The following is an 898199-nucleotide window of genomic DNA, read 5'->3' as shown; positions in this document are numbered from 1 at the left end:
CACCGTCCGGGCGGCCAGCAGCGTTTCCGGCGAACCGGCCAGCCCGGCGGCGAGCCGCGCGACGGTGAACAGGCTCATCCCGAGCACGAACATCCGCCGCACCCCGAACTCGTCGCACAACCGCCCGCCCAGCAACAGGAATCCGGCGAAGGCGAGCGTGTACGCGTTCACCACCCAGGTCAGCGCGCCGGACGAGAACCCGAGACCGAACCGGACAGCGGGCAAGGCGACGGAAACGATCGTCGCGTCGAGAATGACGACGAACGATCCGGCGCAGGCCAGCGCGAGCACGGCGCCTTCACCGGGTCGACGCGTCATGCCGGCTCCCACCGGTCCATCGGCACGGCGTACAACGATTCCACTGTGGACAGCCAGCGCAGGCGTGCGAGCGCCTCTTTGTCCGACTCGGTCGCCGGGAGTTCCGCCTGGGCCAGCAGCAGATCGATCAGTTCCGTGGTCATCGCACCTCCTGGCGCTGGAAGGCTTCGCCGACACGCAGGACGGTCGCCTCGTCGAAGAGGTCGCCCGCCAGTTGCAAGGACAGCGGCAGACCGTCGGCGGTTTCGCCCATCGGCACCGCGAGGACCGGGTTGCCGACGCCGTTCCAGTACGGCGTGTTGATCTTGCCGAAAACGTCGGCGTTCTGCTGACCGGCCTCGTCGGCCACCACCGTCAGAAGCGGAGCGCCGATCGAAGCGACGGGACTCGCGATCACGTCGACGTCCTCGAGCAGCCGGGTCAGTTCCCGTCGTGCGACCTGGCGAACCCGTTGCGCCTGAACGTAATCGGCACCGGATATCAACGACCCGGCCGCGAAGATCGCCCGCGTCGAGACGCCGTAGTCGTGCCAGCGCGTGATCAGCTCTGACCGGTGCTGGGCCAGCGCTTCGCAGCTCGCGGTGACCAGTACCGCTGTCGTCAGCTCACTCCAGTGCGGCAACGCGACCTCGACGAGCTCGGCGCCCAGACCCTCCAGGGCGGACAGTGCTTCATCGAAAACGCCTGCCAGCGCGGGGTCGGCGCCTTCGGGAAAGTGGTGCTCCCGGACGACCCCGATCCGCAGGCCGGTCAGATCGCCGGTGAATTCCGGTGCCACGAAAGGCACTTCGGCGATGACCTCCAGCAGCGCCGCGCAGTCGCGCACGGTGCGGGCGAGCGGGCCGACCCTGTCGAGGCTGGAGGCGAGCGGCACACAACCCGCCCCCGAAACCCGGCCGTGAGTCGGCATCAGCCCGGTGACACCGCAGAACGCCGCGGGCATCCGGATACTGCCCGCGGTATCCGAACCGAGCCCGGCGAAGAACATCCCGGCGGCGACCCCGCTCGCCGTCCCCGAACTGGAGCCGCCCGCCCACCGTTCGGTGTCGCGGGGATTCCGCGGAATCGGGAAGGGCTTGGTACCGTCCGGCACCCCGCAGCCGAACTCCATCGTCGACGTCTTCCCGACGATGACCCCACCCGCCGCCTTGAGCCGCCGCGTCACCGCGGCGTCGACACCCGTGCCCCAGTCGAGCACGACACTCTGCGCGGTCGTCGGCCCTTCCGCGACGGCGATGAGATCCTTGACCCCCAACGGAATCCCCTGCACCGGCCCGCGATCGACCCCGGCCGCGAAGTCCCGATCCGCCCGCCGCGCCGACGCCAGCGCGTGATCCGGGAACCGAGCGAGATACACCCCGAATTCGTCAGCGACGGCGAGCGCGCGCTCCGTCAACTCGACGCTGGTCACCTCTCCGCGACGCAATGCCTGCCCTGCTTCGAGCAGGGAGCCTTCGAGTCCCACCACAACCCCCTCCAGTCCGGCGGCGCTGATCTCGCGCCGCCGGAACCAGGGTGCAAACTGAAGCGCGGTTGAGCGCAAGCCCGCGCTACCAGGAAGGGTTGTACCGCAGGCCTTGCTCGTAGTACTGGTCGTCGGTTTCCGCCGGTTCGGGCTGTTCCTCGGGCCCGGCCGGTTCGGCCGAACGGTCTTTGAGCACCACGTTCTCGGTACTCGCAGGCGTCCGGGGCGGCACCGGTGCAACCGGCTCGCCGGTCTGCTGGAACGAAGGAGTGAACCCGAGCCGCCAGCGAAGCCTGTCCGTGAGGTAACCGGCGTTGCCGAGCGGCGCCATCAGTTCCGCACTGCGTTTCGCGGATCCTTGCTGCGCCTCCTGGTAGGTCCGCATGACGGCGTCCGCGATCTCGGCGGGCGACATCCGCGACGCGGCTTCGCTCACTCTGAGCCGGGTCATCACACCGTCGGTGTTGACCGAGACGGAGACGGCGCCGTCCGGTGAGGACGCGTCCACCGACAGGGTGGCCAGCGCCTCGACCATCGCTTCCCGGTCGTTGGCGGGCTTCTTGGGCGCCGGTTTGTCAGCCACGATCCTCCATCAGGCCTCCGGCAGCGGAGACAGCTCCATCGGCGGCTGCTGGACCTTGCCGTCGTTCGAGATGTCGACGTTCCGGTCCCGGACCCGCTTTTCCGTTCCCTTGTCGGTGTTCTCCGTTTCGAAGTTGCCGGGGTCGAAGGTCTCGCCAGGGCTGACGTCCGGCGGCTCGGGGATGATCGGCAGGTTGTTGATCTCGACGTTGATCTTCGAAATCAGCGACTCCGACGCGCGGAACATGCTTTCCCTGAGGTTGACCACGCCGTCGTAAAAGCTGTTGTAGATGCTCTCGGGACTGTCCCCGACGATGTCGGCCTGCACGGTGGCCGCGGTGGCGAGCCCTGCACCGGCCGCGGCGCCCGCGACCTGGACCCCGTTCGCGGTGGTGAAGAACGCCGCCGCGGTCAAACCACCGGCCGGCGGGACGGCCGCCACGAGCAAGGCCGTGACAGCGGCGGCGAAGGTCGCTGCCAGCGCCTTCGACAACGCGGATTCGTCTTGCCGTTCCTTGTCGTCCCGGTACTTTTCCGCGGCGGTCAGGTACGAGGCGGCCAGATTGCTCAGGTCACCCCGGGCGGTCGCGATGGCGTCCCGCGCCGCCACGATGTCGGCTTCCAGCACGGTGAGTTTGGTACCGACCCGGGCGTAGGTGTTCACCAAGCCCTGGATGTAACTCTTGGCGGCCTCGGCCCCTTCGCCGCGCCACTTGAGGAGCAGAACCAGAGACCGGTCAAGCGGCGCTTTCGTGTCCTGGAAAGCATTCCAAAGACGTTCATAGGCCTCGATCATGGTCTGCAGGCCGTTCTCGCCGACCAGCTCCGCGGCGGAGAACTCGAGGAAGAGGTCTTGGACCTGTTCTTTCCGCCCACCGCTCCAATCGACGTCGCCGCCGAAGAACTGCATGAAAAGGAGATCCGTCGCGGCGAGGGCTTTTTCGGCACCCGCGGTGAGGTCGTCGGAGATCCCCTCCAGGAGTTTGGCGTTCTCGTCACTTTTCCCGGAGGTGGTCTCCGCGTCCAGTGCGTTGAAGTATCCGTCCATCCCCGCGCTACCCCTGTTCCCCGTAAGCCGCGCGGTTCATCCGCTGCTTGTTGTCCTCGTCGACGGATTCGTACAGTTCGGCGACCCGTTGCAGCGCCTGGCTGGCGTCCTGCGTGCTGCGGTGCAGCTGCGCGAGCATCTTCTCGACGGCCGCGCGGTGTTCCTCGTAGGCGGCCGAAACCCCGCGCATGCCCAAGTTCTTCCCGAACGCGGTGTTCGGCGCGAAAATGCCGGGGAGCATGCCGCCCGTGAGCGGATCGGGAACCGGCACGTCCTGGCCTCCCACCCCGGTGTGCGTGGCACCGACGATGTCGGCGGCTTTCCCCAGTTCCCTGCTCGACGCCCTGAGATCGTCGAGGTCGGTTTCGAAACCGATCATGTTTCCACCTCGCTGTCCGGAATTCCACCCCCATGTAAGCAGCGTTGACTTGGCTGAGAGCACGACTTCAGGATCCGCGTGCGGTGACGAACATCACGAACGAAAAAGAGTCCTGTCCGCGTATTCGCGAACAGGACTCTCTTGTGAACTTGTGGAGCTGAGGGGAATCGAACCCCTGACCCCCGCCTTGCAAAGGCGGTGCTCTACCAATTGAGCTACAGCCCCGGGTCGCAGGCGATCAGGATAGCCGCCTGCGGAAACCTCAGTTGTTGCGGGACGCGTCCGCGGCCTTGGCCGGGGCGCTTCCGTTCGTGGAAACGGCGCCGAGCGGACGCTCGGTCGGCGCGGTGGCCTCACGCCAGAGGTCGGCCTCGGCCTTGGCGGCCTTGTTGCGCTTGATCACGAACAGCACGCCGCCCGCGATGACCGCGAGTGCCAACAGCTTCTTCATCAGAAGCCCCCTCTTTCCGCCGAGTTGCTCCGCTTACCCACCGATGCTACTGCACGACGATCCCCGGACGCCTGGCGCCCACGTTCCACGTGGAACCACGTCATGACGAAAGCCCTGCCGGGAAGAGAAGTCCGGCAGGGCTGTCACAAGGCCGGCGCGCCGTGTTCCCTCCTGCGCTGGGTGAGCCCGGAACACCGCACACCGACCACTGGATACAACGCCGACACGCCCGGTACTCTTCCTTTTCGGCGGTGACCTTGCGCACGTGCTTCTCCGAGTTCCACGCCAGCTACAAGACCGAATATCGGCTTGGTTTCGACAACTCGCCTGATCATGCCGATGAGCGCGAAGGCCTTTCGACCGGGCGCTCCCCTGTTCGGGTGCGTCTCGGCGGCGGAGGAGACCCCTTAGGCATGACCGGATTCTTCTCGGCGTGCGCCGTCACCATCCTGCCCTCGGCCAGCTGGCTGATCGTTCGCATCCTCACGCTTCGGCATCTCGCCCGCGCACTCGACATCAGTCCCCGGCATGCGCGGGTTCTGGCCGAGGCGATCAGAACAGCTCTGCCTTCGACTGCCTCGCACAGCAAAAAAGCCGATCCGCGATGATCGCGAACCGGCTTTCGGATGGTGGGCCCACCAGGACTTGAACCTGGGACCTCTTCGTTATCAGCGAAGCGCTCTAACCGCCTGAGCTATGGGCCCGAACGAGGAGAAGATTACAGGACGCCTTTCGGCGTCCTGCAACCGGGTTCACTCTCGTTCGGAAAGGGTCACTTCGAGGCCTCCGGCCAGGTCGGCGGAGACGTTGTAGATGAACGCGCTGACGGTGGCGAGGGCCGAGATCAGCACGATGTTGATGGCGCCGAGGATGGCCGCGATCCCGAAGACGCGGCCGGCGCTGATCAACGGGTCGGCCGGCGCGTCGGCCCCTTCTCCGCCGACGAGCGACGAATAGGTCCCGTTGAGTTTGTCCCAGACGCCCATGCCGTCGAGGACGGTGTACAGGACGCCGACGGCGACGAGCCACACGAAGAACAGCGCGACGCCGAGGACGAGGGACAGTTTCAGCACCGACCAGGGGTCGAAGCGTTTGATCTGCAGGCTGGCGCGACGCGGTCCGCGGCCGGGGCGGCGGAGCGCGGTGGGCGCGGCACGCGTGCGGGAGGCGGACGGGATGGCGGAGGGGGCGGGTTGGTCGCCCTCTCCGCTGTCGCCGAAGAGCCTCTTCGCGGCGGTGCCGCTCACCCCGTGATAGTCGGTCACGGCTGTCGCGTCCTGCTTCGGTTCCGAGTGGGCCACGTCTTCGGTGGCCACCGAAGACACCGAGACCGTCTGCTCACTGGCGCCGTCGGCCTCCCCGGCGCCGCTGTCGCGCTGCCAAGGCGGGCTCGACGAACCCGCCTGCGCGCCGCCTGCTTCGGGCTTCTCGGATGGTGTCACGAGGTGTCAGTCCTTACCCAGTACGTGGGGCGTCGCCTACTGCTCCGACGCCGGGGTTTCTTCTCCTTCAGAACTATCTGCAGTGGCGACGTCTGAGGGCTCGTCCGCGTTGCGTGCGACCGCGAGAAGAGTGGTTCCTTCGTCGAGATTCATCAGCCGCACCCCCTTCGTCTGCCTGCCTGCCTTGCGCACCTGCCCGGCCGAAGTCCGGATCACCCCGCCGCTGGAGGTGATCGCGTAGAGCTCGTCTTCGGCGTCGACGATGACCGCACCCACCAGCCTGCCACGTTTCTGGTCGTACTGAATGGTGAGCACACCCTTGCCACCGCGGCCCTGGACCGGGTAGTCGTCTGTCGGGGTGCGCTTCGCGTAGCCACCGCCGGTGGCGACCAGGAGGAACCTGTCCGGCTGGACGACGTTGATGCCGAGCAGTTCGTCGCCGTCGTTGAACCGCATGCCCAGCACACCGGACGTCGCGCGGCCCATCGGGCGCAGTGCTTCGTCGGTGGCGTGGAAGCGGATGGACTGGCCTTCCGCGGACACCAACAGCAGGTCGTCTTCCGCGGCCGCGAGCACGGCCCCGACCAGTTCGTCGCCCTCGCGGAGGTTGACCGCGATGAGGCCGCCGGCGCGGTTGGAGTCGAAGTCGGTGAGCTTGGTCTTCTTCACCAGGCCGCGGCGGGTCGCGAGCACCAGGTACGGCGAGACCTCGTAGTTCGGGATCTCGATGACCTGGGCGATCTTCTCGTCCGGCTGGAACGCGAGCAGGTTCGCGACGTGCTGGCCGCGCGCGTTGCGGTTGGCCTCGGGCAGGTCGTAGGCCTTGGCGCGGTAGACGCGGCCCTTGTTCGTGAAGAACAGGATCCAGTCGTGCGTCGAGCAGACGAAGAAGTGCTGGACGATGTCGTCCTGTTTGAGGGTCGCGCCCTGGACGCCCTTGCCGCCGCGTTTCTGCGATCGGTAGAGGTCGGTTTTCGTTCGCTTGGCGTAACCCGTGCGGGTGATCGTGACGACGACGTCCTCGACGGCGATGAGGTCCTCGACCGAAACCTCGCCGTCGAACGGGATGATCTTGGTGCGCCGGTCGTCGCCGTATTTGTCGACGATCTCCTGCAGTTCCTCGGCGATGATCGTGCGCTGCCGCTCGGGCTTCTCGAGGATGTCCTTGAGGTCGGCGATCTCGAGTTCGATCTCGGCCAGGGTGTCGACGATCCGCTGCCGCTCCAGTGCCGCGAGGCGGCGGAGCTGCATGTCCAGGATCGCTGTCGCCTGGATTTCGTCGACGTCGAGCAGGCTCATCAGGGCGGGCCTGGCCTCTTCGGCCGAGGGCGAGCGCCGGATCAGGGCGATGACCTCGTCGAGCATGTCCAGCGCCTTGACCAGACCGCGCAGGATGTGGGCGCGCTCTTCGGCCTTGCGCAGCCGGAAGCGGGTCCGGCGGACGATGACCTCGATCTGGTGCTTCACGTAGTGCCGGATCATCTGGTCCAGGCGCAGCGTGCGGGGCACGCCGTCGACGAGGGCCAGCATGTTGACACCGAAGTTCTGCTGCAGCTGGGTGTGCTTGAACAGGTTGTTCAGCACGACCTTCGCGACCGCGTCACGTTTGATCGTGACGACGATCCGCATCCCGCTGCGGCTGTTGGACTCGTCGGCGATGTCGGAGATGCCGGTGAGCTTGCCGTCGCGGACCAGGTTCGCGATGTTCTCGACCAGGTTGTCCGGGTTGACCTGGAACGGCAGCTCGGAAACGACCAGGATCGTGCGGCCCTTGGCGTCCTCTTCGACCTCGACGACCGCGCGCATGCGCACGGAACCGCGGCCGGTGCGGTACGCGTCCTCGATGCCGGAGGTGCCGAGGATCATCGCCTTGGTCGGGAAGTCCGGTCCCTTGACACGGACCAGCAGCGCGGCGAGCAGTTCGTCGTCGGTCGCCTCGAAGTTCTCCAGCGCCCACTTGACGCCCTCGGCGACCTCGCGCAGGTTGTGCGGCGGGATGTTGGTCGCCATCCCGACCGCGATCCCGGAACCACCGTTGACCAGCAGGTTCGGGAACCGCGCCGGCAGGACGTCGGGTTCCTGGGTGCGGCCGTCGTAGTTGTCGGAGAAGTCGACGGTGTCTTCTTCGATGTCCTGCAGCATGTGCATCGCGAGATGCGCGAGCCTGGACTCGGTGTATCGCATGGCGGCCGCGGGGTCGTTGCCCGGCGAGCCGAAGTTGCCCTGCCCGTCGATCAGCGGGTACCGCAGCGACCACGGCTGGGCGAGCCGCACCAGCGCGTCGTAGATCGCGGAGTCACCGTGCGGGTGGTAGTTGCCCATCACGTCGCCGACGACGCGGGAGCACTTGTTGTACCCGCGCTCGGGGCGGAAGCCGGAGTCGAACATCGAGTACAGCACCCGGCGGTGCACCGGCTTGAGGCCGTCCCGCACGTCCGGCAGCGCCCGCGACACGATGACGCTCATCGCGTAGTCGATGTAGGAGCGCTGCATCTCCTGCTGGATGTCGACCGGTTCGATCCGGTCGTGGTCCGGAGCCGGCGGCAAGGTTTCCGTCATGAGGTCCTTCTCGTGAGAGCAGTCCTAAGGGGACAAAGAGCGGGGACGTACTAGACGTCCAAGAAGCGCACGTCCTTGGCGTTACGCGTGATGAAGGAGCGGCGCGCTTCGACGTCCTCGCCCATGAGGACGGAGAAGAGATCGTCGGCCTGTGCGGCGTCGTCCAAGGTGACCTGGCCGAGCAGGCGGTTCGCCGGGTCCATCGTGGTCTCCCACAGCTCTTCGGCGTTCATCTCGCCGAGACCCTTGTAGCGCTGGATCGCGTCGTCCTTCGGCAGCTTCCGGCCGCTCTCGACACCCGCCTTGATGACGGCGTCGCGTTCCCGGTCCGAGTAGGCGTACTCCGGCTCCTGCCGCGGCCACTTGATCTTGTACAGCGGCGGCCGCGAGAGGAACACGTGCCCGTGCTCGATCAGCGGGGTCATGAAGCGGAACAGCAGGGTGAGCAGCAGCGTGGTGATGTGCTGGCCGTCGACGTCGGCGTCGGCCATCAGCACGATCTTGTGGTAGCGCAGCTTCTCGAGGTCGAACTCGTCGTGGATGCCGGTGCCGAGCGCGGTGATCAGCGACTGGACCTCGGTGTTCTTGAGGACCCGGTCGATACGGGCCTTCTCGACGTTGATGATCTTGCCCCGGATCGGCAGGATCGCCTGGTACATCGAGTCTCGGCCTTCCTTGGCCGAACCACCGGCCGAGTCACCCTCGACGATGTAGAGCTCGCATTCCGACGGGTTGGTCGACCGGCAGTCCTTGAGCTTGCCGGGCAGCCCGCCGATCTCCAGCGCGCCCTTGCGGCGGACCAGGTCGCGTGCCTTGCGGGCGGCCATCCGCGCCTGCGACGAGGAGATCGACTTGTTGATGACCGTCTTCGCCTCGGTGGGATTGCGCTCGAACCAGTCGGCCAGCCACTCGTTCGACGTCTGCTGCACGAACGTCTTCGCCTCGCTGTTGCCCAGCTTGGTCTTGGTCTGGCCCTCGAACTGCGGCTCGGACAGCTTGATCGAGACGATCGCGGCGAGACCCTCGCGCACGTCGTCACCGGTCAGGTTGGCGTCCTTCTCCTTGAGCAGCTTCTTCTCGCGCGCGTACGCGTTGACGACGCGGGTGAGCGCGGCGCGGAAGCCCTCTTCGTGCGTGCCGCCCTCGTGCGTGTTGATCGTGTTGGCGAAGGTGTACACCGACGGTGTGAAGCCGTTGTTCCACTGCATGGCGACCTCGACCTCGAGGCCGGTGCCCTTGGCCTCGAAGGAGATCACGCTGGCGTGGATCGGGTCCTTGCTGCCGTTGATGTGCTTGACGAAGTCTTCGAGCCCGCCGGGGTAGCAGTAGGTCTTTTCCTTGACCCGTGCCGCCTGGCCGGAAGCGTCCTCTTCGGTCTCTTCGTCGGCGACGCGCTCGTCGCGCAGCGAGAGGGTCAGGCCCTTGTTGAGGAAGGCCATCTCCTGAAGACGCCGGGAGATCGTCTCGAAGTTGTACGTCGTGGTCTCGAAGATGTCGCCGTCGGCCCAGAAGGTGATGACGGTGCCGGTGTCCTCGGCCGGGCCGAGGTCCTCCAGCTCGCCGGGGATCTGGTCGGTGTACTCCTGGCGCCAGCTGTGCCCGCCGCGTTTGATCTCGGCGATCAGCTTGGTCGAGAGCGCGTTCACCACGGAGACGCCGACGCCGTGCAGACCACCGGAGACCGCGTACGAGTCGCTGTCGAACTTGCCGCCCGCGTGGAGCACGGTGAGCACGACCTCGAGGGTCGGCTTCTTCTCCTTGGGGTGCATGTCGACCGGGATACCGCGGCCGTCGTCGACGACCCGCACCCCGCCGTCGGCCAGCAGGGTAACCTCGACCTTGGTGGCGTAACCGGCCATCGCCTCGTCGACGGAGTTGTCCACCACCTCTTGGACGAGGTGGTGGAGGCCGCGTTCTCCGGTGGAACCGATGTACATACCGGGACGCTTGCGGACTGCTTCGAGGCCTTCGAGCACCGTGATCGACGACGCGTTGTACTCGCTCTTGTTCTCGGTCACAGGCGTTGATTCTCCTCGTCTACCCCGAGCGGAAGCTCGCTCGTCTCCAGTGTACTTGGCCGCGTCCGCTGACATGCGGCAAGGACACCCCTGATTTGCTCACAGGCGCGCTAATTCGTTCGAAGAAGAGTCTTGACGTTCGCGAAGCACTCTGGGCGCCTTCTCGGGGCGCTGGTGGCACAGTTGCCACGAAGCGCAACTCGGATCAGCCGTACGTGTCACGCGGACCACGTCCTGGGACGTGCCGCGGCCCCTTCCGCCAACTCGGGGCCGTCGGCCCTTGAATCCGCATCCTCTTCACGACACCGTGGCCGACACCGGCCGCGATCTTCGTCAACAGCTGCCCCTGGAGCAGGCGCAACTGCGTCGCCCACGCCGTCGAACTGGCGCGCACGGTCAGCTCGCCGTCCTTCAGGGCCACCGGCTGGGCGTGCTCGGCGACCTCGTCACCCACGAGCCGGGCCCAGTGGCCGAAGACCTGACCGTTGGCCAGCCGCGTGTTCCAGCCGCGGTCGACCGCGATCCGGGAGGCGAGCCTGCCGAGCGGCTGCGGGTCACGGGTGTCGGCACCCGGCCCTGACCAGCGACGACGTCGCGGGCTCTGACCGTTCGAACCGGCTCCCCCTCCGGTGATACGGCCGCGGCGCACGCCCGGTTCAACTCCGCGCGCCTTCGCTTTGGCCTTGGCGGCCTCCAGCGCGGCATGCGCGAGGTCACGACCAGTAGTCGCTTCCTTGCTTTCAGTACCGGTTGCGCCGTTCGATACCGGAGCCCGTTCACTCTGCGTGTCGAACAAGGCTCCCTCACTCGGGTTACCGCCCGAGCGGGGGGTGTCAAGCCGCTTTTCAGGCCCCTTGGTCACGCGGGGCGATAACGCGTTCACGGTGTTATCCACACTGTCCACAGGTTTGTCCCCAGATCGGTGGGCAACTGCTGTGGCGCCGATCACCCGGGGTGTCCGCCGCACGGATCACCCTCGGTTGATCTCACCATCTGCCACGAGGAATCGGTGCCCGGCCAGTTCGGCGGGTACGTCCTCGTCCACGGCGGCGGTCACCAGCACCTGCTCGGCGCCTGCCGCCACCTCCGCCAGCCGGGCCCGGCGACGCCGGTCCAGCTCGGCGAACACATCATCCAGCAGAAGCACCGGTTCCCCGGCCTCGCCACGCAGGAGCTCGTAGCTTCCCAGACGCAGTGCGAGGGCGAACGACCAGGACTCCCCATGGCTCGCGTAGCCCTTCGCCGGCGCTTCGCCGAGGATGAGGTCGAGCTCGTCCCGGTGCGGGCCGACCATGCTCACCCCGCGCTCCAGCTCCAGGTTCCGGGACCGCTTCAGCGCCTCTACCAGCACATCCTTGAGAACCGCTTGGTCCGCGCGAGGGCCGTCCGAGACGCCGTAGCCCTCCGGCATCGCTTCGCCCAAGCTCGATTTGTACGCGATCTTCGCCGGTCTCGAGTCGGGCGCGACCCCCATGTACGCGGCGGCCGCGTAAGGCGCGAGGTCCGCGATGAGGTTGAGCCGGGCGGCCAGCAACGCGGCGCCCGCCACCGCCAGATGGTCGTCCCAGACATCGAGCGTCGACAACGCGTACGGGTCTTCGCGCCCCGTACGCCGCTTGCCCGCCGTCTTGAGCAGGGCGTTCCGCTGCTTCAGGACCTTCTCGTAGTCGGCACGGACCCCGGCGTACCGGGGCGCGCGCAGCACGAGGAGCTCGTCCATGAAGCGACGGCGCTCGCCGGGATCCCCGCGTACGAGTGCCAGGTCCTCCGGGGAGAACAGCACCGTACGCAGGATCCCGAGCACGTCACGGGGCTTGCCGACCGCGCCGCGGTTGATCCGCGCGCGGTTCGCCTTGCCGGGGGTGATCTCCAGCTCGACCGTCAGTTCGCGGTCTTCGTTGACCACCGCGACCCTGATCAGCGCGCGTTCACAGCCGTGCCGCACCAACGGCGCGTCTGTCGCGACGCGATGCGAACCCAGTGTCGCGATGTAGCCGATCGCCTCCAGGAGGTTCGTCTTGCCGCGGCCGTTTTGTCCGACGAGGACGGTCGGGCCGGGTTCGAGCGCGAGATCGGCTTGTGGCCAGGACCGGAAGTCGGTGACCTGGAGATGTCTGAGGTACAACGCTCGCCTAGCCGCCGACCTTCTTCACGGAGTGACCACCGAACTGGTTGCGCAGCGCGGCGACGGCCCGCATGGCCGCGGAGTCCTCCTGGCGCGAGGCGAACCGCGCGAACAGCGCGGCCGAGATGACCGGCGCCGGGACAGCGTTGTTGATCGCCTCTTCGAGGGTCCACCGGCCTTCGCCGGAATCCTCGACGTAGCCCTCGAGGTCGTCCAGCTCCGGGTCCTCGTCGAGCGCGCGGACGAGCAGGTCGAGCAGCCACGAGCGGACGACGGTCCCCCGCTGCCAGCCCTTGATCACCGCGGGCACGTTCTCGACGACCTTCGCGGCTTCGAGGAGCTCGAAGCCTTCGGCGAAGGCCTGCATCATGCCGTACTCGATGCCGTTGTGGATCATCTTCGCGTAGTGGCCGGAGCCGACGGCGCCGGCGTGCGAGAAGCCTTCTTCGCGCGGACCCTCGGGGCGAAGCGCGTCGAAGATCGGCATGGCCTTCTCGACGTCCGAAGCCGCGCCGCCGACCATCAGGCCGTAGCCGTTGTCCTTGCCCCACACGCCACCGGAAACCCCGCAGTCGAGGTAACCGATCTTCTTCGCCGCGAGCAGGTCGGCGTTGATCCGGTCGTCGGTGTACTTCGAGTTGCCGCCGTCGATCACGAGGTCGCCCTCGGACAGCAGGTTGCCGAGTTCCGCGACGGTCTGCCGGGTGGGTTCACCGGCGGGCACCATGATCCAGACGATCCGGGGACCGTCCAGTTTGGACACCAGGTCCTCGAGCGAGGTGGAGTCGGTGACGTCGGGGTTGCGGTCGTAGCCGACCACCTCGTGACCGGCGCCGCGCAGCCGCTCACGCATGTTGAACCCCATTTTGCCGAGGCCGATGAGTCCCAGCTGAGCCATGAAGATCCCCTTTGGTGCGAAACAGAAACTAAAGACCGGTCAGCCCGGGAGGCGGACCGGCATCAGCAGGTACAGGTAACCGGGGACGACGTTGCCCTCTTCGTCGGCGGGCTTGATCAGCGCCGGCCGGTTCGGCGTGGTGAAGGTGAGCTCGGCGCGGTTGGCGTTCAGCGCGCCGAGGCCGTCGACGAGGTAACCCGGGTTGAACGCGATGGTCACCGGCTCACCCTCGTAGTCGACCTGAAGCTCTTCTTCGGCCGAGCCCTCGTCGTCGCCACCGGCGGAGAGCCGCAGCGAACCGTCCTTGAATTCCAGCCGTACCTGGGTGCCACGTTCGGCCACCAGCGAAACACGCTTGATCGACTCGGCGAGCGCGGAGACCTCGATGACCGCGCGCGACGTGTGCTGAGCCGGCAGCAGCTGCCGGTACGGCGGGAACTCCGCGTCGAGGAGGCGGGTCGTGGTGTAGCGGCCGGAGCCGGACAGGCCGAGGAGGCCCTCACCGCTGGCGAGCGCGAGACGGATCTTGGCGCCGCTGGCACCGAGCGTCTTCGCGGCCTCGGCGAGTGTGCGCGCCGGGACGAGCACGGCGGCGTCGGACAGACCTTCGGCGGGCTCCCAGGTGAATTCGCGCATCGCGAGCCGGAAGCGGTCGGTGGCGACCAGGGTCAGCGAGGAGCCGGAGATCTCCAGCCGCATGCCGGTCAGCATCGGGAGCGTGTCGTCCTTGCCCGCGGCGACGACGACCTGGGTGACGGCCTGGCCGAACGCGTCACCGGTGAGTTCGCCGGCGAAGGCGGGCTGGGACGGGAGCTGCGGGTAGTCCTCGACCGGCATGGTCGGCAGGGAGAAGCGCGCGGAGCCGCAGGTGATGGTCGCGCGGGCGCCGTCGACGGAGATCTCGACCGGCTGCGCGGGCAGCGACTTGGTGATGTCGGCCAGCAGCCTGCCGGAGACCAGGAGGCGGCCGCCGTCGGCGATGGTGGCCGGGACGCCGACCGTGGCGGAGACCTCGTAGTCGAATCCGGAGACGGTGAGTGCGTCAGTGGTCCCGTCGGATCCCGCGTCGAGCAGGACACCGCCCAGAACCGGGACCGGAGGCCGCGACGGGAGGCTTCTCGCCACCCACGCGACGGCGTCGGCCAGCCCGTCACGCTCGACGCGGATCTTCATGCGCGCTTCCTTTCGACAGCCGAGCCCCTGACGGCTCGAAAGCTCAACGGGTCACCTCGGCCGGAGAGCGCGATGGCCAGGTGCCTCGTGGACCAGGTGCAGAGACCCACGTTAGGCCGTCCCCGGGGTTCACGTCACCTCGGCCCTTCCCTGCGTTTGTCGACAAGACGACACGGTTCTCGGACTGTCCCCAGATTCGTCCATCGCCTGTTTTTGTTTTATTCCCTTCTTAAGAAGAACTAAGAACAGCAGTAGTAATAGGCGTTGTGGATTGTGTGGACAAGCCTCGTTCGCGCAGGTCCGGGCGGCTCGGGGGCTGTGGACTCCGGGTGTGTACGGACGGTGGACAGCTCGGGGCGTCGGTGGATGGTTTCGGGCCGCGCTCGATCTATCCACATTCGTCCCCAGTTGTCCCCATGGTTATCCCCAGATGTGGGGCGGTTTGTACCCAGGGTCTGTGGGTCCGGTTCGTGACCGGAATCGCTCGGGAGAGTGATCCGTGCAGTCCGCGTCACCCTTGTGCACAAGATGTGGGCAACCTGGGGACAGCGTGTGGATCATGGTGTGGAAATGCTGTGGACTGCCTGTGAGTGCGATGTGGACGGAAACCCGATCGCCGCTGGTCTCGCGTCCGCCGGAGTTGTGCACAAAGTACCCACAGCATGTGGATTTCCTTTGTGCACAAGGGAAAACACGAAATGCACTCACGCACGCTTCGTGTCCTGCTCACCCGTACGTGATGTCTCCGAGGTACCCCGCCCTTCGCGCCTTTACACACGCCTCAGGCCTCTTAGGACACAAAAAGAGGCCCCCGCCTGAACGGCGAGAGCCCCTAAACCCCTTGCACACCAAGGAATACTGCCGATGGTCCGGTGACTACAGGGTCTCCCCAAGGGCGCCCCGCGCCCGACGGAGACTTCACCCGTCGAGCGCCCTCCCTTGGGCCGAAGGCCCACGTAAACGTGATGAAGGGGCGCCTCTCCGCTCAACCTGAGTTGAAAGCGGAACGACGCCCCTTCGGCACGTTTACGTCAGCGCTCGATCAAAGAACACAGCGCTCGATAAGAAATTACTGCCTGGCGCGCTGCTTGATCCTCGAGGTCAGTTCCTGCACCTGGTCGTAGATGCGCCGTCGTTCGGCCATCTCCTTGCGGATCTTCTTGTCCGCGTGCATGACGGTCGTGTGGTCGCGGCCGCCGAAGGTCTGCCCGATCTTCGGCAGCGACATGTCGGTCAATTCGCGGCAGAGGTACATCGCGATCTGACGCGCCGTCGCGAGCGCCTTCGTCTTGCCGGGCCCGCAGAGGTCGTCGAGGGTAACGTCGAAGAACTCCGACGTGACGCCCATGATGGTCGGCGCGGTGATCTCCGGCGCGTGCGAATCCGGGATGAGGTCGCGGAGCACGATCTCGGCGAGAGCGACGTCGACCGGTTGCTGGTTCAGCGACGCGAAGGCGGTGACGCGGATGAGCGCGCCTTCGAGTTCCCGGATGTTCGCCTCGACGCGCGAAGCGATGAACTCCAGCACCTCGTTGGGCACCGCGAGCCTGTCCTGTGCGGCCTTCTTGCGAAGGATCGCGATCCGGGTTTCGAGCTCGGGCGGCTGGATGTCGGTGATGAGGCCCCACTCGAACCGCGTGCGCAGCCGGTCTTCCAGCGTCTCGAGGCGCTTCGGCGGGCGGTCGGAGGAGACGACGATCTGCTTGTTCGCGTTGTGGAGGGTGTTGAAGGTGTGGAAGAACTCTTCCTGCGTACCTTCTTTTCCTTCCAGGAACTGGATGTCGTCGACGAGCAGGATGTCGATGTCGCGGTAGCGGCGCTGGAACGCGACCTTGCGGTCGTCTCGCAGCGAGTTGATGAAGTCGTTCGTGAACTCTTCGGTCGACACGTACCGCACGCGCATACCGGGAAACAGCCGCTGGGCGTAGTGCCCGACGGCGTGCAGCAGGTGGGTCTTCCCGAGTCCGGACTCTCCCCAGATGAACAACGGGTTGTAGGCGCGCGCCGGCGCTTCGGCGACGGCGACCGCGGCCGCGTGCGCGAAGCGGTTCGACGCACCGATGACGAAGGTGTCGAACGTGTACTTCTCGTTGAGCTTCGTCTTCGACGTCTGCGGCTGCGCCGGCGCGGTGTAGGGCTGGCCCGCGATCGGCTGGCCGGAGAACGTCGGCCAGATCTCGGTCACGGCCGCGAGGGCCTCGCCCTCTTCGTCGACTTCTTCATCGCTGTCGTCGCCGTCGTTGAGGCTGTTGTCCACCGGCTGCCTCGGCGGCCTGGGCTTCGGGGGCTCGGGCCGCGGCCGGTTCGGGGACAACATGCCGTCACCGTCGGGCAGCGGAGGCGGGCCGGGTACCGGTCCGGAACCGTTTTCCACCCGGCCGGGTGACGCCTCATAGCGGGGGCCCGGCGAAGGGGGCTGCATCGCGGTGTGGGTTTCGGTGCTGTCGACCTTCACCGCGAGCGAAACCGCGCGGCCGAGCCGTCGCGAAAGGGCTTCCGTGATCGCGCCGCGGAGGGCGCGTTCGATGGCTTCCTTGGCGAAATCGCTGGGGGCGGCGAGCAATGCGGTGCCATCGAGCAGGCCGATCGGCCGGGTCACCCGCATCCAGGCGCGCTGCTGCGGGGAGAGGGTGCCATCGGACAGTTCGCGCACGACCTGTTCCCAGATGACGCCAAGATTGTGCTGGTGATCGGACACCTGCCTGACTCCCCTCCCCTCATCGGTGCGTGCGGCGAGACACTGGAGCGAACGCCCGAAGGGTCGGGACGAGCGTCATCATGGCCCGATCAGCTCATGCGCACAGCAAATATCCACATAGTTGTCCACAGCTGTGCACTAATGTACGGCGGCCCGCGGCGACGCCACCTGCGGGCTCAACGTAGGCCGACGGGATGCCTCCACATCCCAAGGACGCCCGGGCTCCTGCACCGTTCCACCTTGGCGAAATCCCGGGAGAGGCACGCTAACAAGCCCCGCCCGATGCCACAAGGCATCCTCGTGAGCAAGCATTTCACGGTGTACGGCGTGTTGCCATTCGGTGCCTTCACGTCGTCGGTGATCACTCTCCACGCACGGTCGCGGTCCGTGGTCGAGGGGGTGCCTGCCGGGCCCGGGCGGTGGGTGCGTACCCTCGTAAGGTCTCCCGTATACAGCGGGGGCGTTTCGCGTGCCCACGTTGTCGTCGCTCGACGTGACGAGGCCACACGTTGGTAGGAGACACCACAGACTGCCGTGCGTCAGCACGACACGCCAGGATCGGGTCGAACCGCTCCCGGCGGCCGATGAAACAGGAGAAGTAAGTCGTGAGCAAGGGTAAGCGCACCTTCCAGCCGAACAACCGCCGACGCGCCCGGGTCCACGGGTTCCGGCTGCGGATGCGGACCCGCGCCGGCCGGGCCATCCTGGCGGCTCGCCGTCGCAAGGGCCGCGGCGCACTGTCCGCCTGATCCGGCCGCCGTCGAGGGACGTCGTGCTGCCGGTCGCCGCGAGGTTGCGGCGCAGTGAGGATTTCCGTGCCGTGATGCGGCGTGGGGCCAAGGCAGGCAGGCGCCGCCTCGTCGTCCATGCGTTGACCACGGACCCGTCCGAAGCCGCTGATGCGGCGCGGGCGGGTTTTGTGGTGAGCAAGGCCGTGGGGAATTCGGTGGTCCGCCACCGGGTCTCCCGCCGGTTGAGGCATCTCGTTTCTGCCAGGATCGGAACACTGCCGCCGGGGAGCTCGTTGGTGATACGGGCACTACCTCCGGCCGCGGACGCGTCCAGCGCGGAACTCGGCTCGGACCTCGACGCGTCGTTACGGCGCCTCGGGCTGTCCGAGCCTTCCGTCGTCACCGGGAAGTCCCGCCCGACGCGACCCTCCGACAACGGATCAGCGGTGTAAAGGCATGCGAGCCACGGAGAACGAGACCACCGAAGAAGTCCGCCCCGGCCCGGTGGCCTGGGTGCTGCTCCTGCCCGTCAAGCTGTATCGCAAGGCGATCTCCCCCTTTCTTCCTCCGGCGTGCCGGTTCTACCCGAGCTGTAGCGCGTACGCCGTCGAGGCACTGACCCGGCACGGCGCCGGCCGCGGTACCTATCTCGCGGTCCGGCGCTTGCTGCGCTGTGGCCCGTGGACCATGCCCGGCCGCGACCCGGTACCCGAGACGTTCTCGTGGCGCCACCGCCGACCTGAAACACCGATCGAGGAGTAGCTCAGTGCTCGACTTCATCTACTACCCCGTGTCCTTCATCTTGTGGTGTTGGCACAAGGTCTTCGGGCTTGTGTTCGGTGAGGCGAACGCGGTCTCCTGGATCCTCGCGATCATCTTCCTGACGTTCACCGTCCGCGGCATCATGTTCAAGCCGTTCGTGAACCAGGTCCGGTCGATGAAGAAGATGCAGGACTTCGCACCGGAAATGAAGAAGGTGCAGAAGAAGTACGCGAACGACCGGCAGCGCCAGGCGATGGAGATGCAGAAGCTCCAGAAGGAGCACGGCGTCAACCCGCTGGGCAGCTGCCTGCCGATGCTGCTCCAGATCCCGGTCTTCATCGGTCTGAACCACGTCCTGCGGATGTTCACCATCAACCCGTACGGCGGCCCGAAGACGGAGAACTACTTCTTCGATCAGGCCGGCGTCGAGTCGTACGTCCACGCGAAGCTGTTCGGGACGAACCTCGGTGAGGCCATCTACACCGGCGTCGACATGGTCAGCGGTGGCAACGCGGCGGCAGGCTTCCACTGGAGTGTCGCCCCGGTCGCGATCCCGCTGATGATCATCGCGAGCATCGCCACGCACCTCACCGCGCGTCACTCGGTCCAGCGCCAGAACCCCGAGTCGGCCACCCCGCAGACCGCGATGATGAACAAGCTGACGATGTACATCTTCCCGCTCGGTGTCCTCGTCTTCGGTGCGCTGTTCCCGCTCGGCCTCCTCTTCTACTGGCTGGCGAACAACGGCTGGACCCTGATGCAGCAGCGCCTCGTCTACACGAAGATCGACAAGGAAGAAGAGGCCCGCAAGGAAGCTGAGAAGGAGAAGCGCGCGAACCTCGGCCCGAAGCCCGGCCAGAAGCCGACAGCGCCGCGCCCCGGTCAGAAGCCGGTCCAGCAGAAGAAGAACAAGCCGTCCTCCGGTGGTCAGGTCAAGAAGGCGGGTTCGCCCCACGGCTTCGCCCAGACCGGTTCGTCCGCCGCGGAGAAGAAGGACGCCGAGAACGCATCAGCCGAGCCGTCGACGAACGGCTCGAAGGAGAACGGCGCGGACGTGCCCGGTCTCATCTCTGACTCGACTAAGAAATCAGGCCGGAAGCGTCGCTGACGCCGATCCGGGCTGGAGAGGAGACCGACAATGGCGGAGACGATCGACACGATCGACGCCGAGGAGAACAGCGCGGCCGAGACCGAGGGCGCGGCTGAAGAGACGGGTCGCAAGGGAGGTGTCGACGACGACGTCCTCGTGAAGGAGGGCGACATCGCCGGCGACTACCTCGAGCGGCTGCTCGACCTTCTGGACTACGACGGCGACATCGACCTCGATGTCGAAGCGGGCCGCGCGATCGTCAGCATCGACGGTGGCGAGGACCTGGAGAAGCTCGTCGGCCCCCGCGGCACCATCCTCGAGGCGCTGCAGGAGCTGACGCGCCTGGCGGTGCAGCAGGAGACCGGCTCACGGAGCCGCTTGATGCTGGACATCGCGGGCTGGCGCGCGGACCGTCGCGAAGAGCTTCGCGAGCTCGGCCGCTCGACAGCCGAGACCGTCGTTTCTTCCGGCGAGCGTGTCCGGCTGCAGCCGATGAGCCCGTTCGAGCGGAAGGTCGTGCACGACGCGGTCGCCGCCGTCGACGGAGTCAAGAGCGAGAGTGAAGGCGAGGACCCGAAGCGCCGGGTCGTCATCTTCCCCGCCTGACGAGTTCTCTGAACGAAGCGGCCCGCCGGTCATCCGGCGGGCCGCTTCTTTGTTGTCCGGGTGAATTACAAGCGTGGCGTTTCACGTGAAACGCGTGGAGACGAGTGGAGTTGTCCACAACTTCGGACTGTCTCCCCGCTTTGCGGTCGGCGTCATGGACAATCGGTGAAGCGCGTTTCACGTGAAACGGCGTCGAGGTTGAGGAGCAAGAGTGGGCTTGGACGGGGTCGCCGCATCGGTACGGAGTGCGGCGTCGGAAGTATTCGGAGACCGCGTCGAGCAAGCCGTCGGCTACGTCGAACTCCTGGAGCGCCACGGCGTCGAGCGTGGTCTCATCGGTCCCCGTGAGGTCGACCGGCTCTGGGAGCGGCACGTCCTGAACTCCGCCGTGATCGGCGAGCGGATCCCCGACGGCGCCCGTGTGGTCGACGTCGGGTCGGGTGCGGGGCTTCCGGGTGTACCGCTCGCGATCAGCCGACCGGACCTCGATATCGTTCTGCTCGAACCGATGGCGCGCCGGGTCGACTGGCTGGCCGAGGTTGCCGAGAAGCTGGAACTCCCCATCACCGTTGTCCGCGGGCGCGCGGAGGAGCGGCAGGTACGCGAGGAGCTCGGTGGCGCGGATGTCGTCACCGCCCGGGCAGTCGCTCCCTTGGCCCGGCTCGCGAACTGGTGCCTCCCGCTCGTGCGTTCCCAAGGTGCTCTGGTCGCCCTCAAAGGAGCGAGCGCCGGAGAGGAAATCGAACGCGATCGCGTCGCCGTCCGGAAGGCAGGCGGCGGTGAGCCGGAAGTCTTCGAGTGCGGCACCAAGGTGCTTGAGGTCCCCAGCACGGTCGTCGTGATCCATCGTCTGCCTCCGAAACCGTCTCGACAGCGCGGCAGGCGCAGCTAGACCGGTTCCACGTGAAACAACGCAGAACGACTCCCACGTCTAATACAGAGGAGGCTCGAGACCGGTGACTCCCCCACCGTCCGACCCTGCGAGCACTGGCCACGAGCTCGGCTGGACGCCCATCGCCGAAGAGGCCGTTCGGGCCGCCAGCGTGCTGCACCCCAAGAAGGGCGCGCTCCCCCGACCGACCCGTCGGCGCGTGCTGACGGTCGCCAACCAGAAGGGCGGCGTCGGCAAGACCACGAGCACGGTGAACCTCGCCGCCGCCCTGGCCGTCCACGGGCTCAAGACACTCGTGATCGACCTCGACCCTCAGGGCAACGCGAGCACCGCGCTCGACATCGACCACCGCTCCGGCACGCCGTCGATCTACGAGGTACTGATCGGTGAGGTCACGCTCGCCGAGGCGGCCGCGCAGAGCGAGCAGTCGGAGAACCTCTACTGCGTGCCCGCGACCATCGACCTCGCCGGCGCCGAGATCGAACTCGTGTCGATGGCGTCCCGCGAGATGCGGCTCAAGGAGGCGCTCTCGTCCGAGATCCTCGACGAGATCGGCGTCGACTACGTCTTCATCGACTGCCCGCCGTCGCTCGGTCTGCTGACCGTCAACGCGATGGTCGCCGCGCAGGAGGTGCTGATCCCGATCCAGTGCGAGTACTACGCGCTCGAAGGTCTGGGTCAGCTGCTGAGCAACATCGAGCTCGTCCAGAAGCACCTCAACCGCGAGCTCAGCGTCTCCACGATTCTGCTCACCATGTACGACGGCCGGACGAAGCTGGCCGATCAGGTGACGAACGAGGTCCGGAATCACTTCGGGGACACCGTCCTCAAGACGGTGATCCCGCGCAGCGTGAAGGTCTCCGAGGCGCCCGGATACGGGCAGACGGTCCTCGCGTACGACCCCGGTTCCCGAGGCGCGATGAGCTACGTGGACGCGGCGAAGGAGATCGCTCAGCGTGGAGCGGAGATGAAGGAAAGGAACGGTACGGCATGAGCGAGCGCAGAGGGGGGCTCGGGCGCGGGCTCGCCGCCCTGATCCCCACCGGCCCGCCACCGGGTTCCGCGGCCCCTGCCGAGAACGGTTCGGCCGCGGCTCCCGCTCCCCCGGCAGGCCCGGCCGGACCGGACGACAAGGGCTGGTTCGCGGCCAACGGCGCGGCCGGTTCGCACGGCGGCACGGTGGCGGGCGCGGTCTACCGCGAGGTGCCGGTCAGCCAGATCAAGCCGAACCCGAAGCAGCCGCGGCAGGTCTTCGACGAAGACGCGCTCAACGAGCTGGAGCATTCGATCCGCGAGTTCGGGCTCATGCAGCCCATCGTGGTCCGGGAGCTCGGCACCGACGAGTACGAACTCGTCATGGGCGAGCGGCGTCTGCGCGCGTCTCAGCTGGCGGAGCTGGAGGCGATCCCGGCGATCGTCCGCCAGACCGCCGACGAGGCGATGCTGCGCGACGCGCTGCTCGAGAACATCCACCGCGTTCAGCTCAACCCGCTCGAAGAGGCGGCCGCGTATCAGCAGCTGCTCGACGAGTTCGCGGTCACGCACGAAGAGCTGGCCGGTCGGATCGGGCGCAGCCGCCCGGTCATCACGAACACGATCCGCTTGCTCAAACTCCCCCTCGCGGTCCAGCGACGGGTCGCCGCCGGGGTGCTTTCGGCCGGGCACGCGCGGGCTCTGCTCTCTCTCGAGGACGCCGAAAGTCAGGAAGAGTTGGCCGCGAGGATCGTCGCGGAGGGCATGTCCGTCCGCGCGACCGAGGAAGCCGTCACGCTCAAGAAGAGCGAGAAGCCGGCCAAACCGAAGCCCGCTCCCCGCAAGCCGATCCAGGCGCCCGGTCTCCAGGAACTGGCGAACCGGCTTTCGGACCGGTTCGACACTCGCGTGAAGGTCGACTTGGGTCGTCGCAAAGGGCGGATCACGCTCGAATTCGGGTCCGTAGACGATCTTGAACGCATCGTGGCACTCATGGACGAAAATCAGGCAAATCAGACACGTGAAACCGATTAGGGATCACCCCGGGTCGTTTTGTCACGGTGACGATTGCTGAGTGATGATGACCAAGTAACGCTGAGTGCTTGAACTGGGGGCAAGTATGAGAGGACTCTTCGGCGGCCGAAATCCGCGCGCGGTGGTCTTCGATTGCGATGGATTGCTGATGGACACCGAGCCGTGTTGGTCGGTGGCCGAGACCGAACTGTTCGCGCGGCGAGGTCTGCCGTTCGGTCCGGACGAGAAGGCGTTGGTGATCGGCAAGTCGCTACCGGCCGCCGCCGACGCGATGGCGGAGGCGTTCGGCGAATCCGGCGGCGGCGCCGAGATCGCGGACGAGTTGCTGAGGTTGGTGACCGAGGTCGTCACCGCGAAGGCGGAGGCGATGCCCGGCGCGCGTGAGTTGGTCGAACTGACCGCCGCGGCCGTTCCGGTCGCCGTCGCGAGCAACTCGCCCCGAGCTCTGCTGGAGGCCGCTCTCGTTCGCGGCGGGCTTTCGGAAATGTTTCCCGTGAAACTGGCCGCCGATGAGGTGGCCGCGCCGAAACCGGATCCGGAGATGTACTTGACCGCTTGCGGTCTCTTGAACGTCGAGCCTGCCGACGCGCTGGCGTTCGAGGACTCGATGACCGGCCTACGGTCGGCGCGGGCGGCAGGGGTTCCCGTCATCGGGGTGCCCACGCTGAAGCATCAGGACTTCCCCGCTGACGTCGTGATCGGCTCTCTGCGCGATGAGGAGCTGCTGGCGTGGGTACGGGGGTGGCCGCGGCGATGACCTTCGTTCGCTTCCAGAGTCCGACCCGCGACAAGCGAGGCAACTTCACCGGTGTCTTCGGTCTCGTGAACAACCTCGCCCGAGCCGGTCACCTCACCGCCGAGCAAGAAGCCTTCCGCCGGGCCAACAACGATTGGTACGACGAGAACTTCATCAACCCGGCGCACCACGATCCGACCGTCTACGACGCCGAGGTCAACCCCGGGGCCGCGGCGTGGTTCAAGGTGAGCGCCCGGGTCTTCATCGAGCGTGTCGACGGCTACCTGTCGATTCTGGAGACGCACAAGATCCCGTGCGAGACCGTCAGGTCGCCGAATCCGGGACGGATCATCTACGAAGACGAGTTCCAGGTCGTCGTCGCCGGGGACTGAAGCTCAGCTCTTGCGGGCGATCGCCCGTCCGACGAGGTCGGCGAAGACCGATCCGAGCGTGCCGCCACCGGCCTCGATCGCCATGGGCACGATCGACGTCTCGGTGAGGCCCGGCGACGGGTTCACCGCGAGGAAGTAGACCGTGCCGTCGTCGGTGACCACGGCGTCGGTGCGCGAGATGTCGCGAAGTCCGAGTTGCCGGTGCGCGGCGACGGCGAGTTCGCCGACGGCCTTGGCCGCGTCGTCGGAGATCCGCGCCGGGGTGAAGAAGTCGGTCAGCCCGGCGGTGTAGCGGGCGGTGTAGTCGTACACGCCACTCTCCGGCACGATCTCGACCGCGGGCAGGGCTTCGGGCCCATGCTCGCCTTCGATGACCGTCACAGCCACCTCGACGCCGGAGACGAACTTCTCCGCGAGAACGGTGTCGCCGTACGCGAAGCAGCCGACCATCGCGCCGGGCATTTCCGAGGCCTCCTTGACGACCTGGGCACCGAGCGCCGAACCACCCTGGTCGGGCTTGAGGATCAGGGGCAGGCCGAGGGTCTCGACCATCGCGTCCAGCACGGCCTGCGCGCCGAGCTCGCGGAAGGTGCTGTGCGGCAGCACGACCCAGTCCGGCGTCGTGAAGCCCGCGTTGGCGACCAGCGCCTTGGCCGTCGGCTTGTCCCAAGCGCGGCGGCAGCCCTGCGAACTGGTGCCGACGTAGGGGACGTCGAGCATTTCCAGCACCGTCTGCACCGCACCGTTCTCCCCCTCACCACCGTGAAGGGCGACGATGGCCGCGTCGGGGCGCTGGGTGCGAAGACGTTCGAGCAGGCCCGCGTCGGTGTCCCACTCTTCGACGATGAGCCCCTCCGCCCGCAGCGCGACCGACAGCCGTCGTCCGGAGCGAAGAGAGACATCGCGTTCGTGGGAAAGTCCGCCTGCGAGTACGGCGACGGTGCGGTCGACCACCGAGGACTCCTTTGTGTCTATGGGGACGTCCGGTCGATCAGACCGTGTCCGGAGAGGGGTTTTGTGGCCCCGAGATCGCGCGTGGGCTCACGTTACCGAAGGTACGCGCGAGGTCCATTTCGGACTCGAGCACCGCGGCGAGCCTTCTGACGCCTTCGCGGATCCGCTCTGGCGTCGGGTAGCAGTAGGAAAGGCGCAGCTGCCTGCTGCCGAAACCGTCGGCGTAGAAACCGGTTCCGGAGGCGTACGCGACCCGGGCGGTGACGGCCCTCGGCAGCATCGCCTTCGTGTCCACGCCCTCGGGGACGGTCATCCAGACGTAGAAACCGCCGTCGGGTTTGGTCCAGCTGCAGCCGGCGGGCATGTGCTGATCGAGCGCGGACAGGATCGCGTCCCGGCGCTCCCGGTAGTTCTCGCGGAAGGTCTTGATCTGGCCCTGCCAGTCATGAGTCGAGAGGTAACGCGACACGATCAACTGGTTAAGCGTTGGCGGACAAAGTGTCGCGGACTCGGCCGCGAGCACGAGTTTCTCCCGGACGGCGTGCGGTGCGAGCACCCAGCCGACCCGCAGGCCCGAAGCGAAGGTCTTCGAGAACGAGCCCAGGTACACGACATTGTCGGGGTCGATCGAGCGGAGCGCCGGATACGTCTGCCCGCTGAAGCCGAGCAGTCCGTACGGGTTGTCCTCGACGATGAGGATGTCGTGCTCACGGCAGATCTCCACGATCTCCGCGCGGCGCTCGACGGCCAGCGTGACGCCGCCGGGGTTGTGGAAGTTGGGGATCGTGTAGAGGAACTTGACCCGCTGGCCCGTCTTCTTGGTCTCCGCCAGCGCGGCTCGCAGCCCTTCGGGGACCAGCCCGTGGTCGTCCATCGCGACGTGCACGACGTTCGCCTGGTACGCGGCGAAGGAGCCGAGCGCGCCGACGTAAGAAGGTCCTTCGGCGATGATGACGTCGCCCGGGTCGCAGAACAGCCGGGTGACCATGTCGAGGCCCATCTGAGAGCCGACAGTCACGACGACGTCGTCCGGGTGGGCTTTGATGCCCTCGAGGGCCATGACTTCGCAGATCTGCTCGCGCAGCGCGGGGACGCCGTGCGCGGAACCGTACTGGAGCGCGACCAGTCCGTCTTCGGCGATGAGCTCGCTGACCTGCGTGGACAGCGTGTCCAGCGGGAGGGCGGCGAGGTTCGGCATCCCGCCGGCGAGCGAGACCACCTCGGGGCGACTGGCCACCGCGAACAAGGCCCTGATCTCGGAAGCAGTCATTCCGGCCGTACGCGCGGCGTAGCGGTCGAGATGCGGGTCGAGGTTGTGTCGGCCGCTCTGCGGCCTGACAGGGCGATTCTCGGTCATCAGGCGCTTCACCCGTGCTTCGAAGTGGACATAGTCGCTACCGACTGGTAGTTCCATCGAGTGTAACCACCCTCCCTTGAGGGGCCCTGGCCTTCCGGTGTTCATCACATCGGCCTATCCTCGGTCAGGACCCCTTCAGCGAGCCTTGCTCGGGACAGGGCTGAGTCGGGTGTCGTCGTTCAGGGAGGTTTGTCGGTGTCGCGTCGCGTCGTGGGCGTAACCCTGGACAACCTCGAACATTTGCCCAAGAGCTGCCGCCGCTGCGTGTACTGGGAGCTGGCGCCGCATATGAAGGCGCAGGCCGAGGAGTACGGCGCGACAGAGGTCGAAAAGGAAGCCTGGGTCTCCAGCGTGCTGCTGGAATGGGGCTCCTGCGGCCGGATCGTCTACAGCGACACCTTGCCTGTCGGCTTCGTGCTCTACGCGCCGCCGAACGCCGTGCCGCGTTCGCTGGCCTTCCCCACTTCACCGCCCGGCCCGGACGCGGTCCTGCTGACCGCCTTTCAGATCCTCCCCGAGTTCCAGGGCGGCGGACTCGGCCGGATGCTGGTGCAGGCCGTCGCGAAGGATCTGACCAAACGCGGGGTCCGCGCGATCGAAGCCTTCGGCGACGCCAAGCCCGACGAGACCGATCCGGACGGCGGGCACAGCTGTGTGCTGCCCGCCGCGTTCCTGCAGAGCGTCGGGTTCAAAACCGTGCGGCCCCATCCGCGGTGGCCGCGACTGCGGCTGGAACTGCGGTCGGCGATTTCGTGGAAGGAAGACGTGGAGGCGGCCCTCGAGCGGCTGCTCGGCCAGGTCTCCATCACCACCGCCGAGCCGAGCCTGGGTCGCGCCTGATCTTCGCGTTCCACCCCTTCACCGCACCGCTCTAGCAGAGTTTTCAGGTGCGCGCAGCAGCCATCCCCCGCCTTGGGGACAGCTGTGGGTAACCCGCCGAGTTATCCACAGATCGCTGATAGGAGCGGTGGAAAATCTGTGGATGGGTAGGCTGGACCTGGGGACGCCCCCCGGGAAGGGCGGGGGCTGCGCGCCGGGTGGATCTAGGGGTGGCGTGGTCGGGCGAGGGGGCACACAACCGGTTGTGCCGAGGGTGTCGGCAGGAGGATGTGCGCCCGCGTGCGGGTGTGGAGGACTGGCTACTCCGCTTTGGCGAGTTCGTGGGCCAGGACGTCCGCGAAGGTGAACGTGCCTGTCGGCTGGTCCCCTTCGCCGAGGAGGTACAGGCGCTTCACGGCGACAAGGATGCCTTCGGCGACGACGTCGCGGAAAGCCGGGTCGGCCAGTTTGGCGCTGTCTTCCGGGTTGGTCAGGTAGCCGATCTCGATCCGCACGGCCGGGCAGCGGGTGCGGGTGAAGATCTCCCAGGTCTTGTAGTGCGTGCGGCAGTCGAGCATGCCGGTGCGGGCGGCCAGTTCGCGCTGGATGAAGCCCGCCAGCAGTTCGCCGACGGTCGACGTCGTGCCGTTGCCGGTGCCGAAGTGGAAGCTCGCGACCCCCTGCGCCTTGGGCGAGGGGTTCTTGTCGTTGTGCAGCGAAAGGAACAGGTCGGCGCCCGCCTCGTTCGCGAACTTGGCGCGGTCACCTTCGCTCGGGCTCTGGTTCGGGCCGCGCGAGATCAGCGCCTCCATGCCCGTGGCCTGCATCCGGCCTTCGAGCCGTCGCGCCAGATCCCAGGCGATGTCCGCTTCACGCAGACCGCTCGCGACGACACCGAGGTCCTCGCCGCCGTGACCCGGGTCGATCACGATGCGCTTGCCGCGCAGCCGGGGGCCCGCCTGGCGCACCTGCTCCTGCTCGCGCAGGAAGACCGGGCGGCCGCCGCGGGCGCGCGGCGAGGAGAGCCGGTGCAGCTCGCGGATGGTGGCAGGACCGCACATACCGTCGGCGACCAGGCGCATGTCGCGCTGGAAGGTCTTGAGCGCGCGCTCGGTCTGGGCGCCGAAGTGCCCGTCCGGGCGGCCGGCGTCGAAGCCGAGCTCGGTCAGCCGCTCCTGGAGCGCGAAGACGTCGTCGCCCTGCATGGGGGCGGAGAACATGTAGGTCAGCGGGCGGCTGCCGAGATGGAAGCCCGCACCACGAAGTGCTTGATAGGTCGCCGGACCCACCAGACCGTCGGTGATGAGCCCACGGCCCTGCTGGAACGCTCGCACGGCATGTTCCATCGCCGTGTCGAAGACCTCGTACTCCCCGGATTCGGTCACCGGCGGGAGCAGCTCCATCGCCGCCAGCGTGGACCTGATCTCGGCGACGTCCGGTCCGGCGTCACCGCGGCGGAGTACCCGCATGCACTCCTCGCTCTTCCTTTGGGGCACCGATCGAGCTCGATGCACGACTTTGAAAACCCTGCGGGGCGAACCCCGGTGCTCTATTGTGCCCTGTGAACTCTCGGTGAGCGCGGAGGCCCGGTCGGTGCGTCAAGTCGCCGTTCGGGGAACCCTTCCGAGCGCCTTGATCACGTTCCCGTGACGGTGAGATGTACCCCTCCGGGAGAACGACGAAACCCGGAGCCTGGGCAGGCCCCGGGTTTCGGCTGGTGAAACGCGAGATCAGAGGACGTCGGCGAGATCCGACAGCAGCGCGGCCTTCGGCTTGGCGCCGACGATCTGCTTCACCGGCTTGCCGCCCTGGAACAGGATCAGCGTCGGGATCGACATCACCTGGTAGTCACGCGCAGTGTTCGGGTTGGCGTCGATGTCGAGCTTCGCGATGGTCAGCTTCTCGCCGTTTTCCGCCGCGATCTCCTCGAGCACCGGGGCGACCATCTTGCACGGACCGCACCACGTCGCCCAGAAGTCGACCAGCACGGGCTTCTCGCTCGTCAGCACGTCGTCGACGAAGGTCTTGTCGGTCACCGTCACGGTGTTGGCCATGGTGTCTCCTCCTGGGGGATGAACGGGTGCTGTGAAAGTCAGTTGGTGGTGGCGCCGTAGCCGCCGCCGACCAGCTCAGGGGATTCCTGAGCGGTCTCGACACCGGCGTGCTCCGCCAGCCATCGTTCCGCGTCGATCGCCGCGGCGCAGCCCGAACCCGCGGCGGTGATCGCCTGCCGGTAAGTGCGGTCGACCAGGTCGCCGGCCGCGAAGACACCGGGAAGGTTCGTGTACGACGTCCGGCCCTGGGTGAGCACGTAACCGTCCTCGTCGAGGTCCACCTGACCACGCACCAGTTCGCTGCGCGGGTCGTGACCGATGGCGACGAAGAACCCGGTCACGTCCAGCTGGGACTCCTCGCCGGTCACCGTGTCCTTGAGCTTCAGGCCCTCGACCTTGCCCTCACCCTCGACACCGGTGATCTGCTTGTTGAGCGCCCACTTGATCTTCTCGTTCTCGCGGGCCCTGTCCAGCATGATCCGGGAGGCGCGGAACTCCTCGCGACGGTGGACGATCGTGACGGACTTGGCGAACTTCGTCAGGAAGGTCGCCTCCTCCATCGCGGAGTCGCCGCCGCCGGCGACCACGATGTCGTGGTCGCGGAAGAAGAAGCCGTCGCAGGTGGCACAGGCCGAAACGCCGCGGCCGAGCAATTCCTGCTCACCGGGGACGTTCAGATAGCGGGCCGCGGCGCCCATCGAGAGCACGACCGCACGGGCCGCGTAGCGCTTGCCGTTCGCGAAGACGTACTTGACGTCTCCGGTCAGCTCGACGGACTCGACGTCCTCCTGGCGCAGGTCGGCGCCGAAACGCTTGGCCTGCTCGCGCATCTCTTCCATGAGGTCGGGACCCTGGATGCCTTCGCGGAAGCCGGGGAAGTTCTCGACCTCCGTCGTCGTCATCAACGCACCGCCGAACTGAGTGCCCTCGAACACCAACGGTTCGAGCTGCGCTCGTGCCGCGTAGACAGCGGCGGTGTACCCCGCAGGACCCGACCCAACAACGATCAGGTTCCTGATCTCCTCGGCAGCCACCCGTGACCTCCGCTCGTAGTGACCTGTTCACCAGGCTCAACACGATCGTAAGGGCCGGTGTTCCCGGGGTGACCGGCGCTACTTCTCCGGCCTTGCGACGGCGATAGCAAAGGTCCCTTGCTCCCGCCGAGGAGAGCAAGGGACCTTTGCTATCGCCTCTGACTGCTACTTCTGTCCGATGATCTTGTCGAAGAGGACCGCCGGTTTGCCCGGGCCGCAGTCGGCACCGAAGGCGACGATGCGGAACTGGGCGAGCTTGCCTGTGGTGTAGATCACCATCACACCGTCCTTACCCGCGACGTTCACCGGCCGGATGCCTTCCGGCCGCACGTCGGGGTCCAGTCCGGCGGCCTCGACACAGGCGTCCAGCTTCTCCTCGGTCTTCAGCGAACCGAAGTCGCGGACGCCGATCGCCTTGCCGAGGAGCGCCTCCGCGCCGCCGCCGTCTCCGCCGACCGAAGGGCCGGTGGGTGCGGGCGGGGGCTGCGCCACGCCGCCCGGCGTCGACTGCTGCGTGGTGGGTACGACGATCGCGACGGCGGCGATGGCCGCCGCGGCCACGGTCGCTATCCCCGCGCCCCAGCCGATCCGCTTGTTCCGCCGCCGCCGTGCGGCCGCGAGGTCCACCACCGGGGCGACCTGCGCCTGCTGCCCTTCAGATGCGCCTTGAAACGCAGGCGACGCCTGACGGGCCTGCATCTCGGCGGCCAGCGCCGCGTCGATCCGTGCCGCGAACTCCGCGGGCATGGGTGCGACAGGCTCGTTCGCGAGTTCCGCGAGATCGGCCGTGGTCGCTTCAAGTGCTTCGATGATCGCCAGTGCTTCGGGGTCGGCGTTCACCAACGGCCAGAGTTCGGCCGCCTCTCGCTCGTCCAGCACACCTGCGTGCAGGTCGGCGAGCACATCGACAGACCACGGCGGACCGACGGTCCCACCGATCCCCCTGCTCTCGTCTGTCATCGTCCCTCCCCGTCACCCGGCGTGCCCTGAGGACGCCTGGCACCCCGTTCCGGGGTAGCGCGAACACGTTTGCTTTCGTGAGTTGGGACGTTCGCAATCGCATCGGGGTTCCGCAGATGTCCGAGAACCTTCGCGAGCTTTCCGCGACCCCGAGCACACCTGCTCTTGACCGTGCCCTCGGCGATACCGAGCATTTTCGCCGTCTCGGCGACGGAGTATCCCTCGACGTCGACCAACACGATCGGGGCACGTTGCTCTTCGGGAAGCTGATCGAGGGCTTCCTTGACCACGAGGCTCGTCTCGCGTTCGGACATGGAGTCACGCGGCGAGGCGGGCTCGTTGAACTGCCCGGTTTCCGGCAGCGGAACGGTCGGTCTGGCCTTGCCTCGCCGGATCCGGTCGAGGCACGCGTTCACGACGATGCGGTGCAACCACGTCGTGACCTGCGATTCTGCTCTGAAGTTGCCCGCTGCGCGGAACGCGGAGATGAAGGCGTCCTGCAGGGCGTCCGCGGCTTCTTCCGGATCCCGCACGGTGCGCAGGGCCACCGCCCACATGCGGTCTCGATGTCGCTGGACCAGTTCACTGAACGCGTGCGGGTCTCCAGCGGCATGCGCCGCTATGAGATCCGCGTCCGTGGGAGCTGCAGCTGTCACCCGGGAGAGCCTACTGACCCCTTGATTTACGTCACCCCGCAGGCAGGAAGGTCAGCTCCTTGAGTTCGGTGACGAACTTGCCGTCCTCGTCTTCACCCAGCTGAGTGATCCAGATGATGAAGTACTGACCCTGCTGAGGCTGCTGCAGAGCGATGGTCGATTCACCCGCCGCGAGGTCCCCGCCGCCGACGACCTTCGTCTCGTCGAGCTTCGGGTTCTTCTTGTCGGCGGAGCGGATCTCGACCTTCGAGCCGGGGCTTCCCGCGTCGATCTTGATCTGGCTGAGGTTGATCGGGTCCTTGAAGGTCACGACCAGCCCGACACCGTCCTTGAGCACCGGGAACTGCTTGTCGTACTCGTCGGTCTTCCAGGAGGTGCCCGCTTCGCCGTCAGTCGCGTTCTTGGCGCGACCGGGGCTGTCGCCCTTGCTGCCCGGGTTGAACACGGCGACCGCCGACGGCTTCACCGCGGCACCCAAGGCGGGCGCCGGCGGTTGCTGGGTGGGCGGCGGCTGCTCGCCCGACGGCGGCGGAGCCTGCGAAGACGACGGCGCGGCGACGTTCATGTTCGGGCCGCTGGACTTCGATTCCCCCTGGAACAGGTTGATCATCATCATCCCGCCCCAGGCGAGGATGACCACGGTCGCGACGACCAGCACGGTCACGCCGAACGCCAGCTTCTTGCGCCGCGCGACGTCCTTGACCGGCTTCTTCGTCGTCCAGACCGTGCCGTCCGGTTCGGCCACCGCTTCTTCCTCGCCGACGGCCTTGATGAGCTGGGTGCGTTCCTCGGCCTCGGCGGCCTGGTCCAGCACGCGCAGGATGGCCGCGCTGGTACGGATACCGCCGTGGCCGCCGTCCTCGATGGTGCGGACGGCGAGCGACGAAAGTTCGACCGGCACCGTCGGGACCAGTGATCGCGGCGGGATGACGCGTCCGGTCGGCGCGTGCGGCGCCGCCGGGATCGCGGCCGGTCCGCCGGGCAGGGCCCAGCGGCCGGTCAGCAGCAGGTACAGGACAGCGCCGAGCGCCTTGACGTCGTCGCGAAGGGTCGCTTCGGGCAACGGGCCCGGGAAGGCGAGCTTCAGCGCGCCGTCCGGGGTGAGCCGCAGGCGCTGCGGATGGTCGAGCCCGAGGACGAGACCGTTCTGGTGCGCGTGGTCGACGGCTTCCGCCAGCGCCTGCACCATCCTGGCCGCCGCGGCAGGCGCCACCGGCCGCTGCGACACCAGGTCGACCAGGTCGCTGCCCTTGGTCCATTCCGCCACGACGACACCGAGCAGACCTTCGCTCGAGGTGACGCCGCTGCCGAGGCTCAGCACGTCGAGGACGCGAGCGACCCCGCCGTGGCCGAACTTCGAGGCGTGCGCCGCACGCTCCAAGGTCCGGCGCGCGAGCCTCGCGGCCTCCGCGTCCGCCGGGTCGCCGACCAGCAGCGTCAGCGCGACATCACGCTTCAGCTGGCCGTCGCGCGCGCGCCAAAGATGCGCGGCGGCTCGTTCGTCCACCCCGAACTGTGCGAGCAGGCGATACCGGCCGTCACCGACGACCCGGCCAGGGGCCAGCGACCCGCCTTGGGCCCGGATGCCCACCTGGCTCGCCTCCCCTGCCTGTTCGCTCCGTCTCGTATCCACCGCACTCTCCCGCGTAGCTCCCGCCCCGAGGGTACCCAGAATACGACGCGTGAACGCGGGCCATCCGTGCGTGAATCGTTATCCGCGCTTGATCAACCGGGTGATCCTCGCCGTGGCGGGCTTCAATTCCTCCACCTTCAAGGCCATGAGCACGCCGAACGACACCACGATGCCGACCATCGTCTGCAGGAGAAGTTTCACCCAGGCATGGAAAGTAGGCCCGAACGAGTCAGGGACGATCTGCCCGGCGAGCCAGGCCGCGCCGACCCCGAGCACACTCGCGACGACCGTGAAGAGGATCACCCCGAGAATCCGCTTGCTCCGGAGATTTCCGAGTGTCACCCACAGCCAAACCTGGCCGAGGATCGCGCCGACGACGAACGTGAGGCCGTTGACCATCATCACGCCGAGCACGATGTTGTCCGGCGAGAGCAGCGCGGGGCACAGGTACAGCAGCGGCACCTTGACCACGGTCATCACGATCATGATCAGCACCGGCGTCCGCGCGTCCTTCATCGCGTAGAACACCCGCATCTGGAGCATGACCAGCGCGTACGGCAGCAGCGCGAAGGCGCTGATCGCCAGCGCCTCGCCCAGTCGCGTCGCGTCCTCGATCTTGCCCTTGCCCAAGGTGAACAGGGCGATACCGACCGAACCGCCCACAACGGTCATCACCGCGGAAATCGGCAGGAGCGTCACCGTCGAAATCCGGGAGGCGTACGAGAGGTCGCCGATCAGCTTCTTGTGATCGCCGTCCGCGGCCGCGCGGCTCATCCTCGGCATGATCGCGGTCAGCAGCGAAACGCCGATGACGCCGTACGGCAGCTGGAACAGCAGCCACGCGTTGCTGTACGCGGTCACACCGCCTTGCGAACCGCTGGTCAGCACTCGGGTCGTGATCGTGTAGCCGACCTGGCTGACGGCGACGTAGCCGACGGTCCACAGCGCGAGCCCGCCGAACTCCTTCATGCGCTTGTCGATGCCCCAGCGCCACTTGAACTTGAACCCCGACCGCAGCAGCGGCGGGATCAGCAGGATCGACTGCGCCACGATGCCCGCGGTCACGCCGAGGCCCAGCGTCAGCACCTTCGGGTCGGTGATCGACACCGGATTGGTCGAGATGTCGCCCGGCATGATCCACACCACGAGGATCGTGAAGATGACGACCAGGTTGTTGATCACCGGCGCCCAGGCCGTCGGGCCGAAGATGTGCTTCGCGTTCAGGATCGCCGAGAGCAGGGCGAACACGCCGTAGAAGAAGATCTGCGGCAGCAGCAGGTACGCGAAGGCGGTGACCAGGTCGGGGTTCGCCTGCCCTTTGTCGTCGACGTAGAGCTTGGTGATCAGCGGCGCGGCGAAGACCGCGATCGCCGTCCCGATGACGAGCAGCGTGCCCGCCACCGTGACCAGCCGCTGGGTGTAGGCCTCACCGCCGTCCTTGTCGTCCTGAGACCGCACGAGCAGCGGGACCACGAGACTGGACAGCACGCCGCCCATCAGCAGTTCGAAGATGATGTTCGGCATCGTGTTGGCGACGTTGAACGAGTCGTTCTCCACCTTGGCGCCGATGGCCGCGACCAGCAGCAGCTTCCACGCGAAGCCGGTGATCCGGCTGATCAGCGAGGCGATCGCCATCCGGCCGCTGGACTTCGCGATCGATGGCGCCTTCGCCGGGGCGGCGACGTCTTGTTCGCCTGTCTCCCCCGGCCGCGGTTTGACCAGCGGCGCGTCCTTGATCGCGGGCATGACCTGCGTGGCGAGCTGGTCGTACGGGCGGAGGACGTCGGGGTCGGCGACCGGCCAGCGCGATCCCATCGGGACGCCGGGGGTGCGCGGGATGAACCGCGTCGCGTCGGGTTCGTCGCGCCGGTCGACCTGCCACGGGCGGACCGGTGGCGGCTGACGGCGCCCGCGATGCGGCGGGGGTGGCGTCTGGTTGAGCGCCTGCGGTGCAGGCGGACGGCGCGGCGGCGGATTCTGGGACGGCTGCGGCAGCTGCTGGCCCGGCGGGGGCGGGACCTGCTGCCGACGGGTCGGCGGAGGCGGCGTCGGCGACGGACCCTGCCGTGGCGGCGCCTGGTTGGGCGGCGGATTCTGCGGCGGCCTCAGCCGCCTCGTCTCGTCGTCGGGGCGGCCCGCGGTCCGCTGGCGGCGGCCGTCCACCGGCTGCGGAGGAGGCGGCGGTGCCGCCCGCCGCGGGCGCTCGCCGCGTTCGGGCGGGGGCTGCTGCGGGGGCGGCTGACGGCGCTCCGCGCGTTCAGGCCGTTCAGGACGCCCTGAACGCTCAGGACGGCGTGCCGGGCCGTCGGTGCGACGGGGCGGCGGCGGAGTACCTTCGCGCCGGGGACGGCCTGCACGCTCGGGCGGTACACCCGGCTCTCTTTCCAACGTGCGCCCAATCCTCGGTGCTCGACTACGTGATGCCCGGCGGCATCGTTCGACCCAGGGTAATCGGCGACGGCCGGAAACACTTAAACCTGTGCGTCCTCGGTCACACGTGGGGCCGTTTCGTTCGCCCGATCGGCCCGCGAGTCCTTGATCCTCCGGTAGATCCGGCGGGACGAGAGCAGCAGCAACGCGCCGGCCGCGGTGACCGTGATGATGATGGTGATCGCGCCGTACTCCGTCGAGGTCAGCTCGAACCGCGCGTCGGTGCCGAGTTTGGTCCCGTCGGGCGTCGTCAGGGACACGTCGACGCTGAACCGGCCCGCGCGCAGCGCCTCGACCGGGAGCAGCTGGTTGACGGCGCCGTTGGCCGGGACGGTGCGCTCCGGGACGGCTTCGGTGGGGCGCAGGCCCACGTTGTTCTTCAGCACGGTGCGGACGTTGATGCCGACCGGCAGGCCGTTGGTGATGTACGCGGGCAGCGGTGACGCGCCGGAAGCGAGCGCGATCGTCTGCTTCGGCCGCTCCACGGTCACCTGGCTGCGGATCGCCTCGAGGTCACCGCGGGCGTTGCCGGTGACGGTCGTGGCGTCCGCGCCGAGCCACGAGGTGGAAGCGGCCCGGATGAGGGCGAGCCGGACGGGGGCGATCACGTCGGCCGGATTCACTCGTTTGGTCGCATCCATCGTCATCGCCGACGACAGGCCCAGCGTCTCGTTGTCGATCTGGGACATCTTCGCGGTGACGTCGCCGCTGGTCGCGGCCGTCAGATCCCGCGGGTCGTAGTTGACCGACGCCGTCCCGGAGGGGCTTTCGCCGAGCAGGTCGGACAGCGGCGTCGATTTGGCGAGACCCGCCGTGTAGAAGTCGCCCATCCGCTGCAGGAACGTCGTGAGCTCGGGGCCGGAGGCGTTCCAATGCCGTGGCGGAGCGATCAGCAGGCGTGAGCGCTCCTGCCCCGGGGCCTGCCCGCCGAGCCCGGCCCGGAAGGCGATCGCGCCGAGTCCGTTCTGGGTGGACCCGGTGCCGTTCAGCGCGGACGCGATCAGCGCGTCGATCGGCTGCGCGCGGAGGTCCGTGCCTTCGATCGAAACCCCACCCGAAAGGGGGGAATCGGACTGGAGCTTGCCGGAGTCGGTCAGCACGGTCTTGACGCCCGCCTTGCCGATCGCTTCGACGGTCTGCGAGTCGAGGACGCCGCCGGGCCACAGCACGCCGTCCTGCGGCTGGATACCGAGCAGGTTCTTGATCGTCACCGCGCCGCCGAGCGCGCCCGCCAGGAGCGCGGTGTCGGTGGCGTCACCGGCGCGGACCTTCGTCAGCGCGGTGAGGTCGGCGTCGGCGAACGGGAGCGTGACCACGCACCGGCCCGCGACCAGGGCTTTCAGCTGGCCGAGCCAGTTCTTCGCGGCATCGACGCCCCTGCCGGGGACGGAGCCGCCGCCGGTGGCGACCTGGTAGCCGCGGGTCATCCCGTCGACGGTCGCGACCAGATCGGGGTCGATGGCCAGGCACAACGACGACGAGACCTTCGTGTCGGCTTCCGCCACCCGCGCGGCCGTGACCAGCGAGTCCAGCCGCCCGCCGGAGCTCAGCTCACCCGCCAGCCGCTCGTCCGCCAGCGTCAGCGGGCCGCCGAGCGGGGACGAGACGACGTGCACGGTGCTGTTCGCGATCGGCCACAGCAGGCTCGTCGACGGGGGTGACGGCGGGCGCGCCGCGGGTGCCTTGCCGGGGAGGCCGAGCACCGGCATCAGCAGGCTGACCGCCGCGAGCCTTTCCGGGCCGCCGAACTCCGGGGTGCCGTTGACGTTGACCAGCAGCGGGTACACGCCGGGCTTCGAGAACTGCAGCTTCGAGGGCTGGCCGAGCGGGACGATCAGGTTCAGCGTCGCGCTCTGCCCCGCTTCCAGGGCGCCCGGTTCGAGGTCGACGAACTCGGTCGCCGACTGGTCCTTGAACTTGCCTCCGGCGAGGACGTCGCCGATCTGCTGCTCGCTCTGCAGGCGGGTGCCCTGCTGGAGCCGGACGCTCAGCTTGCTGATCGGCCGGTCGCCGATGTTGGTGACGCGGCCGGTGACGGTGAGCGACGTCGAGGTCGTGCTGATCACGCGGGGGTTCAGCTGGTCGAGGTCCACGCGCAGCCGGGGCTGCTCCTGCGCCTGCGCGACCGCGCCGAACAACGCGGGGAGGGCCAGGAACAGGATCGACAGGACAGTGGCGGCAAGCCGCTTCACTCAGGTGCTCCCTCGGCGGTGTGCTGTTGCTGCGCGAAGAGTTCTTTGGCCTTCCGGACCAGCTTGCGCTCGTCGGAGTAGGCGAGGGTGGTTTCCAGGTCGGCGAGCGGCACCCAGGCGACTTCGGTCACCTCGACATCCTCGTCCGAAAGTTCGCCGCCGGTGGATTCCAGGATGAAATGGTGCACCGTCTTGTGCACTCGTCGTCGCTCGGCCACGAACCAGTAGTCGATGGTGCCGAGGGGCTCGAGGACCCGCGAGGAGATGCCGGTCTCTTCCTTCACTTCGCGCACCGCGGTCTGCTCCACCGTTTCACCGTCCTCGATGTGGCCCTTCGGCAGCGACCACAGCAGTCTGCCGTGCCTGTCGAGCCGCCCGATCAGCGCGGCGTGCGCGCGTTCGGTGTCGACGACCAGGCCGCCGGCCGACGTTTCGTCGACCGTGGTCAGCCGCCTTCCCCGCCTGCGCCTCCGCCGGCGGCCCGGCTTCGAAGCGCCGGAGCGGCCGGCTGATCCAGACATGCTGCGATGCTAGAGCAAACGGCGGTACGGGTACGCTGGCTCTCCGTGCCCGTGTTGGGCCGGGTCGTAGTAAGTGTCTCGGTAAGTACATCCAAATCGTGGTGGGATTGTCGTGAACAAGGTGGTCGCCGGGCAGGCGATTGCGGGGAAGAGCACTGCGATGCAGAACGCTGTGACGGAGCTGATGCGCATCTCCCCGCTGGCGGACGAGCTCGCGAAGCTCTTCGCCAAGGCGGGCTACAAGCTGTACCTCGTCGGCGGGAGCGTCCGCGACATGATGCTCGGCAGGCTGTCGAGCGACCTCGACTTCACCACCGACGCGCGGCCGGACCAGGTGCTCAAGATCGTCAGCGTCTGGGGAGACGCGGTGTGGGACGTCGGCATCGCCTTCGGCACGGTCGGTGTGACCAAACAGGGCATGACCCTGGAGATCACCACGTTCCGCGCGGACAACTACGACCGCGTCGGCCGCAACCCCGAGGTCACCTTCGGCGACAGCATCGAGGGAGATCTGCTCCGCCGCGACTTCACGGTCAACGCGATGGCGATCGATCTGGCGAGCCAGACCTTCGTCGACCCGTACGACGGGCTCCAGGCGCTGCGGGACCGGGTGCTCGACACGCCCGCGACCCCGCAGGAGTCCTTCGCCGACGACCCGCTGCGCATGCTGCGGGCCGCGCGGTTCTCCGCGCAGCTCGGGTTCACCGCGGCGCCGCGGGTGATCGACGCGATGACGTCGATGGCCGAGGAGATCGACAGGATCACCGCCGAACGCGTCCAGGCCGAGCTGTCGAAACTGCTGCTGGCGGACGATCCCCGGCCCGGTATCGAGCTGCTGGTGGACACCCGTCTCGCCGATCGCGTGGTGCCCGAGGTGCCCGGTATGCGGCTGGCGATCGACGAGCACCACCAGCACAAGGACGTCTACCAGCATTCGCTCACCGTGCTCGCGCAGGCGATCGATCTGGAGAAATCGCACGAGCCGACGTCCGAGCCGGATCTGATCCTGCGGCTCGCGGCGCTCCTGCACGACGTCGGCAAGCCCGCGACACGCGAGTTCCAGGCCGGTGGCGGGGTGAGCTTCCACCATCACGAGGTCGTGGGCGCGAAGATGGCCCGCAAGCGTTTGCGTGCCCTGAAGTTCTCGAAGGAGATCGTCCAGGACGTCAGCCAGCTCGTGTTCCTGCACCTGCGGTTCCACGGGTACGGCAAGGGCGAGTGGACGGATTCGGCGGTGCGGCGCTACGTCACCGACGCCGGCGACCTGCTGCCCCGGCTGCACAAGCTGGTGCGCGCCGACTGCACCACGCGCAACCGCAAGAAGGCGGCCGCGCTGCAGGCGACCTACGACGACCTCGAGCGGCGGATCGAAACGATCCAGGCTCAGGAGGACCTCGACAGGGTCCGGCCGGACCTCAACGGCGAAGAGATCATGCGGATCCTCGGCCTCGCGCCGGGGCCGGACGTCGGCAAGGCGTGGAAGCATCTGAAGGAACTGCGGCTCGACCGCGGTCCGCTGGCGCACGACGACGCCGTGGCCGAATTGAAGAAGTGGGCCTCCGAAAACGGTGTCGGCGGCTAGCGACGCGCGCGGTTTTCTTCGTCATCAGCTGAGATAAACCCCGTTGGTCTCTGGATCCACATGGAGTAAACGGAGATACTCCTGCCGGTGCTCCTGGTAGGGGGAAAATCCATGGCGAAGCGACCGCCCAGTTTTCTGGTGATGTTGCTGCGCCGTGGCGCGCCCGCGCTGGCCACGGCGACGAGCGAGCTGTCCGACGAGGTCGGTGACCCGACGCCGATCCGCGCGTTGCGGCGGATCCAGCAGATGTCCGGTCCCGTCGACGCGACCTATCGCGACAACCTCCTGCTCAGAGCCGCCCGCTACGTCGCGCTCGTGCCACTGGTCTATCGGCTCTTCGCGGTGCCCGGCGCCTTCGGTGTCTACGTCGCCGCGCACGGCATGACCGGGATCGGCCCGGTCGGGCTGGTGACGCTCGGATCGGTCGGGCTGAGTCTGTACGGCATCCGGTGGATGCTGCGCTCGGCGCCGTTCCAGCCGCAGTACGCGGCCCGGCTGCTGGCGGTCGACCTCGCGTTCACGCTGCTCGCGCCGCTGGCCGTCGGCGCGCTCGTGCCGGGTTCGGTGTACAGCGACGCGATGACCGTGCCCGGCAAACATCTGCTCGGCGAGGTCGCGCTGCTGGCGCTCGCGCTCGGCATGCCCGCCGCGGCGGCGCTGGCCGTCGTCAGCTTCCCGATCCGGATGCTCGCGTCCCTGTTCGCCACCGGCCACGGCGCGCCCGGCGACGCGCTCGCCACCTTCCCGTCGATCCTCGGCGTGCTCTTCACCGCGACGGGCGCGCTCGTCCTGATCGGGCTCGGCACCCGGCTCGCGCTCGCGTACGGCATCCGCAACGGCCGGATCGCCGAACGCGCCCGCCAGCACCGGGTGCTGCACGACTCCGTGCTGCAGACGCTCGAAGCGATCGCGCTGGCGAACAAGGGCGATCCGGTCGCGCGGCTCGCGGAGGTGCAGCGGCTGGCGCGGGCGCAGTCGATGGAGCTGCGGCAGACGATCGAAAACGAGGCTTCGGACCGGTCCGAGGCCGGATCCCGTCCGCTGGGCGAGAAGCTCGCGTCGCTGGCGGCGGAGATGGCGCGGGACGGTCTGCGCGCCCAGCTCGTGATCGCCGAACTCGACGACGACACCCTCTCGGAGGTCCGGCAGATCGCCATCCGCGACGCCGTCCGCGAGTCCCTGCGCAACACCCTCAAACATGCCGGGACGGACAAGGTCGTCGTGCGCGTCGAGGAGCAGGAAGGCGGCGTCGCGGTGATCACCCGCGATCACGGCGCCGGGTTCAGCCTCGACTCCCGGCCCGCCGGTTTCGGGATCAGCGAGTCGATCACCGCCCGGCTGAACGAGGTCGGCGGGACCGCCAGGGTGGAGTCCGCTCCGGGCAATGGCACCAGAGTCACCCTCTGGGTGCCTTTCTGACGGTAAACAGGAGAACATGAAGAAAACGGACGTCCTGGCCGAAGCGCTCACCGCGTACCGCGCCGGTGACCTGGCCAAGGCAGCGGACCTCGCCGAGCGCGCCGGATCCGCGCTCGGCGGCCAACTGCACCGGTACCTGACCGAAGGCGGCGGAGGAGGTGTCTACGACCAGCCCGCCGCGTTCACGGCGTTCATCCGCGGCGGCGGGAACGTGAAGCTCTATCGCCGGCTCAGCGAGATGCTCGCCAAGCGCTACGGAAGCGTCGGCTCGTTGCTCGACCTCGGCTGCGGCGACGGGCTCGCCGTCGTCCCCGCCCTCGAACAGGCCGACCGGCAGCCGGGCCGGATCGACCTCGTCGAGCCGTCGAGCGCGCTGCTCGCCGAAACGCGCAAGCACCTCGACGGCACCCACGGCCTGCACACGTGGGACGTCACCGCGCAGGAGTTCCTCGCCCGCGACGACGACAGGCAGTGGCAGCTGACGCAGTCGACCTTCGCGCTCCAGTCGATCCCGACCGGTGAGCGCACCGAGGTCCTGCGCGCGCTCCGGCCCCGCACCTCGTGCCTGGTGCTCGCCGAATTCGACGTGCCCGAGTACGACGAAGACTCGGACGAGTACCTGCTCTCGCTGGTCACGCGCTACGAACGCGGGATCTCGGAGTACGGCAAGGACGCGTCGCTGGTGGCGCAGGGTTTCCTGCTGCCGATCCTGCTGGGCCTGGTCAAACCGGGCGCCGACCGGACGAACTGGGAGCAGCCCGCCACCGACTGGGCTTCGCAGCTGAAGGAAGCGGGCTTCACCGGCATCCGGATCGAGCCCTTGGTCGACTACTGGTGGTCTCCCGCGGTGCTCATCACCGCTTCCTGACCGCGCCGGTGGGCGTAGCGGATCCGGACCGGCCGACGAGAGCCAGCGCGGGGACGCTCAACGTCCCGATTCCTTCATCGTCGCGAGGAGACTCCAGTCTTCGACCATGTCGGTCACGATCTCCGGCCGACGATCGAGCCGGTACTTTCGCGTGACTGGGTGGACGACACGTGTGATCAGACGGACGACACTCGGCCACGGCCGAGTCCTGACGCGTCCGGTACCCCTGACGATCAGCTGTCACTGGACCCGTGAGAGCGCGCCTGCTTCGAGATGCTGGGCGATCGGCCGGGGCAGCACGTAGGCCACGGCTCCGCCCGGCGTCCCGTTCCACGGCGCGGTGATCCCGGTGACCACGCGCAGCGGCCTCAGGACGCGGTACAGGCGGTGTTCCCGCTCGCGGTCCGCGGCCAGCGACGTCTCGACGAACCTCGCGGGTTCGGCGTGCACGAGGTTGCCGGTCTCGTTGCCGAATCGCTGCACGGTGGTGCCCGCCGGCAGCACGATCATCCGCTTGCGGCGGAAGAAGTTCAGCGGCGGTTCGCCCCGCAGCGGCAGGATCGGCCAGTCGGCCGGGTTGTCGGCCTCCTCGCTCGCGCCCACCGTCGCCCGTGCCGGATACAGCAGCAGGGTGCCGAGGAAGAACCGCGCCGCCTCTTCGAGCCTGGCGAAAGCCACCGGCTCGTCCGTCGGCGGCCGCGAGACCTCCCAGCCGTTCTCGGCGCGGCGCAAGGTCCAGAGACCCGGCTCGGGTACGGCGTTCGCGCCGATCCGGTACGACGTCGGCGCGACCCCGTGCTCGGCCAGCCGCTGGTACAGGACGTCCAGCACCTCGACGGCCCGGATGTCGCGGCCCGGTTCGCCGTCGCGTTCGACGCGGGTGCGGATGCTCTCGTCCGGCAGATCCGCGTCGGTCTGCGGCGGCCGCGGCTTGCCGACGATCTCCGCCTCGGCGGTCGCCCGCACCAGCTCGCCGACCAGCGGCGGCCGGAATCCGGCGGCCCGGATGTGCTCGACCAGTTCCGGCTCCGGCGGCACCCCGTACTTCCGCAGGTAGTGCGGGACGGCGGCGGGCCAGATCCAGACCCCGTCGGTGTGGAAGGCGTTCGGGACGTCCGGCGGGCCGTTCGGGGTGAAGATGTCGGGCTGCGGACCCGGCCGGGACAGCACCAGCGGTGCGCGGAAGAGGTAGTCCAGCAGGCCGCGGACCTGGTCCGGCGGCACCGGCGGCCGGTTGACGACCGGGCGTTCGCCCTCGTTGTGCGCGTCGGCGATCTTCGCGTGCCGGAACACCACGTCCAGCGGCAGCCCGGCCTTCGCCGAAAGCCAGGCGGGGACGTGCTTCTTGTCGCGCGGGAAGATCGCGAGCTCGGTCGCGTACGCGCGCGGCGACGGCTTCCCGCCCTCGTTCGGCGCGAGCCGCCAGGTCGGTTCCTGCTCGGCGTCGAAGTCGAAGTCGAAATGCGATTCCGAGTCCAGCGTGAAGGTGCCCTGGAACCAGGTGCCGGTCTCCGCGGTGTGCATCGCCGCGCGCAACCGCGCGAACAGCGAACCGAGTTCCGGCGGGGCCGCGATCGACACCGACACCGGGCCGTTGCCCTCGTCGCCGACCGAGCGGACTTCGAGTTCGGCGTAGTCGCCGACCTGCCGGAACTGGGCGCCGACCCGCTGCCAGCCCGGCGGCAGCACCCGCAGCAGCGTGCGGCCGATGGCGCGCAGCAGCGGGGGCTGGTCACCCGTGCCGATCTCCGGTCGGGCTCCCGGCGTCTCGACGAAGTCGTGCCTGGTCTGCCACAACGCCGTCAGCCGTGACGGCGAGGCCGTGGTCGAGAAATCCGTGAGCCCCAGTTCCGCCGCGCGGGCCGCGTCTTCGCCCGCCCAGCGCAAGGTCAGCTCACCGCCGCCGGTGTGCGGCGCGATCTGGAAGTGCTCGTCGTCGAACCGGCCGTGGGTCTGCAGGCTGAAGGTCGCGCCGACCTCGCCGTTCAGCACCACGCGGGCGGCGCGGCCGTCCCACTCGCGATCGAAGCCCTCGGGCGCCGCTTCCCCCGGCGGCGCGATGAGCAGCAGTGTGCCGTCTTCGGTCGACCGCTGGGCCGCGAAGACGGTGTCCCCCCATACGGCGTACAGGCCATCCGGCCGCTCCGCCGCTTGAACCCGGTAACGCACTATGTGTCCCCTCCCCAAGTTCCCCAAACCGGAGGTAAATCTAGTGGGCCGGGTAGCGGGCGTACCACCGGTCGTCACCCGGGGCGTTTCCGCCGAACTCCGCGAGCGCGTCGTCCGCCAGCTGTCCGATCACCTCGCTCAGTTCCAGCTTCACGAGCCAGTCCGTCTCGAGCTCTTCCTCTCCGTACATCGCGCCGACGAGGTTGCCGCAGATCGATCCGGTCGAGTCGCTGTCGCCGCTGTGGTTCACCGACGCGAGCAGCGCGGTGTTCGGGTCCGTGGTGGCCAGCGCGACGTAGACCGACATGGAGAGCGCGGTTTCGCCGATGTTCCCCTGTCCGAGGGTCTCGAGCTTCTCCGGCGTCGGGGCCCCGTGCTCGCACAGCGCGAGTGCCTGGTCCAGCGCGACGCTCTGCTCCTCGTGCCCCGGGTACTTCTCCAGTTCGGCGCGGGCGATCGCGACGGCGTCGAGCAGCGGTTTCCCGGTCAGCAGTTCGTGCACGATCACCGCGAAGGCACCCGACGAGAGATACCCGCTCGGGTGACCGTGGGTCAGCGCCGCGCATTCGGCGCCGAGCCGGAACACCTCGGCGAGGTCGTCCGACCACAGCGCGATCGGTGCCACGCGCATGACCCCGCCGCAGCCCTTCGAGTTGTTCACCGGCTTGTCCATGCCGGCGCGTACACCCGTCTTGCCGTACGCCTCCAGCTCGCTGAAGCAGGTGAGGCCGGGCGCGCGACGGCTGAACAGCTCGCGGTTGGTGATCAGCCAGCCGTCCGGTTCGACGCTCGTGTTCTCCGGGCCGCGTGCTCGCTCCCACGAGACGCCCTGGGTGTGCAGCCAGCGCTGGTAGGCCAGCTGGAGCGACTGCTCGACGGGCACGGCGGTAGCAAATCTCCCTTGCTCCCGGCCGGCGGTGGCATGGGCCCTGATCAGGCCTTCCAGGGTGAACAGCGTCATCTGGGTGTCGTCGGTGATCCGGCCGATCCCGCCGTACGCGGGGATGAGGCCGGTGATCCCGGCGGGTCCGGCGATCTCCCGGATGCGGTCGATCGAGTCGAACTCGGTCTTCGCGCCGAGCGCGTCGCCGAGCGCCCCCGCGTACAGGCTGCCGCGCAGCCGCGACCTGGTCGCCGGATTTCGAAGCCACTCGCGCATTGCTCTACTGATCTCCTCGTGGATACCGGTTCGCGTCCCAACGGCGTCGCTCTTCGGGCTCGCGGGTCAGGCCGAACCGGTTGAAGTAGTAATAGGCGTCGCCCGCCAGGTCGTCGACGACACCGAGGTCGCCGAAAGCCGCGAGCCACGCCTGGGGCAGACCCGGCACGGTCAGCCTCGCGCCGACCATCGCGCCGGTCAGCGCCGCTGTCACCGAGCCGCCGCGAGCGGCCAAGGTCAGCGCCGCCTCGGCGTCGTACCCCCGCTTGGCGGCGGCGAACAACGCCCGGCCGAGTACCGAAAGCGGCGTCCGGCCGTCCCCGATGCCGTCGAACTGTTCGACGTCATCGCCGTCGATGTCGTTCCTGAGGTCGAGCACGGTCTTGACCAGGTCGCCGACCTCGCCGCCGTACTCGTCGAAGCCTTCGAGGAAGTTCGCGACGGCCGGCTGGCCGTTCCGCGCCGCGAGCTGCGCGCGGAACAGGTTCACCAGCAGTTCGGCGCCGTGGACGACCTCGTGGCCCGCCGCGGAACCGACCAGTTCGCGGACCACCTTCATCGCGTAGAAGGCGCTGTCGGCGGGCCCCTGCGTCCCGCCGGTCACCGTCGCGGCGAGCGCCGTCGCCAGCATGGCCGAGAACTCCGCGGGAGGCGGTCCGGCCGCCGAGGTGGCCTTCGCGATCCAGCCGTCCGGCCGTCCGCCCGCGGGCAGCGACGCGGGGATCTCGGGTTTGTCCGGGGTCGCGTCCAGGCCGCGGATCACGGATTCGGTGTGGAACAGCAGCTGCCGGGTCAGCCCGCCGAGCGGCAGTCCGCCGGCCGGATCCGCGCCCGAGCCGAGCGCGTCTCCGAGTGCGAAGCCGACGTACGCGCCGACAAGCCGCGGGTACGCGAAGCTTCCGACGGGGATCGTCGGGTTGTAGAACTTCCCGGCCGTCCAGGCGGCGGGACGAGGCTCGCCGTCGTCGTAGAAGTGTGTCACCAGACCGTTGGCGAACAGGTCTTCGGGCAGTTCCGGCAGCGGGCGGCCGTCGTACTTCGCCCGGGAGCGCTCGAACGCCAGCGTCGCGCCGCGGACATAGCGGGCGAGCTCGTCGGCGCTCAGGGGGTAGCCGTTGTCCCTGGCCTGGTCGACGAGGCTGCGCAGGTTCGCGGTGGCCGGGCCGTCGTACTCCCCGCTGAAGTAAGCGGGACGCCCGACGGACTCCGTGCGTTCGGTGCCCTTCGGGAGTTCGAGGTCGGCGACCTGCTTCAACGTCTCCGGATAGACGTTGAAGGTCTCCGGCCTGCCCGGGTTGACCAGCAGGCCGACGCCCGGGGTGTCCTTGGCCCGCCGCAGGAGCACCCGGGGCTGGATCCGCTGCCACATCGTGTACTCGGACGGGACCTGCGCCTCGGAGGTGTACACGACGAACCTCAAGCCCGCGTCGCCGAAGTCGCGGACCTGCAGGTGGCCGTCCTTCGCCGGGGCCAGCACGTCGAGGTCCAGCATCCAGTGGACGAACTCTTCCGGCGTGATCCACTCGACGCGAAGGTAGCCGAGGAGAGTCTCGACCTCGCTTTCCGGCGCCGGGCGGCCGGAGAACCGCGGTCCGGGCCGGTGCTCCGGATTCGCGCGGACCGCGCCTGTCGGCTCGCCGTACAGCGTGTGCTGGACCCAGCGCAGGATCGCGGCCTTCGGGACGGGCAGGCCGGGGACCGCTGCCGGGTCGAACTCGGGATCGACGACTTCAGCCCACCGGGTGAACGCGTCGGCGTCCTCCCCGCCCGCCGCCGAAACCGCCATCAGTTCCAGGTCGAGCCGGATCTCGCCGCCGTCGTCCGGGACGAAGGCGACCGGGCTGGGGAACAGGCCGGCGCCGGGGTCGGTCCCGTCGAGCCAGCCGACGGTGTTGTAGGTGACGTTCCAGCCGTCGGTCGCGCGCACGACGTACTCGCGCCGGACCCGCAGCGCGCCGGTCCCCTCCCCGCCTCGGCCCGTCAGCCACTCTTCGACGCGGCTGACGGCTTCCTCTTCGTTCATCGTCCCCATTTCAGATTCACCAGCGCGGATACCGCTGGGCCCAGCCGTCGACCTCGTGCAGCGCCGAATGGCGGTCGAAGTGCCAGAACGCGTCCGTGGCGATGTTCTCCACCAGATAGCGGAGTTCCAGCTGCTCGACCCACTTCTGCGGCAGACCGGGAATGCCGGTGCGGGCGCCGAGCAGCGCACCGGCGATCGCACCGGTGATGGCGCTGCGGCCCGAATGGTTGACCGCCCGAAGCAGTGCCTGCTCCGGGTAGTTCTCGAAGCCGGACAGCGCCGCGAACGCGCGGCCCAAAACCGAAAGCGTGCCCTTGCCGTCGCCGATCAGCTCCGGGACGCGCAGATCCGGCAGGCCGTGTTTGCCGAAGAACGGCACCGATTCCGCGACCATCGCCTTGAGATCGGTCCAGACCGGGCCCCGCTGGTGCGGGTTGTGCTCGTCGAAGATCTCGCGGGAGGTGTTCCAGATCGGGTAGCTGAACGCCTCCGAGGTCAGCGCGGGTTCGAACAGCCAGGTCAGGTAGGTCGCCGCCTCGACGTCGATCTCCCCGGGATGGGTGACCGAGACGAGGTCCCGCACCGCCTGGCGGACGCCGCCGCTCATCGCGCTTCCCGGCCCCGCCGCGGTCATCGCCGACGGCAGCGCCGCGACCAGCGCGTCCGGCCCGCTCAGCGGCATCGCCGTCGGCGAAACGGTCGCCAGCGCGTGGTACGCGTTCAGTTCGGCGTCGTCGGGGGTGCGGCGGACACGGAGTTCCGGCACCTTCACCAGCCAGCCGTCGGCGTTGTCCAGCGGCGCGCCCTGGGTGTGCAGCCAGCGCATCAGCGAGTTGCGGGCGACCGTCCCGAGCGCCCGTTCGGCGTCGCGGTTCTCCGGCTGTTCGCGATGCGGGCTGCGGATCACGGCCTCGGTGTAGAACAGCAGCCGCTGGGTGAGCGGCCCGATCCGGCCGGGCAGGTCGAACGCGACCGGCAGGTCGGTGACCCCGTCCGGGCCGTAGGTGCCGTGGATCTCGTCGAGCCGCATCCGGTCGACGGCCGCCCCGAGCGCCTCGCCGAGCGCGAAGCCCACGAAGGCGCCCGTGACGCGCTGCCAGCCGTAGCGCGAGCTGGAGCGATCTCGGTCGAAGTACTTGCCGAAGGTGTCCAGGCGCGGCTGGATCTGCCCCTCGTTGTCGTAACCCGGCGCCAGCCCGTTCGCCCGCAGGTCGTTCGGACGGCCGCGCGGCGGCTCCGGCCGCTTGAGCGCCGCCAGCCAGGACTGGCCGAGGACGGTCTTCTGGCATTCCTCGGGGGTCAGTTCGAAGCCGCGGCGGCGCGCCCGTTCGGCGGCGGCCAGCGGCGGTTTCACCGGTTCGGGCAGGCCCATCTTCGCGGCGGTTTCGGCGGCGAAGGTCTCCAGTTCCGGATCCGCTTCGGGGCAGCGTTCGTTGACGTCGACCGAGGTGTCCCGGCGGGGGAACCGATGGGCCGTCTCGGCGAGTTCGGCGCCGCTGACGTCCTCGAACGTCGCGGGCCCGCCGTTGATCACGAGGTTCGGCGGGCTCTCGTAACCGGCCAGCGTGGCGATGTCGACCCTCCAGTACCCGTGTTCGCGGGACGGGAGGTTCCTGGTCGAACTGAACACCCTGAGCTCGGCGCGTTCCTCGTTGAAGTAGAAGCGCTCCGTCTTGCCCGAGGCCAGGTCCAGCGGGACGTAGACCTCGCAGCGCAGCAGCCCGATGAGCAGCTGTTCCCTGGTCAGCCAGCCGACACTGGCGAACGACAGCAGCGTTTCGAGCCTGTTCTCCGGCTTCGGGTAACCGCGGCGGACCGGACCGGCCTTGTACTCGGGGTTCTCCCGTTCCTGCCCGGTCTGCACGCCTTCCGCGTTGACCTGGACCCAGCCCGCGACGACCGCCGGCGGAACCCCGAGGTCACCGAGTCCGGCTTTCGCGTACTCGGGGTCGACGACCTCGCGCCACGCCTCCTGGCCGGGGAAGGCGACCGGGACGCTGAGCCCGCCCGGCTGCGGATGCGCCTGGCGCAGTTCGCCGTCCGGTTCGCGGACGATCACCGACGGCGGCGGGAAGATCTCCTTCTCGGCATGACCCTCGTCGAGGAACGCGATCGTGTTGTAGGGGACAGACCAGCCCTCGGGGACGCGCAGGACCTTCTCGTGGTGCACACGCAGGCCGGCGCCGCCCGGTGCGGACACGTCCGGACCGTGGACCGCGCGCAGCCACTCTTCGACCTTGGCTACCGCTTCCGCCGATTCCACCTACTCGATCCTCTCCAGGCTGCCGTCGGACACGTGCTCGGCGATGGTCCTCGGGAGCACGTAGGCCACCGCCCCACCAGGCATGTTCGCCCAGGGGACGGTGACACCGGTGATCACGTGGAGCGGGCGGCGCAGCCGGTAGGTCCCACCGACACGCTCCCGTTCCAGCGGCAGGGACGTCGTGGCGAACCGTACCCCTCCGTGATGGACCAGATTGCCGGTTTCCTCGCCGAACCGCAGTACGACCGTACCGGCGACCATCCGGCTGACGCGCTTGTTGCGGAGCAAGGTGAGGGGAGGCTCACCCGGTGCGGCCTGCACCGGCCAGTCGGCGAGTTCCTTCGCGGTCTCCAGCGGCGTTTCGTGTCCGGCGGTCATCCTCGCCGGATGCAGCAGGACGGCGCCGACGAGCTGATGCGCCGCGTCCTCGAGTGCGTCGAAGTACTTCGGCGACACCGGAGCGCCGCCCTGGTAGGCGGCGACCTCCCAGCCCTTCTCGGTGAAATTCAGGCACCAGGCGCCATCCGCGCGGTCCCCGATGCGATACGCCTCCGGCCAGACGGCGTGCTCGCCGAGCCTGCTGACCAGCACGACCAGGAGTTCTTCGTCGGCCAGTGCCGGATTCGGCGACGTTTCCAGCTCCGAGGCGATGTCGCCCTGTGTCTTCTTGACGTCGGAGCGGCCCGGTTTCGGCCTCGGCTTGCCGAGCAGGTCCGCCTCCGCGGTCCGGCGCACGAGATGTTCGACGTACGGCGGCTGGAACCGCTGGCCCCGGATGTGCGCGACCAGCTCCGGTTCCGGCGGGATCCCGTGTTTCCGCAGGTAGTGCGGTACGGACGCATGCCAGATCCAGGTGCCGTCGGTGTGGTAGCTCTCCGGGACGTCGCCGTCGGCGTCCGGCTCGAAGATGTCCTTCCCGAGGCCGCTGCCCGAGAGGATCGCCGGTTCGCGCTCGAGATACTGCGCGATCAGCGGCGCTTCGGACTCGTCCAGCTCCGGTCTGTCCACCACCGGTGGCTCGCCCTCGGTGTAGGCGTCGACGATCCGGGCGTGCCGGAACTCGACGCGCAACGGCAGCTGCGCGCGCAGCCGCCACCAGTCCGGGATGTGCTCGTCCTCGCGCGGGAAGGCGGCCAGCTCGTCCGGGTACGCCGAAGTCGCCGGTGCTTTGGTCCACGCCGGTTCGTCGTCGAGGGTGAAGTCGAAGTCGAAGGTGCCGTCGGGTTTGAGCGTGAACCGCGCCTGCAGCCAGGTGCCGCGGCCGGTGTCGTACATCCCGGTGCGCAGCTCGCCGAAGAGTTCCTTCAGCTCGGGCGGGGGGACGACGTTGTGGCCCTCGAGTTCGGTGTGGTCCCCGGTCTGCCGGAAATCGGCGACCGCGGCGTGAGCGGGGTCGGTGATCCCCGCCAGGATGAGCCTGCCGATCCGGATCAGCAGCCCGCGCTGCTGCTCGGAAGTCAACTGTTCCACGTGAATCATTCCGCCGGAGGTTCGTACTTCGGGAAGCGCGGCTCCGCCCGGAACGACGGCGGCTCACCGGCGGCGCGGCGGGCCAGCTCGTCCTCCCACAGCTTGAAGGTGCGCTTGCGCAGCGACTGGATCAACGCCAGTTCCTGCGGTTCGAGACGGCGGTCTTCGCGGTCGGCCTGATCGTAAAGGCCGTCGATGGTCTCGTAGAGGGCGAAGACCGCCCCCTCGCCCTTGAGCGAGTACGCACGGGCGAGTTCCGTCTCCTGGACGAACTTCTCTTCGGACACCTTGCTGATGTCCGAAGACGCCATCGCGCGGAGGACCTCGCGCACGTGTTCCGGCTTCTCGTCGAACTCGCCGGTGCGCGAGTTGAGGAGATACCCGGTGAGACCACCGTCCGGTGTCGCGTCGACCCGGTAGGTGCCCGCGTAGTAGGTGAAGTAGGCCGGAGTCTCGATCATGCGTTCTCCTCGCGAGGCTTCGGCAGCCCCAGCTTCAGGCCGTCCATGAACTTCTCCCGGACCTGATTGATCAGGGCGGCTTCCAGCTGCGCCTGCTGCAGGGTCAGCCTGCCCTTGCTCTTCGCGTCCTCGCCCGCCGAGTCGGGGATGTTCTCGTCCATCGCCCGGTTGTACGTCGGGAAGTCCCGGCGGACCTCGTACAAGGCGTGCTCGAAGACGGCGACCTCGTCGATGGTCTTCAAGTGCAGCCGCAGTTCGGCGACGTGCCCGTTCGGCAGCCGGACGTTCATCTGCAGGTCGCGGTAACCACTCGCCTGCGGATTCGCGAACCGGTCTTCGAATTTGACGATCTTGAGGTCGTCACGCGCCATGATCTTGTTCAGCGCGTTGTAGGCGTCCGCGACCGTGTTGAACTGGATCTTCGCTCCCACGAGGTCGACCAGCCGTGCCGCGTCGCCGTCGTATTTGGCGATCTTCGCCAGCGCCCGGGCTTCCGTCTTGGGTTCGGTGCGGGCGCCGGGTGTGTCGTTCTCTCCGGCGAGCTCGGCGACGATCCGGTTGAGATGCCCTTGGTTGTCGGCCCAGGCGGCTTCTTCCCGCGCGAGGAATTCCTTGATCTTGGTGATGTCCCCGCGGTGCTCGGGCGGGAACCCGGCGTGGACCCGGTGTTCGACCTTCGAGGTGGCGGCCATCTCGGCCGCCGCGTCGGCGATCTGCCGCTGTTCCGGAGTCAGCGGTGTCTCGCCCGGCCCCGCCTGCTCGACGCGGTCGATCAGCTGGTTGTCGTTCCCCGCCGCTTCGTCGAGGGCGTCCGCGAGCATCGGGATCGCGTCCGGATGCTGGAGCAGGCTGCCGATGGTCTTCGGATTGTGCAGCAGGGAGTCGGTGAGGTACCGGTTGTCCGGATTCAGCATCAGCTCCACGAGCCGCGGCTGTCCCGGCAGGTGGTCGCGGATGAAGTCGCTCAGCGGCCCGAGGTCGTGCTGGACACCGTCGTCGGTCGTGATCCTGACCCGGTCCCGGGTGTCGTCGAGTCCGGCGAGCGCCGCCTCGAACTCCGGGGTGGCGAGCAGCCGGTCGGTGTCGGCACGCACCTGCGGGTCGACGTGCGAGGGAGGTTCCGGCAGCCCCTGGGAAGCCATGCCGTAGCCCCCGTCGCGCGGCGGCGTGACGATCGGACGGCCGTCCGGGCCGATCCGCGACGGCTGCACTTCGGGCGCGTCTTCCCTGGCGAACGCGATCCGCGGGTCCACCGGCTGATCCGGTCGCGCGAACGCGATCCGCGGGTCGACGGGCCGCGCCGAAGCGGTGTCGGTCTGCGTGGTGTGGCCGTCGGTGTGGTGCGCGGCCGGGGTTTCCGGGACACCGACGTGCATCAGCCGCACACCCAGCGGCGGATGCGGCAGGTTCATCAGCGCGCCGGACTGCGGATCGATGAAGGCGACCCCGTCACGGGTGTTCGCCACCATGGCGACGTGGCCGCGCTCGACACCGTTCTCGTCGAGGTACTTCACCGCCACGACCGCGTGGTGATCGGTCGGCATGTCCCGCATCTCGCGGATGACCGTGTCGTAGTCGGCACGTTCCGAGAACTGGCCGCCGAAGCGCTCCTCGACGTGCTCGAGCGTGCCGCGGCTGTCCATCTCGTGCAGGAGCAGCGGATCGGCCGTCGAGTCGATGCCGTTCAACCGGTCCATGTACGCGCCAGGGGTCCGGGTGCAGTTGGACCGGTAGCCGTTGGCCAGCGCGTCGGGGTCGTTGAAGTGCGGGTTGACCTCGCCGAGCCTCGGGTGCCGGTCCGCGATGTAGGCGGCCTGCTGCTCAGGGCTCGCCGAACCGGCGTGGATCGCCGGTTCGCTCGGCGGGTTCGTCGCGACCGCCATCGACGAGTAGTCCCGCTCGGGGAGCGGCAACTCGGCCGTGTCTTCGGTGGCGGAATGGTCCTGAGCGGGCTGTTCGCCGTACTCGGGTCCCTTGTCCGCGTCCGCGACCCCGTGCTGCGCCGGGTTCTCCGCGGTGATGGGCGGGGTCTGCGGCTCGTCGAAGCCGCCGAGGCGCGCCATCGACCGTTCCTGGGCGAGGCGTGCGAGTTCGGGAGCCTCCGCGGCGTGCCGTGCCCGCCGCTCGTCCATCTTCTGCTTGGCGGTGTCGGGGTCGAGGTAGCGCGGGTCGCCGGGAGTGACCTCTTCGGCGTGGATGACCCACTTCGGCCTGTCGACCAGCGGCGGAGTCTTGAACTCCTTGCTGTGCACGTAAAGCTGGGTGGCCGGCTTGTTGATGGACTCGTTCTCGCCCGGGTTCTCGGCGAGCGACGAGACGTCCTTGCCCGTCTTCGAGACGATGTGGATCTCGACGTCTTCGCCGAATTTCGACTTCGTGTCCGGCGACGTCTTGATGGTGGCGCTGGTCATCGTCGGCTCGGGGACGGTCTGACCGGGTTCGTAGTGCGCGGCCATGATCGCGGCGGCGCGCTGGTCGCCCTTGGTGTCGATGCCGCGGATGGACTCGCCGTGGAAGTCCGGCAGTTCGTTCAGCGCGCCGACGATCGCCCGGGTGCTGCTCTGGGCGTTCGCGAAGCCGGGGTGTGACTCGCCCAGCCGGTTCGCCTCGTTGATGGCAAAGGCGTGTTCACGCGAGTACGAGTAGATCGCTTCCGCCGCTTCGGGCGACACGCGGTCTTTCAGCGGGCTGGCTTCGAGCCGCTTGAGCGCCTTCTCGCGGGCCTGCTCGGCGAGGTCGGCGCTGTCGTAGCGGTCACGGAGGCTCTTGTGATCCTCAGGCGTGCCACGGAAGTTCTCGTCGTTGACGTAGCTCTCGTCGTGCCGCGCGGGTGCCTCTTCGGTGCCCTTGAGCCGCTCGCTGATGTCGAGTTCGGTCTTGGGCGCCTGCGGCTCGTCGGGCCGGTCCACCGGCGGTGGTTCGTCGTCGCCGCGCAGCCGATCGGCCGTCGACTGAGGCGGTGCCTCCGTGCGTGTCTCCGGCTGCGACTCGGTGTGGGTTTCGGTGTGGGCGTGGGGAGCGTCGCCGCCGCCCATCGGCATCGCCTTGATCGACGTCGGATTGTCGGGCAGCGTCGCGAGCCGCCCGGTCATCGGGTCGGCGAAGACCACGCCGTGCGGCGTGTTCACGGCGGCGACGATCCGGGTCTCGATCCGGTCCATGGACCGCGGCGAGCCCGCCGGCGCGTTCGGATCGCCGGCCGCGTGGTGCTCGAACGCCACCGCGGTCCGCGCGCCGACCGGACGTTCACCCAGCTCACGCGCGACGTCGCCGAACCCGTTCCGCTCCGACCACTGCCCGCCCAGCCGGTCGCTGACGTGCTGCAGCGGCGAACCATCGGTCGACGGCCCGGCGACGGCGTCGCGACCGTCCATCCGGTTCTCGAACGCGACCAGCGCCTCGGCCGAGTTGGTCTGGTAGCCGTCCTTCCACGACTCGGGCGCGTAGTAGTTGCGCGTGTTGGCCTCGCCGATCGCCGGGAGTTCGTCCATGACCAGCCGGACCTGCTGGTGCGGCGTCTCGGTCGAACCGGCGTGGATGACCGGCGTCCCGCCCTCGTCGAGCGGCTTCGCCAGCTCGGACCAGCCGCCGTCGGGAACGTGTTCCCTCGGTTTGGGGATGTCGCGGACCGGAACGTCGGCGGCGTCGACCCAGCCGCCCTTGCCGTCGGAGATCTTGGTGTCGAGGCTGGCGAAGCCCTTGTTCTGGAACAGCTCCGGGTGGTCGCGGCGCAGCTGGGCTTCCTGGTCGGCCGCCTCCTGCGCCAGCCTGTCCTGCTCGGCGTTGTTGTATTCGCGCCGCTCGGCGACCTTCTGGTTGACCTCGTCCGGGCTCAGGTGGCCGTCTTCGCCGGCGACGACCTCTTCGCATTCGACGATCCACTTCGGCAGGCCGTTCGCCGTGCCGTCCTTGACCCGCGCCTGGTAGTCGGGGTGCTCGGGATGCCCCGGACCGATCTTGACGTCGGTGACACGCAGCTGCGTCGCCGACTTCATCAGCACTTCGCGCTCTTCCGGCTTGGAGGCGAGGTCTTCGATGTGGCGTCCGGTCTTCGACTGGATGCGCATCTCGACTTCGCCGGGGAAGGTGCTGTGCGGATGTTCGGCGTCGACCCGCGACGTGCTCAGCATCTGCGGGTCGACGATGACCTGACCCTTGCCGTGCGCCTCGAGGAAGCCGTGGATCGCGCTTTCGTTGCCGTTGAAGTTCACCCGTCGCGACACGACACCCTCGTAAGTGGGCATCTCGTTGAGACCGGAGGTGATCGCGTCGATATGCGGCCGGAGTGCGTCCAGCTCCGGGCCACCGTGACGCTGGGCGTGCGTGATCCGCTCGGCCATGTCGGTCCGCGTGTAGCTGTGCACCGCGTACGCGCCCTGATCCGACATGTCCTTGACGCGCTGATCCGGATGCGCGTCGCGTTTGGCGAGGCCTTCGCGACGGACCTGTTCGTGCCTGGCTTCCCCGGTGCTTTGGTCGAAACCGCGCTTGTCGATCTGCGTTTCGGCGAGCGCTCGGTAGGCCGCGGGGTCGTCGGTGTGGAAGTCCGGATCCGTCAGGTACGGCTCGTCGACCGTCGAACTCTTGTCGTCGGGCGTGACGTCCTGGGGCGCCTCGGTGTCCTTGGGCAGGTCGGTGTCGTCGAGTTTCCCTTGGTACGGCTGGGTCTCGGGTTCCTTCGGCGGCACGGGTGCCTGCTCGGCCGGACGCACGGGCTCGGCCTGCTGCGGCGGACGCTGCTGTTGCTGCGGGCTCGCGTTCCCGTCCTGACCGGGGCGCGGCGCGGGGACCTGCGGCGGACGCGGCGGCTGCTGGCCACCGAACCGCGGCGGCTCGGCGCCGGGCGGCAGCGGACGGCCGGGCTGCTGGCCGGGATGCCGGGGCTGCTGGCCGGGCTGTTGCCCGGGGTGATGCCCCGGCGGAGGCGGCGGCATGGGACCGCGGTTGCCGGGGAACGGGCCGTTGCCCGGATGCTGGGGCCGCGGCGGAGGCGGTGGGTAGCCCTGAGGGCCGCGCTGCTGGCCGGGGTGGTGCCCTGGCGGAGGCGTCTGCGGACGCGGCGGGACCCCGCCGTTCGGGCCGGGACCTTGCCCCGGCCGCCCCTGGTAACCCTGGGGCGGCTGCTGCTGCGGACGCGGCGGACCTTGCGGAGGCGGCGGTTGCTGGGGACGTTGCCGCGGCCCGCGGTCCTGCGGATATCCGCCCTGGCCCGGGTGCTGGGGCGGGGGCGGCTGCGGTCCGGTGGGACGCGGGCCCATCGGACCCTGCTGTCCACGAGGCGGCATGGGGCCGCCGCCACCGGGAGGCGGTGGCGGAGGAGGAGGCGTGAACCCACCCTGCTGCATCGGCTGGCCCTGGAAGGGCGCCTGCGCGGGCGGCTGGTCGAAGCGCGGCTGCTGTGGTCCGCCGTTTCCGGACAGACCGGCGGCCTGGACGCCGTCGTTCGGCCGGACGGGCCGGGACGGATCGTGTCCGGCCGGGGGAAAGCCGCCGGGCGTGGGGCCGTTGCCGGGTGGGTTGCCACCGGGCGCCATGCCGTAGCCGCCGGAGGACGAAGGCGCACCCGAACCCGTCGAGGCGGGAGCACCACCTGTCGAAGCGGGGGTACCGCCCGAGGCGGCGGCCGGTGGCATGCCGCTGGACTGCGAGGGGCCCGGTCCCTGTGACGGACTGGGCGCCGATGTCTGGGCGGGTGCTTGTGCCGCGGCCGCGGGTGTCTGGGCCGGTGTCTGTCCCGGGGTCTGGGCCGGTGCTTGAGCGGCAGCCGCGGGTGTCTGTGCCGGGGTCTGGGCGGGTGCTTGTGCCGCCGCCGCGGGTGCCTGCTGCTGATTCGCCGCCGCGGCCTGCTGCTGCTGACCGGAACCGGCGCCGTTGTCCGCGGCCGCCGCCGGGGCGTTCTGGTGGGTCTGCGCCGCACGCTGACCGTCACCGGTGTTCGACGGCGCGTCCGCCGGACGTTCCGGAGCCTGCGTCGAAGACTGGCTGACCCGGTCGCTGTCCGCCGTCCGCTGCGGGCCGTTCTCGGAACTCGGCGTGTGCTGCTGTTGCGAAGCCTGCTGAGGAGCCCGCGAATCGGACGCCCCGGACGAAGAATCGCCATCAGAGGACGAACTGCGGTTCGAAGGCGAGTCACCGTCCGAAGTGGATCGCGACGAGGAATCGCCATCAGAGGACGAATCGCGGCTCGACGAGCTGTCCGGAGTACGCGAAGGCGTCCCGGAATCCCCGGAGTCACCGGAATCCCCGTCCGGCGTCGGGCCGTCGACGTCCGGCGTGGCACTGGGCGTGTTCGCGGTGCGGATGTCGCCGATCTGGCTCTTCGCCCCGTCGACACCGCCGCCGACGGCCCCGCCGGAGGCGCCCATCAGCAGGTCCTTGGCCGAAAGTTTGTCCAGGTCACCGGTGACGGCGGCCTGTCCGACCGTGCTGGCGACCCCTTCGGCCGCGCCGCGTACGGCACCCCGCGCCGCACTGTCGACGATCTGGCCGCCCACGCTGTCGGAAAGTCCCTTGGTGGCGCCCTTGCCGATACTGCTGCTGCCCGCGCCGACGACACCGTCGACGGCGCCGCTGATCGCGGAATCCTTGGTCTTGCTGAAGTCCCAGCTGTCGCGGTCGCCCTTGGCCATCTGCAGGCCCTGGATGCCCGCGTCCATGGCGAGGTTCATCGCCGTGTTCTGCAGGACCTCTTTGCCGATCTTCTTCAGGCCCTCTTTGAGAAGCTTCTCGAGGAGTTCCTTCGCGACCTTCTTGAAGCCTTCCTGCGCGAGCTTCTGCATCAGCTGGCGGAAGATCATCTGGACGGTCATGCGGGTGGCGATCTGCGCCGGCGCGATCCCGGCCGTCGAACCACCGAACGTCACCGCGGCGGCCGCGATCATCGCGACGATCTGCGCGGCGAGGATCACCAGCGAGATGATGATCATGTACTTCGTGTACTCGACGTCCAGCGCGGTCGCGTTGCACGAGTCGCCGAGGGCCTTCGAAGAATCGGCGAGCGACTTGAAGTACGCGTCGTCGCCTTCGACGAACTTCTTCCAGGCTTCGGCGAACTTCTCCGCGCCCTCACCGGTCCAGCCGCCGAGGACCTCGGTGGCGCCCTTGGTCGCGGTGTCGGCGATCGGCTGGACGGCCTTCGAGGCGTTGTGCCAGGCGTCGCGCAGTTCGCGGAGCTTGTCCTCGTCGCCTTCGGGCCAGCTTTCCCCGACGACGATCGGCAAGAGCCATTTGACCGCGTCGGGCATCTCCATACCCACGGCGCTAGACCTTCTTGTCCAACGTCGTCTTGATCTCTTCCTCGGCGTTCGTGAACGCGGTCATCGACCGTTCGACGTTGTGCTGCATGCCCCGCAGCGCCTCGACGATGTTCGCGAACCCCTCGGACGAACCCTGCGCGCCCGGCTCGTAGTCCTTCGCGAACTCCTTGCCCGCGTCGTCGTTGCCCCAGCACTGGCCGAGCGCGTTCATCGCGGCCAGCAGTTCCTTGCCCGCGTCGTCCAGCTGATCCGCGGCGATCCCCAGCTTGGCCGCGGCCGTTTTGACCGCGTCCGGATCCGCCGTGAATCCGCCACCGCCCCCACCGTTCGGCATCAGACTCCCCTGGTCAGCCAGCTCGAAGGCGGCTCTTCCTCGTCATCGTCCTGGCTCTGACGCACGCGTTTCGGAATCGGTTTCGGTGCGGGCGGCACGGGCGGGGCCGGCGGCGGAGGCGGCGGGGCGTCGTCCTTGATCATCAGCGGGGCGTCGAAGTCTTCGTCGGGCTTCGCCGGAGGCTCTTCTTCCTCCGCCAGGAAGTCCGGGATCGCCGGCATCAGACCCTGGAGTGAAGGAGCGCCTTCGATGAGGTCCGAGAGGTCCGGCAGCCCTTCGGTGATCGGCGCCATCAGCTCGGCGACCTGCTGCTTGACCTGCAGCGATCCCTGGCGCACCAGGGTCAGCACGGTGTTGGCCAGTTGCGCGGGGTTGGTGCGCTCGAAGGCGTTCGGCTGGATCTCGAGTTTGGCGAGCGTGCCCGTCGCGTCGATGGTGGCGCGGACGAGACCGTCTTGCGAGACCACCGTCGCGGACGTCTGCGAAGCGGCTTCCTGCGCGTCCTTGAGCTGGGCCGTCTGGCGCTCGAACTGTTCGAGCAGCGTGTCGACCTGGTCCTTCATGGCGGCATTGCGCGCTTCGAGGCGTGCGCTGTCGTCGCCGGCCGTCGTCACTTGAGCCCCCGCAAGTACTTGATCCCGGGCATACGCCACCCGGTGTCGGTAAGCGTCACCCTAATGCCAAGGGCGGGGCCGTATCGCCGGATCCGCTTTTTCGCACCGCGAGAAGGTGACCGGCGGCTCCCGCCAGGTAGAGGACGGTGGCCGCGATCAGCAGTCCAGATGAACGGCCGTCGTCCGGGATCACCGTCGCGGCCAGCGAGACCGCGGCGACCTGGGTGATGTTGAAGAGCGTGTCGTAGAGGGCGAAGACGCGTCCTCTGGCTTCGTCGGCGACGTCGAGCTGGACCGACGAATCGACACAGAGCTTCAGCACCTGTCCGGCACCGGTCACCAGGAACGCCGCGAGCAACGCGGTCGGGACCACCATCGGCAGCCCGAGTGCGGACTGCGCGATCGCCGCCAGCACCAGCGCGCCCACCACGGCGCGGAGCCTGCCGAACCGCCGGATGAGCCGGGCGGTGAGCAGTCCGGCGACCAGGATCCCCGCCCCGGCGAACGCCGCCATCTGGCCCAGCCCCGCCATCCCGGCGCGGAAGATCCCGGCGTCGGTGAAGTGGTTGCGCATCAGCAGCACGGTCACCAGCAGCGAGATCCCGTACGACGCGCGATGCGCGAACAGCGCGACGAACCCGGCCATGACGCTGGGCGTGCGCCAAGCCGCCTTCGCGCCGTCGGACAGCCCGCGAGCGACGGCGACGGCCGGATTCGACGGCTCGTCGACCGTCGACGGCCCGAGCAGCCCGCGCGCGAACCCCGAGGCGAGGACGGCGGCACCGATCCCGCCCAGCGCGGCGACGGCGGTGACCCCAGCGGAACCGGCGTCGTCGGCACCGGTCAGTGCCCGGAGGCCGATCGCGCAGCCGCCGCCCACGACCGCGAGCACCGAACCCCACGTCGCCGCGAAGGCGTTCGCGGCGACCACGGACTTCTCCTCGACGACGTGCGGTAGCGACGCGGACAACCCCGAGCCGATGAACCGGGAGACGCCTTCGGACGCCAAGGCCAGGGAGAACAGCCCGAACCCGGCCGCTCCCGTGCCCACGGCGACGGCCGTCGCGAGGATGGTGAACGAGCGCAGGAGGCTCGCGAAGATCAGGACCTTCCGGCGATCCCACCGGTCGAGCAGCGCGCCCGCGAACGGCCCGACGACCGAGTACGGCAGCAGCAGCGCCGCGAACCCGCCCGCCATGGCGAGCGCGTCGGCGGCGCGTTCGGGGTTGAAGAGGACGGCTCCGGCCAGTCCGGCCTGGTACATCCCGTTGCCCCAGTGCGCGGAGAAGCGGGTCAACAGAAGTCGGCGGAAGTCTCGATCGCGAACGAACGCCCTGGTGGGCGCCGTGGCGGTGGTCGTCACGCCGACAGCCTAAAGAAGGAGGTCGGTGCGCTTTAGGGTCGCCTCTCGGCGGCTATGCGCAGTGTGGCTCCAGCCGGACGGTATTCCACAAAGGCGGTTCTTCAGTGAGCCCGGGGGACACGGAAAGCACACCGACCTGGAGTGTCCAACGGTGCTCGTGATGCTGTTGTTCCCTGGCCGGACGATTTGTCCCGGCTCGAAGTGGGATCATGGCGGACGTGCCAGCGGACGCCGAGGTCGAACCGGGAACGCTCCTGGTCGCCGCCCCCACGATGTTCGATCCCAACTTCCGGCGGACCGTCGTGTTCGTCATCGATCACCGGGACGAGGGAACACTCGGCGTCGTGCTCAACCGGCCGAGTGACGTTCCGGTGTACGACGTGCTCCCGAACTGGGGCGGGCACGTCGCCGAACCGCAGTCGGTGTTCGTCGGCGGTCCGGTGGAGAAGAAGACCGCGTTGTGCCTGGCCGCCCTGCGGACGGGCGAGACGGCGTCCAGCGTGCCCGGCGTGATCGCGGTACGCGGCCCGGTGGCGCTGGTCGACCTCGACACCGATCCCGAGGTCCTGGTCCCGAGGGTCCGCGGCGTGCGCGTCTTCGCCGGGTACGCGGGCTGGGACTCGGGCCAGCTGGCGAACGAGATCGAACGCGACGACTGGCTGATCGTCCCTGCGCTGCCCAGTGACGTCCTGGCGTCGCCGAGTCACGACCTCTGGGGTCAGGTGCTGCGCCGTCAGGGCATCCCGCTGGCGCTGCTGGCCACCCACCCGGGAGACCTCCAGCGCAATTAGGCGGTGGCGGTGTCGGCCTTCTTGAAGACGCCGCAGGTCCCGCAGCTACAGCCACTGCACCCCGCGGGCCGCTCCGGTTCGGGCTCGGGCACCGTCGCGGCGGCACGGTTGCCGAGCGCTCCCCCGGTCACGACCAGCGCGATCATCCCGACCACACCCAGGAACGAAGCGAGCAGCAGCCCGAACGTCGTCGGCATGACCAGCGCGGCGACCCCCGCGAGCACGGCGATCACGCCGCCTGCCAGCGTCGGGAGCCCGGCGACCTTGTTGCCGAGGCGGAAGGCGTCTTCGCTGCGCATCGTGGCGGCTGTCCGCACGCCCGCGCCGCGGTCACGCGGCAGCTTCTCGCGCAGACCGAGGAACCCACCCCAGCCGACGAGGACACCCAGCACGATCGGGACCAGCGCTATGACGAACACTCCACGAGGATAAGCGTGACGTCCCGGCAACCTGCCGGATACCCTGATCGACTGTGCTACAGGCCATGTCACGTCGTGCTCTCACCGTCGCCCTGATCGGGGCCGTCCCCCTCACCCTGATGGCGGCACCAGCCGCCGAAGCGGGCCACCGGCCGCTTCGCCTCATCGGGGAACAGCTCGTCCCGAACTTCCTGCCCTACGAGGGCACGATCGTCGGCGGCCTCTCCAGCATCGATTACGACGCCCGGACCGGCGAGTACGCGCTGATCTGCGACGACCGGTCCGCCATCAACCCGGCCAGGTTCTACACGGCGAAGTTCTCCCTCGACGCCAAGGGACTCGGCCCGGTCTCCTTCACCGGCACGAAGCCGCTCCTGCGGCCCGACGGCACGCCGTACCCGCCGCTCGCGAAGAACGACCCGGCACAGCCGCCGAACATGCAGACCGTCGACCCCGAAGAGCTACGCGTCGACCCCTGGACCGGCGATTACCTCTGGTCGCAGGAGGGCGAGCGGTCGGCGGCGGCGCGGATCGACCCGTCGATCCGCGAGGCGAAGCGAGACGGCTCCTACGTCCGTGACCTGCCGATCCCCGCCAACGAGAAGATGACCGAGACGGCGGGGCCGCGGCAGAACCTCGTCCTCGAAGGCCTCACCTTCGCCGGATTCGGCTCGCTCGTCGCCAGCTCGGTCGAGGGGCCGCTGCTGCAGGACGGCCCGGAACCGACCACCACGTCAGGCGGCCTTTCGCGCATCACGCTGCAGTCGCGCTTCGGCCCTGTCCTGGCGCAGTACGCATACCCGCAGGAGAAGGTCTTCGCGGCTCCGAACCCGCCGGACGGTTTCGCGACCACCGGCGTCTCGTCGCTGCTGGCCGTCGACCAGGCCGATCCGACGCGCTACCTGGTGATGGAGCGTTCGTTCGTCACCGGCGTCGGCAACAAGATCCGCATCTACGAGATCGACACCAAGGGCGCCACGAACATCCTGAAGACGCCTTCGCTGGCCGACGCGAAGAACGTCAAACCGGTCAAGAAGCGCCTGCTCGCGGACCTCGCGGACTTCAAGTTGTCCACTGTGGACAACGTCGAGGGGATGACCTGGGGTCCGCGACTGCCCGGCGGCGAGCGCAGCCTGGTGCTCGTCAGCGACAACAACTTCTCCGCGACGCAGGTGACCCAGTTCATCGCTCTGGCGGTCCCCTCGGAACGGCTTTGACCAGCGGGTTAAACTGGGTTCATGAACACGGCTCGGCTGCTCCTTAGCCTGCCGCGCTGAACTCGGCCGAACGGCCGGGACCAGCGCGGCGACCCCTCATGCCCTCCGGGCTGAGGGGTCGAGTTGTTTCTGGAGTGGCTTGACGTGGATGAGCACGGAGGATCGATGAACCAGGCGAGCGAAGCGCCCAGCGGCGCCGACGCGGCCCCTCAGCACCGCTACACCGCGGAGCTGGCGGGCCAGATCGAGCAGCGCTGGCAGGACTACTGGTCCGACCACGGCACCTACCACGCGCCGAACCCGGTCGGCCCGCTCGCGGACGACAGCGGCGAAGTCCCCTCGGACAAGCTGTTCGTCCAGGACATGTTCCCGTACCCGTCGGGCGCCGGCCTGCACGTCGGGCACCCACTGGGCTTCATCGCGACCGACGTCTTCGCGCGGTACCACCGCATGATCGGCCGCAACGTGCTGCACACGATGGGCTTCGACGCGTTCGGCCTGCCCGCCGAGCAGTACGCGGTCCAGACGGGGCAGCACCCGCGCAAGACCACCGAAGAGAACATGCAGACCTACCTGCGCCAGATCCGGCGCCTGGGCCTGGGCCACGACGAGCGTCGCCGGATTTCGACGATCGACCCGGACTACTACAAGTGGACCCAGTGGATCTTCCTGCAGATCTTCAACTCCTGGTACGACGAGAAGGCGGGCAAGGCCCGTCCGATCGTCGAGCTGGAAACCGAGTACGCGCAGGACAAGCGCAGTACGCCGGACGGCCGCAACTGGTGTGAGCTGACCCGCGCCGAGCAGCTGAAGATCATCGACACGCACCGCCTGGTCTATCTGTCCGAGGCCCCGGTGAACTGGTGCCCGGGGCTGGGCACGGTGCTGTCGAACGAGGAGGTCACCTCCGACGGCCGCAGCGAGCGCGGCAACTTCCCGGTGTTCCGGCGCAATCTGCGCCAGTGGATGATGCGCATCACCGCCTACGCCGATCGCCTGGTCGACGACCTGGACCTGCTGGACTGGCCGGAGAAGGTCAAATCCATGCAGCGGCACTGGATCGGCCGTTCGCACGGCGCGCGCGTCTCGTTCGTGTCCGGTGAGCAGAAGATCGAGGTCTTCACCACCCGTCCGGACACCCTGTTCGGCGCCACGTATCTGGTGGTCGCTCCCGAGCACCCGCTGGTCGACGAGCTGACCGCCGCCACGTGGCCGGAAGGCGTCGATGCCCGCTGGACCGGCGAGGCCGCCACCCCGGCCGAAGCCATCGCCGCCTACCGTGCCGCCGCGGCGCGGAAGTCCGAATTGGACCGTCAGGAGAACAAGGAGAAGACCGGCGTCTTCACCGGCTCCTACGCGGTGAATCCCGCCGACGGCAAGGAGATCCCGGTCTTCGTCGCCGACTACGTCCTGATGGGCTACGGCACCGGCGCGATCATGGCCGTGCCTGGCCAGGACACCCGCGACTGGGAGTTCGCCGAGAAGTTCGGCCTGGAGATCATCCGCACCGTCCAGCCGACGGAAGGCTTCGACGGCAAGGCGTTCACCGGCGACGGCCCCGCGATCAATTCCGGCTTCTTGGATGGAATGGCCGTCGACGAGGCCAAGAAGACGACCATCGGCTGGCTGGAAGAGAACGGCCACGGCCGCGGCACCGTCCAGTACAAGCTGCGCGACTGGCTGTTCTCGCGTCAGCGTTACTGGGGCGAACCCTTCCCGGTCGTCTACGACGAGGACGGTCAGATCCACGCGCTGCCGGACAGCATGCTGCCGGTCGAGCTGCCCGAGGTCGCCGACTACTCGCCGGTGACCTTCGATCCGGAGGACAAGGACAGCACGCCGTCCTCGCCGCTGGCCCGCGCCACCGAGTGGGTCGAGGTCGAGCTGGACCTGGGCGAGGGCAAGAAGACCTATCGCCGCGACATCAACACGATGCCGAACTGGGCGGGTTCCTGCTGGTACCAGCTGCGATACCTGGACCCGACCAACCCGGACGCGTTCGTCGCGCCCGAGAACGAGGAGTACTGGGTCGGCCCGCGTCCCGCCGAGCACGGCGTCGACGACCCGGGGGGAACCGATCTGTACGTCGGCGGTGTCGAGCACGCGGTACTGCACCTGCTGTATTCGCGGTTCTGGCACAAGGTTCTGTTCGATCTGGGCCACGTGTCGTCGAAGGAGCCGTACCGGAAGCTGTTCAACCAGGGCTACGTCCAGGCCTACGCCTACACCGATTCCCGCGGCGTCTACGTCCAGGCCGACAAGGTCGAGGAACGCGACGGCAAGTTCTTCTTCGGGGACGAAGAGGTCAAGCAGGAATACGGCAAGATGGGCAAGAGCCTGAAGAACGTCGTCACGCCTGATCAGATGGCCGCCGATTACGGCGCCGACACCTTCCGCTTCTACGAGATGTCGATGGGCCCGCTGGACGTCTCGCGGCCGTGGGCGACCAAGGACGTCGTCGGCGCGCAGCGCTTCCTGCAGCGCCTGTGGCGTCTGGTCGTCGACGAGGAGTCCGGCGAGCTGCGTGTGTCCACAGTGGACGCGACGGACGCCGATCGCAAGCAGCTGCACAAGGCGATCGCCGGTGTCCGCGAGGACTACGCGGAACTGCGGTTCAACACGGCCGGCGCGAAGCTGATCGAGCTGAACAACCACGTCACCAAGACCTACGGTTCGGCCGAAGCCACGCCGCGGGAATTGGTGGAGCCGCTGGTGCTGATGCTGGCGCCGCTGGCCCCGCACCTGACCGAGGAGCTGTGGAAGCGCCTGGGCCACGCGGATTCCTTGGTGCACGGGCCCTTCCCGGTCGTCGACGAGAAGTACCTGGTCGAAAACACCGTGGAGTACCCGATCCAGGTCAACGGCAAGGTGCGCTCGCGTGTCACCGTGCCCGCCGACGCGGACAAGGACGCCGTGCAGGCGGCCGCGCTGGCCGACGAGAAGGTCGCCGCCCTGGTCGGCGACGGCACCCCGCGCAAGGTGATCGTCGTGCCGGGACGTTTGGTCAACATCGTGCTGTAGCCAGGTGACCGAAAGGCGCCAGCGTCGAGGGTCATGAGGCGATTCGATGGAGTTGTTCAAGGACAACGAAATCGAACGGAGAACACCGCATGACCCTCGACGGCAAGGTGGCTTTGGTGACCGGCGGCAGCCGCGGGATCGGTGCCGCCACGGCGATCCGGCTCGCCGAGGACGGCGCCGACGTCGCACTCACCTATCAGAACAACGCCGAACTCGCGGCCGGTGTCGTGGACAAGATCAAGGCGCTCGGCCGCCGTGCGCTGGCGATCCTGGCCGACAGCGCCGACGCGGCGGCGGTGGCGGCCGCCGTCGAGACGACGGTCGCCGAGTTCGGCAGGCTCGACGTGCTGGTCAACAACGCGGGCGTCGGCTTCGTCGGCCCGCTCGACCAGACGAGCCTGGACGACATCGACCGCGTGCTCGCGATCAACGTCCGCGGTGTCTACGTGGCCACGCAGGCCGCTGCCCGGCACCTCGGCGACGGCGGTCGCGTGATCACCATCGGCAGCTGTGTCTCGGACCGGGTGCCCGGGCCCGGGATGTCGCTGTACGCGGTGAGCAAGACCGCGCTGCTGGGCCTGACCAAGGGCCTCGCCAGGGAACTGGGGCCGCGCGGGATCACCGTGAACATCGTCCACCCCGGCCCCACCGACACCGACATGAACCCGGCCGACGGCCCGTACGCCGCCGACCAGCGGAGCCTGACGGTGTTCGACCGCTACGGCTCGCCCTCGGAGGTCGCCGCCTCCGTGTCGTTCCTGGCACGGGCCGAAAGCAAGTACGTGACCGCCACGACCGTTTCGGTCGACGGCGGGCACGCGGCCTAGTCGTTCGACAGGCCGATCTCGCGCGCGAGATCGGCCAGCATCGCGTCGAAGAGGACGTCCGGTTTCGAGAACGGGATCGGATAGTTGCCGAAGACCTCGAGCGTGACGTGCCCGTAGAGCCGGGCCCAGAACTGGATCATCAGGTACGTCACGCCGAGGTCGAGCTTCTCGAGCGGGAACTCCGCACCGGACTCCTTGAGCACGGCCAGAAGTTCCGCCTGGAACGACGTGAGATCGTCGCGCAGCTCGGCGGGGACCACGTCGTTCGACGGCGTCACCAGATCGTGCATCGCGAGCACCCGGCCCGCCGCGGCGAGGAAGATCCGCCCGAAGGGCTCGTCCAACCTGTTCCCCGCGTCCGCCGACGGCGAAGCGAAGACCAGCGTGAACTCCTTGGTGTGCGCGAGCGCCCAGCGCCGGAAACCCTTGCAGATGGCGAAAAGCTGAAGAGCGCCCTCGTCCGGCAGCTGCGCGATGTCCTCGGCGAGCCCGGCCGCGAGATCCGCGACGACGTCCGCGCGGAGATGCTCGACCAGATCGTCACGTGAGCCGTAGTAGCGGTACAACGCCGGCGCCGTGATGCCGAGCTCGCGTGCGATCGCCCGCAGCGTCACGGCCTCCGGGCCCTGTTCGACCAGGAGCGCCCGCGCCGTCCGGCGGATGTCCTGATCGGTCGCAGCCCGCTCGCGACCCCTGCGGCTGGGGTTGTTCATCCGGGCATTCTAGGTGGTCAGTGCCCCATTACCGGGGATGAGCCCAGAAGGCGAGCCTGGAGTTTGGTGAGTGGCCGGAGCGCCAGGAAAATCGGAACGGCCATCCCGACCGCGACGAAGAAGTGCACGATCCACGCCCCCACCAGCGTCGGCCCGCCCCACGTGCCCTCGGGATCGCTCCCGGACCAGAAGAGACCGTAGGTCGCGATGCGGCCGACGAGATAGAAGAGCAGCAAAGCGAGCAGGAACGCGACCGCGCTCGGACCGAAGGCCGCCACGAACCGCGGCCGTGCCCCACCCGCCTCCCCGAGCCAGCGCCGCGCGAGCCCGCGCTGGACCTTCGCGCCACCGAGGTAACCGGGAAGAGCGAGAAGCGCGTAGATCGCGCGTTTCCAGTCCGAAATCGTCATGTTCGGCACGCTATGAGGCACTGACCTGCGGGAACACCGGGCTGGCCGCCGTGTCCGGTAGGGGAAACCGGGGGTCGCTGTGGTGATCCACACGACCGGGGCGTGGATGCGCGCGAAACGTTCCCCGATGTCAGACGGGTATGCCACACTCGGTCGCCGAATGGCTACGACGTGAACAGGGGAGGTTCGCGTGTCGAACCCTGAGCAGCTCTTCGCTGATTTCGAGGCCAAGTTGGCCGACGCCCAGCGAAAGGCGAATCAGATGCGCACCGAGATCGAAAGCGTCTCGGTGTCGGAACGCAGCAAGGACGGCCAGATCTCGGTCAAGGTCAACCACGCGGGGAACCTGGTGGGCCTGGAAATCGGCCCGTCGGTGCGGGACAACCCCGCGCTCGCGCAGGAGATCCTCCGCGTCGTCCAAAGCGCGCAGAGCAAACTCGCGGGCGCCATGCAGACCGGCGTTCCGTCCATCGCGGGCAGCGAGACCATGAACGAGCTGGTCAACCAGTTGCACAACGAGTACCCGGAACCCGAGCCGACGGGCTACGTCGAGGGTGGGCACCAGGCTGCGGACGAGGACGACCGCTTCGTCGCCGAAGACGAACTCGACGTCCCTCCGCCTGCACCCAAGCCTCCCGCTCCGCCCGCGCCGCCGCGTGCCGCGCGCAGGCAGCAGACGGATCAGGAGGACGACTACTTCACCGGCGGCGACTTCCTGCGCTGAGCGGGTACTCGAGGGAGGGGAAAAATGGGGCAGCCACAAGGCGGTGAAGACTTCAGGGTCGATCCCGCCGAACTCGCCACACACCGCAACACGATCGACTACTTGGGACAACGAGTAGCGATGACAGGATCCGCCGCGGACGCGGCCATGGGTGATGAAGCGTTCGGCCTGGTCGGAATCCCGCTCGCCGCGATCTGCGCCTCTGTTCAGAGCCTGGCGCGGAGCGCGATCGAGTCGGCTGTCGAGGCCTCGGCCGATCACGCCGATCGCGTGCATACCTGGCAGCAGAGGAAACAAATGCAGGAGGACGAGTTCAAGAGCCTCTTCAAGGTGGAGGACTGACCGATGGCAGAAGCACCCGTCGCGGCTCCAGGCCCGAACCCGCTGATCAAGACAGACGCCGCGCAGGATGAGAGTTCGCTCGAAGGCGCGGGAATCCTCCAAGACTTCTGGGACACCGGTGCCAAGATCGCGAGTGGCGACTGGGCGGAAGGGCTGGCGAATCTCGCCAATGGGGCGATGGGCCTGGCCGACTTCGTCGCCGATCCCCTCGGGACTCTGGCGGCGTCGGCGTTCGGTTGGATCATCGAGCACGTCCCGTTCCTCCGCGAGCCGCTCGATTGGCTCGTCGGCGATCAGGTCGCCCTGGACAACATGATCGGGACCTGGGAGAACATCGGCAAAGAACTCGAGTCCGTCAGCGAAGACCTGGGCAAAGCCGTTGATCGCGAAAGCGCGAATTGGACTGGTCAAGCCGCGGACGCCTATCGGGCCTTCGCCAAAAATCGTGCCGATCTGTACGCGGGCATCGCCTCGGGTGCGAATTCCATCGGGACGCTGGTCAGCGTCTGCAAAATGATCCTCGCGGTCGTGAGAACCATCGTCCGCGACTTGATCGCGGAGTGTCTCGGCAAGCTCGTGAGCATCGCGATGCGTTACCCCGGGCCGGCGATGCCTGCCGGTATCGCGGCCGAGGGGATGCCGAAGGCCATCAGCTACGCGAACAGGTGCGTCGGTTGGATCAAGAAGCTGACCAAGGCGTTCGACAGGGCGAAGGGCCTTTTCAAACGTCTCACCGATGGCTTCGACAAGATCAAGGACGCCCTGACGCCGAAAGCGCTGAAGAAGTTCACCGGTGGCGGAAAGAAAGCGGTCGATTCCGCCGGGGAGAGCAAGACCTTTGCTGCCAAAGTCGCAAAGGCACGAGACGACCTCCCTGAGTCCCGTAAGCACATCTTTGCGCTTGAAGACACCGCGAAGAACAAGAGCCTCTCCGAGAATCTGTCTCAGGTGAAGGACAACGTGGTCGAAAGGGTCAAGGACGAGTACGGAAAGGACTTCCGAGAAAACCTGACCAAGGAGAAGCGGAAGTTCTACGGGAAGATGGCCGACGGAGTGCTCGGCGGCTCTGACGAAGAGCCTCCGAGTCAAAAGGCCCAGTCTCCCGCAGGGTTCGTAGGGCCCTATAGCGCTGGCGGAGCTCCGCAGAGCGCCTCGGAGCCCGTTGATGGGAAGTCGGTCGCAGAGGGTGCGGAGGATGAGTCGCCGATCTTCGACCAGCCTGGCAGAAACCGAATCTCCGGCTCGTTGTGATCTTTGGAAACCGGAAGGAAAGCCAAGTGGCTGATGATCGATTGGTGATCTCACGGACACCAGGGGTCTTCGGTCATCTGGTGTTGGTCGTCCTCTTCGGCACGCTGACCGTTGTCATGGCGTTCGGGGTGCTCGGCGACTTCAAGCTGGCGGTGCGCATCGTCGCCGGGGTTCTGTGCGCCGTGTTCGTCTACTGCGGCACCATCGAGTTCCGTAACTATCGGACGCCGCCCCCCGCTGACGAGCTGGTCGTCGAAGTGAACGGCATCACCCGGATCGCCAATGGACTGGTCAGCTGGACCGCCTCGTGGGGTGACATCGAGAAGGCGTTCCTGAGTCTCAAGTTCCGCGAGTACACACATCGCAGACCAGGAACCGACCAGTTTCTCCTCGTTCTGCGACCAGGCCCGGATTTCGACGCTCGTTCGACAGGCCTCACTCGCGAGCCGGACGGTGACCTCCAGGTCTCAGACCTCGACCTCAGCCCGCGTGAGGCCGAGGAGTTGCTCCCCGTGCTCGTGCGCCAAGTCGAGGTCGAGATCGAGGACGACAACAGTGAAGTGGTCATAAGGCCTGACGAACCGATCGTCGACGCGGCGCGAGACGAGGAACTGGTCGTCGAGGACGACGTGGTGAAGATTCACGTCAATGGCTGGGACAAGCGGAAGCTGAAGGCGTTCAACCTCTGTTCCTTGATGATCGAGGTGTGCTGTCTCGTGGTCGCAGCCGCCACCGAAGTCACGGTCGTGCGGGTCGGCGCGTTCGTGATCCTCTTCGCCCTCTTCGTGGTGACGTTGGTGGTCGACGGGTTCGAGAGCGAGACGCACAAGAAGGAACGGAAGGCGGTGCTCGAACTCGGACCACGCGGGTTTTTCTTGCGGACCTATGGCTCTGTCGTAGGTGTTTGGTGGCACGAGATCGATGCCGTGCGATGGGGTGTCGACAACCAGCGCAGATATTTGGAGTTTCTTCCCGCATCGACGGCATTCCCGATCCGTCATCCGCACCTGAAGAGCCTGACCAGACGTGACCGGTACGACGAAGAGTCCGACATCCTTGATGGTGGTTGGTACCGGTTGGCGGAGCCGTTCACGGCCAACGCCCGGCGTGAGTTCGAGGTCGCCATGCGGACAGCGCGAGAAGTGGAGTTCCGGGAAACGGCCGTAGTGGGTTGAGGCGCCCGTCGAAACGGGGCGCCGCCGGCGCCGATCACTCGGGGGGCTACGTGATCGACGCCGGCGACCCGATGCCCTGCTCCCGTACTCAGTCGGGACCAGGGCAACGTCACCGCGTGGACGCGGCAACGCATCTCAAGAGCGGGCGTGATCGCCGAAGTGACGCCCGGGGGAAGGTTATCCCCCGAAAGAGTGACGGCGTTCCGCTGCTCGCCTGATTGTCGCACTACGCGCCGGGAAAGTTACAAAGTTCTTCACATCTTCGCCGGGAGAAGGGTCATGTCCGGACAACTCCCGGTCATGGCAAGGTTTCCTCCATGACTTCTCAGGTGCTGGTCATCGGGTCCGCCAACGCAGATCTCGTCGTGCCGGCCGACCGTCGGCCCGGTGGTGGCGAAACCGTACTCGGTGGCGACACGATCTTGTCGCCGGGTGGCAAAGGCGCCAACACGGCGGTCGCCGCGGCCCGGCTCGGGGCCGACGTCGCGCTGCTCGGAGCGGTCGGCGACGACCCGTATGGCGGGTTGCTCAAGCGATCGCTGGCCGATTCCGGGGTGGACACCGCTCCGTTGCGCACCAGCGAACGTCCTACTGGGATCGCCTACATCACGGTCACGCCGGATGGTGAGAACTCGATTCTCGTCTCGCCCGGCGCCAATTCCGGCCTGCGGCCCGAGGACGTCGATCTCGGCGGCGCCGAGATCGTGGTGCTGTCGCTGGAGATTCCACTCGAGACCGTCGAGCACGCCGTGGCGAAGGCGGCCGAGGCCGGAGTGCGGACGCTGCTGAACCTCTCACCGGCGGCCGAACTTTCCGCGAAGACGCTCCAGGGTCTCGACGTCCTGCTGGTCAATGAGCACGAGGCGGCGTTCCTTCTCGGTGGCGAGGCCGATTTCGCCGAACTGCTCGGCCTCGGTCCGAAGGCCGCTGTGGTGACGCTCGGCGCGAAGGGGGCGGCGGTGGTCACCGCGGACGGTGTGACGGAGGTGCCGTCGCCGAAGGTCGAGGCCGTCGACACCACGGGTGCGGGTGACGCTTTCGCGGGCGCGCTCGCCACTTCGCTCGCGAAGGGTGAAGAGCTGGCCGAGGCGGCGCGCTGGGCGGTGAAGGTGGCGGCGATCACCGTGACCCGCCAGGGTGCGCAGCCGTCCTATCCGACGGCATCCGAACTGGAATGATGTCTTCTTCTGTGTTGTGCTGTTGGCTATGAGACAGGTCACGCCCCCTATGAGATATGGTCTAGACCATGCCGTCTGAGTCACTGACCGGGGTCGCCGTCAGTCCCGGCCGCGCGAGCGGTCCTGTCGTCCGAGTCGCCGAACCCCTCGGCGAGCCCGCGAGCACACCGGCACCGGCCGATCCCGCCGCCGAGGCCGCCCGCATCGCCCCGGCCGCGCAGATCGTGGCGGCCCGGCTCGAGAAGCTGGCCGAGATCGCGACCGGCGAGGCTTCGACGATTCTCATCACCACCGCGGCGATGGCCGCCGACCCGGCGCTCGTCTCCTCGGCGGAGCAGCTGGTCAAGACTCAGAACCTGCCCGCCCCGCGTGCGGTCCACCAGGCGGCGGGGAAGTTCGCCGACGCTCTCGCGGCCGCGGGCGGTTACATGGCCGAGCGGGCCCGCGACGTCCTCGACGTGCGCGACAGGCTCGTCGCCGAACTGCTCGGCATCGCGCCTCCGGGCGTTCCCGACCTGGATTCACCGAGCGTCCTCGTCGCCCGAGACCTCGCGCCCGCCGACACCGCCGGGCTCGACCCGGACAAGGTGCTCGCGCTCGTCACCGAAGAGGGCGGCCCCACCAGCCACACCGCGATCCTCGCCCGCGCGCTCGGCATCCCGGCCGTCGTCGCGGTCCGCGGGATCCTCGCGCTCGACGCGCAAGCGCTTGCGGTGGACGGTGACACCGGTGTGGTCGAGCTCGCGGACCCGAACGCCGAGATCGTCACGGCCGCCAAGACCGGCGCTGTCGAGTGGGACGGCACCGGAGCGACCGCCGACGGCCATCGCGTGAAGGTGCTCGGCAACGTCGGATCCGCCACGGACGCCAAGGCCGCCGCCGACGCGGGGGCCGAAGGCGTCGGCCTCTTCCGCACCGAGTTCTGCTACCTCGACGCCTCAGCCGAGCCGAGTGTCGAAGAGCAGCGCAAGGCCTACACCGCCGTGCTCTCGCCGTTCCGCGGCAAACCGGTCATCGTCCGCACCCTCGACGCGGGCGCGGACAAGCCTCTCGCCTTCCTCGAGCCCGAAGCAGAGCCCAACCCGGCGCTCGGCGTACGAGGGCTTCGCGTCGCTTTCGACCGGCCCGAGATCCTCGATCGCCAGCTCGAGGCCATCGCGGGTGCCGCGCAGGATTCCGGCGCAGAGGTTTCGGTGATGGCGCCGATGGTCGCCACCGCCGCCGAGGCCGCTTGGTTCGCCGAGCGCGCCAGGGCCGCCGGAATCGCCCGCGCGGGTGTGATGATCGAGATCCCGGCCGCCGCGCTGACAGCCCGCGAGATCCTCGACGCGGTCGACTTCGTCTCCGTCGGCACCAACGACCTCGCGCAGTACACCTTCGCCGCGGATCGCCAGCTCGGCGCGGTCGCCAAGCTCAACGACCCGTGGCAGCCCGGGCTGCTGCGCCTGCTCAAGGTCATCGGCCAGGCCGCGAAGGACACCGGCAAGCCCGCCGGTGTCTGCGGTGAGGCCGCCGCGGACCCGAGGCTCGCGCTGGTCCTGGCCGGGCTCGGCCTGACCAGTCTCTCGATGAACGCGCCCGCCGTCCGTGCGGTGGGCGCGAGCCTGGCCGCCACGACGCTCGCCGAATGCGAGGCCTTCGCCGAGGCGGCGCTGGCCACGGCCGACCCCGTCGAGGCCCGCGCCGCGGCCGCCAAGCGATAGCAAAGGTCCCCTGCTTCGCCGGGATCCTCGCCGTCTCGATCGTCGGGGCGCTCGGGGCCGGTTTGCTGCCGGAAGCCGTCCTGCCCTGGCTCGGGCTGGTGCCGCTCCTGCTCGGCCTCAGGGCGGCGTGGCGCGCCTGGCGTGAGCGCGGCGAGGAAGACGAAGGGCCTGACGTCGGTCCTGGCGTTCTCGCCGTGGCAGGGGTGATTTTCGCCAACGGCGGCGACAACATCGGCGTCTACGTGCCCGTGTTCGCCAACACCGACACCGGCGGCCTGATCGTGTACGCGGCCGTGTTCCTCGCGGTCTGGTGCGCGGCGGGCCGCTACTTCGCGACCCGCCCGATCCCGATCGTCCTCGTCGCCATCGGTCTGCTCATTCTTCTGCGAGCTTGATGTCGAAATCCGGTCCGCCACTTCGACGCCTTGGTGAAAGACACCGAAGCGACGAGAGGACACCGACCATGACGACCACCGAGACCCCGACACGGGCAGGCCGCCGGGAATGGGTCGGGCTGGCCGTACTGGCCCTTCCCACCCTCCTCGTCTCGCTCGACGTGTTCGTGCTGGTCCTCGCGCTGCCGAAACTCAGCCAGAGCCTCGGCGCGGACAGCACCCAGCAGCTGTGGATCATGGACGTCTACGGCTTCATGATCGCCGGGTTCATGGTCACCATGGGCACCCTCGGCGACCGCATCGGCCGCCGGAAACTGCTGCTCATCGGCGCCACGGCGTTCGGCCTGGCCTCCGTGCTGGCGGCGTTCTCCACCAGCGCGCTGATGCTCATCGCGGCCCGCGCGATCCTCGGGATCGCCGGGGCGACGCTGGCGCCGTCGACGCTCGCCCTGATCAGCAACCTGTTCCTCGACACCCGTCAGCGCTCGCTCGCGATCGGCATCTGGGCCGGCTGCTTCACCGTCGGCGCGATCGTGGGCCCGATGGTCGGCGGCGTGCTGCTGGAGCACTTCTGGTGGGGTTCGGTGTTCCTGCTCGGGGTCCCCGCGATGGTCCTGCTGCTCATCGTCGGCCCGAAGCTTCTGCCCGAATACCGCGACGAGAACGCCGGCCGTCTCGACCTGGCGAGTGTCGCGCTTTCGCTGGTCACGATCCTGCCCGCGGTCTACGGCATCAAGGAACTCGCCCGCGAAGGCCTCCACCCGGTCCCGGCGGCCTCGCTCCTGATCGGTCTCGGCTTCGGCGCGGTGTTCGTGCGGCGCCAGCGAGTCCTCCAGGATCCGCTGATCGACCTGAAGCTGTTCCGCGGCCGCGCGTTCTCGACGGCGCTGGGCGGGATGTGCGCGTTCTCCATGCTGGGCGGGACGACCATGCTCTTCGTCGCGCAGTTCTTCCAGATCGTGCTGGAGCTCTCGCCGGTCGGCGCCGCGCTGGCGCTGCTGCCGGGCATGCTCTCGGCGACCGTCAGCTTCCTGGCCGCCCCGATTCTCGCTCGCCGCTTCCGCCCGGCCTCCCTCATCGCGACCGGACTGGCCGGGGCGATCGCCGGATTCCTGCTGTTGACCCAGGTCGAGGCCGGGGCCGGTCCGGTGCTCCCGTCGATCGCGTTCGCCGTCACCTGCCTGTGCGGCGGCCCGCTGGTCACCCTGGGCACGGATCTGGTCGTCGGCTCCGTGCCGCCGGAGAAGGCCGGTTCGGCGGCCTCGCTTTCGCAGACCGGCAACGAGTTCGGCTACGCGCTGGGCATCGCGACCGTCGGGACGCTGGGCAACGCCGTCACCCGCGCTCAGCTCGCCGACGCCGTCCCCGCGCACGACGCCTTCGCCGGCGGGATGCACGCGGTGGCCGGGCTGGCCGCGCTGGTGCTGGCCGGGATCACGTACTTCGTGCTGCGGCACCTCCGGCACGTGCGGCCGGTCGGTTCCTGAAACCTCAGCCGAAGAAGCCCCGCCGCGGGTACTTGATGATCAGCGACCCCCCGTGCACGCGTCCGGTGATGACGAACCGGGGCGTGCCGGGGCGGCCGTTCGACCGGGTCCGGTCGTCGAGGTTGCCGAACTTGATGTCGGAGATCGAGTTGGTGTCGACGGCGCCGTCTTCGGGGATGGTGATCTCCACCGGACCCCATTTGGCCTGCAGTTCGATATGCACCACCGGATACCGGATCTCCGCCTGGGAGAAGTCCAGTTTCGTGGCGCCGTACTTGTTCCGGATCACCATCGACTCCGGGACCAGCCAGTTCCCGTTGCGCTGCAACGCCGAGTACTTGCCGTTGAGCTCCATGACCTGCCCGGACGGCTGGGCGTAGGCGTGCTGACGCGGCGGCGCCCACGGGTTCTGCTGCTGACGCGGCACCATCCCCGCCTCGGGATGCACCAGGCCGGGCAGATCCGTGAGCACCGCGTTCAGCTCGCCGCGGGTCTTCGAGGCGAGGGCGCGGTCGGTCCGCTCGGTGAACTCGTCGAGGTTCAGCATCCCGAGACCGATCGCCTTCTGCAGTACTTCGACGACGTGTTCGCGTTCCGCGTCGGAGACCCGGATGTCCCGTCCGGTCAACGGCTTGGTTTCGGTCGTCGGCTGCTCTTCCTCGCCCATGCCTGGAATGGTAGAACCGGATCTCACGCGCGAGATCGGGGAAATACCCTGAACAGACCCGCATTTCTCCCCTGTGCCGCCCTGGTGGCGGCGGTCCTCCTGCTGGCCGGATGCACGGTGCAGGGACCCCCTCCGACCTTCCCGCCGGTGCCGACGACCCCGCCGCCGTCGAAACTCCAAGGCGAACCGGTGGACTACATCGGCTTTCGCCTGGTCATGACGACTTCGCCGCCTTCGATGCTCGATCCCGCCACAGGCGCTTTGACGCCCCTTCCCGGCGCTCCGGCCGGTGACCGGGTCAACGAAGTCCTCCGCGTCGGCAAGTTCCCGGTCGTGCTTTCGGCGGGACGCTGCGGGCCGTCGTGCCTGGAGCCGTCCGAGGTGCTCGTCTACGGGGATCCCAAGAACCAGCCGTGGAAGCTGGGCAAGGCCCGCAGTGTGGCCCCGTCGGCCGACGAGAGCGGCGTCTGGCTGATCCGCGACGACGGCAACGACCTCTGCCGCCTCCAATTCGTCTCCCTGCTCGGCGCCGAACGCGATCGCGGCCGTCCGGCGAGCTGCACGACGGCGGTGCGCCAAGAGGTGCCGAAGGGGCTGCTGATCACGGTGAACAGCGGGACGGCGACCGCCGAAGACGTGCTGATCGACCCCACCACCGGCCGCACCGTGCACCAGTTCCCGCGGGTACTGGCGATCACGAAGGACCGGATGCTGCTCGCCGAGCTGACCAGGTTCTCCGTACTCGACCTGCGCAACGATCAACGCACGCAGGTCGAACGGCCGGTGGCCAACGGCACGCCGGGCCCGGTGGTGCCGAGCCGAGATGGCTACAAGGTCGCCGTGATGTTCGGCGACCCCGCTTGGGCCGGGACGAGTACGCAGACCGCTGACGTCTGGGTGCTCGCCCTCGACACGCTGACCTGGACCCACGCGCCCTCGACGCCGATCGCGACCGCGATCAACCAGGTCGCGATCGAATGGACCGAGGACAACGAAGTGGTGATCGCCGCCGACGCCGTCGCGAGCTGGAGACTCGACCGGCCGTACTGGACGATCGTCAAGACCCCGTTGCCCGCCGAGCGGAACCGGTCGGTGGTGACGATCGCCCAGGGGTGAGCTACTCCTCGTCCAGCCCGTGTTCGATGGCGTAGCGGGCGAGTTCGACGCGGTTGTGCAGCTGGAGCTTCCGCAGCGTCGACTGGACGTGGTTCTCCACCGTCCGGTGCGACAGCACGAGCTTCTCCGCGATCTGCCGCGCCGTCATCCCCTTCGCGACCAGGCGCAGGACGTCGGTCTCGCGTTCGGTCAGCCGCGGCGGGGCAGGCCCGTCTTCCGGGGCGTCGGCCATGCGGCGGTATTCGCCGAGTACGAGTCCGGCGAGACCGGCGGTGAACACCGGATCCCCCGCGGCCGTCCGCTTGACCGCGTCCACCAGCTCGCTCGCCGAAGCCGATTTGACCAGGTACCCGGACGCCCCGGCCTTGACCGCCTCGAGGACGTCACTGTGCTCGCCGCTCGCCGACAGCACCAAGACCTTGGTCGACGGCAGCTCCGCGGTGATCTCGCGGGTGGCGTCGACGCCCGACGTCTCGCCGAGGTGGAGGTCCATCAGCACGACGTCCGGCTGGACCGTCCGCGCGATCCGCACCGCGGCGGGCGCGTCCGGCGCGGTGGCCCGCACGTCGAAACCGTGCTCGGTCAGGTCGCGCGCGACCCCGTCCCGCCACATCGGGTGGTCGTCGACCACCATCACCGAAACCCGAGGCGCGTCGGTCATCGCTTTCCCCTCGCCGCCACTGGAACCTTGACTTCCCACTCCGTGCCCTGACCCGGCGCGGTGTCCAGGGCGGCACTTCCGCCCAGATCCCGCACGCGCCCCTTGATGGACTCCGCGATACCTAGATGTCCCTCGGCCGCCGCTCGTTCCAAGACCCCGTGCGCGATTCCCGGGCCGTCGTCGCGAACACTGACCACGACCTCGGTGCCGAGGTCCTCGAGAAGCACCCAGGCGTGTGCTTCCCCGCCCGCGTGCTTCTCGACGTTCAACAGCGCTTCGCGCACCACCGCCACCAGCTCCGCCGTCACGTGTTCGGGCAGCCGGACCTCGCCGGCGGGCGTCGAGACCTGCACCGAAGGCGTCGCGAGCAACTGCAGCGCGGCACGGAGGTCGGTGGTCCCGTTCGCGCTCGGCCTCGTCGGCTCGGTGGTGACCAGCGCCCGCAGTGCGATCTCCTGCTCACCGGCCAGTTTCGCCAGCTCGGCGGCCTCCCCGCCGAATTCGGCGCCGCGTTTGCGCACCCGCGCGAGCACCTGCAGGACGCTGTCGTGGATCGAGCGGGCGAGCCGCTCCCGTTCGGCCGTCGCGGCCTCCATGCGCAACGCCCTGGTCAGCGCGTCCGCGGATCGGCGGGCCATGGTCGCGGCCAGCCCGATGACGAAGCCGCTCGCGGTCAGCAGGAAGCCGTCCCGCGCGACGTCGACGTCGAACCGCCAGCGCACCAGCCCGGTGACCACCGAGACCACCAGTCCGGCGAGCACGCCGCCCAGCGCGCCGAAGCGCGTGCCGGCGGCCGCGGGCGGGACGGCCGCCCACACCGTCGTGATGAGCGGGGTGTTGGCGTCGAACTGCGCGGTGGACAGGACCCACGCCGACGTGAACATGAGGACGACCGTCAAGGCGAGATCGACGACCACCAGCCACGGCCAGCGTGTCGACGGCCGTGCGTAGAACACGCTGCTGAGCACCGTCCACGCCGTCATGACCCCGAACGCCGCCCACGCCAGCCACTGTTTCGCGTAGCCGTCGTAGTGGACGATGAAGGAGCCCAGTGCGAAGAGCAGTGTCGTCACGCGAAGCACGATCACCCCGCGCCACAGTGGGGTGGCGGGGTCCCGCGTGCCGAGCGCCGAGACGGCTCGCCAGAGCGGGGTGTTCGTCATGACTCCGTTTTGGCCGCTTCCTCTGAGTCGTTCGGTTGCGCCGCCTGATCCCGGAGGACGTCGACCTCGTCCGGATCGGGGTCCTGTTCGTGCAGCAGCGACCGGATGCCGGCGTTGAGCACGGCGAGCAGCGGCACCGACAGCAGCGCCCCGGCGATCCCGGCGGCCACCAGGCCCGCGGTGATCGCGAGCACCACGGCGAGCGGGTGCAGCTTGACCGCCCGGCCGAGCAGGATCGGCTGCAGCACGTGGCTCTCCAGCTGCATGACGCCGATGACGATGGCCAGCACGATCAGCGCGCCGACGACACCCTTCGTCACCAAGGCGATCAACACGGCGACAGCGCCCGCGATCACGGCGCCGATGATCGGGATGAAGGCACCGAGGAAGACCAGCGTCGCCAGCGGGATCACCAGCGGCACACCGACGATCGCCAGCCCGATGCCGATGCCGACCGCGTCGACGACGGCCACCGCGGCCGTCGCGCGCACGTAGCTGACCAGCGAGGCGAACCCGCGCCGCCCGGCGACGTCGACCCGGTTGCGCACCCGGCCCGGCACGCCGAGGACGAGGAACTTCCAGATCTGGTCGCCGCCGGAGAGGAAGAAGATGAGGATGAACAGCGTCAGGATGAAGCCGGTGACGATCTCGCCGACCGTGCCCGCGGTGGTGAGCGCGGTGGTGGTGATCGACGCCTGGTTGTTCTGCAGGAAGCCGATCGCCTGGTTGATGAACTCCTGGATCTGTTCCTGGCGCAGGTGCAGCGGCCCGTCGATGAGCCAGGTCTTGATCTGGTTGAGGCTCTCCGTCAGCTGCTTCTGCAGTTCCGGCAGGCCGGAGGAGAACTGCGCGACGACGAACGTCAGCAGCCCGCCGAGCACCGCGAGACCCGCGATCAGCACGATCCCGGCCGCGAGCCCGCGGGGGAACCGCAGCGCCTGCAGCTTGGAGACCGCGGGCGCGAGCAGCGCGGCCAGCAGCAGCGCGATCGACAACGGGATGACGACCACCGACAGGTAGCCGATCAGGAACACGATGACGTAGAGCGCGGCGATCACCACGATGAAGCGCCACGACAGCGCCGCGCCGATCCGCAGGCCGCGAGGCACCAGGCTGGTGACGTCTTCGGTGGACTCGGAAAGGAACGGGTTCGCCGGGTCGAAGTCCGGCTGTTTGCGCTGGGGCTCGCTCACGCGCTCACCGTATCGGTCAGAGGCGACGTTCTTGAACATTCGGGGTGACGCGCACGGTCGAATTCGCCCAAAGCGACGCTTGACACATCAGCCCATGATCGACTCGGCGGTAACCCGGCCCCGCCAGGGTTGATCACTTATCGTGATTTCGAGCTACACCGTGTGTTCTTCACACGATCGTGCCATCAAGGCGCTCCTGGCTCGCTTTGGCCTTCCGCCCTTTGCTTACCTCGGTTCCGCAACGACCGAACGGCAGACCGACACGGCAGGAGACCGAGTGACGAACGCGGCGAAGAACGAGGGGCGGGGCGCGGCGCGCTTCGGCCGTCTCGCTTCGCGTGCGCTGTTCGTCCTCGGCGGCGCCGTCGCCGGTTCCGCCGCCGCGTGGGTCGTTTCCGGTGCTTCCGCCGCCGCGGACGTCGTCCCGGTGGTCGCCACTCCCGAAACGAGCGTCACCCCGGTCACCGACTCCACCGTGGCCGGGTTGAACGACGTTTCGCACGGCGCGGGCAAATTCTCCGGCGATGTCGCGGGAGCGATGTGCGGTACCCGGCACCAGGAAGCCACCACGTGGTCGATGCCGGACGGGTCCAAGACCTCTCCGGCCAAGCGTCACTGCGGCGGCGACATCCGCGCCGACGGACACGAGGTCTCCAGCCGCGTCAGCGACGCGGTCACCGACTTCGCGGACACCTCGGTGGTCACCCCGGTCAAGCGGACCCTCGGCGCCGTCGAGCACATCGTGCGCAAGCCGCAGGACACCCGCCAGGTGCTGGACGAGACCTTCGCCCCGTCGCCCGATTTCGGCCGTAAAGTCTGGGATCTCCTCGACCCGAAGGGACACGGCACCCTCGTGCCGGAGCTCCCGGTCAGCGGCGGCCCGGTCGACCCGAAGTCCCCGCTCGAGACCGGCGGCGCCGGTGACCAGGTCACCGACTTCGCGCAGCTGGCGACGACCCAGTTCCCCGCTTCCGAGACCTTCCTCCCGATGCCGGCCGTCGTGCAGCAGCACGGCGCGTCCGACCAGGACCAGGACTCTCCTTCGCGTGACGGACACCGCGGCGACTTCCCGCGTCCGCTCACCCCGGCGCCGCTTCCCGTCGCGCCTTCCATCCCGACTGTCCCCGGTGGCGGCAACGCTCCCGGTGGTCACCTCGACGGCCTGACCCACGGCGTTCCCGCCTGGCTCGTCACCGCCGTCGAGCGTTCCCTGACCGGCTACTCGCTGGCAGGCACGCGGTACATGCCGCTCACCCCGGGCTCGCAGCCCGGTGTCACTCCTGACTGAACACCTCCCTCCGCGGGGTAGCTGACGCGCCTCACGCCTCCCGATTCGGGCTTGGCTTCGCGTCCGCTCCTGATCCCCGCGAAACGGCGGTGCGCTTTTTTGCGCCCGCAGCCAGTCCACCCCCCTCTGGTGCCGCTTCCAAGGCACCTCCTCGAACCCGAAAGGGAACCCGAAATGAAGGAGAACTACCCCATGCAATCCTGGGCAAAGCGCGGACTCCAGACCGCGTTGGTCACGGGTGGGTTGTTGATGCTGGGCACCGGCATCGCGTCGGCTGACGAACAGGTCAACCCCGACACCCCTGCCTCCCCGCTCGACGCGAACGTCACCGTTCCCATCGAGATCGACAACAACGCCGTCGGCACGCCCCTCGGCCAGCTCGACGTCCCCGGCTACGAGGGTGAGGTCAGCACCAAGGCCGTCACCAAGCCGGCTTCCGACGCCCTCGACGGCGTTTCCTCGCCCGGCAGCAGCAGCGACGGCATCGGCGGAGGTCTGCCCAAGCTGTCCAGCAAGGGCGCCGTTCCCGCGCCGCTGGCCGCCAAGGACTCGGCCCGTCAGGTCAGCGGTGGGCTGACCGGTGGTGGGTTCACCACCACGGACGACATCCTCAAGGGCAACAAGGTCGTCGGTGACGTCGTCGTCCCGATCCAGATCGTCGACAACGCCATCGGCGTGATCGGCGACGCCGAGGTCGAGGGTGGCAGCCACCAGCAGACGTGGTCGCACAACCAGGACGTCGAGACCACCGGTGAGGACTCCAGCCTCGCCGGGAACGTCGTGTCCCTGGACTGGGCGCTGCCCGTGCAGATCGCCGGCAACGGCGGCGGGCTCGCCGGCGGCACCGGTCGCGTGGTCGGCGGTTCCGCCAGCCAGAGCACCACCGAGACCGGCAACATCACCACCGACGGCGAGGGCTCCGCTCTCTCCGGCAACGTGGTCGCCGGTCAGTTCGCCACCCCCGTCCAGGTCACCGGCAACGCCGTTTCCTGGATCATCGGCAACGCCAACAGCTCCGGCTACGAGGCCGAGACCGACGCCACCTCCGGCGGCTGGGTCGAGACCGACGGTGACGACTCCGCCCTCGGCGGCAACGTCGGCGCGGTCCCGATCGCCCTCCCGGTGAAGGTGAACGACAACGCGGCTGCCGCGCACGGTTCGCTCGCGAACTCGAACAGCAGCTCCTCGGCGGACGCGCAGGCCGGCGACACCACGCCCGGCTGGAGCAACGTCCCCAGCTACGTGCAGACCTCCGGTGAGGACTCGGCCGTCGCGGGTAACGCGATCGTGCCGCAGACCGGTGACGTCGCGAACGTCGGCGGCGTGGCCGCCAGCTGGGTCGGCCTGGCCAACACCGGCAAGGACGGCGGCACCAGCCACTCCAGCGTCGTCGACGCCGGTGGCTTCGTCTCCTCCGAGGGCGAAGGCTCCGCGGGCGGCGGTAACATCGTCGACCCGGCCGTTTCGGCCCCGGTCGAGGTGACCTGCATCGCGGGCACCTACATCGGCAACGCGACCGCGACCTCGTGCGACAACACCGTCGACACGAACGCGGGCAACGGCAGCCACACCAACGGTGACGACTCCACCCTCGCGGGCAACATCGTCAACACCCAGGCCGCGCTGGCCCCCGAGGTCTACGGCGTCGGTGGCTCGCACATCGGCCAGGCCGTCGCCGAGGCCACCGAGACCAAGACCGTGACCGCCGGCGGGTACGACGGCACCACGGGCAACGACTCGTCCGGCTCGGGCAACATCGTCCAGGTCCCGGCCGCGGTTCCGGCCGAGGTCTTCGGCGTGGGCGGCTCGTTCATCGGCCAGGGCACCGGCTCGGCCGACGAGACCAAGGTCGTTTCCGGCGGCGGCGGCGGGAACACCGCCGACGACAACGGCTTCCTCAGCTCCAACCTGGCGACCGTGCCGGCTTCGCTGCCGGTGCAGGCGTTCGGGATCGGTGGCGCGTTCATCGGTCAGGGCCACGGTGGCGCCGACGGCGACACCACCTCCAACGCGGGCGGCGACGTCCACGCGACCGGTGACGGTGGCGCGGGTGCGGGCAACCTGGTCTACGGCCCGGTCTCCCTGCCGGTCCAGGCGCACAACTTCGCCGCGGTGCTGGGCGGAATCGCGTCGGGCGAGGGCTCGAACCTGACCGACTCGTCGGCCGGTGGCGACGCCACCGCCAACGGTGAAGAAGGCGCGCTGGCGGGCAACATCGTCCAGACGCCGGTCGGCGGCACCGTCCCGGTGACCGGGCTCGGTGTGGCCGGTGCGGGCATCGCCAAGGGCAACAGCCTGAACGACGTCATGTCGGCGGCCGGCGGCGACGCCACCACCACCGGTGACAACGGCGCGGTCGCGGGCAACATCATCGGTGCGCAGGCGCTGCCGGTGGTCCCGGTCACGCACGACGCCATCGCGGCCGCCGGCATCGCCGGTGCCGAGGGCATGGACACCGTGGACGCCACCTCGGGCGGCGACGTCGAGACCTCGGGCACCGAGGGATCGCTGTCGGGCAACATCCTCGACATCCCGGTCGCGGCCGTTCCGGAGGTGTTCGGCGACGCCATCGCGGCGGCCGGCGGCGTCTCCGAGACCAACGCGGACAGCGTGATCGACGGTCAGGCCGGCGGCGACAGCATCACGGACGGCAGTGGAGAGGCCCTCTCGGGCTTCAACTTCCACCACCCGCTGGTGTTCTCGATCCCGCTGAACGAGCTCGAGATCCCGATCCTGGCGATCGCGGAGGAGAACTCCACCGACGACACCGAGATCAACGACGAGGACTACACCCGCGCCTTCACCGACTCGGTGGGCTCGGAGATGCCGATCAACGCGCTGCCCGCGCTGCCGTTCGGTTCGGTCCCGTCGATGAACGGTGCCGGCACCCTGCCGACCACCCCGGCGATCGGTGGCGCCCGCGCCGACGGTCCCCAGCTGGGTGGCCTCCAGGCCGGTCTGTCCGCCCTGAAGGGGCTGACGGCTCTGCCGACGCAGACGCCGAAGTCGGAACTGCCCACGCTGCCCGTCACCCCGGCCCTGCCCGGTGTCCCGGCCCTGCCGAAGACCCCGGCCCTGCCCGGTGACGCCGCTCGTGCGGACGCCCCGAAGATCGCGCAGCTCCCAGCGCTGACCGCGCTGCCGCTCGCCGGTGGTCTGCCGACCGCCGGTGGCCTGCCGGTGGCGCTGCCCACCGCGGGTGCCCTGCCGACCGCCGGCTCGCTGCCGGTGGCCCTCCCCACGGCCGGCGCCCTGCCGACCGCGGGCACGCTGCCGGTGCAGCTGCCCACCGCGGGCACCCTGCCCGTCGTGAACAGCACCCCGGCGATGCCGACCGCGCAGGTCCCGGCTCTGGCGGGCGTCGACTCGTCGCCGCTGAGCATGTTCCAGCGTTTCATCGGCACCCTGACCGGCAAGAAGTTCCACACCATGTGAACCTGCCAGTCGGCTAGCGCCAACTGATCGAAGAAGCGGGCCCGGGAGGAAACTCCCGGGCCCGCTTTTGTGTTCTATCCAGGGGTGATTCGGGTTCTAACCCGAATTGCCACTCACGAGGCACACGCGGGCCGAGCCGGTGCTTTCGCGTGACCGAGTGGACGACGTGTGTGATCAGACGGACGACACGCGTGACTGGACGGACGACATCGGCGACGGCCGAGTCCACCGCGTGTCGTCCGTCCAATCACGCGTGTCGTCCACTCGGTCACGTGTGTCGTCCCACCGGTCACGCGAAACCGCCGGACCGAAGGTACCTAAGACACGGTTGGCCCTAACCCGAATCACCACTCACGACCACCTCGGTACCGGACCCTCGCCCCACTTGAGGCCCTTCACGCGCAGCTGATGTGACCGCTGGCACACGTGGGGCAGATGTGGCGATCTGCAAGTCCGTGATCAACCGGACCCAGAATCCAGTAGGTACCTAGGGCACCATCGGGTTCTAACCTGAATCGCCACTCACGATCCATCCGGATCGGGCCTGCGCTCAGTTCTATCCAGGGGTGAACAGCGCGTCCTGGGCCGCGCTCATCGCGGTCAGCACCGCGCCTTCCAGCACCGCGCTCCCGCCGACGGTCCCCGCCCGGATCTCGGTCCGCAGCGGCGAGATCTCCGCGAGACGGCGGCTCACCCTTGCCGCCAGCGCCTCGCCGCCGGCGCGGCCGACTTCGCCGCCGAGGACGACGCAGCCCGGGTCCAGCACCGCGGTGATGGCGGCGGTGCCGATCGCGATCCGCTCCGCGACGATCTCCAGGAATTCCTCCGCCTCCGCGTCGATCGCGTACCCGATGGCGGCTTCGGCCGCTTCGGCGTTGTCGGCCGGTGAAGCCGGGAGGCCGTACGCGCGGGCCAGTTCGCAGATCGCGGCGCTGCCCGCCAGGGTGTGGAAGCCGCCGTCGCAATCGGTCGCCGTCGGGAGCCTGCCGGGTCCGAGCATGGGCAGGAATCCGATCTCGCCCGCGCCACCCGACGCGCCCCGCCGCAGCGAACCGTCGAGGACGACGGCCGCGCCGACGCCGAAACCGAGCCACAGCAGGACGAAAGTGTCCCGGTCACGGGCGGCGCCGAGCCGTTGTTCGGCCGCGGCCGCGACGTTGACCTCGTTCTCCAGCAGAACCGGGACACCCAGCCGCCGCCGGAGTTCGTCGACGAGTTTCCCGTGCCACGCGGGCAATCCCCCGGCGGGCCGCAATCCGCCGGTCGCCGGGTCGACCAGGCCGGGAGCGCCGACGGCGATCGTGTGCAACTCCGTCGCTCCCGCTTCGGCCGCGGTGGTCTTCAACAGCGCGATCGCCCGCTCGACGGCCACGTCGGTTTCGACGTCCAGCTCGAACGGCACCGAGGCCTCCGCGCGGGTCCGGCCCAGCAGATCCGCGACCGAAACGGCCATGCCGTGAGTGCGGACGTCGAGACCGGCGAGGAACGCGCGTTCGGCGACGATGCCGTACAGCTTCGCGTTCGGCCCTCGGCGTTCGGCGCCCGCCTCGCCGACGATCTCGATGAGCCCGGCGTCCTGCAGCCGTTCGACGAGGTCGGCGACGGTCGGCCGGGAGAGCCCGGTCAACGTCTTGAGCTGGGTGGCCGTCAGCGAGCCCTCGCGGTGGAGCAGGTCGAGGGCAAGACGGTCGTTGATGGCCCGCGCGGTGCTCGGGGAGGCGGACGGCATCCGGATGACACTCACCGGCAGATCCTCCCAGAATTAATTATCAGGTTACCTTCCTGATAGTTTACGCTGACGCCGTCGAGTTGTCTCATGGACCTTGGGGGCCCAGTGACCAATACAGTGGAAACCGTCGGCGGGCCGACGCGGCGGGTGCGGCAGGCGCGGGTCGCCATCGCGGCCATCTTCGCCGTGCACGGCGCGGTGACCGGCAGTTTCGCGACGCGGATCCCGTGGATCCAGGAACACGCGGGGATCAGCGCCGGTCAGCTCGGCCTCGCGCTCGCCTTCCCCGCCATCGGCGCCTCGCTGACCATGCCGCTCGCCGCGCGGATCGGACATCGGCTCGGTGGCAGGCAAGGCCTCCGGCTCTTGCTCGCGTACTGGACGCTGGCGCTGATCCTCCCCGCGCTGGCGGGAAACCTCGTCACCCTGTGCGTCGCGCTGTTCGTCATGGGCACCGCGGCGGGGACCTCGGACGTGCTGATGAACGCCCTCGGCGTCGACGTCGAGGAGAGGATGGGCAAGTCGGTCATGTCGGGGCTGCACGGGATGTGGACCACGGGCGCGCTCGTCGGATCCGCCGCCGGGGCGCTCGCCGCGCACGCCGCGGTGGACGCCCGGGTGCACCTCGCGATCGCGTCCGCCGTGCTCACCGTCGCCGGAGTGCTCATCTGCCAGGGCGTGTTCGACGTCCGCAGCGCGCCCGACGAGCACCCGCCGCCGCGGTTCGCGCTGCCGCCGAAGTCGGCCGTCATCATCGGCGCTGTCGCGTTCTGCGCCGTCTTCGCCGAAGGGGCGAGCCTCGACTGGTCCGCCGTCTACCTGCGGGACGTCCTCGGCACGTCGCCCGGGATCGCGGCGGCGTCGACCACCGCGTTCACCTGCACGATGGCGGTGGCCCGCCTCTCCGGCGACGCGCTGGTGCGGCGCTTCGGCTCGGTCAACACGGTCCGCGCGGGCGGTGTTCTCGCGACGGCGGGCGGCCTGCTGGTCGTACTGGCCGCGCATCCGGTGATGGCGATGGCCGGATTCGCGTTGATCGGGCTCGGCGTCTCCGTCGTCGTGCCGCTCGCTTTCGCGGCGGCCGGACGCAGCGGGCCGACGCCGAGCCAGTCGATCGCGGGCGTCGCGACCATCACCTACTCCTCCGGGCTCGTCGCGCCGTCGCTGATCGGCGGGATCGCCGATCTGACGTCGCTGACGGTGTCCTTCGGGCTGGTCACGCTGCTGGCGCTCGGTCTGGTGGCGGGCGCCGGGGTGCTGCGGTCCCGCTAGCCGAACTGGAGGGAACGTTTGGCGAGGCCGTGCCAGTAGCCGTCGATCACGGTCTCGCCCTTCCCTTCGGAAGAACTCGCGCCGAGTGAGACGAACAGCGGGGCGAAGTGTTCGATCCTGGGGTGCGCGAGGGCCGCGGCGGGTGCCTTGTGCTGGAAGTCCAGCAACGCGTCGAGGTCGCCCTGTCGCAGGGTTTCCGCACCCCAGTGGTCGAATTCGCTCGACCACGACGGCGGCGCGCCGTCGGTGCCGTCGGTCTGGCCCAGCGCGCTCAGGTTGTGGGTGAAGAAGCCGCTGCCGATGATCAGCACGCCCTCTTCGCGCAGCGGTGCGAGCTTGCGGCCGAGGTCGAACAGTTCCCGCGGGTCCAGCGACGGCATGGACACCTGGAGCACCGGGATGTCGGCGTCCGGATACATCTCGACGAGCGGGACGTACGCGCCGTGGTCGAGGCCGCGGTCGGGCGCGTCGTGGATCGGCGTCTGGGTCGAGCGCAGGAGTTTCCGCACCTTGTCCGCCAGTTCGGGAGCGCCGGGCGCGGCGTATTCCACCTGGTAGAAGCGATCGGGGAAGCCCCAGAAGTCGTAGACCAGCGGCACCGTGGAGGTGGCGCCGAGGGTCAGCGGCGCCTCTTCCCAGTGCGCGGAGACGACGAGGATCGCCTTCGGCTTTTCGAGGTCCGCAGACCAGCCGGCGAGCTGGCGGGTCCAGGTGGCGTCGTCGGCGAGCGGCGGCGCGCCGTGGCTGAGGTAAAGCACCGGGGTCATGTCAGCTCCAGGTGTTTGAACTTTCAACTACCAGGATAGACGACGTCGCCCGGTTCCGCCTTATTCCCGTGCGAGGTTCGCCGCCATGCGTTCCAGTACGCCGATCGTCGTCCGGTAGTCGTCTTCGCTGATGCCTTCGGTCACGCGCGAGCGGAACTCGCCGACCTCGGTCTTCAGTCGGAGGTGCGCCTCTCGGCCTGCCGGGGTCAGTCCGTTTCCGTCGATCCAGCCGCGAGTACGCAGGTTCGCGACGACTTCCCGCCTGTCTCCGAACGGAGACAGGGTCTCGTCGGGTGCGTTCAGCACCTGCCAGTGGCGTCGGGTCAGGCCCTCGTCGGCGAGAACTCGATCGAGGGAGGATTCAAGGGCCTGGTGGAGGTGGGCGAACCAGAATCCGATGGGCTTCATGGATACTCCTTCATGTAGACGGCAACTACATGTAAAAGTACATGCATTTGGTGAGGGTGAGCGATGACGGACGCCGTGGCCGACGTGGAACGCGCGATGATCGCCATCCGGCGGAGCCAGGCGAGGCGCTCGCTCTCGAAGCTCGCCCGCGACCGCGCCGAATCGATGCCCGACCAGGCGATACAAGGACTTCTCGACGCCGTCGAAGCGGCCGAAGAGAGCGGCGAGCCGGGCACGGTGACCAGCCTGGCGGCGGCGCTGACCATCGATCAGCCCCGCGCGAGCCGCCTGGTCGCGCGGGCCGTCGAGGGTGATTTCCTCCGTCGCGAAGCCGATCAGCGCGACGGCCGCCGCGCCGTCCTCGTGCTCACCGAAAGCGGACGCGCCGAGGTGACGCGGATGCACGAATTCCGCCGTTCGGTCTTCGCCGAGGCGATGGCGGACTGGCCGGACGAAGACCGCCGCGAGTTCGCCCGGCTGCTGACCGCGTTCGTCCGGAACTACGGCGCGCTCGGCGTGAAGTAGTTCACCAGGTTGCCGTCGGGGTCGCGGAACAGCAGGGACCGGTTGCCCCACGGCATCGTGGTCGGCTTCTGCACGATCTCGGCCAGGCCCGCCAGCCGCTCGTACTCCCTGTCGACGTCCTCGACCCGGAACTCGAGGATCGCGGTCCGGTTCGATTCGGGCACCGCGGCGGTCGTCGTTTCGGCACTGCCGATGGCGAGGGTGCACGACGGGCTCACGATTTCGGCGAACTGCTCGGCGGGCCTCCGCGCTTCGAGGCCGGTCACCTTCTCGTAGAACTCGGCGAGGCGGGTGACGTCGTGGGTGATGATCCGGACGGAAACGAACTGCACGGTGAATCCTTTCGACCTGAAAAGCGGAACACCGTTCACGCTAGGAGCAATACCGGGCAGAATCCGCCCGGTATTCTGACGATGTGACCCGGCCCATCGCCCGTGTGCTTGCCCTGCTGGAGATCCTCCAGCGCGGCGGCACCCGCACCGTCGCCGAGCTCGCGGAGCGGCTCGATGTCGACGAGCGCACCGTCCGCCGGTACGCCGAGCACCTCCTGGACCTGGACATCCCGGTCCGCTCGGTGCGCGGCCGGTACGGCGGGTATCGCCTCGCCCCCGGCTACCGGATGCCGCCGCTGATGCTCACCGACGAGGAGGCACTCGCCGTCCTCCTCGGCCTGGTCGCGGGACGGCGTGCCGGGCTGATCACCACGTCGGTCGCGGCCGCCGAGAGCGCGGTGGCGAAGGTCCGCCGGGTGCTGCCCGAAGCCCTGGGCCGACGGCTGGACGCGCTGCTGGAGGCCGCCGACTTCACCTCGCCCGCCCGGCGAACCCTGTCGGCCGAGGCCGAGGTGCTGCTCACCGTCGCGGAGGCGGCAAGGGATCGCCGCCCCGTCGGACTCGCGTACCTCGCCGGTCACGGTGGGGCCAGCGAACGCGTCGTCCATCCCTATGGCGTCGTCGCGCATTCGGGGCGGTGGTACCTGACCGGATTCGATTCGGCCAGCGGCGAGGTGCGCACGTTCCGCGTCGACAGGATCGAGTCGGCCGACGCGCGGACCGGGACTTTCGAGGTGCCCGTCGGCTTCGACCCGGCCGAGCGAGTGCTGACCGCGCTCGCCGAAACGCCGCACCGGCACGACGTCTCCGTGCGGATCCAGGCGACGCCCGAACAGATCCGCGCGGTCTTCCCGCCGTCCGTGGCCGTCCTCGAAGGGGAAGACGACTGGGTGCGTGCCCGGATCCGGGCTCAGCGGCTCGACTGGATCCCGCCCCTGCTCGCCGCGCTCGACCGGCCGTTCGTCATCGAGCGGCCTGACGACCTTCGCGACCTGGTCAGCGCGCTGGCAGGCCGGCTGGCTGAGCGGGCGAGCCTTGACGAGGAGTAGCCGGGCTCACTTGCCGCAGAACACCGTCTTGAGGAGCTTCTCCAGCGCCGCCGGGAACTTCGCGTCGGCGACGGTGGCGCCGGAGGTGACCGACGCGGTCATCGTCTTGCTGCCGTCAGGCGTGCTGTACATCAGCGCCGCGTAGCCGTTGTTGCTGCCGTTGTGGCTGAGGACGACAGTGTTGCCGCAGTCCGGACCAAGGTCCTTCGAGAACTGCCCGAGGCCGTAGCGGCCGAAGAAGCCTTCGCTCCTCGGGTCGGTCTTGCGCATCTCGGCCAGCAGCCAGGCCGGGAGGATCTTGCCGCTCTGCAAGGCGGAGAAGTACGTCTGGAGGTCCTTGGTCGTCGAGATCATGTCGCCGGCGCTGGAGACCCAGGACGGGTTCTGGTGGGTGACGTCGAGTGTCTTCTGCTGTCCGGCGTCGTCGTAGGTGTAGTAAGCGTGGGCGTAGGGCTTGGGCATCCCCGACCACGCGCCCGGTGACAACGTGTCCCGCAGCTTCAGCGGCCGCAGGATCCGCCGGTCCAGTTCGTCGGCGAAGGAGCGGCCGGTGAGTGCCTCGACCATCAGCCTGGCCACGACGTAGTTGGTGTTGGAGTAGCTCCAGCCCGCTCCCGGTTCGAACCGCGGCGGCTTGGACAGCGACAGCCGGACCAGCTCCTCCGGCTCGTAGGTGTGGAAGCGCTTGTCCACCCATTCCTTGCCCCGCCAAGGGATTCCCGGCACGACCGTCCCGTCCGGGAAGAACTCGCCGGTGTGGTTGAACAGCCCGCTGGTGTGCTGCAACAGCATCCGCACCGTGATCCGCCGGTCGAAGCCGAAGCGGGGCAGGACGCCCGCCACCGGGGTGTCGAGGTCGATCCTGCCGTCGGCCACCAGCCGCAGCACCAAGGTCGCGGTGAAGTTCTTCGCGGTGCTGCCGACGCGGAAGTGACCGTCGGTCGACGGCTTCGCGGTCCCGCCCAGCTCGCGGACACCGGCACTGCCGGTCCATTCGCCCCGCTCGTCGCGGACGCGCAGCTGCATCCCGGCGAACCCGTTGCCGACGAACTCCTGGACGGCCTGCCTGAGTTCCGGGCGATCCTGCCCGGCGGACGCGGTCGAAACGGTGACGCCCGCCAGGAGGCCGGCGGCCACGGCGGTGACGCCGGCGCGCTGGATGAACTTGGTGGTCTTGGTACCCCGCAGTGAAGTGCTCATGGGACTACGTTCGCGTGCCGCGCTGACACGAGGCAGTCACGCCGCTGACATCAGCCCGCGATGCGGGCCCCGATGCCGTCGAGCAGGCAGTCGAGCCCGATCCGGAAGGTCTCGTCGGCGTCGAGATGGACGGCGTCTTGCACCACCGTGGCCAGCGCCGGAAGCTTGCCGGTGGCGAAGGAACGCACCATGTAGGGACCGAGTTCGGCTTGCCAGCGCTTCTCGTCCATCCCGGTCGCCCGGTCCGCCCGTCGTTCGGCTATCTCCCTGCGCACCGCGCCGATCGTGTACGCGTTCACCGCGGAGACCACCGGCATGACGGAGTCCACGCCGAGGTCGTCCAGCGCGGACATCACGGCCTCCGCGGTGGCCAGCGCCTCCGGCCCGAGCTGGGGCCTGCCACCCAGGAGATCGGCGAGCCATTCGTGCCGCTGGACGGCGCGCCGCATGGCTTCGGCGAGCGACCGCAGCACCTCCCGCCAGCCGTCACCTGAAGGCCGGATCTCGACGTGGGCGGCGTCGACCATCAGGTCGAGCAGCTCGTCCTTGCCGTCGATGTAGCCGTACAGCCGCATCGGGCCGACGTCCAGCGCGGTCGCGATCTTGCGCAGCGACACCGCGTCCAGGCCGTCCGCGTCGGCCAGCCGGATGGCCGCCCGCACGATCTTTTCCCGGCTCAGCGGGGCCAGCGCCGGTCGACTCGGCGGCTCCGGCCTCTCCCACACCACCATGCGGTGACAATACAACGCATCGCGCGATACAGTGTATTGATCAATACACTGTATCGAAGGAGTGGCAACCATGACCATCGCCATCATCGGAGCGGGCCTCGGCGGACTGGCCCTCGCCAGGGTTCTGCACGTCAAAGGCATCGACTCGGTCGTCTACGAACGGGAAGCATCACGTGACGCGCGTGGCCAGGGCGGCATGCTCGACATCCATTCCGGCCAGGAGGCGCTGCACGAGGCAGGCCTGATCGACGGGTTCCACGAGATCGCCCGTGGTGAAGGACAGGACATGAAGCTTCTGGAGCCGGACGGCACTCTGCTGCTCCAAGAGGACACGCCCGACGACGCCCCGCTTCTGCGACCCGAGGTCGACCGTGCCGACCTGCGCGACCTGCTGCTGGACTCGCTCCCCGAGCGCACGGTGCGGTGGGGGCACGCGTACGAGTCCGCGGAAAACGGCGTGGTGCGCTTCGCCGACGGCGGCAAAGCGACCTACGACCTGCTGGTCGGCGCGGACGGCGCGAACTCCCGGGTCCGCCCGCTGCTCACCGACGCCCGTCCGGCGCACCTCGGCGTGAACACCGTCGAGATCGGCATCCCCGACATCGACCGCACGCATCCCGACCTCGCGGCGATGGTCGGCCGCGGCAACTACTGGGTGCTCGGCGAAGGACTGTCCCTTTCGGCGCAGCGCAACGGCGACGGCCGCGTCCGCATCGGCGTCAGCTTCCACGACACCCCCGAGGACTGGTTCGAAACCAGCAAGATCCCCTTCGACGACCCGGCCGCCGCCCGGGCGCGGCTGATCGAACTGCTCCCGGGCTGGAACGCGCGGCACCTCGCGCTGATCGAGGCCTGCGACGACACTGTCGTGCCGCGGTCGCTCAGCACTCTCCCGCTCGGGCTGACCTGGCCGTCTGCCCCGGACGTCACACTGGTCGGTGACGCCGCGCACCTGATGCCGCCGACGGGCGAGGGCGCCAACATGGCCCTGCTCGACGGCGCCCGGCTCGGTCTCGAGCTGGCCGCGCGTCCGGACGACTTCCCCGTCGCCGTCAAGGAATACGAACGCGAGATGTTCGAACGCACCGGCGCCGCCGCACGGATGTCCGCGCGGGTCCAGAAACTCATGACGGGACCGGACGCCGCCCGGAAGATGCTCGCCTTCTTCCGCCGGGTTGAACCTGCCCCGGCCTTGTAGGTTCTCGCCGCGCGTGACATGTCGATCTTGTGCGACTTGCCGTTTCTCGACTCGTCTCACGGTGATGTCACCAAGATCAGTCTCATTTTCGTGGCGTATCTGCGAGAGCCCGCTAGCACTCGCAGGCCTCTACGCGGGTCTGACAGATCTGGTCATGCGCGGCAGCGTTCTGGCCTAACGATCAAGACGGTCGGGATCGGCGCCATTGGCTGCCAGCAGTCATAGCTCGCCTATGTCGGCTCGTCATCTTCAGCGGTTAGGAGCGCTGAGCTGCCGTCGGCGACGCGCACGATGTCGGCGGCCAAGAGGTAGGTCCAGACGATGCAGGTCTCAGCTTCGGCTGCGCTCACGTTGTCGTGGACTCCCTTGCTGGCAAGCGAGTCCAACGACTTCAGGCGCGCCCCGAGGCTGTCGAGAGTTTTCTGGAGGACATGCTTGCCAAGCTGTTCGCGGACGTACTGGAGCAGGCGATTGCGGTATGCGTCATCGGACATCTTCCTCTCGACACCGTCGTCGCCGGTGACCGTTTCGTCGGTCGGGGGGTAAAGAGCATCCGCGAGCGCCTTGATCATGCGGCGACATGATGTGAGTGCGTGCGCGAGATCTTCAGGTTTGCCGCTGTAGAGACGGTCTTGAGCTGCCACGAACTTCTCGAGTGCGTTCGGTGCGTACTTCGCCAACGCAGTGTTGATGTACTCCTGGGCGCGTGAGAAGAGTGGTGATTCCTGCTGCCCTTCGTCCAGTTCGGCTTCCGTGGCGACGAGGAACGTATGGATGGCTGTTTTGACCCGCTCCAATACTTGCTCCTGTTGCTGTATGCCTGGGATCATCTTTGCCTTGGAAGCGTCCATCTCCTTAGCGACGTAGTAGGTGTCGATCTGAGTGAGGTTCGTGGGCACGGTCAAGTCGTCGTAGACCTTTCGGGACATCGCCAAGCCCCGCTCCAGCTGCCCGAGCGCCACGGCGAAGACCATGTCCTCGCCGTCCACGGCAAACGTCCGGTTGCGCTCAAACTGCAGATAGGATCGAATGCCCTCCCTGCGGCCTTCCTCCGCCCCGAGAAGCGCGTCGAGCTGCCCCTTAATCTTGGTAATGGCGGGGTCCTGCCACTTCTGAGTCTTGCCAGCTTCCAGGTCCGTGAGCTCCCATTGGAGCCAGAGTTGGTTGGCGTAGTCCCGTCGGAGTGCAGCGATCCGGAGCGCTCGGCGTGCGCTGGCGCTGACCGTGTTGGCTGGAAGGTCGAACTCGTCGAGAGCGATGCGAAGTAGTTCGCGGATGTCGGACGCTGATCTCAGATGACGACGGTATCGCCGACTCTCGGCGCATCGACTCCGACCTGCTCAAAGCTGGAGACAGATGATATCGGCTTGTTGTTTTCCACGCGATGTCACTCAAGAACAGTCTTCATGCCTGCGTCCTTGATCGCAGCGATAACCTGCCGGCCGAGGGGTGTCAGTCGGTAGTGGCTAGCGCAGGTTTGGTGTTGGCGACGTCGGCGCCAGGTCGCCTAAGCGGCGTTGGTGCTGATCGGTACGTCGATGGCGTCCCGTGCGACCACAATCCCGTCCTTGATGATGTAGCACTCGACGATGTGCTCGCCACGGAAGCTGGTCTGCTCGTGCCGAGCGTTGCCGGCACTGTTGGGCGAGTCGATCTCTCCGCGGATGTTGTCCCGACGCTCGGCCTCGTCTCCGCGGTTCAGCACCTTCCACTTCACTTCGTACGGGTACGAGACACTGCACTCGGTGATGGTGAAGTCGAGCTCCTTGTTCGGAAGCAGCAAGGTCTTGCTCTTGAGCATCTCCCGGAGTGATGCCGGTCGCCATCCGTTCTGCGTGACCTTGCAGTCGATCGCGACCGACTCGCCAATGTCGACGGGGTACCGGCTCTCGATGAACTCCTCGGTGTCCTTGAACGAGCGGGCGGACTTGGTGACCTCCAGCGGAACCGCCGACCCGAACACCTCGCGCCATTTCTTGTTCGCGGAGGCTTTTCCCGTGTTGGCGATGGCATCGAGGCAGCGGTTGTACGCCTTCTTCGCCTTCGGCTGGAACCGCTTCTTCACCCTGACCCGCTGGTTGCTTCCCAACGCGAGGTAGTAGTCCTGGTCCGGCTCATTCATGAGGAACTCGAAGAAGTCCCTGGCCATGAAGTCGAACCAGAGGCTCCCCTTGTCGTTATACTCGGACGTGGCAGAGAAGAACCGGTAGACGAGCGTGTCGATGAGCAGGCCGCCCATTGCCACGCCGTTCGCGTTCTTCCACGCCCGGGCCATCCGAGCGAGGTGGCGCATGTTGGTCGATGTACGGTCGTTGCAGTCCTTCGTTGCAGCGATCTCCTTGCGCGGTTTAGTGACCTTCCAGCCCTCGGCCTTCGTGTCGGGGTAGTCGAAGCTGCCATCGCTGTTCTCGAATGCCGGCTGCACCTCGAACTTGAACTTGTTGCTCGTGAACTGTGCGCGCACGACGCACTGGTCGACGCGTATGTTGGTGTTCGGGTACCGCGCGGTCAGATCGTCCCGAACACGGTTGAGCATCCTCCGCGGTCCCGTCTCGCTGCTGTAGCTCGAGCGCAGGCTGGTCGGGAGGATGTAGATCATGTCCAGGTCCGAGATGCCGCGGATCGCAGTGTGCCGGCCGTAGGAGCCGACCATGAGCCGATTCGCCGTTGAGCCCTCGACCGACCGGAAGTCCTTGTTCAACGCCTTCGTGATCTCGTCGCGGCGTGCGGCGACGGTGGTGCTGGCATCGCCGACCTTCAGGTTCTCGAGCAGGGCATCAAAGATCTCGTCTACCTTCATCGTCCCGCCTCACCTTCATTGAGACGAAGCGCCTCTGGGAGGAACAGGTCGATCTCGCGGGAGGTGAAGGTCAGCTCCTCGTTGTTCTTAAGCCCGTTCTGCGCCCGGCCGTAAGCCTTGGACGTGGTCCGGGGGGCGTCGGCGTAAGCCGCACGCGTGGCCTCCTGGAGCTCGTCGCGGCGCACACGAGCATCCGCAGGCGCCGTCGCACCGGACATCAGGTCGGCGATCAGCGACAGGTACGACTCGCGTACGTCCCACAGCCGCGAGGCGATTTTGCGGTGGGCCTCAGACTCCTCACTAAACTTGAAGCTCTTGGAGGCGAGGCTCAGTGCGCTGACGACGAGGGCGATGAACGAGGTCGCGAGGCTGGTCAGGACCTGGTTGCCCAGCACGCCGAGCACGGACGCGAGGAACGTGCCAGTGCTTACAGCCGTGAAAGCAACCAGCACACCCTGTTGCCACCGGTGTCGCCTGAAGCAGATGTCCGCTTGCTTCTCGTGGGTCTTGTGGCTGTAGACCACTCGGCCGAACGCCTCGCGGACCTGCGCGAGCAGGTAATCCTCTCGCTCTACCTTAGCTGCTGGCTCTATCGCCACTTCTCCCCCGCTGCGTACTCGACCAAGAGGTGGTCTTGCCGGTGGTGATGGAGCCGCTGTAGATGTCGAAGATGGGGCCAGAAGGGTTCGGAACGGGCATGGGCTCCTTCTAGTCTCAATGTCAATTCATTTATGAAGTGCAGATGAAGTCGGCCTTGAGAAAATGAAGTCAAATTTGAGGACCTACAGGCCTGCACCTCAGTCGTGCGACAGGTCGACGAACCGGCTGTAGTGCAGCTGGTGCGCGACGGTGATCGTCGCCGTCGGCCCGGCACGGTGCTTCGCGATGATCAGGTCCGCCTCGCCCGCGCGCGGGTCGTCCCGCTCCCAGGCGTCGGGCCGGTTGACCAGGATGACGAGGTCGGCGTCCTGCTCCAGCGAGCCGGACTCACGGAGGTCGGACAGCATCGGGCGTTTGTCGGTCCGCTGCTCGGGACCACGGTTCAGCTGGCTGATCGCGATCACCGGGACCTCGATCTCCTTCGCCAGCAGCTTCATCTGCCGCGAGAACTCCGAGACTTCCTGCTGCCGCGACTCGACGCGCTTGCCCGAGCTCATCAGCTGGAGATAGTCGAGGACGACGAGTTTGAGGTCGTTGCGCTGTTTCAGCCGCCGCGCCTTCGCGCGGATCTCCATCATCGTCATGTTCGGCGAGTCGTCGACGAACAGCGGCGCTTCGGAGACCTCGCTCATCCGGCGCGCGAGCCGCGTCCAGTCGTCGTCGGACATCTTGCCACCGCGCATATCCGCCAGGCGGATCCGAGCCTCGGCCGAGAGCATGCGCATGACGATCTCGGTCCTGCTCATTTCCAGCGAGAAGATGACGCTGGTCAGACCGTGTTTGATGGACGCCGAACGCGCGAAATCGAGTCCCAGGGTCGAGTTGTGGGTCGGGACCATCGACCGCCCGGCCAGATACAGATGATCAGGAGCGTCGACTTCCACGCATCGGACCGGAACGGACGGTACGGGGCGGACGTCCACGACGTAGCGGAGGTGCGGACGGACGCGAACGTTGGTGAGCCGTTCTTTCTGCAGCAGGTGCTTGCGCTGGAGCCAGAACACCCGATCCTGGGTGGTGAACCCGAGGATGTACGCCGTCGAGGTCTCCTCGCTCCGCCCCTTGACCTTCTTGGTCGTGAGCGAGCAGCGATAGCCGAGGCTGACGATCAGCTCTCGGGTCTGTTCGGCGAGCACCCTGCTCGTCACGGCGAACTGGGCCGCCCCGGAGTGGTTGACGGTGCCATCGGTGTCGAGAAGCCCGGCCAGCAGCGCACGGCGTTGTTCGACGGACGCCCGCAGATAGTCCGCTGGAATGTGCTTGTCGCCGAGGACGCCCATTGTGCGGAGAATCGCCTGAACACTGCCATGTTCGTTGCGGCAGGCCTGGCAGAGGCGCATGCCCGAGGACGGGAGCCCGCAGTCGGGGCAGGTGGGCGCGGGCATCGGAGAACTCCGGAAACGCACCTTGCCACCGCACGAACGGCCGCACGTCCGTACTTGGGAGGTTTGGGGAACGAAGGGTTCTCCGCACACCTCGCAAAGGCGGTGCTCCACCGGATCCGGGGGAACCAGCCGCAGGGTGTACGACATTTCACCGCGGCGTTCCACCAGAAGTCCGGCTTCCGCCTCCAGGTAGCAGATGATCTCCGGGTCCGCCGTGGTGAAGCGCGCACTGGCCGAGTGGCCATCACCCAGCCAGGCTCCGAGCGCATAGGGGTGGAGCGGGAGATCACGCTCGGGCAGTTGCAGCGGAGCCGTTGTCTTGACCGAGTGGTTGGCACGCCGATCCGTGGTCTCACACCGCACGGAGGCCGCCATCTCTTCCGTCGTCCGCACCGCCGGACCGGCGGTCGAGCGGCGGGAAGCCCTCGTGTCGGTCAGCCATTGGTGTTCCGCGTCCGCGAGGATCACCGTGCCGTCCGAGAACTCGACTTCGTAGCAAGGCCGGTCGTCCATGACCTCGGTCGCGGCGACCACGGTCGTCGGACGGCCGTTCGCCCCGATCAGCTGGTCACCGGGCCGGACTTCGCCCATGGTCGTCCAGCCGCGGGGGGTGGCCAGCGGGGTGTCCAGCGCGAGTGCCTTCCCTACACCGGGACGCGCGGCGACGATGATCATCTGGCCGGGGTGCAGGCCGTTGGTCAGATCGTCGAAGTCCGCGAACCCCGTCGGGATGCCCTGCGACTGCCCGCCGCGCGACGCGATCGCGTCGATCTCGTCCATGGTCGGCTGAAGCAGTTCTTCCAGCGCGACGTAGTCCTCGCTGGTGCGCCGCTCGGTGACGTCGTAGATCGCGGCCTGCGCGCGGTCGACGACCTCGTCGATGTTCGCGCCGTCGGCGGCGGCCGCGCCGTAGCCGTACTGCACGATCCGCGTGCCCGCCTCGACCAGACGCCGCAGCACCGCCTTCTCGGTGACGATCTCCGCGTAGTACCCCGCGTTCGCCGCCGTCGGCACCGTCGCGATCAGGGTGTGCAGGTACGGGGCGCCGCCGACACGACCGAGTTCGCCGCGGCGTTCCAGTTCGGCGGAGACGGTGATCGGGTCGGCGGGTTCGCCTCGCCCGTAGAGATCGAGGATGACGTCGTAGATCGCCTGGTGCGCGGGCCGGTAGAAATCGTCGGGCCCGAGGGCCTCGATGACGTCGGCGACGGCGTCCTTCGACAGCAGCATGCCGCCGAGCACGGACTGCTCGGCCGCGATGTCCTGCGGCGGCTGGCGGTCGTATTCCCCGCCACGCGGACCGGGGTCGCTGGGACCCGGGTCGGACTCCGCGTACATCGGATTGCGGTCGTCGGTCAGCGCCACCGCTGCTGCCACCTCCTCAAGCATCGAACACGCGTTCGATTATGCCAGAACTTCCCCGGTCGGTCCGCCTGTGTCCACCGGCCGCCCTCCCTCGGCTCCCGGTGCTCCCCTCGGCCTGGACGACGCCACTGTGCGTACCGGCCAATCGGGCACGGTAGGCCCCCCGAAAGCACCAGCGCAATTTCGCCTGGGGACCGCCCTGTGGACAACCTGGGGATGACTGCGGGCATCCCTTCACAGGTAACCGAAAGCCTGTGTACAACTTGTGGGCAACGAGGGAGTGGTCTGACAAAACCGCTGGTCAGACCCTGTGGAGACACTGTGGAGAACTTTATTCAACTCCGTGCGGCGTGTCGGGCAAAACCCGTCGTTCGGCGTGTCGCACGGCGGCGCACAGAGGTGCCCTGTGGATGAATGCTACGGAGCGTAGAGGCATGACCCGGTGGGCTGAACGGCGTGGAATTCAGGACGCGAACAACCTGCCCTGTGCGCTCCGTAGTCGTTCTCCGAGAACCTGCTGGTCGGCGGGTGTGAAGGCGATTCTCGGCTCGCCACTTCCCGGTACCTCTTCGGTCAGCCACCGGCCCTCGGTCGTATCGATGTAGTTCACCGGGCGTTCGATCCGCTGCCGCGCGCCGCTCCGGCCGCGGGCGGCGACGTACAGGCTGCCACTCCCCAAACGGCGTAACGCGAGGATGCGGCGAAGCTCGTCGGCCTCCTGGCTGCCGGCGCTCTGCCGTCCGCTGCGAAGCACTTCGAAGCCGTCTTCCTGTGCCGTCGACGACGCACGCGAGGTCTCGACCTGACTCTTCGGGACGGCGACCGGACGACCGCGCCCCGGCGCGAGCTTCGGGATCTGGTCGAGGAACTCGGTGAGCAGTTCTTCGGGCCGCACCGAAGCGAGCGCGACGCCGTCGTGTTCGCTGTGCCGGGCGAGTACGAAGCCCTCCCCACCGGCGCTTCCCGCGAGCAGGGTGAAGCTCACCGCCTTGCCTTCGAAACCGCCGTCGACCCAGCCGTAGTACTCCAGGGTCGGCCTGGCGATCGCTTCGAGGGTCGCCTTGAACCCGGGGTGCAGACCCCGCGCACCGAAGAGGCCCTGGCCCGCCAGTTCCTCGTTGGTCCGCTCGTCCTCGGTCCGCTGCGCTTCCTCGCCGTACCAAGTCGGTGTTTCCGACAGGATCGTGTGCGGCTCGCCGCCCCGGCGGCGGATCAGCGTGATGAGGGTGCCGGTCGTGATGGTGACCTGCTTGTCCAGCACCGGAACTGCCCCCTAGTCGTTCATGTCGTCCAGCCCGGGACAAGACAAGCCGGGCGCGGCCCCAATCTTGGCACGCGCCCGGCTTGCCCGTTCGTATTACTCCCCGATCACCGGCGGTGCGGTGAGTTCGTCGGTCCCGAAGATGTCGTTGGGGTCGTCGCCGACGAGGAACTTGGAGCTGCGCTCCTCGTCTTCGCCGCCCTTGCCCTTGGCGCCACCGGCTCCCATACCGCCCATGCCGCCCATCATTCCGCCCGCGCCGCGACCCGCTCCGGAACCGGCACCTGCCGCGCCGCCGCCCAAGCCCGCGCCGCCCATCGCACCCGCGCTGCCGGGCATGGCCGCGCCACTCCCGCTGCCGGGACCGAATCCGGCGCCGCCGCCGGGGCCGAAGCCACCGTCCGGCCCGAAGCCGCCCGCACCGGGGATGTCGGTGCCGCCGAAGCCGCCGCCACCGCCTCCGCCGCCACCCGGGCCGAAGCCGCCGGCGCCGGGGATCTTCGGCGGGGTGAAGCCGGACGCGTTCGTCCCGTCGTCCCAGCCAGGCGGTTTGTAGTTGCTGCCGGGAAGGTTCGGGTTGTACTGCCCGCCGGGAAGGTTCGAGCCCGGCAGGTTGCTGCCCGGCAGGTTGGACCCGGGGAAGTTCGACCCCGGCAGGTTGCTGCCCGGCAGGTTCGAACCGGGCAGGTTCGAACCCGGCGTGCCGATGCCCGGCATGTTCGACCCGGGGACGCTCGGCATCCCGCCGGGCGGCATCGAACCGGGCGGCGTCGAGATGCCCGGCATGCCGTTGTTCCCGTTGCGGTCGCCCTGGCCGCCGCCGTCCTTGTCCTTGTCCTTGCCGTTACCGCCGCCGTTGACGTCGATGTTCGACTTCTGCCCCTCCATCTTGTTGTAGGTGGGGAGGCCCTTGCCGTTCTCGGAGCTGGCCTTGAAGTACTCGTTGAACGCGTCGACGTTCGCCTGACCCTTGGAGTTGTAGTCCCGGATCGCGCGGTCGGTGTCGGTGGTCCACGGGGTGATGGAGTTGATCAGGTTGTTCTTCGGCGGATCCTTCGGGACCTGCTGCACCTTCGCCTTCACCGTGGTGAACGCGGTGTTCTGCTCGCCGAGGTACCTGTCGGAGTCCACCAGCTTCTTGCCGGAGTCGTCCATCCACGCCCGCAGCGGATGCGCGCCGGACTGCTGCGCGGCTTCGGCGCTCTTGCCGGTCCAGGCGGCGTCCATCTCCTTCGACAGGTTGTCGATGGTGGTCAGCCTGTCCTGGTAACCGGCCTTGAGCCGGGTGGCCGCGGCCTGCCCCTCCTGGATCGACCCGGTGCCCGGACCGGTGACGATCTTCTCCCAGATGTTGTAGCAGTCGATCTTGCGATCGCCGCCCGACGCTTCGTAGTCGCCGGATTTCGTGGTCGCCAGGTTGTAGGCCGAGTACCCGGCGATGATCGGCAGCAGGAACACGCGTCAGCCCTCCTTCAACGTCTCGATCATCGCTTCCCCCACTTTGAGCGCGACGGGGCACGGATCGCTCGCGCCGGGCCCGTTGTCGTACTGCACCAGGATGTTGACGGCCAGCTGGTCGGTCACGCCGACGAAGAGACCGCATTTGCCGCTCTTGCGGGCGTCGAGCGACGCGGCGTACACCGCCGGGTACCCGGCGACCTCGGTCGGCTCGAAGTAGTCGTTGTTGGCCTTCGTGTCGTAGACGTCGCTCAGGCCGTTCTTGTTCGCGAGCACCGGGCTGATTTCGATCTGGTTCAGCCGGTCATCCGCGGCGAAGATCGAGCAGCCGGGACCGGCGCTCGTGGTCCGTCGCTCGCCTTCGCCGAGACCGAGCTCGGACCGCTTCGCGGCGGAAAGCGCGGCGCACGCGTCGCTCTCGATCGACGAGGTCTTCAGGGGGTTCGACACCTTGGGCGCGGAGCCGGACGAGCCGCTCGACGCGCTCGGAGCGCCGGTTGTGAAGGACGGCTCCGAGGTGGCGGTGCCGTTCTTGGTGCCCGAACAGCCGGCGACCAGTGCCCCGGCGACGAGGAGGAGAACGAGGGAACGTCGCATCACACGGCCTTGTGCTTGTTGAGCGAGGCCTGCGTCTCGGCCTCGTTCGTGGCGATCTTCTGCTTGGCGGCGGTCAGCTGGTCGATGTAGTTCTTGACGTAGTCCTGCATCTTCTGGTTCTGCTCCAGGAACGCCTTCCCGGACGGGTTGGCGAGCTTCTCCCAGTCGCCGCTCGCGAACTCCTTGCCGGGCGCCTTGACGTTCGCCATCAGGTTCGCGTCGGCGTAGTCCTTCTTGAGCTCGACCTGCAGGTCCGTCCACTTCTTGATGATGCCGTCGATCTTGTCCTTGTCGAAGGCGAACCCGCCGCCACCTCCGCCCGACGTCGAGGGCGCCTTGTCCGGGTTGGCCGGCGCGGACACCGTGACCTTCTCCTGCCGGTTCTGCTCGGCGTTGCTGTCGTAAGCCATTGGTTCCAGATCCCCTTTTGAGTCCCCGTGCCTCAAATGTCGAGTCTCATAATGCCTTGATCCCCCGTCAAGGGCTCAGACGCAGTCCGCGGCCGCGAGGTTCCGCGGAAAGCAAAGGGCGGGACACCTCCGTGAAGGAGACGTCCCGCCCTTTGGCGAAGCGGTGTTACTTGGCCTTGACCTCGAGCCGCACGTCGACGCGGACGTCGGGGTGCAGACGGGCGCCGACCGAGTGCTTGCCCACGGTCTTGATGTGGTCCTTCAGCTCGATGACGCGCTTGTCGAGCAGCGGGCCACCCGCGGCCTTGATCGCGTCCACGATCTCGGCGGTGGTGATCGAACCGAAGAGCTTCTTCGAGCCCTCGGCCGCCTTGCCGCTCAGCTGGATGGCGCCGAGGCCTTCCAGGGTCGCCTTGATCTCCTTGGCGTGGTCGAGGTCGCGGATGCGACGGCTCTCCTGCGCCCGCTTGATCGTGCGCACGTTCTTCTCCGCGCCCTTGGTGGCCACGATGGCGTAGCCGCGGGGGAGCAGGTAGTTGCGCGCGTAGCCGTCTTTGACCTCGACGATGTCGCCGGGCCCACCGAGGTTGGCGACGTCGGTGGTGAGAATGATCTTCGCCATTGACGTGCCTCCTTAGCGTGCGGTCGAGGTGTAGGGCAGCAGCGCCATTTCGCGGGAGTTCTTGACCGCGATGGCGATGTCACGCTGGTGCTGGCTGCAGTTGCCGGTCACTCGACGGGCACGGATCTTCCCGCGGTCGGAGATGTACTTCCGAAGCAGGTTGGTGTCCTTGTAGTCGATGTTCTCCGGGCGGCCCTTCTTCTCGGCCTTGCAGAACACGCAGACCTTCTTCTTGGGCTTGCGGATGGGTGGCTTGGCCACGGTTTTACTCCTGAATTCCTACGTAGTGGTTGTGTCGAGGCGTCTCGCGGGCCGGAGCCCGCGGTGGAGCGCCTGGCTAGAAGGGCGGCTCGTCGGAGAAGCCACCGCCACCGCCGCCGCCACCGGCGGGCGGAGCGGAGCCCCACGGGTCGTCGGCGGGCGGGCCGCTCTGGCCACCACCGCCGCCGCCACCGAAGCCGCCGCCTCCACCGCCACCGGTGCCACGGCTGACCTTGTTCACCTTGGCGGTGGCGTAACGCAGCGAGGGGCCGATTTCATCGACCTCGAGCTCGACGACGGTGCGCTTCTCGCCTTCCTTGGTCTCGAAAGACCGCTGCTTGAGGCGCCCCTGCACGACGACTCGCGCGCCGCGGGTCAGCGACTCGGCGACGTTCTCGGCCGCCTGACGCCAGATGTTGCAGCGCAGGAACAGGGCCTCGCCGTCCTTCCACTCACCGGACTGCTTGTCCAGCGTGCGCGGGGTGGACGCGACGGTGAAGTTCGCGACCGCCGCACCGGAAGGGGTGAAGCGAAGCTCCGGGTCGGACGTGAGGTTGCCGATCACCGTGATGACGGTGTCTCCAGCCATCGGGAAAGTCCTTCGGCTCAGGCCTTGGCGGCGACGGCAGCGGCGCGCTTGATCTCGCGGCGCATGACCTTGGTGCGGAGCACGGTCTCCTGCAGCGAGAGCTGACGGTCCAGCTCCTTGACCGCTTCGAAGCTGGAGTTCAGGTCGAGGAGCGCGTAGATGCCCTCGGCGTGCTTCTTGATCTCGTAGGAGAGCCGGCGACGGCCCCAGACGTCGACCTTCTCGACGCTTCCGCCCGAAGTGCGGATGACGTTGAGGAAAGTGTCCAGCGTGGGGGCGACCGTGCGCTCGTCGAGCGTGGGGTCAAGGATGACCATTACCTCGTAATGGCGTGACACAACCACTCACCTCCTATGGGCTCGCGGCCACGGACTGTCCGTGGCAGGAGGGTTTGTCCAGGTAAGCGTACCTGGGGGTGTTCGGAGCCTTCGCCTCAGGTCAGGAGACGCGGCGCAGGACCCAGGTGCGGACCAGCGCGGCGGTCACGCCGGCGAGGACGAGGACCGCGAGCAGCATGGGCAGCTGGACGTCGCCACCGGGCATGCCGTCGGTCGCGAGGGCTTCGGCGTTGCCCGCGTTGCGGACGTCGGTGCCCTGTCCGGCCTGGCCGTCGGCGCCGGGAAGGCCGTACTGCGGGCCACCCTCACCGGGAAGCGGGCTGTTGGCCGGGTAGCGGACGCCCGGCGCCACCGCGACACCCGGCTGCGCGACCGGCAGGTTGCCGTAGTCGCGCGGCGGGGCGTAGCCGGTGCCGTTGCTGCCGCCGGGGAGCAGGTTCGAGGACGACGGGGCGCCGTTGGTGCTCCCGCCGGTGCCGCCCTGCTGCGGCGAGGTGGTGCCCGGGGTGGGCAGCGTCGGCGCGACGTAGTTCGTGGCGACCGTGGTCAGGCCGCAGCTGCCGGCGACCTTGTGCTCGATCGAACTCAGCGTCTTGTCCGGGTTCAGGCCGAGACCCCAGGACTTGGTCTCCTTGACCGCCTGCCGCACGGCCGCGCCGATCGTCTTGCCGTCGATCGTGCCGCCCGCGGCGTTCGGGACGGAGCCGACGGAGATGGTGTTGACCTTGGCGATGTCGTTCGCGGCGACGTCGTAGAGGGCCAGCGTGCCCGCTTCCTTCGCGCCCGCTCGCACCAGTTCCTTGACCGACGAGCCGGTGATCGCGACGGTGTCGCTCATCCCGCCGTTGACGGTGCCGCCGCAGGCGTTCGCCAGCGTGGTGGCCGCCGAGGCGGTGCCCGCCGTCAAGAGCGCGCCACCGGTGACCATGGTCGCGAGTGCGGTGACGGTGAGCGCCTTGCGGGTGGTCTGCCAGATGGTGGTCTTCCGCACGAGCGCGATCCTCCGGGTCGGTGGGGGCGTCAGGCGGTGCATCTGGTTTTCACCAGGGGGAAAAGCACTGCCAACGGGGATAACGAGGGAGTGACCAGAAAGATACTAGGCGGTAGGCCTAACTTGTAGCGGCCATTCGGCGGAGGACCCAGGTGCGGACGAGCCCAGCGCTGACTCCGGAGAGTGCCAAAACGGCGATCAGCAGCGGCAGTTTCCCGTCTTGAGTGAATCCATCGCTCACGCTCGGTAGCGCCTCGGCCTGTCCCGCGTTCTGGATGTCCGGGTTGCCGGTGGCGTTCTCACCCTCGGCGGTGATGCCGAACTGCGGCGCGTAACCCGGGATCTGACCGCCGTACCGAAGGCCGGGCGAGGGGCTGAAGAGACCCGCCATCGCCATCGGGATGGAGCTGTAGTCGCGCATCGGGGCGTAGCCCGTGCTGACACCCCAAGGAAGGCCGCCGAAGTTCGGGGTGAAGGTGCCGGGCAGCAGCGGGCTGTTCGCCGCCGGGATGCCGGGGCCGGTCGCCGGGTTGCCGCCCTGTGCCGGGGTACCGCCGGGGCCGCCCGTCTGCGGGTTGCCCGCGCCGGGGGTGCCGGGGCCGGGTTTCCCTGGCTGGGGCTGGGTGCCGGGGGCGGGTTTGCCGGCACCGGTCAGCGCGTCGTGAGTGCCGGTGACGGCGCCGTTCAGCGCTTCCGCGGCGGGTGCGCCGATGACCGGGACCGGCGCGACCACGGCGTTCACCACGGTCACCGTCACCTTGCAGACCGTGCCGAGCAGCGCGTTGATCGTGCCGGTGAGGATCCCGGAGACCGGGCCGGCGTGACCGAGGTCGAGCGGGATGCCGAGCAACGGCGTCTTCCCGAGGATCTTGTCGCCGGTCTTCGCGGTCACCGAACCGCCGCAGACGGCGGTCTTGGTCTCGGCGGCGGCGGCCGTGCCGGGCATGGCGAGGGCGGCCGAGCCCGCGAGAATGAAGGCCGAGGCACCCAGGGCTGTCGCCCTCCGTGTCCGTTCGCGCATGCCTTCGACTCCTCCGTCGTCGGGTTCACCTACCTGCACAACGACGCTAATGGAGACAAGTAACGCCCGCTCACTCGATGAGGTCAGGCATTCGAGTGGAAGCGGGCGTCACCGAGGGTGAAGATCAGGCGGGCTTGCCCCGCAGCCAGGCACGGACCAGTGCCGCGGCGACGACGGCCAGCGCCAGCACCGCGAGCAGCAGCGGCAGCTTCGCCGGGGCCACCGGCGCTTGAATGGCCTGCGCCTGGCCGGTGTCCTTCTCGTCGACGGTGGGCGGCGGCACCTCGCCGGGGATGATCTCGGTGATCACCGGCGCCTGGACGAAGTTGCCGGGCAGCAAGGCCGCGTTGCTGATGACGCCCGCGATCGAGTCGCCGCCGATGCCGGTGGAGGAACCCGGGCCGGTCTCGACCGGGAGTTCACTGCCCGGTCCGCCGGGCTGGCCCGGCTTCGGAGGCTGGGGCTGCGGCGGGTTCGGCCCGGGGGTCGGCGGCTGCGGGCCGGGGTCCGGCGGGATCGGAAGCTCGTCCGCGACGCCCTGGGTCAGGTTGCCGACCGCGTTCACCACACCCTGCGCGGGCGGGCAGACGCCCTTCGCCGCGAGGTCGCCGACCGCGTTGTCGGTGAGTCCGGTCGCCTTGACCAGGTCGCCGACCGGCAGCGAAAGCAGCGGCTTCCGGCCCTCGGCCGTCTTGGCCTTCGAGTCCAAACCGACCGTCAAGGCCTCGGGCGAGTTGAGCGGGGCGCCCGCGTCGAGAACGAGGCCGTTGGCGGACTTCCCGTTCTGCAGCGTCGAGGCGCAATCGCCGGAAAGGGTCGGATTCGGTTCCGCGGCCATCGCGATCGCCGGGAACGCGAGTCCGGCCGAAACCGAAAGTGCGAAACCCAGTGCCGTGATCCGCCCGGCAGTCTTCCCCATCGAGTTCGTCCTCCGCCTCTCAAGACCCAACGCGGTTTTAACGGAACGCGCTCACGCTACCCCACGAGCGTGACCATCCGGCCCGCGCCGGGGAGAAACCGGCGCGGGTAAGTTGCCAGCATGAAAATCGGTGCCCATGTCCGCGACGACGATCCCCTCTCCGCGGTCGCCGAACGCGAAGCCGAGGTCCTCCAGTTCTTCCTTTCCGACCCGCAGGGCTGGAAGGCTCCCAAACCCCACCCGCACGGCGAGGCGATCAAAGAATCGCCGGTCGAGGTGTTCATCCACTCGCCGTACCTGATCAACGTGGCGTCACTGAACAACCGCATCCGCATCCCGTCGCGGAAGAACGTCACGCAGCACGCGAACGGCGCGGCCGAGATCGGCGCGAAAGGGCTCGTCGTACACGGCGGCCACGTCGGTTCTTCGGAAGACGTCGAAGAAGGCCTCGTCAATTGGCGCAAGCTTTTCGAGCGTGAGCAGGAGAAGGGCGGCTTCGCCGTGCCAATCCTGATCGAGAACACAGCGGGCGGCGACAGCGCGATGACCCGCGACCTCGACACGATCGCCCGGCTGTGGGACAAGGTCGGCGAATTCGGCGCGGGCTTCTGTTTCGACACCTGCCACGCGTACGCGGCGGGCTGGGACCTGAGCGAGGCGGTCAAGAAGGTCAAGGCCATCACGGGCCGGATCGACCTGGTGCACCTCAACAATTCGCGCGACGAGTTCGGTTCCACCAGGGACAGGCACGCCAACGTCGTCGGCGGCGACGGCACGATCGACCCCGAGGTGCTGGCCGCGGTCGCGGCCGAGGCCGGCGCTCCGGTGATCGTCGAGACCCCGGCCGACGGTCAGGCCGCCGACATCGCCTACCTCCGCGAACGCGTCGCCTCCGCCTGACCTTCCGCGTTTGGTCCTCTGGATGAGCCCACGCATTCAGAGGACCAAACGCGTCAGTCGTCCTCGCTCTTTCGGCGCCGCATCTCGGCACGCGCCGCGAGCAAGGTGCGCTGCTTGACCATCTGGGACACGAGCGCCGCGGTGTCGCGTAGCGCCTCGCGGGTGTCGAGTTCGTAGTCGTAGTCCGACGACTGGTAGCGGGCCCAGGCCAGCTCGGCGTCGGTGCCGACAGCGGTCGACCGCAGCCACATCACCGTGGTGTCGATCATCGAATCCAGCTGGGCCAGCCGCGCGTTCAAGCCGCCTGCCGCGCCGGTTTCCGGGGCGAGCGCGAACCGGCTGGGCTCGTCGGCGGCCTCCCCCAGCATTTCCCGCACGGCGTCGTCGGTGAGTTCTTCGGCGTCGCGCGGCACCTCCGCCGCGAGGTCCCAGCGGGCTCCCGTGAAGCGCTCGACCATGGTGATCGCGGAGTACCCGTGCAACGTCGTGGTGCGGTACACGACCGTGCCGTGCGCCAGATGGAACGCCATGCGCGCAGGCTACTCAAGCGGGAGCTCCTTCCCTCCTCAGCGGGAGGGCCGGACGGTCGCGGGCCGGAAGGCTCGTTTCCACCAGGACGGTCCTGGCACTGGAGGGAAAGCCATGAACATCAAGTCGAAGATCGCCGCTGTCGCCATGTTCGCCGTCGTGGCGGGCACGCTGGGGGCGACGCAGGCGAGTGCGGCGCCGAAGCAGGGTTCGGTCGTCTTGGGATCGGCGGGCGGACCGCTGACGTTCCCCGGCTACGACAACGACCCGGTCCGCTTCGACTTCGCCGCTTTCGGCGAGCCCGGCAAATCCTCGGGCCGGTTCCACGTGAATCATCAGACCAAGGACGGGAAACTCGTCGCCGACTTCGACGGCCGGGTCGACTGCGTCGCCCGCGCGGGCGACCTCGCCATCCTGACCGGCGTGATCGAACGTGCCGACATCCCCGGCCTCCCGGTGGACGTCGTCGGGCGTCGAGTCGGTTTCTCGGTGCAGGACGTGCCGCGCGGCCACGATCGGATCGGCTGGAGCTGGGCTTACGGCGGAATCGAGCACGACGTCCTGCCGTGCACCGGACCGGTGCCGTTCTTCCCGACGACCACGGGCGGCTACACCGTCCGCTGAATCGGCTTGACCCTCCCGCCACGAGAGGGTCGACCCTGATCCGCATGATCGAGAATCGGACCGTGTACCGGGCGGAGGACGGCGAGCACGTCGGCTTCGTCGTCCCCGCGCCGGACACACGTTGGCAGGCACTGACCGTTTTCGGCTACCCGCTCGGCGGGCCGGCCGCCTTCGACGACTCCGTCGCGTTGCTGGAGGCCGAAGGGCTCGCCGTCCTCGCCGACCGCTGGTCGGTCAAACACGGTGAGGACTGGTTCACCTGCCGTCTGGTCGAGACCTCGCCCGAAACGGTCGTCGTCCAGATCAGCGACTTCGGTGCCGAGGACTTCGGCAAGCGGATCAGGCTGGAACGTCCTGGGCCCGAGGTGTTGAAGCGCGCTTAGCGTCAGGTGCCCCGTCGAGGAAGCCACCCACCGGATCGTCGTCTCCGGCGAGGCGGACGGGGTCCTTGCGCGGCCGGTAGATGTCCCGGATCACCAGCGCGCACAGGCCGATCACCGCGAGGTCGCGGACGACGACGGTGCCGAGGAACCAGTCCTCCGGCAGGCCTTTGTGATCGACGCCGAGGTAGTACATCATCCGCGGCGCCCAGACCAGCGCGTCGATGATCATCCAGCCGAGCAGCAGCCGCCAGCGCGGGATCGCGAGCACCGCCAGCGGGACGAGCCACAGCGAGTACTGCGGGCTCCACACCTTGTTGGTCAGCAGGAACGCGGCCACCACGAGGAAGGCGAGCTGGCCGAGCCGCGGACGGCGCGGTGCCTTCAGCGTGACGTACCCGATGCCGGCGCAGGCGGCGAGGAACAGCACCGCGACGACGGCGTTGAGCACGACCGGCGTCTGGCCCGCGGCGAGTTTCCCGTCGAAACCGGTCCAGCCGGAAAGGTGGGAGAACACGTTGTAGAGCGAGTCCGGATCCATCGGGCGCACCGTGTTGAGCCGGAAGAACTCCCACCAGCCGGTCGGCGCGGCGAGCGCGAACGGGACGTTGACGACCACGAACGTCGCCACGGCCAGCCCGGCGGCGAGCGCCCACTGTTTGAGCTTGCCCGCGCGCAGGCACAGGAAGAACAGCGGGATCAGCAGGAGCAGCGGATACAGCTTCGCCGCCGCGCCGAGGCCGAGCAGGAACCCCGCGACCTCGGGCCGTCGCCGGGCCCAGGCGAGCAACGCCGTCGCGGTGAAGGCGGTCGCGATGGCGTCGAAGTTGGTGAAGGTGTGCACCAGCACCAGCGGTGAGATCGCCACCAGCACCGCGTCCCACGGGCGGCGTTTCAACGACCGGCCGGTCGCCCACACCGTGACGAGCCAGGCCAGCGCGAGCCAGAGCGCCGAAATGTTGAAGTAGACGGCGACCGGGAGCGCGCCGGGCAGCCAGCCCGATTCCGCGACCGAGAGCCAGGCCTCGGTGAGCTTGGCGTTGATCCACTGGAAAAACCCGGTCGCGACCGGGTACTCCATGTACCGCGTGGTCTCCTTCGCCGTTCCCTCGTCCTCGACCCATGAGGTCACGTACGGGAAGGTGTCGGATTCGTTCAGCCGCTCGGAACTGTAGAGCGGGATGATGTCCGAGTAGCACATCGCGACGAACGGGCGCCCCGCCCGCCAGTCGAGCTGGTTCATCCCGGAGTCGTCGGTGTACTGCTGGATGCAGGACGCCTTGCCGAACCACGAGAGCAGCAGCGCGAGGCAGGCCAGCAGCAGCCCGACGCGTTGCGGCGACCAGAACCAGTGCCGTCCCACGGCGGCGTGTTCGCCGAGCGGACCGCCGATCGGCCGGGTGGCCGCGGCCACGAACGGTTCGTTCCAGCTCGGGATGACCCGTTCGCCCGGGGTGAGGGAAAGCGGGGCCTCGCGCTCCGGCGGGGTCGTCTGGTCGGACACGTGGCGGATGTTAGCGCCTATCCGGGTGACCCCCGGTGATATCGCCTCCGTCGTAGAACCCGGCGAGCACCTCGGCCGCCGCGCCGAACGCCACGACATCGTCGCCCATCTCGTCGAGATCGACCTGGATTCGTTGCCAGTGCGGCAAAGGCAGCAGTTCCCGCAACCGCGCGGCGACCGTGTCGCGGTACACCTCGGGCTCCGCGCGGACCGAACGCCCGGTCAGCACGACGCGTTCGAGGTCGAGGACCTGGACGAGGTCGGCGAGCCCGATCCCCAGCAGTCCGGCCGCCTCCTTCGTGGTCGCCGCCGCGTTGTGCAGCACCTCGACGCAGCCGCGGCGCCCGCACGCGCAGCGCGGCCCGTCGTAGGCGAGCGTCGTATGCCCGAACTCACCCGCGTTGGTGCGCGGCCCGCGGTACAGCCTGCCGTCGATCAGCAGGCCGACCCCGATCCCGGTGCCGACGAGCACGACGGCCGTCGCGGCCTGGTCGCCCTCCGGCCAGTGCTGGGCGAAGGCCGCGGCGTTGGTGTTCTTGTCGAGCCGCACGGGCAGCCCGGTGCGTTTCGCGAGCAGGTCGCGCAGGGGGACGTGGTGCCAGCCCGGCATGTTCGTGGCGTCCCGGACCACTCCTTCGAGGTGGTCGAGCGGTCCGACGGTGCCGACACCGAGGCCGAGGACACGTTCCCGCTCGACACCCTCGAGCAGCGCTTCCGTCGCTTCGCCGAGGGTGGAAACGGCCTGGTCAGGAGTGAATCCCGGAGACAGCGGGCCGCTCTCCGACGCGACGACCTTCCCGGCGAGATCGGTCCTGACCACCCGGAAGGAGTCCCGGTCGAGCTGCGCGCCGAGCGCGTGCCGGGCGCCCGCGCGAATACGCAGCAGCGTGCGCGGCTTGCCGACCCCGGACGCGGGCTGGCGTTCCTCGTCCAGCAGGCCGGCCTCGAGCAGTTCGGGGACGATCTTCGAGACAGCCTGCTGAGTGAGCCGGGTGCGTTCGGCGAGCTCGACGCGGCTGAGACCGCCCGCGCGCAGGATGTGCGCGAGCAGCAGCGCCCGATTGTGCTGGCGCAGGCCGCGCAGATTGACCCCGGTCTCCGGCATAGCGCGCATCCTCCCACGACTGGCTGATTACGCAACACTGTTGTTTAATGGAGGCATGGCTGACTTGCGAGTGGGGATCTTCGGATACGGCATCGGCGGGCGCGTCTTCCACGCCCCGCTGATCAGCGCGACGCCGGGGCTGACCCCGGCCGCCATCGTCACCTCGAACCCGGACAGGGTCGGGCAGGCCAGCGCCGATTATCCGGCCGCCGACGTGCTGCCGGACGCGGACGCGTTGTTCGCGAAGGCCGACGAGCTGGACCTGGTCGTCGTCAGCACGCCGAACCGCACGCACGTCCCGCTCGCGCTTCGGGCGATCGAGGCAGGCCTGCCCGTCGTCGTCGACAAGCCCTTCGCGCCGACAGCGGCCGAGGCGGCGAAGGTCGTCGAGGCCGCTGAGGCCAACGGCGTCGGACTGACGGTGTTCCAGAACCGCCGGTTCGACTCGGACTTCCTCACCGTCCGGAAGCTCCTCGACGCGGGCCGCCTCGGCGACGTCTTCCGCTTCGAGTCGCGCTACGACCGTTGGGTGCCGAAGCCGCGGGACAACTGGCGCGAGTTCGGAGACCCCGCCGAGGCGGGCGGGCTGCTCTACGACCTCGGCGCGCACATCGTCGATCAGGCGCTGCAGCTGTTCGGCCCGGTCTCCGAGGTCTACGCGGAGGTCGACAAGCGCCGCGCCGGGGTGTCCGTCGACGACGACGTCTTCGTCGCCCTCCGGCACACCAACGGCGTGCGCTCGCATCTCTGGGCGTCCGCGCTGGCGGGGACCCGGAACCCGCGGTTCCGCGTGCTCGGCGACAAGGCGACTTTCACCAAGTACGGCCTCGACGTCCAAGAGCCGCAGATCAAGGACGGCCTGCGGCCCGGCGACCCCGGCTGGGCGGTGGAACCGCCGTCGGACGCCGGAAAGCTCGGCGTGAACGACGACGTCGAGACGGTGCCCACCGAGGTCGGCCGCTACGAGGACTTCTACGCGCAGGTGCGCGACGCGCTCCTCGGCAAAGGCGGGTTCCCTGTCGATCCCGCCTCCGCCGTCGAGGCGCTCCGGGTCATCGAAGCCGCCCACCTCTCGGGTGCCGAAAGGCGCGTCGTCATCCTCTGACCCGGCGAGCTAGCCGTTGTCGCCTCTGCCGCCACCGCGGCCGGGACCGTTGCCGTTCCCCTCTTCCCCGTTGTTCTCGCTGGAGGAAGGCGGGTTCTTCGAGCTCGACGGCGGGTCTTCCTCATTCCGCGAGGACGACGAACCCGTCGACGGGCCGGTCGACGGAGTGCCGGTCTCGTTCGAGTCCTCGTCCCCTTCCGGCGGGGTCTGCGTCGACGGGATCGTGTTGCTGTCGTCCCCGCCGATGATCTTGACCTTGTCGAAGCGCTCCCCCGGCTTGCCGTTCAGGTAGAGCGAGAGGAACTTCTGCCAGATCGGCCCGGCGATCGTCGAACCGAAGATCGCCTTGCCGTTCTTGCCCTTCAGCGCCTTGTCGCCGTCGCCGCCGACCCACACCGCGGCCGAGATCGACGGCGTGTAGCCGACCATCCAGGTCTGCGAGTTGGAGTCCTTCGCCGACGCCGGCTCACCCTGCCGGTAGGTGTGCTGCTGGGTTCCGGTCTTGCCGGCGCACTCGTGGTTGTTGGGGCACTTGAGCTTCGAGAACGGGATGACACCCTTGAGCGACTCGGTGACGTTGCCCGCGATCTGCTTGCTCTTGTCGGAGTCGTCGGAGAAAGCCGGCTTCGCCTCTTCCGGAGCCGAGTATGCGGCCTCGTCCTGCGAGTTGGTCACCTTGGTGACGAAATGCCTGGTCCGGCGCTGGCCATCGCCCGCGAAGGTCGCGTACGAGGCGGCCATGTCCTCCGGGCTGACGGCCGTCTTGCCACCGCCGAGCGCGATGTTGTTGTCGGCGAACAGTTCCGAGGCGCCTTCGGGGGCGGGTTTGATCCCGGCGTCCTTGGCGGCCTGTGCCACCGGCCCGGGTTTGGTCACGTTCACGACCATGTCGTAGAACACCGTGTTCGCCGACCGCTGCATCGCCTCGGACACCGTGCACTGCGCCGAACACGAGCTGCCGGGACCGGCGTTCCGGATCGTCTGCTTCCCGAACTGCCGGTTGTTGGACCCGTCGAACGTCGAGTTGATGCCGCCCTTGCCCATCTGCATGTACGCGGTGAGGTCGAACGGCTTCATCGAAGACCCGGGGTTCTGCGGAGTGTTCGCCCAGTCCCGGCCCTTCTGGTCTTGGCCGTTGGGCCCCTTCACGATGGACGGGCCACCGTAGTACGCCTTCACGCCGCCGGTCTTGGGGTCGATCGCGACGAGCGCGTTGAGCAGGTTCTCGTCGGTCTGGCCCTTCATCCCGTCGGCGACCGCCTGCTCGGCCGCGGCCTGCGCCTTCGGGTCGATGGTCGTGTAGACCTTGTAGCCGCCCGTGTAATAGACGTCGCCGGTGATGCCGTTCGCGGCCAGTTCGTCTTTGATCTTGTCGCGGATGAACGGGTTCACCACCCCGGCCTGTTCCTTGTCGGTCTGCGGCACCGGCGTCGGGAACTGGAGGTTCGCGCGATCCGCGGCGGAGAGGAAACCGTTCTGCACCATGCGGTTCAGTGCGACCGTCCAGCGTTCGTTCGCGACCTTCGGGTTCTCTGAGCGGCCTGGCTGCTGGATGAGACCCGCGAGGAGCGCGGCTTCGGAGGCGTTCAGCTCGCCCGCGGGCTTGGCGAAGAACGCCTGAGCGGCCGACTCGATGCCGTACGCGCCGCGTCCGAAGTAGATGATGTTCAGGTACGCCGAGATGATGTCCTTTTTCTCGTACGTCTGGTTCATCTTGAAGGATTTGGCGAGCTCGGTCCATTTACGGGTGAGCGACGATTCGTCGTCCCCGCTGGCGACCTTGATGTACTGCTGGGAGATGGTCGAACCACCGCCCTTGCCCGCGGTCACCTGGTTGTAGACCGCGCGCAGGATGCCGCCGATGTCGAAGCCGGAGTTCGTCTCGAACGAGGCGTCCTCGGTGGCGATGACGGCCTTCTTGACGATGTCGGGGATCTGCTCCGGCGTCAGGATCTGCCGGTTGCCACCCTTGGGCACGTCCTTGCCCATCTCGGTGTTGTCGGCGTAGTAGTAGGTCACCGCCTGGCCCTGCGTGGCCGCGATCGCCTGCGGCGACGGGACGTCGACGGCGAAGTAGGTGATCACGAACGCGATCGCCGGGATGACGACGAAAAGGCAGAACAGGGCGAGCACCACCCGCCGGATTCGTCTCCACCGGCGCTTCTTGCGCTGCGCCGGGGTGAGGATCGGTTTCCCGTTCTCGTCGGTCTCCGGGGCGTACTGCTCATCGTCGTACTGGTCGTCGTAGCCGCGGTCGGCTTCGTACCGGTGCTCCGTGCCGTTGTGCTCGTGGTGCGTGATGAGGTCCGGCTCGTGCTGCGGCGCGACCGGCGGCCGCTGCGAACGCCGCGGCTGCTGGGGCTGCTGGGGCGGCGGCTGCTGCTGGGGAGAACCCTGCCGCTGCCACGGCGCCTGCCCCGGACCCTGCGAACCGGGACCCTGCCGCTGCCCGTAGCCCGGAGGCGGTCCTCCGGCGGGGCGGCGGGGCGGTCCGGCCGGGCGTTGCGGACGACGGGCGGGGTCAGGGTCCTGACCTGGCCATCCGCCGTGGGGATCGTCGTTCACTTTGACGTCCTCCGAACCTTTCGTGGGTGAGCGCGGTCCTGCGGTCGCAGGTCTCCTTCTACTTAAGACGTATCAGATCGGTTCAGGTTCATCGGCGGCCACGAAAAAAGGTGTGCCGGGCAGCCCGCCCGGCACACCTTTTTCATGCTCTTCGCCCGGTCATCACGGATCTTCGCCGTTCGGGAACAACGGTTCCGTGGTCCCCGGCCCCGGTCTGGTCGGCTTCGTGGGCTTGGTCGGCTTCGTCGGCCAACCGCCGGTTTCCGTCGGCTCGGTCGGCTCGGTGGGGATCGTCGGCGTCGGCGTGGTCGTCGGCGTCTCGGGCGGCGCCGACGTCGGCGGCGGCTTCGAAACCGTCGTCGTCGGCACGGACCTGGCGTCCTTGCCGATCGCCTTGACGTTGTCGAACTTCTCCGTCGGCTTGCCGGTCATGTACCGGGACATGAAGTCTTCCCAGATCGGGCCCGCGATGGTCCGGCCGTAGACCGGCTTGCCGCTCTTGTCGTGCAGCGGCTTGTTGCCGTCGCCGCCGACCCACACCGAGGTCGAGATGGTCGGCGTGTAGCCCACCATCCAGGTCTGCGCGTTGCGGTCGCGGTAGCTGGCCGGGTCGCTGTCCTTGAAGTCGTACTGCTGCGTGCCGGTCTTGCCCGCGCAGTCGTGCCCCTTCGGGCACTTCAGCTTCGAGTACGGGATGACCTCTTCGAGCGCGTCCGTGACGTTGCCGGCGATCTGCTTGCTCTTGTCGGCGTCGTCACTGAAGGCGGGAGAGCCCTTGGGGGCCGTCTCGTCGAACTCGACCTCGTCCTGGGAATTGGCCAGCTTGGCGACGAAGTGCTGCTTCTGCCGGACGCCTTCACCGGCGAAGGTGGCGAACCCGGCCGCCATGTCCTCGGCCGTGGTGACCGTGCCACCACCGCCGAGGGCGATGTTGATGTCGGGGCTCAGCTTCGCCTTGCCGCCGTCGGCCTCCACCATCACGCCGGCTTCCTTCGCGGCCTTCGCCACCGGGTCGATCTTCGTCGCGTTGCGGACCATGTCGTAGAACACGGTGTTCGCGGAGACCTTCATCGCCTCGGCGACCGTGCACTGCGTGCCACAGTTGGAGCTCTCGCCCGCGTTCCGGATCGTGCGGCCGTCGAACTTCCGGTTGTTGGAGCCGTCGAACGTCTCGCCGAGCCCCTTGCCCATCTTGAGGAAGGCCGTCAGGTCGAAGGCCTTGAACGCCGATCCGGGGTTGTGCGGCACGTTCGCCCAGTCGATGGCCTGGACGTCCTGACCCTTGTCGTTCTTCGTCCAGTCCGGGCCGCCCCAGTAGGCGACCACGCCGCCGGTCTTGGGATCGATCGCGACCAGCGCGTTCAGGATGTTCTCGTCGGTCTGGCCCTTCATCCCCTCGGCGACGGACTCCTCGGCCATCTTCTGCGCCTTGGGGTCGATCGTCGTGGTGATCTTGAAGCCGCCCTGGTGCAGCCTGGCCTGGTCGTAACCGCGGGCCTCGAGCTCGTCGATCACGCGGTTGCGGATGTGCAGGCTCAGTGTCCCGGCGTCGTCGGCCTTGGCCTGGGACTTCGGGATCGGCTTCGGGAACTCCGCGGTGGCGCGCTGACCCGGGTCGAGCCACTTGTTCGCCACCATCTGGTCCATCACGAAGCTCCAGCGCCGCTGCGCGTATGCCTCGTTCTCGGATTTGCTCGGCCCCTGGATCAGGCCCGCGAGCAGTGCCGCCTCGGGCGCGCCGAGCTCCTTGGCCGGCTTCTTGAAGTAGGCCTGAGCGGCCGCCTCGATGCCGTTCGCGCCGCGTCCGAAGTAGATGGTGTTGAGGTATGCGGTGATGATCTCCTCTTTGGACATCTGGTTGTTCATCTTGAAGGACTTCGCCAGCTCGGTCCATTTACGCGTGAGCGTCGGCGCCTCGTTGGCCGTGGCCTTCTTGATGTACTGCTGGGAGATCGTCGAACCGCCGCCTTGGCCGCCGGTGACGTTGTTGTAGACCGCGCGCAGGATGCCGCCGACGTCGAAACCGGAGTTGGTCTCGAAGGACGAGTCCTCGGCCGCGTACACGGCCTTCTTGACCACCTCCGGGACATCGCCTGGCTGCAGCAGATACCGGCTTCCGCCGGTGCCGGGTGAGATCTTGCCCATCGGGCTGCCGTCGGCGTACATCAGCGTGATCGGCTGGCTCTGCAGGCTCGCGACGCTTTCCTGCGACGGGACGTCGACCAGGAAGTACGTGATGACGAACGCGATCGCCGGTACCACCACGAACAGGCCGAACATCGAGTAAAGGACACGTCGGATGATCCGCCAGCGGCGCTTCTTGCGCTGCTTCGGCGTCAGGACCTTTTTCTTCTTGTCGCCGTCTTCGTCCTCGGCGGGCTCGTCGTCGTACGGCTCGTCACCCTCGGCGCCGAGCGCCGTGCTTTCGTGACGATCGTCATAGCGGTCGTCGTACGGGTCGTAGCCGTACGGGTCTTCGGTGCCGTTGTGCGCGTGGTGCGTGATGAGTTCCGGCTCGCGCTCGTACGGCTCCGGCTCGACCGGGCGGACCATCGCGGTCGCCTGATCGGCGGGAGCGGGGGGACGGCGGTTGCCCGGCGGAGGCGGCGGCGGGCGATGACCGACGGCGCCCTGCTGGGAGCGCTGGGGGCGGCCACCGGGCGGCGGGGGCCCCTGCCTGCGCGGGGGCATGCCGTTGGGGCGGCGCGGGGCCGCGGGACGGCGTGGTTCGTCGTCGGACGGCCACTCCGGGCCGCCACCGCCGTCACCAGGCCATTGGGGATCCGCGGGGCGTGGGGCCGCGCGGCGCTCGCCGTTCGGGGGTGTCCGGCGCTGGGGGCGGCGCGGGGGCTCCTCACCCGGCCAGCCGGGGTCGTCGGCTTCGCCCGGCCAGTGGGCACGGCGAGGTGCATCAGGCTCCTGGCCTGGCCAGGAGCGGTTGCGGTCGTCGTTCACGAATGGGCCTCCCAGACCGGCGCTTCGGGGGACGCCGCTCTGTGCTCAACTGCGATTTCGATACCTGTCACTGACCCGCTGTCCTCTGTGACCGGGTCCGTGGCCGGGTGCTTCCCGGTTCTCCTGTTCCGAGGACGTAGGACCGCACCAGGTGGTTCCAGTGACAGCTCCGGCATACCTCGACTTCGTAGACGGTGAACTCGGCGAAGTGCCCGTCCATCCGCACCAGTTCGTCCGGCGTCTTGGCCGATCCGGCGACGTGTTTGAGCTCGTCGCCGTACACCCAGGACACCAGGGTCAGTTCCTCCCGATGACAGACCGGGCAGTCCTGCTCACCAGGTCGTCCGTGGAATTTCGCGGCCCGCAGGAGGTACGGGCCCGCGTCGCAGACGTCGTATGTGCCGACCCGTCCGGAGTGGACGCCCTTGAGCAGCGCGCGCCGCTGTAAGGCGTAGTCCACGACCTGCCGCTGGTTTCGCACGCCAACAGAGTACGGGCTCTTGCTGTGTGGTCCACGCCCCGTTCTCGGGGGGACGGACCGTGCACGGTCGGACACGCCGACGATTCGATAACTCTCCGGTGAATTTCATCCGGTTCCGGAGGGTTCGATCGGGGTTAGCTACACCACTCCGATGTATCGGCGCGATATAGTGGGCCGGTAGGTTGACCGAGCCGGTCTCGGTGGCCAACGCGACCGGTCGCGGTTTGTTCCCGGAAGGGGGTGCGGTGTGCTCGAGCTCGCGATCTTGGGGCTGTTGCACGAGACCCCCATGCACGGTTACGTGCTGCGCAAACGTTTGCACGAGACGCTCGGGATGTTCCGGACGTTCTCGTACGGCTCGCTGTACCCGACACTGCGTCGGCTGCTTCGGTCCGGTTACCTCGTCGAGGAGCTCGAAGAGGTGGAAGACAGGGCATGGGCACGCCGGGGCAAGCGCGTGTACAAGCTCACCGCCGAGGGCAAGGAACGGTTCGCCGAACTGCTCGGCGACGCGGGCCCGCAGACGTGGGACGACGAAGGCTTCGGCGTCCATCTGGCGTTCTTCTCGAGGACACCGGCCGACGTCAGGATGCGAATCCTGGAAGGCCGCCGTCGTCGGGTCGAGGAGCGCCGAGAAGGGCTTCGGACGGCAATGGCGCGGGCCGAGGAGAAGATCGACCGCTACACCCGTGAGCTGCACCGGCTCGGGCTGGAGTCCAGTGAGCGGGAGGTGCGCTGGCTCAACGAGCTGATCGCGCACGAACAGGCCGAGCAGCGCGGACCGGAGACCTGAGGCGCTCTCCGTGCCCGCAAGGCATCAGCACTACCTACAACTGTTGGACGAATGAAGGAGAAACCGGCATGGGCGAGAACCGCCGCGTTCGGGTGGCCATCGTGGGCGTCGGCAACTGTGCGGCCTCGTTGGTCCAGGGCGTTCAGTACTACCGCGACGCAGATCCCAGCACCCGCGTGCCCGGTTTGATGCACGTCGTGTTCGGCGAGTACCACGTCCGCGACATCGAGTTCGTGGCCGCGTTCGACGTGGACGCCAAGAAGGTCAGCCGCGATCTGTCCGAGGCGATCTTCGCCAGCGAGAACAACACCATCAAGATCGCCGACGTGCCGCCGCTGGGTGTCACCGTGCAGCGCGGTCACACCTACGACGGGCTCGGCCGGTTCTACCGCGAGACCATCGAGGAGTCCGACGAGACCCCGGTCGACGTCGTCGCGGCGCTGCGCGAGGCCGAGGTCGACGTGCTCGTCTCCTACCTGCCGGTGGGTTCCGAAGAGGCCGACAAGTTCTACGCGCAGGCGTGCATCGACGCCGGTGTGGCGTTCGTCAACGCGCTGCCGGTGTTCATCGCCTCCGACCCCGAGTGGGCGGAGAAGTTCCGCGCGGCCGGCGTGCCGATCGTCGGTGACGACATCAAGTCCCAGGTCGGCGCCACCATCACGCACCGCGTGCTGGCGAAACTGTTCGAGGACCGCGGCGTCCAGCTGGATCGGACGATGCAGCTCAACGTGGGCGGGAACATGGACTTCCTGAACATGAAGGAGCTCGAGCGGCTCGAGTCGAAGAAGATCTCGAAGACCCAGTCGGTCACCTCGCAGGTCGACCGCGAGCTCGGCAAGGGCAACGTCCACATCGGACCGTCGGACTACGTGCAGTGGCTCGACGACCGCAAGTGGGCGTACGTCCGGCTCGAGGGCCGCGCCTTCGGCGACGTGCCGCTGAACCTGGAGTACAAGCTCGAGGTGTGGGACTCGCCGAACTCGGCGGGCATCATCATCGACGCCGTGCGCGCCGCGAAGATCGCGAAGGACCGCGGCATCGGCGGCCCGATCCTGTCGGCTTCCTCGTACTTCATGAAGTCGCCGCCGGAGCAGTACGACGACTCCACCGCGCGCGACGAGGTCGAGAAGTTCATCGCTGGCGAAGCCTGACCTCTTGTAGCGAGCTATGAAGGCTCCTTTCGCTGCATCGCATGTGGCGAAAGGAGCCTTCGTTGCGTTTACGCGAGGAAGGCTCCCTCAAGCTCTGCTCAGCGCTCGCTGTGAAGCAACTCTTCAATCTGGTCGACTGCCGTCTCGATGGCACCTGCGTTCTCGACCAGGACCAAAGGCGGTTGTCTGAACTCGCGATCGGCTACCCGCTGTAGCCGATCTTCCTGAGTTGCGGGTCGCCCATCATCGGCGAGTCGTCTGTCGAGGAGTTCATCCGGGGAGTCGACGAAGACCGGAAGCCACGTCCCATGTTGCCTTGAATGAGCCACCTGAACGGCCAGTTTTGGTGTGATCGTCATGACCGGAATCTGCTGGCGCGCCAGAATCGCCCGGACCTCGGCATGCTCAATTCCGTATTCGTAGCCAGAATAGTTTGCCTCTACGAAAAGTGCGCCTGAACTGGATAGTTCCGCAAACCTGGCCATAGTGGCATATTCGTACGCTCCGGCGCGGTCGTCCGACCGCGAGGGGCGGGTGGTGACCGCCGGAACGGGCACGCAGATTTCGAGCCGCTCCGAAAGAAGAACCACGATCGTGGTCTTGCCTGCGCCCCTGGTTCCGGTGACAATGAGTCCCCGCTGTTTCATCCGGGAAAAATAGCAGAGTCTCCGGGGAGAAGGGCTTCCATTGAGCCATATGGAGGACCTGATCATTGTCGGAGCAGGGCCAGCCGGACTGGCGGCCGCATCGGCCGCTCGGAGCATGATGCCGCTCGTGGTCGAAGCCGGACGTATCGTTCGACAGCGTAGGCACGAAGATCCGGTCGAAGCTGTTCAGGGTGTCGGCGGGGCTGGCCTGTTCTCGGACGGGAAGTTCTCCTTTTGGCCCTCGGCGACAAAGTTGTGGTCTTTGAATTCTCACTTTCTTGAGCTCTCGTATTCTTGGCTGTCGAGAATTCTTTCGACAGTAGGAATCGTCGCGCCAGAGCCTGCTTGGGGAAAGGTAGGACACGAGCAAACAGTTTTCGCCGGTGAAAAAAGATATCTTTCGCTGGGGTCTTCCTATTCGGACCGCGAGCGACTCGTCGAGCAACTTGCGAGCTCATCTGTAAGATTGCGAGTTCAGTGCCGGGTGACCCGGATCGTGGATGAGGGAGGCTCATGGACGGTGGAACTCGACTCCGGCGAGAAGATCTCATCGAGATTTGTAATCATTGCGACGGGGAGACTCGGTCCCCTAGCCCTCAAAAAGTGGATCCCCGGCGCCATGATGAGGCATCTGAGATTCGAAGCCGGTGTCAGGATCGAGCAACCCGCTGATCGATTCTTTCTCGATTCACACGGGCAACTCGATCCGAAGTTCATCTGGCGAAGCGACGACGGCCGTGTCGAATGGAGGACTTTCTGCTGCTGCAGACAGGGGAAAGTAGTCGATACCAGGTTCGACGGGTTGACTACTGCTTGTGGTCGTGCAGATTGCCCGCCGACGGGCTGGTCGAATGTTGGATTCAACGTGCGCATGTTCGGCACCCCTGAGGTGGGACCCGCACAAGATCATCTTTTGGCGGCCGCGAAAACACTTCGGGTTCCGGTGAGGCAGCGGCTCTCGGCGTTCCTCGATGATCAAGGGAGTATGCAGCAGGAGACACTTGAAAGTGTACTCGGAGTCCACCTCTCGGCGCGCCTGGCCGAAGGGCTGTGTCTGCTCATGCGAGAATTTCCCGAACATGACTTGACAGACGCCGTACTTGTCGGTCCTACCGTGGAAGGTGTCGGATTGTATCCACTGTATGGCGAGACGTTGGAGACTCCGGCTCGAGGGCTGTGGGTCGCCGGTGACCTCGCGGGTACCTTCCGTGGCCTGACCGCCGCGTTGTTGAGTGGTCATGTTGCAGGTCAAGCGGTTGTCGATGCTCAAAGGAGTAGACCGTGAGTGGTCAAAAATTAATTTACACAGCGCAGTCGAAGCATTATTTCTACTGTCGAGACGCTGTTTGTGAATTTGTGTTTCAGCAGGGTGCGGTACCTCTCAATCCTTTTCGTGCTTTTGACTACTTCCTCGGAGACAGAGTTCATCGAGATGAAGTCCGCGACGGGAACCGTCGCCTTCTGCAGGCCTGCGACGAGGTCTGGATCTTTGGGGACACACTGGCCGACGGTGTTCTGATCGAGATCGCACAAGCGACGCAATCCATGAAGCCAGTCAAATATTTCACTATCGATAACGTCGCCAAGAACATTCATGAAGCCAAACCGGATGACCTGGACGTCGAGAATGAGGTTCTGGACCGGACTGGGCTCGGTCGCGATGATCTGGTTCGTCGTTTGACGAGTGGTGCGTTGGAAACCATAGTCAACGCGATGGGAAGAACCCAACAGTTGAACGGTTCGCTCCATGAGTCACCGGCGATCTGACGCCGTCTACCTTCATTACCTGGACCGTGAGCTGAACGAGGCCGCTGGTCGGTTTCCGCATGAGCAAGATTTGATCAGAGCCACTCGATTATTAACCTTCTTCACGCAGTCCGAGCTCTATTGCGGGCTGTCCGCGATCTGGGAAAACCATCGATTAGGTGGTCGCACCCGGGAAGACTTCGAATTGCTCCTTCGCTGTGGGGAAATGCAGACCGTAAGTCGAGACGCTACCCTGGCGGAATTCAAGAGGTCACGCGCGATCGCGTATCTTCATGACAGGGATCGCTATCTGAATTACTATACGCAGGCTGGCGACCGATTGGAATGGTTGGTTCCGACATGGTCGAAGGCCGGTGGGAGCACGGCACCGTTACTTCAGTCGATGAATTCGTGGGCTGCGACCATCCCGGTTCACAACTATGACCGGAGATTCATGCCTGCAATACATGCGGCGCGCGAACCTGTGCAAGAAGCGATACTCAGGCGAGAAACCCAGGCAATCACATATAGCTACTTCAAGGGTTTTCTTGGCGATCTCGGAGAAAACCCTCATGTAGAGTACGCGGTGCGGCGTCAGATCAGTCGAGGATTCACGGCTGACAATCAAAGGCATGGCGGTGGCGACATCGCGACCGGCATACCAGAATTGGTCGACTTTGATGACTTGTCTGTCGACTTTCCCAATCATGATATCCATATTTTGGGAGAACTTGCTGCGGCCTGCAATATGAGCAAGGCATTCGATGTGGTGCAGCTGGGTGCCGACTTTTGGGTGAAGTACGTCCAGTGCAGAACGTCGAGTGAAGCTCAATTGCTCGCAAGTACTGTGCGCTGGCTGCTCACGGGACTTTACCTTACAGAATTCGAACGACACCCGGCCGCGGCTGAAGACGAAGTTGAATTCCATGGTCAACATCAAATTCGGCGGCGAATGCTGATGAAAGTCAGGGAAGTCACCCGCGGTTCTGGGAGGCCGAATTTCTTTGAACCGGAAGCTGATCCAGAGGATATTATCGAACATGTTCAGAATCACTTGGCATGGATTGCGGAGCGGCTCGCCAAGCGGGATCCGGTTCTCGGGCATATTCTAGAAGAGAGCAGGGGGAGGATCGGCATGGATGGAGCAGACGTACTCCTGGTTACCGTCAACGAGGCGGAAACAAAAGCGTTGCGTGCAGCATTTCGGGACGCCGGGCACTCTGGAAGGTCTCAATTCGGGGCGGTCAATACCTATTCGATCTACGGGCCGATTTCCGGTGCTGTCGTAGCTCACGTTCGATGCAGTATGGGATCAGGAGGACAAGGCGGTTCGTCACTGACGGTCACGGATGCGATCCGGGACTTGAAACCGAGCTCTGTCATCGGCGTTGGCGTGGCATTCGGCATGGACGAGCGGCAACAGGCTATCGGTGAGGTGCTTTTGTCGGAGAAGCTTACTTCTTACGAGCCTCAACGATTGGGCTCTGACTCCGGCGGCGATCTCGTCGTGACTCCTCGTGGGCCGAGCGCGGAATGCTCTCCCCGCCTGCTGGGGCGATTCAGGGATGTTTATGTCGATGATCTGGATTTCAAGATCAATGCAGGAGAAATGCTGTCCGGGGAGAAGTTGATCGACAATTCGCATTTCAAAAGAGCGCTCCTCGAAAAATTTCCCGAGTCGATCGGCGGTGAAATGGAAGGCGCGGGAGTGCACTCCGCCGCCGGTCGGGCGAACACGGACTGGATCGTTGCGAAGAGTGTCTGTGATTACGCGGAGCGAAAGTCGCACGACAAGGAGGCCCGGCAGGCCTTGGCCGCGCGCAATGCGGCTCGCTTGGTCATGCGAGCCCTCGAATCTGGAGGTCTCGCCAAGCCTTGATGAGGGCGCTCAGCTCTCCAGCGCCGCCGGCAGGTCCGTGATCGTCGCGACAACCGTCGTCTGCGCCAGTACGGCCGGATCCGGCGGGAAGTGCGGATTCGGCACCGCGTACACCGTCATCCCCGCGGCCAGCGCGGCGCGAAGCCCGTTGGTCGTGTCCTCCACGGCCGCGCAGTTCTTGGGCTCCACGCCCAGCAGTTCGGCCGCCTTCAGATAGACGTCGGGCGCCGGCTTCCCGGTGCCACTTTGATGACATACCTGGGCACATGGCTCTCCGGCTTCCCCTCAAGATGACCTTGCCCGACTCGCTGCTTGACCGCCTGTTTGCCCTGGCGAAGCGCGATGGCCAAGCGGCTTTCATGTACGCGCGAATCTCCATGGACCGGATCGGTGGTGGCCTGGGTGTCGGGCGCCAGCTCAACGACCTATGCGACTTGTACGAGCGTCTTGGGCTGAGACTCGCCGGTGTCTACGTCGACAACGACATCTCGGCCTACTCGGGCAAGAAACGTCCGGACTATCTCCAGATGCTTGACGACGTCGCGCAGCAGCGCGGTACGGCCGTGACCGCTTGGCACACCGACCGGCTTCACCGATCCCCTGTCGAACTTGAGCACTACATCACGGTGTGCGAGCCGGTCGGCTGCATGACGTACACCGTCAAGGCGGGACACCTCGACCTGTCGACCCCTGCCGGGCGGATGGTGGCGCGCCAGCTTGGCGCCGTTGCCCGCTTCGAGAGCGAGCACAAGGCGGACCGCATCCGTGCGGCCATGCACCAAAACGCCATGAACGGCCAGTACAACGGCGGGTTGCGGCCGTTCGGCTTCGAGTCGGACGGTGAGACCGTCCGCTATGAGGAAGCGGCCGAGATCATCTCGGGCACCGAGACCGTACTCGCGGGCGGCAGCGTTCGCGGCCTTGTCATGGATGCGAACAGGCGGGACGTTCTGACTTCGCAAGGCAACAAATGGGACACCCCTGGATATCGGGACATGCTTCTACGACCCCGGAATGCCGGTCTGTCGGTCTATCGCGGTGACATCGTCGGTAAAGCCGTCTGGGCGCCCATCGTGCCCGAGGACACCTGGTACGCGCTCCGTGCGCTGCTTACGGACCCCAAGCGGCTCACCAACGCTGGCAACAACCGCGTGAAGTGGCTCGGCACCGGGCTTTACATCTGCGGCGTGTGTGAGTGGCCAGGAATGAAGATCGGACGTGGAGCGCGCTCCGACTACCGCGGGTACAAGTGCGGAAGCCCGCACCCGAAGAACGGGATTCGGCACGTCGTCCGGCACGCTGAGTCGCTCGACAACTTCGTCGAGAAGCTGCTCGTTGCTCGACTCTCACAGCCGGATGCACACGACCTACTCGTCGCGAGCGATCGAGCACAGGAGATCGATACGGTGGCAATGCACAACGAGGCGAACGTGCTGCGTCAGCGACTCGACGAGCTTTCGGCGATGTTCGCCGAGGGCACGATTACCGCGGCGCAATTGCGCACCGGCACGCGCAAGTCGCGCGAACGACTCGAGGCAATCGAGCGCGACATCATCGTCGCTGCGCAGGTGGACCCGCTCGCGGGGGTCGCGGGCGCACCGAACGTCGCGGATGTCTGGTTCGGCACCAAGCCGGACCGGTCCGACGGACTCAGCATCGGTCGGCGCCGAGCCATCCTCGACACGATGGTCTCCGTGACCGTGCTCAAGAGCCCGCCTGGTCGTCACGCGAAAGGCTTGTACTTCTCGCCCGAGACGGTGCGGACCGAATGGAAAGAGCGCGCCGCGGCGTGACACCTCGCGTGTGATCGTCGACGTATGACGAGCAGCACGCAGACGGCGGAGCGCGCCGAGGTCGACGAGCACATCGACCGGCTTGTCGCCGAGGCGCCTCCGCTTAGCTCCGAGCAACGCGACCGGCTCGCCGTCCTCCTGAACCCGACTCGGTCAGCTAGCTCACACTGCGGTGCCGAAGGTCGGCCGTAGCATCTACCCACGTGGCTACGGAACCCAACGGGCAAGAGCTGACGCGCTGGAAGATCCACGGCGAACGGCTTGTCGACGACACGCGCCGTGACCGCGTGAGCATCGCCTCGGTCGAGCTGCCCGACGGCGTGAAGTTCGAGCAGTGGGTGTTTCGCATCCGCCCGGCCGCGATGATGGCCGTTCTCGACGATCAAGACCGCGTGCTCATGCTGTGGCGGCACCGCTTCATCATCGACCGGTGGGTGTGGGAGCTGCCCGGCGGTTACGTCAATCCGGACGAAGATCCCGCGGTGACCGCCGCGCGCGAGGTCGAGGAAGAGACCGGCTGGCGCCCGCTCGACGTCGAGCCGCTCGGATTGCTGCAACCCATCGTCGGCAGCGCGGACGCCGAGAACCGGCTGTACGTGGCTCGACGGTCCGAGTACATCGGCGAGCCCGCGGATATCAACGAGGCCGAGCGGGTCGCTTGGATTCCCCTCGACACGGTCCGAGAACGGATCTTGAAGGGCGAGATTGTCGGTGCAGCATCGCAGGTCGCGCTACTGCACATCCTCGCCTTCTACCGCTGAGCCCTACGCCGGCGTAGGGACGCCAACGGCTTTCATCTGTACGTAGACCGAGCGCACCCGGTGGTCGGCGCGGTAGGGGGCAAGGCGCAGGCCGACGTCTGCGAGGTAGGCGCCGCCCCTGATCGACCGAACGGTCTTGCTCATCTGCACCGCCTTCTCCGCCTCGGCGCACGCCTCGTCCACACGGCCTTGATCAGCGAGGATCGACGAGAGAAGGGCAGTGTTGAACAACCGACCTCGTTCGTACCCTTCGCTCATGCCGAGCGACCGACGGGCGAACTGCTCGGCGTCCGCAGGGTGGCCGAGGTCGCGGAAGGTATGAGCGAACTTGGCCGACAAGTAGGCGTTGTCGAAGTAACTCAGCCAAGCAGGCCCGGAGCCCGGCACGAACCGCTCGAAAGCCCGTTCAGCCTGACCGAGCGCCGCGAAGCACGCCCCGGTGTTGCCCTTGAGCGCCTGGCCGTGCGCCTCCAACACGGCTGCCTCGGCTTGCAGCGCGACCAGACCGGAACGCCTCGCCGTTTGCCTGGACGCGAGCGCCATGTCGACCGCGACGTCGCGGGATCGGGTGAACGCCGCGTGGTGCGACATGGCGGCGAGCATCTCGGCCTCGAGCGCGTCGTCGCCGGCGTCCTGCGACAGCTTCAACGCTTCGCGCAAATGCCGTTGCCCGTCCGCTGCGTTGCCGACGTCGTAGGCGCTCCATCCTGCGACCTGGTGTAGCTCAGCCGCGGCGGCGGACAATTCGGCTCGAGCGGCTGTAGTCCTGCTGGTGTCGTTCAACATCGGCGTCACGCTCGAGGTCAAATAGCTGGTGATCGTGGTCGTTCCGCGGCTGTGGCCGCCACCGAACCGGTTGTCGAGCTGGCGGAACGTCTCCGTCATGTGACGGACGATCTCGGCGTCGGTGCTTCTCGGCTTCACCGATCCGGACGCGGCCACCGGGGGCGAGCCGAGCAGGGACGCGCCAATCGCTGTGACGCCTACGCTTGCGGTCTTGAAGAACTGTCGCCGTTGCACGTCATCGAGGCTAACCGCGGCGGCCGATTCGGCCGATTCTTCGGGCGTATGGGAAACGCTGAACCAGAGCAGCGAGCGTGGCACATGCAGAGCCAATGCCCAGCGCTCGAGCTTGTCCAGGTCGCTCGGACGCCGAGCGTCGTCAGCCTCGAGACGGCTTACTTGCCCTTGCGTGAGGCCGACCCACATGCCGAGCGCAGCTTGCGAGACATGGGGGTTGCGCACTTGGCGGTAGGCCGCAAAGAGCCAGCCGAAATGACGCGCCTTGAGGGCTGTGCGGATGCTGTCCGCTTCCCAGAACGCGGCGGGTTGTGGCTGCGCTTCGTGCGAGACCAGCCGACGAGTGCAGATGCCGCAGTGGTTGCTTACGCGGTCGCGAGCTAGCCGTGCGCCGCACGCCTCACAGGTTCGCGCTGCTCTCCGCACCCTGGTAACCCCTCGTCCATCGTTCACCGCGCAGTGTATGCGAGTCGCCACGCTATGTCGCCGGATTCCATGCAAGTCATGCATGGAATCCGGCGCTAAGACGCTGTACCTGCCGGATCTCATACGCCGATGTCGTTTTCCGCGGGGGTTCTTCGGCGGACGCTCATTGCATGTACGAGGTAGCTCACGGTAACAACGCCACGTCGCACTACGTTGCGCCCCTGCTTGACGGGGTTGCCGCGTGAGCGCCGGCGAGGTTGCCGTGCGCGCCGTGATCGGTGCCGTTGCTGGCGCTGCTGTGGTTGCAGCCTTGGTCCCGTATCTGCGCCACGCTCGCCGGCACCGCGCACGCTTCCTCGACGAGCAGCGGTCGGCCAAGTCGCGCAACGGCCGGAAGCCGGCAGGCATGTCCGGCGATCCCCTCGAATTCGTGGCGGGTGCGGAGAGAAGGCCCCTCGGCGCTCCGCATCCGCCACGCTCCAACGCTGCGACCGCTCGTCAGAAGGTCGCCACGACTGGTGAGGTTTTCGCGCGCGCGGCGGCGTCGATTCCCGAGCGTGACCGGGTGATGGTCTGGCGCGAACTTACCGACGAAAGCCGACCATTTCGAGTCGCCTACCGGTGGGCGACAAGTTTCGGCAAGCTATTTACGCTCAGCGTTCTTTTCTTTGTAGCTTCCATCGTCGCCCTTCTTGGTGACTATTCGCGCGTCGTTCTGGTGGCGACCTTGTCGGCTAGTGCGATCCTCGTCGGAATTCCGGCAGCCAAGTTGCACCGTATCGCGTGGCAGGCACTCAACCTGTCGGCCGGCGTGTACGTAGTTGCACTCAAGGGAGAAAATCATGTGGACGAGTGAAGATGCTCTCAAAGAGTTGGTCTCCCGCAACTTTCGAGCCATTGAACTTGCCGGTTCGCAGGGGCAGCCGGAAATGATGTTGTTCTCGCGGGGCTGGGAAGAACCCTATATGGACGAGGTTATCGTCAGGGGCGAGGATGACGCGACCGCATGTAGGCGGCGGCTTGCGGACGATGTCGACTTGCTCGAGCGCAAAGACTACGTCTGGTACAAGGATGGGTCGGTGGTCGAAGTAGTCGACGAACTGATTTTTCATCTTCCACACCCCGCCAATCCTGCGGCCCCAAAGCTGGTGATACCGACTCCGGGCACGCTTTGGCTCCCGCCTGGCGCCCGAACCGAAGTCCATTCGTAGCGCTACTCAAATTCAGACTGTGGGGCTCTTATGTCTTTCGTGACTATTGCTGGCGTGGTTATCAGTCTTACGCTCATGGCGCTGGTCGCTCTTTTTCTGCGCGTCTATGTTTTCGCGTCGAGCGCGGGGCGACATGCGCTCGGTGTCGATGTTGCCAATGGGAAGTGTTGTGTCGTTGATGGCCTTATCGACGTTGGGGAGGTGGTCTATGTGCCGGTCGTTGATGAAATTATCGACCAATGTGAACTTGGCTTGACCGTTAACGACGACTTCCCAACTGGTTTGAGTCTGGTTCGCCCGTATCTCGAACACTTCTACCTGGAAAGCGAAAAAACGATCGAATTCGCCGCCATCAAGTGGTTTGGGGACGACGAATTCGAGAGCGTGAGCGGACAGCTTGAGCTCGTCGCATGACAGGCACACGGTGCGAGGTCGCACGAGCACCACCCGCGCGAGAATGCCGGGAACCAACACGAGAAGGGCCGAACGTGGCGCACCCGAACATGATGCTTGACCACCCCGGATGGCTGCGTGGCGATGACGGGCGCGCTCGGCGCGTGCTGCGGTCCGTCGGCTCGGTGTGGTCGGTGATCTGTACGCCGTCGCCATCCGGCGGGCATCTGGTCGACACCGTCCGGCTCTCCGGCGACACTGACGTCGCGCCGGCCGTCGACACGATGGACCCGCGAACGCTGGTCGGCGACGCGGTCGTTTGCGAGCCGCTGCGGGCCGACGGCGCGGTTGCGCGCGTACGGACCTCGGACGTGTGGGAAGCGCTCGGTACAGCGGTCACCCGCCAAGTGATCAAGGCCGCGACCGCGCGCGAAAACTACCGCCGGTTCTGCGAAATCTACGGCGAGCGGTACGACACCGCGGCCGGTCCGGCGTGGTTGTTCCCCTCGCCTGAGACCGTGCTCGCGCTGTCCGACGCCGAGTTCGACGTGTTGCGGATGAAGTTCTTCCGCGGCGGCCTGCGCTCGGCTGCCGAGGCGAGCCTCAAGGCGGCCGACGACTGGGCCGGGATGACGGGCGAGCAGCTCGTCGCCGCGGTGCAGAGCGTCCGTCGCATCGGCCCGTGGACGGCCGGCGCCACCGTCGCCGACGTCACCAACGACTACAGCCTCTATCCCTTCGCCGACCTCGCGGTGCGCACCTGGGCGGGCAAGCTCGCCCCTTCGGTCGACTGGCCGAAACCCGAACCTGAGTTCGGGCGGTTGTGGCAAGCGATGGCCGGCGCGCAGTTGTCCGAGTGGACGCTGCTCACCCTCGCTTGGGGAGTTCGACATGCAACCGGAGTTGCCCTCTGACCTGATCGCCGGCGCCGACCTCCGCCGGGAGATCGATGTCCTGTTCGTCAACGCGCCGTTGCGCGACTACGACGAGCGCCCGCGGGTGAATGACTTCACGTTGCCCGTGCTCGGCATGGCTTACATCGCCACCTACGCGGCCGCGCAGGGGTTCAACGTCGGCGTGCTCGACGCCGAGGCGCATGGGCTCGGCATCGAGCAGACCGCCCGCCTGGTGAACGCGGCCGCGCCGCGGTGGGTCGGGTTCAACCTGCTGGCCCCGACGTATGAGATCAGCGCTCGTATTGCCGAGAGGCTCGACCGCGACATCATGCTCATGCTCGGCGGCCACCAGGCGAAAGCCATGCCGGCCGAGATCCTGTGCGACCAGCGGATGAGCCAGTGCGAAGCGTTGGTGATCGGTGAAGGCGAGACGCGGGTCGCCGCGCTGCTCGACGACCACAAGCGGCGGACGGAGCTGCCTGGGGTGATGTGGCTCGACCCGATCATGCGCGAGCCGGTCACGGGCGGAATCGGCAAGAACGGGCACCACCTGGTGCCGGACATCAACGCGTTGCCGTTCGTCGACCGCGGCTACCTCGCCCAAGACCCGCACTACGACAACGGCCGTCTTGAGGCGAACATGGTCGGCGCCCGCGGCTGTCCCTACGACTGCTCGTTCTGCGGCGCCGCGGTGTCGGCTAACCCGGATATCACCATCCGTACCCGCGAACCGCACAACATACTCAATGAGATGGACGAGCTTCGCGGCACCGGTGTGAACGCGTTTCGTTTTGTCGACGACCTGTTCCTCGGCGTTCCGCGCGTCATCACAACGATGATGACCGCGTTCACTGCGGACCACGTCGGCGACTGGGCGAAGTGGGACGCCACCGGGCGAATCAACGTGCTGAACCGCATGAGCGACGACATGCTCGACACCCTCGCGACGAACGGTCTGCGCGAGGTCGCGCTCGGCGTCGAGTCCGGTAACGCGCGGATGCTCGAGCGGATCGACAAGCGCATCACTCCCGACATGGCGCGCTCGGTGGTGGAGCGGCTCACCATGCGCGGAGTCAACGTCAAGGGCTATTTCATCCTGGGGTTTCCGACCGAGACGCGTGCCGAGATCGACGACACGGTGCGGCTGGTTCACGACCTGTGGGACCTCGCCGACAACCAGCCGGGCCGGTTCCGCGCCTCGGCGTTCGAGTACCGCCCGTATCCGGGTACGCCCGACTGGGGCGAGTTGATGAAGTCCGGGAAGTTCACGGCCGAGCAATTGCTCAACTACAGCGCCGTTGACCTCACGTCCGACGGCGTCGACGAGTCGATGCGCGAGCGCGACGAGTTCAATTTCTCCGTCAACATTCAGTTGAGCGAGGCGCCCATCGACTACATCCGCCGCAACCTCGTCACGATCTCCCGCGCGCAGTTCGACCGGAAGGCGGCCGCGTGACCACCACTCACCGCGGGGCGTTCGTCACCCTCGACGGACCGGCCGGCGTCGGCAAAACCACGACTGCGCGCCTGCTGCGCGAGTACCTCGTCGGCACGTACGGCTACCAGGTGTGCGCCACGACCGAACCCACACCGGAGACACTCGGCCACATCGCCCGCCACAACACTGACACCTACCGCGGTCATACCCTCGCGTGCCTGGTCGCCGCCGACCGCTATCACCACCTTGAGACGGCGGTCCGGCCCCATCTCGCCGAGGGCGTCATCGTGGTGTGCGACCGTTACGTCGCCTCGTCCTACGTGCTGCAATGCATGGACGGCGTGCCGCTGCCGTTCGTCGAGGCGATCAACGCGGCGGCTGACGTGCCGGATCTCGCTGTCATCCTGCAAGCGCCACCGGAGGTCACGGCTGCCCGGGTCGCCGCTCGCGGCGCGCACGACCGGTTCCACACCGGCGAGGAGAGCAGCCGAAGGGAAAGCGAGCTGTACGAAAAGGCCGCGGAAAGGCTCGCGAGGTGGCGGTATCCCGTGCTCGCCGTGGACACCGCCGGTGCGTCGCCGGACAAGATCGCGGCCTACCTCGCGGACCGAATCGCCGACATGGTGGAAGGTCCCGCCGCTGAGGTGGCCTCGGCGTAGCCTGCCTGCGAGCCCACCGGCGCGGGCGGGCTCGCAGGTTCGACACCGCCACCTCGTGAGGATCACGCCGGATGCCCGACGGCCAACACACCATCATCGACGTGCACGTCCTGCTCGTCCGTAGTGATGAGCTGCTACTCATCCGACGCCGAGGCGACTACGGCGGGGGCATGTGGCACTTGCCGTCGGGCAAGCTCGACGTCGGCGAATCGCTGCCGACCGCCGCGGCGCGGGAAGCGGCCGAAGAGGTCGGCGTGCTCGTCGACCCTGCGGACTTGCGCCACGTGCACACGGTGCACGTCGCGAACTCCGGACCGGTGCCGCGACTCGGCGTCTTTTTCGAGGCCCGCCAGTGGTCCGGGGAACCGCACAACCGCGAACCCGACAAATGCTCGGCCGTCGAGTGGTTCCCGCTGAACAACTTGCCTGACGACGTCATTCCTTACCCTCTCGCCGGCATCCGCGCCTACCGCAATGGCGACTCGTTCGGCCTGCTCGGCTGGGCCGACCAGCCGCGGCCTGTGCTCGCCTGATCGGCTGCTCAACGCAGCGAGCCCCAAAACTTTTGATTTGCTCTGGTCCACACGGCATCGTTCAGGTTCAGCGTCAACGGCAACGGGGCGACCTGCCCGGACCGGTACACGCTGTAGGGGGTTTCGTTCAGCAGTGCGGACGCTCCCGCGCCGGTGGTTGGTGTGGTCGAGGCGAGCCTCGGCGCGGTGCCGCTGCCGGTGGTGAGCCCGGCGAACGCGACGGCGTCGCCGCGGTTGACGGCGAGCGCGCCAAGGTTGACCGGTCTCATGCCGGCGGTGGCGATCCAGCTCAGCCCGGACACGGTGACTTTCCGGCTGAGGCTGGACGCATCCGGGCCGACGTAGACGCCGAAGTCAAACCCGGTGAGCCCGGTGTGCACGGCGTAGACGCAGAACTTCGCAACGGACGCGGCGAGCGTTCGCGATGCGATGGTCGCCCACACGGTGAGGTAGCCGGGCGAGAGGGTCTCGCCCCAGATGGCATCGGCGCGCCGAAGGGTCGAGATCTGGTCGCCGTAGAGCGTGGTGTCGGTGGCCTGCGCTTCGGCGGCGGGTAGCTGCCCCATCGTGGCGACGTCGACCCCGTCGACCGAAAGCGGTCCGCGGTACTCGAGTGCGCCGGCCATTACCCGACCACCACTACGCGGTAGGTACCGGCGCCGCCGAACGAAAGCGCGACGTTGTCGGCGTCGGTGAGGTCCACGCCGGTGAGCACGAGCGCCGGCGTGGTGGTGCTGATGTCGTAGACCGAGATGTCGACGAACTGATTTCCGAGCCCGTGCCGGATGGTGACCGGGCCGGCGGCGGTCGGGGTGACGTCGGCGACGACCTTGCGGGCGACGACGGCGGTGTCGACGGCGACGGCGTCCGCGGTGACGACGATGCCGGGGCCGGCGCCGACGGCGATCGTGTCCGCGCCGACGGCGATCGTGTCCGCGCCGACGGCGAGCAGGCCGGCGCCGGCGAGGGTGAAGCCGTCCGACCCGGTGCCATAGACGGCCCACGTCTGCCCGGTCACTCCGGGCGAGATGCTGCCGTTGGTAGTGAGCAGGTAGAGCCGGTCGCCGTTGGTGGCGCCTTCCTCGACGGCGACGACGGCGCCGCCGCGCAGGTCTCCGGGGCTGTCGGCGTCCGCAGCGCGCGCCCACGCGCCCGCCTTGGCGAGGTAGATGCCGTTCTCGACCGGGTCGGCTTGCGCCTTGACGAGTACCCGGTCATCGGCGTTCGGGGTGATGCCGTCGACGGCGGCGAGCCCGGTGCGGGTGACGGGTCCGGTGGTGGCCAGGCGCACGGCGGCTTTGAACGAGACGCCGGCGGCCGCGGCGGCTACGGCGTCTTGGAGCTGCCCGTACGTGGCGAGGTCGCTGGCGGCCGAGCCCGGGGCGGCGTTGGTGATGCGCTGGGCGCCGGCGTTGACGGGCGCGATGGGTGCGGCGAACTCGTCGAGCCGGTAGGCGGTGACGGTCGCGCGCAGGTCGGACACGGTCGAGGCCGGCTGGTTGCCGGTGTGGTTGGCGCGGGCGGTCGGGTCGATCCAGTTGCCAGCGGCGTCGCGGATCTTCAACCGCCCGTTGTGGTAGATGACCTGCGCCTCGGCGCCGGCGGGCAGGCTGGCGACCTTGTGCGCGACCAGGTTGCGGGCTTCGTTGAGCCCGTGGTCGGTGTGGGTGCCGAACTTCAAGTCGGCCATGTTCGGAGGCTCCTAGCTCAGGTAGGCCACGCCGGAGCACGGCGCGGAGAACTCGATGCGGACGTGTCCGGCGGCCGGGTAGGTGACCACGCCGAGCAGCGGCTCGCCGGTGGACTCGATGACGTGCACGCCGGCGGGGGTGAACGAGAGCGGATGGAAGATGTTCCAGACCGCGGCCGCGATGGTCTGCTCGTGTCGGTGGCCGAACTCGAGCACGTCGCCCGGCTCACCGGGCGGGGCGGTGTCGACGGGAGCACCGACGGCGAGCCAGTCGAGCGCGACCGGCGGGCCGGCTTCGGGCTCAAGGGCTGTCACGGGTCACCCCCCGAGACACGCGCACCGTGCCCTCGACGATCCGGGCGACACGGCCCGTGGGGTCGATGAGCAGCACGTCGAAGACGCCGGCGAGCCACGGCCAAGCGCGCGAGGTCACCGCGGTCACGGTGAGCGTGACCCGCGAGTCCGCGGTGCCGGCGTTGCCAGCCGCGGTCGACCACTCGTGCAGCACGTCGCCGGCGTCGATGCGTTCGCGGACCTGCGCGCGCACCGTCCACCCGGAAAGGTCGAGCGGCCGGCCACCCGAGGTGACCGGCCACGCTCGACCCCACTCGGCGCCCTTCTCGATCACGACGTCGTCGTGCAGGGCGGGCACGGATTACTCCTGCGGGTAGGTGGGTGGGCGGGTCGAGCCGAGCAGGAACCGCGCGAGCCAGCTCGGCACCCGCGGCTCGAGCCAGCGCAGGCCGGCATACACGGCGCCGAGCACGATCGGCACGGCGGCCGTCTGGCCGAGTCCGTTCGCCGGCTCGAGCAGCCAGGCGGGCAGGCCGAGCGCGACCAGGTAGGCGACGCCGGCGGACCACAGCCCGGGAACGACGGTGCGCACCCACGACGTGACGCGGTCCGAGCGCAGCCACGCGGCGAGCCGCTCGCCGAGCTGGCGCTGCGAGGTGGGTTCGGTCATGGTCACTTCGCCTTCTGCGGGAACGAGTAGCCAAGGCGGCCGTTCGTGGCGTCGCCCTTGGCGTTGCGGGCTCGGTAGCGAAGGCCGATCCCGTTGATTCCGTCCGGTACCTGCCATGCGACGCGCTGCCGGTCTGCGAGCCGGCCGGCGGTCGGCGTCCCGCCGATCAGCCCGACCAGGTTCAGGCCGCCGCCGACTGTGGCGATCTCGTACTCGACTTCGCCCCATGCTGCGAAGATCGTGAACCAGCCATCGGCGACGACGGCCGAATTCGACTTACTCTCGAACGGCAACGCAACGTAATTCCAGTCGGCCGAGTGGGGCAGGGACACGGGAATAGCGGGCATGTCGATCTCTTTCTCTGAATGGGATGAGGAACCGAGCAAGGCGGCGAACTGCTCGCGGGTGCCGTCGAAGGCGTTCGCGTCGACCGGTACGTGCCCGGCGACGGTGGCCGAGCTGGTGAACTGGAGCAGCGGCGCGGATAATCCGCCGTAGCCGAGCCAGAAACGGCCCGGGATGCGCTGGTAAATCTGGGCCGGGGTGCCGCCGTTGTAGTCCAGGTAACGGGAACTCCACAGCGGAGGCAGCCCGGCGAGAGCGGGCGCGCCCCAGGTCTGCCAGTACCAGCGGGGAAGGTAGATCAGCGGCGAGCGGTAGCCGGCGGCGAGCACCTTGCCGTACAGCTCACGCACCAGCGTCAGAGATGGCGCGCTGACTACCTTTCCGTTCTGCTTGATGGATTCGACGTCGAGAATCAGCGGGACGTCTTTCGGGACCACGCCGGCGATGTTCGCGAGCTGCGCGGCGGCCGAGGAATCGCTACGCACGAAGTGGTAGGCGGCCACGATTAGCCCGGCGTCACGGCCAGCGGCGAGGTTGCGCTCGAACTGCGGGTCGCGCCACGTGTTGCCCTCGGTGGCCTTGAAGATCGCGTAGGCGATGCCCTCGCGGGCGGCGCGCGCGAGGTCGAACGAGCCGCCCTGGTGGCGGCTGATGTCGATGCCCCAGAGCATCGGATCACCTCTTTTCCTTTGCTGGCTTGGTGTTCGGGGTGTCGGCGACGGCGTTCTCGACGCGGTCGATTGCGTCGCGCAGGCTCGCGCCGGAGTTGGGGCGTAGTTCGTGCTCGACGCGGTCGACCCGCTCGACCAGGCCGCGGACGTCGTCGCGGGTGGCGGCGCCGTCGGTTTCGATGGCAGATATGCGTTCCATGACGCCGGGGCGGGCGGGGACGCCGTCGCGTTCGGGCTCGCCGAACCAGTCGTCGGCGAAGTGCACGAGCTTGCGCAGGCCGCGGCCTGCGTTGCGGGCGGCGGTCCAAATGCGGCGGATGATCAGATAGGCGGCCACGGCGACACCCGCCGTCCCGGCGATGTCGAGCGCCGTCAGGTCGGCGAGGTTCACGGGGGCGGTTTCCTTGCTGTGTCAGGGCATGACGAAATGGCCGCAGGGCGCGGCCGGTGATGCGGCGAGGGTTACGTCAGGTAGCAGCCGAGGACTTGGCAGGCGATGACGCCTGAACCGGACGCCGACGCGGTCACCTGGACGTCTACCCAGTCTTGGCCGGTGAACTCCGAGACGCTGAACCTGCCTTGCCGGGTGGTAACGGCGCCAGCGTTGACAGCCCACGAGCCAACTTCGGTGCCGTTGAATTTGAGTCGGTAGGTCACGTTTGGCTGGCCTATGGCCCAACCCCAGGTGCCATCGATGGTGACCCATGGATGCGAGACGGACGCACGTCCTGCCCAAAGCACCGTTTCGCCGGCAAGCTTGCTCACATTGATGCTCATATAGTCCGACGTTTCGCCAATGTCGGGGTCTTCGGTGTAGGTGTGCGGGACGAACTGCGGGTACAGCGGGATGGGAAGAAACGGGCGCGCCAGGCCGATGCCGGTTTCGGCGCTGTCGGAGACGATGATGCGTCCCGAGGAATCGGTCATCGCCCAGTAGTCGCGGCCGAACTGCGCCGAACCGGCGGTAAACATGAGGGTTGCGCCACCCTCGCGGCGGAGTACAAACCGTTGCTTGCCTTCGGAATCCGGGCCGATGTAGAGGATTCCGACGCCGTCGGAGTCGGTCATTCTGATGTAGCTGTCGTCGGCGAGGGTCAAGCCGCCGCGGGTGATGATGGCCGAGGACAGGCCGACCTTTTTGCGGACGGCGGCTAGTTCGCGTTCCAGGGCGATGACGCGGTCGATGATGTTGGAAGGCTGGTTGACCTGCATTAGGCGGCGTCCTCAATGAGCGGGCTCATGGTGATGGTGACGGTTTCGGCGGCTTCGCTCGGCGCGTACTGCGCGTCGACAATCCGCATGGCGGTATCCAGGCCGCGGCGGATGAACTCGTCGCGGATGACGACACGGACGTCGTCGCCGGTGTCCCACTCCCCCACGTAGGGCGCGGTGTTCCCGCGGACGGTGAGTGTGGGCAGGGCGACGGGCAGCCGGGCGACGAGCTGGTCGGCGTCGGCGTGGCCTTGCAGCGTGTCGGCGTCGGAAACGCTGGTGTAGCCCTGTTCCGACTCGAGCAACGGCCAGTGCTGCGCGTACTTGTCGACGTCCTCGGCGACGGCGATCGGGGTTCCCTCGGCCATGCCGTCGCCACTAGCGAACGTGCGGGTTGCCATGCGCGTTGCGTCCGATGGCCATGTGTAGTTGACGATGTTGCCGCCGGTCTCCCACACATGCGCGGTCCCGGTCTGGCCGAGCCGCGGCGTGCCCACGCGCATGATGCGGCGGACGCGCCCGCCGGTGCCGGGCGCGACGCCGAACATGATGTCGGGGCCGTTGATCACCGCGGCGAGTTGCCGCAGAGCCTCGCCGACCGAGGACAACTCGTGTCCGGTGTAAGTGCGGTCGCGGTAGATGAACGAGCGCGAGTCGTCGAACTCAATGCCGATATCCCCGCCGGCGTGCGTCTGCGCGAGCTGTACCAGCGCGCGGGCGAGGTCGTTTTGCTCGACGTCGTTCGCTGCCATCTTCAAGCCGGCGACGTGGTCCAGCGGAAGCGGCGCGGCCGGCAGGACCGGGAGCACCTTGCGGTGATCGAAGTAGCTCCACCAATCGGCGCCGGCCACCTCGACCTTGTGCGAGCTGCTGTCGTACTTGCGGGTCCAGATGATCCCGCCCCACATCGGCCGGTCGTCGCGCATCACGTAGAGCGCGCGGCGGGCCGGCATGGTCAGCTCGTACGGGTCGCGGCGCGTGCTCGACGGATGCCGGGTCAAATCCCAGGTTCCGGAGAACTTCCCGGAGTCGTTCAACGGCTTGTTGTACTTGACGCCGGTGAGCGGCAGTTCGTCGAGCACGCGGCCGCTGCGCAGGTCGGCGACCAAGTAGGCGTAGGTGGGCAGCCGCATCACGGACCCCGCCACACCGCGGTAAACCCGCTGATCAGGTCGCTGGCGGATTCCTTGGTGACTGCGCTCGGCGCGCCCGAGTAGCCGTAGCACCGGATTTGCGCGCCCTTGTCGAGCCATCTCGACGTGTTGGCCGAGACGTTGTTGCCGCCACCGGCAACGCTGTCCTTGGCGAACAGATTGCCCGCGGACGAGCCGCCAATCATGGCGTACTTGTCGGTGCTCACGATGGTGTACCGCAGGTTCAGCGAGAGATCCCACCAACCGGGCTCGCCGATGGTGAACACCCCGCCGGCGAGCGTGATGCCAACCGGCGGCCGATTGACCTGCGGGAAAGTGAGCAGGGTCGGGGCGTTCGAGGTCGGCTGGTTGGTGGTGATGGTCCAGTCGCCGCCCGGGGTCGCGCCGCTCATGAGCGCGGCGTACAGCCACTTCTCACCGGTCCAGCGGTAGAGCCCGCCGGTGCTGGCGAGCACGACGAGTTGCCCGGGGTATGGGTTGGTGATGTCGGCGAGCGCGGCCGCGGTCACCTGCCCGCGCACCCGCCACGCGGCACCGTCGTAAACCTCGGTCCATCCCTTATCGAGCCGGTAGACCTCCTGCCCGGCGTACGCGGCGACCGCGTTGCGTTCGGTAAGGCTGCCCACGGGCAGCAGGCCGCCGAGGGCGACCGTCCACCCGGGCGGTAGCGGGTCGACCATGGCGTCGGTGATCTTGTCGGCGCCGGCGGTCACCCGGACACGGGCGAGGGTGAACCAGTCGCGCGAGCCGTCGACGACAGGGTCGCCGGGCGTCGCCGAGGCGGTCCCGCGCACGAGCCGAACCTCGAACTTCGTCGCGGTGTCGAGATAGAACTCGTCGGACTGCTGCGCGATCACCAGGTCGTGACGGTCGTTGGCCGGGTCGGCCGGTACGGCGAGCACGTCGAGCGTCTTCGGGCTGTCGAGCGACACCAGGTACGAACCGATGCCGCGCGAGGCGCGGATGCTGCCTTGGAACGGCTCGACCACGATCGACCCGCTTGCCGTTCCGGCCGCGTGCACGCGGCCGGGGGTCGCCGGTCCGGGTCGAATGCCATCGCGCGCGGTGACCCCGCTTGGCCCCGGGACGAGCAGCGCGGACACCGCAATTCGGGCATCTTCGGTGGTGATCAGTGGCGCGGTGTCGGAACCGACGGCCCACGAATTCCTTTCAGGCATGGGGAAACCTCCGTCTCACATCGCGGTGTTGTGCACGGTCACCGACAGGCGTGAGTCGGAACTCGTTGCGGCAGAAGCAAAAACGGCCTGTACTTCGCGGCCTGGTGGGAAGCTGAACCATCCACGGGTGAACAGGCGATCGGACGCCGAGACGTTGCTGCCGACGAACAACACGGTTCGGGCGAGCGTGTCGACCTCGACGACTTGACCGGCCGGGATGACCCAGTCGGGATCGAACTCGAGGGCTTGCCCGGTGTCGCGCCGGGTGATCGAGGGTCCGCGGACCGGGCCGGCGATGCGCCAGACCGGCCACGCCTCGGCCGTGCCGGTGTTGGTCCAGGTGATGACTCCGCCGCGGGCGGCCGCGCCGAACGGCATCGGAAACCGCGCTGGGAAGGCGAGCCCGCCGGTGCCAACCGCGCCGAGCGTGGTCGAGGCGGTGTAGCCGGGCAGCTCGAGCAACCGCGGATCGGTGGCGACCCACTGCACCGCGCCGGCGATGTAGCCGGCGTCGTAGGCGAGCCCGGTCGGCACCGACCGGCGCGTGCACCGGGCGAGCGCCTGCCAGGTTCGGCCGGCGAGCCGGATCACGAGTGCTTCCTCGTCGGGGTTCTCGGTCGGCGTCGTTACCGCGCGCAGCAGGTCCACCGCGGCCGTGAACTGCTCGCGCGTGGCGCGCCGCGCCGAGATCACGAACGAGTAGGAGATCGTGCGCGACTGCGCGAGCAACTGCCCCGGGAACGCGCCGTGTTGTCCGGGCCGGTCGACGTCGCCGCCGCGCATCTGCGGCAGGTCGAGCCATCCCTCGAGGGCGCGCCACCCGTAGGCTGTGCCGGCGCCGAGCAGGATGCCGCGCCACTCGAGTTGTCCGTCGCGGGTGATCAGGTCCCCAGCAGCCACTACCCACCCCCGCGGCTCAACCAGTCCAGCTCACCGGCGATGTCGGCCGGCGACTGTGCCGGCGTCGCGTGGAACTGGTCAATGTGGACGGTCGCCCGGGTGCCGTTCGCCGAGTACGCGCCTGCCGCACCAGCGGCGCCGGTGCCGGGCGATCCGGCGAACGCGAGCGCCGGTGTGGTCAAACCGGCTGCCATCGTGTCCGACACGCGGGTCGCGAGATCGGACGCCGAGCGCAGCGCGACGCCGGCCGCCTTGTCGATGCCGCCGGCCAGACCGGGCGGAATCCATCGGCCGATGCCAGCGAATACGGTCGAAGGTGAGTTGATCCCGAGAATGTCTTTAGCCCATCCCGGAAGCAAGTTGCCAAAGAAGCCGAGTACCTTGTTTTTGAGCCAGCTCGCCGCATTCTGAATCCCGTTCCACAAACCGGTAAGCAAATCGCGTCCGGCGTTCAGTAGAAGCGAGCCGAAATTGCCGAGTCCGTCGAGCACGCGCCCCGGCAAGCCGCGTAGCCAGTTGACCAGCTCGGCCGCCTTGCCGATCGCGGACCGCGTTAGATCTCCGAACCAGGCCGCCACTTTCCCTGGCAGGGAGCCGAGCCACGCGACCGCGTCAAGGACCCAGTTCACGGCGGTACGGACACCGGCCACGATCGTGCCCCAATGCTTGATGATCAGCCCGGGAAGCGACCAGTTCAAAAACAGATCGACGATGAAATCGACTGCGCCGGAAATGAAATTTCCGATCCAATCGAGCGCGGCGCCAATCGCGTTCTTGATCGTGTCCCAATTCGAGATGATCAACACGGCGAGAAGTGCGACGGCCGTTGCGATCAAAATAAACGGGTTGGTCATCATTGCGACCCGCAAGGCGTTGAAAACCGTTGTCGCTGAACGAAAAGCGGTCGAGAGGCCGCCGATAAGCGTCGTGAGCGGACCGGCGGCCACGGCGACGGTGGCAAACCCGATCGCCAGGGGGCCGAGCCACGTCATGTTGTCGGACAGGAAACCGGCGAGCAGCGCCAGAAGCGGGCTGGCGACCTGGAGCGCGGCGGCGAGAACGGTGCCGATCTGGCTCGCGAGCGTGGCCAGACCGGGAGCCAAGGCGACGACGGCGGGCTCGAGTGAGGTCACGGCCGAGGCCAGTCCGCCGGCCAAGCTCTGCGCGACTGCGGCGACCACCGGGGCCAGGGCGGCGAGCACGCTGCCCAGCGGCGCGACGGCGGGTGCCAGGGACGCGAGCGCGGCGCCGACCTGCGGGCCGAGGGTGGCTAGCGCCGGGCCGACGTCGGAGACCAGAACGCGCCCGATCTCGGCGAACACTGGGACCAGGCCGCGGCCGGCCGCGGCGATGCCGCCGAAGACCTGTTGTAGCAGGGTGGCGCCCTGCGCGGAGTTGAGGAAGTCCCGCACGGCGCCGGTTGCCTGCACGAGCACGTCGAGGGTCGACACGCCGTTCGTCGACATCGCCGAGAAGGCGGCCGAGATGATGCCGCCGACGTTGCCGGCGAGCTGTCCGAGCTGCTGTAGCGCGTTGAGCCCGTTGCGCATCCACGCCTCGAGCTGCCCGGACTCGCGGGCCGCGGCGATGAACGCGGCGAACCGCTCGGCGGCCGAGCCGGCACCGGTGGTGAGGTCGGCGAACACGGTCGAGCCGACGGCCGCGACGTCGCGGAAGACCTGCGCGAGTGGCTGCGTGACCTCGGCCAGGTTCGACACCGCGGTCGAGCTGTTGTCGAAGATCGTCGCCACGTCGCGCCCGGTCTGCGCTTCGCGCAGGAACGCGGCCAGGCCGGCGGCGCCGACGCCGAAACTCGAGGCGACGTCGGTCATACCGCGCTTAAGGATCGGTAGGTACTGCGCGCCGAGCTGGCGCACCACGTCGCCCATCTCGGAGAAAAGCTCTTGCTGTACCGAGCGTTTGACCGCGTCCCACGCTGGCGCCAAGTCGCGCACGGCGTTCGCCGTGTCGCGCGCGGCGGGGGCGAGTTTCGCGGTGGCCTCGGCGAACTTCGCCGGATCGTCAATCGCCTTCAAGGCGTCGCCGAAGCCGGACAACCCGACCTTGAGCGAGGCCAGTGCGGCACCGCCGGCGACCGCGGCACCGGGCAGGATCAGCAGCGCGCCCGACGCGGTGACGATGCCGCCGCCGAGCGCGCCGAGCGCGCCGCCGGCAAGGTTCGCGGCACCGGCGAGTGCGCCGACCTTGAGTGCGCTCGCGCCGGCGGACAGCGCCATGTCGCGGGCGGACTTGCCCGCGCGCATGAGCGCGTTGTCGTAGACGTCGGTGTCACGTGCTGCTGCGGCGAACCGGGCGCGGGCCTGTGCGAGCTTGCCGGCGACGCCCTTGTCGTCGACGCGCAGATACCCGACAAGCTCGCCGATGGTGAGCGCCACGCGACCACCCCCGCCCGTTGGTCAGTCACGGGCGGGGCGGCTTTGGTGCTCCGGAGCCTGTTAACGCGTTAGGGCGTTAACGCCCTAACGCGTTAACAGGCTCCGGGTAGAGGGCACGGCGTAGCCGGCTCGCGTCGGTGGAGAACAAACCGGCGATGCGGATACGCAGCCAACGCCACGAGCGGGCGCGCAGCAGGCCGGGCACCTCGAGGTCGAGGCCGTAGACCTCGTGCAGGTCTAGCTCGACGAGCGACCAGCGCGCGAAGATGTCCGACCAGCGTGGGCCGTCGCCGGCGCCGCCTTCCGTGTCCGGGTCGTACCACTCCCGGATGCCCGTTGCGGGGTCGATCGGGCCGCCGCGCGACGGCTCGCCCGATTCCCCGCCGAGGCTTCCGGGCGGCCGCCGGTGTTCCAGTACGCCTCGGCGGCCTCCGGGCTCTGCGTGTGGTGCAGAAACGCGGTCATCCCGGCGACCTTGAACCGCGGCCACGCGACCCCGTCGGCGACCATCTCGTCGTAGGCCGTGCCGAGCGACTTGCGGTACATGTCGATTTCCTGCGCGTCCGACAGCAGCTCGCCGCCCGGTTCCGGCACCGACAGCTCGCCGGCGTCGGGGTCGTCCTCGTGTGCCTTGACCGCGGCCGCCACGCCGAACATCCAGTCGTGAAGCCGCTGCAACCGCAGACCGGTCTCGGCGTCGACCGGCGGAACGGCGTAGACCGTGCCGCCGATGGGCAGCTCGAGCCTGCCGTCGAGCAGCTCGTCGAGATCCCGATACGCCATCACTTACCCCCGCCCGTCGATGTGACCGAGGCACCGCCGGCCGGTGGCGTGGTCACGGGATTGGCGATCTCGAGCGGTTCGCCCTGGCCCAGCAACGTGAAGTTAAACGGCTCGAGGTCGGTCGTTTCGCCGCCCTTGGTGAACTCGGACACCTGCGCGTAGCCCTCGGACGCGTCCGGCGAGCCGTCGCGGCGGTACCACCGCACGTGCACGTCGGCCGAGAAACCGACCTTGCGCGCGGCCTTGCGGATGAACTCCTGTCCGGGGTCGGAGGTGTAGGCGGTTGCCGCGGTGTCGCGCTTGCGCTTGCCCTCGGCCTCGACCTTCCATTTCCGCTGCGTGATGACGTCCGCGCCCCAACCGGGCGCGTCGTTGGTCGAGTCGTCCTCGGTGTTGTCGTCGGTGCTCTCCGAGAAGTTCGACAGGCCACGAACCGGCGTCCACTGTGGAGCAGTGGCGCCGCTAGCGGCCGTGTCGACGTCGAGCGCCCAATCGCTGGCGAGCATGGACCGTAAAGCCATAGAAACTCCAGTGCTAGGGGTATGGGATACCGAGATCCATCCTCATCTGTGCGAGCATTTTCATGTTCGCGGAGGACATTTTTGAAACCTCGTCGCTCAGGTCGGCATCGGGGTTCCTAGCATTCATGTACTCTTCTACGCCTTTTTGGAAGAAGTCCGAATAGGCGTTGACTGTCGAGGTGTACGCGTCGTAGACCGCTTTCGGTGCCATGAGCCTAAGTCGAGGGCGGAACTTCTTTGTCTTGTCCCCGTTCTTCGCGAACTTCTCGATCGAGTCCATAACGTCCTCGTGTGGATAAACCTTGCTGTCTATCTTCAAAGCAAGGTTTGAGTTCTTCTGAAATAGGTCGATAAGTTCGACGTATATTTCGACCTTCTTGTCGCGCCAGATGGCCGCTCGCTTGAATGCCTCTTCTTGTAGCACCTTGTTCTTATCGCGCCAGCCGTTAATGAGTTGCCCAAGGAGAACGCCAATTAGTCCAATGGCTCCAACAACAATGGGAACCCATATTGACACTTGTGATGTCTGCATGGGGATATACCGTAACCAGTCTGGCTTACGGCCGATATCTGGTCGGATGGTATGCCTGAATCCGGTAGGTGTCGGTGTGCACGTAGCGGCCGTTCTGGTCGATGCCGCTGGGATTCGAGGTCTCGCGCGTGACCAGGTGGACGCCGAGCCCGAGCTGCTGCTCGCCGGCGCCGGCGAGCGCGTCGAACGCGGCGTCGACGAGGTCGAACAGGTCGCGCGGGTCGTGGCCGACGGAGCGGAAGCGGATGCGCAGGCCGTACTCGGCGTCGGCGTCAGTGTCGTGGGTGAGCGGGTAGAGCAGCAGGGCGACCGCGCTCGGAGGGTCGGCGGGCAGGCCACCGAACACGATGCCGGTTTCGTTGGCCGCGTAGCCGGCGTCGACCCGGTAGGTTCCGACGCCGGCCGCGGCGAGGTGTCGCGCGATGAGGTCGCCCAACTCGACGACGAACCTCATGAGCGGGTGGCCTTCCGGATCTGCGCGGCGATGATCTGCCGGGCGACGTCGATCTCGTCGTCGAGCGCGGTCTCGAGGTACTTCGCTTCGCCGTCTTCGTGGTGCCAGGTGGTCTCTTCGTGCTGGCGCACGGCGTACTCGGTGTCGAACGAGACGGCGCCGTTGAGCCCGTCGGTGGTCGCCGTGCCGGTGTTGCGGAGCGCGCCGGTGTCTTTGGGCGCCCGGTTCACGGCGACACTGCGGACGTGCTCGGCGGCGAGCTTGACGCCCTTCTCCGCGCCGCGTGTGAAGTCCTCGAGGACGTGATCGCCTTGCCAGTGAAACTCGGTCTTGAGCCGCACGGCGGGTACCTCCCTTACGTGAGGGTGATCTCGAGGTGCGCCGGGGCGCTGGGGTGGTCGAACGTGCTCGCGGTGATCACGATCGCCGTGCGTTCGGCCGGTGTGCCGGGCCACACGGTGACCTCGGAGCCGGCCGGTACGGAGGGGTCGGGCCTGGTGATCACGGTCGTTTCGCTGATGGTCTCGGCGCCGTCGGATGCGCGGACCAGGCGCCGGCGGTCCTCGACATAGGCGCGGCGGACAGAGAACGGCCGGCCGAAGGTTGGGCCGTACGCGCCGGTGCCGGTGTAGGGCTTGACGGTCACGGTGTGCGGGAGCAGGAACGCGGGCATGGTCAGCGCCACCGGGTGACCTCCTGCTCGACCGGGCAGTCGCCGAGCAAGCCGGCCGCGGTGAGTATCTGCATGGCCTCTGGCGAAAGCCGGGCAGCTTGCGCGCCGCTCGGTGTGCCGGCGGCCGCGGTGGTCGCTCGGGTGAGGTTCACGGACCCGATGCCGGCGGAGGTGAACCGGGCGGCCGCGCCGGAGTCGTCGCCGGTGTCTTCCCACCACGCGACGGTGGCGCACGTGGCGTCGCGTACCGCGGCGCGCACGTCCGGGTTGGACGGGTAGCCGGCCGGGTCGGTGAGGTAGACCGCGGTGACGAGCAGCCAGTCGACGAGCTGTGACGCGCGGGCAAGCTGCCGGGTGACGCCCTCGGGCGGGGTGGTGATGTCGAGCCAGTTCGCGTAGTCCTCGGCGGTCGCGTACGCGCGTGCCACGGCGACCCCTTCTCGTTGGTGGAGGCCGCGGCCGGCGCCCGGTCGGGGCACGGGTGCCGGCCGCGGCGGCTACTTCGCCGGCGTGCGGCGGTTGGTGCGCTTCGTTCCTTCCGGCTCGGCCGGCGGGGTCTCGAGCGGCGTCTCGTCGGTGGGCGCGGTGTCGGCTGGCGGGTCGTCGACGGCCGGCTCGGCGGGTTCGACGTCGTCCTCGACCGGCGTCACGGTGTAGCCGTGCCGCTGGAAGTAGGCGACCGCGTTCTCGTCGTCGGCCTCGCCGCGGCCGGCGGTGAGCCGGACACCGGCGACGGTGCCCGTGTAGTCGGCGACCGGGGTTTCGATGATGTGTCGTGGCATCACTGCACCTTGATGTTGCGGAAGACGGCGGCCGCCTTCGTGGCCTTGAGCGCGACGGCGACCGGGCCGAGCTCCACCTCGCCCTTCTTGACCGCGCCGGCGACGGTGAAGTCGGGCAGCCAGCTCTCGACGAGCTGCGTGCCGACGGTCGCGACCCCGTGGAACCCGTCGAGCCCCACGCGGTAGGCGTACAAGTCGGTGAGCCCGGTCGCCGCGGTGCCGCCCACGGTCCGGCCGAGAATCGGCACGATCGGGTTGTTCGTGCCGGCCTTCGCGCCGGCGTCGACGAGCAGCACCCCGCCGTAGGTCTCGCGGACCACCGGCCGGCCGTTGACGCCGATCAGCCCCTCGACCGGGTCGCGGGTGTACATGCCGGCGCGGCGCGCGGCCGCCCGGACTCGAGCAAGCGACTTCGCGTTCCCGATGACCACCGACGGCGTGCCGTCGAGCAGCGAGAGGAACTCGTCGACGGCGTCGAGCGCCTTGTGCTCGGCGCGCGCGTTGGTGTCGAAGTCGGTCCAGTCGGTGACCTGGCCGGCGCGAAACTCCGTGGTGGAGCCCACGAGCGCCTTGTCGAGCCCGTCGAACCCGTTGGTGTCGACGGCGGTGTCGCCGTTGATCACCGCGTCCTGAAATCGGGTGTTCGCGGCCTTGATCTTCTGCGACATGTTCAACGACACCGCGGCGGACGCGGCAGGGCCAACCTTGGCGATGACCCGGTCGACCTCAAAAGCGCCACCGAGTACAGCCAAGTTGACAGAAAACGGCGCGGTGGTGACGTTCTGCGGCGCGTACTCGGAGTTGAGCGCGCGGAAATCCGCGGTGGGCTGTGTGATCAGCCGGCGGTATCCGTAGGTGAGGGTTGCGCCTCCACCGGAGGGGTTGACGACGTCGTCGAAGATCAGCGAGTCGAGGATCGCCGACTCTTTTCGGAACTCGTCGATCACGGCCGGGTCGTAGTCGGTCTGTGCGTTGTTCTTGGCTTCGGCCAAGGTCACGGGCATGGAACTCTCCTAGTGGTCAGTTGCCGTAGTGGCGTGAGATGGCGTCGGTGAGCGACTTCGCGGCGGGCTTCTCGCCGGGCCCGCCGGCGTGCTGCCCGCTGCTGCGCGGCGGCGCCTGGCCGGCGGCGCGCAACTTCGGGTTGTCGGTCACGGCCTTGGTGATCGCTGCGCCGACCTTGTCGGCGAAGTCGGCCGCGGTGGGGTCGAGCTGCTCGACCGCCGATACGAACGCGCGTGAGTCGACCAGCGCGGCCGGGTCGGCGCCGAGCTGGCCGGCGGACTTGAACACGGCCAGCTCGACCGAGGCGGCGCGGGTGCGCTGCTGCTCGGCGGTGACCTGCTCGGCGAGCTTGGCCGGGTCCGCCTTGTCGTCGTCGGCGACCAGGCCGAGGGCCTTGCTGATGTCCTGCGCGAGCTGCTGCCGCGCCTCGTCGGCCGCCTTCGTCTTCGCGTTCGTGCGATCCGCGGCGTTCTCGGTGCGCAGGTCGCGCACCATCTTCGCCAGCGTCGCCGGGTCCAGCGCGGCAAGTTCGTCCGCGGCTGGTCCCTGCTCGGCTGGTGCCGGTGCGCTCGGCTGGCCGGCGGCCGGTGCCTGCTCGGTGCTGGGCGGCTGGCCGGCGGTGTTGGGCTCGCCGGGTGTGCCGAACGTCTCGCCAGCAGCGCCGGCAGGGGTGATGGGTGCGGACACGGTTGCCTCCTGGGCGGTCGTGGGTGGGGACTCGGCGCCCGGCCGAGCGAGAAACCTTGTCTCGATTCTTGACAAGGTTTCAGTTGGTCTCTAACGTTGTCGAAATCGGAGACAACGTTGAGAGGGGAAGAACATGCAGGCACTTTTCGAGGTCGGCCCGCTGCTTGAGGCCGAGGCCATGCGCAAGTACGTCGCCGACCAGGTCCCGGGGCAGGTCGATATCTGGGAGGCGTGCGCCGAGGTTGCCGCCGAGCGTGTGATCGTCGAACCAGCGCCGTTCAAGTGGCCGGAACCTGTCGGCCCGCTGTCGCTGTACGTGCGCGATGAGCTGTTCGGTGGGGCGGTGCTCTCGTGAGCACCGTTCGTCACCTTGGCGTAAACGGCATTGCCGAGCGCCTCGGCGTTACACGCCATGCGGTCGACAAGTGGCGCGGCCGGTACCCCGCCGAGTCGGCGCATCCGTTCCCTGAACCCGACGTCGAAATCGACGGTGGGGTGCCCGGCTGGCTGCCGGCACGCTTGCCAGAGATCGAGCGGTGGCGAGCGGGAATGCCAGGGCGCGGGGTGGGCGGTGGCCGTCCGTCGGCACCGAAGGTCGAGCCGGAACTCAAGGACTGGGAACGAGAACTCCTCGACGGTGGCTCTGCCGAACCGTCCTAGGACGTACTTCCCGGCGCGTGTTCGCGCGCGTAGACCGTTTGCCCGTCTTGGTAGCCCTGCCGCCAGACTCGCGCGAGTGCAAGCGGTCCACGCTCGGCGTTTTCCCGATGAGCGCGCTCGGCAGGCGTCCGTGGGCCGAGCCACTCGGGCGTATGCGTTGGCGTGTACGGGTTCGGCGTCGGTGGCGCGAGTCCGTAGCCGGCGGCGTAGCCCTGTTCCCGGGCGGCGCGGACTTGCTCGGCGGTCACTGTTGCCACGACTCACCCCCGGTGCGGAACCGTTCTCCGTTGCCGCCGTCGAGCAACTCGTCGGCGAACTGGTCGAACGTGACCCTACCGTTTTCGTCCCACCACTGCTTCAACTCGTCGGACGCCCACCGGCGCGCGTAATTCTCGTTCTGGCGCCACAGGTTCCGCGGATCGAGCCCGCCCTGCTGCCCTTCCCGCGTGAGCAGGAACCCGTTTGTAGCGGCCTCGGCGGCGAAGTAGTCGCGTTCGAGGCGATCGGCATAGGCAGCGCGCGCGAGTTCGTCGAATCCGCGGCCGCGGTAGCCCTCGCGTCGAAGTCGGGCGATGGCGTCCTCGCGACGCATCTTCTCGACGTCCTTGTCGAACACCTCGGCGTACGCCTGCTCGTAGTCGAGACCGGTCTCGACGAGCCGGTCGACCTCGGCCCACTTCTCGGCGTCCGGCTCGTCGGCGACCGCGTCGGCGTACTGCTGGTCGGCTTCGCGCCGCTCCAGCTCGGCGATTACTGCCTCGACGGCCTCCTCGTCGTCGCCGACTTCGGCGAGCCGGTCGGCGAGCTGCTCGTCGGACAGCTCCCGTAGGTCGCCCGACGCGGCCGGCGGCGCGGCGCGCCGTTCGATCTCGTCGCGTACGGCCTGGTGTGTCCGGCTGACCTGGCCGGGCTTGCCGAGCAACTCGGCGCGCTCGGCGAACGCTCGGTCGGCGACGGCGAGTTCGTCGTCGCTCAGCTCGGCCGGCGTGCGGTGCTGCGCGGCGAGCGCGTCGGCGATGGCGTTGTCGGCCGCGGCCTTCTCCGCGGCGAGCCGCTCGGCCGCGCGCCGGCGGGCCTGTTCGTCGTCGATGGCGTCGAGCCGGTTCTGCTCGGCGCTGCCTTCGGTGACCTGGTCGGCGAGCTGGTCGCGCCGGCGCTCGGCGGCCCGCAGGTCGCCGTGTCCGAGGTTGACCTGCTCGCGGTAGCGCTTGCGGTTGAGCCCGGTCCGCTTCACATGCTCGCGGATCTCGGCTTGCGTTTCGCGCACCCGACGCTCGGCGGCCTGGCGCTCGTCGTCGGTGAGCGCGGCCGCGGCCTTGCGCTTGTTCCGGCGCACCTTGCGCTCGAGCGCGCGCAGGTCTTCGCGGTCCTGCTCGGCCTTGGCGTCGTGCTCGCGAATCTCGTCGAGCTTGGTCACGCCCGGCAGATAGGGCACGAACTGATGCCGACAGTTCGGGTGCATGAGCCCCTCGAGCCGCGCCTGCTCGACGGTGGCGGCGACGTCGACGGAGACCGTCTCGTCGGTGAGGGTGTGCTCGACCTGGCGCTCGCCGGGCGGGCCGGACAGCGCCAACACCCGCCCTTCCCAGCGGGTACAGAGTCGGCAGGCATGACGCGAGCGGGCGATCGTGACCAGCTCGACGCCGGCGGAGGCCATCCGGGCGAGGTGACCGTCGTTCCACGCGCGCCCGGTCGCGGTGCGCACGGCCATCTCGACGTAGCTCGCGAGGTTCCAGTCGCGGCCGGCGCGGTCAACGAACCCGGTCACGCCTTGCGCGGCGAGACGATCCCACGCGGCACGCTGCGCCGAGTGGATCGTGCTGGTACCGAGCAACTGATCGGGCGCCGTGGCGGCGACCGCTGTTTGATAGGCGTCCTGCTGCCAGCGCAAGACGCGCAGCGGCAGCGCTTCGAGTCGGCTGGTGAGGTCCGCGGCGAGGATGGCGGCCGCCTGCATTCCGGGCACTACGCCGGCGAGCTGCTCGAGCTGCTCGGACGACAGCGCGCCGAGTTCGGCGAGCTGCGCGAGCCCCTGCTCGGCGCCGGCCTGCCACGCGGCGAACACGGAATCGGCGGCCGCCTGGCCTGCCTGCCCGGTGACCTGGGTAGCGATCCGCTCGGCGGCGAGCCGAAGCTCGCGCGCCGCGGCGGTTTTCTGCGCGGCCCATTCGGGCACGTCCTGCTCGGCGCGGACCCGGCGGGCGATGTCGCCGAGCAACCGCGCCTCGGCCTGCGTGTACAGGGCGAGGATGTCCGCGGCGAGCTGCTCGACGACGTCGGCAGCGTCAACCTCGAGTGGGGGCTTCCACGGCATCGGCAGCCCCCAATTCGTCAACGCGCCGAGCTGGGAGTCGTGACTATCGTGTAATGAACCAATCGGTAACAGTGTGCAACCGGGTAGCGATCTTCAGGCGTCGGGCTGCGATTGAGAGGGGTCAAAGATGCTTCCGTCACTCGAGCGGTCCGACTTCGACCCCAGTCAGCTAGTCCTGCCCTGGTCGGACACAGCTCATCCCGCTAGCTGGGACGAGATGGAGAAACTTTTCGGTCACTCGCCGTATCGACGTTCGATGCTGCTGCTCGCTCGCTCCCGGTTAGAGCGACTCGCTGCGGAGGGCATACCGCTACTCGCTGTCTGGATCAACGGATCTTTCGTCACTGGCAGTGACAAGCCAAATGATCTGGACGCGCTTGTCCTGATCGACGCTCTGGCTTGGAAGTCTTGCTGGCCGCTGTTCGGTGGGCCGAGCGGAGCTGGTGCTCGAATTCACACCTTGGAGTGCGACGAGCGGTACGAACCTGGTGGCACGAAGCTCGATCACCTGACCGATTTCAAGTACCTCATGTACTTCCCGCCTGATACCGCAGGTCACGCGGTTACGGTGGAGGACCTCGACGTCTGGCATGAAAACTGGTCGCGCTTGCGGCTTCCCTCGCCAAAGCAGGACGAAGAAGGGAGACTGGTAGAGGACGCGAAGGGCTTTGTGGAAGTGAGGTGGTCCTCGTGAGTACGCCTGAGCCCTTGCATCGTCGTAGGTCGCCCCGCCGCACTGGTGCGGTCGTTGACTGGTCTACCGACCTTGATCGGTACAGGAATCTTGTCGAACGCGTGCCCGCTGATGATCTTCGCCGTCCCTTGATGACTGCTCACCTAAACGACTTAGCTGAGCGTGTCAACGGTCCCACCTCCGTCTTGGATCTTCATCTCGATGGGCCAGGCGTCGAAGGGCATACAACCAATGCCGGATCGCTCGCAGCCTTTCTCAAGGCTCTAGATGAGGTTATCAAAAATGTTGCGAAAAGCACTGGTCGCCTAGCGCGATTTAATAGTGCGCTGCGTGTTACTCCCACGCTGGGAAGCGTGCGGCTTTTAGTCGCTGCTCCGGATGTTGGAGCTGAGGCCGGAGCCCTTCCGACAAAGCGGCCTGAGCCTGTTGAAGAAATAGCGCTTAGGCGACTTGTTGTTCTGATGAACCTTGCCCAAAAACATGACGAGCCTACATCGGCAGTGCTAGATGCGGCTTTGCATGATCTGTCGTCCCCTGCTCGTGACGCACTTGCGAAATTCGCGAAGGTTACGCGCGAGTCCACTTATGAGCTCTATGGTCATTGGGCAGATGCTTCGCGTGGTACCAGTGAAGTCCGACTCTCGATGCCAGCGGCTAGCAGGCTTGAGCATGCCGCAGGCGATACTGTTAGTGCCGTTGCGGAACGGACAATCGTCGGCACTGTTGACGGATGGGAGTGGTCCTCCAGTACTGTGCGGTTCGCGCCTCAAGTCGGCCGCGCATTTCGAGCCAGTGTTCCTGAGCATCTGGCGCCTATGGTTGCCCGGCTTGTTTCGTCGCCCGACCTTGAATATTTGGGCCACTTCAAGGTGGTAACTATGTTCAAGCGCGGCAGTAATCAGCCTGGCCGGAGCGGTTACTCCTTAGAGAAGATTCAAACTTCCACGAAGCGTAATTTAGCGGAATAAAGTGCTGTTAGCTTGCGTTGATGTTTTTTCGGAACCGTTGAACTTGGCCGGATCGGGTACCGTCCGGCCAGACTCCGTGAGGATGGCGGCGACTTCGGCGTCGACCTGGTCATCTTCCCAGTCAGGGTGAACCATTCGCACCCGTACATCGGTCGATGCGGCCTCGGCCGCGCCGAGCGCCTGCACTGTCCGAGCGAGCGCTTCGGGGTCCGGTTGCGTCCGGTCGGGAAACTCGACCTTCGGCAGGTCGGGCACGGTCGCCGTGCCGCCGAAGACGGCCCGGTCGATCTCGACCAGCGCGGCGGAGACGTGCGCTAGACCGGAGGCCCAGTACCGTGCCTTCTTGTCGCGGGTCCGGTTCGACAGCTTTTCGCGGGCGGTGACCTCGGTCGCGGTGATCGAGGCGTCGCCGTCGTTGTCGCCGAGGGTCGCTAGCGAGTAGCCGGCGGCGCGGAGCGTGGTACGGGTGATGTCCTCGGCGGTGTCGCGGTGTTCGGCTACCCGGATGGCGAATTGGTGCGCGGAGACGGTGAGGGTGTCCGAGCCGCCGCGCGACAGCGCGTTCAACTCGGTGTAGACCTCGCGGTCTTCGTCGAAGCTCGCGCCGCGGCCGGCGCCGTTGTCCTGCAAGTACCCGGTGGGCACCAGTAGTCGGGCCTTGGCGATCCGGACGTCGCGCATCCAGCTCGTGTAGACCTCGTCGAGCGCGTCGAAGAGACCTTCGACCCCGTCGAAGTCCGACCGGCCCAGCGGCGCGAGTTGTGGCGTGCCGCGCCACACCCGGTTAGGGCGGACGTTGGGCACGTACGCGGCGGCGAGCCGGTCGGTGCCGGTGGCGATGTTGCCTTCGGCGTTGACCAGCGGCGCCGCCCATGCGGTCGACGGGTCCTCGGCGAGCGGCACAGGGCGGCCGAGTTCGGTGTCGGTGCCGACGTGCAATGCGTGCACGATTCGGCCCGGTTCATAGCGCTCGAGGTGGCGCCACACGGCCGGCCCGTCGACGCGCACCCGCGTATAGAAGGTGACTGCGGCCAGTTCACCCCAACGCCATTCGGGCACCGCGGCGTCGGCGTGGACGGCGTCGAGCATGGCGTGCTCGGCCACGTCGGCATCCCAGACCACGCGCAGGTAGGCACCGCCGAGCGCCGAGGCGATCTCGGCCGCTTCGAGCAACCGCGAGTGCATCGCCGGCGAGTTGAGCGCGAGGTCGAGCCGAGCCTGCGCCGCGGTGTCGTCGACGATGATGCGGGGCGGTTCGGAGAACAGGAGGTCGGCCGACGCGGTCGCGATGTCCGCGGCGAGCGGCACATGCAGTCGTTGTCGGGTCTGGCCGACGGGGACCGGGCGGCCCCAGAAGAACCGGGCGAGCCCGCCCACGAGGCCGCCGCGGTAGGTCGAGGGCCGGAGTCGAGGTGTAACAGCGCGCCGGCGTTCGCCGGTGTAGATCTCGACGAGCCGCTCGGGATCACCGGTGTACCAGGCATCCCACTCGCGCATACGCGCGTGCGCGTCGTCGAACGGCGGGGGAGGCCACGAAGACGGCATGACGCACCCCCTTTCACCAGAGCAGGGAGAAACGTGGGATTCATCAAGGACGCCAAGGCGGCTCAAGCCGGCGCCGACGCACAGAAGGCGTACACGGCTGGTCACTACATTTTCGCGGCGCGGCTGAACTGGCCGGCGACGCACCACGCCATGTCCGGCGAGGTTGCCGACTGGTCCCAGCAAATCGAGGCCATCGAGCGCGCCGGGTGGGCGCTGGCCGAGTGGGCAGTCGGACAAGACAAACAGGGCCGACCGGAGGCGTACCCAGTGTTCAAGCGGAGGCGAGAGCAGGCCGCCAGAGCGCCTCAGTAGTTGTCACGGCGTAGCGGCCGCCGTCGAGCGAGTGATCAGCGATCTTGATCGGCTTGTCCTCGCCGGCGGCGGTCGCTTTGTCGTCCCACGAGTAGCCGGGTACCTCGGCGATGAAGCCTCGGCACCGATCGGCCACGCGCAACCGGTCCTCGGCGAGCAGGCTCGACACGGTCCGGATGCCGTAGGCGACGTCGTTGTCGGCGGCTTGGGTGAGCACGCCGTCGGACTGGAGTTGCACCCGGAACGACGCGGCGGCCGGGTCGACGACGACGAACTCTGGCCGGCCCTGCTGGCGCGGGTGGTGGTCGAGGTCGAGCCACTCGCGCAGTCCGGCGGCGAGCTGGGAGTCGGTGAGCCGGGTCCGCGCGTGCGCGGGGTCGTGGCGCCACTCGTCGACCAAGTACAGCCGGTCGTCGGCGCCGAGGCCGAGCAGCAGGGCCGCGGTTGCGTTCGTGGTTCCGTAGTCGACGCCGGCGGCGAGCAGGCGCCGCAGGTCGGGCAGCTCGGCCCACGGCACGACGTGCCGGCCAGGCTCCCACATGTCGAACACGGCGCCCTCAGCGGCGACCCACTCGCCGAGGATGAACCGACGGAACCACAAGCCGGTGTACTCACGGCGGATGCTCGCCCGGTATTCGGCGGACAACGAGGGGTTGTCGTCGAGGGTGAACGCGAACGAGCGCCAGTCGGGCAGCTCGGCGAGCCGGTCGAGGTAGTCGTGTTTCAGCCAATGCGCAGGGTTGTCTGGGTTAGTGGTGCCGAACAGTTGCGCGCCTGGAACCGACATCCGGCCTAGTAACTGCTTGAAGAATTCCCGGGCAACGACGGTCACCTCGTCGACGTACGCGCCGGCGCACGTGAGCCCCCGCAAGACCTTCTCGGCCTTGCTGTCGGACGCGCCGAGCACGAACACTTGCCGGCCGAGAATCCAGCCGGACGGGGCGCCGGCGGTGTAGCGGACGTGATCGGCGACCGCGCCGAAGAGAGTCGGGTCTTGCAGTGGCGCGAACACGTTGCGCGCGACCGAGTCGCGAGTGCGGCCGACAACGACGAGTTGTCCACCGCGGGGCGCGTGCGCGACGTAGATCAACCAGCGTAACAGGCTCGCGATGGTCTTGCCGGACCGGATGGCGCCCGACCAGATGTTCACCCGGGCACGCGACTCGCGCATCGATTCGACCTGAACCGCAGACAACGGCAGATTGACCGGCATTGACTCACCGTGCCTCGGGTCGTGAGCTCGAAAGTTATTCCGTATCCTGTGGCTATGACTGCGGTTGTTGCATGGCTAGCATTAGTTGTGGCAGGTCTGTCGCTCGTTTGGCAGATGGTAGCTTTTGGGCGATCAGGCTCGAGAGTAGTTACCTCGATCGGTATTGGAGTTATACGCATTGATGAAAATGGCGACAAGGAATATGCCAACTTGATGACGATCGCAAACAATGGACGCCTAGCGGTAACGATCAGTGGGATTGGTTTCGCTCGTCTGCGCAGAGGTGGCGAGCTTCATTATCTTTCACCGCGTAGATTAAATTCAATCGCGCCTATTAAGCTTGATCCTGGGGAAAGATTTGTAATTAATCTCGATGAAGTTGGGGTGAATTTCCGGCCGTTACTTAGCGAGGATGGTACTAGCCTTGAATATGGCCCTGCGGTTAGAGTGGGTGATCATTGGTTGCCTAAACCGTCAAGATTTTCACGCAGGCGGGTACTCGGGCGATTCAGCGGCCCATAGCAACCTGAATACCTAGCGCGATGGCGAGCCCTCCGAGCATCGATTTTGCGCTTTCGGCGCCGGTGTCGGCGTCGACCTGCTCGAGCTTGGCTGCGGCGCCGAGGTGAGTCGACATCGCGCTCGCGAGTGCCTTCTCGTCCGGCGCCGGCACGTGGTCGAGCACCTTGGACTCAATACCGTTGATCGTGCTCGCGGTGAACATGTATCGGTCGGCCTCGAGGCGGCCGAGGATGCGCTCGGCGCGCCCGTAGAGCCGGCCGACGATGTCCGTGCGGCGGGCGCGGTTGTCGACCTGGCGTGCGTGCGTGGCGGCGGCAGTGGCCGAGCGGTCGAAGGACAGACCGAGCGCGCGGGCAATGCCGGTCACCGTGGACGGCGAGCGGTTGATCTCCCGGGCGATGTCGTTGCGGGTCTTGCCTTCGGCGTGCAGCTCGCGCACGCGCTCCCGGTCGGCGTCGGTGATCAGATTGCGCGGCAAGGTGATCACCTCGCCCCCGGGCAGCAGACAGCCCCGAACCGAGGGGGAGGATAGTCCGGGGCTGTCGGATCGTGGTGCGGGTACAGCTCACCCGCTGCTAATCGCCAGTTTAAGCACAACCGGCCGGTTCGTGGGTTACACGATGTTGACGAGTGCCGAGGTTGTGAGTCGGGCTACTCCGAGGCAGCCAACCACTTCAACCAAGACACTAGAAGGTCAGCGATCATGGCCCGCCCTTCGTGAATGGTCATGGTTTGCTGCGGGGAACCTGGCGGCATTCGGGCATGTCGAGCCGCGCCGCCGCTCACATGCGGCGAGTTGGCTGAAACAGTGAAAGCGCTAATTTCCTGCCTTGATTTCCAATTTTTCTCGACCAGCTTATTCTTGCCGCCGACATTCTCTCGAATTATCTCAAAGACCTTATATAGTCTAAACCAGTTGAGGGTGACGGTTCTTTCCGAGAGAAGGGCTAGCACTTCGGTTGCGTCAGGGTGCTTGCGTGCTGCCGCGAGCAGGCTGGAAGCCGGTGATGGCCTGGGCGTTCCGGTGTTGGCACCGGTGGCGACGGCTGTGGCGGTCAAGCCTCCAAGGGAGCCTAGCGCGGCTTGTGCAAATACGATCGCATGTTGTTTTCCGTCGTGCTCAAATCGGCCCGTTAGATCAACGGGTTGAAATTCGCTGGCAAGTAACCTTGTAATGCCATTGATTAAATTCAGTTCACTCTTGGCGGCCTCGAATAACTGGGACCCCATGTCAAATAGGCCGTCGAGATGTCCCGAGGTGAGGTAGTAAATGTCCTTCTCGTCAGAGATTACGGCTGGGTCTCCGTCGCCGAAGTGGTGAGCGACAATCTCAAGATCGAATGGTCGTCCACTTAGCCACGCTCTGACGGTCATGGTCAGTGAGCGTAGCTTGGCCCTGACCTACCGACTTCGCGTTGGAGTAGTGATGGCTAGGTCGATGACGTCGCCGACGCGAAACCGTGGCCGACCGTGTTCGTCGGGCTCGCGCTTGTCGAGCTTGCCGGCGCGCGCCCACGTGCGCAGTGTGTTCGCCGACAGTTCGCGGCCGAGCAGTTTCGGCAACGCGCGGGCGATCTCCGCCGCGGTCGCCTTGACGTCCCGGGCGGCGTCGAGCAACTTCTCGCGCCGGGCCTCGACGTCATGGCGCATCCCGCACTCGCGGCAGGCGACGACGGCCCGCTCGGGTCGGGCGTAGAGGGCGGCCGAGCAGTCCGGGCACGGCCCGCAGTACACGCGCGCCGGCGGGAGGTCGACGGCCCGGCGGACTTGCTCGACGGCGTCGCCGATCTCGTCGACCAGGTCGCCGCCGGCCGGGTGGTACTCGACCCACGACGGGTGTCGGCGCAGCCACGCGGCCATCTCGGGCACGGTGTCGTCAAGGTCGAGCGGGTCCAGCTCGGCGACGGTAAGCGGCGAGCCGTCCGGCGCGGTCTCGCCTGTCGGTACTTGCTGGCGTAAGCCGTGCGTCTCCCACAAGTCCCGCACCCACGTCGAGAGCACGTTGTGCATGACGTCGCGGACCTCGGCGGCGCCGACGTTGAACGGCAGCCCAGTCTCGGCCGGTCGAGAGCCGACCCGCGGCGGCCCGGTATTCGAGAGCCGGGCGACCGTGTCCTCGAGGTAGTCGACCAGCTCGGCGACGTCGACCAGGTCGGACCGAAGCCGGCCGAGACACGACGGGCACACCGTGCCACCGGTGGTCGCGTTGGCGCAGAACGGAGCGGCGCACGTGTCGATCATGCACTCGAGCTTCGAGCCGGCCGTGTCACCGACCGGGCTCGACGGCTATGCGGCGCCGGCTGCCTGGTCGACGAGCACCCATCCGCCGGCGGCGCAAGGTGCGCACTCGACGCCGTCGACCGAGCCGGCGCCGCGGCATTCGCGGCACACGGCGTCGAACCACTCGTCGCCCTCGACCGAGCGGTGCGGTGCAGCGGCGCCGAGACCCCCGTGCGCCTTGGCCAGCAGGCACACGCGGTCGGGCTTGTGCGGGTGTTCGTGGCGACAGTTCACCGGGTCACCGGCAATGAGCGTGCTTCGGGCGAATACGCGTGCGCTCAACGAACCTTCCTTCGTGTCGAGTCGGGACAGCCTACGACCGGTGCCGTTCATGCGGCCGCGCCGACCGGCTCGTCGAGTTCGGCCTCGGCCGGGATCGGGAGACCGGGCAGCGTTAGCACGTACTGACCGGCGCCGGCCCACGTGCGGCCGCACCGGACCGGCTCGGCGAGCACGTAAGCGCGCGGCACCGTGCCGCGCCGACGAGCCCGGAGCCGGGCACGGCGCTCGCGTTCGTACTCGGCGTGCGCCGCGGTGCACGCCGAGCAGCGGCACCGGTGTTTCGCGTACCGGGCGTTCGTGCCGTGCGCCGGCCGAACCGTCGGCGCGGGGTGTCCGTCCTGCTCAGCGACCGCGGCCCGCTCGTCGGCGTCGAGCCCTCCCCAGATCCCCCACGCTTCCCCCGAAGCGAGTGCGTCGGCGAGGCACAGCTCGCGCACCGGGCACTCGGCGCAGACGGCGCGGCACTGGTCGACTTGCTCGTCGGCCGGGTCGATGAAATCGAGGTCGAGGCGCCCGCGGCACGCTGCGCGCTCCCGCCACGACGGCCGGCGCGTCACTGCGGCGCCTTGTCGATTAGCGGCGCGGCGAGCACGGCCTCGGCGAGCCGACGAAGCCGGTAGGGCAGCAACCCCGTACCCGGTTGCCGGGCAAGCCCCTCGAGCGCGATGCCGAGCCGGCAGCCGAGGTCGCCCTCGACGACGGCCGGTGCGTACTCGCCGGCCCGGCGCAGCAACGCGGCGAACTGCTCGCGCGCCGACGAGTCGACCGGCGCGGGTCCGGGGTAACCCGCACCGGAAGTGTCCGCCGAGCTGGCGTCGACGCGCGCGTGCGCGCGGAGGCGCCGGCGACCGGTCGCAGCGGTGGTCTCGTCGTGGTTGTTCATCGTTTCCCCCTGGTGTTCAGCGTGTGGACGCGAGCGCGTCGGCGAGTCGGGCATCGTGCGCGGGCTGCTTGGTGAGCGGGTTGCCACCGGGACCGGTGCACGGTGCGCCTGGTCGGGCCTTGCACCAGGTGCACGCCACGGCGAGGTAGGTGCGACGGGCCTCGACTTCGGCCTCGGCGTACTCGGGATCGACTCCGCGGGTGATGGCGAGCGCCGCGGTAACTTGGGCGACACCGTCACGGATGGCGCGCAGGTTCGGCGGGCGCTCGATGGCGCGGGTTCGCAACTGCGCGTTGTGCTCACGCTCGGCGGCGTCGCGACGGATCGTTCGCCAGTACTCGACGATGTCGGCCGGCATGACGGTCTCGCTGTTGTGCCGGTAGTGCGCGCGGACGGCGGCGCCGGCGACGTCGGCCGGGACGTCGTCAAGGATGCCGGCCCACATCGTGAGCACGTCCGGATCGGGTTGCGGCACCTTCGGGTCGACGGCCGCGGCAGCGCCGAGCAGGGTCGCGACTTCTGCTCGGTTCATGCGCGCATCCCTTCGGCGAGCTGCTCGACGGGTTCGGCTTCGACGGGCGCGGGCTCGGCGGCGAGCGCGAGCCACCCGCGGACTTTCTCGCCTCGAGCACTGCGCACCGGGGGATGCGCGGCCGGCTGCTCGATGCGTCGGGCGGCCTTGACCGCGTCGTCGTACAGGTGCGGCAGCAGACCGGGCCGAGCGTCAGGGCGGCGGTCCCATTCGTCGAGCGCGGCTCGCAGCGGGGCCAGTGCGCCACCGTCGCGCAAGATGCCGTCGGCCTGCTTGGCGAGCGCGCGAATCGTCGCCGGCCGGTAGGCGGCGCCGGTCTGGTCGCGCCAGGACGTCACCAGTCGGTAGGCGTCGGGCCGAGATGCGGTTGCCGAAAGTTCTGCCGCGGTGGTGGCGCCTCGCGTGCGGGGGCGCGCGTGACGGCCTGGTTCCGTAGTTCGGTTCAGTAGTTCCGGTTCACCTTGGGGTGTCGCTGTGACACCCGCGTGGGGTGTCCGTCCGACACTCCCGGGGTGTTGCTCTGACACGGGGGGAATGTCGTTCTGACTCCCGGGGGTGTCGGTGTGTCCCTCCCGCTGGGGCGTCGGTGTGGCACCGTCGCCGGGTCGATTGAGCATGAGGCGGTACTCGCTGGACGTGTCGGCGCCGGTACCTCGCTGGCGTCGGGTACGGCCGATGAGCTGTCGCTCGACGAGCGTGTCGAGCCCGCGTTGCACGGTTCGGCGCGACGCTTCGGTTTCACGCTCGAGCGTTGTAAGTGACGTTGTGGCGTAGCCGTCGCGGTTGGCGTGCTCGGCCAGGGCGTAGAGCACGAGTTTGGGCATGGGGCCGCCGACCCGTTGCTCGGCGGCCCAACGCAGGGCTTGAACGCTCATCAGGCCCCCGCCGCTTTGTACTCTTCGGAGATCGTGAAGAAATCCACGTCGAGCAGTTCGGCGACCTGGTCGAGGGTGTCGCCGCGGCGGCGAGCGATCCGGACGACCTCAAACACCTCGCGCGGGTGTAAATCGTCGTACGTGCGTCGGCCGTTGAGCGCCGCCTCGATGGCGAGCGCGTCGAGTTTGCGCACGGGCGCGGCCGCGGTCCTGGTGCTGGGAAATTCGATGATCACGGGTCCCCCTGGAGTGATGCAGTGGCGGACGCGGGCGTGCTTCACCGCGCCCGCCACTGGTCGGTGACGTGCTCCTGTTGCTGTGTTGGCTCGAAACGCTAGAGAAGAACTTGGGCGTGAAGTGACAACAAAGTGACAAGGAATCCGTTCTACGAAAGCGTTTCCGCGACCGGTCCGCGAGCAATCCACACCCGGTTGCGGCTCGCGCGGCGGCTTCGCCGGCGGCTGCGGTACTCGCCGCAAGGCACGATCAGCCGACGTGCGGCCCACGTGCCGAGCACGGACGGAAGGACGTTCGGCGAGTGCGGCTCGACTTCCTTAGGAACGGCCTTGCGGACGTCCTCGGCGGTGAACGGCCTGCCTTCGCGGACCAGCTCGGCGAGCGCGGCCTCGGCCTCGGCCCGGTAGTCGCCGTTCATGGCGACCGCGGCGGCGAGGTTGGCCTCTTGGCCAGCGTGCCGGTCGGCGAACCCTAAAGCGAGCTGGTCGGCCACGGCTTGGCTCCCTCCCACGGACGCGACCGGATCTCGTGAGCCCACTCGGCCAGGTCGGCGAGTAGCCGCCAGAGCACCGGCGCGCCGCCCTTGGCGCGCATCGGCGCCTCGGTGGGCTCGTCGGCGATCACCTCGAGCCCCTTCGCGTTGGTGGCGGTCATCGCTCACCGTCCGCGGTGTCCGCCGGCGCGGTTGGCCAGTCGTCGACGACTTCGGCGTCGACGACGTCCTCAGTAGTGGGCAGGATGACCGGCGCGGCCGGCGGCACCTCGGGCGGCGGCCCGTCGGGCTGCCAGACGCGCTCGGCGCTGGTCGGCACCCACTTCGCGAGCTGGTGCGCGGCCGACTTGAGCCACATCGCCTTGGGGTTCCACTGCCACGGCGAGAACGGCGAGTCGGCGCCCTCGGCCTTGGACAGAATGACGGCGATGTCGTCGGCGGAGAGCACCGAGACGTTGCTCGTCGCCCCGTCGCGCATCTTCGCGTACGCGTAGGCGAGCACCAGGTCGCCGCGGTCGGCGCGCCAGTTGATCTCGTGCACCGGCCGGTCGTGCTCGCCCGGGTTGTAGGCGAAGGTGTCGTGTTCGCGCACCACTTCGACCTTGACCGAGGACACCGCGCCGGCCCGGTACATGAGTTCCACCTCGCCCTGATACCCGGTGATGCCGAGGACCTCGGGACCGCGCTTGGTCTTGCGCGGCACTAGGTAGTACTGCTCCGTGCCCGGCTCGAGCCCCTTGCGCGCGGCATCGAGAAGCGCGACGAGCAACGATGTCGGGTTCTTCTCCGCGGCGTGCGCGAGCTGCGGACTCCGGCGCAGGGCACCGGTAGCGATACGCAGCCACGTCTCGGGCTTGATGTGGCTGGGAAGCACGGTCGCGAAGTCTGTGCGGTACTTGCGCACCAGCGCGGCCGGCGAGCTGTCCCGCTGCTGCGCGACGGCCGACGTGACGGTCTGAGTGGTCATGCTGCGGCGCTCACCTTCTGCGGTGTCGAACGGATGGGAGACGGGCGCAGCGACGGCGGCGAGTCGCCAGTGCCCGGTACGCGAATCGCGATGGACTCGCAGGCGACTACGGCGCGCCGGCCGGAGCCGAGCGCGTCGAGCACTTCGGCGGCCGCGCGACGCTTGGCGTTCTCGGCGGCCTTGTGCTCGGCGACCGCGGTGCGGTAGCGCTCGGCAAGCGTTGGAGCGATCTCGATCTCGACGTCGTCGATGAGCGGGTGCAGTGCGCGCACCGTCCGGTACGTCGCGGTGTGCTCGTCGATGTCCGGGCGTTCGTCGCGCTCGAGGGTGTCGAGGAATTCGCGGGCGGCGTCGCGGAGCACGGAAACCTCGGCGATGTTCCAGTCGACGACGTACTCGCGGTAGTCCGACCCGGAGATCAACACGGCGATGTGCGCGCGGGACAGGCCGAGCGTGTCGAGCTGCCACAGGGCCTGCGTCCGGTAGTAGATCGGCACCTCGTCGGTACCCGGTTCGCCCCACTCGTCCGTGTTGTGCGCGGTCTTGACCTCGAGCAATGCGCGCGCGGTCAGACTGGACAGCAACCGATCAGGTGTTGCCACCTGCCACCGGCGCGCCCGACTGGCCCATGTCCCGGATCGGCGCACGCGGTACTCGGGATGTGCCGCGGCGAACGCGCGGGCGATCGGCTCCTCGAGCCAGCGACCCCACCGCATGACGTCGTTGTCATCGGTCGGCCCGGTGCTGCCCTTCTTCTTGTGCCAGAGAGAAAACCGGCTCTCCCACGGCGAGAGGCCGAGCACCGCCGCTACCTCGGAACCGCCGAGGGCGGACGCGCGAGCGGCGAACCACTCGGCCGAACCTGGCTCGAACGTGCCTACGCGAACAGCGGCGGCGCTCATCCGGCCACCCCGGAGCACTCGGGCGTCGAGGCGACGTCACCACCGGTGACCTCGAAAACCGTGTCGAACGTGATGCCGAGTCCGTTGATGGTTGCGGCGATGAACTCGTTTCCGGGCCACTGCTCACCGTCGAGCACCCGCCCGACGGTGGACTGACTCATGCCGAGGCACTTCGCGAGCGCGTACCGCGATCGCAGCCCTTTCGCAGTGGCAATCTTGCTCAACGCATCCGGTCGGATACGTACGTGCGATGTCACTAAACGTTCCCCTCCTGCTTCCGCGTATAGAAGATCGCGAACCCCCTAGGAAGATCGACCATACGGGCAGGTGGAAGCGAGTTTCAACGCTTCCGTGTACGCAAGTAGCGAGATCGAGGAACATCGCCGGGTGTTGTTACTTCCATGCACGGAAGTAGGATTCCGCTTATGGCTGACGGGCAGTGGTGGACATATCTACAAGGGCAACTCGAACAGCGCGGCTGGAAACCAGCACACCTCGCACGCGCCGCCGGCGTCTCGGAGAGCCGCATATCGGATTGGCGGAACCGCGGCTCACCGCCCACGATCCCGAACGCACGAGCCGTCGCGGAGGCGCTCGGCGAGCCACTCGTGCCGTTGCTCGTCGGCGCTGGCTTGCTCGCGCCGGGCGAGGCCCGGCAGAGCCTCGCGGCGTACTCGGTGCGCGAGCTGCTCGACGAGATCGACGCGCGATTTAGGGAGGTCACACCCCTTGTTCCCGATCTTGGCGTGAAACATCCCACGTCTAGCAGGGGTAACCCTCTACAGCTCGTCGCCGACAGCCCAAGTACGGAACCAATGAGAGTTCAACAAGAACGCGAGTGGCTCAGCGAGGCCGAGCGGCCCGACGAACCCGGCCCGGACACCGGCGCCTGACTTCCCACCGCCCGCGTGTTGGGGAGGAACACGCATGGAATGGGGCCGTGTCTACGACCCGTACCGGCACGCCGAAGTGCTCGGCGCCGAGGTGATCGTGTCGTCCGCCGTGACAGGGTGGGGCGACTACGGCGGTGGCCGGATTCGGGTGCACCCGATCCTGCACCAGGCCGAAGCGCGGTGCACTGTTGCGCACGAAATCGTCCACCACGAGCGGCGCGATGACGTCCTCGGCTACTGCGGTGTGGCGTGGCTCGATAGCCGACTCGAGCGGCGCGTGCACGCTATCGCCGCCCGCCGGCTGATCATCGTTCCCGAACTCGCCGACGCGCTGCTCTGGTCCGATGATCCCGGCGAGATCGCAGAACAACTCGTCGTTGACCCGCGGACGCTCTATGTCCGTGTGGTCGACCTGTCTACGTCCGAGTATCGCGAGATCGGCAAGCAGATCCGCGGTCGTTCGCCGCGGTCGCTCGGTGATCTTCGGAGATACGCGGCCCGACAGCTTCGCCGACGCGCGGGTTAGGCGTCGGGTAGTGACTTCAACGCTGTCGGAAGCTCGGTGATGCTCGACAGCACCGTGACTCGCTTGAGGACGTCGGGGTCAGGCGGAAAGTGCGGGTTGGGCACGGCGAACACCGTCATGCCAGCCGCTATCGCGGCTTTCAGGCCATTGGTGGAGTCTTCGACCGCCGCGCACTGTTTCGGATCGACTCCGAGCAGGTCAGCGGCGTACAAGTACACATCTGGTGCCGGCTTGCCCTTGCCTTCGAGCTCTACTCCATTGGTGTGCATTTTCCGGGTTTTGGTGTTCCCCGCGCCGACCTGCTCCGAGGACACCGCCGTCGGCACCGGCAGCCGCGTGATGTCCAGGAACGCCTTGATCAGCAGCGGCGGCGACGAACTCGCGATCGCCACCGGCCAGTGCTTCGCGACTTCGCGCACGACGTCGGGACCGCCGGGGATGATCGGCGGCTTCTCCGCGTACCGGCGCGCCATCCGCTCGACCACCACCTGCGCGACATCCGACGGCCGGAGCTGGACGCCGAGGTCGTGCGCCAGGTAGGCGGCCCATTCCGGGGTGCTCATCCCCTGCATCGCCCTGGTCGACTCGTCCCGCCAGGTGCCGTGGAACTCGTGGGCCACCGCCCGCCGGACCTCGTCCCACATCTTTTCCGAATCCACCAGGACACCGTCGAGATCGAAGATCACCGCTTCCACGGTCCCAAGCCTAGGCCGGACGGACCTGTGCGGCAGATTACTTAGCCATGCTCAGTAATTTTAGTTAGCATGGCTAAGTGACCATGAAAGCCGCCGACCTCGCCCACCGGCTCCGCCCGCTGGTGTTCCGGCTGTACTACCTGGTCCGCCGGGAGACCCCGCAGGTGCAGCTCACCCTCACCCAGGGTTCGGTGCTGTCGGAGCTGCTGAACGGCGGTCCGCGCCGGATGAGCGCGCTCGCCGAGCTGGAACGGGTCCGGATGCCGACGATGACCGACGTCGTCCGCCGTCTCGAGCGGCTCGGCCTGGTCAGCCGCCGTCCCGACCCCGCCGACGGCCGGGCCGTGCTCGTCGAGGTCACCGAGGTGGGGCAACGCTTCCATCGTCAGTTGATCGTCGCCAGGGAGGAATTCCTCCGCGAGCGGCTCATCGAGCTGGACGAAATCGACCGCGCCGCGATCGAAGCCGCGCTCCCCGCCCTCACCAAGTTGCTGCGGCAGGAAATTCAGGAAGACAAGAAGGAGGAACTGATCCGCGATGAGCGCTGAGTCCCACTCGAGCCTGTTGGACGCTCTCAAAGGACAGCCCAAACAGGTATGGATCACCGCGTTCGCCGCGGTCATCGCGTTCATGGGCATCGGGCTGGTCGACCCGATCCTGTTGTCGATCGCCGAGGGCCTGCAAGCGACGCCGTCCGAAGTGACCCTGCTGTTCTCCAGCTATCTCGGCGTCCAGGCGGTCGCCATGCTGGTGACCGGCGCGATGAGTGCCCGGTTCGGGGCCAAGCGGACCGTGGTCGTCGGGCTGACGCTGGTCGTCGTCGCCACCGCGCTGTGCGCCGCGTCCGGGTCGATCGAGCAGCTCATCGGGCTGCGCGCGATCTGGGGCCTCGGCAACGCCTTCTTCATCGCCACCGCGCTTTCGGTCATCGTCGGCGCCGCGACCGGCGGCCAGGCGGGCGCGATCCTGCTCTACGAAGCGGCGCTCGGCGTCGGCCTGGCGGTCGGCCCGCTGCTGGGCGCGCTGCTCGGCAGCATCTCGTGGCGCGGCCCGTTCATCGGCACTTCGCTGCTGATGCTGTGCGGTCTCGTGCTGTGCTCGATCTTCCTGACCAGTGACGCGAAGGCGAAGCGGCCGAAGGTCCGCCTGCTCGACCCGTTCCGCGCGCTGAAGCACGGCGGCCTCCTGCGCACGTCGATCGGTTCCGCGCTCTACACCGCCGCGTTCTTCGTGGTGCTGGCCTGGTCGCCGTTCGTCCTGGAGTGGAGTGCCGTCGCGGTCGGCCTGATCTTCTGCGGCTGGGGCCTTTCGGTCGCCGTCGCGGGAGTGGTGCTGGCGCCGAAACTCGCCGCGAAGCTCGGTGAGCGGCACGCGACCGTGGTCTCCGTCTTCGGGTACGCCGTGCTGCTGCTGATCATGGCGATCCCGAGCAAGCCGGTGCTGGTCGTCGGCATCATCCTGTCGGGGCTGGTCTCCGGGCTGCTGAACACGCTCTTCACCGGGACGGCCATGTCGATCAGCGACGCCCCGCGTCCGGTCGCGAGTGCCGGGTACAACTTCTGCCGGTGGCTCGGCGGCGCGGTCGCCGCGACCGTCGTCGGTCACCTGGCCGAGTGGTTCGGCGCCAAGCAGGCGCCGTTCGTGATCGCCGCCATCCTGTGCGTGGTCGCCGGTGCGCTGCTGACCCTTCGCGAAAAGTCCGCGGACCCGCACACGATTCCGGCGGAAGCGGTCCTCGTCGGCGAAGAGATGTAAAAGAACAAAAGGTGAACACCGGACCAATGAGGGGTTTCCTCTCGTTGGTCCGGTGCCCTAGCGTCGACCTCCCGAACTGCCTGACGGAGGTCCGCGTGAAGTTCCTTCCGTTGCTGACCGGCCACTCACCAAGCCGGGCGTCAGTGACCTGTACCTATCGCTGTGGTGACGCGTGCTTCCACGACGCGCCCAACACCTCGGACAACCCCACCTTCGCCGAAGTGCTCGGCGCGGTGAGCCGCCGGGGCGCACTGAAGGCGACAGCCGTCGTCGCGCTGGCGGCCGGCACGCCGATAGCGCTCGCCGGTCCCGCGTCCGCCGCGCCCGCGGGACGCCCGAAACCGCCACCGGGCACCGACTACCAGCGTGTCGAGCCGAACACGCTCGACGCCGTCGTGGTGCCCGAGGGCTATCGGCAGGGCATCGTGATCCGCTGGGGTGACGCGGTGCTGCCCGGTGCGCCGGAGTTCGACTTCGACCACCAGACCGCCGACGCGCAGGCGAAGCAGTTCGGCTACAACTGCGACTTCGCCGCGCTGCTGCCCCTCGACCGGTGGGGGCTGTCCTCGCTTTTGGTCACGAACCACGAGTACACCTCGGAAGAGTTCATGTTCCGCGGGTACGACCGGAACAACCCGACCGAGGAACAGGTCAAGATCGCCTGGGCCGCGCACGGGCTCACCGTCGTCCAGGTGTCCCGCAGACGGGACACCGGGCATCTGCGGCCGAAGATGTCGCGCTACAACCGCCGCATCACCCTGCACACCCCGTTCAAGGTCACCGGCCCGGCGGCGGGCAGCGATCTGCTCAAGACCGCCGTGGACCCCACCGGCACGGTGGTACTGGGCACGATGAACAACTGCGCGGGCGGCGTCACGCCGTGGGGCACGATTCTGTCCGGCGAAGAGAACATCAACCAGTACTTCGGGAACGCCGACACGGTGACCGATCCCGCGAAGCGCAAGCGATACGCGCGCTACGGCATCAACGGCACCGCGACCACCCGGAAATGGGAGCGGTTCGACGCGCGCTGGGACATCGCGAGGGAGCCGAACGAGGCCCACCGCTTCGGCTGGGTGATCGAACTCGACCCGAACGATCCGGACAGCACCCCGGTCAAGCACACGCATCTCGGCCGGTTCAAGCACGAGACGGCCAACATCCGCGTCGCCAAGGACGGCCGCGTGGTCGCCTACTCCGGTGACGACGAGCGCTTCGAGTACATCTACAAGTTCATTTCGAAGGGCCGGATGAAGCGGGGCGACAGCGCCCACGCCCGGCGGCACAACATGACCCTGCTCGACGACGGCACGCTGTACGTCGGCCGGTTCACCGGCGACAGCCCGGCGGCCGAGATCGACGGCACCGGGAAACTGCCGAGCGACGGCGAATTCGACGGCAGCGGCGAATGGATCCCGCTCGCCTCCGGTAAGAAGTCCTTTGTGGACGGTATGACCGCCGAAGAGGTGTACGTCTTCACCCGCGAGGCGGCCGACCGCGTGGGCGCCACCAAGATGGACCGCCCGGAGGACATCCAGGCGCATCCGCGCACCGGCCGGATCTACTGCGCGCTGAGCAACAACGTCGATCGCGGCAAGCCGGGCAAGGAAGGCGCCACCGAGCCCAATCCGCGGCTGAACAACAAACACGGGCAGGTGCTGGAGTTCGAGGAGCGACGCGGCGACGCGCTCGCGCTGACGTTCAGCTGGCGGCTGTTCCTGGTGTGCGGCGATCCGGCTTCGCCCGACACCTACTTCGCCGGGTTCCCCAAGGATCAGGTCTCGCCGATCTCCAGTCCGGACAACGTGGCCTTCGACAAGCACGGCAACCTGTGGATCTCCACCGACTCGGCAGGTGCGCTGGGCATCAACGACGGCCTCTATTCGGTGCCGCTGGAGGGCCGCAACCGCGGGGAGCTGAAACTGTTCCTCACCGTGCCCCGCGGCGCGGAGACCTGTGGCCCGATCGTCGAAGAGAAGATCGTCACAGTCTGTGTCCAGCATCCGGGTGAAGTGGACGGCGCGAATGCCGACAAACCGGCCTCCCATTGGCCGGACGGCGGCGAAACCCAGCCCCGGCCGTCGGTGGTGGCGGTGTGGAAACCCGGCAGGCACGGCCTGTCCGACATCGGTTCTTAGTCGGCAAGCAACGTCCTAGCAGTACTTTTCGTCGATGGCGCGCGGCCGGTCCGGCAGCGCGCCATCGCTCGTTCGCGCGCTGTTCATCTGCCGTCCAGGACTGGATCGTTTTGGTCGCTTAACGTCACGGCGATCCCCCGACTGGACTACGTGAACCCACCGCGAACATGGAGGCCCTGTGTCCTTCGAGCCTCAGCGGCTCCTGCCGTTGATCACCTCCCATCCCGGCGGCCGCTCCGCGGTCACCTGTGAGTACCGCTGCGGCAACGCGTGCGCCCACCCGGAGCCGAACACCTCCGAGAACGAGTACTTCGGCGACGTCGTCAAGAACATGCTGTCGCGTCGTGGTGCGCTGAAGGCGAGCGCCGTGATGGCCGCCGCCGCCGGTGGTTTCGCCGCGCTGTCGGGCACCGCGGCCGCGGCCGAGCCCGCCGACGTCGCGGCCGCGGGCCACGGCAAGCCGGGCCGCCCCGGACGTCCGGTCCCCGGAACCGACTTCGAAGCGGTGCCGCCGAACAAGGTCGACGCGGTCACCATCCCCGAGGGCTACGACCAGCGCGTCGTCATCCGCTGGGGCGACGCCGTCGAATTCGGCGCCCCGAAGTTCGACTTCCGCAAGCAGACCGCGGCCGCGCAGGCGAAGCAGTTCGGCTACAACAACGACTTCGTCGGCCTGATCCCGCAGGATCCGCTGGGCATCCGCAACCTGCTGGTGGTGAACCACGAGTACACCACCGAGGTCCACATGTTCCCGGCCGACCAGTACGACCCGGCCAACCCGACCGAGGAGCAGGTCAAGATCGCCTGGGCCGCGCACGGTCTCTCGGTCGTGCAGACCTTCCGCGACCCGATCGGCGGCGCGCTCCGCGCCGTGCCGAGCCCGTTCAACCGCCGCATCACGCTGAACACCGCCTTCGAGGTGCGCGGCCCGGCGGCCGGGTCGAAGTTCCTCAAGACCTCCGCGGATCCGACCGGACGCAAGGTCTTCGGCACGCAGAACAACTGCGCCGGCGGCGTGACCCCTTGGGGCACCGTGCTTTCCGGTGAGGAGAACGTCAACCAGTACTTCGCCAACGCCGCGTCGGTCACCGACCCGGTCGCGGCGGCGCGGCTGAAGCGCTACGGCTTCTCCGGCGCCGGGACCACCCGCAAGTGGGAGCGGTTCGACAAGCGCTGGGACCTCGCGCAGGAGCCGAACGAGGCCAACCGCTTCGGCTGGGTCGTCGAAATCGACCCGAACGACCCGAACTCGACACCGGTCAAGCACACCGCGCTCGGCCGGTTCAAGCACGAGGCCGCGAACATCAAGATCACCAAGGACAACCGCGTCGCCGTCTACTCCGGTGACGACGAGCGGTTCGAGTACATCTACAAGTTCGTCTCCAAGGGCAAGTACAAGCCGGGCAAGAGCGCGCACGCGCGGCGGCACAACTCCGCGCTGCTGGACGACGGCACCCTGTACGTCGCCCGGTTCACCGGCGACAGCCCCGGCGAGATCGACGGCACCGGAAAGCTCCCCGCGGACGGCGAATTCGACGGCGTCGGCGAGTGGATCCCGCTGGTCTCGGGCAACAAGTCCTTTGTGGACGGTTTCACCGCCGAAGAGGTCTACGTCTTCACGCGGCAGGCCGCGGACAAGGTCCAGCCGACGAAGATGGACCGTCCCGAGGACATCGAGCCCAACCCGGTCAACGGCCGGATCTACGCGGCGCTGACGAACAACAGCGACCGCGGCGCGGCGGGCAAGGCGGGCGTCGACGAGCCGAACCCGCGCGTCAACAACCGCAACGGCCACGTCCTGGAATGGGACGAGGATCGCGGTGACTCGGGCGCCACGAAGTTCAAGTGGCGTCTGCTGCTGGTGTGTGGAGACCCGAAGGCGGCCGACACCTACTTCGGCGGCTTCCCGAAAGACCAGGTCAGCCCGATCTCGTGCCCGGACAACGTCGCTTTCGACCGGCACGGGAACCTGTGGATCTCCACCGACGGCAACGCGCTCGGCTCCAACGACGGCCTGTTCTCGGTGCCCGTCGACGGTCCGGAGCGCGGGCACGTCAAGCAGTTCCTGTCGGTCCCGGTCGGCGCGGAGACCTGCGGCCCGGTGGTGACCGATCACCTGGTGCTCGTCGCGGTGCAGCACCCGGGTGAGAACGCGGCCAGTTCCGCGAACCCGACGTCACACTGGCCGGACGGTGGCACGGCGCAGCCGCGGCCGTCGATCGTTTCGGTGTGGAAGAAGGGACGCTGGGGCCAGGTCGGCCGCATCGGCGTCAAGTAGGGGGACGGGGGTGCCGCCGCCGTGGGAAGACGGCGGCGGCACCCTGATCACTCTCGGTTCTGCCTGATCGGGGCGATCGTCGACACGGTTCAGCGATTACGGAACCCGGACCGGGTAACTAGCTTCAGCCCTGTGAAAAGGGCACTGGTGTTGATGACGGCCGGGACACTCCTGCTGAGCGCGAGCGCTTTTCCCGCGCGGGCGCAGGCTCCGGCCGTCCCGTCCGGCTGCACCGGCGGCGCCGCGCCGAACCCGAGCGTGGAGCAGGGCAGCCCGCCCACCGGGTACACCTTCAACCCGGCCGCCCCGGTGCCGACCAGCACCCCGAAGAGCAAGCGGCCCCGGCTGTCGACCATGGGCGGCTACCAGCAGGACGGCGGCAAGTACGCCCTGATCTCGACGCCCGACAAGATGGTCAGCACCGCCTACGCGGCGATGAAGTTCGTCCCCGGCGCCGTCTACACCCTCACCGACTGGACAGGCACGAACGACGACAACCTCCGTCGCGCGGACGCCGTCCAGGAAACGGGACTGCGGTTCTTCGACGCGTCGAACAAGGTCGTCCTGGAGAACAAACTCAAGGTCACGCACGCCGTCGAGACCGACGGCAAACTGGCGAGGCAGGACTTCCCGCCGTCGACGGCCCCGCCGTCGGCAAGCTCGGTGAAGTTCTTCGCCGCCACCGACCGCAACTGGGTCATGTGGGACTGCGTGCACCTGCAGGTCGCGTCGTTCTCGGCGAAGGCGGAGGTGCGGGATCCGGCGAGCGGTGCCTGGGGCGCCACGGCCACCCTCGAGGCGGGCACCACCGCGAACTACCGGTTCACGGTGACCAACGACGGCACCACGACACTGGCCGACATCAAGGTCGAAGACCCGTATTGCGACGTGAAGCCCACCCCGATCGCGAGTCTCGACGGCGGCAAGTCCGCGACGGTGACCTGTGACCACAAGAACGTCACCGAAGCGGACAACGGCCGCGTCAACACCGTGACCGTCTCCAGCGGCAAGCTGCCGAAGAAGACCGCGACCACGACCATCAAGGTCACCCCGCCGCCCGCGATCGACGAGATCGGGGAGTTCGTCTGGAACGACGTCGACCGGAACGGTCTGCAGGATCCCGCGGAGCAGGGTGTCCCGGGGGTGAAGGTGACGTTGAAGGACGCGTCGGGCACCGCACTCGGCACGCTCACCACGGACGCCGCCGGCAAGTACCGCTTCACCAAGCTGAAGGACGGCATCTACCAGGTCTGCTTCGACATCAGCGCGCTTCCGCCCGAGTTCGCGGGCTACACCTACACGGCGAAGGACGCGGGTGACGACGCGAAGGACTCGGACGCCGATCCGGCGACAGGCTGCACCGCGACCACCACGGTCGGCCCCCGCAAACGCCTGGACCTGACCCTGGCCGCGGGCTTGAACGCGCCGATGAGCAAACTGGGCGACTTCGTCTGGCTGGACAAGGACAAGGACGGCCTGCAGACCCGCGACGAACTCGGCGTCCCGGACGTGAAGGTGACTTTGAAGGACGCTGCCGCGAAGGAGGTCGCCTCGACCGTGACCGGGCCGGACGGGCGGTACGTCTTCGAACGCGTGCTTCAGGGCTCGTACCAGGTGTGCTTCGACGCCGGGGCCCGGCAACTGACCCGGTCCGGCGCCGCGCAGTACAACGGAACAGATTCGGCGGCGGATCCCGCGACAGGATGCACGCCGGTGACCAAGCTGGGGGCGCCGGAGGATCTGACCAGGGACGCGGGGCTGCTCGAGCCATGAATTGTCGGTGGGTGGCGCTAGCGTCGCCCACCGTGACCTCTCATCTCGATGCCACCCGCGATTCCTACGACACCGTCGCCGAGGACTACGCCGTCCGCGTCGGGCAGCTCTTCGACCAGGAGCCGATCGGTCGCGCCATGCTCGCCGCGTTCGCCGAGCAGGTGCGCGGCCCGGTCGTCGATGTCGGCTGCGGTCCGGGTCATGTCACCGCTCACCTGGCGTCGCTCGGCCTCGACGTCAGCGGTGTCGATCTGTCGCCGAAAATGGTCGAGATCGCCCGCCGCCAGTACCCGGACCTGCGGTTCTCCGTCGGCTCGATGACCGCCCTCGACCTCCCGGACGGCGAGCTGGGCGGCCTCGTCGCCTGGTGGTCGATCTTCCATCTGCCGCCCGAGGTGCTTCCGGCGTTGTTCGCGGAGTTCCGCCGCACGCTCGCGCCCGGTGGCCGTCTGCTGGTCGGATTCCACGTCGGCGACGAGCGGCTGAGCCCGGAGAAGGCGTACGGCCACCCCGTCACCTACGACGCGTACCTGCTGGACCCCGGCCGGGTCGCCGGCCTGCTGGCCCAGGCGGGGTTCGAGGTCGCCGCGCGGCTGACCATGGAAGGGAGGAAGCTACCGCAAGCCTGCCTGGCGGCCCGCGCGGTTTGACTCGCGGCCCGCGGACCTGATCTCCTGCGCACGCAACCGAGCCGGGCGGGATGATGACGCAGACGAGCACGACCACGGGCGAGAACACGCCCGACTGGCCTTCGCGCGCCTGGTTCCTGCGGCCGTCGACGTGGACCTGGTTCGGGTTCGGCCTGGTGCTGATGGTCTACGCCGACCTCGCCTGGCGCCGCCGCTGGATGAGCGACGACGGGCTGATCGTGCTGCGGACGGTCCGCCAGATCCTCGCGGGCAACGGGCCGGTGTTCAACATCGGCGAGCGGGTCGAGACCAACACCAGTCCTTTGTGGACGGCGATACTGAGCGTCCTCGGGCTGGTCCCGGGAGTGCCGCTGGAGTGGATCTCCGTGGTCGCCGGCCTGGTCTTCTCGGTCGCCGGGCTGTTCTTCGGCCTGGACGGTGCCCGTCGGCTCTACCAGCCGCTGGCGTTCCACGGGCTCGCGCCCGCCGGTGCCCTGGTGGTCTGCGCGCTGCCGCCGTTCCGCGACTTCGCGACGTCCGGGCTGGAAACCGGCCTGATCACGCTGTGGCTGGGCGGCACCTGGTGGCTGCTCGTCCGCCGCGTGTCCACAATGGACGATCTCCGCGACTGGCCGGTCGCTCTGGTCGCGGGGCTGGGGCCTTTGGTCCGGCCGGATCTCGCGCTCTTCAGTGGCGTCGCCCTGGTGGCGCTGCTCGTACTTCTGCGGCCAGGGCGTCGTCATGCGGTGGGGCTGCTGGCCGTCGCGGCCGCGCTCCCGTTGGCGTATCAAGTTTTCCGGATGGGCTACTACGGTCTTTTGACGCCGAACACCGCGCTGGTCAAGGAAGCGTCGGAGGCGAACTGGACTCGCGGGTGGGCGTATCTGATCGACCTCTTCCAGCCGTACTGGCTCTTGCTCCCGGTGCTCCTGCTCGCCGTTGCCGTCCTCACCATGACGTCCACTATGGACAGGACTTTCGCGGTGCTGACCGCGGTCCCGCTCGTCGGCGCGGTACTGCTTTCGCTGTACGTGATCAGGGTCGGCGGCGATTTCATGCACGGGCGCATGCTGCTCCCGGCGCTGTTCTGCCTGCTGCTGCCCGCGCTGGCGCTGCCGGTGACCAGGGTGAACACCGCGTTCCTGCTGGCCGTCGGCATCTGGGCGCTCGTGGCCGCGGGTTCGCTCCGCCCGTCGTATTCCGCCGAGCCGCGTGCCGTCGGCGTCACCGACGAGCGGTCGTACTGGTCGCGGGCGACCGGGCACGAACATCCGATCCTGGCCGAGGACTACGCCGACCACCCGGCGATGCCGTCGACGCTGGGCGCCATCCAGGGCGTCGAACGCCCGGCGGTGCTGATCCAGGACTACACGACCAGGCGCTGGTACGCGTATCCGACGGACCGGCCGTACGTGACCGTCGCCGCGGACAGCATGGGTGCCCTCGGCCTGCTGATCCCGCTCGAGACGCGACTGCGCGACGGCTACGGCCTCGCCAACCCGTTCGCCGCGCATTCGACGTCGCTCCCCGACGGCCGGACCGGGCACCAGAAATGGCTGCCCCCGGTATGGGAACTGGCGAATTCGGCGCGGCTCCCGATCGCCGAGGGTGGCCCCGTCCGCGCCGAGGACGTCGCCGCCGCGCGGCTGGCGCTCAGCTGCCCGCGAATCGTGGCGATCGACGCTTCGGTACGGGATCCGCTGACGGCGGGACGGTTCGCGGACAACCTCATCGGGTCGTTCGCACGCGGTTCCGTGCGGTTCCCCCGGGTGGCGACGCCGCCGGTCACCTGCGGTTCCTGACCGCCCCGCCGCGTGTCGTCCGTTCAATCACGCGTGATCGTTCTTCAATCACGCGAGTTCCGTCTCTGATCACGCGAGATACGCTTTCGAGCACGCGAGATCGCCGTACTAGCGTGGCGGGTATGGCTGATCTTCCCCTCGCCCTCGTCACCGGCGCCACCCGCGGAATCGGTGCCGCCGTCGCCCGCGCGCTCGCCCCCACCCACCGTTTGCTGCTCGGCGGCCGCGACGCCCACGCGCTCGGTGAACTGGCGGACACGCTGCCCGGCGCTCGGGCCTGGCCGGTCGAGTTGACCGACGCCGAGGCACTGGAAGCGGCCACCGCGGAGTTCGGCGAACTGGACGTACTTGTGCACTCGGCAGGCGTCGCGCGGCTCGGCACCGTCGAGACCGCCACCGACGCCGACTGGCGGGCGAACTTCGAGGTCAACGTCCTCGCGGTCGTCACGCTGACCAGGCAACTCCTGCCCGCGCTGCGTGCCTCGAAAGGGCACGTCGTCGTGATCAACTCGGGCGCCGGTCAGAACGCGCGTCCGGGCTGGGGCCCGTACGCGGCGAGCAAATTCGCCGTCCGCGCCTTCGCCGACGCACTGCGAGACGAAGAAACCACACTGCGGGTGACGTCGATCTACCCCGGCCGCACGGACACCGAGATGCAGCAGACGATCATCGCCGACGAAGGCCGCCCGTACGAGCCGGAACGCTTCCTGCGCCCCGATTCCGTCGCGGCCGCCGTCCTCGCCGCGGTCTCCGCCACCGGTGACGCGCACCCCACCGACGTGACCCTCCGGCCGCGCGGCCTGATCTAACCCTCTTGATCGGCACGCCCACTGCGGTGCCTGGGGGCGCCCGCACCGCGGTGCCTGTTCCCAATGTCGCATTTGAGGCGCTCAGCGACTCAAACTCGGCATTGGCTCACGCGTGCCGACCTTGACCTGTCCTGAAGGCCACCTTTGAGACGCTCAACGTCCCAAAGGTGGCCTTCAAGACATCCGCGACTTCGTCGATGCGACTTCGGGACATTCGCACCTTCGTCGATGCCACGTCGGGACATCCGCGACCTCGCCGAGGTGGCCGTCAGACCTCCGCGCCTTCGCCGAAGCCACGTCAAGCCCCCGGCTCAGCCCCGAAACCGCCGGTTGTCCACACCAGCCTGACCGTTGTGGACAACCCAGCCTCACCAGGCACTTTCCCCCGGCCCCGCCCCCACGGTCCCGATAGACTGGCCTCGGGGCCGCCCCCTGGGACGGGTGGGGGGCTGCGTAGGTGAGTTAAGAGCGCAGCCGCGCAGAGGTTTCGGCTACTTCGGCTTGCACCTTTGTGCGGTCCACGCGCAGGGATTCGCCGTCGCCGACGACCTGTTCGCCCGCCACCCACACGTCGCGCACGCGGCGCGAGCCCGCGGCCCACACCAGGTTCGAGAGCAGCTGCTCGTCGGGGACGTCGAGGCCCGCCGCGAAGGCCGGGTCGTCGAGGTCGACGTGCACCATGTCCGCCCACCGGCCGTTTTCCAGCGCGCCGATGTCGTTCCGGCCCAGCGCTTCCGCGCTTCCGCGGGTGCCGAGCAGGAAAGCGTCGGCCGCGGTCAGCACGGTCGAGTCGCCGGTCGCGAGCCGCGCGAACATCGCCGAGAGCTGCAGTTCTTCCCACAGGTCGATGTCGTCGTTCGACGCCGGGCCGTCCGTGCCCAGCCCGATGGCGACGCCTGCCTTCCGAAGTTCCGTCACTCGTGCGATGCCCGAAGCGAGCTTCGCGTTCGAGCCCGGGCAGTGCGCCACCCCGACCCCGCGCGCGGCGAACAGCGCGATGTCCTCGTCGGAAAGGTGGATGGCGTGCGCGGCCAGCGTCCGGCCCCGCAGCATCCCGACCTTCTCCAGCAGCGCGGGCACCGAGCCGTGCACTTCACGCTGCTTGACGTCTTCGAGCGCCGCCTCGGCCACGTGGATCTGCACCAGCGCGCCGCGTTCCGCCGCCGATTCCGCGGTCGCCCGCAGCGCCTCTTCGTTCAGCATGTACGCCGAGTGCGGACCGTAGCCGACCTCGATCCGCTCGCCGGGGCCGAACCGGAGGCCGTCGGTGTCGATCCAGCGTTCGATGCCCTTCAGCATCGCGCGCCAGTCCATCCCCGGCAGTTCCATGATCGGCGGGCCCAGCACCACCCGGCCACCGGTGGTGAGCACCGCGTCGGCGAGCTGCTCGCTTTCGAAGTACATCTCCGCGCTGGTCGTGACACCGTGCCGCAGCATTTCGACCGAGCCCAGCATCATGCCGGTGCGGATGTCGGCGGGTTTCAGCTTCGCCTCGGCCGGCCAGATGATCTCGGTCAGCCACCGCAGCAGCGGCAGGTCGCCGCCCATTCCGCGCAGCAGCGTCATCGGGCTGTGCGCGTGCGCGTTGACCAGCCCGGGCAGGAGGATGCCGCTCAACCGGGTCACGGGAGCGGACGTTTCGGGAGCCCCTGAGAAGGGGCCGACATGGGTGATGCGCCCCGTCTCGTCCACGTCGACCACGGCGTCACGCAGCAACGAGCAAGCGGGGTCGGCGGGGAGAACGACAGGAGCATGAAAACGGCGTTGCATGACTGGAGCTTACGGACCGTGCTCTTTATCGCGCCGACCGCTATCTCGTCGCAGGAGCGCGACTTCAAGAGAGCAAAAGACCACGGGGCTCTAGTCCACGACCCCGCTGCGCCACGCCCAAGCCGCGATCTCCACCCGGTTCCGCGCACCGACCTTGCCCTGCACGGACGCCAGATGCGTCTTCACCGTCGAAAGCGACAGGAACAGCTCGGCCCCGATCTCGGTGTTCGTCAGCCCCTTCGCGGCCGCCTTGACCACGTCCAGCTCCCGCGCGGTCAGCGGCTCCGAAGGCGGGCTGACATCGCGTTTCACCGTCCCGCCGTCGAAATGCTTCAGCAGCCGCACGGTGATCTGCGGCGACACCAGCGCGTCCCCGCGCGCGGCCGCGCGCACCGCTTCGATCAGCAGCGCGGGCCCGGCGTCCTTCAGCAGGAAACCGCTGGCGCCGTTCCGCAGCGCGGTGTGCACGTACTCGTCGAGATCGAAGGTCGTGACCACGACCACCTTCAGCGGATCGACGACGTCCGGGCCCGCCAGCTGCTTGGTGACCTCGAGCCCGTCGATCCCGGGCATGCGGATGTCCAGCAGGCAGACGTCCGGCCGCAGTTCGCGCGCCTTCGCCACCGCCGAGACGCCGTCCGCCACGTCGGCGACCACTTCGATGTCGTCCTGAGCGTCCAGGATCATCCGGAAGCCGATCCGCACCATGTCCTGGTCGTCGGCGATCAATACCCGGATCACTCTTCTCCTTCAAGTGGTAGCCACGCTTCGACTCGCCAGCCGCCGCCCGGCGCCCGCCCGGCGGAGAGCCGGCCGTGCAGCAGGGCGACGCGTTCGCGCATCCCGATCAGACCGTAGCCGCCCGACCCGCCGGCCGGACGGCCGTGGGGCTCGCGTCCGTCATCGGTCACCTGGAGGTGCAGTTCCGCCCCGGTCACCTCGGCGATCACCAGCGCCTCCTTCGCGCCGGACGCGTGTTTGCCGACGTTCGTCAGCGACTCCTGCACCAGCCGCAACGCCGACCGCCCGACCTCGTGCGGCACGTTCGGCGGCAGCTCGAGCTTCATCGACGTCTTCACACCGTGGTTCGACCGTTCGATCAGCGTCCGCAGGTCGGCGGCGAGATCGGTGGTGGCCTGCTCGCTGAACTCGCTGCTCCCGGCCGGGGCGTCGCCGCGCATACTCCGCACGAGCCGTCGCATCGCCGCGAGCGCCTCCACCCCGGCGTCCTCGATCCGGCCCATCGCTTCGACCGCGACCTGCGGGTTCTTCTCGCCCATCATCTTCGCCGCCTGTGCCTGGACGACGATCCCCGTGACGTGGTGGGCGACGACGTCGTGCAGTTCCCGCGCCAGCGCCATCCGCTCCGACGTCTGCGCGTCGCTGATCGCCGACTGGATGACCTGCGTCCGCTCCGAATCCCGCGAACGCAGCGCCAGGCCGACCGCCACCGAGATACCGAGCAGCAGCACTCCGGCGACCGCGAAGCTGGCGATGTTGTCGGGGTCGGTCATCAGGGTCGGTGTCGGCCGCCCGGTGTTGAGGATGCAGGCGCCCGCCACCACCGCGGACAGCGCGCCGATCCGTGACGTGGCCTTGGCGAGCCCGACCGCGCGGACCAGGGTGATGACCAGCCCCATCCCGGCGACGATCTGCGTCCCCGGCACCCCGCCCGGAGTCGGGTAGTCGTAGCGGAGCCGGAGGAACGGCGTCACCATCGCCGAAAGCAGCATGACCGCGGTGAGCGCGACCATCGCGTCAGCCGGTCGCCGCGGTGCCGCGACCGCGATGACCGCGGCGATGATCGAGCAGACCAGGATGGGCAGTCCGTGCGCCCGGCTGGCGTAGGTGAACGTGAATTCCAGGAGCAGCGCGATGCTCAGCATGCCGATGAGCGGCCATTGGCCCATCACCAGCTTGTTGAGCTTCTGCAGCTTCTCGTAGCGCTTCGGATTCGTCATGCGGTCGCGCCCGGGAATCGCGAAGACCAGCGTGCCGCCCAGCAGGATGCCGCCGAACAGCATCGCCTGCGCCATGGTGCCGCCCGACAGCCCTTCCGTGTACCGGCCGGACACCGCGGTCAAGGTGGCCAGCACCAAGCCGGAGATCACCGCGAACGCGACCCCCGGCCGCGTCCGGCGCGCGGCGTAGAACAGGATCTCCACCCCCGCCACCACCTCGGTGATGGACAGGTTCGCGAGCACACTCGAATAGGTCGGGATGTGGAAGTACCGGACGACCAGCGTGTAACCCACCAGTACGACCGAGGCGGCGACGGCGGCGACAGCGGCGCGTTTCTGCGCCCAGAGCGCGCAGAACACCATCCCGAAGATGGCGGGGAACAGCAGGAGGTCGATGAACCGCGGGCCGGCGTCGTCGAAGGCGGCGTCGGTGATGAAGGCCAGGTCGAACGCGAACGCGGCCAGCAGGATCACCGCGGGCATGCCGATACGGCGCGCGAGCGCACTCGCCCGTGCGGAGAACTTGTTCTGGGATGGACCTGCTGTCACACCGTGACGGTAGAGGATCCGCCACCGTCCGCACCTTGGCCGACCGGCCCGACCCACCTCGGCCGATCGGCCGATACGCGCGTGATCAGCACTGGCCGTCTGCCCGAAGTGGACACAGGTGTTTCACAGCGAAGCTCTTCCCCGAAGCAGAACACCAAGTGACTGACTAGGGAGAATCACGGTGGTAGATCCACAGTGGACAGGGCAGCCGGTGCTTTCGGGCCGTGGGCTGGTGAAGCAGTACGGCACGCAGTACGCGCTGGCCGGGATCGACATCGACATCCAGGCGGGTGACGCGGTCGCCATCGTCGGGCCCTCCGGCTCGGGCAAGACGTCCCTGCTGCACGTGCTCGCCGGGATTCTCCGCGCCGACGCCGGACAGATCTTCCTGGCCGGGCAGCGGGTCGACCAGCTCAACGAGCGCAAACGCAGCGAACTGCGGCGCACCGAGTTCGGCTTCGTGTTCCAGTCCGGCATGCTCGTCGCCGAGCTGAGCGCCGAAGAGAACGTCGCGCTGCCGTCGCTGCTGAGTGGCAAGGGCCGCAAGGAATCCATCGAGGCAGGCCGCGAATGGCTGGCGAAGCTCGGGCTCGCGGGCAAGGAGAAGCGCCGCCCCGGTGAGCTTTCCGGTGGTGAGGCGCAGCGCGTCGCGATCGCACGCGCGTTGACGCACCGGCCGAAGGTGATCTTCGCCGACGAGCCGACCGGCGCGCTCGACACCCGCACCGGCCGCGCCACCATGGACGCGCTGCTCTCCGCGGCCGCCGACAGCGGTGCCGCGGTGATCGTCGTGACGCACGACCGCGAACTCGCCGAAGCCATGCCGCGCACCGTCTCCATCCGCGACGGCCTGATCGCGACGAGGTTGGCTGCTTAATGAACAGCTTCCAGCTGGCCATGCGGGTGCTCCGGGTCGACCGCCGGACCCGCACGTCGGCCATCCTCACCGCGGTCGGGGTCGCCGTCGCGACCAGTCTGGTGCTCCTGCTGGCCTCACTCCCGGGTGCCACGCAGGCCCGCTCACAGCGGGCGATCTGGCAGGACATCTACAGCTACAACAGCGACTCTGGGCAGAGTCAGCGTCCGGCGCCGCTGCTGATGGCGGCGAACAAGGACTACTCGGGCGACCGCGAGATCATCCGCGTCGACATCGCCCAGACCGGCACCGCGCCGATGCTCAGCCTGCCGCCGGGCATCCCGAAGCTGCCGGCCCCCGGCGAGGCGATCGTTTCGCCTGAGCTCGGGAAGCTGATCCAGTCGGTGCCGCAGGCCCAGCTCGGGGAGCGGTTCGGCAAACTCGTCGACGCACTCGGGCCCGACTCACTGATGTATCCGGAACAGCTGGTCGCAGTGGTCGGCCACACCCCGGAGACGATGCCGAAATCGGCGCTCGCCGCGGACGGCTTCCCCAACAAGCAGGCGAAGCCCGACCCGATGCTCGAACTGCTCGCTTGGGTCGGCGTGATCGTCCTGCTCGTGCCGAGCCTGGTGCTCGTCGCGTCCTCGGCCCGGCTCACCGCCGCCCGGCGTGAGCTGCGGATGGCGGCGTTGCGGCTGGCCGGGGCGACGCCAGGCCAGGTGACGAAGATCGTCGCCGCCGAGACCGCGTTGTCCGCGGTCGTCGGCGCCCTGCTCGGCATCCTCGTGGCACCGGCGCTCCAAGGCCTCTCGACGTTCGTTCCGTGGGCAGGCGGAACCTGGCTCGCCTCGGACTTCAGCCTTTCGCTCGGCTCGACCATCGCGGTCGCCGTGGCGATCCCGCTGCTGGTCGTCTTCGCCGGGGTCCTCGGCATCCGCCGCGTGCTGAAGACGCCGCTGTTCGCGGCTTCGGCGCACGCTCGCAAACCACTGCACTGGTGGCGGTTGCTCGCGGTCCCCGTGGCCGGTGCCTTCTTCCTCTTCGCGGTCACCCAGGACGACGCCAGCCTGCCGATGGTCATGTTCGGGCTGTTCCTGCTGGTCGGATCGGCCGCGATCATCGGACCGTGGGTCACCTCGGCGGTGGGCGGCACGTTCGTCCGGATCTGGCGCAAACCGGCCTCGCTGCTGGCCGGGCGCAGGCTCCGTGACGACCCGAAGAGCGCCTACCGCGCCACCGCGGGTGTCGTGCTCGCCGTCTTCACCGGCTCGATGGCGCTCACGCTGCTGCCCACGTTCGAGTCGATGGCGGGCGGTGGACGGACCTTCAAGGACAGCGTCCTCTACGCCGAATCCGACGCGACCCAGGCACAGCGAGTCGCCGCCGAGACCAACGCCTCCCTCGCCCGCAACGGGGTCGCCGAGAAGGCCGTCGCGGTCGGCCAGGTCTACCTGTCGACCGGCGAGCCGGGCACCCGCTCCCAGACGTTGAACCGGGCTTTCGTGATGACCTGCGAGGACGCCACGAAGCTGCTCCGGGTGAACATCGGCGGCACCTGTGGCCCGGAACCCGCGATCTACAGCAGCTACAAGCTCGACCCGGCGGCGTACAACGTGGTGCCGGAGTACGACAAGGCCGGTCCGAAGCTCGGGAACGTCCCGGCGCGCACGTTCCCCGAGTCTGAAGAGGACACGTTCAGCACGATCGTCATCGACCCGGCCCTGGTTCCCGCGGGGGTCACGCTGGAAAGGTTCGACGTGGTCGTGCCGACCACCCCGGCGAACGGCGAGGTCGTGCGGACCGCGCTGGTCGGGGCGGCACCCGGCCAGGAGGTCGGCAGCCGCGGCCTGCACCTGATCGGCCAGCAGCAGGAACTCGGCGACCTGCGCCGGGTCACCGTGATCGGCCTGATCGCCGCCGGGGTGCTCGCCGGCTGCAGCGCTGCCGTGGCGACAGCCGGTTCGGTGATGGACCGCCGCCGCACCTTCGGGGCACTCATCGCGGCAGGCACGCCGGTCCGGGTGCTGGCGAGGGCGCTGCGGATGGAAGCGGCCCTGCCCGCGATGGTGGCCACCATCGGCGCGGGTGCGGTCGGGGTCGGAGTCGGCGTCGGGCTCTACAGCATGGTCGAGAAGGACCCGATCGTGCTGAGCCCGTGGCTGCTGGCGCCCGTGGTGCTGGGAATCGGGGTGGCGTTGCTCGGGGCATCCGTCTCGACCCCGGCGCTCAAGCGGGTGCAGTCGGAGCCGCTCGCCGAGGAGTAAAAGGTTCGCCCGAATGGCGTCATGGCGCCGGGGCGGGCAGGTCTCGTGGGTGGAGTCGGAGGTAACCACCCACGAGCCGGGTGCCCGGTCATCCCTCTGTCGGGGGATGGATGAACGGGCACCGGGGATGCGCAGGGGGCATCCCAAGGCACGGGGGTGTCGAGAAAGGGCCGGTCAAGGACGTGGGGACGTCCCTGACCGGCCCTTTCAGGCGTTTCAGTCGTTCAGAAAATCTAGACGCGCTCGAAGATCAGGTCGTGCGAGATCCGGCCTTCGACGTCGGCGCGGTTCTCGAACTTCGTGATCGGACGCCACTCCGGACGCGGCGCCCAGCCGCCGGGTTCGTCGGCGTGAAAGTTGCGCAGGAGAGGTTCGGCCGAGCAGACCTCCATCATCTGCTCCGCGTAGTTCTCCCAGTCGGTCGCCATGTGGAAGGTCCCGCCCGGCGTGAGCCGCGAAGCCACCAGCGAGACGAACCCGGGCTGCACGATCCGCCGCTTGTGGTGCCGCTTCTTCGGCCACGGGTCCGGGAAGAACAGCCGGACCCCGGACAGCGAGCCCGGTTCGACGTGCGACGTCAGCAGCACGACGGCGTCACCGTGCATCAGCCGGAGGTTTTCCACCCCGAGCTTCTCCGCGCGCAGCATCAGCTGGCCGAGCCCGGGGTCGTACACCTCGACCGCGACGTAGTTGAGCTCCGGCGCGGCGGCCGCGAGCTGGGACGTGGTCTCGCCCATGCCCGAGCCGATCTCCACCATGACCGGGGCCTGCCTGCCGAACCAGTCGCCGAAATCCACCGTGCCTTCGGGCAGTTCGCCGACCGTGCGGCCGAGCGACGGCCAGAGGTCGTCCCAGGCTCGCTGCTGCCCGACGGTCATCCGGCCGCCGCGTTTGACATAACTGACCACGCTGCGCATCCGTGGCTGGTCCTCGTTTTCCACCAGCCCATTAAACGCGGTGGTTAACGGACCGCTTCGAACTCCCCCAGCCGCGAGCGCAGCCCGGCGAATCCGCCGACCGAGATCGGCGGCGGCGTCGTACTGGAATGGGCGGGGAGAACGTCGATCCAGCCGTCGTGACGGCTGGTGTTCAGCACCGTGGTCGGGATCGAATGACCGGAAGCCCCGCGTTCGGAAGGCATGAACTCCCAGTAGCCGGATTCCCCGTCCGCGGCCCACGGGACGAATTCCCAACCGGGACGCCTGCCGAGCAGGCCTGCGATGCGATCTTCGATGCGGAAACCGAGTTCCCGCGATTCGAGCCTGCCTTCCACGACGGCGCGAAGCCACCACGGCGCGGGGATTTCCCCGTGCATTCCACTGGACGCGCGGTACAGCGCGACGACGAGATCTTCGGGCGCGCGGTGTACCCAGGCGCGGCGAATATCGGATGGCCGGGTCGCGGACGCCACCGAGCGGGGCAGTTCGATCGCCTGTGACCATTCGAGGTCGAGCATGGGCTCGAGCCGAGGCTGCATACTTTCCGTGCGGGCTTGCGGGATCGTGCGTTCCACTCCCTGACCGGAATCCACCGTCAAGGATCACCTCCGGGGCCGAGAGCCGAAAAAGGGCTCATCCCGAGCATCGCCCGGTCAGGAACAGTATGTCCGCATCCTGTGAGAGAAGCCACAGGCTCTTAACGTGGACTTAACTCCTTTGGCCGCGGTAAAAGCTCACGCATCCCTTCGATGGGTGATCATCAGCCCGGCCGCATAAACAACCACGCAGATACCGGCGAAATAAGCCAAATAGCCCCACGGCCCCAAGGGCGGCTCGAGTTTCAGCATCGAAACCGTCAGATCCGGCCCGGAAAACTGATTCGCCGCGAAGAACGGCATCCACTGGTAGATGTCGTCGCCGATCTTCGGAATCAGCATGACGAGACCTTCGATCAACTGCGTCCAGACCAACGCGAAGCCGAGGGCGAACGCGGGGCTGCGGAACAGCAGGCCGAGCCCGACGCCGAGCAGCCCGGTCAGCAGGAAGGTCACTCCCTGGCCCGCCACCGCACGCCAGTCCGCGCCCGAGGTCAGCCCCAGGTCGGCGGCCGGTTTGATCAGATACGCGACAGCCCACGAGCCGAAGCCCACCAGCAGCCCGACCAGTCCCGAGAACACCCCGACGACGGCGCCCTTCGCCAGCAGGGCCGGCACTCGGGACGGCACCGCCTGGAAGGTGAGTTTCATCGTGCCCCAGTTGAACTCCGTCGCCGCGGCGAGAATGGCGAGGATCAGCACCACGGTGCGCCCGAGGGCACTGGAGATCTGGGTCGACGTGACGTCGGTCTGCCCCTCCAACGGAACGAAACCGAAGAACAACGCGGTGTAGGCGAGGGCCACCACGACCGCGATGCCGCCGCACCACCAGGGCGCGCGCGTGCTGAGCAGCTTGATCCGTTCCGCGCGGAGCATGTTCGCCGCTGTCATCGGACGACCTCCGGGACTCCGCCGGTGCCGTACTCGACGGCTTCGGCGGTGAGTTGCATGTACGCGTGTTCGAGAGAGCCGGTGAGCGGCTTCAGTTCGTGGAGGGTCGCGCCCGCGGCGAACGCGAGCTCGCCGATGTCGTCGCTGTCCATTTCGGACACGATGAGCGCGCCTTCCTCCTCGCGGAATTCGGCGCCCTTGCCGGTCAGCGCCTCCCTCAGCTCGGGCAGATGCGGGCTGCGGACCCGCACCCCGAGACCCTTCGCGCGGCCGACGAAGTCCTCCATCGTGCCCTGGTAGATCAGCTTCCCGCGACCGATCACGACGAGGTCCTGCGCGGTCTGCGCCATCTCCGGCAGCAGGTGGCTGGACACGAACACGGTGCGGCCTTCGGCGGCGAGCGCGTGCATCAGCCGCCGGATCCACACGATGCCTTCGGGGTCGAGCCCGTTGACCGGTTCGTCGAACAGCAGCACGCGCGGGTCGCCCAGCAGCGACGTCGCGATCCCGAGCCGCTGCGACATCCCGAGCGAGAACTGCCCCGCCCGTTTGCCCGCGACCGACCCCAGCCCGACCAGGTTGAGCACTTCGTCGACGCGTTTGTCGGGCAGGCCGTTGAACGCGGCGATCCAGCGGAGGTGTTCGCGCGCCGTCCGGCCGGGGTGCCGCCAGGTGGCGTCGAGCATGCCGCCGACCGTCCGAAGTGGATCACGCAGCTCGCGGTAGGCCTTGCCGTCGATGGTCACCGAGCCCGACGTGGGGTTGTCGAGCCCGAGCATCATCCGCATCGTGGTGGACTTCCCCGCCCCGTTGGGGCCGAGGAAGCCGGTCACCCGTCCTGCTTCGGCGGTGAAGGAAAGGTCTTCCACGGCGAGCTTGTCGCCGTAGCGTTTCGTGAGTTTGGTGGCCTTGATCATCGGCCCTCCCTCCGGTGGATTCCGACATTACCGAACGTGCCGCCGTGAGGCCCGACGGGAAAGGACCGGGCTGCCCCCCGATAAGGCGGCCCGGTCCTTGTTCCCCTTTTTCTCCCCGTCCGGATCGCCCCGCTCCCCCGAGCCTGACGACCGGCCTTCTCCCCTGTGGAAGTTCTTACGCGTCGCGCTTGTTCGCGACGACCAGCGAGATGGTCAGCAGGATCGCCGCGAAGCCCGCGAAGTAGGCCAGCGCACCGCCCTGGCTCAACGCCGATTCGGCCGCGGCCGATCCCGTGCCGTTGAGGAACCTGTCGGCGACGCGGAACGGCATCCACTCGTAGATGTCCTTGCCGATCCGCGGGATGAGCTGGATCAGGTTCTCCACCGCGAGGGCGTAGATCAGCAGGAGCGAGATGGCGCCGGCGCTGTGCCGGATCAGCACGCCGATGGCGACCGCGATCACCGAGGCGAGTGCGAACACCACGCCCACGCCGGCGACGCCGACCCACTCCACGGTGGTGTTCAGTGCGAGATCTTCCGGCCGCATGACCGAGGCGAGGCCCCAGGCGCCGAACGCGGCGACCTCACCGATCACGAGCGACAGGATCGCGACGACGCCGGTCTTGGCCAGCAGCGCCGAGGTGCGGTTCGGGACGGCCTGGAAGGTGGTCCGGATGGTGCCGAAGCGGTATTCGGTGGTCACCGAAAGCGCGGCGAGCACCATGATCACGGCCATCCCGAAGCCGTAGCCGAACTGGGTCAGGCTCACGTCGGTGAGTTCACCGGCGGGTGCGGCACCGGAGACGATGGCGGCGAAACCGATCACGACCGCCAGTGCGGCCAGCGCGCACCACCAGGGTGAGCGTGTGGTGAACAGCTTGATGCGTTCCACGGCGAGCAGAGTCATGGCGTTTCTTTCCTCGGAAGAGTGGTTGGCTACTGGCCGGCGGCGACCACTTCGGCGGCTTCGGTTTCGAGACCGGTGTGGTACTCGACCGAATCGCCGGTGATCTGCATGAAGGCCTGCTCCAGGGAGCCGGTCTGCGGGCTGAGCTCGTGCAGCACGATCTGGTTGGCCGCGGCGATCTCGCCGATCTTTTCACTGTCCAGACCGGACACGACGAGCGCTTTGCCGTCTTCGGCGACCTGGGCGCTCGCCTGGCTCAGCACGGTGCGCAGGGCGGGCAGCTGCGGCGACCGGACCTTCACCGTGTTCTCGGCGGCCCGCGAAACGAAGTCTTCGGTGGAGGACTGGGAGATCAGCTGCCCCTTGCCGATCACGACCAGCTGGCTCGCGGTCAGCGCCATCTCCGAAAGCAGGTGCGAGGAAACGAACACCGTGCGGCCGTCGTCGGCCAGCCGGTGCATGAACTTGCGGATCCAGAGGATGCCCTCGGGGTCGAGGCCGTTGACCGGCTCGTCGAAGAGGAGGACCTCCGGGTCACCCAGCAGTGCCGCCGCGATCCCCAACCGCTGCGACATGCCGAGGGAGAATCCGCCGGCGCGCTTTCCGGCGACACTGGTGAGCCCGACGGTTTCGAGCACCTCGTCGACCCGCGCCGCCGGGATCTTGTTGGACTTCGCCATCCACTGCAGATGCGCCCGCGCCGACCGGTTGGGGTGCACCCATTTGGCGTCCAGCAGCGCGCCGACCGTCCGCAGCGGCTCCTTGAGCTCGCGGTACAGCTTGCCCCCGATGCGCACCTGGCCCGAGGTCGGATTGTCCAAGCCGAGGATCATCCGCATGGTCGTCGACTTGCCCGCCCCGTTGGGGCCGAGGAATCCGGTGACCTCCCCTCCCGCGACGGAGAAGGACAGGTTGTTCACCGCCAGTGTCTTGCCGTACCGCTTGGTGAGGCCCACTGCCTCGATCATGTCTGCTCCCCTCGGCGACTGCGAAAACAATCGTCGTCCATGTGGGTGGCCGAGCGCGTCATCCTGAGGTGCCAACCTGGTACCCGACCTGAGAAGTAGCTTGCCGTCTCCCGACGTCGTACGCGATCGGTGATACCCCTGAGAGTGACCCTGATTCGCCAGGGTTAATGAACCGTGGTTCAATAATGGCATGGCGAGACCTCGCACCATCACCGACGAACGCCTGCTGGAAGCGGCGGGGACCGTGATCGGCAGGGTCGGCCCCGGTTTCACCCTCGCCCAGGTGGCGGCGGAGGCCGGGGTCGCGGTCGGCACCGTCGCCCAGCGGTTCGGCTCGAAAAACGGCCTCCTCCAGGCGTTGAGCCGGTTGAACACGGAGTCCGTCGTAGGGCTGATGCGGGACTGCGGCGAGCTGGCCGATCCCGTGGAGGCCCTGCGCGCGGCGGTCGTCGTGATCTACGAGGGCTTGGGGACGGCGGAAACCGCGGCGAACCATCTCGGACAGCTCGGAGTGGACCTCGGGGATCCGGAACTGCGTGCCCTGCTGGGTGATCACTTCACCGCCGTGGAAGCGGAATTACGACGGCTGATGCGCGTCGCGGCGCGTGACCTCCCGGGTGCCCCGGGTGCCCCGGGTGTCGTCCGGGCGGCGCGCGTGCTGCTGGGGGTGGCGAACGGGGCCGCGCTGGATTGGTCGATCCGGCCGAAGGGCCGGATCGTCGACCGAATGGGGCAAGACGTGGACGCGGTGCTGACCGCGTGGAAAGGAGTGTCCTGAATGGACCCGGAAAGTGGCCGTCGTCACGGGGGCGACGCGGGGATGCGGCCGGGCGATCGCGGTGGAGCTGGGCAGGCTCGGCTGGACGGTGTTCGTCACCGGCCGTACGACCCGGGACCGGCAGTCGCCGATGAAGCGGTCGGAGACGATCGAGGACACCGCGGAGCTCGTCGACGCGGCGGGTGGCCGGGGGATCCCGGTCCGCACCGACTTCACCGAAGTGTCCGATGTGGACGCGCTGAGGGCGCGGATCGAGTCCGAAGTGGACGGCCGGATCGACCTGCTGGTCGACGACGTCTGGGGCGGAGACCAGTTCGCGGACTTCGACGGGGCGTACTGGGATTCCAGCCTCGACGACGCGCTCACGCTGGTGCACAACGCGCTCGACACGCACCTGATCGCGTTGCACCGGCTGCTGCCGCTGGTCGTGAAACGGGAGGGCGGTCTCGTCATCGAGGTCACCGACGGTGACCATGACGAGTACGTCGGCGCGGGAATCCCGTACTTCCTCGCGAAATGCGGGATCCGCGCGATCGGCAGGGCGCTCGGTGCCGAACTGAAGAAGTACGACTGCGTCGGCATGACCGTCACGCCGGGTTTCCTGCGGTCGGAGGCGATGCTCGACTACTTCGGGATCACCGAGGAGACCTGGCGTGACGCGGTGGGCAAGGCGGCCCCGGTCGACTTCGCCATCTCGGAGACCCCGACGCTGCTCGGCCGGGGCGTCGCGAAGCTGGCGACCGACCCGGAGGTCTCGCGGTTCGCGGGCAAGACGCTGGCGTCGTGGACGCTGATGAACGAGTACGGCCTGACCGACGTCGACGGCTCGCGCCCCGACTTCGGCAAGTGGATGGCCGAAGTCAGGGAGACGGGCAAGGATCCGGAGACGGCGGATCACTCCCTGTACCGCTGACGCCGCGCTAGCCGTGTCGCGAAAGCCACTTTCGGGACGTCAGATGCCCCGAAAGTGGCTTTCGCGACACTCGAACCACCGCCCGGGGGCTACTTCTTCCCGGCCAGCACGTCCAGGTAGTGCTGGTTGACCATGACGCCGAGGACGTTGCCGAACGGGTCGACGACCGCCCCGGTGACGAACCCGGGTCCGCGCTCGATGATCGGCTCGTACTCCTTCGCGCCCTTCTCGAGCAGTTTCGCGAAGGCGTCCTCGACGTTGTCGACGGCCCAGTTCGCGATCGCCCCGCCGGGGCCGGGCTGGGCCAGCGGCGGCCGGTAGTCGCCGCGGACCAGGCCGAACTCGTGCTGGTAGTCGCCGATCCGGAACTCGACGTACGCGGGCGAGCCGTCAGGACCGTTGCGGACGAAGTACGGCTCGATCCCGAAGAGGTCCGAGTACCACTCGATCGCGGCGGTCATGTCGTCGGCGTAGAACGTGGTGGTGGTGAGACCTCGCAGCATGTCCTTCTCCTCAGGTAGTGGCTCCGAAGACAAGGATCCATCGCAAAGTGCTCACCGAATGACCACTTTCCCTGGCGGATTTCAGGTGACCCCGGGACGCGCCAAACCGGTCTCGTAGGCGAGCACCACGGCCTGCACCCGGTCGCGCAGATCCAGTTTGGACAAGATCCGCCCGACGTGCGTCTTCACCGTCGCCTCGGACAGGAACAGTGTCTCGGCGATCTCCAGGTTCGAGAGGCCCTTCGCGATCAGCACGAGCACCTCGCGCTCCCGTTCGGTGAGGACGTCGAGCTCGGTCGCGTCCCGCATCGGCTTTCCGCCGCGGCCGACGAACCGGTCGAGCAGCCGCCGCGTCACCGACGGCGAGACCACGGCGTCGCCCGAAGCGACCGCCCGCAGCGCCGACACCAGGTGATCCGGCTGCGTGTCCTTCAACAGGAACCCGCTCGCCCCGCCCTGCAGCGCCGAATAGACGTACTCGTCCAGGTCGAACGTCGTCATCACGAGCACCCGCGCCGTCCCGGCCTCGACGATCCGCTTCGTCGCCTCGACCCCGTCCAGCACCGGCATCCGGACGTCCATCAGCACGACGTCCGGCCGCAGTTCCTCCGCCATGCGGATGGCCTGCGCACCGTCACCCGCCTCGCCGACGACATCGATGTCCGCCTGCGCGCCCAGGACCATCCGGAACCCGACGCGCATCAATTCCTGGTCGTCGACGACCACCACTCGGATCACGTCGCCAACCTAACCGGGAGCCTCGCGTGCACTTGCCACCCTCCACCGGGAGCGGGTCCGACCTCCAGCGTGCCGCCGAAGACGTTCGCCCGTTCCCTCATTCCGATCAATCCGTTCCCACCGGGGACCGAGAGCTTTCTCGGACCGGCCGGTGCGGCATGTGACGCCGTCTTCGTGGCGGCGGGTACCAGCTGTTTCGCGCGGCCGGCACCGTCGTCGGTGACCCGGACGTCGATCACGTCCTTCTCCCGGCGCACCAGCACCTCCGCCTGCGCGCCCTGGCCGGCGTGTTTCAGCGTGTTCGTCAGCGACTCCTGCACGATCCGGTACACGCCGAGCGAGACACCCGCGGGCAGCCCGTCCAGCGCGTCGGAGCCGATCGCCAGTGTCACCGGCACGCCTGCCTGGCGGATCCGGTCCGCGAGGTCGGTCAGCGCGCTGGCGTCCGGCTGCGGCACCCGCGGCTCGTCGTCATCGTCGCTGCGGAGCACGTCCAGCAGCCGCCTCAGTTCGGCGAGCGCGCCGCGGCCGGTCTCCGAAATCGTCTGCAAGGCCCGTTTCGCCATCTCGGGATTCCCGTCGACCGCGTAGGACGCGCCATCGGCCTGCACGACCATCACGCTCACCGCGTGCGCGACGACGTCGTGCAGCTCACGGGCGATCCGTCCGCGTTCTTCACCGACGGCGATCCTGGTCGCCTGGTCCCGTTCCGTCTCGAGTAGATGCAACCTGGCTTCCACCTCCTCGTGATAGGCGCGCCTCGCGCCCGCGAATTCGCCCAGCGTCCAGCACAGCGCGGCCGAGAAGACGCCGATGATGGCCAGCACCCAGATGTCTTCCGGCGGGTCGACCCACAGCTGGACCCCCGACGTGACGAAGGTGGCCAGCAGGTACAGCAGCCCCTGCTTGCGTCCGACGTACACCAGCACCGAGTAGATGCTGATGATCACCGCGAACGCGCTGGCCGCGCCCAGCTCCAGCGCACCGTGCGGGATGCCGATCAGCAGCAGCAGATACGCCGACCACAGCGGGGCCTTCCGCCGGAAGACCAGCGGGGCGACCATCGCGATGTCCAGCGGAAGCACCACGTACCAGGGCGGCATCGGGACTTCCGGCGTCTCGACCGCCGCCACGAAGAACAGCAGGTCGGTCAGCAACAGGACGACGGCGATGAAACTGTCCCCGGCCATGGGGTGAGCACGCATCCAGAGGCTTAACCGTCGCACCTGGTAACACTATGTCGGCCATGGCCGCTCGCGCGTCGGTCGCCGGTACCACCTTCGGTGCGACCCGAGGATGAGCGGCATGGCACGATTCGACCCGGCAGGCTTTGACGACTGGGAGGGGACAGGCGCCGTGACGTCACCGACGGAACAGGGCCGTCTCGCCGGCCCGCTGTCGATGTCGGTGGCGAACCTGTGTCATCGGCTCCAGCCGCAGGTGTCCGCACGGACCGCGGCCGGTTTCGCCGAGGTGCTGCGCAGACTGGGCGGTCCGCTCCAGGTCGCCGTCGCGGGCCGGATCAAATCGGGGAAGTCCACGCTGGTCAACGCCCTGATCGGGCGCCGCGTCGCGCCGACCGACGTCGGCGAGTGCACCCGGCTGGTGACCCGGTTCCAGTACGGAACCGTCGACCGCGTCGAGATCGTCTTCACCGACGGCCGCAAGCAGGTGCTGCCCTTCGCCGCCGACGGGATGATCCCGGCCGAGCTGGGCATCGACATCGACAAGGTCTCGCATATCGAGGCGTACCTCACCAACGCGGTCCTGCAGGGCATGACCGTCATCGACACCCCCGGCCTCGGGTCGCTCGACGCCGCGTCGGTGTCGCGGACCGAGCAGTTGCTGGGCGCGGCGAAGCACCGCAAGCCCGACGACGACGAAGAGGACGACGAAGAGGGTTCGGACGAGCTGGACGACACCTCGCGCAACGCCGTCGCGGGCGCCGAGGCCGTGCTCTACGTCGTCACACAGGGCGTGCGCGCCGACGACCAGCAGGCGCTCGCCGCGTTCACCGCCGCGACAGCGAGCCGCGAGGCGGGTCCGGTCAACGCGATCGCGGTGCTCAACAAGGCGGACACCATCGCGCCGGAGTCGGTCGAAGGCTCGGGCGGCGACGTGTGGAAGGCCGCGACGCTGCTGTCGGAGAAGCAGGCCGCGACGCTGAAGCCGAGGATCGCGGACGTGCTGCCGGTGATCGGGTTGATCGCCGAGTCGGCGGAGTCCGGCGGGTTCACCTCCGGGGACGCCGAGGCGCTGCGCCAGCTGTCCGAGATGGACGACGACATCCTCGAGACCATGCTGATCTCGGCCGACATCTTCACCAGCTGGGACTGCGACGTCGCGGCGGGCGTCCGGCTGCGGCTGCTGGAGAAGCTGGACCTGTTCGGCGTCCGGTACGCCGTCGAAGCGATCCGCAAGGAACCCGAGATCACCGCGGGCTCGCTGCGGCGGAAGCTGCTCGACGCCTCCGGTCTCGAAGCCGTCCGCCAGCGGTTGAGCATCGTCTTCGCCGCCCGCGCCGACGGCATCAAGGCGGCCGCCGCGCTGGCTTCGGTCACCGCGCTGGCCCACGCCTCGGGCGACCCGGCCGAACGGCAGCGCGTCCACGACGCGATCGAGGTCCTGCTGGCCAAGCCCGAAGCGCACCAGCTGCGGCTGCTCGAAGCGCTCACGCTGGTCGCGTCCGGCGCTGTCGACATGCCCGAGGACTTGTCCGAGGAGGTCCTGCGGGTCGGCAGCAACGCCGACATCGGCGCCCAGCTCGGCAAACCGGGCGCTCCCCGTGCCGATCTCGCCGCCCACGCACTCGAACGCGCCGGCTGGTGGCGCTCCTTCGCGTCCTTCGGCGCGACGCCCGCCCAGAGCCGCGTCGCGCACGTCGTGCACCGGGCCTACTTCCTCATCTGGCAGCAGATCCGCGACCCGCAGGCCTGACGCACCCCCGCGTTCAGTCCTCTGGATGCGGTACTTGCACGCGCAACTACCGCATCCAGAGGACTGAACGCGGCCGGTTCCGGGCCCCAGGATTGATAAACCGAGCGCTCGGTCTAATAATGGGCACCATGGAAACGATCGTCGACGAGCCCCAGTGGCTGCGCACGGCCTCCTGGCTCGGCTGTCCGCTGGTGGGCGCCGCGATCGGCTGGTTCCTCCAGTCGATCGCCGACTGGGTGGTCTCCCTGAGCTGGGTCCCGTTCAAGGGCCCGTTCCAGCTCGTCTCGGACATCCCCGACCCGTGGGGCCCGATCGCCGGGGCCGGCGCCGGCCTGGTCCTCGGCCTGCTGTTCGCCGCGGCCTGGGCGCACGAGCGGCTCATCGTCAAGGTGACGCCGACCCGCATCACCCTCACCGTCAAGGGGCGCACCCGCGCCTACGAAGCCAAGCTGCAGGCCGTCTTCTTCGACGACAAGGAGCTCGTCCTGCTCGCCGCCGACGGCCGGGAACTGGCGCGGCAGAAGAGCGACGTCGATCGCAAAGCCGTCGCCAAGGCCTTCATCGAGCACGGCTACCCCTGGCACGCCGAACCGCCGGCGGTGAAATGAGGACGGTCGACCCGGCCAAGCACGAGGCGAAACGCCGCGCCATCCTCGACGCCGCCGCGTGGTGCTTCTCGGAGAAGGGCTTCGAGAAGACCACGACGGCGGAGATCTGCCGTGTCGCGGGGATCAGCACCGGCAGCCTGTTCCACTACTTCCCGAACAAACGCGCGCTGTTCGTCGGCATCTTCGAACAGGACGGCGACGAAACCGCGGCCCTGATCGCGGCCGCCCGTGAGATCGAGGATCCGTGGGAGGCGATCCTCCAGGTCATCGCCCACATGTCCGAACAGCTCCTCCATCCCGTCGCGGCCAAGCTCGTCCTCGAGGTCGCCGCGCAGTGCGCCCGCGACCCCGAACTCGCCGAGCTGGTCCAGGGCAACGATCGCGTCCTGCGCGACGCACTGGTCGGCCTCGTGACACGCGCCGTGGAAGCGGGCCGGATCGATCCCGGATTCGAGCCGAAAACGGCGGCCAGCTGGCTCGTCGCGTTGATCGACGCGCCGCTCTCCCGCGTGATTCTGGAGCCGGACCTCGATCCGGCCGCGGAACTCGCGGTGATGAAGGTGCTCGTCGCCAGATTCCTTCGCCCCGTTTCGGTCACAGGGAACAGTTCCACCGGCTAAAGTGACCAAGGTCTTTTGATCTTTTGAAGTCGCGCTTTTCGGCCGTCAGGCCCCGCTATCGTGATGGCAGGGCGCGCCTGTCGGGTGAACGCGATCGGACTACGAGAGGCGCGCTCTGGCAGCGCGATCGCGGGGGCGCGATAGGTAACACAGTGGGTGCGTGGCTGCGCAAGAAGGCGGTCGACGAGGAGAATCCGGATGACGTGCCCACCGGCCAGATCGCGGCGGTGAGCATCGCGGCGATCATCGCCGAGGCGGACGGCGCGACTTCGCCGCCCGAGGGAACCGAGGCCGTCGAAGCCACGTCGAAGACCGATGTGGAGTCCACGACCACGGGTCCGGCCGACCTCGAACAGGCTCTCGCCGACAGGCAGGCGCTGATCCAGCTCTGCCTGTACGCCCTTGATCGCGCCCGCAGCGGCGGCGTCGTCGAGCGGCTCGAACACGGTCTCGCCGGGATCGGCGTCCGTGCCCTGCGTCCCGACGGCGAGCGGTTCGACCCCGCCGTGCACGAGGCCGGTGGCGCGGTCGCTACCGAAGACCCGGCGCTCGAAGGGCTCGTCGCGGAGACCGAGGTCGTCGGCTTCGCCGATCACGACCGCGTCCTGCGCGCGCCGATCGTCATCGTCTACGCGAAGAAGGCCCAGTGACCGCACCCGGTTTGCCCGCGGTCGTCCAAAGCACCCGCGAGCAGCTGCTCACCGTCGTCCGCGAAGCCGATCCTCAGGCGGCGAAATGGGTCGAGGACATCCGGAAGGCGCGGCCGAAGAAGCCGTCGGTCGTGGTGGTCGGCGAGACCAACCGCGGCAAGAGCTCGCTCGTGAACGCGCTCCTCTCCATGCCGGGACTGTCCCCTGTGGACGCCGACGTCGCCACGGCGACGTACCTCGTCTTCGAGCACGCCCAGCAGTGGTCCGCCCAAGCCTGCTATCCGGGCCAGCTGGCACCGGTGCCGATCAACCTCAACGACCTGATCCACTGGGTCTCGGCCGCGCACGAACTGCCGGAAGGCCAGCTCCCGCCGCGCTACGTCGAGGTTTCAGGGCCGGTCCCGCTGCTCGAGCGTGTGTCCATTGTGGATACCCCGGGCGTCGGCGGACTCGACTCGATGCACGGCGAACTGGCGAAGGAGGCTGCCGCGGGCGCCACCGCGCTGCTGTTCGTCGTCGACGCTTCCTCTCCCTTCACCGCGCCGGAACTGCAGTTCCTGCATGACATGGGCGAGCGCGTCGAGACAGTGCTGTTCGCGCTGACCAAAACCGACCAGTTCCGCGGCTGGCGCGAGGTGCTCGAAGCCGACAGGCGGCTGCTCGCCGAGCACGCTCCCCGGTTCGCCGACGCGGTGTTCCACCCGGTGTCCGCGCGCATGTTCGAGACGGCGGCCAAGGCCCCGAACGAGCAGATGGCCATGATGCTGCGCGAGAAGGCCGGGATCGCCGCGTTGCAGGGCGCGCTGCAGGAGTTGCTGGTCGGCCGCTCGGCGATGCTGGGCGAGGCCAACACGCTGCGCGCGCTTTCGAGCGCGCTGGGCGAACTCAAGGCGAAGCTGCAGGCGGAAAGCCGCGCGCTGTCGGCCGGTGAGGCCGAGGCGGAACAGCTGCGCCAGCGCCGCGACGACCTGACCACCGAGCGCCGCTCTTCGACCCGGGGCTGGCAGCTGAAACTGCGCGCGGAGATCCAGCGGACCCGCGTCGAGGTCGGGCACGAGACCAGCAGGCAGATGCGCGACGCGTCGACCCATTTCCGGCAGCGGATCGACGGCGCGAAGCGTGACGACCTCGCCGCGCTGCCCCAGCAGGTCGACATCGCGCTGCAGACGACGTCGCAGCGGATCTCGATGCTGCTCTCCCAGCGGCTCAACCAGGTCACCAACGTCGCGCTTTCGGAGCTGTTCTCGGCCGAAGAGCTCGACATCATCCGCGGCCAGTTCGCCAGGGCGGGCGGTCCGCCGGTCGTCCTGCGCCCGCCGGACAAGAAACCGCCGACGGCCGAAGACAAATTGCTCATCTTCATGGGTGTTTCCGGCGGACTCGGTGCCGGGAAGGTCGCCGCGCTGCCACTGGCCGGTGTCGCGATCCTGAACCCGGTGATCCTGCCCGCCACGATCATCATCGGCCTCGGCGCCGGATGGTGGATGGCGCGGACCCGCAAGCACGCGTCGGACAAGCAGCATATGAAGCAATGGCTGGTCGAGGCGATCGCCGACGCGCGGTCCACCTTGGACCAGCTCGTCGCGGAGCAGCTGATCGAGGCCGAACAGCAGCTGTCGATGGCGCTCGACGAAGCCCTCGGCCGCCGCATCGACGCGATCGAGGCGGAGTTGAAGGAAGTCGACAAGACGATCAAGATGGGCGCGCAGGAACGGGCCAAGAAGATCTCGTCGGTAGCGAAGCGTTTGAAGGACGTCTCCGACGGCCGTGATCGCGCGGAGTCGCTTCTCGGTCGCATCCGGTCACTGCGCGACGCCTGACCAGGGTGGCCGGTGTTGTGGACCGGAACCGAACGGGCCTACGGTGAGTCTTAAGCTTCGACACACCAGCAGGTCAACGAGGGGGTTATCCCATGTGGGTCGACGAGAGCGGCGGCACGGACACCGAGGCGGGCTCCACGGAGGCGGTCACGGTCCACGTTGACGGCGAGGAGTACCAGGCCGAGCTCAACTACGACCTCGACAAGGACGGCGTGAACGACGCCGCCGTCATCCAGCACGACGACGGCACCGGCCAGGCGTTCGTCGACACCGACGGCGACGGCGACGCCGATCAGTACGCGGTGCTCGACGAGAACGGCAAGGTCGTCCAGGAAGCCGTCTACGACGAATCGTCCGGCGCGTGGGTCGAGGCCGGTGGCGGCAGCGACGACAGCGGCAGCGACGCGGGCACCAGCGGCACCATGCACGCCGACATGCCCAGCGGCGACGTCGAGGTCGGCCCGCCGACGATCGACACCGACGGCGACGGGACCCCCGACACCGCCGTCATCCAGACCGAGGACGGCCGCACGATCGCCTTCACCGACAAGGACGGCGACGGCAAAGCCGACATCGCGGTGGAGACCGACGCTTCCGGCAACTCCAAGACCTACGAGCACACCGGGCCCGGCCAGTGGACCGAGACCAGCAGCGGTGTGGTCAATGAGGACATCGGCTCGGCCTTCGCGAGCGCTCCCGCCGGCGACCCGGCAGGCGACGCGGCCTGGGGCGGCGCGGGCACCCAAACACTCGAAGGAGTGGCGAAGATCGATTCCGCCACCGGCCAGTGGATCAGCCCGAACTGAATCCGGAAATGGACTAAACCAATACGGATACCCATTCGTGAGTGGTCCAGTCCATTCTTCCGGCAATTCGGTGTAATTCTGGTCACAGAACAGCCCGGTACGAGACCTCGTACCGGGCTTTCTCGTGTCCGATTCGCCCACTGAGGGTCTGGCGGTTGTGCCGTCGATCACCGGAAGAATTTCTGCGTATGGCCCATTCCGGTGATACTGAATCGATTCCCTTATCGTTCTTGTGAGAGAACCGACAGGTCAGCTCTCGGTTACCTGCCGGTCATCCGGCTACTCTCGGGGAATCCCAAAACCTGCACACCGGTCTTCCCGCCGGTGTGCGAAGCCATTCGGTCGCCGGCACTGAAGCCCGCATCGGAACAGCGTCGTTCCCGATGTGGGCTTCTGCCGTCGGAAGTCAGGAGTAGAGATGACCGCAGTCGCCATCCCTGGACTGGAAAAAGCGCCGACGACGCACAGCGGCGTGCTGTCCTGGGTCCGGGAGGTCGCCGAACTGACCACTCCGGACCGCGTGGTGTGGGTCGACGGGTCCGACGAAGAGGCCGCGCGTATCAACGCCGAACTGGTCTCCGCCGGCACGTTCGTGCAGCTCGACGCGAAGCCCAACTCGTACTGGGCCGCTTCCGACCCGAATGACGTCGCCCGCGTCGAAGAGCGCACCTTCATCTGTTCGGACAACGAAGAAGACGCCGGTCCCACCAACAACTGGATGGACCCGGCCGAGATGAAGGCCACGATGACCGAGCTGTACCGCGGGTGCATGCGCGGTCGCACGATGTACGTGATCCCCTTCTGCATGGGCCCCCTCGGAGCCGAGGACCCCAAGCTCGGCATCGAGATCACCGACTTCGCCTACGTCGTCGCCTCCATGCGCGTGATGACCCGCGCCGGCAAGGCCGCGCTGGACAAGTTCGTCACCGAGGACGGCACCGAGCGTTCGTTCGTCCCGGCGCTGCACTCCGTCGGCGCCCCGCTGGAGCCGGGTCAGAAGGACGTCTCCTGGCCGTGCAACACCACCAAGTACATCTCGCACTTCCCCGAGAGCCGTGAGATCTGGAGCTACGGCTCCGGCTACGGCGGCAACTCGCTGCTGGGCAAGAAGTGCTACTCGCTGCGCATCGGCTCGGTCATCGCCCGTGACGAGGGCTGGCTGGCCGAGCACATGCTGATCCTCAAGCTGATCTCGCCGGAGGACAAGGTCCACTACGTCGCGGCGGCTTTCCCGAGCGCCTGCGGCAAGACCAACCTCGCCATGCTCCAGCCGACCATCCCCGGCTGGCGTGCCGAGACCCTCGGTGACGACATCGCGTGGATGCGGTTCGGCGAGGACGGCCGCCTGTACGCGGTGAACCCCGAGTTCGGCTTCTTCGGCGTCGCGCCGGGCACCGACTGGCACACCAACCCCAACGCGATGCGCACCATCGAAAAGGGCAACACGGTCTACACGAACGTCGCGCTGACCGACGACGGCGACGTCTGGTGGGAGGGCATGGGCGAGAAGCCCGAGCACGCCACCTCCTGGAAGAAGCAGGAGTGGACGCCGGAGTCGGAAGAGAAGGCCGCGCACCCGAACTCGCGCTACTGCACCCCGATGTCGCAGTGCCCGATCCTCGCGCCCGAGTGGGACGACCCGAAGGGCGTGCCGATCTCGGCGATCCTCTTCGGCGGCCGCCGCAAGACCACGGTCCCGCTGGTCAACGAGGCCCGCGACTGGCAGCACGGCGTGTTCATGGGCGCCACCATGTCGTCGGAGACCACCGCGGCCGCCGCCGGCGCGGTCGGCAACGTGCGCCGCGACCCGATGGCCATGCTGCCGTTCCTCGGCTACCACGCCGGTGACTACTTCAAGCACTGGCTGGACCTCGGCAAGAACGCCGACGCCGACAAGCTGCCGAAGATCTTCTACGTCAACTGGTTCCGCCGTGGCGACGACGGCCGCTTCCTGTGGCCGGGATTCGGCGAGAACTCGCGCATCCTGAAGTGGGTCATCGAGCGCGTCGAGGGCAAGGGCAACGCGAACGAGACCCCGGTCGGTTTCGTGCCGAACGCCGAGGACCTCCACACCGAGGGCCTCAAGGAGCCGCTGGCCGACATCCAGGCCGCACTGGACGTCTCGGCCGACGAGTGGCGCAAGGAACTGCCCCTCATCGAGGAGTGGTTCGAGAAGATCGGCGACAAGGTCCCGTCTTCGCTGCGTGACGAACTGGACGCGCTGAAGCAGCGTCTCGGCTGATCCTGAACACCGGAGAAGGCCTCATCCCCATGGTCATTCCTGGGGATGAGGCCTTTCTCTTTCGGCATGGGTAGCGTGGCCGCATGCTCAAGTTCGGCGTGAACATGGTCGTCCCGGACAGCCGGGCGGCGTGGGTCGAGAAATGCCGCAAGGCCGAAGCCCTCGGTTTCGACGTCGTTGGTGCGGCGGACCATCTGGGTATGGCGCCGCCCTTTCCCGCCCTCGTGCTCGCCGCCGAGGTGACCGAGCGGGTGCGGCTCAACACGTTCGTCATCAACACCGCTTTCTACAATCCGGTGCTGCTCGCCCGCGACGTCACCGGCACGGACCAGTTCACCGAAGGCAGGCTCGAACTGGGTCTCGGCGCCGGGTACCGGAAGGCCGAATTCGAAGCGGCGGGGATGGAATTCCCCCGTGCCGGCCTGCGCGTCGAACACCTCGAACACACCATCAAAGAGCTCAAAAGGCTTTACGCGGACGAAGGCCATAAACCGGAAACCGTGCAGAAACCGGGCCCGCCGCTGATGATCGCCGGTCGAGGGGACAGGGTGCTCGCCTTGGCCGCCGAACACGCCGACATCATCGGATTCTCCGGTACGGCGGCCGTTCCCGACGGGGGTGCGCTGGTTCTCGACGACGCGGCCGGGATCGACGGACGCGTGGCTTTCGTCCGCGAGAAACTGCGTGGCCGCGCCGCCGAATTCAACGTCATTTCGCAAGTGGTCACGGTGACCCGCGATCGGCGTGCGGGTTTGGAAAGTGCTCACGAATTCCTGAAGGGCACGCTCACCGTCGAGCAGCTCGCCGAAGTGCCGACGGTGCTCATCGGTACCCACGAGCAGATCGCCGAACAGATCCTCGCCCATCGCGAGCGGTTCGGCTTGACGTATTTCACCGTGCTCGAGCGCAATATGGAGCCGCTCGCACCGGTGATCGACCTGGTGCGCGGCAAATGATCGACGTACGCGGGCTCGGCGTCAAGGCCGGGGAGCACTGGTTGTTCGAAGACCTCGATTTCGAGGTCGAAGCGGGCGAATGCGCGGTGATCGCGGGCCCGAACGGGGTCGGGAAATCGACTTTGCTGAGGTGCCTGTACGGAACGCAGGCGCCGCAACGAGGACGCGTCGTCGTCGCGGGCGGAAAACCCGACGAGCGTGACCTTTCCTTTCGCCGCAAGGTCTCCGTCCTGTTCGACGATTCCGATTTCTTCGCCGAATTGACCCCGCTCCAGCATCTCGAAGTGCTGGAGGGTTCGTTCGGAGCCGATCTCGGCGATCACGAAGCCTTGTTGTCGGACGCGGGCCTGTCCGAACGCGCGAAGGTCACCGCGGGCAAGTTCTCCGCCGGGCAGCGCCGCCGTCTGCTGCTCCTCGGCGCGACGGCGCGGCCGCACGACGTCCTGCTGCTCGACGAGCCCGAGCGGGCGCTCGACGTCGCCGGGAAGGAATGGCTGACGTCGCTGATCGCGCGTTCGACCGGCGCCGGGGCGGCGGTCGTGGTGGCGACACACCATCCCCCGCTGCTCGAAGCGGCCGACTCGACCCTCGAGCTGTGGTGACCACGAAGGCCCCCACGCACGTTCCGGGACGACAGCGATTCGGCGGACTGCTCAACGGGGATTACCAGACCTTTCTCGCGCTGTTCGGTTTCGGCGCGCTCTTCACCGCGTTCGAGAACCTGCCGAAGCTGCGTCATTTCCTTTTTGGACAGTCCCTTGTGGATTTCCCGGCGGTGTTCGGCCTGCTGATCGTGCTGTGCGCGATCTTCTGGCGCAGCCTGTTGCGCCGCGGTTTCGTCTGGGCCGAACCGGCGGCGCTGACGTGGATGGACTTCGCCGGTGTCGACAGGCGCCGTGTCGTCGCGAAGCGGATGTGGACGCTCTGGCTCGGGCTGGTCGTGGTGGTCGGCTACACCGGGGCGCTGGTCACCGCGATCGGCGGCGGATCGAAGGACGTCTGGATCGCGATGTCGGCGTTGACCGCCGCCGGGGCGGTCCTGGCCGCCGTCACCGCGCGGCGGACCGCGATCCGCGGGGAAACGTTCGCGCCGGTCGTGCTCGCGGTGGCCGGTCTGGCGGTGGCCGCCGCCGGGCTGGGCCCGATCGCGGTCGAAGTGCTGGCCGGTGCGCTGTTCGTTGTCGCGGTGGCGGTGGCCTTCGGCGGCGAACCGGTGTCCAGGGTCGGGCGCCAGGACCTCGTCGACGGCTGGAACGCGCGGCTCCTGCGGGCGATGGCCGCGGTCTTCATGGACCCGATGCTGCTGATCCCGGAATCGAAGCCGGTGCCTTGGCTTTCGCTGCGGCGTCCGACGGCGCTGCGGCTCGCGTGGGCCGGGGTGCTCGGCCGTTCGCGTTTCGCGGCGGCCAGTGTGGTGATCGCGTGCCTGGTCGGTGCCGGACATCTGGCGTTCCCGGCCGTCCCGGCGGGGCCGCTGTTCGCGCTCGGCGCGTACGCGGCGCTGGTGCCGTTCGTCGGCGGGCTCGGCGAACTGTGGCGCAACCCCGGCCGCAGGCGATGGCTCGGCGCGTCCGACTGGGAGCTACGGCTGGTCAACGGCCTGGTGATCGCGGTGCTCGGCCTCGGCTGGGGAGGCCTGCTCGGCTTGGTGACGCTGACGCTCGGGGTGACTCCGGCCTGGCCGGTGTGGCTCGCGATCCCGCTCGCCGTCTTCGCCGCGCTCCGGACGGCGACCCGGCCGCCGATGAACTACGACGTCAGCGGCGGTGCCGCCGGGCTCCAAGCGCTGAGGGGAGTCGACGTGCTGGTCGTCGGTTCCGTCTTGCTGTCCGTGATCGCCTGAGGTCACCCGTTCCCGCGTTCGGATCATTCGAATACTCCGAACGCGGGTTACCCTCGATGCGACGAAAGGAGCACGAGTGGGCGGCGGGCACGCACCGGGCAAGGGGCGGCGGGCGACCAGCGAGTTCCCCGCGGGCTGGACCGACGAGCAGATCATCGCGGTGATCAAGGACGTCGCGAACGATCCGAGCGAACCCCGCCGCAGACAGCACAACGGCCGCTGGCGCTGCGCGGGCGAGCGGTACGGCGTGCACCTGATCGTGCTGGTCGAGGACAACGGCGACGTCAAGACGGGCTATCCGGTGGCGGGTCCCGGCGTGGTCCGCAATCCCGATGCCGCGGCCGACCCGGCGAACCCGACAGTCGCCGACCTGGCCGCCGGCCGCATCAGCTTCTTCGGCGACAGCCTGCTCGACCAGATCGCCGACCGCGTCGCGCCGGACGTCCTCGCCTTCTACCGCACCCTGCACTGGTCGGGTGAGTGGGAAGAACTGGCCGACGTCCTCGTCGCGCACGCGGTGAACGAGAACCTACGGCTCGGCGTGGACGAATTCGCCACCCTGGAAAGCCTGCTGAACAGCTTCGACCTGCCGATCGACGGCTTCCTCTACCTGAACGACCGCGCGCACACCTTGGCCACCCTGCGCCCCTGACTCGCGTGATCCGCCCCCAATCACGCGAGATCGCCTTCTAATCACGCGAGATCGCCCTCTGATCACGCGAGATCGCCCTAACTGGCTTCGGCGACCTCTCCGGCGCCCGTGTTTTCCACGGTCGCCCGCAGCACGTCCAGCGGCAGCCCGACGGCGTCCGCGATCGCCGCCACCGTGAAGAAGGCGGGTGTCGGGATCCGGCCGGTCTCGATCTTCCGGAGCGTCTCCACCGAGATCCCGGCCTCCGTCGCGACCTCGACCATGCTTCGCGACGCCGACGCGCGCGCGTCCCGGAGCGCCAGCCCCAGCCGCTCGCCTCGTTCGCGTTCCTCGTCCGTCAACGGCACTCGCACCATGAGGCCAATACTAATACCGGTCGCGCGCCTGCTGGTCGTGAGTGGCGTTTCCCGGCTCACACCTCTTCGCGACCGTGATGTCGCGAAAGCCACTTTCAGGACATCAGACGTCCCGAAAGTGGCTTTCGCGACACCCGGAACGCCACTCGCGACCAACCCGACCCACTGGCCACCGCCGCCCGCTGAGTTGTCCCCACCGAGTTACCCCCAGCCTGTGGATAACTCTGTGCACAGGTGTGTGGACCGCCCACAGGAAAGGCCCCGCCGAGCCGAAACTCGACGGGGCCACAATCCCTAGGGGCTTCAGCCGCCCGCGGGCACCGGAAGTGGGAGTCCGGGGAGGCTCTGGTCGTTCGGCACCTTGCCGTCGACGAGGAAGTCCTCCACGACCTTGTCCACACCCGCGTTGCCGCCGGCGTAGATGCCGTGGTCACCCTCACCGGTCACCGTGATCATCCGCGAGTTGGCGAACGCGCGGTGCGCACGGGTCGCGCCCTCGATCGGGGTCGCCGGGTCGTGCACCGACTGGACGATCAGCACCGGCGGGACGCCGCGGCCGTCGAGCTTCGGCAGGTCGACCGGCTTGTTCTTCCAGAAGATGCACGGCTGGATCAGCCAGCCGGCGCCGAGCAGCGGCAGATCGCGGTCGATCAGCTTCTGCGACTGGCGGATGACGCTCTGCCGGTTGCCGGTCCACGGGCCCTCGTTGCAGGGGATGGACCAGAAGCTGGCGTTGTAGGCGTCGCCGTCGCTCGGGACGAACAGCGGCTGCGGGCCGATGACGCCGTCACCGTCGACGGTCTCCGCCTTGACCTTCTGGGCGGCCGAGGCCTTCTGCTGCTGGGTCCCGGTGCCCTCGGTCAGCGTCTTCAGGTTGACCAGGTAGTCGGCCAGTGCCGGGAAGTTGCGCTTCGAGTAGAGGTACGACGCGATGGTCGAGTCGAGGGCGTTGGCCGAAACCGGGACGCCGTCCACCTCGACGGGGTTCTGCGTCAGCGCGAAGCGGACCTTCTCGTAGCTCTGACGAGCGGCTTCGCCGTTCTTGCCGAAGTTGTAGACCTTGTTGTACTTGCCGATCCACGGCAGGAAGTCCTGACGCCAGCGGCGCTCGAAGCCGAGCGGCTGCCCGTCGAAGGAGTTCTGCCAGGTCGTCGTGAACTCGGTCGACGAGTCGAGCAGGAACTTGCCGGTCCGGGTGGGGAACTGCTGCGCGTAGTGCGCGCCCATCCAGGTGCCCGCCGAGTAGCCGACCCAGTTGATCTTGTCGCGGCCCAGGAGGACGCGCAGCAGGTCGATGTCACGGATGGTCTGGGCGGTGTTGATGAGCGGGCCCAGCTCGCCGGACTTCACCTGGCAGGAGTCCGCCGCGTACTTGGTGGCGTCCAGGATCAGGTTGAGGTTCGCCCGGCTGCGGTCGCGCGGGTCGAGGTCCGAGCCGGTGCCGATCGCGTTGCCGCAGGTGATGTTGGTGCTCTTGCCGGTGCCGCGCGGGTCGAGACCGATGATCTCCTGGTTCGCGCGCAGCTTCGTCTGGTTGCGCAGACGCGCCGGGAAGTTACGGCCGGGCGCGCCGGGGCCGCCGGGGTTCGTGATGACGCTGGCCGTCGCGTTGCCGCTGGTGGCGGCGAGGCGGCTGACGGCGATCGTCAGGTCGATGTTCTCGTTCGACTTGTACCAGTTGCGAGGCGCCCGGTAGGTCGCGCACTCGATGTTTTCGGCCCCCGGCGGCGGCGCGGACGGCAGCTCGTTCGCCGTGCACTTGTGCCAGTCGAGCTTCTGGTTCGCGTACTGCGCCGGAATGTTGGTGGAGTTCAGAGGCTGCTGTTTGGCAGCCTCCGGTCCTGCGAACGCAGGAGTGAACCCGGCCAGCATGGTGCCGGCGACAGCCGGGATCACCACCGCATAGCGGAGTTTCTTCATCCGATGCCCCTTTGATCTTGCGTGCGAAGGTTCCTGTTCGCGACTTGCGGCTATTGATATCCGGCGGGGAGCGGGACGGCAACCGCCCTTCGTCGGAACGGGCGTCGCTGATCAAATCGATATCGGGCACGCGTGACCCGGGTGGGGGAGAGGTTCTAGGGTCATCGGGTCCATCCGGGTACGGGAACGTTAGGTGAGGTCCGATGGCGTCAGGTAAGGCAGACGGGAAGGTGAGGGGTTTTCAGTTCAGCCCCTGGAACCTCCTGCTGATCATCCCGTTGCTGGTGCTGATCACGTCCTTGTTCAACACGGACGGCCCCCGGCTGTTCGGGATGCCGTTCTTCTACTGGTTCCAATTCGTGTTCGTGGCCGTCGGCGTCCTGTGCACCGGGATCGTCTACGCGATGACCAGGGACAAGCCGACCAGTGACCGTCCCGACCGGTTGTCCGTGGACGAGCTCGACGAGGGGGACGTCAAGTGACCAACATCCAGTGGCCAGAGTTGATCATCTTCGCGGTCCTCTTCGCGGTGGTCACCGTCCTTGGCTTCGTCGCGTCACGCTGGAAGGCCGGCAACACCCTGGACCACCTCGACGAATGGGGCCTCGGCGGCCGCAAGTTCGGGTCGTGGATCACCTGGTTCCTGCTCGGCGGCGACCTCTACACGGCGTACACCTTCGTGGCCGTCCCCGCGCTGATGTTCAGCGCCGGTGCGATGGGCCTGTTCGCGCTTCCGTACACGATCATCGTCTACCCGATCGTGCTGATGCCCGCGCTGCGCATGTGGTCGGTCTCCCGGGTCCGCGGTTACGTCACGCCCGCCGACTTCGTCCGCGGCCGGTTCGGTTCGCCGACGCTGGCGCTGCTGATCGCGATCACCGGGATCATCGCGACGATGCCGTACATCGCGCTCCAGCTCGTCGGCCTCGAGGCGGTGCTGCGGACCATGGGCATCAACGGCTCCGGGATCGTCGGCCACCTGCCGCTGCTGGTCGCCTTCATCATCCTGGCGGTCTACACCTACCAGTCCGGCCTGCGTGCGCCCGCGTTGATCGCGTTCGTCAAGGACATCCTGATCTACCTCGTGATCATCGTGGCGATCATCTACCTGCCCTCGAAGCTCGGCGGCTGGTCGGCGATCTTCGACTCGGCCCAGGCGAAGTTCGACAAGACTCCCTCGCCGTCGGACGGCATCCTGCTCAACGCGAACAACCAGTTGCAGTACGCCACCTTGGCGCTCGGCTCGGCGCTCGCGCTGTTCCTGTACCCGCACTCGCTGACCAGCGTCCTCGCCTCACGCGGGCGCAGCGTGATCAAGCGGAACATGGTCGCGCTCCCGGCGTATTCGCTGGTCCTGGGCCTGCTGGCGCTGCTCGGCTACGTCGCGATCAGTGCGTCGGTCAAGCCGATCACCAACAACGCCACCGGTAAACCCGACACGAACACCGTCGTCCCGGTGCTGTTCGACTCGCAGTTCTCGGCGTGGTTCGCCGGCATCGCGTTCGCCGCGATCGGCATCGGGGCGCTGGTGCCCGCGGCGATCATGTCGATCGCGGCGGCCAACCTGTGGACCCGCAACATCTACAAGGAGTACATCAAGAAGAACGCGACGCCGGGCCAGGAAGCGAAGCAGGCCAAGCTCGCTTCGCTGATCGTGAAGTTCGGCGCGGTGGCGTTCATCCTGTTCATCGACCCGCAGTTCTCGATCGACCTGCAGCTCATCGGCGGGGTGCTGATCTTGCAGACACTGCCAGCGGTGGCGATCTCGCTCTACACACGGTGGTTCCACCGCTGGGGCTTGATCGCGGGCTGGGTGGTCGGCATCGGCTGGGGCCTGATCATGCTCTACAACATCCCGAACGCGGCGACCGGCAAGGCGCACTTCGGCGGCTCGGCGCTGGCGCTGGACAAGCTGTCGATCTTCGGCTGGCACCCGCTCAGCGGTTCGCAGCTGCAGATCTACGTCGGCTTCGTGGCGCTGGTGGCGAACCTGCTGGTCGCGGTGATCTTCACGGTGGTCGCGCGGCAGATGAAGGTCTTCAACGGCACGGACGACACCGAGCCCGAGGACTACCACGCCGACGAGCACGACAAGGATCTCCGCGAAATCGGCGTCCACTAGTTCCAGGTTCACGAAGGGGCCGCGTCCACTTTGGACGCGGCCTTTTTCGTCGCCGCCGTCGCGGTGAGGTACAGGACGAGGCCGTTCAGCAGATGCCAGACGAAGTGCGTCCCGGTGGGGAAGCTCCCGCAGACGGTGTGGTCGGCCGTGCGGAACGAAAGGGACACACCGAAGACTCCGGCGGCCAGGGCGAACCTGCGGCGATCTTCACCCTTGAGCACGATCGCGAAGACCGCGAGCCCGATCAGCGCGGAGAGGTACAGGCCGCCGCCGATCGAGGCGACGATCGCGGTGAACGCGAGGAACACCGGCACTCCGAGCCAGGAGACCTTACGGCTCGCGCCGAAGAACACCCGCGGGAACACCGCCGCGTAGTACAGGACGAACACCAGGATGAAGGCGCTGTCGGCGGCCGCGGACCAGCGGGTGGCGAGCAGGTGGAAGGCCGTGCTGCCGAGGAACACGAGTCCGATGAGGGTCGCGAAGACGCGGCCTTTCGGTTGCCGCCAGACGGCGATCGCGGCGACCAGGAACGCGAGGTTGCTGAGACTGTTGAGCGGCTCACCCCAAAGACCGGGGGCGAGACGTTCGCAGTAGCCGTCGACATACGCGATCCAGTTCACTCCCTCAGATAACCCTGCCCGCGTGAACTCCGGGTATCGGCCGTCTTCGCGCTTGCCCCGCCTTCGCGAGTCCGAGGCGTTGCGAAAGCCACTTTCGCAACCTTCAACGTTGCGAAAGTGGCTTTCGCTTCACCCCCCACCCCCTTTGCCGCGCCTCCCCCCACTTGTCCACACCCGACCGCCGTTGTGGACAACTCCGCCCTCAACCCCCTCGATCCCCGCTCCCCGACACCCCCTCCCGATACGCTGGTGCGGGGCGCGCCCCCCTGGGACGGGTGGGGGGTGGGGTTCGCGCGGGTGAGGGAAAAGTGCTGGTCAGGGGGTTGGGTTGCAGGCGGTCAGGCGTCGGGTGAGGAAGCGGCGTCGCGGTTCCGAGCAAGGTAGCGCGAGCGCCCGCCGGTAATGGGCGGCGGCGCGGGCCGGGTCTCCGGCGCGTAGCCAGAGCGCGCCGAGGACGGCGGGCAGCAGCGTGTACTCCGGCAGTTCGGCCTCGACGGCTTCGAGTTCCGCGATCCCGGCGACGGCACCGTCCACCATGGACAGTGCGATCGCCCGGTTCAGCCGGGCCACCGGCGAAGGTCGCAGCGCCAGCAGGTCGTCGTACAGCCCGACGATCCGGCGCCAGTCCGGCGGCGAAACCGTGCCGTGACACAGCGCGATCGCCGCTTCGACGTGATACGCCGACATCTCCGGCCCGGCGCACGCCCGCTCGAACAGCCGCGTGCCCTCGGCGATCATCGTGTGGTCCCAGCGGCCGCGATCCTGCTCCTCGAGCAGCAGCAGATCACCGTCCCGGTCGACCCGCGCGGGCAGCCTGCTCGCCTGCAGCAGCATCAGCGCGACCAGCGCCCGCACCCGCGGCAGGTCCGTCTTCGGCTCGGCCAGCAGCAGCCGCCCGAGCCGGATCGCCTCGCCGCACAGGTCGCCGCGCACCGCGACTTCGCCGGTCGTCGCGTCGTAGCCCTCGTTGAACAGCAGGTAGAGCACGGACAGCACACTGTCCACTCTGGACTCCAGCGCGTCCGGCCCCGGCAGGGTGAGCGGTTTGCCGGATTCCCGCAGCCACTTCTTCGCGCGCACCAGCCGCTGCGCGACCGTCGCGGGTTTCGTCAGCAACGCCGCCGCGATCTCGTTCACCCCGAGCCCGCCGACGGTCTTCAGCGTCAGCGCCACCTGTGAAACCGTCGGCAGCGCGGGATGGCAGCACAGCAGCATCAGCACGAGTTCGTCGTCCGTGCGCCGGTCGGTTTCGTGACCGTCGAGCTCGGCGAGCCGGGGCAGCAGCGCCCGCAAAGCCCGTTCCCGCCGGACGACGTCCATCGCCCGGTTCCGCGCGGCCCGGAACAGCCAGCCCTGCGGATTGTCCGGAACCCCGCCCTGCGGCCAAGTGCGCAACGCCTGCTCGAGAGCGTCCGCGACGGCCTCCTCGGCGAGGTCCAGCCGTTCGGGGCCGAGCGCCCTGGCCAGCGTGGCGACGATCCGCCCGGCACTGTGCCGGAACAGATGTTCCACCACGCCGGCCGGGCGGCTCACGACAGCCCGAAGCGGCGCAGGTGCTCTTCGCGCGGGGTGTCGAGATCGAGCGCGATCTCGCTGACGACGAACATCCCGACGCCGTCCACCGCGATCGGATGCGTCTCGAACAGCTTCGCCGCTTCGTCGAGATCAGCGGCTTCGACCACGAGATACCCGGCGACGATCTCACTGGCCTCGGTGAACGGGCCGTCGGTGATCGCCCCGGCGCGCACCACCCGCGACTCCGGATCCAGCCCGGCGGCGGCGATCAGCTTGCCGGACGCCCGCAGTTCGTCTTGCCAGGCGAAATACCGCTCGATGCCATCACCGGCGGGCTCTGCCGACGAGGTGTCCCGCGGGAAGGTCATCAGACCGACGAACTTCGGCATCAGTCCTCGCAACCGCGTTCGCCGACCTTGCGCACCTCGATCGGCCCGAATTCCAGATGCGGATGCGTCGCGAAGATCTTCTCCGCCTGGTCGAGGTCCTCGGCCTCGATCACCTGGTAGCCGCCGACGATCTCGGTGGCCTCGGTGTGCGGCCCGTCGGTCGCGCCGACCTCACCACCGGAACCGCGCAGCACCCGGCCGCTCCTCGACAACCCGCCGCCGCCGACGAAGCGGCCTTCCTTCGTGCGTTCGTCCGCCCAGGCCATGTAGTTCTCGAGCACGCGTTGTGCTTCGCCGGGACTGAGGTGATCGTGCGAGTCCTGCGTGGCGCGGATGAAACCGATGTAGTGGGGCATGGCGTCCTCCCTGGGAAATCGATGGTCCCTAGACGAACGAGCGCGCCGCGAATCGACATCAGAACTCCAGGCGCCAGGTCTGCCCCGTCAGCTCGTAACCGAAGCCCGGAATCGTCTCTTCGCTCACCAGCCGGAAGCCGGCCTTCTCGTAGATCGCCCTCGCCGAGTCCAGCAGCGAGACCGTCCAGAGTTCCATCGCCGCGTAGCCGGACGCCCTCGCGAACTCGACGCATTCGGTGACCAGGCGTTTCCCGACCCCGCGTCCCCGCGCGGCCGGTTCGAGGAGCAGCATCCGCAGCTTCGCGGTGGTGCCGTCTTCGGCGGGCATGCAGAAGACGCTGCCGACTCGCTCCCCGTCGAGTTCGGCGATCCAGCCCGCTTGGCGGGGCTCACCGCGCTGATCGACGTAGTCCGCGACGACGCGGGCGACGAGAGCCTCGAAACGTTCGTCCCAGCCGTATTCGCGGGAGTAGAGGGCGCCGTGGCGGTGGACCACCCAGCCGAAGTCGCCCGGCCGGGGCGGGCGCAGGACCAGCGTCGGATCCGACGCGCGATCGCCGACCAGCGACGTGATCGCGCCCATCGCGCCGAGCAGCCGCTCCTGATCGTCGTCGCCGAACCGGCCGAGCAGCGAGCCGATCCGGCCCACCGATCGTTCGTCGAGGACGGCGAAGGCCTTCCGGCCGCCCTCGGTCAGCCTGATGACCTGGCGGCGGGCGTCCTCGTCGCTGCGTTCGCGGGTGAGGAGGCCTCGACCTTCGAGCCTGGCGAGCAGCCTGCTCGCGTACCCGGCGTCCAGGTCGAGACGTTTGCGCAGGTCGGTGACCTGGGTCGGATCCTGTTGCGCGAGTTCGAAGAGAACCCTGGCTTCACTCAGGGAGTACTCGGCGTCGGCCGGTCCTTCGTCGAGCACGCCGATCACGCCGGTGTACAAGCGGTTGAAGGCCCGGACGGTCGCCACCCGGTCCGCGATGCGATTCATTTGACCACCTCAACAGATTCGTTGACGATGTCAAACATTACCGCGCGAAGCGGCGAAGGCAAGGAATTTCGGAAAGGGATCCGGACATATGGAAACCCCGTGATGCTGCCAGGTCGGGGGTCCGCCAGCATCACGGGGTCGTAGTGGGTATCGACGCGGCGTTCCGCGGCGTTACACCCCACGCACTATGTGTCGTAGGTCACTCGAATGGGCGACACCTACAACGGTTGTTGTCGATTCAGCGCATGTGCGTGTGACGCGCCTGAGAGATAGCGATGAGTTCCTGACGAACGGTCGCGGTGGCCGCGGTGTCGATCGCCCGGTTCAGGGCCCGGCGAGTGCGAGCCTCGGCGCGACGGGCACGGAGCTTGGCGGCGATGTTGTTCATCGGTTTAAGTCATCCCCTTGAGGGTCTTGAGTCTTGGTGGCTGTGTCTCTAGTATGCACTCTTTTTCACAAGGACGCCAACGATTATCCGGTGACTTGGCACACCTGCCGATGAATCATCGGCAACGAGAGAGAAAATCCGGAGAGATTTGGTGTCGCCGGTCACTTCTTGGTAACGCCAGGCCACTCTGACGTCCCCGCGCCACGGCCGCGGAAACCCTGTTGGAGCAGGCGGCGCGCGAGCTTCGACGGCCCCCGGCTGCGCACGCCGAGGACGCCGCGCCACGGGATGATCGTCGACGCCATCGCTTCTCGCAGCGCGACACCCTCCGGGTCGGCCGCCTCGGGGCCGAGGACGAGGTCGCGTACGAGAGGGCCCGCGGTCAGCGTCAGCGCCACTCCGCTTCCGGCGAATCCGACGGCATGGACAATCCGATCGGTGACGGTGGACCGCGCCAGATGGGGGACCTCCGCCGGAGTGACGTGCAGCGGCCCGCCCCAGCGGTGGGTCGCCGGTGCCGCGGCCTCGGCGGGAAGCCGGCGCGCGAGCAGCCTGTCGACCTTCTGATGTGCCTTCGGCAGCGCGTCGGCCCTGGCGCCGGGGGTCAGCCCGCCGAGGTCGAGGCCGCCGAACAGCAGCCGCCCGTCGTGTCGCCGCCAGTAGGCCATACCCAGTCCGGGAGCTGTGTGGAACAGGTCGTCCTCGGCGGCCTCCGGCTCCCCGGCTCGCATGTACGTGTGGATCACCCGGCCCGGCGGCGGATCCGGCAGTGACAAGCCGCCGGTGTACGCGCCCGAACAGATCACCGCGCGGCCCGCTCGCAGGACTCCCCCGCTCCGCAGCCGGACGGTGACGCCGTCGTCCGCCGGTTCGACCGAGTCGACAGGGGTGTTCTCGACCAGCTTTCCCCCGGCGGCGCTCAGTTCGGCGGCCAGTGATCCGGCGAGCGCGGCGGGCTGGATGGTCCACGACTCGAGTGAGAATCCCGTGGCGTCCTGTTCGGCTTCGATCCCGGACGCGGTCACGGCGTCCGCCACCACGTCGAGCCCGGCGGCGAGGAACGCGGAGCCGCCGATCAGGCGCATCCGTGTCCGCGTGATCTCGCCCGCGGGATGCGAGTCGCGCAGCATCCGCATCTTGGCGTTGATCCGGTCGTGCAGGAGTCGCTGCATCTCGCGAGGGTCGTGCACGCCCGCGCTGCCCGGCAGCAGCCAAGGCAGAACGCCCAGCGGCAGCACACCGCCCGCGTTCCGCCCGCTCGCGCCGAATCCGGCGTGCCGGGCTTCGAGGACGACCACTCGGCTGCCGGGACGCTGTTCCAGCAGATCGAGGGCGATCGACAGACCGGCGAACCCGGCGCCGATCACCGCGACATCGGCCGAAGCCGGCGGCGGCTCGACGGTGGGGACTCGGTCCGGCAGTGCGTCACGCCAGTAGACCCTGGTCACCCTGCCAGTGTGCCCAAGTAGCAGTCTCTACGGCTTTCTAGATCTCAGGCTAGAGAAGCGAAGAGAGGTCTAGTCCCGGCCGAGCAGGTAGTGGCCGAAATGCGGGACGGTGAAGGCGATGTGCCCCCGCTCGGCGGAGTACACCAGGCCCTTCTTCATCAGACTGTCCCGCGCCGGTGACAGCGAAGACGGCTTCCGCCCCAGGTAGACGGCCACGTCGGCGGTGCCGGCGGGTTCGTCGCGGCCCTGCGTCAGCTCGGCCATCGCGAGCAGGTACTCGCGCTCGGCAGGCGTCGCGCGCTCGTAGCGAGAGCCGAAGAAGCCGACCGCCAGTTCCGATTCGGCCTCCGGGGCGGCGACCTGGACGTCTTTCACGGTGATCGGATCGGCGGGCGCGGCGTCCCAGGCGGCTTTGCCGTACGCCTGGATGAAGTACGGGTAGCCGCCGGACGCGTCGTACAGCGCGTCCAAGGCCTCCGGTTCGATGCCCGCGTCTTCACGTTCGATGGGCGCCATCACCGCGAGGTCGGCGTCTTCGCGCTCGAGCCTGTCGATGCGCGCGTAGCGGAAGAGGCGTTCCGAGTACGACTTCGACGCCGAGAGGACGGCGGGCACGTGCGGCAGTCCCGCGCCGACCACGACCAGCGGAGCCCCGGACTGCGAGAGTTCGTGGCAGGCGGCGCAGAGCGCGGAAACGTCCTCGGGCAGCAGATCCTGGATCTCGTCGATCAGCAGCGCGACCCCGGTGCCGACGTCCGCGGCCAGTTCCGCGACCTCGGTGAACAGCTCGACCAGGTCGATCTCGATGTCGCCGGAATCGGCGCGGCCCTGTGCGGCGGGCACATCGATGCCCGGTTGCCAGCGGTCGCGGAGCTTCGCGTCCGGTTTGTTGGCGCGCAGGGCGAACGCCTTGAGCACGCCGAGCACCTGCTCGACCCGGTCCGGTGCGCGATGGCGGACGGCGAGGTCACGGATCGCGCGGTGCAACGCGGCCGAGAGCGGCCGCCGGAGTTCGGTGTCGGGGCGGGCTTCGATCTTGCCCGCGCCCCAGCCGTGCTTGATCGCCTTCGAGCGCAGCTCGCCCAGCAGCACGGTCTTTCCCACGCCGCGCAGGCCTGTCAGCATCAAGCTGCGCTCGGGTCTCCCGCGCGCGACCCGTTCGAGCACGACCTCGAAGGCCTGGAGCTCGCGCATGCGACCTGCCAGCTCGGGCGGCCGTTGACCGGCGCCCGGGGCGAAGGGGTTGCGGATGGGATCCACTCTCACACGCTATCGGCGTTTCTAGCGTGGGCCCGATATTCGGTGATAGAGGGGTAGGCGTGTCGCGGCGGATTACTCCGAGTGGACGGGTCTGCAGCCCCGTCCCTCGTTCTTACTCGCTCAGGTTGCGTTCGGCGTAGGTCCTCATCGCGTCACGGATGTATTCCGCGGTGCCCGAGCCGTACTTCTCGTCGTACTGCCCGTAGCGCGGGTCGTCGACGTACAGCTGTCCGAGACCGGCGAAGTAGCCCTTCGAGACCGCTCGCACGGCCGGCCGGAGCCATTCGTAGAGCCGCCGCGTGATCGCCTGGGCCACGTCGCCGTCGGCAGGCAGACCCTGGAAGCGGGCCTCGCCGAACGCGGCCGCGATGTCCTTCTGTTCCTGCTGGTGCGCCTTCTTGTCCTCGGCGCTCAGCGACTTCCACCACCGGTCGCCCTGCTTGTAGGCGTCGGCGCCCCAGCGTTCGGTGACCTCCTTCTCGTACTTCGTGTGGTCGAAGCCGTCGAACACTTCCGCTGCCATCAGTTGTTCACCTCTCTCTGTCTTCTTCAAGGTCGTCCTGACCGATTCGATCTGCCGTCCGAGCCGCCGGCGCTCCTGCTCCAGCCACTTCAGGTGCGTGCGTAGCGCCGCTTTCGTGTCCTGTTCCCCTTCGAGTACTTCGCCGATCGCGGGCAGGCTCAGCCCGAGTTCGCGAAGCAACAGGATCCGTTGCAGCCGCACCAGCGCGTCCTGGTCGTAGTAGCGGTATCCGTTGCTCCCCACCCGGCTCGGTTCGAGCAGCCCGATGTCGCCGTAGTGGCGCAGCGTGCGGCTCGTGGTCCCGGCCGAGCGGGCGATGTCCTGGATCGACCACTCCTTCTCGTTCGGCATGTCCACGAAGGTAGAGGTTGACGTTGCGTCAAAGTCAATCGAAGTTCACCCGACCGTGGCAGGGTGCTCGCATGAAGACCTTCGCGCTGGTCATCGCCGCCGCGCTGACCTTGACCACGGCCGGCGTCGCCGACGCGCATCCGCGCCGCGCCTTCGACGTCCAGGCCCACCGCGGCGGGCTCGGCCTCACCGTCGAGAGCACGCTCGCGTCGTTCGGCAAGGCGATGGAGCTCGGGGTGACCACGCTCGAACTCGACATCCAGATCACCAAGGACGGTCGCGAGGTGATCACCCACGACCGCAAGACGACACCCGCGAAGTGCCGTGACACCGCGCCCGCGACGCCCGGCGACCCCGCGTACCCGTACGTCGGCAAGTACGTGAAGGACCTGACGTTCGCCCAGGTCCGCACGCTGGACTGCGGTTCGATCCGCCAGCCCGCGCATCCCGGCCAGACGCTCTCCCCCGGCGCCAAGATGCCGACGCTCGCCGAGCTGTTCCAGCTGGCGCGCGAGCACCGCGCGTGGGGCATCGAGTTCAACATCGAGACCAAGGTCGAGGCGGCCGCTCCGCAGGAGACCGCGCCGCGTGAGCAGTTCGTCCGGCGTGTGGTGCGCGAGATCCTGCGCGGCGGGTTCGCGCACAACGTCACCGTCCAGAGCTTCGACTGGGGCGCGCTGATGCGGCTGCGCGAGGTCGCGCCGTGGATCCCGACGGTCGCGCTGACGCAGCCCGAATTCCTGCAGGTCGGCCAGCCGGGCAAGTCGCCGTGGCTCGGCGGGCTCGACATCGACGACTTCGGTGGCAGCCCCGTCCGCGCGGTGAAGTCTTTCGGCGCGAGCGCGCTCTCGCCGGTGCACGGCAACCCGCAGGGTGGCAAGGTCGGCGACCCCGACTACCGCCCGTTCACGACGAAGGCGCTGGTCAGCGAGGCGCACCGCGCCGGGATCAAGGTCGTGCCCTGGACGATCGACGATCCGGCCACCATGCACAAGCTCATCGACGACGGTGTCGACGGCATCATCACCGACTACCCGGACAGGCTGCGGCAGGTCGCGGCCGACCGCGGCTTCAAGCTGCCGAGGGCGTATCCGGCTCGCTAGCGGAATCTAGCGCTGTCTAGTGCCAGAGAAATATTTCGAGATACTCCGTTAGCGCGGTTCGGCGGAGTGGCGGGCGGGAAGACTGGGGATAGGTTTGTTTCCCGGGTCCGGATCCAGAAAGGTTACGACCGTGATTCTCCGTCGCGTCGCACGTCCGCTCCTCGCCGCGATCTTCATTTCCGGCGGGATCGGCGCGCTGAGGGACACCCAGGGGCACGCGAAGGCCGCGGAGCCGTTCCTCACCGAGTCTTTCGACAAGCTGGAGGGCGTGGTGCCGGAGTCGGTGCCGCGCGACCCCGCCACCCTCGTCCGGATCGACGCCGCGGTGAAGGTCGGTGCCGGGCTCGCGCTCGCCGCGGGCAAGGCGCCGCGGCTGGCCTCACTGCTGCTGCTCGGCAGCCTCGTCCCGACGACGCTGGCCGCGCATCGGTTCTGGGAGGTCAAGGAACCGGCCGAGCGTCAGCAGCAGCAGATCCAGTTCATCAAGAACGCCGGCCTCGCCGGTGGCCTGCTGCTCGCCGCCGCCGACACCGCCGGCAAGCCCTCGCTCGGCTGGCGCGCCAAGCGGGCCGCCTCCAAGACGGAGAAGCGCGCCGAGAAGCTGGCGAAGAAGGCTGAAAAGGCCATCACGAAGTGACAGCCCGCGTTTAGTCCTCTGGATGCGTAAAGCGCATCCAGAGGACCAAACGCGTGGGGTCATGAGGTGAAGGCCTCGATGTCCTCCATCTCGACGACCGTGCGGACCTCGACCTCGATCTCGTCGAACAGGGCCGCGTAGGTCTCCGCGAAAGCGACGGCCTCCGCCAGGTCCTTCGCGTTGATGAGCGCGAACCCGCCGATGACCTCCTTGGTCTCGGTGAACGGGCCGTCGGTCGCGGTGATCTTGCCGCCACGCACCTTCCGGACCTTCGCGCCCCGCTCGGACGGATGCACGCCCTCGGCCGTGATCAGGATGCCCTTCTTGAACGAGTCCTCGACGAAGGCGCCCATCTGCTCGATGAACTCCTTGCTCGGGTTCCACGCTTCCGGGGCGCTCTCGTCCAGCCGGTGCATCATCAGAAACCGCATCGTTGCTCCTCAGTGTCTTGGCGGGGCTGTTCGTACCCTGCCTTCACCAGCGCGTCGAGCGGCTCGACGACGCTTCGACATTTCTGCCGAAAAATTCTCAGCGGCTCGCGACCTTCTTGTACTGGGCCGTCGCCAGCGGCGCGAAGATCGCGATGATGGCGATGCAGCACAGGATCGCGTACAGCGACGCGTTCTCGGCGGGCCAGCCCGTCGGGGGTGCGCCGAAGCGGTTCCCGAACAGGTCACGGGCGGAGTTGATCACCGCGGTGAACGGGTTCCAGTCGGCGATCGCCTTCAGCACGCCGGGCAGTTTGTCCGCCGGGACGAACGCCGTCGAGATGAAGCTCAGCGGGAACATCCACATCAGCCCGGCGCTCTGGGCGACCTCGACGCTGCGCGCGACGAGCCCGATCCACGCGCCGACCCAGGACAGCGCCCAGGCGAACATCAGCATCACGAGGTAACCCAGCACCGCGTCGAGGAAGCTGCCGCGGATCCGCCAGCCGACCAGCAGCCCGCACAGCGACATGACGATCAGCGCGACCACACTGATCACCAGATCCGACGTCGTCCGGCCGAAGATCACCGCGAGGCGGGAGATCGGCAGCGACCGGAACCTGTCGATGATGCCCTTCTGCAGGTCGTTCGCGAACCCGATCACGGTGAACGCCGAGTTGAACGCGACCGTCTGCGCGAAGATGCCGGCGATCAGGAATTCGCGGTACGCGAGCCCGCCCGCTTCCCCGCCGATCGCGTCGCCGAAGACGTACGCGAACAGCAGCACGAACATGATCGGCTGCAGCGTCGCCGCCATCAGCCAGTCCGGGTTCCGCTGGACGTTCTTCAGGTTCCGCCAGGTGATCACGCCACCATCGGAAAAGGCCTTCGCGACCGCGCTCACTTCTTGTCCCCCTCGTCCGTGGCGTGCCCTGTCAGCGAAAGGAAGACATCGTCGAGCGTCGGCCGGTGCAGCGCGACGTCCTGGACGGCGACGCCCTGCGCGTCCAGCCGCCGCAGTGCCTCGATCAGCGCCTTCGGCCCGCCCTCGACGAGGACGTCGACCTTGCGGGTGTGCTCGTCGACCGACGGCGTGCCCGAGCCGACCTCGCCGAGGACCTGGGTGGTCGCCGCGAGGTCGTCCGCGGACGCCACGACCAGCTCCAGCCGCTCGCCGCCGATCTCCTGCTTGAGCTCGTCGGCGGTGCCGCGCGCGATGACCTTCCCCTTGTCGATCACCACGATCGAGTCGGCGAGCTGATCGGCCTCCTCCAGGTACTGCGTGGTCAGGAGCACCGTGGTGCCGTCGGCGACGAGTTCCTTGATGACCTCCCACGTCTCGATCCGGCCGCGCGGGTCGAGCCCGGTGGTCGGCTCGTCGAGGATCACCACGGTCGGCTCGGCGACCAGCGCCCCCGCGAGGTCGAGCCGCCGCCGCATGCCGCCGGAGTACGTCTTGGCGGGGCGGTCCGCCGCGTCCTCCAGCCGGAACCGCGCGAGCAGCTCGCGCGCCCTGGACTTCGCGGCGGCCTTCTTGCTGCCGTACAGCCTGCCGACCATGTACAGGTTCTCGAACCCGGTGAGGTTCTCGTCCACGGCCGCGTACTGCCCGGACAACCCGATCGACCGCCGGACGGCGTCGGGCTGGGCCAGCACGTCGTGCCCGGCCACCTCCGCCTCGCCCGAATCCGGGCGGAGCAGGGTGGTCAGGATGCGGACCGTCGTCGTCTTGCCGGCGCCGTTCGGCCCCAGCAGGCCCAGCACCTTGCCCGTCGGGATCTCCAGATCGACCCCGTCGAGCGCCTTGGTGGACCCGTAGGTTTTGACCAGCGCTTTCGCCTGAACTGCGAACATGCGGACAAACTAGACCCCGGCACCGACAAAGGCACCGGGGTTTTTCCCCGATCCGCTCCCGGCGAACGGCTTACTTCTCGAGAATCGCGGTGACGCCCTGGCCGCCAGCGGCGCAGATCGAGATGAGTCCGCGGCCGGATCCCTTCTCGCTCAACAGCTTCGCGAGCGTGGCGACGATACGGCCGCCGGTCGCGGCGAACGGGTGCCCGGCCGCCAGCGACGAGCCGTTGACGTTCAGCTTCGCCCGATCGATGGAGCCGAGCGGCTCGTCGAGACCCAGTTTCCCCTTGGCGAACGCCGGGTCCTCCCACGCCTTGAGGGTGGCGAGCACCTGCGACGCGAAGGCTTCGTGGATCTCGTAGAAGTCGAAGTCCTGCAGGGTGAGCCCGGCGCGCGTGAGCATCTGCGGGACGGCGTACGCGGGCGCCATCAGCAGGCCTTCGTCACCGTGGACGTAGTCGACGGCGGCGGTCTGCGAGAACGTCAGGTACGCCAGCACCGGCAGCTTCCGGGCCTTCGCCCACTGCTCGGTCGCGAGGAGGACCGTCGAGGCGCCGTCGGACAGCGGGGTCGAGTTGCCCGCGGTCATCGTGCCTTCGGGGCCACCGAAAGCGGGCTTCAGCTTCGCGAGCTTCTCGACGCTGGACTCCGGCCGCAGGTTCTGGTCGCGGGCCAGCTTGAGGTACGGCGTCACCAGGTCGTCGAAGAAGCCCTTGTCGTACGCGGCGCCGAGACGCTGGTGGCTGGTCGCGGCGAGCTCGTCCTGCGCCTCACGCGTGATCTCCCAGACCTTCGCGGTCAGCGCGGCGTGCTCGCCCATGGACAGGCCGGTGCGCGGCTCGGAGTTGCGCGGGATCTCGGGGACGATGTGGCCGGGGCGCAGCTTCGCGGCGAGCTTCAGCCGTTCGGGGAGCGTCTTCGCGGCGTTGAGCTGGACGAGGATCTGGCGCAGGTCGTCGTTGACCGCGAGCGGGGCGTCGGACGTGGTGTCGACGCCGCCCGCGATGGCCGAGTCGATCTGGCCGAGGGCGATCTTGTTGGCGACGTTGACGATCGCCTGCAGGCCGGTGCCGCACGCCATCTGCACGTCGGAGGCCGGAGTGGCGGGGTTCAGCCTGCTGCCGAGGACGCTTTCGCGGGCGAGGTTGAAGTCGCGGGCGTGCTTGAGCACCGCGCCGGCGGCGACCTCGCCGATCACCTCGTCCTGCAGGGAGAAGCGGCTGACCAGGCCGTCGAGGGCGGCGGTGAACATGTCCTGGTTCGACGCCTTCGAGTACGGACCGTTCGACCGGGCGAAGGGGATCCGGTTGCCGCCGATGATCGCGACCTTGCGCACGGGTGCCGTCCTTTTCGTGGCCATTTTTTTCCACTCCTCCGTAGGCTCTCTCACACTGTAACCTACTAGCGAGTAGGTTAGAATGCGACGTGATGAAAACGGCACGGGAGGCACGTAATGGCTGACAGGTACCAGCAGTTCACGAAATCCCCGGTGGGGAAGTTCGTGGTGCCGAAGCTCGGCCTGCCGAACCCCGCGACGCTTCGCCGGTACAAGCCGGGCCAGCCCGCTCTCGAGGGTCCCGCACTTCTCGGTGCCGCGCCGGGCGGTCGCCTCGAAAAGGTGATCGAGGCGCAGTTGCACCGTGCGGGTATCGAGGTCGTTTCAACCGCGACCGACAAGCACGCCGCGCTCGTCTTCGACGCGACAGGTGTGAAGGACCCGAAGCAGCTTCGCGAGGTCTACTCCTTCTTCCACCCGGTGATCCGGAGCGTCGGGCCTTCGGGCCGCGTCGTCGTCCTCGGAACGCCGCCGGAGCTGGCCGAAGGGCATGAGCGGATCGCTCAGCGCGCGCTCGAAGGATTCGTCCGCGCAGTCGGAAAGGAACTGAAGCGCGGCGCGACCGCTCAGCTCGTGTACGTCGCCGAAGGGGCCGAAGAGGCCACCGAGTCGACACTCCGCTTCCTGCTGTCGTCGAAGTCCGCCTTCGTCAGCGCCCAGGTCATCCGCGTCGGCACCGAGACCAAGACCGCGTCCGCCCCGGCCGACTGGGCGAAGCCGCTCGACGGCAAGGTCGCGCTGGTCACCGGCGCTTCCCGCGGGATCGGCGCCGCCATCGCCGAGGTGCTGGGCCGCGACGGCGCGCACGTGGTCGCGCTCGACATCCCCGCACAGGGCGCGGATCTGTCCAAGGTGGCCAACAAGGTCGGCGGTTCGGCGCTGCAGCTGGACATCACCGCCGCCGACGCGCCGGAGAAGCTCGCCGAATACCTGACCACGCGCCACGGCGGTGTCGACGTCGTCGTGCACAACGCGGGCATCACGCGGGACAAGACCCTGGGCAACATGACCGAAGGCGGCTGGGACTCGGTCATCTCGGTGAACCTCGCGTCGCAGCTCGCGGTGAACGAGAAGCTCCTGTCCGCCAAGGTGCTGCACGAGAACGGCCGGATCATCGGCGTCTCCTCGATCGCGGGCATCGCGGGCAACGTCGGCCAGACCAACTACGCCACCAGCAAGGCGGGCGTCATCGGCATGGTGAACGTCGGCGCGCCGACGCTCGCCGAGTACGGCGGCACGATCAACGCCGTGGCGCCCGGTTTCATCGAGACCAAGATGACCGCCGCCGTCCCGCTGTTCATCCGCGAGGCCGGACGGCGGCTGTCCAGCCTCGGCCAGGGCGGGCTCCCGGTCGACGTCGCCGAGACGATCGCCTGGTACGCGAACCCGGCCTCGGCCGCTGTCAACGGCAACGTGGTCCGCGTCTGCGGCCAGGCATTGCTGGGGGCGTGATCATGGCGGTCAAGGAACTGCACGAATCGCCGAGCCTGTCTTCGTTGTACCCCAAGGCGTTGCTCGGGTCGCTGCGCAAGAGCGGCGGGAGCACGCTGCCGTCGACCGAGTTCGTCCGCGAGGGCGTCGTCGTCGACCCCGCGCATCTCGCCGCGTACAACCACGTGTGCGGATTCCGGCTGGACGACGTGCTCCCGGCGACGTATCCGCACATTCTCGCGTTCCCGCTGCAGATGGCGCTGATGACCGAGGACGACTTCCCGTTCCCGTTGCTGGGCATGGTGCACGTCAACAACCGGATCACCCAGCACCGTCCGCTGCGGCTCGACGAGTCGTTCACGCTGCGCGTACGCGCCGAGGATCTGCGCCCGCACGAAAAGGGCAAGCAGTTCGACGTGATCAGCGAGCTGCTCGTCAACGACAGTCCTGTTTGGACGGACGTCAGCACGTACCTGCGCCGCGGCGGTGGCAGTGGCGAGAAGACCGCACGCGGTCAGCTCTCGCAGCCGTCGCCCACCGCGATCTGGCAGGTGCCCGGCGACATCGGCCGCCGTTACGCCGAGGTCTCCGGCGACCGCAACCCGATCCACCTGCACCCGATCACCGCGAAGGCGTTCGGGTTCCCGGCCGCGATCGCGCACGGCATGTGGACGAAGGCGCACGCGCTCGCGGCGTTCGAAGGCAGGCTTCCGGAGGCGTTCACCGTCAACGTCAAGTTCAAGCAGCCGGTGCTGCTTCCGGCGAAGGCCGCGTTCACGACATGGAGTGAAGGCGAGGGCTGGGCCTTCGAACTCTGGAACGCGCGCAAGCCGAAGCCGCACCTGGAGGGGTCAGTCGTCGCTCTCTGACGGCTTCCAGATCTCGCCCTCGACGAGGTCGTTGAACCCGAGCCAGACGAGGTTCATCAGCCACGAGGCGAGCACGCCGTCGGAGACATCGGGGTGGTCGAGCGCCCAGTCGGCCAGCGACTCGGCCGCCCCGACCAGCGCGGCGGACAGCCCGGCGCCGGAGAACTCGGCCTGCTCGCCGAGGCCCTTGCGGGTGCCCGCGGAGACGACCAGCGCGGCGACCAGCTCGATCGCGCGGGTGCGCATGTCGGTGATCTCCGCGGCGAAGGCGCCGCCGACGGTCATGGCCTGGCGGTGCAGCACCGTCCAGGACTCGCGGTAGTCCGCGACGAACCGGTAGAACGCGCGGAGACCGTGCCAAAGCTGCATGTCAGGCGGCAGATCGGGTTTGATCCCGTCCTGCACCGCCTCCAGCAGGCGGGTGGCTTCGCGGCGGATGCACGCGCCGAAGAGGTCTTCCTTGGAGCCGAGGTAGGTGTAGATCATCGGCTTGGACACGCCGGCGACCTCGGAGATCTCGTCCATCGACGCGGAGTGATAGCCGTAGCGCGAGAACACCGAGACCGCTGCGTCCAGGATCTGGCGTTCCCGCACCGCTCTCGGCAGCCTTTTGGCGCGTTCGGCGGGACGCGGTACTTCCTCGGACACTCGAGACCTCCCATTAGTTCGCGTAAGACGCTACCGGGCTGCCTCGGGCGAGGGTGATTTCGGCACGCTTGCCCGCCTACCTACTGGCGGGTAGCCTTACGCCTTGGTAGGCGAGCTGGAGGGAAAAATGACCGAGATCGTGGGGCTGACCGGCCGCGCGCTGGTCGACGCGCTGGAACGGATCGAGCCGGATTCGGCCGAGGCGCACTCTCTCGACGTCAACGAGGTCGCGGGCGCCATCGACCCGAAGGACCTCGGCAAGGACGACGTCCGGCGGCTGCTGGCTTCGCTCGGGCGGCTCGCCCAGGCCGCGCCCGCGTTCGACCTCCGCAAGGTCGATCCGGCCCGCTTCGCGAACCTCGTCGCTCGTGCCTCGCGTACGCAACTCGAGAGCGTCGTCGCCGAACGGCCGCTCCGGGAGCGGGTGCTGAGCGAGATCTTCGACCGCATGGGCGCCCACATCCGGCAGGACCGGGCCAAGACGCTGCACGCCGTCGTCCACTGGCGGCTGTCCGGCGGCGACGGTGACGGCGGGTACGACCGCTACGAGACGGTGATCTCGCACGGTGAGTGCACGGTGAGCCGGGGCATGAAAGAGAAGCCGAGGGTGACGATCACGATCGCGCCCGTTGATTTCTTCCGGCTCATCACCCATCAGGCGACGCCCGCTGTGCTATTCGTCACGGGAAAGATCAAAGTAAAAGGTGACCTGGCATTCGCGGCCGGTCTGATCGGTTTCTTCGACCTGCCGAAGCCGTCCTGAACCCGGCCGAGCAGATACACTTCCGTGCCGTGCCCCGAAATTCTCCCAACCGGCGCTGGCGGGACAAGGTACGCCTTTCCCGTCCGTTAAGGCTGCACAAGACGCGTACGAGTGGCGAGCACGTCGTCAACGCTTTCGCGGAGAAGCTCGAGCTCACCAAACTGAGCCCCGAGCAGTTCACCCAGGTGCTGGAAACCCTGCACATGCTGGGGGAAACCGGCGCGGGCATCGAGTTGAGCTCATTGGAGACCGAGGTGCTCGTCGACGTCGTGCAACGCGCGTCGAAGGAGCAGCTCAAGGCGATCGCCGATCACCCGGAACTGCGTTCGGCGTTCCTCGACGAGATTTTCCGCAGAATGTCGGACCATTTCGCCCCCGAACGCGCGAGGCACGTCGACTTCGTGGTCGCGTGGCGTTTCACCGATGGTGACGGAGAAGACGGTTTCGATCGCTTTCAAACGGTCATCGAAGACGGCGTCTGCGTTTCGAGCACCGATCTCGCGCGTACTCCGGACACCACCATCACGCTGTCCGTCGACGACTTCATCCGGATGGCCACCGGCAACGCGGCCGTCGCGGCGATGTTCGTGACCGGCAAGGTGAAGGTGAAGGGCGAGTACGCCCCGGCGGTCCGGTTCAGCGGGTACTTCGACATCCCGAAGCCGAGCGGGGGCTGAAGGGGCCCTTCACCGCATGCGATGCGGTGAAGGACGCTTTCGTGGCTTGGGATGCGGGGAAAGTTCCGTTCAGCCCTCATCGAGAGTTCGCTGAGGTGTGCGGCGATAGCGAGTGTTCGGGCTGCGAAGGTTCTTCTCCGTCGCTTCGATCAGACCCTGCCGGAGCAGGACACTGAGCCAGCGGGACACTGTCCGGTCCGGAAACCCGGTCGCCGCGACCAAGTCGGCGCGAGTTGCCTCCTGCTCGCCGAGCGCGAGAAGGATCTCCTCACGGCGGTCGGCACGGCGCCGCTCTTGCGCGGGAGCATCCGGGGGTGCCGGAACGATGTCGTCCGCGAGCGTGTAGTGCGCGTACCGCCGCCCTCCCGCCGGGACTAGCAGGCCACGGGCGACCAGATCGCCGAGTTCCTCCGTAGCGACACGAGAGTCGAGATCATTCGCGTTGCGATAAGCCTGATTGTTGAGCGTCTCGCCGTGGAACAACATCGCGAGGCCGTGACACTGGCTGTCGGTCAGTCCATGCTCGCGAAGTGACGCGATCCATTGGACGGCACCGTCACCCATGAGCGTGTGGTTGGGGAAGGTGGCCTTGAACGTGGAGATGTCGTCCGCGAACCGTGGCGGACTGAGCTTCGCGTCTCGCATGGCCGCCAGCATCGCTGGAATTCCGGAGCCGCGGTTCTCACAGATCGGCCGGTCCGACCCCGGTAGTGGGGTGTCCTCCAAGATCTTGAGCAGAGTCGCGTTGCGAGCCGAGGATGTGCCTTCCACGCCGAGGTTCTCTTCGCGAACTGATCCGTAAAGGCCTCCGGGATTGCGGATCACCAGTCGGTCGGGATACATCTCGACCTGCACTTGAGTTCCTTGCGAAGGGCCCGAGTAGTCGCGGTGAACCAGCGCGTTGACCACTGCTTCGCGCAAAGCCGTTTCGGGATACTCCCAAGTCTCGGCTCGCCCCGCACCACGAATCGTCGAGCGGCGTTTCATATTACGGCGCAGGGCGACCAGGGCTTCATCGACGATCATGGGAATCGGACCTTCGGCCGCGACGTTGTCGACGAACCTCGTGCCACTGCGCGGGTCCGGCCCCGATTTGGTCGGATAGTGGACGAACGTGAGCATGATCTGAGGGAAGAACTCCTGAGGGTATTCGCCCAATGCCAAGAGTCCGGCCAAGGACAACTCGTCCTCGACGAGCACTTTCGCTCGTCGCAGCGCCGCGGTGGTGTCGAGATTCGCAAAGGCTCTACCTCGACGCCGTCGGAGACGGCTCAGGAAGGTGTCGGTCAGCGATTCGTCGAGGTTCGCGACGGTGGTGCCAGGGACGGGTTGCTCGTCGTCGCGCGGCTGACCACGATTCGCCAGCATCAACTGGACCTCGTAGGGGCTCAGCTTCCGGTCACCATCGGCGACCCTGATGAAACTGCCCTGTGTCATGCCGGTGCTGCGGTTGTACGCGGGTTTGCTGCTGGGCGGCAGTTCGGGAATCTCGGCGACTACCAGGTTCGCATCTTCGAAGCGATGTGTTCCGATCAGTGGCCGGAGGGGTGGTTCGAGGTTCTCGGAGCACATCGCGGCAAGATCGGCCTCCAGCTTCGCCGGATCTCGAACCCCGGTCGCCTCGAAGCCCCGAGTCTCATCGAGGCCGAAGATGAGCACGCCCCCGCTGGTGTTGGCGAAAGCCGAAAGTGTCTCCCGAGCACTTTTGGGCAGCTTCGTCTCGGCGCGTTTGGCCTCTACGAACGCATGATCACCGCCAAACGCGCGAAGGTTCGCGATGATGTCGATGAGTTCGTCGTGGAGCATGTCGCCGTCCTAGCTTCGCCAATAGCTTCGCCACTAGCAGTGTAGTGGCGAAGCTATTGGCGAAGCTGGCGCCCTTCAGCCCTCGACGATGCGGCCTTCGATCACCGGCGGCTGCTTCTTGACGGCCTCGGCCGGGGGCGTGTCCATGACGACCTCGCTGTCCACGACCATCACCGGGCCACGGGTGCGGTTCGCGAACTTGACCGCCCGCCGGGCCATCCGCTTCTGCCAGACCTTGCGCGCGACACTCCGCGTCGGCGGCAGGATCAGCAGCAGGCCGAAGACGTCGCTGACGAAACCGGGCAACAGGATCAGCAGGCCGCCGAAGCCGATCAGCATCCCGTCGGTGAGTTCCTTCTCCGCGTCGGCCGGTCGGCCGAGCCTCGCGGACTCGGCGAACGCCCGGAAGGCGCGGCCGCCTTCGCGGCGTGCGAGCCAGGACCCGATGAACGCGCCGGCGAAGAGCAGCGCGATCGTGCCGAGCACGCCAACGGCCGAGCCCACCGCCCAGACGGCGGCGATCTCGGCGACGACATAGAGCAAGAACGCGACAGCCATACCTGGACAACGTACGGCTTGCCCGTTTTGCTCCCAACCCCCGATACGGTGACCGATCGTGTGGACCTGGCTGGGTCGCGGAGACCCTCGTGTACTCGGTGGCGCGACGGTCGCCCTGGTGCTGGTGATCTTGGTCATCGGCAGGCTGCGTCGCTTTCGACGGCGCCGTAACCGTGACGGGCTTCGGTCGGTCGAGCTCTGGCGGCACAAGCCCATCGCTGGAGCCGTCCTGCAGTGGATGGCGCTGGCGCTGCTCGTCGCCGGCGCGGCTGGTGCGGCGCTGCTGTGGCTGCTCGGGTTCCCGAGCTTCCCGTCGGCCGCGGCCTTCGGGACTACGGAGGTCCTCGAACTTCTCAAGATCGCGCTCGCGGTGGTCGCCGGGCTCGGCGGGGTGGTGCTGCTCGCGGTGAACATGCGCAAGCAGCGGGTCGCGGAGTCGGAGCACCTGATCGCCCAGGCCAAGGATGAACGTGAGCAGGCTCAGAGTTTCAACGAGAGGTTCGGTACGGCTGCCGAGCAGCTCGCCCACGACAACGCGGCCGTGCGGCTCGCCGGGCTCTACGCGATGGCAGGGCTCGCCGACGATTGGGTCGCGAACCGGCAGATCTGCGTCGATGTGCTCTGCGGTTACCTCCGGTTGCCGGTGCGTGAGAATGATCAGCCGGACGCCAAGGTGCGTGAGTCCGTTCTTCGGGTGCTGAGGGACCGGCTCAACGACAACTGGCGCGGGTCGGCGTTGGAGCTCGATCTGACGGGTGCCAGGTTTTCGAACCAGACTGTCCTGCAATTGGCGCCACAGCGTCGGCTGCTTCTCGACCACGCGTTGTTCGAGGACGGTGTTTTCACGGTCGGTCCGATGAACGCCTACGCGGTGAGTTACACAGGTGCGACGTTTCGAGGGAGCGAGACTCGGTTCGAATGGGGCGGGATCTTCACCGCGGCCCACTTCGCCGGACGACTCGTCTTCGACACTGATCGCACCTGGCGCCGTTTCAGGTTCATCGAGTGTGTCTTCGCCGAAGCGACCATCGTGATCAAGGGCGAGGGGGAACGCATCAGCCTGGTCACCTTCGAAGGCTGCACCTTCGAGGGTTGCCTGTTCGACTTCAAGGGTGTGGTCGATCTCGGTGAGGGGGAGGGGAACTTCCTCATCTCGTCATCCACACTGCGGGACGGCAAGTTCGATCTGCGAAAGGGATCCGTGACTGGAACGGTGCTTTGGCTCATCGATTCGAAGCTCGAGAACATGACCTTCACGGTCGATTCGGAGGCCGAAAGCCGGTCCGCCAAGTCGATCACTCTGGTGAACGTCACCGCGGTGGGAACCGAACTGCCGGACAGTCACGTCTTTCACCGCGATCAGACCTAGGTGAGTACGCCACCCGCCCTCTGGCGCGGCTGCCAGAGGGCGAGGGCACGCTCAGGGCCCAGTCAGCTGACGGCCTCGTCGAGATACGCCGCAGCCTGCAACGTGAACAGGTCGGCATAGCCGGCCTTCGCCGCCATCAGCTCGTCATGCGTGCCGTATTCGGCGACCTTCCCGTGCTCCAGCAGCAGAATCCGCTCCGCCTGCCGGACGGTGGAGAACCGGTGCGAGATGTACAGCGTCGTGCGTCCCTCCGAAAGTTCGCGCAGCCGCGAGAAGAGGTCGTGCTCGGCCTGGGCGTCCAGCGCGGACGTCGGTTCGTCGAGGATCAGGATCGGCGCCTCCCGCAGGAACGCCCTCGCCAGCGCGATCTTCTGCCATTCGCCGCCGGAAAGGCTGACACCCTGGTCGAACCAGCGGCCGAGCGGGCTGTCGTACCCGCTGGGCAGGCGTTCGATCCGCTCGTCGGCACCGGCACGTTTCGCCGACTCCTCGATCCGCTCCCGGTCGACGAGATGCGTCAGGTCGCCGAGCCCGATGTTCTCGGACGCGGTGCCCTGGTAGGTCACGTAATCCTGGAACATCGCGCTGATCCGCCGCCGCAACTCCACCGGGTCGTACTCGCGGATGTCGACGCCGTCGAGCAGGATCCGCCCGCCCGTCGGGTCGTACAGCCGGCACAGCAACTTGAACAGCGTCGACTTCCCGGCGCCGTTGCGGCCGACGACGGCGACCGTCTCGCCCGGCCGGATCTCGAAGCTCACGCCGTCGAGCGCGGGTTCGGGTGCTCCGGGATAGGTGAAGGACACTTCCTCGAACTCGATGTGTCCCTCCACAGTGGACGGGAGGGGACGTGGCTCCGGCGGCGCGACGATCTCCGGTTTCGTGCCGAGGAAGCGGTACAGCGTGTCGAGGTAGAGATTGTTCTCGTACATTCCGGAAAACGCCGTGAACAGGCCCTGGACGGAGGTCTGCACCGACGCCGCGGCGGCCGTGTACAGCGCGAGATCACCGAGGGTGAGCCTGCCGCCGACGGCCTCCAGCGCGATGTACAGCGCGATCGCGGATCCGGCGGCGGTGCTCAGCAGGCCCCAGGACGTCGAGCTGACGCTGCGTTTGCGGGTCAGTTTCCGCTGGCGCTCGTAGAAGACCTGGCCGAGCCGCTGGAACCGGTCGACGAAGTACGGGCCGAGGCCGAAGAGCTTGGTCTCCTTGGCGTAGGTGTCCGTGGTGACCAAAGAGGACAGATAGTCCATGCGCCGTTTCAGCGGCGACATCATCAGCGTCAGCCAGAACGCGCGGGCGCCGTACTTCGACTGCGAGATGAACGCGGGGATCGGGGCCACGAGCGCGACGAGCGCCAGCAGCGGGCTGATCGAGACGAGCAGCGCGATCATGCTGCCGAAGGTGATCGCCGTCCGGACCAGGCCCAGCGCCGAATTCATCATCGACAGCGGCCGGGTCGGCGCTTCCTGCGCGGCCTGGCGCAGCATGTCGTAGGACGCGGAACCCTCGAAGTACGACAGGTGCAGCTTGCTCGCGTGGTCCATCACCTGATGGCGGATGGTCAGCGTCATCCGTTCCTGCAACAGGGACTGGCCATAGGTGGTCAGCGCCTGTGACAGCGCTGTCAGCACGAGGATGCCGAACTGGAACAGCGCGACGCCGACGATCGCGCTCTTGGTGCCGTGACCCTGGATCGCCGCGACCACCGAGTCGATCAGCAGTTTCGCGATGTACGCGGTCGCCGTGGGCAGCAGTCCGGAAAGCAGTGTCACGACGGTGATCGTGATGGTCAGGAACGGGCTCGCCTGCCAGGTCAGCTTCGCGACCTTGGGCAGGCCGCGGACCGTGCCCGAGACGTTGACCCACATGCGGGTGAGCCGGGACTTCAGATCTTTCGGGCCGGCCTCGGGCTCGGGCTCCGGGATGTCGACCGGGCCGGTCAGCCCGCTGTCGGGCACCGTCGACGGCGGACGGCGTCGCCTGCCGCCGCGGGCCAGCAGCATTTCCATGCCGCCGCCACCGGGAGGGCCGATCACGCGGCCTCCACGGCGCCGTGGAGGAACACGTCGACGAGTTCCATCGTCGTGGGCTCGTCACCGGTTTCGCTGAACCGCATCCGGCCGTTGAACAGCAGCGACAGGAAGAGCGCCGCCAGTTGTGTCGCCGGCAGCCGGAGTCGTTTCTGTTCCGGTTCGAACAGCTCGGCCATGGCGTCACGCATCACGCTCATCGATTCCCGCCGCCGGTCCTTGCCGTCGCCGTGCTCGCGACGCTCGGGCCGCTTGCCGGAGCCGTGCATCGCGGCCATCAGCGCGCCCATCCGCTGGAGGTGCGCGCTGAGCGCGTCGGCCGCCTCGACGAGCCTGTCTCCGAGGGGTTGTTCGAGGTCGATGACCGCGATGGCGTCGAGTACCTGGTCGGGCTTCAGCGCTTCGGCGAAGCAGGTGGCGAAGAGCTCGTCCTTGTCCTTGAAGACGCGGAAGACCGTGCCTTCGCCGATCCCGGCGGCGCGGGCGATCTGGCTGGTGGTGACCCCGGCGCCGTGCTCCACCATCAGCGGGAGCACGGACTGGACGATCATCCTCCGTCGCTCTTCGGGGCTCATTCCCGGCGCTCTCCGCCGGGCGGTGGTTTCCGTCATGTTTCCAGTGTGCGGAGTGAGCGCTCACTCCGTCAAGCGATTAAAGGTCGAGGCGCCTTCGGCCCATGGAGCTGATCGTGCTCGCCATCCCCGGCCTCTTCATCTTGCCGTGGCGGCGCGAGCAAGCGCGTCGAGATCATGATGCGCGACGAAGACGCCGACGGTGCTCCGCCGCGCGGCCGTGTCGCGCGCATCCAGTTGTCGTCCAAGGCGACCTGAAGGACGCCATACCCGCGTCAGACGCAGCGAAGGACGCTTTCCCCACATCACATGCAGGGAAAGCGTCCTTCACACGCGAAACGTCAGTAGGTGATCGCGACCGCGGGGTCGGCCAGCAGCGCGCCGACGTCGGCCAGGAACTCCGAACCCTGCTGCCCGTCGACCACGCGGTGGTCGAAGCTCAGCGAAAGCTGGAGCACCTTGCGCACCTTGATCTCACCGTCGACCACCCACGGGGTGTCCTTGATCGCGCCGAGGCACAGGATCGCGGACTCGCCGGGGTTGATGATCGGCGTACCGGTGTCGACGCCGAAGACGCCGACGTTGGTGATGGTGATCGTGCCGCCGAGCATGGCCGCCGGAGTGGTCTTGCCCTCGCGGGCGACGTCGGTCAGCTCGGTGAGCGCGATCGCGAGTTCCTTGAGGGACATCGAATCCGCGTCACGGACCTTGGGCACGACGAGCCCGCGCGGAGTGGCCGCGGCGATCCCGAGGTGCACGTAGTCCTTGTAGACGATCTCCTGCGCCGCGTCGTCCCACACCGCGTTGACGTCCGGAGTGCGCTTGGCCGCCAGGCAAACGGCCTTCGCCGCGAAGGTCAGCGGGGTGACCTTGACCCCGGCGAACTCACGCGACTTCTTCAGCTTCTCCCGGAATTCCATCATCGGCGTGACGTCGATGGTGAGGAACTCCGTGACATGCGGGGCGGTGTACGCGCTCTGCACCATCGCGGCCGCGGTGGCCTTGCGGACACCCTTGATCGGCACCCGGCGTTCCCGCGTCGCGGGGTCGTAGCCATTGTCCACAGTGGACACGGCGGCGGCCGGGGCGGCGGAACCGTTGGCGGCGGCGTGCACGTCGTCACGGGTGATGACGCCGCCGTCGGCGGTGCCGGTGAGGGCGTGCAGGTCGACGCCGAGTTCCTTGGCGAGTTTGCGCACCGGTGGTTTCGCCAGCGGCACGTACCCGCCCTTCGGCTTGGCAGGCGCCACAGGCGCCACAGGCGCGACAGGCGCGGGAGCAACAGCCACCGGAGCCGCGACCGGAGCGGCCGGTGCCGCGCCCTTCCGCGCCCGGCGATGCGTGACGACGGCCTTGGAGCCGTAGCCGACCAGCGGCTTCATCTCCTCCTCGGCGGGCTCCTCCGCCGCGGGCGCGGCAGCGGGTGCCGGGGCGGAAGGGGCCGCCTTGCCGCCGGGGTCGACGTCGATGGTGAGGATCGGCGCGCCGACCTCCACCGTCTGCCCCGGTTCGACGAGCAGTTCGGTGACCACGCCCGCCCACGGGATGGGCAGTTCGACGGCGGCCTTCGCGGTCTCGACCTCGACCACGATCTGGTTCACCGTCACGGTGTCACCCGGTTTGACCTGCCAGGCGATGATGTCGGCCTCGGTCAGCCCTTCCGCCGTGTCGGCGAGGGGAAACTGTTTGTACTCGGGCATTTCAGGAAATTCCCCCTTACCAGGCGAGTGAACGGTCGACGGCGTGCAGTACCCGGTCCAGGTCGGGGAGGTAGTGCTCCTCGAGCTTGGCGGGCGGGTACGGCGTGTCGAATCCGGTCACCCGGAGCACGGGGGCTTCGAGCGAATAGAAGCATTCCTGCTGCACGCGCGCGGCGATCTCCGAGGTCAGCGACGATTCCGACGGCGCCTCGCTCAGCGCGATGAGCCGTCCGGTCTTGCGCACCGACTCGAACACCGGACCCAGGTCGAGCGGGGAAAGCGTCCGCAGGTCGATGACCTCCAGCGACTTGCCCTCGTCCTCGGCGGCCGTCGCCGCGTCGAGCGCGACCTTGACCGACGGGCCGTACGCGACGACGGTGGCCGTTGTGCCTTCGCGGACGACGCGGGACTCGAACAGCGGGTCCGGCGTGCCGTCGACGTCGATCTCGGCCTTCATCGCGCCGGAGTGGTACAGCTTCTTCGGCTCGAAGAACAGGATCGGGTCGTCGGCCTTGATGGCCTGCTGGATACCCCAGTAGGCGTCGACGGCGTTCGAAACCGACACCACCTTGAGGCCGGGGATGTGCGCGAACAGCGATTCCGGCGATTCCGAGTGGTGCTCGACCGCGCCGATGCCGCCGCCGAACGGCACCCGGATCACGATGGGCATCTTGACCTTGCCCTGCGTCCGGTAGTGCAGCTTCGCCACCTGGCTCACGATCTGGTCGAAGCCGGGGAAGATGAAGCCCTCGAATTGGATCTCGCACACCGGGCGGAAACCGCGGACGGCCAGGCCGACAGCGGTGCCGATAATGCCGGACTCGGCCAGTGGCGTGTCCAAGACGCGCTGCTCGCCGAAGTCCTTCTGCAGGCCGTCGGTGATGCGGAAGACGCCGCCGAGCTTGCCGACGTCCTCACCCATGATCAGGACCTTGGGGTCTTCTTCCATCGCGCGCCGGAGACCGAGGTTGATCGCCTTGCCGATGGTGAGTTTCTGGAGGTCGGCCATTTCAGTGCTCACCCGCCCCGACGAAACCGTCCAAATAGGACAGGAACTCTTCGCGCTGCGCGTCCAGCAGCGGCGTGGACTCCGCGTACACGTTGGAGAAGATCCGCTCGGGTGGCGGTTCGGGCATGTTGAAGCAGTACTCGCGCAGCTCGGCCGCGAAGGCGTCCGAATCGGCCTGCACCTGGTCGAAGAACGCCTGGTCGGCGCCGCCGCCGCGGGCGAGGTACGCCCGGACGCGCTCGATCGGGTCCTTCAGCTTCCACTCCTCCAGCTCGTCGGAAAGCCGGTAACGGGTGGGGTCGTCGGTGGTGGTGTGCGCGTCCATCCGGTAGGTGAACGCCTCGATCAGCACCGGGCCGTTGCCGTGACGGCACTCCTCGAGCGCCCAGCGGGAAACCGCGAGGCAGGCGAGGACGTCGTTGCCGTCCACGCGGATGCCGGGGAAGCCGTAACCGCGGGCGCGCTGGTACAGCGGCAGACGCGACTGGCGTTCGGTGGGCTCGGAGATCGCCCACTGGTTGTTCTGGCAGAAGAACACGAGCGGCGCGTCGTAGACGGCGGCCCAGACGAAGCCTTCGTGCACGTCGCCCTGCGAAGTCGCTCCGTCACCGAAGTAACAGATGGTCGCTTCGCTGTCGTCGTCGCCGACCTTGCCTTCGAACTTCTGGCCCATCGCGTAACCGGCGGCGTTGAGCACCTGGTTGCCGATCACGATGGTGTACGGGTGGAAGCCGTGGGCCTTGTAGTCCCAGCCACTGTGGTCGGTGCAGCGGAAGATGCCGAGCACCTCTTTGAGGTCGACGCCGCGGGCGTACGCGACACCGTGCTCGCGGTAGCTGGGGAACGCCATGTCCCCCTTCCGCAGCGCGCGGCCGGAGCCGATCTGCGCGGCCTCCTGCCCGAGCAGCGGGACCCAGATGCCGAGCTGGCCCTGGCGCTGCATCGCGTTGGCCTCGCGGTCCGCGCGGCGGACCAGGACCATGTCGCGGTACAGGCCCTTGAGGGCTTCGGCGTCGATGTCGTCGACATACCGGTCGAATTGCGGCGAGGAGACCCGTTCGCCTTCGGGGGTGAGCAGCTGAGTCAGCTCAGCGCCACCTTCACTCGTTGCTCGCAAACCGGCGATCACCTGTTCGGGGGACGGTTGCGCCGCTACCGCGGCGGGGCCATCTCCAGGTTCCGGGTGCGTCCAGTGTTCGGACGGCATGCGCTGCTCTCCTTGATGTCGGCGCCTCTGGCGGCCACTTGTGGCGGCCACAGTGACTGCGCCGGCGGGGACCAGCGCGTCGGATCTGAAGCGCTGGGTCACCATCGGCGTTGACGGTTCGTGCGCACATCCTGGCATGCCGGACGCCGTTTTGGTCAGTGGCGGATGCTGATTTGTTGCTGAGAAAGGGTGCCTGATCAGGGAAAATGCTAGGACGCCCGAGTGTGGGGCCGCCGAAAGTAGGGGTTTCACTCGCGTGCCGACCAGCGGACGGTGAGCCCGGACGGGTGCCGTGCCCGGCTTGATCGATGACGATCCGTGCCCGCCGTTGTGACCCATCACACGTACCGGCGCCCGTGGCAGGATGGCGGTCGTGGAGCAGAAATCCGTACGCGAAACCGTGGTTTCGAACTGGACCGACGAAGTCCTTCCGAGCCTGTCCGGCCTGGTGGCGATCCCCGCCTTGTCGCCGGCGTTCGATTCCGACTGGGCGAAGAGCGGTCATCTGGCCGCCGCCGTCGAGCACGTCCGTTCCTGGATCGCCGCCCGGGAGATCCCCGGCGCGACGCTCGAGGTCGTGGAACTCGAAGGCCGCAGCCCGCTGCTGGTCGTCGACGTCCCGGCGACGTCCGAATCGGCCGAGAAGGGCACCGTGCTGTTGTACGGGCACCTCGACAAGCAGCCCCCGGTCGGCGGCTGGTCCGAGGGCCTCGACCCGTGGACGCCGGTGATCCGTGACGGGCGGCTTTACGGCCGCGGCGCCGTCGACGACGGCTACTCCGGTTACGCGGCGACGACGGCGATCGAAGCCGTGCGCGCCGCCGGTGGCGAGCACTCCCGCGCTGTCGTGCTGCTCGAGACCGGTGAGGAGTCCGGCAGCCCGGACCTGCCCGCGTACGTCGAGCACCTGAAGGAGAAACTCGGCACGGTCTCGCTGGTCGTCTGCCTCGACGCGGGCGGCACCGACTACAAGCGACTGTGGCTGACCACCAGCCTGCGCGGCATGCTGCACGTCAACGTCACCGTGAAGGTGCTCGAATCGGCGCAGCACTCCGGTATGGCCAGCGGCATCGTGGCGAGTTCGTTCCGCGTGCTGCGCGCGCTGATCGACCGGATCGAGAACGTGGAGACCGGCGAGATCAAGCTCGCCGAACTGAGCGTCGACATCCCGGAAAACCGTGTCGACGAGGCGCGCGGCGTCGTCGAGATCGCACCCGGCGCGGCGAAGACGCTCTTCCCGGTGGTCGGTCGCCCGGTATCCGACGACGACCTCGAACTGCTGCTCAACAACTCGTGGCGGCCGACGCTGTCGGTGATCGGCGCGGAGGGCTTCCCGCTCCCGGCCGAGGCGGGCAACGTGCTGCGTGACAGCACCACCCTCACGCTGAGCTTCCGGCTCCCGCCGACCGCCGACGCGAAGGCCGCGATGGAGGCCGTCCGCCACGCGCTCACCACCGACGTGCCCTACGACGCTTCGGTCGAGCTCAGCGGGTTCCAGGCAGAGAACGGCTGGAACGCGCCGGACACCGCGCCGTGGCTCGACAAGGCCCTGCACCACGTGAGCGGCGAGGTCTTCGGCGAGCCGCACAAGAGCTACGGCATGGGCGGGTCGATCCCGTTCATGGGGTTGCTCGGCGAGAAGTACCCGGAGGCGCAGTTCCTGGTCACCGGCGCCTGCGGGCCGGACTCGAACATCCACGTGCCGGACGAGTGGCTGAACATCGACTTCGCGCAGCGGGTCACCGAAGCGGTCGCGCACATCCTGGACGCGCACGCACGCAGCTGATTTCCCCACTCACGCTGCAAGGAAAGGCCCCTTCGTCGCAAAATTCGCGATGAAGGGGCCTTTCACGCGTTCACGGGAGGATCATGTTCGAGGGATTCAAGCTCGAAAAGGTCGACACCGGCGAAGTCACCTTCAGGGTGCGCCACGGCGGTTCGGGTCCGCCCCTCGTTCTCCTGCACGGACATCCCCGCACGCACACCACCTGGTACGACGTCGCGCCCCGGCTCGCGGACGCGTTCACCGTCGTCTGCCCGGATCTCCCCGGTTACGGCCAGTCCTCGAAACCCGAGAGCACCGAAGACCACTCCGCCCACTCGAAGCGCGCCATGGCGCGGCACATCGTCGCGCTCATGCGGCATCTCGGCCATGAGCGATTCGCCGTCGCCGGGCATGATCGCGGCAGCGCCGTCGCCTACCGCCTGGCATTCGACCATCCGGAAGCCGTCACGAAGCTGGCCATCCTCGACGGCATCCCGATCGGCGAGCACCTTTCCCGCGCGGACGCGAAGTTCGCGCAGGCCTGGTGGCACTGGTTTTTCTTCGGCCAGCTCGCGAAACCCGCTGAGCGTGTGATCAACGCGGATCCGGACGCGTGGTACGGCGGTGATCCCGAGGCCATGGGCGCGGAGAACCACGCCGATTTCCTGCGCGCGATCCACGATCCCGAGACCGTCCACGCGATGCTCGAGGACTACCGCGCCGGCCTCGGACCCGACCGCGAAGCCGATGACGCGGACAAGGCGGCTGGGCGGAAACTGGCTTGTCCTCTGCTCATGCTGTGGTCCAGCCGCGACGACATGGCCGACCTCTACGGCGACCCGATCGCGGTGTGGCGTGAATGGGCCGAGGACGTCCGCGGTTTCGCGATCGAGTCCGGCCATCACGTTGCCGAGGACAACCCGGCCGATCTCGCGGCGGCGCTACGGGAGTTCCTGGGCTAGGCGAACTTGTTCAGTGCCGCGGTGAGCTCGGTCAGCTGCGGCGTGAAGCGCTGGTACGAGAACGGCGTCTCGTTGTTCCACGGGATCAGCTTCCCGGCCTTCACCGCGGGCAGCTGGGCCCAGGTCGGCACGCCGCCGAGCCCGTCCGGGCCGAGCGAGAGCGAACCGCCGCGGTTGTCGTACATGATCACGTCGGCCGGGTACTTGCCGATGTTCTCCCAGCTGATCTGCTGGTAGTAGCCGCCCTGGCTCTCGTCCGGCGCCTCCGGCGTGACGAAGTTCAGCCCCTTGCTCTGGTAGTGCTTCGAGGTCGCGAACTTCGGCGCGTTCGCGACGTAGACGACGTCCTTCTGCGCGGACACCAGCAGGATCTTCAGTCCGGCGGCCTTCTTGGCCGCCTCACCGAGCGCGGCGTCAGCCTTCTCGTACTCGGCCTTCGCGGCCTGGATCGCCGGGGTCTCGGTGTCGGCACCGAGCGCCTTCGCGAGCGAGATGAACTTCTCGATTCCCTCGGGCATCGAGATGTCCTGCAGCCGGACGCCGACACTCGGCGCGGCCTTGTCGATCTTCTCCGTCTGCGTGTCCGGGACGTACCACATCTGCTCTTTGAGGTACATCACGCTGATCAGCAGCTGCGGGTTCAGCGAGACGAACTTGTCGAAGTTGAACTCGTTCCACACGTTCCCCAGCGAGGTCACCGTGGTCAGGTCGACGCCGCCCGCCTGCGGGTCCGGCTTGCCGTCGGCGAACTTCGACGGGCCGAAGATCCCGACCGACTTCACGCCGAGGTCCCACAGCGCCGCCGCGGCGGTCACCTGCGCGACGATCCGGGTCGGCCGCTCGCCTTCGAGCTTGCGGCCGCGGTCGTCGGTGAAGGACCAAGTCGTGCCCGCTCCCGGCTTGGGCGCCTCTTCCTGATAGCCGCAGGCGGTCAGGAGGCCGGTGGCGCCGAGCGCCGCGGTACCGGCGAGGAAGCCGCGTCGGGAGAGGTGCATTCGAGATCTTCTTTCGCTATGGAGCCGGGTTTCGTCGTTAGGCTAGCCTTCGCTTACTGTGAGGGCCATGGTCCAGGTCACGGAGCGCGTCAGATCACCCCGGACCAGCGTCTCCGTGAGAACGCTGGTCCTGGTGGCGTCGCTTGCCGCGCTCGTCGCGGTCGTCTTGCTGTCGATCGGCTTCGGTTCGAATCGCCTTTCGCTCGGCGAAGTCCTGCACGCCCTCTTCGCCTACGACGGCAGCTACAACGACGTCGTCGTCCGCGACGACCGCCTGCCCCGCACGGTGCTCGGCCTGCTGGTCGGGATGGCGCTCGGGCTGGCGGGCTCGCTGATGCAGGCGATCACCCGCAACCCGGTCGCGGAACCCGGTCTGCTCGGCATCAACCACGGCGCCGCCGTCGCCATCGTGCTCGGTTCCACGGTCTTCTCGCTGACTTCGCCCGACCAGTACATCTGGTTCGCCTTCGCCGGGGCGCTGGTGGGCACCACGCTGGTCGCGGTGATCGGCGGGACGCGGGGCGCCACGAGCCCGCTGCGGCTGGTGCTGGCCGGTGTCGCGATCCAGGCGGTGTTCATCGGGATCAACCAGGCCATGCAGATGATCAACACGCACAACCTGCAGGCCATGCGGTTCTGGCTGGTCGGCTCGCTGATCAACCGGAACCTGGACCAGCTGTCCGTGCTGCTGCCGTTCTTCGTCGCCGGGGTGGTGATCGCGGTCGTGCTGGCCCGCGCGCTGAACGCCTTGGCACTCGGGGAAGACACCGCACGCGGTCTCGGCGCGAATCCGGCGCTGGTCCGCGCCGCCGGGATGGTGGCCGTCGGGCTGCTGTCGGCGGCGGCGACAGCGGCCTGCGGGCCGATCGCCTTCGTCGGCCTGATGATCCCGCACGTCGTCCGGTCGCTGATAGGCCAGGACGAGCGCTGGGTGATGCTGCTGTCCGCGCTTCTCGGACCGGTGTTGCTGCTCGGCTGCGACATCCTCGGCCGCGTGGCCGCTTCGCCAGCCGAGATCCAGGTGGGCGTGATGACCGACGTCGTCGGCGGGATCGCGTTCGTGATCGTGGCCAGGCGTCTGAAGGCGGTGCGCCGATGACCGCGCTCGTCCGTCGCGAGTCCGGTTTGGACAGACGATCGACGGTCGTCGTCGCCGCGCTGGTCTTGGTGACCTCGGCCCTCGTCGTGCTCTCGGTCGGCACCGGCGACTACGAGATGAGCCCCGGCGAAGTGCTCGCGACCCTCGCCGGTTCGGGTACGAAGGCGCAGTACCTGGTCGTCATGGGACGGCTTCCGCGGGTGCTGGTCGCGATCCTCGTCGGCGCCGCGCTGGCACTGGCCGGGGCGATCTTCCAGACGGTGACCCGGAATCCGCTCGGCAGCCCGGACGTCATCGGGTTCACCACCGGTTCGGCGACCGGCGGGATCGTGACCCTGCTGTTCTTCGGCGGCGGACCCGGCGTCGTCTCGCTCGGCGCGCTGGCAGGCGGGCTGGTGACCGCACTCGTCGTGATGGCATTGTGCGCGCCGCACGGTCTGCTGAGTTCGCGGTTGGTGCTGCTCGGGATCGCGGTCAGCGCGGTGCTGGGCGGGGTGAACGCGTATCTGCTGGTGAAGGCGAACCTCGAGGCCGCCGCGGAGGCGGTCGGCTGGCTGGTCGGTGACCTTTCCGGCCGCGACTGGACCTACTTCGTACCGCTGGCGGTCGTGATGGCGGTGCTCGTCCCGATCGTGTTCGCGAACGGGCGTGCGCTGCGCATGCTGGAGATGGGCGACGACACCGCCATCGGCATCGGCGTCGACGTCCCTCGCGTGCGGCTGATCCTGGTGCTGGTCGCCGTCGCGCTGGTGGCGGCGGCCACCGCCGCCACCGGGCCGCTCCAGTTCATCGCCCTCGCCGCACCGCAACTGGCCCGGCGGATGACGCGTTTGCCGGGGCCCAACCTGGTCGCGTCGGCCTTCGTCGGCGCGACCTTGGTCGTCGCGGCGGACTACGTCGGCCAGCGACTGCTGGAGTCCTCGTTGCTGCCCGCGGGTGTGGTCGCGGCGGCTCTCGGCGGCGTCTACCTGCTCTGGCTGTTGCTCCGGCGCCGGGCCTAGGTCAGCCGGGTCAGCTGCACCGAGACGTCCAAAGTGGACTGGCCGCCGCCGGTGAAGATGCCCTTGAGCGGCGGCACGTCGGCGTAGTCGCGGCCGTACGCGACCCAGACGTGCCGCGGCCCGACCGGGATCCCGTTCGTCGGGTCGTAGGCCCACCAGCCGCCGGTCCAGACGTCGACCCAGGCGTGGCTTTCGCCCTCGACCGTCTCGCCGAGCTTCGCCTCCGGTTTCGTGTGCAGGTACCCGGAGACGTACCGCGCGGGGACGCCGATCGCGCGCAGCATCACCAGCGTCACATGCGCGAAGTCCTGGCAAACCCCTTCGCGCGCACGCCAGGCGTCGGTCGCCGTGCTGTGCACACCGGTCGTTCCCGGCTGGTACTTGAGCTGGTCGTTGACCCATGCGCAGACCGCGAGCACGGCCTCCGCCGGGTCGAGTCCCTTCCGCAGTTCGCGCGCGACCTTCGTCAGCTCCGGATCGCGCGGCGTGTACGACGTCGGCGTCAGGTACTCGGTGCGATGGTCGACCACGGTGTCACTGCGCAGGTCCTTCCACGACGCCGATCGGATCGGCTCGCCTTCGTCGGCGGTCTCGACCACGGACGTCGCGAGCACGGTGAACTCGGTGTGCGGCGCGTGAAGGTCGAACGAGGTCACGACGGTGCCCCAGTAATCGGTGTACCGGTACGCACGGGTCGCCGGCGTCGTCTCGACACGGTTCACGACCGTGGTCTGCCGCCGATCCGAACGCGGGGTCAGCCGCGCCTCGTTGTACGACTGCGTCGCCGGTGTCGCGTACCGGTATCCCGTCCGGTGGGCCACCCGAAGCTGCCAGGTCACAGCGAAACCTCCGCACCGCTCCAGGCCACCCACGGTGACGAATGGAAGTACTGCACCGAAACCGCGTCGCCGATGTCCTTGATCGAAGTCTGCAGGGCGCCGAGCCGCTTCGGCAGGTCGTCCAGCAGATCCGACTGCCGCAGGAACTCCAGCTCGCTGCGAGCGCGGCCGAGCTGTCGCAGCGCCTCGGACTTCTCGTTGGCACGCGAGTTGACGCCGGGGTCCAGCCGCTCCAGGCATTCCTCGGCCTGGCGCAACGCGTGGAACACCGACCGCGGGAACAGCGTGTCCCGCATCAGGAACTGCACGACACGGGCGGCGTCGAGCGCACCGCGGTAGGTCCTCAGGTACGTGTCCTGCGCCCCCGCCGAGCGGAGCACGGTGATCCAACCGGGCGAGGACGCACTGTCCTGGACTCGCGAAAGCAGCAGCCGCACCACCATGTCCGCGCGTTCCACCGACCGGCCGAGCACCATGAACAGCCAGCCGTCGTCGCGGCTCATCGTCGAATCCGCGAGTCCGGCGAACATCGCGGCGCGTTCCTCCACGAAGGAAAGGAAAGCGTGCGGCCCGGCGCGGCGCGCGTACCGCTGTCTGTCCGGGACCGCGTTCCACGTCGCGTTCAGGCATTCCCACAGCTCGGTCGAGACGACCTCCCGGGCGCCGCGTGTGTTCTCGCGGGCCGAGTTGATCGAGCCGACGATCGACGCCGGATTGTCCTTGGCGTAGGCGACCAGTTCGGTCAGCTTCCACACGTCGAGCGAGTCCATGCCCTCCGGCGAAATGCCGAGGACGGCGAGCAACTGACGGCTCGCGTGGTCCGGGTCGACGCTGGCGTCTTCGAGCAGCTGGTGCACGGAGACGTTGAGGATCCGGGAGGTGTCGTCGGCGCGTTCGACGTACCGGCCGATCCAGTACAGCGATTCCGCGTTGCGGGCTAGCACGAGTTACCTCCCTGTGCCTGTTGTTGCTGCTGTTGCTGGGTGGTGGTCAGCTCGGGGCCCTGTTCGGCGACCAGACCGTCCACTTGGGACAGTGCACCGAGCGCAGGCCGCTCCAGCTCGCGTTCCGCCGTGGAGGACCGCGGCGCCAGCACCCAGGTGTCCTTGGAGCCGCCGCCCTGCGACGAGTTGACCACCAGGCTGCCCTCGGGGAGCGCGACCCTGGTCAGCCCGCCCGGCAACACGAAGATCTCCTTGCCGTCGTTGACCGCGAACGGGCGGAGATCGACGTGCCGTGGCGCCAGTCGTTCGTCCACTTTGGACGGAACGGTGGACAGCTGGACCACCGGCTGGGCGATCCAGCCGCGTTTGTGCGCCCGGACCTTCCGCTTCAGCGCGGCGAGCTCGGCAGGCGTCGCCTCGGGCCCGAACACGATGCCGTACCCGCCGGAGCCTTCGACCGGTTTGACCACGAGCTCGTCCATATGCTGCATGACGTGGTCGAACTCGTCCGGCAGCCAGCACCGGAAGGTGTCCACGTTGGGCAGCAGCGGTTTCTCGTTGAGGTAGTACTTCACCATCTCGGGCACGTAGGTGTAGACGAGTTTGTCGTCGCCGACACCGTTGCCGACGGCGTTCGCGACCACCACGTTGCCCGCGCGGGCCGCGTTGAGGATCCCGGCGACGCCGAGTACGGAATCCGGCCGGTAGTGCACCGGATCGAGGAATTCGTCGTCGATCCGCCGGTAGATGACGTCGACCTGCCGTTCGCCCTCGGTGGTGCGCAGGTAGACGACGTTGTCACGGCAGAACATGTCGCGGCCTTCGACCAGTTCGACCCCCATCAGCCGGGCCAGCAGCGAATGCTCGAAGTACGCGGAGTTGTGCACACCGGGCGTGAGCACGACGACCATCGGGTCGGCGACGTTCGCCGCGGCCGCCGCCCGCAGCGCGCGCAGCAGATGCGAGGCGTAGTCGCCGACGGGGCGGACCCGGTGCTGCGCGAACAGATCCGGGAAGACACGCGCCATCGTGCGGCGGTTCTCCATCACGTACGACACACCCGAGGGATTGCGGAGGTTGTCCTCCAGTACCCGGAACGTGCCCTCCTCGTCGCGCACCAGGTCCACACCGGACACGTGGATACGGACGCCGTTGGGCGGGTTGATCCCGAAAGCCTCGCGCTGGAAATGCTCACACGAGGTGATCAGGCGCCGGGGGAGAACGCCTTCGCGCAGGATCTGCCGGTCGCCGTAGATATCGGCGAGAAAGGCCTCGAGGGCGCGCACCCGTTGCGCCACACCGCGTTCGAGTTTGCTCCATTCGGCCGAAGTGATCACGCGCGGCACCAGGTCGAGCGGGAACGGGCGTTCCTGGCCGGACAGCGAGAAGGTGATGCCCTGATCCACCATGGCCCGGTCGATGGCCGCTGAGCGGGACGAAAGATCCGTCGAGGTCAGCGCGGAAATCGACTCGTACAACGCGCGGTACGGCTGGCGGACAGTGCCGTCGGCGGTGAACATCTCGTCGTACGCGCCCGCGTGCGGCCTTGACGGCGAGAGGTAGCCGTCGAACTGCGCTCCGGGTTTCGCCGCCCGCCTCGCCGACGTCGTCGTCCGCGGGCGGCGGCCCGCGGGTGGGAGGCGCGGCGCCGAGTTGTTGTTCATGGGGTCATCGTGACCCATGGACCCCGTCCGGCGCGAGATGCCGGGGCTGGCTTGGTGGAATGATCGCCCTGATGCTAGCCTCCCGGGCGTATTCAAACCTGACTGGGGAAGGTTGAATTCTGTTTGGCGTTTCGCAATACGATAATTCGCGCGCAATCTGCCCGATAAGCGGGATCTGAATTTTCATGCACTTTTCAAGGGGAATCGTGAAGAATCTTGTGAAGGCGTTCATCGTGGCCGGTGCCGCGGTGTCGGCGTTGGCTGTCCCGGGTGTCGCGATGGCAGCTCAGGACGGTGCCGCGGCGCCGTCGACCAGTGTCGGCGTAACGGATGTCAAGAGTCGCTGGTGCGGCCATAACTACAATAGCTGTGTCCGTGAGCGGAGCGACTTCGCCCGATATTACAAAGTTGGGCCGCTCCAGTACTTCCCTGTTGACCCCAGTTGTGCGGGTATCTGCTACAACGGCTACAAGTTCGATTATTGGAACAAGTAAACAAGGCGACGGTGGGGCGCTTCGGCGCCCCACCGTGTTTCACGTGCTGGGCCAGTTGAACCCCTGTCGGGATCCGCCGGACCGAGGTCGGCTCGATCCCGTCGTCGGGACGATCTCCGCTGGAAACAGCGCTGTAACGTCTCGGTGCTGTGCTTGCCGCCGGATGAGTGGCAATATGCGTGCTCTCGACACATGGGAACTACAAGGAGTGACGACGTGGCCCGATTCAAAGCGCTCGCCCTGATCCCGGCGCTCGCCCTCGCCGCGGGGGCGTTGACCGCCTGTGGTGAAGAAGGTGGGCAGAGCACCGCGGCCGGTGGCGTCCAGCTCGTCGCTTCCGGCAAGCTCACCACCTGCACGCACCTGCCCTACCAGCCGTTCCAGGTCAAGCAGGGCGACAAGATCGTCGGCTTCGACGTCGACCTGGTCGACCTCGTGGCGAAGAAGCTGAATGTCGAGCAGAGCATCGTCGACATCGCCTTCGAGAACATCGAGTCCGGCGAGGCGATGAACACCGGTCAGTGCGACCTCGCCGCCGCCGGGATGACGATCAACGACAAGCGCAAGGCGAAGTTCGCCTTCTCCGACCCGTACTTCGAGGCGTCGCAGGCGCTGCTGGTCAAGACCGGTTCGCCGATCAAGGACCTGAGCAACGTCGCCGGCAAGAAGATCGGTGTCCAGTCGGCCACCACCGGTGCCGACTACGCCAAGGAAAAGGCCGCCGGCGCCGAGATCGTCACCTTCGACGACCTCGCGCTGCTGGAGCAGGCCGTCAAGAGCGGCCAGATCGACGCGGGCGTCAACGACAACGGCGTGCTCTACGACTTCGTGAAGACGAACCCCGACACCACCGTCGTGACGGAGTTCAAGACGAACGAGTTCTACGGAATCGGCATGAAGACGGGCAACACCGCCCTGCTCACCCAGGTCAACGAGGTCCTCAAGGCCTCGGTCACCGACGGCTCGTACGCGCAGATCTACCAGAAGTGGTTCGGCAAGGCGCCGACCTGGCAGCCGGGCAGCCCGACCGCCGGTTGATAGTCCGTCCCCCGTGGCCGGTGCCCAGCGCACCGGCCACAGGTTTGTCGCCACCTGTTTGAGGAGAGAAATGGCACTGAGCCGCCGCCAGCGACGATCGGCGTTCCGGTGGGCGCAGTACGCGCTGTTGCTGGTGATCGTCGTGGTGTTCGCGTTCCTGGCCGACTGGGGACGGCTGGGCAAGGCGTTCTTCGATCTCGACGTCGCCGCGAAGCAGTTCCCGGACGTCATCACCGTCGCACTGAAGAACACCATCATCTTCACCGCGCTGGGCTTCGCGCTCGGCCTCGGCCTCGGTCTCCTGCTCGCGCTGATGAGACTGTCTTCGGTCGGCCCGTACCGCTGGTTCGCGCGCGGGTACATCGAATTCTTCCGCGGCCTGCCCGCGCTGCTGATCTTCCTGGCGGTCGGTGTCGGGGTGCCGATCGCCTTCCCGAACGTGTTCCTGCCGCGGAACATTTCGATCATGCTGGCGCTGGGCATCGTGTCGTCGGCTTACATGGCCGAGACCATCCGCGCCGGTATCCAGGCGGTGCCGCGCGGACAGGTCGAGGCCGCGCGTTCGCTCGGCATGTCGCCCGCGCGCACGATGATCACCGTCGTGATCCCCCAGGCGTTCCGGATCATCCTGCCGCCGCTGGCCAACGAGCTGATCATGCTGACGAAGGACTCTTCGCTGGCGTTCCTGCTCGGCACCACGCCGGCGCAACAGGAACTGGCGCAGTTCAGCCGTCAGGCGCTGCTGGAGGCCAAGGGGCTGACGCCGATCGTCGTCGCCGGTCTGTGCTACCTGGTCATCACCATCCCGCTGTCGATCCTGCAACAGCGGCTAGAGAAGAAATACGGAGCCGGAGTGCCCGGCGGAGGAACGGTATGAGCACCCAGACGATCGTCGAGGTTTCAGGACTGCACAAGGCGTTCGGCGAACTCGAGGTGCTCAAGGGCATCGACCTCCACGTCGAGCGGGGACAGGTCGTCTGCATCATCGGCCCGTCCGGTTCGGGCAAGTCGACGCTGTTGCGCTGCGTCAACCTCCTCGAGGAACCGCAGCAGGGCAAGATCGTGGTCAACGGCAGCGAGATCACCGATCCGGACGTCGACATCGACGGCGCCCGCACGAAGATCGGCATGGTCTTCCAGTCCTTCAACCTGTTCTCGCACCTCAGTGTTCTCGAGAACCTGACTGTCGCGCAGCGCAAGGTTTTGAAGCGCGGCAAGGACGAGGCGGACCGCATCGCGCGGGACAACCTCGCGAAGGTCGGCCTGGCGGAGAAGGAGTCTTCGCTGCCGACACAGCTTTCCGGTGGACAGCAGCAGCGCGTCGCGATCGCCAGGGCGTTGTCGATGGATCCGGACGTGATGCTGTTCGACGAGCCGACTTCGGCGCTGGACCCCGAGCTCGTCGGTGACGTCCTCGCGGTCATGCGGCAGCTCGCGCAGGAGGGCATGACGATGCTCGTCGTCACGCACGAGATGCAGTTCGCGCGCGAGGTGGCCGACATCGTGCTGTTCATGGACGGTGGCGTCGTCGTCGAACAGGGCGCGCCGGATCAGGTCATCGGCGACCCGCAGGAGGAACGCACGAAGACGTTCCTCTCGCGGGTCCTCAACCCGAACCACCAGGACTAGCGGCCCCGGAGCTGAGACTCCAGCTGGACCACCTTCGAGGCGATTTCGTGCGGCCCGGCGCCCATGAGGCTCACCCAGCCCTTGGCGTCCGGGCCGAACACGACGCGGCCCTGCTCGGTGTCCATCCAGCCCGGTGGTTTCTCGACGCGTTTCCGGTTGCCGCCACCGTCACGGATGGCGACGTACAGCCTTCCGAAGAAGAGGTGCGGCGACCGGATCCACTGGAGGATCTTCTTCGCGTCGCGGATGCTCGGACCGCTGCCGGTCAGCATTTCGCCCTTCATGAGGACGTGCAGATCGGCTTCCGAGCAGTTCAACGACGGCGTGCGCGCGGCGGGAGCCTCCGGGAGCAGCCCGGTGAAATCCTGCGAGAGGGTGTCCGGCCTGGTCGGCTTCAAGTAGACGACCTTGTCGACCAGGACGACCGTGAGCGCCTCCCGGCCACTCCCCGCCGCGCGAACGGTCCGCTCACGTCCCTCGGACTTCACCCACGAGTAGTACTCGACCGCGGGCCGCTGCAGGAAACGCAGCGTGTCGAGGAACTCGTCGTCGATCCGGCCGTGCCTGAGCAGTCCCTGTCTGTCCAATTCGGACTGTGCGGTGGCGGCCAGCGCACGGCGTTCCTCAGGCAGGTACCATTGCGCGCCACGGACGAGCGTCGGGTGGATGTCGCCGAGATTGTGGTGGTCCAGCAGGGTTTCGTATGTCTGGAGCGTCAGCTCGACGGGCTTCTGGAGCACGGTTATGCGCCGATCACCGGCGGGACCGGCTTGTCACCGTCGTAGCCGCCGAAGAGGGAGTCTCCGTCCTCTTCCTGCAGCGTGATCTTGCGCTGGTGCTCCTCGTCCTCGCCGCCCTTGCCACCTTTACCGGCTCCACCCATGCCGCCGCCCATGCCGGGCGCGCCGGGACGTCCTGCCCCCGGGCCCCCAGCCGGCGCTCCGGCCGGCCCGCGCATCGCGCCTTCGCCGGGCATGCCCGCTCCGACACCGCGCCCGGGCCCCATGCTCCCCGGCCCGCCCGTCGACCCGCCCGGCCCGAACCCGCCACCGGGCCCGAATCCGCCGCTGAACCCGCCCGATCCCGGGCCGAATCCACCGCCGCCACCACCGGGTCCGCCGCTGCCAGGCCCGCCAGGACCGAAGTTGGGCGGCCGGAACTCACCCGGCCGCATGGCGGGCGCGGGTTTCACCGACGAGAGATCGGTCCCGTCGTTCGGCCGCGGAGACGGCAGCGGTCGCGGCGGTTGCGGCATCCGCGGCGGCTGAGAGATCTGCGGTGGCCTCGGCGCTTGGTAACCCTCGGCCCCCGGAGGCGGACTGTACGAACTCGGCCCACCGGTGTACCCGCCGGGACCAGGATGCCGCCCGCCTGAGTCGCCATGCCCTCCGCTGAACCCGCTGACCTTGGTCTGACCAGGGTCGACCGGATCCGGCGTGATCGGCCCCGACGCGACGTTCGGATCGTGCGCGGCCGGATAGACCGGCGCGAGCGACTGCTGCCGGGGCTGGGTGCTCTGGTAGTACGGCTCGTAGACCTCGACGTTGTGCTTGGTATCCGCGTCGAACTTCGCGGCCGCGATCTCGTCGTCACTCGCGCCGATGGACACGATGTCCTCGGGACCGCTGTCCCCGGCGCGCTCCTTCTCCACGGGGCGGACATTGCCGCGTGTGTAATGGAAAGAGGCGTTCTGGTCGAACATCGACTGACGGGCGCGGTCCATGTTCTCGCCCGCGATCTTGGAGGTCGCGATGAGCGGGGCGAGGCCCGCCGCGCCGCTGTCGGCGGCTTTGCCCTTCCAGAAGGAACTCAGCGCCGTCTGGCTGTCTCCCATGGCTTTGCTGATGTCCTCGTGGATGATCAGCAGCTTGTGGGACGAGACCTGTGCCCTGTCGAGGGTTTCCGTCGTCGCGGGGTTGGCGTTGAGCTTGTCGAAGATCTCCCAACCGCTGTAGGTCATCGCCTAAGCCCCCTTGAGATTCTTGATCGCCGCGGCCGCGATCTTCGTGGCCATGCCACAGGGATCCGCGAGCATCGGGTGGTCGCTGGAGAGAAGCGGGATCACCGTGTAGACGAGATCGTCGCGAACACCGACCGCGAGCGTGCAGGTTCCCTTGCCCTCACCGCCGTTGGCGTAGATGACGGCCGGGTATCCGTCGATCGGATCCACCGGCTTGAAGGTGGTGAGACCGCCTCGCGCCTTCTGCGCGTAGAGCGTGCTCAATCCCTGTTTGTTGCCTGTCACGAGTCCGGCGTTGACAGTGCTGGGGCCATCCGCGAAGGACCAGGTGCACCCCTTGCCCATGGTCATCGGCTCGATGCGGCTGCCGTCGATCTTGCCGCCGATCGTCTCGATCTCGGCAGCGGGAACGGCGGTGCACGGATCCGTCTCGATCGCGGCGGTGTTGGCGATGGGATTCGTGACCGCGGGGGCACCGTCAGAAGGGAGCGCCGCCGAGGAGGGGGCATTCGTCGGTGAGGGCTTGCCGGTCTTCTGCTCACTACAGCCACCGACCAAGGCCACGGTGGCCAGCGTCGCGATGGTCAGGATGGTGGTCGTGGGTCGCATCAGTCGACCTTTCCGATCTGGCGAAGCGCGTCTAGGGCTGCTTGGTCTTGCTGTTGGTAGGCAGTCCGGATCTTCTTCAAGGTAGCGAGATAGGCGTCGGTGTAGTCCCAGGCGCTCTGGAGGAACGTCTTGTAGGCGGCTCCCGAAGTATTGGCGGCGGCCGCGAAGCCTTCGCTGCCGACTTCGGTGCCGGGGGGCTGGATCTGGTCCAGCCACGTTGCCTCGAACCTGGCCCGGCTGAAGTCCTTGTCCATGCACTCTTCGAGGGACTTGATCACCTTGTCCATGGCGGCCGGATCGAACTCCCAGCCACCGTTCGCCGATGCCGAGGCGAAGTCGGCTTTCGCCTGGCCACTGCCCAGTTCGCCGTAGTTCGGCGGTGGGGTTGGCGGAGGCGGTGCCGCGGCGGCGCCCGGGATCAACCCCGAGCCCGGCGGCGGTGCCTGCGGCGGTGTGGTGTTCAGCTGGTTGTAGACGCCCTGTGGGCCGCTTCCCGGTCCTGTCATGTCGTGCCTCCCCGCACGGGCCGCGTTAGGGCGCGACCTACCCGTAGTTCACCTCTGACTCCAACCGGTGACGATAGCAGCAGGTAAACCGTTGATCAGGCCTTTCGTGGAAGATCACCTTCCCAAGGCCCGCAACCGGTGTGTTTTGTCCCGAACGGCCCTTTCGGCTGGTCCGGGAACTCCGGCGGCTGTTCTGCCGTCGTAACCCCATGGCAGTTTCCGGTCTACTGTCCTGGGCCCCTTGCGAACCCCCTGCGAGATCGGCTTCGCTGGTGACCGGGGAACGAGGGGGAGGGAAGCGAGACGATGCCGGGCTTTCGGCGTAACAACGGGCCGCGCGATCCGGGGGAGGGTGAACCGAACGGCGACGCGTCCTTGCCGCCGCTCGACCCGTTCGACCCGAACCCCGACAAGCGGTACGAGGTCCCGGCGTCCGAGCTGATGAAGCCGGGGACGACCGGTCTGCTCCGGTGGCGCCGTCAGGCGACCAACGCGCCGATCGTGCAGGTCGAGGACGCCTACATCACCGGGACGCTCGATCTGCGCGCGGCCGACATCAAGTACCTGTTCCGGTTCGAGCGGTGCCGGTTCGAGCATCCGCCGGATGTCCGCGAGGCGCATCTGCTCGGGCTCGTGTTCCGCAAGTGCTGGCTGCCCGGGCTCAAGGCGCGCAACCTCCGCACCCGCAACGACGTCCGGCTGATCCGCAGTGTCGTGCACGTCGACGGCGAGCACGAGATCGAGGAGACCACGGTCCAGCGCGGCGACGATCGCGAACGCGGGATGCCGAACGCGGCGGTCAACCTCACCGACGCGGTCATCGAAGGGTCGGTCGTGCTGACCCGCACGGTGATCTCGCATCCGCGCGGCAAGGCGATCCAGGCCGACCGGGTCAACATCGTCGGCGCGCTGCTCGCGTATCGGTTGGTGGCCAACGGAGAAGTCCGCATCCCGGGTATGCGGGCGGGCGGTAACGTCAACTTCTCCGGCGCGACCCTGAACAACCGGGACGGGTTCGCGCTCAACGGGAACGGGATCCACATCGGCGGCAGCCTGTTGTGCGAGGTGGACAACTACGGGCCCGCCGCGCAGCGGAAACGCTTCTCCGCCAGTGGGATCATGTTCCTGCCGAGCGCCACCGTGGACAGTGACATCATCATGCGCGAGGCCAAACTCTCGGTGAACCAGGCCGGGCCGATCGTGGTGGACGCCTGGAAGTCGAACGATCCGTACATCGATCCTCGGCCGGTGCTGGTCGCGGATCGCTTGACGGTCAACGGAAACCTCGAACTGAGCGACGGTCTGCAGGCGACCGGGACGTTGCGGATGGTCAACGCGCGGATCGGCGGTTCGCTCCGGCTCGCCGGCGCCGAGGTGCAGGTCGTGCGCGGGCGGAGCATTCCTTACTACGACCGCGCGATCCACCTCGACGGGACGACGATCGGCGGCGACATCGAGGCGACGAGCCTGCGGGTTCCGTCGGGGCAGTTGCGCATGGCCGACATCACCGTCGGCGGCAACGTACTCGCCTGGAACTCGATGTTCCTGCATCCGCGACGCGACGTCTTCTCCGCGCGGCGCGCGAAGATCGCGGGGAACTTCCAGCTCACCGACGCGACCGTCCAGGGAACCCTGCGGTTGCAGGGCGCCGAGGTCGGCGGCAGCGTGAACCTCTTCGGTACCAGCCTGACCGAGCCGGGCGCGCGGACGAACACCAGTTACTCGCTGGACGTCCGCACCGCGCGGATCGGCCGCGACCTCGTCCTCACCGAGAACAAGGAGCGCCCGTTCGTCGCGCAGGGCGGGGTCAACCTCGACGGCGCCCAGGTCGCGCGGCGCGTCGATTTTCGCGGCGCGCGGCTCGGATCCCTGCCGCAGCACGGGATCGCGCTCGACGGCAGCGATGTCTCGGCCGACGAGTTCTTGCTCACGCCCGCCACGCCGCCGGACGGCAGGATCGTCTTGCGGCGCGCGCATTGCGGAACCCTTGGCGACAACGAGGCGTTCTGGGCGTCGACGGCGGGGATCGAACTGGAGGATTTCCGGTACGACGCGTTGCAGGAGGACATCGCACTCGACGACGACCGGGCGATCGACCATCGAATCGTGTTGCTGCGCAAGGCGATGGACGGTTACCGACCGGGGCCCTACGACCAGCTGGCGGCGACGCTGCGCGCGTCCGGTAACGAAGAGCACGCGTCCACGGTGCTGCTGAAGAAACAACAGTTCCGGTACGTGGCGCTCGCGAAGGGCTTCAAGTTCTTCGGGCCCGGCGTGCACGTGTGGAGCTGGTTGCAGCGGTCGATGGTCGGTTACGGCTTCCGGCCGGTGCGCGCGCTCGGCTGGCTGTTGACGCTGCTCGTCCTGGGAAGCCTGTATTTCGGGCTCGGCGTCGACGACTGCATCACCAAACCCAATCTCACCGTGAGCGGGCCGCGGTGCCTGGTCAACCAGGACGACACCGGGCTGCAGTGGAACCCGGTGCTGTACACGATCGACCTCCTGATCCCGATCGTCGACTTCGGCAACAAGTCGCGCTGGTACATGCACGGGATGGACAACTGGGTCGCGGCGGGCTTCACAGCCTCGGGCTGGGTGCTGGCGACGACGGTCGCGGCCGGTATCAGTCGCATGCTCCGGCGCGACAACTGAGGGTATTTCACATACCCTCAGTACGGAGGTATGTCATGACCGAGCCCAGCGCCACCGGCAAGATCGCCATCACCGCCCCGCCCGAGAAGGTGTACGCCCTGGTCAGCGACCCGGGCGCGCTCGCGGGCATGGCCGAGGAGTACGAGGGACACCGCTGGGTCGGCGACGCGGAGGCCGTCGCCGTCGGCGCGAAGTTCCGCGGCCGCAACCGTCGCGGGGTCCGCCGCTGGAGCACCCTCTCGACGATCACCGACGCCGACGAGGGCAAGCGGTTCGCCTTCGAGGTGACCACTTTCGCCGGGCTTCCCGTGGCGCGCTGGCAGTACGACATCGAGGCGTCGGGCGAAGGCTGTGTGGCCGTGGAGAGCACTTGGGACCGGCGGCCGGGCTGGCTCCGGGGGCCGACGTCGCTGTTCACCGGGGTCTGGAAACGGGACGACGCCAACCGCGCGAACATCGCCGCGACGCTGGCCCGGCTGAAGGCAGCCGCCGAATCCTGACGCTTACCACGGGCGGCCCGAATCGCGAAAAGAGCAAGGGACCTTTGCTATCGCGTGGGGCACATTTGGTGACGCTCAAAGCTCAAAGCGACCACATGTAGTGGCCCCCGAACGCGAACTCAAGGAATGAACGGACCGTTCACTCCCCTCGCTGCCCCAACCAAGGCTGACGCCCCCAATGTGGCATTGGGGACGTTCAGTGCCCCCAATGCCACATTGGGGGCACCGCAAGCGAGGCGTTCAGTCCACGAACCGCGACCAGAACTCGACCTGCCGCGGCCCGCCCTCCGGCGGCGGCCCCAGCGGCTGGTCGCAGAAGTCGTGCCGCAGGTATCCCCGCAGGTCATAGCCGTAGTAGACGATGTCGGTCTGATACACCGACAGCACCGGATACCCCGTGCTCCCGGCGATCCCGGGCAGATACCGATGCCCGCAGACGGGAACCAGCTGCGGAACACGCGCGAGATGCGAACGGGCCCGCGCGAGGGCGTCGGCGAGGTCGATCGGCCGCAGGCCCCAGTCGGGCAGCCAGAAGCCGTTGTGTTCGATGTCGTAGAGCACCCCGTCGACCGGCCAATCCAGCCGTTTCCGCAGCTGGTCGGGGTTGCCGCAGCGCCAGTCCGGCCAGCGGTCGCCGATCGGCACCCCGGCGGCGAGGAAGGTCCGGTGATCGGCGGCGAACCGGAAGCCGAAACGTGTTTCGACGTCGTCGAGCTCGGCCTCGCTCAACCCGGGACGCACGGGTTCGGCCAAGCTCGCCTGGAGGTCATGTGCCTCCTCTAAGGTGAAGGCGGGCTCAACTGTGGACATGTGTTCGAGCCTAAGTCGCGCGCCGCGGGGGCGCCTTCTCTTTTAATGTCGCCCCCTCATCACCCACATGAGGCTCCTCCCCTGGGGTGAGCTCGCCCTCTCAACGCCTGGACCTCGGAACAGAGCGGCCGCCCGTGTAGTTCACTCATGGCGTGACTTCTCCACGAACGCAGTCCCGCGTGCGGGCGCCCGAGCTCGCCGGTGACGTGTGGCTCAACACCGGCGGTGAGCGGATCACGCTCGCCGGGTTGCGCGGCCGCGTCGTCCTGCTGGACTTCTGGACCAGCGGCTGCGTCAACTGCCTCCACGTGCTGGACGAACTGCGCCCGCTGGAGGCCGAGTTCGCCGACGTCCTGGTGACCATCGGCGTGCATTCGCCCAAGTTCCTCCATGAGGGCGAGGCGGCCGCGATCGAGGCGGCGGTGCGGCGCTACGAGGTGCACCATCCGGTGCTCAACGATCCGCAGATGACCACCTGGTCGCAGTACGCGGTCAAGGCCTGGCCGACGCTGGTCGTGGTGGACCCCGAGGGTTACGTCGTGCACGTCGCCGCGGGTGAAGGGCACGCCGAGGCGCTGCGCCGGGTGATCGGCGACCTCGTCGCGACCCACGAGGCCAAGGGCACGCTGCGCCGCGGCGGCAGCCCGTACGTCCCGGCCGAGGAACAGCGCACCGAGCTGCGCTTCCCGAGCAAGGCCGTCACCACCGCCGAAGGCCGGATCCTGGTCGCCGACACCGGCAACCACTCCATCGTCGAGTTCGCGTCCGACGGCGAGACGATCATCCGCCGCTTCGGCAGCGGAGCCCGCGGCGCGCAGGACGGGCCCTTCGACCTGGCGACCTTCACCGAGCCGTCCGGGATCACACTGTTGCCGTACGAGGTCGCGGAGCGCGCGGGCTATCACGCCGTCGTCGCCGACACGGCCGGTCACCGGCTGCGCGGGATCGACCTGATCACCGGCGAGGTCAGCACCGTCGCCGGCACCGGCCGCCAGTGGCGCGACGGCGTCGACACCGGCAAGGCGCTCGACATCGACCTCACCAGCCCGTGGGACGTCGCCTGGTGGGGGCCCGCCGGCGGGGTCGTGGTGGCCATGGCGGGCAACCACACGCTGAGCGTGTTCGAGCCGGTCTCGGGCACCATCCGCCGCTTCGCCGGCACGACGGTCGAGGGCCTGCGAGACGGCGACGTCCACGAAGCGTTCTTCGCGCAGACGTCCGGTCTCACGCCCGACGGGCAGAGGCTGTGGCTCGCGGACGCCGAGACGTCGGCGCTGCGCTGGATCCAGCCCGAGGGCGAAACGTTCACCGTGCACACCGCGGTCGGCGTCGACCTGTTCTCCTTCGGCCATGTCGACGGGCCCGCGGACCAGGCGCTTCTGCAGCATCCGCTCGGCCTCGCCGTACTGCCCGGCGACACCGTCGCGATCGCTGACACCTACAACGGCGCCATCCGCCGCTACGACCCGCTCACCCGCCGGGTGACCACGCTCGCGACAGGTCTCGCGGAGCCGTCGGGCTTGCTCGTGCACGACGGCGAACTGCTGGTCGTCGAGTCCGCGGGCGGCCGGATCGGCCCGGTGCCGCTCGGCGAGCAGGCCGTGACCGGCGACGCGCACGCGGTCCGCCGTCCGCCGACCGTGCTGACGCCGGGCGAGCTGGAGTTCTCCGTCGTCTTCACCCCGCCTCCCGGTGAGAAGCTCGACGATCGCTACGGCCCGTCGACACGGCTGGAGATCAGCGCGTCGCCGCCCGAACTGCTCGCCGACGGCGCCGGGGTGGGCACGGACCTGTTCCGCAAGCTCCGCTTCGCCGACGGGGTCACCGAGGGTGTCCTTCAGGTGGTCGCGCAGGCCGCGAGCTGTGACGACGGTGGCGAACATCCCGCCTGCCGCATCACCCGGCAGGACTGGGGAGTGCCCGTCCGGTTCGAAAAGGGTGGAGAAAGCGTGCTGAGCCTGGTCATGGCGGGGGATCCGGGAAAGTAGAGTCGTACTCGTGTCAGACGGGCCGAAACTCGAGATTCAGATGCTGCAGGACAGGGTGCTCGTGAAGCTGTCCCCCGAGGACGGCGAGCGCCGGAGTTCCGGCGGGATCGTCATCCCCGCCACCGCGCAGGTCGCGCGGCGGCTCTCGTGGGGTGATGTACTGGGCGTGGGCAACAGTGTGCGGAACGTCAAGACCGGCGACCGTGTGCTGTTCAACCCGGACGATCAGCACGAGGTCGAGATCCAGGGCGAGGGGCACCTGGTGATGCGGGAGCGGGACATCCACGCCGTGGCGACCGAACAGTCCGAACACGGCACGGGGCTGTACCTGTAGCTCCGGTCGTGGGAGGGGTGGTGAGAGTTGGCGCGCGATGATCACGACGAACCGGGCTCCGACCTGTTCACCGACGAGCTCCTTCCCCCGGCCGAGAACGACGAAGACCTGGTAGACGAGCTCTTCGAGGGCGACAGGGTCGTGCATCCGCCGCCGACGCCCGCGTCGAAGTTCCGCAAAGGCCTCGGCAAGGCCCTCATGGCCGCCGGGGTGCTCATGGGTCTGTTCGTGCTCACGTACGCGGTGGATCTCATCGTCAGCGCCGGGGACGTCCCGCGCGGTGTCACCGTCGCGGGGATCGACGTCGGCGGCCTCACGCACAAGGACGCCGAGTCGAAGCTCCGCCGCGAGCTGGAGCCGAGGCTGATCGAGCCGGTGCGGATCCGCGCGGGAGACGTCCGCACGGTGCTGTACCCCACGTCTTCCGGTCTCGGCCTCGACTGGCCGCAGACGCTGGGCCGCGCCGGTCACCAGCCGTTGAGCCCGTACACGCGGGTGATGTCGTTCTTCACCAGCCGCGAGGTCGGCGTCGTCACCTGGACCGACGCGCCGAAGCTCGAGAAGGCCGTCGCGGACCTCGCGGCCGCGAAGCTGAACCGTCCGCCTGTCGAGGGGAACATCCGTTTCCAGCCCGTCGCGGGTACCGACGGCGGTGTCCTCCCGATCGCGGTCGAGCCGAACTCCGGGCAGACGCTCGCCGACCCCAAGGCGGCGGTCACCGCGGTCACCGACGGCTGGCTGAGCGACGGCGGTGTCGAGCTGAAGGTGAACGTCGCGCCGGTCAAGGCGAGCTCGCCGGGAGTGCACGCGGCGCTGAACAAGATCGTCGTCCCGGCGGTGGCGAAACCGCTCGTCATCCGCGGCGACGGCAAGGACGCGACGCTGAAACCGGACACGATCGCGGGTTCCTTCCAGTTCGCCGCCCGCGACGACGGCAACCTCGAAGTCCGCATCGACCAGGGAAAACTGCGGGCCGCGGCGCAGCCTCAGCTCAAGGAGACCGAGACGGACGGGGCGGACGCGCAGATCGTCTTCGTCGGCGACAGACCGGCCGTCCAGCCGTCGAAGGACGCGCGGAAGGTCAACTGGGACCTCACCTTCACCGCGCTGACCACAGTGCTCGCGAAAAGCGACGAGCGTGAGCTGAAAGCGGTCTACGACGCCAGCAGCCCGGCCGTCAGCACCGACGCGGCGAACGTCCTCGGCATCAACGAGATCATCGGCGAGTTCACCACGTCGGGCCTGAGCGGACCGTCGATGACGAACGTGCAGGCGCTCGCCACCCGCGTCTCCGGCACCATCGTGAAGCCGAACGAGACGTTCAGCCTCGGCGCGCGGTCCGGGCAGAGGACGGCGGACGCGGGCTACGTCCCCGCTCCGGTGAACGAGGACGGCACCGGCCCGGTCGTGGTCGGCGGCGGCGTCTCACAGCTCGCGACGACGCTCTACAACGCCGCGTACCTGGCAGGCCTCGCCGACGGCGGACATCTCGAGCACGACTACCACCTGGACCGCTATCCGGTCGCGCGCGACGTGAAGGCGATCAACAACGACGGTTCGCCGGTCGAGATGCAGATCGTCAACGACGCCCCGACCGGGATCGCGATCCAGGTGATCCCCGCCAACGGTTCGGTGACCGTGCGGATCTGGGGCACGAAACGCTTTTCGGTCCAGAGTGTCGGCGGCGAAAGGCACTCCTACGTCCCCCAGCCGGTGCAGGTCGGTGCGGGCCCCGGCTGCGTGCCGGATCCCGGCGCCGCCGGGTTCAGCACCTCGGACACCCGCGTGCTCGTCGACGTCGTCACCGGCACGGAGGTCCGCCGTGAGACCCGCAACGCGACGTACTCGCCGCGGGCCACGGTCATCTGCGCCTGAGCCTCACCGCAGCACCATGCAGCCGCCGGCCTCGAAGTCCGCGAGCCACGAAGGTTCCCGGAATTCCTTGTTCCACCGCAGATCCAGTTTGTCCAATTTGGACAACCGGGCGATCGAAGCCGGCAGCGTGGTGAGCCGGTTCTCGCGCAGGTCCAGCTGACGGAGCTCGCTCAGCTCCCCGATGGAGGGCGGCAAGGAAGTCAGCCGGTTCTTCCGCAAATGCAGCTCGCGCAACGAGGAAAGCGTCCCCAACGACTCCGGCAGTTCGGTCAACCCGTTGCCGTACAGGCGAAGTTCGCGCAGTGCCGCCAGCCCGGACAGGTCTTCCGGCAACGTGGAAATGCGATTGTCCGTACAGCCCAGGTACTTGAGTCGTCCGAGCGAGCAGAGCGCGACCGGGAACTCGGTCAGCCGGTTGTCGCTCACGTAGAGGTATTCCGTCAGCCCGGAAAGCTCGCCGAGTTCGTCCGGCAGGGCCGTGAGCTCGTTGTGCCCCAGGTCCAGCGTGTGCAACCGCCGTAGGGCACCGATCGCGGGCGGAACGGAGGTGAGCCGGTTGGTGGCCAGATTCAGCACCAGGAGCCCGGAAAGCGACCACAGCTCGTCGGGAACGGACGTCAGCCGGTTGTCGTACAGGTCCAGGTACTCGAGTGAGGGAGAAAGAAGCGCATCGGGCAGGGAGGTCAGCCCCTGGCCACTGAGTTCGAGTCGAGTGGTCACAGGGGCCGACCGTAGCCCTCGGTCAGGTGACGGCTCGGTGCCCGCCGCCCTTGACCTTCGCGTAGACGGCGGCCGCGGCGATGACGCCGACGACGGCCGCACCGACCTGGAAAGCGTGCCGGATCCAGTCGATGCCCGGGGTGTCGCGGACACCGAACACCCCGGCCAGCCAGTTGCCGATGAAAGCGGCGATGATGCCGACCACGATCGTCAGCCACATCGGGATCTTCTGATCCCCGGACGCGAGCATGCGGCCGATCACGCCGAGGATCAGCCCGACGACGATCGTGGTGATGATGCCCCAAAGGCCACCCAACATGGTTCCTCCTTCACTGGAGAATCAGTTGCGCCCAACGGTGACACCAAACCGGCCGCATCGCGCCTCGATACCCCTTACCGGGTGACACCCCGGCGTCCGTAGAGGTTCGCGGCCAGCGTGACCCCGATGCCGGCGATGACGATCTGGGTGATGAGTTCGAGCCAGTCGAAGCCCTTGGTGTCCGCGTAGCCGAGCCCACGGGCGATCGCGGTGCCGACGAAGGCGGCGATGATGCCCACCACGATCGTCAGCCAGATCGGGATGGACTGCTTGCCGGGGGCGAAGAACCTGCCGAGCACCCCGAGGATCAGACCGACCACGATCGCCGTGATGATGCCGGTGACTGTCATTGAAATACTCCTTTGCCGAGGTCTCCGCCCCGCCGGGCGGACTCGACACGGAGATGCCCCCGGCGAACCCCCTCGAAACCAGAAGAGCCCCCTCCGCGCGGGAGAGGGCTCTTCGTCACGAAACCGTTTAGAACGCGGCTTCCGAGATGTCCATGAGGCTGTTGTCCGCGGCCTCGACGATCGCGCGGCGCGACGTCAGCTCCGGCAGCACGCTCTTCGCGAAGAACGACGCCACGGCGATCTTGCCCTCGTAGAACGGGGTGTCCTTCGCCGACGCGCCCGCGTCGAGCTTGCCGATGGCGACCTCGGCGTGCTTGATGAGCCGCCAGCCGATGAGCAGGTCGCCGACCGACATCAGCAGGCGGACCGTGTGCTGGCCGACCTTGTTGATGTTCTGCGGGTCTTCCTGCGACGAGGTCAGGTAGCCGATCAGCGAGCCGAGCATGCCCTGGGTGTCCTCGAGCGCCTGCTTGAGCAGCCCGCGCTCGTTCTTGAGCCGCCCGTTGCCGATCTCCGACTCGATGGTCTTCGTGATCTCCCCGGCGACGTACGCCAGCGAAGCGCCCTTGTCACGGACGATCTTGCGGAAGAAGAAGTCCAGCGACTGGATGGCCGTGGTGCCTTCGTACAGCGAGTCGATCTTCGCGTCACGGATGTACTGCTCGACCGGGTAGTCCTGCAGGAAGCCCGACCCACCGAGGGTCTGCAGCGACTGCACGAGCTGCTCGGTCGCGCGCTCCGAACCGACACCCTTGACGATCGGCAGCAGCAGGTCGTTGACGCCGTGCGCGATCTTCTGCGACGCCTCGTCGCCCTCGCCGGTCCACACCTGGTCCTGGAACGTCGCGGTGTAGAGGTACACCGAACGCAGGCCCTCGGCGTACGCCTTCTGCAGCATCAGCGAGCGGCGGACGTCCGGGTGGTGGGTGATGGTGACGCGCGGCGCCGCCTTGTTCAGCATGTTCGGCAGGTCGGCGCCCTGGACGCGCTCCTTGGCGTACTCGAGCGCGTTGAGGTAACCGGTCGACAGCGTCGCGATGGCCTTGGTGCCGACCATCATGCGGGCGTATTCGATGACCTGGAACATCTGCGCGATGCCGTCGTGCACCTCGCCGAGCAGCCAGCCCTTGGCGGGGGTGCCGTGCTGGCCGAAGGTCAGCTCGCAGGTGGTCGAGGCCTTGATGCCCATCTTGTGCTCGACACCGGTGACGAAGGCGCCGTTGCGCTCGCCCAGCTCACCGGTCTTGCCGTCGAAGTGGAACTTCGGCACGAGGAAGAGCGAAAGTCCCTTGGTACCGGCCTTGGTCTCGATGCCGGCGCCCTCGGGGCGGGCCAGCACGAGGTGCATGATGTTTTCGCTCATGTCGTGCTCACCGGACGTGATGAACCGCTTCACGCCGTCGATGTGCCACGAGCCGTCCTCCTGCGGGAGGGCCCTGGTGCGGCCCGCGCCGACGTCGGAACCGGCGTCGGGCTCGGTGAGCACCATCGTCGCGCCCCAGGCGCGGTCGATCATCAGCTGCGCCCAGTGCTTCTGCTCTTCGGTGCCGTTCTTGTCGACGATCCCGGCGAAGCTCGGGCCCGCCATGTACATGAACAGCGGCGCGTTGGCGCCGAGGATCAGCTCGGCCGCGGCCCACTGCACGGTCGGGGGCAGGCCGAAGCCGCCCAGCTCGTTCGGCAGGCCCAGCCGCCACCATTCGCCGTCCATCAGCGCCTGGTAGCTCTTCTTGAACGACTCGGGGATCTTCACCGAGAAGGTCTTCGGGTCGTACACCGGCGGGTTGCGGTCCGCGTCGGCGTACGAGTCGGCGAGGGGACCGGAAGCGAGCTTGTTCAGCTCGGTCAGCACGCCGCGCGCGGTCTCCTCGTCGGATTCCGCGAGGACGCCCTTGCCGAGTCGGTCCTGTACGCCGAGTACCTCGAAGAGGTTGAACTCCAGGTCTCGGACGTTGCTCTTGTAGTGGCCCATTTCGTCACTCCAATGTGTTCGGCTCCCCGGCCGGGCACACGTCCCCTACTCGCCGGTAACTTCAGGATATTACCTGTGGGTAACCGGCGGCAAGTGAATGGCCACTGTTGTGATGTGTAAATCAGCAATACAGGGGGTCTTAGCGGGGTGACGGCGCGATCGACGGGGTGGCCTGGGCGTCCGCCGGGCTGTGCGCGTCGTCCGGATGTGTCACCAGGATGCCGGATCGGAACGCGATGGTCACCGCGTGCGTCCGGTCACGGGCGGAGAGCTTGCGCAGGATGCTCTTGACGTGCGTCCGCACGGTTTCCACGGACAGGAACAGGATCTTCGCGATCCCGGAGTTCTCCAGTCCCTCGGCGACCAGTTGCAGGACCTGGTACTCGCGCCGCGAAAGCGGCATCAGGCCGCGCGCGGTCGCGGGTTTGGGGGCGTCGCCCGGTTTCGGCATCACGGGCTGACGTTTCGGCCGGGCCGTCAGCGCGGCCAGCGTCGGGTCGATGTAGCGGCGGTCACTGTGCGCCCGCCGGATCGCCTCGGTCAGATGCCGTCCGTCGGTCGCCCGCGGCACGATCGCGTGCACCCCGGCCGCGATGGCCGCGGCGAGGTACTGCTGTGTGCGGTTGGTGTCCCGGACCAGCGTGATGATGACCAGCGCCGGATCGCCGTTGCTGAGCAGCCGGGACAGGTGGCAGTTCGGGTCGAGCGCCGAATCCAGCACGATGACGTCCGGTTTGAGCTGCTCGCACAGCTGGAGCGCGGCGTGATGACTGGCCGCGTGCCCGAGCCACTGCAGGCCCGGCGTGCGGTGGACCAGTGAACTCAGGCCCTCGCAGAAGATCGGGATCGGATCGACGGCGGCCACGCCAAGACCTCGGCCGCCTGGTGGCAGTCCGCCAGGCCTCCCGGCCTGCGTTCGGTTCGGCTCGATGCTTCGCGTCACGGACCCCTCCGTTTTCCTGCCCGTCATCTCCGGACGAGAGGACATGAAGTCCATTCGGTGCCCATGGCCCCCCGGCGTGGTCACCCTCGTCAACCGGTCCCCCCTGCGGGACCGGACGGAAATAACACCTCGTAACTATTACGAGTCAGTAGGTCGGCGGACGTGACGCGGTATCCCCCTCATAGATGTATCGCATCGTCGCAGCAAACTCTGCGTATCGGCTGGTTGTGGATCTCTTGCTCGAATGAGCGCGCCGACGGGAGAACTTGACGCGTTCACTACTCAGAGTGGACTTCGGCGCGGAGGCGCCCGAACTCGTCCCCGAGCGCCGCGGGCGTCCAATGCGCGTTCAGTCCGCTCGGATTCGGCAGGACCCAGACCTTCGCGTCGCCGATCTCGCCGTCCTGTGGGCCGACCTTCGCCTTCGGCAGGCCGAACGCGGTCCGGAAGGCGGTGATCCCGACCACGGCGAGCCAGCGTGGCCGATATTCGGCGACCCGTGCCGTGAGGAGCCGCCCGCCCTCGCGGAATTCGTCCGGTGTCAGCTCGTCGGCCCGTGCCGTCGTCCGTGCGACGACGTTGGTGATGCCGAGGCCGAGCCCGAGCAGCTCGTCCTGCTCGCTGGGGTCGAGCAGGCGCGGGGTGAAACCGCCGCGCTGCAGAGCGGGCCAGAACCGGTTCCCCGGCCTGGCGAAGTGCAGGCCGAGGGCGCCGGAGTAGAGACCGGGGTTGATCCCGCAGAACAGCACGTCCAGATCGGGCGCTATGACGTCGTCGATGGTCTTGCCGTACGCGGCGGCCAGCTCTTCCTTGGTCGGTTTCGTCCTCACCCGGCCAGTCTCCCCGCCGTCCCGGCGTGACCCGCGACACCCTCTTTCGTCGCAAGGGGTGGCCAACTCACCACGACCTGCGTACTGTTTGTGATCTCGCACACAAGGTCGTCTTCGAGGAGGAGTTTTGCAGCTTTCGCTCATCCTCGGCCTGGTCGCGTTGATCTTCGTGGTGGCCACCGTGCTGGTGGTCGCGGAAGACCGGCGGGCCACGCGGCGCGCGGCCCAGCGACGGCAGGCGAGGCTAGCGGACCTGGGCGAGATCGATCCGCTCGCGGCGCAGCGGCTGCGTGCCGATCGTTGAAGGAACGGGCTTCCGCACGAGGCTGAGCAGCAGCGCTCCGGCGATCCAGCCGAGCATCGCGCCACCCGTGTTGTTGAGCAGGTCGTCGACGTCGAAGATCCGGTAGACGTAGGGCGCGGTGCCGAAGTTCGCGGTCAGCTGCGTGATCTCGATCAGCAGCGAAGCGGCGAGGCCGATCAGTGTCGTGCCGATGAGGCCGCGCTTCCACAGCGTCCTGGCGAAGAAACCGAGCGGGACGAACAGCAGCACGTTCATGGTGGCCTGCTGGAAGGTCTGGGTGGTGAACCAGTCGGCCGTCGGCAGCCCATGCTTGAGCAGTTCGGTGTGGATGTCGGTGATCCATTGGAACGGGTGCAGTTGCACGGTCTGGCTCAGCCGTTTGACGCCGGGTCCGGGCAGCGGCAGGAAGGTCACCGCCAGGGTCATCGTGGCGTAGAGCAGCACGGCGGCCATGGTCAGGACGGGACGAAGACGCACCCGGCCGTGCCGCGCGTGCAGGACGATCAGCTGCGGGATCAGCACCGTCGCCCAGAGCGCGAAGAAGCCGACCAAGCCGTACTGCAGGGCGGTGACCTGTGCGTTCGTCATGACACAGACGTTATGGATCTCCAGGCTCCGGCCACTTCGGTCGAAGGGCCGCGGAGGCCGGGGCCGGATCGGCCAAGTGGCCGACCCTGATCTTGGCCGATCGGCGATATTGGCTCCCCAGCATGGTGGTGGACGTGGGATTCTGCCTGGATGCTGCTCGTTCGACGGCTGACTCCCGAAGACCTCGACGCCTTCCGTGAGATCCGCTTGCGTGCCCTGACGGACACCCCCGAGAACTACGGCGCGATCGCCGCGGCCGAACGGGCGCAGTCCGATGAAGAGTGGCTCGAAAGGCTGGCCGGAGACGCCTGGTTCGCCGCCTTCGACGACGGCCGTCCGGTCGGCCTTGTCGCCGGGCGGGCGCGCGAAGACGGCTGGATCCTCTACTCGATGTGGGTCGCACCCGATGCCCGTGGCCAGGGGCTGGGCGCGAGGCTGATGGGTGAGGTGCGGTCGGCCGCCGAAGAGGACGGAGCACAGGAGGTGTGGCTGCACGTCGCGGAGGACAACGACCGGGCGCGACGGCTGTACCTGCGGCTCGGGTTCATCGAGACGGGCGAACTGGAGCCGATGCCGAACGACGTCACCCGTCGGCGCGAGCGTCTTTATTTACCTGTTACCGCCGGTAGCAGTAAATAGCTTAGCCTCGCGGTATGGACAACGTCGTCTTCGACCGCGCGGGCAAGGGCGAGCCGCTGGTGCTGATCCACGGGGTCGGTCACCGGCGTCAGGCCTGGTCGCCCGTGCTCGGTCAGCTCACGCCGCACCGTGACGTCATCACCGTCGACCTGCCCGGCTTCGGCGAATCGGCACCGCACTCCGGTGGTTACGGCGTCGAAGCCGCTGTCGAGATGTTCGGGAAGTTCTTCCGAGAACTCGGCCTCGGCAAACCGCACGTCGCGGGCAACTCGCTCGGCGGGCTGCTCTCGCTCGCGCTCGGGGAAGCGGGTCTCGTCCGCAGCATGACGGCGTTGTCCCCGGCCGGGCTGTGGACGCCGCGGCAGCAGCGGTACGCGCTGAGCATGCTGCGCACCCACCGCCTGCTCGCCGAGCGGATCCCCGAGCACACCGCGCGGCGTCTCGCCGCGACACCGGCGGGCCGGTCGATGCTGACCGGCATGATCGTCGGCCGTCCGGACAGGCTCACCACGCAGGTCGTCATGGAGGACATCCGCGCGCTCGCCGGCTGCCCCGGCTTCCGGCCGACGCTGGAACAGGCCCGCGGCGGCTTCCGGTTCGCGGGCGTCGTCGAAGACGTCCCGGTGACCATCGCGTGGGCGGAACGCGACCGCATCCTCGCCCGCCCGAAGGCCGCTGAGCTGCGCCGGATCGCGCCGAAAGCGGAACTGCTGGTCCTTCCCGGCTGCGGGCACGTGCCGATGAACGACGAACCCGAGCTGGTGGCGCGGGTGCTTCTGAACGGTTCACGCGACATGTGACGTTTGCTTATCGTCCTGCTTTTTCCTCTGGTGAAGGTCAGGTTCGCCAGGCAAACTCCTCCGCCGTGCGCCCCCTTGGGGATCTCGGGGCCGCGAATCGGAGGAAGAATGAAGCTCTCTACCAGGCTGGCCGTCGTCGCCGGTGCCGCGCTGACCGCGCTGGCCACCGTCGCCGCGCCCGCGTCCGCCGCACCGGCCACCACCGACGTCCGGATCGTCACGTTCAACGATCTGCACGGCAACCTCGAACCGCCGTCCGGCTCCAGCGGCCGCGTCACGCTGCCCGGTGGCGCGACGGTCAACGCGGGCGGTGCCGCCTACCTCGCGACGCACCTGAAGCGGCTTCGCGGCGAAGCGCGCAACTCCGTCGTGCTTTCGGCCGGTGACAGCATCGGCGCGTCGCCGGTGATCTCGGCGTTGTTCCACGACGAGCCGACCGTCGAGCTGCTGAACCTGCTCGGCGTCGACGCGTCCGTGGTGGGCAACCACGAATTCGACGAGGGCCTCAAGGAACTCCGCCGGATCCAGAACGGCGGCTGCCATCCGACCGACGGCTGCCAGTTCCGGAAGTCCTTCAAGGGCGCGAACTTCCCGTTCCTCGGGTCCAACGTGTACTACGAGAACGGCTTCCCGGCGTTGCTGCCGTTCAGCATCGAGTTCTCCGGTGGCGTCCCGATCGGCGTCATCGGCGCGACGCTGAAGGATCTGCCGCAGGTCGTCACCCCGGAGGCGATCAAGGGCCTCAAGTTCGGCGACGAGGTCCAGGCGATCGACCGCACCGCCAAGCTGCTCGATCTCTTCGGTGTCAAGGCACAGGTCGTGCTGTTGCACCAGGGTGACAACTCCGAGACCGCCGGGCCCGACGAGTGCAAGGTCAAGCCGGGCGCCGCGACGGCCATCGCGCAGAAGGTTTCGTCCAAAGTGGACGCGATCTTCACCGGGCACAGCCACCAGCAGTACAACTGCGTGATCAACGACCCCGAAGGCAAGCCGCGCCCGGTGATCCAGGGCGCGTCGTTCGGACGGCTCCTGTCCGTCGTCGACCTGAAGATCGACCGCCGGACCCGCGACGTCGTGCGTGGCGAGGCCAAGGCGCACAACGAGATCGTCACTCGCGACGTCACGCCGGACGCCGACGTGCAGAAGCTGATCGACGAGGCCAAGGTCAAGGCCGCGCCGATCGCGAACAAGGCCGTCGGCACCATCACCGCGGACCTGGTCGCCAAGGGCGCGCCCTCCGGTGAGTCGCCGCTGGGCGACGTCATCGCCGACGCCCAGCTCGAGGCCACGCAGTCGAACGGCGCGCAGATCGCCATGACGAACCCGGGCGGTATCCGCACGGACTTCACCTACGCGTCCTCGTCCGCGGGTGAAGGCGACGGTGTGGTGACCTACGGCGAGGCGTTCGCCGTGCAGCCGTTCGCGAACATCATGCAGACGATCACGCTCACCGGGGCGAATCTGAAGACCGTGCTCGAGCAGCAGTGGCAGGCGAACGGGATCGTGCGGACGCTGCAGATCTCGAAGTCGCTGAAGTACTCGTTCTCGGCTTCGGCGCCCGCCGGTTCGCGGATCTCGGACCTGACGCTCAACGGCACGCCGATCGACCCGGCGGCGTCGTACCGCGTTTCGGTGAACAACTTCCTCGCCGCCGGTGGGGACGGCTTCACCGAGTTCACGAAGGGGACCGATCTGTCAGGTGGCCCGGTGGACCTGGACGCGCTGATCGCGTACTTCGCGGCGCACCCGAACGTCGCGCCGCCCGCCGCGGACCGGATCATCGCCCTGCCGTAGCCGCGCCGGTCGTGAGTGGCGATTCGGATTTCCGACCCGAATCGTCACTCACGACCCACGTGACCCAGGGCACAATGGCCGCCATGACGACCTGGGAAGAAGTCGTGGACCTGGCGGCCAAGCTGCCGGAGGTCGAGGAATCCACTTCGTACCGCACACCGTCGCTCAAGGTCGCGGGCAAGAACTTCGCCCGGCTGCGCACCGAGGCCGAGGGCGGGCTGATGCTTCTGTGCGAGCACGCGGAGAAGGAGGCCCTGCTGGCTTCCGGCGACCCCGCGTACTTCACCACTCCGCACTACGACGGCTACGGCGCGATCCTCGTCGACCTGGAGAAGGTCGAGAAGGCGCAGTTGCGTGAGCTCATCGAAGAGGCCTGGCGGATGAAGGCACCCGCCAGGCTCACGAGAGGTCTGGACGACTAGCGGAGTTCCCCCTCGAGCATGCTCATCAGGTACTCGTCGTGCCACTGGCCGTCCGGGCCGCGGAACGACTGCCGATGCCTGCCGTCGATCTGGAACCCGAGCTTCTTGTAGATGTGGATCGCGGCCTCGTTGCCGACCACGACCCACAGCGCGATCATGTGCAGCCGCATCATGTCGAAGCCGTAGCGGCAAAGCGTGCGCATGGCGTCGGTGCCGTAGCCGCCGCCCCAGTGGTCCTTCTCGCCGAGATAGATGTCGAGTTCGGCGCGGCCCTGTTCCGGGGTGGCGTCGCGCAGGGTGCAGGTGCCGATCAGCGTGCCGACGGCGAGGCTCTCGATCGCGAAGCTCGCGCGCTCGAAGCTGTTGGGCTTGAGGTGGGTATAGCGCTCGCGGATCTGCGCGAGCGATTCAGGGTGGTCCGCCATCATCCAGCGCATGACGTCCGGGTCGTTGTTCCAGCGCCACAGCGTGTCCGCGTCCTCGGGCTCCAGCGGCCGCAGACGGATCAGTTCACCGGTCAGCATCGTCCATCCCAAGATCGGTATCGGACTTTCCAGACTATTGGGCGACACCCTGGAGCAGCCACCGCTTTACGGGGACTTCTATGAGGACTCTGGCGCCGAACGGTTCGATCTCCTCGCCGGCCGCCCAACCGTCGTACTTCGCCGCCAGCGCGTCGAGAACGCCTTCGGGCAGCGTCCCTCGATGGACGCGCGCCAGACCCTCGGCGACCACGGGAGCGTCGCCGTCTTCGAGCGCGAGACTGACGCGCGGATCGTTGCCGACGTTGCGCACCTTCACGTTCCGCGCGCCGCTGCCGATCCAGAAGACGTCGTCGAGATATACGAACCACACCGGCGTGACGTGCGGCGAACCGTCCGGGCGGAGCGTGCACAACCAGGCGTTGCGCTCCCGCGCGAGACGTTCGATAAGCGATTGATCACGTTTCACCTGGTCAGCCTGCCTGAAAGCTAGGGTGCCGGGCGTATGAAGGTCCACCAGTACTGCTACTTCGCCTTGAAGAGCGAAACCGTGTCCGCCGGGGAGATCACCGCGCGGCTCGGCATGGAGCCCGACGAGGCTCTGGTACTGGGTTCGCGGTCCGTCGAGCATCGGTTGCCGCGGATGCACACCTGGAAGGTGACGCATCGCGGTCCCGGCCCCGTCGACGACCAGATCGAGAGCGTGATCGGCAGGCTCGCCCCGGTCCGGCCGGGAATCCGGAGGCTGGTGGACGAGGGCGTGAGCGCGGTACTGCAAGTGGTGCGCTACTTCCACCACCGGGACGGCGGCGAGGAATTCGGCTGGCACCTCTCACCCGCCGTGATCGCGTTCCTCACCGAAGCCGCCGCCGCGCTGGACGTCGACGAGTACGACCTCAGCGAATGACCTTCCGCTGAGCCGGTGCGCGGCGGGAACGCCGGAGATGGTGGGATGGTGCCCCACAGCCGGACAACCCCGTTGGGAGCCCAGGATGTCGAGCGAGAGCTGGCCGCTGCGCCAGGATCCGGAGTCGCCGGTCATCATCTCCCGGTCGCTGGTGGAGGACCCGTCGAACCTCGCGTTCGTCGTACTGGACGACGACGGTGACTGGTTCATCAGCGACGGCAACGAGTTCTCCGAGGACATGGAGCTCAACCGCGACGCGTTCGGCGCGCTGCCCCTGCGGGACGCGGTCGACCTCATCCCCGAACTCGCGGCTCTCGCCGGCCTCCCCACCGGCATGGCCGCCGACTGGGACCCGGAACGGCGCGCGTGGCTGCTGAGTTCGGTCGCCGACTCGGATGACGACGACGAAGACCTCCTCGTGCGCGCCGCCCGCCTCGCGGCGTGGACGCACCCGGGCTCGCCGCTGGAAGAAGTCCAGGTGAGCACCGAACTCGCCGAGATCTCCACCGACCCCGCCGCCCCGGCCCGCGCCGTGCGCCAGGTCGTGCGCGAGGCCGACGGCAGCTGGCTGCTCGTCGGCTTCCAGGTGCCGGAGGACGAGGACTTCGAGGTCGAAGCACTGGAGATGGAGCACGCCGTCACGCTGTACCCGGACGTCGCGCTGGTCCTGAGCGCCGCGCCCGGCCAGGTCTACGACCGTGCCAGCGCCGACGCCCCTTGGGAACTCGTCGAAGGCTAGAAGCCGCAGTACATGATGTGCAGCCCGATGCGCCCCAGCGCCGGGTGTTCGAACGCGCCCGGCACCGTTCCGACGATCTCGAACCCGAGCCGTTCGTAGACCCGGATCCCGGCCACGTTCGACTCGGCGACCGCGTTGAACTGCATCCCCGCGAAACCCTGTTCCCTGGCCCAATCCAGGACATGCGCGCACAGCGCACTGCCGACGCCCTTGCCGCGAACGTCCTTGTCGACCATGAAACTGGCCGTCGACACATGCGACCCGGGCCCTTCGCGGTTCGGGCCCATCTTGGCCGTGCCGAGCACCCTGCCGTCCTCGACCGCGACCACCGTCCGGCTCGGCGGCGTCTCCGCCCAAAGTCCTCGCGCGGTTTCTTCGGTGAGGTCGGGGTCGTAGGTGTACGTGTCCGCCGCCCGCACCACTTCGCGCACGATCGGCCAGACCTGCGCCCAGTCGTCCGCGGTGATCTCCCGGATCTCCATGCCCGCACCGTAACAACCACCCCGTCCGGCCCGACCTCTGAGCGCAACGAACTTTCGCGACCCGAGGAGTTCGGATGACCGAGTACGAGATCGTCTGCACCGTTCAGACCGGTTGCACCGCCGGCGGCCACATCCTGGCCGTCGGCCGCGGCGACGACTTGGTGCGGGTCGACGACGTCTACGCGTCGATGGACGACGGCGACCGGTACTTCACCGACGCCGACGGCCGCAAAGCCTATGTACGCAAATGGGCTTGCTCCTGCGGAGTCGGCACGCTGAAGTCCGAGGCCGACGCGACCTTGCGGAACAACCTGGACAGTTTGCCGCTCGTCGGCTAAAAACCGCTCCGGCGGTTCTGAAGCCACTGCCGGGCGAAGCCGGAACCCAGAAGCAGCCCGGCGCCCGTCAAGCCCGCGCCGATCCAGATCCTCGTCGTGCCGGACTCTCGCTCGACCCGTGTCCCCGGCGGCAATTCAGCCGCGATCCCCTCGACCTTGCCTTGGATCGCACGCTGGTCGAAGAGGCTCAGCTCGCCGTCCCGCAGCAACGTGGTCAGCCAGCGGCGGACCTCGTCGTTCTGTTCACGAGAGAAACCGGGGAAGTCGAGCGAGGACGTCCGGAATCCTCCCGGACCGCTGCAACTCAGCGGCTCGCCCGTGGACGCGTCGAGGTACTGCCCGATCCTTTCGCATTCGTCGCCCGCCTTGGCGAAAAGGACGGTGTACGGGCCCGGGCCGCTGCCCGCGTTGAGTCCGATGATGAGGAAGATCGCGCCGACCATCAAGAGCGGGAGCAACACCGCCCCTGCCACAAGGGTCAGCAAGGCGGCCGCGGTGCTGTCGCTCGATTTTCTCCGCACGCTGGGACGGTAGGCGGGGACGGCGGGGAGGGGTCCCGAACCTGGGCAGCGCTCAGGAACAGACTGAAACCCAGTCGGACGCTGAGTCGCCGCGTCGCCGTTTTCTGGAAACTAGTCAAGTAAGCGTTCTTGGTAGCCCGCTTTCACCAGTCGCCCATAAGCACGGTCGACCTCGGTTGGAACTTCCTGCGGGACAGCGAAACCACGCTCGGCATGGACGGTGATCCGTTGAGTGTCACCGACGAGCATGTTGATGACGCGGTCCACGTCGCCGATGCTCTTGATGTACTCGTCCAGCGGCAGTGGCCTGGAAGCGCAGATGACGTCGACCTCGGGCCAGAGCTTCTTGCAGGTCGCGAAGGCGCGCCGCTGCTGGTACGGCCGAGAGATGAGAATGACTGATTCGGCCGAGATGCTGCGAGTCTCCAGCAGTACGCGAGTGAGCGTGATGTTGTCCCCGGTGTTCCGCGCCTCGGGCTCGACCAGGATGGCGTCATCTGGTACGCCCAGCTCAAGCGCATGTTCGCGGTAGTGGACGGCCTCGCCGCACGGGAAGCGTTCGAGGGTGGTCGGCGCGTTGGCTCCGGTGAAGACGATGAGCGGGAACATCCCGGCGTGGAACAGTTTCGCGGCGAAGGTGGCGACGCCGAGGTCGTGGCTGCCGAGTCCGATCCCGACGTCCGCGGGCCGGAGCGCGTGGCGCATGTCGTGGTAGTCCCACAGCGTTTGGACATCGGCGCGGAGATCATCCGGCAGGGTCGCGGCCACGGGGGACTCCAAAGCAAAAGCCCCAGGTCCTAAGTGGACATCCACTGACCTGGGGCTTTCGCAAGAGAGCGGATGACGGGAATCGAACCCGCGTATTCAGCTTGGGAAGCTGATGTTCTACCATTGAACTACATCCGCAGTGCTCGGCCAGCATACATGGTCCGGATCTCTCCTTGCCAAGACCCCGCCCACCTTGACGTCGCCGCCTTGAAGTGACAACACTTGTTGTCTACATCGGAGGTGATCCGGATGGGCGAGAGGTTGCCTGACCCCGAACTGTTCCGCCAAGGCGGGTTCCGGGTCGCGTCGAGGCTCTTCATCGACGGTGACATCAGGGGCGACGAGAGTCAGGTGGCCCGGTTGCGGAAGTTCGCGCAGCGGGAGGATCCGGCGGCGGACGTGTTGGTGCCGCTGTTGCGAGAAGGTGCCCAAGGACAGTTCGAACAGGCGCTGAAACAAGGTATCGACAGCGTCGAGAGTCCGCCGGAGGAGCTCGAAGCCTTCTTCCGCAACGTCGAGGCGACACCGTACTGGGTCGATCCGGAGCGGCTGGATCGAGGGGCGCGGGCGATCACGCGAGCCGGGTTGCTCGGTCTCTTTCCGCTCGGTGACGTTTCGCTGATGGGCGGCTATCTCGCGTCGCGCGCGACGAAGTCGCTCGTCGGCACTGGCGAGATTGAGTACAAGGCGGCTCGTCGGCTCGTCGAGACGGCGACCTGGTGGATTCACGTGACGACACCGGGAGCGCTGGTGCTCGGCGGGCGCGGGTACGAGTCCGCGTTGCGGGTGCGGGTGGTGCACGCGCACGTCCGCGCGGCCATGAACCGCCGCAAGGACTGGGATTACGCCGCGTGGGACAAGCCGGTCAATCAGGTCCAGACCGCGGGCACGCTCCTGCTCTTCTCCCTCGTCTACGTCTTCGGCACGCAACTGCTCGGGCTCCGCTACAGCGACCGCGAGCGCGCCGACATCCTGCACCTTTGGCGTTACGTCGGCTGGCTGATGGGGGTCGACGAGGAACTGCTGCCCGCCGGCGAGGAAGACGCTTGGCGTCTGCTGTGGCTGCTCGCCACCACCGAGTTCATCCCCGACGACGACTCCAAGCGGCTCGCCGCGGCGCTCATGAAGTCCCACGCCGGGATCGGTGAGGGCCGGGGCGCGCTCGGCAAGGTTCTCGCCCACGTTTCGGTCGCGGGGCACGGGGCGATCAGCAGGCTTCTCCTCGGAAAGACCAACGCCGACTTCCTGGAGCTGCCCGACGATCCGATCGCTCAAGCGGCCGTGGTCGCGGTGGCGGGAGTCAACTTCGCCGCCGAGACGGTCCGGCGCGTGGTGCCAGGGGCGACGGCGCTCCAGGAGCTGATCGGGGCCGCCGGACGGCGCCACTACCTCCGGCAGGTCGCCAGGGTGTTCCGGCCCGACACCACCTACGGCAGGCACATGAAGGCCGCTTGACTACGCTGAGCGCGTGCTCCTCAGCGACCGTGACCTCCGTAAAGAGCTCGACGCCGGCCGTCTCGGCGTCGACCCGTTCGACCCGACGATGGTCCAGCCGTCGAGCATCGACGTGCGCCTCGACCGCTTCTTCCGCGTGTTCGACAACAGCAAGTACACGCATATCGACCCGCAGCTCCAGCAGGACGAGCTGACGTCGCTGGTCGAGAAGGAGGGCGAGGACCCCTTCGTCCTCCACCCCGGTGAGTTCGTGCTGGGTTCGACTTACGAGACCGTCACGCTCGCCGACGATCTCGCCGGCCGCCTCGAGGGCAAGTCCTCCCTCGGCCGTCTCGGCCTGCTCACGCACTCGACAGCGGGCTTCATCGACCCGGGCTTCTCGGGCCACATCACGCTGGAACTGTCCAACGTGGCCAACCTGCCGATCACGCTCTGGCCGGGAATGAAGATCGGCCAGCTCTGCATCTTCCGCCTGTCCAGCGCCGCGGAGTTCCCGTACGGCTCGAACGAGGCCGGTTCGCGCTACCAGGGGCAGCGGGGACCGACCCCGAGCCGCGCGTACAAGAACTTCCACCGCGTCGACACCTGGCGGTGATATTTGTCGAGCGCTGACGGAAACTCGCCGAAGGGGCGACGTTGTGTACCAGGCTTGCGCCGGGTGTGAACGCCCCTTCATCGAGTTTCCGTGGGCCTCCGGCCCGCAAGAGGGCGCTCGACGGTGAAGTCTCCGTCGGGCGCTGGGCGCCCTTGGGGAGACGTCAGCCCGCGACAGGGGCTTCCCAGTCGATCCGGTGCCGCCACATGAAGGCGTTCGGATCCTCCTTCGGCGGGTTCTTGAACGCCCGCGTGATGAAGAAGTCCCGGATCACCCGTCCGACGGGCCCGACGGCCTTGGCGTCACCGTTGCGTTTACCGCGCTCGACGACGGCCTCGACGCGCTCGCGGCGTAGCCCTTCGTAGGCGGCGAGAGCTTTCGGGATCGAGGGCACGTCACGCAGGCATCGCGCCAGCGTGACGGCGTCTTCGATGGCCATCGCGGCGCCTTGGCCCGCCGCCGGTGAGGTCGCGTGGGCGGCGTCGCCGATGATGACCATCCGGCCCGTCCGCCAGGTCGGCACGGTCGGGAAGTCGTACGTCGCCCACGGCCGGTAGACCTCCCGCGTCGCCCGCACGATCTCGACGGCCGGGGTGCGGTCCACCGCGAGTTGCCGGATCAGGTCCTCACGCCAGGCGCCGCCGGTCATCGCGGCGAGGTCCGCGGCGGTCGGCTCATGCTTCCGGGGGACGTTCGCGAACCACCAGACGCCGCCGTCCGGATGGACGACGTGCGCGAAGAACAGCCGCTTGCCGAACGTCATGTGCATGACGCCGGGTTCGTCGTCCAGCCGCAGGCCTTCGGCCAGCCCGCCGGTGTTCAGCAGGGGCACGTAGCGCGGTGACGGAGCCCGCGGGTCGATGATCTCCCGCACCCGCGACCGGAGCCCGTCCGCGCCGATCAGCAGGTCGCCTTCGGACGACGAGCCGTCCTCGAACGTCGCGAGGACGCTGTCGCCGGTGTCGCGCGCGTCGGCCAGACGTTTGCCGTAGCGGACTTCGATGCCGCGTCTGACGGCTTCGTCGCGAAGGCCGACGTAGAGGTCCGAGCGCAGCACGGTCTGGCTCAGGGTGCCGTCCTCCAACTGCCCGCCGAGCGCGAAATCCGCTAGTTCGCGGCCGTTCCCCAGGTGCATTTTGATCCGCGGCGTGTCGAATCCCAGCTCCTTGACCAGGTCTTTCAGGCCCAGCGGCGCCAAGGCGTCGAGGCCGTTCAACGCGAGGGTCAGGAACGCCCCGACCCCCTCGGCGGTCCGGTCGTACGCCTCGTGGATCACCGGCTCGTGCCCCGTCTCGTGCAGTGCGATCGCCGTGATCGTGCCCGCGATACCCCCACCGGCGACCAGTACCTTCGCCATATCGTTCACCCCATCGAATCTCTTAGAAACTAATTCGTTCTATCGAACTAAAGACTCCGCTAGGCTGGCCGACGTGTCAAGCGAGCGAGCGGAACTGGTCGAGCGGATCCTCGGCGGGTCGCGGGCGCTGTCCACCGAGACGGTCATGTTCCATACGGCGATCGCCGAGCGGAGTGGCCTCTCGGCGGTGGAGAGCAAGGTGGCCGACTACCTCGCCCGCTTCGGTCCCCAGACGCCGAAGGCTCTCTCGCAGCTCTCGGGGCTGGCGCCCGCGTCGATCACCGCGCTCATCGACAGGCTCGTGGACAAGGGGATCGTCGCGCGAAAGCCGCATCCCGAGGATCGGCGGAAGGTGCTCATCGAGATCGACGGGGCGATGATGGCCTCCGCCGCGCCGATGTGGGATCACCTGGTGAGGCGGGTTCGCGAGGCCTGCGAGGGGTACTCGGACGTTGAACTCGAGACAGTGCTGCGGTTTCTGGCCGACGCGACCGCCATCACCCATGAGTCCACCGAGTTGATCACCAAAAACCAGGGCACCCCACGCGACCGCTGACCGGTATTACTACTTTCGGGGGTATTGCCGTAACCAGTTCGTGATAGTTTTCGGCCCCGTGTCCCCCAATAGAACACGAAGCCGGTTACTGCTTGTCACGCTCAGCGTCCTGCTGGGCGGGGTGATCGCCAGCGCGAGCTACCTGATGGTGACCGATCGGTTCCAGGGCACTGCGCTGAGTAACCTGTCACTGAGCGTCCCCGACACCAAGGGCAGACCCGGCGACGCACTCGCGATGCCTCCCGCCTACCTCGGTCAGACGTCGGCCCCCGCACCGGCCGGTCCCGGGCCCGGCTCGTCCGCGCCGACGTCGTCTTCGGAAGCTCCTCCGACCTCCTCGGCCGCGCCCAGCTCCTCCTCCGCTCCGGCTGAGCCGCCCGTCCAGTCCTCCGAGGCTCCCAAGCCCACGTCGAGCAAGGCGCCGGTGCCGCCCCGCTCGCAGGACAGTTCACTCGCCGGTCAGGTCATCGACCTCGTGAACTCCGAGCGCGCCGACGCGGGCTGCTCGCCGGTGAGCAACGAGTCGCATCTCGCCGCGGCGGCGCAGGGCCACAGCGACGACATGTCCGCCCGCAACTACTTCTCGCACACCACGCCGGAAGGCACCACGTTCGACCAGCGCATCCGGGCCGCCGGCTACGACAAGCCCGGCGCCGAGAACATCGCCAAGGGGCAGTCGAACGCCGCCAAGGTGATGGACGCCTGGATGAACTCCGAGGGCCACCGCGCGAACATCCTCAACTGCAAGCTGAAGAAGATCGGCGTCGGCGTCAACACCAAGGGTATGTACTGGACGCAGAACTTCGGCTACTGACGCTTGTCCCATCGTTCGGCGATGTCGCCGTAGCGGGCCAGCACCGTCGCTCGCAGCTCGGGATCCGTACGCGGGACCGGTTCGATGAACACCTCGGTGATGTCGCCGAAAGTCCGCGTCAGCTCGGTCGCCACTCGCACGCAGGCGCGTTCGACGTCCGCCGCGCCCAGTGAGTCGTCGAAGTCGACGCGAGCGCACACGAGCACCTGATCGGTGCCCATCAGCATGGTCTGCAGGTCGACGACGGCCTCGATCTCGGGCGCGCCCACCAGATGGTCCCGAACCCTGCGCACCAGCCTCGGATCAGCCTGCCTGCCGATCAGCAGGCCGCGGTTGGTGCGCCCGAGCACGTAGGCGACCAGCGCCAGCAGGACACCGATCGCGATCGACGCCGCACCGTCCCAGACATGCGATCCGGTGAGCTGGTGCAGCCCGATCCCGGCGAACGCGAGCAGCAGGCCGATCAGCGCGGCCGAGTCCTCGAACAGGACGGTCTTCGGCGCCGGGTCGTCGATCATGCGCAGGTAGACCGAGATCTTCTGGTCCGCTTCGGCGGCGTCGCGCCGCACCTGCCGTACGGCCTGGACCCACGAGACGGACTCGAGGACGAAGGCGATCGCGAGGACGATGTAGCCGACGATCGGATCGGTCTGCTCGGTCGCTTCGCCGAACACCGTCGAGAAGCCCTCGTAGAGCGCGAACATCGCGCCGGAGGCGAAGATCGACACCGCCGCGAGCAGCGACCAGAAGTACCGCTCCTTGCCGTAGCCGAAGGGGTGGACGCGGTCGGCGGGGCGGTCCGAACGTTTCAGCGCTGTCAGCAGGAGTACTTCGGTGATCGTGTCGGCCATCGAATGCGCGGCTTCCGACAGCATCGCGCCCGAGCCGGTGATGATCCCGGCGATCAGTTTCAGCACCGCGATGGCGAGGTTCACCCCGCCCGCCAGCACTACGGTCAGGGTGCTTTCGCCGCCGGATTCTTCACTCACCTCGAGTAGCGTAGTGCGAGTGCGCCGATCTCACAGACGACGCAAACCCTGCAGGACGCGTTCCATCAAGGCGAGTGCCGGATGACCGTCGAATTCAGCCTGCGTTTCATGAACGGTAACCAGACCGAGTTCGGCCATATCACCCAAAAGGACCTTTGCAACGCCGAGCGGAACGCTTAGTGACGCCGCTACTTCGGCGACGGAAGTCGGACGACGGCACAGAGATCGGACCGAATGGAATTCGACACTGAACCCCGGCGCGCTCCACGGCGCGTCGTTCCGGACGGAAATCATCGCTTCGATGGCGAAGTTCCGCTTGGACTGCGTGCGTCCGCCCGTGCGGACGTACGGGCGGACGCGCGTGCGTTGACGTTCCTGCCGTGGCGGCCGCCGGGCGGCCGGGATGCTGGGGATGGTCGCTTCCTGAGCCATCCGGGCGAGTGCCGCGGCCGAAGGGAGGCGGGTCATCGGGCGAAGGGACGACGATCCCGGCATCGCGAGGCGGTGTTCCTTGCGCGTACGGAGTTCGTGCCTGTTGCCCATTGCTTTCCCTGCCCCCTTTTTCTCTGTCGCCGAAAGCAATCTCGCGGACGGCAACGGCACCGAGGAAACGCCAGACTATCGCCGCCGTGTACCGCCGAACGGGTAAGTGAGTCAAAAGGCGCGTCGTGGATAAAACAAGAGGGAACATTCTCTCGCATTATGTGCGAGAGAATGTTCCCTCCGACCTCGACGTTCTACTTGTCCTCCTCCGGAAGCGGTGTTCCGGTAGGCACTTCGTCGGTGGGATTCTCGGTCTCCGCGCCGAGTTCAGCATCTGAGACGGCGTCCAAGGACGGCGCTCCCGCCGGGACCAGCTGCGGCTCCGGCTTGCGCTTGACGGCTGTCAGCAGCAGCTGCGCGACATCGACGATCTCGACCTTCTCGCTCGCCTGACCGTCGCTCTGGCGCGCGGTGAGACCGTCATTGAGCATCACCTTGCAGAACGGGCAGCCGGTCGCGATCTTCGACGGCGCGGTGCCGAGGGCCTCGTCCACGCGCTCGACGTTGATCCGCTTGCCGATCTTCTCTTCCATCCACATCCGCGCGCCGCCCGCGCCGCAGCACATCGACCGGTCGCCGTGCCGCGGCATCTCCCGCAGCGTCGCGCCGGTGGCCCCGACGAGCTCACGGGGAGCGTCGTAGACCTTGTTGTGGCGGCCCAGGTAGCACGGGTCGTGATAGGTGACGTCCTCGGCGACCGGCGCCACCGGGGTCAGATGCTTCTCTCGCACCAGGCGGTTGAGCAGCTGCGTGTGGTGCACGACGTCGAACTGGCCGCCGAGTTCCGGGTACTCGTTCGCGAGGGTGTTGAAGCAGTGAGCACAGGTGACGACCACCTTGCGCGCCTTGCGTTCACGGCCCTCGAACACCGAGTTCAGGATCTCGACGTTCTGCTGCGCCAGCATCTGGAACAGGAACTCGTTGCCCGCGCGGCGGGCCGGGTCACCGGTGCAGGACTCCTCCGAGCCGAGCACCGTGTACTTGACGCCCGCGATGTGCAGCAGCTCCGCGACGGCCCGCGTGGTCTTCTTCGCGCGGTCCTCGAACGCGCCGGCGCAGCCGACCCAGAAGAGGTACTCGGCCTCGCCGAGGTCGCCGTCGAACACCGGCACCTCGAACTCCAGGTCCTCGGTCCAGGCGAGCCGGTCCTTGGCGTTCTGGCCCCACGGGTTGCCCTTGTTCTCCAGGTTCTTGAACATCCCGTTGAGCTCGCTGGGGAACGCGGACTCGATCATCACCTGGTAGCGGCGCATGTCGACGATGTGGTCGACGTGCTCGATGTCCACCGGGCACTGCTCGACGCACGCGCCGCAGGAGGTGCAGGACCACAGCACCTCGGGGTCGATGACGCCGCCGTCGTCGCCGATGAGCGCCTTCTGCGACTCCGCGATCGCGAGGACGTCGATGCCCGCGTACATGTCGTCACCAGACAGGCCGACTTCGTCGCCCGCCATGTCGCGCTTGCCGCCCGCGAGCAGGTACGGCGCCTTCGCGTAGGCGTGGTCGCGAAGCTGCGTGATGAGCAGCTTCGGCGAAAGCGGCTTGCCGGTGTTCCACGCGGGACACTGCGACTGGCAGCGACCGCATTCGGTACAGGTGGAGAAGTCCAGCCAGCCCTTCCAGCTGAAGTCTTCGACCTTGCCGACGCCGAAGGTGTCCTCGTCGGGGTCCGCCTCTTCGAGGTCGAGCACCTTGCCGTTGCTCATCATCGGCTTGAGCGCGCCGAGCGCGACGCCACCGTCGGCCTCGCGCTTGAAGTAGATGTTGAAGAAGGCGCTGAACCGGTGCCAGGCGATGCCCATGGTCATCGTGCGCGCGATGACGAACAGCCAGATCGTGGCGCTCATCAGCTTGACGAACGCGAACACCGAGACCAGATTCGGGCTGGCGGGCAGCAGCTCACCGATCGGATGCGAGACGAACGCGGCCCAGACCGGGGTCTCGTGGACGTTCAGCGCGGACTTCGCGGCGCGGACGCCGATGATGCCGATGCCCTCGATGAGCACGACGGCCTCGATGAAGTACGCCCACTTGAAGTTGGAGCCCTGGAAGCGGGACTGCCTGTCGGCACGGCGCGGGTGGTTCTTCTGCCGGATCCAGATCAGCACCAGGATGCCGACGATGGTGCCGACGCCGAGCAGCTCCATGAGCAGCTGGAACAGCGACCAGTCGTCGAGGATGGGCCAGCCCCAGGTCGGGACGAACACTTCGCCGTACGCCTCGAACAGGGCCAGCGACCCGAGCAGGAAGCCCCACATGACCAGCCAGTGCGCCGGGCCGACGCTCTTGACCTTGTTCATGCGGGTGTGCGCGGCGAATTCCTTGATCAAGGTCTTCATCCGCGGCATGAACGGGCCGTTGCGGGTCGAGTCGGGCTGCCCGAGGCGGATCACCCGCACGAAGCGGGCGATGGTCGCGAAGAACATTCCCCAGGCGACGACGCCGAGCAGGACCGCGATCCCGCCGAGCGTCAGCTGTACAGCGCCCATCATCGGGTGCCTTTCGTCCGAGTGAAGCTGTGGTGGTGGGGGCAGACTAATGCTTCTTACTGATGGGTAACCCACTGACCGCGCCCAAGTCCCACCGATGTGGTGTACACCTCTCTTTGTTTTAAGACGATCGTCCAGGTAGTTTTTGTGACATGGGTGCGTACCTTCTCCTCGCTTTCGCGATTGCAGCAGAGGTAACCGCGACGGTCTCGTTGAAACTCTCCGAGGGCTTCAGCAAGGTGGGACCGTCGATCGTCGTGGTGGTCGGATACGCCTTCGCGTTCGTCGCGCTCGCGTACGTTCTGAAGGCGGGCGTGCCGGTGAGCGTCGCCTACGCGATCTGGGCCGCGGCCGGTGTCGCGCTGGTGGCGGCGGTCGGCATCGTCTTCTTCAAGGAGCCGGTCAACTTCGCCGTGATCGCCGGGCTGGCGCTGGTGGTCGGCGGTGTCGTGTTGATCGAGGCAGGGAGCGCGCACTAAGTGAAGATCCAGGTCGACGGCCGGAAGGCCAGGGGCGAGAAGCGGCGCGAGGAGATCATCGCGGCCGCGCTGCGGGTGATCGAACGGGACGGCGTCGCCGGCGTCACCCATCGGACGGTCGCCACCGAGGCGGGCGTGCCGACGGCTTCGACGACGTACCACTTCTCCAGCCTCGACGACCTCCTGATCGCGACCCTCATCTCGTGCGCGAGGGATATGGCGACCGAGGTCTACTGGATGATCGACAGGGCCCGATCCCGCGGCAGCCGCGGCGCGGAAGAGGTCGCCGGACTGCTCGCGCAGGCGCTGGGACCGCGCCGCGGGCGGACGATGGCGGAGTACGAGCTGTACCTGCTGGCCGCGCGCAAACCCGAGCTGCGGCCCGCCGCGCGGCGCTGGCTGGACGTGCTCACCTCGATGGTCCGGCACGACGACGAGGTCGCGTTCCGCGTGTTCCTCGCCGGTATCGACGGCCTCCTGATCCAGGGCCTCATCGACGACGAGCCGCCGTCCGCGGACGAGCTGCGGCCGGTGGTGGACTACCTGCTGAAACCTCGTTGACCCGGTGGGTAGCTTCGGATCATGAGGACTGTCGGCGCTTACGAACTGGACGACGACCCGGCTCGGGTGGACCTCGACGTGGTGTGGAAATGCCTGTCCACCGACGTCTACTGGGGCAAGTGGCGAGACCGCGAGATGGTCGAGAAGGTCTTCAGGAACGCATGGCGCGTCGTCGGCGCGTACGAAGCTTCGAGCGGCCGCCTTGTCGGCTTCGCGAGGGCGTTCTCGGACACCATCGGCAGCGCGTACCTCGCGGACGTCTTCGTCCTCGACGACGCGCGCGGCAAGGGGCTCGGCAAGGAACTGGTCCGGGAGATGATCGAGAACGGGCCGGGGGCGGAGTTCCGGTGGATGCTGCACACCGCCGACGCGCACGAGCTGTACCGGCCGTTCGGCTTCGCGGAGCCCTCGAACGGTCAGTACATGGAGCGGACGCGGGCGAACGGGCAGGCCTGAAAGTTCCCTTCAGCCCCCGCCCAGGTTCCGGCTGAGGATTTCCGGCTCGCCGGTCTCCGAGAAGCCGTGGCGATAGTAAAGGTCCCTTGCTCTCGCGTTGTGGTCGTAGACCCGGAGCCGCACGCTTTCGGCGCCTACGGAACGGGCCCACTCCAGGACCGCGGTGACCAGCGCGTCCCCGACGCCGCGGCCGCGGCCGGCAGGGGCGACCCAGAGCGACAGAAGCTCGACCGCACCGCCCTCGGGGGCAGTGGCCGAGACCATGCCCGCCGGGGTCGCGAGGACGTTGAAGGGGACGTCCGTGAGCCTTGCGCGCCAACGTTCCTCGGGCGCGTCCTCCCAGTGGGCGAGCGTCGCGCCGAAGACGTCGGGGTCGAGGCGTAGCGCGGCCAGGCGCAGAACGCGCCAGCCGGCCCAGTCGTCCGACGTGAGAGTGCGAAGAGTGACCAAGTCCGTGAAGGCCTCCTTCCCTACCTTCAGCGTAGGGAAGGAGGCCTTCACGGAAAGCCGAGTCAGCCCTTGTTCTCGTGCAGCGCCGTCAGGGTCGCCCGCGCGATGGCGTGGCTGAAGAGGTTGAAGCCGAGCAGAGCCGGCGTAGCGTCTTCGCCGACTTCCAGCTTCTCGACGTCGACAGCGTGCACCGCGAAGATGTACCGGTGCGGCCCGTGTCCGGGCGGCGGCGCGGCGCCGAGGAACTGCTTGACGCCGCCGTCCCCCTTCAGGGTCACGGCGCCCGCCGGCAGGCCGGAGCCAGCCTCGTCGCCCGCGTTCGCCGCCAGCGCGTTCACCGAAACGGGGATGTCGAACACCGCCCAGTGCCAGAACCCGCTCGCGGTGGGGGCGTCGGGGTCGTAGCAGGTCACGGCGAAGCTCTTGGTCCCGTCGGGGAAACCCTCCCAGGACAGCTGCGGGGAACGATCTTCGCCGCCCGCGCCGAAGATCCCGGAAAGCTGGGGTGTCGGCAGGAAGCCGCCCTCTTCGATGTCGGTGCTGCTCAAGGTGAAGGCAGGCAGATCGGGCAGGAAGTCGTACGGATCGGGTGCCTGCGGCATGCGTCCTCCTGATCGTGGAACCGATGACCCCGCCAGGTTATGACCCCGAGGACCCTGGCGCGGGCTCAGGGATGATTCCGGGGGTTACCCCTATGTCCAAGCCGCCGCGCGCCCCTTAGCGTCGAGACAGACGGAAACCTGCTCTGGAGGGACTCAAGACCATGGCGCGCCCACTCCTCGCAATCGGAGGCATCGCCTTGATCGGCGTCGGTGTCCTCACCGGCCTCGGCTGGTGGTGGCCGTCCGACGCGGAGGCGACCGCCGAACTCACCCAGCAGATCAAGAGCGTCCGCGTCGAGAACGACGAGGGTGCCCTCAAGGTTCGCACGGGCAGTGGCCCGGTGAAGGTCCACCAAGAGTTCGAATATCGCTGGAACAAGCCCGGTGACGCCTACCGCGTCGAGGGCGACACCCTGGTCCTCGCCGGCTGCGGCAACAACTGCGAGGTCGACTACGACGTGACCATCCCGTCCGGGATCCCGGTCTCGGGCAGACTCGACTCCGGGTCGGTCGACATCGCGGGAGCGTCCACTGTGGACATCACCGTCGACTCGGGCCGGGTCGAGGTGCGCGACGTACCGGGCACCGTGAAGGTGCAGTCCGACTCCGGCCGCGTCGAACTGGCGAACATCGGGCAGGACGTCGACATCCGCGCGAGTTCCGGCGCGATCAAGGGTGAGCGGCTCGGCGGAAACGTGAAGGCGCAGGCCAACAGCGGCCGCATCGACCTCGAACTGGTCAAGAGCGCGGACGTCACCGCCCAGGCCGACAGCGGTTCGATCCAGGTCGAGGTGCCCGCGGGCGAATACAACGTCACCGGCAGCACCGACAGCGGCCGCCGCGACATCGACGTCAACCAGTCGGGTTCGGCCCAGCACAAGCTCGATCTCACCACGGACAGCGGAAGCGTCACGGTCAAAGCGGCCTGACGGACTTATCGGGGGAAAACTTTCTCATGGGTATCAAGGAAAAGCGTGTCCTCGGCGCGCTCGCACTCGGCGCGCTGGTGGCCTTCGGGGTCGTCGGCTGCACAGGCGAAAGCCGCGAGAAGCTGAGCGACGGGACACCGGTCACCGAGCAGGTCACCGCGATCCGGGTCGACGTCCCGGTCGGCGGGCTCAAGCTCCGGGTCGAGGACGGCGCGCCGGTCTCGCTGCACCGCGAAGTGACCTACCAAGGCCGGAATCCCGGCAAGACGCACAGTGTCGAGAACGGCACGCTGGTGCTCAGCGGTTGCAGCCAGTGTGGCGTGGACTACGAAGTCGTGGTCCCGCGCGAGCTCGCGATCTCCGGCTCCATCGGCACCGGCAAGATCACGCTCACCCGGGCGGCCGCGGTGGATCTCCGGGGTGACACCGGGGATCTCGAGGTCTTGAGTTCGACAGGGCCGGTGAAAATGGTCACCGGCACCGGGGACATCAAGGTCGGACTGGCCAAACCGGGCATGGTCACCGCGAGCGCCGACACCGGGAAGGTCACCGTCACCGTTCCCGACGGCGCGTACCGCATCAACGCCAGCTCGGAGACCGGCAAGGTCGAGACCGTCGGCGTGCGGCAGGACGAGGCTTCGGCGAACGTCCTGGACCTCAAGTCCGGCACCGGCACGGTCACGGTGCGGCCCGTATGAAGGCTCTCGCGGTGGTCACCGCGCTGACCCTGCTGCCGCTTTCCGCTCTGCCCGCGTCCGCCGCGCCCCGGCTCGCCTGGAAGCCCTGCGCGACCGAGTACGCGCCGACGCTGGAGTGCGCGAGCCTCCAGGTGAACGGGACCATCTCGATCGCGCTGGCGAAACTGCCCGCGACCGATCCCGCGCGCCGCATCGGTTCGCTGCTGACGAACCCGGGCGGCCCCGGCGGCTCGGGGGTGACCGTACTCGAGTACGGCGGCCGCGGTTTCGCGCTGGACAAGCCGGAAATGGCCGAGGTGCGGCAGCGGTTCGACGTCATCGGGTTCGATCCGCGCGGCGTCGGGAAGAGCAAACCCGCGGTCGCCTGCGGGCCCACGCTGCACGATCCGGCGGTCAGCCTGTTCCCGGAGAATCGCGCGGGTTACGACAAGCTCATCGCGCACAACCGCGCTTCCGGGATCGAGTGTCTCAAAAGGACCGGGCCGGTACTGTCCCAAGTGGACACTTGGCGCGCGGCTGACGACATCGAGTCGATCCGGGTCGCCCTCGGTGAGCCGAAGGTCGACTGGCTCGGTGTCTCCTACGGCTCCGAACTCGGGGCCGTGTACGCGGAGAAGTACCCGAAGCGAATCCGCACGATGGTGCTCGACGGCGCCATCGACCACTCGGTGCCCACCCGGCGCGCGATCGTCGACGAGGCGATCGCGACCGAAAGCGCGCTCGAGGACTTCGCGAAGTGGTGCACGACTTCGGCCGACTGCGCGCTTCGCGGCAAGGACGTCCTCGCCACCTACGACGCGCTCATGGCGACGCCGGGCGGCGTCCCGTCGAAGGAGCTCGGGCGGAAGGTGACCGCCGAGGAAATGGCGTCCGGCGTCTACGGCTCGCTCATTCTTCCCGCCTTCTGGCCGGAATTGGCGAAGGGGATCGCCACCGCGACGACGGGGAACGCGGACGGGCTGCTGCCCTACTCGCAGCTGGACCCGTCTTATGGCGCGTACCGGGCGATCGGCTGTCACGACTTCGGGCCCGCCCACACGTCCTACGCCGACATGAGGCTGATGCAGGGCCTGGTGAAGACCGTCGCCCCGCACAGCTGGCGCTACTCGGAGTTCTGGGACATCACGAGCGGATGCGCCGGCTGGCCGGTCGCCCCGGCGTACCTCCCGCGACCGCAGAAGGTGCGGGGCGCGGCGCCGATCCTCGTGGTCGGCGGCGAACACGATCCGGCGACCCCGCTCGTCTGGGCGAAAGGGCTCGCGCGGAACATCGAGAACTCGACGTTGCTGGTCGACGCCGGGTACGGGCACACGGGGCTGCTCAACTCGGCCTGCGTGCGCACCGAAGAGGTGAAGTACCTGGTGAGCGGGCTCACACCCGCTCCGGGCACGGTCTGCCGGTAGCCCGGGAACAAGACGCCCCGGCCGCTCGTTGAGCCGGGTACAAGGTTGAGTGCAGTCGGCTCAAGTCCGGCTTGACGGAAACCCCACGATCCCGATAGAACTTGCGTGGCACCCACTCAAGGTGGGGGTGAACGTGCAGGTCACGAATAGCAGGAGGAACACACCATGGCGCGAGCGGTCGGCATCGACCTCGGCACGACCAACTCGGTCGTCGCTGTCCTTGAGGGCGGCGAGCCGACGGTCATCGCCAACTCGGAAGGTTCACGCACCACCCCGTCCATCGTCGCCTTCGCCAAGAACGGCGAAGTGCTGACCGGTCAGCCGGCGAAGAACCAGGCCGTGACGAACGTCGACCGGACCATCCGGTCGGTCAAGCGGCACGTCGGTACCGACTGGAAGACCGAGATCGACGGCAAGGCGTACACCTCGCAGGAGATCAGCGCCCGCGTGCTGATGAAGCTCAAGCGCGACGCCGAGGCGTACCTGGGCGAGACCATCACCGACGCGGTCATCACCGTCCCCGCCTACTTCGAGGACGCGCAGCGGCAGGCCACGAAGGAGGCCGGGCAGATCGCCGGCCTGAACGTGCTCCGCATCGTCAACGAGCCCACCGCGGCGGCGCTGGCGTATGGCCTCGACAAGGGCGAGAAGGAACAGACCATCCTGGTCTTCGACCTCGGTGGCGGTACGTTCGACGTCTCGCTGCTGGAGATCGGCGAGGGTGTCGTCGAGGTCCGCGCGACCTCCGGTGACAACCACCTCGGCGGTGACGACTGGGACGAGCGCATCGTCACCTGGCTGGTCGACAAGTTCAAGGCCTCCAGCGGCATCGACCTCACCAAGGACAAGATGGCGCTCCAGCGCATCCGTGAGGCCGCCGAGAAGGCGAAGATCGAGCTGTCCAGCTCGAACTCCGCGGGCATCAACCTGCCGTACATCACCGTGGACTCGGACAAGAACCCGCTGTTCCTCGACGAGCAGCTTTCCCGCGCCGAGTTCCAGAAGATCACCTCGGACCTGCTCGAGCGCACCCGCAAGCCGTTCAACAACGTCATCCGTGACGCGGGTGTCGCCGTCGGCGACATCGACCACGTGGTGCTCGTGGGTGGTTCCACCCGCATGCCCGCCGTGTCGGACCTGGTCAAGGAGCTCACGGGCGGCCGCGAGCCGAACAAGGGCGTGAACCCGGACGAGGTCGTCGCCGTCGGCGCCGCGCTGCAGGCCGGTGTGCTCAAGGGCGAGGTCAAGGACGTCCTGCTGCTCGACGTGACCCCGCTTTCGCTGGGCATCGAGACCAAGGGCGGCGTGTTCACCAAGCTCATCGAGCGCAACACCACGATCCCGACCAAGCGTTCGGAGATCTTCTCCACCGCGGACGACAACCAGCCGTCGGTGCAGATCCAGGTGTTCCAGGGTGAGCGCGAGATCGCGGCGCACAACAAGAAGCTCGGCATGTTCGAGCTGACCGGTCTCCCGCCCGCCCCGCGTGGCGTGCCGCAGATCGAGGTCACCTTCGACATCGACGCCAACGGCATCGTGCACGTCCTCGCGAAGGACCTCGGCACGAACAAGGAGCAGTCGATGACGATCACCGGTGGCTCCGCGCTGCCGAAGGACGACATCGAGCGCATGGTCAAGGACGCCGAGGCGCACGCCGAGGAAGACAAGCAGCGCCGTGAGGAAGCGGAGACCCGCAACCAGGCGGAGACGCTCGTCTACCAGACCGAGAAGTTCGTCAAGGACAACGAGGACAAGCTGCCCGAGGAACTCAAGGGCAAGGTGAAGTCCGCGATCGACGAGGCCAACGAGGCGCTCAAGGGCACCGACTCGGCGAAGATCCGCGAGTCCATCGAGAAGCTGAACACCGCTTCGCAGGAACTGGGCACCGCGCTCTACGCCAACGCCACCCCGGGTGCCGAAGGCGCCGCCGGTGAAGGCGCGACGGGGGCCGCGGGAGCGGGCGCCGGTTCGCAGGCCAAGGCCGACGACGTCGTCGACGCCGAGATCGTCGAAGAGGACGAGAAGGACAAGAAGTGACGGGGCGCTACGACGAAACCGAGGGCCGGGGCCCGGAGGAACCGGTGGTCGTGCGGGACCGTCGGCGGATCGATCCGCTGACCGGTGAAGTCCGCCCGGCCGCCCCGGCCGCCGAACCCCAGGACGGTCCGAAGCACGCCGCTCCGGCCGAGGAGGAGCCCGTAGTGGCCGAAGCGCCGGAGCCCGTGACCCACGCGGGCCCCGGCCTCGGGGACTCCATCATGGGCGAAGCGGTGTCGGTGGCCACGGATCTGGAGAAGGAGCTGGCGGAGCGCACCGCCGACCTCCAGCGTCTCCAGGCGGAGTACGCCAACTACCGCAAGCGCGTGGACCGCGACCGCGAGCAGGTCGTCACCGGCGCGAAGGCGTCGGTCGTCGGCGACCTGCTCCCGCTGCTCGACGACCTCGAGCGCGCGGAGCAGCACGGCGATCTGACCGGTGCGTTCAAGGCGGTCGGCGAAAAGCTGGTCGGGAGCCTGCAGCGGTCGGGTCTCGAACCGTTCGGCACCGAGGGCGAGGCCTTCGACCCGAGCGTCCACGAGGCCGTGCAGCACAGCACGTCGCCGGACGTCGCGGGCCCGACGGTCACCACGGTCATGCGCCGCGGTTACCGCTTCGGCGAACGTGTGCTGCGCGCGGCGCTGGTCGGGGTCACCGATCACGAGCCGGGCGCGGCTCCGGCGCCGGCGGCACAGGACGCCCCGGTGGACCCGCCCGTCGGCGGCGAACTGCCGCTCGAGGGCGAGCTCTTCGATGAGAACAACCGCTGATCGGCGATACGGCGTGAAAGGAGGAGACGTTCGGTGAGTGCACGGGAATGGATCGGTAAGGACTTCTACCGTGAGCTGGGCGTCTCCTCCGACGCCACCGCGGACGAGATCAAGAAGTCCTATCGCAAGCTGGCCAAGGAGAACCACCCCGACGCCAACGCGGGCAACGCGGAGGCCGAGAAGAAGTTCAAGGCGGTCTCCGAGGCGTACGGCGTCTTGTCCGACACGTCCAAGCGCAAGGAGTACGACGAGGCACGCCGCCTCTTCGGCTCGGGCGGTCCCGGTGGCTTCGGCTTCCCGGGTGGCGGCGGTGGCGGCGGATTCGACGTCGGCGACATCTTCGGTCAGTCGGGTGGCCAGCAGCAGGCCGGTTTCGGCGGGCTCGGCGACATCCTCGGCGGTCTCTTCGGCCGCCGCGGCGCCGCGGCGGGTGCCACGGCGAACCGGCCGCAACGCGGCGCGGACGTCGAGACCGACGTCCGGATCGACTTCACCGAGGCGGTCAAGGGCGCGACCCTGCCGCTGCGGCTGTCGAGCCCGGCGACCTGTTCCACCTGCGGCGGCAACGGCGCGAAGCCGGGGACTTCCCCGAGGACGTGTTCGACCTGCCAGGGCAGCGGGCTGGTCAGCCGGAGCCAGGGCGCGTTCGCGTTCTCCGAGCCGTGCCGCGACTGCCGCGGCCGCGGCACGATCATCGACGACCCCTGTCCGGAGTGTGCGGGCGAGGGTGTCTCCACCCGCACCCGCACGCTGACCGTGCGGATCCCGCCGGGCGTCGCCGACGACCAGCGGATCCGGTTGGCGGGCCAGGGCGAGCCGGGCCGCGGTGGCGCGCAGGCGGGCGATCTGTACGTCCGCGTGCACGTCGCACCGCACGCGGTGTTCGGGCGGCAGGATCTCGACCTGACGATCACCGTGCCGGTGTCCTTCGCGGAACTGGCCCTCGGCGGCACGATCACCGTGCCGACGCTCGAGGGCAAGGTCTCGCTGAAGGTGCCGCAAGGCACGGCGAGCGGTCGCGTGCTTCGCGTGCGCGGCAAGGGAATCGCCAAACGGGACGGCGCGCAGGGCGATCTGCTGGTCACCCTGCAGGCGGCCATTCCGGCCAAATTGGACGACAAGGCCCGTGAGGCTCTCGAGGCCTACGCGGAAGCCATGTCCGACCACGATCCACGACCGGAGATCACCGAACTTCTCGAAGGCAGGTGAGCAGGATGTTCGGCGGGCTGCCGCACGGCGCGGACGAGGACACCCCGGTGTTCGTCATTTCGGTGGCGGCGCAGCTTTCCGGCCTGCACGCGCAGACCCTCCGGTCCTACGACCGGCAGGGTCTCGTGTCGCCGGGCCGAACCTCCGGTGGCGGACGCCGGTACTCCATGCGGGACATCGCGTTGCTGCGCGAAGTGCAGCGACTGTCCCAAGAGGACGGTGTCAACCTCGCTGGCATCAAGCGGATCATCGAGCTGGAGAACCAGGTCGACGCCCTGCGGGACCGGATAGCCGAACTGACCGAGGAACTCACCGCGGCGTACCTCACCGCCGAACAGACGGCCGCGGCCGTGCACGCCTCCTACCGCAAGGATCTCGTTCCCTTGCGTCAGCAGACGGCGCTCGTGGTCTGGAAGCCCAAACCACGTCGCTGAAAACGCGTTTAGTCCTCTGAATGCTTGTCCGCATTCAGAGGACCAAACGCGTTACTGGCCGGGGACCAGGGTCCGGATCTGCTGGACCTCGCCGGTGCGCGAGTCCATGATCCGCTGGGCCAGCGCCTTCGACTCCGGGTTCTTGCCGTCCTTCAGCTCGGTCCTCGCCAGCGCGACCCCGTTGTGCTGGTGCGCGACGAAGATGTCGGCGAAGTCGAGGGTGAACTCCGCACCATCCTTTTTGGACAGTGCGTCGAGCAGGCCCTTGTCCGTGAGCCCGTCGCCACCGTGATGGTGGTGCGCGTTCGGATCCATCGACCCCGTCTCGGGTTTGCCCCAGGCCTTCAGCCAGTTCCGCATGTCGGAGGTCTCGGTCTGCTGCGTCGCCTCGATGGCGGCCGCGAGATCCTTGAGCTCCTGCTTCTGCGCCTGCTTGGCGGACACCAGTTTGACGATCTCCACGCCCTGGTTGTTGTGGGCGAGCATCATCTGCAGGAACATCACGTCGGCGTCGTTGTACTCCGCGGACGCCGGAGCGCCCGTGGCCGACTGGGGAACCGGGGAGAGCGGGGCCCCGGCGGTGGTGGGTGAGCCATCACCGGCCCCGCAGCCCGCGAGGGCCACGAGACCGGCGACGAGAACGAGGGCGAGCTTCACTGACGTGTCCTTACTGCCGGGACCACAGCGCGGGGGTGTTCGGCGGTTCCCAGCCTTGGATCGCCGTATGCGCCAGCTGACAGCGGTAGCTCGCACCGCCGTAGGTCACCGTGCTGCCGACCGCGTACGCCGTGCCGGCCGCCCAGGTGCCGCCGGCGGGCGGGTTGCTGGTGCTGGTCGGAGGGTTCGACGTGGTGGGCGGGTTGCTGGTGGTCGGCGGATTACTGGTGGTGGGCGGGTTTCCGCCGCCGATCTGCAGGTCGATGCAGCTGTAGAAGGCCATCGGCGTGTCCGCGATGTTCCAGATGGCGAGGACCTTCTGGCGTCCGCTGAAACCGCTGAGGTTCACCGTGTGTGACGTCGGGTCCTTCGGCGCGGAGTTGTTCCCGCTGATGTCGGCGACCTTGGTGCCGCCGATGTAGTACTCGTAGTTCGTGGTCCGGTGGTAGGCGGTGAACTTCCAGTTGAAGGTCACACTGTTGCCGACCGAAGCGGCGGGCCACGGCTTCGATTCGTCGTTGAGCTGTGCGAACCCCGGAAGGCCGCCGTTGCAGCTGCGGAGCCCCTTGGGGCCCTCGACGCTCTGGGGTTCGTAGACGATGCTGCCGCAGCCCGAGACCTTGCCCTGGGCGCAGTTCGCCTGGCGGCTGGGCGGGGTCAGCACGTAGCCATGCGCGCTGGCCACCTGCGGGATGGCCACGATGGCGATCGGGGCGAGGATCGCACCGGCGGCGGCTGCCACGAGTTTGCGTTTGACGGTCATGCCGGCTCCTGGGTGGAACGACGGTGTTCCCGTTGAGGGGGAGCAATGTGGTCTAGACCATAAATCCGACGGTGACCGTGGTCAATGATTCACAGACCTACTGCTGCGTAGGGCCCAGGTAGAACAGCCGATCGGCCTAATACGAACGAACCACTGGATCAGTCCAGGGTGAAGGGGTCGTACTTGATCCGCGCCAGATCCGTCCCGGCGGCGAGCAGTTTCGCGATCGTCGCGCGGATCATCGACGGCGACCCGGCGACGAACACGTCGCGCTCCTTCCAAGCGCCGCGCTGCGTGACCGCCGTGGCCAGCGTGCCGCGGTCGCCTCCGGAGATGGTGCCTTCCTCGGTCACCGGAGTCACCGTGAGCCAAGGACAGGTGACTGTCAGACCTCGTAGCTCGTCGAGGGCGTAGAGGTCTTCCGGCCTCCGTCCGCCGAAGAACAGGTGCACCGGCGGGTTGTTCCGCCAACGTGACATGTCGTCGAGCAGGGCGAGCAGCGGCGCGACACCGGTACCGCCGCCGATCATCAGCAACGGACGGCTTTCCGTGTGGTGCACCGAAAGCGCGCCGAGTGAGGGGCCGAGGCGCCAGACGTCGCCGAACCGGGTGTGGCGGACGATCGCGCGCGAGACCCAGCCGCCGTGCACGGCGTGCACGTGGAACTCCATCAACCCGTCGTCGCGTGGAGCGGTCGCCGGCGAGAAGTACCGCCACATCCTGGGGCGCTGGGGGACTTCGATGCTGACGTAGCCGCCGGCCCGGTACGGGAGCGGCTGCTCGGTGCGCACCTTGACGATCGCGACGTCACGGGACACGAGACGGTGCTCGACGACGTTCGCCTTCCACCACGCGGGCCCGACCTCCTTGCCGGCGGCGTCGCGCATGCTCTTCGAAATGACGCCGTACGCGGTGACCCAGGCGTCTTCCACCTCGGGCGTCCAGTCGTCTTTCAAGAATCTTTTCAACGCGGCGATGAGTGCGACGCCGACAGCGTCGTAGTGGCGGCCGAGGACATCGAACTTCCGATGATCCCGGCCGAGCTGGCTGAGGAAGGTGGTCAGTTCGTCGGGCCGGTCCACCATCTGCACGACGTAGACGAGGGCGCGCAGTAATCGATTTCGTTGGGTGGCCATGTTGATCGGGAACAACGCCCTGGTGTCCGGCGAAACGGAGAAGAGCACCCCGTAGAAGTACTGGGACAGCTCTTCGGCTTTCGTTTCGACGGTGGCGAAACTCTCCCTGATGAGCTTGGCCATCTGGACGGTCTTGTCCACCGCCGGCGTTTCGATCAAGGGCGGAAGGGGAATCGGTGAAGATCTGGACGAACTGGGTGGATGCTCGTACTTCACTGTTTCGGCAGTCATGGGTGAACGATTTTCTCCAGTTGGATCGGGCATATTCTCCAGACCCGATGTCGTGATGGTGTTCGTGTTCCTCCGAGGGTTCTCGACTGTAGGCCCGAAAGTCGCAAAAGGATCCTCGAATGGTTGTTTCCCGCTCGAACGGAGCAAACGATATACGCGCCGTCAACCCCATCTGGCACTAAGTAAAGGTGATCATGCAGGATGGGATTTCCCTTGTTCCACAGTGGTTTTCGCCAGCTCGGCAGGAAAGTGTGATCCGCCGATCGGGTGGCTTTTCTGCGCGATTACCTCGTTGCGTAACGCTATGCGCCCGGTGACTGATCACCATTGTGGAATCGCATTCGAACGGAGCTAGTCGATGGTGAAGGGGTCGTACGCGATCTGATCGAGCGCGCTGCCCGCGACCAGCATCCTGGACACCGTCGCCCGGATCATCGTGGGCGAACCGGACACGAGGATCCGGTGGCCCGGCCAGGATCCGTGCTGTGTAACGGCTTCCGCGAGCGTGCCCTGTTCGCAGCCGGGGGCTTCGTCACCGCGCTCGACCACCGGGGTCACGGTGAGCCAGGGGTTCGTGGCCGCGAGGGCGCGCAACTCGTCGAGGTCGTAAAGGTCCTCACGCGACGGTCCGCCGTAGAACAGCCGGACCTTCGGGTTGTCGCCCCACTGCGCGAGGTCGTCCAGGATGGCCCGCAACGGCGCGACACCGGTGCCGCCCGCGAGCATCAGGACGGGGCGGCCGTCGGTCCGGTCGACCGAAAGCCTGCCGAGCGGCGGTCCCAGCCGCCAGACGTCGCCCGGCTGCGTGTGGCTCACGATGGCACGGGACACCCAGCCGCCGTCGACGGCGCGCACGTGGAACTCGATGCCGCCGTCCTCGCGCGGCGCGTTCGCCGGCGAAAGATAGCGCCAGAGCCTCGGCCGCTGCGGGACTTCGACGCTCATGTACTGACCCGGCTGGTACGGCACGGGGAACTCGGGCTGGACGCGGACGAGGGCGAGGTCCCAGGTGAGCCGCCGGTGCTCGAGCACGGTGGCCGACCACGACGCTGGGTTGACGTCGGCCGCGGCGGCCTCCTGCATCGCGCGGGCGACGATGGTGAACGCCTCCGCCCAGGCGCGTTCGACCTCCGGTGTCCAGTCCGGACCGAGGTGGTTCTTGAGCGAGGCGAGCAACGCGGTGCCGACGGCCTCGTAATGCCGCGGGATGACACCGAACTTGCGGTGGTCGCGGCCGAGTTGGGTCAGGAACGGCACGAGGTCGTCCGGCCGGTCGACCATCTGCACGATGTGGACCAGCGCGCGCACCAGCCTGCCGCGCTGGACCTCCATGTTGATCGGGAAGAAGTCGCGGGTGGCGGGCGCGAGGGTGAACAGCATCCCGTAGAAGAACTGGGAGATCTCCGGGATGAACGGTTCCGACTTGGCCCACGTGTCACGGATGAGCCGCACCATCGCGGTGACCGCGGGCGGGGCTTCCCTCGGCGCGGAGGACCTCGGGACCGGGCTGACCGCGTCGGCCGTCACGGGCTGGGAGTCGCTGATCGGGAAGTGCATACCGGAAGAGAGTTCCGATGGTTCACGGACGAGGGACCACTGGAGAAGAATTCACGGATCATTCACCTCTCCGGTCAGTGGCTGTCGGCCGGTCGGCTGGTTCCGGCCTGATCGCGAGACTAGCTGCCGGGAGCCCTTTTGCCTGCATCGTTGCTCCGGACGGGTGTACTCGAATCCGGGTCGCAGTGGGCGATCTCACGAGGTAAATAGTTGCCTTACGCAAGCGTTCCCGAATAAAGTTGTACTGTACAAGTAGCTGGGAGGCAACGATGAGCTCCGCCGACGACGCCAGGGTCGAACTGATGCGTGAGCTGAAGGCCGCCTCCCAGCTGCAGCACGCTTGGATCATGCAGGCCTGGCAGGACGATCCCGGCCTGCACCCGGCGGCCGCGATGCTGCTGTCCGACCTCGCGAAGCACGGTGAAGCGCGGCCCTCGGAATTGGCCAAACGGCGCTTCGTGGACCTTTCGGTCGTGAGCCGTCAAATCTCCCAGCTGTCCGCGGCGGGCATGGTCGACCGCCGTCCCGCGCCCGAGGACGGCCGCGCGTCGATCATCAGCATCTCCGAACAGGGGCACGAAGAACTGGGCCGGCGGCGGGCCGGCTATCTGAAGTTCATGGAGCGCGCGCTCGGCGATTGGGACGAGGAGAAGGTCCTCGAGCTGACCACGCGCCTGGCGGAGATGAACGCCGACGTGCGCGCGGTCCTGTCCGTTCGGACGTGCGACGTCTGAGGGTGACGTTCCTACCCGTCGGTCTTGACTGAACGGACCTTTCGTAGCGCCGTGGCGCCGGTAGCGTCGAAGTTGTGCGGAGCAGGGTCGCGTTGCTGGTCGCGTTGGGAATCGACAACTTCGGCTCGGGACTCTTCCTCCCACTGGGCCTCGTCTTCGTCATCCGTGTGGTGGGGCTTCCGCTCGCCCAAGCGGGGGCCGCGGTCACTCTCGGTGCGCTGGCCGGGCTGCTCGTCCCCTTCGTCGCGGGGCGGTTCGTCGACCTGTTCGGCCCGCGGACGGTGATGATCTGCTCCCATCTCCTGCAGGCCACCGGGGTGGGCGCGTTCCTGTTGGCCTCCGGTTTCACCGGGGTGGTCGGCGCGTCGGTCATGCTCGCGGCCGGACAGCAGTTGTTCTACAGCTCCCAGTTCTCGCTCATCGCGGACGTCGCGGGCGAAGGGCCGAAGGACCGGCCGTTCGCCGAAGCCGCGATGGTGCGCTCCGCGGGCTTCGGGCTCGGCGGACTCGCGGCCGCCGGGTTGCTGGTGTGGATCGGCCGCGAAGGCCTGTACGTCGCCGTCATCCTCGACGTCTTCACGTTCGTCGCCGCCGCGGCCATCCTCTCGACGCTGGTGCCGCCGGTCCCGCGGCACCCGCGACGGCTCAGGAGCCCCGCCCGTGTCTGGCGGAACCGGCCCTACCTGGCACTGATCGTGTTCAGCGGGCTCTTCGCGCTCACGATGGACTTCTTCCTCATCGGGATGCCGGTGTACGTCTTCAACGCGTTGCAGGGCCCTCGCTGGCTTCCCGGCGCGATCATCGCGCTGCTCACCGTCGTCACCAGTCTGGGTGGTGTCGTCGGATTGCGGCTCACCCGGCGGCTGACCCGGATCGCCGCGATGCGCGCGGGCTCGGCGTTGTTCGCGGTGTGGTGCCTGGCGTGCCTCGCGGTGGTGCTCGTACCGAAGGTCTTCCAGCCGGTCTACCTGCTCGGCGCGACCCTCGTGCTGGCCGCGGGCGATCTCGCGTTCGGCCCGCGATCCGGGGCGCTGGCCGAAGCCGCGGCGCCGCCCGAGGCGCGAGGCCGGTATCTGGCGGCCTTCCAATACGCGTTCACCCTCGCCGCGGTGATCGCTCCGGCCGTCGTCGCGCTGTTCTCCGTGGCAGTCTGGATCCCGTGGGTGCTCGTGGCCGCGTGCGCCTGCGCGGCCGTCGTCGGCCTCGGCCGGGTGGGCCCCCGGTTGCCCGCGGAGGCCGTCTCGCCGACCGAAGTCCGACCGATTCAGAGTTGAGCGGAACAGACTCAACTTTTCTGACGTTGTACCCATCGACAAGAACTTCGCAGGACCTAGTACGAGGTGAGGGATGGACGCTTTCAACCCGACCACGAAGACCCAGCAGGCGATCTCGTCGGCGGCGCAGGCGGCCACGATGGCGGGGAATCCGCACGTGGCGGCCGCGCATCTGCTCGGTGCCCTGCTGGCGCAGGGTGAGGGGCTCACCGCACCGCTGCTGACCGCGGTCGGGGCCGACCCCGCGCAGGTGCACAAGGAGCTGGAGCCGCTGATCGCGGCGCTGCCGTCGGCGACCGGCGCCACCGTGTCGAGCCCGCAGTTCGACGCGCACGCGGTCAAGGCGCTGACGCACGCGCAGAAGCTCGCGACCGAACTCGGCGACGAGTACGTCTCGACGGAGCACCTCCTCGTCGGCCTCGCCACCGAAGGCGGCCCGGTGGCCGACCTGCTCAAGCGGCACGGTGCCACCCCGGACGCGCTGCGCGAGGCGTTCGCCAAGGTGCGCGGCTCCGCGCGGATCACCAGCGCGGATCCGGAAAGCACGTTCAAGGCGCTGGAGAAGTACGGCGTCGACCTGACCGAGCGCGCCCGTGCGGGCGAGCTGGACCCGGTGATCGGCCGGGACACCGAAATCCGCCGTGTGGTGCAGGTGCTCTCTCGTCGCACCAAGAACAACCCGGTGCTCATCGGCGAGCCCGGCGTCGGCAAGACGGCCATCGTCGAGGGGCTCGCCCAGCGCATCATCGCCGGTGACGTGCCGGAGTCGCTGCGGGGCAAGCGCGTCGTGGCACTGGACCTCGGCTCGATGGTCGCGGGCGCCAAGTTCCGCGGCGAGTTCGAAGAGCGGCTGAAGGCCGTGCTCAAGGAGATCACCGACTCGGCGGGCGAGGTCGTCACCTTCATCGACGAGCTGCACACCATCGTCGGCGCGGGCGCGACCGGCGAGGGCGCGATGGACGCGGGCAACATGATCAAACCGATGCTCGCCCGCGGTGAGCTGCGGATGGTCGGCGCGACCACACTCGACGAGTACCGCCAGCACATCGAGAAGGACGCCGCGCTCGAGCGGCGCTTCCAGCAGGTCCTGGTCGGTGAACCGTCCACAGAGGACACCATCGGTATCCTTCGTGGGCTCAAGGAGCGGTACGAGGTGCACCACGGCGTGCGCATCACCGACGCCGCGCTGGTCGCCGCCGCGACGCTGTCCGACCGCTACATCACCGCCCGGTTCCTGCCGGACAAGGCGATCGACCTGGTCGACGAGGCCGCGTCGAAGCTCCGCATGGAGATCGACTCGCGGCCCGTCGAGATCGACGAGGTCGAGCGCGCCGTGCGGCGGATGGAGATCGAAGAGATGGCGCTGTCCAAAGAGGACGACGTCGCCTCGAAGGACAGGCTAGCCGTGCTGCGTTCTGAGCTGGCCGAGAAGCGGGAGACGCTGACGGCGCTGACAGCGCGCTGGCAGAACGAGAAGGGCTCGATCGAGCGCGTCCGTGAACTCAAGGGGCAGCTGGAGCAGCTGCGTGGCGAGTCCGAGCGCGCCGAACGCGACGGAGACCTCGGCAAGGCCGCCGAGCTCCGCTACGGCCGGATTCCCGCGCTGGAGAAGGAGTTCGAGGCAGCGACGGCCGCGAACGAGGTCAGCCAGCAGAACGTCATGCTCAAGGAAGAGGTCAGCGCGGACGACGTCGCCGACGTGGTCAGCGCCTGGACCGGCATCCCGGCGGGACGGCTGCTGGAGGGCGAGACGGGCAAACTGCTCCGGATGGAGGAGGAGCTCGGCAGGCGGGTCATCGGGCAGAAGGAGGCCGTGCAGGTCGTCTCGGACGCGGTGCGCCGCACCCGGGCGGGCGTCGCGGACCCCGACCGGCCGACCGGTTCGTTCCTGTTCCTCGGCCCGACCGGCGTCGGCAAGACCGAGCTGGCGAAGGCGCTGGCCGAGTTCCTGTTCGACGACGAGCGCGCGATGCTGCGGATCGACATGAGCGAGTACGCCGAGAAGCATTCGGTGGCACGCCTGGTCGGGGCGCCGCCCGGGTACGTCGGTTACGACCAGGGCGGGCAGCTGACCGAGTCGGTGCGCAGGCGCCCGTACTCGGTGGTGCTGCTGGACGAGGTCGAGAAGGCGCATCCGGACGTGTTCGACGTGCTCCTGCAGGTGCTCGACGACGGACGGCTCACCGACGGACAGGGCCGCACGGTGGACTTCCGCAACACCATCCTGGTGCTGACCTCGAACCTCGGTTCGCAGGCCATCGCCGACCCGGCGCTCGACGAGCGGCAGCGCAACGACGCGGTGATGTCGGTGGTGCAGCGGCAGTTCAAACCGGAGTTCCTGAACCGGCTGGACGACATCGTGGTCTTCCACGCGCTCGGCACCGACGAGCTGACGTCCATTGTGGACATCCAGATCGAGCGGCTCGCCTCGCGGCTGTCGCGGCGCCGCCTGACGCTGGACGTCACCCCCGGCGCGCGCGAGTGGCTCGCGCTGAACGGCTTCGACCCGATCTACGGCGCGCGGCCGCTGCGGCGGCTGGTGCAGTCGGCGATCGGCGACAAGCTGGCGAAACAGTTGCTGGCCGGTGAGATCCGGGACGGCGACACGGTCCGGGTGGACATCCCGGCCCAGGAGGCGTCGGACGCGCTGACGGTCAGCCGGGTGGACTGACGTGGGCTGAAGGGGCCCATCGCCGCATAGGACGGGCTGAAGGGGGCTTTCACCGCATGGGATGCGGGGAAAGTTCCCTTCAGCCCTCTTGGCGACACGGCGACTTGTCGACGTTTTCCCACGTCTTTCGTGGTCTTTCCCGGGTACGACACCGAAAGGGAGGCGCGACACGGCGCCCGGCGATCACATCCGGTGAGGGCAGGGGGATACCCTGACCGTCGTGGGTATTCCGGCGTGGATCTGGTTCGTCATCGCCGCCGTCGCGTTGGTGGCGGGGCTGGCGCTGCTCGCGGCCGACCGGGCGAAGGAGGGCTCGCGCAATCGCGAGCGCATGCGCTGGGCCGAGCTGCGCGGCTGGCAGTTCGTCGAGGAGGACGAGAGGTTGCCGCGGCAGTGGTCCGGCGGCGCCATCGGGTACTTCGGCGCGCAGGTGGCGGTCAACGTCGTGGCCGGGTCCACCTTCACCTCCGACGGGCGGCGCCCCGTCTTCATCTTCGACATCGAGACCGAGGGCCAGATCCCGGCGGTCGTGGTCGCCGTGCGCTGCAACCGCGTGCACGAGACGCCGCTGGAGATGTGGTTGTCCAGCGTGCCGTTCCAGCGCCAGGACATGCCCGAGATGCTCGGCCCGATCGGCCAGCGCTACGCCTTCGCGGACGATTCCGAGGGTGCCCGCAAGGTGATCACGCAGGAACTCGTCGACGCGGCCGACTCGCTCGGCGGCGACGTCGGCGTGGCGTGGCTGGAGAACGAGTGGGTGCTCGCGAGTGTCGCCCCGAACGCCGGGCCGTCGCGGCTCGAGCGGCTGCTGCGCGACCTCGGCGAGATCGCCGACATCGTGGATCCGTTCGACGAGGAGTACGACAACGCCCCGACCCCCGGCCGCCACTGGCAGGACGAGACCGCGGACGACGTCGAGCCCAAAGGTTAGGTAAGTCAGGCGCAGCCTGTCCGTTGAGGGTGGCGGCGGGGCGGGGTCTGGGCTAAGAGGGCTTGAGTTCCAGCGGGAGCGCGCCGACGGTCATGCCGGTGTGCGCGGGCTGACCGAGTACGGTCAGGTCGAGTGTCCCGGATTGCGTCAGATGCCCGGCCCGCGCGGGATCGGCCGTGGGCAGGACCCCGCGCAGCGACGTCGTCGAGGTGCCGCGTGCGGAAGCCGACTCGCCGAGGCCGAGGTCGCCGCTGATCGTGTTCGCGCCGGATCCGGTGAGCCCGGCGCCGCGCTGCGCCAGATCCGCGTCCTGTCCGGTGGTCACCAGCCCGGTCGCCGGGCCGACGGTGCCGCCGAGCACGTGTTCCTGGCCGAAACCGGTGCCCGACCCGAAATCCAGCGGCAGGACACCCTTGAACCGGCCGCCGCCGTGCTGTGCCGACGTCGTCCCGACGGCGGCGAAGTCGCCGAGGTCGACGGCGTGCCCGGAAGACCGGCCCGCCTCCAGCACACCGCCGAGGTCACCGGTGAACCCGCCGTCGAGCCGCAGGGCCCTGTCGAGTTCCCCGCCGCCGTGCTGCTGCGTCTCGTTGATCACGCCGACCCCGGGCAGCGGCCGGACAGCGTGATAGGTCCCCTCGGACGCGCCGAGACCGCGGCTGTCCTCAGAGAGGAGGCTGGGCGTTCCGGTGCGCGGGTTGATCGCCAGTTCGGTCAGCCGCGCGCCGGTCTTCTCGAGTTTGGTCTCGTTCCCGGCCACGACACTGCCGTAGCGGTCGAGCTTCACTGTGTCCCGCTGGCCTTGCGTGACGGCTTCGGCGCTTTTCGCCGCGGCGAGCGCGCCGATCTTGTCGGGGCGGACCGTGACGCCGTCGCGGGTCTCGACGGTCTCGCTCGCCGACCGGCGGACGTCCGCGACGATCTTCGCGTCGCCGAGGTCCTTGCTGTAGACGTTCCGTTCGGTGCTGTTCACGAAGCCGCGAAGGACGGACGTGTCCCCTTCGCTGGTGAAGCCGACACCGCGATCGAGGCTGCCCTCGCGCTGATGGTCGAGAGGAAGCGGGATCGCCGGGTCCGTCTGGGCCGCGAGCGCGGTGGCCGGACCGGCGAGCAACAACGCCAGCGGCGCCGCGCCGGCCGCGACTTTGGGCAGGTAGCTCGGCTTACGCCTGCTGTGCTTCCCCATGGAGCGGGACGATACTTCCCGACTCGGGCCAATGCACGTCAGGTCCCCACGGTGGGTGACACTCACGCCTGGACTCCAGGACCCGACTGAGGAGTAGGTTCCCGGTATGACATCCACCGCCCTGATCACCGGTGCCACCGCCGGCATCGGCGCGCAGTTCGCGCGCAGGCTCGCCGCCGAGGCGTACGACCTCGTGCTCGTCGCCCGCGACGTCGACAGGCTGGAGAGCTTCGCCGCGGAGCTGGTCGAGGCGCACGGCGTCGACGTCGTCGTCCTGCCCGCCGATCTGTCCGAAGTGGACGGACGTGCGCTGGTCGAGGCCCGCCTTGCCGACGAGCCGGTGGACCTCCTGGTGAACAACGCGGGCTTCGGCCTCAACGGCGACTTCTGGACCATTCCGCAGGACGCGTTGCAGCGTCAGCTCGACGTCAACGTCACCGCTGTCCTGCGGCTCACCCGCGCCGTGCTGCCGGGGATGATCGAACGCGGCGAAGGAGCGATCATCAACGTCAGCTCAGTCGCCGGCTTCTTCAGCGGCCGCGGTTCGACGTACACGGCCAGCAAGAACTGGGTCACTTCGTTCACCGAGGGCATCGCGGCCTCACTGCCGAAGAACATCCGCATGATGGCGCTCTGCCCCGGGTTCACCGCCACGGAGTTCCACGAGCGGGCGGGGCTGGACAGGCCGGGCCCCAAGGCGTTCTGGCTCGGCGTCGACCAGGTCGTGGACGAGGCGCTCGCGGATCTGCGCCGCGGCAAGGTGATCTCGGTGCCGAGCTTCCAGTACAAAGCGCTCGTCGCTGTCGGCGGGCTGCTGCCGAGGGCGGTGTTGCGGAAACTCGGCGGCGGGTTCGGGGGCAAGGGCCGCACCTGAGGGGGCGTGTGGAAATAGGGACGTTGAGTGTCCCTATTTCCACACGCCCCCTCCGGAACCGTTCGTGACAGGGACTGTCTCGCGGGGGCCGCACCTGAGAGGCCGTTCGTGACAGGGACTGCCGTGCCCGAACACGACCCACGATTCGGGGCCGCGCCGGGCGGGTATCTCTTCGATCATGAGGTCATCACGTCTTGTCGCGGCCGGAGTGCTGACGCTGGCCTTGGCCGGCTGTTCCACCGAGCCGCCGCCAGGCCCGGCGGCACCGGCGCCGGACGGAGGCGACGCCCAGCCGGTGAAGGCGATCCAAGCGGCGGCGGGCGCCGTGCCCGGCGGGCGGGTCTTCGATGTGGAACACGCCGACGACGGCTGGGAGATCAAGGTCGCGTCGAACGGGCAGGAACACAAGGTGCGCGTGAGCCGGGACGGAGGTCAAGTCCTCGGCCAGCAGCAGACCGCCAAGCCGAGCGACGACATGGCGAAGGTCCAACAGGCGGATGTCGACGCGGTCAAGGCACTCCAGGCCGCGCAAAAACGTCTGCCCGGTGAGCTCGACGAGATGGAGATCGACCTCGCCACCGACGGCACCCTCGTCTGGCAGGTCGGGCTCCGCGACGGCACCGGGGTCGAGCACGACGTCGACGTGGACGCCAAGACCGGCCAGGTGAGGTAGGGCGCGCCCTACCAAGGAGACGCACGCTCGCCCCAGGGTGCATCCGACCTGGGATTCCTAGGGTTTTCACCATGAACACTGGGTGGAACGGTGACGCGGTCCGGCTCGACGGCGTCCGCAAGGAATACGGCAAGGGCGTCATCGCCCTGGACGGGGTGACGCTGGCGTTCCCGCGCGGCGGCTTCACCGCGGTGATGGGGCCTTCGGGCTCGGGCAAGAGCACTTTCCTGCACTGCGCGGCCGGGCTGGACCGGCCGACGTCGGGGTCCGTCGTACTCGACGGGCAGGAGCTGGCCGGGATGAGCGAGACGAAGCTGACGAAGCTGCGCCGCGACCGGGTCGGTTTCATCTTCCAGGCCTTCAACCTGCTCCCGGCGCTGACCGTCGAGCAGAACGTCACGCTCCCGCAGCAGCTCGCCGGTGCCAGGCCGGACCGCCGCGTCGTCGAGGAGATGCTGACCCGCGTCGGGCTTTCCGGGCGCCGCAAGCACCTTCCCGGCGAACTTTCCGGCGGGCAGGCGCAGCGCGTCGCGATCGCGCGGGCGCTGGTCACCCGGCCGCCGGTGGTCTTCGCCGACGAACCGACCGGCGCCCTCGACACACGGACCGCCGCCGAAGTCCTCGGACTGCTGCGCGATTCGGTCCGCGCCACGGGGCAGACGGTGATCATGGTGACCCACGACCCGATGGCCGCCTCCTACGCCGACCGCGTCATCTTCCTCGCCGACGGCCGGATCGCGGACGAACTGCACGCGCCCACCGCGGACGTCGTCGCCGAACGCATGACCCACCTGGGTGCCTGGGCCGCCCCGACGCACGCGTCTCAGCGGAGGGGCCAGAACACCAGCCCGGCGCGGGCGGGTGCGTGATGCTGCGACTCGCCTTCCGGACCCTGCGCCTGCGCAAGGGCGGATTCATCGGCACCTTCATCGCCGTCTTCTTCGGCGCGCTGATCGTCGCCTCGTGCGGTGGCCTGATGGAGACCGGGATCCGCAGCAACGCGGAACCCCAGCGTCTCGCGGCCGCCCCGATCGTCGTCACCGGTGGCCAGACCTTCGCACTGCCCAAGAAAGACCCGGCCTCCCTCGAAGCCGATGACAAACGCAAGTTCGAGGACGCGCGGCTCCCCGAGCGCGTCCGGCTCGACAACGGCCTGGTCTCCCGGCTGCGGTCGGTTCCCGGCGTCTCGGACGTCGTCGGCGAAGTGAGCTTCCCGCTCGCGGCCAGTGGGCGGCCGGCACTCGGCCACGCTTGGGATTCCGCCGCGCTGACCCCGTACGCGCTGGTCGAGGGTGCGGCGCCCGCCTCGGGTGAGGTCGTCGTCGAGTCCACGTCGGGGTTGAAGCCCGGTGACCTCGTCGAGGTCGCCGCGCGCGGCAAGACCGAATCGTTCCGGGTCGCCGGCGTTGCCGGTGCGCCGCGGTCGATCACGCGGGGCGCCGTGTTCTTCTCCGCCACCGACGCCGCCCGGCTCTCCGGGTATCCCGGCAAGGCCGACGTCATCGGCGTCTTCACCAAACCGGGCGCCGACGTCGAACAGGTGCAGGCGAAGGTCGCCGAGACCGCGGCCGGGGCGACCGTCCTGAGCGGCATCGACCGCGGTGTCGCGGAGTTCCCCGAGGCCGATTCGAGCGGCTCCAACCTGATCGTCATCGCGGCGGTGTCCGGCGGGCTCTCGGTGATGGTCGCGATGTTCGTCGTCGCGAGCACGCTGAGCCTGTCCACCCAGCAGCGTTCGCGGGAGCTCGCGCTGATGCGGGCGATCGGCACGACCCCGCGCCAGCTCCGGCGCATGGTCCTCGGCGAGGCACTGGCCGTCGGCCTGCTCGCCACCGCGCTCGCCGCCGTCCTCGGCCCGTTCCTCGGCGAGTGGCTTTTCACCCAGCTGGTCGAGAACGGTGTGGTACCCGGGGTTCTGCGGTTCTACCAAGGCTGGCTGCCGTCGGTCGTGGGCGCGGGCGCCGCGATCCTCGCGGTGTTCATCGCCGCCTTCATGGCGGGCCGCCGGGCCGGGAAGATCCGGCCGACCGAGGCGCTCGCCGAAGCCGCGGTCACCCGCCGCTGGCTGACCCCGACGCGGTTCGTGCTCGCCGCCCTCTGTTTCGGCGGCGGTACCGCTCTGGCCATCGTCACCGTCGCGGTGATGACCGGTCCGATCGCGGCCAGCACCGCCGGTCCCGCGGTGATCCTCTGGGCGCTCGGAGTCGCGATGATCACCCCCGGCGTCGCGAAGGTGATGACGGCGATCCTGCAGTGGCCGATGCGCCTGCTCGGCGGCATCGACGCGCACCTCGCCGTGCTCAACACCCGCGCCGGGATCGTCCGGGCGGCGGGTGCGGTCACCCCGATCATGCTCGCCGTCGGGATCGCGACCGCGAACATCTACCTGCAGACCACTCAACAGGAGTTGGCCGACCAGGCGTTCACCGAGGACGTCCGCGCCGACGCCGTGATCGGTTCGGTCGCGGGTGGGCTGGCCCCGGATCTGGTCCAGCGGATCCAGGCCGTGCCCGGCGTCGCCGGAGCGTCCGAGTACGTCACCAGCAGCGTGTTCCTCGAGGAGCCGTACGACTCCTCCGACGAGGGACGCCCGGCGATCGGCCTCACCGCGGCCGGTGCGGGCGCGACGATCGACACCAAGGTGACCCAGGGCGACCTGAAGGCGCTGACCGGCAGGAGCGTCGCGCTCCCGGCCGTCTTCGCGAAGGACTTCGGCCGCGGCATCGGCGACACGCTGAGCCTGAAACTCGGCGACGGCACCCCTGTCGACGTCAAGGTCGTCGCGGTCACCAGCCAGCGCCCCGGTTTCGAGAGCCTGCTGCTCCCGGCCGATCTCCTGGCCCCGCACACCACCGCCGGGCTCGCCGGGCAGATGCTGGTCCGCGCCGCTCCGGGCGTCGATCCGGCGGCGCTGACAGAACGGCTTCGCGAGGCGACGGCCGGGCTGCCGGTGTCCGTCGGTGACCGGGGCGCGCTCGTCGCGGCGCACGCGAAGGATCAGGCCGTCGGCGCGTGGGTGAACTACCTGCTGGTCGGGATGATCATCGCCTATACGGTGATTTCGGTCGCCAACACGCTGGTGATGGCGACCGTGCGGCGACGCCGCGAGTTCGGGTTGCAGCGGCTCACCGGTTCGACCAGGGCACAGGTGCTGCGGATGGCCGGTTTCGAAGGCGGGCTCGTCGCGCTGATCGGAATCGTGCTCGGCACTGTCGTCGCGGCGGGCTCGATCATCCCGTTCTGCCTGGTGGCGGCCGATTCCCTGCTGCCGATGGGTTCGCCGCTGATCTACCTGTCGATCATCGGCATCGCCGCGGCGCTCGCGCTGACCGCGACCCTGGTCCCGGCCTGGGCGGCCACTCGGGGGCAGGCCGTGGACGCCGCGACGACCGGCAGTGACTGAGCGCACCGTCGTGAGACCCGGCGGGCCGTGTGTAAGACTCTCGGCCGTGGCGTACCCCGGGTTGGATCAAGCGGCGAAACTCGAACTGGCGAGACTGGTCGGCGAGCTCGCCGTCGTGCACGGCAAGGTGACGTTGTCTTCCGGCAAGGAAGCCGACTACTACATCGATCTCCGGCGGGCGACGCTGCATCACGCGGCCGCCCCGCTGATCGGGAAGCTGCTCCGCCAGCTCACCCACGACTGGGACTACGTCGCCGCCGGCGGCTTGACCCTCGGCGCGGACCCGGTGGCGCTGGCGATGCTGCACTCCGCGGCCACCGACGGCGTCGTGCTCGACGCGTTCGTGGTCCGCAAGGGCGCCAAGGCGCACGGTATGCAGCGCCGGATCGAAGGCGTCGAGGTGCTGGGGCAGCGCGTGCTGGCCGTCGAGGACACCTCGACCACCGGCGGCAGCGTGCTCACCGCCGTCGAGGCGCTGCGCGAGGCCGGAGCGAACGTGGTCGGCGTCGCGACGGTCGTCGACAGGGACACCGGAGCGCGCGAGGCCATCGAGAAGGAAGGCCTCGAATACCGTTACATCCTGAACAAGGACGATCTCGGACTGTCCTGAATAAAGCGTCCCGAACGGGGCATCCTCCGTGCGAACGGAGGATGCCCCGTTTTTTCGTGAGCGTTTCTCAATACGAAAGGGGTAACGTCGCTGGTAGGGGAGCGAAAGGGGGCTTGAGGTGGCGGGTTTCCTGGCGAACGTGACAGTCGCGGTGCACATTTTCGCGCTGCTGTTCATCGGATTCGGTGGTTTTCTCGCGTGGCGGTGGCCGAAGGTGATCTTCGGGCATGTGTTCTTCGCCGCATGGGGGATCCTCGTCAACGTCTTCCCCTGGCCCTGCCCGCTGACGGCGGCCGAGAACTACTTCCGGCATCAGCAGGGCCTCGGCGACCTGCCGGGCGGCTTCAACGCCTACTACCTCTACGACACGGTGTTCCCGCGCTCGATGCTGCCCGTCATCGTCGTGATCGCGATGGCGACGGTGATCATCTCCTACGTCGGCACGGTCCAGCGCTGGCGTCACCGCCACCACGACGGGGACGCACCGGCGCACCGCGTCAGCATGGGCTGAGACAATCACCGGGTGAACTCGTCGGAAGAGGCCGGCCCCACCGAATGGGTGGCGCGGGAAGAGGTCGGCGTCGGTCCGTGGGAGGGCGAGTGGCCCGCGGACGAGCGGTACGACCCCGAACTGCTGGCAGGAGGCGACCGCCGCAACGTCGTCGACCCGTACCGCTACTGGCGGCGCGAGGCCATCGTGTCCGATGTGGACGGCCGTCGGCACCCCTTCCACGTGGCGATCGAGAACTTCCAGCACGATCACAACATCGGCACCGTGGTCCGGACGGCGAACGCGTTCGCCGCGGCCGCCGTGCACATCGTCGGGCGGCGGCGCTGGAACCGGCGCGGTGCCATGGTGACCGACCGCTACCAGCACCTTCTCCACCACGAGGACGTCAGCGGGTTGCTGACCTTCGCCGCCGCGGAGGGGCTCGCCGTGGTCGCCGTCGACAACACCCCCGGCTCGCAGCCCGTCGAGACCGCGGAACTGCCGCGCGAGTGCGTTCTGCTGTTCGGGCAGGAAGGGCCGGGTCTGTCGGCCGAGGCGCAGAAGACAGCGTCGCTGGTCGTTTCGATCGCGCAGTTCGGCACGACACGCTCCATCAACGCGGGCGTCGCCGCCGGGATCGTCATGCACGCCTGGGTCCGGCAGCACGCCGACCTGGCCACCGCCTGGTGAGCTAGACCGGGGCGACCTCCACCGGGATCCCGTTCAGCACGGCGTTCCCGGACGGGACGTCGAGCAGGGTCTCGTCGGCGACGAGGTTCGAATTGACCCCGGCGTGCGCCGTCGCGACCTGCGTGCGCGTGCCCTCGATGTCGTGGCCCCAGCCGTGCGGCATGCTCACCACCCCGGGCCGGACGTCGGCCGTGACCTCGACTGGCACTTCGAGCTTCCCCGCCCGCGACGTCACCGACGCGAGCCCGCCGTCGGTCAGCCCGAGCCGGGAGGCGTCGTCCGGGTGGACCTGGACGGTGCACCGGTTCCCGCCGCGCACCAGCGGCGTCAGGTTGTGCATCCAGGAGTTGTTCGAGCTCAGATGCCGTCGCCCGATGAGCAGCAGACCGTCGTCGGGCGCTTTGCCGAGTTCCGCGCGCAGCCTCGGGACGTCCTTCGTGATCGCGTCCGGCGCCAGCTCGACCTTCCCGCTCGCGGTGGAGAGCACCTCCGGCAGCCGCGGCTTCAGCGCGCCGAGGTCGATGCCGTGCGGGGCGGCTTCGAGGTCGGCCAGTTTCAGCCCGTACGGTCCGCCGCGCAGCATCAGGTCGATCATCCGCGCCGGCCCAGTGCGGCCTTCGGCGAGCGCGAGGTCGACGCCGGTGCGCCGCGCCGTCTCGGCCGCGACCATCGTGTCGAAGGCGGCGACGTCGACGTCCGGGCCCTGACCGGCGGCGATCCCGGCCATCCGCAGCAGGGTCACCCATTCCTGCGGCAGGTCGGTCTCGAGCGTCCCCGGCGTCCAGTTCGCGACGTTCCGCACGGCGAGTGTGTACAGTGCGACGTCGTAATGCGGCCGTTCCAGCGGTGACGGCCCTGGCAGGATGACGTCGGCGTGCCGGGTGGTCTCGTTGAGGTACACGTCGAGGGAGACCATGAAGTCCAGCTGCCGCAACGCTTCCGTGAGCCGCGCGGAGTTGGGTGTGCTCAGTGCCGGGTTACCGCTGATCGTCACCAGCGCCCGCACCCGGCCCTCGCCGGGCGTCTCGATCTCGTCCGCGAGCGTGGCCACCGGCAGTTCCCCGAGCACCTCGGGATATCCGCGCACGCGGCTCTTCCATCGGCCGCTGGTGAACGGCGAAGACCGTCGCGGTTTCCACGCGGCGGGCAGCGGGAACATCACGCCGCCCTCGCGATCGAGGTTGCCGGTGAGCGCGTTGACGACGTCGACCAGCCAGCTCGCGATGGTGCCGTAAGACTGGGTTGTGGTCCCCATCCGGCCGTAGACCGCGGCACGTCCGGCATCCGCGAGTTCGAGGGCGATCCGGCGGATCTCGGCGGCGTCGATCCCGGTCGCGGGCGCGACGGCCTCCGGCGTGAACGGCTCCGCGAGCGCGCGAACCTCGTCGACGCCGGTGACGTGCTCGCCGGGAGTGCTCCGGTTCTCCGCGAACAGGACGTTGACCAGCGCGAACAGGAACAGCGCGTCGGTGCCGGGCCGGATCGCGTGGTGCTCGTCGGCGAGCTGGGCCGTCCGGGTGCGGCGCGGATCGAGGACGACGATCTTGCCGCCCCGCTTCTGGATCCCGCGCAACCTGCCGCGGGTGTCGGCCGCCGTCATCAGGCTTCCGTTGGACACCAACGGGTTCGCGCCCAGGATGAGCAGGTGCTCGGTGCGGTCGAGGTCGGCGACGGGAATGGTCTGCGGATCGCCGAAGAGGTAGCCGGACGAGAAGTGCTTCGGCATCTGGTCGACCGTGGTCGCGGTGTAGAAGTTCTTGGTGCCCAAGGCTTTGAAGAACACGCGGCCGTAGAGCACCAGTGCCGCGTTGTGCACCGTCGGATTGCCGGAGTAGACGGCGACGGCGTTCTTGCCGTGCTCCTCGATGATCGGCCGGAGCCGCCGGTCGATCTCGGCGAAGGCCTCGTCCCACGTGACCTCGACGAACTCGCCGTCCCGTTTGACCAGCGGCGCGGTGAGCCTGTCCGGATCGTGGTGCAGCGCGCCGAGCGAGGCGCCCTTCGGGCAGATGTATCCCCGCGAGAAGACGTCCTCGCGGTCGCCCTGCACGCGGGTGACCAGACTCTTCTCGTCGATCGTCACCTCCAGCCCACAGGTGGCTTCGCAGAGCGGGCAGGTCACGTGCGCCGTGGTCATGAAGCACCTCGCGGGGTCGGGGTCGTCTCAACATACTGAGCGGTATGTCAGCGGGCAAGGGATGATGGCGCGATGACTGCTCCCGCCGACCGGGCCGCGGCCGCCGAACGCGCGGTCCGAGACCGGCATCTGAGACGGGTGTGGGGCCTGCCCGGGACCGTGCTCGGCCGCAGCGGCTGGCCCCCGTCGGCGGGTCAGCGGGTCCACTGGCACTGGAACTACTGGTGGCAGGCGCATCTGCTGGACACCCTCGTCGACGCGCAACTGCGGGATCCCTCACCGGACAGGCTGAAGCTGATCGACCGGTTCGTGGCGTCCCTGCGGCTGCGCAACTTCGGCAAGTGGATCAACGACTACTACGACGACATCGCGTGGCTCGGCCTCGCGCTGCAACGCGTCGGGCATCTCGGGCTGGACGTCCGCGGCGGGCTGGAGGCGATCAGTTCGCGGCTGCGCGAAGGCTGGACCGACGACGCGGGCGGCGGGATCTGGTGGCGCGTCGGCGACGATTTCAAGAACGCGCCCGCGAACGGCCCGGCCGCGATCTTCCACGCCCGCGAAGGGGCGGAACAGCACGCACGAGGCCTGACCGACTGGATGACCGAGCGGCTCGTCGATCCGGAGACCGGACTGGTGTGGGACGGCCTGCGCGTCGGGTCCGGCGAGCTGGTCAAGCATGTTTTCACGTACTGCCAAGGGGTTTACCTCGGCGCCTGCCTCGAACTGTCCGAAATGGACAGAGTGGAGCACGCGATCCACGCGGTCGCCGAGCATGTCGCGCCGAACGGCGTGATCCGGGGACAGGGCGACGGCGACGGCGGCCTGTTCGCCGGGATCCTGGCGCGGTACCTGGCGCTCGCGGCGCCGCTGCTGCCGAGTGGGGTGGCGCGAGACCTGGTCATCCGGTCGGCCGACGCGTGCTGGAGTGGCGCCACCGAGACGCCGCACGGGCCGCTCTTCAGCGCCGACTGGGCGACTCCGGCGCCTTCACTCCCCCTCGCCCCCGACGCCCCCGAACGCGACCTGTCCGTCCAGGTGAGCGCGTGGATGCTCCTCGAGGCCGCCGCTTCCCTGGATCACCGCATTTAGAGGACTGAACGCGGGGTCACCAGACGTCGCCCGAGCGCCAATCCGCGGTGATCTCCCCATCCAGGTCCAGAGTGACCCCCACCGGCAGCACGTGGATCGACCCGTCGTCCTCCTTCGTCGCTTCCACGCCCGAAGGCGTCATGGCCGACGAGGGACCGCGCCAGAGCAGCCAGCCGCGCGACGCGTAGAACTCCAGCGCCTCCTCGGACGCCGAGAGCGCTCCGAGGTCGTACGCCTTCCGCAGGACCCGCTCCAGCGCGTCCATCATCGCGGCGCCGTGACCGCGCCGTCGATGGTCGGAGCGGACGGCGACCGCCTCGACGTAACCCGTCCGGAGGGCCCGCCCCTCGTGCAGGAGCCGTCGCTGGACCAGTGACGCGTGCCCGATCAGCTCGCCGCTCTCCCACACGAGCGTGTGCATGCCGCCGAGGGCGTTCTCCCAGTCGTGATCGCTGAAATCGCCGTCGAAAGCGTCGTCCAGCAGAGCGCGTGCCGCGGTCAGCACGGTGGCTTCGAGGTCGGCGGTGTGCACGGTCCACAGGTCGGTCATCCCGCCATCATCACCCGGAGGCGGCCTTCTGACCAGCGAGTTGTGACTCAGCAGCCGCAGGACTGACGGTGTATGAAGCGCGGCGCGAGCCGTACGGATTCGGGTCGTCGCTCTGGGTCGGTGATCCGGGCCAGCAGGAGTTCGACGGCCTTGCGCCCGATCTCCTCGATCGGCTGCGCCATCGTGGTCACCGCCGGGGTCACCTGCCCCGCCCACTCCATGTCGCCGTACCCGACGATCGCGAGGTCGCGCCCGATCCGGATGCCGAGCCGGTGCGCCTCGTACTGGACGCCGATCATCATCGCCTCGCTCGCCACCACGAGCGCCGTCGGCGACGGCCAGCTGTCGAGCAGCTTCGCCGTCGCGGCGGCGGCCCCGCCCGGGGTCGACTGCCCGCACGCGACCAGCTGCGACGTCCACCGGAGGCCGGAGCGGCCGAGGCCGAGCCGGTAGCCCAGCGCCCGCTCCTCGAAGGTGGCCATGTCCTCTTCGCCCGAGATGAAGCCGATCTTGCGGTGCCGCAGCCCGGCAAGATGCCGCACAAGCGCGCACACGGCCTGGATGTTCTCGGAACCGACCTGGTCGACGTCGTTGCGTCCGGCCATCCGGTCGACGAGCACGGTCGGTACGCCCATCCGGACCAGACCGTTGATCACCGCCTCGTCACCGGCCGCCGGGACGAGCAGGACACCGTCGACCCGGTCCGCCCGCAGCGCGCGGATGACCGCGGCCTCTTCGGCGACGCTGTCCCCGGTGTCGGCGAGGGTGATCTCGCAGCCGTGACGTCGTCCGGCGCGGCGGATGGCGCGGATGAGTTCACCCGAATAGGGGTTCGCGTGCATCGCCATGGCCACCCCGAACCGGTGGGTGACAGGGGTGTCCTCCCACAGGGGTAACGCCGGCGACAATGCGGTCATCGGTCCACGCCTTCATTCGAGCTTGAATGAAGGTAACGGCTGACGGAGCCTCGCTCGGCGGCGAGACCGGAAAGTCGGCCAACAATCATCAATGTGAGTGAACGTGCGCGCATCCGCAGGACGCCCGATGGCGGAGCGTAGGCGGAATCCGCATCGTCTGGGCCTTGCGTGTCGGCTCGTTGATCCGGGCCAGCAGGAGACGTACCGCCTGTGTGCCGATCTCCTCGATCGGCTGCGCCATCGTGGTCAGCGGCGGATCGACCAGATCGGCCCATTCGACGTCGTCGTAGACCACCACCGGCAGGTCGATCCCGGCGCGCAGCCCGCGCTTCCGCAGCTCGTGCAGAACCCCGACCATCATGCTGTCGTTGCCGACCACCAGCGCTGTCGGCGGTTCCGGCAGCGCGAGCAGCGTGCTCAGCGCCAGCGCGCCGCCCGCCCGCGACGACTGCCCGCAAGCCACCAGGTCCTCCGACCAGGTGCGCCCTGACCGGCCGAGGCCCAGCCGGTAGCCGAGGATGCGTTCCTCACTGGTGCTCAGCCCCGCCGTACCGCTGATCATGCCGATCCGCTGGTGTCCGAGCGACGCCAGATGCGCCGTCAGCGCCGACGTCGACTGGATGTTCTCCGCGCCGACCTGGTCGACGTCGGTCCGCGTGGACAGCCTGTCGATGAGCACCGTCGGGACATCCAGCGAGACGAGCTCGCCGATCACCGAACCGTCACCCGGCGAAGGCGTGATCAGCAGCCCGTCGACCCGGCGTGAGCGCAGCGTCCGCACGGTTTCACGCTCGGTGTCGACGGTGTCGTGCGTGTCCGCCAGCAAGACCGTGTACCCGGCCGACGCGGCTTCGCGTTCGATGGCCTGGATGAGCAGGGCGAAGTACGGGTTCGCCACCAGGGAGATCGCGACGCCGATCGACCTGGTCCCGCCGGTGACCAGGGAACGGGCGATCGCGTCACCGGTGTAGCCGGTCTGCTCGATCGCGCGCAGGACCGCGGCCTTGGTCTCTTCGGCCACCGCTCTCGTCCCGTTGACCACGTGCGAGACCGTGGTGATGGAGACTCCCGCCAGCTCGGCGATGTCGCGTTGGGTGGGGCGGGAGGAGCGTGACGGCGGCATTACCAATCCTCGGTCGATCCAGCTGGCAAGCGTTTGCGCAAACGCTTGCGACTGAGCATAACCCTGTCTACCTTCCCGACCATCAGGACAGCCTCGAATCCGGAGGGCATCCCCCATGAGACAGCGCAGTCTCCTCGCGCTCACCCTGGCCGCGGCGGTCGCCGCGACCTCGGTCGGCGCGTGCACGGTCGAACGCCACTGGGGTGGCGGATCGAACGCAGGCGGTGGCGGCAAGGCCAAGGTCGGCCTGGTCACCAAGACCGACACCAATCCCTACTTCGTCGAACTGAGAGCGGCCGCCAAGGCCGCCGCCGAAGCGAACGGCGCGGAGTTCAACGCGCTCGCCGGCCAGTTCGACGGTGACAACGACGGTCAGGTCCGGGCCATCGAGAACCTCATGCAGCAGGGTGCGAACACCATCCTGATCACGCCGAGTTCCTCGACGGGCGTCCTCGACGCCATCGACCGCGCCCGCAAGGCCGGGGTGCTGGTCATCGCGCTCGACACCGCGACCGAGCCCGACACCGCCGTCGACGCCACCTTCGCCACGGACAACTTCGAGGCCGGACGTCAGCAAGGCGCGTACGTGAAGGCCGTTCTCGCGGGCAAGCCGCCGAAGCTGTTCATGGTGGACGGCACCGCCGGGTCCACAGTGGACACCCAGCGGCACACCGGGTTCCTCAAGGGCATCGGCCTGACCGACGCCTCGCCGGAGATCAAGGGCAAGACCCCCGCGAACGGCGACCAGAGCCTGGCTCAGCAGGGCGTGGAGAACCTGCTGCAGCGCACCACCGACATCAATGCCGTCTACACGATGAACGAGCCGATGGGCCGCGGCACCTACGCCGCGCTCCAGGCCCGCGGTCTGGTGAACCAGCTCGTGATGGGCTCGATCGACGGCGGCTGCGAAGGCGTCAAGAACGTCCGAGACGGCCAATACGCCGCCACAGTCATGCAGTTCCCCAAGAAGATGGCCGAGCAGGGCGTCCTCGCCGCCGTCGAATACGCCAAGACCGGGAAGAAGCCGAGCGGGTTCGTCAACACCGGATCAGCGGTGATCACGGACAAGCCGATCCCCGGCGTGGAGAGCCAGGACACCAAGTGGGGCCTCGAGAACTGCTGGGGGACGAAGTGATGGCAACAGCGACCCTCAAAGGCAACGAACGCCCGACGATCGGTGAGTTCTTCCTGCGCGCGCCGGCGGTCGGGCCCGCGCTGGCCCTGCTCGTCGCGATCGTGGTGTTCTCGCTGTCCACGGACACCTTCCTCGATCTCGACAACCTTTCCCTTGTGGTGCAACAGTCCCTGGTGGTCGGCACGCTCGCCCTCGGGCAGACGCTGATCATCCTGACCGCGGGGATCGATCTGGCCAACGCGGCCGCGATGGTGCTCGCGACGCTGATCATGGCGAAGCTCGTGGTCGGCGGCGTTTCCGGGATCTGGGCGCTGCTGCTGGGAATCGTGGCGACGGTGGTGATCGGGATGGTCACCGGTTCGCTGGTCACCCGGATCAAACTGCCGCCGTTCATCGTCACGCTCGGCCTGCTGACAGTGCTCACCGCGGCCGCGAAACTGTTCGCGAGCGGGCAGGCCGTCCCGGTCGCCGACTCGCTGCTCAAATGGCTCGGCACCCGTCGCTACCTCTTCGGCGGCATCCCGATCACCTACGGCATGACGCTCGCTTTGCTGATGTACCTGGCACTTTGGTACGCGCTCACGCGGACACCGTGGGGCAAGCACGTCTACGCGGTCGGCAACGCGCCGGAATCCGCGCGGCTGTCCGGGATCAAGGTCAACCGGACGATCCTTTCGGTGTACATCGTCGCCGGGGTGATCGTCGGGATCGCCGCCTGGCAGGCGCTCGGCCGCGTGCCGAACGCCGATCCGAACGCCTTCCAACTCGGCAACCTCGACTCCATCACCGCGGTGGTGCTCGGCGGCGCGAGCCTGTTCGGCGGCCGGGGTTCGGTACTCGGCACGATGATGGGCGCGCTGGTCGTCGCGGTCCTGCGGTCCGGGTTGACGCAGCTCGGCGTGGACGCGCTCTACCAGGACGTCGCCACCGGCGCCCTGCTCATCGGCGCTGTCTGCGTCGACCGGTTCGCGAGGAGGCAGCAGTCATGACGACACCCACGTTGTCCGCTCAGGGGCTGGTCAAACGCTACGGCCGGGTCACCGCCATCGACGGCGCCGACTTCGAACTGTTCCCCGGCGAGGTGCTCGCCGTCGTCGGCGACAACGGCGCCGGGAAGTCGAGCCTCATCAAAGCCCTTTCGGGAGCGGTGATCCCGGACGCCGGTGAGATCAAAGTGGACGGTCAGGCCGTGCACTTCAAGTCCCCTTTGGACGCTCGGCACTACGGGATCGAGACGGTGTACCAGGATCTCGCCGTCGCGCCCGCGCTCGACATCGCGTCGAACATGTTCCTGGGCCGGGAAAAACGGCGCAAGGACCTGTTCGGACAGCTGTTCAGGAAGCTGGACACCTCGACGATGCGGGCCGACGCGCAGCGGATCCTGGACGAACTCGGCATCAACATCAAGTCCATCACGCAGCCGGTGGAGACGCTGTCCGGCGGGCAGCGCCAAGGTGTCGCCGTCGCGCGGGCGGCCGCTTTCGGCACCAAGGCGGTGATCATGGACGAGCCCACCGCCGCACTCGGCGTCGCCGAATCCGGCAAGGTGCTCGACCTGATCAACCGGATCCGCGAACGCGGCCTGCCGGTGGTGCTGATCAGCCACAACATGCCGCATGTGTTCGACATCGCCGACCGCATCCACGTGCACCGCCTCGGCAAACGCGTCGCCGTCGTCTCGCCGAGGACGCACACGATGAACCAGGTCGTCGGCCTGCTCACGGGTGCGCTGAAGCTCGGTGAGAACGGCGAGGTCGAAGAGGTCGCCGCAGCCGTCCACACGGGGCTGTAGTGCTGGTGCTGCTGGCGGGCTTGTGCACCGTCGACCAGGTTCAGCGCGTCGCCGAGATCCCGGCGCCGGGCGAGAAGGTGCGTTCGCTGTCCGTGGACGTCGCCGCCGGGGGGCCGGCGACGAACGCGGCGGTGACCGTGGCCGCGCTCGGCGCCGGGGCGACGCTCCTGACGGTCGCCGGTGCGCATCCGCTGGCCGCACTGGCCCGCGCCGACCTCGAGGCGCACGGCGTCGACCTGGTCGACCTCGATCCCGAACTGCCCGATCCGCCCGCGATCAGCGCCATCGTCGTCCGCGACTCCGACGGGGAACGCACCGTCGTCTCGCGCAACGCCCACGCCTCCTCGCGTTTCGTCCTCTCGATGCGGTCCTTGCACGCGCAACTACCGCGTTCAGAGGACGAAATGCCCGGGTGTGTGCTCCTGGACGGGCATCATCCGGAGGTCGCCGTGTACGTGGCGCGCTGGGCGCGGGAGCGGAAGGTGCCGGTGGTGCTCGACGCCGGGAGCTGGAAGCCGGTCCTCACCGAACTCCTGCCGCTGGTCGACATCGCCGCGTGCTCCTCGCTCTACCGCGGGGACGATCCGCACGAGCACGGAGTGCCGGTGGTGATCACGACCGCGGGCCCCGATCCGGTGCGCTGGTCGACGGCGGACGGATCCGGTGCGGTTCCCGTCCCGGTCACCCAGTCGCGTGACACGCTGGGCGCGGGCGACGTCTGGCACGGGGCCTTCGCGTACGCGGTCGCCAGGGGCGCCGGGGACGTCCCCGGCTGGATCGCGTTCGCCAACGAGGTGGCCGCCGAACGGGTGCGGCACGAAGGACCGAGGTCGTGGACGGCCGCGGTCGCGAAGATGGGAAAGGGACTGTCATGACAGCCATGCCTCCGGTGTTCGAGGACCTGTTGAGCAGGGCTCAGACGCTGGCGAAGCCGGGGCAGCGCAGCGTGCTCGGGATCGTCGGCGCCCCCGCGTCCGGCAAGACGACGCTGGCCTGGGGCCTGGCGAAGGCGCTGGGCACGCGGGCGGCCGTGGTCGGGATGGACGGCTTCCACCTGGCGCAGGTGGAACTGCAGCGGCTCGGCCGCGCGGAGCGCAAGGGCGCGCCGGACACCTTCGACGCCGCCGGGTACGTGCACCTGTTGCGAAGGCTCGCCGAAGGCCGCGAGACGGTCTACGCGCCCGAGTTCCGCCGTGAGATCGAGGAGCCGATCGCCGGGGCCGTCGCGGTCACGCCGGACGTCCCGCTGGTCATCACCGAGGGGAACTACCTCCTCATGCAGGACGATCCGTGGAGCGGCGTGAAGCCGATCCTCGCCGAGTCTTGGTTCCTCGCGCCGGACGAACCCGAGCGCATCGAGCGGCTCGTTTCGCGGCACCGTCGCTACGGCCGCTCGCTGGTCGAAGCCCGTCGCCGCGCACTCGGTTCCGACCAGCGCAACGCCGATCTGATCGCGTCCACCAGCGGCCGGGCCGACCTGGTCCTCGAGAACCTCCCGCTGGTTAACTTCGCTATATGACCGGGGTTCTCATCGTCACGGGCGGCAGCAAGGGCATCGGCGCGGCGGTCTGCGAACTGGCCGCCGCGCGCGGTTACGACGTCGTCGTCAACTACGCGGGTGACGCCGAAGCGGCGGAAGACGTCGCTTCGCGCGTCCGGAAGCACGGCGTCCAGGCGATCACCCAGCGCGGCGACGTCGCGTCCGAAGAAGACGTCGTCGCCCTGTTCGACGCGGCCTCCGGACTCGGTCCGCTCGCCGGGGTGGTCGCGAACGCGGCCGTCACCGGCAACACCCCGGGACGCCTCGAAGAATATGACGTCGACGTCGTCCGTCGCGTCGTGGATGTCAACATCACGGGCGTCTTCCTGTGCGTCCGCGAGGGCATCCGCCGGATGTCCACCCGATACGGCGGCGCGGGCGGCGCGATCGTGACGCTGTCCTCCACCGCCGCGCGGACCGGTTCGCCCGGGGAATGGGTCCACTACGCGGGGACCAAGGCGGCGGTCGAAACGATGACCTACGGCGCGGCGCAAGAGGTCGCGAAGGAAGCCGTCCGGATCAACGCCGTCGCACCGGGAATGATCCACACCGGCCTGCACGCGGCGGCCGGGCTGCCCGATCGCATGGACCGGATCGCCCCGACCATTCCGATGGGCAGGGCGGGCGAACCGGGCGAAATCGCGGAAGCCGTGCTGTGGCTGCTTTCCCCCGCCGCGTCGTACACCACCGGGACGGTGCTGACCGTCGGCGGCGGGCGTTGACACCCGGGGCTACGGAGCGGTCACGGGGCGATATCGGGTCCGCGTGCGGTTCAGCCACGTTTTAACACTAATTCCCGGCCGATATCACGATTCATGTGGGAAGTCGGTGGATCACCTCGGGGCGCTGGGTGCCTGTGTCACCCTGGTGGCGCCCCCAAGCTCTTGATCAGGACGGTCATCCCCGATGTCCAAGCTCATGTCTGTGCACCACCTGGCACTCACCGTGACCGATGTGGACCGGAGCGTGCCCTGGTACGCCCGAGTCCTCGAACTCGAGGAGTTCACGCGTCGCGAAGACCCCGAAACGGGTCTGCGGAAGGTCGTGTTGCGCTCGCCGAGCGAAGGCTTCGCGGTGGTGCTCGTCGAGCACCAGGACACCGAGCGGCCGCGATTCGACGAACGGCGGACCGGTCTGGACCACGTGGCGTTCAAGGTCTCTTCGCGGTCGGAACTGGCCGAGTGGGAAGCGCGGCTCTCGGAGTACGGCGTCGTCTACACGCCGTCGAAGGGATCGCGCACCCTGGAAGGTTCCTCGGTCATCGTTTTCCGTGACCCGGACGGCATCCAGCTCGAGATCTGGGCGGATCCGGAGGCTTAGGTCGTGCTCGCCGCCTGATCACGCGTGTGTGAACGGACGACACGGAGGTCTAGGTCGTCGCGTTCTCTTCGGCTTCTTCGACCGGGCGCCGCATCTCCTGGCGATAGCGGATGAAGCCGTAGGCCGTGCCCGCCACGAAGAACGCGATGCTGATCCACAGGGCCGCCGTCTTGACCCACGGCAGCTGGTCCAGCAGACCGGCGCCGTAGTAGCCGAGCAGCACCAGCGTCGGCACCCAGAGCAGCCCGCCGAGCGCGGTCGCGAGCGCGAACCGGCGCGGATCCATCCGCGCGGTCCCCGCGATGAGGGGCGCCAGCGTGCGGATCCACGGGATCCAGCGCGCGGCGACGATGGCGAAGAAACCCCGCCGGTCCAGGAACGACCTGGCGCGTTCGAGATTGTGCTTGTTCAGGACCTTGCCACCACGCCGGGCGATCAGTTTCGTGCCGGTGCCCCGGCCGATGTAGTAGCCCACCTGGTTGCCGAGGATCGCGACGAGCAGTGCGGCGGCCGAGAGCAGCCACGCGTTCAGATCGGAGCCGTGCTGCGCGAGGACGACCCCGGCGGCGAACAGCAGGGAGTCGCCGGGCAGGAAAAGCCCGATGATCAGCGCGCACTCCACGAAGATGAAGCTCAGCACGATCACCCAGACGAGCACCGGCCCGGCGGTGTCGAGCCAGCTCACGCCGATGCCCGCGGCCTCGGTGTACACCTCACTCACGACGCGAGCCTACGTGTACTCGGCGAACCGCACGTCACCGAACGGTGGAATCGGGGTGACCCCGGACACGACGAACGGCCCGTTCCTCGCGTATTCCGCGGGAGCGGGCCGTTCGTCACTGCCTCAGGAGTGGTCGACGAGCTCGTCGAGTGCCTGGTCGTAGCTCAGCCGGACGTCGTGTTCGGCCTGGTCACCGCCCAGCAGCTCCACCCGGCTGGTGGCGGGCGGGTAGCCGCTGGCGATCACCGTGTACGTCCCGGCGGGCAGGTCGCTGATCGTGTAGTTGCCCTCCGCGTCGGTCCTCGCCACGGCGGCGACGCCGCCCGAGGAGTCGAGCACGGTGATCCGCGCGTCCGGCACCACCCGGTCCCCGTCGGTGCGGGCGACCCCGCTCAGCAGGATCGTGCTGACCAGTTCGACGTCGTGGCGCAGCACGCCGGCGCCGGTGGCGGTCAGCGTCGCCGCGACCGGCCGGAACCAGCGACCGCTGGCGACGATCGTGTACCGGCCGCCCACGATCCCGGCGAAGGAGTACACGCCGTTCTCGCTCGTGTGCGTCCTGGCCACCTGGTTGCCGTTGTGGTCGATCAGGGTCAGCGCCGCCCCCGCGACGTTCGTCGCGTCGTCCCGGCGGACGTGCCCGCTGATCTGCGCGGATCCCGCCCGATAGACGCCGTTGCCGTTCCCGTTCCCGTTGCTCAGCGCGTGCTTGCCGGGTTCGACAGGCGCTGTCACGACAGTCTTCTCGGCGGCCGATTCGACAGGTGCGGCTTCCTCTTCGAGAAGTGCTTCGCCGCCCTCGAGAGCCGACGCGGCCGAAGGGGCCGAGCCGCCGAGAAGCGGGATCTCCTTCATGAACATCAGCACCAGCGTCGCCAGCAGCGCGACCGCGCCCGCCACGTAGAACACCGTGGTGATCGACTCGGTGAAGCCGATCAGCACCGGGGTCTTGATGGCCTCGGGCAGATTCGCGATACCGCTCGTGTTCGTCGACAGATCGCCCAGCGCCGCGGCGCCTTCCCCGGTCGGCGCGTTGCCGCCGAACGCCTTGGTGATGTTGCCCGGCAGGACGTTGAACAGGATCGTCAGGAACACCGCGACACCCGCGGTACCACCGATCTGCCGGAAGAAGGTCGCCGAAGCGGTCGAGACGCCCATGTCGCTGCGCGGGCCCGCGTTCTGCACCGCGATGATCAGCGTCTGCATGCAGGCACCGAGGCCGAGACCGATGATCGCGGCCGCGACCAGCGGGTGCCACAGCGCGCTGTTGTACTCGACCTGCGCGAAGAAGAACGCGCCCGCCGCGATCAGCAGCGTGCCGACCACCGGGAACACCTTGTAGCGGCCGGTCTTGCTGGTGATCTGGCCCGAGATGATCGAACCGCTCATGATGCCCGCCATCAGCGGGATCATCAGCAGACCCGATTCGGTCGGGGAGTAGCCCTGCACCACCTGCATGTACTGCGGGATCATCATGATCGCGCCGAACATCGCCACACCGACGATGACGCCGCCGATGATCGCGACCGTGAAGGTCGAGTTCTTGAACAGCCGCAGCGGGATCAGCGCCGCGTCCTTCATCAGCTTCTCGATGAAGATGAAGGCGATCACGCCGACGGCGCCGATGGCGTAGCAGATGATCGCGTTCTGCGAGCCCCAGCCCCACTTGTTGCCCTGCTCGGCGACGATCAGGAACGGGACAACGGCGACGACGAGCGCGAGCCCGCCCCACCAGTCGATCTTGTGGTCGTGGCGCTGGTGCGGCACGTTGAGCACCTTGGCGACCACGAAGAGCGCGACGATCGCGATCGGCACGTTGATCAGGAACACCCAGCGCCAGCCGTCGATCGGCGTACCGAAGAAGCTGCCGAGGCTGTCGAAGTCGGCGAAGAACCCGCCGAGCACCGGGCCGAGCACGGTGGAGATACCGAACACGGCGAGGAAGTAACCCTGGTAGCGGGCACGTTCCCGCGGCGGCACGATGTCGCCCATGATCGTCATCGCCAGCGACATCAGACCGCCGGCGCCGAGCCCCTGGATCGCGCGGAACGCGGCCAGCTCGTACATCGACGTCGCGAACGCCGACGCGACCGAGCCGACCAGGAAGATCGAGATCGCCGCGATGTAGAACGGCTTGCGACCGTAGATGTCGGACAGCTTGCCGTAGATCGGCGTGACGATCGTCGAGGTGATCAGGTAGGCCGTGGTGATCCAGGCCTGCAGGTCGAACCCGTTGAGGTCATTCGCGATGCGGACGATCGAGGTACCCACGATCGTCTGGTCGAGCGCCGCCAGGAACATGCCCGACATCAGGCCGATCAGGATCGTGACGATCTGACGGTGACTGAGCCGGGGCCCCTCTTCGTGAACAGATGGCGGACTTTCTACTGCGGAACTCATTGTTCAGGCCCCCTTGGCCTTCGACGCCGACGCGGGGTCGGCGAACTGTGGAGATGTTTTTTCGATGTCGTCGTTCAGCCGGTGGAACAGCGAGTTGAGGGTTTCCCGGTCTGCGTCGGACCAAGCACCGAGTACCTCGGCGAGCCACTGGTTCCGTTGCTTGCGGTTCTCCTCGAACACCCGGAGCCCTTCGGCGGTCGGTGCGAGCAGGCAGGCGCGGCCGTCTTCGGGGTCGGCCAGGCGCTCGATCAGCCCGTGCTGGACGAGGGAGCTCGACTGCCTGCTGATGGTCGAGATCTCGGAGTGCAGGAACTCGGCGAGTTTGCTGGTCCGCTGGGGCCCGACGTGGATGAGGCAGAAGAGGATCGCGTACGCGGCCCGCTCGATGCCGTCCGGCCCCTGCTTGGACACCTGGGACTTGGCCCGGTTGACCAGGCGGACGAGCCGCACGAGCTCATGCCCGAGGGTGTCGGCCAGATCGAGGTCGGACTTCGACCTGGTGCCGGGTGTCGTGGGTGTCATGGTGGTCTCTCTCGCCGGTTGCTTGGTCACTGCAACTAGTTGCCTAGAGCAAGGATGTTCCTCTCGAGGGTGCTTCGCAAGGAGAAAGTGACCTGGTGTGTCAGACAACACTTTAGTTGCCGCATGCAAGCACATTTATTCGTGCATGTTTGTCCGGTTCGCCCGGCTTGGTGCGCTGAGCAGGCCTTTTGTCCGCCTTGGAACAACCCGGGGCGGTGGCGCTTTGATGAAGTCATGACCGACTCCGCGCTTCTCGCGATCCTCGCCGGGCACAACCTCGGCACCCTCGCCACCATCAAACGGGACGGCAGGCCCCAGCTCTCGACCGTCAACTACCTCTACGACGCGGACGCCGGCGCGATCCTGATCTCGATCACCGCGCCGCGCGCCAAGACCAAGAACCTCCAGCGCGACCCGCGGGCGACGTTCCACGTCGCGAACGAGAGTGGCGGCAGCTACGTCGTCGTCGAGGGCCCTGCCGTGCTCACGCCGACAGCGGCTTCGCGCGATGATGCGACCGTCGACGCGCTGGTGGACCACTACCGGCGGGCGCGGGGCGAGCATCCGGACTGGGAAGAGTTCCGGGACGCCATGGTCGCCGACCAGCGCGTGCTGCTGACCATCCCGATCGAGCGCGTCTACGGCCTGGATCGCGTTTAGCCCGCTAAAGGCGACGGCCGCTCTCGGGGTGAACGCCAGGGGTCAGCGCTGGATCCGGGCCGAGATCTCATCCATCCGGTCGAGCAGGTGGCTCGGGTCTTCGCCGCCGAGCGCGGCCCGCAGGTAGAGCCCGTCGCCGACCAGGATGACGAGCTCCGCGGTCAGCGGATCGTCGACGTTCTCGCTGATCATGTCGTGGATCTTCTTGTTGTACGTCTTCACGACGTCGGCGACCCGCGGCTCGTTCAGCAGGATCCGGATCGTCGCCATGGTCGTGCGGTGCAGCGGCTTCTGCATCGTGACGTCGGTGATCGCGGTGCGCAGGTAGTACAGAACGACCCCTTCGGGTGCCTTTCGCGCGCGCTCGATGTCTTCGTCCGAGAGCCGGGCCAGACGTTCCATCATGCCGTCGACCAGGGCGTCCTTCGAGCCGAAGTGGTAGAGCAGGCCGCCCTTCGACACCCCGGCGTGCGCGGCGACGGCTTCCAAGGTGATGCCGCCGGGCCCCTGTTCGATGAGTATCTCCTCGTACGAGTCGAGGATGCGTTCCTTCGCCGTGGGCTTCGCCATATCAGTTGACTATACCGTCCGGACGGTTTACCTTCGAACCAGGCGGTAACTGTACCGTCCAGACGGTTTACCTATTTGAGGAGAGTGCGCCATGGCGGGGCGCAAGCAGTGGTGGGCGTTGGCGGTACTGGTGCTTCCGGTGCTGCTGATCAGCGTGGACATGACGGTGCTCGGGTTCGCGCTGCCGTTCCTGTCCGAGGATCTGGCGCCGACCGGTGCGGAACAGTTGTGGATCGTCGACATCTACTCGTTCATGCTGGCGGGCCTGCTGGTCCTGATGGGCACGCTCGGCGACCGCATCGGGCGTCGCAAGCTGCTGCTCATGGGCGCCGCGGCGTTCGGTGCCGCGTCGGTGCTCGCGGCCTTCTCGACCAGCGCGTTCATGCTGATCATCGCCAGGGCGCTGCTCGGGATCGGTGGCGCGACGCTGATGCCGTCGACGCTGTCGCTGATCCGCAGCATCTTCCTGGACCCGAAACAGCGCCGGACCGCGATCGCGGTGTGGAGCGCCGGGTTCTCCGGCGGTATGGCGCTCGGACCGGTGCTCGGCGGCTGGCTGCTGGAGCACTTCTGGTGGGGTTCGGTGTTCCTCATCAACGTCCCGGTGATGCTGGTGCTGCTGATCGTCGGACCGTTCGTACTGCCGGAGGCGCGTGACCCGAAGCCGGGCCGCTTCGACCCGTTGTCGGCGCTGCTGTCCCTGGCCGCGATGCTGCCGGTGGTCTACGGAATCAAGCTGGTCGCCGAACACGGCTTCACCCTGAAGGCCGCGATCAGCATCCTGATCGGTCTCGCGCTCGGCGTCGTGTTCGTCCGCAGGCAGAACCGCCTCGACGAGCCGATGCTCGACCTGAAGCTGTTCTCGAACCGGGCCTTCAGCGGATCCGTGGTGACGAACATGCTCGGCGTGTTCGCCATGGTCGGCCTGTTGTTCTTGGTGCCGCAGTACCTGCAGCTGGTGCTCGGGCTGACCCCGGTCGTCGCCGCGCTGTGGATGCTCCCGGCGACGGTCGCCGGTGTCGCCGGCGCGCTTCTCGCGGCTTGGCTCGCGAAGCGGGTCCGGGTTTCGGTGCTGGTCAGTGGTGGTCTCCTGGTCGCCGCCGTCGGCTTCCTGGCGTTGACGCAGGTCTCGTCCGGCGGCGGTCTCGCGTACGTCGTGGTGTCGTTCACGCTGCTCGGGGGCGGTGTCGCCCTGTCGGAGACGCTGACGAACGACCTGGTCATCTCGGCCGCTCCGGCCGAACGGGCCGGGGCCGCGTCGGCGATTTCCGAGACCGGGTTCGAGCTGGGCGGCGCGCTCGGCACCGCGATCCTGGGTAGTGTCGCGACCGCGGTCTACCGCTCCGGTCTGCCGGAGGGCACGGCCGAGTCCGCGCGGGACACGCTCGGCGGCGCCGTCGCGACCGCGCAGCAGCTCGATCCCGCGCAGGGTCAGGCGCTACTCGCGTCGGCTCGTGAGGCCTTCACCCAAGGGGTGCACGTCACCGCATGGGCAGGTGTCGCCGTGCTCGTCTATACGGGTGTTCAAGCGTTCGTTCTGCTCAATCGGAACAAAGATTCCGCAGTGCGGATCTGATGAGCCTACGATAAGGGTATGAGCAACGACGCCTTGGTCATCCGGCTCCGCGAACACCTCGGCGAGGCCGCGGTACTCACCGACTACGACGTCACGGACGCGTACTCGCGCGACATGATGCCGCTGGCCGCGGCGGGCAGGCCCCTCGCGGTGGTACTGCCCGCCGACACGGCGGGGGTGCAGGCCGTGGTCAAGGCCTGCGCGGAATTCCAGGTGCCGATCGTGCCCCGCGGCGCCGGCAGCGGACTGTCCGGCGCCGCGAACGCGATCGACGGCTGCGTCGTCCTGGTGATGACCAAACTCGACCAGGTCGTCGAGATCGACGAGGGCAACCGGCTCGCCGTCGTGCAGCCGGGCGTGGTGAACCTCGATTTCCGTACCGCGGTGGAGAAGCACGGCCTGTTCTATCCGCCGGACCCCTCCAGCTACGACTGGTGCACCATCGGCGGCAACCTGTCCACCAACGCCGGCGGATTGTGCTGTGTGAAGTACGGCGTCACCACGGATTCCGTACTGGGCTTGGAAGTCGTGCTCGCCGACGGGTCGCTGCTGAAGACCGGGCGTCGCACGGTGAAGGGCGTCGCGGGCTACGACCTCGCGCGGCTCTTCGTCGGCAGCGAGGGCACGCTCGGCGTGATCACGCAGGCGACTGTCGCGCTGAAACCGTTGCCGCAGTTGCCTTCCACGCTCGTCGCGGCCTTCAACAGCACGGAGGCCGCCGGTGAAGCCGTCGCGCGGGTCGTGCGCGAGGGCCTGGTGCCGTCGCTGCTGGAGATCATGGACGCGACGTCCATCAAGGCCGCCGAGGCCTACCTCAAGACCGATCTCGGCACGAGCTCGGACTGCAAAGCCTTGCTGCTCGCGCAATCCGACTCCGGCGGCGAGGTCGCGCGACGGGAACTCGCGGCGCTGGAACAGATCTGCGTCGACTGCGGCGCGGATCTGGCTTACGCCACCGAAGATGCCGAAGAAGGCAAGATGCTGCTGCAGGCGCGGCGGGTCGTGCTCACCGCGCTGGAGCTGTACGGCGTCTGGCTGACCGACGACGTTTGCGTGCCGCGCACCCGGATCGCCGAGCTGATCGCCGGGTGCGAGCGGATCAGCGAAGAGGTCGGGCTGCGCATCGCCGTCGTCGGCCACGCCGGTGACGGCAACATGCACCCGACGATCGTCTACTCGCCGGACTCCGAGGAGGAGTTCGCCCGCGCGCGGACGGCCTTCGACGCGATTCTCGAAGTCGCCCTGTCGCTGGGCGGGACCGTCACCGGAGAGCACGGCATCGGCAGGATCAAGCGCGAGTGGCTGGCCAAGGAGATCGGCGAAGTCGGCCTTCGCGTGCATCGCCAGATCAAGCAGGCGCTGGACCCGGAGAACCTCTTCAACCCGGGCTCGATGTTCTCCCTCTAGCTCCGTCGCACGTGACTCGCGTGATCAGAGCCGGAACTCGCGTGCTTGAAGCCGGAACTCACGTGACTAGATGTCGCGCTCGGTGTGCGGTGTCTGATCACGTGAGTTCCGTCCCCGATCACGTGAGTTCCGCTCCCGATCACGCGAGTTCGCCGGTTCGTCCGGCCCGCGCGTGATCAGAGCCGGAACTCGCGTGCTTAAAGCCGGAACTCACGTGACTGGACGGACGACACAGTCGTGGGGGTCAGTCGCGGATGCGCGGGATCTGCTGCGTCGCGTCCATGTCCGCGGCCGGAGCGGCGGGGCCGTGCTTCTTCTCGCGGCGTGCCTTCAGGTACTCGATCACGATCGGCACCACCGACACCAGCACGATCAGGATGAAGATCGCGTCGACGTTGTCGCGGATGAACCCGACGCCGCCGAGCAGGTGGCCGAGCGCGGTGATCCCGGCGGCCCACAGGATGCCGCCGATGACGGTGTAGGTGAAGTACTTCTTCGGGTCCATCTTGCCGATGCCGGCGATCCAGGTGATGAACGTCCGCACGAACGGCACGAACCGCGCCAGCACGACCGCCTTCGGCCCGTGCTTCTCCAGGAAGGCGTGTGTCTGGTCCACGTACTTCTGGTTGAAGAACTTCGAATCCGGCTTGCGGAACAGCCAGGGGCCGATCTTCCAGCCGAGGCCGTATCCGACCGCGTTGCCGATCAGCGCGGCGACGGTGACCAGCACGCACACCAGCCACAGCGGCGCTTCGATCGAACCGTTCGCGATGAACAGGCCCGCGGTGAAGAGCAGGGAGTCACCGGGCAGCACCGGGAAGATGCTGCTCTCGATGAAGATGATCAGGCAGAGCACGGTGATGACCGGGACGGTCAGGCCGCTCAGCAGATGCTGCGGGTCCAGCCACTCCGGCAGGAGGCCCATCGTCGTCACGTTGTTCTGCGCCAGGATCACACCAAAACGGTACAGGGTGACGCTGAGTGCCCTGACCCGGCGGGAGAGGGCGGCTCAGATCAGGGTGAGCAGCCCGATCACCGAACCGGCGGCCAGTCCCAGCAGTACAGCCAGCAGCAACACCCAGTACGCGGGCAGCGGGGCGCTCCCGGGCGAAGGCGCCGGAGGCGGTGCCGGACGATCCGCCAGCCTGGCCGTTTCCGCGTCCTCCAGCGCGACGCGCTCGCGTTCGAGCGAGTCGGCGCCCGCGCCGGAAAGCAGCCCGTACTGGAGAGGCAGCTCGTGTTCTCCCGGAGACGGCACGGGGGCCTCGGGAGTGTCCGAATTACTCTCAGTGTCCGTTTCGACCGGGTTCTCGGCGGAAGTCTCGGCGATCCGCTCCGCTGAAGGGGCGAAGACGGCCTGAGCGCGCAGGGCGTCGGCTAGGAGCTTCTCCGGGTCCTTGGGCTCGCTCATCCAGACTCCCTTCGCCGCTACCCGTCGCTGACCGAAACACCGCCTTCGACGGCGCTGCTCAATGTAGCCGCAGCGTTGTCTTTGACCCATTCGCCCTGTCGCAGCACCTTGACCGGCCGCAGGTCGCGGTCGAGTACGACGACGTCGGCCGCGAGCCCCGCGCGCAGTGAGCCTGTCCGGTCGGCGATGCCGAGCAGTTCGGCCGGTCGGCCGGAGGTCGCGCGGACGGCGTCGAGCAGGTCGATACCCGCGCCGCGGACGAGGTTGCGGAAGGCCGCGTCCATGGTCAGCGTGCTGCCCGCGAGCGAACCGTTCCCGGCCAGCGTGGCGACGCCGTCGCGGACGTCGACCTCGAGGCGGCCGAGGATGTAGCTGCCGTCGGCGGCGTCGGTGGCCGACATGGCGTCGGTGATGAGCACCGTCCGGCCCTTGCCCGCGTGGTGCGCGGCGAGGCGCAGCACCGTCGGGTGCACGTGGACGAGGTCGCAGATCAGCTCGACGGTGATCCGCTCGTCGTCGAGGAGGGCGCCGATCGGGCCGGGCTCGCGGTGGTGGAGGGGCCGCATGGCGTTGAAGAGGTGTGTCGCGACGGAGGCGCCCGCGTCGATCGCGGGGATGATCTGGTCTTCCACACCGTCGGTGTGCCCGATCGCGGCGATGACGCCCGATTCGGCCAGTTGCCGTACCGCTTTGACGCCGCCGTGCAGTTCGGGGGCGAGCGTGACCATCCGGATGTCGCCGCGGCCGGCGCCGAGCAGCGCGTTGACCGTCGCCGTGTCCGGTTCGATCAGCGTCGCGGGGTCGTGTGCCCCGCATCGCGCCTTGGAGATGAAGGGTCCTTCAAGGTGAATTCCGGCAAGTTCACCCTCTTGGACCAGCTCTCGGAGGGCCGCGATCTGGTCTCTGAGCACCGGGATGGGGTCCGAGACCAGACTGCCGAGCATGGTCGTGGTCCCGTGTCGCCGATGCGCGCGGACCGCGCGGAACAGCTCCTCGGGATTTCCGCTGGAGAACGACCCGCCCCCACCGCCATGGCAGTGGGTGTCGACGAAGCCGGGCACGACCAGGCACCCGTCGACAGGGACGCGGTCGATGTCCGGGGGTGTCCCGGAACCGACTTGGACGATCTTGCCGCCGGCGATAGCCAGCCAGCCGTCGTCGAGTACACGGTCCGGGGCTACTACCCGGCCGCCCACGATCACGAAATCTCCGGCGCCTCTCACGCCCCCCAGCATATATTGGTCTGGACCAAGCATGGCGGCACAACCCAGCGGTCGAGATTAAGGCCGGGTGTCAGTTCGGCGACTGCATCGCTTTCTGCAGTGCCTCCAGCGCCCGGCTGGCGGTTGACTTCACGGTACCTTTCGAAATACCGGCGGCCTCGGAAATCTCGGCCTCACTCAGCCCACCGTAGTAACGGAGCACCAGAACTTCACGCTGGCGGGGCGGCAGTTTGGACAAAGCGCTCACAACGGCCTGATGTTCACTCGACAGCATGGCGAGGCTTTCCGCCGAACGCGCGTTGACGGCGTGCGGCGCGACGTACTCGCGCGCCGTCTTGCGGCGGCGCAGCACACTGCGTGATCCGTTGACCACGGCGGTGCGCAGATAACCGACGGCCGCGGCGGCGTCGCGCAGGCGTCCCCAGTTGCGATGCAGCCCGGTGAAGGCCTCCTGGACGACGTCCTCGGCCGTGGCCGGTTCGTCCACGAGCAGGATGGCCAGCCGGACGAGCCGCATCCGGTGCTGGCGATAGAGATCCTCAAGGGTCAGCGGTGCCGCAGGCGGCGGTGGCGTGACCGGTCCGTCCATGGTGCGCAGATGGCCGAGGGTCGCCTCGACACTGCGTTCCGCATTGCCCTCGAGCATGTACCCCTACCTGTTCATTTACCCCTTTGAAGCACAACCTGTGCGTGGCCCGATCAGCGTATCGGGTGGGGCCGGACTCCTGCCTGATCGGATCCTGAGAACGCCTTTCCGGTTCGGATAACGTCTACCAACGACCCGTTCGCAGCGATCTTGGAGACGTCGATGGCCTGGTTCCTGGTGGAGATCCGGTACGTGCAGGAGAAGCTGGAGGATGTGCGTCCCCGGCACCGGAAATTCCTCTCCGACCTCGCTGACCAGGGCGTTGTCGCGCTCGGCGGCCCGCTCGGCGACGGCTCCGGCGGCATCTCGCTCTACCAGGCGGCCGACGAGACGGCGCTGAACGAGATCATCGACCAGGATCCGTACCACCTCGAGGGTGTCGTGGCGGAGCGAACCGTCCGCGAGTTCAAGCCGGTGATCGGCGCCTGGTTGCCGCAGGAAGCCTGACCCGTCAGAGGTCGAGGGTGACCGGCTCGCGTTCGACGCAGATCCGGACGCGGTCGCCGGTCACCGTCGGCAGCTCGCAGGTCCCGCAGAACCCCTGGCGGCACGAATAGGCGATACCGGGCACGGTTTCGCGCAGGACGTCGAGCGTCGTCCGGTCGGCGGGCACGTCCAGCGTCCGGCCGCTGCGGGCCAGCGTGACGCGGAACGGTGCGCCGCCGACGATCGGCGGCGTCGAGAACCGCTCGAAGAAGACCGGTCCCGAAGTGCGCAGTGCCGCGTCCGTCCGGACGCCGACGATCATCGGAACCGGGCCACAGCAGTAAATCGGGGCAGACTTCGTTGCCCCTTCGAGCAATTCCGCGCCGGCCGCGGGAATCCCGTACTCGGTGTCCGGGCGGATCCAGACACGATCGCCGAATTCGGACAATTCCTCCAGGAATGGCATGGAAGCCTCGTCTCGACCGGTGTAGACCAGCCGCCAGTCCGCGCCGGACGCGGCCGCCTGCCGCACCATCGGCAGGATCGGCGTGATCCCGATGCCCCCGGCGATGAACAGGTACGCCGGGCTCGCGACGAACGGGAACGCGTTGCGCGGGCCGCGTGCGGTGATCCGCGCGCCCTTCTTCAACGCGTGCACCGCCGTCGATCCCTCGCCGAGCAGCCGGACGCCGACGCGGTAGGCCGAGCGGTCGTCCGGATCGCCGCACAAGGAGTACTGCCGGACCAGCCCCGGCCGTGGCGAGAGGTCGACGTGCGCGCCGGGCCGCCACCGGGGCAGCGGTTCGCCGTGCTCGTGGACCAGCCGCAGGCTGACCACGCCGTCGGCTTCGGCGCGGAGATCGTCGACGACCAGCGGGAGATCGCGGTTGACGGCGGCCACCGGCGGGCGGCGGCGTCCGCTCACACCGCTGAGCCTGCGGTACAGCGCGACGACACCGGTCAGCGACGCCATCGCGCGGTCGGTCCGCCCGCTGCCGTCGAGCCGCAGCGGGCGCGTCGGCGGCGTCACTGTGGTTCGTCGGCGGCCAGCGCGGCCGGGGAGCTCGCGAGGTACGCGACGGCCTGATCGGTGTCGCCGGTTTCGGTGGGGTGATAGGACTTCTTGAAGTACGGCAGGAGTTCGCGCCGCAGCTGCTTGCCCGACGGCAGCAACCCGAGCTTCGCGACCCGGAAATATGTCCGGAAACTTGTCCTGCCCGGCCGCGTCGGATCGTTCTTCATGAGGAACCTGGTGCCACGCAGGAAGACCCACGCGAGCACCGGCGTCACGACGAGCATGCTGCGCACGCGGCGGCCGTAGCGGCCGTCGAGGTGCATGAACAGATCGAAGGCGACCGAGCGGTGCTCGACCTCTTCGGCGCCGTGCCAGCGCAGGAGATCCAGCATCGTGGGGTTCGCGTTCGCGTCGTCGAGCGCCTTGGCGTCGAGGATCCACTGGCCGAGGAACGCGGTGTAGTGCTCGATCGCGGCGATGACGGCGAGCCGTTCGATCAGCCACTCTTCGCGCCGCTTGGCGGAAAGCTCCCGGTCACCGAGCAGACGGCGGAACATCCACTCCATCTGCGCGATGTACGGCCGCACGTGGACGCCCGCCGCTTCGAGGTGTTCCGCGGCGCCGTCGTGCGCCTCGGCGTGCATGGCCTCCTGGCCGATGAAGCCGAGGACGTCCTCCTTGAGCCGCTCGTCGCGGATCAGCGGGACGGCCTGCTTGAACACCTCCACGAACCAGCGTTCGCCTTCCGGCAGCGCCAGGTGCAGCACGTTGATCGTGTGCGTGGCCTGAGGTTCGCCCGGGATCCAGTGCATCGGCAGCGACGCCCAGTCGAACTTGACGTCGCGAGCGTGCAGGACGATCTGCTCGTGGTCCTCGTGCTGTGCCGTCATGACGCCCGCCCGCTGAGTTCGTAGTCGGCCGGGTCGACCTTGCGGGTTTCGAGCCAGTAACGCCAGGTGAACCCCGGCCAGATCGTGCGGTTGACGCCCTTCGCGTCGAGGTACCAGCTCTTGCAGCCGCCCTGGGTCCACACACCCTTGACGAGCCTGTCCTGGATCCCGCGCTGGAACTTCTCCTGGACACCGGCGCGGACGTCGAGCGCGGCGGCGCCCCGCGAGCCGGCGAGCTTGATCGCGTCGACGACGTAGCGCGCCTGCGATTCGATCATGAACACCACGGAGTTGTGGCCCAGCGCGGTGTTCGGGCCGAGGAGGAAGAACAGGTTCGGGAAGCCGGAGACGCTGATGCCCTTGTGCGTGTGCATCCCCTCGGCGGCCCATTCCTTGGCGAGGTCGCGACCGCCGATCCCGGTGATGTCCAGGTATTCCAAGGCATCCGTGACCTTGAAGCCGGTGCCGTAGATGATCGCGTCGACCTCGTGCTCGACGCCGTTCCCGTCGACGACACTGTGCGCCTTGACCTCGCGCACGCCGTCGGTGTTGACGTCCACATTGGACCGGTCGATCGCCGGGTAGTAGTCGTTGGAGATCAGCACCCGCTTGCAGCCCATGGTGTAGTCCGGCGTGACCTTCTTGCGCAGCCGGGGATTCTTGATCCCCTTGCCGATGTGGCGCTTCGCGATCACCTCGCCCGCCTTCATGATCGCGGGGTGGCCGTTGAAGCCGACGGCGCGCACTTCGAGGAACCAGTAGAGCGCGTTGCGGTAAAGCCGTTGCACACCGGGAATCCGGCGGAACGCGGTCTTGGCCCAGCCCGGCATGGCGTGGTCGGGCTTCGGCATGATCCACGGCGGCGTGCGCTGGAACAGCGTCAGCTCGTCGACGTCCGGGGCGATCCGCGGGACGAACTGGACCGCGCTGGCACCGGTGCCGACCACGGCGACCTTCTTGCCGCGCAGGTCGTATTCGTGGTTCCACTGCGCGGAATGCCAGGTCTGGCCCTTGAACTTCTCGATCCCGGGCAGCTTGGGGACCTGCGGGATGTGCAGGCCGCCGACGCCCGAGACGACGAACTGGGCTTCGAACTCACCCGACTTCGTGTGCACGCGCCAGAGCCGCGCGGTGTCGTCCCAGTCGGCGCCGGTGAGTTCGACGCCGAACCGGATCTTGCGCCGCAGCCGGTACTTGTCGGTGACGTCCTTGAGGTACTGGAAGATCTCCGGGGCGGGCGAGAACGACCGCGACCAGTCCGGGTTCTGCTCGTACGAGAACGAGTACATGTGGGACTGCACGTCGCAGGCGCAGCCGGGGTACGAGTTGTCGCGCCACGTACCGCCGACTTCGTCCGCCTTCTCCAGGATCACGTAGTCGGTGATCTCGGCCTTTTCGAGCTGGATGGCCTGGCCGAGCCCGGAGAATCCGGTGCCCACGATCACGACCTTGAATCGCTCGGTCATCTGCTGTGCCCTCCACGTCGAGGCTTTCCGGCGCAGATGACGTTACCCGAAGTAACAGTTACTTGCTAGTACTACCTACCTGTCAGTACGTACCGCCGAGCTTCCCGTGGTTCCAGCTCACGATCTTGGTCGGCGTGAAGATCAGCCCGATTCGCTTCGGGGCCTGCTTGCCGATGAACGCGGCGAGCTCGTCGGGCACCGGGTCGCCCGGCTTCGCACCCGCGTAGCGCTGCATGAGCTTGATACCCATCTGGGTGACCACGGCGGTATCGGTGATGATCTCGACGTCGGCTTCCAGTGAGATCCCGCGGAGCTTGTCGTAGCTTTCGCCGTCCTCGATGAGCACGGTGGCGCGCGGGTCCCGCTCGAGGTTCTTCGCCTTCTGCGACGAGCCGTAGGTCCAGGTCGCGACGCCCGACTCGTGCGGGTAGTACCAGAGCGGGGCCAGATGCGGGCGGCCGTTGGGCCCGATCGTCGCGACGTTGATGACCTTCTGCTCGTCGAGGTACGCGGCGAGTTCGTCGGGTGTCATGCGGATCTGGTCGCGACGGGACATTCGGTCAGCCCTTCTTCGTGGCGGCCCGGCCTGCTTGACCGGTCACTGAAGATTCGTACGCGCCACGCTGCTCGATGTCCACGAGTGCGGCCGCGTCGGCCTTCTTGATCCGGCCGCGGGAGCCGATCTCGATGATCGGCGGCAGGAACGCCCGGATGAGCTTGAGTCCGCCGACCCAGCGCGGGACGTGGATGGTGCGGGCGCGCTTGTTGACCCCGGCCTGGAGGAGGTCGAGGGCGACCTTCAGCGGGTACGTCTTGCCGAGCAGGCCGGGCATGCCCGCGCGGAGCTTGCCGAACACCGGGTGCTGGTCGGCGCTTTCGACGAGGTCGGTCCGGATCCAGGTCGGATGCGCGACGCCGACCTTCACGCCGAGGTGGGCGACTTCGGCGCGGAGGCTGTTGGAGAACGCCTCGACGCCCGCCTTCGCGGCGGCGTAGTTCGCCATGCCGGGCGCGTGGGTGATCGCGGCCAGCGACGAGATCGCGAGCAGGTAGCCCTTGCGGTCGATGACATGCGGAAGGGTGACGCGGAAGGTGCGCCAGACGCCCAGCAGGTCGACCTCGATGACCTTCTCGAAGGCGGCGGGATCGACCGACCGGACGAAACCGGAGGTCGCGATGCCGGCGTTCGCGATGACGATGTCGATCCCGCCGAAGTGCTCGACGACGCTGGCGGCGGCGCGTTCGAGGTCGTCCCAGCTGGTGACGTCGGCTTCCCAGGCGTGGGCGCTCGCGCCGATCTTGTCGGCGACAGCCTGCTGTTCCTTGGCTTCGATGCCGACCAGGGCGACCTTCGCGCCCTGCGCGGCCAGGCGTTCGGCGAGTCCCGCGCCGATGCCCCTCGCGGCGCCGGTGATCAGGACGACCTTGCCGTTCACGCTGTTCTTGGCCACGTTGCCTCCTCGTCCGAGCCCTGAGGGTTTCGGACGGTACCCCAACCTACCCGGAGTAAGCTACCCGCAAGTAGGTCGCATTTAGTCCTCTGGATGCGGTAGTTGGCAGTGCGAACTACCGCATCCAGAGGACTAAATGCGGGAGGGCTAGCGCGACGCGGCGGTGAGCGCGTCGACCTCCTCGGCGGTCAGGGCCAGTTCGGCCGCGGGCAGGAGGTCGTTCAGCTGCTCGACCGAGCGGGCGCTCGCGATGGGCGCGGTGACGGTCGGCTGCGCGAACAGCCACGCCAGTGAAACCGCGGCGACGGAGACCCCGCGATCCGCCGCGATCTCGTCGAGAGCCGTGAGGACGCGCTCGCCGCGTTCGTCCAAATAGGACGAAGCTCGGGCGGCGCGCGGGCTGTCGCCGAGGTTGTCCTTCGAGCGGTACTTCCCGGCGAGGAAACCCTTGGCCAGCGCGAAATACGGCAGGACGGTCAGACCTTCGCGCTCGACCGTCGGCGCCAGTTCGTGTTCGTAGTCCCGCTCGACGAGGTTGTAGTGAGGCTGCAGCGCGACGAACTTCGCCAGCCCCTCCCTGTCCGAAATGGACAGTGCTTCGCTCAGTCGTTCCGCGGAGTAGTTCGACGCCGCGATGTAGCGGACCTTGCCCGCGCGCACGAGCTCGTCGAAGGCTCGCAGCGTCTCCTCGATCGGGGTCTCGGGGTCGTCGATGTGCGCGTAGTAGAGGTCGATGTGGTCTGTCCGAAGCCGTCGCAACGAGTCCTCGGCCGCGGCCGCGATGTTCGCCGCGGACAGCCCCTTGCGCTCGTCCCACATACCGGTCTTGGTCGCGATGACGACGTCGTCACGGTTGCCGCGCTCGGTCAGCCAGTTGCCGATGATCGTCTCGGAGCCGCCTTGGGAATACAGGTCGGCGCTGTCGATGAAGTTGCCGCCCGCCGCCGTGTAGGCGTCGAGGACGGCGAACGACTGCCGCTCGTCCGCGGTCCAGCCGAAGACGTTCCCGCCGAGGTTGATCCCGTGGACGTCGAGGTCGGTATTCCCGAGTTTCGCCATACCTCGAACATAAGGGAAGACTTCGGCGGGCGTCGGTGTTGGCTCGGAACATGGGAATCGAACTCGGCAGGATCGGCATCTGGCAGCACGAAAGTGTGTTCACCCTCCAGCTCGCGCGCGAGCTGGAGGAACTCGGCTACGGCGCCATCTGGCTCGGTGGCTCACCTTCGGGTGACCTCACGAAGGCGGAGGAACTCCTCGATGCGACGAAGACGATCAAGGTGGCCACCGGCATCGTCAACATCTGGCAGGACGACGCGGCCACGGTCGCCGAGTCGTACAAGCGCATCGAAGCGAAGCACCCGGGCCGCTTCCTGCTCGGCATCGGCGCCGGGCACCGGGAGCACACCGCGGAGTTCAAGAAGCCCTACACCGCCCTGGTGGAGTACCTCGACGCTCTCGACGAGGCCGGGGTGCCCGTCGAAGGCCGCGCGCTCGCCGCTCTCGGCCCGAAGGTGATCAAACTCGCAGGAGACCGCACAGCGGGAGCCCACCCGTACCTGATGACGCCCGAGCACACGCGTCAGGCGCGCGAGATCCTCGGCGAGGGACCGCTGCTCGCGCCCGAGCAGAAGGTCGTCCTCGAGGCCGATCCGGCGAAGGCCCGCGAGATCGCCCGGGGCACCGTCAAGTTCTACCTCGGCCTCGTCAACTACACGAACTCCCTGCGGAAACTCGGTTTCACCGACGAGGACCTCACCGGCGAGGGCAGCGACAGGCTGGTCGACCTGCTGGCCGTCCACGGTGACGCCGAGACGGTCGCCCGTGGCGTCACCGCGCATGTCGAAGCCGGGGCGGACCACGTGAACATCCAGGTACTGAACCAGGACCCCCTGCCGGTCTACCGCGCGCTCGCCGCCGTCCTCCTCTGACGCGACGGCTGTAGGCACCTCCCGGCCGACCTCGTACGATGCGGCCGAGAGGTGCACCAGCCTGCTTCGAGGAGGAGTAAACGATGCCCATCGCCACCCCCGAGGTCTACGCGGAGATGCTCGACCGGGCGAAGGCGAACGAATTCGCCTACCCGGCCATCAACGTGACCTCGTCGGAGACCCTGAACGCCGCCATCCGCGGGTTCGCCGAGGCGGAGAGCGACGGGATCATCCAGTTCTCCACCGGCGGCGCGGAGTTCGCGTCCGGCCAGAAGGTCAAGGACATGGTGACCGGTTCGGTCGCGCTCGCCGAGTTCGCCCAGGTCGTCGCCGCCAAGTACGACGTCAACGTCGCGCTGCACACCGACCACTGCCCGAAGGACAAGCTCGACGGCTTCGTCCGCCCGCTGATCGAGATCTCGGCGGAGCGGGTCAAGAACGGCCAGCACCCGCTGTTCCAGAGCCACATGTGGGACGGCTCCGCGATCGACCTCGACGAGAACCTCGAGATCGCGCAGGAACTGCTCGCCAAGGCCGCGGCCGCGAACATCATCCTCGAGGTCGAGATCGGTGTCGTCGGCGGCGAGGAAGACGGCGTCGAGGCGGAGATCAACGAGAAGCTGTACACCGCCGAGGGCGACTTCCTGAAGACGATCGACGCGCTCGGTTCCGGCGAGAACGGCCGCTACCTGCTGGCCGCGACCTTCGGCAACGTGCACGGCGTCTACAAGCCCGGCAACGTGAAGCTGCGCCCGGACGTGCTCAAGGGCGGCCAGGAGGCGGCGTCGAAGAAGCTCGGCCTCGCGGCCGGTTCGAAGCCGTTCGAGCTCGTCTTCCACGGTGGTTCGGGCTCGCTGCCCGAGGAGATCCGCGAGGCGGTGTCCTACGGCGTCGTGAAGATGAACGTCGACACCGACACGCAGTACGCCTTCACCCGGCCCATCGCGGAGCACTTCTTCAAGAACTACGACGGCGTCCTGAAGATCGACGGCGAGGTCGGCAACAAGAAGGTCTACGACCCGCGTAGCTACCTGAAGGCCGCTGAGGCCGGCATGGCCGCGCGCATCGTCGAGGCCGCTCAGTCGCTGGGTTCGGCGGGCAACAAGCTCTCCTGACCTCGTCCTGCCGAGTACATGAAGGCCCGCTTCCCCGCGCCAAGCGCAAGGAAGCGGGCCTTCATGTACTCGTGGGCGTGACCCGAGGGCATTTCAAGATCAGCAAAATGTCGGTCACTTGCACTGTGGAATGTCGGTTCACCTGATCGTGAAATGTCGGTCGAAGGTACTGTGAGATGTACACGCCACTGGCATTTCGAGGAGTTATGGCTGAATCGGACCTGGTGCGGGCCTCTTGCGCCGTCGCCGAGGAGTACCTGGCGGACTTCCGCGTCGTGATCCTCAACGGCCCTCGTCAGGCCGGTAAGACGACCATGCTCAGGCATCTGCACCGGCGCCACGGTGGGACTTCCTTCAATCTGGACGACGAGCAGCTTCTGCAGGCGGCCATGGCTGATCCGGTCGGATTCGCCGGGACCGGTCCGGAACCCAGGCTCATCGACGAGGTGCAACGGGCGGGGGATCCGCTGATCAGAGCCATCAAGGCGGAAGTCGACGCGGAAGGCAGGCCAGGACGCTACGTCCTGGCTGGATCCACTCGGTTCCTGGCGACGCCGAGTCTCTCGGAATCCTTGGCCGGCCGAGGCGTCGTCGTCGACATTTGGCCGTTTTCGCAGGGTGAATTCGCGGGGCGCTTCGAGCGGTTCATCGATGTCGCTTTCGACGAACCCGGCCGCCTGCTCGATCTCGGTCCCGCGAACATCGATCGCACGGACTATTTCGCGCGTATCTGTCGAGGCGGCTTTCCCGAACCCGCGCTCCTCGAAGGTGTGCGTGCGCGCAAAGCCTGGTTCCGCGCGTACGTGCAAGCCATCGCGGAACGTGACATCCGGGAGATGTCCAGGGTCAACGAACCCAGCGCCATGACGGCCTTGTTGGCCTACCTGGCTTCCATCACCGCACAAGAGCACAACAGCGTGAACACGTCGACCAGGACCGGCCTCCACCGCACCACGGTGAACAAGTACGTCGAATTGCTCGAAGCGGTGTTCCTGGTCCACCGGCTTCCGGCGTGGTCACGGAACTTGACGTCCCGGGCGGTGAAGCACGCCAAGCTCCACCTCACCGACACGGGACTCGCCGCTTCCCTGCTGGGCGTGTCCCCCGAATCCTTGGCGAAGCCCGTGGCGCCGAGCCGTGGCCCCCTCGTCGAGACCTTCATCGTCAACGAGCTCGCCAAACAGGCGACGTGGAGCTCGGCAGAGGTCCGTCTGCATCACTGGCGAGTGAGCGGTGGTGCGGAGGTCGACGTGGTCTTGGAACGGGACGACGGACAGGTCGTCGGCGTCGAATCGAAGGCGCGTGACACGGTGACCCTGGCGGACTTCCGCGGACTCGCTCAGCTACGGGATCTTCTCGGAGATCAGTTCACGCAGGGAATCGTCCTCCACACCGGACGCCAGGGCGCCATCAGCTTCGGTGATCGGCTGATGGCGCTCCCGCTCGCTTCGTTGTGGCAGGCCGGACACGAATCGGTTTGAGGCTCAGGCGGCCGGAAGCTCCGTGCGCTCGCGACGCTTCGCCAGCAGCGAGTTCACCGCCCGCGTCCCCGGCCCGGCGGCGGCCCACAGCACGCCGACCCCGGCCAGGCAGACCGCGGCCGTCCAGTACGCCACCGGCGGCGCCGATTCCGTATGCGCGTCGCCGAGGATCCACGGCCGGAACTGCGACTGCACCCACAGCATCCCGTAGCCGAACGCCGTCACCAGCAGCGCGCCGACGCCCGCCGTCAGCACCGGATGACCCCGGCCGATGCGGAACGCCAGGTCGACGGCGAGGCCGACGGCGAGCAGGTAGAACGGCACGACCGAGATCGGGAACCCCATCCCGAGCAGCAGCGGCCACATCACCAGCCGGTAGCCGAGGTAGGCGGCGGCGACCGTCGTCCCCGCCCAGCGGAAGCCGGTCGTGTGCCGCGCGAGCGCGAAGATCAGCGCCATCACGCCGATACCCCACAGCGGGTAGACCCAGTCGTCGATCGGCATCGTGAAGTACTCGACGGCCACCCTGTCGACCGGATGCCCGATCTGGTTGGCGGCGAAGTTCAGCAGCTCGGGCTCGGCCTCGGGCGCGCCGCGTTCCCAGGCGCGCAGCCCGAGGATGCCGTACTCCTGCTGGCCGTTCGGGAAGAACGTGTTCTCCAGGAAGAACGCCCACAGTCCGATCAGGACGCCGGTGCGCATCCGGCCGGGTTTGGCGTACTTCAGCCAGCCCATGATCACGCCCGCCTGCATGATGCCCGTTCCGATGTAGAGCATCATGTGCGACGGGCTCCACGCGGTCAGGTCCAGACCGTTGACGCGGTGGTTGATGACGTCCAGCGGCGCCGCGATGAGGAACACCACGAGCCCGATCTGCATCAGCCGCAGCGAACGCCTGTCCGCGCCCATCCCGGTGTAGCTGTGGATCGCCACGAGCACCATGATGATCACCGTGCCGACGGTGTTGATCAGATGCGGCGGGGCGAGGTCGTCCCGTAGCCACATGAAATGCCACGACATGTCCCAGGACGAGCCCACCAGCTTGAAGGCGAACGCGGCGAGCCACATGCCGTAGCAGAAGTTCAGCACCCAGTCCGGCGTCGCCTGTCCTGGCGCGCCGCGGTGCCAGTGGAGCTTGAAGAACAGCCTCGTTTTCGCGATCGGGCTGCGGGGGATGACACCCGGCGAGAGGTCCCCGGTCACTTCTGTCGCCTTTGTCATGCGGGCCATCTTCCCTGCTACAGATCACGAGAGGGGCATTTGGGGTCGAAAATCGGGGTTCACCCGTAGGGGTGGCTGATTTGCGATCAGCGTGCGAAGCAGGGCAAGGTGTGCCGCCATGATGCCGAAACGACTTGTCGCGGCGGTCCTCGTCGCCGCTCTGGTGCTGGCCGGTGGGGGCATTCTCGGGAGCCTGTTCTTCTAGTCACAGTGTTCCTGATCGTGCGCTGACGAAAGCTCGTCGAAGGGACGTCGTTCCGTACGCCGGTCGCGTGACGCGGAGAAGCGCCCCTTCACCGAGCTTTCGTGGGCCTTCGGCCCAAAGAGGGCGCACGATGTGAAGTCTCCGTCGGGCGCGGGGCGCCCTTGGGGAGACGTGTCGGCACAATGGCCGTATGACGAACCTCCTCGGCCCCCAGCCGACGCACCTCCCCGAGCACACCGCCGCGCAGGCGGCGCTGGACGCCGGGACCGACCCGGCCGCCGTCGCCGCGGAGCACCCCGACTACAGCGAGGCGTGGGCCTCGCTCGCCGAGAAGGCGTTCGAAGCCGGCGAGACCGTCGCCGCGTACGCGTACGCCCGCACCGGTTACCACCGCGGCCTCGACCAGCTCCGCCGCGCGGGCTGGAAGGGACACGGCCCGGTGCCGTGGGCGCACCGCCCCAACCAGGGATTCCTGCGTGCCCTCGCGGTCCTCGGCAAGGCCGCGGGCAAGATCGGCGAGACCGAGGAGTACGACCGCTGCAGGACTTTCCTCGGCGACTCGGACCCCGCCGCCGCGGAAGCCACCGGCCTCAAGTGAGCCCGGGCGTGAGTGGCGATCCGGGCCGGAGCGGACCCGCGTTCACCCACCTACGCCTGACCTGCACGAGGGCGACAGGGGCGCAGGGCATTCCGGTCCCATACCGGTCACGACAACCCGTGTGACGGCTGAGCGGGGAAAGATTCAGGACGTTGAACGTCCTGAATCCTCCCCACTCGACCATGCCACCGCGAGAACTCACCGTCCCGCTGCCCGGTCGGGCCTCGAAGTCGTCGACGATGAAGGAATTGGGACGTTCAATGTCCCAAATCCTTCACCGTCACGGGGCATGCTGGTCACGCCGGCCCGAGCTCCGCAAGCTCGCCGAGGCGACGTTCGCTTCCAGTGGGTAGGCAAATACCTAGAACAGTCCGCAGTTCCCGAAAGCCGGGAGCCCCGCGAAGCGTCCCTCGAGCCAGGCGAACGCCTCCGGGAAAGCCCGGATTGCCCCGCCGACGTGCGTGGGAACCAGCGAAGTCGAGAACTGCACCTTCGCGCCCTTCGCGCACCATGAGCGCGCCATGGTCCGTCCCTGCTCGTAGGGCACGATGTCGTCGAGTGCACTGTGGACGACCAGCGTCGGCGCACCCGGCTTCCGCGCCCCGATGAGCTGCTGTCCGACTCGCGTCTTGTACGGCTCCTCGGCGAGGTACGCGGTCAGCGGCCTGCCGTCCTTGGTCAGGTTCTTCGACTGCGTGAACGCGTGCGCGAAGATCGCGTCCACTGTGCACTCCTGCTTGACCTTCTCGAACGCCTCGACGCCCTTCGCGTTCAGCACGGCCGGGATGTTCAGCTCCGGATACGCCGCGTCCATGCTGACCAGCGTGAATCCGAGAAACCCGAACGCGTAGTGCCCGTCGATGTTCTTGCCGACCTCGGCCAGATCCGCCGGGACGGCGCCCGCGTAGGAACCCTTCAGCTTGAGTTCGGGAGCGTACGACGGCTGCAGTTCGGCGGCCGCCGCCGACGCCCCGCCGCCCTGCGAGTAGCCCGCGGTCGCGATCGGACCGCTGTCCGGCAGGTTCGCTTCGGGCAGGCGCTGTGCCGCGCGGATCGAGTCGAGGACGGCGTTGCCCTCGGCGACGCGGTTGACGTAGGTGTGGACGCCGGGAGTGCCGAGGCCTTCGTAGTCGGTGACGACGATGCCGTAGCCGCGAAGCAGCAGCCCGGCGATGAAGGGACCTTCATACTCCATGCCCGCCGAGAGGGCCTTCGACGGCGCGCACTGGTCCCCGACGCCCTGCGTTCCGGCCGCGTAGCCGATGAGCGGCCGCTCGCCTGGCCCGTTCCAGGCCTTCTTCGGGGTGAGGACGGTGCCGGTCACGGCGTTCGGCCTGCCGTGGGTGTCGGTGCTGCGGTACATGATCCGCCGGACGTCCGCGTCGGCCTTGATGAGTTTCACGGGATCGACGTAGAACGTGGACGGTTCGTGCCGGATGATGTCGCCGGGAGCACCCGCGGGCAGCGGCGACGGGGGATCGTAGAAGGACGGGGCGGCGATGGCCTGTTGTGCCCCGAAGGTCAGCAAGGCCGCGACGGTGGCCGCTGAGACGGCGGCGGCCACACCGCGCCGGGATCCTGGACGCATGCTTGCTCCTCGTTGAGCAGAAACATTTTCGACAGGGGTGTCGAAAAAGAGAGTCAGTGAGGTGGCGCACGATGTCAAGTCCGGCGCCGAGAGGGAGACCCCGCAAACTCCCGGTCGGTGAGCAACGCGCGCGGGTGCTGGGTTCGGCCGCCGGCGTCTTCGCCGTGCACGGCGCGCAGGCCGCGACGATCGAGCAGATCGCCCGGCACGCGGGAGTGTCCCGTCAGGCCGTCTACGAACAGTTCGGTGACCGCGCGACGCTGTTCGCCCAGGTCGTGGCGGACATCGAGGAACGGGCCTTCGAGGCGATCGGCGCGCCCGCCCTCGACCTCTCGCAGCCCGAGCTCCGGTCATGGGCGCGCGCCAACTACGCCAACATGTTCGCCTTCGTCGCGGCGAACCCGGAGGCGTTCCCGGTCCTGCGCGAGGCGGAGCGCATGGGCGATCCGGCCCTCACCCGGCTCCGTGAACGGCTCGCGGGGGTCTACACCGAGGCGAGCAGACAGCGCTGGGCACGCCACGGCGTCGACTCCGGCCGCGCGGACAAGGCCTTGGTCACCCTCTTCTTCGCGATGACCGAGGCACTCGTCCAGGCGAGCTGGGACGGTGAGCCGCCCGACGCGGACGCGCTCATCGACCTGCTCACCGAATTCACCGTCGGGGGCGTGGTCCGCCTTCGGACCGCCGCCGCCGACGTGATGGAAAGGTTGCGCTAGGCCGCGATGGCCTCCAGGGACTTCTCAGCCTCTTCGGCGACCGTCGCCAGGTCCGGTGAGGACACGACGCGGTTGCGGCCGTTGCGTTTGGCCGCGTAGACGGAAGCGTCGGCCGAGGCCATGACTTCTTCGATGGTCCGGCCGTCCAGCGGGAAGGTCGCGACGCCGACCGAGGCCGTCCGCTGCTCGATGACCACGGGGTTGCCCGCGTTGTCCTGGGTCTTGATGACCATTTCGCTGATCCGCTGCCGGATGCGCTCGGCGACCGCGACGGACTCCTGCTTCGAGGACGAGGTCAGGAGCACCACGAACTCTTCACCGCCGAAGCGGCCGGCGAGGTCCTGCGTCCGGGTTTCCGCTTTGACCAGCGCCGCGACACCCTTGAGCACGTCGTCGCCCGCCAGGTGACCGAAGGTGTCGTTGATGCTCTTGAAGTGGTCGAGGTCGATCATCAGCGCGCCGAACTGGCCGTTCTCGCGTTCGGCGCGGGCGACCTCACGGACGGCGCCCTGCTGCCAGGTCGTGGCGTTGAGCAGCTGGGTCTTCTGGTCGGTGGTCGCGAGCTCTTCCAGCTGCTTGATCAGCACCGACCGCTGCAGCAGGTACAGCGGCAGGAAGACGAGCAGCACCAGCACGGGCTGATGCGGCAGCACGGCGAGCACCAGCGCGCCGATGCAGACCGTCGAGGCTTCGAGGATGTTGTCGTCCCAGGAGCCGAGGAGCGTTTGGACGGTCGCCTTCTTGGGCGCCGCGAAGTACAGACCGGTGCCGGTGAAGACGGCGTTCATCAGGAAGAAGGCGAGGCTCGCGGCGCAGATCGAGGTCACCGACGCCGTGTCCACACCGACCGCCTGCACGGCCGCCCAGGCGGCGAACGCGGTCAGCGTCATCGATGTGGCGTTCGCCACAGTCCGATGGGGATTGACCGTGCGAAGGCCTGCCCAACTGCGGTATCCGAGGTGAAGATAGATCACGGTCACGAGAAGTGCGGTCAAGTGCGGCGGCAGCAGAATCGCGCCGGGCAGCACCCAGACCGAGGTCATGTTGATATGCGGCGTGACGCTCATGCTGCGCCGCTGCCGCTCGATCCGGCGGGTCGCCTCGGTGTGCGCGATGGCGAGCCCCGCGAGCAGAAAACAAAGCAAGACCTGCGAAGACGTGATGGCGATGGATGCTGCGAAGACCCCCGTCAGTGCCAGCATCGTCGCCACGGACAGCCCGGTGTAGGCGATCCAGTGTTTGGGCCTCTTCCACAGCTCCCACGTCGCTACCGTGAGAGCCGAACGATGTCCAGCGCGTTCCTCCGATGTGATCATCTTTCCCCCTGACTCTTGCGTCATTCTCCGAAACCCCCTACTTACGGACAGCTTCTACCGACTTGCGGGCTGTCGACAAGCTCCCTAGGTGTGTACTTTTCTCTGAGAGGTCGAGGGAAAGGTGCCAGCGATGGCCGGTAGGGATCAGTGAACTGGGGCGCGCGCCAGAAGGCCGCGCGATCGGGCCGGCGCGTGGAACACCTCAATGTTCCGCGCGTGCGGCGTCTTTTTCCTGCCACCGTTCCGGATCACCGCTGAGGGTCCGCCACCAGCTCAACGCGAGCGGAATCGTCAGCAGCAATCCCGCAAGCCCGAAGACGCCCACCGTCGACTGCGGGCCCACCTGATCCGCCAGGATTCCGCCGATCAGCGGACTCACGCCCATCGTCGTGGTCAATCCGGTGTTCGACAGTCCCATCACCTGTGCCCGGCTCTCGTCCGGCACGGCCAGCGTCAGTGACGCCGTCGCCTGCATCAGCGCCACCGTGCCGAAGGCGCCGCAGATCACGAACAGCACGATCGACGACCACGGGCCCGGCTGCAGGAAGCACAGCAGCAGCGGAATCGCCGTCAACGCCGAAAGCGGCCCGATCAGTTTCGGTCTGACGTGCGCCGGCACCCAGCGCGAATAGACGAAAGCGCCGATCACGCTGCCGACCGGGTCCGCGGCCAGCAACAGGCCGATGACCTCGGGGCCGCCGCCCGACGAGGCGACGTAGGGCGCCGCGATGCCCTCGTACACCGGCAGCAGGCCCATCAGCCAGGTGAACAGCAGCAGCGAGCGCAGCCCTGAGCTGGCGAAGACGATTTTCCCGCCCGAGCCGATCGAGGCGAAGAACGACTTGCGCTTCTCTCCGGACGCCGCGGCCGGGCGCGAAGCCAGTCCGAGCCGGACGAACAGCGCCGAGATCAGGAACGTGACCGCGTCCAGCGCGAGGGCGAGATGGGGTTCGAGCGCGGTCAGCAGGAGCCCGCCGCCAGCGAATCCGGCCAGCTGTGCCGATTGGACGGTCATGCTGCGGATCGCCATGCCGACGACGAACCGGTCGCCCTCGAGGATCTGCGGCAGCAGGGCCAGCTGGGCCGCCTTGAACGGCGGGTTCAACAGCGAAACGGCGCCGACGAGGACACAAAGGACCCAGAACGGCAGGACCGGGACGGCGACCAGCGCGATCAGCACGGCCCGCAGCAGGTCCACGACCACCATCACGGTCCGCCGGGGGAAGCGGTCCGCGAAGCCGGTGAGGAAGATGCCGCCGAGCAGCGACGGGGCGTAGGTCAGCGCGTAGGTGAGACCGGTGAGGGTCGCGGAGCGGGTTTCGGTGAAGACGAGGACCGAGAGCGCGACCCTGGCGAGCTGATCGCCGAAGATCGAGAACAGCTCCGCGAACCAGAGCGAACGGAACTCGGCTACACCGAACACCTCACGGTAGGTGACCCGTCCGGCCGAAGCCATGTTGCCCCCAATAGGGTCCTTATTACGCGACAAACTCGTGACCGAGAGTAACGCGGTCACGAGCTCGTCACGAAGCGTCATTCGTTCACGTAAGTGTCTCCTGACTGTTGGTGATTGGCTAGGTTCTTTCGCCGGGTTTCTGGAGTTAGAGATCTTTTTCGACGGCGAGCGGCCCGAGGCCGCCGATGTCCCCCTGGCCGGGACTGAGGTCCAGACCAGCGGCTTTCGTTCGTTTCGGGTCTGCCGTCGGTGAAATCCGGACACATCCGCGGCGCTCGCCGTGGGATTCCCGCTCCGCGCGAATGAGCCCGGGATGAATCCCGAGCCGCTGGGGCGCGGAAGGAGTCCGAACGCGCTTCGACTCCGCTGAGCAACCAAGCGAGACTCTGGCGCCAACCGCCAAAGGGATGATCAACTGCACTCGGTGGAGTGAACGGCTCAGCCGTCGACCGCGAGCACTTCCCGGGCCGACGTCGCTTTCGGTGTCTTCGCCGCGTCACGTTTGGCGACCTCTTCGCGCACGATCGGGATGACGTGACGGCCGAAGTCGATCGTGTCGCCGAGCATGTCGTAGCCGCGCGCCGAGAGGATTTCGACGCCGAGGTCGTAGTAGTCGAGCAGAGCCTGCGCGACGGTTTCGGGCGTGCCGACCAGCGCGGTGGAGTTACCGGCGCCGCCGGTCGCGGCCGCGGTGGGCGTCCACAGCGCGCGGTCGAACCGCTCGCCCTCGGCGGCGACAGCGAGGAGCCGCCGCGAGCCGGTGTTCTCCGGATTCGTGAGCGAATGCCGCCGGGTCAGCTGCTGGCCTCCGCTCGTACGGGCCTTGATGGCGTCGATCGTGCGGTACGCCTTCTCCCAGGCGAGCTCCTCGGTCGGCGCGATGATCGGACGGAACGCGACCTGGATCCGCGGGACGTCGGTCCGTCCGGCGGCCTTCGCCGCGGCCTTGACCGACTCGATCTGCTCGGCCGTCTGTGCGAGGGGCTCACCCCAGAGGCAGAAGATGTCCGCTTCGGCCCCGCCCGCCGCGTAGGCCGCCGGAGACGAGCCGCCGAAGGAGACCCCCGGACGCGGCTGCTGAACTGGACGGACATCGAGGACGAAGTCGGCGAAGCGGTAGTGCTCGCCTTCGTGGTCGAAGGGCTCCTCGGACGTCCACGCCTGCTTCACGATCTGGATGTACTCGCGCGTGCGTGAATAGCGCTCGTCCTTGGTGAGGTAGTCGCCTTCGCGCTGCTGCTCGTGGTCGCTGCCGCCGGTGATGAAGTGGACCGTGAGCTTCCCGTCGGAAAGCTGGTCGAGCGTGGCGAACGTCTTGGCCGCGAACGTCGGATACGAAACGTTCGGCCGGTGCGCCAACAGGATCTGGAGCTTGTCGAGCTTCGCCGCGACGTACGCCGCCGCCTGCGCCGGGTCCGGCCCGCTGGAGCCGTACGCGAACAGCACCCGGTCCCAGCCGAACTCCTCGTGCGCCCGCGCGAGGCGCACCGTGTAGTCCTTGTCGAAGACGCCGCCCGACCGCGTATGCGTCTCCGAACCGTCGTTGGTGCCTCCGATACCCAGGAATTCGACCGGCATCGTCCGTCCCTCTCGTCCAAGTTCCCCCTGCACGACGAGTACGCGCCGATTCCGGGGTGTGGCAACGAGTTCCGCTCCTTGAGAACCCGCACGCGGCCCGGAATCCCGGCGTAGCTTCGGCCTGGTGAGTACCCCAGAGCCTCCCTACGTGCTCGCGGTGGTCGGCGCCGGTCCGCGCGGGGTGGGCGTGCTCGAACGGCTCGGCGCGAACGCCGCCGAGTTGCTCGGCGGGCGGCGGCTGGTGGTGCATCTCGTCGATCCCTTTCCCGCCGGGGCGGGGCGGGTCTGGCGATACGAGCAGTCGCCGTTGCTGCGGATGAACTCCATGCCCGAGGACGTCACGGTCTTCACCGACGACACCGTGAAGATCGACGGTCCGGTCCGCCCCGGGCCTTCGCTGATCGAGTGGGCCCGGCAGGTCCGCGCGGGCACCCTCGACGCCGAGGTCGACGACAGTCTGCGCGCCGAACTCGACGCGCTGCAAAGCGATCACTTCCCGACGCGACGGTTGCAGAGCGCGTACCTCGCCTGGTTCCACCGCAAGGTGTGCTCCGAGCTCCCCGACGGGATCGAGGTCGTCGAGCACCGGACCCGCGCGGTGCGGCTCGAAGACGGTGAGCCGCAGTCGCTGTGGCTGGAAGACCGGCCGGATCCGCTGAAGGTGGACGCGGTCCTGTTCACCGTCGGGCATCTGGACGCCGAGCCGGACGCACGCGAGACCGAGCTCGCGGAATTCGCCGCACGTCACGACCTCGCGTACTACCCGGCCGGCTACACCGCCGACGTCGACTATTCGGCGATCGGAGCCGGGGAAACCGTGCTGGTACGCGGCTTCGGCCTCGCGTTCGTCGACTTGATGCTGCTGCTGACCGAGGGTCGCGGCGGCCGCTTCGAAGAGCAGGCGTGCGGCGGGTTGAAGTATCACCCCAGCGGCGCCGAGCCCGTACTGCACATCGGGTCGCGGCGAGGGGTGCCGTATCACGCGAAGATCGGCTACCGGCTCGGCGGGAAGCCGTTGCAGCTGCCCAGATTCTTCGACTCGTACGCCATCGAAAAGCTTTGCGCCGTGCCCGGCCGGATCGACTTCCGCCGCGACGTCTGGCCGCTGATCTCGAAGGAACTCGCCTGGGCGTACTACAGCGAGCTGTTCACCGCCCATCCCGAAAGGGTGCGCATGGACTTCGCCGTCTTCGCCGACGCTTTCGCGGACGCGGCGCCCGGCGAGCTCGACGCGTTGGTGGCGCGGGCGGTCCCGGCGCCGGACGACCGGCTCGATCTCGACCGGCTCGACCGGCCGATGGCGGGTTCGAAGTTCGGCACCGCCGAGGAGTTCGGCAAGGAGCTGCGCGAGTACATCGAAGCGGATCTGGGGCGCCGGGCGGACGCGGAGTACAGCGCGGATCTCGGCGCGTTCATGGCGCTGCTGTCCGTGTTGGGCCAGATCCCCGCGCTGGTGCAGACCGGACGGCTCGACGCGGCGTCTCAACTGTCCGAATTGGACGGATGGTTTCTGGGCTTCTTCTCGTACTTCGCCAGCGGGCCGCCTCCGCGACGGCTCGAGGAACTGCTCGCACTCCAGGAAGCCGGGCTCGTCTCCTTCTTGGGCGCCGAAATGCGGGTGAAATCCGATGAGGAGCGGCGAACGTTCGTCGCGTCCGGCGCGAGTTTCCCAGGGGAGACAGAGGCTCGGACACTCGTCGAGGCGAGGTTGCCGGAGCCGAGTATCGAACGTGCGTCGGATGTCCTTTTGCGACAGTTGCGCGACAGCGGCGCTCTCGGTGAGGAAGCGGTGCTCGACACGGTCACCGGCGACAGGCTGCTCGCCGGCCGGATCCACACCCGCGTTTCCGATGGCCGGATGCTCGACCGCGAGGGTCGCCCGCACCCGCGCCGCTTCGCGCTCGGCCCGCATACGTCCGCGCGGTCGGCCGGGGCGTTCACGCGGCCGAGGACCAACGCGCTTCCCTTCCGGCAGAACGACATCGTCGCGCGCGAGATCCTGCGGCTGGCGAGCGAGTTCGCCGCCCAATCACGCGAGTCACGTGTCTGATCACGCGAGTCACGCCTTCCGTCGCGGCGAACAGGGGCGGGCAAGGATGTCGTGTTCGGCGGGATGGGCGTTCACGCGTGATTGGAGACGGATCTCGCGTGATTGGAGACGGATCTCGCGTGATCGGGCGACGTTCACGAAGTTCGCCGTCTGAGCACGCGAGTGCCCGTCAGCTCTCCCAGACCCGGGAGGGCAGTTCCTTCCGCACGATCGGGATGACGTCGGAGGCGAAGAGCTCCAGGACGTCCCGTCCCTCCTCCGACGTCAGGCCGTCGACAGAGACCGCTTGTACCTCGTGCCCGAAGGAAGCGTGGTAGTCGCCGATCTTGTCGATCACCTGTTCCGGGCTTCCGACCAGCGCCGAGCCGTGGGCGATCTTGTCCTCCAGCGTGGTGAACTCCGACTTGTTGTGCTGGTACGCGGGCGTCTGCAGCAACGCTTCGAAGTACGGCCGGTAGCCGTCCAGCGCCGCTTGGGAGGTCTTGGCGACGTACAGCCCGCCCGCGCCCGAACCGACGAGCGCGTCCGCGGGGTCGTGGCCGTACTCCACCCACCGTCGCCGGTAGTGATCGATCAGATCGGCGTACTTCTTCTTGGGGTGGAAGCCGTTCGCCGTGAACAGCGGGTCGCCGAACTTCGCCGCCAGTTCGGTCGACTCGGTGCTCGAAGCACTCCCGTGCCAGATCCTCGGCCGCGGGTGGAACGGGCGGGGCCGGGTCGTGACGTCCGCCAGGGGCGCGCGGAATTCACCCTCCCAGTTCACCCCCTCCTCCAGGAAGAGGCGGCGCAGCAGGGCGAACTTCTCCGACTGGTACTCCCACTGCCGTTCCTCCTCGAGCCCGAACAGCGGGAAATGCCGGGGATCGTTGCCTTTCCCGATCATGAGTTCCAGCCGGCCGCCGGAAAGCTGGTCCAGCGTCGCGTAGTCCTCGGCGACGCGGACCGGATCCAGCACGCTGATCACGGTCAGCGTCGTCAGCAGCCGGACGCGTGCGGTGCGCTCGGCCACCGCGGCCAGGATCACCGGCGGCGCCGAGGAAAGGAACGGTTCGCCGTGCCGTTCGCCGACACCGTACGCGTCGAACCCGAGTTCTTCGGCGGAAATCGCTTCGTCGATGACCCGGCGCAGGCGTTCGTGCTGGGTCGGCGTCACGCCGGTCAGCGGGTCGGGATGGTTCGCGACGAGGGAAAAGAGCCCGAACTTCATCGTGCCTCCAGGGGTTTCCGGCCCGGGATCGCGGCCAGCAGCTCCCGGGTGTAGTCCGCGCTCGGCCGGTCGAGGACGTCCTGAGCGGGGCCGAGTTCGAGGAGTTCGCCGCCGCGCAGCACGCCGACGGTGTCCGCGATCTGGCGCACCACCGCGAGGTCGTGCGAGATGAACAGGTAGGTCAGCCCGAGTTCGTCCTGCAGGTCGGCGAGCAGCCGCAGTATCTGCGCCTGCACCGAAACGTCCAGTGCCGAAACGGGTTCGTCGGCGACGATCAGCTCCGGGCGCAGGGCGAGTGCCCGCGCGATGGCCGCGCGTTGCCGTTGCCCGCCGGACAGTTCGGCGGGTTTGCGGTTCAGCACCGACGACGGCAAGGCGACCTGTTCGACCAGTTCCGCCGCGCGCGCCCGGCGTTCCGCCTTCGTGCCGACCCCGAACGCCCGCAGGGGCTCGGAGACGACGTCCTCGATGCTGAACTTCGGATTCAGCGAGGCGTACGGGTTCTGGTACACCAGCTGGAACCTGCGCCGAAGTCGTCGCAGCTCTTCGCCGCGCAGCGCGGTGATGTCCTGCCCGTCGAACTCGACGACGCCGTCGGACGGAGTCTCCAAGCGGAGGATCATCCGCGCCGTGGTCGACTTGCCCGAACCGGATTCGCCGACCAGCGCGAGCGTCCGACCTCGGGCGATGTCGAACGAAACGCCGTCGACGGCCCGGATCGCGCCGAAGCTCTTGCCGAGGTCGCGGACCGAAACCAGGATGTCGGACGACGGCGGTTTCGGTTCCCGCAGCGGGGTGTCGGAAAGACTGGGCGCGGCGGCGAGCAGATCCCGGGTGTACCTCTGCGACGGCGCGGAAAGGATCTCGCCGGTCGTCCCCTCCTCGACGACGTTTCCCTGGGACAGCACGACGATCCGCGACGCCCTGTCGGAGGCGACACCGAGGTCGTGGGTGATCAGCAGGACGGCGGTGCCCGCTTCCGCGGCGAGTTCTTCGAGATGGTCCAGGATCTGCCGCTGCACGGTGACGTCGAGCGCGCTGGTCGGTTCGTCGGCGATGATGAGTTTCGGCCGCCCGGCCAGCGCGGAGGCGATCAGCGCGCGCTGACGCAGTCCGCCGGACAACTCGTGCGGATACTGCCGTGCCCGCGCCTCCGGATCGCTGATCCCGGCCCTGCGCAGCAACTCGACCGCTTCCGCGCCGGCGTTGCGCTTGTCCGCCAAGCCGTGGATCAGCAGCACCTCGGCGACCTGATCGCCGACGCGGTGCACGGGGTTGAGCGAAACCGTCGGATCCTGGGGCACCAGGGCGATCTCGCGACCGCGCACGGATCGCCAAGCGCGGTCCGAGAGCTTGGTGAGCTCCCGGCCGTCGAAGGTGATCTCGCCGCGTTCGATCCGGCCGCCGCGCGGCAGCAGCCCGATCGCCGCGTGCGCCGTCGTGCTCTTGCCGGAGCCGGACTCGCCCACGACGGCGACAATCTGTCCTTTGTGGACCGACAGGCTGACGCCGTCCACCGCGGGCACGTTCCGGTACGAAACCGCGAGATCGCGGATGGTCAGCAGTTCGCTCACCGCTCGTCTCCTTCGATCGCTCGGGACAGCCGGTTCGCGGACAGCACCACGGCCGCGACGGTGAGTCCGGGGAAGGTCGTCATCCACCAGGCGGTGGCGAGGAAGCCGCGGCCGCCCGCCACGAGCGAGCCCCACTCCGGGGTCGGCGGGGTGGCGCCGTAGCCGAGGAAGCTCAGCGCGGACACCTCCAGTACCGCCGTACCGAAGGTGAGCGTCGCCAGCGCGAGCACCGGGCCGAGCGCGTTGGGCAGCACGTGCCTGCCGAGCACGCCGGTCCACCGCACCCCTCCCGCGCGAGCGGCCTCGACGAACACGCCGCTGCGGACGCGCAGCACTTCGGCGCGCATCAGCCGGGCGAACTGCGCGAGATTCGCGACACCGACCGCGATCGCGATGTTGGTCGTGCCGAAGCCGAGCGCGGTGACCAGCGCGAGCGAAAGCAGGATCGACGGGATCGCCAGCAGCACGTCGACGCAGCGCATGATCGCCGAATCGAGGGCACCGCCCCGGAAACCGGCGAGCAGGCCGAGCGCGGAACCGGCGACGAGCGCGACGAGCACGGCGATCACGGTCGCCTGCAAGGAAAGCGCGGCGCCGTGCACCACGCGGGCGAAGATGTCCCGCCCGGTTTCGTCGGTGCCGAAGAGATGCGCGAGAGAAGGGCCTTGCATCTTCTCGGCGGGGACACCGGCGAGCGGGTCCTGCCCGGTGAACAGCTGCGGGATGACGGCGGCGAGCAGCGCGAAGGCGAGGACCGCGGCCGCGATCACCAGGCCGGGCCGCCGGGCACGGACGAGAACGTCAGGCATCGGCCGTCTCCCGGTGTCGGATCCGCGGGTCGAGCAGGGGATAGACGAGGTCGACGAGCAGGTTGATGACCACGAACACCAGCGCGGCGAGCACGATCACCGCCTGCACCACCGGGATGTCCTGCGCGGTGACCGCCGACGACGTCACCCGCCCGAGGCCGTCGCGGGAGAACACCGTCTCGGTGATCACCGAACCCGCGATCAGGTTCCCCGCGACCACCCCGGCGATGGTCAGCGTCGGCACCGCCGCGTTGCGCAGGATGTGTCCGAAATGGACTCTCGAGCGGCTCGCCCCTTTCGCCAGCGCGATCTCGGTGTAGGGCTCGGCGAGTTGCGTGCGGAGGCTCTTCGCCAGCACCTGCCCGATGATCGCGCCGGTCGGGATGGCGAGCGTGATCGCGGGCAGGATCAGCGACTCGAAGCCGTTCGACCCCAGCGCGGGTACGAGCCTGAGCTGGAAGGAGAAGAACTGGATGAGCAGCAGCCCGACCCAGAACGGCGGCAGCGAGATCCCCAGCGGCGGCAACGCGAGCAAGGCGTTGCCCAGCCAGCGATGCCGGGTGAGGGTCCCGGCGATCGCGACCCCGCCGCCGAACAGGATCGCGAGCACCAGGGCCAGTCCGGTGACCGCGAGCGTCGGCGGCAGGGCGGAGACGACCATGTCCGTGGCGTCGTCCCCGGTGGCGATCGAGCGGCCGAAGTCGCCCTGCAGCGCGGCGATCAGCCGTTTCCCGTACTGCACCGGCAGCGGGTCGTCGAGGCCGTACTCCGCCTTCGCGGCGGCCAGTTGCTCCGGCGTCACCGAAAGCCCGGCCTCACCCCCGCCGAGCTTCGCGCTGATCGCGTCGCCCGGCAGGAGGTAGAGGATCACGAAGGACACGGTGAACGCCGCCCAGAGGACGAAGACGGCCTGCAGGATCCGCCGGAGCAGATACCGCGTCACGAGCCGGACACCCAGGCGTCGAACAGCTGCAACCGGGACGAGGCTTCGAAGCCGACGCCGTGCGCGTTCGGCCCGTGCGCCAGTACCTGGGTCAGCTCGAACACCGGCGCCGAGTAGCCGTGCTCGATGATCGCGCGCTGCGCCTCCTCGGCCGCCGGCTTCCGCTTCGCCGGGTCCACAGTGGACGACTGCGCGTCGAGCGGTGCGTCGACGGGGTTGTCCGCGGTGAGCTTGCTGCGGTTGTTCGCCTTGGTGGAGAACAGGTTGCGCAGGATGTCCGGATCGGCGCGGGTGGTGTTGTACCAGAGGTACTCGTAGTTCCCGCTCTGCGTGATCTGCACGCTCTCGGCGGTCGTGCGCTGTTCGATCTGGAGGTCGAAGCCGATCTTGCGCAACTGCTGCTGCACGAGTTCGAGCACGCTCTTGTTCTGGTTGAACACCAGGGAGAAGACGACCTTCGCGGTCAGCCGCTGGCCGTTCTTCGTGCGGATGCCGTCCGGGCCGGGCACCCAGCCCGAGCTCTCCAGCAGCGACGTCGCCCCGGCCGGATCGTAGGCCAGCAGCGGGGAAAGATCGGCGTGGAACGGCGTGGCGGAGCCGAGGATGCTGGTGGCCGCCTTGTAGTTCGGCGTCAACACGGTGCTGGTGACCTCGGGCCGGTTGATGCCCTTGAGCACCGCCTGACGGACCTTCTCGTCGGTGAGCACACCCCTGGTCACGTTGGCCTGCAGGTTGAACACGATGCCGGGATTCGGGCGGGTGGGTTCGGTGAAGCCGTTGCCGGTGAACTGCGGTTCGTCGACCGGCTGGACGTCGGTGATGGCGTCGAGCTGCGCGGACGCGAGACTTCCGGTGCGGACACCGGGTTCCGGCACGATCTTGTAGGCGATCTTGTCGAGGTACGCCTCGCCCTGGTGCTTGAACAGCGACGAGCCCCAGCCGTAGCCCTTGCGTTTGGCGAGGACGATTTCCTGGTTCTGCTTCAGGCTTTCGAAGACGAACGGGCCCGAACCGATCAGGCCGACGCCCTGGCAGCGCTCGTCCGGAGTCTTCCGGTACGCGGCGGGCGCGAGGATGCCGAGCGACATCGTCGAGCTGGCCTGCAGGAATTGGGCGCTGGGAACGGAGAACTCGATCTTGACCGTCTTCGGGTCGACGACCGTCGTCCCCTTGTACACGGCCAGGTATCCGGAGCCGAGCGTGGCTTTCGGGCCGAGGGCCTTGACCGCGTCGAAGCTCGTCTTGACGGCGGCGGCGTCGACAGGGGTGTTGTCGGAGAACGTCGCGCCGTCACGCAGATGGAAGGTGAACGCGGTCGAATCCGCGTTGCTCTCCCATTTCTCGGCCAGCCAAGGCCTGATCTCACCGGTGGACGGATCCTGATCGGTCAGCGAATCGACCAGTTGACGGCCGACGTTGAGCGACGCGTTCGTGCCGGCCTGCTGCGGGTCGACGCAGTCCGGGCTCGACGAGATCCCGAGGCGCAGCGTGCCCCCGGGTCGGGGTGGCCCGGCATCGGCGCCCGTCGAGCCACCGGCGGACGAGCAGGCGGTGAGCACGAGGGCGGACAAGGCCAGCAGGGATGTGACGGCGGTACGGGACACCGGGTGGCCTCCAGCGGGAACGGGGCGCAGGTCTGGGGATTTGCACTGCTGCTTGCGCCGACCCGATTCACGCTAATCACGACCTTGAGGCCCGCCCACATGGTGAGCGCGGCTCTCACCGTGCGAAACGTCCCACGATTCCGCTTGACAGCCCCGAAAGTACGTGAAGGCCCCCTTCCTGTACCTAGGCGCAAGCAAGGGGGCCTTCCTGTACTGACTTGGTCAGCAGCGGTTGAGCATGTCCGTCAGCGCGGTCTTCTCGGCCGACTTGATGCTGAGCTTGTACTTGGCCTTCACCGTGGTCCACATCTTCGCGTAGGTGCACCAATATCCGGTGGACGGCGGCTTCCAGGCGTCCGGCGACTTGTCACCCTTCTCCTGGTTGACGTTGTCGGTGACGGCGATCAGCTGCGGCGCGCTGAGGTCGTTGGCGAACGCCTGCCGCTGCGCGGTGGTCCACGAAGACGCCCCGGTGCGCCAAGCGGCCGAGAGCGGCACGACGTGATCGATGTCCACATCGGACGCGGCGGTCCAGGTGGCGTCGTCGTACGGGCTGAACCAGCTGCCGGAGACCGCGGCGCAACTGCCGTCCTGCTGAACGTTCGTGCCGTCCCGCTTGAGCACGACCTCGCGGGTGTTGCAGCTGTTGCCCTGGTCGGCCCAATGCGGGAACTTCTCGCGGCTGTACCCGCTCGACGAACCGTCCGGCTTGACGGTCAGCGAGGCGAGCTGGGTCTTGGCGGTCGCGGTCGACGGGATGCCAGGGGGTGTCGCTTCGGCGACGCCGACGACTCCGGCCGAGACGATCGCCGAGACGGCGAGAACGGTGAAGGAGCGACGAACAGCAAGCGCAGTTGGCATATTGCTGCCTCCGTGTCAGGTTTGGGGACCTGGTCACCTTGCGACACGGATATGACCCACGCAACACCATCGGGTGACACCGTGGGCGGGCCTTCGTGAACGGAGAGTGTCACGAGCAGGCAGGACCCGGTGTACGCCGCCGAAAAATTTTCGGAAAGTCCAGCTGAAGGTTCTGGGCCGAACGGGCTACACCAGCCCGCGGACCAGCCGGAGGTCCTCGGTGTGCCGGTACCAGGTCCACCGGCTCATCGCGCGCGGATGGACGACGCCGTCACTGCTCGGGCGGGTCGGGATGCAGCCGAGCTGGAACGCCCGCGCGTGCTGCGTCGACGGCCGTTTGAACAGCGTCCCCTTGGTCACCCGGACCATCAGCCCCGGCCCGCTCGCGTCCGGCTCGACCTCGATCGAGCGCGCGGGCCCGCGCAGGACGGTGTGCTCGTCGCAGTAGGCCACCCCGCGCACCATGCCGACCACGCCGCGGCCGACGAGCACGCCGCCGGTGTCGTCCCGGATGAGCGGCACCGGGTCGACCTCGCCGCGCAACGCGAGCGCGAGGGCGCGCAGGGGCTCTGTCGGGAGGCTCCAGATGCGGGCGACGTCGGAGTCCGGCGAGGACGGCACGAACCCGAGCGACACGCCGGTGAGCTGTTCTTTTCGTAACAGCCGGAGCGCGACGGCCGCGAGGTCGGCGTCGGTGCCCGCGACCACCAGATGATCGTGTTCCCCCAGCAAGGGGTCGATATCCGCCTTGCCTGGACGGCTCGGGACGCGCACCATTTCGACGTCGTCGATCTCCGGCAATGTGGGTTCGCCCTCTCCGCAGGCCACCACTATTCCGCGCACCCGAAGGCCCTCCGTTACGCTCATGCACCGGCATTTACCAGCGCCAAACCACAAGTCGCCGAACACCTGGAGTGTCACATGCCGGCCATCGTGCTGATCGGGGCCCAATGGGGGGACGAGGGCAAGGGCAAGGCCACCGACCTGCTCGGCGACCGCGTCCAGTGGATCGTGCGTTACCAAGGCGGTAACAACGCGGGCCACACCGTAGTCCTTCCCGACGGGCAGAACTTCGCCCTGCACCTGATCCCGTCCGGGATCCTCACGCCGGGCGTCACCAACGTCATCGGCAACGGCGTCGTCATCGACCCGGGGGTGCTGCTCGACGAGCTCGCCGGGCTGGAAGAACGCGACGTCGACACCAGCAAACTGCTGATCTCCGCCGACGCGCACTTGATCATGCCGTACCACGTGGAGATCGATAAGGTCACCGAGCGTTACCTCGGCAGCCGCAAGATCGGCACCACCGGCCGCGGCATCGGCCCCTGCTACCAGGACAAGATCGCCCGCGTCGGCGTCCGCGTGCAGGACCTGCTCGACGAGAAGATCTTCCGGCAGAAGGTCGAATCGGCACTGGAGTTCAAGAACCAGGTGCTGGTCAAGGTCTACAACCGCAAGGCGCTCGACGCCGACCAGGTCGCCGACGAGGTGCTGGCCGCGGGCGAGAAGTTCGCGCACCGCATCGCCGACACGCGCCTGCAGCTCAACCAGGCCCTCGAGCGCGGCGAGACCGTGCTGCTCGAAGGCTCGCAGGGCACCCTGCTCGACGTCGACCACGGCACCTACCCGTTCGTGACGTCGTCGAACCCGACGTCCGGCGGCGCGAGCGCGGGTTCGGGCATCGGCCCGGGCAAGATCACCACCGTGCTGGGCATCCTCAAGGCCTACACCACACGAGTCGGCTCCGGCCCGTTCCCGACCGAGCTGGACGACGAGTCCGGCGAGTACCTGCGCAAGCAGGGCGGCGAGTTCGGCGTCACCACCGGCCGCTCGCGGCGCACCGGCTGGTTCGACGCGGTCATCGCGCGCTACGCGGTGCGGGTCAACGGCATCACCGACTACTTCCTCACCAAGCTGGACGTGCTGTCCGGCCTGGAGAAGGTGCCGGTGTGCGTCGGCTACGAGGTCGACGGGTTCCGGACGTACGACATGCCGATGACGCAGACCGACGTGCACCACGCGCTGCCGATCTACGAAGAGCTGCCGGGCTGGTTCGAGGACATCTCGGGCTGCCGGACCTTCGAAGAGCTGCCGTCGAACGCGCGGGCGTACGTCGAGCGGCTCGAGGAGCTCTCGGGCGCGCGGATCTCGGCGATCGGTGTCGGTCCCGGGCGGGAGCAGACGATCGTGCGGCACGAGTTCGTCTGACGTCCTCACGGACTTGCGGATGGCTCACCCAAGTACGTGGAGGCCCCCTACATTGCGCCTAGCGCTGTGAAGGGGGCCTTCACGTACTTGGCGGCGACCAAAGCGCCGTCCCGCCGCCCTCCCAGCCGGCGGCATCCCACCCGGTGAACGCGGAAATATCCCCTCGACGGCGCGGTTAGCGTTGAACATGACCATCGGAGTGGCACTCCCGTCCGGGGACACCGCGAACGCCGTCAACATCGTCGACGAACTCATCACGCAGACCCAGCAGGCCGCCGACGCGGGCCTCACGTCCGCCTGGTTCTCCCAACAGATGGAGCACGACGCGATCACCGTCGCCGCCCTCGCGGGCCGCGCCGTGCCGGGGATCGCCGTCGGAACCGGCGTCGTCCCGATCTATCCGCGACATCCGCTGCTGATCACCGGCCTCGCGCAGACGGCGCAGGCCGCCACCGGCGGCCGGTTCGTGCTCGGCCTCGGCACCGGCGCGAAAAACTGGCTCGAACCGGCGTACGGCATCGAGTATCCGTCCCCGATCAAGCACCTGCGCGAATACCTCACGATCCTCCGCCAGGTGTTCGAAGGCGACGAAGTCGACTTCCAGGGTGAGACGGTCACCGCGCACGCCAAGGGTTTCGCGGCATCGCTCTCGGTCGCGGGCTCTTCGGACATCCCGCTGATCATCGCCGCGATGGGGCGACAGGCGCTGCGTGTCACCGGCGAACTCGCCGACGGCACGATCCCGTTCCTCGCCGGGCCGAAGGCGCTTTCGGAGCTGATCGTCCCGGAGATCACCCAAGCCGCCGCCGGCCGTCCGGCGCCGCGGGTCATCGCGATGGTCCCGGTCGTCGTGACCGACGATCCCGACGCCATCCGCGCCACGGTCGACAGGCAGTACGCGTTCTTCCGCGACATCCCCTCCTATCGCGCGGTTTTCGACGTCCAGGGCGTGGATTCCGCCGGTGAGCTGGTGATCGCCGGGGACGAGGAGACCGTCGCGGCCGAGATCCGGCGGTATTTCGACGCCGGCGCGACAGAGGTCGTCGCGACCCAGAGCGGTATCCGGACCAGCGAAGAGCGGCTCCGCACCTGGCGTGTTCTGGGAGATCTCGCGAAACGTTGACATCCAGGGGTCCAGTGGCCTTGCTCACAGCGTTCGTATTGTGCATACTCGTGCGCATAGCGAACAGCTGGAGGTCCCCATGTCCCCTGCCGCGGCCCGTTCGTGGGTGGTAACGCTCGCCTGGACGGCGGTCCTGCTCGACGGATTCGACCTGGTCGTCCTGGGTACGGTGCTGCCCGCACTGCTCCGTGACCACGTCTGGGGGCTGACCCCCGGCACGGCGTCGGTCATCTCGACGTTCGGCCTGATCGGCATGATGATCGGCGCGATGGCGATCGGCACGATCACCGACGTGATCGGCCGCCGCAAGGCGCTGATCATCGCCGTCACGGCCTTCTCGGTGTGCACCGCGCTCTGCGCGATCGCGCCCTCGGCGTTCTTCTTCGGGTTGTTCCGCTTCCTCGCCGGGCTCGGCCTGGGCGGTTGCCTCCCGACGGCGATCGCGCTGGTCACCGAGTACGCCCGCAAGGAAAAGGGCGGCAGCGCGACCACCACGGTGATGACCGGCTACCACGTCGGCGCGGTCCTCACCGCCCTGCTGGGAATCTGGCTGATCCAGCCGCTCGGCTGGCGCGCGATGTTCGTCGCCGGCGCGCTGCCCGCCCTCGTGCTGGTGCCGTTGATGATCAAGTACCTGCCGGAGTCCGAGTCCTTCGAGCGCGTGCGGGAGACGCAGGAGAAGTCGGCCACGCAGGTCGTCGGCGGCCTGTTCCGCGGCGGGCTGCTGCGGGCCACCATCGCGTTCTGGGTGACGTCGTTCATGGGGCTGCTGCTGGTCTACGGGCTCAACACCTGGCTGCCGGAGATCATGCGCCAGGCCGGGTACCCGCTCGGCGCGGCGCTCGGGCTGCTGCTCACGCTGAACCTCGGCGGCGTCGTCGGCCTGCTGGTCGCGGGCCGGGTGGCGGACAAGGTCGGCGTGCGGCCGGCGGTGATCTTCTGGTTCCTCGGGGCGGCCGTGTTCCTGGCCCTGCTGAGCGTGAAGCTGCCCGCTGTCGGCCTGTACGTGGCCGTGTTCCTCACCGGCGGATTCGTGTTCAGCGCTCAGGTGCTCGTGTACGCGTACATCGGCAAGACGTACCCGGACGCCATGCGTGCCACCGGAATCGGCTGGGCCGCGGGTGTCGGCCGCATCGGCGCGATCAGCGGGCCGATCCTCGGCGGCGCGTTGCTGAGCGCCGGGATCGCGTACCCGTGGGGCTTCTACGCCTTCGCCGCCGTCGGTGCCCTGGGCGCGGCCGCGGTGACCGGAGTCCGCGTCGGCCGCGCCAGGGCGGCCGTCAGCCGAGTTCCTTGAGTTCCCGTTCCACCGCCGCGAGTTCGGCCTCGGACCCCTGCACCTTCGGGCCGGTGAACCACTTGCGCGCGGAGGCGAACCACCACACCGCGGCACCACCGAGTACGACGAGGAAGGCGATGGGCGTGTAGTTGAAACTGTCGATGGTGATCGGCGATCCCTGCGGGAGCATGAACAGGACGAAGATGAAGCACACCCAGATGGTCGCGACGATGCCGATCGGTTTGCCCCACTTGCCGAGGTTCCACGGTCCGGGTTCGAAGTCGTCGCCCTTGCGCACCCGCAGGAACACCGGGATCACGTAGGCCACGTAAAGACCGACGACCGCGATCGAGGTCACCGCCGCGTAGGCGGTCGCGCTCCACAGGTACGGCAGGGCGAGCAGGAGCGCGCCGCCCGCGGCGAGCCACACCGCGTTGGTCGGCGTCTGGGTGCGCTTGTTGATGCGGTGCCAGAAGCTCGAACCCGGGATCGCGCCGTCACGGGCGAAGGCGTAGATCATCCGCGAGTTCGCGGTCACCGACGCCATCCCGCAGAACAGCTGCGCGCCGATGCAGATCAGCAAGAGGAACTTGCCGGTCGTCTCACCGGTCGCGTCGAGGAAGATCTGCGCGGGTGGCACGCCGGTCTCGGAGCCGACGGCGCCCTCGTAGTCCTGAATGGCGAAGGTGAGGCCGATCAGCAGGATCCAGCCCGCGACCAGGGAGACGAGGATCGAGTTGACGATCCCGCGAGGCCCGGCCTTCGCCGCGTTCTTGGTCTCCTCGGTCATGTGGGCCGAGGCGTCGTACCCCGTGAGTGTGTACTGCGCGAGCAGCAGGCCCAGTAAGAAGACGTAGACCGGTGACGCCCAGCCCGTGTTGTTCACGAACTCGCCGAAGACGAACGACGCGTCCTGGTGTTTCTCGGGCACGATGACCAGCACCCCGACGATGACCAGCACACCCGCGAGATGCCACCACACGCTGACGGTGTTCAGCAGCGCCACGATCTTGACGCCGAAGGTGTTCAGCAGGCCGTGGATCACCAGGATGATCCCCAGCAGCAGGATCGTGTGGCCCGGTGTCGCCTCGAAGCCGAACTGCAGATCGAGGAAGGCGTTGAGGAACAGCGCCGCGCCGAAGTCGATGCCCGCGGTGACGGCGATCTGCCCGATGAGGTTGAACCAGCCGGTGAACCACGACCAGGCCGCGCCGTTGCGCGGGGCGAGCTTCGCGGCCCAGTAGTAGAGGCCGCCCGCGGTCGGGTAGCTGGAACAGACCTCGGCCATGCCGAGCCCGACCAGGATGACGAACAGGCCGACCAGTGGCCAGCCCCAGATCATCGCGGCGGGGCCGCCGGTCTTCATGCCGAACCCGTAGAGGGTCAGGCAGCCGGAGAGGATCGAAATGATCGTGAACGAGACGGCGAAATTGGAGAAGGTCGACATCGTGCGCCGGAGTTCCTGCGCGTAGCCGAGTTGGTGGAGCCGGGCACTGTCTTCGTCGGCGGGTTCGGCGGCACGGGCGTCTGAGACATCCATCGGGCACCCACTTAAAAGGTATGCGGACAGACCATTGAGATCCGCCGAAATTAGGCCCGCCGACCTGGGCGTGTCAAGGTCCCGTCAAGAAACCCGCCTCGTCGGACGCGCGAAAACGGCCCGTTCGCGAGGAACGGGCCGTTCACGGCATCGGAGAGGAGGTGTCAGCGACCCCGGAAAGCCTTCACCGCTTCCAGCGCGGTGTCCGGGTGGTCGGCGAAGTATCCGTCGACGCCCGCCTTGAGGAAGGCCTCCTGCTCGGCGAACGCGTTGCCGTACTCCGCGAGGTTGGCCGACGAGCGCAGGTTCTGCGGGAGGAAGTTGTTCTCGTTGCGGAACGTGTACGGCCCGACCTTCAGCCCGGCCTGGTGCGCGTCGGCGACGAGCTTGGTCGGCGCGCCCAGCGCCCCGTTCACCACGGGGATGACCTGCGCCTTCTCCGGGCCCAGGTAGTCCGCGTACTTCGAGATCTCCTTCAGGCCCGCCGGCGTGACGAGGTCGGCGTACGTCCGCGGGTCGCCCTTCGCGACGAAGTCGGCCGGAGCGCCGGTCGCCGAGGTCAGCTGCAGCAGCGGCACCCGCACCTGGCGCGAAAGCGCGATCAGGTTCGACACCTCGAACGACTGGATGATCACCGGCGCCTTCGGGTGGTTGAGCCCGTTGCGCTTGAGCAGCTCGACCAGCTTCGGCTCGGTCGGGTTCTTGATCGAGGAGAAGTAGGTCGAGTGCTTGATCTCGGGGTACGTCCCCAGCTCACGGCGCAGCTCGCGGCCCAGACGGCGCGTCAGGTCGAGCACCTCCTGGTAGGTGGCGATCTGGTAGCGGCCGTCGTAGATCTTGTTGTTCGGGCGCAGCTGCGGGATCCGCTCGGTCGCGCGCAGGGTCTTCAGCTCGGCGAGGGTGAAGTCCTCGGTGAACCAGCCGGTGAACGACGCGCCGTCGATGACCTTCGTCGCCTTCCGGTTCGCGAACTCGGGGTGCTTCGCGACGTCGGTGGTCCCGCCGATCTCGTTCTCGTGCCGGGCGACCAGCTGGCCGTCCTTGGTGGGCACCAGGTCGACGTCGACCCAGTCGACGCCCTGGCGGTAGGCGAGCTCATACGAGGCGAGCGTGTGCTCCGGGCGGTAACCCGGCGCGCCGCGGTGTCCGACGATCACCGGACCATCGTGACCCCTGGCCTGTGCCGACACATCTCCGGCACCCGGCTCGGCGGCGCCCGCCAGCCCTGTGACGCTGAGGACGGCGAGACCGGACAGGGCGAGCACGCCCAGGCGCTTTCGCATGGTGGGTAACCTCTTTCGACTCGAACTCGGGGTACCGCGCCACCCTTGACGCAGGAGGCGTCCGGACGGCGAAGACGGACCGGCGGAGCGCTGACCGCCGGGTGAACGCCGGATGGAACCACCCGCTCGAGGACGGCGACGTGTTCGGGCTGTGGTGATCGGTGACCCGCGACGGCGATCGCGTCGCCGGGGCAGGTTCGTGTTTCCGCAGGTCAGACGTTATGGTGCCCCGTCGCCACGATAGCGGGGCCTCCGGTCGGGGCGGGTTTCACGTGGCTCCGCCGACAGGGCATCTCCGGCACGGTTACCCTGTGCGTCGTGCGCGTACTGGTAATCGGGTCCGGCGCCCGTGAGCATGCACTTGTCCTCGCGGTCGCGGAAGACCCTTCCGTCACCGCGCTGGCCTGTGCCCCGGGCAACGCCGGCACCTCCTCGGTGGCCGAGCAGCTCGGTGTCGACGCGGCCGACCCCGAATCGGTCTCCGCCCTGGCCAAGCAGTGGCAGGCGGACCTGGTGGTGGTCGGTCCCGAGGTCCCGCTGGTGGCGGGTGTCGCCGACGCGGTCCGGAAGGCGGGCATCGCCTGCTTCGGCCCGTCCGCGTCCGCGGCCAGGATCGAGGGCTCGAAGGCGTTCGCGAAGGACGTCATGGCGGTCGCGAAGGTGCCGACAGCGCACTGCGAGGTCGTCGACAACCCGGCCCGCCTCGACGCCGCGCTCGGCCGCTTCGGCCCCACTTGGGTGGTCAAGGACGACGGCCTCGCCGCGGGTAAGGGCGTCGTGGTCACCACGGACGTCGACGTCGCGCGCAAGCACGCCCTGATGCTGCTCGACGGCGGCCACCCGGTGCTCCTGGAGTCGTTCCTCGACGGCCCGGAGGCCTCTCTCTTCTGCTTCGTCGACGGCCGCACGGTCGTCCCGCTGCTGCCCGCGCAGGACTTCAAGCGCGTCGGCGACGGCGACGCCGGTCCGAACACCGGCGGCATGGGCGCCTACGCGCCGCTGCCGTGGGCGCCGAAGGACCTGGTCGACGACGTCGTCGAGCGGATCGTCCAGCCCGTGGTCGACGAGCTCGACGACCGCGGCGCCACCTTCTCCGGCCTGCTCTACGCCGGTCTCGCGCTGACTTCCGAAGGCCCGCAGGTCATCGAGTTCAACTGCCGCTTCGGCGACCCGGAGACCCAGGTCGTCCTGGCGCTGCTGCGCAGCCCGCTCGGCAAGGTCCTGCACGCGACGGCGACCGGCGAACTCGCCGATCTGCCGCCGCTGGACTGGGACTCCGGCGCGGCGGTCACCGTCGTGCTCGCCGCGGACGGCTACCCCGGCAAGCCGAGGACCGGCGACGTCATCACCGGTGGCGAGATCGAAGGCGTGCTCCACGCCGGGACCCGCCGCCGCGACGACGGCGCCGTGGTCTCCTCCGGCGGCCGCGTGCTGTCGGTCGTCGGCACCGGCAAGAACCTCAAGGCCGCCCGCAAGGACGCCTACGCGACGGTCGAGAAGGTCCACCTGGCCGGCTCGCACCACCGCACCGACATCGCCCTGCTCGCCGCCAAGGGAGAGATCGCCACCCCGGTTTCGTGAATTTCGAACGGAACCATCCCGCTCCTGGATGCGTCTAACCCGGTATTTCCTGCGAAGCTCAGGCGCTCGTTACCTCAGCGTTGGTAGCCTCGACGTGCGTATCAAAGGGGTGGGGAATGGCAGCATCGGGCAAGATCCAGGACCTCACGTCGGCGGTCCCGACGCCGCCGTCGGTGGCCGACATCAGAGTAGATCCGTCGAAGCTGCTCGAAGTGGCGAAGATCGTCGAAGAGCAGGTCGACGCGTTGCAGGACAAGCTTTTGACGCGGCTCGACCAGCTGCGCATCGACACTCCGGCCAACGACACGGTGAGCGTGCACTCGACCAGTGTCTGGAACGAGCTCGTTGCCGACGGCGACCAGTCGTACGCCGCGCAGGTCAAGGCCTACGTGGCCGGTCTGCGGGGGCTGGTCAACCAGCTCCGCACGGCGGCCAAGGAGTACAAGACCAGTGATGCGGACAAGGCCGCCGCGTTCGGGGACCGTGGTGTACACCGGGCGTAGGCCTCGCGTGCTGGTCTCCGGCGGTGTGCTCACCCTCGTGCTGGCCGGATGCGCCACGGACACGGGTGGGCAGGCTTTCCCCAACGAGCCGGCGCTGGCTTCGGCCACGCAGGGCGCCAAAGCGTCCGCGCTGCCGGCCAGGCCTTCCGAGCTGAGCTTGCAAGGGGCCGATCCCTGCGCCTTGCTCGCCTCGCCGCAGCTCGACCAGCTCAAGATCAACAGCAAACCGCGTACGGCGGCCGAACCGATCGACGGCCCGACCTGTGTCTTCGACGCGGACGCCGCGGAGCCCTTCCACACCTACTACGTCCGCACGGTCGCCGCGGACGTCGAAGAGTGGTTCACGGGCGAACGCCGCAAGAACAGCATGACGACGGAACCGAAGGCGGTCGGCGGATTTCCCGCCGTCACGAGCTACCGCGACGCCGGGAAACCGAGCGATTGCGAAACACTCGTCGGTGTCGCTCGAGGACAGACGCTGGCGGTGCGGGCCGTCACCGTCACCGCCGGCGCGTTCACCATGCCGCAGCTGTGCGAAATGTCCGCGCAGGCGGCCGATCTGGCTTTGCAGACCTTGAAAGCACGCAACTAGGGAGGGCGCCGTGAACGTTTCCGACCTCGCGGGCAAGCTCCGCGATCTTCGGTTCGACGGCTACACCGACACCGGGATCGCGACCGAGATCGAGCGCTTTCGCAGTGGCGACGGCACCGGCAGCATCGGCATCGCCGTCGACGCGCTGAAGTCCGTCGCGACGGCGCTCGCCGACACCGACAAGACGCTGCGCGACGAGCTGGGCAAGCTCGGCGTGGAATGGCAGAGCGAGGCGGGTGGCGCGGCCGGCCAGGTGTTCACCGAGCAGGCCGGTTTCTCCCAGGACGCGAACTCGAAGGTCTCGCATTCCGCGGAGATGATCTTCGCCCAGGGTGAGGCCTTCAACCGCACGCTGCACAAGCTCCCGGATCCGGAAGTGGTGCGGAAGGGTGCCGGCGGCTTGACCCTCGGCGACGTCGTGCTGAGTCTCATCGGGTTCGAGACCGACCACGCCAAGAGTGTCGGCGCCGCGAACAACGCGCGGGCGCAGGCGCAGGAGGCGTTGAACGAGTACGCCAAGACCAGCGGCGAGAACCTGCTGACGACGGACACGCTGGCCGATCCGCAGGCGATGAACCTGACGCAGAACACCACCGCCGCCGGAGCGGGTGGCGGTCCCGGCCCGCTCAATCTCGCGGGTACGGCCACGGAGCTGACGCCGGACGGCAGCGTGCGGCCCGCGTCGGCCGCCGTCGAGTCGAAGTACGTGCCGCCGGTGGTGCAGCCCGTCAGCAACAAGTCGCCGTCCTTCGACGCGCCGACCCCGGCCTACGGTGTCGCCGTCGGCGGCGCTCCGGCCCGAAAGACCAGCTCGTCGGCACCTCATGGCGGTGCGACGGCACCCGCGGCGGCCGCTCCGACCACGCCCTCGGGCACCTCACGTCCGGCGCCTGCGCCGGGCAGCGGCTGGGTGACACCGAACCGGCCCGCCCCGCAGCCCGAACAGGGCAGGCCGTCGTACCCGGTCACCGGCCCGCCCGGCTCCTCGACGTTCGTCCCGCCGGGTGCGCCGAACCTGCCTCCCGGCTCCACCAACGTCCCGCCGGGCCAGACCACCGGAAGCCTGCCGCCGGGCAACAGCACGACGTCCGCCCAGCCGGCGGGCAAGTCGTTCGGCACCGGCCCCGGTATCGACGGCGCTCTCGGCAAGGGCCCTGGCTCCAGCTCGGGTCCCGGCGTCTTCGGCAATGTCGCAGGCGGCCAGGGCGGTGGAGACCAGGGTCTCGGCAAGGGCCGCTCGGTGGGCGCCGGACCGCAGGCGCCACTGGCCGCCGGCAACGAGTCCGGCCGCGGTTTCCCCGCCGTCCCGAAGATCACCGGCCCGGCCGCGGGCGATCTGGGCGCCGGTGCGGCCGCGCTCGGCGCCGGTGTCGCGGGTGGCGCGCTGAGCGGTGACAAGGAACGCGACCGCCGCCCCCGGCAGGAAGGCGGCGGCGTGAAGCCGACCCGTCAGCTGCCGATCGGCGAGCTCCCCGAAGAGGAGGCCATGCGGCGCTCGGAGAAGATCGGCGCGAAGCAGCCGAAGACCGAGTCGAAGTTCATGGAGCGCGCGGCCACCCAGGACGTCGAAGAGGACGCGGAGCACATCAGGCGTTACGGCGTCGACGACAAGGACCTGTTCACCGACGAGCGCATGGTGTCGCCCGACGTCATCGGTGACCACGGCAACCGGGAAGCGCGCTGAACCTGTGCCGAACGACAACGGCAGCCTGGTGCTGTCCGCACTCGAGTTCGAAATGCTCTGGGAAGCCGAAAGGCTGCCCCGCCGCCATGTCGCACTCGACGTGCCGAGCCCCGGAACGACCCATACGGAGCGGGCGGCACTGATCGAAGAGGCCTGGGAATCCCTGCGCGCGCGAGGCCTCGCGCGGGGGCACCAGGCGTCGGGTGAGCTGGTCGACATGCTGAACCTGTTCGCGCATCCCCGGATCGCGATCGACGTCTGGGTGTGGACCGATCGCGAGATCAAGGGTCAGGCGGTCAGCGTCGGCAACCAGGCCTTGCTCGGCGTGATCGACTCCGGCCAGGTGTGGCTGATCCCCGCCCGCGAAAGCTCCCTCGCCGAGGCCGCCGTTTCGGTCGCGGGTGACCTCGGCCCCGGCGTCGGCCAGTCGATCAGCATCCCGCACGACGTCCTCCGCGACGCCGACGCCGCCTCCCGCGGCGACGCGAAGGCACTGGTCACCGCTCTGGAGGACCTGAACGTGCCGCTGTGGCAGGCCCAGGAAGTGGCGGGCATGCTGCTCGGCCAGGAGGCACGCGGCCAGTTCGGCATCGAACGCGCCGGACGGGACGGCCGTCCTCGCCGCGCGGACAGCGTGGTCGCCTTCTACGACACGGACGCGGGACGCTATCTGTTCCAGGTCGCGCGGAACCGGGACGGACGGGATTGGGCGACCATCACCCCGGCGGACAACCAGCTGCTGGCGACGCGGATCCGGGAAGTCGCCGATTTCTGAGTTACGCCCGACTTGATGAGGTTCACCCCGATTCGGCCGTTTCGGGAAGTCGATATCGGCGGGGTGGAAGTTGGCGTGGATGCGCACACGACCCGCTGCCGAGGTCTTAAAGTATGCGCGGGAACCGTCCTGATCGGCCGCGCGTCTGATCGGGCGGATACGAGTTTTCCGTGAAGGGGATGACGAACCGTGCCTGTGTACGACCCGGATTCCATGGGGATCGCCGCCGGTCAGGTGGAGAAGCTCAAGGACGAGTTCGAGAAGACCAAAAAAGGCGTCACCGGTATGGATGACGAGAAGGAAAGCCCCTTCGGCGGAGTGGACGAGCACGGCGACGCACACGGTGCCGTCGGCAAGTTCAAGCAGGGTGTCCACAACGAATTCGATTCGGCCGGTCAGCTGATGGAGGCCACGGCCTTCGTGCTGCGAAAGGCGGCCGGGCTGATCAAGGAGACCGAAGCGGTCCACGTGGACAACCTGAAGGTGCACGGAGACCTGTGACGATTCGGCTGGCCTGGGGGCCGGAGAGCAAGGGGGCTTGAGCAGTGGGTTTGAACGGTGTCGGTGCCGGTACGCCGGAGGGCTGGGGCGAACTGGTCAAGAAGGCCGATCAGATCGACAAGGTGAACCTCTCCGCCATCGAGAATGCCTCGAAGCAGTTCAAGGCCGCCGCGGACAACGCGGGTGACCACAGCGCTGCGTTGTCGAGTTCGACCGAAGCGTTGAACGGCGGCGTCTGGGTCGGCCCCGCCGCGGACGAATTCTTCGCTTACGTCAAGTCGATCACGAAGGCCGGGAAGAACGTCGAAGACCAGTTGGGCAAGGTCGTGGACGACCTCGATCGCGTCCACACCGATCTCGGCAACATCAAGACCCAGGTCGCGGACGCCTACAAGGGCGCCGAAGAAGCGGTCAACAAGCGAAACACCCAGGCTGAGACGGACAAGAACGCGGCGACTCAGGCCGCCGCGCAGGCCGAGAAGGATCACAAGCCGGCACCGAGCCCCTCGGCCGCCGAGATCATCCAGAAGGCCAAGACCGACATCAACAAGATCGCCAGTGATGCCGACACCCGGGTCAAGGGCCTGCTCGACCAGGCCAACCAGATGATCCAGAAGTCCCAAGCCCTGATGAAGAAGGACATCCAGGACGGCTACTCCAAGGTCCCGATGCCCGGCAAGGACGGCACCGTCCCCAAGCGCACCGGCGGCCTCCACGCCGGAGGCGGCGGTGGTGGCGGAGGCGGCGGTGGCGGTGGGGGCGGCGGCCTCGGGTCGAGCGGCGGTCCGCCGTCGACGACGCCGCCCGGCAACGTCCAGCAATGGATCCAGGAAGCCATCAAGATCCTGCAGGCCAACGGGATCCCGGTGACCGAGGCGGATATCCAGAAGATCTGGACGATCATCGAGAAGGAGTCCGGCGGTAACCCCAACGCAATCAACAACTGGGACTCCAACGCGGCGAAGGGGACTCCGTCCAAGGGACTGATGCAGTGCATCGACCCGACCTTCAACGCGCACAAGCTTCCCGGGCACGACGACATCTACAACCCGATCGACAACATCATCGCGGGCGTGCGGTACACGTTCTCGCGGTACGGCGGTTTCGAGGGGCACCCGGGTCTGAAGTCGATGGCCGGTGGCGGCGGATACCAGGGCTACTAAAGACCTCGTGGCTGCGGTTGTTCGTGGGTGCGGTCCGTGAAGGGCCCCTTGCCTACTCTGAGGGTAGTGAAGGAGGCCTTCACTACCCTCGTCCTCCACACTCGCGCAGAACCGTCCTTGCCATTCACGAGAGCACGATGGCGTTCGACGCTTCGGTCAGCGGCCGCATGGCCGCCTTCATGATCCGATCCCGGAACGGCAGATAGGGCAGCGCACGCATCGACTGGATCTGCTTCCACTGCCGGAACCGGGTCTGCTTCTTCTGGTTCCTCGCCGCCAGCGCCTGGTTCTTGAGCACGAACGGCCGCATTTCCTTTTCGTACGAAGCGAAAGCGGCCCGATGGTCCGGCGAAGAAGCAAGTGCACCGGCCAGCACGTAAGCCCCGACGAGCGCCAAACTGGTGCCCTGTCCCGAAAGTGGCGAAGGGCCATAACCCGCGTCGCCGACCAGCGTGACCCGTCCCTCGCTGAACCGGTCCATCCGGATCTGGGTCATCGAATCGAAGTACAGCTCGCTCGACTCCATTTCCCGGAGCAGCCGCGGCACTTCCCAGCCCTGGCCGAGGAACCGGTCGGCGATCAGTTTTCGTTGCTGCTCTTGGTCATGCCGGTCGAATTCGAGCTCCGGGGACTGGAAACCGAGCATCGCCCGCGCCTCCGTGTTCTTTCGCGCGCTGTACAGGCCGGCCAGTTTCCCGGGGGTCATGTGGAAGGTCTGCCAGCGGTCCAGATCGAGGAAGTTCGGCACGGTGAACACCGCGAGATAGGTGTCCATATGGTGTGAGAACTGTTTCTCGGCCCCGAAAACCAGCGATCGCACGGCCGAGTGCTGTCCGTCCGCGCCGACGACGAGGTCGAAGTCCTGTGCCTCGCCGTGGGCGAAGGTGACCCGCACACTGTCGGTTCGCTGCGCGATCCCGGTGACCCAGTCGCCGTACACGTACTCGACGCCTTCTTGAGCGACCGAGGCCAGCGTGTCCGTGAGGTCGTCTCGTAGGATCTCGACGTCTTCGCTGTCGGTGAGCCCGCCGGTCAGCGTGTGGTCGGTGACCTCGACCAGTGTCTTCCCGGCCCCGTTCACGAACGACATCCCGCGCATGTCCGTCCTCAGTTCGCGGAGACGCCCGAGCACCCCCATCCGGTCGACGACGCCGAGCGCCGTGCCGCGGATGTCGACCGCGTGCCCGCCGACCCGGGGCGCGGGCGCCCGCTCGACGACCGTCGGCGCGAAGCCGTGCCGCCGCAGCCAGTACGCCAGCGCCGTACCGGCGATTCCCGCGCCCGAAATCAGGACCTTCCGCATGTGAACTCCCTGTGTACGTTGTTTTGAAGCGCTGCGTACAACGTAAGAAAGACCTGCCCACGGCCCAGGAAAACGACCGAAAAACGTCGACCGCACTAGTACGGTTGAGCTAGTACGGTGGCCAGATCGGGGCTCGGGGCGAACGGAGTGCACTATGGCAAGGAGTCGACCATGACCGAGCCGCCCTACCTGCGGATCGCCGCCGAGATCCGTCGCCGCATCGTCACCGGCGAGCTGCGCGAGGGGGACAAGGTCCCGTCGACGCGCCGGATCACCGCGGAGTGGGGTGTCGCGATGGCGACCGCGACGAAGGTGCTCGCCACGCTCAAACGGGACGGTCTGGTCATCGCCAAACCGGGCGCCGGGACGGTCGTCGCGAGCCGCGTCCGGAAGGCCGCGCCGAGAACCGAAGCGGAGCTTTCCCGCGAGCGGGTGGTGAAGGCCGCGATCCGGATCGCGGACGCCGAGGGCATCCGCGCGCTCTCCATGCGCCGCGTCGCGTCCGGTCTCGGCGTCGCGACGATGGCGCTTTATCGCCATGTCACCGCGAAGGACGAGCTGATCCTCGAGATGGCCGACATGGCGCTCGGCGAAATCCGCTTCCCGGCCGAACCGCCGCCCGGCTGGCGGCCTCAGCTGGAGCTGATGGCCAGGGCCCAGTGGGCCTTGTTCCGGCGGCACCCGTGGCTCGCGCAGGCGCTCTCGATCACCCGCCCGCAGCCGCTGCCGAACCTGCTCCGCCACGCGGACTGGGCCACCCGCGCACTCGACGGTCACGGCCTCCCGGCGTCGACGGTCATGTACGCGCACATCACGATCTTCAACCACGTGCGCGGCATCGCCCTCAGTTTCGAGTCCGAGGCCGAGAGCGAATCAGGGACGGCGGTCTCGGCCGACGCCTGGCTCGCCGTCCACGAGCCGATCCTCCGGGATCTGGTCGCGGGTGGCCGTTTCCCGAACTTCGCCGGTGTCGCCTTGCGCGCCCCGTTCGACTACGACCTCGACACGCTCTTCGAGTTCGGGCTTCAGCGACTCCTCGACGGTTTCTCGGTTCTCCTGGCGAAGGCGAGTTAGCCTCACCCCATGTCCTTCCCCGGTCCCGCCGCTCGGTCCGACGTCCCCCCGTTCCACGTCATGGATGTCCTTTCGGCCGCGCAGGCACGGCAGCGCAGTCACGGCGATCTGGTCCCGCTGGTCGCGGGGCAGCCGTCCGCGCCGGCGCCGCGTCCGGTGCTCGAAGCCGCCCAGCGGGCGTTGAAGGACCAGACCCTCGGCTACACCGAGCAGCTCGGCATCCCGGAACTGCGCGAGGCCGTCGCGGCGCACTACAGCCGCACGTACTCGGTCGACGTGAGCCCGCAGGACGTCATCATGACGACCGGTTCCTCCGGCGGCTTCCTGCTCTCGTTCCTCAGCGCCTTCGAGGCGGGTGACCGTGTCGCGATGGCGCGCCCCGGCTACCCGGCCTACCGCAATCTGCTGAAGGTGCTCGGTTGCGAGGTCGTCGAGTTCGCCACCGGGGCCGGGACGAACTTCCAGCCGACGACGGCCCTGCTCGACGAACTGGGCCCGATCAAGGGACTCATCGTGGCCAGCCCCAGCAACCCGACGGGTACCGTCCTGCCGCCGGGTGAACTCGCCGCGATCAGTGGCTGGTGCGCGTCACACGGGGTGCAGCTGATCAGCGACGAGATCTACCACGGGATCTCCTACGGCGCCGGACTCGACTGCGCCTGGCAGTACGGGAGCGAGGCGCTCGTCCTCGGTTCGTTCTCCAAGTACTTCGCGATGACAGGCTGGCGGCTCGGCTGGATGCTCGCGCCCCAGCGGCTGCACCGCGCGATCGACGTCCTGACCGGCAACTTCACCATCTGCCCGCCCGCGGTCTCCCAGCACGCCGCGATCGCCGCGTTCACCGAGGAGTCGTACGCGGAGGCCGACGGCCACGTCGAGCGCTACCGCGAGAACCGCGACGCGCTCTTCGCCGGTCTCAAGGGCATCGGCATCGACAAGCTCGCGCCGGCCGAAGGCGCCTTCTACGCCTACGCCGACGTCTCCGCGTACACGAACGACAGCCTCAGCTGGTGCCAGCGCATCCTCGCCGAAACCGGCGTCGCGATCGCCCCCGGTATCGACTTCGACCCGGTCGACGGCGGCAAGTTCGTGCGGTTCTCCTTCGCGGGCTCGCGCGAGGACATCGACGAGGGGATCCGCAGGCTCGGCGACTGGCTCACGGCTCAGGGGGAACCCGGAATTCACCCTGAACGTTAGGCGGAACGAAGGCGCTCGCGGGCTTTGCCTGACAACCTGGACTCACCGGGCCCGCTCGGGCACGGTGAGGCAATCGGAGGATGCCATGTTCTGGAAGATCGTCGGCGGGCTGATTCTGGCTTGGGTGGCCTTCATGGTGCTCGGGTCCGTGCTCGGTTTCCTCGTGAAGGCCGTCTTTTGGATCGCCGTCATCGGCGGCGCGGTCTTCCTCGGCACGGCCGCCTATGGCGCCATCAAGGGCAAGGGCACCCCGAAGCAGCTCCGTCGTTAAGGTTTGCGCCCCACCCCGCCGAGCGACGTGAAGTTCACGGTCGAGAGCGGGGTGAAGCGCGGGCCGTCCGGCCACCACAGATGCGGGTACGTCAGCCCGGGTTCGAGGAGGTCGAGTCCCTCGAAGAACGACTCGATCTCCTCGCGCGAGCGGTACAGCGTGTCGAGCCCAGTGCCGTTGAAGCGCTTCTCGAGCGACGTCGCGACATCGGCCGCTTCGGAGCCGTCGGCGGGGTTGTGCTGGTGCAGTAGCGCGACGAATGAGCCCGGGGCCAGCGCGTCGACATAGGCGCGGACGATCTTCCGCGCCGCGTCGAGGTCCTGGATGTGGTGGATGATCGCGCACAGGATCAGCCCGATCGGCCGGTCGAAGTCCAGCCGGTGGGTGCGGGCGAGCTCGTCGACCACCTCGGCGGGTTCGGTCAGGTCCGCGCCCGCCATATGCGCGAAGTCGTTCGCCGCGAGCAGCGCGCGGCCGTGCGCCTGGACCACCGGATCATGGTCGACGTAGACGACCCGCGCCTCGGGGTTGTACCGCTGCGCGACCTGATGCGTGTTGTCCACGGTCGGGAAGCCGGAACCGAGGTCGAGGAACTGGTCGATGCCTTCCCGGTCGGTCAGGTAGCGCACGGTCCGGACCAGCCAGTGCCGGACCTCCTTGGCCATGACCTGCGATTCCGGCGCCAGTTCCAGGATCTGGCGCAGCACCACCCTGTCGGCCTCGTAGTTGTCCTGGCCGCCCATGAGGGCGTCGAAGACCCGCGCGATGCTCGGCCGGTCGAAATCGACCGGTACGAACGGGCGTCGGTCCGCTGACATGGGCACCTACCGGGTGAATCGGTTTGGACACGCTCAGCGTAGGTCATCCGATTCACTACGCGTAAGCGGATGAACGACGAGGGTGAGTTATTCCTCCGAAGAGCCGAAGGCAGATTGCGCTGATGTCACGCCGACCCAGCGTTCCGCCTTCATCCCGACCGCCCGCGCACCGTCTACATTGGACTGCCGGTCGTCGAAGAAGAGACAGTCGGCCGGTTCGGCGCCGAGTTCGGCGAGCAGGAGCCGGTAGATCTTCGCGTCGGGTTTCATGCAGCCGACGTCGCCGGAGAAGAGCGTCACGCGGAAGAGACTCGCCCATTCCTGCTCGCGCACCCAGCGCCCGAAGGTCGACGACGCGTTGGAGAGCAGCGCGAGCGCGGCGCCCGCCTCGTGCAGGCCCTGGAGCAGTTCGAGCACGTCCGGTTCGACGTGCGTCCACCCGGCGACGTCGATGCCGGTCAGTTCGTCGGCGAAGGCCTTGTCGACAGGCACGTCCAGCGCGCGGCCGATGCTCTGCCAGTACTCGAGGTCCGAGCCGCCGGAGTCGTACCGGTCCCGCTCGGCCCAGTAATGCGGCTCGAACTCGGTGAGCTCGAGGCCGAAGGCCTTGGCCAGGGTGGGCAGCGCGTCGGTGTGCTCACAGATGACGTCGCCGTAGTCGAAGACGATCCAGTTCATGTTCAGCCCCCGGTCTTGATGCGAAGAAGGGTTTCTTCGACGTCGGCCGCCGAAAGGTCCCGGTGCAGCACGAAGCGGATCCGGCCCGCCGAAGGCAGCACCTGGATCCCCAGCTCGGCCAGCCACGCCAAGCGGCCGACGAGGTCGGGTGCGGTGACCTGCACGATGTTGGTCTCGGGAGTGTTGACCTCCCAGCCGTGCTCGGCGAATCCGGCCGCGAGCCGGGTCGCGTTCTCGTGCGCCTCGGCCAGGTCGCCGATGCGGTCCAGCGCGACCAGACCGGCCGCGGCCAGCACGCCGCCCTGCCGGACGCCGCCGCCGAGCATCTGACGCATCCGCCGGGCCCGCTCGATGAACTCGCGACTGCCCGCGACCACCGAACCGACAGGCGCGCCGAGCCCCTTGGAGAAGCAGGCGGAAACGGTGTCGACGCCGACGGTGAGGGCCGCGGGCGGGATCCCCAGCGCGACCGCCGCGTGCCAGATGCGGGCACCGTCGAGGTGCACGGTGAGCCCGGCTTCCTTCGCCACCGCGACCAGCTGGGCGTGCTCTTCGGGCGGGGTGATCGCGCCGCCCGCCGAGTTGTGCGTGTTCTCCAGGCACAGCAGCGGGGTGCGCAGCGCGTAGTACGGCCCGCGCGGGATGCCGATCGCGGCCGAAAGCGTGTCCGGTGTCGGCCGTCCGGGCCCGGCGTCGTGCTCCAGCGGTTCCGGCATGCCGCCCGCGAGCCAGGCGGCGGAACCGAGCTCGTCGGTGATCACGTGCGAGCCGCGTGGCGCGAGGAACCGGTCGCCGCGCTGGAGATGGAGGCTCAGCGCGATCAGGTTCGCCATGGTCCCGGTCGGCGTCCAGAGCGCGGCGGGCATCCCGAGTACCTTCGCGGCTCGCTGTTCCAGCGCGCCGATGGTGGGATCGCCGTCGAGGACGTTGTCACCGACCTCTGCTTTCGCCATGGCCTGGCGCATGACGTCGTCCGGTCGGGTCACGGTGTCGGAGCGGAAATCGATCGTCGAGGTCACGGTACGATCACATCACATCGACGGGCCCGCCATGAATCTCCTCCCCGGCTGGTCCGTCGCGCCCGCTCATGCAACCGTGGACGCCCCCGGTTCCGTCCTACCCACCGACGAGGCAAGAGCGGAGACAACAACCGCGTGAACCAGCGCGACGAACAAGAGTTCGCGGAGTACTTCGCCGCGAAGCGGGACTCCGTGCGCAGGACCGCGTACATGCTTTGCGGTGACTGGCATCGCGCGGACGACCTCGCGCAGACGGCGTTCGTCGCGCTGCACCGGAGGTGGAAGAAGATCAGGGAACGGGCGGCGACCGACGCGTACGTGCGGAAGACGCTGGTCAGGGCGGCCATCGACGAGTCGAGGCGGCCGTGGCGACGGGAGTGGCAGACCGAAGAGCTGCCCGAACCGCCGCAAGACGGCTTCGACCTCGGCGAACAGGTCGTCACCAGGGAAGACCTGCTGGCCGCGCTGCGCGAAGTGCCCCCGAAACAGCGGGCCGTGCTGGTGCTCCGGTTCTTCGAGGGGCTCGACGTCGCCGCCGCGGCGAAAGCGCTCGGCTGCAGCGAAGGGAACGTGAAGAGCCAGACCGCGCGCGGACTGGCGAACCTCAGGCAGGTCATGGAGAAGGAGGAGGTGGCACGGGATGGACGAGAATGACTTGAAGGCGTTGTTCCGTGACGCCCCCGGTGACGCGCCGTCGCCGTCCTTCGGCACCGCGGACGTGGTCCGCGCCTCCAAACGCGCCACCGCTCGACGCCGAAACGGTATCGCGGTGGCCTGTAGTGCGGTGGTTTTGGTCTTGGCCGGAGTGGGCATGTTCGGCGTGCTCGGCGGAACCGGGTTCCAGATGGGGACCGCGGCCAAATCCGACAGCGAAGCCGCCTCCGTGGGGCAACCTGGTGCGGCGTCCGTACGTCCTCTTGACAGCGGGGACCCCTCGAACTTCTCGAATCCGCCGCCTCAGCAGGGGGGCGGCGGGCCAGAGAAGACCGGCCAGATGACGGCCGAAGGCACCTTCGGGTGCGACCAGGTGGATCGGGAGCTCGCCACCGCCCTCGCTGGCGAGCTCCCGGTCCCCGTGGATGTCGCCAAGTCGACGCCCGGCGACATCTGTACGACGGGAGCCAGGTCCGCGGGGTTCCAGGTGCCGGGTGGCTCGGTGGCCGCCGCGGTCTTCCCGGCGGGCGCGTCCGTGCCGCCGACGCCCACCGGGGCGTCCAGCGCGCAGCGGACGACGGCCAAGGGATCGCTGGTGGTCGTGGTGAGCCTCGGTGACGGCTCCGGCAGGCCCGCCTTCCCCGAGTCCGACGTCGACAGGTTCGTCGCCGTGCTCGCCGCCCGCTACTGAGCGCGCCTGGCAAAATGGCCCGTCATGACTGCCGCAGCGACAACGCCGAAGGGTGAGCGAAGGCGCGCCGAGCTCATCGAGTCCGCCGCGGCACTGCTCGCCGAAGGCGGTTTCGACGCGGTGCGGCACCGTGCGGTCGCCGAACGCGCGGGTCTGCCGCTCGCTTCGACGACGTACTACTTCGACTCACTCGAAGAGCTCGTCACCGCGGCGGTCGAGCATCACGCGAACCAGGAACTCGAGACCGGACGGCGGAAGCTCGACGAGCTGGCGACCCGCAACCGCGGCGTCGAGGCCACCGTCGACCTGGTGCTGGACATGCTCCTCGGCCCACTCCGCCCGGATCGCGAGGCCGACGCCGAAGCGGTCCTCCTGCGCTACGAACGCCTCGTCGGGACAGGCCGCCGGCCGTACCTCCGGCCCCTGATGCGCACGCTGTCCGCGCAGCTGTACGAGCTGCTCCACGAGATCTTCGCGCGCTCCGGCACGCCGGTGGACGCCGTCGAACTGGAGCGCCTGGTCGCCCTGGTGGACGGCGCCGTGGTCAACGCGCTGATCGAGGTCGACCCGGAACCGAGGGCCGCCGCCGCGCGCATGCTGCAAGCCGCCCTGGCCTAGACCGGATGGCGGCCGGTTAGTCTGGCCGCGTGACGGACAAGCCCCTCATCCCCAACGTGCTCGCCGGCCGCTACGCCTCGCCTGAGCTGGTCGAACTGTGGTCCCCGGAACACAAGGTCGTGCTGGAGCGCGAGCTCTGGCTCGCCGTGCTCCGGGCGCAGGCCGACCTCGGCGTCGAGGTGCCGGACGGTGTCGTGGCCGACTACGAGCGCGTGCTGAAGCAGGTCGACCTCGACTCGATCGCCGCGCGCGAGCGGGTCACCCGGCACGACGTGAAGGCCCGGATCGAAGAGTTCAACGCGCTCGCCGGGCATGAGCACGTCCACAAGGGCATGACGTCACGAGACCTCACCGAGAACGTCGAGCAGCTGCAGGTGCGGCGCTCGCTGGAGCTGGTTCGAAGCCGCGTCGGCGCGGTGCTCGCCCGGCTCGCCTCGATCGCGATCGAACACTCCGACACGGTGATGGCCGGTCGTTCGCACAACGTCGCCGCGCAGGCGACGACGCTGGGCAAGCGGTTCGCGACCGCCGCCGACGAGCTGCTCGTCGCTTTCGAGCGGCTCGACGAGCTGATCGGCCGCTATCCGCTGCGCGGTATCAAGGGACCGGTCGGCACCGCGCAGGACATGCTCGATCTGCTCGGCGACGAGTCCACTTTGGACCAGCTGGAGTCGCGGGTCGCGGCCCATCTCGGCTTCGAGCGGGTGTTCACCAGCGTCGGCCAGGTGTACCCGCGCTCGCTCGACTTCGACGTGCTGTCCACCGTGGTCCAGCTCGCGGCCGCCCCGTCGAGCCTGGCGAAGACGATCCGCCTGATGGCGGGCCACGAACTCGTCACCGAAGGCTTCAAGCCGGGACAGGTCGGCTCGTCGGCCATGCCGCACAAGATGAACACGCGTTCGTGCGAGCGGGTCAACGGGCTCGCCGTGGTGCTGCGCGGCTACCTGTCGATGATCGGCGAGCTCTCCGGCGACCAGTGGAACGAAGGCGACGTCTCCGACTCCGTCGTCCGCCGTGTCGCGCTGCCCGACGCGTTCTTCGCGCTCGACGGCCTGCTGGAGACCTTCCTCACGGTGCTCGCCGAGTTCGGCGCCTTCCCGGCGGTCATCGGACGTGAGCTCGATCGCTATCTGCCGTTCCTCGCGACCACCAAGGTGCTCATAGCGTCGATCCGCGCGGGTGTCGGGCGTGAGACCGCGCACGAGGCGATCAAGGAGAACGCCGTCGGCGTCGCGCTCGCGATGCGGGAGCAGGGGCTGGCGGACAACGACCTCCTCGACCGCCTCGCCGCCGACGAACGCATCCCGCTCGACCGCGGTGAGCTGGACAAACTCCTCGCCGACCGGATCTCGTTCACCGGTGTCGCGCCGCGTCAGGTGGCGGCGATCGCGTCACGCGTCGAGGCGATCCTGGAGCGTTTCCCGGAGGCCGCCGGTTACTCTCCGGCACCGATTCTCTAGCTGCGGCTGAAGGACGCTTTCCCCGCATGCGATGTGAGGAAAGCTTCCTTCGCCGCGTGAGACGAGGGCAAAGGCCCCGTCAGCCACGTTGTGAGCAGTCCCACCACGGAGCGTTCACAGAGTGGGATGGGATTACTCGATCGGGCGAAATGCCTAATCTCGATCGCTGAACCCGGAGCGCCAGGCCGCCCATGAGGCGGCCTGGCGTGCTTGTATCGCGCCTTGGCGCCGAAACCCACGGAAGAAGCGATGAGATCCACGCTGTCGAAAATCGTCGCCGTCGTCACGGCTGGTGCGGCCACCCTCGCCCTGGCCGCCTGCGGCTCCGGCGACACCGCCGCGAGCGGTCAGAAGCTGCGGGTCGGCACCCTGACCGACGCGCCGCCGTCCATCTACCTGGAGAACGGCAACTTCACCGGCTACGACAACGAACTGCTCCGCGACATCGCGAAGCGTGAGGGCTTCGAGGTCGAGTTCGTCGGCACCGAGTTCGCCGGTCTGCTGGCCGCCGTCGCCACCAACAAGTTCGACATCGGCAGCTCCACGATCTCCACCACCGAGGCCCGCAAGAAGACCGTCGCGTTCAGCAACGGCTACAGCACCGGGTTCACCACGATCCTCACCAAGAAGGACGCGAACCTCAAGGACGTCGGCGCCTTCACCGGCAAGCGGCTCGGCGTCGTGCAGGCGTCGGTGCAGGACGATTTCGCGAGCGGCAAGGTCCCCGGCGCCAACGTCGTCCGGTTCCCCGACTACAACGCCGGTTTCGCGCAGCTGAAGGCGGGCAGCCTCGACGGCTGGGTCGTGCCGAAGGACATCGGGCAGAAGTACATCGACCAGAACCCGGCCGTGCCGCTGGAGTTCGGCTACACCGTCGAGACCAAGGACACGCCGTCCGCGTTCGCCGTCCGCAAGGACAACAAGGACCTGCTGAAGAAGCTCAACGACGGCCTCGCGAAGGCCGTGGCGGACGGCACCGTCGCCCGCCTGCACGCTCAGTTCTTCAAGACCGAGCCGCTGCCGAAGGAACTCGAGCAGGGCGGCCCCGGCCTGCCCGTCCAGAACCCGGGGGTCTGACCGTCATGAAGAAAACTCTGATCGCGACGCTCGCCGCCGGTCTCGTCGCCGTACTCGCCGCTTGCGGTGGCGGCGAATCCGCCACCGAGAAGACCCTGCGCGTCGGCACCCTGAGCGACGCCCCGCCGAACATCTACGTCGAGAACGGCAACTTCACCGGCTTCGACAACGAGCTGCTCAAGGCCATCGCCACCAAGCAGAACCTGAAGCTGGAGTTCGTTTCGACGGACTTCTCGTCGCTGCTCGGCCAGGTCTCGAGCAACCAGTTCGACATCGGCAGCTCGGCCATCGCGCAGACCGAGGAGCGCAAGAAGAACGTCGACTTCTCCAGCCCGTACAACTTCGAAGTGATGAGCATCCAGACCAAGGACGGCTCGCCGATCACCGAAGAGAAGGCCCTGTCGGGCAAGCGGGTCGCGGTCATCCAGGCGACCGTCGGCGACAAGTGGCTCACCTCGACCGTGCCGGACGCGCAGGCCGTGCGCTTCCCCGGGTACGCCCCGGCGCTGGCCGCGCTCAAGAGCGGCGCCGTCGACGCCTACATCCTCGACCAGGCGATCGCCGAGACGAACGTCAAGGAGAGCACCGACACGAAGCTCAAGGTCGTCAAGTCCTTCACCACCGATGTGCCCCACGGCTTCGCGGTCAAGAAGGGCAACACCGAACTCCAGACGAAGATCAACGATGGCCTGAAGCAGGTCATCGCCGACGGTACCTGGGTCAAGCTGCACGACAAGTTCCTGCCGACGGCGCCGGTCCCGGACCAGTTCAAGGCGTGAGGATCACGATGAAGAAGTCACTCGCCGCCGCTGTCAGTGCCGCTCTCTTGGCGGTTCTGGCGGCGTGCGGCGGCGGTGAGAGCGCGGGCACTCTGCGCGTCGGCACTCTCAGCGACTCGAAACCCAACGCCTATCAGGAAAACGGCGTGTTCACCGGCTTCGACAACGAGTTGCTGAAGGCCATCGCCGCGAACCAGAACCTGAAACTCGAGTTCGTCTCCACCGAGTTCGCGACGCTGCTGAGCCAGGTCGCCACCGGCAGGTTCGACATCGGCAGCTCCGCGATCTCGCAGACCGACGAGCGCCGCAAGACCGTCGACTTCTCCTTGCCGTACAACTACCAGTCGCTCGGTATCGAGGCCCGTGAGGGCACCGGCATCACCGACGAGAACTCGTTGGCGGGCAAGCGGATCGGTGTCGTGCAGGGCACGGTGTCGGACAGCTGGCTGGCGGCCAACGCGCCTGCCGCGCAGGCCGTGCGGTTCCCGCAGGACGCCGCCACGCTCGCCGCGCTCAAGACCGGCGCGATCGACGGCGCGATCTTCGACCAGGCGACCGCCGAGGACTACGCGGCGAAGAACCCGGACGCGAAACTCAAGGTGGTCAAGGCGATCACCACGACCATCCCGCACGGTTTCGCGGTCAAGAAGGGCAACGCCGAGCTGGCCGGCAAGATCAACGCCGGGCTCAAGGCGGTCATCGCCGACGGGACCTGGGAAAGGGTGCACCAGCGCTTCGAGCCGAACGCGCCGGTGCCCGTGGAATTCAAGGCCAGGAAGCAGTAAGTGAACGACTTCTTCAACACGTTCCTGAAGTGGGAGTACATCTGGGAGGTCTTCCCGGACCTCCTCGGGACGGGCCTGCTGAACACGCTGATCCTGTCGGCGTTCTCGGCGCTGATCGGCACCGTGCTCGGCATGCTGCTGGCCACGATGGGCCTGTCCGGCAAGGCGTGGCTGCGCTGGCCCGCCAGGGTGTACACCGACATCTTCCGCGGCCTGCCCGCCATCCTGACCATCCTGGTGATCGGGCAGGGCGGCGGGATCCTCATCCCGTCGCTGTCGCGGAATCCTTATCCGCTGGGCATCCTGGCGCTGAGCCTGATCGCCGCCGCGTACATCGGCGAGATCTTCCGCGCCGGTATCCAGAGTGTCGAAAAAGGACAGATGGAGGCCAGCCGCGCGCTGGGCATGAGCTACACCAAGGCGATGGCGCTCGTCGTCATCCCGCAGGGGGTGCGGCGCGTGCTGCCCGCGCTGGTGAACCAGTTCATCGCGCTGGTCAAGGACTCCAGCCTGGTGTACTTCCTCGGCTTCCTCGCCGAACAGCGCGACCTGTTCCGCATCGGGCAGGACCTCGCGGCCAACACCGGGAACCTGTCGCCGCTGGTCGCGGCCGGTGCCGTCTACCTGGTGATCACCGTGCCGCTGACGCATCTGGTCAACTACATCGACAAGAAGCTGCGCACCGGCAAGAAGGTCCGCGCTGACGACGAAGGCCCCGAAACGGAACTCCTGAACGCCGGAAAGGTGCCGATGTCATGACCGCCGCCGTCCGTTCTTCCAGTGTCGAACTCCGCGACATCCATGTCTCCTTCGGCACCCTCGAAGTGCTCAAGGGCGTCGACCTCAAGGTCGAGAAGGGGCGCACGACCTGCATCATCGGGCCGTCCGGCTCCGGCAAGTCGACCCTGCTGCGCTGCGTGAACCGCCTGCAGGAGCCCGACTCGGGCGACCTGCTGCTCGGCGGCGAGAGCGTCATCTCGGCCGACCCGGACGCGCTGCGCCAGCGGGTCGGGATGGTGTTCCAGCACTTCAACCTGTTCGGGCACCGCAGCGTGCTGGACAACATCACCCTGCCACTGCGCAGCGTGCGGAAGCTCGGCAAGGAGGAGGCGGCCGAGATCGCGCACGCCCGCCTCGCCGAGGTCGGCCTCGCCGACAAGGCGCCGTACCGGCCGAGCGCGCTTTCGGGCGGGCAGCAGCAGCGGGTCGCGATCGCGCGGGCGCTCGCGATGGAACCCGAGGTCATGCTGTTCGACGAGGCCACCAGCGCCCTCGACCCGGAGCTGGTCAAGGGGGTCCTCAACCTGATGGCCGGCCTCGCGGAGCGCGGGCTGACGCTGCTCGTGGTCACCCATGAGATGGGTTTCGCACGCGGCGTCGCCGACGAGGTCGCGTTCATGGACGACGGGAAGATCGTCGAACATGACGCTCCGGAGGCGATCTTCGACGCTCCGCAGAGCGAGCGGTTGCAGCGCTTCCTGTCGCAGGTGCTCTGACGCGGCGATTCGCTAATCTGCGGTCATGGCGAGAGTGGCGAAACTGGTCTATTACCCGGTCAAGGGCTGCGCGGGGACGTCGGTCGAAACGGCCGACGTCACCCCGGCGGGCCTCAGGTTCGATCGTGCCTGGATGGTCGTGTCCCCGGAGGGCGAGTTCCGCAGCCAGCGGAAGCATCCGGTGATGGCTTCGATCCGCGCCGAGGTGCTCGACGACGGCGCCCGCCTGCGGTTGGCCGCTCCCGGCGTCGAAGACCTGCTGGTCGAGGTGGTTCAGGACGGGCCGCGGCATCCCGCGGCGACGTTCACCTGGCAAGGCAAGGGCGTCCACCAGGGTGACGAGGCCGCCGAGTGGTTCTCCGACGTCCTGGGCCTGCCGTCGGTGTTCGTCGGGCTCGCGCCGGAGCACGAGCGCGTCACCAACGGCGAGATCTCGGGCACCGCCGCCTTCGCCGACGCGCACGCGATCCTGCTGACGTCGGAGTCCTCTTTGGACGGTCTGAACGAGCGGATCGCGTCCCGGGGCGCCGAGGCCGTACCGATGGACCGTTTCCGGCCCAACATCGTCGTGGCGGGCTGGCCGGAGCCGCATCGAGAGGACGAAGTCCGCTCGATCACCGTGGGCGGTCTCGAGCTGGGTTACGCCAAGGTCTGCATCCGCTGCACCGTGCCGATGGTCGATCAGGAGACCGGCAAGAAGGCCGGGCCGGAGCCGATCCGTTCCCTCGCCGACTACCGGCGCGAACCCGAGGGCGGCGTCTCGTTCGGGATCAAGATGGCGGTGACCGGTCCTGGTCAGCTGGCCGTCGGCGACGAGGTGATCGTGCACTCTTGGGCGGGCCCGAGCCGGAGCACGGCGGCGGCGGAACCGCCGCTCACGGCGACCGCGAGCCGTCCCGCGGAATCGGTGTAGAGCACGTTCCAGCCCGGCGGCACCGTGCCGAAGGTGTCGCCGACCAGTGCCTTCACCAGTACGTGTTCGCTGCTGACCGAGACCGTGCCGGACAGCCCGGACAGCGCGAGGTCGTCGGGGCTCGCGGCCAGCTGGACGTTGCCGAAGTGGTCGACCGTGAGCACCTCGGCCACCAGCTTGCCGGGGAACACCGCGACGAACGGGTCCGGCAGGCGCACGAGGTTTTCGACGCTCGGTCCGAAACCGGCGGGCGCGACGCCGAGCGCGAGATGCGCCGCCGCGGGGGCGAAGACGTCGCGACCGTGGAACGTCGACGACAGCACCGGAAGACGGTATTCCGGAGCCGTCAATTCGTAGGCGGCTTTCACTCCGCCGAGTGCATCCGCCGCCGGGAGCAGAAGTCCGTTGTCCGGGCCGACGAGGATTCCGCGCTCCGCGACCACCACGACACCGCGCCGCGCGGTGCCGACTCCGGGGTCGACGACGGCGAGGTGCACCGCCTCCGGCAGGAACGGCGCGGTCTGCGCGAGCACTTCGGCCCCGGTCCTGACCTGCTGCGGAGGCACCTCATGGGTCACGTCGATCAGCCGGACGGCGGGTGCGATCCGCGCGATCACCCCGTGGCACGCGGCCACGAAACCGTCGCTCAGCCCGTAGTCGGTCGTCAACGAAACGCAGTGGATCGGCATGATCAGCCATCATCCTTGATCGCTAGGGTGCAGCCGTGACGACGCTCGAATACCCGAAGATCGCCGCCGGCAAGGTCCGTGAGCTCTACGCCGTCGATGACGAGCATCTGTTGCTCGTCACTTCGGACCGGATCTCCGCCTACGACGTCATCTTCACCACCCCCATCCCCGACAAGGGGCGGGTGCTCACCGCGATGAGCGTGTTCTGGTTCTCCCAGCTCTCCGATGTCCTCCCCAACCATCTGGTCTCCTACGACGACGAACGCATCCCCGCCGAGGTCCGCGGCCGGGCGCTGCTGGTGCGGCGGCTGGCGATGCTGCCGCTCGAAGCCGTCGCCCGCGGTTATCTCACCGGCACCGGCCTCGCCGATTATCGCGCGCGCGGCACGGTTTGCGGCGTCGAACTCCCGCCCGGTCTGACCGAATCCTCCCGGCTCCCCGAACCCATCTTCACCCCCGCGACCAAAGCCGATCACGGCTCGCACGACGAGAACATCGCCTTCTCCGACGTCGTCGGGCAACTCGGCCGCGAAAGGGCCGAGGAAGTCCGCGAGGCGACCCTCGCGGTGTATCGCCGCGGCGCGGAGTTCGCCGCCGAACGCGGCATCCTGCTCGCGGACACGAAGCTCGAATTCGGCATCGACCCCGCCGGGAACCTCGTGCTGGCCGACGAGGTCCTGACCCCGGATTCCTCGCGCTACTGGCCGCTGGCGGGATGCGTGCCGGGCAGCCCGCAGCCGTCGTTCGACAAGCAGCCGCTGCGCGACTGGCTGACCGGGCCCGCGTCCGGCTGGCACCGGCTGCACAGACCGGAGCCGCCACCGCTGCCCGACGAGATCGTCGCCGCCACCCGGGCGAGGTACATCGAAGCGTACGAACGCATCACCGGCTGTTCGCTCGACGACTGGCCCACCTGATTCGCCCGGCTGACCTGCGGCGTTTACTCCGCCGTCAGTCCGGCGCAAGACCGGTCTGGCCCAATGGGCACCGTGGACGCACGTTTGCTGGTTTCCCTGTCCGGCGTGACCACCCGGACGTTGCACCGCTGTGCCGACCTCGCGGCCGAGCTCGACAGGCGCAAGGTCCCGTTGTCCGTGCTCTACGCCGCTCGGACCGGCGAGGGCCCGGTGACCGAGTGGGTACGGACGCGCCGCGCTCGCGGCGACTCTGTCCTCCTTCACGGCTATGACCACCAGATCACCCCTCACCACCGCGCTGTCTACCTGGGCAAACGCGCCGAGTTCGCGGCACTTCCCGCGCACGAGGCGCGGCTGCGGCTGATCGCGGCCAAGGCGGCGCTCGACACCAACGGCATGACCGTCGACGGATTCGCGCCGCCGCGCTGGATCGCGTCGGAGGGCACCGTGCAGGCCCTGCGCGAGCACGGATTCACCCTGTGCGCGGATCTGGTCTCGGTACAGGACCTGGTATCCGGCCAGGTCCAGCGCGCCAGGGTGCAGGAGTTCGGCGGACCGTCGCACCGGACGGAGACCGTCCGGTGCTTCGCGCTGGTGCTGGCCGCCGCGCGGGCCGCCCGGCGAGGCGGTCTCGTGCGGCTCGGCATCGACGCCGCGGATCTCGCCAGGCCGGGGCTGCGGCAGGCGTTCCTCGACGCTGTCGACGTCTCGGTGGAGAACCGCGCCTTCGGGACCACCTACGGCTCACTTTCGCGAACGCGGGTTAAATTGTCGGGATGACCGACGAGCTCGCGGAGCTCGGGCTGGCGTGACCAGCATGCCCCACGACGGTGAAGGATTTGGGACACTGAACGTCCCAATTCCTTCATTGTCGACTTCGACGCCTTACCACTCACGACCACCTGGACCAGCTGCTAGAGCTTGACCGGCTCCCCGACGTCGAGCACCTTGACCTCGGTGCCTTCCGGCGCGAGGTTGGCGAACAGTCCATAGTGCATCTGCGGCCGCGCGAGGACGGCTTCGTGGATCGGCACCGCGAGACGCGGGGAGACCGCACGCAGGTAGTCGACGGCTTCGCCCGCCTTGAGCCACGGGGCACCGGTCGGCAGGCCGAGGACGTCGATCTTCTGCTCGGGAACGAAGAACGAGTCGCCCGGGTGATAGAAGGCGCCGTGGTCGACGATGTAGCCGACGTTCGGGATCGCCGGGATGTCCTCGTGGATCACCGCGTGCTCGCCGCCGACGACGTTGATGCCGCTCGAGCCGATGCCGAAGGCGTCACCGGGATTCGCGATCTGGAACTCGGCACCGAGCTTCTGGACGGCTTCGGCGGAACCCGGGTCGACGATCAGCCGCGCGCCGGGGTTCGCTTCCAGTAGCGCGGGCAGCCTTTCGACGTCGAGGTGGTCGAAATGCTGGTGGGTGATCAGGATGGCGTCCAGCTCACGTTCGCCCTCGAAACCCGCCGAGAAGGTGCCGGGGTCGATCAGGATCCGCGCGCCCTCGGTCTCCAGAAGCGTGCAAGCGTGTCCAAAGTGGACAATCCGCATCAGTGTTCTCCTTCGCGGTAGGTCATTTCCAGCCTATGCCCGGAGGAGGGCGTCGCCAAGTTCGGTGCGCAGATAGCGGACCTCGCGACCGTGTCGCCGCGTGTCGAGCAGGCCGGCGGCACGCATCGCGGTCAGATGCTGCGAGATCGTCGGCGCGGAGAAGTCCAGCCTTCGTGCCAGTTCGGTGGTGCTCGCGGGTTCGTTCAACGTCGTGAGCAGCGCGGCTTTGGTACGCCCGAGCACCCCGGCGAGCGCACCGGACGGGCTGTCCGGGTCCGACCAGAGTTCGGCGACACCGCGGGCCGGGTAGAGCATCGACGGTTGCCACGGCTCCATCGTGATCACCCCGACCGACGGCCACGCGAAGACGCCGGGGATCAGCAGCAGCCCGCGCCGGTCGAGATGGAAGCGGCTGCGTTCCTTCATCTCGATCACCAGGACGTCGTCGACGAGCCGGACGCGCGGGTGGATGTCCTCCAGCACCAGCGCGATGCCGCCCGCGGCCAGCCGTCGCGAGCGTTCCTCGATGTCGGCGACGAGGAAGCGGCGCATCCGCGGCCAATGCGGTTCGACCAGTTCGGTCCAGGCGATCTCCATCTGGGCGGCCAGCAGATCCCTGGCCTCGGCCGGGTCTTCGGGGAGTCCGCTCAGGTCCGCGTCCACTTTGGACAGTTCGCGGGCGACCTGCTCCGGTGGCGTGCGCCGGATTTCGGCGAGCTGGGCGGACGCGGTGGTCTCCGGCCCGCTCGGCGGCGGGCTGAGGAAGTCGGTGATGTAATGCCGCGCGCTCATCACCTTGGCGAAGTCGTCGACAGGCAGTAAGGGCAGCTTCGCCGCGGCCTCGCGCAGCCACGGCAGATGGCTCGGATGCCCGCGACGTCCGAGCAGGGTCTGCATCGCGCCCATGGTCTCGTCGAGCGGGGAGATGCCGAAGCGGACGCGGTTGGCGCTTTCGGCGGTCAGGACCAGCTCGATCACCGGATTAGGCTATTCCCGAATCACTGTCTTCGCCAGGGGTGGGCTCGGCAGTGTTCGTGGTATGACCTTGCTCCGCAATTCCGGGTATTGGCGCTGGTCGGCGGGGGTGCAGCTGAACCGGCTGCCCGCCACGATGGCGCCGCTGGCCTTCACCGTCCTGACCACCGCGACGACCGGTTCGTACCGGCTCGGCGGGATCATGATGGCCGTCTTCGTCGCCGCCGAGATGGTCGGCGCGGTGCCCACGGGACGGCTGCTCGACCGCGTCGGACCCGCACGGGGTCTCGTCATGATGCTGTCCCTGGTCGCCGCGGGACTGTTCCTGCTGGCCGCGGTCGCGTCCGCGGGCGCTCCGGATCTGGTGCTGCTCGCGCTGGCGATCCCGCCGGGGCTGGTCGCGGGCGGGCTCAGCGGCGGCTTCCGGACACTGCTCGCCGGAACGGTGACCGAGGAGGAGTTGCCCCGGGCCGTTTCGATCGACGCGATGATCTTCGAAGGCGTCATCGTCGGCGGACCACTCCTGGTGGCGCTCCTGGCGACGTCCGGCCCGGCCGTCCCGGTGCTGGCGATGGCCGTCGTCGCCCTGCTCGCGGCCCTGTTCGTGCCGAGGCGTGTCGTCACCCGTGATCCACAAAGGACTTTCGAGCACCAGCCGATCCCGGTCGCGGCTTGTGTTCCCTGGCTGATGGGGCTGTTCACCGTCGGACTGCTGCTGTCGACCATCGAGGTCGGCCTGCTGCCGCTCGTCCAGCGCCTCGGCGCCCCCGATGCGACGACGGCGATCGTCATCGTCGTGCTGTGCGCCGCGAGCATCACCGGGAGCGCGCTCTACGCGGTGCGGGGGAAGGTCGGCGACCCGCGCCTGTTCCTGGCCGGTTTCGTCCTCGGCGGGATCGTGGTGTCGGCGGGTCTCGGGTGGGCGGGGCTGCTCGGCGGGGTCGCGCTGATCGGGGTCTGCACCGGCCCGCTGATGGCCGTTTCGTCGGTCAACCTGCAGAAACTCCTGCCGGAACGGCGCCGGGCCGAGGGCTTTTCGCTGGCTTTCACGGTGCAGGCGTCGGGGTTCGGGCTGGGCTCGCTGGCGATCGGGGTGCTGCCGGTGTGGCTGTGCCCGCTTCTCGGTGTCCTTGCGGCCCTTGTCTCCTGTGGAATGCTGGTGGCACACCCCAGGCGAGCTATTGGCACGCCGTCAGTAACGTCGTAGCCTGGGCTTTGAGCCGAGACACGGGAGAAGTCGATGACCGCAGTCCAGCCGAAGCCGACCGCGCACAGCGTGGGGGAGACCTTCGATTCCCTCAGCCCGGCGACCGACGAGGTCGTCGGCACCTACCCGGTGCACAGCAGGGAGGACGTCCTCGCCGCCGTCGCCCGCGCGAAGGACGCCGCCGAGTGGTGGGCCGGTCTCGGTTACAACGGGCGCGCGGAACGGTTGCGCCGCTGGAAGGGCGTCATCACCCGGCGGCTGCCGCAGCTGTGCCAGGTCGTGCGCGACGAAACCGGCAAACCGCTCGCCGACGCGCAGCTGGAGAGCGTCCTCGCCATCGAACACATCGCGTGGGCGGGCAAGAACGCGCGCAAGATCCTCGGCAAGCAGCGCCGCGCGGCCGGGCTGATGATGTCGAACCAGGCGGCGACGGTCGAGTACCAGCCGCTCGGCGTCGTGGGCGTGATCGGCCCGTGGAACTACCCCGTGTTCACCCCGCTCGGCTCCATCGCGTACGCCCTCGCCGCCGGCAACACCGTCGTGTTCAAGCCGAGCGAGTACACGCCGGGCGTCGGGAAGTGGCTGGTCGACGCCTTCAACGAGGTCGTCCCGGAGTGGCCGGTTCTGCAGCTGATCACCGGCTTCGGTGAGACCGGCGCTTCGCTCGTCGGCGCTAACGTCGACAAGATCGCCTTCACCGGTTCGACGGGCACGGGCAAGAAGATCATGGCCGCGGCCGCCGAGACGCTGACACCGGTGATCATCGAGGCGGGTGGCAAGGACGCGGTCCTGGTCGACGCGGACGCCGACCTCGAGGCCGCCGCAGACGCGACTGTCTGGGGCGCGTTCTCCAACTCGGGCCAGACCTGCATCGGCGTCGAGCGCGTGTACGTCCACGAGCGCGTGCACGACGACTTCGTCGCGAAGGTCGTCGAGAAGGCGAAGGACGTGCGCGCCGGTTCGGACGAGGCGGCGCAGTACGGCCCCGTGACGATGCCTTCGCAGCTCGCGGTGATCAAGCGCCACATCTCGGACGCCATCGAACGCGGCGGCAAGGCGCTGGTCGGCGGCGTCGACGCGGTCGGCGACCGCTACGTGCAGCCGACGGTGCTGGTGGACGTGCCCGAGGACTCCTCCGCGGTCCAGGAAGAGACGTTCGGCCCGACGGTCACCATCGCCAAGGTCCGCGACATGGACGAGGCCGTCGAGAAGGCCAACGACACGAAGTACGGCCTCGGTTCGACGGTGTTCTCGAAGTCGCGCGGCCTCGAACTGGCCGCCCGCCTGCGCACCGGCATGACGTCCATCAACGCGCCGCTTTCCTTCGCCGGAATCGCTTCGCTGCCCTTCGGTGGCGTCGGCGACTCGGGCTTCGGCCGGATCCACGGCCCGGAAGGCCTGCGCGAGTTCGCCAGGCCGAAGGCCGTCGCACGGCAGCGGTTCACCGCGCCGATCGTGCTGACCTCGTTCTCCCGCAAGGAAAAGACCGACGCCCTGGTGGCGAAGCTGATCACCGTCCTGCACGGCAAGCGCTGACCCCGTAACTCGCGGGATTGGAGCCGGAACTCACGAGTTCCGGCTCCAATCACGCGAGTTCCGAGTCAGCGCACGCCCCGAATGAGGTCCGCGGCCTTCTCCGCGACCATGATCGTCGGCGCGTTCGTGTTCCCGCGCGGCACCACGGGCATCACCGACGCGTCCACGACCCGCAGCCCGTCCACCCCGCGCACCTTGAGCGACGGGTCGACGACGGCGTTCTCGCCCGTCCCCATCGCGCAGGTCCCCACCGGGTGGTACAGCGTCTGCGTCTTCTCGCGCACGTAGTCGGCGAGTTCGGTGTCGCTCAGGTCGTGGCGCTCCGGCAGGAACGGCTTGTCCAGGTAACGCGCCAGCGGACCGGACTTCCCGATCTCCACCAGGGTGCGCATCCCGGCCAGCATCTTCTCCATGTCCACGGACTCGGCGTAGTACGCGGGGTCGATTTCGGGCTTCCACAACGGATTCGGCGACTTCAGCCGCAGGCGGCCCCGGCTCGCGACGTCGACCAGTGTCGCCGCCGAGGTGAAGCCCGGCATCGTCGGCTCGCGCATCCCGTTGTCGTAGAACAACGTCGGCGCGACGTGGATCTGCATGTCCGGCGGCGAGGAACCGTCCGCGGCGGGGAAGAACGCGCCCGCTTCGCCGATGTTCGAGGCCAGCGGACCTCGTTTGGTGAGCTGGTAGCGCACCAGACCGCCCGGCGTCGCCGCGTCCACCAGGTCGGTGGTGCCGCGCGTCGACCAGATGATCCCGCAGGCCGGGTGGTCGTGCAGGTTGTCGCCGACGCCGGGAAGGGCGGCCACGAGGTCGATCCCGTGCTCACGAAGGTGTTCCGCCGGACCGACGCCGGACAGCATCAGCAGTTGCGGCGAGTTCACCGCGCCGCCGCTGAGCAGGACCTCGGTGGACGCGCGGACCGTCGTCTCCACACCTTTGTCCAAATAGGACACACCGACCGCGCGGGTGCCCTCGAAGACCACGCGCGTGGCCTGCGCGTGGGTCCGCACGGTGAGGTTCGGCCGCGTCAGAGCGGGCCGCAGGTACGCGTCGGCCGTCGACCAGCGGCGGCCCTTCTTGCACGTCACCTGGTAGACGCCGGCGCCTTCCTGCGACTCGCCGTTGAAGTCGTCCGTCCGCTTGAGACCCCAGGCGATCGCGGAATCCACCCAGGCGTGGGAAAGCTCGTGGGTGAAGCGACGGTCCTCGACGTTCAGCGGCCCATCGGTGCCGTGCAGCGGCCCGCCGAGCCGCTGGTTCCCCTCCGCCCGTTTGAAGTACGGCAGGACGTCGTCGAAACCCCAGCCCTCGGCGCCGTGCCCGTCACGCCAGCCGTCGTAGTCCGCGCGGTTGCCGCGGATGTAGATCATCGCGTTGATCGACGAACAGCCGCCGAGCGTCTTCCCCCGCGGCCAGTACAGCGTCTTTCCGGTGTGCTTCTGTTCGACGGTCTCGTAGTTCCAGTCGAACTTCGTCTTGAACAGACCGGGGAAGGCGGCCGGGATGTGGATCTCGTCGGCGTCGTCCTCGCCGCCCGCTTCGAGCAGGAGCACCCGCGCTGACGGATCCTCGCTCAGCCGGTTCGCCAGCACGCATCCCGCGCTGCCCGCGCCGACGATGACGTAGTCGAAGGAGTCCTGATCGGCCACGGTGCCTCCTGCTGCTGCTCACCCGGTATTGGCGCTCCGCCAATGGCCCATCTTGGCCCAGTGCCGCGCTCCGAGCATCCCCCAGTCGAAGGATCGGTGCGAGCTCAGTCGGAGTCGGGTGAAAAAGAGGCGACGCAGGGGCCGCCTTCGGCACCGTCCTCGGTCTCGACCCGCCCCGGGGCCTGCACCCCGTCGACGAGGCCCGAGAGGTGCAGGATCGTCTGCTCGGCCGTGGTCAGCACGTCGGCCTTGTCGACGGTGTACCTCGCCTCGCCGTGGATGATCTGCTGGACACCCTCGCGAGTCGTGTCCGGCACCTCGCCGCACAGCACGGCCAACGCCGCCGGGATGTCACGCGCGTTGATCGCGTCGACGAACTCGGTCCCCGCTTCTTCCCCGGTCTTGACGTCCGGGCGCGGCGACGGCCGCGTTTCGACACCCGGCAGGGGCTCGGGCTCGCCGCCGACCTTGGCGTCGCGCACGCACCAGCCGCCCTCAGCGGGGATCATCGCGATCCCGACGGTCTGCGCGGACGACGTGAACGCGGCCGAGTACTCCTGCGCCGCACGCTGGTGCGCGGGTGTGCTGAGCTGTGCGCCCCCGGAAGCACCCATGAGCTGCTCGAAAGCGTAGGACCGCTTCGAGCGGATCGCGCACCAGAGCCGGCTGACGCGACCCTCGGAGACGCCGTTCACGAACGACTGGCTCAGCTGCTCCGGCGTCGCCCGTGAGCTCGTGTCCGCCTTGGACTTGAAGAACCCGGGTGTCACGAAGCCGGCGAACGCGACACCGCCCGCGATCAGGACGAAGACCAGCGCGAGAGTGATCCAGAGCCAGGTCTTCGGCTTCTTCGGCGGCGCGTACTGCCCGTAGGTCATGCGTCAACCGTAGTGAAGTAGGCTCGGGCGGTACCCACGACCTGCGTGAATAAGGAGCAGCCTGCCGTGGCCCGAGTCGTCGTCGACGTCATGCCCAAGCCCGAAATCCTCGACCCGCAGGGCCAAGCCGCACTCGGTGCGGCCGGTCGTCTCGGCTTCACCGGGATCACCGAGATCCGTCAGGGCAAGCACTTCGAGATCGAGGTCGACGACTCCGTCGACGATGCGACGCTCGAAAAGATCGCCGAGGGTTTCCTCGCGAACCCGGTCATCGAGCAGTGGACCATCAAGCGGGTCGACGCGTGACCGCCCGGATCGGGGTCATCACCTTCCCCGGCACGCTCGACGACGGTGACGCGGCCCGCGCGGTCCGCTACGCCGACGCCGAAGCCGTCCCGCTGTGGCACGCCGACGAGGACCTCAAGGGTGTCGACGCCGTCGTCGTCCCCGGTGGTTTCTCCTACGGCGACTACCTGCGCGCCGGCGTCATCGCGCGGTTCGCGCCGGTGATGTCTTCGGTGATCGAGGCCGCCCACAAGGGCATGCCGGTGCTGGGCATCTGCAACGGCTTCCAGATCCTGTGCGAGGCCGGGCTGCTGCCGGGCGCGATGATCCGCAACGCGGGCCTGCACTTCATCTGCCGTGACCAGTGGCTGCGCGTCGAGAACAACGACACCGCGTGGACCACCCGGTACGACAAAGACGCCGAGATCCTCATCCCGATGAAGAACATCGACGGCTGCTTCGTCGCCGAGCAGGCCACCCTCGACGAGCTGGAGGGTGAAGGCCGCGTCGTGTTCCGCTACGTCGGTGGGAACCCGAACGGCTCGCGCAACGACATCGCCGGGATCCGCAGCGAGAACGGCCGCGTGGTCGGTCTCATGCCGCATCCGGAGCACGCCATCGACGCCCTCACCGGGCCTTCCGATGACGGCCTCGGCATGTTCTACAGCGCCGTGGACGCCCTCGTCTCCGCCTGATCCTCCCTGCGTTCAGTCCTCTGAATGCGATCTCAACCGCATTCAGAGGACTGAACGCGTCAGGAGGCGGCGGCCACCAGCGCCGAGTAGGGACCCCCGGCCGCCAGCAGTTCCGCGTGCGAACCGAGCTCGGTCACCTTGCCGCCCTCGATGACGGCGACCCGGTCCGCCGCGGCCGCCGTATGCAGCCGGTGCGCGATCGCGATCACCGTGCGCCCCTCGAGCACCGCGCTCAGAGACCGCTCCAGGTCCCGCGCCGAGCCCGTGTCCAGCAGTGACGTCGCCTCGTCGAGCACCAGCGTGTGCGGGTCGGCCAGCACCACCCGCGCCAGCGCCAGCTGCTGCGCCATCGCCGCCGGGACGGCGACCGCCCCGGCGCCGACCTTCGTGTCCAGCCCGTCCGGCAGCCCGGCCACCCATTCCGCGGCGCCGACCGAGGCCAGCGCGGCCAGCAGCCGCTCGTCGGGCCAGTCGCCGGCGGGCAGTGTGAGGTTGTCCCGCAGCGTCCCCGCGAACACGTGGTGCTCCTGGGTCAGCAGCAGGACCTCGCCGCGCAGGACATCGTCCGGCAGCGTCGACACCTCGGCGCCGCCGATCCGCACCGAACCCGACGTCGGCGCCGACATCCCGGCCAGCAGCCGCCCCAGCGTCGACTTGCCCGCACCCGACGGTCCGACGATCGCCAGCCGTTCACCGGCGGGCACCCGCAGATCGATCCCGTGCAGCACCTCGCGGTCCGCGTTGTAACCGAAGCGCACGTCGCGGACCTCGATGTCCTGGCCGCGCGGAGCCTCCGAAACCGAAGCCGCCGAGGAAGGCGGCTTCACGCCCAGCAGCCGTCGCAGCGAAGCCCCGGCGACCTGCATGTCCGCGAGCCAGAACAGCGCCTCGTTCAGCGGACCCGTCATGACCTGCGAATACAGCAGCATCGCGGTGATCGTGCCGAGCCCTTCCCAGCCGTTCGAATAGGCGAGCAGGCCCAGCCCGAGCATCACCGGCACGGGCAGCACGTAGCTGATCTCCAGCGACGGGATCCACCGCATCTGCAGGGCCCGGATCTTGCGCTCGCCCAGCATCGACGCGTCGAGGCCCTCGTGCCCGGCGTGCACGCGGCGGCCGGTCAGGTTCAGCGCCTCGGCCGTCCGCGCGCCTTCCGCGGTCTCGTGCGTGGTCGACTGCAGTTCGGACCAGCGGTCCAGCATCCGCCGCATCACGTCCGGCACCCGCCGCTGGTACCAGATGTTCACCGGTACCAGCAGCGGCAGCGCGACCAGCAGGCCCAGCGCCAGGAACGGCGACGTGATCACCATCGCCACCACGGTGAACACCACGGTGACGGCGGCGATCAGGATCTCCGGCGCGCCGAACCGCACCGCGTGGTCGATCCGGCTGACGTCGGTGGTCGCCCGGCTGAGCAGGTCACCGGTGCCCGCCGCTTCGACCGTGCCGAGCGGCAGGTTCAGCGCGTTCCCGACGAACTCCTCGCGGTTGCGCGCCAGGATCCGCTCGCCGAACACCCGCGCGCGCAGCCGCGCCACGCCCTTGAACCACGCCTGCGCGCCCAGTACGACCACGAACGCGATCGCGAGCCAGGTGATCGTGGTGGTCGTCGTGCCTTCGACGACCTCGTCCACCAGCGCGCCTAGCAGTTGCGGTCCGGCCAGCCCGATCGCGGTCGCGACGCAGAACAGGCCGAGCATCACGGAGAACTCGCGCTTGTTGTCCCGCGCGGTCTCCTTGATCCAGCGTCGGACGTCTTTCTTGTCTGCCAGCGGCAGCTTTTTCATGCGGGCACTTTCGTACTCACGACCTCGTCGGCCACATGTGTCCACAGTGGACTCTGACTGAACACGACGGTGGTCTTGCCGCGCCGCAGTTTCGCGACGCGTTCGGTTATGCGAGCTTCGGTGTGCGCGTCGACGGCCGAAGTCGGCTCGTCGAGCAGCAGGACGTCGGCGTCGGTCGCCAGCGCGCGGGCCAGGTTCAGCCGTTGCCGCTGGCCACCGGAAACCTCACGTCCGCGTTCGCCGATGACCTCGTCGACGCCGTCGGGCAGCGCGTCCACGATGTCCTCGGCGTCCGCCGCGTGCAGCGCCTCGGTGATCCCGACGTCGCCGGGCTCCGCGGGGGTGACCTGCTCGCGCAGCACCCCGGAGAACCAGATGTCCTGGTTGTGCGCGTAGACCACCCGCCGCCGCAGTTCACCGAGGGCGACCCGGTCCACCGGGATCCCGCCGACGAGGGCGGGTTCATCCGGATCGGTGAACCGCGCCATCCGCGAAGCCACCGCCTCGGCATCGGCCCCGACGTCGATGACGGTGAGCTTCCCGGCCTCTGCCTTGATCCCGGACGTCTCGTCGTACAGGTCCAGCAGGCCTTCCGGCAGCGGCACCGGGTTCTCCGGTTCGGCGAGCGTGCGTTCGGTGGACAGCAGTTTGCACACCTTCCGCGCCGAAACCAGCGCGGCGCTCAGCACGCCCGCGAACTCGGTCGCCGTCGTCACCGGGACCACCAGGAACACCGAAACGCCGTAGAACGTGATCAGCTCGCCGACGCCGATGGTCCCGTTGATCGCCAGCTGCGCGCCCAGCCAGGTGATGACCACCGTGACCAGCCCCGGCAGCGCGATCTCCGCCGCCGCGAGCCAAGCCTCGCTGCGCCCGACCTGGACACCGGCCGCCCGGACCCGCTGGCTGGAGCGGCGGAAGCGGTCGAGGAACTGCTTCTCGCCGCCGACACCGCGAAGGATCCGCAGGCCGGAGACGATGTCGGCGGCCAGCGAGTTGACTTCGGTCTTCTCCTCGCGCTGCTTCGTCTGGCGCTTCTCCAGCGGCTTCAGCAGCGGGCCGATGCCGACCACCGACAGCGGGACGCCGACCAGCGCGACCACGCCGAGCAGCGGGGACGTCGTAAGCAGCGCCGTCGCGCACACGATGAACGCGATCAGCGAACCGAAGGCGCGGCCGAGCACCTCGAAGGAGTCCCCGATCGGGTTGATGTCGCTGGTGGTGATCGCGACCACGTCACCGGTGGTGGTCGTGTCCCGCAGGTTCGCGCCCAGCTTCGCGGCGTGCTCGGTGGCGAGCCGCTGCGTGACCCCGGCACCGTGGATCCAGCAGCCGTAGGACGCGAAATGCTGGACCGTTCCCGCGAGCGTCTGCGCGATCCCGAGCCCGGCGGCCGCGAGACCCCACAGCCAGACCGAATCGCCGTCGCCGCGCCCGATCGCGTCGATGCCCCGGCCGATCGCGACCGGCAGCAGGGCGATCGGCAGTGACCACAGTGCACCGCTGATCGCCGAGACGACGAGCAGTCCCGGGCGCGCGAGCATCATCGCGACCAGGTAGCGCCAGGCGGTCGGCTTGGCGGGCAGCCTCAGTCGCGGAAGGGGATATGTGGCGGAAAGCACGATTGTCGACGGTAAGCGGATCACCACCACCGGCGCGACCGATTTATGCGTGGGCGACGGCGAGGTGAACAGACCCCTCACCTACTCTTAGGGCCGTGGCGAACCCTGATGTGGACACCGTGACCAGCACCGTTGACATCCCAGTCGACACCACTGAACGCGCCGGGGCGACTCCCGAACAGACCCAGCCGTACGTCGAGCTCGGCCTCGCCGACGACGAGTACGCCCGGATCCGGGAGATCCTCGGCCGCCGTCCGACCGACGCCGAACTGGCGATGTACTCGGTGATGTGGAGCGAGCACTGCTCGTACAAGTCCTCGAAGAAGCACCTGCGCTACTTCGGCGAGACGGCCACTCCCGAGATGAAGGAGAAGATGCTCGCCGGTATCGGCGAGAACGCCGGCGTCGTCGACATCGGCGAGGGCTGGGCGGTCACCTTCAAGGTCGAGAGCCACAACCACCCGTCCTATGTGGAGCCGTACCAGGGCGCCGCGACCGGCGTCGGCGGCATCGTGCGCGACATCATGGCGATGGGCGCGCGCCCGCTCGCGGTGGCGGACGCGCTGCGGTTCGGCCCGGCCGACGCGCCCGACACCCGCCGCGTGCTGCCCGGTGTGGTCGCCGGCGTCGGCGGCTACGGCAACTGCCTCGGCCTGCCGAACATCGGCGGCGAGCTCGTGTTCGACCCGAGCTACTCCGGCAACCCGCTGGTCAACGCCCTGTGCGTCGGCGCGATGCGCGTCGAGGACCTGCATCTGGCCTTCGCCTCCGGCAAGGGCAACAAGATCATCCTGTTCGGCGCGCGCACCGGCCTCGACGGCATCGGCGGCGTGTCCGTGCTCGCGAGCGACACCTTCTCCGGCGATGAGTCCTCCGGTGGCCGCAAGAAGCTGCCCAGTGTCCAGGTCGGCGACCCCTTCACCGAGAAGGTGCTCATCGAGTGCTGTCTCGAGCTGTTCGCCCAGAAGCTCGTCGTCGGCATCCAGGACCTCGGCGGCGCCGGACTCTCCTGCGCGACTTCGGAGCTCGCGGCCGCCGGTGACGGCGGCATGCACATCTACCTCGACCGGGTTCCGTTGCGCGCCACCGGGATGACCCCGGCGGAGGTGCTGTCCAGCGAGTCGCAGGAACGCATGTGCGCGGTCGTCTCGCCGGAGAACGTCGAAGCGTTCATGAAGGTCTGCGAGAAGTGGGACGTCATCGCCACCGACATCGGCGAGGTCACCGACGGCGAGCACCTGGTGATCACCTGGGACGACGAGATCGTCGTCGACGTCCCGGCGCACACCGTGGCGCACCAGGGCCCGGTGTACGACCGCCCGATCCAGCGACCGTCCACACAGGACGCCCTGCAGGCCGACACCTCGGCGAAGCTGCCGCGACCGTCCACTTCGGACGAACTGCGCGCCGACATCCTCGAGCTGATCGCGTCGCCGAACCAGGCGTCGAAGGAATGGGTGACCTCGCAGTACGACCGCTATGTGCGCGGCAACACCGTGTCCGCACAGCCTTCGGACTCCGGCGTCATCCGGATCGACGAGTCGACCGGCCGCGGCGTCGCCGTTTCCACCGACTGCAACAGCAAGTTCGTCTTCCTCGACCCGTACGAGGGCGCGAAGCTGGCGCTGGCCGAGGCGTACCGCAACGTCGCCACCAGTGGCGCGAAGCCTGTCGCGGTCTCGGACTGCCTGAACTTCGGCGCGCCGACCGACCCCGGCGTGATGTGGCAGTTCGAGCAGGCCGTGCACGGCCTGGCCGACGGCTGTGTCGAACTCGGCATCCCGGTCACCGGCGGCAACGTCAGCTTCTTCAACCAGACCGGTGACGTCGCCATCCTGCCGACCCCGGTGGTCGGCGTGCTCGGCGTGATCGACGACGTCACCCGCCGCATCCCGACCGGTATCGGCGCCGAGGCGGGCGAAACCCTGCTGCTGCTCGGCGAGACCCACGACGAGCTGGACGGTTCTGCCTGGGCGCGCGAACTGCACGGCCACCTCGGCGGACGCCCGCCTCGTGTGGATCTGGCGCGCGAGAAGCTGCTCGCCGACATCCTGATCGCCGGTTCGCGTGACGGCATGATCTCCGCCGCGCACGACGTCTCCGACGGCGGCCTGATCCAGACGCTCGTCGAGACCGTCCTCATCGGACAGTGCGGCGCCCGCGTCTTCCTCGACTCGGAGCAGGACCCGTTCGTGCAGCTGTTCTCCGAGTCCGCGGGCCGGGTGCTGGTCGCCGTGCCGCGTACCGAGGAACTGCGGTTCACCGAGATGCTCACCGCACGCGGCCTGCCGTGGCGCAAGACCGGTGTCGTGGACCCGGAGTCGGGCTCGCTCGAGCTCCAGGACATCACCGAGTTCACCCTGGACGAGCTTCGGGAGCCTTGGGAGCGCACGCTTCCGGCCCTCTTCGACTGAGCTGAAGGGGACTTTCCCCACATAAGACGCGGCGAAGGACGCTTTCCTCCCATCACATGAGGGGAAAGCGTCCTTCAGCCTTCTTTGGACAGGACCGACCCGTCCGGAACCTTCACACCCGAAAGCGACGGCGGCTCCGCAAAAGTAGCTTCACTGAAGTCGACAGCGGTCTCGACGACCAGGTCGTCCAGCAGCACCTTCCGCTCGAAGGTCGCCCTGGCGAGCTCGAACCCACCGTGGATCGTCACGTCCCGCATCGAGAACTTGCCGGCGAGTTCGGCGTCGGTGAGGTCGAGATAGTGCACCTCACTGCGGTCCGCGCCGAACCAGCCGACGCGCCTGCCGAGCAGTTCGATCCGGTCGAGCCGAGCGTCGCTGAGGTTGAGCGACAACGTCGGCCCGGTGGTCCCGGTGTGGGGAAGGACGTCGCGGATCAGCCTTTCGGCCGCGCGCCGCACCAGCCGCTCTCGTTCGGCCTCGGCCTTGTTTTCGTTGTCCCACACGGTGTCGCTCTCGAACTTCGGATGGTCGAACGGCCGCCGCAGGTACGCGCACAAGACGTCGAGCACCGTCTGCCGGTACTCCGGCCGCGTCCTGGCCAGCCCCGCGAGCGAATGCATCGCCCCGACCCGGACCTGGTCGGCGTCGTTGCCCAGCAGTTCGATCGACTTGGCGAAGCGTTCGTCGGAGATCCGGCTGCGCTCGATCTCGTGCCGGTCCTCCTCGGTACGCCGCCGCCGGTCGTTGAGCCACAGCCCGTAGAGCGCGGCGATCGCCCCGCCTGCCAGCGCGCCGGTCTTGAGCGCGTCCCCGCGGCTCGTCGCGCGATCCGTGAGCAGCCACGCCGTGACTCCGATCAACATGGCGACGGACGACAGCAACGTCCACAGCAGTGGTGATTTGAGCAGACTCTTCATCAGTCCTTCACCGTGAGCCGGGCCCGGCCGTCGGGCAGGGTCTCGACGACCCAGCCCGCCGGGAGTTCGTGATCCCTCGCCGGTTCCACCGTCGTGTTGTACAACGACACCGATGCCGGTGCCTTGCGGAACTTCAGGTCGCTGAAGCTCTCGAACCGCGCGCGCCGCAGATCCAGTGCTCCCTTGAACTCGGCGTCGGCGAAGACGGCGTTCTTCGCGAAGACGCTGTCCTTGAAGGACGCCTCGCCCGCGAACACCGTGCCGCGGAACTCGGCGTCTTCGCTGAACTGCACTCCGCTGAACCACGCCCGCTGCTCGAACTTGGCTTCATTGCAGCGGAAGAAGCCGATCTTCTTCTTGTCGGCCGTTCCCGCCCCGGTCAGGTACACCGGCCCGAGGAACACACTGCCGGACAGGTCGGTGCTGCTGTACAAACCCCCGTAGCGCAGCAGGAGCTTGCCGATCTTCCGGTCCGAAAGGTCGAAGTACTCCAGCACCGCCCCGGTCAGGTCGAGGTCGTACCCCCGCGTGCCCTCGGAATCCGCGGCCGGGAGCAGTTCCCCGATGAGGCGCTGGGCGGTCTGCCGCACCTGGAGTTCCTGCTCCTGCTCCTCGTTGCCAGGTTCGGGCAGCTGGTTCCCGGCGCGTTTCGCCGTCTCCTTGTACCGCGGATGCTCGAACGGCCGCCGCAGATACGAGCACAGGATGTCCAGCACGGTCTGCGTGTACACCTTGCGCCCGCGGGCCAGCCCGGCCAGCGCGTGCAAGGCACCCACCCGCACCTGGTCGGCGTCGTGCCCGAGCAGTTCGACGGCTTTCGCGAATCGTTCGTCCGAGATCCGGTCCCGGTCCTGATCCGCCCGCCGCAGTTCGAGTTCTTGCCGCTGCCGCTCGATCTCCTGTCGCCGCTCCTCGACCCGGCGCCGCCGGTCGTTGAGCCACAACGCGTAGAGCGCGACGATGGCACCACCGGCGATGCCGCCGGTCTTCAGCGCCTCGCTGCGGCTGGTCGCCGGATCGGTCAGCAACCAGCCGCCGACGGCGAGCAGCAGCACGAGGGAGACGACGAACGTCCAGAGCAGGGGGGAGCGGAGCAACCGCTTCATACGCTCAGAATACGAAGAAGTTGCGGACACAGAAGGACTTGTCCGGATTGTCGTCCGACGAGATCCCCGAGCCGCTCACCTTCTTGCCCTTCACCGTGCCCTCGATGTCACCGGTGATGAAACCGTCACCGATGCCCGCGGTCGAGGTGACCTCGAGCTGCGACGGCGCCGGGGCCATGATGTCGATCGAGTCGCCCATGGTCGCCTTCATGTCCGCGCAGACCAGCGACAGCGCGCCCGCCTTGTCCCCGGCACTCACCTTGGCCAGGAAGTCCTTGAGGTTCTGGACGCCCTTCGGGTTGCCTTCGGAACCCGTGCCCCCGCTTTCGGTGCTCTTCGGGCTGCTCTTGGGCGCGCTCGACTTCGGGCTGCTCTTCGGCGCGGAAGTCGGGGCCTGGCTCGACGACGACGCGGGCGGCGCGGCCGTGTTGTTGCCCTCGTCCTTGCCGAGCAGGAAGCCCGGCGCGACGAAACCGGTGACCCCGAAGGCGATCAGCACGACCACGCCGATCACGATCCCGATGATCAGCCCGGTCTTGCTCTTCGACGGCGGGGCGGGCGGGCCGCCGTAACCCTGCGGGTAGCCGGGGTTGTTCGGGTCCCAGCCCTGCTGCTGTGCGTTCGGATCCCAGCCCTGTTGAGGCTGCTGCGCGTTCGGGTCCCAGCCTTGCTGGGGCTGCTGCTGATACTGCTGCGTCTGATCCCAACCCTGCTGGGGCTGCTGCTGGTACTGCTGGGTCTGGTCCCAGCCCTGCTGTTGTCCGTACTGCTGAGGCTGACCGTACTGCTGGGTCTGATCCCATCCACCCTGCTGCGGAGGGCCGCCGGGCTGCTGTCCCTGGGGGTCCTGGCCGTAGGGCTGGCCTGGCTGGGGTGGGTAGGTCATCGGTCACGCCTTCCGTGCTGGGGCCTGAGGCTGGAGATCAGACGACCGGCGGTCAGCGCTGGTTCCGGATCCGCCCGTGCCAGGGGTTTCAGGGGGAAGGTACCTCGCGCGCGAAAGCGGCTCCCGGCCGAGGCCGAGAGCCGCTTCTTCACGAAATGCGCAGCTCAGCCGTTGGCCAGTGCCTGCAAGCGGTCGTAGGCGCCGTTGAAGGTGTTCTGGTCGAGCGGGCTCGAGGTGTACTGCCACACGGTGTAGAAGCCCCAGCCGTTGGGAAGGGCGCCGACGGAGGACGCGTACCGCGCCACCCACAGCGGGACCGTGCCACCGAAGTTCTGCGACGTGCCGACACAGGTGTTCCACCAGCTCGTCGAGGTGTAGATGACGGGCCAGCGGCCGGTGCGCTGCTGGTAGCGGTCGTGGAAAGCCCGGATCCATGCCCCCATGGACGCCTGGCTCAGGCCGTAACAGGTCGCGCCGTACGGGTTGTACTCCATGTCCAGCGCGCCCGGCAGGGTCTTGCCGTCCTTGGACCAGCCCCCGCCGTTGTTGACGAAGAAGTCCGCCTGCGCAGCGCCGCCGGAGACGTTGGGCAGGGCGAAGTGGTACGCGCCACGGATGAAGCCCTGGCCGTAGGAACCGTTGTACTGCTGGGCGAAGTACGGGTTCTTGTAGCTCGTGCCCTCGGTGGCCTTCGTCCACACGAAGCGCTTGCCCTGACCCCACCAGTAGGCCCAGTCGACATTCTGCTGGTAGCTGGCGACGTCCATCCCCGCGACGGTCGCGAGCACGCCGGCTTCGGGCTGCGGCCGGGCCGCCTTTTCCTTGGACTCCGGGGTGGAGGTGTCGCCCTCGACCCGCCGGATCTGCGATCCGATCGTGTGGTCGTTCTGCTGGAGATCCTGTTCGATCGACATGATCTCCGGGGACGGGGCGGCCGACGCCTGGACCGTGCTGCCGAGCAGGAGCAGCGCGGAACCGACGGCGATGGTGACTCTTCGGGAAGTGCGCATACGACAATCCCTTCACGGATAACCCTCGCTGAGGACGGCTAACTTGCAGGTGGTAGCCGTCCGGGCACGATTGTTGACGACGAGTGCCGGGTTTGTCACTAACTTCCGTGAAATTGGTACTATGCGTGGGTGATTTTCATTTCCAACTAGGTGGTGCTTTGTGATCTTGTAACACCCTGCGGGGTGAGCGTTCAGCCGAACGACAGCGCGCGTACGCGATCTTCCGTGCCGTTGAACCAGTTCTGGTCGCCGGGCAGGCTTCCCTTGTTCGAGAACTGCCAAATGGTGTGGGTCTTCCAGCTGGCGGGCAGCTCGCCGATCTCCGTGTTGTAGCGCGCTACCCACAGCGGGTTCTGCCAGAACACGTTGCTGTTGCCGGTGCAGCGCTTCCACCAGCTCGTCGACGTGTAGATCGCCGGATGCCGCCCCGTCCGCCACAAATAGGTCTCGGCGAACGACGCCATCCACGCGACCATTTGCGCGGCCGTCTTGCCGTAACAGGTTTCGCCGTACGGGTTGTACTCGACGTCGAGCGCACCCGGCAGGGTCTTGCCGTCCTTGGACCAGCCGCCGCCGTGGTCGACGAAGTAGTGCGCCTGCGCGGCGCCGTCCGAGATGTCGGGACGCGCGAAGTGGTACGCGCCGCGGATCATGCCGACGCCGTAAGAACCGTTGTACTGCTGGGGAAACCGGGGATTGACGAAACCGGTGCCCTCGGTGGCCTTCACGTAGACGAATTTCCCGCCCGTCCTGGCCGCGCCGGGCCAGTCGACGTCGCCCTGATGTCCGCTGACGTCGTGGCCGAGCGTCTGCGCTTCGCCGCCGTACAGCGGCCCCACCGACACAGTGACGCCTTCGTGCAGCGCGATCTGTGAACCGGCGTAGTGCTCCTCGGCCCCGTCGTATCTGGGCCCCGCTTCCCACGCGACGGCGGGGGTCTGCGCGAGCAACAAGACCCCCGCCGCGAGGACGGCCCCCCAGCCTTTTGAACACACTCTGCGACTCATCACGTCGCCACGATCCCCCGGGAAAAGGGAATCAGCGACTCGAACATCACCCGAAAGAGTGCCGTTCAGGCCGAATAAATTGGGCCGAGTGGGTTAACCGAGGCCTAACGACGCTCGTCTGAAAGGGCTTTGTCGAGGTGCTCCGATCCGACGATCGCGGTGAGCCGATCGTGCGGATTGATGGTCACCGGATGACCGGCGAGCAGCGGGACCATGTCCCGGCCCAGCACCGCGCGGGCGTGCGGCCATTCGCGCGGGACCAATGCCTTGGCCGTGTACGCCGGCACCAGCACCTGGCCGTCGGTGTTGTGGAAGCCGATCACCGTGCGCTGCACCGGGGAAAGGGCGTAGACGAACAGCGTCGAGTCGAGGAAGACGCGCGGCAGGTCGGCGGCCGGACGGTGGTTCGTGCGCACCAGCTGCAGCAACTGCTCGAGCTCGTTGCGCGGCTCCGGGAAACCGAGCGCCTTGGGCGAGGGGCGGTACCGGTCGTTGGGGTGGAAGTCCTCGACGATCTCGCCCGTCCCGTTCACCGGGTACGCGCCCACGACCGCCCAGGACGGCACCGGGCCGTCGGGATCGAAGGCCTCGTCGATGACATAAAGCCAGCTGTTCGGATTGGCCTTGGCGTTGGCGCGCATCTCTTCGGTGATCTTCGGCTTGCCCGGTTTCCGCTTGCCCGCCGGGCTCGACGCCAACCGATCCGCCTCGTCCCGCTGCGCCATCGCCATCCCCACGTTCCGGGTGCCTGAAGGTTTGTTCGCGCTCACTCTACTGTTCTCCCATGGCCTCTTCGCGTTCGGTCGACCCCGCTGAGTTACGTGCCGCGATCACGGCGATTTCCCCCTGGTTGAGCGGATCCGGTCCGGAACCGGCCCGTACCGAGCTGGCCGCGGCCGTGCGGCTGAGCCTGCGGACGCTGGCCGCGGACGCGCCGGGGAAGAGTGTCGAAGTGCGGGTGCCGCCGTTCGCGGCGGTGCAGTGTGTCGAAGGGTTGCGGCATACGCGCGGGACACCGCCGAACGTCGTCGAAACGGATCCGCGCACGTGGTTGGAACTGGCGACCGGGCTGCTCGGCTGGGCCGACGCCGTCGGATCGGGGCGGGTCACCGCCTCCGGGAGCAGGGCCGATCTGGCCCACTGGCTGCCCTTGGTCCGCCTCTGAAACGAGGAACGGTCCGTTCCCCGTACCAGGGAACGGACCGTTCGCCGGGACCTAGTTCTTGCGGCCGATGCCGCCGGAGATCGTCCGCTGGGCGGTGTTCAGATCCTTGATCCGCGGGCCGTCCGGCCACCAGTCGGCGCACAGCTTGACGCCGGGCTCGACCATCTCGAGGTCGTGGAACAGCTCCTCGATCTGGGCCTTGGTGCGGAAGGTGCCCGAGCCCATCGGGCTGTGGATGAAGAAGTCCTCCATCTTGCGCGCGACCTCGGACAACTCGTCCTGCGGGTCGGAGAAGTGCGAGATCGCCACGTACGAACCCGACGGCAGCGCGTCGATGTACTTCTTCATGATCTTGGCGGGCTCTTCCTTCGGCCCGTTGTAGTGGTGCAGCGTCCCTAGCTGCAGCAACGCGACAGGCTGCGTGAAGTCGATGTGCCGGACGACGTCCGGATTCGCCAGGATCCGCTCCGGCTCGAAGATGTCGTCCGAGACGAAGTGGGTGTTCTCGTTCTCCTCGAGCAGGGCGCGCCCGTGGGCGAGCACGACCGGGTCGTTGTCGACGTAGACGACCTTGATCTCGGGGTTGATCCGCTGCACGACCTGGTGCGTGTTCTCGGCCGTGGGCAGGCCGGATCCCAGGTCGAGGAACTGGGTGATGCCCGTCTGGCTGGCGAGGAACCGGCACGCGCGGATCAGGAAGCCGCGGTTCTCGGTCGCCAGGTCCTGCGCCTCCGGGGCGGCCTGCTGGACCTTGCGCAGCACCTCCCGGTCGATCTCGTAGTTGTCCTTGCCGAGAAGGAAGGCGTCGTACACCCGGGCGATGCTGGCCCGGGTCGGGTCGACACCCACAGGCACTCGTTCCGTCCGGGGCGGGGCGTCGGGCATCTTGAACCTCACAAAACTGTGTCGGAAGTCTCGGGCTCTACGTAGAGTAGAACCACGTACGCGACGGGTAAACCGAGCCATCCCTGTCGTGTCGAGGTCCAAACGTGTACTTTCAGTAATCGGCTAGTTCCCCTGTGAGTGTTGACGTACGAAAGGTCCCCGGTCGATGAACGCGGTCACCCCGTCCGGCGGTGAGCAGTCCCTGGGCCCCACCGCGCGGCGGATGATCCTCGGCTCACAGCTCCGCCGGATGCGCGAGGACGCGGGGATCACTCGCCAGGAAGCCGGCTACAGCATCCGGGGTTCCGAGTCGAAGATCAGCCGTCTCGAACTCGGCCGCGTGGGCTTCAAGGAACGCGACGTCGCCGATCTGCTGACCATGTACGGGATGACCGATCCCGACGAGCGGCAGCAGTTTCTCGACATGGTCAAGGAGTCGAACGAGCCGGGTTGGTGGCGCCGCTACGGCGACCTGATGCCGAGCTGGTTCAACGACCTCGTGGGACTCGAAGAGGCCGCGGCCCGGATCCAGGTCTGGGAGCCGCTGTACGTCACGGGTCTGCTGCAGACCGAGGACTACGCGCGGGCGATCATGAGCCACGGCCGCAAGGACATGGTCAACGAGCAGATCGACCGCCGGGTCGCGCTGCGGATGCGGCGCCAGAAGATGTTGTCCCGGCCGGACGCGCCGCGGTTGTGGCTGGTGCTCGACGAGTCGGTGCTCCACCGCCCGATCGGCGATCGCGAAGTGCTGAAGGGCCAGATCGACTACCTGCTCGAGATGATCCAGCAGCCGAACATCTCGGTCCAGGTCCTCCCGTTCGACCGGAGCGGCTACTCCGCCGACAGCGCGTTCTCGCTGCTCAGGTTCGCGGAAGAGGAACTCCCGAACATCGCGTACACCGAATACCTGACCGGCGCGCACTACATCGACAAGCGCGACGAGATCGAGCGGTACAGCCGGGCGCTGGACATGCTCGCCGTCGACGCGGAGACGCCGGACCGCAGCCGCCAGATGCTCTTGAAGCGCCGCGCGGATATCTAGCCGCTCACCGTTGTGGGGTTCTCCGCCGTCCTGGGGGCGGCCGGGGTTTTCTTGCGTGCACCCGAGAACACCGCCACGAGCGGTAGTTGTTCACCCAATGGGGTCGATAGTCCTCACGCGTTAGTGGGACGCGCAGGGACCTTTGTCATCACCGTACGCGAATACTGCAAAAACTTCTGCACGTGCATTTACCGCTGCAGGCACACGTGCTAACTTTGGGATCACAGGCAAATGCACATGCAGATGCATCGCCCGAAGCGTTTTCGGGGAAGGTGGGGACCATGGCTGAACAGTTCGACAACGGCATCCCGGCCGATCGTCTGACCGGCGCGCGGTGGCGCAAAGCGAGTTACAGCAACGCGATCGGCAACTGCGTCGAGGTGGCTCCGCTCGCCTCCGGAGAGATCGCGATGCGCAACTCGCGTTTCCCGACAGGGCCGGCTCTGATCTACACCCAGGCCGAGATGGCCGCGTTCCTCGCGGGTGCCAAGGACGGCGAATTCGATGATGTTCTCGGGTGACACCATCACCGCGGAAATCACCGACATCGAAAGCGGCCTGCAGGAACTGATCCACCGCGGGTACCAGTTCGTGCACCCGTGCGACGCGAACGGCGAGGTCCTGGCCGTGGTCGGCGTGCGAGTCCACGACAACGTGGTCGACGTGGTCCGGCTCAACGCCGAGGACGATGTCATCGCGACCCGCATGCCCGGCACCGAGGAGGACATCCTCGAGCCGGAGATGTGGCTGTGGCGGTCCGCCGGCGACGCGGCGACGGTGCTGACGGCACTGCTCGCGCTCCCGGACGAGCGGACGCCCGGCTCGCTGTATCTCCCGGAGTCCGCGTCCAAGGGCTGTTGGGTCCCCGGCCGCGGCGGCACCTCGAAATGGCTCGCCGCCGGTTAGTCACCGGCGCCCTATGCACAGTCGACCGCCTCTGTCGAGGGGGAGCGGTCGGCTGGTCGGGGGTCGTGAGTGACGGGTCTTGACACCCGCTCGTCACTCACGGTCATCACCCAAAGCGTGTCCAGTGCCACGTCGCACGGCGCGTTGATCTCCGGCCCACCGTTTACACTGGTGGCGGCCTGCCCTCTTCTCCCTGGGAGCACCTCGGTGGTTTCCGACCCGTCCCTCGCCGGACAGCCCGTGACCGACCAGCCCGATCCGGAACCCCGCGAGGAATGCGGTGTCTTCGGCGTCTGGGCGCCCGGAGAAGAGGTCGCGAAGCTGACCTACTACGGGCTCTACGCACTTCAGCACCGCGGCCAGGAAGCGGCCGGCATCTCGGTCTCCGACGGTTCGCAGATCGTCGTCTTCAAGGATCTCGGCCTGGTAAGCCAGGTGTTCGACGAGCAGGTCCTGCAGTCGCTGCAGGGACACATCGCCGTCGGGCACTGCCGCTACTCGACCACCGGCGCGACCATCTGGGAGAACGCGCAGCCGATCTTCCGGACCACCGCGACCGGTAGCGGACTCTCCTTCGCGCACAACGGCAACCTCGTCAACACCGCCGAGTTGCGCGATCGCACCATCGAAGCGGGTATCAAACCGCACCTCGGCCTGACGGGTTCGTCCAGCGACTCCGACCTGGTGTGCGGGCTGCTCGCGGCCAACGCCGCCGACAAGGGCATCGAAGCCGCCGCGCTGGAACTGCTGCCCACCCTCAAGGGCGCCTTCTGCCTGGTCTTCGCCGACGAGTCCACGCTGTACGCCGCGCGGGACCCGCACGGCGTGCACCCGCTGGTGCTCGGCAGGCTCGAACGCGGCTGGGTGGTCGCGAGCGAGACGGCCGCGCTGGACATCTGCGGCGCTTCGTTCGTCCGCGAGGTCGAGCCCGGTGAGCTCATCGCGATCAACGCCGAAGGCCTGCGCTCCTCGCGATTCGCGAACCCCGAGCCCAAGGGCTGCGTCTTCGAGTACGTCTACCTCGCGCGTCCCGACACCTCGATCGCCGGCCGCAGCGTGCACGCCACCCGCGTCGAGATCGGCCGCAAACTCGCCGGCGAGCATCCGGCCGACGCCGACCTGGTCATGCCGGTGCCCGAATCCGGCACCCCGGCCGCCATCGGGTACGCGCAGGGCTCCGGCATTCCCTACGGCACGGGCCTGGTGAAGAACGCCTACGTCGGCCGCACCTTCATCCAGCCTTCGCAGACCATCCGCCAGCTGGGCATCCGGCTGAAGCTGAACCCGCTGCGCGACGTCATCCGCGGCAAGCGGCTCGTCGTGGTCGACGACTCCATCGTCCGCGGCAACACCCAGCGGGCGCTGGTCCGCATGCTGCGGGAAGCCGGTGCGCTCGAGGTGCACGTCCGGATCGCGTCGCCGCCCGTCCGCTGGCCGTGTTTCTACGGCATCGACTTCGCCTCCCGCGCCGAACTGGTGGCCAACGGCGTCGACCTCGACGGCATCCGCCGCTCCATCGGCGCCGACACCTTGGGCTACATCTCCCTGGACGGACTCGTCGCGGCTTCGGAGCAGCCGAAGTCGCGGCTGTGCACCGCCTGCTTCTCCGGCGAGTACCCGATCGCGCTCCCCGAGGACGCCCTGATCGGGAAGCACCTGCTGGAGAGCTTGGACTCGGTCAATGGCGCGGCGAAGCCCGTCAGCCCTGCCGGGTACGGTGCTGAAGACGCCATCCGGCGTCCCTAGTCCTTTCTTCCAGAGTTGGAGTCCGCTTCCGTGAGCGAGTCCACGAGCGCCACGTACGCCGCCGCCGGGGTCAGTATCGACGCCGGTGACAAAGCCGTTGAGCTGCTCAAACCGCACGCCGAGAGGGCCACCAGGCCCGAGGTGATGGGCGGGGTCGGCGGTTTCGCCGGGCTCTTCTCCCTGAAGCTGGACAAGTGGAAAGAGCCGGTGCTGGCCTCGTCGACCGACGGGGTCGGCACCAAGATCGCCGTCGCGCAGGCGCTCGACAAGCACGACACCGTCGGCATCGACCTGGTCGCGATGGTCGTCGACGATCTGGTCGTCACCGGTGCCGAGCCGCTGTTCATGCAGGACTACATCGCCGTCGGCAAGGTCGTGCCGGAGAAGATCGCGGCACTGGTCGGCGGCATCGCCGAAGGGTGTGTCCAGGCGGGCTGCGCGCTGCTCGGCGGCGAGACCGCGGAGCACCCCGGCCTGATGGGCGAGCACGACTACGACCTGTCGGGTACCGGCATCGGCGTCGTCGAGGCGTCGAAGGTGCTCGGCCCGGAGCGGGTCCGCCCCGGCGACGTGGTCCTCGCGCTCGGCTCGTCCGGCCTGCACTCCAACGGTTACTCGCTCGCCCGGCACGTGCTGCTGGACATCGCGCGGATGCCGCTCGACGGGCACGTCGAGGAGTTCGGCCGCTCGCTCGGCGAGGAGATGCTGGAGCCGACCAAGATCTACGCGAAGGACTGCCTCGCGCTCGTCGCCGAGGCCGACGTCCGCACGTTCGCGCACGTCACCGGCGGTGGACTGGAACAGAACCTCGCCCGGGTCATGCCGCGCGGCCTGGTCGCGAAGCTCGAACGCGGCACCTGGACCCCGGCGCCGGTGTTCGCGCTGATCGGCCACCGCGGCAAGGTCGAACGCGCCGAACTGGAGAAGACGTTCAACATGGGCGTCGGCATGGTCGCGATCGTCGGCCCCGACGACGTCGACAGGGCGCTGGCGATGCTGACCGCGCGGCACGTGCCGGCGTGGATCCTCGGCGACGTGCAGCCCGCGGAAGACCCGGACGGCCCGCGCGCGGTGCTTTCCGGCGACCACCCGCGTTTCTGAATTCGTTTGGGTCTTGGTGACACACTGGGTCCGTGGCTGATGACGTGGTGATCGGCACCCGGTTCGTGATCCCGGGTGCCGAATTGAGCGAACGGTTCTCCCGGTCTTCGGGTCCGGGTGGGCAGGGCGTGAACACCACGGACTCGCGGGTCGAACTCTCCTTCGACGTGGCCGGTTCGGCTTCGGTCCCGGAACATCTCCGGGCCCGGATGCTGGACCGGCTTTCGTCGCGTCTGGTGGACGGCGTCGTCACGATCGCCGCGTCCGAACATCGTTCCCAGCTGATGAACCGGGAAGCCGCGCGGGCGCGGCTGGTGATGCTGCTGGTGGACGCCTCGGCGCCCCCGGCCGCCAAGCGGCGTCCCACCAAACCTTCGAGAGGTTCGAAGGAACGCCGCCTGGCCTCGAAGAAACGCCGCGGCGATGTCAAGAAGTCACGCCGTGGTGGTTACTCAGACGATTGACAGGTGCACGCATTCGGCCACGGTCTTGAAGCCGACCCGGCCGTAGACGCGTTCCGCCTGCCCGGCGCCCGGCGTCAGGAACACCGAGTCGCCGCCACGGGCATGGGCCTCCCGGGTCAGGTGCTCGGTCAGCGCCGCTGCGATCCCGCGTTGCCGGTACCCGTCGAGAATCCCGATCCCCGCGATTTCACTCGCGCCGTCGAGGATCGCCGTCGCGACCCCGCCACCGACACATTCACCGGATCCGGTGAGCGCCATGACCGAGATCGTCTCGCCGTTCAGCTGGGCGGGTGACGGCTCGACGTGCTCGCCGGGGTCGGGTTCGCCGAACGCCACGTTCTGCGCGCGGATCATCAGCCGGAGTTCGGCGGGTGTCACGGGCGTCTTCAGGGCGATCCCGGCGGGAATCGGCTGCTCGACGACCTGCCCCGGCGGGCAGACCATCAACGGAATCCGCCGCTCCAAGGCGTAGCCGCCTTCGACGAGCACGGCTTCGGCCTCGGGAGCGGCCTCGGTCAGGAACTCCAGCCGCGGCGTGAGCCCGCGTGCGCGGAACGCCTCGGTCAGCTTCGCGACGTCCTGCGCGGAGGGCGTCTCGCCGTTGTCCGGGATCGCGTAGTTGAGGAACATGTGGTCGTTCCCGGTCGTGTAGGTGGCCAGGAACGGCCCGATCCGCTCGGTTTCGCGGAACTTCGCCGCGGTGGTGCGGATGTAGGACTGCAAAGCGTCGATCGTGTCTGAACGCACTGGTGGAAAGCCTTTCGGGCAAGGAGAAGAGACGCACGGGAGGACCCGCGTGCGTGATGGAGCTGGCGTAGGCGCCGGCTAGCTCGTGCCGACGCCGCTGGAGGCGTCAGGCATGAGGCATCCCTCTTTCCCGATAGGTAGGGCTTTCGCGATCACTTTCGCACGGTGGTCAAGCGGATTACCGCCGCTGCGGATGCGCGATGCCCGAATAGCGCTCGTCCCACACCGAACGTGGGACCCGCAGCCGGACGGGGGCGTCGCACACCCGCCGGACCTGCGCCGGGATCTTCACCGGCGGCCGGACGTCGAGCCGGTGCCAAAGCCGTTTGCTCACCGCGGCGCCGACCACGGCGCCCAGCGTGTTCAAGAGGATGTCGTCGGCGGAGGTCACCCTGCCCGCTTGTATCAGATATTGCGTACCCTCCACCAGCACCGAGACGGCCAGCGCGCCAAGCGCGATCCGGCCCAGTGAACGCAGACGCCGGGATCGCAACGGGAGCAGGGCGCCGAGCGGGCTCAGCATCAGGACGTTGCCCAGTGCCTGCCAGAGATTGGCGCTGTCACTCAGCGCGAGGCGCAGGTCGGTGCCGGGTTCGAGGCTCAGCCTGCTGCCCTGTGCGCCGGTCACCGGCATCGTGACCAGGCATAACACCAGGAAGCAGGCCAACGCGAGCGTCATGTCCACGGCGGCCGTCGCCGACGCGGAGAAGCGGTCGGCTTGTCTTCGTCGTCGATGCGCGGCCAGCAACGGCCAGCCGAGCAAAGCGTACGGAATCGCGGTGATCGTCAACGGGATCATCGCGCCGAAAGCGCGGAGCAGCTCTCCCATGGCCCTTCCTTTCCGGAGCGCTCAAGATCACCTTCGCATCACAAGATCGACTCGGCATGGCGGAGCGACCGCTCTAAGAGGTGATCTTTTCCGGTAGCGGAAAGGGCACTACCGTGCTGGGGTCCGGGCGGCGACCGTCCACAATGGAGCCCTGTGGACAACCTGTGGACGGCCGTTGCGCAACCGGAAGAAGGTGTTATCGCGCAAGGAAAAGCCTTGTGAGTGACCTGTGTACTACTTGGCGTGCCCGGTGAGCTCGCGCGCGCGTTCGATCAGCTTCTGCAGGTGCAGTCCCCGGCGCGCGTCGCACGGATGCGACGTCGTCCCGCTCGCGGCCATCGCGGCGAAATCATCGAGAAGCGCGGTATACGACTCTCCGGCAGAACCCGGTTTACGCCCTAAAGTGCGATAGCCGTGCTCGCCGTAAACGGCCACTTCGACGACCGTCGGCTGGATCGGCAGCCGCAGCGACAGCGTCGCCGTACTGGTCACGCCACCCTCGTGAGCGAACAGGAGCTGCCACAGATCGTCGTCGCTCCGGTGGGCGGCGAGCACGTCGGTGATCTCACCGAGCGCCGCGTCCAGCAGATCGAAGGCGTGCGGGCCGATATCGGCGAGCGCGCCGGAGTCGTGCCGCCACGGCGACGACTGGTACTGCCCGCCGAGCAGCGCGCCCGAAAGCCAGCGCGCACCGCCGCCGCGCCAGCCGCCCGCCTCCTTGATCCCGTCGAGCCAGTCCCGGGTCATCGGCGAGAAACGCAAGGTCAGAACCACGAGAGCGGCCACGCCGGCGGCGTCGACCGCGTCCACGAGCCGCCGCGCGCCGTCGAGATCCGCGGCGATCGGCTTCTCCAGGATGAGGTGCTTGCCCGCCTCGGCCGCCTTGACCGCCAGCTCCGCCTGAACGGCGGGCGGCACGGCGAACGCGACGGCGTCCACCTTGTCGAGCAGCTCGTCGAAACTGTCGACGGCCTCGGCGCCGTGCGCCTCGGCCAGCTCCGCGGCGGCCTCGGGACGCCTGGCCCAGACCGCGCACAGACTCGTCCCGGGATGATCGGCGAGGCCCGGCGCGTGCACCGTCTTCGCCCATGGACCCGCCCCGACCAGACCTGCGCGCAGCTGTCCCTGTCCCACGCCCCCAAGTCTAGGTGTGCCGCCACGCAAGCTGAACGCACCATCGAGTTGCGTTTGTTGCGTTTGTTGCGAATAATTCGTTGAGAGCCGATGCTGGACCACGCTGAACACGGGAGCAGTGATGACTGCGCTGACCATTGACCAGATCATCCCGGGACGTCACGACATCGATGTGGCACTCGAGGCGCTCCCGCACGTCGAGGCCTACCTGGCCAGGCGCCATGAACGGGACACGGTGCGCGTCGTCGTCGATGAGCACGAAGAGTCCGTGATCGTTCCCCGCGGAGTCGTCGATCTGATGGCCCGGGTGCTGGCTTTGGTCGCGGCAGGCGAGAGCGTGTCCATCGTCCCGTCGCGCGCCGAGCTGACCACTCAGCAGGCGGCCGACCTGCTCAACGTCTCCCGGCCCTTCCTCATCGGGCTACTCGAAACGGGACAGATCGAGTACCGCACGGTCGGCAAGCATCGGCGGGTGAAGGCGGGTTCGCTGCACGACTACCTCCGTCAAGACGATCAACGGCGTCGTGAAGCAGCGGACGAACTTGCCGGGCTGAACCAGAAGATGGGGCTGACTTAGCAGGTGGCCTTTGTGGTCCTTCTCGACGCGAACGTGCTGTACCCCAACGCTCTGCGCGATCTCCTGATCCGGATCGCGCAGAGCGGGCTCGTTCGGGCCAAGTGGACGGACGAAATCCTCGACGAGGTCTTCAGGAACCTCAAGGAAAACCGTCCGGATCTTGACCCGGGCAAGCTCGACAGGACGCGGGAATTGATGAATTGCTCGGTCCGTGACTGCCTGGCCACCGGCTATGAGCCACTCGTCCCGGCGCTCACCCTTCCCGATCCGGACGACCGTCACGTGCTCGCCGCGGCCATCAAGGCCCAAGGGTCGGACGATTTCGTGCTCGACCGGATCGCTCTCAACCGGAGGTTGGTCGTCGAGGCGGTGCTTCGCATCGCGGCTTCCCGGCGTTCTCCGCCAACAAGCTTCGCCGAGATCCTCGACGCGCTCGAGCGCGCCGGGCTCAGGAAGTCTGTCGCGGAGCTGCGTTCCTGGCGGGCGGATCAGGGGTAGCTGTAGAACCCGCGACCGGTCTTCTTGCCGAGCAGGCCGGCGTCGACCATGCGCAGCAGCAGCGGCGGCGAGGAGTACAGCGGCTCCTTGAACTCGGCGTACATCGAGTCCGCGATCGCCTTGATGGTGTCCAGGCCGATCAGGTCCGACAGCCGCAGCGGGCCCATCGGGTGCGCGGTGCCCAGCTCCATACCGCGGTCGATGTCCTCCGCCGACGCGAAACCCGACTCGATCATCCGGATCGCCGAAAGCAGATACGGCACGAGCAGCGAGTTCACGATGAACCCGGCGCGGTCCTGCGACCGGATCACCGTCTTGTTCAACGCCGTCGTCGCGTGCTCCTCCGCGCGGCGGGCGGTGTCGTCGCTGGTCAGCAGCGAAGGCACCAGCTCGACGAGCGGCAGCACCGGAACCGGGTTGAAGAAGTGGATGCCGACCACCTGCTGCGGGCGGCCGGTGGCCATCCCGAGCTTCATGATCGGGATCGACGAGGTGTTGGACGCGAACACGGCGTCCTCACGCTCGACGATCTTGTCCAGCGACCGGAACACCTCGACCTTGGCCTGCTCCTGCTCGAGGATGGCCTCGATGACGAGGTCGCGGTCGGCGAACTCGCCGATCTCGGTGGTGAAGCGGATGCGTCCGAGCGCCGAGTCGGCGTCTTCCTGCGAGAGCTTCCCGTTCTTGACGCCGCGTTGCAGCGACTTCTCGATCCGCGCCCGCCCGGAGTCCAGCGCCGGCTGGTTCACCTCGGTGATGATCACGTCCAGACCGGCACGTGCGTGCACCTCGGCGATACCCGAACCCATGAGCCCGGCTCCGATGACACCTACCCGCGTTACGTCCGACACGGCACCCTCCTCGTATTTTGGGCAGCACGCGACACGCGAGGGTGGACCACGGGGTTCAGCCCGTCCCACCCTCGCGTGTCACGCCTGCTCAGCGGCGGTATTCGTCGTACCCGTCGTACGGGTCGTCGTCGTCCCGCTTGTCGTCCTCGTGCCCGTAATCCGAGGAACTACTGGACAGCTCGCGCTGCAAAGCATCGAAGTCGGTTTCGTGCGAGCTGTACTTGAGCTCGCGCGCCACCTTCGTCTGCTTGGCCTTAGCCCGGCCGCGCCCCATGGCTCGACCCCCTCGCACAGGGGCGGGGCGGCCGGGGGAATCGGCGGCCCCGCATCGTCTCGACAATTATTTCCTGCTGACACCGTACCGTGTCCGGGGGGTTGGATGCGACGTGGCACGGTGTGCCGGTGGCGACAGTGTTCACCGAACGCCGGTTACCGGCCGGTCGGTGGCGATAGTCGCAGGTCGGCGTGCCACGATGCTCGTGTGCCCCGTCCGTTCGCGGCTTATCTCCGCGTCTATGAGCCCCTGCTCGCGCTGGGTGATCCACCGGACGAACGCCTGCTCGAGGCCGTCGAAGCGGCCCGGCTCGATCGTTCGGCCGCGGGCGAGCGCGAGCAGGCACTGTGGCTCAAGTCACAGCATGTCGGACGGCTGTTGCCCGCCGAGCTCGCGGACGGCAGGGCCGCGCCCAGCCTCGTCACCGACGTTCTCGTCCTGGATCCCGAAGACGTGCCGGAGGGTGAGCACGGCGACGCCGGCCCGGGGCCGCTGATCTGCCCGATGGAGATCCGCGCACGTTCGGCCGCGGCGCTGGTGACCTTCCTCGGCGACGCGCATCCGGCGTTGAAGAACGCGGTGCTCGACGCGGGCGGCGCTTCGCTCGACATGATCCGCTCGCGCGCGAAGTCCGCCATCGGTGACCTGTCGGCCTCGGCCTCGCACACCCTCTCGACGACATGGACCGTGCCGCTGCCGTGGTTCGTGCTGTTCGATCCCGGGATGCGCCGGGTCAAACTCGGCAAGGGCCGCGACGACCCCGAACGCGAGGCGTCTTGGCGGGTCTCCATCGCCGACGCGCGGCATCGCGCCCGCGAGGTCGGTGACCTGCTCGAAGCGACCTTCGGTGACTCAGGACCAGGCCGGGTGCTGCTCGAGACGCGACGCTGGCTCGACAGCTTCCACCCCGGCTCCGCGGTCGAACTCGACTACGGCGGTCTCGTGCAGCTCTTCGCCGACTCGATCCTGCAGGCCGACACGACCGCCGAAGAGGTGCACGACATCCTCGACGCGCTTCGCGCCGGCAATGTCGACGAGCTGGCGGAACTGTTCGCCGATCTGCGGGACTTCTGGGGCGACCTGGCCGCGCGGGAACGCGCGAACTAGCCGAAGAGACCGCTCGCGACCCGCAGTTCACCGACCGGTTTCCCGCCGCCGAGGACCGCTGCCTTGGGCAGTTCTTCCGCCTCGTCGCCCGGGTCGATGCCGAGGTGGCGCAGGGTCGCGAGCAGCAGCGGGATCCGTGCCCGCGCGGCGCCGTCGTCGATCTTCAACGCCAGCGCGGTGCCGTCCGGGAGCGCGAACGAGTGCACGCCCTCGGCGCCGCCCTTCGAGAGCAGGCCGTCGACGTTCCGCATCAGCACCGTGTCCTCGCGGCCGGTGCCCGCGACGTGCCACGGATACGCGCGGACGGCGTCCGCGACCCGGCCCTCCGGCCCGCCCATCGCGGTGACCAGCCTGCCGAAGGAACGGGCGAGGCCGGTGAGGGAGAACGCGAACAGCGGGGCGCCGCAGCCGTCGACGCCGACCGTCTCGATCGTCTCGCTGGTGAGGTCGGCGATGGTGGCCTGGATGACCTTCTGCAGCGGATGGGTCGCGGCCGCGTAGTCCTCGCATGTCCAGCCGAGCTGTGTGCAGGTCGTGAGCATCGCGGCGTGCTTTCCGGAGCAATTCATGGCGGCGCGGCGTTTCCCCGCCGCGGCCACGGCGAGCATGCTCGGCTCGTGCAGCGGGAACGCGGGCGGGCAGGCCAGCTCGTCCTCGGTCAGCCCGGCGCGGGAAAGCATCGACAAGGCGCCCTCGACGTGGCCGGGCTCGCCGTTGTGGGATCCGCAGCCCAGCGCGAGGTCTTCGTCGCCGATCGTGAGACCGGCGCGCAGCATCCCGACAGCCTGGAGCGGTTTGTTGGACGAGCGCGGGTAGACCGGACGCTCGATGTCGCCCACGGAGAACCGCACCGACCCGTCGGGGGCCGTGATCACCAGCGCGCCGCGGTGCACGCTCTCCACGAAACCGGAACGGACGACCTCGACCAGGACGGGATTCGTCACTCGGGCCCGCCGCGTTCGGTGTCGAGCAGGTCGTCGACGGACGCCGTGCCCTTGCGGTAGCGAGTCGCGATCTCGGCGTTGATCGTGTCCATCACGCCCTGCACCTCACGGCGGTACGAGGAGACGGAGACCTCCTCGTCGGCGTACCGGTTGAGGGCGTTGACCAGCTTCTCGTCCGACAATTTGCTGACGTCCGAAAGATCCGTGTCACCGATGAGCGCCTCGGCGAACCGCCGGTGCTCACCCGCCCGAGACGGCTCCAGCCGCTGATGCCTGCCCGAACCCGTGGCCGGGCCGATCGCGTTGTCCGCCAGTATCGCGGCCAGCCGCTCGACGACGCTGCTCTCGCCGCCCGAACTCCGGCGCTCCTGCTCGGCCCGCACGATGTCGATCCGCGCGTGCAGCAGCCGCCGCAGGTACGACAGGTCGGTCTCCTCCTGCGCGGCCTCGTCACGGCGCTCGCGCAGCACGGAAAGGGCCAGCTCGCCGAGGTCGCTGAGATACCCAGGGCCGAGCACGCGGTCGATACGACGGCGACCACCGGGCCGGACTTCGATCACGCGCGTAGCTTATCGCGCTCCAGCGGAAATGTTCCGCGGGGAGCGATACCACAAAGATCTCCGCCCCTCCCGAGGACCTCCCACCCACGGCCGCTCTTTCGGTTCCTTCCAGAGCGCGCCCCCCACCCGTCCCGGGGGCGGCCCCTGGTCCAGTCTACCGGGGGTGGCGGGGGAAAAGTGCTGGTCGGCGAGGTTGTCCACAGGTTGGGGGCGTTGTGGACAAGTGGCTGGGCGGAGGTGAAGGGGACCTTCGTCGCGTGTGATGGGGGAAAGCGTCCTTCGCGGCTTGGGATGCGGGGAAGGTTCCCTTCAGCCCGGTGGGGGAAGCGGGGCGAGGGTGCGGGAGTGCGGGTGCGGGAGGCGGGGCGCGGGCAGGTACGCGGAAGGCGGGGGCGCGGAAGGAGCGGGAGGCTGGATGCGGGCGTGGGCAGGAACGTGGGAGGCCGGGCAGGAGCGCAGGAGGCGGGGGCACGAAAAGTAGGTGAAGGTCCCCTTCATTGCGCCAGGCGCAATGAAGGGGACCTTCACGTACTCGGGTCGGGAGCGAAGGGCGGGTTTCCTTCGCTCAGCCGCGTGAAGGGGGCCTTCACGCGCTACCGCTGTGACAGGTGAGGCGACAGAGGCGACACAGCCGTGCCCGGAGCCCGTGAGGGGAACTTCGAGGGACCCAGAGTCCCTCAAGGAGTCCTTCACGGACCAGCCACAACCCCCAGCAGCAGCCGACAAGGCCACAAATGCCGTGAAGGCCTCCTTCCCTACCCTCAAGGTAGGCAAGGAGGCCTTCACGAACCGCAGCAAGAACCGCAGCAAGAACCGCAGCCGCCAAGAACCGCAGCGCCCAGCCGTCAACCCCGCAGTCGCTGAGCCGCTTCCCGTCCAGGAGCCGGAGCCTCGCCCGGCACGGAGTCCGGATCGATGGCCGCCTGCACGACGCGGTCCTCGGCGCCCACCAGTAGTTCGGCGCCCGGTTGCGTCGAGCGTTTGACCAGCGCGAGCGCGATCGGTCCCAGCTCGTGGTGCTGTACCACGCTCCCGACGCGCCCGACGGTCCGCTCGCCGAGCACCACCGGATCGCCGGTCTCCGGCGTGATCTCCGGCGAACCGTCCAGGTGCAGCAGCGCCATGAACCGCGGCGGCCGCCCGACGTTGTGGACCTTCGCGACGGTCTCTTGACCGCGGTAGCAGCCCTTCGCCACGTGCGCGGCGGAGTCGACCCAGTTCACCTCGTGCGGGATCGTGCGCTCGTCGGTGTCGATCCCCAGCCGCGGCCGCAGCGACTCGACCCGCAGCGCGTCGAACGCCCAGCTGCCCGCCGGTCGGGCGCCCGCGTCGGTCAGGCGGCGCCACCAGTCGGCGAGGTCGGCGCGGGGCACGGCGAGGTCGACGCTGTTCCGTCCGGGCCACGGCATCCGCCGCGCGAAACCACCGGGCAGCGGAACGACCGAATACGCGTCCGGGCTGAGGGTGACGTCCACGGAAGCCAGTACCCGGTCCGCGTCGGGGCCGAGAACGGTCAGCAGCGCCAGCTCATCCGAGACATCGCGGATGTCCACTTTGGACCAGAATTTCATAGCTTCGAGGTACTCGCGCAGGGTCTGCTTGCCGCCGGACGGCAGCGCGCTGGAGGCCACCGCGCCCCTGTCGCTGTCCAGCCACACCGTGCCGCCGGAGTGCGCGACGACCATGTGCGTGTCGACGCGGCCTTGGCTGTCCAGCACGAGCGCCTCGGTGCCGGTGCCTTCGGTCAGTCCGGTGACGTGCTGCGAGATCACCAAATGCAGCCAGGACAACCGTTCTTCCCCGGTCACGGCCAGGATCTCGCGGTGCGAACGGTCGATCACCACGGCGCCGCGCGTCGCCGTCCGTTGCTCGGCGAACGGGTCTCCCCAATGCCAAGGGACCCCCTCCTCCGGATGCCCGTCGGGTGCCGCGATCGGTCCGGGGAGGTCGAGCAGGGGGGAGCGGTAGGGCATGAAACCCATGCTAGTGAGTACCGTGTCCGTATGCGCGTGCTTGCCTTCCTCGACGGGACCCTGGCCGACCCCGAAGCCGCTCACCTGCGGGTCGACGATCTCGGACTGCTTCGCGGCGACGGCGTGTTCGAGACGATCCTCGTCGTCGACGGCCGCCCTCGTGAGCTCCGTCCGCATCTCGATCGCCTGGCCCGTTCCGCGGCCATGCTCGACCTGCCGGAGCCGGATCTCGCGGCCTGGGAGCGCGCCGCGCAGACGGTCATCGACAACTGGTCCGGCCCCGCCGAGATCGCCCTGAAATTGGTGTACACCAGGGGAATCGACGGCGATCCGGAAGCGAAGCCGTTCGGGTTCGCGCTCGGTGTGGAGATCGACGAGAAGGTCCAGCGAGCCCGTGTCGAAGGTGTCGCGGCGATCACCCTCGAGCGCGGTATCGAGCCCGAGCTCGCCGAGCGCGCGCCGTGGCTGCTGCTGGGTGCGAAGTCGATTTCGTACGGCGTCAACATGGCCGCGCTGCGCGAGGCCGCACGCCGCGGCGCGAGCGATGTGATTTTCACCGCCGCCAACGGTTCGGTCTTCGAAGGGCCGACTTCGACGGTCGTGCTCGCGAAGGACAGGACGCTCTACACGCCGCCGGCGAGCATCGGCATCCTGCCGGGGACGACGCAGGCGGCGCTGTTCCGGGGAGCCGAGCGCGCGGGCTGGTCGATCAAGGTCGAGCCGCTCCAGGTCCAGGACCTCAGCGCGGGCGAGGGGCTGTTCCTCGCCTCGTCGGTCCGCAAGCTGACCAGGGTGCACACGCTCGACGGCGTCGCGCTGAGCGACTCCAGCGCGATCCACGCCGAACTGGCCGCCGCGTACGAGAGCGAGTACACGATCAGCTGAGCGAGCTGATGATCAGCAGATGCGGCAGGATCGCTTCTTCGCGGTAGGCCGCGATCTTGTGGTGCCCGTCCAGGATCACCGCCGCGTCGAGGGTCTCCAGCACGATCGCGACCGGCCGGTGCCCGCTCTTGATCGCCGTCCGGTAGTAGCCGACCCGCGAGACGTCGGCGGGCGGCCAGTCGGCGCTCGGGGTCAGATAGCGGTCCTCCAGCAGTCTTTCGGGGCCGGTGACCTGGTACTCGCCGTCGGCGAAGAGAGCGAGAAGCGGCTGGAGCGTGTCGCCGAGTGGGCGCCGCATCTGACCGGTGGCCAACGCGATCCGCAGCGACTGCGGGAGTTCGGGTTGGGTGGGGACCGAAGTTGTGTCGATGACACCTGTGCCACCGTCGACCTTTACCTGTTCCACACCTTCGTGGACGAGTGAAAGCGGAGAAGGGTTCCGGGACGGGCCTGCGCGAGTGCCGGGAGTGACGCCTGTCTCACCACGGCCGCCACCGGATAACCACCGGTAGTTGGATGATCCGCCAAGAACACGACCGGCAGCCCGTTCGGCGGCACCTGGACGGCACCGGTCAGTAGCCCTTCGCTCGGCAGTTCCTTCTCCGCGTATTCGTCTCGGCGAACCAGCGCGGCCCCGTCGAGCCGGAGACCGACACGGTTGGATTCCGACGTCACCGTCCAGGTCTTCGCCAGCCCGGTCGCCAGGTCTTCGAACCAGTGCGCCCGCGGCCCCGGTTCGACGGGCACGACCAGCTCCGCCGGAGCGGCCGTGGGCAGTACGACATCGGCGCCGCCGGGCAAGGACGGTGTGCCGAGCGGGAGGACGTCGCCCGTCTTCAGCGGCGCGGGTCCGATCTCCGAAAGGACGTCCCGCGAACGGCTGCCGAGCTCGGCGTCGACCGCGATCCCGCCGGAGACCGCCAGGTAGCACCGCAAGCCGGTGGCGGGCGCGCCGATCGCCACGACCTGGCCCGCGGCCAGCCACACCGGCGAGTGCGAGCCGACGGCGCGACCGTCGACCTCGACGGTGACGGCGGGGCCGGTCACCGCGATCGTGCAGGACGTCGTCGCGCGCAGCCGCAGGCCGCCGAACAGGCACTCGACGCCCGCCGCGGCTTCGTCGTTGCCGACGAGCCGGTTGGCGAGTTTCAGCGCCGGGACGTCCAGCGCGCCCGACGGCGGGACGCCGAGATGCGCGTAGCCGGGCCTGCCGAGATCCTGGACCAGCGCCAACGGGCCCGGCCGGAGCACTTCGAGGGCCCTCATCCGGCACTCCGGAACCGCACGCGGTCACCGGGCGCCAGCAGCGCGGGCGGGTCGGCGCGCGGATCGAACAGGACGGTCCGGGTGTGGCCGATCAGCCGCCAGCCACCCGGTGAGACACGGGGGTACACCCCGGTGAATTCGCCCGCGATCCCGACCGAACCCGGTGGCACGCGAGTGCGCGGGCTCGACAGTCGCGGTTGCCGGAGCGGTTCGGGAAGTCCTGTCAGGTAACCGAAACCGGGCGCGAAGCCGGTGAAAGCCACGGTGTAGACGGCATCGGTGTGCAGTCGCACGACGTCCTCAATGGACACTCCGGCGTCCTGCGCGACGAGTTCGAGATCCTCGCCGTCATACGTGACGTCGAGGGTGATCTCGCGGGGTTCGCCGTCGGGCGGATGTTCGAGATCGGCGCCCGAGAGGAGATCACGGACGGCCGCGAGAGCACCCGAGCCCGGGGTTTCCGCCACCAGCAGGCTTCGGGCGCCGGGAACGAGTTCCGCTATCCCGGACGGGCGTGCGGCCGACACCGTGGCGTGCGCCGCGATCGTCTGCGCCAGGGAATCACAGTCGAGCAGGGCGGCGTGCTCGCCGTAGGCACGCCACCGCACGGGAGACGGTCAGCCCACCACGCGACGCAGCAGCGCCGACGTGTGCGGCTGCAGTTCCTGGCCCATCATGGCGCGCTCCTCGACGTAGCCGAGTTCGCCGTTGACGATGCCGTAGAGCCGCGAAGAGGCCGTGACGTCCTTGGCCGTCGACGTGCGGACGACGGCGTCGGTGCCCAGCTCCCAAGCCGGAACCGAGGCCTTGCCGCGCGGCTTGCCGTAGAACAGTTCCACGATGCCGGTGTTGTGGGTCAGCAGCAGTTCGATCGTGTCGTCGGCCTGCGGACGCCAGAACCCGGATTCCCTTGCGGCGGGCCGGATGACGTTGCCGTCTTCGTCCAGCAGCCAGGCGCGGGCCTCGTGGGTGAGGAAGGGACGGCCGTCGTGCGCGATGGTCAGCTGCATGCCGAACCGGCGCGGGCCTTCGATGGTCGGGTAGTCGACCTCGCCTTCGCCACGCCAGACGCCGACGAGCGGCAAGAGCGCCAGGCAGGCGTCATTGAGGTTCGGGCCCTCGCGCAGGTTCGCCGTGTCGCCGGGGATGGGCATGTCAGGAAGGGTGCCGTACGGAGGGAGGTTGCGTTCGCGCGTTTCTTCCGCGCGCTTCTCCGCGGCCTGGATGGCCTCGTCGCCACTAGCCGTCATGGGTCAGCGTTCGTCCGCGTAAAGCCGGTAGACGACGTACACGGCGAACCACGTGATCGCGACGCCGGCGAGCACCAGCAGGGTCGTAAACAGGATCTCCACGACTCGCACTTTAGTCGCTACCTGCCAGGACGGGCCTGCTGAGGGTCCGTGGCAGTGCCCACACGCGCGTGAAGGCCCCCTTCCCTCGGCTGAGCCGAGGGAAGGGGGCCTTCACGCGCAAAACGTCAGGCGACCGAGATGGCCAGGCTGTGGACGCCGGGACCCTGGGCGGTCACAGTCGCTTCGCCGTTGCCGGAGCGGTGCAGCGCGCGCACCGTCCAGTCGCCGGGGGCCGCGTAGAAGCGGAAGTCGCCGTCAGCCGACGAGACGACCTCGCCGGTGAAGTCGCCGCCGCCGTCCAGCAACCGCACGAAGGCGCCGCCGACGGGGCCTTCCGCGCCGGTCACCTTGCCCGCCAGCACTACCTGGCCGCGGGTGTCGTAGTCGGCGGGCGTGGCCTCCTGGACCGGCGCGCCGCAGCTGTCGTCTGCCGCCATCACTTAGCTCCCAACTCGACCGGCACGCCGACGAGCGAGCCGTATTCCGTCCATGAACCGTCGTAGTTCTTCACGGCGTCGTAACCGAGGAGCTCGTGCAGCGCGAACCACGCGATGGACGAACGCTCACCGATGCGGCAGTACGCGATCGTGGACTTCGACTCGTCGAGGCCCTCGTCGGAGTACAGCTCCTTGATCTCTTCCTCGGTCTTGAACGTGCCGTCCTCGTTGGCGACCTTCGCCCACGGGACGTTCAGCGCGCCCGGGATGTGGCCGGGGACCTGCGACTGCTCCTGCGGCAGGTGCGCCGGGGCGAGCAGCTTGCCGGAGAACTCGTCGGGCGAACGCACGTCGACGAAGTTGCTGCCGCCGATGGCCTGGACGACCTCGTCGCGGAACGCGCGGATCGAGAGGTCCTGCTCCTTGGCCTTGTACGTCGCGGCCTCGCGCTTGACCTCTTCCGAGTTCAGCTCGCGGCCGTCCAGCTCCCACTTCTTACGGCCACCGTCGAGCAGCTGCACGTTCTCGTGGCCGTAGAGCTTGAAGTACCAGTACGCGTACGCCGCGAACCAGTTGTTGTTGCCGCCGTAGAGAACCACGCGATCGTCGTTCGAGACGCCCTTCTCGGACAGCAGCTTCTCGAAGCCCTCCTTGTCGACGAAGTCCCGGCGGACCCCGTCCTGCAGGTCCTTGCGCCAGTCGAACTTCACCGCACCGCGGATGTGTCCGTTGTCGTACGCGGTCGTGTCCTCGTCGACCTCGATGAACACGACACCCGGGGTGTCCAGGTTCTCCTCGGCCCACTGGGTGGTGACCAGGACGTCTTCACGGCTCATGGAGCTGACTCTCTTTCTGGGTTAGGACGCGCGAGGGCTGGGACTGAAACGCTTGATGAGCAGGTACATCTCGCAACCGAGACAGAAGTTGAACGCCGCGTTGAGGAAGGCCGCGAACAGCGCGAACGCCGTCGCGACGAAGCCGAGCGCGGTCAGATCGGCGGCGAAGCCGACGGTGCCGACGAGGGCGAACACGAAACCGACGGCCTGCGCGAATCGCAGCGGGGCGGCGTCCTCGCGTTCGGTCGCCGGGCCGAGGCGCGGCGCGACGAGGTAGCGGTAGACCAGGGAGTACGGCGCCGGCTTGAGGCCGACGAACGCGCCGATCGCGAACACCACCGCCTGCGCCGCGAGCAGTGGCCACCACTGGGTGATGAGCACGATCGCGAGCACGACCGTCGTCAGGATGGCGGCGAAACGCGGACCCCGGGGGTCGACGGCCGGTCCTGCGGACATGGATCCTCCTGCGAACGAGAGGGAAAAGAGGTGCGTGCCAGGGGCACGCGCAGGCTTCGAGGCGCGTTCAGCGAGCCGGACACAGGCTGCTGCGAACGCGGCACAGATCCACTGCGCGGCGCTGGGTCAGCAAGGTTCGGGGCAGCCTGTTCACGGGTGCGAGGGTACGCAGAGCTCCCTCAGGTTGGGAACCGTGTTCATACCTTGGGACGCTTCCCAAAATTCGGGATCAGGCGTTCGCCAGGTGGGGTTTCAAGGCCTCGAGAAGGTCCTGACCTCGGGGAACGCCGCCGACGCGGAAGACCTCCCGGCCGTCCGGCGTCAAGGCCAGCGTCGTCGGAGTCCGCAAGATGGAAAGTGCCTGCGCGACTTCCGGGGTTTCGGTGACGTCCAAATCGACGTGCGTCAGGCCGTCGGTCTTCTCCGCGAGAGCCGACAGGATCACGCGGGTGTGGCGGCACGGCGCGCAGAACGTGGTGGAGATCTGGATCAGGGTGACGCCCTCGGGCGCGAGGGCTGCGGAAACGCGTTCCGGAAGGGTGGATGCGCTGGACTTGGCCGCGCGCACGCGGCCGTTGCGCGCTTGCAACAGCGCGCCGGCCACCCCGCCGAGCACCAAGACGCCCAGCAGCACCCACACTCCGGTCATTCAGAGATCACCCCTGGGGTTTCGCTCCGCTGAAGGCGACGTTCTTGCCCTCGCCCTTGATGGTCACCGAACCGCTGTTCACGCGGACCGACGTCGGGGTCACCGCGAACGGCAGGGAGCCGGTGTCGATGGTCGCGTTGAAGTTCGGCAGCAGCACCCGCTGTGCGGCTTCTTCGATGACGGTCGTTTCCTGATCATTCCCCAGCTGCAGCCGCTTCGGCTCGATCCGGATCTTCTGACCGTCCAGTTCGAGCATCGCGAAACAGAAGATCTCGTAGTTCTTCCCGGCGAACTGCAGGTTCCCGGACACCCGGATCCCGGTGCTCGCGGAGTCCACCGGCTCACCGTTCGCGTTCGTGGTCGTCGTGGGCTTGGTCTCGCCCTGCCCGCTGTCGCCGTTGCGGACGTAGTCCTCGGTGACCGGCTCGATCTTCAGGTTCTCGATCTTGTCCAGCGGCGCTTGCCGCGCGATGTCCGCGGCCTTGATCACGACCTCGCCCTTGAGCGTGCCGATGACGATCGACTTGGTGTTGCCGGACGTCAGGTCCGAGAGCGGCGCCGTGACGTCGCTCATGTCCGCGTTGAAGTCCACGTCACGCAGCTTCGGCGGGACGGCGACGCCCTGGGCGTTGATGGTGATGTGACTGTAGTCACCGGAGAGGGCCTGCGTGAGGAACGGGAAACCGTGCACCGTCACCGCGGGATCGTTGGCGAGGGCGAGCTGTTCGCGGGTCTTCTGGGAGATCGTGTGCTCGGCGAAGGCCGCCGCCCCGAAATCGGCCCCGACCAGCAGGACCACCAGCACCGCGAGGGCGATGAGCCAACCCCGGCCACGCCGCTTCGGTCGCTTGGCGGACCGGCCGGGGGACGGTCGGTCGTCACGCGCCACGGGCCTGCTCACCATTGCGTCAAATCTCCTTCGTAGACCTCTTTGGCCAGGTGTGATCGATCCAGCACGGGGTAGGTCCTCGGCTGTTCACCCGCTATTCTCACTAAGCACCGGCTGTAGCCACGTTCGAGGCGACTACGAGTTAGGGCGGTGCGGCGATGAGCCTGGACCTTCTGGTGTTGACTGCGGAAACCGATGCGACCGCGGTCCTGCCCGCCCTGGATCTGCTGCCCCACACCGTACGCGTCCGTCCTCCGGAAGTGACCGCGCTGCTCGACGCCGGCCACCGGGACGTCATCGTCCTCGACGCCCGCAGCGATCTCGCCTCCGCGAAGAGCCTCTGCCGACTCCTCAAGGGCGCCGGTGAGGACGAGGCCTCCACGCCGATCATCACCGTCGTCGGCGAAGGCGGTCTGGTCGCGGTCAGCGCGGAATGGCGCACCGACGACATCCTGCTCCCGGCCGCGGGCCCCGCCGAGGTCGACGCCCGCCTGCGGCTGGTCACGACTCGCGACGGCGCCGCCTCGCAGGTCGACGCCGAACTCCGCGTCGGCGAACTGGTCATCGACGAAGCGACGTACACCGCGAAGCTCCGCAAGCGCACTCTCGAGCTCACCTACAAGGAGTTCGAACTCCTCAAGTACCTCGCGCAGCACGCCGGCCGGGTGTTCACCCGCGCGCAGCTGCTCCAGGAGGTCTGGGGCTACGACTTCTTCGGTGGCACGCGCACCGTCGACGTCCACGTGCGGCGCCTGCGCGCGAAGCTCGGGCCGGAACACGAGCAGATGATCGGGACCGTGCGCAACGTCGGCTACAAATTCGAGAGGCCCTCCAAGGGCGCCGCGGCCAAGCAGCAGCAGGCCATCGCCCCCGACGCGAGCGTCTACGAGCCGAGCGAGCTTTCCGCGCACTGAATCCCTTCCTCTCCTGCCTGACAAGACGTCCAGGCGGGTACGGGGTTCCCGGGTAGGGTCGATTTCATGCTTGATCCGACTTGGACCGGTGAACCGGAAACGGAAGAGATCCACGACTTCCTCCTCGCCGTGCGCGAGGCCGACGGCCGCCCCGAGGACACCGGGTTCGACGGTGGGCAGCACCTCTTGGGGCAGGTCGACGGGGAGCTGGTCGCGTACGCGCACCTGGACACCGAAGGCGACTCGCACGGCAACCAGGTCGCCGAACTGTTCGTCCATCCCGCGCACCGAGGCGCCGGTCACGGCAGAGCGCTCGTCAAGGCGCTCGTCGAACGAGTCGAGGGAAAGCCGTTGCGCGTCTGGGCGCACGGTGATCACCCCGCCGCCGTCCACCTCGCCGGGACCGAGGGCTTCGAGCGCGCCCGGGAACTGCTGATCCTGCACGCCGACGTCGAGACGGCCGAGTGGCCGGAGCCCGTGACCCGCGAAGGGGTCACGCTGCGCACGTTCGTCCCCGGTCAGGACGAGGAAGCGATGGTCCGCGTCAACGCGCGTGCCTTCGACTGGCACCCCGAGCAGGGCGCCCTGACCGCCGACGAGGTCCGCGCGACCGAGAAGGACGCCTGGTTCGACCCCGAGGGCTTCTTCCTCGCGGAGCAGGACGGCGAGGTCGTCGGCTTCCACTGGACGAAGATCCACGAGGCGGCCCCCGGCCGGTTCGGCGGCGAGCCCACCGGCGAGGTCTACGTCGTCGGCATCGATCCCGACGCGCAGGGCGGCGGCCTCGGGAAGGCCCTCACGCTCGCCGGGCTGCGGTATCTCCGTGATCGCGGACTGGGTCAGGTGATCTTGTACGTCGAGGGCGACAACGCCCCCGCGCTGGCTGTCTATTCGAAGCTCGGGTTCACACGCTACGAAGTCGACGTCCAATACGCTCGGTAACCGCGTTCACACGTGCGGCACTTGACCGGTCACGGAGAGCAGACGCCCAGGTCACGGGCGGGACACGGACCCCGTTCGGTCTAGTCACGCTGCTCACATCGGGCGCCTTGTTCACTTTTCGTTCATCCTTTGAGGGCCGCCCGTCCACTGTCGCTGCCTAGTGTCCGGATCCGGCAGGAACGTTCCGGTTCCACCGATCCGGCGAAAGTCTCCCAGTGGAGGAAATGCAGTGAAGATCATGCGGCCCGCGGGCGCGATCGGCATCGTGGCTAGCGCCGCCCTCGTGCTCAGCGCGTGTGGATCCGACCCCGCGGCGACGAAGACCGAAGGCTCGGGCGCCGCGTCCGCGCCCAGCGGGACGGCCGGTGTCGAATGCGGTGGCAAGAACCCGCTTTCGGCCGAGGGCTCGTCCGCGCAGAAGACCGCGATCGACATCTTCGTGCAGCAGTACGCCGCCAAGTGCGCCGGGCAGAAGGTGAACTACAACCCGAGCGGTTCGGGCGCCGGTATCAAGCAGTTCAACGCGAACCAGGTCGACTTCGCCGGTTCGGACTCGCCCCTCAAGGACGGCGAGGAGGCCGACAAGGCCAAGGCTCGTTGCGCCTCCGACGCGTGGAACCTGCCGCTGGTCATCGGCCCGGTCGCCGTGGCGTACAAGGTCTCCGGCGTCGACAAGCTGACCCTGACCCCCGAGGTCACCGCCAAGATCTTCAACGGCGGCATCACCAAGTGGAACGACCCGGCCATCAAGGCGGTCAAGGGCAACGAGAGCGTCAACCTGCCCGACAAGGCCATCCAGGTCATCTCGCGCACCGACGAGTCGGGCACCACCGACAACTTCCAGAAGTACCTGAAGGCCGCCTCGAAGGGCGCCTGGACCCAGGGCGACGGCAAGAAGTTCAACGGTGGCGTCGGTAACGGTGCCGAGAAGTCCAACGGTGTCGCCAGCGCGGTCAAGGCCACCGACGGCGCCATCACCTACGTCGAGTCCGCGTTCGCGAAGGACGGCCTCAACGCCGCCCTGATCGACAGCGGCTCCGGCGGTGTCGAGCTCACCGCGGCGAACGTCGCCAAGGCCCTCGACGCGGCGAAGTTCAAGAAGGAAGGCTCCAACGACCTCGCGCTGGACCTGAACGCGATCTACTCCAGCAACGTCGCGGGTTCCTACCCGGTCATCCTCGCCACCTACGAGATCGTCTGCTCGAAGTACGCCGACGCCGAGGTCGCGAAGGCCGTCAAGGCGTTCCTGAACGTCGCCGCCACCGACGGTCAGAAGCCGCTTTCGGACAAGGGCTACGTGCCGATCCCGCAGAGCCTGCAGGACAAGGTCCTGACCGCCGTCAAGGCCATCGCCTGACCTTTGTTGCAGGACAGAAGTAGTCGATGAGCGATTCCTCTTCGCCCAGAACGCCCACCGGCGACCCCGGTGGGCGTTCTGGCGTCCGCGAGACCTTCACGGAGGACCCGATTTCGGAGCAACCTGCCGCGTCACCGCCCGAGAAGTCCTCGGTGCAACTCGCGAGCCCCAATTCCAGGACGGTGCGACCCGGTGACCGCATCTTCCAGTTCCTGACCACCGGAGCCGGCGTCTTCGTCGTCTCGCTGATCGGCCTGATCGGGTTGTTCCTGCTGGTGCAGGCCATCCCGGCGCTCCAAGCCGACAACGTGAACTTCCTGACCAGCCAGACCTGGCAGACCGATCCGAACGACATGAAGTTCGGCATCATGGGCCTGCTGCTGGTCACGGTCTACTCGGCGCTGCTGGCGCTGATCATCGCGATGCCGATCTCGCTCGGGATCGCCCTCTTCCTCACCCAGTACGCGCCGAAGCGGCTCGCGCGGCCGTTCGCCTACGTGATCGACCTGCTCGCCGCGGTCCCGTCGATCATCTACGGCCTCTGGGGCCTGATGGTCTTCGCGCCGACGATCGAGCCGGTTTCCCAGTGGGTCAACGACACCTTCTCGTGGATCCCGATCTTCGCGGCGGGCAACGTTTCGCCGGACATGCGCGGCACGATCTTCACCGCGGGCATCGTGCTCGCCGTGATGATCCTGCCGATCATCACCTCGCTGTCGCGTGAGGTGTTCGAGCGGACCCCGACCCCGCATATCGAAGGCGCGCTGGCGCTGGGCGCCACCCGCTGGGAGGTCATCCGCACCACGGTGCTGCCGTTCGGCAAGGCGGGTTACATCGGCGCCTCGATGCTCGGCCTCGGCCGCGCGCTCGGCGAGACGATCGCGCTCGCGATCATCCTGACCGGCGCGGTGGGCCGCGAGTTCACCTGGAGCCTCTTCGACGGCGGCGCCACGTTCGCCTCGAAGATCGCGGCGGACTACGCGGAGCTGAACAACGAGATCTCGGCGGGCGCGTACATCGCGGCCGGTCTGGTGCTGTTCCTGCTGACGTTCCTCGTCAACTTCGCCGCGCGGTCCATCATCGCCAAGAAGGGGGACTGAGCATGTCCACCACGCTCGAGAAGACCCCCGCCACCACCCCCGCCTTCCAACAGGTCAGCCTGGCGAGGAAGACCAAGAACGGCGTCGCGACGGTCCTGATCTGGCTGTCGTTCCTGATCGCCGTCGTGCCGCTGGTGTGGCTGCTGGCCACGGTGGTCATCAACGGCGTCAAGCGGATCCCCTACAGCAACTGGTGGACCGAGGACTTCGGCTCGGTGCTGTCGGACGAGGTCGGCGGCGGTGTGCTGCACGCCGTCATCGGCTCGGTGCTGCAGGGCCTGGTCTGCGCGATCATCGCGGTCCCGATCGGCATGCTGGTCGCGATCTACCTGGTCGAGTACGGCCGCGGAAAACTCGCGAAGGTCACGACCTTCATGGTGGACATCCTTTCCGGCGTCCCCTCGATCGTCGCCGCGCTGTTCATCTACGCGCTGTGGATCACGACGTTCGGCCTCCCGCGCAGCGGTTTCGCCGTTTCGCTGGCGCTGGTGCTGCTGATGATCCCGGTGGTCGTGCGCTCCTCCGAGGAGATGCTGCGGATCGTCCCGGACGACCTGCGCGAGGCCTCCTACGCGCTCGGCGTGCCGAAGTGGAAGACGATCATGAAGATCGTCCTGCCGACAGCGCTGTCCGGCATCATCGGCGGCATCATGATGGCGCTCGCCAGGGTCATGGGCGAGACCGCGCCGCTGCTGGTCCTCGTGGGGTACTCCGCCTACGTGAACTGGGACATCTTCGGTGGCGAGCAGGCCGCTTTGCCGCTTCTGATGAACAACGAACGGGTCAGCAACCCGTTCGACGAAGGTACCGTCGCTTTCGACAGGATCTGGGGTGCCGCGCTCACCCTGGTACTGATCATCGCGATCGTGAACCTCCTCGCCATGCTCTTTGCCCGTCTTGTCGCCCCGAAGAAGAAGTGAGCTGTTTGAGATGGCCAAACGAATCGACGTCAAAGACGTGGACATCTACTACGGCAAATTCCACGCCGTGGACGGCGTCACCCTCTCGGTGCCGCCGCGGAACGTCACCGCGTTCATCGGCCCGTCGGGCTGCGGCAAGTCGACGGTGCTGCGCACGCTGAACCGCATGCACGAGGTCATCCCCGGCGCCCGCGTCGAGGGTGAGGTGCTGCTCGACGGCGAGGACATCTACGGCGCCGGTGTCGACCCGGTGCAGGTCCGCCGCACCATCGGCATGGTCTTCCAGCGGCCCAACCCGTTCCCGACGATGTCCATCCGCGACAACGTCGTGGCCGGCCTCCGCCTGGGCGGCACGAAGGGCAAGAAGCAGCTCGACGAGGTCGCCGAGCGCGCGCTGCGCGGCGCGAACCTGTGGAACGAGGTCAAGGACCGGCTGAACAAGCCGGGCGGCGGCCTCTCCGGCGGTCAGCAGCAGCGGCTCTGCATCGCGCGGGCGATCGCCGTGCGGCCCGACGTGCTGCTGATGGACGAACCGTGCTCCGCGCTCGACCCGATCTCGACCCTCGCCATCGAGGACCTGATCGGTGAGCTCAAGAAGGAGTACACGATCGTCATCGTGACGCACAACATGCAGCAGGCGGCGCGTGTTTCGGACCAGACCGCGTTCTTCAACCTGGCGGGCGTCGGCCAGCCGGGTCGCCTGGTGGAGCTGAACGACACCGAGAAGATCTTCTCGAACCCGGACGAGAAGGCGACCGAGGACTACATCTCGGGACGATTTGGATAGTCACGCGCTGACGGAAACGCGCCGAAGGGGCGCCGTCCGCATTCACCTCACGTGAGTGCGGAGGGCGCCCCTTCATCGCGTTTCCGTGGGCCTTCGGCCCAAAAGAGGGCGCGCGACGGTGAAGTCTCGCCGTCGCGCTGACGCGCTGCCCGGCAAGACCTCTGCCGGTCACCTTGCCGGTTCCGTTGGCAGCCTGCGCTCGGAGACGCGAAGGGGCCCTTCACCGCGTGACATGCGGTGAAGGGCCCCTTCGCTACGTCTTATGCGGGGAAAGTCCCCTTCAGCGCCTAGAGCTCGTCGGGGCCGTAGCCGGGCATCTTGCCGGTCACGACGAAGATCATCCGACGTGCGACGGAGACGGCGTGGTCGGCGAAGCGCTCGTAGAAGCGGCCCAGCAGGGTGACGTCCACGGCCGCGGCGACGCCGTGGTCCCAGTTCCGGTCCATGATGACCGTGAACAGGTGCTTGTGGATCTCGTCGACCTCGTCGTCGTCCGACTCGATCGTGCGGGCGGCCTCGACGTCCTTGGACTTGATGACCTGCTCGGCCTGCCGGGCCAGCTTGACGGCCACCTCGCCCATCTTGGCGAAGTCGCCTCGGACGGCGTCGGGCAGGACGGGGTCGGGGTGACGGCGACGCGCGGCCTTGGCCACGTGCAGCGCCAGATCGCCCATCCGCTCCAGGCTCTCGGCCGCGTGGATCGCGGCGAGGACGGTCCTCAGGTCGGTCGCGACGGGTGCCTGCAGGGCCAGCAGGGCGTACGCCTGCTCCTCGCATTCGGCGCGCGCGTCGTCGACCTTCGCGTCGTCGCTGATCACCTGCTCGGCGAGTCCGAGATCGACCTCGAGCAACGCCCGGGTCGCCCGCTCCATCGCGTCGGCGACCTGGAGCGACATGCCCGCTAGGTTCTCGGCGAGCTGTTCGAGTTCGACATGGTAAGCCTCACGCATGGCCCAACCCTACGGGGAACAAGGGCCAAAAGCCGCATCCCAGAGTGAACCTGACATGAACCCGGACTAACGAATGATCCTCAGCCTGAGCTGCTGCTCTTCTTGGGGCCGCCGGACTTGGCGGAGCTGGTCGGAGCGCCCCCCGTATCGCCCGCCGGGGGCACCGGGGCCTTCTCTTCCAGCGGGGTGTTGTTGATCAACGCGTCGAAGACGGCCTTCGACTTGCCCTGCAACAACACCTCGTTGCCGCGGTTGTTCGCCTCTTCGGTGGTGGGCACGGTGAGGAACTTGACCTTGTCCGATTCCATCCCGCGCATCGACTTCGCCAGCGTCATCATCTGCTTGATGCCGAGGTTCTCGCCGAAGGTCGCCTTGGCGAACGCGTCGATGAAGCCGCTGAGCTTGCCGGTGTCGAGGATGACGTCCTTCGACATCACGGTCTTCAGCAGCGCGCCGAGGAAGGCCTGCTGCCGTTTGATCCGGCCGTAGTCCGACGTCGGGTCGCCCTTGACGTGCCGCGCCCGGACGTAGTTCAGCGCCTGGTCGCCGGAGATCCGGACCTCGCCCGCCTGCGGGATGACCATGCCGAGCGTGGTGTCGTCGACCGGCTTCTCGTTGTACACGGTGACGCCCTGCACGGCGTCGACCATCGACTTGAAGCCGTTGAAGTCGATCCCGACGAAGTGGTTCATCTTCATGCCGGTGATCTGCTGGATGACCTTCGTGACGCACTGCGGGCCACCGACCGCGTAGGCGGTGTTCAGCTTCGTGATCTTCTTCGCGGGCGAGGACTCTTCGGAGTAAGAAGACGTCGCCGGGTCCCAGCGCTTGCATTCGGGGCGGTTGATCTCGAGGTCGCGCGGGAAGGACACCATGACGACGCGCTGCCGGTCGGCGGGGACGTGCGCGATCATGACCGTGTCCGAACGGGCGCCCGGGTTGCTTTCCGCGTCGCCGACGCCGTCTTCGGCGGCCGCGCCGTCACGGCTGTCGGAACCGACCATCAGGAAGTTCTCGTCGCCTGTCTGGCCCGCGGCGTCCTGGATGTCGGCCGAGTCTTCGTCGAGCGAGGCGACGTTGTTGAACTTCGCGTCGAACCAGGTCTGAGCGCCCCACGCGGTGCCGATGGAGAGGAACACGAGCGCGGCGACCACGGCGGCCGTGATCCGCCCTGCCTTGGCCGCCTGCCTGGTCTTGCGTTCCTTCTTCTCCTGCAAACGGGTCTGCGGAGAGGACTGCTCGACGCTCTCGGCCGGTTCGGCGTCCGTGGTCGTGACCACTCGCTGCAGTGCCGTGCGGGTCTGCTCCAGCAGCGCGGCGGGACGCGAGGCGAGCCGCTCACGGCGTTCGCGCTTCTTGGCCTCTTCGGCCTCGAGTTCGTCATGCGCGGCGGAGAACCGGGCGAGCGTGTGGTCGATCTTGCGTTTGGTGATCGTCGCGTCGTCGATCGCCTCGAGCTCGTCGGTCATCGTGAGCCGGTCCATCTCGGACCGCGGCGGGACGCCGGGCGAGGGCGGCGGGACCGGCGCCTGCTGGGCCGGTCGTTGCGCCGGGCGGCGAGGACGGCGCGGCGGCGCCGGTACCGCGGGCTGCTGCTGCGCACCCGGGTTCACCACCGGCGGACGGCGCTGCGTCGGTGCCTCGGGGCCGGGCGCGGCCTGCGTGGCGCGACGCGGCTGGCGTGCGCGAGGCGGGCGCGGCGTCTGGGCGGGCTGCGGGTTCCGCGGCGGCGTCTGGGCCTGCGGCGCGGCGGGATCGACGGCGCGAGGCGCGGGCTGCGGGGTCTCGACGGGGGCGGCCGGACGCGGACGACGGGGCGCGGGCGCCTCCGTCCTGGCCGCGTGCGGACGGGGTCTCGGCGGCTCGGGTGTCGGCTCGTCCTGCCGGAGACGGCGCGGAGCAGGGGCCTCGGCGGCGGGGTCGAAGGTCGGGCGTTCCCCCGTGTGACGTGCGACGACGTCGGAAACGCTGATCCCGCCGTGGGTTTCCATCGAGCGTCGTCGGCCGCCACGGCCGCGCTCACCGGCGCTCCTGTCCGTGTGGCTGTGGCGACCGGTCCCCGGGTTGTGGTGCTCGTCGGGCACTCGGTCTCCTTTCATCACTCGGTCGAAGCTCTTTCGTTATCGTACGGACACCTCGGGTTCGTGACGACAACCATCCCGGAATTTTCTTCACCCAAGGTACCGATAAGCGCCGAACGGTCCATGCGATCGGGTGAGCGGTCCTGGTTAAAGCTGCGTTAAAAGGGAGGATCCGTCACGCAGAGTATGACCGTTAACCGAGTGAGTGGCTAGGTGCCCGTGGACTCCGCGGTGTTCATCGCACGGGGAATCATCTGCGACGATTCCTTATCGTGATAGGCCACTTTGTTCCGGCCTGCCCGTTTCGCCATATACAACAAAGTGTCGGCGCGACGCAACTGTCGTTCCGGTTCCACCGTGCGATCCGGTTGCGCGTGAATCTCGTGCGCGAGTCCGACGCTGATCGTCACCGAGAGGCCGGGCCGGATCCGCCGCCACGGATGACGCGCCACCCGGATACGGGCGGTGTCGGCGATGCGCACCGCGCGGGCGGCGTCGACGTCCGGGATGACGAGCGCGAACTCCTCGCCGCCGTAACGGGCGCAGAACGCCTCGGGCGGAAGTCCTTGCTGGAGCAGGTCCGCCACTTCGCGGAGCACCCGATCGCCGACCAGATGCCCGAAAGTGTCGTTGACACCCTTGAACAGGTCGAGGTCGACCAGCGCGATCGCGATACCCGGCGGGCCTCGGTGTTCGACGGCCGGGCCGTGCAGCCATTGGTCGAGGTAGCGGCGGTTGTAGCTGGACGTCAGCGTGTCCCGCAGGCTGCCGGCCCGGGCGAGGTCGAAGGCGGATTTGAGGTGGTGATAGGCGCGTCGCCAGTCACCCTGGGTGGCGAGCACTCCGGCGATCGACTCGTGAAGGCTGAGCAGATCGGTGGTCGGCGCGCCCGGTGGGGGCGCGGCCTCGTCGTCGGCTACCACGTCCACCTCCGCCACGAATTGGTTTTCGTCGTATAGGAGGGATCTCTTGAGGTGTGAGTACGGGCCAAAATGAATTTCGCTCAAGAGGACGACGGTTCGACGGCATTGTCACGCACCGAAGTGCCGTTCTATAAGGACGAAAAGGGCTCGACGTCTTTGAGCTGCGAAAACTGATCCTTCGCCCAGTAACTCACGTCAGTCACATCATCATTCAGCAACAGTGCGTAATCATTCCAGCTCAGCCAGCGCCAGTCGCCGACCTCGTCCGGATGCGGTTCCGGATCTTCGTCGACCCGAGCGACGAAGACCGGGCAGAACTCGTTCTCGACCACGCCTTCGAACGCCGGCGTCCGGTAGCGGTACGCCGGGAGGACGCACCGCAGGCCGTCCAAGCGGGGCAGTCCGAGCTCGAAGGCGGCGCGGCGCCGGACGGCCTCCTCGATGGGTTCACCCGGTGCGGGGTGCCCGCAGACACTGTTGGTCCAGACCCGCGGCCACACCTTCTTGGACGCGGCGCGGCTGGTGATCAGCAGGGCCTGGTCGCTGCTGCGCAACAGATAGCAGGAGAACGCCAGGTGCAGCCGGGTGTTCTCGTGGTGCGCGGCCAGTTTGGGCGCGGTTTCGCCGGTCGGCTCGCCGTCTTCGGTGACGTAGACGATGCGTTCGGTGTCCACTTCGGTCGTGTTGTTCACCGGACCCACTGAACCAGCAGGCTCGCTGTAACCGGTACCGCGACCAGGGTTACCCCTGTTAGTGGGACGATAGGTGCTCCACGAGCAAAGAAGTGACGGCCTCGGGCGCTTCTTCCACCACCCAGTGGGAGACGTCCTCGATCATCTCGAAGCGGTACGGGCCGGTGACGCGGTTCGCCGTGTCGAGTGCCGCGGTCGAACCGAAGGCGGCGTCCTCGGTGCTCCAGATGTAGAGCGTCGGAACCTCGATGGGCCCGATCTTCCCGCCGGGTCGGCCTGCGCGGTACCAGTTGAGCGCCGCCGTCAGCGCGCCCGGTTCGGACAGTCGCTGGATGTACTCGTCGACCTTGCTCGGCGGCACCTTCCAGTCGAACATGCGGCGCAGCGCGTCGGCGTTGTTCTCGAGCATCCGCCGTTCGGTGACGCGGGTTTGCCGCCATTCGGTCATGTACCCCGAACGGAGATGCTGGTCCTCGTCGGTCTTCATGGCCTCCGCCAGCGCCGCCGGATGAGGCGTCGAAACGACGGTGAGGCTGCGGAGCCTGCCGGGATGCGCGTCGGCCGTCCACCACGCGACAGCGCCGCCCCAATCGTGCCCGACGAGATCGAATTCGTTCCACCCCAAGCGATCCGCGATCGCGATGACGTCGCCGACGAGATCGTCGATACCGTATTCGGAGGCCTGTTCGGGCCGGACTTCCGGCGAGTAGCCGCGCTGATCCGGTGCCACCGCGCGATATCCGAGCACACCGAGCGTCGCGACCTGGTGCTCCCATTCCACCGCGGCCTCGGGAAACCCGTGCAGCAGCAGGACGGGACGGCCGTCTTCGGGACCCGCCGCGATGGCGTCGAAGGAACCGGCCGCGGTGGGGATGCTCAGCTGCTCGATCACGACGCCGACTTTACGGGCCCTCGGTTTCGGCCGGCCGGCGAGGGATTGACGCCGAGTGTCCGATTCGCATCCAATGATCACCGCGGCCGATCTTCGGCCGCACTGGGGAAACTGGGGTAATACATGTCGAACAGTTGGAGGCGCCGGTGTCGGTCGCCGGGGTGTGTGACGGGAATCCTGGCTGTCAGCTCGGGCCGTATTCCAGCCTGAGCAGTTGCCAGATCGAGCAGAGCAACATGGCCCGGTACTACACGATCACCATGCGGTGCTTCGAGGTCGACACCATGCAGTGGAAGTTCGCCTACAAGACCAGGGGCACCTGAGTCGTGAACGAAGACGCTCTCACCGGCACGGCCGGTGGGAGCGTTTTTCGTTGCCTAGCCCCCGGAGTGCATGTCCTCGGCCTCGGGGACGCAGTCGTCGTCCGGATCGTCGAGCCAGCCGTGCGGCAGCGTGACCTTGCCGGGTGAACCCTGCCGCCCGCGCGGCCCGTCGGCGTTGTCGGGGAACGGCGCGTCGTGGTCGAGGCGGCCGATGAGGTCGTCGAGTTCGGTCAGGCCGGACACCATCGCGAAGCCGCGGCGCAGTTCGGAGCCGACCGGGAAGTTCATGAAGTACCAGGCCATGTGCTTGCGGAGGTCGCGCAGGGCCTTGGTCTCGCCGTCGTGCTGGATGAGCAGCTCGGCGTGCCTGCGTAGCACCTTCGCGACCTCGCCGAGGTTCGGCGGTGTCGGCAGCGGGCGCCCGGCGAAGGCCGCTTCGAGCTCACCGAACAACCAGGGCCGCCCGAGGCAGCCGCGTCCGACCACGACACCGTCGCAGCCGGTCTCGTCGACCATGCGCAACGCGTCCCCGGCCGAGAAGATGTCGCCGTTGCCGAGCACCGGGATGGTGGTGACGGCTTCCTTGAGCGCGGCGATCTTCGTCCAGTCGGCCTGACCGGAGTAGCGCTGCGCGGCGGTGCGCGCGTGCAAGCTGACCGCCGATGCGCCCTCGGCCTCGGCGATACGCCCGGCGTCGAGGTAGGTCAGGTGGTCGTCGTCGATGCCCACGCGGAACTTGACCGTGAACGGCACGCCCGCCTCGGCCGCGGCCTTCGCCGACTCGCGCACGATGTCCGCGAACAGCTTGCGCTTGAACGGCAACGCCGCGCCGCCACCCTTGCGCGTCACCTTCGCGACCGGGCAGCCGAAGTTGCTGTCGATGTGGTCGGCGAGACCCTCACCGGTGATGATGCGGACGGCCTCGGCCATCGTCTTGGGGTCGACCCCGTAAAGCTGCATGGACCTGGGCTTTTCGTTCTCGCCGAAGGTCATCATGTGCATCGTGCCGGGGTGCCGCTCGACCACCGCGCGGGCGGTGATCATCTCGCAGACGTAGATGCCCGCGCCGTACTCCTGGCACAGCTGCCGGAACGCGACATTGGTGATACCCGCCATGGGAGCGAGCACGACCGGGGGATCGACCTCGTAGGGGCCGATCTTCAGGCTGGGCTTGCTCAGGGTGGCTGTCACGTCCTCCATTGTCGCCTGTGGTGTCTGTCACTCGCAGGTGGGCCGGTCATCCGCCCTTTGTTCATGCTGTCAGGGTCGGTCCCGTCGATGGAGGTCAAGCGAGAGTTCGGGGCGCGAAGGCGATGCTCACAGTTCCTCGGCCATATACGCGGCCTCGATGACGGACCGGCCTTGTGTCGAACCAACTCCCTCTACACGGACGACCCAGAACCGCCCGTCACGTACCGCCGTTCCTCGGTAGGTCTTCATTCGGTCCAATCGGTGAGTCCCGCCCTGACCGTGTGGATTTTGGGACATCTGACGTCCTGAAATCCACACAGTGGCCGAGTTTTCACTTGACCCAGGCAACCTTGCGGCAACGCACCTGCCGTCGTCACTCGATATGGCGACGGGAACTCGCACCTGGCAGCGGTGGGTACCCCAGTGCCGGTGCGACGGCAGGAAAGAGGCCGTTCTCTCTGCTTGCAGAGCCTGGTGATGGAGCTCCACGCCCTCGACGTCAGCCATTGGGTCGCTGAAGGCCGCACCGCCCAGCTCGACGCTCGCGACGTGCGCACCGTCCAGCAAAGTCGTTTTTCGCTGCCTCGAGGCGCCACGTTTCGCGTTCGGCACGTTCGCGCTCGTAGGCACGCGTGCCTGACCTCGGAAATACGTAAGGCCAGGGTCCCGATATTCCCCGGGTGCACCTGGCCTTGCGACTCGTGGGCACCCACGGCGCCAAACTCCGCGTCATCCGAAACTGCTCGGACGGCATGTTCAGGATAGCTCATGAGCGCACGTCGCCCGACCCTCGATTTCGGTAACTTCGCTTCCATGAGCGTCCGGACCAGACTCGACGACCTCTACGCGCGACACCTCCGCGCCCGCCTCCTCCAAGGCCCGCTGCCCCGGCACATCGGCGTGATCATCGACGGGAATCGCCGCTGGGCCCGGCAGATGGGCTTCGAGGACGTCCGCGAAGGTCATCGGCACGGTGCCCGGCACATCGCCCGGTTGATGGAGTGGTGTGAAGGCCTCGGCGTCGGGCACGTGACGGTGTACCTCGCCTCTGTCGACAACCTGACGAAGCGCGCGTCGCCGGAGATGGCGTTCTTGATGCGGGTGATCGAGGACGTCGTCCGTGACCGGCTCACCGCGCCGGGCGCGAACTGGCGCGTCGAGGCCGTGGGGCGTCTCGACATGCTGCCGTCGTCCACGGCCGAGGTGCTGAAGCAGGCCGAAGAGGACACTCGCGGTGCGACGGGACCCGAGCTGACCCTCGCGATCGGGTACGGAAGTCGCGAGGAGATCGTCGACGCCGTCCGGGATCTCGTGCTCGAAGGGGCGGCGGACGGCAAGTCCCTCGCCGAGATCGCTGAGACGGTTTCCGTCGACGCGCTTTCCTCGCATCTGTACACGGCGGGCAGTCCGGAACCGGACTTGATCATCCGGACCAGTGGCGAGGTCCGGCTCTCCGGGTTCCTGCTGTGGCAGGCCAAGGACGCCCGGCTGTATTTCTGCGACGTCAACTGGCCCGGTTTCCGGTACATCGACCTCTTGCGGGCGCTCCGGATGTGGGCTCGATCTCGATGATCTTGCAGGTCGCGACCACATCGTCACCTCGATTGAGTAGTGCTACGGATCCTTTGGCGGCCTTCAGGCCGCATGCTGTTCGCCATGACCACCGATGGGGATGTGCTCCTCAGGCTCGCCGGGGAGATCGACGACCTTGGGGCCCGCCTCGCGCGGGTCGGTACCGAGCTGCGGACCGTCCGGACAGTGACGGCGCCGGAACAGCCGGCCACGCCCGCGCCTGAAGCACCCGCGCCTGAAGCACCCGCACCGCAGGCGCCGGAGCAGCCCCCGGCGCCGCAACAGCAACAGCAACAGCCGCCCCAGCCGCAGGTCCCGCAACAGCAACAGCCGCAGGTCCCGCCCCGGTACTTCACGCACCCGCAGCACCCTCAGTACCAGGCCCAGTACCAGCAGGCCCAGTACGCGCAGTGGCAGCAGCAACAGCAGCAGTATCGCCGGCCGCACCCGCCGCAGCAGCCGTATCGCGCCCAGTACCAGCCGGTCCCGCGGGTCAGCCTCGGCGAGAAGCTGAGCAAAGAGGGCGCCGGAAGCAGGCTGCTGGCCTGGATCGGCGGCGCGGTCACGTTGCTCGGCATCGTGCTGTTCCTCGTGCTCGCCATCCAGCGCGGCTGGTTCGGCCCGGTGCCGCGGGTGATCGGGGGCGCCGTCCTCGGTCTCGCGCTGGTCGGGATCGGGCTTCGCCTGCACCGCACCCCGGCGGGCCGGACGGGCGCGTTCGCGCTCGCCGCGACCGGGATCGGGGCGTTGTACCTCGACGCCATCGCCGCGACGACGATGTACGGCTACCTCCCGGCCTACGCCGGTCTCGCGATCGGGCTCCTGATCGCGGTCGGCGGGTTGCTGCTGGCCGTGCGGTGGAAGTCTTCGCTGCTCGCGACGGCCGTCGTACTCGGCTGTGTGGTCTGCGCGCCGCTGATCACGCAGGGTTTCACTCCCGAACTGGTCGCGTTCCTGCTGGTGGTCCAGATCGCCTCGACGCCGGTGCAGCTGCGCCAGTCTTGGCCGTCGGTCGCGGTCGCCGCCGGGATCCCGCCGCTGGTCGCGTCGGTCTTCAGCACCGCGTTCACCGGCTTCGGCGGCAGCACGGCCAACACCGCCGCCGCGCTGGCCGCGGGCGCCGTCGGCCTCGCGCTCGCGCTGATCGTCACCACCAAACGTCCCGGTGACGCCGCCGCGCTCGCCTTGCTCGCCGTCGCGCCGGCGCCGTCGTTGCTCGCCGCGCTGTTCCTGCCGAAGACCTCGGCCGTGCTCGTCACGGCGTCGGTCGCGCTGGTGCTGCTCGGGGTGTGGGCGGCGGGCCAGTGGCTCAACGGCTGGACGGGCGACCTCGCGGGCGCCGCGGGGCTCCTCGCGGCCCTGCAGACGACGATGACGCTCTTCGACGGCAGCGCCCGCTCAGCGATCCTGATCGGCGAAGGAGTCTTGCTCGCTCTGGTCGCGCTGTGGACGAAGAAGCATGTGGCGCTCGCCGGCGGGCTGGTCTTCGCCGTGATCGGCGGACTGATCGCGCTGGCCTTCGACGTTCCGCCGACGCTCTTCTTCCTGATCCGGAACCGGCCGGACGCCGACCTCGCCGCCGCGTTGCTGGTGGCCGTCGCGATCCTGGTCGTCTCGATCACGCTTCCGTGGGTGGCGCACCGGCTCGGACTGTTCAAGGCCGCGTCGGAGAACGTGGTGCCGTGGCTCTTCGCCGGGGTCTGCGCGCTCTACGGCGCCGGCGCGATGGTGCTGTGCGGCGCGCTGCTGGCCGTCCCCGGCCGCTCGGGTTTCCTGGTCGGCCACGTGGTGATCACGGTGTCCTGGACGGTCGCCGCGCTCGTGCTGCTCATCCGCGGCATCGCGGTGGTCGGCCTGCGGGTGACCGGTCTGGTGCTGGTCGGCGCGGCGGTGCTGAAGCTGGTCCTGTTCGACCTCTCGGCGCTCGACGGCCTGGCCAGGGTCGCCGCCTTCCTGCTCGCCGGTCTGGTGCTGCTCGGCGCCGGGACGCGTTACGCGAAGCTCGTCGCGTCTCGCTGAGCGGACGAGGAAGAAATGCCGGTGGGGCGTGGTTGGTCGCTTTATGAGCTACCAACCCGACCCGAGACTCGCCGAGCGGGCGAAGGAGAAAGTCGCCTGGCTGACCACCATCAGCCCGAAGGGCAGACCTTCGCCCCGCCCGGTGTGGTTCGTGCTCGACGGTGACGACGTCATCCTCTTCAGCAGGCCGGACACGGCGAAGATCCGGCACATCGAAGCCAACTCCGAAGTCAGCCTCCATTTCAACAGCGACGAGTACGGCGGTTCGGTCCTGGTACTCGGTGGCAAGGCCGAGATCCTGCCGGACGGTCTCGCGTCGGAGCAGCCGGGCTTCCTCGGCAAGTACGAGAAGCACTACCCCGCGATCGACTACGACGTCCCGAAGTTTGACAGGGAGTACAACGTCCGGATCAGGATCCGGCCGGAACGCACCTGGGGGTTCTAGAAACCGACCGTCACACAGGCCAGCCGGGCACCCGCCGTCCCGGCGTGACCCGGGTCGGTGTGCGTATGCGTTTCGTGGATCACGATCGAATTGGCCCGGCGGTCCGTGAACGTCCAGTCCACTTTGGACACGGAGGCGCCGCGGCCGGAGGCGTCGGTGGTGAGGTCGAGCCAGATCTCGTTGCGGGGATTGGCATAGGCCGGATCCACCGAGGGTTTCACCGGGTCTTCGACGTTCTGGTAGTGCGGGCCGGCGAGATCGCCGGTGGCGCCACACGGTTTGGTGTGCGCGTGCGCGCCGTATTCACGGTTGGGCAGCAGGCCGGTCACGAGGACCGCTGTCGAGGTCCCGTAGGCCTTCGAGGTCAACCCGAAGACGTGCGCGCGGGCGCCGGGCGGGACCAGTTCCGGTTTGTAGATCGTGAGGCCGCTCTTGGCGGTGATGACGTGCACGCGGGATCCGGGGGAGGCGGTGGCCGGCCCGGCGCCGGAAGTAAGGGCCAAAGCGGCCGTGGACAGGACTAGGGCTAGCACGGGGACGGGGCGCATGTCCCCTTGCCTAGTCCGCACGAATCGGACACGCCAGACCGGTCACTCGGTCGGGCGATCATTCTCAAACTATGAGCATAGTGCGCGCGTCAGCGCGTCCGTTGAGGGCGGCGGCGGGGGCATGGATGGAAGGACAAGTGAGTAGCAACCCTCCGGATCGCACTTGGCTGGTCGCGGTCGCGGCCGCGCTTTGGGGCACAGACGGACTTCTGCGGCTTCCGCTCGCCGAGGCACTCCCGGCGGCCACGGTCGTCTTCTGGGAGCACTTGCTGGTGGTGGCCGTCCTGAGCCCGCTCGTCCCGGGAGCCTTCCGCGCGCTGCGCCGGGTCGGGCCGCGGGAATGGCTGGCCGTACTCGCCATCGGCGGCGGTTCTTCCGCCCTCGCGACGGCGATGTTCACCGCCGCCTTCAAAATGGGCGACCCCGTGACGCCGTTGGTGCTCCAGAAGCTTCAGCCGGTTTTCGCCGTTCTGGCGGCATATTTCGTACTCCGTGAGCGGGTCCGCCCGGGGTACGCCTTCTTCGCGATCCCGGCGCTGCTGGGCGCTTGGCTGCTGGCGTTCAAGGATCCGCTGAACATCCAGGTCGCCGCCGCGAAGGCGGCGCTGCTGGCGATCGGCGCGGCCGCGTTGTGGGCGGCGGGGACGGTGCTCGGCAGGCTGCTCTCCACCGAACTGGCGCCGAAGGAGGTCACCACCCTGCGCTTCACCGTCGGGCTCCCGGTCGCGGCGGGGATCGTGGCGTTCCAGGGCGGCGGGTTCGCGGTCGGCTGGGACAACGCGCTCGGCCTCGTCCTGCTCGCGCTGGTCCCCGGTCTGCTGGCGCTGAGCCTCTACTACGTGGGCCTGCGGTCGACCCCGGCCGCCAGGGCGACGCTGGCGGAGCTGGCGTTCCCTGTCACCGCGGCCGTTATCGGCGTATCGTTCCTGAACGCGCATTTGTCCGGTACCCAGTGGCTCGGCCTCGCCGTCGTGGTCGTATCGGTGACTTCGCTCGGCTGGCATGAAAAGGTCAGGCGTCAACCGATGGTCTTGGAGCCGCCGCATGGTCGAGCACACCGGAGAGACGAAGAACGAGCGCCTGACCCGCAACGTCAGTGAACTCCTGCAGGAGCTCCGGGTCGCGCAGGCCGGTGTCCAGATCCTCTTCGGGTTCCTGCTCACGGTGGTGTTCACCGACGAGTTCCACGAGGCGAGCGGGTTCGAGAAATCCGTTCACCTGACGGCGGTCCTGCTCACGGTCTGCTCGACGGTGCTGCTGACGGCGCCCGCCGCGTGGCACCGGCTGCTGTTCCGCACCGGGAACCGTGAGCGGATCCTCACCTACGGCAACCGGTCCGTCCTGATCGGGCTCGCCTGCCTCGCGGCCGCGATCACCACGACCGTCGCGCTCATCGCCAAGGTCGTCTTCGGCCCGATCGCGATGACGATCCTCGGCGTGGTGACGGCGGTGCTGTTCGTCGTCATGTGGTTCGTGGTGCCGAAGCTGATCGACCGCAACGGCGATTGATCACGGCGTGTCCTACGGCAGGCCGAACGCGGCCCGCGACACCGTCCCCGGGTCGTCCGGGCTCGCGCCGTCGATCACCCGGCGGGCACCGACCCACGAGAACATCGCCTTGACCGAACGCGAGTAGCCCGCGCCGTCCTCCGCGACCCTCCGGTCGAGCACCCGGTACCCACCGGGAGTGCGTTCGACGCGGTAGACCATCGGCTGACGGCGGAATCCGCCGAGCGTGACGAGTCCGTCGCCTTCCTTGGCGACCTCGTCGCAGTTCGCGACCAGGCCGATCTTGACCTGATCGCCGTCCGGGCGGGTCTCGATCACCTTCTGCGTGCACACCCAGCGGATTTCGGCGCCGCCGGAACCCGAGTTCGCGCGCAGATGCTCGTCGATCGGCGGCAGCGCTTCCCTGGCGACGGTTTCGTCCACCGTCGGCATCTCGTCCACGATCCACCAGGTGGCCGCGGCCACCACCACACCGACCCCGGTGAGCACGGGCCAGCGTTTGACGTTCCCCATGTGACGAAGCTACCGAGCGGAGCAAGTGTTCATCCGCGGTTCGGGACGCGTTGCCTCCGCGACCGTAGGTTGCGGCCGTGAACGACTCCTCCAGACGGACCTTCCTGCGCGGTGCGGGCCTGCTCGGCGCCGGTGCGGCGGTGTCCGCGTTGCCCACGCTCGGTGCCCCGGCGGCTTCCGCGTCCTTCGGCCATCACGGCCCCGACGCCGAAGACGCTTGCTTCACCCTCGCTGTCCTGCCCGACACCCAGTACCTCTTCGACGCCGACCGCGGCGATCCCGCGCCACTGGACGCCACGCTGCGGTACGTCACCGGCGGCGACGAGAACATCGTGTTCCTGGCGCATCTCGGCGATCTCACCGAGAACGGGCAGCAGGGCGAGTTCGACCAGATCAGCCGGTCTTTCCAGCATCTCGACCGGCGCCGGTTCCCGTACAGCACGCTGGCGGGCAACCACGACATCGAGTCCTCGACCGACGACCAGCGCGGCCGCACGCCGTACCTCGACGCGTTCGGCCCGCGGCGGCAACGGGGTTCGCGGACCTTCCGCGGCGCGAGCCCGGACGGCTACAACAGCCACCACGTGTTCCGCGCGGGTGGACGCGAGTGGCTGCTGCTCGCGCTCGACTGGCGGCCGTCGGCGGGCGGGCTGGAATGGGCGCGGTCGATCCTCGCGCGGAACCCGCGGCTCCCGGCGATCCTGACCATCCATGAATTGGTATGGGCCGACGAGGCCGGTCAGGCTCGGCTTTCCGAGTTCGGGCAGAAGGTGTGGGACGAGCTGATCGACGGGAACGACCAGATCTTCCTGACGCTCAACGGCCACTACTGGCCGCCTGGCCGCGCGGTGAAACGCAACAAGGCGGGCAACGACGTCCACCTGCACATCACCAACTACCAGGACCGCTACTACGGCGGCAGCGCGATGATCCGGCTCTACCGGTTCGACCTCACGCGGAACGTGATCGACGTCCGCACGGTCTCGCCGTGGCTCGCCGATCAGGCGCCGCGGCTGAACGAGTTGCAGCGGCAGGAGATCGAACGCACCGGCCCGGCGGACTACTTCAGCCTGGAGGTCGATTTCGACACGAGGTTCGCCGGTTTCGCCCCCGTCGCGGTCCCGCCCGCGCGGCCCGCCGAACGGCAGCTGATCCGGGGGACCGTGGCGTACTGGCGGTTCGAAGGCCGTGACGGCGCGCCCGTCAGCGCTGTCGATGGTGTCCGTGACCTGTCCGGCAGGGGGAACGACCTGGTCCGCGTGACCCTGCCCGGCAGCGCCGCCGAAACGCTGCGCTTCTCCGGTGAGTTCTCCGGACGGCAGCCCTCGAGGTCGAGTCTCCGGTTCGACGGCGGCAAGAAACCGGCTCGCGGCGCGTATCTGCGCACGGCGGACTCCGCGCCGATGAACACGGAGACGTTCGCGCGCGGCTACACCGTCGAGGCGTTCGTGAAACTGCCCGAGGATTTCAAGGACGGCAAGCATTCCTGGGCCGCGATCTTCGGCAGGCAGGGTTCCGGCGGCAAGGCGGGCAAGACCGGTGACGATCCCGGCGAGCCTTCGGCCACCCTGTCCCTTTCGGACGGTGCCGCGTTCCAGTGGGCGGTGTTCCCGGTGAACCAGAACGGGATCTCCACCTGCTGGGGCCACGAGCTGACACTGAAGGAATGGATCCATGTCGCCGCCGTCAACGACGGCAGGCGCACGATGCTCTACGTCGACGGGTGCCCGGTGCTGCGGAACCCGAAGACGGCGGCGGCGGGGATCGCGAATCCCGGTGGCTCTTGGCTGATCGGTGCCTACGCCTACGACTCGATCGTCGAGCAGGCGTTCCACGGCTGGCTCGGCGACGTCCGGGTGGTGGGGCGGGCTCTCGACCCGCGCGAGTTCATGCTCGGCTGAGTGGCGCGAATCGTGCGCGGTAATGGCGGGCCGCGGTCCCCATTATCGCGCACGATCGTTTCCGGAGGAATACCGGGTCCCTCTTGACAAGTGGTGGACAATAAAAAATCGGCGCCCAATCGAGAATGCTGATTGGAACGCCGAATACTCAAGTAGTCTAACCGCTGTGAGGGGAACTTGTCAAATCAGGGGTACGACGAGGAATTGCGGTCCGAACGGGAGTACATCGAGTCGCTCTACGAGCGGCTGGACACCGAGCGCACGCGGGTCGGTGAGGCGTATGCCGGTGCCCTGCGGGGAGAAGGCTTCGCGCTCTCCGACAGGGAAGTCTCCGTCAGCACGAAATCCCGCGAGATGGCCAGGCTGAGGATCGCCGACGAAGGCCTTTGTTTCGGCCGTTTGGACGCCCTTTCGGGCGGGCGGACGTACGTCGGCCGGATCGGCCTTTTCGACGAAGGGAACGACTACGAACCTTTGGTGCTGGATTGGCGGGCACCGGCGTCGCGCGCGTTCTACTGCGCGACGGGCGCGTCCCCCGAAGGAATGTCTCGACGTCGTCAGTTCCGCACCCTCGGCCGCCGGGTCCTCGATTTCACCGACGAGGTCTTCGGCCGTCCGGAATCGGCGGGGGAACGGGGTGACGTCGCGCTGCTGGCCGCGGTCAACGCGCCACGTGGCGAGGGGATGCGGGACATCGTCGCGACCATCCAGGCCGAGCAGGACGAGGTCATCCGCCTCGACCACGCGGGCGTCGTCGTCGTGGAGGGCGGCCCCGGCACCGGCAAGACGGCGGTGGCGCTGCACCGGGTGGCGTATCTGCTGTACACGAAGCGGGAGCGCATGGAACGCCGCGGCGTGCTCGTCGTCGGGCCGAGCAGCGGCTTCCTCGACCACATCGGCCGTGTCCTGCCGTCGCTCGGCGAGACGAGCGCCGTGTTCGCGACGCCGGGCGGTCTCGTCGCCGGGCTGCGGACCGAACGCGAGGATCCGCCGGCGGTCCAGCGGCTCAAGGGTTCACTGGCGATCGTGGACGTGCTCGAGGCGGCGGTGCGGGATCGGCAGGAACTGCCGTCCGAGCCGGAGCCGATCGAGCTCGACGGCGTCACCGTGCCGCTCGACGCCGAGGTCGCGGCGGCCGCGCGCGAGGTGGCCAGGGACAGCGGCCTCCTGCACAACGAGGCGAAGGCCGTCTTCGAACGCGAGGTGGTCTTCGCACTCGCCACACGCGCTGTCGACCGGATCGGGACGGGTTGGCTGCCGAAGGACGACGGGCACACCCGTCCGGAGATGCTGAAGAACCTCCGACACGATCTGGAAGGCAGCTTGGGGCTCGGCGCGGTGCTCGATCGCCTCTGGCCGGTGCTGACACCGCAGCGGCTGCTCGCCGACCTCTACGCCTCGCCGGAGCGGTTGCGGGCGGCCGGGGCCGATCCGGCGCTGTTCCGCGAGGACGCGTCCGCGTGGACGGTGTCGGACGTGCCGCTGCTGGACGAAGCCGTCGAGCTGCTCGGCTGGGACGGCACCGCCGAGCGTCGGGCCGAAGAGCGGCGGCAGCTGGCACGGAAGGAATACGCCGAGCGGGTGCTGGAACTGATCGAGGTCGAGGAGGATCACGACGACTACGAGTTCGCGCTCCGGCCGACGGACGTGGTGAAAGCCGAGGACCTGGCGGAGCGTTTCGCCAAACGCGACGATCGGGATCTGGCCGAACGTGCCGCCGCCGACCGGGAATGGACCTATGGCCATGTCGTGGTCGACGAGGCGCAGGAACTGTCCGAAATGGACTGGCGGGTGCTGATGCGGCGCTGCCCGAGCCGGTCTTTCACCGTGGTCGGGGATCTGGCGCAGCGTCGTTCGCCGTCCGGTGCGCGGTCTTGGGACGCGATGCTCTCCCGGTACGTCGCCGACCGCTGGGTGTACCGGAAGCTGACCGTCAACTACCGGACGCCGTCGGAGATCATGGCGGTGGCGGCTTCGCTGCTGGCGAGCTTCGCCCCGGGTGTCGTGCCGCCGGAGTCGGTGCGTTCGTGCGGTGTGCGGCCGTGGGCCCGCCGACTGTCCGAAGTGGACATAGCGGAGGCCGTCGCGGAGTTCACCCGCGAGGAATCGGGGCGCGAGGGGACGGCGGTGGTCATCGGGCCGCCGGGGGTGCCGGGAGCGATCGCGCCGTCCGCGGCCAAAGGCCTGGAGTACGACGCCGTCCTGGTGGTGGAGCCGGAGCGGATCCTGGCGGAAGGCCCGAGCGGTGAGGCGGAACTGTACGTCGCGCTGACGCGGGCGACGCAACGGCTCGGGGTCTTGTATCGCGGGGTGTTGCCGAAGGTCCTCCGCGGTCTTGATTCCGGGCGGCGGACTCCGGACGCGTATCTGCGCTGTGTCTAGGGGGTGCCAAGGTGTCGTGAGTGCTTTGGGTTGTTCGGATCACCCGAAACACTCACGACCCCCCACCGGGGCTACCGAGTCAGGTTGCCCCAGGCATATGTCTGTTTTGCGAGTTTCAAGTAGACCAACGTCTCGGTGCTGATGACACCCGGGATGGGCCGGATGTCGTCGTTCAGCACACTCAACAGATGTTCGTCGTCGCGGCAGGCGACCTCGGCGAGCAAGTCGAAGCTACCTGCCGTGAGCACGACGTAATGGACGTCCGGCAATCCGGAGAGCTGGTCGGAGACAGCTCGCGGATCGCCTTGGACTCTGATCCCGACCATCGCCTGACGGCCGAGCCCGACGTTCGCCGGATCCGTGACCGCGACTATCTGCATCGTCTCGTCCCGCAACAGTCGTTGGACGCGCTGCCGTACGGCGCCCTCCGACAGACCGACGGCCTTGGCCAGTGCCGTGAACGAGGCCCGCCCGTCGACTTGCAGTAGAGCGATCAGAGTGCGATCGGTATTGTCCAAACCTCTAGGTGTGCGCTGCTCCATCTGCGCGCGTGGTTCGTCACCCATGCCGTCCCTCCCTTTGTTTCGGCATGCGATTCTTGTCGCGCAGCGTATCGATCAATGTCTAGAATGCTACCGCCGTTAAGTTGTTTGTCGCGATTCTCTTTCTCGAAGCCGTCGTGCGAAGGATTCTGTCGCGCGACAGGGAGGGCGCCGAGGTTTTCGGAAGGCGAGTCAGCCGAGGTCGCGTTTCAGCAGGTCTTCCTCGGTTTCGCGCCGGACCAGCAGGGTCGCGGTACCGCGTGAGACGCCGACGACCGGCGGCCTGCCGACGAGGTTGTAATTCGACGCGAGCGAGTGGTGGTATGCCCCGGTGCACGGGACGGCCAGCAGATCGCCCGGATGGACGTCGTCGGGCAGCGCGAGCCCGTCCGCGAGGACGTCGCCCGATTCGCAGTGCCGTCCGACCACCGTCATCGGCCGCCTCGCCGCGCGGCTGCGCCTGCCGATCAGGCGCGCGGTGTACGCCGCCCCGTAGAGCGCGGGCCGAGCGTTGTCGCTCATCCCGCCGTCGACGGCGACGAAGGTGCGCGAACCGCGTTTCACCGCGCAGACCCGGTACACGGTGATACCCGCCGGGCCGACGATCGCGCGGCCGGGTTCGATCGTCAGTTTCGGCGGGGGGAAGGCGTGTGACGTGCATTCATAGGCTAGTGCGACACGCAGACGACGCACATAACCGTCGATGTCGAAACCCGTGTCGCCGGGCAGATAGCGGACGGCGTGCCCGCCGCCGAGGTCCAGTTCCCGCAGCGTGACGCCGTGGGTCTCGCGGAGCCGGACGAGCACCCCGATCATCTTCCGGGCGGCCTGCTCGTAGAAGTCCACACGGGACACCTGCGAACCGATGTGGCAGTGCAGCCCGGCCAGGCGGAGCCCCGGCTGCGCGAGTACGGCGGAGACGGCCCGGCCGAGGTTGTCGCGAACCTCTTCACGCAGCGAGAAGCCGAACTTCTGCCCTTCGGTGCCGGTGGTGATCGCCGCGTGCGTGCCGGCCGCGACGTCGGGTGTGACGCGGATCAGCACTTGCTGCGCGCCGGTGGCGAGCGCCCCGAGCTGTTCGATCTCGTCGAGTGAGTCCACCACGATCCGGCGGACGCCGTAGGACAACGCGGCCTTGAGGTCTTCGGGGGTCTTCGCGTTGCCGTGCAGCAGGATCCGCTCGGCGGGGAAACCGACCGACCGCGCGACCGCGATCTCACCCGCCGAACAGGTGTCGAGTGAAAGCCCTTCCTCCGCGACCCAGCGCAGGACCGCGCGGGTGCAGAGCGCCTTGCTCGCGTACGCCACCTCGGCGTCCGGCAGCGCCCGGCGGTACGCGCGGGCGTTCTGCCGGACCTCGTCCTCGTCGAGCAGGTACGCCGGTGTGCCGAACCTCGCGGCGAGGTGCGAAACCGGCGCGCCGGCGAACAGCAGTTCCCCGCCGGATCCGAGCCGGGTGCTCCGCGGCCAGACCCCCGGTTCGAGGTGGTCGGCGGCCTCGCAGCCGAGGCTGGGAAGGAGCTCGCTGAGCGTCACGGTTACCTCCGCGTCGATCGGTCAGTGCTCCGTCAGCACAACTCCGATCGGCCCGGCGCGGCCGCTCCGGCAACATCTCCCTGACGCCTTCGAGGGTCTCGCTGACGCGTTGTTAACGCGCGAGTAACCCCGGTCACCTCGCGCGCAGCGGCGCCCCGACCTCGTGCAGATGCCGGAGCACGTGTCCGTACGACGCCGCCCAGCCGCATCGCGCGTGGTCGATGCGGCGTTTCGCGCAGAACTCCCGCACGATCACCTCAGCGTGCTTGAGGTTCGGCCGCGCCATACTCGGGAAGAGATGGTGCTCGATCTGGTAGTTGAGCCCGCCGAGGGCGAAGTCCACGACCGGCCCGCCGCGCACGTTGCGTGAGGTGAGCACCTGCTTGCGCAGGAAGTCGAGTTCGTGCCCGGCCGACAGCGTCGGCATGCCCTTGTGGTTCGGGGCGAACGAGCAGCCCATGTACACGCCCCAAAGGCCTTGGTGCACGGCGATGAAGGCGAAGCCGACCCCGGGCGAAAGAACCACGAACACCGCGGTCAGGTACGCGGCGACGTGGGCGAGCATCAGCGCCGACTCCAGCTTCCGCCGCTTGAAACCGCGCTGGAAGATCGCCGTCACGCTCGACACGTGCAGGTTCAGGCCCTCCAGCAACAGCAGCGGGAAGAACAGGAAAGCCTGGTATTTCGCCATCCAGCGCAGGAAACCACGCCGCTCGGTGCCCTGGGCCTTGGTGAAGATGAGCGCGGCGAGGTTGACGTCCGGGTCTTCGTCCTCGTGGTTGGGGTTGGCGTGGTGGCGGGTGTGCGTGCCGATCCACCAGCCGTAGCTGAGCCCGGTCAGTCCACCGTGGACGAAGCCGGTGACGTCGTTCGCCTTGCGGCCGCGGAAGATCTGCTTGTGCCCCGCGTCGTGGCCGATGAAGGACAGCTGCGTGAACATCATCGCGAAGAAAGCGGCGAGGAACAGCTGCCACCAGGAGTCCCCGAGGTGTGCGAACGCGACCCAGCCGCCCGCGAAAGCGAGCAGGTTCAAGACGATCTTCACCGTGTAGTACCCGCGCCGCCGGTCGAGAAGGCCGGCTTCTTTGACCAATTTGGACAGTTCGGCGAAGTCGCTGCCCTGTTTGGCGGGTTGGTCCAAGGGTGCGGTCGCGGTCATGGGAGATCACACCGTTCTGGTTTGGTGAGGTCGGTCGATCCAGGGCCGCGGTCTCCGCTCAGAGTCGCACGCGGGGGAACCGGGCACAATTCACCAAAGCGGCACCATCAGGCATACAGTGAAGGACGTCCAGGGAAACTTTCCCCTAGCGCAGTCCCCATTCTTCGAGGACCGCGGCGACCCGGCCCCGTTCGCCACCGGTCAGCTGGCGGCTCGGCGGGCGTACGTCGGAGCGGCAGAAACCCAGTTGTGCCAAGGCTTCTTTCACGACGCTCACGTTGTTGGCGTTCCCGTCCGCGGCCCGCATCTCTTCGAAGGGCCGGACGCGTTCCCAGCGGGCCATCGCGCCGCGGAAGTCACCGTCCCGCAGCGCGCGGAACAGCTCCAGCGAGAGCGACGGCGCGACGTTCACCAGCCCCGACGTGAACCCGGTCGCGCCGACGGCGAAGTAAGCCGGCGCGGACAGCTCCGCCAGCCCGGCGATCCACACGAAGCGAGCGAGCCCCGCGTCCCGCGCCACCGAGGCGAAGCGCACCGGATCCGGCACGGCGTACTTCACCCCGATGACGTTCGGGGCGGCGTCGGCGAGCCGGGCCAGCCGCCCGCCGTCGATCGACTGGTCGCGCACGTACAGCACGACACCCAGTTCCGGCACCGCCGCCGCGATGGCGCGGTGGTACTCGACCCAGCCCTCCGCCGAGACGTACGGGTGCACCGGCTGGTGGATCATGATCAGCTCGGCGCCCGCCTCCCGCGCGTGCCGCGCCGCGCCGATCGCCGTCCTCACGTCGTGCCCGACACCGGCGACCACGCTCGCCCGCCCGGTCACTGCCTCGACCGTCAGCTCGAGGCAGTGCCGCGCCTCGGCCTCGTCCAGCGCGTAGAACTCGCCGGTGTTCCCGTTCGGCGTCACGACGTCGATGCCGCCGTCGATCACCCGCTCGACGAGCCGCCCGTAGGCCTCCGGATCCACGGCGCCGGCGGCGTCGAACGGGGTGACCGGGATGGCCACCACCCCGGCCAGCCGCCGTTTCCGCTCGTCGAACCGGGAAAGCGAGCCCACTGGCATGTCCGATCTGATATATGATGTGACAGCTCACGCTAGCACGAAAGGGATTCGGGTCAGGCGTCCTGAAAGATGGGACGGGTGTCCAGTTGGAGTCGGAGCGAAGGCGTGACTCGCGTGATCAAAGGCGTGACTCGCGTGATTGGGGACGGAACTCGCGTGTCTGGACACCGCACTTGAATGTGCGGTGTCTGATCACGCGAGTCACGTCCCCGATCACGCGAGTTCCGGGCTTGGTCACGCGAGTGCGGTGCCGGGCTCGGCATCGTCGCTGTCACCCGGGGTTGTCCACACGTGAACAACCTGTGGACAACCCTGTGGCTTGTCTACTTAGGACAGTCCGGCGAGAAAGGCTTCCAGTTGCTCGACGACGAAGGCGTGATCCTCGGCCTGCGGTAGACCCGAGACCCCGACGGTGCCGACCGGCCCCACGCCGTCGACGAGCACCGGGAACACGCCGCCGTGGGCGGCGTACAGATCCGGGTTGAGGCGAGAGTCGGCCTCGAACGTCGTGCCCTTCGCGCGGAACTGCTCGCCGACGAGGAACGAGCTGTGCCCGTAGCGGTCGACGACGCGGCTCTTGCGGTCGATCCACGCGTCGTTGTCGGCCGAGGTGCCCGGCAGCGCCGCGTGGAACAGGCGCTGCCCGCCGCGGCGCACGGAGACCGTCACCGGAAGGGCGCGGTCCCGTGCCGCCGTGAGCAGGTGGATGCCCAGCTTCAGCGCGGTCTCGTTGTCGAATCGGCTGAAGACCAGGCGCTCCTCCTGCGCGGCCAGGACGGCCAGGGTGTCATCGCTCATGACCCCATTAAATCAACACTGTTGTGTAATGGCTACCGAAGTGCGTCCAGGGCGAAGGCGGCGTACATCGCGACGCCGTTGGCCATGGCGTCCTCGTCGAAGACCACCCGGTTCGAGTGGTTCGCCTCGACCGTGTCCAGGTCGGCGTCGGGCGGGCAGGCGCCGAGGAAGGCGAAGGCGCCCGGAACGCGTTGCAGGACATAGGAGAAGTCCTCCGCGCCCATCACCGGGTTCTCCATCACCCCGGCGTTGCGGGCGCCGAGGACCTCGGCCGCCAGCTCCAGCACCCGGCCCGCGACCCGCGGGTCGTTGACCGTGACCGGGTAGCCGGCGACGACTTCGGCGCTCACGCGGACACCGTGCGCGGCACCGACCGCCTCGCACACCTTCGGCAGTTCCTCGCGCACGAACGCCAGCGTCCGCTCGGACAGCGTCCGGATCGTGCCCTCCAGGAACGCCGTCTCCGGGATGATGTTCGTCGTCGTCCCGGCTTCGATGCGGGTGACCGAGACCACAGCGGGCTCGAACACGCTCACCTTGCGGGTCACCATCGTCTGCAGCGCGGTGACGATCGCCGCCGCCGCGGGCACCGGGTCGATCGCCTGGTGCGGCGCCGAACCGTGGCCGCCCCGGCCGGTGACCTTCACGTGGAAGCTGTTCGCCGAGGCCATGATCGGCCCCGGCCGCGTCTGCACGATGCCGGACTCGACCTGGGTGAAGATGTGCAGGCCGAAAGCCTTTTCGACGCGCTCACCGGCGGCGTCGAGCACGCCCTCGTGGATCATGTGACGCGCGCCGTGCTCGCCTTCTTCGCCCGGCTGGAACATGAACACCACCGACCCGGCCAGTTCGCCGGCGTGCTCGCTGAGCAGCCGCGCCGCCGACGCCAGCATCGCGACGTGGGTGTCGTGGCCGCAGGCGTGCATCACGCCGTCGTCGTCGGAGGCGAAGTCGAGGCCGGTGTCCTCCTGGAGCGGCAACGCGTCCATGTCGCCGCGGAGCAGGATCGCCGGACCCGGCTTCCCGCCCCGGAGGACGGCGGTCAGCGACGTGGTCGATTTGCCCTCGGTGATCTCCAGCGGCAGGCCCTCGAGCGCCGCCTTGATCGAGGCCTGGGTCTTCGGCAGGTGGAGGCCGAGCTCCGGATTCCGGTGGATCTCCCGGCGGAGCTCTACGGTTTTCGCTTGGAGCGCGCGGGCTTCGTCCAGCAAACCGGCGAAGCGCGCATCGGGGAGCGTGGGCAGGTCGGTGGGTCCGGTCATGTCTCGATAGTGGCGCATGCGGCGCTTCGGGCGCACCGTGCGTGCGTTCCGAATGCGGGCGGAATACGGTGTGCGCATGGCGGTGCAAGAGCCGATCACGGGGTTCGCGGTGGCCGTGGTGCGGGAGGACGGTCGGTGGCGGTGCAGCTCTCTTGATCCAGGGGCACTCGCCGAACTCGACGCTGCGATCACCGAGCTCGGCAAACTGCGTTCGACCGGTGCCGCCTTCGGGCTGCTGGCGATCGACGACGAGTTCTTCGTGATCGTCCGGCCGAGTCCCAGAGGACCCTCGCTGCTGCTGTCCGACGCCGCCGCGGCGCTCGACTACGACATCGCCGCCGACGTCCTCGACGTGCTGAGAGTCGATCCACCGGACGAGGACGACGAGGCGGTCTGGCCGGAAGGCGATCTGGAGATCCTGTCCGATCTCGGTCTGCCGGGGGCCGAGCTCCAGGTGATCGTCGGCGAGGTCGACCTCTATCCGGACGAACAACTCCAGATGGTCGCGCAGCGGTGCGGATTCGCCGCCGAGTTCACCAAGATCCTGGACGAGATCTGAGCCCCTCCGCCTCCGCCGCCGACATCGCCGCCGTCCAGGCGGCGATCGCGGCGGCGCGGGGTGCGGGCGACGACGTGCCGATCGGCGCGGTCGTCCTGGCCCCGGACGGGACCCCGCTCGCCTCCGCGCGCAACGCCCGTGAGGAACTCGGGGACCCGACGGCGCACGCGGAGATCCTCGCGCTGAGGGCCGCGTCCAAGATCTACGGTGACGGCTGGCGGCTCGAGGGCTGCACGCTCGCGGTCACGCTGGAGCCCTGCACGATGTGCGCCGGCGCCCTCGTGATGGCGCGGGTCGAGAAGCTCGTCTTCGGCGCCTGGGAGCCCAAGACCGGGGCCGTGGGGTCGCTGTGGGACGTCGTCCGCGACAGACGGCTCAGTCACCGCGCGGAGGTCGTCGGCGGGGTCCTGGAGCCCGAATGCGCGGCCCTGCTCGAAACCTTCTTCCACGGGCGGCGGGGTAACCGCACCGGGTGACAGATGTGTCGGTTCCGGCTCGGCGGGTATCCCAAGATCACGCGGCCGCAAACGGCGGCCGCAGTCGAAGGAGGAACATCCGCCATGAGCGTTTTCGACAAGGCGAAGGACAAGGCCGAGCAGGCCATCGGCGCCGCCAAGGAGAAGCTCGGCGAGAAGACCGACAACCAGGACCTCGCGAACTCCGGCCGGGCGGACCAGACCGAAGGTCAGGTCAAGGAGACCGGGCACGACCTGCGCGACCGCGCGGAAGGCGGCGTGCAGGAGCTGAAGGACAAGTTCAACAAGTAGGCCCACACGCAGAAGAGCCGGTCTCCGTGGAGACCGGCTCTTCGCTGCGGTGGCGGTGGGATTTGAACCCACGGACGGTTATTAGCCGTCACACGATTTCGAGTCGTGCTCCTTCGGCCGCTCGGACACGCCACCGCCGAGAACAATACCGGAGGGCTCTCCGGGGCCTTCAGGGGGTCAAGAAAGCTGCGCGGTGATCTCGTCGATCGCCGCCGTCTGGTTCTCGACGATCTCCTGTGCCAGCGCTTTCGTCTCGGCGTGCTCGCCCGAGGACAGCACGGTTTTGGCCATCGCGACGCCGTTGCGCAGGTGTTCGGCCATCAGCGGGAGCCAAGTCTTGTCGAACTCGGCGCCGGTCATGTTCTGCAGCGAGGCGACCTGCCCCGCGGTGATCATCCCCGGCATCGCGTGCCCGGCGTGGCCCGCCGCGGGGAGCACCGCCGCGTTCCACGATTGCAGCCAGCCGGTCATGGTCTGGACCTCGGCCGACTCGGCCTTGACGATCTTGGCCGCGGTGGCCTTCACGTACTCGGAAGCAGACCGTTCCGAGGCCAGGTTCGCGACCTGGATCGACTGCTGGTGGTGCGGGACCATCTGCTGGGAAAAGGTGATGTCGGCTTGGTTGGCGCCGGGGGTTCCCGGTGCCGCCGGTGCGGCGCCCGTGGCCGTCGAGCAGCCCGCGAGCACCCAGACGACCAGTCCGAACAGTGCCATCGGCAGTCGCCGTCGCATCGATACCTCCGTAGTCGTGGGGAACCGGCCCCTCCGCTCTGTGATACGGCTGTGACCTTCCGGCGGTTCAAAATCGGATTAGCCTCCATGGACATGACGGATCCGAAGACCGTGGTGACCGGTTTCCTTCAGGCCCTCGAAGAGCTCGACATCGACCGTGCGCTGAGTTTCGTGGCGATCGACATCGTGTACCAGAACGTCCCGCTTCCCCCGGCTCGCGGCCTCTCGGCGGTGGAGAAGCAGTTGCGCACCATGGCCCGCTACGGCAGCGGGTTCGAGGCGCGCACCCATCACATCGCCGCCGACGGCCCGATCGTGCTCACCGAGCGCACCGACGTCCTCCGGCGCGGGGCGTGGGAGGCGGAGTTCTGGGTGTGCGGCACGTTCGAGGTGCGCGACGGCCGCATCGTGCTGTGGCGCGACTACCTCGACTGGACGACGTTCCTGGCCGCGAGCGCGAAGGGCGCGGGCAAGGCCGCCGTCGCCGGGGCGAAGTCGCTCATCGGCAAGTACCGGGCGCGGCCGGAACTCGGGCGCTGAAGCGAGCGGAAACGACACACCGCCGGTGTACGGGCTCCGTCCTCCCCCGACGGGTCCCGTGCACCGGCGGTGCGCCCCCAGTTCCCCCTGCTCGCCCTCCCCGGCGAGCGTCTGAGTGTGCCCTCGCTCACACCGCCAAAGGTAACTCCGGAATTGCCCGGTTGTACCCGGACTTGAGGTTCATTTAAGGCAGGGAAACACCAATGGGCTATTTGCCCGGGGTTCCCGCAACATAAATGTCACCGTCGGCCACGGAGACGTCACGCGCACTGGACGCGCCGGTCGCCAGAATGCGGGCGGGATCCCGGAAGCCGGCGATCACTTCGACGCGCTGGACCGGTTTCGCTGTGGTGATCAAGGTTTCCGGCTTCCAGGTACGTCCGTTCTCGAGCAAGAACGTTTCGATGCCCGGTTGTCCGTCCCGCGTTCCGTAAACGCGCCAAGTGCCGCCATTGAGCTGTTCGATCTCGCGCAAGCGGAGTCCGTTCGCGACTTCGCGCACTTCCCAGTTCCGGCCGTTCCACGCGCCCGCGAAATCGCGTGGCGAGCCCGCGGCGTCGAACTGGAACCAGGTGACGAACGGCTTGCCGTCGCGTTGCGTGCCGACTTGCAGGATGTAGTCCGGCGACTTGAGCCCGCCGGGGAGTTCGAGCGGGGTTTCGACGACCTTGAGGTACCGCTCCTGCTCGGCGTCATCGACCTGGGTGCCGAGGTCGCGGCCCGCCGCGGAGAAGAAGCGCAGGGTGCGGACGTCGAAGGACAGGTAGTAGACGTTCCGGTGGTAGACGTCGTGTTTGTGCTGCGTCGGCCCGCCGCCCGCGAGGGTGTAGACGAACTGGATCCGTCCGGACGACGGCAGGTACCGCAGCTGGCCGACGTAGATCTCGTCCATGTGGTCGGCCCGGCCCAGCGAGCCGAACGCCCACTGTTTCCCGGTCAATTGCACGGAGTTCTTCCACGTCTTCCCGTTGTCGCGGGACACGAGGTACTTCATCGGGCGGAAGTCGGTGTTCGCCTGCGGATCGAGCTCGTTGGTGGTCTCGCGATAGAACAGGAACAGCGTGCCGTCGACGGTCTTGACCGGCATCGGGTAGCTCGCCGAGTCGCCCTGGGGGACCTCGGTGTCGGTCCAGGTGCCGTCCAGCGAATGGGCCCGCGGCGCGCGGCTGATCACGGTGCGCGTGTTGTGCATGCCGCGGAAGATCAGCAGGTGACCGTCGCCGGCGAGCAGCATCGTCGGGTAGTTGTGCGGATCGGACTCGCCGTCGGCGATCTTCTTCGGCGCCGTCCAGGCACCGGTCCGGTGGTCGTAGGCCTGGACGTAGGTGTCCGCGGCCTTGCCGGACCACGAGATGAACGTCTTGCGCGCGATGGGGTCGTAAACGCCGCCCGCGTTCGGACGCCTGTCCGTGCGGGACGCGACCGTGCTCGCCGGGGTCATCACCTCGAACCCGGTCTCCGCCGCCGCGGAAACGGGGGTCACGAGACCTGCCGCGAGGAGTGGGATGAGCGCGCAAAGAAGTCTGCGCATGAAAACGCCTCCTGGTGCGTAGCAGGCGGCGGACCTTGATCCTCGCACGGGAGAACACGGTGGAACCAGAGTCCGAACGGGCTAGCCGTCACGAATCGTTGTCTGGTCGTCTTCCTCATTTCACTTGTTCGGGGGAGTATTCCTCGACCGATCTTGCGAAGAGGGGACTCAGCGTGACCACATCCCGCCGTGCTGCCAGGAGACGGGCCCTGACCGTGGCCGTCACCTCCGGCCTGGTCGTGAGCGGTGCTGCCATCGCAGCCGCTCCGGCCGCGCTCGCCGCGCCCAGCGCCGACGCCGTGATCGCCGAAATCTACGGCGGTGGCGGCAACTCGGGTGCGACGCTGAGCAACGACTTCATCGAACTCGCCAACCGCGGCGCGGCGGCCGTGAGCCTCGACGGCTTCAGCGTCCAGTACGCGCCCGCGTCGGGGAACAGCTGGCAGGTCACGCCGCTGACCGGAAGTGTCGCCCCGGGCGCGCGGTACCTGGTCGCGGAGGCGAAGGGCGCGGGCGGCAGTGTCGCCCTGCCGACCCCGGACGCCACCGGGACGATCCCGCTGTCCGCCACGGCGGGCACCATCGCGCTCGTCCAGGGCACCACGGCGCTGACCTGCAAGACCGCCGCCGATTGCGCGGCCGACACGCGGATCAAGGATCTGGCAGGCTTCGGCCCGGCCGCCGTCATCCGCGAGGGGGCCCCGGCGCCCGCGCCGTCCAACACCACGTCCGTCGCCAGGGCGGCGGCGCTGGTGGACACCGACGACAACGCCGCCGACTTCACCTCCGGCGCCCCCACCCCGACCAACTCCAAGGGCGAGACGCCGGGCGAGACCGGCCCGCCGCCGGTGAACGCGAAGATCCACGACATCCAGGGCACCACCCGGATCTCGCCGTTCAAGGACCAGAAGGTCGCCGGGGTCACCGGCGTCGTGACCGCGATCCGGAGTTTCGGTTCGGCGCGCGGGTTCTGGATCACCGACACCGCTCCCGACGCCGACCCGCGCACCAGCGAGGGCCTGTTCGTCTTCACCGGCTCCACCACGCCCGCCGTGGCCGTGGGTGACGCCGTGACCGCCACCGGCACCATCCGCGAGTTCTACCCGGACGCGCCCGCGACCTCGCCGTACCAGTCGCTCACCGAGCTGACGGGTGCACAGTGGACGGTCGATTCGAGCAGGAACGCTTTGCCCGCCGCGACCGTCGTCACGCCGGACTCGGTCCCGGACACCGTCGCCCCCGCTCCTGGCGGGACCATCGAGCCGCTTCCGCTGGAGCCCGCGAAGTACTCGCTGGACTTCTGGGAGGCGCACGAGAGCGAGATCGTCAGCGTCTCCGACGCGCGCGTCGTCGGCCCGACGTCGTCGTTCAACGAGCTTTACGTGACCACCAAGCCGAAGCAGAACCCGAGTGTCCGCGGCGGCGCGGTGTACCTGGACTACGACCGGCTCAACACCGGTGTGCTCAAGGTCGCGTCGCTGATCCCGTTCGCCGAGGTGCCGTTCCCGAAGGTCAACACCGGCGACGTGCTCACCGGCGAGACCTCCGGCCCGGTCGAGTACAGCAACTTCGGCGGCTACACGCTGTTCGCGACGAAGCTGGGTGCCACCAAGGACAACGGGCTGAAGCGAGAGAGCACCCGCGCGCAGCGCAGCGGTGAACTTTCGGTGGCCACCTACAACGTCGAGAATCTGTCTGCTTTGGACAGTGTGGAGAAGTTCGGCGAGCTGGCCAAGGCCATCGCCACCAACCTGGCGAAGCCGGACATCCTGAACCTGGAAGAGATCCAGGACAACAACGGTCCGGCCAACGACGGCACCGTCGTGGCGGACCAGACGCTGCAGAAGTTCGTCGACGCGATCGTCGCCGCCGGCGGCCCGCGCTACGAGTGGCGTCAGATCGACCCGGAGAACGGCAAGGACGGCGGCCAGCCGGGCGGCAACATCCGCGTCGGCTTCCTGTTCAACCCCGCTCGAGTGTCCTTTGTGGATCGTCCTGGTGGCACCGCGACCACCCCGGTCGACGTGGTCAAGGAACGCGGCAAGACCCACCTGACCGTTTCGCCCGGCCGCGTCGACCCGGCCAACGAGGCGTGGGCGGCCAGCCGCAAGCCGCTCGTCGGCGAGTTCGTCTTCCAGGGCCGCACCGTGTTCGTCATCGCGAACCACTTCAACTCCAAGGGCGGCGACCAGCCGACCCACGGCCGCAACCAGCCGCCGGTCCGGAGTTCCGAGGTACAGCGGGCCAAGCAGGCGACCGTGCTGCGCGGCTTCATCGACAAGCTGCTCGCGTCGGACAAGAACGCGAACATCGTCGTCGCCGGTGACCTGAACGACTACCCGTTCTCGCCCGCCGTGAAGACGCTGACCGCGGGTGGCGCGCTGAAGGACCTCATCGCGTCGCTGCCCGAAAACGAGCGGTACAGCTACGTTTTCGAGGGTCAGTCGCAGGTGCTGGACCACATCCTGGCGTCGAAGGCGCCGCGCGGGACCGACTACGACGTCGTCCACCTGAACGCCGAGTTCGCCCAGCAGGCGAGCGACCACGACCCGCAGGTGCTGCGGTTCCGGCCGAGCGCGGGCAACCCGGTCCAGGACGCGTTCTACGACCTGGCGGACTACCTGGAGAAGGTGCTCGGCCCTTACCTGCCGAAGCCGTAGCTCAAAGCGCGTGAAGGCCCCCTTCCCTCGGCTCAGCCGAGGGAAGGGGGCCTTCACGCGCTTCAGGTGCCGCGAAGCTCGGCCACCACCGGCGCGAAAGCGTCGAGGGCCGCGGCGTTGATCTTCACGTACGAGACGCCCAGCGTCTCCCGTCGCGCGCGCAGGACGTCGGCCGCTTCGGCGGGGTCGCCGGGCAGCACGGTGACAGCGCCGGCGGCGGCCAGATCGGGCGCGTCGACACCGAGTGCCTGCCGCATCCACGGCGTCGGCTCGGCCCCGATCGCCAGCAGATTCAGCCCCAGTTCGATGTCGCCGAAGCGGTCTCCCGCCGAACCGCGGACGAGATCCACCAAGGACTGCGCCACGTTGGCGTCGCTCAGCGGAGGCAGGGCCAGCGTGATGATGTCGGCCTTCCGGGCCGCGAGATCCAGCACCTTCGGGCCCGCACCGCTGATCAGCAGCGGCGGCCTGTCCCGCGCGCTCGTCATCTGGTCGACCGTCGCGGCGAGGTCCGCCAGCCGCTGGGAGCCGGTGCCGAACGGACGTTTCAGTCCGGCGGCGATGATCTCCGCGCCCGGGCGTCCGGTGCCGAGGCCGAGCTCGAACCGCCCACCGGACATCGTGTGCAGGCTGCGCGCCTGCCAGTCCAGCTGATACCGGTCACGGAAGGCGTTGGCCAGCACGAACGTGCCGAGGCGCAGCTCCGAGGTCACCGCGAATCCCGCGGGCAGCACGGTGAGCGGGTCCAGCCCGCCGACCGGGTCCGGGACCAGCAAAGTGTGGTAACCGAGGGATTCCGTCCGGCGCGCCAGTTCGGTGAACGGTCCGAGCTCCGGGTTCACCGCGGCGATGACGCCGAAGCGGAACGATCTGGTGGTCATACCACTGATCCTGCCCGCGTCCGGCCCCGGAAGCCCTCCGCTCAAAGCGAACTAAGAGCGTTTGGCCCGCCACCCCAGGGAAAGAACTGCCTGTACGAGTTCCTGATAGCTCGGCTTGACCTCTTCCAGGTACTTCTCCAGGTACCCGGGCCGCGCTGTCGGCACCGGCTGCGGGTCTTCGTCGTCCGGCAGCCAGGTGAGGCCCTCGACGTTGTGCTGGGCCATCTTCCACCACCGGGAAGCCCTGTCGACGGCGCGCTGCTCGCGTTCGGCGGCGTCCGCGACGGACTGGTGCGCCTCCGCGAGGCGGGCCTCCAGTTCGTCCGCGCGGGCGACCTCCCAGCCGCGGAGGTTCTCCGCCGAGGCGCGCGCGAGGCCGACGATCTCCTTGTACCGCATGGCCGCGGTGATGCCGTCATCCATCGAGAAGCCCTTCCGGACGCTGGAACGGGATGATCACCTCAGGGGCGCCGTGGGTGGTGCGGTCGAAGAACAGCGCGCGGCCCGGTCGCGGTGACCAGTGCACGACCTGCCCGGCGGCGAACGGCGACAGTTCGTTGCCCTGGACGTCCAGCGCCGCCCAGGAGCCGATGTCGTCGGTGCCCGCGAAGCCGAGCGTGTCCTTCAGCCGCGCGATACTGCGCCACCAGCCGATGGTGTGGACGCCATGCCCCGGCCCCTGCTTCAGCAGCACCCGCAGCTGGTCCAGGCCGCTCTTGAGCTGGCCCGGCGCCTTGGCCTCCAGCGCGGGGATCGAGGCGTCGACGCCGTACAGCAGCAACACTTGCGCTCTGTCCAAAGTGGACAAATTCTCCGCGATATCGATTACCCGGGAGGGCAGATCGTCGACCAGTGTCGCGCGGTGGCCCTCCGCACGCAGTCGCTCGGCCAGCTCGGTCACCGCCGGGAGTGACGCCTCGATGGGGCACGACAGCACGAACTCCACCGAACCGTGCGGATGCTGACGGGCCAGCGAACGTGCGGCCGAGTCCATGATGGACAGTGCCTCCGCCGTGGCCGCGCCGAGTACGGCGACGTTCCGCCCCGGCGCCTTCGGCAGGTCGACCCCGCAGGCGGCCTCGTCGACGTCGATGGACTGGCCGAGCAGCGCTCGCGGTTTCTTCGTCGGCTTGAGATCGTTGAACGCCGGGAACTGTTCCAGCACCGGGGAATGCGCGCCGTCGAACAGCCGGGGCCGTTTGAACGACTCCGAGTATCGCTCCCACAACCGGTGCTGAAGCTTGACGAAGACGTCCTTGCTGCTCGCGTCCGGGACGTGGGCGAGCTGGTTCCCGTGCGCCACACCGGAATCGTGGTTGATCACCGCATGCCACTTCGGCGCCGAGACCGCCGCGTTGTTGGTCTCGGACAGCACGCGCCGCGCCTTCGGCATCGCGATCCGCAGCGTGCACTGCTCGAACACCGCGGGCTTGCCCCAGAACGCCTCGATCCCGGCGACGTCCTGGCTCGCCAGCACCAGGTGGATGCCCTGCGACCGGCCTCGCCGCGCGATGTCCTCCAGCAGCTGGGTCGCCGTCGAGGTCACTCCGTCGCGGCCGGCGAACAGGTACTGGAACTCGTCGATCACCGCGACGATCCGCGGCCAGTGCCCGCCGGGATCCTGCTCGCGCAGGTCCGCGAGGTTGGTGACCTCGTGCAGTTTCGCGGCGGCGGACCGGCGGCGCAGCTCGTCGGCGAGGTAGCGCAGCAGCGCCAAGCCGAACTCGCGGTCGGTGTTGACGTTGACCCCGATGAGCTTGGCGTGCGGCAGCCAGCTGGCGTCCCGCCGCCCCGGCGCGAGCCCGGCGAACGACACGCCTTCCTTGAAGTCCAGCAGGTACAGCGCCAGCTCGTCCGGCGAGTAGCGGGCCGCGAAGCTGCCGAGCAGCGAGTACAGGAAGTTCGTCTTCCCCGAACCGCTCGGCCCGCCGATGAGCACGTGCGGGCTGGCGTCGCCGATGACGACCTCCACCGCCTCGCCCTCGAAGAAGCCGACCGGCGCCCGCAGTTCCCGCGCCGAACTCTCCTTGCCCAGTTCGGTGGGCAGGAGGTCGGCGAACGCGCGGGGCCCGCCCTGTTTGGCGATCAGCGCTTCGGCGATCCGACCGGCGGCCCGGATGACCTGCCCGGACGGCATCGGCTGGTCGAGGTCGACGATCAGGTCGGGGCCGGTCATGCTGCTGACGGCGTGCCTGTCGTCGTGCAGGCTCAGCGATTCGACCGACGTCGACAGCATGGTCGGCACGTCGATCAGGATCAGGCAGATCCCGGCCGCGAGTGCCCCGGTGGCGACGCGTTTGAGCTCGCGGGCCCGTTCCGGTTCGAGGGTCTCCCCGTTGCCGTAGAGCACCGCGACGCGGAACGGTTCGACGCGCTGTCCGCTCGCCCGCCGGATTTCCCGCAGCGACGTGTGCCCCGCCTGCATCCCGGTCGCGTGGATGCGGCGGATGTGCCCGGCCAGTTCGTCGAGGAGGTCCTCGAGCCGCCCTGGGTCGTACAGGGTGAGCGCGCTCGTGCGGCTCAGCGGGTACAGGTCGGGCAGGATCGCCGTCAGCTGCCCGACGTCCCACAGGTGGATGCGCACCGCGCCGGGTTCGAACGTGCTCAGGATCCGCATCAGCAGGTTCTGCACGATGCCGTCCACCGCGGCCCGGGTCTTCGGTGCCGAGTTGATGGACAGATGCGACTCGTCGAGCAGGGGGATCGCGACGTCGAACGTGCGCGGGACGTCCTTGCCCGGCACGGTCGCCGAGCCGATGCGCCACAGCCCCGGCGCGGTGATGCCGGGATTCCCGCCGACGCGGCCCAGCCAGTTCCCCGGCTGCTGACCGGCGGGACCGGGCGCGTTGTTCGCGACCAGGTCGCGCAGCGCGTTCGGCCCGGCTTCCCAGTCCGCGTAGAACTGGCCGCGCACGCTGCCGAGCTGCCCGAACACCTCGTTCGCGGCGGGATGCCGCGACCATTCGGCGTACTGGTCCGAAGTGGAGTTGTTCATCCCCACCCGGACTATGCGCTGTTCCAGTTCCAGTTTGGCCAGTTCCGCCTCGGCCGACTGGCGGGCACCGGCGGCGGCGCCGAGGACGAGCCCGATCTGGTGGCGGACCCGCTCCAGCGCCGTAACGACGCGATTGCGCTGTTCACTCGCTTTGCTGCCCATACCGGCTCGCCGATCTCAGAGGCGTGATTGGTAACCGCTGACCAGGTCGTCAGCGGCGGAAAGGCGCGTCAGGAGATTTTCCAATCCCTCGTCGGCCTGCGCCAGCTGCGGCGGCACCCATGGCACGGCTTGGGCCTGTGGTTCGACCAGGGCACGCCGGGACTCCTCGAGCAGGCTTCTGGCCCGCTCGGCATGGGCGCGTCCGTCGGCGAGACCGGTTTGGACGGCCGTCAGCAGCTGGTGCAGTTCTTCGAGGTACATGCTCTAGAGGCGGGTCGAGTAGGACTCGGCCGACGAGATGCCCGCCTGGATGGTGCTCTGCATTCCGGTGATGCCCTGCAAAGCCTCGGCGAGAAGCCCTTGTGCCTGGCTCACCTCGTGCTGGGTGCTGCCCTGGGTGGCCTGTGAAAGCGAAAGCTGGGCTTCTTCGAGAGACTGCGCTGCCTGCTGAAGTGCGGCGATACTCGCGGATGCCTTCTCGTTCGCGAGCGCGATACCAGCGCGGATCTCTTCGACTCCGGCCATTTTGGCGGACTCCTTGGGACGTCGGGGGCTGGAACGACCACGTTTAAACTTAGCGTGATCATCTGACTCTGTTAAGTGAAGGTCCTGCTGAGTAATCAACAAGGCCCCGGACGTCTGAACGTCCGGGGCCTTGCTGATGGCGGAGGATACAGGATTCGAACCTGCGAGGGCGTGAACCCAACACGCTTTCCAAGCGTGCGCCTTAGGCCGCTCGGCCAATCCTCCGTGGGGAACTTTACCGGATGCCCTTTCGCCCCTTCGAAGGCGGGTCTGACCTGGCCTTCGGGCTGGAACGCCTCAGGCGTGCGCGGGCGCGAGAACGTCGGCCACGACGCAGGTGATGTTGTCCGGTCCGCCGCCTTCGTTGGCCAGGTGGATCAGCCTCGGGACGGTCTCGCCGGGATCTTGGAAGGCGCCAAGGACGTCTTTGATAACGGTTTCGACAACCGTTGCCGTTAACCCATCCGAGCACAGGAGGAGACGGTCTCCGGGGGCCGCCTCGAAGGTCCAGATGTCCGCTTCGCCGCTACCGGTGCTCAGGAGCGCCTTCATGAGCAGGGAGCCGCGAGGGTGCCCCTCGACTTCCGACGCGTCGATGCGGCCGTCGTCCGCGAGGGCTTGCGCGAGCGTGTGGTCGCGCGTGAAGCGCTGAAGCGTGCCGTCGCGCAGGAGATATCCGCGGGAGTCGCCGATGTGCGCGGCGGCGAAATGCGAGCCGTCGAACAGCAGCGCCGTCAGGGTGGTGCCCATGCCGCGGGTCTCCGGTTCGCGTTCGGCCGTCGCGATCAGCCGGTCGTCGATCGCGCGGACGCCGCCGGTGAGGATCTCGATCAGGTCGACGTCCGCGAGGTCGAAGCCGCGGAGGTCCGCGTCGAGCCGGGAGAGGACGCCGACAGCCTCGGCGCTCGCCACCTCGCCGTGCGGCTGGCCGCCGATGCCGTCGGCGACCGCCAGCATTCTCGCGCTGGCGTAGACCGAGTCCTGGTTGACCTGACGGCGTCGCCCGACGTCCGAGCCGGCGGCGTACCGAAGGGAGTACGTCATGGAACCCAGTAAAGCAGCTGTGTACTGAGTTCACAAACATAGGGCTGGAAAGGTCAGCTGTCGGTTACGATGCGGCGATGGAGGAGCAAGCCACCGTCAGCGCGGCGGACATCGCGCGTATCGCCGGCGTCGGCCGCGCCGCGGTGAGCAACTGGCGTCGACGTTACGGCGATTTTCCGCCGCCCGTCGGCGGGACGGCGTCCAGCCCCCTCTTTTCCCTGCTCGACGTCGAGAACTGGCTGCGTGAGCGCGGGAAACCGTTCGAAATATCGCTCGGTGACCGGGTCTGGCAGCGGCTGCGGAACCTCGGCGACGACCTGTCGCTGAGCCTGCGGGTCGGCCGGGTGGGCACGTTCCTCTCGCGGCGGGGCTCCCGGGACTGGGACTTCTCGGCCCGCTACGACGATGCCGAGCTGCTCGAACTGCTGGACCGCTTCGCCGAGGAACAGGGTGCGCGCGAAGCCTTCGAGTTCCTCTGTGAACGCTACGTGGAGGCGCACTCCCGTCAGCTGTCGGTCACCGCGGAACCGGTGGCCGCGTTGATGTCCCGCCTCATCGGCCCCGAACCCGGCGTCGTCCTCGACCCCGCTTGCGGGCTCGGGACGCTGCTGCTCGCCTCCGGCGGCACCCGGCTGCTCGGGCAGGTCGCCGATCCGGCGATCTCGTGCATCGCGGCGCACCGGCTGCTGCTCGCCGGCGCGGACATGGAGATGTACGGCGCGGACGCCCTCTCGATGGACTCCTACGAAGGACTTCTCGCGGACGCAGTCGTCTGCGACCCGCCGTTCAACGAACGCGAATGGGGTTACGACGAGCTCGTCGGAGACCCGCGCTGGGAGTACGGCCAGCCGCCGCGCGGCGAACCGGAACTGGCGTGGGTCCAGCACTGTCTCGCGCATGTGAAGCCCGGGGGGCTGGTCGCGATCCGCATGCCGCCCGCGGCAGCCGGACGCCGGACCGGACGCCGGATCCGCGGGAACCTGTTGCGGGCCGGGGCTTTGCGGGCGGTGGTGACTGTCGGCGGCTCGGACCTCTGGCTGCTTCGGCGGCCGGAACCCGGCGAGCGCCCGCCTTCCCGGCTGCTCCTGCTGGCCGATCCGTCCACTGTGGAGGAACAGTGGCGCGAGCATCTGCGTGGCGCCGAGGTGCCCGGCGCGGTGCGGATCATCGACCTGCTCGACGAGGAGATCGACCTTTCCCCCGCCCTGCATCAGGCGCGCGACGAACACGCGGGCGAGGCCTTCCTCGAAATCCTGAAGCATTTCGAGGGCATCCGGCCGGAACCGCCGTCGTTGGCGGTGTCCGACGAGAGGCCGAAGTTCACCACGATCGGCGAGCTGCTGAAATCCGGTGTGCTCACGGTGCCGGAATCGGTGGAGGAAGGCGATGTCGTCGCCTCGCCCGCCGTGCCCGCGTATGTCCACAGTGGAGCTCCGGTCGTGGCGGAGCCGATGATGTCGAAGTACCGCACCGATCCCGAACGGCTGGACGCCGCCTTCCTCGCCGGCTGCCTGCGCGCCGCCGGGCAGCTCGCGCCGACCTCCTCGACCAGGATCGACCTCAAGCGCACGCGGATCCCGCGTCTGCCGATCGAAACGCAACGGGCCCACGGGGCGGCGTTCACCCGGCTCGCCGCCTTCGAGGACGCCCTGCGCGAGGCGGCGGAATCGGGCCTGGAGCTGGTGAGGCTAGGCTTGGCGGGACTGACTGAGGGCCAGCTCAAGCCGGAGAACTAGGTTGTTGATCGCGGACCGCTACGAACTCGACGAGCTGCCGCTCGGCCGGGGTGGGATGGGCGCGGTCTACGCGGGCCACGACAGGCATCTCGGCCGCCGTGTGGCGGTGAAGTTCCTCGGGCTCCCCGGCGGTCCGGACGCCGAACTCGAGCAGCGCTTCATCCGCGAGGCGCGGATCCTCGCCACCTTGGAACACGCGGGCGCGCCGACGCTGTACGACTTCGGCACCTATGACGAGCGGTTGTACCAGGTCATGCAGTTCATCGAGGGGGTGACCGTCGCCGATCTCGCCGCCGAACACGGGCCGCTGCCGGTGCCTTGGGCGGCCGCGATCGCGGCGCAGGCGTGCGCCGTGCTGTCCGCCGCGCACGCGCTTTCCATCTGCCACCGCGATCTCAAGCCCACCAACCTGATGCTGTGTCCGGACGGCAGTGTGAAGGTGCTCGACTTCGGTCTCGCGATGCTGCGCGAGACCGACGTCGCCCAGTTCACCCGCGCCGGGCAGATCCTGGGCACGCCCGCGTACATGGCGCCCGAGCAGATCCAGCGCGGGATCGCCGGGCCGCGCAGCGATCTGTACGCGCTGGGTTGTGTCCTGCACGAAATGCTGACCGGCAGGCAGCTGTTCACCGGCCCGACGGCGTACGCGGTGTTCGAGAAGCAGGTCAAGGAGAGTCCGGCCAGAGTGGACGGTGTCCCGGGTGGACTGGACGTCCTGCTCGCGGACCTGCTGGAGAAGGATCCGGAACGGCGTCCCGCCGACGCGAACGAGCTGTTCGGACGGCTGGCCGTGTTCGCGCGGGACCTGCCGCCGCTGCCCGGATATCTGGACGAAGGCGCCAATCCGGGCCGGATGTACGCCAGGGTCGTCGGCCGAGTTCCCTGATTTCCGCAGGTCGGCGGCCTCGAGACGGGATCGTGACCTTCCGGCCAACAACCCCGTACGGGTGAGCTCCGTCTTTACCCATGTCAGACGCACTACGGACAATCGGGGGTAAGGGTCGTGAAGAAGTTCCTGGTGGGGGTGACCGCACTGGCCACGGCGCTGGTGTTGACGGCGTGTTCGGGCAACGCCGGGGGCGGCACGCCGGGCGGCGGCGCCGTCGCGCAAGGTGATCCGGCGGGCGGGACCACGACCACGACCACGTCGGCACCGTCTTCGTCTTCCGCCGCGCCGACCACCTCGTCCCGGACGCCGAGCAGCAGCAGTTCCGCTCCGAAGCCGACACCTTCGTCTTCGGCGAAGCCCAAGCCGACGCCGAAACCCACGCCGAAACCGGCGGCCAAGCCCGCCGCGAACGCCGCCGACGTACCGTGCAAGGCCGCGCTGGCCTCGCCGGGCGTGAGCGCCTGTGTGGACCTTTCCGCGCTGAAGACCTGGCTGCTGCAGGACGGCAAGGTCATCTACGGTCCGGTCAAGCAGCTGCCCGGCAAGAAGGGGCACGCGACGCCGACCGGTGTCTTCCACGTTTCGGCCAAGGTCAAGAACTACCACTCGAAGCAGTTCGACGCGCCGATGCCGAACTCGGTGTTCTTCCTGCCGGGGATCGCGTTCCACACCGGCAGCCTTTCGGTGTACTCGCACGGTTGCATCCACCTGGCCGCGGCGGCTTCGCAGAAGTACTTCACGACACTGCAGAGCGGTGACGTGGTTCAGGTCGTGGCCTGAGCCTTCACTACTTCTGGTCCGAGGTGTCGCGGGGCCGCACTCACGTGCTCAAGCCCGGATCTCGCGTGATTGGGGGCGGAACTCACGTGATCAGACACCGCACACCCGAGTGCGGCCTCCAATCACGCGAGTTCCGTCCCTGATCACGCGAGATCCGTCGGGATGCGGGGAAAGTCCCCATCAGCCTTCCGCTCCAGAGGAAACCTCACGCGGATCATTGCGGTTCGGTTGCTTTGAGATAAATGAAAGCTCGAGGCGGCAATGACCGCCCCGTTCCCGGCGACGTGCCCAGGACACGCCGGAAATGGGGAATGCCGATGACCACGAGCCGGGTCCTCACTCGCACACTCATCGCGCTGTCGGTTTCCATCCTGCTTCTCCCGGGATGGGTGGGCGCTCCGGAAGCGACCGGAGCGCCCACTCTGCCGTCCGGCTTCGTCCTGCGTGACCAGCCGAGCGGTCAGGCCGCGTTCGATCTGACCGATTTCGCTTATCTCCCCGACGGTTCTGTGCTCAGCACCGGCAAGAGCGGCAAGGTCGCGTGGGTGTCCACCGCCGGGCAGGCGCGGACGATCGCGACCCTGCCCGTCCACGACGACGGCGACCTCGGCCTCGTCGGCCTCGCCGTCGCCCCGGATTTCGTGACGTCGCGCCAGATCTACCTCGCGCGCTCGTTCGACACGGGCGGTGGCGCGTTCACCATGAGGGTGGCGCGCTGGACGGTGACCGGCGCGGACGTCCCGACCGGACTCACGGCCGAACGGGTACTCGTCGACCTTCCCGGTTTCTACGACGTCCACGGCATCACCGGGCTCATCGCGGCCGAAGACGGGACTGTCTGGATCTCCATCGGCGACGCCGCCGACTTCACCAGGATGGATCCGGGCGCGCTGCGTTCGCTCGACCTCGATCAGTTGTACGGCAAGATCCTGCACGTCACGCCCGACGGCGTCGGGGTGCCCGGCAACCCGTACTTCTCCGCCGCGGCGCCGAACGCGAACCGCTCCAAGATCTTCTCCAGCGGTTATCGCAGCCCGTTCCGGTTCTCCCTAGACCCGCGTCTCGGCCTGCCTGTGGTCGGTGACGTCGGCTGGAACACGTGGGAAGAGGTGAACGTCGTGCGGCCGGGGGCGAACCACGCCTGGCCTTGCTGGGAAGCGAACGTCCCGACGCCGGGGTACACCGGGCTCGCGGGCTGTGCCGGTGTCGTCAACACCCCGCCGATCACCGCGTACCACCATGGTTCCGGGGTGGACGACGGGAACAGCGTCACCGCCGGGATCGTCTACAGTGGATCGTCCTATCCGGACGAATACCGGGGCGCCTTCTTCTTCGGCGACTACGTCACGCAGAAGATCTGGACGATGACGTACGACAGTCAAGGCAGGCTCGTCCAGCCGCCGCAACGGCCGCCGAGGTTCGTCGCCGTCGGTGGTCCGGTCAAGTTCGCGGCCGCGGCCAACGGCGACATCGTGTACGCCGACCTCTACAGCGGGAACCTGCGGCGGCTCAGCTATCCGGGGACGAACGCGGAACCGGTGGCGGTCGCGGCGTCGAGCACCGAGCCGTCGACGAGGACGGTGACCTTCGACGGCGCCGGTTCCTACGACTTCGACGGCGATCCGCTGACCTATCAGTGGGACTTCGGGGACGGTACGAGCCAGACCGGCGTCCGGGTGACCCACACTTACGCGACGAGCCTGGCGAGAGCGACAGCGCGGCTGACGGTCACCGACCGGCTCGGCGCCAACGGCGGCACGGATGTCGTCGTGGTGCCGGGGAACCATTCGCCGGAGACGGTGATGACGGATCCCGGTGCACGGACCTTCGCGGTCGGGGAGCCGGTCGTCGTCGGCGCGGCGGCGACCGATGCCGAGGACGGAGTGCTGCCGGTGACCTGGACCACACTGATCCGGCACTGCCCGGAAGAGGCGACCTGTCACGCGCATCCCGGTTCGCCGGGCAGTGGCCCGGTGCTTTCCCTGCCCTTCACCGATCACCAGGACTCGCGGGTCGAGATCACCGCGACGGTGACCGACAGTGCAGGCGTGACCGCGAGCAAGACCTACGTCGCCAGACCGCGCGAACACCGGCTGACCTTGACCAGCAACGTTCCCGCCGCGCTGATCATCCCGGCGGAGGGTGGGGTCAACACCGCGATGGTGACCGAAGGCGCGACGTTCGAGGTCGTGGCGGAGGAAGTCGCCGCGGACGGCGTCGCGACCTTCGCGAACTGGTCGGACGGAAGGACGTCGCGGACGGTGACCATCACCGTCCCGCCACGAGACCTGACGCTGACCGCGACCTACCTCACCCCGATCGACAGGCGCTATCAGGCGGAACCCGCGCTGAGGCAACGACTCGGCGCGCCGACCGGACCCGAGGTCGTCGACGGGACCGTGCGGTACCGGCCGTACACGGGCGGCAGGCTCTACTGGAGTGCCGAGACCGGCGTGAAGCAGATCGAAGGCCAGATCCTGGCGAAGTACCTCGCGCTGGGCGGGCACCGGAAGTTCGGTCCACCCGCGACCGACGAAACCTCCACCGTGGACGGCGCCGGCCGGTTCAACCACTTCCCGAACTGGCCCGGCACGGGGCAGTCGTCGATCTACTGGACACCGTCGACGGGCGCGCATCCGGTGTACGGGCGGATCAGGGTCAAGTGGGTGGCGCTGGGCTCGGAGACCGGGCCGATGGGCTACCCGACGACGGACGAGCTCCCGACGCCCGACGGGATCGGCCGGTTCAACCACTTCAGCAAGAACGCGTCCATCTACTACACGGTGCAGACCGACGCCAAGGCGATCTGGGGCCGCATCCGTGCCCGGTGGGAGGCGCTGGGCTGGGAGACGGGCCCGCTCGGCTATCCGACGACGGACGAGACCGCGACCCCGGACGGCGTCGGCCGGTTCAACCACTTCACGAAGGCGGGCTCGATCTACTGGACGATGGCGACGGACTCGCACGCGGTCTACGGGGCGATCCGGCAGCGCTGGGCCGCGCTCGGCTGGGAGCGGTCGTATCTGCGCTACCCCACGACGGACGAGTTCACCGTCCCCATCGGACGGCAGAACAGCTTCCAGACCGGCTACGTCACCTGGAACCGGAGCACCGGGCAGGTGATCGACCGGCGGTGGTGATCACAGTTCGATAAAGCCACTCGAAAGTGTGAAATGTCCACCTAGACCCCATCGATGAGACGTTCGACTGGGGAAAGGGGCTCCTCCATGCCTTCGAGATTCCGTGCGCTCTGTCATGCCGTCGTGGCGGTGCTGACAGTGAGCTTGCTGATGCCGCTGACGTCCACTCCTGCGTCCGCGGCGCCCGCGTTGCCACCCGGCTTCGTCCTTCGTGACCAGCCGAGCGGTCAGGCTCCGTTCGACCTGACCGACTTCGCCTACCTGCCCGACGGCTCGATGCTGACCACCGGGAAGGGTGGCAACGTCGCCTGGGTGTCCACCACCGGACAGACGCAGAACATCGCCAGCCTGCCCGTTCGCAACACCGGCGACCTCGGTCTGGTCGGGATCGCGATCGCGCCCGACTACGCCACCTCCCGCACGGTCTACACCGCCCGGGCCGTCGACGTCCCCGGCGGGATCGCCCTGCGCGCCTCGCGCTGGACGGTCTCCGGTACCGCCCAGCCGACCGGGCTGACCGCGGAGAAGGTGCTCGTCGAAGGCGCCGCCAACACCGACATCCACGGCATCACCGGTGTCGTGGCCGCCCCCGACGGCACGGTGTGGGTCTCGACCGGCGACAGCTCCCGGTTCCAGGGCGCGGCCGACCCGTTCGCGCTGAACGTGTACGACCTGGACAAGATCTTCGGCAAGATCTTCCACGTCACCTCGGACGGCGCCGGCGTGCCGGACAACCCCTACTACGCCGCGGCGAACCCGAACTCGCTGCGCTCCAAGGTGTTCGCGAGCGGTTTCCGCAGCCCGTTCCGGTTCAGCCTCGACGCCAGCACCGGTCTCCCGGTGGTCGGCGACGTCGGTTGGGGCACCTGGGAAGAGATCAACTTCGTCCAGAAGGGCGCGAACCACGGCTGGCCGTGCTTCGAAGGCAACCAGCCCGCCGACGGTTTCTCCGCGATGCCGCAGTGCGCTTCGGCCGTGAACACCCCGCCGATGCTGGCCGTCCGCCACGGTACGGGCGTCGACAACGGCAACAGCATCACCGGCGGGATCGTCTACAATGGAGAGTCGTACCCGGAGGAATACCGGGGAGCGTACTTCTTCGGCGACTACGCGACCGAAAAGCTGTGGACGGCCAAGTACGACACGCAGGGCCGGGTCGTCCGCCCGCAGGAGACGCCGCCGAAGTTCACCGGTATCGGCGGTCCGGTCAAGTTCCTGGCCGCGGCCAACGGCGACATCGTCTACGCCGACATCTACAGCGGTCTGCTGCGCAGGCTCAGCTACACCACCGGGAACAAGGCGCCGGTCGCGGTGGCCACTTCGGAGACGAACCCCGAAACCCGCACGGTTTCGTTCGACGGCAGCGCTTCCTACGACTTCGACAACGATCCGCTGACCTACGAGTGGGACTTCGGTGACGGCACCACCGGCACCGGGGCGAAGGTCAGCCACACCTACGCGGCGGGCACCGAGAAGTTCACCGCCAAGCTGACGGTGAAGGACGGCCTGCAGGCGGTGGGCAGCGCGGACGTCGCCGTCGCGCCGGGGAACCACTCGCCGAAGCTGACCATGACCGACCCCGGCGACCGCCTGTTCGCGGTCGGCGAGGAGGTCAAGGTCGGCGCGACCATCACCGACACCGAGGACGGCGCACTGCCGGTCACCTGGACCACGCTGATCCGGCACTGCCCGGAGAACGCGGTCTGCCACGCGCATCCGGACCACGGTGCCACCGGTCCCGAGTTCACGATGCCGTTCACCGACCACACGGACTCCAACCTGGAGTTCACCGCGTCGGCGACCGACAGCGCCGGTGTCAAGGTTTCGAAGACGTACATCGCGAAGCCGAAGGAACACCGCCTCACGCTGACGAGCAACGTCGCCGCCGCGCTCGGCATCACGCCGGAAGGCGGGGCCGCTTCGGCGATGGTGGTCGAAGGCGCGACCGTGGAGATCCAGGCGGCCGAGGTCGCTTCGGACGGTTCGTCGACCTTCACCGGCTGGTCCAACGGGGCCACCGGACGGCTGACGAACATCACCATGGGCACCGTCGACCAGACGATCACGGCGAACTACATCACCCCGATCGACAAGCGCTACCGCGACGAACCCGCTGTGGCGCAACGACTCGGCGCCCCGACGGCACCCGAGGCCGTCGACGGCACGGTCCGCTTCCGTACCTACGAACGCGGGCGGCTGTACTGGTCGAAGGAAACGGGCGTCAAGCAGATCGAGGGCGAGATCCTCAAGAAGTACCTCGCACTGGGCGGTCACAAGGAGTTCGGCCCGCCCGCGACCGACGAGATGACCACCCCGGACACCATCGGCCGCTACAACGACTTCCCGCTGTGGCCCGGCAAGATGCAGTCGTCGATCTACTACACGGTGAACACGGGCGCGCATCCGGTGTTCGGCCGGATCTGGCAGAAGTGGAAGGCGCTGGGCGGGGAAGCCGGTGAACTCGGTTACCCGACGACGGACGAGCTCCCGACGCCCGACGGGATCGGCCGGTTCAACCACTTCAGCAAGAACGCGTCGATCTACTACACGGTGCAGACCGACGCCAAGGCGATCTGGGGCCGGATCCGCGCGAAGTGGGAGGAGCTCGGCTGGGAAGCGGGCCCCCTCGGGTACCCGTCGACCGACGAGTTGGGCACCCCGGACGGCATCGGCCGGTTCAACCACTTCACCAAGGCCGGATCGGTCTACTGGACGATGCAGACCGACGCGCACGCGATCTACGGCGCCATCCGGCAGCGCTGGGAAGCGCTCGGCTGGGAGACCTCGTACCTGAGGTACCCGACGACCGACGAGTTCTCCGTCTCCGGCGGGCGGCAGAACAACTTCCAGGGCGGTTACGTGTTCTGGAACGCCTCCACCCGCGTGGTCACCGACCGCCGCTGGTAAAGGCCGTTAGCGCGTGAAGGCCCCCTTCCCTCGGCTCAGCCGAGGGAAGGGGGCCTTCACGCGCTTTAGCGGGGTTTCAGTTGAGAAGGTCGGCAGGGGAGGTGCCGGTGGACGTGAGCGGAAGGCCGAGCGCGACCCGTTCGGTGAGCCAGCCGCTCGGCCGGTAGCGCTGGTCGCCGGTGCTCGCGACGAGGCCGCGCAGGACCCGCAGCACGAGATCCGCTCCCGCTTCGTCACCCCAGGTCAGCGGTCCGCGCGGGTAGCCGAGGCCGAGCCGGACGGCGGTGTCGATGTCCTCCGGCGTCGCGAGCCGCTGCCCGGCGATGAAACAGGCGGTGTTGACGATCGACGCCAGCAGCCGCTGCGCGATCGGCGCGGGGCCGTCGCGGACCACGGTCACCGGCAGCCCTGTCGCGGCGAGCGCGCCCCAGGCGGTGCGGCCGGCGGCGGGGTCGAGCGCGGGGTGGACCGAAAGCGTCAGGCGTTTCCCGTAGCCACCGAGGGGATCGACCCCGACGACCCGCTCCGCCGGGAGGCCCGCGGCCAACGCGGTGTCCACAGTGGACGATCCGATCGGGCTGACGATCAGGACCGTGTCCGGGTAGGCGGAGTGCACGACCTGGATCCCCGCCGCCGAGAGCAGCGTTCCGAGGCGTTCGTCGTCGACCCACACCGGCGTCGTCGGGGCTTCCGGTGCGGACGGCTCCGGGTCGACCTGCTGGGCGCCGTCGACGTAGCGGTAGAAGCCCTCCCCGTTCTTGCGCCCGAACAGCCCGGCGGCGACGCGGGGGCGCGTCTGCCATGAAGGCCGCAGCCGCGGCTCGCTGTGGAAGCCGCTCCAAATGCTTTCGAGCACGGCGTGCGAGACGTCGAGGCCGGTGAGGTCGAGCAGCTCGAACGGGCCGAGTTTCAGGCCGAGCACGTCCCGCGCGACGCGGTCCACCTCGGCGGGGCTCGCGATCCCTTCGGACAGGATCTGCAGCGCCTCGGTGCCCAGCCCGCGACCGGCGTGGTTGACCAGGAAGCCCGGCGCGTCGCGCGCGAGTACGGGTTCGTGACCCCAGTTGCGGACGAGTTCGGTCATCGCGGGCGGCAGCCAGTCCGCGGTCCTCGCGCCGGGCACGATCTCGACCAGCCGCATCAACGGGACCGGGTTGAAGAAGTGGAGGCCGAGCAGCCGTCCGGGATCGGTCAGCGCGGCGCCGATCTCGGTGACCGAAAGCGAGCTGGTGTTGGTGGCGAACACGGTGTCCGGACCGCAGATGAGTTCCAGTTCGGCGAAGAGCGCGCGTTTGATCTCGAGGTCTTCGCGCACCGCTTCGATGACGAGGTCGACGCCGTCGGCGGGGGCCAGCGGACCGTCGGCCGCGATCAGGCGCCCTTTCGCGGACGCGGCGGCTTCTTCGGAGATCTTGCCCTTCGAGGCGAGTTTGCCGAGCATCGCGCCGACGTGGTCGATGGCCTCGCCGACCGCGTCGGGCCGGGCGTCGGCGAGCTCGACTTCGAGCCCCGCCGTCACGGCGAGCTGGACGATGCCCCGGCCCATCACCCCGGTTCCGATGACCCGGATCCTGCCGACCTGCTCCGCCCACTTCTCCACCGCGAGCCGCCTTTCCCTCGATGTCGTCCTCGGCGTGACGTTAGCCGCCACGCCGGTATCTCGCCCGGAAGGGTGATCCGTGCCCCAGTCGGCGTAAGGCCACCGAACCGGCGCGGTCCCATCCGCGAAAACCGAGTGTTCCGCGCACCACCCTCGAAGGGAAAGCTCCCATGGCCACCGTCCCCGCCGCCGCAGCCGTCCGGACCACGCCGTTGCTCCTCGTCGCCGTTCTCTTCGGGGCCGTCGCCGCCTTCTTCGCGAGCCAGGCGCTGTGGCCGCTCACCGCGCTGGCCGTCGTGGTCGCCGTCGCCGTCCTCGCGGGCGGGGTCTGGCTGACAGGCAAGCAGGGAAGCCGAGAGCTCTAAGCTTCGCCATGTGACGGCGAAGCGCTTGACGCGGGAAGAGAGTCGCGAGCAGACCAGACAGCGCCTGCTCGCGGCGGCCGCCGAGCTGTTCGCCGAACGCGGGGTCAACGGCACGTCGGTCGAGCAGATCGCCGAACGCGCCGGGTTCACCCGCGGCGCCTTCTACGGCAACTTCGACGGCAAACACGAGCTGGTCGTCGAGTTGCTGCGCCGCCGGACCCAGCGCGAGGCCGAAGAAGTGGCCGCGTTGAGTTCGGGTGTCGGTTCTTTCGCCGAGATGATGGACAGGCTGCGCGCTTGGAACGTCGAGCGCGCCGAACACCTCGAAGGCTGGCTGATCCTGCGCACCGAGCTGGCCCTGTACGCGCTGCGCAATCCCGAGGCGCGACCGCTCGTCGGCGAAGGCGAGAAGTCGACAAGGGCACTGCTCGAGACCTCTGTCCGGACCGAACTCGCCGTACGGGGCGCGGCGCCGCCCGCCGAGCCCGCCTTCCTCGCGCTGATCCTGCACGCGCTCGAGGACGGGCTCCTGCTGCAGCGTTTCCTCAGCCCCGAGGGGACCGGCGACGAGGACGCGGTGGACGCCGTCCAGCTGCTCATGCGGTCTTGGACCGCGCTCAGCCGGTCATCTTGATCCCGGTGAACTCGGCCATCTGACGGATCCCGTGCGCGAAGAAGGCGTCCGACGGGTCGACCGAGCCGACGTACTGGCCGAACAACTCGAAGTTGATCATCCCGAACAGCTGGGTCCAGGACATGATCAGCCGGGAGGCCGTCTCGGGGGCCAGGTTGATCTTGAGAACTCCCGCGACGGCGTCGAGCTGGTGCAATAGCTCGACAGGCATCTCGCCGACCTCGGTCTCGACCCGGAGGTTGGCGTCGCGCAGCACCGCGACCAGGGCGAACGCCACCCGGCCCGCGGGCGCGACGGTGTCCTGCGGGGCCTGGTAGCCGGGGATCGGCGAGCCGTAGATCAGCGCGTACTCGTGCGGATGTGCCTTCGCCCAGTCTCGGACCGCTTGCCAGATCGACGTCCACCGCTCCAGCGGAGCCTTCTTGGCGTCGTCGGCGGCCTCCGCGGCCTCGCCGACGGCGTTGTAGGCATCGACGATTAAGGCTGTCAGCAGCTGCTCACGACTGGAGAAGTACCGGTAGAGCGCCGACGAGACCATGCCCAACTCCCGGGCGACGGCCCGGAGCGAAAGGCCCAGCGCGCCGACCTCGGCGAGCTGGCGGCGGGCTTCGTCCTTGATCTCGCGGGTGAGCTCGGCGCGGGCGCGTTCACGCGCGGTCTGGGTGGCGGCCATGCTCTCACCATAGAGCATCGCACCTAAACGAGAGCACTGCTCTTGACACAATGCACCGCTCTGGTGTTCACTGCTCTTAACAGAGAGCGCTGCTCTCGAAAACTTCGAGGAGCCGAGATGACCACCGCCACCGCCACCCGCTACGTCAAGCCCGCCAAGGCGACCAGCGCGTTCAACGAGTTCGTGCTCAAGCTGACGAGGCTCGGCGTGAGCGTCCTGGGCAGCCGGGTCCTCTCGGTCCGGGGCCGCAAGAGCGGCGAACTGCGCTCGGTCCCGGTCAACCTGCTGAAGCTGGACGGCGAGCGCTACCTGGTCGCGCCGCGCGGTGTCACGCAGTGGGTGCGCAACCTGCGGGTCGCGGGTGAGGGGCAGCTCAGCGTCGGGCGCCGCACCGAGACGTTCACCTACACCGAACTCGCCGACGAAGAGAAGCCCGAAATCCTGCGCGCCTACCTCAAGCGCTGGAAGTTCGAGGTCGGCGTGTTCTTCGACGGTGTCGACGCGAAGGCGTCCGACGAAACGCTCCTCGAGATCGCGCCCGGCTACCCGATCTTCAAGATCGCCTAGCCCTGAAGTTGCCTTCACGGACTCCAGCGGCAACCCACGCGCCCCAGATCCGCGTGGGGGTCGCGCTCTTGAATGGCTAGCGCGGGGTCAGGCAAACGTGCCTTGGTCGCGGTCGGGCTGCGGGGGCGTTGCGAACGCCACTTTCGCAACACTGAAGGTTGCGAAAGTGGCGTTCGCAACGCCTGCCCGTAGCTTCGCGTGCCGGGTGAGGTGTCGGTGCCAGCGGTCGTGACCGTGCTGCGCGCGGGTTGCGGACGCCCACCCCACCCCGATGTCGCGAAAGCCACTTTCGGGACATCAGACGTCCCGAAAGTGGCTTTCGCGACACCCGAAGCCGACACGCAAGCGAGCAGCCCACCCCACCGCGACACCCGAAGCCGACCCGCAAGCGAGGGGTTTACGCCTGGTCGTCGGTGGGCGCCCGTCGCGTACGCCGGGCGGTGGCCGCCACCAGCACCACCCCGACCAGGAACGCGACGAGCCCGATCAGGAACCACAGCTTCTGCCCGGTCATGAAGCTGCCGGTCAGCACGCCGGCGCCTTGCAGCACCCAGACACCGCCGACCAGCAAGAAGACCAGCCCGATCGTCAGCGTGACCCAGCGCTTCATTCGCAGCTCCCCGCCTCGACGTGACCTGTGGCGATTCTGGCACCGGGAGCCCCATCCGGCGAACCGATCACCGGCCGCCGACGAGACCGTTGCGATAGGCGTAGACGACGGCGTGCACCCTGTCCCGCAGCCCGAGCTTCGCGAGTATCCGGGAAACGTGGGTCTTCACCGTCTCCTCGCCCACGTGCAGCCGCACGGCGATCTCCGCGTTGCTGGAGGCGTCGGCAACCAGCATGAGGACTTCGCGTTCGCGTGAGGTGAGCCGTTCCAGTTCCGCCGGTTCGGCGGCCACGGGTTCGATGCTGGTGGCGAAGGTCGACACGAGCCGCCGGGTCACCGTCGGGTCGATCAGCGCGTCCCCGCGCGCGGCCACCCGCATGGCCGAGACGAGTTCTTCGGGGGCGAGGCTCTTCAGCAGGAACCCGCTCGCACCGGCCCGCAGCGCGCGGTAGACGTACTCGTCGGAGTCGTAGGTCGTCAGCACGAGGACACGGGTGTCGTTGCCCGGCGCGGACATGATCGCCTCGGTCGCGGCCAGACCGTCCAATTTGGGCATCCGGACGTCGAGCACCGCGACGTCCGGGCGCAGGGCGGCCGCCTGCGTGACGGCCTCGCGTCCGTCCGCGGCCTCGCCGACGCATTCGAAATCCGCCTGGGTGTCCAGTACCGCGCGCATCCCGGACCGGAACATCGCGTGATCGTCCGCCAGCAGAACCCGGATCACTCCGCCTCCAAAGGAAATCCGACTCGAACCCGCCAGTGCCGCCCGTCGTCGAGCGGCCCGCATTCCGCCTGTCCGCCGAACAGCGCGACCCGCTGCCTGATCCCGGCGAGACCGCGTTTGGTCGACTCGGCCGCCGAGTTCCGGCGTGCGCGGCCGATTTCGTTCGTGATCGTGAGGACGACCTCGGTCTGCCGGTAGGCGAGGTCGATTTCCACGGTCTTGCCGGAGCCGTGCCGGAGCGCGTTCGTCAGCGCCTCCTGCGCGATGCGGTACAGCGCGACGTCCACCGATCCCGGCAGTTCCCTCGGCCCGCCGTGGCTGGTCAGCCGCACGGGCAGGCCGGCGGTGCGGAGGTTGTCGAGCAGCTCGTCGAGATTGTCGAGCCCCGGTTGGCGCTGCGCGTCCCCGTTCTCCTTGCCGTGCAACAGATCCAGCAGGCGACGCAGATCGGCCATCGCGGCCCGGCTCGACGATTCGACGGCGGAGAGCGAACGCCGTGCGGCGGGTTCGCCCTCCGGTAGCCCGAGCCGCGCGGCGCCCGCGTGCACGCCGATCGCGCTGACGTGATGCGAGATCACGTCGTGCAGGTCGCGGGCGATCGTCGTGCGTTCTTCGGCGACGGCACGGCGCACCGCCTCGGCTTCGTGCTGCTGCCGTTGTTCCTCCACGCGCTGGAGATCGGCGATGTACGCGCGCCGGGCGGTCGTGTAGCGGCCGACCATCCACGGCAGCAGACCGCTTATGCCGACCTCGATGAGCACCAGCCGCCAGTCCCGGTCGCCTCGATCGGCGGGGATGAAGATGCAGGCGAAGAGCCCGGCGAGCATCGCGGCCAGCGCGGCCAGCGCGGGTTTGGCCGACAGCCAGGCGCCCGCGCGGTATCCCGCGATCAGCACGCCCGCGTTGGTGGCCTGCAGATAGTGGTCGTAGGGGAACAGCAGGAGCGGCGCGGCGGTGAGCAGTACGGCGTGCGCGGCCGAAACCCAGCCGGAATACCGCGACGGCCCGGCGAGCGCGGCGTTGGCGAAGATCCCGCCCAGCAACACCACCCACGCCTGCCAGCCGAGCGAGAGCGGCGGTCCGTCGATGAGGAACAGCCCGGCGTCGGCCACCAGGCAGACGGCCGCGACCGCACAGGCCTGCCTCGCCAGCGAACCACTGATGTCCCGCACGCGCCCAACTCTGCCCTATTTCGGTGGACAGGGGTTCCTAAGATCAAAAGCCATGAAGGCCGCGAAGACCCCCGTGCTCTGGACCACCGGAGCGCCGGGATCGGGGAAGTCCACCATCGCCTGGGGTCTGTACACGCGCATCGTGGAGGCCGGCGGCAACGTCGCGTACGTCGACATCGACCAGCTCGGCCTGATCGGCCCGCCCCCGGGCGGAGGGGACGCCGCGCACGCGATCAAGGCGGCCAACCTGCTGCGGGTACTGGAGATCCTGCGCCGCCGGGGTGCCGAGCAGCTCGTCGTGTCCGGGGTGGTGGATCTCGAAATCGGTGTCGAGCCGTCTTTCGAGGGCCGCGACTTCGATCTCACGCTCGTCCGGCTGACCTGCGATCGCGACGAACTCCGGAGCCGGTTCCTCGGCCGCGGTTCGCCCGCCGCCGCCCTTCCCGCTCTCGAGGAGGTGGCGGACGCCTACGACCGCACCGGCTTCGGCGAGAAGACGGACACGACAGGGCAGTCGCCGGAAAAGACCGTGGAGGACCTGTTCCGGCGCTGCGTCGTGGAAGACGGGCCGGTCCTGCCGCCGTCCGCCGTGGAACCGCAGCCCGGACCGGTGACCGTGGTGACCGGTCCGACGGCCGTCGGCAAGTCGACAGCCGCGTGGAGCGTGCTGCGGGACTTCTGGCAGCGGGAGACGCCGGTCGCCTACGTCGATCTCGCGCAATTCGGGTTCGTGAGCCCCGGTCCGGATCCGGCCGTCGAGGCGGCGAACCTCGCGGCCGTCTGGCGCGGTCACCGCGAGGCCGGAGCGCGGCGTTTGCTCGTCGTGGCCAGGGAATTCCTGCCGGAGCACCGGAAAGCCTTCGAGGACGTCACCGTCGTCCATCTCGACGCGGACGCCGAGACGCTCACCGAGCGCGTCCGGCGCCGGGCCGAGGGCGAGTCCGCCCTGCTGGCGGGCGACGAACTACGCGGCGCGCCACCCGGCGTACGGGACCGGGTGGCCGCTCGCGCGATCACCGAGGCGGCGCGGGCGCGGAGTTCCCGCGGCGACAGCGTCGTCCTCGACACCTCCGGACAGGAGCCCGCCGAGACGGCCGCCGCACTGCTCGCCGCCGTGCGTCAGTAGCCGGGCGGCGGTCCACCCTGACCGCCTTGCCCCGGCTGGCCTTGACCTCGCCGGCCCTGTCCCGGTTGTCCACCGTTCTGCCCGGCCTTGCCGATACTCGTCACCGTCGCGGTGTTCCCGGTGACCTTGGCGTTCACCGTCACCGTCTCGCCGGTCTTGGGATCGCCTGTCTTCCGTGTCGACGCGTCGATCGTGTAGACCTGCTTGTAGCCGTCCTTGCTGGTCAGGCTGACGGACGTCGCGCTGATCTCGGTGATCTCCCCGGTCTGCGTCCGCTCGGTGCGGTAGCCGCCGTTCCCGTCGGAGACCACGAAGTCGCCGTGCAGCGCGTCGCGCGGCATCCCGCCGTCGAAGATCATCCGGCCGCCGCCGGGGCCGCCCATCATCCCGCCCTGGCCCTGTTCGGCGCCGTTCGCGGCGGTCCCGGCCCAGATCGCGGCGCCGCCACCGGCGGCGATCACCACCGCCACCCCGGCCGCGATCGCGGTCTTGCGGCCCGACCAGGCCTTCTTCGGTTCGCCCGCCGGGGCGGGAGCACCCCAAGCGGCGGTCTCGCCCGCCGGGGGTTCGGCGGGTTTGGTCGGTTCGGTCATCTGGTCGCCTCCGTGTACTCGGTTGCGGCCATGCTCGGCGCCGTCGCTGTGCGGAAGCTGTGCCGTTGGTGGGCACGCGCTGTGTTTCCCTCCCCGGCAGGGTGATCGTTCACAGGAAACGCACAGGTGGGACACAGGGAAGGCTCACCGGCGCCGCCCAGGATGGCACCATGACCAGTGTGAACGTCCCTTCGTCCGGTTCCGCGAAGGCCGGCTTGCGCCGCGCCGACGGCAGCCCCGTGCGCGTGCTGGTCGTCGACGACGAGGCGACCTTGTCCGAACTCGTGTCGATGGCCCTGCGCATGGAGGGCTGGGACATCCGCACCGCCGCCGACGGCACCGAAGCGGTCCGCGTCGCCAGGGAATTCCGGCCGGACGCGGTGGTGCTGGACGTCATGTTGCCGGATATGAGCGGCCTGGACGTGCTGCGCCGCCTGCGTTCCGAGGTGCCGAACCTGCCGGTGCTGTTCCTGACCGCGAAGGACGCGGTGGAGGACCGGATCGCCGGGCTCACCGCGGGCGGCGACGACTACGTCACCAAACCGTTCAGCCTCGAGGAAGTCGCGCTGCGGTTGCGCGCGCTGCTGCGGCGCGCGGGCGGCGTCGCCGGACCGAGCGGTTCGACGCTGGTCGTCGGCGACCTGACCCTGGACGAGGACAGCCGCGAAGTGCACCGCGGCGGCGATCCGGTGCCGCTGACCGCGACCGAGTTCGAACTGCTGCGGTATCTCATGCGCAATCCGAAGCGCGTGCTGTCGAAGGCGCAGATCCTCGATCGCGTGTGGAGCTACGACTTCGGCGGCCAGGCCAACATCGTCGAGCTGTACATCTCCTACCTCCGCAAGAAGATCGACGCCGACAGGGAACCGATGATCCACACGATGCGCGGCGCCGGATATGTCCTCAAGCCCGCGGGGTAGGCGGCCTTGGTCCCTGCGGCGACGGCTGATCGCGCAGGTCGCGGGGCTGCTCGCGCTGGTCTGCCTGGTGGTGGGCGTGGTGACCGAACTGGCGCTGCGAGGCTTCCTGATCGACCAGCTCGACGCCCGGCTCGACGAGACCAGTCAACGCGCGGGCCGTCCGCCGCCACAAGGCCGTCCCGGCGGGGAAAGGGTTCCCGAGGGTTTGCGCGCCTACGGGCAGAGCACCGGTTCGTTGTTCGTGAACGTGTTGCCGGACGGACGTGTGCTCGCCGCGGTACTGCGGTCCAGTTACGACGCGAAGGTCAGCGAACCCTTCCCTCACGACGAAATCACCCGGGCCCAGATCGACACCCTGCTGCGTTCGGGGCCGGGTAGCGAGCCCAGCGACGTGGACCTCGGGCCGCTCGGTGAGTACCGCGTCGTGGCGAAGCCGACTTCCAACGGTGGCGTCTCGATCACCGGGCTGCCCACCAAGGACGTCACGGATACGTTGTGGAACCTCGGTTTCATCTTCGGCGGGGTCGCCGTCGGCGGCATCGTGCTGGCGGGCGCGCTTGGCGCCGTGACCGTGCGGCGCACCATGAAACCCCTCGACCGCCTGGCCGCCACCGCGACCAGGGTCGCCGAACTCCCGCTGGACCGCGGCGAGGTCGCGCTGTCGGAACGAGTGTCCGAAGTGGACACCGACCCGCGGACGGAGGTCGGCAAGGTCGGCTTCGCGCTCAACCGCATGCTCGGCCACATTTCCCAAGCGCTGTCCGCCCGTCAGGCCAGTGAGAGCCGGGTGCGCCGGTTCGTCGCGGACGCCAGCCACGAACTGCGGACCCCGCTCGCGGCCATCCGCGGTTACGCGGAACTCACCCGGCGGTCCGGCTCCGAGGTGCCGCCGGACATCGCCTTCGCGATGGGACGCGTGGAGTCGGAGTCGACGCGGATGACCGGTCTGGTCGAGGATCTGCTGCTGCTCGCGCGGCTCGATTCCGGCCGCCCGGTGGTGCACGAGTCCGTCGATCTCTCCCGGCTGGTCGCGGACGCCGTCGCCGACGCGCACGTCGCCGGGCCGGAACACCAGTGGTTGCTGGAGGTCCCGCCCGAGCCGATCACCGTCCTCGGCGACGCCGATCAGCTGCACCAGGTGGTGATCAACCTGCTGGGCAACGCCCGCACGCACACCCCGGCGGGGACCGAGGTCGCCACCTCTCTGTCCATAGTGGATTCGATGGCTACACTGTCCATTGTCGACGGTGGGCCGGGGATCCCGCCGGAGATCCTCCCGGACGTCTTCGAACGGTTCGCCCGCGGCGACGATTCGCGGTCACGGGCCGCGGGCAGCACCGGACTCGGCCTCGCCATCGTCGCGGCGGTCGTCACCGCGCACGGCGGGCAGGTCGGGGTCACGAGCCGTCCGGGGCGGACGGAGTTCCAGGTCCGGTTGCGGACGGCCTGATTTCAGGGGGTCCACTCACTGTTGGCGCCGCACAGGATGACGCAGGGCAGCTCGCGCTCGGTCCGCCCCGCCAGCCACGCGGCGAACGGCACCGCGGCGGCCGGTTCGACGGCGAGGCGGAACTCCTCCCAGAGCCTGTCCCGCGCGGCGAGCAGTTCCGCGTCGCTGACCAGCACGGACGTCACCCGGCCCCGGAGTACCTCGAAAGGCACGCCCCCGATCCTGGTCGCGCCCAGCGCGGACGCCGCCACGGAGTCGATCTCCACGTCCACGGGCTCACCCGCCTCCAGCGCCGCCCCGAGCGCGCGGCACCGCTCCGGCTCGACCGCGAACGTCGGCACCCCGGCCAGCGACGTCCCGGCGACCAGGCCGCCACCGCCGACCGCGACCAGGAACGCGTCGACGTCCGGCGCGTCCTGGACCACTTCGGCCGCCACAGTGCCCTGACCGGCGACAACGACAGGATCGTCGTACGCGTGCAGGTACCGCGTACCCGGCTCAGAGGCGGCTTCGAGCGCCTTCGCGGCCGCCTCGGCGTACGTCGCTCCGTGACGGATGAGCTTCGCGCCTGCTGCCTCGATCCTGTCCGTCTTAGCCTGCGGAGCCGACTCCGGCACATACACCGTCGCAGGCAGATTCAACAGCGAAGCCGCCGTCGCCACGCCCAGCCCGTGGTTGCCGCCGGACGCCGTCAGCACCCGCTCCGGCAACGGCCCGCTCACCAGCGCGTTCACCGCGCCCCGCAGTTTGAACGACCCGCTCCGCTGCAGATGCTCCAGCTTGAGGACCAACGGCCGCCCGTCGACTTCGGCGCGCAACACCGGCGTGCGTCGCACGAACGGATGGACGGCATCGGCCGCCTTCAGGACATCTTCCCAGGTGGGAGTACTCATACCCCCCACTGTCCTCCATGGCCCGAACGGAGCGGCTACACTGGTCCACGGATCCCGCGCGGCGTCCATCTTGTGAACCTCCCCAGGGCCGGAAGGCAGCAAGGATAAGCGAGCTCTGACGGGTGCGCGGGGTCCGCCTTATTTTTTGGGGTGCGACCCCAAGCCCGCCCGGCGGGGCTTCGCCCCCCGGACCCCCGACGGTTGGTCGGCTGGGTGAGATGGTGCGGTTTAAAAGATCTGGTGCGGTTTAGAAGATTCCGAAGACGTCTTTTGGTGGGATCGGTGACGGTAGAGCGTCCGCGTCCGTGATGGGTTTCGCTTTGCCTTGCAGGTCGCGGAGGTCTTGGCCGGCGACGCAGCGGGCCGGGTAGGCCGACGACGCGGCTCGGCGGGTCAGGTCCGGCACGGGGAGTTCCGTGCGCGAGGCGGCGACCACGATGTTGCCGAAGCGGCGGCCTCGGAGGACGCCTGGCTCGGCCAAGATCGCCAGGTGAGGGAAAGAAGTGGCGAGGGTCGCCAGGAAACGGCGAAGGAACGGCAGGTTCGGGCCGTCGGAGACGTTGGCGACGTAAGTTCCGGCCGGCCTGAGGACACGCGCGACCTCGTTCGTGAACTCCACGGTCGCGAGACCGCCGGCGAGCACGCCGCGTTCGAAGGCGTCCACGATGACAAGGTCGGCCGAAGCGTCGTACCTGCCGGAGACGCCTTCGCGGCCGTCACCGACACGGACCTTCAGGCCCTTCAAGCCCAGTTGCTCGCGGACGAGCGCGACGAGCTCGCCGTCGGCGTCGAAGACCAGTTGCCGTGAGCGCGGCCGTGCGGCGGCGATGTACCGGGGAAGCGTGCAGGCCGCCCCGCCGACGTGCAACGCGTCGAGCGGGCCTTCGCCGAGGCAGTCGACGATGTCGGCGATCCGGCGGATGTAGTCGAACTCGAGATCCGTGGGGTCGTCGAGGTCGACGTGCGACTGGGCCACGCCGTCGACCGAGATCGTCCAGGCGTTGGGGCGATCGGCGTCGCGGAGCAGCTCGGCGGTGCCGAAGCGGACCAGATACGTGCCTGGGGTCGGTGCTGGTCTCACCTGTCGGTCCCTCCCGGTATCCTCGCGGCCGTGGCATTAGCGCTGTACCGAAAGTACCGTCCGGCTACCTTCGCCGAGGTCGTCGGGCAGGAGCATGTGACCGATCCGCTGCGCATCGCGCTGGCGGCGGGCCGGATCAACCACGCCTACCTCTTCTCGGGCCCCCGCGGCTGCGGAAAGACGTCGAGCGCGCGCATCATGGCGCGGTCGCTGAACTGCGCGAAGGGCCCGACACCGGATCCGTGCGGCGAGTGCAACTCGTGCCGCAACCTCGCGCCCGAAGGCCCCGGCAGCGTCGACGTCACCGAGCTCGACGCGGCCAGCCACGGTGGTGTCGACGACGCCCGTGAGCTGCGGGACAGGGCCTTCTACGCCCCGGCGGACTCGCGCTACCGCGTCTTCATCATCGACGAGGCGCACATGGTCACCACACAGGGCTTCAACGCCCTGCTGAAGATCGTGGAAGAGCCGCCCGAGCACCTGATCTTCATCTTCGCGACCACCGAACCGGACAAGGTGCTGCCCACCATCCGGTCGCGGACGCACCACTACCCCTTCCGGCTGATCCCGCCCAGTTCCATGCGCGAGCTGCTCGAACGCAACGTCGCCGCCGAGGGCGCGAAGGTCGAGCCCGCCGTGTACCCGCTGGTCATCCGCGCGGGCGGCGGTTCCGCGCGGGACACGCAGTCGGTGCTGGACCAGTTGCTCGCGGGCGCCGGGCCGGACGGCGTCGACTACCCGCGGGCGGTGTCGCTGCTGGGCGTCACCGACGTCGCGCTCATCGACGGCATGGTCGACGCGCTGGCCGCGGACGACGCGTCCGCGGTTTTCGGCACCGTCGAAAGCCTCGCCGAGGCCGGGCACGACCCGCGCCGGTTCGCCACCGACCTGCTCGATCGCCTGCGTGACCTGGTGATGCTGCGTTCGGTGCCGGACGCGGGCGAGCGCGGACTGGTCTCGGCGCCGGACGACGAGCTCAAGAAGATGAAGGAGCAGGCGGGCAAGCTGGAGCCCGCCACGCTCTCGCGCTACGCCGACATCGTCCACAGTGGACTTCTGGAGATGCGCGGCGCGACCTCGCCGCGGCTGGTGCTGGAACTGCTGACCGCGCGGATGCTGCTGCCGTCGGTCGCCGAGGGCACCGCCGCGCTGCTCGCCCGGCTCGAAAGGCTCGAGCGCCGTGCCGCTTCGGCCCCGGCGCCCGCCGCCCAAGCCGTCCAGGCCGCCCCCGCCGCACAAGTCACTCAGGTCGCTCCGGCCGCCCCGGTCGCTCAGGCGGCTCCGGCACCGGCTCCCGCGGGCGAGCCCGTGCGCGAGTTCCAGCGGCCGTCGCAACGGTCCGCCGCTCCCGCCCAGCAGCCCGAACCCGCCCGGCAACCCGCACCGGCGCCTCAGCCCGTCGCGCGGCCCGAGCCGGTCGCCGAACGGCCCGCCCCGCAACGTCCTTCCGCGCCCACCCCGCCTCCGGCCGCGCCTGCCGCGGCGTCGGCGGGCGGCACGGACACGGAGGGCATCCGCGGTCGCTGGCCGAACGTGCTGACCGCGATCCGCAAGGCGCCCGGCGGCACCGTGACGGCGTCGATGCTCACGCAGGCCAGTGTGGCGACCGTCGAGGGCAACGCCGTCACGCTGACGCACAACGCGGAACCGCTGGCGCGCCGTCTTTCCGAGCCGCACAACGCGGAGCGGATCGCGGCCGCGTTCAAGGAGGTCTTCGGCGGAGACTGGCAGGTCCGGTGCGTCCACGGCGCCGCGCAGGCCCGGCCGGTCGCCGCGCCCAAGGCCGCGCCGGCACCGCCCGCCCCCGAGCGCTCCTTCACCCGCCGGTCCGCCGAGGCGCCCGGTGCCGCTCCGGCGCCTCCGCAGCCGAAACCGGAACCTCAGCGGCCGAAGGTGGCGACCACCGAGCCGGACATCCCGCTCCCGCCCGAGCCGGTCGAGGACGACGAGGAGCTGTACTCCGAGGACGCGAGCCCCGCGCCCCCGCCTCCGCCGCTCCCGCCCGACAAGGACCCGGAAGAGATCGCCAGGAAGCTGCTCGCCGACCACCTCAACGCGCGTCCGCTCGAAGAACGCAATTAGTCCTCTGAACGCGGTGTTCAGCGGGTCAAGGTGACGCGCCGAGCCGGGTGATCGGTGCCGGGGATCGACGTCTTGCCGGAGCTTCCGAAGCCGAAGGCGCCACCGGCGATGACGTGCTGCACGCTGCCGTCGCCCTTCCGGAACGATCCGGCGGGGACACACGCCTGCGCGCTCGGATCGCCGGGGTAGCGCAGGTTCAGGTCACCGCCGAACACGGTTCCCGAGCCGTACTTCGCCAGCAGGTTCTTCAGGTCCTGGCACTGCTGTTCGACGGCGGGCCGCTTCGTCGAGAGATGTGTGGTGCACGCGTTGACCGTGGCGAACTTCGCGCACAGGTAAGCGCGCTGTTCCGTCCCGCCGTCCTGCGGCCCGTAGTAACCGCCCTCGCGCGCCTTCACCGCGCCGAGGTCTTGCCGGGCCAGCACCGCGATGCCGTACTCGCCGCGTCCTGACGTGCACGGATACGGTGTGGTCTTGCCGTTCTCCTTCTTGCCGACGGGCTGCCACACGACCGTGTAAGCCCGGCCGGACTGCGCCTTGACGTCGGCCGCCAGCTTCGTCGTCTCCGACGAACAGGCTTCGTTCACCGTCACGACGGCCGGGTTCACCGCGACGATCGTGCTCGCCGCCTTGGCCATCGGGTTCGTCCCGCCCTGGTTGAAGCAGTTCGCGACGCCACTGCGGCAGAGATTCAGCTGCAGTACCGGGAAATCCGCCGCCGCGGCGGCGGGGGTGGCCGTGCCCAGGAGCAGGGCGACGGCGACGAGTACCGATTTCATGGACGGATCCCTTCGTGGATCTCGGCGGCGAGCAGGGCCATACCGAGCTGGGTGAGGTGGTGCAGGATCGCGCCGCCCTGGCGGACGCTGGTGACGAGCCCGGCCTCGCGCAGCACGGCGGCCTGTTTGCTCGCGGTGCCGATCGAGGTGCCGAGGCATGAGGCCAGCTTGCTGGTCGTCCGCGGTACGCGCAGGGCGCCGAGGCTTTCGGCCCGCGTCCGGCCGAGGAGCGCCACCAGTTCGGGGGTGGTCGCGCCCTGGCGGGCGAGGGTCCGGCCCGCGGGGTAGAGCAGCACCGGCGGCAGCTCCGGATCGATGAACGTGACCGGCCTGTCCGCGCAGAACCGGCTCGGGATCAGCGTCAGCCCCCGCCCGCCGAGGCGGACGGTCCGCTCCGCCGGATACGCGATCTCCAGCACCTCGCCGTCCCAGCCGCGGACACCGGGGATACCGCTCACCAGCGCCCCCGCCCCCGACCCGGCCAGTATGCGGACCCGCTCCGCGCGGTCGGCGGCCACGGTCTCGCGCACGCTGTGCCAGATCGGCGCGATCACCAGGTCGTACGCGTCGCGCAGGGCGCCGACGACCCGATGGACCTCGTCGCGATCACCGTCGGCGAGCCGTTTCACCCAGTGCGGGGCGGCGCCGGTGAACACGGTCCGGAGGTCGGCCCGCAGCCGCGCGCGAGAGGTGCACGCCACTGCCTCGAACCCACTTTCGAGTGATCCGGGCAGGCAGGCCGGGGTGAGGAAATCCGGGAAGTTCCCCTTCGGCGGGACCAGCGTGAACAAGGTCTTCAGAGCCCGCGCCGAACGTTCGTCCTGGCGCGCGTTCAGCTGGATCCGCCGCCGCAAGGACGACGGCCGGTGATCTCTCAGCCGATGCGAACCCAGGACCAGTTCCCACAGCGGATCCGGTGTTTCGGCGACCCGGATCCGCTGGAGATCGTCGCGGTCGAAGACCATGCGCAAAGTCATGCCACGTCCCCCTCAAGACGGCACTTCATTCCCCGGGGCAACCCAAACGCTCCTGGCGCGGCGGAGCAAGCGGTTCGGCCGGATCCGGGACGCTGGGATGGTTTCCCGCCTCTGACCTGCGGGGACACGGCCGCCTGGGACGCCGGCGAGACGGTGTCGATGCGGCAGGTTTTCGTCAGGGCGAAAAGGCGTGTCCCGTGCCGAGGCCATCGGTGACGCTTCTCGTGCCGGCCGAGGCGCCGGCGGAATCGAAGGGGAGACGATGAAATCGGTAATCATGAAGCGGGTCGGCGCGATGGCGGCCCTGCCGGTCACCGCGGTCCTGGCGTTCGGCGGGGCGAGCGTGGCCGACGCGGCGCCGTCGTTCACACCGGCGGGGGTTTCGCCGATGGGGACCTGCGGCGCGGAGCACCACAACTACGACTCGGGCAGCGGCTCCTTGAAGGAGAACGCGCAGCGGCGCCCCGGCCCCGGCACGAACTGCGGCACGTTCGGCACGGTCAAGTCGGGCACGCACGTCCAGTACCACTGCGAATGGGGCAACTGGACGCACGGCCGGGTCGACGGCACCAACCAGAACGGCTGGTTCTACTCGCCCAAGTTCGACGACGGCGGTTCCAACGAAAAGTGCGCGCGGTAGCCACTGCCTGAAAGGGGGAGAACATGCGTAAGAAGCTGACCGTGCTGGCCGCCGTCCTGACGGCGCTGGCGCTCGGGGGAGGCACGGCGACGGCCGCACCGGACGTCGCCGCGAGCGAGGCGGAGATGCTGGCGGGCAAGCCGAAGTTCCAGCTGCCCTTCACGTGCAAGACGCACGTACGGGTGGATACCTGGGACAAGGGCCACGATCCGGCGCTCGACATCACCCATCTGCCGATCGGCGGGACCGAGGGCCTGTGGGTCCGCTCGTCCGCGGCGGGGACGGTGGTCCAGTCCTACAGCGATCCGAAGGGTGCGGGGAACATCATTCAGGTCCGGCACGGCGGGAACTGGTTCACCACCTACATCCACCTCAAGTACCGCTCGGTGAAGAAGGGCGACAAGATCGGGCAGGGCAGGAAGATCGGGGCCGTCGGGCACACCGGCGAGACCTCGAACGGGCGCCCGCACCTGCACTACGAACAGAACTACTCCAAGGGTTCGACAGCCACCTGGGGGTATGAGGGTTCGCAGCGCAAGGCCGCGCATTTCGACGGCCACAAGTACACCGGGGCCGGGAAGACGTGGAAGCTGTACAGCCACAACGTCGGTGGTCAGGACGGGTGCGGCTGATCCCGCGCGGTCCCCGGCCCCTTGTGCCCCATGGGATCATCGGGGCCGGGGAGGGAACATGGCAGGGGGAGAACACGACCGGGCCTTGGCGGAACTGCTCGAGGAGCTGAAAAGGCGTAGCGGTCACAGCTACGAACGGATCGGCGCCAAGGCTCATCTGAGCCGCTCGACGGTGCATCGCTATTGCAGCGGTGCCAGTGTTCCGGCCGCTTTCGGGCCGCTGGAACGGATCGCGACGGTCTGCGGTGCCGGACGCGACGAGCTGTCGAAGCTCTTCCGGTTGTGGGAACGCGCGGACGCGACACGGGGAAACCCGGCCGCGTCCGCGCTTCCCGTTCCGGAACCGGTCGCGGTGCCACGGGTGCGGAGCCGGGCGGGGTGGTGGCCGCTGGTGGCCTCGCTCGCGCTGGTCACGTCGGTCGGCGCCGGCGCGGCGCCCACGGCGGAGCCGGTGGCCGAGGCGGCGCCGGAGATCCATGCTCCGATGTGGACACATCGACCGTCTGTTGTGGACAAGAAGTACTTCGGGGTGACGGCGAACAGCAAGACCGGGCTGATGCCGAGCTTCGGGGTCGGTTCGGTCCGGCTCTGGGATTCGGGGACGCGCTGGCAGAATCTCGAACCGGAACGCGGCAGGCCGGAGTGGTCCACTTTGGACAGACTGGTCGAAAGCGCGAACCGGGCGGGTTTCCCGGTGCTGTTCGTCTTCGGTGGCACACCCGCTTGGGCGGCGCCCGGCGGACCGCCGTCCGCCTACCCGGACGGCTCCCGCGCGGCGCCGCCCGACGACCTCGCGGATTGGGACCGTTTCGTCGGGAACGTGGTCAAGCGGTATCGCGACCGGATCGAGTCCTACGAACTGTGGGACATGGCGAATCACCCGAAGTTCTTCACCGGCCCCGTCGAACGGCTGGTGGAGATGGTTCGGCGCGCGAGCCGGATCATCAAGGCGGGTGATCCCGACGCCCTCGTGGTCTGCCCGTCGATGGGGCAGCTCAGCGACCCCGCGCACAGGCGGATCCTCGAACGCTTCGGTGAACTTCGCGGCTACGAGAGCTGCGACGCGGCGGCGGTCAAGCTGTACCCGCGGCGCCTGGCGGATCCGCCGGAGACCATGCTCGCCCTCGCGGACGAGATCGAACAGAGCTTCCATCGCACCAACGGGCACGCGAACGTGTGGAGCACCGGCACCGATTTCGACGTCCCGTACCAGCCGCCCGTCGACCCGGCCCGCGCCGCCGACTACGCCGCCCGCTTCTTCTTGATCGGGCTGTACGCGCACTTCAAGCGGATGTACTTCTACAACTGGGGAAGCGGCCGTGTGCCGATCGTGCTCCAGCCCGCGGGCGGCCCGCCGACGCGCGCCGCGGCCCACGTCGAACGGCTCGGCCAATGGCTCGACGGCGCGAAGATCCGGTCCTGCGGCGAGGGAACGCAGGCCGGGCTCCCGCACAACCTGTGGCAATGCCGGTTCGAGCGGGACGGCGAGGAGTTCCGGATCGCCTGGACCGTCGCGGGCACCGCGCCGCTGCCCGTCCAAGGCGGCGCGGAACTCCTCGACGGGACCCGGCCGGAGATCGTCGCGGGCTCGGTCGAGATCACCGGTAGCCCGGTGCTGCTCAGCCCCCGAGGTAGTCCTCGATGGCCTTCGCGATGACAGCGGCGTACTGCTGGCGTCCTTCTTCGCTCGACATCGCCGCGGCCTCGGCGGCGTTGCGCATGTTCCCGCATTCGACGAGCGCGGCCGGCCGGGTCGAGAGGTTGAGCCCGCCGAGGTCGGCGCGCGGGGCGAGGCCGTTCGAGCCGAGGTAGGTCGACGTCGGGAAGCCTCCGGCGCGGATACCGTCTCGCAACGCCGTCGCCAGCTTCGTCGAGGGCTCGCCCTGCTGGGCGTTCAAGGGCGGGGCCGAATACGCGACGTGGAATCCGTGCGCGCCCGCGGAAGTGGAGCCGTCGGCGTGGATGGACACGACGGCGTCCGCCTCGGCGTCGTTCCCGATCGCGGCGCGCTCGTTGACGCACGGCCCGACACCCGTGTCGTTCTGCCGGGTGAGAATGACCCGGATCCCCTTGGCGCTCAAGGCTTCCGAGATCCGCTGCGAGACGTCCCAGGTGAACGCGTGCTCGGAATAGCCGGAATTCGTCGAAGTTCCGGTGGTGTTGCACGGTTTCGTCTTGCCGCGCCCCGCCGGGACCTGTTTGTTGATCTCGCCGGGCCTGCTCGCGTTGCCGCCGTTGTGGCCCGGATCCAGCACGACGACCTTGCCCGTCTTCGGCCGCTGGGTGCCGGGAGGCGGCTGGGGCGCGCTCGGCGGCGGCACACTCGGCGCCGAACTCGGCTGCGGAAGGGTGGTCAGGACGGTGGTGGTCCCCGGAACGGGCGGATTCCCCGGCGGTGCCGCGGGGGTCTCCACGCCGCACGCCGTGAACAGCGCCAATCCGATCGCCATCACCAGGCTCAGCCGTCGTCGCACGGCGCCAACGGTGCCATACGAGTGACGGCTAGGCTGGTAGGCGGCACAGGATTTTCCAGGAGAGGACCGATCGGATCATGGTGCAACCCGGTGGCGGCTTCGATCTGTCGCAGATCATGCAGCAGGCGCAGCAGATGCAGCAGAAGCTGGTCGAGGCCCAGGAAGAGCTGGCCAACACGGAGGTGACCGGTACCTCCGGTGGCGGCCTCGTCACCGCGACCGTGTCCGGCGACAGCCAGCTCAAGTCGCTGTCCATCGACCCCAAGGTGGTCGACCCCGACGACGTCGAGACCCTGTCCGACCTGGTCGTCGCGGCCGTCCGGGACGCTTCGGCCAACGCGCAGAAGCTCACCGAACAGAAGCTCGGCCCGCTCGCCGGCGGCCTCGGCGGCGGGATGCCGGACCTCGGCGGCTTCCCCGGGCTCGGCGGCTAGCTTGTACGAGGGTGTCGTCCAGGATCTGATCGACGAACTCGGGCGGCTGCCCGGCGTCGGTCCCAAGAGCGCGCAGCGGATCGCCTTCCACCTGCTGGCGGCCGATCCCGCGGATATCGCGCGTTTGCAGGAAGTGCTCGGCAAGGTCAAGGAAGGCGTGCAGTTCTGCGAGGTCTGCGGAAACGTCTCGGAGCAGGAGACCTGCCGGATCTGCCGCGACACCCGCCGTGACCTCACGGTCATCTGCGTGGTCGAGGAGCCGAAGGACGTACTCGCCGTCGAGAGGACGCGCGAGTTCAAGGGCCGGTACCACGTACTCGGCGGCGCGCTGGACCCGTTGTCCGGCATCGGGCCGGAGCAGCTGCGCATGCGTGAGCTGCTCGCGCGGATCGGCGGCGCGGAGATCAGCGAGATCATCATCGCGACCGACCCGAACACCGAAGGCGAGGCGACCGCGACGTATCTCGTGCGGATGCTTCGCGACTTCCCCGGGCTGACGGTGACCAGGCTGGCGTCGGGGCTGCCGATGGGCGGTGACCTGGAGTTCGCGGACGAGCTGACCCTGGGCCGCGCTCTCTCGGGCCGCCGGGCTCTCTAGCTTCGCAGGTCCGTGAAGGCCTCCTTCCCTACCTTGAGAGTAGGGAAGGAGGCCTTCACGGCTTTCGTGCCCACCTGCGGACGCGCGCGATAAGAATCAGCAGTAGCCGAGGCGCGCCAGCGTGTCGACGATGATCTCCGACGGGTGGAACTTCTCGACCCAGGACTCACCGCGGCGGTTCTGGTAGGTGTCGAGGAAGTTCTGCAGCTTGTCCCCGCGCATCTCGGTCAGCACGACGGTCTCGCCGAGGTGCTGCGGCGTCTCGGTGCGCTCGCGGTGCACGGCGCACGGCAGGCCGAGGTAGTAGCACTCGGCCGAAAGGCCGCCCGAGTCGGTGACGACGTACTCGGCGCGCGCGACGAGCGGCAGGAACTTCAGGTACCGCATCTTCGGCTGGATGATGAAGTTCTTCTCGTCGAAGAGGTTCGCCAGGCCCAGCGCGCGGATCTTCTCGCGCTCGGGCGCGCCCGCCATGTAGAGGATCGGCATCTGCTTGCTCTGCTCGCGCAGGATCTCCAGCGCCTCGCGGTACTTGTCCGCGCGCGAGACCAGCTCGAAGCGGTGCAGGGTGGCGAGGCCGAACTTCTCCGGCAGCCCCTCGAGGTCGAGCGGCCCGTTGATGGCCAGCCGCATCGCGTCGATAGCGGTGTTCGCCTCGGTGTCGACCACGACACCGCGGGCGTTGCGGAGGTTGTTCACCTCACGCGCGCTCGGCGCGAAGTGCATGTCGACGATCTTCGCGGCGATCTTCCGGTTCAGCTCCTCCGGCAGCGGCGACATGATGCTGCCCGACCGCGCGCCCGCCTCGACGTGCCCGACCCGCGACTTGAGGATCCGCTTCCCGATGAGCGAGCCGTACGGCGTGGTGAAGGTGTCGCCGTGCACCAGCACCAGCGGGGGACGGCCGTCCTCGACCAGCGCGGCCTTCAGCTCGGCGCGGCGGCTCCACGCGGTGCGCAGCACCTGCGCGGCCCAGCCCGGCACCTGCGCGGGCGACTCCAGGTTGTGCGCCTTCTCCTTCGGGACCAGCCAGACGTCGGGCTCCGGGAGGTTCAGGTCGGCGAGAACGTCCGAGACCTCGTCGACGTGCTGCGCGGTGAACCAGATCTTCGGCCGGACCCCGCGTTCGAGGATGCCGTGGTAGACCGGCGCGATTTTGATCAGTTCCGCCGTGGTGCCGAGAATGAAGGAAATCACCGGAAGAGCCATTCTGTCGGGGTCTGCGGTGCCCGAAGGATACTGGTGGGCCGCGCAAGGTAGCCTCGCCGGGGTGAGTGCGAATTCGCTCCTCCCGGCCCTGTCCGTCGTGATCCCGGTCTACAACGAGCAGAACTGGATCGACCGCAGTGTGGGCGCGCTGATCGCGTCGGCACAGGCGGCGAACTGGCCGGTCGAGGTCGTCGTGGTCGACGACGGCAGCACCGACGGCACCGGCGACAAGCTCGCCCGGCTGCAGGAGCTGTACGGCATCACCGTCCTCACCCAGCCGAACAGCGGCCGGTTCGAGGCACGCCGCGCGGGGATCGCGAAGGCGTCCGGACGGCAGATCCTGCTGCTCGACAGCCGCGTGATCGTGGATTCCGGCTCACTCGCCTTCCTCCGCGACCAGCTCACCGAGCACCCGGGGCGCACGGTGTGGAACGGTCACATCAACGTCGCGTCCGAACACAATCCGTATGCGGGATTCATGGCCGGACTGGTCAAGATCCCGTGGCGCCGTTATTGCGCGAACCCGCGGTTGATGTCCTTCGGTATCGAAGAGTTCGATGTCTTCCCGAAAGGCACCGGATTCTTTTCCGCGCCGAAGGACGTTCTCGAGGATTCGTCCAACGCGTTCGAGTCGCTCTTCGAAGACGTCCGTTTCGCCAGTGACGACACGGGTGTTCTGCGCTGGATCGCCGAACGCCATCGCATCTTCCTGGCCCCGGAGTTCTCCGCGACCTACCACGGCCGCGATTCCTTCAAGAAGTTCATCGGGCAGTCGTATTTCCGCGGCACCACGTTCGTCGATTCGTATCTCGCGTCGCCCGGCCCCGCGCGCAACGGCCTGTTCGCCGCGATGGCCGTCGGCGTGCTCGGGCTCGGTGTCGCCGCGAAACGCCCGAAGACCGCCGTCACGCTGGCCGCCGTCGGTTCGACGGCCGCCGGTTTCGCGGTGACGAAATTCGGCGCGACCAAGGCCGAGGCCAAGGCGGTCGCCCAGCTCACGCCCGTGTTCGCCGCCGGATTCGGGGCGGGCGCGCTCCGCGGCCTCTTCCTGGCGCTGCGGGCCCGGCTGCGTAAATGAGCACCGCGGTGAGCAGCGAGAAACTGGCCAAGGACACCGGGAAATCCGCCGGGCGGATCGGCGTCTACCTGCTGATCGCCATCGCGCTCGGCTATGTCCTCACCGTCGTCTGGGGACGGACGCTGTCGAAGGCTGACAACGCTGTCCTGCTCTCCTTCTGGGGAATGTTGATGGGGCTGGGCGCCGCCCTGTCCCCACTGGAGCAGGAGATCTCGCGCCAGTCCGCGCACGCCGCGCTCGAGGGCCGCAAGGCCGGACGGCCGGCGGTGCTCGCCTTCGTCACCAGCGCGATCGCCGTGGTGGTCGTCGGCCTGGTCACCCTGCTCCCGCCGATCACCGACAAGGTCTACGGCGGGCAGTTCGCGCTCGCCGTGATCGTGCTGGCCGGCGGGCTTTCGTTCGCCTTCCAGTTCGCCGCGCGCGGCCTGCTCATCGGCCAGGACCACGTCCGGTCCTACTCCTGGCTGATCCTCGTCGAGGCCGCCGTGCGGATCCTCGTGGTCGGCGCGCTGGTGCTCGCCGGGCTCACGCAGCTGTACTGGTTCGCCATCGCCGCCGCGACGGGCTCGTTCGCCTGGCTGCTCTTCGCCCGCGGCGCCGCCCGGCTGGTCGACCCGAAACTCGACGCCGGCGAGCCCGCGAAGCCGGTCGTCACGAACATGCTCATGCTGCTCGCGGGCGCCGGGCTCACCGCAAGCGTCATCACCGGCTACCCGGCGCTGGTCAGCCTGCTCGCGCCCGGCGGTGACAAGGACAAGCTCGGCGTGCTGTTCCTCGCCCTGTTCGTGGCCAGGACGCCGCTCACGCTGATGGCCCCGGTCCAGGCGCTCGCGGTCCCGACCGTGGTGCGCCTGTCCAGCACCGAGGAGGGCAAGCACCGGCTGCGCAGGCTGCTCGCTCTCGGCTCGGCGGGCGCGCTGGCGCTCGCGGCCCTCGGCGCGCTGATCGGCTGGCTGATCGGCCCGTGGGTGGTGCGCCTGGTCTACGGCGCCAAGAACGATCCCGAGGCCTGGTGGATGGCCGGGCTGGTCTGGTCTTCGGTGCTGCTCGCCGCGATGCAGCTGCTCGCCGCCGTCCTCGTCGCGCAGGCCAAGGCCACGAAGGTGCTGATCACCTGGGCCGTCGTCGTCGTCGCGACCGCGCTGGTCCTGCTGTTCTTCCCCGGTGACACGGTCGTCCGCGCGGTCGTCGGCCTCGCCGCCGGCCCGACGGCCGGGCTGCTGGTCGTCATGGCTTTCGTGGTGAGGGGCACCCCGGGGACGGGCAACGCGCAGCCGTCCGAAACGTCTCGATAGTGTGGCCGCGCCATCGCGGGCCGGGAATCGGCGATGGCGTTCTTAACGCCGAATAGGGTTGGACAGCGAATTCGATGAACGTTCTTTTGGTGTTACTGGCGTTCTGGCTGCCGGGGCTCGTCTTCGGCGCCGCGATCAGGCTGCGCGGCTGGACACTCGCCGCGGCGGCCCCGCTGCTGACCTTCGGCCTCGTCGCCATCGGCATCCCGATCCTCGGTGGTTTCGGCATCCGCTGGACCATGCTGAACGTCAGCCTGTGGGTCCTGCTGCTGTCCGTCGTCGGCTTCGGCGTCTCGTTCCTCGTGCTTCGCTTCACCGCGAAGCGGCACCCTGACTGGGCCGAGGACGAAGAGGACACTCCGAGCCGCTCCCTGCGCGACCACCTGCTGATCGGTGCCGGTGTCCTGGTCGGACTCGGCGTCGGCACGGTCACCTTCCTGCGCGGCTCGCACACCTTGGACAACGTCCAGCAGGGCTGGGACGCCCCGTTCCACGGCAACCTGGTGCGCTGGATCGCCGAGCACGGCGACGCGCGCGCGTCGACGGTCGGCACCATCGCGAACCTGCCGCGGCAGACCGACTACTTCTACCCGGACACCTACCACGCGCTGCTCGCCCTGGTCTTCGGCAAGGGCGGCCTGACGATGATGCCGACGCTGAACCTGGCGGCGCTCATGGTCGTGCTGACCGTCCCGGTCGGTGTCGCGGCGATGTGCCGCGCCTGGCGCATGCCGGTCCTCGCGACCGCCGCCGCCGCGGCCGTGTCCACCTGGTTCACCGCGTTCCCGTACGACTCGCTGTGGCGCGGCCCGCTGTGGCCGTACGTCGCCGGGGTGGCGCTCGTGCCCGCGATGCTCGCGCTAGCCCGCCTGCTGCTCAAACCGCACGGCATCGCCGGGCCGGTCGCGATCGGGGTCGGCGTCGCCGGGCTGGCGGGCCTGCACACCAGCCTGATCTTCGTGATCATGGTCTATTTCCTGCTGATCCTGCTCGCGGTGCTGTTCCGCCTCGAGAAGATCGGCTGGCGCCGCAGCGCGGCCTCACTGGTGGCCACGATCGCGATGGCGGCTCTGCTCGGCGTGCCGCAGGTCCTTCCCGCGCTCTACAACGCGGGCGGAGTGACCAGCGCGTACTGGGCGTCGGAGACCAGCGTGTCCGGCGCGCTCGGGCAGACCATCACGTTCTCGCCGATGGCGGCGTTCCCGCAGTGGTGGATCGGCATCCCGGCCATCATCGGGGTGTTCTTCTTGGTCCGGCACCGGCGGATGCTCTGGATGGTCGGCGCGTACGTCGTCCTCGGCGGTCTGTTCGCCGCGACGATCTCGCTCGAAACCCCGCTCATCCACACCCTGACCGGGCCGTTCTACAACGACCACTGGCGGCTCGGCGCGCTCGTTCCGCTGGCGGGCGCCGTCGCGTTCGGCGAGTTCGTGCACACCGCGTCGGGCAAGTTCGCAGAGAAGATCGGCGAGCGCAAACCGAACCTGAACCCGGTCACCGTGGCCATCGCGGGCGCGCTGGTGATCGGGCTGGTCGTCACGGTGCTGAGCCGCGGCGGCTACATAGGCCGCAACTCCGCGCGGCTCGCGCTGAACTACGGCGCGGACGGCCCCTCGGTCAGCAAAGGCGAGGAAGAGGCCTACGCCTGGCTCGGGAAGCACGTCGTACCGGGCGAGCGCGTGATGAACGACAAGGCCGACGGCTCGGTGTGGATGTACGCCCTTTCCGGGGCCCAGCCGGTCGAATGGACCAACTACGGCGCCGAGTTCTCCACCAAGGCCGGTTGGCTCAGCGTGTTCCTGAACGACATCAACCGCGAGCCGCGCGTGCGCGAGGCGCTCACCGACCTCAAGGTGCGCTACGTGCTCGTCGGCAAGGGCAAGGTGGCCCCCAACGCGCAGTCCGCGGTGGGCCTCCAGCGCCTCGACATCACTCCGGGTTTCAAGCGCGTCTTCCACAACAACGACGCGTCGGTTTACGAAATCGAAGGTCAGCAAGGTGTGGTCGCCGCGGGCGCCACCACCGGGTCCGACACCGCTCACGGCCAGTAAGAAGATAGAGTGATCCAGTGTCCAGTACGTCCGTGACCACGCGTCGCGTACTCATCGTGATGCCTGCCCTGAACGAGCAGGCCAGCGTCGGCGAGGTCATTTCCCAGGTCAAGCAGTCCTTGCCGGGCATGGACGTGCTGGTGGTGGACGACGGTTCGTCCGACGACACGGCCAAGCTCGCCCGTGCCGCGGGCGCGGAGGTGGCCCGTCTGTCGGTCAACCTCGGTGTCGGCGGGGCGATGCGCACCGGCTTCCGGTACGCGGCCGCGCGCGGCTACGACGTGGTCGTCCAGGTGGACGCGGACGGTCAGCACGACCCCGAAGAGGTCGCCGCCCTGCTGGACGCCCTCGACGACGCCGACATCGCCATCGGCTCGCGGTTCGCGGGCAAGGGGGCGTACAAGGCGAGCGGTCCGCGCAAATACGCGATGGTCGTGCTCTCGTTCGTTTTTTCCCGGCTCGGGAAGACCAAGCTCACCGACGTGACCTCCGGGTTCAAGGCGATGGGCCCGCGCGCGATCAAAATGTTCGCCGCGTACTACCCGGCCGAATATCTCGGCGACACGGTCGAATCGCTGGTGATGGCGATCCGCGCCGAACTGAAGATCAAGGAAATCCCGGTGATCATGCGGGAACGGGCGGGCGGGACGCCGAGCCATTCACCGGTGAAATCGGCCGTCTACCTCGGCCGCGCCGGACTCGCCCTGCTGCTGGCGCTGGTGCGCCGCCGCCCCGCCGTCGACTCGTCGGATTCGGCGTAAAAGGAGCTGATTATGGCTGGCTGGCGCATTCTCAGCATCGTCGTCGCCTGTCTGGTGCTGTTCGTCGTCCTCGAGATGATGCGACGGCGGAAACTGCGGGAAAAGTACGCGGGTGTTTGGCTCGTCCTCGCCATCGGCGTGGTGGTGCTCGCCCTCGTTCCGCAGGCCGCCGACTTCTTGGCGCGCGTGACCGGCGTCCAGACGCCGTCGAACTTCGTATTCCTCTTGGCGGGCGTGGTCCTGGCGCTGGTCGCGTTGCATCTGTCGACCGAGGTCGGGCATCTCGAAGAAGAGGTCCGGACCTCTGTCGAAGAGATCGCGCTGCTCCGCTGCGAACTCGCCGACGCCCAGCGTGACCTGGAAGAACGCGTCGCCGCGCTCGAGGCCAGGACGGCGACGCCCGACAACGTCAAAGGGCTCCCCGAAGTGAGTCCCGCACGCGCACGCTGATCGACGCGGTCCTGGCGGCCCCGCCTCGGCTGGGCGCCGTCCGCGTACTCGCCATCGACGGGCCCTCCGGAGCCGGGAAGTCCACACTGGCCGTGAAGGCCGTCACGGAACTCGCCGGCCGCGGGGTCCGGGCCGCCCTGGTCAGCACCGACGAATTCGCCACCTGGGAAGAGCCCGTTTCGTGGTGGCCGCGGCTGGAAACCGGTGTCCTGGAGCCGTTGCGAGCGGGCGCGCCGGGCGTCTACCGCCGGGTGGACTGGTCGAGCGGCGTCCCTCTGCCGGGTGAAGAAATCGAGATCGACGTCCCCGACGTCCTGGTGCTGGAAGGCGTTTCCAGTGGCAGGGCGCGGATCCGGCCGTCGTTGTCCCTGCTGGTCTGGCTGGACGGCGGGAGCGAAACCGAGCTCCTCGACCGCGGCGCGGGCCGGGACGGCGAGGAATCGCGGGCGGAACTGCGGCGCTGGCAGCTGTTCGAACGCGGCTGGTTCGCCGTCGACGGGACCAGGACGGCCGCCGATCACGTTGTCCATGCGTCCGGTCCGTGAAGGGCCCCTTGCCTACCCTGAAGGTAGTGAAGGAGTCCTTCACGTACCTCAAGCCTGCCCTCACCCGACCCACTTCCGACCCGCCGCTCGGGCTACTCCGCCGGTGTTTGTCCACTTCTGTCAGTGACCCAAAGGTCGTAGTGGTGGACACCCATTTGTGTTAGTGACCCGGCACTCTGTGCGTTAGTGGTCCGAAATTGATTACGCTCCGTCCGGAATTGCCGACACTTTGCGGTCGTATTGGCCTTCGTGTAGCGCGATCGTAACCTCGCGTGCTTAAGTGCGGGCCGAGTTCCCGCTAGTGTCGGCGGGCACACCGATCGTCCGCGGAGTTCGAGTTTCCGATCGACGCCGGCGGTGACTAAACACCGAAATTCTCCTCAAGGGGTGCCAGATGCAGCAACTGCGGGTGACCCGAGCACGCCGTGTGGCCCTGATCGGGCTTGCCGGCGCACTCGCGGTCTCCATTTCCGCTTGTGCCGATTCGAAGCGTGAAGAAGGCGCAGGGGGTGGCTCAGGAGGCACCATGGTCTTCGGCGCCGCCGGTAACCCGAAGACGTTCGACCCGCTCTTCAACGACGACGGTGAGACCTTCCGCATCATCCGCCAGATGATGGACACGCTGATCATGAACAAGCCGGGCACCGCGGACCTCGAGCCCGGCCTGGCTGAGAAGTGGGAAGGCAGCAACGACGGCAAGACCTGGACGTTCTCGCTGAAGAAGGGCGTCAAGTTCCACGACGGCACCCCGTTCAACGCCGAAGCGGTCTGCTTCAACTTCAACCGCATGTTCAACATGAAGGGCGCGGCGGCCCAGAGCCAGATGATCTACTACGGCGACGTCTTCGAGGGCTTCGCCAAGAACGAGGGCGACGCTTCCGGCGACCCCGTGTTCAAGGATTGCCAGGCCAAGGACGAGTCGACGGCCATCCTGAACCTGAACAAGAACAAGGGCGCCTTCCCGGCGGCCTTCACGCTGCCGTCGTTCTCGATCCAGAGCCCGGACGCGCTGAAGAAGTACAACGCCGACAACGTCACCCAGAGCGGCGACTCGTTCGCGTACCCGGAGTACGCCACGGCGCACCCGACCGGCACCGGCCCGTTCAAGTTCGACAGCTGGGACCAGGCCAAGGGTGAGATCACCCTGTCGAAGGCGACCGACTCCCCGACCCAGACGGCCAAGCTCGACAAGCTGGTCTTCAAGGTCATCCCGGACGAGAACGCCCGCAAGCAGGCGCTGAAGGCCGGCGACATCCAGGGCTTCGACTACCCGTCGCCCGCGGACTACGGCCTGCTGCGCAACGACGGCGAGCAGGTGCTCATCCGCCCGTCGTTCAACATCCTGTACCTGGGCATCAACCAGAAGAACAACCCGAAGCTGAAGGACCTCAAGGTCCGGCAGGCGCTGGCCTACGGCCTCAACCGCGACCAGTTCGTGAAGTCGAAGCTCCCCGAGGGCGCCGAGACCGCGACGCAGTTCGTGCCGAAGGCGATCGACGGCTACAACGACGGTGTCACCAAGTACCCGTTCGACCGCGAGAGGGCGAAGCAGCTTCTCAAGGAAGCCGGCGCCGAGGGCATGACGCTGAAGTTCTACTACCCGACCGAGGTCACCCGGCCGTACATGCCGAACCCGGCGGACATCTTCACGTCGCTGTCCGAGGACATGAAGGCCATCGGCATCAAGGTCGAGGCGATCGCCAAGCCGTGGAACGGTGGCTACAAGGACGACGTCCAGAAGGCGGGCAAGCAGGACGTGCACCTGCTCGGCTGGACCGGTGACTACAACGACGCCGGCAACTTCGTGGGTACGTTCTTCGGTCGTGAGAAGGCCGAGTTCGGCTTCAACAACCCCGAGCTGTTCAGCGCCCTCTCCGCCGCGGACGCCGCGCCCGCCGGTGAGGCGCACACCAAGGCGTACCAGGAAGTCAACAAGCAGATCATGGACTACCTGCCCGCCATCCCCATCTCCTACGGCCCCCCGGCGATCGTCGTCGGCCCGAAGGTGAAGGGCCTGGTGGCCAGCCCGCTGACCGACGAGCGCTTCTACACCGTCACGGTCAACTGATCCACCACCACTGATGGCCGCAGGGGGTGGGTGCTACCGCACCCGCCCCCTTCGGCTCATTCCCGGGCTGGCAACAAAGGAACGCACGTGCTCCGTTTTCTCGTGCGTCGGCTGCTACAAGCGATACCGACGCTCTTGATCCTGTCCATTTTGATCTTCGCCTGGCTCCGGTCACTGCCCGGTGGTCCCGCCGGCGCCCTCCTGGGTGACAAGGCGACCCCGGAGAAGATCGCCGACCTCAACCGGATTCTCGGCCTCGACGATCCGATCTTCGTCCAGTACTTCAAATTCCTCGGCCGGGCCGTCACCGGCGACTTCGGCAACTCGCTGGTCTCCGCCCAGCCGGTCATGTCGGAGATCGGGAACTTCCTTCCCGCCACTCTCGAACTCGGCCTCTGCGCGATGCTCATCGCGGTGTGCCTCGGTATCCCGTTCGGTTACCTGTCCGCACGCTTCCGCGGCGGGCCCGTCGACAACGTAATCATCGTGCTTTCGCTGGTCGGCGTCGCCGTGCCGGTGTTCTTCCTCGGCTACATGATGCAGGACCTGCTGGCCGCCCCGCTGGGACTTCCTTCGCAGGGCCGTCAGATGGCAGGGCTCGACGCGACCACCGTCACCGGTTTCGCGGTCTTCGACGGCATCATCACCCAGGAATGGGACGCCGCGTGGGACGCGATCACCCACTTGATCCTTCCCGCGTTCGCGCTCGCCACCATCCCGCTCGCGGTGATCGTCCGGATCACCCGCGCGTCGGTGCTGGACGTGCTCAACGAGGACTTCATCCGCACGGCCAACTCGAAGGGCCTGACCCAGCCGGTCGTCCGGCGCCGTCACGTGCTCCGCAACGGTCTGCTGCCGGTGGTCACCGTGATCGGCCTGCAGACCGGCGCCCTGCTCGGCGGCGCCGTGCTGACCGAGCGGGTGTTCAACTTCCGCGGCCTCGGCTTCCTGCTCGCCGAAGGCATCGAACGGCGTGACTACCCGCGGCTCCAGGCGCTGCTGCTGTTCGGCGCACTGGTCTACGTGCTGGTGAACATGCTGGTCGACGTCTCGTACGGGCTCATCGACCCGAGGGTGCGTGTCCGATGAACACACTGCTGAACAAGAAGAAGGAGCCGATCGACAGGCTCGCCGCGTCGTCGGCGAAGGGCCACAGCCTCGGCGGCGAGGCGATGCGCCGGATGCTGCGGAGCCCGGTGGCCATCACCGGTGGCGTGATCACCGGTCTGTTCCTGCTGCTGGCGATCCTGGCGCCGTTCATCGCGCCGAAGGACCCGTACGAGCGGTACCTGCAGAGCGAGGTCATCCTCGGCAAGGGCATCATCCCCGGCGCGCAGGCCGGTTTCCCGCTCGGTGTCGACGACTTCGGCCGCGACTACCTCTCGCGACTGCTGGTCGGTGCCCAGAACACCCTGCTGGTCGGTGTGCTCGCCACGGTCATCGGCGTCGTGGTCGGCATGATCATCGGCGGTCTCGCCGGCGCCTTCGGCGGCTGGGTCGACACGGTGCTGATGCGCCTGGTCGACGTCATGCTGTCGGTGCCGTCGCTGCTGCTGGCGATCTCGGTCGCCGCGCTGTTCCAGAAGCCGAGCCAGTGGACCGTGATCGTGGCGGTGTCGATGGTCGGCGTGCCGATCTTCGCGCGGTTGCTGCGCGGTTCGATGCTCGCGCAGAGAAGTAGTGATCACGTGCTCGCGGCGACGTCGCTCGGCGTCAAACGCGGGGCGATCGTGGTGCGGCACATGCTGCCCAACTCACTCGGCCCGGTCATCGTGCAGGCCACGCTGACCCTGGCGACCGCGATCCTCGAGGCGGCGGCGCTGTCGTTCCTCGGTCTCGGCGACCCGGACCCGAACCGGGCGGAATGGGGCATCATGCTGAGCCGCAGCGCTCGGCAGTTCCTCGACATCCGCCCCGAGCTCGCGTACTACCCGGCCATCGCGATCATCATCGTCGCGCTCGGGTTCACGCTGCTCGGCGAGTCCTTGCGGGAAGCCCTCGATCCGAAGAACAGGCGGTGATTTCTCATGGCACTCCTCGAAGTACGCGACCTCACGGTTGTTTTCCAGCGACGTGGTGAGAAGCCGTTCACCGCGGTGGACGGGGTCAGTTTCGATGTCGAGCCCGGCCAGACGGTCGGTCTCGTCGGTGAGTCCGGTTGCGGCAAGTCCGTGACCTCGCTGGCGATCATGCGGTTGCTGGCCAAACGCGGCAACCACGTCAGCGGTTCGGTGTCGTTCGAAGGCACGGATCTGCTTCGCCTGTCGGACCGGGAAATGCGGGACCGCCGGGGCCGCGACCTCGGCATGGTGTTCCAGGATCCGCTGTCCTCGCTGAACCCGGTCATCCCGATCGGCCTGCAGATCACCGAGGTGCTCGAGCGGCACCGCGGCATGTCGCGCAAGGTGGCGTCGGTGGAAGCGGCGGAACTGCTGGACAAGGTCGGCATCCCCGACCCGTCGCGGCGGCTTTCCGAGTACCCGCACCAGCTTTCCGGCGGGATGCGGCAGCGCGCGCTGATCGCGATCGCGCTGGCTTGCCGTCCGCGGCTGCTCATCGCCGACGAGCCGACCACCGCGCTCGACGTGACGATCCAGGCGCAGATCCTCGCGCTGCTGCGGGAACTGGTGCAGGACACCGGGACAGCGCTGATCATGATCACGCACGACCTCGGTGTCGTCGCGGGTCTTTGCGACGAGGTCAACGTGCTCTACGGCGGCAAGATCGTCGAGCGCGCCGAAAGGCACGCGCTGTTCGCCGAACCGCGGCACCCGTACACCCACGGCCTGCTCGCCTCGATCCCGCGTCTCGACGCGGGCCGCGGCGAGAAACTGATCCCCATCAAGGGATCCGTCGCCGACAACATCCCGTGGGACGGCGGTTGCGCCTTCGCGCCCCGCTGCCCGAACGCTCTCGGCGTGTGCCGGGAGGTTTCACCGCAGCTGACCCCCGATCGCGGTGGGCTGCTGCGCTGCCACAACCCGGTGATCCCGGCCGTGGCCGCACGAGGAGGGGCCCGATGACGCATACGGCACCGCAGCAGGAAGTGCTGCTCGAGGTCAACGACCTCAAGGTGCACTTCCCGATCAAACGCGGCATCGTGGTCGACCGGACCGTCGGGTACGTGTACGCCGTCGACGGCGTCGACCTCGCCATCCGCAAGGGCGAAACCTACGGGCTGGTCGGCGAATCCGGCTGCGGGAAGTCCACTTTGGGCAGGGCGATCCTCCGGCTGACCGAGCTGACGGACGGCCACGTCGTCTTCGACGGCACGGACGTGGCCGGGCTCAAGGGCGAGGACCTGCGCAAGGCGCGCCGCCGGATGCAGATGGTCTTCCAGGACCCGATGTCCTCTTTGGACCCTCGGCAGTCGGTGGAATCCATTCTGACGGAAGGGATGAAGGCGCACGGCCTCGACAAGGACAAGGACGCGACGGCCAAGCGGCTGCGTGAACTCCTGTCCGCCGTCGGGCTTCCCGAGTCCTCGCTGCGGAAGTACCCGCACGAGTTCTCCGGCGGTCAGCGCCAGCGCATCGGCATCGCGCGGGCGCTCGCGGTGGAGCCGGACCTGATCGTCGCCGACGAACCGGTGTCCGCGCTGGACGTCTCGGTGCAGGCGCAGGTGGTCAACCTCCTGGAAAACCTGCAGGAGAAGCTCGGGCTCACGTACCTGGTGATCGCGCACGACCTCGCGGTGGTGCGACACATCTCCGACCGTATCGGCGTGATGTACCTCGGCTCGCTGGTCGAAGAGGCCGACGCCGACGCGCTGTACGAGAACCCGCTGCACCCGTACACGCGGGCGCTGCTTTCGGCGATCCCCGTGCCGGATCCGACGGTCGAGGACAGCCGGGAGCAGATCCTGCTCGCCGGCGACCTGCCTTCGCCGGCGCGGCCGCCGTCCGGTTGCCGCTTCCACACGCGCTGCCCGTGGAAGCAGCAGAGCCTGTGCGACACCGACCGCCCGCAGCTGCGGGAGATCGGCGCCGGGCACCGGGTGGCCTGCCACTACGCGGAGGACATCCGCGACGGCCGGATCCGGCCGCACGAGGTCAAGGCGGAACTCGTCGGGGCCGGGGACCTGAACCCGGACGTCGGCGGACTTCCGGACGTCGGCTCGGCGGCGGAGATCCTGTAGCTCGTCGAAGTACATGAAGGCCCCCTTCCTTGCGCCTAGGTACAGGAAGGGGGCCTTCATGTACTTGACGCATTTAGAGGACGAAATGCGTGGGTGGCCGTGTCGCGAAAGCCACTTTCGGGACATCTGACGTCCCGAAAGTGGCTTTCGCGACACCACGGCAAACGCCCGGCGCCCGCCGGAGCACGACACCGCGTTTAGTCCTCTGAATGCGAGTGGGCATGGGCGCATTTAGAGGACGAAATGCGTGGGTCGCGCGTGATCAGGCAGGTGGGCGCGTGATCAGGCAGACTCGGTGTCATGCGGGTCACAGTGCTGGGTGCGTCGGGGCGGACGGGGATTCACGTGGTCCGGCTGCTGCGGGGGCGGGGGCATCAGGTGCGCGCGGGCCTGCGCAGCCGTCGCCGTGCCGAGGAGGTCGCCGGGCTCGGCGCCGAAACCGTGGTCGCGGACGTCACCGCCGACGCGGACGACCTCGTCGAGGCCCTCGCCGGTTCCGAGGTGGTGATCAGCGCGATCGGCGCGCCCGATCCGGATCAGGCGTCGGTCGACCTCGTCGACCGCGACGGTGTGATCACCGCGATCCGCGCCGCGGAGAAGGCGGGTGTCGCGCGGTTCGTGCAGCTTTCCGCGCAGTTCGCGGATTCACCGGATCAGGGCGATCGCCTGGTGCGCTCGATCCTGATGGCGAAGCAGATCTCCGACAGCATCCTCCGCCGCTCGAGCCTGAACTGGACGATCGTCCGTCCCGGCACGCTCACCGACGATCCGCCCAGCGGGCACGTCAAGATCGCCGGCCACCTCGAACCCGGCCGCGTCTGCCGCGCCGACGTCGCCGCCGTCATGGTCGCCGCGCTGGAGGAACCCCTCACCGAGAACCGGGGTTTCGACGTCATCGGCGGCGAGATCCCGATCCCGTCGGCGCTGGCGTCGTTCAGCTGAGCGCTTTCTTCCGCTCCCGCGACGCCCGCAGGTTCGCGACGTTCCCGCACGTCTTCACGTCGTGCCAGACGCCGCTGTTGTTGCGCGAGACGTCGTAGAACGCCGAACGGCAGCCGTCGAGACGGCACAGTTTCAGCCGAGGCCAGATCCCGGACTGCTGCGCGAGCAGCGTCTCCGTCCACAGCGCCGAAGCGAGCCACTGCCGTCCGGTGCCGGACGGGAACAGCCGGACGACGCCGTCCCGCAGGGCCAGCTCCGCCTTGATCGGTTTCTCGACCGCCGCCTCGTCCCCGTCCAAGAGCGAAACGAACGACTCCCGCAGGTCGCGAAGCGCGCGAAGGTCGCCCGAACCCAGCGTGACCTCGGGCACGTCGGCGTCGCGGGTCCGCGACCATTCGGCCAGTGCCTCGGCGACCCACGGCCGCGCCAGGTCGGCGTCGTCCAGCAGGTCGAGGCCGTGTGCCTTGATCGCCTTCGTGTTGAGGAAGTCCTGAACGAGCGCCAGCCCCGAGGGGGCGGCGCGCAACCGGTAGCGGTCCGTCGCGGTCCATGACATAGGTCAAGCGTACTTGACTCTGTCGCCGCGCGCCCTCATGCTGACGACAGAGGCAAAAGCCGAACACTTCTGTCAAGGGAGCAAGTCATGACCTCCATCGAGGGTGCCGTCGTCCTGGTCACCGGCGGCCAGCGAGGCCTCGGCAAGGCGTTCGTCGCCGAGCTGCTCGCCCGCGGCGCCGCCAAGGTCTACGCCACCGCCAGGTCGCCGCACGAGGAGACCGATCCGCGGATCGTCCCGCTCCCGCTCGACGTCACCGACCCGGAGTCCGTCCGCTCGCTGGCCGAGAAGGCGAGCGACGCGACGATCGTCTTCAACAACGCCGGTGTCCTCGGCCTCGGCTCGCTGCTGGCCGAGGAGGTCGACGCGCATCGACCGGTCTTCGAGACGAACGTCTTCGGCGCGCTGCGCATCGCGCAAGCGTTTGCGCCGCAGCTCGAGGACGGCGGCGCACTGGTCAACGTCCATTCCGTCCTGTCGTGGGCGTCGGGCTCGGGTTCGTACGGCGCGTCGAAAGCCGCGTTCTGGTCGATCACCAACTCGCTCCGCATCGAGTTCGCCGAGCAGGACACCCAGGTCGTCGGCGTCCACCTCGGCTACACCGACACCGACATGACCCAGGGGTTCGAGGTCGAGAAGAACGACCCGCGCGACGTCGCCCGCCAGGTCGTCGACGGGCTCGAAAAGGGCGAGACCGAGGTGCTCACCGACGACCTCACCCGCGGGGTGAAGGCCGCGCTGTCCGGGCCTGTCGAGCACCTCGGCACCAGTCGTATCGGCGCGTAGAAAAGCGTTGGCGGAAGCACGCCGGCTCGAGGTAGCTTCGCTGCCATGTGTGCTTCCGCCTTCACCAGGACCCGCCGCGCCTAGCGGCGGATTCCACGCTCCAGCAAGGAACCGCCGCCCGAGCGAGTCATCGCCGGGCCTGCTTCAGGCTGCCCGGCTCACCTCGAAGCCGCGGAGACCCCTTGCGCACACACCGTCCTGGCCGTCATGAGCTCGGCCAGAACTTCCTCATCGACCGGAAAACCATCGAAACCGTCGTGAAGCTCGTCGCCGAAACCGGCGGGCCGATCATCGAATTCGGCACGGGCGACGGCGCGCTCACCCTGCCGCTGGAACGGCTCGGCAGGCCGCTGACCGGCGTCGAGATCGACGCCCGTCGCGCCGCCCGGCTGGCGGGACGCGTCCGGCCGTCCACTGAGATCGTCACCGCGGACTTCCTGCGGTTCCCCCTGCCGAAAACGCCCTGCGTACTGGTCGGCAATCTGCCCTTCCACCTGACCACCGCGACGCTGCGCCACGTCCTCGCCGCTCCCGGCTGGAGCGACGCCGTCCTGCTCGTGCAATGGGAGGTGGCGCGCCGTCGCGCCGGGGTCGGCGGCGCGACCATGATGACCGCCCAGTGGTGGCCGTGGTTCGACTTCCGGCTGGCCGGACGGGTCCCCGCGGCGGCGTTCCGTCCCCGGCCCGGTGTCGACGGCGGCCTGCTGACCATGACCCGCCGCGAGCGCCCGCTCGTCGACGACACGGATCGTGCGCGCTACCAGGACTTCGTGCGGCGGGTGTTCACCGGGCGCGGCGCCCGGCCCGCACGGCTCACCGCACTCCAGTGGGCTGAGGCGTTTCGGCTTCGGCGAGGAAGTCCGGCTCGCGCACGCGGCGCTTCGTCGAACCGAACAGCACGCCGCCGATGACGACGGCCGCCGCGACGACCTCGAGCGGCGACGGCCGCTCGTCGAGCACGAGGAACGCCACCGACAGCCCGACCACCGGCACCAGCAGGGAGAACGGCGCGACCACACCCGCCGGATTGCGGCGCATCAGCGAAGTCCAGATCCCGGAGCCGACGATCGTGCCGAACACCACGACGTAGGCGAGGCCGCCGAGGCCGATCAGCCCGGTCGGGGTGCCGAGCGTGCTCAGCGAGTGGCCGATCTCCGCCGGGCCTTCCATCGCCAGTGACAGCGCGAACATCGGCAGCGGCGGCACCACCGACATCCAGAGGACGAAGTTCAGCGGGTTGTCCGGTGCCGCCTGCCGCGTGCTCAAGTTGCCGAAAGCCCAGCTCAGCGCGCCGAGAAGGGTCAGGATCACCGGCAGCAGGGCGGCGTTCCCGGCCTGCTGCCAGGCGATCGTCGCCATCCCGGCGACGGCGAGCAGTATCCCGGCGAGCTGCCGTCCGGACACGCGTTCCCGCAGGAACACGGCGCCGAGCAGGACGGTGAACGGGGCCGAAGCCTGCAGCACCAGCGACGCGAGGCCGGTCGGCATGCCGGTGTCCATCGCGATGAAGAGGAACACGAACTGCCCGGTGCCGAAGCCGAGCCCGTAGCCGAGCAGGTGGCGGATCTTCACCTTCGGCCACGGCACGAACAGGATGGTCGGGATCGCGATGACCGCGAAGCGCAGCCCGCCGGCGAAGACGGGAGGGAACTGCCCGAGGGTGGCGTGGATGGCGAGGAAGTTGCAGCCCCAGAGGACGGCGACGAGCAGGGCGAGCAAACGGTCGCGGGCGGGCATGCCTTCACTCTTACGGGGGCATATCGTGAAGGACAAGCGATAATATTTTCAGTGACCGTTCAGTTTCGCTTCACATATGCTGGCGGGATGGACATCGGCCGATTGCGGACCTTGCGCGAGTTCGCCGATCGCGGCAGCGTGACGGCGGCCGCGAAGGCGCTGCACTGCACCCCTTCCGCGGTTTCCCAGCAACTTCGCGCCTTGCAGGCCGACGTCGGTCTCGCGCTGACGGAACCGGCGGGCCGGGGACTCCGGCTGACCGACGCGGGCCGGGCGCTGGTCGCCCGCGCGGACGACGTGCTCGCCGCACTCGATCGCGCGGAGTCCGAATTGGACACTTACCGCAGCGCTCCCCGCGGCCGGGTCCGGGTGGCGATCTTCCAGTCGGCCGGGCTGATGCTGCTCCCCGGTCTGCTGCGCCGGACGGCGGAATTCGAGGGACTGGAAGTCATCGTGCGCGACGTCGACATGACCCCGCCGGAGGTCCCGGGGCTCGTCGCGGACTACGACATCGTGGTGGCACACCGGGACGAGCACGCACCTTCGCTCGGCTCGGAACGGCTGGAGACGCGTCATCTGCTGCGCGAACCGCTCGACGTCGCGCTGCCAGCCGGGCATCGGCTCGCCAAACGGCGCCGCATCGAACTCGCCGAACTGGCCGACGAACGCTGGATCAGCGTCAACGCCGGTTTCCCTGTCGACGACATCCTCCAGTCGCTGATCATCCGCACCGGCGTGCGCCCGCAGGTCGTCCAGCGCATCAACGATTTCCGCATCACCGAACGGCTCGTCGCCGCCGGGCACGGGATCGCGCTGCTGCCCCGGTACACCATGGACACCCGGCGCGGCAGCGGCCTGGTCTGCCGTCCGCTCGCCGGGATCAAAGCGGCGCGGCACGTGGAGGCCGTCTGCCGGCTCGGCGCGTCTTCGCGGCCCGCGGTGGCGAAGATCCTCGTCGCGCTGGCCGACGAGGTCGAGGCGCTCACGGGCGAGCGTGACTCTTCAGGTGGTCCAGCGCGAGCTTGAGCGCGTCCGCGATCGGGGTGATGTCGTGGCGCAGATGGGCCATCAGCAGGCCGCCCTGGACACACGCCATCGCGGTCTGCGCGAGCCGGGCGATGTCGGCGTCTTCGGCGAGCTTTCCCTGTTCCTGCAACGACTTCAGTCCGCGCTCGAGATGTGACTCCCATTCGCGGTAGGCCTTGTCCAGCAGGGGCGCCATCTTGGGGTCGTCGCCGAGCTCGCCGGCGAGATTGCCGAGCGGGCAGGCGATCGGTCCCTGCGGGGTGGTCTGGATGGCGAGGATCTCCCCGGCCCACTGCTCGAAGTCGGCCCAGTCGTGCAGCGCGAAGATGGTCGGCTGGTTGCCGAGGATGTTCTCCAGGAAGCGCGCGATGACCGCTTCGACCAGCTGTTCCTTGTTCTTGAAGTAGTGGTACATCTGCGATTTCCCGGCCCCGCTCGCCGCGAGCACCTTGTCGACGCTCGTCCCGGCGACGCCGTTGACGTACATCAGCCCCGCCGCCGAGTCGACGATCGCGTCCCGGGTCAGGCGCCCGCGTGGGGTCGAAGCAGCCGGTTGACCATCCATGTACCGAATAGTACAGTCGGCTCCACTGTACCGATCAGTACAACCAAAGGAGTGACCATGGGGGATCTCGACACCGACCTGTCCGAGCTGCGGGAATCCGTCGCGACGCACGTCCCGGCGGAGATCGCCGAAGTGCTCAAGGCCGATCGCGCGTCGTTCGTCGGAGTGGTCGCCGAGAAGGCCGCGAAACCGGGGGCGGCGATGCCGGATCTCGCGCTGCCGGACGCGAACGGTGGCCGGGTCTCGGTCAAGGACGGGCCCGCGGTCGTGGTGTTCTACCGCGGCGCGTGGTGCCCGTACTGCAATCTGGCGCTGCGCGCGTACCAGCAGGAGGTGCTGCCGGAACTGGAGGGCCTGGGGGTGAAGCTGATCGCGGTCAGCCCGCAGCTCCCGGACGGTTCACTGTCCACAAAGGATCTGGAATTCACCGTTCTGTCCGATGTGGACAACGAGCTCGGCCGCGCGCTCGGCATCACGTTCCGGCTGGCGCCGGAGACGAAGCCGGCTTTCGACACGCTCATCGGCGACGTCGAGAAGATCAACGGCTCGGCGGAGTGGGAGCTGCCGTACCCGACAGTCCTGGTCGTGGACGGTGAAGGCGTCATCCGCTACATCGACGTCCATCCGGACTACACCACCCGCACCGACCCGGCCGACATCCTGGCCGCGGTGAAAGCCCTCTAACGCTCGTGACTCGCGTGTCCCGGCACGGAACTCGCGTGCTCGGAGCCGTAACTCGCGTGCTCGGAGCCGTAACTCGCGTGCTTGGCGGCGGAACACGCCCGAGGCCGGATCGCATCGTGTCTTCCGGCCCCAATCACGCGTGATCCGCCTTGAGACACGCGTGATCCGGCTCCGAACACGCGTGATCCGGCTAGCGCACCTGGCCGGATCGCGGGGGGCTGAAGGGGCCCTTCACCGCATCCGACGCAGCGAAAGGGCCCTTCACCGCATCGCATGCGGTGAAGGGCCCCTTCAGCTCAGGGCTTTAGCGGTGAGCCCGGTTCACGGCCGAGACGACGGCCCGCAGGGAAGCGGTCACGATCGACGGGTCGATCCCGATGCCCCAGTACACCCTGTCGGAGATCGCGCACTCGATGTACGACGCCGCCCGCGCGTCGTCGCCCGGCGAGAGCGTGTGCTCGCTGTAGTCCAGCAGCCGCAGGTCGAATCCGACCGTCGACAGCGCGTCGAAGAAGGCCGCGATCGGACCGTTCCCGCGTCCGGTGACCTCGTGCTCGTCGCCCTCGACCCGCACGGTGGCGGTGATGTCGTACTCGCCGTCGCCGTTGTCCCGCACGTGCTGGCGGACCAGCTCCAGCGGCGTCTTCAGCTCCAGGTACTCGGCCGAGAACGCGTTCCACATCGTGGTCGGGTCGACTTCGCCGCCCTCGGTGTCGGTGTGGCGCTGGACGACTTTCGAGAACTCGATCTGCAGGCGCCGCGGCAGGTCGAGCTGGTGCTCGGCCTTCATGATGTAGGCGACGCCGCCCTTGCCGGACTGCGAGTTCACCCGGATCACGGCCTCGTAGTTGCGGCCGATGTCCTTCGGGTCGATCGGCAGGTACGGGACCTCCCACGGGTGCTCGTCGACCGGCGTCCCCGCCTTGTCGGCGGCGGCCTTCAGCGCGTCGAGGCCCTTGTTGATCGCGTCCTGGTGGCTGCCGGAGAACGCGGTGAACACCAGGTCACCGGCCCACGGGCTGCGTTCGTGCACCGGCAGCTGGTTGCAGTATTCGACGGTCCGCTTGATCTCGTCCATGTCGGAGAAGTCGATCTGCGGGTCGACGCCCTGGCTGTAGAGGTTCATGCCCAGCGCGACCAGGTCGACGTTGCCGGTGCGCTCGCCGTTGCCGAACAGGCAGCCTTCGATCCGGTCCGCGCCCGCCTGGAAGCCGAGTTCGGCGGCGGCGATACCGGTGCCGCGGTCGTTGTGCGGGTGCAGCGACAGGATCACCGAATCGCGGCGCTCCAGGTTGCGGTGCATCCACTCGATCGAGTCGGCGTAGATGTTCGGCGAAGCCATCTCGACGGTGGCAGGCAGGTTCAGGATGACCGGCTTCTCCGGCGTCGGCTGCCAGATCTCGGTGACGGTGTTGCAGACCTCGAGCGCGTAGGACAGCTCGGTGCCGGTGTAGGACTCCGGCGAGTACTGGAAGCGGAAGTCGGTATCCGGCTGCTTCGCGGCGTAGTCGACGACCAGCTCGGCCGCCTGCGAAGCGATCTTCGTGATGCCGATGCGCTCCTCGCGGAACACCACGCGGCGCTGCAGGATCGACGTCGAGTTGTAGATGTGGACGATCGCGCGCGGCGCCCCTTCGAGCGCCTTGAAGGTGCGCTCGATCAGCTCGGGACGGCATTGGGTCAGCACCTGGATGCTGACGTCGTCCGGGATGGCGCCCTCGTCGATGATCTCGCGGACGAAGTCGAAATCGGTCTGCGACGCCGCCGGGAAACCGACCTCGATCTCCTTGTAGCCCATGCGGACCAGCAGATCGAAGAACTTGCGCTTCCGGGCGGGCGACATCGGGTCGATCAGGGCCTGGTTGCCGTCGCGCAGGTCGACGGCGCACCACAGCGGGGCGGTGTCGATGCGCTTGTCCGGCCAGGTGCGGTCCGGCAGTTCGATGTCCTCGACCAGCTCGGACCAGGGACGATAGCGGTGTACGGGCATCGAAGTGCCGCGCTGGGTGTTCCACGCCGCCTGCTCGGAAGGGGCCGGGCGCGTGGGCTTACGGATGCTCATGAGGGGACGGTTCTCCTGAAGAATCGGGTGCGACGACCGGCACCACGAAGCCCCGCGACGGGGAGCCGGTCAGATCAGGCCCCGTCGCGGCAGCGAAGCAGGAGAGCTCGAGCCACGACGCCACCTTAACCGCGAGATCTCCCGAAAGGAAACCCGGGCCGCGATCGAACCGTGACCAGAGTGGCGCCCATTCGGGTTACTCGCGGGTAGCAATCGGACCAGGCGGCGTGCCACACTGCCCGGCATGGGCGAGCACGCTGAAGAGAAGGAAACCGCAGATCAGAAGACCAGGCGCAAGGTCGACTGGCGTGCGGGCGGCGGTCGCGCGGCCGGGGTGCTGGCGAGCGTCGTCCGCTGGGTCGGCCTGATCTTCGCGGCGATCCTGGTGCTGCACGTCGTCTTCGTGATCGGCGAGGCGAACCCCGACAACGGCATCGTGTCGTTCGTCCGCGGCTGGGCCGAAGGGCTGCTGCTGGGCTTCAAGGACCTCTTCATGCCCGAGGACGCCAAGCTCCGCGTGCTGATCAACTACGGCATCGCCGCGATCTTCTGGATGGTGGTGACCGGAATTCTCGCCAAGGTCATCCGCCGCGTGGGCGGTTCCGCCTAGCTTTCGAGCATTACGCTTGGAGGATGCGCGGCCGCCTTGAGTCGACGGCCTTCGAGATCGTCGCCATCGGATCCTCGGCTGGCGGAGTCAAGGCACTCCTCACGGTGCTGTCGGCTCTTCCCGCCGACTTCCCCGTGCCGGTGGTCGTCGTCCAGCATCTCGATCCCCGCCGGACCGCCACCTTCTGGTGAATCCCGACGGCACCCTGAAACTCTCGGCGAGCGGGCCGGTGGTCGATCCGATTCATCGGTTCTGCGTGGTGTGATCGAAGCCGAGCGTGCGCGCGCGGATCGCGCGGCCGGGATCGCCTGGCGGCACGAACGGCTGATGGCGACGGCCGCCGAATCGATGCGCTCCTTCCATCAGCGGATGGTGAAACTGCACCAGGCCACCGAAATCCGGCATCGGGTCGCGGCCGAATTGCACGCCGGCTACCTCGAAGCCGTTGGCGCGGCCCGGTCGCAGGAGCCGCCCACCCTTCCTCCCGCGTTCATGACGGCGGTGGCGAAGACCGCCGGCATTCCGAGTCTGGCGGTGACCCTGTACTGCTCCGACGGGAGCGAGGCCGCGGTCGTCACGTCGGATTCCGTGGCCGTCAAGGCGCATGATTTCGAATACCTCTTCGGCGAAGGACCGTCCTGGATGGCGTCGGGCAGTCTGGCCGCACTGAACGTCTACGGTCAGTCGGCCCTGGAGCGGCGGTGGCCCGAGTTCGGCTCGGCCGCGCGGGACCTGGGTGTCCACGCGGTGGTCGCGGCCCGGCTGGGCACCGCGGCCGTCCCGGTGGGCATTCTGACCGCGTACCGGCCCGAGCCGGAACCGGACGCCGAAATGGCCCGTTCGGTGCGGGTGATCGCCGAGGCGCTGACCACCACCGCGCTGCATCCGGACACCCGGATCGACAGCGAGGACGGACTTCCCGCGCATCCGCTGTTCGACGACATCGATCTCCGTGTCGCCGTGCATCAGGCGACCGGAATGGTCATGGCCGCACATGATTGCGGTGCCCCGGACGCGCTGGCCATGATCCGCGCGCACGCCTTCGCTCAGGACGAGAACGTCACAGAAGTCGCGCAAGCGATCGTGAGCCGGACTTCGTCGCTCAGCTGACGTCGAGCCGTTCGTATGCCGCGACAGCGGCCTTCGGGTCGTCCGCGTGGAACTTCACGACACGGATGCTCTCGGTCTTGCCGAGCGGGCGGGTCATCGTCATCGGCTCACGCAGTTCCGCGATCAGATTCGTCTCGTAGAAATTGTCGTAACTGAGCCAAGTCCCGTCGCGGAACGCCTTCGCCTCGGCGGGATCGTGGCTCTCTTTCAGATGCCGCAGCGTGGAGACGTTCTCCCTCGGGATCCGCAAGTCGTAGAACGAGCTGTAGCGCACCCGCACTTCGCGCGGCGAGATCACGTGCGGCCGGACCACGGTGCCCGCGTAGACCCCGAAGACCAGCAACGCCGAGTACACGCCGAGGACGAGCAGCAGCAGATCGACGACCAGACCGAAGTCGATCAGCCAGAAAAGACCGGCTTCGAAGGCGCTCACCACCGCGAAGACGATGAAGATCGCCTTGCCGTTGGCGCCGTACGGCACCGCGACGGCGTCTTCGTCGACCCCGTCCTCGCGGCGTCTCAGATACAGCCAAAGACCCGCCATCGTGCGTGATTCGTTGCGGACGAGACTGCGCAAAGCCCCCATATCCCCAGGTTAGCGATCGAACTGGGTCAGGATCTTCAGCGCGTCGGCGGATCCGGGGTCCTTCGGCGTGTAGATCTCGAGCCGGTGGTCGGGGCTGTCGGGCTGGAGCCACACCTGGTAGTCGACGCTCACCGCGCCGACCGTGGGATGCCGCAGGTGCATGGCGCCGATCGTGCAGTCGGCGACGTCACCGGTCGCCCAGAGCGTCGCGAACTCGTCGCTGCGCATCGAAAGCTCGCCGATGAGAGCGGCGAGGCGGGCGTCCGTCGGGTAGCGGCCGGCGGTGAGCCGCAGGTAGGCGACATGGATGGGCGCGAGTTCGGCCCGGTTGCGGTGCAGGTCGCGGGTGAGCGGGTCGAGGAAGAACAGGCGAGGGAGCGACGGCCGCCGTTCCGGATCCCCCGGAGCGTCGAAGTCGAGGTGCTCGGCCATGAGCGCGTGCCCGGCGTGGTTCCAGGCGAGGACGTCGCCGCGACGGCCGAAGACGAGCGCGGGCACGGCCTCGCCGAGGTTCTCCAGCAGCGCGAGGACCCGGGGATGCGGATCCTCGGGGCCGGGGTCGGACAACTTCGGCGGCGCGGACTGCCGGGCGAGGTTGTGTAGATGGCCCGTCTCGACGTCGTCGAGCCGGAGCGCGCGGGCGAGCGCGTCGAGCACCTGCCGTGAAGCGGTCTCGGCCAGCCCCTGTTCGAGCCGCGTGTAGTACCCGGCGCTCACTCCGGCGAGCTGGGCGAGTTCCTCGCGGCGCAGACCGGGCACCCGGCGTGAGGTGCCGTACGTGCGCAGGCCGATTTCGGCGGGAGTCACCCGGTCACGACGGCTCTTGAGGTACACGCCGAGGCTTTCCATGATTTCGAGCCTAGGTTCCCGGGCCGCCGCGTGGGTGTACCCGCTGGGTGTACCCACGGCGCGGGGATGGTCGCGTTCCCGCGGCCGGTGCAGCGTCGACGGCATGACACGACCGCACACCCGCGCCTGGCTGGGCCTGCTGGTGATCCTCTGCCCGGTGTTCCTCGTCTCCATGGACGGCTCGATCCTGTTCCTCGCGATGCCCAGGATCGGCCAGGCCCTTTCCCCGACGGCCGACCAGGCATTGTGGATCCTGGACGTCTACGGCTTCGCGGTCGGCTCGCTGCTGATCGCGTTCGGCAACGTCGGCGACCGGTACGGACGGCTGAAGCTGCTGATGATCGGCGCCGCCGTCTTCGGCGCGGCCTCCACCGGCGCGGCGTTCGCCCCGGGCCCGGAGTTGCTGATCGCGTTCCGCGCGCTGATGGGGCTGGCCGGAGCGACTCTGCTGCCTTCGGCGCTGGCGGTGCTGAGCGAACTCTTTCCCGATCCTCGGCGACGAGCGCAGGCCATCGGTGTCTTCGCGGCCGCGTTCGCCGCCGGTTTCGCGATCGGCCCCGTCGTCGGCGGGGTCCTGCTGGAGCGGTTCTGGTGGGGTTCGGTCTTCCTGGTCAACCTGCCGGTGATCGCGGTGTTCCTGGTGCTCGCGCCGGTGCTGCTCCGCGAAGTGCGGGCCACCGGGAAGGGACGCGTCGACAAGCTGAGCGTGGCGCTCTCCGCCGTCGGCCTCTTGCTCGCGATCTACGGGATCAAGCACGCGGCCGCCGACGGCCTGTCCGTCTTCGCGATCTCCACGGCTGTCGCCGGAGCGGTGCTGCTGGTCTGGTTCGCCCGGCGCCAGCGTGGTCTCGACCACCCGCTCATCGAGTTCTCCCTGTTCCGCGATCGCGTCTTCACGATCGCGATCGTCACCGGGCTGCTGCCGCTGGCGGCGTGGTCGGCGGCCGCGTACCTGTCCGGGATCCACCTGCAGTCCGTGCTGGGGCTGCCCGTCCTGCAAGCGGCTCTCCTGGCGCTGCCCGGGGCGGCCGTCCTCACGATCCTGTGCGTCGTCACCCCGGCGCTGGTCGAGCGGATCGGCAAGCGCGCGGCGCTGGTCGGCTGCCACTTCTCCATCGCCGCCGGGCTGGCGTTGTTGCTCATGACCGGGGTCACGGGCGGAGTGGGCTGGTACGTCGCTTCGACGGTGGTCGCGGGTGTCGGCTACGGCATCTCGTTCAGTGTCGTGGCCGACACGGCCGTCGCGGCGGTGCCCGCCGAGCGGGCGGGCGCGGCGGGTGCGATCGCCGAAACGAGCAACGAGATCGGCAACGCGCTGGGGATCGCGCTCATGGGTTCACTCGCCGCGCTGGTGTTCCGCCTGGCAGGCCCGGATCTCGCCCCCACCCTCGACGGAACCCTCCAGCTGCCCGGTATCGCGCCCGCGGCCGCCGCCGACGCGAAGGAGGCCTTCGTCTCGGGCCTGCACACCGCCGTCGCGGTGCTGAGCGTGCTGCATGTCGCGCTGGGCGGTCTCGCTCTGCGATGGCTCCCTCACTCGGAGAAAGCGCTCGCGCCCCAAGCGTCGGTGTAGGCGAATTCCGCCAGCGAGATCCGCTCGCGCGGCCCCTTCTCACGCTCGATCCGCCAGTCCTCTTCGAGTACCGACGGGTCGGCGGGGGAGCCGACGGCGATGGCGACCTTCGGGACGACGTCGTCGGGAAGCCCGAAGAAGTCCTTCGCCGCTTCGGCGGAGAAGCCCGCCATCTGGTGCGCGATCAGGCCGAGTTCGACGGCCTGGAGCACGAGGTTCTCGCTCGCGAGCCCCAGCCCGTACTCGGCGTACGGCACGTCGCCCTTCTCGTTCGTGGTCACCATCACGCCGATCAGCAGGAGCCCGGCGCGGTGGGCCCACGCGCGGTTGCCCGAGTTGAGCGTCGAGAGGATCCGGTCGTACGAAGGTGTGCCGCGCAGGCCGACCAGGTAGCGGGCGGGCTGGGTGTTGCCGAACGACGGCGCCCAGCGGGCGGCCTCGAGCAGCGCGCGGACCTGGTCTTCGGTGACGATGGCGGCCTCGTCGTAGGCGCGCGGGCTCCACCTGGCGGCCATGATCGACGCGATCGGGGTACTTGTTTCGGCGGGTTTGTGCACCGACGGACGATAACAAGGGGGTGCTCTCCGTCACTAAAGTGAAAGCCCTCCGACTATTTCGTTGGTGTCAAGGAAGATTTACTTCGAGAAGTCCTCGAAGTAGTGGTCAGGCCCACTTACGACGGTGGCGGGCGCGCGTGTCCCCGGTAGGCTTTCGCTCAAATAAGGGACGCGGGGGCTCCTTCGGTGCCCACCATGGAGCCGCCCGGCCCGTCGAGGAGGTTCGGGCGTGGCCCTCGTGGTCCAGAAGTACGGCGGTTCGTCGCTGGAAAGTGCCGACCGGATCAAACGCGTCGCGGAACGCATCGTCGCCACCAAGAAGGCGGGCAACGACGTCGTCGTCGTCTGCTCCGCCATGGGCGACACGACGGACGAGCTGCTCGACCTGGCTCAGCAGGTCAACCCGGCTCCGCCGGAGCGTGAGATGGACATGCTGCTCACCGCGGGTGAGCGCATCTCGAACTCGCTCGTCGCCATGGCGATCTCCGCGCAGGGCGCGGAGGCGTGGTCGTTCACCGGTTCGCAGGCAGGTGTGGTGACGACGTCGGTGCACGGCAACGCGCGGATCATCGATGTCAGCCCCAGCCGCGTGACGGAGGCCCTCGACCAGGGCTACATCGCGCTGGTGGCGGGGTTCCAGGGCGTGTCGCAGGACACCAAGGACATCACGACGCTGGGCCGCGGTGGTTCGGATACCACCGCCGTCGCGCTGGCCGCGGCGCTGAACGCCGACGTCTGCGAGATCTATTCCGATGTGGACGGTGTGTACACCGCCGATCCGCGCGTCGTGCCCGACGCCCGCAAGCTCGACACCATCGCCTACGAGGAGATGCTGGAGCTGGCCGCGAGCGGCTCGAAGATCCTGCACCTGCGCTCGGTGGAGTACGCGCGCCGCTACGGCGTCCCGATCCGAGTCCGTTCTTCCTACAGTGACAAGCCGGGCACCACGGTGACCGGTTCTATCGAGGAGATCCCCGTGGAACAAGCGTTGATCACCGGTGTGGCGCACGACCGCTCCGAAGCCAAGATCACGGTGACCGGCGTGCCGGACCACGCCGGTGCCGCGGCCAAGATCTTCCGGGTGATCGCCGACAACGAGATCGACATCGACATGGTGCTGCAGAACGTGTCCAGCACGTCGTCCGGCCGCACCGACATCACCTTCACGCTCTCGAAGGCCAACGGGGCGAAGGCCGTGCAGTCGCTGGAGAAGATCAAGGGCGAGATCGGCTTCGAGTCGGTCCTCTACGACGACCACGTCGGCAAGGTGTCGCTCGTCGGCGCGGGGATGCGCTCGCACCCCGGTGTCACGGCGACGTTCTGCGAGGCGCTCGCGCAGTCGGGCGTGAACATCGAAATCATCAACACCTCGGAGATCCGGATCTCGGTGCTGATCCGGGACGCGCAGCTCGACGACGCGGTGCGCGCGATCCATGAGGCATTCGAACTCGGCGGCGACGAAGAAGCCGTCGTCTACGCGGGGAGTGGACGCTGATGCCGGAAGGTTTGCGGGTAGGGGTCGTCGGGGCGACCGGCCAGGTCGGCGCGGTCATGCGCCGTCTGCTGGCCGAGCGGGGTTTCCCGGTCGCCGAGATGCGGTACTTCGCTTCGGCGCGGTCCGCCGGTTCGAAACTTCCTTGGCAGGATCGGGAAATCGTCATCGAGGACGCGACGACCGCCGATCCGTCCGGGTTGGACATCGCGCTGTTCTCCGCCGGTGGCTCGACCTCCAAGGCGCAGGCGGAGCGGTTCGCCGCGGCCGGTGCCACGGTGATCGACAACTCGTCGGCCTGGCGGATGGACCCGGATGTCCCGCTGGTCGTCAGCGAGGTCAACCCGGAGGCGATCAAGGAAGCGCGCAAGGGGATCATCGCGAACCCCAACTGCACCACGATGGCCGCGATGCCGGTGCTCAAGCCGCTGCACGCCGAAGCCGGGCTGGTACGCCTGGTCGCCAGCACCTACCAGGCGGTGTCCGGCAGCGGGCTCGCCGGTGTCGAGGAACTGGAAGGCCAGCTCGCCGCGGCGGCGCCGAACGCGGGCGCGCTGACCCACGACGGCGCGGCGGTGAAGTTCCCCGAGCCGGAGAAGTACGCGCGGCCCATCGCGCACAACGTCCTCCCGCTCGCCGGGTCCATTGTGGACGATGGCGAATTCGAGACGGACGAAGAGAAGAAGTTCCGCAACGAGAGCCGCAAGATCCTGAGCATCCCGGAGCTGCGCGTTTCCTGCACGTGCGTGCGGGTGCCGGTGTTCTCGGGTCACTCGATCTCGATCAACGCGGAGTTCTCGCAGGCGCTTTCGGTCGCCCGCGCGACCGAGCTGCTGACCGGCGCCCCCGGCGTGGAGCTGTCCGAGATCCCGACCCCGCTGCAGGCCGCGGGCCAGGACCCGTCCTACGTCGGGCGGCTGCGGACGGATCCGGGCGTCGACGGCGGCCGCGGGCTGGCACTGTTCCTGTCGAACGACAACCTGCGGAAGGGCGCGGCGCTCAACGCGGTGCAGATCGCGGAACTGGTCGCGGCCAACTCCTGACGTGGGCTGAAGGGGCCCTTCACCGCATGCGATGCGGTGAAGGGCCCCTTCGCTGCGTCTGACGCGGTGAAGGGGCCCTTCAGCCGCGTCAGGGCTTGGTGGCCCCGGCGCAGGCCGCGTACCGCGTCGCCAGGAACTCGCCGCGAGCGTCCCCGCTGTAGGCCCAGATACCGGCGTCGGCCCGCGTCCCCAGGAACCGGAACTGCTCGACGGCCTCGTCGAAGCGCCCGTTCTCCACGAGCGCCTTCGCCGCGTACGCCCGGTCTCCCCGCGTCGCCGGGTGATCGCGCCCTTCGCCGTTCAGCCACGCCACGATCCCGTCGAGCGCGCCGGAAACCCGCGGGTCGCGCCACGCGGGAACGTCCTGGAACTCGGATTCGTGCGCGGCGATCAGCAGCAGCGGAGCCAGCTTCGGCGACTTCGCCGCGGCGGTCTCGGCGAACTCCCACATCCGCTCGTTCGAGCCGAACCACTTCGCGCACCAGTACTGCAACGCCCGCGAGTGCGCCCCGCGGTGCTGCGGGTCGCGTTCGGCGAGTTCCGACCAGACCTCGAGGTACTGGTCGTTCTCGTACTGCCGCCCCATCGCGATCGCGAGCGCCGTCACCCACGGCGTCGGATCCTCGGGGGCGAGCGCGGACGCCTCGTGCACGGCCTCCTCGGCCTGCTCCAGCACCCGGAAGAACGCGGCGAACTGCTCCTCGGTGACGTGTTTCGCCTGCAGACCGCTGCGCACCTCCCACGCCACGTGCACGAGCGATTCCGCGTTGACGAGCGCGGCACCCGGATCGCCGGGGCGGGCCTTGCGCCACGCGCGCAGCCATTCGTCGTCCTTCGCGGCCGCTTCGCCGAGCGCGCCGTTCACCAGGTTGCGGCGGTCCCAGTTCCCCCAGGTCGACGCCAGCAGCGCGGCGGCGTCCTCCCACTCGCCCCGGGCGGTCGACTCCTGGACCGCGAGGACTTCCTCGTCGGTCCAGTACTCCTTGGCCGAGACCTCGCTGTCGGCCGGAAGCCCCCAGCGGGTGACGTCCGGGATCTTGCCCTTGAACCTGGGCTTCTCCGGCGGCAGCAGCGCGGCGAACTCTTCCGGCGTCAGCACGTTCTTGAGTTCGTCGATCTCGACGCCGCGTCGTTTCGCCTCCTTCATCATGGCGAAGACGGCCTTGCGTTCACGGGATTTGAGCAGCCAAAGCATTGAAACTCCTTAAGAACGAACAAGAGTGGGGGACGGTCGATAGCCGGTGGACACCCCGGCGGCCGTCAGAAGCGCGCGCAGGGGCGCGGTGTCGCCTTCGGCCGCGGTGGCCTTGTCGAGCGCGGGCGCGAGTTGCTCTTCCAGCGGCTCGTCCAAGGTGAACGGCGCCGGTCCGGACCACGACAGCGACCATCGCGCCACGCCGACGTCGGTGAGGGCCGCGTGGACCACCACGCCCAGCCGTCTGCGCACGGAGACGGCGGCGAACTCCCGGCGGGCACGGGGGCCGACGCCGGCGGGCGGCTTCTCGTCCGGGTCGGCGAGTTCTTCGTGCCTGCCCGCGTCGAGCAGGTCCAGCGCCATGTCCAGGGTGCGTTCGCCCAGGACCTCGGCGGCGATTTCGGCCGCGGCGTGACGGCGGCCGATGGCGACCAGGGACGGCCAGTCGGTCCGCCGTTTCGTGTGCGCCTCGTCGGAGAAGACGGTGAACAGCGCCTCGTCGAGCATCTTCTCGGCGCCGGTCAGCAGGTCGGCCGCCGGACGGTCCCCGCCGGGGCGGACCGGGATCAGGGCCCCGGCCTCGAGCATCGCGACGCGATCCCGGGTCGCCGGATGCGTGTCCCATCGCGAGGTCTTGTCCTCCGGCGGGTTCCGCCGCATCTCCTCCATCTGCTCCGCCCTGGTCGGGTCGGTGAGCAGCGCGCGGTAACCCTCGCCGAACCGGTCCGGGAGGTAGCCCGCGTCCCAGCCGATCGCGGCGTAGTTGTTCATGAAGAACCGCCAGGTGACGGCCAGCGCTTCGATCTCGCGCAGGGCCGAAGCCGCCGCGTCGGTCCCGGCGAGCCGCGCCGAGACGGCGTCGGCCGCGAGCTCCTGCGCACGGCAGACGCTCATCGAGACGACGAAGTACAGCTTCGCGTACTGCTTGAAGAGCCAGCCGACGAAGCGCTCGAAGTAGCCCTCGCGGCCGAGGCCGTTGACCACCCGCGCGATGGATTTGCGACCGCGATAGGTCAGCGCGGCGAACCGCGTGTCCCTGTTGCTGTAGTGCCCCAGCTCATGGGCGAGTACCGCGCGGAACTGGTCCTGGCGCAGGCCCATGATCAGCGGGACCCCGATGATCATCCGGCGGCGCAACACCCGCAGCCCGAGCCACGAGGTCCGCTCGGTGACAGCGGCGTTGACGTCCGCGTCGAGATAGATCTCGTCCGGCGGCCGGGTGCCCGCCTCTTCCGCCAGTTCCCGGACCAGTGCCCAGAGTGACGGCGGGTCTTCCGGCGTCACCTCGACGCCGGGTATGTCGTCATCGGTCGCCCGCTCGACCGTGAGCAAGGTCTTGAGCAGGATCCAGCCGACCGGGACGGTGATGATGCCGAGCTTCACCGCCGTGAAAACGTTGTGCCGCAGCGCCAGCACTTCGAGCGTCACGATCCCGCCCACGAACGCCAGCACGAGCAGCGGGAACGCCGCGAGCAGGACGGCAGCGAGCAGCCCACGTAAAGACTTCACCGTGAAACGGACCTTCCCCAGAGTTGGTGTACCCCCGACACCGAGCGCTCATTGTGCCCGAAGCACCTGTCGAGGCCGATCACTTTTCGAATACGATCGAAGACTTCGCGATGAACATCACCTCACTCGTGGTAGTCGCGTGTGGACAGTCCACTGTGGAGTGAGGTAATTGCCTTGTCCGGTTCGCCGGGTCCGTGCATGCTTCAGAGCGACAAAACGTTTTCCACGAAGGGAAAGTCATGTACACGGCGGTCGAAGGCTCGCGGGTTCCGATCCGGATGTGGGCCGACCCCACGTCGGTCGAGGACCAAGCCATGCGACAGCTGCACAACGTCGCCAACCTGCCGTGGGTGCACGGCGTCGCGGTCATGCCCGACGTCCACTACGGCAAGGGCGCGACCGTCGGCAGCGTGATCGCGATGCGCGACGCCGTGTCCCCGGCCGCCGTCGGGGTGGACATCGGCTGCGGGATGAGCGCGGTGCGGACCTCGCTCACCGCCGCCGATCTGCCCGACGACCTGCTGAAGCTCCGCCGCCGGATCGAATCGGCCGTCCCGGTCGGCTTCGGCCTGCACAAGACGCCGGTGAACCCGGCGAAGGTGCACGGTGTCGGTGGCTGGGACGCGTTCTGGAAGTCCTTCGGCGACCTGCACGCCGGCGTCCAGGACCTGCATGACCGCGCGTCGCGTCAGATCGGGAGCCTCGGTGGCGGCAACCACTTCATCGAGGTCTGCCTCGAACAGGGCGGCGACGACGAAGGCCGCGTCTGGCTGATGCTGCACTCGGGTTCGCGCAACATCGGCAAGGAACTCGCGGAACGGCACATGGCCGTCGCGCGGAAGCTGCCGCACAACGCGGACCTGCCGGATCCGGACCTCGCGGTGTTCGTCGCGGGCACCCCGGAAATGCAGGCGTACCGGCGCGACCTGTTCTGGGCGCAGGACTACGCGGCGCGTAACCGCGCCACCATGGTCGCGCTCGTCAAGCAGGCGCTGAAGGACGTCGTCCCGCAGACGACGTTCGACGATGCCATCTCGTGCCACCACAACTACGTGGCAGAAGAGACCTACGACGACGTCGAACTGCTGGTGACCCGCAAGGGCGCGATCCGCGCGGGTTCGGGCGACCTCGGGATCATCCCGGGCAGCATGGGCACCGGTTCGTACATCGTGCGCGGTCTCGGGAACACGTCGTCCTTCCAGTCCGCTTCGCACGGGGCGGGCCGCCGGATGTCGCGGAACAAGGCCAAGAAGCTGTTCACCGCCGAAGACCTCGCCGCGCAGACCGCCGGTGTGGAATGCCGCAAGGATTCCGGTGTGGTGGACGAGATCCCGGCCGCGTACAAGGACATCGAAACGGTGATCAAGGCGCAGACCGACCTCGTCGAGGTGGTCGCCCATCTGAAGCAGGTCGTCTGCGTGAAGGGCTGAATTACCGCGCGGTTCGTGGGTGGTGGCCGGGGGAACCCGACATACCACCCACGAAATCGCTAGGCTGGATGCCATGAAGAGGTTGGGAATCGCGGCGCTCATGGCGGCCGCCGGACTCGCGCTGGCGGGCTGCAGCGAGGTCACGAACGCCGTCGATCAGACGAACAAGGCCGCGACGAAGGTGAGCGCGTGCGCCGAGGCGCTCAGCCTCACCGACCTCAACCCGGACCCGACGACGCTCAAGGAGCGGGCCGCGGACAAGGAGAAGCGCCTGCGCGAACTGGCGTCCAACGTCGGCGAGCAGGACGTGGCGGGTGCGCTGACCGGCATGGCCGACTCGTACCTGCAGGCCCAGAAGGAGAACATCCAGGACGCGGGCAAGATCGCGGACTGGACCAAACGCAACATCGACCGGGTCGACGCCCTGCGCAAGGTCTGCGCCTGACACTTGCCGTGAAGGCCTCCTTGCCTACCTTGAGGGTAGGGAAGGAGGCCTTCACTACCTGCGCTGGCTGTTGTGGGGTGTTGCTGGGTCCGTGAAGGACTCCTTGAGGGACTCTGGGTCCCTCAAGGTTCCCCTCACCGGCTCGTGGCGCGGCGTTTTCGTCTCTGTCGCCTCATCTGTCACTGCGGTAGCGCGTGGAGGGGGCCTTCACGTACTTCCCGCACCGCACCCACCCGCACCGCGCCTCGCCCACCCTGCCTCTCTTGCTCACCATGGGCTGAAGGGAACCTTCCCCGCATCCCAAGCCGCGAAGGACGCTTTCCCCCCATCACACGCGGCGAAAGTCCCCTTCACCCAAGTCAGGAAGAACTGAGCGCGGGCACCGGAGCGGCGGGAGTCCGGGACCGGCGCCAGAACAGGCCGAGCGAAGCGATCCCCAGCGCTCCCACCGCCGAGGCCGCGAACCCCCAGCCCGGGCTGGAGTGGTCGATCACGTATCCGATGATCGGGCTCCCGATCGCCAGCCCGATCCGGCTGGCCGCGTCCAGCAGGCCCATCGCCTCGCCGCGCACCCGCGGCGGAGCGGCCGCGCTGACCGTCTCCGTGCTCGCCGCGAGCGTCGGCGCGCACAGCACGTTGCTCGGGAAGAGCACGATCGCCAGCAGCCACCAAGGGTGGTCGATCAGCCCGACCGGCAGTGTGAGCACCGCGAGCAGCACCATCAGCGTGCCCTGCGAAAGCGATCGCCGGACGGCGCCGTGGATGGCCCCGCCGAGGACCGAGGCGATGCACATCAGCGTGATCAGCAGTCCCGACCAGGCGATGTCGCCGCTCGCGCGCACCGTCGCCAGGGCGGCGAGTTCCATGCCGACCAGGCAGAACAGCGCGCCGGCGGCGATGAACATCGCCATCACGAGCCGTCCGGTGAGCCAGCTCCGCACGGGCGGCCGCTCGCCGGTGAACACCTCGGCGTCGGCTTCGGCGCGGATCGGCGGGTTCATCCGGTAGATCAGCGTCGCCGAGAGCGCGAAGCAGATCCCGATGCCGGTGAGCGCGTAGACCGCGGGCAGCTGCGTGATCGCCATGATCCCGGCCGACGGCCCGATCATGAACGACGCCTCCACGAAGATCGTGTCCAGCGAGTAGGCCGCCCGCCGCTGCTCCAGCGGTACGAGTGCGGTGAGGACGAGCCGCGCGAGCGTTCCGGCGGGCACCGACAGCACGCCCGCGGGAAGCGAGACCGCCAGCAGCACCTGATACGGCAGATGCGGCGCGCTGATCCAGAACGTCGACGAGGCCAGCCCGCAGATCGCGACCACCGGCCGCAGCCCGTAGCGGTCGACGTACCGGCCGACGAGCGGCGCCCCGATCGCGCTGCCGAGCGTGGTGGCCGCGCCGATCAGCCCCGCCGCGCCGTAGCCGCGGCCCAGGTCGTTGACCACGTACAGCGTCATCGTCACGCCCATGGCCGTCATCGGGAGCCGGGCCAGGAACATCAGCAGCATCGAGCTGGGAACTCCGGGCACGGCTAACACGCGACGGTACGGAGCGAGGGCCATACGTCCGATGAGAACGTAACTTGGTACGCGCGTGCAAGTTTTTTTCGTGCGGCCGGTCACCCGGTCCGGGGTCTTTTCTTGACTGATTCCAGAATACGCGAGAGGGTGGCCGTACCACCACGAAACAGGAGGCACCGGCGTGACCTTGCCGACCACTAACAACGTGGGCATCCCCGTCGCGAGCGACAACGACTCGCTGACGCTGGGTGCCAACGGCCCGATCCTGCTCCAAGATCACTACCTGATCGAGAAGAACGCCCAGTTCAACCGGGAACGCGTACCCGAACGTGTCGTCCACGCCAAGGGCGGCGGCGCGCACGGCTTCCTCGAGGTCACCGAGGACGTCAGCCAGTTCACGAAGGCCGCGCTCTTCCAGCCGGGCGTGCGCACCGAGAGCCTGGTCCGCTTCTCGTCGGTCGCCGGAGAGAACGGCTCGCCCGACACGTGGCGCGACCCGCGCGGTTTCGCGGTGAAGTTCTACACCTCCGAGGGCAACTACGACCTCGTCGGCAACAACACCCCGGTGTTCTTCATCCGCGACCCGATCAAGTTCCCGGACTTCATCCACTCGCAGAAGCGCCGCGCCGACAACCACCTGCGCGACCACGACATCCAGTGGGACTTCTGGACGCTGCGGCCCGAGTCCGCGCACCAGGTCACCTGGCTGATGGGCGATCGCGGCATCCCGTCGAACTGGCGCGAGATGGACGGGTTCGGCTCGCACACCTACCTGTGGGAGAACGCGGGCGGCGAGAAGTTCTGGGTCAAGTACCACTTCAAGACCGACCAGGGCATCGGCTACCTGCCCCAGGCCGACGCGGACCGCATCGCGGGCGAGGACTCGGACTACTACATCCGCGACCTGTTCAAGAACATCGAGAAGGGCAATCACCCCAGCTGGACGCTGTACGTCCAGGTGATGCCCTACGCCGAAGCCGCGGACTACCGCTTCAACCCGTTCGACCTGACCAAGGTGTGGCCGAAGGGCGACTACCCGCTGATCAAGGTCGGCCGCTGGGTGCTCGACCGCAATCCGGCGAACTACTTCGCCGAGATCGAGCAGGCCGCGTTCGAGCCGTCCAACCTGGTGCCGGGCATCGGCCCGTCGCCGGACAAGATGCTGCAGGGCCGCCTGTTCGCGTATCCGGACGCCCACCGCTACCGGATCGGCGCGAACTACACGCAGCTGCCGGTCAACGCGCCGAAGTCCCCGGTGAACAGCTACTCGCGCGACGGCGCGATGCGTTTCACCAACCCGGGCGACCCGGTGTACGCGCCGAACTCCAAGGGCGGCCCGCACGCGAACGCGGAGATCGCCGCCGAGACGGCGTCGGGTTACGGCGTCGAGGACGAGGTCATCCGCTCGGCGTACAAGCTCCACGCCGAGGACGACGACTTCGGTCAGCCGGGCACCCTCGTGCGCGAGGTGATGGACGACGAGCAGCGTGAGCGGCTCGCGAACAACATCATCGGCCACGCTTCGAACGACGTCTCGCAGCCGGTGCTCGAGCGCGTCTTCGAGTACTGGCGGAATGTCGACAAGGACCTCGGCGACAAGGTCGCGGACGCCTTCCGCAAGTAGAACGACCTCTCCTCGAGAGGCTGCTCCCACCACCGGAACGCACCCGGTGCGCGTCATCCCCCGCGCACCGGGTGCGTTTCCATGTCCCCACTCGCATGTGAAACCAGAAGGTGGCGTGGCGTGCGTGGGGGACAACCCGAGTGGAGCAGTGCGACACGCCTGTCCGACGGAGTGATGAAGCCAAACGATCACCGTCTACACCGCTGTGGGTGAACGAAACGTTCTACGGTGTCGGCTGGTCACGGGTGGTCATAAAATAGCGGCAAAAGGATGATCTTCAGGGGGAAGCACAAGATTTCGACGTTAATCAATTGCGGGGGTCTTCACCGGGAATGAATCCGGCACGTAAGGGTTAGAAAACGGTTCCAAACGGTGATCGGGTGGTGTTCGGCCGATACGGCGGGTATCGATTTACCTCGTTAGGTCTCAGAGGCCAGGAGGTAAGGGAATGAAAGGCAACATTGCCCGGACGATTGCCGCGTTCGCCGCAGGCAGTCTGTTGGCGGTGGCCTCAGCCGGCGCCGCGACGGCTAGTACCGATGGTGGAAAGGGTTCGTCGAACACGCAGGCACTCGCCGCGCAGGTGCTGCAGATGCGGGACGGGCTCACCAAGGTGGCCTACGCCGGTGACGTCTCCAAGACGCGGGCGGACTTGGACAAGCTGAGCCCCGTCCTCGGCGACATCGCCGCAGGCAAGCGCTACCAGATCCAGACCGAAACACAGAAGCTCGGCGACCTGGCCAAGGGCCGTTCCGACGAGTCCAGCAGGCTCCTGGCCGACCCGAAAGCCAAGGCACGCCAGCTCCCGCCCCTGCCGGTACCGATTCCGTCGCTCCCGGACCTGCCCGGACCGCTGAAGATCGTCAGTGACCTGGTGAAAGCCCTGTTGACAGCGGTGACCGGCATCCTCGCCGGCCTGCTCGGCGGACTCCCTGTCCCGCCGTTGCCGCTGCCGCCGGTGCCGCTCCCCACGCCGTGATATCGCCGCGCTGTGCTGTCTCCGCGCGCTGACGGAAACCTTTCGCAGGGCGCGGGATCGCGACCAGCTCACGCTGGCAGGTAGGGGCGCCCTACAAAAGGTTTCCGTGGCCTTCGGCCGAAAGAGGCGCGCGGGGTGAAGTCTCTCGTCGCGCTGACGCGCTTCCGAGAGACAGGCGTGGGTCGCTAGAGGAACGTCTGGTTCCGCCGTGCAGGGCGGCGGGCCACGAAATGGGGGCCGGATCCGGTGCGGACATTTCTCCGCACCGGATCTGGCCGTTTATTTCGGGGCGAGGCCCAGGCGCAGGGCGCCTGCCGCTTCGGCCGTCGCTTCACGGAACCGCTGGCCGACGCCGAGGAAGTTGATGTACCCGTGGATCAGGTCCGGCTGGCGGCTGAGTGCCACCGGAACCCCGGCCTTCCGCAATTTCTCCGCGTAAGCCTCGCCCTCGTCGCGCAGCGGGTCGAAACCGGCGGTCGCGATATACGCGGGCGGCAATCCGGAAACGTCGCCGTGCAGCGGGGAAAGTTTCGGGTTGTACAGATCGGTGCCCTTCGGCACGTAATGTCCTTCGAACCAGGTCATATCCGAATCGGTGAGGAACAGGTCCTCCGCGAACAATTCCCGGGAACGGCGGCGCACGGTGAAATCGGTCGCCGGGTAGAACAGCAGCTGGAACGCCGGGACACCGCCGCCGCGTTTCACCGCCTGCTGCGCCGTCACCGCCGCGAGGTTCCCGCCCGCGCTGTCGCCGCCGACGGCGATGCGGGCCGGGTCGGCTCCCAGGTCCCGTGCCTTCGCGAAGGCGTACTCGAAGGCCGCGATCGCGTCTTCGGTGGCGCCGGGGAACTGCGTTTCGGGCGCGAGCCGGTATTCCACCGAGAGAACCCGGACGCCTGCCTGTTTCGCCAGGTAGCGGACCGTGTTGTCGTGCGAGACGCGGCTGCCGACCACCCAGCCGCCGCCGTGGAAGAACACCAGCAGCGCGGACGGATCCGGCAGCCCGGCCGGGGTGTAGAGCGTGGCGGGTACGTCGCCGTCACCCGTCGGTATGAGCAGTTCCCGGGTGGCGACCGGCTCGATGGTCTTTCCGCTGACCAGATGCCTGCTCGCCAGGAGCAGGCTGCGTGACTCTTCGACGGTCCCTCGTACCAACGACGCCTTCGCCAGCTTCTGCAGACGAAGCAGGAGTTGAGCGTCCAGTGCGAGTTCCTGCCCGTCCAGGCGGAGCGGCGGTCCGGCGATGGCCCTTCTCGCCGGCTTCGGAAGCCAGAACGCCAGCTGCGAAAACGCGGCCTCGGCACGGATCTGGAGCGGTATCGCCATGCTTCCTCCTGGGGGCTTCCCGTCAGGTTACTTTCGAGTAGGTATGCCGTCCAGCGGGAACGGGGGCCTTTGCGGCGAACGGGTGTGACGCAGGCCTCCGTTCCAGATCCTGGTCCTCCACTTAACTAGAGGGGTTAGCCTCGAAAGCGTGACTTCGACGAACGCGGTTCATGTCCTCGGTATCGGCGGCTCCCTGCGGGAGGGTTCGCAATCCGAGCGCGCGCTGCGCATCGCACTGGGTGCCGCGGCCGAGGCCGGGGTCACCACCGAACTCATCGCCGGACCGGAGCTGGTGCTGCCGTTCTACGACACCGCGTTGGAAGAGCGGCACGAACAGGCCGTGCGGCTGGTCGAGGCGATCCGCCGCGCCGACGGGATCATCGTGGTCTCGCCCGGCTATCACGGCGCGTTGTCCGGCCTGGTCAAGAACGCCCTGGACTACGTCGAGGATCTGCGCGACGACGCTCGCCCGTACCTCGACGGCCGCGCGGTCGGCCTCGCCGCCGTCGCGTTCGGCTGGCAGGCCGCGGTCACCACGCTGGAGCAGCTGCGCACGATCACGCACGCGCTGCGTGGCTGGGCCACCCCATTGGGTGGTTCGATCAACACCGCGGAAACCAAGTTCGACGAGGGCGGCGGCGCCTCCGACGACAAGACCGTCCGCACCCTCCGCCTGATCGGCACCCAGGTCGCCGAGTTCGCGTTGAGTCGCGCCGGTCACTGACCCGTTTGCTCCGGTCCTCGTCCGGGTAATTCCCGGACGTGATGCCTGCCATGGGGTGGCAAGGTTTCGCGGTTGCGGGACGTTGGCACCACAGAGACGCTCAACGGGGCGTGTCTTGATTCCAGGAGGTAGGCGAAGAATGGCTGAGGCTCTGTACACCGCTGTGGCCACCGCTCGCGGCGACGGCCGCAACGGTGAGGTCACGTCCTCTGACGGCGTCATCGACGAGTCGCTGGCGATCCCGAAGGAGATGGGCGGCCCCGGTGGTGACAAGACCAACCCCGAGCAGCTTTTCGCCGCCGGCTACTCCGCCTGCTTCCACTCGGCGTTGCAGCTCGTCGCGCGCCAGGCGAAGGTGAAGCTCGACGGCTCCACCGTCACCGCCGAGGTCAGCGTCCTCAAGCAGGGTGAGGGCTTCGGTCTCGGCGTCGCGCTCAAGGTTTCGCTGCCCGGTCTGGAGCAGGCGCAGGCCGATCAGCTCGTCGAGCAGGCGCACCAGGTGTGCCCCTACTCGAACGCGACCCGCGGGAACATCGAGGTCGCGCTGTCCGCGACGGTCTGATCCCGGCCGCGGCAGGTCCACTCCCGAACCGGCTATTTTCTGAAAGGAAGACCGAAGATGGGCAAGTCCCCGATCCAGAGTCCGCTGAGCGAAGCCGACAAGGAGATCACCGGTAACGCCTTGCAGGCCACGCTGGTCGATCTGGTGGATCTGTCGCTGATCGCGAAGCAGGCCCACTGGAACGTCGTCGGCGCGAACTTCCGCAGCGCGCACCTGCAGCTCGACGAGCTGGTCGCCACCGCGCGCCAGTACGTCGACGAGGTCGCCGAACGCGCCAACGCCATCGGCGTCTCGCCGAACGGACAGGCGAAGGCCGTCGTGGAGAGCTCCGGGCTCCCCGACTATCCCGACAACTGGCAGTCCGTCGAGTCCACGGTCGCCGCGATCGTCGACATCCTCGCGGCGCTGATCGAGCGTCTGCGCAAGCGCATCGACGAGACCGACAAGAGCGACCTGGTCACCCAGGACCTCCTGATCGCGATCACCCAGGAGCTCGAGAAGGCGCACTGGATGTGGCAGGCGCAGCAGGCCTGACCAGCCCTCCTCGCGAGTGGTGAGGACGGTTCCAACCGTCCTCACCACTCACGAGCCACTAACGTTCGATTCATGGTGCTGCACGAGGGAACCCCGACCGATCCGGACCGCGAAGGCGGGGCCAACCCGCTCTACGCCGGCGCGTATCCCGCGCTCGCCGCAAGCATCCGTCTCCCGCACGACAGCCTCGCCGAAGACCCTCTGCCGCCCGACACCGCGCTCCAGCTGGTGCGCGATGAGTTGATGCTCGACGGGAACGCCCGGCTCAACCTCGCCACGTTCGTCACCACGTGGATGGAGCCGCAGGCCCGCGAGCTGATGGCCGAATGCGTCGACAAGAACATGATCGACAAGGACGAGTATCCGCAGACTGCGGAACTCGAGCGGCGCTGCGTGAACATCCTCGCCGATCTGTGGCACGCGCCCGATCCGAACGCGATCATGGGCTGCTCCACGACCGGGTCGTCCGAGGCCTGCATGCTCGCCGGGATGGCGTTGAAGCGCCGCTGGTCGAAACTGGGCCGCACCGGCAAACCGAATCTGGTGATGGGCGCGAACGTCCAGATCTGCTGGGAGAAGTTCTGCGAGTACTGGGAGGTCGAGCCGCGGCTGGTGCCGATGGACGGCGACCGCTTCCACCTCACCGCCGATGAGGCGATCGCCCGGTGTGACGAGAACACCATCGGCGTCGTCGCGATCCTCGGGTCCACTTTCGACGGCAGTTACGAGCCCGTCGCCGAGATCGCGGCCGCGCTCGACGGGCTCCAGGAACGGTCCGGCTGGGACATTCCGGTGCACGTCGACGGCGCTTCGGGCGCGATGATCGCGCCGTTCCTCGATCCCGAGCTGAGCTGGGACTTCCGCCTGCCGAGGGTGGCGTCGATCAACACCTCCGGGCACAAGTACGGCCTGGTCTACCCCGGTGTGGGCTGGGTGGTGTGGCGAGACAAGGAGGCGTTGCCGGAAGAGCTCGTCTTCAACGTCAACTACCTCGGTGGCGACATGCCGACTTTCGCGCTGAACTTCTCGCGTCCCGGCGCCGAGGTCGCCGCGCAGTACTACACGTTCGTCCGGCTCGGACGCGAAGGTTTCCGTGCTGTGCAACAGGCTTCGCGCGACGTGGCGACCCAGCTGGCGGACGGGATCGCCGAGCTGGGCCCGTTCGAACTGCTCACGCGCGGCGATCAACTGCCCGTGTTCGCCTTCACGACGAAGGCGGACGTCGAGGGCTTCGACGTCTTCGACGTGTCACGGCGCCTTCGCGAACGAGGCTGGCTTGTCCCGGCGTACACGTTCCCGGAGAACAGGACCGATCTCGCGGTGCTGAGGATCGTGGTGCGCAACGGTTTCACGCACGACCTCGCGGATCTGCTGCTCGCCGACCTCCGGCGCCTGCTGCCCGAGCTCGACCATCGCCCCGGACGGCGGACCGCGTTCCATCACTGAGCCGGGTGCCCTGCGTCACGCCGGATTTCCCCGGGCCCTACCGGCGCGTAACGTCGGGGGTTATGGGAGTCGCCGGAGACGAACGTCAAGCGTTGAGCGAGCTTTTCGAAGAGGTCGGCCCGGACGCGCCGACCCTGTGCACGGGCTGGAAGACGCGGGATCTCGCGGCGCATCTGCTGGTCCGCGAGCGGCGGCCGGACGCGATGCCCGGGATCTTGGTGCCCGCCCTCGCGTCGTACACGCAGCGGGTGCAGGACTCCTATGCCGCGCGGCCGTGGTCCGAGGTCGTGGGGAAGGTCCGGTCCGGCCCCGCCTGGTTCTGGCCGACGTCGATCGGCGCGGTCGACGAGCTGACGAACAGCGCCGAGTTCCTGATCCACCACGAGGACGTCCGGCGCGGGCAGTCCGGCTGGGAGCCGCGTCCGGCGGACCCGGCGCGGGACGCGGCGGCGTGGAAGTCGGCGAAGCAGGCGTCGAAGCTGAACCTGCGGAAATCGCCGGTCGGCGTGGTCCTGAAGACTCCCGAAGGCCGCGAAGCGCGGGTGAAGGAAGGCCCCGACACGGTGACCGTGGTCGGCGCGCCGATCGAGCTGCTGCTGTTCGTCTTCGGCCGCGACGCGGCCCGGATCACCTTCGAGGGTGACGCCTACGCGGTGGACAGGCTCCGGAAGCACGACCGCGGCCTTTAGAGTCCGTCCATGCCGATGATCAGTGTTTCGATGTTCCCCGGCCGCACGGCCGAGCAGAAGCAGGCCCTCGTCCGCGAGGTGACCGACGCCTTCGTCCGCACCTGCGGCGGCAATCCCGAAGGTGTCTGGGTGACCATCAACGAGATTCCCGCCGAACACTGGGCGTCCGGCGGGACTCTCTTCTCCGAGCGCTGACCCCGCTCGCCGGGGTCAGCGAAGCCCGACGGCCCGCAGCGCGAAGAACACCTCGATCGCCGTCTGCTTGATCGTCTCGGCGATCACCAGCGACCCGTGGCCCGCGTCGAAACGGTAGAACTCGAACGGGATCTCCCGCTTCGCGAGCCTGTCGAGGTAGTTCTCGACCTGCCTGATCGGGCAGCGCGGATCGTTGTCCCCGGCGAGTACCAGCACCGGTGCCGTCACGGCCTCGACGTAGGTGATCGGCGAACATTCCCGGTAGACCGCGGGCACCGTCTCCGGCGAACCGCCGAACAGCGCCCTGTCGAACGAGCGAAGCTGCTCCATCTCGTCCTCGTACGCGGCGACGTAGTCCGCGACGGGCACCCCGGCGACTCCCGCCGCCCAGCGCGCGGGCTGGGTGCCCAGCGCGAGCAGCGACAGATAGCCGCCCCACGAAGCGCCGTTCACCACGCACTTTCCCGGGTCCGCGAGTCCACTTTGGACGGCCCAGTCGTGCACGGCGGCGACGTCTTCGAGTTCGGTCAGGCCGGGACGTCCTTCGATGGCATCGCGCCAGGCCGAGCCGTAGCCGGTGGAGCCGCGGTAGTTGACCTCGACGACGGCGAATCCGGCGTCGAGCCAGACGGCGCGATACGCGGAGAACCGGTCCTCGTCGGCCGAATGCGGCCCGCCGTGCAAGGAGAAGACCGTCGGAAGCGGCCCTTCCGGCGCGTCGGCCGGACGGGAGACCAGCGCGTGGATCTGCCCGCCGATGCCTTCGACGAACGCGTCGGTGACCGGTGCGGACTCCGGCGCCCGCTCACCCGGCGGTTCGAGGAGGACCGAGTCCGCGCCGTCCGATGTCCGCGCGCGGACCGCCGTCGGCCGCGCGGCACTGGACCACGAGTACTCGACGGTGCCGTCCGGCCGCACCCCGGCGCCGCCGATCCGGCCCGGCGGCGTGTCCAAAGAGGACAATTCGCCGCTCGCGAGGTCGTAGCGGTGCAGGGAACTGCGGCCCTGGTGGAAGTGGACGACGAGCAGCGCCCGCGCGTCCGGGTACCAGCCCGCGACCACTTCGCCCGGCAGGTCGAGCTCGATCTCCAGTTCGGTGTCGGCGGCGGTGTCCCAGATCAGCAGTTCTTCGCGGCCGCGCCGCTCGTGCAGCACCAGCAACCGCTGATCACCCGCGACCGGCGAGAATTCCAGCGCGCCGAGGCCCTTGCCTTCGCCGTCCCATTTATCGGCAACCGTGGCGAAGCCGTCGGTCGACAGGACGCGCAGCGCGGGGTGTCGTGAATCACCGTGCTCGGAATGGGAGATCACGAGGCGGGACTCGTCGCGGGAAAGCGAGGCGATCCCGGCGTCGTCGTCATGGCGGTAGAAGCTGGTGGTCTTGCCGTCGATGTGGGCGAACAGTTCGCTGCCGTCGTCGGTCGAGACGCCGACGGCGATCACGCGGGTGCCGATCTCGAGCCCGGCGGGATAGCCGTCATGGACGTCGGGCACCGCGCGCTCGGCGGCGGCTCCCGGCGCGAACGGTTCGCGGACCCACGAACCGAACTCGTCGCCGTCGGTGTCGTTGAACCACCAGATCCAGCGGCCGTCGGGGGACGGGGTCGCGTGCATGGTGCCGGCGGGGCGGTCGGTGACGCGGCGGTGCTCGCCGGTCGACCGGTCCCACGAGTAGACCTCCCAGACACCGCTGGCGTTGGAAACGTAGATGTTCGCGTCCGGGGCGTCGATGGCCCACTCGGGGACCGAGATGCGCGGTGCGTGGAAGCGGGCCCGCCACCTGGCCTCGGCTTCGGCGTCGTCGAACAGGCGGTCCGGGACCGCCGCGGACGGATATTTGTTGCCTGGCTGCGTGCTCACCCCTCGATCCTGCCACCCCGGAGCCGTACTGTGTGCGGGGTGCTGGAGGGAAACCCGCCGCGCGCCGCGGTGTCCGCGCGGTCCGCGCGCCAAGCGGTCGAACGGGCCGTGTTCGCGCAACCGCTGTTCGGGCCGGGGACGGGGGTCGTCGACGTCGGCTGCGGCCCGGGTTCGATCACCCTCGGTATCGGTGCCGGACACAGAACGTCCACAGTGGACTTTCTGACCGCGGACCCGTGCGCGTTGCCGTTCGCCGAGGCCTCGGTCGACGTGGTCTTCGCGCACGCCGTCTTCGAGCATTTGAAGGAACCGGCCACCGCCTTGGCGGAGATCCGGCGGGTGCTCAAACCCGGCGGCGCCTTCGCACTGTCCACATCGGACTGGAGCCGGGCGCGGCTCCGGCCGAAGACGGCGAACGTCGACGCCGCCCTTCGCGGGCACTACCTCTTGTGCCGTCGCGCGGGTGGCGACCCGTTCGCCGGACGCTCGATCTCCGCCGCCGTCACGGCCGCCGGTTTCACCGACGTGCGAACGAAAACCCGCTACCGCACGGACGCGACGTACCGGGCTTTGGCGACCTACGTGGAGGCGCGTCTGGTGACGGCGCTCGAAACCGCGACGACCCCGGACCGGGACCAACTCGCCTCAGCCGCGCGCTCGGCTTGGTCGTGGGCGCGCTCGGGGGACGGCGACTTCGCCCAATGCTGGACCGAACTCCTGGCCACCCGCTGATCTCTCGCCCGGGCTCCGCCCGCCGCTCGGGGCTCTGCGCTCGCTCGGGCTCCGCCCGCTCGCCCGCTCGCCCGATCGCTGATGCGCCCCGTCCGCTAACGCTCTCGCCGCTGACGCGCCCCGCTCGCTGACGCTTTTCCTGTCGCTGACGCTCCTCCTGTCGCTGACGCTCTCGTTCGCTGACGCTCCGCCCGGCGCTCAGGGTTCCCAATGTCGCATTCGAGACCCTCAGCGTCTCGAATGCGACATTGGGAACCCCGCGGCCAGTTGTCCACACCCATCCACCGTTGTGGACAACCGACCCCGTCACCCCCACTTTCGCCCAGTCCCGACGCCCCTCGCCGATACGCTGGGTCCGGGGTCGCCCCCCTGGGAGTGGCGGGGGCTGCCCGGGCGCTTTCGGTGAGGCGGGGTGCATGTCTTGAAGGCCCCCTTTGAGACGCTCAACGTCTCAAAGGAGGCCTTCAAGACACGTAGGTGTGGGGCTGCCGCATTTAGTCCTCTGGTTGCGTTCGAGGCTGGTGCCCCCAATGTGGCGTTGGAGACGTTGAGCGTCCCCAACGCCACATTGGGGGCACGGGCGGGGGAGGCGAAGGGGACTTTCGTCGCATGTCACGTGGGGAAAGCGCCCTTCACCGCACGCGAAGGGCGAAGCGAGCGAAGGGGCGAAGGGGGCGAAGCCCGTAAGCGCGGCCGCAGAGTGCAAAGCAAGAAGGCCCCGCTCGCATGTTCTGCGAGCGGGGCCTTCTTGATCTAGCGTCGGGGTGGCGGGATTCGAACCCACGACCTCCTCGACCCGAACGAGGCACGCTACCAAGCTGCGCCACACCCCGGATACTTCTTAGTGGGTCGTGGAGAAGTTTAGCGGACGGTGTTTCGCGCTTTGCGGGGGGCTGCTTTCCGGTGATCGCCGCTGGTCGTACCCCGTGGGACGAGGGTCAGCAGGCTGGCCTCGGGAGGGCACGCGAAGCGCGCGGGGGCGTATGGCGAGGTGCCCAGTCCGGCGGAGACGTGGAGCCACATCTGGGCGCCCCAGCGGGACGCGCCGCGGGCGCGGGTGCGGTCGAGTTCGCAGTTGGTGACGAGCGCGCCGTAGCCGGGCACGCGGAGTTGCCCGCCGTGCGTGTGGCCCGCGAGGACGAGGTCGTAGCCGTCGCCGGCGAACTCGTCGAGGACGCGGGGTTCCGGGGAGTGCGTGACCCCGATGCGGACGGCGGCGCCCCGGTCGGCCGGGCCCGCGATGTCGGCGTAGCGGTCTCGGCGGAGGTGAGCGTCGTCGACGCCGGCGGTGAACACGTACTGGTCGGCGACCTCGATGGTGCGCCGGACGTGCGTGAGGTCGTCCCAGCCGTGTTCGACGAAGGCGGCGCGCAGGTCGCGCCAGGGCAGGTGCTCGCCGTGGATCCGCTTCTTCTTGCCCTTCGGCATGAGGTAGCGCGCGGGGTTCTTCGGTTTCGGAGCGTAGTAGTCGTTGCTGCCGAAAATGAACACGCCGGGCCTGTCGAGCAGAGGGCCGAGTGCGCGCAGCACGGACGGGACGGCCTGCTGATGTGACAGGTTGTCACCGGTGTTGACGACGAGATCCGGTTCGAGTTCGTCGAGCGCGGCTACCCAGCGTTGCTTGCTCACGTGACCGGGCAGCATGTGCAGGTCCGAGATGTGGAGGATCGTGAAGGGTTTCGCCCCTGCCGCGAGGACCGGGAGCTCCGCGGTGCGAAGCGTCCACCGGCGCCTTTCGATACCGACCGCGTAACCGAGGGTCGCGGCTCCCAGGGCGACGGTTCCCACGGCCAAACGCCGTGCCGTCTTCCCCGGGGCCTTGCTGTTACTGAGCGTGCTCACGATGTCCAGTTTACGTGCTCATCGGTGGTGATCGTCCGCCCCCATTCCGGCGACGCCGAAGAATCGCTGGAATGGCCTCTTTTCTTCACTTTCCGTGGTCGGCGCGGGGTGTCTTGATCGGTCGGCACGATCCCGTCGACCCCTGTTCCCCGTTAGGCCGCCAGCTGCTCACTCAAAGTTAAATTCATGTGACTCATCGTGATTTGCGCTGGTGAACGCGGCCCTTGAGGATCAGCGTCCGCCGCCCATGTACTTCGGGTCCGGCTGCGGCAACGGCAGCGCTTCCTGGCCCTCGAGGATCTTCGACATCGCCCCGAACCAGGTCTGCGCGGGCGTCTTGCCACCCCACATGTTTTCGCAGCCGCGAGCGGACACGTTACCCGGGCCGGAGTAGCAGAGACCACCGCTTCCACCCTTCGGGCGGAACACCATCGCCGCGCCTGCGAGCTGCGGAGTCGCGCCAAGGTAGGAGCCCGCACCGTTGCTCTGCGTGGTCCCGGTCTTGCCGATCACCGGCCGGTTCCACCTGGCGCCGTTCGCGGCGCCGAACGACGTTCCGCCCGGCTGACTGTCCCTGCTCATACCGACCGCGAGGGTGTTGGCGAGGCCTTCGGGAACCACCTGCTCACAGGCGGCTTCCTTGACGGGAACCGGCTTGCCGTCCCGGTCGGTGACACCGGCCAGCGGGGTCGGCGGGCACCAGACGCCGCCGCTCATGATCGTGGCGCCGACGTTCGCCAGTTCCAGTCCGGACAGCGGGCTCACGCCGAGGGTGAACGCACCGGATCCGTTCCAGCCCGGCTTCGGGCCGTACGCCTGGAGCTGGTTGACGTTGACGCCGTCGTCCTTGGAGTTCGGGTCGACTGCGCCACCGCCGCGGTTGCTGGCCATGGTGTCGCGCATGCCGAGCTTGCGCGCCATCTCCACGACCGGCCCGGTGTTCCCGATCCGGTCCTCCAGGGCCACGAACGCGGTGTTCGGCGAGGTCGCCAAGGCCTGCTGCATCGACATGGCCCCACCGGCGGGGTTGTAGTCGCCCGCGTTGCCGACGCAGTACCAGTTGCCACCCGGCCCGGCCGGGGGACGGGGAGCCACGGGGCATTTCTTCGGGCCACCGGCGTACACGTTGGAGACGTAGAGGTCGGGCACCGGGAGAGAACTGTTGATCCCGGCCACGCCCGCCTCCATCGCGGCGGCGGCGGTGAAGACCTTGTAGGCCGAGCCCGCGCCCGCGGTGTTGTAGACGCCGGAAGGCAACGCGAAGGTCGTCTGGCCCTGCTCTTCGTGAAGCCCGTAGTCACGGTTCGCCGCCAGCGCCACCACTTCGTGCCGGTCCTTGCCCGGCTTCACCAGCGAAAGCGTGTTCGCGACGTTTTCCTGCGTCTTCTTGACCTGTGCCTCGGCCGACATCTTGGCTTCGTGGTTCGCCCGTTCGTCCAAAGTGGTCTTGATCTGGTAGCCGCCGGTGTAGAGATCGTCCTTCGTCATGCCGTTCTTGAGGAGATAGTCCTCGACGTACTGGCAGAAGAAACCGTTTTCCGTGCCGGCACCGGTGCAGTTCGAAGCGGGTTTCTGCGGACCGCCTTCGACGACTCCGAGCGGTTCGCGCTTGAAGCGTTCCGCGTCCGCCTTCGCGAGTTTCTGGTTGTCGACCATGCGGTCCAGCACCAGGTTGCGGCGCTCGGTCGCCTTCGCCGGGTACTTCCACGGGTCATTGACGATCGGGTTGTTCACCAGACCGGCCAGCAGCGCGGCCTGCGGCACCGTGAGCTTTTCGACGGGCGTGTTGAAGTACGCCTGCGCGGCGGCGCCGACGCCGAAGATCTCGCGTGAGAATTCGACGACGTTCAGATAGCCGGTCAGGATCTGCATCTTGTTCAGCTTGGTTTCGAGCTGGATCGCGATCCGGGCTTCTTTCAGCTTCCGGGCGACCGACTGTTCCTGTGCGCGCTTCTGGCCCGGTTTGTCGTCCCGGTAGACGACGTTGATCAGGTAGTTCTTGACGTACTGCTGCGTCAGCGTCGAGGCGCCCTGTGTGTCCCCGCCGGTGCTGTTGCTGACGGCCGCGCGCAGCGTGCCCTTCCAGTCCACCCCGTTGTGCTCGTAGAAGCGCTTGTCCTCGACCGAGATCAGCGCCCACTTCATGGCGTCGTTGATCTGCGTCTCGTTGGTGGGGATGCGGAACTGCTTGTACAGCGTCGCGATCTGCTTGCCGGTGTTGTCCGTGATCGTCGTCACCAGCGGCGGCGGAATGTCCGCAAGGTCCGAAGATGTCTTGTCGACGGTCTCGCTCGCCTGGTTGGAGAGCACGCCCGCGGCGCCCGCCACCGGGAACAACATCCCCGCGACCAGCACCCCCGCGAGCACACAAAGGCCAATGAGCTTCAGCAGACCGTCCGTTTTGCGCACGCGGACCAGGGTACGCGGATGCCGTTAGCCCACCGTGACGTCACCTCGCTGTGGGTGCGGATTCGGTCACGAAATCGACCCCATGTGGTGACGGCTGGTAATGGGAGGCATTCTAGGACTTGGCGGGGGGAACCGAGGGCCCCTACAGTCCGTCAACGTCTCACGTATGAAAAAGCCGACAGACGGGTGAGTGCGAGCGGCAGTCGCATTCGACCGAACGGAGGCACCCGGCACCGGGGAGGTGCCGGCTCAACCGACGTGAGCACAAGGGAGACACGCTCATGGGGGCAGGAGCGCAGGCTTTTCGTCCCCCCGTGGTGTGTCGAACACCAGGGTAGGGAGCTGGGGGTATGGAAACCAACCAGTCGAGCTGGCGAGTAAATGCGTCGTGCCGCGACACCGATCCGGACGGCCTGTTCGTCCGGGGAGCGGAACAGAACCGGGCCAAGGCGGTCTGCCTCGGTTGCCCGGTCAGGACGGAATGCCTCGCGGAAGCGCTCGATGGCCGGATCAACTTCGGTATCTGGGGAGGTATGACCGAACGGGAACGGCGGGCGCTGCTGAGGCGGCGGCCGGACGTGACCAGCTGGGCGGACCTGCTTGAAGCGGCGAAGCGCAGTTTCACCGGGATAGACGAAGAGGAAGACGTACGCGTCCGAGTCTCGTGATCATGATTCCGTGGAAGTCCCCTTCCCTGAGTCCAAGGTAGGGAAGGGGACCTTCACGGGAGTTCAGGACTGGGTGGAGAGCCTGGTCCCGATGTCGCGCAGGCCTTCGAGATCGTGCACGTCACTGGGGAGCGCGGGCACCCGCACCAGCGGGACCTCGGGATGAGCCCGCGTGAACCTGGCGAGCAGCCGCGTCTCTCGTTCGGCCAGCGCGACCCTGTCCGCGTGCAGGCGGAGGACGGCTTCGGCCAGCGGTGCGCTGGTCTCGCCCTTCGCCAGCTGTTCGGCGGCCGCGACGGCCTCCGCGCCGGACAGCGGGGCGAGCACCGGATGCGTCCGGTTCGCGACCAGCCCGGCCAGCGGCATGCTCTCCTCCGAAAGCCGCTCCACGAAGTAGGACGCCTCGCGCAGCGCGTCCGGCTCCGGCGCGGCCACCACCAGGAACGAAGTCCCGCCGGATCGCAGCAGCTCGGAGGTCTTGCGTGCGCGTTCGCGGAAGCCGCCGAACATGCTGTCGAAGGCCTGCATGAACGCCGAAGCGTCGGTCAGCAGCTGGCCGCCGATGATCGTCGAGACGGCCTTCGCGAACATCGAGAACCCAGCGTTGACGACCTTGCGCAGTCCCCAGCCGCCCGCCTTGGCCGGACCGGTGAGCAGCCGGATCATCCGGCCGTCGAGCGCGCTGGAAAGCCGCGTCGGCGCGTCGAGGAAGTCGAGCGCGGACCGGCTCGGCGGCGTGTCGACGATGATCAGATCCCACTCGTCGGTGGCCGCGAGCTGCCCGAGCTTCTCCATCGCCATGTACTCCTGCGTACCGGAGAACGACGTGGAAATGGTCTGGTAGAAGGGGTTCTGCAGCAGCTGCTCGGCGCGTTCTGGGCCGGCGTGCACACGCACCATGTCGTCGAAGGTGCGGCGCATGTCGAGCATCATCGCCCAGAGCTCGCCCTTGGGTTCGAAGCCGTCGACCTGCACCTGTTTCGGGTGGTTGCCCAGCTCGCGCAGCCCGAGCGCCTGCGCCAGCCGCCGCGCCGGGTCGATGGTGAGCACCACGGTCTGCCGTCCGCGTTCGGCCGCGCGCAACGCCAGCGCCGCCGCGGTGGTCGTCTTGCCGACCCCGCCGGACCCGCAGCAGACGATGACCCGGCTCTCCGGATCGTCGATCAGCTTGTCGATCTCCAGGATGTCCGACATCAGCGCACTCCCTGCTCGGTCAGCGCTTCGGCGAGGTCGTAGAGCGCCGCGACGTCGACCCCGTCGGTCAGATCCGGCAGTTCGAGGCCCGGGAGGTCCGCTTCGGACAGCTGCTCGCGGGCACGTTGCTCGGCCGCGACCCGGACGGCGTGCTCGACGGTCTCTTCGACCAGCGCGTCGAGGGTGCTTTCGGGCAGGTTCAGCCCGGCCGACGCGAGCCCGGCGCGGACGCGCGAGGCGTCGACACGGCCGTCCGCGGCGGCCGTCACCGAGCGAGCGGGCAGCCGCGGCGGGCGGACCCGGTTGACCAGCACCGCGCCGGGGCGCAGATCCGCGCCGTCGAGTTCGGCGACCGCTTCGACGGTCTCCCGCACCGGCATCTCTTCCAGCAGCGTCACCAGGTGGACGGCGGTCTCACCGGAGTGCAGCAGCCGGACGACGCCGTCGGCCTGGCCGCGGATCGGGCCGGTTTTGGCGAGGTCGGTCAGCGCCTTGGTGACGTCGAGGAACTTCACGACCCGGCCGGTGGGCGGCGAGTCGACGACGACGGCGTCATAGGTGTGGCGGCCGTCCGATTCGGTCCGGCCGACGCATTCCTTGATCTTCCCGGTCAGCAGGACGTCGCGAAGCCCCGGCGCGAGCGTCGTGGCGAACTCGATCGCGCCCATCCGCCGCAGCGTCCGCCCCGCGAAGCCGAGGTTGTAGAACATTTCGAAGTACTCGAGGAGCGCGGCCTCGACGTCGATGTGCAGCGCGCGCAGCTCACCGCCGCCGGGGACGGCCGCGATGCGCTGCTCGGCGTACGGCAGCGGCTCGGTGTCGAAGAGCTGGGCGATGCCCTGGCGGCCCTCGACCTCGATCAGCAGCACGCGGCGCCCGCCCTTGGCGAGCGCGAGGCCCAGCGAGGCGGCGAGCGTGGTCTTGCCCGTCCCACCCTTGCCGGTGACGAAATGCAGCCTGGCTCTCGCGAGTTCGTCGGTCCAGCCGGCAAGGGATGTGCTCACCGGTCCCACCCTAATTGAGGGTTCAGCTCGCCAGCATCATGACGCCGAGCGCGGCCGCGACCAGTCCCAGAAGACTCCAGGTCACAGCCCCGGGCAGGACCGTGAGCATCACCACACCGAGCAGGAGGAGGGCCACGAAGGCCACCGCGCCGGTGATCGCGACCGTCCCCGAGCTGTCCGTGCGGTCCCGTAGCTTCGCCATCAGGACGAGCACCAGCGGCAGCCCGGTCACGGCCAGCAGGACGGTCGCGACCACGCGCCAGGTCTCCACGGAACCCACCGTAGCGGTGACCGGAGTACATGAAGGCCCCCTTCCTGTACCTAGGCGCAAGGAAGGGGGCCTTCATGTACTTGGAGCGGGGTCAGCTCCCGATCGGGGTCGCGGGCACGCACGGGACGGGCTTCGCGTGCGCCGGGTCGAGCGCGTTGAGGACGTGCCCGGCCGCGTTGCGGTCGGCGGCGACCCCGGCGTGCTCGGCCAGGTCCAGCAGGCAGCGGTCCTGCAGGACGATGTTCTTCACGTTCGGTCCCTTCCCGAGCCCGCTCGTGTACGGGACGACGGCTTCGTCGTAGCGGGTCAGGATGTTCGTGTACGTCACGCCCGGCTGGAAGACGCCGTTGCCGGAGCGCAGGTTCGTGAGGAACTCCGAACCGCGCAGGAACTGACGGCACGAGCCGCAGACCGGGTCGAGGATGCCGTTGATCCCGGGTGCGAGCCCCAGCGCGCCCGCGAGCGCGTAGAGATGCGAGGCGCCGAACAGGGTCGTGCCGTCCCAAAGCGGGGTCAGGCTGACGTACTTGTCCACTTTGGACGCGCCGCCGAGGAACTTCACGTAATAGGAAGGCATCAGCGTGCCCTCGGAGTGCCCGAGGATGTCCACCTTGGACGCTCCGGTCGCCCCGAGGACCTTGTCGACGAACGCCGACAGTTCCTTCGCGCTCTGTTCCATCGGCAGGAGCCCGCCGGGCTGGTAAATCGGCAGCGGCTTCCCGGGGACTCCGTAGGTCAGTGAGAAGACGCAGTACCCGTTGTTCTTGAGCAAGGGGCCGAACGTCTGCCAGTTCACTGTCTGGTTGGCGCCGAGGCCGTGGGCGAGCACGACCGGATTCGGATGGGCCGCGCCCGGACGGCAGCCGAAGTCGTTCGCGCCGGGTGGCGGGCCGCCGGGATTCGCCGCCTGCGCGGGCAGGGCCGCGGCGAGTGTCCACGGAACGGGGAGTTTCTCGTCGGCGTTCGCCGGTGAAGCGCAGATCAGGGCAAGGGCCGCGGCCAGGAAGGCGGCGGCAAGGGACTTCGTCGTCCGCATGTCAACGTCCTATCTACTCCCGAGTAGGTGTGAAGTGAACCACATCGGCGGGAAATCGGCGAACCGGTCGCGAGAGGGTTTTCCGCATGTGTGTCGGGCGCCCTTGCCGGTTTGGCTACGCTCCCCGACATGAGCGCCACCAAGTGGGAGTACGCGACCGTCCCCCTGTTGATCCACGCCACCAAGCAGATCCTCGACCAGTGGGGCGAGGACGGCTGGGAGCTCGTCACCGTGCTCCCGAACCCGACCGGCGAGCAGCACGTCGCCTACCTCAAACGAGCCAAGAACTGAGGGATTGAAGCCATGACCTGGAGCGATCGACTCGCCGAGCTCGGTATCGAACTTCCCGGCGTCGCCGCCCCGCTGGCGGCCTACGTGCCCGCCGTCCGCACCGGTTCGTACGTCTACACGTCGGGGCAGCTGCCCTTCGTCAAGGGTGAGCTCGAAGCGACCGGCAAGGTCGGTGCCGAGGTCAGCCCCGAAGAGGCGAAGCAGTACGCGCGGACTTCGATCCTCAACGCGCTCGCCGCGGTCGATTCGATCGCCGGCATCGACAACGTCGTGCGTGTGGTCAAGGTCGTCGGGTTCGTCGCGTCCGCGGAGGGCTTCACCGGTCAGCCCGCGGTGATCAACGGGGCGTCCGAGCTGCTCGGCGAGATCTTCGGCGAGTCGGGTATCCACGCCCGCTCGGCCGTCGGGGTCGCCGAGCTGCCGATCGGGGCGCCGGTCGAGATCGAACTGATCGTGGAGGTGAAGTGATGGACCCGGACATCGAGAAGTCCTCGCACGAGCTCCTGCTCCGGCTGGCGGGACGGCTGCCGGATCAGCTCCTGTGGCGATTCCGCGACTGGCTGGGCGAGGGCGCGATGGGCACACTCGCGCGGACCCTCCCCAGGTCTTTGCTTAAGCACAGGATCGACCTGGATCAAACCGAGTATCGCCTGCTAGTCGCCGGGCTCATTCCTCACGGGGCCGACTGGCATCAGGTGAGTTCCACCCTGGGGGTAGACGACGTCACCGAGACCAGGTACACATTCACGCAGAGTGCGCCCGAATGGGTGAACTCCGTCGACTCTGTGTCCGTATTGATCCACGCAACGTTGCGGGGACGGCCGGATGTGGGTGAAGTGCGGCAAAGCTGGCGACACCTCGGTGTGGTCGGCGAGGGTGGGGCGAAACGAGTCCTCCTGGTCACGGCGCTCAACGGGTTGCCGAGGCTGACGGGCGAGTTGCAGCGCGTCTTGCGCGTACTGGGTGACGAGGAGCCCGGCGTCGAGGTTCTCCCGCCGAGCATCGACCTCACCGGCTATCACCGCACCGCGCTCGCCAGCTCCGAACTGGTCTGTGTGGGCGCGGTGGACACCGGAAGTCGGCTGGTCGCCGCTTAACGCTCGCACCACCAGGCGAGCCGGGAGGGAGCAGAGCAATGGTGGAGGTCCACGACGGCCCGCCCATGGACGGGTTCTCGGTGCCCCTGCGCCTGCACAACCTGTTACTGGCCCTGGCGGGTCGTATCGACGACAGTGCTTTGACCGAAGCGCGTGAGCTGATCGCGCGTGCGCACATCGACGAAGCGGTCGAGCTCACCACCGGCACCCTGATCGCGGGGAAGATCCCGGTGAGCTCGTCCGAACAGCGTGAACTCGCGCTCGTCCTCGAGATGAGCCGGTCCGACGCCACCCTGGCGAACGACCTGCTCGTCGAGGAGGACGAGTCGGTGCTCACCCACCGGTTCACCGGTGAGAACACGCCCGAATTCGGCCTCGCCGAGGCGCTCGACCGCACCCTGCAGGTGCTGCCGGACGTCCGGTCGGTGCACGCGGTGTGGCGGAACACGCCCGCCGGCAGCGTGCCCGGCGCGCTGCCGCAACGGGTGGTGCTGGTCGAGATCGGCCCGGAGGGCAACCCGCCCGCGGTCGCGTTCCGCGTGGACACCGCGCTTCGCCGCGCGGGCATCCGCTCGGTCGTGGAGGTCGCGGGACCCGGTGTGGCACGGTCCGCCTATCACCAGGCCGCTTCGTCGGCCGCGAGTCCTGTCTGGGTCACCGGGAGTACCCATTCCAGTGACTTTCGGTCCGAGCCGGTGACCCCGCCGTCCGCTCCCGCTCCGGCTCCCGAGCCGGCCAAGGAGCAGCCGAGCAGGCACGGGCTGCGCCCGGTGGGCAGTGGCGGCCACGAACCGAGCGAGCCGATCGCGCCGGTGGTGCCGATCGTGCAGCAGGCGCCCGCGCCCGCCGCACCGACACCGTCGTCGTCCCCGGAGCCGCTGCCGCGCAAGTCGAGGGCGGAGACCCGTGCCGAGCGCACGGCCGACCTGACCCCGGCCGAAGTGGCACAGCTGCGGCAGGCGCTCAAAGAGGACCCCGAAAAGGGCCGTGAGATCGCCTCGGGCAAGCCGAGCATGCACGAGGTCGTCGAGCTGCCCGCTCTCGACCTCGACGACCCCAGCCTGAGCGAGCGCGATCGCGCTCTCCTGCGCGAGCTGCACGCCGAGCTCGCCGAACGGGAGCGCGCCGAAGCGGCGAAGATCCGGCTGAACGGGGCTTCGCGCAGCAGCGGCTCTAGCTGGTCTTAAGCAGGCCCTACGCGTTTCGTCCTCTGGATGCGGTGGTTGCACGCGCAACTATCGCAACCAGAGGACGAAACGCGATGTTAGGTTGCGGGTGTGGCTGAAGAACTGACATTCGACATCCCGGTGGGGGCCGGGGTGGGCACCCGCGCCAACGCCGGCGGCGAGCCGGTGACGCCCAAGGACGCGGCGACCGTGATCCTCCTCCGCGACGGCGCGCAAGGCGTCGAGGTCTTCCTGCAGCACCGGGTGAAGGGCATGCCGTTCGCGGGCGGGATGACCGTCTTCCCCGGCGGTGGCGTGGATTCCCGCGATGTCGACACCTCGGTGAGCTGGGCGGGCCCGGAGCCGGCTTGGTGGGCGGAGCGCTTCGGCTGCGAGGAATCGCTTGCCCGCGCCCTGGTGTGCGCCGCCGTGCGGGAGACGTTCGAGGAGTCGGGAGTGCTGCTCGCGAGCCTCGGGGACGACATCGTCACCGACACGACGCCGTACCACGACGCCCGCGCGAAACTGGTCTCCCGCGAACTCTCGCTCGCCGCGTTCCTCGAGGCGAACGGCCTGACGCTGCGCGCGGATCTCCTGCGCCCGTGGGCGAACTGGGTCACCCCGCCCCAGGAACCGCGCCGCTACGACACCTGTTTCTTCGTCGCCGTGCTGCCCGAGGGGCAGGAGGCGGACAGCGCCACCTCCGAGGCCGTCAGCTCCGGCTGGCAGCGGCCGGAGGAGGCCATCGCCGACGCCAAGGAAGGGCGCCGCATGCTCATGCCCCCGACCTGGATCACGCTCGCGGAACTGGGCGAATTCGACTCGGCGGCCACCGCGCGGGCGGTCGAACGCGAGATCAAGAAGATCATGCCGACACTGGTGCGCGACGGCGACAAGGTCCGCGTCGTACTGGATCCGGCGTGAGCGCCCCCGCGTACGGCGTGCTGCGCCAGGTCACGCCGACGGCTTCCGTGCTGCTGGAGCACAATCCGTCTTCGATGACGTTGGAAGGCACCAATTCCTGGGTGCTCCGCGGTCCGGGCGCGACGGGTTCCGTGGTCGTCGACCCCGGTCACGAGGACATCGAACACTTGACGCTGCTGGCGGAAACCGGCGCTGTCGAGCTGATCATCCTGACCCACCATCATCCCGACCACGCCGAGGGCGCACCCTGGTTCGCCGAGCGCGCCGGTGCCCCGGTGCGGGCGTTCGACGAGTCGCTCTGCATCGGCGGAAAGTCCCTTGTGGACGGTGAAGTGGTCGAGGCCGCCGGGCTGGAGCTCTCGGTGCTGCACACGCCCGGGCACACCGGCGACTCGATCTGCCTGGTGTCCGACGGGCAGATCCTGACCGGTGACACCATCCTCGGCCGCGGCACCACCGTGCTGCACGATCTCGGCGACTACCTGCGCTCGCTGCGGAAACTCGTCGAGCTGCCCGGCGGCACCACCGGCCTGCCGGGACACGGCCCCGAACTGCCCGACCTGGCCGCGACGGCGCGCGAATACCTGGCGCACCGGGAAGAACGGCTGGACCAGGTGCGTTCGGCACTGGAGATCCTCGGTGCGGAAGCCACTCCGCGCCAGGTGGTCGAGGTCGTCTACGCCGACGTCGACAAGGCTTTGTGGGCGCCCGCCGAGTGGAGTGTGCGGGCGCAGTTGGACTACCTGAGGTCGGAGGACGGCGAATGAGTGACGTCGAGGTCGAGTTCTACTGGCGCCCCGGATGCGGGTTCTGCGCCGCGCTGGAGCGGCCGCTTTCGAAGAGCGGCTTCACTGTGAAACGCGTCAACATCTGGGAGGACCCGGACGCGGCCGCGCGCGTGCGCTCGGTGGCGGACGGGAACGAAGTCGTGCCGACGGTGTTCGTGGGCTCGACGGCGATGGTGAACCCTTCGTTCGCCGAGATCGAGGCCGCCGTGAAGGCCGCTTCCGTCTGACCGGTATCACTGGACGCCGGCTGCGGTGAGTGGGGAAGATTGGGGACGTTGAGTGTCCCCGATCCTCCGTTGATCAAGGTCTGAGACTGGACTGCCCTGCGACCCCGACACCCGCGCAATCGTCGCCAGGGCAGGCGATCGCGCGAAAAGCCGTTGCGAAAGCCTCGTTCGCAACCTTCAACGTTGCGAACGAGGCTTTCGCAACACCGTCGGGGCCCTCATCGTGACGCGCCTCGCGACTAGACCCGAGTCAGCGCGGAAGCATCGGCATCACGTAGTACGTCAGGTCCACCTCCCGTGGTTCCACCGCGCGGATGACACACGCGCGCATGCCGGGCTGGATGTCGAGCCGCACCCGTTCCCCGGCGAAACCCTGCAGCGCGTCCAGCAGGTAGCGCGCCTGGAACGAGGGTGACGTCCGGCCTCCGGAGACCTCGGCCTTCAAGGTCTGCTCGGCCTCGCCGGTGTCCTGTTTGGAACTGGCCAGCCGCAGGTGCGAATCGCCGACCTCGAGCGTGAGCACCCGGCGCTCGTCGGCGTAGACGCCCACCCGGCGCACGGCGGCGGCCAGCGCGTCGGCGGCGACCTCGACCGTCGTGTCCACGGTGGACGACTCGATCAGCTTTTCCGACAGGAATCCCGCGTCGAGTACGGCGGTGGTGACGGCGACGCCCGCCCAGCTCAGCCCGAACCGGGTCCCGTCGCCGTGCAGGCCGACAGGACCACTTGCCTGCTTCGCCGTCTCGGCGAGCAGGCCTGCCGGGACGAGCGCGTCGACAGGTTCGCCCTCGGCGCGCAGCGGCAGGGTGGCGACGGCCATCCGGTACCGGTCCGACGCGGTCAGCCGCAGTTCGCGGCTGAAGCTCTGCACGCGGACTCCGGTGAACATCGGCAGCGCGTCGTCCTTGGCCGCCGTGCCCGCGACCGTGCGCAACGCCGTCACCAGCGCGGAACCGTCCACTTCGGACACCTTGGGCGGCATGTCCGGGAGCCGGAGTTCACGGCTCAGCAACGGCAGCGCGAACCGGCCGCCTTCGACCCGGATGGCCAGCCGCGAACCCTCGACGACCAGGCGCACCAGATCGTCGTCGAGCATGCGCAGGGTTTCCGCGAGCGGCCCGGCGGGGACGACGACCTCGCCGTCGGTGTGGGCGACGGCGTCACAGGTCAAGCGGACCGCTCGTTCGCTGTCGTTGCCGCCGACGGTCAGGCCTTCCCGCCCCGCGCGCAGGAGAAGACCGGAGCGGGCGGAAAGCAGTCGGGCGGCGGCGGAAACGGCGGACGAGAGGGAGCGGGTGGCGGCAGTCAGGTCCATGCCCGCAAGTTAGCGGGCGGCACCGACAAGTTCGGGGGCTTCGGCGACGGCTCCGGACGACTGGGGGCGGAAGGTGCCGCGCAGCAGCCACACCACCGCGGCGAGCGCGAAGCCGACACCGCCGGCAGCGAGGAACGCCGCTTCGTATCCCGCGTGCTCCACGAGGTAACCGCTGATCGACTGCCCGAACGCGAGGCCGAGGGTCACTGCGGTGAGCACCCAGCCGAACGCCTCGGCCGCCGTGCCCTTCGGCGCGGCGATCTCGATGGCCGCCGAGTGCGTCGTCGACTGCGGCGTGATGAGCGCGCCCGCGGCGAGCATGGCGAGCGCGAGGCCCCACAGCGATCCCGGCAGTGCCAGCAACGCCACCAGCGCGCCGAATCCGGCCAGCAGCACCGGCAGCCGCAGGCCCATCTGGCGCGGCCACGGGCGCAGGCTGTACGCGACGCCGAACGCGACCGAGCTGACCGACCAGGCCGAAAGCAGCAGCCCGCCGATGGAGGTGTTCCCCGCCTCGGTGGCGGCCGCCGGGACGGCGACCTCGACGAAGCCGATCACGGCGCCGAAGCCCAGCGCGGCGAGCGCGAGCGTGCGCATCCCGGGGCTGGCCAGCGCGCCGAGCAGTTTGCCGCCCGACGACGGCGCCGGTCCCCAAGCCCGCACTATCGGGCTCAGCGCGAACAGCACCGCGCCCGCGATCATCGTCAGCGAGCCCACGACGATGCCGGTACCCGCCCACGGCGCGGCGATCAGCAGCCCGGCGAACCCGGGGCCGAGGATGAAGAAGACCTCCATGCTGATCGCCTCGTAGGAGAACGCGGCGTTCCGCGTCGGCCCGGCGGGCAGCAGCCGTGTCCACAGCGCCCGTGAGGCCGAACCGACCATCGGCTCGGTGATCCCGGTGCCGAAGGCGAGCGGGACCAGCATGAGCGTCGGCGCGTGGGCCTCGATCGCGAACACCAGCCCGGTCATCGCCAGCGCGAAGAGCACCGTCGTGGTCAGCAGCGGCCGAGTCGGCCCGAAGCGGTCGATGAGCCGTCCCTGTACGACCGCGCCGACCGAGACACCGATCAGCGAACCGGCCGACACCAGCCCGGCCGAGGCGAACGAGCCCGTCTCGCGCTGGACGTAGAGCAGCGCGGAGATGCCGATCATGGCGATCGGCAGGCGGGCGAGCAGGGACGCGACGACCGCCCCGCGGGATCCGGGCGCCGTCAGCGCGGCTCGGTAGTCGGCGAGGGAGGTGCGGTGGCTCTCGGCGGAAGCGGACACAGACTGGGACACGCGTACCAGTATGACCTACTTTGGTACGCGAGTACCAGATCTGCGGCGGTAAGGTTTGTCACCCCCGGGTTTCGGGTACTACGCGGCTTGGAGCCCTCCAGTTCGTCACGATCGGGTAACAGTCGGTCAAATCTGGGTCATTCGGGGCAACAAATCGACGCAGATGGCGTCCTTGAGAGTGAAAGAGCTTGAATCCACGGCCGACGGCCGTGGATGGTTGTAGGACGAACACAGTCTCCAACTCCCTCCGGCGTACGGGTCGGGGCCTGAATCCGGAGGGCGGGGAGCGCGGATCGTCGGGGGATGGTCCGCGCACAGCGAAGAGCCGGTGCGCCACGTCGGGGGTGGCGCCCGGCTCTTCGTTGTGTTTGCCGCGCGCTGACGGAAACATTTCGCAGGGCGCTGGACCGAAGCCGACTTCCGCGGGTGCACAGGGCGCCCTGCAAAATGTTTCCGTGGGCCTTCGGCCCGAAAGAGGGCGCGCGGGGGTGAAGTCTCCCCGTCGCGCTGACGCGCTTCCGGGGAGACGGTCCGCCGGTCACCTCGTAGGGAGCGTTCGGTCACCTGGGCAAGTACGTGAAGGCCCCCTTCACTGCGTCTAGCGCAGTGAAGGGGGCCTTCACGTACTTCGAAAGATCTAGCGGGCGCGGCGGGCCAGGCGTTCCGGATCCAGGATCAGGACGCTCTTGCCTTCGAGCCGCAGCCAGCCGCGGTGCGCGAAGTCGGCGAGAGCCTTGTTGACGGTCTCGCGCGAAGCGCCGACGTACTGGGCGATCTCTTCCTGCGTCAGGTCGTGCGTGACCCGCAGCAGACCGGCTTCCTGGCTGCCGAAGCGCTGCGCGAGCTGCAGCAGCGCGCGCGCCACCCGGCCGGGGACGTCGGTGAAGATCAGCTCGGCGACCATGTTGTTCGTCCGGCGCAGCCTACGGGCGACCACGCGCAGTAACTGCTCGGCGATCTCGGGGCGAGTGGAGATCCACTGCCGCAGCGCCGGGCGGTCCATCGTCACCGCGCGGACCTCGGTCACGGTCGTCGCGCTGGACGTCCGGGGGCCGGGGTCGAAAATGGACAGCTCGCCGAACATGTCGGACGGGCCGAAGATGCCGAGCAGGTTCTCGCGGCCGTCCGGTGACTTGCGGCCGATCTTCACCTTGCCGGATTGGATGATGTAAAGCTTGTCGCCGGGTTCACCCTCGTTGAAGATGACATGCCCGCGAGGGAACTCCACGGATTCCAAGGTCTGGGCCAGCGCCTCGGCGGCTGCCGGCTCAACACCCTGGAAAATGCCCGCTCGGGCCAGGGTTTCGTCCACCTCGGGTGCCTCCTCATCGAGAAACGACGCCGAACCTCGTTGCCGAGGATCGTGTCGCCGATCACTTTTCGCGTCAGTCTAGGGCGTGCTGGCGAGATCGCCCGTCGGCTCGCCGCAGGCGCGTCCGTGCCGAAAACGATCTCGCTCGAACGTGGAGCCTAACTCCGCACGCGTCGCGCGCGAAGCCTGGCCGCCTTCCCGCCCAGCCTGCGCAGCCGGAACAGCTCGAGCGCGCGCCCGATGCCGTGCCCGTAAAGGGCCCTGACCTCGTTGGGCTGCGCCTGCTCGAGAAACTCCTCGACCTCGTTCTCCTGCACCGCGACGTGCTTGAGCCTGGTCTCCACGCGTTCCATGAACAGCGCGAAGAACATGATCACCAAGGGGACGAGGATGACGAACCAGACTGTCATGAGCCCTGCCCTGGGAATTCCGAAAAATTGTGCATTACTCCAGATCCTCGCTCATGGCGTCCTCGATCGAAGCGCCGAGGTGGTGCTCTGGCGTGTCGGACGACGACCGGCGGGTGCTCCCACTGGCTCGTCCGATGGCGCCCGTAGGCTATCGGGGTGCCCCCTGCCCTCACCAATGCCCCCCGTGCGGGGGGTGAGGGTGAAAGCCGGCTCGCGTTGGTGAGACGCGCCAGGCGGATGAAGCGTTGCCTCGACGACGAGTTCCCCGACGCCCACTGTGAGCTCGACTTCACCACTCCGCTCGAACTGCTGGTCGCGGTCGTGCTGTCGGCGCAGACCACCGACGTCCGCGTGAATCAGGTCACCCCCGCGCTCTTCGCGCGCTATCGAAGTGCCGCCGATTACGCCGGCGCCGATCGCGCCGAACTCGAGGAGTACCTCCGGTCGACGGGTTTCTTCCGTGCCAAGGCGAACTCGGTGATGGGACTGGGCGCCGCGCTGGTGGAGCGCTACGACGGCGAAGTGCCCGGCAAGCTGAAGGATCTCGTCACGCTGCCCGGTGTCGGCCGCAAGACGGCCAACGTCGTGCTCGGCGACGCCTTCGGGGTCCCCGGGATCACCGTCGACACCCATTTCGGCCGCCTGGTCCGCCGCTGGGGCTGGACCGAGGAGGAGGACCCGGTCAAGGTCGAGCACGCCGTCGGCGAGCTGATCCCGCGCAAGGAGTGGACGCTCCTTTCGCACCGGACGATCTTCCACGGCCGCCGCGTCTGCCACTCCCGCAAACCCGCCTGTGGCGCCTGTCCGCTGGCCAAGATGTGCCCCTCGTACGGAACCGGCCCGACGGGCTTCGAAGAGGCCGCGAAGCTGGTCAAGGGCGAGGAACGCGAGCACATCCTGGATCTGGCGGCCCGCCGGTGACCAGGGTCACCAAACTGGCCCTCGGTGCCGCCGTGCTGGTGGTGGCCCTGATCGTCGCGTTGCTCACGACCCGTGACGGGCAGGGGCCGGTGAAGACCTCCGGCGATCTGACCGCCGCCCGCGCGAAGGCCGGGCTCGCCGCTTGCCCGCCGCCCGGGCCCGGCGAGGTGGCGAAGCTGCGCGGGGTCGACGTCGAATGCCTCGGCGACGGCTCCCGGGTCGACCTCGCCCGGGCGCTTTCGGGTGGTCCCGTGCTGGTCAACCTGTGGGCGTCGTGGTGCCAGCCGTGCCGTGCCGAGCTGCCGCTGCTCCAGGAGTACGCCGCGAGCCCCGGCGCCGCCCGGGTGCTCCTCGTCCAGGTCGCGAGCTCCGGGGCCGACGGGCTGGCGCTGCTGTCCGAACTGGGTGTCCGGCTGCCGTCCGTGTTCGACGGTGACGGGCAGTCAGGTCCGGCGCGGACGGCACTAAAGGTCCCTTCCTCCCTCCCGGCGACGTACCTGGTCACGGCGGGTGGAGACGTCCGGCTCATCGAGAACCCACGCGTCTTCCTGAACACTGAGCAGGTGCGCGCCGCAGTGGAAGGGACACCATGACCGGCCCTCTCGTGGACCCGGAGGCCGTGCCGGCCTGGCTGCAACCGCTCGTCAAGATCAGCGGGGACGTCGACGCGGCCGCCTTCAGCCGGTTCAGCGTGCCACCGGACGCGAGCTACCGGTCCGCGTCCGTCCTGATGCTCTTCGGTGAGGGCCCACAGGGACCGGACGTCCTGCTCCAGCGCCGCGCCGACACGCTCGGCTCGCACGCGGGCCAGGTCTCGTTCCCCGGCGGCGGCGCCGAGTCCGGTGACGACGGGCCTGTCGGCACCGCGCTGCGCGAGGCGGAGGAAGAGACCGGCGTCGAGCCCTCCGGCGTGCTGCCGGTCGCGGTCTTCCCCGAACTGTTCGTACCCGTGTCCGCCTTCGCCGTGACGCCGGTGCTCGCCTACTGGCGGACGCCGTCCCCCGTGCACGCCGTCGATCCCGGCGAGACGGCGGCGGTGGCGCGGGTGCCGGTCGCGGAACTCACCGACCCGGCCAACCGGTTCCAGGTCAGGCGTGAGGGTTTCGACTGGAAGGGGCCCGCGTTCGACGTCGGCGGGCTGTTCGTCTGGGGCTTCACGGCCGGTCTGCTGGCGATGACGTTGTCGCTCGGCGGCTGGGAACGGGACTGGGACCACGGCGACGTCAGGGACCTTGACGTAGCGTTGGCCGAACATCAGGCGCGGGTCGACGGGCGGCGAGCGCCGGAGAAGGAGTAGGCCCCGGTGAACTGGGTTGACGTACTGGTGATCCTGCTCGCACTCCTGGCGGGCGTGTCCGGCGCGTTCCAAGGGGTGATCATCGCCCTCCCGTCACTGGTCGGGGTGGTGCTGGGCGCGCTCGCGGGGATCAAGATCGCGCCGCTGGTCGTCGAACTCTTCGAACATCCGGCGGCGAAGGTCGCCTTCGCGGTGGCGACAGTGGTCTTCCTGGTCGCGCTCGGCGAGACCCTCGGCGTCTGGACCGGGCGGAAACTGCGCCAGAAGATCAATCCGGACAAGCTTTCCGGTGTCGACAAGACACTCGGCGCGGTGGTGCAGGCCGCCGTGGTGTTCGTGGTCGCTTGGCTGATCGCGACGCCGCTCACGGCCGTCTCGGGGGTGCCCGGGCTGGCGAAGTCGATCAACAGCTCGGTGGTGCTCGGCGGCGTCAACGACGTCATGCCGGACGCGGCGCAGGGTTTCCCGAGCGAACTGCGCAAACTGCTGGACGCTTCGGGCTTCCCGTCCATTGTGGACCCGTTCCAGAAGCCGAACGTCCAGGACACGAGCCCGCCGGACACCGCGCTGCAGGCGAGCGCGATCGTCAAACAGGTGCACGGCAGTGTCGTGAAGATCCGCGGCAACGCGACGTCGTGCTCGCGGGCGCTGGAGGGCAGCGGATTCGTCATCGCGCCGCAGCGGGTGATGACGAACGCGCACGTCGTCGCGGGGACGGACGAGGTCGCCATCGAGTCGACTTCGGGCAAGTTCGCGGCGAGGGTCGTCTACTTCGATCCCGAAGCCGACGTGGCCGTGCTCGCGGTGCCGAGGCTGCAGGCGCCGGTGCTCCCGTTCACGCCGCGCGTCGCGCGTGCGGGCGACAACGCGATCGTGCTCGGCTACCCGCTCGACGGTCCGTACACCGCGACGCCCGCCAGAGTGCGCGGCCGGATCAACCTGCGCGGACCGGACATCTACGAGTCCAACACCGTGCAGCGCGACGTGTTCACCGTGCGCGGGCAGGTCCGCAGCGGTAACTCGGGCGGGCCGATGATCAACCCCGAGGGCGAGGTCATCGGGGTCGTCTTCGGTGCGGCCGTCGAGGATCCGGAGACCGGTTTCACGCTGACGTCCGAACAGGTCAAACCGGTGGTGGACACGGCCCCGGCGTTGAGCGCGAACACTTCGACCGGCCCCTGCGCGAACTGAGCCTCGTGAGTGGTGAGGACGGTTGTCGCGGACCGGTATTCACCTACCCACTGGAAACGGACGTCGCCTCGGCGAGCTCGCGCTGGCGTGCCCCACGACGATGAAGGATTTGGGACACTGAACGTCCCAAATCCTTCCTTGTCGACTTCGACGCCTTACCACTCGCGATCACTCCAACCGGCCAGCGGAGGTCAAGCATGTCGCGAAAGCCACTTTCGGGACACCAGGCGTCCCGAAAGTGGCTTTCGCGACACCTGCGGTCTCCTCGACGTCCAGTGGCCGCGCCCGCAGCACCGGACCGCCGCCGGACGTCACGCCCATCGGTTTGCGCTCGGTCATGCTCCCGAGGCACGGAGGAAGTCCACCAGCGCGGCCGAAGTGCGCTCCGGGGCCTCCAGATGCGGGAAGTGCCCGATGCCGGGCCAGCGCTCGAGACGGGCGTCGGGGGCCCAGCGGCGTGAGGCCGCCGCTGTCTCGGGCAGGACGCACCGGTCGTCCTCGCCGTGCAGCTGCAGCACTCGGGCGGCGTAGCGGCCTCGCAGTGCTTCGCTGAACCGGCGGCCTTCGCCGCGGAACTGCGCGCGGAACGCCCAGCGGTAGTACTCGAGCGCGCTGTGCGGAACTCCCGGCACGAGCATCGCCTGCCGGAACGCGCGCACGGTTTCGGCGAAGTCCACACTGTCCGTCCATTGTGGACCAGACCAGCTGCGGAAGAGCTCTTCGACGGCGAGTGCGTCGTCCTTGACCAGCCATTTCTCCGGCGCCATCGGCATCTGGAAGCGGAACAGATGTCCTGAAGCGCGCAGCTGTCCCGGTCGCCGGACGGCCCGGCGCAACGCCAGCGGATGCGCGCCGCCCAGCACGCTGACCGACGAGACCAGCCGGGGATGCAGCGCGCCGACCGTCCACGCGAGCATGCCGCCCCAGGCATGTCCGACGAGGTGGGCCTTGCGGGCGCCGAGTGACTTGATCAGCCCGCCCACGTCACCCGCGAGGGTCCAGGCGTCGTAGCCGCGCGGGGGTTTGTCCGAGTCGCCGTAGCCGCGCAGATCCACCGCGACCGCGCGGAAACCGGCGTCGGCGAGCGCGGTCAGCTGATGGTGCCAGGTCCACCAGAACTCGGCGAACCCGTGCAGCAGGACGACCAGCGGCCCGTCACCGAGTTCGGCGACGTGCAGGCGGATACCGTTCGCCGAGAGGTCGCGATGGGTCCACGGACCGTCGATCCGGACGATCGACGGGTCCGGTGTCGCCTGCACCGACTCGAAGACTTCTCAGCCGCGATCCGCGGGCACGTCTTCGGCCTCGTGCTTCGGCTTGAACGCGGCGGCGGTGTCCTTGAAGCTGTTGATCGTGCGCTCCGGCGCCTTGATCTTCTTCACCTTGCGGTAGCCGAGGAAGCCCGCGACCGCCGTCGTGACGAGCATCAGCCCGAACACGATCGCGAACGCCGCCCAGCGCATCAGCCACTCCGAAAGCAGCTCGCCGAGGAAGAAAAAGAAGAAGAACGAGCTGTACAGCCCGACGACCAGCGCGACCAGGAAGAAGATGGCGCCCTTGAGGCCCTTCTTCGCCTCCGCGACGACCTCGGATTTGGCCAGCTCGACCTCGGCGCGGATCAGCGTCGAGACGTGCTGTGTGGCATCGCCGACGAGTTTCCCGAGGGACTGCTCGCTCGCTACCACGTCGTCATCGCTCGACAGGGGGAGGTAGGGCACGGCCCCCACGCCGTCGGGGCCGGTACGTTCGTGCTTGGGGCTGCTCACACCGGCCATCGTGCCATGTGCCCCCATCCCGGGCGCGGCGGACCGGCGAGTGTCGCGTGCTAATCCTCACGCGCGTGCACCCGGCTGCGGTGCAGGAGCATCGCGGCGGCCGAAAGCGAGGCGATGGCCGAGGCGATCAGCACGGCCGCCTTCGCCAGTTCGACGGCTTCCCCGTCGAGCGCGAGATCGGCGATCAGCAGGCTCACGGTGAACCCGACACCGCCGAGCATCGACAGCGCCCCGATGTCCCGCCAGCCCATCCCCCTGGGTTTTTCCGCCAGTTTGAACTTCACCGCGAGCAGGCTGGCACCGAAGATCCCGATCAGTTTCCCGCCGATCAGACCGGCCAGCACGGCCAGCGGCAACGCCGTGGTGAACACCGCGCCGAGCGACTCACCGTCCACTTTGATCCCGGCCGCGAACAGCGCGAACAACGGCACGGCGACCGCGGCCGACCACGGTTGCAGCCGGTGTTCGAGGCGGACGGCGGGCGCGTGCTCCTCGCCGGAGTCGGCGCGGACGCGCGTGAGCAGGCCGAGCGCGACGCCGGCGATGGTGGCGTGGATACCCGCCGAGTGCACCGCGACCCAGGTGATCAGGGCCAGCGGCACGTAGATCCAGGCGCTGCGGACGCGGCGGTGCTGGAGGTAGGCGTAGAGCGCGAGAGCGACAACGGCGACGCCCGCGGCGACGAGGTCGAACTTCGCGGTGAACAGGATCGCGATGACGAGGATCGCGCCGAGGTCGTCCACCACCGCCAGCGAGAGCAGGAAGACCCGGGCGCTGCTCGGCAGGTTCGACGCGGTCAGGGCGAGGACGCCGAGCGCGAACGCGATGTCCGTGGCGACCGGGATGGCCCACGCGCGTTCGATGCCCGGCGCTCCCCAGCCGACGGCGAGCGCGACCAGCGCCGGGACGATCATGCCGCCGATAGCGGCGACCACCGGAAGGATCGCCTGCTTGAACCGGGAGAGCTCGCCGACCACGAGCTCGCGTTTGAGTTCGAGGCCCGCGACGAAGAAGAACAGCGCGAGCAGACCGTCTTTGGCCCAATCGCCGATCGTCAGATTCAAGTGGAGGAACTCGGGGCCGAGCCGGAAATCGCGGATCGCGCGGTAAAGGTCGTCGATGGGCGAATTCGCCCAGAGCAGGGCGATCGCGGTGGCGCCGAGCAGGATCAGCCCGCCGGTGGTCTCGGTGCGGAGATAGCGGGCGAAGTCGGCGACGACGGCTTTCGCGGGACGGTTGGGGCCGGACACGGCATCCTCCGGTTTTCGGCAACACGAATACTGTTGCCGACCAGACTTCCCGGCGCACCTTGACTCGATTTTAATGCCTGGAGCTGCGGACTTCATCTCTTCATGACAGCGGCCACAAGATCCATCCGGATGTCGGTGTCAGTTCCACATGCTGGACTTCTAGCATGTGAACGGAAAACGACAACGATGTCTTCGATAAGGACGGCATGGTGAGTACCTCTACCGAGGTCCAGCAAGACACGAGGTTCTTCGGGCACCCACGAGGGCTGGCGAACCTCTTCGGCGTCGAGATGTGGGAGCGGTTCTCGTATTACGGGATGCTCGGCATCCTCCCGATCTACCTCTACTACGAAGTCAGTCAGGGCGGCCTCGCGCTGCCGAAGGCCTCCGCGCTCGGCATCGTCGGCGCGTACGGCGGCATGGTCTACCTGTCGGCGGTGATCGGCGCCTGGGTCGCGGACCGCGTGCTCGGCTCCGAACGGACGCTGTTCTACAGCGCGATCCTGATCATGGTCGGCCACATCAGCCTGGCGATCCTGCCCGGACTGGCGGGCATCGCCGTGGGTCTCTTCTGCGTCGCCGTCGGCAGTGGCGGGCTGAAGTCCAACGCCACGGCCATCGTCGGGACGCTGTACGCCAAGGGTGACGAGCGTCGCGACGGCGGTTTCACGATCTTCTACATGGGCGTGAACATCGGTGGTTTCGTCGGACCGCTGCTGACCGGGCTCGCGCAGAGCGAACTCGGCTTCCACATCGGCTTCGGGCTGGCCGCGGTCGGGATGGCGCTCGGCCTGACCCAGTACACGATCGGCCGCAAGAACCTCGGCGAGAAGGCGAGCGAGATCCCCAACCCGCTGCCCGCCTCGCAGCGTCCGCTGGTCTACCTCGGCACCGTCGCCGGTGTCGCGGCGATCGTGCTGCTCGTGGTCTTCGGCGTGATCAACCCGGCGAACCTGGTCGACGTCGTCGTCTGGACCGTCGCGGTGATCTCGGTGATCTACTTCGTGGTGATCATCAGCAGCAAGAAGATCACCTCCGAAGAACGCAGCCGGGTGTACTCCTTCATCCCGATGTTCATCGCGAGCGCGGCGTTCTTCTCGCTGTACCAGCAACAATTCACCGTCGTCGCGGCCTACACCGACGAGCGGCTGAACCGCACCGTCTTCGGCTGGGAGATGCCGGTGGCGTGGGTCAACTCGATCAACCCGGTGTTCATCATCCTGTTCGCGCCGGTGATCGCGGCGATCTGGACGAAACTCGGCTCACGGCAGCCGTCTTCGCCGGTCAAGTTCGTCCTCGGCACGGTCGTCATGGGCGTGGCGTTCCTGCTGTTCCTCCCGATGGTCGGCAGCGGCAAGAACGCCAGTCCGCTGCTCGCGCTGGCGGGCATCCTGTTCGTGTTCACCATGGCGGAACTGATGCTTTCGCCGGTCGGCCTTTCGCTTTCGACCAAACTCGCGCCGGACGCTTTCCGTACGCAGATGGTGGCGCTGAACTTCCTGTCCATCTCACTCGGCACGGCGATGTCCGGAAAGCTCGCCGAGTACTACTCGGTGGACGACGAAGCGCCGTACTTCAGCATCGTCGGCGGTGTCGCCATCGTCGTCGGTGTCGCGCTTCTGCTCGCGACGCCGATGATCCGCAAGCTGATGAAGGGCGTCCACTAGACGTTCTTCCGCCCGCGCTGACGAGCGACCCTCGGAGGTGCTGAAAGGGCCCTTCACCGCATAGGACGCGGTGAAGGGCCCTTTCGCTGCGTCACATGCGGGGAAGGGGCCCTTCAGCTATGCGACACTGACGCCGAACAGCACGCCGACGTAGTAGGTCACCAGCATCGTCAGCGCGCCGACGCCGACGTTCCGCGCGATGGCGCGGCCGACGTGAGCGTCGCCGAGTTTCGCGCTGAGGAAACCTGTCAGCGCCAGCCCGACCACGACCGCCGAGGCGCACGCCCAGACCCGTGCCGAGGTCGACGTCCACGCGATCGACAGCAGCGGCAGCAGCGCGCCGACGGTGAACGCCACCAGCGACGCCCACGCCGCCTGCCACGGGCTGGTCAGATTGTCCGGATCGATGCCGAGTTCGGCCTCGGCGTGTGCCTGCAGCGCGTCCTTTTCGGTCAGCTCGCGGGCGACCTCGTCGGCGAGTTCCCGGGAAAGGCCCTTCGCCTCGTAGATTTCCGCGAGTTCCCGTTCTTCGGCTTCGGGCATCTCTTTCAGTTCGCGCTTTTCCAGGCGTAACTGCGCGCGTTCGGTGTCGCGTTGTGTGCTCACCGAGACGTATTCGCCGCCCGCCATGGAAAGCGCGCCGGCGACCAGGCCCGCGATTCCCGCTGTCGCGATCACGGTGGAGTCGGTGGTCGCGCCCGCGACGCCGACCACGATGCCCGCCACCGACACGATCCCGTCGTTCGCGCCGAGGACCCCGGCGCGCAGCCAGTTCAGCTTGCCGCCGAGATCCGCGTGCGGTTCATGGGGATGTTCGGTCGATACGGTTTCGGTCACCGTTTCAGTGAAACACGAAGAACGGGAATCGGCGAGAGGAAACCTTTTCGGTCAATGCAGGCAATCCTTATTGACTATTGCCTTACCTAACTCGTCGGCTAGGTTGTTCGCGTGGCCGAAGTGGTGATCTTGATCGGGCTCCAGGCGTCCGGGAAGACGACGTTCTTCCGGCGGGAGTTCGCGGGTACGCACGTCCACGTCAGCAAGGACACCTTCCCCAACGCCCGCCGTCCGCAGGTCCGGCAACTGCGGATGCTGGCCGAGGCGCTCGAAGACGGCCGTTCGGTGGTCGTGGACAACACCAACCCGTCGCCGGCGGAATGGGCGCCGCTGATCGAAGTCGCCAGGCGGTACGGCGCGCGGGTCGACGGCTACTGGTTCCCGCCCGATCTCGACGGGTCGAAGGAACGCAACGCGCTCAGGAAAAGGAAAACCCGGGTGCCGGACGTCGGTCTGTATGCGACGCTCAAACGCCTCAGGCGACCTGGCGCCGAGGACGGTTTCGACGAGCTGTACACCGTCGCTTTCGACGGCGAGGGCGGTTTCGTCGTGGAACGGGGGTGACCGTGGAGTCCGGCGGTTTCGAAGCGCGGCAACGGGAACGCGAGTGGTTCCACGGCCTGACAGTGCCTCCTGGCTCCTGGACGGTGCTCCGCGTCGACGGCAGGGGATTCTCCAAGTTCACCGAAGCGCGGTTCGAGAAGCCGTTCGATCCCCGGTTCGGTGAGTGCATGGTCGAGACCGCGAACGCCTTGCTCGCGGAATTCGCCTCGCCTTACGTCTACACGGAAAGCGACGAGATCTCGGTCCTTCTCGACCCCGCCACCGACCTCTTCGGCCGGGGTGTCGAGAAGCTCGTGTCGATCTCCGCGGGGGTCGCGTCGGCCGCGTTCACCCACGCCGCCGGAGTGCCCGCGCATTTCGACGGCCGGGTCTGGCTCGGCACGACGGCGGACGACGTCGTCGACTACTTCTCGTGGCGCCAGGCGGACGCGACCCGCTGCGCGCTCAACGGCTGGTGCTACTGGATCCTGCGCAAGGCGGGCAAATCGGCGAGTGAGGCCGGAGCCGCCATCGAAGGCGCGGGCACCGCCGAGAAGAACGAGCTGCTCTTCGCGCACGGCGTCAATTTCGCCGAAGTCCCCACCTGGCAGCGACGCGGCGTCGGGCTGTACTGGGAGACCTACGAACGCACCGGTTTCGACCCGGTGCGCGGGATCGAGGTCTCCGCGACCCGCCGCCGCGTCCGCGTGGAGCGCGAGCTGCCGATGAAGGCCGAGTACCGGGCCTTCCTCGGCGAGCTGCTTCAGCCGATCGGTTCGGGCAGCCGCCGCACGGTGTAGGCGAGGTCGATCGTCTCGCCGGTCGCCGGATCGCCCAGTTCCACGCGCCAGGAATCGGCGAACTGGTCGACACCTTGCACCATCGGGATCGTCCCCGAGATCAGCACCGTGCCCGAGGCGTACAGGTCGCGTTCGCGCAGGACGTCCAGCCAGTACGACGGCGGCAGCAGCTCCGCGAGTTTTCCTTGCTGGATCAGGGTTTCCCCTGCCCAGGCGGACAGCGTGAGCTCGTCGAGGCGGTCCTGGACGTCGACGAGGCGCCACGCCTTGGCGGCCAGGACGTCGGGGCCGGCGTTCTTGCTCCACGCGACGCCGTGCGCCTCGAGCGCGCGGTCGGTGTGGTCGCAGGCGGCGGTCAGGAGGACGTCCTCGGGCGCGGGGCCGGTGATGACGAGGGCCCACTCGGCCTCGCCGGAGGTCCGCTCGTGCTGCACCGGGACCTCTTCGGTCTGGCTCGCCAGGTACGGCGCGACAGGGTAGAGCGCCGGGATCACCGAGGGTGCCGGGACACCGAGTTCGGCCAGTTCGGCCACATGGGCGGCGACGTCTTCCTGGCTGCGGCCGGCGTATCCGGCGTTCAGCAGCGTGTGGACCTCGGTCCGCCGCTCCTGGCCGTCGGGAAGGGTGAAACGCAGCTCAGGCATCTGTCCTCCGAGATTGGGGGTTGCGCATACAGCTTGTATACAAGGAGTATATCCGCAATTCAACCCCTCCCGGCGGGGTTGAGGACCTCCGACGGACGGGATGTGGACATGACCTCACCAGCCGGTGACCGGCGCTCGCTGCACAAGGCCTTCGCGGCCAGCCTCTCGGGAACAGCGCTCGAGTGGTACGACTTCGCGGCCTACTCGGTGGCGGCCGCGACGATCTTCGGGCAGCTCTTCTTCCCCTCGGAGGACCAGCTCGCGAGCACGATGGCGGCGTTCTCCACCTACGCCGTCGGCTACCTCGCCCGTCCGCTCGGCGGGTTCATCTTCGGCCGCCTCGGCGACGTGCTCGGCCGCAAGCGCATCCTGGTCATGACCCTCGTGCTCACCGGTGTCGCGACTTTCCTCATCGGTGTCCTGCCCACCTACGAGAGCATCGGCGGCTTCGCGGCCATCCTGCTGGTGGCGCTGCGCTTCGCCCAGGGTGTCGGCATCGGCGGTGAATGGGGTGGCGCCGTCCTGCTGTCGAGTGAGTTCGGGGATCCGGATAAACGCGGGTTCTGGGCATCGGCCGCGCAGATCGGCCCGCCCGCGGGCAACCTGCTCGCGAACGGCGTCCTCGCCGTATTGGCCGCGCTGCTCACCGAGGACCAGTTCAACAGCTGGGGCTGGCGGATCGCGTTCCTGCTGTCGGGTGTGCTGGTCGTGTTCGGCCTGTGGATCCGCCTGAAACTGGAGGAAACGCCGGTCTTCAAGCAGATCCAGGAGCGCGGAGAACGTTCGTCGGCGCCGATCTCCGAGGTCTTCCGCACCGAACGCCGCGCGCTGGTGGCGGCCGTGCTGATCCGCGTCTGCCCGGACGTGCTCTACGCGCTGTTCACCGTCTTCGTCCTCACCTACGTCACCACGCACACCGGCCTCTCGCGCGGCGCCGGACTGGCCGCGGTGATGATCGGTTCGGCGTTCCAGCTGGTGCTGATGCCCTTGTTCGGCGCGCTTTCGGACCGGATTTCGCGCCGCAGGATGTACCTGGTGGCGACCATCGCCGCCGGGATCTGGCCGTTCGTGTTCTTCCCGATGGTCAGCGGCGGTTCGTTCGCGATGCTGGCGATCGGCATCGTGCTCGCGCTCGTCATCCACGCCGCGCTCTACGGTCCGCAGGCCGCGCTGGTCACCGAGCAGTTCTCGCCGCGTCTGCGCTACACCGGCAGCTCGCTGGCCTACACCCTCGCCGGGGTGATCGGCGGGGCGCCCGCGCCGTTGCTGTTCACGGCGCTGCTCGCCGGCTTCGACACCTGGCTCGCGATCGGCGTCTACTTGCTCGCGACCGCGGTGGTGACCATCATCGGTGTGGTGCTCGCCCGTGACCCGGACCGCGAGGAGGCGACGGCCATGGAAAGCGTGCGATGACCTGGCGGCCGATGTCCACAGTGGAGGGTCTGCCGCTGATCGGCGGACAGGGCCGGTTCCGGACGGCAGCCGCGGCGGAAGGCGGGCTGGCGTACGAGATCTTCTACCCGGCGGGCGTCGCTTCTCCCGTGCACAGCCACGATCACGACAGCATCGTGTACCTGGTCTCGGGCTCGCTGCGTGGCACGCTCGACGGCCGGGAGGTCACGCTCGAGGTGGGTGAGACGATCGTCCACCCGCGCGGTGTCCCGCACAGCGTTGAGGCCATTGTGGACAGTCGATGGATCGAGTTCAAGACGCCGCTGCCCTCACGGCCGCCGATCTCGGGGTAAAGAAACCGGGGCGGGCACTGAAGTCTCCAGCGTCCGCCCCGGTCGGGAGGAAAGTCTTACGCGTCCAGCTCGGCCAGGGCCAGCTTCGCCTTCTCCAGCTCGGCCTCGAGCTGGGCGACCTTCGCGGCCTGCAGCTCGCGAGCGGCGTTGATGACCTCGTCGATCGGGCCCGACAGGTCCGCGTGCAGTTCCTTGGCGGCGCGGGATACGGCGGCGGCCGGGATCTCCAGGCCCTTCGCGACCCACTTGCTGCCGTTCTTGAGCTCGGCCTGCCACTCGCCGTCGGCGGTACCGGTGACCGTGAGGGTCAGCTCGACGGTGCGGGTCTTCTTCGCCGTCGTGGCGACCTTCGGGCGGCCACGCTTGGGCTTGGGGGACTCCGCCGTGTTCTCGGCGGGGGCCTCCGGGTTTTCCGGGGTCTCGGTCTTGGCCTCGGTGGTCTCCGAGGTGGTCTCCGCCTGCGGCGTCGAGTCGACGGGCGCTTCGGTAGCCGCTTCTTCGGACACGGCGTCAGTGCGTGTCATGGCATCCACGGTCATCGTCGGTGTCGTCTCCTTGCCCGGGTATGGGGTGGTACCCGGCACATCCTAGAACAGGCGTTCGACTGTCGCGCGGCAGGGTGTGCTAAGCGTGTCGCATGATCGGATCGGTCCGCGACTATCGGGCGCGGTCCGGTCGCGTTCCGTCAGAGTCGACGGCGAAGGGAGGCCTCGTGATCTCGGCACTCAACCGGCTCGTCGATCTGGTGGAAGAGCACCTCGCGGACGACCTCGACGTCACGGGGCTGGCCGGCGCGTCCGGCACGACCGAGTACCACCTGCGCCGGATGTTCTCGTCGCTGGCGGGAATGTCGCTGTCGGAGTACGTCCGCCGTCGCCGCATGACTGCCGCCGTCGCCGACGTCGTCCGTGGCGAGGGCGATCTGCTGACCATCGCCGTCCGGTACGGCTACGGCTCGGCCGAGGCGTTCGGCAGGGCGTTCCGGGCGGTCCACGGTGCCGGTCCCGGTGAGGTCCGCCGAGACGGAGGTCCCCTTCGCACACAACCGCGGCTCAGGTTCCGCCTGAGCGTCGAAGGGAGCATCCCCATGGAAACCCGTATCGTCGACCGTCCCGCTTTCCGGCTCGTCGGGCACGCGACCCGCGTCCCGCTCGTCCACCGGGGCGTCAACCCGCACATCCAGCGGCACATCACCGCGCTGCCGCCGGAGGCGCACGCCCGGCTGAAAGCGCTCAGCGACACCGAACCGCCGGGCCTGCTGCAGGTCAGCGACGCCCTCGACCCGGACGGCGCCGAGCTGACCTACCTGCACGGGGTCGCCGTCACCGGTGACGCCCCCGGCGATCTCGACGTCATCGAGGTGCCGTCCGGGCGGTGGGCGGTCTTCCGTACCGACGGCCCGCATCCGGAGGCACTGCAGAAGGTGTGGGCGGCGACGGCGACCGAATGGTTCCCGTCCAACCCGTGGCGGCTGCGGCCGGGGCCGTCGATCGTCACGATCCTGGAGCACTCGGACGACTTCGGGACCGCCACTTGTGAACTTTGGCTGGCCGTCGAGCCCGCCTGACCGGTGCGATGAAAGGCCCGTTACTCGCGAAATTCGCGAGTAACGGGCCTTTCATGTCGCGTCGGAGGGTTACTCCTCGGACTTGCCGGACTTCAGGCCCGACGAGATCAGGTCCATCACCGACGAGTCGGCCAGCGTGGTGACGTCGCCGACCTGGCGGTTCTCGGCGACGTCGCGCAGCAGGCGGCGCATGATCTTGCCGGACCGCGTCTTCGGCAGTTCCTGCACGACCAGGATCTGCCGCGGCTTCGCGATCGGCCCGATCTCCTTGGCGACGTGGTTGCGCAGCTCCTGCACCGCCTGCTCGCCGCCGTCGACCGCGTTCCCGCGCAGGATGACGAACGCGACGATGCCCTGCCCGGTGGTCGGGTCGGTCGCGCCGACGACGGCGGCCTCGGCGACCGTCGGATGCGAGACGAGCGCGGACTCGACCTCGGTGGTCGAGATGCGGTGCCCGGACACGTTCATCACGTCGTCGACCCGGCCCAGTAGCCAGATGTCGCCGTCGGCGTCGTACTTCGCGCCGTCACCGGCGAAGTAGTAGCCCTGGTCGCGGAAACGGGACCAGTAGGTGTCGCGGAACCGCTCCTCGTCGCCCCAGATACCGCGCAGCATGCCAGGCCACGGCTTGTCGAGCACCAGGTAGCCGCCGCCACCCTTGCCGACCTCGACGCCCTGGTCGTCGACGACCTTCGCCGAGATGCCCGGCAGCGCCTTCTGCGCGGAGCCCGGCTTCGTGGAGGTGACGCCCGGCAGCGGCGAGATCATGATCCCGCCGGTCTCGGTCTGCCACCAGGTGTCGACGATCGGCGCCGAGTTCGCGCCGACGTTCTCGCGGTACCAGATCCACGCCTCGGGGTTGATCGGCTCGCCGACGCTGCCGAGCACGCGCAGCGAGGACAGGTCGTACTTCTCCGGGATCTCGTTGCCCCACTTCATGAACGTGCGGATCAACGTGGGCGCGGTGTAGTAGATGGAGACCTTGTGCTGCTGCACGATCTCCCAGTGGCGGCCTTCGTGCGGGGTGTTCGGCGTGCCTTCGTAGACGACCTGAGTCGTCCGGTTCGCCAGCGGCCCGTACACGATGTACGTGTGCCCGGTGATCCAGCCGATGTCGGCGGTGCACCAGTAGACGTCCTCGCCTGCCTTGTGGTCGAAGACGTTGTGGTGCGTGTACGCGGCCTGGGTCAGGTAACCGCCGGAGGTGTGCAGGATGCCCTTCGGCTTCCCGGTGGTGCCGGAGGTGTAGAGGATGAAGAGCGGGTGCTCGGAGTCGAACGCCTGCGGCGTGTGCTCCGCGGACTGGCCGTCGACCAGTTCGTGCCACCAGAGGTCGCGGCCTTCGGTGATGGGCACCTCGTCGCCGGTGCGGCGGACGACGATGACCTTCTCGACCGATTCGGCGCCTTCGAGCGCTTCGTCGACATTGGCCTTCATCGGCGCGGCCTTGCCGCGGCGGTACTGGCCGTCGGTGGTGATGACGATCCGCGCCGCCTGGTCGTCCACCCGGGATCGCAGCGCTGTCGGGGAAAAACCACCGAAGACGACACTGTGCAGAACGCCGATGCGGGCGCACGCGAGCATCGCGAAGATCGCTTCGGGCACCATCGGCATCTGGATGGCGACGCGGTCGCCCGCGGACAGGCCGAGGGACTCGAAGGCGTTCGCCGCCCGGGAAACCTCGTCCTTCAGCTGCGCGTAGGTGATGTCGCGGTTGTCGCCGGGCTCGCCGACCCAGTGGATGGCGACCTGGTCGCCGTGCCCGTCGACGACGTGGCGGTCGACGCAGTTGTAGGCGACGTTCAGCTTCCCGCCCACGAACCACTTCGCGACCGGGGCATTGGTCCAGTCCAGTACCTGCGACCACTTCGTGTCCCAGTGGAGGCGCTCGGCCTGCTTGGCCCAGAACGCTTCCCGGTCCGCGTCGGCTTCGGCGTAGAAGTCGGCGGTGGCATTCGCTTGCGCGCTGAAAGCCTCACTCGGGGGGAAGGTCCTGCTCTCCGTGAGCAAATTGTCCAGCGCCGGCGACTGCTCGGTCATGGTGCGATGCCTCCTGTGATTCGCGTGTCTTCACGCCCGTTGGCACGCTATCGACGTTACGACGCGAAGTAAAAGGTTGCATCGCGGTTGCGCGCGGCATTCACACGCTTGAGGACAAAGCGGTGCGGACCGCGGGCCATTCAGGTCCGGTGAGGGAGTAGACAACGGTGTCACGGATGGTTCCGTCGGGCCGGACGCGATGCGCGCGCAGCACGCCTTCCCGTTGCGCGCCGAGGCGTTCGATCGCCTTCTGTGACTTCAGGTTGTTGATGTCGGTCTCCCACGAGACGCGGTTCGCGCCGAGGTCGTCGAAAGCGTGGCGCAGCAACAGGAGTTTCGACTCGCGGTTGAGCCCGGTCCGCTGCCACGCGGAACCGATCCAGGTGTAGCCGAGGGAAATGATCTTGTGGCGTGCGTCCATCGCGTAGAACGACGTCGTTCCCGCGACCTCGCCGGTGCGCGCGTCGATCTGCGCCCAGGCGCGGCGGGCCGGGTCGCCGAGGATGCCTTCGACCATCGCTTCGGCCGCGGCGAGGTCTTCCGGTTGCCGGAGGCTGAGCCAGGTCCAGATCGCCGGGTCGGATCCGGCCTCGAACAGGCCTTTGGCGTGGTCGCGGGTGAGGGGTTCGAGGCGGACGCGTTCGCCGGTCAAGGTCGCGTGGTCGTTCCAGTCGTTCACGGTCCCGACGCTACGTCCTGGCAATGGCCTTACTGGATAGCCAGTTTCGAAGCATTCGAGAAGGCCACTCGGGCGTTGCCTATGCTCGCGGGAACGATCGACGAAGGCGAGGCACCATGGCCGAAGAGCGGGAAGAGCTCACCTGGGAGTTGTTCGGGACGGCCAGCAGGGATCTGGCGCAGACCGTCGCCGACGACGGGTTCGAGCCGGACCTGATCCTGTCGATCGCGCGCGGCGGGCTGTTCGTCGCCGGCGCGCTCGGCTACGCGCTGGACGTGAAGAACCTGCACGTGATGAACGTCGAGTTCTACACCGGCGTCGATCAGCGCCTCGACCTGCCGGTGATGCTGCCGCCGGTGCCGAACGTCGTCGACCTGACGAAGAAGAAGGTGCTCGTCGCCGACGACGTGGCGGACACCGGCGCGACGTTGAAGCTGGTCCGTGACTTCTGCGCCGACCACGTCGCCGAGGTGCGTTGCGCGGTCGTCTACGAGAAGCCGCGCTCCGAGGTCAAATGCGAGTACGTCTGGAAGCACACGGATCTGTGGATCAACTTCCCGTGGTCCGTGCAGGCGCCGGTGGTCCGGCGCGCGGGGCAGGTGCTGGACGCGTGACGGATCCGCTGAAGCCGCTGCTGGACCTCGAGGGTGTCGCGGCGGCCGCGAAATCGGCTCAGGACGCGGTGTTCGCCGTCCACCGGCTGCCGGCCAACCTGCGCGGCGGCGCGGCGACGGCCGCCGAAGCGTCCGTGCGGTCGGCGCGCGCGTCGGCCGGGATCGAAGGCGCCGCGCCCGAACTGCCGGAATCCGGTGAGGTGACCGATCCGGTGCTGGCGGGCGCGTTGCGTGTCGCGGAGGCGTTGGAGGGCCTGCTCCCGACGTGGCGGCGCGCGCCGCTGCAGGCGTTGGCGCGACTTCACGTCCTCGCCGCGTCGGATCTGGTGGCGGATCTCGACGCGCTGGGGCGGCCGCGGTCGTCGGGCGACGTCGGGCCGCGGCTGGAGATGCTGGCGCAACTGGTCACCGGTGCGACGTCGGTCCCGGGGCCGGTGCTGACCGCCGTCGTGCACGGGGAACTGTTGGCACTGAAGCCTTTCGGCTCCGCGGACGGTGTTGTCGCGCGGGCGGCGGCCCGGCTCTCGGCGGTGGCGACCGGGCTGGACCCGAAGGCGCTGACGGTGCCCGAGGTCGCGTACTTCCGGCGTGTGCCGAAGTACATCGAGGCCGCTACGACGTTCGCTGGCGGGACTCCCGAGGGTGTCCGGTCTTGGCTGCTCTTCTCGTGCGAAGCGTTCGAGGCCGGTGCTCGCGAGGCGAAGTCCATCTCGGACGCGGCGGGCTGACCCTGGTGAGATCCCACACGGGATCTCGAGCAGGTGTAGCGCGTGACCACATGGCTTAAGCGGGCCGGGCGACCTAACGTCGTCCGGCATGAGTGGTGCGTATCACAGCGATCTGGCCGGTAAGTCCGCGCTGGTCACGGGCGCGGCGAGCGGTATCGGCCTGGCGTGCGCCGGAGCGCTCGCCGAGGCCGGGGCCAAGGTCCACCTCGTCGACATCGACGACGCCGTCGAGAAGGCGGCGGCCGACGTCAACGGCATCGCGCACGTCGTCGACCTCACCGACGGCCGGGCCATCGAGACGCTCCCGGCCGAGATCGACATCCTCGTCAACAACGCCGGTTTCCAGCACATCGCGCCGATCCACGAGTTTCCGCCGGAGACGTTCACCCGTATCCAGGCGCTCATGGTCACCGCGCCGTTCCTGCTCATCCGCCACGTGCTGCCGCGGATGTACGACCGCGGCTGGGGCCGCGTGGTCAACATGTCGAGCGTCCACGGTCTCCGCGCGAGCCCGTTCAAATCCGCGTACGTCACCGCGAAGCACGCGCTCGAAGGACTTTCCAAGGTCACCGCGCTCGAAGGCGCCGAACACGGGGTGACCAGCAACTGCGTCAACCCCGGCTACGTCCGGACCCCGCTGGTCACCGGCCAGCTCCAGGCGCAGGCCGAAGAACACGGCCTCGAACGCGACGCCGTCATCGAGCAAATCCTGCTGGCCCGTTCGGCGATCAAGCGGCTCATCGAACCCGAGGACGTCGCCGCGTGCGTCCTCTGGCTGTGCGGTACGCCCGCCGCCCACGTCACCGGCACCTCCCTCCCCCTCGACGGCGGCTGGACCGCCGCGTGAACCCCCAGAAAGGGACGCCCGTGTCAAAGCCCCGTGGCTCGATCGCGAAGGTGGTCAGTGCCAGCCTGATCGGAACGACGATCGAGTGGTACGACTTCTTCCTCTACACCTCCGCCGCGGCGCTGGTGTTCGGCAAATTGTTCTTCCCCACCAACGATCCGCTGACCGGCACGCTGCTCGCGTTCCTGACCTACGCCGTCGGTTTCCTCGCGCGGCCGATCGGCGGGCTGGTGTTCGGGCACTTCGGGGACCGGGTCGGCCGCAAGAAGCTGCTGGTGCTGAGCCTGCTGCTGATGGGTGGCTCGACCTGCGCGATGGGTGTCCTCCCGACGTACGCGACGGTCGGCGTGCTGGCGCCGATCCTGCTCACGCTGCTGCGGCTGGTGCAGGGTTTCGCCCTCGGCGGCGAATGGGGCGGCGCGGTGCTGATCGTCTCCGAACACGGTGACGACAAACGCCGAGGGTTCTGGGCGTCGTGGCCGCAGTGCGGCGCGCCGGGCGGGAACCTGCTCGCGACGGCCGTCCTCGCGATCCTCGCCGCGACGCAGTCCGACGAGGCGTTCCTCAGCTGGGGCTGGCGGATCCCGTTCCTGCTTTCCGGTGTCCTCGTGGTGATCGGGCTGTGGATCCGGCTCGCGGTCAGCGAATCGCCCGTGTTCTTGGCGGCACAGGAGAAGAGCAAGCCCGAGCACGCGCCGGTCGTCGAGGTGTTCCGGAACAACTGGCGCGCGGTGCTGATCACGATCGGTTCGCGAATGGCGGAGAACGTTTCGTACTACGTGATCACCGCGTTCATTCTCGTTTACGTCACCACCGGATTGAGTTTGCCGAAATCGGCCGGGCTCAACGCGGTGCTCATCGGTTCGGCCGTGCATTTCGTGACCATTCCCTTGTGGGGCATTCTTTCCGACCGCATCGGCCGCCGCCCGGTCTACCTGTTCGGCGCGATCGGCATGGCGGTGTGGAGTTTCGTGTTCTTCGCGATGCTCGACACGAAGAATTCCGGTGTCATCATTCTCGCGGCGACCGTCGGGCTGGTGCTGCACGGCGCGATGTACGGCCCGCAGGCCGCGTTCTTCTCCGAGCAGTTCCCGACGCGGGTCCGCTACACGGGACTTTCGGTCGGCGGGCAGCTGTCGTCGATCGCGGCGGGTGCGGTGGCGCCGCTCATCGCGGTCGCGCTGTTCAAGGAGTTCGGCAGCACGATCCCGGTGTCGCTCTACGTCGTCGCGATGTGCGTGCTGACCGTGATCGCGTTGCTCGCCGCCCGTGAGACCAAGGGGCAGTCCCTGCACTCCGAAGTTCTCGCGGAGCGCAGTCACGTGTCAGCATGACCGCTGTGGACAGTTCCGCCCAGTTGCGCCGGCTGCTCGAACTGCTCGCCTCAGGGGCGGGCAGCGAGCAGCTGGCGCACGTCCCCGTCGATCCGAAGGCCACCGAGCTGGCGCTGCGGATCCGGGACACCGTCGCCGAGCACCGGCGGCGCGAGGCGGAACTGGCCGCGCTGTTCGACACGGCCAGCGATCTCGCCAGGCTGGACGATCCGGACGCCGTCCTCCGGTCGATCGTGCGGCGCGCGCGGGCGCTGCTCGGCGTGGACGTCTCGTACCTCAGCCTCAACGACGAGACCGAGGGCAACACCTACGTCCGCGTGACCGACGGTTCGGTTTCCGCGCTGTTCCAGGACATCGTGCTGGGGATGGGCGAGGGGCTCGGCGGGCTGGTCGCGCAGACCGCGCGGCCGTACGCGACGGCGGACTACTTCAACGACAAGCGGTTCCACCACACTTCGTCGATCGACACCGGCGTGCTCGACGAAGGGCTGACGGCGATTCTCGGCGTGCCGCTGGCGATCGGCAGCAAGGTCATCGGGGTGTTGTTCGCCTCGGACCGGAGCGCTCGCGAGTTCTCGCCCGAGGAGGTCGCGCTGCTGTCTTCGCTGGCCGACCACGCGGCGATCGCGCTGGACAACGCGCATCTGCTGGACGAGACGCGGCGCGCGGTCGCCGAGCTGAACGCCGCCAACGCGACGATCAGCGCGCACAACGACGCGATGCGCCGTGCCGAAGACGCGCACGACCGGCTGATGGATCTCGTCCTGCGCGGCGGCGACTTGGCCGAGGTCGCCGCCGCGGTCGCGGACGTGCTGGGCGGCGGGATCGCCGTCTACGACGCGGACGGCGCGGTCCTGGCCCGGACCGACGGGGAGCTGAGACTCTCGCGTGCGGCCGTGTCGGTGTCCCGCGCGAGCGGGCGGGCCGTGTCCACTGAGGACGGTTGGCTGTGCGCCGTCCAGGCGGGGCAGGAGTTCCTCGGCAGCCTGGTGCTGGGTGGCGGGCGGTCGCTCGGGGAGGCGGACAGGCGGCTGTTCGAGCGGGCGGGGGTGGTCACCGCGGTCCTGCTGATGCAGCGGCGTTCCGTCGCGCGGGCCGAGGACGAGGTGCGCGGGGAGTTGCTCTCGGATCTGCTCACCGCGCCGGGCCGCAACCCCGCCGCGTTGCTGGCACGAGGCCGTCGCCTCGGGGTCGACTTGTCGACAGCACATGCGGTGCTGATCGCGCATTCGGACGACGTCTCCCGGCGACGGCTGGCCATGGCGGCCGCCCGGCACGCGGATCTGGTCGGTGTCCACGCCGACGAGGTCGTCCTGCTGGTCCGCGGCGAGGACGCCGGGGCGCTGGCCAGATCCGTCGCCGCCGAACTGGCGTCCACAATGGACTGTCCGGTGACGGTGGGCGCGGCGGGGCCCGCCACCTCGCCGCGGGCACTGGCCGAGGCCCATGCGGAGGCCGCGCGGTGTGTGGCGTCCTTGCTCGCCCTCGGCCGGGAAGGTGAAGGCGCGAGCATGGCCGACCTCGGGTTCGTCGGGCTGCTTCTCGGCGAACACGCCGACCTCGCCGCGTACGTGTCGGCCACGATCGGCCCGGTGCTCGATTACGACGAGCGTCGCGGCACGGATCTGATCGGCACTTTACGGGCGTATTTCGCCTGCGGCGGCAACTTGACGCGGGCGAAGGATCAGCTTCACGTGCACGTCAACACCGTCGTGCAGCGGCTGGACCGCATCGCGTCGCTGCTGGGCGAGCACTGGCAGACGCCCGAGCGCGCGCTGGAACTCCAGCTCGCGCTCAGGCTGCACCGCCTCACCAACGGCCGAAACGGATGATGTCCTCGAAGCCGCGTCGAGCGATCTTCGTCGCCGAAGAGCCGGGTGACGGGCCGGGCTCGTCACCGTGGCCGAGTGCCACGACACCGATCGGGTCGTGATCCTCCGGCACGCCGAACTCGCCGTGGAGGCGCTCCACGCTTTCGGGGGCGAGGCCGAAGAACACCGCGCCCAGCCCTTCGTCGACCGCTGTCTGCAGGATCAGCAGCGTCGCCATCCCCGTGTCGACGTCCCAATACGGCACGCGCCACCACGAGTCGTCACCCTCGGCGAAACCCTTGTCGGGCTTGGCGTAGCGGTCGAGGTAGGCGTTCTTGACCGAGAGCGGAACGATCGCGACCGGTGCCGTGGTCACGGATTCCGGCGCCCAGCTGGCGCCGAACTCCCAGAATTTCGCGAGTTCCTCACCGGTCAGGACGAGGAACCCTTGTCCTTGGGAGAACCCGGCCGAGGGGCCTTTCAGCGCGTTGCGCAGGATGCGCTGAAGGCTCGCCTCGGCGACGGGCTCGTCGGTGAACTTCCGGACCATGCGACGGCGTCGTACGACGTCCTGGAATTCCATGAGATCAGCTTAGTGCGCAAGTGGTCGCGAGGTCGCCGCTCGCGCGCGGGATCGTCGCCGAGGCCGGCGGGCGGACGCCGTCGAGCCAGCCTTCGAGAGCGGTGAAAGCCGTCCGGAAGCACGGGCCGATGGGGCGCAGTTTGTCCGGGTGGGCGTCGTACAGGCCGTCGACGTGGTTGCCGTCCACGATCCGGTAGTAGCGCTGGAGTCCGGCGCGGCCCTGCTCGGCGATCATCCGCCGGTAGACGTCGGAATCGCGGGTGATCGGCAGGAGTGTGTCGAGGGTGCCGTGCAGGGTGATCAGCGGTTTGCCGATCCGGCCGGTCAGCGAGATCCGTTCGACCGCGCGGTGCACCGACGGAGGGCGAGTGGCGTAGTCGTAGTCGGTCCCGGTGAAGGACGGGTCGAACTCGGCCTGGTAGATGCGCTGGGTCAGGCCCCAATAGACGTCGTTGTGATATTGCCACAGGAATTCCGAGCCCGGCGCGAAACCGGCGTCGAGAATCTGCCGGTGTGCCTGGGCGGAACCGGCGGCGTAGGCGGGGTAGGCCTTGATCGCGGGCGGGAGGAAGGTGAACAGGTTCGGGCCGTCCTCATGCCAAAGCGTGCCCTCCCAGTCGATGCCGCCGTCGTAGAGCCACGGCCGGTTCTCGAGCTGCCAGCGGACGAGGTAGCCGCCGTTCGACATCCCGGCCGCGAGCGTGCGGCTCGGCAGGCGTCCGTAGCGATGGGCGACAGCGGCCTTCGCGGCGATCGTCAGCTGCGTGACGCGCGAGTTCCACTCGGCGAGCGCGTCGCCGGGCCGCCGTCCGTCGGTGTGGAAGTCGGCGCCGGTGTTGCCCTTGTCGGTCGCGGCGAACGCGTAACCGGCGGCGAGGACCTGGTCGCCGATCGCGCGGTCGTTCGCGTACTGCCGTCGCACGCCAGGAGACCCGGAGACCACGAGGCCGCCGTTCCAGCGATCGGGCAGCCGGAGCACAAACTGCGCGTCGTGGTTCCAGCCGTGCGTGGTGTTGGCCGTCGAAGCATCCGGGAAATAGCCGTCGATCTGGATGCCGGGAACGCCCTTGGGTGACGGGAATCCGGCCGAGGTCAGCCCGGCCCAGTCGGCCTGGACGGTGTGCCCGGTGGTCAGGGTGCCGGTGGTCGTCAGATCGTCCAAACAGGACAGTTGTTGTTTCGCGGCCCCGGGCACGCGCACGTTCGCGCATCCGCTCGCCGCCTGGGCGGGAGTGGCCAGGGCCAGCATCATCGCGAGGACCAGAATGAGCCGCATCGGCCGACGGTAAGCGCGGTTCTCGTGCGCCGGTACCCGGCGCGACCACACAAAACGGTCCGTCGCTGTGGTGGTCGTCCACGTGGGAACCGAGTCGCGACGGTTTTAGCCTCCAGTGATGCGAAAACTCCTCATCGGCGCGGTGGTTTCGATATTGGCCCTTCTCTTCGCGACTCCGGCACAGGCGGCGACGATCCGTCCCGTGACCGGGTTCGGGAGCAATCCCGGTGCGTTGCAGATGTTCGAGTACGTCCCCGACGGGCTGCCGTCCGGACGTCCGGCGGTGGTCGTCCTGCACGGCTGCACCCAGGACGCTGCGGGATACGCGCGTGGCTCCGGCTGGGTCGGGCTTGCGGACAGGCTGCGGTTCAAACTCGTTCTGCCGCAACAGGTTTCGGCGAACAACTTCAGCAAATGCTTCAACTGGTTCCAGGCCGGCGACATCAAACGCGGGTCCGGGGAAGCCGAATCGATCGCGCAGATGACGCGGTTCGCGGCCGGGAGCCGGACGTACGTCACCGGTCTTTCGGCGGGCGGGGCGATGACCTCGGTGATGCTGGCGGCGTATCCGGAGCTGTTCGCGGGCGGCGGTGTCGTGGCGGGTCTGCCCTACGGCTGCGCGGCCTCGATGATCGACGCGTACTCCTGCATGAATCCCGGCAAGGATCTGACCCCGAAGCAGTGGGGCGACAAGGTGCGGGCCGCGGGCACGGGTGCGCGTCCCCCGGTCGGCGTCTGGCACGGGACCGCGGATTACACGGTCGCTCCGCTGAACATGCGTGAGCTTTCCGAGCAATGGACGGACGTCGGCGCCGTCGTCGACACGCACGCCGTCACCGGGATGGGGCACGGTCAGCCGATCGCTCCGGCGGCCGGTTGCGGGCAGGCCGGGCCGTATCTGCTCGATGTCGGCGTGTGCGCGGCGGCGGAACTCGCGGCGAAATGGCGCCTAGGCGAGGACGGCGTCCAGTAGTCCTGGGAACCGCTTGTGGATGTCCTCGGTGCGTAGCTCGACCCAGCGGGTCCGGCCCTCGACGAACGTCGTCGTGAGGCCGGCCTCGCGCAGGACCTTCCAGTGGTGGGAGAGCGTCGGCGCGCTGATGTCGACGTCGTACTCGCTGACGGCGCAGCTTCGCGGCGAAGGGTTGCTTCGCAGGGCGCGGACCAGTTCCAGGCGCACGGGATCCGCGAGCGCCTGGAGCACCGGCACGATCCCGATCTCGCCGGTCGCCGGTTGCGGCAGCGTGCTGCTCACGTCACTCCAAACTATTTGACACTCATCGAATAGTCCGGCCACTATACCTCCTATGACGATTCGACGATCATCTAATGATCGGCTCGCCTTGGGGGCTCTGCTGGTACTCGCCGTCGGGACGTTCACCGTCGGCACCGACGGGTTCGTCCTGAACGGGCTGCTGCCCACCATCGCCGCCGACCTGCGTGTCTCCGAAGCCGCGGCGGGCCAGCTGACCACGGTCTTCGCGGTGACCTACGCGATCTCTTCGCCGCTCATCGCGGCGTTCACCGGACGGCTCGACCGGCGCTGGGTACTCGGCGCCGGGATGGTGCTGTTCACGATCGGCATGGCCGGTCAGGCTGTCGGCGAGTCGTTCGCCGTGGTCGCCGTCGCCCGCGTGCTGGCCGCCCTCGGCGCCGCCGCGTTCCAGTCCAACGCCTACGTCCTCGCCGGTGCCCTGGCGTCGGACGAGCGGCGCGGCCGCGCTCTGGCCACCGTGTCCGCCGGGATGAGCGTGTCGATGGTGGTCGGCGTGCCGATCGGGGTGCTGGCGGGCACCTGGTTCGGCTGGCGCGCGGTGATGTGGGGGATCGGTGCGGTGGCGGTGGTCGTGGCGCTGCTAGTTCCGCTGCTGCCCGGTGTCCGGATGCCGACGGTGTCCCTGCGCGACAGGCTCGCCGTCGTCGTGCGGCCGCCGATCGCGCGCGTGCTGGGCGTGAGCGTCCTCGGCACCGCCGCGGGCTTCGCAGCCTTCGTGTACCTGCCGGTGCTCGTGGCTCCGGTCGCCACGGGCGCGATGATCTCGTGGCTGCTCATCGGTTTCGGGATCGGGCAGATCCTGGGCAACGCCTTCGCGGGCCGGGCCACCGACTCGCTCGGTCCCGCACGCGTCCGCGCGATCTCGCTCGTCGGGACGGTCGCGACACTCGCGTTGCTGGACGTCGCCGTGCTGAGCCTGCCCGGCACGCTGGTCCTAGCGCTGGCTTCGGGGACCTTCGGCGGAATGCTGATGGTGCCGCAGCAGCACCGGCTGTTCTCGCTGGCGCCCGACGCGCCGACGGTCGCCTTGGGGCTCAACGGTTCCGCGATCTACGCCGGCGGTGCGCTCGGAGCCGCGCTGGGTGGCGTCGTCCTGTCCTCGGCGGGCGTCTGGTGGGTTGCTCCCGTAGCCGCCTTCGTCGCCCTGCTCGCCTTCGCGCTTTCGCTCCCTTCGCGCACGCGGGTGCCCCAGACCCCCATCCGGATCCGGTGGTCGCCGTGAGGAGGGGAGCAAGGGACCTTTGCTATCGTTAGCGTAGGTATGCTAAATAAATGCCAGCAAAGGTCCCTTGCTCTCTTCCCGCAGGTCAGAGGGCTACTTGACGGGGATCCTCGCCGACCAACGCTCCTCGATACGCGCGAAGCGCCACACGAGGAGCGCGAGGAGCCACGTAAGCACGAAGAGCGCTACGACCGCGTAGCCGACGTAGTCCAGGCTCAGCGCCCCGATCGCCGCGAGCGGTCCGGTCGTGATGCCCAGCCGTTCGGTGAGGATCGAGATCAGCTCGATCGTCCCGATGAGCAGCGCGACCGCGACGGAAAGCGCCGTCACCGTCAGGTTGTAGTAGATCTTCCGCACCGGCTTCGCGAAGGCCCAGCCGTACGCGAAGTTCATGAAGCAGCCGTCGGCGGTGTCGAACAGCGTCATTCCCGCGGCGAACAGGACGGGCAGCACCAGGATCGCGTACCAGGGCAAGGAGAACGCGGCCGCGCCGCCGGCGAGCACCAGCAGGCTGATCTCGGTCGCGGTGTCGAAACCGAGGCCGAACAGCACGCCGATCGGGTAGATGTGCCACGGCTTGCGCACCGCCTTCGTGGCGCCCCGGAGCACTCGGTTCATGAAGCCGCGGTTGTCGAGTTGCCGCTCCAGCGCCGCTTCGTCGAACTCGCCGCGCCGCATTCGCCGGAACACCTTTACGATGCCCACCAGCACCACCAGGTTCATGATCCCGATGAGGTACAGGAACACCGCGGAAACGGACGTCCCGATCAGCCCGGTCGCCTCGTGCAACGCCGACGAGTCGTCCTCGACGGCGCCGGCGAGCGCGCGCACGCCGAGCGACAACAGCAGGCACAGGACGAAGACGATCGTCGAATGGCCGAGGGAGAACCAGAAACCGACCGAAAGCGGCCGTTGCCCGTCGGCCATCAGCTTCCGGGTGGTGTTGTCGATCGCGGCGATGTGGTCCGCGTCGAAAGCGTGCCGCATCCCGAGTACGAAGGCGGTGACACCGAGACCGATCCCGAACACGCCCGTGGCGCCGAGCTCGTATTGGCGCGGCGCCACGAAAAGCGTCAGGACTCCCCAGCCCGCGACGTTGAGAAGCAGGATGAATCCGGCCATCCCGGCGACGGACGCCCGTTCGCGTCGCGTGAGTGCGAGGCGTCGGGATGAACGGGGCTGTCCGCCGGTGCTCATGACCACCCGACCTCTCAGTCGCGAATACCTGAGAGCCTAGGTAGATGAGCAGGTGATGGGCAATCGGTGATAGTTCAGCTCGCGCGCACCCGCAGGGAGTCGAGAGCCTTGCGTACGTGGCCATCGCTGGCCGTCAGCGCCTTCGCCGCGTTCGCGACGTCCTCGCCGGACAGCAGATGGACCAACGCGACCTTGAGGTCACCGTCGGCCTCGGTGAGCGCGTCGGAACAGTCCGCCATGCTCATCCCGGTGGCCTCGCGCAGGATCCTGATGGTCCGTCCGCGCAGCTTCGCGTTGGTCGCGCGCATGCTGACCATCAGGTTCGAGTAGGTCCGGCCGAGTTTGATCATCGTCGCGGTGGAAAACGCGGTGAGGATGATCTTCTGGGCCGTGCCCGCCTTCATCCGGGTCGACCCGGCGATCGCCTCGGGGCCGGTGTCCACCGCGATGAGGACATCGACACCGGGCGGCGTCACCGCGGCCGGATTGCCCGAAACCAAAGCGGTCCGGGCGCCGCGACGGCTGGCCGCGGCCAGCGCGCCGAGAACGTAGGGCGTCCGGCCGGAAGCCGTCAGCCCGAGCACGAAGTCGCCGGGCGCGACGGTCTCGGCCACTTCGGCGGCTCCGGCCTTCGCGTTGTCCTCGGCGTCTTCGACGGCTTGGCGCAGAGCGCGCGCGCCGCCCGCGTGATGCGCGATGAACCAGTCGGAGGGCACGTTGAACGTCGGAACGAGTTCCGCGGCGTCCAACGTCGCCAGCCTGCCGGAGGTACCGGCCCCGAAGTAGTGCACGCGGTGTCCCGACCGCAGCGCCTCCACGGCGAAGTCGACAGCCCGCGCCACCTGCGGCAGCACCGCGGCGACGGCTTCGGGGACCCGGCGGTCCTCGGCGTTGATCGCGCCGAGGATGCCCATGGTCGACATCAGGTCGATGTCGGTCGTCCGTGGATTGCGCTGTTCGGTTGGCGAATCGACGTGCACCACCTGGCGTGGGACGGTCATCATGCGCCTCACTTTTTCGCTCATTTGCCGGTTTCCCGCGGCCGTCGCCTGCCGTCGGGCCGAACACCCAGCCGGTGCGAACCCACCGCGTCCCTGGTCGCGTCGAGCGCGTTGACCGACGCGTCCATGTGCCGCTGCGCGACACCGATGAACAGGCAGTCGATGACGGTCAGCTGCGCGATGCGACTGGCTGTCGCACCCGAGCGGAACGTCGTTTCCCGCGCGGCCGTGGTCAGCACGTGGTCGGCGACCTCGGTGATCGGCGAACGCGGGAAGTTCGTCACGGCGACGGTGATCGCGCCGTGCTCACGGGCCACGCGCAGCGCCTCGACGGTGTCCGTGGTCGCGCCCGTGTGGGAGATGCCGATGGCGACGTCTCCGGGGCTCAGCACGGCGGCCGAGGTCAGCATGATGTGCGTGTCGGACCAGGCGAAGCTGACCCGGCCGATGCGGTGCAGCTTCTGCTGCAGATCGGCGGCCACGAACGCGCTCGCGCCGACGCCGTAGACGTCCACGCGGCCCGCACCCGCCACGATGTCGATCACGCGCTGTAGCGAGGGGACGTCGAGCTGATCGGCGGTCTCCTCCACGGCGCGAGCGTCCGCGAAGCTGACCTTGCCGATCACCGCGGCCAGGTCGTCCTCCGGGCCGATCTCGCCGCCGAGGTTGCGGCTCGACCGCGCCTCGGACCTGGCGGTGTCGGCCGCCAAAGCGATCCTGAGCTGCGGATATCCACCGACGCCCACGGCCTTGCAGAACCGCGTGACGGTGGTCTCGCTGGTGTTGGCCGCGAGGGCGACCTCGGTGATGCTGCGCCGCGCGACCTGCGCGGGGTCGTCGAGGACGACCTTCGCGACGCGCTGTTCGGCCCGGGCGAGCCCGGGCAGGAGGGAGCGGATCCGCACGAGCGGGCTCGCGTCAGCGTCCCGTGTCGGCTGGGCCGGCACGGACTCGGACGGTGCGACCGCGATCACGGATTCGGTATCGCCCACCGTGGGAAAGTTACTAACCGTTGGCATCTGCGACAAGGCTACCCACACCCTTCGGGAAGATCGCAACCTATCCGTGTCTGCGGATTCGATTTGCGATTAATCGTTGACCAGAAAGTCGCTAACCAGGTCGAGGCCGTTAACGAGGTCGAGCTAACGACTTGGCAACTTAGTGTCGCGGCGCAAGGGGCTGTGTCCCGGTCAACGGGGCGGTTCGGTCTGCGCACTGAAACCGGTCAACTACCTAGCGCTCAACTTCCATCCGGTAGCTGCGAAAGTAGGGGGATTATGCTCACTGTCCAGCAGTATCCGGCCGCGTTCAGTGACTTTCACACCGTCCAAGGAAATTCCGCGTCCCGTGTAACGGGCATCGGTCGTGTAACGCCAGCGGAGGGTGATTTGTGAGCTTTGCGACACCTCGGCCGCGGCCCGCCACCAAGCCCGGTGTCCGTGCCCGCCGAGGCCTGCCAGGTCTCCGGCGGGGGCTCCGGGGCCACTCGCACGCAGAGTAATCGATTTCCAGGTGGCGCCACCGTCGGTACTTATTTCCAGGAAAAGCGAATCAGAGGGTCCTTCGGTGTCCACGAAGGCGTCGAAGGAGACCTTCAGCGGGCCGCCACGGGTCCGCAGGGGCGGTGTCGTGAGCGTGGCCGTGGAGACGTCCCCGGCGCCGCTGAACCACGCGTCACGGCCGTGCGCGGGACGGACGGCCATCGCCTTCGCGAGCGAGCTCGCCCACGTTTCCCTGGCGAGGTTGATCGAGCCCCAGTTCCGCGTCGGGTGCACGCGGTTGGTGAGCAGGATCGCGAACGACCTCGACAGCGGGTCGATCACCAGCGAGGTCCCGGTGAACCCGGTGTGCCCGGCGGTCGAGGGCGCGGACAGCGCGCCCATGTACCAGGGCTGGTCCAGTTCGAAACCGAGCCCGTGGGAGTTGTCGGGGAACTTGTGGTTGTAGTTCGTCAGCATCGATTGCACGGTCTCCGGCCGCAGGATCCGCTGGCCGCGGTACGCGCCGCCATTGAGGATCGTCTGCGCCAGCACGGCCATGTCACCCGCCGTGGAGAACACGCCCGCGTGCCCGGCGACGCCGCCCAGAGACCAGGCGTTCTCGTCGTGGACCTCGCCGCGGACGAGGCCACGCGGCGGTTTCACGGCGTACTCGGTCGCCGCGACCCTGGCGAGTTTCGACACCGGAGGGTTGTACCCCGTGTCGGCCAGGCCCAGCGGAGCCGCGATGCGGTCTTGGACCACCTTGTCCAACGGCGCTCCCGCCAGCTTCTCGACCAGGAGGCCGAGTGTCAGCAGGTTGATGTCGGAGTAAAGGTACGTACTGCCCGGCGGGTTCTTCAGCGGGCTGTCGAGGATGGCCTTCCGGCGCGACGGGATGTCCGGATAGCCCTCCCACAGCGACGGGAGCGGTGTCGCGGCGAAGCCCGAAACGTGGGTGAGCAGCTGCTGGACGGTGACGGCTTCCTTGCCGTTCACCCCGAACTCCGGCAGGTACCGCACCACCGGCGCGGAGATGTCCAGCTTGCCCGTCTCGGCCAGTTGCATCACCGCGATGGAGGTGAACAGCTTCGAGATCGAGGCCATGTCGAAGATGGTGTCCGCACGCATCGGCACCTGCTGCTCCGGCGGCAGTTCTGTGCCATTCGCGTCGGCGTAACGGACGGCTCCGCCGACGGCTTGGCGCTCGACGACCACGCCGTCGTGCGCGAGCAGGCCGACAGCGCCGGAGAAGTGCGGATGCCCGGTGGCGTCCGGCTTCGTCCAGCTGTCGACGAACCGCTCGGCCGCCTTGATCGGCTCCGGGTCGAGGCCGACGTCCGCGGGCGCACCGTCACGCAGGACGGTGGACGCGGGCGCGAAACCTCCGCGCGGCTTGTCGAACCGGCCCGCCGCGCGGTCTTCCTGTTGTCCGGTACCCGGAATCGCCTGTGCTCCCGCCGTCGACAGCGTGGTCGCCGCGACCAGCACGGAAGCAGCCGCGATCAGGATCTTCCTAGCACGGTGTCGACGCGGCTCCGCGCGCGACCGCGATCGCATCGCCAGGGCGTCCGTTGGCATCGGCGGTGCGGTGGCCGGTGTAGACGCCCTGCCGCTGCGATAGCGGGGCCCGTCGGCCGAGGCGCGCTCTTGGCTACTGTCGGGTGCCGCGCCTTGCGTTCCCATCGCTTCGTTCCCTTCAGCGGTAAAGGAGATGGCGACGGCGTTTCCGGTCGAACTCGGCCAGTTCGGCCTGCCACGACCCGACGATCTCGTCCACTCCGGCACCCTTGTCGATCATCGTGCGCAACCTGTCCGAGCCCGAGAGCTTGTCGAGGAAGTTGTCGGGCCGCCACTCGAACTTGTCCGGGTGCACCTGTTTCGCGGTGACGAACATGGTGACCGCGGTGCGGATGGCGTCGAAGGCCCGCGGATCCGTGATCGTCACCTGCACGCCGCCGCAAGGCTCGTTGACGAACTTGCCGAACGTCGGCACGAAGTACGCCTCACGGAACTTCACCCCGGGAAGCCGCAGTTCGCCGAGCTTCTCGCGCCAGCGCCAGTCGAGGCCCGGCGCGCCGATGATCTCGAACGGCCTGGTGGTGCCACGGCCTTCGGAGAACACGGTGCCCTCGAACATCCCGGTGCCGGGATAGACGAGCGCGGTGTCCGGCGTCGGCATGTTCGGGCTCGGCGGGACCCAGGTGAGGCCGGTGCGGTCGAAGAGCTGATCACGCCGCCAGTCACGCACTTCGACGATCTCGAGCTTGCCCGGCGTGACCCCTTCGGCGGGCAGGAACTCGGCGGCGAAGTACCGCGCGAGTTCCCCGACGGTCATGCCGTGCTGCTGCACGATCGGCTTCCGCCCGACACCTGAGGCGTACGCCGGGTCCAGCATGGGCCCGGCGGCCTTGCCGCCCAGCGGGTTCGGCCGGTCCAGCACGACCACCGCCGCGCCGACCTTCGCCGCCGCGACCATCGCCGTGTAGAGCGACCAGATGTAGGTGTAGAACCGCGCGCCGACGTCGGCGATGTCGAAGACGACGGTGTCGACGCCCGCCTTCGTGAACATCCCGGCGAGCTTCGTCGCGTCGGCGCCGTACGCGTCGTACACGGGGACGCCGGTGCGAGGGTCGGTGTAGTCGCCTTCGGAACCGCCCGCTTGCGCACTGCCGCGGAAGCCGTGTTCCGGCCCGAAAGCGGCGAGCGGCCGGACGCCGGCGGCGACCATCGAATCGACGATGTGGTCACCGCTCGCCAGGACACCCGTCGGATTCGACAGCACGCCGAGCTTGCGGCCGGACAGCGCCGCCCAGCCGCGGGCGGCGAGCACGTCCGCTCCGGTCCGGGTGAGCGAGGGACCTTTGCTCTCGCTTTCCGCCGGAGTCTCGGGCCCGGCCTGCGCGACCGAGGATCCGGCCGTCAGCGCGGGGACCGCGAGCGCCCCGGCGGCGAGGAGGTGGCGGCGATTGAGCGTCACCAGGTCAGCCCATGGCCGAAGGGGTACTTCACCGTGCCCACGTCCTTGCCCGCGGGAACGTCCACCGGCAGCTTGCCCTGCGGCTTCACCTTCCCGAGGATCACCTTGGCCAGCGCCTCGATCGACGGCGTGATGTAGCCGTACGTCGCGAGCCACGTCTTGACCGGGTTCTCGTAGCCGGCGTCGTAGGGGATCTGCGCGGCGACCGCGACGACAGGCTTCCCGGTGTCGGTCAGGGCCTGCAACAGCTTGCCCTGCAACGGATACGTGCCGACGTTGTTGGTCAGCACCACGACGAGGTCGACGTTCTTCGCCGCCGCGACGGACTGCGCGATCTGCGCGTCTGTCGGGGTCTGGCCGGTCTGCAGTGCCGTCGCCTGAGTTCCGTGCGCGGTGAGCTTCGACGCCAGCGCGGTCGTCGTGCTGACGCCCCAACCCGTCACGAGGGTCTTCGCGGGCTGCTGCGCGAGCGGGAGGACCCCGCCGTCGTTGCGGATCGCGGTGACCGACCGGTCGGCGATGCCCTGCGCGGTCGCGAGGTTGGCCGGGGTGCCGACCTTCGAAGCGACCTTCGCCGGGTCGACGAACGGCGAGGTCAGGATGCCCCGGTTCAGCTTGAGCTTGAGCACCCGCAGGACGCTTTCGTCGATGCGCCGCTCCGTCAGCTCACCCTTGCGGACAGCGTCGAGCACCGAGTTGATCGCGACTTCGAGGTTCACCGGCATGAGCAGCTGATCGATGCCCGCCTTGAGCGCGAGCACCGGGATCTCCGCGTCGGTGTGCATCTCGCGCACCGCGTCCATCGAGAGCGAGTCCGTGATGACGACACCGCGATAGCCCAGCTCACCGCGCAGTTTGCCGGTGAGGATCGGCTTCGACAGCGTGGCGGGCTCGCCCGACGGGTCGAGGCTGGGGAACTGGATGTGCGCGCTCATGATCGAGTCGATGCCCGCCTTGATGGCGGCCTTGAACGGCGGCACGTCCGTCTCGCGCCAGCTGGCTTCGGTCCGGTCGATCCTGGGCAGTTCGAGGTGACTGTCCGTGGCCGCGTCGCCGTGGCCGGGGAAGTGCTTCGCGGCGGCGGACACCGTCTCGGAGCGCCGTCCGGAGTCCTGGAAGCCCTTGACCTGCGCGCCGACGAACTGGCTCGCCAGCTCCGGGCGGCCGGAGAAGGAGCGGACGCCGATCACCGGGTTCGCCGGGTTGGAGTTGACGTCGGCGTCGGGGGCGAAGTCCTGGTTGATGCCGACGGCCCGCAGTTCGTGCCCGAGGATCCGGGCCGCCTCCTGCGCGGCCGTGGTGTCACGGCCCGCCGAGATCGCCATCGCGTTCGGCAGCTCGGTGGCGGGGGCACCCATGCGGGTGACCGTGCCGCCTTCCTGGTCGGTCGCGATCTGCAACGGGATGTGCGCGCCGCTGCGGATGGCGGCCCGCTGGAGCCCGTTCGACAGCTTGGCGACCTGGACCGGGTCGTCGAAGTTGTCCCGGCTGTCGTTGTTGAAGTAGATGACGCCGCCCAGGTGGTACTTCTCGATCACCTGCGCGGGGGTGTCCACGCCGAAGTCGGCCTTGTTCTTGGCGTTGACCTCGTCGGCGGACTTGCCGTTCACCCACGTGACGAACAGCTGGCCTACCTTCTGCTCCAGAGTCAGCCCGCGCAGCGTCCGCTGGGCCTCCGCGTCCGCGGTCACCGGCTGCGCCGCGGCCGGAACGCCCGCGATCGCGAGGGTGAGCAGACCCGCGAGGGGCACGGCGAGCGCATGGATCCTCCGATGACGGGCGTGCGCGGTTCGGGTCGTCACCTCAAGCCTCCCAGATTCGTGCCTGACTCTCAGGTGGAAAGAAGTCCACCTGGAAGCACTGATATCCGGAAGCTACCCACGAGCACTTTGCTTGTCCATCGGCCACCCCCGCGAACGGTCCGTTCATACACAAAGGGACGCGAAGGGGCCGGTCACGCTTGAAAAACAAGGCGTCATCGATGCGTGACCGGGCCGGTCACGACGGGAAAGGCGGGCAAAACACTGGCGGCGCCCGTCGGCCTGAGCCGGCGGGCGCCGCCAATCAGTGCGGACCACTCGGGCGACCAAGCGTGCAACTCTGGTCGTACCTTCATGGACTCGGCGTCCGGCGTCCCGGTACGCAGTCCCTAGACGACGAGCCTCCCGCGGCGCGCTGCGCGTGGGTACCCGGTGTCCGCACACGGAGATTCGCCGGGGTGGAACAGGCTTCTCTTCTACCTGTTCCCTGGCCGACCGAACGTCCGCACCTTCTTTCTACGCCGTGAGCCGGGTCACTTCAAGTGCGCAGACGGGTGCACCGGTACAGAGGCTCGATCTAGTGACACGGGCACCCTCCGCGACGGACAATTCGCCGCCCTGTCTGCGAAAACGGGCTCCGTACCGCCGACTGGGTGCGTGCTCAGCGAGTGCGTTTGCGCCGGTTGTAGCCGTACCAGGTGGCACCCGCGGCGACGGCGCCGAGCGCGACCAGGCCCGCCGACTTGGCCGGGATCCTCGTCCGCAGTGACATCGGGTGATCGAACGCGAGGATGTCCCAGCCCTGTTCGGTCGCGTGCTTGCGCAGGACGCGGTCGGGGTTGACGGCGTGGGGACGTCCGACCGCCTCGAGGAGCGGGATGTCGGTGCTCGAGTCGGTGTACGCGTGGCACTGGGTGAGGTCGTAGCCGTAGGTGGCCGCGAGTTCCTTCGCGGCGATGGCCTTGTTCTCGCCGTAGCAATAGAAATCGACTTCGCCCGAGTAGCGGCCGTCCACGATCTGCATCCGGGTGGCCACGCTGCGCGTCGCGCCGAGCATTTCGGCGACCGGGGCGACGACCTCTTCACCGGTCGCCGACAGCACCACGACGTCGTGGCCGTCCGCGCGATGCGAGGAGATCAGTTCCGCCGCCTCCGCGTAGACGAGCGGGTCGACGACGTCGTGCAGCGTTTCGCGGACGATCGCCGACACCTGCGCGACGTCCCATCCGGTGCACAGCGCGGAAACCTCGGCCCGCATCCGCTCGGTCTTCGCCGCGTCCGCGCCCGCGAGCGAGAAGACGAGCTGGGCGTACGCGCTGCGAAGCGCGGCTCGCCGATTGATCAGGCCTTCGCGCAAAAGCGGCTTGCTGAAGGCCAGCGCGCTCGAGGACGCGATGATCGTCTTGTCGAGATCGAAGAACGCCGCGACCGGGCTCGGTGTCGTGCTGGGTTGGGCCACCCGCCAAGGATAGGAGAGCCGGACGGCGGCGCGCCCGTTGGTCGACCACGATCGGGATACGGCGGTGGAAAATTCACGACCGCACACCGGATCCGGCGCGTCGTGCCGTTATCGAATTGTGGGTGTCGCCGCCCACCGCAACGGGCCGGTATCGGAGTTACAGTGACATTGTCCGGTGTTGCACCGGGCCCAGGTTCAGTCCGACCCCCCGGGGCTGAACCACAGGCGGTCCTCGTCCCTCCCCCCTGGCGAGGACCGCCCTCTAACTTCCCACCCCGGCAATGGTTCAGACCTTCTCGGTCATGGGAAACCTCGACGGGACAAGGCCGAATCGTCCGATTGCCCGTGAATGTTCTTTGACCTCAACCTTTTTCGTGCTCGGTTCGACCGGGGAACGGAGAGGGTGAGTTTCGTCGCGGAAAAACTCGGGAGTGTGCCGGAAAGGTCCGACAGAAACGCCTGAAACGAGTTTTCCGGGGCGGAGTTGTCCACAACACCCCGGTTGTCCACAGGTGGGGCGGAATGGTGTTGTGCGGGATCGGGGCGGGGCGCGACCGTGGAGTCACAGTCCGAATCCGACCGAATCCCCGGGGGAGTCATGATCGAGGAACACCCGCTCGTCGTCGCCGGAGACGACACCCTGCTCGACGAGATCCTGCGCGTGGCGGCCGCCGCGGGCTGCGAGGTCGAACGCGCGCCCGATCTGGACGCCGCCAGGGGGAGATGGGCACGCGCGCCGCTCGTGGTGCTCGACGAAGAAGCCGCGAGCGCGCCGAACCGCCTGCTGCGGCGGAACAAGGTCCTGCTCGTCTGCAAGGGCGCGCCCACACCGGTGACGTGGGAACGCGCTTTCAACACCGGTTCGGAGAAGGTCCTTTCGCTGCCGGACGAGGAAGGAGACCTCATCGGCGCGTTCGCCGACGTCGTCGACGGGCCCGCCCGTGACGACGGCCTCGTCATCGGGATCATCGGCGGACGGGGCGGGGCCGGGGCCTCCGTACTGGCGGCCGCCGTCGCGTACCGGGCGGAGAAGTCCGGGAGCGGCGGGCTGCTCGTCGACTGCGATCCGCTCGGCGGCGGTATCGACGTCCTCCTCGCCGCCGAACGCGATCGCGGGCCGCGCTGGCCGGAGCTCGACCTCGGCGGCAGGGTGTCCATGACGGCGTTGAGCGAAGCCCTGCCGCGGAAAAGGTACGCGACGGGCTCACTGTCCTTTGTGTCCTACGGCAGGGAAGGACGAGGTCCCGAGCCGGACGCGATCGAGGGCGTGTTGTGCGCCGGAAGGCGAGCGGGGCGGACGGTCGTCTGCGATCTGCCGAGGTATTTCGGCGCCGAAACGTCCACCGTCGTCGGGCTGGCCGATCTGGTCGTGGTCGTCGTCCCCGCGGAACTCCGTGCCTGCGCGGCGGCGAAACAGGTCCTCGCCAGGCTCGAACCCCACGCGACCCGGATCGGTGTCGCGGTCCGGGGGCCGTCGCCCGCCGGGTTGATCCCGCGAGAGATCGCCGACGCCGTGGGAGTCCCGCTCATCACGTCGATGGGCCGCGAGCGGTCCCTGTCGACAGCCCTCGACCGCGGCGAGTTCGTCCTGCGGCATCGCGGGCACCTGGCCACGGCCGCCGCCGAAGTTCTCGCCGCCGCGCGTGGAAATCTGGCGGGTGCCTTGCGATGACCGACGATCTGGTCGAGCGGGTCCGGCGGCGGCTGGCCGGATCGGCCGTCCCGGCGGATCCGGTGAGCGTGGCGCGGGCGGTCCGCGCCGAAGCCGGTGGCGCGCTCGGTCAGGAGGCCGTCCTCGGGGCGGTCCGGCTGGCCCGCGACGAGTTCGTCGGCGCGGGTCCGCTCGCGCCGCTTCTCGGGATGCCCGGCATCACCGACGTTCTCGTCACCGCTCCGGACGAGGTCTGGGTCGACGCAGGCAAAGGCCCTCAAAAGACAGATATCCGTTTCGTGGACGAGGAAGCCGTCCGCAGGCTCGCCCAGCGTCTCGCTCTCGCCGGCGGGCGGCGGCTGGACGACGCGCAGCCGTTCACCGACTGCTGGCTGCCAGGAGTGGGACCGCGGGGCCGGGTCCGGCTGCACGCGATCCTCCCGCCGCTGGCGCCCGCCGGAACCTCCCTCTCGCTCCGCGTCCTGCGGCCGGCCACCCATGACCTCGCGGAGTTGCGTTCGCGCGGGATGTTCGGCACCAGCGGCGCGGACCTGCTCGACTCGGTCATCCGGCGACGGCTCGCGTTCCTGGTGTCCGGCGGGACCGGAGCGGGCAAGACGACCTTGCTGTCCGCGTTGCTCGGCGCGGTTCCCCCGGCCGAACGCATCGTCTGCGTCGAGGACGCCGGCGAACTGCAACCGGACCATCCGCAGTTCGTCAGCCTGATCGCCCGTCCGGCCAACGTCGAAGGCGCGGGCGAGATCGGGCTCGGCGAACTGGTGCGGCAGGCGTTGCGCATGCGCCCGGACCGCCTGGTCGTCGGCGAAGTACGCGGCGGCGAGGTCTGCGCGCTGCTCAACGCGATGAACACCGGGCACGACGGCGGGGCCTGCACCCTGCACGCCAATTCGCCGTCGGACGTACCGGCGCGGATGGAGGCGCTGGCCGCGCTCGGCGGACTGAAACGGGACGCGCTGCACAGCCAGCTGACGGCGGCGGTGCGGGTGGTCCTGCACATGCGCCGTTTGCCGAGCGGGATCCGGCGGCTGGACGAGGTCGGCGTGGTGCGTTCACTGCGAGGTGAGGCCAACGTCGTCCCGGTCTGGAGCAAGGGCCACTGGATCGGCGACGAGACGCCCTTCGAGGAGATGGCGGCATGAGCCCTTGGTTCCTCCTCTCCTGCGGTGCAGGGCTGGCTTGCTGGCCGAGGCCGGTGGCGGGTGTTCCGTTCGCCTGGCGCCTCCCTCGGGCGGTTCGCGTGGGCTGGTGGCCGCTGCCCCCGTTGCTCGTCCTGCCGGTTTTCGGGATCGGCTGGGCGGTGGCGACCCTGGTGCTCACCTTGACCGTTCGGCAGGAGCATCGGTGGCGGGCACGGGCGAAGGCGGCGCTGGCCGAGGCCGAACTCACCGCGTCCGTGCTGCGCACGATGATCGGTGAACTCCGGGCGGGCGCCCATCCGGTGACGGCGGCCGAGGCCGTCGCGGAAGCGGTGCCCGCGGCGTCCGGACGGCTGCGCGGCCTCATCGCGGCCGCCAGGTTCGGTGGTGAGGCGGCCGACCCGGACGCGCCACCGGTGCTGGTGAACGCGTGGACGCTCGCCAACCGGTTCGGGCTTCCGATGGCCGACGTGCTCGAGGCCGCGCGGCGGGACACCGAGGCCGAGATCGGCTTCCGTCGTCGTCTCAAAGCCAAGATGGCCGGTCCCCGGGCGAGTGCCGCCGTGCTCGCCGTCCTCCCGGTGGTGTGCCTGTTGCTCGGCGAGGCGATGGGGGCCGGCCCGCTCCGCGTCCTCACCGGGACGAGCGGAGGTCAGTTGCTGCTCGTCGTGGGCAGCGGGCTGATCTGGGCGGGAACAGCCTGGTGCCGGGCACTCACCGCACGGGTGGCGCCGTGCTGACCGGGGCCGCGCTGATCCTGCTGGCCGGTGCCGTCTCCTGCTGGCCACGCGTCGGTCCTGGAGGTGTCACGAGGCAGGGGCGCCTCCTCACCTGGCTTCGGGAACAGTCGGCAAGGGACTCGGGTGTCTCCGAGCTCCTCCGCTCCGCGGCCACCCTTGATCTCCTGGCCGCCTGTCTGGCAGGCGGGTTGCCGGTGTCCGTCGCGCTGGAGGCTGTCGGGCCCGCCGCTTCACCGAAGAGTGCGGAGGCCCTGCGTTCGGTGGCATCGCATCTCGCCTTGGGCGTCGGCCCGGCCGAAGCCTGGGCGGCGGTCCGCGACAGGCCCGGCCTGACCGAACTGTCCGTCGCCGCCGTGCGCACGGCGAGGGCGGGCACCGCGCTCGCGACTCACGCGAAGGACCTCGCGCGAAGACTGCGCGAGTCGCTCTCCGCCGAAGCCGAGGAACGCGCGGAACGGGCAGGAGTGCTGCTGGCGGCACCGATCGGCCTCTGCTTCCTCCCCGCGTTCCTGTGCCTCGGAATCCTGCCCGTCGTGCTCGGCCTGGCCGGGCGTCTCGACGGCCTCCTCTGATCGAAAGGTGATCCTCATGAGCAAGTTCCCCACGTTCCGCGACGACGACGGCATGGCGACGGTCGAATACGCCATCGCGACCTTGGCCGCCGCCGCGCTGGCCGGTGTCCTCTACCTGATCGTCAACGGCGAAGCCGTCGTCGCCGGGCTCACCGCCCTCATCGAGCGGGCCTTGTCGGTGAAGTTCTGATGCCCGGCGGTGATCGCGGATCCGTCACGGTGGAGGCCGCGCTCGGCATCGGCGCGCTGACGTTCGTCTCGGCCCTGTTGCTGGCCGGGATCGGGATCGCCGCCGATCAGATCCGCTGCACCGACGCCGCCCGCGAGGCGGCCCGGCTCGTCGCTCGAGGCCAGCCCGCCCGCGCCGAACAGGCGGTGCGGGAGATCGCGCCGTCCGGCGCACGGCTGGACGTCGTCCGGGAAGGCGACGCCATCACCGCGGGCGTCGAGGCGGAACCGGTGGCCGGGCTGCTGCCGGGCATCCGGCTGCGTTCCCGCGCCTTCGCGATAGCCGAACCGGGCGCTGGGCCATGAGAGAGGACGATCGCGGCGTCGCGACAGTGTGGACAGCGTCGATCGTCACCGTCCTGATCTGCGCCGCGGCGTTCACCTTCTGGATCGGCGCCGCCGTCACGACCCGGCACCGCACCGAGGCCGCCGCCGATCTGGCGGCGCTCGCCGCGGCCTCGCACGCGACGGACGGCCCCGGCGCGGCCTGCGAACGGGCGCGGCAGGTGGCCGTCCGGATGGCGGTCACGCTCCTGACCTGCCGGTGGGAGCGCGGCGACGCCCTGGTCGAGGTGCGGTCAGAGCTGTCGGGACACCTGGCGGCCGCCGGGCGGGCGGAGGCGCGGGCAAGGGCGGGCCCGGTCGACCGGCCACCGTGACGGGCGTCGCACGACGAACGGTCGCCCCGGCGGTGACCGGCCGGTAGTACGCACGAGTAACCGCCAAGCGCGAGCAGCGGTCGTTGACGTGCGGCGAGCGGTCGAAAGCATGATCAGCTCTCCGGTGAACGGTCGCGCGGCGGCCGCCGTGAGCACGGTCACAGGAGCAGGAATGCCCTGGTCGGCTGCGACGAACGGCATCACACCGGTCGTCCTGGCCCGTTCATCGGCCGCGCGGCGTTCGGTCCGTCGAGTCGGACTACCGCGCGTTCATCGCTAAGTAACCGCCGGTTGTCGCGTGAGGTCTTCTCCCGATGTGCAACTTGCCGTTTATTGAGATGTGCGCCACTTCGAGAAGGTCGCCGGGTGGCAGCAGCGCAGGACACACACAGGACAGAGTTGACCTGAGGCAGGGACAGTAATGTTGGACGCGAATTGGCCGGACAGCTGGCGGGGCGCCTTCCGCATCGAGATGCGGGCGGAGGCGATCGGCCTCGCCTGGCGTGGCTGGCCGGTGCTCCCGGGTGCCGAGCCCGCCGCGATCACCGCCGGCGGTGACGACCTCACCTGGCGGCGTCCCGTCCCGGCACAGGACAACTGGCGTGAACTGATCGAGACCCACCCGCACGAGGTCGCCACCTGGTTCGGTGACGACACGCACAGCCTGCTCGTGGCCACCGGCACCGTGCTGGACGCCATCGAGGTCGACGACGAGCTCGGCAAGGCGGCCGCCCGTCTGCTGCGCGCCACCGGTCACCCGGCCCCGATCGTCGCGATGCCGAACGGCCGCTGGCTGTTCCTCACCACCGTCGCCGCGAGCATCCCGCGGGAACTGGCCGACCAGGCCTCGATCCAGTGGCACGGCGCGAACGACTACATCCCGCTGCCCCCGTCGCCGTTCCAGCACGGTGTCGTGCACTGGCGGGTCAAGCCCGAGGTCTGGGGCTGGCAGCTGCCCGAGGCCGCCGAGGTGCACGACGTGCTCGTCCGTGCGCTGGCCGGTGACAAGGCCGCCGCCCCCGTGGCGAGCCTGACCACCGCCGCCTGATCAACCCACAACTCCACAGCCACAAATTTCCAGACAATCAGTGGCCTGACTGGGACCCGTGCTGACGCAAAGCCCCGAGCACGGTGTCCAGAACGGCCACCGCCCCCGCCTTGTCCAGCGGATCGTTGCCGTTCCCGCACTTCGGCGACTGGACGCAGGACGGGCAGCCGGCCGGGCATTCGCAGGAAACGATCGCCTCCCGCGTTGCGGCCAGCCAAGGGACAATTGCGGCAAACCCGCGATCGGCGAATCCCGCACCCCCGGGATGGCCATCGTGCACGAACACCGTCGCCTCCCCGGTGTCCTCGTGCCACGCGGTAGACACCCCGCCAATGTCCCAGCGGTCGCAAGTAGCGAACAGCGGTAGCAGGCCGATCGCCGCGTGCTCGGCGGCATGCAGGGCACCGGGGACGCGCGCCGGATCCAACTCGGCGCCCGTCCCCGGTGCCCCGCCAAGTTCCTTGGTCCCCACCCTGGAGCCTCCGGTCCCCACCGGCTCCAGAACCTCGGTCTCCGGCCGATGGCCCCCGGTCCCCGCCATGCCATCGGAAACGCCGGAACCCTCGGAAGCGCCGAGCAGTTCCGCCGAGATCGTGTACCAGACGGCGCGCGTGTCCAGGCACTGTTCCGGCAGATCCAGCGGGGTCTGGTCAAGCACCTCACCCGACGGACGTCTCCGCAAGTAACCGACCACTTGCGAACTCACCGAGACTTCGCCGAGGTTCACCGTGACCCCGCCGTGTGCCCTCGTCTCTTCGGTGCGCAGCACACTGATGTCGACGATCTCGCGCGGTGACGTGCTCCAGTCCGGATCCTCCGCGTGCACCAGGGCGAGCCCGGTCTCCAGATCCAGTTCGTCGACCACATAGGACGAACCCTGGTGCAGGTACACCGCGCCGGGATGCACCGCGTAGCAGGCGGAACCCGGATCGACCGTGCCGAGCATCCGTCCGGAATCGGCTTCCACCACGGCGATCTGCTCACCGCCGGAACCGCGGATGCCGACCTCGGCGTGCGGCCGGTCGCGCGAAGTCCAGTACCAGCCGCTCGTGCGGCGCCGGACGATCTTCTCCTTGACCAGATCCGCGAGCACGGCGCGGGCCGCCTCACCGCCGAAGGCCGCGACCTCCGGTTCTGTCAGCGGGAGTTCGGCGATGGCGCAGGCCAGTTGCGGTCCCAGCACATACGGGTTCGACGGGTCGAGGACGGCGGCCTCCACCGGCCTGTCCAGGATCGCGGCGGGATGGTGCACGAGGTAGGTGTCCAGCGGATCGTCGCGGGCCACGAAGACGACCAGTGCCGCGTCTCCCGCGCGCCCGGCCCGGCCTGCCTGCTGCCAGAAGGACGCGAGTGTTCCCGGATATCCGGCCAGCACCACCGCGTCCAGCCCCGCGATGTCGACGCCGAGCTCGAGCGCGTTCGTCGTCGCCACGCCGAGCAGACGCCCGGACAGCAACGCCGCTTCCAGTGCGCGGCGCTCCTCGGGCAGATACCCGGATCGGTACGCGGCGACGGAGTCCGCCAAGGAACCGTCCACTTCGGACAGAATCCGCCGTGCGCCGAGCGCCGTCAGTTCCGCACCCCGGCGCGACCGGACGAACGCCAGCGAGCGGGCGCCTTCGATGACCAGCTCGGCGAGGATCCGCGAGGCCTCGGCGCCCGCCGAACGCCGCACCGGAGCCCCGTTCTCACCGGAAAGTTCCGACAGCAGCGGAGGTTCCCACAACGCGACCGTGCGGGCGCCGCGCGGCGAGCCGTCCTCGGTGACCGGGACGCACTCCTGCCCGGAGAGTTTCGAAGCGAACGCCGCCGGGTCTGCCGTCGTCGCGGACGCGAGCACGAACACCGGCGAAGCGCCGTAGTACGCCGCGACCCGCCGCAGCCTGCGCAGCAGCAACGCCACATGGGAGCCGAAGACGCCGCGATAGCTGTGGCATTCGTCGACGACGACGAAGGCGAGCCGCCGGAAGAACCGGGACCACCGCGCGTGCGACGAGAGGATCCCCCTGTGCAACATGTCCGGATTCGTGAACACCCAGTTGGCGTGTGCGCGGACCCAGTCCCGCTCCTCCAGCGGAGTGTCGCCGTCGAACGACGCCGCACGCGCCTTCTTGATGTCCAAAGAGGACACGGCGCGCAACTGGTCGGCGCCGAGGGCCTTGGTCGGGGACAGATACAGCGCCGAAACCCGCTCGTCCTCGACCAGCGCCGAGAGCACCGGCAATTGGTACGCGAGCGACTTCCCCGACGCGGTGCCGGTGGAGATCACGACGTGCCTGCCCTCGCGGACCAGCGACGCGGCCTCGGCCTGATGCCGCCAGGGCGCCTTTACTCCGTTCGCCGTCAGCGCTTCGACGACCGGAGCCGCCGCCCACTCCGGCCAGTCCACCGAATCCGCCGGGCGAGCGGGCAGTTCGGCCACATGGGTGACCGGGTACAGCGAAGCCGGGATCCCCGCCGTCGCGCGATCGAGAAGCCGCCGGCCCTTGCCGGATTCCGCCGTGCCGTCCACCTTCGGAAGCTTCGCACAGCACCCCGACAGAAAACGGCCGCCGGTGAACGGAACGGACGCCGGAACCGGTCGCGGATGATCGATACAGTGATCAGACTCACAAGGTAACGGAACGTGCGGTGGCGGGGACGCCTTGCCGCCCTCCATCCCACTACCAATACACTCCCGCAATCCACACCGTCTGTGGCGAGCGTCATGTGAGACGTGCCTTGCAGTGCGACTAGCGTGACGTTCGGTTCAGATCCCCATGCCAACGTCGGAACGCCGGCTCCATCGGCGGATCGTCGTTGGCCAACGGCGACGTCTCCAGGAGGACGAATGTCCCGGCAGTTCCTCGCGGCGGGCGAACTCACGCTCACCGGAGGTGGTTACACCATTGTCGGTGTAATCGCCGTGGTCGCCCTTGCCGCACTGGTCATCGGCTACGTCCTGCTCAAGGAGGTGCTGGCCGCCGGCCAAGGCACCACCAAGATGCAGGACATCGCGAAGGCAGTGCAGGAAGGCGCGGCTGCCTATCTGAAACGGCAGCGCAACACCCTCGTGATCTTCGGGGGAATCGTATTCGTGCTGCTCTTCGCTTTGCCGGCCGATGACTGGAACGAGAAGATCGGCAGGTCCATCTTCTTCCTGGTCGGCGCGGGATTCTCCTTCGCGATCGGCTACCTCGGCATGTGGCTGGCGACGCAGGCGAACCTGCGGGTCGCGGCCGCTTCGCGTGAGCCCGGCGGTCGCGAGAAGGCGATGCGCCTGGCGTTCCGCACCGGTGGCGTCGTCGGCATGATCACCGTCGGCCTCGGCCTCTTCGGTGCCGCGGTGGTCGTCCTGGTCTACACCGGACAGGCCCCGAAGGTGTTGGAGGGCTTCGGTTTCGGTGCCGCGCTGATCGCGATGTTCATGCGTGTCGGCGGCGGTATCTTCACGAAGGCCGCCGACGTCGGCGCCGACCTGGTCGGCAAGGTCGAGCAGGGCATCCCCGAGGACGACCCGCGCAACGCGGCCACCATCGCCGACAACGTCGGTGACAACGTGGGCGACTGCGCCGGTATGGCCGCCGACCTCTTCGAGTCGTACGCGGTCATGCTCGTGGCGGCGCTGATCCTGGGTAGCACCGCCTTCGGCGTGCACGGCCTGATCTTCCCGCTCATCGTCCCCGCCATCGGCGTGATCACCGCGGTCATCGGTGTCTACATCACCAAGGCCAAGGCGGGCGAAGGCGGTCTGGTCACGATCAACCGCTCGTTCTACATCTCCGCGGCGATTTCCGCGGTGCTCTCGACGATCGCGGCGTTCGTCTACCTGCCCGGTTCGTTCTCGGAGCTGACCAGCGGTGCCACGAGCGAGCCCGGCAACCCGGCTTTGATCGCGACCATCTCGGTGATCATCGGCATCGTGCTCGCCGCGGTCATCCTGAAGCTCACCGGCTACTACACCGGCACCGAGCACAAGCCGGTCAAGGAAGTCGGCAAGTCTTCGGAAACCGGTGCGGCGACGGTGATCCTGGCCGGTATCTCGGTCGGGTTCGAGTCCGCGGTCTACACCGCCCTGGTCATCAGCGCGGCCGTCTTCGGCGCGTACCTGCTCGGTGGCGGCGTCGCGCTGTTCGCCGTGGCGCTGGCCGGTACCGGTCTGCTCACCACCGTCGGCGTCATCGTCGCGATGGACACCTTCGGCCCGATTTCGGACAACGCGCAGGGCATCGCCGAGATGTCGGGCGACGTCGACGAAGACGCCGCGCAGATCCTCACCGAGCTCGACGCGGTCGGCAACACCACCAAGGCCATCACCAAGGGCATCGCGATCGCCACGGCGGTCCTCGCGGCGACGGCGCTGTTCGGGTCCTATCAGGACGCGATCAGCAAGGCGCTGAAGTCGATCCCGGAGGCGGCGCAGGCCAGCACGAGCGCGATCAACTTCTTCGTGAACTCGGTCGTCAGCCCGAACACCCTCGTCGGCGTGATCGTCGGTGCGGCGGTCGTGTTCCTGTTCTCCGGTCTCGCGGTCAACGCGGTGTCCCGGGCCGCCGGCGCGGTCGTCTACGAAGTGCGCCGCCAGTTCCGCGACATCCCGGGGATCATGGAGGGCACCACCCGTCCCGAGTACGGCCGCGTCGTCGACATCGTCACGCGTGACTCGCTGCGTGAGCTGACCACGCCCGGTCTGCTCGCGGTCTTCGCCCCGATCGCGGTCGGCTTCGGCCTCGGCACCGGCGCGCTCGCCGGTTACCTGGCGGGCGCGATCGCCTCCGGCACCCTGATGGCGATCTTCCTCGCCAACTCTGGTGGCGCCTGGGACAACGCGAAGAAGCTCGTGGAGGACGGAAGCCACGGCGGCAAGGGTTCGGACGCGCACGAGGCCACCATCATCGGTGACACCGTGGGTGACCCGTTCAAGGACACCGCCGGTCCGGCGATCAACCCGCTGATCAAGGTGATGAACCTGGTGTCGGTGCTGATCGCCCCGGCGGTCGTGCAGTTCTCGATCGGCGCGGACGCCAACGTCGGCGTCCGGATCGGGATCTCGCTGGTCGCCGTCGCGATCATCGTCGCGGCGATCGTCGTCTCCAAGCGTCGCGCGTCGGTTCTTTCCGACACTCCCGCGGAAGCGAAGGCGTAACACCGAAAAGCTCGACCCCGCCGGGCCCGCCACGTTCCTCGTGGCGGGCCCGGCGGCTGTCCGCCGCAGGCTAATCTCTGCGCGTCACACTGATCCTGATCCGGGGGAGTCCCTGCCATGAGGCGTTCGATCACCTTGTTCGCCGCCGCTGTCCTGCTGGCGGGTTGTGGCGGCGCCGAAACCCCCGCCGCGGCACCTTCTTCCCCCGCTCCCGCCGCCGGAGCGTCCTGGATGGACGGATTCTGCGGTTCGCTGATCGACTTCGCCAAGATCGGCGAATTCAGGATGCCCGACTTCGAGCAGGGCGACGTCGCGAACGCCCGGAACGCGATGGACGAAGCCTTCGGTGTGTTCGCGCCCGGTTTCGACAACGCCGTCACCGGCCTTGGACGGCTCGGGCAGGCGCCGAACGCGGAAGCCGAGGCCGCGCGCAAGAGCATCGTCGACGCCTTGACACCGATCCGAGACCAGGTCGTCGCCGCGAAGACCAAACTGGACGCCGCGCCGAAGGACGACAAAGCCGCCACGGCGGAGGCCGGGCTCGCGTTCCGGCGAATCGGGTCGAACATCAACGACATGCCAGACCCGTTCCAGCAGCTGGAAACGAACGCGTCGCTGAAAGCACTGGCCGGGCAGGCCCCGAACTGCGGGAAGTTGCCCTCCTGACCATTCTTTTCGCCGCGTTGATCGCCCGGCGATTTGCATTGCCCCCCGGTATCGGTACCGTCGGGGGCCAGCCGGGAAGTCGTCAGGTCGGGAGGTGTTTTGTGCGGCCGCGGTTCACCGTCCTTGCCGCGCTAGCAACAGGTATCGGGCTCGGCCTCGCCGGGTGCGGGCAGCAGCCCGCGGTGACTTCCCACGCCAGACAAGAAGGTCTCGCGACGGTCAGCGCGTCGCAGGCCGACCCCACCTCCGCTTGGGCGGAGGGATACTGCGGCGCCGCGGGCGGACTCGTGCGCACGCTGGCCACGTTGCCCAGCGTCGATCCGAGCACGCCACAGCAGGCTTCCCGGACTTCCAGCGAGCTGATGGTCTCGGTGGTCGAGGGGCTGAACCGCACTTCGTCCGCGCTCGAGAGCCTCGGCCCGTCGCCTGTCGCCGGTGGCGACGCCTCGCGAGCGGCCGCCGTCGCCCAGCTCGACGGCATCCGCGTGCGCGCCGACGACGTCCGGCACCGTCTCGACTCCTCAGCCGACGCCGAGGCGACGAAGACGGCGCTTCGCGACGCGAGGACGTCACTCGACGAACTCGACCGCCTCGACCTTCTCAGGGGCCTTAACGACGTGCCTCAGCTCGCTTCGGCGGGCAGCCGGATCCCGATTTGCCAGGAATTGGTCAAACAACCGCGCTGAGTCACCGCCGTATCACTGGCCATGACTCGAACTTGTGTTCTATTCTGTCGGGGTGGACGGGACGATCTCGCTCTTCTCGGCGGAGGCGAGCGGGCCGGGGCTCGCCGACCTCGCCGGAGTGCTGTGCGGGCCCGGGCGGATGACGGGCTTCGGGCGGACGGCGGCACGGCTGTCCGCCGTGGTCGACGAGCCGTGGCGGGCCGGTGCCCTCGCCAGGGAATGCCGTCGTCGCGGCGTCCAGGCGCAGGTCTCGGCCGCCGAATGCGGGCGTCCACTCGTGAGAACGCCGTTCCGGGTCGATCTGCTCTCGCTGGAGCAGCGCTGGAGCCAGGGTGAGAAGAAGGTCCTGCCGGACGGATTCCGGCTCGACGGGGCGATGCTGAGGATGTGGGCACTGGCGGCGGGCAGCCCTCAGGGCAACGGCTACCTGCTCGCGCTCGATCCGGAGGCGCCGGAGACCCATGAACGGTTGATCAGGGCGTTGGCGCAGCTGGGCGTGCCGGCGAAGCCACTTCGCGGCGAGGAGACCTTGTTACGGGTCACCGGCCGTCGGCGGCTCGCGCACGTGCTGGAACTCATCGGTGACGCGCCGGCTGGAGCTGAGCCCGCCTGGCCGAGCCTGGTTCCTGTCGTCCGCGCCGTTTGAGGTTCGTGAGTGGTGAGGACGGAGCCGAATTCACCGGGGGCCGACGGTGAAAGATCCGGGACGTCGAGCGTCCCGAATCCTCCACCGTCGCGAGGTCACTCCGGTCTCAGACCGCGATCACTATCTTCAGCGGGCCACTCACGAGGCCGTCGTCAGGGCTTCGGTGCCCGGCACTTCGGATTCGCCAAGTCCAGTTCACTGTGCGAAAGGCAGGAGGTCAGCTGGTAGGTCTGTTCCCCGTAGTTGATGCCCTTGCGCACGGTGACCTTCCCCGCCGCGTCGACCTCGCACGGGTTGTTCATCGTGCACCTCTGGCCGCTCTCGTTGCCGGTGTTGTTGACGCCGACGACCTTCCCGGTCGAGGTCTCGATGATCGGCGACCCCGAGGTCCCGCCGATCGTCTTGCACGCCGGGGTGTACCTGATCGAGTCCTTCCAGACCCAGTTCGCCTCGTGCAGCTCGTGGACGAAGCCGTCGATGTTGCAGGAGTAGATCTTCTTCCAGTAGCCCGACACCACGTCCATCGCGACGCCTGCCGACGGACGGGTCGGCGAGAGCGTCAGTGGGGCGATACCGTAGGTCGCCTGGATCTTGGAGTAGCTCGTGTTGAGCTGGTAGAGCGACACGTCCGTGTCGGTCATCGTCGCGTAGAGCAGTTTCTTCGCCTTGAGCGTGCCCAGCGACGAGCGGCCGTCCTTGGAAAGCAGACTGAAGGTCCGTGACGAAGGCTGGTTGACGAGTACTTCCCCTGGGTCTGGGAAACCTTCTTGGAGGCAATGCCCGTTGGAGAGGACGAGGGCGGGGTCGTCGAGGCTCGCCTCGGGCGGCTTGACCACCGACCCGGAGCAGTTCGACAAGGCCACGGTTCCGGCGAAAGTGGTCGTCGCCGCTTCCGCCGGGGCGGTCCCGACCAGGGCGGATGCGGTCAGCATGGCGAACAGTGTGCCGAGGAGTCGTCGGGTCACGTGGAGTCCTTTCGGGTCGGCGTGGATATCAAGTGAAGCGTTGGCAGTGGGGAGCCACCACCGTCGAACGGAGGGTGTTCACCCCGTCACGCGGTACCCCAGGCGGACGTGTCCGACATCACGTGCTAGGTGTTGAAAGGAAACATCGGCGAGGTCAGCGGCGATGCGCTGGACACACGATCGGCGGCGTGTTGCACCACCTAGACGTGGTCCGGGCGGTGCGAGCGTGCACACTGACGGGTCGAGAGGCGGCGCGAAGGCGCCGAAGATGAGCGGAGAGCAGGACAGCGTGGCAGGAGCACGGACGAAGAAGACCGCGGCGTCGGACGACGGCGCGGGCCGTCGTCGGCTGGTGATCGTCGAGTCGCCGACCAAGGCCCGCAAGATCGCCCCGTACCTCGGCGTCAACTACGTCGTGGAGTCCTCCGTCGGGCACATCCGCGACCTTCCCCGCGGCGCGGCCGACGTGCCCGCCCAGTACAAGGGCGAGTCGTGGGCGCGGCTGGGTGTCGACGTCGACAACGACTTCAAGGCGCTGTACGTCGTCACGCCGGACAAGAAGTCCAAGGTCACCGAGCTGAAGAGCCTGTTGAAGGACGTCGACGAGCTCTATCTCGCCACGGACCCCGACCGCGAGGGCGAAGCCATCGCGTGGCATCTGCTGGAGACCCTCAAGCCGAAGGTCCCGGTTCGCCGGATGGTCTTCCACGAGGTCACCGAGCAGGCGATCCGCGCCGCGGCCGACAGCACCCGCGAGCTCGACGGAGACCTGGTCGACGCGCAGGAGACCCGCCGCATCCTGGACCGGCTCTACGGCTACGAGGTCTCGCCCGTGCTGTGGAAGAAGGTCATGCCGAAGCTTTCGGCGGGCCGCGTGCAGTCCGTGGCGACCCGGATCGTGGTCGAGCGGGAACGCGAGCGCATGCGCTTCACCTCGGCGTCGTACTGGGACATCTCGGCGACGATGGACGCCGGAGCCGAGGCTTCGCCGCGCAACTTCCCGGCCAGGATGATCGCCGTCGACGGCGCGCGCCTGGCCACCGGTCGCGACTTCGGCTCGGACGGGCAGCTCAAGGCCTCGAACAACGAGATCCGCGTGCTGGCCGAGGCCGACGCGGTCCGGCTGGCCGAGGGTCTGAAGAACCGTGACTTCAAGGTCGCGAGCGTCGAAGAGAAGCCGTACACGCGGAAGCCGTACGCGCCCTTCATGACCTCGACCCTGCAGCAGGAGGCGGGCCGCAAGCTGCGGTTCACCTCCGAGCGCACCATGCGGATCGCGCAGAAGCTGTACGAGAACGGTTACATCACTTATATGCGTACCGACTCCACGACGCTGTCGGAGTCGGCGATCTCGGCGGCGCGCAGCCAGGCGACGCAGCTGTACGGCAAGGAGTACGTCTCGCCGTCGCCGCGTCAGTACACGCGCAAGGTGAAGAACGCGCAGGAAGCCCACGAGGCGATCCGTCCCTCGGGCGAGGTCTTCCGCACGCCGGGCCAGGTCGCGAAGGATCTGGACACCGACGAGTACCGCCTCTACGAGATGATCTGGCAGCGCACGATCGCGTCGCAGATGGCGGACGCGAAGGGCACCACGATGTCGGTGCGCATCGTCGGCACCGCCACGAGCGGCGAAGAGGTCACTTTCGCCTCGTCCGGCCGCACGATCACCTTCGCCGGGTTCCTCAAGGCGTACGTCGAGGCCGTCGACACCGAGAGCGGTGGCGAAGCGGACGACAAGCAGAGCCGTCTGCCGCAGCTGGTCAAGGACCAGGCGCTGACCGCGACCGACCTGAGCCCGGACGGGCACACCACGTCGCCGCCGGCGCGCTACTCGGAGCCGAGCCTGGTCAGCAAGCTCGAAGAGCTGGGCATCGGCCGCCCGTCGACGTACGCGTCGATCATCAAGACCATCCAGGACCGCGGCTACGTGTGGAAGAAGGGGTCCGCGCTGGTCCCCTCCTGGGTCGCGTTCGCCGTGATCGGCCTGATGGAGCGGCACTTCGAGCGGCTGGTCGACTACGACTTCACCGCCGGCATGGAGGACGAGCTCGACCGCATCGCCGCCGGTGACGAGCACCGGACGCAGTGGCTGTCGAAGTTCTACTTCGGTGGCGACATGGGCGTCGACGGTTCCGTCGGCCGGCTGGGTGGCTTGAAGAAACTGGTCGGTTCCGGCGTCGAGGACATCGACGCCCGCGAGATCAACTCGATCCCGCTGTTCAGCGACGCCGACGGTCACACCGTCGTCGTGCGCGTCGGCCGCTACGGCCCGTACCTCGAGCGAGAGGTCGACGGGACGTCACAGCGGGCGAACCTGCCCGAGGATCTCCCGCCGGACGAGCTGACCCAGGACATCGCGGAGAAGCTGTTCGCGACGCCGCAGGAAGGCCGCGTACTCGGCAAGGACCCGGTCAGCGGGCACGAGATCGTGGCGAAGGAAGGCCGTTTCGGCCCGTACGTCACCGAGCTCCTGCCCGAGCCGGAGCCGCTGCCCGAGGGCGCGACGGCCGCGCAGAAGAAGGCCGCGAAGGCGAAGCAGCCGAAGCCGCGGACGGGCTCGCTGTTCAAGTCGATGTCGATCGAGACGATGAATCTCGAAGACGCGCTGAAGCTGCTCTCCCTGCCGCGTGTCGTCGGCAAGGATCCGGAGTCCGGCGACGAGATCACCGCGCAGAACGGGCGCTACGGGCCGTACCTGAAGAAGGGCACGGACTCGCGTTCGCTCACGACCGAGGATCAGCTGTTCTCGATCACGCTCGAAGAGGCGCTGAAGATCTACTCGGAGCCGAAGCAGCGTGGCCGGTCCGCGACAGCGAAGCCGCCGCTCAAGGAGCTGGGCGACGACCCGGTGTCGGGTAAGCCGATGGTGGTCAAGGACGGCCGCTTCGGTCCCTACGTGACCGATGGCGAGTACAACGCGACGCTCCGGAAGTCGGACAGCATCGAAGAGCTGACCGCCGAGCGCGGCGCCGAGCTGCTGGCGGAGAAGCGCGCGAAGGGTCCGGCGCCCAAGCGCAAGGCTCCGGCGCGCAAGCCCGCCGCCGCCAAGACGACCGCGGCCAAGAAGACCACCGCGACCAAGTCGACGGCGGCGAAGACGACAGCGGCCAAGAAGCCCGCTGCGCGCTCGACAGCCACGAAGACGAAGTAGCGCACGACCGCGAAGCCACGAGGGGTCCCCTTCGGACGGAGATCGTCCGAAGGGGACCCCTCGTGGCATCCGGCGCAGTCGCATGGGCGTCGGATCCGCCCTCCCCGACCGCTCGCCGACCGCTCACAGACCGGCCTCACCCATTCGAACAAAAGTTCTAAAAATTGTCGGTACCAGGGTGTTCAATGGTCAGGTGAGCACTTCAACGACCGCTGTCTTCGACGTCATCGACGAGGTCATCGCCCCGCTGGCAGCCGAGGTTCCGGAGCGTCCCTCGGTGATGGAGTTCTACGACCCGGAACTCGCCGTGCCGCCGGTGCTGGCCGACGAGGAGCCGACTCCAGGGCTCACCCTGGCCGAGGAGGTGGAGCAGTACACCCGGTTCGTGAGCGGGATGGCGACGATCGGGCTGGCCCCCGGCGGTGAGGTCACGCCCGAGGCCGTCGGGCTGTATCGCGCGCTGCGCGGCGGGTTCATCCGCGGCGTGGTGACCGGGGTCTTCCCGTCGCGCGCGGAGCCGTGGGAGGTCCGGTTCTTCGGCGACGAGGAGTACACCACGGTGCTGAACAAGCTCGGCAGGCGAGCGCGGCTGCGGTCCGGTTTCCTCAGCGCGCTGCCGGGCTGGGTGTTCGACGGGCTGCCGGACCATCCGACGGGTCCCGGCGAGACGGTCCGCATCCAGACGGATGCCGACGGTCTGATCCCGATGCGGGCACGAGAGGCAGTCGAGGTGATCCGTGAGGGCGCTTCGCGGCCGCGTCACGGCACGGTCCTCGTCGATCTCGCGGTGCGGAACTCCATCCTCGCCGAGTATCCGCACGGCGCGTTCGGCCTGGTGGACAACGACCTCGGCCGGTATCAGTTCAGCGCGTCGATGGACGGCGACGGCCGGTGGACGCTCACCTGGGGTCCGGCCAGCCGGTCGATGGCCGAACAGTGGATCGTGAGGGCGGTGCAGAACCATGCGTGAACCGACGACGGTGAAGGAACTGATGAAGCGCGCCGCCGAGCCGGTGCTGCGCGCGGTCCCCGAGCGCCGGAGCGTGTACCTGGGTTACGACCCGGAGATCACCGACGACGAGATCCGGCGGCTGTGCCCGTCCTACGACGAGCCCGCGGATCTCGTCACCCAGGCCGAGCGATACGCGGCCAAGGCGGCGATGCTCGAAGAAGCCGGGCTGATGGAGAACGGCGAGATCCATCCCGCCGCGATCCAGATGCACGGCGTGATGCTGCGGGGTTCGGTGCGAGGCGTCCTCACCGGCGTCTTCGCGTCCGCGCCCCGTGCGGTGCGGGTCGATTGCTACGGCGACGGGCACCAGGCGGTCGTCTGGCGGATGCGATCCGGGCGGCGGACCACGTTCAGCCTGAGCGATTTCGGCGAGCTGGGCGCCCGCGTCTTCGGCGGGCTCCCGCACGTCCCCGCGGGCGAAACCGCCCCGATGCGGATCCGCATCGACGAGCACGGCGTGCCGTTGCCCGGTCAAGAAGAGGAGGTCGGCCTGGTCGGAGACACCCTGAGCCGTCCGCGGACCGGGACGGCGATCCTCGATCTGGTCGCCTTCGGCGGGCTGAACGCCGAGTACCCGGACTACGGCTTCGTGATCGTCGACAACGATCTGGGGAGGTTCGTGTTGTACGCCGCCCCTTCCGAAGGGTGGCTGATGTTCGGTGGAATGGACCGCCGCGCACTGGCGGGCTGGCTGCACGAGGCGGTGGACTTGAGCCGGACGTAGCCGTCGATGGACGAGGGGGAGGGCGGGCATGGACCTGGACCGGCGGGCGGCTGACGCGTGGTTCCGGCGGCGAGGGCTGCCGATGGTCATCCACCGGCGCAGGCGAGGGGCGGGCATGCTCCGCCGCTCCACGCCCGGGCTGATGTTCCTGTGCCTGCTCGATCTGCTGCTGGCGGGACTGCTGAAGCTCCTGGACGTCCCCGAGGAGGTGCTCGAGGCCCGGATGCGCGAAAGCGGCCTCGCCTACGTCCTCGGGGTGCTGGCGCTGACGTTCGCCGTGGTCGTGGTGCCGGTGGTCGGCGGCCGGTTGATGGCGAAACTGCTCCGAGTGCTGCGACGGACCAGGGTCCGGTTGGCCGTCATGGCGGCGACGATCGGGCTCTGGGTGCTGGTCCTGCCGTTCGGTGAACGCCTCACCGGGCTGGTGCCGTGGGCGGATCCGCTGTGGGTCGCCGTGCTCGTCAACCTCGCCGCGCTGGCCGTGCTGATGCTGCTGGTGCGGATCGGCGTCGGCTCGATCCTGACCTGGGCGGCGAGGAGTGCGGTCGCGCAGGTCAGAGCCATCGGATCGCTGGCGTCGCGGGCGTTGCCGCTGCTTCTGCTGGTGGTGATGTTCAGCTTCTTCACCGCGGAGCTGTGGCAGGCCGTGGAACGGCTGAGCCCGGGGCGGCTGTGGCTGGTGGTCGGCTTCCTCGTCGTGATCGGGGCGGTCTTCCTGGCGTCGATGCTGTCCGACGAGATGAAGGAGCTGAAGTCCTGGACCGTCGAGCCCGGGGCGGCCGCCCTGCGCGGCACACCGTTCGCCGACGGCGACACGGCGCTGCCGGGACGGCGTGCGCTGTCCAAGGTGGAGCGGCTGAACATCGCCCTGGTGCTGTTCTTCGCCCAGGCGGTGCAGATCGTGGCGTTCGGGGTGCTGGTGTTCGCCTTCTTCATCGTGTTCGGGGTGCTGATCCTCCAGCCGGAGGTCGTCACGGAGTTCGCCGGCCGTGAATCGGCGCCGGGAACACTGCTGGGTGTCCCTCTTCCGGTGAGTTCCGCCCTGGTCAATGTCTCCCTTTTCCTTGCCGTTTTCTCCGGTTTGTACTTCGCCGCATCAACCGCGACAGATGCTCGGTACCGGCGTTCTTTCTTCGAACCTTTGTTGGAGGATGTGAAGATCAGCCTCGCTGCGCGTGATATTTATCTGGCCCATTGGGCGGATGTGCGCCGGGCCGAGGTGGTTACCCTGGAAGCAGAGGACATTCCGTAGTGAGGTGGTCACCATGAGCGGGAAGGGCGGAACTCCCTTCTTCGATGCCCCCGACGTCGTGAAAGGCGATGGCACTCAGGCAGATCCTCCGGGCGACACGTTCGCCGACCCACTGTCCGGGCTGGTCACGACCGGCACGACGGCGCCATCGAACCTCTCCGACGAGATCCGCGTGCAGGTGCCGGGACCGGTCCAGCACGATCCCGAAGTCGTGAGCAGGATGGTCAACGCGGCGATGCTCGCGGACGAACAGCCCGCCGACAGCCCGGGTGCCGAGCAAACGCCCGACCTGCCGCCGGGGAAGGTCGTCAGCACGGTCGGTGAGCAAGGTGCTACTCCGATGGGGATCCTGCCCCAGCAGCGGACGTGGCCGTCGAGGCCGCCGCAGCTGATTCGCCAGCCTCGTCGCTTGAAGCAGGAAGAGCCGGCGGAAGTCGACGAAGAGGCCGAGGTCGAAGTACGGCGTGCCAAGCGTTCCATGCAGCTTCCGAGGCTCGGCAAGCCCTCGTCGAACACCACCGGTGTGATGATCGCGATCGCGTTGATGATCGTCTTCGCGGTCCTCGCCATTCAGCTGCTGGCCAGCCTGTTCAACAGCATCGCGGGGATCTTCGGGTAACCCGTCCGGCGGTAGCGCCGGACGGGGCCGTCCACCCCCACGTCACCCATCGGGATACCCTGGCCATACGGTCGGGGGACTCGGCGTTGACCCGGGTCGCGCCCGGCGCCGCGTGACTAGTGGGGTGGGCGTATCAGCGAGGGCGTGCAGTCGGTGCCCGAAGCGGGCACGGATGGTTCGGCGGGCCGTGACGCGTCCACCATGCACCGCGTGCGGCGGGTGCTGGCGATCAAGCCGTTCCGCCGGATCTGGGGTGTCTCGTATCTGTGCAGCGTCGCGGACTGGCTGAACCTCCTGACGCTGACCGGTCTGGTCACCAAACTGACCGACAACTACGCCGCGCAGAACTTCGCGTTCGTCGGTGTCGTGCTGACTTCGCTGCTGCCCGGCTTGCTGTTCGCCCCGCTCGGCGGGCTGCTCGCCGACCGGTTCGACCGGCGCAAGGTGATGGTGCTCTGTGACCTCGGCCGGTGCGGTTTCCTGCTGTCGATCGCGTTCGTCGGCACGCCGTGGTGGGTGTTCGTCGGCAACTTCCTGGTCGGTTGTTGCGCGATGATGTGGATCCCGTCGAAGGACGCGGCGGTGCCGAACCTGCTGCGCCGCCCGGACCAGGTCGAGACGGCCAACCAGCTCGGCATGGTGATGACCTACGGCCTCGCGGTGATCACCGCGGCCGGGGCGAACGCCGTGCTCACCGGCAGCAACACCACGTTCCACTTCTTTCAGGGTGACGCCCAGCTCGGCATCGCGAAGGTCGCCGTCGTCATCACCGGCCTGCTGTACCTGACCAGCGCGATCGTGATCGCCACCCGGATCCCCGAGCTCTCGCTGCGCAATGTCCACGCTGTCGAGAAACCCAAGGTCAAGGCCGCCGACGAGGAGAAATTCGGCTTCCGCCAGATGATCTCCGACGGCGCCCGCTTCGTGCGGACGACGCCGTTGGTGCGCGGGCTGATGATCGGCGCTTTCGGCGCGTTCGCCGCCGGTGGCGCGGTGATCGGTTCGGCCAAGCCGTATTCGTCCAGCCTGCTGGCCGGTGACGCGGCGTTCAACCTTCTCGTGCTCGCCGTCTTCCTCGGGCTCGCCACCGGGATGGCCGTGGCTCCGAAGCTCGCCCGGCGGCTCGCGCACGACAGGCTGTTCGGGATCTCGATCGTCGCCGCGGGGCTGTGTCTCGTCGTCGTCGCGTTGTCGCCGCACCTCGCCGTTTCGCTGGTGGCGGTCGCCGCTGTCGGTGTCTGGGCCGGGACGGCGTTCCTGACCGGTGTCACGATCATCGGTTCGCGGATCGAGGACTCCATCCGCGGCCGGATCAACGCGATCTACCAGTCGCTGATGAAGATCGTGCTGTTCGGCTCGACGGTGCTGGTGCCGGTGCTGATCAGCGCGGTCCAGACGACCGAAGTCGAATTGTGGGGCGGCACGATCACGATCGACGGCACCCGGCCGGTGATGATCGGCGGCGGTGTCCTCGCGCTGATCGCCGGCATCGTCGCGTACCGGCAGATGGACGACCGCCGGGCCGAGCCGATCCTCGCCGATCTCCGCAACGCCCTGCGCCGCAGCCCGCGCCGCGTCAACGGGCTGCTGATCGCGCTCGAAGGAACGCGGGCGATCAACACCGAGACCCAGGCCGCGCGGCTGGCCGAATGGCTGCGCGCGGGTACGCGTCCGGTCGTGTTGGCGGCTGATCCGGCGCTGGACGACCAGCGGCTCGCGAAGCTGCTCTCCGGCGCTTCGCTGACCGGCGCGCGGGCGCAGGCGCTCGCCGCGGCCGCGGTGCGTGCGGACATCGTCGAACGGGACATCCAGCCCGCGCTCGACGCAGGTTCCGTCGTGGTGATGGAGCGGTTCGTGGATTCGCCGCTGGCGCATCTGTCCGCTGTCGCCGGGCTGGACAGCCAGGAACTCGAAGGGCTCGCCGACTGGGCGACCGGCAGGTTGCGGCCGGACATCACCGTCCTGCTCGACGCCGATCCCGGCACGGTGATGCGGAAGTCGGCGTCGCTGGACGCGCAGTGGCGGGTGCAGCATCTGCTCACGGAAATGGCCGCCGCCGATCCGGACCGGTACGTCGTGGTCGACGCCGAGGGCACCGAAGACGAAGTGAGCGACCGGATCCGGACCGCGATTCGCGCGGTGCTCGTCGGCAGGCTCGCCGGACTCGCTCCGGCGGAGGAAAAGGTCGAGGCGAGATGACGGAAGCCCCTGTGCTGATCGGTGTCTGGAAGCAGCTCGTCGGCCAGGAGCCCGCGGCGCGCACGCTTTCTTCGGCGTCGACGGCGGCCGCGCGGATCATCGAGAACCAGCCCGTCGCCCCGGGGGCGATGACCCACGCGTGGCTGGTGACCGGCCCGCCGGGTTCGGGTCGCTCGACCGCGGCCAGGGTGTTCGCGGCGGCGTTGCAGTGCAGCACCGGTACCGGCTGCGGGGAATGCCCCGGCTGCCGGACCGTGGTCGCCGGCACGCACGCCGACGTCAAGCTCGTCGCGCCGGAAGGCCTTTCGATCTCCGTCGCGGAAATGCGCTCGCTGGTGCAGGCCGCCGCTCGCCGTCCGACCACCGGGCGGTGGCAGGTGGTGATCATCGAAGACGCCGACAGGCTGACGGAAGGCGCGTCGAACGCGCTGCTGAAGGCCGTCGAGGAGCCGCCGGACCGCACGGTGTTCCTGCTGTGCGCGCCGTCCGATCACCCGGACGACGTGTCGGTGACGATCCGCTCGCGGTGCCGCTTGGTCACCCTGCGGACTCCGCCCGCCGAGGCGATCGCGCAGGTTCTCGTGGAACGGGACGGCATCGATCCCGAGCGCGCGCAATGGGCCGCCTCCGTCTCGAGTGGACACGTCGGCCGCGCGCGGCGGCTCGCCACCGATGAGGCGGCCCGGCAGCGGCGGGCGACGGTGTTGCGGATCCCGCTGGGCCTGCGGCGTCCGTCCGATGTGTTCACTTGCGCCGATCAGCTGATCAGCGCGGCCGAGGCCGACGCGGGCGAGGAAAGCAAAGTCCGCGACGAGGCCGAGCGCTCCGAACTCCGCACCGCGATGGGCGGTGACGGCATCGGAAAGGGTGTCGCCGGGGCGAAACGAGCCGCCGAAGCCGCGGTGAAGCAGCTCGAGAAGCGCCAGAAATCCCGCGCGACCCGGACCCAGCGGGACACTCTCGACCTCGCGCTGGTGGACCTCGCCGCGTTCTACCGGGACGTGCTCGTGACCGCCAGCGGCGCGGGCGCGACGCTGAACCACCCCGACCACGCCTCGGAAATCTCGCAGGCCGCCTCGGCCTGGGCGCCGGACTCGATCCTGCGCCGCCTCGAAGCCGTCCTGGAATGCCGCGAAGCCATCGACCTGAACGTGAAACCCCGCATCGCCGTCGAAGCCATGGTCACCACCCTGCGGCAAGGCTGATCGGCACCACCCCAGCCCCCCGCCCGTCCCAGGGGGGCGACCCCGAGTCCAGTCTACCGGGGTTGAGGGCGGAAAAGTGCTGGTCGGGCGAGTTGTCCACAGGTGGGGGTGGTTGTGGACAACTGCTGTGGGTAAGTGAAGGAGCTTCGGGTCTGGGGTGGTGTCCCCAATGTGGCATTGGAGACGCTCAGTGTCCCCAATGTGGCATTGGGGACAGCTTGTGGCGGGCCCGAGCGCAGCGAGGGGCGCCTTCGCTGCGTTGGATGAGGCGAAGGGCGCTTTCGCTGCATCCCATGCGGTGAAAGGCCCCTTCAGCCCCCCGCCCGGAGGAGAACCTGCGCCACGGAGCACCGGAAAGTACAGGAAGGCCCCCTTCACTGCGCTAGACGCAGTGAAGGGGGCCTTCCTGTACTTCGAAGGGGCCACGAGACCCTCCATGAACACCTAGGCGACCGAGAGCGGTACGAACGGGCCTCCCACGCGGGGGCAAGGCGTGAAAGGACCGTTCATCACCCTCCTCGCCCCGTCTAGTCCTCTGAGCGCGGTCGCGGCGAGGGCTTGAAGCCCGGCACGTCCTTGCGGGAGACCGGAACCACCGCGAGTCGGCGCCGTCCCGGCATGGCGGCCACGAGGACCACGCCGATCAGCAGCATCGCGGTACCCGCCCAGAACATCGGCACCGTGTCGTAGGCGGCGTTGGTGTAAGCCAGGTTCTTGACCGGGCCCTTCGGCGCCGCGCCACCGTTGTTGCCCGCGGGCGGCGGAGTCACCGTGCCGCATTCGACACCGCCGGTCGGCGCGTACGCCCGGGCGATCTGCTCACCGAGCGAAACCTGGGCCAGCGACGAAGGCAGCTTCTTCGCGGCGTCCGGCGGCAGCGCCTTCTGCAGCGCTGTCGTCGGCAGGATCTGCAGGTCCAGCAGTCGCGCCGAGGCACCCATCTGGAAGCCCTTGAACGGCGACGTCATGTCGCTCGACTTCTGGTTCAGTCCGGCGATCGACAGCTTCAGCACCCCGAGGTCGAGGGTGAGCCCGTTTCCGGCTTCGCCGCCCGGAAGTTGTTTGGTGGCACCGTCGAGCATCTCGGCGAGCCCGCCGATGACCGGCACGTTCTTCAGCTGCTCGAAGCCGGGGAGCTGCTTGAGCGACGGCAGCGGGATGCCGATCGGGATGTCCTTGGCCGGGTTGTTCGCGTCGAGGGTGAACAGCACCTTGTCGCCGCGGACGATCTGCAGCACCGGCGCGGTGTACTCGACCTTCGACGTCTTCTTGTCGCCGGTCGAGGTGACCCGCAGCGTCGGCTGGCTGGCGACCTTGATCGTCAGGCCGAGAGGCGTGCCCTTCAGCAGCTCGATGCTGGCCGCCTGCAGGGTCGAGGTCGACTCGACGGCCTTGTTCTTCGCGCCGGGGACGTCGACCAGCCGCACGGTCGACCGCGAAGACAGCGTGTTCGGCAGGCTCAGCACCGCGCCCTTGCCGTCACTGCTGGCGCTGGTGCCCGAAAGCAGCCCGCCCAGGCTCGCCAGCGGACCCGGAAGCCCGGCGAGACCCGCCTTCAGCTGGTCGCTCGCCGCGGTCAGCTGGTCGGCGCCCGGGATGTTCGGGATGGTCGGCAGCAGCGCGAGGTTCGCGATCGACGTGCTCGAGTCGGCGATCGTGCCGACGCACGGCCCGAGCGTCGGGCTCCAGCGCGCGTGCGCCTCGCCGTTCAGCAGGCCGAGATTGAACAGCGGGTTCTTCGGCGCGTTGAGGCCGCCGCTGATCGGCTTCGGGTTGTCCGGCAGCGCCGTCTGCACGAGGCTGCCCGGCGTCTGCGGCGCGTTGCCGGCGGCGGACAGGCCGAACGGTGACGACTGCGCGATCGACCGCTCGTAGCTCAGGAAGGCCTCGGAGTTGGCCTGCGCGCTGGAAAGCCCCATCCCGGCCTCGAGCGCGGACTGCTTCGGCAGCTGGTCGCTGACGCCCGGCAGGATCGCGCTCGTCGGCACCGCGTTGGGCAGCAGCCGCAGAACGCCGAGTGCCGCCCCCGCGTCACCGACGGCCTTGCCCAGCGGCTGCGGGCCGATCGGCGCCGACATCGGCGGTTGCCCCGGGTTGTTCGGCTCGGGGATCGGCGTGGTCGGGATCGTCTGGGCGGTCGCCGGAGCCGCGGTCAGCAAGAGCAGAGCCGCGGCGGCCGGAAGCGCCAGCACACGGGGCAGTCGTCGCCGCATGAACAGGTCCTCCAGTGGGGATGGGCCGATCTTGGGGGACTGAGACCGGCGTCATAGGACCTTAACGACGGTGGCCCCGGAAGGTGACGTTCAAGCCTCCGCTACACTTGGCCCCGTCATCGGGTGCGAGCCCGATGTACGCCGCCTTAGCTCAGTCGGCCAGAGCGATTCACTCGTAATGAATAGGTCAGGGGTTCGATTCCCCTAGGCGGCTCCGCAGGTCAGGGCCTCATTCGGACACACCGGATGAGGCCCTGACGCATTTCCGGCCCGGCGGCGAGCCCGGCGCGAAAATTCACCCGTTGGTGTCGCCCTTGAGGAACGTCCGCGACAGCGAAGTCCCCACTCCCGTGAGGTGGTCGACGAGGGTGGCCGCGTCCGCGTCGAGCAGGCCGGAGCGCCACGCGAGCATGATCTCGACGAAGCCGCCGATCCCCAGCAGGACGTTGACGCGGAATTCCAGTTCGTCCACATCGAGCTTCAGATGCGGCCGTGCCAGTTCGATCAGCAGGCCGGTGGTCTCCTGGACGGTCTGCCGCCGCAGTTGTTCCAGCACCGCGCTGCCCGCGTGGTCGCCGAACAGGATCTGCGCGCGGGCCGGTTCTTCCCGGACGTGGTGCACGACGACGTCCACCGCGGCACGAAGCTGGTCCAGGGCCGGGCTTTCGATCCGCGCGGCGACGGCGTCGAGGACCATGCGAAGGGTCTCGTCGCGGACCTGTTCCCAGGTGGTGGCGAGCAGCGCGTCGCGGTTGGCGAAGTTCTCGTAGAAGTACCGGTCCGTCAGGTTCGCCCGCGCGCAGACGCCCCGCATGGTGACCGCCGCCCAGCCCTGTTCCTGCCAGATGTCCAAGGCGGCGCCGAGCAGGGCTAGCCGTCGCTCGGCTCGGCGCTCGTCGGCGGTTTTGCCGCTGTAGCGGCGGGACGCGGTCACCTCTCCATCTTGACAGCAGATGCCCTCGGATTCATTCTGAGGGCATGCGACCGCAGAATGGCCTGCGACCCGGTTTGGCCGCCGCGCTGACTTCCGTCTTCGTGCGGCCGATCGCCAACTCGATCCCCGCCACCCCGGCGGGGATCCGGTTCTCCCGTGCCTTCATCGCGAGCAGTTTGTGGCTGGCTTCCCCGCCGTTGAAGGGAAGTCGCGTCGAGCCCGGCATCCGCGGCGAGTGGGTCCGCGGGCCCGGGGTGACCGACGGCGACGCCGTGGTCCTCTACCTCCACGGCAGCGGGTACGCGCTCTGTTCGGCGCGCACGCATCGCGGGCTGACCACGCGGGTCTCCGACGGCACCGGCCTGCCGGTCTTCGCCTGCGAGTACCGGCTCGCGCCCCGCCATCGCTTCCCGAACGCCGCCGAAGACGTCCGCGCGGCCTACGACAGGCTCGTCGGCCAGGGATACCGCCGGATCCTCGTCGCGGGTGACTCCGCGGGCGGGCATCTCGCGGTCGACCTCGCCGCCCAGCTGATCCGGGAACGAAAAGAACCCCCGGCCGCATTGGCGCTCTTCTCGCCGTTGTTCGACGTGACGTTCTCGCTCGCGGCGGAAAGAGAACGCATGAGCCCGGACCCGATGATCTCCGCCGCCGCGGCCGCGCGGCTGGTCGGTCTGTACACAGTGGACGCCGACATCGCGTCCGCGCGGCTGCGGTTCGCCTTCGACGACATCAAGGGCTTCCCGCCGACGATCATCCAGGCGGGTGGCCTCGAAATGCTCGCCGCGGACGCCATCGAGCTGGCCAGGGCGCTGCGCCGCGCCGGGGCGGACTGCGAACTGGACGTCGTCCCCGGCCAGATGCACGTCTTCCAGGCCTTGACCCGGTTCATCCCCCAGGCGCGGCCCGCGATGGAGCGGGCCTGCCGGTTCCTCACCGAGAATCTCCCGGCGATCGAAAGGGCGGCCTAGTGAAGCGGACCCACGGAGCACACGCCGTCGTCACCGGGGCGGGCAGCGGGATCGGGAGGGCGATCGCCGCGGAACTCGTCCGGCGCGGGAGCCGTGTCGTCTGTGCCGACATCGACCTCGAAGCCGCCGAGGAAACCGCAAAGACGCTTGAGAACGCTGTCGCCGTCGCGTGTGATGTGTCCTCTGTGGACGAAGTCGCCGAACTCGCGAAACAGACCCGGTCCTGGCTCGGCCGCGAGCCGGATCTCGTCGTCAACAACGCCGGGATCGGCGCCGGCGGCAAGGTCGTCGGGGAGAGCCCGTTGTCCGATTGGCAGCGGGCCCTCGGCGTGAACCTCTGGGGCGTGATCCACGGCTGTCACACCTTCGTCCCCGCCATGCGGTCGGCGAGAGCGGGCGGCGTCATCAACGTCGCCTCGGCCGCGGGCTTCACCGCAGCGCCGAGGATGGCCGCCTACAACGTGAGCAAGGCCGGGGTCGTCAGCCTTTCCGAGACACTCGCCGCCGAACTGTCCGGCACCGGCGTCGCGGTCACCGTGCTGTGCCCGACCTTCGTCCGCACCAACATCTTCGACGGCGAACTCATCGACGCCGAGGCACGCGGACTCGCGCGGCGGGTGTCCGATGTGGTCGGGTTCTCCGCCGAAAAGGTCGCGAAGATGACGCTCGACGCCCACGATCGCGGGCGCCTTTACGTGGTGCCGCAACCCGACGCTCAGCTTCTGTGGCACGCCAAGCGTTTCGTGCCCGTCCCGTACACGCGGATCGCCGGTCTCCTCGGCCGGTTCCTGCCCGCCGAAAAGGAGAAGTGATGGCCTACGACTTCGCCGCGATGCTCCAGACCATCAAGGACAAGCAGTGGTCGCTGGCCGACATCGACTGGGACGCGCCCGGCGCGGAAACCATGACCGACGAGCTGCGCGCCAAGATGCGGCCGTTCATGGCCGATCTCGTGTGGATCGAGCACGTCGGCGCGCGGGGGTTCGCGTCGCTGGCCAAAAAGGCGCCGACACCGGTGATCCAGGAGATCTACCGGTACTTCCACGCCGAGGAACAGAAGCACGCCAACGCCGAACTCGCGTTGATGAAGCGCTGGGGCATGCTCGACGAGAACGGTTCGATGCCCGAGCCGAACATCAACGTCAAGCTCGCCATCAAGGTCCTCGACGACTACGGCGACTCGCTGCCGCTGACCGCGCTGGCCACGCTCATCCCGCTGCTGGAATGCGCGCTGGACGGCGCGCTGGTGAAGTTCCTGCTGGACGAGGTCTCCGATCCGGTGTGCCATCAGGTGTTCCGGCATATCAACTCCGACGAGGCCCGGCACATCACGGCCGACTTCGAGGTACTCGAACTGATCGGTGCCGGATCGACGACCAAGCTCATCACAGAGTCCGTCGGCTCGCTCAAACCGCAGATCGTCCTCGGCCTGATCGTGGTGTTCGTCCCGCTGATCAACAAGATGCGGGACAACATCGTCGCGATGGGCCTGCCGGAGAAGAAGCTGTACAACGCGGTGAAACGGTTCTCCACGATCGGCGGCCGCGGCGAGTTCACCAAACGCATCCCGGCCTATCACGTGCTCAAGGCGCAGGCGGCGATGATCGTCGACCGCTCGCACGTCTACCACCGGCTGCTGGCCGATCCGATGGTCAAGGCGACCCGCCTGATCCCCGCGCGGCTGCTCGGCAAACCGCAGTCGTGGACCGAGGAGATCACCCACGAACCGGTCGCGTCATGACGCTCGGCGAATTCCAGGGCGAGGTGCTGCGCGGCACCGAATGGTTCGGGCACGACTTCGCCGGGCAGCGGGTCGCCGTCGTCGCGCCCGGCCGCGAGGCGGCGCAGATCGTGCCCGAGGTGGTGGCCACCGCGCGGTCGGTGAAGGTGTTCCAAGAGGAACCGGACTGGGTGGTGCCGATGCCGGTGCCGGGGCCGAACGTCCTCGGGATCGCCGTCGCCCGCGTTTTCCTGCGCTGGCAGGTGAAAGACCCCTGGATCCGCAGGCTGCTGACACCGGATCGCCGCTTCGGCTCGCGGCGGACGGCGCCGGGTCTCGGCTACTACGGCGCGCTGCGGCGGCCAGGCTGCAAGCTCGTCACTTGGCCCGTCTACGCCTTCGCACCCCACGGAATCCGCACCGCCGAAGGGATCGAGCACCAGGCCGACGTCGTCGTGCTCGGCGCCGGTTCGCTTTTCGCCACGGAAGGACTTCCCGCATGACGCCGGACCACGAGATCGCGATCATCGGCGGTGGCTTCTCCGGTATCGGGGCCGCGATCCTGCTTCAAAAAGCGGGTTTCGAAGACTTCCTCATGCTGGAGGAGGGCGATGGCGTCGGCGGCGCCTGGCATTGGAACACCTATCCCGGCGTCGCCGTCGACATCCCGTCGTTCAGCTACCAGTTCTCGTTCGAGCAGATCTCCGGCTGGTCGCGGGTCTACGCGCCGGGCCGCGAACTGAAGGCCTACGCCGACTACTGCGTCGACAAGTACGACATCCGCCGTCGCACCCGCCTCGGCAGCAAGGTCGTCTCGGCGACCTTCGACGACGAAACGCATCTGTGGCGCCTCGAAACCGCCGACGGCTGGTCGATGACGGCACGGTTCGTCGTCGGCGCGACCGGCGTGCTCACCCAGCCGAAGCCGCCGGAGATCGACGGGCTCGCCGACTTCCGCGGCACGGTCATGCACACCGCGCGGTGGGACCACACCGTCGACCTGCGCGGGAAACGCGTCGCCGTCGTCGGCACCGGGGCTTCGGCCGTGCAGGTGATCCCGTCCATCGCGCCGGAAGCCGGGCATCTGACGGTGTTCCAGCGGACGCCGATCTGGTGCCTGCCCAAACCCGACGCCGCGCTGCCGGGGCCTGTGAGGCTCGCGATGCGAAGGCTGCCCGGAGCGAAACGGCTGTCTCGGCTGGCGAGTCAGGCGCTCGTCGAACTGACCTTCCCGCTGGCCGCGCACTTCCACAAACTCCTTCCGACCGCCGGGGCGGGCGAGCGGATCGGGCTCGCGCATCTTCGCCGCGCGGTCAAGGATCCCGAAACCCGCGAGAAGCTCACCCCGCGCTATGCCCTGGGCTGCAAGCGGCCGAGCTTCTCCAACGAGTACCTCCAGACGTTCAACCGTGACGACGTCACGCTGGAGACCACGGGCATCGACACGATCACCGAACACGGCGTGCGGACCGCCGACGGCACCGAGCATCCTGTCGACGTCCTGGTGCTGGCGACCGGGTTCAAGGTGTTCGAGAAGGGCAACATGCCCGCGTTCACCGTGCGCGGGGCGGGCGGCACCGATCTGGAGAAGTTCTGGGAGGAGAACAGGTTCCAGGCGTATCAAGGGGTCAGCGTGCCCGGGTTCCCGAACCTGTTCACCATTCTCGGGCCCTACGGTTACAACGGTTCCTCGTACTTCAACCTGATCGAAACGCAGACCGCGCACATCGTCCGGTGCCTGCGCAACGCCCGCAAGACGGGCGCGACGCGGGTGGAAGTCACGAACGAGGCGAACGACCGGTACTTCCAGAGCATGCTGGACCGCCGCAAACACCAGGTGTTCTTCCAGGACAGCTGCTCGCTGGCCAACAGCTACTACTTCGACGCCAACGGGGACGTGCCGTTCCGTGCCTCGCCCACGCTGGAAACGATGGTGACGAGCCGGTTCTTCGACCTCGACGACTACGCCTTCGCGGACGGCCGGTGAACACTGGCTGAAGTCCGCCGTCCCGGCCCGGGATGAGCCTTAGGTTCGATTCCCCGAACCTGGAGGCTGGTCTTGGAAGGCTTTCCCTGGGACGTCCTGCTCGCGGTGGTCGGGATCGGCGTGCCTGCCATCGCGTTCCTGTGGGAGTTCGTGCTGGTCGGCCGCAAACGGCTCGGCTACCGCGTCCAGATGGACACCCCGACGGCGTCCGAGCGCGGGTTCGCGCCGACGGCCGACGCGCTCGCGCAGTTGCAGCACGAGAACGGCGAGCGGCTCGTCGACCCGTCGTTCGTGCTGCTGCGCATCGAGAACAGCGGCACCACCGACATCGACACCGACGACTACGCGGTCAACGAGAACGACCGCGTCGGCGTCCGCGTGAAGTTCCCCGGCCGCACCGTGGCCGGGATGGTGGTGACCGAACTCAGCTCACCGCATCTGCACGAATGCTTCGGCGACGACTCCGGTTTCGGCGCGCGCGACGAGAACCCCGAACGCCCGGTCGGCGTGATCGACCTGCCGAGGGTGCCGCTGAACCGCGGCGCGCACTACAAGATCCTCGCCGTCCTCGACCGCATCCCGAACGGCTCGACCGACGAGTTCGACGATCCACAGGTCGTCGGCGAGATCAAGGGCGGCAGTCTCCGCGAGACCAAGAGCCGCACCGGACCGACCGGTTCGGTGATGGCACTGATTCTCTTCCTCGTGGTGGTCAGCATCTTCCAGCTCACGCGCTCGCTGGTCTTCGACGAGAAGCCGCCGCCGCTGGACTGCGCGTCCGGAAAGCTCACGATCACCGGATCGACGGCGTTCGCGCCGGTCCTGAAAGAGGCGACGGCGTCTTACGCGAAGACGTGTCCGGGCGCGTCGTTCACCTTTGACACCCGGGGGAGCGCGGAGGGGCTCGGCAGCCTGAACCAGGCCGGGAACGACAGTGTGCTGGCGTTCTCCGACGGCGCCAAGAGCGAGGGCTTCCCGCAACTGCTGCCGCGGCCTGTCGCGTTCTCGCTGTTCACGCTCGTGGTGAACAAGGAAGCGGGCGTCCAGGACCTCTCGCTCGCGCAGATCCGCGACGTCTACGACGGCAAGATCGCGAACTGGCGGGAGATCGGCGGCAAGGACCAGCCGGTCCGGCTCGTCGACCGGCATTCCGACTCCGGCACGCGGCGGACGTTCGAGCTCCAGATCCTGGCGGGCAAGCGGGAGCCGGGCGACAACTCCGACGACTGCCTCAAGCCGGCGCCGGGAGCCCAGCCGGGGGTGGTGCGCTGCGCGCGGCCGTCCACGAACGACGTCCTCGAGACTGTCGCGCGCGTGCCGGGCGCGCTCGGCTACAGCGAACTGGGCGCGGCCACGAAACGCGAGGACGCGCTGCCGGTGCGGATCGACGGCCACCAGGCGACCCTGGAGGGCGCGATCCACGCGGCGTACCCGTTCTGGGAGACCGAGTACTCGTACACGTTCGGCGAGCCGAAGGCCGACTCGCTCGTCGCGAGCTTCCTGCGGTACCTGACCAACCAGGTCGGCAAGGACATCGTCCGGTCACACGGGCACCGGCCGTGCGCCGAGTTGGTGAATCCGGTCCTCTGCCGTCCGGGCGCGTGAAGGGCGTGACGGTTGTGAAAGCCACTTTCGCAACGTTGAAGGTTGCGAAAGTGGCTTTCGCAACACGTCGGTTCGTGCGTCAGGGCCGGCCGAAGGCCCGGATCCCTCACGTCTGGTCGCGCGGGTTCCCGGGCGGGGGCTGCTCGCTCGCACCGACGCGCGTCGCGAAAGCCACTTTCGGGACATCAGACGTCCCGAAAGTGGCTTTCGCGACATGCGCGCGGCGCGCTCTCGCGGCCAGGCCCGTTCGAATCGCCCCTCACGACCCGGGTACGTGAAGGCCCCCTTCATGTACCTGAGGTACGTGAAGGGGGCCTTCACGGAACGGAACGGAAAGATCGGTCAGGCAGGGGGCTTCAGGGTGACGACGGTGGCGCTGGTCTCGCCTCGCGGCGTCCGGTACTTGATCTCGTCGCCCTCCTTGGCACCCACGAGCGCGAGGCCGAGCGGGCTGTCCGAGGTGACCGTGAACGCGTCGGCGTCCTCGCTCGGGATCGTGACGATGTGGAGCTCCTCCTCGTCACCGTCGGAGTACCTGATGGTGACGGTGGTGCCGTCGGGGAGCAGGCCCTTGCTGTTGCGGCCGCCGTGCTCGAGTTTCGCCGCCACGTCGGCGATGCGCCGCTCGAGATAGGCCGCGGCCTCCGCGCGGTCCAGCACCTCCGCCTGATCGGCCGCGTCGCCGGTCCGTTCCTGTTCGCCGACGAGCGGCGCCATCGCGTCGCGCTGCGCACGCAGATCGGCGAGTTCCTTCTCCAGCTGCCGTCGCGCGGCCGGGCTGAACCCGTTGTCCCCTGTGGTCACCATGCCGCGCATTGTCCGCTACAGATCGGCCGCTAGCCACCTAGATTTTTCACCCGCTGTGATCGGCCGGGACGGTTGCCCTAAGCTTCAGGGCGACCGTCCTGACTACTTGGTGTAAGGAACTTCGTGACCGCCGTCCCCGGCCGCAGCGTGCGGCTCTCCCCCAATCAGCTGCAGAAACAGGAGCAGATCGTCGAAGCGGCACGTGTCGTGCTCGCGAGGGACGGGCTCGCCGGCTGCACCGTGCGCGCGATCGCGGAGGCCGGGCCGCTCACGAAGAGTGCGATTCATTACTACTTCGCGGACATCGACGTCCTGATCGATCGCGCGATGGCGGCGCACATCACAACGTTCACGGCCGATTTGCGCAAAATTTCGGAGAAACACGATCACCCGGACGAGCGGCTCTTCGCCGCCCTCGAGGCCTTCCTGTCCGAGTTCTCCGGCCGCCCGAACGCCGCGTTCCTCTGGTTCGAGTACTGGATCGCCGCGGGCCGCGCGCAGCACCCTCAGGCCATCGACGTCATGCTCACGTCGATCACCGAGCTGCTCGCCGAGTTGCTCGCCCCGCTCGACGTCGAAGACCCTCGCGCGCGGGCGCGGGCCCTACTGTCCTATCTGCTCGGTGCGATCGTCCAGCAGCGCGTCCGGCGGCGGCCGTTCGCCGCACTGCGCGGCGACATCGAAGCGCTCTGTTTCGCGAACTACGGCTAGAAATACGCATTAGATCCGTACCGTTACGGATTGTTCGGTACATCCGGCTCCCGCCATGGTGAGGTTCCCTTCCCTTGCCTGAGAGCTAGGAGACGACGATGCGCATAAGACGGTGCATGGCCGTGGCGATCGCGGCCGTCGCTGCGTTCACCATCCCGGTCGCCGCGAGTCCGGCGACCGCCGACCAGCAGGCCGAAGACGCGCAGGTCCAGATCTACGAGGTCTTCGGTACCGGCACCTCACAGCAGCGCACCCAGATCTCACGGCTGGGCGTCGACGTCCTCGGCTCTGCGGGCGGTACGACCACCTTCATCGGTGAGGCGCGCGACGCGGCGAAGGTCCGCTCGCTCGGCTTCCGCGTCGAGCAGCGCGGCGTCGTCGACAGGTCGGAGAAGGTCGGCACGAACGCGATCAACGACTTCCCGCCGTCGGACTCCGGCTTCCACAACTACGCCGAGGTCACCACGGAACTGCGCAACGCCCAGGCGAACTACGGGTCGATCGCGCGGCTGAGCAGCGTCGGCAACTCGTACCAGAACCGCGCGCTGAACATGCTCAAGATCAGCGACAACGTCGGGACCGACGAGAACGAGCCCGAAGTCCTCTTCACCTGCAACCAGCACGCGCGCGAGCACCTCACCACCGAGATGTGCCTGCGGATCGTGAACCGGTTCACCCAGGGCTACGCCTCCGACCCGGCGATCAAGCGCTTCGTCGACAGCACCGAGATCTACGTGATCCCGAACGTCAACCCGGACGGTTCGGAGTACGACATCTCCGGCGGCAGCTACAAGTACTGGCGCAAGAACCGCCAGGGCAACGGCACCGACCCCAACCGCAACTGGGGCTACAACTGGGGCTGCTGCGGCGGTTCGTCGGGCTCGACGTCCAGCGAGACCTACCGCGGTCCCTCGGCGTTCTCCGCCCCGGAGACCAGGGCGGTGTCCAACTTCGTGAACTCGCGCAAGATCGGCGGCGTCCAGCAGATCAAGGCGAGTATCGACTTCCACACCTATTCGGAGCTCGTCCTGTGGCCGTTCGGCTTCACGTACAACGACACCGCGCCGGGTATGACGGCGGCCGAGGCGCAGCGTTTCCAGACGCTGGGCAGGCAGCTGGCGGCGACCAACGGCTACACGCCGCAGCAGTCGAGCGACCTGTACATCACGGACGGGACGATCGACGACTGGATGTGGGGCACCCACAAGATCCTGAGCTTCACCTTCGAGATGTACCCGCGGGGTTCCAACCCCGGCTTCTACCCGCCCGACGAGGTGATCGTCCGGGAGACCACGCGTAACGACAAGGCCGTGGACCTCCTGCTGAACACCGCCATCGGCTGACAGCGAGCGTTTGCGCGTGAAGGCCCCCTTCCCTCGGCCGTGGTTTGAGTGACCAGCCGAGGGAAGGGGGCCTTCACGCGCTCGGGCGCATAGGGTGCGGGGCATGCCGATGTTCGAATTCGAGGGGCAGCGTCCCCAGGTGGATCCCGAAGCGTGGATCGCCCCCACCGCCACCCTGATCGGCGACGTCGTCGTCGAAAAGGGCGCTTCCGTCTGGTACGGCGCCGTGCTGCGCGCCGACTTCGGGCGGATCCTCATCCGCGAGGGCGCCAACATCCAGGACAACTCGGTCATCCACGTCAACGGCGGCGTGACCGAGGTCGGCAAGAACGTCACCGTCGGGCACCAGTGCCTCGTGCACGACTGCACGATCGGCGAGCAGGCGTTGATCGGGAACGGCTCCACCGTGCTCGACAAGGCGCAGATCGGTGCGAAGGCCCTGGTCGCGGCCGGTGCCACGGTGACGCCCGGGATGGTCATCCCGCCGGAGACGGTCGCCATGGGCAGCCCGGCGAAGAAGCACGTCCCGCTCGACGGCGCCGCCCGTGGCTGGGTCGAGCACAACGCGGCGATCTACCAGGAGCTGGCGCGCAGGCACGCGGAAAGCGTCAAGCCGATCGATTGACTCTCCAGTAACTGGAGACCTTAGCTTCGGGTGCATGGCACCGAAGACCAGGAAGAAGACGCACCAGGCGACGCTCGAGTTGACCGCCGGCGACGCGCCGGTGGTCGACCTCGGGAAGACGCTGGGCCAGACCGGCGTGAACCTCGTCGAGGTCAAGAAGACCTACGACGCGGCGACGGCCGCGCACCGCGGCGAGATCATCCCGGTGGTCGTGTCGGTGTTCGAAGACCGCTCCTTCGAACTCCGGCTGAAGACCCCGCCCACGTCTTTCCTCATCAAGAAAGCCTTGGGCGGCAAGGGATCCGGCCGTCCCGGACATGAGGTCGCCGGGAAGCTCACCCAGGATCAGCTGCGCGGGATCGCCGAGCGGAAACTGCCGGATCTCAACACCGGGGACCTCGGCGCGGCCATGCGCACGATCGCGGGCACGGCCCGCTCGATGGGTGTCGCGATCGAAGAACCGTGACCCGCAAGCATGTGATCGTCCCGCCTTTCCGTGATCTCGACCCGGCGCTCGAGATCGCGGAAAGGCTGCTGGCACAAGGGAATCCGTGGCTCGCCGGGGTCGTTTCGGCGTTGCCCGACGAGCACGCCGCCGCCGATCGGCTCAACCGGATCCTGGCGGGCAACGGCGCGGCGCCACGGCTCGTCGAGGCGGGAAACGGTTGGCGTGTAGTACTTGTGACGCCGTGGCCGGGATGCGGCGACCTGGTCGCGGGCGCCTCCGGGCTGGCGGAACTGGTCGCGTTCGGCGGCTGGCGGCGGATCAAGCGCTGCGCCGTCTGCGCGGAGGCGTTCTGTGATCGGACGGCCGGCTGCAGCCGCCGTTGGTGTGCCGGACATCGCCCGCATGCCGATTCCCGCCCCGGCGGAGTGCACTAGGCTCTGAGGGCACCAGCGACTGGCGCATTTGAGGTGGAGCACCACCGGGAAGCGAATTCAGGCCGGCACCGCGCGCCTGGGTGAAGGCCACTCCTGAGCCGGAGTACGCCATGACACACCAGCCAGAACTGTCCGCGCTCGCCGCCGCGGACCCGCAGATCGCCGGGCTCGTCGAGGACGAGGCGAAGCGTCAGCACGACAAGATCCGCCTGATCGCGTCCGAGAACTACGTCTCCCAGGCCGTCCTGGAGGCGACGGGCACCGTCCTCACCAACAAGTACTCCGAGGGCTACGCCGGCAAGCGGTACTACGAGGGCCAGCAGCTCGTCGACCAGGTCGAGAACCTCGCCATCGAGCGCGCGAAGGCCGTCTTCGGCGCCGACCACGCCAACGTCCAGCCGTACTCCGGTTCCCCGGCGAACCTGGCGGTGTACCTCGCGTTCGCGAAGCCCGGCGACACCGTGCTCGGCATGGCGCTGCCGGACGGCGGTCACCTCACGCACGGCTGGAGCGTTTCCGCGACCGGCAAGTGGTTCACCCCGGTGCGCTACGGCGTCCGCAAGGAGACCGGCCGCGTCGACCTCGACCAGGTGCGTGAACTCGCGCTGCAGCACCGGCCGAAGCTGATCTTCGCGGGCGGCACCGCGATCCCGCGCACCATCGACTTCCCGGCGTTCGCGGAAATCGCCCGCGAGGTCGACGCCGTCCTGGTCGCCGACATCGCGCATATCGCCGGTCTCGTCGCGGGTGGCGCGCATCCGTCGCCGGTCGGGCACGCGCAGGTCATCACCACGACCACGCACAAGACGCTGCGCGGCCCGCGCGGCGCGATGATCCTTTCCGACGCCGACCACGCGAAGGCCGTCGACAAGGCGGTGTTCCCCGGCTTGCAGGGCGGCCCGCACAACCACACGACCGCCGCGATCGCCGTCGCGCTGGGCGAGGCCCAGAAGCCGGAGTTCCGCGACTACGCGCACGCCATCGTCGCCAACGCCCGCGCGCTCGCGGAGGCGCTGGTGGAACGCGGGTACGACCTCGTGTCCGGCGGTACCGACAACCACCTGCTGCTGATCGACCTGACCGGCAAGAACGTGCCGGGCAAGCCCGCCGCGCAGGCGCTGGACCGGGCCGGGATCGAGCTGAACTACAACACCGTGCCGTTCGACCCGCGCAAGCCGTTCGACCCGTCCGGTATCCGGCTCGGCACCTCCGCGATCACCACCCGCGGGCTCGAGCCGGAGCACCAGGTCAAGGTGGCGGAGTGGATCGATCGCACGATCACCGCCGCGGCTGCCGAGGAGGAGTCCGCCCTGGACACGATCGCCGCCGAGATCCGCGAGTTCCTGGCGCCGTTCCCGATCCCGGGTTACCGCGCCTAGCCGAGTACAGGTGACCGAGCTGGTACTTCGCGTGATCGGGTGGACGGCACGTGTGATCAGACGGACGACACGCGTGACTGGACGGACGACTCGCGGCCCCGCATAAGACGAAGCAAAGGGGCCCTTCACCGCATGACATGCGGTGAAGGGCCCCTTCAGCCCTGCGAGCTAGTGAGAAGGACCGTCGACGGCTTCCTTCGCCAGCCGATCGGTCTCACGCTCGTACGAACGCTTGATCTCGGCCTCGGCGTCGGTGCGCCCGACCCAGGTCGAACCCTCGACGCTCTTGCCCGGCTCCAGATCCTTGTACACCTCGAAGAAGTGCTGGATCTCGAGCTTGTGGAACTCGTTCAGGTGGTGGATGTCGCGCAGGTGCTCGAGGCGCGGGTCGTTCGTCGGGACCGCGAGGACCTTGTCGTCCGGGCCTTTCTCGTCGGTCATTCGGAACATGCCGATCGCGCGGCAGCGGATCAGGCAACCCGGGAAGGTCGGCTCCTGGACGAGCACCAGCACGTCGAGCGGGTCGCCGTCCTGGCCGAGGGTGTCGTCGATGAACCCGTAGTCGGCGGGGTACTGGGTGGCGGTGAACAGGGTCCGGTCGAGCTTGATCCGACCGGTCTTGTGGTCCACCTCGTACTTGTTGCGCTCCCCCTTGGGGATTTCGATAGTGACGTCGAATTCCACGCCGGCCTCGCTGCTCTCGTCTTTGGTACGCCCCGCCTCGCGGACGGCTCACCGAAATCATCGTCTTGTCTTCACTAGTGTGGACCACGGGGGCTCGGGCGGTCGCATCGATGTGGTCGTATGTGAGCTTGGCCCCTTCCCCGGACGGTGGATGAAGGAGCGTTACGTGCCGGAAAACGATGACCCGAGGTGGCCGTCGGACGACAAGGACACCTCATCCGGCGAGCCCAAGGGCGCCAAAGGGGGCGGTGAGGCCACCGTCTGGCTGCCCATGTCGGGTCTGGCGAACGGCAAGACCGAAGAGCTGGCAGTGCCGAAGGTCACACCCGAAAGTGATTCGTGGTTCTCGCCGGTCGTAGAGGTCGAGGAAGAACCGGACGTCCCGGAGACTCCGACACCGCAGTGGTCTGCTTTCGCACCGGTGACGCCTGTCGAGCCGGAGGAGCCCGAGGCGCCGAAGACGGTCTTCGTGCAGCCCGTTCAGCCTCGGCAGACGGAAGAGCCGGACTGGGACCAGTTCGACCGCGGCGCCGCCACCCCGACGCGGGAACACGAGCTCGCGAGACCAGAGCCTCTGCCTCAAGAACCCCAGCGCCAAGAACCCCAGCGCCAAGAACCTCAGCGCCAAGAACCTCAGCGCCAAGAACTCCCGATCCAGGAGCCGCCGCGCCGTCCCGAGCAGAGCCGGGTCGAGCCACCGCCTCCCGCGCAGGTCCCGTCCGCGACCATGCACGCGCGCCCGGTCCGCATCGAGCCCGCCGAAGAGCACTTCGATTCCGAAGCCACTGTCGGGATCCAGCAGCTCGAGTCGCCGTCCGAAGAACCCCCGGCCGTCGAGACGGCTTCCGCGCCGAAGCCGAAGAAGCGCAAGCGCAAGGTCCTGCTGATCACGTCCCTGGTCGTCGTGCTCCTGCTCGCCGGGATGGGCGCCGCCGCCGCGACACCGAAGGTGTCGAACCGGCTCGGCCTGCCCTGGGCGCCGAACGCGCCGAAGGGCGACATCCCCAAACCCGCCGGTGTCACCCGGGTCCTGCACGGGCCGGACATCAACGGCGTCGCGCCGACGAAAGCGGGTCTCGCCGCCGCGCTGGCGGGCCCCGCCGGAGCCGCCGACCTCGGCACGCTCACCGGCACCGTCGTGGACGCCGCGACCGGCGACGTCCTCTGGGACAAGAACTCCACCACCCCGCTGACCCCGGCGTCGACCACGAAGATCCTCGTCGTCGCGGCCGCTTTGCTGTCGCTGGACCACGGGACGCAGATCTCGACGAAGATCGTCCAGGGCGCCGACCCGGGCACGGTCATCCTCGTCGCGGGCGGCGATCCCTCGCTGACTTCGCTGCCGCTGGGCACGGACTCGCCGCTGTACCCGGGCGCCGCCCACGTCGACGATCTCGTCGCCCAGGTCAAGAAGGCGAGCGGCGGCAAGATCTCCAAGGTCCAGCTGGACGTCAGCCTGTTCAAGGGACCGACGTCGGCGAAGGGCTGGGACCCGGAGGACACCGTCGCCGGGAACACCTACATGGCCCCGGTCGTCCCCGTGATGGCCGACGGCGGCCGCAACGACCCGAAGAGCGACCACGCGCCCCGCATCGCCAATCCCGCGACCGCGCTGACCCAGAAGATCGCGGGGAAGCTCGAAGCCCAATCGGGCGGGACGACGACGGCGCCGAAGGACGCGAAGGTGCTCGGCGAGGTCAAGTCGCAACCGCTGGCGGAGTTCGCCAACTCGCTGCTGCAGCTTTCCGACAACATGCTCGCCGACGTCCTCGCCCGCCAGATCGCGCTCGCCAAGGGCGCCGAGCCGTCGTTCGCTGGCGGCGCGGCCGCGACGCTGGACGTGCTCAAACAGGCCGGTTTCGATCTCACCGGCGTCCAGATCAACGACGGCAGCGGCTTGTCCGACCAGAACAAGATCCCGGCCAAGGTGCTCAGCGAGATCCTCGCGGTCGCGGCGGCGCCGGACGGCAAGGATCCGAGGACGGCCAAACTGCGGCCGCTGCTGGCGGGTCTTCCCGTCGCGGGTGGCAGCGGGACGCTGGAGAAGCGCTACGGCGATCCCGCTTCGGCGGCGGGCCGTGGCTGGGTGCGCGGCAAGACCGGGACGCTGTCCGGGGTGAACACCCTGGCGGGCGTGGTGCTCGACACCGACGGCCGCATGCTGGTGTTCGCGCTGATGTCGTCCGGTTCGGACCAGAACAAGGGCCGGGCCGCGCTCGACGTCGTCGCGGCGACCCTGCACAAGTGCGGCTGCCGCTGATTCCGGTGAGCGACCGGAATCGGAGCGTGAGGAAGTCGAGGCGGAATTCGGTCTTCCAGCGGGTAGCGTCATGAGAGTGACTGAGGAAACGCCGACCAAGACGCGTTCGATGGTCGACTGGTCCCTGGCCGCCTCGACGGGCGCTCTCCTGGTGCGCGGCGGTCCGGTCGTCGACCGCGAAGAGGCCGATGAAGCCGTCGCCGAGCTACGCGAACTGACCATCGAGGCCGAGGGGCACGTCCGGGAGCTGACCGGACTCGGCCTCGACCTGCCGCTGCTGCCCGCCGAAGTCGTCGACAGGCCCGGCTGGGTCCGCTCGGCCGCCGCGGGGCTCGACGCGCTCACCGGCCGCGCGCTGCCGGAGGCCCAAGGCGGCCCGCTGGCGCCCGTGCTGGCCGGTGGCGCCGGTGTCCAGACCGGTCTGGTGCTCGCGTTCCTGGCCTCCCGCGTACTCGGCCAGTACGACCCGTTCGGCGGGCCGGAACGCCGTGGCCGGCTGGTGCTCGTCGCGCCGAACGTGGTCGCCGCCCAGCGCGCGATGGACGTGCCGGGCCACGACTTCCGGCTGTGGGTCTGCCTGCACGAATGCACCCACCGGCTGCAGTTCACCGCGGTCACCTGGCTGCGCGACTATTTCGCCGACGAGGTCGAGCGCCTGATCGGCGGGCTCGCCGGCCGCGACGCGGACGGGCTGAGCGATCTGGTCGGCCGTCTGCCGGACACCATCAAGCAGATCGGCAAGGGCAAGGCGACCGGCGCCGGACTCGCCGAACTCCTGCAGTCCCCGAGCGAACGAGCGGTGTTCGACAGGCTGCTCGCGCTCTCCACCCTGCTGGAGGGGCACGCCGATTTCGTGATGGACGCCGTCGGGCCGCAGGTGGTGCCGAGCGTCGAACTGATCCGGTCGCGGTTCACCGCCCGGCGCAAGGGCGGCGGGCTGATCGACCGTGTGCTGCGCGGCCTGCTCGGTGTGGACGCGAAGATGCGCCAGTACGAACAGGGCGCGAAGTTCACCAAACACGTCGTCGGAGCCGTCGGCATGGACGGCTTCAACGCGGTGTGGACGTCGCCGAACACGTTGCCGACCAGGGCCGAGATCACCGATCCGGCGGCCTGGGTGCGGCGCCTGCACGGGTGAGCGGGCCGGATCCGGCGATCGCGGCCGTGCGGACGGCCGTGCGGGAGTTCCTGACGTCGGCGGGTGCCGCCGGAGAGGTGTGCGTCGCCGTTTCCGGTGGCGCCGATTCGCTCGCGCTCGCGGAAGCGGCCGCGTTCACCGGCACCCGCGCGGGGCTGAAGGTGCGGGCGCTCGTCGTCGATCACGGGCTCCAGGACGGTTCCGCCGAGATCGCGGCGAAGGCCGCCGAAACCGCCCGGGAACTGGGCGTCGACACCGCCGAGGTCTTCAAGGTGACGGTCGAGGGCGCGGGCGGACCGGAAGCGGCGGCCCGCCGGGCCCGCTACGGCGCCTTGCGTTCGGCACTTCCCGGCGGGCACGGTCTCGTCCTCCTCGGCCACACCCTCGACGACCAGGCCGAAACCGTCCTGCTCGGCCTCGGCCGAGGCTCGGGGCCGCGTTCGCTGGCCGGGATGCGGCCGCTCGACCCGCCGTGGGGACGGCCGCTGCTCGGCGTCACCCGCGCCACCACCCGGCGGGCGTGCCGGGCGCTCGGCGTCGACCCCTGGCAGGACCCGCACAACGAGGATCCGCGGTTCACCCGTGTCCGATTGCGAACGGAAGTAGTGCCCCTTCTGGAGGATGTTCTGTCCGGCGGTGTCGCGGCCTCGCTCGCCCGCACGGCGGCGCAACTGCGCGAGGACACCGAGGCGTTGGACACACTCGCGGGTGAGGTCTACTTGCGCGCCTTCACCGACGAAGGGCTCGACGTCGCGGTGCTCGCCACCGAGCCGCCCGCGCTGCGGCGACGTGTCCTCCGCAGGTGGCTGTTGGACTCCGGGGTCCGCGAACTCACCGACGCCCATCTCCGTTCGGTCGACGCGCTGGTGGGCAATTGGCGGGGCCAAGGGGGCGTTTGGCTACCCGGCGACTTGGTGGCCGCACGGGCGCATGGCAGGCTCTCCGTCGAAGCACCCCAGTCCACCACCTAGAGGGGATCGTCCTGTGTACGAAGGCGAGATCGCCTCCGTGCTCGTCACCGAGCAGCAGATCAACGACAAGATCGCCGAGCTGGCCGCGAAGGTCGCCGCGGACTACCCGGCCGACGGCCCCGGCTCGGGGCAGGGAGACCTCCTGCTCGTCGGGGTGCTCAAGGGCGCGGTGATGTTCATGACCGACTTCGCCAGGGCACTCCCTCTTCCCTCGCAGCTCGAGTTCATGGCGGTCTCCTCCTACGGCTCGGCGACCTCGTCGTCCGGCGTGGTGCGGATCCTCAAGGACCTCGATCGCGACATCGCCGGCCGCGACGTGCTCATCGTCGAGGACATCGTCGACTCCGGGCTCACGCTGTCCTGGTTGCTGAAGAACCTCGCCAGCCGCAACCCGGCCTCGCTCGAGGTCGTCTCGCTCCTGCGCAAGCCGGAAGCGGTCAAGGTCGATGTACCGGTCAAGTACATCGGGTTCGACATTCCGAACGAATTCGTAGTCGGATACGGCCTGGACTACGCGGAGCGTTACCGGGACCTGCCCTACATCGGCACCCTGGATCCGCACGTTTACACGTCCTGAGAACCGCTTGCCCGCATCGGCGGAAATGCGGAACCCTGAGCGCGGTGAACGCGTCATAGGCTGCGATCAAGTGCGTTAACCTATGCGAAGACCTTCGTCACGAATCCGTCGTGACCTGGCCCGGGGGAAACGGAGAGAGCTCAGATGGGGAACAGCAGCTTGGCGGACGCGAACGCGTTCAAGAACGCCGCGGCCCAGGGCCAGGTCGGGATCGACCCGGACGCGGCCCAGACCGCACTGAACAAGATCCGGACCGGCAAGGACGCCGTCGAGGCGCTGCTCCACCGCGCCGGCGACCTCGGGCAGGCGCCGAAGCTGGGCAACAACCCGGTCGGCAACGCCATCGCCGCGAAGGTCGCGAACCGCGCCGACGGCGGAGGGGACTCGTACGCCGCCGCGCTCCAGAACCTGTACCAGCAGTACGAGGCGGCCGAGTCCGGAATCGTGACCGCGATGGCCCGCTACCACGAGATCGACCAGGCCGCGGCCGAGCCGTTCCGGAACGTCTGAGGGGGAGTCAGAAAGCCATGCCACCGAAGCACAGTGCCGACTCTTTCGGCGAGAACACCAGCAGCACCCCGGTCCAGCTCGGCGACAACTCGCAGGCCGCGGGCATCGTCTCGTCCGCCCGCGGGCGTTCGGACGGCTTCGAGATCGGCGCCGACCGCGCCATCACGAACCCGCCGAACTGGGAGAGCGCCCCGACCAGCCAGGAGCTGTGGGACCAGGCGAACGTCGGCAACGACCCCAGCACCGCGACGTCGATCAGCCAGTCGTGGACCTCGCACGGTTCCAAGCTGAGCCAGGCGTCGAACGACCTCTACAACGCGATCTCCGAACTGGGCGCCGCCTGGATCGGACAGGGCGCGGCGAGCGCGCAGGGTTCGCTGGTCGCCATCGCGAACTCGGGCTCGCAGGCCTCCGAGGCCGCGCACTCGATGTCGGACAGGCTGCAGAAGCAGGCGGACGCGGCCACCAAGGTCAAGCTGATGCCGAAGCCGACCAACTACACCCCCGAAGGTGCGTTGGGCGCGGCTCTCGCCGCGGGCCCGGTCGGCATGATCACCGACCAGAAGCCCCTCGCCGACCAGGACAAGGAAGTGCGGGCGGAGCAGGCCAGGTTCCTCGAGGCCTACACCAAGGAGATGAGCGAGGTCGACGGCTCGACCCCGAGCTTCGGCCCCGAATCCCTCGGCATGAAGCCGACCGCGACGCACAACAGCGCGTCGTTCAGCGGTGTCGGCAACGTCGGCGGTGGCGGCCTCAACTCGGGCGCCGTCTCCGGCACGCCCGTCCTCGCCGGCACGCACGGCTACGGCGGCGCGCAGGGCGGCTCGCCCGCGGCGGCCGTCCACGGCGGTCCGGACTCGGGTGTGTTCTCGCAGGCCGGATACAACCCCGCAGCCGGGAACCTGCCGGCCTCGGGTGTCGCGCCCGGCCCTGGTGCCGGGATGGCCTCCGGCGCCGGTGCCCCGATGGCACCGCACGCCCCGGCGAGCGGCGGCAGCGGACTCGGCCAGGCGCTCACCGCGGCCGGTCTCGGCGGCGGTCTCGGCTACGCCGGTGCCAAGGCGCTCGGGCAGGGCAACAAGTCCGGCGCGAAGGACACCGACAGCACCGACGCGGCGGCCACCGACAAGGCGCCCGCGCAGAGCGCCGCGTCCCAGGCCGTGCCGCAGCAGGGCATCGTGTCCTCCAGCGGCACCATCGGTGGCGGTGCCACCCCGCCGATGCAGGGAATGGGCGGCGGTATGGGCATGGGCGCCCACGGCGCGCAGGCCGAGCAGGAAGAGGAGCACACGCACGCGTCGTTCCTCATCGAGCCGGACCCGGACGACGCCTTCGGCGCCAACGAGGCGACCCCGCCGCCGGTCATCGGTGCCTGGACCGAAGACGACGATCGCTAGAGCGGTTTTCACCGGGCGCGCGGCCGAACCGGCCGCGCGCCCGCTGACTTGTTTGGGGGCCTTGGATGGCGAACGGTGAACTGCTCACCGCGGTCGAGCTGGACTTCCTGTGGGAGAGCGCGAACGCCGGAGAACTGCCGTACCCGCTGCGGCTCCGTTCGCACGGGGCGACCGTGGACGAACGCGGCGCCCTGCGGAAGCAGACGCTCCAGTCGCTGAACCAGCGTCGTCTCGCCGACGAGCGAGGGCGTCCCGAACCCCACATAGAAGACTATTTCGGCGCCCTCGCGAGGCCGGACCTGAGCCTGGACTGCGTCCAGCTCAACAACCCCAACACCGAACCGCTGCTCGCGGTCGCGTCACTGCTCGGCGGCCAAGGCCTCCTGACGGTGCAGGACCAGCGCGGATTCCACTTCCACCCCATCGCCCCGGACGGCCTCGCGAGCGCCATCGTCTCGCTGCTGCCGCCGGGCACGCGCGGCACGGAGAAGTCGATCACCCTCCCGCTGGACGGCCTCGTCGGCGCTTCGGGGGCGGACTTCCTCCAGCGCCGCCAGCCGCAGGTCGACGGCTCGGCGACGTCCGACGAGGACCGCAAGGCACTCTCGCGGCTCCAGGCACAGCCGCGGCTGCGCGGTGGCCAGTTCGGCGGCAACGCGCGAAGCAGGCACGGCACGCGGAGCCGGTCTTCGGTGCTGAGCTGGTTCGACACGCAGTCCGGCCGGTACTTCACCCAGGCCACCCGCGGCTCCGACGGCCGGGACTGGATCACCATCGCGCCCGCGGATCCGGCGACGCTGCGGCAGCGGCTCACCGAACTGCTGGGGAAGATCGCGGCGGAATCGTCTGTCGCGCGCTGAGCTTCCCGTTCGCGCCGGACCACTATCCGCATCCGGCCGACGACTGTCGTACCCCTTCGCTATCGTGAACCCCCTGGGCGTCCCGAGGCCCAGGAGCCGAGGTGCCGGGAGGGCACGGAGCAATGCACCAGGAACACTTCACGCCGATGGCGTTCGACTTCCTCTGGGAGTCCGCCGAACTCGGTGACCTGCCTTATCCGCTGCGCGTGCGTTCGCACGGCGCGACAGAGGCCGAGCGCCGGGCGCTGCGCAACCGTGTCGACGTCGAACTCCAGGCCCGCGGCATCCGCGACGGCCGGGGGAGGCTCGAGTCGAAGATCGAGGACTGGCTGTACCTCCTCGCCCGCGGCTCGCTGACCATCGACGCGCTGCACATCCCCGAGTTCCAGGCCCCGACGATCGCCGTGCTCGGCGCCACAGACGGCCGCGACGGCGTGCTCGCGATCCAGGACCAGTCCGGTATCTGGCTGCGCGAGGCCCCCGCCGACGGGCTCCCGACAGCGGTCGTCGACGTGCTCCCGCCGGGGCAGCGCGGCTCCGAGGCGTCCGTCACGCTGCCGATCGACGACGCCCGCCGCACCCAGCCGATCCGTGCCGCGGTCAACCCGACGAAGCAGGCCGAAGAGACCGAAGCGGCGAAGGCCCGGCGTAAGGACAAGTCCCGCGTCTCACTCAGTGAACGCGTCACCGCGGATCCGCGCGAGGCTTTCGGCAAGCTCACCGGCCAGCCCCGGCTGCGCGGCGGTCAGCTCGCAGCGAACAGCCGGTCCCATGTGGGCGCCAAGCAGCGGTCGCGGGTCCTCGGCTGGTTCGACACCGTCAGCGGGCGCTACCTCAGCACGTCACAGGCCGGTCCGGACGGACGCGAATGGGTCACCGTCTCGCCGGCGGACGTCAAGACACTCCGCATGAGACTGGGTGAAATGGCCGCGGGTGTGGCGGTCGACACACGCTAGGGTGACGGGCTCGTTCACGCTCCGGGAACCCTCGCGAGGCGTCCGCCGTTGACGTCCGAGAGGCTCACCACCCTCGTCCGTCCAGGCGGGCGGTATCCTGAGGGGCGGGTGTCGGAGCACCATGGGTCGTCAAGATCGTGATGGCGGGTATCACAGGAGCCGCCCAACCAGGAAGGGTCGAGGCCACCAGGGCCGAGTCGTATGAACCGGAAGAGCGTGCTCAGGAACCCAGTGCTCTGGATTCTCGCGGCGGTACTGGCGTTTCTCGCCTACAACACGATCTTCGACAGTGATCGTGGCTACACCCAGGTGCCGATCTCGATCGCGAACCAGCAGATCACCGCGAACAACGTCAAGGAAGCCTCGCAAGAGGACAAGGAGCAGCAGATCAAGCTGCTGCTGAACAAGAAGATCGAGGTCGAAGGCCAGCAGGTCGACCAGATCATCGCGCAGTACCCGGCGAACGTCGCGGGCACCATCTACGGCCAGCTCATCGGCCTCAAGAGCGGTGACAACCCGGTCAAGTTCACCACCAAGGTCACCCAGCAGAACGTCCTCACCCAGATCCTGATCTTCGCCATTCCGTTGGCGCTGGTACTGGGCCTGCTGATGTGGATGATGAACAACGCGCAGGGCGGCGGGAACCGCGTCCTCAACTTCGGCAAGTCGAAGGCCAAACAGCTCAACAAGGACATGCCCAAGACGACCTTCGGGGACGTCGCGGGCGCCGACGAGGCCGTCGAAGAGCTGTACGAGATCAAGGACTTCCTGCAGAACCCGGCGCGCTACCAGGCACTCGGCGCGAAGATCCCGAAGGGCGTGCTGCTCTACGGGCCGCCCGGTACCGGTAAGACGCTGCTCGCGCGAGCCGTCGCCGGCGAGGCGGGCGTGCCGTTCTACACGATCTCCGGTTCCGACTTCGTCGAGATGTTCGTCGGTGTCGGCGCCTCGCGAGTCCGCGACCTGTTCGAGCAGGCCAAGCAGAACGCGCCTTGCATCATCTTCGTCGACGAGATCGACGCGGTCGGCCGCCAGCGCGGCGCCGGCCTCGGCGGTGGCCACGACGAACGTGAGCAGACGCTGAACCAGCTCCTCGTCGAGATGGACGGCTTCGACGCGCGCGGCGGCATCATCCTGATCGCCGCGACCAACCGTCCCGACATCCTCGACCCGGCGCTCCTGCGTCCCGGCCGGTTCGACCGCCAGATCCCGGTGTCCGCGCCGGACATGCGCGGCCGCAAGGCGATCCTCGAGGTGCACGCCAAGGGCAAGCCGATCGCGCAGGGCACCGACCTGAGCAGCCTCGCCAAGCGGACCGTCGGCATGTCCGGCGCCGACCTGGCGAACGTGCTCAACGAGGCCGCGCTGCTCACCGCCCGCCAGAACGGGCACGTGATCACCGACGCCGCGCTGGAGGAGTCCGTCGACCGCGTCGTCGGCGGCCCCGCCCGCAAGAGCCGGATCATCTCCGAGAAGGAGAAGAAGATCACGGCCTACCACGAGGGCGGGCACGCGCTCGCCGCGTGGGCGATGCCGGACATCGAACCGGTCTACAAGCTGACGATCCTGCCGCGCGGGCGCACCGGCGGTCACGCCCTGCTCGTCCCGGAGGACGACAAGGAGTTGATGACCCGTTCGGAGATGATCGGGCGCCTGGTCTTCGCGATGGGCGGCCGGACGGCGGAGGAGCTCGTCTTCCACGAGCCCACCACCGGTGCCTCCTCCGACATCGAGCAGGCGACCAAGATCGCCCGCGCGATGGTCACCGAATACGGCATGAGCGCCCGGCTCGGCGCCGTCAAGTACGGCCAGGAACAGGGCGACCCGTTCCTCGGCCGCTCGGCGGGCCGCCAGGCGGACTACTCGCTCGAGGTCGCGCACGAGATCGACGAGGAGGTGCGCAAGCTCATCGAGACCGCGCACACCGAGGCGTGGCACGTGCTGAGCACCTACCGTGACGTGCTGGACGAGCTGGTCATCGAGCTCCTCGAGAAGGAGACGCTGACCCGCAAGGATCTCGAGCGGATCTTCGCGACCGTCGAGAAGCGCCCGCACATCACCATCTTCAACGAGTTCGGCGACCGGAAGCCGTCCGACAAGCCGCCGATCAAGACCCCCGGCGAGCTGGCGATGGAACGCGGCGAGCCGTGGCCCCCGCCGGAGGAGAAGAAGGAACAGCCGGTGCTGCAGCCGGCGCCGACCCCGGTCGGCACCGCACAGGGTGGCGGCGACCTTCCCGGCGGCCCGCCGTACGCGGCCCCGGTGCCTCCGCCGGACCCGAACGCGAACCCCTACGCTCCGCCGCAGCCGGGCGCGTACCCCAACGGTGGCCGCCCGAACGGTGGGCCGAACGGCACCGGCCACTGGCCCCAGGCATATGGTGGGCAGCAGCCGGGCGGTCCGGCAGGCGGTTACCAGGGTGGGCCCGTTGGCGGCCCGCCGAACTACGGGGCTCCTCCCGGATGGACCCCGGCGACACAGCCGGGAGGCCAGCCGAACCAGCCCTGGCGTCCCGCCGAAGACCGTCCGCGCGACACCTGGTTCGGCGGCGAGCCGGGTCCGCAGGACGAAGGACAGCAACGGCGTGAATCCGACGGACAGGACGACACCAAGCGTTAACGGCGAAAGCCCGGTCTTCGACCAAGAGCGGGCCGAGAAAGCCGTACGCGAACTCCTGCTCGCCTGTGGTGAGGACCCGGACCGGGACGGTCTCTTGGAGACCCCGGCCCGGGTCGCTCGCGCTTACCGGGAAATGTTCGCCGGTCTCTACACCGAGCCGGACCACGTGCTGGACCGCACGTTCGACGAGGCGCACGAAGAACTCGTCCTGGTGACCGACATCCCGATGTTTTCAACCTGTGAACACCACCTGTTGTCCTTCCACGGCGTCGCTCACATCGGGTACATCCCCAACGAGCACGGCAAGGTCACCGGCCTGTCCAAACTGGCTCGCCTCGTCGACCTCTACGCCAAACGCCCGCAGGTCCAGGAACGCCTCACCTCCCAGGTCGCCGACGCGCTCATGCGCAAACTCGAGCCCCGCGGCGCGATCGTCGTGGTCGAGGCCGAGCACCTTTGCATGGCCATGCGCGGCATCCGCAAGCCCGGTGCCCGGACGACGACGTCGGCCGTACGCGGTCTGCTGCAGTCTTCGGCGTCCTCGCGAGCGGAGGCGCTGGACCTCATCAAGGGCCGTCGATGAACGCCCTGCCCCGGCCCGGCCGCTGCGCGGTGATGGGCATTCTCAACGTCACTCCCGATTCCTTCTCTGATGGCGGCCGCTACCTCGGGGTCGAGCAGGCGCTGGAGCACGCGCACGAGATGTGGGCGCGCGGCGCGGATCTGATCGACGTCGGCGGCGAGTCGACCCGTCCCGGAGCGTCCCGAGTGGACGCCGAGACCGAGATTTCCCGGATCATGCCGGTGATCCGCACCCTCGCGGCCGACGGTGTCGCGATGTCCGTGGACACCACGCGGGCCGAGGTCGCCCTCGCCGCCATCGAGGCGGGCGCGTCCGTCATCAACGACGTCTCCGGCGGGCTGGCCGATCCGAACATGGCGAAGGTCGCCGCCGAGACCGGGGTCCCGTGGGTGCTGATGCACTGGCGCGGGCACAGCAAGGACATGAACGCGCTGGCGTCCTATGAGGACGTCGTCGCGGACGTGCGCGCCGAATTGCTGTCCCGAGTGGACGAAGCGGTCGCCGCGGGGGTCGACCAGAGTGCGATCGTGCTCGACCCCGGGCTCGGGTTCGCGAAGGACGCCGAACACGACTGGGCGTTGTTGAACGGCCTGGATTCCTTCCTGTCACTGGGTTTCCCGGTTCTCGTCGGCGCCTCGCGCAAACGGTTCCTCGGGCGCCTCTTGTCCGGAAAGGACGGAAAACCCGCCCCGCCGGACGGCCGGGAGAACGCGACCGCGGCCGTGTCCGCGCTCGCCGCGGCGGCCGGTGCGTGGGGTGTGCGGGTGCACGAGGTCGGCGCGACCATCGACGCCGTGACCGTCGCGGCGGCTTGGCGGAAGGGGAGTCCCGTTGTCTGACCGGATCACGTTGACCGGCTTGAGGGTCTTCGGCAGGCATGGGGTCTTCGACCACGAGAAGCGCGACGGGCAGGAGTTCGTCGTCGACATCGTGGTGTGGCTGGACCTCGGCCCGGCCGCCGCGTCCGACGACCTCACCAAGACGCTGCACTACGGCGAGCTGGCCGAGCTCGCCGCCGGGATCGTGGCGGGTGAGCCGTACGACCTCATCGAGAGTGTCGCCGGGAAGATCGCCGACGAGGTCCTGCTCGACGAGCGGCTGACCGCCGTCGAGGTGACGGTGCACAAACCTTCCGCGCCGATCCCGCTGAACTTCGACGACGTCGCCGTCACGGTGCGGCGGGAGCGATGAGCCGCGCGCTGCTCTCGCTCGGTTCGAATCTGGGGGACCGGCTCGCGTTCCTGCAGTCGGCCGTGGACGTGGTGCGGCCCGCGGTGGTCGCGGTTTCGTCGGTTTACGAGACGAAGGCGTGGGGTGTCGAGGACCAGCCGGACTTCCTCAACGCGCTCGTCCTGGTCGACGACCCGGCGCGTGACCATTGGGACTGGCTGCGCACCGGGCAGGCGGCCGAGCGGGTCGCCGAGCGCGTGCGCGAAGTCCGCTGGGGGCCGCGCACGCTGGATGTCGACATCGTGACCGTGGACGGGGTGCGCTCCGACGACCCCCAGTTGCTGCTCCCTCATCCCGGCACGCCGGAGCGCGCGAGCGTGCTGATCCCCTGGCTGGAGATCGAGCCCGACGCGGTGCTCCCCGGCCACGGTCCCGTCGCCGCCCTCCTCGCCGCCCGCCCCACCTCGGACGTCGATTCGGTGCGTCTCACTTCCCTGCGTTTAGTCCTCTAAATGCGGTCCTGCGCGTCTTGTCACGCGTGTCGTCCATCCAGTCACGCGTGTCGTCCGTCTGATCACGCGCGCCGTCCACTTACTCACCATGGCCCGGCATCCTGGCCACCTGCGGTCCCGAGGGTCACGCCAGGCATCGAGGTGTCGCGAAAGCCACTTTCGCGACGTCTGATGTCCCGAAAGTGGCTTTCGTGACACGCCTGCTGGGCATCACGGACCGAACCCGCGCCACCCCGGGCAATTAGTCCTCTGGATGCGGTCGTGCGTGGTGCGAACTACCGCATCCAGAGGACTAAACGCGGGGCGATAGCAAAGGTCCCTTGCTACCCCAGCGCGGAGCGCAGGGCGGCGATGATCCATTCGGCCTGCGGCATCTGCGAGGGGAACGGCGGCCAGCCGTTCATCTGCCCCAGCAGCATCCAGTACCGCTCCGCCTGCGGATCGGTACTGACCGCCATCCCGTCGGTCAGCCGCTTCCGCCAGGCCGGGTCGGCCGGATCCCGCCCGTTCCGCGAAGACTCCGCGAAGATCGTCTCCGCCAGTTCCCGGCCCTCGGCCGAGTCCGGCGCGAGGCCGGCTTCGAGCGCTTCGGACGCCTTCGCGCTCCACGCCATCCACAGCTCTTGCTGCTGCGAGCCGAAGTCCGCCCCGTCCTGCTTGCGGAGCTTCGAGTGCCACTCGCTCATCCGGCGGATCGACGCGCGGAACTCGTCGTCCTGCACGAGTTCGGCGAATTCGATCCACGCCTCCAGCTGCTCGGGCGTCGGGTCGTCGGGCAGTTCCGGTTTCGCCGAGCGCATCCGCTCGTAGAACTGCGGATCCAGTTCGAGCCCGTCGACCATGTCCGCCCAGAACTCGTCGAGCAGGCGTTTGCGGTCTTCGTCCGACATCGACGCGAGTTTGTTCATCAGTTCGACCTCCTCCAGTGGTGAGTCCCGTTTGGCCACCGCTCGCAGGACCGCGCGGCGCAGTTCCAGCCGCCGGATCTGCTCGTCCAGGGCCGCGACGTGCTGGACCGCGAGGTCCCCGATGGTCGCTTCCCTGGTCAGCGCCCGCTCCACGTCCGCGAGACCCAGCCCGAGTTCCCGCAGCGTCCGGACCAGCTCCAGGCGCGCCATCGCGGTGGCGTCGTAGAGGCGGTAGCCGGAGCCGGTGCGGTCGGTCGGTGGCAGGAGCCCTTCGTCGGAGTAGAAGCGGATGGTCTTCACCGGCAGGCCGGTCCGTTTGGCCAGCTCCCCGATGGTGAAAACCGCTGCGGTGCCCATATGCTTCATCGTCGACTCTCCAGTTGGTGGAGAGTCAAGCCTGCCAGGTAGCGTTGGACCATGCACTTCACCCGGCCACGCGAGCTGGCGGTGGCCGGCCTCCTGGGGTTGGTCCTGGCCTATCTGCTCTTCCAGGTCGCCTACGGATCCATCCCCGCGCTCCCGCTTTTCGCCGGGATCACGCTGCTCGTCCTCTCGCTCTGCGAGACCGTGCTCGCCTTCATCGTCCGTTCGCGGATCAAGGAGGGCCGGGTGCTGTCCGCGATCTCCGTCGCCCGATCGGTGGCGCTCGCCAAGGCCTCGTCACTCGCCGGATCCGTCATGACGGGGGTATGGCTGGCGGCTTTCGCGTATCTTTTTCCGCGACGTGACGAACTCCTCGCGGCGAGCGGTGATCTCCGCTCGGCGACGGTCGGGATCGTCAGCTCGGTGGCGCTGGTAGCTGCGGCTTTGTGGCTGGAACACTGCTGCCGGACCCCCGAGGGCGGTGATCGGGACCCCGATCCGGAGCCGACCGGTTAACGCTCGAGACCCACCGCTCGAAGTACCGACTAGGTCTCGTTCGGATTACTAGAAGGTACGGTGTTGGGCATGACCGGGGTGGGTGACGACTCGCGCGGCCGCCTTGCGGGTAGGCCGTGGCTTGTCGTCGGCTTGGTTCTCGCCGTCGGCGCGACTCTCGCATTGGTGCTTTCCGACGACCTCCGCTTCTTGCGGCTGGGGATCGTCGCGGCGCTGTGGGCCGCCTTGATCGGCGCGTTCCTGGCGGTCCGCTACCGCAAGCATGTGTCCCACAGCGAAGACGCCGTCGCCGAGGCACAGGCCGTCTACGAGCTGGAGCTGGAACGCGAGATCGCCGCCCGTCGTGAGTTCGAGCTGGAGATGGAAGCGGAGAACCGGCAAGCCGCCGACAGCCGCTCCCAGGACGAACTCGAGGCGCTCAGAGCCGAGGTGAGCGCTCTGCGTGAGAGCCTCCAATCGCTCTTCGGCGGTGGCGAGGTCCTCCTCGAACGTGTCGCGCTCACCGCGCAGGCCACCCGGATGCGGTCCCTCGACAACAAACAGCTGATGAGCGCGGGGTCCGAGAACGGCAACGGCAAACCCCAGCTGATGGCGGCCAAGAGCACCACGATCGACGTCGACGAGCGGGAAAACGGGCGGGAACGCCCGACCGAGATGATCGACCGCGTCCTCGAACCCGCGTCCGCGCGGGCCGGTGCCCCGCCCGCGGCCCGCCGTAAACCGGCGAACGGCCAGGTCAACGGCACCAACGGGTACGGCCAGAGCAATCAGGTCCAGCGGCCGAAGCCGGTCGACGAGTCGACTCGCCGCAGCATGCGCAAGGCGGACGCCCGCGCTTCGAAGGCGGCCGAGGCGCTCGCCGCCGAAGCCGCCCGCCGCGAGCGGCTCGAAATGTCCAACCCCGGGATGTCGCCCGCCGAGGTCTCCCGTCCGATGCCGAGGGTCGACGACCGGCGCAAGACCCCGCCGCCGGTGACCCCGGCCGAGGTGTCCCGCCCGTCCATGCCGGGTACCTCGCGCGCCGAGGTCTCGCAGCCGTCGATGCCCACCGTCGCCCGGCAGCCCCAGCGTCCGGAACCGCAGCGTCCGGAGCCCCAGCGCGCCGAACCGCCGCGTCGCCCGCAGCAGCCTTCGCTGCAGCAGCGCCTCGACGCCGGCACCGTGCAGCGGCCGCCCGCGCCGCGGCCGGAGGAGCAGACCCGCAAGCAGACGCCGCCGGTGAAGCCTGCCGCGCAGGCGAAGCCGGTCAAGAAGGTCGAGCCGGATCGCCCCCGGCCGAACCGTGAGCTCGGCCTGACCCGGCCCGGGATGAAGCCGGTCGAACGGTCCCGCGGCGGCACGCCGCCGCCCACGAACAAGCCCGCCGCCGAGCCGATGGAGGCCACCGGCGAGTGGAAGCCGTCGTGGACGCAGGAGCGCCCGGTGTCCGATCTGAGCGCGGCGTTCCCGCGCAAGGACGACTTCCAGGACCGCCTGCGGCCCGCGCCGCCGTCGAAGCCCCAGCAGTCGGCTTCCTTGCCGCGCCCCGAACCGCGTCCCGAGCCTCGCCGCGACCCGGAGCCTCCGACCCCGCTGTCGATCCCGGTCGTTTCCGAGCCTCCTCGTCGTGCCGAGCCCGCCCGGCCGCCGGAGCCCGAACCGGTGCGCCGTCCGGCCGCCGAGGCGCCGTCGCGGCACAGCCCGCCCGTCGAGGAGCCGCCCGCGGTGAACCCGACGCTGCCCGAAGAGGTCCGCATGACGCAGAACGGGAGCGGCGGACGCCGTCGCCGGGCCGCGGAGGACTCCTCGGTCTCGCTCACCCCCGCCCCCAACGTCCCGGAGCCGACCGGCGGCGGCCGTCGTCGCCGTCCGGACGGCGAGCCCCCGGCCTGGCAGGGCACCGAGTCTTCGGGTGGCCGTCACGGCGGCAGGCGGGCGAAGCCGGAAGAAGAGGCGCCGTCCCGCAACGGGGCTTCGCACAGCCGTCCGGAGACGCCCCCCGCCGGCTCCCACGCCTCCGGCCGATCGGTGATGGACCTGCTCGCGGCCAACGGCGCGAACGAGTCCACCCCGCGGCGCAGGCGGCGTGCCGAGGACTGAGCCGCGTCCGATCCGGTGAACCCGCGACCGCAATCGACGTCGGCAGGGCGCTCGTTGGTCGATTCAGTCGCCTTTTCGAGGCTGGGCGCCCTACCACCGCGATGGCGGGGCCTTCGGCCGGGCGGGTTCACACCTGTGGCCGGTACTGTCTCGGACTTCGGCTCCACGTCCCGCTTCTGTTCCGTACCGACGGTAGGGTGACCGCCTGTGAGCGAGCCTTCCTCCCCGGAACCCGGCCTCGAACGGGCCCGCCGGTCTCGGTCGATCACCGTGCTGCTGCCGGTGCTCGGGCTGATCGCCGTCGCGCTGTGCGGGCTGTTCGTCTTCGGCACGGTGACCGAGAAGGTCGGCCTGCCCGCGGTGACGATCGGCGTGCTCGCGGCGCTCGTCCCGGTCGCCGTGGTGGTCACCGCGTTCCTGTGGGTCGACCGCTGGGAACCGGAACCGCCGAAGCTCCTGCTGCTGTCCTTCGTCTGGGGCGCGTGTGTCGCGACGATCATCGCGCTGCTGCTCAACAGCGGTGCCGAGGCCGTCGGTGACCTGCTGCTCGGCAGTGGCGGCGGCGGCAAGATCAGCGGCCTGATCTCCGCGCCGCTGGTCGAGGAAGCCGCGAAGGCCGCTTTCATCCTGCTGCTGTGGTGGCGCCGCCCGAGCGAATTCGACGGCGTCGTGGACGGCATCGTCTACGCCGGGTTCACCGCGGCCGGGTTCGCCTTCACCGAGAACATCTACTACTTCGGCCGCGCCTTCGCCGAGCACGGTTTCGGCGACGGCACGAGCGCCGGCGTGCTCGCGGCGTTCTTCCTCCGCGGGGTGCTCTCACCGTTCACGCATCCGCTCTTCGCCGTGATGACCGGCATCGGGCTCGGCATCGCCGCGAGCAGCAAGGTGCGCTCGCTGCGGATCCTGGCGCCGATCGGCGGCTACATCGTCGCCGTGCTGCTGCACGCGCTGTGGAACGGCGCCGCGCTGCTCGGCGGCGCCAAGACCTTCCTGAACGTCTATTTCCTGATCATGGTGCCGCTGTTCATCGGGGTCTTCTCGGTGGTGGTCATGCAACGGCGCCGTGAGCAGCGGATCGTCGCGGCCGCGTTGCCGATGATGGTCGACGCACGCTGGATCGCCCCTTCCGAAGTGCCGCTGCTCGCCAGCCTGTCCGGACGGCGGTCGTGGCGGAAACAGGCGCGGAAGCAGTCGGGACGGGACGCGGCGAAGGCCGTCGGCCGCTATCAGGCCAGCGTGACCGAGCTCGCGTTCCTCCGGCGCGGCAGGAAGCTCACCGACGAGGGAAAACAGCGGCAGCGTGAACTGCTGCACGTGCTCAAGACGTCGCGCGCCGATGCCGTGCGACTGGCGGACGGTGCTCCGCGCGGGTGACCCGTATCAGGTGAAGCTGGTCACGAGGGCCGGTTCGGACGCGCACAGGAGGGTTACCCTCGCGCCGTCGTCCGGTACCACGCGACCGCAGAGCGGGACTGGAACGAGTTGAGGAGTTTCGACCATGAGCGTCCACAGGCGCACGCCATGATGAGGCCCGCCCGACTGGCCGTGGGTGTCGTTTCCGCGGGTCGGGTCGGCAGCGTCGTCGGTGCCGCACTCGCGAGGGCCGGGCATACGGTCGTCGCCGCATCGGGGCTTTCCAACGCTTCGGTACGCCGGGCGGAGCAACTGCTCCCCGACGTGCCCCTCCTGCCCCCCGACGAGGTCGCCCGCCGCGCCGATCTCGTCCTGCTGGCCCTGCCCGACGACGCGCTCGCCGGGATGGTGCGCGGCCTGGTCGCGACGGGATCCCTGCGGCCGGGACAGATCGTCGTGCACACCTCCGGGTCGCACGGCATCGACGTCCTCACGCCCGCCGCCGAGGCCGGGGCGCTGCCGCTGGCCCTGCACCCGGTGATGACCTTCACCGGCCGCGCGGAGGACCTCGACAGATTGACCGCCTGCAGCGTCGGCGTCACTGCCACGGAGGGTGACGAAGCGGCCTGGAACGTCGGCGAGGCGCTGACCGTGGAGATGGGCGCGGAGCCCGTCCGGGTCCCTGACGAGGCGCGAGCGCTCTATCACGCGGCGTTGGCGCATGGCGCGAACCACCTGATGACACTGGTCGCCGACTGCGCGGAACTGTTGCGGGAGGCGGGAATCGGCCAGCCCGAACGCCTGGTGGCTCCGTTGTTGTCGGCGGCATTGGATAATGTTCTGCGACACGGGGACCGGGCGCTGACAGGGCCGGTGGCCCGTGGTGATCTCGGCACCGTGCGTAAGCATCTCGCGGTGCTGGCCGAACGTGGCCCCGACATCGCCCCGAGCTATCGCGCGCTGGCCAAGCGCACGCTGGCGCGCGGCGACGCCGCCGGGCTCCTGGACCCCTCGGCCGCCGCCGAGCTCACCGAACTCCTCAGTGATCCCGCAGATCCCGCAGATCCCGCCGAAGGGCAGCAAAACCAGTGACCACACCGAAATTCGCCCGAGGCACGCTGCACACCTTCCAGCCGCCGGAGCAGGTGAGCCAGGTGACGCGTGCCCTGCACGGGGTCGGCCGCAAGGTCGCGCTGGTACCCACCATGGGCGCCCTGCACGCGGGGCATCGCGAGCTGATCCGCCGGGCGAAGCGGCTGCCGAACACGGTCGTCGCGACGTCGATCTTCGTGAACCCCCTCCAGTTCGGGGAGGGCGAGGACTTCGAGGCGTACCCGCGTCCCCTGGACAAGGATCTCGAGGTGCTGAAGGAGGACGGCGTCGAACTGGGTTTCCTGCCCAAGGCGTCCGATCTGTATCCCGAAGGGGCCACCGTCACGGTGCACCCCGGCGCGCTCGGCGACGAGCTCGAAGGGGCGGTGCGGCCCGGGCATTTCGCCGGCGTGCTCACCGTGGTGGCGAAACTGTTCAACATCGTGCGGCCGGACTACGCCTTCTTCGGGGAGAAGGACTACCAGCAGCTGGTGCTGATCAAGAAGATGGTGCGTGACCTGAACTTCGAAACCCGCGTCATCGGGGTGCCGACGGTCAGGGAACGCGACGGGCTGGCGTTGTCCTCGCGCAACGTCTACCTGACTCCGGAACAGCGTGAGGACGCGATCGTGTTGTCGGCGGCACTCACCGCGGGTGCCTTCGTCGGGCGCGACGGCGCGGAAGCCGTGCTGGCGACCGCCAGGAAGACCCTCGCCGCGCGTCCCGCGGTCGAGATCGACTATCTGGAACTGAGGGGAACCGACCTCGGGCCCGCGCCCGTCGACGGTGAAGCGCGGTTGCTGATCGCGGCCAGGGTGGGGAGTACCCGGCTGATCGACAACGTGGGTGTGGTGCTCGGTGCCGCCGCGGACCATCCGGAACACGCGCTGGACGCAGGGGAATAGGGAGAGTCCACGATGTACCGCACGATGCTGAAATCGAAGATCCACCGGGCGACGGTGACCCAGGCCGATCTGCACTACGTCGGCTCGGTCACCGTCGACGAAGACCTGATGGACTCGGCGGATCTGCTGCCGGGCGAACAGGTGTCCATTGTGGACGTCACCAACGGCGCGCGGCTCGAGACCTACGTGATCGCGGGCGAACGCGGCAGCGGGGTGCTCGGCATCAACGGTGCCGCCGCGCATCTGGTGCACCCCGGCGATCTGGTGATCCTGATTTCGTACGCGCAGATGGAGAACGCCGAGGCGGCCTCGTTCCGGCCTCGGGTCGTCTTCGTCGACGCGGACAACCGGATCGTCGAGAAGGGCGGCAACCCCGGGCACGCGCCGGAGGGTTCCGGGCTGATGAGCGGCACCGTGACGCTGGCCGACGACGACACGATGACCTTCCCGGTCGCCGAAACCGCCGACGCCCGCCGTCTCGACGCGCTTCTGCACGCCGAAAGCTGACCCCTTTGCTGCTCACGATCGACGTCGGCAACACCAACATCGTGCTCGGTCTCCATGACGGACCGACGCTGGTGGGTGACTGGCGCATGCGCACCGACGCGCGGATCACCGCCGACGAGCTCGCGCTCACCATGCGCGGGCTCCTCGGCCCGCACGCCGACGCGATCTCCGGGATCAGCGCGCTGTCCACGGTGCCCGCCGTGCTGCGGGAGCTGCGCGTCATGCTCACGCGCTATTACGGGCGGTTGCCGAAGATCGTCATCGAGCCGGGGGTGCGCACGGGGGTGCCGCTCCTGGTCGACAACCCCAAGGAGGTGGGCGCGGACAGGCTGGTGAACACCCTGGCCGCGCACCATCTGCATCCCACCACCGCCTGTGTGGTGGTGGATTTCGGGACTTCGACCAACGTCGACGCCATCTCCGCGAAGGGCGAGTTCCTCGGCGGTGCTTTCGCGCCCGGTATCGAGATCTCGGTCGACGCGCTGGCCGCCCGGGCCGCGGCGCTGCGCAAGGTCGAGCTGGTGCCGCCGCGGTCGGTGATCGGGAAGAACACCGTGGAATGCCTGCAATCCGGCATCCTCTACGGGTTCGCGGGCCAGGTCGACGGCCTGGTGAAGCGGATCAAGCGCGAGCTTTCACCGGGCGGGGCGGAACCGGTCGCGGTGATCGCGACCGGTGGCCTGGCGACCCTGGTGCTGGAGGAGTCGGAGACGATCACCGAGCACGTCCCGGATCTGACGCTGCTGGGGCTCCAGCTCGTCTACGAGCGCAACCACGCCTCGTCACGTCCGTGATGAGTTCCGCCTTCAATCACGCGAGATCGCCGTCTGATCACGTGAGTTACGTCTTCCTGCCCCTGGGCAGGCCCCGGTGGGGCGCGGCGTTCACCGGCGACGCGCCCGGAAGACGGTGGTGGTGAGCGGCAGGTCGAATTCCCCCGACGCGGTTTCCGGGTTCCCGTCGAGGAATTCGCGCGCGGCGCGGAGTTTGGCTTCGCGTTCCTCCTCGTCGGCCACCAGCATGTGCGAATGGGTGGCGAGAGTGGCCACCAGGGTTTCCGCCGTCCTGGGTTGTTTGTGACCGAAAGTCTTCTTCTCGAACGGCTCGAAGGCCTCGTGTTCCGGAAGCGATTCGTAGTCGCTCAGCCAGCGCCTGCTCGCCGAGGCCTTGATCAACGTGTTGAGCTCGGCCAGCCAGCCCGCCGATTCGTCGTCGTGGTTCCACAGGGCCGCGACGGTTCCGCCCGGTTTCAGCACCCTGGCGATCTCCGGATAGGCGCGGTCGAGGTGGAACCAGTGGAAGGCCTGGCCCGCGACGACGGCGTCCACGGATGCGTCCGGCAGGGGGATCCGTTCGGCCGTCCCGATGAGCGGGGTGACGGCGGGGAACGCCTTGGTGAGCTCTTCGAGCATCTGGGCGTCCGGTTCGACGGCGGTGACCGTGACACCCAGCGCGAGCAGCCCCTCGCTGACCTTGCCGGTACCGGCGGCGAGGTCGAGGACCCGTTCCGGTGTTTCCCGCGCGCCCGCCAGCCCCCAGGCCAGTGCCTTTTCCGGATAGTCGGGCCGATGCGTGGCATAGGCGGCGGCCTTCGCGCCGAACGAGGCGGCGCGGCGGGCGTGCAGTTCGGGTTCGATGCCGGGAGTGGATGAGTTCACGTGACCGGAGGTTAATGGAGAGAAAAACCCGGCGACCCGGATGCGGAAAAGGTAATCCGGTTGGCGTAGGGAAGCGGCGGGTTCGTACGCTGTGCGCATGACTGAAATCCCCGCATCCGAGGGCGTGAGCCCCGACGAAGACCTGCCGGAACAGATGCGGGTGCGCCGGGACAAGCGCGACCGGATAATCGCGGAGGGTATCGATCCGTATCCGGTCGAGGTTCCCAGGACGCACTCACTGGCCGAAGTGCGAGCGAAGCATTCCGACCTTCCGGTCGACACGGCCACCGGCGAGATCGTCGGCGTCACCGGCCGGGTCATGTTCATGCGCAATACCGGCAAACTGTGTTTCGCAAGTCTCCGTGAAGGCGACGGCAACGAGTTGCAGGCGATGATCAGCCTCGCGAAGGTGGGCGAAGACGCGCTCGCGGCGTGGAAGTCCGATGTCGATCTCGGTGATCACGTATTCGTCGAGGGCGAGGTCATCACCTCCAAGCGCGGTGAGCTTTCCGTGATGGCCGACTCCTGGCGGATCACGTCGAAAGCATTGCGTCCGTTGCCCGTCGCGCACAAAGAGCTGGCCGAGGAAACGCGGATCCGGCAGCGTTATGTCGATCTGATCGTGCGTCCCAAGGCGCGGGACGTGGTCCGTACCCGCGCCGGTGTGCTGCGTTCCCTGCGTGACTCGTTTCACGGCCGCGGATTCCTCGAGGTCGAGACCCCGATGCTGCAGACGCTGGCGGGCGGCGCGGCGGCGAGGCCATTCGTCACGCATTCGAATGCCTTCGACCTCGATCTGTACCTGAGGATCGCGCCGGAGCTCTACCTCAAGCGTTGCGTGGTCGGCGGTATCGAGAAGGTCTTCGAGATCAACCGGAACTTCCGGAACGAGGGCAGCGACTCGTCCCACTCGCCCGAGTTCGCCATGCTCGAGTACTACGAAGCGTATGCGACCTACGACTCCAACGCGGTGATGACGCGTCAGCTCATCCAGGAGGCGGCGCAGAACGTTCTCGGTACTCAGGTGGCCACTCTCGCCGACGGTTCGGAGTACGACCTGTCCGGCGAGTGGACCACACTCGGAATGTACGAGTCGTTGTCCGAGGCGTTGTCGGAAGAGGTCACTCCCGAGACATCGGCGGACAAGCTGCGTTCCTATGCCGAAGGGCGAGAGCTGGAGCTCGACCCAAAGTTAGGGCACGGCAAACTCATCGAAGAACTTTGGGAACACCTCGTCGGCGATCATCTCCACGAACCCACTTTTGTCCGTGATTTTCCGGTCGAGACATCCCCGCTGACCAGGCAACACCGCAGCAAGCCGGGCGTGGCCGAGAAGTGGGATCTGTACGTGCGCGGATTCGAACTGGCCACCGGATACTCCGAGCTGGTCGATCCCGTGGTGGAGCGTCAGCGTCTGGTGGAACAGGCTCGGCTGGGTGCGCAGGGTGATAGTGAGGCCATGAACCTGGATGAGGATTTCCTCCGTGCGCTGGAGTACGGAATGCCGCCGAGCGGTGGTGTCGGAATGGGTATCGACCGGTTGCTGATGGCACTGACCGGCCTTGGTATCCGGGAGACCATCCTGTTCCCGCTCGTCCGGCCTGAATAACCCGTCCGCGTGACAGATACCTCGATCGTTCTGGTAAACGAGATTTGCGTTATGTCTCGGTAGCGGGTATTAATGTCGCTAGACAAAGTCTTCTGTCCGGGGCATGCCCCGTACCAGATCATTCGTGTAAGCCCCCAGCAGGAGGAAACAGATGGCACAGAAGGTGCTCGTCTCGCTCGTCGACGACCTCGACGGCACTGAGGCCGAAGAGACCGTCGAGTTCGGTTTGGACGGTGTCAGCTACCAGATCGACCTTTCCGCGGAAAACGCGGAAGAGCTTCGTGACGCGCTGGCGCAGTATGTGGAGCACGCCCGTCGCGCGGGTGGCCGTAAGCGCACCGCCATTCGTCCGGTCGCCGGCGTGAAGGCCGCCGCCCGCCCCGCGACCGTGGACCGCGAGCAGAACCAGGCCATTCGCGCCTGGGCCCGCAAGAACGGCTTCCAGGTTTCCGACCGTGGACGTATCCCGTCCGAGGTCGTGGAGGCCTACCACAAGAAGAACTGAAGTCTTTCAGGCTCCAGGGCCGCCGGGAAACTGTTCCCGGCGGCTTTCTTGTTCTTGTACACGGTTCAAGCGGGCGTACTCCGTGGGCGCCCATCCGGTCACGGAGCGGAAATCCCGGATGAAGTGCGCTTGGTCGCTATAGCCCAGCACTGTCGCCAGTTCCGCGTAGTCCGGCCGTTCCTCGGCCGCGATCCGTGCCGCCGCTTCGTTCAACCGGTATACCTGAATCGCCCATTTGGGGGCGGTACCGACATGTTCGGCGAAGAGGCGTTGCAGACTCCGCTGAGACAGGCCTGTTCGGCTTGACAGCTCGCCGACCCTGGTAATGGCCGGTTCGGCCGCGATTGTTTCCACCGCTTCGATGGCCGTCCCGGCCGCGGCGGTGAGCACGGGGTGTTTCGCCAGGAGCAGTTCCTCGCACCGGCGGACCATTTCGAAGTCGTCCGTCGCATTCCGTACCGATTCCGTCACTCCCGCGGCGACGGCGAAGAGATCGGTGAGCGGAACGGAACGGCCGGAGATCATCGTGACCGGGCCGGTGAGGAATGCCCGGAAAGCCCCGGGCCGGAATCGCACGCCGATACCGTGGTCCGCGCCCCGCACGACGTAGCGGAAAGGCTGTTTCCCGGGCCCGAACGCTCCCGCCGCGTCGCGGAAGAACGTGACGTTGACGGCGAGATTGGGCAGGACCACCTGTTCATGGGGCGGACGGCCGCTCAGATCCCAGCGCAGCACCCAGTGATGGTCCACGAACGGCCGCAGTTCGGGCGCGGGCCGATGGCGGACGAGCGTGAACGCCGCGCTCGCCTCCCGCGCGTTGACGATCCCCGCCGGGATCCGATGCCCGCTCACCGGTTCAACCTAGACCTGTCTCGAAACCTGTCGCGTTTCTTCAAGACGGCACGACCGTCCCCGTGAACTCATGCCCTCATGTCCGAACACGCTGCCCTCATCGCCCCCGCCGCCGCGGAATTCGCCGGAATCCTGCGCGGGATCGGCGAGACCGACCTCTCCGCCCGCACCCCGTGCGCCGAGTACGACGTCCGCGCGTTGCTGAACCACCTTCTCTACTGGGGTCCCTGGCTCGAAGCCGCCGGGCGCAAGACGTCGCCGCCCGAGGTGGCCACAGGTGAGGCGGAGGCGGGCCTCGTCGGCGCGGATTGGCTCGACGCCGTCGAGAAACAGACCGCGCGGCTCGTGGACGTCTTCGGGGCGCCCGAAGCGTGGCAGGGGATGACGGCACTCGGCACGGCGGAGATGCCCGCCTCGATCGTCGGCGACATGGTGCTCGGCGAGTTCGTCCTCCACGGCTGGGATCTGGCCCGCGCCGTCGGCCGCTCCGTCGACGTCGCGCCCGAAGCGGCCGAAGCCGTGTTGGCGTCCGCGGCGGCGATGGGCGATCAGGCCCGGGCGATGAAGGTGTACGGCGAAGAAGTCGTTGTCTCCGACGGCGCAACGACTTTCGAGCGCGCCTTGGGTACCACCGGACGGAATCCGGACTGGGTTCGCTAACCCTTTACCCGGATTCGCGGGCAGCCGTCGCATTCCGATTCCGCGGGTAACAGATAGGAGTAACAGCAGCTTTCGCGGTTTCTCGTCCACTCGCGGCGTCCGTCGGCCCCCGAAGCCAGCCGCAGTTTCGACGCCGACGTCAGCGGCGGGAACCGCGATTCGAGGACCAGCGCGGCGTCCGCGACCCCGGCGCCCTCGGCCGACGGCGTGCCGCCCAGCCGTCCCGCCGACCACAGCGCGTTGTCGAGCGAGTCCGTGGCCGCGGCCCACAGTTGCCGACGCCCGAGCCTCGTCAGCGGCGCGTAGACGTCGATGAACCGCTTCGCGTGCGTGACGAAGCGGCCGCGGAGGATCGCCGCGAGCGCTCGCTCGTCCGGGACGACGACGGCTCCCGGATGGGCCGACCCCGGGTCGGACGGCAGGCAGTGGAACCGGTCGCCGAGGACGGCGATCGAACCGGGATGCGGCCGGTCGCCCTCGATCCGGAAGGCCAGCGCGGACGGCGCCAGCGACGGGACGCGGCGCTCGTGGTGCAGCAGCATCGCGCCGGCGAACGCCGGGACGTGCAGGTACCAGGACAGGATCCAGCTCGCCGGGGTCCGCTCGGGGATCCCGGCCGCCTCCGGGTACTGCCCGGCCAGCCAGCCGCCGAGCCGCTCTCGCCAGGCCACGAGACGGGCCGGTTCGTCGAGCAGGTCGTCACAGCGAACCCAGTCCGAGTCGCCCTCGGGCACGTCTCCGCGGATCCTCGCGTCTTCAGGCATCCTCGAGAGGGAGGCCTGGAGTCCGTCTTCGGGTGACGCGAGCGCGGGGAGATACGACACGCCGGGCCTCCCGTCATTAGGTACGCCTAACCTTACATACGGTCCGTGACTACTCCGGACGGGTGTCCATCCTCTGGGCAGACTCTGTTCGCCGACCGTGTTCGCGCTCAGCGGACAACGGGCATCCGGCGGAATCCGGGCGCGTGTTCGCACGTTGGGCTTGACGTAAAGGTGCAGGGCAACCGGAAGATGAAACAGCGCACGGCCGGAGAACGGCACGGGCGCGAACGGGCCGCAATCAGCCGTAGTGGTACGCCAGCGCGACCGCATGGCTACTAGAGTGGTCTCACGGTGCTGAATCCATCGCGGTGAAAGCACGATGGAAACGGGCCGCCGTCGCAGCAGTCGAGGGAGTGCACATGTTTGAGAGGTTCACCGACCGCGCGAGGCGGGTGGTCGTCCTGGCCCAAGAAGAGGCCCGGATGCTCAACCACAACTACATCGGCACCGAGCACATCCTCCTGGGTCTGATCCACGAGGGTGAAGGTGTCGCCGCCAAGGCGCTGGAATCGTTGGGCATCGCGCTGGAGGGCGTCCGCCAGCAGGTCGAGGAGATCATCGGCCAGGGGCAGCAGGCCCCGAGCGGGCACATCCCCTTCACCCCGCGGGCCAAGAAGGTGCTGGAGCTGTCGCTGCGCGAAGCGCTGCAGCTCGGCCACAACTACATCGGCACCGAGCACATCCTGCTCGGGCTGATCCGCGAGGGAGAAGGCGTCGCCGCACAGGTGCTCGTCAAGCTCGGCGCGGACCTCAACCGGGTTCGTCAGCAGGTTCTGCAGCTGCTGTCGGGCTACCAGGGTGGCAAGGAGTCGACAGAGACCGGCTCCGGACGCGGTGAAGGCACCCCGTCGTCGTCGCTGGTGCTCGACCAGTTCGGCCGGAACCTGACCGTCCAGGCCCGCGAAGGCAAGCTCGACCCGGTCATCGGCCGCGGTAAAGAGATCGAGCGGGTCATGCAGGTGCTGTCGCGGCGCACCAAGAACAACCCGGTCCTGATCGGTGAGCCCGGCGTCGGCAAGACAGCCGTCGTCGAAGGGCTCGCGCAGAACATCGTCAAGGGCGAGGTGCCCGAGACGCTGAAGGACAAGCAGCTCTACACCCTCGACCTCGGCTCCCTGGTCGCCGGTTCCCGGTACCGCGGTGACTTCGAAGAGCGCCTCAAGAAGGTGCTCAAGGAGATCAAGACTCGCGGCGACATCATCCTGTTCATCGACGAGCTGCACACGCTCGTCGGCGCGGGTGCCGCCGAGGGCGCGATCGACGCCGCGTCGATCCTGAAGCCGATGCTGGCCCGTGGCGAGCTGCAGACGATCGGCGCGACCACTCTCGAGGAGTACCGCAAGTACATCGAGAAGGACGCCGCGCTGGAGCGCCGTTTCCAGCCGATCCAGGTCGGCGAGCCGTCGCTCGAGCACACGATCGAGATCCTCAAGGGTCTTCGCGACCGGTACGAGGCGCACCACCGCGTCTCGATCACCGACGGCGCGCTGGTGCAGGCGGCCACCCTGGCGGACCGCTACATCAACGACCGGTTCCTCCCGGACAAGGCGATCGACCTGATCGACGAGGCGGGCGCCCGGATGCGCATCCGCCGGATGACCGCGCCGCCGGACCTGCGCGAGTTCGACGAGAAGATCGCCGACGTGCGCAGGGACAAGGAGTCCGCGATAGACGCGCAGGACTTCGAGCGCGCCGCTCGCCTCCGTGACGAGGAGAAGACCCTCCTCGGCCAGAAGGGTGAGCGGGAGAAGCAGTGGAAGGACGGCGACCTCGACGTCGTCGCCGAGGTCGACGAGGAGCAGATCGCCGAGGTCCTCGCCAACTGGACCGGTATCCCGGTGTTCAAGCTCACCGAGGAGGAGACCACGCGTCTGCTCCGCATGGAGGAGGAGCTGCACAAGCGGATCATCGGCCAGGAGGACGCGGTCAAGGCCGTCTCCCAGGCGATCCGCCGGACCCGTGCCGGCCTGAAGGACCCGAAGCGCCCCTCCGGCTCGTTCATCTTCGCCGGTCCGTCCGGTGTCGGTAAGACCGAGCTGTCCAAGGCGCTGGCGGCGTTCCTGTTCGGCGAGGACGACGCGCTCATCCAGATCGACATGGGCGAGTTCCACGACCGCTACACCGCTTCGCGGCTCTTCGGTGCCCCTCCGGGCTACGTCGGCTACGAAGAGGGTGGCCAGCTGACCGAGAAGGTGCGGCGCAAGCCGTTCTCGGTGGTGCTGTTCGACGAGATCGAGAAGGCCCACCAGGAGATCTACAACACGCTCCTGCAGGTCCTCGAAGACGGTCGTCTCACCGACGGCCAGGGTCGTACGGTCGACTTCAAGAACACCGTGCTCATCTTCACCTCGAACCTGGGTACCTCGGACATCTCCAAGTCCGTCTCGCTCGGGTTCTCGTCCGGCGGCGACACCGCCAACCGGTACGAGAAGATGAAGCAAAAGGTCAACGAGGAAATGAAGAAGCATTTCCGGCCCGAGTTCCTGAACCGGATCGACGACATCATCGTCTTCCACCAGCTGACCAAGGACCAGATCATCCAGATGGTCGATCTGATGATCGCCCGGGTCGAGAAGCAGCTCAAGGCCAAGGACATGGACCTCGAGCTCACGCCGAAGGCCAAGTCGCTGCTCGCCAAGCGCGGCTTCGACCCGGTGCTGGGCGCGCGGCCGCTGCGCCGCACGATCCAGCGCGAGATCGAGGACCAGCTGTCGGAGAAGATCCTGTTCGGCGAGGTCCAGGCGGGCCAGATCATCCTGGTCGACGTCGAAGGCTGGAACGACGAAGAGGGCGAGAAGGACGACAAGGCGCACTTCGTCTTCCGTGGCGAAACGCGACCCTCGTCGGTCCCGGACGCCCCGCCGGTGAGCATCGGTGCCGGCACCAGCGAAGAGAACGGTGAAGCCGAGGGCGAGTAAAGCCTCGGTGGTAACGGAAAAGCCCGTCGCGGGTTCACCGCGGCGGGCTTTTCCGTGTTCCGCCCCCAATCACGCGAGTCGCGCCTCCAATCACGCGAGTTCGCCATCTGATCACGCGAGTTCGCTTTCTGCGCATAGGCGGCCATGCGTGATCGGAGGCGGGACACGCGTGTTTGGACGCGGGACTCGCGTGTTTGGGGGCGGGACACGCGTGTTTGGGGGCGGAACTCGCGGGATCGGGTGGACGGCAAGGCGGATTCGGGGGGCGTGAGACGATGCCATCGGGTCCGGGAGGGGGTCAGGTGGACGTTCTGGCGATCGATTTCGGTACCTCCAGCACGGTGGGGGTGCTCTCGATCCACGGCAGGGGGACGCAGGTCGTCGAGATCGACGGATCGGTGACGATGTCGTCCGCGATCTACGTCGACAAGGACGGCACCGTCTTCGTCGGCCGTGACGCGGAACGCCGGGCCCGGCTGGATCCGAGCCGGTTCGAAGCGAATCCCAAGCGGCGCATCGACGAGGGCGCTCTCCAGCTCGGTGACGTCACGCTCCCGATCGCCGACGCCTTCGCCGCCGTCCTGCGCCGTGTCGGCGAGGAGGCGGAGCTGCTCCTCCAGCGCCCGCCCGCGCAGGTGCGCATCTCCCATCCCGCGGGCTGGGGCCCCGATCGCAAGCAGATCCTCCGCGACGCCGCCCTCAAGGCCGGATTCGGCACCACGCTGCTCATTCCCGAGCCGGTCGCGGCCGCCGCGCATTACGCCTCCCTCAACCACGGTCAGCGGCCGCCGGGCCCGATCGCGGTGTACGACCTCGGGGCGGGCACCTTCGATTGCGCCGTCGTCGGCGTCAGCGCGCAGGGGTTCGCCGTGCTCGCCGAGGACGGCTTGCCCGACCTCGGCAGTCTCGACATCGACCAGGCGCTGCTGGTGCACATCGGCCGCGAGGTCTCGCATTCCGATCCCGCGCAGTGGCAACGCATTCTGCGGCCGCAGGCGGTCAGCGACCGCCGGACGCGCCGCTCGCTGCTGCAGGACGTCCGTGACGCCAAGGAGAGCCTCTCCCGGCACCAGCAGACCGAGATCCCGATGCCGGAGCCGTTCGGCGACGTACGGGTGTCGCGGATGGAACTCGAGGCGCTCGTCCGGCCGAGTTTCCTGCGCAGCGGCGAACTCCTGGCCGCCACGATCCATCGCGCCGGGCTTTCCCCGGCGCGGCTCGGCGGGGTCTACCTCGTCGGCGGGCCGAGCCGGATGCCGTTGCTGGCGAGTTTGCTGGCGAACCAGCTCAGGATCGCGCCGACGACGCAGGATCAGCCGGAGACGGCGGTCGCGTTCGGGTTGCACCACGTACCCGCGGGCGGCGAGGACTCGCAGCTGACCGTGCCCGCGTTCGCGCCCGTCGCGCCGCCGGTGCGCCAGCCGCCCGTTCCGCAGCAGCCCGTCCAGCAGGCGCCGCGGCGTCCGCAACCTCCGCGCTGGACGCCGCCCCCGCCTCCGCCGGGCCGGAACTGGCAGAAGCCCACGGCGTACGGCGTGATCGTGCTCGCCCTCGCGGCGATCGTCACGACGGTTTTTCTCCTGAGCGGGGGCGAGCAGGAGCCCGTCGCCGTACAGGCTCCGGCGCAAAAGCCGGTCTGCGATCAGCCGGGACCGAAGGACGCGCAGGGATTCACGGACTGCCTCCGCCGGATCGCCGCCGTCATCCCGCAGCGGGACGAGTGCCGGGACGCGCCGGACGCGGCCGCCGCGATGGGCGCGTCGTCCGCGGTCACCTGTGTGTTCAAGAACGACGAGGCGTCGAACGCGATCAACTACTACCAGGGCGTCGCGATGACCGGACTGGAGGACGACGCCCGGCGGCAGATGACCAAGGGCAAGCCCGTCGAGGGCGCCTGGGCGGCCGACGGGCTGCGGGGGCGCTATCTGGCGGGCGTCGGCAAGCGAAGCGGCATCGTGCTCTTCGGGACCGAAGACGCGCCGCTGAGCGCGATGCTCGTCTCGACCCGGAGCGACGGCACCGCGCGGACGACCGCCGAGATGGTCGACTTCTTCACCGCCCAGCTCAAGCCGTGATTAGGTTACCCTAACTCCATGGAAGCCATCTGTGACCTGGCGGAGCTGGAGCGGGTCGTGGGAAGCCGGCCGTTGCCGGTGATGATGAAGTCCATCGACAGGCTCGACCAGCACTGCGTGACGCTGCTCGGCCGCGCTCCCGTCGCCGTACTCGGTTACGCCGGGGCCGGGCCGAGGGCCGCGGTGGTCGGTGGCGCTCCCGGGTTCGCGGTCGTGGAGAACCCCGACCGTCTGCGGCTGCCGATGCCGTCGGACGCCGTGCCGGGCACGGGTGCCGCGCTGCTCGTCCTGCTTCCAGGCTGGCGCGAGACGCTGCGGATCAACGGAACGGTGGACGACGGCGGCCTCGCCGTCGAGGAAGCGTTCCTGCACTGCGGCAAGGCCGTGATCCGTTCGAACGTGTGGGGTCCGGCCACCGCTTCCGAAACCGATGCTGCGGAAGACGGTGAAGGTCTCGGCCCCGCCGCGGCCGCCTTCCTCGACACCGCGCCGCTCGCGGTGATCACCTCCCGGGACGGCGACGGCCAGGCCGACGCCAGTCCCAAGGGCGATCCGCCCGGCGTCATCCGGCAGGTCGGGCCGAAGACCGTCGCGATCGCCGACCGGCCGGGAAACCGGCGCACCGACACTTTCCACAACGTGCTCGAACGGCCGCACGTGGCGATCATGGCCCTCGCGCCCGGCGACGATCGTGCCCTCGAACTCACCGGCACCGCGAGCATCAGCGCCGATCCCGCGCTTCGCGAGTCGATGGCCGAACGCGGCCGTATGCCCAAGGCGGTACTGCTGGTCGAGGTGGAGCACACGCGGCTCGCGCCCAGCGCGGCCTTGCGCGACGCCCGCCTCTGGGACGCCGAGCGGCACGTCGACCCGGAAGAACTGCCCAAACCCGCCGTGATCTGGACCGACCACGTCAAGCTCAACGAGACCGCGGGCGTCGCCGCGAAGCTCCTGCGCAAGGCGGCGGGCGAGCGGATGATGCGCGCCGCGATCTCCGTGGACTACCGGCAGAACCTGTACTGAGTTCTCAGTGCAGCGTGCCCGCCGGCGTCGAGATGTCTTCGGTCACCGAAAGCGCGGTGTCCACGATGATCCCCAGCGCTTCCGCCGCCCGATGCACGGCCAGGCTCGGCGCCGTGGTCCGCGCGGCCTGTTCCGGCGTGTAGGGAACGTGCACGAAACCGCCTCGCACGCCGGGAAAGTCGTTGTCCAGCAAGTGCATCAGGCCGTAGAAGACCTGATTGCACACGTACGTCCCGGCCGTATGCGAGACCGACGCCGGAAGCCCCGCGTTCTTGATCCCCGCGACACAAGCCTTCACCGGCAGAGTCGTGAAGTAGGCGTTGGGCCCGCCGGGGATCACCGGGACGTCCACGGGTTGCGAACCCGCGTTGTCCGGGATGCGGGCGTCGATCAGGTTGATCGCGACCCGTTCCGGGGTGACGTCGGGACGGCCGCCCGCCTGCCCCACGCAGATCACCAGTTCCGGGCGGTACTCGTCGATCGCGTCGCGCAAGGTGACCAGCGACCGCGAGAACACACACGGCAGTTCGACGGCCACGGCGTCGCGCCGACGGCCGGTGAGCAGGGAAACCGCCTGCCACGACGGGTTCACCCGCTCACCGCCGAACGGTTCGAAACCGGTGAGGAGCACTGACGTCATGTCTCTCACCCTAACGTGTGACACACCTCAGGCCGGTCTCGTGAGTGGTGAGGACGGTTCTCGCGTGATCAAGCACCGAACTCGCGTGATCAGACACGGAACTCGCGTGATCGGGGGCGGCACACTCGAGTGCGGTTTCCAGTCACGTGAGTGCGGCGTCCGATCACATGAGTTCCGCGTCTGATCACGCGAGTCACGCCTTCGTCTTGATTGCGAGACCAGGTGCAGGTCAGGCGGCCGGCTTGAGGTCTCCCGGGTACAGGAACTCGGGCGCCGGTTTGGTGTTGCCGTAGAACCACGCGTCGAAGAAGCCCTGGAGGTTCTTGTGCGCGATGCGCTCGGCGAACTTCTGGAACTCCGGCAGGCTCGCGTTGCCGTCGCGGTGCAGGGCGGGCCACGTCTTCAGGATGCGGTCGAACGGCGCAGCGCCGATGTAGTTCTTCAGCGCGTGCAGTGCCACCGGGCCCTTCGAGTACACGTAGGTGAACTCGTTGCCGGGCCCCATGTCGTACAGCTTTCCGGCCCAGAAGCGGTCGGTCGCCTTCTGCACGGCTGTCAGGTAGCGCGCCTTGAGGTCTTGGCCCGACTTCGCCTCGGACCACATCCACTCCGCGTAGGAGGCGAAGCACTCGTTGAGGCAGACGTCCTTCCACTTGTCGACGGCGACCGAGTCACCCCACCACTGGTGGGCGTTCTCGTGCACGATCGTCGGGACGTTGCCCGCCGCGCCCGAGTAGATCGGCCTGCTCAGCGTCTCCAGCGAGAATCCGATCGGCTCGGCGAGGAAGATGCCACCAGCCGCGTCCACCGGGTACCGCCCGAACTTCGACGACAGGAAGTCGATGATCTCCGGCAGCCGCGCCTCGGCCTGCTTGGTCGCGGCGGGGGTGCCGGGGGCGTAGGCGTTGACGACCGGGGTGCCGTCGGACAGCTTCGTCCGCTCGAACTCCCATTTGTCGATCGCGACCGTGGTCATGTACGGCACGGCCGGGGTCTCTTCGGCCCACACGTGGGTGGTGTTCTTGCCCTCGGTGAAGTTCCCGCGCTCGCGGCCGTTCGAGATGACGCCCCACTCCGACGGCACGGTGATCGCGAGGTGGAAGGTCGCCTTGTCCCGGGGGGTGTCGTTGACCGGGTACCAGGTCGTCGCGGACTTCGGCTCACCCGCGGCGAACGCGCCGCCGGATTTCGCGTACTGCCAGCCGTTCTCGCCCAGCAGCGGATCCTGGATCGGCTGCGGGACGCCGTGGTAGGCGATCTCGGCGGTGAACCGCTCGTGGTTGCGCAGCGGCCGGGCCGGGGTGATCACCAGTTCGTGGTCACCGGTCCGCGAGAACGTCGCTTTCCGCCCGTTGACCTTGACCGAGTCGACGGTCAGCCCGTGCAGGTCGAGGTTGAACGAGCTCAGCGCCTGTGTCGTCCGGCCGGTGATCGTCTGCAGGCCGGTGAGCTGCTTGGTGGCCGGCTCGTAGCCGACCTTCAGGTTGTAGTCGGCGACGTCGTAGCCGCCGTTGCCGTCCTGCGGGTAGTAGCTGTCGCCCGCGCCGTCGGCGCCGGGTTTCCCGGTGTCGGCGAGGGCGGTCCCGCCGCCGAGGACACTCGCGGCCAGAACGGCGGCGATGACGGCCGCACTCCGGTACCTCATTCACGCTCCCAGTCGATCGGCTGTCGCTTGGCCCCGAACGTATCGCCGTGACGTCGGCCGCCCGCCCGGAAAGCTCCTTCGTGCCCGGATAATCCCCACTTCCGTCGCTTGGAAGGGGTACGGAAGTCCGAGAGCGCCCGGACGATGACTGCCTGTTCGGGGTATCGAGTGGCGCCTTCTGGAAAGCTGGGGTCCGTGCGAGTGACGCTGTTGGGTCCGGTCGGAGCGGAGGCCGGTGACGGCACCCCGGTCGACATCGGCGGTGCCCGCCTCCGCATGCTCTTGGCCAGGCTCGCGCTGGACCCCGGCCGCGGTGTCCCGGCGGCGGCTCTCATCGACGGCCTTTGGGGCGCGGAACCGCCCGCCGACGCGGCGAACGCGCTGCAATCCCTGGTCTCGCGGTTGCGCAAGGTCCTGCGTGCCGACGACGTCAGTCTCGACTCGGGCCCCGGCGGTTACCGGCTGGACATCGCCCGCGAGGACGTCGACGTCTGCCGTTTCGAGCGGCTGGCGGCCCAGGGGCGTGCCGAGCTGGCGGCGGGCCGGGACGCCGGTGCGGCCGCGATCCTCGCCGAAGCGCTCGGCCTTTGGCGAGGTCAAGCGCTGGCCGACGTCCTCGACGCTCCTTTCGCGCAGGCACCGGCGACCCGCCTGGAGGACCTGCGCCTCGAGGCCGCCGAAGACCACTTCGACGCCGAGATCAGGCTCGGCAGGCACGACAAGGTTCTCGCGGATCTCAAGGAGGCGGCCGCGCGGAACCCGCTGCGCGAACGGCTCGCCGGGATGTGGATCCGGGCGTTGTGCGCGGCGGACAGGCAGTCCGACGCCCTCGCCGTCTACGAGGAGGTCCGGGCGGCGCTGGCCGATCAGCTGGGCGTCGACCCGTCGGCCGAACTCCGGGAGATCCACCTCTCCGCGTTGCGCGGCGAACTCGGGCCGCCGCCCGCGGCCGCCGACCATCTCCCTGTCCGGCTGACCAGCTTCGTCGGCCGTGACGACGAGTTGAAGCTGGTCGCGGAACTCCTCGCCGGCGCGCGGCTGGTGACGCTGGTCGGACCAGGCGGTGCCGGGAAGACGCGGCTGGCCACCGAGGTCGCGACGCGGCATCCGGCGCATACGCGGGGCCGCGTCTGGTTCGTGCCGCTCGCCGGTGTCCGCGATCCCGGTGACCTGCCCGGCGCGGTCTTCGCGGCGCTGGAACTGTTCGACCTCGGCCTCTCGCACGGCGCCGATCCGATGCGGCGTCCGGCGGACGCGCTGGTCCGGGCCGTGGAGACGCTCGGCGCCGGCGAATCGGTGCTGGTACTGGACAACTGCGAGCATCTGGTGGACGCGGCCGCGGAGCTGGCGAACACCCTGCTGCGACGGGCGCCGAACCTGCGGATCCTCGCGACGAGCCGCGAGCCGCTGGCCATCGACGGTGAGACGTTGTGCCCTCTCGGCCCGCTGTCCGTCCCGGACGGGACACTGACCGTTCCGCAGGCCGCCGAGGCGGGCGCGATCCGGCTGTTCGTCGACAGGGCGGTGGCCGTACGCCCGGACTTCGTCCTCGACGAGTCCACTGTGGACGAAGTCGCGCAGATCTGCCGACGGCTGGACGGGATGCCGCTCGCCTTGGAACTGGCCGCCGCGCGGTTGCGTTCGATGACCGTCGCGCAGATCTCGCGGCGCCTCGACGACCGGTTCCGCCTGCTGACCTCGGGCAGCAGGACGGCCTTGCCGAGGCAGCGCACGCTGCGCGCCGTCGTCGAGTGGAGCTGGGATCTGCTCGACGACGCCGAACGCGTCCTCGCCAGGCGGCTCTCGGTCTTCGGGGCCGGTGCCGAGGTCGAAGCGGTCGAAAGCGTCTGCGCGGGGGAAGGCCTGCCCTCGGAAGAGATCATGTACATCCTCGGCTCGCTCGTCGAGAAGTCCATTGTGGACGCCATGGCCGGGGATCAGGGCGAGCCCCGGTACCGCATGTTGGAGACCATCCGGGCGTACGCGGCGGAGCGTCTCGACGAGTCGGGAGAACGAGCGCGGCTGACGAAGGCGTACCACGGTTACTACGCCGAACTGGTCGAGCGGCTCGAGCCGTCGCTGCGGACGAAGGATCAGCTCACCGCCATTTCGCGGTACAACGCCGAACACGGCAACATCGTGACGGCGCTCCGTCAGGCGATCGACGCCGACGACGTCGAAATGGCGGTGCACCTGTTCAGCGGTTCGTTCTGGTACTGGCTGGTCAAAGGCGACAGTGACCGGGCCGAGGCGTTCGTCAACGAGATGCTCGCCTTCGGCGACCGCCTGGACGAGGAGTTCGCCGCCGCGTACCAGGCGATCCGCGCGATGATGGCGATGGTGCCCGGGGTCGGCGACCCCGTGGAGGGCCTCGCGCTCATCGACCGATGTGTGCGGACGAAGGCGTACGAGCGGTTCGCCGGGCTGGCCCTCGGCCTGCCGATGCTCGCGTTCTTCTGCCAGGACACGAAACTCGCCCTCCGTGAGGTGGCGAGGGTGCAGTCGAGCCCGGACCCGTGGCGCCAAGCCGCCTCGGCGTGGGCGCAGAGTTTCATCCTCGGCGACCTCGGGGACGCCGAGGGCGCCGAACGCGCCAGGGACCGGGCTCTCGAAGGGTTCTCCGCGGTGGGTGACCGTTGGGGCACCGCGATGGCGGTGGGCATGAAGGCGTCCGACATTTCGATGTCCGGCGACCACGAGGCCGCGCTTTCGCTGTACCGGCAAGGGATCGCCCTCGCGCTCGAACTGGGTTCGCAGGACGACGTGATCCAGCAGCGCTGGCGGCTCGCGACGGAGTACGCGCGGTCCGGAGACCTCGACACGGCGATGCGCGAGATCTCCGAAGCGGAGCGGTACGCGATCGAGACGGGCAACGACCAGCTCGCGGTGATGGTGCTGGTGGGCAAGGCCGACGTGTACTGCCGCGCCGGCCGGGTGGACGAGGCACGCGAGGTGGCCGTCCGGTTCCGGGAGCTGATGGCCGGGGTGCCGCTGCCCGGCATGTTCGGCGACGAGTTCGGCGGGTTCATCGACACGGAGGTGGCGCTGGCCGCCGGAGACCTGGCAGCGGCGGAACGCGGCGCCGCGATCGTCGTGCGGTCCACCGCGAACCGCGGCGACATGCCCGACCTCGGGCGGATCGTCGAGGTGTTCGGCCTGATCCGGTTCCGGCAGGGGCGGCACGAGGCCGCTGCCCGGTTGCTCGGCGTGGCGAACCTCCTCCGCGGCAAGCTGGACCTGGGCGAGCCCGGCATCCGGCGGCTGATCGACGATCTCCGCGAGCACTTCGGCGAGGAGCGCTACGAAGCGATGCTCGTTCAGGACGCCGCGCTTTCCCGCGCCGACCTGCTGGCCGTGATCAATCAGGAAGTCAGCACGTGAAGAAGGGCTCCTCGCCTCGAATCGAGGCAAGGAGCCCTTCACGCGCGTTCCCCCTGACCCCCGTCAGACGCGCTTCCGGTAAGCCCAAGTGGCGAGCGGGAAGAAGACCGCGACCGCGGCCGCCATCCAGATCAGCGCGCCGGTCAGCGGACCGGCGATCGGCCCGCCGTTCATCAAGCCGCGCAGGACGTCGGACATCTGGGTCACCGGGCTGATGTCCGCCCACGCCTTCAGCCAGCCGGGCATGGTGCTCGTTCCGACGAACACGTTGCTGCCGAAGGTCAGCGGCATCAGCACCACGAACATCAGGCCCTGCACCGCGCCCGGACTCTTCACCAGCATCCCGACGAACACCGACGCCCAGCAGAACGCCAGCGCGAAAGCGATGACCAGCACGATCGCCAGCGCGAACTGCGCCGGACCGGTCTGGATCCGGTAGCCCATGATCGTCGCGACGACCATCAGGACGACCAGGCACACCAGGTAGCGCACGATGTCGGCCAGTACGGCGCCGATCAGTGGCGCGGACCGCGCGATCGGCATCGCCCGGAACCGGTCGAACACGCCCTTGGTGACGTCGGTGTTGAGCTGGACGCCGACGGTCATGCTGGCCTGCAGGATGTTGAACACCATGATGCCGGGCACGATCATCTGGAGGTAGTCGTCGATGCTCGGGGCGAGCGCGCCGCCGAACAGGTAGACGAACATGACCAGGAAGATGATCGGCGCGAGCGTGACGTCGGCCAGCTGCTCCGGGTTCTTGCGGATCTTCAGGACGCCACGCCAGGCGAGGGAAAGCCCGTGCTGGACGCTGCTGGAGAGTGAAACGCGCACCTGCGCGGGCGCGGCGAGGGCCGTCATACCAGGCTCCCTTCCGGAGTCGTGGACTTTTCGGATTTGCCGGTGAGCGCGAGGAACACCTCGTCGAGGCTGGGCAGCCGCAGCGCCAGCTCGTCCGCGGTGATCCCGGCTTCGTCCAGCTTGCGGACCAAAGTGGACAGCAGGACGGGATCGGCGACGGGCGCGGTGAGCAGCCCGGTGTCGTCGTCCCGGTTCGGCTTGGCCCCGGTGAGCCCGGCCAGGATGCGCTCGACGGCGTCGAGATCGGCGAGCGCCGTCGGCCGGACCTGCAGCGTCTGGCCGCCGGTCCGCCGCTTGAGCTCGTCGGCCCGCCCGTTCGCCACGACCAGTCCGTGGTCGAACACGGTGATCGTGTCGGCCAGCTGGTCGGCCTCCTCCAGGTACTGCGTGGTGAGCAGCACCGTCGTCCCGTCCGCGACCAGCGTCCGGACCACGGCCCAGACCTCGTTGCGGGCGTGCGGGTCGAGACCGGTGGTCGGCTCGTCCAGGTAAAGGACCTTCGGACGGCCGACCAGGCTCGCGGCGAGGTCGAGCCGCCGCCGCATCCCGCCCGAGTAGGTCTTGATAGCGCGTCCGGCGGCGTCGGTCAGTTCGAACCGCTCCAGCAGATCGGCCGCGCGCTTCTTCGCGTCCGCCCTGGAGAACTCCAGCAGCCTGCCGATCAGGACCAGGTTCTCCGTGCCGGAGAGGTCCTCGTCGACCGACGCGTACTGCCCGGTCAGCCCGATCATGCTGCGGACGGCCATCGGGTTCTTGACGACGTCGTAACCGAAGACGCTCGCGTGGCCGCGGTCCGGCCGGATCAAGGTGGCCAGGATCCGGACGGCGGTCGTCTTCCCCGCGCCGTTCGGCCCCAGCACCCCGACCACCTTGCCCGACGGGACCTCCAGATCGACCCCGTCGAGCGCCTTCGTCTCCCCATAGTGCTTGACCAGGCCCTCGGCCCTGATCGCGTGCGTCATGTTTCCTCCTGTGGATCTCGCCCCGCGGACAAAGGTGCCCGTTCCGCCTGGCAGGCCGCGCACAGCGCGCTGACAGCCGCTGGCGAAACCTGATAAGCGCTGGTAGCCGCCGTGTGAGGAGGTTGTGAAGGTGTTGTGGAGACCGCCGTCACGTCGCCGTCGATCGGCATACTCGACGTCATGGTGATCGAAGAGCGGGCCGTCCCCCGTACCCGAGTGGGCACCCGTCGCATGCTGGTCAGCGGGCTGCTCATCGGCGCGATCGTGCCGTTCGCGGTGCTGACGGCGATGCGGCTGGTGGGCTACGACGGCAACACGTACACGATCGCCGCGCTCGCGCTGACGCCGTACGCCGGGATCGCGACCTTGGTGCTCGCCGCCCTCGCGCTGGGGCTCCGCCGCTGGTGGATCGGGGCCGTCGCCCTGGTCCTGACCTTCACGATCGGCGCTCTGGTGCTGCCCCGCGCCTTCGCGAACGAGCAGAAGGCGCTCGGCGGGAAGCACGTCCGCGTCCTGGCGTCGAACATGCTCGGCGGGCAGGCGGATCCGGCCGTGATCGTCGGCTACGTCAAGGAACACCAGGTCGACGTCCTGAGCCTGACCGAGATGACGCCCGAGGCGATCACCGGCCTCGACCGGGCCGGGCTGTTCCAGCTCCTGCCGTTCCACGTGCTGCATCCGGCGGAATGGGCGTCCGGCTCCGGTCTCGTGTCGAAGTACCCGCTGACGCCGCTGAAGCTGAGCGGCGATTCGAACTACAAACAGCCCAGCGCGAGCCTGGACCTCGGCGACGGCGTCCGGATCGAGGTCGTCGCGGTCCATCCGGCGGCACCGATGTGGGACAGGCACGCGTGGGTCGACGAGGCCAAGGACCTGCCGTACGCCGACGCCGAGCACGACATCCGGATCCTGGCGGGCGACTTCAACGCCAGCCTCGACCACTCGCTCTTCCGTGAGCTGCTGACCAGGGGATATGTGGACGCGGCCGATCAGCTGGGGAGGGCGTTGCAGGGGACCTGGACGAACGGGGCGGTGCCGCCGGTGCCTATCGATCACGTGCTGGCGGACAAACGGGCGGCCATCGCGGACTTCAAGGTGCTGGAGACGCCCGGCAGCGATCACGACGCCGTCTACGCCGAGGTCGTCCTGCCCGGAAAGTGACCGTGATCTCTGGATCCGGCCTAGCCGAGCAGGGCGTCCAGCGCCTCGAGGGTTTCGAGGCCGTTGCTCGCCAGCGAAACGCCGCGGTCGTGCCGGATCCGAGGCTCACGCGGGTTGATCCGCACCAGGGCACCTGTCGCGGCGCTGGCCAGCTCCGAGTAGCGCCGCACCGTCGGCACGGCCTGCCCGGCACCGAGTTCCACCACCACGAGGTCGCGATGCGCGCGGCGCCACGCCGTCAGCTCGTCGAGCTGGGACTGGCTGCGCTGCCCGAGCCAGTCGTAGTCGCCGAACATCAGGATGTTGGGGCGCGCGAGGCCGCCGCAGCGCGGGCATGAAGGCAGCGGGGCCGCCGCGCGCATCGTGTCCTCGTCGATCGGGACGTCGACGCCGTCGGACGGCCAGATTTCGCCGGTGCACCGGGCGAAGCACTGCAGGTGGTGGATGGACCCGTGCGCTTCGGTCACGTCCAGGTAGCCCGCCTTCTGGAACTGTCCGTCCACATTGGACGTGAACGCGCGCACGCCGCCGGGTTTGCGCGAGCCCCAGGACCGCAGGATCCGGAACCCCTCATGCGGGACGGTGGCGCGGTACAGCGCGAGCCGGTGCCCGTAGAAACCCCAGGCCAGCTCGGGGTCTTCGGCGAAATGCCGCGGGTCGGCGAGCTCGACGAAGCTGACGCCCAGCCGCTCGTACGGCGGATACGCCTTCCAGAAACCCTCGTCGCCCCGGAAATCGGGCAGGCCGGAGTCGACGCCCATCCCGGCACCGGCGCAGACGAGCAGCGCGCCGGCGCCGTCGATCAGTTCCGCGGCTCTTTCGAGTTCACTCACCCGGCTTCGAAGCCTGGACGACCTCGAATTCCAGCAGGTTCGCCCCGCTGGAGACCGGCTTCGCGCGCTCGCCCGCGTGCGCCTCACGCGCCGGGCCGGACGCCCACGCCTGGTACGCCTCTTCGGACTCCCACTTCGTGTAGACGAAGTAGCGGCTTTCGCCGGAGACCGGGCGGAGCAGTTCGAAACCGAGGAAGCCGGGCTGGTTGTCGACGGCGTGCAGCCGCGCGGCGAACCGCTTCTCCAGCTCGGGGCCTGCGCCTTCGGGGACCTCGATCGCGTTGATCTTCACGACAGCCATGCCGTCCACCCTACGGTGAAACTCTTTTGCGCCGCGATGTGATGCGTGGGACCTTCTCGAGAATGGCTGACACGAAGATCCTCGTCTCCGGTGCGAGCGTCGCGGGCCCCGCGCTGGCCTTCTGGCTGACGCGATACGGCTTCCAGGTGACCGTCGTGGAGCGCGCGCCTTCGCTGCGCCCCGGCGGTCAGGCCGTCGACCTGCGCGGAACGGCCAGAGAGGTCGCCCGCCGCATGGGCCTGGACGAACGCATCCGCGCGGCGTGCACGCACACCGAGGGCGAGACGCTCGTCGACCGGAAGAACCGTCCTAAAGCCACCCTCCGCGCCGACGACTTCGGCGGCGACGGCCCCATCGCCGAGATCGAGATCCTCCGCGGCGACCTGACCGATGTGCTGTACGAGGCGACGAAGGAGAAGGCGGAGTACGTCTTCGACGACCGGATCACCGCGCTGGACGAGCGGGCCGACGGCGTCGATGTCACCTTCGCGAGTGGTACGCGGAAGACGTTCGACGTGGTCATCGGGGCGGACGGGCTGCATTCGGGCGTGCGGGCGCTGGCCTTCGGCGAGGAGTCCCGGTTCGTCCGGCATCTGGGCTCGTACCTGGCGTTCTTCACCGTGCCGAACCGGCTGGGCCTGCGGAACTGGGCGGTCGGTTTCGAGGACGTCGGCCGGTCCGCCGGGATCCGCGCGATTCGCGACGGCGACGAGGCGATGGCCTACTTCGGGTTCGCGTCGGAGAAGGTCGACTACGACCATCGCGACGTCGAGGCGCAGAAGGCGCTGGTCCGCGGGTTCGCCGCCGGGATGGAGTGGGAGGCGCCCTGGCTGCTGGAACGGATGGCCGAAGCCCCCGACTTCTACTTCGACTCGTGCGCCCAGGTGGTCATGGAATCCTGGTCGCGCGGCCGGATCGGGCTACTGGGCGACGCCGCTTTCTGCCCCTCGCCGCTCTCCGGACAGGGCACGAGCCTGGCGTTCGTCGGCGCGTACGTCCTCGCCGGGGAGCTCGCCGCCGATCTCGATACCGGCCTCAAACGCTACGAGACCGTCATGCGGGAGTTCGTCGAGAAGACGCAGGAGATGGGGCGGGACAACGCGGAGGCGATCTTCGCGAAGTCGCGGACCGCGTTGCGGACGCGGTACCTGATGATGCGGGTGATGCGGCTCAAACCGATCGCCGCGCTGGCGTCGCGGAAGACGCGGGACGTGGTGAGCGGGATCGACCTGCCCGACTACCGCGTTTAGAGGACTGAACGCGCCGGTCTCGTGTCACTCGAGGTGAGGGGTGTGTGGATTTCTGGTCATTGGTCCTCTAAGTGCCCGGGTCTCGGCCACCACGCGGTCGCTGAGGCCCCTGGGGCGGTTGTGACGACCTGGCGTTCCGTGAAGGCCTCCTTCACTACCGTGAGGGTAGGCAAGGAGGCCATCACGGACGGCTTCGCCCGCCACCCGCCGCATTCAGAGGACTAAATGCGGTGGATGCCTAGCCACGCAGGGTGCCGGGCAGGAGTTCCGCGTCCGGAGGGATCACCGTGCCGTGGAACCAGGCGTCGAAGAACGGCCGCAGGTCCTGTTCCGAAAGCTTGATCGTGAACGCCTCGAAATCCGCCCAAGACGCGTTCGCGTTCCGGTACGCCGCCGGCCATTCCTTCAGCAGCCGGGCGAACGCGCCTTCGCCGATTTTCCGCCGCAGCGCGTGGATGGCCAGGATGCCCTTGTCATAGACGCCGTGGAACTCCTGCCCGGCGCCCATGCCGACCAGTTTCGGCGTCCAGAAGTCCGGGCTGCCCCGCATGATCTCGAGGGCGGCGCGGTAGCGGTCGTCGAGGTTCTCGTTGTCCCGCGATTCCTGCCACAGCCATTGCGCGTACGAAGCGAGACATTCGTTGAGGCAGATGTCGGACCAAGAATTCAGCGTCACCGAATCGCCGAACCACTGGTGTGCGGTTTCGTGCACCACGGTGATCAGCTCGGCCCATTTCGCGTAGGTCGGCCTGGTCTGGGTCTCCAGCGAGAAATGGATGTCCTCGTCGAGATAGATCCCGCCCGCCGCGTCCATCGGGTACGGCCCGAACTTCGAGGTCAGGAACCCGATGATCTCCGGCAGCCGCCTGCCGGCGTCACGCCTGTCCTCCGCACCCGGCGCGTACGCGTTGACCAGTGGTGTCCCGTCCGGGAGCGACATCCTGTCGACGGTGAACTTGTCGATTGCCACCGTGGTCAGGTACGCCGCCACGGGCGTGCGTTCCTGCCAGGACGTCGTGGACCAGCCGTTCGCCGAGGTCTTCTGGATCTCGCGTCCGTTCGAGATGACGGTCCAGCCGTCCGGCACCCGGGCGGTGAGGGTGAACATCGCCTTGTCGCGCGGGGTTTCGTTGACGGGATACCAGAACGACGCCGAATGCGGCTCGCCGACGATGAACGCGCCGCCGTCCTTCGACTTCTGCCAGCCGTTCTCGCTGCCACCCGCCTTGGGAGTCGCCGATGGGTCGCCGCCGTAGAGGACCTTCGTGCGGAACGTGGTCCCGTTCCGGATCGGCTCGGCGGGGGTCACCACCAGTTCGAACTCGCCTTCGCGCGCGAACTTCGCCGGTTTTCCCTCCACTTCAACGGATTGGACCGTCAAGCCGCGTAAGTCCAAGTTGTACCGATTGAGGTCCTGGGTCGCTTTCGCGATCACCGTGGTGTCGCCGTCGAGACGTCCTTTCGCGGGGTCGTAAGTGATCCCGACCTGGTACTCGACCGCGTCGTAGCCGCCGTTGCCGTCCATCGGGTAGTACGGGTCGCCCGCACCCGAAGCACCTGGCGCCGGGTTCATCGGCGGCGGCGGTGGGGGCGCCGCCGGGGGAGGATCGGCACTGCAACCGATAATCAGGGCGCAGATGACCCCCAAGACCAGACCGGCGGCGGGGACACGGCTGCGCATGGAGGAGAGCTTAGTGGTGATTCAGCGCGACGGGTTGATCACTTTCGGCGGTGACGGGCCGCCGATCGTCCTCCTGCACGGCCTGATGGGCAGGGCGACGACGTGGTGGCGGGTCGCGCGAAGGCTCGAACCGTACGGGCGTGTCTTCGGTCTCGACGCGCGCGGACACGGACGCGGGCCCCGCGGCGGGCCTTGGCGCACCGAGCGGTTCGCCGACGACGTCGCCGAGGTGCTGCGGACCTTCGGCGAACCCGCGGTCCTGATCGGACATTCGATGGGCGGCCTGCACGCGTGGGTCACCGCGGCCACGCATCCCGAACTCGTCCGCGCCGTGGTCTGCGAGGACTTCGCGCCGGACCAGCGCGGGCGGACCGTCGACGACTGGCGCGGCTACTTCGAATCCTGGCCGGTCCCGTTCCGGTCACTGGCCCACGTGCGTGCCTTCTTCGGCGACACCGGCGACTATTTCATCGAATGCGTCGAAGAACGGGAAGACGGCTATCACCTGATCGCCTCGCTCGCCGATCTGTACGAGATCGCCGCGGAATGGGGACGGCGGGATTTCTGGGAGTACGTCGAGCGGGTCGAGTGCCCCCTGCTCGCCATCGAAGGCGAGCGGACGGCGATGCCGCACGGCCAGCAGGCCGAGCTGGCCGCACGCGTGCCCGGCGGCCTCGGACGGCACATCGTCGTCCAAGGCGCCGGGCACGTGGTGCACGACGAAGCGCCGGAGACCTACCTCGGTGCCGTCGAGGCGTTTCTCTCCGACGTCATCGGTCAGCCCTTCTTCGCCAGCTGAGCGTCGATCCAGGCGCGCAGCTTCGTCTCACCCGGGTAGCCGATGTTCCGCGAGGACGGCAGCTCGGCGGCGTTGCGGACGCCGACGAGCGTCGGGAGGTAGCGGATGTTGTACCGGGTGGACAGGTCGCGGCTCTGGTCGACGTCGACCTCGCCGAGCAGGAACTTGCCGCCGTACTCGCCGGCGAGCCGCTCGATGACCGGTTTCATCTGGCGGCACGGCGGGCACCAGGTCGCGCCGAAGTCCATGATGACCAGCTTCTGCCTTGAGATGTCCATGACCTCGGCGTAGTTGGCCGAAGTCACCGTCATCACGTTCTCGGCCATCGGTGACGGTGCGGCGGAAGCGGCGCCGGAGCCGAAACCGGTGATGAGCGCCAGCACACCGGCCAGCACACAGACGAACCGTTTGCACTTGGACAAGACGTTCTCCTTAGATGCGGGGTAGTCCACTCAGGACGAAGAACCGGTCGGCAAACCGTTCGAGACCCAGTCCTCGATGCCTTCGCGGTACTTGCGGACGTTCGTGTAGCCGAGCTCCAGCAGCCGCCGTCCGACGAATTCGCTGTTGCGGCAAGGCGTGTTCGCGCAATAGACGACGACCGCGGCCGCCTTGTCCGGCAGGACAGTCGGTGCCAGGTGATCGGTGAATTCGGCGGCCTGTTCGTACGGGAATCCCGGAATGTTGCGCGCCTCCGGGAGATGCTCCTTCTCGAAATAAGTGACCGGCATCGTGTCGACGACGATCACGGATCCGGCCTCCATTCGGGAGAGCAGTTCCGTACGAGAGATCAACGGCAGCATGGTGCCCCTTCTCTTCACGACCGTGATTGACGATTCCCATCGTCGGCCGTTCTCCGGGGCTCGCTCTAGTGCCGCCTGGACATGTCGGAGGGTTATCGAGGGGTGACCGGAGCACCCCCGGGCGACGATGTAGGAATCAGGACACTCAACGTCCCGATTCCTACATCGTCAACCCCGACGCCCGAACAGTCACTCACGAGGTGCTTCACGCGTCGTCGCCGGGACCGGTGAGGTTGCTGGGGCTGGAGGGGTTGTTCCGGGTCGGGTGAGGGGAGCTTTGAGGGACCCTGGGTCCCTCAAGGAGTCCTTCACGGACACCGCGACCCACGCCAACTCGCCCGTCAGCCGGCGGCCAGCCTCCCGTGCCGGTCCAGCCAGGTCCGGTACGGCGTCGTCCGTTCGGCCAGTTGCCAATAGCCCGCCGTCGCCTCGGTCGCGAGTTCCCGGACGCCGGGCGCGCACGGGCCGTCCTCCCGCCAGGCGAGCATGTGCCGCACGCACATCGGCGCGCCCGCGAGCGGGCGGATGACCAGGCCGTCCGACGGCGGCCGCGTCGGCTGCACCAGCCCGACGCCGTATCCGCCGCTGACCAGGTCTTCCCGCGCGGTGTCGATGTCCACGTCGTGGGTGATCCTGGGGTCGAAACCGTGCGCGAGGCACATTTCGCGGAACACCACCCGGCAGCCGTCGCCGCCACTCGACACGATCCAGTCCTCGCCGGCCAGTTCGGTGAGTTCGATTTCCTCCACGTCGGCGAGCGGATGCTCGGAAGGCACCGCGACGAACGACGGTTCCTTGACCAGGGTCATGGTCCGCACCTCCGGCGGCACCGGCAGTCCGCGCCCGCCGCAGATCATGATGAGCGCGAGGTCGATGCCGCGATTCGCGACCTGCGCGAGCAGTCGCGTGCGCGAGGTGTCCGCGCGCGTGCGGAACGGTTCGCCCGGCCGCAGGTCCCGAAGCCCGGCGAGCAGCGAACCCGTGATGGCGCTGTCGTTCCAGCCGATTCTGATCGCTTCGCCGACCTCCGGTTCCTGGCGGTGGAAGTCGTGCTCCAGTTCGTCGAAGGTGAGCACGATCGCCCGCGCCCGCCGCAGGATCAGGGCGCCGAGTTCGGTGGGCCGCACGCCGTGCTGGTCGCGGTGGAACAGTGATCCGCCGACCATCCGCTCGATCCGGCGCAACTGGTGGCTGAGCGCGGGCTGCCCGAGCCCCAGTCCGGCCGCGGCACGGTTGAGGCTGCCGGAGGAAGCGATTTCACAGATCACGCGAAGATGCCGAACCTGAATCTCCATGACTTCGTATACCGCGCTTCCGGCCCCGTCGGCACCCCCGAAAGTCGAGATCCGTAATTTCCTATAACCCGATGACAATATTTACTGGCAATACCCGGTCCGCCGGGCCGTGGCTACGTTCGGTCGGCGTCTCTCCCCGCATATCACGCGAATCAGGAGCCGTCTTGCTGCGACCACTGCCGCTCACCGAGCATTGTACCGATCCGCTGGCGCGAGCCGAGCACGTTTGCATCGGGGTCAGCCCGTTCAACAGCTATTTCACGGTGGAACGGATCGCCGATCTCGCCCGCTGGGCCATGTCGGCCTTTCAGGGCTTTCATTTCTTCGTCCCGGACGGGCCGTCCGCGTTCACCCTCGAAGCGCTCGGCTACGACCCCGTCCGCGCCACGCAGAAGGCGCAGCGGCAGGGCAACTACACGCGCAACAAGATCGTCCGGGCGTTGCAGCAGGTCTGCCCGTCGGATCCGCACACCTTGATCCTGGACGCCGCCTCGCTCGAAGCCGATCGCGCGTACCTCGGCCTGCTTTCCGAGGCGCACCACCGGTTCGCCACCGATCCGGAGTTCGCCGAGCAGTGCCTCGGCGCCACGGGCTGGGTGCTGGACCGGCGGCTGCCCGAAGGCGAACACCCCAACCGTGACCAGTTGCGCAGCGCTGTCCGGTACTTCCTGGCCGAGTTGCCGATGTTCGTCGGCACCGTGGCCGTCGCCGGGGTCGAAAGCTCGGTTTTCGCCTACCACCAGCGGGTTTCGTTCCTCGAACGGCTCTATCGCGGCGAACTCTCCTGGCGTCCGCTGCCCGGACAGGGCTTCGTCGTCCTCGAGAACGCCGTCCCGGAACGGGCGGAGTGATCGTGGAACACGACGACTTCTCCCTGCGCCGGGTGCCCGCCGAACGCCGCTACTCCTGGGTTTCCGTCGCGCTGCAACGGTTCGGGCAGGTTTCCTCGTTCCACCAGTTCCTGCTCGGCGCGGTACTCGGGTTCGGCATGACCTTCTGGGACGCCGTTCTCGCCATCACGATCGGTTCGGTGCTGCTGGAGATCATCACGATCCTGATGGGCATCGCCGGCACCCGGGAAGGGCTGTCCACGTCGGTGCTCGCCCGCTGGGCGGGCTTCGGCACCGGCGGCTCCTCGCTGGTCGGGCTGCTCATGACGCTGAGCCTGGCGGGCTGGTTCGGGGTGCAGAACGACGTGTTCGCCCACGGTCTCCACGCCTTGATGGGCGGCCCGCCGGTGTGGGTGTGGGCCCTCGCGGGCGGCGCGCTGGTCACCGCGATCGTCGTGTTCGGCTTCCACGCGATGGCTTGGACGGCGTACCTGACGGTGCCCGCCTTCCTCGCGCTGGCGGGGTATTCGATCGTCACCGCGCTGGGCGACCATTCGCTGCCGGCGTTGATGGCCGAGCAGCCGCCGGGACCGGCGATGTCGCTGGCACAGGGCACCACGCTGGTGGCGGGCGCGTTCATCATGGGCGCGATCATGACCCCGGACATGACCCGGTTCAACCGGACCGCGTCCGACGTGGTGAAACAGACCCTCGTCAGCATCACCCTCGGTCAGTACCTGATCGGCCTGATCGGTGTCCTGCTCGCACACGCGGCGAAAAGCGCCGACGTGGTCGGGATCATCACCTCGTCGTCCGGTGTGCTCGGCACGCTGATCCTGGTCACCGCGATCCTGAAGATCAACGACTGGAACCTCTACTCGTCCTCGCTCGGGCTGGTGAACACCGTGCAGGTGCTGCTGTCCCGCCGGCTCGACCGCACCACCGCGACCCTGCTGCTCGGCGGTCTCGGCACGGTGCTCTCCGCGATCGGCATCCTCGATCATTTCACCACCTTCCTGACCTGGGTCGGCGTGCTCACGCCGCCGGTGGCCGGAGTGGTGATCGCCGAGTACTACGTGGTCCGGCGCTGGAAACCCGATCTGGAGGCCACTCGCGCGTCCGGGGAGCTGCCCTCGTCCTGTCCGACTTGGGTTCCCGTCGCGCTGATCTGCTGGGCGGCCGGGGCCGCGGTGGGTATCTGGCTGCCGTGGGGAATTCCCACGGTGAATTCCGTTTTCGGCGCCTTTCTCCTGTATATTGTTCTCGGCAGACGGACCACGGCCGCGGCGGATTCCGCGGCGATGACTTCTTCCGGCGGGGCGAAATCCCGTACGTGACAAAGGAGTTCGACGTCGTACAGCTGGATGTTCACCACCTGCGGGTGATCCGGGCGATCGCGGACACGGGCAGCCTTTCCCGTGCCGCGATCGCTCTCGGTGTCACCCAGCCCGCGGTGTCCGCGCAACTCAAACGGCTGGAGAACATGCTGGGATATCAGCTGTTCGACAGGCGGGAGGGCAGTGTGTCACCCACGCCGATGGGCGAGCTTCTGTTGCGCCGGACAGCGGCTTTGCTGCCACAGCTGGACAAACTGCTCGAAGACATCGAGCAGCGCGTCTGCCCCAGCGGCCCGCCCGACGTCGTCCGGGTGGTGTCGGTGGCCAGCGCGCTGGTGGCGCATCTGCCGTCGCTGGTGCACCGGTTGTGGCCCGATGTCGCCGAGGTGCAGGTCATCCACGACGACCACCCCGAGCGGCTGCTGCCGCTGCTGTCCCAGCGGCGCGCGGAATTGGGGCTGGTCAAGGATTATCCGGGTTACGAGCTCGAGATCCCCGCGAATGTGGACACCGCGGTGGTGGTCACGGAGCCGACTTTCGTCCTGCTGCCGGAAGGGCATCCACTGGCGTGCCAGGAGGTCGTCGATCTGCGCGAACTTCGAAACGAATCGTGGGTGATGGTCTCCGATTCGTCGGCGGCCACGTTCACGAAGTACTTCGCCGACACCTGCGCGCGATACGGCTTCAGCCCGTCGGTCACCCATCAGGTGACTTCGCAACAGGTGGCGCTCCTGGTGGTCCGGTCCGGCGCGATCGGCCTGTCGCAGCCGATCTGCGATCCGCGGAATCTCGGCATCGTGACCAGGCCGCTGCGCGGGAATGTGTTGCCCCGCAGGCATATTCTCGCCTGGAACCGGGAGACTTTCGTGGCGGGGCGCCGGGCGGAACTGCTCGCCGCCGTCGTCGAGGCGTACTGGGCCGAGGCGAGGACGTCGCCGGTTTACGCCGGATATCTGGATTCCCATGGCGAACTGGGGACCCGCCCGGACGACGGATGATCGGGTCACGTCGTCCGGGCGGGAGCTTCACCGCGAAGGGCGCAGCGGCCCGGGATAGAGGAGATCGTCCGGCGGCCGCACCGTGCCGTCCAGCCACGCGTGGTTGAACGCTTCGAGGTCGAGTTGTGTCATCGCGGAGACGTAGAGCTCGAAATCGTGCCAGTTCTGGTTTCCCTGCGGGTTGATCACCGGGAAACCCGCCATGATCTGGAAGAACCCGTCATCGCCGATCAGCCGCCGCAGCGCGTGCACCATCAGCACGGCCTTGGTCGTGGGGGCGAATTCGGTTCCCTTGCCCGGATCGGTGAGCTTGGGCGACCAGAAACCGGCGTCACCGCTCACCTCGGCCACCATTTCGCGGTATCGCCTGTCGAGGTCGACGCCGTTCTTGGTCTCGTCCCACAGCCACACCGCGTACTGCGCGATCGACTCGGGCATCAGCGCGTCGCGCCACATCTTGCCGCTCACGCCGGCTCCCCACCATTGGTACGCGGTGGCGTACACCAGATCGGCGATGGTGGCCGTGCGGCCGTACACCGGACGGGTCTGGGCGCCATGCGTGTAGCCGAGAGAGCGGTCGAGGAACAGCCCGCCCGCCGCTGATTGCGGATAGTCGCCGAACTTCCCGCCGAGGAACTCCAGCACCTCGGGCAGCCGTCCGCCGATCTTCCGCTTGTCGGCGGCGCACGGGTGGTAGGCGTTGATCGCGGTCCGGCCACCCGGAAGCGTGACCCTCTCGACCTCCCAGCGTCCGATGCCGAGCATCGCCGTGCTCGGCGCGAGCGCGGTGTCCTCGGACCAGGTGACGGTGTGCCTGCCGACGCCGGCGGGAACGTCGGAGACCTGCGAACCGTTGCCCAGCACGGAGAATTCGTCCAGGACGGTGACGGAGACGCGCAGGGTCGCCTTGTCGACTTCGGTACCGTTGACAGGGAACCAGGTCATCGCCGAACGCGGCTGACCGGTGGCGACGGCGGAATCGCCGGGGGTGCCCAGCCAGCCGACGCGGCCACGGGCCGTGCCGATCGGCTCCGGGCGTCCGTCGTAACCGACCACCACGGTGAACCGCGCGCCTTGGGCGAGCGCGGTCCGCGGGGTGATCACCAGCTCGTGTTCACCCGCGCGCCGGAACGTGGCAGGCACCCCGTCGACGGTGACCGTTCGCACGGTGAGGCCGCGCAGGTCGAGGTCGAACCGGCTGAGGTCCTGGGTGGCCGTCGCGGTGATCGTCGCCTTGCCGTACAACAGCATCGAGTACGGCGAGTAGTCCAACGCGAGCGAGTACTTGTCGACGTCGTAACCGCCGTTGCCGTCCTTCGGGTAGTAAGGATCGGCGCCGAGGACGGTGCCGTCGGGGGAAACGTGCACATACCCGTCACTGCCGGGTGCCGGCTGAGCCGTGGCCGGAGCCTGGCAGGTGCCGATCATCGTGGTGGCGAGCAGCGCGGTGCACAAGGGCTCCTGCCACCGAATCCGCACGGTCATGAACGAGCCTTCTCTCTACGGGGGAGGATGCCCGGTCATCGTGCGTGCGCCCGCGCCGCGCGCGGCACTGTCAGCCGGTCATGCCGCGGGGTTATCCCCGGCCTGCCGCCTGGTTCTTTCGGGTGGGGGCGGCCGACGAGATCCGACCGCCCTGACTGTCCACATGGGATACGCCCAGGCAGCGTTCGCCCCCTGAGCGCGCGCGGGGGCGGTGTCGCGAAAGCCACTTTCGGGACATCTGGCGTCGCGAAAGTGGCTTTCGCGACGTCAGGCTCGAACCCGGTCGGCACGCATCGCCGCCGTCGGTCACACAGGGCGGCTGGAGGGCGAAGGCCGATAACGCCACGGCATACCCGCCAGGGACTATCCCGCGCCGCGGCCGCGAGAGATCGTCGACGCATGCTGCCCCTCCCGGCGCTGCTCGCGCTGACGACGACCGTCTTCCTCGGCTGCCTCACCGAAGTGCTGCCCGCCGGGCTGCTGCTGGGCATGTCCGCGGAGCTGGGGGTCTCCCCGTCGGCCACCGGCCAGCTGGTGACGGTCTACGCGATCACCACCGCGCTCACCGCCATCCCGCTCACCGGCGCGACACTCCGGGTCCCGCGCAAACGGTTGCTCCTGGTGCTGATCGCCGGATTCCTGCTCACCAATCTGCTGATCGCGGTGTCCTCGTCGTACCCGCTGATCCTCGCCGCGAGGGTCGTTTCCGGGGCGCTGACCGGGGTGATGTGGTCCCTCGTCGCCGGTTACGCGATGCGCCTCGCCCCACCGGGGCTCACCGGGCGAGCGCTGGCCGTGGCCATGTCGGGCACGCCGATCGGGTTCGCCCTCGGCGTTCCCGCCGGTACCGCGCTCGGCGAACTGGCCGACTGGCGCTGGGCCTTCGCCGCGATGGCGCTGATCACCGTGCCGCTGCTGGCGTGGGTGATCGCCGTGGTGCCCGCCGTCCCCGCGGATCCGGCGGCGTCCACCCGGCCGCTGGCCGCGTTCCGGCTGCCCGGGATGCGCCCCGTACTCGCGACGGTGGCGCTGTTCTCCTTGGGACACAACGTGGCCTACACCTACATCGGCCCGGTGCTCGCGGGGCTGGACGTGGCGCGGATGCTGGGCGTGGTCCTGCTGGTGTTCGGCTGCGCGACCGTCGGCGGGCTGGTCGTCGTGGGTGCCGCGCTCGACCGTCATCCGCGTGCCGTGCTGATGTTCTGCACCGGGGTGACGGCCGCGGCCATCGTCCTGCTGGAGATCGGCGACGGCGTCCACGGCCTGGTGCTGACCGCCGCCGCGTTGTGGGGCCTGGCGTTCGGCGGCGCGCCCACCGCGTTCCAGGCCGTCACCGCGCTGATCGCGGGCCCCACGGCCGACGCCGCCCAGTCGCTCACCATCGCGGCCTGGAACGGCGCCGTCGCCGGGGGCGCGCTCATCGGCGGCCTGTTGCTGCCGTCGGGAACGTCTTCGCTCCCTTGGGTCGCCGCCTTCGTGATCCTCGTGCCGCTGACGTTCAGCCGGCGAGTTGTGCTTTCAGCGCCCGCGTATCGGTGCCTGGACGCATGATGAGCGGCCAGACGTCGGAGCCGAGGAACCCGGCCTCGTCGGTCGCCGCTGTCGCGCCGCACAGGTCGCGCTCCAGCCCGTTCCTCGCCGCCAGCGCGGTGACCGCGTCCTTTGTGGACTGTCCGAAGAGGCCGTCGACGGGGACGGCGAAACCGCGTGCCCGAAGGAGTTCCTGGGCCGTCCGCACTCGTGGTCCGGTGTCACCCGGCTTGAGCAGCGGCCACTCGGGCAGATCCGCCTTCGGCGAGGCCGAGCCCAGCAGGCTCCCGACAGCGGTGCGCAGTTCGGGAAGCCTGTCGTACAGCACGGTTCCCGGGCACTCGGTCGAGTTGAAGTCCCGGTGCCCCTTGATGAACTCCGGCGAGATCCCGTACTGCGAAGCGATGTACGCGACCATCTTCACCAGCGAGTCCCAGAGCGCCGGTGTGACGTCTTCCTTGCTGTAGAGACCCTCGTTCTCGATCCCGATGCAGGTGCTGTTGTTGTTGCCCACGTTCGCGCCGAGCACGTGCTGGGTCCCGCCGCGCAGGATCTCCAGGCTGCGATGCCTTCCCTCGGTGATATGCCCGCCGCGGCTGTTCGTGAACTGCTGGCCGCTGTCCACCCAGCCGCGGGTGTCCATATGGAAGTTCTGGATCGAACGCGACGCCCAGTAGGCGTGTTCGAGCGTGTAGTCGGTGACGTTTCCGGGATCGACGGTGTGGTGCACGACGATGTACGTCGGTTTGTGGTTCTGCACCTCGATCGCCCCGTTCGGCGGCCGGGCACCCCAGGCCGCCGTGTCGTGGATCTTCGGTTCTGATGCCCCAGGTGCCGCGACGGCGGCGGCGGAAAACGTTGTCGTCCCCAGTAGCCCGACGGCACTTACCGTCAGGCCGCCCTTGAGCGCGGTACGTCGGTCGAAGTCGGCCACGGGCGTAGCTCCCATCATGCGCGTTGGCCGGAAAACTAACCCGCCATCGCGTCGATGACAACCATTGACCAACTTTTGTCGTAATGCGTTAGTGTTCGCCGGGGAGTGCGAACAGGCCGTCGCCGGTCTGTTCGAGCAGGCCGTCGACCAGCAGGGAGTCGAGGCAGCGGTCGCGCTGCCCGGATTCGTCCCAGACGAGATCGAGCCTCGCCTTCTCGACCGGGCCTTCGGTACCGCGCAGGACATCGAGCAACAGGCCCCGTACCTGGCGATCGGTCCCGGCGAACTTCTGGACCTGCTTCGCGGGCCCGGCGTAGGCGGGTTTGCCCGCGTGCTGCCAGGCGCACTCGTCGTAGATCGGGCAGTCCGCGCAGCGCGGCGAGCGAGCCGTGCAGACGAGCGCGCCGAGTTCCATCAGCGCCGCCGAGAGTTTCGCGGCGGGCGCGTCTTCCTTCGGCAGCAACACCTCGACGTCGGCCATGTCGCGGGTGTTCGACGGCGGTCCGGCGTCACCCGCGCCGTGCACCGCCCTGGCCACCACGCGCCGGACGTTCGTGTCCACCACCGGAGCCCGCTTGCCGTAGGCGAAGGCCGCGACCGCGCGCGCGGTGTACGCGCCGATACCGGGCAAGGCGAGCAAAGTGTCCACATCGGACGGAACGACGTCGCCGTGTTCGGCGGCGATGACGGCCGCCGCCGCGTGCAACCGCAACGCGCGTCGCGGATAGCCGAGCTTGCCCCAGGCGCGCACGACTTCGCCCTGCGAAGACGCCGCCAGCGCCGAAGGCACCGGCCAGCGCTCCATCCACTCGAGCCAGATCGGCTGGACGCGCGCGACCGGCGTCTGCTGCAACATGATCTCGCTGACGAGCACACCCCAGGCGGTGCATTCCGGCTCACGCCAGGGCAGATCGCGCCCCACTTCGCCGAACCACTCGATCAGCACATCCGCGTCGACGCCCACGGGGCCAGCTTAGGAGGTCTACGCGACCTCGCTGAGGCGACCCGTTTTGACGTCGTAGACGAACCCGCGGACGTTTTCCCGGTGCGGGAGGAAGTCGCTGCGCCGGACGCGCTGCACCGAGCGGCGCACGCTGTCCTCGACCTCGCGGAACGCCTCGACGGCCCAGGTCGGGCGCAGTCCGGTGCTCTCCTCGAGCTCGTCCTTGAAGTCGTCTTCGGTGACCATGGACAGGCCGCATTCGGTGTGCTGGACGATCAGCACCTCGCGTGTGCCCAGTTTCCGCTGGCTCAGCGCGAGCGAGCGGATCATGTCGTCGGTGACGACGCCGCCGGCGTTGCGCAGGACGTGGGATTCGCCCTGGAGCAGCCCGAAGATCTCGAACACCCGGATACGGGCGTCCATGCAGGTCAGGACCGCCACCTGGAGTGATGGCCTCGGGGACGAACGGTCACCAGGAGTGACGTCGCCCAGCTCCTGGTTTCGCTTGAGAAGTACGTCGATGGAGGTCACGTGACCATTTGAACGGACACGTTCGGTGAGAGCAACGCTTTACGGGCTACATCACGGCCCGAACCAGCGTTCTTCGGCCGTTCGTGGCGGCGCGGACGTGCGGCCGACCCGCAATTCGGTCTGCAGGGTGATCACCTTCGGTCCGACCCGGTCGGCCGAGCTGAGCAGCAGCTTGCCCGCCGCCTTGCCCTTCTCCAGGACCGGCTGGTGGACCGTGGTGAGCCCGGATCGCTCGGCCTCGGTGATGCCGTCGAAACCGGTGACCGTCAGATCCTGCGGAACGCGCAGCCCACGGCGTTCCGCTTCGGCCAGCGCGCCGAGCGCGAGGATGTCCGAAGTGCAGATCACGGCGGTGACCTGCGGGTACGCGTCGAGAAGCTGTCGCGCGGCCGACGCGCCGTCGTCCACGGTGTGGTCGAAACGTTCGACAACGGGCACCGTCGCCCAGTCGACACCGGCCGCGGAGAACGCGGCGGCCAGCGCCTCCAGCCGGATCCGCTGGACGTGGAAATGCGCGGCGCTCTGCCGCTGGATGGAGACGAAGTCGTCGTTGCGCTCGCGGGCCAGCCGCATGCACAGCACGCCGATCTGCCGGTGGCCGAGAGAGATGAGGTGCGCGGCCATCGCGGTCACCGCGGCCGCGTCGTCCGGGCCGACCCTGTCGACACCGTCCACACGCGGCTGATCGACGATCACCGTCGGCACCGGGCGCTCCAGTACGGCGCCCAGATGCGGGTCGTCGTCGGGGACCGAATAGACGACGAAGCCGTCGACACCGGCGCGGTGCACGGCGGCGACATCCTCACGGCCGGGGCTGGCCGGGACCAGGTGCAGGCCGACGCCCGCGTCTTCGCACGCCAGCGCGAGCCCTTCGAGCACGCCGACGGCGGCGGGATCGCGGAAGGCGTAGGAGAGGTTCTCGGTGAGTAAAAGACCGACAGCACCCGCCTTGCGCGTCCGCAGTGAACGGGCCACCGGGTCCGGGCCCGGGTAGCCGAGGCGGCGCGCGGTCTCGAGGACACGGCGGCGCAGCTCAGGGGACAGCTGGTCGGGTCGGTTGTAGGCGTTGGAGACGGTGGTCCTCGACACACCGAGCTCTGCGGCCAACGACGCCAGTGTCGCCTGCCTCCTGGTGCGGATAGGACGGCCCATCCGCAAACCGTAACGGTTCAGAACGTTTTGCAGAAGCATCACCCGACGTGTGGCAGGTCTCGATTCAGAGTGACCCTGGGTACAGCTCGTACCTGGACAGAGGGTGCCGTCAGCCGGATGGGGTACAGTTGAATCTGACAACGGTTTCCATTACCCGGCATCTGGGACACCTGGCCTGGGCATCCGCAGGAGTGCAGTAAATGAATTCCCGCCGTACTAAGAGTGTTTTCGCGGCCGTGTCGGCCCTGGCCGTCCTCGCGCTCGGCGCGACGGCTTGCGCGTCCGGTGACAAGGCGTCGACGGGCTCCGGTTCGCAGAACGCGTCCGCCGCGAACCCCGGCGGCGGAGAGAAGATCAAGGTCGTCGCCTCGACCGACGTCTGGGGCAGCGTCGTGACCGCCGTCGGCGGCGACAAGGTCGAGGTCACCTCGATCATCCACGACCCCTCGGCCGACCCGCACTCCTACGAGACCACCGCGAGCGACGCCATCGCCGCGAAGAACGCGAAGCTGACGCTGTCCAACGGCGGCGGCTACGACGAGTTCTTCTCGAAGCTGGCCGATCAGGCCGCCGGCGCGCAGAAGCTGGTCGCCGTCGACATCGCCGCGACGGGCAACGAGAACGAGCACGTCTGGTACAGCCTGCCCGGCGTCGAGAAGATCGCCGACCAGGTCGCCGCGAAGCTCGGCGAGATCCAGCCCGCGTCGAAGGACGTCTTCACCGCCAACGCGACCGCGTTCAAGGGCAAGACGCAGGAACTGCTGACGAAGGTCTCCGGCCTGGGCGCTTCCGGTGGCAAGGTCGTCGCGACAGAGCCCGTCGCGCACTACCTGCTCGACAGCGCGAAGGTCACCGACGCGACTCCGCCCGCCTTCGCCGAGGCCGTGGAGGCGGAGCAGGACGTGCCCGCCGCCGCGCTCAACCAGGTCAAGCAGCTGATCTCCGGCAAGCAGGTGAAGGCGCTGGTCAACAACGCGCAGACCACCACCCCGGTCACCCAGCAGGTCGTCGGCGACGCCAAGAGCGCCGGGATCGCGGTCGTCGATGTCACCGAAACACTTCCCCAGGGTGTGACCGACTACATTGCATGGATGACCAAGTCGGTGGACGCGCTGGCGGGAGCACTGAAGTAGTGACCTCCGTACCTGCCGAGGCGCGTCCCGCGGTCCGTGTCCGCGGGGCGAGCCTCGCGTTCGGCACCAGGACCCTCTGGACCGGGCTCGACCTCGACGTCGAGCCCGGGGAGTTCCTCGCGATCCTGGGGCCGAACGGCTCCGGGAAGAGCAGCCTGCTCAAGGTGCTGCTCGGTCAGCAAGGACTGCCCGAGGGCACGGTCGAGATCGCGGGGCGGCGCCCCGGCGGGCAGAACCGGCGGATCGGCTACATCCCGCAGCAGCGCGCCCTCGACGAGGGCCTGACGATGCGCGGGGTCGATCTGGTCGGCCTCGGCCTGGACGGGCACCGGTGGGGGACGGGGCTCTTCGGGATTGCGAAACGGCGTCAGCTGGTGGCGCGGGCGATCGAGTCCGTCGGCGCCCAGGCGTACGCGAAACAGCCGGTGGGGCGGCTTTCCGGTGGCGAGCAGCAGCGGCTCCGCGTCGCGCAGTCGCTGGTCGGAGACCCCGAGGTCCTGCTGTGCGACGAGCCGCTGCTCTCCCTCGACCTCGCCCACCAGCGCGCGGTCAGTGAGCTGATCGACGAGCGGAGGCGTTCCGCCGACACGGCCGTCCTGTTCGTCACCCACGAGATCAACCCGATCCTGTCCTATGTGGACAGGGTGCTGTATCTGGTGAACGGCCAGTTCCGGGTCGGCAAGCCGGACGAGGTGATGAACTCGGAAACGCTGTCCGAGCTGTACGGCACGCGGATCGAGGTGCTCAAGGTCGGCGGGCAGATCCACGTCGCCGGGGCGCAGAGCTCGCTGTGCGAGGACGAACCACACCACATCGACGAACAGGTTTCGTAGCACCGTGGACAAGATGTTCGACTTCGCCCTGACCGGCGAACTCCTCGGCCTCGACTTCGTACAGACGGCGCTGCTCGCAGCCGCCGTCCTCGGGCTGGTGGCGGGCGTACTCGGCCCGCTGGTGGTCATGCGGCGGATGTCGTTCGCCGTGCACGGCACCGCCGAGCTGGCCTTCACCGGCGCGGCGGGCGCGCTGCTGCTCGGCGTCGGCGTCGAACTCGGCGGCCTCGCGGGCGCGGTCATCGCCGCCCTGCTGATCGGGATCCTCGGCGGCCGCGAGTCCGAACGCGACTCCGTGATCGGCGTGATCCTCGCTTTCGGACTCGGCATGGGCGTCCTGCTGCTGTCGTTCTACGAAGGCCGCAGCGCCAACAAGTTCGGCATCCTCGTCGGGCAGATCATCACCATCGACTCGACCAACCTGAACCTGCTCGTCGGCGCGTCGGTCGTCGTCCTGGTGGTGCTCGCGGTGATCTACCGGCCGCTGCTGTTCGCCACGGTCGACCCCGCGGTCGCGACGGCGCGCGGGGTGCCGGTGCGGCTGCTGTCGCTGATCTTCGCGGTGCTGGTCGGGATTTCGAGCGCGCTCGGCGTGCAGATCGTCGGCGCGCTGCTGGTGGTCTCGCTCATGGTGACCCCGGCCGCGGCGGCCGCGCGGGTCACGGCGAGCCCGTGGAAGGCGACAGTGCTGTCGATCGTCTTCGCGGAGATCGCGGCACTCGGCGGGATCATCCTTTCGCTCGCGCCAGGGAAACCGGTGAGCGCGTTCGTCACGACGATCTCGTTCGTGATCTACCTGGTCTGCCGCCTCATCGCGTGGCTGCGCGGCAGGAGCTCGCGGGTCCGCGTCGAGCCGACGGCGACACCGCAGCCCGCCTTGCGCTAGCGGATCGGGTGCTCGGCGAGCGCCTTCTTGACAGCCGCGAGGAAACCGGGGTCGAGGAACGCGAGCTGGCCACCGGCCACACTGCGTTCGACAGCCTCCAGGACTACGACGTTGGCGTTCACGAAAGCGTCGACGGCCTCGGCCTGCGACGTCTTCTGGGTGAAGTGCGCCAGCATCGTCAGGTTCGTGAACGCGCCCGAGAGATACCGCGAAGACGCCTTCGTGAACGAGTCGCCGTAGATCAGGATCTTCTCGTCGACGGTGCCGATCAGCGGACTCGCCGTGCGGTACACCGGCCTGTCGATGTCGCCGTTCGACTCGCCCGCTCGATCGACCAAGCCGTCCGGGCGGAGGCTGTACAGCGTGTTCGTCTTCGTGCCTTGCTTGCTGATCAGCGGCGGCAGGTCGGCGACCGCGTCGTACGGGCCCATGGGCACACTCACCCAGGTCTGCGTGACACCCGGTTTGATCGCGTTCGCGATGGCGCGCGTCATCACCAGCGCGCCCTCGTCGGCCCAGTGGGTGTCGTTCGGCGGGTAGATCGGCCGCTGCACCCGGCCCTCGGACGCGCGCAGCTCGGGCCGCAGGTCGATCGCACGGGCGTCCTTGAGCATCCGGTGCCAGGTGGCCGCCTCGGCCGACTGCGAGCAGTCCTTGCCGGGATAGGTGTCGGGCAGGAACTGCGGGACCATCGTCGACTTGTCCGGCGCGACGACGAGTTCGAAGCGCCTCCCGGACTGCTCGACCGCGCGCCGCAGCTCGTTGATCTTGTCGATGGTCTCGGGCAGCGGGCGGGACGGATCGCATTTCGCGTCGGCGTCGTAGCCGTAGTACAGCCAGCCGTCACGCCCCTGCACGACACGGCGATAGCCGGACGCGGCGTTCGGCGTCGGGCCCTGCGTCGGCGCGGTCTTGGACGGCGTCGGCGCCGGCGGCGCGGGGATCGGGCCCGCCTGCTGCTGCGGTGGCGGCTGGTCGAGCGGGGCGCCCTCGCCGAAGACCCCGCGGCTGATCGCGTCCGCGGCGGCGATCGCGCCGGGGCGGAAGGACAGCTGGTCGATGGCCCAGGTCGGCAGGTCGGTGAAGAACGCCCACCCCTTGTCCAAACCGGGGAAGCTCGCGAGCTTGTGGTTCTCGATCTCACCCGGCCGCACGCCGAACACCCACAGCAGGGCGGGGGTGGTGAAGAACAGAAGCGCGCTGATCAGCGCGGTCAGCTGCCTGCCACCGTGGCGCGGACGGTGCAACGCGTGCTCACGCGGAAGCCACGCCTCGTGGACGGCTGGCAGTTGCTGGGGTTCGGACGCCACCCCACCACCGTAATCACCCCGTGTCACCCGCATGTGAGAACGCCTCACTTCCGCGCCGCGGATCGCGTTTAGCCCGCTAAACGCACGTGCGCCTGACCTGCGTTTAGCGGGCTAAACGCGAGTGCTCGGCTGAGGTCCCCAATGTGGCATTGGGGACACGCTTCTCCACCGGGGCGCGGCGCCCCTCGCCTGACCTGCGTTTAGCGGGCTAAACGCGATGCCTCGGTTGCCCTGAAGGCCACCTTTGAGACGATCAACGTCTCAAAGGTGGCCTTCAGGACACGGGAAGCCCGCCAGCGGGCGCCCCCGGCCCTGACCTGCGTTTAGCGGGCTAAACGCGATCCGGTGTCAGTGGAGCATCAGGAGGACCTGCAGCTCCCCGACCAGGAAACCGATGAGCCCACCGACCGCGATGAGCTTCCACTCGTCCTGCCGGAACGCCGGCCGCAGCAGCCCTTCGAACTCCAGCGGCGTCAGCCCGAGCATCCGCCGCTCGACGATCTTCGCGACGTCCATCGCCTCGGTCAGGTAGCCCTCGGCGTGGCGGATCGTCGGCGGCAGCCGCTCCAGCGCCTTCCGCGCGGCCGCCTGCTTGATCTCGCGCAGCCGCTGCCCGCCGACGGCCATCGCGACCATCGGTTTCGCGACGCTCGCCTGCTCGTCGACGGCCTGCGCGACGAGCCGCTCGACCAGCGCGTACAGCCTGTCCGACCGCGGCCCGCGCAGGACGGCGTCGAGCAGGTTCGGCACGGTGAGGATCTCGTTCGCGATCATCTCGCCGTACTGATGCGCGACCTCGGCCCGCCGCCGCTGGAACTTGCCCTGCAGGATCACCCGCCCGACCCGCACCGGCTCGCGCGGCACGAAGATCAGCTTGATCGCCAGCCAGTCGGTGAACAACCCGATGCAGCCGCCGAAGATCGGCAGCACCCACGGTTCCTTCGTCAGCGCCCAGACGATCGCCTGCACGACACCGAGCCCGAAGCCGAAGTAGATCCCCGTGCGCGCGATGAACGCCATCTCCGGCCGTGACGTCTCACGGATCAGCCGGACGAGCAGCTTCTTGTCCCTGGTGAGCCGCTGCACGGTCATGTGCTGGAAGTCGAGTACCTCGTCGAGGTTCTCGGTCATCTCCTCCATGAACTCGCGCACCAGCCGCGGCGTCGACGCTTGGACCTGCTTGATCAGCAGTTCCTGCGCCATCGTCGGCATGACTTCCCAGAGCCTGGGATGGTGCTTTTCGAGCACTTCGCGGGCGACCTCGTCCACGGCCCGCAGCAGCGGCTGCTCGATCTCGCGCGTGATGATCGCCGGATCGATCCGCCGGAAGACCTCCTTGACGTCCAACAGGTTCGACGTCAGCAACTCGGTCGCGACGGCGGCCATCCGCCCGCCGTGCTTGGGCACCACGCCCTGCCAGCCGAGGAACGGCTTGATCCCGGCGAACTCCAGCGGTTTGAACATCATCTCGATGGCGACGCGTTTGGTGACGTAGCCGATCAGCGCCGCGATGAACGGGATCGCGGCGTACAGCCACCAGTGCCGGGCGAGGTCGTCCAGGACGGCGTCCACTCCGACCTCCTCGCTCGTGGGATGGGAAACGGTATCCGGTGCCCGTCAGTGAAGCAGCAGAAGCACCTGAAGTTCACCGACGAGGCCGCCGATCACCGCGCCGACCGCGATCAGCTTCCACTCGTCCTGCCGGAACGCCGGACGCAGCAACTGCTCGAATTCCAGCGGGTTCAGCTGCCGCATCCTGTCCACAATGGTGTTCCGGACATCGAGCGCGTTGACCGCGTAGCTCTCGGCGTGCCGGATCGTCTCCGGGATCCGTGCCGCCGCCTTCGCCGCCGCGGTCTGCTTCATCTCCTGGAACTTCCTGCTCCCGACGGCCATCGCGACGAACGGCTTCACGACGCTCGCCTGCGTGTCGATGGTCCGCTGCACTTCGCGGGTGATCATCGTGAACAGCTTGTCCGACTTCGGCCCGCTCAGCACGGCTTCGAGCAGGTTCGGGATGGTGATGATCTCGCGCGCGATCATGTCGCCGTAGTCCTCGGCGACCTGGTCCTTGCGTTTCTGGAACACGCCTTGCCAGGTGTAGAAGCCGAAGAACCGCTTCGGCTCGCGCGGCAGGAAGATCATCTTCAAGGCGATCCAGTCGGTGAACCAGCCGATGGCGACACCGAACAGCGGCAGCACGATCGGCGACTTCGTCAGCGCCCACACCAGCAGCTGCACACAGCCGAGCGCGAAGCCGAACACGATCCCCGACCGCGCGATGAACCGCATCTCCGGCCGCGAGATGTCGCGGATCAGCCGGTTCAGCAAGGCCTTGTCGCGCACCAGGTTCGTCACGACCATGTGCTTGAGGTCGAGGACGTCCTCGATGTTCTCCGCGATCTCCCGCATGATCTTCTCGATCGCGCGCGGCGCTTCGGCCTGCACCCGTTTGAGCAGCAGCTGCTGGGCGGTGTTCGGCAGTACTTCCCAGAGTCTGGGCTGGTACTGCTCCATCACCTCGCGGGTGACGTCCTCGACGATCCTCAGCAGCGGCTGCTCGATCTCCTTCGCGACCTGCGCCGGATCGAGCCTGGCGAAGATCTCCTTCGGGTCGACGAGGTTGTTCGTCAGCATCTCGGTGGCGGTGGCCGCCATCCGCTCGGCGTTCGCGGGCAGCACCCCCTGCCAGCCGAGAAACGGCTTGACCCCGACGAATTCCACCGGTTTGAACATCATCTCGATGGCGACGCGTTTGGTGACGTACCCGATCAGCGCCGCGATGAACGGCATGGTGACGTACACCGGCCAGTGCTCGCCGAGATCGGCGATGACGGCGTCCACTCGCAGCCCCTCCCGCGTCTCGCTTGAGGGGAACCTAGCCGCCTGTCCTCAGTGGAGGAGTAGCAGGACCTGAAGTTCACCCACGAGCCCGCCGATCACCGCGCCGACCGCGATCAGCTTCCATTCGTCCTGCTGGAAGGCGGGTCGCAGGATCCCTTCGAACTCGAGCGGGGTCAGCTGCTGCATCTTCACGACGATCGTGTTGCGGACGTCGAGCGCGTCAGTGGCGTAGCTCTCCACGTGTTTCACCGTTTCGGGGAGATACGCGATCGTCTTCTCCGCCGCGGCCTTCTTCATCTCCTGGTACTGCACGCCGCCGACGGTCAGCGCCACCAAGGGTTTCGCGATACTCGCCTGCGCGTCGATGGTCCGCTGCACCTCGCGGGTGATCATCGCGAACAGCTTGTCCGACTTCGGCCCGGTGAGCACGGCCTCCATCACGTTCCGCACGGTGAGGACCTCGTCCGCGATCAGCGCGCCGTAGTCGCGGGCGACGGCCTGGCGGCGCTTCTGGAACATGCCCTGCCAGCTGAAGAACAGGAACCGGCGCGGCTCACGCGGGTAGAAGATCATCTTCAGGGCCAGCCAGTCCGTGACGAACCCGGTGACGAAACCGAAGATCGGCATGATCAACGGCTGCTTCGTCAGCGCCCACGCGACGAACTGGACCAAACCGATGACGAAGCCGAAGTAGATCCCGGACCGGGCGATGAAGCGGAGTTCCGGGGTCGCGACCTCCTTGATCAGGCGGCAGGTCAGCGATTTGTCCCGGACCATCGCGTTGATCAGCATCTCGTTGACGTCGAGGACCTCGTCGATGTTCGTCGACACCTCACGCATCAGCCGTGCGACGACCTTCGGCGCCTGCGCCCGGACCTGGTCGACCAGCATCCGCTGCGCCCGCGTCGGCAGCAGCTCCCACAGTCTGGGCTGGTACTGCTCCATCACCTCGCGGGTGACGTCCTCGACGGCCTTGAGAAGCGGCTCCTCCAGCTCCTTGACCACCTCGTCGGGATCGAGCCGGGAGAAGATCTCCTGCGGATCGACGAGATTCTTGGTCAGCAGGTCGACGGCGGTGGTCGCCATCCGGCGCGAGTTGGCGGGGATGACCCCCTGCCAGCCGAGGAAGGGTTTGATCCCGACGAACTCCAGCGGCCGGAACATCATCTCGATGGCGACGCGTTTCGTGATGTAACCGATGAGCGCGGCGATGAAGGGCATCGTGGCGTAGACGTGCCAGTGCTCCCTGATGTCGTCGAGGATCGCCGAAATGTCCAACCGGGCCTCCCCTGCTTACGACCTGTCAACAATGGAGGATGCCATGTGATCGGCCGGTCGCACTCCGAGTGCAGCCGTTTGGCGGTACTACCCGACGGGCCCAAGCTCATTAAGGTGTCCGCCATGGTCGCTCCTGAGAAGACGGCGCCTCAGGCGCCCTCAGCGAAATCGTCCCAGTTCGCGGTCGCTGTCCGCGGTTACGACAAGCGTCAGGTCGACGAGCGGCTCGTCGAGCTGTCGACCGAACTCAAGCAGACCTCGCGCAACCGCGACGAGGCCGTGGCGACCGCCGGTGAACTCACCAAGGCGCTCGGCCACGCCCAGAAGGAACTGGACGAGACCAAGGCCGCCCTCGTGCGGATGAGCTCGAGTCCGTCCGGTGCCGGCGCGATGGCCGAACGCGTCCGCATGATGATGCAGCTCGCCGAGGAGGAGATCGCCGACCTCAAGGCCGCCGCGGAAGCCGACGCCAAGTCGACACGGGCCGAAGCGGACAAGTACGCCCACGAGTCGCAGCGCGCGAGTGACAAGGCGGCCAAGGACGCGCAGGCGGAACGGGAGAAGCTGCTCGCGGACGCCAAGGCCGAGATCGAGCGGCTGAACGCCGAGGCGGCGCAGAAGCGCAAGGAACTGGACATGGAGAGCGTCCGGAACCGCGCCGCCGCGGACAAGAAGGCCGAGGAAGCTTCGGCGGCTCGTCGCACGGAGGCGGAGAAGGCGTCCGCGGACAAGATCGCGGAAGCCGACCGGGTGTCGGAGGACAAGCGCTCCGAAGCCGAGCGGATTTCGGCGGAGAAGATCGCCAAGTCGGAGAAGTCTTCGGCGGAGGACATCGCCGCGAAGCAGGAGCAGGTCGCGGAGGCCCTCACCGACGCGAAGACCCAGCAGTCCGACGCTCAGCAGGCCCGCAAGCTCGCGCTGGAACTCCGGTCCAAGGTCGCCGAGCGGCTTTCCGCCACGGATGTCGCCGTCCAGGAGGCCATCCGGCTGCTGGCTCCCGCTCCCGACGCCGCCGACGAGGCGTCCAAGCCGGCGGCCGCGTCCAAGCCGACTCCCACCAAGTCCAACGGCCCACGCCCTTCCTGATTTCGCTCAACGCCGGACGACGGCGAACAGCTCGTCGTCGATCCAGCCCCTGGTGTGCAGTTCGGTGCAGAACCGCAGGTAGGACTCGGTGAGCGCGGCACTTTCGCGCTCGTCGGGTTCGACCAGCGTTCCCTTGCCGAGCCCTTCGGACGCTTCGGTGAGCCCGCCCGGCAGGACTCCTGCCGCGGCGAGCAGCGCGGCGCCGTACCCCGTCTCCGCCTGTGGTGACACCCGCAGGCCGAGACCGGTGACGGTCGCCCTGATCCTCGTCCACAAAGGACTCTTGCTGCCACCGCCCGCCGCCAACAGCGGCTCGGTGACCTCGACGCCGAGACGACGCAGGTGGTCCAGCGCCAGCCGCTCGAGGAAGGCGACCCCCTCCAGCCTTGCCCGGTGCAGCTCCACCTCGTCCGCTTCGCCGGACACGAAGCCCTCGGCGTCCCCGTTCGTGAAGGGGAAGCGTTCGCCCTTGCGCCGCAACGGGTACGCGATCACCTTCGCCGGGCCCAGCGCGGCCGCCGCCGCGTCGAGTTCGGGAAGGTGTTCCTGCCCGGCGACAGCCTCGCCGCCGGTGTTCGACGCTCCACCGGGCAGCCACCAGCCGTCCGGATGACGGTGGCTGTACATCGCCCCCGTCGGATCGGGCACCAGCTCTTCGGTGACCCCCTTGAGCACGTACGTCGTGCCGAGGATCCCGACGAACCGCCCGGGGGTGACCGCCCCGGCCGCGAGCTGGCCCGCGCAGCCGTCCGTCATCCCGGCCACGACCAGGCAGCCCGCCGGGAGCCCGGCGACCGGACGGGCCACCGTGCCCAGCACGGTGGCCGGAGCGACCACCGGTGGGAGCAGGCCTTCCGACACCCCCAAGGCCTCGAAGACCTCCAGTGGCCATTCGAGGGCGAGCGGGTCGTAGCCGCTCTTCAAGGCATGCGACCAGTCACTCGCCACCGGCCCGCCGGTGAGCTTCGCGGCGATCAGCTCGGGCGTGTGCCGGATCCCGGCGACGCTGGGGACGAACTCGGACAGCCACGCGATCCGGCCGAGCGCGGCCGTGGCCGTCACCCCGAAACCGAGCCGCCGCCAGCGATCCGTGCCGAGTTCGGTGGCCTCGCGGTTGAGGGCCGCGCCGCGCCTGTCGTCGTACATCAGCGCGGGCGTGACCGGTTCACCCGAGGCATCGACCCCGACGATCGTCCCCGACGTCGCGGCGACGGCCACCGCGGCGACCTCGCCGCCCCTGCCCGGCAGCTCACCGGTGACCTTCGCCAGCACCGTCTCCACCGCGGGCCACCACGACCGGGCGTCCTGCTCGCTGTGCCCGCGCGAGTCTCGGACCGGTGCGGGCAGCGTCGCGGCGGCCGAAGCGAGGACGGTGCCGCCGCGCACCGCGAGGGCACGGACCCCCGCGGTGGCGACGTCGATGCCGATCGTGACGGGCTGGTTCACGTGGTGACGACCTTCTCTCCGACTTGCTGCAGGCTCTTGTCCTCTTCGATCGCCTTCGCCGTCTCTTCGGGCAGTTTCAGGTAGCGCACCATGACCGCCGCGACCAGATACAGCGCGGCGAACACGATCACCACTCCGGCGGCACCCAGCGGACCGAGGAACACGCTGACGATCGCCGGCCCGACGAACGCCGCCGCGCCCGCGCCCAGGTTCAGCAGGGCCATCGCGCCACCCTTGTTCTCCGGGGCGAGGGAGGGGAGCAGCGCCGAGATCGGCACGAACCCGGCGAGCGTGGCGCCGTACAGCGCGCCGACGAGCAGCGCGAGCCAGTAGTACTCGGCGCCCATCGCGATCGGGACGAAGTAGAGCAGCAGGATCGAGATGGCACAGCCGATCGCGCCGAACCAGAAGATCGTGGTGCGCCAGCCGATCCGGTCGCTCAGCACGCCGAAGATCAGGTTGAAGAAGATGTTCGTGCCGTAGATGACCGAGACCAGGAGCAGCCAGCGGCTCTCCCCGAATCCGATGCCCTCGATGAAGATCGTCGGGAAGAACACCAGCATCCCGAATTCGGGCGCGGTGTTGATGACGCGGACCAGCATGCCGACGCCGACGCGGGGTTTCTTCCACGCGATCGACACACTGGAGACGAGGCTCTGCACCGGTTTCACGTCCGGCGGCGCGAGCCGGGTGTACCCCGTCCGCTGCCGGACCCCGAAGATCGCCAGCAATCCGCCGAGGGCGAGCAGCGCCACCGACACCCAAAGCGTGCCGTACTGGCCGAGCACCGGGTTCGTGAAGCTCGCGACCAGCGCGCCCAGCGTCGGCAGCCCGCCGGTGAAGGCGAAGTAGAACCAGCCCACGGCCGCGCCGAGCCTGGCGACCGGCGCCACCGCGGTGATCCAGACCAGGAAACCGAACGCGAACATCGGATAGCCGAAACCGCGGAGACCGTAGAACACCAGCATCAGCGCGTAGTTCTCACCGGATACCGCGATCGCGAGGAACAGCACGTCGAACACCAGCCAGATGGCTAGCCCGATCATCATCACGCGGCGCGGCCCCCAGAGGTCCGAGAGCGCGCCCGACAGCCACGACGCCAGCATCACGGCGACGCCGTACACCGTGATCACGTACGAGGCCTTGATCTCGGTGCCCGCGCCGTTGTCCGCCATGAACGGCGCGATGAAGCCCGATTCGACCCCGTCGCCGATCATGAACAGCAGCAGACCGGCATAGCCGAGGAACAGCGGGGCGGGCAGGCCCCAGCGGTTCAGTACGCGGGCGAATCCGCTTCCGGCCCTGCCCTCGGACCGCGATAACGGCGATGTTACCTGGTTCATGCACGCCTCCATGACGTCGTGATGAGCGTATCATGGATCGTGTTAACTTAACTTTCAAGATGTTACATCGATGGAATTCCGTGTTAGCCCCGCGCACTCGATGCGCGGGCGCCTGGCTGTCACGAGGGGCCGGTCACGCGGAACTGTCAGGCGTCGCGGCCCGTTGACGAGCAGGTCACCGGCCACGTCACCTCTACTGCGGGCGGAAGGGAACCTTCCCCGCGTCTCATGCGGTGAAGGGCGCTTTCCCCGCATGGCATGCCGGGAAAGCGCCCCTCGCCCCGTCTCAGACCTCCGCGACGTCCACTTCCACCTGGCTCCGCATCTCCTCGGCCAGGTGGTCCGGCACCCCGTCGTCGACGATCAGCACATCGAAGTCGCTCAGCGGGGCCAACCGGTGCAGCGCCGCGCGTTCGGTCTTGCTGTGGTCCATCAGCAGCACCTTCGTCCGGGCGCTCGCCAGCATCGCGCGTTTCAGCATCACGATCTCCGGCTCCTGGTGGAAGGTCATCCGCGTGTTCATCGCCGAGGTCGAAACGAAGGTCGCGTCGACGTTGATCCGCTCGATCGCCTCGAGGCTCTGCATGCCGAGGAACGAGTCGTGGGTCGCCGAGTAGTCGCCGCCGATACAGATGAGCCGCAGGTCGGGAACGCCTTTGAGCAGTTCGATGGCGCCGAGGTAGTTCGTCGCGACGGTCAGCGGCGTGACGCGGTGCAGCATCTTCGCCAGCGCGAGCGCGCTCGTGGAGTCGTCGAGCAGGATCGACATCCCCGGTTCGACGCGGGCGAGCGCGTGCGCGGCGATCGCCGCCTTCTCCTCCGAATGCGCGTTCATCCGGTAGTCGGCGTTGCTTTCGAAGACCGTCGACGGCATGGCCGACACGCCGCCCCGGTACTTCCGGAGCAGGCCGCGCCTGGCCAGTTCGTCGACGTCGCGGTGCACGGTCATGGTGCTGACCCCGGTGAGTTCCACCAGGTCGGCGATGGTCGCGGAGCCTGCCTCGAAGACGCGTTCGGTGATCAGCCGCTGGCGCGTGTCACGAGAGTGTGCGCTCGCACCGGCCGTCTTCTCATCGCTCATGGCGTTCAGTATCGCGTGCGCGCCGGCTGGTTGAGGCGAAGCAGGCCGGTGCGTGTGCCGTCGATCGCGATCTCGGTGACGGCCGCGTTGTCCAGTCGCGGGAACACCGTGCGATAGGTCTCGAGCGGGATGCCGAGCAGTTCGCACAGCGACAGCCTGATCAAGGTGTTGTGCGCGACGACCAGCACCGTCTCGCCCGGCACCTCGGCGGCGATCGCGCGAAGCGCGCTCGCGCCGCGGGCGGCCGCCTTCGCCGTCGGCTCCGAGCCGGGGAAGGCGCCGGTCACCGGATCGGCCAGGAATCTCGCGACCGCACCGGGATCCGAGACCGCCAGCTCGTCCCTGGTGCGTCCTTCCATCAGTCCGAAGTGGACTTCGCGCAAGTCTTCGACCACTCGCAAGGACAAGCCCAGCGCCTCGGCGGACGGCTCGGCGGTGCGCCGCGCCCGGCTCTGCGGCGAGCAGAACACGGCCGACGGCCCGACCGCCTCGGCGAACCCGGCGAGTTCGCCCGCCTGCCTGAGTCCTTCCTCCGTCAGCGCGACGTCGCTGCTGCCTGCGTACCGGTTCTCGGCATGCCACTCGGTCTGGCCGTGCCGTGCCACCAACAACCGTGCGACCACGGGATCCCTCCTTGAGGCTTGTGAAGATCACATCATCCATGTTAACTTAACAGCATCGATGTGAAAGGAGATGCCGGATGGCACTCGCCGCGGTGGTGTTCGACCTGGACGGTGTCCTCGTCGACAGTGAACACCTCTGGGAGGAGAACTGGGTGGCGTACGCCGCCCGGCACCGGACCGAATGGACCGCCGAGGACACCGCGTCCGTGCAGGGGATGAGCGCGCCCGAATGGGCGGCCTACCTCGCGAAGCGGTCCGGCACGCCGGAAAGCGCGGTCGACGTCGAACGTGCCGTGGTGGACGGCATGATCGCCGCGATCGAGGCGGGAGAGGCGCCCTTGCTACCGGGTGCCGGCGAGATGGTCCGCGAGGTGAGCGCAAAGGTGCCTGTCGCGCTGGCGTCGTCGGCCGCCCGCCGGGTGATCGACGCGGTGCTCGACAAACACGGGCTCACCGGGGAGTTCACCGCGACGGTCTCGAGCGCCGAGGTCGCCAGGGGCAAGCCGAGCCCGGACGTGTACCTCGAAGCCGCGGCCAGGCTCGGCCGGTCCGGCGAGGAATGCCTGGGCGTCGAAGACTCCAGCAACGGCATCCGCGCCGCCGCGGCGGCCGGGCTCACCGTGATCGCGCTGCCGAATCCGGTGTACCCGCCGAAGCCGGACGCGCTGGAGTTGGCGGCCGAAGTCGCGGAGAACAACGACGACGTGCGGCGCAAGCTGCTCGCGTACCTGTCCGGTGAATTCGCGGAGGCGAGCGGGCGATGACGGTCCTGGGTGCCGCGGAGACGTTCAAACGCGATTGGCTGGACGGGTTCGTCACCGCCTACGGGCGTTCGGTGCGCAAGGTTCCCGGCGCCTACGGCGTACTGCGCCGGGAAGAATCCGAGCGCAAGGTCGCGGTGGTGATCGGCGGCGGCTGCGGGCACTACCCCGCGTTCGCCGGACTGGTCGGCCCCGGTCTCGCCGACGGCGCCGTGGTGGGTGACGTGTTCACCAGTCCGAGCGCCGAGCAGGTCTACCGCACGGCGCTGGCCGCGGAGAGCGGCGGCGGCGTGCTCTTCGGCTACGGCAACTACCAGGGCGACGTGCTGCACTTCGGCCTCGCCGCCCGCAGGCTGGCGGCCGAGGGCGTCGAGAGCCGCACGATCCTGGTCACCGACGACATCGCGAGCGGCCCCGCCGACGCGCCGGAAAGGCGTCGTGGCGTCGCGGGCGACTTCCTGGTCTTCAAGATCGCCGGTGCCGCGGCCGAACGCGGTGACGATCTGGCCGCCGTGCACGCGGTGGCGGAGAAGGCGAACGCGAACACCCGGACGTTCGGAGTCGCGTTCGGCGGGTGCACGCTGCCCGGCGCGTCGGCGCCGCTGTTCACCGTCGGCGAGAGCGAAATGGAGCTCGGGCTCGGCATCCACGGTGAGCCCGGTGTGCGCACGGTCGGCAGGCTGAGCGCGCGGGAACTGGCCGACGAACTGGTCGACGGCCTTCTCCCGGAGCTGCCCGAGGGTGACGGGCGGGTGGTGGTCCTGCTGAACGGGCTGGGCCGCACCAAATACGAGGAGATGTTCGCGACCTACACCCGGGTGCACGAGCGGCTCGCCGCGGCGGGGCTCAGCCCGCTGCACACCGAGGTCGGCGAATTCGTCACGTCGCTCGACATGGCGGGCGTATCGCTTTCGATCCTGGTACTCGACGACGAACTCGCCGAGCTCTACGCCGCGCCTTGCGACACCCCTGGTTACCGCAGTACCGGTGCCGTGCTGGAGCGGATTCCGTTGGAGTCCACAGTGGACTCGCTGCTGGCGGAGACCGAACCGGGACAAGGCATCGTGGACCGCGCGTTGACGGCCGCCCTGCACGACATCGAGGCCAACGAAGCGGAACTCGGCAGGCTGGACGCGGTCGCGGCCGACGGGGACCATGGGCTGGGCATGACCAGGGGAATGCGGGCCGCGGTGGCCGCCGCGCGGCGCGACCGGGAGTCACCGTCGACAGCGCTCTTGGCAGCCGGGACGGCGTTCGCCGATGCGGCGGGCGGCGCCTCCGGGGCGTTGTACGGGGTCCTGCTGGCCGAAACCGGTGCGGGGCTGCGTGGCCGGGCCGAAGGCGAGGTCACCGCGGAAGCCCTCGCGGACGCCGTGGACGGTGCCGTGATGGCGTTCGTCGCTCTGGGCAAGGCGGAGCCGGGTGAGAAGACCATGCTCGACGCCATCGAGCCGTTCCGGCTGGCGTTGCGCGAACAGGCCGAGGCGGGCGCCGACGTCCCGCAGGCCTGGCAGAAGGCGGCCCAGGTCGCGGTGAGCGCGGCCGAGGCCACGGCGGACCTGCTGCCCGCCAAAGGACGGGCGGCACGGCTGGCGCGGCGGAGCAAGGGGCACCCGGATCCCGGGGCGACCTCGTTCGCGCTGCTCGTCACCGCGGTCAGCCAGGCTCTGGGAAAGGAAGACTGAATGCGGATCGTGGTGGCGGCGGACAACGCCGGGGTGGCGCTCAAGGACCAGCTGCGTGACCTGCTCCTCGCCGATGACCGGGTCGACGAGGTCACCGACCTCGGCGTGGCCGACGGTTCGGACGACAAGGCGTACCCGTTGCTCGGGCTCGCGGCGGCGGAGGCGATCGCCAGGGGCGAGGTGGATCGCGGCGTCCTGGTCTGCGGGACCGGGATCGGCATGGCCATCTCGGCGAACAAGGTCCCCGGTGTCCGGGCCACGGTCGCGCACGACTCCTACTCCGCCGAGCGTTCCGTGAAATCGAACGACTGCCAGGTGATCACCTTCGGCGCACGGGCGATCGGCCCGGAACTGGCGAAGAAGATCGTCGCCGAATGGGTCGGCTACCGCTTCGACCCGGACTCGGCCAGCGCGAGCAAGGTCGCGCACATCACCGAATACGAGCAAGCGCTGAGTACCTGATGGTGAACCCGCGACCGCGATCGACGTCGGCAGGGCGCCGCCTGGGCTGGTACGGCACCGTTCGGCGGACAGGGCGCCCCACCACCGCGATAGCGGGGCCTTCGGCCGGGGCGGGTTCACGCGTACGGTCACTTTTCCGGATACATCTCAGCTTCGCCAACAGTCACAGGACTGCCCGATGCGGGCACGGAGAGAGGACGCAGAGTTGCGGATACTCGCTGCGGGAGACCATTTCGTCGGCACCGGCCTGCTGGCCGAGGCCGTCCGTGCCGAGATCGGCGCCGGGCACGAGTTCTCGGAACTGACCCTGCCGTGGCCGGTGGAGCCGTTCGGTCCGGTCGCGAACGTGCACGAGGCCAGCGGCACCGAGGAGCAGGTGATCGAGGCGCTGGCGGGCGCCGAGGTCGCGGTGACCCAGATGGCGCCCTTCACCAAACAGGTGTTCGCGGCCGTGCCGGGCCTCAAACTCGTCTCGGTGTGCCGGGGCGGCCCGGTCAACGTCGACCTCGCGGCGGCCACGGAGGCGGGGGTCGCGGTGACGTACGCGCCCGGGCGCAACGCCGGTGCCGCCGCCGAATTCGCGGTCGGGATGATCCTGGCCGCGATGCGCCGGATCTCGACGTCCTCGGCCGAACTGCTGGGCGGGACCTGGCGCGGTGACTACTACGCCTACGACCAGACCGGCCTCGAACTCGACGGGACCACCGTCGGCTTGGTCGGGTACGGGGCGATCGGCGCGCGAGTGGCCAAGGTCCTCCTCGCGTTCGGGGCGAAGGTGCTGGTCGCCGATCCGTTCGCCGACCCCGCGCGGATCAGCGCGGACGGCGCCGAACTCGTCGAACTGGACGATCTGCTGCGCCGCAGTTTCGTGGTGAGCCTGCACGCCCGGCTCACCGAGGAGACCCGCCACCTGATCGACGCCGACAAACTCGCGCTGTTGCCGTCCGGTGCGGTCCTGGTCAACACCGCGCGCGGTGGTCTCCTGGACTACTCGCCGCTGCCAGAAGCCCTGCGCTCGGGACGGCTCGGCGCGCTCGCGCTCGACGTGTACGACGTCGAGCCGCCGCCCGCGGACTGGGCACTGCGGGACGCGCCGAACGTGATCGCGACCCCGCACCTCGCCGGAGCCAGCAGGCAGACAGCGGAGCGGGCGGCGGGCATCGTCGCCGCCGAGGTCGGCCGGTACGTCCGCGGCGAGGCGCTCGCGAACCTGGCGAACCCCGAGGTCCTGCGGCCATGATCATCGGCGTCGACATCGGCACGTCACTGACCAAGGCGGTCGTCTTCGACAAGGCCGGGACGTCCGTGGCGAGCGCGTGCACCACGTCCGAGGTGCACCATCTGCCGGGCGGGCTGGTCGAGCAGGACCTCGACCAGGTGCTCGGCACCGTGGCCACGGTGGTGCGCGAGGTCGCCGCCGGGCTCGACGGTCCGGTCACCGCGCTGGCACTCACCGGTCAGGGCGACGGTCTGTGGTTGCGCGACGAGTCGGGCGCCGCGATCCGGCCCGCGATCTCCTGGCTCGACGGCCGGGCGAACGCGCTGCTGGCGAAATGGCAGGCCGACGGGGTGACCAGGGAAGTGTTCCGCCGCACCGCGTCGGGCCTGTTCCCCGGCAGCGCGGCGGCGATCATGTCCTTTTTGGACACTCATGAGCCGGAGTCGCTCGACAGGGCGGCGGTGGCGGGCTACTGCGTCGACGCGGTGATCCAGCGGCTGACCGGCGAGATCACCGTCGACGCGTCGGACGCTTCGCTGCCTTTCCTCAATCCCGCGACCCGGCACTACGACGAAGACGCCATCGCGGCCGTCGGCCTCTCCCACCGCCGGGGCCTGCTCGTGGAGCCCGCCGCGCCGAAGACCGTCTTCCGCTTGGACGAGCGCGGGGCCGCGCTGCTCGGCCTTCCCGTCGGGCTGCCGGTCACGGCGGGCCCGTTCGACCTGCCCGCCAGTGCCATCGGCGCCGGTGTGCGGCGAGCCGGCGACGGCATCCTCACGGCCGGCACCACCCTCGCCTGCCAGGTGTTGACCGACTCGGCGGTGTTCGACCCGGACGGCGAGCCCGCGGGGATGTTCCTCTGCACCCCGGAGGAAGGCGAGTTCCTGCGGGCGATGCCGGCGATGGTCGGCACCGCGGGCATCGACTGGATGTGCCGCCTGTTCGGAATCGCGGTCGAGGAGATCGGCTCGTTGCTCGACGCGAGCAGTCCCGGCGCGGGTGGCGTTCGCGCGCTGCCGTTCCTCTCCGCGTCCGGCGAACGGGCACCGTTCGTCGACGCTTCGGCCAGGGCGCAGTTCTCCGGACTGAGCCTGGAAAGCGAGCGCGGCGACATCGTCCGCGCGCTGTGCGAGTCGATCGCTTACGCGGCAAGGCATTGCTTCGAGGCTGCCGGGCTCACCGGCACGTTGTACGCCTGCGGCGGCGGGGTCCGCTCGCTCGAGTGGACGCGGATCTTCGCCGACGTTCTCGGGCGGCCCATCGTGATCCCCGGCGATCCCGGGGTCGGCGCGCGAGGCGCGGTGATCGTCGCCGCGGACGCGCTCGGCGAACCGGTCGACAGGGAGCTGTGGGCGGAAAGCGCACGCGTCGTCGAGGTCCGCCCCGAGAACGTAGGGTTCTACGAGCAGGGCTACGCCGACTACCAGGCCTCGCTGGCCGCGGCCCGTGGACTGTGGAGGTTGTGACGGTGATCCTGGCCGAAGAACGCGCGGCGGTCTGCGAATTCGCCCGCAGGATGACCACCGACGGGCTCGTGGTCGGCACGTCCGGCAACGTCTCCGCGAGGCGGGGCGAGCTGGTCGCGGTGACCCCGACCGGCGTCGACTACGCCGGGCTGCGGCCGGAAGACGTGCCGGTGGTCGGTCTCGACGGCAAGATCGTCGACGGCTCACTCAAACCCACCAGCGAACTCCCGATGCATCTCACGGTGTACCGGGAGGCGGCGGATCCCGACGGCAAGGCGATTTCAGCCGTGGTGCACACACATTCCGTGCACGCCACGGCTGTCTCCACCCTCGTCACCGAGGTACCGCCGATCCACTACATGCTCGCCGCGATCGGTCCGACGGCCCGCGTCGCGTCCTACGCGACGTACGGCACCGAGGAACTCGCCAAAGCCATGCTGGAGGCTCTGGAAGGCCGCCGCGGTTGCATCCTGGCCAACCACGGCACCACCACCTTCGGCGACAGCCTCGGCTCCGCGTACAGCAGGGCCCAGCAGCTCGAATGGGTCTGCCAGGTCTGGCTGACCGCGCGGGCGGCGGGAACACCGAATCTGCTCCCCGCCGCCGAGATCGAGCACGTCGTGGAGAAACTCCGCGGTTACGGCCAGCGCTAGGAGGCCGCGGGCTCGGCCTCGAAGTCCACGGCGTGCACCGCGTCGAGGAGTTCGACGACCGTCGGATCGTCGACGGCCTCCTTGATGCACTGCCACAACTGAAGATTCGCCGACGCCCATCGGGAGTAGTTCTCCGCGGCCTTGGGGTTGTAGAAGTAATAGCCGCTGTCGTGGACGTCGCGTTGTTCGCCGACGATCTTGTCCGCCAGCTCACCGAGGCTCAACCCGTTCTCCCGCAAGTAACGGTGGGCGAGTACGACGGGCGTCACCGGCAGCGCCTTGAACAGCGTGTCGGCGTCGCTCAACGCCTGTGCCTCGAGCGAGATGTGCCTTCCTCTGGTGGCCATCTCGGCTTCGTCGATGATCTCGTCGATCCACCGGGCCACGGTTTCCTCGACACCGCACTCCCGCAGGATGCTCAGCCGGAGGTCTCTCCCGGCGGCCGCGGGGGAGTTCCGGAGCACGATGTAGTTCACGTCGTGCACCAGCGCCGCAACCTCGACGACGGTGCGATCCGCACCGTTGTGCTCGGCGAACCCCGCGGCCTTGGCCCGAACGAAACTCACGTGGTGCCAGCCGTGGAACTGCAGTTTGTCCGCATAGCGCCAGCACAGTTGCCGGACGCGATGTTCGACGGCGTCGATGGCCTGGGAAGGAATCGTGTTCTTTCGCGCGCGCATACACCTCTCCGATCCCGTTTACAGACGGGTGGAGTAATGGTATGCGCCTTTGACGGCGGTGTGTAGTTAGATGCGGCCGGCCAGGTCCCCCAATCGGACCTCCACCGGAACGTGACGATGCCCGATTCCGGTCTTCGGGTCATAGGAAAGACTGAACTCGCTCACTGGGCGTGATTTCACCAAAAACGTCATAGTCCCTTCGGTGGCTTCGGGAATCCGATGGAACTCGTCCGCGTACATGATGCCTACCGACCCCGCCTGACACAGCGTGCTACGTCGTAACCGAACCGATGTGATCAATCCGGAGAGCTGGTCGCGCAGGGTCGAATAGCGCTCGTGGACATAGTTGCCACGGAGGAGCGTGGTGCAGAAGTGATATCTGTGGTTGTGCACGGAATCGGCGTAACCCTCACGCCAGTCCTCCGGTGCCTTGTACTCGTGGAGCCAGATCGAGAAGGGATCCGTCGGGGAGTCGAGCAGGCACCAGGCGAAATGGGTGGTCGTCTCACGGGATCTGCCGAGTACCGCGCTCGCCTCGTCCGGACTCAGCGAATCCAGGTGCCGCCGGAGATCGCTGCGCAGATCCGGTCTCGAGGTCCAGTCCCGGAAGATCTCGTCGACGACTTGCCAATGCTGTGCCAGCGGCAGATCCGTCGTACGGAGCAGCGCGGCCAGTTGGGTGAGGGGGGACAAGCGAGTGAGCAACTCAAGCTCCTCAGTTCTAGTGCTCTTCGGCGCCGAGAAGTCAGGGGTTCAGCTCGGCGAGTGTGGTGAACTCCTTCCGGAAGGCGTGGAATTTCCCTTCCAGTTCGAGGAAGTTCTCTTCGGACAGGGGAGAACCGGTGATCTTCTCGTACAGGGCGAGGAAATCCGCCCTCGTCGTCGTGGTGGAGATACGGAAGTGCCGTCCGGAACGGGATTGGGAAACACGCAGGAACTCGGAGCGTTCCTTGTTGTACAGAAAGGAACCCTCGCTGAACCGCAGCGTTCGCGGATACAGCGTGGTCGCCCCGCGGATGTCGCTGTACAAGGTCACCCAGACGCTCTCGTCGAACACCTCGAGCCGGTCCAGCGGCGGGTCGGCGACGACGGTGATGTCCACCAGTGAGCACCGGCTGCGCGCCAGGAACAGCCCGACCAGGCCGATGCTGATCTCGTCGTCGAGCCGCTTCTGGATCGTCTCGTAGTCCATGCCCGCTTCTTCGCTGCGCAGGAGATAACGCGCCCTGCCGCTGATGGCGCCCTCGTCACGCGGGTCGGCGATGACCACGCGTAGCTCCCTTTCGGTGCGGGACAACAGCAATCGGGCCGCGGCGTGCCTGCCGGAGAAGCCGCGGAAGAAGTAGTGCCGGGCCACGTCGAGGTCTTCGGTCATGACCCGGTTGAACAACGGATCCGGATCGGCGGTCGCCTCGAAGACGTGGGTGGGAAAGAACTCCTTGTTGAGCGAACGGTATTCGGCGCTGAGCGCTTCCAGCGCGCGCCGGCTTTCCTCGATCACCGGGGTCACCATCGCGCGCTGTGACGCGGTGGCGGTGATCAGGGTCTGGCCGAAGCCGACCACCGCGGAGATCAGGGTGCCGGTGCCCAGTGAAGTGAGCAGCGTTTTACCGGCGCCGGGATCCATCATGCTGGAGATCCACAGGCTGAGGCCCGCGATGACGACCAGTACGGTGAGCAGCAGACTCGTCCTGGTCCAGAAGATCTCTTGCAATGGGGTACGGCGGAGCCGGTCGGCTTCCGCGGGCACGGGGGTCACCTCCTTGATCCGCACTCGAACGGACGAACGCAGTGCGTATCTGTTCGAGTGCGGGGAGTTACTCTACGCGCATCGTGACAATGCCGAAATAAGAAATTCGGGGGAAAGGTACCAACAGCGAACGTGACGCACGGCTATACCTTATTCGGGGCCGAGGTTTCGTCGAAACACGGAAAAACCGCTCACGGAGCGTGCGGAAGGATTCCTTCGTACCACGCGGAACCGGGCTTCGCCGACGACAGTGTTTCGACAACGGCCGAAGACGGTGCGGTGTACACCGTGGGGAAGTCGATCTCGCCTCGTGCGGGGTCCAGAGTCCACGCGAGGCGCTCACCTTCCAGGCAAAAATGGGCGTCCGCACCATTTTTGTTGCCCCTCGGGTCGAGCCGGATCCACCGGTCCAGACCAGCGAGATACACGGCGTTGAGCCCGTGCAGGACGCCGATCCGCTGATAGCAGAACCCGGTGGGGATGCCTTGACCGCGAAGCAAAGCGGCCAGCAGGTGGGCCTTCGCGTAGCAGAGGCCGACCCGTTCGCGCAGAACCTCGGAGGCCATAAGAGTGACCCGGGAATCGGCGGCGTCCACCGTATGGGCGATGTCGTCGCGCACGAAGTGAAACATCGAACGAATCACGTCGACTTCGGTGCCGCCGGTCGGTGACAGTCTGTCAGCCGTTTCGCGGATCAGCGGGTGATGGTGATCGATGATCGCGTCAGCGGCGAGATAATCTTCGAGTCGCTCGGATTCGATCTTCAAGGTGATTTTCACGCGGCCCCGTTCAGCACGGTGTCGACGGCTTCTTCGAGAAAATTCGGTCCTGTGTCGCCGCCGCGCAGCAACAGCCGGAACCAGATCGCGCCCGCGAGCAGATCCATGACGACGACGGGATCGGCACCGGACCTCAGTTCGCCCCTCGCGGCGGCGCGTTCGAAGATCGGCTTTTCCCGCGCCATGCGGTCGGCGAAGAAACTCCGTGACACGTCACCGAGTTCCGGGCGGCGGGGCCCCGCCGTCAGTGTCGCCGTGACGACCGGTGCGGTGTGCTCCGAAGTCAGCAGCCGGTGGATCTGCGTCGCCACGGCGAGAAGATCGCCGCGGAGGCTGCCGGTGTCCGGGATGTCGACGGCGAACAGTCCCGAATCGCGCAGTGCCGCTGCCAGGAGCGCGTCCTTCGACGGCCACCACCGGTACAGCGTCGTTTTGTTGACGCCGGATCGGGCGGCGACGGCCTCGATGGCGAGCCTCTCGTAGCCGTGCTCGGCCAGCAGTTCGAGCGTTGCGGCGAAGATCGCCTCCGCCTTGCGAGGGCCGTTCTGGATGTTCACGGCCCGAGAATACAACGCACCGTTGCGTTGCGTGAGAGACGCGGGTACTTTGCAACGCAACGGTGCGTTGCATTCAGGAGGCGGCCCATGGTCCCCATCGTCTTCGTCCACGGCATCCGGCTCAGCGGTGCCGCCTGGTCCGAACAGCTCGAATTGCTCCAACACCCCGCGAGAGCGGTCGATCTACCGGGGCATGGCACCCGCCGAGGCGAGCGGTTCACCCTGGCCGGCGCGGCGGACGCCGTCGTCGAAGGAATGGAGGAACCCAGCCTGGTCGTCGGACACTCGCTCGGTGGGTATGTCGCGATCGCCGCGGCGGCCCGTCATCCGGAGCGCGTCGCGGGTCTCGTCGTCGCGGACTCGACCTACTTGCCTGGCAGGACACTGGAGGCGCCCTTCCGCGTCGCCCATCGCCTGCTCATGCGGCTCCCGGACCGAGGAGAAGGACTCAGCCGACGGCAGTTCCGGAGTGTGCTGCCGCCGAAGCTCGCCGAGGCCGTGATCGGCGGCGGCATCGCGACCGAGGTGATCCCGGACGTCGCCGAGGCTTTCGCCGCCTTCGACGTACTCGCGGAACTCGGCACCTACCCGGGCCCGACCTGGCTGATCAACGGCTCGCGCGACCACTTCCGCCGCCACGAGCGCCGATTCCTCGGCGCCTGCGCCGACGGCAGGCTGATCACCGTCCCGAAGGCGGGTCACTACCTGCCGATGGCGCGCGGCAAGGAATTCTCTCGGCTGGTGCTCGACGCGGCCCGTGGCCTGCCGTCCGTTAAATCAGAGGCGTCCGGCGGCGCCCCTCGCTAGGATGATCACCATGTGTTCCGTCATCCACACCTGGCAGGCTTTCCGCCTCCGATCGACGCGCTGACCCTGGTACCGGCCCTCGCCGACGCCAAGGTCCACGTCCACCGTTCGCCAAGGGATGACAAGGATCTTCACCATGCGCGCATCTTCGCGCCCCATTTTCGTCTTCGTTCACGGCGGTTCCAGTAACGCGCGGGCCTGGGGCCCGTTGCAGAACGAACTGGCCCTGCGCGGTTACCGTTCGCACGCCGTCGACCTACCCGGTCACGGCGACCTCACGGACAGCCCGGCCGCCTACTACCGGCAACCCCAGGACCTCGCGGCACTGGCGGCCGCTCCCTCCCCGCTGCGCGGAATCACGTTGCAGGACAACGTGAAGCACGTGGAGGACACCCTGCGGAGGCTCGACGGCGAGGCACCTCTCGTCCTGGTCGGCAACAGTCTCGGAGGGCTGACGATCAGCGCCGTCGCCAACGCCGCGCCGGAACTGCTCGACCGTGTCGTCTACCTCTCCGCGCTCTGCCTCAGCGACCCGTCCATGCTCACCGAGCCGTGGGACGTGGTCGACGACAACCTGCTGGACGCCCTGGCGGCGCGGATCACCGTGCCGGACGTGAAGGAACCCGGGGTGGCCCGGCTGAACTGGCGTAGCGCCCACGGCGACCCGGCGTTGTTCGCCGAATTGAAGGCCGCCATCATGGCCGACTCCACCGACCACCAGTTCCGGCTGTTGCTGGATTCCCTGGACCCGGACGAGAGCTACGCGGTGCTCGAACCGGGGGCGCTGGTACAGGTCGACGGATGGGGGCGGGTCCCGCACACCTACGTCCGTCTCGCCTCGGATCTCGGCATCACCCCGGCCGTCCAGGACTACATGATCCGCAAGGCCGACGAGCTGACACCGCACAACCCGTTCGAGGTGCACACCCTGGCCTCGTCGCACGTCGGCTACTTCAGCAAGCCACGGGTCTTCGCCGACCTGCTGACAGGTCTCGGCTGAGCGAGTGCCCTGGCGTCCCTCCGGCGCCAGGGCACTTAGCCGACCGGCAACAGTGCTCCTTCGGCGTTGGTCGTGAACTGGGTCGCCAGCCGGACCGGCCCCGGATGCGGGGCAAGGACGATCGACGCGAACGGGGTCGAGGTCACCCCGGTCGCGTAGTTGGTCTGCAGATGCACGCTGACATGCACGTTCCGGTCCGCGGGGATCTCGAAGGTGACCGAACCCCAGGAGACCACGTACTGCCTGCCGTCGATGCTCGCGAGCGGCACGTAGTGGCGCACCGTGTTGGCACTGAAGGGAGGAATGTCCACGACGAGCAGCCGGCGCGGACCGTCGTGGTTGTCGACGTAGGGGATCACGCCGGGCTGGCTGGCCAGATCCGTCATTCTCGGTGCTCCATCAGAATTGGTAGTAGAGGAACGGGCTGAACGTCCCTGTCGCGATCAGGATGGCCGCGTACACCAGCCCCACGGTCATCACGCCGATCCGCAGCGCCGTCGCCGGACGGCTTCGCGAGGACTCCAGCAGCGGCCCGGTCACCGGATGCGCGGGCAGGAACACGATCGCCAGCGCGCACAGCAGGATGAGCAGCCGCTGGTTGGTCACCGCGCTCTCGACGACGTCGGTGAGGCCGGTGAAGTCCGGCAGCACCATGTGCCCGATCATGCCGAGCGCGTGCGGCAGATCCTTGGCGCGGAAGAACACCCAGCCGAAGACCACGAGCACGAGGGTCAGCGCGCGGCGGCCGATGCGGGCGGCCTGGGTCTTCGGGGTGACGTCGTAGCCGAAAGCGCGTTCCACGATCAGCAGCGCGCCGTGGTAGATGCCCCAGATCAGGAACGTCCACTGCGCGCCGTGCCAGAACCCGGTCAGCACGAAGACGATGCACAGGTTCCGGTACGTGTGCCCGGCGCCGGTGCGGTTGCCGCCCAGCGGGATGTAGACGTAGTCGCGGAACCAGCGCGACAGCGACATGTGCCAGCGTCGCCAGAACTCGGTGATGGTCACCGACGAGTACGGTCTCGCGAAGTTCTCGGGCAGCCGGAAGCCGAGCATGCGGCCGAGCCCGATCGCCATGTCGGAGTATCCGGAGAAGTCGAAGAACAGCTGGAGGGTGTAGCCGATCGCGCCGAGCCAGGCGATCGCGAAGGTCATCTGATCCGGCGGGGTGTTGAAACAGGCGTCCACCATCGGGCTGAGCGAGTCCGCGATGATCGTCTTCTTGCACAGCCCGAGCGCGAACCGCGGGAAACCGGCGGCGATGTCGTCGAGGCGATGCGATCGCTGCTGCGGCAGCTGGTCGGCGATCTCGCGGTAGCGCACGATCGGCCCGGCCACCAGCTGCGGGAACATCGCGATGTACGCGGCGAACGACACCGGGTTGCGCAGCGCGCGGCGTTCACCGCGGTAGATGTCCACGACGTAGGAGATGTGGTGGAACGTGTAGAACGAGATGCCGATCGGGATGACCAGGTCGGCGACCGGGAAACCGCCGCCGAACCAGTGCGTCACGGCCGCGATCTGCTGCGTCGCGAAGCCCGCGTACTTCCAGATCAGCAGCATGCCGACGTTGAGGCCGATGACCCCGAGCAGCAGCCGCTTGCGCCGCTTGTTCTGCAGGTCCCACGCGTTCGGCTCCAGCGCCGGCCCGGCCAGGAAGTTGACGACCATGCAGCCGATCAGCACCAGTGTGTACGGACCCGCGCCGGTGGCGTAGAAGATCAGGCTGCCCGCGGCGACGATGCCGTTGCGCCAGCTGCGTGGGCACAGCAGCACGGCGAGCAGTACCGCCGGCATGAAGTACCACAGGAACAGTGGCGAAATGAACGACATCGGTGCGGGGTCCCCCAGAAGCGGTTACGCGTTATCCGCTGGTGACCTTAGCCTGAGCGCCCCGCCCGGTGTCGATGAACTAACCACTCACGACCACCTGTACCGACGCTCACCTGACGTATAGCGCTGCCGGTCGCAACGCTGAAGCCCTAAGAGTCCGTCACGACTCTCTTCCCGGGACACTCCAGCCTGCCGGTGGATGTCGCGAAAGCCACTTTCGCGACATCAGTCAGCGTTGGGTCGGGTGGGTCGTGAGTGGTGAGGACGGTTAGAGCGGACCCGTATTCACCTACCTACGCTTGACCTGCGCAAGGACGACGGGGTCACTCGGTCTCATACCCGGTCACGACACCCGTGTGGTGGCTCGACCATGCAACCGCGAGAACTCAGCATCGCGCTGGCCGGTCGGAGTGGTCGTGAGCGGTAGGGCGTCGAGTCGACGATGAAGGAATTGGGACGTTCAGTGTCCCAAATCCTTCGTCGTCGTGGGGCATGCTGGTCACGCCAGCCCGAGCTCCGCGAGAACCGTCCTCACCACTCACGACCACCTGTACCGACACTCGCCTGACGTATAGCGCTGCCGGTGGGTGACGAAGTGCGGGGTCAGACACGTCCCGCGAGACGGCGACGGCGCGCCACCTCGGCCAGCAGCACTCCGGCCGCGACAGACGCGTTCAGCGACTCGACACCGGCGGCCATCGGGATCGACACGGTCGCGTCGCAGGTCTCGCGCACCAGCCGGGAAAGGCCGCGGCCTTCCGAGCCGAGCACGATGACCAGCGGGTCCGCCGCGAGGTCCAGTTCGTCGATGTCGACCGAGCCGTCCGCGTCGAGGCCGACGACCATCAGGCCGTCGTCCTTCCACGCCTTGAGCTGGCGGGTGAGGTTGGTCGCGACGGCGATCGGCAGCTTGGCGGCGGTGCCGGCGGAGGTCCGCCACGCGACCGCGGTCATGCCCGCGCTGCGCCGCTCCGGCAGGAGGACGCCCTGCGCGCCGAACGCGGCGGCCGAGCGGATCACCGCACCGAGGTTGCGCGGGTCGGTGACGCCGTCGAGAGCGACGAACAGCGGGGTCTGGCCCGAGTCCTTCGCCACCGCCATCAGGTCACGCGGGTCGGCGTACACGAACGGCGGGACCTGCAGGCCCAGACCCTGGTGCATGGCCCGGTTGGTCTTGCGGTCGAGCTCCTCGCGCGGGATCTCGAGGATCGAGATGCCCTTGTCGCCCGCCAGCCGGACGGCCTCGTTGACGCGGTCGTCGATCTCGATGTTGATCGCGACGTACAGCGCGGTGGCAGGCACGTCGGCGCGCAGCGCCTCGACCACCGGGTTGCGGCCGGCGATCAGTTCCGGCTTGTCCGCCTTCTTCTGCCGAGCCTGTTCCTTGCGGTCACGCGCGTTCGACATGCGGTACGCCTTGTGCCCGGGCCTGTCTTCGGCCTTGGGGGTCGGGCCCTTGCCTTCGAGGCCCTTCCGGCGCTGGCCGCCGGAACCGACGACCTGACCCTTCTTCGTGCCGGGCTTGCGAATAGCGCCCTGGCGCCGGGAGTTGCCTGCCATGAGTGAGAATCCTTGAGCTAGAAAAGCGAGTAAGTGTCAGACTTCCTTGACGGTCCACTGTGGACCGTTCGGGGTGTCTTCCACCACGATGCCCGCCTGCTGGAGGCGGTCACGCGCGGCGTCCGCACGGGCGAAGTCCTTCTCGGCGCGGGCCTGCTGCCGTTCGGCGAGCAGCCCTTCCACGAGAACGGACAGTGCCTGCCGGGTGGGCGTTTCGTTGCCGCCCGCCTCGGACCAGCGCGCGGAGAGCGGGTCGAGGCCGAGCACGTCGGTCATCGCGCGCACGGAGGCGGCGATTTCGAGTGCCTTGGAATTGTCGGCTGCGTCGAGGGCCGCGTTACCGTCGCGGACCGTGTTGTGCAGCACTGCGAAGGCCTGCGGAGTGGCCAGGTCGTCGTCGAGCGCGGAGGCGAACTCCTTCGGGACCTCGCCGATGTGGACGGCGCCGACGATGCCCGCGGTGCGGCGAAGGAACTGCTCGATCCTCCGGTAGCCCTGCGCGGCTTCACCGAGTGCTCCGTCGGAGTACTCGATCGTCGACCGGTAGTGCGGCTGGACCAGGTAGTAACGCAGTTCGGGCGCCCGGTAGTTGCGCAGCATCTCCGGGATCGACACGGTGTTGCCCAGCGACTTCGACATCTTCTCGCCGGACATGGTCACCCAGGCGTTGTGCAGCCAGTACCGCGCGAACGGGTCACCCGCCGCGTTGGACTGGGCGCGCTCGTTCTCGTGGTGCGGGAAGACCAGGTCGACGCCGCCGCCGTGGATGTCGAACTCGCCGCCGAGGTACGCCGTCGCCATCGCCGAGCACTCGAGGTGCCAGCCGGGACGTCCGGAGCCCCAAGGCGTCGGCCACGACGGCTCGCCCGGCTTCGCGGACTTCCACAGCGTGAAGTCGCGCGGGTCGCGCTTGCCCTCGCCGAGGCTTTCGCCCTGCTGGACCTCGTCGAGCTTCTGGCCGGACAGTTCGCCGTAGCCGTCGAACGCCTTGACCGAGAAGTACACGTCGCCGCCAGAGGCGTACGCGTGCCCGCCGTCGATCAGCCGCTGCATCAGCTCGACCATCTGCGTGACGTGCCCTGTCGCCCGAGGGGCGATCGAAGGGGGCAGGCAGCCCAGCGACTCGTACGCCGATTCGAAGGCGCGCTCGTGCGTGAACGCCCATTCCCACCAGGGACGATCCGCGTCCGCGGCCTTGGTGAGGATCTTGTCGTCGATGTCGGTGACGTTGCGGACCATCAGCACGTCGAGTCCACTGTGGACGAGCCAACGACGCAGGACGTCGTAGTTCAGCGCGCCGCGGACGTGGCCGATGTGGGGGATGCCCTGCACGGTGGCACCACACACGTACACGGACGCCGTTCCGCTACGGGCGGGGTGGAATTCCCGCACGCTCCGGGTCGCGGTGTCATAGAGGTGTAGTGCCACCCTAAAAGGGTACGGGGTCCGCGTGAGCGACGTCGCAGTGACCGTATTACAGCACGTTATGGGTACGCAGAGCGCCGAGTAGGGCGTCCGGCCGCTCCGGCGTCGGCAGCGGCTCTACCAGCGCGAACGCGCAGCCGATCTCGCGTGCGGCGCCATCGGCCTCCTCGCTGTCGCCCACCATGAGCGTCTCCGCCGGGTCGACACTGAGCCGCTCGATGGCCGTCCGGAAGATCTCCGGCTCCGGCTTCACCGCTCCGACCTCGAACGACAGGATGAACTCGTCGACGAAGGCGTCCCAGCCCCAGCGGCTGAAGGCGGGCCGGATGTCGAAGGCGATGTTGCTCAGCACCCCGACCTTGACTCCCTTGCCGGAGACGCCCTTGAGCACGGCCTCGGTGTCCGGGTACGGCGTCCACTGGGTGGGATCGATCAGCCGGGTGTAGAGCGCGACGGCCTGGTCGGCGTGCGGGACCCCGGACTGCTTGAGGACCTCGAGGTACACCTTGCGGTGCAGTACCGGGTCGCGGTCGCGGTTGTGCCAGGCGTGCAGATGCTCCTCGTCGAGATCGACGACCTGGCCGACCGGTGCGGTCATCCGGCGCATCAGTTCGGTCTGGGCTTCGAGGTCGAGGCTTTCGCCGGAGTGGTCGGTGAGGTCGGCGAGCCAGGTCTCGTCCTGCTCGAGCCGGAAGACCGTGCCGGAGAAGTCGAACAACACAGCGCGAAAGGTCACGAACCCCACATTAGCCACGACAGCGGGGTCCTGGCCTCTTTCCGCGTGTGAGATGAACGGCCCGATCCCGGCGGGGCCGGGCCGTTCGTCTCACGTCAGGCGGCGTTGCCGGTGATCTTGGTGGGCGTGATGCGGACCAGCACGCGGACGACCTCCGCCGGCTCGTCCGGGTAGTCCTTGCCGAGGTACTTGTGCGAGAGCTCGTTGATCAGCTCGCGGCCGCCCTCGTCGGTCATCTCCACGGTCCCGCGGATCTCGGCGTAGTCGTACGGGTTGTCCTGGTCGAAGACCGAGACGGACACGCGGGGGTCCCGTGCCATGTTCCGCTCCTTGAGACGGCCGCGGACGGTCGCGAAGACGATCGTGTCGCCGTCCCGCTTCGCCCACAGCACGGACGTCTGCGCGGAGCCGTCGGCGTTGAGGGTCGCGAGGACCGGGAAGTTGTTGCCGTCGAGGAGTTTCTTGGTCGCGTCGTTGAAAGTCACACCCATGCCGAAAGCCTAATCAACGGACGTTCCCGGCGATCCGATCGACCCGCAGCCGGACGATCACCCGCTCGACCTCCGGGCCTTCCGCCGGCGGGTCCTGGCCGAGGTACTTGTGGCTGAGCGTCTTCGGCAACGTCTTGTCCGGGTCCGCCGTGATCGTGACCGTGCCGCGCAGCTGCGTGTGCCGGTACGGGTTCTCCGCGTCGGTGATCGACACACTGGCGCGAGGGTCGCGACGGAGGTTTCGCACCTTCAGCCTGTCTTCGGTGGCGCTGAAGACCAGATCGCCGTCCTCGAGGCCCACCCAGATGACCGAGGTCTGCGGGCCGCCGTCGGCGTCCAACGTGGCCACGGTCGCGAAGTTCTTGCCGTCCACCAGTGCACGGACCGGCTCGGGAAGTGTGACTGCCATGACTGCCCGAACCGGCTCCCGGAGTGGGCTATTCCTGGGACGGCAGGAGCAACGCTGTCGCGAACGCCGCGATGCCTTCACCGCGGCCGGTCAGGCCGAGCCCGTCGGTCGTCGTCCCGGAGACGCTCACCGGCCCGCCGACGGCCTCGCTCAAGACCTTCTGCGCCTCTTCGCGGCGCTTCCCGACGCGCGGCGCGTTGCCGACGATCTGGACGGTCGCGTTCCCGACGGTCCAGCCGCCCGCCTCGACCAGGCGCCGCGCCTCGGCGAGGAACTCGACGCCGTGTTTGCCCGCCCACTTCGGATCGCCCGTGCCGAACACCGCGCCGAGGTCGCCGAGCCCGGCCGCGGACAGGAGCGCGTCGCACAACGCGTGCGCGGCGACGTCGCCGTCGGAGTGTCCCGCGCAGCCGTCGACGCCGGGCCAGAGGAGACCGGCGATCCAGCATTCGCGGCCGGCTTCGATGGGGTGGACGTCGACGCCATTGCCGATCCTCACAGGGTTTCCTCTTTTCCCGCCGAAGCGCGCGACCGCGATCGCGTCGCCATGGCGCACGTTGGTGACTTACGAGCGGGCCCGGGGAAGGCGCCCTGCCGCCGCGATCGCGGAGCCTGCCGGCCGCACGCGCGCTCTTCTGCCCACTTGAGCAGCGCGGCGCGAGTGATCACAGGGTTTCCTCTTCTTCTCCGGCCACTGCGATCGCTTCGGCCAGCTTCAGTTCGAACGAAGTGGTGACGCGCATCGCATCGGGATGCCCGGCGACGGTGTGCGCGCCGTCGAGAGACGGTTTATCGACATACGAGAGAAAAGTCTCACGAGTGAAGCCGAGCGGGGTCTGCGCCGTACGCAGGTATGCGCGGTCCTCCGTGCCCGTGATCACCTTCGCCGTGTCGGTCACCTTCACGGTGTCCGCCATCGGTAGTACGGGAACCACGAAGGGGGCGCCCGCACGGACAGCGTCCGCGACGGTACGGACCGTGTCCGCGGGAGTGAAAGCGCGCAAGGCGTCGTGCACGAGGAAGACCGGATTCCCGGCGATCTCTTTTTCGACGGTGTCGAAAGCGTGTTTGAGCGACGGGCCGGGTACTATCCGGCAACGCTCTTCGAAGCCGAGCAAAGCGGCCGAAAACAAATGAGCACACCGCTCGGGGGCCGCCACGACCACCAGATCGAGATCCGGCAGAGCGAGCAGCCCCCGCACAGTGTGCGTGAGTAGAGCTTCACCATTGACCGGCGCGAGAGCGAGCTCCGCGTCGGAGGCATGGTGTCGAACGGCAGTGACGAACACGATTGTGCTCATATGGATTGTGCTCATATGTGCGCGATCGTAGAGGTATCCCTCGCAGCCTCACCTGGCGTGGGACACCCGCCGGTTCAGACTGCCGCGGTTTCCAGAACTTCGTCGAGGAGGACTTCAGCCTTGTCCTCGTCGGTGCCCTCCGCGAGCGCGAGCTCGCTGACCAGAATTTGCCGCGCCTTCGCCAGCATGCGCTTCTCGCCGGCTGAAAGTCCGCGGTCCTTCTCTCGCCGCCAGAGGTCGCGCACCACTTCGGCCACCTTGTTCACATCGCCGGAGGCGAGCTTCTCGAGGTTGGCCTTGTACCGACGAGACCAGTTAGTGGGCTCTTCGGTGTGCGGAGCACGCAGAACGTCGAAAACCTTGTCCAGTCCTTCTTGCCCGACGACATCACGAACACCGACGATCTCGGCGTTGTCAGCGGGCACGCGAACCGTAAGATCCCCTTGCGCGACTTTGAGGACGAGGTACTTCTTCTCCTCGCCCTTGATCACGCGGGTCTCGATGGCTTCGATGAGTGCGGCACCGTGGTGCGGGTAGACGACGGTCTCTCCGACCTTGAAAACCATGTGTCCTCTGCCCCTTTCGCTGAATTCATCTTAGCACGTGCCGACGAGGCCCACCTAGCGGCCCGCGATCGTCGTCGCAGGTCAGCGGCCTGACGGTGGTCCGCCCGGGGGTTGACAAACCCAATTCGCCCATGCTCACGCTGGTGAGAAGCGAACGATTTCCAAATCCTTTGTGGACGGTTGATCTTGGGCACGTCACCGCATTGGTGGCGTGTCAACACGCACCGGGTTCTCCGCCCGCGAAGTCGCCCGGCTAGTCTTCGCGGTGAAGAGGCCGTGACATGGAAGGACTCCGACGTGAGGCTGCAGAATCGTCGCGTGTTCGGCGCAGGTGTGCTGGCGCTCGGCGCCGCGCTCGTGCTCGCCGGCTGCGGTGCTGGTCAGATCACCCAGACCGACTCGCAGCAGCCCGCGGTCAACGGGACGTACGCGCAGGCGAAGGAGCTGGTGCTGCGGAACGCCGCGCTCCAGTTCCCGGAAGAGGGCCAGGCGTACCCGGCAGGTGCCGCCGTGCCGCTGACGCTGACCATCGTGAACCAGGGCAAGCAGGACGACGAGCTCGTCTCGGTCTCCTCCGAAGCCGCCACCGGTGACGCCAAGATCTCGGGCGCCAAGGTCGTCGTCGCGAGCCACGCGCTCGTGATCGGCCCGTCCGACGCGGTCGAGTCGACCAAGGAGGTCGCTCCGACGAGCGCCCCCTCCTCCGCGCCCGCCTCCTCCGGTGCGCCGTCGTCCTCGGGTGCCCCGTCGTCCTCAGGAGCCCCGTCGAGCAGCGAGTCCGGCGCCCCGTCGTCGAGCGTCGCCGGGACGGTCACGCCGTCCGTGGGCCCGGAGCAGCCCACCGAGGTGGGCAAGGCCACGATCGTGCTGCAAAGCCTGAAGCAGCCGCTGTGGGCGGGCCAGACGATCAAGGTCACTTTCGTCTTCAAGAACTCCGGTTCGGTCACGCTGGACCTGCCGGTCGCGGCGCCGTCGCATCCGGGCAGCCGCGAACCCGCGCCGGAGAAGGAAGCCAAGGGCGGCGGGCACTAGGTCTCCGTAGACGGGCTGAAGGGGCCCTTCACCGCATCTCATGCGGTGAAGGGCCCTTTTCGCTGCGTCCCATGCGGGGAAAGGGCCTTTCGGCTCCCAGGTCCGTCGCTGCCGGGGTTTGTCGGTGGTGCCCGCTAGCCTCGCGGAGTGGTCAAGAAAGGCAGCACCTACCGCTGCGGTGAATGCGGGTACGAGGCGCCGAAGTGGGTCGGGCGCTGCCCCGAGTGCCAGGCATGGGGAACGATCGAGGAACGCGGCGACGCCCGTCCCGCGATAGCCAGGGTCGCCGCCGGCGCGCCCAGCGCCCCGGCACGCCCGATCGGCGAGGTCGACGTCGAGACGGCCCGTGCCAAGCCCACCGGCGTCTCCGAACTGGATCGCGTACTCGGCGGCGGGTTCGTGCCGGGCGCGGTCATCCTGCTCGCCGGGGAGCCCGGCGTCGGCAAGTCGACCCTCCTGCTGGAGGTCGCCTATCAATGGGCGGCCACTGCGGGACGCGCGCTGTACGTCACCGGCGAGGAGTCGGCGGGGCAGGTGCGCCTGCGCGCCGAGCGCACCGGCAACGTCCACGACGAGATGTTCCTCGCGGCCGAGAGCGACCTCTCCGCGATCCTCGGCCACGTCGACGCGGTCAAACCGGGCGTCCTGATCGTCGACTCGGTCCAGACCATGGCCTCGCCGCAGGTGGACGGCGCCCCGGGTGGGGTCACCCAGGTCCGCGCGGTCACCTCCGGGCTGGTCGCGCTGGCCAAGGAACGCGGGCTGCCGATCGTGCTGGTCGGTCACGTCACGAAGGACGGCTCGGTCGCCGGGCCGCGTGTGCTGGAGCATCTGGTCGACGTCGTCCTGCAGTTCGAGGGCGACAAGCACTCGACGTTGCGGATGCTGCGCGGGATCAAGAACCGCTTCGGCGCCGCGGACGAGATCGGCTGTTTCGAGCTGGTCGAGGAGGGCATCGTCGGCGTGCCCGACCCGTCGGGACTCTTCCTGAGTCATACCGCCGAGCCTGTCGCGGGCACCGCCGTCACGGTGACCATGGAGGGCAAGCGGCCCCTGCTGGGCGAGGTACAGGCCTTGGTTTCGGACACCCAGGCACCCCAGCCCCGGCGCGCGGTGAGCGGCCTCGATTCGGCACGGGTCGCGATGGTGCTGGCCGTGGTGGAGAAGCGGGCGGGCCTCAAGGTCGGCAACAAGGACGTCTACGTGGCGACGGTCGGCGGCATGAAGATCACCGAGCCCGGCATCGACCTCGCGGTGGTGCTGGCGCTGATCTCGTCGGCGACGGACACCCCGCTCTCACCCAAACTCGTCGCGATGGGCGAGGTCGGGTTGTCGGGTGAGGTGAGGCGGGTGCCGAGCGTCGGGCGGCGGCTCGCGGAGGCCGCCCGGCTCGGCTTCACCTACGCGCTGGTGCCGCCGGACTCCGGCAAGATCCCGCCGGGTATCCGGGTACTGGAGGTGGGAGACGTCGGAAGCGCGCTCAACGCCGCCAAACATGCCCACTAACGCGCCTTAGGGGCCGTTCACGTCGGTGATCACCACCGAGATCTTCGTGTCGAACAAGGTCAGCCCCGGCCAGTCCTCTTTCTCGTCATGGGGCCGGACGGCGCGGCTCCCGACGACGGCCGCCGTCGCCAGGTCGACGATGAACGTGCGAGTCTGATTCGGCAGCACGACCGAAAAGGACAGCGCGGGCCGTCCGTCCGAAGTGGTCATGCTCTCCGTGGCGATGCCGGACATCCGCGCGAGCGCTTGGCACAGTGCCACCCGCTGCGCGCCGAAGCCCTGGGACGAGCGGAGGACGTTGAAGGCCATCTCGAACATCTCGTGTGGCGAGTTCGGCTGTTCCGCCGGGCGGCCGTCGCGCCAGACGCCGTCGTGACGGATCCTCTCGGCCATCTTCGCCGGATCGATCGGCAGTTCCGTGAGGAACGCCGTGGTGGGGTCCGTCCACCCGCTTTCGGACGGCAGGCGATCCCGGGGCGGGATGGCGGGCGGCGGCACGGAGGTCGTCGTGGCCCGCGGCGGTGGAATCGACGACGTCGTGGTGCTCGGCGACTCCGGGCGTTCCTCCCAGGTGACCGAGGACGGGGCCGGGATCGCGTCCCCGGCGGCCTTCGCCGTCTGGTAGTCACCCTTGATCCAGCGGATCTCGCCGGTTCCGGTGAAGCGCGCCTTGGACGGAACGTAAGTGTTCGGGCCCAGCCAGCGTTCGAGGATCTCGTGGGTTTGGTAGACCAGCCCGGACTTCGTGACGCGTGTGGTCCAGGTGGATTCCGTGGCGAGCCGGTACTGACCTTCGCGAAGCGGGAAGTTGTCGCCGCGAAGGGCTTTGAGCACGTCATCGCCCGGGGCGAGGACCGAGTGGGCCGCGGGGTCCTGGCCGCCTTCGCCGACGAAGGCGTTCGTCGCCACGATCCCCCCGCCGGACACCAGCGCCGCGGCGGCCGCGGCCGCGATCCATCGCCACGAGCCCGGCCGTTTTTTTACCGGGGGCGCTGTCGCCGGGTGGAGTTCTTCTTCGACCTCGCCCGCGGCGCGCAGGAGCGCGGCCCTGGCCCGGGACAGCTCGTCCTGCCGGGTTTCCGGCTCGGCGTGGAGTTCGGCCAGCGCCTCGTCGAGTTCGGCCTCCGACCACACCTTCCTGATGTTACCGCCGTGCACTTTCGCCCTCCTCCTCGTGACTCGATTCGTCCTTTGTGGACTCCGGCGCGTTGGCGCGCAACCATCTTCGGATCCGGTGCAGCCGGGATCTGACCGTTCCGGCGGGGATGCCCAGCGCCTCGGCGACTTCGCCGGGGTCCAGGCCCGCCCAGGAGACCAGCAGCAGGGTGTCGCGGTCCGCGACGCTCAGTTCGGCCAGCGCGCCCGCCAGCTGGGCCGCGCGGGACTGCGCGTCGACCCGTTCGGCGACGCGGCCGTCGTGCCCGGCCGTGACCACCTGGTCGGTGGCCGCGAGCCGGGCCGTCGCGGCGAGCGCGCGGGTCTCGGTGCGGACGTGGTGCCGGAGCAGGTTCGTCGCGATGCCGTAGAGCCATGCCCGCGCCGTTCCGGCCTCCGGACGGTACGTCTCCCGCCGCCGGAGAGCCACGAGGAACGTCTCGGCGACGAGGTCGTGCGCGGTTTCGGTGCCGACGCGGCGGGCGAGATAGCGCTGCAGCGGGGCCGCGTGGGCGTCGAAGAGCATGCCGAAGACGGGAGCGGGATCGGGACCGCCGAGATCCGGCCTGTCCAGTCCCCGCGAGCCTGCCTGCTCGTGATCGTTTCTCATCACCTGCACGATCGCTCTTGCCCGATGACCCCTCGAGCGTTCATCCGATCCTACTTTCGTCGTGGGCCACTCGGGGAAAGCGCAGGTGGAGATCAAGACAAAAGCCTCGCGAGGCGCGATCCTGTTCACTATTCACCAATGAAAAGTGAAACTGGGGAAGGATTACCATGCGCAGGCTCAGGTCCGCGGTAATCGCCGCGCTCGCGGCGTCCGCACTGATCACCGCTCCGGCGGTGGCCGTCGCTCAGGACAAGTACGTCGATCCCGGCTTCGTGAACTCGATGGCGCCGCCCGCCAAGGTCGAGGGCGTCAAGGCGGCCGCCGAACTCAACATCCAGTACCAGATCCAGGAGACCGGCTACTGGTGCGGCCCGGCCGCCACCCGGATCGCCATCTCGGCCAAGAACGGCAACCCGCCGAGTCAGCAGCAGCTCGCGAACGAGCTCCCGACCAGCACCAACGGCACCGACTGGATCGGACAGGTCACCCGCGTCCTCAACAACCACGTCGCGGGCGGCTGGTACGAGACCAAGGAGATGCCGAACGACCCGCCGTCACAGGCGCAGCGCGACCTCCTGTGGCGCGACATCGTGCTGGACGTCGACAAGGGCTACGCGCTCGTCGCCAACATCGTCGCCCCGGCGAACAACCACCCGCCGGGCTACCCGAACTACACGATCTACCACTACTTCACGATCATCGGCTACAACAGCGACAACATGACGGTGAAGATCGCCGACCCGGCCAACTTCGGCGGCAACCAGATCTACTGGCTCACCTTCAACCAGCTCGCCACCCTGATCCCGCCGAAGGGCTACTCGGCCTGATCCCCTCGCGTTTCGTCCTCTGCTCGCGGTAGCGCGTTCAGAGGACGAAACGCGAGGGTTGTACGAATCTTGTACAAGTGATCGAGAAGCTGGTGGGCATGCGCATCAAGACGCTCGGTCTGCTGGCCGCCTCGTTGCTGGCCCTCATCGCCTCGCCGGCCCAGGCCGCCGACGGCAACCCCCTTGAGAAGACCAACGGCTTCTACGTCGACCCGAACTCCAACCCCGCGGTCTGGGTGAAGGACCACCCGGGCAGCACCGCCGACAAGATCAAGGCCGCCATCTCCACCAAGGCGGGCGCGCGCTGGTTCGGCAACTGGAGCGGTGACGTCAAGAAGGCCGTCGACGGCTACACCTACGCCGCCGACGTGGCGGACAAGCTGCCGATCCTGGTCGCCTACAACATCCCCGGCCGCGACTGCGGCGGTCACTCCGGTGGCGGCGCGGGCAGCCCGGCGGCGTACAAGACCTGGATCTCGAACTTCGCCGACGGCATCGGCGGCAAGCCCGCGGTCGTCATCATCGAGCCGGACGCCCTCGCTCAGGTCGACTGCCTGCCCGCCGGCGAGCGTCAGACCCGCCTCGACCTGCTCAAGTTCGCCGCGGAGCAGTTCGCCGCGAAGGCCCCGAACACCTGGGCCTACATGGACGGCGGCAACTCGACCTGGATCCCCGCCGCCACCATGGCCGACCGGCTCAACGCCGTCGGCGTGAAGTCGATCCGCGGTCTCGCGATCAACGTGTCGAACTACAAGACCACCACCGACTCGGCCAACTACGGCAAGGCCGTCAGCGCCGCGCTGTCGAGCAAGTACGGCTACACCAAGCCGTTCGTGATCGACACGAGCCGCAACGGCAACGGCCCCAAGGGTTCCGAGTGGTGCAACCCGGCCGGGCGCAAGCTCGGGACGCCTTCGCAGACCGGCGGCGGCGCCGAGATGCTGCTGTGGGTCAAGGTGCCCGGTGACTCCGACGGCAAGTGCGGGATCGCGCCGAACGTCGAAGCCGGGCAGTTCAGCTCCGATCTGGCCCTGCGCCTGATCAGCGGGACCTGACCCGCCCTCGAACCCGTCGCGCCGGCTGTTCGTCTGTGACCTTCGTTCTCCCGAGAAGGCGAAGGCCACGACCCCTTGGACTGCAGCCGGCGCGACGACTCCACCGTTGCGAAGGGGCCCTTCACCGCGTGACATGCGGTGAAGGGCCCCTTCGCGGCGTCTGGCTCGGGGACCGCTCCCGCGCTGTCGAGGTGTCGCGAAAGCCACTTCCGGGACATCAGACGTCCCGAAAGTGGCTTTCGCGACACGCGGTCGTGGGGGAGGCAGCGGTGAGCGCCAGACCGTCGCTCGCCAGGGAGCCGACCCGCTGGGACACGTCGCGAAAGCCACTTTCGCAACCTTCAACGTTGCGAAAGTGGCTTTCGCAACGCCACCTGCCCCCAGTCCCGGCACGAAACCTGAACGCGCGTGAAGGGGGCCTTCACGCGCGAAGTGACGTTACTGGGAGAGCAGGTTCGCGCAGCGGATCAGCCCGATGTGCGAGTACGCCTGCGGGTGGTTGCCCAGCGAGCGTTCCGCGATCGGGTCGAACTGCTCGGGCAGCAGACCTGTCGGGCCCGCGGCATCGACGATCTGCGTGAACAGTTCCTCGGCCTCGGTGCGTCGCCCGGTGAGCAGGTACGCCTCGATGAGCCAAGCCGCGCAGATGTGGAACCCGCCCTCACCGCCGGGAAGCCCGTCGTCGCGGCGATACCGGTACACGGTGGACCCGCTGCGCAGTTCCGCCTCGATCGCCGTCACCGTGGACTGGAACCGCGGGTCGGCCGGATCGATCAGGCCGGTCAGCCCGACGAACAGCGACGCGGCGTCGAGGTCCGTTCCGTCATAGGCGGTGGTGAAGGCCTGGACCTCTTCGTTCCAGCCCTTCTCCAGCACGTCGGCGGAAATCTCGTCACGCAGCGAAGGCCACGCGCCCGGTACCTGACGGCCGTAGACCTCGCCCAGTTTGATCGCCCTGTCGATGGTCACCCAGCACATCACCCGCGAGTACACCCGGTGGCGCGGTACGTGCCGCTCCTCCCAGATGCCGTGGTCCGGCTCGTTCCAGCGCCGCGTGACGGCCTCGGCCATCGCGCGCACCATCTGCCAGTCTTCGTCGCGCAGTTCGCCGCGCGCCTCGGCCAGCGTCCGCACGAGTTCGACGACCGGGCCGAAGACGTCCAGCTGCACCTGGTGGTTCGCCAGGTTGCCGACGCGGACCGGCCGCGAACCGGCGTACCCGGGCAGCGACTCGATGACCGCTTCGGCGCCGATCACGCTGCCCGCCAAGGTGTACAGCGGGTGCAGCCGTTCCGGACCGGCCAAAGTGGACAGCACGCCGTGCAGCCAGCGGAGGTAGCCCTCCGCCTCCTCCGTGGAGCCGAGGTGGACCAGTTCGCGCACGGTCATGGCCGCGTCGCGGATCCAGCAGTACCGGTAGTCCCAGTTGCGGACGCCGCCGATCTCCTCCGGCAGCGACGAAGTCGCCGCCGCGAGCACGCCGCCGGTGTCGGTGTTGACGAGCCCGCGCAGCGTCAGCGCCGAGCGGCCGACGAGGTCGGTCTGGACGCTGGGCAGCTTGAGCGTCTGCGCCCAGGTGCTCCAGTAGTCGCCCGCGCGGGCGCGTCGCTCCACTTCGGACAGTTCGTGCGCGCCGAGATCCGAGGTGCCGCAACGGAGTTCGAGCACCACCGGGTTCTCCGGGGACGGGGTGACGAGCGCCGTCGCGGTGTCGTTCATGCCGTCGGAGGTGATCTCCCATTCCACGCCGGGCGAACGCAGCGCGAACGGCTCCGAGGTGCCCTGCACCAGGAGCCCGTCGTCGTGGGCGACCAGTTTCACCGGCACACCACCGAATTCGGGCCGGGGCGCGAACACGATCTCCGCCGCCGCCTCACCCGAGATCACCCGGACGAGATCCGTGCGGTGCGCGGGGCTCTCCGGCTCGATGTAGTCGGTGACGAGCAGCCGCGACCAGCGGGTCTCGACCGTCATCGTGTTGGGCAGGTAGCGCTGCCCGAGCGGCAGGCCGTTGCGGTGCGGTTTGATCGAGAAGTGCCCCGCGCCGGCGCCGCCGAGCAGATCCGCGAAGATCGCGGGCGCGTCGGGGCCGGGGTGGCACAGCCAGGTCAGCCGGGCGTCCGGCGTGACGAGCGCGACCGAACGTTCGTTGGCCAGCATGGAAAGCCGCTCGATCGGCGGCGCCTGCTCGCCGTAGAGCCAGTTGCGGCGCTCTTCGAGCAGGAAGGCGAGCGCCATCGCGACGTCGACGGTGTCCGGGACCCGGTACTGCGCCAGGCTTTCGCCCTCGCCGACCTTCACGCCGAGGTCCGGCCCGGAGATCCGGGCGAACGCCTTCTCGTCGGTGACGTCGTCGCCGAGGAAGATCGCCGCCGTCGCGCCGACCTGGTGGCGCAGGGTGTCCAGCGCGCGGCCCTTGTCCGTCTGGACGACCGCGAGCTCGACGACCTCCTTGCCGTCCGTGGTGGAGACGCCCTCCCAGTTCGAAGGTCCATTGTGGACATCGCGGAGGACGCGGCGGCCCGCCTCGTGCTCGGCGCGGCGGACATGCACCGCGATGCTCGCGGGCTTGACCTCGAGCGAAACACCCGGCACGTCGAGCACCAGGTTCTCGAGTTCGGCTTCGAGCCGTCTGTGGAGCTCACGGGCTTTTTCGTCGAGCGCGTGGATGAAGCCGATGTCGAACTCGGACCCGTGGCTGCCGACCAGGTTCACTTCGGCGGGGAGACGGGACAGGGTGGCGAGATCGCGCAACGCGCGGCCGGAGATGACCGCGGTGGTCGTCTCGTGCAGGCCGGCCAGCGACCTGAGCGCGCCCACCGATTCGGGCAGCGGCCGGGCTTCGTCCGGGTTGGCCGTGATCGGGGCCAGCGTGCCGTCGTAGTCGCAGGCGACCAGCAGCCGCGGGGTCCGCGCGACCTGGACAATCGCGCGCCGGAGCTCGGCGGGCAGTGCCTCGGCGGTCAACGATTTCTCCTCGGGAACTATGCGGGGTATGGGGGAAGTCTCTCAGTCGGCCGGTTCGGCACCGAGCGCTTGGAGGAACGAGCGCGCCCAGCGGTCGACATCGTGCGTGAGGACCTGACGACGCATGGCGCGCATACGGCGGCGTCCCTCTGCGGGGTCGAGCGTAATGGCAGTCTCCAAGGCGTTCTTCACCCCGTCCAGGTCATGCGGGTTGACCAGGAGCGCACTGGTCAGCTCGGCCGCGGCGCCGGCGAACTCGGACAGTACGAGCGAGCCGCCGAGGTCGTGGCGGCAGGCGACGTACTCCTTGCAGACGAGGTTCATCCCGTCACGCAGGGGAGTGACCACCATGACATCGGCCGCGGAAAAGAACGCGGCCAGTTCGGTCCGGTTCACGGACTGGTGCAGATAATGCACGACCGGGTGACCCACGCGGGCGAATTCACCGTTGATTCGCCCGACCATCTGCTCGATGTCGCCGCGCATCCGCTGGTAGTGCTCGACGCGCTCGCGGCTCGGCGTGGCCAGCTGGACGAACGTGACGTCCTCCGGGCGGACGCGGCCTTCGTGCAGCAACTCGTGCAGCGCCTGCAGCCGCAGGTCGATGCCCTTCGTGTAGTCGAGCCTGTCGACGCCGAGCAGGACCTTCTTCGGATTGCCCAGATCGCGCCGCAGCTGGGCGGCGCGTTCGGCGACACCCTTGGTCTTGGCGAGTTTGTCGAGGCCGATGGCGTCGATGGAGATCGGGAACGCGCCGACCCGCACCGTCCGGTCGCCGACCTGCATCAGGCCGGGGCGGGTGCGGATGCCGACCGCGCCGCGGCTGGATTCGAGGCCGGCGAGCTGCCGGGCCAGCCAGAGGAAGTTCTGCGCGCCACCCGGTCGGTGGAAACCGACGAGGTCGGCGCCGACCAGGCCGCGGACGATCTCGGTCCGCCACGGCATCTGCATGAACAACTCGACCGGGGGGAACGGGATGTGCAGGAAGAACCCGATCCGGAGATCCGGGCGCAGTTCGCGCAGCATCGCGGGGACCAGCTGGAGCTGGTAGTCCTGGATCCACACGGTCGCGCCCTCGGCGGCGACCTTCGCGCTCGCCTCGGCGAAGCGCCGGTTCACCCGGACGTAGGACTCCCACCAGCTCCGATCGAAGACCGGCCGCGCCACCACGTCGTGGTAGAGCGGCCAGAGCGTCGCGTTGGAAAAACCCTCGTAGTAGTCGCGGACGTCTTCCGACGTCAGGGAGACCGGGTGCAGGACCAGGCCGTCGTCGTCGAATTCCTCGACCTCGACGTCGGGCACCCCCGGCCAGCCGACCCAGGCGCCCTTGCGGGATCGCAGGAAGGGTTCGAGCGCCGACACCAGCCCGCCGGGGCTCGCCGTCCAGCGCCTGCTCCCGTCGGCGGTCCGTTCGAGGTCCACCGGAAGCCGGTTCGCCACCACGACGAAGTCCGCGGAAGCCGTTCTGCCTGTCTCGAGATTGCCGTCGTCCACCAGCCGCTCCCTCAAAATCGCGGGTCGCTGCCCTAGGGGAAACCCTATCGCGCGCCCGCGCGACGGCCGGTCGTCGCGCGATCACTCCAAGCGTCGCTCGGCGGGTTCCATCGGGCCCGCCATCCGAGGTCCGGCGAATTTGCGTTCGAGCCTGCCGAGGCCCGTGCGCACCGGCTGCGCGAGGTATTCGCCGAGGACCACACCCGCTGCCAGGGCAAGCCCGATCGCGACCGCGGTCATCAGCGTCGAGATGTTCCCGCCGGGCTCGACGCCCAATTGGTATAGACCACGATAGGTGGAAAGACCGGGGAGCAGGGGCGTGATGCCGGACACAGCCACCACGAGCGGCGTCACCTTGAGCCGCCTGGCGAGCACGCCGCCGCAGAACCCGACCAGCGTCGCGGCCATCGCGGAAGAGCTGACGGCTTCGAAATCGGTCAGCATCAGCGCGCCGTACACCGCGCCGCCGATCGCGCCCGCCGCTCCCGCGACGATCATCGCGCGCAGGGTCGAATACGAGGCGAGCGCGAAGCACGCGGACGCGCCGATGCTGCCGACGATGATGATCGGCAGATCCTGCGGTGTCGAGGAGATGACCTCGGGCAGCGGCGTGAGCGGCATCTTGAGCAGGAGCGCGATCTTCAGGGCGAGCACCACGCCCGCGATCAGCCCGGCGCTCATCAGCGCGGTTTCCATCGTGCGCCCGGCCGCCGTGACGTAGTAGCCGGTGATGGCGTCCTGCACGGCGGAAACCGTGGAAAGACCGGACAGCAGCACGGTGACGGCCGCCGCGACGACCAGCGTGGGTTTGTTCGTGGTGAGCAGGTCGCTGCTGACTATCGCCATCGCGGACAGGGTCGCGACCAGGCCGCCGATCACCTGCTGGAAGAAGAACGGCAGCGCGTAGCGGTTCAGGAAGCGGCCGAGCCGGTCGATGACGGCACTGATCACCATCGCGACCAGCGCGACGTCGATGCTGCCGCCGAGGATCAGGGTGATGAACCCGGCCAGCCCGCCCCAGGCGGCCGTGGCCACCCAGCGGGGGTACGGGTGCGGCGCGGTCGTGATCCGCTGGAGTTCCTGCTGGGCTTCTTCGGCACCGATGTTCCCGCGGACGATCCTGCGGACCAACGTCTCCGTCTGGGTGAGCCGTGTGTAGTCGAGGCTGCGGGACCGGACGACGCGCAGCGCCGTCACCGGTGCCATGTCGGTGCCGCGGTGGCAGGTCACCGTGATCGACGTGAAGATCACGTCGACCTCGCAGTGCGGGAGGCCGAGCGCGGAGGTCAGCGCGATGATCGTCGCCGTGACGTCGGAGGCGCCCGCGCCGCTCGACATCTGGACCTCGCCGATGCGCAGGACGAGATCCAGGACGAAGTTGACCGTCGTGTCGTCGGGCGGCTTCGGGCCCATCGTCTCTTCGCCGTCGACGGCGGGCTGTTCGGCCGTCGGGGCTTCGAGGATCTGCCAGGCGCGGCGGCGCAGCAGGTTCGGGCGGTGCGAACGAGCCTGGTGGATCGATCGCTCACCGTCACGCTGGCGCGGCGCCTCCAGCAACCATTCGCCGCGTTCGGGTGTTTCGTCCTGGTTCCTGTCGTCACCGCGTCTGCCGTTCCGGGCCCCCTTGGTGTGCTCGTTGATCTTCATGATCGATCCACCTCCTCACTCTGTCCGCTCGGTTGTTTCAAGAGACTTTCCCGAGGACCATCGGGCCCGGCGGCCCGACCGTTGCAGGTAACCCGAAGTGGCGTCCACCACGTCTGAGCAAGATCATCGCGGCTTCGCCGGTTTACGGCACACTGCATGCCATGGCGTCCTCTTTGAGCAGGCGTTCCGCCCTTCGCGCGGCCGGGGTCACCGCGGCCGGAACAGCGGCGACGTTCACCCTTTCGGGTGCATCTAGCGGGGCGGAGGCCCCGGTTTTCGCGCACGGGGTGGCCTCGGGCGACCCGATGCCCGATTCGGTGCTCCTCTGGACCCGGGTCACCCCCTCGGCCGAAGCCGTTCCGGGATCCGGAAAAGGGCCGTCGGTGGAGGTCCGGTGGGAGGTGGCCGAGGACGCCGGATTCGCGCGCGTCGTCGCTCGCGGTCACCTCCGGACCGGGCCCGAACGCGACCACACGGTGAAGGCGACGGCGGGCGGGCTGTGCGCGTCGACGGCGTACCACTACCGGTTCACGTCGGGCGGGAAGGTCTCGCAGACCGGGCGGACGCGCACCGCGCCCGCGCACGAAGACGACGTCGCGAGGCTGCGGTTCGGGGTGGTCTCGTGTGCGAACTGGGCTGTCGGTCACTTCGCCCCCTACGGCTATCTGGCCGGCCGCGACGATCTTGACGCCTTCATCCACCTGGGTGACTACCTCTACGAAGGGAATCCCAATCCTGCGAATGATCTCCGGCCCTCGGTACCGCCCAACGAGTTGATCACCCTCTCGGATTACCGGCGGCGGCACGCGATGTACAAGACCGACGACCACCTTCGGCGGCTGCACGCGCGGCATCCGATGGTCGCGACCTGGGACGACCACGAGGCCGCGGACAACGCCTGGTCCGGCGGTTCGCCCTCGCACGACCCGGCGACCGAAGGCGCCTGGCGCGACCGGATGCGGGCGGCGCACCAGGCGTACTTCGAATGGATGCCGGTGCGGCATCGCGGCGACCGGCTGTACCGGCGGCTGAAGTTCGGGAAACTGGCCGACCTCACCATGCTGGACCTGCGGTCTTACCGGACCGAGCAGCCCGATCCGGCGGAGGAGTCGGACGGCACGATCCTCGGCGCCGAGCAGCGGCGATGGTTCCTGGAGGGCCTGGCGCGCGGGACGGCGTCGTGGAACGTGATCGGGAATTCGGTGATGGTCACGCCGATCAAGGTCCCGGTGCTGCCCAGCCGCGAACGGCTCGCGCTCGGCGACCTCCTCGACGGCCAGCCGACCACGGTCAACACCGACCAATGGGACGGCTACACCGCCGACCGCCGCCGGGTGCTGGACGCCGTCGCCGCGCAAGGCCGCGGCAACACCGTGTTCCTGACCGGCGACGTCCACTCGTCGTGGGCGAACGACGTGCCCCGGGACGGGACGAGCGTCGCCGTCGAGTTCGTGTGCCCGTCGGTCACCTCGGACAACATCGACGAGCAACTCGGCGTCCCGCCGCGGACGGGCTCGCTGAAGGTCGAGGCCGCGATCCGCGCACTGAACCCGCACGTGCGCTTCGTGGAGCTCGATTCGCACGGCCCCGGCGTCCTCGAAGTGACGCCGGACGCCGTCCGGATGAACTGGTACTACGTCGCCGACCGCCGAGACCCGGCGACCGCCGTGACTTTCGCGCACGCCTTCCGGGCCGTGGCAGGCGAGCCCTGGGTGCGGCCTGCGGAGGGCTGAGCGGGCGCCGATATACTGGGCGTGCCCGGGCTGTCCCGGGCAAGGCCGCTATAGCTCAGCTGGTAGAGCATCTGTCTTGTAAACAGAAGGTCAGGGGTTCGAGCCCCCTTGGCGGCTCAAGATCGAATTTCGGCGGTCCCGGTCATCCGTCGCGGACTGATTCACGAGTGCCGCGCTCAGGGTCCTGGCGGTGCGGGCGACGGCGTCGGACACCGCACCGGGCGACCGCGGCACGGCGATCACGGTCGCGATCGAACCGACCGTGCCGCCCGTCGGCAACCTGACCGACGCTTCGGCGACGACGAGGCCGTGCTCGGCCTGCCAGACGGGGGAGAAGCGGCCGATCCGTTGCGGCACTGTCGATCCCGGTCGTAAGAGAAGGTCGTGCTCCGGCCGGATGAGGCTGGCGGCGGCGATCAGGATGCGCCCGTCACACGGTACGGCGAGTACCGAACTGGCCCGGGTGGCCGCGGCCAGCTCGCGGAGCCTGCCGCGGGCGAGTTCCAGCAATCGTGGATACGGCTGCCACGATTGGCCGAGCCGGAATGCCTGCGCGCCGACGCGATAGCGGTTTTCGCTGCGCTGGACAACCTCCAGTTCGGTCAATTGCTCGAGTAAACGGTGTGCGGTCGCTTTTGGCAGTGAGCAGGAATTTGCCAGCTGAGTCAATCCAGCTTCACCTTGATGTCGTATCAGCGCATCCAATAGGGTGAAAGCGCCGACGAGGACGCTTCTTGGTCTTTTCTTTGTCTCCATTGAAATCCCCTCCCTCGGTCCGTCAGACGGAACCCTGACTGACAATGTGGTGCCGCCGGTGTCAGACTGCAACTGCCCCGGTCCTTATCTTCGGCCAAGCGGAGCGAACTGGGAAGAGTGAATCCATCGAACGGAAAGGGTTCCGGAAAATGCGAAGAATTATTCGGCCTGCGACGGCGCTGGCGGGTCTGCTGGCGGGTCTGCTCGTAATTCCACCGGTGGCGGGCGCGGACGACGCCGATGTCGCTGTCACCGCCTCGCCCGCATCGCAGAAACCCGCCGCGGATTTCGACGGCGACGGATTTGCCGACAAGGCGGTTTGGCGTCCTGGCAACGGTGTCTGGTACGTGATTCGCAGCAGCAACGGCAGTGTGGCGACTCGGCAATGGGGTGTCTCCGGTGACGTGCCGGTGGCCGCGGATTACGACGGTGATCATCTGGCCGACTTCGCCGTGTGGCGCCCGAGCAACGGTATTTGGTACATCATCCAGAGCAGTACCGGTACCGTCGTGACCCAGCAATGGGGAACGCCCGGCGACATTCCGCTGACCGGCGATTTCAACGGTGACGGCCGCTCGGACTTCGCCGTCTGGCGCCCGAGCAACGGCGTCTGGTACGTGCTCGGTATCGCCACGGTGCAGTGGGGTGTGGCCGGTGACGTCCCGGTTTCCGGTGATTTCAACGCGGACGGCAAGACGGATTTCACCGTCTGGCGTCCCAGTGACGGAGTTTGGTACGCGCGGGGAATCGCGACCCAGCAGTGGGGGATCGCGGGCGATATTCCGGTGGCGGGTGATTTCAACGCGGACGGCCGCTCGGACTTCGCCGTGTGGCGGCCGAGCAACGGTGTCTGGTACGTGCTCGGTATCGCGACCCAGCAGTGGGGGGCGGCGGGCGACGTTCCGATGGCGGGCAATTTCGGTGGCGATCCGCGGGCGGACTTCGTGGTGTGGCGTCCGGCGAACGGCGTCTGGTACGGCCTCAACCTGTTCACCACCCAGTGGGGTACGCCGGGGGACATCCCGGTCTGAGTGTCGGCGGCGAGAACTTGGCCGATGAAGGAGCCGGGACGTTCCCCGTCCCGGCTCCTTCGTCGTGCGGTCGTTCCTTGACATGCAGCCTTCTGGCTGCCTAACCTGTAAAGGCAGCCGTGAGGCTGCATATCAGGGAGACCGAAATGGACGACGTGTTCAAGGCGCTGGCCGACCCCAGCCGTCGCCGGTTGCTCGACGACCTGAACGCCCGCAACGGCCAGACCCTGCGCGAGTTGTGCGCGGGGCTGGACATGGCGCGGCAGTCGGTCAGCAAGCATCTGGCCGTGCTGGAGGCGGCCAATCTGGTGACCACGGTGTGGCGTGGCCGCGAGAAGCTGCATTACGTGAACGCGGAGCCGATCAACGCGATCGCCGAGCGCTGGATCGACCGGTATCACCGAGGCCGGGTCGACGCACTCGCCGACCTCAAGCTGGCATTGGAGCAAGAACCCATGGGTACCACCGAATTCGTCTACACCAGCTACATCAGGACGACACCCGAGCGCCTCTGGAAGGCGTTGACCGATCCGGTCTTCACCAAGCAGTACTGGGGCTGCGAGTTCACTTCGGACTGGAAGCCCGGCTCGACGATGGCCTGGGAGCAGCTCGGCGTGAAGCTGGAGGATTCCGAACAGGTCGTGCTGGAGTCCGATCCGTACCGGCGGCTGTCCTACACGTGGCACACCTTCACGCCGGAGTTCGCCAAATCGGTGGGGCTCGACGACGACGTGTCGGCGAAGCTGCAGGCCGAGTCACGGTCGAAGGTGACGTTCGACCTCGAACCCGTCGGCGACACGGTGAAGCTGACCGTGGTCCACGACGGTTTCGACGAGGGCAGCACCGCGCTGGAGATGGTCAAGGGCGGCTGGCCGTCGATCCTTTCGAGCCTCAAGACCCTGCTCGAGACGGGTGCGCCGCTGCCCGAACCCGCGTAAGTGGGTCGACGTCGCCGGTCGCGTCGGGCAGTATCCGCGGCGTGCCCCTGGAGATCGCTTGCGACGAGTCCGGGTCCGAGGGCGAGAAACTGATCGGCGGGCAGACCGACGTGTTCGCGCACGCGGGTGTCCGATTGAGCCTCGACGAGGCCGCGGCCTGCCTGGTCGAACTGCGGCGCAGGATCCGCTCGCCGGCCGTCGAGTACAAGGCGAACCACCTGCTCCGCACGAAGCACCGGCGGGTCCTCGAATGGTTCCTCGGCCCGCTGGGCCCGGTCCACGGGCGTGCGCACGTGTACCTCGTGGACAAGAAACTGCTGCTGGCGAACGAACTCCGCGGGCTCCTCGGCCTGGACGTCTCGCCGGACGACGAACTGCTCGCCGCGTTCAACGACGTGCTGCGGACCCGGAACCGCCGGGATCCGGCGGCGGGGTCGTTCTTCGCGATGGCCGGGGACACCGGGGAACTGCGGGCGAAGGTCGCCGAGTTGCGTGACGCCAAGGTCCTCGATCCGCTGGTGCCCGCGATCCTCCGCGCCGTCGGGCGCTGGAGCGAGGACGGCGAGTCGGTCTTCCTCGTCCACGACGAACAGCCGTCGCTCAGAGGGGAGCGGCTCACCGAAATCGAGTCGAGTCCGGGATTGGCCGGGCTCGAGTTCGTCGACTCGAGGACGGACGCGCGGGTGCAGGTCGCCGATTTCCTGGTCGGCGTCGCGCGGCGCATCGCCGAGGACGAACTGAACGGGAACGGTGACGCGGTCTTGACCGGCTTGCTCGCGCCGTATGTCGACTCGAAGTCCCTCTGGAACTGAGCCCGCGACGGTGGGGTGTGTGGAAATAGGGACGTTGAGTGTCCCTATTTCCACACACCCCTCACCGTCGCCGACGCCCGCCCGCGTCCGCGTCGCGGGACGGAGATGTCTCGTGTCCTGGTCGTCACAGGTCCGGTCGTGACCGCCAAGGGGAATCGAAGGCTAACGAACTGATTCACTCCGTGGTGCGCCGAATCGCTCGGGTGGCCGTTGCCCGGCGCGGCGGGCGGCTGGAAATGTCGAGACGTATTCGACGTCCGTCCGGAAGGCAGTCGCAGATGCAGGCATTCACCTTGCCCGAGTTCTACGTTCCGCATCCGGCGCGGATGAACCCGCACCTGGAAGCCGCGCGGACGCACAGTATGGCCTGGGCCAGGCAGAAGGGAATGCTCGATTCGCCGTCTCCCGGCGGGGGCGTCGTCTGGACCGAGCAGGCGCTGGCGAAGATGGACTACGCGCTGCTCTGCGCGCACACTCATCCGGACTGTGACGGGCCGTCCCTCGATCTGGTCACGGATTGGTACGTGTGGGTGTTCTTCTTCGACGACGATTTCCTCGCGCAATTCAAGTACACCCGGGACATCGAAGGCGCGAAGGCTTATTTGGACCGGCTGGAACTGTTCATGACCGGGCCGGGGGAAACGTCGCCGGAACCCGGGAACCCCGCCGAAGCCGGGCTCGAGGACCTTTGGGCGCGCACCATTCCCTCGATGTCGGAAGCGTGGCGACGGCGTTTCGTCACCAGCACGCACAACCTGATGGTCGAATCGCTGTGGGAACTGGACAACATCGACCGCGGCCGGATCGCGAACCCCATCGAGTACATCCAGATGCGCCGCCGCGTCGGCGGGGCGCCGTGGTCGGCGAACCTGATCGAGTACGCCGTCGGCGCCGAAGTGCCGGACGAGATCGCGGCGACCAGGCCGATGGAAGTCCTGCGCGACACCTTCGCCGACGCCGTCCACCTCCGCAACGACCTCTTTTCCTACCAACGCGAAGTGCGTGAAGAGGGCGAGAACTCCAACGCCGTCCTGGTCCTCGAAAAGTTCCTCGATTGCCCGACGCAGGAGGCCGCCGAGCTCACCAACGACCTGCTGACCTCGCGGTTGCAGCAGTTCGAGAACACCGCGCTCGTCGAGGTGCCCGCGTCGCTCGCCGAACACGACGTCTCGCTGCCCGGGCAGATCGCGGTCGGCCTGTACGTCAAAGGCCTGCAGGACTGGCAGTCCGGCGGCCACGAATGGCACCGCCGGTCGAGCCGGTACATGAAAGAGGGCACCGGGTCGCCGTGGCTTTCGCCGAACCGGCTGGGCCTCGTCCAGCGGACGCGGCAGCAGGCGCCCGCGCCGCATCCGAAGGTGGGACGGCTGCCGTTGCCGGAATTCCGTATGCCGTACCCCGTCCGCACCAGCCCGCATCTCGCCGCCGCCCGCGAGTACGCGCCCGGCTGGGCGCGGGAGATGGGCATGCTCGGCGACGGCGCGATCTGGGACGAGCGCCGGTGCCGCGCCGCCGACCTGGCGCACTGTGCCGCGATGATCCATCCCGACGCCGACCCGGACCGGCTCGAGCTGTCCACGGGCTGGCTCACGTGGGGCACCTACGCCGACGACTACTTCCCCCTGGTCTTCGGGACGAAGAAGGACCCCGTCGCGGCGAAACTGTGCAGTGACCGCCTTTCCCTCTTCATGCCGCTCGACGGCGAGCGGGTGCCCGAGGCCGCGGATCCGATCGAGCGTGGGCTCGCCGATCTCTGGAACCGCACCGCGGGACCGCTGAGCCCGCACGCGCGCGCGGGGTTCCGGCGGGCTGTCGAGAGGATGACCGCGAGCTGGGTCTGGGAGGTGGCGAACCGGACGCAGAACCGCGTCCCCGACCCGGTCGACTACGTGGAGATGCGGCGGCGCACGTTCGGCTCCGATCTCACGAAGAGCCTCGCCCTCCTCGAACTCGGCGACGTCGTGCCGCCGGAGCTCTTCCAGAACCGCGTGCTGTTCGAACTCGACACCGCGGCGCAGGACTACGCGGCCTTCTCCAACGACCTGTTCTCGTACCAGAAGGAGATCGAGTACGAGGGCGAGACGCACAACCTCGTCTACGTCGTCGAGCGGTTCCTCGCGGTGGACCGGATCGAAGCCCGCGACATCGCCGCCCGGCTGATGAACGCGCGGATGGAACAGTTCGAGCAGCTCGCGGACGAGGAGCTGCCGCGGATGTGCGACGACCTCGGGCTCGACGACGAGGTCCGCGCGGTGTTGACCAGGTACGTGGACAACCTGAAGGACTGGATGTCCGGAATCCTGGAATGGCACCGGAACTGTGCCCGGTACACACCGGAGGAGCTGGAGCGCGCCCACACTCCCGAGCCGCCGTCGTTCTCGCTCGTGCCGAGCGGGATCGGCTTCTCGGCCTGGCGGATCGGGAGTGCGGCGCGCTGAGCCCTAGAACGCCGTCAGGATGATCCGCGCGGTGCGCGGATCCCCGTCGTGCACCAGCGACTCGAAATGCCCGACGTCGTCGAAGGCGAACCCGTACGCCTTGCCGTCGACCATCTGCTCGTGCACGATCCGCGAGTAGTGGTCGGTCACGGACTGCTTGTAGAACTGGCCCGCGTCATACGTCGGCTGCGTGTGCAGGGAGCCGAGGGTCGACCGGTGCAGCGCCGCGCACAGCGTCCGCGCGATCGGGCCGACGACCTGGTCGTTCGGCGCCTGCAGCCGCCCGTCGCAGTTGAAGACGTCGCGGGTGCTCGGTTTGCCGAAAGAGGCCACCGTCGCGCCCGAGGTGTTCGTGAACCGCATGACGTCGTCCCCGCCGGTCCGGCCGGTGAACTTCTTGCCGGGTTCGGCTTCGAACGGGACGACGGTCAACGGCGTCGACTTGTAGGTGTTCCAGGCGTTCGTGACGTAGCCGTCGAAGTAGTTCCCGCTGAACTTGCCGGAATCGAGGCCCTTGCCCGGCGCGAGGACCCGCAGCCGGTTGTACGCCAGGTTCGAGAAACCGGACTGCCCTTGGATCGCGTTGAAGATGTTTTCGCGGCCGCCCGCCTTGAGGCGCCCGGCCTCTTTGTTCACCCCGGCGCCGTTGGTCAGCCCGACGGCGTGCGGGACGCTGAACATGTCCACCTGCGAGCTGTTGATGAACAGTCCGCCGTTGTCGTAGGTGAACTCGCTCCAGTCGAACAGGATGTCGCGGTTCGGGTCGCCGCCGGCCCACGGCGCCGGCTGCACCAGCCCGTCCGGGGTCAGGAAGAACTTGATCTTCTGCCCGAACGACATGTAGACGCGGCCCGAGAGCATGCGCGGGATCCGCAGCGTGGTCGAGCCGCCGTTGCCGGGGCCCGCGATCGCGACGTCCGGCGCGGGGCTCGGTGGGTTCGCGCCCGGCGGCCACGGGGTGAAGGCACCGCCGGAGTTGACGTAGCCGAGCCTGCCGGTGTTGAGGTTCGTGCCGAGCACGTAGAGGTAGACCGCGTCGGAGCGGTTCGAATTGTTGGTGACGGTGAGCGGCAGCGGATCGGGACCGGCGGCGACCGCGGTGGGTGCCGCGAGGGTCACGACTCCGGTGACCAGGGGGAGAACGACCGCCAACGCGGTCAAGACGCGCCGGATCTTCTGACGGATGCGCACAGTGCACTCCTCGGCTGAATCCCGCCGCGGGAGCGCGAACGCGCCGCGGCGGTGCTTGCGGATGTCGGCCGGGGGCGCGTTCCCGGCCTGGGTGTGACCTTGGCGAGGGGTCTCAGCACGGAAAGTTACGTCCCGGGCCGCAACATGTCTAGACCAGCAGTGGGAATCTGTCCGGTTTCGCGCCGGGGCGGACAATTTGTCTCGGACGTTCGTCGATTGAGGTGGCCGGATATCTCGACTACCGTGGTCGGCGTTCCGTCCTGGACCCCGGCGGCCGGGTTTTCTCATCCGTGGGGAGCGGGGCATGGACGGCGGCGATTTTCCGGTGCGAAGAACCGGCGGCGGTGAGACGTGGATTTCGCCTGCCTGCTGGGACGAACTGGCCAAGGCCGCGGCGAACGGCGGGCCGCAAGGCATGGACGACCTCATGGCCGCCCTCTCGCCGTGGGCGAGGCAGTACGCCGAATCCCGCCTAGGCGGCCATGAATTGACCTATCTCGAACCCGCCGACGTCGCGCAGGAGATCTGCCTCGCGGTCTTCGTCGCGGTTCCCGGGTACGGCCTGCGCGGAGGTTCTTTCCTGTTCCTGATGCGCGCCATCGCGGCGAACAAGGTCGCCGACGTCTTCCGGAAGGCGGCGCGGAGCAGGCAGATCCTGACCGGCGAACTCCCCGAGCATCCGGCTGTCGCGGCGGACGAGCCCGAGCAGCGCGCCCTGCGGACCGAACTCGGGGTCCGGCTCGGCAAACTGCTGCGGATGCTGCCGGTCTCGCACCGGGAAGTGCTGGGAATGCGGGTGATCGGCCAGCTGACGTCGAACGAGACGGCGGCGGCGCTCGGCACGACGTCATCACGCGTGCGAGTGACCAAACACCGGGCGATCAGCAGGCTGCGCGCCTGCGCTCAGCGCCAGGACGCCTTGAGCTGAATACGGATCAACAGCCGGAGCAGCGGATTCTCCCGCTTGGTCCGGGTTTCGAGAATGCGAACGCACATGGCCCCTCCAGAGCTCGCTGACGAGCGCCGTTGCCGAGGACCAGGACAAGCGGACGTGAGTCCCACCCTAGGCGCGGACCAGGGAGCCGAAACCGGCTGAACGGACGATTGGAGCCCGCCTGAGCCGTTCCGACGAAGGTGATTCAGCTCATCGGACTACTGCGTTGGTGCCGAAGAAGTCGTTGCGAGGACGGCAAAGAGACGAAATCGTGAGAGAATGGCCGTGGCGCGCGCAAACTGTCCGCGCCGTTCGCCCTGGCCCCGGCGGGCTCGTCCGATCCCGGACACGCCGAAAGGCACGCCATGAGGCCTCAACGGCCCGATCGCGCCGCCCGAGTCTGGGCGAAGCTGCGTTTTCTCGCTTCGGAAACCGATTCGGCGGTGACGGTGGAACACACCTGCGTCGTCTGCGGAGACGTTCTCGAAGCCGCCGGAGTCGGGCTCACGCTCGTCACGGGGGGAGGGCTGGCCGAGCCGGTCTTCGCCACCGACGAACGCAGCCGCGAATTGGAAGATCTGCAGTTCACCTTGGGCGAAGGACCGGCTCTGGAAGTGCTGAACGGCGGTATGCTCCTCGTCGTAACGGATGTGACCAGTTCAGAGGCGGCACTCCGATGGCCGATGTTCGCGCCCGAGGCGATCGACAGAGGCGTGAAATCGATCATCGCGGTGCCCATTCAGGCCGGTGCGATCAAAATGGGCGTTGTCGACTGTTATCGCGATCTCGCCGGGTTCCCTTCGCGGGAAGGCCAGGCGGAGGCTCTGGTCTGCGCGGAAGCCGCGATCACCCTCGCCGTCGCCGATGTCGACGTCGGCAGGCCCGGTCTCGCCGAAGTGATCGATCTCGAATTCACCGAGCACCGCGCCCAGGTGCACCAGGCCACGGGCATGGTGTCGGTCCAGCTCTGCATCGGTCTCGGCGACGCGCTCGCCCGCTTGCGTGCCCACGCCTACGTGAACGACCGGAAGCTCGGTGACGTCGCCGAGGACGTGGTTCTGCGTCGGGTCACTTTCCGGCCCGTGCACTGAGGAGACATGTGCCCGAGGAGAGGCGAGAACGATGAACGACCCGGCGACGGTCCTGAGGGAAACCTTCGTGCAACTGGCGGACACCCTCGTCGATGATTTCGATCTCATCGAATTCCTCGATCTGCTCACGGTCCGGTGTGTCGAACTGCTCGACGTCTGCACCGCCGGGCTGTTGCTCGCCGATCAGTACGGCACGCTCACCATGGTGGCCGCGTCCGATGAACAGACCCGGCTGCTCGAATTGTTCCAGTTGCAGAATTCCGAGGGCCCGTGCCTGGACAGCTACCAGCACGCGGAACCGGTGGCCTGCCCGGATCTGGTGCGTGCGAGCGGAAGATGGCCGAAGTTCACGCGAGAGGCGGAAGCCTCGGGATTCCGTTCCGTGTACGCCTTGCCGATGCGGCTGCGCGAGGAGGTGATCGGCGCGCTGAACCTGTTCGGCACCCGGCCTGCGCTGCTCGGCGACGCCGGATTACGGCTGGGGCAGGCGCTCGCGGACATCGCCACGATCGGCATCCTGCACCACCGTCTGGTGCGGCGGCAGGAATAGTCACCGCGCAGTTGCAGACGGCGCTCAACAGCCGCGTGATCATCGAACAGGCGAAAGGCGTACTCGCCGAAAGGCTCCGGATCTCGGTGGACGAGGCGTTCGGCGTACTGCGCGCCTACGCGCGGACCAACCACGTCAGAATTCTCGCCGTGGCGAACGGAATCATCGATCGCACGGTGGAACTCCCGCGCTGAACGATACCGATTCGGCGCTTGTCCGCCGTCCGGCGATACCTAAAATGGATGGGTGTTTTCCCTGGAGCAGCTCGTGAGTTTCGTCGCGGTGGCCGAGGAACTGCACTACGGCCGGGCGGCGGAGCGGCTCTCGATGACCCAGCCGCCGTTGAGCAGGCGGATCCAGCTACTGGAGCGGGAGCTGGGAGTCGAACTTTTCGACCGTACGCACCGCACCGTCCGGCTGACACCCGCCGGACGGGTTTTTCTCGCCGAGGCAAGGAAAATACTGCGTTCGTCGCAAGAAGCGACCCTGTACGTCCGCCGGGCGAAAAGGGGTGAGGTCGGAGTCGTCACTCTCGGCTTCACCGCCACCGCGGCCTACTCGTATCTCGAGCGCGTTCTCGCCGCGGCCACCGCCGAAGTGCCCGGGGTCGATCTGGTGCTCCGCGAAATGACGACGTCGGCGCAGGTGGAGGAGCTGCTGGCGGACGGGCTCGACCTCGGCATGATCCGCCCGCCGGTCATCGGCGGCGACATCGTGACCCTGCCGCTGTGGCGAGAGCCGCTGCTGGCCGCCCTGCCGTCGGCGCATCCTTTGGCGCGGCGAAAAAAGAATCCCGAAATCCGCGACTTCGACGGCGAGCGGTTCATCATGTATTCGCCGTCGGAGGGCCGGTACTTCCACGATCTGCTCGTGGCGGTGTTCCGCGCGGCGCGCGTGCTGCCGTCGTACACGCAGTACCCCAGTCAGGTGCATACGGTGCTCGTGCTGGTCAAAGCGGATCTCGGCGTCGCACTGGTGCCCGCCGCCGCTGCCGCGCTGCGGTTCGAGGGTGTCGTGCTCCGTCCGGTGGACGGCATCGACGGCCGTCCGGTGGAACTCGAACTGATGTGGCGGCGGGGAAATGACAATCCGGCGCTCGGCGCGCTGCTCACCGCCATCGGCAAACTGGCCCGCCGCGGCCGTCAGTCCCTTGTGGACTGACCGGGCCAGCCGTCTCCCCATTCGGCGTCACGGGCCGCGCGATAGGCGGTGCCGTGCCGTTTGGTGACGATCGTTTCGGTGAGCCCGGATGCGGTGCACAGGGCGAGGCTGACCATGCCCTTGCGTTTGACCGGATGCCGCAGGATCCGGCCCTCGGCCCGTTCCGGTGCCGTGCGTGAGGCGACGACGTACGAGAACTTCTCGTCCTCGAAGCCGAGCGTCCCGGACTTGAGCTGGCGGTGCAGGCCGGTGCGCGGGAGGCGGGCGGAGAAATGGCACCAGTCCTTGCCGCGCGGGATCGGGCAGGCGCCTTCGTGCGGGCAGGGCGCGACGAGGGAGAGCCCGAGTTCGACGAGCTGATCCCGCGCCTCGACGATCCGTTCGTAGCCCGCGGGGGTGCCGGGCTCGATCAGCACCAGCATCCCGGCCTTGGCCGACAGCCAGCGGACGACGTCGGCCCGGCGGGCTTCGGGGAGCTCGCCGAGGACGTAGGAGAGGGTCACCAGATCGGCGTCCGGCGCGGGCGCGGCCGGGTCGATCAGGCCGCGTTGCCAGGTCGAGCCGCGGACGGCCTTGCCGTCGGCGCTCCCCGCGAGCCGCCGCCCCAGCGCGATCGCGCCGGGGACCTGCTCGACGACGGTGCTCTCCTCCAGCGACGGCCACACGTCGGCCGCCGCCCAGATCGCGGCACCGGTGCCGCCGCCGATGTCGACCTGCGTGCGCGGGGTGAACCCGGGAGCGCGGAGGGCGGCTTCGGCGAGGACGGCGTGCACGGCCGCGTAGGTGGCGGGCATCCGGTAGCCCGCGTACGCCGCGATGTCGGCTTCGGAGGACAGGATCGGCGCCGTGGCCGGGTTGTTCTCCCGGTACCGCGCGCTGAGCCGCTCGACGGACTGCGTCAACCTGTGCTGGGGGTATCGGCCCAGCTCCTCATCGAGGGCGGAGCGGAGGTTTTCGGGGAGAGCGGACACGGGGGAAGATTCTCTCACGGGTGGTTGACCTGCGGTTTTCCGCCTGCTCGAATACTCGCGGAAAAAAGTTCGGGGACCGTGTCGAAACCTGGGGTGCCCGATCGACGCGTTGGTGAGGCAGGGGACGAGCCCCCGCCGGGAACGGAGACCTGAGATGCGGTTCATGGTGATCGTGAAGAGCGACGAGAAGACCGACGTGGCCGGCGCCCAGCCGAGCGCTGAGGAACTGCAGGAGATGGGGAAGTTCAACGAGGAGCTGGTGAAGGCCGGCGTCATGCTCGCGGGTGAAGGACTGCTCCCGAGCGCCCAGGGTTTCCGCATCCAGTACTCCGGCGACACCGAGGCCAGGGTCGTCGACGGGCCGTTCGCCGAGAGCAAGGAGCTCATCGCCGGTTTCTGGATCCTGCAGGTCAAGGACAGGGCCGAGGTCGTCGAATGGATGAAGCGCGCTCCGTTCCGCGAGGGTGAGATCGAGATCCGCCAGATCGCCGAGATGGAGGACTTCGACCACGCCACCCCCGAGATCGTCGAGCACGAGAAGAAGCTGCGGGAGCAGGCCGAGGCGAACTAGTGGTTGCGGTCGTCGCGCGGACGATGTTGATTGGTCGGCGTGACGGCTACAGCAGACCCCCGTTCGGCGATCGACGCGGTGTGGCGGATCGAATCGGCCCGCCTCATCGCGGGTCTCGCGCGGATGACGCGCGACGTCGGCCTCGCGGAGGAACTGGCGCAGGACGCGCTGGTCGCCGCGCTCGAGCAGTGGCCTGAGTCGGGCGTCCCGAGGAATCCGGGCGCCTGGCTCATGACCACGGCCAAACGTCGTGCCGTCGACACCTTCCGGCGCAACGAGCGGTACGACCGGAAACTCGGCGAGATCGGCCGCGAGCAGGAGTTCGAGGAGGAACCCGACTTCACCGCGGGCCTCGACGACCACATCGAGGACGATCTGCTGCGGCTGGTGTTCACCGCCTGCCACCCGGTGCTTTCCACCGAGGCGCGAGTGGCCCTGACGCTGAAGATGATCGGCGGGCTGCAGACGCACGAGATCGCGCGGGCGTTCCTCGCCAAGGAAACCGCCATCGCGCAGCGGATCGTCCGTGCGAAGAAGACGCTCGGCGACGCCAAGGTGCCGTTCGAGGTGCCCGAGGGGGCGGACAGGGTCGCGCGCCTGTCTTCGGTGCTCGAAGTCATCTACCTGATCTTCAACGAGGGCTACTCGGCGACGGCGGGCGAGGACTGGATGCGGCCGGCGTTGTGCGAGGAGGCGCTGCGGCTCGGCCGGATCCTGGCCGGGCTGATGCCGAAGGAACCCGAGGTGCACGGGCTCGTCGCGCTGATGGAGATCCAGGTCTCGCGATCCGCCGCGCGGGTCGGGCCGAACGGTGAACCCGTGCTGCTGCTGGACCAGGACCGGACGAAATGGAACCGGCTCCTGATCGGCCGTGGCCTCGCCGCACTGGACCTCGCCGAGTCGCTCACCGGCGGCGCTTTCGGCGTCTACGCCGCGCAAGCCGCCATCGCCGCCTGCCACGCGCGGGCGCGAACGGGCGAGGAGACCGACTGGGGACGCATCGCCGTCCTGTACGAGGGCCTCGGGACGCTGAACCCGTCCCCGGTGATCGAACTGAACCGCGCGGTGGCGCTGTCGATGGCCGTCGGGCCGGAGGCGGGGCTCGAGGTCGTCGACAAGCTGACTTCGGAGCCCGCGCTGAAGTCGTACCACCTGCTGCCGAGCGTGCGCGGCGACTTCCTGGCGAAGCTCGGCCGCCTCGACGAGGCCCGCGCCGAGTTCGAGCGTGCCGCGGAGATGACCGGGAACGACCGCGAACGCACCCTCCTGCTGAACCGCGCCGCCGAGTGCACCCCCTGACCCGGGTCAGGCCGGGGTGGGGCGCAGCGCGGTCAGGGCGCGGTGCTGGCCCAGCCGGACCGCCTGCACGGAGCAGCCGAGCGCCAGCGCGGTGTCGTCGGTGGAAAGCCCGACGAGCGACCGCAGCACCATGATCTCGCGCTGCTGCCCCGGCAGCCCCGAAAGCGGATTCGGCAGTTCGGCGGCGGTCCGGTGGAAGTCGTCGACCAAACCACGCGTGACGTCGTAGGCGAAAGTGATGAGCGCGGGCGCTTGGGCCGCCCCGGCGAGGATCTCGAGACAGCTGTCCTTCGCCACCGCGTCGGCGGTTTCGTAGGTGCCCGAACGTCGTCCGATCCGCGCCCGGCAGTAGCGCACGACCAAGACGCGGATGGCGTCGACAAGCTTCGAAGCTGTCTCCATCCGCCCGCCGGTCTCCTCCGACCGCCGCGAACCGTGTACTCGCATCGGCTCCCTCTCCCACCTTTCAGATGAGCACGGTGGAGGGGGACGGAGGTACGGTCTTTTTGCCCACACCGGGGCCGGTCAGGCCTCGATGAAGACGATCCGTTCCGGTTCGATCGTCAGGTTCACGGTCTGCCGCTTCACGCTCACCAGCGTCTCGAATTCCGTGGCGTGCCCGTCCGGGACGGTGAACAGCCGGTCGTTGCGGGAATCGAGGAAGTCGGAGAAGCCGGTCAGCGAGACGCCGCCGCTCTCGTCGAGCGCGAGGTAGTCGACGAGCCTGCGGAACAGTTTCGGCAGGATCACCAGTTCGTCGGCCAGTTGCCGTCGCGACGAGAGCTTGAACCCGGAGTTCGTGACGTCGTCCGGCCACAGCCCGAGTCCGTCCTGGCGCGCTTTGACGGCGGCCTCGGCCAAGGCGTCACGGAGATCGGGGTAAAGCAGGGAATAGAACGTCGGGTAGACGAGTCCGTCCGCGACCTGCCGGTAGTTCGCGGAGTTCTTCAGCGTTTTGACGTCGAGATGGACCTTGGAAAGGTCGGCCGACCTTCCCGGCTGTTGCCCGGGAAAGGCGAACGCGACCGCTCGTCCGTATTTGTCGGCGAATCGCGTCAGTATGTGACCCGGTACCTTGATCGGGGTCGAGGAAGTGACCCTTCCCCGGTCGTCGCGTTGGACCGTTTTGAAGCCGAGGACCTTCAGCAGGTTCGCCGAGGCGGCGTCGGCGAATTCCGCGGGCTGATGCCACATCCCGCCGGTTCCCCTGGCCTGGTAATGCGTTTCGAGCGCGTCGATCGCGTCGAGCCGCAACTGCATCCCGCCCCGCGAATTCAGCCGGACTTTCAGGCCCGCCTTCTTGGTCGCTTGGGGATCGTCGGGATAGAACCGCACCGAATCGCCGTCCGGTGAGGCTCCGACAAGCTGGAACGTACCTTTGATCAGCGTCATGGGCATGTGGACAACGGTAGTTCCCATTCCGGTGAACGAACCTTCCGTTCATCCATCCAGACCAGTCGCCGGTAAAGATCAGATGACCATTGTGGACATTCTCGGAGATCTTCAAATGGTTGGCGCGAAATGATCATTTCGCCGATGCTGGCGGGATGACCGACTTCTCCTTCCGCTGGCGTGACCCGGTCACCGACGACGAGATGTCCGATCTCGTCCGTTCGCACGGCGGCGAGCCCGTGCCCGGCTGGTGGAACGGCATCCGGCGGCACAGTCTCGGCTGGGTCACCGCCCGGGATCCCGCCGGGAAACTGGTCGGTTTCGTGAACGTCGCCTGGGACGGTGGGGACCACGCCTTCCTGGGCTGCACGTCGACTTCGTGCCGGGGCTGCGTTCGTTCTACTTCGACGCCTGTGGTTTCCGGGCGACCGAGGCGGGCCTGATCCGGCTCACGGGCTCGGGATCATGAAGCTCAGCACGGTCGCCTGGAGCAGTGAGATCACCCCGACCACGGCGGTCAGGACGACCGACCACAGGAACGTCTGCCGCAGCAGCGCGCCTTCCTGCCCGCTCTGCCCGATCGCGGTGGCGCCGATGGACAGGTTCTGGGGCGAGATCATCTTGCCCATCACGCCGCCGGAGGTGTTCGTGGCGCCGGCGAGGATCGGGTCGACGTGCAGTTGCTGCGCCGAGATCACCTGCATCGGCCCGAAGAGACTGTTCGTCGACGCGTCCGAGCCGGTGAGGAAGACGCCGAGCCAGCCGATGTAGGCGGAGAACAACGGGAACAGCACGCCGGTGGTCGCGAGCGCGAGGCCGAGGGTCTGCGTCGCACCCGAATAGTTCATGACGAACGCGATCGCGAGGATCATGAAGATCGTCGCCAGCGCCCACCGCATCTGGTGCAGCGTCCGCCGGTAGGTGGCCAGCAGCAGACCCGGTTTCGCGCCCATCGCGAAACCCGCGACGATCGCCGCGATCAGGGCCACGGTTCCGGGAGAGTAAAGGAAATCGACGGTCAGCGTCGCCGCGTACGGGGAGTCCTTGGGCGTGATCGGCGCGTGCTGGACGACCTCCTTGTGCAGCCCCGGCCACGCGAACACCCAGTCGGCCTTGTGCAGCAGCTTCGTCAGGTCCAGCCATTCGGGCAGGTTCTTGAAGATCGTGCCGATCCGGGAAAGGAAGATCGCCGCGATCAGGACGACGTACGGCGCCCACGCGTACAGCGCGCCGCGTTCGGCCTTCGCCGCGCCGAGACTCGCCCCGGCCTTCACCGGTTCTTCGCCGTCGAAACGCCAAACCGCCGGCGGTTGCCAGAAGCGCGTGAGGATCCATAGCGAGGCCATCGCGGCCAGCGCGGCGACGACGTCCACGAGGCTCGGGCTGATGAAGTTCGAGGTGACGAACTGCATGACCGCGAACGACAGGCCCGCCGTCAGCACCGCGGGCCAGACCTCGATCATCCGTTTCCAGCCCGCGAGGACCACGATCAGGAAACCGGGGACGATCAACGCGAGCAACGGGAGCTGGCGACCGACCATCGACGAGAACAGATCCGTCGCCTGGTCCTGTTTCATACCGAGGATCGGCGCGGTCAGCCTGCCCAGCACGATGAGCGGGTTGCCGAGGCCGCCGAACGCGACCGGCGCGGTGTTCGCCAGCAACGCGAGCACGACCGCCTTCACCGGCGGGAAACCGAGCGCGGCCATCATCGCCGCGGTGATCGCGATCGGCGAGCCGCCGCCCGCGATCCCTTCCAGCAGCGCGCCGAAGCCGAACGCGATCAGCAGCGCCTGGAGGCGGCGGTCCTCGCTGAACCCGGCGAGGACCGCCTTGATGTCGTCGAACCGTCCGGTCGCGACGGTGACGTTGTGGAAGTACACGGCGTGGAAAGCGATCCAGGCCACCGACCACACCCCGAACACCAGCCCCATGGCCGCGGAGTCGAAGGCGAGCCCGGCGGGCATGCGGTACAGCAGTACCGCGACCAGCAGCGCGGTGATCAGCGCGAGCGCGGCCGAGAGCCGCGCCGATCGGCGCAGGACGCCCAGTGTCACCAGCAGCACGATGATCGGGAGTGCGGCGAGCGCGGCGGACAGCCACAGCCCGCCCGCCGGCTGGTAGTCCTGGATCCAGCCCACTTCAGCCCCTTTGCGCGCGGACGTAACCCAGCCGGAGCGACAGTGCGGCGGCGGTTCCGGCCACTGTCGCGCCCAGTTCGTCGGTGCGGCGGAGCACCCGGCCCGCGGGGCCCGCGATGCTGATCGCGGCGATCGGCCGTCCGGTGTGGTCGCGGACGGCGGCGGCCACGCAGCCGACGTCCGGTTCGTTCTCGATCTCGTCCACGGCCCAGCCGCGACGGCTCGTCCTGGCCAGGTCGTCGAGCAGCCGGGCGGGGTCGTTGATCGTCTTGAGCGTGAGACTGTCGAGTTTCATCCGGCGGATGCGTTCGACGCGGTCCTGTTCGGGCAGCGCCGCCAGCCACGCCTTGCCCAGCGACGTCGCGTGCTGCGGACGCCGAGTGCCGAGGCGGCAAGCGAGGGTGACGGCGTTGGCGCTGCGTTCGGTGGCGACGTAGACCATCGTGTCGTTGTCCGGCACGGCGAGGTACGTCGTCTCTCCGCTCCGCTCGGCGAGCGACGCCAGATAGCGCGGCGCGCACCGGTGGAGATCGGTCGCCGCCATCGCGCGGGCGCCGAGTTCGACCAGCCGGGTGCCGAGCCGCACGCGGCCGGTGGCGCGATCGGCTTCGAGGTATTCGAGGTTCTTGAGGGTGCCGACGATGCGGTAGGCGGCGCTCCGGGAGAGACCCAGTTGCCTGGCGATCGCGTTGGTGGAAATCTCCTGGTTCTGGCCGACGTGCTCGAGAACCGCTAGTCCGCGCTCGAGTGTGCCACTGGAATCCAGGCCGCGTGGTGTGCCCACTTCGCCCTCCGTTGGACCGGGGTACCGATGATCGGCACCTGTTTCCGCTAAGCGGATTCGGACGTTAACAGCTCGATCCAACGTTGGGAAGGTTTCTTAACGAACTGTCGACCGGACAAGTTTTCCCAGCTCGTGGCCTTGCGGTCAAGATCACCGGTTTGGACCAATCCGTTCGGCGGTTCCGATTGGGTGTATGAGTTCAGGGTCCATTTTTCTATTCACGGATATGAAAGAACCCTCGCCGGAAAAACGCGGCGAGGGTTCGGCCTGGAGTGTGTTTCTAACGGACTGAGAGGTTCGCGACCGCTCGGACGACCGCGGTGCAGCGGTCTTCGACGTAGTCCAAGCCGCCTTCTTCGGCGATCCGGCGGGCCTCGGCGGACACGATGCCCTGCTGGAGCCAGAGCGCCTTCGCCCCGATCGCGACGGCCTGTTCGGCGATCGGCGGGGTGTCCGCGGACGGGCGGAAGACGTCGACGAGGTCGACGGGCTCCGGGATGTCGGTGAGCGAGCGGTAGACCTTTTCGCCCAGCAGCTCGTCGGCCGAAGGATGGACGGGGATGATCCGGAACCCGTGTTCCTGCAGTACGGCGGCGACCCCGTGCGAGGCCTTGGCCGGATCGCGGCTCAGCCCTACGACGGCGATCGTCTTCGATCCGGCGAGGATCTCGGTGGCGCGATCGGTCATACCGGGTTCAACCACGCGGGGCGGGCGGGAATTCCTAGAGTTTCCAGAGCCGCAGGCCGCGCACGCGGTACACCGGCCAGACGACGTGCCAGGCGCGGCGCCGCAGGAAGACCGCGGAACAGGTCAGGACGCTGCGCGCGGACGTCGTCGCGACGTCGTGGCGGTCCGGCCAGCTCTCGCCGTGTCTTCCGGCGGCGATCCGGAAGACGTTGACCAGGCCGCGGCCCTGCATGTCGTACTTCGCGCCGGTGTCGCCGGAATCCGGGGTCAGTGACGCGATCTCCGGGCCGAAAGCGGTCGCCGGCGCCGGGCCCGCGTCGGCGGGGAGATCGCCGACGGTCGCCGAGATCGCCTTGCCGTAGAGGCGGCGGGTGTAGCGCCTGAGCAGCAGCCGCTCCCACAACGGGAGGACGCGGCGGTGCTTGAGCAGCGCCGAACACTCCGCGTGCCCGATCGCGAAGATGTCGGTCAGCTCGTCGTAGGCGTTGTGCACGGTGGGCTCGTTGAGGTGCACGCGTACCTCGTACCGGATGCGCGCGGTGAGCTCGTCGAGCTCCTCGCGGCGGTCGATCCTGGTCTTCGCCCGTGACAGCGACCAATCGGACATGGGAGCAGGCTAGGTGAAGATCGGGGTCGTGCGAGACCCTTTCGGCCTAATCTCGTCGTACCGGCCAGTGGAACGGGCACCTTGTGCGGGCCACAGCGAGGGGGCAGAGTTCGGCTGTCGGAAGGAGCCCATGGACGCCAGCACGCTGCAGGAGGCCGCGGCCGCGCTGCTCAGCGCGTACGAGACCGGCAAGCCGATCGCACCCCTGATCGAAACGTATCCGGCCGCGACCCTCGAGGACGCGTACCGCATCCAGCAGCGGGTCGTCCGCCACTGGGCCGAACGCGGCGACGGCGTGCGCGGGCACAAGGTCGGCCTCGCGTCCGCCGCCATGCAGCGGCAGATGGGCGTCGACCAGCCCGACTACGGTCATCTGACCGGCTCGATGTTCCACCTCGAACACCAGCCGATCCCGATCGGCGGTTTCCTGCAGCCGAAGATCGAACCGGAGATCGCGTTCGTACTCGGTTCGCGGCTGCGCGGTCCCGGAGTCACGGTGGCGGACGCGCTGCGGGCGGTGGACTTCGTGGTGCCAGCGCTGGAGATCGTCGACTCCCGCATCCAGGACTGGAGGATCAGCATCGTCGACACCATCGCGGACAACGCGTCCTCCGGTGGGGTCGTCCTCGGCAGCAGGCCGACCGCGATCGGCGACATCGACCTGCGGCTGGTGGGCTGCGTCCTGCACCAGAACGGCGAGATCGCGGCCACCGGAGCCGGTGGCGCGGTACTCGGCTCGCCGGTGAACGCGCTGGTGTGGCTCGCGAACACGGTCGGGCCGCTCGGTGTCGCGCTCGAACCGGGGCACGTCGTGCTGCCGGGTTCGATGACGCGCGCGATCCCGGTGAGCCCTGGCGACACCGTCGTCGCGACGATGGCGGGCCTCGGCAGTGTCACCGCGAAGTTCTCCGGGGAGGAGCGGCCGTGAGCCTTGACGTGAGGGAGGCCGCGGAAGCGCTGCTGTCCGGTGAAGAGCGCGAGCCGCTGACAGACGAGTGGCCCGATTTGGACGTCGAAACGGCGTACGCGATCCAGGCCGAGGCGCTGCGGCTTCGGCGGGCGCGCGGCGAGACCGTCGTCGGTGTCAAGTTGGGGATGACCTCGCGGGCGATGCAGCGAAGCATGGGTGTCGACACGCCGTTGCTCGCGTGGCTGACCGACGCGATGGTCTTGCCCGCCGGCGTCCCGGTGCCGTCGTTGATCCACCCGCGCGCGGAGCCCGAGCTGGTTTTCGTGCTGGGCAAACGGCTCGCGGGCCCCGGCGTGACGGCGGCGACCGCGATGGCGGCGGTCGACCGGGTCCACGGTGGCATCGAGATCATCGACAGCCGGTATCGCGACTACCGCTTCGAACTGCCGGACGCCGTGGCGGACAACGGTTTCTCCGCGTACTTCACGTTGGGTCCCATCGGCGTCGATCCGTCCACAGTGGACCTTTCGCTGGAGGCGGCGCTCCTGGAGGTCGATGGTGCCATCGTCGACACCGCCACCGGTGCCGCCGTGCAGGGGCACCCGGCGGAAGCCTTGGCGCTGGCGGCCAACGCCCTGGGAGCCCGTGGGCTCGCGCTGGAGCCGGGCTGGATCGTGCTCACCGGCGGGATGACCGACGCCGTCGAGCTGCACCCTGGATCACGGGTGGCGGCGCATTTCTCGCATCTGGGCTCGATCACGCTCGCCGGGTCTTGACGTCGGCGCGCTCCGTCGTCCGGATCAGACCACGCACCAGCCGCGGCCAGATCGCGCGCGGGAGGTCGTGCCCCATCCCGGGGACGACGTCCAATTCGGACTCCCGCAGCGCGCGGGCCGTCGCCCGGCCGCCGGACACGTGCACAAGCGGATCCTTCGCGCCGTGCACGACGAGGGCGGGCACTTCGACCTTCCGCAACGCGCGGAAGCGGTCCCGACCGGACAGGATCGCCGCCAGCTGCCGGGCGGACCCGCCGGGATCGACGCCGCGATCGAAGGACCGTTCCGCGCGTTCACGCATCCGGGCCTCGTCGAAGGGGTAACCCGGCGAGCCGATGACACGGAACGTGCGCACCAGGGAATCGACGTACTCCTCGCGGCCGCGAGGGGGCGCCGAAAGCAGCATCGTCATCGCCTTGGCGCTCGGCCGTCCGACGAACCGGTTGCCGGTGGTCGACATGATCGACGTCAGCGAGCGCACCCGCGACGGGTACTCGATGGCCAGCGTCTGCGCGACCATCCCACCCATCGACGCGCCCACGACGTGCGCACTCCCGATGCCGAGTTCGGTCAGCAATCCGGCGGCGTCGCCCGCCATGTCCGCCAGGGAGTACGGCGCCGTGCGCAGGGTGTACGCCAGCGGCAGGCTCACCCGTCCGGTCATCCGGCTGGACCGGCCGGCGTCCCTGTTGTCGTAGCGGATGACGAAGAAACCCTCGGCCGCGAGGTGCTCGCAGAATTCGTCGTCCCACCAGATCATCTGCGAGGCCAGGCCCATGATCATCAACAGCGGCCTGCCGTCCGGCGAACCGAACGTCTCGTGACACAGCTCGATGCCGTTCACCTCGGCGATTGTCTCCGGCATCAGCACAGTGTGACTACTCACCGCGATACGCGCGAGCCTGGATTTCGTAGAGCTCGTGATAGAGACCCCCTTCCTCGATGAGTTCGGTGTGCGTGCCCTGTTCGATCAGCCGTCCTTTCTCCAGTACCAGGATCCGGTCGGCGGAACGGATGTTGGCCAGCCGGTGGGTCACCAGGATCGTCGTGCGCCTGCCGGCTCCGGACACGCTCGCGTGCCGCAGCCCGGCGAAGACCCGTGCCTCGGCCTTCGCGTCGAGCGCGGCCGTCGGCTCGTCGGCGACCAGGACTGCGGCGTCGCGGTAGATCCCGCGGGCGATGCCCATCCGCTGCCATTGCCCGCCGGAGAGGTCCTGGCCGTCGTTGAACTTCTTGGACAGCACCGTTTTCTCCTTGGCGGGCAAGGATTCGATCACCTCGTCGGCGCCGGAGGAGAGGATCGCGTCCTGCCAGGCCGCGCGGTCCGGATCCGCCCGGCCGAGGCGGCCGACGGTCACATTGTGCTCGGCCGTCATCGGCCACTCGGCGGGATCCTGGGCGATCACGGCGATGTTCGCGTGCACCGACTCGTGATCGGCTCCCGCGAGATCGACGTCGTCCCAGGAGACTTTCCCCTCCGTGGGCGGATACAGCCCGGTGAGCAGTTTGCCGAGCGTGGTCTTGCCCGAACCGTTCTCGCCGACGAGGGCGATCACCTCGCCGCGCCGGATGGTCAGCGAAACCTCGCGCAATGCCGGGGTTTCCTGGCCGGGATAGGTGAAACTCACGTTCTCCAGCCGGATCTCCGCCGGATCCGGCGGCGCGAGGACCCCGTCCTTCACCGGGCTGCGTTTCACGGATTCCCGAAGCAGCCGCTGGAAGAAGGCGATGTAGAACGACTCCTCGTACATGGCGTTCACCGCGCGCATCGTGACGGACAGCGAGTTCGACGCCGTCCGCATGGCGAGCGCGGCCGTCCCGGCGAGGGCGAGTTCCATCTGCCCGCTGTAGAGCAGGAGACCGAGCACCAGATACGCGATCGCGGTGCCCACCCCGGCGGCGGCGCGACCGGTCAGCCTGACCAGGTTGCTGCGATGCGCGAGCCGGACCTCCTCGCGCATCAGGCTTTCGGTGATCCGCCGGTACTCGCTCAGCAACGGCTCCTGGAGGGTGAGCGCGTGCCGTTCGAGGGCGAAGGCGCGCCAGGTGGCCACCTCTTCGACGATCCTCTTCCGGATGTTCCGGCCGACGGTGTCGAGATAATGCCGGTAGTTCAGCCGCGCGACCTTGGCCGCCGCCCAGCCGTCGGCCGCCGCCGCGAGCAGCAGCACCGGCGCGAGCCACGGATTCAGCAGGCCCGCCGCCACCAGCGCGGCGATCAGCGAGATCAGCGCCGACATCAGATCCGCGATCCAGCGCAGGCTCATCTCGATCGACCGGACCCCGTCCCGCGCGCCCTGCCTGGCCAGCTCCCGGAAATCGGCGTCCTCGAAGGCCAGCAACCGGACCCTGACCATGGCGGCGGTGACCTCGTCGCCCGCCGAGGTCACGACCCGCGGCCGGAGCGTGCCCTCGACCGCGGCCACCGCCGTGTCCAGCAGTGCGCGCAAGGCATACGAGCCGATGACGATCGCCAGCGCGGGCAGCGATTCCAGCACCCTGTCCGGGGTCGGCCCGTTCTCCAGCAGGGCGGTGAACACGTTCGCCGTCGCCAGCAGGCCGAACGCCGTGACACAACCGGAAAGAACGTGGACGACGCCGGCGAGCAGGGTCAGCCGCGTCGACGTCCGCCAGGCCAGCCGCAGCACGATCGCCACGGCGGAAGGGAGCGCGCGGATGGCCTTGACCATCCCCGCGTCGGCAACGGCCTCATCGGGCGTGGCCCACTCGGGCATCTTCAGGTTCTCGACCCCGATCAGGGGCACGGTCGCTTCGGGCACTCCTCTCTCTTTACGCGCCCCCACCGACAGTTCCGAGACCCGAAGGGTTCGATCGGGTCTCGTGAGCGGCACCGCACTCACGTGCTCAAGCCCGGATCTCGCGTGATTGGGGACGGAACTCACGTGATCAAGCACCGCACACCCGAGTGCGGCCTCCAATCACGCGAGTTCTGTCCCCAATCACATGAGTTCCGTCCCCAATCACGCGAGTCACGCCTTCAGCCCCCGCCCGCCATGCGCTACGCTCTCGCTAGAGCGATCTATCAAATCGCAAGGGGGCGAACATGGAAGCTCTTCGGGACCGAGGACTCACCGCGTTGCGGCTGATCCTGGCCTTCACGCTGTTGTCCACCACGCTGCACTACGCGCACAACGTGATCAGGGCGGCGGACTACCCGCAGATCGAGGGGATCCCGGTCGGGGTCGCCGCCACCTTGGTCGCCGTCGTGTACTTCGTCCTGACCGCGATCGGCCTGCTCGGCTACCGCGACTACCTGCGCGGACGTTACTGGCGGGCGCTCGTGTTCCTGATGGTCTTCTCGCTGTCGGGGCTGGCGAGCCTCGGGCACTTCCTGACCGGGGTGCCGCAGATCCCGGCGTTCTGGTTCGTCACGATCTTCACCGACGGCGCGGCCGCGCTGCTGCTGTGGGGCTTCGTGACCTGGGCGTCGGCGAAACTCAATCGGATGCCCACCGCCGTGGCCTAGCCGTAGGTGATGTGGTGGGGCGCGGCGACCTCGTTGATCTTCGCCGGATCGATCGCGCCCTGGGTGAAGACGGCCGGTCCCGCCTCGAACAGGTCCTCCAGATAGTGCTCCCAGCCGCCGGGGGACGAGATCTGGAGAACCCGGGGCGGCTCGGAGACGCGGCGCAGGGCGTGCGGGACGCCGCGCGGCAGCAGGGCGAACATGCCCTTGGTCGCGATGTGGCTCTCGTCGTCGAAATCGATCCCGAGCTCGCCTTCGAGCACGTAGATGCACTCGTCGGCCTCGTGGTGCACGTGCCGCGGGATGTCCATGGCGACGGTGACCTCGAGTAGCGAGAACCTCGTCTCGGTGTCTTCGGTCATCGCCTTGACGCTGAAAGCGGGCGGCAGCGGCACGCGGCCTGGTCGCGCCTCGCCGGGTTTCAGCAGGACGAAACGATCCTTCGACATGGTATTCTCTCCTTCAATCGGAAGCGGATTCCGTTTCCACTTAATCGTGAGGGAGTCGGGTTGTCAACCAAGCCGCGAGCGGACGCGGAGCGCAATCGGGCACGGGTGCTGGAGGCCGCGCGTGCGCTGTTCGCCGAACGCGGGGACGACGTGCAGATGCCGGAGATCGCCCGCGCGGCCGGTGTCGGCGTGGGGACCGTGTACCGGCATTTCCCGGATCGCCAAGCGCTGGTCGAGGCGGCCGCGGAGCATCGATTCGCGGAAATCGAGGAGTACGCCCGGGCCCACTGCTTCGGTGAGGGTTCCGGTCTGGAGCGCTACTTCCGCCATGTCGGCGAACTGCTGTCCGGCGATCGCGGCCTCACCGCGGCCATCGACTCGGCCCGCGGGCGCCCTGGAAGTGAGCCCAGGGGTGGCGCCCGTGGACGCCTCGAAAGCGTGGTCGCCGAGGTCATCGCCCACGATCAGGCCGCAGGGCTCCTTCGCGCGGACTGCGCGGTCTCCGACGTCTATCTGCTGGTCGGAGCCCTTTCGTCGGTCATCCGCGCGGGTTCCGACTGGGGTCGCTTCCTCGACCTGCTCCTTCCCGCGCTGCGTGACCAAGTTTCTACACAACATTGACGTTAGTCAGTGCAATGTAGACAATCGGAAAGGTGACGCGGACCACAACGGTGACGTTCGAACGTCATCCCGGCGGCTACCGGCACTGGAAACTGTCCACCGACGGCGACGTCGCGTGGCTCGAACTCGATGTCGACGCCGACGGGGGTCTCGTACCGGGTTATGAGCTCAAGCTCAACTCGTACGACCTCGGCGTCGACATCGAGTTGTACGACGCGACGCAGCGGCTGCGGTTCGAGCATCCCGAGGTCCGCGTGGTCATCGTGACCAGCGCGAAGGACAACGTCTTCTGCGCCGGGGCGAACATCCGCATGCTGGCGTCGTCTTCGCACGAGTGGAAGGTGAACTTCTGCAAGTTCACCAACGAGACCCGTAACGCCATGGAGGACGCCACCGCGCACTCCGGGCAGCTGTACGTCGCCGCGGTCAACGGCACCTGCGCCGGCGGCGGGTACGAAATCGCGCTCGCCTGCGAAAAGATCCTGCTGGTCGACGACAACTCCTCGACCGTCGCGCTGCCGGAGGTGCCGCTCCTCGGCGTCCTCCCCGGGACCGGCGGGCTCACCAGGGTGGTCGACAAACGCGGCGTCCGGCGGGATCTCGCCGACGTCTTCGCCACCCGCCCCGACGGGATCAAGGGGCGGACGGCCGTCGACTGGCGGCTGGTCGACGAACTCGTGCCGCGGCAGGGGTTTCGCGAAGCCGTCCTCGCCAGGGCCAAGGAACTCGCGCGGACGAGTGAGCGGCTCGACGGTGAAGGGATCGAGCTGGCGCCACTCGCACACCGTTATGTCGACGTCGTCCTCGGCGCGGCCGAAGCGACGATCACCGTCAAAGGGCCGCAGGACGACAAGGGCTGGCTGCTGGACGTCACCCGCGAACTGGACGACGCGATCCTTCGCTTGCGCACCAACGAACCCGCGCTCGGTACCTGGGTGCTCCGCACCGAGGGTGATCCCGCGAAGGTCCTCGAGCACGAACGCGCCGTGTTCGACGCGAAAGACTGTCTGAGCAACGAAATCGTCCACTACTGGAAGCGGACGCTCAAACGGCTCGACGTCACCAGCCGCAGCCTGATCGCGCTCGTCGAGCCTGGCAGCTGCTTCGCCGGGCTCCTGCTGGAGCTCGCGCTCGCCGCCGACCGGCAGTACATCTTGGACGGTCCGCCGATCGACGACGAAGACAGTGAAGAACGTGCGTCGATCACGTTGTCCGAAGCCAACTTCGGCCGCTTTCCGATGGGTAACGGCCTGTCCCGCCTCGAGTCCCGCTTCTTCGGCGACCCGGACCACGTCACGAGGCTCGCGGACGAGTGCGGCAAACCGTTGCGCCCGGCGGAGGTGAACGATCTCGGGCTGGTCACCGACGCCCCGGACGATCTCGACTGGGAGGACGAGATCCGGATCGCGTTGGAGGGGCGGGCTTCGCTCAGCCCGGACGCCCTGACCGGGATGGAGGCGAACCACCGGTTCGTCGGCCCCGAGACACTGGAAAGCAAGATCTTCGGCCGCTTGGCCGCGTGGCAGAACTGGATCTTCACTCGTCCGAACGCATCCGGGGCCGAGGGCACTCTGCGTCGCTACGGTACTGGTCAGAAGGCCGTCTTCGACAGGAAGCGGGTTTGAAAGAACCATGCCCACCAAGATCGATTACGACGCCAAGATCCCCAACAACGTCGATCTCTCCGGGGACCGGCGGCTCCAGCGGGCGCTGGAGGGCTGGCAACCGAAATTCCTGGACTGGTGGGGCGAGATGGGCCCCACCCTGCGAACCCAAGGGGTGTATCTGCGCACCGCGGTCAGCGTCGGCCGCGACGGCTGGGCGCATTTCGACCACGTCAACGTGCCCGACTACCGGTGGGGGATCTTCCTCGCGGAACGGGATCCGGATCGCGTCATCACGTTCGGCGAGCACCAGGGCGAACCGGTCTGGCAGCAGGTCCCCGGCGAGTACCGCGCCGACCTGCAACGTCTCATCGTCATCCAGGGTGACACCGAACCCGCGTCGGTCGAGCAGCAGAAACTGCTGGGGCTCACCGCGCCGAGCCTTTACGACCTGCGGAACCTGTTCCAGGTCAACGTCGAAGAAGGCCGTCACCTGTGGGCGATGGTCTATCTGCTGCACGCCTACTTCGGCAGGGAAGGCCGCGACGAAGCGGAAAGTCTCCTGCTCCGGAATTCCGGAAGTCCGGACGCCCCGCGTATCCTCGGCGCCTTCAACGAAGAGACCGCGGATTGGCTCGCGTTCTACATGTTCACCTATTTCACCGACCGCGATGGCAAATATCAGCTCGGCACCCTCAAGGAAAGCGGCTTCGACCCGCTTTCCCGCACTTGTGAATTCATGCTCAAGGAAGAGGCGCACCACATGTTCGTCGGCACCACCGGGGTCGACCGCGTGGTCACCCGCAGTGCCGAACTGATCCGCGAGCACGACACCTTCGACATCGCCGGGCACGGCGGGATCCCGCTCGATCTCATCCAGCGTTACCTCAACTTCCACTACACCGTCTCGCTCGACCTGTTCGGCAGCGAGACCTCGACCAACGCGGCGAACTACTACACCGCCGGGCTGAAAGGCCGCTGGCAGGAGACCCGCCGCAAGGACGACCACAAGCTCACCGACGCGGCCGGTTCGCTGGCCCGGCCGCGAGCGGACGGCACCTGGGAGACCGAGGAACTCCAGGCCATCCTGCTGCTGAACCTCGACCTGCGGGAGGAGTACCGCGCCGACTGCCAGACCGGGGTCAACCGCTGGAACAAGATTCTGGACGAGGCCGGAATCGACTTCCGATTCGTCCTCCCGCACCCTGGATTCAATCGCGAAGTCGGCATAAACTCCGGCCACCATGTGACGCCCGACGGCACGGTTGTCGACGAGCGGACCTGGCTGGCCGGCAAACGCAAGTGGCTGCCCACTCCCGAAGACCTGACCTTCGTCCGATCGCTGATGCACCCGGTGTACGAGCGAGGAAAGATCGCGAGCTGGGTGGCACCGCCACGCCAGGGCATCAATGGGAAACCGTTCGATTACGAATACGTTTACCTGAGCTGAGCCGATTGAAGGTGCGCCCGTGACCGCTGCCGCTACCGGGTTCAACGCGGCGAGCTACCTGCTCGACAGGCATCTCGCGGAAGGGCACGGGGGGAAGGACGCGGTCGTCTCCCCGCGGCGGAGTCTCACGTACGCCGGGCTCGCGGCCGAATCCCGCCGGGTCGCGGCGGGGCTGAAGGCGCTCGGGGTCCGCCCCGAGGAGCGGGTCCTGTTCTGCATGGTCGACGACGTCGAACTGCTCACCGGGATTCTCGGCGCGATGCTGGCCGGAGCGGTCGCGGTACCCGTGTCCACCATGGTCACCGGGCTGGACCTCGGCAAGGTGCTCGCCGATGCGCGGGCGAGGGTCCTGTGCGTTTCCGGCGAGTTCGCCGGGCAGGCGGCGATCGCGCTGGGGCTGGCGCCGGAGGTCACCGACGTCGTGCTGGACAGGGCCAAGGCGGCCGAACTGCCGTCCGGGGTCCGCGCGCACGACTGGAACGATCTGTCCACAGTGGACGATCACGGTTTCGAACCGGCGCCGACCTGGGAGGACTCGCCCGCGCTCTGGCTGTACACGTCGGGGACGACGGGCAAGCCCAAGGGGGCGATGCACCGGCACGCGGGGATCCGCGCGGTCTGCGAGACGTACGCGCGCGGCGTGCTGGACACAGGCCCGAACGACAAGTTCCTTTCCGTGCCGAAGCTGTTCTTCGCCTACGGCTTGGGGAATTCGGCCTTCTTCCCGCTCGCGGCGGGCGGGACGACGCTGCTCGAACCGGCGCGGCCGACCCCGGGACTGATCGCCGCCAGGGTCCGCGCGGAGCGGCCCACGCTGTTCTTCGGAGTCCCCACCTTCTACGCGGCGCTGCTCGCCAGTGACATCCCGGACGACACGTTCGCCTCGGTGCGCCAAGCGGTTTCGGCGGGGGAACCGCTGCCCGCCGTGCTGTACGAACGGTTCCGTGACCGGTTCGGCGTCGAGATCATCGACGGGATCGGCTCGACGGAGGCGTTGCACATCTTCCTGTCCAATCGCCCGCGTCAGGTGCGCCCCGGCAGCACCGGGGTGCCGGTGCCCGGCTACGAGGTCGCCCTGCGCGACGAACACGGCGCGCCCGTGCCCGACGGGCAGCCCGGTGAGCTGTTCGTGGCCGGGCCGTCGATCGCGACGGGGTATTGGGCGCGCTACGAGACGACGAAGCGGGTCTTCCAGGGCGAATGGCTGCGGACGGGCGACAGCTTCGTACGGAACGCCGACGGGAGTTACACCTGTCTCGGGCGCTTCAACGACATGCTGAAGCCAGGCGGGATCTGGGTGTCGCCCTCCGAAGTCGAGGAGAGGCTGCTGCAGCATCCGGCGGTCGCCGAGGTCGCGGTCGTGGCCGCCTTCGACGCCGACGGCATCGAGAAACCGGTCGCGTGCGTGGTCGGCGTGCCCGGCAGGAGGCTGGACGCGGACGAGCTGATCGAGTTCTGCCGGTCCGGGCTGGCGTCGTTCAAACGGCCGCGTGGCGTCGTCGAGCTGGGCGAACTACCGAAGACGGCGACCGGGAAGATCCGGCGCAACGTCATCCGCGAACTGGTGCGGGACATGTACGACATCCAGGCTCCCGCCCCTCCGCATTTAGTCCTCTGAATGCGGTAGTTCGTCGCGCGAACTACCGCATCTAGAGGACTGAATGCGGGCGAGGCATCCTGGCCGGTGCCCGCCGCGGCGGGTGCTCCTTGGGAAGGGGTTGCGAAAGCCACTTTCGCAACCTTGAACGTTGCGAAAGTGGCTTTCGCAACGCGCAGGTGCGTCTCCGCCCGGAGCCCGCCTCACCGCCATCTCGGGTGTCGCGAAAGCCACTTTCGGGACATCAGACGTCCCGAAAGTGGCTTTCGCGACATGTGCAGCACCCTCACCGGCCAGCGCACCCTCACGCGTTTCGTCCTCTGGATGCGGTACTTGCGCGCGCAAGTACCGCATCCAGAGGACGAAACGCGGGGTCAGGCGAGAACCTCGTGCAGGCAGAGGACGTTCCCCTCGCTGTCGGTGAACCAGGCCGCGCGTTCCTTGCCGAGGTCGGCGATATGGCCGACGGTTTTGATGCCGTCCGCCTCGAAGTCCTGGAACCGCACGCCGCGGTCCTCCAGCACCCGCACCTCGGCAGCCAGGTCGCCGACCTCGAAACTCAGCGCGGTGTTCTCGCTCTGAGATCCGGCGGGCATCGGGCGCAGGCCGATCGAGCCCGCGCCCGCCTCGAAGTAGACGGTCCCGTCTTCGCCGGTGGAAGTCCGGCGCAGACCGAGGGAATCCGCGTAGAAGCGGCCGGCGCGTTCGGCGTCGGTCACCGGGAGCATCGTCGTGATCGTCGATTCGGTGAGCATCCCCCTAGCGTGCGCTCCGCGAAAGCGGCAGGCCAGAGGCGGTTTTTCAAGCCCCGTTGACGGTGCGCAAGGTGCGCATGGCCTCGGCGAGGCCGGACGCGTCGTCACCCAGCGGAGCCAAAACGATGCGCCGCAGGATCTCCGCACACGCCTCCCGCGCCTGCTGCGCGACGTCGAGGCCGTGCTCGGTGAGCGCCGCGAACGTGACGCGGCGGTCGTCCGGGCTGGGCACGCGGCAGATCAGATCCGCGGCCACCAGCCGGTCCGCGACCTTGGTGAACCCGCCGCTGGACAACGCCGCCTCGACGGCCAGCCGCGTCATCGGCATCCGGTGCTCAGGTGATCGCACGAGCCTCAGCAGGATGTCGAACGACGCCGGCGCCAGGCCGAACCGTTCGGCTATCTCGCCCATCAGCTTGTTCTGCGTGGCCAGGTAGCCCTCGATCACCAGGCCCCACCACGTGACCACTTCGTCGTCGTTCGGTTCCGCGGCTGTCACGCGAGCGAGGGTACACCAAGAACTCTTCCTGGAATATATCTTGCGCGCGAGAGGTTATCGGGCTAGCTTGAGTTCACCGGCTCCCAGAGGAGGGGCACCATGTCGATCAAGACTTCGGGCCTGCACCACGTCACCGCCATCGGTGGCGATCCCCAGCGCAACGCGGACTTCTACACCCGGGCCCTCGGCCTGCGGCTGGTGAAGACCACCGTGAACTTCGACGACCCCGGCACGTACCACCTCTATTACGGCGACGGCTCCGGCAAACCCGGTTCGCTGATGACGTTCTTCCCGTGGAAGGACGCGCCGAAGGGCCGTCACGGCACCGGTCAGGCGACCACGACGTCGTTCTCGGTACCGGAAGCCTCGCTCGGCTGGTGGAAACGGCACCTCGCCGAGAGCCGCGTCGAGACGAGCCAGATCCGCAACTCCGACGGCGAGGAGACGCTCGCCTTCCTCGACCCGGACGGCTTGAAGCTCGCGCTCGTCGCACATCCCCAGGGCGACCCGCGCGACCCGTGGGACACGAAACTCGTCCCCGCCGAACACGCGATCCGCGGGCTGCACTCCGTCACGCTCTCGGTGTCCAAAGAGGACGCGACCGCCGGGATGCTGACCGACGGACTCGGCCTGACCTTCGAGCACCAGGCGGACAACCGCCTGCGGTTCTCCGCCGGTGAAGGCGGCCCCGGCGCGCTCGTCGACGTCCTCGTGACGCCGGACGCCCCGCGCGGTCTGGTGGCGGCGGGCACCGTGCACCACGTCGCCTGGCGCGCCCCGGACGAGGCGACCCAGGCCGCGTGGCGCGACGAGCTGATCGACGACGGCGTGAACGTGACGTCCATTTTGGACCGTCAGTACTTCCGCTCGATCTACTTCCGCGAGCCGGGCGGCACCCTGCTCGAAGTCGCGACCGACGAACCCGGGTTCGCGATCGACGAGCCGCTGCTCGAACTCGGCCGCGCGCTGAAGCTGCCGCCGTGGCTGGAGCCGAAACGCGAGGACATCGAGGCGATGCTGCCGAAGCTGGACCTCCCGAGCGAGAACAACCCGCGATGAAGTCTCTAGAGCACAAGTACGTCGAGGGATCGCCGGACGAGCCGGTGCTGCTGCTCCTGCACGGCACCGGCGGCGGGCCGGACGATCTCGTGCCGCTCGCCCGCCGGCTGAGCCCGGCGTCCGCGCTGCTCGCGCCGGCCGGGCCGGTGTCGGAACACGGTGCCCCGCGGTGGTTCCGGCGGCTGGAGGAGGGCGTTTTCGATCACGAGGACGTCGTCTTCCGCGCGAACCAGCTGGCCGATTTCGTGCTCGCCTCGCGCAAGGAATACGGGCTCGAGGGCAGGCGGCTGGTCGCCATCGGGTTCTCCAACGGCGCCAACATCGCCGCCGCGGTGACCCTGCTCCGCCCGGACGCCGTCGGCGAGGCCGCGCTGTTCGCGGCGATGTCCCCGCTCCCGTCGCCGCCACGAAACGATCTGTCCGGCACGCGGGTCTTCCTGTCGAACGGTGAACACGATCCGATGGCGCCGCTGGCTTCGGCGGAGACACTCGTCCGGGACCTGCGCGAGCGGTCCGCGGAGGTCGTCGCCCACCGTCATCCCGGCGGGCACCAGGTGACCGGCAACGGTTTGGTAGCGGCCGCGGGGTGGCTCAACCCGTAGCGGGGAGAGCAAAGTAGCCGAACGTAACATCGTCGGATGACTAACGGTGACCTCGTCCGAGCCCAGGCCCTGCTCGAAACGGTGCTCCTCGCGGACGGGCACAACGATCTGCCATGGGAGCTGCGGGTCACGACCGGGCCGGATCCGGTCGAGGCCGTGGCGGGCACGGACCTCACGGTCCGCCAGCCGCATCTGCACACCGACTTCCCGAAGCTCGCCGAAGGCAGGCTCGGGATGCAGTTCTGGTCCGTCTACGTGCCTTGCCAGTTCGAGGGGCACAGCGCGGTCACCGCGGTCCTCGAACAGATCGAGATCGTGCACCAGATGATCGAGCGGTACCCCGATCGGCTCGCCTTCGCCGACACCGCCGATCAGGCCGAGGCCGCGTTCCGCGACGGCAAGATCGCTTCGCTGCTGGGCGCCGAAGGCGGCCACAGCATCGCCGAATCCCTTGGCGTGCTGAGGATCCTGCGCCGTCTCGGTGTCCGCTACATGACGCTGACGCACAACTACAACACCACCTGGGCCGACTCCGCCACCGACGAACCCGCGCACGGCGGGCTCACCGATTTCGGCCGCGACGTCGTCCGTGAGATGAACAAGATCGGCATGCTGGTCGACCTTTCGCACGTCGCGCCGAGCACGATGCGCGCCGCGCTGGAGGTCAGTTCCGCGCCGGTGATCTTCAGCCACTCCTCGTGCGTCGCGGTCAACGACCACGCCCGCAACATCCCCGACGACGTCCTGGAAACCCTGGCCGCCAAGGACGGCGTCGCGATGGTGACGTTCGTGCCGGGCTTCATCTCGCCGAAGGTCGCCGAGTGGGACGACCAGCTGCGCCTGGACATGGAAGCCGCGGGTCAGGACTACCGGAACCTCGACCAGCGCACGAAGTTCACCGCGGAGCGAGGTGGCCCGGAGAAGCCGAAGGCGAGCATCGACGACGTCGTCGCGCACATCGAGCACGCGCGCGAAGTGGCCGGAGTCGATCACATCGGCCTCGGCGGCGACTACGACGGAGTCGCGACACTGCCCGAGGGCCTCGAAGACGTGTCGAAGTACCCGGTGCTGTTCGCCGCGCTGATGGAACGCGGCTGGAGCGACGAGGATTGCGCGAAACTGGCCGGGAAGAACACCTTGCGCGTGCTGCGCGCGGCGGACGAGGTCACCCGTTCGGACGCTTGAGAGCGCGATCAAGCCCACTTCGGCGGACACTGTCGTGCATGACTCAGCCGCAGGAGGGTGCCGCCGAGGTTCCGGTCGAGCCCGTCAAACCACCCGAAGCCGCCGGCGGCGCGCGCCACAGCGGTAAGTTCGACGCGGGCCCGAAACTCAAGCGCACGCGGGTGAGCGGTACGTGGATCGCCGTCATCGTGGCGCTGGTCGTGCTGGTGTTCCTGCTCGTGTTCATCCTGCAGAACCAGGACACCGCCACCGTCCACTTCCTCGGCATGTCCGGCAGCATGCCGCTGGCCGTCGCGATGCTGTTCTCCGTGATCGCCGGCGGCGCGCTGGTCGCGCTCGTCGGCGGCGCCCGGATCCTGCAGTTGCGCAAGCAGGCCAAGAAGTCCCGGCATCAGCTGCGCTGAGGGCCCACGCGCCGGAACTCGCTCGGGTTGACGCCGCGCACGCGTTTGAACGCCGCGCTGAAACCGAACGGGTCGGAGTAGCCGACGGTACGGGCGACATCCGAGATGGTCACGGATTCCCGGCCCGCCAACAGATCCGCCGCGAGCGTCATCCGCCAGCGGGTCAGATAGGTCAGCGGTGGCTCGCCGACCAGATCGGCGAACCGCTTGGCCAGCGTCGACCTCGAGACCCCTGTCCGCCCGGCCAGCGAGCCGACCGTCCACGGCGCGGCCGGTTCCGCGTGCAGCAGGCGCAGCGCGTCGCCGACCACCGGATCCCGCTGGGCCGCCCACCACGCCGGGGGCTCGCCACCGGGCCTGTCGAACCATTCACGCAGCGAGCAGACCAGCATCCAGTCCAACAGCCTGTCGAGGACCACTTGCTGACCCGGCGCGTCGATGGCGACCTCGGCGGCGAGATGGTCCAGCACGGGGTCACCCGCGCCTCCGGCGTCCACGCGCACCACGACGGGCAGCGCGTCCAGCAGCGGACGGCCGATCTCACCGCGGACCGGATACGCGCCGACGATCAAGGTCGTCTCGGCGCCGCCGGGATCGTCGGCCCAGCCGAGACGATGCCGCGTCCCGCCCTGGTCGGGTGTCGCGCAGTGCTCGCCGCAAGCGATCGGCTCGGCCAGAGTGCCGACCTCGTCGACGAAAGTGAAGGTTCCGGGGCCGCGCACGATGATCGTCTCGCCCGCGCGGAGCGGTTCGGGCTCGCCGTCCTCCGGCACGATCCAGCCCGCCCCGGTGAGGACGGCGCACAGGGTCAGCGGCGCGCCGTCCACGAAACGCAAGGACCAGGGCGGGGACAGGGCCGAACTGCCGAACAACGAGCCGTGGGACCGCACCCCGCGGATCAGGTCACTGAACACGTCCACGCCCTCGACGTTAGACGAATACACAGGTGATCCGGCTTCTCGCCTATGGGCTCGTCCAAGCGGGCCGTGTTGAATCGAGCTCATGCTGACCGTCGAAGACCTCGAATTCCTCCGCCGTCCCCTGCACGGTTTCCTGACCGTCGCCGACGGGCCGGTCCGGCCGGTGTGGTTCGAAGCCACCGGCGAGGGCACGGTCCAGCTGTTCACGCCCCACGACTCGCCCAAGGTGCGGCGGCTGGACGGCGATCCCCGTGCCTCGATCATCGTGGCCGCGCCGGTGGGTGAACGTGAGCGCTGGGTTTCGGTCGCCGGCCGTGTCACGGTGGAGCCCGACGGAGCCCACGAGCTGGCCGCCCGCCTCGCCGAGCGCTACTGGGACCTCGAAGACCCGGCTCACGCAGGCGAACTCGCCGGGATCCAGGACCTGGAACTCCTCCGGCTCGTGATCCACCCGGAGAAGGTCAGCCGCTACTCGATGTGATGATCGACGTCATCCCGAGCACGGTGGCGCAAACGTTTTCGTCGCCCTTGGCGGTGACCCGCTCCCGGTCCGCCGGGTTCCGGGTGCAGAGCCGCCAGAACGTGTCGGCGTCCGTGGTCACCGAGGCCAGCGGCGAACGGGACGTCGGCGCGACGCGGTCGATCGACCAGCCGTCGGGGGTCCGCTGCGCCGTCCATTTGCCGCCGCCCTGACCCGTGACGGTGTAGACGACCTGCCGCCCTGTGCGCGCTCCGACATCACGCAGCGTATGCGGAAGCGCCCGCATGAACGTGTCGATCACCGGTCCTCGGAACTCTGAATCGTCGAGCGGCCCATGTACACAGACCGCCTCGCGGATCTGCTGCTGGTGCACCCAGAACTCGGTGTACTCGCGGGCGACGTCGAGCCAGACCGGCGCCGGTTCGTCCCCGGCCCAGCTCACCGGCTCGCCGATGGCGTCGAGATCGGCGTGACCCCACATCTCGGCGAGTTGCGAAGTGCTGTCCACCAGCATCGCGAACAGCACCTCGGGAGACAGCCGACGGCACGCGACCACCCATTCGTCGTTGATCCGGTCGAGGAACTTCCCGAAGCGTTCGCCCTCGCGGGGCGCCGTCGTCCGATAGTCGTCGCGGTCGCGGGACAGCCTACCGAGTTTGTCTCCCAGGATGTGGGCGGCGAGATCGTGCACCGTCCAGCCCGCGCAGACCGTCGGCGCGGCCCACTGTTCCGCGTCCAGTCCGGTGAGGACGTCCAGCAAGGCCTGCTCCTCCCGCGCGAACAGCGGGAGGACGTCGATCGGCGGACCCCAGCGCGTGAAGCTCATGGTGACCATCCAAACACCCAGGTCCATCACAATTTCGGCCATTCGGCCTACTCGCAGGTAGCATCAGCGCGAACGTGAGGGGAGTGCCAGTGAGCAACGATCGACCCGCCGGTGACGACCTGGCCGCTTTCGCCAAACGCGCGGGGCAGCTGGCGGGCTGGGCCGCGCGCACGGGTTTCGAATTCACCCGCAAGCTCCCCGGCGTCGAAATCGCGGAGCAGGTCATCAAACAAGGTGAGCGGCAGCTGCTTTCGGAGCTGCGCCGCCGTCTCGACGAGGTCGACGACCCGTACCACGCCGCGCTCACCGCCGCGTCCGCGATGAACCGGCCCGACGCCAACGGTTCGCGCCCGGTCGAGGCGACCATCACCCTCGTGCACACGCGCGCCCAGCTCGAACCGCTCCGCGCGGCGATGGCCGAACTGCTGAACCACTCGATCGGTTTCGGCCGTGAGCGGGCCCGCGAGTACCTCTACGCGATCATCCTGCGGCAGCTGACGCCGGACGAGGCGCGCATCCTCTCCGCGCTTTCGGACGGCTCGCCGTTCCCCGCCGTCGACGTCGCCGAGCGGACCAACCTCGGCGGCGCCGGGCGGTTCGTGCTGCGCAACGCCTCCACCGTCGGCAAGGCCGCCGGGGTCTCGCTGCCCGACCAGGTGCCCGGCTACCTCACCAGGCTGATCGGGCTCGGCCTGGTCGAGCTGGACGAAGAGGTGCCGTCGCTGGAGACGCAGTACGAGATCCTGCTGACCGACGAGACCGTCCGCGAGGCGGAGAAGGCTGTCAAGCGGGCCAAGTTCGTCAAACGCACGGTCCACATTTCCCGGCTCGGCGCCCAGTTCTGGCAGGCCTGCGACCCGAGCGCCGGCTGACCCGGGCATGGGTGCGTTCCTCGACGGGATCCTCGCCGACTTCGCCGAGCATTGGCCGATCTACGTCTCGATCCCGATCGTCGCCGCGCTGATCGGCTACACCACCAAACTCGTCGCGATCCGGATGATGTTCCAGCCGGTCGAATTCGTCGGGATCAAACCGTTCCTCGGCTGGCAGGGCATCGTGCCCAAACGCGCCGCGCGGATGGCGAGCATCGCCTGCGACACGATGACCGAGCAGCTGATCAAACCGGCGGAGGTCGTCGCCAGGCTCGATCCGCAGAGAATCGCGCGGGAGATCGAAAAACCGCTGCAGGCGGCGGTCGAGGACATCGTGCGCGACGTCGCAGGCCACTACCAGCCGGGGCTGTGGGAATCGCTGCCGGTGGGGATGCAGCGGCTGGTGATCCAGCGCGTCCAGGCCGAGACGCCGAAGATGGTCGCCGCCGTGCTCGAGCTGATCAAGTCCGATGTGGACAGTGTGTTCGACCTCAAGGGCATGGTGGTCACCGCACTGGTCAAGGACAAACGGCTGCTGAACCGGATCTTCCAGGAGGCGGGCGACAAGGAGTTCAAGTTCATCGCCCGCTCCGGCATCTTCTTCGGCGGGCTGATCGGCGTGATCCAGATGATCGCGTGGGTGCTGTTCAAGTTCCCGCTGATCATGCCGCTGTTCGGCCTGTTCACCGGCTGGTTCACCGACTGGCTGGCGTTGCGGATGATCTTCTACCCGATCGAAGAGCGCCGGTATTTCGGCGTGCGCTGGCAAGGCCTGTTCCTGAAGCGGCGCGGCGAGGTCGCGGAGGCGTACGGGGCGTTGATCGCGAAGGAGATCATCACCCCGCACAACGTGATCGAGGCGGTGCTGCACGGCCCGCTGTCGGACCGGGTGCTCGGGCTGATCCAGCGCCAGCTCGACGAACAGCTCGGGCGCCGTGTCGGGGTCGGGAAACCGCTGGTGGTGTTCGCCGTCGGCAGCAGGCGGTATCAGGACATGAAACTGAACATCGCCGAGAAGATCATGGACAAGCTGCCGGAGACCATGCGCTACATCGAGGACTACGCGAACGACGCGATGGACATCCGGAACGTGCTGGTGACCAAGATGAAGGAGCTGTCGCCGCGCGAGTTCGAGGGACTGCTGCGGCCGGCGTTCCAGCAGGACGAATGGATCCTGATCGCGACGGGCGCCGTCCTCGGCTTCGCCGTCGGTGAAGCGCAGGTGCTGCTGCTGGAGCACTTCGCCGCCTGACCCTCCCCACGTTTCGTGCGCTTTGGCCTCAGTGGCCTCACCAGTCGCGTCAGCTGTCCGTGAAGGCCTCCTTCCCTACCCTGAAGGTAGCGAAGGAGGCCTTCCCTACCTGAGGCGATGTCCGAGGGTGAGGCGTGTCGCCTGACCGTCTGAGTTTCGTCCTCTGGATGCGGTCCTTGCGCGTGCAACTACCGCATCCAGAGGACAAAACGCGGGACCGGCGTATCCAGCCCCCGCGGCCGGGCACCTGACTGCAAGGGCATGAAATTGCCCTTATGGGTGAACGAATCGCGGCACCAACGGCGGTACACCGCATCGCCCGTCCGGTCTAAAGTGCTCGTGCACTTAAGCCTTGGGGAGGGCGCACATGGCCGACGCGGGGAGTCCGTGGCCGCAGGAGATCCGGCTGGCGATGACCATGGTGGGCGGGGCGAGCCTCGCGGTCTGGATGGGCGGGGTCGCCACCGAGACCTCGCATCTGCTGCACGCGTCGAGAACGCCGGAATCCGAGGGGCCGTACCGCGTCCTGCTCGACCTCCTCAACGCGACTGTCTCGCTCGACGTGCTCACGGGCACGAGCGCGGGCGGCATCAACGCGGCGTGCCTCGGGCTCGCCGAGGCGTTCCGGTCGAGTCCGCAGGTGCTGCGCGACACGTGGATCAGCACGGGATCGCTCGACAACCTGATCCGCGATCCCGGCGAGAAGGAACCGCGCTCGCTGCTCGACGGCGACAAGGTGCTGCTGGCGGACCTCAAGGACGCGCTGCACCGGATCACCGACAAGGCGACAGTGAAACCGGACTGCCCCGACATCACCGTGCTGCTCACCGGCACGATGATCGACGGCGAGACGACCAGGTTCGACGACGCGCTCGGAAACCTGGTGCGGGACACCGAACACCGGCTCCTGTTCCGTTTCGACGGTCCTTTGTGGACTGATGACGTCGTCGGCCCGCTTGCGCTGGCGGCGCGCTCCACCGCGTCTTTCCCCGGCGCGTTCGAACTCTCCCGGATGCCGATCGGCGAGAAGACCGGGCCGCTTCATCCGGACATGACCCGCTACACCGACGTCACGCGGTCGCATTGGCTGACCGACGGCGGCGTGCTGCTGAACAAGCCGTTGCGCCCTGCGTTGCGGGAGATCTTCGAACGGCAGTCGCATTCGGACGTCCGGCGGCTGCTGCTGTACGTGGTGCCGACGGCGGAACGCGAAGCCGAGCGGGTCGAGGTCGATCCGGACCGGCCGCCACTGCTGGGCAGCGCGATGAGCAAGGTCGTCGGCACCGTCCTGAGCCAGACGATCAGCGCCGAACTCGAAGACCTGACCCGCCACAACGACGCCGTGGTCCGGACCAGGGGAACCCGTGTTTCCCTTGCCGCGATGGGGGTTCGCGGCGGCCCGGACACACTGGTCGATCAGCGGCTGATGAACGACTACCGCGATCGGCGGGTGCAGGAGGACGCCACCGCGCTGGTCCGCGAGGCGACCCGCAGGCTCTCACTGTCCGATGTGGAGGATCCGGGCCGTCAATGGGCGTCCGGTACCGCCGCGCAGCTGCGCGCGGCCGCGGCGGCGGGACTGCGCGACGGCCTGCCCGCCGAGCCGCCGAAGGACACCTGCGAACTCCAGGACCTGATCGCCTTCCGCACCACCGCGCTGGACGATTCGGTCGCCACCGGTCTCCAGCTGGTGAACGCGGGTTTCCGGCTCGATCCGTCGCCGGAGCGGGCGGTGCAGCTCAACCGCTGCCGCGTGCTGCTGCACGAGGCACGGCACAAGGCCGCTCGGGGCGAGCGGCTCGCGGGCTGGGTCACCCGACAAGATCCGCCGGATGCCGAAGTCACGCTCGCGGCCTGGATCGAGGGCCTCGCCGAGAAGTGGGCGGAAAGGGGCCGGGCGGACACGCTGAAGGAGGCTTGGCCACTGGTGGTCGCCGCGATCCGGCAGGCGACACCGATCCTTTTGCCGCTGGCACAGGCGAAACCCGACACCGAAGCCGCCGACACGGTCACCACGCTCCTGGCGTGGACCGGCCTGACCTCCGACGACAAGAGCGCCGGCGACGCGGTCGTCACCTCGCGCCTGGTGCGCCTGCACATCGCGACCCGGGGGCTGCTCGCGCAACCGCCGTCTGTCGACCAGCGGGTCGATCTCGTGCAGGTGAGCGCGGATTCCCGGACGTTGCTGGACATGAAGCGGCGCCGTTCGTGGGACAAGCTCACCGGGATGCAGGCCGACTACTTCGGCGCGTTCTACAAGGCGTCGTGGCGCGCGAACGACTGGATGTGGGGTCGCGTCGACGGCGCGGGCTGGCTGATCCAGTGCCTGCTCGACCCGAAACGCCTGCGGCTGCTGCGCGACGTCGTCGGCCGTGAGACCTTCCGCGAGCAGGTCCGGGGCGCGTTCGAGAAGATCGGCTGGCGTCAGCCGGGGACCGAAGACGGCCTGTCGCAGGAGGAAGCGGAGGCGTTGCGCGCGCAACTGGCCGGTGAGCTCGCGTTCCTCGGTCTCGACGGAGAACTCGGTGACGTGGAAAAGGAAGCCGTCCTCCCGATCAGCATGCCGGTGACGGCGATGGTGCTCGCCAGGGTCCGGCAAACGGAGATCGCGCGCGAGGAACTGCCCTGCGTCGGACTCCACTGTGGACACGACGCCAAAACGGCCAAGGGGAACGGGAAACCGTCGGAGCGGTTCAGAAAACTCATCGAGACCGAACCGGAGACCGCCGAGCATACGCAGCGCGCGTTCCAGGCCTGCCAGGTCTCCGGCGAGCGCTTCGAGCACGAACGCGGGACGATGCTGCTGACGAAGACGCTGGTCAAAGCCGGTGCCGCCGGGATCAACGCGGCCGCGGGGGCGACCAGGGTGCCGAAGTCGGTCCAGCCCGCCGCGACCTTCGCCAAAGCCGCGAGCCGCAGCGCGTGGTGGATCACGCGCGGCGCCGCCACGCTGCCGTCCCCGTGGAACGTGCTCGTCGCGCTCATCACCGTGCTGGCCGGGTTCGTCATCGGCGGGCAGGGCGGCCCCGTCCTCCAGTGGGTCGGCGTGCCGGTCGCCGCGGGCGCGATCGTGTTCCTGGTGGTCAGCCTGATGACGTTGCGCAAGACGTGGCGGATGGTGCTCACGGTGCTCGGCGTACTGGTGGGAGCCGGTCTGCTGTTTGCCGCCTTCCTGCCACCGATCCGGGACCCGCTGTTCGGCTGGCTCGGCGACGTCGTCGCGGGCTGGCGGCGCGGCGAGGCGCCGGTCTGGTGGCTGGTGGTCTGTCTGCTGATTCTGCTGCCCGCCGTCTGGACGCCGCTGGGTTCCGTATTCCGGCGGCGCCACCGCCGCTGAACCGCCGAATTGTGTCCTGGTCCTGCGACCGAGTGGTAACGGTTGGTATCGTCACATCCAGTGAGACCGCGACGAAGCGGCCTTACCCACAAGTGCTGCGCTTCAAACGTTACCGTTACCTTTGTCACGTGTGTTTCGGGGTTGTTGCAGGTAGCCGCGTTGCCGCCGCCGCGCTGATCTGACCGCGCCCGAATCCTCCGGTACGTTTCTTGGACATGTCCGGAAAGCACTTGATCGAAAACCCGACCAAGGCAGACGGTGCCGCGCTCTGGAGAATCGCCCGCGATTCGAAGAAGCTCGATCTCAACACGCCTTACGCCTATTTGCTGTGGTGCCACGATTTCGCGGACACCTCGGTCGTCGCGAAAGTCGACGGCACCCCGGTCGGCTTCGTGATCGGGTATCGGAAGCAGGACACCGGCTTCGTCTGGCAGGTCGCGGTCGACGCGTCCCAGCGTGGAAAAGGCCTGGCCGGGGCACTGCTCGACGAGCTGTTCAGCCAGCTCACCGCCCAGGGTGTGCGATACCTCGAAACCACGATCACGCCGGACAACGAGGCTTCGATCCGGTTGTTCGCCTCGTTCGCCAAGCGGTGGAACACCACTTTGGAACGCCGGGATCTGTTCACCGCCAAGGATTTCCCGGCCGAGGACGGAACGCATGAGCAGGAGGACCTGTACCGAATCGGTCCGCTCAGCAGTCAATAGAACGTAAATCCGGGGATCCCAGGGAGAAAGAAAACGTGATGAGCATTTTCGAGGAACTCGAATCCGAAGTACGCAGTTACAGCCGTGGCTGGCCCGTGGTGTTCGACAGGGCCCAGGGGAGCTACCTGTACGACGAGGACGGCAAGGCCTACCTCGACTTCTTCGCCGGTGCCGGCGCGCTGAACTACGGGCACAACAACCCGGCGCTCAAGCGGGCCCTGATCGACTACATCGCCCGTGACGGCGTCACGCACGCGCTGGACATGTTCACCGTGGCCAAGCGGGACTTCCTCCAGACGTTCAAGGACAAGATCCTCGCGCCGCGCGATCTCGACTACAAGGTCGTCTTCCCCGGCCCGGGTGGCGCGAACGCGGTCGAGGCCGCGCTGAAACTCGCGCGCAAGGTGACGGGCAAGGAAGCCGTCATCAACTTCACCAACGCCTTTCACGGGATGACGCTGGGCGCCCTCTCGGTGACCGGTAACTCGATGAAGCGCGGCGGCGCGGGTGTCCCGCTGGTGCACGCCACCCCGATGCCGTACGACAACTACTTCGACGGCTCGATCCCGGACTTCCTCTACTTCGAGAAACTTCTCGAAGACTCCGGAAGCGGCCTGAACGAGCCCGCCGCCGTTATCGTCGAAGGTGTGCAGGGCGAGGGCGGCATCAACGCCGCGCGCATCGAATGGCTCAAGGCGCTGGATGATCTGTGCAAGAAGCACGGCATCCTGCTGATCCTCGACGACGTCCAGATGGGCTGCGGCCGCACCGGCCCGTTCTTCAGCTTCGAGGACGCGGGCATCAAGCCCGACATCGTCTGCCTCTCGAAGTCCATCGGCGGCTACGGCATCCCGATGGCGCTGACGCTGATCCGCCCGGACCTCGACGTCTGGGAGCCCGGCGAGCACAACGGCACCTTCCGCGGCATCAGCCCGGCGTTCGTCACCGCGACCGAGGCGCTGCGCGTCTACTGGAGCGACGACGAGCTGGAGAAGTCGACCAAGGCCAAGGGCGAGCGCATCGCCGCCGCTTTCGAAGGCATCGTCGAGGCGTACCCGGACGCGAACCTGTTCGCGAAGGGCCGCGGCCTCGCCAGGGGCATCGAGTTCCCCAACGGCGACCTCGCGGGCAAGGTCTGCGCCGCCGCGTTCGAGCGCGGGCTGCTGATGGAGACCTCCGGCCCCGATGGCGAGGTCATGAAGCTGCTGCCGCCGCTGACGCTCACCGACGAGGAACTCACGAAGGGCCTGTCGATCATCGACGAGTCCATCGCCGCTGTCCTCACCTGACCCGAACCGACCGCCCTCAACCGAGAACGAGAAGGAGTTTTCCGTTGCTTGTCAGAACACTCGACGAGGTCACCGACACCGACGCCGACATCAAGACCCCGAACTGGCGCAGCAAACGCATCGTGCTGGCCAAGGAGGGCGTCGGTTTCTCGGTGCACGAGACCACGCTTTACGCCGGGACGGTCAACGATTTCTGGTACGCGAACCACATCGAAGCGGTCTTCATCACCTCCGGTGAAGGCGAGCTCGAGAACACCGCGACCGGCGAGGTCTTCCAGCTGAAGCCGGGCACGTTGTACCTGTTGAACGACCACGACAAGCACCAGGTCCGGCCCAAGACCGAGATCAAGTGCGTCTGCGTGTTCAACCCGCCGATCACCGGACGAGAGGTCCACGACGAAAACGGCGTGTACCCGCTCGTAACCGAACCCTAAAAAACGCTCGAGGAGGCGACTGCATTGACGCTGACCGACACCCGAGTCGACGACAGCTACCCGACGCGCATCGCGGGTAAGCCCGAACACCTCCCCAGGACACACCCCACCGTCTGGGGCGCCGAGGCCGACGGTCCCATCGACGCGGCCGCGCTCGCCAACCACGAAGCCCGTGGTTACACCGTCGTCGACCAGTTGTTGTCGCCTGGCGAGATCCAGACGTACTGGCAGGAACTCGTCCGGATGTCTTCGGGCGACCATCGCGACGACGAGCGCGTCATCACCGAAGCCAAGACCGGTGAGGTCCGCTCCATCTTCGACGTCCACGAGACCAGCGAGCTGATCGCGGAACTCGTCCGCGATCCCCGCGTGCTCGACCGGGCCCGGCAGATCCTCGGCTCCGAGGTCTACATCCACCAGAGCCGGGTGAACTACATGCCCGGTTTCAAGGGCACCGGGTTCTACTGGCACTCGGACTTCGAGACGTGGCACGCCGAGGACGGCATGCCCGCGCCGCGTGCGGTCAGCTGCTCCATCGCGCTCACCGACAACTACCCGTTCAACGGCGGGCTGATGGTGATGCCGGGTTCGCAGCGGACCTTCGTCCAATGCGCGGGGGAAACCCCCGAGGACAACTACAAGAGTTCACTGAAAGAGCAGCGGGTCGGTGTTCCCAGCGAGGAAGACATCACCAAACTCGCCGCCGAATACGGAATCGACCAATTCACCGGGCAGGCCGGTTCGGCGCTCTGGTTCGATTCGAATGTGATGCACGGTTCGTCGAACAACATCACGCCGTACCCGAGGTCGAACATCTTCGTCGTGTTCAACAGCGTCGAGAACGCGCTGCGGGAGCCGTTCGCCGCGATCGAACCGCGTCCGACGTTCATCGCCGGCCGCGACTCGACTCCCCTGTCGCGCTGACGAACCGCAGGTAGCGAAGGCCATGGCGGGGCGCCTGTAGCCGTTGATGTGCGCCCTGTTACGTTGTCGCCACGTGAGCGGGCCAGTGGGTTTGCTCACGTAGGTGTTGTCGACGACCGCACGGGTTCTTCGCTCGGGGTGAGCCCACCCGGACGGACGTGGACGCCGATGTCCGGTGTGGGTCGCGCCCCCAGGTGGCCCAAATCGGACATCCCCCCGGCTCCGTGCCATCAGATCGGGACTGATGGCACGGAGCCGTTCTAGTTTTCGGGCCGCTGTTACCGGCTCCTGCTCCCCATGTCGGTCGCTGAGAGCACGAGACTCGCCCCTCACGATCCGTCACCGGCGCCTACCCGGCGTGGCTGGTGTGCGTGCGGGGTGTGGGGTGTGTGGAAATAGGGACGTTCAACGTCCCTATTTCCACACACCCCACATGTCTTCGGCGCCACGGCCACTCGACGTGACCCGGCCGGTCACGCGGGACCGTGTGGATTTCTGGACATCCAACGTCCCGAAATCCACACAAGGGAGTGAAAGTCCCCTTTCCCTACGCTCAAGGTAGGTAAGGCGACCTTCACTTCCGGGCGCCGGATTACCCGCTATGTCTCTCTTCTCTCGCGTTTTCTGGTTGGCGGCGTCTTCGCGCGGTAGGTTGGCTACTCCGGTAAGGGGAGAGATCGGGGGAGGGGGCTTGTCATGGGCGAAAGCGGTTCCCCGGCCCGTTTCCAACTCCTCGGCCCCGTGCGCCTCCTCGACGGCGATCGGCCGGTTCCCGTCGGCGGTCCCGGCGTCCGCGGTCTGCTCGCGCTCCTGGCCTTGAAGGTCAACAAAGTCGTCGCGCTCGACGAGATCATCGACGCGCTCTGGGGGCACGATCCGCCTGCCACCGCCCGCACGATCGTCCACGGCAACGTCTCCCACCTGCGGCGCGTGCTCCGTGACATCCAGGGCGACCATCCGCGCGGCGCCCAGATCCTCACCGCGCCGCCCGGCTATCAGCTGACCGTCGAGCCCGGCCGGATCGACGTGCACCGTGCCCGTTCGCTGCTGGAGCGGGCGTCCACCGAAGATCCGGACAAGGCGTCCGAGTTGCTCGCCGAGGCCCTCGCGCTTTGGCAGGGGCCCGCGCTGGCCGGGGTGCCCGGGTCGGTCCGCGCTCCCGAACTCGAGGACCTGCGGCTCGCCGTCCACGGCGCCAGGGTCGACGCGGATCTCGAACTCGGCAGGCACGCGGAGCTGATCGTCGAGCTCAGCCCGCTGGTCCGGGCCAAACCGCTCGCCGAACGTACGGCCGGTCAGTTGATGCGCGCGCTCTATCACGCCGGGCGCCGCGGCGACGCGCTCGAGCTCTACCGCACGGTGTCCCGCGCGACCCTGCGAACCCTGGGCGTCGAGCCCGGCGCGGATCTGCGCTGGCTGCACGAGCGCGTCTTGAACGACGACCTGCCGATCAAGGTCGTCGCGGAAGCGAAATCCGAAGCGCAGCCCGTCCAGCAACTGCCGCCCGCCGTGCCGAACTTGGCCGGGCGCGAGGCCGATCTGGCCTGGCTCGACGAACTCGCCGAACGGGCCGAGGCGGGCGAGACCGCGGTCGGCGTGGTCACCGGGACCGCCGGAATCGGCAAGAGCAGCCTGGTGGTGTGGTGGGCGCATCGCGCCGCCCGCCGCTTCCCCGACGGCATCCTTTTCGCCTCGCTGCGGGGTTTCGACCCGCATCACCCGCCGCTGGAACCCGCCGATCTGCTCACCCAGTTCCTGCTCGGGCTCGGCGTCCCCGCCGACGGCATCCCCGAGCAGGTCCACGAACGCATCGCGCTCTACCGCTCGATGATCGCCGGGCGCCGGATGCTGGTGATCCTCGACAACGCCCGCACCGCCGAGCAGGTCCGCCCGCTGCTGCCGCCCGGTTCCCGGTCGATGGCGCTGGTGACCAGCCGCTCCCGCCTCGACGGGCTCGCCGTGTCCAACGCCGCCAAACTGCGCGTCCTCGGCACGCTCGCGCCTGGTGACGCCGTCCGGCTGATCGAAGAGCTCGCCGGGCCCGCCGGATTCGACCTCAACCACGCGCTCGCCCGGCTTTGCGGCTATCTCCCGCTCGCGCTGCGGATCGCGGGCGCCCGGCTCGCCGCCAGCGCGCAGTGGTCCGCGCAGGATCTCGTCGACGAACTCGGCAACGAACGGACCAGGCTGGCCGCACTCGACGTCGAGGGCCCGGACGACGGCGTCCGCGCGGCTTTCGACGTCTCGTTCCGCGGTCTGCCCGCCGACGTCGCGAACACGTTCCTGCGGCTCGGTGTGGTCCAGTGCGTTTCGGCCGGTTCGCATCTGACGGCGGCGATCACCGGGATCACCGTCGCCGAGGCGCGGCGGCATCTGCGGGTGCTCGCCGCGCACAATCTGCTCGCCGAAACCGGCCGTGACTCCTTCGTCCCGCACGACCTCGTCCGGCTGTTCCTCCGTGAGCTCGCGGAGAACGAACTCGACGAGGAAGACAGGGAAGACGTGCTGACGCGCTCGGTGCGGTTCTATCAGGCCGTCGCCGACCGGGCGCGGCGGAAGATGCTGCGGATCGTCGACCCGCTCGACTTCACCGAAGTGCTGACCGACGCGCAGACCCCGCTGATCGGCTCCTTCACCGAAGCGCAGGACTGGTTCACCGCGGAATGGGCGAACCTGCTCGAGGTCCTCGAAGCCGCCCGCGCCGGCGGGCGTCACGACGACGTCTGGCGGCTGGCCAGGGTCGCGCACACCTATCGCGCCGTGTACCCGTTGCTCGACGAGTGGACGCGGCTGGTCGAGATCGGACTGGAGGCCGCCGAGCGGTCCGGCGACGTCCTCGGACGGTGCTGGATGCTGATTTCGCGCTGCGCCATCGCGCTCACTTTCGAGCTGCCGCAGGGTTGTCTCGCCGACGCCGAACGCGCGCTCGAACTCGCGAGCGCGATCGGCGACAACCGGCTGGTGGTCTCGGCGAACATCCACCTCGGCAGCGCGCTGACCCTGCTCGGGCGGCACGACGAGGCCATCGGCACGCTGCGGCGGGCGGTCGAGGAGACCGACCGGACCGGCGATCTCGAATTGCGCGGGCAGGCGCTCAACAACTGCGCGGAGGCCGAAAAACGGGCGGGCCGATTCATCGAGGCGATCGGGCACCAGGTCGCCTCGCTGGAGATCGACCGGACCCTCGGCGACGAGAGCTACGTCGTCGTCTCACTGAACAACCTCGCCGAGCTGAGCATGCGGATCGGCGAACTCGCCGCCGCCGAGCGGTACGTCTGGGAGGCCGTCGACCTGACGATCAGCAGGCGGTTCGTTCTCCAGGAGGGCGTGCTGCGGTTGACGCTCGGCAGGGTCCTGCGCGCCGGGTCGGATGTGGACGGTGCCCGCGAGCAGTTCGCGCTCGCGCTGAAGATCCTTTCCGACGCCAATCCGAAGCTCGCCGGGCTGGTCCGTGCGGAACTCACCGACCTCGGCGAAGGTCCGTGAGTGATCCTTAGCGGATTCTTAGTGGCCTCGCCTCTCGCGCGCGTAGGGTCCTGTTCAGCGTCGATCGAGCCCTAGGGGAGGGGCAAGAGGTAAAGATCGACGCTCGGGCGGACCCTTCGGGATCCGTCTGAAGAGCCGCCAGGAGCGGCTCGTGGCGGTCCGGCCGGTGGAGGTGGGGGCGATACCGGCCGGCCGCCAGGCGGCCTTCCGCGTTCCGTCCTCTGGATGCGGTCGTTGCGCGTGCAAGTACCGCATCCAGAGGACGGAACGCGGGATCAGCCGGTGCTCGCGGTGCACAAGGCGATGGTCTGGCCCTTGTTTTCCGCGACCTTCTGGCCGTTGACGAGGATCGTGCAGGCGATCTGGTTGCTGACCGACGCGTTCCGGGTGTCCGCGGTGACGGTGAGCAGGTAGTCGCCCGAGTTGAACGACGCCGTACCGCGCCATTCGTCGGTGCTGGCCGGGGTCGTTTCGGTCCGCTGGTCGTTGAGCGCGCCGAACCGGACGGTCGCGCCGCCGGAGGCGCTGACGACGAACTCGACGGTGTGCTTGTCCCCGGAGACCGCCGGGATGTGCAGTCCCGACTCGCCGGTAGCAAAGAAGTTGGTGTAGACCAGTAACCCGCTCGCGGCCAGCAAACCGGCGACGGAAAGCGCGAGCCCCGCGACGCCCATTCCCTTCTTGTCCGCTTCGCCCTTCTTGATTTTGGTCAAACCAATCACGGAAAGAATCATTCCGACTACGGCGAGCGGCCAAGCGGCCAGGCCCGCGACCGGGACGAAGGCGACTCCGAGTGCCGCCAGTCCGATCAGGAAACCGGCGATGACCAGGCCGTTCTTGGGCTTCCGGTGCCTGGTCCCGTGCGTGGCGAACCCCGGGCCGTACCGGGTGGCCGGCGGGTGCGGGAGTGGTGGATCGGTCGGCATGCGTGCCCTTTCGGAGGCTTCCGTCCGAAGACGTTAACCCATCGTTCGGGGCAATGGCCGAAATTGTTACCTGCCGGAAAAAGTCATTATTGAACGATGATCATGCGGTTATCGATATTTTCTGACGAGAATTGTGGCATCGCCGAATGTCGGAAACCCGATCACTGATCGAACAGGCTGACTTCCGGGGTGATCTCCAGCAGTTCGTGCACCGGGCGGCCGCGGCGGCCGTCGATGGTCGTGGTGCGCACGACGCGCAGCCGCGCGGTGACCGGCCGGTCCAGGTTCTCCTTGATCTCGTCGAGCAGATCCGGCGCGACCGCGCCCTGGATCGTGCCGCCCGATTCGCGTTCGAGATAGAAGATCCGGCGCCGGGTGCGGACCCCGTCCAGTCTGCCGCTGACCGTCTCGTAGCCGACGGCCTCCCGCGACTCGCGCAGGCTCCCGGACAGGATCCTCGCCTGCTCGGTGGTCATGCTGCGGGTCAGTTCGTCGCCCGCGGTCGGGGTCAGCGCCATGCCGACCCCGGCGTGTTTGCTGACAGCGTTGACGATGTCGCTGACCGCGTTGCGGACGGTGTCGCGCTGCAGCAGCACCGCGTCCAGCGCGCCGTCGTCCGAGCCGTTGGCCGGCAGGAAGTCGCACAGCTCCTTGACCGCGCGCTCGGACAGCGACTCGATCCCGTCGTGGATGAGCGCGTCGTCGAGCGCCGGTTCGGGGAAGCCGAAGAAGATCGCGTTCCCCGCTTGGCCGCGCTGGATCAGCGGGGCCTTCTCCCGGTCCGCGGGCTGGACGATGGTCACCTCGCCCGACGGGTTGCGGATGATGTGCCCGATCTTCGCCGTCGCGTCCTGCAACGCGCGGCTGATGTCGGAGAAGGTGTACGCGTCGAGATGCGACTCACCGATCACGGACACGCGAAGCAGCGGCGAACGGGACGTCCGCTCGAACTTCGCGTTCGCGGCCATCGCCGACGCGCGGGCGAGGTCGTCGAGCCAGGTGCCGCCGGGGATCTCGTCGGCGATACGCCGGAATTCGTTCCTCACCAGATCACTTCCGGAATTCCCCTGCCACCCGATGCCCACACTTCTTCCCAGATCTCCTCGTCGCCGGGGCGGCAGAGGAAGCCGTCGAGCATGCCGCCGACGGGCTGGACCTGGTCGAGATACATGGCGGGCTGGCCGACGATGACCCCCCGCAGCGTCAACAGACCGTAGAGCGCGGAGCGGCCCGCGCCGTCGAGCCGTTTGAGCGCGCCCCATTCGTCCGGGATCAGCACCACGTCGAGCCCGAGCGGCGCGTGCGGGGTCCTGGCGGTCAGATCGCCGCCGATCCAGGCGCGGCCGGTCGGCATGATCCGCCGGGCGACCCCCAGATAACTGTTCAACGCGCTGAACAGGATTTCACGGTCGTTCTGGTGCGGTGCGTCGAACACCAGCCGCTCGTAGACGTCGGCCAGATCGGCGGGGTGGCGGCCCGGAGGCAGCAGGTTGTGCGGCGTCCAATAGGGGAGCGCCAATCGGAGCCTCCTTCGTGTGCCGGAGCTCCCGATCGAAGAAACGTACCCGGCTTCACGCTCACAGTGCGTAGCCGAATTTACCAGGCGAGTGTCAGCCGCCCTGCCCCGGCCGGTGTTCGGACGCGCGTCCGGCGGGCGGCCAGTCCTCGTCACTGGGCCAGACAGGCTCGGGTTCGTTGCCGCGGTCGCCGTTCCGGCCCGCCGGTTCCGGCTCCCGCGGGTGGTGGGCCCACACCGGTTCCGGGGTCAGCTGACCTTCGCGGTGGCCTTCCGCTTCCTGGTCGTACGGCTCGTCTTCGTCCTGGACCCGCGCGGGCGGGATGAACTGCGTCTGTTCGGTGGACAGCAGTTCGGGCACGGGTTCGGGTTCCGGCTCGACGGGCGCCGCGGCGACGCGTTCCGGCTCGGGTGCCGGACGCTCCTGTCGCTCGCCGCGCATCAACAGCCAGGTGACGCCGCAGCCGAGAGCGAACGAGATGAGCAGCCAGAGCCAGATCTGCCCGAAGAGCCAGAGCATTCAGCCATCACCTCTGTTCAGCCGTGATGTCGACGCGGCGGCCCTCGCCGCTCGCGCCGTCGGAGTTCCTGCGTTGGGTGGAGTACGCCTGGTCGCGTTTGACCCCGCTGCGCTCCAGCAGCCGCTCCACAGTCAGCGCCCGGCTCAGCGAGAGCTTCTTGTCCGAACCGGACGCCACCTGCCCGGTGATCCGGAACCGCAGTTCGGGAGGCGCGTCCTCGAGCAGCTTCGCGATCTCCAGCGCGCCGCGTTCGCCGTCCGCGGTCAGTTCGGTGGTGTCCGGTTCGAACGTGATCGGCGTGGCGGTCAGCAGGCGGTCGATTTCGGCCTGGAAACCGGCCTTGTCCGTCGGTTTGGCCGAAGTCGGCGTGGGACTGGGCGGCGGGCTCGGCGGCGCGGGCGGCGGGCTCGACGGCTCGCCGCTGGTCGTCACCGGTCCGGCGGGCGGGGCGGTGTCGCCGGAGATCTCGACCGTGCGGACCCCGTCGATCCGCTGGATGGCGTCCATCGCCTGCGCGGCCTTGTCCGGCGGGAAGCCGGCGAGGCTCGCGTCGCGGCCGGAGAAGCTCACCTGACCGCCGGTGACGCCGACGTCGGCGAGCGCGCTTTTCGCACGCGCCGAAAGCTCGGCCTCGATGTCGTCCGAGGCCGACCAGACGGAAATCGCCGTCAGGGCGAGCGTGACCAGCAGCGCTGTAGGCAGCAAGCGGCTCCAGCGTGTACCGGGCATGAAGGGACTGTAAGCCGCGTACGCCGCCCGTGCATTGGACGCTCAGGACATAACCCGGTCGGGTGACATGGAGGCCGGAAGGCCGCTTCGTGGCGTGGCGCTGTGGGGTCGCGGTGTCGCGAAAGCCACTTTCGGGACATCTGGCGTCGCGAAAGTGGCTTTCGCGACGTGCGGTGGTGGCGGGGAAGTGGGTCTGGGGTGTGGGCTGGTCGGGTCCGCGTTGCGAAAGCCACTTTCGCAACCTTCACCGTTGCGAAAGCCACTTTCGCAACGTTCGCGGACGTCGGGGCCGGTCGGGACGCAGGAACGCCGAAGGGGTCGCTCCACGGCGCGGCGCGGTGGGGTCGCGGTGTCGCGAAAGCCACTTTCGGGACATCTGGCGTCGCGAAAGTGGCTTTCGCGACATGCGGAGGTGCCGGGGAAGTGAGGGCTGGCCGGGAGCAACGCCCGCGAACGCAGGGTCAGGTGGGCAGGGACCACGAAGGGGCCCTTGACCGCATCACATGCGGTGAAGGGCCCCTTCGTGGCGCCAGATGAGGGGAAAGTCCCCTTCAGCTCGCGTGGTGGTGGATCTCCCGGGCCGGAAGCAGCTGCTCGGCCGGGAGGGAGACGGCCGCCGCCTCGATCTGCTCCAGCGGGAGCAACGGCGCGAGCTCGGGGCGCTTCGGGGACAGACCGTCGCCCATGGACTCCCCCTTGAGCTGACGCCGGATCCACGGCAACAGGTGCGCCTTCGTCCACTCGAGGTCGGAGCGGCGCGAAGTGATCCAAGTGCTCGGCTGCTCGGACGCCGGCCACGGCTCGCGCCAGTCGTCGGCGACCGGGACGCCGAGAACCTCGGCCGCGCGCAACGCGATCCGCCGGTGGGCCTCGGGGGTGAAGTGCAGCCTGTCGTCGCTCCACGCGCGGCGGTCGTGCAGCGGGGCCATCGCCCACATGTCGACCATCTTCGCTCCGTGGCGATCGGCGATCGCCCACAGATGTGCGTTGTAGATGCCGACCTTGCCGCGCAGGACGTGCATCACGGACAGGTACTTCGTGTCCGGCCCGTTGAAGATGAGCACCGGGATCCCGGCCTCGCGCAGCTTGGCGACCCCCGCCTCCAGCCGCGCGGCGACGGCGTCCACGTCCGCGCCGGGCACGATGATGTCGTTCCCGCCCGCGCACAGGGTGACCAGGTCGGGCTTCACCGCGAGCGCGATCGGCAGCTGCTCTTCGAGGATTTCGTCGAGCATCTTCCCCCGGAGGGCGAGGTTCGCGTACTGGAAATCGGGCCTGCCTTCGGCCAGGATCTCCGCCAACCTGTCCGCCCAGCCCCTGAAGGTGCCGTCGGGCAGATCATCGTTGAGTCCTTCGGTGAAGCTGTCACCGATCGCCACATAGCTGTCGAATCCGTACACGTTGGGTCCCCTTCCGTCCGTGTGCCCCCGGTTGGTACTTGTACACCACAACTAACAGCTGAGAGCGCCCCTGCAATCCCACCTGAGCGAAACCGGTGGTTCAGCCCGTTGACACAGTCTCTTATTTTGTCGGACGTCCATGCATCTCCATTACCGGGATGTACACCTCTGGACTGCGGAGATTCCCCTCAAGTGGGCGTGAAACGGACACGGTATGTGGCGAAAGTCTCCCCGCCCGGGTGTCGAGGGTCATGGATCCGGCAGGCTGTAAGGGTGACCTCACGACCCCCGCGCGAGTCGCTCGCCCAGATCCTCGGCGGGCGGCGTGGCGCCATCGACGCGAGCATCCCGCCCGCGGCCTTCGTCCTCGGCTGGCTGATCGCGGGCCAGTCGATCGCCTGGGGCGCCGGAGTGGCCATCGGAGTGGCGGTGGTGCTCGGCGGGTACCGCGTCGCGCGCGGCGACAAGGCGCGCGCCGTCGTGGTGAGCCTCGCCGCGGTGATCGCCGCCGCGCTGATCGCCCTGCACACCGGCCGCGCCGAAGACTTCTTCCTCATCCAGCTGCTGTCCAATGTGGCCAGCGCGCTGTTGTGGGCGGCCAGCATCGTGATCCGGTGGCCGTTGCTCGGCGTCGTCGTCGGGCTCGTCATCGGGCAGAAGACCCGGTGGCGCCGCGATCCCGAATTGCTGCGCGCGTACTCGCGGGCCAGCTGGGTGTGGGTCTTCCTGCAGTACACGCTGCGCGTCGTCGTCTACGGCTCGCTGTGGTGGAGCGGACAGGTGGTCGCTCTCGGCATCGCGCGGACGGTGCTGTCGTGGCCGCTGGTCGCGGTGACCGTCGCCGTCAGCGGCTGGGTGCTGTACCACACACTGCCGCCGGAACACCCCGGTCTGCGGGTGGTGGAGGAGAACGGGGATCCCTCGGACTCCGAGCCCGACGGGCTACCCAGGACATAAGGCGGCCCCCGGCGAGGGGGGAGGGTCCGGGGGCCGGGTCCTACGGTACCCGGAGTTCGGGCCCGGAGTCGATGGTTTGGTCTTTTACCGCTCTTTTTTGGTGTTTTTCAGGCGGGCACCGGGCGCGGCGCCCCTTCTCCGTACGCGTCGACGGCGGCGAGCCACGCGGCGCCCAGGACCCCGTCGGTGCTGGTCAGGACCTCGTGGCCGGCGAGTTCGGCGCGGACTTTCGCCCCCACCGGACCGGCGGGTGACAACACGGCGCCCACCAGGACGATCGGCGTGTTCTCGCCGGGTTCGCGCGCGGCCATGACGTTCGTCACCAGCAAGGCGGCCGCTCGGGTGGTGATCCCGTCCGCGGCCGGGTCTCCGCCGCGGTCGGCCTCGCTGACGAACGGGGCGAACCTGGCGAGCCGGATCGGCGCTTCGGAGTTGACGTTCGTGATGAGCGCGCGCCACAGCGCGGCCGGGCCGCCCGCCGGGTCCACTGCGGACGGTCCGAGTGCCTCGGCGAGAACGGCGCGCGCGAGCGGGCCGAGTTCGCCTCCCCGGCCCAGAACATCCAAAGTGGAGCGAACGGCCTCACGGCCGAGCCAGTACGCCGAGCCTTCGTCACCGAGCAACCAGCCGTAGCCGCCGGCGGTGGAAACCATGCGCCTGCCGCGGACCCGCCCGGCGATCGATCCGGTGCCCGCCACGAGTACCGAACCGTCCGGCGCGGAAGTGGCCGACGCGTAGGCGACTTCGGCGTCGGGGACCGTCCGCACAGGACTGATCCCCGCGTTCTTCCAAGCGGTTTCGAAGATCTCCGCGACCGACGGATCGCTCAGCTTGCTGACGCCCGCCATGCCGACCACGCACGCCGCCGTCGCGGCCGGGTCCAGTCCGCCCAGCGCGCCGGTGATCGCGCTCGCGATCCGCGCCGCGGCCTCGGCTGGCGGATGGGAGTTGGGGTTCGCCCCGTCCGCGCGCCCCGCGCCGAGGACGGCGCCGGAGGCGTCGACGGCGATCGCTCGCGTCGACGTGCCTCCGGCGTCCACACCTACTACGTGGGTCACCGGGTCTTGGTCACCTTGAGCAGCCCGCGGGGGCTGTCCGGGTCACCGCCGCGTGCCAGCGAAAGGCCGAGCGCGATCCGCTGGATGGGCAGGATCTCCAGGATCGGCGCGACCTCTTCGGCGGACGGGGCGACCCCGATCCGCAGCGCCGCGGGGACGTCGGCCGAAGCGGAACCGACCGCGAGCACGTCCGCGCCGCGTTTGCCGACGGCCTCGAGGACCTCCTGCATCGCGCCGACGCCGTGTCCCTGACTCGTCACGGCGAGCACCGCGGTCTCGCCGTCGACAGCGGCGACCGGACCGTGCAACAGGTCCGCGCCGCTGTACGCGCGGGCCGCGAGGTAACTGGTTTCCGCCAGTTTCAAGGAACCTTCCAGCGCCGAGGCGTAGGAGTAGCCGCGGCCGGTGGTGAGCACCCGGTCGACGAAGCGGTACCGGTCCACCGCGCGCTGCACGCCTTCGTCCGCGCTGTCGAGGGTCTGCTGCGCGAGCTCGCCCAGCTTCGCCGCGTCTTCGCCCTTGCCGCCGCGGACCGCGTCGATCAGCAGGTAAAGGGAGAGCAAGGTGGCCGAGTACGTCTTCGTGGCGGCCACCGCCTTTTCCAGCCCCGCGCCGATGTCGACGCCGAGCTCGGCGGCCGCGCGCAGCGGGGACTCCGGGGTGTTGGTGACCGAGACGGTCAGCGCCCCCTGGCGACGCGCGGTTTCGGTGACCTCGATGAGATCCGGCGAACCACCGCTTTGGCTTACTGTGATGAAGAGAACGTCCCGCAGATCGGGACGGGCGCCGTACAAAGTCGCGGTCGAGGGAGAGACGAGACCGCAGGGGAGACCGAGGAGTACTTCGATCAGGTACTTCGCATACAAGGCGGCGTGGTCACTGGAGCCGCGGGCGGCGAGCAGTGCGAACCTGGGCGGGCGCTGGGAGATGGCTTCGGCCACCTCGGCGATTTCGGCCTGTCGCTCCACGATTCCTGCCAGAATGGCGGGTTGCTGGGAGATCTCCGCGGCCATGTGCTCGCCGGGGCGCTGTTCGGTCATCTCGTTCCCTTCCACCGGGACGTACTTCGTCCCCCGAGTAGGTCTAGACCAATGCTAGCCCGAATGGACGTTTGTGGTGAAGGGTACGTTTCCTAGCGGGGCAGGTGCGCGTTTGAGTGGGAAGGCTTAGGGAGTCGGTCATGTTGGAGACAACCACCGCGAGTGAGGCGGGCGCTACGGCAGGGATGCGCGGACAGCGCGAACCCAAGTACTGGGCGCTGAAACAGCATCTGCTCGATCTGCTCGACGCGTTGCCGCCGGGCTCGCCGATTCCGACGGAACGGGCGCTGGCGGGGGAATTCACCGTTTCGCGCACCACGGTCCGGCAGGCGCTCGCCGACCTGACCGCCGAGGGCAGGCTCCACCGCGTCCAGGGCAAGGGCACCTTCGCCGCCGAGCCGAAACTCGCGCAGCGCCTGCAGTTGTCGTCCTACACCGAGGACATGCGCAAGCAGGGCCTCAAGCCGTCGTCGAAACTGCTGGAGATCGACGAACTGCCGGTGGAGGCCGATCTGGCGAAACTGCTCGGAATCCGGGTGGGCGCGAAAATCCTTCGCCTCCGCCGTCTCCGGCTGGCCGATTCGCAGCCGATGGCGCTGGAGACCACGCATCTCCCGCTCGGCCGGTTCCGCGGTTTGCGCAAACACGTTTCCGCAGGTGGTTCGCTGTACGCCGTACTGAGGGAGCACTACGGCGTGGAGCTGGAAAGGGCCGAGGAAACGATCGAGACAGCGCTTGCCGGCCCGCACGAAGCGGAGATGCTGGGCGCCGACGTCGGAATGCCGATGTTGCTCCTTTCGAGGCATTCTTTCGCCACCGACGGAAAACCGGTCGAGTTCGCGAGGGCGATCTACCGCGGTGATCGTTACAAGTTCGTCACGACGCTCTTGCCTGAGGCGCGCTGACGCTGGTTCGGTCCTTAATTATCTGACGTGTCAGATATCGCTTTGCCGGGAAATGTGTCGATTTCGCGGTGGCCCGGCCTCGTCCGTCGTGATTCAGTCGTCCCATGACTGACACGGCGGCGGGTATCCGCTGGGGGACGCCGGTGGCGCGCGGCGTGCTCGCGACCACCATCGTGGGCTCGGGCATGGCGATGCTCGACGGGACGATCATCAACGTCGCGTTGCCGAGGATCGGCGAAGAACTCGAAGCGTCCGTCGCGGGCCTGCAATGGATCCTCGACGGCTACCTGCTCGCGCTCGCCGCGCTGATCCTCGTCGCCGGTTCGCTCGGCGACCGCTACGGCCGCCGCCGGATGTTCCTCGTCGGCGTCGTGTGGTTCGGGATCGCGTCCGGGCTGTGCGCCGCCGCGACGACCACCGAGATGCTCGTCGCGACGCGGATCCTCCAAGGGATCGGGGGAGCTTTGCTCACGCCCGGCTCGCTCGCGATCCTCCAAGCCTCCTTCGCCCACGAAGACCGGGCTCGCGCGATCGGCGCGTGGTCCGGGCTCGGCGGGATCGCGGCGGCGATCGGCCCGCTGCTCGGCGGCGTGCTGGTGCAGGTGTGGTCGTGGCGGCTGGCGTTCCTGATCAACCTGCCGCTGGCCGCCGTCTGCGTCCTGCTCGCCCGGCGCTACGTGCCCGAGTCCCGTGACGAGGAGGCGACAGGGCATCCGGACTTCACCGCGGCCGCCGTCGGCGCGATCGGCCTCGCCGGCCTGACCGGCGCGCTGGTCGAGGCGCCCGGACGCGGTATCGGGGACGCCGTCGTCCTGGTGGCCATCGTGCTCGGCGTCGCGGGGCTGGGGGCGTTCCTGGTGATCCAGCACCGCTCGGCCGATCCGCTGGTGCCGCCGAAACTGTTCCGCGACCGGACGTTCACCCTCGCCAACGCGCTGACCTTCGTCGTCTACGCGGCACTCGGCGGTGTGATGATGCTGATGGTCATGCAGTTGCAGGTTTCGCTGGGCTATTCGCCGACCGCCGCCGGACTCGCCGGACTGCCGATCACCGTCATCATGCTGCTGTTCTCCGGCCGGTCCGGCGCGCTCGCGCAGCGGATCGGGCCGCGCGCGCAACTCGTCATCGGCCCGATCCTGGTCGGCGTGGGCATGCTCCTGCTGATGCGCGTCGGGCCGGGGTCGTCGTATCTCGGGTCGGTGCTGCCCGCCGTCGTGGTGTTCGGCGCCGGGCTGGCGACGGTCGTCGCGCCGGTGACCGCGACGGTGCTGGCCGCCGCGCCGGACCGCTACGCGGGCGTGGCCTCCGGCGTCAACAACGCCATCGCCCGCTCCGGCGGCCTGCTCGCGATCGCGGTGCTGCCCGCCGTCGCCGGACTGTCCGGCGCCGCCTACACCGATCCGGTGGCGCTGACCTCGGGCTGGCGCACGGCGCTGCTGGTGTGCGCGGCGCTGGCGATCGGCGGTGGGCTGATCGCGCTCGGTATCCACAACGGTGTCCTCGACACGCCTGCCGAGGACACCGCCGGGTCACCGCATCCGGGTGAATGTCTCCACTGCGGGGTCGACTCGCCGCCGACGCACGTCCGCCCCGCCGGTCACCCGGGCTAAGCCAGAAGCTCGGTCAGCGTCGCCGGGTCCAGGTTGCCGCCCGAAACGACCGAAACGACCTTGCCCTCGGGCAGTTCGTCGCGGTGGAACAGGTACGCGGCGGTCGCGGTGGCGCCGCTCGGCTCGGCGATCAGGCGGGCGCGGTGCGCCAGCGTCCGGACGGCGTCCCCGATCTCCTCTTCGGAAACGGTGATGACGTCGTCCAGCACCGACTGGAGGTGGGCGAAGGTCAGGTCCGACGGCTGGGCCCTCAGGCCGTCGGCGCTGGTCCGCGCCCGCAGATCCATCGGCCATTCGATCCGCTTGCCCGCGCGCAGGCTCTCGGCGGTGTCGGCCGCGAGCTCGGGCTCGACGCCGATGACCTTCGTGCCGGGGAGGAGCGCCTTGATCGCCGTGCCGACACCCGAAGCCAGCCCGCCGCCGCTGAGCGGGACGAGGACGGCGGCGGCGTCCGGCAGGTCTTCGGCGATCTCCAGCCCGACGGTGCCCTGCCCCGCGATGACGTCGCGGTGGTCGTACGGCGGGATGAAGGAGAGACCTCGTTCCTCGGCGACGGCGAGCGCGGAGGACTGCTGACGGTCGATCGGGACTTCGATGACTTCGGCGCCCAGCGCCTTGGTGGCTTCGACCTTCGCACGCGGGGCGACGTCCGGGACGATGATCACCGCGGGGATTCCGAACCGTTTCGCCGAGTAAGCGACCGCTTGCGCGTGGTTGCCGCTGGAGAACGCGACGACTCCGCGAGCGCGCTGATCTTCGTCCAGCGAGGCGATCGCGTTGTAGGCGCCGCGCACCTTGAACGCACCGATCCGCTGCAGGCTTTCCGGTTTGAGCCACAACGGCGCCCACGACTGTTCCAGCAACGGCGTGCGCACCGCGGCGCCTTTGATGCGGCTCGCCGCGTCGCGGATTTCCTCGATCGAGACCAATTCCATACGGCCGATTATGTCAAGGGATTGTGAACTCTGGACAGTCCTTTTTGGACGGACGGGGTGGCGCTCCTCACGTGCGGACAACGAAGGGAGCATCCCATGCGCCTTATTCGTTAGGACCGGGTGAGGACCGACTAGCTGCAGAACGGGATCATGACCAAGGAGACCTCCGAAAAGGACACCGAAAAGACGGAAAAGCAGGGGCGGATCGTCCAGGTGCTGGCGGCCGCGATGGCCGCGATCACCGCGGCCTTGCTGGGTTCCACGCTCGGCGTGGCGGGCACGGTGGCCGGCGCCGGGCTGGCGAGTGTGATCACCACACTCGGTGGCGAGTTGTACCTGCGCTCGCTGCAACGGACGAAGGACGCGGCGCTGAAGGCGCGAGTGGTGCTGACCGTTCCCGGCAGGCGCAAGGTGCTCGACCCGTCGGAACAGGAGACCGTCCGGCTCACCCCGGCGGAGGATGACGAGCCCTCCGAGCGGAAGTTCAAACCGCGCTGGGCGGTGATCGCCGGTGTCAGCGTGGTGGCGTTCGTGGTGGCGCTCGTCGCGATCACCGGTTTCGAGGGCGCGACCGGGAAGAGCTTCGGCGGCGGGACCGGGACGACCATAGGGAAGATCATCGGCGGCGGCCAGGCCCAGGAGCGGCAGGACAAGCACGACACCCCGCCCGCGACGTCCCCTTCGGAGAGCCAGGACGAGGGGCCCGAGACGAAGCCGTCGACCACGCCGACCCCGTCGACGACCCCGACGGCACCCACGACCACTCAGGCGCCTCCGACGACGCCCTCCACGACGCCGTCGACCTCGCAGGCGCCCCCGACCACCCCGTCGGCTCCCGCCTCCGGAACCCCGGCCCCCTGACACTCCCGCATCCAGAGGACTTATCGCGGGGTAAGGCGCGTTGCGAACGCCACTTTCGCAACGGTGAAGGTTGCGAAAGCGACTTTCACAACGCCTGCCCACGCCCCACCCCGGCCCTCACCTCACCCTGGTGTCGCGAAAGCCACTTTCGGGACACCAGACGTCCCGAAAGTGGCTTTCGCGACACCCGAAGCCCACGCGCAAGCAGGCGTCAGGCGAGGGCGGAGCGCAGCGTGCGAGCGGCCGCCTCGGGGTCTTCGGCGCCGGTGATCGCCCGGACGACGACGATCCGCGACGCGCCCGCGTCCAGCACCTCGGGCAGCCGCTCGGCGTCGATCCCGCCGATCGCGAACCACGGCCGCGACGTCCCGAAAGCGGCCGTAGCGCGCACCAGGTCGAGCCCCGGAGCCGAGCGGCCGGGCTTGGTCGGCGTCGGCCAGCACGGGCCGGTGCAGAAGTAGTCGACGCCGGGCTCTTCGGCGGCCGCCTTGGCCTGTTCGGCCGAATGGGTGGAGCGGCCGATCACCACGTCGTCGCCGACGATCTCGCGGGCCAGCGCCACCGGGATGTCGTCCTGGCCCAGGTGCAGCACGTGCGCGCCGACGGCGAGCGCGACGTCCGCGCGGTCGTTCACCGCCAGCAGCTTCCCGTGCCTCTCGCACGCCTCCGCGAGCACTTCCAGCGCCGCGATCTCGTGTTTCGCCTCGATCGGGGCGCCGCCGGTCTTGTCCCTCAGCTGGATGATGTCGACTCCGCCGGCCAGTGCCGCGTCGGCGAATTCGGCGAGATCGCCGCGGCCGGACCGGGCGTCGGTGCAGAGGTACAGGCGGGCGTTCGCGAGCCGTGCGCGGATCCGCGGATCAGACAGGGTGGGCATGGCGGCGACGGTACCCGCGCGCTACGGTGGGGTGGTCCGCACGGGAGCCCGAGGACGGGCTGAGAGGGAGCCGAAACCGCTCCGACCGTGGAACCTGATCCGGGTCATGCCGGCGCAGGGAGCGTGCGTCCATGAAGGAACTTTCGGTTGTCGGCGGCGGGGTCATCGGCCTCGCGGTCGCTTGGCGCGCGTCCGCGCGCGGCCATCGCGTCACCGTGTACGACCCTGATCCCGGCCGCGGCGCGTCTTGGCTCGCGGGCGGCATGCTCGCGCCGGTCACCGAGGCCTGGCCCGGCGAGGAGGACGTCCTCACCCTCGGCGAGGCATCGCTGCGGCGCTGGCCGGATTTCGCCCGTGACCTGGCGAAAGAAGGTGTCGACCCGGGGCTTTCGCCGCACGGCACGCTCGTCGTCGCGCTGGACGGCGCCGACGCGGGGAACCTCGAAATGCTCGCCGCGTACCTCACCGAACTCGGCCGCGAGGTCGAACGGCTGACCGGCCGCGAGGCCCGCCGCACCGAACCGGGTCTCGCCTCCACTGTCCGAAGTGGACTGCTGGTCCCCGGTGATCTGGCCGTGGACAACAGAAGGCTGCTGCGCGCACTCAAACACGCCTGCGACGAGCGCGGGGTCGCGTTCCGCCACGAAACCGTCACCGAGCTCGAACACCTCGACGGCGACGTCGTCCTCGCCGCCGGAGCCTGGACCGGACGTCTGCACCCCGCGCTCGCCGACGCTGTCCGCCCGCTGAAGGGCGAGATCCTCCGCCTGCGGCCGCGCCGGGGCTGCCTGCCGCCACCGGTGAGGACCGTCCGCGCGATGGTCGAGGGCCGCCCGATCTACCTCGTCCCGCGGGAAGACGGCCAACTCGTGCTCGGCGCGACCCAGTACGAGGCCGGTTTCGACGAGACCGTCACCGTCCGGGGCGTTCGTGAGCTGCTCGAAGGCGCGGAGCGCGTCTTCCCGGGCATCACCGAATACGAACTCGTCGAGACCGCCGCCGGATTGCGCGCGGCCAGCGTCGACACCATGCCTTTCATCGGTGAGCTGGGCGAAGGTGTCTTCGCCGCGACGGGTCACCATCGCAACGGTCTCCTGATGGCCCCGCTCACCGCGGACGCCGCGGTCGCCTGGCTGGACGGCGGGCCGTTGCCGGACGAGGTCGCGGCGGCGACGCCGGCGCGGCGAAGCGAGGAGCGAGTGTGATGGAGATCCAGGTCAACGGCCAGTGGCGCGAGTTCCCCGACGGGACCACCGTCGAGGGCGTGCTCGAGGCACTCGGCACGGCGGTGCGAGGCGTCGCGGTCGCGGTGGACGGCGTGGTCGTCCGGCGCGGCGAATGGCCGGAAGCCGTGGTGCGCAAGGGCGCCAGCGTCGACATCCTCACCGCGGTCCAAGGAGGCTGAAATGGACGGTGACCACCTCGTCATCGGCGAGTACAAGCTTTCGTCACGGCTGATCATCGGCACCGGCGGCGCCGCGAACCTCGCCGTGGTGGAACGCGCGCTCGTGGCGTCCGGCACGGAACTCACCACGGTCGCGATGCGCAAGGCCGACGCCGAAGGCGGCTCCGGCGTGCTCGAACTGCTCCGGCGGCTCGGCATCCGTCTGCTACCCAACACCGCCGGGTGCCGGACGGCGGCCGAAGCGATCCTCACCGCCCAGCTGGCGCGCGAAGCGCTCGAAACCGACCTCGTCAAGCTGGAGGTCCACGCCGACGACCGCACGCTGCTGCCGGATCCGTTCGAGACCCTCGAAGCGGCCGAGCGGCTCACCGCGGACGGCTTCACCGTGCTCGCGTACACCAACGACGATCCGGTGCTGGCGCTGCGGCTGGAGGAGGCGGGCTGCGCGGCGGTGATGCCGCTCGGCGCGCCGATCGGCACCGGTCTCGGTATCCGGAATCCGCACAACATCGAGTTGATCGTGTCGCGCGCGGGTGTCCCGGTGATCCTCGACGCCGGTATCGGCACGGCTTCCGACGCGACGCTGGCGATGGAGCTCGGCTGCGACGCCGTACTGCTCTCCACCGCCGTGACCAGGGCCGCGGATCCGGAACGGATGGCGTCGGCGATGCGCGCCGCCGTCACCGCGGGACGGCTGGCCGCGGGCGCGGGACGGATTCCCCAGCGGTTCTGGGCACACGCTTCGAGTCCGCCTCGATAACCCTTTTGTACGGTTCACGGCCTTCACGGCGAGTACGCACCGAGAGCCCGTATGGTTGACGGCACTCTCCGGCGGCGCACCCGCCACCGTGTACCCAGAGGAGCCAGTGGTGACCACGTCAGCGGTCCAGGATGTTTCGGGCAGATTGTTCCTGGCGGTGGGACGGTTGTCCCGGTCACTCCGTCAAGCGGGCGTGCCCGGACCCGGCCACGGCGCGATCTCGGCGCTCGCCACGCTCGTGCACTACGGCCAGCTCCGTCTGGGTGATCTCGCGGCGAAGGAAGGCGTCGCCGCGGCCACCATGTCGAGGATCGTCGCTTCGCTCGTCGAAGCGGGCTACGTCAGCCGTGAGTCGGACCCGATCGACAGGAGGGCCTGGCTCGCGGAGGCCACCGAAGAGGGCGAGAGGCTGGTTTCCGGCGTCCGGTCGACGCGGGTGCACGAACTGGGCAAGCGCCTCGAACGGCTGACTCCGGAGCACCAGGCGGCGCTCGCGGCGGCTCTGCCCGCTCTCGAAGCGCTCATCGCTGACGAAGAGCGCTGAGCTCCGCGACTTCGGCGCGAAGAGCCCGAAGCTCGTCGAGGATCTCCTTGTTCGCCATGGCCTGGGTTTCGGCCTGCTTCGCCTCTTCCTCGCGGATGTCCTGGCGAAGCTCGTCCTCCATCCCGCTGACCACAACGGCGATGAAGAGGTTCAGCACCGCGAAGCTGGACACGAGGATGTAGACCACGAAGAACACCCAGGCCATGGGTGCTTCCTTCATGATCTCTTTGGCGATGTCCGGCCACGCCTCGCCGGTCATCACCTGGAACAGGGTGAACAGCGAAGTGCCGAGGTCGCCGAAGTTCTCCGGTGAGATGGCCCCGAAGAGCTTCGTCGCCATCACGCCCGCGACGAAGATGATCAGCGCGAGCAGCGCGGCGATCGAGGCCATCCCGGGGATCGCCGCGAGCAGTCCGGTGACGACCTTCCGCATCGACGGCACGACCGAGATCAGCCGCAGCACCCGCAGGACCCGCAACGCCCGCAGCACCGCGAACGGGCCGGTCGTGGGGATCACCGCGATGCCGACGACGAGCAGGTCGAAGATGTTCCACGGGTCACGGAAGAACTTCGCGCGGTAGGCGTAGAACTTCGCGCAGAGCTCGAGCACGAAGATCGTGAGCGCGATGTAGTCGACAGCGTGCAGCAGCGGCCCGTACTCGGCGAGCATCCGCGTCGAAGTCTCCAAGCCGAGTGTGACGGCGTTGAAGACGATCACGGCGATGATGAAGTTCTGAAAGCCCCGGGCCTCGACGACCTTGGCCACCGTTTCGCGTCCGGTCACGGCGCAGATCGTAACCGGCCGTGTGCTCAGTGCTCCGGCGCAAGCCGCCAAAACGCCGAAACCGGACCGACCTTCGCGCCCATGGGGTAGGCGTTTTCGACCGCGTGTGAGACGAACCACTTGCCGTAGCGGGCGGCCTCCACGACGGACATCCCCTTCGCGAGACCGGCCGTCAGCGCCGACGCCATGGTGTCCCCGGCGCCGTGCGTGTGCTGCGTCGCGAACCGCTCGCCGGGCAGTTCGACGAACGTGGAGCCGTCGAAGAGCACGTCGACGCACTCGGGGTCGGAGACGAGGTGACCGCTCTTCACGAGCACGTATTTCGGGCCGAGCCGGTGCAGGACGACGGCCGCCTGGTGCATCTGTTCGCGGGTGGTCACGGTCATCCCGGTCAGCAGCCGGACCTCGTCGAGGTTCGGCGTGAGGACGGTCGCGCGCGGCAGGAGTTCGTCGCGCAGCGCCACCAGGCCGTCCTCGTCGAACAGCGGATGCCCGTGCATCGACGCCGCGACCGGGTCGACCACGAACGGCACTTTGGCGTCGCGGCCGATCTCGGCCTTGTCGCAGGCTGCGGCGACGGCGTGGATGATCTCGGCCGAGGCGAGCATGCCGGTCTTGGCCGCGTTGACGCCCATGTCGGCCGCGACGGCCTCGATCTGCCCCGCGACGATCCGCGCCGGGATGTCGGTGCGGTCGTGCACGCCGAGGGTGTTCTGGACGGTCACGGCGGTGACCGCGACCAGACCGTGCACCCCGCAGGTGAGGAACGTACGGAGGTCGGCCTGGAGTCCGGCGGCGCCGCCGGAGTCGGAGCCCGCGATGGTCAGCGCGGACGGCGGGCTCGGGTTCTCGCTCATGGGTTCATTTTCCCGACTGGTCCTTTTGGTTCAACACGGGTTCGGCCACCGTCCACCACGGTGGCACAGTGTGTGATCCAGTGCACTTCCCGCGTGCGAAAGGGCTCGGATGAAACTCCTCCCCGCGGTATCCCTGGCAGGCGTGATCGTGGCGGCTTCGCTGTCCGGAGCGGTCGCGAACGCGGACCCGGCGAAGGTCTCCCACGTGACCACTGTCGGCGTCCACAACACCTATGAAACCGGCGCTTACGACTACCTCGCGCGGTCGCTGGACGCCGGTACCTCGCTGATCGAACTCGACGTCTGGCCCAACATCATCACCCGCGAGTGGAAGGTCAGTCACTCGAACCCGTTGGGGAACAACAACAACTGCGTCGCGGCGAGTTCGCCGTCGCAGCTGTACTCCGGTGGGCGGAACAAGAACCTCGAACACTGCCTCGACGACATCCGCGTCTGGCTGGGCGCGCATCCGGACAGCAAACCGCTCACGCTCAAACTGGAGATGAAGACCGGGTTCGCGGACAACCGCGGCCTGGGCCCGGACGAACTCGACGCCTCCATCAGGGCGCATCTCGGCAGCGCGGTCTTCCGCCCGGCGGATCTGCTCGGCGGGTACGCGACGCTCGACGACGCGGCCGAAGCGGACAACTGGCCGTCCCTGGACGCGTTGCGGGGCAAGGTGATCATCGAGGTCATCCCCGGCACGGTCGAGGAGGGCAATCCGACGGACACGCTCAAGACCGATGTGGAGTACGCGCGGTATCTGCGGTCGCTCAAGGACGCGGGACGCGTCGGCGAGGCGCAGATCTTCCCGACGGTGCACGGCGCGGCACCCGGCGACCCGCGGACGAAGTACGCCGACGCCGGGCTGCGGCCGTGGTTCGTGGTCTTCGACGGCGACGCGAACGCGTTCCTGACGCGGACCGGTCCCGGCTGGTACGACGACAACCACTACTACGTGGTGATGACCGACGCGCACAACGTCGCGCCGGCCATCGACTCCCGCACGCCCACCGTGGAGCAGGCGAACGCACGGGCGGCTCTGCTGGCGAAGAACCACGCGTCGGTGCTCACTTCGGACTGGACGGGCCTGACCACCGTCCTGCCCCAGGTGCTGCCGCGCGGTTGACCACAACCCCGCGTGAAGGCCCCCTTCCCTCGGCTGAGCCGAGGGAAGGGGGCCTTCACGCGCGATCAGACCGTCAAGACGAGCTTCCCGGTGACGCGGCCGCCTTCGCCGACTTCGTGGGCCTTGGCGACGTCCTCCAGCGGGAACGTCTGCTCGACGTGGACGCGCAGTTCGCCCTTCTCGATCAGTTCGGTCAGCGCCAGCAGGCCGAGCTGATCGGGTTCGGCGAGCATCCCCGACGTCCGCACGCCGAGCTTCCCGGCCTTCGCCGCGACAGCCTCGCTCACGCCGCCCGGAACCGCGATGAGCAGGCCGCCCGGCTTCACCGCGTCCAGCCAGCGCAGGTCGCTCTGCTCGCCGACCAGGCCGAACACGACATCCACCTCGGACGCCGTCGCGGTCTCGTCGCGGTAGTCGATCGGCTCGTCGACGCCGAGTTCGCGGAGGAAGCCGTGCTTCCCGGCGCTCGCCGTGCCCAGGACGTACGCGCCGCGAGCCTTCGCCACCTGGACGGCGAGGTGCCCGACACCGCCCGCCGCGGCGTCGATCAGCACGCGCTGTCCCGGCTGCACGTCGGCGATGTCCACGAGGCCCTGCCACGCGGTCAGTCCGGCGAGCGGCAGCCCGGCGGCTTCCTCGTGGGTGAGGTTCGCGGGTTTGCGGACGAACTGGCGGGCGGGTGCTGTCACGTATTCGCCGTAGCCACCGGCCTGACGGGGGAACCACGGGAAGCCGAGGACCTCGTCGCCGACGGAGAAGAGTGTCGTCCCGACGCCGAGTTCCTCCACCACACCGGAGACGTCCCAGCCGAGGGTGAACGGCGGCTCGCCCATGAAGACGCCGTAGGCCCGGGTCTTCCAGTCGACCGGGTTGATGCCCGCGGCGCGCACCCGCACGAGCACCTCGGTCGGGCCGGGGGCCGGACGGTCGGTCTCGGTCACCTCCAGCACTTCCGGGCCACCAAGCCGCTGCTGGGTCACGCTACGCATCGAAAGCTCCTCTGTCGTCGTTGATCTCCATCTTCGGCCGCTTGGTCACTTCTCGCCAGAAGGCACTTATGGGTAAACTAGGTACCTGATGGAAACCACCTGTGAAGTGCCGGAATCGCCGTGGGACATCTACCTGCGGAACTGTCCGTGCCGAGACGTCCTCGATCTGCTCGCCAACAAGTGGACCGCGCTCGTGCTCGGCGCGCTGTCGCGGCGGCCGCACCGGTTCGGTGAACTGCGCCGTGCCGTCGGCGGGATCAGCCAGAAGATGCTGACCCAGAACCTGCGCGCCCTCGAACGCGACGGCCTGGTCACGCGGACGGTGTACCCGACCACGCCGCCGACCGTCGAGTACGCGCTGACCGAACGCGGCTCCAGTGCGGGCACCTTGCTGATGGCGGTCAGCGAATGGTCGGTCGGCAACTTCGACGGGATCCTCGAGTCCCGGAAGAGTTATGACTCGCGGGTGATGGAGCCCGTCGGCTGAAGTCCTTCGCGGCGGCACGCGGACTTCATCGGGAAGACAGTTCGGCGCACTAACTTGACGAACAATTGGTTCGAACAAGTTATCCGGAGGCTTTCGTGCGCAGAACGCTATCCCTCCTGTCGGCCCTGGTGGCCGTCGCCGGGCTGACCACCGGTGTCGCCGCGGCTGCGGCCAAAACGCCGAAAGTGCTGGTCATCGGCCTGGACGGCGCCCGGTTCGACAAGCTGATGGCCGCGGACACCCCGAACGTCCACGCGCTCGTGAAACGCGGATACGCCTCGCGCAGCTCGCTGTACGGCAGTGGGATGGCGCCGACGGTCAGCGGTCCCGGCTGGTCCACGATCCTCACCGGCGTCTGGCCGGACAAGCACAAGGTGAAGGAAAACTCCTTCGCGGGCAACGATCTCGCCGCGCATCCGAGCTGGCTCGCCCGCGCCGAAACCGCGAACCCGGCGCTCGACACCTACGCGGCCGTCGACTGGACGCCGATCGGCGACAAGATCCTGCGTACCGGCCAGGACCGCAAGTTCGTCCAGAACGGTGACAGCGCCGGCTACGAGAAGACCGACGAGCAGGTCGCCGTCGACGCGGAAAAGCACCTCAAGCAGGACAAGGCCGACGCCTCGTTCGTCTACTTCGGACAGACGGACATCGCCGGACACGACCACGGCGCCGATTCCTCGCAGTACGCGGCCACTTTGCGCACCGATGACGCGCTGATCGGCCGTCTGCTCGCCGCCGTCGACGCGCGCGCGAACCGCGCTGACGAGGACTGGCTGATCATGATCTCCGCCGACCACGGGCACACGGCGTCGGGCGGTCACGGCGGCGACAGCCCCGAGGAACGGATGACGTTCGTGATCGCCGCGGGCGGCGCGGTTCCGGCCGGAACCCCCGCGGTGGCACCGAAGATCGTCGACATCGCGCCGACGGTGCTGCGGCACCTTGGCGTCACGGCTCCGGCGGTCTACGACGGCTACGCGCTCGGCGCGGCGCCTTCGGACGTCTTCGACTCGGCGGTCTTGAAGCCCCGGCAGGACGAAACCGGTGTCCCGGCGGGAGTCCTCGGCTGGACGCACGACGCGCCCGGCGGCTGGACCGTGCGCAACGCCGCCGGGATGCCCGCCGGGGTGACGGAATGGCAGGGCTGGGCCTTCACCAACGACGACTTCTGGACCCGCACGGCCCCCGGCCAGCAGCGTGAGGCGAACGCACGGGCGCGCGGCGTCTTCGCGGTCGCGGACCCGGACGAGTGGGACGACAAGGGCTCGCCCTCCTCACGCGGCACCTTCGACTCTTCCCTGGTCTCGCCCGGTCTCGACGTCACCGGAAAGTCCACTGTGGACGTCTCGTTCGTCTCGCACTACCGGCAGGACGGGACGCAGCGTGGCGCGCTGACGGCGTCGTTCGACGGCGGGCCGGAGCAGAACGTGCTGGCCTACGGGCCGGAGTCCGGCACCGCGAACAAGGGCGGCGACGTGCTTTCGGTGCCGACGTCGGCCTCGGTCAAGGTGCCCGCGGGAGCGCGTTCGGTGAAGCTGACCTGGCGGCTCTATGCGGCGGGGAACAACTGGTACTGGGCGGTGGACGCCCCGCGCATGACCGTGCGGTAGCCCGGTCGCACGCGAGCTCGGCCGGGTGGTTCGTGGATGCGGGTCCGTGAAGGGCCCCTTGCCTACCCTGAAGGTAGGGAAGGGGGCCTTCACGGGCTGAGCCGCCAGAAGGGCGAAACCGGCCCCACCCCGGCCCCCAGCGGGTACGACTCCGCCACGCACCGCTCGATGAACCGCTTCCCCTCCGCGACGGCGACCGGAACCTCGGCCCCCTTCGCCAGCGAAGACGTGATCGCCGAAGCCATCGTGTCCCCGCCGCCATGCGTGTTCCGAGTGTCGAAACGCGGCCCGCGCAGCTCGATCCAGGACGTGCCGTCGGACAGCAGGTCGACGCAGTCCTGAGCCGCGTCGAGATGTCCGCCCTTCACCAGCACCCACGCCGAACCGAACTCCAGCAACGCTTCCGCCGCCTCCCGCTGGGTCGCGGGCCCGGTCACGTGCACGCCGGTCAGCAACCGCACCTCGTCGAGGTTCGGGGTGATCAGCGTCGCGCGCGGGAAGAGTTCGGTGCGGATCGCCTCCAGCGCCTCCTCGCGCAGCAAGGCGTGCCCGGTCATCGACGCGGCGACGGGGTCCACGACGAACGGCGTCGAAGTGTTCCGTCCGATGTGGACTTCGTCGAGAGTCTTCGCGACGGCGTTGATGATCTCGGCCGTCGCGAGCATCCCGGTTTTCGCCGCGTCGACACCCATATCGGTGGCGACGGCCTTGATCTGGCCGGTGACGACGTCGACCGGGATCTCGCTGAAGCCCTGCACACCCAGCGAGTTCTGCACGGTGACGGCGGTGAGCGCGACCATTCCGTGCACACCGTTGGCGAAGAAGGTGCGCAGATCGGCCTGGATGCCCGCACCACCACCGGAATCCGATCCGGCGATGGTGAGGGCGGTCCGGGGTGCTGTGTTCACGGCGCCTCCGCTGGAGGGAGTACGTCGGCGCGTGTCACTGATTGACCACCGGCAGGTAGACCTTGTTGCCCTGCTCGGCGAACTCGCTCGACTTCTCCGACATGCCCGCTTCGATCGCTTCCACAGTGGACAGTCCGTGTTCCTCGGCGTACTTGCGGACGTCCTGCGTGATGCGCATCGAGCAGAACTTCGGCCCGCACATCGAGCAGAAGTGCGCCGTCTTCGCCGGTTCCGCGGGCAGCGTCTCGTCGTGGTACGCGCGGGCGGTGTCGGGGTCCAGCGACAGGTTGAACTGATCGTTCCAGCGGAATTCGAAGCGGGCCTTGGAGAGCTCGTCGTCCCACTCCTGCGCGTACTGGTGACCCTTGGCGAGGTCTGCGGCGTGCGCGGCGATCTTGTAGGTGATGACGCCGGTTTTGACGTCGTCACGGTTCGGCAGGCCGAGGTGTTCCTTCGGCGTGACGTAGCAGAGCATCGCCGTGCCGTACCAGCCGATCTGCGCCGCGCCGATCGCCGAGGTGATGTGGTCGTACGCGGGCGCGATGTCGGTCGCGAGCGGGCCGAGGGTGTAGAACGGCGCCTCGCCGGTCAGCTTCTCCTCGAGTTCGACGTTCTCCTTGATCTTGTGCATCGGCACGTGGCCGGGGCCCTCGATCATCACCTGGACGTCGTGGTCGCGGGCGATATGCGTGAGCTCGCCCAGCGTTTCCAGTTCGGCGAACTGCGCGCGGTCGTTCGCGTCGGCGATCGAGCCGGGACGCAGGCCGTCGCCGAGGGAGAACGTGACGTCGTACTCGCGCAGGATGTCGCACAGTTCGGCGAAATTGGTGTACAGGAAAGATTCCTTGTGGTGCGCGAGACACCACGCCGCCATGATCGAGCCGCCGCGCGACACGATGCCGGTGACCCGGCGCGCGGTCAGCGGGATGTAGCGCAGCAGGACACCCGCGTGCACGGTGACGTAGTCGACACCCTGTTCGCACTGCTCGATGATCGTGTCGCGGTAGACCTCCCACGACAGCTTTTCCGGCTCCCCGTTGACCTTCTCGAGCGCCTGGTAGATCGGCACGGTGCCGACCGGGACCGGCGAGTTGCGGACGATCCACTCGCGCGTTTCGTGGATCCGCTTGCCGGTGGAGAGGTCCATGATCGTGTCGGCGCCCCAGCGGGTGGCCCACACCATCTTGTCGACCTCTTCCTCCACAGAGGACCAGACGGCCGAGTTGCCCATGTTGGCGTTGATCTTCACCAGGAAGTTCTTGCCGATGATCATCGGCTCGGTCTCCGGGTGCTTGCGGTTGGCGGGGATCACCGCGCGGCCGCGCGCGACCTCGTCCCGCACGAATTCCGGCGAGCAGCGCTCGCGTGCCGCGACGTACTCCATCTCGCGGGTGATGACGCCTTGTTTCGCCCAGCCCAGCTGGGTGTTGTGCTCACGACCATCCGCCCAGCCCGCGCGCAGCCGGTGAAGTCCACTGTGGACGTCGATCTGCGCGTCGTCGTCGGTGTACGGGCCGGAAGTGTCGTAAACGTCGAAATGCTCGCCGTTGGAAAGATCGATCCGCCGGGCGGGGACCCGGAGACCGGATTCCGTCTGGTTGTAGACCTTGCGGGAACCGGTGATCGGCCCCGTGGTCACGGTCGGCGTGATGTTCTGGGCATTCTCAAGCGTCGTCAACGACGTTCACTCCCTACGCCGGCATTACCCGGTCAGGTTCATGCGGTCGGCGGCGCCGGGTCTTCCAGAAAGACTCCAGCCGCCCTCTCAGCCCGCCATGGCGCGAGCTCCCGCGGTTGTTTGGTTGTGCCCCGACCATGCCACGCCGGGGCTCGGACAATCAACCCTCCAAGGCGACGGTCACTCCGAAGCCGACCAGAACGCCGCCGGACGTACGCTCCAGCCACCGTTTGACGCGATCGCGGCGCAACCACCCGCCCAGGCGCGTGACCAGCAGGGCGAGCGACGAGAACCAGACGATGTCGACGGCGATCCACACCGCGACGCACAGCAGCAGCGGCCACGGCCCGGCGCCGGCGGGCACGAACTGCGGGAGGAACGAGATGGCGAACACGCCCGCCTTCGGATTGCTCACGTTGATCAGGAAGCCGGAACGGAAGCCGCGGCCGGCGGGTTCGGCGTCGTCGGAGGGCTTGGCGAAGAACAGCGCCTTGACGCCGAGGTAGATCAGGAAGACGGCGCCCGCCACGCGCAGGACGTCGTAGGCGATCTGTGAGGCGAGCAGCAGCGCGGTGAGGCCGAACACCGCCGCGAGGCCCCAGAACGCGATGCCCGCCTCGATCCCCGCGATGGTGGCGAACGCGTTCCGGCGCGAGCCCTTCGCCGACTGCTTGATCAGCATCACCGTCGCCGGGCCGGGGACCATCGCGATGAGGAAGGCGGCGGGGATGAACGCCGGCAGGTTCGGCATCCCCCGATCGTCGGACACACGGCTGCCGCGAGCAACGCAATTCCGTGCGGCGACATGTCGACAGCGTTAGCGGTTCACCGGTTTGGAGCATGTGCTCGCGGGGGATTCACGACAGAATCCCGGGGGTTCTGCACCGTTACAGAAGTCTGGGGTGGATATGCGAAAACTCATGCTCCCGGCACTGGCAGGCGTGCTGATCGCGGGCCTGGTCCCAGCGGTCGCCGAAGCCCAGGGCAGGGAAACACGGGGCGGTGAGGCGCCCGGTGCGCCCGGCGCCCATCCGAGCTGGCTCCCGGCGAACAAGACCGGCTTCGGCACCGCCCGCGATCGGGCGAGCAACGTCTGGTTCACCCTCCAGGGCGGCCGGATGTCCGAGGTCTACTACCCGGATCTGTCCACGCCGAGCGTGCGCTCGCTCGACCTCGTCGTCACCGACGGGAAGAGCTTCGCCACCGTCGATTCGTCGGCGAAGTCCCAGCAGGTGCGCCGCACCGACGGCCTCACCTACGAGCAGACCATCACCGACGACCAGCGCCGCTGGAAGCTCCGCAAGACCTACGTCACCGACACGGCACGCGCGAGTGTGCTGATCGACGTCGACTTCGTTTCGCTGACCGGACGCCCGTACCAGGTGTACGCGGTCGCTGATCCCGATCTCACCAACGAAGGCTCCGACGACTCCGCGCGCTCGAACGGGACGAACGCTGTCGCGTCCGACACGAAGACCTCGGCCGCGCTGGCCGCGGAACCGGCGTTCTCGCGGACGTCCGTGGGGTACTCGGGTTCCTCCGACGGCATCACCCAGCTGACGAAGTCCTTCAAGCTCAAGGACTACGCGAGCGCGGCGAAGGGCAACGTGCTGCTCACCGGGCAGACGTCCGCCGACGGTGTCCGCTCGCGGGACTTCACGCTTTCACTCGGTATGGGCGCGAAGGATTCCGAGGCGCTCACCAACGCGAAATCCTCGCTACGGCGCGGATTCGCCGACGCCGCCCGCGCGTACGACCGCGGCTGGAAGCAGTACCTCCGCCAGGTGAAGGACGTCCCGTCGTCCCTCAAGACCGAGCAGGAGCGGGATCTCTACCAGGCGTCCGTGCTGATGCTCGCGGCGAGCGAGGACAAGATCCACCAGGGGGCGCTCATCGCGTCGCCGAGCATGCCTTGGCGGTTCGGGAACAACGACCCGGAATGGTCGCCCTCGGGCACGTATCACCTGGTCTGGCCCCGTGACCTCTACCAGATCGCGACCGGCCTGCTCGCCGCGGGCGACCGCGACGCCGCCAACCGGTCGGTCGACTACATGTTCGGCACGCAGCAGCTGCCGGACGGGCATCTGCCGCAGAACAGCCACGTCGACGGCACGCCGTACTGGACGTCCATCCAGCTCGACGAGACCGCGCTGCCGATCGTGCTCGCGCAGCAACTCGGCCGTACCGACGCCAAAACCTGGCGGGGCGTGCGCAAGGCGGCGGAATTCCTGGTGTCCTACAAGGCGGACAACGGGCACGCTTCGCCGTACAGCCAGCAGGAGCGCTGGGAAGAGCAGGACGGTTACTCGCCCTCGACGATCGCCGCGGTGATCGCCGGACTGGTCTGCGCGGCGGATCTCGCCAAGGCGAACGGCGCCGCCGCCGACGCGAAGCGCTACCTCGACACCGCCGACGCTTTCAAGGCGAAACTCGCCCAGTGGACGGTGACCACGAACGGCCCGCTGTCGAAGGACCCGTACTTCGTCCGGCTGACCAAGGACGGCAACGCGAACAACGGCACGAAGTACAACCTCGGCAACTCCAGCGTGACGATGGACCAGCGTGCCGTGACCGACGCGGGCTTCCTCGAACTGGTGAGGCTGGGGATCTACCGGGCCGATGATCCGGTGATCCGCAACAGCATCGACGTCACCGACGCCGACATCGCTTTCACCACCCCGACCGGTCAGTTCTGGCACCGGTACACGAAAGACGGATACGGCGAGAAGGCCGACGGGTCACCCTGGGACTACACGTTCCCGGCCGAAAGCCGGACCACTTTCGGGCGGCTCTGGCCCCTCCTCGCGGGTGAGCGCGGCGAGTACGATCTCGCCGCCGGTGACCGGAGGACGGCCGCGAAGCGCCTTCGTGACCTTGGCCGCGTCAGCAGCTCCGGCGACACCATGCCGGAGCAGGTCTGGGACGAAAACGCGCCTTCGGGCCAGACGGGCTTCCCGGCGGGCACTCCGACGGCGTCCGCGACACCGCTGGCCTGGACGCACGCCCAGTACCTCCGGCTCGCCTGGTCGGTGGAGGCCGGGAAGGTGATCGAGCAACCGCGGGTGGTGCGCTGCCACTTCCTGGGGTGCTGATCGCTCTGTTGTTTATCGCGCTCTGTTGTTTATCGCGCTGCCGTGATCGCGCTGCCAGGGCGCTCCTTGGGCTGGAACGTCACGTTCCGGACAGGGGCGCCCTGCCATCGCGATCACGGGGCCTTGCGGCCAAGAGGCGCGACTTCAAAAGATCAAAAGACCTTGGTCATGTCGGCTGTGGTCACCAAGGGGCAGTCGTCGGGTCAGGCGCCGTCGGGTCAGTCGTCGGCGGGGTCGTGGTCGGGGTTGGGGAGCCATGAGTTGCCCGGAACACCCCACTGGTTCGCCTTGAGCATCTTCTTCGCCGCCCGGGCGTGGCGCCCGACAAGTCGGTCGAGGTAGATGAAGCCGTCCAGGTGGTCGGTCTCGTGCTGAAGGCAGCGCGCGAGGTACCCGGTGCCCTCGACCTCGATCGGATTGCCGTCGGCGTCGAAGCCGGTGACCTTCGCCCACGAAGCGCGGCCTGTCGGGTACGACTCACCGGGGGCGGACAGGCAGCCCTCCCAGTCGTCGTCCGGGTCCGGCATCGTCTCCGGGATCTCCGAGGTCTCGAGCTTCGGGTTCACCACGACGCCCTTGTGACGAGTGCCCTCGTCGTCAGGGCAGTCGTAGACGAACACGCGCTGGTCGAGGCCGATCTGGTTGGCCGCGAGGCCGACCCCTTCGGCGGCGTACATGGTCTCGAACATGTCGTCGATGAGCGTGCGCAGCTTGTCGTCGAACTCGGTGATCTCCCGAGTCGGGTTGTGCAGCACGGGCTCGCCGGCGATCACGATGGGATGGACGGTCACGCGCGCAGTTTAGTCGGACCCTTCTGGTAGACCCTTACCCATGACGCGCCGACGCCGATACCGAGGCCGGGCGCCGGATCCGTGGTCTAATGGCGCCGCGGAATGACAAGCCTGTGGTTTCACGCCGCCGAGCACTGACCTGATTGCGAGGAGTCGGATGGACGCCGCGGAGTCGATGGCCGAGCCCGACCAGCCGTCCCCGTCGGAGACCGTGAACGGCCTCAGCGAGCGCGAGCTCGACATGCTCGCTTTCGAACGTCAGTGGTGGAAGTACGCCGGCGCGAAGGAACAGGCGATCCGTGAACGCTTCTCGATGTCGTCGACGCGTTATTACCAGCTGCTGAACCGGCTGCTCGAGAAGACCGAAGCCATGCAGGCCGATCCGATGCTGGTGAAGCGCCTGCGGAAGACGCGAGCGGCCCGGCAGCGCAATCGCGCGGCCCGGCGACTGGGGATCGATCTCTCATGAGTCTGTTTTCGGGCCTGTCCCGGCCGATGAAGGCCGCCGGACTGGCCTTGGTCGGTGTCGCCGTGATCGCCGCCGTGATCGGCGCGATCACCCTGACCAGCGGCGGCGGTGACTCGGATACGGCCACGCCGCCCGGCACCACGCCCACGACCTCGGACGGCGCGACACCGCCGTCGTCGACGGGCTCGCCTCCGGCCAGCTCACCGCCCGCCTCGACGGCGCCGCCGTCGAGCCCGCCCGCGAGTTCCGCGCCGCCGGCCAGCCAGCCGGGGCAGACAGGCCAGCCCGGGCCGAGCCAGCCAGGTGGCGATCAGCAGGCGTCGCACAAGTGGGTGACAGTGCGCGTCTACAACAACAGCCTGATCCAGGGCCTCGCCGAGCAGGCCGCGAAGGACTTCCGCGCTTCCGGCTGGAACGTCTCCGAGGTCAAGGGCTATCCGGGCAAGCTCCCCGAGACGGTGGCCTACTACCGGCCGGGCACCGACGAGGAAGCGGCCGCGAAGGCGTTGGCCCTCGAGTTCGGATTCCGCGCCGAGCCGCGGTTCGCGGAAATCCAGCACATCGGCCCGGGCGTGATCGTGATCGTCACCAAGGACTACAAGGTCAACGACAAAAGCGGTTCCTAGCGCATACGCGAAAGGCCCTCTTCCCACCTTGTGGAAGAGGGCCTTTCGCGTACTCATTTCTGGTTCTGGGCGTAGGCCTCCAAGGCCGCCAGCTGGGCCGGGTCGAGCGAAGGCCGCACCGCTTCGGCGGCCTTCGCCAGATGTGCGGCGGTGACCTCCTTGGCCGCCAGCGACTCCCGCATCGCGGTCAGCGCCGCTTCCCTGATCAGCGCCGCGCAGTCCGCCGCGGAGTAACCGTCCAAAGTGGTCGCGTACGCCGCCAGGTCCACATCGGACGCGAGCGGCGTGTTCTTCGCGCTGGCGGCCAGGATCGCCTCACGCGCGTGCGCGTCCGGCGGCGGGACGTAGACGCGGCGCTCCAGCCGTCCCGGCCGCAGCAGGGCCGGGTCGACCAGTTCCGGCCGGTTCGTCGCGCCGAGGACGACGACCTCGCGCATCGGCTCGACACCGTCCAATTCGGTCAGCAGGGCCGCGACGACCCTGTCCGACACGCCCGAGTCCGAAGACTGACCGCGGCGCGGGGCGAGCGCGTCGATCTCGTCGAGGAAGATCAGCGACGGCGCGGCCTCGGCGGCGCGGCGGAAGAGTTCCCGCACCGCGCGTTCGGACTCGCCGACCCATTTGTCCATCAGTTCGGCGCCCTTGACCGCGAAAACGTTCAGCGCGCCGGTGCCTGCGAGCGCGCGCACCAGGAATGTCTTGCCGCCACCGGGAGGCCCGTACAGGAGCACGCCGCGCGGCGGATCGACGCCGAGGCGGGCGAACGAATCGGGGTAGCGCAGCGGCCACAGCACCGCCTCGGTGAGCGACTGCTTGACGTCGGTCATGTTGCCGACGTCGTCGAGGGTGAGCCCGCCGGTGGCCAGATTGTCCGAAGTGGACATCGAAATGGGGCGGACGGTGGTCAGCGCGTCGAGCAGATCCTGCTGGGAGATCCGCGGCTCCTCGACGTCGCGCTGCCGCAGCGCGGCGCGGAGGGCGGCGTCACGGCGGAGCGCGATGAGGTCGGCGGCCACGAAACCGGGGGTGCGCTCGGCGATCGGGCCGACGTCGACGCCCGACTCCAGCGGGGCGTCGCGCAGGAGCACGCGCAGCAGTTCCGTGCGGGTCTTGGCGTCCGGGAGTGGCAGGCCGAGTTCGCGGTCGAGCAGGTCGGCGGCGCGCAGCCTCGGATCGGTGGACTCGGCCCGCCCGGTGGTGGCGATGACCGCGAAACCCTTGCTGCGCAAGGCCTTGCGCAGGTCGTCGAGGACGACCGTCGCGAGCGGAGGCGGCTGCGACGCGGGCAGCAACGCGTCGATGTCGGTGATCAGCAGGACGGCGGGGTCTTCGTCGCGCGTGGCCTGCTCGATCGCCTCACGCAGCCGCGCGGCGGCCACGTTCGGATCGAGGACGGCGATGTTCGGCGCCGCGAGCGAGACCACTCGCACCTTCTCGGCCTGCGCCACGGCGCGGACCAGCGTCGCCTTCCCGACGCCTTCCGGGCCGGACAGCAGGACACCGAGATGCGCCGACGTCCCCAGTTTGGCCAGCAGCTCCGGGCGGTGGAAGGCCAGGTCGAACCATTCGGCGAGCTTGCGCGCGGCCGATTCGGATCCGGCGAGATCCGACAGGGGAGGCACGGATTCCTCGGCGATTTCTTCGAGTTGTTCGTCTTCGACGATCTCGGCGTCGATGAAATCCTCGTGCGGAGTCGAGGGTGTGCTGCGCACCAAGGTCGTCCCGGCGCGGGCCGGGGCGGCGGCGGGCGCGGCCTCGCCGGTGCGGGCGCCGTCGCGCCAGCTGACCACTGTGGACGGTCCGACGGCGACCGGCCCCGACGGTTCGGTGGCGGTGACGGTGAGCAACTCGTTCGTCCACGTCATGCCGATGGCGCGGGAAAGCTGGCCGCGGACCGCGGAGACGTCGGAGCCCGGCGCGGGCGCGAGATCCTGGGGGAGCAGGGAAACCGCGTCGCCGACGGTCAGCACCTTGCCGATCAGGGCGAGCCGCAGGGTGTGCGGGGAGAGCGACACGCTGGCCATCCGCGAACCCGACACGGTGACCGTCTTCGCCGCCGACACCTCCGCCGGCGCGACGACCACCTCCGAGCCCTCGGTCACGCCGAGGTTCGACATCGTGACGTCGTCGAGGAGGATCACGCCCGGGATCCCCTCCGCCTCCGACGGGGCGGCCAGCGCGGAACTGACCCGCGCGCCGGTGAGGCGGACGGCGTCCCAGGCCATCAGGCCGAGCGCGTCGAGGACTTCGGGGTGCAGCCGGACGACGCCGCGGCGGGAGTCCAGGGCGGACGGAGTGTGCCGGACGGTCAGCGTGATCTGGGGTGCGCTCACCCCGCCACCCTATCCACGCGGATCGTTCCCAGCGGTCGAAGGACAGGATCTCGCGGGGTCGCGCTCCCGGTGGCGTTGCGAAAGCCACGTTCGCAACCTTCAACGTTGCGAACGTGGCTTTCGCAACGTCCGGACCCGGCGAGCGGGTGAGCGATATTCGCGTTTGTCCCCAAGTTGTCCACAGGATCACCCCGTTGTGGACAACCCCCGCTCCCGGCCCCCGTCTCCCCGGCTCCCGTCAGAGGGTCCCGATACGCTGGGCGCGGGGCCGTCCCCCAGGGACGGGCGGGGGGTGGGGGTACGCGAGGTCAGCGTTTCCGCAGGCCGATCCGCCGCCATGAGCGGCGTCGGGGGCCTCGGCTGCCGTCGCGGTCCTTGTCATTGGTGAGGGTGCGCGGGGCGCGCGCGACGTGCTGTTCGCCTCGCTGCAGCCGGACGCGCTGGGCGGCACCGGCCACCACGCGCCGCAGCGGCGGGCGCAGGCCCAGCCGGCGGCGGCTCGACGAACGCCGGATCGCGCGCCGTTCCCGCGGCGGCGCCATCCACGCCTCCGGATGGTTGGCGAGCCAGCGCTGCCGGTACACCGAGTACGGGATGTGCGCCAGGTACAGCACCAGCGCGATCGCCAGCGCCACCAGCGGGAACTGGATGATCGCGGCGGCCAGCAGACCCACCCCGACCAGCAGCGGCGCGATAGCCTTCGCCGGCGCCTTCACCGTCTTCAGCGAAAGCGTCGGGATCCGGCTGATCAGCAGCGCGGCGACGGCGATCGTCCACACCCACACCGTGTACTGATGCGACCACCAGCCCTGCCCGAACTGCAGCTCCAGGATCAGCGGCAGCATCGCCAGCAGGCCACCGGCGGGCGCGGGCACGCCGACGAAGAACTCGCCCGCGTACGGCGGCTGCTCGGTGTCCTCGATCAGCGTGTTGAACCGCGCCAGCCGCAGGATCATGCAGACCGCGAAGATCAGCGACGCCACCCAGCCGATCCGCTCACCCTCGGCGTGCCAGACGTACAGCACCAGCGCGGGCGCGACACCGAACGAGATGCCGTCGGACAGCGAGTCGAGCTCTTGGCCCATTTTCGACGTCGCGTCCAGCAGCCGCGCGATCCGGCCGTCGAGGCTGTCGAGCACCGCGGCGATCCCGATCGACGCGATCGCCATCGGATAGTTGCCGATCAGCGCGAACTGCACCGACGACAGACCGGCGCACAGGGCGAGCACCGTGATGGCGTTCGGCAGCAGCCGCACGCCGGGAGTGGTCACGCGGACCATGGATCAGCCTTCCGAGTGCGGCGCCGAGGGCAGCTCGGCGATCGGGGTCTCGCCGCCGATCGTGCGCTGGCCCTTCGAGACGAGGACCTTGCTGCCCGGAGGCAGGTACAGGTCGACTCGCGAGCCGAAGCGGATGATGCCGTACGTCGAGCCGACGCCGACCTTGTCGCCCTCGCGGATTTCGCAGAGGATGCGCCGCGCCACCAGGCCGGCGATCTGCACCACGACGAGCTCGTGGCCGTCTTCGGTGCGCATGAGCACGGAGTTGCGCTCGTTGTCCTCGCTCGCCTTGTCCAGGTCCGCGGACAGGAACTTGCCGGGCCGGTACGCGACCCGCTCGATCACACCCGACGCCGGGATCCGCTGGACGTGCACGTCGAACACCGACAGGAACACGCTCACCCGCATCCGCGGTTCGGCGGACAGCCCCAGCTCGGGCGGCGGCACGGCCTCCTCGATCAGCGAGACCAGACCGTCCGCCGACGCGACCGCGAGGCCGGACTGGGCGGGCGGGACACGCTTGGGCTCACGGAAGAACGCTGCCGTGGCGGCCGTCGCGAGCGCGCCGACGACGCCGAGGCGCTTGGAGAACCTCCGCAGCACCAGCGTCGCGGCGAGACCGCCGAACACGAACGGCCTGCCGGCCGGGTGCATCGGCGGAACGGTCTCGCGGGCCAGCTTCACGGCGTGCGCGAGTGGGTTACCAGTGGATTCCGGCCGGTTGCCGCTCATTGGTCGGGTTCACCGCAGTTCGTGTCGGGGGGTTGGGGCATGAAGAGCCACCACGCTACCGCCCTGTCCAGGGCCGGGCCGTGGCCTCCCCCGGAAGGGTTTCCCCGGCCCGGGTGGGAGGGACCACATCCCGGTAACGGAAGGTGGAAATAAGCGATAACTCTAGGTAATTGATGCCGATCGCCGACCTTGAGGACCCGCGAATGCCCGCCAGCCCGGACCCCGCAGGCGAGCGACTCGCCGAGCTGTTCCGAGCCTGGAAGAGGGACATCTCGGCGGCGCCGATGCCTTCGCTCATCGACCCCGTCCGCGCCGCCTCGCTCATCGCCGAGGCACGGACGTCCGGATGCATATGCCCCCCGACGGCACATGCACCCGGACGCGGCCACTGGAACTGAGCGAACGTCCCACTCTAGTTCGCCGGAAGCCCGTGATCGCCGGTCGCGAGAAAACCGTTACACCGATCACCGGCGATACGGCGGCCGCGAGTCGCGCCGCCCGGAACCGCGCACCAGCCGCAGCAGGGCGAGCAGCACGATCGAGCCGAGAATGGCGACGCCGAAGCTGGGGAAGTCGAACTCGAAGGACCGTTCGGTACCCGTCGCCAGGCGGTAGATGAAACCACCGAGCGCCGCGCCGAGCACGCCGATCAGGATGCTGAACAGGCAGCCACTCCGCCGGTCGGGGCCGCCGACCACGACGTTGGCCAGCCACCCGGCGATGGCGCCGAACACGATCCACGAGAAGAAACCCATGCCCCGAGATTACCGACGCGGATGGAGTAGCGCACAAGAAGACTTGTACAAGAGCTATTGTGCAACTACTGTTGTGCGTTATGGCCGACCGTGAAGTGCGTGAAGTCCACGATTCGAAGGTGCTCGCCGCGATGTCCCATCCGCTGCGCCGCCGCCTGCTCGACGTCCTCCGCCTCGACGGCCCGTGCACGGCGTCCGTACTCGCCGAGCGGACCGGGCAGGCGGTCGGGAACGTCAGCCACCACCTGAAGGTGCTGGCGGCCAGCGACCTCGTCGAGGAAGCGCCGGAACTCGCCCGAGACCGGCGCGAGCGCTGGTGGCGTCGCGTCGGGTACGCGGTTTCCTGGTCGCCGTCGGACTTCCCCGACGACCCGGTCGCGGCCGCCGCCGAATCCCTCGCCCTCGAACGCCAGGTTTCCATGGCGCGCCAATGGTTCGCCGAACGCGAGACCTACCCCGAGGAGTGGCATCGGGCCGCTTTCGTCACCGACAGCTGGATGAAGCTCTCGGTCGCGGAAATGGCCGAAATCGAGGGCCGGATCCAGGCGCTGGTCCGGGAGTACAGCGACCGGGAACAGCCGGACGACGGCCAGGAACGCAGGCCGGTGTTCTTCGCCACCCGAGCCGTCCCGGCCCGGCCGTGAGCGTCCGCGAACGCGGCGGTTTGCTGCGCTCCCGCGATTTCCGGCTGCTGTGGACCGGCGAGACGACCAGTGTGCTCGGCAGTTCCATCGCCGTCGTCGCGCTGCCGCTCGTCGCGGTGGTCACCCTGCAGGCGAGCACGTTCGCGGTCGGGCTGCTGACCGCGGCCGCGTGGCTGCCGTGGCTGCTGATCGGCTTGCCTGCCGGTGCCTGGGTCGACCGCTGGCCGAAACGGCCGATCATGCTGGTGTGCAACACCTTCTCCATGCTGGTGTTCCTGAGCGTCCCGGTCGCCGCGTGGTTCGGCCTGCTCACGATGACCCAGCTGCTCGCCGTCGCCGTCGCGGGCGGCGTCGCGAAGGTGTTCTTCAACGTCGCGTACCGCGCGTACCTGCCTTCGCTGGTCGACAAGGAGCAGCTTCAGGAGGCCAACGAGAAACTGCAGGGCAGTGAATCCGCCGCGCAGATCGGCGGACCCGGTCTCGCCGGCCTGCTGGCGCAGGGCTTCGGCGCGGTCACGGGAGTGCTCGCCGACGCTGTCAGTTTCGGGATTTCGATGCTGTGCCTGCGCTCCATCCGCTACCGCGAGCCCGCACGCCCGGCCAAGGCGCGTTCGCGGCTGCGGGACGAGATCCGCGACGGTCTCTCGTTCGTCCTCCACGACCCGTACATGCGTGCCCTCGCGGTCTTCGGCGCGGTCTCGAACGTCGCGCTCATGGGCTACCAGTCGATCGAGGTCGTGTTCCTCGTCCGTGAACTCGGCGTGGGAGCGGGAACCGCCGGACTCGTGCTCGCACTCGTCGGCGCGGGCGGTGTCTTCGGGGCCGCGTTGTCCGGCAAACTCGCCGCGCGGATCGGCACCGCCCGCGCCTTCATGTTCTGCGAGGGCGCCGGAGCGTTGGTGATGTTGCTGGGACCGCTGGCGAACGGCGGCTGGGGGCTCGCGTTCTTCGTCGTCGCCGGATTTTCGCTCAGCGCCGGGGTCGTCGGCTCGAACGTCCTCAACGCCACCTTCAAACAGCGCTACGTCCCGGCGGCCATGTTCGGCCGGGTCACCGCGAGCACGTCCATGCTGAGCCTCGGCGCGATCGCGCTGGGCGGCCTGCTCGGCGGGCTCCTCGGGGAGACCGTCGGCGTGCGGCAGACGCTGGGACTGATGGCCGGCCTCGAGGTCGTCGCCGTCTTCGCGCTGCTATTCACGCCGATCGGCCGGTGCCGCGACTTCCCATCGGATCGCGATTAGCCCGCTAAACGCAGGTCACAGCAGGAGGACGTCCACCTCGTCGCCCTGCTCGACCGAGTCGACCTCCTCCGGCAGCACGATCAGGCAGTTCGCCTGCGTGAACGACGCCAGCAGATGCGAGCCGGGGCCGCCGCGCGGTCCGACGATCCCGGTCACCTCGCCCTCGGAATGCGTGTAGAAGCCCCGCCGGAACTGACGCCGTCCGGCGGGGCTCTTCATCGCCTCGGTCAGCCTGGCCCGCACCTTCTGCCTGTCGACACCCGTGTGCCCCATCGCCGCGAGCAACGCCGGCCGCAGGAACGCCTCGAACGACACGAGCACGCTCACCGGGTTGCCCGGCAAGGTCACCACCGGCACGCCGTTCCACCGGCCGCAGCCCTGCGGCCCGCCCGGCTGCATCGCGATCTTCCGGAATTCCACGCCCTGCCCGGTCAGCGCGTCCTTCACCACTTCGTACGCGCCCGCGCTGACCCCGCCCGAGGTCACCAGCAGATCCACTTCCGCCAGCCGCGGCTCGATCACCGCGCGGAACTCGTCCACGTCGTCGACGACACTGCGCACGACCTCGGCCTCGCAGCCGAGCGCGCGCACCGCGGACGCCAGCATGATGCTGTTCGACTCGTAGATCTGCCCGTGCCGCAACGGATTCGGCGCGTCGACGAGTTCGGTGCCGGTGGACACGACGAGCACCTTCAACGGCCTGAACACGGGGACCTCGGCGAGCCCGACGGCCGCCGCGAGGCCCAGTTGCGCCGGGCCGAGCACGGTTCCGGCCGCGAGTGCCACAGTGCCCTGGTCGACGTCCTCGCCGAGACGGCGGATGTGCGCGCCCGGGACGGCCGTCCTGAGAATCCGGACGTCCGTCACGCCGCCGTCCGTGTGCTCGACCATCACGATCGCGTCCGCGCCGGGCGGTAGCGGTGCGCCGGTCATGATCCGGTGCGCGGTACCCGGCTCCAGCTTCCCGATCTCGACACGGCCGGCGGGGATGTCGTCGGCGACGGGCAGTGTCACCGGTACTTCGGTCACATCGGCCGCGCGGACGGCGTAACCGTCCATCGCGGAGTTGTCGAACGGCGGCAGCGAGACCCCCGCGAGCACGTCTTCGGCCAGGACGAGCCCGGCGGCGGAGGCGAGTGGAAGACGGATGACGGGGGCGTTCCCGAGCAGGCCGGTGACGGTCTCACGGTGGGCGTCGACGGAGATCACGCCGACCATCCTCCCGCCTCGGGGCCCGCGTGCAACACTCTGCGCGTCACAACGAACCACCGGGGAGAAGAAGACATGCAGGTTCAGATCCGTCACCAGCCATCGTTCGCGGTGGCGAGGCTCATGCTCGCGCCGGGTGAACCGGCGCAGGTCGAGTCCGGCGCGATGATGGCGACGAGCTACGGCGTGCAGGTCCAGTCACAGGCGCAGGGCGGCATCATGAAGGGCCTCGGCCGCGCCTTCCTGTCCGGCGAGTCCTTCTTCATCTCCACCTACACCGCCCCGCAGAACGGCGGCTGGGTCGACGTCGCCGCGAACCTGCCGGGCGACATGCAGGTCATCAACCTCGACGGCCGCACCGGCTGGTGCGTCACCCGCGGCTCGTGGCTCGCGTCCTCCCACAGCGTGCAGACCGAGACCAAATGGGGCGGGCTCAAGAACCTCGTCGGCGGCGAGGGCGGCTTCCTGACCCACGCGACGGGACAGGGCCCGCTGGTCGTGGCCTGTTACGGCGCGCTGGAGACGGTCACCCTCCAGCAGGGCGAGGTGATCACCATCGACACCGGGCATGTCGTCGCGTTCGCCGACACCGTGCAGTACCAGATCCGCAAGGTCGCCACCGGCGTCATCCAGTCGATGAAGAGCGGCGAAGGCCTCGTCTTCGACTTCGCCGGACCGGGCCAGCTGCTCACCCAGACCCGCAACCCGTCGGCGCTGTCCGCCTGGGTGATCGCCCAGGTCCCCGCCCGCTGAGCGCATGCGGATCCAGACGAGGCACACCCCGAACTTCGGGGTCGCACGTGTGCTGTTGTCCCCCGGCGAGGCCGTGCAGGCCGCCGGGGACACCATGCTCGCCAGCAGTTTCGGCATCACCGAAACCGTTCCCGCGCGCGGGGGTTCCCGGGCAGGCAAGGCCGCCCCTTCGGTGTTCAACGCGCCGGAGGGCGGCGGCTGGATCGACTTCGCGCCGCTGACCGCGGGCGACGTCTACCCGCTGGAATTCACCGGCGGCGCGGGCTGGTGCGTGAGCCGCGAAGCGATCCTCGCCCGGCCGGCGACCATCCGGCAGGACCCGGGCTGGGCGCCGCTGCAGAAGCTGTTCGGGGCCGATTCCGGTTTCCTGGAGCACTACAGCGGAAGCGGTCCGCTCGTGCTGGCCGCGCAGGGCCCCGTCGACGCCTTCGAACTCACGGCGGGCGAACTCGTCACCGTGCGGCCGGACTTCCTGCTGGCCTATCCGGACACCGTGCAGTGCCGTCTCCGCGCGGTCGATCAGGCCGGACCGCAGTCGGTCCGCACCGGCGAAGGGCTCGCGCTGGACTTCGCAGGACCAGGACGCGTCCTTGTGCAAGCGCGCAATAGGCGGCTTTCTCGCGGGTGACCTTGGGACGAATTGAGCATTGCCGACGCCGGTAATTCGGGTAGCGTCTACTGCACTCGAAACCGCCGTCCGGGGCAGAGAAGGCCGGCGGGCCCCGTGCTGAGGGAGTGCGCCGTGGCAGTCGGCACCGTCAAGTGGTTCAACTCGGAAAAGGGCTACGGATTCATCGAATCCACCGAAGGGCCCGACGTCTTCGTCCACTACTCGGCCATCCAGGCCGATGGATTCCGGACGCTCGACGAGGGTGATCGCGTGGAATTCGAAGTTCAGTCAGGCCGTGACGGGCGGAGTCAAGCGGCGGACGTGCGCAAGGTCTAGCGGGAAGTTCAGCCGACCCCCGGCAGCCGCCGGAACTGGCGCGTTAGGCTGCGCTGCGTGACAGGCGATGAGTCGGGGGACCTGACCGGTCGCCGGCTGGGCAACTACCGCATCGACGGTGTGCTCGGCAAGGGCGGCATGAGCGTGACCTACAAGGCCACGGACGTGCGGCTCGGACGCAAGGTGGCACTGAAGGTCATCGGTGATCACCTCGGGGCCGACGCCGAGTTCCGCGAACGCTTCGTCGACGAGGCGCGGAACACGTCCGCGATCGACCATGCCAACGTCGTGCCCTTGTACGACTTCGGTGAGCTCGAAGGCATGCTCTACATCGCCATGCGGATGGTCGACGGCGGCGACCTCGCCGGCCTGATCTCCGGCGGCCCGATCGCGCCCGCCCGCACGCTCACCATGCTCGACCAGGTCGCCGACGCGCTCGACACCCTGCACAACCGGGGTCTCGTGCACCTCGACGTCAAACCGGCCAACGTCCTGGTCACCAGCAAGGAGACCTCACGCGAGCACGTCTACGTCGCCGACTTCGGCCTGACCCGGCGCGGCGCCACCGGACACCGCACCCGCGGCGGCGACTTCCTCGGCTCGCCCACCTACGCGGCCCCCGAGCACCTGCGCGGCGAGCCGCTCGACGGCCGCACCGACCAGTACGCGCTCACCTGCGTCCTCTACGCCTGCCTGACCGGCAGCCCACCCTTCAAGGGCGACGTGCAGACGGTCATCAAGGGCCACCTGAACGGCGAGCCCCCGGCCATCTCGCGGATCGTCGGCCTGCCGGCCGGGATCGACGAGGTCGTCCGGAAGGGAATGGCGAAGAATCCCGCCGATCGCTACCCGAACTGTGTTGAGATGATCGCGGCCGCCAGGCGCGCCCTCGGCCCGCTCGCGGCGTCGAACGAGCCTCCGGGCCCGCCCGGACAGGCCGCGACCGTCCAGCAGGCGGTTCCGCAACGGCAGAACACGCCGCCACAGGGAGAGGGGGGCCCCGTGCACCCGTACGGAGGACAGCAGCCTGGCTACGGCCAGCAGGGACCGGGACCGCAGGGTCCCCCGCCGCAAGGCCCGCCCCCGCAGGGTCCGCCGCCCGGTTACGGCCCGCCCCCGCAGCAGGGCGGCTACCAGCAGCCCGGCGGTTTCCAGCAGGGTCCGCCCCCGGGTTACGGCCCGCCGCCGCAGCAAGGCGGTTTCCAGCAGGGCGGCTACCAGCAGGGTCCGCCTCCCGGTTACGGCCCGCCGCCGCAGCAGGGCGCTTTCCAGCAGCAGCCCAAGAAGGGCGGCGGCGCCAAGTGGATCTGGATCATCGTCGGCGCCCTCGTGGTCGCGGGCGCGATCGTCGCGGCGATCTTCGTCTTCGGTGATTCGAGCAGCGGCAACGGCCCGCAGACCACCGCGCCGAACATCCCGGTCGGCCCCGGCAACTCGCAGTCGCAGTCTCCCGAGTCTTCGGCGAAGGCTCCTCCGACGTCGATCTCCATCAAGCCGAGCAACTGACACGCAGGGCTGAAGGACGCTTTCACCGCATGCGATGTGGTGAAAGCGTCCTTCGCCGCGTCTCATGGGGGCATGGTTCCCTTCAGCCACGCCACCCCGCTGACCTGCGGTTCTTGCACTCGACCCGGGAGAGTGCTAAACACGGCATTGGCACTCGACGCCGTCGAGTGCCAGGCAGGCGGTCACCGACCGCTCGCCTGAAGGTCGGGACGGTGAGGCCGCACCCTTGATCGGGTGGGTCGTCCGTCGCGGGCACCGAGCCTGGCCGAGGAAAGAGTCCTGCTGCCGCCGCTGACCACAGCGCGGCGGTGGCGCCCAATACCGGAGGACCACACCGCAATGGCCAAACTGATCGCGTTCGACGAGGACGCCCGCCGCGGTCTTGAGCGCGGCTTGAACACCCTCGCCGAAGCCGTCAAGGTGACCCTCGGCCCGCGGGGCCGGAACGTCGTGCTCGAAAAGAAGTGGGGCGCGCCGACGATCACCAACGACGGTGTCTCCATCGCCAAGGAGATCGAGCTCGAGGACCCGTGGGAGAAGATCGGGGCCGAGCTCGTCAAGGAAGTTGCCAAGAAGACCGACGACGTCGCGGGTGACGGCACCACCACCGCCACCGTGCTCGCCCAGGCTCTCGTCCGCGAGGGTCTGCGCAACGTCGCCGCCGGGGCCGACCCCATCAGCCTGAAGCGCGGCATCGAGGCGGCCGTCGAGGCCATCACCGAGCAGCTGCACAAGGCCGCCGTCCAGATCGAGACCAAGGAGCAGATCGCCGCCACCGCGTCGATCTCCGCCGCGGACCGCACCATCGGCGAGCTCATCGCCGAGGCGCTGGACAAGGTCGGCAAGGAAGGCGTCGTCACCGTCGAGGAGAGCAACACCTTCGGGCTCGAGCTCGAGCTCACCGAGGGTATGCGCTTCGACAAGGGCTACATCTCCGGTTACTTCGTGACCGACCCGGAGCGTCAGGAAGCCGAGCTCGAGGACCCGTACGTCCTCCTCTTCGGTTCCAAGATCTCCACCGTCAAGGACGTGCTGCCGCTGCTGGAGAAGGTCATCCAGTCCGGCAAGCCGCTGCTGATCATCGCCGAGGACGTCGAGGGCGAGGCTCTGGCCACCCTGATCGTCAACAAGATGCGCGGCACCTTCAAGTCCGTCGCCGTCAAGGCCCCGGGCTTCGGTGACCGCCGCAAGGCGATCCTGCAGGACATCGCGATCCTGACCGGTGGCCAGGTCATCTCCGAGGACGTCGGCCTCAAGCTGGAGAACGCGGACCTTTCCCTGCTGGGCAAGGCGCGCAAGGCCGTCATCACCAAGGACGAGACCACCATCGTCGAGGGTGCGGGCGACGCCGACCAGATCCAGGGTCGCGTCAACCAGATCCGCGCCGAGATCGAGAACTCGGACTCGGACTACGACCGCGAGAAGCTCCAGGAGCGTCTGGCGAAGCTGGCCGGCGGCGTGGCCGTCATCAAGGCCGGTGCCGCCACCGAGGTCGAGCTGAAGGAGCGCAAGCACCGCATCGAGGATGCAGTGCGCAACGCCAAGGCCGCCGTCGAAGAGGGCATCGTCGCCGGTGGTGGCGTCGCTCTCATCCAGGCCGCCGAGGCCGCCTTCGCCGGTCTGAAGCTCGAGGGCGACGAGGCCACTGGTGCCAACATCGTCAAGGTCGCCGTCGAGGCGCCGCTCAAGCAGATCGCGATCAACGCCGGCCTCGAAGGCGGCGTCGTGGCGGAGAAGGTCAAGTCCCTCCCGCAGGGTCACGGCCTCAACGCCGCCACCGGTGTCTACGAGGACCTGCTCGCCGCCGGCGTGCCGGACCCCACGAAGGTCACCCGCTCCGCGCTGCAGAACGCCGCTTCCATCGCGGCGCTGTTCCTGACCACCGAAGCCGTCGTGGCGGACAAGCCGGAGAAGGCCTCGGCCGCTCCCGCCGACCCGTCCGGTGGCATGGGCGGCATGGACTTCTGAGTTCGAGCCAGTAGCACCACCGGAAAGCCCGGACGCGCCTCGCGCGTCCGGGCTTTTTCCCATGGCCGGCCCCCTGCACGCGAGAAGGCCCGGACATCCCCATGTCCGGGCCTTCTCGCCTTACCCCCGTACCCCCGCCGACTCGCGTTTAGCCCCCTAATCGCGATCCGGCAGACGGACGCCGCGTCCCCTGCGCGCGGCGTCCGCCTCGATCAGGATTCGCCCGGCTGCTCCGGAGTCAGGAGCCACGCGGCGACGTAGACCGGGATCGCGAACCCGGCGGTGAAGAAGGCGCCCGCCACCAGGGCGATGCGCAGGATCGCGGCGTCGATCCCGAAGTAGGCGGCCCAGCCGCCCGCGACGCCCGCGATCATCTTGTCGGTCCGGCTGCGGTAGAGCTTCTTGGTGGCCTGGGGGGTGTACACGCTGTTGGTCATGGCTCAATGTTCGCCCGGGACCGACCCCCGGCACATCGGGGAAGGGCCCCGACCCGACCCTGGAATCCGACCCTGAGGGGGCGGGAAACCGCTGCGCAAGTGAGAAACGCGCACCGGCTCGAAGAGCTGGTGCGCGCCTATCTCAGGGCGTGGAAGATGCCTTGATGACGATCAAGGCGAAAGCACTCACCTTCGGGGTCGCGGTGCTGACCGTGCTGGGAATCGGCACGGCCGGTGCCGCCCCCGAAGCCCATGACGCGCGAAGCAGGCTCGACGTCGTCCAAGCACGCGGCGAGATCCGCGTGTGCTCGACGGGGGACTATCGCCCGTTCACCTATCGCGACGCCGCGGGCGTGTGGAGCGGGATCGACATCGACCTCGCGGGCGATCTCGCGCAGCGGCTCGGCGTCCGGCTCCAGCTGGTCCAGACCACTTGGAAGGCGATCGCCGACGACGTCGGACGGAAATGCGATCTGGCGATGGGCGGCGTGTCGGTGACCCTGGACCGGGCGAAGAAGGGTCTCTACACCGCTCCCTATCTCCGGGACGGCAAGACGCCGATCACCTTGTGCGAGAACGAAAAGCGATTCCAGACCCTGGAACAGATCGATCAGCCGGGTGTCCGGGCGATCGTGAATCCGGGCGGTACCAACGAACAGTTCGCCGACGCCAACCTGAAGCGGGCGAGGATCGTGCGGCATCCGGACAACAACACGATCTTCGCCGAGATCATCGAGGGCCGCGCCGACCTGATGATCACCGACGCCACCGAAACCCGTTGGCAGGCAAAACAGAACCCGCGTTTGTGCGCGGTGCATCCCGATCAGCCGTTCACCTTTTCGGAGAAGGCGTACCTCCTGCCGCGTGACGTCGTGTTCAAGGAATGGGCCGACCAGTGGCTGCACCTCGCGCTGAACGACGGCACCTACGCGCGTATCGCGAAACCTTGGCTCGGCTGAAATCGGTTTGAACCACTTTCGTTATCCGACCGTATCTCCAGATGTGGGTGAGGAGGAACCAGACCGGAGGAAACACGGATGATGAACAGCGCCGGGAAACACCGCAAGCGCGCGACGATCGGCATCGCGTCCGTACTCGGGGTGGCCGCCATCGCCGCGGCGATGTTCGCGATCAGCACGCCCGACGGCCAAGCCGCGGAAAGCTGCCAGGGACTGGACACCGCCCTCCGGAACAACCTCGACTTCATCGCCGGGCAGAAGGCGGATCCGGACGCCCTCGCCGAGGCGCGGATCGCGAACCGGCAGGCCGTCGTCGACCTCATCCAGCAACGCCGCCAGGCCGCGGGCTGCACCGAGGTCGTCCAAGCCGACGGTGGGAAGACCGAGAGTGGGCAGGCCGCCGGGATGGACGACGCCATGGCGGGCGAGGACCAGGCGGCCGAGGAAGAAGCCGTGGCGACCGGGGATGGCGAGGTCGTCTGCCAGGGCTCCACGGTGACGTTGTCCGGCGAGGGCGGCGCGCCCGCCGCGTCGAGCGGCGAGTTCCCGGCGGGCACCAAGCTGAAGGTGACGAACCTGGACAACGACAAGTCCACGACCGTCGAGGTCACCGGTGCCTCCGGCAGTTGCGCGCTGCTGAACAACGCCGCGTTCGAGCAGGTTCGCGAACCGGGCAAGTTCCTGATCCGCCGGGCCGTCATCGAGCGGGTCGGCTGAGACACCCGCTCCGGAACGGGGAAGACGCGGACGGATCCGGTGCGGACGCGACGCGAGCCCTCCTGGTCCCCTCGCCCAGGAGGGCTCGTGGTCGTTTGTATCTCGCTTGTACGCCCTTTCGGGACGCTTCTCGCGAAACGCCGAGAAAGGACATCCGATGAGATTCAGACGAGTGGTCACCGCGGCCGCCACCGCCTTGCTGGGCATGGCCGGGCTGGCGATCACCGCGACGTCGGCCGAAGCCGCCGTCGGGCCGCGTCCCAACTTCCAGCTCCCGTTCCCCTGCAACCAGGTGTGGAACGGCGACAACGACAACAGCAGCGCGCACAGGGCCTACGAAATCGACTTCAACCGCGGCAGCTCCGCGGGGGCGGACCTGGGCGACACCGTCGTCGCGGCGGCCGCGGGCAAGGTGGTCACCTCGGCGCATCAGGGTTCGGCGAACGGCTTCGGCAACCTGGTGAAGATCGACCACGGTGGGGGATGGTCGACCTACTACGCGCACCTGAAGGTGCGTTCGGTCGCGGCCGGCGTGCAGGTGGCGCAGGGGCAGAAGATCGGCGAGGTCGGCAACACCTCCAAGCCGGGCAACAACATCAGCCCTCACCTGCACTACGAAGTCCGCACCAACGACGCCCTGTGGCCGGACAACATCAAGCCCGCGTACTTCAACGGCGCGAAGTTCGGCTACCCCAACGCCAACGTGACCTCCAAGAACACCTGTGGCGGCAACGGGAATCCCAACCCGTACGACGCCGTCGAGGTGTGCGGCGACGGTTACAAGGTGATCGACTCGCAGGCGCTCGGCAGCGCCGCGACCACGTACCTGCTGTACAACGGCACGACCAAGAACAACTGCGTCACCACCATCAAGGCCACTTCGGTGGGCACGGGCAGCGCGGTTTCGGCCTTCCTCGAAGTGGAAGGCGCGGCCAGGAAGACCGATTCCGGCAGTTTCGAGTACTACGCGGGTCCGGTGAGCGCGGCCGCCGGCGCGAAGTGCGTCAAGTGGGGCGGCTCGGCGGGGTCCTCCAGCTACGAATCCCCGCTGGAGCACTGCGGTTGATCGTGAGCGGGCCGCTCCCCACCGGGAGCGGCCCGTGTCACGCGAGGTGGGCGCGCACGCGGGTGAACCGGTCCGCCCAAGCCGCGCGGACGTCCGGGCCCGCGGCGTGCGCACCGAAGAGATCCGGTTCCGGCGCCCGGCGCGGCACCGGCAGGTGACCGTCCACAGGGGACAGTGAAGTGCCGCAGACATCCCCGGTCAGCAAGGACATCGTGCCCAGTCCGCACGCGAAGTCCAAAGCGGGCAGTGCGCCCGCGAGCGCCAGCCCCGCGGCGAGCCCGACGCTCGTTTCGACGGCGGAAGACACCACACAAGGCAGGCCGCAGGCTTCGGCGACCTCCAGCGCGCGGCGGACCCCGCCCAGCGGCGCGACCTTCAGCACGGCGATGTCGGCCGCTCCGGCCACGGCCACCTTGAGCGGGTCTTCGGCCCGGCGGATCGACTCGTCGGCGGCGATCCGCACGGAGACCCGGCGCCGGACGTCGGCGAGTTCTTCGATCGACGGGCACGGCTGCTCGACGTATTCGAGCCCGCCCGCCGCACGGTCCAGTTCACCGATGGCCTTGATCGCGGTGTCCACGTCCCAGGCCGTGTTCGCGTCGACGCGGACCGCGCCCGACGGACCGAGCGCGGCCCGCACCGCCTCCACCCGGGCGCAGTCCTCGGCGAGGCTCACCCGAGGGTCGGCGACCTTCACCTTCGCCGTGCGACAGCCCGACGCGGACACGAGTTCGTACGCCTTCTCCGGCGACACCACCGGGACGGTCGCGTTCACCTCGACGCTGTCCCGCACCGGCGACGGCCATCCGCGTTCGCTCGCCTCCAGCGCGGACGCGAGCCACGGCGCGCTCTCGGCGTCGGAGTAGTCGGCGAACGGGCAGAACTCGCCCCAGCCGGACTCGCCGCGGATCAGCAGTCCTTCACGGACCGTGATGCCGCGGAACCTCGTGCGCAGGGGAATCGCGTAGACGTCCATCGCCGCCGATCATGCCACTGCTGGAATCAGGTGCCGTTTTCGGCGATTCCGGACAGAATGAGCGCGTGGCACTCGACTTTCGCGTGCTGGGGCCCACCGAGGTCACGGCCGACGGGCTGCCGGTGCCCTTGGGCGGCAGCAGACCGCTCATCGTGCTGGCGGGCTTGTTGCTGCGCGCGAACACGGTGGTACCGGTCGAGGAGCTGGGCCGCTGGCTGTGGCCGGACGACCGGCGGCGGTCCAAAGGCGCCTTGCAGACCTACATCCTGCGGGTCCGCCGCGCCCTCGGCGACGAGGTCACCATCCGCACCGAACGCGGCGGCTACCTGCTCGAACTCGACGAGAGCCTGCTCGACCTCGCCCGTTTCCGCGCACTCGCCGCGGCGGGAGCGGAGTCCGCTGCGGACGGTGACCAGCGTCAGGCCGCGGAGCGCTTCGCCGCCGCGCTGGCCGAATGGCGTGGCCCGGCGCTGCAGAACGTCCACTCCGAAGCGCTGCTGCGGGACGAAGTCGATCAGTTGGGCGAAGAGCGGCTTCGTGTCCGAGAACAGTGGGCCGACGCGCTCATCGCCCTCGGCGAGCACGCCACCGTCATTCCCGAGCTGACCAGGCTGTGCCGCGAGAACTCGCTACGGGAGCGGCTGCACGAGCAGCTGATGCTCGCGCTCTACCGCTCCGGCAGGCAGGCCGAGGCGCTGAACGTCTACCGCCGGATCGGCGCGGTGCTGGCCGAAGAGCTCGGCCTGGACCCAGGCGCTTCGCTGCAGCGGGCGCACCAGGCGATCCTGACCGGCGAAGAGTCCGTCGAGACCACATTGGACTCCGAGCTGACGCGGTACCGGCTCGGCGCCGAGCCGATGATCCCGCGTCAGCTCCCGGCGGATCTCCGGGTGTTCTCCGGCCGTCAGCGTGACCTCAAAGCACTCCACGGACTCGTCCCGGAAGCGCTGGACACCGAGCGGTCGACGTCCATCGCGTCGATCGAGGGGATGGGCGGTATCGGCAAGACGACGCTCGCCGTCCACTTCGCGCACGAGGTCGGTGAGCGTTTCCCCGGTGGGCAGGTATATCTCAACCTGCGTGGATACGGCCCCGGCGATCCCGTCGAACCCGCCACCGCGCTCGAAACCATGCTCGTCTCGGTCGGTGTCCCCGCCGACCGGATCCCCGCCGGTGTCGACGGCCGCGCGGCCACCTGGCGCACCTACAGCGCCGGCCGCCGGATGCTGATCCTGCTCGACAACGCCGCGAGCACCGAGCAGATCCGGCTGCTGTTGCCCGGCCCCGGCTGCCTGGTGCTGGTGACCAGCCGCTGGCAGTTGCACGCGCTCGTGGCGACCCACGGCGCGCGGCGCGTCGCGCTGGAGGAGCTGCCGGACGAGGACGCGATCACCCTCATCGCGTCGACGATCGGGCTGGACAGGGTCACCGAGGATCCCGACGCCACCGAACGGTTCGTCCGGTACTGCGGCGGGCTGCCGCTGGCCATCCGGATCCTCGCGGTGCGGGCGGCGCAGTTCCCGGATCTCGCGCTGCGGGACTTCGTCCGGCTGCTGGAAGCCGAACAGGACAGGCTGGATTCGTTCGACCTCGCCGACGGCGACGAGACGAACATCCGGGCCGTCTTCTCGTATTCCTACCGGGCGCTCGACGAACGGGCCGCGAGGATGCTGCGGTTGCTCGGCCTGCCCACCGGCGGCGACTTCAGTTTGCCCGCGGCCGCGGCGGTGGCCGGGGTCGACATCGCGGAAGCGCGGGTGGACCTGGCGAAGCTGGCTTCGGCGCATCTGATCGCGCGATCCCGGCCCGGCCGGTACCAGTTCCACGACCTGATCCGCGCGTACGCGGCCGAACTGTCGGCGAGGTTGGACGGACCCGAGGAACGGACGAGAGTGCTGGACAGGCTGCTCCACGCATCGCTCGCCTCGGCGCTGAACGCGTCGCGGCTCTTGCGGTCGGACAGGCACTACCGGCTCGTCGAACCGGAGCGGTTCGACGGCGCGGGGCTGAAGTTCGGGCACTACGAACAGGCGCTGGACTGGTTCGATGAGGAGGCGGGCAACCTCATCGCCGCGGTGAACGTCGCCTACCGGGAGCGGCGCTACCGGGAGTGCTGGCAGCTCGCCTGGCTGTTGCAGTCGTACTTCATCGTGCGGGCGAGGCTGGAGGACTGGCGCTCGGTGTTCGGCGTGGCGCTCCGTGCCGCCCGCGATCTGGGGGACCGCTCCGGCGAGGCCGCCATCCTCAGTGGACTGGGCGTGGTCTGCGGAGTCGCGCGCCAGTACGAGGACAGCATCGTCTACTTGAAGCAGGTCGTCGAACTGCAGCGACAGGTCGGAGACAGGCAAGGGGAGGCGCGGGCTCTCTACAACCTCACCCTGGCCAGCCAGGACCCCGGCACGGCGTGGGAGTACGGGACGCGCGCGTTGAAGCTCATCCGGGAGCACAACGTCGGTGCCGGAATGGAGGCCAGCGCGCTGCAGGCCCTCGGCGACATCTCCACCCAGGCCGGCCGTTTCGAGCAGGCGCTCGACTTCGCCGACCAGGCACTGGCGCTCGAGGTCCACGCACTCCCCGACGAAGCCCGGTTCACCCTGCACACCAAGGGGACCGCGCTCGTCGGGCTCGGCCGCGGCGACGAGGGGATCGCCTGTATGCGCCGGGCCGTCGAGATGTTCTTCGCCCACGGCGAGCTCTACGAGGCGGCCGACGTGCTGGCCCAGCTCGGCGGAATCCATCTCAGGCTCGGCGATCCCTCGTCGGCGCGTGACTGCTGGCTGCGTTCGGTGCGGGTGCTGACCGAGCTCGCGCATCCGGACGCCGAGGACGTCCGGACGAAGCTCGCCTCACTCGTCTCCGGCCAAAGTTGAGCGAGGCACGGGCGCCCGGCGTGCCGACCCCCAGTCGCAGCACGCGAGTACGCCCGTGACCTCACGCGTCACCTAACAGGACACCGCTCACTGTGCGCTGACTGTGCAGCGTGCGCGGCTCACGCCAGGAGTTTCGCGAGGGCGATCGCGTTCTTCGGCGCCTCGGCCTTCACGTCGTTGTCGAAGTAGACGTACGTGTCGCGATCCCAGCCCTCGATCTTGCGAGCCCATCGTCGGAGCGCCTTTTCGCCGTACCCGCTGACGTACAGCTCCTCATCGCCGTGCAGGCGGACGTACGCGAAATCCTCACTCGTCATCTCGTCGACGAACGGGAACTCGCCTGCGGTGTCGGCGACCACGAGCGCGATGCCGTGCTTCCGGAACAGCGCGAGACTCTCGGGCTCGGCGAAGCTCGGATGCCGTACTTCGACGGCGTGCCTGAGCTTCCGGCGAGGCTTCGCGTCGGTGTGCGGTTCGGCCTTCAGCTTGTCGTCGTGTTCGCTCGCGAGCTCGGCGGCGGCGTGACTGGTGCGCGGCAACAGCTCGAAGAACCTCTCGACGCGCTCGGCGTCGAACGCCAGCCGCGGTGGCAGTTGCCAGAGGAACGGCCCTAGTTTCCGGCCGAGCGCCAGCACTCCGGAGGCGAAGAAGTTCGCCAGCGGCGTCTCGACGTCACGCAGCTGCTTCAGATGTGTGATGAACCGGCCGCCCTTGACGGCGAAGACGAAGTCGTCCGGTGTCTGCGCGGCCCACGCGCGGTACCGCTCGGGACGCTGCAGGGAGTAGAACGAGCCGTTGATCTCGGCCGAGTTCATCCGGCCGGACAGGTACTCCAGCTCACGCCGCTGCACCAGGCCGCGAGGGTAGAAGTCCCCGCGCCAGGGTGGGTAGCGCCAGCCCGAAGTGCCGATCCTGATCTCGGCGACGTCGATCACCGCCTTCCTGATCCGCCGCTCTGATTCCCCCTCTCCCCTCGGCGCAAACGCCCGCTCAGGCCCACGAGAACTGCCACCGGCGGGTCTGGACCAGGCTGGAGGCGAACTCGCGCAGATTGCCCGGCTGACCGGCGAACGCGGGCAGGCAGAACGAGCGATGCTCGGCAGCGACCGTGAGCGCGCGGCCCTGGGTGCGCGGCGGCGCGGCCACCGACAGCTCCATCGAGTCGAAGCCCAGCACGGTCAGCGTCGCGCCGAAGCGGTCTTCCCAGCTGCGCAGGACCGCGGACAGCTCGTGGACCTGATCGGTCGCCTTGATCATGCCCGTCCAGCCGAGGATCGCCGGGATGTCGGCGGGCCGGTCCGTCTGCACCAGCCCGAGCCGGTGCGGCCCGCGCGCGGCCAGGATCGACCCGGTGTTACCCGCCTCGGCCAGCGGATCCGCCCGGCGCGACGGGCGACGGGCGAGGCCGGGGAACTTCGCGCCGAACGGACGCAGGCAGGCACCGTCGCAGCACGACGTGTCCCACCAGCGGGCCAGCACCTCGGCCGGATCCACCGAGGAGATCCGGTGGTCGGCGGGGGCGAGCCTGCCACGATCGTCGATCCAGTCCTCGCCGTTGGCCGCGAACCGCTGGTCGTGCGGGATCAGCACCGGCCACAACCCGGACCGGTCGAACTCGGCGACACAGCCGGTGTAGCGCTCCGGCCTGGTCAAGGGCAGGTCCGAGACCCAGATCCGGCCGTGCCACCGGCCGGGCGGCAGGGTCTGGACGGGCGGCGTACCCGGACGGAACGGTGCGATCGTCATCGGCTTCCCCTCGAACTGGTGTTCGGTCAACTCTACCCGAACACTAGTTCGAAGCACCGACAGTTTTCGATACCCCGTTTGCGGGATTCCGAGGTCGGCGCCTCATGCGTCCCTGAAGTCACAGGGGCACCATCGGCACCGTCCACAAGGGAGAGTGCTGCCCCGTCGCGTTCAGTCCTCTGGATGCGGTAGTTGCGCGCGCAAGGACCGCGCTCGCGTGATCAGGAACGGGACTCACGTGATCGGGCGCGCAACTCGCGTGACTGGAGGCGGCATTCGGGTGTGCGGTGCTTGATCACGCGAGTTCCGCGCCCGATCACGTGAGATCCGGGCTTGATCACGCGAGGGTCACATCGGGCGCAGCAGGTCGTCCGCGTCCACGATCCGGTACGCGTAGCCCTGTTCGGCCAGGAACCGTTGCCGGTGCGCCGCGTACTCCGTGTCGACGGTGTCCCGCGAGACGACCGAGTAGAAGTGCGCCTGCCGTCCGTCGCCCTTCGGCCGCAGCAGCCGTCCGAGCCGCTGCGCTTCTTCCTGTCGCGAGCCGAACGTCCCGGAGATCTGGATCGCCACCGAAGCCTCCGGCAGGTCGATCGAGAAGTTGGCGACCTTCGAAACGACCAGCGTCCTGATCTCACCGCGCCGGAACGCGTCGAACAGTTCCTCGCGTTCCTTGTTCCGTGTCGCGCCCTGGATCACCGGGGCGTCCAGTTCGTCGCCGATCATCTCCAGCTGGTCGAGGTACGCGCCGATGACCAGCGTCGGCTCGCCCGGATGCCGGTCCACCAGCGTTTTGATCACCTTGGTCTTGGTGTCCGCGGTCGCCGCCAGCTTGTACCGCTCCTCGGCCTCGGCTGTCGCGTACGCGAGCCTCTCGGCGTCTGTCAGCGTCACGCGGACCTCGGTGCACTCCGCCGGCGCGATCCAGCCCTGCGCCTCGATGTCGCGCCACGGGACGTCGTACCGCTTCGGGCCGATCAGGGAGAACACGTCACCCTCGCGGCCGTCCTCGCGTACGAGGGTCGCGGTCAGCCCGAGCCGTCGCCGCGACTGCAGGTCCGCGGTCATCCGGAAGACCGGCGCGGGCAGCAGGTGGACCTCGTCGTAGACCACCAGGCCCCAGTCCCGCGAGTCGAACAGGTCCAGGTGTCGGTACTCGCCCTTGGTCTTGCGCGTGACCACCTGGTACGTCGCGATGGTGACCGGCCGGATCTCCTTCTTCTCGCCGGAGTACTCGCCGATCTCCTCCTCGGTCAGCGAGGTCCGCGCGATCAGCTCCCGCTTCCACTGCCGCCCGGCGACGGTGTTCGTCACCAGGATCAGGGTCGTCGCCTTCGCGTGGGCCATGGCCGCCGCGCCGACCAGGGTCTTGCCCGCGCCGCACGGCAGGACGACGACGCCGGACCCGCCCGCCCAGAACGCCTCCGCGGCCTTGCGCTGGTAGTCACGTAGCTCCCAGTCGTCCTCGGCCAGCTCGATCGGATGCGCCTCGCCGTCGACGTAGCCCGCGAGATCCTCCGCGGGCCAGCCGACCTTCAGCAGCGCCTGCTTGAGCCGTCCGCGTTCGGACGGGTGCACGATGACGGTGTCCTCGTCGATGCGCGCGCCCAGCATCGGGCTGATCTTCTTGTGCCGGAGGATCTCCTCCAGCACCGCGCGGTCGATGGTCGACATGACCAGTCCGTGCGCCGGATGGTTGGCGATCTGCAGCCGCCCGAACCGGCCCATCGTGTCCACGATGTCGATGAGCAGCGGCTGGGGCACGGGGAATCGCGAGTACGTCGTCAGCGCGTCGACGACCTGTTCGGCGTCGTGGCCCGCCGCGCGGGCGTTCCACAACGCCAGTGGCGTGATCCGGTAGGTGTGGACGTGCTCGGGCGCGCGTTCCAGTTCGGCGAACGGCGCGATGGCGATCCGCGCGTCGTCGGCCTGGCTGTTGTCGACCTCGAGGAGCACGGTCTTGTCGGACTGGACGATCAGCGGGCCATCGGTCACATCCTCCTTTATACGTTCCCGCCACACCGGCTCCCGTCGCGGCACCGCTGGTGGAAGGATGTGCGGGAGGTGACTGGAGGGGATCTTGACGACTACACCGACCGGCGGGCCGCCCGAGTACGACCCGTTCAACGCGCCCGCCCCGCTGCCCGCGATGCCGGACGTGGGGATGCCGACGCCGTTCCCGAAGCCGCCGCCGCTGAGCGTCCTGGCCAAGGTCTCGATCGTGCTGGGTGTCGTCTTCGCGCTGGGCTTGGGGAGCCTGGCCGCCTGGGGGATGTCGCGGACGGGCGACTTCGGCTCGGTCGAGGCGGGCGAATGCCTGTACCTGACCGACGAAGCCGGTGGCGGCCAGAGCTACACGACCGCCGGGTGCACGTCGAGCCGCGCGACCTTCCGCGTCGACAGCGTGCGCACCGGCTCGGCCGAGTGCCGCGGTTCGGATTACGTCCAGTTCGAGCTGTACGGCAGGTCTTCGGACAAGAAGGCCGAGAAGACGCTCTGCCTGGCGCTGAACGTCGAGACCGGGGACTGCCTTCGCGACGTCGTGCACGAGACGCGGATCGCGAAGGTCCGCTGCACCGACATCACCGCGGAGGCGCGGGCGCTCGTGATGCGGGGACCGTCGGAAAGCGTCTGCGCGTCGGACGACACCGCCCTGCACTACACGGGGCCGCCCGAGCGCACCGTGTGCCTGCGGCCGACCGGCGAAAACATTTGAGGGTGGCGGCGGGGCGGGGTCCGGCATCTAAGGGCGCGGAACCATCGCCTGGACGTCGAGCCGGGCGCCGATCATCCGCGAGTTGTGCATCAGGTCGGCGACGCGCTGCAGCCGGATGCCGTTGAGGGAGACCGGGTAGGTCCCGAGCGAGATCAGCGACGCGGTGGTCCGGTCGATGTCGGAGAACGTCGGCAGCGCGTCGCGGACGACCGCCGGGTCGGCCGCCCGCACCTGCGCCTCGCCGAGCACCTTCCGGAAGGCCGCGAGCGTGCGCGCGTTGCCCTGGCCGAAGGTGCCCGTCGAAACGTAGGACGACATCGGGAAGTCCAGCGTCGCGCCGCGGGCGCCGTCGGCGAGGATGCTCGCCCCGAGTTCCTTTTCGGCCCTGGTGATGTACGGCTCGACCATCCACGCGGCATCGACCTCGCCCGCCTGCAGCGCCTGCGGCATCCGATCGAACGGATGCTGCTTGAACTGAATCTTGTTCACGTCGACGCCCGCGGTCCCGAGCACCGAACGGGCCGCGAGCACGCCGACGTCGTCGAGCATGTTCACCGCGATCTTCGGTGACTTCTTGAGCGTCGGCTCGGTGTACTCGGACCCGGGGAGTGTGACGAGCGCCATGGTGTTGCGGCCGGCGGTGTAGGCCTCGCCCTGCAACTGCAGCGCCGTCCCGGCCGCTGCGGCGCGGAAGATCGTGACGTCGCTGGCGAACGCGATGTCGACCTCGCCCGCCGAGAGTTTGCTCATCGCCTGGTCGGCGGGAACATCGACAAGGGTGACGGAAAGGCCGGCGGCGGTGAATTTCCCGTCGGCCACGGCGACCCTCAGGGGCGCCGTGTCGAGGGGGCTTCCGACGCCGATTCGTAGTTCCGCCCGTTCGAGTGGCGCGTCGGTGCTTGCGTCACCGCCGGAAAACACTCCGCAACCGGCTGTCGTCAGCAGAGCCGCTACCAGCGGAATCGCCAAGATGCGCATCTTCGTCACCGCTCACCTACCGAGAGAATGTGCTCCTCCTGCTGGATCGTATGGTCCGGGCCCCATACGATCGCGTGCGGGAGACGCCGGATTGCGCGGCTTTCGATCGTTCTCGAACCTTGTTACTCTACAGTAGGTTCGGGCTCTCGTCCCCGATGTCAGCCATGGGAAAGGGTCCCGTGGTGGGAAAAGGAAACCAGGTGGCCCGTCGCGACAAGCGTCCCCGTGGGGGCGACGCGGCGGAACGGCATCCGCGTGTCGGAGGACGCTGGCGGCTGCGGAACTGGCACCTGCGTACCAAACTCTTCGTGGTCCTCCTGATCCCCGCGCTCGCGGTGGTCGCCCTCGTCGGGCTCCGGGTCAACTCGGATCTGCGCGATGCCCGGCAGCTGGCCGAATTCGCCACCCGTGGCCGGGTCGACAGCACCGTCGCGGAGGCGGTGCACCAGCTTCAGCGCGAACGAGACCTCACCGTCCGGTTCGTCGCGGGCGATCGCAAGGGCGACGTCTCCGAGCTGACCGAGCAGCGCAACCGCGTCGACGAGGCCATCGGCACCTTCGACCGCACGCTCGGCGAGAGCAAGAGCAGGCTCGGCGACAAGGCCGCGACCAGCCTGCAGCTGACCAGCGACCGCCTGCGGGTGCTGACCGGACTGCGGTTTTCCGCGGAACACTCCGCTTTCCCCGCCGACGCGGTGCTGCGTTCCTACAGCGAACTCATCGGCGGCCTGCTCGACATCAGCGATTCCACCGCCGCCGACGTCTCGGACCCGGATCTCGGGAAGCTCCGCCTCGCGGGCAACGCGCTCGCGCGGATCAAGGACCAGATGTCGGTCAAACGCGCGATCATGGCGGCCGCGCTCGCCCAAGGCGGCCTCAACCGGGATCGGACGCGCGCGCTGCTCGGCGCGGAGGCCGAACTCGCCGCCGCCCGCAACGACTACCGCACCTTCGCGACGCCCGAACAGCAGCGGATGTACGACGACACGGTGATCGGCCTGATCGTCGACATCGGCAACGACATGGTGGAATCGGCGCTCATCCGCGCGGAGAACGACCAGGGGCTCGGCGGGCTGGATCCGAACCAGTGGGACACCTCCGCCACGTACACGGTCAATCTGGCCCACCAGGTGCAGCAGGCGGTGCTCGTCCAGCTGCAGGAACGTACGGACACCCTTGCGGCACAAGCGAGAACGTCCGCGATCTGGGACGGCGGCATCGTGCTGGCCGTCCTCGTGGTCGCCGGTGTGCTCTCGGTGATCATCGCGCGTTCGCTGCTGCGGCCGCTGCGGATCCTGCGCCGCAGCGCGCTCCAGGTCGCCGAACACCAGCTCCCCGCGGCCGTCCAAGGCCTGCTCAGCGATCCCGAGCCGCAGCCGGAGAACCTGCGGCGACGGCTGGCCGTCGCGCCGGTCCCGGTGTTCAGCCGCGAGGAACTCGGCCAGGTGGCGCGGGCGTTCGACGCGGTGCACGGCGAGGCCGTCCGGCTCGCCGGGGAACAGGCCATGCTGCGGGAGAACATCAACGCGATGTTCGTGAACCTTTCCCAGCGGAGCCAGGATCTCGTCGAGCGGCAGCTTTCCGTGCTGGACCGGATGGAGGCCGACGAACAGGATCCCGACACGCTCGCCGGGCTCTTCGAACTCGACCACCTCGCGACGCGGATGCGGCGCAACAGCGAGAACCTGCTGGTGCTCTCCGGAACCGACGTCGTCCGTGAGGACGGCGGCGCGGTCGTCGCCGACGAGATCATCGGTGCCGCGCTTTCGGAGGTCGAGCACTACCAGCGCATCGAACTCGGTGCGGCGCCGCGGATCGCGGTCCGCGGCGAGGCGGTCAACGACCTCGTGCATGTGGTGTCGGAGCTGCTCGAGAACGCGACCCGCTATTCGGATCAGAGCACGATGGTGCAGGTCGAGGGGCACGAGACCGAACGCGGCGAATGGCAGATCGAGATCACCGACCACGGCGCCGGGATGCCGCAGGCGGAGATCGACCGGACCAACACGCGGCTGGCGAATCCGCCGGACGTCGACGTCGAGGTCTCACGCCGGATGGGCCTGTTCGTGGTCGCGACGCTGGCCGTCCGGCACCGCATCGACGTCCGCCTGCGCTCCGCCGACGGCGGCGGGATCACCGCGGTGGTCGTCGTACCCGCCGGGCTCATCGTCGAAGCGCCCCGGCCCGCCCCGATGCCGGAACCCCCGCCCGTCGCCACCCCGCCCGAGCCGGAACCCGAACCGCCGCTGGAAGTCCCGCCGCTGCCCGAGCCGGAGGAGAGCGCGGCCGAAGAGTCGCGGTTCGCGCCCGTCCTGGACCCCGGGCCGCTGCGGCGCGCGCCCGTCGTCGAGCGCGAGACCCCGCCGGAGTGGCCTTCGTCGGACGATGACGCAGGCAACCACCTCGAACTCGACTCGCCGACCGAGCGGATGCCCAAGTACCAGAGCGTGCTTTCGCAGTGGTTCGACCACGGCGGCCCGCGCGAAGGGCCTTCGCCCGCCGAACCCGGTCCGCCCTCCTTGCCGTCTTTCGAGCCGGTGAAGGCGGCCGAGGAACCCGCCCAGGATCCGGACGAGCCGACCGAGCCGAAGCTGAAACCGCTGGAGCCCAAGGAAAAGACGCCCGAACCCGAACCCGCTTGGCCGACGTCCGCCGAGCTGGAGCAGGAGGACGGGGCGGAGGAGACCTGGCCCGTGCTGCCCGCCGTCGTCCCCGAGGCGCGGTCGCAGGACGACAGGCCGGAGAAGCCGCGAGGGGAGAGGCCGATACTCTCACTTTCCCCCGAAGCGGTCCGCGAACGGATGACCAGCCTGCAAGGCGGGTTCCGGCGCGGTCGCCACGCCAGGGGTGACGACAACCCCTCGGCTTAGCGAATTGGAAGGTCCATGAGTTCGAAAACCGGCCTGCTGGAAGTGATCGCGCTGACCGCGGTGGACGCGGAGCGCGCACAGGAGGGCGGGGCCGATCGCCTCGAACTGGTCAGTGACATGGCCAGCGACGGTCTCTCGCCGTCGGTCGAGACGCTGCGCGACGTACTCGCCGCCACAGACCTCCCGGTGCGGGTCATGCTGCGCGACAACATGTCCTTCGCCGCCGGCGACCTCGACGGGCTGCGCGCGGACACCGCCCGGCTGATCGACGCGGGCGCGCGGGAGTTCGTCTTCGGCTTCCTGGACCTGGAAAGCGAAATCGACGTCGACGCCTGCGAGACACTGGTCAAGGAGCTCGACGGGCTGCCGTGGACCTTCCACCGGGCCATCGACCGCGCGCGGGACCCGTTGCGCGCCTACGACCAGCTGGCCGCGCTCGGCTGCGACACGGTGCTCGCGGCCGGGCATCCGCACGGCGTGGCGCACGGTCTCTCGGTACTGCAGCGGCTCGCCCGCCGGACGGACGGGCCCCAGCTGCTCGTCGGCGGTGGCCTGCGGGCGCAGCAGGTGCATCTGCTGCGGGCGGGCGGGGTGCGCGCGTTCCACGTCGGCAGCGCGGTGCGGCTCGGCGGCTGGACGTCCGATGTGGACGCCGCCGCCGTCCGAGAGTGGGCGGCCCTGGTCAAGGACTAGGCACTGTCGTGGGTGCCTCCGTAGTCCGTGAAGGCCTCCTTGAGGGACCCAGGGTCCCTCAAGGAGGCCTTCACACCGGGGCAACGCAACGGGTCAGGTCCAGACCACAGACGGTGATACGAGGTTGCATCTTCAACTATCCGGTTCGGACGAGATACCGTGTGCGCCATGGGTACCCGCACCGTACGTGACGCGACCAGGGAATTGCTGCGCGATCTGGGCCTGACGACGATTTTCGGCAATCCCGGCACGACCGAGATCGCCTTCCTGACGGAATGGCCCGACGACTTCACCTACGTGCTCGCGCTCCACGAGGCGTCCGTCGTCGCGATGGCCGACGGGTACGCTCGCGCGTCGCGGCGGCCGGCGCTGGTGAACCTGCACTCCGCGGGCGGGGTCGGCCACGCGCTCGGGCATGTCTTCACGGCCTACCGCAACAACGCCCCGCTGATCATCCTCGCCGGACAGCAGACCAGGTCGCTGCTGCCGGACGACCCCTTCCTCGGCGCCGTCGAAGCGACGAACTTCCCCAAGCCGTACGTGAAGTGGAGCTGCGAACCGGCGAGGGCCGAGGACGTCCCGGCGGCGCTGGCGCGGGCGTATCACATCGCGACGCAGGCACCCATGGGCCCGGTGTTCGTCTCGGTGCCGGTGGACGACTGGGACGTCGAGACCACCAAGCCGATCATCTCCAGGCCGTCGATCCGTGGCTTCGCGCCCGATCCGTCCGCTTTGGACGAACTGGTGTCCGCCTTGGACGCCGCCGAGCGCCCGGCGATCGTGGTCGGCCCCGGCATCGACGGTGAAGGCGCCGTGCCGGACGTCGTCGCGCTGGCCGAGAAGGTGGGCGCCGGGGTCTGGGCGCCGCCGATGGGCGCGCGGTGCTCCTTCCCCGAGGACCACCCGCAGTTCTTCGGTTTCCTGCAGCCGGAACGGAAAATGCTCGCGAGCGCGCTGGCCGAGCACGACCTCGTGGTGGTCATCGGGGCCCCGGCGTTCACCTACCACGTGTACCGGGGCGAGTCGGAAACCGCGCTGCCGCCGCTGTTCCTGATCAGCGACGACGAGCAGATCCTCGCCAGGGCCGCCGAGGGCATCGGGATCCGGTCGACGCCGAAGCTCGCGATCCGCGCGATGCTGGACCGCGCCGCGCCGCGGGAAGCGCCGAAAGCCCGCACCCGGATGGAAAAGCCCGCCGCGGTCACGCCGATCACGCCAGGCTTCGCCTACGCCGTGATCTCGGAGGTCCTGCCGGACAACGCGATCGTCGTCGAGGAGACGCCGAGCCACCGCAACGAACTGCATGACCACCTGCCGATCAGGTCCACCGACTCCGGCTTCCTCACCGTCGCCAGCGGCACCCTGGGCTACGGCCTCCCGGCCGCCGTCGGCGCCGCGCTGGCCCGCCCGGACCGCAAGGTGGTCGCCATCCTGGGCGACGGCTCGAGCATGTACTGCGTCCAGGCACTGTGGACGGCGGCGCAGAACAACCTGCCGGTGACGTTCGTGATCTTCGACAACTCGCAGTACGCGGCCGTGCGCATCCTCGGCGAGGCGGCGGGCGGGGAGAAGGTACCGGGCGTCGACCTCGGCGGCATCGACTTCCCCGCGCTGGCGAAGAGCCTGGGCCTGGAAACTTCGGTCGTCGAGAAGGCGGAGGACCTCAAGCCGACGCTGGAGGCCGCGCTGCCGGACGAGCGCCCGCATCTGGTGCACGTCCGCATCGACGCGAACCCGCGCACCCTCTACTGAGAGGGCTGAAGGGCGCTTTCCCCGCATCACATGCGGGGAAAGCGTCCTTCAGCTCTTGGCGCGGACCTCAGCGGCAGCGTCGGCCGCGGCTTCCTGTTGCGCCAGCTCGTACTCGGCCGCGTCGGAGGCCGCGGTGACCGCCTCGGGGGCACCACCGTGCAGCAGCCGCGCGACCTCGCCGCGCAGCGTCACGAACTCGGCGGACTCGCGCGTGGTGATCTGGTTCCGCTCCGCGGGCAGCCCGACAGGCAGGTCCGCGACGATGGTCGCGGGCGACTTCGACAGCACCAGCACCCGGTCCGACAGGTAGACGCTCTCGTCGATGTCGTGCGTGACCACGAGGATCGTGCTCCCGTTCTCGCGCTGCACGCGCCGGGTGAGGTCCTCGAGTTCGAACCGCGTCTGCGCGTCGACGGACGCGAAAGGCTCGTCCATCAGCAACAGCGCGGGCTGGCTGGCCAGCGCCCGCGCGATCGACACACGCTGCTGCATGCCGCCCGAGAGCTGCCACGGGAACTTCGCCCCGACCCCGGACAGGCCGACCGAATCCAGCGCGTCCTGCGCCCGCGTCCGGCGCTCGGAACGGCTCAAGTTGCGCCACCGCAAGGGGAACTCGACGTTCTTCGCGACCGAGAGCCACGGGAACAGCGAGCGGCTGTAGTCCTGGAACACCACTGCCAGGTCCTCCGGCACCCCGGAGGAGACGTCGTCGCCGTGCAGGCTGACGCGGCCGGACGTCGGCTTGATCAGCCCGGCGATGCAGCGCAGCAGCGTCGACTTGCCGCAGCCCGACGGGCCCACGATGCTCGCGAGCTGACCGGCTTCGACGGTGAACGAAAGGTCGTTGACCGCGACGTGCGCCTTTTCTCCCGCGCCGTACCGGTGGTTCAGCGCGGAGACTTCGAGCATGGTTGACATCTTGCTGACCCTTCGAAAACTAGATACGGCCGTTGCGGGTGGGCTGCCAGCGGAGCACTCTCTGCTCCACGGCGAGGAAGGCCGCGTTGAACCCGAAGCCGAGCAGTCCGAGCAGGACCAGCCACGACCACATGAGCGGGAAGTCGAACGCCTGCTGGGCGTCCATCAGGGACCGGCCGATGCCGTTGTAGGAGCCGACCAGTTCCGAGATCACCATCAGCAGCAGGGAAATCGACAGGCTCAGCCGCAGGCCCGCGAAGATCTTCGGCCCGGCGGCGGGCAGCACGATCGAGCGCACCCAGTACGACCGGGGAGTCCGGAACGATTTCGCGGTGTCGATCTTCACCTGGTCCACCGACCGGACGCCGTCCACGGTGTTGAGCAGCACCGGCCAGATCGCGCCGAAGATGATCGATCCGGTCTGCATACCCGGTCCGAGTCCGAAAAGGACGATGAACACCGGGATCAGCGCGGGCGGCGGCACCGAGCGGAAGAACGCGAAAAGCGGTCCGACGTAGTCCATCCCGTGCTTGGACCGGCCCAGCGCGACACCCAGCGCGACACCGAGGGCGCCGGCCAGCAGCCAGCCGCCGAGCGTCCGGCCGAGGCTCGGGAGGACGTTGTCGAACACCGTGTCGGTCAGGAACAGCTGCGAGACCGGCCCCGTGAACCACAGTTTCGCCGAGGCGGTCAGGATTTCGGTCGGCGGCGGGAAGAACGGGCTCTTGCCGAGCCGGGCCGAGAGCTCCCAGATTCCCACCAGGGCGAAGAAGAGGAGCCAGTTGCGGACCAGGATGCCGAGGCCCCGGCCCACGCGCCTGCCGACGCGGCTCGTCAGCGTGAGGGTCGTCACGAGATCGCCTCCCGGTCGACCGTGCTCCAGCGGAACGCCCGCCTGCCGATCATTTCGAGCCCGCCGTTGATGAGGAAGCCGAGCGCGCCGACCACCACGGTGCCGGCGAGTACGAGGTCGAACCTGGTCGAACCGGTACTGGCCTGCATGATGAAGTTGCCGATGCCGAGTTTGGCGCCCGCCAGGAACTCGGTGCTGACCACCGCGATCAGCGCGATGTTGGCGGACAGCCGGACCCCGGTGAACACGAACGGCGCGGTATGCGGCAGCGCCACCGACGTCAGCGTCCGGAATTTGCCGGTACCGCAGGCCTTCGCGGTCTCCATCAGCACGGGGTCGATCTCGCCGAGCGCGTAGATCGTGTTGAACATGATGGGCCACAACGACGCGTACACGGCGAGCGTGATCTTGGCTTCGGGGCCGCCGCCGATCAGCAGGAGCACCAGCGGGATCAGCGCGACGGCGGGGATCGGCCGCAGGAATTCGACGACCACCGCGGTCGCGGTGCGCAGGCCGGGGATGCTGCCGAGCAGCAGACCGGCGGGCACGGCGATGGCGACCGCGATGAGCAGGGCGATCGCCCACGCGAGGAACGTGGCGATCAGGTCCCGGATGAACTGCGTCTCGCCGAACTGTTCGAAGATCGTCACGAGGACGACGGACGGCGGGGGGAGGAACTCTTTACGGACCAGGCCGGCCTGGACGATCACTTCCCAGACGAGGAAGAAACCGGCCAGACCGGCCAGGGCACGGAGAAAACGTGGCACCTTGACCTTTATCCAGCTTGAGGGGCGAGCATCGGGGCGGCGTCGAGCTTGGCCGTCAGCACACCGGTCTGCAGCAGCAGGTCCGGTACCCGCTGCAGGCGGCGCGGGTCCAGGGTGGACCCGAACGTCGGCAGCGTGAGCAGGGACGCGGTTTCGGCGTCGACCTTGGCGTACTTGACGATCAGCGGTTCGATCTTGGAGCGGTCGGCCGAGTCGCGCACGGCCTTGGCCATCGCGCGCTGGAACGCGGCCAGCGTCTTCGGGTTCTTGTCCACGAAGGACCCGAGCGAGCCGAAGCCCGCGAGGGGGAAGTCCTGGGTGGCGCCGGTCGCGATGTCGACGACCGGGGTCGCGCCCGCCACCTTGGAAGCCTGGGTCAGGAACGGCTCGGGCAGGTAGCCCGCGTCGACCTGCCCGGACAAGAGCGCGGCGGAGATGTTCGGCAGCGCCATCGGCACCCACTGGACCTTGCTCGTGTCGACGCCGTGGTCCTTCATCACCGAGACGGTGAGCAGGTGGGAGGCGGTGTTCTTGTCGGTGATCGCGATCTTCTTGCCCGCGAGGTCGTTGATCGTCTTGACCGGCGAGGCGGGCACCGTGACGACCGCGTTGCTCTTGGGGCTGGCCGAAACGGAGTCGGCGACGAGCCGGATGTCGGCCGCGCCCTTGCTCTTCGCGACGAAGAACGGCATGTAAGTGGAGAAGGCGATGTCGACCTCGCCACCGATCATCTTGGTCATCGAAGCCTGACCGCTGGGGGCGTCGACCGCTTCGACCTCGAGACCTTCGGCCTTGAAGTAGCCGCCTTCCTGCGCCAGCCGCAGCGGCGCGAGGTCGACGACGGGCAGCAGGGCCACCTTGATCTTCGGCTTCTCCAGGCCACCGTCGCCACCACCGGACGCTTTGGACGAATCCTCGCCCCCGAGGGCGCCGCACGCGCCCAATGTGGCCAACATGAGCGCGCTCAGGGCGACACCGATGGCGCCCCGTCCTCTACGTACACCGCTCCTGCTCATGGCGTCTCGAAACAAAGCCAGCTCCTCGGAAACAATGAATCACCGTTTGGGTTTTCATCCGTGTCGTGGCTTCATTTTCGCCAGGCACGCGGTCACCTTAGAGATTTGCCCACTCACTCACAATGGGTGTCGTGAGCGGGTGATCAATTTAGGCCATTCGCCCGATCGCATGATCACCCGCTTGGACAAGATTACTTTTAGTGATCGAATTGCTAGTGGAACGGCATTTCGGAGTAACCGCGTGTCATCAACTCGTGGTCTGGGCCGCGATCATCGGGCCGACGTCGATCTTGGTCTGGATCGCGCCCATCTGCAGGAGCAGGTCCGGGACCCGCTGGATGCGGCGGGGGTCCAGGGTGGACTGGAAGGTCAGCAGCGTGGTCAGCGCGGCGGTGTCCTGGTCGATCTTGGCGTACTTGACCAGCAGCGGCTCGATCTTGGAGCGGTCGGCCGCGTCGCGGGTCGCCTTCTGCATGGCGCGCTGGAAGGCGGCCACGGTCTTGGGGTTCTCGGTGGTGAACTTGCCGAGAGCGCCGTAACCGGCGGTGGGGAAGTCCTGGGTCGCGCCGGTGGCGGTGTCGACGATCGGGACGGTGCCCGCCTGCTTCGCGGCCTGAGTGATGAACGGTTCGGTCAGGAAGCCGGCGTCGATGTCGCCGTTCTTGAGCGCGGCCGCCATGTTCGGCGGCTGGACCGGCACCCACTGGACCTTGCTGAAGTCGACGCCATGGTCCTTCATCACCGACTTGGTGAGGGTGTCGGACACCGTGTTCGGCGCGAAGATGCCGATCTTCTTCCCGGCCAGGTCGTTGATGCCGCGCACCGACGAGGTCGGCATGGCGATGATCGCCGTGCTCTTGGGGCCGGCCGACGAGGCGTCGGAGACCAGCTTGATGTCGGCGGTGCCCTTGCTCATCGCGATGAAGAACGGGGTGTAGCTGGCGTAGGCGATGTCGACCTCGCTGCCGATCAGCTTGGTCAGCGAGATCTGGCCGGTGGCGGCTTCGACGAGCTCGACGTCCAGGCCTTCCGTCTTGAAGTACCCGCCGTCCTGCGCCAAGCGCAGCGACGCGGTGTCGATGGTCGACATCGTCGCGACCTTGATCTTCGACTTCTCGAGGTTCCCGGAGCCTCCGGAGGAGGAGGACGAGTCGTCCCCGCCGAGCAGGCCGCAGCCGCCGACCGACGTCGTGACGACGGCCGCCATCGCGAGTGCGATCGCCCCACGCCGCCCCAGGCTGGCGCTCAAGGCCTTCTTCGAAAGCAAAGTGGTGCTCCTGATCGAGGGGGAGGACACGTGACGACGTGGCCTGATGCGGAATTCGGAAGTGACTCTTTGTCGGAGCCACGCGCTCACTGTAGAGAACGGACAACGTGCTCACAATGGGTGGTCATCCTATGATCCCCAGTGGTAACGATCACCCGAACAGGTTGTTTGTCAGAAGTGAACACAACTCGGCGTGTTCGTCGACGGCGAGTGGCGAGGGTTTGTTGCCAACTGAGCGTCAACAGGTCAAGACCCGTCCGGTGCCTTCTTGGCCGTCTTGTCCAAAGGGTTACATCTGGGCCTGCCGTTCGCTACCCTCATGCACCGGTAGTGAGGTGTGGACCACTGATGTAGTGAAAGAGAGTGCCTTGGATGGCCGAACGCTCTGGACCTTTCCCGAGGTGCAAGGCACTCTGTGTTGAACACGTCGAACACGTCCGTGCTTCACTGGTGCGCCCCCGCGCACTGGCGGGTTAGGCCGAATAGACCAATGACGCCAGGCGGGGTTTCGGTCAAGTGCACCTGAGAGACTGCGTCGAAGACGACCTCCTCATTCGGAGGAGTGAACACTCACACCGCGCACATTTCCGCCAGGCGGCGGGAGCGTGCGGGTAGTGGTCTCCGACAACCGACCCAGACAGCAGTACGGCCAGCTCGAGAACGGCGTGTCCAAAATGGGCTTTCCCGGCCCGGATGAAGATGATGGTGGTGCGGCGGTGCCGAACGAAGACACCGCGGGGGTGGGAGGGACCCCTGCGCGGGAAACCGGAGACGGTCCTGGCGGGAAGGTGGCCGGGTCGTTCCTGGGCCTGCGCAACTGGCGTCTGCGATCCAAACTCGCGGCCGTCCTGATCATTCCGACGCTGACCGCGCTCGCGCTCGGCACCCTGCGCGTGGTCGACGACGCGGGCGAGGCCGCCCGGTTCCAGGACACGGCCGACCAGGTCGCGTTCGCCGACAAGATCACGCTCGTGGTGCACGAGCTGCAGAGCGAACGCGCGCTCGCCGTCGCCCGGATCGCGTCGGACGACCCGTCGCGGCAGAACGGTCTCGACGCGCAGATCGCCAAGGTCGACCGCGCTGTCGACGATCTGCGCGCCTCGGCGAACCAGATCAACCCGGACGATCAGGACACGAGGGATCGCTACGCGCGTGGTCTGCAGCGGCTCGACGCCCTGCGCCCGCTGCGTGGCGCGATGAACACCTCGTTCCTGGGCGACACCCCGGTCCTCATCGCCTACTCCGGCATCCTCGACTCGCTGGTCCAGCTCGGTCGCGAGGTGACCACCGCGGTGGCCAACCGCGACGTGCTCCGGCTCGGCGTCACAGTGCAGGCCATCAGTGAAAGCAAGGAGTTCATCGCCCGCGGTGACGCGGCGCTGCTGATCGCCTCCTTCCGCTCCTCGTTCCCCGGCGACCTGTTCGACCAGGCCCGTTCGGCGGTGGCCAGCGGTGACGCCTCGACGGCGGCGTTCATCGCCAACGCGAGCCCCGAACAGCGCCAGCTCTATTCGGACACCTTCTCCGGTCCCGAGGTCGACGACCGGCGCCGGATCACCACGATGGCGTTCTCGCTGCACCAGCAGAACGAGCCGCCGGCGATCGACAACGTGGCGCTCGGCAACGACAGCCGCGTCGCGCTGGACAAGCTGCGCGCGGTCGAGACCAACCTGCTCGGCCAGCTGCGGGCCCAGGCCGACGGTCTGGCCACCGACGCGATCAACTCGGCCTGGATCGGCGGCGCGGTGGTGCTGCTGGCCCTGCTCGCGGCGCTGTTCCTGATGCTCGTCATCGCCCGCTTGATGCTGCGCCCGCTGCGGGTGCTGCGGAAGACGGCGCTCGACGTGGCGTACACACGACTGCCGGAAACCGTGCAAGCGATCCTGGACGACCCGGACCCGGTCAACGCCTCGAAGCGGTCGGTCGAGCCGGTGCCCGTCACTTCGCGTGACGAGATCGGTGAAGTGGCGCGCTCGTTCGACGTCGTCCACGCGCAGGCCGTCAAGATGGCCGCCGAGCAGGCCCTCCTGCGGGAGAACGTCAACGGCATCTTCGTGAACCTGTCCCGCCGGTCGCAGCGGCTGGTGGAACGCCAGCTGGGCGTGATCGACAGGCTCGAGGCCGACGAGCAGGACCCGGACCACTTGGCCAGCCTGTTCGAGCTCGACCACCTCGCCACGCGGCTGCGCCGCAACGGTGAAAGCCTCCTGGTGCTCTCGGGCGCCGGTCTCGCGAAGTCGGTGCCCAAGCCGGTGCCCGCCGCCGACGTCATCGGCGCCGCGGTCTCGGAGATCGAGCAGTACGCCCGGATCGAGATCGGGATCGTCCCCGAGGTCGCCGTCCAGGGCCTGACAATCCACGACCTCGTGCACGTGCTCGCGGAACTGCTGGACAACGCCACCTACTTCTCCGAGCCGGAGACGAAGGTGACCGTCCGCGCGGTGATCACCCGCAAGAAGGCCCTCGCGATCCAGGTCACCGACCACGGTGTCGGCATGACCGACGAACGGCTCGCCGAGGTCAACACGAGGCTCGCCGACCCGCCGGACCTGGACGTCTCGGTGACCCGGCGGATGGGCCTGTACGTGGTCGCGCGCCTGGCGCGCCGCCACGGCATCGAGGTCCGGCTCCGGGAGAACGAGGACATCGAAGGCGGCGTGATCGCGCGGGTCGTCGTGCCCGCCGAGCTGCTCACGCAGATGCGGCCCGGCGTGCGGAACACTCCGCCCCCGCCGAACCGCTCGGAAACCTCCATGCCGTCGATGCCCTCGGCGTCCGAGATGTCGACTTCGCTGCCGAGCATCCCCGCTTCCGACCGCGGCCTGGAGATGACCCCGCCTCCGCCGTCGAAGCCGCCGACCCACCAGCCGGTCGCGCAGCAGGGCGGGCTCGTCCCGCTCGACCAGCCGATCAGCCTCGACGACCTCGTCGCGGGCAAGAAAGCGGCGGGGCCGTTCCTCAGCCCCGCGGCCCCCGTGGAGGAAAGCCCGGCGTGGCCGACGGCGGACGACATCTCGCCGACGAACGGCGACGGCGCCTCCAGCGGCACGGACACCCAGTTCGCGTCGCTCGTGCTGCCCAAGCGGGAGCCGCGCTATGTCCCGGTGACCCCGGCCGAGCCGCCGCGTCAGCCCGAGGAGCCCGCGGACACGGGCAAGTCGGCGCTCGAGGACGACGTCCCGACCAGGCGGCTGCCGATCTACCAGTCGGTGCTCTCGCGCTGGTTCAGCGAAGGTGACGAGGCCGGCGGAGACCAGCCGACCACCTACACCGAGCCGGTCGAGCCGCCCGAGTCGGACGTGCCCGAGCAGAACCGCAACGGCCTCGACGAGCCCGCCGAAGACTTCGACGAGCCCGCCGAAGAGGCGTTGCCCACTCGGACCCCGCAGACTGTTCCGCCGGAGACGGTGCTCCAGGACAATGGCTGGCGCAGCGCGTCGGACGACGGCTGGCAGGCGGCGCAGGTCCTGTACGAAGACCGGAACGACGAGATCACCTCGGCAGGCCTGCCCAAACGGGTGCCGAACCAGTACCTCGTCCCCGGTTCGATCGGCGGGAACGAGCCGAAGAAGGAAGACTCGTTCGCCGACAAGACTTCCGGAATGCCGGGAACGGGTGCGATCGCCCGCTCGGCGACGGCGGCACGAAGCCGGATGGCAAGCTTCCAGCAGGGCTACAAGTCGGGACGGCACGCGTTGAAGGACCGCCCACTCGATGCGCTGGATGACAACGGCGTTCCGGTGACTGGCAGGGGTGCGGATTCCCCTGCCGATGACAGCAGTAAGGAGTGAAAGTGACACGGGCGGGTGCGATGCAGCCGGGCGGTCCGGCGCAGCCTGGCGGCCAGGCGCAGGGTAAAGGACACACGAGCAGCTTTGCCTGGCTGATCACGGATTTCGTGCACCGGGTCCCGGGCGCGGCGCATGCCGTGGTGGTGTCGGCGGACGGTTTGCTGCTGGCCTCCTCCAAGGGTCTTCCCAAGGACAGGGCCGATCAGCTGGCCGCGGTCGCGTCGGGGCTCACCAGCCTCGCGCGCGGTGCGGCCAAGGTGTTCGAAGGCGGCACGGTCGCGCAGACGGTGGTCGAGATGGCCAACGGCTTCCTCTTCCTGATGTCGGTGTCCGACGGTTCCTGCCTGGCGGTCCTCGGATCGCCGGAGAGTGACATCGGCCTGGTCGTCTACGAGATGACCCTGCTGGTGGAACGCGTGGGACAACAGCTGACACCGGAGATGCGCGCGCAGCTACAGGGCGCGTCGGTCCGCCGCTGAGCGACCGGGAACCGAGGAGAATGCCGTGGACGACGGGCGCTTGAGGGGCGATGGCCGGCTCGGTGACGACTTCTCCGGCGGGTGGTCGGAACGTGACGACGGCCGGGAGGACTGGACGTCCTTCCGGGACCGGGTCGACCGCGAATGGCGATCGCGACGGGCACAGGGGTCGGACAACGACCCCGTGTCCCCGGACGAGGCCTCCCGCTGGCTGACCGATTCGAACGCGGGACAAGGACCCGCCGATTTCAGCGTCACGGATTACCGGGAACGCCTGCTCGGCGGTCCCGGGGCGGAACTGTTCGGTGGTGGCAGCGGTCCGCTGTACGACTCGGGCGAGTTCGCCAAGTTCTCCTTCGACAAGGAGGAGGAGCGCCGGGCGGCCGCCGCCGACCCTCTCGCCGCGGCACTGCCGCAGCAGGCGCAGAACGAGTTCGTCGACGAGCAGTACACCACCGACGTCGAATCCTCCGGCCTGGTCCGGCCGTATTTCCGTACGCGGGGACGGACCAAGCCGACGTACGACCTTGCCATCGAGGCGTTGATCTCGACCAGCGAACAGGGACGCGTGCTCGACCGGGTACGTGTCCCCGAACACCGGTCGATCTGCGACCTTTGCCTGGACACCCGGTCCGTCGCCGAAGTCGCGGCGCTGTTGCGCCTGCCGCTCGGCGTGGTCCGGGTGCTGATCGGAGACGTGGCCGGCCTCGGCCTGGTCCTGGTGCACACCGCCAGCCAGAACGTGGGTGACCGGCCCAGTATCGAGTTCATGGAGAGGGTGCTCAGTGGGCTTCGGAGAATTTGACTCCGACGCGAATGCGCCGCAGGTGGCCGGGCCGACTTCGTCGGCCAAGATCGTGGTCGCTGGCGGATTCGGCTCGGGGAAGACCACGCTGGTCGGAGCGGTTTCGGAGATCGATCCGCTGACCACCGAGGCCATGATGACCGAGGCCAGTACCGGCGTCGACGACAATTCGGCCACCCCGAACAAGTCGACGACGACCGTGGCCATGGACTTCGGCCGGATTTCGCTGGACTCGGATCTGGTGCTGTACGTGTTCGGTACGCCGGGCCAGCACCGGTTCTGGTTCATGTGGGACGACCTCGCGGTCGGCGCCATCGGTGCCGTCGTGCTGGTCGACACGCGACGGCTCGCCGACGCGTTCCCGTCGATCGACTTCTTCGAGAACCGGAAGCTGCCGTACGTCGTGGCGATCAACTGCTTCGACCGGCTGCTGCACCACCAGATCGAGGACGTCCGGCACGCGCTGACGATCTCACCGTCCGTGCCGATCATGGCCTGTGACGCTCGGGAACGTGAGTCCGCCAAGCAGGTGTTGATCTCGGTCGTGCAGCACGCCATCGCGCACGATTCGGCGTTGCGCGCGGGGTAGAAAACAGACGAATGCCCGGAGCGGATGCGGCCGTTGGAGTGAACTCGGCAGGCTTCACCCGCTTCGGGGGATGGCGTCACCGGCCGGACTGACCGCGAGGCGATCCCTCACGGCCGATTCAGTGCGGGCGTCACTCGATCGGGTGGCCTTACCGTCGATGACCTGCGGGGACACCGATTCACGCCCGGTCGCGCCGAGCCACCACGGGGTGACCCACGAATGCGTGGTTCGCGATAGGTCGACGCGGTGAGCGGCTGGACGTTTACGTTCGGTTAACACGTGCGGCCGGGTGGCGGGCTCGACACGATCGACGGGACGAATACGCTGGGTGGAGGCGTCTTTCAGCTCGCCGGTGCCAGGTCGGTGCTGGTCGGGGAGAGACGCCCGGACCACGCCGCCCAGGTGGTCTTGACGCAGCGAGGAGGGACTTGTGACGGCATCCGGACAGCAGCAGAGCTCGTTCGGCTGGCTCATCACGGATTTCGCGCGCCGGGTTCCCGGTGCCGCACACGCCGTGCTGGTCTCCGCGGACGGTCTTCTTCTCGCGCCGTCGGAAGGTCTGCCACAGGAACGCGCCGAACAGCTGTCCGCGGTCGCTTCCGGATTGATCAGCCTCACCGCGGGCGCGGCGCGCTGCTTCGACGCGGGCGGGGTCAACCAGACCGTCGTCGAGATGGAACGCGGGTACCTCTTCCTCATGTCGGTCGCCGACGGTTCGTCACTCGCCGTACTGGCCGCGCCGACCTGTGACATCGGCACCGTGGCCTACGAGATGACCCTGCTCGTCGAGCGGGTCGGGCAGCAGATCACCCCCGAGCTGCGGGCGCAGCTGCAAGGCGGCGTACGTGGGTAACGGCCGATGAAGATCACCGGATTCACCGAACCGGAACCCTCCGGCTGGGACTCCCTCTACCAAGGCACCGAACGCGAGGGCTTCGACTCCCCGAGCCGGTTCGAGCTGAGCTCGATCAGCACGGTCATGCCGCGCCGCCCGGTCGCGCCACCGGAACCGGCCCCCTCGTCGATGCCTTCGCCGATCCGTCAGTCGACACCGCGTCCCGCCTCCGCGGGCAACGGTGCCGCCGGTTCGGGTCCTTCGGGCAGCGCGCCCGCTTCGGTCTACCTGCCGTCCTCGGGCTCGCGCGTCCGGCCTTACACGCGCACCGGCGGACGCACCCGGACCGCACACGACCTGGCGCTGGAGGCGCTGGTGTCGACCAGCGACGACGGCCGCCGCTATCGCGGCGTGCGGACCATGGAACACCGGCAGATCTGCGACCTCTGCCTGGACACCCGGTCGATCGCGGAGATCGCCGCGCATCTGCGGCTGCCGCTGGGCGTCGTGAAGGTGCTCGTCGGCGACATGGCGGACGCGGGCCTGGTGCTGATCCACCAGACGGAGCTGATCCTCGGCGACTCTTCCTCGCGCGCTTTCATGGAGCGGGTCCTTCAAGGCCTTCGCGCCCTCTAACGCGGCTGAAGGACGCTTTCCCCGCATGTGACGCGGTGAAGGGCGCCTTGCTATGAGATCGAGGGAGGTGCCTGATGGGCGTGACAGTCCATGCGCATCGGAACAGGAACGCTGCGCCGCGTTCACGGACAGTGCGGTCCTTGCGCGGGGCAACTACCGCATTCAGAGGACTAAGCGCTGAGGCTGGCAAACCGTGGCGATGTCCCCAATGCCACATTAGGGACGCTCAGCGTCTCCAATGCCTCATTGGGGACACCAACCGAGGCCTCGGGATTCGCGTTTAGTCCTCTGAACGCGGGTGTCAGTCTTCGACGAGGGCAGCCGAGGTGATCCGGTGCAGCGGGTAGCGCTCGTTGTCGGTCCCTTCGAGGACCCCGCCGCCGACGCGCATCGGCCGCACCACGCGCTGGCTCGCCGTCCCGCGTGAGTCGACGAACCCGATCCACACCTCGCGGCGCTCCATGGTCGCCTGGGACAGCAACGCCAGCGTCGCGGAGGTGTCCCCGGCGCCGCCACCCTGCGGCGCGCGCACGGTCTCGCCCCGGCGTCGCGCCGAAGCGGCGTCACCGGCCCGGACGTGCGCGACGATCTTGCCGACCTGGTCGTCCGTCAGCCCGGCGGGTTCCCCTGGCGCCCGACGCGCGGCTCGCGCCTTCGCGGGCAGGCGACGTCCGGACGGCCTGATGTCCATGACGCGTCCGTCGGGGCCTTCGGCGGCCGGAGCGAACCCCGCGGTGCGAAGAGCGTCGAGGACTTCGGCGAGCGGATACGAGCTGATGAGCACTGTCGGCGCGATCATGCGCAAGCCGTAGTTCGCCGCGACGGAGCTGCCCATGACCTCCGCGAGCAGCGACGCGTCGTCGCAGCGCAGGAACGACTCGGCGGCCCCGCCGCGCAGCCGCCCGTGCCGCCGGGCGACGTCGTCGATCAGGTAGCTCAGCGATTGGGGCACCGGCGTCGCCGAGCGGGCCGCGAACAACGCGTGCAGTTCGCCCGCGGTCCGGCCGGTGTCGAGCGCGCGCCGCACGGAGGTCTCGGTGATCCGGTAGACGGTCGCGTGCCCGGCCGATTCGATGTCGGCGACGGCGGTCATCTCGGTGGCGAGTTCGGCTTCCAGCGGTCCCGGCGCGACCACGGTCAGGTCGGCCTGGACCAGGACGTGGTCCACCGGACGCGGCAGCGCGTCGAGCATCGCCTCGACCGCTCCGGGCCTGTCCTCGGCCAGCAGCGCGCGCGTCGCCGTGGTGAGCCCGCCGAGCCCGAGCAGGCCGAGCGCGGCCCCTTCGGCCATCGTCCAGCGGACGGTTTCGTCCCGCAGCCGCCCGCCCCGGCGCGGCGCGCGCCAGGCGAGCGACGCGACCAGCTCGTCGGTGCTCTTGACCCCGGCCCCCTCGGGCAGCGCGGCCAAGGCGAGGAGGATCCGCCGCCGCGAAGTGGGTGCCAACGGCCTTCGCAGGTCTTCCGACAGCGGTGCGATCGGCTTGTCCTTCGCGTCCCGGCCGCCGGCGAGACCGGGCAGCCGGGGCAGTTCGAGCCAGGCCTGCGCGACCGTCATCCAGCGCTGCGCTGTCGGCGACGCGAGCCAAGAATCGGTCAGCGTCGTCGGCACCCATTCCGGCACGGTCGCCTCGCTGTCGGCCACCAGCCCGGCGCCGACAGCGATCTCCGCCAGCAAGGTCACCCGCGATTCGTCGACGTCGAGATCCTTCGCGAGCTTCTTCAGCTCGCGGACCCCGAGCCCACCGGACTTCAGCACCGGCGGCGGCGTCTCGGACCAAGCGCGAAGCATGCTTTCGGTCTGGCGCAAGAACTCCATCGCCTCGCCCGCCGCGGTCGTGTCCACTGTGGACCGCTGATGCGGATGTACGGGGAGTTCCGGTTCGCGCAGCGACGCCGGTTCGAACACCGACCCGCCGCGCAGGGCGATCCCGAGTTCGCGCGGCAGCTCGACGGTCTGGTCGTCCCGGCGCAGCAGCAGCCCCCTGGCGAGCAGGCGCTGGACCGGGTTCTGCGCCCGCTCCAGCGGGACCTCGGCCGACGCGTCGCGGGTGCGGCCGATCGGCGGCCCGGCGGCCAGCGTCGTCAGCAGGGCGCGCTCGTCCTCGCCGACCTCCGCGAGCGCGGCGTCGATGTCCGTGCCGATGAGCGCGGGCGACGAAGATCCGAGTCCGGCCGGGAAGGGGCCGAGCGCGTCGCGAGCGGACGGCGGGACGCGCAGCGCGTCGTCCGCACCCCAGACCAGCGCCCGCGCGCGCAGCAACGCCAGCGCCTCGCCGATCTCGGTGCCCGTGAGCCGCGCGACCTCGGCCGCGGCGACCGGAGCGGCGTCCGCCCCGGCCAGCAGCAGGGCGTCGAGCACGGAGAGGGTGAAGGTGTCGAGGTCTTCGCAGGCGCGCGCGACGGAGCCCGGCGTGCCGGCTCGGGTGGCGAGCACGATCGTGTCGGACGGAGGTGGCGTGGACAGGTCGCGACGCGTGCGCAGTAGCGCGGCGAGTGCGTCGTCGGACTCCTGGCGCAGCCAGTCCGCCAGGGAGGGCGCGGGCATAGACGACCAGGATACCGGGCGGGTGATGGCCCGGCAGCCGCGTTCGGGCAGACTGTCCCTCGAGAACGGTTTGACCATGCTCTGGAGGACGTTGTGGCGAAGGGCGAGAACAAGAAGCGCGCGGGTATCGACCCCACGTGGCCCGGTGAAGACGGGGAGCACCCCGTCACCGAGCTCGCATCCGATCGGCAGGGCGCGCTGTCCCCGTTCGGCGACGTGACCTTCCCGCTCGACGCGGTGCCCTACGTGCACCCTCAGACCGAGATCAACAAGTAAGAAGTTACTGGTCAGTCACCCCCTGCGAGGCTCCGTGGCGGTCGTCACGGGAGTAGGTTTTCGATCGACCTATTCGAGCGTTCCTCAGCGGGGGTAGTGCCATGCCGGTTCCCGGTCCCGGATATTCGATCACCGTCCGGGTGGAGGCCCCCGCGTCGTCCACCGCGGCGGGTGACCTGACGACCGCCGTCGGCCGGGTCGGTGGCGTGCTGACAGCGTTCGACGTCGTCGAGTCGCACCCCGACTCGATCGTCGTCGACATCAGCGCCAACGCCCTGTCGGAGAACCACGCGCAGGACATCACGCAGACCCTGGACTCGCTCCCGGGCGTGCGGGTCCGCAAGGTCTCCGACCGGACCTTCCTGATCCACCTCGGCGGCAAGATCGAGGTCACCCCCAAGGTCGCGCTCCGCAACCGTGACGATCTCTCCCGCGCGTACACGCCCGGAGTCGCACGCGTCTGCCAGGCCATCGCCGCGAACCCCGAGGACGCGCGCCGCCTGACCATCAAGCGGAACACCGTCGCCGTCGTCACCGACGGTTCGGCCGTGCTGGGGCTGGGCAACATCGGCCCGGCCGCCGCGCTCCCGGTGATGGAGGGCAAGGCGGCGCTGTTCAAGAAGTTCGCCGACGTCGACGCTTGGCCGGTGTGCCTGGACACCCAGGACACCGAAGAGATCATCAAGATCGTCAAGGCGATCGCCCCGGTGTACGCCGGCATCAACCTCGAGGACATCGCCGCGCCGCGTTGCTTCGAGATCGAGGCGCGGCTGCGCGAGCAGCTCGACATCCCGGTGTTCCACGACGACCAGCACGGCACCGCGATCGTCGTGGTCGCCGCGCTGCGCAACGCGCTGCGCGTGGTCGGGAAGAACATCGAGGACTGCAAGATCGTGGTCAGCGGGGTCGGCGCGGCCGGTTCGGCGATCATCCGCCTGCTGCTGCGCAAGGGGCCGGGCGACATCGTGGCCGCGGACATCGACGGCATCGTGCACTCCGCGCGCGGCAACCTCGACGACAACCTGACCTGGATCGCCGAGCACACCAACAAAGAGCAGCAGGCGGGCACGCTGCACGAGGCGCTCGTCGGCGCCGACGTGTTCATCGGGGTCTCGGCGCCGAACCTGTTCGGGGCCGAGCAGGTCGCGACCATGAAATCCGACGCCGTCGTGTTCGCGCTGGCCAACCCGGACCCGGAGATCGACCCTCTGGAAGCGCAGAAGCACGCCGCCGTGGTCGCCACCGGCCGCAGCGACTTCCCGAACCAGATCAACAACGTGCTCGCGTTCCCCGGCGTGTTCCGCGGCCTGCTCGACGCGCACGCGCACCAGATCGACGACTCCATGCTGCTCGCGGCGGCCGACGCCATCGCGGACGTCGTGGACAACGGCAAGCTCAACGCGTCGTACATCGTGCCGAGCGTCTTCGACAACGCTGTCGCCCCCGCAGTCGCCGAGGCGGTCAAGCGGGCCGCCAAGGCTGTCCAGGCCGCCCAGCGATAGCAAAGGTCCCTTGCTCCATTCGGGGCGCGCGTCATCACTGAGGCCGACCCCGTGGCCGACCTCAGGGTGACGACTCCGTGCCCGGCCCGCTCATAGGCTCGATTTCGACCAGGAAGTCGATCTTGACGGGGGTTGGGGATGAAGCACTCTGTCCTGAGCAGAATCGGGACACTGACGGTCGCGGCGGTCACCTTGGCGGTACTCGTACCCGCCACGGCGTCCGCCGCGCCGTCTTCTTCGCTGAAGTGGGCACAGTGCCCGGACGTGGCCACCCTGCAGTGCGCCACCTTGAAGGTCCCGCTCGACTACCGGAACCCGGGCGGGCCGACCATCGACATCGCCGTTTCGAAGCTCGCCAGCACCAAACCGGCGAAACGGCGCGGGATCATGCTGATGAACCCCGGCGGGCCCGGCGGCCCGGGGTTGACCATGCCGGAGGCCTTGCGGGCGGCGGGGATGCCGTCGAGCGTGCTCGACGCGTACGACCTGATCGGGTTCGACCCGCGGGGGATCGGGAACAGCACGCCGGTCACCTGTGATCTCAAGCCCGAGCAGCTGGTGAGCAACGTCCCGCCGTACGCGCGTGACTCGGCGGCGGTGGCGGAGCGGGCGACGTACGTGGCCGGCGTCGCGAAGCAGTGTGGCGACTCGAAGACCGCGGCGAACCTGCCGTACATCACCACGGCCAACACGGCTCGCGACATGGACCGCATCCGCGAAGCCCTCGGCGAGAAGAAGATCTCGTACTACGGCGTCTCGTACGGCAGCTACCTCGGCGCCGCGTATTCGACGCTGTTCCCGCAGCGGACCGATCGGATCGTGCTCGACAGCGTGACCGGTCCGGGCGGGCTCGACCCGACGACCTCGCGTCGGCTGGCGGAGGGTTTCCAGGACCGCTTCCCGGACTTCGCGAAGTGGGCGGCGGCAAGGCACGCCAGCTACGGGCTCGGCCGTACGCCGCAGCAGGTGACGGCGAAGTTCTACGAACTCGCCGCCAAGCTCGACGGCGGCGCGGTTCCCGGTGTGGACGGTGCGGCGTTCCGGATGGGCACGTTCGGCGCGCTGTACTCGACCACTTCCTTCCCCACGCTGGCACAGCAATGGCAGGTGCTCGACACCGAAGGCGTTCTGAAGCAGTCCGCGCAGGCGGCGCAGATCGACATCGGCAACCTGCTGTCCGGTCAGCTGCACGTGGTCTGCAACGACGCGAACTGGCCCGAGAACGTCGGGACCTACCAGCGCAACGTCGAGAAGGACCGGGTCAAGTACCCGATGTTCGGCGCGGCCGGGGCGAACATCTGGGCGTGCGCGTACTGGCCGTCGGAGTCGATCGAGCCGCCGGTGCGGATCGGCGACCGGGGACCGTCGACGATCCTGCTGGTGCAGAACCTGCGTGACCCGGCCACGCCGCTCGGCGGAGCCAAGGAGATGCGGCGCGCGCTGGGCGACCGCGCGCGGATGGTGTCGGTCGACGACGGCGGGCACGGGGTCTGGCTGAGCTCGGAGAACGCTTGCGGCAACAACGCCGTCAACCGGTTCTTCGTCGAAGGCAAGCGTCCCGCGCACGACACGGCCTGTGCCGCGGACAAGGGCGGGTACTTCGGTTCGATGACGCCGGAGCAGCGGCAGGAACGGGAGAAGGCGCTCGACGAGGTTCGCTCGAAGCAGCGCATGTTCTGAGGACTAGCCTGCTGAGCGTGAGTGAACTCAGCCACGTCGACCATACGGGCGCCGCCCGTATGGTCGACGTTTCCGGCAAGACGCCCTCCGCCAGGATCGCGCTGGCGGGCGGCACCGTGCACACCACGGCCGAGGTGCTCGGCCTGCTGGCGACGGACGGGCTCCCCAAGGGCGACGCCCTCGCGACAGCCAGGATCGCGGGCATCATGGGCGCGAAGAAGGTGCCCGAGCTGATTCCGCTCTGCCACCAGATCGCGCTGTCCGGGGTGAAGGTCGAGTTCGTCCTCGACGAGACCGCCGTGCACATCACCGCGACCGCGAAGACGAACGACCGCACCGGCGTCGAGATGGAGGCGCTGACCGCCGTCGCCGTCGCCGGGCTGACCCTGCACGACATGATCAAGGCCGTCGATCCCGCCGCGACCCTCGACGACGTCCGCCTGATCCGCAAGGACGGCGGCAAGACCGGGACCTGGGAGCGACCGTGAGCCGGGTCGCGAGGGTGATTGTGGCGTCGAACCGGGCCGCGAAGGGTGTCTACGAGGACACGACCGGTCCGGTCATCACGGCCTGGCTCGCCTCGCGCGGCTGGGACGTGCCGGAACCCGTGGTCGTCCAGGACGGGGAACCCGTCGGTGAGGCCCTGCGGGAGGCCGTCGCGGCCGGGGTCCAGGTGATCGTGACGACCGGTGGCACCGGAATCTCGCCGACCGACCGCACGCCGGACGTCACCCGCGCCGTCCTCGACTACGAACTACCCGGCGTCGCGGACGCGATCCGGGCCGCCGGACTGCCCAAGGTCCCCACGGCGGTGCTCTCGCGTGGGGTCGCCGGCGTGGCCGGACGGACCCTCGTGGTGAACCTGCCCGGTTCGCGCGGCGGCGTGAAGGACGGCTTGGGCGTACTGGACGGGATCCTCGACCACGCCGTCGACCAGCTGGCGGGCGGCGACCACCCACGGGAGGCACAGCAGTGAGCGTTCGGGTCGCACGGATCGCGGTGGTCGACGAGCCGCTTTCGGTCGAAGAGCACGCCCGGCTGGTGGACGACGCGGCCGCGGGCGCCGTCGTCACCTTCGGCGGGGTCGTGCGGGACCACGACGGCGGCCGGTCGGTGGACCGGCTCGCCTACGAAGGGCACCCGAGTGCTTCGGAGGTGCTCGCGGAGGTCGTCGCGGACCTCTCGGGGAAATGGACCGGCGTGCGGGCGGTCGCCGTCAGCCACCGGCTGGGCGCGCTGGCCATCGGGGACGTCGCGCTGGCGTGCGCCGTGGCCGCCGAGCATCGAGGCCAGGCCTTCGCGGCCTGCTCGGAGCTGGTCGACGAGGTCAAGGCGCGGCTCCCGGTCTGGAAGCACCAGCATTTCACCGACGGCAGCGACGAGTGGGTCAACTCGCCGTAGCGCGGCAGCGTCGCACATCGGTCGGGGTGGCCGTTGGCAGTCCGTGAAGGCCTCCTTCACTACCTTCAGGGTAGGTAAGGAGGCCTTCACGACCTCAAGCGAGGGCCAGCCGCCCACCGCGGCCTCGCCCTCAACCGGTCCGGGACACGACAAAGCCCCACCGCCGGGGGAATGGCGCGGTGGGGCTTCGTCAGCCGTGACGTGGCCACGCGGGGAATCCCGCGGGCATCACGACTTACTGGTGCTCAAGAGCTCACTTGGTGGCGAGCTTCTGGCCGACGACGATGAAGTCGGCGTTCGGCACGAACTCCTTGTTCAGGTCCTGCAGCTTCTGGAAGCCACCCTGGACGTTGAACTTGGAAGCGATCTTGGACAGCGTGTCGCCGGCCACGACGGTGTAGTCACCCGCCGGGTTCGAGTTCGCGACGTTGGCGGCCGGCGCCTGGACCGGAGCCGGAGCCTGCTGCTTCTGGACCGGAGCGGTCGACTTCTTCGGGGTCACCTTCTTGGTGGCCTTCGGGGCGGTCGACTTGGCCTTGGCGGGGCTGGCAGAGCCGCCCTTCTTGCCACAGTGCGGCCACGCGCCGATGCCCTGGCCCTGGAGGACCCGCTCGGCGACGGCGATCTGCTGCTCACGCGACGCGTTGGCCGCGCTGCCGGTGCCACCGTAGGCGCGCCAGGTGCTCTGCGAGAACTGCAGACCACCGTAGTAGCCGTTTCCGGTGTTGGTGCTCCAGTTGCCGCTGCTCTCGCACTGCGCGATGGCGTCCCAGTTGGTCGCCGACGCGGGGGTCGCGGCGATCGCGAGGGGAGCGCCGACCGCGACGCCCGCAATGGCAACGCGAGCGATGTGGCGGGTGGCGGCGGACATCTTGCGGTGCTTGCCTCGGTACGACATGTGAGTAAATCTCGCTCCCTGCGCCTACGAGCCTGTGCTGAGGGAAAGACCCGTGGGTCTGGCCGGCCGTCTCAGGCCGGCTGACTTCGCCTGACGCACGCCGCGTCGGCTCGGTCCCCTCGTCCCTGTCCGGAAATGCTTTCGCTCGGGGTTGGGTCCGGGAATCCGTTGGACAGGGCTCGGCGCTACGGGTTCCCGGTGTTGCGTGGTCGGTCGGGGCCAACCGAAAAGCGACGGTACGTAACGAACGGCCTGATCGGAAATTATTCGAGCTGTGACCTACATCACAGTAACAGCACGCAACCCATAACGATTCGGCTGTTTGCGCAGGTCAGCTGGCCGTTACCTGGCCGTTTCCTAGTCGAGATAATTCACAGATCGTGAGGCTTGCATCACGTGGATTAAGGGATGACTGGCCCATTCGTGCGCCTTCGCGCGCTATTGGGCCGCGCACTTTAGCGAGACCTCAAGAAGTCCGCCAGCCCTGGCAGGTCATCCGTATTCAGGTGGTCGACCCCGGCGGCGACCAGCTCTTTCCATAACGCGTCACGCCCTGGTCCAGCGGTATCGGGTGTGGCCCAGAACCGCACCCGCTGGCCTGCCGCGTGTGCCCTTTTGACCAGTTCGTGTAGTTTCGCCCGCTCCATGGCCGGGAAGGGGCCGTCGCCGGTCCAGGTGAACAGTCCGGTCCAGGAATCCGAGACGAGCGGGGTGACCCGGCGATCCGAGCCGATGCCGAGGTCGTTCTCGCCGGAGATGCGGCCGTCGTAGAAGGCGAGCCGGAACTTCTGCCCGAGCATCACGTCCTTCGGCCGTCCCCCGGAGATCACCGCGGTGACCGCCCGCTTCTGGACGTGCCCGAACGCGTACAGAGAGAAGAGGAAGGAGTAGCGAGGGTTGTACAGCCGCTTCTCCAGTGCCGCGTAGGTGCTGTTCGCGTCCCCCTTGACGTCGATCAGCAGCTGGAACTCCGCGCGCTGCCGGTAGACGCCGACGCCGTGATTGGCCAGGACGCGCTTGCGCAGCGGCTCCAGGTAGAGCGACTCCAGGGTGCGGTCCGGGCGGGTGTCCGCGAGGTCGTGCGCGACCAGCAGCTGCCCGTCCACCAGGTAAATGTCGGCCTCGACGCTGCTGAAGCCCTGATCGAGCGCGTCGTGCAGTGGGCGGGCGTGCTCGTAGTCGTTGTGACTGTGCGCCTGCGGCAGTGGCCGGACGCCGCGTTCGTGAGCGGAGGCGGGCGCGGTCGCCAGGCTCGTGGCGGCGACCGCCGCGAGCAGCGCGGCGAGGATACGGCGGGGAGTGATCACTGGCGCATCCTCGACTGCTTCGGCGTCCGGCCGGTGAATTCGAAACGGCGAGCAAGGGACCTTTGCTATCACTCTCGCCGTTCGCGCAGGTCAGCCGCCCGCGAACGGCGGCAGGACGTCCAACTCGGAGGCGTCGGCCAGCGGCCGCGTGAGATCCCGCACGGCGACACCGTCCAGCAGGAAGGAGACCGCGTCGAGCAGCTTCGCCAGCTTCTCCGGGTGGAGTTCGCGCAGGTGGGCGACGGCGTCGGCGACGCGGGCGCCGTCCGGCAGGGCCACCTTCTCCTCTTCGAAGCCGACGGCCGCGCGGGCCGAGGCGAAGTACCGCACCACGATGGTCACCATGTCAGCCGCCGATCGCGCTCATCGGCCGGATCGGCTGCGCGAAGCCGGCCTCGTTGATCTCGTGCCCGGCGAGCTTGCCCCACATGGTGGCCCGCCAGGCGTCCGCCACCTCTTCTTCGCGCGCGCCCGCGCGCACGAGGGCGCGCAGGTCGGTCTCGTCGTTGCTGAACAGGCACGAGCGCACCGCGCCGTCGGCGGTCAGCCTCGTTCGTTCGCAGGCGCCGCAGAACGGCCTCGTCACCGACGCGATCACGCCGACGTCGCCCGGTCCGCCGTCGACCAGCCAGCGTTCCGCCGGAGCGCCACCGCGGGCGGCGGGGAACGGCGACAGCGAGAACTCCTCGCCGAGCATGGCGAGGATCTCCTCGGCGGTGATCATGTCGCGCCGGTTCCAGCCGTGCTGAGCGTCCAGCGGCATCTGCTCGATGAACCGCAGGTGATAGCCCTCGGCGAGGCAGAACCGCAGCAGCGGCACGGCTTGGTCCTCGTTCAGCCCGCGCATCAGCACCGCGTTGACCTTCACCGGGTCCAGCCCGGCCTCGCGCGCGGCGGCCATCCCGGCGAGCACGTGCGAGAGCCTGTCGCGCCGCGTGATCGTCTCGAACAGCGCGCGGTCGACGGTGTCCAGCGAGACGTTGATCCGGTCCAGGCCCGCGTCGGCGAGCGACTTCGCGCGCTTCGCGAGCCCGATCCCGTTGGTGGTCATGGAAAGCCGAGGACGCGGTTCGAGCGCCGCGATCCGCTCGACGATCTTCTCGAGCCCTTGGCGCAACAGCGGTTCGCCGCCGGTGAGCCGGATGTCGGTGACGCCGAGCCGTTCGACGGCGATCCGCAGCAGGAGCACGAGTTCGTCGTCGGTCAGCACGTCCGCGCTCGGCATCCATTCCAGCCCTTCGGCGGGCATGCAATAGGTGCAGCGCAGATTGCACTTGTCGGTGAGCGACACCCTGAGGTCGGTCGCCACCCGGCCGAAGGTGTCGATCAGAGCGGGGTTGTCCGGCCTGGGCACGCTTGAGGGACCTCGTGTACCGGGGACACGGGGAAACCCGAGATCGACTGCTGTCATTGTCACCAGACTAACCCCGAAGCGGGCGAAAGCCGACTGTCTAGAATCCCTTTCTCAGCGAATCGGTTTCTCTCCGAAGGGTTTTCCGGATGGCGAAATATCCGCTTTCGGCGGAGGAATTGGCCCGGTTCGCCCACCTCGGCAGGGAAGGCAGCACGCTGACCGTCCTCCGGCACGCCAGGCTCGCCGAGCGGATGGGCCTGTCGGCCACCGACCACAAAGTGCTCGAACTCGTCGGTCAGACGTCGGGACCGTTGACAGCGGGCAGGATCGCCGAAGTGACCGGGTTGTCGACGGGTGCTGTGACCGGCGTCATGGACAGGCTCGAGAAGGCGGGTCTCGCCCGCCGCGTCCGCGACACCGCCGATCGCCGGAAAGTGCTGATAGAGGTCGTTCCGGGCGCCATGGAGCGCCATGCGCCGCTCTTCGAATCGGCGTACACGGCGATGAAGACGCTCCTCGAACAGTTCTCTCCCGAGGAACGGAAAGTGCTGGAGCGTTTCCAGAGCGCGTTGCTCGATGGCCTCCGCGACGAACTGCCCGGCAATTCCTCCCGCCCGTAGCTTTTCCGCATCTGCGGAAGTAATCTCTCGGTCATGCCGCAATTCCGGTTGTCTGAGGCCGCTCGCTTGCTCGGCGTCAGCGACGACACCGTCCGCCGCTGGGTGCGCGCGGGCCAGCTGACCGCGTTCGACGACTCGGCGGGCCGCAAGGCCGTCGACGGCGCCGAGCTCGCCGCGTTCGCCAAGGCTCAGGCCGAACAACCCGAGGATCCTTCGAGCGTCGGCCGCTCCGCGCGCAACAGGTTCGTCGGCCTCGTCACCGAGGTCATCACCGACAAGGTGATGGCACAGGTCGAACTGCAATGCGGCCCGCACCGCGTGGTCTCCCTGATGAGCGCCGAAGCCGTCCGCGAACTCGGGCTGCGGCCCGGGGTCCTCGCCGTCGCCGTCGTCAAGGCGACCACCGTCGTGATCGAAACCCCGGAAGGAAGCCGATGAGGAGACTCGTCCCCGCCCTGCTCGCCCTGGTGCTGGCCGCGACGGCCTGCGGTTCGGAGCAGCCCGCCGCCCCGCAGACCGAGGCCAAGACGCTGACGGTGTTCGCGGCGGCGTCGCTGACCGAGTCGTTCGGGGCGCTGGGCAAGCAGTTCGAGGCGAAGAACCCCGGGGTGACCGTGAAGTTCAGCTTCGAGGGCTCCTCGGCTCTGGTCCAGAAGCTGACCCAGGGCGCGAAAGCGGATGTCTTCGCTTCCGCGGACCAGGCCAATATGGACAAGGCCACCAAGGGCGAGGTGATCGACGGGCAGCCGTCGGTGTTCGCCACGAACCGGCTCGCCATCGCCGTCGGCAAGGGCAACCCCAAGGGCATCAAGGGGCTGGCGGATCTCGCCAAGGACGGGCTGACCGTGGTCGTCTGCGCGCCGCAGGTGCCGTGCGGGTCGGCGGCGAAGAAGGTCCAGCAGTCGTCCGGGGTCACCCTCAAACCGGCCAGCGAGGAGCAGGACGTCAAGTCGGTGCTCGCGAAGGTGCAGTCGGGCGATGCCGACGCGGGGCTCGTCTACGTCACCGACGCGACCTCGGCGGCCACGAAGGTGGACAAAGTGGACTTCCCCGAGTCGGCGGGCGCGATCAACAACTATCCGATCGCGGTGGTGAAGGGCGCTCCGCAGGCGGCGCTCGCGAAGCAGTTCACGGACTTCATCCTCAGCGCCGAGGGCAAGCAGGAACTGGCGAAGGTCGGTTTTGGCGCGCCCTGATCCCGCGAGTACCGCATCCAGAGGACGAAACGCGGGCGCCGGGGTGCCTTGGGTGCTGTGGCCGCCCGCCGTCTGCGCGCTGGCGCTGGTGGTGCTGCCGGTCGTCGGCCTGCTGGTGCGCTCGGACCTGAGCCGCTTCCCGAGCCTCATCACCTCGTCTTCTTCGCTGAACGCGCTCAAGCTCTCCCTGATCACCGCCGGACTGTCCACTGTGGCCTGTGTGCTGCTCGGGGTCCCGCTCGCCGTGGTGCTCGCGCGCTCCCGGGCGCGCGGCATCCGCGTGCTGCGCGCGGTGGTGCTGCTGCCGCTGGTCCTGCCACCGGTGGTCGGCGGTCTGGCGCTGCTCTACCTGCTGGGCCGCAAGGGGTTCCTCGGCATCCTGGTGACCACTTTGACCGGTGAGCAGGTGCCGTTCACCACGGCCGCGGTGGTCATCGCGCAGACGTTCGTCGCGATGC

877 protein-coding genes, 8 tRNA genes, 1 other RNA gene, 3 pseudogenes and 2 riboswitches (2 of these 891 cut by a window edge) are annotated in these 898199 nt (G+C 68.4%); of the genes and pseudogenes, 452 read left to right on the top strand and 437 right to left on the bottom strand.

Translation table 11 applies throughout. The features are described from left to right. From HDA45_RS21000 to HDA45_RS20965, 8 genes are all read right to left on the bottom strand, one after another. Positions 1–318, bottom strand: partial view of a DHA2 family efflux MFS transporter permease subunit gene (locus HDA45_RS21000; RefSeq protein WP_184897878.1) — the 5' end (the start) only. The gene continues 1134 nt to the left of window position 1, outside the view; 318 of the gene's 1452 nt are visible here — the first part of the coding sequence; it begins with the start codon at positions 316–318; its stop codon lies beyond the left edge, outside the window. Further along, on the bottom strand, positions 315–461 hold the full coding sequence (locus HDA45_RS20995) for a hypothetical protein (protein ID WP_184897876.1): 147 nt from the start codon (positions 459–461) through the stop codon (positions 315–317). The genes HDA45_RS21000 and HDA45_RS20995 overlap by 4 nt, the downstream gene beginning before the upstream one ends. Next, a complete protein-coding gene (locus HDA45_RS20990; protein WP_378316174.1) occupies positions 458–1786 on the bottom strand; it encodes an amidase in 1329 nt (442 codons plus the stop codon). The genes HDA45_RS20995 and HDA45_RS20990 overlap by 4 nt, the downstream gene beginning before the upstream one ends. A gap of 82 nt (positions 1787–1868) precedes the next feature. Beyond that, complete coding sequence (locus HDA45_RS20985) at positions 1869–2366, bottom strand: YbaB/EbfC family nucleoid-associated protein (protein WP_343072120.1); 498 nt, start codon at positions 2364–2366, stop codon at positions 1869–1871. A 9-nt stretch (positions 2367–2375) separates the two neighbouring features. After that, positions 2376–3413: a hypothetical protein gene (locus tag HDA45_RS20980; protein WP_184897874.1), complete on the bottom strand. Its 1038-nt coding sequence runs from the start codon at positions 3411–3413 to the stop codon at positions 2376–2378. 7 nt (positions 3414–3420) lie between these two features. Next, on the bottom strand, positions 3421–3792 hold the full coding sequence (locus HDA45_RS20975) for a hypothetical protein (protein ID WP_184897872.1): 372 nt from the start codon (positions 3790–3792) through the stop codon (positions 3421–3423). Between the two features lie 152 nt (positions 3793–3944). Then, positions 3945–4017: transfer RNA gene (locus HDA45_RS20970), tRNA-Ala, on the bottom strand. Positions 4018–4054: 37 nt separating this feature from the next. Continuing rightward, positions 4055–4243: a DLW-39 family protein gene (locus HDA45_RS20965; RefSeq protein WP_037308710.1), complete on the bottom strand. Its 189-nt coding sequence runs from the start codon at positions 4241–4243 to the stop codon at positions 4055–4057. Between the two features lie 251 nt (positions 4244–4494). Here HDA45_RS20965 and HDA45_RS20960 point away from each other — a divergent pair, with 251 nt between their 5' ends. Next, positions 4495–4851 carry a hypothetical protein gene (locus HDA45_RS20960; RefSeq protein WP_184897870.1) on the top strand — a complete coding sequence of 119 codons (357 nt, stop codon included), beginning with the start codon at positions 4495–4497 and terminating at the stop codon, positions 4849–4851. Positions 4852–4870: 19 nt separating this feature from the next. On the opposite strand, the gene HDA45_RS20955 is transcribed toward HDA45_RS20960, so the two are convergent. The 9 genes from HDA45_RS20955 to dnaA all read right to left on the bottom strand — a co-directional run bounded on the left by HDA45_RS20955 (position 4871) and on the right by dnaA (position 17156). Continuing rightward, positions 4871–4947, bottom strand: a tRNA-Ile gene (locus tag HDA45_RS20955). Positions 4948–4995: 48 nt separating this feature from the next. Then, positions 4996–5685 (bottom strand): DUF3566 domain-containing protein, encoded by a 690-nt coding sequence (locus tag HDA45_RS20950; protein WP_184897868.1) that lies wholly within the window; start codon positions 5683–5685, stop codon positions 4996–4998. A gap of 36 nt (positions 5686–5721) precedes the next feature. Next, on the bottom strand, positions 5722–8244 hold the full coding sequence (gene gyrA, locus HDA45_RS20945) for a DNA gyrase subunit A (RefSeq protein WP_184897866.1): 2523 nt from the start codon (positions 8242–8244) through the stop codon (positions 5722–5724). 50 nt (positions 8245–8294) lie between these two features. Continuing rightward, positions 8295–10262 carry a DNA topoisomerase (ATP-hydrolyzing) subunit B gene (gyrB, locus tag HDA45_RS20940; RefSeq protein WP_184897864.1) on the bottom strand — a complete coding sequence of 656 codons (1968 nt, stop codon included), beginning with the start codon at positions 10260–10262 and terminating at the stop codon, positions 8295–8297. 205 nt (positions 10263–10467) lie between these two features. After that, entirely contained in the window at positions 10468–10959 is a 492-nt protein-coding gene (locus HDA45_RS20935) for a DciA family protein (protein ID WP_184905863.1), read from the bottom strand. A gap of 273 nt (positions 10960–11232) precedes the next feature. Beyond that, on the bottom strand, positions 11233–12387 hold the full coding sequence (recF, locus tag HDA45_RS20930; protein WP_184897862.1) for a DNA replication/repair protein RecF: 1155 nt from the start codon (positions 12385–12387) through the stop codon (positions 11233–11235). 7 nt (positions 12388–12394) lie between these two features. After that, positions 12395–13285 (bottom strand): phosphogluconate dehydrogenase (NAD(+)-dependent, decarboxylating), encoded by an 891-nt coding sequence (gnd, locus tag HDA45_RS20925; protein WP_184897860.1) that lies wholly within the window; start codon positions 13283–13285, stop codon positions 12395–12397. Between the two features lie 39 nt (positions 13286–13324). Next, positions 13325–14458, bottom strand: a complete 1134-nt coding sequence (dnaN, locus tag HDA45_RS20920) for a DNA polymerase III subunit beta (protein WP_076163862.1) — start codon at positions 14456–14458, stop codon at positions 13325–13327. 1069 nt (positions 14459–15527) lie between these two features. Beyond that, positions 15528–17156 (bottom strand): chromosomal replication initiator protein DnaA, encoded by a 1629-nt coding sequence (gene dnaA, locus HDA45_RS20915; protein WP_184897858.1) that lies wholly within the window; start codon positions 17154–17156, stop codon positions 15528–15530. 605 nt (positions 17157–17761) lie between these two features. On the opposite strand from dnaA, the gene rpmH reads away from it, so the two are divergent. From rpmH to HDA45_RS20865, 10 genes are all read left to right on the top strand, one after another. After that, positions 17762–17905 (top strand): 50S ribosomal protein L34, encoded by a 144-nt coding sequence (rpmH, locus tag HDA45_RS20910; protein ID WP_005154511.1) that lies wholly within the window; start codon positions 17762–17764, stop codon positions 17903–17905. Between the two features lie 23 nt (positions 17906–17928). Then, the gene (rnpA, locus tag HDA45_RS20905; protein ID WP_184897856.1) at positions 17929–18339 is read left to right on the top strand and encodes a ribonuclease P protein component; all 411 of its coding nucleotides are present in this window, start codon (positions 17929–17931) and stop codon (positions 18337–18339) included. 4 nt (positions 18340–18343) lie between these two features. Beyond that, positions 18344–18649 (top strand): membrane protein insertion efficiency factor YidD, encoded by a 306-nt coding sequence (gene yidD / locus HDA45_RS20900; protein ID WP_184897855.1) that lies wholly within the window; start codon positions 18344–18346, stop codon positions 18647–18649. 4 nt (positions 18650–18653) lie between these two features. Then, a complete protein-coding gene (gene yidC, locus HDA45_RS20895) occupies positions 18654–19757 on the top strand; it encodes a membrane protein insertase YidC (RefSeq protein WP_184897852.1) in 1104 nt (367 codons plus the stop codon). Positions 19758–19787: 30 nt separating this feature from the next. After that, entirely contained in the window at positions 19788–20345 is a 558-nt protein-coding gene (locus HDA45_RS20890; RefSeq protein WP_184897850.1) for a Jag family protein, read from the top strand. Between the two features lie 211 nt (positions 20346–20556). Beyond that, positions 20557–21237, top strand: a complete 681-nt coding sequence (gene rsmG, locus HDA45_RS20885; RefSeq protein ID WP_184897848.1) for a 16S rRNA (guanine(527)-N(7))-methyltransferase RsmG — start codon at positions 20557–20559, stop codon at positions 21235–21237. Positions 21238–21301: 64 nt separating this feature from the next. Next, positions 21302–22231 carry an AAA family ATPase gene (locus HDA45_RS20880; protein ID WP_184897847.1) on the top strand — a complete coding sequence of 310 codons (930 nt, stop codon included), beginning with the start codon at positions 21302–21304 and terminating at the stop codon, positions 22229–22231. Then, entirely contained in the window at positions 22228–23244 is a 1017-nt protein-coding gene (locus HDA45_RS20875; RefSeq protein ID WP_184897845.1) for a ParB/RepB/Spo0J family partition protein, read from the top strand. The genes HDA45_RS20880 and HDA45_RS20875 overlap by 4 nt, the downstream gene beginning before the upstream one ends. Positions 23245–23329: 85 nt before the next feature. Next, positions 23330–24001, top strand: coding sequence for an HAD family hydrolase (locus HDA45_RS20870; protein ID WP_184897843.1), 672 nt, complete (start codon positions 23330–23332; stop codon positions 23999–24001). Then, on the top strand, positions 23974–24372 hold the full coding sequence (locus tag HDA45_RS20865; protein ID WP_343072119.1) for a hypothetical protein: 399 nt from the start codon (positions 23974–23976) through the stop codon (positions 24370–24372). The genes HDA45_RS20870 and HDA45_RS20865 overlap by 28 nt, the downstream gene beginning before the upstream one ends. 3 nt (positions 24373–24375) lie before the next feature. Here HDA45_RS20865 and HDA45_RS20860 read toward each other — a convergent pair whose 3' ends face one another. Together HDA45_RS20860 and HDA45_RS20855 are read right to left on the bottom strand one after the other, a co-directional pair. Continuing rightward, a complete protein-coding gene (locus HDA45_RS20860) occupies positions 24376–25326 on the bottom strand; it encodes a D-alanine--D-alanine ligase (RefSeq protein ID WP_184897841.1) in 951 nt (316 codons plus the stop codon). Between the two features lie 37 nt (positions 25327–25363). Continuing rightward, positions 25364–26683, bottom strand: a complete 1320-nt coding sequence (locus tag HDA45_RS20855) for an aminotransferase-like domain-containing protein (protein ID WP_184897839.1) — start codon at positions 26681–26683, stop codon at positions 25364–25366. A gap of 195 nt (positions 26684–26878) precedes the next feature. On the opposite strand from HDA45_RS20855, the gene HDA45_RS20850 reads away from it, so the two are divergent. Then, entirely contained in the window at positions 26879–27523 is a 645-nt protein-coding gene (locus HDA45_RS20850; RefSeq protein WP_181775548.1) for a GNAT family N-acetyltransferase, read from the top strand. Positions 27524–27822: 299 nt separating this feature from the next. On the opposite strand, the gene HDA45_RS20845 is transcribed toward HDA45_RS20850, so the two are convergent. The 10 genes from HDA45_RS20845 to HDA45_RS20800 all read right to left on the bottom strand — a co-directional run bounded on the left by HDA45_RS20845 (position 27823) and on the right by HDA45_RS20800 (position 38982). Further along, positions 27823–28971 (bottom strand): N-acetylmuramoyl-L-alanine amidase, encoded by a 1149-nt coding sequence (locus tag HDA45_RS20845; protein ID WP_184897837.1) that lies wholly within the window; start codon positions 28969–28971, stop codon positions 27823–27825. Between the two features lie 261 nt (positions 28972–29232). Next, on the bottom strand, positions 29233–29556 hold the full coding sequence (gene trxA / locus HDA45_RS20840; protein WP_007032253.1) for a thioredoxin: 324 nt from the start codon (positions 29554–29556) through the stop codon (positions 29233–29235). Between the two features lie 38 nt (positions 29557–29594). Next, positions 29595–30590 (bottom strand): thioredoxin-disulfide reductase, encoded by a 996-nt coding sequence (gene trxB / locus HDA45_RS20835; RefSeq protein ID WP_184897835.1) that lies wholly within the window; start codon positions 30588–30590, stop codon positions 29595–29597. A 165-nt stretch (positions 30591–30755) separates the two neighbouring features. Next, a complete protein-coding gene (locus tag HDA45_RS20830; RefSeq protein ID WP_184897833.1) occupies positions 30756–31550 on the bottom strand; it encodes a hypothetical protein in 795 nt (264 codons plus the stop codon). Further along, positions 31547–32206 (bottom strand): RNA polymerase sigma factor SigM, encoded by a 660-nt coding sequence (sigM, locus tag HDA45_RS20825; RefSeq protein ID WP_101611566.1) that lies wholly within the window; start codon positions 32204–32206, stop codon positions 31547–31549. Before sigM ends, HDA45_RS20830 begins: the two co-directional genes overlap by 4 nt. Positions 32207–32237: 31 nt before the next feature. Next, positions 32238–33797 carry a protein kinase family protein gene (locus HDA45_RS20820; protein ID WP_184905859.1) on the bottom strand — a complete coding sequence of 520 codons (1560 nt, stop codon included), beginning with the start codon at positions 33795–33797 and terminating at the stop codon, positions 32238–32240. A 120-nt stretch (positions 33798–33917) separates the two neighbouring features. Further along, complete coding sequence (gene murJ / locus HDA45_RS20815) at positions 33918–36002, bottom strand: murein biosynthesis integral membrane protein MurJ (RefSeq protein ID WP_184897831.1); 2085 nt, start codon at positions 36000–36002, stop codon at positions 33918–33920. Further along, positions 35945–36211: a hypothetical protein gene (locus tag HDA45_RS20810; RefSeq protein WP_184897829.1), complete on the bottom strand. Its 267-nt coding sequence runs from the start codon at positions 36209–36211 to the stop codon at positions 35945–35947. Before HDA45_RS20810 ends, murJ begins: the two co-directional genes overlap by 58 nt. Positions 36212–36310: 99 nt before the next feature. After that, complete coding sequence (locus HDA45_RS20805) at positions 36311–38461, bottom strand: DUF6049 family protein (RefSeq protein ID WP_184897827.1); 2151 nt, start codon at positions 38459–38461, stop codon at positions 36311–36313. Beyond that, positions 38458–38982, bottom strand: coding sequence for an NUDIX hydrolase (locus HDA45_RS20800; RefSeq protein ID WP_184897825.1), 525 nt, complete (start codon positions 38980–38982; stop codon positions 38458–38460). The genes HDA45_RS20805 and HDA45_RS20800 overlap by 4 nt, the downstream gene beginning before the upstream one ends. A 160-nt stretch (positions 38983–39142) precedes the next feature. Between HDA45_RS20800 and HDA45_RS20795 the strand changes: the two genes are divergently transcribed. The 3 genes from HDA45_RS20795 to HDA45_RS20785 all read left to right on the top strand — a co-directional run bounded on the left by HDA45_RS20795 (position 39143) and on the right by HDA45_RS20785 (position 42851). Then, positions 39143–40564: a CCA tRNA nucleotidyltransferase gene (locus tag HDA45_RS20795; protein WP_184897823.1), complete on the top strand. Its 1422-nt coding sequence runs from the start codon at positions 39143–39145 to the stop codon at positions 40562–40564. A 111-nt stretch (positions 40565–40675) separates the two neighbouring features. Continuing rightward, positions 40676–41983 carry a sensor histidine kinase gene (locus tag HDA45_RS20790; RefSeq protein ID WP_184897821.1) on the top strand — a complete coding sequence of 436 codons (1308 nt, stop codon included), beginning with the start codon at positions 40676–40678 and terminating at the stop codon, positions 41981–41983. A 16-nt stretch (positions 41984–41999) separates the two neighbouring features. Further along, on the top strand, positions 42000–42851 hold the full coding sequence (locus tag HDA45_RS20785) for a class I SAM-dependent methyltransferase (protein ID WP_184897818.1): 852 nt from the start codon (positions 42000–42002) through the stop codon (positions 42849–42851). A 240-nt stretch (positions 42852–43091) separates the two neighbouring features. Here HDA45_RS20785 and HDA45_RS20780 read toward each other — a convergent pair whose 3' ends face one another. Genes HDA45_RS20780 through HDA45_RS20735 form a run of 10 tightly spaced genes read right to left on the bottom strand, consistent with a single transcriptional unit; the run spans position 43092 to position 61963 of the window. Next, entirely contained in the window at positions 43092–45020 is a 1929-nt protein-coding gene (locus HDA45_RS20780; RefSeq protein ID WP_184897816.1) for a glycohydrolase toxin TNT-related protein, read from the bottom strand. Between the two features lie 40 nt (positions 45021–45060). After that, positions 45061–46179, bottom strand: coding sequence for an ADP-ribosylglycohydrolase family protein (locus HDA45_RS20775; protein WP_184897814.1), 1119 nt, complete (start codon positions 46177–46179; stop codon positions 45061–45063). A 4-nt stretch (positions 46180–46183) separates the two neighbouring features. Next, entirely contained in the window at positions 46184–48202 is a 2019-nt protein-coding gene (locus HDA45_RS20770) for a YrhB domain-containing protein (RefSeq protein WP_184897812.1), read from the bottom strand. Between the two features lie 16 nt (positions 48203–48218). After that, positions 48219–50465: an ADP-ribosylglycohydrolase family protein gene (locus HDA45_RS43060; RefSeq protein ID WP_184897810.1), complete on the bottom strand. Its 2247-nt coding sequence runs from the start codon at positions 50463–50465 to the stop codon at positions 48219–48221. After that, the gene (locus tag HDA45_RS20760) at positions 50466–51935 is read right to left on the bottom strand and encodes a glycohydrolase toxin TNT-related protein (RefSeq protein WP_184897808.1); all 1470 of its coding nucleotides are present in this window, start codon (positions 51933–51935) and stop codon (positions 50466–50468) included. 5 nt (positions 51936–51940) lie between these two features. Further along, complete coding sequence (locus HDA45_RS20755; RefSeq protein ID WP_184897806.1) at positions 51941–52396, bottom strand: hypothetical protein; 456 nt, start codon at positions 52394–52396, stop codon at positions 51941–51943. Then, positions 52393–59646: a WXG100-like domain-containing protein gene (locus HDA45_RS20750; protein WP_184897804.1), complete on the bottom strand. Its 7254-nt coding sequence runs from the start codon at positions 59644–59646 to the stop codon at positions 52393–52395. The genes HDA45_RS20755 and HDA45_RS20750 overlap by 4 nt, the downstream gene beginning before the upstream one ends. Positions 59647–59656: 10 nt before the next feature. Beyond that, entirely contained in the window at positions 59657–59986 is a 330-nt protein-coding gene (locus HDA45_RS20745) for a WXG100 family type VII secretion target (protein WP_184897802.1), read from the bottom strand. Continuing rightward, on the bottom strand, positions 59986–60600 hold the full coding sequence (locus HDA45_RS20740; RefSeq protein ID WP_343072118.1) for a YbaB/EbfC family nucleoid-associated protein: 615 nt from the start codon (positions 60598–60600) through the stop codon (positions 59986–59988). Before HDA45_RS20740 ends, HDA45_RS20745 begins: the two co-directional genes overlap by 1 nt. A gap of 55 nt (positions 60601–60655) precedes the next feature. Further along, a complete protein-coding gene (locus tag HDA45_RS20735; protein WP_184897800.1) occupies positions 60656–61963 on the bottom strand; it encodes an MFS transporter in 1308 nt (435 codons plus the stop codon). Between the two features lie 209 nt (positions 61964–62172). On the opposite strand from HDA45_RS20735, the gene HDA45_RS20730 reads away from it, so the two are divergent. Further along, a complete protein-coding gene (locus HDA45_RS20730; protein WP_184897798.1) occupies positions 62173–62754 on the top strand; it encodes a YqgE/AlgH family protein in 582 nt (193 codons plus the stop codon). On the opposite strand, the gene HDA45_RS20725 is transcribed toward HDA45_RS20730, so the two are convergent. Then, positions 62751–63173, bottom strand: a complete 423-nt coding sequence (locus tag HDA45_RS20725) for an SdpI family protein (protein WP_184897796.1) — start codon at positions 63171–63173, stop codon at positions 62751–62753. The genes HDA45_RS20730 and HDA45_RS20725 overlap by 4 nt on opposite strands. Before the next feature lie 65 nt (positions 63174–63238). On the opposite strand from HDA45_RS20725, the gene HDA45_RS20720 reads away from it, so the two are divergent. The 3 genes from HDA45_RS20720 (at position 63239) to HDA45_RS20710 (ending at position 68238) form a co-directional block, all read left to right on the top strand. Next, complete coding sequence (locus HDA45_RS20720; RefSeq protein WP_184897794.1) at positions 63239–64390, top strand: esterase-like activity of phytase family protein; 1152 nt, start codon at positions 63239–63241, stop codon at positions 64388–64390. A gap of 165 nt (positions 64391–64555) precedes the next feature. Then, positions 64556–67411, top strand: a complete 2856-nt coding sequence (gene leuS / locus HDA45_RS20715) for a leucine--tRNA ligase (RefSeq protein ID WP_184897792.1) — start codon at positions 64556–64558, stop codon at positions 67409–67411. 89 nt (positions 67412–67500) lie between these two features. After that, positions 67501–68238, top strand: coding sequence for an SDR family oxidoreductase (locus tag HDA45_RS20710; RefSeq protein ID WP_184897782.1), 738 nt, complete (start codon positions 67501–67503; stop codon positions 68236–68238). On the opposite strand, the gene HDA45_RS20705 is transcribed toward HDA45_RS20710, so the two are convergent. Beyond that, positions 68235–68951: a TetR/AcrR family transcriptional regulator gene (locus tag HDA45_RS20705; protein ID WP_184897780.1), complete on the bottom strand. Its 717-nt coding sequence runs from the start codon at positions 68949–68951 to the stop codon at positions 68235–68237. The genes HDA45_RS20710 and HDA45_RS20705 overlap by 4 nt on opposite strands. A gap of 17 nt (positions 68952–68968) precedes the next feature. Then, on the bottom strand, positions 68969–69361 hold the full coding sequence (locus HDA45_RS20700; RefSeq protein ID WP_184897778.1) for a hypothetical protein: 393 nt from the start codon (positions 69359–69361) through the stop codon (positions 68969–68971). 190 nt (positions 69362–69551) lie between these two features. Between HDA45_RS20700 and HDA45_RS20695 the strand changes: the two genes are divergently transcribed. The 8 genes from HDA45_RS20695 (at position 69552) to HDA45_RS20660 (ending at position 77616) form a co-directional block, all read left to right on the top strand. After that, positions 69552–70085: a YbaB/EbfC family nucleoid-associated protein gene (locus tag HDA45_RS20695; protein ID WP_184897776.1), complete on the top strand. Its 534-nt coding sequence runs from the start codon at positions 69552–69554 to the stop codon at positions 70083–70085. 24 nt (positions 70086–70109) lie between these two features. Then, positions 70110–70427, top strand: a complete 318-nt coding sequence (locus tag HDA45_RS20690) for a hypothetical protein (protein ID WP_184897774.1) — start codon at positions 70110–70112, stop codon at positions 70425–70427. Between the two features lie 3 nt (positions 70428–70430). After that, complete coding sequence (locus tag HDA45_RS20685) at positions 70431–71678, top strand: WXG100 family type VII secretion target (protein ID WP_184897772.1); 1248 nt, start codon at positions 70431–70433, stop codon at positions 71676–71678. Positions 71679–71704: 26 nt separating this feature from the next. Further along, complete coding sequence (locus HDA45_RS20680) at positions 71705–72853, top strand: hypothetical protein (RefSeq protein WP_343072117.1); 1149 nt, start codon at positions 71705–71707, stop codon at positions 72851–72853. A 317-nt stretch (positions 72854–73170) separates the two neighbouring features. Beyond that, positions 73171–74031 carry a ribokinase gene (locus HDA45_RS20675; RefSeq protein ID WP_184897770.1) on the top strand — a complete coding sequence of 287 codons (861 nt, stop codon included), beginning with the start codon at positions 73171–73173 and terminating at the stop codon, positions 74029–74031. A 68-nt stretch (positions 74032–74099) separates the two neighbouring features. Beyond that, entirely contained in the window at positions 74100–75734 is a 1635-nt protein-coding gene (gene ptsP, locus HDA45_RS20670) for a phosphoenolpyruvate--protein phosphotransferase (RefSeq protein ID WP_184897768.1), read from the top strand. Then, positions 75659–76129 carry a cadmium resistance transporter gene (locus HDA45_RS20665; RefSeq protein ID WP_184897766.1) on the top strand — a complete coding sequence of 157 codons (471 nt, stop codon included), beginning with the start codon at positions 75659–75661 and terminating at the stop codon, positions 76127–76129. Before ptsP ends, HDA45_RS20665 begins: the two co-directional genes overlap by 76 nt. Before the next feature lie 68 nt (positions 76130–76197). Then, positions 76198–77616 (top strand): MFS transporter, encoded by a 1419-nt coding sequence (locus tag HDA45_RS20660; protein WP_184897764.1) that lies wholly within the window; start codon positions 76198–76200, stop codon positions 77614–77616. Positions 77617–77620: 4 nt separating this feature from the next. Here the strand turns inward: HDA45_RS20660 and HDA45_RS20655 are convergent, their stop codons facing one another. Next, entirely contained in the window at positions 77621–78283 is a 663-nt protein-coding gene (locus HDA45_RS20655; RefSeq protein ID WP_184897762.1) for a DUF1707 SHOCT-like domain-containing protein, read from the bottom strand. A gap of 147 nt (positions 78284–78430) precedes the next feature. On the opposite strand from HDA45_RS20655, the gene HDA45_RS20650 reads away from it, so the two are divergent. Continuing rightward, positions 78431–79399: a hypothetical protein gene (locus tag HDA45_RS20650; RefSeq protein WP_343072116.1), complete on the top strand. Its 969-nt coding sequence runs from the start codon at positions 78431–78433 to the stop codon at positions 79397–79399. A 1-nt stretch (position 79400) separates the two neighbouring features. Here the strand turns inward: HDA45_RS20650 and HDA45_RS20645 are convergent, their stop codons facing one another. The 3 genes from HDA45_RS20645 to HDA45_RS20635 are packed head-to-tail and all read right to left on the bottom strand — an operon-like array spanning position 79401 to position 82416. Then, the gene (locus HDA45_RS20645) at positions 79401–80060 is read right to left on the bottom strand and encodes a response regulator (RefSeq protein WP_184897760.1); all 660 of its coding nucleotides are present in this window, start codon (positions 80058–80060) and stop codon (positions 79401–79403) included. Further along, on the bottom strand, positions 80057–81223 hold the full coding sequence (macS, locus tag HDA45_RS20640) for a MacS family sensor histidine kinase (RefSeq protein WP_184897757.1): 1167 nt from the start codon (positions 81221–81223) through the stop codon (positions 80057–80059). The genes HDA45_RS20645 and macS overlap by 4 nt, the downstream gene beginning before the upstream one ends. Then, positions 81220–82416 carry an AI-2E family transporter gene (locus tag HDA45_RS20635; RefSeq protein WP_184897755.1) on the bottom strand — a complete coding sequence of 399 codons (1197 nt, stop codon included), beginning with the start codon at positions 82414–82416 and terminating at the stop codon, positions 81220–81222. Before HDA45_RS20635 ends, macS begins: the two co-directional genes overlap by 4 nt. Before the next feature lie 277 nt (positions 82417–82693). Between HDA45_RS20635 and HDA45_RS20630 the strand changes: the two genes are divergently transcribed. Beyond that, the gene (locus HDA45_RS20630; protein ID WP_184897753.1) at positions 82694–83704 is read left to right on the top strand and encodes a hypothetical protein; all 1011 of its coding nucleotides are present in this window, start codon (positions 82694–82696) and stop codon (positions 83702–83704) included. A 192-nt stretch (positions 83705–83896) separates the two neighbouring features. Then, positions 83897–87139 (top strand): beta strand repeat-containing protein, encoded by a 3243-nt coding sequence (locus HDA45_RS20625; protein WP_184897751.1) that lies wholly within the window; start codon positions 83897–83899, stop codon positions 87137–87139. 556 nt (positions 87140–87695) lie between these two features. On the opposite strand, the gene HDA45_RS20620 is transcribed toward HDA45_RS20625, so the two are convergent. After that, on the bottom strand, positions 87696–88883 hold the full coding sequence (locus HDA45_RS20620) for an ROK family transcriptional regulator (RefSeq protein WP_343072115.1): 1188 nt from the start codon (positions 88881–88883) through the stop codon (positions 87696–87698). A gap of 90 nt (positions 88884–88973) precedes the next feature. Between HDA45_RS20620 and HDA45_RS20615 the strand changes: the two genes are divergently transcribed. Next, positions 88974–90140, top strand: coding sequence for an MFS transporter (locus tag HDA45_RS20615; RefSeq protein ID WP_184897749.1), 1167 nt, complete (start codon positions 88974–88976; stop codon positions 90138–90140). Here the strand turns inward: HDA45_RS20615 and HDA45_RS20610 are convergent. Together HDA45_RS20610 and HDA45_RS20605 are read right to left on the bottom strand one after the other, a co-directional pair. Then, entirely contained in the window at positions 90137–90907 is a 771-nt protein-coding gene (locus HDA45_RS20610) for a dioxygenase family protein (protein WP_184897747.1), read from the bottom strand. The genes HDA45_RS20615 and HDA45_RS20610 overlap by 4 nt on opposite strands. A 60-nt stretch (positions 90908–90967) precedes the next feature. Then, a complete protein-coding gene (locus HDA45_RS20605; RefSeq protein ID WP_184897745.1) occupies positions 90968–91315 on the bottom strand; it encodes a MarR family transcriptional regulator in 348 nt (115 codons plus the stop codon). 63 nt (positions 91316–91378) lie between these two features. Here HDA45_RS20605 and HDA45_RS20600 point away from each other — a divergent pair, with 63 nt between their 5' ends. Continuing rightward, positions 91379–91840 (top strand): MarR family winged helix-turn-helix transcriptional regulator, encoded by a 462-nt coding sequence (locus HDA45_RS20600; RefSeq protein WP_184897743.1) that lies wholly within the window; start codon positions 91379–91381, stop codon positions 91838–91840. Here HDA45_RS20600 and HDA45_RS20595 read toward each other — a convergent pair. After that, positions 91816–92172 carry a VOC family protein gene (locus HDA45_RS20595; RefSeq protein WP_184897741.1) on the bottom strand — a complete coding sequence of 119 codons (357 nt, stop codon included), beginning with the start codon at positions 92170–92172 and terminating at the stop codon, positions 91816–91818. The two genes, HDA45_RS20600 and HDA45_RS20595, sit on opposite strands and share 25 nt — an antisense overlap. An 83-nt stretch (positions 92173–92255) precedes the next feature. Between HDA45_RS20595 and HDA45_RS20590 the strand changes: the two genes are divergently transcribed. Beyond that, entirely contained in the window at positions 92256–93221 is a 966-nt protein-coding gene (locus HDA45_RS20590; protein ID WP_184897739.1) for a WYL domain-containing protein, read from the top strand. 6 nt (positions 93222–93227) lie between these two features. Here HDA45_RS20590 and HDA45_RS20585 read toward each other — a convergent pair whose 3' ends face one another. Beyond that, the gene (locus HDA45_RS20585) at positions 93228–94421 is read right to left on the bottom strand and encodes a serine hydrolase domain-containing protein (protein ID WP_184897737.1); all 1194 of its coding nucleotides are present in this window, start codon (positions 94419–94421) and stop codon (positions 93228–93230) included. Positions 94422–94471: 50 nt separating this feature from the next. Beyond that, the gene (locus HDA45_RS20580) at positions 94472–95152 is read right to left on the bottom strand and encodes a TetR/AcrR family transcriptional regulator (RefSeq protein WP_184897735.1); all 681 of its coding nucleotides are present in this window, start codon (positions 95150–95152) and stop codon (positions 94472–94474) included. Between the two features lie 70 nt (positions 95153–95222). Between HDA45_RS20580 and HDA45_RS20575 the strand changes: the two genes are divergently transcribed. Beyond that, positions 95223–96350, top strand: a complete 1128-nt coding sequence (locus HDA45_RS20575; RefSeq protein ID WP_184897733.1) for an FAD-dependent oxidoreductase — start codon at positions 95223–95225, stop codon at positions 96348–96350. A gap of 230 nt (positions 96351–96580) precedes the next feature. On the opposite strand, the gene HDA45_RS20570 is transcribed toward HDA45_RS20575, so the two are convergent. The 15 genes from HDA45_RS20570 to HDA45_RS20500 form a co-directional block, all read right to left on the bottom strand. Then, positions 96581–97339 (bottom strand): hypothetical protein, encoded by a 759-nt coding sequence (locus tag HDA45_RS20570; RefSeq protein ID WP_184897731.1) that lies wholly within the window; start codon positions 97337–97339, stop codon positions 96581–96583. A 518-nt stretch (positions 97340–97857) separates the two neighbouring features. Beyond that, positions 97858–99150, bottom strand: a complete 1293-nt coding sequence (locus HDA45_RS20565; protein ID WP_184897729.1) for a nucleotide-binding domain-containing protein — start codon at positions 99148–99150, stop codon at positions 97858–97860. After that, positions 99147–99749 (bottom strand): SLATT domain-containing protein, encoded by a 603-nt coding sequence (locus HDA45_RS42410; RefSeq protein WP_343072114.1) that lies wholly within the window; start codon positions 99747–99749, stop codon positions 99147–99149. Before HDA45_RS42410 ends, HDA45_RS20565 begins: the two co-directional genes overlap by 4 nt. Before the next feature lie 198 nt (positions 99750–99947). Beyond that, the gene (gene dnaB, locus HDA45_RS20555; RefSeq protein WP_343072296.1) at positions 99948–102560 is read right to left on the bottom strand and encodes a replicative DNA helicase; all 2613 of its coding nucleotides are present in this window, start codon (positions 102558–102560) and stop codon (positions 99948–99950) included. Positions 102561–103023: 463 nt separating this feature from the next. Next, positions 103024–103821, bottom strand: a complete 798-nt coding sequence (locus HDA45_RS20550) for an ESX secretion-associated protein EspG (RefSeq protein WP_184897727.1) — start codon at positions 103819–103821, stop codon at positions 103024–103026. A 96-nt stretch (positions 103822–103917) separates the two neighbouring features. Then, positions 103918–105279, bottom strand: coding sequence for a PPE domain-containing protein (locus tag HDA45_RS20545; protein WP_184897725.1), 1362 nt, complete (start codon positions 105277–105279; stop codon positions 103918–103920). 3 nt (positions 105280–105282) lie between these two features. Further along, complete coding sequence (locus HDA45_RS20540) at positions 105283–105876, bottom strand: DUF3558 domain-containing protein (RefSeq protein ID WP_184897717.1); 594 nt, start codon at positions 105874–105876, stop codon at positions 105283–105285. Continuing rightward, complete coding sequence (locus HDA45_RS20535) at positions 105876–106286, bottom strand: hypothetical protein (protein ID WP_184897715.1); 411 nt, start codon at positions 106284–106286, stop codon at positions 105876–105878. The genes HDA45_RS20540 and HDA45_RS20535 overlap by 1 nt, the downstream gene beginning before the upstream one ends. A gap of 166 nt (positions 106287–106452) precedes the next feature. Beyond that, the gene (rplI, locus tag HDA45_RS20530; protein WP_005168124.1) at positions 106453–106908 is read right to left on the bottom strand and encodes a 50S ribosomal protein L9; all 456 of its coding nucleotides are present in this window, start codon (positions 106906–106908) and stop codon (positions 106453–106455) included. A gap of 12 nt (positions 106909–106920) precedes the next feature. Next, complete coding sequence (gene rpsR, locus HDA45_RS20525) at positions 106921–107169, bottom strand: 30S ribosomal protein S18 (RefSeq protein WP_005168122.1); 249 nt, start codon at positions 107167–107169, stop codon at positions 106921–106923. Positions 107170–107245: 76 nt separating this feature from the next. After that, positions 107246–107758: a single-stranded DNA-binding protein gene (locus HDA45_RS20520; RefSeq protein WP_101611516.1), complete on the bottom strand. Its 513-nt coding sequence runs from the start codon at positions 107756–107758 to the stop codon at positions 107246–107248. A 17-nt stretch (positions 107759–107775) separates the two neighbouring features. Next, on the bottom strand, positions 107776–108096 hold the full coding sequence (gene rpsF, locus HDA45_RS20515; protein ID WP_174720483.1) for a 30S ribosomal protein S6: 321 nt from the start codon (positions 108094–108096) through the stop codon (positions 107776–107778). Positions 108097–108196: 100 nt separating this feature from the next. Continuing rightward, entirely contained in the window at positions 108197–109087 is an 891-nt protein-coding gene (locus tag HDA45_RS20510) for a hypothetical protein (protein WP_184897713.1), read from the bottom strand. A gap of 118 nt (positions 109088–109205) precedes the next feature. Continuing rightward, positions 109206–110108, bottom strand: a complete 903-nt coding sequence (locus tag HDA45_RS20505; protein ID WP_184897711.1) for a hypothetical protein — start codon at positions 110106–110108, stop codon at positions 109206–109208. Between the two features lie 124 nt (positions 110109–110232). Further along, positions 110233–111027, bottom strand: a complete 795-nt coding sequence (locus HDA45_RS20500) for a hypothetical protein (protein WP_184897709.1) — start codon at positions 111025–111027, stop codon at positions 110233–110235. A gap of 120 nt (positions 111028–111147) precedes the next feature. On the opposite strand from HDA45_RS20500, the gene HDA45_RS20495 reads away from it, so the two are divergent. Beyond that, complete coding sequence (locus HDA45_RS20495; protein ID WP_184897707.1) at positions 111148–111927, top strand: deoxyribonuclease IV; 780 nt, start codon at positions 111148–111150, stop codon at positions 111925–111927. 53 nt (positions 111928–111980) lie between these two features. Here the strand turns inward: HDA45_RS20495 and HDA45_RS20490 are convergent, their stop codons facing one another. After that, the gene (locus HDA45_RS20490; RefSeq protein ID WP_184897705.1) at positions 111981–112457 is read right to left on the bottom strand and encodes a hypothetical protein; all 477 of its coding nucleotides are present in this window, start codon (positions 112455–112457) and stop codon (positions 111981–111983) included. Between the two features lie 112 nt (positions 112458–112569). Here HDA45_RS20490 and HDA45_RS20485 point away from each other — a divergent pair, with 112 nt between their 5' ends. Together HDA45_RS20485 and HDA45_RS20480 are read left to right on the top strand one after the other, a co-directional pair. Continuing rightward, the gene (locus tag HDA45_RS20485; RefSeq protein ID WP_184897703.1) at positions 112570–113079 is read left to right on the top strand and encodes a hypothetical protein; all 510 of its coding nucleotides are present in this window, start codon (positions 112570–112572) and stop codon (positions 113077–113079) included. A 44-nt stretch (positions 113080–113123) separates the two neighbouring features. Beyond that, a complete protein-coding gene (locus tag HDA45_RS20480) occupies positions 113124–113462 on the top strand; it encodes a hypothetical protein (RefSeq protein ID WP_221471193.1) in 339 nt (112 codons plus the stop codon). Here HDA45_RS20480 and HDA45_RS20475 read toward each other — a convergent pair. Next, positions 113419–114963 (bottom strand): glycosyltransferase 87 family protein, encoded by a 1545-nt coding sequence (locus HDA45_RS20475; RefSeq protein WP_184897701.1) that lies wholly within the window; start codon positions 114961–114963, stop codon positions 113419–113421. The two genes, HDA45_RS20480 and HDA45_RS20475, sit on opposite strands and share 44 nt — an antisense overlap. 10 nt (positions 114964–114973) lie before the next feature. After that, the gene (locus tag HDA45_RS20470; protein ID WP_184897699.1) at positions 114974–116068 is read right to left on the bottom strand and encodes an ROK family transcriptional regulator; all 1095 of its coding nucleotides are present in this window, start codon (positions 116066–116068) and stop codon (positions 114974–114976) included. A gap of 55 nt (positions 116069–116123) precedes the next feature. Here HDA45_RS20470 and HDA45_RS20465 point away from each other — a divergent pair, with 55 nt between their 5' ends. After that, positions 116124–117173: a Gfo/Idh/MocA family oxidoreductase gene (locus HDA45_RS20465; RefSeq protein ID WP_184897697.1), complete on the top strand. Its 1050-nt coding sequence runs from the start codon at positions 116124–116126 to the stop codon at positions 117171–117173. 9 nt (positions 117174–117182) lie between these two features. Here HDA45_RS20465 and HDA45_RS20460 read toward each other — a convergent pair whose 3' ends face one another. The 3 genes from HDA45_RS20460 to HDA45_RS20450 form a co-directional block, all read right to left on the bottom strand. Then, entirely contained in the window at positions 117183–119738 is a 2556-nt protein-coding gene (locus tag HDA45_RS20460) for a transglycosylase domain-containing protein (protein WP_184897695.1), read from the bottom strand. A 162-nt stretch (positions 119739–119900) separates the two neighbouring features. Further along, on the bottom strand, positions 119901–122291 hold the full coding sequence (locus HDA45_RS20455) for a transglycosylase domain-containing protein (protein WP_184905843.1): 2391 nt from the start codon (positions 122289–122291) through the stop codon (positions 119901–119903). 469 nt (positions 122292–122760) lie between these two features. After that, entirely contained in the window at positions 122761–123174 is a 414-nt protein-coding gene (locus HDA45_RS20450) for a DUF5318 family protein (RefSeq protein ID WP_184897693.1), read from the bottom strand. 247 nt (positions 123175–123421) lie between these two features. On the opposite strand from HDA45_RS20450, the gene HDA45_RS20445 reads away from it, so the two are divergent. Both HDA45_RS20445 and HDA45_RS20440 read left to right on the top strand, forming a co-directional pair. Further along, positions 123422–123967 carry a PadR family transcriptional regulator gene (locus tag HDA45_RS20445; RefSeq protein WP_101611504.1) on the top strand — a complete coding sequence of 182 codons (546 nt, stop codon included), beginning with the start codon at positions 123422–123424 and terminating at the stop codon, positions 123965–123967. A gap of 68 nt (positions 123968–124035) precedes the next feature. Beyond that, the gene (locus HDA45_RS20440) at positions 124036–125118 is read left to right on the top strand and encodes an inositol-3-phosphate synthase (RefSeq protein WP_044849462.1); all 1083 of its coding nucleotides are present in this window, start codon (positions 124036–124038) and stop codon (positions 125116–125118) included. 98 nt (positions 125119–125216) lie between these two features. Here HDA45_RS20440 and HDA45_RS20435 read toward each other — a convergent pair whose 3' ends face one another. After that, on the bottom strand, positions 125217–125765 hold the full coding sequence (locus HDA45_RS20435) for a nucleoside/nucleotide kinase family protein (protein WP_184897691.1): 549 nt from the start codon (positions 125763–125765) through the stop codon (positions 125217–125219). A 49-nt stretch (positions 125766–125814) separates the two neighbouring features. On the opposite strand from HDA45_RS20435, the gene HDA45_RS20430 reads away from it, so the two are divergent. Genes HDA45_RS20430 through HDA45_RS20420 form a run of 3 tightly spaced genes read left to right on the top strand, consistent with a single transcriptional unit; the run spans position 125815 to position 129390 of the window. Beyond that, positions 125815–127050: a hypothetical protein gene (locus HDA45_RS20430; protein WP_184897689.1), complete on the top strand. Its 1236-nt coding sequence runs from the start codon at positions 125815–125817 to the stop codon at positions 127048–127050. Further along, entirely contained in the window at positions 127047–127532 is a 486-nt protein-coding gene (locus HDA45_RS20425; RefSeq protein WP_184897687.1) for a DUF7768 domain-containing protein, read from the top strand. The genes HDA45_RS20430 and HDA45_RS20425 overlap by 4 nt, the downstream gene beginning before the upstream one ends. Further along, the gene (locus HDA45_RS20420) at positions 127513–129390 is read left to right on the top strand and encodes a 5'-methylthioadenosine/S-adenosylhomocysteine nucleosidase family protein (RefSeq protein WP_184897685.1); all 1878 of its coding nucleotides are present in this window, start codon (positions 127513–127515) and stop codon (positions 129388–129390) included. Before HDA45_RS20425 ends, HDA45_RS20420 begins: the two co-directional genes overlap by 20 nt. Before the next feature lie 9 nt (positions 129391–129399). Here HDA45_RS20420 and HDA45_RS20415 read toward each other — a convergent pair. Then, positions 129400–129639: pseudogene (locus tag HDA45_RS20415) on the bottom strand (HAD family hydrolase); the annotation flags it as partial. A 41-nt stretch (positions 129640–129680) separates the two neighbouring features. Between HDA45_RS20415 and HDA45_RS20410 the strand changes: the two are divergent. Both HDA45_RS20410 and HDA45_RS20405 read left to right on the top strand, forming a co-directional pair. Next, positions 129681–131183 carry a recombinase family protein gene (locus HDA45_RS20410; protein WP_184897682.1) on the top strand — a complete coding sequence of 501 codons (1503 nt, stop codon included), beginning with the start codon at positions 129681–129683 and terminating at the stop codon, positions 131181–131183. A gap of 203 nt (positions 131184–131386) precedes the next feature. After that, a complete protein-coding gene (locus HDA45_RS20405; RefSeq protein ID WP_184897680.1) occupies positions 131387–131944 on the top strand; it encodes an NUDIX domain-containing protein in 558 nt (185 codons plus the stop codon). A 3-nt stretch (positions 131945–131947) separates the two neighbouring features. On the opposite strand, the gene HDA45_RS20400 is transcribed toward HDA45_RS20405, so the two are convergent. After that, on the bottom strand, positions 131948–133390 hold the full coding sequence (locus HDA45_RS20400) for an NsdA family TPR-like regulatory protein (protein ID WP_343072113.1): 1443 nt from the start codon (positions 133388–133390) through the stop codon (positions 131948–131950). A gap of 241 nt (positions 133391–133631) precedes the next feature. On the opposite strand from HDA45_RS20400, the gene HDA45_RS20395 reads away from it, so the two are divergent. The 7 genes from HDA45_RS20395 (at position 133632) to HDA45_RS20365 (ending at position 138520) form a co-directional block, all read left to right on the top strand. Continuing rightward, entirely contained in the window at positions 133632–134246 is a 615-nt protein-coding gene (locus tag HDA45_RS20395) for a hypothetical protein (RefSeq protein WP_184897678.1), read from the top strand. Next, positions 134233–134601: a hypothetical protein gene (locus HDA45_RS20390; RefSeq protein ID WP_184897676.1), complete on the top strand. Its 369-nt coding sequence runs from the start codon at positions 134233–134235 to the stop codon at positions 134599–134601. Before HDA45_RS20395 ends, HDA45_RS20390 begins: the two co-directional genes overlap by 14 nt. A gap of 75 nt (positions 134602–134676) precedes the next feature. Continuing rightward, on the top strand, positions 134677–135015 hold the full coding sequence (locus HDA45_RS20385) for a hypothetical protein (protein WP_184897674.1): 339 nt from the start codon (positions 134677–134679) through the stop codon (positions 135013–135015). Between the two features lie 74 nt (positions 135016–135089). Further along, positions 135090–135908, top strand: coding sequence for a DNA glycosylase family protein (locus HDA45_RS20380; protein ID WP_343072112.1), 819 nt, complete (start codon positions 135090–135092; stop codon positions 135906–135908). Beyond that, complete coding sequence (locus HDA45_RS20375; RefSeq protein WP_184897672.1) at positions 135886–137346, top strand: B12-binding domain-containing radical SAM protein; 1461 nt, start codon at positions 135886–135888, stop codon at positions 137344–137346. The genes HDA45_RS20380 and HDA45_RS20375 overlap by 23 nt, the downstream gene beginning before the upstream one ends. Continuing rightward, positions 137343–137987, top strand: coding sequence for a dTMP kinase (gene tmk, locus HDA45_RS20370; RefSeq protein WP_184897670.1), 645 nt, complete (start codon positions 137343–137345; stop codon positions 137985–137987). The genes HDA45_RS20375 and tmk overlap by 4 nt, the downstream gene beginning before the upstream one ends. A 71-nt stretch (positions 137988–138058) precedes the next feature. Next, the gene (locus HDA45_RS20365) at positions 138059–138520 is read left to right on the top strand and encodes an NUDIX hydrolase (protein WP_184897668.1); all 462 of its coding nucleotides are present in this window, start codon (positions 138059–138061) and stop codon (positions 138518–138520) included. Between the two features lie 8 nt (positions 138521–138528). On the opposite strand, the gene HDA45_RS20360 is transcribed toward HDA45_RS20365, so the two are convergent. From HDA45_RS20360 to HDA45_RS20255, 22 genes are all read right to left on the bottom strand, one after another. Further along, on the bottom strand, positions 138529–139146 hold the full coding sequence (locus HDA45_RS20360; RefSeq protein WP_184897666.1) for a hypothetical protein: 618 nt from the start codon (positions 139144–139146) through the stop codon (positions 138529–138531). Continuing rightward, complete coding sequence (locus HDA45_RS20355; protein WP_184897664.1) at positions 139146–140210, bottom strand: hypothetical protein; 1065 nt, start codon at positions 140208–140210, stop codon at positions 139146–139148. The genes HDA45_RS20360 and HDA45_RS20355 overlap by 1 nt, the downstream gene beginning before the upstream one ends. 12 nt (positions 140211–140222) lie before the next feature. Continuing rightward, complete coding sequence (locus tag HDA45_RS20350) at positions 140223–140525, bottom strand: hypothetical protein (RefSeq protein WP_184897662.1); 303 nt, start codon at positions 140523–140525, stop codon at positions 140223–140225. Then, positions 140512–140862, bottom strand: coding sequence for a hypothetical protein (locus HDA45_RS20345; RefSeq protein WP_184897660.1), 351 nt, complete (start codon positions 140860–140862; stop codon positions 140512–140514). Before HDA45_RS20345 ends, HDA45_RS20350 begins: the two co-directional genes overlap by 14 nt. A 3-nt stretch (positions 140863–140865) precedes the next feature. Then, positions 140866–141174 carry a hypothetical protein gene (locus tag HDA45_RS20340; protein ID WP_184897658.1) on the bottom strand — a complete coding sequence of 103 codons (309 nt, stop codon included), beginning with the start codon at positions 141172–141174 and terminating at the stop codon, positions 140866–140868. Between the two features lie 2 nt (positions 141175–141176). Then, the gene (locus HDA45_RS20335; protein WP_184897656.1) at positions 141177–142190 is read right to left on the bottom strand and encodes a glycoside hydrolase family 25 protein; all 1014 of its coding nucleotides are present in this window, start codon (positions 142188–142190) and stop codon (positions 141177–141179) included. Positions 142191–142194: 4 nt separating this feature from the next. After that, on the bottom strand, positions 142195–142581 hold the full coding sequence (locus tag HDA45_RS20330; RefSeq protein WP_073846159.1) for a hypothetical protein: 387 nt from the start codon (positions 142579–142581) through the stop codon (positions 142195–142197). Between the two features lie 71 nt (positions 142582–142652). Continuing rightward, a complete protein-coding gene (locus HDA45_RS20325; RefSeq protein ID WP_184897655.1) occupies positions 142653–143402 on the bottom strand; it encodes a hypothetical protein in 750 nt (249 codons plus the stop codon). Next, positions 143402–144535 carry a hypothetical protein gene (locus HDA45_RS20320; protein ID WP_184897652.1) on the bottom strand — a complete coding sequence of 378 codons (1134 nt, stop codon included), beginning with the start codon at positions 144533–144535 and terminating at the stop codon, positions 143402–143404. Before HDA45_RS20320 ends, HDA45_RS20325 begins: the two co-directional genes overlap by 1 nt. Beyond that, positions 144535–145734 carry a hypothetical protein gene (locus HDA45_RS20315; protein ID WP_184897651.1) on the bottom strand — a complete coding sequence of 400 codons (1200 nt, stop codon included), beginning with the start codon at positions 145732–145734 and terminating at the stop codon, positions 144535–144537. The genes HDA45_RS20320 and HDA45_RS20315 overlap by 1 nt, the downstream gene beginning before the upstream one ends. A gap of 15 nt (positions 145735–145749) precedes the next feature. After that, entirely contained in the window at positions 145750–146634 is an 885-nt protein-coding gene (locus tag HDA45_RS20310) for a phage tail family protein (protein WP_184897649.1), read from the bottom strand. Then, positions 146634–149030: a phage tail protein gene (locus HDA45_RS20305; protein ID WP_184897647.1), complete on the bottom strand. Its 2397-nt coding sequence runs from the start codon at positions 149028–149030 to the stop codon at positions 146634–146636. Before HDA45_RS20305 ends, HDA45_RS20310 begins: the two co-directional genes overlap by 1 nt. Positions 149031–149267: 237 nt before the next feature. Next, positions 149268–149813 (bottom strand): DUF7426 family protein, encoded by a 546-nt coding sequence (locus HDA45_RS20300; RefSeq protein ID WP_184897645.1) that lies wholly within the window; start codon positions 149811–149813, stop codon positions 149268–149270. Further along, the gene (locus HDA45_RS20295) at positions 149813–150334 is read right to left on the bottom strand and encodes a phage tail tube protein (protein ID WP_184897643.1); all 522 of its coding nucleotides are present in this window, start codon (positions 150332–150334) and stop codon (positions 149813–149815) included. Before HDA45_RS20295 ends, HDA45_RS20300 begins: the two co-directional genes overlap by 1 nt. 13 nt (positions 150335–150347) lie before the next feature. Next, positions 150348–150866, bottom strand: a complete 519-nt coding sequence (locus tag HDA45_RS20290; protein WP_184897641.1) for a hypothetical protein — start codon at positions 150864–150866, stop codon at positions 150348–150350. A 25-nt stretch (positions 150867–150891) separates the two neighbouring features. After that, a complete protein-coding gene (locus HDA45_RS20285) occupies positions 150892–151320 on the bottom strand; it encodes a minor capsid protein (protein WP_184897639.1) in 429 nt (142 codons plus the stop codon). Next, positions 151317–151661: a hypothetical protein gene (locus HDA45_RS20280; protein ID WP_184897637.1), complete on the bottom strand. Its 345-nt coding sequence runs from the start codon at positions 151659–151661 to the stop codon at positions 151317–151319. The genes HDA45_RS20285 and HDA45_RS20280 overlap by 4 nt, the downstream gene beginning before the upstream one ends. Positions 151662–151675: 14 nt before the next feature. Then, complete coding sequence (locus HDA45_RS20275; RefSeq protein WP_184897635.1) at positions 151676–152005, bottom strand: hypothetical protein; 330 nt, start codon at positions 152003–152005, stop codon at positions 151676–151678. Next, positions 151996–152421, bottom strand: coding sequence for a head-tail connector protein (locus HDA45_RS20270; RefSeq protein ID WP_184897633.1), 426 nt, complete (start codon positions 152419–152421; stop codon positions 151996–151998). The genes HDA45_RS20275 and HDA45_RS20270 overlap by 10 nt, the downstream gene beginning before the upstream one ends. Positions 152422–152490: 69 nt before the next feature. Next, positions 152491–152775, bottom strand: coding sequence for a hypothetical protein (locus HDA45_RS20265; RefSeq protein ID WP_184897631.1), 285 nt, complete (start codon positions 152773–152775; stop codon positions 152491–152493). Continuing rightward, positions 152775–153779: a major capsid protein gene (locus HDA45_RS20260; RefSeq protein ID WP_184897629.1), complete on the bottom strand. Its 1005-nt coding sequence runs from the start codon at positions 153777–153779 to the stop codon at positions 152775–152777. Before HDA45_RS20260 ends, HDA45_RS20265 begins: the two co-directional genes overlap by 1 nt. Before the next feature lie 16 nt (positions 153780–153795). Next, complete coding sequence (locus HDA45_RS20255) at positions 153796–154467, bottom strand: hypothetical protein (protein ID WP_184897627.1); 672 nt, start codon at positions 154465–154467, stop codon at positions 153796–153798. 133 nt (positions 154468–154600) lie between these two features. Here HDA45_RS20255 and HDA45_RS20250 point away from each other — a divergent pair, with 133 nt between their 5' ends. Both HDA45_RS20250 and HDA45_RS20245 read left to right on the top strand, forming a co-directional pair. Continuing rightward, positions 154601–154822, top strand: a complete 222-nt coding sequence (locus HDA45_RS20250; RefSeq protein WP_184897625.1) for a hypothetical protein — start codon at positions 154601–154603, stop codon at positions 154820–154822. Further along, a complete protein-coding gene (locus HDA45_RS20245) occupies positions 154819–155127 on the top strand; it encodes a hypothetical protein (protein ID WP_221471192.1) in 309 nt (102 codons plus the stop codon). Before HDA45_RS20250 ends, HDA45_RS20245 begins: the two co-directional genes overlap by 4 nt. Before the next feature lie 244 nt (positions 155128–155371). Here the strand turns inward: HDA45_RS20245 and HDA45_RS20240 are convergent, their stop codons facing one another. After that, positions 155372–157441: a phage minor capsid protein gene (locus HDA45_RS20240; protein WP_184897623.1), complete on the bottom strand. Its 2070-nt coding sequence runs from the start codon at positions 157439–157441 to the stop codon at positions 155372–155374. Between the two features lie 127 nt (positions 157442–157568). Here HDA45_RS20240 and HDA45_RS20235 point away from each other — a divergent pair, with 127 nt between their 5' ends. Further along, on the top strand, positions 157569–158135 hold the full coding sequence (locus HDA45_RS20235) for a DUF6932 family protein (protein ID WP_378316135.1): 567 nt from the start codon (positions 157569–157571) through the stop codon (positions 158133–158135). Positions 158136–158236: 101 nt separating this feature from the next. Further along, complete coding sequence (locus tag HDA45_RS20230) at positions 158237–159103, top strand: hypothetical protein (protein WP_184897619.1); 867 nt, start codon at positions 158237–158239, stop codon at positions 159101–159103. On the opposite strand, the gene HDA45_RS20225 is transcribed toward HDA45_RS20230, so the two are convergent. After that, complete coding sequence (locus HDA45_RS20225) at positions 159092–160648, bottom strand: phage portal protein (RefSeq protein WP_184897617.1); 1557 nt, start codon at positions 160646–160648, stop codon at positions 159092–159094. The genes HDA45_RS20230 and HDA45_RS20225 overlap by 12 nt on opposite strands. A 33-nt stretch (positions 160649–160681) precedes the next feature. Between HDA45_RS20225 and HDA45_RS20220 the strand changes: the two genes are divergently transcribed. Continuing rightward, on the top strand, positions 160682–160960 hold the full coding sequence (locus HDA45_RS20220) for a hypothetical protein (RefSeq protein ID WP_184897615.1): 279 nt from the start codon (positions 160682–160684) through the stop codon (positions 160958–160960). Here HDA45_RS20220 and HDA45_RS20215 read toward each other — a convergent pair. Next, positions 160920–162131, bottom strand: a complete 1212-nt coding sequence (locus tag HDA45_RS20215; protein ID WP_221471191.1) for a PBSX family phage terminase large subunit — start codon at positions 162129–162131, stop codon at positions 160920–160922. The two genes, HDA45_RS20220 and HDA45_RS20215, sit on opposite strands and share 41 nt — an antisense overlap. Positions 162132–162227: 96 nt before the next feature. Here HDA45_RS20215 and HDA45_RS20210 point away from each other — a divergent pair, with 96 nt between their 5' ends. Further along, a complete protein-coding gene (locus HDA45_RS20210) occupies positions 162228–162695 on the top strand; it encodes a hypothetical protein (protein WP_184897611.1) in 468 nt (155 codons plus the stop codon). Here HDA45_RS20210 and HDA45_RS20205 read toward each other — a convergent pair. From HDA45_RS20205 to HDA45_RS20140, 15 genes and pseudogenes are all read right to left on the bottom strand, one after another. After that, on the bottom strand, positions 162682–163173 hold the full coding sequence (locus HDA45_RS20205; protein WP_221471190.1) for a helix-turn-helix domain-containing protein: 492 nt from the start codon (positions 163171–163173) through the stop codon (positions 162682–162684). The genes HDA45_RS20210 and HDA45_RS20205 overlap by 14 nt on opposite strands. Before the next feature lie 173 nt (positions 163174–163346). Next, complete coding sequence (locus tag HDA45_RS20200) at positions 163347–164069, bottom strand: hypothetical protein (protein WP_184897608.1); 723 nt, start codon at positions 164067–164069, stop codon at positions 163347–163349. A gap of 27 nt (positions 164070–164096) precedes the next feature. Further along, the gene (locus HDA45_RS20195; RefSeq protein WP_184897606.1) at positions 164097–164936 is read right to left on the bottom strand and encodes a hypothetical protein; all 840 of its coding nucleotides are present in this window, start codon (positions 164934–164936) and stop codon (positions 164097–164099) included. A 45-nt stretch (positions 164937–164981) separates the two neighbouring features. Further along, positions 164982–165257: a hypothetical protein gene (locus HDA45_RS20190; protein ID WP_184897604.1), complete on the bottom strand. Its 276-nt coding sequence runs from the start codon at positions 165255–165257 to the stop codon at positions 164982–164984. A 47-nt stretch (positions 165258–165304) separates the two neighbouring features. Further along, entirely contained in the window at positions 165305–165814 is a 510-nt protein-coding gene (locus HDA45_RS20185) for a WhiB family transcriptional regulator (protein WP_184897602.1), read from the bottom strand. Continuing rightward, positions 165811–166140 (bottom strand): hypothetical protein, encoded by a 330-nt coding sequence (locus tag HDA45_RS20180; protein ID WP_184897600.1) that lies wholly within the window; start codon positions 166138–166140, stop codon positions 165811–165813. Before HDA45_RS20180 ends, HDA45_RS20185 begins: the two co-directional genes overlap by 4 nt. A 16-nt stretch (positions 166141–166156) precedes the next feature. After that, positions 166157–166672 carry a zinc finger domain-containing protein gene (locus HDA45_RS20175; RefSeq protein ID WP_184897598.1) on the bottom strand — a complete coding sequence of 172 codons (516 nt, stop codon included), beginning with the start codon at positions 166670–166672 and terminating at the stop codon, positions 166157–166159. Continuing rightward, the gene (locus tag HDA45_RS42405) at positions 166669–167010 is read right to left on the bottom strand and encodes a hypothetical protein (RefSeq protein WP_246480744.1); all 342 of its coding nucleotides are present in this window, start codon (positions 167008–167010) and stop codon (positions 166669–166671) included. Before HDA45_RS42405 ends, HDA45_RS20175 begins: the two co-directional genes overlap by 4 nt. A gap of 348 nt (positions 167011–167358) precedes the next feature. Then, a pseudogene (locus HDA45_RS43255) lies at positions 167359–167496 on the bottom strand (helix-turn-helix domain-containing protein); the annotation flags it as partial. Positions 167497–167546: 50 nt separating this feature from the next. Beyond that, entirely contained in the window at positions 167547–167741 is a 195-nt protein-coding gene (locus HDA45_RS20165; RefSeq protein WP_184897594.1) for a hypothetical protein, read from the bottom strand. 191 nt (positions 167742–167932) lie between these two features. Beyond that, on the bottom strand, positions 167933–168277 hold the full coding sequence (locus tag HDA45_RS20160) for a hypothetical protein (protein WP_184897592.1): 345 nt from the start codon (positions 168275–168277) through the stop codon (positions 167933–167935). After that, positions 168256–168438 carry a hypothetical protein gene (locus tag HDA45_RS20155; RefSeq protein ID WP_184897590.1) on the bottom strand — a complete coding sequence of 61 codons (183 nt, stop codon included), beginning with the start codon at positions 168436–168438 and terminating at the stop codon, positions 168256–168258. Before HDA45_RS20155 ends, HDA45_RS20160 begins: the two co-directional genes overlap by 22 nt. Beyond that, the gene (locus tag HDA45_RS20150) at positions 168435–169244 is read right to left on the bottom strand and encodes a recombinase RecT (RefSeq protein WP_184897588.1); all 810 of its coding nucleotides are present in this window, start codon (positions 169242–169244) and stop codon (positions 168435–168437) included. Before HDA45_RS20150 ends, HDA45_RS20155 begins: the two co-directional genes overlap by 4 nt. Next, entirely contained in the window at positions 169241–170146 is a 906-nt protein-coding gene (locus HDA45_RS20145) for a YqaJ viral recombinase family nuclease (protein WP_184897586.1), read from the bottom strand. Before HDA45_RS20145 ends, HDA45_RS20150 begins: the two co-directional genes overlap by 4 nt. Next, on the bottom strand, positions 170143–170307 hold the full coding sequence (locus tag HDA45_RS20140) for a hypothetical protein (RefSeq protein ID WP_184897584.1): 165 nt from the start codon (positions 170305–170307) through the stop codon (positions 170143–170145). The genes HDA45_RS20145 and HDA45_RS20140 overlap by 4 nt, the downstream gene beginning before the upstream one ends. Before the next feature lie 264 nt (positions 170308–170571). On the opposite strand from HDA45_RS20140, the gene HDA45_RS20135 reads away from it, so the two are divergent. Then, positions 170572–171039 (top strand): helix-turn-helix domain-containing protein, encoded by a 468-nt coding sequence (locus tag HDA45_RS20135; protein ID WP_184897582.1) that lies wholly within the window; start codon positions 170572–170574, stop codon positions 171037–171039. A gap of 34 nt (positions 171040–171073) precedes the next feature. Continuing rightward, on the top strand, positions 171074–171565 hold the full coding sequence (locus tag HDA45_RS20130; protein WP_184897580.1) for a hypothetical protein: 492 nt from the start codon (positions 171074–171076) through the stop codon (positions 171563–171565). Here HDA45_RS20130 and HDA45_RS20125 read toward each other — a convergent pair. Beyond that, the gene (locus HDA45_RS20125; RefSeq protein WP_184897578.1) at positions 171562–172260 is read right to left on the bottom strand and encodes an HAD-IA family hydrolase; all 699 of its coding nucleotides are present in this window, start codon (positions 172258–172260) and stop codon (positions 171562–171564) included. The two genes, HDA45_RS20130 and HDA45_RS20125, sit on opposite strands and share 4 nt — an antisense overlap. A 77-nt stretch (positions 172261–172337) precedes the next feature. Between HDA45_RS20125 and HDA45_RS20120 the strand changes: the two genes are divergently transcribed. From HDA45_RS20120 to HDA45_RS20085, 8 genes are all read left to right on the top strand, one after another. Beyond that, on the top strand, positions 172338–172808 hold the full coding sequence (locus HDA45_RS20120; protein WP_378316129.1) for a MarR family winged helix-turn-helix transcriptional regulator: 471 nt from the start codon (positions 172338–172340) through the stop codon (positions 172806–172808). Further along, positions 172798–174015 carry an MFS transporter gene (locus tag HDA45_RS20115; RefSeq protein ID WP_184897576.1) on the top strand — a complete coding sequence of 406 codons (1218 nt, stop codon included), beginning with the start codon at positions 172798–172800 and terminating at the stop codon, positions 174013–174015. The genes HDA45_RS20120 and HDA45_RS20115 overlap by 11 nt, the downstream gene beginning before the upstream one ends. 95 nt (positions 174016–174110) lie before the next feature. Next, positions 174111–176153 carry an alkaline phosphatase PhoX gene (locus HDA45_RS20110; protein WP_184897574.1) on the top strand — a complete coding sequence of 681 codons (2043 nt, stop codon included), beginning with the start codon at positions 174111–174113 and terminating at the stop codon, positions 176151–176153. Positions 176154–176331: 178 nt separating this feature from the next. Further along, the gene (locus tag HDA45_RS20105; RefSeq protein WP_184897572.1) at positions 176332–178431 is read left to right on the top strand and encodes an alkaline phosphatase PhoX; all 2100 of its coding nucleotides are present in this window, start codon (positions 176332–176334) and stop codon (positions 178429–178431) included. A 132-nt stretch (positions 178432–178563) separates the two neighbouring features. Beyond that, positions 178564–180204 carry a DUF7850 domain-containing protein gene (locus tag HDA45_RS20100; protein ID WP_343072111.1) on the top strand — a complete coding sequence of 547 codons (1641 nt, stop codon included), beginning with the start codon at positions 178564–178566 and terminating at the stop codon, positions 180202–180204. A 32-nt stretch (positions 180205–180236) separates the two neighbouring features. Beyond that, positions 180237–180854, top strand: coding sequence for a methyltransferase domain-containing protein (locus HDA45_RS20095; protein WP_184897570.1), 618 nt, complete (start codon positions 180237–180239; stop codon positions 180852–180854). 53 nt (positions 180855–180907) lie between these two features. After that, complete coding sequence (locus HDA45_RS20090; protein ID WP_184897568.1) at positions 180908–182635, top strand: arabinofuranosyltransferase AftB family protein; 1728 nt, start codon at positions 180908–180910, stop codon at positions 182633–182635. Between the two features lie 122 nt (positions 182636–182757). Continuing rightward, positions 182758–183444: an SDR family oxidoreductase gene (locus HDA45_RS20085; protein ID WP_184897566.1), complete on the top strand. Its 687-nt coding sequence runs from the start codon at positions 182758–182760 to the stop codon at positions 183442–183444. A 462-nt stretch (positions 183445–183906) separates the two neighbouring features. On the opposite strand, the gene HDA45_RS20080 is transcribed toward HDA45_RS20085, so the two are convergent. The 3 genes from HDA45_RS20080 to HDA45_RS20070 form a co-directional block, all read right to left on the bottom strand. Further along, positions 183907–185214 (bottom strand): amidohydrolase family protein, encoded by a 1308-nt coding sequence (locus tag HDA45_RS20080; RefSeq protein ID WP_184897564.1) that lies wholly within the window; start codon positions 185212–185214, stop codon positions 183907–183909. Between the two features lie 90 nt (positions 185215–185304). Further along, on the bottom strand, positions 185305–185955 hold the full coding sequence (locus tag HDA45_RS20075) for a response regulator (protein WP_125790766.1): 651 nt from the start codon (positions 185953–185955) through the stop codon (positions 185305–185307). After that, the gene (locus tag HDA45_RS20070) at positions 185952–187724 is read right to left on the bottom strand and encodes a sensor histidine kinase (RefSeq protein ID WP_184897562.1); all 1773 of its coding nucleotides are present in this window, start codon (positions 187722–187724) and stop codon (positions 185952–185954) included. The genes HDA45_RS20075 and HDA45_RS20070 overlap by 4 nt, the downstream gene beginning before the upstream one ends. Before the next feature lie 181 nt (positions 187725–187905). On the opposite strand from HDA45_RS20070, the gene HDA45_RS20065 reads away from it, so the two are divergent. Both HDA45_RS20065 and HDA45_RS20060 read left to right on the top strand, forming a co-directional pair. Then, a complete protein-coding gene (locus HDA45_RS20065) occupies positions 187906–188601 on the top strand; it encodes an ATP-binding cassette domain-containing protein (protein WP_184897560.1) in 696 nt (231 codons plus the stop codon). Beyond that, positions 188601–190847, top strand: a complete 2247-nt coding sequence (locus HDA45_RS20060; RefSeq protein WP_184897558.1) for an FtsX-like permease family protein — start codon at positions 188601–188603, stop codon at positions 190845–190847. Before HDA45_RS20065 ends, HDA45_RS20060 begins: the two co-directional genes overlap by 1 nt. 233 nt (positions 190848–191080) lie before the next feature. Here HDA45_RS20060 and trmB read toward each other — a convergent pair whose 3' ends face one another. The 6 genes from trmB to HDA45_RS20030 form a co-directional block, all read right to left on the bottom strand. Further along, positions 191081–191764 (bottom strand): tRNA (guanosine(46)-N7)-methyltransferase TrmB, encoded by a 684-nt coding sequence (trmB, locus tag HDA45_RS20055; protein ID WP_221472206.1) that lies wholly within the window; start codon positions 191762–191764, stop codon positions 191081–191083. Between the two features lie 44 nt (positions 191765–191808). Continuing rightward, positions 191809–192360, bottom strand: coding sequence for a hypothetical protein (locus HDA45_RS20050; RefSeq protein ID WP_184905833.1), 552 nt, complete (start codon positions 192358–192360; stop codon positions 191809–191811). Positions 192361–192519: 159 nt separating this feature from the next. Continuing rightward, positions 192520–193272 (bottom strand): hypothetical protein, encoded by a 753-nt coding sequence (locus tag HDA45_RS20045; protein WP_184897554.1) that lies wholly within the window; start codon positions 193270–193272, stop codon positions 192520–192522. Continuing rightward, positions 193269–194189, bottom strand: a complete 921-nt coding sequence (locus HDA45_RS20040; protein WP_184897552.1) for an ATP-binding cassette domain-containing protein — start codon at positions 194187–194189, stop codon at positions 193269–193271. Before HDA45_RS20040 ends, HDA45_RS20045 begins: the two co-directional genes overlap by 4 nt. 175 nt (positions 194190–194364) lie before the next feature. Next, positions 194365–195096, bottom strand: coding sequence for an ABC transporter permease (locus HDA45_RS20035; protein WP_184897544.1), 732 nt, complete (start codon positions 195094–195096; stop codon positions 194365–194367). Positions 195097–195125: 29 nt separating this feature from the next. Further along, the gene (locus HDA45_RS20030) at positions 195126–196064 is read right to left on the bottom strand and encodes an ABC transporter ATP-binding protein (protein ID WP_184897542.1); all 939 of its coding nucleotides are present in this window, start codon (positions 196062–196064) and stop codon (positions 195126–195128) included. Positions 196065–196254: 190 nt separating this feature from the next. Between HDA45_RS20030 and HDA45_RS20025 the strand changes: the two genes are divergently transcribed. Together HDA45_RS20025 and HDA45_RS20020 are read left to right on the top strand one after the other, a co-directional pair. Further along, entirely contained in the window at positions 196255–196842 is a 588-nt protein-coding gene (locus HDA45_RS20025; protein WP_184897540.1) for a TetR/AcrR family transcriptional regulator, read from the top strand. A 13-nt stretch (positions 196843–196855) separates the two neighbouring features. Further along, positions 196856–197755, top strand: coding sequence for an SDR family NAD(P)-dependent oxidoreductase (locus tag HDA45_RS20020; RefSeq protein ID WP_184897538.1), 900 nt, complete (start codon positions 196856–196858; stop codon positions 197753–197755). Positions 197756–197844: 89 nt separating this feature from the next. On the opposite strand, the gene HDA45_RS20015 is transcribed toward HDA45_RS20020, so the two are convergent. From HDA45_RS20015 to HDA45_RS20005, 3 genes are all read right to left on the bottom strand, one after another. Continuing rightward, positions 197845–198258 carry a VOC family protein gene (locus HDA45_RS20015; protein WP_184897536.1) on the bottom strand — a complete coding sequence of 138 codons (414 nt, stop codon included), beginning with the start codon at positions 198256–198258 and terminating at the stop codon, positions 197845–197847. Between the two features lie 81 nt (positions 198259–198339). Further along, positions 198340–198996 (bottom strand): response regulator, encoded by a 657-nt coding sequence (locus tag HDA45_RS20010; RefSeq protein ID WP_184897534.1) that lies wholly within the window; start codon positions 198994–198996, stop codon positions 198340–198342. Beyond that, positions 198993–200201, bottom strand: a complete 1209-nt coding sequence (locus tag HDA45_RS20005; protein ID WP_425491704.1) for a sensor histidine kinase — start codon at positions 200199–200201, stop codon at positions 198993–198995. The genes HDA45_RS20010 and HDA45_RS20005 overlap by 4 nt, the downstream gene beginning before the upstream one ends. Before the next feature lie 151 nt (positions 200202–200352). On the opposite strand from HDA45_RS20005, the gene HDA45_RS20000 reads away from it, so the two are divergent. The 11 genes from HDA45_RS20000 (at position 200353) to HDA45_RS19950 (ending at position 212130) form a co-directional block, all read left to right on the top strand. Next, complete coding sequence (locus HDA45_RS20000) at positions 200353–201933, top strand: dynamin family protein (RefSeq protein WP_184905831.1); 1581 nt, start codon at positions 200353–200355, stop codon at positions 201931–201933. A 128-nt stretch (positions 201934–202061) separates the two neighbouring features. Continuing rightward, entirely contained in the window at positions 202062–202541 is a 480-nt protein-coding gene (locus tag HDA45_RS19995) for a YqeB family protein (protein ID WP_184897531.1), read from the top strand. Then, entirely contained in the window at positions 202538–203161 is a 624-nt protein-coding gene (locus HDA45_RS19990; RefSeq protein ID WP_184897529.1) for a TetR/AcrR family transcriptional regulator, read from the top strand. The genes HDA45_RS19995 and HDA45_RS19990 overlap by 4 nt, the downstream gene beginning before the upstream one ends. Positions 203162–203313: 152 nt before the next feature. Next, the gene (gene grpE, locus HDA45_RS19985) at positions 203314–203811 is read left to right on the top strand and encodes a nucleotide exchange factor GrpE (RefSeq protein ID WP_184897527.1); all 498 of its coding nucleotides are present in this window, start codon (positions 203314–203316) and stop codon (positions 203809–203811) included. Beyond that, on the top strand, positions 203808–205631 hold the full coding sequence (locus HDA45_RS19980) for a dynamin family protein (RefSeq protein WP_184897525.1): 1824 nt from the start codon (positions 203808–203810) through the stop codon (positions 205629–205631). The genes grpE (HDA45_RS19985) and HDA45_RS19980 overlap by 4 nt, the downstream gene beginning before the upstream one ends. A 92-nt stretch (positions 205632–205723) precedes the next feature. Next, positions 205724–206437 (top strand): DUF6802 family protein, encoded by a 714-nt coding sequence (locus HDA45_RS19975; protein WP_184897523.1) that lies wholly within the window; start codon positions 205724–205726, stop codon positions 206435–206437. A 418-nt stretch (positions 206438–206855) separates the two neighbouring features. After that, positions 206856–208679: a phosphoenolpyruvate carboxykinase (GTP) gene (locus HDA45_RS19970; protein WP_184897521.1), complete on the top strand. Its 1824-nt coding sequence runs from the start codon at positions 206856–206858 to the stop codon at positions 208677–208679. Positions 208680–208762: 83 nt separating this feature from the next. Next, positions 208763–209635 carry a TIGR03621 family F420-dependent LLM class oxidoreductase gene (locus HDA45_RS19965; protein ID WP_184897519.1) on the top strand — a complete coding sequence of 291 codons (873 nt, stop codon included), beginning with the start codon at positions 208763–208765 and terminating at the stop codon, positions 209633–209635. Further along, entirely contained in the window at positions 209632–210237 is a 606-nt protein-coding gene (locus HDA45_RS19960; protein WP_184897517.1) for an ABC transporter ATP-binding protein, read from the top strand. Before HDA45_RS19965 ends, HDA45_RS19960 begins: the two co-directional genes overlap by 4 nt. After that, positions 210231–211478 (top strand): DUF6297 family protein, encoded by a 1248-nt coding sequence (locus HDA45_RS19955; RefSeq protein WP_184897515.1) that lies wholly within the window; start codon positions 210231–210233, stop codon positions 211476–211478. Before HDA45_RS19960 ends, HDA45_RS19955 begins: the two co-directional genes overlap by 7 nt. Before the next feature lie 76 nt (positions 211479–211554). Continuing rightward, a complete protein-coding gene (locus tag HDA45_RS19950; RefSeq protein ID WP_343072110.1) occupies positions 211555–212130 on the top strand; it encodes an EndoU domain-containing protein in 576 nt (191 codons plus the stop codon). A 77-nt stretch (positions 212131–212207) separates the two neighbouring features. On the opposite strand, the gene HDA45_RS19945 is transcribed toward HDA45_RS19950, so the two are convergent. After that, the gene (locus HDA45_RS19945) at positions 212208–212486 is read right to left on the bottom strand and encodes a helix-turn-helix domain-containing protein (RefSeq protein WP_184897513.1); all 279 of its coding nucleotides are present in this window, start codon (positions 212484–212486) and stop codon (positions 212208–212210) included. A gap of 303 nt (positions 212487–212789) precedes the next feature. Continuing rightward, positions 212790–214406: an alpha/beta hydrolase gene (locus tag HDA45_RS19940; RefSeq protein ID WP_184897512.1), complete on the bottom strand. Its 1617-nt coding sequence runs from the start codon at positions 214404–214406 to the stop codon at positions 212790–212792. Between the two features lie 203 nt (positions 214407–214609). Between HDA45_RS19940 and HDA45_RS19935 the strand changes: the two genes are divergently transcribed. Together HDA45_RS19935 and mctP are read left to right on the top strand one after the other, a co-directional pair. Beyond that, entirely contained in the window at positions 214610–214888 is a 279-nt protein-coding gene (locus HDA45_RS19935) for a DUF3311 domain-containing protein (RefSeq protein WP_184897510.1), read from the top strand. Continuing rightward, positions 214885–216528 carry a monocarboxylate uptake permease MctP gene (gene mctP, locus HDA45_RS19930; RefSeq protein WP_184897508.1) on the top strand — a complete coding sequence of 548 codons (1644 nt, stop codon included), beginning with the start codon at positions 214885–214887 and terminating at the stop codon, positions 216526–216528. The genes HDA45_RS19935 and mctP overlap by 4 nt, the downstream gene beginning before the upstream one ends. Before the next feature lie 8 nt (positions 216529–216536). Here the strand turns inward: mctP and HDA45_RS19925 are convergent, their stop codons facing one another. From HDA45_RS19925 to HDA45_RS19885, 9 genes are all read right to left on the bottom strand, one after another. Further along, positions 216537–217151 carry a hypothetical protein gene (locus tag HDA45_RS19925; protein WP_184897505.1) on the bottom strand — a complete coding sequence of 205 codons (615 nt, stop codon included), beginning with the start codon at positions 217149–217151 and terminating at the stop codon, positions 216537–216539. Positions 217152–217466: 315 nt separating this feature from the next. Next, complete coding sequence (locus HDA45_RS19920; protein WP_184897503.1) at positions 217467–218684, bottom strand: DUF6596 domain-containing protein; 1218 nt, start codon at positions 218682–218684, stop codon at positions 217467–217469. Beyond that, positions 218681–219055, bottom strand: coding sequence for a YciI family protein (locus HDA45_RS19915; protein WP_184897501.1), 375 nt, complete (start codon positions 219053–219055; stop codon positions 218681–218683). The genes HDA45_RS19920 and HDA45_RS19915 overlap by 4 nt, the downstream gene beginning before the upstream one ends. Next, positions 219055–219411, bottom strand: a complete 357-nt coding sequence (locus tag HDA45_RS19910) for a YciI family protein (protein WP_184897499.1) — start codon at positions 219409–219411, stop codon at positions 219055–219057. Before HDA45_RS19910 ends, HDA45_RS19915 begins: the two co-directional genes overlap by 1 nt. A gap of 58 nt (positions 219412–219469) precedes the next feature. Continuing rightward, a complete protein-coding gene (locus HDA45_RS19905) occupies positions 219470–220393 on the bottom strand; it encodes a bifunctional helix-turn-helix transcriptional regulator/GNAT family N-acetyltransferase (protein ID WP_184897497.1) in 924 nt (307 codons plus the stop codon). A 238-nt stretch (positions 220394–220631) separates the two neighbouring features. Beyond that, positions 220632–220781 carry a hypothetical protein gene (locus tag HDA45_RS19900; RefSeq protein ID WP_007032374.1) on the bottom strand — a complete coding sequence of 50 codons (150 nt, stop codon included), beginning with the start codon at positions 220779–220781 and terminating at the stop codon, positions 220632–220634. A 161-nt stretch (positions 220782–220942) separates the two neighbouring features. Further along, a complete protein-coding gene (locus HDA45_RS19895; protein ID WP_184897495.1) occupies positions 220943–222229 on the bottom strand; it encodes an FAD-dependent oxidoreductase in 1287 nt (428 codons plus the stop codon). A 69-nt stretch (positions 222230–222298) separates the two neighbouring features. Next, positions 222299–223489 (bottom strand): AAA family ATPase, encoded by a 1191-nt coding sequence (locus tag HDA45_RS19890; protein WP_184897493.1) that lies wholly within the window; start codon positions 223487–223489, stop codon positions 222299–222301. Positions 223490–223601: 112 nt separating this feature from the next. Next, the gene (locus tag HDA45_RS19885) at positions 223602–224363 is read right to left on the bottom strand and encodes a MerR family transcriptional regulator (RefSeq protein ID WP_184897491.1); all 762 of its coding nucleotides are present in this window, start codon (positions 224361–224363) and stop codon (positions 223602–223604) included. Between the two features lie 71 nt (positions 224364–224434). Between HDA45_RS19885 and HDA45_RS19880 the strand changes: the two genes are divergently transcribed. Continuing rightward, positions 224435–225466, top strand: a complete 1032-nt coding sequence (locus HDA45_RS19880; RefSeq protein WP_184897489.1) for a glycerophosphodiester phosphodiesterase family protein — start codon at positions 224435–224437, stop codon at positions 225464–225466. 130 nt (positions 225467–225596) lie between these two features. Then, positions 225597–226103, top strand: a complete 507-nt coding sequence (locus HDA45_RS19875; RefSeq protein WP_184897487.1) for a DoxX family membrane protein — start codon at positions 225597–225599, stop codon at positions 226101–226103. A gap of 59 nt (positions 226104–226162) precedes the next feature. On the opposite strand, the gene HDA45_RS19870 is transcribed toward HDA45_RS19875, so the two are convergent. The 4 genes from HDA45_RS19870 to HDA45_RS19855 form a co-directional block, all read right to left on the bottom strand. After that, positions 226163–226534 (bottom strand): YciI family protein, encoded by a 372-nt coding sequence (locus HDA45_RS19870; protein WP_020632500.1) that lies wholly within the window; start codon positions 226532–226534, stop codon positions 226163–226165. Between the two features lie 97 nt (positions 226535–226631). Beyond that, positions 226632–227435: an ABC transporter permease gene (locus tag HDA45_RS19865; protein ID WP_184897485.1), complete on the bottom strand. Its 804-nt coding sequence runs from the start codon at positions 227433–227435 to the stop codon at positions 226632–226634. Then, positions 227432–228385 (bottom strand): ATP-binding cassette domain-containing protein, encoded by a 954-nt coding sequence (locus tag HDA45_RS19860; RefSeq protein WP_184897482.1) that lies wholly within the window; start codon positions 228383–228385, stop codon positions 227432–227434. The genes HDA45_RS19865 and HDA45_RS19860 overlap by 4 nt, the downstream gene beginning before the upstream one ends. 70 nt (positions 228386–228455) lie before the next feature. Continuing rightward, positions 228456–229745 carry an acetyl-CoA C-acetyltransferase gene (locus HDA45_RS19855; protein ID WP_184897474.1) on the bottom strand — a complete coding sequence of 430 codons (1290 nt, stop codon included), beginning with the start codon at positions 229743–229745 and terminating at the stop codon, positions 228456–228458. A gap of 93 nt (positions 229746–229838) precedes the next feature. Here HDA45_RS19855 and HDA45_RS19850 point away from each other — a divergent pair, with 93 nt between their 5' ends. Both HDA45_RS19850 and HDA45_RS19845 read left to right on the top strand, forming a co-directional pair. Then, positions 229839–231173 carry a 3-oxoacyl-ACP reductase gene (locus HDA45_RS19850; RefSeq protein ID WP_184897472.1) on the top strand — a complete coding sequence of 445 codons (1335 nt, stop codon included), beginning with the start codon at positions 229839–229841 and terminating at the stop codon, positions 231171–231173. Between the two features lie 2 nt (positions 231174–231175). Next, the gene (locus tag HDA45_RS19845; RefSeq protein WP_184897470.1) at positions 231176–232021 is read left to right on the top strand and encodes a MaoC/PaaZ C-terminal domain-containing protein; all 846 of its coding nucleotides are present in this window, start codon (positions 231176–231178) and stop codon (positions 232019–232021) included. Here HDA45_RS19845 and HDA45_RS19840 read toward each other — a convergent pair. Then, on the bottom strand, positions 232004–232669 hold the full coding sequence (locus HDA45_RS19840; protein ID WP_007032385.1) for a TetR/AcrR family transcriptional regulator: 666 nt from the start codon (positions 232667–232669) through the stop codon (positions 232004–232006). The two genes, HDA45_RS19845 and HDA45_RS19840, sit on opposite strands and share 18 nt — an antisense overlap. Positions 232670–232796: 127 nt before the next feature. Between HDA45_RS19840 and HDA45_RS19835 the strand changes: the two genes are divergently transcribed. Beyond that, a complete protein-coding gene (locus HDA45_RS19835) occupies positions 232797–233432 on the top strand; it encodes an SCP2 sterol-binding domain-containing protein (protein WP_184897468.1) in 636 nt (211 codons plus the stop codon). A gap of 92 nt (positions 233433–233524) precedes the next feature. After that, entirely contained in the window at positions 233525–234109 is a 585-nt protein-coding gene (locus tag HDA45_RS19830) for an SCP2 sterol-binding domain-containing protein (RefSeq protein ID WP_184905827.1), read from the top strand. A gap of 69 nt (positions 234110–234178) precedes the next feature. On the opposite strand, the gene HDA45_RS19825 is transcribed toward HDA45_RS19830, so the two are convergent. Both HDA45_RS19825 and HDA45_RS19820 read right to left on the bottom strand, forming a co-directional pair. Next, positions 234179–235915 (bottom strand): ATP-binding protein, encoded by a 1737-nt coding sequence (locus tag HDA45_RS19825; protein ID WP_184897466.1) that lies wholly within the window; start codon positions 235913–235915, stop codon positions 234179–234181. 75 nt (positions 235916–235990) lie between these two features. Further along, a complete protein-coding gene (locus HDA45_RS19820) occupies positions 235991–236473 on the bottom strand; it encodes an FxsA family protein (RefSeq protein WP_184897464.1) in 483 nt (160 codons plus the stop codon). 58 nt (positions 236474–236531) lie between these two features. Here HDA45_RS19820 and HDA45_RS19815 point away from each other — a divergent pair, with 58 nt between their 5' ends. Then, positions 236532–237842, top strand: coding sequence for a hypothetical protein (locus tag HDA45_RS19815; RefSeq protein WP_184897462.1), 1311 nt, complete (start codon positions 236532–236534; stop codon positions 237840–237842). A 62-nt stretch (positions 237843–237904) separates the two neighbouring features. Here HDA45_RS19815 and HDA45_RS19810 read toward each other — a convergent pair whose 3' ends face one another. The 5 genes from HDA45_RS19810 to pdhA all read right to left on the bottom strand — a co-directional run bounded on the left by HDA45_RS19810 (position 237905) and on the right by pdhA (position 244363). Beyond that, the gene (locus HDA45_RS19810) at positions 237905–239854 is read right to left on the bottom strand and encodes an ABC transporter ATP-binding protein (RefSeq protein ID WP_184905825.1); all 1950 of its coding nucleotides are present in this window, start codon (positions 239852–239854) and stop codon (positions 237905–237907) included. A 23-nt stretch (positions 239855–239877) separates the two neighbouring features. After that, positions 239878–240450, bottom strand: coding sequence for a TetR/AcrR family transcriptional regulator (locus HDA45_RS19805; RefSeq protein WP_184905823.1), 573 nt, complete (start codon positions 240448–240450; stop codon positions 239878–239880). A 338-nt stretch (positions 240451–240788) separates the two neighbouring features. Next, positions 240789–242147 carry a dihydrolipoamide acetyltransferase family protein gene (locus HDA45_RS19800; protein WP_184897460.1) on the bottom strand — a complete coding sequence of 453 codons (1359 nt, stop codon included), beginning with the start codon at positions 242145–242147 and terminating at the stop codon, positions 240789–240791. Between the two features lie 16 nt (positions 242148–242163). Further along, positions 242164–243156, bottom strand: a complete 993-nt coding sequence (locus tag HDA45_RS19795) for an alpha-ketoacid dehydrogenase subunit beta (RefSeq protein WP_184905821.1) — start codon at positions 243154–243156, stop codon at positions 242164–242166. A 1-nt stretch (position 243157) separates the two neighbouring features. Beyond that, on the bottom strand, positions 243158–244363 hold the full coding sequence (gene pdhA, locus HDA45_RS19790; protein ID WP_184897458.1) for a pyruvate dehydrogenase (acetyl-transferring) E1 component subunit alpha: 1206 nt from the start codon (positions 244361–244363) through the stop codon (positions 243158–243160). Positions 244364–244736: 373 nt separating this feature from the next. Between pdhA and HDA45_RS19785 the strand changes: the two genes are divergently transcribed. Both HDA45_RS19785 and HDA45_RS19780 read left to right on the top strand, forming a co-directional pair. Then, a complete protein-coding gene (locus HDA45_RS19785; protein ID WP_184897456.1) occupies positions 244737–246149 on the top strand; it encodes a M20/M25/M40 family metallo-hydrolase in 1413 nt (470 codons plus the stop codon). Between the two features lie 83 nt (positions 246150–246232). Continuing rightward, positions 246233–247090: an alpha/beta fold hydrolase gene (locus HDA45_RS19780; protein WP_184897454.1), complete on the top strand. Its 858-nt coding sequence runs from the start codon at positions 246233–246235 to the stop codon at positions 247088–247090. Here HDA45_RS19780 and HDA45_RS19775 read toward each other — a convergent pair. Continuing rightward, positions 247087–248085, bottom strand: coding sequence for an ABC transporter substrate-binding protein (locus HDA45_RS19775; protein ID WP_184897452.1), 999 nt, complete (start codon positions 248083–248085; stop codon positions 247087–247089). The two genes, HDA45_RS19780 and HDA45_RS19775, sit on opposite strands and share 4 nt — an antisense overlap. A 115-nt stretch (positions 248086–248200) precedes the next feature. Here HDA45_RS19775 and HDA45_RS19770 point away from each other — a divergent pair, with 115 nt between their 5' ends. Together HDA45_RS19770 and HDA45_RS19765 are read left to right on the top strand one after the other, a co-directional pair. Continuing rightward, entirely contained in the window at positions 248201–249184 is a 984-nt protein-coding gene (locus tag HDA45_RS19770; protein ID WP_184897450.1) for an iron chelate uptake ABC transporter family permease subunit, read from the top strand. Further along, on the top strand, positions 249181–250185 hold the full coding sequence (locus HDA45_RS19765; RefSeq protein ID WP_184897448.1) for a FecCD family ABC transporter permease: 1005 nt from the start codon (positions 249181–249183) through the stop codon (positions 250183–250185). The genes HDA45_RS19770 and HDA45_RS19765 overlap by 4 nt, the downstream gene beginning before the upstream one ends. On the opposite strand, the gene HDA45_RS19760 is transcribed toward HDA45_RS19765, so the two are convergent. The 3 genes from HDA45_RS19760 to HDA45_RS19750 are packed head-to-tail and all read right to left on the bottom strand — an operon-like array spanning position 250182 to position 253632. Then, complete coding sequence (locus HDA45_RS19760) at positions 250182–251024, bottom strand: transglutaminase domain-containing protein (protein WP_184897446.1); 843 nt, start codon at positions 251022–251024, stop codon at positions 250182–250184. The two genes, HDA45_RS19765 and HDA45_RS19760, sit on opposite strands and share 4 nt — an antisense overlap. After that, positions 251021–251968 carry an alpha-E domain-containing protein gene (locus tag HDA45_RS19755; RefSeq protein ID WP_184897444.1) on the bottom strand — a complete coding sequence of 316 codons (948 nt, stop codon included), beginning with the start codon at positions 251966–251968 and terminating at the stop codon, positions 251021–251023. The genes HDA45_RS19760 and HDA45_RS19755 overlap by 4 nt, the downstream gene beginning before the upstream one ends. Then, positions 251962–253632, bottom strand: a complete 1671-nt coding sequence (locus HDA45_RS19750) for a circularly permuted type 2 ATP-grasp protein (protein ID WP_184897442.1) — start codon at positions 253630–253632, stop codon at positions 251962–251964. The genes HDA45_RS19755 and HDA45_RS19750 overlap by 7 nt, the downstream gene beginning before the upstream one ends. A gap of 206 nt (positions 253633–253838) precedes the next feature. Here HDA45_RS19750 and HDA45_RS19745 point away from each other — a divergent pair, with 206 nt between their 5' ends. The 4 genes from HDA45_RS19745 (at position 253839) to HDA45_RS19730 (ending at position 256793) form a co-directional block, all read left to right on the top strand. Then, the gene (locus HDA45_RS19745; RefSeq protein WP_184897440.1) at positions 253839–254126 is read left to right on the top strand and encodes a hypothetical protein; all 288 of its coding nucleotides are present in this window, start codon (positions 253839–253841) and stop codon (positions 254124–254126) included. Between the two features lie 216 nt (positions 254127–254342). Next, a complete protein-coding gene (locus HDA45_RS19740) occupies positions 254343–255164 on the top strand; it encodes a transporter substrate-binding domain-containing protein (RefSeq protein WP_184897438.1) in 822 nt (273 codons plus the stop codon). Between the two features lie 70 nt (positions 255165–255234). Beyond that, a complete protein-coding gene (locus tag HDA45_RS19735) occupies positions 255235–256041 on the top strand; it encodes an amino acid ABC transporter permease (RefSeq protein ID WP_184897436.1) in 807 nt (268 codons plus the stop codon). Continuing rightward, positions 256038–256793: an amino acid ABC transporter ATP-binding protein gene (locus HDA45_RS19730; RefSeq protein ID WP_221471183.1), complete on the top strand. Its 756-nt coding sequence runs from the start codon at positions 256038–256040 to the stop codon at positions 256791–256793. The genes HDA45_RS19735 and HDA45_RS19730 overlap by 4 nt, the downstream gene beginning before the upstream one ends. On the opposite strand, the gene HDA45_RS19725 is transcribed toward HDA45_RS19730, so the two are convergent. From HDA45_RS19725 to HDA45_RS19710, 4 genes are read right to left on the bottom strand one after another with little or no spacing between them, the layout of a single operon-like run. Further along, positions 256790–257533 carry an ESX secretion-associated protein EspG gene (locus HDA45_RS19725; RefSeq protein WP_184897434.1) on the bottom strand — a complete coding sequence of 248 codons (744 nt, stop codon included), beginning with the start codon at positions 257531–257533 and terminating at the stop codon, positions 256790–256792. The genes HDA45_RS19730 and HDA45_RS19725 overlap by 4 nt on opposite strands. 2 nt (positions 257534–257535) lie before the next feature. Continuing rightward, a complete protein-coding gene (locus tag HDA45_RS19720; RefSeq protein WP_184897432.1) occupies positions 257536–258753 on the bottom strand; it encodes a hypothetical protein in 1218 nt (405 codons plus the stop codon). Positions 258754–258756: 3 nt separating this feature from the next. After that, a complete protein-coding gene (locus HDA45_RS19715) occupies positions 258757–259362 on the bottom strand; it encodes a DUF3558 domain-containing protein (protein WP_184897430.1) in 606 nt (201 codons plus the stop codon). Further along, positions 259362–259868, bottom strand: a complete 507-nt coding sequence (locus HDA45_RS19710; RefSeq protein ID WP_184897428.1) for a hypothetical protein — start codon at positions 259866–259868, stop codon at positions 259362–259364. Before HDA45_RS19710 ends, HDA45_RS19715 begins: the two co-directional genes overlap by 1 nt. A gap of 306 nt (positions 259869–260174) precedes the next feature. Between HDA45_RS19710 and HDA45_RS19705 the strand changes: the two genes are divergently transcribed. Both HDA45_RS19705 and HDA45_RS19700 read left to right on the top strand, forming a co-directional pair. Beyond that, complete coding sequence (locus tag HDA45_RS19705; protein ID WP_184897426.1) at positions 260175–262520, top strand: oxidoreductase; 2346 nt, start codon at positions 260175–260177, stop codon at positions 262518–262520. A gap of 35 nt (positions 262521–262555) precedes the next feature. After that, positions 262556–263020 carry an SRPBCC family protein gene (locus tag HDA45_RS19700; protein WP_184897424.1) on the top strand — a complete coding sequence of 155 codons (465 nt, stop codon included), beginning with the start codon at positions 262556–262558 and terminating at the stop codon, positions 263018–263020. Between the two features lie 240 nt (positions 263021–263260). Here HDA45_RS19700 and HDA45_RS19695 read toward each other — a convergent pair whose 3' ends face one another. Further along, positions 263261–263830 carry a hypothetical protein gene (locus tag HDA45_RS19695; RefSeq protein WP_184897422.1) on the bottom strand — a complete coding sequence of 190 codons (570 nt, stop codon included), beginning with the start codon at positions 263828–263830 and terminating at the stop codon, positions 263261–263263. Between the two features lie 179 nt (positions 263831–264009). On the opposite strand from HDA45_RS19695, the gene HDA45_RS19690 reads away from it, so the two are divergent. Genes HDA45_RS19690 through HDA45_RS19680 form a run of 3 tightly spaced genes read left to right on the top strand, consistent with a single transcriptional unit; the run spans position 264010 to position 268027 of the window. Further along, positions 264010–265818, top strand: a complete 1809-nt coding sequence (locus tag HDA45_RS19690) for a thioredoxin-like domain-containing protein (protein ID WP_184905817.1) — start codon at positions 264010–264012, stop codon at positions 265816–265818. Positions 265819–265858: 40 nt separating this feature from the next. Beyond that, positions 265859–266152: a GroES family chaperonin gene (locus HDA45_RS19685; protein WP_184905815.1), complete on the top strand. Its 294-nt coding sequence runs from the start codon at positions 265859–265861 to the stop codon at positions 266150–266152. 27 nt (positions 266153–266179) lie between these two features. Continuing rightward, a complete protein-coding gene (locus HDA45_RS19680; protein WP_184897420.1) occupies positions 266180–268027 on the top strand; it encodes a VanW family protein in 1848 nt (615 codons plus the stop codon). Between the two features lie 3 nt (positions 268028–268030). Here HDA45_RS19680 and HDA45_RS19675 read toward each other — a convergent pair whose 3' ends face one another. The 6 genes from HDA45_RS19675 to mug form a co-directional block, all read right to left on the bottom strand. Beyond that, positions 268031–268747: a leucine-rich repeat domain-containing protein gene (locus HDA45_RS19675; RefSeq protein WP_184897418.1), complete on the bottom strand. Its 717-nt coding sequence runs from the start codon at positions 268745–268747 to the stop codon at positions 268031–268033. A 22-nt stretch (positions 268748–268769) separates the two neighbouring features. After that, positions 268770–269066 carry a GlsB/YeaQ/YmgE family stress response membrane protein gene (locus HDA45_RS19670; protein ID WP_184897416.1) on the bottom strand — a complete coding sequence of 99 codons (297 nt, stop codon included), beginning with the start codon at positions 269064–269066 and terminating at the stop codon, positions 268770–268772. Positions 269067–269140: 74 nt separating this feature from the next. After that, on the bottom strand, positions 269141–269416 hold the full coding sequence (locus tag HDA45_RS19665) for a GlsB/YeaQ/YmgE family stress response membrane protein (RefSeq protein WP_184897414.1): 276 nt from the start codon (positions 269414–269416) through the stop codon (positions 269141–269143). A 127-nt stretch (positions 269417–269543) separates the two neighbouring features. Then, on the bottom strand, positions 269544–271388 hold the full coding sequence (locus HDA45_RS19660; protein ID WP_184897412.1) for an acyl-CoA dehydrogenase: 1845 nt from the start codon (positions 271386–271388) through the stop codon (positions 269544–269546). Positions 271389–271527: 139 nt separating this feature from the next. Continuing rightward, the gene (locus HDA45_RS19655; protein ID WP_184897410.1) at positions 271528–272358 is read right to left on the bottom strand and encodes a response regulator transcription factor; all 831 of its coding nucleotides are present in this window, start codon (positions 272356–272358) and stop codon (positions 271528–271530) included. Positions 272359–272609: 251 nt separating this feature from the next. After that, positions 272610–273161, bottom strand: coding sequence for a G/U mismatch-specific DNA glycosylase (mug, locus tag HDA45_RS19650; RefSeq protein WP_184897408.1), 552 nt, complete (start codon positions 273159–273161; stop codon positions 272610–272612). Between the two features lie 127 nt (positions 273162–273288). Here mug and HDA45_RS19645 point away from each other — a divergent pair, with 127 nt between their 5' ends. Further along, positions 273289–273465, top strand: coding sequence for a hypothetical protein (locus HDA45_RS19645; RefSeq protein WP_184897406.1), 177 nt, complete (start codon positions 273289–273291; stop codon positions 273463–273465). Here the strand turns inward: HDA45_RS19645 and HDA45_RS19640 are convergent. Beyond that, positions 273406–274053: a VanZ family protein gene (locus tag HDA45_RS19640; RefSeq protein WP_184897404.1), complete on the bottom strand. Its 648-nt coding sequence runs from the start codon at positions 274051–274053 to the stop codon at positions 273406–273408. The genes HDA45_RS19645 and HDA45_RS19640 overlap by 60 nt on opposite strands. A 150-nt stretch (positions 274054–274203) precedes the next feature. Here HDA45_RS19640 and HDA45_RS19635 point away from each other — a divergent pair, with 150 nt between their 5' ends. From HDA45_RS19635 to HDA45_RS19620, 4 genes are all read left to right on the top strand, one after another. Further along, entirely contained in the window at positions 274204–274692 is a 489-nt protein-coding gene (locus tag HDA45_RS19635) for a GNAT family N-acetyltransferase (protein WP_184897401.1), read from the top strand. 14 nt (positions 274693–274706) lie between these two features. Continuing rightward, positions 274707–275492 (top strand): alpha/beta fold hydrolase, encoded by a 786-nt coding sequence (locus tag HDA45_RS19630; RefSeq protein WP_184897398.1) that lies wholly within the window; start codon positions 274707–274709, stop codon positions 275490–275492. Positions 275493–275600: 108 nt separating this feature from the next. Continuing rightward, positions 275601–277286 carry a bifunctional metallophosphatase/5'-nucleotidase gene (locus HDA45_RS19625; protein ID WP_184897396.1) on the top strand — a complete coding sequence of 562 codons (1686 nt, stop codon included), beginning with the start codon at positions 275601–275603 and terminating at the stop codon, positions 277284–277286. Between the two features lie 83 nt (positions 277287–277369). Beyond that, positions 277370–277708, top strand: a complete 339-nt coding sequence (locus HDA45_RS19620; protein WP_184897393.1) for an MmcQ/YjbR family DNA-binding protein — start codon at positions 277370–277372, stop codon at positions 277706–277708. On the opposite strand, the gene HDA45_RS19615 is transcribed toward HDA45_RS19620, so the two are convergent. Then, positions 277705–278232 (bottom strand): GNAT family N-acetyltransferase, encoded by a 528-nt coding sequence (locus tag HDA45_RS19615; RefSeq protein ID WP_184897391.1) that lies wholly within the window; start codon positions 278230–278232, stop codon positions 277705–277707. The genes HDA45_RS19620 and HDA45_RS19615 overlap by 4 nt on opposite strands. Before the next feature lie 34 nt (positions 278233–278266). Then, positions 278267–278659 carry a pyridoxamine 5'-phosphate oxidase family protein gene (locus tag HDA45_RS19610; protein WP_184897389.1) on the bottom strand — a complete coding sequence of 131 codons (393 nt, stop codon included), beginning with the start codon at positions 278657–278659 and terminating at the stop codon, positions 278267–278269. 36 nt (positions 278660–278695) lie between these two features. Between HDA45_RS19610 and HDA45_RS19605 the strand changes: the two genes are divergently transcribed. Both HDA45_RS19605 and HDA45_RS19600 read left to right on the top strand, forming a co-directional pair. Continuing rightward, entirely contained in the window at positions 278696–279097 is a 402-nt protein-coding gene (locus HDA45_RS19605) for a DUF4279 domain-containing protein (protein WP_184897386.1), read from the top strand. Between the two features lie 85 nt (positions 279098–279182). Beyond that, positions 279183–279836, top strand: a complete 654-nt coding sequence (locus HDA45_RS19600; RefSeq protein WP_184897384.1) for a hypothetical protein — start codon at positions 279183–279185, stop codon at positions 279834–279836. Here HDA45_RS19600 and HDA45_RS19595 read toward each other — a convergent pair. Next, positions 279833–280318, bottom strand: a complete 486-nt coding sequence (locus tag HDA45_RS19595) for a GNAT family N-acetyltransferase (RefSeq protein WP_184897382.1) — start codon at positions 280316–280318, stop codon at positions 279833–279835. The genes HDA45_RS19600 and HDA45_RS19595 overlap by 4 nt on opposite strands. Before the next feature lie 74 nt (positions 280319–280392). Here HDA45_RS19595 and HDA45_RS19590 point away from each other — a divergent pair, with 74 nt between their 5' ends. Beyond that, a complete protein-coding gene (locus tag HDA45_RS19590; protein WP_184897380.1) occupies positions 280393–280656 on the top strand; it encodes a DUF3892 domain-containing protein in 264 nt (87 codons plus the stop codon). Here HDA45_RS19590 and HDA45_RS19585 read toward each other — a convergent pair. From HDA45_RS19585 to HDA45_RS19575, 3 genes are all read right to left on the bottom strand, one after another. Beyond that, positions 280653–281177, bottom strand: a complete 525-nt coding sequence (locus tag HDA45_RS19585) for a hypothetical protein (protein WP_343072109.1) — start codon at positions 281175–281177, stop codon at positions 280653–280655. The two genes, HDA45_RS19590 and HDA45_RS19585, sit on opposite strands and share 4 nt — an antisense overlap. A gap of 111 nt (positions 281178–281288) precedes the next feature. Beyond that, on the bottom strand, positions 281289–281882 hold the full coding sequence (locus HDA45_RS19580; RefSeq protein WP_184905811.1) for a YdcF family protein: 594 nt from the start codon (positions 281880–281882) through the stop codon (positions 281289–281291). Between the two features lie 130 nt (positions 281883–282012). After that, a tRNA-Gly gene (locus HDA45_RS19575) sits at positions 282013–282083 on the bottom strand. Between the two features lie 111 nt (positions 282084–282194). On the opposite strand from HDA45_RS19575, the gene HDA45_RS19570 reads away from it, so the two are divergent. Next, complete coding sequence (locus HDA45_RS19570) at positions 282195–283400, top strand: oxygenase MpaB family protein (protein ID WP_184897378.1); 1206 nt, start codon at positions 282195–282197, stop codon at positions 283398–283400. Between the two features lie 13 nt (positions 283401–283413). Next, complete coding sequence (gene dcd / locus HDA45_RS19565; protein WP_016338162.1) at positions 283414–283995, top strand: dCTP deaminase; 582 nt, start codon at positions 283414–283416, stop codon at positions 283993–283995. A 163-nt stretch (positions 283996–284158) separates the two neighbouring features. On the opposite strand, the gene HDA45_RS19560 is transcribed toward dcd, so the two are convergent. Beyond that, positions 284159–285352: an FAD-dependent oxidoreductase gene (locus HDA45_RS19560; RefSeq protein ID WP_184897376.1), complete on the bottom strand. Its 1194-nt coding sequence runs from the start codon at positions 285350–285352 to the stop codon at positions 284159–284161. 73 nt (positions 285353–285425) lie between these two features. Between HDA45_RS19560 and HDA45_RS19555 the strand changes: the two genes are divergently transcribed. Next, entirely contained in the window at positions 285426–285908 is a 483-nt protein-coding gene (locus HDA45_RS19555) for a MarR family transcriptional regulator (RefSeq protein WP_184897374.1), read from the top strand. A 121-nt stretch (positions 285909–286029) separates the two neighbouring features. Then, positions 286030–286722: a CAP domain-containing protein gene (locus HDA45_RS19550; RefSeq protein WP_184905809.1), complete on the top strand. Its 693-nt coding sequence runs from the start codon at positions 286030–286032 to the stop codon at positions 286720–286722. On the opposite strand, the gene HDA45_RS19545 is transcribed toward HDA45_RS19550, so the two are convergent. From HDA45_RS19545 to HDA45_RS19535, 3 genes are all read right to left on the bottom strand, one after another. Next, the gene (locus tag HDA45_RS19545) at positions 286716–287711 is read right to left on the bottom strand and encodes a cation diffusion facilitator family transporter (protein WP_184897372.1); all 996 of its coding nucleotides are present in this window, start codon (positions 287709–287711) and stop codon (positions 286716–286718) included. The genes HDA45_RS19550 and HDA45_RS19545 overlap by 7 nt on opposite strands. A 30-nt stretch (positions 287712–287741) precedes the next feature. Beyond that, complete coding sequence (locus HDA45_RS19540; RefSeq protein ID WP_246480741.1) at positions 287742–288143, bottom strand: DUF742 domain-containing protein; 402 nt, start codon at positions 288141–288143, stop codon at positions 287742–287744. Positions 288144–288448: 305 nt separating this feature from the next. Then, a complete protein-coding gene (locus HDA45_RS19535) occupies positions 288449–290743 on the bottom strand; it encodes a (Fe-S)-binding protein (protein ID WP_184897370.1) in 2295 nt (764 codons plus the stop codon). 152 nt (positions 290744–290895) lie between these two features. Between HDA45_RS19535 and HDA45_RS19530 the strand changes: the two genes are divergently transcribed. The 3 genes from HDA45_RS19530 to HDA45_RS19520 are packed head-to-tail and all read left to right on the top strand — an operon-like array spanning position 290896 to position 292239. Beyond that, positions 290896–291222 (top strand): DMT family transporter, encoded by a 327-nt coding sequence (locus HDA45_RS19530; RefSeq protein ID WP_184897368.1) that lies wholly within the window; start codon positions 290896–290898, stop codon positions 291220–291222. Further along, positions 291223–291783, top strand: coding sequence for a TetR family transcriptional regulator (locus tag HDA45_RS19525; protein ID WP_184897366.1), 561 nt, complete (start codon positions 291223–291225; stop codon positions 291781–291783). 21 nt (positions 291784–291804) lie between these two features. Next, positions 291805–292239, top strand: coding sequence for a GNAT family N-acetyltransferase (locus HDA45_RS19520; RefSeq protein WP_184897364.1), 435 nt, complete (start codon positions 291805–291807; stop codon positions 292237–292239). Positions 292240–292248: 9 nt separating this feature from the next. Here HDA45_RS19520 and HDA45_RS19515 read toward each other — a convergent pair whose 3' ends face one another. Together HDA45_RS19515 and HDA45_RS19510 are read right to left on the bottom strand one after the other, a co-directional pair. Further along, positions 292249–292689 carry a GNAT family N-acetyltransferase gene (locus tag HDA45_RS19515; RefSeq protein ID WP_184897362.1) on the bottom strand — a complete coding sequence of 147 codons (441 nt, stop codon included), beginning with the start codon at positions 292687–292689 and terminating at the stop codon, positions 292249–292251. Positions 292690–292751: 62 nt separating this feature from the next. After that, the gene (locus tag HDA45_RS19510; protein ID WP_184897353.1) at positions 292752–293291 is read right to left on the bottom strand and encodes a YbhB/YbcL family Raf kinase inhibitor-like protein; all 540 of its coding nucleotides are present in this window, start codon (positions 293289–293291) and stop codon (positions 292752–292754) included. Positions 293292–293452: 161 nt separating this feature from the next. Between HDA45_RS19510 and HDA45_RS19505 the strand changes: the two genes are divergently transcribed. From HDA45_RS19505 to HDA45_RS19475, 7 genes are all read left to right on the top strand, one after another. Next, positions 293453–294220: a DUF4097 family beta strand repeat-containing protein gene (locus HDA45_RS19505; RefSeq protein ID WP_184897351.1), complete on the top strand. Its 768-nt coding sequence runs from the start codon at positions 293453–293455 to the stop codon at positions 294218–294220. Positions 294221–294246: 26 nt separating this feature from the next. Continuing rightward, complete coding sequence (locus HDA45_RS19500; RefSeq protein WP_184897349.1) at positions 294247–294918, top strand: DUF4097 family beta strand repeat-containing protein; 672 nt, start codon at positions 294247–294249, stop codon at positions 294916–294918. Further along, positions 294915–296321: an alpha/beta hydrolase gene (locus HDA45_RS19495; RefSeq protein WP_184897347.1), complete on the top strand. Its 1407-nt coding sequence runs from the start codon at positions 294915–294917 to the stop codon at positions 296319–296321. The genes HDA45_RS19500 and HDA45_RS19495 overlap by 4 nt, the downstream gene beginning before the upstream one ends. 165 nt (positions 296322–296486) lie before the next feature. Beyond that, the gene (gene dnaK, locus HDA45_RS19490) at positions 296487–298358 is read left to right on the top strand and encodes a molecular chaperone DnaK (RefSeq protein ID WP_184897345.1); all 1872 of its coding nucleotides are present in this window, start codon (positions 296487–296489) and stop codon (positions 298356–298358) included. Continuing rightward, a complete protein-coding gene (grpE, locus tag HDA45_RS19485) occupies positions 298355–299128 on the top strand; it encodes a nucleotide exchange factor GrpE (RefSeq protein WP_184897336.1) in 774 nt (257 codons plus the stop codon). Before dnaK ends, grpE (HDA45_RS19485) begins: the two co-directional genes overlap by 4 nt. Before the next feature lie 33 nt (positions 299129–299161). Next, positions 299162–300337, top strand: coding sequence for a molecular chaperone DnaJ (gene dnaJ / locus HDA45_RS19480; protein ID WP_184897334.1), 1176 nt, complete (start codon positions 299162–299164; stop codon positions 300335–300337). A gap of 5 nt (positions 300338–300342) precedes the next feature. Beyond that, on the top strand, positions 300343–300771 hold the full coding sequence (locus tag HDA45_RS19475) for a heat shock protein transcriptional repressor HspR (RefSeq protein WP_184897332.1): 429 nt from the start codon (positions 300343–300345) through the stop codon (positions 300769–300771). Positions 300772–300822: 51 nt separating this feature from the next. Here the strand turns inward: HDA45_RS19475 and HDA45_RS19470 are convergent, their stop codons facing one another. The 4 genes from HDA45_RS19470 to HDA45_RS19455 all read right to left on the bottom strand — a co-directional run bounded on the left by HDA45_RS19470 (position 300823) and on the right by HDA45_RS19455 (position 305115). Then, positions 300823–301428: a DUF305 domain-containing protein gene (locus tag HDA45_RS19470; RefSeq protein WP_184897330.1), complete on the bottom strand. Its 606-nt coding sequence runs from the start codon at positions 301426–301428 to the stop codon at positions 300823–300825. Positions 301429–301438: 10 nt separating this feature from the next. Next, entirely contained in the window at positions 301439–302191 is a 753-nt protein-coding gene (locus tag HDA45_RS19465; protein ID WP_184897328.1) for a lytic polysaccharide monooxygenase, read from the bottom strand. 158 nt (positions 302192–302349) lie between these two features. Then, positions 302350–303450: a globin domain-containing protein gene (locus HDA45_RS19460; protein WP_184905805.1), complete on the bottom strand. Its 1101-nt coding sequence runs from the start codon at positions 303448–303450 to the stop codon at positions 302350–302352. 459 nt (positions 303451–303909) lie between these two features. Further along, positions 303910–305115 carry a globin domain-containing protein gene (locus tag HDA45_RS19455; RefSeq protein WP_184897326.1) on the bottom strand — a complete coding sequence of 402 codons (1206 nt, stop codon included), beginning with the start codon at positions 305113–305115 and terminating at the stop codon, positions 303910–303912. A gap of 269 nt (positions 305116–305384) precedes the next feature. Between HDA45_RS19455 and HDA45_RS19450 the strand changes: the two genes are divergently transcribed. The 4 genes from HDA45_RS19450 (at position 305385) to HDA45_RS19435 (ending at position 310725) form a co-directional block, all read left to right on the top strand. Then, positions 305385–305849: a MarR family winged helix-turn-helix transcriptional regulator gene (locus tag HDA45_RS19450; protein ID WP_101611378.1), complete on the top strand. Its 465-nt coding sequence runs from the start codon at positions 305385–305387 to the stop codon at positions 305847–305849. 74 nt (positions 305850–305923) lie between these two features. Continuing rightward, positions 305924–307123, top strand: coding sequence for an MFS transporter (locus HDA45_RS19445; RefSeq protein ID WP_184897324.1), 1200 nt, complete (start codon positions 305924–305926; stop codon positions 307121–307123). Between the two features lie 73 nt (positions 307124–307196). Beyond that, a complete protein-coding gene (gene clpB, locus HDA45_RS19440) occupies positions 307197–309794 on the top strand; it encodes an ATP-dependent chaperone ClpB (RefSeq protein ID WP_184897322.1) in 2598 nt (865 codons plus the stop codon). 220 nt (positions 309795–310014) lie between these two features. Continuing rightward, the gene (locus HDA45_RS19435) at positions 310015–310725 is read left to right on the top strand and encodes a type III secretion system chaperone family protein (RefSeq protein WP_184897320.1); all 711 of its coding nucleotides are present in this window, start codon (positions 310015–310017) and stop codon (positions 310723–310725) included. Positions 310726–310777: 52 nt separating this feature from the next. Here HDA45_RS19435 and HDA45_RS19430 read toward each other — a convergent pair whose 3' ends face one another. Next, positions 310778–311911: a hypothetical protein gene (locus HDA45_RS19430; RefSeq protein ID WP_184897318.1), complete on the bottom strand. Its 1134-nt coding sequence runs from the start codon at positions 311909–311911 to the stop codon at positions 310778–310780. 106 nt (positions 311912–312017) lie between these two features. Here HDA45_RS19430 and HDA45_RS19425 point away from each other — a divergent pair, with 106 nt between their 5' ends. The 7 genes from HDA45_RS19425 to HDA45_RS19395 all read left to right on the top strand — a co-directional run bounded on the left by HDA45_RS19425 (position 312018) and on the right by HDA45_RS19395 (position 318651). Then, positions 312018–312785 (top strand): SDR family NAD(P)-dependent oxidoreductase, encoded by a 768-nt coding sequence (locus tag HDA45_RS19425; protein WP_184897316.1) that lies wholly within the window; start codon positions 312018–312020, stop codon positions 312783–312785. A 178-nt stretch (positions 312786–312963) separates the two neighbouring features. Then, a complete protein-coding gene (locus HDA45_RS19420) occupies positions 312964–313458 on the top strand; it encodes a PepSY domain-containing protein (protein ID WP_184897314.1) in 495 nt (164 codons plus the stop codon). Between the two features lie 71 nt (positions 313459–313529). After that, positions 313530–314327: an ABC transporter ATP-binding protein gene (locus HDA45_RS19415; protein ID WP_184897312.1), complete on the top strand. Its 798-nt coding sequence runs from the start codon at positions 313530–313532 to the stop codon at positions 314325–314327. Next, on the top strand, positions 314327–316861 hold the full coding sequence (locus HDA45_RS19410) for an FtsX-like permease family protein (protein WP_184897309.1): 2535 nt from the start codon (positions 314327–314329) through the stop codon (positions 316859–316861). Before HDA45_RS19415 ends, HDA45_RS19410 begins: the two co-directional genes overlap by 1 nt. A gap of 46 nt (positions 316862–316907) precedes the next feature. Beyond that, on the top strand, positions 316908–317471 hold the full coding sequence (gene pyrE, locus HDA45_RS19405) for an orotate phosphoribosyltransferase (protein ID WP_093932493.1): 564 nt from the start codon (positions 316908–316910) through the stop codon (positions 317469–317471). Positions 317472–317589: 118 nt separating this feature from the next. Next, positions 317590–317982, top strand: a complete 393-nt coding sequence (locus HDA45_RS19400; protein WP_184897307.1) for a DUF2784 family protein — start codon at positions 317590–317592, stop codon at positions 317980–317982. Positions 317983–317994: 12 nt separating this feature from the next. Further along, on the top strand, positions 317995–318651 hold the full coding sequence (locus HDA45_RS19395) for a TrmH family RNA methyltransferase (RefSeq protein ID WP_184897305.1): 657 nt from the start codon (positions 317995–317997) through the stop codon (positions 318649–318651). 1 nt (position 318652) lies between these two features. On the opposite strand, the gene HDA45_RS19390 is transcribed toward HDA45_RS19395, so the two are convergent. Further along, positions 318653–320788, bottom strand: a complete 2136-nt coding sequence (locus HDA45_RS19390) for a molybdopterin oxidoreductase family protein (protein WP_184897303.1) — start codon at positions 320786–320788, stop codon at positions 318653–318655. A gap of 72 nt (positions 320789–320860) precedes the next feature. Between HDA45_RS19390 and HDA45_RS19385 the strand changes: the two genes are divergently transcribed. Beyond that, positions 320861–321877, top strand: coding sequence for a glycoside hydrolase family 76 protein (locus tag HDA45_RS19385; protein WP_184897301.1), 1017 nt, complete (start codon positions 320861–320863; stop codon positions 321875–321877). Between the two features lie 16 nt (positions 321878–321893). Here the strand turns inward: HDA45_RS19385 and HDA45_RS19380 are convergent, their stop codons facing one another. From HDA45_RS19380 to HDA45_RS19370, 3 genes are all read right to left on the bottom strand, one after another. Then, positions 321894–322427, bottom strand: coding sequence for a GNAT family N-acetyltransferase (locus HDA45_RS19380; protein ID WP_184897299.1), 534 nt, complete (start codon positions 322425–322427; stop codon positions 321894–321896). 47 nt (positions 322428–322474) lie between these two features. Then, a complete protein-coding gene (locus HDA45_RS19375; RefSeq protein ID WP_184897297.1) occupies positions 322475–323344 on the bottom strand; it encodes a LacI family DNA-binding transcriptional regulator in 870 nt (289 codons plus the stop codon). Between the two features lie 88 nt (positions 323345–323432). Next, on the bottom strand, positions 323433–324467 hold the full coding sequence (locus tag HDA45_RS19370; RefSeq protein ID WP_184897295.1) for a LacI family DNA-binding transcriptional regulator: 1035 nt from the start codon (positions 324465–324467) through the stop codon (positions 323433–323435). Positions 324468–324582: 115 nt separating this feature from the next. On the opposite strand from HDA45_RS19370, the gene HDA45_RS19365 reads away from it, so the two are divergent. The 7 genes from HDA45_RS19365 (at position 324583) to HDA45_RS19335 (ending at position 330254) form a co-directional block, all read left to right on the top strand. Continuing rightward, a complete protein-coding gene (locus HDA45_RS19365; RefSeq protein WP_184897293.1) occupies positions 324583–325602 on the top strand; it encodes a substrate-binding domain-containing protein in 1020 nt (339 codons plus the stop codon). Then, complete coding sequence (locus HDA45_RS19360; RefSeq protein WP_184897291.1) at positions 325602–326591, top strand: ABC transporter permease; 990 nt, start codon at positions 325602–325604, stop codon at positions 326589–326591. The genes HDA45_RS19365 and HDA45_RS19360 overlap by 1 nt, the downstream gene beginning before the upstream one ends. Further along, positions 326588–327394: an ATP-binding cassette domain-containing protein gene (locus tag HDA45_RS19355; RefSeq protein ID WP_184897289.1), complete on the top strand. Its 807-nt coding sequence runs from the start codon at positions 326588–326590 to the stop codon at positions 327392–327394. Before HDA45_RS19360 ends, HDA45_RS19355 begins: the two co-directional genes overlap by 4 nt. Before the next feature lie 5 nt (positions 327395–327399). Further along, positions 327400–328269 (top strand): PfkB family carbohydrate kinase, encoded by an 870-nt coding sequence (locus tag HDA45_RS19350; protein ID WP_184905803.1) that lies wholly within the window; start codon positions 327400–327402, stop codon positions 328267–328269. Further along, a complete protein-coding gene (locus HDA45_RS19345) occupies positions 328266–328913 on the top strand; it encodes a nucleoside/nucleotide kinase family protein (RefSeq protein ID WP_184897287.1) in 648 nt (215 codons plus the stop codon). The genes HDA45_RS19350 and HDA45_RS19345 overlap by 4 nt, the downstream gene beginning before the upstream one ends. Beyond that, a complete protein-coding gene (locus HDA45_RS19340) occupies positions 328910–329656 on the top strand; it encodes an SDR family oxidoreductase (RefSeq protein ID WP_184897285.1) in 747 nt (248 codons plus the stop codon). Before HDA45_RS19345 ends, HDA45_RS19340 begins: the two co-directional genes overlap by 4 nt. Positions 329657–329840: 184 nt before the next feature. After that, entirely contained in the window at positions 329841–330254 is a 414-nt protein-coding gene (locus HDA45_RS19335) for a VOC family protein (RefSeq protein ID WP_184897283.1), read from the top strand. Positions 330255–330303: 49 nt separating this feature from the next. Here HDA45_RS19335 and HDA45_RS19330 read toward each other — a convergent pair whose 3' ends face one another. The 3 genes from HDA45_RS19330 to HDA45_RS19320 all read right to left on the bottom strand — a co-directional run bounded on the left by HDA45_RS19330 (position 330304) and on the right by HDA45_RS19320 (position 333897). Beyond that, positions 330304–330975, bottom strand: coding sequence for a VTT domain-containing protein (locus HDA45_RS19330; protein WP_184897281.1), 672 nt, complete (start codon positions 330973–330975; stop codon positions 330304–330306). A gap of 123 nt (positions 330976–331098) precedes the next feature. Beyond that, positions 331099–333375, bottom strand: a complete 2277-nt coding sequence (locus tag HDA45_RS19325; protein ID WP_184897279.1) for an MFS transporter — start codon at positions 333373–333375, stop codon at positions 331099–331101. A 3-nt stretch (positions 333376–333378) separates the two neighbouring features. Then, positions 333379–333897 (bottom strand): MarR family winged helix-turn-helix transcriptional regulator, encoded by a 519-nt coding sequence (locus HDA45_RS19320; protein ID WP_184897277.1) that lies wholly within the window; start codon positions 333895–333897, stop codon positions 333379–333381. Positions 333898–334131: 234 nt separating this feature from the next. On the opposite strand from HDA45_RS19320, the gene HDA45_RS19315 reads away from it, so the two are divergent. After that, the gene (locus HDA45_RS19315) at positions 334132–334557 is read left to right on the top strand and encodes a PPOX class F420-dependent oxidoreductase (RefSeq protein ID WP_184897275.1); all 426 of its coding nucleotides are present in this window, start codon (positions 334132–334134) and stop codon (positions 334555–334557) included. A 42-nt stretch (positions 334558–334599) separates the two neighbouring features. Here the strand turns inward: HDA45_RS19315 and HDA45_RS19310 are convergent, their stop codons facing one another. Further along, the gene (locus HDA45_RS19310; protein ID WP_184897273.1) at positions 334600–335127 is read right to left on the bottom strand and encodes a TetR/AcrR family transcriptional regulator; all 528 of its coding nucleotides are present in this window, start codon (positions 335125–335127) and stop codon (positions 334600–334602) included. Positions 335128–335218: 91 nt separating this feature from the next. Here HDA45_RS19310 and HDA45_RS19305 point away from each other — a divergent pair, with 91 nt between their 5' ends. After that, a complete protein-coding gene (locus HDA45_RS19305) occupies positions 335219–336703 on the top strand; it encodes an MFS transporter (protein ID WP_184897271.1) in 1485 nt (494 codons plus the stop codon). An 18-nt stretch (positions 336704–336721) separates the two neighbouring features. Further along, positions 336722–338110 (top strand): FAD-binding oxidoreductase, encoded by a 1389-nt coding sequence (locus HDA45_RS19300; protein ID WP_184897269.1) that lies wholly within the window; start codon positions 336722–336724, stop codon positions 338108–338110. A 244-nt stretch (positions 338111–338354) separates the two neighbouring features. Here HDA45_RS19300 and HDA45_RS19295 read toward each other — a convergent pair whose 3' ends face one another. The 4 genes from HDA45_RS19295 to HDA45_RS19280 all read right to left on the bottom strand — a co-directional run bounded on the left by HDA45_RS19295 (position 338355) and on the right by HDA45_RS19280 (position 341390). After that, entirely contained in the window at positions 338355–339065 is a 711-nt protein-coding gene (locus HDA45_RS19295) for a VTT domain-containing protein (RefSeq protein ID WP_184897267.1), read from the bottom strand. A 54-nt stretch (positions 339066–339119) separates the two neighbouring features. Next, positions 339120–339521: a hypothetical protein gene (locus HDA45_RS19290; RefSeq protein ID WP_184897265.1), complete on the bottom strand. Its 402-nt coding sequence runs from the start codon at positions 339519–339521 to the stop codon at positions 339120–339122. A 17-nt stretch (positions 339522–339538) separates the two neighbouring features. Next, positions 339539–340723, bottom strand: a complete 1185-nt coding sequence (gene nagA, locus HDA45_RS19285) for an N-acetylglucosamine-6-phosphate deacetylase (RefSeq protein WP_184905801.1) — start codon at positions 340721–340723, stop codon at positions 339539–339541. Positions 340724–340814: 91 nt separating this feature from the next. Beyond that, a complete protein-coding gene (locus HDA45_RS19280) occupies positions 340815–341390 on the bottom strand; it encodes a SigE family RNA polymerase sigma factor (protein WP_007032484.1) in 576 nt (191 codons plus the stop codon). Between the two features lie 162 nt (positions 341391–341552). On the opposite strand from HDA45_RS19280, the gene HDA45_RS19275 reads away from it, so the two are divergent. Beyond that, complete coding sequence (locus HDA45_RS19275; protein ID WP_184897263.1) at positions 341553–341837, top strand: YciI family protein; 285 nt, start codon at positions 341553–341555, stop codon at positions 341835–341837. A 4-nt stretch (positions 341838–341841) separates the two neighbouring features. Here HDA45_RS19275 and HDA45_RS19270 read toward each other — a convergent pair whose 3' ends face one another. The 6 genes from HDA45_RS19270 to HDA45_RS19245 all read right to left on the bottom strand — a co-directional run bounded on the left by HDA45_RS19270 (position 341842) and on the right by HDA45_RS19245 (position 347697). Then, complete coding sequence (locus HDA45_RS19270) at positions 341842–342846, bottom strand: 2Fe-2S iron-sulfur cluster-binding protein (protein ID WP_184897261.1); 1005 nt, start codon at positions 342844–342846, stop codon at positions 341842–341844. Continuing rightward, positions 342843–343721, bottom strand: a complete 879-nt coding sequence (locus HDA45_RS19265) for a metal-dependent hydrolase (protein ID WP_184897259.1) — start codon at positions 343719–343721, stop codon at positions 342843–342845. Before HDA45_RS19265 ends, HDA45_RS19270 begins: the two co-directional genes overlap by 4 nt. Then, positions 343718–345187 carry a flavin-containing monooxygenase gene (locus tag HDA45_RS19260; RefSeq protein ID WP_184897257.1) on the bottom strand — a complete coding sequence of 490 codons (1470 nt, stop codon included), beginning with the start codon at positions 345185–345187 and terminating at the stop codon, positions 343718–343720. The genes HDA45_RS19265 and HDA45_RS19260 overlap by 4 nt, the downstream gene beginning before the upstream one ends. Before the next feature lie 82 nt (positions 345188–345269). Next, positions 345270–345743 (bottom strand): pyridoxamine 5'-phosphate oxidase family protein, encoded by a 474-nt coding sequence (locus HDA45_RS19255; protein WP_184897255.1) that lies wholly within the window; start codon positions 345741–345743, stop codon positions 345270–345272. A 4-nt stretch (positions 345744–345747) separates the two neighbouring features. Further along, positions 345748–346638: a short-chain dehydrogenase/reductase gene (locus HDA45_RS19250; RefSeq protein WP_184897253.1), complete on the bottom strand. Its 891-nt coding sequence runs from the start codon at positions 346636–346638 to the stop codon at positions 345748–345750. Between the two features lie 147 nt (positions 346639–346785). Then, positions 346786–347697, bottom strand: coding sequence for an aldo/keto reductase (locus HDA45_RS19245; RefSeq protein WP_184897251.1), 912 nt, complete (start codon positions 347695–347697; stop codon positions 346786–346788). 50 nt (positions 347698–347747) lie between these two features. Here HDA45_RS19245 and HDA45_RS19240 point away from each other — a divergent pair, with 50 nt between their 5' ends. From HDA45_RS19240 to HDA45_RS19230, 3 genes are all read left to right on the top strand, one after another. Then, positions 347748–348569 carry an LLM class F420-dependent oxidoreductase gene (locus HDA45_RS19240; protein ID WP_184897249.1) on the top strand — a complete coding sequence of 274 codons (822 nt, stop codon included), beginning with the start codon at positions 347748–347750 and terminating at the stop codon, positions 348567–348569. An 83-nt stretch (positions 348570–348652) separates the two neighbouring features. Further along, a complete protein-coding gene (gene fbaA / locus HDA45_RS19235) occupies positions 348653–349684 on the top strand; it encodes a class II fructose-bisphosphate aldolase (protein ID WP_184897247.1) in 1032 nt (343 codons plus the stop codon). A gap of 206 nt (positions 349685–349890) precedes the next feature. Then, the gene (locus HDA45_RS19230; RefSeq protein WP_184897245.1) at positions 349891–351165 is read left to right on the top strand and encodes an ATP-binding protein; all 1275 of its coding nucleotides are present in this window, start codon (positions 349891–349893) and stop codon (positions 351163–351165) included. Positions 351166–351168: 3 nt separating this feature from the next. Here the strand turns inward: HDA45_RS19230 and HDA45_RS19225 are convergent, their stop codons facing one another. Further along, entirely contained in the window at positions 351169–352386 is a 1218-nt protein-coding gene (locus HDA45_RS19225; RefSeq protein ID WP_184897242.1) for a hypothetical protein, read from the bottom strand. A 395-nt stretch (positions 352387–352781) separates the two neighbouring features. On the opposite strand from HDA45_RS19225, the gene HDA45_RS19220 reads away from it, so the two are divergent. Next, complete coding sequence (locus HDA45_RS19220; RefSeq protein WP_184897240.1) at positions 352782–353189, top strand: DUF3151 domain-containing protein; 408 nt, start codon at positions 352782–352784, stop codon at positions 353187–353189. A gap of 361 nt (positions 353190–353550) precedes the next feature. On the opposite strand, the gene HDA45_RS19215 is transcribed toward HDA45_RS19220, so the two are convergent. Further along, positions 353551–354777, bottom strand: coding sequence for a lipase family protein (locus HDA45_RS19215; protein WP_184897238.1), 1227 nt, complete (start codon positions 354775–354777; stop codon positions 353551–353553). Between the two features lie 134 nt (positions 354778–354911). On the opposite strand from HDA45_RS19215, the gene HDA45_RS19210 reads away from it, so the two are divergent. Further along, positions 354912–355493: a TetR family transcriptional regulator gene (locus tag HDA45_RS19210; protein ID WP_184905799.1), complete on the top strand. Its 582-nt coding sequence runs from the start codon at positions 354912–354914 to the stop codon at positions 355491–355493. Here the strand turns inward: HDA45_RS19210 and HDA45_RS19205 are convergent. The 3 genes from HDA45_RS19205 to HDA45_RS19195 all read right to left on the bottom strand — a co-directional run bounded on the left by HDA45_RS19205 (position 355490) and on the right by HDA45_RS19195 (position 359843). After that, complete coding sequence (locus tag HDA45_RS19205; protein WP_184897236.1) at positions 355490–356809, bottom strand: sensor domain-containing diguanylate cyclase; 1320 nt, start codon at positions 356807–356809, stop codon at positions 355490–355492. The genes HDA45_RS19210 and HDA45_RS19205 overlap by 4 nt on opposite strands. Positions 356810–357011: 202 nt before the next feature. After that, positions 357012–358265: an MFS transporter gene (locus HDA45_RS19200; protein WP_184897234.1), complete on the bottom strand. Its 1254-nt coding sequence runs from the start codon at positions 358263–358265 to the stop codon at positions 357012–357014. A 438-nt stretch (positions 358266–358703) separates the two neighbouring features. Continuing rightward, on the bottom strand, positions 358704–359843 hold the full coding sequence (locus HDA45_RS19195) for an LLM class flavin-dependent oxidoreductase (RefSeq protein WP_184897232.1): 1140 nt from the start codon (positions 359841–359843) through the stop codon (positions 358704–358706). 124 nt (positions 359844–359967) lie between these two features. On the opposite strand from HDA45_RS19195, the gene HDA45_RS19190 reads away from it, so the two are divergent. After that, complete coding sequence (locus HDA45_RS19190; protein ID WP_343072106.1) at positions 359968–361893, top strand: FAD/NAD(P)-binding protein; 1926 nt, start codon at positions 359968–359970, stop codon at positions 361891–361893. A gap of 169 nt (positions 361894–362062) precedes the next feature. On the opposite strand, the gene HDA45_RS19185 is transcribed toward HDA45_RS19190, so the two are convergent. The 7 genes from HDA45_RS19185 to HDA45_RS19155 form a co-directional block, all read right to left on the bottom strand. Next, positions 362063–363100 (bottom strand): LLM class flavin-dependent oxidoreductase, encoded by a 1038-nt coding sequence (locus tag HDA45_RS19185; RefSeq protein ID WP_184897230.1) that lies wholly within the window; start codon positions 363098–363100, stop codon positions 362063–362065. Then, positions 363097–364674, bottom strand: a complete 1578-nt coding sequence (locus HDA45_RS19180) for a dipeptide ABC transporter ATP-binding protein (RefSeq protein WP_184897228.1) — start codon at positions 364672–364674, stop codon at positions 363097–363099. The genes HDA45_RS19185 and HDA45_RS19180 overlap by 4 nt, the downstream gene beginning before the upstream one ends. Next, on the bottom strand, positions 364671–365483 hold the full coding sequence (locus HDA45_RS19175; protein ID WP_184897226.1) for an ABC transporter permease: 813 nt from the start codon (positions 365481–365483) through the stop codon (positions 364671–364673). The genes HDA45_RS19180 and HDA45_RS19175 overlap by 4 nt, the downstream gene beginning before the upstream one ends. Next, positions 365476–366426 carry an ABC transporter permease subunit gene (locus HDA45_RS19170; protein ID WP_184897224.1) on the bottom strand — a complete coding sequence of 317 codons (951 nt, stop codon included), beginning with the start codon at positions 366424–366426 and terminating at the stop codon, positions 365476–365478. The genes HDA45_RS19175 and HDA45_RS19170 overlap by 8 nt, the downstream gene beginning before the upstream one ends. Beyond that, positions 366423–368030 (bottom strand): ABC transporter substrate-binding protein, encoded by a 1608-nt coding sequence (locus HDA45_RS19165; protein ID WP_184897222.1) that lies wholly within the window; start codon positions 368028–368030, stop codon positions 366423–366425. The genes HDA45_RS19170 and HDA45_RS19165 overlap by 4 nt, the downstream gene beginning before the upstream one ends. 222 nt (positions 368031–368252) lie before the next feature. Further along, on the bottom strand, positions 368253–368891 hold the full coding sequence (locus HDA45_RS19160) for an HNH endonuclease family protein (protein ID WP_184897220.1): 639 nt from the start codon (positions 368889–368891) through the stop codon (positions 368253–368255). 186 nt (positions 368892–369077) lie between these two features. Next, the gene (locus HDA45_RS19155) at positions 369078–369758 is read right to left on the bottom strand and encodes a hypothetical protein (protein WP_221471179.1); all 681 of its coding nucleotides are present in this window, start codon (positions 369756–369758) and stop codon (positions 369078–369080) included. A gap of 54 nt (positions 369759–369812) precedes the next feature. Here HDA45_RS19155 and HDA45_RS19150 point away from each other — a divergent pair, with 54 nt between their 5' ends. The 3 genes from HDA45_RS19150 to HDA45_RS19140 all read left to right on the top strand — a co-directional run bounded on the left by HDA45_RS19150 (position 369813) and on the right by HDA45_RS19140 (position 373519). Next, entirely contained in the window at positions 369813–371099 is a 1287-nt protein-coding gene (locus HDA45_RS19150) for an adenylosuccinate synthase (protein WP_184897218.1), read from the top strand. Positions 371100–371286: 187 nt separating this feature from the next. Then, entirely contained in the window at positions 371287–372222 is a 936-nt protein-coding gene (locus HDA45_RS19145; protein WP_184897216.1) for an LLM class F420-dependent oxidoreductase, read from the top strand. Between the two features lie 79 nt (positions 372223–372301). After that, positions 372302–373519, top strand: coding sequence for an MFS transporter (locus HDA45_RS19140; RefSeq protein ID WP_184897214.1), 1218 nt, complete (start codon positions 372302–372304; stop codon positions 373517–373519). Here HDA45_RS19140 and HDA45_RS19135 read toward each other — a convergent pair. Together HDA45_RS19135 and HDA45_RS19130 are read right to left on the bottom strand one after the other, a co-directional pair. Next, positions 373503–375041 carry an amino acid permease gene (locus HDA45_RS19135; RefSeq protein ID WP_184897212.1) on the bottom strand — a complete coding sequence of 513 codons (1539 nt, stop codon included), beginning with the start codon at positions 375039–375041 and terminating at the stop codon, positions 373503–373505. The genes HDA45_RS19140 and HDA45_RS19135 overlap by 17 nt on opposite strands. A 164-nt stretch (positions 375042–375205) precedes the next feature. Further along, positions 375206–376324 carry a glycerophosphodiester phosphodiesterase gene (locus tag HDA45_RS19130; protein ID WP_184897210.1) on the bottom strand — a complete coding sequence of 373 codons (1119 nt, stop codon included), beginning with the start codon at positions 376322–376324 and terminating at the stop codon, positions 375206–375208. A 318-nt stretch (positions 376325–376642) separates the two neighbouring features. On the opposite strand from HDA45_RS19130, the gene purD reads away from it, so the two are divergent. The 7 genes from purD to HDA45_RS19095 all read left to right on the top strand — a co-directional run bounded on the left by purD (position 376643) and on the right by HDA45_RS19095 (position 383123). Continuing rightward, positions 376643–377905 (top strand): phosphoribosylamine--glycine ligase, encoded by a 1263-nt coding sequence (gene purD / locus HDA45_RS19125; RefSeq protein ID WP_184897208.1) that lies wholly within the window; start codon positions 376643–376645, stop codon positions 377903–377905. Between the two features lie 116 nt (positions 377906–378021). Beyond that, positions 378022–378408 (top strand): type VII secretion target, encoded by a 387-nt coding sequence (locus tag HDA45_RS19120; RefSeq protein WP_020632344.1) that lies wholly within the window; start codon positions 378022–378024, stop codon positions 378406–378408. Continuing rightward, positions 378359–379000, top strand: coding sequence for a DUF3558 domain-containing protein (locus HDA45_RS19115; protein ID WP_221471178.1), 642 nt, complete (start codon positions 378359–378361; stop codon positions 378998–379000). The genes HDA45_RS19120 and HDA45_RS19115 overlap by 50 nt, the downstream gene beginning before the upstream one ends. 10 nt (positions 379001–379010) lie before the next feature. Beyond that, positions 379011–380684, top strand: a complete 1674-nt coding sequence (locus HDA45_RS19110) for a hypothetical protein (RefSeq protein WP_184897206.1) — start codon at positions 379011–379013, stop codon at positions 380682–380684. 4 nt (positions 380685–380688) lie between these two features. Further along, positions 380689–381459: an ESX secretion-associated protein EspG gene (locus tag HDA45_RS19105; RefSeq protein ID WP_184897204.1), complete on the top strand. Its 771-nt coding sequence runs from the start codon at positions 380689–380691 to the stop codon at positions 381457–381459. Positions 381460–381648: 189 nt separating this feature from the next. Continuing rightward, positions 381649–381960, top strand: a complete 312-nt coding sequence (locus HDA45_RS19100; protein WP_026467133.1) for a hypothetical protein — start codon at positions 381649–381651, stop codon at positions 381958–381960. A 44-nt stretch (positions 381961–382004) separates the two neighbouring features. Beyond that, a complete protein-coding gene (locus HDA45_RS19095) occupies positions 382005–383123 on the top strand; it encodes a transglycosylase SLT domain-containing protein (RefSeq protein WP_184897202.1) in 1119 nt (372 codons plus the stop codon). 124 nt (positions 383124–383247) lie between these two features. Here the strand turns inward: HDA45_RS19095 and HDA45_RS19090 are convergent, their stop codons facing one another. Beyond that, positions 383248–384426: an FAD-dependent monooxygenase gene (locus tag HDA45_RS19090; RefSeq protein WP_184897200.1), complete on the bottom strand. Its 1179-nt coding sequence runs from the start codon at positions 384424–384426 to the stop codon at positions 383248–383250. A gap of 171 nt (positions 384427–384597) precedes the next feature. Here HDA45_RS19090 and HDA45_RS19085 point away from each other — a divergent pair, with 171 nt between their 5' ends. From HDA45_RS19085 to HDA45_RS19075, 3 genes are all read left to right on the top strand, one after another. Further along, a complete protein-coding gene (locus HDA45_RS19085) occupies positions 384598–385500 on the top strand; it encodes a TetR/AcrR family transcriptional regulator C-terminal domain-containing protein (protein ID WP_184897198.1) in 903 nt (300 codons plus the stop codon). A 9-nt stretch (positions 385501–385509) separates the two neighbouring features. Beyond that, entirely contained in the window at positions 385510–386697 is a 1188-nt protein-coding gene (locus HDA45_RS19080; protein ID WP_184897196.1) for a pyridoxal phosphate-dependent aminotransferase, read from the top strand. Positions 386698–386782: 85 nt separating this feature from the next. Then, positions 386783–386968 (top strand): hypothetical protein, encoded by a 186-nt coding sequence (locus HDA45_RS19075; RefSeq protein ID WP_007032516.1) that lies wholly within the window; start codon positions 386783–386785, stop codon positions 386966–386968. Here HDA45_RS19075 and HDA45_RS19070 read toward each other — a convergent pair. From HDA45_RS19070 to HDA45_RS19060, 3 genes are all read right to left on the bottom strand, one after another. Next, positions 386965–387786, bottom strand: coding sequence for an SAM-dependent methyltransferase (locus HDA45_RS19070; RefSeq protein ID WP_184897194.1), 822 nt, complete (start codon positions 387784–387786; stop codon positions 386965–386967). The genes HDA45_RS19075 and HDA45_RS19070 overlap by 4 nt on opposite strands. 87 nt (positions 387787–387873) lie before the next feature. Then, complete coding sequence (locus tag HDA45_RS19065; RefSeq protein WP_184897193.1) at positions 387874–388464, bottom strand: HAD family hydrolase; 591 nt, start codon at positions 388462–388464, stop codon at positions 387874–387876. A gap of 2 nt (positions 388465–388466) precedes the next feature. Beyond that, on the bottom strand, positions 388467–389483 hold the full coding sequence (locus tag HDA45_RS19060; protein WP_184897191.1) for a GntG family PLP-dependent aldolase: 1017 nt from the start codon (positions 389481–389483) through the stop codon (positions 388467–388469). A gap of 135 nt (positions 389484–389618) precedes the next feature. Between HDA45_RS19060 and HDA45_RS19055 the strand changes: the two genes are divergently transcribed. From HDA45_RS19055 to HDA45_RS19010, 10 genes are all read left to right on the top strand, one after another. Beyond that, positions 389619–390137, top strand: a complete 519-nt coding sequence (locus HDA45_RS19055) for a SigE family RNA polymerase sigma factor (RefSeq protein WP_184897189.1) — start codon at positions 389619–389621, stop codon at positions 390135–390137. Further along, entirely contained in the window at positions 390124–390828 is a 705-nt protein-coding gene (locus tag HDA45_RS19050; RefSeq protein WP_184897187.1) for a hypothetical protein, read from the top strand. Before HDA45_RS19055 ends, HDA45_RS19050 begins: the two co-directional genes overlap by 14 nt. Before the next feature lie 24 nt (positions 390829–390852). Next, positions 390853–391446 (top strand): TetR/AcrR family transcriptional regulator, encoded by a 594-nt coding sequence (locus tag HDA45_RS19045; protein WP_184897185.1) that lies wholly within the window; start codon positions 390853–390855, stop codon positions 391444–391446. Between the two features lie 29 nt (positions 391447–391475). After that, on the top strand, positions 391476–392906 hold the full coding sequence (gene purB, locus HDA45_RS19040) for an adenylosuccinate lyase (RefSeq protein ID WP_184897183.1): 1431 nt from the start codon (positions 391476–391478) through the stop codon (positions 392904–392906). A gap of 249 nt (positions 392907–393155) precedes the next feature. After that, a complete protein-coding gene (locus tag HDA45_RS19035; protein WP_184897181.1) occupies positions 393156–393983 on the top strand; it encodes a substrate-binding periplasmic protein in 828 nt (275 codons plus the stop codon). A gap of 5 nt (positions 393984–393988) precedes the next feature. Further along, positions 393989–394762 carry an ABC transporter substrate-binding protein gene (locus HDA45_RS19030; RefSeq protein ID WP_184897179.1) on the top strand — a complete coding sequence of 258 codons (774 nt, stop codon included), beginning with the start codon at positions 393989–393991 and terminating at the stop codon, positions 394760–394762. An 8-nt stretch (positions 394763–394770) separates the two neighbouring features. Continuing rightward, on the top strand, positions 394771–395547 hold the full coding sequence (locus HDA45_RS19025; RefSeq protein WP_184897177.1) for an ABC transporter substrate-binding protein: 777 nt from the start codon (positions 394771–394773) through the stop codon (positions 395545–395547). Further along, positions 395548–396306 carry an ABC transporter permease subunit gene (locus HDA45_RS19020; RefSeq protein ID WP_184897175.1) on the top strand — a complete coding sequence of 253 codons (759 nt, stop codon included), beginning with the start codon at positions 395548–395550 and terminating at the stop codon, positions 396304–396306. Next, a complete protein-coding gene (locus HDA45_RS19015) occupies positions 396303–397043 on the top strand; it encodes an amino acid ABC transporter ATP-binding protein (protein WP_184897173.1) in 741 nt (246 codons plus the stop codon). Before HDA45_RS19020 ends, HDA45_RS19015 begins: the two co-directional genes overlap by 4 nt. Before the next feature lie 25 nt (positions 397044–397068). After that, entirely contained in the window at positions 397069–397956 is an 888-nt protein-coding gene (locus HDA45_RS19010; RefSeq protein ID WP_184897171.1) for an MOSC domain-containing protein, read from the top strand. Here the strand turns inward: HDA45_RS19010 and HDA45_RS19005 are convergent. Continuing rightward, positions 397839–398645 (bottom strand): SAM hydrolase/SAM-dependent halogenase family protein, encoded by an 807-nt coding sequence (locus HDA45_RS19005; protein WP_184897169.1) that lies wholly within the window; start codon positions 398643–398645, stop codon positions 397839–397841. The two genes, HDA45_RS19010 and HDA45_RS19005, sit on opposite strands and share 118 nt — an antisense overlap. Positions 398646–398680: 35 nt before the next feature. Between HDA45_RS19005 and HDA45_RS19000 the strand changes: the two genes are divergently transcribed. Further along, the gene (locus HDA45_RS19000) at positions 398681–399562 is read left to right on the top strand and encodes a phosphoribosylaminoimidazolesuccinocarboxamide synthase (RefSeq protein WP_184897167.1); all 882 of its coding nucleotides are present in this window, start codon (positions 398681–398683) and stop codon (positions 399560–399562) included. A 63-nt stretch (positions 399563–399625) separates the two neighbouring features. Next, positions 399626–400342, top strand: coding sequence for a DUF2334 domain-containing protein (locus tag HDA45_RS18995; RefSeq protein WP_184897165.1), 717 nt, complete (start codon positions 399626–399628; stop codon positions 400340–400342). Positions 400343–400476: 134 nt separating this feature from the next. Here the strand turns inward: HDA45_RS18995 and HDA45_RS18990 are convergent, their stop codons facing one another. Both HDA45_RS18990 and HDA45_RS18985 read right to left on the bottom strand, forming a co-directional pair. Beyond that, entirely contained in the window at positions 400477–401112 is a 636-nt protein-coding gene (locus HDA45_RS18990; protein WP_184897163.1) for an MBL fold metallo-hydrolase, read from the bottom strand. 33 nt (positions 401113–401145) lie between these two features. After that, positions 401146–402090 carry a DUF5937 family protein gene (locus HDA45_RS18985; RefSeq protein WP_184897161.1) on the bottom strand — a complete coding sequence of 315 codons (945 nt, stop codon included), beginning with the start codon at positions 402088–402090 and terminating at the stop codon, positions 401146–401148. Between the two features lie 61 nt (positions 402091–402151). On the opposite strand from HDA45_RS18985, the gene HDA45_RS18980 reads away from it, so the two are divergent. Both HDA45_RS18980 and HDA45_RS18975 read left to right on the top strand, forming a co-directional pair. Further along, a complete protein-coding gene (locus tag HDA45_RS18980) occupies positions 402152–403294 on the top strand; it encodes an MFS transporter (protein ID WP_184897159.1) in 1143 nt (380 codons plus the stop codon). A 33-nt stretch (positions 403295–403327) separates the two neighbouring features. Beyond that, on the top strand, positions 403328–404830 hold the full coding sequence (locus HDA45_RS18975; RefSeq protein WP_184897157.1) for an aldehyde dehydrogenase family protein: 1503 nt from the start codon (positions 403328–403330) through the stop codon (positions 404828–404830). Positions 404831–404895: 65 nt separating this feature from the next. On the opposite strand, the gene HDA45_RS18970 is transcribed toward HDA45_RS18975, so the two are convergent. Both HDA45_RS18970 and HDA45_RS18965 read right to left on the bottom strand, forming a co-directional pair. Further along, positions 404896–406479 carry a GMC family oxidoreductase N-terminal domain-containing protein gene (locus tag HDA45_RS18970; RefSeq protein WP_184897155.1) on the bottom strand — a complete coding sequence of 528 codons (1584 nt, stop codon included), beginning with the start codon at positions 406477–406479 and terminating at the stop codon, positions 404896–404898. A 104-nt stretch (positions 406480–406583) separates the two neighbouring features. Further along, positions 406584–407357, bottom strand: coding sequence for a hypothetical protein (locus HDA45_RS18965; RefSeq protein ID WP_184897153.1), 774 nt, complete (start codon positions 407355–407357; stop codon positions 406584–406586). Positions 407358–407423: 66 nt separating this feature from the next. Between HDA45_RS18965 and purS the strand changes: the two genes are divergently transcribed. Then, positions 407424–407663: a phosphoribosylformylglycinamidine synthase subunit PurS gene (purS, locus tag HDA45_RS18960; RefSeq protein WP_125784867.1), complete on the top strand. Its 240-nt coding sequence runs from the start codon at positions 407424–407426 to the stop codon at positions 407661–407663. Further along, positions 407660–408337 carry a phosphoribosylformylglycinamidine synthase subunit PurQ gene (purQ, locus tag HDA45_RS18955; RefSeq protein ID WP_184897151.1) on the top strand — a complete coding sequence of 226 codons (678 nt, stop codon included), beginning with the start codon at positions 407660–407662 and terminating at the stop codon, positions 408335–408337. Before purS ends, purQ begins: the two co-directional genes overlap by 4 nt. A 59-nt stretch (positions 408338–408396) precedes the next feature. Here the strand turns inward: purQ and HDA45_RS18950 are convergent, their stop codons facing one another. Continuing rightward, on the bottom strand, positions 408397–410124 hold the full coding sequence (locus tag HDA45_RS18950; protein ID WP_184897149.1) for an ABC transporter ATP-binding protein: 1728 nt from the start codon (positions 410122–410124) through the stop codon (positions 408397–408399). Beyond that, the gene (locus tag HDA45_RS18945; protein WP_184897147.1) at positions 410121–411746 is read right to left on the bottom strand and encodes an ABC transporter transmembrane domain-containing protein; all 1626 of its coding nucleotides are present in this window, start codon (positions 411744–411746) and stop codon (positions 410121–410123) included. The genes HDA45_RS18950 and HDA45_RS18945 overlap by 4 nt, the downstream gene beginning before the upstream one ends. Positions 411747–411865: 119 nt before the next feature. Between HDA45_RS18945 and purL the strand changes: the two genes are divergently transcribed. Further along, positions 411866–414160 carry a phosphoribosylformylglycinamidine synthase subunit PurL gene (purL, locus tag HDA45_RS18940; protein WP_184905791.1) on the top strand — a complete coding sequence of 765 codons (2295 nt, stop codon included), beginning with the start codon at positions 411866–411868 and terminating at the stop codon, positions 414158–414160. 74 nt (positions 414161–414234) lie between these two features. On the opposite strand, the gene HDA45_RS18935 is transcribed toward purL, so the two are convergent. The 6 genes from HDA45_RS18935 to HDA45_RS18910 form a co-directional block, all read right to left on the bottom strand. Continuing rightward, positions 414235–415077: a hypothetical protein gene (locus tag HDA45_RS18935; protein WP_184897145.1), complete on the bottom strand. Its 843-nt coding sequence runs from the start codon at positions 415075–415077 to the stop codon at positions 414235–414237. Then, complete coding sequence (locus HDA45_RS18930) at positions 415077–416183, bottom strand: pentapeptide repeat-containing protein (RefSeq protein ID WP_184897143.1); 1107 nt, start codon at positions 416181–416183, stop codon at positions 415077–415079. Before HDA45_RS18930 ends, HDA45_RS18935 begins: the two co-directional genes overlap by 1 nt. Positions 416184–416187: 4 nt before the next feature. Beyond that, positions 416188–417069, bottom strand: a complete 882-nt coding sequence (locus tag HDA45_RS18925) for a Twin-arginine translocation protein TatA (RefSeq protein WP_184897141.1) — start codon at positions 417067–417069, stop codon at positions 416188–416190. A 164-nt stretch (positions 417070–417233) separates the two neighbouring features. After that, positions 417234–418079: a lysozyme gene (locus HDA45_RS18920; RefSeq protein WP_184897139.1), complete on the bottom strand. Its 846-nt coding sequence runs from the start codon at positions 418077–418079 to the stop codon at positions 417234–417236. Between the two features lie 191 nt (positions 418080–418270). Next, the gene (locus HDA45_RS18915; RefSeq protein ID WP_184905789.1) at positions 418271–419086 is read right to left on the bottom strand and encodes a lysozyme; all 816 of its coding nucleotides are present in this window, start codon (positions 419084–419086) and stop codon (positions 418271–418273) included. A gap of 104 nt (positions 419087–419190) precedes the next feature. After that, positions 419191–419817: a type VII secretion system-associated protein gene (locus tag HDA45_RS18910; protein WP_184905787.1), complete on the bottom strand. Its 627-nt coding sequence runs from the start codon at positions 419815–419817 to the stop codon at positions 419191–419193. A gap of 53 nt (positions 419818–419870) precedes the next feature. On the opposite strand from HDA45_RS18910, the gene HDA45_RS18905 reads away from it, so the two are divergent. After that, on the top strand, positions 419871–420251 hold the full coding sequence (locus tag HDA45_RS18905) for a sterol carrier family protein (RefSeq protein WP_184897137.1): 381 nt from the start codon (positions 419871–419873) through the stop codon (positions 420249–420251). A 51-nt stretch (positions 420252–420302) separates the two neighbouring features. On the opposite strand, the gene HDA45_RS18900 is transcribed toward HDA45_RS18905, so the two are convergent. Continuing rightward, on the bottom strand, positions 420303–421100 hold the full coding sequence (locus HDA45_RS18900) for an SAM-dependent methyltransferase (RefSeq protein ID WP_184897135.1): 798 nt from the start codon (positions 421098–421100) through the stop codon (positions 420303–420305). A 202-nt stretch (positions 421101–421302) separates the two neighbouring features. Between HDA45_RS18900 and HDA45_RS18895 the strand changes: the two genes are divergently transcribed. From HDA45_RS18895 to arfB, 6 genes are all read left to right on the top strand, one after another. Beyond that, positions 421303–422181, top strand: a complete 879-nt coding sequence (locus tag HDA45_RS18895; RefSeq protein ID WP_184897133.1) for a helix-turn-helix domain-containing protein — start codon at positions 421303–421305, stop codon at positions 422179–422181. Positions 422182–422462: 281 nt separating this feature from the next. After that, positions 422463–422702, top strand: coding sequence for a DUF397 domain-containing protein (locus HDA45_RS18890; protein ID WP_184897131.1), 240 nt, complete (start codon positions 422463–422465; stop codon positions 422700–422702). Next, entirely contained in the window at positions 422686–423087 is a 402-nt protein-coding gene (locus HDA45_RS18885) for a hypothetical protein (protein WP_184897129.1), read from the top strand. Before HDA45_RS18890 ends, HDA45_RS18885 begins: the two co-directional genes overlap by 17 nt. A gap of 207 nt (positions 423088–423294) precedes the next feature. Further along, entirely contained in the window at positions 423295–424833 is a 1539-nt protein-coding gene (purF, locus tag HDA45_RS18880; RefSeq protein ID WP_184897127.1) for an amidophosphoribosyltransferase, read from the top strand. Positions 424834–424863: 30 nt separating this feature from the next. After that, entirely contained in the window at positions 424864–425934 is a 1071-nt protein-coding gene (gene purM, locus HDA45_RS18875; protein ID WP_184897124.1) for a phosphoribosylformylglycinamidine cyclo-ligase, read from the top strand. 32 nt (positions 425935–425966) lie between these two features. Continuing rightward, complete coding sequence (arfB, locus tag HDA45_RS18870; RefSeq protein ID WP_343072103.1) at positions 425967–426398, top strand: alternative ribosome rescue aminoacyl-tRNA hydrolase ArfB; 432 nt, start codon at positions 425967–425969, stop codon at positions 426396–426398. On the opposite strand, the gene HDA45_RS18865 is transcribed toward arfB, so the two are convergent. The 3 genes from HDA45_RS18865 to HDA45_RS18855 all read right to left on the bottom strand — a co-directional run bounded on the left by HDA45_RS18865 (position 426387) and on the right by HDA45_RS18855 (position 429108). Further along, positions 426387–427145 (bottom strand): GNAT family N-acetyltransferase, encoded by a 759-nt coding sequence (locus HDA45_RS18865; protein WP_184897122.1) that lies wholly within the window; start codon positions 427143–427145, stop codon positions 426387–426389. The genes arfB and HDA45_RS18865 overlap by 12 nt on opposite strands. A 178-nt stretch (positions 427146–427323) precedes the next feature. Continuing rightward, the gene (locus tag HDA45_RS18860) at positions 427324–427974 is read right to left on the bottom strand and encodes a VanZ family protein (RefSeq protein ID WP_184897120.1); all 651 of its coding nucleotides are present in this window, start codon (positions 427972–427974) and stop codon (positions 427324–427326) included. Positions 427975–428208: 234 nt separating this feature from the next. Continuing rightward, on the bottom strand, positions 428209–429108 hold the full coding sequence (locus HDA45_RS18855) for a Gfo/Idh/MocA family oxidoreductase (protein WP_184897118.1): 900 nt from the start codon (positions 429106–429108) through the stop codon (positions 428209–428211). 121 nt (positions 429109–429229) lie between these two features. On the opposite strand from HDA45_RS18855, the gene HDA45_RS18850 reads away from it, so the two are divergent. Both HDA45_RS18850 and HDA45_RS18845 read left to right on the top strand, forming a co-directional pair. Then, positions 429230–429685, top strand: coding sequence for a helix-turn-helix domain-containing protein (locus HDA45_RS18850; protein ID WP_184897116.1), 456 nt, complete (start codon positions 429230–429232; stop codon positions 429683–429685). A gap of 12 nt (positions 429686–429697) precedes the next feature. Further along, the gene (locus HDA45_RS18845; RefSeq protein WP_343072102.1) at positions 429698–430183 is read left to right on the top strand and encodes a PIN domain-containing protein; all 486 of its coding nucleotides are present in this window, start codon (positions 429698–429700) and stop codon (positions 430181–430183) included. Here the strand turns inward: HDA45_RS18845 and HDA45_RS18840 are convergent. Both HDA45_RS18840 and HDA45_RS18835 read right to left on the bottom strand, forming a co-directional pair. Further along, positions 430174–431034 carry a 3-hydroxybutyryl-CoA dehydrogenase gene (locus HDA45_RS18840; RefSeq protein ID WP_184897112.1) on the bottom strand — a complete coding sequence of 287 codons (861 nt, stop codon included), beginning with the start codon at positions 431032–431034 and terminating at the stop codon, positions 430174–430176. The genes HDA45_RS18845 and HDA45_RS18840 overlap by 10 nt on opposite strands. A gap of 88 nt (positions 431035–431122) precedes the next feature. Further along, positions 431123–431308 (bottom strand): DUF3073 domain-containing protein, encoded by a 186-nt coding sequence (locus tag HDA45_RS18835; protein WP_020632289.1) that lies wholly within the window; start codon positions 431306–431308, stop codon positions 431123–431125. 207 nt (positions 431309–431515) lie between these two features. Here HDA45_RS18835 and HDA45_RS18830 point away from each other — a divergent pair, with 207 nt between their 5' ends. Then, complete coding sequence (locus tag HDA45_RS18830) at positions 431516–432415, top strand: DUF8083 family protein (protein WP_184897110.1); 900 nt, start codon at positions 431516–431518, stop codon at positions 432413–432415. Here the strand turns inward: HDA45_RS18830 and HDA45_RS18825 are convergent. The 3 genes from HDA45_RS18825 to ygfZ form a co-directional block, all read right to left on the bottom strand. Next, positions 432412–433359: an asparaginase gene (locus HDA45_RS18825; RefSeq protein WP_184897108.1), complete on the bottom strand. Its 948-nt coding sequence runs from the start codon at positions 433357–433359 to the stop codon at positions 432412–432414. The two genes, HDA45_RS18830 and HDA45_RS18825, sit on opposite strands and share 4 nt — an antisense overlap. Then, the gene (locus HDA45_RS18820; protein ID WP_184897106.1) at positions 433356–433919 is read right to left on the bottom strand and encodes an RsiG family protein; all 564 of its coding nucleotides are present in this window, start codon (positions 433917–433919) and stop codon (positions 433356–433358) included. The genes HDA45_RS18825 and HDA45_RS18820 overlap by 4 nt, the downstream gene beginning before the upstream one ends. An 845-nt stretch (positions 433920–434764) precedes the next feature. Further along, the gene (gene ygfZ / locus HDA45_RS18815; protein ID WP_184897104.1) at positions 434765–435892 is read right to left on the bottom strand and encodes a CAF17-like 4Fe-4S cluster assembly/insertion protein YgfZ; all 1128 of its coding nucleotides are present in this window, start codon (positions 435890–435892) and stop codon (positions 434765–434767) included. Between the two features lie 30 nt (positions 435893–435922). Here ygfZ and HDA45_RS18810 point away from each other — a divergent pair, with 30 nt between their 5' ends. Beyond that, entirely contained in the window at positions 435923–436777 is an 855-nt protein-coding gene (locus HDA45_RS18810; protein WP_184897102.1) for an aminodeoxychorismate lyase, read from the top strand. Here HDA45_RS18810 and HDA45_RS18805 read toward each other — a convergent pair. The 9 genes from HDA45_RS18805 to HDA45_RS18765 all read right to left on the bottom strand — a co-directional run bounded on the left by HDA45_RS18805 (position 436770) and on the right by HDA45_RS18765 (position 442677). Continuing rightward, positions 436770–437183, bottom strand: a complete 414-nt coding sequence (locus tag HDA45_RS18805) for a hypothetical protein (RefSeq protein WP_184897100.1) — start codon at positions 437181–437183, stop codon at positions 436770–436772. The genes HDA45_RS18810 and HDA45_RS18805 overlap by 8 nt on opposite strands. Next, entirely contained in the window at positions 437171–438043 is an 873-nt protein-coding gene (locus tag HDA45_RS18800) for a 5-oxoprolinase subunit C family protein (RefSeq protein ID WP_184897098.1), read from the bottom strand. Before HDA45_RS18800 ends, HDA45_RS18805 begins: the two co-directional genes overlap by 13 nt. Continuing rightward, positions 438040–438651 (bottom strand): 5-oxoprolinase subunit PxpB, encoded by a 612-nt coding sequence (pxpB, locus tag HDA45_RS18795; RefSeq protein WP_184897096.1) that lies wholly within the window; start codon positions 438649–438651, stop codon positions 438040–438042. The genes HDA45_RS18800 and pxpB overlap by 4 nt, the downstream gene beginning before the upstream one ends. A 9-nt stretch (positions 438652–438660) precedes the next feature. Next, positions 438661–439293 (bottom strand): heme-binding beta-barrel domain-containing protein, encoded by a 633-nt coding sequence (locus HDA45_RS18790; protein WP_184897088.1) that lies wholly within the window; start codon positions 439291–439293, stop codon positions 438661–438663. Positions 439294–439520: 227 nt separating this feature from the next. After that, complete coding sequence (locus HDA45_RS18785) at positions 439521–439832, bottom strand: DUF1416 domain-containing protein (RefSeq protein ID WP_184897087.1); 312 nt, start codon at positions 439830–439832, stop codon at positions 439521–439523. Then, positions 439832–440668, bottom strand: coding sequence for a sulfurtransferase (locus HDA45_RS18780; RefSeq protein ID WP_184897086.1), 837 nt, complete (start codon positions 440666–440668; stop codon positions 439832–439834). The genes HDA45_RS18785 and HDA45_RS18780 overlap by 1 nt, the downstream gene beginning before the upstream one ends. Positions 440669–440689: 21 nt before the next feature. Further along, positions 440690–441124 carry a DUF4395 domain-containing protein gene (locus HDA45_RS18775; protein WP_184897084.1) on the bottom strand — a complete coding sequence of 145 codons (435 nt, stop codon included), beginning with the start codon at positions 441122–441124 and terminating at the stop codon, positions 440690–440692. Between the two features lie 229 nt (positions 441125–441353). Beyond that, positions 441354–441773 (bottom strand): TlpA family protein disulfide reductase, encoded by a 420-nt coding sequence (locus HDA45_RS18770; protein ID WP_184897082.1) that lies wholly within the window; start codon positions 441771–441773, stop codon positions 441354–441356. Positions 441774–441780: 7 nt separating this feature from the next. Next, entirely contained in the window at positions 441781–442677 is an 897-nt protein-coding gene (locus tag HDA45_RS18765) for an LmeA family phospholipid-binding protein (RefSeq protein WP_184897080.1), read from the bottom strand. Between the two features lie 143 nt (positions 442678–442820). Here HDA45_RS18765 and HDA45_RS18760 point away from each other — a divergent pair, with 143 nt between their 5' ends. The 6 genes from HDA45_RS18760 (at position 442821) to pstB (ending at position 448682) form a co-directional block, all read left to right on the top strand. Beyond that, positions 442821–443576, top strand: coding sequence for a response regulator transcription factor (locus HDA45_RS18760; RefSeq protein WP_184897078.1), 756 nt, complete (start codon positions 442821–442823; stop codon positions 443574–443576). Positions 443577–443642: 66 nt separating this feature from the next. Then, positions 443643–444518: a mycothiol synthase gene (mshD, locus tag HDA45_RS18755; RefSeq protein WP_184897076.1), complete on the top strand. Its 876-nt coding sequence runs from the start codon at positions 443643–443645 to the stop codon at positions 444516–444518. 229 nt (positions 444519–444747) lie between these two features. Next, a complete protein-coding gene (pstS, locus tag HDA45_RS18750) occupies positions 444748–445875 on the top strand; it encodes a phosphate ABC transporter substrate-binding protein PstS (RefSeq protein ID WP_184897074.1) in 1128 nt (375 codons plus the stop codon). A 182-nt stretch (positions 445876–446057) separates the two neighbouring features. After that, the gene (gene pstC, locus HDA45_RS18745) at positions 446058–446975 is read left to right on the top strand and encodes a phosphate ABC transporter permease subunit PstC (protein ID WP_184905783.1); all 918 of its coding nucleotides are present in this window, start codon (positions 446058–446060) and stop codon (positions 446973–446975) included. A 2-nt stretch (positions 446976–446977) separates the two neighbouring features. Continuing rightward, positions 446978–447895, top strand: a complete 918-nt coding sequence (gene pstA, locus HDA45_RS18740) for a phosphate ABC transporter permease PstA (RefSeq protein WP_184897072.1) — start codon at positions 446978–446980, stop codon at positions 447893–447895. 10 nt (positions 447896–447905) lie between these two features. Beyond that, positions 447906–448682 carry a phosphate ABC transporter ATP-binding protein PstB gene (gene pstB / locus HDA45_RS18735; RefSeq protein WP_184897070.1) on the top strand — a complete coding sequence of 259 codons (777 nt, stop codon included), beginning with the start codon at positions 447906–447908 and terminating at the stop codon, positions 448680–448682. 287 nt (positions 448683–448969) lie between these two features. On the opposite strand, the gene phoU is transcribed toward pstB, so the two are convergent. From phoU to HDA45_RS18710, 5 genes are all read right to left on the bottom strand, one after another. Beyond that, complete coding sequence (phoU, locus tag HDA45_RS18730; RefSeq protein ID WP_184897068.1) at positions 448970–449632, bottom strand: phosphate signaling complex protein PhoU; 663 nt, start codon at positions 449630–449632, stop codon at positions 448970–448972. Between the two features lie 80 nt (positions 449633–449712). Further along, positions 449713–451116, bottom strand: coding sequence for an LCP family protein (locus HDA45_RS18725; RefSeq protein ID WP_184905781.1), 1404 nt, complete (start codon positions 451114–451116; stop codon positions 449713–449715). A gap of 806 nt (positions 451117–451922) precedes the next feature. Beyond that, positions 451923–452651 (bottom strand): diguanylate cyclase, encoded by a 729-nt coding sequence (locus tag HDA45_RS18720; RefSeq protein ID WP_184897066.1) that lies wholly within the window; start codon positions 452649–452651, stop codon positions 451923–451925. A gap of 113 nt (positions 452652–452764) precedes the next feature. Beyond that, positions 452765–453328, bottom strand: coding sequence for an isopentenyl-diphosphate Delta-isomerase (gene idi, locus HDA45_RS18715; RefSeq protein ID WP_184897064.1), 564 nt, complete (start codon positions 453326–453328; stop codon positions 452765–452767). Between the two features lie 58 nt (positions 453329–453386). Beyond that, a complete protein-coding gene (locus HDA45_RS18710) occupies positions 453387–454220 on the bottom strand; it encodes an alpha/beta fold hydrolase (RefSeq protein ID WP_184897062.1) in 834 nt (277 codons plus the stop codon). Between the two features lie 146 nt (positions 454221–454366). Between HDA45_RS18710 and HDA45_RS18705 the strand changes: the two genes are divergently transcribed. Further along, positions 454367–454543 (top strand): hypothetical protein, encoded by a 177-nt coding sequence (locus HDA45_RS18705; protein WP_343072101.1) that lies wholly within the window; start codon positions 454367–454369, stop codon positions 454541–454543. A 54-nt stretch (positions 454544–454597) separates the two neighbouring features. Here the strand turns inward: HDA45_RS18705 and dusB are convergent, their stop codons facing one another. Then, complete coding sequence (dusB, locus tag HDA45_RS18700; protein WP_184897060.1) at positions 454598–455743, bottom strand: tRNA dihydrouridine synthase DusB; 1146 nt, start codon at positions 455741–455743, stop codon at positions 454598–454600. An 804-nt stretch (positions 455744–456547) separates the two neighbouring features. Here dusB and uppS point away from each other — a divergent pair. The 3 genes from uppS to HDA45_RS18685 all read left to right on the top strand — a co-directional run bounded on the left by uppS (position 456548) and on the right by HDA45_RS18685 (position 459770). Then, on the top strand, positions 456548–457306 hold the full coding sequence (gene uppS / locus HDA45_RS18695; RefSeq protein WP_184897058.1) for a polyprenyl diphosphate synthase: 759 nt from the start codon (positions 456548–456550) through the stop codon (positions 457304–457306). A gap of 72 nt (positions 457307–457378) precedes the next feature. Continuing rightward, complete coding sequence (locus tag HDA45_RS18690; RefSeq protein WP_184897056.1) at positions 457379–459325, top strand: DUF2339 domain-containing protein; 1947 nt, start codon at positions 457379–457381, stop codon at positions 459323–459325. 43 nt (positions 459326–459368) lie between these two features. Beyond that, positions 459369–459770: a TIGR03667 family PPOX class F420-dependent oxidoreductase gene (locus tag HDA45_RS18685; protein ID WP_184897054.1), complete on the top strand. Its 402-nt coding sequence runs from the start codon at positions 459369–459371 to the stop codon at positions 459768–459770. Here the strand turns inward: HDA45_RS18685 and HDA45_RS18680 are convergent. After that, a complete protein-coding gene (locus tag HDA45_RS18680; protein WP_184897052.1) occupies positions 459767–460318 on the bottom strand; it encodes a superoxide dismutase family protein in 552 nt (183 codons plus the stop codon). The two genes, HDA45_RS18685 and HDA45_RS18680, sit on opposite strands and share 4 nt — an antisense overlap. A 125-nt stretch (positions 460319–460443) precedes the next feature. On the opposite strand from HDA45_RS18680, the gene HDA45_RS18675 reads away from it, so the two are divergent. Further along, positions 460444–461418 carry a DMT family transporter gene (locus HDA45_RS18675; RefSeq protein WP_184897050.1) on the top strand — a complete coding sequence of 325 codons (975 nt, stop codon included), beginning with the start codon at positions 460444–460446 and terminating at the stop codon, positions 461416–461418. Then, positions 461363–461827 carry a DUF6328 family protein gene (locus HDA45_RS18670; RefSeq protein WP_184897048.1) on the top strand — a complete coding sequence of 155 codons (465 nt, stop codon included), beginning with the start codon at positions 461363–461365 and terminating at the stop codon, positions 461825–461827. The genes HDA45_RS18675 and HDA45_RS18670 overlap by 56 nt, the downstream gene beginning before the upstream one ends. A 12-nt stretch (positions 461828–461839) precedes the next feature. Here the strand turns inward: HDA45_RS18670 and HDA45_RS18665 are convergent, their stop codons facing one another. Next, the gene (locus HDA45_RS18665) at positions 461840–462340 is read right to left on the bottom strand and encodes a hypothetical protein (protein ID WP_184897046.1); all 501 of its coding nucleotides are present in this window, start codon (positions 462338–462340) and stop codon (positions 461840–461842) included. Positions 462341–462417: 77 nt separating this feature from the next. Here HDA45_RS18665 and HDA45_RS18660 point away from each other — a divergent pair, with 77 nt between their 5' ends. Continuing rightward, positions 462418–464241 carry a LamG-like jellyroll fold domain-containing protein gene (locus HDA45_RS18660; RefSeq protein WP_184897044.1) on the top strand — a complete coding sequence of 608 codons (1824 nt, stop codon included), beginning with the start codon at positions 462418–462420 and terminating at the stop codon, positions 464239–464241. A gap of 177 nt (positions 464242–464418) precedes the next feature. Continuing rightward, on the top strand, positions 464419–466623 hold the full coding sequence (helR, locus tag HDA45_RS18655; protein WP_281400788.1) for an RNA polymerase recycling motor ATPase HelR: 2205 nt from the start codon (positions 464419–464421) through the stop codon (positions 466621–466623). 71 nt (positions 466624–466694) lie between these two features. On the opposite strand, the gene HDA45_RS18650 is transcribed toward helR, so the two are convergent. The 6 genes from HDA45_RS18650 to HDA45_RS18625 form a co-directional block, all read right to left on the bottom strand. Further along, the gene (locus tag HDA45_RS18650) at positions 466695–467189 is read right to left on the bottom strand and encodes an Lrp/AsnC family transcriptional regulator (protein ID WP_184897042.1); all 495 of its coding nucleotides are present in this window, start codon (positions 467187–467189) and stop codon (positions 466695–466697) included. Positions 467190–467357: 168 nt separating this feature from the next. Beyond that, positions 467358–468701, bottom strand: coding sequence for a diaminopimelate decarboxylase (lysA, locus tag HDA45_RS18645; protein WP_184897040.1), 1344 nt, complete (start codon positions 468699–468701; stop codon positions 467358–467360). A 133-nt stretch (positions 468702–468834) separates the two neighbouring features. Beyond that, on the bottom strand, positions 468835–469860 hold the full coding sequence (locus HDA45_RS18640) for a fatty acid desaturase family protein (protein ID WP_184897037.1): 1026 nt from the start codon (positions 469858–469860) through the stop codon (positions 468835–468837). A 145-nt stretch (positions 469861–470005) separates the two neighbouring features. Beyond that, entirely contained in the window at positions 470006–470929 is a 924-nt protein-coding gene (locus HDA45_RS18635) for a dihydrodipicolinate synthase family protein (protein WP_184897035.1), read from the bottom strand. 327 nt (positions 470930–471256) lie between these two features. Then, a complete protein-coding gene (locus HDA45_RS18630; RefSeq protein WP_184897033.1) occupies positions 471257–471727 on the bottom strand; it encodes a heme-degrading domain-containing protein in 471 nt (156 codons plus the stop codon). A 32-nt stretch (positions 471728–471759) separates the two neighbouring features. Further along, positions 471760–472989: a M20 metallopeptidase family protein gene (locus HDA45_RS18625; protein ID WP_184897031.1), complete on the bottom strand. Its 1230-nt coding sequence runs from the start codon at positions 472987–472989 to the stop codon at positions 471760–471762. Between the two features lie 76 nt (positions 472990–473065). Here HDA45_RS18625 and HDA45_RS18620 point away from each other — a divergent pair, with 76 nt between their 5' ends. From HDA45_RS18620 to HDA45_RS18610, 3 genes are all read left to right on the top strand, one after another. Next, positions 473066–473548: a tRNA adenosine deaminase-associated protein gene (locus tag HDA45_RS18620; protein ID WP_221471173.1), complete on the top strand. Its 483-nt coding sequence runs from the start codon at positions 473066–473068 to the stop codon at positions 473546–473548. Between the two features lie 23 nt (positions 473549–473571). Further along, positions 473572–474024 (top strand): deaminase, encoded by a 453-nt coding sequence (locus HDA45_RS18615; RefSeq protein WP_184905775.1) that lies wholly within the window; start codon positions 473572–473574, stop codon positions 474022–474024. An 84-nt stretch (positions 474025–474108) separates the two neighbouring features. Beyond that, positions 474109–474315, top strand: coding sequence for a CsbD family protein (locus HDA45_RS18610; RefSeq protein ID WP_184897027.1), 207 nt, complete (start codon positions 474109–474111; stop codon positions 474313–474315). 47 nt (positions 474316–474362) lie between these two features. Here the strand turns inward: HDA45_RS18610 and HDA45_RS18605 are convergent. Next, positions 474363–474450: transfer RNA gene (locus HDA45_RS18605), tRNA-Ser, on the bottom strand. Between the two features lie 42 nt (positions 474451–474492). Beyond that, on the bottom strand, positions 474493–475047 hold the full coding sequence (locus tag HDA45_RS18600) for a DUF305 domain-containing protein (protein ID WP_184897025.1): 555 nt from the start codon (positions 475045–475047) through the stop codon (positions 474493–474495). A gap of 93 nt (positions 475048–475140) precedes the next feature. On the opposite strand from HDA45_RS18600, the gene HDA45_RS18595 reads away from it, so the two are divergent. Further along, entirely contained in the window at positions 475141–475587 is a 447-nt protein-coding gene (locus tag HDA45_RS18595) for a limonene-1,2-epoxide hydrolase family protein (protein WP_184897023.1), read from the top strand. A gap of 208 nt (positions 475588–475795) precedes the next feature. Here the strand turns inward: HDA45_RS18595 and HDA45_RS18590 are convergent, their stop codons facing one another. Then, the gene (locus tag HDA45_RS18590) at positions 475796–477118 is read right to left on the bottom strand and encodes a BNR-4 repeat-containing protein (protein ID WP_184897021.1); all 1323 of its coding nucleotides are present in this window, start codon (positions 477116–477118) and stop codon (positions 475796–475798) included. Between the two features lie 173 nt (positions 477119–477291). Between HDA45_RS18590 and HDA45_RS18585 the strand changes: the two genes are divergently transcribed. Beyond that, a complete protein-coding gene (locus tag HDA45_RS18585) occupies positions 477292–479778 on the top strand; it encodes an endonuclease/exonuclease/phosphatase family protein (protein WP_343072099.1) in 2487 nt (828 codons plus the stop codon). A 62-nt stretch (positions 479779–479840) separates the two neighbouring features. Here HDA45_RS18585 and HDA45_RS18580 read toward each other — a convergent pair whose 3' ends face one another. The 7 genes from HDA45_RS18580 to HDA45_RS18550 all read right to left on the bottom strand — a co-directional run bounded on the left by HDA45_RS18580 (position 479841) and on the right by HDA45_RS18550 (position 485385). Continuing rightward, complete coding sequence (locus HDA45_RS18580; RefSeq protein WP_184897019.1) at positions 479841–480659, bottom strand: LLM class flavin-dependent oxidoreductase; 819 nt, start codon at positions 480657–480659, stop codon at positions 479841–479843. Positions 480660–480710: 51 nt separating this feature from the next. After that, positions 480711–481082, bottom strand: coding sequence for a hypothetical protein (locus HDA45_RS18575; protein WP_184897017.1), 372 nt, complete (start codon positions 481080–481082; stop codon positions 480711–480713). Further along, positions 481075–483816, bottom strand: a complete 2742-nt coding sequence (locus HDA45_RS18570) for an FtsK/SpoIIIE domain-containing protein (RefSeq protein ID WP_184897015.1) — start codon at positions 483814–483816, stop codon at positions 481075–481077. The genes HDA45_RS18575 and HDA45_RS18570 overlap by 8 nt, the downstream gene beginning before the upstream one ends. Positions 483817–483831: 15 nt before the next feature. Further along, the gene (locus tag HDA45_RS18565; protein ID WP_101611219.1) at positions 483832–484077 is read right to left on the bottom strand and encodes a hypothetical protein; all 246 of its coding nucleotides are present in this window, start codon (positions 484075–484077) and stop codon (positions 483832–483834) included. Between the two features lie 3 nt (positions 484078–484080). After that, positions 484081–484341 carry a hypothetical protein gene (locus HDA45_RS18560; RefSeq protein WP_101611218.1) on the bottom strand — a complete coding sequence of 87 codons (261 nt, stop codon included), beginning with the start codon at positions 484339–484341 and terminating at the stop codon, positions 484081–484083. Positions 484342–484478: 137 nt separating this feature from the next. Further along, positions 484479–484566 (bottom strand) — tRNA-Ser (locus tag HDA45_RS18555). Between the two features lie 72 nt (positions 484567–484638). Beyond that, the gene (locus tag HDA45_RS18550; RefSeq protein WP_184897013.1) at positions 484639–485385 is read right to left on the bottom strand and encodes a PP2C family protein-serine/threonine phosphatase; all 747 of its coding nucleotides are present in this window, start codon (positions 485383–485385) and stop codon (positions 484639–484641) included. 77 nt (positions 485386–485462) lie between these two features. On the opposite strand from HDA45_RS18550, the gene HDA45_RS18545 reads away from it, so the two are divergent. The 5 genes from HDA45_RS18545 to HDA45_RS18525 all read left to right on the top strand — a co-directional run bounded on the left by HDA45_RS18545 (position 485463) and on the right by HDA45_RS18525 (position 494837). After that, a complete protein-coding gene (locus tag HDA45_RS18545) occupies positions 485463–487121 on the top strand; it encodes an N-6 DNA methylase (protein ID WP_184897011.1) in 1659 nt (552 codons plus the stop codon). A gap of 1 nt (position 487122) precedes the next feature. Beyond that, positions 487123–488007: a serine/threonine-protein kinase gene (locus tag HDA45_RS18540; RefSeq protein ID WP_184897009.1), complete on the top strand. Its 885-nt coding sequence runs from the start codon at positions 487123–487125 to the stop codon at positions 488005–488007. 117 nt (positions 488008–488124) lie between these two features. Next, the gene (locus HDA45_RS18535) at positions 488125–488790 is read left to right on the top strand and encodes a L,D-transpeptidase family protein (RefSeq protein ID WP_184897007.1); all 666 of its coding nucleotides are present in this window, start codon (positions 488125–488127) and stop codon (positions 488788–488790) included. 317 nt (positions 488791–489107) lie between these two features. After that, the gene (locus tag HDA45_RS18530; RefSeq protein ID WP_246480740.1) at positions 489108–491930 is read left to right on the top strand and encodes a PQQ-dependent sugar dehydrogenase; all 2823 of its coding nucleotides are present in this window, start codon (positions 489108–489110) and stop codon (positions 491928–491930) included. 87 nt (positions 491931–492017) lie between these two features. Next, entirely contained in the window at positions 492018–494837 is a 2820-nt protein-coding gene (locus HDA45_RS18525) for a PQQ-dependent sugar dehydrogenase (RefSeq protein ID WP_184897005.1), read from the top strand. Between the two features lie 76 nt (positions 494838–494913). On the opposite strand, the gene HDA45_RS18520 is transcribed toward HDA45_RS18525, so the two are convergent. Further along, positions 494914–496437, bottom strand: a complete 1524-nt coding sequence (locus HDA45_RS18520; protein ID WP_184897003.1) for a 3-hydroxyacyl-CoA dehydrogenase — start codon at positions 496435–496437, stop codon at positions 494914–494916. A gap of 170 nt (positions 496438–496607) precedes the next feature. On the opposite strand from HDA45_RS18520, the gene HDA45_RS18515 reads away from it, so the two are divergent. Together HDA45_RS18515 and HDA45_RS18510 are read left to right on the top strand one after the other, a co-directional pair. Then, on the top strand, positions 496608–496802 hold the full coding sequence (locus tag HDA45_RS18515) for a hypothetical protein (RefSeq protein WP_184897001.1): 195 nt from the start codon (positions 496608–496610) through the stop codon (positions 496800–496802). Between the two features lie 10 nt (positions 496803–496812). Beyond that, positions 496813–497436 carry a TetR family transcriptional regulator gene (locus tag HDA45_RS18510; protein ID WP_184896999.1) on the top strand — a complete coding sequence of 208 codons (624 nt, stop codon included), beginning with the start codon at positions 496813–496815 and terminating at the stop codon, positions 497434–497436. Here HDA45_RS18510 and HDA45_RS18505 read toward each other — a convergent pair. Further along, the gene (locus HDA45_RS18505) at positions 497420–498109 is read right to left on the bottom strand and encodes a TetR/AcrR family transcriptional regulator (RefSeq protein WP_184896997.1); all 690 of its coding nucleotides are present in this window, start codon (positions 498107–498109) and stop codon (positions 497420–497422) included. The two genes, HDA45_RS18510 and HDA45_RS18505, sit on opposite strands and share 17 nt — an antisense overlap. 117 nt (positions 498110–498226) lie before the next feature. On the opposite strand from HDA45_RS18505, the gene HDA45_RS18500 reads away from it, so the two are divergent. Further along, positions 498227–498676: a nitroreductase family deazaflavin-dependent oxidoreductase gene (locus HDA45_RS18500; protein WP_184896995.1), complete on the top strand. Its 450-nt coding sequence runs from the start codon at positions 498227–498229 to the stop codon at positions 498674–498676. A 397-nt stretch (positions 498677–499073) separates the two neighbouring features. Here HDA45_RS18500 and HDA45_RS18495 read toward each other — a convergent pair whose 3' ends face one another. The 3 genes from HDA45_RS18495 to HDA45_RS18485 all read right to left on the bottom strand — a co-directional run bounded on the left by HDA45_RS18495 (position 499074) and on the right by HDA45_RS18485 (position 501182). Continuing rightward, the gene (locus HDA45_RS18495) at positions 499074–499286 is read right to left on the bottom strand and encodes a hypothetical protein (protein WP_184896986.1); all 213 of its coding nucleotides are present in this window, start codon (positions 499284–499286) and stop codon (positions 499074–499076) included. Positions 499287–499353: 67 nt separating this feature from the next. Continuing rightward, positions 499354–500010 (bottom strand): response regulator, encoded by a 657-nt coding sequence (locus HDA45_RS18490; RefSeq protein ID WP_184896984.1) that lies wholly within the window; start codon positions 500008–500010, stop codon positions 499354–499356. Next, positions 500007–501182: a histidine kinase gene (locus HDA45_RS18485; RefSeq protein WP_184896982.1), complete on the bottom strand. Its 1176-nt coding sequence runs from the start codon at positions 501180–501182 to the stop codon at positions 500007–500009. The genes HDA45_RS18490 and HDA45_RS18485 overlap by 4 nt, the downstream gene beginning before the upstream one ends. Positions 501183–501234: 52 nt before the next feature. Between HDA45_RS18485 and HDA45_RS18480 the strand changes: the two genes are divergently transcribed. Then, the gene (locus tag HDA45_RS18480) at positions 501235–502308 is read left to right on the top strand and encodes an AAA family ATPase (protein WP_184896980.1); all 1074 of its coding nucleotides are present in this window, start codon (positions 501235–501237) and stop codon (positions 502306–502308) included. Here the strand turns inward: HDA45_RS18480 and HDA45_RS18475 are convergent. Beyond that, positions 502302–502901, bottom strand: a complete 600-nt coding sequence (locus tag HDA45_RS18475; RefSeq protein WP_184896978.1) for a hypothetical protein — start codon at positions 502899–502901, stop codon at positions 502302–502304. The genes HDA45_RS18480 and HDA45_RS18475 overlap by 7 nt on opposite strands. A 170-nt stretch (positions 502902–503071) precedes the next feature. Here HDA45_RS18475 and HDA45_RS18470 point away from each other — a divergent pair, with 170 nt between their 5' ends. Together HDA45_RS18470 and HDA45_RS18465 are read left to right on the top strand one after the other, a co-directional pair. Beyond that, positions 503072–503821 carry a response regulator transcription factor gene (locus tag HDA45_RS18470; RefSeq protein ID WP_101611202.1) on the top strand — a complete coding sequence of 250 codons (750 nt, stop codon included), beginning with the start codon at positions 503072–503074 and terminating at the stop codon, positions 503819–503821. Further along, positions 503799–505271, top strand: coding sequence for a sensor histidine kinase (locus tag HDA45_RS18465; RefSeq protein ID WP_221471171.1), 1473 nt, complete (start codon positions 503799–503801; stop codon positions 505269–505271). Before HDA45_RS18470 ends, HDA45_RS18465 begins: the two co-directional genes overlap by 23 nt. A gap of 2 nt (positions 505272–505273) precedes the next feature. Here the strand turns inward: HDA45_RS18465 and HDA45_RS18460 are convergent, their stop codons facing one another. Beyond that, positions 505274–506164 (bottom strand): serine/threonine dehydratase, encoded by an 891-nt coding sequence (locus HDA45_RS18460; protein WP_184896976.1) that lies wholly within the window; start codon positions 506162–506164, stop codon positions 505274–505276. Between the two features lie 45 nt (positions 506165–506209). Here HDA45_RS18460 and ffs point away from each other — a divergent pair. After that, positions 506210–506306: signal recognition particle sRNA small type (gene ffs / locus HDA45_RS18455), an RNA gene on the top strand. A gap of 105 nt (positions 506307–506411) precedes the next feature. Here the strand turns inward: ffs and HDA45_RS18450 are convergent. Beyond that, entirely contained in the window at positions 506412–507245 is an 834-nt protein-coding gene (locus HDA45_RS18450) for a fused MFS/spermidine synthase (RefSeq protein ID WP_184896973.1), read from the bottom strand. A gap of 30 nt (positions 507246–507275) precedes the next feature. Here HDA45_RS18450 and HDA45_RS18445 point away from each other — a divergent pair, with 30 nt between their 5' ends. Next, positions 507276–509327: a DNA polymerase III subunit gamma and tau gene (locus tag HDA45_RS18445; protein ID WP_184896971.1), complete on the top strand. Its 2052-nt coding sequence runs from the start codon at positions 507276–507278 to the stop codon at positions 509325–509327. 17 nt (positions 509328–509344) lie between these two features. Here the strand turns inward: HDA45_RS18445 and HDA45_RS18440 are convergent, their stop codons facing one another. Then, entirely contained in the window at positions 509345–510106 is a 762-nt protein-coding gene (locus tag HDA45_RS18440; protein WP_184896969.1) for an endonuclease/exonuclease/phosphatase family protein, read from the bottom strand. Further along, complete coding sequence (locus HDA45_RS18435) at positions 510103–511083, bottom strand: ArsR/SmtB family transcription factor (RefSeq protein ID WP_184896967.1); 981 nt, start codon at positions 511081–511083, stop codon at positions 510103–510105. Before HDA45_RS18435 ends, HDA45_RS18440 begins: the two co-directional genes overlap by 4 nt. Before the next feature lie 262 nt (positions 511084–511345). On the opposite strand from HDA45_RS18435, the gene HDA45_RS18430 reads away from it, so the two are divergent. The 3 genes from HDA45_RS18430 to HDA45_RS18420 are packed head-to-tail and all read left to right on the top strand — an operon-like array spanning position 511346 to position 514012. Further along, positions 511346–511723 (top strand): hypothetical protein, encoded by a 378-nt coding sequence (locus HDA45_RS18430; protein ID WP_184896965.1) that lies wholly within the window; start codon positions 511346–511348, stop codon positions 511721–511723. Positions 511724–511746: 23 nt separating this feature from the next. Then, the gene (locus HDA45_RS18425) at positions 511747–512355 is read left to right on the top strand and encodes a M23 family metallopeptidase (RefSeq protein WP_184896962.1); all 609 of its coding nucleotides are present in this window, start codon (positions 511747–511749) and stop codon (positions 512353–512355) included. Between the two features lie 58 nt (positions 512356–512413). Then, positions 512414–514012 carry a helix-turn-helix domain-containing protein gene (locus tag HDA45_RS18420; RefSeq protein ID WP_184896960.1) on the top strand — a complete coding sequence of 533 codons (1599 nt, stop codon included), beginning with the start codon at positions 512414–512416 and terminating at the stop codon, positions 514010–514012. Here HDA45_RS18420 and HDA45_RS18415 read toward each other — a convergent pair. Further along, complete coding sequence (locus HDA45_RS18415) at positions 513975–514805, bottom strand: N-acetylmuramoyl-L-alanine amidase (RefSeq protein ID WP_184905767.1); 831 nt, start codon at positions 514803–514805, stop codon at positions 513975–513977. The genes HDA45_RS18420 and HDA45_RS18415 overlap by 38 nt on opposite strands. A 101-nt stretch (positions 514806–514906) precedes the next feature. Here HDA45_RS18415 and HDA45_RS18410 point away from each other — a divergent pair, with 101 nt between their 5' ends. Both HDA45_RS18410 and recR read left to right on the top strand, forming a co-directional pair. Then, the gene (locus tag HDA45_RS18410) at positions 514907–515263 is read left to right on the top strand and encodes a YbaB/EbfC family nucleoid-associated protein (RefSeq protein WP_007035126.1); all 357 of its coding nucleotides are present in this window, start codon (positions 514907–514909) and stop codon (positions 515261–515263) included. Between the two features lies 1 nt (position 515264). Continuing rightward, positions 515265–515861 carry a recombination mediator RecR gene (gene recR / locus HDA45_RS18405; protein WP_005166260.1) on the top strand — a complete coding sequence of 199 codons (597 nt, stop codon included), beginning with the start codon at positions 515265–515267 and terminating at the stop codon, positions 515859–515861. 96 nt (positions 515862–515957) lie between these two features. Here the strand turns inward: recR and HDA45_RS18400 are convergent, their stop codons facing one another. Next, positions 515958–517070: a UDP-N-acetylglucosamine 2-epimerase gene (locus HDA45_RS18400; protein WP_101611195.1), complete on the bottom strand. Its 1113-nt coding sequence runs from the start codon at positions 517068–517070 to the stop codon at positions 515958–515960. 61 nt (positions 517071–517131) lie between these two features. Between HDA45_RS18400 and HDA45_RS18395 the strand changes: the two genes are divergently transcribed. The 12 genes from HDA45_RS18395 (at position 517132) to HDA45_RS18340 (ending at position 530398) form a co-directional block, all read left to right on the top strand. Beyond that, positions 517132–518148 (top strand): glycosyltransferase, encoded by a 1017-nt coding sequence (locus HDA45_RS18395; RefSeq protein ID WP_184896958.1) that lies wholly within the window; start codon positions 517132–517134, stop codon positions 518146–518148. Next, the gene (locus HDA45_RS18390; protein WP_184896956.1) at positions 518145–519443 is read left to right on the top strand and encodes a hypothetical protein; all 1299 of its coding nucleotides are present in this window, start codon (positions 518145–518147) and stop codon (positions 519441–519443) included. Before HDA45_RS18395 ends, HDA45_RS18390 begins: the two co-directional genes overlap by 4 nt. A gap of 74 nt (positions 519444–519517) precedes the next feature. Next, entirely contained in the window at positions 519518–521494 is a 1977-nt protein-coding gene (locus HDA45_RS18385) for a DUF6541 family protein (RefSeq protein WP_184896954.1), read from the top strand. Positions 521495–521553: 59 nt separating this feature from the next. Further along, positions 521554–522255, top strand: coding sequence for a glycosyltransferase family 2 protein (locus tag HDA45_RS18380; protein ID WP_184905765.1), 702 nt, complete (start codon positions 521554–521556; stop codon positions 522253–522255). Positions 522256–522267: 12 nt separating this feature from the next. Beyond that, complete coding sequence (locus HDA45_RS18375) at positions 522268–522705, top strand: DUF2304 domain-containing protein (protein ID WP_020632199.1); 438 nt, start codon at positions 522268–522270, stop codon at positions 522703–522705. 86 nt (positions 522706–522791) lie between these two features. Further along, on the top strand, positions 522792–523250 hold the full coding sequence (locus HDA45_RS18370; protein ID WP_343072295.1) for a uridine kinase family protein: 459 nt from the start codon (positions 522792–522794) through the stop codon (positions 523248–523250). 394 nt (positions 523251–523644) lie between these two features. Further along, positions 523645–525318 (top strand): ABC transporter substrate-binding protein, encoded by a 1674-nt coding sequence (locus tag HDA45_RS18365; protein ID WP_452039140.1) that lies wholly within the window; start codon positions 523645–523647, stop codon positions 525316–525318. Between the two features lie 87 nt (positions 525319–525405). Continuing rightward, positions 525406–526407, top strand: a complete 1002-nt coding sequence (locus HDA45_RS18360; protein WP_184896950.1) for an ABC transporter permease subunit — start codon at positions 525406–525408, stop codon at positions 526405–526407. Continuing rightward, on the top strand, positions 526404–527339 hold the full coding sequence (locus HDA45_RS18355; protein WP_184896948.1) for an ABC transporter permease: 936 nt from the start codon (positions 526404–526406) through the stop codon (positions 527337–527339). Before HDA45_RS18360 ends, HDA45_RS18355 begins: the two co-directional genes overlap by 4 nt. 6 nt (positions 527340–527345) lie before the next feature. Next, positions 527346–528341 (top strand): ABC transporter ATP-binding protein, encoded by a 996-nt coding sequence (locus tag HDA45_RS18350; protein ID WP_184896946.1) that lies wholly within the window; start codon positions 527346–527348, stop codon positions 528339–528341. Continuing rightward, a complete protein-coding gene (locus tag HDA45_RS18345) occupies positions 528338–529456 on the top strand; it encodes an ABC transporter ATP-binding protein (protein ID WP_184896944.1) in 1119 nt (372 codons plus the stop codon). The genes HDA45_RS18350 and HDA45_RS18345 overlap by 4 nt, the downstream gene beginning before the upstream one ends. A 300-nt stretch (positions 529457–529756) precedes the next feature. Then, positions 529757–530398 carry an SDR family oxidoreductase gene (locus tag HDA45_RS18340; protein ID WP_184896942.1) on the top strand — a complete coding sequence of 214 codons (642 nt, stop codon included), beginning with the start codon at positions 529757–529759 and terminating at the stop codon, positions 530396–530398. On the opposite strand, the gene HDA45_RS18335 is transcribed toward HDA45_RS18340, so the two are convergent. Then, positions 530391–530954 (bottom strand): CGNR zinc finger domain-containing protein, encoded by a 564-nt coding sequence (locus HDA45_RS18335; protein ID WP_184896940.1) that lies wholly within the window; start codon positions 530952–530954, stop codon positions 530391–530393. The genes HDA45_RS18340 and HDA45_RS18335 overlap by 8 nt on opposite strands. Positions 530955–531041: 87 nt before the next feature. Between HDA45_RS18335 and HDA45_RS18330 the strand changes: the two genes are divergently transcribed. Beyond that, entirely contained in the window at positions 531042–531740 is a 699-nt protein-coding gene (locus HDA45_RS18330; RefSeq protein ID WP_184896938.1) for an SDR family oxidoreductase, read from the top strand. A 182-nt stretch (positions 531741–531922) separates the two neighbouring features. Further along, positions 531923–532651 carry a 23S ribosomal RNA methyltransferase Erm gene (gene erm, locus HDA45_RS18325; RefSeq protein WP_184896936.1) on the top strand — a complete coding sequence of 243 codons (729 nt, stop codon included), beginning with the start codon at positions 531923–531925 and terminating at the stop codon, positions 532649–532651. On the opposite strand, the gene HDA45_RS18320 is transcribed toward erm, so the two are convergent. Then, positions 532554–533477, bottom strand: coding sequence for an EamA family transporter (locus tag HDA45_RS18320; protein ID WP_184896934.1), 924 nt, complete (start codon positions 533475–533477; stop codon positions 532554–532556). The genes erm and HDA45_RS18320 overlap by 98 nt on opposite strands. 87 nt (positions 533478–533564) lie before the next feature. On the opposite strand from HDA45_RS18320, the gene HDA45_RS18315 reads away from it, so the two are divergent. Further along, positions 533565–534503 carry a LysR family transcriptional regulator gene (locus HDA45_RS18315; RefSeq protein WP_184896932.1) on the top strand — a complete coding sequence of 313 codons (939 nt, stop codon included), beginning with the start codon at positions 533565–533567 and terminating at the stop codon, positions 534501–534503. Here the strand turns inward: HDA45_RS18315 and HDA45_RS18310 are convergent. Beyond that, positions 534460–535068, bottom strand: a complete 609-nt coding sequence (locus HDA45_RS18310) for a TetR/AcrR family transcriptional regulator (RefSeq protein WP_184896930.1) — start codon at positions 535066–535068, stop codon at positions 534460–534462. The genes HDA45_RS18315 and HDA45_RS18310 overlap by 44 nt on opposite strands. Before the next feature lie 57 nt (positions 535069–535125). Between HDA45_RS18310 and HDA45_RS18305 the strand changes: the two genes are divergently transcribed. Further along, positions 535126–535752, top strand: a complete 627-nt coding sequence (locus HDA45_RS18305) for a peroxiredoxin-like family protein (protein WP_184896928.1) — start codon at positions 535126–535128, stop codon at positions 535750–535752. Between the two features lie 304 nt (positions 535753–536056). Here the strand turns inward: HDA45_RS18305 and leuA are convergent, their stop codons facing one another. Next, positions 536057–537814: a 2-isopropylmalate synthase gene (gene leuA / locus HDA45_RS18300; RefSeq protein ID WP_184896926.1), complete on the bottom strand. Its 1758-nt coding sequence runs from the start codon at positions 537812–537814 to the stop codon at positions 536057–536059. A gap of 244 nt (positions 537815–538058) precedes the next feature. On the opposite strand from leuA, the gene HDA45_RS18295 reads away from it, so the two are divergent. The 3 genes from HDA45_RS18295 (at position 538059) to HDA45_RS18285 (ending at position 539534) form a co-directional block, all read left to right on the top strand. After that, a complete protein-coding gene (locus tag HDA45_RS18295; protein WP_184896924.1) occupies positions 538059–538424 on the top strand; it encodes a hypothetical protein in 366 nt (121 codons plus the stop codon). Positions 538425–538447: 23 nt separating this feature from the next. Continuing rightward, positions 538448–538615, top strand: a complete 168-nt coding sequence (locus HDA45_RS42810) for a chemotaxis protein CheB (protein WP_281400787.1) — start codon at positions 538448–538450, stop codon at positions 538613–538615. Positions 538616–538685: 70 nt separating this feature from the next. Next, a complete protein-coding gene (locus HDA45_RS18285) occupies positions 538686–539534 on the top strand; it encodes a GAF and ANTAR domain-containing protein (RefSeq protein WP_343072097.1) in 849 nt (282 codons plus the stop codon). On the opposite strand, the gene HDA45_RS18280 is transcribed toward HDA45_RS18285, so the two are convergent. Together HDA45_RS18280 and HDA45_RS18275 are read right to left on the bottom strand one after the other, a co-directional pair. Beyond that, positions 539527–540120, bottom strand: a complete 594-nt coding sequence (locus HDA45_RS18280; RefSeq protein WP_246480738.1) for a hypothetical protein — start codon at positions 540118–540120, stop codon at positions 539527–539529. The genes HDA45_RS18285 and HDA45_RS18280 overlap by 8 nt on opposite strands. A gap of 9 nt (positions 540121–540129) precedes the next feature. Further along, positions 540130–540969 carry a helix-turn-helix transcriptional regulator gene (locus HDA45_RS18275; RefSeq protein WP_184896922.1) on the bottom strand — a complete coding sequence of 280 codons (840 nt, stop codon included), beginning with the start codon at positions 540967–540969 and terminating at the stop codon, positions 540130–540132. 103 nt (positions 540970–541072) lie between these two features. Here HDA45_RS18275 and HDA45_RS18270 point away from each other — a divergent pair, with 103 nt between their 5' ends. Further along, positions 541073–542542: an MFS transporter gene (locus tag HDA45_RS18270; protein WP_184896920.1), complete on the top strand. Its 1470-nt coding sequence runs from the start codon at positions 541073–541075 to the stop codon at positions 542540–542542. Here the strand turns inward: HDA45_RS18270 and HDA45_RS18265 are convergent. Then, complete coding sequence (locus tag HDA45_RS18265) at positions 542503–543099, bottom strand: nitroreductase family protein (RefSeq protein ID WP_184896918.1); 597 nt, start codon at positions 543097–543099, stop codon at positions 542503–542505. The two genes, HDA45_RS18270 and HDA45_RS18265, sit on opposite strands and share 40 nt — an antisense overlap. A 229-nt stretch (positions 543100–543328) precedes the next feature. On the opposite strand from HDA45_RS18265, the gene HDA45_RS18260 reads away from it, so the two are divergent. Beyond that, the gene (locus HDA45_RS18260) at positions 543329–544594 is read left to right on the top strand and encodes an aspartate kinase (protein WP_020632174.1); all 1266 of its coding nucleotides are present in this window, start codon (positions 543329–543331) and stop codon (positions 544592–544594) included. Then, positions 544594–545634 (top strand): aspartate-semialdehyde dehydrogenase, encoded by a 1041-nt coding sequence (locus tag HDA45_RS18255; RefSeq protein WP_184896916.1) that lies wholly within the window; start codon positions 544594–544596, stop codon positions 545632–545634. Before HDA45_RS18260 ends, HDA45_RS18255 begins: the two co-directional genes overlap by 1 nt. An 88-nt stretch (positions 545635–545722) precedes the next feature. Here HDA45_RS18255 and HDA45_RS18250 read toward each other — a convergent pair whose 3' ends face one another. Together HDA45_RS18250 and HDA45_RS18245 are read right to left on the bottom strand one after the other, a co-directional pair. Continuing rightward, on the bottom strand, positions 545723–546829 hold the full coding sequence (locus HDA45_RS18250; RefSeq protein WP_184896907.1) for a DUF4034 domain-containing protein: 1107 nt from the start codon (positions 546827–546829) through the stop codon (positions 545723–545725). Positions 546830–546838: 9 nt separating this feature from the next. Beyond that, on the bottom strand, positions 546839–548338 hold the full coding sequence (locus HDA45_RS18245; RefSeq protein ID WP_184896905.1) for a M48 family metalloprotease: 1500 nt from the start codon (positions 548336–548338) through the stop codon (positions 546839–546841). A gap of 239 nt (positions 548339–548577) precedes the next feature. On the opposite strand from HDA45_RS18245, the gene HDA45_RS18240 reads away from it, so the two are divergent. Both HDA45_RS18240 and HDA45_RS18235 read left to right on the top strand, forming a co-directional pair. After that, the gene (locus HDA45_RS18240; protein WP_184896903.1) at positions 548578–549768 is read left to right on the top strand and encodes an RtcB family protein; all 1191 of its coding nucleotides are present in this window, start codon (positions 548578–548580) and stop codon (positions 549766–549768) included. A gap of 73 nt (positions 549769–549841) precedes the next feature. After that, positions 549842–550213, top strand: a complete 372-nt coding sequence (locus HDA45_RS18235) for a hypothetical protein (protein ID WP_184896901.1) — start codon at positions 549842–549844, stop codon at positions 550211–550213. 359 nt (positions 550214–550572) lie between these two features. Here HDA45_RS18235 and HDA45_RS18230 read toward each other — a convergent pair whose 3' ends face one another. Beyond that, positions 550573–551718 (bottom strand): MFS transporter, encoded by a 1146-nt coding sequence (locus tag HDA45_RS18230; protein WP_184905757.1) that lies wholly within the window; start codon positions 551716–551718, stop codon positions 550573–550575. Positions 551719–551911: 193 nt separating this feature from the next. Between HDA45_RS18230 and HDA45_RS18225 the strand changes: the two genes are divergently transcribed. Both HDA45_RS18225 and HDA45_RS18220 read left to right on the top strand, forming a co-directional pair. Beyond that, the gene (locus HDA45_RS18225) at positions 551912–553354 is read left to right on the top strand and encodes a catalase (RefSeq protein WP_184896899.1); all 1443 of its coding nucleotides are present in this window, start codon (positions 551912–551914) and stop codon (positions 553352–553354) included. Between the two features lie 448 nt (positions 553355–553802). Then, complete coding sequence (locus tag HDA45_RS18220; RefSeq protein WP_184896897.1) at positions 553803–554333, top strand: hypothetical protein; 531 nt, start codon at positions 553803–553805, stop codon at positions 554331–554333. Between the two features lie 279 nt (positions 554334–554612). Here HDA45_RS18220 and HDA45_RS18215 read toward each other — a convergent pair whose 3' ends face one another. After that, entirely contained in the window at positions 554613–555659 is a 1047-nt protein-coding gene (locus HDA45_RS18215; protein WP_184896895.1) for an alpha/beta hydrolase, read from the bottom strand. A gap of 148 nt (positions 555660–555807) precedes the next feature. Between HDA45_RS18215 and HDA45_RS18210 the strand changes: the two genes are divergently transcribed. From HDA45_RS18210 to HDA45_RS18185, 6 genes are all read left to right on the top strand, one after another. Beyond that, complete coding sequence (locus HDA45_RS18210; RefSeq protein WP_184896893.1) at positions 555808–556383, top strand: NAD(P)H-dependent oxidoreductase; 576 nt, start codon at positions 555808–555810, stop codon at positions 556381–556383. 139 nt (positions 556384–556522) lie between these two features. Then, positions 556523–556945, top strand: coding sequence for an organic hydroperoxide resistance protein (locus HDA45_RS18205; RefSeq protein WP_037318626.1), 423 nt, complete (start codon positions 556523–556525; stop codon positions 556943–556945). A gap of 57 nt (positions 556946–557002) precedes the next feature. Continuing rightward, a complete protein-coding gene (locus tag HDA45_RS18200) occupies positions 557003–557479 on the top strand; it encodes a Dps family protein (protein ID WP_184896891.1) in 477 nt (158 codons plus the stop codon). A gap of 72 nt (positions 557480–557551) precedes the next feature. Then, a complete protein-coding gene (gad, locus tag HDA45_RS18195) occupies positions 557552–558925 on the top strand; it encodes a glutamate decarboxylase (RefSeq protein ID WP_184896889.1) in 1374 nt (457 codons plus the stop codon). A 62-nt stretch (positions 558926–558987) separates the two neighbouring features. Beyond that, positions 558988–559614: a TIGR03085 family metal-binding protein gene (locus tag HDA45_RS18190; protein ID WP_184896887.1), complete on the top strand. Its 627-nt coding sequence runs from the start codon at positions 558988–558990 to the stop codon at positions 559612–559614. Positions 559615–559623: 9 nt separating this feature from the next. Then, on the top strand, positions 559624–559809 hold the full coding sequence (locus tag HDA45_RS18185) for a 2-hydroxymuconate tautomerase (RefSeq protein WP_016337898.1): 186 nt from the start codon (positions 559624–559626) through the stop codon (positions 559807–559809). 15 nt (positions 559810–559824) lie between these two features. Here the strand turns inward: HDA45_RS18185 and HDA45_RS18180 are convergent, their stop codons facing one another. After that, positions 559825–561669 (bottom strand): prolyl oligopeptidase family serine peptidase, encoded by a 1845-nt coding sequence (locus HDA45_RS18180; protein ID WP_184896885.1) that lies wholly within the window; start codon positions 561667–561669, stop codon positions 559825–559827. Positions 561670–561708: 39 nt separating this feature from the next. On the opposite strand from HDA45_RS18180, the gene HDA45_RS18175 reads away from it, so the two are divergent. Next, complete coding sequence (locus tag HDA45_RS18175; protein WP_184896883.1) at positions 561709–562401, top strand: methyltransferase domain-containing protein; 693 nt, start codon at positions 561709–561711, stop codon at positions 562399–562401. Between the two features lie 759 nt (positions 562402–563160). On the opposite strand, the gene HDA45_RS18170 is transcribed toward HDA45_RS18175, so the two are convergent. From HDA45_RS18170 to HDA45_RS18160, 3 genes are all read right to left on the bottom strand, one after another. Next, a tRNA-Pro gene (locus HDA45_RS18170) sits at positions 563161–563234 on the bottom strand. Between the two features lie 28 nt (positions 563235–563262). Further along, positions 563263–564189: a metallophosphoesterase gene (locus HDA45_RS18165; protein WP_184905755.1), complete on the bottom strand. Its 927-nt coding sequence runs from the start codon at positions 564187–564189 to the stop codon at positions 563263–563265. A 285-nt stretch (positions 564190–564474) separates the two neighbouring features. Then, entirely contained in the window at positions 564475–566652 is a 2178-nt protein-coding gene (locus HDA45_RS18160; protein WP_184896881.1) for a transglycosylase domain-containing protein, read from the bottom strand. A 350-nt stretch (positions 566653–567002) separates the two neighbouring features. Here HDA45_RS18160 and HDA45_RS18155 point away from each other — a divergent pair, with 350 nt between their 5' ends. Further along, positions 567003–567320, top strand: coding sequence for a WhiB family transcriptional regulator (locus HDA45_RS18155; protein WP_020632155.1), 318 nt, complete (start codon positions 567003–567005; stop codon positions 567318–567320). A 63-nt stretch (positions 567321–567383) separates the two neighbouring features. Here HDA45_RS18155 and bagB read toward each other — a convergent pair whose 3' ends face one another. The 4 genes from bagB to HDA45_RS18135 form a co-directional block, all read right to left on the bottom strand. After that, the gene (gene bagB, locus HDA45_RS18150; protein ID WP_184896879.1) at positions 567384–568514 is read right to left on the bottom strand and encodes an ATPase BagB; all 1131 of its coding nucleotides are present in this window, start codon (positions 568512–568514) and stop codon (positions 567384–567386) included. Continuing rightward, positions 568514–569518 carry an ATPase BagA gene (gene bagA, locus HDA45_RS18145; RefSeq protein ID WP_184896877.1) on the bottom strand — a complete coding sequence of 335 codons (1005 nt, stop codon included), beginning with the start codon at positions 569516–569518 and terminating at the stop codon, positions 568514–568516. The genes bagB and bagA overlap by 1 nt, the downstream gene beginning before the upstream one ends. Positions 569519–569540: 22 nt before the next feature. Further along, positions 569541–569789 (bottom strand): hypothetical protein, encoded by a 249-nt coding sequence (locus HDA45_RS42400; RefSeq protein WP_184896875.1) that lies wholly within the window; start codon positions 569787–569789, stop codon positions 569541–569543. 91 nt (positions 569790–569880) lie between these two features. Further along, positions 569881–570825 (bottom strand): esterase/lipase family protein, encoded by a 945-nt coding sequence (locus tag HDA45_RS18135; RefSeq protein ID WP_184896873.1) that lies wholly within the window; start codon positions 570823–570825, stop codon positions 569881–569883. Positions 570826–570954: 129 nt separating this feature from the next. Here HDA45_RS18135 and sp36 point away from each other — a divergent pair, with 129 nt between their 5' ends. From sp36 to HDA45_RS18100, 7 genes are all read left to right on the top strand, one after another. Next, positions 570955–571116, top strand: a complete 162-nt coding sequence (gene sp36 / locus HDA45_RS18130) for a Sp36 family protein (RefSeq protein WP_005166970.1) — start codon at positions 570955–570957, stop codon at positions 571114–571116. Positions 571117–571128: 12 nt separating this feature from the next. After that, entirely contained in the window at positions 571129–571584 is a 456-nt protein-coding gene (locus HDA45_RS18125; RefSeq protein ID WP_184896871.1) for a RidA family protein, read from the top strand. Next, on the top strand, positions 571584–572213 hold the full coding sequence (locus HDA45_RS18120) for a hypothetical protein (protein ID WP_101613579.1): 630 nt from the start codon (positions 571584–571586) through the stop codon (positions 572211–572213). Before HDA45_RS18125 ends, HDA45_RS18120 begins: the two co-directional genes overlap by 1 nt. A 38-nt stretch (positions 572214–572251) precedes the next feature. After that, positions 572252–573400 carry a hypothetical protein gene (locus HDA45_RS18115; protein WP_184896869.1) on the top strand — a complete coding sequence of 383 codons (1149 nt, stop codon included), beginning with the start codon at positions 572252–572254 and terminating at the stop codon, positions 573398–573400. A 90-nt stretch (positions 573401–573490) separates the two neighbouring features. Then, positions 573491–574303: an NUDIX hydrolase gene (locus tag HDA45_RS18110; RefSeq protein WP_184896867.1), complete on the top strand. Its 813-nt coding sequence runs from the start codon at positions 573491–573493 to the stop codon at positions 574301–574303. Beyond that, positions 574300–575070, top strand: a complete 771-nt coding sequence (locus tag HDA45_RS18105) for an MBL fold metallo-hydrolase (RefSeq protein ID WP_184896864.1) — start codon at positions 574300–574302, stop codon at positions 575068–575070. The genes HDA45_RS18110 and HDA45_RS18105 overlap by 4 nt, the downstream gene beginning before the upstream one ends. Beyond that, on the top strand, positions 575067–575318 hold the full coding sequence (locus HDA45_RS18100; RefSeq protein ID WP_184896862.1) for a glutaredoxin domain-containing protein: 252 nt from the start codon (positions 575067–575069) through the stop codon (positions 575316–575318). The genes HDA45_RS18105 and HDA45_RS18100 overlap by 4 nt, the downstream gene beginning before the upstream one ends. A gap of 250 nt (positions 575319–575568) precedes the next feature. Here the strand turns inward: HDA45_RS18100 and dnaN (HDA45_RS18095) are convergent, their stop codons facing one another. The 4 genes from dnaN (HDA45_RS18095) to HDA45_RS18080 form a co-directional block, all read right to left on the bottom strand. Beyond that, on the bottom strand, positions 575569–576633 hold the full coding sequence (gene dnaN, locus HDA45_RS18095) for a DNA polymerase III subunit beta (RefSeq protein WP_184896860.1): 1065 nt from the start codon (positions 576631–576633) through the stop codon (positions 575569–575571). A gap of 9 nt (positions 576634–576642) precedes the next feature. Next, a complete protein-coding gene (locus tag HDA45_RS18090; RefSeq protein WP_184905753.1) occupies positions 576643–577905 on the bottom strand; it encodes an MFS transporter in 1263 nt (420 codons plus the stop codon). A gap of 649 nt (positions 577906–578554) precedes the next feature. Next, complete coding sequence (locus HDA45_RS18085) at positions 578555–579229, bottom strand: Crp/Fnr family transcriptional regulator (protein ID WP_003081747.1); 675 nt, start codon at positions 579227–579229, stop codon at positions 578555–578557. A gap of 158 nt (positions 579230–579387) precedes the next feature. After that, complete coding sequence (locus HDA45_RS18080) at positions 579388–579639, bottom strand: hypothetical protein (protein ID WP_005166943.1); 252 nt, start codon at positions 579637–579639, stop codon at positions 579388–579390. A 237-nt stretch (positions 579640–579876) separates the two neighbouring features. Between HDA45_RS18080 and nth the strand changes: the two genes are divergently transcribed. From nth to HDA45_RS18060, 4 genes are read left to right on the top strand one after another with little or no spacing between them, the layout of a single operon-like run. Further along, entirely contained in the window at positions 579877–580560 is a 684-nt protein-coding gene (nth, locus tag HDA45_RS18075) for an endonuclease III (protein WP_184896858.1), read from the top strand. Then, a complete protein-coding gene (locus HDA45_RS18070; protein ID WP_184896856.1) occupies positions 580557–581153 on the top strand; it encodes a redoxin domain-containing protein in 597 nt (198 codons plus the stop codon). The genes nth and HDA45_RS18070 overlap by 4 nt, the downstream gene beginning before the upstream one ends. Beyond that, positions 581150–581857: an NUDIX hydrolase gene (locus HDA45_RS18065; RefSeq protein ID WP_184896854.1), complete on the top strand. Its 708-nt coding sequence runs from the start codon at positions 581150–581152 to the stop codon at positions 581855–581857. Before HDA45_RS18070 ends, HDA45_RS18065 begins: the two co-directional genes overlap by 4 nt. A gap of 6 nt (positions 581858–581863) precedes the next feature. Further along, entirely contained in the window at positions 581864–583048 is a 1185-nt protein-coding gene (locus HDA45_RS18060; protein WP_184896852.1) for a MarP family serine protease, read from the top strand. 168 nt (positions 583049–583216) lie between these two features. Here HDA45_RS18060 and HDA45_RS18055 read toward each other — a convergent pair whose 3' ends face one another. The 4 genes from HDA45_RS18055 to nhaA are packed head-to-tail and all read right to left on the bottom strand — an operon-like array spanning position 583217 to position 586073. Next, positions 583217–583387, bottom strand: coding sequence for a hypothetical protein (locus HDA45_RS18055; protein WP_184896844.1), 171 nt, complete (start codon positions 583385–583387; stop codon positions 583217–583219). After that, positions 583384–584307 (bottom strand): alpha/beta fold hydrolase, encoded by a 924-nt coding sequence (locus HDA45_RS18050; RefSeq protein ID WP_184896842.1) that lies wholly within the window; start codon positions 584305–584307, stop codon positions 583384–583386. The genes HDA45_RS18055 and HDA45_RS18050 overlap by 4 nt, the downstream gene beginning before the upstream one ends. A gap of 15 nt (positions 584308–584322) precedes the next feature. Next, complete coding sequence (locus tag HDA45_RS18045; protein WP_184896840.1) at positions 584323–584823, bottom strand: phage holin family protein; 501 nt, start codon at positions 584821–584823, stop codon at positions 584323–584325. Between the two features lie 50 nt (positions 584824–584873). Beyond that, a complete protein-coding gene (gene nhaA, locus HDA45_RS18040) occupies positions 584874–586073 on the bottom strand; it encodes a Na+/H+ antiporter NhaA (RefSeq protein WP_184896838.1) in 1200 nt (399 codons plus the stop codon). Between the two features lie 206 nt (positions 586074–586279). On the opposite strand from nhaA, the gene HDA45_RS18035 reads away from it, so the two are divergent. Further along, positions 586280–587740, top strand: coding sequence for a peptide MFS transporter (locus tag HDA45_RS18035; protein ID WP_184896836.1), 1461 nt, complete (start codon positions 586280–586282; stop codon positions 587738–587740). Positions 587741–587857: 117 nt separating this feature from the next. Here HDA45_RS18035 and HDA45_RS18030 read toward each other — a convergent pair whose 3' ends face one another. Then, on the bottom strand, positions 587858–588577 hold the full coding sequence (locus tag HDA45_RS18030) for a VIT1/CCC1 transporter family protein (RefSeq protein WP_184896834.1): 720 nt from the start codon (positions 588575–588577) through the stop codon (positions 587858–587860). Between the two features lie 111 nt (positions 588578–588688). Between HDA45_RS18030 and HDA45_RS18025 the strand changes: the two genes are divergently transcribed. Next, positions 588689–589141 (top strand): AAA family ATPase, encoded by a 453-nt coding sequence (locus tag HDA45_RS18025; RefSeq protein ID WP_184896832.1) that lies wholly within the window; start codon positions 588689–588691, stop codon positions 589139–589141. Beyond that, positions 589138–589920, top strand: coding sequence for a tRNA(His) guanylyltransferase Thg1 family protein (locus HDA45_RS18020; RefSeq protein ID WP_343072094.1), 783 nt, complete (start codon positions 589138–589140; stop codon positions 589918–589920). The genes HDA45_RS18025 and HDA45_RS18020 overlap by 4 nt, the downstream gene beginning before the upstream one ends. On the opposite strand, the gene HDA45_RS18015 is transcribed toward HDA45_RS18020, so the two are convergent. Continuing rightward, positions 589884–590564 carry a DUF2848 domain-containing protein gene (locus HDA45_RS18015; protein WP_184896830.1) on the bottom strand — a complete coding sequence of 227 codons (681 nt, stop codon included), beginning with the start codon at positions 590562–590564 and terminating at the stop codon, positions 589884–589886. The genes HDA45_RS18020 and HDA45_RS18015 overlap by 37 nt on opposite strands. A gap of 108 nt (positions 590565–590672) precedes the next feature. Between HDA45_RS18015 and HDA45_RS18010 the strand changes: the two genes are divergently transcribed. Continuing rightward, entirely contained in the window at positions 590673–591977 is a 1305-nt protein-coding gene (locus HDA45_RS18010) for an MFS transporter (protein WP_184896828.1), read from the top strand. Beyond that, positions 591974–592309, top strand: coding sequence for a cupin domain-containing protein (locus HDA45_RS18005; RefSeq protein ID WP_184896826.1), 336 nt, complete (start codon positions 591974–591976; stop codon positions 592307–592309). The genes HDA45_RS18010 and HDA45_RS18005 overlap by 4 nt, the downstream gene beginning before the upstream one ends. Positions 592310–592365: 56 nt before the next feature. Here HDA45_RS18005 and HDA45_RS18000 read toward each other — a convergent pair whose 3' ends face one another. Continuing rightward, a complete protein-coding gene (locus HDA45_RS18000; protein ID WP_184896824.1) occupies positions 592366–592848 on the bottom strand; it encodes a DUF6319 family protein in 483 nt (160 codons plus the stop codon). Positions 592849–593021: 173 nt separating this feature from the next. On the opposite strand from HDA45_RS18000, the gene HDA45_RS17995 reads away from it, so the two are divergent. Beyond that, complete coding sequence (locus HDA45_RS17995) at positions 593022–593876, top strand: GyrI-like domain-containing protein (RefSeq protein WP_184896822.1); 855 nt, start codon at positions 593022–593024, stop codon at positions 593874–593876. A 69-nt stretch (positions 593877–593945) separates the two neighbouring features. Here the strand turns inward: HDA45_RS17995 and acs are convergent, their stop codons facing one another. Then, positions 593946–595916: an acetate--CoA ligase gene (gene acs, locus HDA45_RS17990; RefSeq protein WP_184896820.1), complete on the bottom strand. Its 1971-nt coding sequence runs from the start codon at positions 595914–595916 to the stop codon at positions 593946–593948. A gap of 100 nt (positions 595917–596016) precedes the next feature. Beyond that, entirely contained in the window at positions 596017–596595 is a 579-nt protein-coding gene (locus HDA45_RS17985) for a GNAT family N-acetyltransferase (RefSeq protein ID WP_184896818.1), read from the bottom strand. Positions 596596–596711: 116 nt separating this feature from the next. On the opposite strand from HDA45_RS17985, the gene HDA45_RS17980 reads away from it, so the two are divergent. The 5 genes from HDA45_RS17980 to HDA45_RS17960 all read left to right on the top strand — a co-directional run bounded on the left by HDA45_RS17980 (position 596712) and on the right by HDA45_RS17960 (position 601950). Then, positions 596712–597209: a phosphoribosyltransferase gene (locus HDA45_RS17980; RefSeq protein WP_184896816.1), complete on the top strand. Its 498-nt coding sequence runs from the start codon at positions 596712–596714 to the stop codon at positions 597207–597209. After that, entirely contained in the window at positions 597206–597937 is a 732-nt protein-coding gene (locus tag HDA45_RS17975) for a Fic family protein (RefSeq protein ID WP_184896814.1), read from the top strand. Before HDA45_RS17980 ends, HDA45_RS17975 begins: the two co-directional genes overlap by 4 nt. 88 nt (positions 597938–598025) lie before the next feature. Continuing rightward, positions 598026–598784: a 3-hydroxybutyrate dehydrogenase gene (locus HDA45_RS17970; RefSeq protein WP_184896812.1), complete on the top strand. Its 759-nt coding sequence runs from the start codon at positions 598026–598028 to the stop codon at positions 598782–598784. Between the two features lie 20 nt (positions 598785–598804). Then, positions 598805–600118, top strand: coding sequence for an MFS transporter (locus HDA45_RS17965; RefSeq protein ID WP_184896810.1), 1314 nt, complete (start codon positions 598805–598807; stop codon positions 600116–600118). Beyond that, a complete protein-coding gene (locus HDA45_RS17960) occupies positions 600115–601950 on the top strand; it encodes a helix-turn-helix domain-containing protein (RefSeq protein WP_184896808.1) in 1836 nt (611 codons plus the stop codon). Before HDA45_RS17965 ends, HDA45_RS17960 begins: the two co-directional genes overlap by 4 nt. On the opposite strand, the gene HDA45_RS17955 is transcribed toward HDA45_RS17960, so the two are convergent. Both HDA45_RS17955 and HDA45_RS17950 read right to left on the bottom strand, forming a co-directional pair. Beyond that, entirely contained in the window at positions 601928–602512 is a 585-nt protein-coding gene (locus HDA45_RS17955; RefSeq protein ID WP_184896806.1) for a nitroreductase family protein, read from the bottom strand. The genes HDA45_RS17960 and HDA45_RS17955 overlap by 23 nt on opposite strands. Before the next feature lie 4 nt (positions 602513–602516). Beyond that, positions 602517–603788, bottom strand: coding sequence for an alpha/beta hydrolase family protein (locus HDA45_RS17950; RefSeq protein WP_184896804.1), 1272 nt, complete (start codon positions 603786–603788; stop codon positions 602517–602519). A 118-nt stretch (positions 603789–603906) separates the two neighbouring features. On the opposite strand from HDA45_RS17950, the gene HDA45_RS17945 reads away from it, so the two are divergent. Continuing rightward, the gene (locus HDA45_RS17945) at positions 603907–604761 is read left to right on the top strand and encodes an extracellular catalytic domain type 1 short-chain-length polyhydroxyalkanoate depolymerase (protein WP_184896802.1); all 855 of its coding nucleotides are present in this window, start codon (positions 603907–603909) and stop codon (positions 604759–604761) included. Here the strand turns inward: HDA45_RS17945 and HDA45_RS17940 are convergent. Continuing rightward, positions 604738–605043, bottom strand: a complete 306-nt coding sequence (locus HDA45_RS17940) for a helix-turn-helix domain-containing protein (RefSeq protein WP_184896800.1) — start codon at positions 605041–605043, stop codon at positions 604738–604740. The two genes, HDA45_RS17945 and HDA45_RS17940, sit on opposite strands and share 24 nt — an antisense overlap. 52 nt (positions 605044–605095) lie before the next feature. Between HDA45_RS17940 and HDA45_RS17935 the strand changes: the two genes are divergently transcribed. Beyond that, complete coding sequence (locus HDA45_RS17935; RefSeq protein ID WP_184896798.1) at positions 605096–606286, top strand: MFS transporter; 1191 nt, start codon at positions 605096–605098, stop codon at positions 606284–606286. Between the two features lie 93 nt (positions 606287–606379). On the opposite strand, the gene nicT is transcribed toward HDA45_RS17935, so the two are convergent. The 7 genes from nicT to HDA45_RS17900 all read right to left on the bottom strand — a co-directional run bounded on the left by nicT (position 606380) and on the right by HDA45_RS17900 (position 616161). Beyond that, on the bottom strand, positions 606380–607483 hold the full coding sequence (gene nicT, locus HDA45_RS17930) for a Nickel transporter NicT (RefSeq protein ID WP_184896796.1): 1104 nt from the start codon (positions 607481–607483) through the stop codon (positions 606380–606382). A 74-nt stretch (positions 607484–607557) separates the two neighbouring features. Further along, on the bottom strand, positions 607558–608487 hold the full coding sequence (locus HDA45_RS17925) for an N-acetylmuramic acid 6-phosphate etherase (protein WP_184896794.1): 930 nt from the start codon (positions 608485–608487) through the stop codon (positions 607558–607560). 17 nt (positions 608488–608504) lie between these two features. Continuing rightward, positions 608505–609476, bottom strand: coding sequence for a MurR/RpiR family transcriptional regulator (locus tag HDA45_RS17920; RefSeq protein ID WP_343072092.1), 972 nt, complete (start codon positions 609474–609476; stop codon positions 608505–608507). 237 nt (positions 609477–609713) lie between these two features. Next, entirely contained in the window at positions 609714–611522 is a 1809-nt protein-coding gene (locus tag HDA45_RS17915) for a serine hydrolase domain-containing protein (protein WP_246481292.1), read from the bottom strand. Between the two features lie 139 nt (positions 611523–611661). Beyond that, positions 611662–612942 carry an exo-beta-N-acetylmuramidase NamZ domain-containing protein gene (locus HDA45_RS17910; RefSeq protein ID WP_184896792.1) on the bottom strand — a complete coding sequence of 427 codons (1281 nt, stop codon included), beginning with the start codon at positions 612940–612942 and terminating at the stop codon, positions 611662–611664. Then, on the bottom strand, positions 612939–614744 hold the full coding sequence (locus HDA45_RS17905; RefSeq protein ID WP_184896789.1) for a glycoside hydrolase family 3 N-terminal domain-containing protein: 1806 nt from the start codon (positions 614742–614744) through the stop codon (positions 612939–612941). The genes HDA45_RS17910 and HDA45_RS17905 overlap by 4 nt, the downstream gene beginning before the upstream one ends. Positions 614745–615363: 619 nt before the next feature. Continuing rightward, entirely contained in the window at positions 615364–616161 is a 798-nt protein-coding gene (locus HDA45_RS17900) for an HAD-IB family hydrolase (protein WP_184896787.1), read from the bottom strand. A 598-nt stretch (positions 616162–616759) separates the two neighbouring features. Here HDA45_RS17900 and ssd point away from each other — a divergent pair. From ssd to HDA45_RS17860, 8 genes are all read left to right on the top strand, one after another. Beyond that, positions 616760–617833, top strand: coding sequence for a septum site-determining protein Ssd (gene ssd / locus HDA45_RS17895; RefSeq protein ID WP_184896785.1), 1074 nt, complete (start codon positions 616760–616762; stop codon positions 617831–617833). After that, the gene (locus tag HDA45_RS17890) at positions 617830–618972 is read left to right on the top strand and encodes a TadA family conjugal transfer-associated ATPase (RefSeq protein ID WP_184896783.1); all 1143 of its coding nucleotides are present in this window, start codon (positions 617830–617832) and stop codon (positions 618970–618972) included. Before ssd ends, HDA45_RS17890 begins: the two co-directional genes overlap by 4 nt. Continuing rightward, positions 618969–619709 (top strand): type II secretion system F family protein, encoded by a 741-nt coding sequence (locus HDA45_RS17885; RefSeq protein ID WP_184896781.1) that lies wholly within the window; start codon positions 618969–618971, stop codon positions 619707–619709. The genes HDA45_RS17890 and HDA45_RS17885 overlap by 4 nt, the downstream gene beginning before the upstream one ends. Beyond that, positions 619703–620281: a type II secretion system F family protein gene (locus HDA45_RS17880; protein WP_184896779.1), complete on the top strand. Its 579-nt coding sequence runs from the start codon at positions 619703–619705 to the stop codon at positions 620279–620281. Before HDA45_RS17885 ends, HDA45_RS17880 begins: the two co-directional genes overlap by 7 nt. 16 nt (positions 620282–620297) lie before the next feature. Then, positions 620298–620471, top strand: coding sequence for a DUF4244 domain-containing protein (locus HDA45_RS17875; protein WP_184896777.1), 174 nt, complete (start codon positions 620298–620300; stop codon positions 620469–620471). Further along, complete coding sequence (locus tag HDA45_RS17870) at positions 620471–620815, top strand: TadE family type IV pilus minor pilin (protein WP_184896775.1); 345 nt, start codon at positions 620471–620473, stop codon at positions 620813–620815. Before HDA45_RS17875 ends, HDA45_RS17870 begins: the two co-directional genes overlap by 1 nt. Further along, positions 620812–621168, top strand: a complete 357-nt coding sequence (locus tag HDA45_RS17865; RefSeq protein ID WP_184896773.1) for an Rv3654c family TadE-like protein — start codon at positions 620812–620814, stop codon at positions 621166–621168. Before HDA45_RS17870 ends, HDA45_RS17865 begins: the two co-directional genes overlap by 4 nt. A 421-nt stretch (positions 621169–621589) precedes the next feature. Continuing rightward, complete coding sequence (locus tag HDA45_RS17860) at positions 621590–622216, top strand: bifunctional DNA primase/polymerase (RefSeq protein WP_184896771.1); 627 nt, start codon at positions 621590–621592, stop codon at positions 622214–622216. Positions 622217–622253: 37 nt separating this feature from the next. Here the strand turns inward: HDA45_RS17860 and HDA45_RS17855 are convergent, their stop codons facing one another. Further along, on the bottom strand, positions 622254–624728 hold the full coding sequence (locus HDA45_RS17855; RefSeq protein ID WP_184896769.1) for a DEAD/DEAH box helicase: 2475 nt from the start codon (positions 624726–624728) through the stop codon (positions 622254–622256). Between the two features lie 318 nt (positions 624729–625046). On the opposite strand from HDA45_RS17855, the gene HDA45_RS17850 reads away from it, so the two are divergent. From HDA45_RS17850 to HDA45_RS17835, 4 genes are all read left to right on the top strand, one after another. Then, positions 625047–627341: a sodium-translocating pyrophosphatase gene (locus HDA45_RS17850; RefSeq protein ID WP_184896767.1), complete on the top strand. Its 2295-nt coding sequence runs from the start codon at positions 625047–625049 to the stop codon at positions 627339–627341. Positions 627342–627458: 117 nt separating this feature from the next. Beyond that, positions 627459–628007, top strand: a complete 549-nt coding sequence (locus HDA45_RS17845) for a hypothetical protein (protein ID WP_246480736.1) — start codon at positions 627459–627461, stop codon at positions 628005–628007. A 101-nt stretch (positions 628008–628108) separates the two neighbouring features. Further along, entirely contained in the window at positions 628109–628693 is a 585-nt protein-coding gene (locus tag HDA45_RS17840; RefSeq protein ID WP_184896765.1) for a hypothetical protein, read from the top strand. Between the two features lie 34 nt (positions 628694–628727). Then, positions 628728–629339, top strand: coding sequence for a hypothetical protein (locus HDA45_RS17835; protein WP_184896763.1), 612 nt, complete (start codon positions 628728–628730; stop codon positions 629337–629339). A 152-nt stretch (positions 629340–629491) separates the two neighbouring features. Here HDA45_RS17835 and HDA45_RS17830 read toward each other — a convergent pair whose 3' ends face one another. Beyond that, positions 629492–630304, bottom strand: coding sequence for a trypsin-like peptidase domain-containing protein (locus HDA45_RS17830; protein WP_184896761.1), 813 nt, complete (start codon positions 630302–630304; stop codon positions 629492–629494). 268 nt (positions 630305–630572) lie between these two features. Between HDA45_RS17830 and topA the strand changes: the two genes are divergently transcribed. From topA to HDA45_RS17795, 7 genes are all read left to right on the top strand, one after another. Further along, on the top strand, positions 630573–633455 hold the full coding sequence (topA, locus tag HDA45_RS17825; protein WP_184896759.1) for a type I DNA topoisomerase: 2883 nt from the start codon (positions 630573–630575) through the stop codon (positions 633453–633455). A 178-nt stretch (positions 633456–633633) separates the two neighbouring features. Then, positions 633634–634425: an ESX secretion-associated protein EspG gene (locus tag HDA45_RS17820; RefSeq protein ID WP_184896757.1), complete on the top strand. Its 792-nt coding sequence runs from the start codon at positions 633634–633636 to the stop codon at positions 634423–634425. After that, positions 634418–635191 carry an ESX secretion-associated protein EspG gene (locus tag HDA45_RS17815; RefSeq protein WP_184896755.1) on the top strand — a complete coding sequence of 258 codons (774 nt, stop codon included), beginning with the start codon at positions 634418–634420 and terminating at the stop codon, positions 635189–635191. Before HDA45_RS17820 ends, HDA45_RS17815 begins: the two co-directional genes overlap by 8 nt. 28 nt (positions 635192–635219) lie before the next feature. Beyond that, complete coding sequence (locus HDA45_RS17810; protein ID WP_184896753.1) at positions 635220–636443, top strand: hypothetical protein; 1224 nt, start codon at positions 635220–635222, stop codon at positions 636441–636443. Between the two features lie 13 nt (positions 636444–636456). Continuing rightward, positions 636457–637062 (top strand): hypothetical protein, encoded by a 606-nt coding sequence (locus HDA45_RS17805; protein WP_221471166.1) that lies wholly within the window; start codon positions 636457–636459, stop codon positions 637060–637062. Between the two features lie 144 nt (positions 637063–637206). After that, positions 637207–639261 carry an MFS transporter gene (locus HDA45_RS17800; protein WP_184896749.1) on the top strand — a complete coding sequence of 685 codons (2055 nt, stop codon included), beginning with the start codon at positions 637207–637209 and terminating at the stop codon, positions 639259–639261. Continuing rightward, positions 639258–640466, top strand: coding sequence for a DNA polymerase III subunit delta' (locus HDA45_RS17795; protein WP_184896747.1), 1209 nt, complete (start codon positions 639258–639260; stop codon positions 640464–640466). Before HDA45_RS17800 ends, HDA45_RS17795 begins: the two co-directional genes overlap by 4 nt. Positions 640467–640993: 527 nt before the next feature. Here the strand turns inward: HDA45_RS17795 and HDA45_RS17790 are convergent. After that, complete coding sequence (locus HDA45_RS17790) at positions 640994–642679, bottom strand: hypothetical protein (protein ID WP_184896745.1); 1686 nt, start codon at positions 642677–642679, stop codon at positions 640994–640996. Positions 642680–642819: 140 nt separating this feature from the next. Here HDA45_RS17790 and HDA45_RS17785 point away from each other — a divergent pair. Then, positions 642820–642893 (top strand) — tRNA-Thr (locus tag HDA45_RS17785). An 81-nt stretch (positions 642894–642974) separates the two neighbouring features. Here HDA45_RS17785 and HDA45_RS17780 read toward each other — a convergent pair. After that, on the bottom strand, positions 642975–643613 hold the full coding sequence (locus HDA45_RS17780; protein ID WP_184896743.1) for a TetR family transcriptional regulator: 639 nt from the start codon (positions 643611–643613) through the stop codon (positions 642975–642977). Positions 643614–643657: 44 nt separating this feature from the next. On the opposite strand from HDA45_RS17780, the gene HDA45_RS17775 reads away from it, so the two are divergent. From HDA45_RS17775 to HDA45_RS17750, 6 genes are all read left to right on the top strand, one after another. After that, entirely contained in the window at positions 643658–644584 is a 927-nt protein-coding gene (locus HDA45_RS17775; RefSeq protein ID WP_184896741.1) for an alpha/beta hydrolase, read from the top strand. Then, entirely contained in the window at positions 644584–645396 is an 813-nt protein-coding gene (locus HDA45_RS17770) for an SDR family NAD(P)-dependent oxidoreductase (protein ID WP_184896739.1), read from the top strand. The genes HDA45_RS17775 and HDA45_RS17770 overlap by 1 nt, the downstream gene beginning before the upstream one ends. Beyond that, positions 645396–646325, top strand: a complete 930-nt coding sequence (locus HDA45_RS17765) for a ferritin-like domain-containing protein (RefSeq protein WP_184896737.1) — start codon at positions 645396–645398, stop codon at positions 646323–646325. Before HDA45_RS17770 ends, HDA45_RS17765 begins: the two co-directional genes overlap by 1 nt. Then, positions 646322–646807, top strand: a complete 486-nt coding sequence (locus HDA45_RS17760) for an NAD(P)/FAD-dependent oxidoreductase (protein WP_184896735.1) — start codon at positions 646322–646324, stop codon at positions 646805–646807. The genes HDA45_RS17765 and HDA45_RS17760 overlap by 4 nt, the downstream gene beginning before the upstream one ends. Next, positions 646804–648291 carry a flavin-containing monooxygenase gene (locus tag HDA45_RS17755; RefSeq protein ID WP_184896733.1) on the top strand — a complete coding sequence of 496 codons (1488 nt, stop codon included), beginning with the start codon at positions 646804–646806 and terminating at the stop codon, positions 648289–648291. The genes HDA45_RS17760 and HDA45_RS17755 overlap by 4 nt, the downstream gene beginning before the upstream one ends. A 72-nt stretch (positions 648292–648363) precedes the next feature. Then, positions 648364–649896, top strand: a complete 1533-nt coding sequence (locus HDA45_RS17750) for a PstS family phosphate ABC transporter substrate-binding protein (RefSeq protein ID WP_184896731.1) — start codon at positions 648364–648366, stop codon at positions 649894–649896. Positions 649897–650238: 342 nt separating this feature from the next. Here the strand turns inward: HDA45_RS17750 and HDA45_RS17745 are convergent, their stop codons facing one another. Then, positions 650239–650703: a GreA/GreB family elongation factor gene (locus HDA45_RS17745; protein WP_184896729.1), complete on the bottom strand. Its 465-nt coding sequence runs from the start codon at positions 650701–650703 to the stop codon at positions 650239–650241. Between the two features lie 123 nt (positions 650704–650826). On the opposite strand from HDA45_RS17745, the gene HDA45_RS17740 reads away from it, so the two are divergent. The 6 genes from HDA45_RS17740 to HDA45_RS17715 all read left to right on the top strand — a co-directional run bounded on the left by HDA45_RS17740 (position 650827) and on the right by HDA45_RS17715 (position 655643). Then, entirely contained in the window at positions 650827–651414 is a 588-nt protein-coding gene (locus tag HDA45_RS17740) for a TetR/AcrR family transcriptional regulator (protein WP_101611086.1), read from the top strand. Positions 651415–651530: 116 nt separating this feature from the next. Continuing rightward, on the top strand, positions 651531–652757 hold the full coding sequence (locus HDA45_RS17735; RefSeq protein ID WP_184905743.1) for a M14 family metallopeptidase: 1227 nt from the start codon (positions 651531–651533) through the stop codon (positions 652755–652757). Between the two features lie 103 nt (positions 652758–652860). Continuing rightward, positions 652861–653382, top strand: coding sequence for a gamma carbonic anhydrase family protein (locus tag HDA45_RS17730; protein WP_184896727.1), 522 nt, complete (start codon positions 652861–652863; stop codon positions 653380–653382). A 34-nt stretch (positions 653383–653416) separates the two neighbouring features. Beyond that, the gene (locus tag HDA45_RS17725; protein ID WP_184896725.1) at positions 653417–653848 is read left to right on the top strand and encodes an uL11 family ribosomal protein; all 432 of its coding nucleotides are present in this window, start codon (positions 653417–653419) and stop codon (positions 653846–653848) included. Then, positions 653845–654264, top strand: coding sequence for a CGNR zinc finger domain-containing protein (locus HDA45_RS17720; protein WP_184896723.1), 420 nt, complete (start codon positions 653845–653847; stop codon positions 654262–654264). Before HDA45_RS17725 ends, HDA45_RS17720 begins: the two co-directional genes overlap by 4 nt. A gap of 5 nt (positions 654265–654269) precedes the next feature. Further along, positions 654270–654353: riboswitch (ZMP/ZTP riboswitch) on the top strand. Between the two features lie 21 nt (positions 654354–654374). Beyond that, positions 654375–655643 carry a serine hydroxymethyltransferase gene (locus HDA45_RS17715; RefSeq protein ID WP_184896721.1) on the top strand — a complete coding sequence of 423 codons (1269 nt, stop codon included), beginning with the start codon at positions 654375–654377 and terminating at the stop codon, positions 655641–655643. 168 nt (positions 655644–655811) lie between these two features. On the opposite strand, the gene HDA45_RS17710 is transcribed toward HDA45_RS17715, so the two are convergent. Next, positions 655812–656327, bottom strand: coding sequence for an inorganic diphosphatase (locus tag HDA45_RS17710; protein ID WP_020632071.1), 516 nt, complete (start codon positions 656325–656327; stop codon positions 655812–655814). A gap of 151 nt (positions 656328–656478) precedes the next feature. Here HDA45_RS17710 and dacB point away from each other — a divergent pair, with 151 nt between their 5' ends. The 13 genes from dacB (at position 656479) to folK (ending at position 669880) form a co-directional block, all read left to right on the top strand. Then, positions 656479–658587 carry a D-alanyl-D-alanine carboxypeptidase/D-alanyl-D-alanine endopeptidase gene (dacB, locus tag HDA45_RS17705; RefSeq protein WP_221471165.1) on the top strand — a complete coding sequence of 703 codons (2109 nt, stop codon included), beginning with the start codon at positions 656479–656481 and terminating at the stop codon, positions 658585–658587. A 109-nt stretch (positions 658588–658696) separates the two neighbouring features. After that, positions 658697–659725 carry a zinc-dependent metalloprotease gene (locus HDA45_RS17700; protein ID WP_184905741.1) on the top strand — a complete coding sequence of 343 codons (1029 nt, stop codon included), beginning with the start codon at positions 658697–658699 and terminating at the stop codon, positions 659723–659725. Then, positions 659722–660696 (top strand): tRNA lysidine(34) synthetase TilS, encoded by a 975-nt coding sequence (gene tilS / locus HDA45_RS17695; RefSeq protein WP_184896717.1) that lies wholly within the window; start codon positions 659722–659724, stop codon positions 660694–660696. Before HDA45_RS17700 ends, tilS begins: the two co-directional genes overlap by 4 nt. A gap of 13 nt (positions 660697–660709) precedes the next feature. Further along, positions 660710–661273: a hypoxanthine phosphoribosyltransferase gene (hpt, locus tag HDA45_RS17690; RefSeq protein ID WP_093933323.1), complete on the top strand. Its 564-nt coding sequence runs from the start codon at positions 660710–660712 to the stop codon at positions 661271–661273. Between the two features lie 144 nt (positions 661274–661417). Next, entirely contained in the window at positions 661418–661783 is a 366-nt protein-coding gene (locus HDA45_RS17685) for a hypothetical protein (protein ID WP_184896715.1), read from the top strand. 17 nt (positions 661784–661800) lie between these two features. Beyond that, entirely contained in the window at positions 661801–663180 is a 1380-nt protein-coding gene (locus HDA45_RS17680; RefSeq protein WP_184896713.1) for a WXG100 family type VII secretion target, read from the top strand. A gap of 65 nt (positions 663181–663245) precedes the next feature. Beyond that, a complete protein-coding gene (locus HDA45_RS17675) occupies positions 663246–664040 on the top strand; it encodes an ESX secretion-associated protein EspG (RefSeq protein WP_184896711.1) in 795 nt (264 codons plus the stop codon). A gap of 122 nt (positions 664041–664162) precedes the next feature. Beyond that, a complete protein-coding gene (locus HDA45_RS17670; protein WP_184896709.1) occupies positions 664163–664996 on the top strand; it encodes an ESX secretion-associated protein EspG in 834 nt (277 codons plus the stop codon). Between the two features lie 201 nt (positions 664997–665197). Continuing rightward, positions 665198–667615: an ATP-dependent zinc metalloprotease FtsH gene (ftsH, locus tag HDA45_RS17665; protein WP_184896707.1), complete on the top strand. Its 2418-nt coding sequence runs from the start codon at positions 665198–665200 to the stop codon at positions 667613–667615. Beyond that, positions 667581–668198: a GTP cyclohydrolase I FolE gene (gene folE / locus HDA45_RS17660; RefSeq protein ID WP_184896705.1), complete on the top strand. Its 618-nt coding sequence runs from the start codon at positions 667581–667583 to the stop codon at positions 668196–668198. Before ftsH ends, folE begins: the two co-directional genes overlap by 35 nt. After that, positions 668195–669037, top strand: coding sequence for a dihydropteroate synthase (gene folP, locus HDA45_RS17655; protein WP_184896703.1), 843 nt, complete (start codon positions 668195–668197; stop codon positions 669035–669037). Before folE ends, folP begins: the two co-directional genes overlap by 4 nt. Continuing rightward, positions 669030–669389: a dihydroneopterin aldolase gene (folB, locus tag HDA45_RS17650; protein ID WP_184896701.1), complete on the top strand. Its 360-nt coding sequence runs from the start codon at positions 669030–669032 to the stop codon at positions 669387–669389. The genes folP and folB overlap by 8 nt, the downstream gene beginning before the upstream one ends. Next, positions 669386–669880 (top strand): 2-amino-4-hydroxy-6-hydroxymethyldihydropteridine diphosphokinase, encoded by a 495-nt coding sequence (gene folK, locus HDA45_RS17645; protein ID WP_184896699.1) that lies wholly within the window; start codon positions 669386–669388, stop codon positions 669878–669880. Before folB ends, folK begins: the two co-directional genes overlap by 4 nt. Positions 669881–670203: 323 nt before the next feature. Here the strand turns inward: folK and HDA45_RS17640 are convergent, their stop codons facing one another. Further along, positions 670204–671145, bottom strand: a complete 942-nt coding sequence (locus HDA45_RS17640; RefSeq protein WP_184896695.1) for a MerR family transcriptional regulator — start codon at positions 671143–671145, stop codon at positions 670204–670206. Between the two features lie 60 nt (positions 671146–671205). Between HDA45_RS17640 and HDA45_RS17635 the strand changes: the two genes are divergently transcribed. The 7 genes from HDA45_RS17635 (at position 671206) to HDA45_RS17605 (ending at position 678400) form a co-directional block, all read left to right on the top strand. Next, positions 671206–671667 carry a DUF3180 domain-containing protein gene (locus tag HDA45_RS17635; protein WP_184896693.1) on the top strand — a complete coding sequence of 154 codons (462 nt, stop codon included), beginning with the start codon at positions 671206–671208 and terminating at the stop codon, positions 671665–671667. Between the two features lie 69 nt (positions 671668–671736). Continuing rightward, on the top strand, positions 671737–673746 hold the full coding sequence (locus HDA45_RS17630; RefSeq protein WP_184896691.1) for a DUF6779 domain-containing protein: 2010 nt from the start codon (positions 671737–671739) through the stop codon (positions 673744–673746). Positions 673747–673953: 207 nt separating this feature from the next. Then, entirely contained in the window at positions 673954–675123 is a 1170-nt protein-coding gene (locus HDA45_RS17625; protein WP_184896689.1) for a PrsW family glutamic-type intramembrane protease, read from the top strand. A 108-nt stretch (positions 675124–675231) separates the two neighbouring features. Next, positions 675232–676194: a Rossmann-like and DUF2520 domain-containing protein gene (locus tag HDA45_RS17620; protein ID WP_378316007.1), complete on the top strand. Its 963-nt coding sequence runs from the start codon at positions 675232–675234 to the stop codon at positions 676192–676194. Then, the gene (gene panC / locus HDA45_RS17615; protein ID WP_184896685.1) at positions 676191–677099 is read left to right on the top strand and encodes a pantoate--beta-alanine ligase; all 909 of its coding nucleotides are present in this window, start codon (positions 676191–676193) and stop codon (positions 677097–677099) included. The genes HDA45_RS17620 and panC overlap by 4 nt, the downstream gene beginning before the upstream one ends. A gap of 12 nt (positions 677100–677111) precedes the next feature. Beyond that, positions 677112–677606: an aspartate 1-decarboxylase gene (panD, locus tag HDA45_RS17610; protein ID WP_184896683.1), complete on the top strand. Its 495-nt coding sequence runs from the start codon at positions 677112–677114 to the stop codon at positions 677604–677606. A gap of 5 nt (positions 677607–677611) precedes the next feature. Then, a complete protein-coding gene (locus HDA45_RS17605; protein ID WP_184896681.1) occupies positions 677612–678400 on the top strand; it encodes a type III pantothenate kinase in 789 nt (262 codons plus the stop codon). A 90-nt stretch (positions 678401–678490) separates the two neighbouring features. Here the strand turns inward: HDA45_RS17605 and HDA45_RS17600 are convergent, their stop codons facing one another. Beyond that, positions 678491–679264, bottom strand: a complete 774-nt coding sequence (locus HDA45_RS17600) for a methyltransferase domain-containing protein (RefSeq protein ID WP_184896679.1) — start codon at positions 679262–679264, stop codon at positions 678491–678493. Positions 679265–679361: 97 nt separating this feature from the next. Between HDA45_RS17600 and lysS the strand changes: the two genes are divergently transcribed. Continuing rightward, a complete protein-coding gene (lysS, locus tag HDA45_RS17595; protein ID WP_184896677.1) occupies positions 679362–680873 on the top strand; it encodes a lysine--tRNA ligase in 1512 nt (503 codons plus the stop codon). 151 nt (positions 680874–681024) lie between these two features. Next, a complete protein-coding gene (locus tag HDA45_RS17590; protein WP_005165380.1) occupies positions 681025–681378 on the top strand; it encodes a histone-like nucleoid-structuring protein Lsr2 in 354 nt (117 codons plus the stop codon). Positions 681379–681384: 6 nt separating this feature from the next. On the opposite strand, the gene HDA45_RS17585 is transcribed toward HDA45_RS17590, so the two are convergent. After that, positions 681385–682230, bottom strand: coding sequence for a DUF6597 domain-containing transcriptional factor (locus tag HDA45_RS17585; protein WP_184896675.1), 846 nt, complete (start codon positions 682228–682230; stop codon positions 681385–681387). 78 nt (positions 682231–682308) lie between these two features. Here HDA45_RS17585 and HDA45_RS17580 point away from each other — a divergent pair, with 78 nt between their 5' ends. After that, a complete protein-coding gene (locus tag HDA45_RS17580; protein ID WP_184896673.1) occupies positions 682309–682890 on the top strand; it encodes a TIGR03086 family metal-binding protein in 582 nt (193 codons plus the stop codon). On the opposite strand, the gene HDA45_RS17575 is transcribed toward HDA45_RS17580, so the two are convergent. After that, positions 682887–683654 carry a (2Fe-2S)-binding protein gene (locus HDA45_RS17575; protein WP_184896671.1) on the bottom strand — a complete coding sequence of 256 codons (768 nt, stop codon included), beginning with the start codon at positions 683652–683654 and terminating at the stop codon, positions 682887–682889. The genes HDA45_RS17580 and HDA45_RS17575 overlap by 4 nt on opposite strands. Before the next feature lie 419 nt (positions 683655–684073). On the opposite strand from HDA45_RS17575, the gene HDA45_RS17570 reads away from it, so the two are divergent. The 3 genes from HDA45_RS17570 (at position 684074) to HDA45_RS17560 (ending at position 689730) form a co-directional block, all read left to right on the top strand. Beyond that, positions 684074–686632 (top strand): ATP-dependent Clp protease ATP-binding subunit, encoded by a 2559-nt coding sequence (locus HDA45_RS17570; RefSeq protein ID WP_184896670.1) that lies wholly within the window; start codon positions 684074–684076, stop codon positions 686630–686632. 302 nt (positions 686633–686934) lie between these two features. Further along, positions 686935–688707 carry an Hsp70 family protein gene (locus HDA45_RS17565; RefSeq protein ID WP_184896668.1) on the top strand — a complete coding sequence of 591 codons (1773 nt, stop codon included), beginning with the start codon at positions 686935–686937 and terminating at the stop codon, positions 688705–688707. A gap of 18 nt (positions 688708–688725) precedes the next feature. Further along, positions 688726–689730 (top strand): pyridoxamine 5'-phosphate oxidase family protein, encoded by a 1005-nt coding sequence (locus tag HDA45_RS17560; protein WP_184896666.1) that lies wholly within the window; start codon positions 688726–688728, stop codon positions 689728–689730. 4 nt (positions 689731–689734) lie between these two features. Here the strand turns inward: HDA45_RS17560 and pcp are convergent, their stop codons facing one another. Beyond that, on the bottom strand, positions 689735–690370 hold the full coding sequence (gene pcp / locus HDA45_RS17555; RefSeq protein ID WP_184896664.1) for a pyroglutamyl-peptidase I: 636 nt from the start codon (positions 690368–690370) through the stop codon (positions 689735–689737). A gap of 229 nt (positions 690371–690599) precedes the next feature. Further along, positions 690600–692015: a M1 family metallopeptidase gene (locus HDA45_RS17550; protein ID WP_184896662.1), complete on the bottom strand. Its 1416-nt coding sequence runs from the start codon at positions 692013–692015 to the stop codon at positions 690600–690602. A gap of 195 nt (positions 692016–692210) precedes the next feature. Here HDA45_RS17550 and HDA45_RS17545 point away from each other — a divergent pair, with 195 nt between their 5' ends. Beyond that, complete coding sequence (locus HDA45_RS17545; RefSeq protein WP_184896660.1) at positions 692211–695396, top strand: BTAD domain-containing putative transcriptional regulator; 3186 nt, start codon at positions 692211–692213, stop codon at positions 695394–695396. Between the two features lie 63 nt (positions 695397–695459). Here HDA45_RS17545 and HDA45_RS17540 read toward each other — a convergent pair whose 3' ends face one another. Continuing rightward, positions 695460–696257, bottom strand: coding sequence for an ABC transporter permease (locus tag HDA45_RS17540; protein ID WP_184896658.1), 798 nt, complete (start codon positions 696255–696257; stop codon positions 695460–695462). Then, a complete protein-coding gene (locus HDA45_RS17535; RefSeq protein WP_184896656.1) occupies positions 696254–697219 on the bottom strand; it encodes an ATP-binding cassette domain-containing protein in 966 nt (321 codons plus the stop codon). Before HDA45_RS17535 ends, HDA45_RS17540 begins: the two co-directional genes overlap by 4 nt. A gap of 135 nt (positions 697220–697354) precedes the next feature. Here HDA45_RS17535 and HDA45_RS17530 point away from each other — a divergent pair, with 135 nt between their 5' ends. Beyond that, positions 697355–698380, top strand: coding sequence for an endonuclease/exonuclease/phosphatase family protein (locus HDA45_RS17530; RefSeq protein ID WP_184896654.1), 1026 nt, complete (start codon positions 697355–697357; stop codon positions 698378–698380). 20 nt (positions 698381–698400) lie between these two features. On the opposite strand, the gene HDA45_RS17525 is transcribed toward HDA45_RS17530, so the two are convergent. Together HDA45_RS17525 and HDA45_RS17520 are read right to left on the bottom strand one after the other, a co-directional pair. Further along, a complete protein-coding gene (locus HDA45_RS17525; protein WP_184896652.1) occupies positions 698401–699213 on the bottom strand; it encodes a Sir2 family NAD-dependent protein deacetylase in 813 nt (270 codons plus the stop codon). After that, positions 699206–699514 carry an antibiotic biosynthesis monooxygenase family protein gene (locus HDA45_RS17520; protein WP_005165349.1) on the bottom strand — a complete coding sequence of 103 codons (309 nt, stop codon included), beginning with the start codon at positions 699512–699514 and terminating at the stop codon, positions 699206–699208. Before HDA45_RS17520 ends, HDA45_RS17525 begins: the two co-directional genes overlap by 8 nt. A 62-nt stretch (positions 699515–699576) precedes the next feature. Between HDA45_RS17520 and HDA45_RS17515 the strand changes: the two genes are divergently transcribed. Further along, positions 699577–700764 carry an FAD-dependent monooxygenase gene (locus HDA45_RS17515; RefSeq protein WP_246480734.1) on the top strand — a complete coding sequence of 396 codons (1188 nt, stop codon included), beginning with the start codon at positions 699577–699579 and terminating at the stop codon, positions 700762–700764. A 238-nt stretch (positions 700765–701002) separates the two neighbouring features. Here the strand turns inward: HDA45_RS17515 and HDA45_RS17510 are convergent, their stop codons facing one another. After that, positions 701003–702445 (bottom strand): M1 family metallopeptidase, encoded by a 1443-nt coding sequence (locus tag HDA45_RS17510; protein ID WP_343072091.1) that lies wholly within the window; start codon positions 702443–702445, stop codon positions 701003–701005. A 13-nt stretch (positions 702446–702458) separates the two neighbouring features. Here HDA45_RS17510 and HDA45_RS17505 point away from each other — a divergent pair, with 13 nt between their 5' ends. Beyond that, positions 702459–703244, top strand: a complete 786-nt coding sequence (locus HDA45_RS17505) for an alpha/beta fold hydrolase (RefSeq protein WP_343072090.1) — start codon at positions 702459–702461, stop codon at positions 703242–703244. On the opposite strand, the gene HDA45_RS17500 is transcribed toward HDA45_RS17505, so the two are convergent. From HDA45_RS17500 to HDA45_RS17490, 3 genes are all read right to left on the bottom strand, one after another. Beyond that, a complete protein-coding gene (locus tag HDA45_RS17500; RefSeq protein WP_184896646.1) occupies positions 703223–703666 on the bottom strand; it encodes a thioredoxin family protein in 444 nt (147 codons plus the stop codon). The two genes, HDA45_RS17505 and HDA45_RS17500, sit on opposite strands and share 22 nt — an antisense overlap. A gap of 30 nt (positions 703667–703696) precedes the next feature. Next, positions 703697–704047, bottom strand: coding sequence for a rhodanese-like domain-containing protein (locus HDA45_RS17495; RefSeq protein WP_184896644.1), 351 nt, complete (start codon positions 704045–704047; stop codon positions 703697–703699). 341 nt (positions 704048–704388) lie between these two features. Then, on the bottom strand, positions 704389–705342 hold the full coding sequence (locus HDA45_RS17490; RefSeq protein ID WP_184896642.1) for a LysR family transcriptional regulator: 954 nt from the start codon (positions 705340–705342) through the stop codon (positions 704389–704391). Positions 705343–705506: 164 nt separating this feature from the next. On the opposite strand from HDA45_RS17490, the gene HDA45_RS17485 reads away from it, so the two are divergent. Genes HDA45_RS17485 through HDA45_RS17475 form a run of 3 tightly spaced genes read left to right on the top strand, consistent with a single transcriptional unit; the run spans position 705507 to position 708507 of the window. Then, entirely contained in the window at positions 705507–706193 is a 687-nt protein-coding gene (locus HDA45_RS17485; RefSeq protein ID WP_184896640.1) for a tRNA-dependent cyclodipeptide synthase, read from the top strand. 2 nt (positions 706194–706195) lie between these two features. After that, positions 706196–707509: a cytosine permease gene (locus HDA45_RS17480; protein WP_184896638.1), complete on the top strand. Its 1314-nt coding sequence runs from the start codon at positions 706196–706198 to the stop codon at positions 707507–707509. After that, entirely contained in the window at positions 707506–708507 is a 1002-nt protein-coding gene (locus tag HDA45_RS17475; RefSeq protein WP_184896637.1) for a LysR family transcriptional regulator, read from the top strand. Before HDA45_RS17480 ends, HDA45_RS17475 begins: the two co-directional genes overlap by 4 nt. A gap of 27 nt (positions 708508–708534) precedes the next feature. Here HDA45_RS17475 and HDA45_RS17470 read toward each other — a convergent pair whose 3' ends face one another. Continuing rightward, the gene (locus HDA45_RS17470) at positions 708535–709992 is read right to left on the bottom strand and encodes a M1 family metallopeptidase (RefSeq protein ID WP_184896635.1); all 1458 of its coding nucleotides are present in this window, start codon (positions 709990–709992) and stop codon (positions 708535–708537) included. A gap of 399 nt (positions 709993–710391) precedes the next feature. On the opposite strand from HDA45_RS17470, the gene HDA45_RS17465 reads away from it, so the two are divergent. Beyond that, on the top strand, positions 710392–711543 hold the full coding sequence (locus HDA45_RS17465; RefSeq protein ID WP_184896633.1) for an MFS transporter: 1152 nt from the start codon (positions 710392–710394) through the stop codon (positions 711541–711543). On the opposite strand, the gene HDA45_RS17460 is transcribed toward HDA45_RS17465, so the two are convergent. The 4 genes from HDA45_RS17460 to HDA45_RS17445 form a co-directional block, all read right to left on the bottom strand. Continuing rightward, positions 711491–712456, bottom strand: coding sequence for an N-acetylmuramoyl-L-alanine amidase (locus tag HDA45_RS17460; RefSeq protein ID WP_184896631.1), 966 nt, complete (start codon positions 712454–712456; stop codon positions 711491–711493). The two genes, HDA45_RS17465 and HDA45_RS17460, sit on opposite strands and share 53 nt — an antisense overlap. 88 nt (positions 712457–712544) lie before the next feature. Then, positions 712545–713420, bottom strand: coding sequence for an A/G-specific adenine glycosylase (locus HDA45_RS17455; protein ID WP_184896629.1), 876 nt, complete (start codon positions 713418–713420; stop codon positions 712545–712547). 18 nt (positions 713421–713438) lie between these two features. Continuing rightward, positions 713439–713930, bottom strand: coding sequence for a carbonic anhydrase (locus HDA45_RS17450; protein WP_184896627.1), 492 nt, complete (start codon positions 713928–713930; stop codon positions 713439–713441). 51 nt (positions 713931–713981) lie between these two features. Further along, on the bottom strand, positions 713982–715082 hold the full coding sequence (locus HDA45_RS17445; protein ID WP_184896625.1) for a LacI family DNA-binding transcriptional regulator: 1101 nt from the start codon (positions 715080–715082) through the stop codon (positions 713982–713984). 200 nt (positions 715083–715282) lie between these two features. On the opposite strand from HDA45_RS17445, the gene HDA45_RS17440 reads away from it, so the two are divergent. Genes HDA45_RS17440 through HDA45_RS17430 form a run of 3 tightly spaced genes read left to right on the top strand, consistent with a single transcriptional unit; the run spans position 715283 to position 717934 of the window. Further along, a complete protein-coding gene (locus HDA45_RS17440) occupies positions 715283–716215 on the top strand; it encodes a metal ABC transporter solute-binding protein, Zn/Mn family (protein ID WP_184896623.1) in 933 nt (310 codons plus the stop codon). Then, complete coding sequence (locus tag HDA45_RS17435; protein ID WP_184896621.1) at positions 716215–717048, top strand: ATP-binding cassette domain-containing protein; 834 nt, start codon at positions 716215–716217, stop codon at positions 717046–717048. Before HDA45_RS17440 ends, HDA45_RS17435 begins: the two co-directional genes overlap by 1 nt. A gap of 4 nt (positions 717049–717052) precedes the next feature. Then, positions 717053–717934 (top strand): metal ABC transporter permease, encoded by an 882-nt coding sequence (locus HDA45_RS17430; RefSeq protein ID WP_184896619.1) that lies wholly within the window; start codon positions 717053–717055, stop codon positions 717932–717934. Here HDA45_RS17430 and HDA45_RS17425 read toward each other — a convergent pair. From HDA45_RS17425 to HDA45_RS17410, 4 genes are all read right to left on the bottom strand, one after another. Then, entirely contained in the window at positions 717931–719244 is a 1314-nt protein-coding gene (locus HDA45_RS17425; protein ID WP_184896617.1) for an alginate O-acetyltransferase AlgX-related protein, read from the bottom strand. The two genes, HDA45_RS17430 and HDA45_RS17425, sit on opposite strands and share 4 nt — an antisense overlap. Positions 719245–719592: 348 nt before the next feature. Then, positions 719593–720816, bottom strand: coding sequence for a DUF445 domain-containing protein (locus HDA45_RS17420; RefSeq protein WP_184896615.1), 1224 nt, complete (start codon positions 720814–720816; stop codon positions 719593–719595). 45 nt (positions 720817–720861) lie between these two features. Next, on the bottom strand, positions 720862–722088 hold the full coding sequence (locus tag HDA45_RS17415) for a DUF445 domain-containing protein (protein ID WP_378315994.1): 1227 nt from the start codon (positions 722086–722088) through the stop codon (positions 720862–720864). 48 nt (positions 722089–722136) lie between these two features. Next, positions 722137–723366, bottom strand: coding sequence for a DUF445 family protein (locus HDA45_RS17410; RefSeq protein ID WP_184896613.1), 1230 nt, complete (start codon positions 723364–723366; stop codon positions 722137–722139). 123 nt (positions 723367–723489) lie between these two features. Here HDA45_RS17410 and HDA45_RS17405 point away from each other — a divergent pair, with 123 nt between their 5' ends. Next, positions 723490–724452 carry a coiled-coil domain-containing protein gene (locus HDA45_RS17405; RefSeq protein WP_184896611.1) on the top strand — a complete coding sequence of 321 codons (963 nt, stop codon included), beginning with the start codon at positions 723490–723492 and terminating at the stop codon, positions 724450–724452. 6 nt (positions 724453–724458) lie between these two features. On the opposite strand, the gene HDA45_RS17400 is transcribed toward HDA45_RS17405, so the two are convergent. From HDA45_RS17400 to HDA45_RS17385, 4 genes are all read right to left on the bottom strand, one after another. After that, entirely contained in the window at positions 724459–725898 is a 1440-nt protein-coding gene (locus HDA45_RS17400) for an FGGY family carbohydrate kinase (protein ID WP_184896609.1), read from the bottom strand. Then, positions 725895–727241 (bottom strand): MFS transporter, encoded by a 1347-nt coding sequence (locus HDA45_RS17395; protein WP_184896607.1) that lies wholly within the window; start codon positions 727239–727241, stop codon positions 725895–725897. The genes HDA45_RS17400 and HDA45_RS17395 overlap by 4 nt, the downstream gene beginning before the upstream one ends. Before the next feature lie 286 nt (positions 727242–727527). After that, on the bottom strand, positions 727528–728322 hold the full coding sequence (locus HDA45_RS17390) for a DeoR/GlpR family DNA-binding transcription regulator (RefSeq protein ID WP_184896605.1): 795 nt from the start codon (positions 728320–728322) through the stop codon (positions 727528–727530). A gap of 5 nt (positions 728323–728327) precedes the next feature. After that, the gene (locus HDA45_RS17385) at positions 728328–728945 is read right to left on the bottom strand and encodes a histidine phosphatase family protein (RefSeq protein ID WP_184896603.1); all 618 of its coding nucleotides are present in this window, start codon (positions 728943–728945) and stop codon (positions 728328–728330) included. 77 nt (positions 728946–729022) lie between these two features. Here HDA45_RS17385 and HDA45_RS17380 point away from each other — a divergent pair, with 77 nt between their 5' ends. The 6 genes from HDA45_RS17380 (at position 729023) to HDA45_RS17355 (ending at position 735191) form a co-directional block, all read left to right on the top strand. Continuing rightward, positions 729023–729709 carry an HAD family hydrolase gene (locus tag HDA45_RS17380; protein WP_184896601.1) on the top strand — a complete coding sequence of 229 codons (687 nt, stop codon included), beginning with the start codon at positions 729023–729025 and terminating at the stop codon, positions 729707–729709. Continuing rightward, positions 729706–731391 (top strand): dihydroxyacetone kinase family protein, encoded by a 1686-nt coding sequence (locus HDA45_RS17375; protein ID WP_184896599.1) that lies wholly within the window; start codon positions 729706–729708, stop codon positions 731389–731391. The genes HDA45_RS17380 and HDA45_RS17375 overlap by 4 nt, the downstream gene beginning before the upstream one ends. Next, on the top strand, positions 731392–731853 hold the full coding sequence (locus HDA45_RS17370; RefSeq protein ID WP_184896597.1) for a ribose-5-phosphate isomerase: 462 nt from the start codon (positions 731392–731394) through the stop codon (positions 731851–731853). It begins immediately after the preceding gene. A gap of 205 nt (positions 731854–732058) precedes the next feature. Then, the gene (locus tag HDA45_RS17365; protein WP_184896595.1) at positions 732059–733093 is read left to right on the top strand and encodes a 2-hydroxyacid dehydrogenase; all 1035 of its coding nucleotides are present in this window, start codon (positions 732059–732061) and stop codon (positions 733091–733093) included. Next, entirely contained in the window at positions 733090–734538 is a 1449-nt protein-coding gene (locus HDA45_RS17360; RefSeq protein WP_184896593.1) for an FGGY-family carbohydrate kinase, read from the top strand. The genes HDA45_RS17365 and HDA45_RS17360 overlap by 4 nt, the downstream gene beginning before the upstream one ends. A gap of 2 nt (positions 734539–734540) precedes the next feature. After that, the gene (locus tag HDA45_RS17355; protein ID WP_184905735.1) at positions 734541–735191 is read left to right on the top strand and encodes a class II aldolase/adducin family protein; all 651 of its coding nucleotides are present in this window, start codon (positions 734541–734543) and stop codon (positions 735189–735191) included. Here the strand turns inward: HDA45_RS17355 and HDA45_RS17350 are convergent. The 5 genes from HDA45_RS17350 to HDA45_RS17330 all read right to left on the bottom strand — a co-directional run bounded on the left by HDA45_RS17350 (position 735188) and on the right by HDA45_RS17330 (position 738957). Continuing rightward, positions 735188–735871: an HD domain-containing protein gene (locus HDA45_RS17350; protein WP_184896591.1), complete on the bottom strand. Its 684-nt coding sequence runs from the start codon at positions 735869–735871 to the stop codon at positions 735188–735190. The genes HDA45_RS17355 and HDA45_RS17350 overlap by 4 nt on opposite strands. Positions 735872–735937: 66 nt before the next feature. After that, a complete protein-coding gene (locus HDA45_RS17345; RefSeq protein WP_184896589.1) occupies positions 735938–736576 on the bottom strand; it encodes a hypothetical protein in 639 nt (212 codons plus the stop codon). Positions 736577–736616: 40 nt separating this feature from the next. Beyond that, positions 736617–737663: a hypothetical protein gene (locus tag HDA45_RS17340; protein WP_221472092.1), complete on the bottom strand. Its 1047-nt coding sequence runs from the start codon at positions 737661–737663 to the stop codon at positions 736617–736619. Positions 737664–737812: 149 nt separating this feature from the next. Continuing rightward, positions 737813–738400 (bottom strand): transglutaminase domain-containing protein, encoded by a 588-nt coding sequence (locus tag HDA45_RS17335; RefSeq protein WP_184896586.1) that lies wholly within the window; start codon positions 738398–738400, stop codon positions 737813–737815. Further along, on the bottom strand, positions 738397–738957 hold the full coding sequence (locus tag HDA45_RS17330; RefSeq protein WP_184896584.1) for a TetR/AcrR family transcriptional regulator C-terminal ligand-binding domain-containing protein: 561 nt from the start codon (positions 738955–738957) through the stop codon (positions 738397–738399). The genes HDA45_RS17335 and HDA45_RS17330 overlap by 4 nt, the downstream gene beginning before the upstream one ends. An 87-nt stretch (positions 738958–739044) precedes the next feature. On the opposite strand from HDA45_RS17330, the gene HDA45_RS17325 reads away from it, so the two are divergent. Then, positions 739045–739764, top strand: a complete 720-nt coding sequence (locus tag HDA45_RS17325) for an alpha/beta fold hydrolase (protein ID WP_184896582.1) — start codon at positions 739045–739047, stop codon at positions 739762–739764. A 136-nt stretch (positions 739765–739900) separates the two neighbouring features. Then, positions 739901–740764, top strand: coding sequence for an alpha/beta hydrolase (locus tag HDA45_RS17320; protein WP_184896580.1), 864 nt, complete (start codon positions 739901–739903; stop codon positions 740762–740764). A 35-nt stretch (positions 740765–740799) separates the two neighbouring features. Here the strand turns inward: HDA45_RS17320 and HDA45_RS17315 are convergent, their stop codons facing one another. The 10 genes from HDA45_RS17315 to HDA45_RS17270 all read right to left on the bottom strand — a co-directional run bounded on the left by HDA45_RS17315 (position 740800) and on the right by HDA45_RS17270 (position 749085). Continuing rightward, the gene (locus HDA45_RS17315; protein ID WP_184896578.1) at positions 740800–741150 is read right to left on the bottom strand and encodes a hypothetical protein; all 351 of its coding nucleotides are present in this window, start codon (positions 741148–741150) and stop codon (positions 740800–740802) included. A gap of 13 nt (positions 741151–741163) precedes the next feature. Continuing rightward, a complete protein-coding gene (locus HDA45_RS17310) occupies positions 741164–742597 on the bottom strand; it encodes an MBOAT family O-acyltransferase (RefSeq protein ID WP_184896576.1) in 1434 nt (477 codons plus the stop codon). Between the two features lie 603 nt (positions 742598–743200). Next, positions 743201–744157, bottom strand: coding sequence for a 23S rRNA (guanosine(2251)-2'-O)-methyltransferase RlmB (gene rlmB, locus HDA45_RS17305; protein ID WP_184896574.1), 957 nt, complete (start codon positions 744155–744157; stop codon positions 743201–743203). 36 nt (positions 744158–744193) lie between these two features. Beyond that, on the bottom strand, positions 744194–745585 hold the full coding sequence (cysS, locus tag HDA45_RS17300) for a cysteine--tRNA ligase (protein WP_184896572.1): 1392 nt from the start codon (positions 745583–745585) through the stop codon (positions 744194–744196). Between the two features lie 46 nt (positions 745586–745631). Next, the gene (locus HDA45_RS17295; RefSeq protein ID WP_184896570.1) at positions 745632–746318 is read right to left on the bottom strand and encodes an HAD-IA family hydrolase; all 687 of its coding nucleotides are present in this window, start codon (positions 746316–746318) and stop codon (positions 745632–745634) included. 95 nt (positions 746319–746413) lie between these two features. Next, positions 746414–746809: a PPOX class F420-dependent oxidoreductase gene (locus HDA45_RS17290; RefSeq protein ID WP_184896568.1), complete on the bottom strand. Its 396-nt coding sequence runs from the start codon at positions 746807–746809 to the stop codon at positions 746414–746416. Positions 746810–746822: 13 nt separating this feature from the next. Continuing rightward, positions 746823–747218 carry a PPOX class F420-dependent oxidoreductase gene (locus tag HDA45_RS17285; RefSeq protein ID WP_184896566.1) on the bottom strand — a complete coding sequence of 132 codons (396 nt, stop codon included), beginning with the start codon at positions 747216–747218 and terminating at the stop codon, positions 746823–746825. Between the two features lie 28 nt (positions 747219–747246). Then, positions 747247–747717 carry a 2-C-methyl-D-erythritol 2,4-cyclodiphosphate synthase gene (gene ispF, locus HDA45_RS17280; protein ID WP_037318231.1) on the bottom strand — a complete coding sequence of 157 codons (471 nt, stop codon included), beginning with the start codon at positions 747715–747717 and terminating at the stop codon, positions 747247–747249. A 166-nt stretch (positions 747718–747883) separates the two neighbouring features. Continuing rightward, on the bottom strand, positions 747884–748519 hold the full coding sequence (locus HDA45_RS17275; protein WP_184905733.1) for an IspD/TarI family cytidylyltransferase: 636 nt from the start codon (positions 748517–748519) through the stop codon (positions 747884–747886). A gap of 74 nt (positions 748520–748593) precedes the next feature. Next, the gene (locus HDA45_RS17270) at positions 748594–749085 is read right to left on the bottom strand and encodes a CarD family transcriptional regulator (RefSeq protein WP_005165253.1); all 492 of its coding nucleotides are present in this window, start codon (positions 749083–749085) and stop codon (positions 748594–748596) included. Between the two features lie 297 nt (positions 749086–749382). Between HDA45_RS17270 and HDA45_RS17265 the strand changes: the two genes are divergently transcribed. Both HDA45_RS17265 and radA read left to right on the top strand, forming a co-directional pair. Next, a complete protein-coding gene (locus HDA45_RS17265; RefSeq protein WP_184896564.1) occupies positions 749383–750117 on the top strand; it encodes a copper chaperone PCu(A)C domain-containing protein in 735 nt (244 codons plus the stop codon). Between the two features lie 147 nt (positions 750118–750264). Next, positions 750265–751623: a DNA repair protein RadA gene (radA, locus tag HDA45_RS17260; RefSeq protein WP_184896562.1), complete on the top strand. Its 1359-nt coding sequence runs from the start codon at positions 750265–750267 to the stop codon at positions 751621–751623. A gap of 6 nt (positions 751624–751629) precedes the next feature. Here the strand turns inward: radA and HDA45_RS17255 are convergent, their stop codons facing one another. Next, positions 751630–752781 (bottom strand): CU044_5270 family protein, encoded by a 1152-nt coding sequence (locus HDA45_RS17255; RefSeq protein ID WP_184896560.1) that lies wholly within the window; start codon positions 752779–752781, stop codon positions 751630–751632. Beyond that, the gene (locus HDA45_RS17250; protein ID WP_184896558.1) at positions 752768–753397 is read right to left on the bottom strand and encodes a sigma-70 family RNA polymerase sigma factor; all 630 of its coding nucleotides are present in this window, start codon (positions 753395–753397) and stop codon (positions 752768–752770) included. Before HDA45_RS17250 ends, HDA45_RS17255 begins: the two co-directional genes overlap by 14 nt. Before the next feature lie 158 nt (positions 753398–753555). Here HDA45_RS17250 and HDA45_RS17245 point away from each other — a divergent pair, with 158 nt between their 5' ends. Together HDA45_RS17245 and HDA45_RS17240 are read left to right on the top strand one after the other, a co-directional pair. Beyond that, the gene (locus HDA45_RS17245) at positions 753556–754215 is read left to right on the top strand and encodes a C39 family peptidase (protein WP_184896556.1); all 660 of its coding nucleotides are present in this window, start codon (positions 753556–753558) and stop codon (positions 754213–754215) included. A 98-nt stretch (positions 754216–754313) separates the two neighbouring features. Next, positions 754314–755270, top strand: a complete 957-nt coding sequence (locus tag HDA45_RS17240; protein ID WP_184905730.1) for a glycoside hydrolase family 6 protein — start codon at positions 754314–754316, stop codon at positions 755268–755270. A gap of 438 nt (positions 755271–755708) precedes the next feature. On the opposite strand, the gene otsB is transcribed toward HDA45_RS17240, so the two are convergent. The 3 genes from otsB to HDA45_RS17225 all read right to left on the bottom strand — a co-directional run bounded on the left by otsB (position 755709) and on the right by HDA45_RS17225 (position 761378). Next, on the bottom strand, positions 755709–758237 hold the full coding sequence (gene otsB, locus HDA45_RS17235) for a trehalose-phosphatase (RefSeq protein ID WP_184896554.1): 2529 nt from the start codon (positions 758235–758237) through the stop codon (positions 755709–755711). A 42-nt stretch (positions 758238–758279) separates the two neighbouring features. Next, positions 758280–759731, bottom strand: coding sequence for an alpha,alpha-trehalose-phosphate synthase (UDP-forming) (locus HDA45_RS17230; protein ID WP_343072089.1), 1452 nt, complete (start codon positions 759729–759731; stop codon positions 758280–758282). Positions 759732–759812: 81 nt separating this feature from the next. Then, positions 759813–761378 (bottom strand): threonine/serine exporter family protein, encoded by a 1566-nt coding sequence (locus tag HDA45_RS17225; protein ID WP_184896546.1) that lies wholly within the window; start codon positions 761376–761378, stop codon positions 759813–759815. Between the two features lie 161 nt (positions 761379–761539). Here HDA45_RS17225 and HDA45_RS17220 point away from each other — a divergent pair, with 161 nt between their 5' ends. Beyond that, positions 761540–763111, top strand: a complete 1572-nt coding sequence (locus tag HDA45_RS17220) for an alkaline phosphatase D family protein (RefSeq protein WP_246480732.1) — start codon at positions 761540–761542, stop codon at positions 763109–763111. Between the two features lie 44 nt (positions 763112–763155). Continuing rightward, positions 763156–763228 (top strand) — tRNA-Thr (locus HDA45_RS17215). Here the strand turns inward: HDA45_RS17215 and HDA45_RS17210 are convergent. Next, complete coding sequence (locus tag HDA45_RS17210; protein ID WP_184896545.1) at positions 763202–763867, bottom strand: helix-turn-helix domain-containing protein; 666 nt, start codon at positions 763865–763867, stop codon at positions 763202–763204. The genes HDA45_RS17215 and HDA45_RS17210 overlap by 27 nt on opposite strands. Before the next feature lie 149 nt (positions 763868–764016). Here HDA45_RS17210 and HDA45_RS17205 point away from each other — a divergent pair, with 149 nt between their 5' ends. The 4 genes from HDA45_RS17205 to HDA45_RS17190 all read left to right on the top strand — a co-directional run bounded on the left by HDA45_RS17205 (position 764017) and on the right by HDA45_RS17190 (position 769086). Next, a complete protein-coding gene (locus tag HDA45_RS17205) occupies positions 764017–764898 on the top strand; it encodes an FG-GAP repeat domain-containing protein (protein ID WP_184896543.1) in 882 nt (293 codons plus the stop codon). Between the two features lie 146 nt (positions 764899–765044). Continuing rightward, positions 765045–765836: an ArsR/SmtB family transcription factor gene (locus HDA45_RS17200; RefSeq protein WP_184896541.1), complete on the top strand. Its 792-nt coding sequence runs from the start codon at positions 765045–765047 to the stop codon at positions 765834–765836. 41 nt (positions 765837–765877) lie between these two features. After that, positions 765878–766648 (top strand): DUF3800 domain-containing protein, encoded by a 771-nt coding sequence (locus HDA45_RS17195; RefSeq protein WP_343072087.1) that lies wholly within the window; start codon positions 765878–765880, stop codon positions 766646–766648. A gap of 278 nt (positions 766649–766926) precedes the next feature. After that, positions 766927–769086 carry a terpene synthase family protein gene (locus HDA45_RS17190; protein ID WP_184896539.1) on the top strand — a complete coding sequence of 720 codons (2160 nt, stop codon included), beginning with the start codon at positions 766927–766929 and terminating at the stop codon, positions 769084–769086. Positions 769087–769089: 3 nt separating this feature from the next. On the opposite strand, the gene HDA45_RS17185 is transcribed toward HDA45_RS17190, so the two are convergent. Next, on the bottom strand, positions 769090–770277 hold the full coding sequence (locus tag HDA45_RS17185; RefSeq protein ID WP_184896537.1) for a beta-1,3-glucanase family protein: 1188 nt from the start codon (positions 770275–770277) through the stop codon (positions 769090–769092). A gap of 304 nt (positions 770278–770581) precedes the next feature. Here HDA45_RS17185 and HDA45_RS17180 point away from each other — a divergent pair, with 304 nt between their 5' ends. The 5 genes from HDA45_RS17180 to HDA45_RS17165 all read left to right on the top strand — a co-directional run bounded on the left by HDA45_RS17180 (position 770582) and on the right by HDA45_RS17165 (position 774013). Beyond that, a complete protein-coding gene (locus HDA45_RS17180) occupies positions 770582–771205 on the top strand; it encodes a sigma-70 family RNA polymerase sigma factor (protein WP_184896535.1) in 624 nt (207 codons plus the stop codon). Between the two features lie 371 nt (positions 771206–771576). Further along, a complete protein-coding gene (locus tag HDA45_RS17175) occupies positions 771577–772302 on the top strand; it encodes a GAF and ANTAR domain-containing protein (RefSeq protein ID WP_184896533.1) in 726 nt (241 codons plus the stop codon). Between the two features lie 31 nt (positions 772303–772333). Next, the gene (locus tag HDA45_RS17170; protein WP_343072086.1) at positions 772334–772852 is read left to right on the top strand and encodes a GAF domain-containing protein; all 519 of its coding nucleotides are present in this window, start codon (positions 772334–772336) and stop codon (positions 772850–772852) included. 11 nt (positions 772853–772863) lie between these two features. Then, positions 772864–773046 carry an ANTAR domain-containing protein gene (locus HDA45_RS43055; RefSeq protein WP_343072084.1) on the top strand — a complete coding sequence of 61 codons (183 nt, stop codon included), beginning with the start codon at positions 772864–772866 and terminating at the stop codon, positions 773044–773046. Positions 773047–773098: 52 nt separating this feature from the next. Continuing rightward, a complete protein-coding gene (locus HDA45_RS17165; protein WP_184896531.1) occupies positions 773099–774013 on the top strand; it encodes a LysR substrate-binding domain-containing protein in 915 nt (304 codons plus the stop codon). Here the strand turns inward: HDA45_RS17165 and HDA45_RS17160 are convergent. Beyond that, positions 773995–774984, bottom strand: a complete 990-nt coding sequence (locus tag HDA45_RS17160; protein WP_343072083.1) for a small ribosomal subunit Rsm22 family protein — start codon at positions 774982–774984, stop codon at positions 773995–773997. The genes HDA45_RS17165 and HDA45_RS17160 overlap by 19 nt on opposite strands. 154 nt (positions 774985–775138) lie before the next feature. Between HDA45_RS17160 and HDA45_RS17155 the strand changes: the two genes are divergently transcribed. Beyond that, positions 775139–775555, top strand: a complete 417-nt coding sequence (locus HDA45_RS17155; RefSeq protein WP_184896527.1) for a YciI family protein — start codon at positions 775139–775141, stop codon at positions 775553–775555. Positions 775556–775585: 30 nt separating this feature from the next. After that, positions 775586–776854, top strand: a complete 1269-nt coding sequence (locus HDA45_RS17150) for an RNA polymerase sigma factor (protein ID WP_184896526.1) — start codon at positions 775586–775588, stop codon at positions 776852–776854. A 6-nt stretch (positions 776855–776860) separates the two neighbouring features. On the opposite strand, the gene HDA45_RS17145 is transcribed toward HDA45_RS17150, so the two are convergent. Beyond that, a complete protein-coding gene (locus HDA45_RS17145) occupies positions 776861–777256 on the bottom strand; it encodes a sigma factor-like helix-turn-helix DNA-binding protein (RefSeq protein WP_184896524.1) in 396 nt (131 codons plus the stop codon). A 123-nt stretch (positions 777257–777379) separates the two neighbouring features. Next, on the bottom strand, positions 777380–778252 hold the full coding sequence (locus HDA45_RS17140; RefSeq protein ID WP_184896522.1) for a thermonuclease family protein: 873 nt from the start codon (positions 778250–778252) through the stop codon (positions 777380–777382). 149 nt (positions 778253–778401) lie between these two features. Here HDA45_RS17140 and HDA45_RS17135 point away from each other — a divergent pair, with 149 nt between their 5' ends. Then, entirely contained in the window at positions 778402–778689 is a 288-nt protein-coding gene (locus HDA45_RS17135) for a hypothetical protein (RefSeq protein WP_343072082.1), read from the top strand. 6 nt (positions 778690–778695) lie between these two features. Here the strand turns inward: HDA45_RS17135 and HDA45_RS17130 are convergent, their stop codons facing one another. From HDA45_RS17130 to HDA45_RS17115, 4 genes are all read right to left on the bottom strand, one after another. Beyond that, positions 778696–780387: a lactate permease LctP family transporter gene (locus HDA45_RS17130; protein ID WP_184896520.1), complete on the bottom strand. Its 1692-nt coding sequence runs from the start codon at positions 780385–780387 to the stop codon at positions 778696–778698. A 1-nt stretch (position 780388) separates the two neighbouring features. Beyond that, a complete protein-coding gene (locus tag HDA45_RS17125) occupies positions 780389–781171 on the bottom strand; it encodes an IclR family transcriptional regulator domain-containing protein (protein ID WP_184896518.1) in 783 nt (260 codons plus the stop codon). A 280-nt stretch (positions 781172–781451) separates the two neighbouring features. After that, the gene (locus HDA45_RS17120; RefSeq protein WP_184896516.1) at positions 781452–781859 is read right to left on the bottom strand and encodes a CoA-binding protein; all 408 of its coding nucleotides are present in this window, start codon (positions 781857–781859) and stop codon (positions 781452–781454) included. Between the two features lie 34 nt (positions 781860–781893). Then, positions 781894–782466: a hypothetical protein gene (locus HDA45_RS17115; protein ID WP_184896514.1), complete on the bottom strand. Its 573-nt coding sequence runs from the start codon at positions 782464–782466 to the stop codon at positions 781894–781896. Between the two features lie 130 nt (positions 782467–782596). On the opposite strand from HDA45_RS17115, the gene HDA45_RS17110 reads away from it, so the two are divergent. Together HDA45_RS17110 and HDA45_RS17105 are read left to right on the top strand one after the other, a co-directional pair. Next, a complete protein-coding gene (locus HDA45_RS17110) occupies positions 782597–783394 on the top strand; it encodes a 2-keto-4-pentenoate hydratase (RefSeq protein WP_184896512.1) in 798 nt (265 codons plus the stop codon). Then, positions 783391–784152 carry a fumarylacetoacetate hydrolase family protein gene (locus HDA45_RS17105; RefSeq protein ID WP_184896504.1) on the top strand — a complete coding sequence of 254 codons (762 nt, stop codon included), beginning with the start codon at positions 783391–783393 and terminating at the stop codon, positions 784150–784152. Before HDA45_RS17110 ends, HDA45_RS17105 begins: the two co-directional genes overlap by 4 nt. On the opposite strand, the gene HDA45_RS17100 is transcribed toward HDA45_RS17105, so the two are convergent. Together HDA45_RS17100 and HDA45_RS17095 are read right to left on the bottom strand one after the other, a co-directional pair. Then, a complete protein-coding gene (locus tag HDA45_RS17100) occupies positions 784133–785017 on the bottom strand; it encodes an alpha/beta fold hydrolase (RefSeq protein ID WP_184896494.1) in 885 nt (294 codons plus the stop codon). The two genes, HDA45_RS17105 and HDA45_RS17100, sit on opposite strands and share 20 nt — an antisense overlap. A 13-nt stretch (positions 785018–785030) precedes the next feature. Then, the gene (locus HDA45_RS17095; RefSeq protein ID WP_184896492.1) at positions 785031–786932 is read right to left on the bottom strand and encodes an ATP-binding cassette domain-containing protein; all 1902 of its coding nucleotides are present in this window, start codon (positions 786930–786932) and stop codon (positions 785031–785033) included. 284 nt (positions 786933–787216) lie between these two features. Here HDA45_RS17095 and HDA45_RS17090 point away from each other — a divergent pair, with 284 nt between their 5' ends. Beyond that, positions 787217–787639 (top strand): hypothetical protein, encoded by a 423-nt coding sequence (locus HDA45_RS17090; protein ID WP_184896488.1) that lies wholly within the window; start codon positions 787217–787219, stop codon positions 787637–787639. On the opposite strand, the gene HDA45_RS17085 is transcribed toward HDA45_RS17090, so the two are convergent. Next, positions 787636–788088 (bottom strand): cupin domain-containing protein, encoded by a 453-nt coding sequence (locus HDA45_RS17085; RefSeq protein WP_184896486.1) that lies wholly within the window; start codon positions 788086–788088, stop codon positions 787636–787638. The two genes, HDA45_RS17090 and HDA45_RS17085, sit on opposite strands and share 4 nt — an antisense overlap. Positions 788089–788148: 60 nt before the next feature. On the opposite strand from HDA45_RS17085, the gene HDA45_RS17080 reads away from it, so the two are divergent. The 4 genes from HDA45_RS17080 to HDA45_RS17065 are packed head-to-tail and all read left to right on the top strand — an operon-like array spanning position 788149 to position 793381. Next, positions 788149–788709, top strand: a complete 561-nt coding sequence (locus tag HDA45_RS17080) for a TetR/AcrR family transcriptional regulator (protein WP_221471153.1) — start codon at positions 788149–788151, stop codon at positions 788707–788709. A 32-nt stretch (positions 788710–788741) separates the two neighbouring features. Further along, positions 788742–790334, top strand: a complete 1593-nt coding sequence (gene boxC / locus HDA45_RS17075) for a 2,3-epoxybenzoyl-CoA dihydrolase (RefSeq protein ID WP_184896483.1) — start codon at positions 788742–788744, stop codon at positions 790332–790334. A 7-nt stretch (positions 790335–790341) separates the two neighbouring features. Further along, the gene (gene boxB / locus HDA45_RS17070) at positions 790342–791763 is read left to right on the top strand and encodes a benzoyl-CoA 2,3-epoxidase subunit BoxB (protein WP_184896481.1); all 1422 of its coding nucleotides are present in this window, start codon (positions 790342–790344) and stop codon (positions 791761–791763) included. Positions 791764–791782: 19 nt separating this feature from the next. Continuing rightward, a complete protein-coding gene (locus HDA45_RS17065; protein ID WP_184896478.1) occupies positions 791783–793381 on the top strand; it encodes a benzoate-CoA ligase family protein in 1599 nt (532 codons plus the stop codon). Between the two features lie 353 nt (positions 793382–793734). Here the strand turns inward: HDA45_RS17065 and HDA45_RS17060 are convergent, their stop codons facing one another. After that, a complete protein-coding gene (locus HDA45_RS17060; RefSeq protein ID WP_184896476.1) occupies positions 793735–794115 on the bottom strand; it encodes a VOC family protein in 381 nt (126 codons plus the stop codon). A 46-nt stretch (positions 794116–794161) separates the two neighbouring features. Beyond that, positions 794162–794614 carry a MarR family transcriptional regulator gene (locus tag HDA45_RS17055; RefSeq protein WP_184896474.1) on the bottom strand — a complete coding sequence of 151 codons (453 nt, stop codon included), beginning with the start codon at positions 794612–794614 and terminating at the stop codon, positions 794162–794164. Positions 794615–794713: 99 nt separating this feature from the next. Here HDA45_RS17055 and HDA45_RS17050 point away from each other — a divergent pair, with 99 nt between their 5' ends. From HDA45_RS17050 to HDA45_RS17035, 4 genes are read left to right on the top strand one after another with little or no spacing between them, the layout of a single operon-like run. Then, positions 794714–795673: a ring-cleaving dioxygenase gene (locus tag HDA45_RS17050; protein ID WP_184896472.1), complete on the top strand. Its 960-nt coding sequence runs from the start codon at positions 794714–794716 to the stop codon at positions 795671–795673. Beyond that, the gene (locus tag HDA45_RS17045; RefSeq protein WP_184896469.1) at positions 795670–796275 is read left to right on the top strand and encodes an alpha/beta hydrolase; all 606 of its coding nucleotides are present in this window, start codon (positions 795670–795672) and stop codon (positions 796273–796275) included. Before HDA45_RS17050 ends, HDA45_RS17045 begins: the two co-directional genes overlap by 4 nt. A gap of 36 nt (positions 796276–796311) precedes the next feature. After that, positions 796312–797460: a dipeptidase gene (locus HDA45_RS17040; protein WP_184896467.1), complete on the top strand. Its 1149-nt coding sequence runs from the start codon at positions 796312–796314 to the stop codon at positions 797458–797460. A 38-nt stretch (positions 797461–797498) separates the two neighbouring features. Continuing rightward, a complete protein-coding gene (locus HDA45_RS17035; protein ID WP_184896464.1) occupies positions 797499–797864 on the top strand; it encodes a LapA family protein in 366 nt (121 codons plus the stop codon). Here the strand turns inward: HDA45_RS17035 and HDA45_RS17030 are convergent. Further along, positions 797852–798784, bottom strand: coding sequence for a cupin domain-containing protein (locus tag HDA45_RS17030; RefSeq protein WP_184896461.1), 933 nt, complete (start codon positions 798782–798784; stop codon positions 797852–797854). The genes HDA45_RS17035 and HDA45_RS17030 overlap by 13 nt on opposite strands. 82 nt (positions 798785–798866) lie before the next feature. Here HDA45_RS17030 and HDA45_RS17025 point away from each other — a divergent pair, with 82 nt between their 5' ends. After that, complete coding sequence (locus HDA45_RS17025) at positions 798867–799265, top strand: pyridoxamine 5'-phosphate oxidase family protein (RefSeq protein ID WP_184896459.1); 399 nt, start codon at positions 798867–798869, stop codon at positions 799263–799265. On the opposite strand, the gene HDA45_RS17020 is transcribed toward HDA45_RS17025, so the two are convergent. Next, a complete protein-coding gene (locus HDA45_RS17020) occupies positions 799246–800100 on the bottom strand; it encodes a maleylpyruvate isomerase family mycothiol-dependent enzyme (protein WP_246480730.1) in 855 nt (284 codons plus the stop codon). The genes HDA45_RS17025 and HDA45_RS17020 overlap by 20 nt on opposite strands. Before the next feature lie 80 nt (positions 800101–800180). Here HDA45_RS17020 and HDA45_RS17015 point away from each other — a divergent pair, with 80 nt between their 5' ends. The 8 genes from HDA45_RS17015 (at position 800181) to HDA45_RS16980 (ending at position 812392) form a co-directional block, all read left to right on the top strand. Continuing rightward, entirely contained in the window at positions 800181–800963 is a 783-nt protein-coding gene (locus tag HDA45_RS17015) for an Abi-alpha family protein (RefSeq protein ID WP_184896456.1), read from the top strand. A 7-nt stretch (positions 800964–800970) separates the two neighbouring features. Then, positions 800971–802215 (top strand): DUF445 domain-containing protein, encoded by a 1245-nt coding sequence (locus tag HDA45_RS17010; RefSeq protein WP_184896453.1) that lies wholly within the window; start codon positions 800971–800973, stop codon positions 802213–802215. A 367-nt stretch (positions 802216–802582) separates the two neighbouring features. Then, entirely contained in the window at positions 802583–805552 is a 2970-nt protein-coding gene (locus HDA45_RS17005; RefSeq protein WP_184896451.1) for a patatin-like protein, read from the top strand. A 215-nt stretch (positions 805553–805767) separates the two neighbouring features. Further along, entirely contained in the window at positions 805768–806259 is a 492-nt protein-coding gene (gene ectA / locus HDA45_RS17000; protein WP_184896449.1) for a diaminobutyrate acetyltransferase, read from the top strand. A gap of 38 nt (positions 806260–806297) precedes the next feature. Beyond that, complete coding sequence (gene ectB, locus HDA45_RS16995; protein ID WP_184896446.1) at positions 806298–807548, top strand: diaminobutyrate--2-oxoglutarate transaminase; 1251 nt, start codon at positions 806298–806300, stop codon at positions 807546–807548. 44 nt (positions 807549–807592) lie between these two features. After that, positions 807593–807982 (top strand): ectoine synthase, encoded by a 390-nt coding sequence (locus HDA45_RS16990; RefSeq protein ID WP_007033454.1) that lies wholly within the window; start codon positions 807593–807595, stop codon positions 807980–807982. A 24-nt stretch (positions 807983–808006) separates the two neighbouring features. Further along, positions 808007–808906, top strand: a complete 900-nt coding sequence (thpD, locus tag HDA45_RS16985) for an ectoine hydroxylase (protein WP_184896444.1) — start codon at positions 808007–808009, stop codon at positions 808904–808906. A 696-nt stretch (positions 808907–809602) separates the two neighbouring features. Next, the gene (locus HDA45_RS16980; RefSeq protein ID WP_184896442.1) at positions 809603–812392 is read left to right on the top strand and encodes an AfsR/SARP family transcriptional regulator; all 2790 of its coding nucleotides are present in this window, start codon (positions 809603–809605) and stop codon (positions 812390–812392) included. A gap of 275 nt (positions 812393–812667) precedes the next feature. Here the strand turns inward: HDA45_RS16980 and HDA45_RS16975 are convergent, their stop codons facing one another. From HDA45_RS16975 to HDA45_RS16950, 6 genes are all read right to left on the bottom strand, one after another. Continuing rightward, positions 812668–813318, bottom strand: a complete 651-nt coding sequence (locus HDA45_RS16975; protein ID WP_184896440.1) for a DUF4190 domain-containing protein — start codon at positions 813316–813318, stop codon at positions 812668–812670. Positions 813319–813479: 161 nt separating this feature from the next. Then, a complete protein-coding gene (locus HDA45_RS16970; RefSeq protein WP_184896438.1) occupies positions 813480–814364 on the bottom strand; it encodes a hypothetical protein in 885 nt (294 codons plus the stop codon). Further along, positions 814361–814837 carry a DUF6932 family protein gene (locus tag HDA45_RS16965; protein WP_184896435.1) on the bottom strand — a complete coding sequence of 159 codons (477 nt, stop codon included), beginning with the start codon at positions 814835–814837 and terminating at the stop codon, positions 814361–814363. Before HDA45_RS16965 ends, HDA45_RS16970 begins: the two co-directional genes overlap by 4 nt. Positions 814838–814928: 91 nt before the next feature. After that, a complete protein-coding gene (locus HDA45_RS16960; RefSeq protein ID WP_184896432.1) occupies positions 814929–815354 on the bottom strand; it encodes a hypothetical protein in 426 nt (141 codons plus the stop codon). Positions 815355–815361: 7 nt separating this feature from the next. After that, on the bottom strand, positions 815362–816084 hold the full coding sequence (locus HDA45_RS16955; RefSeq protein ID WP_246480729.1) for an OmpA family protein: 723 nt from the start codon (positions 816082–816084) through the stop codon (positions 815362–815364). Between the two features lie 551 nt (positions 816085–816635). Continuing rightward, the gene (locus HDA45_RS16950) at positions 816636–817484 is read right to left on the bottom strand and encodes a GDSL-type esterase/lipase family protein (protein WP_184896430.1); all 849 of its coding nucleotides are present in this window, start codon (positions 817482–817484) and stop codon (positions 816636–816638) included. Between the two features lie 273 nt (positions 817485–817757). On the opposite strand from HDA45_RS16950, the gene HDA45_RS16945 reads away from it, so the two are divergent. Further along, positions 817758–818441 (top strand): DUF3159 domain-containing protein, encoded by a 684-nt coding sequence (locus HDA45_RS16945; protein ID WP_184896427.1) that lies wholly within the window; start codon positions 817758–817760, stop codon positions 818439–818441. Between the two features lie 107 nt (positions 818442–818548). Here HDA45_RS16945 and HDA45_RS16940 read toward each other — a convergent pair whose 3' ends face one another. Next, a complete protein-coding gene (locus tag HDA45_RS16940; RefSeq protein WP_184896425.1) occupies positions 818549–819499 on the bottom strand; it encodes a BadF/BadG/BcrA/BcrD ATPase family protein in 951 nt (316 codons plus the stop codon). Then, positions 819496–820539, bottom strand: a complete 1044-nt coding sequence (locus HDA45_RS16935; protein ID WP_184896423.1) for an SIS domain-containing protein — start codon at positions 820537–820539, stop codon at positions 819496–819498. Before HDA45_RS16935 ends, HDA45_RS16940 begins: the two co-directional genes overlap by 4 nt. Before the next feature lie 140 nt (positions 820540–820679). Between HDA45_RS16935 and HDA45_RS16930 the strand changes: the two genes are divergently transcribed. Together HDA45_RS16930 and HDA45_RS16925 are read left to right on the top strand one after the other, a co-directional pair. Next, positions 820680–821444 carry a GntR family transcriptional regulator gene (locus tag HDA45_RS16930; protein ID WP_093936492.1) on the top strand — a complete coding sequence of 255 codons (765 nt, stop codon included), beginning with the start codon at positions 820680–820682 and terminating at the stop codon, positions 821442–821444. 104 nt (positions 821445–821548) lie between these two features. Beyond that, complete coding sequence (locus HDA45_RS16925; RefSeq protein ID WP_184896421.1) at positions 821549–823054, top strand: MFS transporter; 1506 nt, start codon at positions 821549–821551, stop codon at positions 823052–823054. On the opposite strand, the gene HDA45_RS16920 is transcribed toward HDA45_RS16925, so the two are convergent. Next, positions 823051–823989, bottom strand: coding sequence for a threonine ammonia-lyase (locus tag HDA45_RS16920; RefSeq protein WP_184896419.1), 939 nt, complete (start codon positions 823987–823989; stop codon positions 823051–823053). The two genes, HDA45_RS16925 and HDA45_RS16920, sit on opposite strands and share 4 nt — an antisense overlap. Positions 823990–824139: 150 nt before the next feature. Between HDA45_RS16920 and HDA45_RS16915 the strand changes: the two genes are divergently transcribed. Further along, positions 824140–824850, top strand: coding sequence for a hypothetical protein (locus HDA45_RS16915; protein WP_184896417.1), 711 nt, complete (start codon positions 824140–824142; stop codon positions 824848–824850). A gap of 211 nt (positions 824851–825061) precedes the next feature. On the opposite strand, the gene thiE is transcribed toward HDA45_RS16915, so the two are convergent. Then, complete coding sequence (gene thiE, locus HDA45_RS16910; RefSeq protein ID WP_184896415.1) at positions 825062–825727, bottom strand: thiamine phosphate synthase; 666 nt, start codon at positions 825725–825727, stop codon at positions 825062–825064. Positions 825728–825757: 30 nt separating this feature from the next. Continuing rightward, positions 825758–825865, top strand: a riboswitch (TPP riboswitch). Here thiE and thiO point away from each other — a divergent pair. The 4 genes from thiO to HDA45_RS16890 all read left to right on the top strand — a co-directional run bounded on the left by thiO (position 825859) and on the right by HDA45_RS16890 (position 828436). Then, complete coding sequence (gene thiO, locus HDA45_RS16905; RefSeq protein ID WP_184896413.1) at positions 825859–826932, top strand: glycine oxidase ThiO; 1074 nt, start codon at positions 825859–825861, stop codon at positions 826930–826932. Its footprint overlaps the riboswitch before it by 7 nt. After that, positions 826932–827132, top strand: a complete 201-nt coding sequence (gene thiS, locus HDA45_RS16900) for a sulfur carrier protein ThiS (RefSeq protein WP_184896411.1) — start codon at positions 826932–826934, stop codon at positions 827130–827132. The genes thiO and thiS overlap by 1 nt, the downstream gene beginning before the upstream one ends. A gap of 1 nt (position 827133) precedes the next feature. After that, on the top strand, positions 827134–827892 hold the full coding sequence (gene thiG / locus HDA45_RS16895) for a thiazole synthase (RefSeq protein ID WP_184896401.1): 759 nt from the start codon (positions 827134–827136) through the stop codon (positions 827890–827892). 109 nt (positions 827893–828001) lie between these two features. After that, positions 828002–828436 (top strand): MarR family transcriptional regulator, encoded by a 435-nt coding sequence (locus tag HDA45_RS16890; protein WP_184896399.1) that lies wholly within the window; start codon positions 828002–828004, stop codon positions 828434–828436. On the opposite strand, the gene HDA45_RS16885 is transcribed toward HDA45_RS16890, so the two are convergent. Both HDA45_RS16885 and thiD (HDA45_RS16880) read right to left on the bottom strand, forming a co-directional pair. After that, positions 828414–829220 carry an ion transporter gene (locus tag HDA45_RS16885; protein WP_184896397.1) on the bottom strand — a complete coding sequence of 269 codons (807 nt, stop codon included), beginning with the start codon at positions 829218–829220 and terminating at the stop codon, positions 828414–828416. The genes HDA45_RS16890 and HDA45_RS16885 overlap by 23 nt on opposite strands. A gap of 26 nt (positions 829221–829246) precedes the next feature. Beyond that, on the bottom strand, positions 829247–830077 hold the full coding sequence (gene thiD, locus HDA45_RS16880; RefSeq protein ID WP_184896395.1) for a bifunctional hydroxymethylpyrimidine kinase/phosphomethylpyrimidine kinase: 831 nt from the start codon (positions 830075–830077) through the stop codon (positions 829247–829249). 109 nt (positions 830078–830186) lie between these two features. Here thiD (HDA45_RS16880) and HDA45_RS16875 point away from each other — a divergent pair, with 109 nt between their 5' ends. After that, entirely contained in the window at positions 830187–831206 is a 1020-nt protein-coding gene (locus tag HDA45_RS16875; protein WP_184896393.1) for a phosphatidylinositol-specific phospholipase C domain-containing protein, read from the top strand. 65 nt (positions 831207–831271) lie between these two features. Here the strand turns inward: HDA45_RS16875 and HDA45_RS16870 are convergent, their stop codons facing one another. Continuing rightward, positions 831272–832195: an NADP-dependent oxidoreductase gene (locus HDA45_RS16870; RefSeq protein ID WP_184896391.1), complete on the bottom strand. Its 924-nt coding sequence runs from the start codon at positions 832193–832195 to the stop codon at positions 831272–831274. Positions 832196–832283: 88 nt separating this feature from the next. Here HDA45_RS16870 and HDA45_RS16865 point away from each other — a divergent pair, with 88 nt between their 5' ends. Both HDA45_RS16865 and HDA45_RS16860 read left to right on the top strand, forming a co-directional pair. Beyond that, positions 832284–832682 carry a winged helix-turn-helix transcriptional regulator gene (locus HDA45_RS16865; RefSeq protein WP_184896389.1) on the top strand — a complete coding sequence of 133 codons (399 nt, stop codon included), beginning with the start codon at positions 832284–832286 and terminating at the stop codon, positions 832680–832682. Positions 832683–832777: 95 nt separating this feature from the next. Then, positions 832778–834295: an alkaline phosphatase family protein gene (locus HDA45_RS16860; RefSeq protein ID WP_184896387.1), complete on the top strand. Its 1518-nt coding sequence runs from the start codon at positions 832778–832780 to the stop codon at positions 834293–834295. 89 nt (positions 834296–834384) lie between these two features. On the opposite strand, the gene thiD (HDA45_RS16855) is transcribed toward HDA45_RS16860, so the two are convergent. The 3 genes from thiD (HDA45_RS16855) to HDA45_RS16845 all read right to left on the bottom strand — a co-directional run bounded on the left by thiD (HDA45_RS16855) (position 834385) and on the right by HDA45_RS16845 (position 837632). Then, complete coding sequence (gene thiD, locus HDA45_RS16855; RefSeq protein ID WP_184896385.1) at positions 834385–835203, bottom strand: bifunctional hydroxymethylpyrimidine kinase/phosphomethylpyrimidine kinase; 819 nt, start codon at positions 835201–835203, stop codon at positions 834385–834387. A 34-nt stretch (positions 835204–835237) separates the two neighbouring features. After that, the gene (gene thiC, locus HDA45_RS16850; RefSeq protein WP_184896383.1) at positions 835238–836881 is read right to left on the bottom strand and encodes a phosphomethylpyrimidine synthase ThiC; all 1644 of its coding nucleotides are present in this window, start codon (positions 836879–836881) and stop codon (positions 835238–835240) included. Between the two features lie 160 nt (positions 836882–837041). Beyond that, a complete protein-coding gene (locus HDA45_RS16845; RefSeq protein ID WP_184896381.1) occupies positions 837042–837632 on the bottom strand; it encodes a LysE family translocator in 591 nt (196 codons plus the stop codon). Positions 837633–837789: 157 nt separating this feature from the next. Between HDA45_RS16845 and HDA45_RS16840 the strand changes: the two genes are divergently transcribed. Continuing rightward, positions 837790–839973, top strand: coding sequence for a glycoside hydrolase family 15 protein (locus HDA45_RS16840; RefSeq protein ID WP_184896379.1), 2184 nt, complete (start codon positions 837790–837792; stop codon positions 839971–839973). Positions 839974–840191: 218 nt separating this feature from the next. Here HDA45_RS16840 and HDA45_RS16835 read toward each other — a convergent pair whose 3' ends face one another. Beyond that, positions 840192–840764 carry a peptide deformylase gene (locus HDA45_RS16835; RefSeq protein ID WP_184896376.1) on the bottom strand — a complete coding sequence of 191 codons (573 nt, stop codon included), beginning with the start codon at positions 840762–840764 and terminating at the stop codon, positions 840192–840194. A 157-nt stretch (positions 840765–840921) separates the two neighbouring features. Between HDA45_RS16835 and HDA45_RS16830 the strand changes: the two genes are divergently transcribed. Together HDA45_RS16830 and HDA45_RS16825 are read left to right on the top strand one after the other, a co-directional pair. Further along, positions 840922–841233, top strand: coding sequence for a DUF3263 domain-containing protein (locus HDA45_RS16830; RefSeq protein ID WP_005160574.1), 312 nt, complete (start codon positions 840922–840924; stop codon positions 841231–841233). Continuing rightward, on the top strand, positions 841230–841859 hold the full coding sequence (locus HDA45_RS16825) for a LytR C-terminal domain-containing protein (RefSeq protein ID WP_184896374.1): 630 nt from the start codon (positions 841230–841232) through the stop codon (positions 841857–841859). The genes HDA45_RS16830 and HDA45_RS16825 overlap by 4 nt, the downstream gene beginning before the upstream one ends. Positions 841860–841912: 53 nt before the next feature. Here HDA45_RS16825 and HDA45_RS16820 read toward each other — a convergent pair whose 3' ends face one another. The 4 genes from HDA45_RS16820 to HDA45_RS16805 form a co-directional block, all read right to left on the bottom strand. Then, positions 841913–844192 (bottom strand): AAA family ATPase, encoded by a 2280-nt coding sequence (locus HDA45_RS16820; RefSeq protein ID WP_184896372.1) that lies wholly within the window; start codon positions 844190–844192, stop codon positions 841913–841915. A gap of 308 nt (positions 844193–844500) precedes the next feature. Beyond that, positions 844501–845472, bottom strand: a complete 972-nt coding sequence (gene pssA / locus HDA45_RS16815; RefSeq protein WP_184896369.1) for a CDP-diacylglycerol--serine O-phosphatidyltransferase — start codon at positions 845470–845472, stop codon at positions 844501–844503. A 3-nt stretch (positions 845473–845475) separates the two neighbouring features. Then, the gene (locus tag HDA45_RS16810) at positions 845476–846204 is read right to left on the bottom strand and encodes a phosphatidylserine decarboxylase (RefSeq protein WP_184896367.1); all 729 of its coding nucleotides are present in this window, start codon (positions 846202–846204) and stop codon (positions 845476–845478) included. A gap of 464 nt (positions 846205–846668) precedes the next feature. Continuing rightward, positions 846669–846959 carry a GlsB/YeaQ/YmgE family stress response membrane protein gene (locus HDA45_RS16805; RefSeq protein WP_184896365.1) on the bottom strand — a complete coding sequence of 97 codons (291 nt, stop codon included), beginning with the start codon at positions 846957–846959 and terminating at the stop codon, positions 846669–846671. Positions 846960–847039: 80 nt separating this feature from the next. Here HDA45_RS16805 and HDA45_RS16800 point away from each other — a divergent pair, with 80 nt between their 5' ends. Next, on the top strand, positions 847040–847603 hold the full coding sequence (locus HDA45_RS16800; protein ID WP_184896363.1) for an ArsR/SmtB family transcription factor: 564 nt from the start codon (positions 847040–847042) through the stop codon (positions 847601–847603). Continuing rightward, entirely contained in the window at positions 847600–848844 is a 1245-nt protein-coding gene (locus tag HDA45_RS16795; protein ID WP_184896361.1) for an MFS transporter, read from the top strand. The genes HDA45_RS16800 and HDA45_RS16795 overlap by 4 nt, the downstream gene beginning before the upstream one ends. 15 nt (positions 848845–848859) lie before the next feature. On the opposite strand, the gene moeA is transcribed toward HDA45_RS16795, so the two are convergent. Next, entirely contained in the window at positions 848860–850053 is a 1194-nt protein-coding gene (gene moeA, locus HDA45_RS16790; protein ID WP_184896359.1) for a molybdopterin molybdotransferase MoeA, read from the bottom strand. Positions 850054–850128: 75 nt separating this feature from the next. On the opposite strand from moeA, the gene HDA45_RS16785 reads away from it, so the two are divergent. From HDA45_RS16785 to groL, 5 genes are all read left to right on the top strand, one after another. After that, positions 850129–850806, top strand: coding sequence for a TIGR00266 family protein (locus HDA45_RS16785; protein WP_184896357.1), 678 nt, complete (start codon positions 850129–850131; stop codon positions 850804–850806). Positions 850807–850810: 4 nt separating this feature from the next. Next, positions 850811–851434, top strand: coding sequence for an AIM24 family protein (locus HDA45_RS16780; protein WP_184896355.1), 624 nt, complete (start codon positions 850811–850813; stop codon positions 851432–851434). Between the two features lie 114 nt (positions 851435–851548). Beyond that, complete coding sequence (locus HDA45_RS16775; protein WP_076160121.1) at positions 851549–851752, top strand: cold-shock protein; 204 nt, start codon at positions 851549–851551, stop codon at positions 851750–851752. Positions 851753–851809: 57 nt separating this feature from the next. Then, positions 851810–853258 (top strand): protein kinase domain-containing protein, encoded by a 1449-nt coding sequence (locus tag HDA45_RS16770; protein WP_184896353.1) that lies wholly within the window; start codon positions 851810–851812, stop codon positions 853256–853258. A 339-nt stretch (positions 853259–853597) separates the two neighbouring features. Beyond that, the gene (gene groL, locus HDA45_RS16765) at positions 853598–855226 is read left to right on the top strand and encodes a chaperonin GroEL (protein ID WP_184905716.1); all 1629 of its coding nucleotides are present in this window, start codon (positions 853598–853600) and stop codon (positions 855224–855226) included. A gap of 212 nt (positions 855227–855438) precedes the next feature. On the opposite strand, the gene HDA45_RS16760 is transcribed toward groL, so the two are convergent. Then, positions 855439–855663: a PspC domain-containing protein gene (locus HDA45_RS16760; RefSeq protein ID WP_184896351.1), complete on the bottom strand. Its 225-nt coding sequence runs from the start codon at positions 855661–855663 to the stop codon at positions 855439–855441. Between the two features lie 164 nt (positions 855664–855827). On the opposite strand from HDA45_RS16760, the gene HDA45_RS16755 reads away from it, so the two are divergent. The 3 genes from HDA45_RS16755 (at position 855828) to HDA45_RS16745 (ending at position 858405) form a co-directional block, all read left to right on the top strand. Next, on the top strand, positions 855828–856622 hold the full coding sequence (locus HDA45_RS16755; RefSeq protein ID WP_184896349.1) for a transporter substrate-binding domain-containing protein: 795 nt from the start codon (positions 855828–855830) through the stop codon (positions 856620–856622). Between the two features lie 78 nt (positions 856623–856700). Continuing rightward, positions 856701–857339 carry an RlpA-like double-psi beta-barrel domain-containing protein gene (locus tag HDA45_RS16750; protein WP_184896347.1) on the top strand — a complete coding sequence of 213 codons (639 nt, stop codon included), beginning with the start codon at positions 856701–856703 and terminating at the stop codon, positions 857337–857339. A 157-nt stretch (positions 857340–857496) separates the two neighbouring features. Continuing rightward, entirely contained in the window at positions 857497–858405 is a 909-nt protein-coding gene (locus HDA45_RS16745; RefSeq protein ID WP_221471148.1) for a M23 family metallopeptidase, read from the top strand. A gap of 37 nt (positions 858406–858442) precedes the next feature. On the opposite strand, the gene HDA45_RS16740 is transcribed toward HDA45_RS16745, so the two are convergent. Beyond that, positions 858443–859381 carry an o-succinylbenzoate synthase gene (locus tag HDA45_RS16740; protein ID WP_184896345.1) on the bottom strand — a complete coding sequence of 313 codons (939 nt, stop codon included), beginning with the start codon at positions 859379–859381 and terminating at the stop codon, positions 858443–858445. Between the two features lie 65 nt (positions 859382–859446). Here HDA45_RS16740 and HDA45_RS16735 point away from each other — a divergent pair, with 65 nt between their 5' ends. Further along, on the top strand, positions 859447–862251 hold the full coding sequence (locus HDA45_RS16735; RefSeq protein WP_343072079.1) for an AfsR/SARP family transcriptional regulator: 2805 nt from the start codon (positions 859447–859449) through the stop codon (positions 862249–862251). A gap of 119 nt (positions 862252–862370) precedes the next feature. On the opposite strand, the gene HDA45_RS16730 is transcribed toward HDA45_RS16735, so the two are convergent. The 3 genes from HDA45_RS16730 to HDA45_RS16720 form a co-directional block, all read right to left on the bottom strand. Beyond that, a complete protein-coding gene (locus HDA45_RS16730; protein WP_184896341.1) occupies positions 862371–863186 on the bottom strand; it encodes a DUF72 domain-containing protein in 816 nt (271 codons plus the stop codon). 55 nt (positions 863187–863241) lie between these two features. After that, positions 863242–863997 carry a DUF4253 domain-containing protein gene (locus HDA45_RS16725; protein ID WP_184896339.1) on the bottom strand — a complete coding sequence of 252 codons (756 nt, stop codon included), beginning with the start codon at positions 863995–863997 and terminating at the stop codon, positions 863242–863244. 348 nt (positions 863998–864345) lie between these two features. Next, positions 864346–865992 (bottom strand): DNA repair helicase XPB, encoded by a 1647-nt coding sequence (locus tag HDA45_RS16720; protein ID WP_184896337.1) that lies wholly within the window; start codon positions 865990–865992, stop codon positions 864346–864348. Positions 865993–866077: 85 nt separating this feature from the next. Between HDA45_RS16720 and HDA45_RS16715 the strand changes: the two genes are divergently transcribed. Then, positions 866078–866713, top strand: coding sequence for an LppU/SCO3897 family protein (locus HDA45_RS16715; protein WP_184896336.1), 636 nt, complete (start codon positions 866078–866080; stop codon positions 866711–866713). Between the two features lie 27 nt (positions 866714–866740). Here HDA45_RS16715 and HDA45_RS16710 read toward each other — a convergent pair whose 3' ends face one another. Further along, entirely contained in the window at positions 866741–867700 is a 960-nt protein-coding gene (locus HDA45_RS16710) for an ABC transporter substrate-binding protein (RefSeq protein ID WP_184896334.1), read from the bottom strand. A gap of 191 nt (positions 867701–867891) precedes the next feature. Here HDA45_RS16710 and HDA45_RS16705 point away from each other — a divergent pair, with 191 nt between their 5' ends. The 3 genes from HDA45_RS16705 to mdlC all read left to right on the top strand — a co-directional run bounded on the left by HDA45_RS16705 (position 867892) and on the right by mdlC (position 873006). After that, positions 867892–870561, top strand: coding sequence for a nitrate- and nitrite sensing domain-containing protein (locus HDA45_RS16705; RefSeq protein ID WP_184896332.1), 2670 nt, complete (start codon positions 867892–867894; stop codon positions 870559–870561). A gap of 15 nt (positions 870562–870576) precedes the next feature. Continuing rightward, the gene (locus HDA45_RS16700; protein ID WP_184896330.1) at positions 870577–871254 is read left to right on the top strand and encodes a copper homeostasis protein CutC; all 678 of its coding nucleotides are present in this window, start codon (positions 870577–870579) and stop codon (positions 871252–871254) included. Positions 871255–871422: 168 nt separating this feature from the next. Further along, the gene (gene mdlC, locus HDA45_RS16695; protein WP_184896328.1) at positions 871423–873006 is read left to right on the top strand and encodes a benzoylformate decarboxylase; all 1584 of its coding nucleotides are present in this window, start codon (positions 871423–871425) and stop codon (positions 873004–873006) included. Between the two features lie 48 nt (positions 873007–873054). On the opposite strand, the gene HDA45_RS16690 is transcribed toward mdlC, so the two are convergent. From HDA45_RS16690 to HDA45_RS16670, 5 genes are all read right to left on the bottom strand, one after another. Next, positions 873055–873924, bottom strand: a complete 870-nt coding sequence (locus tag HDA45_RS16690; protein WP_184896326.1) for an ABC transporter ATP-binding protein — start codon at positions 873922–873924, stop codon at positions 873055–873057. Between the two features lie 19 nt (positions 873925–873943). Further along, positions 873944–874777, bottom strand: a complete 834-nt coding sequence (locus HDA45_RS16685; RefSeq protein ID WP_184896324.1) for an ABC transporter permease subunit — start codon at positions 874775–874777, stop codon at positions 873944–873946. Continuing rightward, positions 874774–875544, bottom strand: a complete 771-nt coding sequence (locus HDA45_RS16680) for an ABC transporter permease subunit (RefSeq protein WP_184896322.1) — start codon at positions 875542–875544, stop codon at positions 874774–874776. The genes HDA45_RS16685 and HDA45_RS16680 overlap by 4 nt, the downstream gene beginning before the upstream one ends. 8 nt (positions 875545–875552) lie before the next feature. After that, positions 875553–876500, bottom strand: coding sequence for an ABC transporter substrate-binding protein (locus HDA45_RS16675; RefSeq protein WP_184896320.1), 948 nt, complete (start codon positions 876498–876500; stop codon positions 875553–875555). 307 nt (positions 876501–876807) lie between these two features. After that, positions 876808–877827, bottom strand: coding sequence for an ABC transporter substrate-binding protein (locus HDA45_RS16670; protein ID WP_246480728.1), 1020 nt, complete (start codon positions 877825–877827; stop codon positions 876808–876810). 674 nt (positions 877828–878501) lie between these two features. Here HDA45_RS16670 and HDA45_RS16665 point away from each other — a divergent pair. From HDA45_RS16665 to HDA45_RS16640, 6 genes are all read left to right on the top strand, one after another. Beyond that, positions 878502–881618 carry a sensor histidine kinase gene (locus tag HDA45_RS16665; protein ID WP_184905710.1) on the top strand — a complete coding sequence of 1039 codons (3117 nt, stop codon included), beginning with the start codon at positions 878502–878504 and terminating at the stop codon, positions 881616–881618. Between the two features lie 20 nt (positions 881619–881638). Further along, on the top strand, positions 881639–882097 hold the full coding sequence (locus HDA45_RS16660; protein ID WP_085939650.1) for a roadblock/LC7 domain-containing protein: 459 nt from the start codon (positions 881639–881641) through the stop codon (positions 882095–882097). Between the two features lie 25 nt (positions 882098–882122). Continuing rightward, positions 882123–882902 carry a DUF742 domain-containing protein gene (locus HDA45_RS16655; RefSeq protein WP_076158620.1) on the top strand — a complete coding sequence of 260 codons (780 nt, stop codon included), beginning with the start codon at positions 882123–882125 and terminating at the stop codon, positions 882900–882902. Next, positions 882883–883491, top strand: coding sequence for a GTP-binding protein (locus HDA45_RS16650; protein ID WP_026467043.1), 609 nt, complete (start codon positions 882883–882885; stop codon positions 883489–883491). The genes HDA45_RS16655 and HDA45_RS16650 overlap by 20 nt, the downstream gene beginning before the upstream one ends. Before the next feature lie 430 nt (positions 883492–883921). Continuing rightward, entirely contained in the window at positions 883922–884344 is a 423-nt protein-coding gene (locus tag HDA45_RS16645; protein WP_020631857.1) for a roadblock/LC7 domain-containing protein, read from the top strand. Positions 884345–884350: 6 nt separating this feature from the next. Further along, complete coding sequence (locus HDA45_RS16640) at positions 884351–884962, top strand: DUF742 domain-containing protein (RefSeq protein WP_184896319.1); 612 nt, start codon at positions 884351–884353, stop codon at positions 884960–884962. A 301-nt stretch (positions 884963–885263) separates the two neighbouring features. Here HDA45_RS16640 and HDA45_RS16635 read toward each other — a convergent pair whose 3' ends face one another. Next, positions 885264–887507 carry a helicase-associated domain-containing protein gene (locus tag HDA45_RS16635; protein ID WP_184896317.1) on the bottom strand — a complete coding sequence of 748 codons (2244 nt, stop codon included), beginning with the start codon at positions 887505–887507 and terminating at the stop codon, positions 885264–885266. 93 nt (positions 887508–887600) lie between these two features. Between HDA45_RS16635 and HDA45_RS16630 the strand changes: the two genes are divergently transcribed. The 5 genes and pseudogenes from HDA45_RS16630 (at position 887601) to HDA45_RS42395 (ending at position 892366) form a co-directional block, all read left to right on the top strand. After that, positions 887601–887783 (top strand): hypothetical protein, encoded by a 183-nt coding sequence (locus tag HDA45_RS16630; RefSeq protein WP_184896315.1) that lies wholly within the window; start codon positions 887601–887603, stop codon positions 887781–887783. Positions 887784–887884: 101 nt separating this feature from the next. Then, positions 887885–889285, top strand: a complete 1401-nt coding sequence (locus HDA45_RS16625; RefSeq protein WP_184896313.1) for an NAD-dependent malic enzyme — start codon at positions 887885–887887, stop codon at positions 889283–889285. 138 nt (positions 889286–889423) lie between these two features. Continuing rightward, entirely contained in the window at positions 889424–890965 is a 1542-nt protein-coding gene (locus HDA45_RS16620) for an alpha/beta hydrolase (RefSeq protein WP_184896311.1), read from the top strand. 17 nt (positions 890966–890982) lie between these two features. Continuing rightward, entirely contained in the window at positions 890983–891453 is a 471-nt protein-coding gene (moaC, locus tag HDA45_RS16615; protein WP_184896309.1) for a cyclic pyranopterin monophosphate synthase MoaC, read from the top strand. Next, a pseudogene (locus HDA45_RS42395) lies at positions 891450–892366 on the top strand (molybdenum cofactor biosynthesis protein MoaE). Before moaC ends, HDA45_RS42395 begins: the two are co-directional and overlap by 4 nt. A 253-nt stretch (positions 892367–892619) precedes the next feature. On the opposite strand, the gene HDA45_RS42805 reads toward HDA45_RS42395, so the two are convergent. The 4 genes from HDA45_RS42805 to moaA all read right to left on the bottom strand — a co-directional run bounded on the left by HDA45_RS42805 (position 892620) and on the right by moaA (position 895925). Beyond that, the gene (locus HDA45_RS42805) at positions 892620–893264 is read right to left on the bottom strand and encodes a transglycosylase family protein (RefSeq protein WP_184896307.1); all 645 of its coding nucleotides are present in this window, start codon (positions 893262–893264) and stop codon (positions 892620–892622) included. A gap of 455 nt (positions 893265–893719) precedes the next feature. Further along, the gene (locus HDA45_RS16595) at positions 893720–894571 is read right to left on the bottom strand and encodes a PI-PLC domain-containing protein (RefSeq protein ID WP_184896305.1); all 852 of its coding nucleotides are present in this window, start codon (positions 894569–894571) and stop codon (positions 893720–893722) included. A gap of 90 nt (positions 894572–894661) precedes the next feature. Further along, positions 894662–894916, bottom strand: a complete 255-nt coding sequence (locus tag HDA45_RS16590; protein ID WP_184896303.1) for a MoaD/ThiS family protein — start codon at positions 894914–894916, stop codon at positions 894662–894664. A 1-nt stretch (position 894917) separates the two neighbouring features. Beyond that, complete coding sequence (gene moaA, locus HDA45_RS16585) at positions 894918–895925, bottom strand: GTP 3',8-cyclase MoaA (protein WP_343072078.1); 1008 nt, start codon at positions 895923–895925, stop codon at positions 894918–894920. Positions 895926–896071: 146 nt separating this feature from the next. Here moaA and HDA45_RS16580 point away from each other — a divergent pair, with 146 nt between their 5' ends. The 4 genes in view from HDA45_RS16580 to HDA45_RS16565 are tightly spaced (at most 43 nt apart) and all read left to right on the top strand, a layout consistent with a single transcriptional unit that may run on beyond the window. Then, positions 896072–896545: a MarR family winged helix-turn-helix transcriptional regulator gene (locus tag HDA45_RS16580; protein WP_184896299.1), complete on the top strand. Its 474-nt coding sequence runs from the start codon at positions 896072–896074 to the stop codon at positions 896543–896545. Between the two features lie 33 nt (positions 896546–896578). After that, on the top strand, positions 896579–896983 hold the full coding sequence (locus HDA45_RS16575) for a TOBE domain-containing protein (protein WP_184896297.1): 405 nt from the start codon (positions 896579–896581) through the stop codon (positions 896981–896983). After that, entirely contained in the window at positions 896980–897741 is a 762-nt protein-coding gene (gene modA, locus HDA45_RS16570) for a molybdate ABC transporter substrate-binding protein (protein WP_184896295.1), read from the top strand. Before HDA45_RS16575 ends, modA begins: the two co-directional genes overlap by 4 nt. A gap of 43 nt (positions 897742–897784) precedes the next feature. Next, positions 897785–898199: the 5' portion of an ABC transporter permease gene (locus tag HDA45_RS16565; protein WP_184896293.1), read on the top strand. 362 nt of this gene lie beyond the right edge of the window; only the first 415 of its 777 coding nucleotides appear in the window; its start codon is at positions 897785–897787; its stop codon lies beyond the right edge, outside the window.

It is taken from the genome of Amycolatopsis umgeniensis, assembly GCF_014205155.1.
GTDB classification, from domain to species: Bacteria; Actinomycetota; Actinomycetes; order Mycobacteriales; family Pseudonocardiaceae; genus Amycolatopsis; species Amycolatopsis umgeniensis.
The sequence above is the reverse complement of the archived record's forward strand: the minus strand, read 5'-3'. Positions and strand labels throughout refer to the sequence as shown.

Excerpts from the sequence above, each read along its gene's own strand:
- gnd (WP_184897860.1), bottom strand. The coding sequence starts at position 13,285 with ATGGCTCAGCTGGGACTCATCGGCCTCGGCAAAATGGGGTTCAACATG.
- HDA45_RS18470 (WP_101611202.1), top strand. The coding sequence starts at position 503,072 with ATGACCAGTGTGAACGTCCCTTCGTCCGGTTCCGCGAAGGCCGGCTTG.
- HDA45_RS20250 (WP_184897625.1), top strand. The coding sequence starts at position 154,601 with ATGCAGGCACTTTTCGAGGTCGGCCCGCTGCTTGAGGCCGAGGCCATG.
- ptsP (WP_184897768.1), top strand. The coding sequence starts at position 74,100 with ATGCCGTCTGAGTCACTGACCGGGGTCGCCGTCAGTCCCGGCCGCGCG.
- HDA45_RS17765 (WP_184896737.1), top strand. The coding sequence starts at position 645,396 with ATGGCCTACGACTTCGCCGCGATGCTCCAGACCATCAAGGACAAGCAG.
- HDA45_RS18255 (WP_184896916.1), top strand. The coding sequence starts at position 544,594 with ATGCCGGAAGGTTTGCGGGTAGGGGTCGTCGGGGCGACCGGCCAGGTC.
- HDA45_RS20035 (WP_184897544.1), bottom strand. The coding sequence starts at position 195,096 with ATGACTCTGCTCGCCGTGGAACGCATCAAGCTGTTCACCACACGCTCA.
- HDA45_RS20605 (WP_184897745.1), bottom strand. The coding sequence starts at position 91,315 with ATGAAGCCCATCGGATTCTGGTTCGCCCACCTCCACCAGGCCCTTGAA.
- rlmB (WP_184896574.1), bottom strand. The coding sequence starts at position 744,157 with ATGGCAGGCAACTCCCGGCGCCAGGGCGCTATTCGCAAGCCCGGCACG.
- HDA45_RS17845 (WP_246480736.1), top strand. The coding sequence starts at position 627,459 with ATGAGGCGTTCGATCACCTTGTTCGCCGCCGCTGTCCTGCTGGCGGGT.
- HDA45_RS19715 (WP_184897430.1), bottom strand. The coding sequence starts at position 259,362 with ATGCGACCCACGACCACCATCCTGACCATCGCGACGCTGGCCACCGTG.
- groL (WP_184905716.1), top strand. The coding sequence starts at position 853,598 with ATGGCCAAACTGATCGCGTTCGACGAGGACGCCCGCCGCGGTCTTGAG.
- thiG (WP_184896401.1), top strand. The coding sequence starts at position 827,134 with ATGGACGGTGACCACCTCGTCATCGGCGAGTACAAGCTTTCGTCACGG.
- HDA45_RS17390 (WP_184896605.1), bottom strand. The coding sequence starts at position 728,322 with ATGAGCGATGAGAAGACGGCCGGTGCGAGCGCACACTCTCGTGACACG.
- HDA45_RS17870 (WP_184896775.1), top strand. The coding sequence starts at position 620,471 with ATGCCCGGCGGTGATCGCGGATCCGTCACGGTGGAGGCCGCGCTCGGC.
- HDA45_RS19230 (WP_184897245.1), top strand. The coding sequence starts at position 349,891 with ATGGCTGAATCGGACCTGGTGCGGGCCTCTTGCGCCGTCGCCGAGGAG.
- HDA45_RS16825 (WP_184896374.1), top strand. The coding sequence starts at position 841,230 with ATGAGTCTGTTTTCGGGCCTGTCCCGGCCGATGAAGGCCGCCGGACTG.
- HDA45_RS19320 (WP_184897277.1), bottom strand. The coding sequence starts at position 333,897 with ATGACACCCACGACACCCGGCACCAGGTCGAAGTCCGACCTCGATCTG.
- HDA45_RS17145 (WP_184896524.1), bottom strand. The coding sequence starts at position 777,256 with ATGGAGACAGCTTCGAAGCTTGTCGACGCCATCCGCGTCTTGGTCGTG.
- HDA45_RS19615 (WP_184897391.1), bottom strand. The coding sequence starts at position 278,232 with ATGCTGACCGGTGAACTGATCCGTCTGCGGCCGCTGGAGCCCGAGGAC.
- HDA45_RS18365 (WP_452039140.1), top strand. The coding sequence starts at position 523,645 with ATGCAGCAACTGCGGGTGACCCGAGCACGCCGTGTGGCCCTGATCGGG.
- HDA45_RS17380 (WP_184896601.1), top strand. The coding sequence starts at position 729,023 with ATGGCACTCGCCGCGGTGGTGTTCGACCTGGACGGTGTCCTCGTCGAC.
- HDA45_RS18410 (WP_007035126.1), top strand. The coding sequence starts at position 514,907 with ATGGTGCAACCCGGTGGCGGCTTCGATCTGTCGCAGATCATGCAGCAG.
- HDA45_RS16840 (WP_184896379.1), top strand. The coding sequence starts at position 837,790 with ATGCGAAAACTCATGCTCCCGGCACTGGCAGGCGTGCTGATCGCGGGC.
- HDA45_RS17290 (WP_184896568.1), bottom strand. The coding sequence starts at position 746,809 with ATGGGTGTGACTTTCAACGACGCGACCAAGAAACTCCTCGACGGCAAC.
- HDA45_RS16620 (WP_184896311.1), top strand. The coding sequence starts at position 889,424 with ATGAAGCACTCTGTCCTGAGCAGAATCGGGACACTGACGGTCGCGGCG.
- HDA45_RS17490 (WP_184896642.1), bottom strand. The coding sequence starts at position 705,342 with ATGGAGATTCAGGTTCGGCATCTTCGCGTGATCTGTGAAATCGCTTCC.
- HDA45_RS19115 (WP_221471178.1), top strand. The coding sequence starts at position 378,359 with ATGCGGACAAGGCCGCCGCGTTCGGGGACCGTGGTGTACACCGGGCGT.
- HDA45_RS18385 (WP_184896954.1), top strand. The coding sequence starts at position 519,518 with ATGAACGTTCTTTTGGTGTTACTGGCGTTCTGGCTGCCGGGGCTCGTC.
- HDA45_RS17860 (WP_184896771.1), top strand. The coding sequence starts at position 621,590 with ATGTTGGACGCGAATTGGCCGGACAGCTGGCGGGGCGCCTTCCGCATC.
- nicT (WP_184896796.1), bottom strand. The coding sequence starts at position 607,483 with ATGAGCACCGGCGGACAGCCCCGTTCATCCCGACGCCTCGCACTCACG.
- HDA45_RS18930 (WP_184897143.1), bottom strand. The coding sequence starts at position 416,183 with ATGAAGCGGTTGCTCCGCTCCCCCCTGCTCTGGACGTTCGTCGTCTCC.
- HDA45_RS18345 (WP_184896944.1), top strand. The coding sequence starts at position 528,338 with ATGACGCATACGGCACCGCAGCAGGAAGTGCTGCTCGAGGTCAACGAC.
- HDA45_RS17210 (WP_184896545.1), bottom strand. The coding sequence starts at position 763,867 with ATGGAGACAAAGAAAAGACCAAGAAGCGTCCTCGTCGGCGCTTTCACC.
- HDA45_RS19905 (WP_184897497.1), bottom strand. The coding sequence starts at position 220,393 with ATGAATCGCATCGCGGACCGGGTGGCGACCGTCCGGGCCTTCAACCGC.
- HDA45_RS20300 (WP_184897645.1), bottom strand. The coding sequence starts at position 149,813 with ATGGCGTATCGGGATCTCGACGAGCTGCTCGACGGCAGGCTCGAGCTG.
- pdhA (WP_184897458.1), bottom strand. The coding sequence starts at position 244,363 with ATGCCGTCCGAACACTGGACGCACCCGGAACCTGGAGATGGCCCCGCC.
- HDA45_RS16580 (WP_184896299.1), top strand. The coding sequence starts at position 896,072 with ATGGCGAAATATCCGCTTTCGGCGGAGGAATTGGCCCGGTTCGCCCAC.
- leuA (WP_184896926.1), bottom strand. The coding sequence starts at position 537,814 with ATGAGCATCCGTAAGCCCACGCGCCCGGCCCCTTCCGAGCAGGCGGCG.
- HDA45_RS17755 (WP_184896733.1), top strand. The coding sequence starts at position 646,804 with ATGACGCCGGACCACGAGATCGCGATCATCGGCGGTGGCTTCTCCGGT.
- HDA45_RS20575 (WP_184897733.1), top strand. The coding sequence starts at position 95,223 with ATGACCATCGCCATCATCGGAGCGGGCCTCGGCGGACTGGCCCTCGCC.
- HDA45_RS19390 (WP_184897303.1), bottom strand. The coding sequence starts at position 320,788 with ATGACCACGGCGCACGTGACCTGCCCGCTCTGCGAAGCCACCTGTGGG.
- HDA45_RS18950 (WP_184897149.1), bottom strand. The coding sequence starts at position 410,124 with ATGAAAAAGCTGCCGCTGGCAGACAAGAAAGACGTCCGACGCTGGATC.
- HDA45_RS16960 (WP_184896432.1), bottom strand. The coding sequence starts at position 815,354 with ATGCTCTGGCTCTTCGGGCAGATCTGGCTCTGGCTGCTCATCTCGTTC.
- HDA45_RS18330 (WP_184896938.1), top strand. The coding sequence starts at position 531,042 with ATGACCTCCATCGAGGGTGCCGTCGTCCTGGTCACCGGCGGCCAGCGA.
- HDA45_RS20505 (WP_184897711.1), bottom strand. The coding sequence starts at position 110,108 with ATGCGCGAACGGACACGGAGGGCGACAGCCCTGGGTGCCTCGGCCTTC.
- HDA45_RS19965 (WP_184897519.1), top strand. The coding sequence starts at position 208,763 with ATGCTCAAGTTCGGCGTGAACATGGTCGTCCCGGACAGCCGGGCGGCG.
- HDA45_RS18190 (WP_184896887.1), top strand. The coding sequence starts at position 558,988 with ATGGGAGTCGCCGGAGACGAACGTCAAGCGTTGAGCGAGCTTTTCGAA.
- HDA45_RS19605 (WP_184897386.1), top strand. The coding sequence starts at position 278,696 with ATGAAGGTCCACCAGTACTGCTACTTCGCCTTGAAGAGCGAAACCGTG.
- HDA45_RS18905 (WP_184897137.1), top strand. The coding sequence starts at position 419,871 with ATGGCCTCTTCGCGTTCGGTCGACCCCGCTGAGTTACGTGCCGCGATC.
- HDA45_RS16675 (WP_184896320.1), bottom strand. The coding sequence starts at position 876,500 with ATGTTGGCCACATTGGGCGCGTGCGGCGCCCTCGGGGGCGAGGATTCG.
- HDA45_RS18500 (WP_184896995.1), top strand. The coding sequence starts at position 498,227 with ATGACCACCGCCACCGCCACCCGCTACGTCAAGCCCGCCAAGGCGACC.
- HDA45_RS16810 (WP_184896367.1), bottom strand. The coding sequence starts at position 846,204 with ATGAGCGGCAACCGGCCGGAATCCACTGGTAACCCACTCGCGCACGCC.
- HDA45_RS20375 (WP_184897672.1), top strand. The coding sequence starts at position 135,886 with ATGCAACCGGAGTTGCCCTCTGACCTGATCGCCGGCGCCGACCTCCGC.
- HDA45_RS19945 (WP_184897513.1), bottom strand. The coding sequence starts at position 212,486 with ATGGTGCGAGTGCCGTTGACGGACGAGGAACGCGAACGAGGCGAGCGG.
- HDA45_RS18320 (WP_184896934.1), bottom strand. The coding sequence starts at position 533,477 with ATGCCCGCCCGCGACCGTTTGCTCGCCCTGCTCGTCGCCGTCCTCTGG.
- HDA45_RS20175 (WP_184897598.1), bottom strand. The coding sequence starts at position 166,672 with ATGAACCGAGCAGAAGTCGCGACCCTGCTCGGCGCTGCCGCGGCCGTC.
- HDA45_RS20080 (WP_184897564.1), bottom strand. The coding sequence starts at position 185,214 with ATGCAACGCCGTTTTCATGCTCCTGTCGTTCTCCCCGCCGACCCCGCT.
- HDA45_RS20755 (WP_184897806.1), bottom strand. The coding sequence starts at position 52,396 with ATGATCGAGACTCCGGCCTACTTCACCTACTACGCGGGCACCTACCGG.
- HDA45_RS20385 (WP_184897674.1), top strand. The coding sequence starts at position 134,677 with ATGGCGCTGGTCGCTCTTTTTCTGCGCGTCTATGTTTTCGCGTCGAGC.
- HDA45_RS19310 (WP_184897273.1), bottom strand. The coding sequence starts at position 335,127 with ATGGCGAAGCCCACGGCGAAGGAACGCATCCTCGACTCGTACGAGGAG.
- folK (WP_184896699.1), top strand. The coding sequence starts at position 669,386 with ATGAGCCGCGCGCTGCTCTCGCTCGGTTCGAATCTGGGGGACCGGCTC.
- thiD (WP_184896395.1), bottom strand. The coding sequence starts at position 830,077 with ATGAGCGAGAACCCGAGCCCGCCGTCCGCGCTGACCATCGCGGGCTCC.
- HDA45_RS18810 (WP_184897102.1), top strand. The coding sequence starts at position 435,923 with ATGCGCGTGCTTGCCTTCCTCGACGGGACCCTGGCCGACCCCGAAGCC.
- HDA45_RS17890 (WP_184896783.1), top strand. The coding sequence starts at position 617,830 with ATGACCGACGATCTGGTCGAGCGGGTCCGGCGGCGGCTGGCCGGATCG.
- fbaA (WP_184897247.1), top strand. The coding sequence starts at position 348,653 with ATGCCCATCGCCACCCCCGAGGTCTACGCGGAGATGCTCGACCGGGCG.
- HDA45_RS18185 (WP_016337898.1), top strand. The coding sequence starts at position 559,624 with ATGCCGATGATCAGTGTTTCGATGTTCCCCGGCCGCACGGCCGAGCAG.
- HDA45_RS17730 (WP_184896727.1), top strand. The coding sequence starts at position 652,861 with ATGCCGATGTTCGAATTCGAGGGGCAGCGTCCCCAGGTGGATCCCGAA.
- HDA45_RS20150 (WP_184897588.1), bottom strand. The coding sequence starts at position 169,244 with ATGACCACTCAGACCGTCACGTCGGCCGTCGCGCAGCAGCGGGACAGC.
- HDA45_RS19880 (WP_184897489.1), top strand. The coding sequence starts at position 224,435 with ATGAAGACCTTCGCGCTGGTCATCGCCGCCGCGCTGACCTTGACCACG.
- HDA45_RS20145 (WP_184897586.1), bottom strand. The coding sequence starts at position 170,146 with ATGAGCGCCGCCGCTGTTCGCGTAGGCACGTTCGAGCCAGGTTCGGCC.
- HDA45_RS19010 (WP_184897171.1), top strand. The coding sequence starts at position 397,069 with ATGGCGAGAGTGGCGAAACTGGTCTATTACCCGGTCAAGGGCTGCGCG.
- HDA45_RS17360 (WP_184896593.1), top strand. The coding sequence starts at position 733,090 with ATGATCATCGGCGTCGACATCGGCACGTCACTGACCAAGGCGGTCGTC.
- HDA45_RS19175 (WP_184897226.1), bottom strand. The coding sequence starts at position 365,483 with ATGCCTGACGTTCTCGTCCGTGCCCGGCGGCCCGGCCTGGTGATCGCG.
- HDA45_RS18780 (WP_184897086.1), bottom strand. The coding sequence starts at position 440,668 with ATGAGCCGTGAAGACGTCCTGGTCACCACCCAGTGGGCCGAGGAGAAC.
- HDA45_RS17220 (WP_246480732.1), top strand. The coding sequence starts at position 761,540 with ATGGCGTCCTCTTTGAGCAGGCGTTCCGCCCTTCGCGCGGCCGGGGTC.
- HDA45_RS19425 (WP_184897316.1), top strand. The coding sequence starts at position 312,018 with ATGACATCCACCGCCCTGATCACCGGTGCCACCGCCGGCATCGGCGCG.
- HDA45_RS16865 (WP_184896389.1), top strand. The coding sequence starts at position 832,284 with ATGGAAACCACCTGTGAAGTGCCGGAATCGCCGTGGGACATCTACCTG.
- HDA45_RS19800 (WP_184897460.1), bottom strand. The coding sequence starts at position 242,147 with ATGCCCGAGTACAAACAGTTTCCCCTCGCCGACACGGCGGAAGGGCTG.
- HDA45_RS17470 (WP_184896635.1), bottom strand. The coding sequence starts at position 709,992 with ATGACCGTGCGGATTCGGTGGCAGGAGCCCTTGTGCACCGCGCTGCTC.
- HDA45_RS17810 (WP_184896753.1), top strand. The coding sequence starts at position 635,220 with ATGGACCTGGACCGGCGGGCGGCTGACGCGTGGTTCCGGCGGCGAGGG.
- HDA45_RS19620 (WP_184897393.1), top strand. The coding sequence starts at position 277,370 with ATGACGACCTGGGAAGAAGTCGTGGACCTGGCGGCCAAGCTGCCGGAG.
- HDA45_RS20260 (WP_184897629.1), bottom strand. The coding sequence starts at position 153,779 with ATGCCCGTGACCTTGGCCGAAGCCAAGAACAACGCACAGACCGACTAC.
- HDA45_RS18885 (WP_184897129.1), top strand. The coding sequence starts at position 422,686 with ATGATGTTCTCGGGTGACACCATCACCGCGGAAATCACCGACATCGAA.
- HDA45_RS20435 (WP_184897691.1), bottom strand. The coding sequence starts at position 125,765 with ATGAAACAGCGGGGACTCATTGTCACCGGAACCAGGGGCGCAGGCAAG.
- HDA45_RS17495 (WP_184896644.1), bottom strand. The coding sequence starts at position 704,047 with ATGCTGCCGTTGATCTCTCGTACGGAACTGCTCTCCCGAATGGAGGCC.
- dacB (WP_221471165.1), top strand. The coding sequence starts at position 656,479 with ATGAAGGAGCGTTACGTGCCGGAAAACGATGACCCGAGGTGGCCGTCG.
- HDA45_RS20440 (WP_044849462.1), top strand. The coding sequence starts at position 124,036 with ATGGGCGAGAACCGCCGCGTTCGGGTGGCCATCGTGGGCGTCGGCAAC.
- HDA45_RS17170 (WP_343072086.1), top strand. The coding sequence starts at position 772,334 with ATGAACGACCCGGCGACGGTCCTGAGGGAAACCTTCGTGCAACTGGCG.
- HDA45_RS20975 (WP_184897872.1), bottom strand. The coding sequence starts at position 3,792 with ATGATCGGTTTCGAAACCGACCTCGACGATCTCAGGGCGTCGAGCAGG.
- HDA45_RS17115 (WP_184896514.1), bottom strand. The coding sequence starts at position 782,466 with ATGTCCGATTGGTCGCTGTCACGGGCGAAGACCAGGATCGACCGCCGC.
- HDA45_RS17205 (WP_184896543.1), top strand. The coding sequence starts at position 764,017 with ATGCGAAGAATTATTCGGCCTGCGACGGCGCTGGCGGGTCTGCTGGCG.
- HDA45_RS19665 (WP_184897414.1), bottom strand. The coding sequence starts at position 269,416 with ATGACAGTCACCGGCATCATCACGGCGATCGTGGTCGGTCTGATCCTC.
- HDA45_RS16760 (WP_184896351.1), bottom strand. The coding sequence starts at position 855,663 with ATGACCAACAGCGTGTACACCCCCCAGGCCACCAAGAAGCTCTACCGC.
- lysS (WP_184896677.1), top strand. The coding sequence starts at position 679,362 with ATGACTGAAATCCCCGCATCCGAGGGCGTGAGCCCCGACGAAGACCTG.
- HDA45_RS20495 (WP_184897707.1), top strand. The coding sequence starts at position 111,148 with ATGAAAATCGGTGCCCATGTCCGCGACGACGATCCCCTCTCCGCGGTC.
- HDA45_RS19275 (WP_184897263.1), top strand. The coding sequence starts at position 341,553 with ATGGCCTGGTTCCTGGTGGAGATCCGGTACGTGCAGGAGAAGCTGGAG.
- trxA (WP_007032253.1), bottom strand. The coding sequence starts at position 29,556 with ATGGCCAACACCGTGACGGTGACCGACAAGACCTTCGTCGACGACGTG.
- HDA45_RS16665 (WP_184905710.1), top strand. The coding sequence starts at position 878,502 with ATGGGCTTTCCCGGCCCGGATGAAGATGATGGTGGTGCGGCGGTGCCG.
- HDA45_RS18665 (WP_184897046.1), bottom strand. The coding sequence starts at position 462,340 with ATGGGGAACGTCAAACGCTGGCCCGTGCTCACCGGGGTCGGTGTGGTG.
- HDA45_RS19850 (WP_184897472.1), top strand. The coding sequence starts at position 229,839 with ATGGCTGACAGGTACCAGCAGTTCACGAAATCCCCGGTGGGGAAGTTC.
- HDA45_RS16975 (WP_184896440.1), bottom strand. The coding sequence starts at position 813,318 with ATGCCGACCGATCCACCACTCCCGCACCCGCCGGCCACCCGGTACGGC.
- HDA45_RS20610 (WP_184897747.1), bottom strand. The coding sequence starts at position 90,907 with ATGACCCCGGTGCTTTACCTCAGCCACGGCGCGCCGCCGCTCGCCGAC.
- HDA45_RS19370 (WP_184897295.1), bottom strand. The coding sequence starts at position 324,467 with ATGCCGCCGTCACGCTCCTCCCGCCCCACCCAACGCGACATCGCCGAG.
- HDA45_RS19655 (WP_184897410.1), bottom strand. The coding sequence starts at position 272,358 with ATGACGGGCAGGAAAACGGAGGGGTCCGTGACGCGAAGCATCGAGCCG.
- HDA45_RS17445 (WP_184896625.1), bottom strand. The coding sequence starts at position 715,082 with ATGGGCCGTCCTATCCGCACCAGGAGGCAGGCGACACTGGCGTCGTTG.
- HDA45_RS19805 (WP_184905823.1), bottom strand. The coding sequence starts at position 240,450 with ATGAGCCCCGAAGAGCGACGGAGGATGATCGTCCAGTCCGTGCTCCCG.
- HDA45_RS20090 (WP_184897568.1), top strand. The coding sequence starts at position 180,908 with ATGACGCAGACGAGCACGACCACGGGCGAGAACACGCCCGACTGGCCT.
- HDA45_RS19700 (WP_184897424.1), top strand. The coding sequence starts at position 262,556 with ATGACCGAGCCCAGCGCCACCGGCAAGATCGCCATCACCGCCCCGCCC.
- HDA45_RS19465 (WP_184897328.1), bottom strand. The coding sequence starts at position 302,191 with ATGACCGTCAAACGCAAACTCGTGGCAGCCGCCGCCGGTGCGATCCTC.
- HDA45_RS18125 (WP_184896871.1), top strand. The coding sequence starts at position 571,129 with ATGACCTGGAGCGATCGACTCGCCGAGCTCGGTATCGAACTTCCCGGC.
- HDA45_RS19450 (WP_101611378.1), top strand. The coding sequence starts at position 305,385 with ATGAGCTCCGCCGACGACGCCAGGGTCGAACTGATGCGTGAGCTGAAG.
- HDA45_RS19705 (WP_184897426.1), top strand. The coding sequence starts at position 260,175 with ATGCCGGGCTTTCGGCGTAACAACGGGCCGCGCGATCCGGGGGAGGGT.
- HDA45_RS19420 (WP_184897314.1), top strand. The coding sequence starts at position 312,964 with ATGAGGTCATCACGTCTTGTCGCGGCCGGAGTGCTGACGCTGGCCTTG.
- HDA45_RS19355 (WP_184897289.1), top strand. The coding sequence starts at position 326,588 with ATGACGACACCCACGTTGTCCGCTCAGGGGCTGGTCAAACGCTACGGC.
- HDA45_RS19255 (WP_184897255.1), bottom strand. The coding sequence starts at position 345,743 with ATGTCCCGTCGCGACCAGATCCGCATGACACCCGACGAACTCGCCGCG.
- HDA45_RS18480 (WP_184896980.1), top strand. The coding sequence starts at position 501,235 with ATGAAGGCCGCGAAGACCCCCGTGCTCTGGACCACCGGAGCGCCGGGA.
- HDA45_RS18580 (WP_184897019.1), bottom strand. The coding sequence starts at position 480,659 with ATGACCACCAGATCGTTCCGCTTCGGCGTCATCGCCGCGGTGAACCCG.
- HDA45_RS20195 (WP_184897606.1), bottom strand. The coding sequence starts at position 164,936 with ATGATCGACACGTGCGCCGCTCCGTTCTGCGCCAACGCGACCACCGGT.
- bagB (WP_184896879.1), bottom strand. The coding sequence starts at position 568,514 with ATGTCGGACATCCTGGAGATCGACAAGCTGATCGACGATCCGGAGAGC.
- HDA45_RS17515 (WP_246480734.1), top strand. The coding sequence starts at position 699,577 with ATGGCTGACACGAAGATCCTCGTCTCCGGTGCGAGCGTCGCGGGCCCC.
- HDA45_RS20430 (WP_184897689.1), top strand. The coding sequence starts at position 125,815 with ATGGAGGACCTGATCATTGTCGGAGCAGGGCCAGCCGGACTGGCGGCC.
- HDA45_RS20700 (WP_184897778.1), bottom strand. The coding sequence starts at position 69,361 with ATGACGATTTCGGACTGGAAACGCGCGATCTACGCGCTTCTCGCTCTT.
- HDA45_RS18760 (WP_184897078.1), top strand. The coding sequence starts at position 442,821 with ATGAGCCTGGACCTTCTGGTGTTGACTGCGGAAACCGATGCGACCGCG.
- HDA45_RS18560 (WP_101611218.1), bottom strand. The coding sequence starts at position 484,341 with ATGGCCGGAGTCGAAGAGATCCGCGCTGGTATCGCGCTCGCGAACGAG.
- HDA45_RS20420 (WP_184897685.1), top strand. The coding sequence starts at position 127,513 with ATGAGTCACCGGCGATCTGACGCCGTCTACCTTCATTACCTGGACCGT.
- HDA45_RS19695 (WP_184897422.1), bottom strand. The coding sequence starts at position 263,830 with ATGTCCACAGTTGAGCCCGCCTTCACCTTAGAGGAGGCACATGACCTC.
- HDA45_RS18380 (WP_184905765.1), top strand. The coding sequence starts at position 521,554 with ATGCCTGCCCTGAACGAGCAGGCCAGCGTCGGCGAGGTCATTTCCCAG.
- HDA45_RS20410 (WP_184897682.1), top strand. The coding sequence starts at position 129,681 with ATGACCTTGCCCGACTCGCTGCTTGACCGCCTGTTTGCCCTGGCGAAG.
- HDA45_RS19130 (WP_184897210.1), bottom strand. The coding sequence starts at position 376,324 with ATGCGAAAGCGCCTGGGCGTGCTCGCCCTGTCCGGTCTCGCCGTCCTC.
- HDA45_RS19025 (WP_184897177.1), top strand. The coding sequence starts at position 394,771 with ATGAAGAAGTCACTCGCCGCCGCTGTCAGTGCCGCTCTCTTGGCGGTT.
- HDA45_RS17110 (WP_184896512.1), top strand. The coding sequence starts at position 782,597 with ATGGACGCCAGCACGCTGCAGGAGGCCGCGGCCGCGCTGCTCAGCGCG.
- pcp (WP_184896664.1), bottom strand. The coding sequence starts at position 690,370 with ATGACGTCAGTGCTCCTCACCGGTTTCGAACCGTTCGGCGGTGAGCGG.
- HDA45_RS18440 (WP_184896969.1), bottom strand. The coding sequence starts at position 510,106 with ATGAAATCGGTACTCGTCGCCGTCGCCCTGCTCCTGGGCACGGCCACC.
- HDA45_RS17715 (WP_184896721.1), top strand. The coding sequence starts at position 654,375 with ATGACACACCAGCCAGAACTGTCCGCGCTCGCCGCCGCGGACCCGCAG.
- HDA45_RS20315 (WP_184897651.1), bottom strand. The coding sequence starts at position 145,734 with ATGCCTGAAAGGAATTCGTGGGCCGTCGGTTCCGACACCGCGCCACTG.
- uppS (WP_184897058.1), top strand. The coding sequence starts at position 456,548 with ATGAGCGTCCGGACCAGACTCGACGACCTCTACGCGCGACACCTCCGC.
- HDA45_RS18230 (WP_184905757.1), bottom strand. The coding sequence starts at position 551,718 with ATGCTGCTGATGTTCCTGGCCCGGCTCCCGATGACGGCCATGGGCGTG.
- HDA45_RS17240 (WP_184905730.1), top strand. The coding sequence starts at position 754,314 with ATGCGCATCAAGACGCTCGGTCTGCTGGCCGCCTCGTTGCTGGCCCTC.
- HDA45_RS20005 (WP_425491704.1), bottom strand. The coding sequence starts at position 200,201 with ATGCGTGCTCACCCCATGGCCGGGGACAGTTTCATCGCCGTCGTCCTG.
- HDA45_RS19150 (WP_184897218.1), top strand. The coding sequence starts at position 369,813 with ATGCCGGCCATCGTGCTGATCGGGGCCCAATGGGGGGACGAGGGCAAG.
- HDA45_RS16640 (WP_184896319.1), top strand. The coding sequence starts at position 884,351 with ATGAAGATCACCGGATTCACCGAACCGGAACCCTCCGGCTGGGACTCC.
- HDA45_RS19410 (WP_184897309.1), top strand. The coding sequence starts at position 314,327 with ATGCTGCGACTCGCCTTCCGGACCCTGCGCCTGCGCAAGGGCGGATTC.
- HDA45_RS18035 (WP_184896836.1), top strand. The coding sequence starts at position 586,280 with ATGGTGAGTACCTCTACCGAGGTCCAGCAAGACACGAGGTTCTTCGGG.
- HDA45_RS20365 (WP_184897668.1), top strand. The coding sequence starts at position 138,059 with ATGCCCGACGGCCAACACACCATCATCGACGTGCACGTCCTGCTCGTC.
- HDA45_RS19120 (WP_020632344.1), top strand. The coding sequence starts at position 378,022 with ATGGCAGCATCGGGCAAGATCCAGGACCTCACGTCGGCGGTCCCGACG.
- yidD (WP_184897855.1), top strand. The coding sequence starts at position 18,344 with ATGCGAGCCACGGAGAACGAGACCACCGAAGAAGTCCGCCCCGGCCCG.
- HDA45_RS20215 (WP_221471191.1), bottom strand. The coding sequence starts at position 162,131 with ATGCGCGAGTCGCGTGCCCGGGTGAACATCTGGTCGGGCGCCATCCGG.
- HDA45_RS18305 (WP_184896928.1), top strand. The coding sequence starts at position 535,126 with ATGGGGGATCTCGACACCGACCTGTCCGAGCTGCGGGAATCCGTCGCG.
- HDA45_RS19260 (WP_184897257.1), bottom strand. The coding sequence starts at position 345,187 with ATGACCGAGCGATTCAAGGTCGTGATCGTGGGCACCGGATTCTCCGGG.
- HDA45_RS19640 (WP_184897404.1), bottom strand. The coding sequence starts at position 274,053 with ATGACGAACGCACAGGTCACCGCCCTGCAGTACGGCTTGGTCGGCTTC.
- HDA45_RS17285 (WP_184896566.1), bottom strand. The coding sequence starts at position 747,218 with ATGGCAGTCACACTTCCCGAGCCGGTCCGTGCACTGGTGGACGGCAAG.
- HDA45_RS19280 (WP_007032484.1), bottom strand. The coding sequence starts at position 341,390 with ATGCTCGAGGGCAATGCGGAACGCAGTGTCGAGGCGACCCTCGGCCAT.
- HDA45_RS17760 (WP_184896735.1), top strand. The coding sequence starts at position 646,322 with ATGACGCTCGGCGAATTCCAGGGCGAGGTGCTGCGCGGCACCGAATGG.
- HDA45_RS16690 (WP_184896326.1), bottom strand. The coding sequence starts at position 873,924 with ATGTCAACCATGCTCGAAGTCTCCGCGCTGAACCACCGGTACGGCGCG.
- HDA45_RS18205 (WP_037318626.1), top strand. The coding sequence starts at position 556,523 with ATGGCTGAGGCTCTGTACACCGCTGTGGCCACCGCTCGCGGCGACGGC.
- HDA45_RS17135 (WP_343072082.1), top strand. The coding sequence starts at position 778,402 with ATGACCGACTTCTCCTTCCGCTGGCGTGACCCGGTCACCGACGACGAG.
- modA (WP_184896295.1), top strand. The coding sequence starts at position 896,980 with ATGAGGAGACTCGTCCCCGCCCTGCTCGCCCTGGTGCTGGCCGCGACG.
- HDA45_RS18915 (WP_184905789.1), bottom strand. The coding sequence starts at position 419,086 with ATGAGTCGCAGAGTGTGTTCAAAAGGCTGGGGGGCCGTCCTCGCGGCG.
- HDA45_RS18765 (WP_184897080.1), bottom strand. The coding sequence starts at position 442,677 with ATGGTGAGCAGGCCCGTGGCGCGTGACGACCGACCGTCCCCCGGCCGG.
- HDA45_RS17815 (WP_184896755.1), top strand. The coding sequence starts at position 634,418 with ATGCGTGAACCGACGACGGTGAAGGAACTGATGAAGCGCGCCGCCGAG.
- HDA45_RS17465 (WP_184896633.1), top strand. The coding sequence starts at position 710,392 with ATGCTGCCCCTCCCGGCGCTGCTCGCGCTGACGACGACCGTCTTCCTC.
- HDA45_RS17225 (WP_184896546.1), bottom strand. The coding sequence starts at position 761,378 with ATGAAGATCAACGAGCACACCAAGGGGGCCCGGAACGGCAGACGCGGT.
- panD (WP_184896683.1), top strand. The coding sequence starts at position 677,112 with ATGTACCGCACGATGCTGAAATCGAAGATCCACCGGGCGACGGTGACC.
- HDA45_RS17085 (WP_184896486.1), bottom strand. The coding sequence starts at position 788,088 with ATGTCGAAGGATCGTTTCGTCCTGCTGAAACCCGGCGAGGCGCGACCA.
- mshD (WP_184897076.1), top strand. The coding sequence starts at position 443,643 with ATGCTTGATCCGACTTGGACCGGTGAACCGGAAACGGAAGAGATCCAC.
- HDA45_RS19325 (WP_184897279.1), bottom strand. The coding sequence starts at position 333,375 with ATGAGTTCCGCAGTAGAAAGTCCGCCATCTGTTCACGAAGAGGGGCCC.
- HDA45_RS18310 (WP_184896930.1), bottom strand. The coding sequence starts at position 535,068 with ATGGATGGTCAACCGGCTGCTTCGACCCCACGCGGGCGCCTGACCCGG.
- HDA45_RS19505 (WP_184897351.1), top strand. The coding sequence starts at position 293,453 with ATGGCGCGCCCACTCCTCGCAATCGGAGGCATCGCCTTGATCGGCGTC.
- HDA45_RS19710 (WP_184897428.1), bottom strand. The coding sequence starts at position 259,868 with ATGACAGGACCGGGAAGCGGCCCACAGGGCGTCTACAACCAGCTGAAC.
- HDA45_RS20485 (WP_184897703.1), top strand. The coding sequence starts at position 112,570 with ATGAACATCAAGTCGAAGATCGCCGCTGTCGCCATGTTCGCCGTCGTG.
- HDA45_RS17020 (WP_246480730.1), bottom strand. The coding sequence starts at position 800,100 with ATGGTCACCATGAGCTTCACGCGCTGGGGTCCGCCGATCGACGTCCTC.
- ftsH (WP_184896707.1), top strand. The coding sequence starts at position 665,198 with ATGAACCGGAAGAGCGTGCTCAGGAACCCAGTGCTCTGGATTCTCGCG.
- HDA45_RS17040 (WP_184896467.1), top strand. The coding sequence starts at position 796,312 with ATGACTAACGGTGACCTCGTCCGAGCCCAGGCCCTGCTCGAAACGGTG.
- HDA45_RS16660 (WP_085939650.1), top strand. The coding sequence starts at position 881,639 with ATGCAGCCGGGCGGTCCGGCGCAGCCTGGCGGCCAGGCGCAGGGTAAA.
- HDA45_RS16805 (WP_184896365.1), bottom strand. The coding sequence starts at position 846,959 with ATGGGTTTCTTCTCGTGGATCGTGTTCGGCGCCATCGCCGGGTGGCTG.
- thiS (WP_184896411.1), top strand. The coding sequence starts at position 826,932 with ATGGAGATCCAGGTCAACGGCCAGTGGCGCGAGTTCCCCGACGGGACC.
- nth (WP_184896858.1), top strand. The coding sequence starts at position 579,877 with ATGAAGCGTTGCCTCGACGACGAGTTCCCCGACGCCCACTGTGAGCTC.
- HDA45_RS20320 (WP_184897652.1), bottom strand. The coding sequence starts at position 144,535 with ATGCGGCTGCCCACCTACGCCTACTTGGTCGCCGACCTGCGCAGCGGC.
- HDA45_RS19050 (WP_184897187.1), top strand. The coding sequence starts at position 390,124 with ATGGACGAGAATGACTTGAAGGCGTTGTTCCGTGACGCCCCCGGTGAC.
- sp36 (WP_005166970.1), top strand. The coding sequence starts at position 570,955 with ATGAGCGCCACCAAGTGGGAGTACGCGACCGTCCCCCTGTTGATCCAC.
- HDA45_RS17050 (WP_184896472.1), top strand. The coding sequence starts at position 794,714 with ATGTCGATCAAGACTTCGGGCCTGCACCACGTCACCGCCATCGGTGGC.
- HDA45_RS17970 (WP_184896812.1), top strand. The coding sequence starts at position 598,026 with ATGAGTGGTGCGTATCACAGCGATCTGGCCGGTAAGTCCGCGCTGGTC.
- HDA45_RS20060 (WP_184897558.1), top strand. The coding sequence starts at position 188,601 with ATGAACAGCTTCCAGCTGGCCATGCGGGTGCTCCGGGTCGACCGCCGG.
- HDA45_RS17395 (WP_184896607.1), bottom strand. The coding sequence starts at position 727,241 with ATGAACCAGGTAACATCGCCGTTATCGCGGTCCGAGGGCAGGGCCGGA.
- HDA45_RS18065 (WP_184896854.1), top strand. The coding sequence starts at position 581,150 with ATGACCGGCCCTCTCGTGGACCCGGAGGCCGTGCCGGCCTGGCTGCAA.
- HDA45_RS17535 (WP_184896656.1), bottom strand. The coding sequence starts at position 697,219 with ATGACGCACGCGATCAGGGCCGAGGGCCTGGTCAAGCACTATGGGGAG.
- HDA45_RS19225 (WP_184897242.1), bottom strand. The coding sequence starts at position 352,386 with ATGACAAAGGCGACAGAAGTGACCGGGGACCTCTCGCCGGGTGTCATC.
- HDA45_RS18575 (WP_184897017.1), bottom strand. The coding sequence starts at position 481,082 with ATGGATGACGGCATCACCGCGGCCATGCGGTACAAGGAGATCGTCGGC.
- acs (WP_184896820.1), bottom strand. The coding sequence starts at position 595,916 with ATGACCGAGCAGTCGCCGGCGCTGGACAATTTGCTCACGGAGAGCAGG.
- HDA45_RS18770 (WP_184897082.1), bottom strand. The coding sequence starts at position 441,773 with ATGACCGGAGTGTGGGTGCTGCTGGGCGTCTTGGTGCTCGGCGGGGTG.
- HDA45_RS18675 (WP_184897050.1), top strand. The coding sequence starts at position 460,444 with ATGGAAGGACAAGTGAGTAGCAACCCTCCGGATCGCACTTGGCTGGTC.
- HDA45_RS18920 (WP_184897139.1), bottom strand. The coding sequence starts at position 418,079 with ATGCGCACTTCCCGAAGAGTCACCATCGCCGTCGGTTCCGCGCTGCTC.
- HDA45_RS20790 (WP_184897821.1), top strand. The coding sequence starts at position 40,676 with ATGGCGAAGCGACCGCCCAGTTTTCTGGTGATGTTGCTGCGCCGTGGC.
- HDA45_RS17190 (WP_184896539.1), top strand. The coding sequence starts at position 766,927 with ATGCAGGCATTCACCTTGCCCGAGTTCTACGTTCCGCATCCGGCGCGG.
- HDA45_RS18495 (WP_184896986.1), bottom strand. The coding sequence starts at position 499,286 with ATGAAGCGCTGGGTCACGCTGACGATCGGGCTGGTCTTCTTGCTGGTC.
- HDA45_RS19580 (WP_184905811.1), bottom strand. The coding sequence starts at position 281,882 with ATGCGCCACGCGCTCCGGCCCGCGGACGTCGGGATCGGACTCGGCAGC.
- HDA45_RS17010 (WP_184896453.1), top strand. The coding sequence starts at position 800,971 with ATGGGTGCGTTCCTCGACGGGATCCTCGCCGACTTCGCCGAGCATTGG.
- HDA45_RS16755 (WP_184896349.1), top strand. The coding sequence starts at position 855,828 with ATGACGATCAAGGCGAAAGCACTCACCTTCGGGGTCGCGGTGCTGACC.
- HDA45_RS17155 (WP_184896527.1), top strand. The coding sequence starts at position 775,139 with ATGCGGTTCATGGTGATCGTGAAGAGCGACGAGAAGACCGACGTGGCC.
- HDA45_RS20995 (WP_184897876.1), bottom strand. The coding sequence starts at position 461 with ATGACCACGGAACTGATCGATCTGCTGCTGGCCCAGGCGGAACTCCCG.
- HDA45_RS18595 (WP_184897023.1), top strand. The coding sequence starts at position 475,141 with ATGACGGATCCGAAGACCGTGGTGACCGGTTTCCTTCAGGCCCTCGAA.
- HDA45_RS17320 (WP_184896580.1), top strand. The coding sequence starts at position 739,901 with ATGCGCGCATCTTCGCGCCCCATTTTCGTCTTCGTTCACGGCGGTTCC.
- HDA45_RS17700 (WP_184905741.1), top strand. The coding sequence starts at position 658,697 with ATGGTCGACTGGTCCCTGGCCGCCTCGACGGGCGCTCTCCTGGTGCGC.
- HDA45_RS16635 (WP_184896317.1), bottom strand. The coding sequence starts at position 887,507 with ATGCCCGCGCCCTCCCTGGCGGACTGGCTGCGCCAGGAGTCCGACGAC.
- HDA45_RS20015 (WP_184897536.1), bottom strand. The coding sequence starts at position 198,258 with ATGCTGCGAGGTCTCACCACCACCACGTTCTACGCCGACGACATGACC.
- HDA45_RS20720 (WP_184897794.1), top strand. The coding sequence starts at position 63,239 with ATGTCACGTCGTGCTCTCACCGTCGCCCTGATCGGGGCCGTCCCCCTC.
- HDA45_RS18420 (WP_184896960.1), top strand. The coding sequence starts at position 512,414 with ATGGCAGGGGGAGAACACGACCGGGCCTTGGCGGAACTGCTCGAGGAG.
- HDA45_RS17560 (WP_184896666.1), top strand. The coding sequence starts at position 688,726 with ATGGAAGCCATCTGTGACCTGGCGGAGCTGGAGCGGGTCGTGGGAAGC.
- HDA45_RS18390 (WP_184896956.1), top strand. The coding sequence starts at position 518,145 with ATGAGCACCGCGGTGAGCAGCGAGAAACTGGCCAAGGACACCGGGAAA.
- HDA45_RS20265 (WP_184897631.1), bottom strand. The coding sequence starts at position 152,775 with ATGCCACGACACATCATCGAAACCCCGGTCGCCGACTACACGGGCACC.
- HDA45_RS19820 (WP_184897464.1), bottom strand. The coding sequence starts at position 236,473 with ATGGCTGTCGCGTTCTTGCTCTATGTCGTCGCCGAGATCGCCGCCGTC.
- gad (WP_184896889.1), top strand. The coding sequence starts at position 557,552 with ATGGTGCTGCACGAGGGAACCCCGACCGATCCGGACCGCGAAGGCGGG.
- HDA45_RS17795 (WP_184896747.1), top strand. The coding sequence starts at position 639,258 with ATGACGGAAGCCCCTGTGCTGATCGGTGTCTGGAAGCAGCTCGTCGGC.
- HDA45_RS20465 (WP_184897697.1), top strand. The coding sequence starts at position 116,124 with ATGGCTGACTTGCGAGTGGGGATCTTCGGATACGGCATCGGCGGGCGC.
- HDA45_RS18045 (WP_184896840.1), bottom strand. The coding sequence starts at position 584,823 with ATGGCCGGTGTGAGCAGCCCCAAGCACGAACGTACCGGCCCCGACGGC.
- HDA45_RS17960 (WP_184896808.1), top strand. The coding sequence starts at position 600,115 with ATGACCGCTGTGGACAGTTCCGCCCAGTTGCGCCGGCTGCTCGAACTG.
- HDA45_RS19195 (WP_184897232.1), bottom strand. The coding sequence starts at position 359,843 with ATGCCGGTCGAATTCCTGGGTATCGGAGGCACCAACGACGGTTCGGAG.
- HDA45_RS18925 (WP_184897141.1), bottom strand. The coding sequence starts at position 417,069 with ATGACCTACCCACCCCAGCCAGGCCAGCCCTACGGCCAGGACCCCCAG.
- HDA45_RS19990 (WP_184897529.1), top strand. The coding sequence starts at position 202,538 with ATGAGGACGGTCGACCCGGCCAAGCACGAGGCGAAACGCCGCGCCATC.
- HDA45_RS18315 (WP_184896932.1), top strand. The coding sequence starts at position 533,565 with ATGGACATCGGCCGATTGCGGACCTTGCGCGAGTTCGCCGATCGCGGC.
- HDA45_RS19290 (WP_184897265.1), bottom strand. The coding sequence starts at position 339,521 with ATGAGCGAGCCCAAGGACCCGGAGAAGCTCCTAGCCGACGCCCTGCGC.
- HDA45_RS20705 (WP_184897780.1), bottom strand. The coding sequence starts at position 68,951 with ATGAACAACCCCAGCCGCAGGGGTCGCGAGCGGGCTGCGACCGATCAG.
- HDA45_RS20645 (WP_184897760.1), bottom strand. The coding sequence starts at position 80,060 with ATGACCGACGCGCCTCGGGTTTCGGTGATGGTGGTCGACGACCACCCG.
- HDA45_RS19015 (WP_184897173.1), top strand. The coding sequence starts at position 396,303 with ATGACCGCCGCCGTCCGTTCTTCCAGTGTCGAACTCCGCGACATCCAT.
- HDA45_RS17180 (WP_184896535.1), top strand. The coding sequence starts at position 770,582 with ATGGACGGCGGCGATTTTCCGGTGCGAAGAACCGGCGGCGGTGAGACG.
- HDA45_RS16830 (WP_005160574.1), top strand. The coding sequence starts at position 840,922 with ATGGACGCCGCGGAGTCGATGGCCGAGCCCGACCAGCCGTCCCCGTCG.
- HDA45_RS18790 (WP_184897088.1), bottom strand. The coding sequence starts at position 439,293 with ATGACGGCTAGTGGCGACGAGGCCATCCAGGCCGCGGAGAAGCGCGCG.
- HDA45_RS20690 (WP_184897774.1), top strand. The coding sequence starts at position 70,110 with ATGGGGCAGCCACAAGGCGGTGAAGACTTCAGGGTCGATCCCGCCGAA.
- HDA45_RS19530 (WP_184897368.1), top strand. The coding sequence starts at position 290,896 with ATGGGTGCGTACCTTCTCCTCGCTTTCGCGATTGCAGCAGAGGTAACC.
- HDA45_RS20870 (WP_184897843.1), top strand. The coding sequence starts at position 23,330 with ATGAGAGGACTCTTCGGCGGCCGAAATCCGCGCGCGGTGGTCTTCGAT.
- HDA45_RS17315 (WP_184896578.1), bottom strand. The coding sequence starts at position 741,150 with ATGACGGATCTGGCCAGCCAGCCCGGCGTGATCCCCTACGTCGACAAC.
- HDA45_RS16915 (WP_184896417.1), top strand. The coding sequence starts at position 824,140 with ATGACCAAGGAGACCTCCGAAAAGGACACCGAAAAGACGGAAAAGCAG.
- HDA45_RS17175 (WP_184896533.1), top strand. The coding sequence starts at position 771,577 with ATGAGGCCTCAACGGCCCGATCGCGCCGCCCGAGTCTGGGCGAAGCTG.
- HDA45_RS19775 (WP_184897452.1), bottom strand. The coding sequence starts at position 248,085 with ATGCACCTCTCCCGACGCGGCTTCCTCGCCGGTACCGCGGCGCTCGGC.
- HDA45_RS19070 (WP_184897194.1), bottom strand. The coding sequence starts at position 387,786 with ATGTCAGCGGACCGACGCCCGTTCGTACCGGTCGATTTCGACCGGCCG.
- HDA45_RS20355 (WP_184897664.1), bottom strand. The coding sequence starts at position 140,210 with ATGGCCGACTTGAAGTTCGGCACCCACACCGACCACGGGCTCAACGAA.
- HDA45_RS18240 (WP_184896903.1), top strand. The coding sequence starts at position 548,578 with ATGTACACGGCGGTCGAAGGCTCGCGGGTTCCGATCCGGATGTGGGCC.
- HDA45_RS19080 (WP_184897196.1), top strand. The coding sequence starts at position 385,510 with ATGTCCTTCCCCGGTCCCGCCGCTCGGTCCGACGTCCCCCCGTTCCAC.
- HDA45_RS18055 (WP_184896844.1), bottom strand. The coding sequence starts at position 583,387 with ATGACCGAGCGCAAACCGATGGGCGTGACGTCCGGCGGCGGTCCGGTG.
- HDA45_RS19240 (WP_184897249.1), top strand. The coding sequence starts at position 347,748 with ATGGGAATCGAACTCGGCAGGATCGGCATCTGGCAGCACGAAAGTGTG.
- HDA45_RS20455 (WP_184905843.1), bottom strand. The coding sequence starts at position 122,291 with ATGGTCCGCCCGGTCGAGCCGGAGCCGTACGAGCGCGAGCCGGAACTC.
- clpB (WP_184897322.1), top strand. The coding sequence starts at position 307,197 with ATGGACGCTTTCAACCCGACCACGAAGACCCAGCAGGCGATCTCGTCG.
- HDA45_RS19155 (WP_221471179.1), bottom strand. The coding sequence starts at position 369,758 with ATGAGCGTAACGGAGGGCCTTCGGGTGCGCGGAATAGTGGTGGCCTGC.
- HDA45_RS20040 (WP_184897552.1), bottom strand. The coding sequence starts at position 194,189 with ATGATCAAGGCCACCAAACTCACGAAACGCTACGGCGACAAGCTCGCC.
- HDA45_RS20500 (WP_184897709.1), bottom strand. The coding sequence starts at position 111,027 with ATGGGGAAGACTGCCGGGCGGATCACGGCACTGGGTTTCGCACTTTCG.
- HDA45_RS18565 (WP_101611219.1), bottom strand. The coding sequence starts at position 484,077 with ATGTACCTCGAAGAACTGCACCAGCTGCTGACGGCCGTCCAAACCGGT.
- HDA45_RS18120 (WP_101613579.1), top strand. The coding sequence starts at position 571,584 with ATGGACCCGGACATCGAGAAGTCCTCGCACGAGCTCCTGCTCCGGCTG.
- HDA45_RS16590 (WP_184896303.1), bottom strand. The coding sequence starts at position 894,916 with ATGGTGACCATCGTGGTGCGGTACTTCGCCTCGGCCCGCGCGGCCGTC.
- HDA45_RS19200 (WP_184897234.1), bottom strand. The coding sequence starts at position 358,265 with ATGGCTTCGGCCGGACGGGTCACCTACCGTGAGGTGTTCGGTGTAGCC.
- HDA45_RS19145 (WP_184897216.1), top strand. The coding sequence starts at position 371,287 with ATGACCATCGGAGTGGCACTCCCGTCCGGGGACACCGCGAACGCCGTC.
- HDA45_RS19940 (WP_184897512.1), bottom strand. The coding sequence starts at position 214,406 with ATGAAGAAACTCCGCTATGCGGTGGTGATCCCGGCTGTCGCCGGCACC.
- HDA45_RS20520 (WP_101611516.1), bottom strand. The coding sequence starts at position 107,758 with ATGGCTGGAGACACCGTCATCACGGTGATCGGCAACCTCACGTCCGAC.
- HDA45_RS18220 (WP_184896897.1), top strand. The coding sequence starts at position 553,803 with ATGAAAGGCAACATTGCCCGGACGATTGCCGCGTTCGCCGCAGGCAGT.
- HDA45_RS19385 (WP_184897301.1), top strand. The coding sequence starts at position 320,861 with ATGACTGCTCCCGCCGACCGGGCCGCGGCCGCCGAACGCGCGGTCCGA.
- HDA45_RS18860 (WP_184897120.1), bottom strand. The coding sequence starts at position 427,974 with ATGGGAGAGCTGCTCCGCGCTTTCGGCGCGATGATCCCGTTGACGATC.
- HDA45_RS18650 (WP_184897042.1), bottom strand. The coding sequence starts at position 467,189 with ATGGGTGACGAACCACGCGCGCAGATGGAGCAGCGCACACCTAGAGGT.
- HDA45_RS18475 (WP_184896978.1), bottom strand. The coding sequence starts at position 502,901 with ATGACCGAACCGACCAAACCCGCCGAACCCCCGGCGGGCGAGACCGCC.
- rplI (WP_005168124.1), bottom strand. The coding sequence starts at position 106,908 with ATGGCGAAGATCATTCTCACCACCGACGTCGCCAACCTCGGTGGGCCC.
- HDA45_RS17980 (WP_184896816.1), top strand. The coding sequence starts at position 596,712 with ATGGCCGAAGAGCGGGAAGAGCTCACCTGGGAGTTGTTCGGGACGGCC.
- HDA45_RS18935 (WP_184897145.1), bottom strand. The coding sequence starts at position 415,077 with ATGAAGAGTCTGCTCAAATCACCACTGCTGTGGACGTTGCTGTCGTCC.
- HDA45_RS17100 (WP_184896494.1), bottom strand. The coding sequence starts at position 785,017 with ATGCCGGAGACAATCGCCGAGGTGAACGGCATCGAGCTGTGTCACGAG.
- HDA45_RS17405 (WP_184896611.1), top strand. The coding sequence starts at position 723,490 with ATGGTCGCTCCTGAGAAGACGGCGCCTCAGGCGCCCTCAGCGAAATCG.
- pssA (WP_184896369.1), bottom strand. The coding sequence starts at position 845,472 with ATGGTCCGCGTGACCACTCCCGGCGTGCGGCTGCTGCCGAACGCCATC.
- HDA45_RS19810 (WP_184905825.1), bottom strand. The coding sequence starts at position 239,854 with ATGGAAATGCTGCTGGCCCGCGGCGGCAGGCGACGCCGTCCGCCGTCG.
- HDA45_RS19730 (WP_221471183.1), top strand. The coding sequence starts at position 256,038 with ATGAGCACCCAGACGATCGTCGAGGTTTCAGGACTGCACAAGGCGTTC.
- HDA45_RS19970 (WP_184897521.1), top strand. The coding sequence starts at position 206,856 with ATGACCGCAGTCGCCATCCCTGGACTGGAAAAAGCGCCGACGACGCAC.
- HDA45_RS18115 (WP_184896869.1), top strand. The coding sequence starts at position 572,252 with ATGGTGGAGGTCCACGACGGCCCGCCCATGGACGGGTTCTCGGTGCCC.
- HDA45_RS18850 (WP_184897116.1), top strand. The coding sequence starts at position 429,230 with ATGACTGCGCTGACCATTGACCAGATCATCCCGGGACGTCACGACATC.
- HDA45_RS18550 (WP_184897013.1), bottom strand. The coding sequence starts at position 485,385 with ATGACGTACTCCCTTCGGTACGCCGCCGGCTCGGACGTCGGGCGACGC.
- HDA45_RS19720 (WP_184897432.1), bottom strand. The coding sequence starts at position 258,753 with ATGACCTACAGCGGTTGGGAGATCTTCGACAAGCTCAACGCCAACCCC.
- HDA45_RS20235 (WP_378316135.1), top strand. The coding sequence starts at position 157,569 with ATGCTTCCGTCACTCGAGCGGTCCGACTTCGACCCCAGTCAGCTAGTC.
- HDA45_RS19835 (WP_184897468.1), top strand. The coding sequence starts at position 232,797 with ATGACCGAGATCGTGGGGCTGACCGGCCGCGCGCTGGTCGACGCGCTG.
- HDA45_RS18350 (WP_184896946.1), top strand. The coding sequence starts at position 527,346 with ATGGCACTCCTCGAAGTACGCGACCTCACGGTTGTTTTCCAGCGACGT.
- HDA45_RS17440 (WP_184896623.1), top strand. The coding sequence starts at position 715,283 with ATGAATTCCCGCCGTACTAAGAGTGTTTTCGCGGCCGTGTCGGCCCTG.
- HDA45_RS17725 (WP_184896725.1), top strand. The coding sequence starts at position 653,417 with ATGGCACCGAAGACCAGGAAGAAGACGCACCAGGCGACGCTCGAGTTG.
- HDA45_RS19140 (WP_184897214.1), top strand. The coding sequence starts at position 372,302 with ATGTCCCCTGCCGCGGCCCGTTCGTGGGTGGTAACGCTCGCCTGGACG.
- HDA45_RS16625 (WP_184896313.1), top strand. The coding sequence starts at position 887,885 with ATGCCGGTTCCCGGTCCCGGATATTCGATCACCGTCCGGGTGGAGGCC.
- HDA45_RS18620 (WP_221471173.1), top strand. The coding sequence starts at position 473,066 with ATGGCGGTGCAAGAGCCGATCACGGGGTTCGCGGTGGCCGTGGTGCGG.
- HDA45_RS17310 (WP_184896576.1), bottom strand. The coding sequence starts at position 742,597 with ATGTCGTTCATTTCGCCACTGTTCCTGTGGTACTTCATGCCGGCGGTA.
- HDA45_RS19085 (WP_184897198.1), top strand. The coding sequence starts at position 384,598 with ATGACCGAGCCGCCCTACCTGCGGATCGCCGCCGAGATCCGTCGCCGC.
- HDA45_RS19185 (WP_184897230.1), bottom strand. The coding sequence starts at position 363,100 with ATGAAGTTCGGGCTCTTTTCCCTCGTCGCGAACCATCCCGACCCGCTG.
- HDA45_RS19315 (WP_184897275.1), top strand. The coding sequence starts at position 334,132 with ATGACCGACTCCGCGCTTCTCGCGATCCTCGCCGGGCACAACCTCGGC.
- HDA45_RS19795 (WP_184905821.1), bottom strand. The coding sequence starts at position 243,156 with ATGGCCGACCTCCAGAAACTCACCATCGGCAAGGCGATCAACCTCGGT.
- HDA45_RS17950 (WP_184896804.1), bottom strand. The coding sequence starts at position 603,788 with ATGCGGCTCATTCTGGTCCTCGCGATGATGCTGGCCCTGGCCACTCCC.
- HDA45_RS18100 (WP_184896862.1), top strand. The coding sequence starts at position 575,067 with ATGAGTGACGTCGAGGTCGAGTTCTACTGGCGCCCCGGATGCGGGTTC.
- HDA45_RS17935 (WP_184896798.1), top strand. The coding sequence starts at position 605,096 with ATGACGATTCGACGATCATCTAATGATCGGCTCGCCTTGGGGGCTCTG.
- HDA45_RS42805 (WP_184896307.1), bottom strand. The coding sequence starts at position 893,264 with ATGTCGTACCGAGGCAAGCACCGCAAGATGTCCGCCGCCACCCGCCAC.
- HDA45_RS19870 (WP_020632500.1), bottom strand. The coding sequence starts at position 226,534 with ATGCGGTTTCTGATGATGCACCGGCTGGACGAGAGCGCCCCGGAAGCG.
- HDA45_RS18005 (WP_184896826.1), top strand. The coding sequence starts at position 591,974 with ATGACCTGGCGGCCGATGTCCACAGTGGAGGGTCTGCCGCTGATCGGC.
- HDA45_RS19475 (WP_184897332.1), top strand. The coding sequence starts at position 300,343 with ATGTTCGGCGGGCTGCCGCACGGCGCGGACGAGGACACCCCGGTGTTC.
- HDA45_RS20965 (WP_037308710.1), bottom strand. The coding sequence starts at position 4,243 with ATGAAGAAGCTGTTGGCACTCGCGGTCATCGCGGGCGGCGTGCTGTTC.
- HDA45_RS20770 (WP_184897812.1), bottom strand. The coding sequence starts at position 48,202 with ATGAACGAAGAGGAAGCCGTCAGCCGCGTCGAAGAGTGGCTGACGGGC.
- boxB (WP_184896481.1), top strand. The coding sequence starts at position 790,342 with ATGCCCACCAAGATCGATTACGACGCCAAGATCCCCAACAACGTCGAT.
- HDA45_RS17520 (WP_005165349.1), bottom strand. The coding sequence starts at position 699,514 with ATGGCTGTCGTGAAGATCAACGCGATCGAGGTCCCCGAAGGCGCAGGC.
- HDA45_RS17590 (WP_005165380.1), top strand. The coding sequence starts at position 681,025 with ATGGCACAGAAGGTGCTCGTCTCGCTCGTCGACGACCTCGACGGCACT.
- HDA45_RS17035 (WP_184896464.1), top strand. The coding sequence starts at position 797,499 with ATGACTCAGCCGCAGGAGGGTGCCGCCGAGGTTCCGGTCGAGCCCGTC.
- HDA45_RS19960 (WP_184897517.1), top strand. The coding sequence starts at position 209,632 with ATGATCGACGTACGCGGGCTCGGCGTCAAGGCCGGGGAGCACTGGTTG.
- dnaK (WP_184897345.1), top strand. The coding sequence starts at position 296,487 with ATGGCGCGAGCGGTCGGCATCGACCTCGGCACGACCAACTCGGTCGTC.
- HDA45_RS19570 (WP_184897378.1), top strand. The coding sequence starts at position 282,195 with ATGGGCGAGAGGTTGCCTGACCCCGAACTGTTCCGCCAAGGCGGGTTC.
- HDA45_RS19935 (WP_184897510.1), top strand. The coding sequence starts at position 214,610 with ATGGCGTCAGGTAAGGCAGACGGGAAGGTGAGGGGTTTTCAGTTCAGC.
- HDA45_RS20730 (WP_184897798.1), top strand. The coding sequence starts at position 62,173 with ATGGCGGACGTGCCAGCGGACGCCGAGGTCGAACCGGGAACGCTCCTG.
- HDA45_RS19380 (WP_184897299.1), bottom strand. The coding sequence starts at position 322,427 with ATGACCGACCTGTGGACCGTGCACACCGCCGACCTCGAAGCCACCGTG.
- HDA45_RS19030 (WP_184897179.1), top strand. The coding sequence starts at position 393,989 with ATGAAGAAAACTCTGATCGCGACGCTCGCCGCCGGTCTCGTCGCCGTA.
- HDA45_RS18080 (WP_005166943.1), bottom strand. The coding sequence starts at position 579,639 with ATGACAGTCTGGTTCGTCATCCTCGTCCCCTTGGTGATCATGTTCTTC.
- HDA45_RS20890 (WP_184897850.1), top strand. The coding sequence starts at position 19,788 with ATGGCGGAGACGATCGACACGATCGACGCCGAGGAGAACAGCGCGGCC.
- HDA45_RS18270 (WP_184896920.1), top strand. The coding sequence starts at position 541,073 with ATGACACGACCGCACACCCGCGCCTGGCTGGGCCTGCTGGTGATCCTC.
- HDA45_RS20665 (WP_184897766.1), top strand. The coding sequence starts at position 75,659 with ATGCGAGGCCTTCGCCGAGGCGGCGCTGGCCACGGCCGACCCCGTCGA.
- HDA45_RS17245 (WP_184896556.1), top strand. The coding sequence starts at position 753,556 with ATGCGCAGGCTCAGGTCCGCGGTAATCGCCGCGCTCGCGGCGTCCGCA.
- HDA45_RS20750 (WP_184897804.1), bottom strand. The coding sequence starts at position 59,646 with ATGGAGATGCCCGACGCGGTCAAATGGCTCTTGCCGATCGTCGTCGGG.
- HDA45_RS19685 (WP_184905815.1), top strand. The coding sequence starts at position 265,859 with ATGCTGCAGGACAGGGTGCTCGTGAAGCTGTCCCCCGAGGACGGCGAG.
- HDA45_RS18355 (WP_184896948.1), top strand. The coding sequence starts at position 526,404 with ATGAACACACTGCTGAACAAGAAGAAGGAGCCGATCGACAGGCTCGCC.
- HDA45_RS19340 (WP_184897285.1), top strand. The coding sequence starts at position 328,910 with ATGACCGGGGTTCTCATCGTCACGGGCGGCAGCAAGGGCATCGGCGCG.
- HDA45_RS16925 (WP_184896421.1), top strand. The coding sequence starts at position 821,549 with ATGACTGACACGGCGGCGGGTATCCGCTGGGGGACGCCGGTGGCGCGC.
- HDA45_RS17550 (WP_184896662.1), bottom strand. The coding sequence starts at position 692,015 with ATGAGGTACCGGAGTGCGGCCGTCATCGCCGCCGTTCTGGCCGCGAGT.
- HDA45_RS18725 (WP_184905781.1), bottom strand. The coding sequence starts at position 451,116 with ATGGACCGGCTCACGATGACCGACGAGCTCGAGGCGATCGACGACGCG.
- HDA45_RS20340 (WP_184897658.1), bottom strand. The coding sequence starts at position 141,174 with ATGACCGAACCCACCTCGCAGCGCCAGCTCGGCGAGCGGCTCGCCGCG.
- HDA45_RS19540 (WP_246480741.1), bottom strand. The coding sequence starts at position 288,143 with ATGGCTCAGGAAGCGACCATCCCCAGCATCCCGGCCGCCCGGCGGCCG.
- HDA45_RS16980 (WP_184896442.1), top strand. The coding sequence starts at position 809,603 with ATGGGCGAAAGCGGTTCCCCGGCCCGTTTCCAACTCCTCGGCCCCGTG.
- HDA45_RS19500 (WP_184897349.1), top strand. The coding sequence starts at position 294,247 with ATGGGTATCAAGGAAAAGCGTGTCCTCGGCGCGCTCGCACTCGGCGCG.
- HDA45_RS17275 (WP_184905733.1), bottom strand. The coding sequence starts at position 748,519 with ATGAGCACAATCGTGTTCGTCACTGCCGTTCGACACCATGCCTCCGAC.
- ectB (WP_184896446.1), top strand. The coding sequence starts at position 806,298 with ATGAGCATTTTCGAGGAACTCGAATCCGAAGTACGCAGTTACAGCCGT.
- HDA45_RS20030 (WP_184897542.1), bottom strand. The coding sequence starts at position 196,064 with ATGATCGAGGCAGTGGGCCTCACCAAGCGGTACGGCAAGACACTGGCG.
- HDA45_RS17375 (WP_184896599.1), top strand. The coding sequence starts at position 729,706 with ATGACGGTCCTGGGTGCCGCGGAGACGTTCAAACGCGATTGGCTGGAC.
- HDA45_RS16920 (WP_184896419.1), bottom strand. The coding sequence starts at position 823,989 with ATGGAATTGGTCTCGATCGAGGAAATCCGCGACGCGGCGAGCCGCATC.
- HDA45_RS19855 (WP_184897474.1), bottom strand. The coding sequence starts at position 229,745 with ATGGCCACGAAAAGGACGGCACCCGTGCGCAAGGTCGCGATCATCGGC.
- HDA45_RS19075 (WP_007032516.1), top strand. The coding sequence starts at position 386,783 with ATGTTCTGGAAGATCGTCGGCGGGCTGATTCTGGCTTGGGTGGCCTTC.
- HDA45_RS18200 (WP_184896891.1), top strand. The coding sequence starts at position 557,003 with ATGGGCAAGTCCCCGATCCAGAGTCCGCTGAGCGAAGCCGACAAGGAG.
- HDA45_RS19670 (WP_184897416.1), bottom strand. The coding sequence starts at position 269,066 with ATGTTGGGTGGCCTTTGGGGCATCATCACCACGATCGTCGTCGGGCTG.
- HDA45_RS19245 (WP_184897251.1), bottom strand. The coding sequence starts at position 347,697 with ATGGCGAAACTCGGGAATACCGACCTCGACGTCCACGGGATCAACCTC.
- HDA45_RS16780 (WP_184896355.1), top strand. The coding sequence starts at position 850,811 with ATGCGGATCCAGACGAGGCACACCCCGAACTTCGGGGTCGCACGTGTG.
- HDA45_RS17925 (WP_184896794.1), bottom strand. The coding sequence starts at position 608,487 with ATGATGACCGTCCCACGCCAGGTGGTGCACGTCGATTCGCCAACCGAA.
- HDA45_RS20115 (WP_184897576.1), top strand. The coding sequence starts at position 172,798 with ATGAGCGCTGAGTCCCACTCGAGCCTGTTGGACGCTCTCAAAGGACAG.
- HDA45_RS17790 (WP_184896745.1), bottom strand. The coding sequence starts at position 642,679 with ATGCGGCGACGACTGCCCCGTGTGCTGGCGCTTCCGGCCGCCGCGGCT.
- HDA45_RS17270 (WP_005165253.1), bottom strand. The coding sequence starts at position 749,085 with ATGGTTTTCAAGGTCGGAGAGACCGTCGTCTACCCGCACCACGGTGCC.
- HDA45_RS18295 (WP_184896924.1), top strand. The coding sequence starts at position 538,059 with ATGGGCGAGCACGCTGAAGAGAAGGAAACCGCAGATCAGAAGACCAGG.
- HDA45_RS18990 (WP_184897163.1), bottom strand. The coding sequence starts at position 401,112 with ATGCGGATTGTCCACTTTGGACACGCTTGCACGCTTCTGGAGACCGAG.
- HDA45_RS18505 (WP_184896997.1), bottom strand. The coding sequence starts at position 498,109 with ATGGCCGCCACCCAGACCGCGCGTGAACGCGCCCGCGCCGAGCTCACC.
- HDA45_RS19215 (WP_184897238.1), bottom strand. The coding sequence starts at position 354,777 with ATGCGTCCAGGATCCCGGCGCGGTGTGGCCGCCGCCGTCTCAGCGGCC.
- HDA45_RS18435 (WP_184896967.1), bottom strand. The coding sequence starts at position 511,083 with ATGACTTTGCGCATGGTCTTCGACCGCGACGATCTCCAGCGGATCCGG.
- HDA45_RS18800 (WP_184897098.1), bottom strand. The coding sequence starts at position 438,043 with ATGAGGGCCCTCGAAGTGCTCCGGCCGGGCCCGTTGGCGCTGGTCCAG.
- HDA45_RS17325 (WP_184896582.1), top strand. The coding sequence starts at position 739,045 with ATGGTCCCCATCGTCTTCGTCCACGGCATCCGGCTCAGCGGTGCCGCC.
- HDA45_RS18425 (WP_184896962.1), top strand. The coding sequence starts at position 511,747 with ATGCGTAAGAAGCTGACCGTGCTGGCCGCCGTCCTGACGGCGCTGGCG.
- HDA45_RS17350 (WP_184896591.1), bottom strand. The coding sequence starts at position 735,871 with ATGCGCGCGCGAAAGAACACGATTCCTTCCCAGGCCATCGACGCCGTC.
- HDA45_RS19625 (WP_184897396.1), top strand. The coding sequence starts at position 275,601 with ATGAAGCTCTCTACCAGGCTGGCCGTCGTCGCCGGTGCCGCGCTGACC.
- HDA45_RS17200 (WP_184896541.1), top strand. The coding sequence starts at position 765,045 with ATGGACGACGTGTTCAAGGCGCTGGCCGACCCCAGCCGTCGCCGGTTG.
- HDA45_RS18275 (WP_184896922.1), bottom strand. The coding sequence starts at position 540,969 with ATGGAAAGCCTCGGCGTGTACCTCAAGAGCCGTCGTGACCGGGTGACT.
- HDA45_RS20775 (WP_184897814.1), bottom strand. The coding sequence starts at position 46,179 with ATGCGCGAGTGGCTTCGAAATCCGGCGACCAGGTCGCGGCTGCGCGGC.
- HDA45_RS16785 (WP_184896357.1), top strand. The coding sequence starts at position 850,129 with ATGCAGGTTCAGATCCGTCACCAGCCATCGTTCGCGGTGGCGAGGCTC.
- HDA45_RS17850 (WP_184896767.1), top strand. The coding sequence starts at position 625,047 with ATGTCCCGGCAGTTCCTCGCGGCGGGCGAACTCACGCTCACCGGAGGT.
- HDA45_RS20980 (WP_184897874.1), bottom strand. The coding sequence starts at position 3,413 with ATGGACGGATACTTCAACGCACTGGACGCGGAGACCACCTCCGGGAAA.
- HDA45_RS17875 (WP_184896777.1), top strand. The coding sequence starts at position 620,298 with ATGAGCAAGTTCCCCACGTTCCGCGACGACGACGGCATGGCGACGGTC.
- HDA45_RS18975 (WP_184897157.1), top strand. The coding sequence starts at position 403,328 with ATGACCGCAGTCCAGCCGAAGCCGACCGCGCACAGCGTGGGGGAGACC.
- HDA45_RS18610 (WP_184897027.1), top strand. The coding sequence starts at position 474,109 with ATGAGCGTTTTCGACAAGGCGAAGGACAAGGCCGAGCAGGCCATCGGC.
- HDA45_RS18895 (WP_184897133.1), top strand. The coding sequence starts at position 421,303 with ATGAACGCGGTCACCCCGTCCGGCGGTGAGCAGTCCCTGGGCCCCACC.
- HDA45_RS17745 (WP_184896729.1), bottom strand. The coding sequence starts at position 650,703 with ATGGTGACCACAGGGGACAACGGGTTCAGCCCGGCCGCGCGACGGCAG.
- HDA45_RS20845 (WP_184897837.1), bottom strand. The coding sequence starts at position 28,971 with ATGCGGGTACTCCGCCGCGGTGACGCCGGACCGGACGTCGCCGAGATC.
- HDA45_RS19520 (WP_184897364.1), top strand. The coding sequence starts at position 291,805 with ATGAGGACTGTCGGCGCTTACGAACTGGACGACGACCCGGCTCGGGTG.
- dnaN (WP_184896860.1), bottom strand. The coding sequence starts at position 576,633 with ATGGACCTGACTGCCGCCACCCGCTCCCTCTCGTCCGCCGTTTCCGCC.
- HDA45_RS16955 (WP_246480729.1), bottom strand. The coding sequence starts at position 816,084 with ATGCCCGGTACACGCTGGAGCCGCTTGCTGCCTACAGCGCTGCTGGTC.
- leuS (WP_184897792.1), top strand. The coding sequence starts at position 64,556 with ATGAACCAGGCGAGCGAAGCGCCCAGCGGCGCCGACGCGGCCCCTCAG.
- HDA45_RS17370 (WP_184896597.1), top strand. The coding sequence starts at position 731,392 with ATGCGGATCGTGGTGGCGGCGGACAACGCCGGGGTGGCGCTCAAGGAC.
- HDA45_RS20240 (WP_184897623.1), bottom strand. The coding sequence starts at position 157,441 with ATGCCGTGGAAGCCCCCACTCGAGGTTGACGCTGCCGACGTCGTCGAG.
- HDA45_RS19825 (WP_184897466.1), bottom strand. The coding sequence starts at position 235,915 with ATGCTCCACGACGAACTCATCGACATCATCGCGAACCTTCGCGCGTTT.
- HDA45_RS18570 (WP_184897015.1), bottom strand. The coding sequence starts at position 483,816 with ATGGGCAGCAAAGCGAGTGAACAGCGCAATCGCGTCGTTACGGCGCTG.
- HDA45_RS18965 (WP_184897153.1), bottom strand. The coding sequence starts at position 407,357 with ATGACCTACGGGCAGTACGCGCCGCCGAAGAAGCCGAAGACCTGGCTC.
- HDA45_RS18690 (WP_184897056.1), top strand. The coding sequence starts at position 457,379 with ATGCTGTTCGCCATGACCACCGATGGGGATGTGCTCCTCAGGCTCGCC.
- HDA45_RS19455 (WP_184897326.1), bottom strand. The coding sequence starts at position 305,115 with ATGCACTTCCCGATCAGCGACTCCCAGCCCGTGACGGCCGACGCGGTC.
- HDA45_RS18635 (WP_184897035.1), bottom strand. The coding sequence starts at position 470,929 with ATGCCAGTGGGCTCGCTTTCCCGGTTCGACGAGCGGAAACGGCGGCTG.
- HDA45_RS20155 (WP_184897590.1), bottom strand. The coding sequence starts at position 168,438 with ATGACCGCCACCAACGCGAAGGGGCTCGAGGTGATCGCCGACGAGCCC.
- HDA45_RS18835 (WP_020632289.1), bottom strand. The coding sequence starts at position 431,308 with ATGGGGCGCGGCCGGGCTAAGGCCAAGCAGACGAAGGTGGCGCGCGAG.
- HDA45_RS20390 (WP_184897676.1), top strand. The coding sequence starts at position 134,233 with ATGTGGACGAGTGAAGATGCTCTCAAAGAGTTGGTCTCCCGCAACTTT.
- HDA45_RS17670 (WP_184896709.1), top strand. The coding sequence starts at position 664,163 with ATGCACCAGGAACACTTCACGCCGATGGCGTTCGACTTCCTCTGGGAG.
- HDA45_RS17540 (WP_184896658.1), bottom strand. The coding sequence starts at position 696,257 with ATGACGGCCCTCGCCGCGCCCGCGCAGGTGCGCGTTTCACTCTCCAGC.
- HDA45_RS19750 (WP_184897442.1), bottom strand. The coding sequence starts at position 253,632 with ATGAACAACAACTCGGCGCCGCGCCTCCCACCCGCGGGCCGCCGCCCG.
- HDA45_RS19090 (WP_184897200.1), bottom strand. The coding sequence starts at position 384,426 with ATGCGGAAGGTCCTGATTTCGGGCGCGGGAATCGCCGGTACGGCGCTG.
- HDA45_RS19560 (WP_184897376.1), bottom strand. The coding sequence starts at position 285,352 with ATGGCGAAGGTACTGGTCGCCGGTGGGGGTATCGCGGGCACGATCACG.
- HDA45_RS19035 (WP_184897181.1), top strand. The coding sequence starts at position 393,156 with ATGAGATCCACGCTGTCGAAAATCGTCGCCGTCGTCACGGCTGGTGCG.
- HDA45_RS18340 (WP_184896942.1), top strand. The coding sequence starts at position 529,757 with ATGCGGGTCACAGTGCTGGGTGCGTCGGGGCGGACGGGGATTCACGTG.
- HDA45_RS16875 (WP_184896393.1), top strand. The coding sequence starts at position 830,187 with ATGAAACTCCTCCCCGCGGTATCCCTGGCAGGCGTGATCGTGGCGGCT.
- HDA45_RS19430 (WP_184897318.1), bottom strand. The coding sequence starts at position 311,911 with ATGGGGAAGCACAGCAGGCGTAAGCCGAGCTACCTGCCCAAAGTCGCG.
- dusB (WP_184897060.1), bottom strand. The coding sequence starts at position 455,743 with ATGGAGGACGTGACAGCCACCCTGAGCAAGCCCAGCCTGAAGATCGGC.
- HDA45_RS17775 (WP_184896741.1), top strand. The coding sequence starts at position 643,658 with ATGCGACCGCAGAATGGCCTGCGACCCGGTTTGGCCGCCGCGCTGACT.
- HDA45_RS18460 (WP_184896976.1), bottom strand. The coding sequence starts at position 506,164 with ATGAGTACTCCCACCTGGGAAGATGTCCTGAAGGCGGCCGATGCCGTC.
- HDA45_RS17005 (WP_184896451.1), top strand. The coding sequence starts at position 802,583 with ATGGCCGACGCGGGGAGTCCGTGGCCGCAGGAGATCCGGCTGGCGATG.
- HDA45_RS16750 (WP_184896347.1), top strand. The coding sequence starts at position 856,701 with ATGATGAACAGCGCCGGGAAACACCGCAAGCGCGCGACGATCGGCATC.
- HDA45_RS20210 (WP_184897611.1), top strand. The coding sequence starts at position 162,228 with ATGACTGCGGTTGTTGCATGGCTAGCATTAGTTGTGGCAGGTCTGTCG.
- HDA45_RS17885 (WP_184896781.1), top strand. The coding sequence starts at position 618,969 with ATGAGCCCTTGGTTCCTCCTCTCCTGCGGTGCAGGGCTGGCTTGCTGG.
- HDA45_RS20045 (WP_184897554.1), bottom strand. The coding sequence starts at position 193,272 with ATGACAGCGGCGAACATGCTCCGCGCGGAACGGATCAAGCTGCTCAGC.
- HDA45_RS20655 (WP_184897762.1), bottom strand. The coding sequence starts at position 78,283 with ATGGGCGAGGAAGAGCAGCCGACGACCGAAACCAAGCCGTTGACCGGA.
- HDA45_RS18335 (WP_184896940.1), bottom strand. The coding sequence starts at position 530,954 with ATGTCATGGACCGCGACGGACCGCTACCGGTTGCGCGCCGCCCCCTCG.
- macS (WP_184897757.1), bottom strand. The coding sequence starts at position 81,223 with ATGACGAACACCCCGCTCTGGCGAGCCGTCTCGGCGCTCGGCACGCGG.
- HDA45_RS18015 (WP_184896830.1), bottom strand. The coding sequence starts at position 590,564 with ATGCCTGAGCTGCGTTTCACCCTTCCCGACGGCCAGGAGCGGCGGACC.
- HDA45_RS18525 (WP_184897005.1), top strand. The coding sequence starts at position 492,018 with ATGCCTTCGAGATTCCGTGCGCTCTGTCATGCCGTCGTGGCGGTGCTG.
- HDA45_RS19495 (WP_184897347.1), top strand. The coding sequence starts at position 294,915 with ATGAAGGCTCTCGCGGTGGTCACCGCGCTGACCCTGCTGCCGCTTTCC.
- folP (WP_184896703.1), top strand. The coding sequence starts at position 668,195 with ATGAACGCCCTGCCCCGGCCCGGCCGCTGCGCGGTGATGGGCATTCTC.
- HDA45_RS19975 (WP_184897523.1), top strand. The coding sequence starts at position 205,724 with ATGTGGGTCGACGAGAGCGGCGGCACGGACACCGAGGCGGGCTCCACG.
- HDA45_RS20855 (WP_184897839.1), bottom strand. The coding sequence starts at position 26,683 with ATGACCGAGAATCGCCCTGTCAGGCCGCAGAGCGGCCGACACAACCTC.
- ectA (WP_184896449.1), top strand. The coding sequence starts at position 805,768 with ATGTCCGGAAAGCACTTGATCGAAAACCCGACCAAGGCAGACGGTGCC.
- HDA45_RS19415 (WP_184897312.1), top strand. The coding sequence starts at position 313,530 with ATGAACACTGGGTGGAACGGTGACGCGGTCCGGCTCGACGGCGTCCGC.
- HDA45_RS18375 (WP_020632199.1), top strand. The coding sequence starts at position 522,268 with ATGGCTGGCTGGCGCATTCTCAGCATCGTCGTCGCCTGTCTGGTGCTG.
- HDA45_RS18430 (WP_184896965.1), top strand. The coding sequence starts at position 511,346 with ATGAAATCGGTAATCATGAAGCGGGTCGGCGCGATGGCGGCCCTGCCG.
- HDA45_RS19205 (WP_184897236.1), bottom strand. The coding sequence starts at position 356,809 with ATGATCACATCGGAGGAACGCGCTGGACATCGTTCGGCTCTCACGGTA.
- HDA45_RS19635 (WP_184897401.1), top strand. The coding sequence starts at position 274,204 with ATGCTGCTCGTTCGACGGCTGACTCCCGAAGACCTCGACGCCTTCCGT.
- topA (WP_184896759.1), top strand. The coding sequence starts at position 630,573 with ATGAGCGGAGAGCAGGACAGCGTGGCAGGAGCACGGACGAAGAAGACC.
- HDA45_RS20470 (WP_184897699.1), bottom strand. The coding sequence starts at position 116,068 with ATGCCGGAGACCGGGGTCAATCTGCGCGGCCTGCGCCAGCACAATCGG.
- HDA45_RS19220 (WP_184897240.1), top strand. The coding sequence starts at position 352,782 with ATGACGAACCTCCTCGGCCCCCAGCCGACGCACCTCCCCGAGCACACC.
- HDA45_RS17915 (WP_246481292.1), bottom strand. The coding sequence starts at position 611,522 with ATGCGATCGCGGTCGCGCGCGGAGCCGCGTCGACACCGTGCTAGGAAG.
- HDA45_RS18980 (WP_184897159.1), top strand. The coding sequence starts at position 402,152 with ATGACCTTGCTCCGCAATTCCGGGTATTGGCGCTGGTCGGCGGGGGTG.
- HDA45_RS17630 (WP_184896691.1), top strand. The coding sequence starts at position 671,737 with ATGACCGGGGTGGGTGACGACTCGCGCGGCCGCCTTGCGGGTAGGCCG.
- HDA45_RS18995 (WP_184897165.1), top strand. The coding sequence starts at position 399,626 with ATGGGCACCGTGGACGCACGTTTGCTGGTTTCCCTGTCCGGCGTGACC.
- HDA45_RS20625 (WP_184897751.1), top strand. The coding sequence starts at position 83,897 with ATGCAATCCTGGGCAAAGCGCGGACTCCAGACCGCGTTGGTCACGGGT.
- HDA45_RS20785 (WP_184897818.1), top strand. The coding sequence starts at position 42,000 with ATGAAGAAAACGGACGTCCTGGCCGAAGCGCTCACCGCGTACCGCGCC.
- HDA45_RS20675 (WP_184897770.1), top strand. The coding sequence starts at position 73,171 with ATGACTTCTCAGGTGCTGGTCATCGGGTCCGCCAACGCAGATCTCGTC.
- HDA45_RS20360 (WP_184897666.1), bottom strand. The coding sequence starts at position 139,146 with ATGGCCGGCGCACTCGAGTACCGCGGACCGCTTTCGGTCGACGGGGTC.
- HDA45_RS18415 (WP_184905767.1), bottom strand. The coding sequence starts at position 514,805 with ATGGCGATCGGATTGGCGCTGTTCACGGCGTGCGGCGTGGAGACCCCC.
- HDA45_RS18630 (WP_184897033.1), bottom strand. The coding sequence starts at position 471,727 with ATGAGCGATGACACCCTGGCCGTCCTGGCCGCGCAGGAGGAGCGCCTG.
- HDA45_RS20200 (WP_184897608.1), bottom strand. The coding sequence starts at position 164,069 with ATGACCGTCAGAGCGTGGCTAAGTGGACGACCATTCGATCTTGAGATT.
- HDA45_RS17640 (WP_184896695.1), bottom strand. The coding sequence starts at position 671,145 with ATGGGCACCGCAGCGGTTTTCACCATCGGGGAGCTGGCCAAACGGACC.
- HDA45_RS16745 (WP_221471148.1), top strand. The coding sequence starts at position 857,497 with ATGAGATTCAGACGAGTGGTCACCGCGGCCGCCACCGCCTTGCTGGGC.
- HDA45_RS19595 (WP_184897382.1), bottom strand. The coding sequence starts at position 280,318 with ATGGAGATCCGGGAGATCACCGCGGACGACTGGGCGCAGGTCTGGCCG.
- HDA45_RS17060 (WP_184896476.1), bottom strand. The coding sequence starts at position 794,115 with ATGCTCACCGAATCGACGATCACGACGATGCTCCCGGTGACCGACGCC.
- HDA45_RS18890 (WP_184897131.1), top strand. The coding sequence starts at position 422,463 with ATGGCTGAACAGTTCGACAACGGCATCCCGGCCGATCGTCTGACCGGC.
- HDA45_RS18625 (WP_184897031.1), bottom strand. The coding sequence starts at position 472,989 with ATGACCGGACCCACCGACCTGCCCACGCTCCCCGATGCGCGCTTCGCC.
- HDA45_RS19160 (WP_184897220.1), bottom strand. The coding sequence starts at position 368,891 with ATGCCAACTGCGCTTGCTGTTCGTCGCTCCTTCACCGTTCTCGCCGTC.
- HDA45_RS20800 (WP_184897825.1), bottom strand. The coding sequence starts at position 38,982 with ATGTCTGGATCAGCCGGCCGCTCCGGCGCTTCGAAGCCGGGCCGCCGG.
- HDA45_RS18000 (WP_184896824.1), bottom strand. The coding sequence starts at position 592,848 with ATGACCGTGGATGCCATGACACGCACTGACGCCGTGTCCGAAGAAGCG.
- HDA45_RS17680 (WP_184896713.1), top strand. The coding sequence starts at position 661,801 with ATGCCACCGAAGCACAGTGCCGACTCTTTCGGCGAGAACACCAGCAGC.
- HDA45_RS20745 (WP_184897802.1), bottom strand. The coding sequence starts at position 59,986 with ATGCCGAACGGTGGGGGCGGTGGCGGATTCACGGCGGATCCGGACGCG.
- HDA45_RS20325 (WP_184897655.1), bottom strand. The coding sequence starts at position 143,402 with ATGCAGGTCAACCAGCCTTCCAACATCATCGACCGCGTCATCGCCCTG.
- HDA45_RS17570 (WP_184896670.1), top strand. The coding sequence starts at position 684,074 with ATGTTTGAGAGGTTCACCGACCGCGCGAGGCGGGTGGTCGTCCTGGCC.
- HDA45_RS17120 (WP_184896516.1), bottom strand. The coding sequence starts at position 781,859 with ATGACCGATCGCGCCACCGAGATCCTCGCCGGATCGAAGACGATCGCC.
- HDA45_RS20875 (WP_184897845.1), top strand. The coding sequence starts at position 22,228 with ATGAGCGAGCGCAGAGGGGGGCTCGGGCGCGGGCTCGCCGCCCTGATC.
- HDA45_RS18590 (WP_184897021.1), bottom strand. The coding sequence starts at position 477,118 with ATGCGCAGACTTCTTTGCGCGCTCATCCCACTCCTCGCGGCAGGTCTC.
- HDA45_RS19305 (WP_184897271.1), top strand. The coding sequence starts at position 335,219 with ATGGCGGGGCGCAAGCAGTGGTGGGCGTTGGCGGTACTGGTGCTTCCG.
- HDA45_RS19510 (WP_184897353.1), bottom strand. The coding sequence starts at position 293,291 with ATGCCGCAGGCACCCGATCCGTACGACTTCCTGCCCGATCTGCCTGCC.
- HDA45_RS17580 (WP_184896673.1), top strand. The coding sequence starts at position 682,309 with ATGTCCGAACACGCTGCCCTCATCGCCCCCGCCGCCGCGGAATTCGCC.
- HDA45_RS19045 (WP_184897185.1), top strand. The coding sequence starts at position 390,853 with ATGACTGCCGCAGCGACAACGCCGAAGGGTGAGCGAAGGCGCGCCGAG.
- HDA45_RS19300 (WP_184897269.1), top strand. The coding sequence starts at position 336,722 with ATGAGCAACGACGCCTTGGTCATCCGGCTCCGCGAACACCTCGGCGAG.
- HDA45_RS18785 (WP_184897087.1), bottom strand. The coding sequence starts at position 439,832 with ATGGCGGCAGACGACAGCTGCGGCGCGCCGGTCCAGGAGGCCACGCCC.
- HDA45_RS20535 (WP_184897715.1), bottom strand. The coding sequence starts at position 106,286 with ATGGCTTACGACAGCAACGCCGAGCAGAACCGGCAGGAGAAGGTCACG.
- ssd (WP_184896785.1), top strand. The coding sequence starts at position 616,760 with ATGATCGAGGAACACCCGCTCGTCGTCGCCGGAGACGACACCCTGCTC.
- HDA45_RS17805 (WP_221471166.1), top strand. The coding sequence starts at position 636,457 with ATGAGCGGGAAGGGCGGAACTCCCTTCTTCGATGCCCCCGACGTCGTG.
- HDA45_RS20660 (WP_184897764.1), top strand. The coding sequence starts at position 76,198 with ATGACGACCACCGAGACCCCGACACGGGCAGGCCGCCGGGAATGGGTC.
- HDA45_RS19375 (WP_184897297.1), bottom strand. The coding sequence starts at position 323,344 with ATGACCGCATTGTCGCCGGCGTTACCCCTGTGGGAGGACACCCCTGTC.
- pstA (WP_184897072.1), top strand. The coding sequence starts at position 446,978 with ATGTCCACCACGCTCGAGAAGACCCCCGCCACCACCCCCGCCTTCCAA.
- HDA45_RS20830 (WP_184897833.1), bottom strand. The coding sequence starts at position 31,550 with ATGACAGACGAGAGCAGGGGGATCGGTGGGACCGTCGGTCCGCCGTGG.
- trmB (WP_221472206.1), bottom strand. The coding sequence starts at position 191,764 with ATGCGCAGCGTGGTCAGTTATGTCAAACGCGGCGGCCGGATGACCGTC.
- HDA45_RS19735 (WP_184897436.1), top strand. The coding sequence starts at position 255,235 with ATGGCACTGAGCCGCCGCCAGCGACGATCGGCGTTCCGGTGGGCGCAG.
- HDA45_RS19065 (WP_184897193.1), bottom strand. The coding sequence starts at position 388,464 with ATGAACTGGATCGTCTTCGACTACGGCGACGTCATCTGTGAGCACACC.
- HDA45_RS18010 (WP_184896828.1), top strand. The coding sequence starts at position 590,673 with ATGACCTCACCAGCCGGTGACCGGCGCTCGCTGCACAAGGCCTTCGCG.
- HDA45_RS19845 (WP_184897470.1), top strand. The coding sequence starts at position 231,176 with ATGGCGGTCAAGGAACTGCACGAATCGCCGAGCCTGTCTTCGTTGTAC.
- HDA45_RS20140 (WP_184897584.1), bottom strand. The coding sequence starts at position 170,307 with ATGAGTCAGTCCACCGTCGGGCGGGTGCTCGACGGTGAGCAGTGGCCC.
- HDA45_RS19460 (WP_184905805.1), bottom strand. The coding sequence starts at position 303,450 with ATGGCCAAGCTCATCAGGGAGAGTTTCGCCACCGTCGAAACGAAAGCC.
- HDA45_RS19335 (WP_184897283.1), top strand. The coding sequence starts at position 329,841 with ATGTCCAAGCTCATGTCTGTGCACCACCTGGCACTCACCGTGACCGAT.
- HDA45_RS18155 (WP_020632155.1), top strand. The coding sequence starts at position 567,003 with ATGGAAACCAACCAGTCGAGCTGGCGAGTAAATGCGTCGTGCCGCGAC.
- HDA45_RS20490 (WP_184897705.1), bottom strand. The coding sequence starts at position 112,457 with ATGGCGTTCCATCTGGCGCACGGCACGGTCGTGTACCGCACCACGACG.
- HDA45_RS19365 (WP_184897293.1), top strand. The coding sequence starts at position 324,583 with ATGAGACAGCGCAGTCTCCTCGCGCTCACCCTGGCCGCGGCGGTCGCC.
- HDA45_RS20285 (WP_184897639.1), bottom strand. The coding sequence starts at position 151,320 with ATGAGGTTCGTCGTCGAGTTGGGCGACCTCATCGCGCGACACCTCGCC.
- HDA45_RS18910 (WP_184905787.1), bottom strand. The coding sequence starts at position 419,817 with ATGGCGATGGCGCAGCGGGACGAGGCGGATCGGTTGGCGTCGAGCCCG.
- HDA45_RS18680 (WP_184897052.1), bottom strand. The coding sequence starts at position 460,318 with ATGCGCCCCGTCCCCGTGCTAGCCCTAGTCCTGTCCACGGCCGCTTTG.
- HDA45_RS17045 (WP_184896469.1), top strand. The coding sequence starts at position 795,670 with ATGAAGTCTCTAGAGCACAAGTACGTCGAGGGATCGCCGGACGAGCCG.
- HDA45_RS20225 (WP_184897617.1), bottom strand. The coding sequence starts at position 160,648 with ATGCCGTCTTCGTGGCCTCCCCCGCCGTTCGACGACGCGCACGCGCGT.
- HDA45_RS18135 (WP_184896873.1), bottom strand. The coding sequence starts at position 570,825 with ATGCGGACGACGAAGTCCCTTGCCGCCGCCTTCCTGGCCGCGGCCCTT.
- HDA45_RS18775 (WP_184897084.1), bottom strand. The coding sequence starts at position 441,124 with ATGTCCGCAGGACCGGCCGTCGACCCCCGGGGTCCGCGTTTCGCCGCC.
- HDA45_RS19005 (WP_184897169.1), bottom strand. The coding sequence starts at position 398,645 with ATGCCGATCCACTGCGTTTCGTTGACGACCGACTACGGGCTGAGCGAC.
- HDA45_RS17675 (WP_184896711.1), top strand. The coding sequence starts at position 663,246 with ATGGCGAACGGTGAACTGCTCACCGCGGTCGAGCTGGACTTCCTGTGG.
- HDA45_RS17635 (WP_184896693.1), top strand. The coding sequence starts at position 671,206 with ATGCACTTCACCCGGCCACGCGAGCTGGCGGTGGCCGGCCTCCTGGGG.
- HDA45_RS19900 (WP_007032374.1), bottom strand. The coding sequence starts at position 220,781 with ATGAACAACATCGCCGCCAAGCTCCGTGCCCGTCGCGCCGAGGCTCGC.
- HDA45_RS16930 (WP_093936492.1), top strand. The coding sequence starts at position 820,680 with ATGTTGGAGACAACCACCGCGAGTGAGGCGGGCGCTACGGCAGGGATG.
- HDA45_RS19995 (WP_184897531.1), top strand. The coding sequence starts at position 202,062 with ATGGAAACGATCGTCGACGAGCCCCAGTGGCTGCGCACGGCCTCCTGG.
- HDA45_RS16740 (WP_184896345.1), bottom strand. The coding sequence starts at position 859,381 with ATGGACGTCTACGCGATTCCCCTGCGCACGAGGTTCCGCGGCATCACG.
- HDA45_RS20480 (WP_221471193.1), top strand. The coding sequence starts at position 113,124 with ATGATCGAGAATCGGACCGTGTACCGGGCGGAGGACGGCGAGCACGTC.
- HDA45_RS17945 (WP_184896802.1), top strand. The coding sequence starts at position 603,907 with ATGCGAAAACTCCTCATCGGCGCGGTGGTTTCGATATTGGCCCTTCTC.
- HDA45_RS20585 (WP_184897737.1), bottom strand. The coding sequence starts at position 94,421 with ATGAGCACTTCACTGCGGGGTACCAAGACCACCAAGTTCATCCAGCGC.
- HDA45_RS19660 (WP_184897412.1), bottom strand. The coding sequence starts at position 271,388 with ATGGGCCACTACAAGAGCAACGTCCGAGACCTGGAGTTCAACCTCTTC.
- HDA45_RS20335 (WP_184897656.1), bottom strand. The coding sequence starts at position 142,190 with ATGCTCTGGGGCATCGACATCAGCCGCCACCAGGGCGGCTCGTTCGAC.
- HDA45_RS18515 (WP_184897001.1), top strand. The coding sequence starts at position 496,608 with ATGGCCACCGTCCCCGCCGCCGCAGCCGTCCGGACCACGCCGTTGCTC.
- HDA45_RS18250 (WP_184896907.1), bottom strand. The coding sequence starts at position 546,829 with ATGCTTTGGCTGCTCAAATCCCGTGAACGCAAGGCCGTCTTCGCCATG.
- HDA45_RS20025 (WP_184897540.1), top strand. The coding sequence starts at position 196,255 with ATGGCGAGACCTCGCACCATCACCGACGAACGCCTGCTGGAAGCGGCG.
- gyrA (WP_184897866.1), bottom strand. The coding sequence starts at position 8,244 with ATGACGGAAACCTTGCCGCCGGCTCCGGACCACGACCGGATCGAACCG.
- HDA45_RS18215 (WP_184896895.1), bottom strand. The coding sequence starts at position 555,659 with ATGGCGATACCGCTCCAGATCCGTGCCGAGGCCGCGTTTTCGCAGCTG.
- HDA45_RS17510 (WP_343072091.1), bottom strand. The coding sequence starts at position 702,445 with ATGCGCAGCCGTGTCCCCGCCGCCGGTCTGGTCTTGGGGGTCATCTGC.
- HDA45_RS20130 (WP_184897580.1), top strand. The coding sequence starts at position 171,074 with ATGGAATGGGGCCGTGTCTACGACCCGTACCGGCACGCCGAAGTGCTC.
- phoU (WP_184897068.1), bottom strand. The coding sequence starts at position 449,632 with ATGCGTGAGGCTTACCATGTCGAACTCGAACAGCTCGCCGAGAACCTA.
- HDA45_RS18465 (WP_221471171.1), top strand. The coding sequence starts at position 503,799 with ATGTCCTCAAGCCCGCGGGGTAGGCGGCCTTGGTCCCTGCGGCGACGG.
- mdlC (WP_184896328.1), top strand. The coding sequence starts at position 871,423 with ATGGGTACCCGCACCGTACGTGACGCGACCAGGGAATTGCTGCGCGAT.
- HDA45_RS17685 (WP_184896715.1), top strand. The coding sequence starts at position 661,418 with ATGGGGAACAGCAGCTTGGCGGACGCGAACGCGTTCAAGAACGCCGCG.
- HDA45_RS20135 (WP_184897582.1), top strand. The coding sequence starts at position 170,572 with ATGGCTGACGGGCAGTGGTGGACATATCTACAAGGGCAACTCGAACAG.
- HDA45_RS20295 (WP_184897643.1), bottom strand. The coding sequence starts at position 150,334 with ATGGCTTTACGGTCCATGCTCGCCAGCGATTGGGCGCTCGACGTCGAC.
- HDA45_RS19630 (WP_184897398.1), top strand. The coding sequence starts at position 274,707 with ATGGACAACGTCGTCTTCGACCGCGCGGGCAAGGGCGAGCCGCTGGTG.
- HDA45_RS18600 (WP_184897025.1), bottom strand. The coding sequence starts at position 475,047 with ATGCGACGGCGACTGCCGATGGCACTGTTCGGACTGGTCGTCTGGGTG.
- HDA45_RS20085 (WP_184897566.1), top strand. The coding sequence starts at position 182,758 with ATGGCTGATCTTCCCCTCGCCCTCGTCACCGGCGCCACCCGCGGAATC.
- HDA45_RS20290 (WP_184897641.1), bottom strand. The coding sequence starts at position 150,866 with ATGCAGACATCACAAGTGTCAATATGGGTTCCCATTGTTGTTGGAGCC.
- HDA45_RS19860 (WP_184897482.1), bottom strand. The coding sequence starts at position 228,385 with ATGTTCGCAGTTCAGGCGAAAGCGCTGGTCAAAACCTACGGGTCCACC.
- HDA45_RS18670 (WP_184897048.1), top strand. The coding sequence starts at position 461,363 with ATGGTCGAGCACACCGGAGAGACGAAGAACGAGCGCCTGACCCGCAAC.
- HDA45_RS16935 (WP_184896423.1), bottom strand. The coding sequence starts at position 820,539 with ATGACCGAACAGCGCCCCGGCGAGCACATGGCCGCGGAGATCTCCCAG.
- HDA45_RS20180 (WP_184897600.1), bottom strand. The coding sequence starts at position 166,140 with ATGAACAACCACGACGAGACCACCGCTGCGACCGGTCGCCGGCGCCTC.
- HDA45_RS16800 (WP_184896363.1), top strand. The coding sequence starts at position 847,040 with ATGGCCGACCGTGAAGTGCGTGAAGTCCACGATTCGAAGGTGCTCGCC.
- HDA45_RS19915 (WP_184897501.1), bottom strand. The coding sequence starts at position 219,055 with ATGCCGAAGTTCGTCGGTCTGATGACCTTCCCGCGGGACACCTCGTCG.
- HDA45_RS17735 (WP_184905743.1), top strand. The coding sequence starts at position 651,531 with ATGGCCGTGGCGATCGCGGCCGTCGCTGCGTTCACCATCCCGGTCGCC.
- HDA45_RS18640 (WP_184897037.1), bottom strand. The coding sequence starts at position 469,860 with ATGACCGCGACCGCACCCTTGGACCAACCCGCCAAACAGGGCAGCGAC.
- HDA45_RS16575 (WP_184896297.1), top strand. The coding sequence starts at position 896,579 with ATGCCGCAATTCCGGTTGTCTGAGGCCGCTCGCTTGCTCGGCGTCAGC.
- pstB (WP_184897070.1), top strand. The coding sequence starts at position 447,906 with ATGGCCAAACGAATCGACGTCAAAGACGTGGACATCTACTACGGCAAA.
- HDA45_RS17025 (WP_184896459.1), top strand. The coding sequence starts at position 798,867 with ATGCTGACCGTCGAAGACCTCGAATTCCTCCGCCGTCCCCTGCACGGT.
- HDA45_RS17955 (WP_184896806.1), bottom strand. The coding sequence starts at position 602,512 with ATGGAATTCCAGGACGTCGTACGACGCCGTCGCATGGTCCGGAAGTTC.
- HDA45_RS20710 (WP_184897782.1), top strand. The coding sequence starts at position 67,501 with ATGACCCTCGACGGCAAGGTGGCTTTGGTGACCGGCGGCAGCCGCGGG.
- HDA45_RS19600 (WP_184897384.1), top strand. The coding sequence starts at position 279,183 with ATGTCGAGCGAGAGCTGGCCGCTGCGCCAGGATCCGGAGTCGCCGGTC.
- HDA45_RS18400 (WP_101611195.1), bottom strand. The coding sequence starts at position 517,070 with ATGGCTCTTCCGGTGATTTCCTTCATTCTCGGCACCACGGCGGAACTG.
- HDA45_RS19885 (WP_184897491.1), bottom strand. The coding sequence starts at position 224,363 with ATGCCGAACGAGAAGGAGTGGTCGATCCAGGACATCGCCCGCTCGGCC.
- HDA45_RS16725 (WP_184896339.1), bottom strand. The coding sequence starts at position 863,997 with ATGACGATCGCACCGTTCCGTCCGGGTACGCCGCCCGTCCAGACCCTG.
- HDA45_RS18685 (WP_184897054.1), top strand. The coding sequence starts at position 459,369 with ATGAGCTACCAACCCGACCCGAGACTCGCCGAGCGGGCGAAGGAGAAA.
- HDA45_RS20565 (WP_184897729.1), bottom strand. The coding sequence starts at position 99,150 with ATGAAGGTAGACGAGATCTTTGATGCCCTGCTCGAGAACCTGAAGGTC.
- HDA45_RS20540 (WP_184897717.1), bottom strand. The coding sequence starts at position 105,876 with ATGCGACGTTCCCTCGTTCTCCTCCTCGTCGCCGGGGCACTGGTCGCC.
- HDA45_RS18545 (WP_184897011.1), top strand. The coding sequence starts at position 485,463 with ATGGAGGAGCAAGCCACCGTCAGCGCGGCGGACATCGCGCGTATCGCC.
- HDA45_RS18530 (WP_246480740.1), top strand. The coding sequence starts at position 489,108 with ATGACCACGAGCCGGGTCCTCACTCGCACACTCATCGCGCTGTCGGTT.
- HDA45_RS17575 (WP_184896671.1), bottom strand. The coding sequence starts at position 683,654 with ATGCCTGAAGACGCGAGGATCCGCGGAGACGTGCCCGAGGGCGACTCG.
- HDA45_RS20685 (WP_184897772.1), top strand. The coding sequence starts at position 70,431 with ATGGCAGAAGCACCCGTCGCGGCTCCAGGCCCGAACCCGCTGATCAAG.
- dnaN (WP_076163862.1), bottom strand. The coding sequence starts at position 14,458 with ATGAAGATCCGCGTCGAGCGTGACGGGCTGGCCGACGCCGTCGCGTGG.
- HDA45_RS20600 (WP_184897743.1), top strand. The coding sequence starts at position 91,379 with ATGACGGACGCCGTGGCCGACGTGGAACGCGCGATGATCGCCATCCGG.
- HDA45_RS16700 (WP_184896330.1), top strand. The coding sequence starts at position 870,577 with ATGAGTTCGAAAACCGGCCTGCTGGAAGTGATCGCGCTGACCGCGGTG.
- HDA45_RS19780 (WP_184897454.1), top strand. The coding sequence starts at position 246,233 with ATGTTCGAGGGATTCAAGCTCGAAAAGGTCGACACCGGCGAAGTCACC.
- thiE (WP_184896415.1), bottom strand. The coding sequence starts at position 825,727 with ATGCCCACCCTGTCTGATCCGCGGATCCGCGCACGGCTCGCGAACGCC.
- ygfZ (WP_184897104.1), bottom strand. The coding sequence starts at position 435,892 with ATGCCCTACCGCTCCCCCCTGCTCGACCTCCCCGGACCGATCGCGGCA.
- HDA45_RS20795 (WP_184897823.1), top strand. The coding sequence starts at position 39,143 with ATGCAGAACGCTGTGACGGAGCTGATGCGCATCTCCCCGCTGGCGGAC.
- HDA45_RS19765 (WP_184897448.1), top strand. The coding sequence starts at position 249,181 with ATGACCGCGCTCGTCCGTCGCGAGTCCGGTTTGGACAGACGATCGACG.
- HDA45_RS16870 (WP_184896391.1), bottom strand. The coding sequence starts at position 832,195 with ATGCGTAGCGTGACCCAGCAGCGGCTTGGTGGCCCGGAAGTGCTGGAG.
- HDA45_RS17090 (WP_184896488.1), top strand. The coding sequence starts at position 787,217 with ATGGAAGCTCTTCGGGACCGAGGACTCACCGCGTTGCGGCTGATCCTG.
- HDA45_RS20580 (WP_184897735.1), bottom strand. The coding sequence starts at position 95,152 with ATGGTGGTGTGGGAGAGGCCGGAGCCGCCGAGTCGACCGGCGCTGGCC.
- HDA45_RS19360 (WP_184897291.1), top strand. The coding sequence starts at position 325,602 with ATGGCAACAGCGACCCTCAAAGGCAACGAACGCCCGACGATCGGTGAG.
- HDA45_RS19590 (WP_184897380.1), top strand. The coding sequence starts at position 280,393 with ATGACCGAGTACGAGATCGTCTGCACCGTTCAGACCGGTTGCACCGCC.
- HDA45_RS17140 (WP_184896522.1), bottom strand. The coding sequence starts at position 778,252 with ATGCCCATGACGCTGATCAAAGGTACGTTCCAGCTTGTCGGAGCCTCA.
- HDA45_RS18280 (WP_246480738.1), bottom strand. The coding sequence starts at position 540,120 with ATGGGGGCTTTGCGCAGTCTCGTCCGCAACGAATCACGCACGATGGCG.
- HDA45_RS19135 (WP_184897212.1), bottom strand. The coding sequence starts at position 375,041 with ATGGATGTCTCAGACGCCCGTGCCGCCGAACCCGCCGACGAAGACAGT.
- HDA45_RS17865 (WP_184896773.1), top strand. The coding sequence starts at position 620,812 with ATGAGAGAGGACGATCGCGGCGTCGCGACAGTGTGGACAGCGTCGATC.
- HDA45_RS42810 (WP_281400787.1), top strand. The coding sequence starts at position 538,448 with ATGCGCGGCCGCCTTGAGTCGACGGCCTTCGAGATCGTCGCCATCGGA.
- HDA45_RS16845 (WP_184896381.1), bottom strand. The coding sequence starts at position 837,632 with ATGCCGAACCTGCCGGCGTTCATCCCCGCCGCCTTCCTCATCGCGATG.
- thiO (WP_184896413.1), top strand. The coding sequence starts at position 825,859 with ATGAAGGAACTTTCGGTTGTCGGCGGCGGGGTCATCGGCCTCGCGGTC.
- HDA45_RS19345 (WP_184897287.1), top strand. The coding sequence starts at position 328,266 with ATGACAGCCATGCCTCCGGTGTTCGAGGACCTGTTGAGCAGGGCTCAG.
- HDA45_RS19910 (WP_184897499.1), bottom strand. The coding sequence starts at position 219,411 with ATGCCCCACTACATCGGTTTCATCCGCGCCACGCAGGACTCGCACGAT.
- HDA45_RS19535 (WP_184897370.1), bottom strand. The coding sequence starts at position 290,743 with ATGGGCGCTGTACAGCTGACGCTCGGCGGGATCGCGGTCCTGCTCGGC.
- HDA45_RS18235 (WP_184896901.1), top strand. The coding sequence starts at position 549,842 with ATGAAGAGGTTGGGAATCGCGGCGCTCATGGCGGCCGCCGGACTCGCG.
- HDA45_RS19265 (WP_184897259.1), bottom strand. The coding sequence starts at position 343,721 with ATGACGGCACAGCACGAGGACCACGAGCAGATCGTCCTGCACGCTCGC.